The organism is Methanolobus sp. ZRKC2 (assembly GCF_045291185.1).
GTDB lineage: Archaea > Halobacteriota > Methanosarcinia > Methanosarcinales > Methanosarcinaceae > Methanolobus.
The window spans coordinates 230686-1153431 of record NZ_CP146980.1 but is presented as its reverse complement, the minus strand read 5'-3'; the positions used below and the strand labels follow the sequence as shown (position 1 = coordinate 1153431).

General features: G+C 40.5%; 857 protein-coding genes, 12 tRNA genes, 1 other RNA gene and 3 pseudogenes (2 of these 873 cut by a window edge). 434 read left to right on the top strand and 439 right to left on the bottom strand.

Going from position 1 to position 922746, the window contains the following annotated elements; genetic code table 11:
• The 16 genes from V7O62_RS05365 to V7O62_RS05290 all read right to left on the bottom strand — a co-directional run.
• Nucleotides 1-5780 carry the 5' portion of a cobaltochelatase subunit CobN gene (locus V7O62_RS05365; RefSeq protein ID WP_406657983.1) on the bottom strand. The gene continues 415 nt to the left of window position 1, outside the view, so 5780 of the gene's 6195 nt are visible here — the first part of the coding sequence; the start codon lies at nucleotides 5778-5780; its stop codon lies beyond the left edge, outside the window.
• A 400-nt stretch (nucleotides 5781-6180) separates the two neighbouring features.
• Nucleotides 6181-10491, bottom strand: a complete 4311-nt coding sequence (locus V7O62_RS05360; protein WP_406657982.1) for a cobaltochelatase subunit CobN — start codon at nucleotides 10489-10491, stop codon at nucleotides 6181-6183.
• Between the two features lie 171 nt (nucleotides 10492-10662).
• Entirely contained in the window at nucleotides 10663-11028 is a 366-nt protein-coding gene (locus V7O62_RS05355) for a DUF2149 domain-containing protein (protein ID WP_406657981.1), read from the bottom strand.
• Nucleotides 11025-11648 carry a MotA/TolQ/ExbB proton channel family protein gene (locus tag V7O62_RS05350; RefSeq protein WP_406657980.1) on the bottom strand — a complete coding sequence of 208 codons (624 nt, stop codon included), beginning with the start codon at nucleotides 11646-11648 and terminating at the stop codon, nucleotides 11025-11027. The genes V7O62_RS05355 and V7O62_RS05350 overlap by 4 nt, the downstream gene beginning before the upstream one ends.
• A 2-nt stretch (nucleotides 11649-11650) precedes the next feature.
• Nucleotides 11651-12325, bottom strand: a complete 675-nt coding sequence (locus tag V7O62_RS05345) for a DUF2162 domain-containing protein (protein ID WP_406657979.1) — start codon at nucleotides 12323-12325, stop codon at nucleotides 11651-11653.
• 325 nt (nucleotides 12326-12650) lie between these two features.
• Complete coding sequence (locus V7O62_RS05340; RefSeq protein WP_406658253.1) at nucleotides 12651-12800, bottom strand: 30S ribosomal protein S27ae; 150 nt, start codon at nucleotides 12798-12800, stop codon at nucleotides 12651-12653.
• Between the two features lie 9 nt (nucleotides 12801-12809).
• Nucleotides 12810-13151: a 30S ribosomal protein S24e gene (locus V7O62_RS05335; protein WP_406657978.1), complete on the bottom strand. Its 342-nt coding sequence runs from the start codon at nucleotides 13149-13151 to the stop codon at nucleotides 12810-12812.
• Nucleotides 13132-13722 (bottom strand): GTP-dependent dephospho-CoA kinase family protein, encoded by a 591-nt coding sequence (locus tag V7O62_RS05330; protein ID WP_406657977.1) that lies wholly within the window; start codon nucleotides 13720-13722, stop codon nucleotides 13132-13134. Before V7O62_RS05330 ends, V7O62_RS05335 begins: the two co-directional genes overlap by 20 nt.
• Before the next feature lies 1 nt (nucleotide 13723).
• Nucleotides 13724-13909: a transcription elongation factor subunit Spt4 gene (spt4, locus tag V7O62_RS05325; protein WP_406657976.1), complete on the bottom strand. Its 186-nt coding sequence runs from the start codon at nucleotides 13907-13909 to the stop codon at nucleotides 13724-13726.
• A gap of 15 nt (nucleotides 13910-13924) precedes the next feature.
• Nucleotides 13925-14491, bottom strand: coding sequence for a DNA-directed RNA polymerase (locus V7O62_RS05320; RefSeq protein WP_406657975.1), 567 nt, complete (start codon nucleotides 14489-14491; stop codon nucleotides 13925-13927).
• Between the two features lie 52 nt (nucleotides 14492-14543).
• The gene (locus V7O62_RS05315; protein WP_406657974.1) at nucleotides 14544-14921 is read right to left on the bottom strand and encodes a DNA-binding protein; all 378 of its coding nucleotides are present in this window, start codon (nucleotides 14919-14921) and stop codon (nucleotides 14544-14546) included.
• Nucleotides 14918-16144 carry a translation initiation factor IF-2 subunit gamma gene (locus V7O62_RS05310; protein ID WP_406657973.1) on the bottom strand — a complete coding sequence of 409 codons (1227 nt, stop codon included), beginning with the start codon at nucleotides 16142-16144 and terminating at the stop codon, nucleotides 14918-14920. Before V7O62_RS05310 ends, V7O62_RS05315 begins: the two co-directional genes overlap by 4 nt.
• Before the next feature lie 235 nt (nucleotides 16145-16379).
• Complete coding sequence (locus V7O62_RS05305) at nucleotides 16380-17135, bottom strand: RAD55 family ATPase (protein ID WP_406657972.1); 756 nt, start codon at nucleotides 17133-17135, stop codon at nucleotides 16380-16382.
• Nucleotides 17136-17260: 125 nt separating this feature from the next.
• Nucleotides 17261-18418, bottom strand: coding sequence for a formate--phosphoribosylaminoimidazolecarboxamide ligase family protein (locus tag V7O62_RS05300; protein ID WP_406657971.1), 1158 nt, complete (start codon nucleotides 18416-18418; stop codon nucleotides 17261-17263).
• 82 nt (nucleotides 18419-18500) lie between these two features.
• On the bottom strand, nucleotides 18501-19106 hold the full coding sequence (locus tag V7O62_RS05295) for a stage II sporulation protein M (protein ID WP_406657970.1): 606 nt from the start codon (nucleotides 19104-19106) through the stop codon (nucleotides 18501-18503).
• 21 nt (nucleotides 19107-19127) lie between these two features.
• The gene (locus V7O62_RS05290; protein ID WP_406657969.1) at nucleotides 19128-19967 is read right to left on the bottom strand and encodes a DUF63 family protein; all 840 of its coding nucleotides are present in this window, start codon (nucleotides 19965-19967) and stop codon (nucleotides 19128-19130) included.
• A 184-nt stretch (nucleotides 19968-20151) separates the two neighbouring features.
• On the opposite strand from V7O62_RS05290, the gene V7O62_RS05285 reads away from it, so the two are divergent.
• From V7O62_RS05285 to cfbB, 7 genes are all read left to right on the top strand, one after another.
• Nucleotides 20152-21210, top strand: a complete 1059-nt coding sequence (locus V7O62_RS05285) for an NAD(P)-dependent glycerol-1-phosphate dehydrogenase (RefSeq protein WP_406658252.1) — start codon at nucleotides 20152-20154, stop codon at nucleotides 21208-21210.
• A gap of 21 nt (nucleotides 21211-21231) precedes the next feature.
• On the top strand, nucleotides 21232-21681 hold the full coding sequence (locus V7O62_RS05280; protein ID WP_406657968.1) for a UPF0179 family protein: 450 nt from the start codon (nucleotides 21232-21234) through the stop codon (nucleotides 21679-21681).
• Nucleotides 21682-21782: 101 nt separating this feature from the next.
• Nucleotides 21783-22406, top strand: a complete 624-nt coding sequence (locus V7O62_RS05275) for a DUF2150 family protein (protein WP_406657967.1) — start codon at nucleotides 21783-21785, stop codon at nucleotides 22404-22406.
• 139 nt (nucleotides 22407-22545) lie between these two features.
• Complete coding sequence (gene cfbE, locus V7O62_RS05270; RefSeq protein WP_406657966.1) at nucleotides 22546-23922, top strand: coenzyme F430 synthase; 1377 nt, start codon at nucleotides 22546-22548, stop codon at nucleotides 23920-23922.
• 219 nt (nucleotides 23923-24141) lie between these two features.
• A complete protein-coding gene (cfbD, locus tag V7O62_RS05265; protein WP_406658251.1) occupies nucleotides 24142-25278 on the top strand; it encodes a Ni-sirohydrochlorin a,c-diamide reductive cyclase catalytic subunit in 1137 nt (378 codons plus the stop codon).
• Nucleotides 25275-26069: a Ni-sirohydrochlorin a,c-diamide reductive cyclase ATP-dependent reductase subunit gene (cfbC, locus tag V7O62_RS05260; RefSeq protein ID WP_406658250.1), complete on the top strand. Its 795-nt coding sequence runs from the start codon at nucleotides 25275-25277 to the stop codon at nucleotides 26067-26069. Before cfbD ends, cfbC begins: the two co-directional genes overlap by 4 nt.
• Nucleotides 26070-26081: 12 nt before the next feature.
• On the top strand, nucleotides 26082-27545 hold the full coding sequence (cfbB, locus tag V7O62_RS05255; protein ID WP_406657965.1) for a Ni-sirohydrochlorin a,c-diamide synthase: 1464 nt from the start codon (nucleotides 26082-26084) through the stop codon (nucleotides 27543-27545).
• A 13-nt stretch (nucleotides 27546-27558) separates the two neighbouring features.
• On the opposite strand, the gene V7O62_RS05250 is transcribed toward cfbB, so the two are convergent.
• The gene (locus V7O62_RS05250) at nucleotides 27559-27783 is read right to left on the bottom strand and encodes a DUF5652 family protein (RefSeq protein ID WP_406657964.1); all 225 of its coding nucleotides are present in this window, start codon (nucleotides 27781-27783) and stop codon (nucleotides 27559-27561) included.
• A gap of 110 nt (nucleotides 27784-27893) precedes the next feature.
• Here V7O62_RS05250 and V7O62_RS05245 point away from each other — a divergent pair, with 110 nt between their 5' ends.
• Entirely contained in the window at nucleotides 27894-28397 is a 504-nt protein-coding gene (locus V7O62_RS05245) for a TspO/MBR family protein (RefSeq protein ID WP_406657963.1), read from the top strand.
• 43 nt (nucleotides 28398-28440) lie between these two features.
• Here V7O62_RS05245 and V7O62_RS05240 read toward each other — a convergent pair whose 3' ends face one another.
• Nucleotides 28441-28740, bottom strand: a complete 300-nt coding sequence (locus V7O62_RS05240) for a carboxymuconolactone decarboxylase family protein (protein ID WP_406657962.1) — start codon at nucleotides 28738-28740, stop codon at nucleotides 28441-28443.
• 213 nt (nucleotides 28741-28953) lie between these two features.
• Here V7O62_RS05240 and endA point away from each other — a divergent pair, with 213 nt between their 5' ends.
• From endA to V7O62_RS05220, 4 genes are all read left to right on the top strand, one after another.
• On the top strand, nucleotides 28954-30012 hold the full coding sequence (gene endA, locus V7O62_RS05235) for a tRNA-intron lyase (RefSeq protein WP_406657961.1): 1059 nt from the start codon (nucleotides 28954-28956) through the stop codon (nucleotides 30010-30012).
• An 83-nt stretch (nucleotides 30013-30095) separates the two neighbouring features.
• Nucleotides 30096-30488: a DUF2209 domain-containing protein gene (locus V7O62_RS05230; protein WP_406657960.1), complete on the top strand. Its 393-nt coding sequence runs from the start codon at nucleotides 30096-30098 to the stop codon at nucleotides 30486-30488.
• Nucleotides 30489-30502: 14 nt separating this feature from the next.
• Nucleotides 30503-31750, top strand: a complete 1248-nt coding sequence (gene hflX, locus V7O62_RS05225) for a GTPase HflX (RefSeq protein ID WP_406657959.1) — start codon at nucleotides 30503-30505, stop codon at nucleotides 31748-31750.
• A gap of 211 nt (nucleotides 31751-31961) precedes the next feature.
• Entirely contained in the window at nucleotides 31962-32633 is a 672-nt protein-coding gene (locus V7O62_RS05220) for a CehA/McbA family metallohydrolase (RefSeq protein WP_406657958.1), read from the top strand.
• Here V7O62_RS05220 and V7O62_RS05215 read toward each other — a convergent pair whose 3' ends face one another.
• The 4 genes from V7O62_RS05215 to V7O62_RS05200 are packed head-to-tail and all read right to left on the bottom strand — an operon-like array spanning nucleotide 32634 to nucleotide 36089.
• A complete protein-coding gene (locus V7O62_RS05215) occupies nucleotides 32634-33338 on the bottom strand; it encodes a dihydromethanopterin reductase (acceptor) (protein WP_406657957.1) in 705 nt (234 codons plus the stop codon).
• A gap of 50 nt (nucleotides 33339-33388) precedes the next feature.
• Nucleotides 33389-33979, bottom strand: coding sequence for a DUF447 domain-containing protein (locus V7O62_RS05210; RefSeq protein WP_406657956.1), 591 nt, complete (start codon nucleotides 33977-33979; stop codon nucleotides 33389-33391).
• Nucleotides 33979-34941, bottom strand: a complete 963-nt coding sequence (locus V7O62_RS05205; protein WP_406657955.1) for a triphosphoribosyl-dephospho-CoA synthase — start codon at nucleotides 34939-34941, stop codon at nucleotides 33979-33981. Before V7O62_RS05205 ends, V7O62_RS05210 begins: the two co-directional genes overlap by 1 nt.
• Nucleotides 34942-34961: 20 nt before the next feature.
• On the bottom strand, nucleotides 34962-36089 hold the full coding sequence (locus V7O62_RS05200; RefSeq protein WP_406657954.1) for a methanogenesis marker 9 domain-containing protein: 1128 nt from the start codon (nucleotides 36087-36089) through the stop codon (nucleotides 34962-34964).
• Between the two features lie 216 nt (nucleotides 36090-36305).
• Between V7O62_RS05200 and V7O62_RS05195 the strand changes: the two genes are divergently transcribed.
• Complete coding sequence (locus V7O62_RS05195; RefSeq protein WP_406657953.1) at nucleotides 36306-36512, top strand: hypothetical protein; 207 nt, start codon at nucleotides 36306-36308, stop codon at nucleotides 36510-36512.
• A 62-nt stretch (nucleotides 36513-36574) separates the two neighbouring features.
• On the opposite strand, the gene V7O62_RS05190 is transcribed toward V7O62_RS05195, so the two are convergent.
• Entirely contained in the window at nucleotides 36575-38167 is a 1593-nt protein-coding gene (locus V7O62_RS05190; protein ID WP_406657952.1) for an FMN-binding glutamate synthase family protein, read from the bottom strand.
• Nucleotides 38168-38569: 402 nt separating this feature from the next.
• Between V7O62_RS05190 and V7O62_RS05185 the strand changes: the two genes are divergently transcribed.
• Complete coding sequence (locus tag V7O62_RS05185) at nucleotides 38570-38776, top strand: hypothetical protein (RefSeq protein ID WP_406657951.1); 207 nt, start codon at nucleotides 38570-38572, stop codon at nucleotides 38774-38776.
• A 15-nt stretch (nucleotides 38777-38791) separates the two neighbouring features.
• Here V7O62_RS05185 and V7O62_RS05180 read toward each other — a convergent pair whose 3' ends face one another.
• Nucleotides 38792-39013, bottom strand: coding sequence for a hypothetical protein (locus tag V7O62_RS05180; RefSeq protein ID WP_406657950.1), 222 nt, complete (start codon nucleotides 39011-39013; stop codon nucleotides 38792-38794).
• A 207-nt stretch (nucleotides 39014-39220) separates the two neighbouring features.
• On the opposite strand from V7O62_RS05180, the gene rnpB reads away from it, so the two are divergent.
• Nucleotides 39221-39592, top strand: an RNA gene (rnpB, locus tag V7O62_RS05175) — RNase P RNA component.
• Between the two features lie 12 nt (nucleotides 39593-39604).
• Here rnpB and V7O62_RS05170 read toward each other — a convergent pair.
• The 6 genes from V7O62_RS05170 to V7O62_RS05145 all read right to left on the bottom strand — a co-directional run bounded on the left by V7O62_RS05170 (nucleotide 39605) and on the right by V7O62_RS05145 (nucleotide 45403).
• Nucleotides 39605-40768, bottom strand: a complete 1164-nt coding sequence (locus V7O62_RS05170; protein ID WP_406657949.1) for a geranylgeranyl reductase family protein — start codon at nucleotides 40766-40768, stop codon at nucleotides 39605-39607.
• Between the two features lie 5 nt (nucleotides 40769-40773).
• The gene (locus V7O62_RS05165) at nucleotides 40774-41415 is read right to left on the bottom strand and encodes a DUF116 domain-containing protein (RefSeq protein WP_406657948.1); all 642 of its coding nucleotides are present in this window, start codon (nucleotides 41413-41415) and stop codon (nucleotides 40774-40776) included.
• 568 nt (nucleotides 41416-41983) lie between these two features.
• On the bottom strand, nucleotides 41984-42625 hold the full coding sequence (locus V7O62_RS05160) for a DUF116 domain-containing protein (RefSeq protein ID WP_406657947.1): 642 nt from the start codon (nucleotides 42623-42625) through the stop codon (nucleotides 41984-41986).
• Nucleotides 42618-43256, bottom strand: a complete 639-nt coding sequence (locus V7O62_RS05155) for a DUF116 domain-containing protein (RefSeq protein WP_406657946.1) — start codon at nucleotides 43254-43256, stop codon at nucleotides 42618-42620. Before V7O62_RS05155 ends, V7O62_RS05160 begins: the two co-directional genes overlap by 8 nt.
• Nucleotides 43257-43361: 105 nt before the next feature.
• The gene (locus tag V7O62_RS05150; protein WP_406657945.1) at nucleotides 43362-44606 is read right to left on the bottom strand and encodes a (Fe-S)-binding protein; all 1245 of its coding nucleotides are present in this window, start codon (nucleotides 44604-44606) and stop codon (nucleotides 43362-43364) included.
• 2 nt (nucleotides 44607-44608) lie between these two features.
• Nucleotides 44609-45403 (bottom strand): disulfide reductase, encoded by a 795-nt coding sequence (locus tag V7O62_RS05145; protein ID WP_406658342.1) that lies wholly within the window; start codon nucleotides 45401-45403, stop codon nucleotides 44609-44611.
• A 277-nt stretch (nucleotides 45404-45680) separates the two neighbouring features.
• Between V7O62_RS05145 and V7O62_RS05140 the strand changes: the two genes are divergently transcribed.
• The 5 genes from V7O62_RS05140 (at nucleotide 45681) to V7O62_RS05120 (ending at nucleotide 50499) form a co-directional block, all read left to right on the top strand.
• On the top strand, nucleotides 45681-46376 hold the full coding sequence (locus V7O62_RS05140) for an RNA methyltransferase (protein ID WP_406658341.1): 696 nt from the start codon (nucleotides 45681-45683) through the stop codon (nucleotides 46374-46376).
• Between the two features lie 125 nt (nucleotides 46377-46501).
• Nucleotides 46502-48592 carry a minichromosome maintenance protein MCM gene (locus V7O62_RS05135; protein WP_406657944.1) on the top strand — a complete coding sequence of 697 codons (2091 nt, stop codon included), beginning with the start codon at nucleotides 46502-46504 and terminating at the stop codon, nucleotides 48590-48592.
• Between the two features lie 13 nt (nucleotides 48593-48605).
• Nucleotides 48606-48896, top strand: coding sequence for a DUF424 domain-containing protein (locus V7O62_RS05130; RefSeq protein WP_406657943.1), 291 nt, complete (start codon nucleotides 48606-48608; stop codon nucleotides 48894-48896).
• Between the two features lie 17 nt (nucleotides 48897-48913).
• The gene (locus tag V7O62_RS05125; protein ID WP_406657942.1) at nucleotides 48914-49582 is read left to right on the top strand and encodes a hypothetical protein; all 669 of its coding nucleotides are present in this window, start codon (nucleotides 48914-48916) and stop codon (nucleotides 49580-49582) included.
• On the top strand, nucleotides 49579-50499 hold the full coding sequence (locus V7O62_RS05120; RefSeq protein ID WP_406657941.1) for a coiled-coil protein: 921 nt from the start codon (nucleotides 49579-49581) through the stop codon (nucleotides 50497-50499). The genes V7O62_RS05125 and V7O62_RS05120 overlap by 4 nt, the downstream gene beginning before the upstream one ends.
• Nucleotides 50500-50510: 11 nt before the next feature.
• On the opposite strand, the gene V7O62_RS05115 is transcribed toward V7O62_RS05120, so the two are convergent.
• The 6 genes from V7O62_RS05115 to V7O62_RS05090 all read right to left on the bottom strand — a co-directional run bounded on the left by V7O62_RS05115 (nucleotide 50511) and on the right by V7O62_RS05090 (nucleotide 56637).
• Nucleotides 50511-51074: a hypothetical protein gene (locus tag V7O62_RS05115; protein WP_406657940.1), complete on the bottom strand. Its 564-nt coding sequence runs from the start codon at nucleotides 51072-51074 to the stop codon at nucleotides 50511-50513.
• 11 nt (nucleotides 51075-51085) lie between these two features.
• Nucleotides 51086-52057, bottom strand: coding sequence for a biotin--[acetyl-CoA-carboxylase] ligase (locus tag V7O62_RS05110; RefSeq protein ID WP_406657939.1), 972 nt, complete (start codon nucleotides 52055-52057; stop codon nucleotides 51086-51088).
• 57 nt (nucleotides 52058-52114) lie between these two features.
• Nucleotides 52115-53596, bottom strand: a complete 1482-nt coding sequence (locus V7O62_RS05105; RefSeq protein ID WP_406657938.1) for an acetyl-CoA carboxylase biotin carboxylase subunit — start codon at nucleotides 53594-53596, stop codon at nucleotides 52115-52117.
• Between the two features lie 11 nt (nucleotides 53597-53607).
• Nucleotides 53608-55335 (bottom strand): sodium-extruding oxaloacetate decarboxylase subunit alpha, encoded by a 1728-nt coding sequence (gene oadA, locus V7O62_RS05100; RefSeq protein ID WP_406657937.1) that lies wholly within the window; start codon nucleotides 55333-55335, stop codon nucleotides 53608-53610.
• Between the two features lie 245 nt (nucleotides 55336-55580).
• Nucleotides 55581-55886: a PAS domain-containing protein gene (locus V7O62_RS05095; protein WP_406657936.1), complete on the bottom strand. Its 306-nt coding sequence runs from the start codon at nucleotides 55884-55886 to the stop codon at nucleotides 55581-55583.
• Nucleotides 55852-56637 (bottom strand): PAS domain-containing protein, encoded by a 786-nt coding sequence (locus V7O62_RS05090; protein ID WP_406657935.1) that lies wholly within the window; start codon nucleotides 56635-56637, stop codon nucleotides 55852-55854. The genes V7O62_RS05095 and V7O62_RS05090 overlap by 35 nt, the downstream gene beginning before the upstream one ends.
• A 292-nt stretch (nucleotides 56638-56929) precedes the next feature.
• On the opposite strand from V7O62_RS05090, the gene V7O62_RS05085 reads away from it, so the two are divergent.
• The 5 genes from V7O62_RS05085 to V7O62_RS05065 all read left to right on the top strand — a co-directional run bounded on the left by V7O62_RS05085 (nucleotide 56930) and on the right by V7O62_RS05065 (nucleotide 66787).
• On the top strand, nucleotides 56930-60502 hold the full coding sequence (locus tag V7O62_RS05085; RefSeq protein WP_406657934.1) for a methyl-accepting chemotaxis protein: 3573 nt from the start codon (nucleotides 56930-56932) through the stop codon (nucleotides 60500-60502).
• 306 nt (nucleotides 60503-60808) lie between these two features.
• A complete protein-coding gene (locus V7O62_RS05080; RefSeq protein WP_406657933.1) occupies nucleotides 60809-64174 on the top strand; it encodes a methyl-accepting chemotaxis protein in 3366 nt (1121 codons plus the stop codon).
• 20 nt (nucleotides 64175-64194) lie between these two features.
• Nucleotides 64195-64686 carry a chemotaxis protein CheW gene (locus V7O62_RS05075; RefSeq protein WP_406657932.1) on the top strand — a complete coding sequence of 164 codons (492 nt, stop codon included), beginning with the start codon at nucleotides 64195-64197 and terminating at the stop codon, nucleotides 64684-64686.
• Nucleotides 64687-64820: 134 nt separating this feature from the next.
• Nucleotides 64821-65420 (top strand): CheR family methyltransferase, encoded by a 600-nt coding sequence (locus V7O62_RS05070; RefSeq protein WP_406657931.1) that lies wholly within the window; start codon nucleotides 64821-64823, stop codon nucleotides 65418-65420.
• A gap of 116 nt (nucleotides 65421-65536) precedes the next feature.
• A complete protein-coding gene (locus V7O62_RS05065) occupies nucleotides 65537-66787 on the top strand; it encodes a CYTH domain-containing protein (RefSeq protein ID WP_406657930.1) in 1251 nt (416 codons plus the stop codon).
• Nucleotides 66788-66792: 5 nt separating this feature from the next.
• Here V7O62_RS05065 and pap read toward each other — a convergent pair whose 3' ends face one another.
• The gene (pap, locus tag V7O62_RS05060) at nucleotides 66793-68286 is read right to left on the bottom strand and encodes a polyphosphate:AMP phosphotransferase (protein WP_406657929.1); all 1494 of its coding nucleotides are present in this window, start codon (nucleotides 68284-68286) and stop codon (nucleotides 66793-66795) included.
• A 176-nt stretch (nucleotides 68287-68462) separates the two neighbouring features.
• On the opposite strand from pap, the gene V7O62_RS05055 reads away from it, so the two are divergent.
• The 6 genes from V7O62_RS05055 to V7O62_RS05030 all read left to right on the top strand — a co-directional run bounded on the left by V7O62_RS05055 (nucleotide 68463) and on the right by V7O62_RS05030 (nucleotide 76962).
• Nucleotides 68463-68837, top strand: a complete 375-nt coding sequence (locus V7O62_RS05055) for a DUF362 domain-containing protein (protein WP_406657928.1) — start codon at nucleotides 68463-68465, stop codon at nucleotides 68835-68837.
• A gap of 48 nt (nucleotides 68838-68885) precedes the next feature.
• Entirely contained in the window at nucleotides 68886-70724 is a 1839-nt protein-coding gene (locus tag V7O62_RS05050; protein WP_406657927.1) for a CHAD domain-containing protein, read from the top strand.
• A gap of 159 nt (nucleotides 70725-70883) precedes the next feature.
• On the top strand, nucleotides 70884-72962 hold the full coding sequence (gene ppk1 / locus V7O62_RS05045) for a polyphosphate kinase 1 (protein ID WP_406657926.1): 2079 nt from the start codon (nucleotides 70884-70886) through the stop codon (nucleotides 72960-72962).
• Nucleotides 72959-73852, top strand: a complete 894-nt coding sequence (locus V7O62_RS05040) for an exopolyphosphatase (protein WP_406657925.1) — start codon at nucleotides 72959-72961, stop codon at nucleotides 73850-73852. The genes ppk1 and V7O62_RS05040 overlap by 4 nt, the downstream gene beginning before the upstream one ends.
• Before the next feature lie 203 nt (nucleotides 73853-74055).
• On the top strand, nucleotides 74056-75126 hold the full coding sequence (locus tag V7O62_RS05035; protein ID WP_406657924.1) for a rod shape-determining protein: 1071 nt from the start codon (nucleotides 74056-74058) through the stop codon (nucleotides 75124-75126).
• A 27-nt stretch (nucleotides 75127-75153) separates the two neighbouring features.
• Nucleotides 75154-76962: a hypothetical protein gene (locus tag V7O62_RS05030; protein WP_406657923.1), complete on the top strand. Its 1809-nt coding sequence runs from the start codon at nucleotides 75154-75156 to the stop codon at nucleotides 76960-76962.
• A 99-nt stretch (nucleotides 76963-77061) separates the two neighbouring features.
• Here the strand turns inward: V7O62_RS05030 and pyrF are convergent, their stop codons facing one another.
• The 5 genes from pyrF to V7O62_RS05005 form a co-directional block, all read right to left on the bottom strand.
• Nucleotides 77062-77715: an orotidine-5'-phosphate decarboxylase gene (gene pyrF / locus V7O62_RS05025; RefSeq protein WP_406657922.1), complete on the bottom strand. Its 654-nt coding sequence runs from the start codon at nucleotides 77713-77715 to the stop codon at nucleotides 77062-77064.
• Between the two features lie 68 nt (nucleotides 77716-77783).
• Complete coding sequence (locus V7O62_RS05020) at nucleotides 77784-78737, bottom strand: deoxyhypusine synthase (protein ID WP_406657921.1); 954 nt, start codon at nucleotides 78735-78737, stop codon at nucleotides 77784-77786.
• A 350-nt stretch (nucleotides 78738-79087) separates the two neighbouring features.
• Nucleotides 79088-79264, bottom strand: coding sequence for a hypothetical protein (locus tag V7O62_RS05015; RefSeq protein WP_406657920.1), 177 nt, complete (start codon nucleotides 79262-79264; stop codon nucleotides 79088-79090).
• Nucleotides 79265-79427: 163 nt separating this feature from the next.
• The gene (locus tag V7O62_RS05010; protein ID WP_406657919.1) at nucleotides 79428-80003 is read right to left on the bottom strand and encodes a hypothetical protein; all 576 of its coding nucleotides are present in this window, start codon (nucleotides 80001-80003) and stop codon (nucleotides 79428-79430) included.
• Between the two features lie 372 nt (nucleotides 80004-80375).
• Entirely contained in the window at nucleotides 80376-80834 is a 459-nt protein-coding gene (locus V7O62_RS05005) for a hypothetical protein (RefSeq protein WP_406657918.1), read from the bottom strand.
• A 186-nt stretch (nucleotides 80835-81020) separates the two neighbouring features.
• Between V7O62_RS05005 and V7O62_RS05000 the strand changes: the two genes are divergently transcribed.
• Both V7O62_RS05000 and V7O62_RS04995 read left to right on the top strand, forming a co-directional pair.
• Nucleotides 81021-81527: a hypothetical protein gene (locus tag V7O62_RS05000; protein ID WP_406657917.1), complete on the top strand. Its 507-nt coding sequence runs from the start codon at nucleotides 81021-81023 to the stop codon at nucleotides 81525-81527.
• A gap of 1207 nt (nucleotides 81528-82734) precedes the next feature.
• Nucleotides 82735-83898, top strand: coding sequence for a hypothetical protein (locus tag V7O62_RS04995; protein ID WP_406657916.1), 1164 nt, complete (start codon nucleotides 82735-82737; stop codon nucleotides 83896-83898).
• 573 nt (nucleotides 83899-84471) lie between these two features.
• Here V7O62_RS04995 and V7O62_RS04990 read toward each other — a convergent pair.
• Nucleotides 84472-85089 (bottom strand): YdeI/OmpD-associated family protein, encoded by a 618-nt coding sequence (locus tag V7O62_RS04990; RefSeq protein WP_406657915.1) that lies wholly within the window; start codon nucleotides 85087-85089, stop codon nucleotides 84472-84474.
• Nucleotides 85090-85442: 353 nt separating this feature from the next.
• On the opposite strand from V7O62_RS04990, the gene V7O62_RS04985 reads away from it, so the two are divergent.
• From V7O62_RS04985 to V7O62_RS04965, 5 genes are all read left to right on the top strand, one after another.
• A complete protein-coding gene (locus tag V7O62_RS04985) occupies nucleotides 85443-85856 on the top strand; it encodes a hypothetical protein (RefSeq protein WP_406657914.1) in 414 nt (137 codons plus the stop codon).
• A 15-nt stretch (nucleotides 85857-85871) separates the two neighbouring features.
• Nucleotides 85872-86741, top strand: a complete 870-nt coding sequence (locus tag V7O62_RS04980; protein ID WP_406657913.1) for a metallophosphoesterase — start codon at nucleotides 85872-85874, stop codon at nucleotides 86739-86741.
• Nucleotides 86738-89569: a DEAD/DEAH box helicase gene (locus V7O62_RS04975; RefSeq protein WP_406657912.1), complete on the top strand. Its 2832-nt coding sequence runs from the start codon at nucleotides 86738-86740 to the stop codon at nucleotides 89567-89569. The genes V7O62_RS04980 and V7O62_RS04975 overlap by 4 nt, the downstream gene beginning before the upstream one ends.
• Nucleotides 89570-90058: 489 nt before the next feature.
• Nucleotides 90059-91069, top strand: coding sequence for a methylcobamide:CoM methyltransferase MtaA (gene mtaA, locus V7O62_RS04970; protein ID WP_406657911.1), 1011 nt, complete (start codon nucleotides 90059-90061; stop codon nucleotides 91067-91069).
• A gap of 226 nt (nucleotides 91070-91295) precedes the next feature.
• Entirely contained in the window at nucleotides 91296-93230 is a 1935-nt protein-coding gene (locus tag V7O62_RS04965; protein ID WP_406657910.1) for a hydantoinase/oxoprolinase N-terminal domain-containing protein, read from the top strand.
• Between the two features lie 128 nt (nucleotides 93231-93358).
• On the opposite strand, the gene mtaB (V7O62_RS04960) is transcribed toward V7O62_RS04965, so the two are convergent.
• The 9 genes from mtaB (V7O62_RS04960) to V7O62_RS04920 form a co-directional block, all read right to left on the bottom strand.
• Nucleotides 93359-94744: a methanol--corrinoid protein co-methyltransferase MtaB gene (gene mtaB, locus V7O62_RS04960; protein ID WP_406657909.1), complete on the bottom strand. Its 1386-nt coding sequence runs from the start codon at nucleotides 94742-94744 to the stop codon at nucleotides 93359-93361.
• A gap of 12 nt (nucleotides 94745-94756) precedes the next feature.
• Nucleotides 94757-95518, bottom strand: coding sequence for a methanol--corrinoid protein MtaC (gene mtaC / locus V7O62_RS04955; protein WP_406657908.1), 762 nt, complete (start codon nucleotides 95516-95518; stop codon nucleotides 94757-94759).
• A gap of 852 nt (nucleotides 95519-96370) precedes the next feature.
• The gene (locus V7O62_RS04950; protein WP_406657907.1) at nucleotides 96371-97456 is read right to left on the bottom strand and encodes a GTP-binding protein; all 1086 of its coding nucleotides are present in this window, start codon (nucleotides 97454-97456) and stop codon (nucleotides 96371-96373) included.
• Between the two features lie 35 nt (nucleotides 97457-97491).
• A complete protein-coding gene (locus V7O62_RS04945; RefSeq protein ID WP_406657906.1) occupies nucleotides 97492-99114 on the bottom strand; it encodes a methylamine methyltransferase corrinoid protein reductive activase in 1623 nt (540 codons plus the stop codon).
• A gap of 203 nt (nucleotides 99115-99317) precedes the next feature.
• Complete coding sequence (locus V7O62_RS04940; protein WP_406657905.1) at nucleotides 99318-99599, bottom strand: FeoC-like transcriptional regulator; 282 nt, start codon at nucleotides 99597-99599, stop codon at nucleotides 99318-99320.
• Nucleotides 99600-99603: 4 nt separating this feature from the next.
• Nucleotides 99604-100086, bottom strand: coding sequence for a hypothetical protein (locus V7O62_RS04935; RefSeq protein ID WP_406657904.1), 483 nt, complete (start codon nucleotides 100084-100086; stop codon nucleotides 99604-99606).
• 9 nt (nucleotides 100087-100095) lie between these two features.
• Nucleotides 100096-102093 carry a ferrous iron transport protein B gene (gene feoB, locus V7O62_RS04930; protein ID WP_406657903.1) on the bottom strand — a complete coding sequence of 666 codons (1998 nt, stop codon included), beginning with the start codon at nucleotides 102091-102093 and terminating at the stop codon, nucleotides 100096-100098.
• Nucleotides 102094-102156: 63 nt separating this feature from the next.
• On the bottom strand, nucleotides 102157-102393 hold the full coding sequence (locus V7O62_RS04925; protein WP_406657902.1) for a ferrous iron transport protein A: 237 nt from the start codon (nucleotides 102391-102393) through the stop codon (nucleotides 102157-102159).
• A gap of 181 nt (nucleotides 102394-102574) precedes the next feature.
• Nucleotides 102575-103066, bottom strand: coding sequence for a metal-dependent transcriptional regulator (locus tag V7O62_RS04920; RefSeq protein WP_406657901.1), 492 nt, complete (start codon nucleotides 103064-103066; stop codon nucleotides 102575-102577).
• Between the two features lie 413 nt (nucleotides 103067-103479).
• Here V7O62_RS04920 and V7O62_RS04915 point away from each other — a divergent pair, with 413 nt between their 5' ends.
• Nucleotides 103480-104259: a helix-turn-helix transcriptional regulator gene (locus tag V7O62_RS04915; RefSeq protein WP_406657900.1), complete on the top strand. Its 780-nt coding sequence runs from the start codon at nucleotides 103480-103482 to the stop codon at nucleotides 104257-104259.
• 21 nt (nucleotides 104260-104280) lie between these two features.
• Here the strand turns inward: V7O62_RS04915 and V7O62_RS04910 are convergent, their stop codons facing one another.
• Complete coding sequence (locus V7O62_RS04910) at nucleotides 104281-105438, bottom strand: pyridoxal phosphate-dependent aminotransferase (RefSeq protein WP_406657899.1); 1158 nt, start codon at nucleotides 105436-105438, stop codon at nucleotides 104281-104283.
• A 133-nt stretch (nucleotides 105439-105571) separates the two neighbouring features.
• Nucleotides 105572-106489 carry a mechanosensitive ion channel family protein gene (locus V7O62_RS04905; protein WP_406657898.1) on the bottom strand — a complete coding sequence of 306 codons (918 nt, stop codon included), beginning with the start codon at nucleotides 106487-106489 and terminating at the stop codon, nucleotides 105572-105574.
• Between the two features lie 165 nt (nucleotides 106490-106654).
• On the opposite strand from V7O62_RS04905, the gene V7O62_RS04900 reads away from it, so the two are divergent.
• The 3 genes from V7O62_RS04900 to V7O62_RS04890 all read left to right on the top strand — a co-directional run bounded on the left by V7O62_RS04900 (nucleotide 106655) and on the right by V7O62_RS04890 (nucleotide 108995).
• Complete coding sequence (locus V7O62_RS04900; RefSeq protein ID WP_406657897.1) at nucleotides 106655-107449, top strand: HD domain-containing protein; 795 nt, start codon at nucleotides 106655-106657, stop codon at nucleotides 107447-107449.
• An 84-nt stretch (nucleotides 107450-107533) separates the two neighbouring features.
• Nucleotides 107534-108442: a hypothetical protein gene (locus V7O62_RS04895; protein ID WP_406657896.1), complete on the top strand. Its 909-nt coding sequence runs from the start codon at nucleotides 107534-107536 to the stop codon at nucleotides 108440-108442.
• Between the two features lie 310 nt (nucleotides 108443-108752).
• Complete coding sequence (locus V7O62_RS04890; RefSeq protein WP_406657895.1) at nucleotides 108753-108995, top strand: hypothetical protein; 243 nt, start codon at nucleotides 108753-108755, stop codon at nucleotides 108993-108995.
• Between the two features lie 168 nt (nucleotides 108996-109163).
• On the opposite strand, the gene V7O62_RS04885 is transcribed toward V7O62_RS04890, so the two are convergent.
• From V7O62_RS04885 to V7O62_RS04865, 5 genes are all read right to left on the bottom strand, one after another.
• A tRNA-Thr gene (locus V7O62_RS04885) sits at nucleotides 109164-109235 on the bottom strand.
• Between the two features lie 69 nt (nucleotides 109236-109304).
• Nucleotides 109305-110306: a class I SAM-dependent methyltransferase gene (locus V7O62_RS04880; protein WP_406657894.1), complete on the bottom strand. Its 1002-nt coding sequence runs from the start codon at nucleotides 110304-110306 to the stop codon at nucleotides 109305-109307.
• A 2-nt stretch (nucleotides 110307-110308) separates the two neighbouring features.
• Entirely contained in the window at nucleotides 110309-110920 is a 612-nt protein-coding gene (locus tag V7O62_RS04875; protein ID WP_406657893.1) for a LysE family transporter, read from the bottom strand.
• Between the two features lie 115 nt (nucleotides 110921-111035).
• Nucleotides 111036-112049 carry a transcription initiation factor IIB gene (locus V7O62_RS04870; RefSeq protein WP_176964572.1) on the bottom strand — a complete coding sequence of 338 codons (1014 nt, stop codon included), beginning with the start codon at nucleotides 112047-112049 and terminating at the stop codon, nucleotides 111036-111038.
• A 94-nt stretch (nucleotides 112050-112143) separates the two neighbouring features.
• Nucleotides 112144-112404 carry an H/ACA ribonucleoprotein complex subunit GAR1 gene (locus V7O62_RS04865; RefSeq protein WP_406657892.1) on the bottom strand — a complete coding sequence of 87 codons (261 nt, stop codon included), beginning with the start codon at nucleotides 112402-112404 and terminating at the stop codon, nucleotides 112144-112146.
• A gap of 276 nt (nucleotides 112405-112680) precedes the next feature.
• Here V7O62_RS04865 and ppdK point away from each other — a divergent pair, with 276 nt between their 5' ends.
• A complete protein-coding gene (ppdK, locus tag V7O62_RS04860; RefSeq protein ID WP_406657891.1) occupies nucleotides 112681-115344 on the top strand; it encodes a pyruvate, phosphate dikinase in 2664 nt (887 codons plus the stop codon).
• 173 nt (nucleotides 115345-115517) lie between these two features.
• Here ppdK and V7O62_RS04855 read toward each other — a convergent pair whose 3' ends face one another.
• The 16 genes from V7O62_RS04855 to serA form a co-directional block, all read right to left on the bottom strand.
• Entirely contained in the window at nucleotides 115518-116483 is a 966-nt protein-coding gene (locus V7O62_RS04855; RefSeq protein ID WP_406657890.1) for a polyprenyl synthetase family protein, read from the bottom strand.
• A gap of 36 nt (nucleotides 116484-116519) precedes the next feature.
• On the bottom strand, nucleotides 116520-117866 hold the full coding sequence (locus tag V7O62_RS04850; protein WP_406657889.1) for an RNase J family beta-CASP ribonuclease: 1347 nt from the start codon (nucleotides 117864-117866) through the stop codon (nucleotides 116520-116522).
• 65 nt (nucleotides 117867-117931) lie between these two features.
• Complete coding sequence (fni, locus tag V7O62_RS04845) at nucleotides 117932-119035, bottom strand: type 2 isopentenyl-diphosphate Delta-isomerase (protein WP_406657888.1); 1104 nt, start codon at nucleotides 119033-119035, stop codon at nucleotides 117932-117934.
• Nucleotides 119036-119046: 11 nt separating this feature from the next.
• Nucleotides 119047-119826, bottom strand: coding sequence for an isopentenyl phosphate kinase (locus V7O62_RS04840; protein ID WP_406657887.1), 780 nt, complete (start codon nucleotides 119824-119826; stop codon nucleotides 119047-119049).
• A 1-nt stretch (nucleotide 119827) separates the two neighbouring features.
• Nucleotides 119828-120736, bottom strand: a complete 909-nt coding sequence (locus V7O62_RS04835) for a mevalonate kinase (protein ID WP_406657886.1) — start codon at nucleotides 120734-120736, stop codon at nucleotides 119828-119830.
• A gap of 33 nt (nucleotides 120737-120769) precedes the next feature.
• Nucleotides 120770-121567 (bottom strand): MEMO1 family protein, encoded by a 798-nt coding sequence (locus V7O62_RS04830; RefSeq protein ID WP_406657885.1) that lies wholly within the window; start codon nucleotides 121565-121567, stop codon nucleotides 120770-120772.
• A 68-nt stretch (nucleotides 121568-121635) separates the two neighbouring features.
• Complete coding sequence (gene rpsB / locus V7O62_RS04825) at nucleotides 121636-122319, bottom strand: 30S ribosomal protein S2 (protein ID WP_406657884.1); 684 nt, start codon at nucleotides 122317-122319, stop codon at nucleotides 121636-121638.
• Nucleotides 122320-122328: 9 nt separating this feature from the next.
• Nucleotides 122329-122508 (bottom strand): DNA-directed RNA polymerase subunit K, encoded by a 180-nt coding sequence (locus V7O62_RS04820; protein WP_406657883.1) that lies wholly within the window; start codon nucleotides 122506-122508, stop codon nucleotides 122329-122331.
• 197 nt (nucleotides 122509-122705) lie between these two features.
• Nucleotides 122706-122802 (bottom strand) — tRNA-Pro (locus tag V7O62_RS04815).
• Between the two features lies 1 nt (nucleotide 122803).
• Nucleotides 122804-122992: a DNA-directed RNA polymerase subunit N gene (locus V7O62_RS04810; protein WP_406657882.1), complete on the bottom strand. Its 189-nt coding sequence runs from the start codon at nucleotides 122990-122992 to the stop codon at nucleotides 122804-122806.
• Between the two features lie 10 nt (nucleotides 122993-123002).
• Nucleotides 123003-123407 (bottom strand): 30S ribosomal protein S9, encoded by a 405-nt coding sequence (locus V7O62_RS04805; protein WP_406657881.1) that lies wholly within the window; start codon nucleotides 123405-123407, stop codon nucleotides 123003-123005.
• Nucleotides 123408-123419: 12 nt separating this feature from the next.
• The gene (locus tag V7O62_RS04800) at nucleotides 123420-123839 is read right to left on the bottom strand and encodes a 50S ribosomal protein L13 (RefSeq protein ID WP_406657880.1); all 420 of its coding nucleotides are present in this window, start codon (nucleotides 123837-123839) and stop codon (nucleotides 123420-123422) included.
• 11 nt (nucleotides 123840-123850) lie between these two features.
• Nucleotides 123851-124231 (bottom strand): 50S ribosomal protein L18e, encoded by a 381-nt coding sequence (locus V7O62_RS04795; RefSeq protein ID WP_406657879.1) that lies wholly within the window; start codon nucleotides 124229-124231, stop codon nucleotides 123851-123853.
• 145 nt (nucleotides 124232-124376) lie between these two features.
• A complete protein-coding gene (locus V7O62_RS04790; RefSeq protein WP_406657878.1) occupies nucleotides 124377-124841 on the bottom strand; it encodes a DUF2240 family protein in 465 nt (154 codons plus the stop codon).
• Complete coding sequence (locus V7O62_RS04785; RefSeq protein ID WP_406657877.1) at nucleotides 124842-125216, bottom strand: hypothetical protein; 375 nt, start codon at nucleotides 125214-125216, stop codon at nucleotides 124842-124844.
• Nucleotides 125217-125412: 196 nt separating this feature from the next.
• Nucleotides 125413-126984, bottom strand: a complete 1572-nt coding sequence (serA, locus tag V7O62_RS04780) for a phosphoglycerate dehydrogenase (RefSeq protein ID WP_406657876.1) — start codon at nucleotides 126982-126984, stop codon at nucleotides 125413-125415.
• A 354-nt stretch (nucleotides 126985-127338) separates the two neighbouring features.
• Here serA and V7O62_RS04775 point away from each other — a divergent pair, with 354 nt between their 5' ends.
• Nucleotides 127339-128838 (top strand): ATP-binding protein, encoded by a 1500-nt coding sequence (locus V7O62_RS04775; protein ID WP_406657875.1) that lies wholly within the window; start codon nucleotides 127339-127341, stop codon nucleotides 128836-128838.
• A 35-nt stretch (nucleotides 128839-128873) separates the two neighbouring features.
• Here V7O62_RS04775 and alaXM read toward each other — a convergent pair whose 3' ends face one another.
• Complete coding sequence (gene alaXM / locus V7O62_RS04770) at nucleotides 128874-129584, bottom strand: alanyl-tRNA editing protein AlaXM (protein ID WP_406657874.1); 711 nt, start codon at nucleotides 129582-129584, stop codon at nucleotides 128874-128876.
• Nucleotides 129585-129696: 112 nt separating this feature from the next.
• Here alaXM and V7O62_RS04765 point away from each other — a divergent pair, with 112 nt between their 5' ends.
• Nucleotides 129697-130998, top strand: coding sequence for an MFS transporter (locus V7O62_RS04765; RefSeq protein WP_406657873.1), 1302 nt, complete (start codon nucleotides 129697-129699; stop codon nucleotides 130996-130998).
• 41 nt (nucleotides 130999-131039) lie between these two features.
• Here the strand turns inward: V7O62_RS04765 and V7O62_RS04760 are convergent, their stop codons facing one another.
• Nucleotides 131040-132395 (bottom strand): dihydrolipoyl dehydrogenase family protein, encoded by a 1356-nt coding sequence (locus V7O62_RS04760; RefSeq protein ID WP_406657872.1) that lies wholly within the window; start codon nucleotides 132393-132395, stop codon nucleotides 131040-131042.
• Between the two features lie 102 nt (nucleotides 132396-132497).
• On the bottom strand, nucleotides 132498-133814 hold the full coding sequence (locus tag V7O62_RS04755) for an MFS transporter (RefSeq protein WP_406657871.1): 1317 nt from the start codon (nucleotides 133812-133814) through the stop codon (nucleotides 132498-132500).
• 172 nt (nucleotides 133815-133986) lie between these two features.
• Between V7O62_RS04755 and hsp20 the strand changes: the two genes are divergently transcribed.
• The 4 genes from hsp20 (at nucleotide 133987) to V7O62_RS04735 (ending at nucleotide 137408) form a co-directional block, all read left to right on the top strand.
• A complete protein-coding gene (hsp20, locus tag V7O62_RS04750; protein ID WP_406657870.1) occupies nucleotides 133987-134517 on the top strand; it encodes an archaeal heat shock protein Hsp20 in 531 nt (176 codons plus the stop codon).
• 228 nt (nucleotides 134518-134745) lie between these two features.
• Nucleotides 134746-136248: a homocysteine biosynthesis protein gene (locus tag V7O62_RS04745; RefSeq protein WP_406657869.1), complete on the top strand. Its 1503-nt coding sequence runs from the start codon at nucleotides 134746-134748 to the stop codon at nucleotides 136246-136248.
• Between the two features lies 1 nt (nucleotide 136249).
• Nucleotides 136250-136642 carry a 4Fe-4S binding protein gene (locus tag V7O62_RS04740; protein WP_406657868.1) on the top strand — a complete coding sequence of 131 codons (393 nt, stop codon included), beginning with the start codon at nucleotides 136250-136252 and terminating at the stop codon, nucleotides 136640-136642.
• Between the two features lie 52 nt (nucleotides 136643-136694).
• Nucleotides 136695-137408, top strand: a complete 714-nt coding sequence (locus V7O62_RS04735) for a UPF0280 family protein (protein WP_406657867.1) — start codon at nucleotides 136695-136697, stop codon at nucleotides 137406-137408.
• A gap of 44 nt (nucleotides 137409-137452) precedes the next feature.
• Here V7O62_RS04735 and V7O62_RS04730 read toward each other — a convergent pair whose 3' ends face one another.
• Nucleotides 137453-138148, bottom strand: a complete 696-nt coding sequence (locus V7O62_RS04730; protein ID WP_406657866.1) for an AIM24 family protein — start codon at nucleotides 138146-138148, stop codon at nucleotides 137453-137455.
• A gap of 161 nt (nucleotides 138149-138309) precedes the next feature.
• On the opposite strand from V7O62_RS04730, the gene V7O62_RS04725 reads away from it, so the two are divergent.
• From V7O62_RS04725 to V7O62_RS04715, 3 genes are read left to right on the top strand one after another with little or no spacing between them, the layout of a single operon-like run.
• On the top strand, nucleotides 138310-138552 hold the full coding sequence (locus V7O62_RS04725; protein ID WP_406657865.1) for a glutaredoxin family protein: 243 nt from the start codon (nucleotides 138310-138312) through the stop codon (nucleotides 138550-138552).
• On the top strand, nucleotides 138552-139469 hold the full coding sequence (trxB, locus tag V7O62_RS04720; RefSeq protein WP_406657864.1) for a thioredoxin-disulfide reductase: 918 nt from the start codon (nucleotides 138552-138554) through the stop codon (nucleotides 139467-139469). The genes V7O62_RS04725 and trxB overlap by 1 nt, the downstream gene beginning before the upstream one ends.
• Before the next feature lie 55 nt (nucleotides 139470-139524).
• Entirely contained in the window at nucleotides 139525-139944 is a 420-nt protein-coding gene (locus V7O62_RS04715) for a DUF2111 domain-containing protein (RefSeq protein ID WP_406657863.1), read from the top strand.
• 3 nt (nucleotides 139945-139947) lie between these two features.
• Here the strand turns inward: V7O62_RS04715 and V7O62_RS04710 are convergent, their stop codons facing one another.
• Nucleotides 139948-140157 (bottom strand): hypothetical protein, encoded by a 210-nt coding sequence (locus V7O62_RS04710; RefSeq protein ID WP_406657862.1) that lies wholly within the window; start codon nucleotides 140155-140157, stop codon nucleotides 139948-139950.
• Nucleotides 140158-140322: 165 nt separating this feature from the next.
• Here V7O62_RS04710 and larB point away from each other — a divergent pair, with 165 nt between their 5' ends.
• The 7 genes from larB (at nucleotide 140323) to V7O62_RS04675 (ending at nucleotide 147489) form a co-directional block, all read left to right on the top strand.
• Nucleotides 140323-141099 (top strand): nickel pincer cofactor biosynthesis protein LarB, encoded by a 777-nt coding sequence (gene larB / locus V7O62_RS04705; protein ID WP_406657861.1) that lies wholly within the window; start codon nucleotides 140323-140325, stop codon nucleotides 141097-141099.
• A 76-nt stretch (nucleotides 141100-141175) separates the two neighbouring features.
• Nucleotides 141176-142360, top strand: a complete 1185-nt coding sequence (gene larC / locus V7O62_RS04700) for a nickel pincer cofactor biosynthesis protein LarC (protein ID WP_406657860.1) — start codon at nucleotides 141176-141178, stop codon at nucleotides 142358-142360.
• A 93-nt stretch (nucleotides 142361-142453) separates the two neighbouring features.
• The gene (locus V7O62_RS04695; RefSeq protein ID WP_406657859.1) at nucleotides 142454-143350 is read left to right on the top strand and encodes a serine/threonine-protein kinase RIO2; all 897 of its coding nucleotides are present in this window, start codon (nucleotides 142454-142456) and stop codon (nucleotides 143348-143350) included.
• A 33-nt stretch (nucleotides 143351-143383) separates the two neighbouring features.
• Nucleotides 143384-145357, top strand: a complete 1974-nt coding sequence (locus V7O62_RS04690; protein ID WP_406657858.1) for a DUF460 domain-containing protein — start codon at nucleotides 143384-143386, stop codon at nucleotides 145355-145357.
• Between the two features lie 30 nt (nucleotides 145358-145387).
• Nucleotides 145388-146002, top strand: a complete 615-nt coding sequence (locus tag V7O62_RS04685; protein WP_406657857.1) for a molybdenum cofactor guanylyltransferase — start codon at nucleotides 145388-145390, stop codon at nucleotides 146000-146002.
• Nucleotides 146003-146022: 20 nt separating this feature from the next.
• Entirely contained in the window at nucleotides 146023-146559 is a 537-nt protein-coding gene (locus V7O62_RS04680; protein ID WP_406657856.1) for a hypothetical protein, read from the top strand.
• 303 nt (nucleotides 146560-146862) lie between these two features.
• Nucleotides 146863-147489, top strand: a complete 627-nt coding sequence (locus V7O62_RS04675) for a tetratricopeptide repeat protein (protein ID WP_406657855.1) — start codon at nucleotides 146863-146865, stop codon at nucleotides 147487-147489.
• 3 nt (nucleotides 147490-147492) lie between these two features.
• Here the strand turns inward: V7O62_RS04675 and V7O62_RS04670 are convergent, their stop codons facing one another.
• On the bottom strand, nucleotides 147493-148731 hold the full coding sequence (locus tag V7O62_RS04670; protein ID WP_406658340.1) for an MBL fold metallo-hydrolase: 1239 nt from the start codon (nucleotides 148729-148731) through the stop codon (nucleotides 147493-147495).
• 21 nt (nucleotides 148732-148752) lie between these two features.
• Nucleotides 148753-150978: a DNA topoisomerase I gene (locus V7O62_RS04665; RefSeq protein WP_406657854.1), complete on the bottom strand. Its 2226-nt coding sequence runs from the start codon at nucleotides 150976-150978 to the stop codon at nucleotides 148753-148755.
• A gap of 706 nt (nucleotides 150979-151684) precedes the next feature.
• On the opposite strand from V7O62_RS04665, the gene V7O62_RS04660 reads away from it, so the two are divergent.
• From V7O62_RS04660 to V7O62_RS04650, 3 genes are all read left to right on the top strand, one after another.
• Nucleotides 151685-152377 carry a hypothetical protein gene (locus tag V7O62_RS04660; RefSeq protein ID WP_406657853.1) on the top strand — a complete coding sequence of 231 codons (693 nt, stop codon included), beginning with the start codon at nucleotides 151685-151687 and terminating at the stop codon, nucleotides 152375-152377.
• A gap of 11 nt (nucleotides 152378-152388) precedes the next feature.
• Complete coding sequence (locus tag V7O62_RS04655; RefSeq protein ID WP_406657852.1) at nucleotides 152389-153297, top strand: YcdB/YcdC domain-containing protein; 909 nt, start codon at nucleotides 152389-152391, stop codon at nucleotides 153295-153297.
• A gap of 146 nt (nucleotides 153298-153443) precedes the next feature.
• On the top strand, nucleotides 153444-154082 hold the full coding sequence (locus V7O62_RS04650) for a hypothetical protein (protein ID WP_406657851.1): 639 nt from the start codon (nucleotides 153444-153446) through the stop codon (nucleotides 154080-154082).
• 158 nt (nucleotides 154083-154240) lie between these two features.
• Here the strand turns inward: V7O62_RS04650 and V7O62_RS04645 are convergent, their stop codons facing one another.
• The 3 genes from V7O62_RS04645 to V7O62_RS04635 are packed head-to-tail and all read right to left on the bottom strand — an operon-like array spanning nucleotide 154241 to nucleotide 155853.
• Nucleotides 154241-154744, bottom strand: coding sequence for a ferritin-like domain-containing protein (locus V7O62_RS04645; RefSeq protein WP_406657850.1), 504 nt, complete (start codon nucleotides 154742-154744; stop codon nucleotides 154241-154243).
• A gap of 33 nt (nucleotides 154745-154777) precedes the next feature.
• Entirely contained in the window at nucleotides 154778-155431 is a 654-nt protein-coding gene (locus V7O62_RS04640) for a peroxiredoxin (RefSeq protein WP_406658339.1), read from the bottom strand.
• Nucleotides 155432-155451: 20 nt separating this feature from the next.
• Nucleotides 155452-155853 carry a Fur family transcriptional regulator gene (locus V7O62_RS04635; protein ID WP_406657849.1) on the bottom strand — a complete coding sequence of 134 codons (402 nt, stop codon included), beginning with the start codon at nucleotides 155851-155853 and terminating at the stop codon, nucleotides 155452-155454.
• Between the two features lie 261 nt (nucleotides 155854-156114).
• On the opposite strand from V7O62_RS04635, the gene V7O62_RS04630 reads away from it, so the two are divergent.
• Entirely contained in the window at nucleotides 156115-156891 is a 777-nt protein-coding gene (locus tag V7O62_RS04630) for an exodeoxyribonuclease III (RefSeq protein ID WP_406658338.1), read from the top strand.
• Between the two features lie 7 nt (nucleotides 156892-156898).
• On the opposite strand, the gene V7O62_RS04625 is transcribed toward V7O62_RS04630, so the two are convergent.
• Nucleotides 156899-157357 carry a TIGR00725 family protein gene (locus V7O62_RS04625; RefSeq protein ID WP_406657848.1) on the bottom strand — a complete coding sequence of 153 codons (459 nt, stop codon included), beginning with the start codon at nucleotides 157355-157357 and terminating at the stop codon, nucleotides 156899-156901.
• Between the two features lie 35 nt (nucleotides 157358-157392).
• Complete coding sequence (locus tag V7O62_RS04620; protein WP_406657847.1) at nucleotides 157393-157905, bottom strand: DUF367 family protein; 513 nt, start codon at nucleotides 157903-157905, stop codon at nucleotides 157393-157395.
• 144 nt (nucleotides 157906-158049) lie between these two features.
• On the opposite strand from V7O62_RS04620, the gene minD reads away from it, so the two are divergent.
• The 4 genes from minD (at nucleotide 158050) to V7O62_RS04600 (ending at nucleotide 162941) form a co-directional block, all read left to right on the top strand.
• The gene (minD, locus tag V7O62_RS04615) at nucleotides 158050-158838 is read left to right on the top strand and encodes a cell division ATPase MinD (RefSeq protein WP_406657846.1); all 789 of its coding nucleotides are present in this window, start codon (nucleotides 158050-158052) and stop codon (nucleotides 158836-158838) included.
• An 87-nt stretch (nucleotides 158839-158925) separates the two neighbouring features.
• Nucleotides 158926-161031 (top strand): type II/IV secretion system ATPase subunit, encoded by a 2106-nt coding sequence (locus V7O62_RS04610; protein WP_406657845.1) that lies wholly within the window; start codon nucleotides 158926-158928, stop codon nucleotides 161029-161031.
• A complete protein-coding gene (locus V7O62_RS04605; protein ID WP_406657844.1) occupies nucleotides 161024-161947 on the top strand; it encodes a type II secretion system F family protein in 924 nt (307 codons plus the stop codon). Before V7O62_RS04610 ends, V7O62_RS04605 begins: the two co-directional genes overlap by 8 nt.
• A gap of 1 nt (nucleotide 161948) precedes the next feature.
• Complete coding sequence (locus tag V7O62_RS04600) at nucleotides 161949-162941, top strand: type II secretion system F family protein (RefSeq protein WP_406657843.1); 993 nt, start codon at nucleotides 161949-161951, stop codon at nucleotides 162939-162941.
• A 14-nt stretch (nucleotides 162942-162955) separates the two neighbouring features.
• On the opposite strand, the gene V7O62_RS04595 is transcribed toward V7O62_RS04600, so the two are convergent.
• Complete coding sequence (locus tag V7O62_RS04595) at nucleotides 162956-163534, bottom strand: FumA C-terminus/TtdB family hydratase beta subunit (RefSeq protein ID WP_406657842.1); 579 nt, start codon at nucleotides 163532-163534, stop codon at nucleotides 162956-162958.
• On the bottom strand, nucleotides 163534-164370 hold the full coding sequence (locus V7O62_RS04590) for a fumarate hydratase (protein ID WP_406657841.1): 837 nt from the start codon (nucleotides 164368-164370) through the stop codon (nucleotides 163534-163536). The genes V7O62_RS04595 and V7O62_RS04590 overlap by 1 nt, the downstream gene beginning before the upstream one ends.
• A 302-nt stretch (nucleotides 164371-164672) precedes the next feature.
• Between V7O62_RS04590 and V7O62_RS04585 the strand changes: the two genes are divergently transcribed.
• The gene (locus V7O62_RS04585; protein ID WP_406657840.1) at nucleotides 164673-165974 is read left to right on the top strand and encodes a hypothetical protein; all 1302 of its coding nucleotides are present in this window, start codon (nucleotides 164673-164675) and stop codon (nucleotides 165972-165974) included.
• A 107-nt stretch (nucleotides 165975-166081) separates the two neighbouring features.
• On the opposite strand, the gene V7O62_RS04580 is transcribed toward V7O62_RS04585, so the two are convergent.
• Nucleotides 166082-166167, bottom strand: a tRNA-Leu gene (locus tag V7O62_RS04580).
• A 222-nt stretch (nucleotides 166168-166389) separates the two neighbouring features.
• Here V7O62_RS04580 and V7O62_RS04575 point away from each other — a divergent pair.
• The gene (locus tag V7O62_RS04575; RefSeq protein WP_406658337.1) at nucleotides 166390-166623 is read left to right on the top strand and encodes a winged helix-turn-helix domain-containing protein; all 234 of its coding nucleotides are present in this window, start codon (nucleotides 166390-166392) and stop codon (nucleotides 166621-166623) included.
• Between the two features lie 38 nt (nucleotides 166624-166661).
• Here V7O62_RS04575 and V7O62_RS04570 read toward each other — a convergent pair whose 3' ends face one another.
• Nucleotides 166662-167147 carry a hypothetical protein gene (locus V7O62_RS04570; protein ID WP_406657839.1) on the bottom strand — a complete coding sequence of 162 codons (486 nt, stop codon included), beginning with the start codon at nucleotides 167145-167147 and terminating at the stop codon, nucleotides 166662-166664.
• Nucleotides 167148-167293: 146 nt separating this feature from the next.
• Here V7O62_RS04570 and V7O62_RS04565 point away from each other — a divergent pair, with 146 nt between their 5' ends.
• Nucleotides 167294-170716, top strand: a complete 3423-nt coding sequence (locus V7O62_RS04565) for a DNA polymerase II large subunit (protein WP_406657838.1) — start codon at nucleotides 167294-167296, stop codon at nucleotides 170714-170716.
• Between the two features lie 4 nt (nucleotides 170717-170720).
• Here the strand turns inward: V7O62_RS04565 and mmp10 are convergent, their stop codons facing one another.
• A complete protein-coding gene (mmp10, locus tag V7O62_RS04560; protein ID WP_406657837.1) occupies nucleotides 170721-171953 on the bottom strand; it encodes a methyl coenzyme M reductase-arginine methyltransferase Mmp10 in 1233 nt (410 codons plus the stop codon).
• A gap of 329 nt (nucleotides 171954-172282) precedes the next feature.
• Between mmp10 and mcrB the strand changes: the two genes are divergently transcribed.
• The 6 genes from mcrB to V7O62_RS04530 all read left to right on the top strand — a co-directional run bounded on the left by mcrB (nucleotide 172283) and on the right by V7O62_RS04530 (nucleotide 179452).
• Entirely contained in the window at nucleotides 172283-173587 is a 1305-nt protein-coding gene (gene mcrB, locus V7O62_RS04555) for a coenzyme-B sulfoethylthiotransferase subunit beta (RefSeq protein WP_406657836.1), read from the top strand.
• Between the two features lie 39 nt (nucleotides 173588-173626).
• Nucleotides 173627-174121 (top strand): methyl-coenzyme M reductase operon protein D, encoded by a 495-nt coding sequence (gene mcrD, locus V7O62_RS04550; protein WP_406657835.1) that lies wholly within the window; start codon nucleotides 173627-173629, stop codon nucleotides 174119-174121.
• The gene (mcrC, locus tag V7O62_RS04545; RefSeq protein WP_406658336.1) at nucleotides 174121-174732 is read left to right on the top strand and encodes a methyl-coenzyme M reductase I operon protein C; all 612 of its coding nucleotides are present in this window, start codon (nucleotides 174121-174123) and stop codon (nucleotides 174730-174732) included. The genes mcrD and mcrC overlap by 1 nt, the downstream gene beginning before the upstream one ends.
• A gap of 6 nt (nucleotides 174733-174738) precedes the next feature.
• Nucleotides 174739-175488: a coenzyme-B sulfoethylthiotransferase subunit gamma gene (mcrG, locus tag V7O62_RS04540; protein ID WP_406657834.1), complete on the top strand. Its 750-nt coding sequence runs from the start codon at nucleotides 174739-174741 to the stop codon at nucleotides 175486-175488.
• Between the two features lie 10 nt (nucleotides 175489-175498).
• Entirely contained in the window at nucleotides 175499-177217 is a 1719-nt protein-coding gene (gene mcrA / locus V7O62_RS04535; RefSeq protein ID WP_406657833.1) for a coenzyme-B sulfoethylthiotransferase subunit alpha, read from the top strand.
• Nucleotides 177218-177400: 183 nt separating this feature from the next.
• On the top strand, nucleotides 177401-179452 hold the full coding sequence (locus V7O62_RS04530) for a hydantoinase/oxoprolinase N-terminal domain-containing protein (RefSeq protein ID WP_406657832.1): 2052 nt from the start codon (nucleotides 177401-177403) through the stop codon (nucleotides 179450-179452).
• Between the two features lie 55 nt (nucleotides 179453-179507).
• Here V7O62_RS04530 and aroA read toward each other — a convergent pair whose 3' ends face one another.
• On the bottom strand, nucleotides 179508-180785 hold the full coding sequence (gene aroA / locus V7O62_RS04525; protein WP_406657831.1) for a 3-phosphoshikimate 1-carboxyvinyltransferase: 1278 nt from the start codon (nucleotides 180783-180785) through the stop codon (nucleotides 179508-179510).
• A gap of 276 nt (nucleotides 180786-181061) precedes the next feature.
• Entirely contained in the window at nucleotides 181062-181817 is a 756-nt protein-coding gene (locus V7O62_RS04520; protein ID WP_406657830.1) for a helix-turn-helix transcriptional regulator, read from the bottom strand.
• Between the two features lie 352 nt (nucleotides 181818-182169).
• On the opposite strand from V7O62_RS04520, the gene V7O62_RS04515 reads away from it, so the two are divergent.
• Complete coding sequence (locus tag V7O62_RS04515) at nucleotides 182170-182634, top strand: DUF488 family protein (protein WP_406657829.1); 465 nt, start codon at nucleotides 182170-182172, stop codon at nucleotides 182632-182634.
• A gap of 2 nt (nucleotides 182635-182636) precedes the next feature.
• Here the strand turns inward: V7O62_RS04515 and htpX are convergent, their stop codons facing one another.
• The 3 genes from htpX to V7O62_RS04500 form a co-directional block, all read right to left on the bottom strand.
• Entirely contained in the window at nucleotides 182637-183491 is an 855-nt protein-coding gene (gene htpX / locus V7O62_RS04510; RefSeq protein WP_406657828.1) for a zinc metalloprotease HtpX, read from the bottom strand.
• Between the two features lie 133 nt (nucleotides 183492-183624).
• Entirely contained in the window at nucleotides 183625-183897 is a 273-nt protein-coding gene (locus tag V7O62_RS04505) for a hypothetical protein (protein ID WP_406657827.1), read from the bottom strand.
• Between the two features lie 60 nt (nucleotides 183898-183957).
• Complete coding sequence (locus V7O62_RS04500; protein WP_406657826.1) at nucleotides 183958-185520, bottom strand: hypothetical protein; 1563 nt, start codon at nucleotides 185518-185520, stop codon at nucleotides 183958-183960.
• A gap of 269 nt (nucleotides 185521-185789) precedes the next feature.
• Here V7O62_RS04500 and V7O62_RS04495 point away from each other — a divergent pair, with 269 nt between their 5' ends.
• From V7O62_RS04495 to V7O62_RS04465, 7 genes are all read left to right on the top strand, one after another.
• Nucleotides 185790-186593 carry a helix-turn-helix transcriptional regulator gene (locus V7O62_RS04495; protein WP_406657825.1) on the top strand — a complete coding sequence of 268 codons (804 nt, stop codon included), beginning with the start codon at nucleotides 185790-185792 and terminating at the stop codon, nucleotides 186591-186593.
• A gap of 65 nt (nucleotides 186594-186658) precedes the next feature.
• Nucleotides 186659-187174, top strand: a complete 516-nt coding sequence (locus tag V7O62_RS04490; RefSeq protein ID WP_406657824.1) for an amino acid-binding protein — start codon at nucleotides 186659-186661, stop codon at nucleotides 187172-187174.
• The gene (locus V7O62_RS04485) at nucleotides 187171-188166 is read left to right on the top strand and encodes a homoserine dehydrogenase (protein WP_406657823.1); all 996 of its coding nucleotides are present in this window, start codon (nucleotides 187171-187173) and stop codon (nucleotides 188164-188166) included. The genes V7O62_RS04490 and V7O62_RS04485 overlap by 4 nt, the downstream gene beginning before the upstream one ends.
• Before the next feature lie 45 nt (nucleotides 188167-188211).
• Nucleotides 188212-189906, top strand: coding sequence for an ATP-dependent DNA ligase (locus tag V7O62_RS04480; protein ID WP_406657822.1), 1695 nt, complete (start codon nucleotides 188212-188214; stop codon nucleotides 189904-189906).
• 34 nt (nucleotides 189907-189940) lie between these two features.
• On the top strand, nucleotides 189941-190303 hold the full coding sequence (locus V7O62_RS04475; RefSeq protein WP_406657821.1) for a hypothetical protein: 363 nt from the start codon (nucleotides 189941-189943) through the stop codon (nucleotides 190301-190303).
• A 487-nt stretch (nucleotides 190304-190790) separates the two neighbouring features.
• Nucleotides 190791-191477: a phosphatase PAP2 family protein gene (locus V7O62_RS04470; protein WP_406657820.1), complete on the top strand. Its 687-nt coding sequence runs from the start codon at nucleotides 190791-190793 to the stop codon at nucleotides 191475-191477.
• An 82-nt stretch (nucleotides 191478-191559) separates the two neighbouring features.
• On the top strand, nucleotides 191560-192786 hold the full coding sequence (locus V7O62_RS04465; protein ID WP_406657819.1) for an MFS transporter: 1227 nt from the start codon (nucleotides 191560-191562) through the stop codon (nucleotides 192784-192786).
• Here the strand turns inward: V7O62_RS04465 and V7O62_RS04460 are convergent.
• The 5 genes from V7O62_RS04460 to lonB form a co-directional block, all read right to left on the bottom strand.
• Nucleotides 192776-193606, bottom strand: coding sequence for a response regulator (locus tag V7O62_RS04460; RefSeq protein WP_406657818.1), 831 nt, complete (start codon nucleotides 193604-193606; stop codon nucleotides 192776-192778). The genes V7O62_RS04465 and V7O62_RS04460 overlap by 11 nt on opposite strands.
• On the bottom strand, nucleotides 193606-195642 hold the full coding sequence (locus V7O62_RS04455; RefSeq protein ID WP_406657817.1) for a CHASE4 domain-containing protein: 2037 nt from the start codon (nucleotides 195640-195642) through the stop codon (nucleotides 193606-193608). The genes V7O62_RS04460 and V7O62_RS04455 overlap by 1 nt, the downstream gene beginning before the upstream one ends.
• A gap of 213 nt (nucleotides 195643-195855) precedes the next feature.
• Nucleotides 195856-197166 carry a TldD/PmbA family protein gene (locus tag V7O62_RS04450; protein WP_406658335.1) on the bottom strand — a complete coding sequence of 437 codons (1311 nt, stop codon included), beginning with the start codon at nucleotides 197164-197166 and terminating at the stop codon, nucleotides 195856-195858.
• 5 nt (nucleotides 197167-197171) lie between these two features.
• On the bottom strand, nucleotides 197172-198503 hold the full coding sequence (locus tag V7O62_RS04445; protein ID WP_406657816.1) for a TldD/PmbA family protein: 1332 nt from the start codon (nucleotides 198501-198503) through the stop codon (nucleotides 197172-197174).
• 32 nt (nucleotides 198504-198535) lie between these two features.
• Nucleotides 198536-200437, bottom strand: a complete 1902-nt coding sequence (gene lonB / locus V7O62_RS04440) for an ATP-dependent protease LonB (RefSeq protein ID WP_406657815.1) — start codon at nucleotides 200435-200437, stop codon at nucleotides 198536-198538.
• Nucleotides 200438-200614: 177 nt separating this feature from the next.
• On the opposite strand from lonB, the gene V7O62_RS04435 reads away from it, so the two are divergent.
• From V7O62_RS04435 to V7O62_RS04400, 8 genes are all read left to right on the top strand, one after another.
• Nucleotides 200615-201064, top strand: coding sequence for a hypothetical protein (locus V7O62_RS04435; protein WP_406657814.1), 450 nt, complete (start codon nucleotides 200615-200617; stop codon nucleotides 201062-201064).
• A gap of 310 nt (nucleotides 201065-201374) precedes the next feature.
• Nucleotides 201375-201451: transfer RNA gene (locus tag V7O62_RS04430), tRNA-Val, on the top strand.
• A 68-nt stretch (nucleotides 201452-201519) separates the two neighbouring features.
• Nucleotides 201520-201592, top strand: a tRNA-Phe gene (locus V7O62_RS04425).
• 10 nt (nucleotides 201593-201602) lie between these two features.
• Nucleotides 201603-201674: transfer RNA gene (locus V7O62_RS04420), tRNA-Gly, on the top strand.
• 594 nt (nucleotides 201675-202268) lie between these two features.
• Complete coding sequence (locus V7O62_RS04415; RefSeq protein WP_406657813.1) at nucleotides 202269-203069, top strand: hypothetical protein; 801 nt, start codon at nucleotides 202269-202271, stop codon at nucleotides 203067-203069.
• Nucleotides 203059-205170, top strand: coding sequence for a S8 family serine peptidase (locus V7O62_RS04410; protein WP_406657812.1), 2112 nt, complete (start codon nucleotides 203059-203061; stop codon nucleotides 205168-205170). The genes V7O62_RS04415 and V7O62_RS04410 overlap by 11 nt, the downstream gene beginning before the upstream one ends.
• Nucleotides 205167-209990 (top strand): S-layer protein domain-containing protein, encoded by a 4824-nt coding sequence (locus tag V7O62_RS04405; RefSeq protein WP_406657811.1) that lies wholly within the window; start codon nucleotides 205167-205169, stop codon nucleotides 209988-209990. Before V7O62_RS04410 ends, V7O62_RS04405 begins: the two co-directional genes overlap by 4 nt.
• A 327-nt stretch (nucleotides 209991-210317) precedes the next feature.
• Nucleotides 210318-211004, top strand: coding sequence for a hypothetical protein (locus V7O62_RS04400; protein ID WP_406657810.1), 687 nt, complete (start codon nucleotides 210318-210320; stop codon nucleotides 211002-211004).
• Between the two features lie 70 nt (nucleotides 211005-211074).
• Here the strand turns inward: V7O62_RS04400 and V7O62_RS04395 are convergent, their stop codons facing one another.
• Both V7O62_RS04395 and V7O62_RS04390 read right to left on the bottom strand, forming a co-directional pair.
• Entirely contained in the window at nucleotides 211075-211419 is a 345-nt protein-coding gene (locus V7O62_RS04395) for a hypothetical protein (RefSeq protein WP_406657809.1), read from the bottom strand.
• 8 nt (nucleotides 211420-211427) lie between these two features.
• On the bottom strand, nucleotides 211428-212165 hold the full coding sequence (locus V7O62_RS04390; RefSeq protein ID WP_406657808.1) for an endonuclease NucS domain-containing protein: 738 nt from the start codon (nucleotides 212163-212165) through the stop codon (nucleotides 211428-211430).
• Nucleotides 212166-212796: 631 nt separating this feature from the next.
• Between V7O62_RS04390 and V7O62_RS04385 the strand changes: the two genes are divergently transcribed.
• On the top strand, nucleotides 212797-213390 hold the full coding sequence (locus tag V7O62_RS04385; protein ID WP_406657807.1) for a ferric reductase: 594 nt from the start codon (nucleotides 212797-212799) through the stop codon (nucleotides 213388-213390).
• 7 nt (nucleotides 213391-213397) lie between these two features.
• On the opposite strand, the gene V7O62_RS04380 is transcribed toward V7O62_RS04385, so the two are convergent.
• Together V7O62_RS04380 and V7O62_RS04375 are read right to left on the bottom strand one after the other, a co-directional pair.
• Nucleotides 213398-213913, bottom strand: a complete 516-nt coding sequence (locus tag V7O62_RS04380; RefSeq protein WP_406657806.1) for an NYN domain-containing protein — start codon at nucleotides 213911-213913, stop codon at nucleotides 213398-213400.
• A 234-nt stretch (nucleotides 213914-214147) separates the two neighbouring features.
• A complete protein-coding gene (locus V7O62_RS04375; RefSeq protein ID WP_406657805.1) occupies nucleotides 214148-216751 on the bottom strand; it encodes an S-layer protein domain-containing protein in 2604 nt (867 codons plus the stop codon).
• A 265-nt stretch (nucleotides 216752-217016) separates the two neighbouring features.
• Between V7O62_RS04375 and glgP the strand changes: the two genes are divergently transcribed.
• A complete protein-coding gene (gene glgP, locus V7O62_RS04370; RefSeq protein WP_406657804.1) occupies nucleotides 217017-218693 on the top strand; it encodes an alpha-glucan family phosphorylase in 1677 nt (558 codons plus the stop codon).
• Nucleotides 218694-218981: 288 nt separating this feature from the next.
• On the opposite strand, the gene tes is transcribed toward glgP, so the two are convergent.
• The 3 genes from tes to V7O62_RS04355 form a co-directional block, all read right to left on the bottom strand.
• Nucleotides 218982-220583 carry a tetraether lipid synthase Tes gene (gene tes / locus V7O62_RS04365; protein WP_406657803.1) on the bottom strand — a complete coding sequence of 534 codons (1602 nt, stop codon included), beginning with the start codon at nucleotides 220581-220583 and terminating at the stop codon, nucleotides 218982-218984.
• A gap of 451 nt (nucleotides 220584-221034) precedes the next feature.
• The gene (locus V7O62_RS04360; RefSeq protein WP_406657802.1) at nucleotides 221035-221754 is read right to left on the bottom strand and encodes a site-2 protease family protein; all 720 of its coding nucleotides are present in this window, start codon (nucleotides 221752-221754) and stop codon (nucleotides 221035-221037) included.
• 375 nt (nucleotides 221755-222129) lie between these two features.
• Nucleotides 222130-223413, bottom strand: coding sequence for an MgtC/SapB family protein (locus tag V7O62_RS04355; RefSeq protein WP_406657801.1), 1284 nt, complete (start codon nucleotides 223411-223413; stop codon nucleotides 222130-222132).
• Between the two features lie 192 nt (nucleotides 223414-223605).
• Here V7O62_RS04355 and V7O62_RS04350 point away from each other — a divergent pair, with 192 nt between their 5' ends.
• Both V7O62_RS04350 and V7O62_RS04345 read left to right on the top strand, forming a co-directional pair.
• Nucleotides 223606-225849 (top strand): amino acid permease, encoded by a 2244-nt coding sequence (locus tag V7O62_RS04350; RefSeq protein WP_406657800.1) that lies wholly within the window; start codon nucleotides 223606-223608, stop codon nucleotides 225847-225849.
• A 561-nt stretch (nucleotides 225850-226410) separates the two neighbouring features.
• Nucleotides 226411-226935, top strand: coding sequence for a dihydrofolate reductase family protein (locus V7O62_RS04345; protein ID WP_406657799.1), 525 nt, complete (start codon nucleotides 226411-226413; stop codon nucleotides 226933-226935).
• 57 nt (nucleotides 226936-226992) lie between these two features.
• Here V7O62_RS04345 and V7O62_RS04340 read toward each other — a convergent pair whose 3' ends face one another.
• The 13 genes from V7O62_RS04340 to V7O62_RS04280 form a co-directional block, all read right to left on the bottom strand.
• A complete protein-coding gene (locus tag V7O62_RS04340) occupies nucleotides 226993-227214 on the bottom strand; it encodes a winged helix-turn-helix domain-containing protein (protein ID WP_406657798.1) in 222 nt (73 codons plus the stop codon).
• A gap of 63 nt (nucleotides 227215-227277) precedes the next feature.
• The gene (locus V7O62_RS04335; RefSeq protein WP_406657797.1) at nucleotides 227278-229287 is read right to left on the bottom strand and encodes an amylo-alpha-1,6-glucosidase; all 2010 of its coding nucleotides are present in this window, start codon (nucleotides 229285-229287) and stop codon (nucleotides 227278-227280) included.
• Nucleotides 229288-229324: 37 nt separating this feature from the next.
• Nucleotides 229325-231283, bottom strand: a complete 1959-nt coding sequence (locus V7O62_RS04330; protein ID WP_406657796.1) for a glycoside hydrolase family 15 protein — start codon at nucleotides 231281-231283, stop codon at nucleotides 229325-229327.
• Entirely contained in the window at nucleotides 231280-232083 is an 804-nt protein-coding gene (locus V7O62_RS04325) for a V4R domain-containing protein (protein WP_406657795.1), read from the bottom strand. Before V7O62_RS04325 ends, V7O62_RS04330 begins: the two co-directional genes overlap by 4 nt.
• 43 nt (nucleotides 232084-232126) lie before the next feature.
• Entirely contained in the window at nucleotides 232127-233326 is a 1200-nt protein-coding gene (locus tag V7O62_RS04320) for a glycoside hydrolase family 57 protein (protein WP_406657794.1), read from the bottom strand.
• The gene (locus V7O62_RS04315; protein ID WP_406657793.1) at nucleotides 233323-234453 is read right to left on the bottom strand and encodes an alpha-amylase; all 1131 of its coding nucleotides are present in this window, start codon (nucleotides 234451-234453) and stop codon (nucleotides 233323-233325) included. The genes V7O62_RS04320 and V7O62_RS04315 overlap by 4 nt, the downstream gene beginning before the upstream one ends.
• 11 nt (nucleotides 234454-234464) lie before the next feature.
• Complete coding sequence (locus V7O62_RS04310; protein WP_406657792.1) at nucleotides 234465-235319, bottom strand: mechanosensitive ion channel family protein; 855 nt, start codon at nucleotides 235317-235319, stop codon at nucleotides 234465-234467.
• Nucleotides 235316-236026 carry a DUF432 domain-containing protein gene (locus V7O62_RS04305; RefSeq protein WP_406657791.1) on the bottom strand — a complete coding sequence of 237 codons (711 nt, stop codon included), beginning with the start codon at nucleotides 236024-236026 and terminating at the stop codon, nucleotides 235316-235318. The genes V7O62_RS04310 and V7O62_RS04305 overlap by 4 nt, the downstream gene beginning before the upstream one ends.
• Nucleotides 236027-236212: 186 nt before the next feature.
• On the bottom strand, nucleotides 236213-237376 hold the full coding sequence (locus V7O62_RS04300) for a glycosyltransferase family 4 protein (protein ID WP_406657790.1): 1164 nt from the start codon (nucleotides 237374-237376) through the stop codon (nucleotides 236213-236215).
• Between the two features lie 26 nt (nucleotides 237377-237402).
• Nucleotides 237403-238377: a DUF4921 family protein gene (locus V7O62_RS04295; RefSeq protein ID WP_406657789.1), complete on the bottom strand. Its 975-nt coding sequence runs from the start codon at nucleotides 238375-238377 to the stop codon at nucleotides 237403-237405.
• 1 nt (nucleotide 238378) lies between these two features.
• Nucleotides 238379-240178 (bottom strand): glycosyltransferase, encoded by a 1800-nt coding sequence (locus tag V7O62_RS04290; protein ID WP_406657788.1) that lies wholly within the window; start codon nucleotides 240176-240178, stop codon nucleotides 238379-238381.
• Nucleotides 240179-240323: 145 nt separating this feature from the next.
• Nucleotides 240324-243056 (bottom strand): cation-translocating P-type ATPase, encoded by a 2733-nt coding sequence (locus tag V7O62_RS04285; RefSeq protein ID WP_406657787.1) that lies wholly within the window; start codon nucleotides 243054-243056, stop codon nucleotides 240324-240326.
• 419 nt (nucleotides 243057-243475) lie between these two features.
• Nucleotides 243476-244312, bottom strand: a complete 837-nt coding sequence (locus tag V7O62_RS04280) for a hypothetical protein (protein WP_406657786.1) — start codon at nucleotides 244310-244312, stop codon at nucleotides 243476-243478.
• A gap of 372 nt (nucleotides 244313-244684) precedes the next feature.
• Between V7O62_RS04280 and V7O62_RS04275 the strand changes: the two genes are divergently transcribed.
• Entirely contained in the window at nucleotides 244685-245347 is a 663-nt protein-coding gene (locus tag V7O62_RS04275) for a peroxiredoxin (protein WP_406658334.1), read from the top strand.
• 60 nt (nucleotides 245348-245407) lie between these two features.
• Here V7O62_RS04275 and thiC read toward each other — a convergent pair whose 3' ends face one another.
• Entirely contained in the window at nucleotides 245408-246691 is a 1284-nt protein-coding gene (gene thiC, locus V7O62_RS04270; protein ID WP_406657785.1) for a phosphomethylpyrimidine synthase ThiC, read from the bottom strand.
• Between the two features lie 225 nt (nucleotides 246692-246916).
• On the opposite strand from thiC, the gene V7O62_RS04265 reads away from it, so the two are divergent.
• Entirely contained in the window at nucleotides 246917-249241 is a 2325-nt protein-coding gene (locus tag V7O62_RS04265; protein ID WP_406657784.1) for a DNA topoisomerase, read from the top strand.
• Between the two features lie 192 nt (nucleotides 249242-249433).
• Here the strand turns inward: V7O62_RS04265 and V7O62_RS04260 are convergent, their stop codons facing one another.
• On the bottom strand, nucleotides 249434-249880 hold the full coding sequence (locus tag V7O62_RS04260; RefSeq protein WP_406658333.1) for a nitroreductase family protein: 447 nt from the start codon (nucleotides 249878-249880) through the stop codon (nucleotides 249434-249436).
• Between V7O62_RS04260 and V7O62_RS04255 the strand changes: the two genes are divergently transcribed.
• The gene (locus V7O62_RS04255; protein ID WP_406657782.1) at nucleotides 249807-249986 is read left to right on the top strand and encodes a hypothetical protein; all 180 of its coding nucleotides are present in this window, start codon (nucleotides 249807-249809) and stop codon (nucleotides 249984-249986) included. The genes V7O62_RS04260 and V7O62_RS04255 overlap by 74 nt on opposite strands.
• A 45-nt stretch (nucleotides 249987-250031) precedes the next feature.
• On the opposite strand, the gene ilvC is transcribed toward V7O62_RS04255, so the two are convergent.
• From ilvC to V7O62_RS04220, 7 genes are all read right to left on the bottom strand, one after another.
• Entirely contained in the window at nucleotides 250032-251039 is a 1008-nt protein-coding gene (ilvC, locus tag V7O62_RS04250; protein ID WP_406657781.1) for a ketol-acid reductoisomerase, read from the bottom strand.
• A gap of 51 nt (nucleotides 251040-251090) precedes the next feature.
• Nucleotides 251091-251582, bottom strand: a complete 492-nt coding sequence (gene ilvN, locus V7O62_RS04245; protein WP_406657780.1) for an acetolactate synthase small subunit — start codon at nucleotides 251580-251582, stop codon at nucleotides 251091-251093.
• Nucleotides 251579-253276 carry an acetolactate synthase large subunit gene (locus tag V7O62_RS04240; RefSeq protein ID WP_406657779.1) on the bottom strand — a complete coding sequence of 566 codons (1698 nt, stop codon included), beginning with the start codon at nucleotides 253274-253276 and terminating at the stop codon, nucleotides 251579-251581. The genes ilvN and V7O62_RS04240 overlap by 4 nt, the downstream gene beginning before the upstream one ends.
• A 63-nt stretch (nucleotides 253277-253339) precedes the next feature.
• Nucleotides 253340-254818, bottom strand: coding sequence for a (R)-citramalate synthase (locus tag V7O62_RS04235; RefSeq protein ID WP_406658332.1), 1479 nt, complete (start codon nucleotides 254816-254818; stop codon nucleotides 253340-253342).
• Nucleotides 254819-254952: 134 nt separating this feature from the next.
• The gene (locus tag V7O62_RS04230) at nucleotides 254953-255999 is read right to left on the bottom strand and encodes a M42 family metallopeptidase (protein WP_406657778.1); all 1047 of its coding nucleotides are present in this window, start codon (nucleotides 255997-255999) and stop codon (nucleotides 254953-254955) included.
• Nucleotides 256000-256122: 123 nt separating this feature from the next.
• Nucleotides 256123-256635 carry a PEF-CTERM sorting domain-containing protein gene (locus V7O62_RS04225; RefSeq protein WP_406657777.1) on the bottom strand — a complete coding sequence of 171 codons (513 nt, stop codon included), beginning with the start codon at nucleotides 256633-256635 and terminating at the stop codon, nucleotides 256123-256125.
• A 123-nt stretch (nucleotides 256636-256758) separates the two neighbouring features.
• Nucleotides 256759-259476 carry a DUF1616 domain-containing protein gene (locus V7O62_RS04220; protein WP_406657776.1) on the bottom strand — a complete coding sequence of 906 codons (2718 nt, stop codon included), beginning with the start codon at nucleotides 259474-259476 and terminating at the stop codon, nucleotides 256759-256761.
• A gap of 171 nt (nucleotides 259477-259647) precedes the next feature.
• On the opposite strand from V7O62_RS04220, the gene V7O62_RS04215 reads away from it, so the two are divergent.
• Together V7O62_RS04215 and V7O62_RS04210 are read left to right on the top strand one after the other, a co-directional pair.
• A complete protein-coding gene (locus V7O62_RS04215; protein ID WP_406657775.1) occupies nucleotides 259648-260469 on the top strand; it encodes a M48 family metalloprotease in 822 nt (273 codons plus the stop codon).
• 49 nt (nucleotides 260470-260518) lie between these two features.
• The gene (locus tag V7O62_RS04210) at nucleotides 260519-260740 is read left to right on the top strand and encodes a hypothetical protein (RefSeq protein WP_406657774.1); all 222 of its coding nucleotides are present in this window, start codon (nucleotides 260519-260521) and stop codon (nucleotides 260738-260740) included.
• Between the two features lie 32 nt (nucleotides 260741-260772).
• Here the strand turns inward: V7O62_RS04210 and artC are convergent, their stop codons facing one another.
• Complete coding sequence (artC, locus tag V7O62_RS04205) at nucleotides 260773-261603, bottom strand: archaeosortase C (protein ID WP_406657773.1); 831 nt, start codon at nucleotides 261601-261603, stop codon at nucleotides 260773-260775.
• Between the two features lie 235 nt (nucleotides 261604-261838).
• Between artC and V7O62_RS04200 the strand changes: the two genes are divergently transcribed.
• The 6 genes from V7O62_RS04200 (at nucleotide 261839) to V7O62_RS04175 (ending at nucleotide 268402) form a co-directional block, all read left to right on the top strand.
• A complete protein-coding gene (locus tag V7O62_RS04200) occupies nucleotides 261839-262648 on the top strand; it encodes a hypothetical protein (protein WP_406657772.1) in 810 nt (269 codons plus the stop codon).
• Between the two features lie 768 nt (nucleotides 262649-263416).
• Nucleotides 263417-264100, top strand: coding sequence for a WbqC family protein (locus V7O62_RS04195; protein ID WP_406657771.1), 684 nt, complete (start codon nucleotides 263417-263419; stop codon nucleotides 264098-264100).
• The gene (locus V7O62_RS04190) at nucleotides 264101-264715 is read left to right on the top strand and encodes a PIG-L deacetylase family protein (RefSeq protein ID WP_406657770.1); all 615 of its coding nucleotides are present in this window, start codon (nucleotides 264101-264103) and stop codon (nucleotides 264713-264715) included.
• Between the two features lie 735 nt (nucleotides 264716-265450).
• Nucleotides 265451-265537 carry a transposase gene (locus V7O62_RS04185; RefSeq protein ID WP_406658331.1) on the top strand — a complete coding sequence of 29 codons (87 nt, stop codon included), beginning with the start codon at nucleotides 265451-265453 and terminating at the stop codon, nucleotides 265535-265537.
• A 156-nt stretch (nucleotides 265538-265693) separates the two neighbouring features.
• Nucleotides 265694-267127: a lipopolysaccharide biosynthesis protein gene (locus V7O62_RS04180; protein WP_406657769.1), complete on the top strand. Its 1434-nt coding sequence runs from the start codon at nucleotides 265694-265696 to the stop codon at nucleotides 267125-267127.
• Between the two features lie 405 nt (nucleotides 267128-267532).
• The gene (locus V7O62_RS04175) at nucleotides 267533-268402 is read left to right on the top strand and encodes a polysaccharide pyruvyl transferase family protein (protein ID WP_406657768.1); all 870 of its coding nucleotides are present in this window, start codon (nucleotides 267533-267535) and stop codon (nucleotides 268400-268402) included.
• A 239-nt stretch (nucleotides 268403-268641) separates the two neighbouring features.
• On the opposite strand, the gene V7O62_RS04170 is transcribed toward V7O62_RS04175, so the two are convergent.
• Nucleotides 268642-270165 carry a hypothetical protein gene (locus tag V7O62_RS04170; RefSeq protein ID WP_406657767.1) on the bottom strand — a complete coding sequence of 508 codons (1524 nt, stop codon included), beginning with the start codon at nucleotides 270163-270165 and terminating at the stop codon, nucleotides 268642-268644.
• A gap of 2 nt (nucleotides 270166-270167) precedes the next feature.
• Complete coding sequence (locus V7O62_RS04165; RefSeq protein ID WP_406657766.1) at nucleotides 270168-271040, bottom strand: glycosyltransferase family 2 protein; 873 nt, start codon at nucleotides 271038-271040, stop codon at nucleotides 270168-270170.
• A gap of 898 nt (nucleotides 271041-271938) precedes the next feature.
• On the opposite strand from V7O62_RS04165, the gene V7O62_RS04160 reads away from it, so the two are divergent.
• The 6 genes from V7O62_RS04160 (at nucleotide 271939) to V7O62_RS04135 (ending at nucleotide 279970) form a co-directional block, all read left to right on the top strand.
• A complete protein-coding gene (locus V7O62_RS04160; protein WP_406657765.1) occupies nucleotides 271939-272652 on the top strand; it encodes a PHP domain-containing protein in 714 nt (237 codons plus the stop codon).
• A 2-nt stretch (nucleotides 272653-272654) separates the two neighbouring features.
• A complete protein-coding gene (locus tag V7O62_RS04155; protein ID WP_406657764.1) occupies nucleotides 272655-273824 on the top strand; it encodes an ATP-grasp domain-containing protein in 1170 nt (389 codons plus the stop codon).
• Nucleotides 273817-274983 (top strand): glycosyltransferase family 4 protein, encoded by a 1167-nt coding sequence (locus tag V7O62_RS04150; protein ID WP_406657763.1) that lies wholly within the window; start codon nucleotides 273817-273819, stop codon nucleotides 274981-274983. Before V7O62_RS04155 ends, V7O62_RS04150 begins: the two co-directional genes overlap by 8 nt.
• 26 nt (nucleotides 274984-275009) lie before the next feature.
• Nucleotides 275010-276038, top strand: a complete 1029-nt coding sequence (locus V7O62_RS04145) for a DUF354 domain-containing protein (RefSeq protein ID WP_406657762.1) — start codon at nucleotides 275010-275012, stop codon at nucleotides 276036-276038.
• A gap of 351 nt (nucleotides 276039-276389) precedes the next feature.
• On the top strand, nucleotides 276390-277709 hold the full coding sequence (locus tag V7O62_RS04140; protein ID WP_406657761.1) for a hypothetical protein: 1320 nt from the start codon (nucleotides 276390-276392) through the stop codon (nucleotides 277707-277709).
• Nucleotides 277706-279970, top strand: coding sequence for a putative Ig domain-containing protein (locus tag V7O62_RS04135; RefSeq protein WP_406657760.1), 2265 nt, complete (start codon nucleotides 277706-277708; stop codon nucleotides 279968-279970). The genes V7O62_RS04140 and V7O62_RS04135 overlap by 4 nt, the downstream gene beginning before the upstream one ends.
• A gap of 235 nt (nucleotides 279971-280205) precedes the next feature.
• Here the strand turns inward: V7O62_RS04135 and V7O62_RS04130 are convergent, their stop codons facing one another.
• Nucleotides 280206-281201, bottom strand: coding sequence for an MraY family glycosyltransferase (locus V7O62_RS04130; protein WP_406657759.1), 996 nt, complete (start codon nucleotides 281199-281201; stop codon nucleotides 280206-280208).
• Nucleotides 281202-281472: 271 nt separating this feature from the next.
• Between V7O62_RS04130 and V7O62_RS04125 the strand changes: the two genes are divergently transcribed.
• On the top strand, nucleotides 281473-281631 hold the full coding sequence (locus V7O62_RS04125; RefSeq protein WP_406657758.1) for a hypothetical protein: 159 nt from the start codon (nucleotides 281473-281475) through the stop codon (nucleotides 281629-281631).
• 338 nt (nucleotides 281632-281969) lie between these two features.
• Complete coding sequence (locus V7O62_RS04120) at nucleotides 281970-282518, top strand: VanZ family protein (protein ID WP_406657757.1); 549 nt, start codon at nucleotides 281970-281972, stop codon at nucleotides 282516-282518.
• Here the strand turns inward: V7O62_RS04120 and V7O62_RS04115 are convergent.
• The 4 genes from V7O62_RS04115 to V7O62_RS04100 are packed head-to-tail and all read right to left on the bottom strand — an operon-like array spanning nucleotide 282515 to nucleotide 286691.
• Entirely contained in the window at nucleotides 282515-283969 is a 1455-nt protein-coding gene (locus V7O62_RS04115) for a nucleotide sugar dehydrogenase (RefSeq protein WP_406657756.1), read from the bottom strand. The two genes, V7O62_RS04120 and V7O62_RS04115, sit on opposite strands and share 4 nt — an antisense overlap.
• A 9-nt stretch (nucleotides 283970-283978) precedes the next feature.
• Entirely contained in the window at nucleotides 283979-284911 is a 933-nt protein-coding gene (locus V7O62_RS04110) for a UDP-N-acetylglucosamine 3-dehydrogenase (RefSeq protein WP_406657755.1), read from the bottom strand.
• Nucleotides 284908-285990, bottom strand: a complete 1083-nt coding sequence (locus V7O62_RS04105; protein WP_406657754.1) for a DegT/DnrJ/EryC1/StrS family aminotransferase — start codon at nucleotides 285988-285990, stop codon at nucleotides 284908-284910. Before V7O62_RS04105 ends, V7O62_RS04110 begins: the two co-directional genes overlap by 4 nt.
• 32 nt (nucleotides 285991-286022) lie before the next feature.
• Nucleotides 286023-286691: an acyltransferase gene (locus V7O62_RS04100; RefSeq protein ID WP_406657753.1), complete on the bottom strand. Its 669-nt coding sequence runs from the start codon at nucleotides 286689-286691 to the stop codon at nucleotides 286023-286025.
• 868 nt (nucleotides 286692-287559) lie between these two features.
• Here V7O62_RS04100 and V7O62_RS04095 point away from each other — a divergent pair.
• Entirely contained in the window at nucleotides 287560-288045 is a 486-nt protein-coding gene (locus V7O62_RS04095; RefSeq protein WP_406657752.1) for a metal-dependent hydrolase, read from the top strand.
• Nucleotides 288046-288328: 283 nt separating this feature from the next.
• On the opposite strand, the gene V7O62_RS04090 is transcribed toward V7O62_RS04095, so the two are convergent.
• Entirely contained in the window at nucleotides 288329-289291 is a 963-nt protein-coding gene (locus tag V7O62_RS04090; protein ID WP_406657751.1) for an NAD-dependent epimerase/dehydratase family protein, read from the bottom strand.
• Nucleotides 289292-289723: 432 nt separating this feature from the next.
• On the opposite strand from V7O62_RS04090, the gene V7O62_RS04085 reads away from it, so the two are divergent.
• Nucleotides 289724-291295, top strand: coding sequence for a glycosyltransferase (locus tag V7O62_RS04085; RefSeq protein WP_406657750.1), 1572 nt, complete (start codon nucleotides 289724-289726; stop codon nucleotides 291293-291295).
• A 163-nt stretch (nucleotides 291296-291458) separates the two neighbouring features.
• On the opposite strand, the gene V7O62_RS04080 is transcribed toward V7O62_RS04085, so the two are convergent.
• The 4 genes from V7O62_RS04080 to V7O62_RS04065 form a co-directional block, all read right to left on the bottom strand.
• A complete protein-coding gene (locus tag V7O62_RS04080) occupies nucleotides 291459-292769 on the bottom strand; it encodes a right-handed parallel beta-helix repeat-containing protein (protein ID WP_406657749.1) in 1311 nt (436 codons plus the stop codon).
• 518 nt (nucleotides 292770-293287) lie between these two features.
• Nucleotides 293288-295843 (bottom strand): right-handed parallel beta-helix repeat-containing protein, encoded by a 2556-nt coding sequence (locus V7O62_RS04075; protein ID WP_406657748.1) that lies wholly within the window; start codon nucleotides 295841-295843, stop codon nucleotides 293288-293290.
• Nucleotides 295844-296500: 657 nt separating this feature from the next.
• Nucleotides 296501-301021 (bottom strand): right-handed parallel beta-helix repeat-containing protein, encoded by a 4521-nt coding sequence (locus V7O62_RS04070; protein ID WP_406657747.1) that lies wholly within the window; start codon nucleotides 301019-301021, stop codon nucleotides 296501-296503.
• Nucleotides 301022-301444: 423 nt separating this feature from the next.
• Nucleotides 301445-302881 (bottom strand): right-handed parallel beta-helix repeat-containing protein, encoded by a 1437-nt coding sequence (locus tag V7O62_RS04065; RefSeq protein ID WP_406657746.1) that lies wholly within the window; start codon nucleotides 302879-302881, stop codon nucleotides 301445-301447.
• Nucleotides 302882-303060: 179 nt separating this feature from the next.
• Between V7O62_RS04065 and V7O62_RS04060 the strand changes: the two genes are divergently transcribed.
• The 4 genes from V7O62_RS04060 to V7O62_RS04045 are packed head-to-tail and all read left to right on the top strand — an operon-like array spanning nucleotide 303061 to nucleotide 307341.
• Nucleotides 303061-304239 (top strand): DUF354 domain-containing protein, encoded by a 1179-nt coding sequence (locus V7O62_RS04060; protein WP_406657745.1) that lies wholly within the window; start codon nucleotides 303061-303063, stop codon nucleotides 304237-304239.
• 14 nt (nucleotides 304240-304253) lie between these two features.
• Nucleotides 304254-305306: a hypothetical protein gene (locus V7O62_RS04055; RefSeq protein WP_406657744.1), complete on the top strand. Its 1053-nt coding sequence runs from the start codon at nucleotides 304254-304256 to the stop codon at nucleotides 305304-305306.
• Nucleotides 305239-306288 (top strand): GNAT family N-acetyltransferase, encoded by a 1050-nt coding sequence (locus tag V7O62_RS04050; protein ID WP_406657743.1) that lies wholly within the window; start codon nucleotides 305239-305241, stop codon nucleotides 306286-306288. The genes V7O62_RS04055 and V7O62_RS04050 overlap by 68 nt, the downstream gene beginning before the upstream one ends.
• A 48-nt stretch (nucleotides 306289-306336) precedes the next feature.
• On the top strand, nucleotides 306337-307341 hold the full coding sequence (locus V7O62_RS04045) for a GNAT family N-acetyltransferase (RefSeq protein WP_406657742.1): 1005 nt from the start codon (nucleotides 306337-306339) through the stop codon (nucleotides 307339-307341).
• Nucleotides 307342-307383: 42 nt separating this feature from the next.
• Here the strand turns inward: V7O62_RS04045 and asnB (V7O62_RS04040) are convergent, their stop codons facing one another.
• From asnB (V7O62_RS04040) to V7O62_RS04020, 5 genes are all read right to left on the bottom strand, one after another.
• Nucleotides 307384-309228 carry an asparagine synthase (glutamine-hydrolyzing) gene (gene asnB / locus V7O62_RS04040; protein ID WP_406657741.1) on the bottom strand — a complete coding sequence of 615 codons (1845 nt, stop codon included), beginning with the start codon at nucleotides 309226-309228 and terminating at the stop codon, nucleotides 307384-307386.
• 66 nt (nucleotides 309229-309294) lie between these two features.
• Entirely contained in the window at nucleotides 309295-311139 is a 1845-nt protein-coding gene (asnB, locus tag V7O62_RS04035) for an asparagine synthase (glutamine-hydrolyzing) (RefSeq protein WP_406657740.1), read from the bottom strand.
• 117 nt (nucleotides 311140-311256) lie between these two features.
• Complete coding sequence (locus V7O62_RS04030) at nucleotides 311257-313143, bottom strand: hypothetical protein (RefSeq protein ID WP_406657739.1); 1887 nt, start codon at nucleotides 313141-313143, stop codon at nucleotides 311257-311259.
• A 47-nt stretch (nucleotides 313144-313190) separates the two neighbouring features.
• Nucleotides 313191-314462 carry a lipopolysaccharide biosynthesis protein gene (locus V7O62_RS04025; RefSeq protein WP_406657738.1) on the bottom strand — a complete coding sequence of 424 codons (1272 nt, stop codon included), beginning with the start codon at nucleotides 314460-314462 and terminating at the stop codon, nucleotides 313191-313193.
• Nucleotides 314463-314563: 101 nt separating this feature from the next.
• Nucleotides 314564-314767: a hypothetical protein gene (locus tag V7O62_RS04020; RefSeq protein ID WP_406657737.1), complete on the bottom strand. Its 204-nt coding sequence runs from the start codon at nucleotides 314765-314767 to the stop codon at nucleotides 314564-314566.
• 357 nt (nucleotides 314768-315124) lie between these two features.
• Here V7O62_RS04020 and V7O62_RS04015 point away from each other — a divergent pair, with 357 nt between their 5' ends.
• The 13 genes from V7O62_RS04015 to ftsY all read left to right on the top strand — a co-directional run bounded on the left by V7O62_RS04015 (nucleotide 315125) and on the right by ftsY (nucleotide 323377).
• Nucleotides 315125-316006, top strand: a complete 882-nt coding sequence (locus tag V7O62_RS04015) for a DUF1616 domain-containing protein (RefSeq protein WP_406657736.1) — start codon at nucleotides 315125-315127, stop codon at nucleotides 316004-316006.
• 1 nt (nucleotide 316007) lies between these two features.
• A complete protein-coding gene (locus V7O62_RS04010; RefSeq protein WP_406657735.1) occupies nucleotides 316008-316838 on the top strand; it encodes a lysostaphin resistance A-like protein in 831 nt (276 codons plus the stop codon).
• A 63-nt stretch (nucleotides 316839-316901) separates the two neighbouring features.
• Nucleotides 316902-317258, top strand: a complete 357-nt coding sequence (locus tag V7O62_RS04005) for a hypothetical protein (RefSeq protein WP_406657734.1) — start codon at nucleotides 316902-316904, stop codon at nucleotides 317256-317258.
• A gap of 44 nt (nucleotides 317259-317302) precedes the next feature.
• Complete coding sequence (locus V7O62_RS04000; RefSeq protein WP_406657733.1) at nucleotides 317303-318586, top strand: adenylosuccinate synthase; 1284 nt, start codon at nucleotides 317303-317305, stop codon at nucleotides 318584-318586.
• Between the two features lie 121 nt (nucleotides 318587-318707).
• Nucleotides 318708-319157: a 30S ribosomal protein S19e gene (locus V7O62_RS03995; protein WP_406657732.1), complete on the top strand. Its 450-nt coding sequence runs from the start codon at nucleotides 318708-318710 to the stop codon at nucleotides 319155-319157.
• A gap of 69 nt (nucleotides 319158-319226) precedes the next feature.
• On the top strand, nucleotides 319227-319586 hold the full coding sequence (locus V7O62_RS03990; protein ID WP_406657731.1) for a DNA-binding protein: 360 nt from the start codon (nucleotides 319227-319229) through the stop codon (nucleotides 319584-319586).
• Between the two features lie 11 nt (nucleotides 319587-319597).
• On the top strand, nucleotides 319598-320212 hold the full coding sequence (locus tag V7O62_RS03985; protein WP_406657730.1) for an alpha hydrolase: 615 nt from the start codon (nucleotides 319598-319600) through the stop codon (nucleotides 320210-320212).
• Nucleotides 320213-320317: 105 nt separating this feature from the next.
• Entirely contained in the window at nucleotides 320318-320473 is a 156-nt protein-coding gene (locus V7O62_RS03980) for a 50S ribosomal protein L39e (protein ID WP_406657728.1), read from the top strand.
• 13 nt (nucleotides 320474-320486) lie between these two features.
• Entirely contained in the window at nucleotides 320487-320753 is a 267-nt protein-coding gene (locus tag V7O62_RS03975; RefSeq protein WP_406657727.1) for a 50S ribosomal protein L31e, read from the top strand.
• 44 nt (nucleotides 320754-320797) lie between these two features.
• Entirely contained in the window at nucleotides 320798-321448 is a 651-nt protein-coding gene (locus tag V7O62_RS03970) for a translation initiation factor IF-6 (RefSeq protein ID WP_406657726.1), read from the top strand.
• A 39-nt stretch (nucleotides 321449-321487) separates the two neighbouring features.
• Entirely contained in the window at nucleotides 321488-321664 is a 177-nt protein-coding gene (rpl18a, locus tag V7O62_RS03965) for a 50S ribosomal protein L18Ae (RefSeq protein ID WP_406657725.1), read from the top strand.
• Between the two features lie 3 nt (nucleotides 321665-321667).
• Entirely contained in the window at nucleotides 321668-322108 is a 441-nt protein-coding gene (gene pfdA / locus V7O62_RS03960; RefSeq protein ID WP_406657724.1) for a prefoldin subunit alpha, read from the top strand.
• 36 nt (nucleotides 322109-322144) lie between these two features.
• The gene (gene ftsY / locus V7O62_RS03955; RefSeq protein ID WP_406657723.1) at nucleotides 322145-323377 is read left to right on the top strand and encodes a signal recognition particle-docking protein FtsY; all 1233 of its coding nucleotides are present in this window, start codon (nucleotides 322145-322147) and stop codon (nucleotides 323375-323377) included.
• Between the two features lie 30 nt (nucleotides 323378-323407).
• Here the strand turns inward: ftsY and trpA are convergent, their stop codons facing one another.
• From trpA to V7O62_RS03935, 4 genes are all read right to left on the bottom strand, one after another.
• Nucleotides 323408-324184: a tryptophan synthase subunit alpha gene (trpA, locus tag V7O62_RS03950; protein ID WP_406657722.1), complete on the bottom strand. Its 777-nt coding sequence runs from the start codon at nucleotides 324182-324184 to the stop codon at nucleotides 323408-323410.
• The gene (trpB, locus tag V7O62_RS03945) at nucleotides 324181-325395 is read right to left on the bottom strand and encodes a tryptophan synthase subunit beta (RefSeq protein ID WP_406657721.1); all 1215 of its coding nucleotides are present in this window, start codon (nucleotides 325393-325395) and stop codon (nucleotides 324181-324183) included. Before trpB ends, trpA begins: the two co-directional genes overlap by 4 nt.
• 18 nt (nucleotides 325396-325413) lie before the next feature.
• Nucleotides 325414-326217: an indole-3-glycerol-phosphate synthase gene (locus tag V7O62_RS03940; protein ID WP_406657720.1), complete on the bottom strand. Its 804-nt coding sequence runs from the start codon at nucleotides 326215-326217 to the stop codon at nucleotides 325414-325416.
• A gap of 149 nt (nucleotides 326218-326366) precedes the next feature.
• Nucleotides 326367-327173, bottom strand: coding sequence for a hypothetical protein (locus V7O62_RS03935; RefSeq protein ID WP_406657719.1), 807 nt, complete (start codon nucleotides 327171-327173; stop codon nucleotides 326367-326369).
• 136 nt (nucleotides 327174-327309) lie between these two features.
• Here V7O62_RS03935 and V7O62_RS03930 point away from each other — a divergent pair, with 136 nt between their 5' ends.
• The gene (locus V7O62_RS03930; RefSeq protein ID WP_406657718.1) at nucleotides 327310-328119 is read left to right on the top strand and encodes an archaellin/type IV pilin N-terminal domain-containing protein; all 810 of its coding nucleotides are present in this window, start codon (nucleotides 327310-327312) and stop codon (nucleotides 328117-328119) included.
• Between the two features lie 49 nt (nucleotides 328120-328168).
• Nucleotides 328169-328951: an archaellin/type IV pilin N-terminal domain-containing protein gene (locus tag V7O62_RS03925; RefSeq protein ID WP_406657717.1), complete on the top strand. Its 783-nt coding sequence runs from the start codon at nucleotides 328169-328171 to the stop codon at nucleotides 328949-328951.
• A gap of 424 nt (nucleotides 328952-329375) precedes the next feature.
• On the opposite strand, the gene V7O62_RS03920 is transcribed toward V7O62_RS03925, so the two are convergent.
• Both V7O62_RS03920 and V7O62_RS03915 read right to left on the bottom strand, forming a co-directional pair.
• On the bottom strand, nucleotides 329376-329738 hold the full coding sequence (locus tag V7O62_RS03920; RefSeq protein WP_406657716.1) for a hypothetical protein: 363 nt from the start codon (nucleotides 329736-329738) through the stop codon (nucleotides 329376-329378).
• On the bottom strand, nucleotides 329731-330516 hold the full coding sequence (locus V7O62_RS03915) for a hypothetical protein (protein WP_406657714.1): 786 nt from the start codon (nucleotides 330514-330516) through the stop codon (nucleotides 329731-329733). The genes V7O62_RS03920 and V7O62_RS03915 overlap by 8 nt, the downstream gene beginning before the upstream one ends.
• Nucleotides 330517-330681: 165 nt before the next feature.
• Here V7O62_RS03915 and V7O62_RS03910 point away from each other — a divergent pair, with 165 nt between their 5' ends.
• The 15 genes from V7O62_RS03910 (at nucleotide 330682) to V7O62_RS03840 (ending at nucleotide 345096) form a co-directional block, all read left to right on the top strand.
• Nucleotides 330682-331491 carry an archaellin/type IV pilin N-terminal domain-containing protein gene (locus V7O62_RS03910; RefSeq protein ID WP_406657713.1) on the top strand — a complete coding sequence of 270 codons (810 nt, stop codon included), beginning with the start codon at nucleotides 330682-330684 and terminating at the stop codon, nucleotides 331489-331491.
• Between the two features lie 61 nt (nucleotides 331492-331552).
• A complete protein-coding gene (locus V7O62_RS03905) occupies nucleotides 331553-332338 on the top strand; it encodes an archaellin/type IV pilin N-terminal domain-containing protein (protein WP_406657712.1) in 786 nt (261 codons plus the stop codon).
• 39 nt (nucleotides 332339-332377) lie between these two features.
• On the top strand, nucleotides 332378-333109 hold the full coding sequence (locus tag V7O62_RS03900; protein ID WP_406657711.1) for a hypothetical protein: 732 nt from the start codon (nucleotides 332378-332380) through the stop codon (nucleotides 333107-333109).
• A 110-nt stretch (nucleotides 333110-333219) separates the two neighbouring features.
• A complete protein-coding gene (locus V7O62_RS03895; protein WP_406657710.1) occupies nucleotides 333220-334101 on the top strand; it encodes a hypothetical protein in 882 nt (293 codons plus the stop codon).
• A 170-nt stretch (nucleotides 334102-334271) separates the two neighbouring features.
• On the top strand, nucleotides 334272-336068 hold the full coding sequence (locus V7O62_RS03890) for a histone deacetylase (protein ID WP_406657709.1): 1797 nt from the start codon (nucleotides 334272-334274) through the stop codon (nucleotides 336066-336068).
• A 7-nt stretch (nucleotides 336069-336075) separates the two neighbouring features.
• Nucleotides 336076-337152: a histone deacetylase gene (locus V7O62_RS03885; RefSeq protein ID WP_406657708.1), complete on the top strand. Its 1077-nt coding sequence runs from the start codon at nucleotides 336076-336078 to the stop codon at nucleotides 337150-337152.
• Nucleotides 337153-337166: 14 nt separating this feature from the next.
• Entirely contained in the window at nucleotides 337167-338003 is an 837-nt protein-coding gene (locus tag V7O62_RS03880) for a GNAT family N-acetyltransferase (RefSeq protein ID WP_406657707.1), read from the top strand.
• A 162-nt stretch (nucleotides 338004-338165) separates the two neighbouring features.
• Nucleotides 338166-338753, top strand: a complete 588-nt coding sequence (locus tag V7O62_RS03875) for a hypothetical protein (protein WP_406657706.1) — start codon at nucleotides 338166-338168, stop codon at nucleotides 338751-338753.
• A gap of 41 nt (nucleotides 338754-338794) precedes the next feature.
• Entirely contained in the window at nucleotides 338795-339712 is a 918-nt protein-coding gene (locus V7O62_RS03870; RefSeq protein WP_406657705.1) for a V4R domain-containing protein, read from the top strand.
• Nucleotides 339713-339723: 11 nt separating this feature from the next.
• Nucleotides 339724-340059, top strand: a complete 336-nt coding sequence (locus tag V7O62_RS03865) for a hypothetical protein (protein WP_406657704.1) — start codon at nucleotides 339724-339726, stop codon at nucleotides 340057-340059.
• On the top strand, nucleotides 340056-341132 hold the full coding sequence (locus tag V7O62_RS03860) for an RAD55 family ATPase (RefSeq protein WP_406657703.1): 1077 nt from the start codon (nucleotides 340056-340058) through the stop codon (nucleotides 341130-341132). The genes V7O62_RS03865 and V7O62_RS03860 overlap by 4 nt, the downstream gene beginning before the upstream one ends.
• Nucleotides 341133-341156: 24 nt before the next feature.
• Nucleotides 341157-341924, top strand: coding sequence for a hypothetical protein (locus V7O62_RS03855; RefSeq protein WP_406657702.1), 768 nt, complete (start codon nucleotides 341157-341159; stop codon nucleotides 341922-341924).
• Nucleotides 341925-341933: 9 nt separating this feature from the next.
• Nucleotides 341934-343718, top strand: a complete 1785-nt coding sequence (locus V7O62_RS03850; RefSeq protein WP_406657701.1) for a hypothetical protein — start codon at nucleotides 341934-341936, stop codon at nucleotides 343716-343718.
• A gap of 32 nt (nucleotides 343719-343750) precedes the next feature.
• Nucleotides 343751-344503 carry a GNAT family N-acetyltransferase gene (locus tag V7O62_RS03845; RefSeq protein WP_406657700.1) on the top strand — a complete coding sequence of 251 codons (753 nt, stop codon included), beginning with the start codon at nucleotides 343751-343753 and terminating at the stop codon, nucleotides 344501-344503.
• A gap of 20 nt (nucleotides 344504-344523) precedes the next feature.
• Nucleotides 344524-345096, top strand: coding sequence for a hypothetical protein (locus V7O62_RS03840; protein ID WP_406657699.1), 573 nt, complete (start codon nucleotides 344524-344526; stop codon nucleotides 345094-345096).
• Nucleotides 345097-345127: 31 nt separating this feature from the next.
• Here V7O62_RS03840 and V7O62_RS03835 read toward each other — a convergent pair whose 3' ends face one another.
• Complete coding sequence (locus V7O62_RS03835; protein ID WP_406657698.1) at nucleotides 345128-345823, bottom strand: RAD55 family ATPase; 696 nt, start codon at nucleotides 345821-345823, stop codon at nucleotides 345128-345130.
• A 191-nt stretch (nucleotides 345824-346014) separates the two neighbouring features.
• Here V7O62_RS03835 and V7O62_RS03830 point away from each other — a divergent pair, with 191 nt between their 5' ends.
• The gene (locus V7O62_RS03830) at nucleotides 346015-346422 is read left to right on the top strand and encodes a hypothetical protein (protein WP_406657697.1); all 408 of its coding nucleotides are present in this window, start codon (nucleotides 346015-346017) and stop codon (nucleotides 346420-346422) included.
• Nucleotides 346423-346427: 5 nt separating this feature from the next.
• Complete coding sequence (locus V7O62_RS03825) at nucleotides 346428-347150, top strand: MinD/ParA family protein (RefSeq protein ID WP_406657696.1); 723 nt, start codon at nucleotides 346428-346430, stop codon at nucleotides 347148-347150.
• A 21-nt stretch (nucleotides 347151-347171) separates the two neighbouring features.
• Here V7O62_RS03825 and V7O62_RS03820 read toward each other — a convergent pair whose 3' ends face one another.
• A complete protein-coding gene (locus V7O62_RS03820) occupies nucleotides 347172-347846 on the bottom strand; it encodes a hypothetical protein (protein ID WP_406657695.1) in 675 nt (224 codons plus the stop codon).
• 200 nt (nucleotides 347847-348046) lie between these two features.
• Here V7O62_RS03820 and V7O62_RS03815 point away from each other — a divergent pair, with 200 nt between their 5' ends.
• Nucleotides 348047-348172, top strand: a complete 126-nt coding sequence (locus V7O62_RS03815; protein WP_406657694.1) for a hypothetical protein — start codon at nucleotides 348047-348049, stop codon at nucleotides 348170-348172.
• Entirely contained in the window at nucleotides 348169-348381 is a 213-nt protein-coding gene (locus V7O62_RS03810; protein ID WP_406657693.1) for a hypothetical protein, read from the top strand. The genes V7O62_RS03815 and V7O62_RS03810 overlap by 4 nt, the downstream gene beginning before the upstream one ends.
• A gap of 25 nt (nucleotides 348382-348406) precedes the next feature.
• Here V7O62_RS03810 and V7O62_RS03805 read toward each other — a convergent pair whose 3' ends face one another.
• Both V7O62_RS03805 and V7O62_RS03800 read right to left on the bottom strand, forming a co-directional pair.
• Nucleotides 348407-348787, bottom strand: coding sequence for a transcriptional regulator protein (locus V7O62_RS03805; RefSeq protein WP_406657692.1), 381 nt, complete (start codon nucleotides 348785-348787; stop codon nucleotides 348407-348409).
• A 102-nt stretch (nucleotides 348788-348889) separates the two neighbouring features.
• Nucleotides 348890-350059 (bottom strand): DUF2117 family protein, encoded by a 1170-nt coding sequence (locus V7O62_RS03800; protein WP_406657691.1) that lies wholly within the window; start codon nucleotides 350057-350059, stop codon nucleotides 348890-348892.
• An 80-nt stretch (nucleotides 350060-350139) separates the two neighbouring features.
• On the opposite strand from V7O62_RS03800, the gene V7O62_RS03795 reads away from it, so the two are divergent.
• The gene (locus tag V7O62_RS03795; protein ID WP_406657690.1) at nucleotides 350140-350838 is read left to right on the top strand and encodes a metal-dependent hydrolase; all 699 of its coding nucleotides are present in this window, start codon (nucleotides 350140-350142) and stop codon (nucleotides 350836-350838) included.
• 268 nt (nucleotides 350839-351106) lie between these two features.
• Here V7O62_RS03795 and V7O62_RS03790 read toward each other — a convergent pair whose 3' ends face one another.
• The 5 genes from V7O62_RS03790 to V7O62_RS03770 all read right to left on the bottom strand — a co-directional run bounded on the left by V7O62_RS03790 (nucleotide 351107) and on the right by V7O62_RS03770 (nucleotide 355939).
• On the bottom strand, nucleotides 351107-352693 hold the full coding sequence (locus V7O62_RS03790; protein ID WP_406657689.1) for a sodium:solute symporter: 1587 nt from the start codon (nucleotides 352691-352693) through the stop codon (nucleotides 351107-351109).
• Nucleotides 352693-352857, bottom strand: a complete 165-nt coding sequence (locus tag V7O62_RS03785) for a symporter small accessory protein (protein WP_406657688.1) — start codon at nucleotides 352855-352857, stop codon at nucleotides 352693-352695. The genes V7O62_RS03790 and V7O62_RS03785 overlap by 1 nt, the downstream gene beginning before the upstream one ends.
• A 179-nt stretch (nucleotides 352858-353036) precedes the next feature.
• The gene (locus V7O62_RS03780; RefSeq protein ID WP_406657687.1) at nucleotides 353037-354623 is read right to left on the bottom strand and encodes a sodium:solute symporter; all 1587 of its coding nucleotides are present in this window, start codon (nucleotides 354621-354623) and stop codon (nucleotides 353037-353039) included.
• Nucleotides 354623-354787 carry a symporter small accessory protein gene (locus V7O62_RS03775; protein ID WP_406657686.1) on the bottom strand — a complete coding sequence of 55 codons (165 nt, stop codon included), beginning with the start codon at nucleotides 354785-354787 and terminating at the stop codon, nucleotides 354623-354625. The genes V7O62_RS03780 and V7O62_RS03775 overlap by 1 nt, the downstream gene beginning before the upstream one ends.
• Before the next feature lie 282 nt (nucleotides 354788-355069).
• Nucleotides 355070-355939, bottom strand: coding sequence for a class I SAM-dependent methyltransferase (locus V7O62_RS03770; RefSeq protein WP_406657685.1), 870 nt, complete (start codon nucleotides 355937-355939; stop codon nucleotides 355070-355072).
• Nucleotides 355940-356030: 91 nt separating this feature from the next.
• On the opposite strand from V7O62_RS03770, the gene V7O62_RS03765 reads away from it, so the two are divergent.
• The 5 genes from V7O62_RS03765 to V7O62_RS03745 are packed head-to-tail and all read left to right on the top strand — an operon-like array spanning nucleotide 356031 to nucleotide 358654.
• Nucleotides 356031-357080, top strand: a complete 1050-nt coding sequence (locus V7O62_RS03765) for a permease (protein ID WP_406657684.1) — start codon at nucleotides 356031-356033, stop codon at nucleotides 357078-357080.
• 13 nt (nucleotides 357081-357093) lie between these two features.
• Nucleotides 357094-357783 carry a metallophosphoesterase family protein gene (locus tag V7O62_RS03760; RefSeq protein WP_406657683.1) on the top strand — a complete coding sequence of 230 codons (690 nt, stop codon included), beginning with the start codon at nucleotides 357094-357096 and terminating at the stop codon, nucleotides 357781-357783.
• A gap of 11 nt (nucleotides 357784-357794) precedes the next feature.
• Complete coding sequence (locus tag V7O62_RS03755; protein WP_406657682.1) at nucleotides 357795-358016, top strand: 4Fe-4S binding protein; 222 nt, start codon at nucleotides 357795-357797, stop codon at nucleotides 358014-358016.
• Nucleotides 358017-358036: 20 nt separating this feature from the next.
• On the top strand, nucleotides 358037-358267 hold the full coding sequence (locus tag V7O62_RS03750; protein WP_406657681.1) for a thioredoxin family protein: 231 nt from the start codon (nucleotides 358037-358039) through the stop codon (nucleotides 358265-358267).
• Nucleotides 358268-358279: 12 nt separating this feature from the next.
• On the top strand, nucleotides 358280-358654 hold the full coding sequence (locus V7O62_RS03745; protein ID WP_406657680.1) for a putative zinc-binding protein: 375 nt from the start codon (nucleotides 358280-358282) through the stop codon (nucleotides 358652-358654).
• Nucleotides 358655-358656: 2 nt separating this feature from the next.
• On the opposite strand, the gene V7O62_RS03740 is transcribed toward V7O62_RS03745, so the two are convergent.
• The 4 genes from V7O62_RS03740 to V7O62_RS03725 all read right to left on the bottom strand — a co-directional run bounded on the left by V7O62_RS03740 (nucleotide 358657) and on the right by V7O62_RS03725 (nucleotide 362407).
• On the bottom strand, nucleotides 358657-359145 hold the full coding sequence (locus V7O62_RS03740) for a metallophosphoesterase (RefSeq protein WP_406657679.1): 489 nt from the start codon (nucleotides 359143-359145) through the stop codon (nucleotides 358657-358659).
• A gap of 92 nt (nucleotides 359146-359237) precedes the next feature.
• The gene (locus V7O62_RS03735) at nucleotides 359238-360485 is read right to left on the bottom strand and encodes a PGF-pre-PGF domain-containing protein (RefSeq protein WP_406657678.1); all 1248 of its coding nucleotides are present in this window, start codon (nucleotides 360483-360485) and stop codon (nucleotides 359238-359240) included.
• Between the two features lie 293 nt (nucleotides 360486-360778).
• A complete protein-coding gene (locus tag V7O62_RS03730) occupies nucleotides 360779-361486 on the bottom strand; it encodes a type 1 glutamine amidotransferase (RefSeq protein ID WP_406657677.1) in 708 nt (235 codons plus the stop codon).
• A 393-nt stretch (nucleotides 361487-361879) separates the two neighbouring features.
• Entirely contained in the window at nucleotides 361880-362407 is a 528-nt protein-coding gene (locus V7O62_RS03725; protein ID WP_406657676.1) for an O-acetyl-ADP-ribose deacetylase, read from the bottom strand.
• 138 nt (nucleotides 362408-362545) lie between these two features.
• Here V7O62_RS03725 and V7O62_RS03720 point away from each other — a divergent pair, with 138 nt between their 5' ends.
• Genes V7O62_RS03720 through V7O62_RS03710 form a run of 3 tightly spaced genes read left to right on the top strand, consistent with a single transcriptional unit; the run spans nucleotide 362546 to nucleotide 366165 of the window.
• Nucleotides 362546-363991 (top strand): aminoacyl-histidine dipeptidase, encoded by a 1446-nt coding sequence (locus V7O62_RS03720; protein WP_406657675.1) that lies wholly within the window; start codon nucleotides 362546-362548, stop codon nucleotides 363989-363991.
• 54 nt (nucleotides 363992-364045) lie between these two features.
• Entirely contained in the window at nucleotides 364046-365035 is a 990-nt protein-coding gene (locus V7O62_RS03715) for a YbgA family protein (RefSeq protein ID WP_406658330.1), read from the top strand.
• A gap of 35 nt (nucleotides 365036-365070) precedes the next feature.
• Nucleotides 365071-366165: a (Fe-S)-binding protein gene (locus V7O62_RS03710; RefSeq protein WP_406657674.1), complete on the top strand. Its 1095-nt coding sequence runs from the start codon at nucleotides 365071-365073 to the stop codon at nucleotides 366163-366165.
• 11 nt (nucleotides 366166-366176) lie between these two features.
• On the opposite strand, the gene V7O62_RS03705 is transcribed toward V7O62_RS03710, so the two are convergent.
• The 5 genes from V7O62_RS03705 to V7O62_RS03685 form a co-directional block, all read right to left on the bottom strand.
• On the bottom strand, nucleotides 366177-367964 hold the full coding sequence (locus V7O62_RS03705; RefSeq protein ID WP_406657673.1) for a thiamine pyrophosphate-binding protein: 1788 nt from the start codon (nucleotides 367962-367964) through the stop codon (nucleotides 366177-366179).
• Nucleotides 367965-368228: 264 nt separating this feature from the next.
• Complete coding sequence (locus V7O62_RS03700; RefSeq protein WP_406657672.1) at nucleotides 368229-368864, bottom strand: hypothetical protein; 636 nt, start codon at nucleotides 368862-368864, stop codon at nucleotides 368229-368231.
• A 404-nt stretch (nucleotides 368865-369268) separates the two neighbouring features.
• Nucleotides 369269-369448 carry a helix-turn-helix domain-containing protein gene (locus tag V7O62_RS03695; RefSeq protein ID WP_406657671.1) on the bottom strand — a complete coding sequence of 60 codons (180 nt, stop codon included), beginning with the start codon at nucleotides 369446-369448 and terminating at the stop codon, nucleotides 369269-369271.
• A 159-nt stretch (nucleotides 369449-369607) separates the two neighbouring features.
• Nucleotides 369608-369913, bottom strand: coding sequence for a hypothetical protein (locus tag V7O62_RS03690; protein ID WP_406657670.1), 306 nt, complete (start codon nucleotides 369911-369913; stop codon nucleotides 369608-369610).
• Nucleotides 369914-370117: 204 nt separating this feature from the next.
• Nucleotides 370118-370975, bottom strand: a complete 858-nt coding sequence (locus V7O62_RS03685; RefSeq protein ID WP_406657669.1) for a class I SAM-dependent methyltransferase — start codon at nucleotides 370973-370975, stop codon at nucleotides 370118-370120.
• Nucleotides 370976-371283: 308 nt separating this feature from the next.
• Here V7O62_RS03685 and fpoB point away from each other — a divergent pair, with 308 nt between their 5' ends.
• The 3 genes from fpoB to V7O62_RS03670 all read left to right on the top strand — a co-directional run bounded on the left by fpoB (nucleotide 371284) and on the right by V7O62_RS03670 (nucleotide 373882).
• Nucleotides 371284-371832, top strand: coding sequence for a F(420)H(2) dehydrogenase subunit B (gene fpoB, locus V7O62_RS03680; RefSeq protein WP_406657668.1), 549 nt, complete (start codon nucleotides 371284-371286; stop codon nucleotides 371830-371832).
• 176 nt (nucleotides 371833-372008) lie between these two features.
• Complete coding sequence (locus tag V7O62_RS03675) at nucleotides 372009-372503, top strand: MarR family winged helix-turn-helix transcriptional regulator (protein WP_406657667.1); 495 nt, start codon at nucleotides 372009-372011, stop codon at nucleotides 372501-372503.
• A gap of 17 nt (nucleotides 372504-372520) precedes the next feature.
• On the top strand, nucleotides 372521-373882 hold the full coding sequence (locus tag V7O62_RS03670; RefSeq protein ID WP_406657666.1) for an MATE family efflux transporter: 1362 nt from the start codon (nucleotides 372521-372523) through the stop codon (nucleotides 373880-373882).
• A 572-nt stretch (nucleotides 373883-374454) separates the two neighbouring features.
• On the opposite strand, the gene V7O62_RS03665 is transcribed toward V7O62_RS03670, so the two are convergent.
• Nucleotides 374455-375015, bottom strand: coding sequence for a class I SAM-dependent methyltransferase (locus V7O62_RS03665; protein WP_406658329.1), 561 nt, complete (start codon nucleotides 375013-375015; stop codon nucleotides 374455-374457).
• A gap of 590 nt (nucleotides 375016-375605) precedes the next feature.
• Here V7O62_RS03665 and V7O62_RS03660 point away from each other — a divergent pair.
• From V7O62_RS03660 to V7O62_RS03630, 7 genes are all read left to right on the top strand, one after another.
• Nucleotides 375606-376442 carry a class I SAM-dependent methyltransferase gene (locus tag V7O62_RS03660; RefSeq protein ID WP_406657665.1) on the top strand — a complete coding sequence of 279 codons (837 nt, stop codon included), beginning with the start codon at nucleotides 375606-375608 and terminating at the stop codon, nucleotides 376440-376442.
• Nucleotides 376443-376476: 34 nt separating this feature from the next.
• Nucleotides 376477-377175 carry a hypothetical protein gene (locus V7O62_RS03655; protein ID WP_406657664.1) on the top strand — a complete coding sequence of 233 codons (699 nt, stop codon included), beginning with the start codon at nucleotides 376477-376479 and terminating at the stop codon, nucleotides 377173-377175.
• On the top strand, nucleotides 377168-378478 hold the full coding sequence (locus V7O62_RS03650) for an ABC transporter substrate-binding protein (RefSeq protein WP_406657663.1): 1311 nt from the start codon (nucleotides 377168-377170) through the stop codon (nucleotides 378476-378478). Before V7O62_RS03655 ends, V7O62_RS03650 begins: the two co-directional genes overlap by 8 nt.
• Before the next feature lie 2 nt (nucleotides 378479-378480).
• Nucleotides 378481-379524: a FecCD family ABC transporter permease gene (locus tag V7O62_RS03645; RefSeq protein WP_406657662.1), complete on the top strand. Its 1044-nt coding sequence runs from the start codon at nucleotides 378481-378483 to the stop codon at nucleotides 379522-379524.
• Nucleotides 379521-380333, top strand: coding sequence for an ABC transporter ATP-binding protein (locus V7O62_RS03640; RefSeq protein WP_406657661.1), 813 nt, complete (start codon nucleotides 379521-379523; stop codon nucleotides 380331-380333). The genes V7O62_RS03645 and V7O62_RS03640 overlap by 4 nt, the downstream gene beginning before the upstream one ends.
• A 150-nt stretch (nucleotides 380334-380483) precedes the next feature.
• A complete protein-coding gene (locus V7O62_RS03635) occupies nucleotides 380484-383105 on the top strand; it encodes a HEAT repeat domain-containing protein (RefSeq protein ID WP_406657660.1) in 2622 nt (873 codons plus the stop codon).
• A gap of 142 nt (nucleotides 383106-383247) precedes the next feature.
• On the top strand, nucleotides 383248-383634 hold the full coding sequence (locus V7O62_RS03630; RefSeq protein WP_406657659.1) for an ArsR/SmtB family transcription factor: 387 nt from the start codon (nucleotides 383248-383250) through the stop codon (nucleotides 383632-383634).
• Nucleotides 383635-384498: 864 nt separating this feature from the next.
• On the opposite strand, the gene V7O62_RS03625 is transcribed toward V7O62_RS03630, so the two are convergent.
• From V7O62_RS03625 to V7O62_RS03590, 8 genes are all read right to left on the bottom strand, one after another.
• Entirely contained in the window at nucleotides 384499-385185 is a 687-nt protein-coding gene (locus tag V7O62_RS03625) for an ABC transporter ATP-binding protein (RefSeq protein ID WP_406657658.1), read from the bottom strand.
• Nucleotides 385186-385187: 2 nt separating this feature from the next.
• The gene (locus V7O62_RS03620) at nucleotides 385188-386396 is read right to left on the bottom strand and encodes an ABC transporter permease (protein ID WP_406657657.1); all 1209 of its coding nucleotides are present in this window, start codon (nucleotides 386394-386396) and stop codon (nucleotides 385188-385190) included.
• A gap of 12 nt (nucleotides 386397-386408) precedes the next feature.
• A complete protein-coding gene (locus V7O62_RS03615) occupies nucleotides 386409-387638 on the bottom strand; it encodes a COG1361 S-layer family protein (RefSeq protein ID WP_406657656.1) in 1230 nt (409 codons plus the stop codon).
• Nucleotides 387635-388126: a GbsR/MarR family transcriptional regulator gene (locus V7O62_RS03610; RefSeq protein ID WP_406657655.1), complete on the bottom strand. Its 492-nt coding sequence runs from the start codon at nucleotides 388124-388126 to the stop codon at nucleotides 387635-387637. The genes V7O62_RS03615 and V7O62_RS03610 overlap by 4 nt, the downstream gene beginning before the upstream one ends.
• Nucleotides 388127-388366: 240 nt before the next feature.
• Nucleotides 388367-390853: a GAF domain-containing protein gene (locus tag V7O62_RS03605; RefSeq protein WP_406657654.1), complete on the bottom strand. Its 2487-nt coding sequence runs from the start codon at nucleotides 390851-390853 to the stop codon at nucleotides 388367-388369.
• Nucleotides 390854-390954: 101 nt separating this feature from the next.
• Nucleotides 390955-392598 carry a methylamine methyltransferase corrinoid protein reductive activase gene (locus tag V7O62_RS03600; RefSeq protein WP_406657653.1) on the bottom strand — a complete coding sequence of 548 codons (1644 nt, stop codon included), beginning with the start codon at nucleotides 392596-392598 and terminating at the stop codon, nucleotides 390955-390957.
• 720 nt (nucleotides 392599-393318) lie between these two features.
• Nucleotides 393319-394101 carry a helix-turn-helix transcriptional regulator gene (locus V7O62_RS03595; protein WP_406657652.1) on the bottom strand — a complete coding sequence of 261 codons (783 nt, stop codon included), beginning with the start codon at nucleotides 394099-394101 and terminating at the stop codon, nucleotides 393319-393321.
• A gap of 123 nt (nucleotides 394102-394224) precedes the next feature.
• Nucleotides 394225-394566, bottom strand: coding sequence for a hypothetical protein (locus V7O62_RS03590; RefSeq protein ID WP_406657651.1), 342 nt, complete (start codon nucleotides 394564-394566; stop codon nucleotides 394225-394227).
• Nucleotides 394567-394876: 310 nt separating this feature from the next.
• Between V7O62_RS03590 and V7O62_RS03585 the strand changes: the two genes are divergently transcribed.
• Nucleotides 394877-397045: an FAD-dependent oxidoreductase gene (locus V7O62_RS03585; RefSeq protein ID WP_406657650.1), complete on the top strand. Its 2169-nt coding sequence runs from the start codon at nucleotides 394877-394879 to the stop codon at nucleotides 397043-397045.
• 271 nt (nucleotides 397046-397316) lie between these two features.
• Here the strand turns inward: V7O62_RS03585 and hflX (V7O62_RS03580) are convergent, their stop codons facing one another.
• A complete protein-coding gene (gene hflX, locus V7O62_RS03580; protein WP_406657649.1) occupies nucleotides 397317-398567 on the bottom strand; it encodes a GTPase HflX in 1251 nt (416 codons plus the stop codon).
• 617 nt (nucleotides 398568-399184) lie between these two features.
• Between hflX (V7O62_RS03580) and V7O62_RS03575 the strand changes: the two genes are divergently transcribed.
• From V7O62_RS03575 to V7O62_RS03545, 7 genes are all read left to right on the top strand, one after another.
• The gene (locus tag V7O62_RS03575) at nucleotides 399185-399850 is read left to right on the top strand and encodes a corrinoid protein (RefSeq protein ID WP_406657648.1); all 666 of its coding nucleotides are present in this window, start codon (nucleotides 399185-399187) and stop codon (nucleotides 399848-399850) included.
• 227 nt (nucleotides 399851-400077) lie between these two features.
• On the top strand, nucleotides 400078-401097 hold the full coding sequence (gene mtbA, locus V7O62_RS03570) for a methylcobamide:CoM methyltransferase MtbA (RefSeq protein ID WP_406657647.1): 1020 nt from the start codon (nucleotides 400078-400080) through the stop codon (nucleotides 401095-401097).
• A gap of 255 nt (nucleotides 401098-401352) precedes the next feature.
• Nucleotides 401353-402195, top strand: a complete 843-nt coding sequence (locus V7O62_RS03565) for a hypothetical protein (protein WP_406657646.1) — start codon at nucleotides 401353-401355, stop codon at nucleotides 402193-402195.
• 28 nt (nucleotides 402196-402223) lie between these two features.
• Nucleotides 402224-403633 carry an aldehyde dehydrogenase family protein gene (locus V7O62_RS03560; RefSeq protein ID WP_406657645.1) on the top strand — a complete coding sequence of 470 codons (1410 nt, stop codon included), beginning with the start codon at nucleotides 402224-402226 and terminating at the stop codon, nucleotides 403631-403633.
• A 2-nt stretch (nucleotides 403634-403635) separates the two neighbouring features.
• On the top strand, nucleotides 403636-404535 hold the full coding sequence (locus V7O62_RS03555) for an SDR family NAD(P)-dependent oxidoreductase (protein ID WP_406657644.1): 900 nt from the start codon (nucleotides 403636-403638) through the stop codon (nucleotides 404533-404535).
• 4 nt (nucleotides 404536-404539) lie between these two features.
• Complete coding sequence (locus V7O62_RS03550) at nucleotides 404540-405325, top strand: DUF5714 domain-containing protein (RefSeq protein WP_406657643.1); 786 nt, start codon at nucleotides 404540-404542, stop codon at nucleotides 405323-405325.
• Between the two features lie 248 nt (nucleotides 405326-405573).
• Nucleotides 405574-405915, top strand: coding sequence for a DUF5655 domain-containing protein (locus tag V7O62_RS03545; protein ID WP_406657642.1), 342 nt, complete (start codon nucleotides 405574-405576; stop codon nucleotides 405913-405915).
• A gap of 33 nt (nucleotides 405916-405948) precedes the next feature.
• Here V7O62_RS03545 and V7O62_RS03540 read toward each other — a convergent pair whose 3' ends face one another.
• The 6 genes from V7O62_RS03540 to V7O62_RS03515 form a co-directional block, all read right to left on the bottom strand.
• Nucleotides 405949-406662, bottom strand: a complete 714-nt coding sequence (locus tag V7O62_RS03540) for an MIP/aquaporin family protein (RefSeq protein ID WP_406657641.1) — start codon at nucleotides 406660-406662, stop codon at nucleotides 405949-405951.
• A gap of 9 nt (nucleotides 406663-406671) precedes the next feature.
• On the bottom strand, nucleotides 406672-407817 hold the full coding sequence (locus V7O62_RS03535; protein ID WP_406657640.1) for a phenylacetate--CoA ligase family protein: 1146 nt from the start codon (nucleotides 407815-407817) through the stop codon (nucleotides 406672-406674).
• Between the two features lie 69 nt (nucleotides 407818-407886).
• On the bottom strand, nucleotides 407887-409332 hold the full coding sequence (trsS, locus tag V7O62_RS03530; RefSeq protein WP_406657639.1) for a radical SAM (seleno)protein TrsS: 1446 nt from the start codon (nucleotides 409330-409332) through the stop codon (nucleotides 407887-407889).
• Nucleotides 409333-409379: 47 nt separating this feature from the next.
• On the bottom strand, nucleotides 409380-409838 hold the full coding sequence (locus V7O62_RS03525) for a hypothetical protein (RefSeq protein WP_406657638.1): 459 nt from the start codon (nucleotides 409836-409838) through the stop codon (nucleotides 409380-409382).
• 43 nt (nucleotides 409839-409881) lie between these two features.
• Nucleotides 409882-410994 carry a uroporphyrinogen decarboxylase family protein gene (locus V7O62_RS03520; protein ID WP_406657637.1) on the bottom strand — a complete coding sequence of 371 codons (1113 nt, stop codon included), beginning with the start codon at nucleotides 410992-410994 and terminating at the stop codon, nucleotides 409882-409884.
• A gap of 431 nt (nucleotides 410995-411425) precedes the next feature.
• Nucleotides 411426-412208, bottom strand: a complete 783-nt coding sequence (locus V7O62_RS03515) for a helix-turn-helix transcriptional regulator (RefSeq protein WP_406657636.1) — start codon at nucleotides 412206-412208, stop codon at nucleotides 411426-411428.
• Between the two features lie 500 nt (nucleotides 412209-412708).
• Here V7O62_RS03515 and V7O62_RS03510 point away from each other — a divergent pair, with 500 nt between their 5' ends.
• On the top strand, nucleotides 412709-412996 hold the full coding sequence (locus V7O62_RS03510; protein WP_406657635.1) for a hypothetical protein: 288 nt from the start codon (nucleotides 412709-412711) through the stop codon (nucleotides 412994-412996).
• Between the two features lie 255 nt (nucleotides 412997-413251).
• Here V7O62_RS03510 and fen read toward each other — a convergent pair whose 3' ends face one another.
• The 9 genes from fen to V7O62_RS03465 all read right to left on the bottom strand — a co-directional run bounded on the left by fen (nucleotide 413252) and on the right by V7O62_RS03465 (nucleotide 421011).
• Nucleotides 413252-414277: a flap endonuclease-1 gene (gene fen, locus V7O62_RS03505; RefSeq protein ID WP_406657634.1), complete on the bottom strand. Its 1026-nt coding sequence runs from the start codon at nucleotides 414275-414277 to the stop codon at nucleotides 413252-413254.
• Nucleotides 414278-414352: 75 nt separating this feature from the next.
• Nucleotides 414353-414580, bottom strand: a complete 228-nt coding sequence (locus V7O62_RS03500) for a hypothetical protein (RefSeq protein WP_406657633.1) — start codon at nucleotides 414578-414580, stop codon at nucleotides 414353-414355.
• Between the two features lie 42 nt (nucleotides 414581-414622).
• Nucleotides 414623-414967 carry a potassium channel family protein gene (locus tag V7O62_RS03495; RefSeq protein WP_406657632.1) on the bottom strand — a complete coding sequence of 115 codons (345 nt, stop codon included), beginning with the start codon at nucleotides 414965-414967 and terminating at the stop codon, nucleotides 414623-414625.
• A 62-nt stretch (nucleotides 414968-415029) separates the two neighbouring features.
• On the bottom strand, nucleotides 415030-415566 hold the full coding sequence (locus tag V7O62_RS03490; RefSeq protein WP_406657631.1) for a YqhA family protein: 537 nt from the start codon (nucleotides 415564-415566) through the stop codon (nucleotides 415030-415032).
• A 118-nt stretch (nucleotides 415567-415684) separates the two neighbouring features.
• Nucleotides 415685-416401, bottom strand: coding sequence for an LrgB family protein (locus V7O62_RS03485; RefSeq protein ID WP_406657630.1), 717 nt, complete (start codon nucleotides 416399-416401; stop codon nucleotides 415685-415687).
• Entirely contained in the window at nucleotides 416394-416753 is a 360-nt protein-coding gene (locus tag V7O62_RS03480; protein ID WP_406657629.1) for a CidA/LrgA family protein, read from the bottom strand. Before V7O62_RS03480 ends, V7O62_RS03485 begins: the two co-directional genes overlap by 8 nt.
• A 204-nt stretch (nucleotides 416754-416957) precedes the next feature.
• Nucleotides 416958-418181, bottom strand: a complete 1224-nt coding sequence (locus V7O62_RS03475) for a glycosyltransferase family 2 protein (RefSeq protein ID WP_406657628.1) — start codon at nucleotides 418179-418181, stop codon at nucleotides 416958-416960.
• 77 nt (nucleotides 418182-418258) lie between these two features.
• A complete protein-coding gene (locus V7O62_RS03470) occupies nucleotides 418259-420436 on the bottom strand; it encodes a diphthine--ammonia ligase (RefSeq protein ID WP_406657627.1) in 2178 nt (725 codons plus the stop codon).
• A gap of 191 nt (nucleotides 420437-420627) precedes the next feature.
• Nucleotides 420628-421011, bottom strand: coding sequence for a hypothetical protein (locus V7O62_RS03465; RefSeq protein WP_406657626.1), 384 nt, complete (start codon nucleotides 421009-421011; stop codon nucleotides 420628-420630).
• A 265-nt stretch (nucleotides 421012-421276) separates the two neighbouring features.
• Here V7O62_RS03465 and V7O62_RS03460 point away from each other — a divergent pair, with 265 nt between their 5' ends.
• The 4 genes from V7O62_RS03460 to V7O62_RS03445 all read left to right on the top strand — a co-directional run bounded on the left by V7O62_RS03460 (nucleotide 421277) and on the right by V7O62_RS03445 (nucleotide 425627).
• Nucleotides 421277-421864, top strand: a complete 588-nt coding sequence (locus V7O62_RS03460) for a CDP-alcohol phosphatidyltransferase family protein (RefSeq protein WP_406657625.1) — start codon at nucleotides 421277-421279, stop codon at nucleotides 421862-421864.
• 95 nt (nucleotides 421865-421959) lie between these two features.
• Complete coding sequence (gene purS, locus V7O62_RS03455; protein ID WP_406657624.1) at nucleotides 421960-422211, top strand: phosphoribosylformylglycinamidine synthase subunit PurS; 252 nt, start codon at nucleotides 421960-421962, stop codon at nucleotides 422209-422211.
• Nucleotides 422208-422903, top strand: coding sequence for a phosphoribosylformylglycinamidine synthase subunit PurQ (purQ, locus tag V7O62_RS03450; protein WP_406657623.1), 696 nt, complete (start codon nucleotides 422208-422210; stop codon nucleotides 422901-422903). The genes purS and purQ overlap by 4 nt, the downstream gene beginning before the upstream one ends.
• Before the next feature lie 192 nt (nucleotides 422904-423095).
• On the top strand, nucleotides 423096-425627 hold the full coding sequence (locus tag V7O62_RS03445; protein WP_406657622.1) for a PGF-pre-PGF domain-containing protein: 2532 nt from the start codon (nucleotides 423096-423098) through the stop codon (nucleotides 425625-425627).
• A gap of 42 nt (nucleotides 425628-425669) precedes the next feature.
• On the opposite strand, the gene rnhB is transcribed toward V7O62_RS03445, so the two are convergent.
• The 3 genes from rnhB to V7O62_RS03430 are packed head-to-tail and all read right to left on the bottom strand — an operon-like array spanning nucleotide 425670 to nucleotide 430752.
• Complete coding sequence (gene rnhB, locus V7O62_RS03440) at nucleotides 425670-426326, bottom strand: ribonuclease HII (RefSeq protein WP_406657621.1); 657 nt, start codon at nucleotides 426324-426326, stop codon at nucleotides 425670-425672.
• Between the two features lie 38 nt (nucleotides 426327-426364).
• Nucleotides 426365-428542 carry a type II secretion system F family protein gene (locus tag V7O62_RS03435; RefSeq protein WP_406657620.1) on the bottom strand — a complete coding sequence of 726 codons (2178 nt, stop codon included), beginning with the start codon at nucleotides 428540-428542 and terminating at the stop codon, nucleotides 426365-426367.
• A gap of 17 nt (nucleotides 428543-428559) precedes the next feature.
• Nucleotides 428560-430752: a type II/IV secretion system ATPase subunit gene (locus tag V7O62_RS03430; protein WP_406657619.1), complete on the bottom strand. Its 2193-nt coding sequence runs from the start codon at nucleotides 430750-430752 to the stop codon at nucleotides 428560-428562.
• A gap of 418 nt (nucleotides 430753-431170) precedes the next feature.
• On the opposite strand from V7O62_RS03430, the gene pheT reads away from it, so the two are divergent.
• Nucleotides 431171-432793 (top strand): phenylalanine--tRNA ligase subunit beta, encoded by a 1623-nt coding sequence (pheT, locus tag V7O62_RS03425; RefSeq protein WP_406657618.1) that lies wholly within the window; start codon nucleotides 431171-431173, stop codon nucleotides 432791-432793.
• A gap of 390 nt (nucleotides 432794-433183) precedes the next feature.
• Here the strand turns inward: pheT and V7O62_RS03420 are convergent.
• Nucleotides 433184-433279 (bottom strand) — tRNA-Arg (locus tag V7O62_RS03420).
• A 177-nt stretch (nucleotides 433280-433456) separates the two neighbouring features.
• Here V7O62_RS03420 and dmpI point away from each other — a divergent pair.
• The 3 genes from dmpI (at nucleotide 433457) to V7O62_RS03405 (ending at nucleotide 434439) form a co-directional block, all read left to right on the top strand.
• Nucleotides 433457-433648 (top strand): 4-oxalocrotonate tautomerase DmpI, encoded by a 192-nt coding sequence (gene dmpI, locus V7O62_RS03415; protein WP_406657617.1) that lies wholly within the window; start codon nucleotides 433457-433459, stop codon nucleotides 433646-433648.
• Nucleotides 433649-433745: 97 nt separating this feature from the next.
• Entirely contained in the window at nucleotides 433746-434120 is a 375-nt protein-coding gene (locus V7O62_RS03410) for a winged helix-turn-helix transcriptional regulator (RefSeq protein ID WP_406657616.1), read from the top strand.
• Between the two features lie 13 nt (nucleotides 434121-434133).
• Nucleotides 434134-434439: a TIGR04076 family protein gene (locus V7O62_RS03405; RefSeq protein ID WP_406657615.1), complete on the top strand. Its 306-nt coding sequence runs from the start codon at nucleotides 434134-434136 to the stop codon at nucleotides 434437-434439.
• A 155-nt stretch (nucleotides 434440-434594) separates the two neighbouring features.
• Here V7O62_RS03405 and V7O62_RS03400 read toward each other — a convergent pair whose 3' ends face one another.
• From V7O62_RS03400 to V7O62_RS03385, 4 genes are all read right to left on the bottom strand, one after another.
• The gene (locus V7O62_RS03400) at nucleotides 434595-435344 is read right to left on the bottom strand and encodes a sulfite exporter TauE/SafE family protein (RefSeq protein ID WP_406657614.1); all 750 of its coding nucleotides are present in this window, start codon (nucleotides 435342-435344) and stop codon (nucleotides 434595-434597) included.
• A 31-nt stretch (nucleotides 435345-435375) separates the two neighbouring features.
• Nucleotides 435376-436080 carry a potassium channel family protein gene (locus V7O62_RS03395; RefSeq protein ID WP_406657613.1) on the bottom strand — a complete coding sequence of 235 codons (705 nt, stop codon included), beginning with the start codon at nucleotides 436078-436080 and terminating at the stop codon, nucleotides 435376-435378.
• A complete protein-coding gene (locus tag V7O62_RS03390; protein WP_406657612.1) occupies nucleotides 436077-437090 on the bottom strand; it encodes a potassium channel family protein in 1014 nt (337 codons plus the stop codon). Before V7O62_RS03390 ends, V7O62_RS03395 begins: the two co-directional genes overlap by 4 nt.
• Before the next feature lie 61 nt (nucleotides 437091-437151).
• Nucleotides 437152-438891, bottom strand: a complete 1740-nt coding sequence (locus V7O62_RS03385; protein WP_406657611.1) for a site-2 protease family protein — start codon at nucleotides 438889-438891, stop codon at nucleotides 437152-437154.
• A 400-nt stretch (nucleotides 438892-439291) separates the two neighbouring features.
• On the opposite strand from V7O62_RS03385, the gene ftsZ reads away from it, so the two are divergent.
• Both ftsZ and V7O62_RS03375 read left to right on the top strand, forming a co-directional pair.
• On the top strand, nucleotides 439292-440476 hold the full coding sequence (gene ftsZ, locus V7O62_RS03380; protein WP_406657610.1) for a cell division protein FtsZ: 1185 nt from the start codon (nucleotides 439292-439294) through the stop codon (nucleotides 440474-440476).
• A 96-nt stretch (nucleotides 440477-440572) separates the two neighbouring features.
• Entirely contained in the window at nucleotides 440573-442075 is a 1503-nt protein-coding gene (locus V7O62_RS03375; RefSeq protein ID WP_406657609.1) for a dihydropteroate synthase-like protein, read from the top strand.
• A gap of 25 nt (nucleotides 442076-442100) precedes the next feature.
• On the opposite strand, the gene V7O62_RS03370 is transcribed toward V7O62_RS03375, so the two are convergent.
• From V7O62_RS03370 to V7O62_RS03360, 3 genes are read right to left on the bottom strand one after another with little or no spacing between them, the layout of a single operon-like run.
• Nucleotides 442101-443846, bottom strand: coding sequence for a HEAT repeat domain-containing protein (locus tag V7O62_RS03370; protein ID WP_406657608.1), 1746 nt, complete (start codon nucleotides 443844-443846; stop codon nucleotides 442101-442103).
• Nucleotides 443839-444708 carry a hypothetical protein gene (locus tag V7O62_RS03365; RefSeq protein WP_406657607.1) on the bottom strand — a complete coding sequence of 290 codons (870 nt, stop codon included), beginning with the start codon at nucleotides 444706-444708 and terminating at the stop codon, nucleotides 443839-443841. The genes V7O62_RS03370 and V7O62_RS03365 overlap by 8 nt, the downstream gene beginning before the upstream one ends.
• A complete protein-coding gene (locus V7O62_RS03360) occupies nucleotides 444705-445286 on the bottom strand; it encodes a helix-turn-helix transcriptional regulator (protein ID WP_406657606.1) in 582 nt (193 codons plus the stop codon). The genes V7O62_RS03365 and V7O62_RS03360 overlap by 4 nt, the downstream gene beginning before the upstream one ends.
• Before the next feature lie 276 nt (nucleotides 445287-445562).
• On the opposite strand from V7O62_RS03360, the gene V7O62_RS03355 reads away from it, so the two are divergent.
• The 3 genes from V7O62_RS03355 (at nucleotide 445563) to V7O62_RS03345 (ending at nucleotide 449671) form a co-directional block, all read left to right on the top strand.
• Entirely contained in the window at nucleotides 445563-446066 is a 504-nt protein-coding gene (locus V7O62_RS03355; protein WP_406657605.1) for a hypothetical protein, read from the top strand.
• Nucleotides 446067-446267: 201 nt separating this feature from the next.
• Complete coding sequence (locus tag V7O62_RS03350) at nucleotides 446268-448283, top strand: sodium-translocating pyrophosphatase (RefSeq protein ID WP_406657604.1); 2016 nt, start codon at nucleotides 446268-446270, stop codon at nucleotides 448281-448283.
• A gap of 479 nt (nucleotides 448284-448762) precedes the next feature.
• On the top strand, nucleotides 448763-449671 hold the full coding sequence (locus V7O62_RS03345; protein WP_406657603.1) for a hypothetical protein: 909 nt from the start codon (nucleotides 448763-448765) through the stop codon (nucleotides 449669-449671).
• A 13-nt stretch (nucleotides 449672-449684) separates the two neighbouring features.
• Here the strand turns inward: V7O62_RS03345 and V7O62_RS03340 are convergent, their stop codons facing one another.
• Nucleotides 449685-450596, bottom strand: a complete 912-nt coding sequence (locus tag V7O62_RS03340; RefSeq protein ID WP_406658328.1) for a TIGR00269 family protein — start codon at nucleotides 450594-450596, stop codon at nucleotides 449685-449687.
• 129 nt (nucleotides 450597-450725) lie between these two features.
• On the opposite strand from V7O62_RS03340, the gene V7O62_RS03335 reads away from it, so the two are divergent.
• Complete coding sequence (locus V7O62_RS03335; RefSeq protein WP_406657602.1) at nucleotides 450726-452078, top strand: tripartite tricarboxylate transporter permease; 1353 nt, start codon at nucleotides 450726-450728, stop codon at nucleotides 452076-452078.
• 232 nt (nucleotides 452079-452310) lie between these two features.
• On the opposite strand, the gene V7O62_RS03330 is transcribed toward V7O62_RS03335, so the two are convergent.
• Nucleotides 452311-453081, bottom strand: coding sequence for an AAA family ATPase (locus V7O62_RS03330; RefSeq protein ID WP_406657601.1), 771 nt, complete (start codon nucleotides 453079-453081; stop codon nucleotides 452311-452313).
• An 81-nt stretch (nucleotides 453082-453162) separates the two neighbouring features.
• The gene (locus V7O62_RS03325) at nucleotides 453163-453879 is read right to left on the bottom strand and encodes a hypothetical protein (protein WP_406657600.1); all 717 of its coding nucleotides are present in this window, start codon (nucleotides 453877-453879) and stop codon (nucleotides 453163-453165) included.
• 141 nt (nucleotides 453880-454020) lie between these two features.
• Here V7O62_RS03325 and V7O62_RS03320 point away from each other — a divergent pair, with 141 nt between their 5' ends.
• The 4 genes from V7O62_RS03320 (at nucleotide 454021) to V7O62_RS03305 (ending at nucleotide 457566) form a co-directional block, all read left to right on the top strand.
• Complete coding sequence (locus tag V7O62_RS03320; protein ID WP_406657599.1) at nucleotides 454021-454899, top strand: cation diffusion facilitator family transporter; 879 nt, start codon at nucleotides 454021-454023, stop codon at nucleotides 454897-454899.
• A gap of 21 nt (nucleotides 454900-454920) precedes the next feature.
• Complete coding sequence (aroC, locus tag V7O62_RS03315) at nucleotides 454921-456018, top strand: chorismate synthase (protein WP_406657598.1); 1098 nt, start codon at nucleotides 454921-454923, stop codon at nucleotides 456016-456018.
• 197 nt (nucleotides 456019-456215) lie between these two features.
• Nucleotides 456216-457178, top strand: a complete 963-nt coding sequence (locus V7O62_RS03310; RefSeq protein WP_406657597.1) for a PhoU domain-containing protein — start codon at nucleotides 456216-456218, stop codon at nucleotides 457176-457178.
• Complete coding sequence (locus V7O62_RS03305) at nucleotides 457153-457566, top strand: hypothetical protein (RefSeq protein WP_406657596.1); 414 nt, start codon at nucleotides 457153-457155, stop codon at nucleotides 457564-457566. Before V7O62_RS03310 ends, V7O62_RS03305 begins: the two co-directional genes overlap by 26 nt.
• A gap of 84 nt (nucleotides 457567-457650) precedes the next feature.
• On the opposite strand, the gene V7O62_RS03300 is transcribed toward V7O62_RS03305, so the two are convergent.
• Nucleotides 457651-458673 carry an AbrB/MazE/SpoVT family DNA-binding domain-containing protein gene (locus V7O62_RS03300; protein WP_406657595.1) on the bottom strand — a complete coding sequence of 341 codons (1023 nt, stop codon included), beginning with the start codon at nucleotides 458671-458673 and terminating at the stop codon, nucleotides 457651-457653.
• Between the two features lie 106 nt (nucleotides 458674-458779).
• Entirely contained in the window at nucleotides 458780-459871 is a 1092-nt protein-coding gene (locus V7O62_RS03295) for a substrate-binding domain-containing protein (RefSeq protein ID WP_406657594.1), read from the bottom strand.
• Between the two features lie 1012 nt (nucleotides 459872-460883).
• Here V7O62_RS03295 and V7O62_RS03290 point away from each other — a divergent pair.
• The 12 genes and pseudogenes from V7O62_RS03290 to V7O62_RS03235 all read left to right on the top strand — a co-directional run bounded on the left by V7O62_RS03290 (nucleotide 460884) and on the right by V7O62_RS03235 (nucleotide 475733).
• Nucleotides 460884-461843: an SDR family oxidoreductase gene (locus tag V7O62_RS03290; RefSeq protein ID WP_406658327.1), complete on the top strand. Its 960-nt coding sequence runs from the start codon at nucleotides 460884-460886 to the stop codon at nucleotides 461841-461843.
• Nucleotides 461822-462766, top strand: coding sequence for a glycosyltransferase family 2 protein (locus V7O62_RS03285; RefSeq protein ID WP_406657593.1), 945 nt, complete (start codon nucleotides 461822-461824; stop codon nucleotides 462764-462766). Before V7O62_RS03290 ends, V7O62_RS03285 begins: the two co-directional genes overlap by 22 nt.
• Nucleotides 462763-463890, top strand: coding sequence for a glycosyltransferase family 4 protein (locus V7O62_RS03280; protein ID WP_406657592.1), 1128 nt, complete (start codon nucleotides 462763-462765; stop codon nucleotides 463888-463890). Before V7O62_RS03285 ends, V7O62_RS03280 begins: the two co-directional genes overlap by 4 nt.
• Nucleotides 463887-465236 (top strand): phenylacetate--CoA ligase family protein, encoded by a 1350-nt coding sequence (locus tag V7O62_RS03275; RefSeq protein ID WP_406657591.1) that lies wholly within the window; start codon nucleotides 463887-463889, stop codon nucleotides 465234-465236. The genes V7O62_RS03280 and V7O62_RS03275 overlap by 4 nt, the downstream gene beginning before the upstream one ends.
• Entirely contained in the window at nucleotides 465226-466668 is a 1443-nt protein-coding gene (locus V7O62_RS03270) for a DUF362 domain-containing protein (RefSeq protein WP_406657590.1), read from the top strand. Before V7O62_RS03275 ends, V7O62_RS03270 begins: the two co-directional genes overlap by 11 nt.
• Before the next feature lie 80 nt (nucleotides 466669-466748).
• Nucleotides 466749-467846 (top strand): glycosyltransferase family 4 protein, encoded by a 1098-nt coding sequence (locus V7O62_RS03265; RefSeq protein ID WP_406657589.1) that lies wholly within the window; start codon nucleotides 466749-466751, stop codon nucleotides 467844-467846.
• Between the two features lie 19 nt (nucleotides 467847-467865).
• Nucleotides 467866-468588 carry a class I SAM-dependent methyltransferase gene (locus V7O62_RS03260; RefSeq protein ID WP_406657588.1) on the top strand — a complete coding sequence of 241 codons (723 nt, stop codon included), beginning with the start codon at nucleotides 467866-467868 and terminating at the stop codon, nucleotides 468586-468588.
• Nucleotides 468581-469564 (top strand): lysylphosphatidylglycerol synthase transmembrane domain-containing protein, encoded by a 984-nt coding sequence (locus V7O62_RS03255; protein ID WP_406657587.1) that lies wholly within the window; start codon nucleotides 468581-468583, stop codon nucleotides 469562-469564. The genes V7O62_RS03260 and V7O62_RS03255 overlap by 8 nt, the downstream gene beginning before the upstream one ends.
• Entirely contained in the window at nucleotides 469548-471353 is a 1806-nt protein-coding gene (locus tag V7O62_RS03250; RefSeq protein ID WP_406657586.1) for a glycosyltransferase family 39 protein, read from the top strand. The genes V7O62_RS03255 and V7O62_RS03250 overlap by 17 nt, the downstream gene beginning before the upstream one ends.
• 214 nt (nucleotides 471354-471567) lie before the next feature.
• A pseudogene (locus V7O62_RS03245) lies at nucleotides 471568-472464 on the top strand (IS5 family transposase).
• Nucleotides 472465-472552: 88 nt separating this feature from the next.
• Nucleotides 472553-474091, top strand: coding sequence for an ArnT family glycosyltransferase (locus V7O62_RS03240; protein ID WP_406657585.1), 1539 nt, complete (start codon nucleotides 472553-472555; stop codon nucleotides 474089-474091).
• A gap of 133 nt (nucleotides 474092-474224) precedes the next feature.
• Complete coding sequence (locus V7O62_RS03235; RefSeq protein WP_406657584.1) at nucleotides 474225-475733, top strand: flippase; 1509 nt, start codon at nucleotides 474225-474227, stop codon at nucleotides 475731-475733.
• 2 nt (nucleotides 475734-475735) lie between these two features.
• Here the strand turns inward: V7O62_RS03235 and V7O62_RS03230 are convergent, their stop codons facing one another.
• Genes V7O62_RS03230 through V7O62_RS03220 form a run of 3 tightly spaced genes read right to left on the bottom strand, consistent with a single transcriptional unit; the run spans nucleotide 475736 to nucleotide 478884 of the window.
• Nucleotides 475736-476845, bottom strand: a complete 1110-nt coding sequence (locus tag V7O62_RS03230) for a glycosyltransferase family 4 protein (RefSeq protein ID WP_406657583.1) — start codon at nucleotides 476843-476845, stop codon at nucleotides 475736-475738.
• Nucleotides 476826-477989: a hypothetical protein gene (locus V7O62_RS03225; protein ID WP_406657582.1), complete on the bottom strand. Its 1164-nt coding sequence runs from the start codon at nucleotides 477987-477989 to the stop codon at nucleotides 476826-476828. Before V7O62_RS03225 ends, V7O62_RS03230 begins: the two co-directional genes overlap by 20 nt.
• Nucleotides 477979-478884: a hypothetical protein gene (locus V7O62_RS03220; protein ID WP_406657581.1), complete on the bottom strand. Its 906-nt coding sequence runs from the start codon at nucleotides 478882-478884 to the stop codon at nucleotides 477979-477981. Before V7O62_RS03220 ends, V7O62_RS03225 begins: the two co-directional genes overlap by 11 nt.
• Nucleotides 478885-479310: 426 nt before the next feature.
• Between V7O62_RS03220 and V7O62_RS03215 the strand changes: the two genes are divergently transcribed.
• Nucleotides 479311-480978, top strand: a complete 1668-nt coding sequence (locus tag V7O62_RS03215; protein WP_406657580.1) for a glycosyltransferase family 39 protein — start codon at nucleotides 479311-479313, stop codon at nucleotides 480976-480978.
• 141 nt (nucleotides 480979-481119) lie between these two features.
• Here V7O62_RS03215 and V7O62_RS03210 read toward each other — a convergent pair whose 3' ends face one another.
• The 7 genes from V7O62_RS03210 to V7O62_RS03180 all read right to left on the bottom strand — a co-directional run bounded on the left by V7O62_RS03210 (nucleotide 481120) and on the right by V7O62_RS03180 (nucleotide 488292).
• Nucleotides 481120-482208 carry a glycosyltransferase gene (locus V7O62_RS03210; RefSeq protein WP_406657579.1) on the bottom strand — a complete coding sequence of 363 codons (1089 nt, stop codon included), beginning with the start codon at nucleotides 482206-482208 and terminating at the stop codon, nucleotides 481120-481122.
• A 91-nt stretch (nucleotides 482209-482299) separates the two neighbouring features.
• Nucleotides 482300-483427: a DUF362 domain-containing protein gene (locus V7O62_RS03205; RefSeq protein ID WP_406657578.1), complete on the bottom strand. Its 1128-nt coding sequence runs from the start codon at nucleotides 483425-483427 to the stop codon at nucleotides 482300-482302.
• Complete coding sequence (locus V7O62_RS03200; protein ID WP_406657577.1) at nucleotides 483378-484397, bottom strand: YbhN family protein; 1020 nt, start codon at nucleotides 484395-484397, stop codon at nucleotides 483378-483380. The genes V7O62_RS03205 and V7O62_RS03200 overlap by 50 nt, the downstream gene beginning before the upstream one ends.
• The gene (locus V7O62_RS03195) at nucleotides 484370-485017 is read right to left on the bottom strand and encodes a PHP domain-containing protein (protein ID WP_406657576.1); all 648 of its coding nucleotides are present in this window, start codon (nucleotides 485015-485017) and stop codon (nucleotides 484370-484372) included. The genes V7O62_RS03200 and V7O62_RS03195 overlap by 28 nt, the downstream gene beginning before the upstream one ends.
• A complete protein-coding gene (locus tag V7O62_RS03190; RefSeq protein WP_406657575.1) occupies nucleotides 485014-485754 on the bottom strand; it encodes a UbiA family prenyltransferase in 741 nt (246 codons plus the stop codon). Before V7O62_RS03190 ends, V7O62_RS03195 begins: the two co-directional genes overlap by 4 nt.
• Nucleotides 485755-486029: 275 nt before the next feature.
• A complete protein-coding gene (locus V7O62_RS03185; RefSeq protein WP_406657574.1) occupies nucleotides 486030-487157 on the bottom strand; it encodes a glycosyltransferase family 4 protein in 1128 nt (375 codons plus the stop codon).
• A 4-nt stretch (nucleotides 487158-487161) separates the two neighbouring features.
• Nucleotides 487162-488292, bottom strand: coding sequence for a glycosyltransferase family 2 protein (locus V7O62_RS03180; protein WP_406657573.1), 1131 nt, complete (start codon nucleotides 488290-488292; stop codon nucleotides 487162-487164).
• Between the two features lie 245 nt (nucleotides 488293-488537).
• Here V7O62_RS03180 and V7O62_RS03175 point away from each other — a divergent pair, with 245 nt between their 5' ends.
• From V7O62_RS03175 to V7O62_RS03145, 7 genes are all read left to right on the top strand, one after another.
• A complete protein-coding gene (locus tag V7O62_RS03175; RefSeq protein ID WP_406657572.1) occupies nucleotides 488538-490535 on the top strand; it encodes a hypothetical protein in 1998 nt (665 codons plus the stop codon).
• 397 nt (nucleotides 490536-490932) lie between these two features.
• Nucleotides 490933-491928, top strand: a complete 996-nt coding sequence (locus V7O62_RS03170) for a PstS family phosphate ABC transporter substrate-binding protein (protein WP_406657571.1) — start codon at nucleotides 490933-490935, stop codon at nucleotides 491926-491928.
• Between the two features lie 72 nt (nucleotides 491929-492000).
• Nucleotides 492001-492954: a phosphate ABC transporter permease subunit PstC gene (gene pstC / locus V7O62_RS03165; protein ID WP_406657570.1), complete on the top strand. Its 954-nt coding sequence runs from the start codon at nucleotides 492001-492003 to the stop codon at nucleotides 492952-492954.
• Nucleotides 492951-493844 (top strand): phosphate ABC transporter permease PstA, encoded by an 894-nt coding sequence (pstA, locus tag V7O62_RS03160; protein WP_406657569.1) that lies wholly within the window; start codon nucleotides 492951-492953, stop codon nucleotides 493842-493844. The genes pstC and pstA overlap by 4 nt, the downstream gene beginning before the upstream one ends.
• A gap of 150 nt (nucleotides 493845-493994) precedes the next feature.
• A complete protein-coding gene (locus V7O62_RS03155) occupies nucleotides 493995-496259 on the top strand; it encodes a type II/IV secretion system ATPase subunit (RefSeq protein ID WP_406657568.1) in 2265 nt (754 codons plus the stop codon).
• A complete protein-coding gene (locus V7O62_RS03150; RefSeq protein ID WP_406657567.1) occupies nucleotides 496260-497177 on the top strand; it encodes a type II secretion system F family protein in 918 nt (305 codons plus the stop codon).
• Entirely contained in the window at nucleotides 497174-498544 is a 1371-nt protein-coding gene (locus V7O62_RS03145) for a type II secretion system F family protein (RefSeq protein WP_406657566.1), read from the top strand. The genes V7O62_RS03150 and V7O62_RS03145 overlap by 4 nt, the downstream gene beginning before the upstream one ends.
• A 102-nt stretch (nucleotides 498545-498646) precedes the next feature.
• Here the strand turns inward: V7O62_RS03145 and V7O62_RS03140 are convergent, their stop codons facing one another.
• Nucleotides 498647-499321 (bottom strand): RAD55 family ATPase, encoded by a 675-nt coding sequence (locus tag V7O62_RS03140; RefSeq protein WP_406657565.1) that lies wholly within the window; start codon nucleotides 499319-499321, stop codon nucleotides 498647-498649.
• Between the two features lie 125 nt (nucleotides 499322-499446).
• Between V7O62_RS03140 and V7O62_RS03135 the strand changes: the two genes are divergently transcribed.
• Together V7O62_RS03135 and V7O62_RS03130 are read left to right on the top strand one after the other, a co-directional pair.
• A complete protein-coding gene (locus V7O62_RS03135; protein WP_406657564.1) occupies nucleotides 499447-500580 on the top strand; it encodes a hypothetical protein in 1134 nt (377 codons plus the stop codon).
• Nucleotides 500581-500610: 30 nt separating this feature from the next.
• Nucleotides 500611-501633 carry a PhoU domain-containing protein gene (locus V7O62_RS03130; protein WP_406658326.1) on the top strand — a complete coding sequence of 341 codons (1023 nt, stop codon included), beginning with the start codon at nucleotides 500611-500613 and terminating at the stop codon, nucleotides 501631-501633.
• Here V7O62_RS03130 and V7O62_RS03125 read toward each other — a convergent pair.
• Both V7O62_RS03125 and V7O62_RS03120 read right to left on the bottom strand, forming a co-directional pair.
• Entirely contained in the window at nucleotides 501628-502017 is a 390-nt protein-coding gene (locus V7O62_RS03125; RefSeq protein ID WP_406657563.1) for a hypothetical protein, read from the bottom strand. The two genes, V7O62_RS03130 and V7O62_RS03125, sit on opposite strands and share 6 nt — an antisense overlap.
• 282 nt (nucleotides 502018-502299) lie before the next feature.
• Entirely contained in the window at nucleotides 502300-503547 is a 1248-nt protein-coding gene (locus V7O62_RS03120; protein WP_406657562.1) for an alpha-hydroxy-acid oxidizing protein, read from the bottom strand.
• Nucleotides 503548-503679: 132 nt separating this feature from the next.
• On the opposite strand from V7O62_RS03120, the gene V7O62_RS03115 reads away from it, so the two are divergent.
• The 3 genes from V7O62_RS03115 (at nucleotide 503680) to V7O62_RS03105 (ending at nucleotide 508861) form a co-directional block, all read left to right on the top strand.
• Nucleotides 503680-504783 carry a citrate/2-methylcitrate synthase gene (locus tag V7O62_RS03115; protein WP_406657561.1) on the top strand — a complete coding sequence of 368 codons (1104 nt, stop codon included), beginning with the start codon at nucleotides 503680-503682 and terminating at the stop codon, nucleotides 504781-504783.
• 44 nt (nucleotides 504784-504827) lie between these two features.
• Nucleotides 504828-507611 (top strand): aconitate hydratase AcnA, encoded by a 2784-nt coding sequence (gene acnA / locus V7O62_RS03110; RefSeq protein ID WP_406657560.1) that lies wholly within the window; start codon nucleotides 504828-504830, stop codon nucleotides 507609-507611.
• A gap of 152 nt (nucleotides 507612-507763) precedes the next feature.
• Nucleotides 507764-508861 carry a citrate/2-methylcitrate synthase gene (locus V7O62_RS03105; RefSeq protein WP_406657559.1) on the top strand — a complete coding sequence of 366 codons (1098 nt, stop codon included), beginning with the start codon at nucleotides 507764-507766 and terminating at the stop codon, nucleotides 508859-508861.
• On the opposite strand, the gene V7O62_RS03100 is transcribed toward V7O62_RS03105, so the two are convergent.
• A complete protein-coding gene (locus tag V7O62_RS03100) occupies nucleotides 508852-509301 on the bottom strand; it encodes an SRPBCC family protein (RefSeq protein WP_406657558.1) in 450 nt (149 codons plus the stop codon). The two genes, V7O62_RS03105 and V7O62_RS03100, sit on opposite strands and share 10 nt — an antisense overlap.
• Before the next feature lie 84 nt (nucleotides 509302-509385).
• Nucleotides 509386-510492, bottom strand: coding sequence for a hypothetical protein (locus V7O62_RS03095; protein ID WP_406657557.1), 1107 nt, complete (start codon nucleotides 510490-510492; stop codon nucleotides 509386-509388).
• 427 nt (nucleotides 510493-510919) lie between these two features.
• Between V7O62_RS03095 and V7O62_RS03090 the strand changes: the two genes are divergently transcribed.
• Nucleotides 510920-511183 (top strand): metal-sensing transcriptional repressor, encoded by a 264-nt coding sequence (locus V7O62_RS03090; RefSeq protein WP_406657556.1) that lies wholly within the window; start codon nucleotides 510920-510922, stop codon nucleotides 511181-511183.
• A gap of 148 nt (nucleotides 511184-511331) precedes the next feature.
• Complete coding sequence (locus tag V7O62_RS03085; protein ID WP_406657555.1) at nucleotides 511332-513254, top strand: heavy metal translocating P-type ATPase; 1923 nt, start codon at nucleotides 511332-511334, stop codon at nucleotides 513252-513254.
• Nucleotides 513255-513467: 213 nt separating this feature from the next.
• Here V7O62_RS03085 and V7O62_RS03080 read toward each other — a convergent pair whose 3' ends face one another.
• From V7O62_RS03080 to V7O62_RS03015, 14 genes are all read right to left on the bottom strand, one after another.
• Nucleotides 513468-514460, bottom strand: a complete 993-nt coding sequence (locus V7O62_RS03080) for an aspartate-semialdehyde dehydrogenase (protein WP_406657554.1) — start codon at nucleotides 514458-514460, stop codon at nucleotides 513468-513470.
• Between the two features lie 196 nt (nucleotides 514461-514656).
• Nucleotides 514657-515271: a 4Fe-4S binding protein gene (locus tag V7O62_RS03075; RefSeq protein WP_406657553.1), complete on the bottom strand. Its 615-nt coding sequence runs from the start codon at nucleotides 515269-515271 to the stop codon at nucleotides 514657-514659.
• Nucleotides 515272-515275: 4 nt separating this feature from the next.
• Entirely contained in the window at nucleotides 515276-515686 is a 411-nt protein-coding gene (locus tag V7O62_RS03070; protein WP_406657552.1) for a MarR family transcriptional regulator, read from the bottom strand.
• Between the two features lie 221 nt (nucleotides 515687-515907).
• On the bottom strand, nucleotides 515908-517380 hold the full coding sequence (locus V7O62_RS03065; protein WP_406657551.1) for a homoserine O-acetyltransferase: 1473 nt from the start codon (nucleotides 517378-517380) through the stop codon (nucleotides 515908-515910).
• Nucleotides 517377-518675: an O-acetylhomoserine aminocarboxypropyltransferase/cysteine synthase family protein gene (locus tag V7O62_RS03060; RefSeq protein ID WP_406657550.1), complete on the bottom strand. Its 1299-nt coding sequence runs from the start codon at nucleotides 518673-518675 to the stop codon at nucleotides 517377-517379. Before V7O62_RS03060 ends, V7O62_RS03065 begins: the two co-directional genes overlap by 4 nt.
• A gap of 246 nt (nucleotides 518676-518921) precedes the next feature.
• Complete coding sequence (locus V7O62_RS03055; protein ID WP_406657549.1) at nucleotides 518922-519503, bottom strand: GTP-binding protein; 582 nt, start codon at nucleotides 519501-519503, stop codon at nucleotides 518922-518924.
• Nucleotides 519504-519595: 92 nt separating this feature from the next.
• Complete coding sequence (locus V7O62_RS03050) at nucleotides 519596-522061, bottom strand: VWA domain-containing protein (RefSeq protein WP_406657548.1); 2466 nt, start codon at nucleotides 522059-522061, stop codon at nucleotides 519596-519598.
• Complete coding sequence (locus V7O62_RS03045; RefSeq protein WP_406657547.1) at nucleotides 522061-523929, bottom strand: BatA domain-containing protein; 1869 nt, start codon at nucleotides 523927-523929, stop codon at nucleotides 522061-522063. Before V7O62_RS03045 ends, V7O62_RS03050 begins: the two co-directional genes overlap by 1 nt.
• The gene (locus V7O62_RS03040; protein WP_406657546.1) at nucleotides 523929-524810 is read right to left on the bottom strand and encodes a DUF58 domain-containing protein; all 882 of its coding nucleotides are present in this window, start codon (nucleotides 524808-524810) and stop codon (nucleotides 523929-523931) included. The genes V7O62_RS03045 and V7O62_RS03040 overlap by 1 nt, the downstream gene beginning before the upstream one ends.
• 42 nt (nucleotides 524811-524852) lie before the next feature.
• Entirely contained in the window at nucleotides 524853-525824 is a 972-nt protein-coding gene (locus tag V7O62_RS03035) for an AAA family ATPase (protein ID WP_406657545.1), read from the bottom strand.
• A 58-nt stretch (nucleotides 525825-525882) separates the two neighbouring features.
• Nucleotides 525883-526776 carry a hypothetical protein gene (locus V7O62_RS03030; protein ID WP_406657544.1) on the bottom strand — a complete coding sequence of 298 codons (894 nt, stop codon included), beginning with the start codon at nucleotides 526774-526776 and terminating at the stop codon, nucleotides 525883-525885.
• Nucleotides 526777-526808: 32 nt separating this feature from the next.
• Complete coding sequence (pheA, locus tag V7O62_RS03025; RefSeq protein ID WP_406657543.1) at nucleotides 526809-527651, bottom strand: prephenate dehydratase; 843 nt, start codon at nucleotides 527649-527651, stop codon at nucleotides 526809-526811.
• A 97-nt stretch (nucleotides 527652-527748) separates the two neighbouring features.
• Entirely contained in the window at nucleotides 527749-528933 is a 1185-nt protein-coding gene (locus V7O62_RS03020) for a mechanosensitive ion channel domain-containing protein (RefSeq protein WP_406657542.1), read from the bottom strand.
• A gap of 100 nt (nucleotides 528934-529033) precedes the next feature.
• A complete protein-coding gene (locus tag V7O62_RS03015) occupies nucleotides 529034-529486 on the bottom strand; it encodes a nucleoside deaminase (protein WP_406657541.1) in 453 nt (150 codons plus the stop codon).
• Nucleotides 529487-529639: 153 nt separating this feature from the next.
• Here V7O62_RS03015 and V7O62_RS03010 point away from each other — a divergent pair, with 153 nt between their 5' ends.
• Nucleotides 529640-531160: an AMP phosphorylase gene (locus tag V7O62_RS03010; RefSeq protein WP_406657540.1), complete on the top strand. Its 1521-nt coding sequence runs from the start codon at nucleotides 529640-529642 to the stop codon at nucleotides 531158-531160.
• Nucleotides 531161-531199: 39 nt separating this feature from the next.
• On the top strand, nucleotides 531200-531733 hold the full coding sequence (locus V7O62_RS03005; RefSeq protein WP_406657539.1) for a tRNA (cytidine(56)-2'-O)-methyltransferase: 534 nt from the start codon (nucleotides 531200-531202) through the stop codon (nucleotides 531731-531733).
• A gap of 51 nt (nucleotides 531734-531784) precedes the next feature.
• On the opposite strand, the gene V7O62_RS03000 is transcribed toward V7O62_RS03005, so the two are convergent.
• Nucleotides 531785-531931, bottom strand: a complete 147-nt coding sequence (locus V7O62_RS03000; protein WP_406657538.1) for a hypothetical protein — start codon at nucleotides 531929-531931, stop codon at nucleotides 531785-531787.
• Nucleotides 531932-531941: 10 nt separating this feature from the next.
• Nucleotides 531942-532682: a Nif3-like dinuclear metal center hexameric protein gene (locus tag V7O62_RS02995; RefSeq protein WP_406657537.1), complete on the bottom strand. Its 741-nt coding sequence runs from the start codon at nucleotides 532680-532682 to the stop codon at nucleotides 531942-531944.
• Between the two features lie 154 nt (nucleotides 532683-532836).
• Between V7O62_RS02995 and V7O62_RS02990 the strand changes: the two genes are divergently transcribed.
• From V7O62_RS02990 to engB, 6 genes are all read left to right on the top strand, one after another.
• On the top strand, nucleotides 532837-533580 hold the full coding sequence (locus tag V7O62_RS02990; protein WP_406657536.1) for an RAD55 family ATPase: 744 nt from the start codon (nucleotides 532837-532839) through the stop codon (nucleotides 533578-533580).
• A 12-nt stretch (nucleotides 533581-533592) separates the two neighbouring features.
• On the top strand, nucleotides 533593-534096 hold the full coding sequence (locus V7O62_RS02985) for a hypothetical protein (protein ID WP_406657535.1): 504 nt from the start codon (nucleotides 533593-533595) through the stop codon (nucleotides 534094-534096).
• A 43-nt stretch (nucleotides 534097-534139) separates the two neighbouring features.
• On the top strand, nucleotides 534140-535747 hold the full coding sequence (locus tag V7O62_RS02980) for a BatD family protein (protein WP_406657534.1): 1608 nt from the start codon (nucleotides 534140-534142) through the stop codon (nucleotides 535745-535747).
• A 5-nt stretch (nucleotides 535748-535752) separates the two neighbouring features.
• Entirely contained in the window at nucleotides 535753-537045 is a 1293-nt protein-coding gene (locus V7O62_RS02975; protein ID WP_406657533.1) for a hypothetical protein, read from the top strand.
• A 96-nt stretch (nucleotides 537046-537141) separates the two neighbouring features.
• Nucleotides 537142-538140 (top strand): DHHA1 domain-containing protein, encoded by a 999-nt coding sequence (locus V7O62_RS02970; RefSeq protein ID WP_406657532.1) that lies wholly within the window; start codon nucleotides 537142-537144, stop codon nucleotides 538138-538140.
• Nucleotides 538140-538766, top strand: coding sequence for a GTP-binding protein EngB (gene engB / locus V7O62_RS02965; protein WP_406657531.1), 627 nt, complete (start codon nucleotides 538140-538142; stop codon nucleotides 538764-538766). Before V7O62_RS02970 ends, engB begins: the two co-directional genes overlap by 1 nt.
• Before the next feature lie 2 nt (nucleotides 538767-538768).
• On the opposite strand, the gene V7O62_RS02960 is transcribed toward engB, so the two are convergent.
• From V7O62_RS02960 to V7O62_RS02950, 3 genes are read right to left on the bottom strand one after another with little or no spacing between them, the layout of a single operon-like run.
• Entirely contained in the window at nucleotides 538769-539392 is a 624-nt protein-coding gene (locus tag V7O62_RS02960; RefSeq protein ID WP_406657530.1) for a TatD family nuclease-associated radical SAM protein, read from the bottom strand.
• Nucleotides 539379-539759, bottom strand: a complete 381-nt coding sequence (locus V7O62_RS02955; RefSeq protein ID WP_406657529.1) for a gamma-glutamylcyclotransferase — start codon at nucleotides 539757-539759, stop codon at nucleotides 539379-539381. Before V7O62_RS02955 ends, V7O62_RS02960 begins: the two co-directional genes overlap by 14 nt.
• Nucleotides 539760-540950 (bottom strand): geranylgeranyl reductase family protein, encoded by a 1191-nt coding sequence (locus tag V7O62_RS02950; protein WP_406657528.1) that lies wholly within the window; start codon nucleotides 540948-540950, stop codon nucleotides 539760-539762.
• Between the two features lie 181 nt (nucleotides 540951-541131).
• On the opposite strand from V7O62_RS02950, the gene V7O62_RS02945 reads away from it, so the two are divergent.
• The 3 genes from V7O62_RS02945 to V7O62_RS02935 all read left to right on the top strand — a co-directional run bounded on the left by V7O62_RS02945 (nucleotide 541132) and on the right by V7O62_RS02935 (nucleotide 542927).
• On the top strand, nucleotides 541132-541878 hold the full coding sequence (locus tag V7O62_RS02945; protein ID WP_406657527.1) for a hypothetical protein: 747 nt from the start codon (nucleotides 541132-541134) through the stop codon (nucleotides 541876-541878).
• Between the two features lie 96 nt (nucleotides 541879-541974).
• On the top strand, nucleotides 541975-542736 hold the full coding sequence (locus V7O62_RS02940) for an FKBP-type peptidyl-prolyl cis-trans isomerase (protein WP_406658325.1): 762 nt from the start codon (nucleotides 541975-541977) through the stop codon (nucleotides 542734-542736).
• Between the two features lie 105 nt (nucleotides 542737-542841).
• Nucleotides 542842-542927: transfer RNA gene (locus V7O62_RS02935), tRNA-Ser, on the top strand.
• 151 nt (nucleotides 542928-543078) lie between these two features.
• Here the strand turns inward: V7O62_RS02935 and V7O62_RS02930 are convergent.
• The 3 genes from V7O62_RS02930 to V7O62_RS02920 all read right to left on the bottom strand — a co-directional run bounded on the left by V7O62_RS02930 (nucleotide 543079) and on the right by V7O62_RS02920 (nucleotide 545647).
• Complete coding sequence (locus tag V7O62_RS02930) at nucleotides 543079-543552, bottom strand: hypothetical protein (protein ID WP_406657526.1); 474 nt, start codon at nucleotides 543550-543552, stop codon at nucleotides 543079-543081.
• A 2-nt stretch (nucleotides 543553-543554) separates the two neighbouring features.
• Complete coding sequence (locus tag V7O62_RS02925) at nucleotides 543555-544463, bottom strand: hypothetical protein (RefSeq protein ID WP_406657525.1); 909 nt, start codon at nucleotides 544461-544463, stop codon at nucleotides 543555-543557.
• A gap of 398 nt (nucleotides 544464-544861) precedes the next feature.
• Nucleotides 544862-545647 (bottom strand): helix-turn-helix transcriptional regulator, encoded by a 786-nt coding sequence (locus tag V7O62_RS02920; RefSeq protein ID WP_406657524.1) that lies wholly within the window; start codon nucleotides 545645-545647, stop codon nucleotides 544862-544864.
• Nucleotides 545648-545929: 282 nt separating this feature from the next.
• Between V7O62_RS02920 and V7O62_RS02915 the strand changes: the two genes are divergently transcribed.
• Nucleotides 545930-546160, top strand: a complete 231-nt coding sequence (locus V7O62_RS02915) for a cytochrome b5 domain-containing protein (protein ID WP_406657523.1) — start codon at nucleotides 545930-545932, stop codon at nucleotides 546158-546160.
• A 593-nt stretch (nucleotides 546161-546753) separates the two neighbouring features.
• Here the strand turns inward: V7O62_RS02915 and V7O62_RS02910 are convergent.
• The 3 genes from V7O62_RS02910 to V7O62_RS02900 form a co-directional block, all read right to left on the bottom strand.
• Nucleotides 546754-547113 carry a response regulator gene (locus V7O62_RS02910; RefSeq protein ID WP_406657522.1) on the bottom strand — a complete coding sequence of 120 codons (360 nt, stop codon included), beginning with the start codon at nucleotides 547111-547113 and terminating at the stop codon, nucleotides 546754-546756.
• 19 nt (nucleotides 547114-547132) lie between these two features.
• Nucleotides 547133-549193 carry a PAS domain S-box protein gene (locus V7O62_RS02905; protein WP_406657521.1) on the bottom strand — a complete coding sequence of 687 codons (2061 nt, stop codon included), beginning with the start codon at nucleotides 549191-549193 and terminating at the stop codon, nucleotides 547133-547135.
• Between the two features lie 689 nt (nucleotides 549194-549882).
• Complete coding sequence (locus V7O62_RS02900; protein ID WP_406657520.1) at nucleotides 549883-550128, bottom strand: hypothetical protein; 246 nt, start codon at nucleotides 550126-550128, stop codon at nucleotides 549883-549885.
• Nucleotides 550129-550816: 688 nt separating this feature from the next.
• Here V7O62_RS02900 and V7O62_RS02895 point away from each other — a divergent pair.
• Complete coding sequence (locus V7O62_RS02895; protein ID WP_406657519.1) at nucleotides 550817-551602, top strand: helix-turn-helix transcriptional regulator; 786 nt, start codon at nucleotides 550817-550819, stop codon at nucleotides 551600-551602.
• Nucleotides 551603-552112: 510 nt separating this feature from the next.
• Nucleotides 552113-552565: a hypothetical protein gene (locus V7O62_RS02890; protein WP_406657518.1), complete on the top strand. Its 453-nt coding sequence runs from the start codon at nucleotides 552113-552115 to the stop codon at nucleotides 552563-552565.
• Between the two features lie 215 nt (nucleotides 552566-552780).
• Here the strand turns inward: V7O62_RS02890 and rsgA are convergent, their stop codons facing one another.
• Together rsgA and V7O62_RS02880 are read right to left on the bottom strand one after the other, a co-directional pair.
• Nucleotides 552781-553878 carry a ribosome small subunit-dependent GTPase A gene (gene rsgA, locus V7O62_RS02885; RefSeq protein ID WP_406657517.1) on the bottom strand — a complete coding sequence of 366 codons (1098 nt, stop codon included), beginning with the start codon at nucleotides 553876-553878 and terminating at the stop codon, nucleotides 552781-552783.
• A gap of 144 nt (nucleotides 553879-554022) precedes the next feature.
• Nucleotides 554023-555180, bottom strand: coding sequence for an LL-diaminopimelate aminotransferase (locus tag V7O62_RS02880; protein ID WP_406657516.1), 1158 nt, complete (start codon nucleotides 555178-555180; stop codon nucleotides 554023-554025).
• Nucleotides 555181-555451: 271 nt separating this feature from the next.
• On the opposite strand from V7O62_RS02880, the gene V7O62_RS02875 reads away from it, so the two are divergent.
• On the top strand, nucleotides 555452-557248 hold the full coding sequence (locus tag V7O62_RS02875; RefSeq protein WP_406657515.1) for an ATP-binding protein: 1797 nt from the start codon (nucleotides 555452-555454) through the stop codon (nucleotides 557246-557248).
• Between the two features lie 11 nt (nucleotides 557249-557259).
• Here V7O62_RS02875 and budA read toward each other — a convergent pair whose 3' ends face one another.
• Nucleotides 557260-558111, bottom strand: coding sequence for an acetolactate decarboxylase (gene budA / locus V7O62_RS02870; protein WP_406657514.1), 852 nt, complete (start codon nucleotides 558109-558111; stop codon nucleotides 557260-557262).
• A gap of 193 nt (nucleotides 558112-558304) precedes the next feature.
• Nucleotides 558305-558778, bottom strand: a complete 474-nt coding sequence (locus V7O62_RS02865; RefSeq protein WP_406657513.1) for a chemotaxis protein CheW — start codon at nucleotides 558776-558778, stop codon at nucleotides 558305-558307.
• Between the two features lie 293 nt (nucleotides 558779-559071).
• Between V7O62_RS02865 and V7O62_RS02860 the strand changes: the two genes are divergently transcribed.
• The gene (locus tag V7O62_RS02860; protein WP_406657512.1) at nucleotides 559072-559842 is read left to right on the top strand and encodes a type II CAAX prenyl endopeptidase Rce1 family protein; all 771 of its coding nucleotides are present in this window, start codon (nucleotides 559072-559074) and stop codon (nucleotides 559840-559842) included.
• 195 nt (nucleotides 559843-560037) lie between these two features.
• On the opposite strand, the gene V7O62_RS02855 is transcribed toward V7O62_RS02860, so the two are convergent.
• Genes V7O62_RS02855 through V7O62_RS02840 form a run of 4 tightly spaced genes read right to left on the bottom strand, consistent with a single transcriptional unit; the run spans nucleotide 560038 to nucleotide 563109 of the window.
• On the bottom strand, nucleotides 560038-560718 hold the full coding sequence (locus V7O62_RS02855) for a TetR/AcrR family transcriptional regulator (RefSeq protein WP_406657511.1): 681 nt from the start codon (nucleotides 560716-560718) through the stop codon (nucleotides 560038-560040).
• A gap of 36 nt (nucleotides 560719-560754) precedes the next feature.
• The gene (locus V7O62_RS02850; RefSeq protein WP_406657510.1) at nucleotides 560755-561516 is read right to left on the bottom strand and encodes a hypothetical protein; all 762 of its coding nucleotides are present in this window, start codon (nucleotides 561514-561516) and stop codon (nucleotides 560755-560757) included.
• Between the two features lies 1 nt (nucleotide 561517).
• Nucleotides 561518-562243: a hypothetical protein gene (locus V7O62_RS02845; RefSeq protein WP_406657509.1), complete on the bottom strand. Its 726-nt coding sequence runs from the start codon at nucleotides 562241-562243 to the stop codon at nucleotides 561518-561520.
• Nucleotides 562240-563109 (bottom strand): ATP-binding cassette domain-containing protein, encoded by an 870-nt coding sequence (locus V7O62_RS02840; RefSeq protein ID WP_406657508.1) that lies wholly within the window; start codon nucleotides 563107-563109, stop codon nucleotides 562240-562242. The genes V7O62_RS02845 and V7O62_RS02840 overlap by 4 nt, the downstream gene beginning before the upstream one ends.
• A 129-nt stretch (nucleotides 563110-563238) precedes the next feature.
• On the opposite strand from V7O62_RS02840, the gene V7O62_RS02835 reads away from it, so the two are divergent.
• The 4 genes from V7O62_RS02835 (at nucleotide 563239) to V7O62_RS02820 (ending at nucleotide 566657) form a co-directional block, all read left to right on the top strand.
• Nucleotides 563239-563895, top strand: coding sequence for a LysE family transporter (locus V7O62_RS02835; protein WP_406657507.1), 657 nt, complete (start codon nucleotides 563239-563241; stop codon nucleotides 563893-563895).
• 518 nt (nucleotides 563896-564413) lie between these two features.
• Nucleotides 564414-564842, top strand: a complete 429-nt coding sequence (locus V7O62_RS02830) for a hypothetical protein (protein ID WP_406657506.1) — start codon at nucleotides 564414-564416, stop codon at nucleotides 564840-564842.
• 659 nt (nucleotides 564843-565501) lie between these two features.
• Nucleotides 565502-566164 carry a hypothetical protein gene (locus tag V7O62_RS02825; RefSeq protein ID WP_406657505.1) on the top strand — a complete coding sequence of 221 codons (663 nt, stop codon included), beginning with the start codon at nucleotides 565502-565504 and terminating at the stop codon, nucleotides 566162-566164.
• 31 nt (nucleotides 566165-566195) lie between these two features.
• On the top strand, nucleotides 566196-566657 hold the full coding sequence (locus tag V7O62_RS02820; protein ID WP_406657504.1) for a hypothetical protein: 462 nt from the start codon (nucleotides 566196-566198) through the stop codon (nucleotides 566655-566657).
• A 195-nt stretch (nucleotides 566658-566852) separates the two neighbouring features.
• Here V7O62_RS02820 and V7O62_RS02815 read toward each other — a convergent pair whose 3' ends face one another.
• Genes V7O62_RS02815 through V7O62_RS02805 form a run of 3 tightly spaced genes read right to left on the bottom strand, consistent with a single transcriptional unit; the run spans nucleotide 566853 to nucleotide 570663 of the window.
• The gene (locus V7O62_RS02815; RefSeq protein WP_406657503.1) at nucleotides 566853-567602 is read right to left on the bottom strand and encodes a succinate dehydrogenase/fumarate reductase iron-sulfur subunit; all 750 of its coding nucleotides are present in this window, start codon (nucleotides 567600-567602) and stop codon (nucleotides 566853-566855) included.
• Entirely contained in the window at nucleotides 567602-569278 is a 1677-nt protein-coding gene (locus V7O62_RS02810; RefSeq protein WP_406657502.1) for an FAD-dependent oxidoreductase, read from the bottom strand. Before V7O62_RS02810 ends, V7O62_RS02815 begins: the two co-directional genes overlap by 1 nt.
• Nucleotides 569275-570663, bottom strand: a complete 1389-nt coding sequence (locus V7O62_RS02805) for a class II fumarate hydratase (RefSeq protein WP_406657501.1) — start codon at nucleotides 570661-570663, stop codon at nucleotides 569275-569277. The genes V7O62_RS02810 and V7O62_RS02805 overlap by 4 nt, the downstream gene beginning before the upstream one ends.
• A gap of 192 nt (nucleotides 570664-570855) precedes the next feature.
• Here V7O62_RS02805 and argH point away from each other — a divergent pair, with 192 nt between their 5' ends.
• From argH to rpiA, 4 genes are all read left to right on the top strand, one after another.
• Nucleotides 570856-572331, top strand: a complete 1476-nt coding sequence (gene argH, locus V7O62_RS02800) for an argininosuccinate lyase (RefSeq protein ID WP_406657500.1) — start codon at nucleotides 570856-570858, stop codon at nucleotides 572329-572331.
• 70 nt (nucleotides 572332-572401) lie between these two features.
• Nucleotides 572402-573658 carry a Glu-tRNA(Gln) amidotransferase subunit GatD gene (gene gatD / locus V7O62_RS02795; protein WP_406657499.1) on the top strand — a complete coding sequence of 419 codons (1257 nt, stop codon included), beginning with the start codon at nucleotides 572402-572404 and terminating at the stop codon, nucleotides 573656-573658.
• Between the two features lie 108 nt (nucleotides 573659-573766).
• Nucleotides 573767-575098, top strand: coding sequence for an aspartate--tRNA(Asn) ligase (gene aspS, locus V7O62_RS02790; RefSeq protein WP_406657498.1), 1332 nt, complete (start codon nucleotides 573767-573769; stop codon nucleotides 575096-575098).
• Between the two features lie 22 nt (nucleotides 575099-575120).
• Nucleotides 575121-575816, top strand: coding sequence for a ribose-5-phosphate isomerase RpiA (gene rpiA, locus V7O62_RS02785; RefSeq protein WP_406657497.1), 696 nt, complete (start codon nucleotides 575121-575123; stop codon nucleotides 575814-575816).
• An 8-nt stretch (nucleotides 575817-575824) separates the two neighbouring features.
• On the opposite strand, the gene V7O62_RS02780 is transcribed toward rpiA, so the two are convergent.
• The 3 genes from V7O62_RS02780 to V7O62_RS02770 are packed head-to-tail and all read right to left on the bottom strand — an operon-like array spanning nucleotide 575825 to nucleotide 578275.
• Nucleotides 575825-577042: a potassium channel family protein gene (locus tag V7O62_RS02780; protein ID WP_406657496.1), complete on the bottom strand. Its 1218-nt coding sequence runs from the start codon at nucleotides 577040-577042 to the stop codon at nucleotides 575825-575827.
• A gap of 55 nt (nucleotides 577043-577097) precedes the next feature.
• On the bottom strand, nucleotides 577098-577655 hold the full coding sequence (locus tag V7O62_RS02775; protein WP_406657495.1) for a magnesium transporter: 558 nt from the start codon (nucleotides 577653-577655) through the stop codon (nucleotides 577098-577100).
• Nucleotides 577652-578275, bottom strand: coding sequence for a magnesium transporter (locus V7O62_RS02770; protein WP_406657494.1), 624 nt, complete (start codon nucleotides 578273-578275; stop codon nucleotides 577652-577654). Before V7O62_RS02770 ends, V7O62_RS02775 begins: the two co-directional genes overlap by 4 nt.
• Before the next feature lie 156 nt (nucleotides 578276-578431).
• Here V7O62_RS02770 and V7O62_RS02765 point away from each other — a divergent pair, with 156 nt between their 5' ends.
• From V7O62_RS02765 to V7O62_RS02755, 3 genes are read left to right on the top strand one after another with little or no spacing between them, the layout of a single operon-like run.
• Nucleotides 578432-578734 carry a Dabb family protein gene (locus tag V7O62_RS02765; RefSeq protein WP_406657493.1) on the top strand — a complete coding sequence of 101 codons (303 nt, stop codon included), beginning with the start codon at nucleotides 578432-578434 and terminating at the stop codon, nucleotides 578732-578734.
• Between the two features lie 50 nt (nucleotides 578735-578784).
• Complete coding sequence (locus tag V7O62_RS02760) at nucleotides 578785-579384, top strand: NAD(P)H-dependent oxidoreductase (RefSeq protein ID WP_406657492.1); 600 nt, start codon at nucleotides 578785-578787, stop codon at nucleotides 579382-579384.
• A 23-nt stretch (nucleotides 579385-579407) separates the two neighbouring features.
• Nucleotides 579408-579869: a pyridoxamine 5'-phosphate oxidase family protein gene (locus V7O62_RS02755; protein ID WP_406657491.1), complete on the top strand. Its 462-nt coding sequence runs from the start codon at nucleotides 579408-579410 to the stop codon at nucleotides 579867-579869.
• Nucleotides 579870-579889: 20 nt separating this feature from the next.
• On the opposite strand, the gene V7O62_RS02750 is transcribed toward V7O62_RS02755, so the two are convergent.
• Complete coding sequence (locus V7O62_RS02750; RefSeq protein WP_406657490.1) at nucleotides 579890-580651, bottom strand: nuclear transport factor 2 family protein; 762 nt, start codon at nucleotides 580649-580651, stop codon at nucleotides 579890-579892.
• Nucleotides 580652-580849: 198 nt separating this feature from the next.
• Between V7O62_RS02750 and V7O62_RS02745 the strand changes: the two genes are divergently transcribed.
• Nucleotides 580850-580926 (top strand) — tRNA-Val (locus V7O62_RS02745).
• A 381-nt stretch (nucleotides 580927-581307) separates the two neighbouring features.
• On the opposite strand, the gene V7O62_RS02740 is transcribed toward V7O62_RS02745, so the two are convergent.
• Both V7O62_RS02740 and V7O62_RS02735 read right to left on the bottom strand, forming a co-directional pair.
• On the bottom strand, nucleotides 581308-581523 hold the full coding sequence (locus V7O62_RS02740) for an ArsR family transcriptional regulator (protein ID WP_406657489.1): 216 nt from the start codon (nucleotides 581521-581523) through the stop codon (nucleotides 581308-581310).
• A gap of 21 nt (nucleotides 581524-581544) precedes the next feature.
• The gene (locus V7O62_RS02735) at nucleotides 581545-581814 is read right to left on the bottom strand and encodes a hypothetical protein (protein ID WP_406658324.1); all 270 of its coding nucleotides are present in this window, start codon (nucleotides 581812-581814) and stop codon (nucleotides 581545-581547) included.
• A gap of 325 nt (nucleotides 581815-582139) precedes the next feature.
• On the opposite strand from V7O62_RS02735, the gene V7O62_RS02730 reads away from it, so the two are divergent.
• Genes V7O62_RS02730 through V7O62_RS02710 form a run of 5 tightly spaced genes read left to right on the top strand, consistent with a single transcriptional unit; the run spans nucleotide 582140 to nucleotide 591829 of the window.
• Nucleotides 582140-585199 carry an ATP-dependent helicase gene (locus tag V7O62_RS02730; RefSeq protein WP_406657488.1) on the top strand — a complete coding sequence of 1020 codons (3060 nt, stop codon included), beginning with the start codon at nucleotides 582140-582142 and terminating at the stop codon, nucleotides 585197-585199.
• A gap of 37 nt (nucleotides 585200-585236) precedes the next feature.
• Nucleotides 585237-586685, top strand: coding sequence for a DUF3375 domain-containing protein (locus V7O62_RS02725; RefSeq protein ID WP_406657487.1), 1449 nt, complete (start codon nucleotides 585237-585239; stop codon nucleotides 586683-586685).
• Nucleotides 586682-587314: a DUF4194 domain-containing protein gene (locus V7O62_RS02720; RefSeq protein ID WP_406657486.1), complete on the top strand. Its 633-nt coding sequence runs from the start codon at nucleotides 586682-586684 to the stop codon at nucleotides 587312-587314. Before V7O62_RS02725 ends, V7O62_RS02720 begins: the two co-directional genes overlap by 4 nt.
• On the top strand, nucleotides 587292-590654 hold the full coding sequence (locus V7O62_RS02715; RefSeq protein ID WP_406657485.1) for an ATP-binding protein: 3363 nt from the start codon (nucleotides 587292-587294) through the stop codon (nucleotides 590652-590654). The genes V7O62_RS02720 and V7O62_RS02715 overlap by 23 nt, the downstream gene beginning before the upstream one ends.
• Nucleotides 590648-591829, top strand: coding sequence for a Wadjet anti-phage system protein JetD domain-containing protein (locus V7O62_RS02710; RefSeq protein WP_406657484.1), 1182 nt, complete (start codon nucleotides 590648-590650; stop codon nucleotides 591827-591829). The genes V7O62_RS02715 and V7O62_RS02710 overlap by 7 nt, the downstream gene beginning before the upstream one ends.
• A 48-nt stretch (nucleotides 591830-591877) precedes the next feature.
• Here V7O62_RS02710 and dgt read toward each other — a convergent pair whose 3' ends face one another.
• From dgt to V7O62_RS02675, 7 genes are all read right to left on the bottom strand, one after another.
• Nucleotides 591878-593410: a dGTP triphosphohydrolase gene (gene dgt / locus V7O62_RS02705; protein ID WP_406657483.1), complete on the bottom strand. Its 1533-nt coding sequence runs from the start codon at nucleotides 593408-593410 to the stop codon at nucleotides 591878-591880.
• A gap of 152 nt (nucleotides 593411-593562) precedes the next feature.
• Complete coding sequence (locus V7O62_RS02700; protein WP_406657482.1) at nucleotides 593563-595767, bottom strand: AAA family ATPase; 2205 nt, start codon at nucleotides 595765-595767, stop codon at nucleotides 593563-593565.
• Nucleotides 595768-596187: 420 nt separating this feature from the next.
• Entirely contained in the window at nucleotides 596188-597507 is a 1320-nt protein-coding gene (locus V7O62_RS02695) for an McrC family protein (RefSeq protein ID WP_406657481.1), read from the bottom strand.
• 4 nt (nucleotides 597508-597511) lie between these two features.
• Nucleotides 597512-599185, bottom strand: coding sequence for an McrB family protein (locus tag V7O62_RS02690; RefSeq protein ID WP_406657480.1), 1674 nt, complete (start codon nucleotides 599183-599185; stop codon nucleotides 597512-597514).
• Between the two features lie 624 nt (nucleotides 599186-599809).
• Nucleotides 599810-601996 (bottom strand): Cache 3/Cache 2 fusion domain-containing protein, encoded by a 2187-nt coding sequence (locus V7O62_RS02685; RefSeq protein WP_406657479.1) that lies wholly within the window; start codon nucleotides 601994-601996, stop codon nucleotides 599810-599812.
• Nucleotides 601997-602443: 447 nt separating this feature from the next.
• Nucleotides 602444-603484, bottom strand: a complete 1041-nt coding sequence (locus V7O62_RS02680) for a hypothetical protein (protein ID WP_406657478.1) — start codon at nucleotides 603482-603484, stop codon at nucleotides 602444-602446.
• A 144-nt stretch (nucleotides 603485-603628) separates the two neighbouring features.
• The gene (locus V7O62_RS02675; protein ID WP_406657477.1) at nucleotides 603629-603799 is read right to left on the bottom strand and encodes a hypothetical protein; all 171 of its coding nucleotides are present in this window, start codon (nucleotides 603797-603799) and stop codon (nucleotides 603629-603631) included.
• 379 nt (nucleotides 603800-604178) lie between these two features.
• On the opposite strand from V7O62_RS02675, the gene V7O62_RS02670 reads away from it, so the two are divergent.
• From V7O62_RS02670 to V7O62_RS02655, 4 genes are read left to right on the top strand one after another with little or no spacing between them, the layout of a single operon-like run.
• Nucleotides 604179-604652 (top strand): methylated-DNA--[protein]-cysteine S-methyltransferase, encoded by a 474-nt coding sequence (locus V7O62_RS02670; protein WP_406657476.1) that lies wholly within the window; start codon nucleotides 604179-604181, stop codon nucleotides 604650-604652.
• 31 nt (nucleotides 604653-604683) lie between these two features.
• On the top strand, nucleotides 604684-605043 hold the full coding sequence (locus V7O62_RS02665; protein WP_406657475.1) for a DNA-3-methyladenine glycosylase family protein: 360 nt from the start codon (nucleotides 604684-604686) through the stop codon (nucleotides 605041-605043).
• A 27-nt stretch (nucleotides 605044-605070) separates the two neighbouring features.
• On the top strand, nucleotides 605071-605244 hold the full coding sequence (locus V7O62_RS02660; protein WP_406657474.1) for a hypothetical protein: 174 nt from the start codon (nucleotides 605071-605073) through the stop codon (nucleotides 605242-605244).
• A gap of 53 nt (nucleotides 605245-605297) precedes the next feature.
• Nucleotides 605298-605732, top strand: a complete 435-nt coding sequence (locus V7O62_RS02655) for an Ada metal-binding domain-containing protein (RefSeq protein WP_406657472.1) — start codon at nucleotides 605298-605300, stop codon at nucleotides 605730-605732.
• Between the two features lie 151 nt (nucleotides 605733-605883).
• Here the strand turns inward: V7O62_RS02655 and V7O62_RS02650 are convergent, their stop codons facing one another.
• The 4 genes from V7O62_RS02650 to V7O62_RS02635 form a co-directional block, all read right to left on the bottom strand.
• Nucleotides 605884-606570: a molybdopterin-dependent oxidoreductase gene (locus V7O62_RS02650; protein ID WP_406657471.1), complete on the bottom strand. Its 687-nt coding sequence runs from the start codon at nucleotides 606568-606570 to the stop codon at nucleotides 605884-605886.
• A 259-nt stretch (nucleotides 606571-606829) separates the two neighbouring features.
• Nucleotides 606830-607387, bottom strand: coding sequence for a flavodoxin family protein (locus tag V7O62_RS02645; protein ID WP_406657470.1), 558 nt, complete (start codon nucleotides 607385-607387; stop codon nucleotides 606830-606832).
• Between the two features lie 254 nt (nucleotides 607388-607641).
• Nucleotides 607642-608154, bottom strand: a complete 513-nt coding sequence (locus V7O62_RS02640) for a chemotaxis protein CheW (protein ID WP_406657469.1) — start codon at nucleotides 608152-608154, stop codon at nucleotides 607642-607644.
• 17 nt (nucleotides 608155-608171) lie between these two features.
• Nucleotides 608172-609956 carry a methyl-accepting chemotaxis protein gene (locus V7O62_RS02635; protein ID WP_406657468.1) on the bottom strand — a complete coding sequence of 595 codons (1785 nt, stop codon included), beginning with the start codon at nucleotides 609954-609956 and terminating at the stop codon, nucleotides 608172-608174.
• An 810-nt stretch (nucleotides 609957-610766) separates the two neighbouring features.
• Between V7O62_RS02635 and V7O62_RS02630 the strand changes: the two genes are divergently transcribed.
• A complete protein-coding gene (locus tag V7O62_RS02630) occupies nucleotides 610767-610934 on the top strand; it encodes a hypothetical protein (protein WP_406657467.1) in 168 nt (55 codons plus the stop codon).
• 127 nt (nucleotides 610935-611061) lie between these two features.
• Here the strand turns inward: V7O62_RS02630 and V7O62_RS02625 are convergent, their stop codons facing one another.
• Nucleotides 611062-611655 (bottom strand): GNAT family N-acetyltransferase, encoded by a 594-nt coding sequence (locus tag V7O62_RS02625; protein WP_406657466.1) that lies wholly within the window; start codon nucleotides 611653-611655, stop codon nucleotides 611062-611064.
• Between the two features lie 256 nt (nucleotides 611656-611911).
• Between V7O62_RS02625 and V7O62_RS02620 the strand changes: the two genes are divergently transcribed.
• The gene (locus V7O62_RS02620; RefSeq protein ID WP_406657465.1) at nucleotides 611912-612175 is read left to right on the top strand and encodes a hypothetical protein; all 264 of its coding nucleotides are present in this window, start codon (nucleotides 611912-611914) and stop codon (nucleotides 612173-612175) included.
• Between the two features lie 216 nt (nucleotides 612176-612391).
• Here V7O62_RS02620 and V7O62_RS02615 read toward each other — a convergent pair whose 3' ends face one another.
• A complete protein-coding gene (locus V7O62_RS02615) occupies nucleotides 612392-613915 on the bottom strand; it encodes a PAS domain-containing sensor histidine kinase (RefSeq protein ID WP_406657464.1) in 1524 nt (507 codons plus the stop codon).
• Between the two features lie 355 nt (nucleotides 613916-614270).
• Here V7O62_RS02615 and V7O62_RS02610 point away from each other — a divergent pair, with 355 nt between their 5' ends.
• Nucleotides 614271-615056 (top strand): helix-turn-helix transcriptional regulator, encoded by a 786-nt coding sequence (locus V7O62_RS02610; protein ID WP_406657463.1) that lies wholly within the window; start codon nucleotides 614271-614273, stop codon nucleotides 615054-615056.
• Nucleotides 615057-615129: 73 nt separating this feature from the next.
• Here the strand turns inward: V7O62_RS02610 and V7O62_RS02605 are convergent, their stop codons facing one another.
• A complete protein-coding gene (locus V7O62_RS02605; RefSeq protein WP_406657462.1) occupies nucleotides 615130-616431 on the bottom strand; it encodes a hypothetical protein in 1302 nt (433 codons plus the stop codon).
• A gap of 253 nt (nucleotides 616432-616684) precedes the next feature.
• On the opposite strand from V7O62_RS02605, the gene V7O62_RS02600 reads away from it, so the two are divergent.
• Both V7O62_RS02600 and V7O62_RS02595 read left to right on the top strand, forming a co-directional pair.
• The gene (locus tag V7O62_RS02600) at nucleotides 616685-617986 is read left to right on the top strand and encodes a phenylacetate--CoA ligase family protein (protein WP_406658323.1); all 1302 of its coding nucleotides are present in this window, start codon (nucleotides 616685-616687) and stop codon (nucleotides 617984-617986) included.
• Nucleotides 617987-618016: 30 nt separating this feature from the next.
• Nucleotides 618017-618865, top strand: coding sequence for a methanogenesis marker 8 protein (locus V7O62_RS02595; RefSeq protein WP_406657461.1), 849 nt, complete (start codon nucleotides 618017-618019; stop codon nucleotides 618863-618865).
• Nucleotides 618866-618889: 24 nt separating this feature from the next.
• Here the strand turns inward: V7O62_RS02595 and V7O62_RS02590 are convergent, their stop codons facing one another.
• The 5 genes from V7O62_RS02590 to V7O62_RS02570 all read right to left on the bottom strand — a co-directional run bounded on the left by V7O62_RS02590 (nucleotide 618890) and on the right by V7O62_RS02570 (nucleotide 623948).
• Nucleotides 618890-619294 (bottom strand): PaaI family thioesterase, encoded by a 405-nt coding sequence (locus V7O62_RS02590; protein ID WP_406657460.1) that lies wholly within the window; start codon nucleotides 619292-619294, stop codon nucleotides 618890-618892.
• 760 nt (nucleotides 619295-620054) lie between these two features.
• Nucleotides 620055-620495, bottom strand: coding sequence for a pyridoxamine 5'-phosphate oxidase family protein (locus V7O62_RS02585; RefSeq protein WP_406657459.1), 441 nt, complete (start codon nucleotides 620493-620495; stop codon nucleotides 620055-620057).
• Nucleotides 620496-620577: 82 nt separating this feature from the next.
• Nucleotides 620578-621429: a YihY/virulence factor BrkB family protein gene (locus V7O62_RS02580; protein WP_406657458.1), complete on the bottom strand. Its 852-nt coding sequence runs from the start codon at nucleotides 621427-621429 to the stop codon at nucleotides 620578-620580.
• 611 nt (nucleotides 621430-622040) lie between these two features.
• Nucleotides 622041-622448, bottom strand: a complete 408-nt coding sequence (locus tag V7O62_RS02575) for a Mov34/MPN/PAD-1 family protein (protein WP_406657457.1) — start codon at nucleotides 622446-622448, stop codon at nucleotides 622041-622043.
• Nucleotides 622449-622517: 69 nt separating this feature from the next.
• Nucleotides 622518-623948 (bottom strand): DUF92 domain-containing protein, encoded by a 1431-nt coding sequence (locus tag V7O62_RS02570; RefSeq protein ID WP_406658322.1) that lies wholly within the window; start codon nucleotides 623946-623948, stop codon nucleotides 622518-622520.
• A 318-nt stretch (nucleotides 623949-624266) separates the two neighbouring features.
• On the opposite strand from V7O62_RS02570, the gene V7O62_RS02565 reads away from it, so the two are divergent.
• From V7O62_RS02565 to V7O62_RS02545, 5 genes are all read left to right on the top strand, one after another.
• Entirely contained in the window at nucleotides 624267-624659 is a 393-nt protein-coding gene (locus tag V7O62_RS02565; RefSeq protein ID WP_406657455.1) for a thioredoxin family protein, read from the top strand.
• Nucleotides 624660-624711: 52 nt separating this feature from the next.
• Nucleotides 624712-625557 carry an NAD(+) diphosphatase gene (gene nudC, locus V7O62_RS02560; protein WP_406657454.1) on the top strand — a complete coding sequence of 282 codons (846 nt, stop codon included), beginning with the start codon at nucleotides 624712-624714 and terminating at the stop codon, nucleotides 625555-625557.
• A gap of 204 nt (nucleotides 625558-625761) precedes the next feature.
• Nucleotides 625762-627711 carry a DUF2341 domain-containing protein gene (locus V7O62_RS02555; RefSeq protein WP_406657453.1) on the top strand — a complete coding sequence of 650 codons (1950 nt, stop codon included), beginning with the start codon at nucleotides 625762-625764 and terminating at the stop codon, nucleotides 627709-627711.
• 330 nt (nucleotides 627712-628041) lie between these two features.
• Nucleotides 628042-629976, top strand: a complete 1935-nt coding sequence (locus V7O62_RS02550; protein WP_406657452.1) for a hydantoinase/oxoprolinase family protein — start codon at nucleotides 628042-628044, stop codon at nucleotides 629974-629976.
• A gap of 88 nt (nucleotides 629977-630064) precedes the next feature.
• Entirely contained in the window at nucleotides 630065-630802 is a 738-nt protein-coding gene (locus tag V7O62_RS02545; RefSeq protein WP_406657451.1) for an NAD-dependent protein deacylase, read from the top strand.
• On the opposite strand, the gene V7O62_RS02540 is transcribed toward V7O62_RS02545, so the two are convergent.
• Both V7O62_RS02540 and V7O62_RS02535 read right to left on the bottom strand, forming a co-directional pair.
• A complete protein-coding gene (locus V7O62_RS02540) occupies nucleotides 630781-631035 on the bottom strand; it encodes a TfoX/Sxy family protein (protein ID WP_406657450.1) in 255 nt (84 codons plus the stop codon). The two genes, V7O62_RS02545 and V7O62_RS02540, sit on opposite strands and share 22 nt — an antisense overlap.
• Before the next feature lie 208 nt (nucleotides 631036-631243).
• Entirely contained in the window at nucleotides 631244-631735 is a 492-nt protein-coding gene (locus V7O62_RS02535) for a hypothetical protein (protein ID WP_406657449.1), read from the bottom strand.
• 202 nt (nucleotides 631736-631937) lie between these two features.
• Between V7O62_RS02535 and lysA the strand changes: the two genes are divergently transcribed.
• Nucleotides 631938-633197: a diaminopimelate decarboxylase gene (gene lysA, locus V7O62_RS02530; RefSeq protein WP_406657448.1), complete on the top strand. Its 1260-nt coding sequence runs from the start codon at nucleotides 631938-631940 to the stop codon at nucleotides 633195-633197.
• Nucleotides 633198-633340: 143 nt separating this feature from the next.
• On the top strand, nucleotides 633341-633730 hold the full coding sequence (locus V7O62_RS02525) for a secondary thiamine-phosphate synthase enzyme YjbQ (protein WP_406657447.1): 390 nt from the start codon (nucleotides 633341-633343) through the stop codon (nucleotides 633728-633730).
• A gap of 55 nt (nucleotides 633731-633785) precedes the next feature.
• On the opposite strand, the gene V7O62_RS02520 is transcribed toward V7O62_RS02525, so the two are convergent.
• The 3 genes from V7O62_RS02520 to V7O62_RS02510 form a co-directional block, all read right to left on the bottom strand.
• Nucleotides 633786-633965 (bottom strand): transcriptional regulator, encoded by a 180-nt coding sequence (locus tag V7O62_RS02520; RefSeq protein ID WP_406657446.1) that lies wholly within the window; start codon nucleotides 633963-633965, stop codon nucleotides 633786-633788.
• A gap of 24 nt (nucleotides 633966-633989) precedes the next feature.
• On the bottom strand, nucleotides 633990-634406 hold the full coding sequence (locus V7O62_RS02515; RefSeq protein WP_406657445.1) for an HIT family protein: 417 nt from the start codon (nucleotides 634404-634406) through the stop codon (nucleotides 633990-633992).
• A 275-nt stretch (nucleotides 634407-634681) separates the two neighbouring features.
• Nucleotides 634682-635296, bottom strand: coding sequence for a PEF-CTERM sorting domain-containing protein (locus tag V7O62_RS02510; RefSeq protein WP_406657444.1), 615 nt, complete (start codon nucleotides 635294-635296; stop codon nucleotides 634682-634684).
• Between the two features lie 360 nt (nucleotides 635297-635656).
• Here V7O62_RS02510 and V7O62_RS02505 point away from each other — a divergent pair, with 360 nt between their 5' ends.
• Both V7O62_RS02505 and sfsA read left to right on the top strand, forming a co-directional pair.
• Nucleotides 635657-636163 carry a hypothetical protein gene (locus tag V7O62_RS02505; protein WP_406657443.1) on the top strand — a complete coding sequence of 169 codons (507 nt, stop codon included), beginning with the start codon at nucleotides 635657-635659 and terminating at the stop codon, nucleotides 636161-636163.
• Between the two features lie 292 nt (nucleotides 636164-636455).
• Nucleotides 636456-637214: a DNA/RNA nuclease SfsA gene (gene sfsA, locus V7O62_RS02500; protein WP_406657442.1), complete on the top strand. Its 759-nt coding sequence runs from the start codon at nucleotides 636456-636458 to the stop codon at nucleotides 637212-637214.
• Between the two features lie 11 nt (nucleotides 637215-637225).
• On the opposite strand, the gene V7O62_RS02495 is transcribed toward sfsA, so the two are convergent.
• On the bottom strand, nucleotides 637226-637423 hold the full coding sequence (locus V7O62_RS02495) for a hypothetical protein (RefSeq protein WP_406657441.1): 198 nt from the start codon (nucleotides 637421-637423) through the stop codon (nucleotides 637226-637228).
• Between the two features lie 48 nt (nucleotides 637424-637471).
• Entirely contained in the window at nucleotides 637472-638242 is a 771-nt protein-coding gene (locus V7O62_RS02490; RefSeq protein WP_406657440.1) for a protease inhibitor I42 family protein, read from the bottom strand.
• A gap of 199 nt (nucleotides 638243-638441) precedes the next feature.
• Here V7O62_RS02490 and V7O62_RS02485 point away from each other — a divergent pair, with 199 nt between their 5' ends.
• From V7O62_RS02485 to V7O62_RS02470, 4 genes are all read left to right on the top strand, one after another.
• Complete coding sequence (locus V7O62_RS02485; RefSeq protein ID WP_406658321.1) at nucleotides 638442-640409, top strand: copper-translocating P-type ATPase; 1968 nt, start codon at nucleotides 638442-638444, stop codon at nucleotides 640407-640409.
• A 99-nt stretch (nucleotides 640410-640508) separates the two neighbouring features.
• A complete protein-coding gene (locus tag V7O62_RS02480) occupies nucleotides 640509-640649 on the top strand; it encodes a hypothetical protein (protein WP_406657439.1) in 141 nt (46 codons plus the stop codon).
• A 122-nt stretch (nucleotides 640650-640771) separates the two neighbouring features.
• A complete protein-coding gene (locus tag V7O62_RS02475) occupies nucleotides 640772-641296 on the top strand; it encodes a c-type cytochrome (protein ID WP_406657438.1) in 525 nt (174 codons plus the stop codon).
• A 113-nt stretch (nucleotides 641297-641409) separates the two neighbouring features.
• A complete protein-coding gene (locus V7O62_RS02470) occupies nucleotides 641410-641613 on the top strand; it encodes a hypothetical protein (RefSeq protein WP_406657437.1) in 204 nt (67 codons plus the stop codon).
• Nucleotides 641614-641633: 20 nt separating this feature from the next.
• Here the strand turns inward: V7O62_RS02470 and V7O62_RS02465 are convergent, their stop codons facing one another.
• The 4 genes from V7O62_RS02465 to V7O62_RS02450 all read right to left on the bottom strand — a co-directional run bounded on the left by V7O62_RS02465 (nucleotide 641634) and on the right by V7O62_RS02450 (nucleotide 643955).
• Entirely contained in the window at nucleotides 641634-641957 is a 324-nt protein-coding gene (locus tag V7O62_RS02465; protein ID WP_406657436.1) for a DUF6951 family protein, read from the bottom strand.
• A gap of 12 nt (nucleotides 641958-641969) precedes the next feature.
• The gene (locus V7O62_RS02460) at nucleotides 641970-642290 is read right to left on the bottom strand and encodes a DUF6951 family protein (protein ID WP_406657435.1); all 321 of its coding nucleotides are present in this window, start codon (nucleotides 642288-642290) and stop codon (nucleotides 641970-641972) included.
• 199 nt (nucleotides 642291-642489) lie between these two features.
• Nucleotides 642490-642822 (bottom strand): carboxymuconolactone decarboxylase family protein, encoded by a 333-nt coding sequence (locus V7O62_RS02455; protein WP_406657434.1) that lies wholly within the window; start codon nucleotides 642820-642822, stop codon nucleotides 642490-642492.
• Between the two features lie 218 nt (nucleotides 642823-643040).
• Nucleotides 643041-643955 (bottom strand): DMT family transporter, encoded by a 915-nt coding sequence (locus tag V7O62_RS02450; protein WP_406657433.1) that lies wholly within the window; start codon nucleotides 643953-643955, stop codon nucleotides 643041-643043.
• 124 nt (nucleotides 643956-644079) lie between these two features.
• On the opposite strand from V7O62_RS02450, the gene V7O62_RS02445 reads away from it, so the two are divergent.
• The 7 genes from V7O62_RS02445 to V7O62_RS02415 all read left to right on the top strand — a co-directional run bounded on the left by V7O62_RS02445 (nucleotide 644080) and on the right by V7O62_RS02415 (nucleotide 653232).
• Nucleotides 644080-645570: a small ribosomal subunit Rsm22 family protein gene (locus tag V7O62_RS02445; protein WP_406657432.1), complete on the top strand. Its 1491-nt coding sequence runs from the start codon at nucleotides 644080-644082 to the stop codon at nucleotides 645568-645570.
• Nucleotides 645571-645654: 84 nt separating this feature from the next.
• The gene (locus V7O62_RS02440; RefSeq protein WP_406657431.1) at nucleotides 645655-646023 is read left to right on the top strand and encodes a VOC family protein; all 369 of its coding nucleotides are present in this window, start codon (nucleotides 645655-645657) and stop codon (nucleotides 646021-646023) included.
• 175 nt (nucleotides 646024-646198) lie between these two features.
• Nucleotides 646199-646966, top strand: coding sequence for a methanol--corrinoid protein MtaC (mtaC, locus tag V7O62_RS02435; RefSeq protein WP_406657430.1), 768 nt, complete (start codon nucleotides 646199-646201; stop codon nucleotides 646964-646966).
• Between the two features lie 208 nt (nucleotides 646967-647174).
• Complete coding sequence (locus V7O62_RS02430; RefSeq protein ID WP_406657429.1) at nucleotides 647175-649973, top strand: PAS domain S-box protein; 2799 nt, start codon at nucleotides 647175-647177, stop codon at nucleotides 649971-649973.
• A 696-nt stretch (nucleotides 649974-650669) separates the two neighbouring features.
• A complete protein-coding gene (gene mtaC, locus V7O62_RS02425; RefSeq protein WP_406657428.1) occupies nucleotides 650670-651434 on the top strand; it encodes a methanol--corrinoid protein MtaC in 765 nt (254 codons plus the stop codon).
• A 12-nt stretch (nucleotides 651435-651446) separates the two neighbouring features.
• A complete protein-coding gene (gene mtaB / locus V7O62_RS02420) occupies nucleotides 651447-652826 on the top strand; it encodes a methanol--corrinoid protein co-methyltransferase MtaB (RefSeq protein ID WP_406657427.1) in 1380 nt (459 codons plus the stop codon).
• A gap of 199 nt (nucleotides 652827-653025) precedes the next feature.
• On the top strand, nucleotides 653026-653232 hold the full coding sequence (locus V7O62_RS02415; protein WP_406657426.1) for a hypothetical protein: 207 nt from the start codon (nucleotides 653026-653028) through the stop codon (nucleotides 653230-653232).
• Between the two features lie 28 nt (nucleotides 653233-653260).
• Here V7O62_RS02415 and V7O62_RS02410 read toward each other — a convergent pair whose 3' ends face one another.
• Complete coding sequence (locus V7O62_RS02410) at nucleotides 653261-654187, bottom strand: S16 family serine protease (protein ID WP_406657425.1); 927 nt, start codon at nucleotides 654185-654187, stop codon at nucleotides 653261-653263.
• A gap of 117 nt (nucleotides 654188-654304) precedes the next feature.
• Here V7O62_RS02410 and V7O62_RS02405 point away from each other — a divergent pair, with 117 nt between their 5' ends.
• Nucleotides 654305-655054, top strand: a complete 750-nt coding sequence (locus V7O62_RS02405; protein ID WP_406657424.1) for a class I SAM-dependent methyltransferase — start codon at nucleotides 654305-654307, stop codon at nucleotides 655052-655054.
• A 214-nt stretch (nucleotides 655055-655268) separates the two neighbouring features.
• Nucleotides 655269-655712, top strand: coding sequence for a hypothetical protein (locus V7O62_RS02400; RefSeq protein WP_406657423.1), 444 nt, complete (start codon nucleotides 655269-655271; stop codon nucleotides 655710-655712).
• Between the two features lie 47 nt (nucleotides 655713-655759).
• On the opposite strand, the gene V7O62_RS02395 is transcribed toward V7O62_RS02400, so the two are convergent.
• Nucleotides 655760-656083, bottom strand: a complete 324-nt coding sequence (locus V7O62_RS02395) for a Rieske (2Fe-2S) protein (RefSeq protein ID WP_406657422.1) — start codon at nucleotides 656081-656083, stop codon at nucleotides 655760-655762.
• 438 nt (nucleotides 656084-656521) lie between these two features.
• On the opposite strand from V7O62_RS02395, the gene V7O62_RS02390 reads away from it, so the two are divergent.
• Together V7O62_RS02390 and eif1A are read left to right on the top strand one after the other, a co-directional pair.
• Complete coding sequence (locus V7O62_RS02390) at nucleotides 656522-657775, top strand: DEAD/DEAH box helicase (protein WP_406657421.1); 1254 nt, start codon at nucleotides 656522-656524, stop codon at nucleotides 657773-657775.
• Nucleotides 657776-658054: 279 nt separating this feature from the next.
• Entirely contained in the window at nucleotides 658055-658393 is a 339-nt protein-coding gene (eif1A, locus tag V7O62_RS02385; RefSeq protein ID WP_406658320.1) for a translation initiation factor eIF-1A, read from the top strand.
• 163 nt (nucleotides 658394-658556) lie between these two features.
• Here the strand turns inward: eif1A and V7O62_RS02380 are convergent, their stop codons facing one another.
• The gene (locus tag V7O62_RS02380; RefSeq protein WP_406657420.1) at nucleotides 658557-658778 is read right to left on the bottom strand and encodes a TRAM domain-containing protein; all 222 of its coding nucleotides are present in this window, start codon (nucleotides 658776-658778) and stop codon (nucleotides 658557-658559) included.
• Between the two features lie 258 nt (nucleotides 658779-659036).
• Between V7O62_RS02380 and V7O62_RS02375 the strand changes: the two genes are divergently transcribed.
• Nucleotides 659037-661505: a PAS domain S-box protein gene (locus tag V7O62_RS02375; protein WP_406657419.1), complete on the top strand. Its 2469-nt coding sequence runs from the start codon at nucleotides 659037-659039 to the stop codon at nucleotides 661503-661505.
• A 501-nt stretch (nucleotides 661506-662006) separates the two neighbouring features.
• Nucleotides 662007-662858, top strand: a complete 852-nt coding sequence (locus V7O62_RS02370) for a formylglycine-generating enzyme family protein (protein ID WP_406657418.1) — start codon at nucleotides 662007-662009, stop codon at nucleotides 662856-662858.
• A gap of 100 nt (nucleotides 662859-662958) precedes the next feature.
• Here V7O62_RS02370 and V7O62_RS02365 read toward each other — a convergent pair whose 3' ends face one another.
• Entirely contained in the window at nucleotides 662959-663603 is a 645-nt protein-coding gene (locus tag V7O62_RS02365; RefSeq protein ID WP_406657417.1) for a MarC family protein, read from the bottom strand.
• A gap of 377 nt (nucleotides 663604-663980) precedes the next feature.
• On the opposite strand from V7O62_RS02365, the gene V7O62_RS02360 reads away from it, so the two are divergent.
• From V7O62_RS02360 to V7O62_RS02350, 3 genes are all read left to right on the top strand, one after another.
• The gene (locus tag V7O62_RS02360) at nucleotides 663981-665204 is read left to right on the top strand and encodes a hypothetical protein (RefSeq protein ID WP_406657416.1); all 1224 of its coding nucleotides are present in this window, start codon (nucleotides 663981-663983) and stop codon (nucleotides 665202-665204) included.
• Nucleotides 665205-665483: 279 nt separating this feature from the next.
• Entirely contained in the window at nucleotides 665484-666377 is an 894-nt protein-coding gene (locus V7O62_RS02355) for a hypothetical protein (protein WP_406657415.1), read from the top strand.
• 23 nt (nucleotides 666378-666400) lie between these two features.
• Nucleotides 666401-666985 (top strand): helix-turn-helix transcriptional regulator, encoded by a 585-nt coding sequence (locus V7O62_RS02350; protein ID WP_406657414.1) that lies wholly within the window; start codon nucleotides 666401-666403, stop codon nucleotides 666983-666985.
• A 403-nt stretch (nucleotides 666986-667388) separates the two neighbouring features.
• Here the strand turns inward: V7O62_RS02350 and V7O62_RS02345 are convergent, their stop codons facing one another.
• Entirely contained in the window at nucleotides 667389-667814 is a 426-nt protein-coding gene (locus V7O62_RS02345) for a metal-dependent transcriptional regulator (RefSeq protein ID WP_406657413.1), read from the bottom strand.
• A gap of 833 nt (nucleotides 667815-668647) precedes the next feature.
• Here V7O62_RS02345 and ileS point away from each other — a divergent pair.
• The 4 genes from ileS to V7O62_RS02325 all read left to right on the top strand — a co-directional run bounded on the left by ileS (nucleotide 668648) and on the right by V7O62_RS02325 (nucleotide 674486).
• Nucleotides 668648-671833 carry an isoleucine--tRNA ligase gene (gene ileS, locus V7O62_RS02340; RefSeq protein WP_406657412.1) on the top strand — a complete coding sequence of 1062 codons (3186 nt, stop codon included), beginning with the start codon at nucleotides 668648-668650 and terminating at the stop codon, nucleotides 671831-671833.
• 14 nt (nucleotides 671834-671847) lie between these two features.
• Nucleotides 671848-672474 (top strand): 6-hydroxymethylpterin diphosphokinase MptE-like protein, encoded by a 627-nt coding sequence (locus V7O62_RS02335; protein ID WP_406657411.1) that lies wholly within the window; start codon nucleotides 671848-671850, stop codon nucleotides 672472-672474.
• Between the two features lie 103 nt (nucleotides 672475-672577).
• On the top strand, nucleotides 672578-673702 hold the full coding sequence (locus V7O62_RS02330; protein WP_406657410.1) for a DUF373 family protein: 1125 nt from the start codon (nucleotides 672578-672580) through the stop codon (nucleotides 673700-673702).
• Nucleotides 673689-674486 carry an MTAP family purine nucleoside phosphorylase gene (locus V7O62_RS02325; protein WP_406657409.1) on the top strand — a complete coding sequence of 266 codons (798 nt, stop codon included), beginning with the start codon at nucleotides 673689-673691 and terminating at the stop codon, nucleotides 674484-674486. Before V7O62_RS02330 ends, V7O62_RS02325 begins: the two co-directional genes overlap by 14 nt.
• Nucleotides 674487-674533: 47 nt before the next feature.
• On the opposite strand, the gene V7O62_RS02320 is transcribed toward V7O62_RS02325, so the two are convergent.
• The gene (locus V7O62_RS02320) at nucleotides 674534-675364 is read right to left on the bottom strand and encodes an RAD55 family ATPase (protein WP_406657408.1); all 831 of its coding nucleotides are present in this window, start codon (nucleotides 675362-675364) and stop codon (nucleotides 674534-674536) included.
• A gap of 114 nt (nucleotides 675365-675478) precedes the next feature.
• Here V7O62_RS02320 and V7O62_RS02315 point away from each other — a divergent pair, with 114 nt between their 5' ends.
• From V7O62_RS02315 to V7O62_RS02290, 6 genes are all read left to right on the top strand, one after another.
• Nucleotides 675479-677956 (top strand): DUF5814 domain-containing protein, encoded by a 2478-nt coding sequence (locus tag V7O62_RS02315; RefSeq protein ID WP_406657407.1) that lies wholly within the window; start codon nucleotides 675479-675481, stop codon nucleotides 677954-677956.
• Nucleotides 677957-678032: 76 nt separating this feature from the next.
• The gene (locus V7O62_RS02310; RefSeq protein WP_406657406.1) at nucleotides 678033-678404 is read left to right on the top strand and encodes a DUF3467 domain-containing protein; all 372 of its coding nucleotides are present in this window, start codon (nucleotides 678033-678035) and stop codon (nucleotides 678402-678404) included.
• 134 nt (nucleotides 678405-678538) lie between these two features.
• Nucleotides 678539-678763, top strand: coding sequence for an LSM domain-containing protein (locus tag V7O62_RS02305; RefSeq protein WP_406657405.1), 225 nt, complete (start codon nucleotides 678539-678541; stop codon nucleotides 678761-678763).
• 24 nt (nucleotides 678764-678787) lie between these two features.
• On the top strand, nucleotides 678788-679138 hold the full coding sequence (locus tag V7O62_RS02300) for an Lrp/AsnC family transcriptional regulator (RefSeq protein ID WP_406657404.1): 351 nt from the start codon (nucleotides 678788-678790) through the stop codon (nucleotides 679136-679138).
• A gap of 70 nt (nucleotides 679139-679208) precedes the next feature.
• Nucleotides 679209-679283, top strand: a tRNA-Glu gene (locus V7O62_RS02295).
• A 138-nt stretch (nucleotides 679284-679421) separates the two neighbouring features.
• Nucleotides 679422-680333, top strand: coding sequence for a tyrosine-type recombinase/integrase (locus V7O62_RS02290; RefSeq protein ID WP_406657403.1), 912 nt, complete (start codon nucleotides 679422-679424; stop codon nucleotides 680331-680333).
• A gap of 395 nt (nucleotides 680334-680728) precedes the next feature.
• On the opposite strand, the gene V7O62_RS02285 is transcribed toward V7O62_RS02290, so the two are convergent.
• The 8 genes from V7O62_RS02285 to V7O62_RS02250 form a co-directional block, all read right to left on the bottom strand.
• Nucleotides 680729-680941, bottom strand: coding sequence for a hypothetical protein (locus V7O62_RS02285; protein ID WP_406657402.1), 213 nt, complete (start codon nucleotides 680939-680941; stop codon nucleotides 680729-680731).
• Nucleotides 680934-681683, bottom strand: coding sequence for a zonular occludens toxin domain-containing protein (locus V7O62_RS02280; RefSeq protein WP_406657401.1), 750 nt, complete (start codon nucleotides 681681-681683; stop codon nucleotides 680934-680936). Before V7O62_RS02280 ends, V7O62_RS02285 begins: the two co-directional genes overlap by 8 nt.
• A gap of 88 nt (nucleotides 681684-681771) precedes the next feature.
• A complete protein-coding gene (locus V7O62_RS02275; protein WP_406657400.1) occupies nucleotides 681772-681945 on the bottom strand; it encodes a hypothetical protein in 174 nt (57 codons plus the stop codon).
• A 174-nt stretch (nucleotides 681946-682119) separates the two neighbouring features.
• Nucleotides 682120-682275: a hypothetical protein gene (locus tag V7O62_RS02270; RefSeq protein ID WP_406657399.1), complete on the bottom strand. Its 156-nt coding sequence runs from the start codon at nucleotides 682273-682275 to the stop codon at nucleotides 682120-682122.
• On the bottom strand, nucleotides 682272-682460 hold the full coding sequence (locus V7O62_RS02265; RefSeq protein WP_406657398.1) for a hypothetical protein: 189 nt from the start codon (nucleotides 682458-682460) through the stop codon (nucleotides 682272-682274). Before V7O62_RS02265 ends, V7O62_RS02270 begins: the two co-directional genes overlap by 4 nt.
• Before the next feature lie 2 nt (nucleotides 682461-682462).
• A complete protein-coding gene (locus V7O62_RS02260; RefSeq protein ID WP_406657397.1) occupies nucleotides 682463-682771 on the bottom strand; it encodes a hypothetical protein in 309 nt (102 codons plus the stop codon).
• A gap of 4 nt (nucleotides 682772-682775) precedes the next feature.
• Entirely contained in the window at nucleotides 682776-684023 is a 1248-nt protein-coding gene (locus tag V7O62_RS02255; protein WP_406657396.1) for a hypothetical protein, read from the bottom strand.
• 25 nt (nucleotides 684024-684048) lie between these two features.
• Nucleotides 684049-684300, bottom strand: coding sequence for a hypothetical protein (locus V7O62_RS02250; protein ID WP_406657395.1), 252 nt, complete (start codon nucleotides 684298-684300; stop codon nucleotides 684049-684051).
• Between the two features lie 695 nt (nucleotides 684301-684995).
• Between V7O62_RS02250 and V7O62_RS02245 the strand changes: the two genes are divergently transcribed.
• The gene (locus V7O62_RS02245; protein WP_406657394.1) at nucleotides 684996-685709 is read left to right on the top strand and encodes a hypothetical protein; all 714 of its coding nucleotides are present in this window, start codon (nucleotides 684996-684998) and stop codon (nucleotides 685707-685709) included.
• Nucleotides 685710-685740: 31 nt separating this feature from the next.
• Here V7O62_RS02245 and V7O62_RS02240 read toward each other — a convergent pair whose 3' ends face one another.
• Entirely contained in the window at nucleotides 685741-686694 is a 954-nt protein-coding gene (locus V7O62_RS02240) for an endonuclease/exonuclease/phosphatase family protein (RefSeq protein ID WP_406657393.1), read from the bottom strand.
• A 144-nt stretch (nucleotides 686695-686838) separates the two neighbouring features.
• Between V7O62_RS02240 and V7O62_RS02235 the strand changes: the two genes are divergently transcribed.
• Nucleotides 686839-687687 (top strand): hypothetical protein, encoded by an 849-nt coding sequence (locus V7O62_RS02235; RefSeq protein WP_406657392.1) that lies wholly within the window; start codon nucleotides 686839-686841, stop codon nucleotides 687685-687687.
• Nucleotides 687688-688021: 334 nt separating this feature from the next.
• The gene (locus V7O62_RS02230; protein ID WP_406657391.1) at nucleotides 688022-688414 is read left to right on the top strand and encodes a hypothetical protein; all 393 of its coding nucleotides are present in this window, start codon (nucleotides 688022-688024) and stop codon (nucleotides 688412-688414) included.
• Between the two features lie 138 nt (nucleotides 688415-688552).
• Here the strand turns inward: V7O62_RS02230 and V7O62_RS02225 are convergent, their stop codons facing one another.
• Nucleotides 688553-690484 carry a tetratricopeptide repeat protein gene (locus tag V7O62_RS02225; RefSeq protein WP_406657390.1) on the bottom strand — a complete coding sequence of 644 codons (1932 nt, stop codon included), beginning with the start codon at nucleotides 690482-690484 and terminating at the stop codon, nucleotides 688553-688555.
• A 230-nt stretch (nucleotides 690485-690714) separates the two neighbouring features.
• Here V7O62_RS02225 and V7O62_RS02220 point away from each other — a divergent pair, with 230 nt between their 5' ends.
• Nucleotides 690715-691305, top strand: coding sequence for an SEC-C metal-binding domain-containing protein (locus tag V7O62_RS02220; protein WP_406657389.1), 591 nt, complete (start codon nucleotides 690715-690717; stop codon nucleotides 691303-691305).
• 74 nt (nucleotides 691306-691379) lie between these two features.
• On the opposite strand, the gene V7O62_RS02215 is transcribed toward V7O62_RS02220, so the two are convergent.
• The 3 genes from V7O62_RS02215 to V7O62_RS02205 all read right to left on the bottom strand — a co-directional run bounded on the left by V7O62_RS02215 (nucleotide 691380) and on the right by V7O62_RS02205 (nucleotide 693542).
• Entirely contained in the window at nucleotides 691380-691601 is a 222-nt protein-coding gene (locus V7O62_RS02215) for a hypothetical protein (protein WP_406657388.1), read from the bottom strand.
• A 420-nt stretch (nucleotides 691602-692021) separates the two neighbouring features.
• The gene (locus V7O62_RS02210; protein WP_406657387.1) at nucleotides 692022-692240 is read right to left on the bottom strand and encodes a hypothetical protein; all 219 of its coding nucleotides are present in this window, start codon (nucleotides 692238-692240) and stop codon (nucleotides 692022-692024) included.
• A 9-nt stretch (nucleotides 692241-692249) separates the two neighbouring features.
• Complete coding sequence (locus tag V7O62_RS02205) at nucleotides 692250-693542, bottom strand: hypothetical protein (protein ID WP_406657386.1); 1293 nt, start codon at nucleotides 693540-693542, stop codon at nucleotides 692250-692252.
• 384 nt (nucleotides 693543-693926) lie between these two features.
• On the opposite strand from V7O62_RS02205, the gene V7O62_RS02200 reads away from it, so the two are divergent.
• The 3 genes from V7O62_RS02200 (at nucleotide 693927) to V7O62_RS02190 (ending at nucleotide 696797) form a co-directional block, all read left to right on the top strand.
• Nucleotides 693927-694151, top strand: a complete 225-nt coding sequence (locus V7O62_RS02200) for a hypothetical protein (protein WP_406657385.1) — start codon at nucleotides 693927-693929, stop codon at nucleotides 694149-694151.
• Nucleotides 694152-694460: 309 nt separating this feature from the next.
• Complete coding sequence (locus V7O62_RS02195; protein WP_406657384.1) at nucleotides 694461-695729, top strand: DEAD/DEAH box helicase; 1269 nt, start codon at nucleotides 694461-694463, stop codon at nucleotides 695727-695729.
• A gap of 507 nt (nucleotides 695730-696236) precedes the next feature.
• Nucleotides 696237-696797 (top strand): toll/interleukin-1 receptor domain-containing protein, encoded by a 561-nt coding sequence (locus V7O62_RS02190; RefSeq protein ID WP_406657383.1) that lies wholly within the window; start codon nucleotides 696237-696239, stop codon nucleotides 696795-696797.
• Nucleotides 696798-696956: 159 nt separating this feature from the next.
• Here the strand turns inward: V7O62_RS02190 and V7O62_RS02185 are convergent, their stop codons facing one another.
• Nucleotides 696957-697502 (bottom strand): carbonate dehydratase, encoded by a 546-nt coding sequence (locus V7O62_RS02185; protein ID WP_406657382.1) that lies wholly within the window; start codon nucleotides 697500-697502, stop codon nucleotides 696957-696959.
• A 242-nt stretch (nucleotides 697503-697744) separates the two neighbouring features.
• Between V7O62_RS02185 and msrA the strand changes: the two genes are divergently transcribed.
• Nucleotides 697745-698263, top strand: a complete 519-nt coding sequence (gene msrA / locus V7O62_RS02180; RefSeq protein WP_406657381.1) for a peptide-methionine (S)-S-oxide reductase MsrA — start codon at nucleotides 697745-697747, stop codon at nucleotides 698261-698263.
• A 154-nt stretch (nucleotides 698264-698417) separates the two neighbouring features.
• Nucleotides 698418-700841 carry a PAS domain-containing sensor histidine kinase gene (locus V7O62_RS02175; RefSeq protein ID WP_406657380.1) on the top strand — a complete coding sequence of 808 codons (2424 nt, stop codon included), beginning with the start codon at nucleotides 698418-698420 and terminating at the stop codon, nucleotides 700839-700841.
• 7 nt (nucleotides 700842-700848) lie between these two features.
• Here V7O62_RS02175 and V7O62_RS02170 read toward each other — a convergent pair whose 3' ends face one another.
• The 8 genes from V7O62_RS02170 to V7O62_RS02135 all read right to left on the bottom strand — a co-directional run bounded on the left by V7O62_RS02170 (nucleotide 700849) and on the right by V7O62_RS02135 (nucleotide 707616).
• Nucleotides 700849-701385, bottom strand: coding sequence for a DUF2284 domain-containing protein (locus V7O62_RS02170; RefSeq protein ID WP_406657379.1), 537 nt, complete (start codon nucleotides 701383-701385; stop codon nucleotides 700849-700851).
• Nucleotides 701386-701419: 34 nt separating this feature from the next.
• Nucleotides 701420-702055, bottom strand: coding sequence for an iron-sulfur cluster assembly scaffold protein (locus tag V7O62_RS02165; RefSeq protein ID WP_406657378.1), 636 nt, complete (start codon nucleotides 702053-702055; stop codon nucleotides 701420-701422).
• Between the two features lie 36 nt (nucleotides 702056-702091).
• Nucleotides 702092-703261: a cysteine desulfurase family protein gene (locus V7O62_RS02160; RefSeq protein ID WP_406657377.1), complete on the bottom strand. Its 1170-nt coding sequence runs from the start codon at nucleotides 703259-703261 to the stop codon at nucleotides 702092-702094.
• Nucleotides 703262-703291: 30 nt separating this feature from the next.
• Nucleotides 703292-703711, bottom strand: coding sequence for a DsrE/DsrF/DrsH-like family protein (locus V7O62_RS02155; RefSeq protein ID WP_406658319.1), 420 nt, complete (start codon nucleotides 703709-703711; stop codon nucleotides 703292-703294).
• 13 nt (nucleotides 703712-703724) lie between these two features.
• Nucleotides 703725-703946, bottom strand: coding sequence for a sulfurtransferase TusA family protein (locus V7O62_RS02150; protein ID WP_406657376.1), 222 nt, complete (start codon nucleotides 703944-703946; stop codon nucleotides 703725-703727).
• Nucleotides 703947-704088: 142 nt separating this feature from the next.
• Nucleotides 704089-704931, bottom strand: coding sequence for a metallophosphoesterase (locus V7O62_RS02145; RefSeq protein WP_406657375.1), 843 nt, complete (start codon nucleotides 704929-704931; stop codon nucleotides 704089-704091).
• Nucleotides 704932-704940: 9 nt separating this feature from the next.
• A complete protein-coding gene (locus V7O62_RS02140; protein ID WP_406657374.1) occupies nucleotides 704941-706386 on the bottom strand; it encodes a sulfatase-like hydrolase/transferase in 1446 nt (481 codons plus the stop codon).
• 105 nt (nucleotides 706387-706491) lie between these two features.
• Nucleotides 706492-707616, bottom strand: a complete 1125-nt coding sequence (locus tag V7O62_RS02135; RefSeq protein ID WP_406657373.1) for an MFS transporter — start codon at nucleotides 707614-707616, stop codon at nucleotides 706492-706494.
• 1064 nt (nucleotides 707617-708680) lie between these two features.
• Between V7O62_RS02135 and V7O62_RS02130 the strand changes: the two genes are divergently transcribed.
• Complete coding sequence (locus V7O62_RS02130; RefSeq protein WP_406657372.1) at nucleotides 708681-709160, top strand: hypothetical protein; 480 nt, start codon at nucleotides 708681-708683, stop codon at nucleotides 709158-709160.
• Nucleotides 709161-710440: 1280 nt separating this feature from the next.
• Here V7O62_RS02130 and V7O62_RS02125 read toward each other — a convergent pair.
• Nucleotides 710441-710944, bottom strand: coding sequence for a hypothetical protein (locus V7O62_RS02125; protein WP_406657371.1), 504 nt, complete (start codon nucleotides 710942-710944; stop codon nucleotides 710441-710443).
• Between the two features lie 146 nt (nucleotides 710945-711090).
• On the opposite strand from V7O62_RS02125, the gene V7O62_RS02120 reads away from it, so the two are divergent.
• The 4 genes from V7O62_RS02120 (at nucleotide 711091) to V7O62_RS02105 (ending at nucleotide 713333) form a co-directional block, all read left to right on the top strand.
• Complete coding sequence (locus V7O62_RS02120) at nucleotides 711091-711414, top strand: DUF2551 domain-containing protein (protein ID WP_406657370.1); 324 nt, start codon at nucleotides 711091-711093, stop codon at nucleotides 711412-711414.
• Nucleotides 711415-711429: 15 nt separating this feature from the next.
• Nucleotides 711430-711831, top strand: coding sequence for a hypothetical protein (locus V7O62_RS02115; RefSeq protein WP_406657369.1), 402 nt, complete (start codon nucleotides 711430-711432; stop codon nucleotides 711829-711831).
• A gap of 59 nt (nucleotides 711832-711890) precedes the next feature.
• Nucleotides 711891-711963 (top strand) — tRNA-Gln (locus V7O62_RS02110).
• 827 nt (nucleotides 711964-712790) lie between these two features.
• Nucleotides 712791-713333: a DJ-1/PfpI family protein gene (locus tag V7O62_RS02105; RefSeq protein WP_406657368.1), complete on the top strand. Its 543-nt coding sequence runs from the start codon at nucleotides 712791-712793 to the stop codon at nucleotides 713331-713333.
• A 94-nt stretch (nucleotides 713334-713427) separates the two neighbouring features.
• Here the strand turns inward: V7O62_RS02105 and V7O62_RS02100 are convergent, their stop codons facing one another.
• The gene (locus V7O62_RS02100) at nucleotides 713428-714183 is read right to left on the bottom strand and encodes an MBL fold metallo-hydrolase (protein ID WP_406657367.1); all 756 of its coding nucleotides are present in this window, start codon (nucleotides 714181-714183) and stop codon (nucleotides 713428-713430) included.
• An 81-nt stretch (nucleotides 714184-714264) separates the two neighbouring features.
• Between V7O62_RS02100 and V7O62_RS02095 the strand changes: the two genes are divergently transcribed.
• Nucleotides 714265-714348 (top strand) — tRNA-Leu (locus V7O62_RS02095).
• A 113-nt stretch (nucleotides 714349-714461) separates the two neighbouring features.
• Here V7O62_RS02095 and V7O62_RS02090 read toward each other — a convergent pair.
• From V7O62_RS02090 to V7O62_RS02070, 5 genes are all read right to left on the bottom strand, one after another.
• Nucleotides 714462-715379, bottom strand: coding sequence for a hypothetical protein (locus tag V7O62_RS02090; protein WP_406657366.1), 918 nt, complete (start codon nucleotides 715377-715379; stop codon nucleotides 714462-714464).
• Between the two features lie 81 nt (nucleotides 715380-715460).
• A complete protein-coding gene (locus V7O62_RS02085) occupies nucleotides 715461-718121 on the bottom strand; it encodes a DNA polymerase (protein ID WP_406657365.1) in 2661 nt (886 codons plus the stop codon).
• Entirely contained in the window at nucleotides 718114-718446 is a 333-nt protein-coding gene (locus tag V7O62_RS02080) for an HNH endonuclease (RefSeq protein ID WP_406657364.1), read from the bottom strand. Before V7O62_RS02080 ends, V7O62_RS02085 begins: the two co-directional genes overlap by 8 nt.
• Nucleotides 718447-718458: 12 nt before the next feature.
• Nucleotides 718459-719097 (bottom strand): hypothetical protein, encoded by a 639-nt coding sequence (locus tag V7O62_RS02075; RefSeq protein WP_406657363.1) that lies wholly within the window; start codon nucleotides 719095-719097, stop codon nucleotides 718459-718461.
• Nucleotides 719094-719234, bottom strand: coding sequence for a hypothetical protein (locus V7O62_RS02070; protein ID WP_406657362.1), 141 nt, complete (start codon nucleotides 719232-719234; stop codon nucleotides 719094-719096). The genes V7O62_RS02075 and V7O62_RS02070 overlap by 4 nt, the downstream gene beginning before the upstream one ends.
• A 66-nt stretch (nucleotides 719235-719300) precedes the next feature.
• Here V7O62_RS02070 and V7O62_RS02065 point away from each other — a divergent pair, with 66 nt between their 5' ends.
• Complete coding sequence (locus V7O62_RS02065; protein ID WP_406657361.1) at nucleotides 719301-720233, top strand: hypothetical protein; 933 nt, start codon at nucleotides 719301-719303, stop codon at nucleotides 720231-720233.
• Nucleotides 720233-721435: a CRISPR-associated endonuclease Cas1 gene (gene cas1, locus V7O62_RS02060; RefSeq protein WP_406657360.1), complete on the top strand. Its 1203-nt coding sequence runs from the start codon at nucleotides 720233-720235 to the stop codon at nucleotides 721433-721435. The genes V7O62_RS02065 and cas1 overlap by 1 nt, the downstream gene beginning before the upstream one ends.
• A 12-nt stretch (nucleotides 721436-721447) precedes the next feature.
• Here cas1 and V7O62_RS02055 read toward each other — a convergent pair whose 3' ends face one another.
• Nucleotides 721448-721750 carry a hypothetical protein gene (locus V7O62_RS02055; RefSeq protein WP_406657359.1) on the bottom strand — a complete coding sequence of 101 codons (303 nt, stop codon included), beginning with the start codon at nucleotides 721748-721750 and terminating at the stop codon, nucleotides 721448-721450.
• A 70-nt stretch (nucleotides 721751-721820) separates the two neighbouring features.
• Between V7O62_RS02055 and V7O62_RS02050 the strand changes: the two genes are divergently transcribed.
• The 3 genes from V7O62_RS02050 (at nucleotide 721821) to V7O62_RS02040 (ending at nucleotide 725629) form a co-directional block, all read left to right on the top strand.
• Complete coding sequence (locus tag V7O62_RS02050) at nucleotides 721821-722024, top strand: hypothetical protein (protein ID WP_406657358.1); 204 nt, start codon at nucleotides 721821-721823, stop codon at nucleotides 722022-722024.
• 99 nt (nucleotides 722025-722123) lie between these two features.
• Nucleotides 722124-723626: a hypothetical protein gene (locus tag V7O62_RS02045; protein WP_406657357.1), complete on the top strand. Its 1503-nt coding sequence runs from the start codon at nucleotides 722124-722126 to the stop codon at nucleotides 723624-723626.
• 269 nt (nucleotides 723627-723895) lie between these two features.
• Nucleotides 723896-725629, top strand: coding sequence for a caspase domain-containing protein (locus V7O62_RS02040; RefSeq protein ID WP_406657356.1), 1734 nt, complete (start codon nucleotides 723896-723898; stop codon nucleotides 725627-725629).
• On the opposite strand, the gene V7O62_RS02035 is transcribed toward V7O62_RS02040, so the two are convergent.
• Genes V7O62_RS02035 through V7O62_RS02025 form a run of 3 tightly spaced genes read right to left on the bottom strand, consistent with a single transcriptional unit; the run spans nucleotide 725626 to nucleotide 727374 of the window.
• Nucleotides 725626-726654, bottom strand: coding sequence for a hypothetical protein (locus V7O62_RS02035; protein WP_406657355.1), 1029 nt, complete (start codon nucleotides 726652-726654; stop codon nucleotides 725626-725628). The two genes, V7O62_RS02040 and V7O62_RS02035, sit on opposite strands and share 4 nt — an antisense overlap.
• Entirely contained in the window at nucleotides 726651-726848 is a 198-nt protein-coding gene (locus tag V7O62_RS02030; protein ID WP_406657354.1) for a CRISPR-associated endonuclease Cas1, read from the bottom strand. Before V7O62_RS02030 ends, V7O62_RS02035 begins: the two co-directional genes overlap by 4 nt.
• A 34-nt stretch (nucleotides 726849-726882) precedes the next feature.
• Nucleotides 726883-727374 (bottom strand): ester cyclase, encoded by a 492-nt coding sequence (locus V7O62_RS02025; protein WP_406657353.1) that lies wholly within the window; start codon nucleotides 727372-727374, stop codon nucleotides 726883-726885.
• 121 nt (nucleotides 727375-727495) lie between these two features.
• On the opposite strand from V7O62_RS02025, the gene V7O62_RS02020 reads away from it, so the two are divergent.
• Nucleotides 727496-727900, top strand: coding sequence for a winged helix-turn-helix transcriptional regulator (locus V7O62_RS02020; RefSeq protein ID WP_406657352.1), 405 nt, complete (start codon nucleotides 727496-727498; stop codon nucleotides 727898-727900).
• A gap of 62 nt (nucleotides 727901-727962) precedes the next feature.
• Here the strand turns inward: V7O62_RS02020 and V7O62_RS02015 are convergent, their stop codons facing one another.
• The 3 genes from V7O62_RS02015 to V7O62_RS02005 form a co-directional block, all read right to left on the bottom strand.
• Nucleotides 727963-728121 carry a hypothetical protein gene (locus V7O62_RS02015; RefSeq protein ID WP_406657351.1) on the bottom strand — a complete coding sequence of 53 codons (159 nt, stop codon included), beginning with the start codon at nucleotides 728119-728121 and terminating at the stop codon, nucleotides 727963-727965.
• Between the two features lie 13 nt (nucleotides 728122-728134).
• Nucleotides 728135-728515, bottom strand: a complete 381-nt coding sequence (locus V7O62_RS02010) for a VOC family protein (RefSeq protein ID WP_406657350.1) — start codon at nucleotides 728513-728515, stop codon at nucleotides 728135-728137.
• Between the two features lie 165 nt (nucleotides 728516-728680).
• Nucleotides 728681-728824 carry a hypothetical protein gene (locus V7O62_RS02005; protein ID WP_406657349.1) on the bottom strand — a complete coding sequence of 48 codons (144 nt, stop codon included), beginning with the start codon at nucleotides 728822-728824 and terminating at the stop codon, nucleotides 728681-728683.
• Nucleotides 728825-728992: 168 nt separating this feature from the next.
• On the opposite strand from V7O62_RS02005, the gene V7O62_RS02000 reads away from it, so the two are divergent.
• Complete coding sequence (locus V7O62_RS02000) at nucleotides 728993-730333, top strand: ATP-binding protein (protein ID WP_406657348.1); 1341 nt, start codon at nucleotides 728993-728995, stop codon at nucleotides 730331-730333.
• Between the two features lie 96 nt (nucleotides 730334-730429).
• Nucleotides 730430-730765 (top strand): cupin domain-containing protein, encoded by a 336-nt coding sequence (locus V7O62_RS01995; RefSeq protein ID WP_406657347.1) that lies wholly within the window; start codon nucleotides 730430-730432, stop codon nucleotides 730763-730765.
• Nucleotides 730766-730863: 98 nt separating this feature from the next.
• Here the strand turns inward: V7O62_RS01995 and V7O62_RS01990 are convergent, their stop codons facing one another.
• Both V7O62_RS01990 and V7O62_RS01985 read right to left on the bottom strand, forming a co-directional pair.
• A complete protein-coding gene (locus V7O62_RS01990) occupies nucleotides 730864-731916 on the bottom strand; it encodes a GTP-binding protein (RefSeq protein WP_406657346.1) in 1053 nt (350 codons plus the stop codon).
• Nucleotides 731917-732349: 433 nt separating this feature from the next.
• The gene (locus tag V7O62_RS01985; protein WP_406657345.1) at nucleotides 732350-733183 is read right to left on the bottom strand and encodes a TrmB family transcriptional regulator; all 834 of its coding nucleotides are present in this window, start codon (nucleotides 733181-733183) and stop codon (nucleotides 732350-732352) included.
• A 162-nt stretch (nucleotides 733184-733345) separates the two neighbouring features.
• Here V7O62_RS01985 and V7O62_RS01980 point away from each other — a divergent pair, with 162 nt between their 5' ends.
• Together V7O62_RS01980 and V7O62_RS01975 are read left to right on the top strand one after the other, a co-directional pair.
• Nucleotides 733346-734101: a class I SAM-dependent methyltransferase gene (locus V7O62_RS01980; protein ID WP_406657344.1), complete on the top strand. Its 756-nt coding sequence runs from the start codon at nucleotides 733346-733348 to the stop codon at nucleotides 734099-734101.
• 583 nt (nucleotides 734102-734684) lie between these two features.
• Complete coding sequence (locus V7O62_RS01975) at nucleotides 734685-735257, top strand: acetate uptake transporter (protein WP_406657343.1); 573 nt, start codon at nucleotides 734685-734687, stop codon at nucleotides 735255-735257.
• A gap of 224 nt (nucleotides 735258-735481) precedes the next feature.
• On the opposite strand, the gene V7O62_RS01970 is transcribed toward V7O62_RS01975, so the two are convergent.
• Entirely contained in the window at nucleotides 735482-736258 is a 777-nt protein-coding gene (locus V7O62_RS01970) for an SDR family NAD(P)-dependent oxidoreductase (RefSeq protein WP_406657342.1), read from the bottom strand.
• 505 nt (nucleotides 736259-736763) lie between these two features.
• Nucleotides 736764-736961, bottom strand: a complete 198-nt coding sequence (locus tag V7O62_RS01965) for a helix-turn-helix transcriptional regulator (protein ID WP_406658318.1) — start codon at nucleotides 736959-736961, stop codon at nucleotides 736764-736766.
• Between the two features lie 329 nt (nucleotides 736962-737290).
• Here V7O62_RS01965 and V7O62_RS01960 point away from each other — a divergent pair, with 329 nt between their 5' ends.
• Nucleotides 737291-737584 (top strand): DUF427 domain-containing protein, encoded by a 294-nt coding sequence (locus V7O62_RS01960; protein WP_406657341.1) that lies wholly within the window; start codon nucleotides 737291-737293, stop codon nucleotides 737582-737584.
• Between the two features lie 12 nt (nucleotides 737585-737596).
• On the opposite strand, the gene V7O62_RS01955 is transcribed toward V7O62_RS01960, so the two are convergent.
• Complete coding sequence (locus V7O62_RS01955; protein WP_406657340.1) at nucleotides 737597-737884, bottom strand: hypothetical protein; 288 nt, start codon at nucleotides 737882-737884, stop codon at nucleotides 737597-737599.
• A 109-nt stretch (nucleotides 737885-737993) separates the two neighbouring features.
• Between V7O62_RS01955 and V7O62_RS01950 the strand changes: the two genes are divergently transcribed.
• Complete coding sequence (locus tag V7O62_RS01950) at nucleotides 737994-738452, top strand: pyridoxamine 5'-phosphate oxidase family protein (RefSeq protein ID WP_406657339.1); 459 nt, start codon at nucleotides 737994-737996, stop codon at nucleotides 738450-738452.
• A gap of 101 nt (nucleotides 738453-738553) precedes the next feature.
• Here V7O62_RS01950 and V7O62_RS01945 read toward each other — a convergent pair whose 3' ends face one another.
• Nucleotides 738554-738925: a DUF2023 family protein gene (locus tag V7O62_RS01945; protein WP_406657338.1), complete on the bottom strand. Its 372-nt coding sequence runs from the start codon at nucleotides 738923-738925 to the stop codon at nucleotides 738554-738556.
• A 92-nt stretch (nucleotides 738926-739017) separates the two neighbouring features.
• On the bottom strand, nucleotides 739018-739191 hold the full coding sequence (locus V7O62_RS01940) for a DUF362 domain-containing protein (RefSeq protein WP_406658317.1): 174 nt from the start codon (nucleotides 739189-739191) through the stop codon (nucleotides 739018-739020).
• 230 nt (nucleotides 739192-739421) lie between these two features.
• On the opposite strand from V7O62_RS01940, the gene V7O62_RS01935 reads away from it, so the two are divergent.
• A complete protein-coding gene (locus tag V7O62_RS01935) occupies nucleotides 739422-739808 on the top strand; it encodes a putative quinol monooxygenase (protein ID WP_406657337.1) in 387 nt (128 codons plus the stop codon).
• A gap of 287 nt (nucleotides 739809-740095) precedes the next feature.
• On the opposite strand, the gene V7O62_RS01930 is transcribed toward V7O62_RS01935, so the two are convergent.
• From V7O62_RS01930 to V7O62_RS01900, 7 genes and pseudogenes are all read right to left on the bottom strand, one after another.
• On the bottom strand, nucleotides 740096-740401 hold the full coding sequence (locus tag V7O62_RS01930; protein ID WP_406657336.1) for a zinc ribbon domain-containing protein: 306 nt from the start codon (nucleotides 740399-740401) through the stop codon (nucleotides 740096-740098).
• A gap of 428 nt (nucleotides 740402-740829) precedes the next feature.
• Complete coding sequence (locus V7O62_RS01925; RefSeq protein ID WP_406657335.1) at nucleotides 740830-740979, bottom strand: hypothetical protein; 150 nt, start codon at nucleotides 740977-740979, stop codon at nucleotides 740830-740832.
• A 13-nt stretch (nucleotides 740980-740992) separates the two neighbouring features.
• The gene (locus V7O62_RS01920) at nucleotides 740993-741286 is read right to left on the bottom strand and encodes a hypothetical protein (protein WP_406657334.1); all 294 of its coding nucleotides are present in this window, start codon (nucleotides 741284-741286) and stop codon (nucleotides 740993-740995) included.
• Nucleotide 741287: 1 nt separating this feature from the next.
• A complete protein-coding gene (locus V7O62_RS01915; RefSeq protein WP_406657333.1) occupies nucleotides 741288-742352 on the bottom strand; it encodes a hypothetical protein in 1065 nt (354 codons plus the stop codon).
• A 221-nt stretch (nucleotides 742353-742573) separates the two neighbouring features.
• Nucleotides 742574-743965: pseudogene (gene mtbB / locus V7O62_RS01910) on the bottom strand ([dimethylamine--corrinoid protein] Co-methyltransferase).
• A gap of 24 nt (nucleotides 743966-743989) precedes the next feature.
• Entirely contained in the window at nucleotides 743990-744634 is a 645-nt protein-coding gene (locus V7O62_RS01905) for a corrinoid protein (protein WP_406657332.1), read from the bottom strand.
• Nucleotides 744635-745540: 906 nt separating this feature from the next.
• Nucleotides 745541-746926 (bottom strand): monomethylamine:corrinoid methyltransferase, encoded by a 1386-nt coding sequence (locus V7O62_RS01900; protein WP_406657331.1) that lies wholly within the window; start codon nucleotides 746924-746926, stop codon nucleotides 745541-745543.
• Nucleotides 746927-747414: 488 nt separating this feature from the next.
• On the opposite strand from V7O62_RS01900, the gene V7O62_RS01895 reads away from it, so the two are divergent.
• Genes V7O62_RS01895 through V7O62_RS01885 form a run of 3 tightly spaced genes read left to right on the top strand, consistent with a single transcriptional unit; the run spans nucleotide 747415 to nucleotide 748964 of the window.
• Nucleotides 747415-748488 carry a DMT family transporter gene (locus V7O62_RS01895; RefSeq protein WP_406657330.1) on the top strand — a complete coding sequence of 358 codons (1074 nt, stop codon included), beginning with the start codon at nucleotides 747415-747417 and terminating at the stop codon, nucleotides 748486-748488.
• Between the two features lie 22 nt (nucleotides 748489-748510).
• Nucleotides 748511-748804 (top strand): hypothetical protein, encoded by a 294-nt coding sequence (locus V7O62_RS01890; RefSeq protein WP_406657329.1) that lies wholly within the window; start codon nucleotides 748511-748513, stop codon nucleotides 748802-748804.
• Nucleotides 748805-748817: 13 nt separating this feature from the next.
• The gene (locus V7O62_RS01885) at nucleotides 748818-748964 is read left to right on the top strand and encodes a hypothetical protein (protein WP_406657328.1); all 147 of its coding nucleotides are present in this window, start codon (nucleotides 748818-748820) and stop codon (nucleotides 748962-748964) included.
• An 879-nt stretch (nucleotides 748965-749843) separates the two neighbouring features.
• Here V7O62_RS01885 and V7O62_RS01880 read toward each other — a convergent pair.
• The 3 genes and pseudogenes from V7O62_RS01880 to V7O62_RS01870 all read right to left on the bottom strand — a co-directional run bounded on the left by V7O62_RS01880 (nucleotide 749844) and on the right by V7O62_RS01870 (nucleotide 753248).
• Nucleotides 749844-750491, bottom strand: a complete 648-nt coding sequence (locus V7O62_RS01880; protein WP_406657327.1) for a corrinoid protein — start codon at nucleotides 750489-750491, stop codon at nucleotides 749844-749846.
• Between the two features lie 22 nt (nucleotides 750492-750513).
• A pseudogene (mttB, locus tag V7O62_RS01875) lies at nucleotides 750514-751992 on the bottom strand ([trimethylamine--corrinoid protein] Co-methyltransferase).
• 974 nt (nucleotides 751993-752966) lie between these two features.
• On the bottom strand, nucleotides 752967-753248 hold the full coding sequence (locus tag V7O62_RS01870) for an antibiotic biosynthesis monooxygenase (protein ID WP_406657326.1): 282 nt from the start codon (nucleotides 753246-753248) through the stop codon (nucleotides 752967-752969).
• A 378-nt stretch (nucleotides 753249-753626) separates the two neighbouring features.
• Between V7O62_RS01870 and V7O62_RS01865 the strand changes: the two genes are divergently transcribed.
• Nucleotides 753627-754439: an SDR family oxidoreductase gene (locus tag V7O62_RS01865; protein WP_406657325.1), complete on the top strand. Its 813-nt coding sequence runs from the start codon at nucleotides 753627-753629 to the stop codon at nucleotides 754437-754439.
• Between the two features lie 187 nt (nucleotides 754440-754626).
• Here V7O62_RS01865 and hcp (V7O62_RS01860) read toward each other — a convergent pair whose 3' ends face one another.
• Entirely contained in the window at nucleotides 754627-756246 is a 1620-nt protein-coding gene (hcp, locus tag V7O62_RS01860; RefSeq protein WP_406657324.1) for a hydroxylamine reductase, read from the bottom strand.
• Nucleotides 756247-756469: 223 nt separating this feature from the next.
• Between hcp (V7O62_RS01860) and V7O62_RS01855 the strand changes: the two genes are divergently transcribed.
• Nucleotides 756470-757114 carry an MBL fold metallo-hydrolase gene (locus tag V7O62_RS01855; protein ID WP_406657323.1) on the top strand — a complete coding sequence of 215 codons (645 nt, stop codon included), beginning with the start codon at nucleotides 756470-756472 and terminating at the stop codon, nucleotides 757112-757114.
• 130 nt (nucleotides 757115-757244) lie between these two features.
• On the opposite strand, the gene fae is transcribed toward V7O62_RS01855, so the two are convergent.
• Entirely contained in the window at nucleotides 757245-757748 is a 504-nt protein-coding gene (gene fae / locus V7O62_RS01850) for a formaldehyde-activating enzyme (RefSeq protein WP_406657322.1), read from the bottom strand.
• Between the two features lie 180 nt (nucleotides 757749-757928).
• Here fae and V7O62_RS01845 point away from each other — a divergent pair, with 180 nt between their 5' ends.
• From V7O62_RS01845 to V7O62_RS01830, 4 genes are all read left to right on the top strand, one after another.
• Nucleotides 757929-758309, top strand: a complete 381-nt coding sequence (locus V7O62_RS01845; RefSeq protein ID WP_406657321.1) for a winged helix-turn-helix transcriptional regulator — start codon at nucleotides 757929-757931, stop codon at nucleotides 758307-758309.
• Nucleotides 758310-758428: 119 nt separating this feature from the next.
• Nucleotides 758429-758863 (top strand): VOC family protein, encoded by a 435-nt coding sequence (locus V7O62_RS01840; RefSeq protein ID WP_406657320.1) that lies wholly within the window; start codon nucleotides 758429-758431, stop codon nucleotides 758861-758863.
• A 186-nt stretch (nucleotides 758864-759049) separates the two neighbouring features.
• Nucleotides 759050-759748, top strand: a complete 699-nt coding sequence (locus tag V7O62_RS01835; protein ID WP_406657319.1) for a hypothetical protein — start codon at nucleotides 759050-759052, stop codon at nucleotides 759746-759748.
• A 145-nt stretch (nucleotides 759749-759893) separates the two neighbouring features.
• Nucleotides 759894-760319 carry a VOC family protein gene (locus tag V7O62_RS01830; RefSeq protein ID WP_406657318.1) on the top strand — a complete coding sequence of 142 codons (426 nt, stop codon included), beginning with the start codon at nucleotides 759894-759896 and terminating at the stop codon, nucleotides 760317-760319.
• A 46-nt stretch (nucleotides 760320-760365) separates the two neighbouring features.
• Here V7O62_RS01830 and V7O62_RS01825 read toward each other — a convergent pair whose 3' ends face one another.
• Nucleotides 760366-760782 (bottom strand): DUF1801 domain-containing protein, encoded by a 417-nt coding sequence (locus tag V7O62_RS01825; RefSeq protein ID WP_406657317.1) that lies wholly within the window; start codon nucleotides 760780-760782, stop codon nucleotides 760366-760368.
• 201 nt (nucleotides 760783-760983) lie between these two features.
• Here V7O62_RS01825 and V7O62_RS01820 point away from each other — a divergent pair, with 201 nt between their 5' ends.
• On the top strand, nucleotides 760984-761424 hold the full coding sequence (locus V7O62_RS01820) for a pyridoxamine 5'-phosphate oxidase family protein (RefSeq protein ID WP_406657316.1): 441 nt from the start codon (nucleotides 760984-760986) through the stop codon (nucleotides 761422-761424).
• A gap of 239 nt (nucleotides 761425-761663) precedes the next feature.
• On the opposite strand, the gene V7O62_RS01815 is transcribed toward V7O62_RS01820, so the two are convergent.
• The gene (locus V7O62_RS01815; RefSeq protein WP_406657315.1) at nucleotides 761664-762449 is read right to left on the bottom strand and encodes a helix-turn-helix transcriptional regulator; all 786 of its coding nucleotides are present in this window, start codon (nucleotides 762447-762449) and stop codon (nucleotides 761664-761666) included.
• A 248-nt stretch (nucleotides 762450-762697) separates the two neighbouring features.
• Here V7O62_RS01815 and V7O62_RS01810 point away from each other — a divergent pair, with 248 nt between their 5' ends.
• Complete coding sequence (locus tag V7O62_RS01810; RefSeq protein ID WP_406658316.1) at nucleotides 762698-762862, top strand: DUF4386 family protein; 165 nt, start codon at nucleotides 762698-762700, stop codon at nucleotides 762860-762862.
• 20 nt (nucleotides 762863-762882) lie between these two features.
• On the opposite strand, the gene arsM is transcribed toward V7O62_RS01810, so the two are convergent.
• Nucleotides 762883-763722 (bottom strand): arsenite methyltransferase, encoded by an 840-nt coding sequence (gene arsM / locus V7O62_RS01805; RefSeq protein WP_406657314.1) that lies wholly within the window; start codon nucleotides 763720-763722, stop codon nucleotides 762883-762885.
• A 52-nt stretch (nucleotides 763723-763774) separates the two neighbouring features.
• Nucleotides 763775-765262 carry a radical SAM protein gene (locus tag V7O62_RS01800; protein ID WP_406657313.1) on the bottom strand — a complete coding sequence of 496 codons (1488 nt, stop codon included), beginning with the start codon at nucleotides 765260-765262 and terminating at the stop codon, nucleotides 763775-763777.
• Nucleotides 765263-765473: 211 nt separating this feature from the next.
• On the opposite strand from V7O62_RS01800, the gene V7O62_RS01795 reads away from it, so the two are divergent.
• A complete protein-coding gene (locus tag V7O62_RS01795; protein ID WP_406658315.1) occupies nucleotides 765474-766121 on the top strand; it encodes a cysteine hydrolase family protein in 648 nt (215 codons plus the stop codon).
• Nucleotides 766122-766253: 132 nt separating this feature from the next.
• On the opposite strand, the gene V7O62_RS01790 is transcribed toward V7O62_RS01795, so the two are convergent.
• The 3 genes from V7O62_RS01790 to V7O62_RS01780 all read right to left on the bottom strand — a co-directional run bounded on the left by V7O62_RS01790 (nucleotide 766254) and on the right by V7O62_RS01780 (nucleotide 769251).
• Entirely contained in the window at nucleotides 766254-767039 is a 786-nt protein-coding gene (locus tag V7O62_RS01790) for a helix-turn-helix transcriptional regulator (protein ID WP_406657312.1), read from the bottom strand.
• A 196-nt stretch (nucleotides 767040-767235) separates the two neighbouring features.
• Nucleotides 767236-768021 (bottom strand): helix-turn-helix transcriptional regulator, encoded by a 786-nt coding sequence (locus V7O62_RS01785; RefSeq protein WP_406657311.1) that lies wholly within the window; start codon nucleotides 768019-768021, stop codon nucleotides 767236-767238.
• A gap of 429 nt (nucleotides 768022-768450) precedes the next feature.
• Nucleotides 768451-769251 (bottom strand): DUF1638 domain-containing protein, encoded by an 801-nt coding sequence (locus tag V7O62_RS01780; protein ID WP_406657310.1) that lies wholly within the window; start codon nucleotides 769249-769251, stop codon nucleotides 768451-768453.
• A gap of 276 nt (nucleotides 769252-769527) precedes the next feature.
• Here V7O62_RS01780 and V7O62_RS01775 point away from each other — a divergent pair, with 276 nt between their 5' ends.
• Together V7O62_RS01775 and V7O62_RS01770 are read left to right on the top strand one after the other, a co-directional pair.
• Nucleotides 769528-770292 carry a YbaY family lipoprotein gene (locus V7O62_RS01775; protein ID WP_406657309.1) on the top strand — a complete coding sequence of 255 codons (765 nt, stop codon included), beginning with the start codon at nucleotides 769528-769530 and terminating at the stop codon, nucleotides 770290-770292.
• A 182-nt stretch (nucleotides 770293-770474) separates the two neighbouring features.
• On the top strand, nucleotides 770475-771071 hold the full coding sequence (locus tag V7O62_RS01770) for an NnrU family protein (RefSeq protein ID WP_406657308.1): 597 nt from the start codon (nucleotides 770475-770477) through the stop codon (nucleotides 771069-771071).
• A gap of 92 nt (nucleotides 771072-771163) precedes the next feature.
• On the opposite strand, the gene V7O62_RS01765 is transcribed toward V7O62_RS01770, so the two are convergent.
• Nucleotides 771164-771355 carry a TRAM domain-containing protein gene (locus V7O62_RS01765; protein ID WP_406657307.1) on the bottom strand — a complete coding sequence of 64 codons (192 nt, stop codon included), beginning with the start codon at nucleotides 771353-771355 and terminating at the stop codon, nucleotides 771164-771166.
• A gap of 282 nt (nucleotides 771356-771637) precedes the next feature.
• Nucleotides 771638-772051: a VOC family protein gene (locus tag V7O62_RS01760; RefSeq protein ID WP_406657306.1), complete on the bottom strand. Its 414-nt coding sequence runs from the start codon at nucleotides 772049-772051 to the stop codon at nucleotides 771638-771640.
• Nucleotides 772052-772321: 270 nt separating this feature from the next.
• Between V7O62_RS01760 and V7O62_RS01755 the strand changes: the two genes are divergently transcribed.
• A complete protein-coding gene (locus V7O62_RS01755; protein WP_406657305.1) occupies nucleotides 772322-772876 on the top strand; it encodes a GNAT family N-acetyltransferase in 555 nt (184 codons plus the stop codon).
• A gap of 63 nt (nucleotides 772877-772939) precedes the next feature.
• On the opposite strand, the gene V7O62_RS01750 is transcribed toward V7O62_RS01755, so the two are convergent.
• Nucleotides 772940-773530, bottom strand: a complete 591-nt coding sequence (locus V7O62_RS01750) for a GNAT family N-acetyltransferase (RefSeq protein ID WP_406657304.1) — start codon at nucleotides 773528-773530, stop codon at nucleotides 772940-772942.
• Nucleotides 773531-773714: 184 nt separating this feature from the next.
• Here V7O62_RS01750 and V7O62_RS01745 point away from each other — a divergent pair, with 184 nt between their 5' ends.
• The 3 genes from V7O62_RS01745 to V7O62_RS01735 all read left to right on the top strand — a co-directional run bounded on the left by V7O62_RS01745 (nucleotide 773715) and on the right by V7O62_RS01735 (nucleotide 775740).
• Entirely contained in the window at nucleotides 773715-774365 is a 651-nt protein-coding gene (locus tag V7O62_RS01745; RefSeq protein ID WP_406658314.1) for a YggS family pyridoxal phosphate-dependent enzyme, read from the top strand.
• A gap of 121 nt (nucleotides 774366-774486) precedes the next feature.
• Nucleotides 774487-775140: a Yip1 family protein gene (locus V7O62_RS01740; protein ID WP_406657303.1), complete on the top strand. Its 654-nt coding sequence runs from the start codon at nucleotides 774487-774489 to the stop codon at nucleotides 775138-775140.
• A gap of 120 nt (nucleotides 775141-775260) precedes the next feature.
• On the top strand, nucleotides 775261-775740 hold the full coding sequence (locus V7O62_RS01735) for an arsenate reductase ArsC (RefSeq protein WP_406657302.1): 480 nt from the start codon (nucleotides 775261-775263) through the stop codon (nucleotides 775738-775740).
• A gap of 164 nt (nucleotides 775741-775904) precedes the next feature.
• Here V7O62_RS01735 and V7O62_RS01730 read toward each other — a convergent pair whose 3' ends face one another.
• The 3 genes from V7O62_RS01730 to V7O62_RS01720 form a co-directional block, all read right to left on the bottom strand.
• A complete protein-coding gene (locus V7O62_RS01730) occupies nucleotides 775905-776198 on the bottom strand; it encodes a hypothetical protein (protein WP_406657301.1) in 294 nt (97 codons plus the stop codon).
• 273 nt (nucleotides 776199-776471) lie between these two features.
• A complete protein-coding gene (locus V7O62_RS01725; RefSeq protein ID WP_406657300.1) occupies nucleotides 776472-777245 on the bottom strand; it encodes a dienelactone hydrolase family protein in 774 nt (257 codons plus the stop codon).
• Between the two features lie 108 nt (nucleotides 777246-777353).
• Nucleotides 777354-777638: a hypothetical protein gene (locus V7O62_RS01720; protein WP_406657299.1), complete on the bottom strand. Its 285-nt coding sequence runs from the start codon at nucleotides 777636-777638 to the stop codon at nucleotides 777354-777356.
• Between the two features lie 354 nt (nucleotides 777639-777992).
• Between V7O62_RS01720 and V7O62_RS01715 the strand changes: the two genes are divergently transcribed.
• Genes V7O62_RS01715 through V7O62_RS01705 form a run of 3 tightly spaced genes read left to right on the top strand, consistent with a single transcriptional unit; the run spans nucleotide 777993 to nucleotide 781260 of the window.
• Nucleotides 777993-778658, top strand: coding sequence for an ABC transporter ATP-binding protein (locus tag V7O62_RS01715; RefSeq protein ID WP_406657298.1), 666 nt, complete (start codon nucleotides 777993-777995; stop codon nucleotides 778656-778658).
• Between the two features lie 22 nt (nucleotides 778659-778680).
• Nucleotides 778681-779934 carry a COG1361 S-layer family protein gene (locus tag V7O62_RS01710; protein ID WP_406657297.1) on the top strand — a complete coding sequence of 418 codons (1254 nt, stop codon included), beginning with the start codon at nucleotides 778681-778683 and terminating at the stop codon, nucleotides 779932-779934.
• Nucleotides 779935-779961: 27 nt separating this feature from the next.
• Nucleotides 779962-781260 carry an ABC transporter permease gene (locus V7O62_RS01705; RefSeq protein ID WP_406657296.1) on the top strand — a complete coding sequence of 433 codons (1299 nt, stop codon included), beginning with the start codon at nucleotides 779962-779964 and terminating at the stop codon, nucleotides 781258-781260.
• Nucleotides 781261-781343: 83 nt separating this feature from the next.
• On the opposite strand, the gene V7O62_RS01700 is transcribed toward V7O62_RS01705, so the two are convergent.
• Nucleotides 781344-781862: a pentapeptide repeat-containing protein gene (locus V7O62_RS01700; RefSeq protein WP_406657295.1), complete on the bottom strand. Its 519-nt coding sequence runs from the start codon at nucleotides 781860-781862 to the stop codon at nucleotides 781344-781346.
• Between the two features lie 141 nt (nucleotides 781863-782003).
• Between V7O62_RS01700 and V7O62_RS01695 the strand changes: the two genes are divergently transcribed.
• Together V7O62_RS01695 and V7O62_RS01690 are read left to right on the top strand one after the other, a co-directional pair.
• Nucleotides 782004-782456, top strand: a complete 453-nt coding sequence (locus tag V7O62_RS01695; RefSeq protein WP_406657294.1) for a pyridoxamine 5'-phosphate oxidase family protein — start codon at nucleotides 782004-782006, stop codon at nucleotides 782454-782456.
• Nucleotides 782453-784615 carry a PEP/pyruvate-binding domain-containing protein gene (locus V7O62_RS01690; protein ID WP_406657293.1) on the top strand — a complete coding sequence of 721 codons (2163 nt, stop codon included), beginning with the start codon at nucleotides 782453-782455 and terminating at the stop codon, nucleotides 784613-784615. Before V7O62_RS01695 ends, V7O62_RS01690 begins: the two co-directional genes overlap by 4 nt.
• A gap of 20 nt (nucleotides 784616-784635) precedes the next feature.
• Here V7O62_RS01690 and V7O62_RS01685 read toward each other — a convergent pair whose 3' ends face one another.
• Both V7O62_RS01685 and V7O62_RS01680 read right to left on the bottom strand, forming a co-directional pair.
• Nucleotides 784636-785448, bottom strand: a complete 813-nt coding sequence (locus V7O62_RS01685; RefSeq protein WP_406657292.1) for a helix-turn-helix transcriptional regulator — start codon at nucleotides 785446-785448, stop codon at nucleotides 784636-784638.
• 270 nt (nucleotides 785449-785718) lie between these two features.
• Complete coding sequence (locus tag V7O62_RS01680; protein ID WP_406657291.1) at nucleotides 785719-787161, bottom strand: DUF2252 domain-containing protein; 1443 nt, start codon at nucleotides 787159-787161, stop codon at nucleotides 785719-785721.
• Nucleotides 787162-787410: 249 nt separating this feature from the next.
• Here V7O62_RS01680 and V7O62_RS01675 point away from each other — a divergent pair, with 249 nt between their 5' ends.
• Nucleotides 787411-788049 carry a CDGSH iron-sulfur domain-containing protein gene (locus tag V7O62_RS01675; RefSeq protein WP_406657290.1) on the top strand — a complete coding sequence of 213 codons (639 nt, stop codon included), beginning with the start codon at nucleotides 787411-787413 and terminating at the stop codon, nucleotides 788047-788049.
• A 3-nt stretch (nucleotides 788050-788052) separates the two neighbouring features.
• On the opposite strand, the gene V7O62_RS01670 is transcribed toward V7O62_RS01675, so the two are convergent.
• From V7O62_RS01670 to V7O62_RS01660, 3 genes are all read right to left on the bottom strand, one after another.
• The gene (locus V7O62_RS01670) at nucleotides 788053-788646 is read right to left on the bottom strand and encodes a metal-binding protein (RefSeq protein WP_406657288.1); all 594 of its coding nucleotides are present in this window, start codon (nucleotides 788644-788646) and stop codon (nucleotides 788053-788055) included.
• Complete coding sequence (locus V7O62_RS01665) at nucleotides 788643-789275, bottom strand: hypothetical protein (RefSeq protein ID WP_406657287.1); 633 nt, start codon at nucleotides 789273-789275, stop codon at nucleotides 788643-788645. Before V7O62_RS01665 ends, V7O62_RS01670 begins: the two co-directional genes overlap by 4 nt.
• Nucleotides 789276-789725: 450 nt before the next feature.
• Nucleotides 789726-791165, bottom strand: coding sequence for a ribulose-bisphosphate carboxylase (locus V7O62_RS01660; RefSeq protein ID WP_406657286.1), 1440 nt, complete (start codon nucleotides 791163-791165; stop codon nucleotides 789726-789728).
• Nucleotides 791166-791333: 168 nt separating this feature from the next.
• Between V7O62_RS01660 and V7O62_RS01655 the strand changes: the two genes are divergently transcribed.
• Nucleotides 791334-792077 (top strand): SIMPL domain-containing protein, encoded by a 744-nt coding sequence (locus V7O62_RS01655; RefSeq protein ID WP_406657285.1) that lies wholly within the window; start codon nucleotides 791334-791336, stop codon nucleotides 792075-792077.
• 85 nt (nucleotides 792078-792162) lie between these two features.
• Here the strand turns inward: V7O62_RS01655 and V7O62_RS01650 are convergent, their stop codons facing one another.
• A complete protein-coding gene (locus V7O62_RS01650) occupies nucleotides 792163-792360 on the bottom strand; it encodes a hypothetical protein (RefSeq protein WP_406657284.1) in 198 nt (65 codons plus the stop codon).
• A gap of 424 nt (nucleotides 792361-792784) precedes the next feature.
• On the opposite strand from V7O62_RS01650, the gene V7O62_RS01645 reads away from it, so the two are divergent.
• The 3 genes from V7O62_RS01645 to V7O62_RS01635 all read left to right on the top strand — a co-directional run bounded on the left by V7O62_RS01645 (nucleotide 792785) and on the right by V7O62_RS01635 (nucleotide 795885).
• Nucleotides 792785-794263, top strand: a complete 1479-nt coding sequence (locus tag V7O62_RS01645) for a response regulator (RefSeq protein WP_406657283.1) — start codon at nucleotides 792785-792787, stop codon at nucleotides 794261-794263.
• 121 nt (nucleotides 794264-794384) lie between these two features.
• Nucleotides 794385-795347 carry a methenyltetrahydromethanopterin cyclohydrolase gene (gene mch, locus V7O62_RS01640; RefSeq protein WP_406657282.1) on the top strand — a complete coding sequence of 321 codons (963 nt, stop codon included), beginning with the start codon at nucleotides 794385-794387 and terminating at the stop codon, nucleotides 795345-795347.
• A 64-nt stretch (nucleotides 795348-795411) separates the two neighbouring features.
• The gene (locus V7O62_RS01635) at nucleotides 795412-795885 is read left to right on the top strand and encodes a DUF2124 family protein (protein WP_406657281.1); all 474 of its coding nucleotides are present in this window, start codon (nucleotides 795412-795414) and stop codon (nucleotides 795883-795885) included.
• 156 nt (nucleotides 795886-796041) lie between these two features.
• On the opposite strand, the gene V7O62_RS01630 is transcribed toward V7O62_RS01635, so the two are convergent.
• From V7O62_RS01630 to V7O62_RS01615, 4 genes are all read right to left on the bottom strand, one after another.
• Entirely contained in the window at nucleotides 796042-796371 is a 330-nt protein-coding gene (locus V7O62_RS01630; RefSeq protein ID WP_406658313.1) for a PLDc N-terminal domain-containing protein, read from the bottom strand.
• The gene (locus tag V7O62_RS01625; RefSeq protein WP_406657280.1) at nucleotides 796355-797026 is read right to left on the bottom strand and encodes a hypothetical protein; all 672 of its coding nucleotides are present in this window, start codon (nucleotides 797024-797026) and stop codon (nucleotides 796355-796357) included. The genes V7O62_RS01630 and V7O62_RS01625 overlap by 17 nt, the downstream gene beginning before the upstream one ends.
• Nucleotides 797027-797067: 41 nt before the next feature.
• Nucleotides 797068-797496 (bottom strand): hypothetical protein, encoded by a 429-nt coding sequence (locus V7O62_RS01620; RefSeq protein ID WP_406657279.1) that lies wholly within the window; start codon nucleotides 797494-797496, stop codon nucleotides 797068-797070.
• A gap of 304 nt (nucleotides 797497-797800) precedes the next feature.
• Nucleotides 797801-798823 carry a class I SAM-dependent methyltransferase gene (locus tag V7O62_RS01615; protein ID WP_406657277.1) on the bottom strand — a complete coding sequence of 341 codons (1023 nt, stop codon included), beginning with the start codon at nucleotides 798821-798823 and terminating at the stop codon, nucleotides 797801-797803.
• 106 nt (nucleotides 798824-798929) lie between these two features.
• On the opposite strand from V7O62_RS01615, the gene V7O62_RS01610 reads away from it, so the two are divergent.
• Nucleotides 798930-799679 carry an ArsR family transcriptional regulator gene (locus tag V7O62_RS01610; protein ID WP_406657276.1) on the top strand — a complete coding sequence of 250 codons (750 nt, stop codon included), beginning with the start codon at nucleotides 798930-798932 and terminating at the stop codon, nucleotides 799677-799679.
• Here the strand turns inward: V7O62_RS01610 and V7O62_RS01605 are convergent.
• The 6 genes from V7O62_RS01605 to V7O62_RS01580 all read right to left on the bottom strand — a co-directional run bounded on the left by V7O62_RS01605 (nucleotide 799666) and on the right by V7O62_RS01580 (nucleotide 804267).
• Entirely contained in the window at nucleotides 799666-800349 is a 684-nt protein-coding gene (locus tag V7O62_RS01605) for a DUF2110 family protein (protein ID WP_406657275.1), read from the bottom strand. The two genes, V7O62_RS01610 and V7O62_RS01605, sit on opposite strands and share 14 nt — an antisense overlap.
• A gap of 2 nt (nucleotides 800350-800351) precedes the next feature.
• Nucleotides 800352-800933, bottom strand: a complete 582-nt coding sequence (locus V7O62_RS01600) for a MarR family winged helix-turn-helix transcriptional regulator (RefSeq protein ID WP_406657274.1) — start codon at nucleotides 800931-800933, stop codon at nucleotides 800352-800354.
• A gap of 108 nt (nucleotides 800934-801041) precedes the next feature.
• The gene (locus V7O62_RS01595) at nucleotides 801042-802205 is read right to left on the bottom strand and encodes a tRNA (guanine(10)-N(2))-dimethyltransferase (RefSeq protein ID WP_406657273.1); all 1164 of its coding nucleotides are present in this window, start codon (nucleotides 802203-802205) and stop codon (nucleotides 801042-801044) included.
• A 21-nt stretch (nucleotides 802206-802226) separates the two neighbouring features.
• Nucleotides 802227-802754 (bottom strand): cupredoxin domain-containing protein, encoded by a 528-nt coding sequence (locus V7O62_RS01590; RefSeq protein ID WP_406657272.1) that lies wholly within the window; start codon nucleotides 802752-802754, stop codon nucleotides 802227-802229.
• 47 nt (nucleotides 802755-802801) lie between these two features.
• Nucleotides 802802-803455 carry a metallophosphoesterase gene (locus V7O62_RS01585; protein ID WP_406657271.1) on the bottom strand — a complete coding sequence of 218 codons (654 nt, stop codon included), beginning with the start codon at nucleotides 803453-803455 and terminating at the stop codon, nucleotides 802802-802804.
• A 38-nt stretch (nucleotides 803456-803493) separates the two neighbouring features.
• Nucleotides 803494-804267: a TIGR00266 family protein gene (locus V7O62_RS01580; RefSeq protein WP_406657270.1), complete on the bottom strand. Its 774-nt coding sequence runs from the start codon at nucleotides 804265-804267 to the stop codon at nucleotides 803494-803496.
• A gap of 185 nt (nucleotides 804268-804452) precedes the next feature.
• On the opposite strand from V7O62_RS01580, the gene V7O62_RS01575 reads away from it, so the two are divergent.
• The 8 genes from V7O62_RS01575 (at nucleotide 804453) to V7O62_RS01540 (ending at nucleotide 811839) form a co-directional block, all read left to right on the top strand.
• Nucleotides 804453-805943, top strand: a complete 1491-nt coding sequence (locus V7O62_RS01575; protein WP_406658312.1) for an aminotransferase class I/II-fold pyridoxal phosphate-dependent enzyme — start codon at nucleotides 804453-804455, stop codon at nucleotides 805941-805943.
• A gap of 77 nt (nucleotides 805944-806020) precedes the next feature.
• A complete protein-coding gene (locus V7O62_RS01570) occupies nucleotides 806021-807514 on the top strand; it encodes an aminotransferase class I/II-fold pyridoxal phosphate-dependent enzyme (protein ID WP_406657269.1) in 1494 nt (497 codons plus the stop codon).
• A complete protein-coding gene (locus V7O62_RS01565; RefSeq protein ID WP_406657268.1) occupies nucleotides 807511-808500 on the top strand; it encodes a cobalamin biosynthesis protein in 990 nt (329 codons plus the stop codon). Before V7O62_RS01570 ends, V7O62_RS01565 begins: the two co-directional genes overlap by 4 nt.
• Nucleotides 808501-808548: 48 nt before the next feature.
• Nucleotides 808549-809145: an alpha-ribazole phosphatase CobZ gene (cobZ, locus tag V7O62_RS01560; RefSeq protein WP_406657267.1), complete on the top strand. Its 597-nt coding sequence runs from the start codon at nucleotides 808549-808551 to the stop codon at nucleotides 809143-809145.
• Nucleotides 809142-809969 carry an adenosylcobinamide-GDP ribazoletransferase gene (gene cobS / locus V7O62_RS01555; RefSeq protein ID WP_406657266.1) on the top strand — a complete coding sequence of 276 codons (828 nt, stop codon included), beginning with the start codon at nucleotides 809142-809144 and terminating at the stop codon, nucleotides 809967-809969. The genes cobZ and cobS overlap by 4 nt, the downstream gene beginning before the upstream one ends.
• On the top strand, nucleotides 809957-810595 hold the full coding sequence (locus tag V7O62_RS01550) for an NTP transferase domain-containing protein (protein WP_406657265.1): 639 nt from the start codon (nucleotides 809957-809959) through the stop codon (nucleotides 810593-810595). The genes cobS and V7O62_RS01550 overlap by 13 nt, the downstream gene beginning before the upstream one ends.
• Before the next feature lie 212 nt (nucleotides 810596-810807).
• Nucleotides 810808-810996 carry a hypothetical protein gene (locus V7O62_RS01545; RefSeq protein WP_406657264.1) on the top strand — a complete coding sequence of 63 codons (189 nt, stop codon included), beginning with the start codon at nucleotides 810808-810810 and terminating at the stop codon, nucleotides 810994-810996.
• A 210-nt stretch (nucleotides 810997-811206) separates the two neighbouring features.
• A complete protein-coding gene (locus V7O62_RS01540) occupies nucleotides 811207-811839 on the top strand; it encodes a GNAT family N-acetyltransferase (RefSeq protein ID WP_406657263.1) in 633 nt (210 codons plus the stop codon).
• Nucleotides 811840-812140: 301 nt separating this feature from the next.
• Here V7O62_RS01540 and pncB read toward each other — a convergent pair whose 3' ends face one another.
• Nucleotides 812141-813352 (bottom strand): nicotinate phosphoribosyltransferase, encoded by a 1212-nt coding sequence (pncB, locus tag V7O62_RS01535; protein WP_406657262.1) that lies wholly within the window; start codon nucleotides 813350-813352, stop codon nucleotides 812141-812143.
• Between the two features lie 157 nt (nucleotides 813353-813509).
• Entirely contained in the window at nucleotides 813510-813872 is a 363-nt protein-coding gene (locus V7O62_RS01530) for a hypothetical protein (protein ID WP_406657261.1), read from the bottom strand.
• Between the two features lie 129 nt (nucleotides 813873-814001).
• Here V7O62_RS01530 and V7O62_RS01525 point away from each other — a divergent pair, with 129 nt between their 5' ends.
• On the top strand, nucleotides 814002-814160 hold the full coding sequence (locus V7O62_RS01525) for a hypothetical protein (protein WP_406657260.1): 159 nt from the start codon (nucleotides 814002-814004) through the stop codon (nucleotides 814158-814160).
• 277 nt (nucleotides 814161-814437) lie between these two features.
• Here the strand turns inward: V7O62_RS01525 and V7O62_RS01520 are convergent, their stop codons facing one another.
• Nucleotides 814438-815283 (bottom strand): DUF1638 domain-containing protein, encoded by an 846-nt coding sequence (locus tag V7O62_RS01520; protein ID WP_406657259.1) that lies wholly within the window; start codon nucleotides 815281-815283, stop codon nucleotides 814438-814440.
• A 122-nt stretch (nucleotides 815284-815405) separates the two neighbouring features.
• Between V7O62_RS01520 and V7O62_RS01515 the strand changes: the two genes are divergently transcribed.
• Nucleotides 815406-816251 (top strand): winged helix-turn-helix domain-containing protein, encoded by an 846-nt coding sequence (locus V7O62_RS01515; protein ID WP_406657258.1) that lies wholly within the window; start codon nucleotides 815406-815408, stop codon nucleotides 816249-816251.
• Here the strand turns inward: V7O62_RS01515 and V7O62_RS01510 are convergent.
• The 3 genes from V7O62_RS01510 to V7O62_RS01500 form a co-directional block, all read right to left on the bottom strand.
• Nucleotides 816222-816599, bottom strand: coding sequence for a hypothetical protein (locus V7O62_RS01510; RefSeq protein ID WP_406657257.1), 378 nt, complete (start codon nucleotides 816597-816599; stop codon nucleotides 816222-816224). The genes V7O62_RS01515 and V7O62_RS01510 overlap by 30 nt on opposite strands.
• A 120-nt stretch (nucleotides 816600-816719) precedes the next feature.
• Entirely contained in the window at nucleotides 816720-817586 is an 867-nt protein-coding gene (locus V7O62_RS01505; protein WP_406657256.1) for a hypothetical protein, read from the bottom strand.
• Between the two features lie 193 nt (nucleotides 817587-817779).
• Nucleotides 817780-820263: a DUF3656 domain-containing protein gene (locus V7O62_RS01500; RefSeq protein ID WP_406657255.1), complete on the bottom strand. Its 2484-nt coding sequence runs from the start codon at nucleotides 820261-820263 to the stop codon at nucleotides 817780-817782.
• Between the two features lie 218 nt (nucleotides 820264-820481).
• Here V7O62_RS01500 and V7O62_RS01495 point away from each other — a divergent pair, with 218 nt between their 5' ends.
• The 5 genes from V7O62_RS01495 (at nucleotide 820482) to V7O62_RS01475 (ending at nucleotide 824343) form a co-directional block, all read left to right on the top strand.
• Entirely contained in the window at nucleotides 820482-820673 is a 192-nt protein-coding gene (locus V7O62_RS01495; protein WP_406657254.1) for a hypothetical protein, read from the top strand.
• Between the two features lie 283 nt (nucleotides 820674-820956).
• A complete protein-coding gene (locus V7O62_RS01490) occupies nucleotides 820957-821274 on the top strand; it encodes a B12-binding domain-containing protein (RefSeq protein WP_406657253.1) in 318 nt (105 codons plus the stop codon).
• 226 nt (nucleotides 821275-821500) lie between these two features.
• The gene (locus tag V7O62_RS01485) at nucleotides 821501-822571 is read left to right on the top strand and encodes a hypothetical protein (RefSeq protein WP_406657252.1); all 1071 of its coding nucleotides are present in this window, start codon (nucleotides 821501-821503) and stop codon (nucleotides 822569-822571) included.
• 96 nt (nucleotides 822572-822667) lie between these two features.
• Nucleotides 822668-823255 (top strand): Maf family nucleotide pyrophosphatase, encoded by a 588-nt coding sequence (locus V7O62_RS01480; protein WP_406657251.1) that lies wholly within the window; start codon nucleotides 822668-822670, stop codon nucleotides 823253-823255.
• Between the two features lie 152 nt (nucleotides 823256-823407).
• Nucleotides 823408-824343 (top strand): phosphate/phosphite/phosphonate ABC transporter substrate-binding protein, encoded by a 936-nt coding sequence (locus tag V7O62_RS01475; protein WP_406657250.1) that lies wholly within the window; start codon nucleotides 823408-823410, stop codon nucleotides 824341-824343.
• Nucleotides 824344-824535: 192 nt separating this feature from the next.
• Here the strand turns inward: V7O62_RS01475 and V7O62_RS01470 are convergent, their stop codons facing one another.
• Nucleotides 824536-825414, bottom strand: coding sequence for a hypothetical protein (locus V7O62_RS01470; RefSeq protein ID WP_406657249.1), 879 nt, complete (start codon nucleotides 825412-825414; stop codon nucleotides 824536-824538).
• Nucleotides 825415-825471: 57 nt separating this feature from the next.
• Nucleotides 825472-826239 carry a hypothetical protein gene (locus V7O62_RS01465; protein ID WP_406657248.1) on the bottom strand — a complete coding sequence of 256 codons (768 nt, stop codon included), beginning with the start codon at nucleotides 826237-826239 and terminating at the stop codon, nucleotides 825472-825474.
• 319 nt (nucleotides 826240-826558) lie between these two features.
• Between V7O62_RS01465 and V7O62_RS01460 the strand changes: the two genes are divergently transcribed.
• The 3 genes from V7O62_RS01460 to mtaA (V7O62_RS01450) all read left to right on the top strand — a co-directional run bounded on the left by V7O62_RS01460 (nucleotide 826559) and on the right by mtaA (V7O62_RS01450) (nucleotide 829636).
• Nucleotides 826559-827716, top strand: a complete 1158-nt coding sequence (locus V7O62_RS01460) for an MFS transporter (protein ID WP_406657247.1) — start codon at nucleotides 826559-826561, stop codon at nucleotides 827714-827716.
• Between the two features lie 66 nt (nucleotides 827717-827782).
• Entirely contained in the window at nucleotides 827783-828394 is a 612-nt protein-coding gene (locus V7O62_RS01455; RefSeq protein ID WP_406657246.1) for a hydrolase, read from the top strand.
• A 204-nt stretch (nucleotides 828395-828598) separates the two neighbouring features.
• A complete protein-coding gene (mtaA, locus tag V7O62_RS01450) occupies nucleotides 828599-829636 on the top strand; it encodes a methylcobamide:CoM methyltransferase MtaA (RefSeq protein WP_406657245.1) in 1038 nt (345 codons plus the stop codon).
• 156 nt (nucleotides 829637-829792) lie between these two features.
• Here mtaA (V7O62_RS01450) and V7O62_RS01445 read toward each other — a convergent pair whose 3' ends face one another.
• Both V7O62_RS01445 and V7O62_RS01440 read right to left on the bottom strand, forming a co-directional pair.
• A complete protein-coding gene (locus tag V7O62_RS01445; protein ID WP_406657244.1) occupies nucleotides 829793-830095 on the bottom strand; it encodes a carboxymuconolactone decarboxylase family protein in 303 nt (100 codons plus the stop codon).
• A gap of 118 nt (nucleotides 830096-830213) precedes the next feature.
• On the bottom strand, nucleotides 830214-830642 hold the full coding sequence (locus tag V7O62_RS01440; RefSeq protein ID WP_406657243.1) for a potassium channel family protein: 429 nt from the start codon (nucleotides 830640-830642) through the stop codon (nucleotides 830214-830216).
• A 183-nt stretch (nucleotides 830643-830825) separates the two neighbouring features.
• Between V7O62_RS01440 and V7O62_RS01435 the strand changes: the two genes are divergently transcribed.
• The 4 genes from V7O62_RS01435 (at nucleotide 830826) to hisG (ending at nucleotide 835206) form a co-directional block, all read left to right on the top strand.
• Nucleotides 830826-831236, top strand: a complete 411-nt coding sequence (locus tag V7O62_RS01435) for a DUF5658 family protein (RefSeq protein ID WP_406657242.1) — start codon at nucleotides 830826-830828, stop codon at nucleotides 831234-831236.
• 85 nt (nucleotides 831237-831321) lie between these two features.
• Nucleotides 831322-832785 carry a dicarboxylate/amino acid:cation symporter gene (locus tag V7O62_RS01430; RefSeq protein ID WP_406657241.1) on the top strand — a complete coding sequence of 488 codons (1464 nt, stop codon included), beginning with the start codon at nucleotides 831322-831324 and terminating at the stop codon, nucleotides 832783-832785.
• A gap of 159 nt (nucleotides 832786-832944) precedes the next feature.
• Nucleotides 832945-834183, top strand: a complete 1239-nt coding sequence (locus V7O62_RS01425) for a serpin family protein (protein ID WP_406657240.1) — start codon at nucleotides 832945-832947, stop codon at nucleotides 834181-834183.
• A gap of 150 nt (nucleotides 834184-834333) precedes the next feature.
• Nucleotides 834334-835206, top strand: coding sequence for an ATP phosphoribosyltransferase (hisG, locus tag V7O62_RS01420; protein WP_406657239.1), 873 nt, complete (start codon nucleotides 834334-834336; stop codon nucleotides 835204-835206).
• A gap of 46 nt (nucleotides 835207-835252) precedes the next feature.
• On the opposite strand, the gene V7O62_RS01415 is transcribed toward hisG, so the two are convergent.
• The 4 genes from V7O62_RS01415 to V7O62_RS01400 all read right to left on the bottom strand — a co-directional run bounded on the left by V7O62_RS01415 (nucleotide 835253) and on the right by V7O62_RS01400 (nucleotide 839718).
• Entirely contained in the window at nucleotides 835253-835747 is a 495-nt protein-coding gene (locus V7O62_RS01415) for an N-acetyltransferase family protein (protein ID WP_406657238.1), read from the bottom strand.
• Between the two features lie 627 nt (nucleotides 835748-836374).
• Nucleotides 836375-836938: a MarR family winged helix-turn-helix transcriptional regulator gene (locus V7O62_RS01410; protein WP_406657237.1), complete on the bottom strand. Its 564-nt coding sequence runs from the start codon at nucleotides 836936-836938 to the stop codon at nucleotides 836375-836377.
• Between the two features lie 162 nt (nucleotides 836939-837100).
• Nucleotides 837101-838576: a threonine synthase gene (gene thrC / locus V7O62_RS01405; protein WP_406657236.1), complete on the bottom strand. Its 1476-nt coding sequence runs from the start codon at nucleotides 838574-838576 to the stop codon at nucleotides 837101-837103.
• 146 nt (nucleotides 838577-838722) lie between these two features.
• Nucleotides 838723-839718 carry a hypothetical protein gene (locus V7O62_RS01400; protein ID WP_406657235.1) on the bottom strand — a complete coding sequence of 332 codons (996 nt, stop codon included), beginning with the start codon at nucleotides 839716-839718 and terminating at the stop codon, nucleotides 838723-838725.
• Between the two features lie 381 nt (nucleotides 839719-840099).
• On the opposite strand from V7O62_RS01400, the gene V7O62_RS01395 reads away from it, so the two are divergent.
• Nucleotides 840100-840879: a helix-turn-helix transcriptional regulator gene (locus V7O62_RS01395; protein ID WP_406657234.1), complete on the top strand. Its 780-nt coding sequence runs from the start codon at nucleotides 840100-840102 to the stop codon at nucleotides 840877-840879.
• A gap of 1055 nt (nucleotides 840880-841934) precedes the next feature.
• A complete protein-coding gene (locus V7O62_RS01390) occupies nucleotides 841935-844061 on the top strand; it encodes a methyl-accepting chemotaxis protein (protein WP_406657233.1) in 2127 nt (708 codons plus the stop codon).
• A 78-nt stretch (nucleotides 844062-844139) separates the two neighbouring features.
• Here the strand turns inward: V7O62_RS01390 and V7O62_RS01385 are convergent, their stop codons facing one another.
• The 5 genes from V7O62_RS01385 to V7O62_RS01365 all read right to left on the bottom strand — a co-directional run bounded on the left by V7O62_RS01385 (nucleotide 844140) and on the right by V7O62_RS01365 (nucleotide 847017).
• Entirely contained in the window at nucleotides 844140-844766 is a 627-nt protein-coding gene (locus V7O62_RS01385) for a phosphoribosyltransferase (protein WP_406657232.1), read from the bottom strand.
• 52 nt (nucleotides 844767-844818) lie between these two features.
• A complete protein-coding gene (locus tag V7O62_RS01380; RefSeq protein ID WP_406657231.1) occupies nucleotides 844819-845184 on the bottom strand; it encodes a cupredoxin family copper-binding protein in 366 nt (121 codons plus the stop codon).
• 111 nt (nucleotides 845185-845295) lie between these two features.
• Complete coding sequence (locus tag V7O62_RS01375; protein ID WP_406657230.1) at nucleotides 845296-845823, bottom strand: cytochrome P460 family protein; 528 nt, start codon at nucleotides 845821-845823, stop codon at nucleotides 845296-845298.
• A gap of 239 nt (nucleotides 845824-846062) precedes the next feature.
• A complete protein-coding gene (locus V7O62_RS01370; protein ID WP_406657229.1) occupies nucleotides 846063-846242 on the bottom strand; it encodes a hypothetical protein in 180 nt (59 codons plus the stop codon).
• A 190-nt stretch (nucleotides 846243-846432) separates the two neighbouring features.
• Nucleotides 846433-847017: a diacylglycerol/polyprenol kinase family protein gene (locus V7O62_RS01365; protein ID WP_406657227.1), complete on the bottom strand. Its 585-nt coding sequence runs from the start codon at nucleotides 847015-847017 to the stop codon at nucleotides 846433-846435.
• Between the two features lie 154 nt (nucleotides 847018-847171).
• Here V7O62_RS01365 and V7O62_RS01360 point away from each other — a divergent pair, with 154 nt between their 5' ends.
• The 3 genes from V7O62_RS01360 (at nucleotide 847172) to V7O62_RS01350 (ending at nucleotide 849989) form a co-directional block, all read left to right on the top strand.
• Nucleotides 847172-848359: a PLP-dependent aminotransferase family protein gene (locus V7O62_RS01360; protein ID WP_406657226.1), complete on the top strand. Its 1188-nt coding sequence runs from the start codon at nucleotides 847172-847174 to the stop codon at nucleotides 848357-848359.
• 291 nt (nucleotides 848360-848650) lie between these two features.
• Nucleotides 848651-849334: a phosphoribosyltransferase gene (locus tag V7O62_RS01355; RefSeq protein WP_406657225.1), complete on the top strand. Its 684-nt coding sequence runs from the start codon at nucleotides 848651-848653 to the stop codon at nucleotides 849332-849334.
• A complete protein-coding gene (locus V7O62_RS01350; RefSeq protein ID WP_406657224.1) occupies nucleotides 849327-849989 on the top strand; it encodes a dienelactone hydrolase family protein in 663 nt (220 codons plus the stop codon). Before V7O62_RS01355 ends, V7O62_RS01350 begins: the two co-directional genes overlap by 8 nt.
• A gap of 48 nt (nucleotides 849990-850037) precedes the next feature.
• Here V7O62_RS01350 and V7O62_RS01345 read toward each other — a convergent pair whose 3' ends face one another.
• The 3 genes from V7O62_RS01345 to V7O62_RS01335 all read right to left on the bottom strand — a co-directional run bounded on the left by V7O62_RS01345 (nucleotide 850038) and on the right by V7O62_RS01335 (nucleotide 851394).
• A complete protein-coding gene (locus tag V7O62_RS01345; RefSeq protein WP_406657223.1) occupies nucleotides 850038-850433 on the bottom strand; it encodes a VOC family protein in 396 nt (131 codons plus the stop codon).
• Between the two features lie 55 nt (nucleotides 850434-850488).
• Nucleotides 850489-850899, bottom strand: a complete 411-nt coding sequence (locus V7O62_RS01340; protein WP_406657222.1) for a VOC family protein — start codon at nucleotides 850897-850899, stop codon at nucleotides 850489-850491.
• Between the two features lie 318 nt (nucleotides 850900-851217).
• Nucleotides 851218-851394, bottom strand: a complete 177-nt coding sequence (locus V7O62_RS01335) for an ATP-binding protein (RefSeq protein ID WP_406657221.1) — start codon at nucleotides 851392-851394, stop codon at nucleotides 851218-851220.
• A gap of 248 nt (nucleotides 851395-851642) precedes the next feature.
• Here V7O62_RS01335 and V7O62_RS01330 point away from each other — a divergent pair, with 248 nt between their 5' ends.
• Entirely contained in the window at nucleotides 851643-852008 is a 366-nt protein-coding gene (locus tag V7O62_RS01330; protein WP_406657220.1) for a TfoX/Sxy family protein, read from the top strand.
• A 7-nt stretch (nucleotides 852009-852015) separates the two neighbouring features.
• Here V7O62_RS01330 and V7O62_RS01325 read toward each other — a convergent pair whose 3' ends face one another.
• Nucleotides 852016-853302, bottom strand: a complete 1287-nt coding sequence (locus V7O62_RS01325) for a sensor histidine kinase (RefSeq protein WP_406657219.1) — start codon at nucleotides 853300-853302, stop codon at nucleotides 852016-852018.
• Complete coding sequence (locus V7O62_RS01320; RefSeq protein ID WP_406657218.1) at nucleotides 853277-854416, bottom strand: FIST signal transduction protein; 1140 nt, start codon at nucleotides 854414-854416, stop codon at nucleotides 853277-853279. The genes V7O62_RS01325 and V7O62_RS01320 overlap by 26 nt, the downstream gene beginning before the upstream one ends.
• A gap of 499 nt (nucleotides 854417-854915) precedes the next feature.
• Between V7O62_RS01320 and V7O62_RS01315 the strand changes: the two genes are divergently transcribed.
• The gene (locus tag V7O62_RS01315) at nucleotides 854916-855797 is read left to right on the top strand and encodes a DUF1638 domain-containing protein (protein ID WP_406657217.1); all 882 of its coding nucleotides are present in this window, start codon (nucleotides 854916-854918) and stop codon (nucleotides 855795-855797) included.
• A gap of 50 nt (nucleotides 855798-855847) precedes the next feature.
• On the opposite strand, the gene V7O62_RS01310 is transcribed toward V7O62_RS01315, so the two are convergent.
• The 8 genes from V7O62_RS01310 to hdrA2 form a co-directional block, all read right to left on the bottom strand.
• Nucleotides 855848-856621 carry a class I SAM-dependent methyltransferase gene (locus V7O62_RS01310; protein ID WP_406657216.1) on the bottom strand — a complete coding sequence of 258 codons (774 nt, stop codon included), beginning with the start codon at nucleotides 856619-856621 and terminating at the stop codon, nucleotides 855848-855850.
• 316 nt (nucleotides 856622-856937) lie between these two features.
• A complete protein-coding gene (locus tag V7O62_RS01305; RefSeq protein ID WP_406657215.1) occupies nucleotides 856938-858119 on the bottom strand; it encodes an argininosuccinate synthase in 1182 nt (393 codons plus the stop codon).
• Nucleotides 858120-858173: 54 nt separating this feature from the next.
• Complete coding sequence (gene carB / locus V7O62_RS01300) at nucleotides 858174-861398, bottom strand: carbamoyl-phosphate synthase large subunit (protein WP_406657214.1); 3225 nt, start codon at nucleotides 861396-861398, stop codon at nucleotides 858174-858176.
• Nucleotides 861398-862495: a glutamine-hydrolyzing carbamoyl-phosphate synthase small subunit gene (gene carA / locus V7O62_RS01295; protein ID WP_406657213.1), complete on the bottom strand. Its 1098-nt coding sequence runs from the start codon at nucleotides 862493-862495 to the stop codon at nucleotides 861398-861400. The genes carB and carA overlap by 1 nt, the downstream gene beginning before the upstream one ends.
• Before the next feature lie 110 nt (nucleotides 862496-862605).
• The gene (locus tag V7O62_RS01290) at nucleotides 862606-863679 is read right to left on the bottom strand and encodes a hypothetical protein (protein ID WP_406657212.1); all 1074 of its coding nucleotides are present in this window, start codon (nucleotides 863677-863679) and stop codon (nucleotides 862606-862608) included.
• A gap of 10 nt (nucleotides 863680-863689) precedes the next feature.
• The gene (gene gatE, locus V7O62_RS01285) at nucleotides 863690-865591 is read right to left on the bottom strand and encodes a Glu-tRNA(Gln) amidotransferase subunit GatE (RefSeq protein WP_406657211.1); all 1902 of its coding nucleotides are present in this window, start codon (nucleotides 865589-865591) and stop codon (nucleotides 863690-863692) included.
• Nucleotides 865592-865706: 115 nt separating this feature from the next.
• Nucleotides 865707-867053, bottom strand: coding sequence for a 4Fe-4S binding protein (locus V7O62_RS01280; protein ID WP_406657210.1), 1347 nt, complete (start codon nucleotides 867051-867053; stop codon nucleotides 865707-865709).
• Entirely contained in the window at nucleotides 867050-869404 is a 2355-nt protein-coding gene (gene hdrA2, locus V7O62_RS01275; protein ID WP_406657209.1) for a CoB-CoM heterodisulfide reductase HdrA2, read from the bottom strand. The genes V7O62_RS01280 and hdrA2 overlap by 4 nt, the downstream gene beginning before the upstream one ends.
• A 1183-nt stretch (nucleotides 869405-870587) precedes the next feature.
• Between hdrA2 and V7O62_RS01270 the strand changes: the two genes are divergently transcribed.
• The 9 genes from V7O62_RS01270 (at nucleotide 870588) to V7O62_RS01230 (ending at nucleotide 877295) form a co-directional block, all read left to right on the top strand.
• The gene (locus tag V7O62_RS01270; protein WP_406657208.1) at nucleotides 870588-871043 is read left to right on the top strand and encodes a peptidase domain-containing protein; all 456 of its coding nucleotides are present in this window, start codon (nucleotides 870588-870590) and stop codon (nucleotides 871041-871043) included.
• Nucleotides 871044-871156: 113 nt separating this feature from the next.
• A complete protein-coding gene (locus V7O62_RS01265; protein WP_406657207.1) occupies nucleotides 871157-871768 on the top strand; it encodes a winged helix-turn-helix transcriptional regulator in 612 nt (203 codons plus the stop codon).
• Nucleotides 871769-871907: 139 nt separating this feature from the next.
• Complete coding sequence (hcp, locus tag V7O62_RS01260) at nucleotides 871908-873593, top strand: hydroxylamine reductase (protein ID WP_406657206.1); 1686 nt, start codon at nucleotides 871908-871910, stop codon at nucleotides 873591-873593.
• 59 nt (nucleotides 873594-873652) lie between these two features.
• Nucleotides 873653-873991 (top strand): cupin domain-containing protein, encoded by a 339-nt coding sequence (locus tag V7O62_RS01255; protein ID WP_406657205.1) that lies wholly within the window; start codon nucleotides 873653-873655, stop codon nucleotides 873989-873991.
• A 265-nt stretch (nucleotides 873992-874256) separates the two neighbouring features.
• On the top strand, nucleotides 874257-874490 hold the full coding sequence (locus tag V7O62_RS01250) for a ribbon-helix-helix domain-containing protein (RefSeq protein ID WP_406657204.1): 234 nt from the start codon (nucleotides 874257-874259) through the stop codon (nucleotides 874488-874490).
• Between the two features lie 335 nt (nucleotides 874491-874825).
• On the top strand, nucleotides 874826-875104 hold the full coding sequence (locus tag V7O62_RS01245) for a ferredoxin-thioredoxin reductase catalytic domain-containing protein (RefSeq protein ID WP_406657203.1): 279 nt from the start codon (nucleotides 874826-874828) through the stop codon (nucleotides 875102-875104).
• Nucleotides 875105-875140: 36 nt separating this feature from the next.
• Entirely contained in the window at nucleotides 875141-875602 is a 462-nt protein-coding gene (locus V7O62_RS01240; RefSeq protein WP_406657202.1) for a (Fe-S)-binding protein, read from the top strand.
• Nucleotides 875603-875646: 44 nt separating this feature from the next.
• The gene (locus tag V7O62_RS01235; RefSeq protein WP_406657201.1) at nucleotides 875647-876891 is read left to right on the top strand and encodes a formylmethanofuran dehydrogenase subunit B; all 1245 of its coding nucleotides are present in this window, start codon (nucleotides 875647-875649) and stop codon (nucleotides 876889-876891) included.
• Nucleotides 876891-877295 carry a molybdopterin dinucleotide binding domain-containing protein gene (locus V7O62_RS01230; RefSeq protein WP_406657200.1) on the top strand — a complete coding sequence of 135 codons (405 nt, stop codon included), beginning with the start codon at nucleotides 876891-876893 and terminating at the stop codon, nucleotides 877293-877295. Before V7O62_RS01235 ends, V7O62_RS01230 begins: the two co-directional genes overlap by 1 nt.
• 14 nt (nucleotides 877296-877309) lie before the next feature.
• On the opposite strand, the gene V7O62_RS01225 is transcribed toward V7O62_RS01230, so the two are convergent.
• Both V7O62_RS01225 and V7O62_RS01220 read right to left on the bottom strand, forming a co-directional pair.
• The gene (locus V7O62_RS01225; protein ID WP_406657199.1) at nucleotides 877310-877639 is read right to left on the bottom strand and encodes a hypothetical protein; all 330 of its coding nucleotides are present in this window, start codon (nucleotides 877637-877639) and stop codon (nucleotides 877310-877312) included.
• Nucleotides 877640-877750: 111 nt separating this feature from the next.
• Nucleotides 877751-877957 carry a hypothetical protein gene (locus tag V7O62_RS01220; RefSeq protein WP_406657198.1) on the bottom strand — a complete coding sequence of 69 codons (207 nt, stop codon included), beginning with the start codon at nucleotides 877955-877957 and terminating at the stop codon, nucleotides 877751-877753.
• 219 nt (nucleotides 877958-878176) lie between these two features.
• Here V7O62_RS01220 and V7O62_RS01215 point away from each other — a divergent pair, with 219 nt between their 5' ends.
• The 3 genes from V7O62_RS01215 to V7O62_RS01205 all read left to right on the top strand — a co-directional run bounded on the left by V7O62_RS01215 (nucleotide 878177) and on the right by V7O62_RS01205 (nucleotide 879321).
• Nucleotides 878177-878671, top strand: coding sequence for a hypothetical protein (locus V7O62_RS01215; RefSeq protein WP_406657197.1), 495 nt, complete (start codon nucleotides 878177-878179; stop codon nucleotides 878669-878671).
• 94 nt (nucleotides 878672-878765) lie between these two features.
• Nucleotides 878766-878978, top strand: coding sequence for a hypothetical protein (locus V7O62_RS01210; protein ID WP_406657196.1), 213 nt, complete (start codon nucleotides 878766-878768; stop codon nucleotides 878976-878978).
• A gap of 49 nt (nucleotides 878979-879027) precedes the next feature.
• Nucleotides 879028-879321 (top strand): ArsR/SmtB family transcription factor, encoded by a 294-nt coding sequence (locus tag V7O62_RS01205; protein ID WP_406657195.1) that lies wholly within the window; start codon nucleotides 879028-879030, stop codon nucleotides 879319-879321.
• A 21-nt stretch (nucleotides 879322-879342) separates the two neighbouring features.
• On the opposite strand, the gene V7O62_RS01200 is transcribed toward V7O62_RS01205, so the two are convergent.
• Complete coding sequence (locus V7O62_RS01200; RefSeq protein ID WP_406657194.1) at nucleotides 879343-879942, bottom strand: class I SAM-dependent methyltransferase; 600 nt, start codon at nucleotides 879940-879942, stop codon at nucleotides 879343-879345.
• A gap of 180 nt (nucleotides 879943-880122) precedes the next feature.
• Here V7O62_RS01200 and V7O62_RS01195 point away from each other — a divergent pair, with 180 nt between their 5' ends.
• From V7O62_RS01195 to V7O62_RS01165, 7 genes are all read left to right on the top strand, one after another.
• Entirely contained in the window at nucleotides 880123-880551 is a 429-nt protein-coding gene (locus V7O62_RS01195; RefSeq protein ID WP_406657193.1) for a hypothetical protein, read from the top strand.
• A gap of 93 nt (nucleotides 880552-880644) precedes the next feature.
• Nucleotides 880645-881730 (top strand): metal-dependent hydrolase, encoded by a 1086-nt coding sequence (locus V7O62_RS01190; protein WP_406657192.1) that lies wholly within the window; start codon nucleotides 880645-880647, stop codon nucleotides 881728-881730.
• Nucleotides 881731-881836: 106 nt separating this feature from the next.
• Nucleotides 881837-882184: a hypothetical protein gene (locus tag V7O62_RS01185; RefSeq protein ID WP_406657191.1), complete on the top strand. Its 348-nt coding sequence runs from the start codon at nucleotides 881837-881839 to the stop codon at nucleotides 882182-882184.
• Between the two features lie 193 nt (nucleotides 882185-882377).
• Complete coding sequence (locus V7O62_RS01180; RefSeq protein WP_406657190.1) at nucleotides 882378-882677, top strand: hypothetical protein; 300 nt, start codon at nucleotides 882378-882380, stop codon at nucleotides 882675-882677.
• 27 nt (nucleotides 882678-882704) lie between these two features.
• Nucleotides 882705-883379: a molybdopterin-dependent oxidoreductase gene (locus tag V7O62_RS01175; RefSeq protein ID WP_406657189.1), complete on the top strand. Its 675-nt coding sequence runs from the start codon at nucleotides 882705-882707 to the stop codon at nucleotides 883377-883379.
• Nucleotides 883380-883463: 84 nt separating this feature from the next.
• Nucleotides 883464-884213, top strand: coding sequence for an ABC transporter ATP-binding protein (locus V7O62_RS01170; protein WP_406657188.1), 750 nt, complete (start codon nucleotides 883464-883466; stop codon nucleotides 884211-884213).
• 18 nt (nucleotides 884214-884231) lie between these two features.
• Nucleotides 884232-884906 (top strand): heme exporter protein CcmB, encoded by a 675-nt coding sequence (locus V7O62_RS01165; protein WP_406657187.1) that lies wholly within the window; start codon nucleotides 884232-884234, stop codon nucleotides 884904-884906.
• A gap of 48 nt (nucleotides 884907-884954) precedes the next feature.
• On the opposite strand, the gene V7O62_RS01160 is transcribed toward V7O62_RS01165, so the two are convergent.
• From V7O62_RS01160 to V7O62_RS01140, 5 genes are all read right to left on the bottom strand, one after another.
• Nucleotides 884955-885566 carry an ABC transporter ATP-binding protein gene (locus V7O62_RS01160; protein WP_406657186.1) on the bottom strand — a complete coding sequence of 204 codons (612 nt, stop codon included), beginning with the start codon at nucleotides 885564-885566 and terminating at the stop codon, nucleotides 884955-884957.
• Entirely contained in the window at nucleotides 885556-886533 is a 978-nt protein-coding gene (locus V7O62_RS01155) for an oligopeptide/dipeptide ABC transporter ATP-binding protein (protein WP_406657185.1), read from the bottom strand. The genes V7O62_RS01160 and V7O62_RS01155 overlap by 11 nt, the downstream gene beginning before the upstream one ends.
• Nucleotides 886534-886586: 53 nt before the next feature.
• Nucleotides 886587-887444 carry an ABC transporter permease gene (locus tag V7O62_RS01150; protein WP_406657184.1) on the bottom strand — a complete coding sequence of 286 codons (858 nt, stop codon included), beginning with the start codon at nucleotides 887442-887444 and terminating at the stop codon, nucleotides 886587-886589.
• Nucleotides 887441-888430, bottom strand: coding sequence for an ABC transporter permease (locus V7O62_RS01145; protein ID WP_406657183.1), 990 nt, complete (start codon nucleotides 888428-888430; stop codon nucleotides 887441-887443). The genes V7O62_RS01150 and V7O62_RS01145 overlap by 4 nt, the downstream gene beginning before the upstream one ends.
• Before the next feature lie 125 nt (nucleotides 888431-888555).
• Nucleotides 888556-890181, bottom strand: a complete 1626-nt coding sequence (locus tag V7O62_RS01140; protein WP_406657182.1) for an ABC transporter substrate-binding protein — start codon at nucleotides 890179-890181, stop codon at nucleotides 888556-888558.
• Between the two features lie 429 nt (nucleotides 890182-890610).
• Between V7O62_RS01140 and V7O62_RS01135 the strand changes: the two genes are divergently transcribed.
• Nucleotides 890611-891321 carry a cytochrome c biogenesis protein gene (locus V7O62_RS01135; protein ID WP_406657181.1) on the top strand — a complete coding sequence of 237 codons (711 nt, stop codon included), beginning with the start codon at nucleotides 890611-890613 and terminating at the stop codon, nucleotides 891319-891321.
• Between the two features lie 58 nt (nucleotides 891322-891379).
• A complete protein-coding gene (locus tag V7O62_RS01130; RefSeq protein WP_406657180.1) occupies nucleotides 891380-892474 on the top strand; it encodes an NADH:flavin oxidoreductase in 1095 nt (364 codons plus the stop codon).
• On the opposite strand, the gene V7O62_RS01125 is transcribed toward V7O62_RS01130, so the two are convergent.
• The gene (locus V7O62_RS01125) at nucleotides 892456-893172 is read right to left on the bottom strand and encodes an HAD family hydrolase (protein WP_406657179.1); all 717 of its coding nucleotides are present in this window, start codon (nucleotides 893170-893172) and stop codon (nucleotides 892456-892458) included. The genes V7O62_RS01130 and V7O62_RS01125 overlap by 19 nt on opposite strands.
• Nucleotides 893173-893212: 40 nt before the next feature.
• Between V7O62_RS01125 and V7O62_RS01120 the strand changes: the two genes are divergently transcribed.
• Together V7O62_RS01120 and V7O62_RS01115 are read left to right on the top strand one after the other, a co-directional pair.
• Nucleotides 893213-893887 carry a S4 domain-containing protein gene (locus V7O62_RS01120; protein ID WP_406657178.1) on the top strand — a complete coding sequence of 225 codons (675 nt, stop codon included), beginning with the start codon at nucleotides 893213-893215 and terminating at the stop codon, nucleotides 893885-893887.
• Between the two features lie 8 nt (nucleotides 893888-893895).
• Nucleotides 893896-894501 (top strand): DUF2119 domain-containing protein, encoded by a 606-nt coding sequence (locus V7O62_RS01115; protein ID WP_406657176.1) that lies wholly within the window; start codon nucleotides 893896-893898, stop codon nucleotides 894499-894501.
• Between the two features lie 500 nt (nucleotides 894502-895001).
• Here the strand turns inward: V7O62_RS01115 and thsA are convergent, their stop codons facing one another.
• Nucleotides 895002-896633: a thermosome subunit alpha gene (gene thsA, locus V7O62_RS01110; protein WP_406657175.1), complete on the bottom strand. Its 1632-nt coding sequence runs from the start codon at nucleotides 896631-896633 to the stop codon at nucleotides 895002-895004.
• Between the two features lie 152 nt (nucleotides 896634-896785).
• Here thsA and dph5 point away from each other — a divergent pair, with 152 nt between their 5' ends.
• The 3 genes from dph5 (at nucleotide 896786) to V7O62_RS01095 (ending at nucleotide 899659) form a co-directional block, all read left to right on the top strand.
• Nucleotides 896786-897589, top strand: a complete 804-nt coding sequence (gene dph5 / locus V7O62_RS01105; protein WP_406657174.1) for a diphthine synthase — start codon at nucleotides 896786-896788, stop codon at nucleotides 897587-897589.
• Between the two features lie 79 nt (nucleotides 897590-897668).
• Entirely contained in the window at nucleotides 897669-899357 is a 1689-nt protein-coding gene (locus V7O62_RS01100; RefSeq protein ID WP_406657173.1) for an ATP-binding protein, read from the top strand.
• A 20-nt stretch (nucleotides 899358-899377) separates the two neighbouring features.
• Entirely contained in the window at nucleotides 899378-899659 is a 282-nt protein-coding gene (locus V7O62_RS01095) for a DUF357 domain-containing protein (protein WP_406657172.1), read from the top strand.
• Nucleotides 899660-899789: 130 nt separating this feature from the next.
• Here V7O62_RS01095 and V7O62_RS01090 read toward each other — a convergent pair whose 3' ends face one another.
• From V7O62_RS01090 to V7O62_RS01075, 4 genes are all read right to left on the bottom strand, one after another.
• Nucleotides 899790-900686, bottom strand: a complete 897-nt coding sequence (locus V7O62_RS01090) for a glycine betaine ABC transporter substrate-binding protein (RefSeq protein ID WP_406657171.1) — start codon at nucleotides 900684-900686, stop codon at nucleotides 899790-899792.
• Nucleotides 900687-900735: 49 nt separating this feature from the next.
• Nucleotides 900736-901569, bottom strand: coding sequence for an ABC transporter permease (locus tag V7O62_RS01085; RefSeq protein ID WP_406657170.1), 834 nt, complete (start codon nucleotides 901567-901569; stop codon nucleotides 900736-900738).
• Nucleotides 901569-902708, bottom strand: a complete 1140-nt coding sequence (locus V7O62_RS01080; RefSeq protein ID WP_406657169.1) for a glycine betaine/L-proline ABC transporter ATP-binding protein — start codon at nucleotides 902706-902708, stop codon at nucleotides 901569-901571. Before V7O62_RS01080 ends, V7O62_RS01085 begins: the two co-directional genes overlap by 1 nt.
• Nucleotides 902709-903211: 503 nt before the next feature.
• Nucleotides 903212-903808, bottom strand: coding sequence for a flavodoxin family protein (locus tag V7O62_RS01075; RefSeq protein WP_406657168.1), 597 nt, complete (start codon nucleotides 903806-903808; stop codon nucleotides 903212-903214).
• Nucleotides 903809-903934: 126 nt separating this feature from the next.
• Here V7O62_RS01075 and V7O62_RS01070 point away from each other — a divergent pair, with 126 nt between their 5' ends.
• The 12 genes from V7O62_RS01070 (at nucleotide 903935) to V7O62_RS01015 (ending at nucleotide 919725) form a co-directional block, all read left to right on the top strand.
• Nucleotides 903935-904348 carry a DUF6144 family protein gene (locus V7O62_RS01070; RefSeq protein ID WP_406658311.1) on the top strand — a complete coding sequence of 138 codons (414 nt, stop codon included), beginning with the start codon at nucleotides 903935-903937 and terminating at the stop codon, nucleotides 904346-904348.
• Nucleotides 904349-904615: 267 nt separating this feature from the next.
• Nucleotides 904616-907165, top strand: coding sequence for a GAF domain-containing protein (locus V7O62_RS01065; RefSeq protein ID WP_406657167.1), 2550 nt, complete (start codon nucleotides 904616-904618; stop codon nucleotides 907163-907165).
• On the top strand, nucleotides 907162-907947 hold the full coding sequence (locus V7O62_RS01060) for a helix-turn-helix transcriptional regulator (RefSeq protein ID WP_406657166.1): 786 nt from the start codon (nucleotides 907162-907164) through the stop codon (nucleotides 907945-907947). The genes V7O62_RS01065 and V7O62_RS01060 overlap by 4 nt, the downstream gene beginning before the upstream one ends.
• 353 nt (nucleotides 907948-908300) lie before the next feature.
• A complete protein-coding gene (locus tag V7O62_RS01055; protein WP_406657165.1) occupies nucleotides 908301-910205 on the top strand; it encodes a methyltransferase cognate corrinoid protein in 1905 nt (634 codons plus the stop codon).
• A gap of 160 nt (nucleotides 910206-910365) precedes the next feature.
• A complete protein-coding gene (locus V7O62_RS01050) occupies nucleotides 910366-912300 on the top strand; it encodes a hydantoinase/oxoprolinase family protein (protein ID WP_406657164.1) in 1935 nt (644 codons plus the stop codon).
• On the top strand, nucleotides 912297-913907 hold the full coding sequence (locus tag V7O62_RS01045) for a TCP-1/cpn60 chaperonin family protein (protein WP_406657163.1): 1611 nt from the start codon (nucleotides 912297-912299) through the stop codon (nucleotides 913905-913907). The genes V7O62_RS01050 and V7O62_RS01045 overlap by 4 nt, the downstream gene beginning before the upstream one ends.
• A gap of 12 nt (nucleotides 913908-913919) precedes the next feature.
• Nucleotides 913920-915044 carry a uroporphyrinogen decarboxylase family protein gene (locus tag V7O62_RS01040; RefSeq protein ID WP_406657162.1) on the top strand — a complete coding sequence of 375 codons (1125 nt, stop codon included), beginning with the start codon at nucleotides 913920-913922 and terminating at the stop codon, nucleotides 915042-915044.
• A 2-nt stretch (nucleotides 915045-915046) separates the two neighbouring features.
• Entirely contained in the window at nucleotides 915047-916690 is a 1644-nt protein-coding gene (locus V7O62_RS01035; RefSeq protein ID WP_406657161.1) for a methylamine methyltransferase corrinoid protein reductive activase, read from the top strand.
• A gap of 15 nt (nucleotides 916691-916705) precedes the next feature.
• Nucleotides 916706-917020: a DUF6951 family protein gene (locus V7O62_RS01030; RefSeq protein WP_406657160.1), complete on the top strand. Its 315-nt coding sequence runs from the start codon at nucleotides 916706-916708 to the stop codon at nucleotides 917018-917020.
• Between the two features lie 168 nt (nucleotides 917021-917188).
• Complete coding sequence (mtaA, locus tag V7O62_RS01025; protein ID WP_406657159.1) at nucleotides 917189-918205, top strand: methylcobamide:CoM methyltransferase MtaA; 1017 nt, start codon at nucleotides 917189-917191, stop codon at nucleotides 918203-918205.
• A 259-nt stretch (nucleotides 918206-918464) separates the two neighbouring features.
• Nucleotides 918465-918809 carry a DUF555 domain-containing protein gene (locus V7O62_RS01020; RefSeq protein ID WP_406657158.1) on the top strand — a complete coding sequence of 115 codons (345 nt, stop codon included), beginning with the start codon at nucleotides 918465-918467 and terminating at the stop codon, nucleotides 918807-918809.
• Between the two features lie 16 nt (nucleotides 918810-918825).
• A complete protein-coding gene (locus V7O62_RS01015) occupies nucleotides 918826-919725 on the top strand; it encodes a carbohydrate kinase family protein (protein WP_406657157.1) in 900 nt (299 codons plus the stop codon).
• 51 nt (nucleotides 919726-919776) lie between these two features.
• Here V7O62_RS01015 and V7O62_RS01010 read toward each other — a convergent pair whose 3' ends face one another.
• Nucleotides 919777-921366 carry a PAS domain-containing sensor histidine kinase gene (locus V7O62_RS01010; RefSeq protein WP_406657156.1) on the bottom strand — a complete coding sequence of 530 codons (1590 nt, stop codon included), beginning with the start codon at nucleotides 921364-921366 and terminating at the stop codon, nucleotides 919777-919779.
• Between the two features lie 403 nt (nucleotides 921367-921769).
• Between V7O62_RS01010 and V7O62_RS01005 the strand changes: the two genes are divergently transcribed.
• On the top strand, nucleotides 921770-922746 hold the 5' portion of the coding sequence (locus V7O62_RS01005; protein ID WP_406657155.1) for a type II/IV secretion system ATPase subunit. It continues 721 nt past the right edge of the window; 977 of the gene's 1698 nt are visible here — the first part of the coding sequence; its start codon is at nucleotides 921770-921772; its stop codon lies off the right edge, out of view.

Sequence of the window (922746 nt, the reverse complement as noted above, 5' to 3'; positions counted from 1 at the left end):
TTACCCTGTACGAAATCATTCAACAGTGGATTTCCACATGTGTGATGGCAGCAACTGACACCATTCTCAACTACAGACTCGACATATTCTTTCACGAGTTTCTGGATCACTTCTTCAGGTGCATCGAAATAAGACTCACCACTAGGATCTTTTTTGCGGATTGCTTCAAGCATTCTGGCTTCCATGGATTGTTTTGCCCATGGATTCTCCTTCTCGAAAAATTCATCCAATCCGAGATCATATTTGTCTTCTATGTAGACATTGTACATCTCTTTCCACATTTCATCAGTAACTTCATCCGGGAGCATTGTATTTAGGCCCCAGAAGTCTTCAAAGATGCTGTCTAATTCACCGGCACCAGTGTAACCGTGCTCCATCATACCACGAATATATTCAGGATTCCAGTATGTGGAATGAAGCTCCCTTGCAAGGAATTTTCCAAGGGTTTCGGTCATTGCCTGAGCCGGGTCCTTGAGATTGACTATAAACATTTCTGGCGTGTCTCCTGAAACATTCCTAACAGCCATGCCGAAACCTCCGAAGAACTCATATGTGTGGTCAAAAACCACACTGTTGCTTCCCCGGCCGGAATTACCACTTCTGCTGAAGAACACGGCTTCTGTATTTGCAAGTACATTCTTGAATACTTCAGTATCCTTTAGAGCCCATACTTTGTCACCATAGATATTGCCCATGGAATCAATGTAGAGATTGGCGAGCTTCTCTTCGTCGTCCCAACTTCCACTTGCATCCACTGCATTTGTGAGACCGCCAATTCCCCAGCTTCCGTCATCCGGACCAAACAATCTGCACATTGAAAGATCACGAGCTTCTGAGGAGCTGTAACTGCCGGTGGCCATCAGTGCATCATAGATAGCATCAGAATGCTCTTTGACATAATTGTCATAGGTTTTATCTTCAGCCTCTGATGCAAGTCTTACAGCCCTGTCCATCAACTGAATCTGCCACTTCCAGTTATCACGGTAAACACCGGTCATGGTAACAACAACATCAATTCTTGGCCTTCCTAGTTCTTCTTCTGGAATAAGCTCCACACCTGTTACCTTACCGTTAGAATCCCATACTGGAGTCACACCAAGCATGTAAAGAACTTCAGATTCCATAACTCCCTTATGTCTCATTGATTCAGAAGACCAGAGTACAAATCCGATCTTCTCGGGGTACTCACCATCATGAGTTTCCTTCCATTCCTCAAGGAATTCGTCCGCAAGTTGCTTACCCATTTCCCAGGATTCCTTTGTAGGAACAATGTTTGGATTAAATGAGTAGAAATTCTTTCCAGTTGGCATAACTTCATCAGGGCTTCTGGTAGGATCATCACCTAATGCAGGAGGGATGTATTTTCCATCTAGAGCATTGAGCATGCTTTCAACTTCGGCGTTCGTACATTCCTTGATAGCCTCTGAATAATCAACTGCGCTGTAAAGATCGTTCACAACAGTGAGCTGTTCATCTGTCATACGTCTGATCAGCACAACATTGCAATTTGATTCGCCACTCAGTGTTTCGTCTAAACATGTACCTGAAACTTCTCCAAGAAGAGAGTTTGCAACAAGCCCGGCTTCATTATCCTTTTCCATTGCAAAGTCAATGTTAATGCTGGTAGATTCTGTCGTATTGATTTCGATGGTTTTTGTCTTTAAATACCAGCTTCCACTTCTGTTACTTTGATAGAGTGCAGTAATTTCGTATTCACCATCATAGACATTGGTAAATGTATAGTTTCCAGTTGAATTTGAGAGCTGAAGCTCAGTCACAACTCCATTCTGCTGAAGGAGTAGCTTTGCATCTTCTCTGATCTTCGGTGAAACCATTGGAGAATAGGTAACCTGGCCGAATATTTCTACAGTGCCGGATAATTCAACCGGTGGATTCTCTTCAAGAAGGTCGAGAACATATTCAAGTTCCGGATTGGATGTGCCTGTTGCATTCTTGGTAAGATTCAACTGTACTTCTGAAACAACTTCACCATTTTCAACGGTTACATATTTCTTCCCCGTAAGCCATCCGTCATGCTCTTCTTTCAAAGAGTAGACAGTGTATTTTCCATCTTTTACAAATGAAAAATTATATTCTCCGGATGCATTGCTTGTTACATTTGAATAGTACTGTCCGGATGTGTGGTCAATATTAAACCTATCAATCACGACATTCATTGGATCGGTTCCATTTACGAGAACATCTTCAAGCATGAAATCAAGAATATTTGGCGAATGTGCCGGGTTCAAATCATCAGGATCATCACAGATTCCCGTTGCATTTACATTCCTCACAAAATCGTTTCCGAGCATTGACTTGACCATGGCAATGAGCCCATCATCACTCATGTCTTCGCCAAGTATGTGGAAACCATAAGTCATGTAAGAGGCTGCGATTTCGTGCAGGTAGTCATGCACCGGTCCGTAGAGGATGAAATTATCAAACGTCTCATTATTCATTGCATAGAGATCTTCTGAGGAGTTACCAAGATCATTCTCAAAATTCAGGTTCTCATAGTATTCAATTATGGATTCTTTGTATTCCTGCTTGAGAACGCCTTCAGCGGTCTCGTAATTATGCATGGCATCATGCAATTTTGTAAGGTTTCCGTAAAGACCCGAACTGATAACCGGTGCAGTCAGGTGATCAACCATTACCGCGTTACCTCTTCTCTTTGCAGTAATACCTTCTCCGACACCTCCGACATCATAGAGATAGACAACAGGCATGTCCTGTATAAGGATTGCAGGCCAGCACTCCTTGGCTGACAGGCCAACACCTTTGCCCTGTAACCATTCCTGGGTTCCATGTCTTCCAAAATGAACAACTGCATCAGTATCGAAGCCACCTGATTCCTTCTCTTGATTCAACCAGAGATAGAATGCGATGTAATTGTGTGATGGTGGAATTGTCTGATCATGGTAGAGCATTGTATCATTAATAGTTAGGCCTCTTGGTGGCTGTGGTGCAATGAGTACATTACCAACTTCAATCTTCGGGAAAACGAAGTACTGTCCGGATTCATTCTCGTAAACCATTCCTTTTCCGGGTGCTTCACCCCATGTGTCAATTACACTTTGCTTCGCTTCGGGTTCAAGTTCATCAAACCAATCCATGTATGTTTCAACAGGAAGCAGTTCAACTTCATAGTTCTCGACCATATATTCCAGTTCACCTGGTGCCCAGATTCCAATATTTCTTCCCTGTTGCAGAACGAGATCAAGGAATTCGGATTTGTTCATATCCATATCATCCATATCATAGCCGCTCTCATTCATGGCATTCAGGAAATTAGGAATACTTGGAACAACATCAAGATTTGCAGCAACCATTGCTCCTGCTTTTCCATGGTTATAGTAGATGATTGCAACTCTCTTGTCTTTATTCTGGATGTGTTGTAAATCCATCCACCTTACTGTACGGTCTATCATCCAGTCCATCTGGTAGTCAATTGTCTCGAAAGTCCATACATGAAGCTCTTCATTATACTCTTTTCCACCAATGACGATAGCTTCGATTTCACCGCCAATTTCCATAATTGGAATCTGGTATTGGAATCTTCCATCCTGTCCATTGACAGTTTCTTCCCATTCTTCAATTGTACCCTGGTACTGGATACCATTGATAACCGGCACATTCATTTCCTGCAAAGCTTCTGTGTGCCACACTGAAGAAGACATGCTGGAAACACCCATTCCAATATCAATGAAGGCGTTAACCTTGTATTCGTCTTCAGCTTTGAAGAGATCTTCTGCAAGGTCTTCATCATAGAGGACTCCCGGACGGAATGCCGGAATAACATTAATTCCTCTAGATTCCAGTTTTTCAATTAGATCCTCTGTGATACCAGTGCAGAGATCACCGTCATGTCCTGCAAAGAATGCGACACCTACCGTATAGTTTTCAGGATTGTAGACATGGTGAGTGCCATCGTCATCTGCATACCATTCAAGATAGGATTCCAGATCTTCAAAGATTTCATATCCTGCATCAGGATGTATGATTCCGTCATCAGGTTGCATTGAAGGTTCCTTTATTGTAATAGTTCCCGCGTAGTTGCTGAAGGGTTCTGAAAGATCAACAACTGAAAGATAAGTTATCAGCCGGACAATGTTGTTATCATACTGTTCAAGCCAATAGTCCTCAAGATAAGGATGCTCCGTGTGATTTACATAGTTTATATTGGAGAAATCTTCAAGATCATAATTGTGATCATATACAAAGGTGCCTGGATTTGTTTCGTTGATCATCTCATGAACCTGTAACTTAAGATTTGAACCAAGGAAATCCATACCACCTTTCCAGGTTATGAAAACAGCGTCATATTTACTCATATTGATATTATCATCAAATTCGGAATAGATGACTTCAACACGGTTTTCACGATAACTACCGTAAACATCAACGTAGTCTTCCATACCCATGTCCTGAACAGCCTGTTTTGCCATGTAGGTTTCTTCCGCACCAATGACAAGGAAGAGAATCTGCTGGGTCCTGTTGACATCCGGGAGGTTGCTTGTAACCAAATTGATTCTTCTTTCAGTATCGCTGCCTGCCGGATTGCTGACAGTTAGTTTTACCTTGAAGAAACCCACACTATCATACGTGTGCAAGGGGTTTTGTTCAGTAGAGTTAGTGCCATCTCCAAAATCCCAATACCACTCAGTTGCATTTTCAGATAGATCAGTAAATTGAACAGTTACAGGACAATCGCCGTATGTATTATTGACTGAAAAGTCGGCAATTGGGGGGGATATCTGTCCCTTTTCCTTAAGCAGGACAACCGTACATGATTTATTATAGTTAGTCCCACCATCTGAAGTGTACTTTGTTATTCCAGAAATTGATGAGCGATTGAATAAGGAATAAACTTCAGAATGATCTATTGATCCTCTTTTCTCCAAAGAAAGAATAGTATGTTCATCAGAATTTTTGATCTCCAGAGTCAATTCCTTGTTATATGGAATTAGGGAACTGCCCATTCGAGTTTCATTCACTGCAATTAAAGTATATTGCCCATTTGGCAAATCTGGAATCAGAAACTGGCCATTTAAGTCACTAGTCGTGTTGGCAATGAGTTCCTTAGTTTCAGAATCTAGTAGCACGATTGTACAAGATTTATTATAGTTAGTCCCACCATCTGAAGTGTACTTTGTTATTCCAGAAATTGATGAGCGATTGAATAAGGAATAAACTTCAGAATGATCTATTGATCCTCTTTTCTCCAAAGAAAGAATAGTATGTTCATCAGAATTTTTGATCTCCAGAGTCAATTCCTTGTTATATGGAATTAGGGAACTGCCCATTCGAGTTTCATTCACTGCAATTAAAGTATATTGCCCATTTGGCAAATCTGGAATCAGAAACTGGCCATTTAAGCCACTAGTCGTGTTGGCAACGAGTTCCTTAGTTTCAGAATCTAGTAGCACGATTGTACAAGATTTATTGTAGTTAGTCCCACCATCTGAAGTGTACTTTGTTATTCCAGAAATTGATGAGCGATTAAATAAGGAATAAACTTCAGAATGATCTATTGATCCTCTTTTCTCCAAAGAAACAATAGTGTTTTCATCAGAGTTTTTGATCTCCAGAGTCAATTCTTTGTTATATGGAATTAGGGAACTGCCCATTCGAGTTTCATTCACTGCAATTAAAGTATATTGGCCATTTGGCAAATCTGGAATCAGAAATTGACCGTTAGCGTCACTAGTCGTATTTGCAACAAGTTCCATATTGTCATAGCTTCCAGCCGATACCACTGTCGTTAGCGATGCTAACAACAATAAACTTAAGATAAATAAAATTATATATTTATACTGCACGTTACCACCTGTTAATGTGTATAACACTCCTGTACTTGCTTGGCGGCTATGCAGGAGTGATCACAACTATTGTTTTAATCAAAATACCAATTATCAAAACTCATCATTTTTCAATACCCATTTACGATCTCGGTGAATGAAATGCGGTTACAAAAAGAGTTCTAAAGAGAATCTTTTTTAGGGTACCACAGTTCCATTCTAATCACTATATTATCTATTCCAACCACGTGAATTATTACTTACTTTAGTTACGTAAGTATTTTAGGTTATACTGATTAGTACTTAAAAACTCTTTGGTCACTCGCTGTTAACTTAAAAAATAAATGGCGCTTTTGAATAAAAAGCACCAAAAGAGTCTTTAGAATTTCCTTCTTCTCCAGAATCCAAAGTACATGGCTCCAACTCCTGCCACTACCAGTACAGAGGCTACAATATCAGAACCTGTAAATGAGAAACTACTGCTTTCTGGTTCATTGACACTTTCCTCTGTCATAATATATCCTTCAACATTGTTGTCAGTTGTGGATTTTGTTGCATCTTCTGCTGGTGCATCAAGATTCATTCCTGCTCCAGAATCCGCTTCCTGTGTCTGGTTGGAAGTGCCAGAACCTGATCCTACAACTTTTAGGTCAGTTCCAGTATTACTGCCTGAACTGCTTCTGGAAGAGCTAGTTGTTTCAGGTTGCTGGGTTTGGAACTCTGATCTCTGGGTTGCCTTGTACATTTCTTCATTGTATGCATCTATGGTTTCCTGACTGAGACCTGCAGCACCCATATTACCCTGTACGAAGTCATCCAGCAATGGGTTTCCACATGTGTGGTGACAGCATGTTGCACCATTATCTGCAACCGATTGCATGTACTCCTTCACAAGATTGTTCACAATATCGTCTGGCAGATCAATATACCCTTTGCGTAAGCCCTCCAACATCCTGCCTGTGATGGACTGATAAGCTCCGGGGTTGTTTTCATTGAAGAACTTTTTCATTTCGTCGTTAATGTATGTATTATACACAGTTTCCCACATACTGTCATCAACAAGTTCGGGGTTGGAGACTTCCCATCCCCAGAGATTATCTACGAATTCAGCCATCATCCTCCCTCCGGCATACTCTGAACTCATCATACCTTCTATCCATTTATCGTTGAGATATCTGGAGCGCAGGTTCGTGTTCAGGTATTTCTGCATGGTGACCATTCCGCCGTTTTCAGTATCCCTTGTGTCCGAAATATACATTTCTGGTGTCTTGCCGGAAACATATCTGGTTGCAAGGTTGAGGCCGCCGAAATACTGGAAGACGTCATCATTGTCCAGAGTATCATACAGGTTGGATGAATCTGAATGTACCGAAGCATCAACATTCATCAGGTTCTGTTTGAGAAGGTCAGGGCATTGCTGTCCCCATAGTTCTGTACCGTAGGCAAATCCCATCTTACTCAGGTAAAGTTCTCCTATCTGGGCTTCATCATCCCATGTGCCACTCGCTTCTATGGCATTGGCAATGCCAATCTCATAAGTACCGTCTCTGACAGCAAAACAACGCATTGTCGAAATCTGCTCAGCAGTCTCGTTATCATAACCTGCTTCTATCAATGCCTGTTTTATTGAGATTGTACTTTCGTTTACATAGTTGGTATAATTGCCAGCAGGAGCAGAGTTTGCAAGTCTTACTGCTTCATCTATCATCTTGAGCTTTTCCGGGAAGGCGTCTCTCATTCCTGCGGTTGCATAGACTACATCAATACGAGGTCTGCCTGGGTATTCGCCATAACTTGGCATAAGCTCGGACTCATTCATGAGTACAAGACCTTTTATCTGTTTGGATGTATCATCCCACTCTGGTTTTACTCCAAGCAGGTACAGCATTTCGGCTTCGAGTGTACCATGGTCTCTTATGAATTCTACACCGAATCTTGAGAATGACACCTTCCTTGGATATTCTCCATGTTTGTCATAATAGTCTTCCAGCAGATCCTGTGCAAGTCTGGAACCAAGGTCCCAAGTAGCCTTGGAAGGGTATAATCTCGAATCGACTCCATAGAAATTGCGGCCAGTAGGTACTGAATCCGTATTCTGGATTGGGTCCCTTCCAGGTCCCGGTGGGACGAAACCTGCATCCAGAGCATTAATCACCCGGTCAAGCTCGGTAGCTGATTCAACAAGATTGTTCTTGTGTATGATTCCATTTTCAAGTAAAGCAGTAACTGAAGAATCATTGTATCCAAATACCATGTCCTGAGCTAGTGCAGGGTCTGTGTTATTGGTAACAACTTCCCATACAAGCCAATCAATTTTTGTATCGTTTAATGGTATTCCAAGTGGATATTCAGTTGTATCCGAATAGAACGTACCGGATATCAGATTTTCAAAACTGCTTCCAAGCATTGATCTTACCATGACGGACATCTGGTCATCAACTGGTCCGCTTTCATTCATAGGTGGGACTTCTCCAAGCACATGGAAACCATAGGGGATGTTCTCTTCGGATATCTCTTCCAGATATTCATGGAGCACGTTCTTTACAAAAGCCTGAAACTGTGAATCATCCGCTCTGTAAATCTCGATCATACTTTCAGTCACATCCAGGTCCTTATGGAGATTGAGTTCCACCATTTGGTCGATTATAATTTCTCTGTATCCGTCTCTGACTTCATCCGAGATTGCAGGATCATAGTACTCCTGAATGTTTGATGCAAGTTCTGCCATCTCCGTATGAAGGCCTCCGTGTTCGAGGGTTGGAGTAAGATGGTCAATTATCAAAGCATTTCCACGGTATTCTGCTGTAAGTCCTTCGCCAACGTTTGCTACGATATATGGGTAGATGTTAGGCAGGTCCTGCAGAAGAAGTGGTGCCCAGTCTGCTGTCCTGTTCATTCCGTATGCAAGTCCTGGAAGCCATTCGTGTGTACCGTGGGTACCAAGATGGATAATGGCATCAGGATTCCAATCATTGTTTAGCCAGAGGTAGAAGGCAATATACTGGTGTGGTGGAGGAACAATAGAGCTGTGATACATTACATTGTCATTTTGCATAAAACCGCGGGCAGGCTGTGGCATGAGCCATACGTTGCCACACTGGACCGCAGGGATCACAATATACTTGCCGGTTTCATTTTCCCATATCATGAGTTTTTTGTCCTCTGGGAAATCATCGGACCAGGGTTCTCCCCACTCATTTATTACATCATCTTTAAGGTTTTCAGGCAACTCATTCTCAAACCATTGTTTATATTCGTCCATCGGGATGAGCTGTAATCCCCATTCTGTGCGGTTATTCACCATTTCATCAAGGACACCGGGTGCCCAGGAACCGGCATTTATTCCCTGCTCCTGAATCATTTCCAGAAGGAGTGTTTTGTTCTCAGGAACATTGTTAAGGCTGTAGTCACTTTCATTCATCTTGTTGAGCAGGTTCATCATACTGGCCATGGTATCCAGGTAACTTGCTCCTATGTTGTCCTTACCGGATGGATAATTGTAATAGATGATACCAACTTTCTTGTCTGGATTTTCTAAGCGTTTAAGCTCTGTCCATTTGATAGCACGGTTAGTCATCCAATCAATCTGTGCAGCATTTGGTTCATACTCGTAAACGTCCCATTTTATTTTTTTGCTCTGTCCAAGCACTACATATTCAAAAATACCGTCAATGTTTGGACTTACTGTTTTCCTTATGGCTTCTTCATTGGAGATTCCTCTGTTTGTATCTGCAGGATCTCCTGAATCCGGGTCTGCAACCATACCCTTGAGTACGGGAACATCAAGATTTGTGAGTTCAGTTAGGCCGTATCCCTCATATTTATTAACATCCAGCCCAAAGCTCTTGAGAGATATCATACACTGGACCAGTGGTTCTCCACTTTCATCACAATAATAATCACTGATGTTATAGAATGTATCAAATCCGGCAATAACGTTACAACCCTTGCTTTCAAGATCATATATAAGAGCGTCAACAACCTGCAAGTTACTGTTCTTGTAATCTGATTTATGGAACCATATGCCGATCGTAGGTCTGGAAGGATCATATGTGTGATGTTCACCATTGGATTCATTCTGGTACCAGTCCAGATATTCGTTTGTAGTATCAAACCAGTAAACATCATCATCCGGATGGTAAAGGCCCTGTGGAAGTGTTATGGGAGGCTGACATTCCCAGCTGTCTGTAAGTGCTGATTTGTTTCCATATGTCTTTGCAAGGTATACAATGAAATTTTCACCATTCATTCTCAGGAAATCTTCCTTCATTCCCATATTGAAAAAGTAATTCTCATCGTCGCTTTCATAGGGTTCTGGTGCGCTTGGGAAATCATAATCATATAAGGAAGTATTTATTAAACTGGCAATATTTACAAGGGTAGTTCCATTATCTTTTGCTTTTTCCAGCTCAGTGGAAAATTCGTCGTATTTAGTACCCCATAGCATATAGGTAAATATGACATCCTGATTGCTCAGGTCAATGTCTGACAGGTCACTCAGTGTTGTAAAATATTGAACATTTATGCTTTCATTATAGATATTTGAGCTTTTGGCATAGCTGATCACTTCTGCATCATCAAGAGTAATGAGGGTGATATTCACATGGTTTTCGTCTGCCGATACAGTGTTTATTAGTGATAAAACTAACAATACACTTAATACTATTATCAATATATTTTTTACTCGCATGTTATCCACCTGATAATGTGCATGGGCACTTCGGAAACAGCTTGGCGGCAAGACCGGGGTGCCCTAATATTCTTTTTATTTTGTCTTCGTTTTGTATCAATCAAAATTTATATTTAAATAAATATAAATTGTTCGAAAACAAATTAACTTGTCTTTAAGTAATAAAAAAAATTAAGTAGATGTCTTGTTTTCCTCCTCCGGAACGTAAACAACCCTGCCATCTGCCAGCTTGTATGCGGTACCAAGTGCTTCACCTGTTCCGCCCCCTATCTGGTCTGTCATGTTCAGAACTTCTATTGGCTTACCCTGATCCTTTACAATTATCTTCATGTCCTTTTGTCCAGGATTTTTTACGATGGTAATATCATCTGTCGGTGCAAGGAGTTCGGGCAGTTGGTATGACATAACCAGTGCAATAAGTAATGCCACTGAGAAGACCATGGCAATATCAAAAAGGTTGGCAACACCCGTAAGTGGGCTTTGCTCATCCTCATTATTCAGAAGTCCTGTTCGCCTGTATCTTCTGTTTCTTTTCATTCCCCAACCTCTAGTGTGTCCAGAATATAATCGATATCAACCATGTCCTGCCAGTACCATCTTTTTCTTACCTGTGTAAGCACATAGGCTATGGTTCCGGCGAACAGTCCGACTACTGTTGTTGCAAAAGCGATCATCAGGTTATTGGCAAGCTGCACGATATCACCCTGGGACAATCCGATGAGTGCCGGTCCCAGAGGAATTAGAGTTCCCATCAGGCCCAGCATAGGTGCGATAGTTGCCACGATCCTGGTTTGCTCAAGACGTTTTGCCATTTTTATCTCATATTCCTGTGAAAGCCATTCTATTGCAGGAATTGTATTTTTTTCCAGATGTGTTGCTGCCTCTGTTGCAAAGCTTGTGACCATGAAATTCTGTTTAACATCACGAAGAGCTGTGGCTGCCGTTTCAAATGATTTTTCCGCAAGATTATTCCTGACCTCAAGGCAGCAATTCTCCAGGTTGTTCATGTCACGATTACGTTTTGCATATTCTGAGAGGAACTCCCCTATCAGTATCAGCGAGAAGAGAACCAGTATAAGAAGTATGATAACTACCGGGTATAACAGTGAAGACGAAAAAGTGTACAGTATACCAAACAAAGATGAAGTTGTATCCATTTTTATTGACCTCTCATATAATTAAAAGCAAAGCCTCCAAGAATGAAGATTGAAAAAGCAAGCAATGGCAGTATCTCAAAATTTCCTCCGTCAATAGCAGAGATATTCATCTGCTTTGCCTTGATATATGCAGGAACAAGCATTGCTCCGAGCATGTAGAATATCCCGAGGAACATCATCACTGTGCCCAGGTCTTCCGGAGAGCGGTTCAGCTTCCTGAAAACAAAGGTTGATGATATCACTGACAAGAAGAAAACGATCCCAACTATGATGCCTACCTTCCATCCGCTGATTTCAAGACTGGATGCAAGTATCATGCAGGATACAAAAAGAGCGGTAAGACAAACCGGGCAGGGGATAGAGATTACTAGGAAGGTTTTCTTTGAAACATCATGTCCGCAGTTCCATTTTTTCTGGGTATATATCCCGGCTGCTATAAGAATCACTGCAATAAGGACATGAAGTGTCATACCAAGGTTGGCGATCTTTTCCAGATAAGACTGGTCAACCAGTCCCACAAGGCTTCCCAGGATTACAGAGATAATGAAGTAACCGCTAGCTAACAAAAGTACTTTCTTCTTCTCAAGGTTCGAAAACCCACATCCTACTCCGGTCTTCAGACCAAATATGAATATACCTATAAGGATACCTACAACTGCTGCATAAACCGTATTCATTTCAACCTACCAACCAAATACTATGTTGTATTTTAGTTTTTATTCCAAATATAGCCTTCAAATGCAATTTACATTTGATAATGTACTCATGTACATTTTAATAACCCATTCAAATGTTTGCATTTAAGGTAATAAAGAAACATCTATTTTAATCTTACTGAACTATACTTCATATTTTAAAATTTTCTAAATGATGTCGGCAATGCAGTTCCTGCTTAGTTTCCTTAACAAGATATATCCAGAAAAAGTTCAGCAACTAAGTTAATTGCTTAGATCCCAAAACAAAAAAGAAAAATTACAACCGGCTGGTTGTGTAAAAATGAAATTATTTTTTAAATTCTGTGTAGCCACATTTGCCGCAGGAGCGTCTGTCCTTGTGCTCTGCGAGGAATACGCCTTCACCGCAACGGGGACATGGCTGGTGTGTTCTTTCGATTGAATCGCCACTGACTTTGTAATAATCCTTTACTGCCATCATATCACCTTATTCTTCAGGAGTTTCAGATGCTTCTGCTTCTTCAACTACTTCCTCTTCCTTAACTTCAGGCTCAGGGAGTACGTTCCTTTTAAGGACATAGTCTGCTTCGACCTGTTTCATCCTTTCGGCATTTTCATATACTTTTATATATGCGCTTGCTGCCTGCTTACCGAACTCGTTATCCATTTTCTGGATGATCACAAGTTCCAGAGGTACGTTCATCATAGCGGCAACTTTTCCTTTTACCTGGTCCCTGGAAGGTGTTGCTCCGTCGAATTCAATGTCCAGGTTCAACTCACGTCTGTTGAGAAGTGCGTTGTTTTTTTCTTTAATGATTTTGATGTCCATCTAATTTTCTCCAAATGGTTTTTACTTCTTCTTCATTGTCCTGCGTTTCAACTATCTTATTCAGCAGGTCTCTGATTTCTTCCTTTTTCGATTGAGTGATTTGTACAAATACGACACCCTGATCTGGTTGTCCGTATAAAACAACCGAACCCTGTGGTGCCATTAGAATTGCGGGCAATGCTGCAAGGTCTTCTTCGCCGCGCACGAATATTCGGACACGTTCATCTGATCTTATGGCGCTACCAACAGCATCTATCAGATCCTCGGTTATGACCCCGGCTGGATTGTCAACGAATATTTCAGTGAAGCCTTTATGCTTTGTACCCACAACGACCCGGTCAGAAGCCGGTCCGCGTTTTGTCCGGTCATCCACTATCAGGATGTCCGGTATAATATCTGAGTTGAGCAAGTGGAATGTAGTAACATCACCTACGGATATAAGTTTTGTGGGACTTCCCAGATCCCCTGAAAGCTTCCTGATAGTGTCATCTCCACTACCTGTATACAATACGCCAAATATCCTGTTAAAAAGTGGCCTGAGCTGTTCATACAGAACGATCTGCGCACCCAAACTAGCGCACCTTCAGAGCATACTTGTCAGCTACTTTCACATCGATTTTCTTTGCTATCTCCGAACGTTCCGGATCTATAATAATAACCATGCCACTCCAGTCTGCACTGAGATTGCTGGAGCCGCAGATAGGACATGTCTGGCCTGAGATTATGCGATGGCATTCACGACAAACCTGGTCACTCATCTATTCACCCTCCAATCATTCTGCCTTATCAGCTTTTGGCTTTTTCTGTTCCTCGATCCATTCGATCTTTCCGAGAGAGTGCTGTCTCATGGTAAGCCCTATTTTGCTTTCCCTTGGCTCTCTTTCGTTGATACTGACAGCGACTATACGGGCTCTTACTTTGTCACCTTCAGAAAGTGATTTTCCACCGGTTTTGCTTACAAGCCTGCCGTTTTTACCATCATAAGACATGAAATCGTCGGTTATCTGGCTCACATGTAAAAGGCCGTCCATTGCTCCGATGCTGACAAAAGCACCGAAATCAACAGTCTCGACAACTTCTCCTTCAATGACTTCCTGTATTATCGGAACGAATACAATTGCTTCAAAAGTAACGTCATAATACACTGCACCGTCGCCTACAAGAATGTGTCCTTCTCCAATCTCATCGATTTCAGTAATGGCAACAATGGCACCAAGCGCTTTATCGATCCTGCCTTCAAGCTTGTCCCTCAGGGCAGCTTTGACATTTGTTTTCACATCTCCGCCCAAAAGGTCTGGCGCCACACGAATTGTGTCCGCTAGTTTCATCTTTTTGTACATGTGATTGACTCCAATTATCCCGATATGATTAATTTAAATGCTTTATTTGGTTTTAAACTTCATCTGTGATCTTCTCAAGCCTGTTTTTCTGTCGCAGGCATATGATCGGAACGTTTTTACTCTCCAGTCTTTTTCTCAATCCTATATCGTTTGTCAGTACAGCAGAGCCACGTTCAAGAGCAAGATCTATAATGACATCATCAGCATGTCCTGATGTTTCAACTATCTCACATCTCTGGGCAAGTGAATATGCGACCTTTGCAGCTGTCCTGTCCTTCCCTTTGAGTTCCTTTTGGAGTGTTTCCAGTTCCCTTATCACAGAAAGAGGCACGATGAACCTGTCATATCCAAGTCTTTTGAGTTCCTCAAAAATATCGACATTGAACTGTACCGGTATCATCAGGCCATTTGTATCGATAATGACTTTCAATCCTTAATTACTCCTACACCAATAAGGCGCCAGCGGGATCCTACACGCCTGCTGATGGCCACAGTTGATCCGATATCTGCACAGACCGGTCTCTTTAGCTTGACCTCGGCGATATCTGTCCTCGCACTGGTGACAATACCTACAGTAGTAGCAGTTCCAACGTTGAGCATTAAAGGCTCGCTTGTCTTAATGGCCCCGATCTCTTCTTCATCACTAACTCCTACCACCCTTTCAAGAAGGTGTAGCTCAAGTGCAAATGAGTCATGAGTTGGTGGAAGGGTTCCGGGTGAACCTGCGACCTGTCCTGTAAGTGTGTCGCTCTTTGTCAATGAAGGGTCAAGTGTGGTTCCGACTGCAAGCAATCCGCCTGGGCTTGCTTCTTCCACATTTTCTTTTCCGGCCACGATTCTGGATATTTTAGTTTTAATAGGCTCCCATCGGGTGGTTCCTTCGCTTTCAACCTTTATTCCCGGACGCACTTCCATCTCATCACCGGCACGCAATGAGCCTTCTGTAAGTGTGCCGCCTATTACTCCACCTGTTATATCTTTAATAGGTGTACCGGGCTTGTTAATGTCGAAAGACCTTGCTATAAGCATATGTGGCGGCTTGTCCAGCTTGTGGACTGGTGTCGGTATGATTTCCTCCATTGCCTGGATGAGGGAATCTACGTTTGTATTCTGCTGGGCAGAAACCGGTATGATTGGTGCATTCTCAGCAACAGTTCCCTTTACAAAATCCTTGATCTGGTGATAATGTTCAATGAGCTGCTCCCTGGATACCAGGTCTATCTTATTCTGCACTATTACCAGGTTCTTAATGCCAATAATATTCAATGCCATTAAGTGTTCCTTGGTCTGTGGTTGCGGGCATTCCTCATTAGCAGCGATTACAAGAATAGCTCCGTCCATAATGGCAGCACCTGAAAGCATAGTGGCCATGAGTGTCTCATGGCCTGGTGCATCGACAAAAGATACTGTCCTGAGCTCTTCAGAGGGCTCTTTACACCCTTCACATTTTTTAGAAACAGTATAACATTCCGGCTCAGGGCAGTTAGGGCACTTCCTGAATGTCGCATCCGCGTATCCGAGGCGGATAGATATACCACGCTTCATCTCTTCACTATGTGTATCTGTCCAGACTCCTGACAGTGCGCTGACAAGTGTGGTTTTTCCATGGTCGACATGACCTACCATGCCGATATTAACGCTAGGTTGACTCAATTTTTTATTTCCCTCCGGGTTGAGCAATAATTCGAATGTACAAAATATATGAAAGATTTTATTGATTGCAGTTTAGGTTTGTGCTATCATTCAATTAATCATATTTAAATGATTTCAAACGCTTAATCAATATTCAGTTTAATTTACCATACTCTGAATCGTAACACTATTCATTTTATATAGTAAATAATTTGCTCCTGCAAGTAAAATCTGGATTATATGCCAGTACGATGTTTCAAACAACAGATCCGAGAGCTTCCCTTAATATCTCATCTCTTTGGAATAGCTTCTCTATACTTATTCCTGAAGGTGTAATCCTGAAACTTGTGGGTTCCAGAGAAAGGTTGGTACACCTCATTTTTGGAATATAGAGTTGCCTTAATCCCTTTCCTGTTCTCTCATCCCTATTGGTGTAGAGCATTATACTCCCGAAGGATATATGTTCAGCAATACTTTGCTTTACATCTGATTCTTCCTGCCCGATCAAAAAAAGGGTCGTACATTTTCTTGTGGAAAGAATATCGTTGATTGTAAAGAACTTGTCCGCAAATTCTTCAACACTATGGTACAGTGACAACATGTCAAGGTTATCGATAACAACTATCTCAACATCATCAGGTATCTCCTGTACGTTCTCTACGCAGTCCTTTTCTACAAAACCAATTCCGCTTCCCAGTCTGGAAGCATTATGTATTTTGTTCGTACGGACCTCGAACGACTTCGTAATCAGAAGCGTCCCGTTATCAATGCATCTTTTGAAATCAAATCCAATATTATCTGCCTGTTCCAGGAAACTTTCAACATTTACATGTGTAAGCATTAACATGCACTTTTTCCCGTCTTTACAGGATTGGTGGAGAAAATGGGTTGCAAGAATAGTTTTTCCTGCACCGGGAGGTCCGCTTAAGAGGATGCCATGCCCCTTCGGATACCCTCCCTGAAGTAACTCGTCAAGTTCTGGTATTCCGGTTGGGACTCTCTCAAAAGACATACACAACTATAATATATGCAATTATATAAAAACAATTGTATGATCTTGCCTGTCATTGAAACAAAAAAAGAGGACAACATGAAATTAAATCAGTTGTCCCTATAGAAAATAAAACCGTTCTTATCTCAGGTTATAATCTTGTCCAACTGGTCAGTTTCAAGAGCCCTGCGTACTTCAAAAGCAAGACGCCTGCCAGTGCTCATGGGTTTGCGCCAGAGTGTGTTGCCGTAGGGATGACCAACAGACATGTGGACGTTAGTACCTCCGCCTACCCTTGGTGCTACATCGTAGATGTAGTAGTTCAGATCCTTATCGACACAGGTCTGCAGGCAGAAGGGTCCTATGATTCCCGGATCATAATATTTCTTTGCAGCTTCCACGTATTTCTCACAGAGCCTGAATGCTTCTTCAAGGAGTGATTCTCTAAGGGTTGCAGAGTTGTGACCACACACAGTATACTCGGGAGTCAGCTGGTGTTCTGCCAGATTCATCTGCTGGGGTGCAGGTAGTCTGACATGACCGTCCAGACTTGTCTCAAACCTCCAATCTACGCCCAGCAGCTCGAGTTTATTCATCTCTGACTCGATGGGTGAATAGAACATATCCAGGTTGAAAACAGGTCCTATTATGTATCTCTCAATCCTTGCACTCTTAAGAGCTTCTTCTGTTATGACTCCCTGTTTCAGGAGTGCCTGTGATTTTTCAAGATATTCCTCATATGTACCTGCGGTGAAGAAACCCCTTTCAAGTTTCTTTACAGCATGAGGCAGTTTGACCATCACAAGCTCATCTATATCCTGTGGGTCTTCTATTCTTTCAGGGAATGGCAGGCCTGCCTTCTCAAGCAACCAGTAATAGTCCCTTTCCATTCCTCTTTCCTCACTCCTGAGCATGTTCCTGCTGCCCACAAGCGGGACTTTGAAATTGTTCTCCACATCATCGATGCCACAGTAGGAAGTGAATGATCTGTTTGGTATGAAAAGTACATTTTCATCAATGAGCTTCTGCTGGTTCTCAGCTTTGATGACTTCATTGAACTTTTTCAGGGATATGGATTCGTCCACTATTCCCCTGGTAACTTTGCCATTGGCGTTTCTCTGTGACTTAAAATAATCTGTGTATGTTTTTTCACGGCCTTCCTGGCAAAGGGCCAGTGTCCTGAAGTCTTCTTCAATTGCACCGTCGAAGATGTCCAGTGCTGAGTGTGAGGCAACAGCGCCTATTTTTAATTTGTCAATGTCATAATCTTCGATAATCTCTATGATCTCTTTTCTGTCTATCATCGTACGACCTCGATCTTGTGCGGAAGATGTAAATGGTGGTTTATAAATCTGTTCACATTGCCCTTTTGGATAGCTTTCCGACTTAAACTCCTGAAACCAGGTAAATAACAAGCGGTGTTATGAATGTCTCGATCACTGCAGCAAGGAATATCAGAGGGAGAAGTATGTACAAAAAGAACTGTACTCCTTTGATCAATTCATCTTTCAGGTTAGACGGCTTTCCAAGAATTATCTTGAAAGTCTCATGTCCGAGTTTCAATCCAATAGCAGATGAAATAAGGAGCATGGGTATCTCTATTATTCCGTGAGGTGTCAGGCCTGCAATTATAAACAGTGCACCGTTTTCAATGATTTGCAGGTGAACAAAAACACCCAGTACGAATCCGTTTAACAGCAAAAAAGCAATTGGAACCAATCCGAAGATGGGTCCAAGCAATATTGCAGCAAACATTTTAGTGGCATTGTTGAAGAATATGAATAACATTATTTCAAAGGCTGAAAGGTTTTGCAGCATCTCTGCAATTTCCTCAAGGCCCGAAAGTGAATCTGCGGAAAATTCCGGTATAAGTCCGTATGCAATGTACCCCGCAATCATTGCCAGTACAAAAAGTGTTGTACTGGCTATTATGTATGGTTTGAGCTCCCTGAAGTAAGCTCTGAAAGTAGTTCTGCTATCTTCATTAAACATGGTCAAAATACTCCCGTTGAATCAGATTCCCAGCGTCATCCTGATAGTATTCCTGCATGCTGGTGCCAATCCGAGTACGATTATAACAAATTTCAGGAACTCTTTCAGGGTTCTTGAATCTTTATCCTCTTCAAATTGGGTGTCCAGTATATATATTACAGGTATGAATATTGAAAGTTTTAGCGGATACATTATCAATGCAGTGCCTGTAATGTCTATGAGGTAGGCAGGTACCACATGTTTCTCGTAATATCCCAGAAAATCTACACCGACAACCGTAGAAGATGCATCAAGCAGGTGTGCCATAAGTATGGAAAGGTTAAGCCTGTCCTTCAGCATTGAGGAACCTGCCCTGTCAAATACGAGATATGTCAGGTATAACACCAGGCTTGCGGCACCTATTACTGCGAAAGGAACCCAGGGTAATACAACATTTTCCAGATATAGCAGGATGACAATGTTTGCAGCAAACCAGGCAATTCCGAAAAATGCGAAAACCTTATGGAAATCTCTGCGGCTGTCAACACTGGTGATCAACCTGGAAATAACCAGGAATATGACCGTAATGAAAAATGCCATGAAATAGATATTCGGAGTAATGAAAAGATAGCTGAGAGGAGGCTCCAGTGCACCTGTATCTTCAATAACCCTGAAAGATGCACCTGCCAGTATGTAAGGAATCAGTGACCATGTAAATTTTTCGTCGATACTGACATCAAACCTTCTGAGCAGCTTGACTAGTCCGAAGACACAGATTCCCAGAATAATTGCCCATGTGATGGTGTTCACAACATTGTAACCACTATCCTGCAATATCGGCTCTATGTAATACTCATTAATGAGTCGGTTTATTTCGTCCATGAGTGAAACCATTTAGATCACAGCAGTAAGGTAATATAGGAATATCCTAATACAATCAACATTTAATAGTTTATGGGAAAATGTCCGTCTGATAACAGGTATCATTTTATAAGGGCAGAACTTCTATAATGCATATTAAAAAGATATACTATGGTATAAACCAGCAGGTATAGAATTGATCCCGATGCAAGATGGAATGAAAAAATGGATGCAACTTCCGAGAGATGTGCTTGTCGGTCATGGTGTCATCAATGATATCAGCGATGTTTGTAAAGACCTGAAACTCGGAACAAATCCTTTGATAGTTACGGGCACAACAACTAAGAAAATTGCAGGTGATGTTGTCCATGATATATTGGGGGATTGTGGTTATGATGTTCATGTAGTGGCTTCCACCGATGCATCAATGTCTGAAGTCGATAGGGTTAAAACGGAAGCTATCGAGCATAAATCCTCATTTCTTATCGGAGTCGGCAGTGGTAAATCAATTGATGTTGCAAAATATGTAGCAACACAGAGAGATGTCCCATTTTTGAGTATTCCCACTGCTGCGTCCCATGATGGTATTGTCTCTTCCAGGGCTTCGATACGCAGCGAAGGAAAAACCACTTCTGTGGAAGCAAACGCTCCTATGGCGGTGATCGCCGATACTGAGGTCATATCAAAGGCTCCCTATCGCCTGCTTGCAGCAGGATGCGGAGATATCATTTCTAATTATACGGCCGTGAAGGACTGGGAACTTGCACATCGCCTGACTAATGAATCTTTTAGTGAATATGCTGCAGCCCTGTCCCTGATGACTGCAAGGATACTAATCGATTCTGCTGATTCTATAAAACCGGATCTGGAAAGTTCTGTAAGAATGGTTGTAAAGGCTCTTGTATCCAGTGGCGTTGCAATGAGCATTGCAGGTTCATCAAGGCCGGCATCCGGATCGGAGCATATGTTCAGTCATGCTCTGGACACGGTAGCTCCAAAACATGCTTTGCACGGAGAACAATGCGGAATCGGAACAATTATGATGATGTATCTGCATGGTGGTGACTGGTGCAGTATAAAAGAATGCCTGGAAATCATAGGAGCACCTACGACCGCTGAAGAACTTGGTATTGAAGATAAGTATATATTAGAGGCGCTTCTTGTTGCACATACGATCCGCCCGGAAAGATACACTATATTAGGCACAGGCCTGACGCCTGCAGCCGCTGAAAAAGTAGCACGGATAACAAAAGTAATCTCATGATCAATTATTCAAGGTGACCAAATGACAGATACAGACACTATGATCACTCTCGTTGGCTCAAGGCTTGCAAAAGAGGGGGAAGAATTCGTATTCCTCGGAGAGTCACGTGAATGCCAAAAATGTAAACTGAAAAGAACATGTCTGAGCCTTGAGCCCGGGCGCAGGTACAGTGTTGTAAAGCTCAGGGGTGACACAATTCATGAGTGCTTCATCCACGATAGCGGAGTTCTTGCAGTAGAGGTCGTAAATTCTTCGATCATAGCTGCCATCGACTCAAAAAAGGCAATTGACGGTGCCAGGATAAGTTATGAACGTCCAAAATGTAGTGATTTTGATGACAGTCTCTATGACCTGATAAACCCTGAAGGTCTCAAGAGCGGAGACAAGTGCACTGTTAGCAAGGTAATTGAAAGTATTGATGAGGATCTGACATCAGGTTGCTCATTGAAAAAAGTTGAACTGAATTTGTAACTTTATCTGTGAAATTTGTCTCGAATATGTTTTATACGACAAAATAAATCGTATTAATTAATAAAGACATAAGGTGAATTCAAAAAAATTGAGGTAGGGAAATGTCTGGCACAGAAGATGAAATTCTTCATCATGATTTTTATACGGCAGAGCGTTGGAACAACTGGTTAAACCAGGTAAAAGAGAGTGATTTCAAGTTCGAGGAATCCGATGAGCCACAGGGAAAAGAAGGAGCTATTTTTGTCAATATGGAAGACGATATTATCCTTGCCTGTTTGAAAATAATTGCAAAATTCGATCGTGATCAGATATCAGCTGAATCAGCTCTCCAGATGCTTTCACGCATAAGGGACATAGCACTGGCTGAGATCGAGCCGATATCTGAAGATGCAGATCTTATGATTGATTCGCTCCAGACTTCTCTTATAGGAAGTTTTGCAGCATGTGAATGCTACCTTGGTGGCGATTACGACGAAAAAGACAGTGTTGACGACCTGGTAAAGGTTGCCCTTGAAGCAGAGGCATCAGATGACATAGAGATCGCCCTTGCTACGGTCGCCGAGATCGGAGCATTGATCCTGAAAGGAAATAGCTTCTCCGATAAGACTATGGAAGAAGTTCCATACGGACTTGTAGCGGAATGGCTTGATGGAATAGAGTCAATTTCAGCTGCAATGGTGGGCTCGGACAGTTACAAGGACGATGAAGAGGACGACGAATTCTAATACTCCTCTTCTTATGCATTATTTTGTTTAGTTTGTTATACTCTTTTTTGCCGGAACTTTCCGGAAACATTTAAACATAATACGAAATGAGTCAAATAGAACTGGTGTTTTCGGAAAAAGTTATTGTTTTTGAGGTTTTATGTTTCCCCCTAAAAGTAATGTTGCAGTCCTTGACCTGACGCATGCAGGCATTATCATCGCCCAAAGGCTTGCAGAATACGGCATGAATGTTATCGCGGTGGACGTCTATAATACCGTGGATGAAGTAACTCTTTCGATGCTTGGGAATGACTTTGGAATTACGGTATCAAAGAATGTGATTCCCATAGATGATATCGACTTTATAGTAAGTCCGGTACATCTGGACCCTGGATACGAAATGCTCAAAGACGTAAGGGGTAAGGGTAAGAAAATCATAAGTCATCACCTTGCGGTGGGAATGATCCTGTCATATGGCAGGGTCCTTGATGGAGTCAAGGTTATCGAAGTAACTGGCTCCAAAGCAAAGACCAGCACCACATCTCTTCTTGCTGATATGCTTTCAAGGGTCATGGTTGTAGCTTTGCATACTTCCAGGGGACTTGAAGTATGGGAGAATGGTGAAGCAGAGAGGATATACTCCGGTCTCAGTATAGCACCTGGCAGTATCTTGCTTGCCGTTGACAAGTTGAAATCCGAAGGCATTAATGTCGATTGTTGTATTTTAGAGGTATCCATTGGAGGAACGGGTTATGCGGATATCGGTATTATCACAACCCTGGAACCCGATTATGCGATCGCCAGGTCCAGTTCCAAGGCAAGTGATGCAAAGCTTAGCATGATTGAATATAGAAAAGATGAAAGCGTCCTTCTCCTGAATATAAGGGACGAAAAAGCTGTAATGAAGGCTAATAAACTTGGGAAAAAGTTCTTAACATTCAGTGATTCGAAGGATATGAAATCTGATTTTCGAATGGAATTCGATGGTAAAAAAGTGATGCTTTTTTCAGGTGATGTCGAACTGACCGCCGATGTAAATCCTTTCTACAATGCTTCCTCCTACGTTACTGCTTTTGCTGCAGCAGGTGCTGTTGCTCTGCATATGGGAGTCGGTGAGGATGTTATAGTACAGGCTATATCCGGCTTTACGGGTCTTGCCGGAAGAATGCAGGAAAAGAAAGTCAATGGAAGAGTACTGATAGATAATTCTAATTCGGGAATGGATATACGCTCGGTTGAGAAATCCCTGGATTACGGACTGGCAAAAGTTTCGGACAGGATTGCTACAAAAGTGGTGATGGTACTCGGTGAAGAGGCTGCACAGGTTTGTGAAGGCCTTCCCCCGGAGAATGTGGCGGAATTCGTTGAAAGAAGAATCAAGGATATTGATGTGCTGATACTTGTTGGTGAGAGGATGAGGGCTGTTACTCCTGAAAATATGATCTATGCATCTCATTTGGAAGAAGGTCTTGAGCAGGCTTTTCGGATTTCATCGGAAGATGACCTTATTCTTTCCTGCGTTAAGTGTTTCAGATAGATGTGAGGCTTAATAAGCTTCAAAATATCCCTTTTTTTAGGATGAATGATACTTTTATAAGATGAGGAAGTAGATAGTGCAGAAAAACTACAGTCTTTTTAGTATACGATTTCATACTTATGCTTGCATAAGTAGCAATAAAGTATAACTTCCAAAAGAACTGTCTACATTAATCGTCCATTTCAAATATTACTTACCAAACACAGTTACGGAATGACTATGATGGGAAATGATATATCAATCATACATCCGCGGCCAAGTTCTATTGTGGCAGCGTTATACACGTTACGTGACCTGAATGTTGATGTTGCTATCCTCCACGGCCCACCAGGCTGTTCATTCAAGCATGCAAGACTCCTTGAGGAAGATGGTATACATGTTGTTACAACGGCCCTTGATGAAAACGGTTTTGTCTTCGGAGGACGTGAAGAGCTTTCTTCCCTGCTGGAAAAAGTCAATGAAATGTTCCAGCCTAAACTGATAGGTGTGGTGGGAACATGTGCCAGCATGATAATAGGTGAGGAGCTTCGCGAACCTGTGCAGGATGCAAATCTTGATGTACCTGTCATAGAGGTTGAAGTACATGCAGGATATCCGAATAACACAAAAGGTGTTCTTCTTGCACTTGAATCTGCATGTGATGCAGATATAATCGATGCAGAGGAGCTTGAAAGGCAGAAATTCCTTCTTGAGGAAGCCACCAATGTCGAGAAACGTCATGGTGCGGCAAGCAGGGAGTATCTGGAACCTTCCAGGGGCGATGTAAAATACAAGGTCGCTGAAAAGGTTATCAACTACCTGAAAGAAGGCAAACGCTGCCTGACAATAATGAACGCCAAGAAGGAAACCGGTTACATGTTTGCTGATATCACAGTTGCTATCAATGAAGTGGCTGCTCAGCTTGGCAGGGAAGACAATGTTATCAACATGGCAAATGTGGATGACAGCGTAGGTCTTCCACGTGTTCGCTACCATGCAAAAAGCATAATGGATGACTTTAGAGAAAAGGGTGTTACAATCCATGAGAATATTGGTGGCATGGATGAGTATCCTATTGCCGGGGAAAGGGTAAGTGAACTCATCGCTGAAAAATACGGGGATTTCGATTTTGTTGTCATTACCGGTGTTCCACATGCAATACCTATGGACAATCTCAAGGGAATGGAAGTAATATCCGTGACCAATGGTCCGAGGCAGGTTATTCCCCTAAAGGAAATGGGACATGAGCATGTTCTCGTGGAGATCGATCTGCATCCGAAAACTCTTGGTGTTAACCATATCGTAGAATCGGAGTTTGGTGCAACAATGCGTGAGCTTGCAAAGGATATGCAGGAAGAGAACAAGGAGATTGCATAATGGCACAGAAACGAATTGCCATATACGGGAAAGGTGGTATCGGTAAATCAAGCACTGCTTCCAATGTTGCAGCAGCCTGTGCTGATGAGGGTTACAAGGTAATGATAATAGGATGCGATCCTAAAAGTGATTCATCCATTACGCTTCTCGGTGGAAAGAGAATACCAACTATTCTGGATCTGCTGAGACAGAAGATCGATGTAACCGAACAGGACGTAGTTTTTGAAGGTTACAAGGGTGTTAAATGCGTGGAAGTCGGTGGACCGGAGCCTGGTATTGGCTGTGCTGGTCGCGGTATTATTGTTGCCATACAGAAATTAAGCAAAGTCTGCAAATCTATGGGTGACATGGACCTGATAATCTACGATGTACCCGGTGATATCGTATGTGGAGGATTTGTTGCACCCATACGCAAGGGACTTGTTAACGAAGCCTATATTCTTACTTCAGGCGAATACATGCCGCTCTACGCTGCAAATAACATATGCAGAGGACTTGCCAAGATTGATACGCCATTGTCCGGCATAATATGCAATTCCAGAAGTGTAACCCGCGAAGAGGAAATTGTGAGAAAGTTTTCCGAGGAAATCGGAAGTAAACTAATGGCTTTCATACCAAAAGAGCAGATTGTACAGGATTGTGAAAGGGATGGTTTTTCTGTGCTTGAAAAAGCTCCTGATTCATCCGTTGCAGGTGTCTACCGTGAGCTTGCACAGGCTATTATGACCAACGAAAGCTCAGTCCTGCCTGCGGCTCTTGAAGACGAAAGGCTGCGTGAGCTAACACGCTGAAGGTTGGTTCCAATGTCCGAGAAGCCTCATGTACCGGAGACAAAGAACATACCCCGAATACTCCTGTCAGCCGGCAGTTCTTCTTCGGGAAAGACCACCATCACAATTGGTCTGCTTGCTGCCCTTGTAGAAGCCGGGTACAAAGTCCAGCCGTATAAGGTGGGGCTGGATTATATTGATCCAAGTTACTATTCTGAGATTACAGGTCGCAGAGCCCGAAATATCGATGGTTTCCTGATGGATGAGGAGGGTGTTAGGGATGTATTTATCCACGGTGCGGAGGCCGATGGGGATGCTGACATTGCAATTATCGAGGGTGTGCGTGGCCTGTATGAAGGCTTTGACAGTTTTACAGATACCGGCAGCACGGCACAGATCGCAAAGATACTGAAATGTTCTGTCATACTTATCATCAATGCAAGGAGCATTACTCGCTCTGCTGCTGCCCTGGTTAATGGTTTCAAGGAGTTTGACAGGGACGTGCATATTGCAGGTGTTATCCTTAACAACATTGGTGGGCCAAGGCATGCTAAAAAAGCTACAGAGGCCATTGAGCACTACACCGGCATTCCGGTTATCGGTGTAATTCGCCGCAATAATTCCATGAAGATCTCCATGAGGCATCTGGGACTTGTTCCTGCTATTGAGGAGCGTCGCAGAGCTGATAATTTTGATGAAAGGATCGATTTCATCAAAAATACTATCAAGGAAGGGGTACAAGTCGACCGTCTGCTTGAGATGGCTCATGAGGCTCCTGATCTTGAGAGGCCATCGAAGACAGTTTTCTCCCCACGGGAGATTGAAGATGAGCATCCTGCAATCGGTGTTGCTTTTGATGAGGCTTTCAATTTCTATTACCATGACAACATCGAACTGCTGGAAATGGCTGGTGCCGAAATCAAATACTTCAGCCCGATTCATGATAGTAAGCTGCCTGATGTGGATGGCCTGTATCTTGGTGGTGGCTATCCTGAGCTTTTTGCAGCAAAACTTGAAAACAATGTCTCCATGCGAGATGATATTCTGGATGCATCACGTTCCGGCTTGCCAATCTATGCAGAGTGCGGTGGCTTAATGTACCTTACAGAAAAGCTGAGCACAGGTGTAAAAGGTAAAGGAGCTCATCATATGGCAGAGATGCCGGAGTCCACTCATGAGATGGTGGGTGCGCTTCCGGGCCATACTCTAATGGGACATAAACGTGTGGTCAGCTACAATATCGGCTCTCTGGCAATGGATGCGGTTATCGGTAAAACGGGCAATTCTTTCCGTGGCCACGAGTTCCACCACTCCGAAGTTACCGGAATTCCCAAGGATGCGAAATTCGCTATTAAACTCTCCCGTGGAACGGGTATCATTGATGGCTGGGATGGACTAACAGTTAATAACACGCTGGGCTGCTATGCTCATCTTGTTGCGAGCTCTTACAGGGAATTTACAAAGAGTTTTGTGGATTTTGTGATCAAGGAAAGGTAATCTTGTTTTAGATTCATATTCCTTTTTTTCCTTTCTGGAACACGAATATGTACAGTATAGGGAGTATCCCTAAGCTGTTTATGATCAGTATTGCAACAAACCAGTATTTCTGCTTTTTTCTCGCAGCTTTCCATAGGGCAATTCCTTTCCAGAAAAGTTCCCAGATTGCAAGGATCAATATAAGGGCCAGAAACTCCGAAGACTGGGTATTGCTTGCCAGAAGTGATATGTCAGCCATATTTCCCACTAAAAGATAGTTGGCTTTATTGTGATAATAATTTTTGTCCTATTCTATCTTATGTACAGAATCTTTGTTCCGGGACAAATATATATTACTCAGACAGAAATGTGGTTAGGTGGTTTTGTCTGGATGCCAGAGACGTTGACTGGAAGAAACTGATTGCATCACTTGTAATATGCCAGTTTGCAGGAATATTCGGGGCCATATTTACCACGCCTGCAATTCCTACCTGGTATGCAGCTCTTGAGAAGCCCTTTTTCGTGCCTCCGAGCTGGACATTCTCGGTAGTATGGCCGATCCTCTACTTGCTGATGGGACTGGCTCTCTATATTGTATGGGAAAAAGGATGGGAATATCGTGAGGTAAAGGTTGCAATGGGAGTTTTCGGACTCCAGTTGTTCCTGAATTTCCTCTGGTCTGTATTATTTTTCGGTTTGCAGTCTCCGTTTCTGGGACTTATGGGAATAGTTATTCTGTGGCTGGTCATTCTGGTAACTATTGTACTCTTCTACCGGATATCAAGGGCAGCCGGATTGTTGCTTTTACCCTATATTTTGTGGGTGTCATTTGCAACCTTGTTGAATTATTATATCTACATTCTGAATCCATGAAAGAAACGGAGGAGCTAATAGCTGTCCGCTCCCTGGTTTGGAACTACAGTATTTCTTTCAATCCTCTTGCAGCTGTGTATACACTTCCGACGCCGGATATGAAGTGAGCCACCCGTACAGCCTCCATTACTTCTTCCTTTGTGGCGCCCTCTGCCATTGCCTGCATTGCTAGCACCATAACTCCGTCTTCAGCACCTTCGGCGGCATCCAGGGCCATTGCAATAAGTAGTTTGTATTTCAGAGGTATAGCACCCTCTCCGAGTGCTGTTGTACGGGTAATTTCAGTAAGGTTGAACAATTCCGGATCTGCGCTCTTTATTATTTCCAATGGATTTTCTTTCATTTGTGTATCTCCATTTCTTGTAGTATTGTGGTTTTTATTGTATAATGTTCTCCGTGTGGTTAACTATTTTGTTCTTATTACTAAAGACTGAATGTTATTGAAGGTGTCAAGAAAGAAAAACCGGAGATTATTCTACCATCAATCCACTATTGTTAAATATGTTGTCCAATATCTGTTTCCTGGTTCATGTTTTAAATTCACAGGTGACTTCTTTTGATAGGAAAACTAGCGCAAGATCGTGTCCTTTCGGGAAAACAGGCAATAAACGAACTCTACAAAACCGGCTATTACGGGCGGCAGAAGGGTGATACCCTTGAGCTTACACTGGTTGAGGCGGCGTATCTACTTTACAAGAAGAAGCTCGATATTGAAATGGACGGAAGAACTCTTGTATTTGAGGAATTCTTTACTGAAGCTGCGAAAAGGCAGCAGTATTTCGAACTGAAATACATCGTCTACAAAGACCTCAGGGAAAGAGGTTTCTATGTGCAGTCCGGTGTCACCGATTTCAGGGTATATCCAAGGGGAGGTCATCCTGGGAAAACGCCTGCAAAGAGCTTTGTTTATGTCAGGTCCGAGCGCATACCCATGCCATTGTCCGATCTGCTTCCGTCTGTCAATGCTGCGGAAAATGTACGCAAGCAGATGATACTTGCTATCGTTGATGAGGAAAGTGATCTCACATATTATGAAGTGAAAAAGGTGAAAGTAAAAGGTAAAAACCCTCAAATTTCTACTACAGAGCAACCTATTAATTCTACACTTCTTGAGGACCGCGTTTTGGTATGGGATACAGAGTCTTCACAGTATCTTCACAGGAATGGATTTTACGGGAAGCCACTTGATGATGAGCGTCTTCAGCTTTCCCTTGTAGAGTCGGCTTACCTGATGGAACTTGATTTAATCAGGATTCAGAACAGTGATACTGGAAATAGCCTGGATATTGATACTTTTTCCTCGGTTGCCTCTTCCATTGAGCCTGATTTCCTGCGTAAGTACAGGGCGTATGCGGATCTTCGCAATGCAGGCCTTGTGCCTAAGACCGGTTTCAAGTTTGGCACTCACTTCAGGGTATATGCCGAGGTTACTTCCATTGAGAAGATTCCTCATTCTGAATATCTGATACATGCCATCGCGCCAGACCACGTGTTCATGCTTCCTGTGATGTCAAGAGCCGTGAGACTTGCCAATAGCGTCAGGAAAAGAATGCTGTATGCCGTAGAGGACCGTGAAAAGATGATGTACCTTGATATCGGAAGAATAAAGATGTAACATTTTCCTCTTAATTGCTATTTTTATCGAAACAAGTTCTTGATTGTTACACTTATATATCATATTGCATTTTCTTACAAAAGATGTTTAACATAATTGCGGTGGATATTTCGGGCCGCCACAAGGTAAAGGACTATTATCTCATGGTTTGTGCGGCGGTCGCTGCATCCGTAACTCCTGATCATGTTGAGAAAGTGAATCAGATCAATATTCGCTCTTTCAGGAATGATTCCGCACCGGATGTTCCTATGGTCGTAAGCATGATTGAGGATACAGTTTCCGAAATGCATTTTGACGGTACAATTGTTACAGAGCCAGGCGACATGTATAACAAGCCCCAGTGGCTTATCGACAGCATGTTTTCAACGGAGTTCAAATACGAAGAATCCTTAAGCGAGAGGCGTTGCATGGAGATTGCACATCATGTTTCCCTAAGTGCAAGGAAGCTTCTGCTCAAGGAACTGGATATTCAATAGAAGTGCTGACTGTCATGAAACGTGCTATCCTGGTTAAACGAAATGATCCTCGAAGTGAGGATTATAAAAATGAGCTTCAAATGGCTGAACTGGAGGAGTTGGCAGGATCGGCTGGTTATACTGTTATCGCCGAGCTTACTCAGACCAGATCTCCTGATCGAAAATATCAGATCGGGAGGGGAAAGGTGGAAGAGCTGGCACAGCTTGTACAGGATGTCAAAGCTGATAAGATTATTTTTCACAATCAGCTCAGTACAATGCAGGTATATAATCTCTCTGAGGTGTGCCGCTGCGAAGTTATTGATAAATTCCAGCTCATCCTGGAGATATTTGCAACCCGTGCAACAACACATCGTTCAAAACTGCAAGTGGAGCTTGCAAGACTTGAGTACGAGCTTCCAAAGGCAAGGGCTATAGTCTCCATACTTAAAAAAGAAGAGCGCCCGGGTTTCATGGGTCTTGGAGGTTATGAGGACTCATATGCCCAGGATGTGAAGAACAGGATCGCACGCATCAAAGATGAGTTGAAAGATATGGAACGGGACAGAGACTCCCTTCGTAGTTTCCGCCATTCCAAAGGTTTTTCTCTTGTAGCCCTGGCAGGATATACCAATGCCGGCAAAAGTACATTGTTCAATTCACTTGTTGATGAAAGCACCACCGTAAAAAATATGCTGTTCACTACCCTGGTTCCCACTACAAGGTCACTCAATGTGGATGGCAGGGACGTTTTGCTTACGGATACTGTAGGTTTCATTGAAGATCTTCCGCACTGGATGGTCGATGCTTTTCGCTCTACTCTCAATGAGATATTCTTTGCAGATGTTGTCCTTCTGGTTGTAGACTGTGCTGAGCCGCTGGAAACAATCCGTCGTAAACTTCTGGTCTGCCATGAAACGATGTGGGAACAGTTGCAGGAAGTGTCGATAATAACGGTTTTTAATAAATCTGACCTGCTGGCGGAGGAAGAACTGGAAGAGCGTATGCTGAGTCTTGGTTATTTAGCAGCAAACCCGGTGGCAGTTTCGGCAAAAAAAAGCTTTGGCCTTGATGCGCTAAAACAGGAAATACGCAGACATTTGCCTAAATGGGATAGAATACAGATTTCTCTCCCTATGTCCGAGGAAGGTATGTCTATGCTTTCATGGCTTTTCAAAGAAAGTGTGATTCACAATGTAGGATATAGTGAGTCGATAGATGTTGATCTGGAAGCCAGGGATAGTATTATCAACAAAGTAAGATCCTTTGCAGGAAAAAAATGAACCAGTCGAGAAATTTTATTTGTTACTTATTTGCGTAACATATATATAGAATAAAGTTGTTTGTAAACATGCGAACGGGTAACTTCTCTAATGTACCACCAATCCTATCCAACCACCCAACCAACCACAAACTTCTATTTTCCCGTTCGCCAAACTTTTCATATGTTTTTCCATAAAAATCCTTATATTTCCTTAGCCCCTAGATGCTTTTATGCGATTTGATCTTCATGTGCATTCTTTTTTTTCCAAGGATAGCAATGCAAGCCACGATGACATCCTGAAGTATGCTTCAAGGAATGGTCTGGATGGTTTTGCAATATGTGATCATGATTCCATAGAAGGTGGAATTAAGTGTGCAAAAAGAGCACAGGAAATAGGCTCCAAACAAATAGTTATTCCAGGTGTAGAGGTCAGCTCCTCAAAAGGTCATATACTTGTTTTAGGTGTAAAGGAAAGGATAGAGCCTGGCTTAAGTCCTGAAGAGACCATTAAAAGAGCGCGTGAGCAAGGTGCAGTGGTTATCATACCCCATCCTTTCAAGATAACCTCTCATGGTATAGGATATCTGAATGGTCTTGATATCGATGCTGTAGAGGTTCTGAATTCCCGTTGCATGACGCAAGGTCCGAATGAAAGGGCCAGAAAGGAAGCAGAAAAACTTGGTTTGGCTCAAGTGGGCGGAAGCGATGCACATGAAGCAGAGATGGTCGGCAGAACATATGCCGAGATAGATGTTTCCGAAAGGAGTGTAGAAGCAGTTCTGGATGCAATACGTGCAGGCAGGACGAGCGCCGGTGGAAGTATGACACCTGCCTCATTTGTTGTAAAACAAATGTTTGCAGGTCACCTGAAAAAAGCAAAAAGCCGCCTTAGAAAACATTAGTTACAATTTTTTTATAATTTCGATAATCTCTTCCGGCTTTTCAAGGACGGTAATACCTTCAAGGTTTTTGATAATCTCCACGTTCCTTGTATCGACATCCCTTACTTTCAGTTCCACAGGTCCGCCTTTGATTGCGTTGTAATCGCAAAGTTCCTTGCATAGGCCGCATCCGTTGCATTTAAGAAGGTCTATCTGGTCAGCTATGGCATTATTCGGACAGTTGTCTTTTGGTGGACATGGATTGCATTTGCGGCAAAGTTCCCTGTCTATCCCGAAAGGAAGCTCGGACACAACGACACCTGCGATGTCAACAGGTACTACATAGACAGGCACACTTCCCTTCACTGCCTGTGCCACAGCATTACTAACAAGAGAGTCAGCGGTTCCATGTGCTATTTTGGACACGGTATTGGATGTGGCAGGGGTGACAATGAGTGCATCATATTTTTCAAGAAGGAAGCGGCCGGTTTTGGGCCAGCTTTTACCCTGCTGGGTCTCAAGGAATATCTCTTCAAGGTAATCTCCACATGATATTGTTTCCAGATCCTTTTCAAGTCCGTACATCCTTACCACTTCTTCGGCTGCACTTGAAAGGAAAGTATTCACTCTGATATCATGTTCATTTTTTATTTGATCGAAAATTCTAAAACTGGATGTCAGGAAGTGTCCTGCACCAGTAATGCCCCATGCAACTGTTTTTTTCATAGCGCACAAAACGGTTTTTTATATATTATATCTTTCTGACAGGAGAAATTTTAGAGAAACTCATATATCAGCTTCATTGCTTCTTTTTCGGCTTCTCCGCCACATTTTTCCACGATGTCTCCATATGCCTTGATTAGCTTGAGATATTTTTCATCTTCTGTCAGTTGGTATCTGGTAGCATGTATGCAGGCTTCTATGACACCACAAAATCCACGATTAGGTGCACGTATCTTACATTTGTTCAAGTGTGCGCGTATCGGGACAAGTTCGGAAATAAATGCTTCATTTGTAAGTTTTGAATTCACGCATTTGAAGGCAATCCAGCACTGTGCTTCTTTCAGAGAGGAGATCGATATACCATCAAATGCCTTTGTGTCAAAATCCGAATCGTTCAGGTCAGTGAATGTGGCAAGTACGAAAAGGATGGGGTCATGTGTAATGTTTACTACAAGTTTTTTCTCGGCGAGCACATTTTCATAGGTATTTGATCCTTTGAAAAGCCTGATAAAAAGCTTGTCTTTTTTTCTTATTATCCCCATAGGCGCCGCGTTTGGCGTCCATCCCTTGTTAGTTGTTACAATAGTTTCGGAAATTCCGTCATATATCCCGAAATCATCAAGATTGAAATCCTTTTCCATCATCAATATCTGACTCCTGCAAGCAAGGCAATGAATATACCGGCGATCACTATATCCGCAGTGGATCCCGGATTGATCTTCCTCTCCAGGAGTTCCCTGTCCATTTCTTCAATAAGAGGTTCTATATCTATAAATTTTGATTCATTATTATATATTTTTTGTATCAGGAATTTTGCATGAGATGATACCGAAAGGGCAGTCTCACTGTCGAACTTGGTAGTGATGAAGGTATCTTCGTTTTCTGAGAGGATCTTCAGAAAAGTAAAGACTATCAAGTCATTGATATCGGCATCTAGATATCCCGGTAAAAGCCTGTTGTCCATGCCTGAAATGATAGTTTCGGCGCAGGCTGTGCATCTCATGAAGCCTGAAGTCCACTCATTTGCTATCAGGTCATAGTCTTTTGCTATTTCCATGAGGTCATAGAGGCTTACCTTTTTTTCATTCAATTCGTTTATTGCCTTTTCATTCTGAAGGCTGAATTCTTCCACTGGATTGACCTTCACCCCGGCAGCTTCAAAACAACTATAGAAATCAATAGCATCTGATGTATCCGTATTTTTCACGATTCTGTTTGCACATTCGGTGATTTCGGAAAGTGAAAATGTATCCTTTTCCTTGAGAATTTTTCCGGCTGCCATTGAAAGAGGTATAAGCAGTATAATTGCACCGAAATGAGTGTTTCCTCCTTTCTGCCAGTTGACGCTTTCTATAACTGCGTTTTTTATGAGCTTTCCAACACTATCAGACCCATTAGTGGCTTCTTCTATAACCGGATACATACTGATAGCAGATGCCAGAAAATGCTCGTAACGCGTATCCTCATAATCGTCGTGTCTGTCCACATTGCCGGGTTTTGGAGAGGATGAGACTTCAAGGCACATTGCAAGCTGGGCACATCGCGCAATATATGAATTAAGGGTATAATTTCCTTTTTTGATCGTAAATTCCGGATCTTCGCTCATTTGTCTTGCCTTTAGAACATTTAGTGGGATTTTGAATTTTGAAGAATATGGTCGGCAAGCTCTTTCTTAAGACGCATGTATTCAGCATCTGAAAGGCCAAGTGTTTCAAGTACACCGTCTCTGAGGAAACATGGTTTTGAGATCTTGCAACACCATACGAGGCTTCCAAAGCATGTACTGTCTCCGTATTCCAGCATTGTTCCTTTTGCAAACTCCATTTTAAGGTCTGCAAATTCCTGTGCTGTCAGTCCCAGTCTTTCGATCTTGCCATGTACAGGGCATTGTTTGACAGGTAGGCAACAGAACGTCAGTCCTCTAAGATCACCTTCACCTCTACATACATGTTTTGGAGCGTTGTACCATCCCATGTCTTCCTGAAGCATTGACATATTCGTGACAAGTTGGCTGATAAGTTTTGGATTCTGAAGTAATCCCCTTGCAACGGATATCATATCTGCTCCCCTTGTAAACATATCCTTAGCTGTTTCAAAGTCCGTGACTGAGTTGTTGCAAATCAGGAACATACGGGTGGAATCACGTACATTCTTGATGAGGTTGAGATCTGCTCCTGCACCTTCCTGCATTGCATCAAGGTGGAGTATGTCAGCTCCGGCTTCTTCAATCTGCTGAACGAGTTCGATGTCATCCACTACATTCGCACGAACCTTTACAGAGAGTATAACTCCTGTTTCTTTGATCCTGCTTATCCAGTCACGGAGTTTTGGAAGATTGCCAAGAAGCGCCTGTCCTGCTCCAATATCTGTCATTTCCTTCTGCCTACAATGTGCATCCAGTTCGAGGATTGCACCTGCATCATTAACCAACCTGGCAGCTTCAATAAGTGGCTCAATGGTTGAACTCCTGACATTAATCCCTATAACAGGTCCGCTATTTACGGCTTTTATCTCATTTTCAATAAGCTCAAAAGGCTTCTCTGACACAAATTCTTCCCTGCCCCTTGCAACCATATCGGCTGCAGCTTTCTCTGTTGCAGAGTCAAGATTGTATCCTCCAAGTATTACAAGACCTGCATCATTAGCCTTTTCATTCGCAAAATTACTGTCGGTTATTCCTCCCATTGGGGCAAGTGCAATGGGATTTTTAAAAGAACAAATTCCTGCTCTAATATCAAAAAGATTATCTGACAAGTTTTTACCTCAGGTAAGTGTAAATTGGTATTATGTCGCTGAATAATGGTAGATTCTATTATTAATATAACGCTGCACCATGTCCCTTGATTTTTTTCACTGAGCCATTATTCTTCTCTTATTTGGCTCTGAACTCAAAAACTAAATACTATCAACACAAACGTTTTAAATAACAATTTATTCCATCAAGTGGGACTGAAATGTGGAGGTAAATTCATGAACTGTATTGTTTGTGGTGTCGAAAGTGATGCAAGATATTGTGATGAGTGCGGGAAAGTTATGGATGAGCTAATAAGGACTGTCGGTGAAGAACGTTGGAACGCAATTGATGATTGTTCCTTCATATATCCCATGGTGCTACGTGTCGCAAGAGGGGAACTTAACATCTACGATATTATACAGGCCCTGGAAGTTGAAGACTGAAACTTTCCGGGAAATTTATAATTTGAAAAAAGTAAGAAAAGGATAAAGTAAGCAGGGCTTACTTATCCGTCGAGTATTTCTTCTGCAACGTCTCTGTATGCATCCATTACGTAAGCGATACCGGATACCTTTGCAGCTTCCTCTGTAAGTGCCATGAGATCCTTACGTGAGAGTGTTGGAAGGCTGAATCTCCTGGAACCAGCCATGAGCTGCTGCAGTCCTACCCTGGTTTTCTCTGAATAGGAGTAGATTCCGAGAGCTCCCAGTGGGATGTCCTTCATTTCGCTTCCGTAGCGTTCTTCCAGTTCTTCGTAGTGTGTGAAGATTTCTTCTTTTCTGTGTCCGAATTCGGATACAGTCTTTGGAAGATCATCTTCTTCAAGCCACTTGCCGATATTCTTGCCTACCATTCCCGGGATCATGAGACCACGGCCCATGCAGACTGCCTTGAAGTAAGGTGCGCCCATTGCAAGTACCTTGTAGATTCCGTCTTCGCTTGAGAAGCCACCTGCCATTGCAAGGTCAGGTACTCTCTTGCCCTTTGAGCTCAGCTTTTCTGCGAACTCGTAAACCAGTGACTGAAGGTATATTGTAGGAGTTCCCCATTCTTCCATCATTGGCCATGGGCTCATACCGGTACCTCCAGGAGCACCGTCGTATGTCAAAAGGTCGATCTTTGCATCGGAACTGTACTTGATAGCCATTGCGGTTTCTGCCATGGAGTAAGCACCAGTCTTTAAGGTGATACGCTTGAAGCCAAGGTCTCTGAGTCTGTCACATTCTTCGTGGAATCCTTCTTCTGTGACAAATCCAAGTCTGGAGTGTCTCTCGAACTCTCTGATAGCACCTACCTTGAATGCTTCCTGGACGGATGCAAGTTCTGGATCAGGGGTTACGATGTAGCCTCTCTTCTTAAGCTCAATTGCACGGTCAAGGTCTCTTACTTTAATCTCTCCGCCGATACATTTTGCGCCTTGTCCCCATTTCAGCTCGATAGTGTCCATCTCGTGCTTGCTGGAAAGGTATTCTGCTACACCAAGGTTTGTGTCTTCTACGTTCATCTGAACAAGCATTTCGCCGTATCCATCGTAGAATTTTTTGTAAAGCTCGATTCTGCGGTCCATTTCAGGAGATTCTGTTACAAGGCCGTCACTTCCCCTCTTGAGTTCAGGGTCAACGCCACATACGTTTTCACCGCATACTATAGTAACACCTGAGATAGCTGCACCGATTGCGAAGTGTTCCCAGTTCTTTCTTGCGATATCAGTAGAACCAAGTGCTCCTGTGAAGATAGGTACCTTCATCTTTACTTTTTTGTCCCATCCGTATTCGGTTTCCGTACTAACGTTCGGGAATCTTGCGGTTTCAGGACCAGGTATCATGTCTTCGGGCATGCCGATAGCTCCGACAGCATATCCCTGAATGTTGAGGTGGGAGTAGTCGACAGGATAGTTCTTGTCAGCACCTGCTGTTACCTCACCGAAAGGTCCTGGGTAAAGGACTTCACGTCCTCTGAAAGTAGATTTAAAAATTTCACAATTTCCGCGGCATCCGTCCACACAACGTGTACAGATTCCTGACATTGGTACGACGCTTTTTGACCTGTTGAAGGTCTTTGTAGCTTCATTTGCATTTGGTTGCCTAAGGTTGACCATGCGTGTTCACTTCCTCTGTTATTCAGTACTATTTGATACAGGTCGGTCTTCCTATTTCCAGCCTGTTTCTAACCATGTAGGTGGTAATAGTAGGATAACGGTAGGCTTGTGCTTTTATTTATATTTTTCCATTAATTCTGGTTAATTTCATTTCTGCAGGTATAATCAGCAACCTACTTCCTTTATGAGTATTTATAGGATTCGACACATTTTCTGAATTGGTTTACTGTCGGCTAATGGATTAAACGACTATTTTTGAGCTCATGCTGATTTGGTGGCCAATTAGATTATCTCTGAAATCCTGCAGGTTAAACAGGCAGAATCGAGACATCAACGCTTAAACAACATTAATAAACCATTAACTATTATGTTTCAAAGGGAGGTTTTATCATAGTCCATATAATGAGATGTCGTGATCTTGGATTCAATGATGATTTCATCGTTGTAGACAATGATCCTGTAAAAGTAAAAGAAAAAATGCGTGAACATATAATGGACAATCACAAGGATGAGTTCGAGGAACTTTCTGATTTTCACAAAGAGGAAATAATGTCAAAAATGGACTTCCTGCTGACTCGTGGTTGTGGATGTGGTGTCCTGAAACTCTGACCATACTGTTTATTTTTAGTTTCTTTTCCTTGTGTGTCTGGTCAGAATATAAAATCCTGCGATAACAGGTGGAAGGCCTATTAAGGCAGCTTTGCTCAAGTTATCAATTCTAATATATGTACCGTTCTCTAAACCTACATCTTCTATAGCAGGTGCTGATACATAACCTGCAAAGATGATGAGCAAAATAAGCAACATCAGAACAATACCTGCCAGAAGATATCGATTGTACTGCATTAAGCACCACTATTTAACAGCTTAAATTTTATACATGATAAATTTTGTGCATTCACTCTATTATTTGAATTGCAGCAATGAGGATTCACAAAATAGCACTCTCTATACGTATGCTTTTATTACATCTTCTAAGGATTATTTGTTGTGAATATTCTTCTGTACGAAACATATATCTAGGATACAGGCAGATATCCAACTTCACTTCATGAGAGAGGAAGGGCGGCTACCGGGTCGTAAGACCTGAGGAAAGTCTCCCCACCATTTAAACACACGAGTGCCCGTAAAAGGCACCTGGCGAGAGTCCGGGCAGTTGCAATGCAACTCATGCAGTTCTTCTGCGTGCTGGCACAGAAACGATACCGTACCATGTTAATGCTGTGATGCTGAAAGGCTGAGGTCGCATGGATTGCGGATGGAACGGCGAATCCTCGTGGGTGCAAGTCGGAAAAGGACTGGTCTTTGATCATCCTGGTTATATGACGCTTAGCCGAATGCCGTCAATGCAGCTTATCAAAGCACATCTCCTGCCAGGCAGGATGATGTATTGCATCAACAGAAGGGAGCTTACTCTCCTCACTCATATACCTTTTTTCAGGAATTGCTTTTCAGCAGCCATCCGGGTTTGAAATTGAAAAGCAGCCATTTCAGATACTGCTTATAGCTTAGTCTGAAAGCTACGACTTCAAGGAACTGGTCAATGATTTGTTCTTCCTTTGTGAATATATTGAATGAAATCCCCGGGAAATGATGCATGATTTTTGCAAAGGCAAGTGAATACTTTAAATGTTCTCCGAATTCAAGATCACATCTTTTATCATAATCCATAAGCTGAGCAATATTTCCATCAGAATTAGAATTCAGTGTCTCTGATATTACTTCTGCTGCAATCTGTCCTGATTTAATCGCATAAGCCAGACCTTCGCCGGTAAATGCATCCACAAAACCCGCAGCATCTCCGCTAAGTATTATTCTTTGATTAACCAGTTTTCGCTTGTAGCCACCACAGGGAATCACGTGGCCTTTAAGTTTGTATTTCCCTGTAAATCCGTTTTCTTCAAGAAAATTTCTTATAGCACTATTCGGATCAGGTAAAAGGCTTGCAACCCCGCCAATGCCTACTGAGTAGTAGTTGTCATGGGGGAATATCCATCCGTAACCCATGTTTGCAACCCCGAAACGTAGCTCAACACTGTCCCGTATGTACCTGTCAATAGTCGCATTATCTTCTTCTACTTCAGTGACAATACAAACGCCATATTCTTTCTTCCTGTCTTTTCTGCGGACTGCATTTTTCAGGGAGTTTTGTGAGCCCGTTGCCAGAATTACGAATCTGGATTCATAGCTCGATGTATTTGTCTTCACGGTTACGTGATCATCTTCGTTTGAAACTGAAGTTACCTTCTCACCGTGCAAGATCTCTATTCCGGCCTCTTGTGCTTTTTCAAGAAGGAAACTGTCAAGCTTGCTACGTGTAACAATAATTGACAGGCGATAATCTTTGAAGCACTCGATTGTCCTGTCATTGAAACATATTCTACCGCCATAGACTTCTTTTTCAATCATAGCTTCAGGTATTTCAAAGTCAAGGTAGTGGAGTGCATGATCAGAGAGGGCACCGCCACATGGTTTATATCGCGGGAATTCTTCTTTCTCTATAAGGAGTGTTTTAAGCCCTGCTTTTCCTGCAATCCTTCCTGCTGCCGAACCCGAGGGTCCACCACCAACAATGATTAGGTCATACATCGGGTCATACATCAGTCTCACCGGTTAAAGAACTTCCGATTGACATTAAACATATCCAGCGTCTCTATGACTTTGCTATATTCTACTTCCGTATTGAAACATCCATCATTTAGCATAGGGATTCCATATGTGACAATTTTCTTTCCTTTCAGTCCTATCATCACCTTGTTAAGTTCGTAATCACAGGCGATTGCAAGAGCGCCATCATATTTTCCTTCTTTCATTATGTGTTTTACAAAGGAAGAGCCTGTAACAATGTAGTGCTTGTATCCATATTTTTCAGCATCATCCTTAAGTTTTGTAAACACACATTTTCCACAGGAAATGCACTCTATACCTTTCTTGGTTGAAGCTGCAGGGCAGTCGAGGGAACGCATGCAATGGGGAGTGATTATCATACGCCTTTTTGTTCTTGCGAAATCTTTCTTATGGGCAGTATTCTTCAGGGACACCATCCATTTGTCAAGTTTTTTTGTATCGGATAATTTGAAGAAAAAGAGCCTCAGGGGCAGGTAAAAGAAATCAAGTACTTCTGCAAAAAAACCAGCAAGCCATACATTCCTGTTCAGGCTTATCCTGCTGGCAGCTAGGGAGACACTTGCCAGCAACACGGAAAAAACCGACAGTGAAAGTATAATCTCTCCAAGAAGACTATACATAGTACTCTCCCATCTTTCTGATAACATCAAACACCTCAGCTTTTGTATCGGAACATCCGTTATGTGTCAATGCTATTTCTTGAACGACCATAAAAGGTGAATCTCCTTACAGTTACTCTGCGAGTTCCGGGCAACATACAACGCCTATTCAGCTTTTTGGTTTTAGTGTTCTGATTATCTTTTTTTACGAAAATGCGACTCGGAGTCACATAAATCTTGAAGTTATTTTTACAGCTTCATGGACACAATTAGTGCCGCATAGCCTGCATTAGCATATTCATAAATACTTTAATTAAATCGCAGCAGGCCTTGCAATAAGGATGAAACATGCATTATAGCAGGAAATCAAAGTTTTCCCCTGCTTTTCTAAATTTGTCAATCATCTTGGCATTGCATTTCTACCAGTATCTTACCCACACCAACATCATTTATGAAAAACACCTTGTATATAAGTTTCGCAGGCCTGCAGAAAAGATGGAACAGGAAGAATGAAATAGCTCTTGAAGCTGGAAATTAATATCTCTTATGAAAGAAATCTATTGATTAATTGTAAGGTCAAAAATCTATTTTACCGGTTAAAAAAAGTCCGGTTTTCATCAAGCATTTCCAATGTATCGATAACTTTGCTATACTCAACTTCGGTATTAAAGCACCCGTCATTTAGCATAGGAATGCCATATGTGACAATGTTTTTTCCCTTCAGTCCCATCATTACCTTGTTAAGCTCGTAGTCACAGGCTATCAAAAGAGCGCCTTCATATTTCCCTTCTTTAATTATGTGTTTGACAAAAGAAGAGCCTGTAACGATGTAGAGCCTGTAGCCATATTTCTCTGCGTCTTCTTTGAGTTTTGTGAACACGCATTTTCCGCATGAAGTGCATTGTATCCCTTTTTTGGTGGAGGGTGCAGGGCATTCAAGAAAGCGCATACAATGGGGTGTAATCATCATACGCCTCTTCGTTTTTGCAAAATCATTTTTGTGAGCGATGTTCTTAAGAGAAACCATCCATTTATCAAGTTTCCTGGTATCAGACAATTTGAAGAAAAAGAAGTTAAGTGGTAGATAAAAAAAATCGAGTATTTCTACAAAAAAACCAGCAAGCCATACATTTCTGTTCAAACTCATCCTGCTGGCAGCCAGAGAGACACTTGCTAGCAGCACAGACATAACTGACAGAGCAAGTATGACTTCTCCAAGAAGCCTATACATCACATTCCTCCATTTTTCTTATAACATCATCCACATTGACTTTTGTATCGAAGCATCCGTCCTGAATCAGTGTCACTCCCTGAACAACCATAAATGGTGAAGCTCCCTGCATTGACTCGGTAAGTTCGGGATAGCATGCAACACCTATGCAGCTTTTTGGTCTCTGTGTTTTGATGATCTTCTTTACAAAGCTGCCTCCTGGAATCACATATACTTCGAAGTTGTGTTCGCTTGCAGCTTCATGGATCTTGTTGATATCACATAGCCCGCACATCTTACATTCATACCCTTTAATCGGGTCACAGCGAGCTTTACAATTAGGATGGCGCATGCATTGTGGCAAAAAGATCACGCGTTTGTCTTTTGTCTTCTTGAACTTATCTATCATCACGGCATTGCGTACTTCTACCAGTATCTCATCCACAATAATATCATTTATGAAAAAAACCCTGCATATCAGCTTTGCAGGTCCGTAGAAAAGGTAGAGCATAAAAAGAATAAAATTTGGAAATAATATTTTATGCTTTTTGTAGCTGTAGGCTCCCAGTAACAGTGCAAGCAGTATTCCTGTTATTACAATTATGGCAATAACGACAAATACTTTCCCCAGAAAATCATAAGGTATCAACATGAGCACATAAGACTAGGTATCATAAGTATATCTAGATTATCTCTAAAAAGTTAGGAATGGCAAAGTGAATCTATCACTCTGCCACAAGTTTCATCAGTTTTGTTCTCACTCTGGTGCGTCGCTGAGGTCAATTCCCATTGCTTCAGCAGTGAGAACTACAACGTCCTCAACTTCAAGTTCCTTTGCACCAATTGCATCCCTTCCGTCACTTAGGTTTCTCTTACAGAACGGGCAGGCACTTGAAAGAATTTCTGCCTTTGTCTCAAGTGCATCTTCAACACGTGTTGAAGCAATGCCGAGTGCAAGGTCAGGAATACCTGCTTTGACACCTCCACCTGCTCCACAGCAACGCTGGTTCTCTTCGATCCTTTCCATCTCAATGAGCTTAATACCTGGGATAGCATTAAGAACCGCTCTTGGTGGTTCGAAGTAACCTACGTGACGTCCAAGGTGGCATGGGTCATGGTATGTGACAGTTTTGTCAATGGACTTTTCCCATTTGATCTCGTCTTTCTCGATAAGGCCCTGAAGGAACTCTGTGATGTGCATTACCTTGAATGGAAGTTCCTTTCCTGTGAGTCTTGGCCAGTCAACAAGTGATGCTCTGAAACATCCTGCACAAGCGTAAAGTACAAGCTTTGCACCCTTTGCCTTGATGTTGTCGATATTTGCCTGAGCGTTGACCTTTGCAGTATCGTTGATGAAGTACTGACCTGTCCTGATAAGTGCTGATCCACAGCATATCTCATCTTCGCCGAGCATTGTGAACTTGATGCCAAGCTTGTTGAGTACACGCGTAGTTGCAAGTGCAAGTTTCCTCTGTTTGAGTTCTGCGGTACATCCTCCGAAGTAAAGGATTTCTGCCTTGTCTTCTACCTTGATATCTTCAGGGAACCAATTGGTCCTGTTGACGTTATCTTCCATGTATGGATTCTTGTACTCTCCGATGAGTTTGAGGAAAGCACCCTGCTTGCCGAAAGGACCGTTTCCGCGTTTAACAAGGTTTGCACGCATGGATTCCCAGAGTTCTACGGTATTGATCGCAGATTCACAGACAGTTGCACACATGCCACAGGTTGTACATCCGTATACATCATCCTTGAATTGCTCTATCTCTTCTTCTGGTATTTGCTTTGGTCCGAAGAGCCTTGCCCTTAGTCCATAGGACTTGTTCATAAATTCTCTCCATCTGAGGATCTTGTCTCTTGGGGCAAGTCCCGGATCCTCTCCGGATGCATCATAGGTGGGACACCAGTTCACACATTCGCCACAGCGACTGCATGAGTCGAGTTCCATTAACTGAACAGCTGTAAGGTTTTCTGTATTAATTGAAGGTTCGCGCTTAGCCATTATTATTCTCCTCCTTTGTTTGCAAGGAGTGCAAGCGGTATTGCTATCATGTGTATGTATTTACTGAAAGGTATGTATGCTATACAGAACAGCAGTGAAATTACTACGTGGAATAATGCTGCTGGAGGTGCCAGGGTAGGATCGTCGATTCCAAGTGACCAGAACCTGCCTGTCCTGATTCCGTCTGCAATAAATCCTGATATAGTTATTACAGTCAGTCCGATAAGGAGTATTGAGTCATATGCAATAGTTGATTCTCTTACCTTGGCAACGAACAGTCTTCTGTAAAGCGCTATGATAATTCCTGTTAGCAGGATATAACTGAAAATGTCGTTTGGTACTGCCAGTATCTCTCTGAATATTTCGGGGATCAGGAATTCCGGAAGTGAATGCGAATATCCTACCCGCTCACCTATCAGATAGACCATTTCCACAAGGAACATCGCAACTGAGAGGACAAAAAGTGCCATCCAGCCGAAGAATATAGTGAAGTGCATAAACCATCTGAGTGGACTTCTTCTCAAAATCCTTCTCTGGAGGAGGATGTCAAGGAAGAATGTTGAAAGCACAGATTGATTGTGAACATGTGCATGTTCGCTCATCTGGTATGCAAGCATTTTCGGGAATGCAAGGATACTTCCCGAAGGTTCAAGCCCGTAACCGGTTGAACCCATACCCCATTTTTTGAGGTTTATATACATTCCAATAAGGAAAATACCAATTGACAGGTTAGCAAGTATCATAACCTGTACGAAAGTAAGCCTTAAGGCATCAGAGACGCCAGCAAAGTACTCCATACTCATTTTTACCTTTCTCCTGATATATCATCACAAAATATAATTATCATTTTAAGAATCGAAATACATCTTTACTTATAAGTAACCGCTTTGGTTTGCATGACTGTAGTATCTATATTATTTAAAGATTGTCATCATGGATATCTGCATCAGGAGACTTATTGTTCAAAAAGGTTTTTAGACGATAAGCTCCTAGTAAGCGGGCTAAACAACCTATCCGGGCTTTTTATGTCTGGAATTCGAATAAAAAACACTCCTAACGAAGCGCTTCAGGAACATTCCAATGGATCTTAAAGTAGTACTTGTTGAACCTTTGTATCAGGGAAATGTCGGCTCGGTTGCCCGGGCAATGAAAAACTTCGGTTTCTCCGATCTTGTGCTTGTAAATCCATGCAAGCTTGAAATAGAAGCCAGAGCAATGTCCTCCCATGCATGGGACCTGCTTGAAAATGCGACAGTCGTATCCTCTCTTTCAGATGCTATAGAAGATTCCAGCATAGTTATAGGGACCACCGGCGTATCAGGTCTCAAATTCGACGAACACCTGCGGATGCCTGCCTTTTCTCCCGGCGAAGTAAAGAAACGTCTCTCTGGTGTTGATGGTACTGTGGCAGTGTTGTTTGGAAGGGAAGATCAGGGATTTTCCAGGGAGGAACTCAGGCTTTGTGATATGATAATGACGATCCCGACATCAGAGGTCTATCCTGTCATGAATCTTTCACATGCCGTTGCTGTTGTGCTCTATGAGATGAAAAATATTGAAATGGGCGAGCTTCCTCTTGCAGATGCTTTTGATGTACGTTTACTACACACACATTTTGCTGAAGTTCTGGATCAAATTAACTATCCTGAACATAAAAAAGAAAAAACCAAGCTCATGGTGAAGAGGATATTCGGGCGAGCCTGTCTACTTGAGAGAGAAGTGCAAACGCTGAGGGGAATATTGAGAAAAATACAACAGAACCTTCGTTAGAAATGTTTGACACTTAATGATGTTTCGAAATATTCATATTGTTTTAAGTGCATCTTGCATACCCGTCTGGGTACTTATAATATAATTCCGCAATTCGATATTCTGTATAAACTCTTGTGTAAAACATGACTGAAGGTAAGTGGGAAGAAAAGTTCAGGACTTTTCTAAAAAAATATTACTGGGACAACATTCTCCAGCTTGCAAATGATTATCCTGACCAGCGTAGTCTGTATGTTGATTTTTCAGATCTCGAAATTTTTGACAGGGAACTTGCGGATGAGCTTCTATTTCATCCTGACGAGGTAATACCGTCAGCTGATAATGCGCTTCAGGATATTGATCTTCCGGTTGAGAAGTCACTGGATGATGCAAAGGTCCGTTTTACCAGGATTCCAAACAAGATCCCAAATCGTGATTTGCGAAGCAAGCATCTTCTTCAATTGGTTGCTATCGAGGGCATGATACGCAAGGCAACAGAGGTCCGCCCGAAGATACTCAATGCGGCTTTCAAGTGCATGCGCTGTGAGCATATTACTATGATTCCACAGACAGAGCTCAAGTTCGTTGAGCCTGTGGAATGTGAGGAAGAATCCTGTGGCAGGAAAGGACCTTTCAAGATAATGATAAACCAGTCACTTTTTATCGATGCCCAGAAGTTGCAGGTTCAGGAATCCCCGGAGAACCTTAAAGGTGGTTCACAGCCACAGAGTCTTGATGTGGATGTGGAGGATGACCTTGCAGGTATCGTAAAGCCGGGCGATCGTGTAATCATTAATGGTGTGCTTCGTTCCCACCAGCGGACTACAAGGGAAGGCAAGTCCCCTTTCTATGATCTTGTATTGCATGCTAATTCCCTTGAATACGTGGATCAGGAATTCGATGAACTTGAGATATCTCCTGAGGATGAGGAAGAGATCATGGAACTTAGCCGCAATCCTGAGATCTACAATAAAGTTATCAAGTCCATAGCTCCTTCAATCTATGGGTATGAGGATGTGAAGGAGGCACTTTCTCTTCAACTTTTTTCAGGTGTTCCAAAACACCTTCCCGACGGTTCCAGAGTGCGTGGGGATATTCACATGTTGTTCGTTGGTGACCCCGGTGTTGCAAAAAGCCAGTTACTGAGATATATGGTAAAACTTGCACCCAGAGGGGTCTTTGCCTCGGGTAAGAGTGCGTCTTCAAGTGGTCTGACAGCGGCTGCGGTCAAGGATGATCTTGGTGATGGCCGATGGACCCTGGAAGCAGGAGCACTGGTGATGGCTGATATGGGTATTGCTTCAATTGACGAAATGGACAAAATGAGCGCAGAAGACAAGAGTGCGCTTCACGAGGCCATGGAACAACAGACTATCTCAGTCGCAAAAGCTGGTATTATTGCAACACTGAAATCTCGTTGTGCACTTCTTGGTGCTGCAAATCCTAAATACGGACGATTTGATCGATATGAGGGTATTGCCCAGCAAATAAACATGCCTCCGGCACTTATGTCCAGGTTCGACATGATCTTTGTGCTTCTGGATACTCCTAATGAGGAAATGGATTCCAAAATTGCCAAGCACATTCTCAAGTCGCACTATGCAGGCGAGCTTTCGGAACAGCGCAATAATATCCTCTCCAGTGAGATCACGCAGGAGCAGGTAGAGGAGCATATGGAAGTGATAAAACCTGACATCGATCCAGATATCATGCGCAAGTACGTTGCATATTCCAGAAGAAACATTTATCCTATCATGGAGGAGGATGCCCGTGAGCATCTAGTTAAATTTTACATGGATCTGCGTAAGATGGGCGAGGGCAAGGATTCTCCTGTACCTGTAACAGCACGTCAATTGGAAGCTCTGGTCAGGCTTGCCGAAGCAAGTGCCAGGGTAAGGCTCAGTAACGTGGCTACTCTCGATGATGCAAAAAGAACTACAAGGATAGTATATTCATGCCTGAAACAGGTAGGTATCGATCCTGATACCGGGGCATTGGATGTTGATATAATAGCCTCTGGTACTACTAAGAGCCAGAGGGATAAAATAAAGTTAATTAAGGAAATAATCAAGATGGTTGGTGAAAAGCATCCTGGCGGGAAAGCTCCCCTGGAGGAAGTCTATGCTGAAGCACAGGCCCAGCAGGTTGACAAGCAACATGCAGAAGAGCTTATATCTAAGATGCGACGCTCGGGTGACCTGCTCAAGCCAGATAAAGACCATGTTAAAGTAATATAATCGATGTGATTTGATGTATCTTAAAATACATAGATCCGGTGAAAATGTGATCGTTGCTGTGTGCGACAAAGATCTTATCGGGAAGACCCTTAAAGAAGGCAATCTCAGTGTAACTATTTCAGAGGAATTCTATAAAGGGGACCTTGTGTCAGAAGAAGAGTTAAGGAATACTCTGCTTGATGCAGGAAATGTCAATATTTTCGGAGAAAAATCCGTGTCTTGTGCCATAGATTGTGGCGCTGTGGACAAAGACTGTGTTAGATTTATCGATGGGGTAGCGCATGCCCAGGTATTCAGAATTTGATGTAATGAGGTTTACTTATGAGTGATGGTGCCCAGGATGGAAATGTTGTGGACATAACTACATACGAGAAACAAGAACTACTTGAAAAAGTAATTGACAAACATAAACGTTTGTTGGGTGAGTATAGATTAGAGTTGGATGGGATCGAGAGCAAGCTGGAGTCACTGAATTCTGCTATCAGCTTATCCAAGCAGAAAAAGGATGAGATGGACAGCAAGATCGATATCCTTACTGAGAAAAGGCAATTGTTCTACCACCAGGCTGAGAAGCAAATGGATGAACTGAAGGCTCTTCCTGTGGACGACTCTGTATTCCAGAAAAGATTGCGGGATATATTGGAGGATATATCAAAGGCAAAAACCTCTCTTCCTCCCGAGGAGGAAAAGAAGCTTGCTGACTCTATTCTTGAGAAGTTATCTTCACTTGCCTCAGATTACTCAAATGCAAAAGATGCTGTGAATTCAGTTAAAGCAAGAATTAACGATGCTGCTGCTTCCAGTATGGAACTGTCTTCCATAAAAAACTCGGATATTAATTTCGATAAAGAGAAAACAGAGTCCGAAAAGGAGCTGGGCGAGATAGCTCCCCGGCATAAATGGCTGGAAAGCAGGATAAACAGTCACAAGGAGGCGCTTGTGTACTGGGAAAAGCTACCATTAGAGCAGGGAGATGAGGTGAAAGCATGACCGAAGAAGCTTCAACGATGTCGGAGAAAGAGTTGAAAAACAAGGTCAATGAACTCAGGACTCAGATCAGCCATAATGACAGGGAGTTAAAATCCATTTACAAGGAGTTAAAACTTCATCGAACCAATATGGATGATCTCAAGGCAAAACGCGATGAATTGAATTCAAAAGTGAGGGCCCTTGTAGCAAAGGCCCGTGAAGCCAAGTCCAAAAGGGATGCATTCAATGCAAAGATTTCTTCTCTCAAGAACTCAAGGAATGAGATTGAAGACAAGAAGCGTCAGTACTCAACCGAGATCAATGAATTGAAGAGCAAGCGTGATGATCTGAACAATCTTTCGAAGGGAAGTGTGGAGACTCTTTCAAAGGCATATGTGGCTGACCTCGATGTTTTTGTGAATGCTGATATTCCCTTAAACCATGAGATCGACCTTTTTGAAAGACTGGTTACAATGAAGGAGCGTCTCGATGCAGCTTTTGATGCAAACAAAGTTCATCAGAAACTTGTGGAAGCCTATGAAAGTTCGAAGGATGTATTCGAAACCCATGTGGATGTAGGTGGTGAAATACACGAGCTTGCAGAGCAATCACAGAAGTACCATCTTGAGATGATAGATCTTTACAAGCAAGTGGATGAGATACGTAAAGATGCGGATCTTGCACATTCCCAGATAACTGCAAAGTTTGCTGTGACCGCACCTATTAGGGAAAGGATCGACCCGCTCAAGGCCAAAATCTCCCAGTTGCGAGAGGAACTGGATGTCTATCTGGAGAAGCTCAACGATATAAATCTTGAAAAAGATGAGAAAAAGCAGGAAGAGCATCTGGTAGTCGCCAAGGAAAAGCTGGATAAGAATGCAAGACTAAGCCTTGAAGACCTTAAGGTCCTGATGGAAAAAGGGAATCTCAAATTCTGATAACGTTTCCTTTATTTTCCTTTTTTATTTTTTTGACCACGGCAATATGTTATAATTGCAATTGCTGTGAGTGCCAGTAATACTCCAAAACCCGGTATTGATGGACTATTTTCATTTTCCTGGATGTCTGTCGTATTCTCTTCAGGTTGCTCATTTTCCGTGATTTCATTTGATTCCGGTTCCGGAAGCTCCGGGTCCAGGTATTGGTATACAGGTTTAAATGTGACAAGCTCTCCGGCAGGACTTGAATATATGGTGTCAAGTGTAATATTCAATATTTCGCTGTTATGCGAATATATCAGAGTTTCACTTTCGCCCATTATTCCTTCATGCAATATGTCCTCGTTGAGTGAAAGCTGCACCCATGCCCTGTTATCTGCCGGATTCACACTTTTAACTTCCAACTGGTATCCCTGGTCAAATGTCCATGCTTCACCTGTAGCCAGAAAGATACCTGTTCCGTTCAGAAGCATCTTGTTCTCAGCACATGTGACTATGGCAGGGTGGGATAATAGAAAGACAACTAAGAGTACAGCAATTATGATCTCTTTTTGATCGCCTAATCTGCTTCCCATAATTTGGACCTTTATTCACTATGTCTGCAGCGTCCTGCGATAATCTCCTCTCTTACGTTGTTTTTGGACTGGACCAGAAGAGCGCCTCTATCGGTAATCCCTACTGCTTTACCCTCGATTATCCTCGTAGGCGTTGTAACGGTTACTTTCCTGCCAATGGTGTCTGAAACTGATATCCATTCACTGACGATGCTTGAAAATTGCTGGGTCTTGAATTTTATATACTGCTGTTCAAGTTCAAAAAACAGGTCCTTAATGAAAGAAACTCTATCAATGGGTTTCCCGAGCTCTGCTTCAAGGCTTGTGATATTTTCTTTGATTTCGTCCCTGAATTCATTCGTTTTGACATTTGCGTTAATGCCTATTCCCAGAATGATATGCTCAATCTTTTCAACCTCTGCATCGACTTCAGTAAGTATTCCACATACTTTTTTACCTCTGATTAGCACATCGTTTGGCCATTTGATGCGGGCATCAACACCCAGATTTTGCATTGCTCTGGTCACTGCCAGTCCTGCAAGCAGTGTTATCTTAGCTGCGTATTCCAGAGGTACGGAAGGTTTCAATATGACTGAGAACCAGATCCCGCCTGGCATTGACTGCCATTCACTCCCCATACGTCCACGCCCTTTATCCTGGGTTTCCGCTATAACTATCGTACCTTCGGGGTATTTATCCGCAATCTCTTTCGCAATGATATTTGTAGATTCGACTTCGTCGTAGTAAAGTATCTCCTTTCCGAGCATACTTGTTTCAAGGCCTGCCTTTATTTGTTCCGGGTAAAGCATGTCCGGTGAGGACTTTAGTGCATATCCTACCTTTGGTGAGGACTGGATTTCATAACCATCCTTCTTGATCTCCTTTATGTATTTCCAGACCATTGCACGGGTTATGCCAAGTTTCGATCCGATCTCCTGACCGGATACTGGTTTACCTTCTGAACTTTTAAGTATTCTGATAATCTCGGCTTTATTACCATTCACAGCTATCCCACCAGTAAATATTAAGTTCCCACACTATATATTACTTACACAGGTTTACTATTTTTTCTGCTTTTCCGCAGCAGCCATATATGAACCTACTGCTGCTGTAATGGCTGCAACTTTCTGCTCCCGGTTATCAAGTGCCGACCTCAAGGTAGCTCCCTCTTCGGAATCTTCTTCCACGACCTTCTTGACATCTTCAATGATATTGTATTCGTCGATGAAGTGAGTTGTAAGTTTACCTTCCCTGAAAGCTTCGTTTCTCAGAACTGCCTTGTGGAATGGGATGTTTGTTGTTACTCCTGCAACTACATACTCATAGAGTGCACGCTTCATCCGGTCAATGGCTTCTTCCCTTGTCTGTCCCCATGCGCATAGTTTTGAGATCATGGAATCATAATATGGTGATATAGTATATCCCATATGTACTCCGCTGTCAACTCGTATGCCGGGACCTCCTGCGGAGCGATATCTCCTTATCTTACCTGGAGAAGGTGCAAAATCATTAAGCGGATCTTCTGCATTGATACGGCACTCTATTGCCCATCCTCTGTGGACAATATCTTCCTGCTTGTATGGGAGCTTTTCACCACATGCAATGTGCAACTGCTGTTTAGCAAGGTCTATACCGGTGATCATTTCGGTAATGGTATGCTCGACCTGCAACCTAGTGTTAACTTCAAGGAAGTAGTAATCTCCTTTTGAATAGAGGAATTCTACAGTTCCTGCATTCTCATAACCTATAGCTTTGGCAGCTTTGACTGCTGTTTCACCCATTTCCTTACGAAGTTCGGGTGTCATTACAGGAGATGGTGCTTCTTCTATTAGCTTCTGATGTCTGCGCTGTATGGAGCATTCTCTTTCCATAACATAAACGACATCCCCATATTTATCTGCAAGTATCTGGAATTCTATATGCCTGGGTTCCTCGACATATTTCTCTATGAAGACAGTGGGATCACCAAAAGCTGAAGCAGCAACAGACTGGATTGAATTGAGGGCTGCCTTGAAACCTTCTTTGGAGTGGACTATCTTCATACCAATTCCGCCCCCTCCTGCTGATGCTTTGATCATGACCGGATAACCTATGGAGTCGGCTATTTCGATAGCTTCTTCTTCGTTTGATATGGCTCCCTCGGTTCCGGGAACTACCGGAACACCTGCCTTTATCATTGTATTTCTTGCTGCTATCTTGCTTCCCATCTGCTCGATTGCTTTGCTGGGCGGGCCGATAAAGACTATTCCTGCCTCTTCACATTTTCTTGCAAAGACGCTGTTTTCCGAAAGGAATCCGTAGCCAGGATGTATGCCTTCTGCTCCGCTCTCAAGGGCCACCTCTATTATCTTGTCCATGTTAAGATAACTCTGGCTTGAGGGTGCAGGACCGATATAATAAGCTTCGTCCGCATACTTTGCAAAGAGAGCATTCTTATCTGCTTCCGAGTATACTGCTACGGTCTTGACTCCCAGTTCCCTGCATGCTCTCATCGCCCTGATGGCGATTTCTCCTCGATTTGCAACAAGTACTTTCTTGAACATAATAACTACCTCTAGTCAATGCTCATAAGTACGTAACCGGAAGTTACAGCATCACCCTCTGCAACAAATATCTCTTTCACGGTGCCTCCGTGTGGTGCATGAATGGCATTCTCCATTTTCATTGCCTCTATCACACAGACAGTGTCACCTTCGCTTATCTGGTCTCCAATTTTGACTTTAACGGACAGAATCATTCCCTGCATGTGGCTGGTAACTGCTCCTGGGACTGATTCTGAAGTTACTTCTTCTTTTGGAGCTTCTACTGTTACTGCTCCTCCAACCGGGTTGACCTTGACATTGAACATTTCCCCGTCAACTTCTACTTTGAAGTCAGTTGGAAGTACCGTCTTATTTTCAGAGGCACAGGGATGTGGTTGTGTGCTAACCGGCACAAGCTCTTCTTCCTTTGCTTCTCCCTTTAGGAAAGCAGGTGCAACTGCCGGATAAAGGATGTATGTGAGTATGTCTTCTTCTTTCTTTACAAGTCCCATTTCTTCGGCTTCCTTTTTCATCTTCTCGTATTCAGGTTCAAGAAGATCTGCGGGCCGGCATGTTATGGGGTCCTCATTTCCTATTATCTTTCCGACGATGTCATCATCAATTTTCTGGGGAGGCCTGCCGTAAAGGCCACGCACGTAGTCCTTCACTTCTTTTGGGATTACCTTATATCTCTCACCCATCAGGACATTGAGTACAGCCTGGGTACCTACTATCTGGCTTGTCGGAGTGACAAGCGGAGGATATCCAAGTTCGGCTCTGACCCTTGGCATCTCGTCAAGTACATCATTATACTTATCAAGTGCATTCTGTTCCTTGAGCTGGGAAACCAGGTTTGACAGCATACCGCCCGGTATCTGGTAAAGCAATACATTAGTGTCGATTTGCTCTGATATCGGATTAAGTATGCATCTGTATTCTTCTTTGAGATCCGCAAAATATTTGGCAACTTCGGCTATCAGTTCAAGGTCCAGTCCTGTAGCACGTTTTGTCTCGGCAAGTGCGGCAACAATAGATTCTGTAGGTGGCTGGGAAGTACCCCATGCGAAGGGTGAAAGTGCGGTGTCAAGTACATCGACACCTGCCCTGCATGCAGCGGTATAACTCATCGGTGCCATGCCTGATGTACAATGGCAGTGCAGGTCCACCGGAAGGTTCACTTCGGTTTTCAGGGCTTTCACAAGGTCATGTGCCTGCTGTGGTGAAATCAGTCCTGCCATATCCTTTATACACAGGGAATCACATTCCAGTTCTGCAAGATCTTTTGCAAGTTCGACATATTTCTCAATGGTGTGTACCGGGCTTATGGTGTAACATATTGTTCCCTGGACATGTGCACCTTCCTTTTTAGCCACGGTTATTGCTTTTTCCATGTTTCGGATGTCATTTACAGCATCAAAGACCCTGAAGATATCAATGCCGTTCTCATGGGCTTTCTTAACAAATTTTTCCACAACGTCATCAGAGTAATGCCTGTAACCAACCAGATTCTGTCCGCGCAGGAGCATCTGGGCCGGTGTATTCTTCATGTGCTTTTTTAGCTCCCTCAACCTTTCCCAAGGGTCTTCGTTCAGGTATCTTATGGAGGTATCAAATGTAGCACCTCCCCACATCTCAAGTGAAAAATATCCAATTTCGTCCAGTTTGTCAACTACTGGTAACATGTTTCGGGTGCGCATTCGGGTTGCAATAAGTGATTGATGCGCATCTCGTAGAATGGTTTCAGTTATTTTTACTTTCATGGGAATCCTCCGGGAAGTGATTATTGTGTCAATGTTAGTATTGTCATGATAATAATCACTGTGAATAATTACTATGAATAATTTTTGTAAACCATCTGGCACCACGTCTCAGATGGATTTCTATTCTATATATCATGTTCTTTTATGTAGTTTCTGGTAAGTGCTTATATAGCTACAAAAAAGTCCTCTAATGGCTTTATTACAAAAAAAATTTATTACAGCTATACTGTTTTTTATCCTATTCCCTAAAAGTGAATTCTTGTAGCAAATATCTCTATTTTACAATGGATTCTATCATCCTTTTCCGATTTATCATTATTGAAATTGCAGCTAAGGCTTGCAGTAATTATTGCCCCATCCTTTCTGGTCATTTCACAATGGGAGTGAAAGATATTATTCTGCTTTCCAGATTGTATTTCTTTTACTGGTGTGTCCTTATTTTCGTCGCGTAAGAAATTCTCGAAAGGTTTTCCTATGACTTCTTCAGCGGTGTATCCCATCGTATGCAACCATTCGCTACTCACCACCAGAATGATCCCTTTTCTTGTCATGAACTGATGTCCAAGGGGTGGATTCCATGTACAGTTTTTTGTACCGTTCTTCGCTCTCTTTCAGGAGTTTTTCGGCTTTTTTCTTTTCTGCAATTTCTTTTTTCAGGAGTCTGTTTGTCTCTTCCAGTTCTTTTGTCCTTTCTTGTACAAGCATTTCCAACCGGTCGCGGTGCTCTAACAATGAGTTATGCTTGTAAACTCTATCGGTAATGTTTTCCAGTATAAGTGTGGCTCCCTGTTCTCCTTCATCGAAAGTTGAAGGTACAATCTTGGTGTAAAAAAAACAATCTTTCTCATCATTAAGAAAATGCATGGTTTCCTTGTGCTCTTTTCCGTTGATGGCTTCATTTAATTTGGCAGCAATATTTATTTCCGGGAACATGGGTGACAACAGGCTATCAGCTTTTTTCCCCACTACATTGTCCTTTACAAGACCAAGCAGACTCAGAAACTTCTTGTTTATTTGTATTATACTGAGGTAGCTGTCTACTACCAGGATACATTCGGAAGAAAAATTAAGTAACGTGGAAACAGGTATTCTGTGCGATAAATAATATACTTTGGCGGTGCCGATGGACTCCATGTCCGCACAACCGCTGATGCGTAACATCTCCAGATATTTTGCAGTAGTATTTCTGCTTAATTTCATCTCTTTTGCAATATCAGTTACGCTCATACCTCTTGGGTTGGCCTGTAATAGTTTTTTAACTTTTTTCAATTGTGTGGTATATATATCCATAGATACCGCCATCAGAAAGTTTTAGATTTGTATATTAAATTGCTTTGTGTGTTTCTGGTTTTAATATAAGATTATATTTATTTATCTCAGTGTTATTTAGATGTTTTGATTTATCTTGCTACTGTTAGTTAAAATCATACATGTAATATTCTATTATTAATATATCATAAAATTTATATAGAATACTTTGTAATATCCTTTTGCTAATCAAAGATGCTAATCATCTGTGATATGCAACGGCGTAACAAATCAGAAGTTGCGCAAAATTAAGTTAAAATGTGAGAGTAATTCATGGACGGGTAACATGTTTGGAACGAACGATAAATTTAAAACGGAACTTATCAGCGTAATAGATGCTGTAATTTCCGGGGACTTAAATGCGCGTATGTCTTTGAAGGCGGGTTCGCTTAACAGTAAAGCGGCAGAATCTGTAAACACGATCCTTGATGAATATCTATCCTTAAAGTATGGCCTGGATGTAAATGGGAAGCTTGCTTCTTCTGCTTCAGCGGGGCAAAGTAGCCTTGTCAATGAGGTATTGAGCCTGATCGATGCAGCTGTGGAAGGCAAGCTCGACACACGCGCACAAGTAGAGAACTATCAAGGTGATTCAAGAAAAATCCTTGAAGGGATTAATGAATTGCTTGATGCGGTGATAGGTCCCCTGATTGTTTCTGCGGAATATATTGACCGTATTTCCAAAGGTGACATCCCTCCGAAGATCACAGATGAATACAAGGGTGACTTCAACGAGATTAAGAACAACCTCAACCTCTGTATAGATTCCATCAATACTCTTCTTGAAGAAGCAGAATTGTTGACCAATTCCGCAATAGAGGGAAAGCTTACGGTACGTGCAGATTCAGGAAAGGTCGGGGGCGAATATGCAAACCTTGTTCAGGGAATGAATGATATTCTCGGTACACTCGTAGGCCATATTAATAGTATCCCGGTACCTTTCATGATTATAGATAAAGACTATAATATCTCTTATGTAAACGAAAAAGCTTCCCAGACCGCAGGATTGAATGCTCAGGTAATGGTCGGGACGAAATGTTATGATCACTACAAGACCAATGTGTGCCAGACAGATGGTTGTGTATGTACCAGGTCGATGAGGACACATAATGTAGAGTATGGTGAAGCAATTGCGGATCTTGGGTCGGATGTACATATAAATTGCAGTGGATCACCTCTTAAAGATAGAAAAGGCAATGTGATCGGTTCTCTTGAAATATTCATGGACCAGACCGAAGTCAGGAATGCACTGGATGACACCAGGTCAAAAGTAGAATTGCTTAACAGTATTCCTACGCCTGTTATGTCAATAGATACTGATTATAATATATCTTTCATGAATCCGACAGGTGCTGCTGCAGTAGGAAAGACTCCTGAAGGCTGTGTCGGTAAGAAATGTTATGATCTTTTCAATACTCATCACTGCCAGACGGAGAACTGCCAGGTTGCAAAGGCAATGCGGACCGGAAAAATATGTACTGCGGACACCACAGCAAAACTGCCTTCGGGTGAAATGCCTATTCGTTATACCGGTACAGCTCTTAAGGATAGCCATGGAAATGTTGTGGGTGCTCTTGAGTATGTGCTTGATATCAGTACCGAGGTTGGCGTTACAGAAGAGGTTGTGAAACTGACAGATGCGGCTATAAACGGAAAGCTGGATGCAAGGGCTGATGAAGATCTTTTTGAAGGTAACTGCCAACAGATAGTTATGGGTGTTAACAGGACCCTGGATGCTTTGATATCTCCTCTTATTGTTGCTGCCGAATATGTTGATCGTATCTCCAAAGGTGAGATCCCGCAGAAGATTACTGATGAATATAAAGGTGACTTTAATGAGATCAAGAACAATCTCAACCAGTGTATCGATGGACTGGGTGCTTTGACAGAGTGCAATACTGTCCTTCAGAATCTCACAGTTAATGATTTTACCGTAGATGTCAGCGGAAACTACCAGGGTATTTTCTGTGAAATGGCCCGGGAAGTTAACGAGGTGATTGGTCACCAGAAAGCTGTTCTGGATACAAGCAAGAAAATAGCACGCGGTGATCTCCAGATGCTTGAAGTTTACAGGGAAATAGGGCAGAGGTCTGAGAACGATGAGTTCTTGCCTGCCTACATACAAATGATGGAAAATATTCAGGGTATGGTAGATTCATTTGTTGAAATGGGACATGCAACATCTCAGGGAAAACTTGATTTCAGGGCTGATGCAGGTAATTTCGAGGGTACATATAATGAAGCTTTAGTTGCCGTTAACGAAGCTTTTGATGCAGTGATCGGTCCTCTTAACGTTGCAGCCGAGTACGTTGACAGAATTTCAAAAGGTAATATTCCTGAAAAGATTACTGACACCTATTATGGCGACTTCAATGAGATCAAGAATAATTTGAATCAATCGATAGATGCTATAAAGTCTCTTGTTGAAGATTCACAAATGCTTGCTGAAGCAGGAATAAGCGGAAATCTTGCCGTAAGAGCAGATCCTACAAGGCATGGTGGTGATTTCAGGCAGATTGTTGAGGGTGTAAACATGACACTTGATGCGATAGTCGCTCCGGTAAAGGAAAGTTCCGAGATAATCAATGAATTTTCCGAGGGAAAGCTTGACTCAAGAATAACGACCGAGATGAAGGGTGATTTCAAAGTTCTTGCTGAAACATTGAATGGTTTTGGTGACAATTTGCAATCCCTCATAAGTGATTCCGGGGAAGTTCTTACTGCGATAACCGGGAATGACCTGACACGTCCGGTCTATGTTGACGGTGTTGGCGACTTCAGGAAACTGACTGGTGGGATCGAGCAGACAAGACTTTCAATGAATGGGATCGCTTCAATGGTAAAGGGTTCAGCTGATAATGTTGTTGTAATTGCAAATGAGCTGTCCGCTTCATCAGCGCAAATATCTGCTTCTGCGACGCAAGTTGCCGAAACAATCGCTTCCATATCGAAGGGTTCTCAGAACCAGGCTGTAAAGACTGAGGAAGTCTCACGTGCAATGGTTGACATGACCATGACCGTTCAGGAAGTAGCTTCCAATTCCCAAAAGGCTGCTGAAACTGCAAAAGAGTCCAATGACCTGATCCACAATCTTGGTATTATTACCAAGGACCTCCTGAAAAAAATGGATGGCATAAAGGATGCAGCATCCGATTCCTCCGATGTCATAATGGAGCTTGATGGCAAGTCCAAACAAATTGGTGAAATCGTCAATCTTATTACCAGCATTGCAGATCAGACCAATCTGCTTGCTCTTAATGCAGCAATCGAAGCTGCCCGTGCAGGCGAACATGGTCGTGGATTTGCCGTAGTTGCGGATGAAGTCAGAAAACTTGCCGAAGATTCGGGCAATGCAGCTAAACAGATTGCAGATCTCATACGCCAGATCCAGGAAGGTACTGCCAATGCAGTCACTTCCATGCAGCAGGGTTCTGAAGAAGTTTCTACAGGTGCGGAGGCACTCAATGAAGCTGCTGTAGTAATTGAAAAAGTTGTAACTACTGGTGATATTATTGCAAGTATGGTACAGGATATTGCCGCCGCCGCACAGGAACAGTCAGCTTCTATTGAAGAAGTTACTTCTTCTGTGGAGGATGTGGCTTCCATATCTGAAGAGGCTGCTGCAAGCACTGAAGAAACAACTGCTGCCGTGCAGGAGCAGACTGCATCCATGCAAGAACTCGCAAATTCCGCCGATGGTCTTACACTTGTGTCAAAGGAAATGAAAGATGTTGTCGGCAGGTTTGTTCTTGACGGTGCTGGAACGACAAATAAAGAATCTTTTCAGGAAAAAGTTCCTGAAGAAATGTCGGGTAGCGATGTAAATAAGTCTGGAAAATCGCGCCCTGCTCTTCTATGAAATTTTTTAAGATTGCAGGATAAAGAATAATTTGAGATTGGCAATCAATAAATCCTGTTTTTCGATTGCCAAGCATTCTTTTTTGTTCTTTTTTTGTGTAGTTTCCCACAAATTTTCCTCCATCTTTTTTACAGTTAGCCATAAATTATTTATAAAAATATAAAATTTTAATAGAGAATATCTTTTTATATTATTATTTTGATACCAGTTTAGTATATAATTATAATTATAATGATAAAGTTAATCGTTGTTATTGTGTAAAAGTTGATTTAAAAGGATTGTTTTTCACATTAGGGAGATTTAACTATGCTGGGAAAAAATAGTAAGCTGAACAAAGAAATAATTCGTGTACTGGATAGCATCAATAGTGGTGCGCTGGATGCAAGAATTAATACTGAGTCTGTAGGAAGTGATACGGAGATTTCCATGTATCTGAATTCATTTTTCGATGAAGCTGCAAGATGGAAAGAACTGGCAGATTTACAGATTACAGTAAACGAGGAAATGAACCGACTCTTCACTTCAGTGAGTGAAGGTCAACTTGGCTTAAGAGTGAATACGGATCGCTTTTCAGGTGAGCAAAAGGAATTGATGATCGGTGTCAACGATCTGATGGAAACTATCAGTCAGATGGTTTCCGATGTAAGGGAAAACGAAAGGTCTAAGGCATCATTCCTTAATAATGTACCTGCACCTGTGATGGCAGTTGAGAAGGACTTCACAATCAAATTCTTGAATGATGCAGGTGCATCACTGCTCGGAAAAACAGTTGACGAATGTGTCGGCAAAAAGTGCTATGATCTTTTTAACACTCCACACTGCAATACTGAAAACTGCCGTCTTGCAAGGGCTATGAAGAATGATAAAGTATATACTGCAGATACAATAGCACACCTCTCATCAGGAGATGTCCCGATCCGTTATACGGGAAGAGCTCTTAAAGATGAGAGTGGAAACATTATAGGCGCCCTTGAGTTTGCATTTGACATAAGTTCTGAGGCTGATGTCACAAAGGAAATAATGGACCTTGCAAATGCTACTGTTAATGGTGACCTCGCAGTACGTGCAGATGCTGACAGTTTCAGCGGCAACAATAAGGAGATTCTTGTAGCTGTAAACAGCACTCTGGATGCAGTGGTAGAACCATTCATGGCTGCATCGAAATATGTACATCGGATTTCTAAAGGAGACATTCCTCCTCAGATCACTAAAGAGTACGAAGGTACCTTCGATGAATTCAAGAATAACCTTAATTCCTGTGTAAATGCCATTAACGCACTTGTTGAGGACTCTGCGAAACTGGCAGAAGCGGGTATTGAAGGCAGAGTTGATGTACGTGCGGATACTTCCCGCCATGAAGGTGATTTCAAGAGGATTATCGGAAGCCTGAATACTACACTTGATGCTATCTCACGACCTCTTCAGGAAAGTACGGATGTTCTTTCAAAGCTTGCAATGAATGACTTCGAGATTGGTGTCGAAGGGGAGTACACAGGTATTTTCAAGGACAATTCAAATGCTGTCAATGAAGTTCGCAATAGATTGACGAATATTCAGCGTACGTTTGAATACATGGCAGTGGGAGACTTCAGTGATCTTGAGAAGTACAGGGCTGTAGGCAAACGCTCGGAGAACGACAAGCTTCTGCCAAATACCATAACATTGATGGAAAAAGTCAAGGGAATGGCAGATGAGTTCATAGAACTGGGCACAGCCGCAGAAGCTGGAAATCTTGACTATCGTCTGGATCCGTCAAAGTTTGAGGGTCTTTTCCAGGAAGCTGTAACTACTGTTAACGAAGCATTCGATGCCCTGATAGCTCCTCTCAATGTGACTGCCGATTATGTTGCAAATATCTCAAAAGGTGAGATTCCAGAGAAGATTACTGATGAGTATATGGGAGATTTCAATATTATCAAGAATAACCTTAATGCATGCATCAATGGCCTTGCAGGTCTTGAGGAATGTAGTGAGATACTGCAACTTATGGCAGATAATGATCACACGCGCAGGGTTGAGGGCCAATATCAGGGAATCTTTGCCGATGTAGGAGAAGCTACAAACACTATCCGCGAAAGAATACTTGCTGTGAAGGCTGTCAACAAGAAGATAGCCGACGGTGACCTGAGCGATCTTGAAGGTCTCAAGAAGATAGGCAAACGTTCTGAGAATGATGACCTTATTCCATGTTATATTGCTATGATGAGCAATATTGAATCCCTTGGAGAAGAATTTGTCAAGCTTGGTAACGCCTGCGAGGCTGGTGACCTTGATTACAGGGCAGATATCTCTGCTCATGAAGGTGAGTACAAAGAAGCTATCACTGCAGTCAACGGTGCAATAGATGCTCTTGTAACTCCTTTAAATGAAGCTATACGTATCGTTGATGAATATTCAGAGGGTAGGCTTGATGCCAGAGTAAGCTTTGAGACAAAGGGAGATTTCAAGCTTTTTGCAAATGCCCTTGACAGCTTCGGTGAAAATCTCCAGGCAATAATTATTGATTCAAGCGATGTCCTGGAATCTATTTCAAATAATGATCTTACACGATCTGTTCGTATAAGTGGGGTAGGTGAATTCCTGCAGCTCACTGACGGAGTGGAGAATACAAGAAAATCATTGAATGATGTTGTTTCAATGGTACATGGAAGTTCAAGGAATGTTGCATCCACAGCAGAAGAAATGTCTGCATCGGTAGAAGAAATGACTTCATCATCCTACCAGATTGCGGATACTGTTTCCGAGATCTCCAAGGGTGCGCAGAACCAGGCCGGAAAGACTGAGGAAGTTTCACGTGCAATGGTTGACATGACCATGACTGTCCAGGAAGTAGCTTCCAATTCCCAGAAAGCTGCCGAAACTGCAAAAGAGTCCAATAACCTGATCCACAATCTTGGTACAATTACCAAGGATCTGCTGAAGAAAATGGATAGTATAAAGGACGCAACATCCGATTCATCCGGGGTAATAATGGAGCTTGATGGCAAGTCCAAACAGATTGGTGAAATCGTCAATCTTATTACCAGCATTGCAGACCAGACCAACCTGCTTGCGCTCAATGCTGCAATTGAAGCTGCCCGTGCAGGTGAACATGGTCGTGGATTTGCCGTAGTTGCGGATGAAGTCAGAAAACTTGCCGAAGATTCGGGCAATGCAGCCAAACAGATTGCGGACCTCATAAATCAGATCCAGACAGGAACTGCTAACGCAGTTACTTCCATGCAGCAGGGTTCTGAAGAAGTTTCCACAGGTGCGGAGGCACTCAATGAGGCTGCTGTAGTAATTGAAAAGGTTGTAACTACCGGTGATATCATTGCAAGTATGGTACAGGATATTGCCGCTGCTGCACAGGAGCAGTCAGCTTCTATTGAAGAGGTCACTTCTTCTGTGGAAGAGGTCAGTGCCATTTCTGAGGAATCGGCTGCAGGCACAGAAGAAGCATCTGCGGCTGTACAGGAACAGACAGCAACAATGCAGGAACTTTCAAGATCTGCAGAGGATCTTGCCTTGCTGGCTGGAGAAATGAAATCCGTAGTTGACAAATTCGTACTTGACGAAATAATGTTGAATAGTTCTGTCTCAGTTGAGCAGGATTTTGACGCCAATCCGGACAAATCAGATAGAAAACCGGATGGTATTGAACGAGTAAACGAGGGCAGTGCCCTTGTATAAATCTACTGTGAGGAAAGTACATGGATAAAATATCACTTGAAGGAACAAATGTTTCAGAAGATCTGCTCCAGTTGGTAATTTTTCAGCTTGGTGGCGAAGAGTTCGGTGTTGAAATCGTAAAAGTTCAGGAAATCATCAGGATGCCTGAAATCACTCACATCCCTCAATCTCCTGATTTTGTAGAGGGTGTGATAAATCTTCGTGGGAAGATCATTGTTGTGGTTAACCTAGATAAACGCTTTAACCTCAATTCAAAAGAAGTAGACGAAGATTCCAGAATTATTGTTGTTGAGATTGGGAACAATGTTGTAGGCATGATCGTCGATGCTGTAAATGAAGTATTAAGAATTCCAAGTTCAAGTGTTGAACCGGCACCTGACCTTATTCTCTCACAGATCAGCAGGGACTATCTTAAGGGTGTTGGGAAGGTTGACGATCGTCTCCTTATAATGCTGGACCTTGCCAAAGTCCTGACTGTTGAGGAAATGAAAGAGATAGCTGTTCTTGCCTGAAATAGGCAAGGCATTTTTTTATTTACAGTCATTACATTTAGACTTCTATTTTTTTTAACAATAAATTTATATAATTAATTGTTAATTATATTGTGATTGTAGTGCCTCTGGCACTTTTCTGCGAAGGGTTAATCATGGCTTTTACATACTTTTTCAGGGATATACAGACTCTTGAAATGATCAGGGATCATGTTATTCCAGAGCTAAGGACACGCCGATATATTCACATATGGGATGCAGGTTGTGCTATGGGTCCGGAACCTTATTCCCTGGCCATGGTATTGCGTGAGAACATGGGTATGATCTTCAGGAACGTTAAGATACATGCGACTGATATTGACAGCAGCAATCTTTTTGGTGACATTATTAGCAAAGGTATCTATCCGAGAGATCAGATTCAGAGAATTCCTAAGGATATTTTTGAAAAATATTTCTCGCCGGCTGATGAACCGGATCACTTTGTGATTTCAGAAGAGATCAGGAAAAGTGTTTCCTTTACCAGGCATGACCTGCTGGACCTACAGCCTGTAAGAAAAGGTCTGAACCTGATTCTTTGTAAGAATGTACTTCTTCATTTTCAGGAAAAGGAGCGCATAGAAGTCATCAAAATGTTCCATGATGCTCTGGAAGGAGGCTATCTGGCTATGGAGCAGACTCAGAAAATGCCTCCAGAACTTGAAGAATATTTCGAACCGGTAGTTTCAAACGCACAGTTATATCGAAAAGTGGTTTGAAGATATTCTTAATTGCGTGGGCTGACGGGTTAATTATGACTTTAACCGGTTTTACAGAAATGTCAACAAAAGAAAAGATTTAATCTCTGTAGACATATCTCTTCATGTGGTATACGATGGAAATAGAAGCAAAGTTCCTTTTGTCTGATAAAGATGTTTTTCGAAAGCTTTCCATGAATGATTCAATTGGAAACTTTGCTGTGGGGAATACTTGCAAAAGCAACTTCAGTGACACTTATCTTGATACAGTGGACATGGTTTTGTACTCTTCAGGCTATTCTTTCAGATGCAGGCAAAAACCCGGCAAAATTGCGTATACTCTCAAATCTCTTGATGGCGCCGGCTCAACAATCCGGAGACGTGAAGAGATAGAAGTAATAGTGCCTGAAAAATGTGAGATCGATGAGCTGGAGGAAAGCAGACTTAAAAGTATGGTATCAAGTATGATAGGCTCAGGTAAGTTGTTTCCTTTATTCGAAGTGATACACGAAAGAACGACCTGTGATCTCAAGGACAATTCACGCAATGTTGCCGAGCTAAGTCTTGATGATGTTATTATCAACTGCGAAGGAAATGAAAAACCTTATCTTGAAGTTGAAATCGAGCTTCAGGAAGGTTCGGAAGATGAGCTTTTCTCACTGGTTGATGTAATGCTGGATGATTTCGGATTAACTCCCGGAAGTAACTCCAAGTTTGACAACGGGCTTGAACTCTTGCATGAAAATATCTGGTCAGATGCGAAGATACTTGATTATGGAGATTTTCCTTTCAGGAACAATATCACTCCGATCTCTCTTGCAGAAATGTTCGAAAAATATAATATTGAAAGGGATCATGCACGCAAGGTTACTGAGAATTCCCTTGAACTGTTTGACCGGTTGGCTAAAGTGCACCGGCTTGACCCGGAGCTTCGAAATACAATGAAAATAGCTTCACTTGTCCATGACATTGGAGTTATGACTGATGTGAAGAAGCATCATAAGGTGGGCAGGGATATCTTACTGAGTCATACTCCGGCAGAAATGCCATTTCCATTGTATGTAATACTTCCGTGGACAACTTTTCTCCATAAGAAGAGGATTGATGAAGAAAAGCTGGCAAAGCTGTTTGTTAAGAATAAATTCTCAGCCCTGTCCCAAAGGATGAGGGAAGATATTCTGAGAATTGCTGCCATTCTCAGAATTGCTGATGGATTGGATTACAGTCGATCAGACAGCACTATTAGTGATATAGAGATCAGAAATGAGAGTATAGTTATTAAAGTAAAAGGGCGGGGCTCTCAAGTTGATGCTAATCGGGCAAAAACTAAAAGTGATCTGTGGAATCTTCTGTTTGATAAGAAATTGAACTTCAGGCCAGTTGCCTGATGTGCTTATTTTACCTTGAGTTCTTTTTCCAGGGTTTCAACAACCGTACGAAGGATCTTTATCCTCGCAAATTTTTTATCATTTCCTTCAACGATAGTCCAGGGTGCGTAGGTAGTACTTGTTTTTTGCAGCATCTCATTGACAGCATCTGCATATAAGTCCCATTTATCCCGGTTCTTCCAGTCATCGTCAGTAATCTTCCACTTTTTGTGGGCTGTTTTTTCTCTTTTCCTGAACCTGTGAAGCTGCTCATCCTTATCTATGTGCACCCAGAACTTGATAATGATTGTACCGTAGTTGGAAAGTATCTCCTCGAATTCATTAATCTCCCTGTAAGCACGCTTCCACTCCTGATCACCGCAAAGATTCTCTACCCTTTCAACCAAAACCCTGCCATACCAGCTCCTGTCAAAAATAGCTATATGACCTGCTTCAGGTATCTCGTTATAGAATCTCCACATGTAATTATGTGCCAGTTCGACATCTGATGGGACACCTACGGGCACTACCCTGTATATTCTTGGATTCAGTGCCTGTGCAAGCCTCCTGATTCCTCCTCCTTTACCCGATGCATCCCATCCTTCAAAGGCTATTATCAGTGGTCTGTCCTGCATGAAAAGCTGGTATTGCAGTTTACTGAGTTTTTTCTGGTATTTTTTGATCTCTTTCTCGTATTCATCCTTGGGCAATGACTTACTGAGATCTATTTTTTCCAGTATGGAGGTGTTGAGGGCTGGAATTGTGCATGTTTGTGTGGCCTTTGTCTTTGCTTTTTCATGATTCTCTTCTTCCCTGTCAATCCTCTCTTCAACTGCCCGGATAAATGATGCCATTACTTTCACAGTTGCAAAATTCAAATCGTCGGATTCAATTATGTTCCAGGGAGAATGGGATATATCCGATTTCTCGAGCATTTTCTCAATCAAGGGCAGGAATTTGTCATATTCTATGATATAATCCTCCTCTTCTTCTTTCACGAGGAAAAGGGGAGTTCCCTTGTTTCTGATATCTTCAAATCTTTTCTGCTGCCTTTCTTTACTGATATGCAGAAAGAACTTGATTATGAGATAGTTATCATCTGCAAGCTGTTTCTCAAAATATGTTAACCCGTTCAGGCAGTTATTGGTATCTTTCTCTGAGATATTCTTACTGAAGTGTTCAAGTAGTGCCCTGCGATACCAGCTCCTGTCAAAGATGGCTATTTCACCTTTTTTCGGTATTTTGGTCCAGAAGCGCCATATTAAAGGTTTCTTCTCTTCCTGAGCACACGGTTTTCCAGCGGTGTAAAGCTCGAATCCCATTGGGTTGAGGGGCATGAGGAACCTGTTGATTATTTCTGCCATGCCTGAAGCATGCCATCCCTCAAAGACGACTATAATTGGAATGTCCATTTTCCATGCTTTTCTTTGTAACTCTCCCAGGCGTATGGAGTACTCCTCTGTTAGCTTCCTATATTCTTTTTCCCCGATACTTTTGGACAGGTCAACTTTTTCAAGCATGTTATCACTACCATTTTTCTTTATTTTTGTATGGACATTGTCAATCAAAAGAATACTTCTATTTGTATGATCTGCATTTATTGATAATTATATTTAATTATACGTTATAATATAATTAAACACTTGTTATATATCTTCATTAAAGAAACATTTTTAAAGTTTGACTATAAACTTCTATGAGAATCACACTATTCCGAGTTGATGCTATGCCCCTGGTAAATAAGAAAAAGTGCGTTTCCTGCAAAAAATGTGTAAAAAAATGTCCGGTAGATGCCATTTCCATGAAAAAGGGAAAGGCACAGATAAACAATGACATCTGCATCAATTGTGGTAAATGCATCAAAGTATGTCCTGTGAAAGCAATACTCAGGGACAGGGAAATAGTGGAACTTGAGGTTGCATCAAATATCAAATCATTTAAGAAGAACCTTGCAAAGTCCAAAAGCAAGAAATCCAGAAATCGCATGATAAAAAACAGAATGCGTCAGATGAAGGTACAAGACAAGGTTCTCAGGGATACTCTCAAAGAAATGAAACATCTGAAAGCATGAATTGTTTATACGTACCATTTATTTACAGGCACATCATAGGATTCAACAATGCAAGGTAAAGCCCTATTCAAGAAATATTCCGTATTAGCAGCCTTTTCCTTTTTGTTCGGTCTGGTATTTTCAATGACCGGAGTGCTCTATGCTATAGTTGGAAAAGTATCGAGGTACTCTGATCCTCAGGTTATTCTTATTTCTTGTACCCTTATAGGGCTTGGATTTGTGCTAACTTTGATTGGCATCAATTTTGGTGGCATGAAGCAAAAAATTACTCGCAGTATTTCATTCCTTGCAGGAGTATTTTTATCATTCGGAGGACTTGTCTTATTCCTGACGTCCTACCCTGAAAACTGGTTCTATCCTACAGTTGCTTATGCTCTTATCTCTTATTCCTTGGGAGTATTCCTGCTTCTGATCAATATTTTTGTCAACTATTACACCGGACTTTTCCTGCAATCAGAACAACCTTCCAATGAAATGCCGGCAGATCATGATAATGTGGAAAAAGCTTCTGAAAAGTCATTCGGGAAAGATAATTCCATCATGGCAACTTTTGCAGGCATACTCCTGACAAACCTGCTGTCTGATGGTCCGGATTCTTCTTTGTACCGAAAAGATGAAAGGAATGATGAATCCCTGGTAACCGTACAGGTAAATGAAGATAATATAATAGAAGCAGAGCACGAAGATCTGAATGCTGAGGATGTTCCAAATAGAAGTGTGGAAGATTCCGGGGACAGCATGGAAGTTGAAATTGAAGCAGCTAGCAATGATTCTTCTGGAAAAGTAGGTGAAGTTGAAGAAACAGCAGTTGAAGAAGTCAATGTTAACGCTAAACCTGTTTCCAGGGAAGAGAGAACTGAAGTTGTTATGCCTTATTCAGACTTTCTTTCCATGAAGAAGACAAACGTAAAAGCTGCGGATTCCATGCGCGTTGCCGCACGCAAGATTCTGATGTTTCATTTCGGAGTAATGATTGAGCATGAGAGGGGCACCAAAGTTGGGAAAGACATAGAAGAGCTACACGACATGCGCGTTGCCGCAATGCGTATGCGTTCTGTTGTTGAAGTTCTGGAAGATTATCTTGATATGAAGGAAATGTCTTCATATTACAAGAACATCAAATCCACAAGAAAAGTCCTTGGGACAGTCCGGGATCTGGACGTTTTCCTTGAGAAGATCGATCACTATCTTGAAGGGCAGCCTCCTGAAAGAAGACTGGAAATGGATCCGCTTACAGATTCCATTCTGATTGAGAGGGCAAAAAATCGAGGTAACATGCTTGTGTATCTTGATGATTCAAAATATAACAAATTCAAAAAGAATTTTTCCAGCTACCTCCTGCATAAAAAGTCATGGAAAATGAAATCCGTAAAAAAGGATGGTGAGCCCATTCCATCCAGGGTAAGGGATATATTACCTGTACTTTTGTACACACAGTTTGCAACTGTAAGGGCATATGATGAAATTGTCTCCGACGAGTCAATAGTTGATCCATCTCTGGAAAAGTATCATCAGCTAAGGATCGATGTTAAGATATTACGTTACACGCTTGAGTTCTTCAAGGAAGTGCTTGGTTCCGAGTCCAAAGGACTAATAAAGGACCTTAAGGTCCTTCAGGACAATCTTGGAGATATGCATGACACTGTTGTTGCGCTCGAGCTTCTGGAAAACTTTGAAAAATATGGCACGTGGGGTGAAGTGAGTAAGAAGAAGTCATCAGGTTCCGGTGGACTTCAGGATTATCCGGGTGTTGATGCCTACATGGAATACAGGAAACAGGAACTTCAAAATTTGCTTGAGGCTTTTCCGAATGCATGGTCAAAGGTTATTGACCATGATTTCAGTGTTAGGTTCTCTCAGGCAATATCAGGTATTTACACTTCCTGAAAATGATGTCTGCTGAGTCTCAATAGGCTACTAATAACTACACTGTATTATGTAGGACTATATATGGATCTGTATGAAGTATTATATAATAGGATTGTTGTATTTTTATCAAAATGCCACAGCAAGCTAATGTTTTTACAATCAAGGAATATGACCTCTATGTCCGACAAAGTAGATGAGTATGTTAACAGGGAAATCAGCTGGCTTTCGTTTAATGAAAGAGTGCTTCAGGAAGCAAAAGATCCTGAAGTCCCGTTAATTGAGCGTTTGAAGTTCCTTGGGATATTTTCTTCAAATCTTGATGAATTCTTCAGTGTAAGGGTTGGGACACTGCAGCGTATGATAGATGCAGGTGTAAAATCCAAGGCAATGGTTGGTGTTTCCCCGAAGAAAGTCATGAAACAGGTGCATCACATAGTATTAAGGTTACGTGATGATTTTGACAGGGTATTTGCTGAACTTACAGAGGAGCTGGAAGAGCATAACATTTTCATTGTCGATGAAACCCAGCTTGACGAAACCCAGAGTTCTTTCCTTAAGACCTATTTCCAGGAAAAAGTAAGACCACGTCTTATTCCTGTAATGCTGAAGGACGTTCCAAGCTTTCCATATCTTAAGAACCAGGTTCTCTATCTTATAATCGACGTTCGGAAGAAATGGGATCCAAATAGTTCTAAATTTGCTTTGATAGAAGTACCTGCAGATGTGCTTCCACGTTTTATTATGCTGCCTGAATCCGGCGACAGGAAATGCGTGATAATGCTGGATGATATTATTCGGTTCGGTCTTGATGATATCTTTTCAACCTTCGAGTATGATTCCATTAGTGCATATACAATAAAATTGACAAGAGATGCTGAACTGGATATCGATGATGATGTAACCAAGAGTTTCTTTGAAAAGGTATCCCAGAGTCTGGAAGAAAGGAAGAAAGGTCAGCCTGTACGCTTTGTCTATGACAGGGATATGCCCTACTATTTGCTCGATTTTACATTAAAGAGGCTGGAGATACAGAAATTCGAAAATCTGGTTCCCGGGGGAAAGTACCATAACGCTAAGGACTTCATGAATTTCCCGAAAATAGGTCCCGATTCTTTCTATTACAAAAAGAAGCATCCTTTTCCTTTGCCTCATAAAGATCTCATGAGTCACAAAAGTATTTTTGCTGCCATGAGGGAACGGGATATCCTTCTTCATTATCCATACCAGTCATTCGACTATTTCATCGATCTTCTGAGGGAAGCTGCTATTGATCCTTATGTATCAAGCATAAAAGTCACTCTTTACAGGGTTGCCCGTAATTCCAATGTCATCAATGCACTCATCAATGCAATAAAGAATGGAAAAAGTGTTACAGTTGTTATCGAACTTCAGGCACGGTTTGATGAGGAGTCTAATATTTACTGGACACAGAAACTCGAAGATGCAGGTGCAAGGATAATCGATGGTGTACCTGGTTTGAAGGTCCACTCAAAACTCTGTCATATCACCAGGCGTGAGGAGAATGACATTGTTCACTATTCATGTATCGGAACCGGTAATTTCAATGAGTCCACAGCAAAACTCTATTGTGACCACATGCTTATGACCAGAAATCCGGACCTGACATTCGAAGTCGAGAAGGTTTTTGATTTTTTCGCTCACAATTACAAAATTTACAACTACAAGCATCTTGTAGTCGCTCCTCTTCAAATGCGTAATACATTCGAGAAATACATTGACGATGAAATCGAGAACGCTAAGGCTGGTAAACCGGCATATATCCTTGCAAAGATGAATAGTCTTGTGGATAGTGAGATGATCAATAAACTGTATGATGCCAGCAAGGCAGGTGTCAGGATCAAGATGGTCGTCAGGGGGATATGCTCACTTGTGCCGGGTGTCAAGGGCCTGAGTGAGAATATTGAAGTAGTGAGTATAGTTGACAAATACCTTGAACATTCACGAATTTTTATTTTCTGTAACAATGGCGATGAGAGATATTATATTTCGTCAGCTGACTGGATGGTAAGAAACCTGGACCGGCGTGTAGAAGTTGCCACTCCTATCTATGATACTTCAATAAGAAACGAATTGGCAGAATATATGAACCTGCAGTTCCTTGACAATACAAAAGCAAGGATTATCAACGATCGCCAGGATAATCAATACAAGAAAGGCGGTAAAAAGTCCTACCGTGCCCAGGAAGACATTTATACATTCCTTGAAAAACAATTAGTTAACGAGGACATCGAATGAAATTTGCTGCAATAGATGTGGGCTCTAATGCTGTGCGCTTGCTTCTGTCAAAAGTAGATACGGAAGGTATTGAGCCTATTTACGAAAAGATTTCTCAGATACGTATGCCTATACGCCTCGGGGATGATGCCTTTGTCCACGGACATATCTCTGATGAGAAGGTTCGTCAGTTAGTCAAAACAATGATCGCTTTTAAGCATCTTATGGATGCCTATGAGCCGATAGATTTCATGGCATGTGCTACATCTGCAATGAGGGAAGCGGAGAATAGCGAAAAAATTGTCAGGAAAATTAAAGAAGAAAGTGGCATCGATTTAAAAGTAATAAGCGGAAGGAGAGAAGCAAAGATTATCTACTCCAATCGCATTGAAAAGATAATTGCCAATGGTGATCCTTCTTCCTATCTGCACGTTGATGTGGGTGGAGGAAGTACCGAGATAATTGTTTTCAACAGGGAAAAAGTACTTGCATACAGATCATTCAACATAGGGGCCATCCGTATGCTTGAGGGTTTTGTTTCAAAGGATGAGTGGAACGGGATGAAAAAGTGGGTCCAGTCGGTAACCAAGGAGTACAAGCCGGCTTCAGCTATAGGCAGTGGTGGAAATATCAATAAAGTGTTTGTCATGGCAAATGTAAAAGAGGGCACTCCTCTCTCTTATGAAGAACTTAAAAGAGTGTACAAATTCCTGAAAGGATATACTCTTGAACAACGCATCACAAAACTTGGTCTTCGGCCTGACAGGGCTGATGTCATTATTCCGGCATCAAAGATCTATTTCTCTGTCATGAAATGGGGACATATCGATCAAATGCATGTTCCACGGCTCGGACTTGCAGACGGTATTATCCATGTGTTGTACCAGAAACACAAAGAAAAATATATATAAACAAAATTCCAGATGTGATCCGGGATTTTGTACATAGCTCCAAAAGTTTATTTGCGTTCGTTGCTACCTGTTCTTGAGATGTTATTTTTTCTTTTGGGATTTCACCATAGCCATAAAGCTGTGTTCTATGTTCATAATACATAAATACTGATTTACTACAACCTTGTCTTGTTATAGATCAGACAAAGATCCGGGGTATTATCTTGGAAGATTCTGAACAGGTTAAAAATGAAGAAATAGCTGGAAATGAGACGATGGGACCTGTAAATGGGCAAGAAGTGCTTTATCTGGGTATAGACCTTGGCACGTACACAATAGCAATATGCACAAACAAAGGTACAAGGCTTGTAGAGTATAGTGCCATTGCCTGCGAAGGGGAGAATTTCCCGGAAAATCCGGAAAACGAAAATGTATTTTTCGGAAAAGCGGCATTTGAACAATCGGATTTTCCTGTTAAAGAACCCATAAAAGAACTGCTTCAGGGTAAGACAAATGATCCCGGGCCTGTTAAACTTCTGTTGAATCATTGTTTTAAAAATGCAGGAATCGAGCTTGATTCCCTGGAAAGTTATGCAATTATAGGTGTTCCTGCGGGTGCTGATCCATCCTATAAAAGAACTATTCTGGATATTTCAAAGGACCTGTTCACAGGTGCAATGGTAGCCGATGAGATTTTCTGTGTGGCTTATGGAAGTGGCCACCTGGAGAATTCCCTTATTGTAGACATAGGTGCAAGCAAGCTGGACATCTGTCATATCAATGGTAATATTCCGGCAGATGAGGACCACTTTAAAATGTCTTTTGCAGGAGACAACATCGATCAGGAACTTATTGACCTGATTAAGGAAAAACATGAAGATTCGAAGGTAACAAAGCATCTTGCAAGACAGTGGAAGGAAAATTATGGTTATGTAGGTCTTTCAGATGTCCGGTGTAAGGTTGAATTGCCACTGGAAGATTCCTTTGAAGAAACATGTATAGAAGAGGAACTGAGATTTGCATGTGAATCACTTATACCTGATGTGGTTTCCGGGCTTACTAAAATGATTTCCTATGCGGAACCGGATTTCAGAGAAGCATTGAGGAATAATATCTATATTTGTGGTGGTTGCAGTAAGATGAAAAATGTTGGCAGTTTCATTGAAAACGAATTGAAAGATCTGGGTGGAGGAAAGATTATTTTGCCGGATGATCCGGATTTTGCTTTTGCTGAAGGTGCCAGAAAACTTACTGAAAAAATGCCCCGGGAATTCTGGGAACAGGTGAAAAGTTAATTATTGGAAAGATTCGGATGTGGTGTTATGAGTTCATTAACCTGGTCAAAAAGCTCCAAACAGGTAAATAAGGGTAGACAGGACTTCACCCCTAATATTTACCGTAAACCTGTAAAAAATGATAATGCAGACAGAGAACAAGAACAAAAGGTTTCATATTCTCGTGACCAGGCTGGCGCTGACTCACAGGAGCAAAATTCTAAAGTTAAGGAGCTTGGGTCCGAGCTTGAGAGCTTGAAGGAAAAATATGAAGCTGAAATCCGGGAGTACAAGGAAAAAGAGACTGTTCTTGCAGAGGTTAAAGCAAGATATGAATTCGAAATGGAGGAATACAGGCAAAAGCAGGATCATCTCAATCAACAAATGGACGATATTTCCAGGAAGGAGAAGGATCTCAATCGCAAGTGTGCATTGCTTAAATCCGCATCTTCAAAAGCTGAGGACTTAATCCCTGCAGTAGAGGTAAACGATTTCAACGAAAAACGTTCAGCTTTTGATAAACAGAAATCCGAATTCGAAAAACAGGTTGCAGAATTTGAAAATTCTAAAGCGGATTATGAAAAACAACTTTTAGCACTCAAGGAGAACAGGAGCAAACTTCTTGATCAGCAGTCCTCTTATGAAGAAGAGATGAAAGCCTACTTGGAAAAAAAGAATGAACTTGAAGAAAAGGCAAGGCTGCTTGAAGAACAGTTATCTTCAGGTAACGATGTAACACTTGATTTTGAAGGTCTGAATTATTCAGGGGCTGTTGAGATTGTCAAATCCCGATACTATTCCGAATTGAAGGAATTGAACCGTAAACGTGCTGATCTCAAGACACTGAGGGAGGAACTTGAAAGCGAGGAATCACTGCTGATGGCAAAGAGTTCCGGTGTTGGAGAGATAAAATCACAGGTAGAGGCCGAATTTTCCCAACTCAAACCAAGGGCTGATGAGTTAGAAACGGCTATGCAAGAATACGAGATCAAAGCTAAAAATCATGAGGATAATGAACTTTTACTCTCGAAAGCCGTTTCAAAATATGATTCCGAACGTACCCTTTTCAAGCAAAGACAAAATGAGCTTGAGGAACTTAAAAATACACAAGCAAAGCAAGAATATGGCTTGATGAAAAGAAAAGTTTCAGTATTTGAATCCCGAAAACTTCTGAAACTTGAGGTATGCAGGGTCAATTCACTATCTGAGGACTTAACCGGAAAGGTAGCTGATTTTGAGAATAAGATTGCAGAATATGAAAGTGGTCTCCTGCAATATAAAGAGAATCTCAGGGTACATGCTGAGAATGAAAGCAAACTCAATGAATCGATCTCACAGTATGAATCTGAACTTAATTCCTACAAAGATAAGTGCTCTGAACAGGAAGAACTCAGGAAATCTCTGGAAGTTTCAGAAGATGATTTGAAGAAAAAACAGTCGGAAGTCGAAACCTGCAGGAAAGGACTCGAAGTAGAAGAAGAAAGTCTTCTGGCACGTAAAAAGGAAGTTGATGTCCAGAAGACAGAGCTTGAATCCGAACTTGAAGGTATGAAGTCAAAACGTGAGCATAATGAGCGCCTGGGGAAGGAACTTGAAGTGGAATCCAGTGAGCTGGAATCCAAACGTAAGGAGCTTGAAGAACTTCTTGAGACCACAAGCAAGGAAATTGGTACGCATGTGACCATCCACCGTCAACATCTGGATATCAAGAGAATGAATACAAAGCTCGAACAACAGTCGGTTTACATACAGAGCCTTAAAAAGTCTCTTGAGGAAATGCAGAGTTCCCTTGAGTATTCAAAGAAAAACGAAGTATTTGCCGAAATCGTAAAAATGAATGTCGAGATACTGAAATGACCGTTATTAACATAAATGTGCCTCAGAACTCATAGGGTTCATCATGGATCAGAACAGTTTTATCATCACAGGCACATTTCTTCTTATTTATTCTGAATACTAGACTGCTTCTTTTATTTCTCTGACTATCTCAGCAGCAGCACCTGCCGGGTCTTCAGATTGGTATATGCTTCTTCCTACGATCGCCCAGTCAGCACCTGCCTTAATGGTATCTGAAGCACTGCCTCCCTGTGCGCCAACTCCCGGTGATATTATGGCAATCTCGTCACCTATTATCCTTCTGATCTCTTTTACTCTCTCCGGTCTCGTGGCAGGGGCTACAACACCTGAAGCTTCTGCGTTTGCTGCCATTCTTGCAATAGCTTCTCCGGCATCCTGCATTAGGTCAAGTGCACCTGGGTGACTCATCTCTGTAACTACAAAAACATCCTTTCCACGTTCACGTGCGAGGTCAACACAGATCTTTAAGCTGTCATGTCCGGTAAATCCTTGTACAATAACTGCATCTGCACCTGCATCGAATACCTGCTCACATATCAGGCGGTTTGTGTTCGGGATATCTGCTACCTTGAAGTCTGCTATGATGTGTGCATACTTTGCAAGCTCCCCAATGATACCGAGTCCGCTTGCAAGTACCAGTGGATATCCCACTTTTATGGCATCCACATTTCCTGCAACATCCTGTGCTATCTTTATGGCCTCATCCCTATTCAGAACATCCAGTGCAAGTATGAGTCTTGTGTTCTTTTCCATGATCTACTCCTCTACATTTGTTCCCTATAGCCTATATTGTTACTTTGAAGACAATACATTTTTCTCTATCATTTTTTTGCAAGTCTGCTCCTTGCAGCTGCAACAAGGATGGGAAGAGTGATTGTGGCATCGGAGTGAACTGTTACGGAGCGTGCTGTCTCACTGACCTTTCCCCACGAGCGTGCTTCATCGAGTGTTGCACCGCTCAGACCACCGGTCTCCGGTGTGTCCATAGTCAACTGTATGGCATATTCGAATTCCTGGTGCGTGATAAGCATTGACTGGAAGATGTAGTTCTTGGGAACACCGCCACCTATAAGTACGGCACCCGGATCTTTTGCCTCGTAGCAGATGTCGATTATCTCTTTCATGTCTGCAAAGACATCAACGTTGAGTTTGTTGGTCTGCTTGTAGAGCCATGCCTGAAGTCCTATCATGGAGTCCTGTATCGCAGGACAGTAGACTGGTACGTTCATGTCGGCTGCAGCCCTGAGGATGGAGTCCCTGTCATCGATATTGTTTCCGAGGTGTGTCATGAACTCCCTTATGGAGATGGTCTCGGGACCGATATCGGAGAGTATGCTCTTGATCTTCTCTTCGAAGTCAACAAAATAAGGTTCAGGGAGATAGACATCATATATCCTGTTTATCTCATCGTTTTTCAGTTCGATGTCATCACATTCCGCACATCCCTTGTAGTGATGCAGTCCCATTGATTCAACTATCTCATGTACCATGTTGGCACCGGTGGTAACAAGCACATCGATGTAACCGTCATAGATGAGATCAGTTACTATCTGTCGCATTCCGGCAGGCACCATTGCACCTGCGAGCCCGAAAAAACTGGTGGACCCGTTTGCAAGCATCTCGGTGTAGATGTCTGCGGCATCGGCTAATTTGCCCGCACCGAAGGCACAGCCATCGATGGCAAACACAAGTTCGTCCACGCTCATATTCCCAGTGATCTTTGCCTGTCTGATAGGATCCTGGAGTTTTTCTCCATATGAATGACAATGTTCCATTTTGAAAGCCTCTGTATTTAGCAGGGTTTATGCTAAAGTTGTTCTTTAAGGTTATTATGGGAGAAGGTGGAAGGGTGGGTGGAGAGGTTGAATTCAATCTCTCTCACAATAGGTAGGGGATATATACAACTCTAATTTTGGCAACGCTTTTGTAGATAACAAAAGCGATTTTTCTTAGTTATCACTATTCTCGTGATATGTATATTCCATACAAAAAAGTACAATATTAATAAAAAACAAAATTCGTAGGCTCAGCTCTGTCAAAATCACCAAAAATAAAATTGGATTGTGATTCTTTAAAAAAACTAAGCAAAAGTAATAAAAAATAGGGAAAGAAAGAAGTTAAAAGCTTATTTTTTATTGCTTTTAACCTTCTTTAAAAATGCACTCCTTTCAGTGGAGCTTTTATTAAGACCAGATTTATATGAATATTCTGGCCAGTCCTCCTTTAGCAACGATTGGACTGTTGCGACTGCTGTACTATTCTCAACACACAAACAGTTTTGTGTCAAATATTTGCCAGCCATTGCTTTTCCTCCTTTATTATTCAATCTTTTCTTTTTCTAAAGTTTACTTCTTTCTATTCTTATATTTGCTATAACACGTACATATACTGCACGCTTAGATAATCAAAATATTACAATGTGTATGATGTATACATGTTTTAATGCACTATGCTATAAAAAGTTTTCAGTCCGATTTTTTAATCACTTTAAGTAGATGAGAATACAATCCATCTTCTTGTTCTTCTTCTTGGAATTCTTTAAAACCATTTTCTTCATAAAACTTAGTAACGCCCGGATGTTGTTTTTTTGCCTCTACCCACACAACTCTTCCACCGACAAAATCTGATGCATTTTGTATCATTTCAAGTGCACTGTGCAATATTTTACTTCCTTCTATATTATCTTTATATTGATCATTTTTTGCCAGTATGGCAATATAATAAGTGGGTATATATTGGTTTACTGTATCAGACAAGTGTAAAAGTTTTGCTTTTTTCTTACTTACTTCTTTTAGGCAAATAACTTTTAAAGTGAGTGCATAGTAACCCAAAACCTCCAAATCCTGGCTATCGTTGTCTAAAATGAAGTATGATTTTGTATCTCCCATTTTTTCCGCATGTATACATTTATTTTGGACAAAATCTTCAATAAAAGGTTCTCTACTGCAGGTGAAACTCTTAATCATTAAACCTATTTCTTCTTCACTAAATTCAGAAAGCAATTCTCTAAAGGGTATGGCTATGGGATCTATATATATCACCTATTTTGCGGACAATTACTAAAGTTTTTTCGCCTTTTTTACTTTGCGGTCGTAAATAAACCGAGAAAATAGGATTTTTCCTAAATATCGTTACATGTACATTAACAGATCTAATTTATTTAGTAAAGCATATATAATGGCATAACAACCTAAAATATTACTTAGGGGTAATCAAAGTTCATAATAAGTGTGCTTTAAGAATAGACCATGGCATCGAATACTCTGGAGTAATTACCAAATCAGCTTTTTTTCATTTGCACCACATACTAATTTCAGTATTTACAAAACAATAATTTGTTATTCTATTTAAATTAAATTAACCAGCTCTGATTAAAGTCATACCTACAACCAGCTTGAAAACTAAAAGTGAAGTTATCCACTAACACTTTCACAGCTCCATGCTTCAACAAGGACTTTAATGAGATTATCTTCCTTTGGATTTACATGAACATCATAGATTTCTGTTTCTTCAATGTCTTCTTGTATCCCTTCAAGAACAAATCTGAACGCTCTCTTTATCTTAGGAGATTTGCCGGAAAGCAACTTTGAAGCCAGAATATCAGGAAGAAAATAGTACAAAGAACCGTTATAATTCAGGTAATTTATACCAATGTTATAGCTCTCTTTTTCTCCATACTTAGACCGTATAGGTAAAATGTCCTCATCAGGCTCTACCTCAATTAGTATGTTTATTTCCTCCCATGAATCCTTATCAAGAGCCTTATCAATGTCAAATGAATCTACTATCTTTTGTACATCCTCTATATTGTCAATAATCTCTTCACAAGCAATCTTTTCTGCTACAACATAATTCCATAAATCAAGAAGCAAAGTTATAGTAGGCTGTTCGAAGTCATTATCTGAAAATATTTATGTTGATGCTTATTATCTACTATCAAAAAAAACGCCGTTAACTTCTGCATTTAATTAAGTACAATGTAAAAAAACATATATAATATTATAACTTTTTTATATTGACCCGTCTATCTTGAATTATTTGGGCGGGGGAGAGAAAATATGAAAAAGACTAAAATTATATTTGGGCTGGGATCTATTCTAGTCATGCTGCTGGCAGTTTCTGTAGGAATTGCAGAAAGCAACGAGAAAGAGGAATTAAAGGTAGGATCTAATGGTGTTTTCTTGAATGAGGAGAGTTTTACATTTTCCGATAAAGAATTGACTGCAATCTATAAAGCCTATGGTGTAACTGAGAATGATGTTAAGCATTTTAATGGTGAGCTTCCTCATTGGCTTGATGGCACTATTTTGGGAAAAGGAGGACCAAAGGTTCTCGGATATCCTGAAGGTGTTAAGCTGACTGATGCTCAGAGGGAGAAAGCTGATATTGTAATGCCTATGGCAGATGTTCAGAAGATCTGGGACAATGCAAGTGCCAAATATCTGGAAGAATATGGTGTAGATGTGAATAATCCTGTAGAATTTGAGATAATCAATGGGTATGTTTTACCTGCTGAGTATGTGAAGAAAGAGATGCTTCTTGAGTATCTTCTATTTCAAGTTTGATCGTTCTCATCCAATAATTTCGTTTTTTATTTTCAAGTGTGGGTAGTTAGTGGTTCTTTTTAATGCCACATTGATTTACAAGATATTATACAATCTATTGTTGTGTTTTTGTTCTCCTATAAGTAAATATTTTTGTGGAATGCTTGCTTTTTTTTATGAGAATGTAGATTATAAAAATGTAATTAACTCTATATCTTAGAAAAACATTTTTTATTAATTATTTTACATACCCTTTCATCTCTGACAGTAAGCGTGATACAGCTAAATGTCTGGCTATGTATGCAGTTTCAAGTTATGTCCAAGGGCATGATGGTGTAGGTGGTGTTCATTCAGGAGTTAAAATCCCTGATAAAAAAGTCACTGTTCTAAACAGGTTGCTATATAGAATTCCAGATGAATTTAGGCAAAAATTCTAAAGTATGTGTATAATAAGGCTTTTATAAAATCTGAATTAACAAAAAAAGAGATATTAGAAATTGGTTTCAAAACCCAGGTTATCATAGAATATTTTGATGTACCTGAAGCCGAAATTACTATAAACTTACATAATTTAATGAGAGTTCAATGCTTAAGAGATTTAAGTCTAGAAACAAATTCCTTAGTTTCAGATCCAATTGCATTTAAATGTGAGTTTCAGGCTGGCTTACTCCTTTAGGAGTAGCTTTTATTGAAGCTTGTATAAAGTAAAATTTATCAAATGATAGACTTTGCGATGATGAAGAATAAGCAACCTACTATCAATAATCACATATGAAACTTTTTGTTTAAGAATGCTTAGGAAATGATTGATCAGTCTATATAAAAACAGAACTGCTTTAAAATAATTAACTTAAAAATAGATTAAAGCATTAAGTTTCAGAGTACACTTTTTCTTGTAAATCAAAAAAAATGGTTGTGCATATTGAGTGCAAAACGCCGTACACTTTTTTTTAGTTGTATATATCCCGACGTGTAGGTGCGGGGATATAGTTATCTCAAATTTTTTGTACGCTGATTTATGGAATAATTTCACAACTTGCTTAGTTTTTAAAAATAAAAAAATGTAGGATAACTACTCCGTACTTAAATATAAGAGTATTAATTTTATATCTATATGAAGATGAAACTAATTATGTTGTTAGCTATCATTTCATTATTTTCAGGGTGTATTTCATCACCAATAGAAAATAATGGTGAAATTTCTGAGAATGAGAATGAACAATTAAGTATGAGCAATGATAAAAACAAGAACGATAAGCCAGTCTTGAATTCAAATTGGGTGGAATATCCTGATGCATCACTGATCCGTTATGATGTGAAAGATACAGGGGTAAGTGGTGCACAATCCTATACAAAATATGTTAATTATGAGGCACCCAACGGGAAACCAATATACATTTTAGCACAAGACAAAGTCACAGATGAACAACTCTTAAAAGCATACAATGTTCTGGACTTTTATCTTGATTCATTAAACAGCACAGAAGTTACAAACTCGATTGCTAATAATAAAGCCGTCATTAACATGCCAAATGGTGCAGATGGTGACAGTAGTATTCCTTTCTGGGCATTGACAGGACAACCGCTATACCAGATGGAAACTCCCACAGAAGGAAGCAAATGGTATATTGAGAACGATTATGAACACAGGGATGCTTCATACGAAGAAATATTGCATTTTGTTCATGATTATGGCATTGGAATCCAATCCAGCGAACAGGCTCTGCCTGAACTACAAAAAAGAATCTATGCAGCAACAATGAATGCTCTTCCTGAGAACAAGGATGATTGGGGTAAAAAAGGATTATGGGGACTTGGTGCTAAAGAATGGCTTAATGAACTTTCAAAGGAAGGCAGTCTTGAGCAAGAATATTTGGCAGCTGTCGTAGATTCATATTATGGTCAATGGGGAGCTAGTTCAGATTCTGATAATGGAATGGATGGTTTATATGTTGCAAAGACTAGGGAAGATATCATGGAACAGGATAACATTGGATATGAACTGGTTACAGGAATGTTCCCTGAATATCTGACATACATGGCAAGGATTGACTCCCAATTTGAAGGAACATTTACAATGACCTTTGATCCACAAATACCATACACTCATAAATCACAGTATCTGCTAAATGCCAGATTACTCGGAAGCAATGATTCAAACCTTGTAGGTAATTCCCAGAACAACATTTTGATCGGTAACATTGGCAGCAATATTATTGATGGAAAAGAAGGTTATGATGTAGTCCAGTATAATTCATATTCTTCAGATTACATCATAGATTTTCAGGAAACAGAAATTATTGTAACTGAGAACTCAACTGATCAGAATACTGATACATTGAAGAATATTGAACTGCTGAGGTTTAAGGACAAAGATATTCAGGTAAATTAAAGGTCAATTTGTTTATAGAACAAAATAGCAATCAATTCCAATAATGCTGGAATTGATCTTTTTATTTTGAATTTATTTTTTGATTCTGTAGAAATGCTCTTTCTAAAATCAACCTAGAAATAGCTAATATGTTACATCTTTTTTGTTAATTTAATATACGTATTTTCCTCTTCACATTTTGTGACTTAAAATTCAATCTCCCTTCATTCGCTTTTTTCTTCAAATAAACCAACGCACTCCTATGCTTGATTCCTAGCTTTCTTGCTCTTTCAGGAGTTAGGTTCAGGATGAAATCATAGATTGCTGTTTCATTGATGAACTCCTGAGCCATTTTAACGTCAAGAGCCTGCTCATCTATGTTATTAGCTTCCTTACCAATGTAAACAATAGGATCAGCCTAGACATATTTTCTTTCATTAAAGACAGAAGTTGCTCATACTTTCTGTTTAGGCCATTTGCACGCATATACGATAATCATCAAAAGAAGCACAAATTCCACAACAGAACCGAATATATTAAAGAACCAGGTCTACCCTATTGAATTCCCTATCTTTTGCTATTAACCAAAGCACCTCATGACATTCCCGGTTTCTTGTTTTCCTCAAGTCTATTTATAACTTCTTTGAGTCTTCTTTGCCTTGTTTCCTCTTTCTTTGCATTGAGGATCCATTCAATGTAGTTCCTCTTATATCCGGGTGCGAAATTTCTGAAGTTTTCCCATGCTCTTTTATTTGCAGAAATAGCTTTCTCGATCTCAGGAGGGATTACAAGTTCCTTTTTAGTTTCCTTTTTATCGGTTTTCAAACCGTTCTTATTCTCTGCAAGCAGTTCCCTTATTTTCTCGCAGCCTGCATCTGTCATCTTTCCGGCTTTGATCATCTTCCTGGCCCTTTCTTTGTTCAGGTCAGACCAGTTGCTTTTCTTTTTTCGGGGAGTGAATTTCTGCATATATCTCTCATTGTCCAGAGTCCTTACAGTGCTATCTATCCATCCAAAACAAATTGCTTCTTCCACAGCATCATCATATGGTATGCGGGGCATGTTTGTGTTTTTCTTGTAATATACCAGCCAGATCTCCTTTTTCTTGTCGTGATGGATTTCCAGCCAGTTTCTCCATTCATCACGGTCGGTTACGTAGAGTTGTTCAGGTGGCTGTCTTCGGGCCAGTTTAGAGTTGTCTGCGGAATTCATGCGACTTTACCCATTTATGAATTGTAGTTCTCGCTTATTTATTTCTTTATGTGGACGGCATGTATCCAAAGACAGCATACCCGAAAAAGCGTTGCAAAAAATGTCAGAAGAAGATGGGGAGAAAAGTGACACAAAATTCAAAAAAGAATGAATGGAAGAGATCACTCTCTCCATTCGTAGATGTAGTTTGTTCTGTAGACAGCACCATGCTGAATTATCAGATCCGTATCTCCAGTTTCCTTCGAATGAATTGCCTTCCTTGCTTAGCTTTAGTTCTACGTCACCTACTTGCAATCAACTTACTTAAAAATAAAATACAAATATAAATATCACATCAAACCAATCTCCCTTAAATGAGTTCTATAATTGACAGGATAGTTCCGAGACAGCGCAGGATGTCTACAAAAGTAGGAGGCATGCTTATTATAGTAGGAGAAACTATGTTTTTATTCTCCCTGCTGAACTTCCTGATGATCACAAGACTTCAGTATTATAGTTCCGGAGACAGTTTAATAAGAGTGCTCTTTCCACATTATCTGCTTTTCCTTGCAGCACTATTTTTTGTTGCATTCACAGGTATGTGGCTGGCCTATGTTTACATCTTTCCAAGTAAGCAGAAGTTTTCACAGGAACAGGCTATTAAGGATGACCGCAGCCCTATGTACCAGAAGATACTGGAGATACAGGAAGAACTGAATGAGATGAGGGCCACAGTTGACTCGCTTTCAGAGAAAGTCAGCACAATTGTTGAAGCTGAAAAGAAATGATTCTTTTTATACAAAATGACAGTAGAACTAAAACCTATTATCAATGAACCTGCTCTTGTTATGGAAAACGAGACAAAGACTCTTGTTGTTGCAGACATTCACCTGGGAATCGAGTGGGATCTTTACAGAAGTGGTATTTCCATACCAAGCCGTATGCAGTACGGCTTGGACCGTATGCTGGAGTATATTAAGCAGGAATCTCCCGGGAGAATAATACTGCTGGGAGATGTGAAACATAATGTCCCCCAGATATCCTGGCAGGAAAGGGATGAAATACCCTATTTTCTGGAATCACTTGCCGAACATGCTGAAATAGACATTTTTCCCGGCAACCATGATGGAGGTATTGAGCACCTGGTTCCCAAAAGAACGGATATCAGGATACATCCGGTAAGAGGCTCGACCATAGAGGGAATAGGTTATTTCCATGGTCATACCTGGCCTGATCCTGACCTGCTTTTTGCAGATTTTATTATTACTGCACATAATCATCCTACCATACGTCTTACCGATTCTCTTGGATACTCCATTACAGAGCAGAGCTGGATAAGGACTAAACTTAAAAAAGATATACTCCAGGGACATTTCAGGAATACGGACCTTAATTCCGGGAAAGATAAATGGAAAGATCCTGAGCTTGTAATAGTCCCGTCGTTCAATGAACTCTGTGGTGGAGTTGCATTCAACGAATCTCTTCATGATGATCTGCTTGGGCCGCTGTTTTCTTCCGGGGCTGTGGACATTGATGATGCACAGGTTTACCTGCTCGATGGTACTCCACTTGGAGCATTGAAGCACATTCGAAGGATGGAAGAAAGCAGGTTCCGTGTAAAGGGTAATAGAAAGAGTTATAGAAAAAGTGGGAACAAGGGTGCTATAAAATGAGTTTTGGCAACATCTTTGACTCTTTTGACTCCCGGATACAGGATGCTTTGAAAAAACAGGGTTTTGAAGCTCCCACCGAACCACAGGAAAAGGTTTTTCCGCATATACTTAAAGGTGAACATACTTTTCTGGTGGCTCCCACCGGTTCAGGTAAAACTGAATCAGCCGTGCTTCCGATATTTCATGCAATTCTTTCCAAAAGCAAAGAACAGAGGGCTGGCATTTCCGCACTTTATATAACTCCTCTTCGTGCACTGAACCGTGATATGCTTTCACGTATACAGTGGTGGGGAGCTGAACTTGGTATTGATGTCCGGGTACGTCACGGAGATACTTCCCAGTACGAGCGACAAAAACAATCACGTAACCCGCCTGATGTTTTGATAACCACTCCTGAGACTCTCCAGGCAATGTTCACGGGTTCACGCCTGCGTAAGAACCTTGAGTATGTGACTCATGTTGTGGTGGACGAAATACATGAGATGGCATCCTCGAAGAGAGGCACTCAGCTTGCTGTCGGTCTGGAGAGGCTTGTGGAACTTGCAGGTGAGTTCCAGAGAATAGGACTTTCAGCAACAGTAGGCAATCCTGAAGAAGTTGCAAAGTTTTTGGTGGGAGCCGAGCGAGATGTTTCGGTTGTGGTCGTGTCCCTGCTGAAACTTCTGGAATTCAACGTGATTACTCCTTTTCCTACGGAAGATGATCTGAAGGTTGCCAAATTAATTGGCTCCGATGCTGAATTTGCAGCTCATCTGAGATGCATCAGTGAAATTGTTGAAAATAATGTTTCCACATTGATATTTGTGAATACCAGGCAAAGTGCTGAAGCACTCGCATCCGGTTTCAAGATACTTGAACTGCCTATTGGTGTGCACCACGGCTCTTTATCAGTGGATTCCAGGATAGAGGCTGAGGAATCTTTTAAAAGCGGTGACCTTAGGGGTCTTATATGCACATCTTCAATGGAACTGGGAATCGATATCGGTAACGTGGATCATGTAGTTCAATATGGTTCTCCAAGGCAGGTTTCCAGGCTTTTGCAGCGTGTGGGTCGTGCAGGCCATAGGATACATGAGGTTTCCAGGGGCACTATCCTGGCAATGGGAGTGGACGATGTGGCAGAGAGCATGGCTATATGTAAACTTGCTCTTGAGGGTAAAGTGGAAGCTATTGATCCGCATATGAATTCCCTTGATGTTGTTGCAAACCAGATATCAGGCCTTGTTCTTGATTTTGGTGAAGTTGGGATACAAAAGATGTTTTCTGTTTTCAAACGTGCCTATCCTTTCAGGGATCTGAAATTCGAAATGTTTAAAAAAGTAGTAGAACAGGTAAATGATTACAGGATGGTGTGGAATGAGGAAGGATCGGATGTATTTTCACGCAGAAGGAAAAGCTGGCAATACTATTATGATAACCTTTCCATGATACCTGATGAGAAAAAGTATGAGATATTTGATATAGTCACCGGAAGGACTGTGGGTGTTCTTGACGAGGCTTTTGTCATCAATTTTGTAACTCCTGGAGCTGTTTTCATAACCAAGGGCGATATGTGGAGGGTACTTGAGATGAACAGTGACCGTGACAGGATTAAAGTAGAACCTGTGCGTGGAATGGGAGAAATACCAAGCTGGGTAGGTGAGGAAATACCTGTACCTTTTGAAGTTGCAGGAGAAGTAGGTTTTATCCGAAGAACAATAGCAGAAAGGATGATTGAAGGTTGGGAAGATGACAGGATAGCTGTGCAGCTTACTAATGATTATCCGGTTGACCTCACTGGAGCCCTGGAACTGGTAGGTCTTATGAGGGAACAGGTTTCTGGAAATTTTCCTGTCCCCGATGCGCAGACTATCGTTATTGAGAATGATGAGGAATCTGTTCTCATCAATGCTTGCTTCGGTCACAACACCAATGAAACTTTTGCAAAGGTTCTGACATCACTACTTGCTGCAAGATACGGGAGCAGTGTCTCTCAGGAAATTGATCCGTACAGGATACGATTACAGCTTCCAAGAAGAATAAAGGCCCGGGAAATCGAGCAATTGGTACGCGATATACAACCCGAACATATAGAACCTATCATAGAGATGACCTTGAAGAACACCTCTCTTATGAAATGGAAGATGGTACATGTTGCCAGAAAGTTCGGAGCCCTGAGTAAGGATATCGATTATGACCGGATAAGCATGAAAAAACTGCTTGAGATATACCGTGGGACAGCCATGTATGACGAGGTTATAAGGGAGATCTTCCATACGATGCTTGATGTTGGAAGAGCATCGAGACTTTTTATGGATATATACTCGGAAAAAATAACTCTCATTATCAGTCCTTCTACTCCTATAGGAAGGGCGGGATTTTCCATGAAAAGGGATCTTATTGCACCTGAAAAGGCTGACAGGTCCATAGTAATGGCCCTTAAAGGACGGATTATGAATGACAGGGTCATACTTTTCTGTGTACATTGCAAAAAGTGGACCTCAAGAAGACAGGTAAAAAATGTTCATGATGATATCATCTGTCCTGTATGTGATTCGAAGATGATAGCTTCCCTGAAACCCTGGGAAGAGGATGAGATAAAGCTTGTACGAAAACAGGAAAAGCTAAGCTCGAAGGAAGATCTCAAACGTGTAAAGAGGGTTTACAGGAATGCAAATATTGTGATGACACATGGAAAACAGGCTGTAATAGCACTTGCCAGCAGGGGTGTGGGTCCCGAGATGGCAACACGTGTGATACAGAAGATGAGACATGATGAAGAGGCATTTTACAGGGATATACTTGTTGCAGAGAGAAATTATGCAAAAAATAAGAGATTTTGGGGTTAATTGTTAATTTTGCACGACCATTTTTTAATTATATATTATTAATATAATTTCACTTGGATATAAGCTGAAATAGCACTTAAAACTTTATTTTTACGTTGTTATGTTGTAATTTTCATACAAATTTACATATTTAATATGGTTTAAATTGTTATAAAAGCATACTTTATAACTAAAAATACACTCAATTCTCTTAAAAATAAGTTTTTGGGACCAATTTCACACTGTTAATTTTTGATTTGTATGTATTTATTATACTTTTATCCAAATTAAATCTTAATAATTACTTTATTGAATAATATTTTAGCGCTTTTCAGTTGTAATTTACATACAAATAATCATACTTAATATGACTTTATTTTATATAAAAACATACAATCTTACTGAACATTATACTTGATTTATTCGAAAAATCAGCTTCAAGCAATAGTTTTATATCTTATGCAACGTAAATCAAAATGACTAAAATCTACTATAAAGAGAAGGATTCATATGAACATGAAAGAAAGGTTTTTGAAAGCATTACAGGGCGAAGAAGTTGACAAAGTTCCGGTTTTGTCTGTAACACAGACAGCTATTGTTGAGCTAATGGACAAGACTGGCGCTGCATGGCCGGAAGCGCACAGTGATGCACAGAAAATGGCAGACCTGGCATACGCATCATATTCAGAATGTGGTCTTGAAGGTGTCAGGGCTCCATATTGTCTCACAGTACTTGCAGAAGCTATGGGCTGTGAAGTCAACATGGGTACAAAGAACAGGCAGCCTTCCGTAACAGATCACCCATATCCAAAGGGTGTCGACAACCTCAAGATGCCAGACAATCTCCTTGCCGAAGGCAGGATTCCAGCAGTAATGGAGGCACTTGGCATTCTGAAAGAAAAGACCGGAGGCGAAGTACCTGTAATTGCCGGTATGGAAGGTCCGGTAACCCTTGCATCCGACCTTGCAAGCGTAAAGAAGTTCATGAAATGGTCTATCAAGAAGCCGGAAGACTTCCAGACAATTCTTGATTTCGCATGTGATGCATGTATCGAGTATGCAAATGCTCTTCTTGATGCAGGTGCAGATGTCATTAGTGTACCGGACCCGGTAGCTTCACCAGATCTTATGGCTCCAGACACATTTGACACTGTCCTTAAACCAGTTCTCCAGAAATTTGCTGATGGTGTAAAAGGCCCGATGATTCTCCACGTTTGTGGTGATGTTTCCCCGGTTCTTGAAATGATGGCAGACTGCCACTTTGAATCTATCAGTATCGAAGAGAAGGTTACAGATCTTGCGGGCGCAAAGGCAAAAGTTGCCGGTAAGGTAACAATCTGCGGTAATGTTTCCAGCCCATTCACTCTTCTTGCAGGCGATGAAGCCAAAGTCAAGGCAGACTCAAAGAAGGCTCTTGATGACGGAATCGATGTACTTGCACCAGGCTGTGGTATTGCACCGGACACCTCCGTTGCAAACCTTAAAGCAATGGTTGCAGCAAGAGACGAGTACTACGCATAATTTCAATATCTGCATGACATAGTTTTTAACTATGCCATGTAATTCTTTTCTTTTTTAGTTTATTTTTCGTTATAATTTAAGGTTACATTCCTGAATTTCGCATGCAATAGCTTCATCAAATTTTTCCATAAATTTTTAATAGAACCTAAATCTACTTACTACATACGTATTTGCATGCTGTTATTGCAGATGCAATGCTACTGATATTTTAAAGGAGTTCTCTATCATGCAATTCAGTCTTGGGATAGACGCAGGAGGCACATATACGGATGTTATTCTGGTAAGAGATTCGGATGGTTCTGTTCTAAGTTCCAGCAAAGCTCTCACGACTTATCCGGATTTGATCATCGGTATAAGAAATGCTATTGACAACATCGAACAAGAATATCTTGAAAAGGTAAGTCTTGTATCCGTTTCCACTACTCTTGCCACCAACACTGTGCTGGAAGGTACGGGCAGTCCTATTGCGCTAGTTCTGGTAGGTGATCATCCGCTTGAAGGTGATTTTCCGGCAGAGCACGTTATTCTGGTGGACGGTGGCCATGATTTCAATGGTGAGGAAACTGTGTCTCTGGAGGTTGAAAAAGTCCGGGATTTTGCAAAAAAAGTCAAAAACGATGTTGCTGCCTTTGCGGTTTCTTCTTTTTTCAGTATTCGTAATCCTGAACATGAAAATACCATACGTGACATTGTTCATGAACTTACAGGGATGCCTGTGGTCTGCGGACATGAGCTTTCACAGGATTTAGGTGCATATGAGCGGGCTGTGACTGCAGCCTTAAATGCACAACTGTTGCCGATTTCTGATCACTTCATTAAGTCCGTGATGGAAGAGGTTGAACGAAGAAATATTGATGCAAAGTTGCTTATGTTAAAATGCGATGGTACTGTTGTAGGACTTAAGGATGCTCTGGAAAAACCAGTAGAGTCGATTTTTTCAGGTCCGGCTGCAAGCCTGGTAGGTGCATCTTACCTTTCAGGCTGTGAAACATGTGCTGTAATAGATGTGGGAGGAACGAGTACTGATGTCTCCGCAGTGTATGACGGAGTTCCTGAGTTAACAGATGCCGGCGCCACTGTTGGTAACTGGAGAACAAGGGTTCGGGCAACGAGGATGGAAACTTCGGCTATGGGTGGCGATAGTCATGTGTGGACATGCTCAAGAAAAATACATATCGGACCAAGAAGGGTAATACCTCTTTGTGTAGCTGCAGTCAGGTATCCGAATTTTGTGAAAAAACTAAAAAATAGTGCATCACCATCAAGGCACACGCTTGATAGGAACATACAGCCGACCAAATTTTTCATGCGATCCGGTTTTAAGGCATTTGGTCTTGAAAGATCTGAAGCTGCAGTCTTTGAGGCTATCGGTGATGAACCAATGTCTCTTGGGGAGATCGAATCAGTTTCAAAAAGCTATCCTTCAAGTGTTGTTCTCGATTCTCTTATACATAAAAGGTTGATTCAGCCAGTCGGTTTTACACCAACAGATGCACTACATGTTCTTGGTGATTACGGGCGTTGGAAAACTGAGGCGTCGATGATCGGGGCTGAAAAACTTGCACGCCTCAATAAAATGGATAAACTCAAGTTCTGCTTCAGGATAAAAGACATGGTTGCAAAGAACATGGCTTTTAATCTGATGACTTTTGTCCTTCAGGGTGTGGATCATTCAGGTATTAAAAAAATAGTTGATGGGCAGTTTCCCGCAAGATTCAAAATGGATGTTCCTGTCGTTTTGCTGGGAGGGCCAGTTAGTGCTCTATGTGAAGAGCTTTCTAAAGTGATTGATGCTGAAATTGTTGTTCCGGAGCATGCAGAAGTTGGGAATGCAGCAGGTGCACTTTTTGGCAAAGGAATAAAAAGGATTGAAATTTTCATAAGGCCGGTTTCGATTGCTGATCCCGGTGAGGGCTACTTGGCATTTTCACCTCTCGGTAGAGAAGAATTCCAGACGTACAGTGAAGCAGTTGCATTTTCAGAAAATCTCGGTGAAAAAATGATTTTGGAATATATGGGTGATTGCGGGGTAAGTAAGGAAAATCTTGAAATCAAAATTACTTCAAAAACTTTCTCGCCGGAAGACTGGAAACACGATCCAATCGAGACAAAAATGATGGTTGTGGGGATTGGTTATCCTAAGAATCTGAGAAAGCATTGATTTTGAATACGCAAATCTTTATTTTTAACATTCGCTTTCTTATGCTTTAAATCAACTTTTGGATAACTGCAAAAGAAGTCCGGTAAAAAAAAGGTGACAAAAAAAGAAAAAAGAGACAAGTTCTAGGCTTAGAACTTGTAGTTTGCGTCTGGTCTGAAGACTGCAACTTCTGCCTTGTACTTCTCGAGACTGTCACTCATGAAGGTGTCGGCTTCGTCGGTCATTGCATCGAGTGATGCCTTTGCGTCTGCAAGTGCATTAAGCTCGAACTTGGACATGACGAGTTTCTTGTTGTCTGCTGCATTGAGAATGTCGACACTGGCAATTGCTGCGTTCTTTGCACGGAGGTAAAGATCGTCTCCGTCCTTTACGATTGCCTCTCCTACCTTGTATGCGTTGTCGTATGCAAGGACGTATCCCTGTGGGTCTCTGTACTTGTCAGAGAGTACGAGGATGTCACGGAGCATCTTTGCGTTTCCGGTCTCGGTTGCAACATTGAGCATTGCTGCATCGTAGTTAAGGGACTCTGACCAGCACTGGACAGATGTACCACCGAATTCACCGTGGTATTCTACAGATTCGTTTGACCACAGGTCACAGCACTGCATGACAAGGTTACCCATTACATCAGCGTGTGCACAGGTTGAGGTCTTTCCTTCCTGTGAGATTGGGCATCCGGTGATGGACTTTACGATTGTGTTCTCGTATCCACAGTCCTTACCTGGACCCTGGGCACCTGCTTCATATCCTGCGAGTGTCCTTGGTGCGGAGATTGCCCTTGCGATGATTGCAATGGTGTGTGCAAGGTTCTTGTCGAGGAGACCACCTGCAATAAACATTGCAGTGTTTGCCTGTGCACAGTCTGTGTCACCAGCTGCAATTCTGCCTTTCTTGTCTGCGATCTTCCTGATGTCTGACCAGATCATGGTCATGTCAATTGAACCGAGGCAGCCAATTGCGTAAATGAGACCTGGAATGTCATTTCTGAGAATTGCGTAGTCAAGAATTTCCTTACCGCCCATGGTTTCGATGGACAGGAAATCAGCACCTGCTTCAGCGACAGCTTCGAATGACTCCATGAGTTTGTCATACTTTGCACCGATCAGTGCAAGAAGGTCACGGTCTTCACGGATGTCACCAGGTGTGTGTCTGAGACCACATTTGATTCCGTATTCTTCGTGGTATTCTTCAAGGATTGTCTTCTGTACGTGAGCGACTTCTCCTCCCCAGTCAGGGTTGTTGGTCATCTGCTCTACGTGTTCTGTCTCAAGTGATACTGCTGGGAAACCGATCTGTACAGCTCTTGCCATGATGTCGGTTGTAAGCCTGCGGTATTCTGAAACGAGTTTCTCCTTGGAGACACCGGCCTCAGGCCTTGGTGCGTAGTTAACTTCTGCTGTTACGTATCCAGCACCTACTTCTAAACCGAGTTCTGCCTTTACAGGGTAGACTGAGCTTCCGAAAATCATGTCGTCAGCAGCTTTGTATGCCATGTCAGTGTATCTTTTAACCATTTATCTCACCTCTTAGTGCTTGTGCATCATTTCCTTTAGCTGTGCAAGGCCTTTGCCTGCCAGTATTGCATCTGCCATCTTTGGTGCATCTGCTGCTTCTTCACCATATACTCCAAGTTCGTACTGGGTAACGAAGTCCTGGTTCACTGCACCGCCACCGCACTGGAATGGTATTTTAATTCCTGACTCGAGAAGTCTGTCATTGACTTCCTTGAATGCATACATTGTTGTTGTCATCAATGCTGTTCCGGTAAGCATCATTGGGCTTTCCTTCTTAACTGCTGCGATGACTTCATCGACTGGTACGTCACGACCGAGGTCAACTACATCGTATCCGCCTGCTCTGAGAAGAGCTGCTACGATTGTCTTACCGATGTCGTGTACGTCACCTTCTGCTACGTGGCATACAACCTTTCCTTTTGGCTCAGGTGCGGATCCGCCCTGGTCCTTACAAAACTCGATACCTTCGAGCATTGCATCTGCAGACATCATGACGTTTGGCAGGAAGATGACACCCTGGTCGTATAAATCTGTCACTATTTTCATACCTGGCATAAGGACGTCGTCGATAAGTGCAATTGGGTCTGCTCCACCCTCGATTGCTTTTTCGAGACCTTCGATTACGTCATCTTCTTCCCCGTCAAAGATTGCAGCGGAAATTGATTTTGCTGGTTCTGCACTTGGGTACATCTCAGCTGCCATCTGTTCAGGTGTCTGTGCTTTCTCTTTCTGCACATTGTACCTAACTAAAATTTTGCTTGGGTCTATATCCATCTATTCTACCTCCTAGTATCTAGATTTCACCACTTCATCGCAAAAAAGCAACGATGAAAGCGGCAAATGGATTCAATCAGCCAATGGCACTTCATGATGCGTGAAAGATCTCCACAATCTTGCAAGCATCTCAACCTTCAGCCAACTTCATATTTCCACACAAGCACTTATTCTAGACAGATATATAAACTTAACGGTTTTAGTATTTTATAATAAATTTTAAATGCATTTCAATACTATATTTTTGAGAGTCTCGCTTGTTTTCCTTTTTTTTTGTAAATCGTTGTATACTGAGATATTATATTTTGACAGTATCTTTCAAATAGTTTCTATTTTTTATCTTATTTCATTAATAAAATTTTGCATGTTCGGTTTTGAAGGAGTAATCTTAAATAAAATGACTCATCAAAACAAATTATATTGTTATAATTAAAGTAAACTTTAGTGAAGTCCAGTTTCCATCAAGTTTATTGTTATTGTTGCTTGGGAAAAATGTCTTTTTTTTCTTTTCATTCTTCATATATTATATTAATAAGTGATCATGTCATTGTAAAAAATATGCTGATTTTTGAATTTCCATCGCATTGTCTACCGTTTAATTTATGTAGTAAAACATTTTGGTCGACATATGCCCTGTACGTAATAGTATTTAAATGTCTCTTGCAAAATACTGTTCACGTTATATCTATATCTGGCCATCTTCTCGTAGAGAAACAACTCTCTCCGATCCATAATGCGGTAACTCACATTCTTTATGGTAAAAATGAAAAAAAATATCTCCTTAACGCAAGGAGATTGATTTATCTGTCAATCGTATAGGTTCAGTGCTTATGATCATTCTTTTTATGACCATTATCCAACGTTATGGGAAAAGTCAATGTTTTTACCCTTTAGTTTTCCTTCAATAGTGTACTGTACAATTCTCACAAGTTCATCGCGTCCTATGCTGGAAACTGCAGACAGTATTTTCAAGCGCGGCACACCTGTGGTATTGGATTCTATTACCTCCACAGCTACATCTTTATCAAAGGCTGTCAGATTCACTTTTATCGTATCTGTTTCGGATTCTGCAAATAACTTTATATGCCCTACAAATTCCGGACTTTGTTTGATAACCTCTGACTTTATGCTTTCCATTATTTCCAGGGAAAGCGATCTTGCCAAAGCCGTGTCGATATTTGAGATGGTGTATTCGGTGGCGTAACTGGTTACACCTGAAGCTTCTATTGAATTCATAGTCATTTCAATAGGTAGCCCGGTATCCTTATCGAGCATCTGGATACCCTCATTTGTGGTTTTAAGTTCAGTACCTTTGGAATCCTGTATTATCCCATCAGCTTCCTCACCAAGCGTAAGCCGCACAAAATTGTGCCAGTGCTCATCCTCATATTTAGCCGAAAGCAGGATGACCTTGGCCTTCGGGTTTAATTGCTGGACTGAAGTTTCAATAATTGGTATTCGTATATCTTCCACAAGATCCAGCTTGTTAATACCGAGTATCTCTGCGTCAATAATTTGCCTCATAGCGAAGTTTTTCACTTCTTTCATGAGTTGCTTGAACCTGCTTCCATCGATGAGAGTCACAAGGGGCTGGATGGATACATCAGTAAGGTTCATCAGGTTGATCTCATTTTTGATCACCTGGGGGAACGCGATACCCGTAGGCTCAATCAGCAATATATCCGGAGCATAATCCTTGGCCAACAGGGTAATCGTTGTTTTCATATTGACCTTCAGAGAACAGCAGATACATCCGCTGGTAAGTTCTGTGGTCTGGAGTCCGTATTTGGAGATTACGTCCCCGTCTATGCCTACCTCGCCAATCTCGTTAACTATGATGGCAACTCTCTTGCCTTCATTACTGAATTCTCTTCCCAGTCTTAAGATGGTGGAGGTTTTGCCGCTTCCCAGAAATCCACCAATAACCAATATTTTCATGTTACTTCCTTCTGTTTATTTTCAAAAAGCTGGATTCATTCCGCAATCTCCAGAACTTCCAGATTCTCCCACTTGAATTTATCTTTCGGGCATGCGTTGATACATCTCTTGCAGTTCGCACCGTCGCAGAGATCTGATCTTATCATAACAAGACCTTCATCATCCACGGTGAGGGCATCAGTGGGACAAACTTTTGCGCACTTCTGGCACTCGGGACATTCAACTCTCATGGTAAGATAGGTACCAACTTGCTCAAGCACATCGAGTCCTTCTTCACCAAGAACGGGTATATCTCTCTCCACTCGTTTGTCTACGCTGGTAGTTTTTTCCGGGAGATCAATCAGAGGAAGTCCCTTCTTTTTAAGGAATTTCTTGAGCATCTTGAAAGGCATCCCTTCCGTCCAGTAAGATATTTCCTGTATGTATGCTTCCTTGAAACCAGGGTCAGTTGCAAACATGACGTGATTGCTTACAATTCTTGAAGCTATCTCCTGAAGTTCCCACAACCTGTCTTCCGAGAGAAGTACTTCTTTTGCGACAATCAGTGAAGTGTTACCAATCTGTATGACTTCATCAACATTGAAAGGCACCATGCCTATCTGGTGCGCCTTGACAGCGTCCATATATGTTCCTGCGGCACCTGACATGTACGCTTTCTTAACGTCTGCCATCTGTATGCCTGCAGCGTTGCAAAGTGCAAGGTGTCCGGCACGTATGGCACCGATAGCTAGTCCGGCTTCCTGGACATCACTCTCGAAGAACTTCACCTGGTCCTGAAGATACAATATGTGGTCCGGGGTATTAATCTTCGGAAGTTGTATTACCTCATTTTTAATAGCAGCATCAAGAACTGCAATAACGCCTGTTCCGGTGATTCCCTTTGCACTGATGGTGTGATCTTCTATCACGTCTCCACTCTTAGGGTCAACAAGCTTTCCCTTAACGGTGTTCATTTCGTCATCAAGCACATAATTACGCAGGTAGTTATTCTCGAACTCTACATCGGAGATAACAAATGGAGATGCCAGTTTCCCGTGTTTTATCTGCTGACCTTCCAGTGCAGGGCCTGCTGCAGCGGAGCCTGTGTAAATTGTTCCTTCATGGATCAGTGCCATTTCTGCATTGGTTCCGTAATCAGTAGCTATTGCAGTTTCCTCTGTATCAAGGAAACCGGATTTTATGATAAGGGCAAGTGCATCGGCACCCACTTCGTGCCTGATGGCAGGCGGTACGACAAGCTTGGCATTCGGGTAAACTTCAAGACCGGTAATCTCAGAGCATTCAACGATGCGCGCATCTCTGTTCTCTTCCTTGATGTTTAGTTTTTCTTTTTTCCTTTCCCCGGCGTAAGCAAGATCATCTATGGGAATTCCCTGGAAAATTGAAAGCTGTATAGGATTACCGCAGATCGCCATTCTTTGCAGTTCTTCAGCTTCTATACCTAATGCCTCAATGACTTTTCTCACGGCATTTACATGAAGTCCATGAGCACGCTCAAGACCATATGTGATTGCAAAATCAAGATGGTCCATTACGTTTGCACCTGGAAGTGGATTACGAAGGGTTATGACTGTTTTATGTATTTCCCCGCTGTCAAGGTCGATTTTCTGTGCTCTTATGCCACTGGTTCCTAGATCAATTGCAACTCCTGTTCTCATATGAATCCCTTGAAGTATTTGTTAAAGTTGTAATATTGTATCTAGTTCTAAGTTAAAAATATATGTTATAGTACTGATGTTTTTAAACAGTACTGTTTTAGATGGTTTTACTGCTTACGTAATCACTGAGAACTAACAATACTTTGGCTATTGTAGCGAAGCTTTAATAACTCAAGTACTCTTGATTTACTACTTCCGGCAGCTCAACGTTCAGTTCTGTTACACATTCTCTTTCCTTTTTCCGTGAGAATCAGCTTCTTTCCCGTTATGCTACAATTTTCGACATTTAATGTCTGTGTGCCCCCACATGATCGGCATCCTGAACAAGTTGCGCTAATATCATCACGTATCGTTTTGACATAACCCATATGCTCCATATTACGTATCATTTCTTTCAGGCTTTCGGAACTGATGCCCAGTTCTTGCGCAGTCTCCCCCAGAGAAAGATTTTCAACGTACAGGCACCTTAATATCTCTTTTATCATATTTTCACGGTTTCAATGTGTCATCAATGTCAAAACTATCTTTCCATTTCAAGTAAGCTAATAGCGATATCAGGCCAAGGTATATTTCGGGGCGGATGTCATCGAGTACTGACCATTCTGCAAAGGCCTCGTTTTGTAGAAGATAGGCCTCGAGGATGTTTCCAAATGCTGCCAGCACATAGATTCCTGCAAATATGAGTGACAGGAGTATGCCTACATACACGTAAGCAATCCCTTCCTCCTTACCTGAATGTATTTCTACAAATCCGTAAGTGAATACACAGCCTATCAGTATGAGAACTAATCCTCCTATCGCATCCGGGGGGATAAATAGCATTTCTGTAATTGCTTTTCCAAGGCTTCCAGGTCCGGTAATGCCTAATAGCGTATTTGAAGATCCTGCGATAAGTTGCGCAAGCCCGAAAAAAATATAAGAGGCTCCCATAAACAGGGTGAACAACATTTTTCGTCTGCTGTCCTTTTTCATTTTCTCACCTCAATAGCCAAGTAGTTTTCCTCCCTGATATACTATGAAAGCAATTATCCAGGCAACAGTAATTCCATACACAAATGCGAAAATTGTCCATTTCCAGGACCCGGTTTCCTTTCGTATAACTCCCAGGGTGGCTATGCAGGGCATGTACAGCAAACTGAAAACCATGAGGCTAAGTGAACTCAGGGCTGTGATGGCGGGGTCGGCAAGCAGGCTCTGCGTCAAAGCTTCCTGGCTGTCACCTACTCCGTAAAGTACTCCCATAGATGCCACAACGATCTCTTTTGCTACAAATCCGAATATAAGTGAAACCGTAATCTTCCAGTCAAATCCAAGAGGCTCCATAAGAGGCTCGAAAAAGTGCCCTATCATTCCCACGTAACTTTCCTCACTTCCGTACTCTACTCCCCATGGGAATGATGCAAGCAGCCAGATGACCACTACGCCCAACAAAATGATCGTTCCTGCCTTCTTAATGTACATGGCGCCGTTGTCCCACATATGGACCAAACTGGTTTTAAGTGTAGGCACGCGGTATGGGGGCATTTCCATGATAAAGGGAGCAGGTTTTCCTTTGATAATTGTGGATCTTAAAATTTTTGCCGATAGTATCGCTACTCCTATCCCGAGCACATACATAAGGAAAACAACAGTTCCTGCCTGCCTTCCAAAGAATGTCCCCGCAAGAAGAATATATATGGGCAACCTGGCCCCGCAGGATACGAAAGGAAGCACAAGTATGGTGATCAGCCTGTCCTTTTCATCTTCTATGCTGCGGGTTGCCATGATTGCCGGAACATTGCAGCCAAATCCCATGAGCATGGGTATGAAGGATTTTCCGTGCATTCCTATCTTATACATGAGCCTGTCCATGATGAAAGCGGCTCTTGCAAGGTATCCGCTACCTTCCAGAAGAGAAAGCAGGAAGAATAATATAAATATGTTCGGGACGAACGTCAGCACAGCCCCAACTCCTCCGATGATGCCGTCGCCTATGAGGGATGCCAGCCATTCAGTTTCAATTGTGGATGTCACAGTGGCTGCCAGCCAGGAGAATGCCATTTCGATCATGCTCATGAACGGAGCTGCGAAAGCAAAGGTGAGCTCAAAAGCGCCCCACATCAGGGCCAGGAAAATAGGTATTCCGAGGTACTTATTGGTAAGCACCCTGTCTATCATGTCTGATTTAGTTAATTTAACGTTGCATCTGGTGCACAACTGGGGAAAGATTGCGTTGATTGCCACATACCGCTTGTCTGCGACTTCTGCCTCGTACTCTTCCTGATCGATGGATGCCAGCAGTTCATTGATAGCCCCGGATGCGGGACTGTTCATCATCTTCTCCGTTACGTTCATATCGCCTTCAAGTAAGCGAATACTCATCCAACGCAGGGGATATTTTTCTCCCAGATGCGGATCTGTGCTGAGTATCTTTTCGATCTCAAGTATCATCCCCTCTATCTCATCCCCGTAGCCAATTTCATGGCCGTGGTATTGTTCATTGTTTTTTTCTTCAATGACCTTATCCAGCAACTTTTCAATACCGATATTACGGCTTGCCACAGTCCTGACAACAGGGGCTGCAAGTATTTCTTCCATCTTGTCGAGGTATAGCTTGTCCCCTCTTTTCAGAGCAAGATCGCACATGTTCAGAGCAATGATCATCTCTGTTTCAAGTTCCATCAACTGCGTTGTAAGATAGAGGTTTCTTTCCAGGTTAGAGGCATCTACAATCTGGATTACAATATCGGGTTTTTCTTCAATGATAAAGTCTCTTGCAACGATCTCATCCATAGAATAGGCTGTCAGGCTATATGTTCCCGGCAAATCGATGATCTCTATTTCATAACCCTTGTATATTCTGGTACCACTTTTTTTCTCAACAGTGACGCCAGGCCAGTTACCGACATGTTGCCTTGAGCCGGTAATCGCATTAAAAAGAGTTGTTTTTCCTACATTGGGGTTACCGGCAAGGGCGACTCTGATCTTGTTGTTTTCCATTATGTCCTCTATATTGTGTTTATGAAAAGGCTCAAAAATCAGATCCTAAAAGAAAGTGAAGATTTATTCTTTTTTGTGAACAAAGATCTGTCTCGCTTCATCTTTTCTTATTGAAAGGTTGTATCCCTTTATCCTGAATTCTATAGGATCGCCAAGTGGTGCTTTTCTAATGAGCTCGACTTCCGAGCCTGCAACCATTCCCATATCAAATAGTTTTCTTCTGGCAGGCCCTTTCACACGCACCTTTGTAATTTTAGCCAGATCGCCAGGCTTTAGGGTATCAAGTGTGATCTCTAACATTTAAGCTAATTCCTCGAATCATCATTTCCATCCCTGCTTCTGACTTAGCGTAATCGCACTTTTATTATTTAGCGATTTCGCGATAGCTAATTAGTTTGCGTATGCAAACAACAAAGGATTCCACAATATCTGTTTTTCAAATCTGTATCCAATCAAAAAATGCTATTGTTCCAGACGGGATTCAGTTTGACTTTGCATTTTTTCCGTGTATGGGACATGTATCTTTTGCTGCAGGTGTGCATTCGATATATTCGCCAGTAGCATAAAAATGTCTGAAGTGTTCAAGCCAGTATGGCCATTCTTCCCTTTTGTCGATAAATTCTACGAATTTTGTAAGGACTTCAAAAGTTTCAGGGGCAAGAACATGCTCTATCTTGCATGCATCCTGATCGGCAGTCTCTTCATCAACTCCCAGTATCAGCAGGAAATCCCTTATGACGCTATGTTTTTCCATAGTGCATTTGGCAATTCTTTCACCTTCAGGAGTCAGTGTGACACCGCCGTATTTCTCATAATTGATATACCCGAGCTTGGTTAGTTTTTTGAACATGCCAGTTACACTGGGAGAACTAAGTTCCAACTCCCTTGAGACATCTTTTACCTGAGCATAGCCTTTTCTTTCTACTATCTTTTCGATCGCTTTCAGGTAGTCTTCAGTTCTTTCACTTGTCATTGTTTCTCACTTGCAGAGTTGTATTATGCTAAATGCACCTTCAATATTGTTCGGCACAAAGCTATTTTCTTCGATAAGTCCTTTATGTGCTAAATTGGTATGAACAAAACCCTATATAAACTTTACTGAGTTTTACTACATTTTGTAGCTTAGACTAAAATATTTAAGTTCAAGTTCGTTTATAAATTGTTATTTTTTGTAATTTAACCACAAGACTTCGATGCGATTCCAGATTTTATGTCAAGGTTACTTATGAATCAAACTTTTAAGAGAATACACATAAAATAATTTATATATTATTATGCATAAATATCCTTACAGATAAAATTTAGTAATATCTATGTAAAATTTCTTCTCTGCACTAGTTATCTGAATTAATTAAAACGCTGAATCACTGTGGAAGATGGTATACGATGAAAAAAACCTTGCATGATATAGTATTCACATCTAACTTAGCACAAGATACTCTTTTATTGTTGAACGATGGTCCGAAAGATATTGAATCAATCCTATCAACTCTAAAGACAAACAGGCAGGCATTATTTCCTCAAATCAGGCTTCTGAAGGAAAAAAACATCATCTATCATGAAGGTGATAGTTGCGGACTAACAGCTTTTGGGAAAATAATCGTTAATAAGATGGTGCCTTTATTGAGTACATTTGATTTATTGGAAGACCTGAGTGATTACAAGCTGGATTTCATTCCCCCGCACCTTCTGAAAAGAGTAGGTGAAATAGGCCCATGTAATGTCATTGACCCTTCTCTTCCTGAGATATGTGAGTTAGACAAAGAGTTTCATAGGAAGTCAGAAGAATCAAGGTCAGTTATTTCCATCACTACATTTTTGTTTCCTAATTTCAGCGATATATTTGCAGCTTATACTGAAAAAGGGGTACATGTGTCGATCGTTATCTCTGATATACTTCACGATAAACTCAAGTGCAGCAACTATAATGAATATAAAAAACTGCTAGATAATGAAATTACTGAAATTTATGTTCATGAGGCTCCCCTAGGCCTGGTATCTTTCACTCAAAATGACTACAGTATCCTATTAAGATTGCTATCGGGCACAGAATACTCAAACTATGACTACAAACGTATCCTGTTCCAAAGGCCAGCTTCTCTTGCATGGGGTAGGGATTTATTCGATCACTACAAAAAGAAGTCTCTGCAAGTCACTGATATTTGATCTTTTTTTGCTTGAATTGCTTCATTTGCCTGAAATAAAGTATGCCTTTATTCTGTCCATGCCTTCTTTTATATTTTCAAGACTGTTTGCGTAGGAGAAGCGCAGGTAACCCTCCGCTCCATCGCCAAAGTCTATTCCCGGTGTTACTGCGACACCTGTATCTTCCAATATCCTTTGGCTGAGTTCAAGGGAATCTTCGCCGAATTTACGGGCATCAGCAAGTATGTAGTATGCACCTTTGGGTTCGCTTTTGACTTCCATGCCTGCCTCAATGATCCTTTTTAAAAGATAGCGGCGTCTTTTGTCATAAGTGGAAACCATTTTCTTTACATTATCCTGAGGACCACGGAGGGCTGCAATTCCTGCATATTGAACAAAGGTATTGGTGGATATGAAAAAGTTCTGCTGCATTTTCTGCAGTGTCCTTATGTGTTTTTTTGGGGTGATTAGGTATCCAAGTCTCCATCCTGTCATTGCATAAAGTTTTGAGAAGCCATTGAGTACGAAAGCGTTTTCTGTGTACTCAAGAATTGTATGATCTTCTCCTTTATACACAAGTCCCTGGTATATCTCATCGGAAATTATTGGTACAGCACCTGCAATATCTGCCAATTCTTCAAGCAATTCCGGAGGCAGTATCTGTCCTGTGGGGTTTGACGGTGAGTTGATGAGTATTGCTTTTGTCTTCTCATTGATCCTTTCTTTTACTGCTTCTGGTTGCAGCATAAATCCATTGTGCCTGTCAGTATAGACAAATTCAGGAATACCGTTCACTGCCTTTACAAAGTTGGGATAACATGCGTAATGCGGATTTGACATTATGACTTCGTCACCGGGATCAATAAGTGCCATGAACAGTAAAAGCATTGCAGGACTAGTGCCTGATGTGATCATCACTTGTTCAGGAGTGATATTTACGTCGAACTTATTTTTGTAATTCTCTACAATAGCCTGCCTTAGTTCAAGCAGACCCTGGCTATGGGTGTATTTAGTGTTCCCGGTACACATAGCTGATGTTGCAGCTTCGCAGATATGTGGTGCAGTAGGAAAATCGGGTTCCCCGATCTCAAGATGGATTATATCTCTGCCTTCTCTCTCAAGTTCCTGTGCTCTTTCCAGTATCTCCATAACATGGAACGGGGGCATGTTAGTCATTTTGTCGGATAGAGTTTTTTTCATTTAATTGCACGGTCCGTAACCTAATCTATAGGTTTAGGTACAAATAAAAATATAAAATTGTTTTCGTTGCGTCCAAATAATGCGTGCAAATCAAAAATTAGTTGGCCATGAACGGCCAACATAATCAAAGGATTTATTTCTTGGCTTTGGCATAAGCAACCATTGCTTCTTTAATACCCCATCTGAATGCGACTACAATTGCAATACCCCATGCGAGAGGTTCTAGCAGGATGTAGAAAATGGTCGTATCGATCAACAAAGCATCAAGGGTAAGCAGTACTACTACCAGCGCAAGGAATCCTCTCAACGCAGATATCCATATATCACTACCCTCAACATCCATGTTCTTCATCATTTCTCCGATGTAGTCTGCAAACAGGTCAATTGCAAGGAGTCCGACTACCAGTATCAGAATTCCTGCAAACAGATTTGGAAGGTAGGCTAATATCTTTCCGACTACTACTGCAATTATCGGCAGGTTAAGTATGTCCAGTGCAGCCAGGATGAATACCAGATATCCAAAGAGTTTCACAACAGCTGCGAGTAACCCTGAGAAAGTAAGACCACTTGTCTTCATCGCGGCCCCGAAAGATGTGCTTTCTATTCTTTCGTCAGCGCCAGATGCAACTGTGACATTTTTTACAAGCCCTGCTATGAAGTCAGTTACCAGTAATCCTATTATCAAGACTACCAGTGCAGCAAGTATAATTGGTATATAGAGAATTATTTCTGTAAGGAAATCCGCAACAATCTCTACATTCAGAAGATCAATGATAATAACTGCAAAAATGATGTATATAAACCATCTTATCGCAGCATCAAAGAATTCCACTACAGTCACGTTTGTTCGTTCGAACATCGTGCCCAATGATGTCTTCAGTATCAGGTCATCAAGCCCGATCCTGTCAAGGAAATTCGCTCCGATTTTTCCCAGAGCTCGACCAGCTATCCACCCAACTATTATGAGAATAATTACTGCCAACAATGTCGGTAAGAAACCGACGGCGTCGTTTGCTATAACGTATACACTACCCGTTAACGATTCTGACATTTTATGCACCCCTTTCTAGTTTATATCAATGATGTTCTGTTCTAGAAACACCACACCCATTTCACAAAAAAAATTTGTTTTTTGTGTTATTTATAGTTATTGTAACCTTCTTTTCTTATGTCTTCTACGAAAAAGACAATACAAATAAAAACGATTTAAGGCTCAATGGATGGGAGTATTTTTCAGGGCTTCAGGAAATGGTTCATTAATTATGTGAATTTATTCAATTCGGAAGACTCTTTTATTTCACAGAATATAAAACTCAAGGAAGAGCATAGCCTGAGGGTTTATGAAAATGCTTCTCTTATTTCCAAATCCGAAAAGCTGGATGAGAGTGAGCAATACCTTGCCATGACCATAGCGCTTTTCCATGATATTGGTCGCTTTGAGCAGTTCCGAAAATATCGCACATTCAAAGATTCGGAATCGGAGAATCATGCTTTATTGGGAGTAAGGATATTGAAATCTGCGAATATACTTTCATTTTTACCTTCGCAGGAGAAAGAAATAATCTACGCTGCTATCTCTTACCATAATCTTAAAGATCTTCCGGAGAACCTTAACAAAAGATGTCTTTTTCATTCCATGCTTGTAAGGGATGCAGATAAACTGGATATATTTAAGATTCTGGACGATTACTATAAAGTAAAGAATACATTTCCTAATCCTGCACTGGAGTCTGAATTGCCTGATATTCCCGAGTATTCACAATATCTGATCAGGGATATTCTCAGCAACAAAATTTCGAGTACTGTGGAGGCAAGAACCTGCAACGACCTGAAGCTTGCAAGGCTTGCGTGGGTGTTCGATATGAATTTCACTGAAACTCTCCGTCTTGTTCTGGAAAAGGGATATATTGATAAAACAATAGCTGAACTCCCGCAGAACAAGGAGATTGATGAAGTGCATGCTCACCTGAAAAATTACATGTACTCTGCGCTTTCCGGTTCAGTTGAGTGATAAGTAGATACGGAAGATGTATGTTGGATGGCCTGTAATATTTCCAGATGATGTTAAGTAACGTTTTCATGGAGCATTCCTATCATGAACTCTAACTTCGGCACAGCGATAAATTCAAAGATAGATCTGATCAATTCCTTGCCTGTTATCAGTGGATACTATCTTGTTCTGGGTGGTGGGAAGATCGGAAATAAGTTTGTTGAATATGCAAAAAAGCACAATTTGCCTTTTATACTTGTGATTGATATTGATTGCGAGGCACCCGCTTCAATGAATGCAGATATATTATCCGATAAGGATAATCTGATTGAAGCTATTAATTCACTGTCTATTCATAAAACAGGATACTATAATTCTAAGTGGGATCAAGAGACTGCAGCTTATGGATCTGATATCTATTTTTACTGTATGGATGTAAAAGATATACCTTCCCTACTGGTTCATGGAATTCCCGAGTACATTGTCCCTGCTATTCCTTCCCATGCGGCTGTTGATATTGTTGTGGATTTTTTGAGATTTGATGGAAACAGGAAAACTGTACAGGAACTTTCTATTGATGAAGAAGATAATGAATCCAGTGAACTTTTCAATAACATGGTTTCTGCTTTCCCTGAAGATATTGTGGCAGGAAAGGTTCCGGAGGATGGTACTATCTTTTTTTCTTATGCAAGACCCGGTAAAATGTGTCCTGATAACTGCAAGGGCCAGGAAGGCTATTGCTACACTTTCGAAAGAGTGAAGCCAAAAACTATTACCAGTTACGTGCGTGAACGTGCCAAAAGACAGGCAGGCTGGGTTTTTGAAAGCTACCAGATGGGACCCGGGATTGGTGGAATACGAGGGATTGATCTTAAGGAAAACTTGATTTTGATCATGAAACATGTGTGCTGTCTTAAAGAAGATTCTTCAGGTTTGAGCAGTGAAGACAGGTATTTTTTTATAGCGACAACATGCAACTGTCATGGTATTCTTAACATGCTGTATGTGGTATAATTAATTGAAAAGTGTGCGTTTTCACACTTCCCAGTAAAAATGATTGCTAGGATGAGTAGAAAAGTTGGCCGGATAAAATTGGTTGGTGTTGGTTGGTGGTACGCTATGAACCCGGCCTATATTTTAATATGCATTGTTAATATAAATATATATCTATATCAAATCTTTATGTGAGATTTTGTATCTGCTTTCAATACTTTTCTTTGAGATAATCCGAATGCTCCTTTTGAATTTTATTGCTACGTACTATACATATATAATTTCATCCTGATGTACATGTTTAAATCTTTTGGATTCGTTTACCTGCCCAATGAATAACGTGAAAACACCCCTTTATCTGGTGAGTGCAGGTCTTGTTATTGTTTTTCTGGTCGCTATTATTTCTTCTATGTGTGGTGTTTTCGGAATCGATTTAGTCCCTGATGATTACTGTGGTGAATCTGGAAAGATCTCTATCCCGGCGTCTATAATCTTCAATGTCGGTTTGACAGGTGTGTTTATGGTCTTTCTGGGATCCGTATGGACTATCAAGGCTTATTTTATTGGAGATTAACGTTTTGTCTCTCTTTTCGAAAATATTTCACAATTTTTGTCCGGGCGAAAAACTGCTAATTGACAATAGTTTCAGCACTAAAATCCAGAATGGCCATTGAGATTAGCATTCAGAAAGCATCAGGTGAAAAATTGAATATATAAAAAAAGGGCTTTTAGCCCTATCTAAAGCCCCTGGAGAGATTCGAACCCTCGGCCTGCTGATTACGAATCAGCCGCTATACCGCTAAGCCACAGAGGCATTGTGAACAACATTATACTTCTATAAGGGGATTTAACAATTTCGCTTATTTGCCTGTTTAGCACATATTTATCTGACTTTCACTTCAATACAGACATTGAGTTGGTGCGGGGCGTAGGAGCGGACTACACGTGCATCTATTAGTTCAATTTCTCTTCCTGCTTTTGATGCTGCTTCTTCGATAAGTTTCAGGGAGCTGTCGAAAAGGTCGTCTTCAGGAGTGATATCATAGTAATGGATTATGGCTCCCTGGGCGCACAGTTTCATGGCAGCGTCGAGAAATTCGTTTGCATTGTGAGGCAGGTTCATAATAACATGATCTGCAACATCAGGGAATTTTTCTACTTCCTGATTGGCGTCGCCTTCTATGGCTTCAACGTTTGTTACTGAGTTAAGTTCAATGTTACGTCGCAGGAACTCAACAGCATCGGGATTTTTGTCCATTGCTATGACTCTTATATCAGGGTTTTTTCTTGCTATCATGATACTGTATGGGCCAACGCCTGCGAACATGTCTGCAACAGTCTGGCCTGCTTTTACCTGTGCAAGTATGCGCGAACGTTCAGTTGCCAGGCGGGGGGTAAAGTATGCTCTCTCAAGGTCAATATAATACTTGCACCCGTATTCCTTGTGGATTGTGGAAGTCCTGTCTTCTCCTGCAATTGCCTTGAACCTGCGGGTCCTGAACTCTCCCTCGACGGGTCCAAGGGCAGCAAGCACCGTTTTCACGTTGATCTTAACTTTCATGATAGCATTTGCCACCTTTTCAGGTTCAAAGACGTCATCTTCGATGAGTGCAATATCCCCTATAACCTCGAAGTGTGGCACATCTTCCAGCAGGTCTTCAAGCTTAAGCTGTCCTTTCTGCTCTTCAAAATCGTGCTCAATTAACTCAAAATCCCCTGTGATTCTTTTAAGGTCTTCTTCCTGTGGTTTTCCTATAAGGGGAAGATACAGAAAATCTCTTTCCGAACATATTCTTGCCGAATTGTCAAGCATGTTCATTTCCAGCAGTTCCCTGCGTATCGGCTCTCCATTTTTCTTCAAAACCTTAATGCAATTTTTTCTCATGTTTACGTACCTATGATAAACCATGACCCAAACAGGACAAGGAACAGACCACAAGACATCAATACCCGCTCATAAACCTTTGGGGACATGAGCCTTTTTCCTTTACTGAAGGATGTGGAAACCACGGTGAAATAAGTAAGATCTGCAATCCAGTGTCCGATTACAAACATTGTCGCGGCGAACAGGCTGATCTCCAGTCCGCGCAGGACAAGTGCACTGCCTGCGGCAAGCCACCATAGCCAGAAATAGGGGTTTGAGGCGGACGTGATTACTCCCGCCAGCATTGGATTGGTGTTAACCGTTCCATGTTCGTGCAGTGAATCTCCTGCTCCCTTTGCATTCCTCATTGTCAGAATGCCGAACAAGATAAGTGTAGCTCCTCCAATCATGGATATTGCAAGTATCGTGTTTTCACTTACAGATGCCATTCCGAAGATTACCAGTATACAGACCAAAAACTCCAGGGCTGCATGTCCTAAAAATACTTCAGGACCTGCTTTCCATCCCTTCTTCAAGGATGTATCTATGGTAGCGAAAAGCATTGGACCGGGCACAAGTGCCCCTGTCATTCCCACAGCAAATCCTATGGTCAGCATCTCAAGTAATTCCAGCATAGTCTACACTGCTTAATCGGGTCAGGTAATAAAAAAGGTTTGGGCAAAAAAGAATTAGAACAAAGGAAGTGCTGTTACAGTCTTCCTTCGCTTGTTTAAATCGTTATCTATGTGTTCAGAGAATGATTTCGATGTCAAGCTCTTCTGCAAGTTCCTTGTATCTGTTGCGGATTGTGACCTCGGTCACACCTGCAACATCGGCGACCTCACGCTGGGTACGGCGTTCGCCACAAAGGATGGATGCAATATAGATGGCTGCAGCAGCAACACCAGTCGGACCACGGCCACTGGTAAGTTCCTTTTCTGAAGCCTGCCTGAGGATCTCAACACCCCTTGACTGAACTTCACCTTTGAGATTAAGTCCTGAGCAGAACCTCGGGACATAGTCAATCGGTGATGTTGGCATAAGCTTGAGAGACAACTCCCTTGATATAAAGCGGTATGTCCTTCCGATCTCTTTCCTGCTTACCCTTGATACTTCTCCGATCTCGTCAAGCGTCCTCGGAACACTGCATTGACGGCATGCTGCATACAATGCTGCTGCTGCAACGCCTTCAATGCTCCTTCCGCGGATAAGATTCTTGTCAACTGCTTTCCTGTATACGACGGCAGCGGTTTCACGTACAGTTCTTGGAAGACCAAGAGCCGATGCCATACGGTCAAGTTCTGAAAGTGCGAAGGCAAGGTTTCTCTCAGTTGCATTACTTACACGTATTCTACGCTGCCATTTTCTGAGCCTGTAAAGCTGTGCCCTGTTCTTTGATGAGATGGACTTTCCGTAGGAGTCACGGTTCCTCCAATCGATCATGGTTGAGAGACCTTTGTCATGGATAGTGTAGGTCATAGGTGCTCCCACACGGGAACGCTTCATTCTCTGGTCATGATCAAAAGCACGCCACTCTGGTCCTTCGTCAACAAACTCTGCATCAACTACAAGCCCACAGTCAGCACATACCAATTCCGCTCTTTCATAATCCTGTACAAGGCTGCGACTTCCACACTCAGGACACTGGACCTTTGCTTTCTCAACTTCCATGTCCTTTTCTTTCTCTTTACGTGCCTTGATCATTGCACGTATCTTCTCCCTTTCGGAAGTGTCTGAATAACGTACCCTTTCAACTTCGACCATTTCAATCACCTTTCATCATAATCATAAAATATATTTCATAAGTTCTATATCGATCAATCAAAGCTCACTCTTATGTTCAAAACCACTTTCACTCTCACTGAACGTATACACGTTCGTTAACCAGCTTCTGTAAATCAGAATCAGTAAATCCTTTATTTGGCTTTATTATAAAAAATGGCCAATCAACAGGTCCAAAAATGCCGGCGACTTTCCCTATCCTTTTTATGGATTTATCAAGGACAAAGGAATTCATTTTAGGCATTTCCTTCATGGATCCGGAGTACTTCCTTTCATCCCCTCTGATGATGATCTCTTCCTGTTTTGAAATATGTAATACTTTACCCAGTCTTTTCATGTCTTGTATTGTTTAAGATATATTTTATTTTGTCTTTTATGTACCCATTATCTTGCGCCAATCATATATATAGTTTTCGCAGATCTTTTAATATCATAAGTTTTTAAATACAAAAAGATATCGTTGATTTTGAGGCAAAATCTTACCCGTTTTTAGTCATCGGTGTGGCCATGACAACCCGTAACAGACCACAAACTTAAAGAGATAACAAGACTATTTTGGCACGACTTATACTTAATACGATCCATCATATATTTTATGTATGGAGGAAATTCGGTGGCAGATAGAAAATTCGTATATTTTTTCGGTAACGAAGATACAGAAGGCAAAAATAGCATGAAAGATCTGCTGGGTGGCAAAGGTGCCAACCTGGCAGAAATGGCCAACTTGGGAATTCCAGTTCCTCCCGGCTTTACCATCACAACTGAGGTTTGTGTGCTCTATCTTGAAAAGGGAGCATATCCTGATGGTGTACTTGATCAGATCAATGATGCGATTGAGAAGCTTGAAAGGATAAACAATAAAAAGTTCGGGGACGTCGAGAATCCCTTGCTGCTTTCAGTAAGGTCAGGTGCACGTGTCTCCATGCCTGGTATGATGGATACTGTCCTTAACCTGGGCCTGAATGACGATACAGTCGAAGGGCTTGCAAGAAAAACAGGTAATGAAAGGTTTGCATATGACAGTTATCGTAGATTCCTTACAATGTTCGGGGACGTTGTACTGGGGATAAAGCACGAGGAATTTGAATCAACGCTTGAGGCCAAGAAAAGACAACTTTGTGTAAGCCTGGACACGCAGCTTGACGTCGATACTCTCAAGGAACTGGTAGAAGAGTTCAAGGAGATTATCAGAGAGAACACCGGTAATAATTTCCCGCAGGATCCACGTGAGCAACTTCAGATGGCAATAGATGCTGTTTTCAATTCATGGAACAACCAGCGTGCTATCACATACAGGAAGCTCAATGACATTCCTACGGACTGGGGTACTGCAGTCAATGTGCAATCAATGGTCTATGGAAACATGGGCGAGACTTCCGGCACAGGTGTTGCATTCACAAGAGATCCGGGAACCGGGGAGAAAGAATTCTTTGGTGAGTATCTTATTAATGCACAGGGAGAAGATGTGGTGGCTGGTATCAGGACTCCACAACCCATAGCAACCCTGAAGCAGACAATGCCTGATGCATATGCACAGCTTGAGGAGATCTACCAGAAACTTGAGGATCACTTCAAGGATATGCAGGACATTGAGTTTACCATAGAGGAGGGCAAGCTGTACATGCTCCAGACCAGAACCGGTAAACGAACTGCAGCAGCAGCTTTGAACATCGCTGTAGACATGGTTAACGAGGGCCTGATTGACAAAGAAACAGCTTTGATGAGAGTTAAACCGGAGCAGATGGATCAGTTACTACATCCCATGATTGACCCGGAATCAGAATATGAGATTATTGCTACAGGTCTGCCGGCATCACCCGGTGCTGCGGTTGGTAAAGTTGTTTTCACTGCAGAGCATGCCGAAGAGATGGCATCAATTGATGAAAAAGTAATTCTGGTTAGGGCTGAGACATCACCTGAAGATATAGGTGGTATGGATGCGGCCCAGGGTATACTCACGGTTCGTGGAGGAATGACCTCGCATGCAGCAGTAGTTGCCAGAGGTATGGGAAAACCATGTGTTGTAGGGTGTGGTGCTATTAGCATCGATGCGCATGAAAAAATCTTTAGCATTGGAGATATTCGTGTAAGCGAAGGTGAATACATCTCAATTGACGGTGCAAAAGGATGTGTCATTCCAGGATCAGTCAGTCTTATCACACCAGGTGTTACCGGAGAATTGGAAACACTGCTTAAGTGGGCTGATGAATTCAGGGAAATGGGTGTAAGGACAAATGCAGATACACCGCATGATGCACTTGTAGCAAGGGAGTTTGGTGCAGAAGGTATCGGACTTTGCAGAACTGAGCATATGTTCTTTGGCGATGACAGGATACCTGTTGTAAGGGAAATGATCCTGGCGGAAGATGAAGATGTCCGAAAGAAGGCTCTTAAGAAACTCCTTCCCATGCAAAGGGAAGATTTCATTGGTATTTTCCGTGCAATGGAAGGTTATCCGGTGACCATACGCCTGCTTGATCCGCCATTGCATGAGTTCCTTCCAAAACATGAAGAACTGGCCAATAAATTGAAGATTCTTGAAGAAGATGCATCTAATAGGCCTAAGGTCGAGATCGAGAGTCTGAAGAAAGTGATGGAGCGCGTTGAATCTCTTATAGAGATAAATCCTATGCTGGGACATAGAGGCTGCCGTCTTGGTATTACATATCCTGAAATATACGAGATGCAGGTACAGGCAATCATTGAAGCTGCGTGCGAACTCAAACTTGAGGGTATTGATATCGTACCTGAGATCATGATTCCTCTGATATGCCATGTAAATGAGCTCAAGTCAGTAAAGCAGCATGTGGTAAACGTTGTTGAAGCTGTATTAAATGAGAAGAATGTCAAAATGGATTATCTTGTGGGTACCATGATTGAACTTCCAAGGGCAGCATTGACAGCCGACCAGATTGCACAGGAAGCAGAATTCTTTTCCTTCGGTACCAATGACCTGACGCAAACTACCTTTGGTTTCAGCAGGGATGATGCAGGCAAGTTCCTTCCATTCTATGTTTCAGATTCCATTCTTGAGGCAGATCCGTTCGCCGTCCTTGATCAGGATGGTGTTGGTGAACTGGTAAAGATTGGTATAGAAAAGGGCCGATCCACAAGACCTGATCTAAAGATCGGTATTTGCGGTGAACATGGAGGAGAGCCAAGTTCCGTTAAGTTCGGCTACAATATCGGACTGAACTATGTAAGCTGCTCCCCATTCCGTGTACCAATCGCCAGGCTGGCTGCGGCACAGGCTATTCTTGAAAAGAAGAAAGAATAAATTTATGGATACGGTTTATCCGTATCTTTTTATTTCTAGAGTTGGCTTCTGCTTTCACAGATGTCCTTACTTTTTTAACTGAAGTCTGCAATGATTTCTCACTGTAGTTATCAGTATATTGGAATAAAACAGGAACGTAAAGAAAGACGATGAACTTGCTTTTACTTGCAAGTTCAATGTGATCTCCGGATCATATAGTCGGCAATAGCACGAAGTATGTCCTTTGATTCGGAATCATCCAGAACATCAAGTAATTCTTTGCTCCTTGCTATGTATGAAAGGGCAAGGTTTCTTGCGTACTCAATGGAACCGGAATCTTCCAGCATACGAACGGCGTTATTAATTTCCTCGCTACTTGCATCTCCTTTGCCGAAAATATCAAGCTTGACACCGCTGTTCAATGCATGGATTGCGATCAGTGTTTTCTTACCTTCCATAAGATCGCTTCCCCTCACTTTTCCGAGTATTTCTTCAGGAGTTATCATGTCGATAACATCGTCATATATCTGGAAAGCGATACCTATCAATCTTCCAAATTCATAAAGAGCTTCTGCAGTTTCGTCGGATGCTCCTCCGAGGATAGCACCGATTTCACATGAAGCAGCATAGAGGACACCGGTTTTTTTCTCGATCATCTCAAGGTATTCTTCCTTTGTCACATCCATGCGGTTTTCAAACTCAACGTCCATCCATTGCCCTTCACAGATCTCTTTGCATGTTCTGGACAGTATATCAACGCACTTCAGGATCCTTTCAGGTTTTCCTTCTACTTGAGTAAGTATCTCAAAAGCTCTCGAATAAAGGGTATCACCTGCAAGTATAGCTCCTGCTTCCCCCCATTTAACATGCACCGCCGGAATTCCTCTGCGAATATCATCCCTGTCCATTATATCGTCGTGTACAAGTGTGAAATTATGCACCAGTTCTACGGCTACAGCAGCAGGTATTATTTTATATGGGTCAGAACCTACTGCTTCAGCAGTGAGCATAACGATTGCAGGACGAAGTCTTTTTCCACCAGCATCCGGAAGATAACGGGCTGCCTTGTAAAGTTCTATGGGTCTGGAGACAGGGAGGTAATCCTCAATACCTTTGTCAACATGTACAGACCTTTTTTTGATCTCTTCAATTAAATCCATACTCATTCCCACTGTTTTTTTGGTTCTTATAAATAATCACTCATCTTCTATGTAGAGTTCTTCACCGTTTCGTAGCAGATGGAGTGTATCACCTAGTGAATAACCGGCATCTTCTGCCATCTGGATATACTCGCTGTGCATCTGTATGGTTCCGTGTGCGGGAATAACATGTTCAGGTTTAAGCATCCTGAGCAATTCCCAGTGGTCTTCCCTGTAGGCATGTCCGGAAACGTGGACATCGTCATATATCCTTGCACCTTTCATCTTAAGTTTTGTTTCAAGTGCATAGCGGTTTGCCTGTGTCATCGGGTTTGGTATTATGTTTGCCGAGAAAATCACCCTGTCCCCGGTTTCTACCTTAAAAGGCGTTTCTCCGTTTGCAATCCTGCCAAGTACTGCACCAGGCTCTCCCTGATGACCTGTGACGACCGGAAGATACTTGTTCTTGCCTTTTTCCATTATCTTTTTCAGTGCATTGTCAATATCTCTGCGATTGCCGTAAATCTCTACTGTCTCCGGCAGATCAATGTATCCGAGCTGGTGGGCCGTACCTACATATCGTTCCATGGATCTTCCAAGGAGTACAGGTATCCTGCCCATCTCGCCGGCAAACTGCACGATTGAATTCATACGGGCTATATGGGAAGCGAAAGTCGTGACGATCATACCAACATCTGCTTCTTCAGTGCCAAGCAGCACATCTCTTAGCATCATGTGTGCAATCATCTCAGAAGGTGCTTTTCCATTCCTGCCTGCATTCGTACTTTCGGTTATAAGTGCGATGACTCCTTCCTGGCCGAGCTGCTTAAGTCTCTCAAAATCAGGAATTTCTCCTACAGTAGGTGTCCTGTCCAGTTTGAAATCACATGCATATACAATGCTTCCACTTGGGGTGTGTATTACTACAAATACAGTATCGATGATACTGTGCTGTGTATTCACGAACTCGATTGAAATATCCTTTGTGATCTCAGTTGTGTCTCCTGCCTTTAATGCAACAATGTTGTTCTTGACTCCGAATTTTCTTTCAGAATCTATCTGGTGTTTTACGAGTGCTGTAGTGTAAGGTGTTGCGATTATGGGTGCAGTGTATCTGTGTGCGAGTTTGGATATCGCACCAATGTGGTCAAGGTGACCGTGCGTACAGACAATAGCACGCACATTCCCGTTGACCTCATTCATTATAGTGTCATCCGGGATTGCACCCATCTCAATTAGTTCAAGGGAGTGCATGCGGTCTATATCCACATCCTCATGTATCTGGACTCTGTCCAGACGAAGACCCATATCAATGATTATTATATCCTCGTTAATCCGGATCGCAGTCATGTTGCGGCCCATTTCATTATATCCGCCTACTGCGATAATACCTATTTCAGTCATATATTATCCTCTTGTATATTATAAAAATTGATTTTTTTATTATTAAACCTTTTTTTAAATGACAGTTAAACTATCTGAAAATCGCTCTTTTCAGAACGCAATGCAAATTCCTTTGCATCAAAACCACGAAGTTCGATGTATTCCTTTGTCCATCCCGTTATTACTGTGGGAGCTGAGTGCAGTTTTCTCATGTCATCACAACCACAAAGGAACATTGCTACCTTCAGTTCTCCAAGTAACTGGGAGATACTCTCTTCAACTTCCTTTTTTCCTTTCATGGCAGGCTCTACAAAGGGTAGTGCAGCGCTGGCAACTGATGAGCCAAGAGCGATACACTTCGCGATATCGAGTCCTGTCCTGATCCCTCCGGTAGCAATTACCGGTAATGAAGAACTGCATTCTATTATACTTGGAACTGTGGGTATTCCAAAATCCCAGAAAAGTTCGCCCAGTAATTCCGATATAATATCCTCTCTGTCTCTGGCACGGTATACTTCAACACCAGACCAGCTTGTGCCTCCGACGCCGCCAACATCTATGGCTGCAGCTCCGGCATCCTTTAAAAGCCGGACATCTTCAAGTGAAATTCCTGCTCCTGTTTCTTTTACAATCACAGGGACTTTGAGCTTGCATATCTCCCTGATGCTTTCCAGTGCCCCTGAAGCGTCTCTGTCTCCTTCGGGTTGTATGGCTTCCTGCAGGAAGTTCAGGTGTATTGCCATGGCATCGGCATCTATCATCTCAATTAACTTCTCAACACCTTCAATTCCATATTGCTGTATCTGTGCAGCACCTATATTTCCATAAACAAATGCGTTGGGTGCCATATCGCGGACAACCCTGAATGATTCTTCCTGTTCGGGATCTTCTATAGCCGCTCTCTGGCTGCCAACACCTATCCCAAGACCAAGCTCCTCCACAGCACCTGCAAGAGCTGCATTAATAGCTGTGGTTCCGGGGTGTCCTCCTGTAATAGAAGCTATCATGAAAGGTGCACTCAGCTTATTTCCGAGAAAGTCCACGGACAGATCTATTTCATCCATGGAAATTTCAGGAAGAGCTTTGTGAACAAGCATAATATCGTCAAATCCTGCTCCCATTTTCTTTGATTCCACAGGACTTGTGGCACATAAATGAAGGTGTTCGATCTTTCTCTGTGAAGTAGTCATGATCCTGGTCCTCAGTATTCAGCTTTTGAGATTGCAGTGCCAATGTTTTTTCCGCTTAAAAAGCCTGAGACATTTCCGGCTTGACCTGCGTTGAAAATGTATGAAGTGGTATTTGATGATTCACTAAGGTTTAACAGTTCAAGTACCTTTCCCAGCATCCCACCAGTCACATCTGTGCTTGCGGAACCACCGATGAACTTTTTTATCTCTTCAAAGTTAGCGGGTGTGATTTCTTCAACAGTTCTTCCATTTCCGTCAAGTACTCCATTTTCGGCACTTCCTATGCCTATACGTTCTGCTTTCAAAGAATGTGCAAGATAGGGGACTATCTGATCTCCCGAAAGCACTGAAGTGCCAAGTTTCCTATCCATCACAACGTCGCCATGTAAAACGGGTACAAAGCTATTGTCCACCATCGTATGGATGTGTTCTAGGAACATATCCTTTATTCTGGCGTCTTCTGAAACAATGCAGTTCATGGGATGAACTCCGATGGCATTAACACCTGCATCATTCAGGGCATCGACTATCAGCCTGTTCAGGTCCTTTACCGAGAGATGAGTTATAATGCTACCCATAGGATCGAATTTTCCATTCAGGTCATAGCGTTTCGCCTGGGGATGTCCATAGGATCCGGCACCGTGGACTACAATCAGCCTGGAATCAGATCCTGCTATTTCCCCTGCGATGCGTTTTATTTCTTCAGGCTTTGGAGTGCCTTCATCTTTTCCTTTATCAGTGATGACACTTCCGCCGATCTTCAAAATTGTAATACCATCATCATTTTTCATATTATGGCTCCAGCCTGACACCTTCATTTGTGTTTCTTGTGAGGATGGCTTCAGCACCGGTCTCCTTTATTGCCTGTGCAACTGCGTTTGCATTTGTCTTACTTGTAAGTGCAACAATACAACCCCCTCCTCCTGCTCCTGTTATCTTTGCGGAGATTGCACCGGCGTTCCTTGCCGCATACACTAATGCTGATAATTCTGCCCCTCCTACACCTATGGAATCCAGAAGCCCCTGATTAACGTTCATCAGTTTACCAACGGTCTCGTAATCATTACTGTTAACATGCTCTTCAGCTATATGGGCCATTTTTCCTATGTTGGTAAGTATGGGATCAATTATAGCAGGAAACTCCTGACGCAGCTTCGCTACATTTGATACAAGTTCCTTTGTTGATGAGAATTTTCCCGTATTTCCAACAACAATCTGACAGTCCAGATCTTTGAGTTTCCTGCGTTCAGGAATCAGTACTACTCCTCCCATGGTACTGACATAGGTATCCGTAGGACTGGCATTTCCCTGGACTTCTCTTTCAATGGCATGTCCCATGTTTGCGATATCGTCAAGTTGTAGCCCGCATGAATATAACTGATTCAGGGCCTGTATCGTCGCAACGGTAACTGCTGCAGAAGACCCGAGTCCCGAACCTACGGGGAGTTCGGAATCGATCTGTATCCGTATGCCTTCGATATCCTCATAGCCTTTCATTTTTTCGATTACTCTGGAAACATATGGATGAACCTCTAAATCAAGGCCCGTTGTTCCAAGCACCGACTCAATTATTATTGAGTCATGCTTTGCTACCTGCACCCTTGTACGCAAATCGATGGCGCAACATATGGCGCTTTGCCCGTAAACAACCGCGTGTTCACCGAACAGATATACTTTTCCGGGTGCAGAGCACGTTATCATATATGTCTCCAAACTATCATGATGAATGTTTCTTCATTCAACGACCAATGCCGCATATCCTACTACCTGTGAGTAATCTCCGCTTACATCACCGCTGTTTGCATACTTTAGCAGGCTGACATGGTCCGCACCGAATTCTCTTGATGCGGTGAGCATGGCTGCAATTGGACCAAAACCGCAGGCAGTAACGTTTCTTTCTTCCTTTCTTCGATAGAATTCAGGAATATCTTTCTTGATAACGGAGTCTATCAGGTAGTTGTCATTGTCCGATGCAATCTTTGCAGGTTGATAGTGTGTAAAGTCGCTGGAAGCTATGAAGACTGTGCGCTTACCGCTTGTCTTTGCAGCTTGTGCAACTTCCTTTCCAACCTCTACGGCGGTCTCTTCATCCTGCAATCCCATACAGATTGGAAGTATTTTGAAATCATCTCCAAACCTGTACTGAAGAAAAGGTAGTTGTACTTCTATGGAATGTTCAAACCTGTGTGCCAGCTCGTCATAGTCAACTATAGTTCCTGCAAGGAGTTTCCCAATATCCCTGTCGGTTTCTACTGTTCCTAATGGTGTTGTCCATGTTTCCTGGGAAAGAGAGATAGCACATCCGTATCCTGTGTGGTTAGGTCCGAATAATACGTAGGTATCTGCTTTTGGGAGCAAAGCGTAAGCATGTGCTGCAATTTCTCCCGAGTAAATATAACCGGCGTGGGGTACCACAGCACCTGTGATATCCCTTTCCCGGATTTCTATATCTTTAAAGCATCTGCTAAGTTCTTTCTTTAGGTCCTTGGGATTTAACGGATAGAACTGGCCGGCAACTGTTGTTTGTCTCATACTACTGGTCACCCCATAGCAATATAAGGGTTTTTTCTATTTGTAGTATGCCTGTGCAGCTGGTGGTTTCAGACGCCTGATTCGAAGTTCTCGAGCTCGTAATTGAACATTGAGTTGTTGGCCTTTGCAACTTCCCTTGCGAGCAGCCAATAGACAAGTGAAAGTGCTTTTCTACCTTTATTGTTTGTAGGAATGACCAGATCGACATTTGATGTCATGTTGTTGGTATCACAAAGGGCTACTACGGGTATTCCGATGTCGTTAGCCTCTTTAATCACCTGTGCATCGCCGGTAGGGTCTGTCACTATGACTGCGTCAGGTTCAAAGAAATTCTCTACTTTCGGGTTTGTGAGTGTACCCGGGATGAATCTTCCAACCATTGACTTTGCACCGATTGCCTTTGCGAACATCTTTGCAGGATATTGTCCGTACTGCCTTGCGGATACTACCAATATTCTTGAAGCATCGTATGAAGACAGGAAGTTTGAAGCCAGCTTTATCCTTTCGTCTGTTGCCTGGATGTCAAGGACATATAGACCATCGGTCCTGACTCTGTACACGAATTTCATCATGTTCTCTGTCTTCTGCTGGGTACCGATATGTACTCCTGCTGCGAGATACTCATCTATCGGGACAAGTGAAGTGGTTTTCTCTGCTTCACTCCCTTCATTTTCTTCAGTTGTCGTTTTCACTTCACTCTCAACTTCTATGTTTTCATCTTCTGTAATTTTAATATCTTCATTTGCATCCATTTTATCACCTTATGAATCATCTCTTTTTACCGTAATGGGGATAATTCCCATCTCAAACTCTTTTTTGGCAAGATAAAGGGAATTTGTATTTTGATCATCGATCAGCACTGGTGCTCCCATTGAAATCTGTAATGACCTTGCTCCAATGATCCTTGCTTTTTCATACCTGGTATAGTGTTCTGTGTTCAATCGATCACCTAACGTACAATTCCGTAACAATAATAATCAAAATAGTTCGACCATAGCAACTAATAGTACCAAAACAGTTTCCTAGTGAACAACTCTACTATGGTCTTGAGTTAATTTTAATAGATTTCATTCGGAATCCCTCCGAACGTGGTTTCACGTCTATCGACTGACTCCTCCAGTGTTTACCTTAAAGGATATGGGACCGCTGAGATTTGAACTCAGGTACCGGCGTAATTCGCATGATGTACTCATGTCCCGAACGCCGAAGGATGGTCCAGGCTACCCTACGGTCCCTTTACTGGTATGGAGCCAGCGTATCTACAAGTTGGACATGGGAAAGAATCATCCTGCGACAACAGTACCTTGTGACTCCCAAGTCATCAAGTACTGTGCCAGGATTTTCTCCTTCCTGGACACGTCTTTTATATTCTTCCCAACAGTTTGAAATTACCTTTCCACAGGTAAAACACCGGACTGGAATCATTTCTTAAAGCTCACCTGTATGATTTCTGATACTTGGAACGTGCACCGGGTCCGCCGAACTTCTTAGTCTCTTTCTGCCTGGAATCGTTTACAAGCAGGTTACGGTCGTATGCCATGTATGTATCACGGATTTCGGTATCATTTGTCCAATCAACTATGCCTCTTGCGATAGCAGTCCTGACTGCATTTGCCTGGCCCATGATACCTCCTCCGTTGACGGTAACATCGATATCAAGGGTAGCTGCCGTCTCGCCTGCGAGCATGACTGCCTCGTCGATCTTCAATTTTGCGAACTCGGGGTCATATATCTCGAGAGGTTTCTTGTTTATTCGCACTCTTCCTGTTCCTTTCTTGACAGTCGCACGTGCTATTGCTGTCTTCTTTTTACCGGATGAAGTTACAACTTTAATTGACATTTCTTATTCTCCTCAGAATTTGGAACCCAATTTTGTGCTGACCTGCCCGAGGGTAAGGTACTTGTTAGAACTCAGACGGTTCATATCTGCTTCTTCCACGCTGGTAATTTCCTTGTCATTGAACTCTGCCGGAACCCCTACGTAGACCTTGAGGCGTGCCATTGCGTCCTTTCCTCTTGCACGCTTGTAAGGAAGCATTCCCCTTACGGTCCTTTTCAGTATTCTCTCCGGTCTTTTTGGGAAATATGGTCCAAATTCACGGGTACCGATGTTTATTATCTCATCGTATTCCCTTAAGGTGCTGATCTTGGAACCTGATATTACTGCCTTCTCAGCGTTTACTATGTCTATCTGTTCGCCTGCAAGTAATCTCTTTGCTACTTTGCTTGCAAGCCTTCCCATAATGAGTCCGTCTGCATCGATAATTGTCATCTTGGTCACCTTTACTGCAGAATCCTTATTCCGGATCCCTTGGGATTCTCTTCGAGGACCTGTTCAATTGTCAGGCACTTTCCGCCAAGGTCGGTGATCTTTTCCTTTGCTGTTGAGCTGAAGCTTAATGCAACTACAGTTGCTGCTTTGCCAATTACTCCTGAACCCAGTACTTTGCCAGGTATAAGAACAGTTTCATTCTCATTTGCATACCTGTTGATTTTACTGAGGTTTACTTCAGCATAATTCTGCCTTGGTTTTTCAAGCCTGGTTGCCACATCTCTCCAGATGAGCACATCGTTGTCACGGGATACCTGTTTGAGATCTGCGACCAGCTTTGGTATCCGTGGGTTGGTCTTTCTAACTATCTTCACGTGTGTTTTCTTGCTCATAATGTTCCTCCGCAAGATTATGTCTCACTCACGCATGATTATGCGTTCGAACATCCGTAAGGTGCCAGTAAAGTAAGAACATGGAATCTATCTGAGATAAATTCGTGACTCTGAATAACGTTACTAGTACATAAATGTTATGTGCTCACTCTTTACTTAAAACTTTGTCATATATTTTCTGATAGGTGCTCTCTACGTCACATCCTTTTTCTCTCGCAACTATCAGGGCAGCTATTTCTATTTCCACCATGTCCCCAAGTCTTTCCTGAAGACTATTTATCTCAACAATCGCCTCTTTTTCACCTTTGCCTGTTTTCATGGCAATCTGGGAAATAAGTTCCTCTATGGGTGTTTTCTCTGTAAAAATATCGCCAGAAGGCTTGAATCCTTGAGGTAATTCTATATTTTCAATTGCAAATGTGGGTGCCAGTTTGTCGCCTTCAAGCCTCAAAAGCCTGGAGCTAATAGCTTTATCCCTTACTTTTGATGCGTGATCCGGTGCCATCCATTTCAGATCAAAGGAAAGTGCAAACTCAAAATCCTTTATGGAAAGGGAAGATGTTGCTTTTTTCTTAAAAGGTGTTGCAACAACCAGTGCTAATTCATCCATTTATGAACCACGTCTAAGCTCATCTATGATTGTATCCGCGACCCTTCCGCATTCAGTGCGCTTTTGCCCATCCAGATGGTTGATCTGAAGTACCAACAACTCATTCTCAAGGATTGCACGCACCAGGTAAATATCTCCTCTGAAAGCTACTCTGTTGTACTTACCGTCGAGATAACTGTAGTTAAGATTGATCCGGAAGTCAATAATTCCTTCCTTTTCTATGGTCTCGATTATATCATCGACATTCTCATAATTCAACGGAGCAAAGTCTACGCCGTTGGTTACGATCTCCACACGTATCTCCCTTTTAGCCTGTATTCTGTGTCCCCGCTGGGTCACAGATTCGGTAACAAACATTCCGAATTTACCGTCCATATTTGCCATAACCTTTGTAAAAAAGGGTAGGTCCGAATGGTAACGGTACTTCTGTTCGAATTCTACCTGCCTGTGGGGAAACCGGTGATATATTCGCTTTCTCATCATCTTAAAGGATCAACTTCCGCCTTTGTAATTATTTTACTGGACACATTTTAATTATTATATTTATAATTCTATTGCTCTGTAGTTATGTTCAGAGTTTGATGAGTTTAGCATCAATAATTCCTTCTACGGATCTCATCTCTTTGAGGATGGGTTCCGGAACTTCCGAATCAACATTCAAGGCCATCATAGTTGTACCGCCGATCTCAGCCCTGCCGACCTGCATTCCTGAAATATTAATACCGTTCTCCCCGAGTACGATACAACATGGTCCAATGACATTCGGCTTGTTGACGTGTTTTGCAACAATGATGTATCCGGATGGTACTATATCAACGTGCTCGTTGTTAATGCTTATGATCTTTCCAGAATTACCAATAACGGTACCGGTGATTGATTCACTTTCATTGCCTCTTATTATCTTAATACTGATTGTAGATGCATACTCTTCAGAAGTCTCTGACTTGCTCTCGATAACTCCAACTTTTCTGGATTTTGCAAGGGAGGCTGCATTAACATAATTGACAGCAGATCCAAGAGCTACCTGAAGCATGCCTTTCAATGCTGCAACAGTGATCGGTCTTGTATCCTTTTCAGCTATTTCTCCGTGATAGCTGATCTCAAGCCTCTCATAGTTCTTACCCAGCAATTGTGCACAGGCCTTGCTCATGGTTTCAGCAAGCTGGATGTAAGGGGCAAGCATTGTCATAATTTCAGGCTTAACAGAAGGAATATTGATAGCGTTTTTTGCAGTCCCGCCATTAAGTACCGAAATAACTTCTTCGGCAACAGATACTGCAACATTGATTTGTGCTTCCTCCGTAGATGCTCCGAGGTGTGGAGTAGCTATAAGGTTATCGCAGTCGAGGAGTGGGCTCTCAAAGGGAGGTTCATTAACGAATACATCCACAGCAGCACCGGCAATCTTACCACTTTGGAGGGCTTCTGCAAGCGCTTCCTCACTGATTATACCACCACGTGCACAATTGACGATTCTTGCATTGCTTTTCATCAGGTCAAATTCAGCCTTGTCAACGATGTTCCTCGTTTCCTTTGTTAGGGGTGTGTGAACCGTTATGAAGTCAGACTCCTTGGCGATTTCCTGCACGGTTCTGAGCTTTACTCCCAGCTCTTTTGCCCTCTCCTCTGAGATGAAAGGATCATATGCCAGAATATCCATTTCCAGTCCCTGTGCCCTTTTTGCAACTTCCGCACCTATGCGTCCGAGCCCGATCACACCAAGGACCTTGCCATTGACCTCCACACCCATGAACTTCTTACGTTCCCATTTCTTTGATTTCAGAGATGAATTGGCCTGCGGGATATTCCTGGAAAGAGCAAGCATCATTGCGACTGTATGTTCCGCAGCTGAGAGCATATTCCCTTCAGGTGCGTTGACAACGATGATTCCTTTTTCAGTGGCTGCCTCCACATCAACATTGTCGACTCCTACTCCTGCCCTTCCGATGATTTTCATCTTGTCCGCAGCCTCGATAACTTTCCTTGTAACCTGTGTTCCACTACGGATAACGAGAGCTTCGTAATCAGGTATCTTGTCCACCAGTTCTTCTTCTGAGAGCCCTGTTAACACATCAACTGTAAAATGCTGATTAAGTTTCGCCAATCCCTGTTCGGATAACGGATCACTGACCAATACTTTCATTCTGTTTATCTCCACAAGATCAATGTAATTATTCAATTATTTATAATAGTTAATTCTACCTTTGCGATATGGAATTAACGTAACCATATGTATTATAATTGTCTGCAAGCAGCCCATAAGCCTTACGTTTTTATCCTAGCAGACATCAGCCTTTAGATAGCAACTTTAGATACATCTAACTACTTAAAAAGTTAAGCATTCGATGACGCATTAGTATATACACACTCATCCACTATGGAGATGACAAAATAAAATCGGAACTTATATATGCTATATATGAAGACTTTATATATTTAATATCCAATCATTGTCTATAATTTGTTGTTGGAAATCATTAATTTTTGCAGGTGGTACATGAGAAAGAAGTTGACAACCGTTCTAGTTTCAGCAATTCTTGCTTTTCTTGCGGTGATCATCTGTGGCCTGATAAATAATCCGACTCTGGGCAACGGGAGCTTTTTCAATCGTTTGCCACATTTATCTGTAAATGAGCTTTATCTTCCCTCTTTTCTTTTCATTGTTTTTATGCTTTCCAGCATTACTGTTTCCGGGATTTCTGCAAAACGCGAGATTGCAGAGAAAAAAGCATATAAAAAAGATAGGGATCTCCTAATATTACATTCTGCTACCTCAATATCTGCCACTTCTCTTGATGCCGATGCATTTCTGCATGATTTGCTACACGAGTTTCTTTTTTATCTGGAGGCTGATTATGGATTCATTCATATGGTCAGGCATGATATCGGTAAGGCTGTCCTGGTTGCAGACGCCGAGGTTCCGACCTCGCTGAAAACATCTATATGCAATGTCCCTCTTGAAAAATCCTTTTTTTCTGATATCCTGAAAATAAATGATCCATCCGAAAAAACCATAAAACCACTTACTATCACTTTAGACTCAGAAACTTATCCCGGAATGAATTCCGGAAACTATGTTGTTTTTCCAATGGTTGCACATAACCAGACCATCGGTTCTTTTGTTTTCTCTGTAAAACAGGACTTCCAGTTGAATGAAGATGATTTGTATGTTCTTGAGAGTGTGGGTAAGCTGGCAGGTATCACAGTTGAGAACATAGAGCTTTTGGAGAAAACTACCAAATCCTATGAGGAACTGAAATCCCTCGACCAGATGAAAGATGAATTTATCTCCAATGTGACTCATGAGCTCAAGACTCCGCTGATCTCCATAAAAGGATACAGTGAGATAATGTATGAAGGTATGCTGGGTGATTTGAATGAAAAGCAGCGTCAAGGGTTGAAAGTTATTGTCTCAAATTCCGAGCGCCTGCACAGCCTGATAGAATCACTTCTGCATATGAATGCTTTCCAGTTCAACAAGCAGCATATCTTTTCTCCTCTCTGCTTGACAGATGTTCTGGAAAACACTATCAAAAGCCTTTCATTGAAGATCGAGGAAAAGGGGATGTCCCTTGACAGGAATTTTGCTAAAAACATGCGTTTTGTCTATGGCAATACGGAGATACTCAAACAACTTTTCGTTTATCTGCTGGATAATGCAGTAAAATTCTCTCAAAAATCCGGTAGTATCGAAATATCTGTCTCTGAGGAAAACGAATGGATGCATGTCAAAATATCAGATCACGGTGTGGGTATACCTGAAAATCACCTTCCAAGGATATTTGATAGATTCTATCAAGTAGACGGGTCCATGACCCGCAATTACGGTGGTAATGGACTTGGTCTTTACCTTTCAAAGAATATCGTAGAGGTTCACGGGGGAAGAATATGGATCGAAAGTACAGAAGGTGTAGGGACTACGGTTCACGTACTGCTGCCTGTTTATGTGGAAAAAAATGAAAGTATGGAAAAGGTCCTTGTCGGGAATGTTTCTTAAGTGAAATGATAAAGTTGAAAATAGCTGTCTGTATTTCAATCGCTTCTAAATCTGAAATATATTCTTCTGTTGTTCTTTCCCTTGTTCTCTGCTTTGAATATTTCTATGTGGGATATCTCCCCAGTTGATGAAACATGAGTTCCGCCGCAGGCCTGCCGGTCAACATCCGGAATTGTAATTACCCTGATTTCTTCTACATCAGGCGGGAATGCATCCTTGAGTTTGACTACCGAAGGAATCATGAAAGCTTCGTTCTTTGGTAATATGCTTATGGTCACAGGAATATCAAGGTCTATGATCTCGTTAACCTTTGATTCATAAGACTTCAATTGTCCACGATCAAAGTTTTCGAGATTGAAATCAACGCGTGTTTTGTTCTCAGCAAGCTGGTTACCGGTGATCATGGCCCCCGTCTCATTATGGATGATTGCACTCAGTATATGGCAGGCTGTATGGTATTTCATGAAAAGCTGTCTCCTCTCCCAGTCAATGAAACCTTTTACCTTGTCGCCTTCCCTAAGCCCCGGTACGGAAATCTCGTGGCTGATCTTTCCTTCGAATTTGCCGACGAAGGTCACTGGAAACTCTTCGCCATCACGCACAAGTATCCCTGTGTCATGAGGCTGGCCGCCGGATTTCGGGTAGAAAGCTGTCCTGTCCAGTACAACGAATTTATCGTCCTTCACGCTCTCTACTGTAGCTTCGAATTCCTTAAGATAACAGTCTTTCAGGTATAGTTCTTCCATGCATCTGAGTACAGAGCTGGTTCAAATATATCTTTTGCCGGCTAGTATTGCAAGCCATTTATTTTCTCTTTGCAAAAAAATCAAATAGTATCCATTTTAACTTAAATTGACGATGCCAGAAAAGAGTACCCGGAATATTTCTATCTATCCCATTCTGACCGTGAATTTCATAGGAACACTTGGCCTAAGTCTTGTGCTTCCTTTCCTGGTTTTCCTTGTTGAAAGGTTTGGGGGAAATGCGCTAATATATGGTATAATCGCTTCCATGTATCCTGCATTTCAACTTATAGGTGGCCCGCTGCTTGGAAAATGGTCTGATATCTACGGACGTAAAAAAATACTCTTGCTAAGCCAGGCAGGTACTCTGCTATCCTGGATTATCTTTATGATAGCCCTGTTCGTTCCGGTCATAGTACTCCGGGATGTAAGTTCAAGCCTGCTTGGCGAATTCACCGTCACAATACCGCTGATATTATTGTTTATAGCGAGGGCTTTTGACGGACTTACCGGTGGAAATGTGTCCGTCGCAAACGCGTATGTTGCAGATATTACTGAAGAAAAGGATCGGAGTAAGAATTTCGGGAAGATGTCTGTGGCAATGAACCTTGGATTTATAGCAGGTCCAGCACTGGCCGGACTCTTGAGCGTCACCGTTTATGGTGAGAAACTTCCGGTGCTTGCGGCCATAATAATTTCATTGGCAGGTCTTCTATTGATTGCTTTCTTTGTTCCGGAATCCAGGAAATGCGCGGATAATCCCGAAAGCAGCAGTTCTGAAAAAAGTAAAATATCTGGAAACGAGTACGAAAAGTGCGTAACATCCGGACAAAAGTCCCGTCCCGGCTTTAAAGATGCATTTGCTATTGAACATATTCCGTATATGCTTCTGATTTATTTCCTCGTTTTCATTGCCTTCAACATGTTTTATGCCGCCTTCCCTGTATATGCCATTGATATACTTGACTGGGATGTTGCTGAGATGGGGTTCTTTTTCTCTGCCCTTAGTCTAATGCTTGTAATAGTTGAAGGTCCTGTATTGAGTAATGTATCAATGAAGTTTTCAGACAGCCAACTGGCTATAATAGGAAGTATTATTCTTGGTACTAATTTTGTATTACTTGCTTTCGGTGATGTGCTGCTGACCTATGCAGCAGCTATTCTCTTTGCGGTTGGTAACGGTTTTATGTGGCCTTCAATTCAGTCTATATTGTCAAAACTTGCAGGAAAAGAACATCAGGGCGTTGTACAGGGAGTATCATCCGGTTTCACAAGCATTGCAAGTATTGCAGGCCTGGTGTTTGGAGGATTCATATATTCACAAATTGGAGCCGGGGTTTTCCTGATCGCTGCAGTTCTGATATATGCGGCATTTTTTATGTCTTTCAGGCTGCTTTCTTTTGAGGAGGCTAATTGAAGAAAGTCTTGAAATTTCACAAAGCATGGCACATTTCTGCCTTAACCCAGCATATTCCTTACGTCATAACTGATGCTCGGATAGGCATAGATAACATCTTTGAGATCTGATACTCTCATACCATAGCTTATTGCCAAGGCAAAGAGGTTAATTACGTTTTCAGCTTCAGGTCCCAGCATATGTGCACCGACTATTCTTCCGGTATTCTTTTCAATGATGATCTTTGAGGCTGCAAATTCCATATTTGTTCTGATTACAGAGTACCACTGGCACATATCATTGAATATTACTTCATGATCTTCGGTCATCTCTTCTTCGGATAACCCTACTCCTGCAAGGACGGGTATTGTGAAAACCGCCGAAGCTACTGCGCTATGATCAGGAATGTGCCGGTTTCCTTCAATTATATTGGAAGCGACGATCTGTCCCTGCATCGAGGCAACAGGTGTCAGTGGCAATCCTTTTTGTATACAGTCTCCTGCTGCATATACCCTGGGATTTGATGTGCTCTGGAGATATTCATTGACATCTATGGCCCTGTTTTTTACTGCAACGTTCCCTTTTTCAGGTTTAAGTTCCTTTATCCGGGCGGTCCTGCCCATACCATGTACGACCATATCGCACCTGTAAGTTACTTCTTTATGATCGATCCTGTCAAAAGTTGTAACTATGATTTCAGAGTTAGTAGTATCGTAATCTATCTTCCAGATCTCCTGCATGGTTTTGACCTGGATGCCTGCATACTCCGAAGCTCTGATAAGAATTTCTACAAGGTCAGGCTCAAAATTCTTCAGTGCTCTTGAACTTCGATGCAAAATTGTTGCCTTTGTACCTGCATGAGCAGCTATATGGGCAAATTCAAAGGATATGAAACCTCCGCCCGCAAAGATGATCCTTTCCGGAAGTTCTTCCAGGTCGAGAAATTTATCGCTTGTTGTAATATATTCGACTCCCGGTATACTGATATCAAGAGGTTCTGCACCTGTTGTAAGAATAATATACTTCGCTTTTACTGTATCATTCCCTATTATGAGGCTTGAATCATCCTTAAACTGAGCTGCTCCATAATAGGTGTCTATACCCGCTTCCTCATATCCCTTGAGCCTTGCAGCGGAATATGTATCAATAATTTCATTTTTGAAATCAATAAGCTCTTTCCAGATGATGTTCCGGCGTGGTCCTGCCTCGCCTTTTCCTATCATTCTGTTGCTCGAATCAATGATATCTGCCATGCCTGTAAGTATCTTTTTGGGAGTACATCCCTTCAGGACACAGGTCCCGCCATATCTTTCTACGTCAGTGACAGCAACCTTCATGCCTGCATTGTTTAGCCGGTGTGCGATAGCAGATCCTGCTACACCAGTTCCCACTACAATGGCTTCATAATATTTCTCCACATAATCCCCACCTTTAAAGATAAGCTGAAAATCATCTTCTATTGCAGGATTTCTTGCAAATAGTGATCATAGCAAGTCTCTCAGGATTCTATATATTGATTATCATTTTTTCTGTTTTTCTATTTTGATAAGTCGGAATGAAAGAATGACTGCGATAAAAATGATTACAGCAGCTATCAGGAAAGAAAGTGATTCAATCTGCGTATAAAGTAATCCTCCTGCAAGCAGTCCGATAATGCTTGCAAAACTACTGGAACTCATAGCAAAGCCTTGCACTGATCCCTGGTATGTAGCTCCTGCAAATTTCGAGAGAACTGAAAGGATAGAAGGCCACATTATCCCGTTTCCCAATGCAAAAAAAGCGGCTGCCAGATATATGAGGAAAATATTTCCCGGAATTAAGAGTATGAACTGTATTCCAAGGATAAATCCTCCTGTGACTATCAGGATCGATTCTCTGTACCTCCTGGCAAGTCTCTCAAGGACCGGTCCCTGGACAAATGCCATCATTGCGCTGATGACGGAGAAGTAAATTCCAAGGGCAGCCGGACTCCACTTTAGAGCATCCACGGCAAAGACAGGAAAAGCTGTATAGTATATGTTGAATCCCAGGAATATCAGGAAGTACAGCATTAGCATAAAAGGGATGTATTCTATTTTGAAAACATCCCGCAAATTTAATTTCTTTTCATTTTTGACCTTATAGCATTCCTTATGCTCCTGCCCCAGTGTCTTTCTCGTACTTTCGGGATTAGGGTACTCTTCAGGTGTGCAGGCAGGTGCTTCAGGCAGGAACAGGATGATTATTGCCGTACCGATTATAGAAATGACCAGGGCGGCAGATACAGGGAGAACCTCTCCGTAAACGGTGGCACCCAGTACTCCTGCAAGTGCCGGGCCAAAGACATAACCCAGGTTGGATGCCACTGACATCCTGCCGTAATTTCTATTCCTATCCTCTTCCGAGGTCAGGTCGGCCAGATATGCGTTGGCAACAGATACGTTTCCGCCGGTAAGTCCGTCAAGTGCCCTGGCAAAGAATATAGCTAACAGGGGAAGAGTAATAACAAAAACACCCAGGATATCCGAATCTACCTCTATCAACTCAGTAACAGGTAGAAACAGGGCAACAAGGAAGATGATCCATGCAATAAGCGTACCTATCTGGCTTAGAAGCAGTATCTTTTTACGTCCGTAGATATCAGACCATCGGCCCAGTATGGGAGCTCCTATTAACTGAAAGGCAGGATAGGTTGAGGCAAGAAGGCCGTAAATCAGTGCATTGCCTCCGTATTCTGTTACCAGGAAAACAAGAAAAGTAAGGATTATCCCAAAACCGAGGGTTCCGATAAATGTGACAGTGTATAGTGGAAAGAGTGCCTTCCCGTTTTTCTCCGGGAGATTGGAACCCTGTGCCATCACAGAACATGCTGGTCCTATCCCTTATAACAATTCCTCTTTAGCCGGATGACATCGTTTTCTGTGTGGAGGGCACAGGGAGTACAATTTTGCAATGAATTATTTTATAAAGGATGCCCTATTTTACAATTCATGTTAAGGAAGCAAATTTCCAATACAAAATGGTGTTTCAATGTCGGACAAAAGAAAAAGGCGAAGTTTTTTTGACAAATTCCCGGATGATGAGGATTTCAAGGATATTGAAGATATCATCGAACACATGATGGAAAAGTTTGGTCTGGATCTGGATGATATCTCCAAACAACCGTTTGTTTATGGTTTTTCTGTGTCCAAGCGTCCCGGGGAAGAGCCCGAAATCAGGAAATTTGGCGATACGCCGGATTATGAAGACGATATGTTCTCAGGGAGGCAGCAGGTCCGTATTGAACAAAGAAATCCTCTAATAGATATTTTTGAGATCGAGGGTCAGGTGCATGTTGTTGCAGAACTTCCTGGTATCGATAAGGATGACATTGAAGTGAATGCCACGGAATCTTCAATGGAACTTAAGGCTTCTAATGATGAACTGGACTACTTTGAGGATATTGATCTCCCTGTGACAGTTGATCCTGATACGGCACAGGCAAGTTATAGGAATGGTGTTCTGGAGATCGTTCTGGAAATAAAGGACTTCGGAAAAAAGCGCCTCATTCAAATAGACTGACAGTTCCATTCCCGGCTGTCATGCCTTTTTTATATATGTTTTTGAGATGCCGATTCCGATATACGTGCGAAAATGTTCCCTTCTAGCATTAAATCAAAATAGTCTCTTTTGAATGCAAAAAACAGTAAACGAGCGTATTTTTAAAATTTTTCTCCTCATAGTATGATTACCACAAGTAATTTATAGTAATCTAAATTATTCATTTTCAAGATCTCAGAGGAATAGTGCATGGTAAAAAAGACAATTCATGAAATTAACTCTAAAATAAAAGATGGCAGTGTCAATGTTGTCACCGCAGAGGAAATGGTGGGTATTGTTGCAGAGCTTGGTCCTGAAGGTGCTGCTAGGGAAGTCGACGTGGTGACTACAGGTACCTTCGGCGCGATGTGTTCATCCGGTGTATGGTTTAATTTCGGTCATTCCGAACCACCTATTAAAATGCAGAAAGTGTGGATGAACGATGTTGAAGCCTATACTGGAGTAGCTGCAGTGGATGCGTTCATGGGAGCAACCCAGCTTTCCGAATCCCTGGGTATGGAATACGGTGGAGCACATGTCATAGAAGATCTTATACGCGGGAAGTCGGTAGACCTGCATGCTGTCTCCCATGGGACCGATTGCTATCCGCGCAAGCTGCTTGATACTTCAATTACTCTTGAGGACATGAACCAGGCAATTATGGTTAATCCAAGAAATGCATATCAGAAATACAATGCAGCAACCAATGGTACTAAGCAGACCATACATACATATATGGGTTCATTGCTCCCGAATTTCGGGAACGTGACATATTCCGGTGCAGGTGTACTATCTCCTCTGTCAAATGATCCTGATTACCGGACAATTGGAACCGGAAGTCGTATTTTCCTGGGCGGTACGCAGGGCTATATTGTGGGGCCGGGCACACAGCACGCATCTGCCGGAATGTTCGGGACTCTTATGGTTCAAGGTGACGTGAAGAAAATGAGCTCCGATTACATCAGGGCTGCAAATTTTGAAGGTTATGGTACTTCCCTATATATCGGAATGGGCATCCCTATTCCCGTACTGGATGAAAATGTTGCTCAGGCTGCCGCTGTGACAGATGTGGATATCACTACCAACATACTTGATTATGGCGTTCCCAGCAGGGATCGTCCGTCTCTGCGTAAGGTAACATATGCAGAATTGAAGTCCGGCTGCGTTGAAATCAACGGAAAAGAAGTTGCCACATCATCGCTTTCGAGCTTCAAGAAAGCCAGGAAAATAGCAGTCGAATTGAAGGACTGGATATCAAAGGGTGAGTTCTCCGTTACAATGCCTGTAGAGAACCTTCCTTCCGATGCTTCGGCAAAACCAATGAAAGAGACTGAGGGAGTCACCTTTGTTTCCGGGATAATGTCCACAAATGTGGTAACTATAGATAAGGATGCGAGCGTCTATGAGGCTGCAAAGATCATAATGGATACGGCTTTTAATCATCTTCCTGTGGTAAGCAAAGACAATTCACTGGTGGGTATCGTGACAGCCTGGGACATCTCAAAGGCTGTTTCCCAGGACAAGTTTGACCTTGTAGAGGATATAATGACTAAGAAGGTCATAACCGCAAAGATCGATGAACGTGTGGATGTGGTTGCCAGGCGTCTTGACCAGCAAGGTGTATCTGCATTACCTGTTCTGAATAATAAGAATCATGTGATAGGTATCATAACTAGTGATGACATCAGCAAGTTGTTCGCCAGGAGGCACTGATATGAAAATCAAAATTTACATCTCGTCTGAGGTAGTCATAAAACCCATCCTTGCAGAAGCAATTGTTGAGACCGGTGTGCTCTTGAATGTATCTCAGGCACATTTTGACCGCTCACATGGCGAGGTTGTTGCGGATGTCCTGGAAGAACATTTTGAGAAAATGAGGTCTTCTCTTGTATCCAAGGGAGCGGTTGTCACAAGACTTGATACTCCTATTGAATGGGATGAGGATGAATGCGTTGAATGTAGTGCATGTATATCTGTGTGCCCTACAAAGGTTTTCTCACTGGATGAGGAATACAGTCTTCTTGTAGACAAGAGCAAATGCATACAGTGTGGCACATGTGTTGAAATGTGTCCTCACAATGCATTGACCCTGATCAACAACAAGTGAAATGCAAACTACAAACGAGTAAACCCTGGTTTTATACCTTTTTTCAGTTGACATGAAAGAAAACTATCGTTTAAAGGAGACTATTGTCACCATCCAGGCAGATGAGCAGTCGTACATAGACGTTGCAAAAGAGGCTATCATCTATCACCGCAACGAACTCGAGAGGTACATTTCAGAAGATACTTTTTTTAAGACCAGTCTGGAACCCTACGAATTAAAGGATAAAGCTCCCGAGATTGTCAGGAGGATGGTAAAAGCCGGAAATGCAATGAACATCGGTCCCATGAGCGCTGTTGCCGGTACGATATCTTCCCTTGCCGTTGAAGCGATGGTTGAGTCTGGTGCTTCTTTTGCTTTTGTGGACAATGGAGGTGATATTGCTATCATCAATGACAGGCCTGTTGTCATAGGTATTTATGCAGGTGAATCTCCTTTGAAGAATCTTGGGTTTACACTGGAATCCCGGGAGACTATTACCGGAATATGCACATCCTCTGGTACTGTGGGACCTTCTATTAGTTTCGGTATGGCAGATGCAGCGGTTATTTTTTCTGACAATGTCTCATTGGCAGATTCTGCAGCAACAGCCCTTGGGAATGCAACAGGTGCCGGAAAAGCTTCAGTTGAAGATGCTTTTGATACTGTGAGAAATGTCGATGGCATAAAAGGAGCTATTGTGATACAGGGTGAGTTCATAGGTTTCTGGGGTGATATCCCGGAACTTGTAAAGGCTGACGTCAGGTATGACTGTATCACAAAAGGTTAAAGATAGCAGGGAATATATCCCTGAATCTCTGTTTATTTCTTTTATCAGGCAGTGTTCATAACATAGGCCACTTCTTCATAGGGTTGGACAACAACAAAACCCTCGCCTTTGAAGGCCATCTGTATACTCTCACCACTTGACCTACCCACAAATGTCTTAAATGAAACATCAGTCTTGACATCTGGCTGTAGGTTTCCTGACCATGCAACAGTTGCATTCGGGTCAGTGAAAACCGGCGTGTTGTTTGAAACTCTCAAGGTGAGGGGGTCATAGTGGGTTGTAATAGCTACCATTCCGGTTCCTTCGAGTCTCACATTGAAGAGACCACCTGACATGATGCCTGCCACTCTTTTCATTAGTTTTATGTCCCAGTTTATCCCTTCTTCAAAGGCAAGAAGGTCGTTCCCGTTAACATATATCGAATCGTTTTCAAGATTTATAATTGATATTTTTTTCCCGCTGTCTGCAAGGTACACTTTACCCGCGCCTTCTGCTTTCGTAAGGGATATTCCTTCACCCGTAAATGACTTCTTTACGAACTTGCCAAGTCCGTGTTCAAGTAATCCTTCACGTGTGAATTTGACATTTCCAAGATGTGCAACCATGGTGCCTCTCTTGGTCCAGACCCTGCCGTTAAGATTGACTTCAAGCATCCTGTCACGTTCAAGCTCGAATTTCCCTTCTCCAAGGTCCTTCTGGCCGGTTTTGCTTATGAACTCTTCGATTGAGTAGCGTGGCATACTAACTATCACCTGTTTTTAATTTTAATAAAGCTATTAGTTTTTTTTATATGCAGGTTAGTATTTATATTCTACTCTGAAAGCCTGGAAATTTATATAATCTGTAACGAGATATATCATTACTAACATACAATCAACAAAAAACCAAAGGAGTGGTATATTTGGTAAAAGTAACTCTGGTCCATTCGGAATGGTGTCATTTCTGTCCTGCTGCAAAAAATCTCTGGAGGGAACTCAAAGAAAAATATGATTTCGAGTATGAGGAAGTAGATCTTGATACCCCCGAAGGAAAAGAACTTGCCAGCAAATTCAATATCCGGTCAATACCTACAACCATTATCGATGATGAAATCGTCTTTGTCGGTGTGCCGGACAGGGAAAAAGCAAGTAATATTCTAGGCTGATGGTTGTTATCATGCATGACCTTATCATCGTAGGAGGAGGACCCGCAGGCCTGACAGCGGGAATATACGCTGTTCGATATGGGATGGATGTAATAGTTCTTGAGAAGTCCGTCGTTCAGGGACAAATATCATTGACAAATATCATAGAGAACTATCCGGGTTTTGCTTCAATTTCCGGTGGTGAGCTGATGGAACGCTTCAATGATCATGCAAATACTGCCGGTGTGAAGCTACAGTCTGCTGATGTTGAAAAGATAGAAGATGCAGGAGATAAGAAGATCATTGTTGCTCATAATGGAAAATTTGAAGCCAAGGCTGTGATTATAGCCACAGGTGCGGAACCAAGGCGTCTGGGTGTAACGGGCGAGGGAAAATACCTTGCAAAGGGCGTTTCTTATTGTGCAACCTGTGATGGTCCTTTCTTTGCCGGGCAGAAGGTCATTGTAGTGGGTGGAGGTGATTCCGCAGTTACTGAAGCTTTGATACTCTCAAGCATTGCCAGCAAGGTCTACATTGTACACAGGAGAGACAAGCTCAGGTCATGTAGTCTTCTTCAGAAAAGAGTCTATGAAAAGGAGAACATCGAATTCATATGGGACACTGTTATTGAGGAGATTCTTGGCGAAGAACTTGTTGAGAAAGTTCTCTTGAAGAATGTAAAGACGGAAGAAAAGACCGAAATGGACATTGACGGTGTGTTCATATCTGTAGGTATTGTCCCCAGGACGGAACTCATAGATGTTGATAAGAATGAGGCCGGTTTCATAAAGACAAATGAGAGAATGGAAACTTCTATCAGTGGTATTTATGCAGCCGGTGACTGCCGTGAGACTGTACTCTGGCAGGTTGTTACAGCAGTTGGAGAAGGAGCTGTTGCAGCAGTTTCAGCTCATGAATATGTCATGGTCATGGAATAAGCCATGTAAAAAGTATCTTTCTAATCCCATGAAGTGGAATATGGAATGATCTAAGATGGAATGCAATAGTGAAAACAAAGAAACTTTTTGTTTGAAAATATGTGCGGATTCAACCTCCGAAGATCTTGAACCTATAGCTCAGGCCATACATACTCTATTAGGTATTCCCATTACCATCCGTAGTATGAACCACAAAGGCATTCGCATGGAAAGGGGAAATATTATCGATAGGAACTATACAGGACCTGTGCTTGAAGAGGCTATCAGGACTAATACGGTTATCAGAACGGTCCCTTCAGAAGGAGTGTACAGGGGAAAATCTGTAGTTGTGGCTCCTATCAGGACACTCGATGGTGGAGCCATTGGTGCTATCGGCGTTGTAGATCTGGTTGCAGCCCTTGATATTCTTTCCATGTTCAGGGAATATCCGGGCATCATCGATGAGGTCGAAGAATCCAGGAAAAGAATGAAGTGACCTTCAGAGGTCCCTATACCTGTGAAACTTCATGGCCTGGGTGACTACGAACGCAACGATTGAAACGGCGACTGCAAGCAGTATTACCATAACAATATTGCCGCTTTCTGCAGATTTCATCATGCTGTAAAATAAAAAGGCACTCAGTGATATGCCAATCGCCAGCAGGATTGCAGTAGGCAAATTATATATTTTTTCAAGTGGTCCTTCCATAATGGGAACAGAGTTTTATTCATATTATAGTTTTCTGTTGAACTCTTAACTTTTGATAACGTTAAAATATGTATTTGCCATCATATAGAATTAGAATTGCAGCTGATTTGTCAAATTAAATGAATAATATTCGTGCCTATGAGCCTATATTTCCTGGAGTAAAAAATGGAACTTAAGAACCTATTGAACAAAATAAAGAACAATGAGATGGACCTTGAAACTGCAGAAGAGCAGATAAGGTGCATGGGTTATGTACCTGTCTCCGATATTGCGAAAGTAGACATCTTCCGCAAACATCGTACTGGTATTATGGAAGCTGTGCTTGCGGAGGGGAAGGATCCGAAGGATGTTGTGGAAATTGCAAAAGCCCAGGTTGCTGCAACAGGTCGCGTATTGATAACCCGTCTTGGAAAAGATCATCAGGAAGCATTGGATTCCAGCTTCAGCCCGGATGAGCTTGAGTGGAGCCTGCACAGGACTTTGGCTGTAGTTCACGACGGCACGCCAGCTCCCAGTACAGGAGGCATTGTTGCTATTATCACGGCCGGGACCGCAGACATAGACGTTGCCGAGGAGGCACGGATGGTAGCCAATGAGATGGGATGCGAGACAATTGCTATCTATGATGTAGGTGTTGCCGGTTTCCACAGGCTTGTGGGAGAGATGCTGAAACTCCAGGAAAAGAAACCCGATTCCATTGTTGTCGCGGCAGGCAGGGAAGGCACCCTTCCAACGGTAGTTTCCAGCCTGGTGGATGTGCCTGTCATAGGGCTTCCCGTGTCAACAGGCTATGGGGCAGGTGCTAAAGGTGAGGCTGCGCTGCTTTCCATGTTGCAGTCATGTTCTGTTCTCTCGGTCGTTAACATTGATGCAGGTTTTGTAGCCGGTTCTTTTGCCGCAAGGATAGCAAATACTGTTGCAAAGGCAAGGGATAAGGAATAACTCCTTGTGTGAGTTTTTGGTCATTCACGTTAAGCGTTTCAAAATACAAACAGGTCAATTCAACAGATGTGAAATCATGAGGTCTCTTATATTCGAACCTTTCTCAGGTGCAGCCGGCGATATGATACTTGGAAGCCTGATAGGTCTTGGTGTTGATGGTGAAAAGGTATGCAAGGTGATAGAATCCGTTGTTGACGTATCAGTATCCGTTAACAAGGTCGACAAACGCGGTATCGAGGCTGTCGATGTAAGGATAGATGTTCCCCATGAGACCCATTCCAGACACTATTCTGAAATTGTTGATGTGGTCAAAAATGCAGGTCTTCCTGCTGTTGTTGAACAAAGTGTCCTTGGTGTGTTTTCCATTCTGGCAGAAGCAGAGTCAAAGGTACATGGTCTGCCTCTTGAAGAACTACATTTCCATGAGGTTGGTCAGAAGGATGCGCTTGCGGATGTTATTGGTTCCTGTTTTGCGATTCATGAGGTAGCTGCTGATTCAGTTTTCTGCACGCCTGCCAATGTTGGTGGTGGAATGGTAAGAGCCGCTCATGGTGTGATGGCAGTCCCGGCGCCTGCAACCCTTGAAATACTCCGACAGAGTGACCTGTCATTCTATGGTCGCGGAAGCATGGAAATGCTGACCCCGACAGGTGCGGCTATCCTTGCATATTTTGCAAAACCACTGGAAAATCTTCCAAGGGGTAAGGTCAGATCAGTTGGTTACGGTGCCGGGGATGCGGATACAGAGGACCCGAATGTGCTGCGCTCGATGATCATGGATGTGCAGGATACACTTTCCAGGGATACTATTGAAATACTGGAAACCAATGTGGACGACGTAACAGGTGAGATTCTCGGCAGCCTTTTTGAAAAATTGCTGTCTGTGGGTGCAAGGGATGTAACAATCACGCCGGCAACCATGAAAAAAGGCAGGTCCGGTCATATTATCAAGGTAATTACGAAGCCTGAGAACAGTGACCGTGTTGCAAGGGAGCTCATGAAGGAAACAGGTACACTTGGAATACGTGTTATTCCCACCAGGCATCGCTACGTTGCAGACCGCAGGATGGACAGGGTCAATATCAGTGTAGGTTCTAGGGAGTTTAAGGTTGCTGTCAAGATTGCACAGGACAAAAGCGGCGAAATATTGCACATGTCTGCGGAGTACGAAGATTGTCGCAGGGTTGCCGAAGAAGTGAAATTGCCGTTGAAGGAAGTGATCAGGAGAGTCGAGGAGGAGGCATGGGCTCGATTCCTGTGATAAATTCTCCCTCTTTTATACTACTATACAAAAATATCCTTTTTTAAACTTATACCACAAACCATCTAAATAATCCCGGTAATTACAAAGCAGATGATAACCGACGTCATTAAGATATTCAGGGAACTCGACAGTAAGGATCTTCGCATACTTCAGGGTATTGAGGTCGGGATGAAGCATTATGAATGGGTGCCTGTGGAAGAGTTGATGAAGATCACCAAACTGCCATATTCCACACTTGAATACAAAATCAGGGCGCTAAAAAAGAAAAACCTTGTAGTGGTGACCGGTACTCCTTATGAAGGCTACCAGATATATTTTGATGCATATGATGCACTTGCCTTAAACACATTTGTCAAGAGAGGCACCATCAGCGCCATCGGTGATGAGATTGGAGTTGGCAAAGAGTCGGTAGTGCTTGAGGCTGTGAAAGAGCCTGAACTCGGTTTTGGTGAACCGCAGGGTGTCATCATAAAGTTTCACAGGGAAGGGAGAACCAGTTTCAAAAGGGTGAAGCGTGTACGTTGCCATCTAGAGGACAAGGAACACTTTTCATGGATATACGCAGCCAGGCTTGCTGCTAAAAGGGAAGCTGAGATAATGCGCAAACTCTATCCGGATATATCCGTACCCCGGCTTATAGATAACAACCGGCATGCACTTGTGATGGAAGTTGCGGAAGGCAGTCTCCTGTGCAAGACAAGACTTGAAGATCCTGCATGGTTTTTGGATTGCATAATCGACCAGCTGAATAAGATCTACCAAAAAGGTATCATTCACTCTGATCTGAGTGAGTATAACATATTCGTATACGACGGAGGCGTGCAGATCATTGACTGGCCCCAGTATGTTGGGACGGATCATCCACATGCCGACGAACTTCTGGAAAGGGATGTCCTGAATCTTCTGAAACATTTCAAGCGCAAATATTGTCTTGCAAGAGATCCCGGAGAGGTCATTGATGCAATAAAAGCGCCTGAAGAGTCATAACTATATTACATCACTAACATACATTGTTCTTATATGCAAAATGGGGTTATTTACGGAATTGACATCGCAAAGGGCTCTTCAAGAGCTCAGGAAGCACCAAGATATGCGGTGGCTGTTCTAGGGGAAGGCGAAGTTACCCATTATTCTATGCTTCGCCGGCATAAGATCCTCCGCATGATCCATAGAGATCGTCCAGTATATATTGCCGTGGACAATATCTACGAGCTGGCGGCGGACAAGAGAGATCTCATTCATTTCCTTGAAAAACTTCCCGAGGGTACGAAACTTGTCCAGGTTACCGGAGGTATTCATCAGAGGCCCCTGACCCGGCTTGCCCAGGAGCATAATTTCACATTCAACCAGTTCAATCCAAATGAGGAAGCTGAAGCATGTGCTGTACTTGCAAACCTTGGTGTGGGTTGTGAAGTATCGCTCTTTGAGGACATGACAAAGATAAAGGTGAGCAGAGCCCGCTCCCTGGGTAGGGGTGGATGGAGCCAGAATCGTTACAGACGAAAAGTTCACGGTGGTGTCAAGGAGCGGAGCAGGGAAATTGAGAATACGCTGCGCAAATTTTCCCGTGATACCGGCTTTACTTTTAATTCCAAAATTACAGAGGGATTCGGAGGTTATGTCAGGGCTGAGTATACCATCAATGCAAGAAGGGATAAGGTGCCTGTAAAGCCTTCTTCTACAGCTGATGTCCAGGTGACCGTGAAAAGTGTCGAAAGGGACAAGATAAAATACCTCCCACTCAAAAGCAAAGGGCGCAAATACACGATAGTCGGCATAGATCCCGGGACAACCGTTGGTATCGCTATACTTTCCTTTGAGGGAGAGTTGCTTTTCCTGAAGAGCATACGGGGAATATCGCATGATGAAGTTGTTAAGCTGATTGCAGAATACGGTAAGCCTGCGATTGTTGCAACAGATGTTTTCCCCACTCCTGCGGCTGTTGAAAAGATACGTCGCAGCTTCAATGCGGTAATAGGAACTCCTGGCGGGGAAATCAAAGCCGAGGAAAAGATTGCTCTGGCACGTCCATTGGGCTATTCCAATGATCATGAAAGGGATGCACTTGCAGCTGCGCTCACAACGTATAAGAATTACAGGAATGTTTTTTCCAGAGTTGAAAAAAGAACTCCTAAGCATCTTGATTTGGATAAGGTGAAGTTCCATGTTATCCACGGCGCCTCTATTGAGGAAGCTATCGAAAAAATAATTCCGTCTCCGATAGTCCGAAAGGATGTCAAGCCAGAGCCTCAAAAAGAGGAAGATTCAAATACTGATGAGCTGGTGCAAAAACTCAGAGAAGAAGTAAGCCAGAAGAATTCGCAGATTAAGCAACTTAAAGGTTATGTGGCCGAACTGAAATATGAATCCGGCCAGAAGGAGCGAACTATCGAATCACTGGAAATGCGGATTAAAAAAATAAGAAATGATACTTACATGAAAGTTCGGAAAGATAAGGAAATAGATATCAGAGACAAGGAGATCGAGAGGCTTAAAAAAGAGGTTCGTAAGGTTCGCAAGTCCCTCAAAAAGCAGCGTTTGCAAACTAAAAGAATCAAACAGATGCACAAAAAAGAGATCAGGGGTGAAGGCTTGCCTGTGAAAATCATCAGCTCTTTTGCAAAGGAAGCAATACAGCACACAAAAGATTCCTATGGCTTGAAGAAAGGAGATCTCATCTATCTTGAGGACCCAAGTGGCGGGGGACCCGTTACAGCTGCGGTACTTGTTGACTCCGATGTGAAGGCTGTTCTTATTTCAGAGGATATGCCTCATGCAGCACTCGAACATTTCTATGATTCGGATATACCTGTACTCAAGGGTCTGAAATTGCAGAGAGTGGATGATTTTGCCACCGTTGAGCCGGATGTCCTGAACAATGCAATCTTCGAATGGGAAGAGAAAGCCCGGGAGCGTCGCAAGGAAAAAGAGCATGAACAGTTTAAATCAATTCTTGATGAGTACAGAAGTGAACGCAGAAGAGGCCTTGCTTAGTCTTGTGGTAAATTTCTGGGAGTTCTAGTTATGAAAAAGTCTTCACTTTTGCTGGCGGGAGGTCTCGGGACAAGGCTCAATGGATATGAAAAAGCGTTGCTTCCTTTAAAGGATGGAACTTTCATTGAAAATACTCTGAAGGTACTGGACAGGGTCAGTGATGAGGTAATCATTTCTTTCAGAGATGAAAAACAGCTTTTGTTATTTGAAGAGTATACTCACGGAAGAGAAACAGTTGTTGATATACTCAGGAATGTGGGTCCTCTTGCAGGCATGCTTGAAGGATTTAAAAAAGCATCATATGATTATATTTTTGTTGCAGCATGTGACATGCCTTATCTCAATGGTGAAGTCGTGGAATTATTGTTCGATATGTGTGAAGACCATGATGCAGTAATCCCTGTTAATACATCCGAACAAAAGGAACCATTACATGCAGTTTACAGGAGAAAGCCCATGCTCGCTGCCATAGAGAACTCACTCAGGGAAGGCAATTTGTCCGTGATGTCTCCGGTTTCCAGACTTGATGACGTTCTGTTCCTTGAAAGTGAGGAAATAACTACGATAGACAAAGGAATTATGACATTCACAAATATTAACACACCCGGGGATATGGATGCGCTTGAGCGAAACAGGACCGGTTAATCTTGCGGAGACAAAGTAATATGGATGACAATATAGTAATAGAAAAGGCGATCAAAAGGATTGCAGAGGCATATTGTTTTGATATTGGTACTGTCAGGAATGCAATTTATGAATCAAAAGATTCACTAGATCTAAAAAAGATGGTTAGCGAAGGTATTTTCTGCTTCAGGGGGCCGAATAATGAAATAAGATACGATAACGCATCAATCTGCCTGTCGAACAAAATCCTTGCTAATACAGATGTAGCTAAAGTCCTCTTACCTGAGATATGTGCAAGGATCAGGCACTGGGATAAGGAGGATATTAACGTTCTTTTTGCGGATATGAAAAAAGCTATTAGTATCATGGAACTAAATCCTGATGATTTCCCTGGCTTTGATTCATGTGGCCTGGATATCAATAGTCTTCCCTCTGAAAAGATACCGTTAGATATTGAAGCTAAGCATCGGATATGGGCGATGGACAAGAAAAATATGTGTCTTGTGGGTATTGATGCGAACAAGATAATGCATGTGGATGACATAAGAAAATTGCCGGACCAGGCCAATATCTCATGAAATAATTTTTTTTGCAAGTATAATGTCCTAAAGCTTATATCATATAAAATATATTTCGTTATATCATACAGATGGATTGGTTGGCGTAAATTCTTTATTGACTGCCAGGTTAGTTGCTGACAGCAGGTACTTGTTGTTCCTGATTATATATGCAAAGAATGTCTCTGAGTAGGCTTGTTAGTGGGTAACTGATTTCTATATGTCAATAAGCTTATATACACTAAAATCCTGCAATAATATTAACATGTTCTTTAATGAGCATATTTATTCATTCATATCGTAATCTCGGAGTTGGTTGGCGGGATGGAAAACGATACCCCCGAAGAGTGGTTCAAACTGGCTTTTGAAGCCGAAGATCCGGAAGAAAAAATAGAATATTTTGATCTCATACTTAATTGTAAAACCTTGAATCCAAAATTATGGAGCCGCGAGGCCATCGCACTCGTGTGGAACAATAAAGGTATTGCATATTCTTTTATGGGAATGTATCGTGAATCACTGGAATGTTTTGAGAGCTCTCTTAAGTTCAACAAGAATGATGCTGATGTTTGGTACAATATGGGAGTCGCTCTTTTTCACCTGGGGAGATTTGAAGAGGCAATCAAGTGCTACAACAGGATTCTCTCAATTGATCCCAGAAATGATAATGCATGGATAAACATGGGTGATGTTCTTGAGTACATGGGAAACCACAGTGAGGCAATAAACTGTTACAGCAAGGTCCACAAAGAAATAGAACTTGACAATAAGTTCGCTATTGTCTGGAATAAAAAAGGACTCGTCTATTTCGGTATCGGTCTCTATAAGGATGCTGCTGAGTGCTTTTCAAAAGTTCTCAAAATCGACCCTGAACATGCCGAAGCTGTGGAGTATCTCGGGATTGCCATGGAAGAAGCCAAAAAAGAAAACAACAAGATGATACGTGCCTGAACCTTATACTGTGAATTCATCACCGAGTTCTGGTGCATACGCATCTACGCCTATTTCTGTTCTTATCCATTCGGCAAAGTTTTCTGTGTCGTCTCCATGCATGGTAAAGACATTTTCGGTGCCCCTGTCACAGAAATCGGATACTATTTCTTTCAGTTCCTTGTCTCCGCAATGAGCCGAGAAATCATATTGTTCTACCTTTATCCCGAGCTGCTGGATTATGCCATCGTTATCTATGATTCCGTTATCGACAGCTAATCTTCCATTTGTTCCCTCGACCTGGTAACCTGTGATCAGTATCTTGGATTTAGGGTCTTTGAAGACCTTTTTAAGGTAATACATTACAGGTCCCCCGTTCAACATCCCGGCTGTCGTAACTATTACTGAGGAATCCAGGGGTACCTTTCCTCTATTGCTGCCGTTTACTGTAGTTGCGTGACTAAAGGCTCTTTTCAGGTGTGTAGGATTGCGCAGGCAGTGCGGATATTTCATCATTAGCTTGTAAGCGGAAACACCCATTCCGTCAACATATGCCCTGATGCCGTGTGCATCGAGAAGCATGAGTATCTCCTGAGTTCTTCCGATTGCAAAGGCAGGGATGATCACATTGCCGCCGATGTCAAGTGTGTCTCTTAAAGAGTCTATGAATGCTTTTTCGATCTCTTTTCTTGGAGGGTGATCTTCTCCGAAGTAGGTACTTTCGATAAGCAGGGAATTTGCATCTGGAAAATCCGTTGCACCGGAAACCAGTCTGGTGTCCAGGGTGTTTATATCGCCTGTATAGAACAGGCTTTTTGAATCCTTTCCTTCAAGATATATGGAAGCAGCACCTGGTATATGGCCGGCGTCAAAGAACTGTGCCTTGTATCCATGTGTATGGAATTCAACACCAGGATCTATCGCGTTTGTCCTTTCCATGAAACGGGAAAGGTCCATACTGTTAAATGCGGCATCTTCTCCTTTCTTATCTGCAATCTTCAAAGTGTCCCGGGCAAGCATACTTGCAAGTTCGAATGTCATGGGTGTCATGAAGACTTCAGGTGCTATATCCATAAGATTGGGAACAGCTCCTGCATGATCAAGATGTGCATGCGATACAAGTACAGCCTCAGGCCTTGAACCATTGAGAGGGTATTCGATTTTTTCTCCCGGTTTTAGACCGTAATCCAGCATGATCCTGTCGTCGACGAGGACTGCCGAACGCCCTACTTCCCTTGAAGCACCTTTGAATTTTAAGTTCAGCTCAATCACCTTTTTTGCCTTTCAGGCAATAGCATCCTGCCAGCTTCTGATTTTTTTGACAGGAATATTCGTGGTTTTCGCCAGTTCAAATGCATCAACTGCTACAAGATCATTGACATCGGATACTCCCGCGCCCTCAAGCTTTTCTGCGGTTACCTTGCCAATTCCCGATATATCGGTTATCTTCTTAGGTTTGATCTTGCCATTATTGTTCTTTTTCTCTTCTTCCTGGGTTTTTTGCCATTCCTCGAAATTGCATTGGGGACATCCTAGTTTCCACGGCCTCTTTCCCGAATTGATAATGGTGATATGGTAAAGGTCATGATCCTCGCATATTTTATCCGTAACAATGACTTTACCTCCTCTTGGTAGGGGTAATGCGAAATTACAGTCAGGGTATCCTTCGCACCCGATGAATCTGGAACCTTTCCTGGACCGCATTACCATCAGGTTGGAACCACAGTCAGGACATTTGCCGATGATTTTATCTTCTCTCAGGCCTGCCCGGAGCGCTTCGCTGACATTTTCCTTATTGTCCTCAAGTTCTTTAAAAATAGAGAATAGCATCTCACGCGACTCACTCAGGACTTCTTCCTCCGGGATCTCACCTTCGGCTATCCTGTCCATATCGACTTCCAGCTTGCTGGTCATGTCATGCTTTGAGATCGTGGGAGCAAATTTCTCCAGTGCCTCAACAACCGCATAGGCAGTCTTTGTAGGCTGGAGGGGATTTCCGTGGATATATGCCCTGGAATATAATTTGCTTATTATCTCGTGTCGGGTCGCTTTTGTACCAAGTCCGAGCTCTTCCATGATGCGTATGAGTCTGCCCTGTCCGTATCTTCCTGGAGGTTGTGTTTCTTTGGCCTGAACTTCTTTATTTAGGACTTTGAGTTCATCTCCTTCCTGAAGTTCTGGAAGCAACCTGTCTTCAGGTGCATTGTAATGATAGTACCATCTCCATCCCGGAACTACAAGTCGTGCACCGTTGGCCTTGAATTCTTCAGAGTCGATATCAAACCTTGCCTTTATTGTCTGCCACTGTGCAGGTTCGGCAAAGGTAGCAAAGAAACGTCTGACAACTAGTTCATAGACTTTCCATTCCTGCTCGTTTAGTTCTGACTTCTTCGCCAGGGATGCAGGGTAAATAGGCGGGTGATCTGTTGTTTCTTTTTTACCCCGTGTTGGTTTGAGTTCTTTTTGCTCAAGTAGTTTCTTAGCATATTCCTTAAAAGGCCCCTTGCTGAATACCTCAATCTGTGTCCTCATATCAATGCTTTCGGGATACACCGTATTGTCGGTCCTGGGGTAGGAGATAAAACCATTCATATAAAGTGATTCAGCGATCCGCATTGCATTTGCGGCCGTAAATCCGATAGAACTTGCCGCACTGATAAATTCAGTGGTATTGAATGGAGTGGGTGGCTTGTCTGTTTTTGTAGATGTGGTAATACTCGAAACGGTAGCCAGGTCTCCTAACTTCTGAAGTATCTCGTCTACTTCTTCCTTATTCCAGAAACGACTGGTTTTGTGCTCGACCTGGAATGTTTCTCCTTTTGCAGTTTCCAGGTTTGCAGAAAGTTCCCAGTAAGGTTTAGGCACAAACGCCTCTCTTTCTTTTTCCCGTTCAACTATAAGGGCAAGTGTGGGTGATTGTACTCTTCCCACGGAAAGGAACATGTTCCCAAGACGTCCGGCAGCAAGAGAAATATAGCGCGTCAGTGAAGCACCCCATACAAGATCGATAACCTGTCTAGAGTGACCTGCATCAGCCAGATTGAAATCTATTTTTGTCGAGTTTGAGAATGCTTCCTCTATCTCCTTAGGAGTGATGGCACTGTAATGTACACGGTCAAACTTGAGTTCGGAATTGACATTTTTTAATATCTCAAGAGCCTCGACTCCTATAAGTTCTCCTTCCCTGTCGTAGTCAGTAGCTATGGTTACTTGCGTAGCCTGTTTTCCAAGCTTCTTGAGAGCTGATACGATCTTAACCTGTGTGGATGCAGTAATGATCTCAGCATCTATGAGCTCTTTAGACTCCACTTTCTGCCAGTTGTTATAGGCTTTCGGAAAGTCGAGTTTCACAATGTGTCCGCTAAGTCCGATGAATATCTTTTTATCTTCTTCCGAGCCAAACTCGTAAGTGTCAACCCCGCTAACACGTACCTGTTTCAGCTTCTTAGGAGCAAGGATATTTGCTATCCTTTTTGCTGCAATGTGTTTTTCTGCTATGATGAGATGCATGTTATCTCCAAAGTCCCTCGTGAAATGAATAATAGAAGATTTTTCAGGCCAAGACATAATAAAAATTATTGTATTATGTGGCTTTTCAACATTTTATTTTAAAAAACATCCTGATAAATATATCTATCGCAATCAAAATAAATTAATTAGATTTGTGTACAGTTGTGAAGATCAGGCATTGAATTAACAATTTCAGGTTTTGCAGGTTGATTTAAGGAATTATTACAGAATGTTGGGGAAAATTCATTCAAAATTTCAAGGCCACCAACGAATTTTTTTAATAATCGGGGCAGACTGGTGATATTCTGGATTATTATGGTGGTTTACGTTTGTTCGCATGGACTAGGTTAAAAGGATGGAGTTGAGAAGAATCTGGGATCAGATCATGGGGTTCTTTTTGAATGTTGCTTATAAATAAGTCACTTTTCAATGGCACTAGTATGTGTTTTTATGATTTTTAATTGAAACTAAGATACTGCTATTCAGTACTTTGTGGAAATTCAGTATAAGTGTTGTTGCGTTTATGGCCATAATGAATAAATACTAAAACTGAAAAAATAACATTGTAAATATATGTTATTGGATTCAAATAACAATTGCAAAGTAGGCTTGAATCCGGTAAGCCTTGAGGCAAGAGCATGGATAACTTTGATATTTTAAAGTTTACGCATCTTGCCTTGATATTAACGAAAAGAGGTAAGAAAGAATGAAAACACAAACAATAACATTGAAATGTGCAACTATTTTTTTTTTGTTGTTGATGCTTGTTGCACCGGCAGCTTCCACCCCTGATGCCATGTTGGATCGAAGTCGCACACAGTTTGGTGATACAAGTGCCAGTACAAACAACTATATTGATGCAAGATTTGGTGAAGTCAAGAATGATCTTTTTTTGATATCTGATATTTCAATAATATCAGACTATCAGTCTGGAACCTTAAGCGACTATGATTTCATAAATGGAATTGATCTTCTCGATGATACGACAGACGTGAATGTTGTTTTGATTCATACACATGGGGGAACATCTTTGTTATCAAGCTATCTATGTTTTAAAGATGATAGTAAATTATATGACTCTGATGTAAACAGCTGGATGGATCAGCGGAATGGAGGATTCATATTTGCAGGAGCATGTAAAAGTGCAAAGTATACTGACCTAGGCAATGAGTTTATTGATGAAGGCTTTGATACTTTTTTTGGATACAAAGATACTGTTTTTACTCTGCATAATGCTCGATTTTATGCAGCATTCTTTGACTTGGGCACATTCACAAACGTTGACGTTTCCCAGGCAGCTAGATACGCAGAAGATGAAGTTGAAGATGAATTTGGTGATGCAACGGATGTTGCAGATAATAGGTTCATAGGTAATTCAAATCTGTGCTTAAGGACTTAAGGAGGAATTTTATGAAAATAATGCGAGTTCTTATACTTGGTTTGCTACTGTCAAGTGCAATATTCGTAGCTTTTGCTTCTGAAGAAGGGGCCACAATATTTACAAAAGAAGATGTGAAACAAACAAAATATCTCGATCAATCAACTATGAATGTAGATATTACTCTTGAAGATGTAAAAGCAAATTTGCTTTCTGAGAATCCGGAAATAATTTCGGAATCTATTGATGGGGAACTAATTGATAAGGATAAATTTGGAGTGATCTGGCAAGTAAGTGCAAAAACAATTAATGAAAAGAGTATTGTCATGGGAATTGACGCATCTAATGGGGAATTAGTTTTTGTTTATGATGGATCAAAGAGTGTACGAGGCGTTGACAAGATAAGTGAAAAAGAAGCCTTAAGCATAGCAGAAGAATATGTTCAATCCAAAGTATCAAATGAATTGATAGATACTATTGAGCTTGAAAAGGTAAATTACAGAGAGCCAGTTGCTGCTGATTTAGCTGGAGTCTATAAAGTAGATTATGCTAGACTTATTAATGGAATACATTCTCTTGATGGAATACAAATAAGAGTTAATGCAGAAACCGGTGAAGTTTCAACCTATCGTAAAACATGGTCCATTGATTCGGATAAGGTGACACTTGTTGATACAAAACCAAGTATTACAAATGAGGAATCTGTAGAGATACTTAAAAAATATATGAGCAATATTCCGCAGATAGGAGAAGAAAAGGCAGAAACTGTTAATGTTACTTCATCTATGTTATCTTGGAAAGAGGATAATGATGAAATTCATTTAGCATGGAGAATACAATTCCAAGATTCGACTTTTGTAGCAGATGACAGTTCTTCGGCATCAGCTTGGATTGACGCACATTCAGGAAATGTAATACTATTTGATTATGAGAGGGATTAAGACATCAGTTTGGAAGGGTCCTAACCCTTCATTTTTTTTTAGTTTATGCAATTTTCCAGAAGGAATGTATTTAGATTATATGTAAAATTTCATTCCTGCAATAGTTAAACATACATGTATTAATGTTACTTTTACGAGGAAGTTATGTGAATGCAGACAAAACACGTATAATAATCCTTATATTAATATTTACAATAGTTGTGATAATTTCTTTTATGGGGAATGTATTTTCTCCTAAGCATAATGTAAGTGAGAAAGAAGCTTTGGAAATTTCAGAGCAATATCTTCAATCCAAGGTCTCAACTGAAATATTAAATGACGTTAAGCTTGAGGACATAAAATATAGAGAACCTGCCGCCGCTGACTTGCCTGGCTACTACAAAATTAGTTACAGTAGAATTATCCGGGGAATTCAATCTCTAGATGGGATACAGTTAAGAGTCAATTCAGAAACCGGTGAAGTTTCAAGTTATCGCAAAACCTGGTCTGTAGATGAAGATGAGACAGAACTAATTGACACGGAACCAAGCATTTTGGATGTTGAAGCTGTTGAACTTCTCAAAGAGTATATGATAAATGCGCCTTATATAGGTAAAGAAAAAGCAGATACAGTTGAAGTGATTTCATTGATGTTATCTTGGAAAGAAGACAATGATGCTAAAATGCATTTGGTATGGAGAATCAGGTTTAAAGATTCAACATTTGCATATGATGACTCTCCTGCTACAGCATGGTTAGATGCACATTCGGGTGAAATGCTGCTACTTGATTATGAAAGAGATTAATTTTAGAAAATGTCTACTATTAACCATGCAGGACTGCAGGCTGAGTAAAAATAGTATGCATCGCTGGTACGTGGTACCTATTCATGCATTTAAAAAAGATAGATGCATCCCCTGCGCTGCTTTAAGCACAGGGAATGCCAGGATAAGACCACTCCTGCTTATTTTTTTTGGATGAGCTCGATGTCTTCAAGAACTGCCTGAAGATCATCTTCATGCTCTATTTCGTCGGTAAGGATCTGGAGTACTATATTGTAGGTTATAGGATCCTTATCTTTGACCATGCTTAATATTGAATTGTAGGTCTGGATGGCGCACTGCTCTCCCTTGATATTCTGCTCAAGGACCCTTTTAACGAAAGGATCTGTTGGAGCATCATACCCACAATTCGTCATCTTTTCCCAGTTATACGGGGAAAGGATCGGGGTTCCGCCAAGCTGTAAGATCCTTGTCGCAAGCATGTCGGCATGTCTCAGTTCATCTGTTGCATGCTGAATGAGTTCAGCAGCAGCCTCTTCTTTCATAGGTCCTTTAATTACCTTTGCGCCTACCCAGTATTGGTAGTAAGCAAGCCACTCATCAGCAAGTGCCTTATTTAAGGATTCGATCAATCCGTTGACATCTACACCGAGTGCTTCAAGCAGTTGTACTCCTTTTGTTCCCATTTTGTCACCTGTGAATTTTAGGATATAGGTTAATTATGACTGTTTCCTGAAGCACATAAACCAGTCAAGGCAGTATTTTCCCTCTTCCTCTGACTCCACTCTTTCCTTTGCGGTTCCACATGAGCCAGGTGGTGGGATTATGACATCCTCTCCGGGTTGCCAGCTGGCAGGAGTTGCAATGTTTTCAGCATCTGATTTTTGCATGGCCTGCAGCAACCTCTTGATTTCATCCATATTCCTTCCGTTAGAAAGCGGATAGTAAAGTATTGCCCTGATCTTGGCCTTCGGGTCCATTATGAAAACTGCCCTGACAGCCTGTGTGTCTGAGGCATTGGGCTGAACCATGCCGAATTTCTTTGCTACATCCATTTTGAGATCAGCTATGACAGGGAAAGTTATCTCTACTCCTTTCATTCCCTTGTACTCTATCTTCTCTTTTATTGTTCTCAACCAGGCTATGTGGGCATATATGCTGTCAATGGACAGTCCGATCAGCTCACAGTTCATTTCTTTGAATTCATCCTGCATACTTGCAAATGTCATGAACTCGGTGGTACACACCGGAGTGAAATCTGCAGGATGGCTGAACAGGATTACCCATTTGCCTTTATAGTCTGCCGGGAAATTGATCTCCCCGTTGGTTGTCTGTGCTTTGAATGATGGCGCATCATCGCCGATAAGTGGCATTGTTACAATGTCTTCCATATCTAATCCTCCGTACATTTTTTACATATTCCATAGAAATTCGTATCTGTTGTCTCCACTTCGAAATCCTCTATTTCCCCTGCTATTTTCAGGGAATATTCCGTTAGTTTCTCCGATTCGTAATCGGATATCTTTCCGCACCCAATGCAAATGATATGATGATGCGGTATGAGGTTTGCCTCAAATCTTGAAACCCCCTTAATATTCACCTCCTTGACAAGACCCTTTTCTGCCAGGAACCTGAGGTTCTTATAAACAGTGGCTTTACTTATTCTTGTCAGTTTTTTCCGTACTCCTTCATAGACATCATCTACAGTCGGATGACCGTCGAATTTCTTAAGGAAATCCAGGATCTCAATCCTCTGGTTTGTGTACTTGATGTCTTTTGATTCCATTTCTCTCATGTCTTTTTTTGTGTTTGTCCAGGTTTATAATGGTTTTGCTTTTAGTTAGCAAATGTCATTTGACATGCAATACTAAGTAATAATTATTGTTATTTAACTCTTTTTATCAGAGGATATATAATTCTATATAGTTTTGGGGATTTCACTAGCATAAGTAAGTATCTTGATGCGTAGCCTCTCTGGAGAATGTTTGATATCCAACAGGGCAAACTTAATTAGATGTGTGATTCCCAATAACTAAAAAAAATTCATGCAGGTATGATGATGAAAAAGATCAGGATAATCTCTTGGAATGTCAATGGCATCCGTGCAGTTCAAAAGAAAGGTTTTCTGGAGTGGCTAAAGAAAGAGCAGCCCGATATTCTGTGCATTCAGGAGACAAAGGCCCAGAGGGAACAGCTGAACAGTGAACTGCTGGAGGTTGAAGGCTATAACAGTTATTTTGCATCCGCAGAGAAAAAAGGTTACAGTGGTGTTGCAATTTATAGTAAACTGGAACCTGAGAATATCAAGTGTGGATTTGGTATTGAGAAGTTTGATCGTGAGGGAAGAACTCAAATCGTCGATTACGGAGATTTTGTATTGTTCAACATTTACTTCCCCAATGGTAAGGCATCGAAGGAAAGGCTGGAGTACAAGATGGAGTTTTATGATGCCTTCCTGGAATATGCTGATACCCTGAAGGGAAGGGGCAAAAAACTGGTTATTTGCGGGGATGTTAACACTGCACACAAAGAAATAGATCTTGCACGTCCGAAAGAGAATGAAAAGATTTCAGGTTTCCTTCCTGAGGAAAGGGAATGGATAGATAAGTTGCTAAGTCATGGTTATGTTGACACTTTCAGGCACTTCCATAAGGGGCCCGAACAATATACCTGGTGGAGCATGCGCACGCGGGCTCGGGAAAGGAATGTTGGCTGGAGGATCGATTATTTCTACGCAAGTGAGAATGCAATGGGAAATATATCCGATTCCTATATACTATCGGATGTTGTGGGTTCTGACCATTGTCCCATTGGGCTGGATATTGAGATCTGACTATGTGTTACAGCGAACTTGCCGCATTCAAGGCGAGTTCAACGGCTTCTTTTGGGGAGCTTGCTTTAATCGTACCCTCGATTTCCCATTTTGATTCGAGGGTTACGACTGTTTTACCCATTTTTAGGGAGAAGGCTATTTCTGAGAGGGTTCCGTATTCTCCTCCGACAGCTACCAGGGCATCACAGGATTGTGCAATGATAGCATTTCTTGCATGGCCCATGTTGCTGAGAATGGCAATGTCAATGTAGGGATTCGCACTCTGTCGACTACAGCCTGGCACGATTCCCACGGTTGTGCCGCATGCTCTCTTTGCTCCTTTTGCAGAAGCTTCCATGACTCCTCCGAGTCCTCCACATATCAAAAAGGCACCCCTCTTTGCGATCTCGTATCCCACTTCTTCGGCCTTTACCTGCAGGCCTGCAGCACAAGTGCTGGCACCGATTACTCCTATTTGTATTTTCATGATTCTAACCCTGAGTAATTTGTATGGCTATCAGCTTAAATGTACTCGCTTTGTATTCTTAATATTTCTTTGCTATCCTTTGCGGCTGAATATTCTTCCAACGGTTCATGGTTCAGTTCTAAAAATGTATGTCCCCAGTTGAATTTACCCATTACTGCTCGTGCCTGTTGTTTATTGCCTATTATGTACAGTGCCGCAGCAAAGGCTTCTGCTGATGTAAGTTTGAATGGTTTTCCAAAGTTCACAGGATTGCCTGCAACTAAAAACGGAAGTGCTCGATGCTGTAGGTTGAGCCTGACAAGCTGTGGAAACACCTCTTCTACATGCTCCCACGAACAATCAAGTACAGTGATCCCTTTTCCTGTAGAATCTTGTGGCGACAGGGCTTTTTCCGCCATTGGATCCAATAAGATTGATTCTCTGGGTATCTTGTTCACTCTTTCAAACATCTTCACAAGCTTGAAGCGGGCCATTTTCTTTCCTGTGCATTTTTTGGGATCACACTGGCTTGCATGATAAATGAAGAGTTTGATTTCTTTTTCATCCATAGTCTGCTCTGTTGGTGTTATCCTATAAATTGCTTGGTCCTACCAAAGTCAACATTCAAATTATTATAGATATCTTTTTATATTTATACTACGTTTTTTAACTAAATATATTTATATTATACTAGTTTGACTCAGGGGTGTTTCATGACCGTAAAAATATACTCTATCATATCGGGAAAAGGTGGTACCGGCTCTACCACTGCTGCTATTAATATCGGAGCTGCTCTTGCTGGATTTGCAAAGAAGACACTTGTCATTGACGCGGATCTGGGTATGCCTACTGTAGGACTTATGCTTGGCCTTGAGACAAAGGCAACACTACATGATGTTCTCTCTGGAGATGCTGATATCGAGGACGCCATCTACGACGGACCTAACAACATGAAAGTATTGCCGGGAAGTATGTCTCTGCATAGTTTCATGAATACAGATTCCAGTAAGTTGAAAAACGTAATTGAAGGTGTCAGGGAAAAGTTCGATTTTATACTCATCGATTCTCCTACGGGAATCAGCAAGAACTCACTGTCGGTAATCTCCCTTGCTGATGAGATTATACAACTCATGAATCCTGACATTGCATCTCTTGCCGGTGCAATGAAAGTTAAGGCAATCTCAGACTCTATGAATAAACAGTTCCTTGGGGCAATGGTGAACAGAACCGGGGCAATAAGTAATGAGCTGAGCAGTGAGCGTATTGAGACCACACTGGGTCTCAAAATCCTTGAAAATCTTCCTGAAGATCCCAATGTTAAAAATTCGGTTGCATTCAAGGCACCGATGGTGGTTAAATATCCAGGTTCTCCTGTATCAGTAGGTTTTAACAGGCTTTCTGCGGAAATTGCAGGTATCAAGATTCCTGCTATTGAAACATTTGTTGAGGAAAAAAGCAATCAGAAGAAGAGCAAAAGAACATTATTGTCTATGAAACGATAGTGAGGTCTGTCATTGTGCATTCCAAGGGACAATATGAGTTGCTCGGTACCCGGGTTCGAGATCAGATGTTGATTGGGGCTGGTAATAATGAATGATGGGATACTTAGAAAAAAAGGTGGCAAAAAAGATTCTTCGGATTTTCCGGAAGATGACTGGGGGATTGAGGTTTCCGCACCTTCAGCTAATTTTGAAGAAGGTTTGCCATCAGATGATGTAGGAATAGAAGAAGAACTGTCTGCAGAGATGCAGGTGGAGAAAATTGTAAATCCGCCTTCAGAAGGAGAAAGTGGCTCTTTTTTGCCGCAAGAATTTTCTTCTTATGGAAGTGATTCTGAGGAATGTCTGGCTGACGATAATACCTCTGAAGCTGTACCTCTTGTTGATGATGATTCATCTGTGGATGAACTTGCAGACCTGATACTTCCTTCTGATGAGGTAGTAACTATTGAGGAACTGAAAAGCAAGGTAGATTCGTCCTTATCGGATACTGCATATGAAGATAAGGTATCCGAAGAATTAGAATTCAAATGGGAGCAGGTAGCAAAAGAGATATTTGCGGAAGAGCTCGTTGAGGAAGAAACAGATGTAGATGAAGAAGAATCTGAGACTCTCATAGATCGCATCAACAAGCTTTTTGCAAGAAAAAAGATCAACGATGATCCCTACAATATGATTGAGCATGGTCCGATTGTTGATTTTACTATCCCTGCAGATAGTCCGTATAAGGAAGTAGAATTGTACGAGGTGAATCCTCCTTATGCATATGTAAGGATTGCCTATAATCCGGACTCTCACGAATTCCAGTACCAGGCACTTGAGCCCATACTTACGGAGAAAGAAGAGGAACTCCTTGATGCCATCAAACTGAAGTTCGTAGAAACCCTCGATATAAACCTTAAGGAAATATCCAGGGAGAATGCTGAGATTTATCTGCGTGGCAACATAATGTCATATCTTCGGGAGTATCAGATCAATATATCTCCTAAAAAGCGTGAAAGGATAATGTATCACCTGATTCGGTCTTACGTTGGATATGGTGAAATTGATCTTCTGATGAGGGATGATAATCTTGAGGATATTTCCTGTGATGGTCCGAATACCCCTATTTACATTTATCATAAGGAATACAATTCTATTCCTAGCAGTATAGAGTTTACAAGTGATGATGAACTGGATTCTTTTGCCATAAGGATTGCACAAATATGTGGCAGGCATGTCTCTATAGCAAATCCACTTCTGGATGCTACAATGCCTGACGGCTCACGTATCCAGCTAACTTTGGGCAGGGAAATTACCACACGTGGAAGTACTTTTACTATCAGAAGATTCAAAGATAATCCGATAACCCCTACTAATCTCATTGACTTCCATACATTCTCCACCGCAATGATGGCTTATCTCTGGCTTGCAGTTGAATCCAACAAGAGTCTTATTTTTGCAGGTGGTACGGCGTCAGGAAAGACAACTGCAATGAATGCTGTTTCACTTTTCATTCAGCCAGAAATGAAAATAGTGTCCATAGAGGACACAAGAGAACTTAATCTTTCTCACCCCAACTGGATTCCCGGTGTTACAAGACAGTCTTTTGCAGGTGGTGGAAAAGGTTCTATCGAAATGTATGAGCTGCTGAGGGCATCCCTGAGGCAGAGGCCAGAGTATATTCTTGTGGGTGAGGTTCGAGGAGCTGAGGCTTATGTGTTATTCCAGGCAATGTCTACAGGACACACTACATTCTCTACAATGCATGCAGATTCTGTACAGTCGGTTGTTCACAGGCTGGAAAACCCCCCGATCAATGTTCCAAGGATTATGATCCAGGCACTTGACCTTGTATCTATTCAGGTCCAGGTGAAGGTTGGCGAGGAGCGTGTCAGAAGATGTAAGACGCTGACAGAGATAGTGGGTGTTGACCCACGAACCGGTGAATTGCTTACCAATGATGTATTCTCATGGGATGCTTCAAGGGATATGTTCCAGTATTCGGGAAGGTCCTATGTGGTAGAAAGTGTTATGGAGAGCAGGGGCTGGACTGAGGAAAGAGTGCGTGAAGAGTTGAAACGCCGTCAGGATATTCTGGAGTGGGCCCGTGATAAAAAGATCGTTCACTTCAAGGAATTTGCAAAGATCGTGGTCACATACAACCGTGAACCTGAAAAAATAATGAAAATTATAAGGCAGGATCTTTATGGCTAATCTCTACTTTACTTTTGCGTTCAACATATTCGGGGAATATTACTCGCAGAAAAGGTTAGAATATTTTAATCTTCGTCATAACCTGTTAAAGAACAGGATGGATATCTCGTATGATACCTATCTTTCGGGTACGTTGCTAACTTCCATACTCGGCTCGATTGTTTCTCTTATGAGCTTTGTTTTTTTAATCTCGCTAATCGGGGTTCCTGATTTCAGGGCGACAAGGCTTACGTTTCCGGCATGGACAGGTCCCTATCTGGAGTATAAGGCTTTTGTGTTTGCCATAATTGGTGGCATCCTTGTCATGGGAATAGTTTTCCTTGTAATCTATCGCTTATTCCTGATGTATCCGGTACTGATGGCAAGTGAAAGGAGGGGAAAAATTGACATCATGCTTCCTTATGCTGTAAACTACATGTCTGCAATGTCAGGTGCAGGTGTGCAGCCTGTTGAACTTTTCAGGTCTCTTGCAAATAACCCTATTTATGGTGAAGTGTCAACAGAATATCGTTATCTGGTACGTGACCTTGAAGTGCTTGGTACTGATCTTGTAACAGCTATGAAAAACCTTTCACTGACAACTCCTTCTACAATGTTACAGGATTTTCTTCAGGGAGCGATAACCGTTGTAACTTCCGGGGGAGAGCTTGAAACCTATTTCCAGATAAAAACTGAGCAGTACCTTATGGAAAACAGGCAGCGTCAGAAAGAGTTTCTGGAAACTCTGGGACTCCTGGGTGAAACTTATGTAACTGCTTTTGTGGCAGGCCCTCTTTTCCTGATAGTCGTTATATCCATTATGTCAATCATGGGAAATGCAGAAATGATTTTCTTGTACCTGATAATCTATGCGATAATTCCGATTGGCAGTATTATGTACATTGTTCTAATAAGCAGTATGACCCCGGAGACCTGATATGAATATCAATTATTTGTTCAAAAAAGACCTTCCTTACGATTATTTGAGCCTTACCGAGGAAGAGCTGTGTGAACTTGAAGACTCTGTTGTCGGCAAAAAAATGGATGAAGCAAGGAAAAATGCAATTTTGAAGGAGTTTATCAAGGATCCGGGAACTACACTCTTCAGAAATCCGGAATATGCATTTATTCTCAGCGTTCCTGCTGCTTTACTGGTATTCATATTCGGAATGTTCATTACATGGGGTACACCGCTAATTGATGATGTTATCATCTTCACTGCATTGATTACTATTACGCCTCCTGCAATTGCTTATCAAAAAAAGTACCGTTATACGGATAAGACCGAGGAGTACCTGCCGACTTTTCTGAGGGACATCTCTGAAATGAGCCGGGCCGGTCTGACACTTCCAAGGTCAGTTAACACGGTTTCCAAAGGAGAATACGGAGCTCTTACTACTGAAGTCAAGAAAATGGACCTGTCAATGTCATGGGGTGTTTCCTTTGAGCAGACATTGAAGAATTTTGCCAACAGGGTACCAACTCCGATCATACTTCGATCTGTTTCCCTGATTACGCAGGCAAGCAGGGCTGGAGGGCGTGTTTCATCTGTACTGGAAGCTGCAGCCCGTGATGCAAGGGAAGTGAAGCTGCTTGAACAGGAAAGGCGTGGAAACATGATGGTCTATGTGGTCATCATCTATATGTCATTCTTTGTCTTCCTCTTTGTGATAGCAATGCTGACATCAGCATTCGTACCAACCATGGCAGAAGCCGGTAAAGCCGCTTCAGCAGCAGGAGCAGGCAATCAGTTCATCGGCTCATTTGATCCTGCTCATTACACAAGGCTTATGTTGCATACTGCAGTAATCCAGGGTTTCATGAGTGGGCTTGTTGCAGGTCAGATGGGAGAAGGTGCTGTTTCCAGGGGACTTAAGCACTCCATTGTTATGACAATGGTAGCCTGGATGGTTTTCACGTTCCTGATTTAAAGCCTGATTAAGATTCAGGACTCAAGGTCGGAGAGTACTTCTCTGGCTTTTTCTTCTATTTTTGAAAAAAGGTCATTGCATTTTGTATCAATTCCTACAATAAGAGGACCGAAGTTTTCGACTTTAAGTTCCCAGACAGCTTCGGGCATTCCAAGGTCCGGCCAGTGGACGGTTTGGACATCTTTTATGTTCTCTGCAGCAAGGGCTGCACAGCCTCCGGTGAATGCAAGGTAGACACACCTGTTTTTCAGTGCTTCTGTGACATTTGCCATGCCACCTTTTCCTATCAATGCAAGTACTTTATGTTTTTCCAGAAGTTGCGGTGTCATCTTTGACATGCGTGCGCTGGTGGTGGGACCTGCTGCTACAACTTCCCATTTTTCTTCTTTATTCTGCATGAGGGGTCCGCAATGGTAAATAACCGCACCTTCTAGATCAAAGGGAACTTCTTCTCCCTTTTCAGTTAGTTCAAGTATGCGTGCATGAGCTTCATCCCTGGCAGTGAGTATCGTTCCCGTAAGGTAGACAACATCTCCGATGTCCAGCCTGACAATATCTTCTTTCTGTAAAGGAGTATTGAGATAGTACTCCATTATTCATCACTTCCCAGTGTAACAGATGCATGGCGGTTGGCCCAGCACTGGATATTCACCGCCACGGGAAGGGAAGCTGTGTGACAGAATGCTTTCTTCACATGCACTGCAAGGGCGGTGGTATCTCCTCCAAGTCCCATCGGCCCGATTCCAAGGGAATTAATGTCATCAAGCAATTCGCTTTCAAATTTATCCATGTTATCCATATTTTCCAGCAGGGCGGATTTTGCAAGTCTTGCTGCTTTGTCAAATGAACCCCCGATGCCTACACCGACAACGATTGGCGGGCATGGCTTTCCTCCTGCATTCAAGACAGTTTCAAGGATGAATCGCTTAATATCTCCTGTCTCTGTGGGGTTAAGCATTTTTAGAGAACTCATGTTCTCAGAGCCAGCTCCTTTTGGTGCCACAGTGATCCTGATTCCTTTTCCGTCCCTTAATTCGTATTTGATGTCAGGTATTCCATCTCCGGTATTATTGCTGCTGTTATGTCTGCTTAGAGGGTCAACTGCGTTTGGACGCAGGGGAATTGATTCAGTTGCCTGTCTTACTCCTTCGACTATTGCATCTTCAAGATTGAATTCAAGCCTGGCTTCCCTGCCGATCTCAACAAAGAAGATAAGTATTCCCGTATCCTGACACACAGGTATGCCATTTTTCCTTGCAATCTCGATGTTCTTGAGTATGGCTTCCAGTTGTGCCTTTGCAACAGGTGACGATTCTTTCTGCCTTGCAGCTTCCAGAGAATCCACAACATCCTGAGGAAGGACAGTTTCGGCACTCTTCAATATGTTAACGGTAGCAGTAACAACATTTTCATAGGAAATATCTAACAAAAAGAATCACCTTTGGTGTATGGCGCAGGATTGGATCTGACTTGCTGAACGCCTGAGTTAGTGTAATTGGAGTATTCTGGCATTTCAGGTTAGTAGGGTCTTATGTTATTTATTTTGCTGCTATTATATCAAGGGTTGTGATTTACTCTGAATTTGCTTTTTGTGAACACAGAATAAGCTCAAAGGGCTGTGATCTTTCTACTTTTTTTGTTCACGGGTAGAACTATATAAAAATAGTAGTATATTTCTCATAACCTATTGTAAATAGCTCATATTAATTCTGGTGCTAAGAAGCTGATAATATGAATACAAAAATAGCCACCACATTGATCCTTGGATTAGTTCTGGTCAGTGTATCTTTTTTCATGTTGGATTCAAAAGAAGCCGGATCGGATTATGAATCAGTTAAGGAATTGGATAACAAACCGAATGTCAAACCAGTTGCTGAGTTGAATAGCCAGTACAATATTGAACAGGCGATATCTGATAGAGCTCAGGAAAATACGATTGCATTTGATGCTTTAGCTTTTTTTACAGGAGATACCTGTGCTGATTCCTTCCTTCCTCCCGGGAAAGTGGCGGATTTTTTTGGATATCAGTATTTAAGAGATAACACTCCGGATGGTATGGGCCATAATACTGATTTTGTGACAAACAGTGCTAACAATGTACTTTTTATCTTAAATGAAGAGCAAAAACAGCAGATGATTGATCTTGCCGGATCACAGAATGATCTTGTAAATGAGTATGCTTACAAACGGTATCAATTGCTTGTGGCTTTCAGGAAACAGCTTGAAGATGACATCCCGTCTGGAAGCACTGGGTTAAGTAAGGAAGCTGTAATTGAATACTCTGAAGAACTTTATCTGATTGATGCAGAGATCAGCATGCAAAGAGCTGAATTGTTTGGGAATATTATAAAATCCCTTGATGATGAACAAATAAAATTCTTAGATTCAATGGTCGAAGGAGGCTTTGATTCATGGGAAGCAAGGGAAGATCAGGTGGATAAACGGAGCCTTTCCCATGATGAACATGTTCTGGTTATGACATACGCAAGTGAGATGTTTTCCTGGTATGCAGGCTCGGTTGAAGCAGACACTTATTTTTGTCCCGAACGCCATGCAACATATTTTGGATCATTTTACATGAAAGACGCACCTGCGATGGGTAAAGCAGGCTATGTGATCGATGAAACTGTAACAGGTGACAAAGGAGAGGAATTGCTGACTTTGCTGAAAGAGCCCCAGAGAAATTTAGTAACGGATCTTGTTGACATCCAAAGAGATAATCTGAACGACATCGTAGATGTCAGGGAAGACATTTCGATCGAACTCAGGAAATACCAGACACAGGATAGCATTAACAAAGATGCGGTCAGGTCTCTGGCAAGACAATACGGAGCTTATGATGGAGAGAATGCTTATCATTATGCAATTAACTTTGCAGAGGTCGGAGATACTCTGACAGATGAACAAATGGATGAATTGATGGAATTAAGGGATCTGGAAGATTATCCCTGTGAAGAACATAAAATATATCTTTATTCTGAAAAAATAGATCGTCCAGAGATCGGAAACACTGATTTTTTGTTTGGAGTTTAAAGTTGATATCAAAAGGAGCTATCTGATGAGCTCCTAATACTTTTTTTGATTATATATGAGTTTCTCAATAAGTAGTACATTACAAAATTAGAATGCATTGTTAAATCTGGTGCGGGAGAAGGGATTCGAACCCCCGAACGCCTACGCGAGCAGATCTTGAGTCTGCCACCGTTGACCGCTTGGTTACTCCCGCAATTGAGTATTCGGTCTTTGTACAGCGGTATTAATTATAAATCTATCTATTGTTCTTTATACCTACTGCTCTCTGGAAGACCGCAAAAGTTATCTTCTCTTCTCTATTTCTATTACGAAAGAATATTCAAAAACGATTAGGTTAAATATCTGTTTATCAATATTCTTTACTAAACAGATTGGTATTTAATGGGGTCTGTAATTTGAATTAGATGCGGGGGGCATTTTTATTAGAAGGAGTAGATTAGACATTACACTCGCTATTCTGAAAATCGCTATGAATGGCGCTAAAAAGACACAAATAGTCTATGGGGCTAACCTGAATTCAACAATAGCGAACAAGTATCTTGAAAGGTTAGAGGACAAGCAATTGATAGAGCAAAAAGGTAATATGTTCATTACAACAGACAAAGGGCGTGTATATAAGGACCTGGCCAGCGAACTTGATGTCCGCTAGCTACATAATCGTTTTTTAATAAAGGATTAAAGGCCAATTTATGCAATTCCCAAAAAGTCTGATAGTTTAAACAGAACGTTTGCGACCTGGAATTTGATGGTACCAACGAGACCTATTGGCTCGACTATGATATTCTCGCTTTCAAGTGCATCACTGAAAGACTCAAGAGGTTTTTCGGATGCCAGCAGCTCGTAAACAGTGTTCTCTTTTACTGTAACCTTGACGGTAGCTTCTATATTATTTTCTGGATCAAATTCTTCAAAAGTTGTTATCAGGGCGTTCTCGGTTACTGCTTTAATATGAAGTTTGGAACCATCATCCATCTCTATCAGGAGATATATTACTTCATTTCCAAGAGTATTTTTGAGCAAAGAAGGTACATGATCGGTATTTTCATTATATTCGTTAACCATCATGTCTATCTCATTGAACACATCAGCGCTGGCAGGCTGCATAAATATTGTCATCAAAAGCAATAGCGTAAGCAATGTTTTTTTCATTGTTATTCCTCCCATCTTATCCATTATTCAGTCATCCCACGATGCATATATATTTGTTAATTATATATTAAATAGTAATCTGTAGTTTTTATATCATACAATACTTTTTATCTTCGAATGCGTACATGCATAGGTTATACTCATTATAGGTTCGATGCAGAGGTTCATAAGTGGGCGAGATAGTAGTCAGTGACTCAATGAAGGCTTATTTCGAAGGGCTTGAGTCCAAACTGAGGCAAGAAATCGAAATAGCAAACCGGGCACGTTCAAAAGGCAAGGACCCAAAACCCTCAATAGAAATCCCTCTTGCCAAGGACCTTGCTGACAGGGTGGAAAATCTCATTGGCGTTAAAGGTGTAGCCGAGCAAATACGTAAGTTCGAAGAAACCATGTCTCGTGAGGAGGGAGCCCTCGCAATCGGCAAAGCAGTTGCAGAAGGTGTCGTGGGTGAATTTCCTTCCAAAGCTGCTGCTATTGAGGCTGCTATCCGTGTTTCAGTTGCCATGCTCACAGAAGGTGTGGTTGCTGCTCCCATTGAAGGCATCGACCGAGTGGACCTCGATAAGAATGACGACGGTACCGAATTCATAAGAATTTATTATTCAGGTCCTATACGCAGTGCAGGAGGTACGGCCCAGGCTTTATCCGTGCTAGTGGGTGATTATGTACGGCGTGCTGTGGGTATTGACAGGTATAAGCCCCGCAAAGAGGAAGTTGAAAGATACGTTGAGGAGATTCTCCTCTATAGGCGTGTGGCCACCTTGCAGTACACGCCTACTGAGGCGGAGATCAGACTCATAGTCGAGAATTGTCCCATATGCATTGACGGAGAGCCCACCGAGGCAGAAGAAGTGGAAGGCCACCGTAATCTTGAAAGGGTACCGACCAACAGGATACGTGGAGGGATGGCCCTTGTGCTCGCAGAAGGTCTTGCCCTGAAGGCTCCGAAGGTACAGAAGCATGTGAAGAAACTGGAGATGGATGGCTGGGAACTGCTTGACAAACTAATCTCCGGTACAAAAAGTAGCGGCGGGGATTCAAAAGAAGAGTCAAAGGGCGTTAAGCCCAAAGAAAAGTATCTTGCAGATCTTATTGCAGGAAGGCCGGTCTTCTCCCACCCCATGCGTCCCGGAGGTTTCAGGCTCAGGTACGGGCGCTCGCGGAACACGTCTTTTGCTGCAGCCGGTATAAGTCCTGCAAGCATGTTCCTTCTGGACAGCTTTATAGTGGCAGGTACCCAGCTAAAAGTAGAGCGTCCCGGAAAAGCGGCAGGTATGGCTCCTGTGGATTCTCTGGAAGGGCCAACGGTGCGGCTGAATTCAGGGGATGTTATAAGGGTAGATGATGAGGAACTTGCTCTTGAAATCTATTCTGAAATAGAGCACATTATAGATATAGGTGAGATTCTCATCAACTATGGAGATTTCCTCGAGAATAACCATCCCTTGGTACCTTCTTCCTACTGTCCCGAATGGTGGGTGCAGGAGTATGAAAAACTGGTTTTGGGAGAAAAATTAGACGAATCTGTTATCAGGTGTCCTGAACAGGAAGTCGCACTCGGCTTATGCGACGATCATAAAGTACCGCTGCATCCCAAATTCACATATCTCTGGCATGATATCAGGCTCGATGAACTGTCAGCACTATCGTTATTTGTTGCAGAGCACGGTTCCATCGATGACAATCTTTCCTGTCTTGCACTTCCTTATGACCTTGCTCTTGAAAAAGATATCAAGACAATCCTTGAAAATCTGCTGGTGCTGCATACTGTAAATGATGGTAAGATCTTAATTACAGAACCAAGGCCGTTTATCAGATGCCTTGGCCTGGACGACAGCCTTGGCAAAACATGGGATATCCTTCCCTCGGATGACACTCTGGAGGCCGTATGCGGAATAAGTAATCTTACGGTTCGTGCTCGTGCTCCTATCAGGATCGGTGCGAGGATGGGGCGTCCGGAGAAATCCAACAAGAGGAAAATGTCTCCCGCACCTCACGTTCTGTTTCCCATAGGGGAAACCGGAGGCAATACAAGAAAGATGGAGAGTGCTGCCGGGTATAAATCTTCTATGAATGGCAAGGTGGGTCTCATCCGGGTTGAACTGGGTAACCGTGTTTGTCCTTCCTGCGGAAAAGACAATTATGAACATCGTTGTGATTGCGGAGAGTTCACAATTCCCCGGTTGTTCTGTCCCCGATGCGGCATCGCTTCCCAGAAGGAGGAATGTCCCAAGTGTGGTACAAAAACAACCTGTGTGAAGATGCAAAACATAGACTTCAAGAGGATTTACCAGAAGGCCTTCGAGAGACTTGGTGAAAGGGACAACATCGAATTGAAGGGCGTCAAGCGTATGATGTCCAAACATATGACGCCAGAACCTCTTGAAAAAGGCATTTTAAGAGCAAAACATGAGTTATTCACTTTTAAAGATGGTACAGTTAGGTACGATATGTCGGATATTCCTCTGACACATATCCGGCCTGATGAGTTGGGAGTGTCTGCTTCAAAACTGAAAGAGATCGGTTATAGTGAAGATGTCTACGGCAATCAGTTGGAACAGGATGACCAGGTGATCTGTCTGAAAGTGCAGGATCTTGTTGTCTCATATGATTGCGCGGAATATCTTTTGCGTACAATGCGCTATATTGACGATCTTCTCGTCAAATACTATGGTGAGGAGCCCTACTATAAGGCTGAGAGCAGGGATGACATGGTAGGAGTAATGCTTATGGGACTTGCACCCCATACCTCTGCAGGAGTACTCGGCAGGCTCGTGGGATTTACTAAAGCATCCGTGGGTTATGCCCATCCGTTTTTCCATGCAGCAAAAAGGCGTAACTGCGACGGGGATGAAGACTGCGTAATGCTACTTTTGGACGGCCTGCTAAACTTTTCCCGTGACTATCTCCCCGAGAAGAGGGGTGGGAAGATGGATGCGCCTCTTGTGCTCACCACCAGGATAGATCCCAGCGAAGTGGACAAAGAGGCACATAATATTGATGTTTGTGATCACTATCCTCTGGAATTCTACGAGGCCACCCTCGAGTATACCAATCCCAAGGAGTTTGAGGACAAAATGGATCTTGTAAGCGGAAGGCTTGGAACTCCTCTGCAGTATGACAACTTCAGGTTTACGCACCACACTACGGACATTGCAGCCGGCCCCCTGAACAGTGCCTATAAGACGCTGGGTAGTATGGTAGAGAAGATGGATGCACAACTTGCCCTCGCAGACAAGGTACGTGCTGTGGATGCCTCCAATGTAGCAGAAAGGGTACTTGTCTCTCATTTCCTTCCGGATATGTTCGGGAATCTGAGGGCGTTTTCCCGGCAAGGTACAAGATGCCTGAAATGTGCAGCCAAGTTCAGGCGTCCTCCACTCACGGGAACCTGTCCTAAATGTGGCGGCAAAGTGATTCTTACAGTCCATGAAGGAGCTGTCAAGAAGTATCTTGAAGTTTCCAAGCTTGTAGCTGAAAAATACAATGTTTCTGATTATACAAAACAGAGGATAGATCTCATCGGCCTGGATATTAAATCACTGTTCGAAAATGACAAAGCCAAGCAGATGGACCTGATGGAATTTATGTAAATTTTTATTCGGGTGCAAGCCCGCAAGCATTAATCTCGTGTATGAGTTCCGTAAATTGTTTAATCTCGAAATCAAGGACTTGTTTCTTGGTCATTCCAATGGACATTTCTCCATCATAGGATAGCATTTCGGGTCCTCTGCGCACTAATCTGTCAATACCGTCACGTGAGAGTACTTCTTTTGCTTCAGGGTCATGGACAAAGGCCCTGCCCGGAATTATCACAGTCTCTTTGATATTGGAAAGGTCCAGTACTTCCAGATCCTCGATAGTTATAAGACAGCCGATATCTTTTCCCACAGGTACTACATTGACATTGCTTCCTAGTTTCTCGAACACAACTCTGAGCCTGTCTGCTGCTGCCCTGCTTGTTAATAATGTTGCTTCTTTATCGATTCCGGGAAGTTCTGCAAGTGCCTCTTCTTCATTTCTTATGGCAAAAGGTGAACCTATCAGGGGGTCTTCCAGGGGTGTTCCTGTTATCCGCATGTTGTAGCTTTCAGCGGCATTGCGGACAATATTCGTGAATTCGTCGATGCTATGGCTTTCAATTTCTCCTATTACAGGTGCGTTTCCAAGTATCAGGCCCTCTTCGCATTTGTTGGCAAAACGCATTAGTATGGCGCCTTTTGCACCCATTTCTTCCAGATCGTCAAGTGTCTTTTTGAGTTCTTTTCCGTCATTTATTCCCGGTATTAACACAATGGCAGCATAGACGTCACAGCTTGCGCAGAAATCCCTGAGTACTTTAAGTGATGCCTCGGGTTCGGAGTCATTCATGTATTTTCCCCTTATTTCCGGGTTGGTTGAAAAAACAGTAAATGAGACTTCAGTTACACCGTAGCCTATATAGAACTCTGCTTCGTTCCCTTCGCTAAAACCTTTACCGCTGGTGTATCCAAGATGAATAGGATAACCGAACTGGGATAGATTGGCAACCAATGGCATGAGTTCAGGGTAACAGCTGACATCTCCTCCTCCACTGATGGTTATCTTGTCAATGTCTCCTGAACTGAAGTTAATCTTCTGGTAAGTTTCCTGAAACACGAACTGTGCAGGTTTGAAACCTGAATAAGCTTCTCTTACGCCTCTAGTGCAGTAGTCGCAACCTTTCTTGAAAGGAAAACAGTACTTACAACCGAAAGGTGGAACTTCCCTTACCTTTTTGAAATAACAATAGGTACAGAATCCTTTACAGTCAATACCAGGGTTTCCGCCCACATCTGCCGTGATTTCCATAATATTTTTGTAAACAATATATGTCTTACTTAAACTTTTGTGGTGAATTTCATCGTGTAAATAAATATATGGTAGTTTAATATAGTTATCTCAACATAAGAAATTATTTTTTTAAAAAAATTCATTTAGTCCCCGGCGGTTATTGAACTGCTCATAATGCGATGCAAAAGGTTTAAACGTCATCGCTACTTAATACTCCCGAGAATTCCCGCTGGAAAGTTTTACGCACGGAAAATTCGATGTGGTACAGAAATATTACTTATCGTTGACTAAGATGTGCGTATCCAGAATGGGTTATTTCTGTATAGAAACATAGGAGGAAAATATACGTGTCTGATAAAATAGACATTTACGACGACAGAGGTAAACTGTTGGAGAGCGGCGTCGATCTTATGGATATTGCGCCAACAAGAAACGCAGCAATACAAAATATCATTAAAGATACCAAGAGAACCGTTGCTGTCAACCTTGCAGGAATTGAGAAAGCACTCAAGACCGGAGCAATGGGCGGAAAGAAGAAGCAGATCCTTGGTAGAGAACTCGACTATGATATTGTCGGAAACGCAGGCGCAATTCAGGACGCAGTTGCAAAACTTGTAAGTGTAAACGAAGGCGATGACACCAACGTAAAGGAGCTTGGTGGCGGAAAGCAGATGATAGTCCAGGTACCAAGCGTAAGGGCACAGGTAGGTGCTGACTACGTATCCGCAAGTACCGTAACCGGTGCAGCAGTTGTCCAGACAATCATTGACATGTTCAACACCGACATGTTCGATGCACCAATCGTCAAGTCCGCTGTATGGGGAAGCTACCCACAGACAATGGACATGTCCGGTGCAAACATTGCATCCATCCTCAGTATCCCACAGAACAACGAAGGTCTTGGTTACTCCCTGAGGAACATCACCACAAACCACATTGCAGCCATCACCGGCAAGAAAGCAATGAATGCAGCAGCACTTTCATCCATCTTCGAACAGGTAGGTATGTACGAGATGGGTAACGCTGTAGGTCCTTTCGAGAGACACCAGTTACTTGGCCTTGCATACCAGGGTCTTAACGCAGGCAACTTCGTCTACGACATCGTAAAGGAGAACGGTAAGGACGGTACAGTCGGTACTGTTATCCAGTCAACAGTAGACAGAGCTCTTGAAGCAGGCATTATCTCAGTTGACAAGACCGCACCATCCGGATACAACTTCTACAAGGCAAACGATGTTTCAATGTGGAATGCATGCGCAGCAGTAGGTCAGCTTGCAGCAACACTCGTAAACTGTGGTGCAGGCAGGGCAGCTCAGAACGTATCATCAACCATCCTCTACTTCAACGACATGCTTGAGAAGGAAACAGGTCTTCCAGGCTGTGACATGGGTAGGGCACAGGGAACTGCAGTAGGATTCTCATTCTTCAGTCACTCAATCTATGGTGGCGGTGGACCAGGTATCTTCAACGGTAACCACGTTGTAACCAGGCACTCCAGAGGTTTCGCAATCCCTTGTGTATGTGCAGCAGTCTCACTTGACGCAGGCACACAGATGTTCTCAATCGAGAAGACATCAGCACTCGTTGGTAACGTATTTGGATCAATCCCAGAGTTCAAGGAGCCAATCAAAGCAGTGGCAGGAGCTCTCTAAGACACAAAACCCTCCTAAAATATCACAAGGTAATTACAAATGGTCAATTCTTCAGACACAAACTTTGTGCAGCTTGAAATTTATCCTTCAAGATTGCTAAGACCGGAAACAGCCCAGACATTATTGAATGAGATCGCTGAGATCGAAGGTGTAGTCAGGTTGTTTATTCATGGTCCAAGGCTTCCTCAGACTGTTCCATACGGGCCTGCAAAAGGTGAAATCGTGCAGCACCCCGCGAACAAAGTGATCGAGGTTGCAGGTCAGGCCATGGAACTTGCTGTTTGCGTGGGTGGCATCCGCATGGAAGTTATCAACGCTGATGTTAAGGAACAAGTCCGGGAAGTTTGTGAAAAAATCCTTCCTGTTTCATTTGAGTTCAGGGAAGGTCATTTCATTCCGACAAAACAGACAGTGACGGATTACGCAAAACGCGGGCCCGGTGCGGACCCTGTGATGATTGGAATGACTGATCCGAAAGGAAAACTGAAAAATTATCCTGTATGTATCCTGAAATCTGAATCCGAGGATGAATGATCATGTTTGACCGGGAGACACAGGTTGTAGATTGCAGACACGGTATGGGTCTTGGCAGAGGAGGAGGACTTGCACAGCGAGGCACTCTTTCAGAGACTGGAAGATCCGATGTGATTGCAGTTGCCATGAGTCCCGGAAGAAGACATATCACAAAACCCGTCTGTGAACTCACATACGGAATGCGTAGAGAAGAGATTCAGGTCAGTGTGCTTGTGCTTAGCACCGGTTCAGGTGTTCCGGATACCAATATGGGTTCCGGATCTTTTGGCATAAGTCCCGAGGAGATTGCACAGATAAACAGGCACAAGGTTGCTGTTATCCACACAGGGAACATCAGGGAACATGTAGTAAGGAAAGTAAAGGCGATACTTGAAAAAGCCAGTACTCCTGCAGTAGTTGTTTGCCAGACCCCCGTTGATTTCGAGGATTTTGCAATGGCAGGAGTTAAGACAAGGCTTGTAAAGCCACAGGATAGTGATATTTTAACCAAAGGAAGGGTGATGGAAATTGTGAGCGGAATTACACGAGGAGAGTCATGTTCAAGGGAAAAGCTGAACGAACTCGTGAAAGCCGTGAAAACCACAATGAGATCATTAGAGAATCAGGAGTGAATAATTATGGCATATGAACCACAATTTTATCCAGGAGCAACATCCGTTGCAGAAAACAGAAGGAAACACATGTCAGGAAAGGTCGAAAAGCTCAGAGACATTTCCGATGAAGACCTGACATTGGTACTTGGTCACCGTGCACCAGGTAGCGACTACCCAAGCACCCACCCACCACTCGCAGAAATGGGTGAACCAGAATGTTCCATCAGGGAAATCGTAGAAGCAACACCAGGCGCAAAGGCTGGTGACAGGGTAAGGTATGTACAGTTCGTTGACTCAATGTACAACGGCCCATCAACACCATACTTCAGATCCTACGCAGCAGCAATCAACTTCAGAGGTGTCGACCCAGGTACACTCTCCGGTCGTCAGGTAGTTGAAGCTCGTGAGAGAGACATGGAAGAGCTCGCAAAGTTCCAGATTGAGACCGAAATGACCTGTCCAGCACTCGCTGGCCTCAGGGGTGCAACAGTACACGGTCACTCACTCAGGCTTCCTGAAGACGGTGTAATGTTCGACATGCTCGAAAGGGTAAGAAAAGAAGGCGACGTAATCATAATGCACAAGGACCAGGTAGGCAGACCTATCGACAAGAAGGTCAACCTCGGAAAGCCAATGTCCGAAGAAGAAGCAGCAAAGAGGACAACAATTTACCGTGTTGACAATGTCGCATTCAGGGACGATGCTGAAGTCATTGAATGGGTTCAGAGAGTATTCGACCAGAGGACCATCTACGGCTTCAAGCCGGAGAACTGAGGTGATGATAATGGCAGATGACAGACAGAGGAAATTTGCAAAACAGATGGAGATCAAGTTCACTAAAGAACATGGTACCAACAAGATGGAAGGTGGCGAGATCACAGACAAGACTGTAACATACTACAGGCTTGGTGTCGATCAGAACCCCAGAAAATTAGAAATGAAGAAAGCAGGTGCAGAGCTTGCAAAGAAGAGAGGGCTTGTAGGTTACAACCCAATGATGCACTGTGGTGGTATACCACTCGGTCAGAGAGCACTTACACCATCATTCCTTTCAGGAACTGACATGATGGTAGAGATCGATGACCTTCACTACGTCAACAACGCTGCAATGCAGCAGATGTGGGATGACATCAGAAGAACAGTAGTTGTCGGTATTGACATGGCACACGAGACCCTTGAGAAGAGGCTCGGTATCGAAGTCACACCAGAAACAATCAACCACTACCTCGAGACACTCAACCACGCACTTCCTGGTGGAGCAGTCGTTCAGGAGCACATGGTCGAAACCCATCCTGCACTTGTAGATGACTGTTACGTAAAGATCTTCACCGGTGACGACAACCTTGCAGATGAGATCGACAAGCAGTTCCTCATCGACATCAACAAGGAGTTCCCAGAAGAACAGGCAGAGCAGCTCAAAGCATCTATCGGAAAGACAACCTGGCAAGCAGCTCACATCCCAACCATTGTCAGTAGGACCACAGACGGTGCTCAGACAAGCAGGTGGATGGCTATGCAGGTCGGTATGTCATTCATTTCAGCATACAGCATGTGTGCTGGTGAAGCAGCAGTAGCTGACCTTTCATATGCAGCAAAGCACGCTGGTGTTATCTCAATGGGTGAAATGCTCCCAGCAAGGCGTGCACGTGGTCCAAACGAGCCTGGAGGAATTCCATTCGGTCACATGGCTGATATCGTCCAGACAAGCCGCAAGACCCCAGAAAACCCAGCAAACGTTGCTCTTGAAGTAGTCGGTGCAGGATGTATGCTCTACGACCAGATCTGGCTCGGTTCATACATGTCCGGTGGTGTAGGTTTCACACAGTACGCAACAGCAGCATACTGTAACAACATCCTCGATGACAACCTCTACTACAACGTTGACTACATCAACGACAAGTACGATGGTGCAGCAAACACAGGTGTAGACAACAAGGTCAAGGCAAGCCTCGATGTCGTAAAGGACATTGCAACAGAGTCTACGATCTACGGTCTTGAGAACTACGAGAAGTACCCAACAACCCTCGAAGACCACTTCGGTGGATCCCAGAGAGCAACAAGCCTTTCAGCAGCAGCTGGTTCCGCTGTATCCCTGGCAACAGGAAACGGAAACGCTGGTCTGTCCGGCTGGTACCTCTGTATGTACCTCCACAAGGAAGCACACGGACGTCTCGGTTTCTTCGGATACGACCTGCAGGACCAGTGTGGTGCTACAAACGTACTCTCATACCAGTCCGACGAAGGTCTGGCTGTCGAACTGCGTGGACCAAACTATCCAAACTACGCAATGAATGTAGGTCACCAGGGTGGTTACTCCGCAATCACTTCCGCTGCACACGCAGGACGTGGAGATGCATTCGCAGTCAACCCACTCATCAAGGTCTGTTTCGCAGACGACCTCCTGCCATTTGACTTCTCCCAGCCAAGGAAGGAGTTCGGCAGAGGTGCTCTCAAAGAGTTCGAGCCTGCTGGTGAGAGATCACTCATCATCCCAGCAAAATAATTTTAAAACAAGTGTAGGCTTTATGCCTACTACTTACTCTTTTTTGATTTTCTTTCTTCTGACTTTGCTTTCATCTCTGTTTTACTGACTATTTTATTTGGCAATGCTTAAATATTGCAAAGCCATTCGTTTTTACATTATCAATTATTATCTTTGATCTCTGTTTTTAAGGAGTGAACCGATATGCAATATAGTCTGGGAATCGATGCTGGTGGAACGTTTACAGATGCGGTTATAGTCCAGGATTCGGATGGTACAATCGTAGAGTCTACAAAGGTGCTTACCACCTATCCCGACCCAATCGGTGGTATCAAGAAGGCCATCGATGAGCTGGATCCTGAATGTGTCAAAGACGTAAAACTGGTCTCTGTATCAACAACACTTTCAACAAATACAATACTGGAAGATACGGGTTTTCCTGTTGGTGTTGTATTGGTGGGTGACTACGTCATTCCCGAAGAAGGGTTTCCGGCAAAGTACTACGTCCGTCTGAATGGTGGTCACACGAGTAATGGGGAGGAAGCTGCTCCTCTTGATGAGGAGGGTGTAAGAAGATTTGCCCGGGAAACTAGGGACCAAGTCGCAGCATTTGCAGTCTCCTCTTTTTTCAGCAACAGGAATTCCGAACATGAACTCCGCGTAAAGCAGATTATAAAAGAACTTACCGGGTTGCCTGTTGTTTGCGGTCATGAGCTTTCGCAGGAGGTAGGTGCATATGATCGTTCTATCACTGCTTACCTGAATGCCCAGCTCTTGCCTATCACGCACAGGTTCATCAAGTCCATTATGCAGGATATCAATTCCCGCGGAATAGGTGCCAATCTTCTAATGCTCAAATGCGATGGATCGGTTGTCAGTATGGAAGAAGCCTTGGAGAAGCCTATAGAATCAATTTTTTCCGGACCAGCAGCTAGTCTGGTGGGTGCTGCTTACCTTACCAAATATGATACCTGCGCAATGGTAGATGTAGGTGGTACCAGTACGGATGTTGCACTTATAAAAAATGGAATTCCTGAATTGAGTAACCAGGGTGCGGTAGTAGGTGGCTGGAAGACTATGGTAAAAGCTATCCGCATGGAAACCTCCGCAACCGGGGGGGACAGCCATGTCTGGACCGAGGACAAAAAATTCTATATCGGACCGAGGAGAGTAATTCCTCTCTGTCGCGCTGCTGAAGAATATACGGGATTCCTGAATAAATTGAAAGAGAGTAAAAATCCTTCCAGGAAATTGCTCTGTGAAAACATACAGCCTACTAAATTTTTCGTAAGGACTGGCTTTGCGCCCATGGACCTTAGCGCAACAGAAGAAGAGGTATATGATGCTATTCAGAGCATGCCGATATCATATACCGAACTTTTCCAACGACTGAAAAAACAGCCAAGTGTCAGAGCACTGGATAATCTGATACAGAAGCGCCTTGTCCAGGCTATAGGTTTTACACCCACAGATGCATTGCATGTGCTTGGTGACTTCCGTAGATGGGATGTCGAAGCTTCTGTGGTGGGTGCCGAAAAGCTGGCAAAATTCATGAGCATCCCAAAGGAGGAACTATGTTCCAATGTCAAACGTAAAGTTGCGTGGAATATGGCATCTGACCTTGTATCATATCTGGTGGAAGGAATTCCTGCTCCTGTTATAGAAAAAATGCTATCCGGTGAGAATTTCACTCGCTTTAAGGTGGAAACTCCTGTTGTGCTTCTGGGTGGTCCTGTTGTTGCTTTCAAGGAAGAAATGGAAAAACTAATTGATGCTAATATAATGCTTCCCGAACATTCAAGTGTCGGTAATGCCGTAGGGGCACTTGTGGGCAAGGGTATCAAGCGTACTGAAATATTGATAAAAAGAGATTTTGCGCCGATAACTGGTGAAAATGCTACCGATGAGGAGCTCAAAAACGCAAAAGAGGTTGTCAGATACTTTGTTTTTGTCCCTGAAGGAAGGCAGATGTTTCCCGAATACATTGAAGCTGTGGATTTTGCGACAAAAACAGCCAAACAGATCGTTATGGACTATATGAAGTCAGCCGGCTATTCTGCCAATGAAGTTGAAATAAAGACAACCAAAAAGGAATTCTCCATCAGGGAAAGTGAAGAACCTGTAGAGACAAAAATTATAGTTGTGGGTGTCGGTACATCAAAGATAGTTGTGGAAAAAGACGTTATTCCTGATTATATGAGAAAGAAGGCAACCAGCTCCAGGAGAGCTGCAGAACATTCATATTCAGGAAAATGAAGGGTAATGTCCCCTTCTGCCTGCTTTTCTATTTTTTGTATTTTTGGGGAATGAATCAGAATATCTTGAGTTCTGCTCCCAGGGACTGCATTTCTTCAAAGAAGTTCGGATAGGATATTTCCACCGATTCGATGGTATCTATGGTAGTGTTTCCTGCTACCATACCTGCTATGGTGAGCGCCATTACTATCCTGTGGTCGTGCCATCCATGCAGGTCTGCGCCTCTTAGTGTTCCGCCGATAATTGTGAGCTGGTCAGGATATTCTTTGACTTCGATTCCCATCTTGGTAAGTTCGAGTGCCATTGCATGTAGCCTGTCTGTCTCCTTATAGCGTACATGCTCCGCATTTTCTATCACAGTTACGCCTTTTGCACATGCTGCCAGGACGGCGATTGTAGGTACAAGATCGGGGGTTGCACCGGCATCAAATGTAGTTCCCGTAAGGCCGTTACCTGTAACTCTTATGACTCCTTTTACTTTGTCCCACGATATATCCGCACCCATGCGCTTGAGTACTTCGATAATCTCTATATCTCCCTGCTTTGAAGGGAACATGTTTTTAACAAGAACAGTAGAACCTGTGATTGCAGCAGCAGCCAGAACATAGGAAGCTGAAGAGAAGTCGCCCGGAACCGTATACTCTTTCAGGTCATATTTCTGGTTTGCAGGAATAATGAACTTTATATTATTCGTTTCCTCGATAAGTATCTCACAGCCTGCTTTTTCAAGCAATTCTGTTGTAACATCTACATAGGGTCTTGATTTCATTTCCCCTTTGATAGATAGTGTAGTGCTTTTTGTTGTAAGAGGGCATGCGATAAGCAGTGCAGAGATAAATTGGGAACTGATAGACCCGTCGATGGTAGTAATAGCGCCTTTGAGTCCTCCTCTTACTACAAGGGGTGCACATCCGTTGTCTCGTGTGGAATATGCTTCAACTCCAAGACGATTCAATACATCTAGAAGGGGCTGGTTAGGTCGAGTCCTGATCGAACTATCTCCTGTCAGTACAGTCACTCCGTCGGACAGGGATGCTATTGCAGTCATGAACCTGAGGGTAGTGCCTGAATTTGCAACGTCTATGACATTTTCAGGAATATTTGGTTTTCCGTTAATCCCTTGAATTATTAATTTATCGTTTGTCTGTTCAATGTCTGCGCCGAAAGCCTCACATGCACGGATGGTTGCCATTGTATCAGCAGATAAAAGTGGCCTGTGGACTACACACTCATTTGACAATGATGCAATGGTTATGGCTCGATGAGTGTAGCTTTTTGAAGACGGTGCAAATACTTCACCATTGATTTTCGAGATGTTGACAGATACTTTCATTTTAACCTCTTCTAATGTAGAGTGGAATGATCAAGAACTTATTATAACACTTAGAGTGCTGTTTATCCCTTTCCTTTAGCATGGAAATGATAATACTTATTCTTTACTTTTAAAGTAAATATTAATCTATTTTCTTTTATATATTATTTTGTATGTGTGAGATAGCGACTGATATAAAAGTCCTGTATTTTCCAAGTTCATTTTATAAAATGCTGGAAGTACTATCACAAAGTAAGCAATTTTCATGAAAATAAGTAAAAATGATTTTGCATTCAGTTAGACATTAGTTAGCGGGTCTGAATCCTTCAAAAAGCAATCAAACAGGTCTTTACCCCATTCAAGTGCGCTTTTACTACTACACATTATGTATTTGTTATCAAACCCTCCTCCTCTTTTTAGCGGGCTTATCAGGATGTCAAAGTCATTGAAAATCAAGGATAAAAAGCTCATTTCTTTAGGATATACATACAAATAGAACAATTTATTCTGAAATACATCCGGAAGATTTCCCTGATAGTCTGTTTGTAGTTTACTAAATAATTCCCTGGAAATGATCATATATATATTTGTATTATTGCTCATAAGCTCAGAGAACAGTGTAGTGAAATTTGGATGTAGGAACGTAGTAATTGCAAATACGGACCTTGATTTTTTAGAACCTTGATGGAATTCTGCTACAAGTTCATATATTTCCGTAATGGGTGGGCTCACAGTCCTGCATTTTTCAAGTTCATTTATTCTTCTTAAAAGATGATTTGGGATGAAATCAAAGTTATGTGTTCCCCAGTAATTAATGTCAACATCAAAAAGCTGACAAGTTTTTAATAAAGGAACCATATCATTCAGTATCAGTCTTCCAATAGTGGTTAATTCGTAAGTATCGTCTGATTTGACTATAAGATGATGTTCTTCTAATATCCTGATCTGAGGAAGTAATGCTTGTCTCGATGTTTTTAAGGACCTGAGGATCATCTCCATTTCTTTAGGACCATCCTCCAGAAGAACTAGCAAGTTCTTTCTCTTCTCTGACATGAACAATACATCAATCAAGGATTTTTTCAGTGATATCATCTCCTAAGTAACAATTACCTCTGCGACTTTTACAATGTAATATAAGAAAAATTCTTTATATAGAACAAATTGAGCTTTGCTAATATACTTTATGGAAGTTTTGATCGAGAAGTTAAAACCAGATTCTTGTAGTTTTACTCTTCTAGGGATTAAGTGTGTAATAGCAAGAACCAAACGAAAGAAATAAACCTAACATATTCTATCCATAGGTAGGTTCGACAAATGACAGAGATGAATTTGTTTTCCGGGTATTTTGCCTGTAATATCTGAAGAAGTGAGGTATTGACTTTATATGAACCCAATTTTTTGCCTGATGACTTTACCGACTGTACGAAAAAATCACTGCTATACTATAGGATATGGCAACAGGTCCTTTGATGAGTTTCTTGAAATACTTCTTGAGAACCGAATTACGAATCTGGTGGACATACGCAGGTATCCTCAATCAACATTTGAAGATTTCAATAAGGAATCTCTGGAAAAAGCCCTTCCGAAGAATGGCATACGCTACGTCCATTGTGAAGGAGTCGGAGGTATGCGTGACTCAAAGTACGTTGAATATATGGGTACTGACGAGTTCAGGAGCAGTTTTGAAAAATTACAGGAACTCATATCCAGGGTCAAGGAGAGTGGCGGGAGAATCGTTCTGATGTGCGCTGAAAAAAACCCGAAAGGATGTCACAGGCATTATCTCTCGAATAAACTTGAAGAAAATAATGTAGAGGTTATCCACTTGGTCGAACCAGGGCAGATGAGCCTCTTTAACTTTTACGATTGATCTTACATTGCACGAAGGCGCTTAATGCGTTCCTCTGTAGCAGGATGAGTTCTGAACAGACTCATCAGTGTGCTTCCTTTCAAAGGATTCACAATGAACATGTGTGCAGTGTTTTCGGATGCCTGTACATCTCCTCTTCTTTCCCTGTAGTTTGAGGAGCCATATTCAAGCTTTTCAAGTGCACTTGCAAGAGCCCATGGTTTTTGAGATATACGTGCTCCTTCTGCATCAGCTGAAAACTCTCTGGACCTTGAGATTGCAAGCTGAATAATGGTGGCTGCAAGAGGTGCCAGTACTGCGAGTGCAATAAAGCCAACGATATTGTTGCCTTCACCATCCCTTCCGCCGATGCCTCCGAAGATAGCTGCCCATCGGGCCCATGCGGCAAGCATCGTGATGACACCTGCTATAGTTGCGGCAATTGCACTGATAAGTGTGTCACGATTCTTAACGTGTGCAAGCTCATGTGCAAGCACGCCTTCCAGCTCTTCTGCTGTCAGCAGGTTAAGTATCCCGGTTGTTGCAGCAACGGCTGCGTGTTGTGGGTCCCTGCCGGTTGCAAATGCATTTGGCATGGATGTGTTAACGATGTATACTTTTGGCATGGGAAGATTTGCACGCATTGCAAGCTTCTGCACGGTGTCATACAACTGAGGATGTTCGGCAGATGTTACTTCCTGGGCACGGTACATCTTGAGTACTATCTTATCACTGTACCAGTAGCTACCAAAGTTCATGATAATTGCAAACAAAAAGGCAATTATCATACCTAGCTTTCCTCCAACAGAGCCTCCTACCAAAACAAGTAGACCTGTAAGAGATGCCAGTAATATTGTGGTTTTTAACATATTCCCCATTATTTACCTCGTAGAGATATTTTTTCAAATATTTAATGAGCGTAATTAGATTGTTTGTTCTTCTATATAAATATTCTCCAACAATCATCCAAACGAATTACAGCAAAAAAGTAGGGAGATATGAACACCTGTTTCATATCTCTTCGATAGATATATCCTCTCCCAGGTCCATCTCGCCCATAAGTGCTTCAAGCTCTGCAAGCTCCGCTTCAAGATCCTGGATTTCTGAATCAGTGACTCCTACCATTTCATCGTTAAGTGTCTCATCAGCAACGGATATTTCCTGCATTTCTACATTTTCGGAAATCGTAGTTTCTTCCTCCGGTGAAGAACTATCAGTACAACCGGACACAGCCAATGCAAGTATCAGAACAGCCAGTGTAAAAATGTATTTTTGGTTCATCATAAACATTCATCTCCTGAAATATTATTTTCTCAATTTGCTATCACGAGTTCATGTTTACGGTTAAGCACTAGTCTGATTCTGAGACCCGTTTGTATCATCGTCATCTTCTTCATCTGATGATTCATCATTAGAGGACACATTGTCCTCTCCTTCTTCACTTAATGGGTCATCTGTGCTGTCATCGTCTGATGAGCCATCATCTTCGTTTTCATCTGAGGACTCATCATCAGAGGACACATTGTCCTCTCCTTCTTCTTCATCTGACTCTTCTGTTTCTTGCTCTTCAGTTAACTCTTCCTCGTCTTCTACTTCTTCATCCTCTGAATCAGGAGTTGCCCATCCTTTTGATTCACCATCGTTCACTGAGTAGCTTCCATCTCCGGAAAGTATTGCTGTGCCTTTTCCCTCAACTTCAAGATTAATATCAGTTCCACGCAGCATCACTGTAAGGCGGCTTCCCTCAACTGTTACATCTCCTGTGAGGTTGTGGTAGACAAATGCCCTGTTGTTATTATCACTATTGCCCGAATCAATATTTGAAGAATCGTAACTTGCATCTTCAGTATCTATTATCGCATCTCCTGCCATGTCCTTCATTGCAACCTTGGCATCTGTTGCAGTGAATGCTAGTGTGATGTTTCCAGAAATTACTATATTTCCATCTCCTTCGGCATTCAGCTCTCCTTCTCCATTGAGGACTACAAGCCCTTCACGATGATTTTTGAGTGCTCTTAACATATCCTTAAGGATGGCATTTGCTTCTTTGATACTGTTTCCTGCCTGTCTTATATTTTGGACAGCTTCATTGCTTTCATTCCCGCTAGTATATGCTTCTTCGGCCTGTCTCTGGTATTCTTTTGCTTCTGCAACCAAGGCGCTATATTCCTCGAGCATCTCTTCAAGTTCTGTTACATCTTTACCGTTTTTCTCCAAACGTGCAATCTCATTTTCAAGCCGGATCTCCATGGATTCGGATGTTTTTATAACTGCTTCAACCCTTTTATTGACTGTTTTTGCCGCTGAGTTTACACGTTTCTTACGTGCCTCCTGCCATATATCCCTGATATCCTTGGCTGATTCTGCAAGTTCGGCTCTTGTAGTTGCTGCATCGATGTCGTCTTTTTCTTCATTCAGTTTCTCAATATACTCTTCATTTTCAAGAGATTCTATCATCACATCGATAGTAGTGTTAAGATATTCTTTGGTAGCCTCGATGGATTCCTCACTGTTCAGGGCTGAGTTATTAGCTTTTGCTTTCTGAAAGTTTTCCCTTGCCTGCATGTACCTGTCCTGGGCATTCTTCACCTTTTTGGCCTGGTTCATGATTGAAGCCCGAGGGGTATTTTCTTTCGCATTATCCCTAATTCTGTCTTTTTTCCTCTCATGTATCTGGACGCCGGAAATGTCGTCTTCAGCTTCTTCATCGGAGTCATCTGCCTGTTCATCTTCTACATTACTACTCTGTTCTCCCTCTTCGGAAATTCCGTTCTGCTCTCCGTTGTCTGAGTCAGCAAGTGCTACTGCCGGTATCACACTGGCCAGCATCAGCACAATTGCAATGTATGCAAATATCTTCATTCCTGTGTTTTTCATATCTATTCCTCTGGTTCTCGTTTCTAACATTAAATCTTTATTCTGTCTATTTATGAAATCAATCTTTGTTTTTCTGTATTTGCAATTCCGGAAACTTGTCCCGTTTATTATGTTGGCAATTCCGAAATTGTCAGGTGATTATATAAGCATACTTTACTTCATCTGATTTTTCAAAACTTAATATACGAATTTATGGCTTATCAAGGTCTTATTCGCTTGTTAAAGCTTTATATGGCTTTATTCATAAATTTCAAGAAAATATTATATGCATGAAATGAATAAATATACAGTCTGTGTTGATGCAAAAAAACCGATGTCTATTGTTCCTAGTCTTTTTCACTGCAATTATTCCGCTTGCAGGGGCTAATAGTACGGCAACCATACATGGTGTCATCTATGAATGGGACAGCTTTGAACCTCTGGAAAATGTCATAGTTGAGGTAAATTCTACTCCTCCCCAGTCAATGCTTGCGCGGTATGGCATATATTCCTTCAATCTGGCGCCGGGAAGTTATCTCGTATCTGCCAGTTACTATCGCAATTACACATTAACCTATCATACGGAAGAAGAGATTACAATAACAGATGATGGCGACTATGTGATAGATATTATTTTTCTTCCTACTTTTTATGAAGAAAATGAAATAAACGGATCGGGATTTGAAGAACTGGACGAACTTGCAGGCTTTGCAGAAAGTGATACTTCAACCGAAGGAAACACTTTTTCATTAACCTTTGTCTATGGTCTGGCATTTTTTGGCCTGTTGCTTGCAGGAGCATATCTTTTTTCCAGACGGCAAAAAGGAGAAAAGGATAATGATTTGCAAGATAGTATTGGAAATTCCGAAGACAGCAGTTCATCGCTTATTTCTGATGAATTTGCCAACCTGCCTGCAGACCTCCGGGAGGTCGTGGGTATAATCTCAAATAACGGCGGTCGAATTACTCAAAAGGACCTTCGTGGCAGGCTCAAACACTCCGAGGCAAAGGTGAGCCTCATGGTATCGGATCTTGAGAACCGTGGTATTGTTCAGAAATTTAAAAAAGGCCGTGGAAACGTTATAATTCTTGTTGGATCGGAACAACCAAACCAAAATGTATAACTGTATCTAATGAGTATGGGTAGGAAAGTTACTGAATTTAGTTAAATCTATACACGAGGGTATACATGCGAGTTTCAATGGATCTTGAGTTAAAAGATATCCCCGGCCAATTACTTCTTGCACTAAAACCAATTTCCGATTTTAAGGGTAATCTGATCTCCGTGGTACATCACCACGAAAAGAAAACCCCTCGCGGTACAATTCCCGTGCAGGTAGTGTTTGAGGTAAAGTCCGACCACCTTGAGAAGCTGATAGCAGACCTTGAGGAGAGAGGTGTCCGTGTTGTTAGCATGGACGAGAAGCGCTATCTTGAACATGGTGCTGTCATACTGATAGGTCATATCGTTCACACGGATATACAGGATACTATCGATCAAATCGATAGCACAGGATATGCCGAGGTAGTTGACCTTAACCTGTCGATGCCAAAAATCAACATGGCTTCGTCAGCTTCCCTGAAAATAGATGCTGTGGGTAAAAAAGACCTGCATGCTGCAATAGAGTTGCTCAAGTCCATTGCAAAGAAGAAAGACTTGCTGGTGATAGAACCCGTAGAGAGCCAATTGAGGATGATCGAGTGAAAATTATACGTGCATCTATAATAGGATTCGGTGCTGTAGGCCAGGGTGTTGCGAACGTTCTTCTGGAGAAGGACGATTACCTTCGAAGTATAGGTATAGACCTCAGGATTGTCGCCATCGCAGACTCAAGGACAGCTGTCATTGATGGCAAAGGTCTTGATCTTTCCGCAGTAATTGCTTCCAAAAAAGAAAAAAAAGTAGTAGGTACTGAAAAGATCAGTGGTACTGAGATAATAAAGACTGTGGATCACGAACTTGTAATAGAGACTACTCCTACTAATATTGAGGACGGAGGCGTGGGGCTTGCCAATATGCTGACTGCCTTTGAAAAAGGCATGGATGTGGTAACTTCCAATAAAGGCCCTCTTGCTTTGAAATATGGTGAGTTGATTGAAGCTTCCAAAAGTTCAGGTTCCAGGTTCAAATTCGAGGCAACAGTTGGTGGTGCCATGCCTGTTATCAATCTCTCGTGCGATACACTTGCAGGGAACAGCATACTGAGCATGGAAGGCATATTCAATGGTACATGTAACTATATTCTTACCCGTATGATGGAAGAGCAGGCACCTTATGAGCAGATGCTTGCCGAAGCCCAGGAACTTGGTATAGCGGAGGCAGACCCATCCTATGATGTGGAAGGCATAGATACGGCCTCCAAACTTGTGATCGTTGCAAACGTGATCTTCGGAATGAATGCAAGTTATAAGGATGTGACAGTGACGGGTATTACTAGGATAACCCCTGAGGCTTTACTGCTTGCAGATAATGATGGATATGCCATTAAGTTGATTGGTGAAGTTAATGACAACAAGATCAATGTTGCACCAAAGCTTGTACCATTGGATAATCCTCTTGCGGCAGGAGGCACATTGAATGTGTTCTCAGTTCAGACGGACATCTCCGGTCCTATTACTATTACGGGAAGAGGCGCCGGTTCTATAGAAACAGCAAGCGCAATTCTCAGTGATATCATCTCTCTTTATAAAGAATAACATCACTCAGAATGCTCTGGACTTATACTACAGTAACAGATCACTATGACAAGCTTTAAGGAATTTGCACAGGCCTGCGAGGTTATCGAAGAAACTTCCGGTTCTCTTGACATGACCTCTCTGGTTGCCGAACTGCTGGACCGGGTCAGCCTGGAGGAACTTCCGGTTGTAACTCACTTTGTGATGGGTGAAGTATTTCCCGCATGGAGCAGTGAGGAAATAGGCGTTGGAGCAGGTATCCTTTATGCAGCTCTTGCAAAGTCATCCGGTCTTTCCGTGAATGAGATCGAAAATATTGTCAAAGAGACGGGTGACATCGGTAAAACGGCTGTCAGGGCGCTTGGCAAAAACTCAAAAGGGCAGGCAACATTCTCATCCTTCTTTACAGAAGCACATGAACTTTCCATACTTGAAGTATTTCAGCGCTTCCAGACAATTTCAAAGGCTTCTGGCAAAGGTTCTCAGGCAGCCAGGATAAAGAATCTGCAATATCTCTTTAATTCGGCTTCTGCAGAGGAAGTAGGCTATATTGCAAGGCTTGCCGTTGAAGACCTGCGAATAGGTGTAGGTGAAGGTATTGTACGTGATGCGATTGCAGCTGCTTTTAATGTTCCAGTGGAAGTTGTGGAACGTGGGTTCATGCTTACAAACGATCTCGGACTTGTGGCAACCACTGCCAAACAGGGCGGTACGGAAGCTGTTTCAGAGCTTGATCTGCAATTAGACCGTCCTATCAGGATGATGCTTGCACAGATTACTCCTACACTGGAAGCCACGCTCTCGGATATAGGTGAAGCTGCCATAGAATGGAAATTTGATGGTGCAAGGGTGCAGATCCATAAGGATGGTGACAAAATAAAGCTTTACTCCCGTCGTCTTGAGGACATAAGCAACTCCCTGCCGGATATCGTTGAGTCTGTCAAGAAATACGTTCATGCCGATTCCGCAATACTTGATGGTGAAGCAGTGGCCATTGATGAAGAAGGTCATCCTCGGGCTTTTCAGGATATACTAAAACGCTTCAGGAGAAAGTATGACGTACATTCCACAGCAAAAGAGATCCCTTTGACGCTGAACATTTTCGATATAATGTACCTTAACGGCAAAAACCTCATAGATGAACCTCTTGTTAAAAGAAGAGAATTGCTTTCTGGTTGTGTGGAGAACTCCGATTCTATTATTCAGGTCGATAAGCAGGTAATCACCAGTGATCTGGAGAAGATCAATACTATTTATTCGGAAGCTCTCAAAGCGGGGCACGAAGGTATAATGATCAAGAACCCCCAGTCTCCCTACTCACCTGGAAAAAGAGGGAAGAACTGGCTGAAAAAGAAACCGGTGATGGAAACACTGGATCTTGTTGTGATAGGTGCAGAATGGGGATATGGAAGACGTACAAGTTTCATGGGTTCTTACGCCCTTGCGTGTCATGATCCTGAAACAGGACGTTTTTTGCCTGTAGGTAAAGTCGCCACAGGCTTTTCCGATGAGCAACTTTCCGAATTTACGGCATTATTCTCAGATCTTATTATAATGGAATCAGGCAAAAAGATAGAGCTCAAACCGGAAGTAATATTTGAAATAGCTTTTGAGGAAATACAGAAAAGTACTAATTATGAATCCGGCTATGCACTAAGGTTTCCCCGGCTCGTAAATGTCAGGGATGACAAATCCCTTGAAGATGTTGAAACCATAGGGCGACTTGAGGAAATGTACAAACTTCAAAGGGAAAGGAGTTAAAGGCCTCCAACTATGCGAATAGCGAGATGAAGCTATGAAAATAAAACTACTTACATTTTTGCTGGTAGCTGCATTCCTGATATTTGCAGGCTGCACTGAAAATATAACCGATTTCGATGAGTTTGCAATAGATAGTGATGACTCCGAATCGGAAGTAGTGGTTATCTATCTGGATAATTTTTCTTTTCATCCTGACTTTGTGACCGTATCAGAAGGTGACACTGTCAAATGGATCAACAACGACACTGCTGCATCTGTAATAAGAGGTAGTTCTTTCCAGTCGCCGACTCTGAGAAAAGGTGATAGTTACAGCTATACTTTCCAAAATCCAGGCACTTATAATTATTTCCTGATATCACATCCGTGGACGCGTAGCGGCATAGTTGTAGTTGAATGAACATTCTTCCTTACCTATTCATTCTATGTGTTCGGGCATGGCCTGTTGTCTGATTAGGGCCTCTGTATTTTCTGTTTTGAGATATCTCCTGATCAATGTCTCTATATCTTTGAAGTTCTCGTAATGGATGCCCACAATTTCTTTTCAGTAAGGCTTTTTTCGAATGAAGAACTATTTATTTTTAGGGTCTTACTTCTGGTGGGAAGTTTATTGGCACTTATCCCTGAATATCGCTACATAAGAGTTCAGGCATAAAGATTATTTATGAATTCTGCTAATAAACACTAACTCTAGTGGAAAATTTACGTGATAGGATAAAATGACAGCTATTGCCTTGATGACTATAATGATACCGATAGTAGTATTGCTTAATTTCATTGCGTATTACATTCTTGTACCAAAAAAATACAGAAACTTTTATGACGGATCTGGTCTCACTAAAAAACTAGGTCATTTCTTTTCTTACAGTGTTTTGCCTTATTTCCTGATGATTTCTCTAGTATATATGCTTGTTAAATCACAGGGAATTATTGCGGAATCCCTGAATATAACTCCTTATTATAAACTCGCGGAATTTATATTTTCAATAGAAGGAAACACTGTTAGTTCATTCCAGACTATAATGAGTCCTGCACTGACTTATTTTAGTGCTTTCATTTACCTGTTTGGTTTTTCGTTTCTGTTAATATTCACCTTTGTGGTACTGGTCTGCACCGGCAAAATTTCTGTTCTCCAGGAATATTCCATTGCGGTTGTAATGGCATATTTGATAGCTTTCCCATTTTACATTTTCACACCTGTGAAAGTGACAGGTTATACTCTACCTACAGTTGTCCCGTTGCTCTACGAACTTAATCCCGTCATAAGTGAGGGCTTAAGAAGCGTGGACCCGTATTTTGATAATTGTTTTCCAAGCCTTCATGCCGCACTTTCTATCATTGCCATGCTTCTAATTGTTTTCAGGACCGACCTGAAGGAATTGAAGATAGTTGTTGTCATACTGGCTTTGCTAATACAGTTCACGATCTTCTATCTGGGTATACACTGGATAATAGATTTCATTGGTGGCATCCTCTTGGCAGGTCTGTGTTATTATGTAGCTACACGGTATAGGGAAAAGATAGTTGGAAAGGCAACTGTGCTGTTTGCAAATACAGAAAAGAGAAAGCTCTGAAAGAAGCAGTCTGCTGCTTTTCATGAGCATTATGTTCTCTTTTATATTTTGACCATCTATTCCTATTAAAAGGGGAATCTGGATGGAAGAGCAATCTAACGAATCTGAAATAAAGCGAGTCCCTGAAAATAGGAAGCTTAATCCTCAGCTATATGTTCTTTCTTTTTCAAAACTGTTTAAGGATCTTGGAACGGGAATGCTTGCCTTTCTGATTCCGCTATATATAGTAGACTTGCATAGTTTTGCTTTCACTGATATGCCTATCGTTGTAAAAGCAGGGATCGTAGCAACTGTCTTCGGTATCTCCAATGCTCTCTCTCAGCCTTTTATGGGGAGACTTTCAGACAGGATTGACCAAAGAAAGATCTTTATTGTGGCAGGAATGATCGGGTTCACAGTTCTCTCTTTCATATATGCAAATACAAATGAGTTTGAATATGTAGTGTTCTTACGTTTCATTCAGGGAATCACTGTAGGTGCAACAGTCCCTGCAATTGTTGCAATGGTGACAAACCTCTCCACAAGTCATACAAGAGGGAAGGCAATAGGGATATATTCCTCATTGCGTGGTTTCGGATTCGGGACTGGTGCGATGCTGGGAGGCATAGTAGTAAATTACTACGGATTCACCTCTGCATTTTATGTATGTGCTTTTCTTGGTTTGCTGAGTACTTTTTTAGTATCCTTCTTTGTCAATGAGACCCATGACTCCCTTGCTAAAAGCAGGCATAAGAAAGAATCTTCTGAAATGAATATTCAGTTCCCGGTACTCGCAATTACCATGTTCATGATGATGGTAGGAATAATGATTATATTTGCTTTTCTTCCGGAATACAGGACAAGGCTGAATGCAAGCGCGCTATCTCTTAGTATTGCAGTCTCTTCCTATGTATTTTCAAGGGTGCTTTTCCAGACTCCGATGGGTGTGATCTCGGATAAAATGGGCAGAAAAAAGATGGTTGCTCTGGGTTTATTCGTCAATGTCCCGATAGTCATAGGTCTTGGATATGTTGAGTCTATAACTCAGCTTATCACTCTACGTGCATTCCAGGGCATAGCAATGGCAGCAGTGGAAACTCCTGTAATGGCTTTAGCAGTCGAGCTTACTGGTGGTTCGGGAGTAAGTTCTAAGGTCAGCACCATTACAGCCTCACAGGCCGCCGGAATGGCTCTGGGACCTTTACTTGGGGGACTGCTTGCAGGATACGTATCATTCAGAACTCCTTTCTACCTGTGTGGTGTTCTGATCTTCCTGTCTTTTTTACTGGTACTGGCAGTGGTGCAGGAGCCTAAGTCAGCTATAGATTGAGCGTATTTCTGCTATCACTGCTAAAGGAATAATTCAAAAAAGACTTTTCTACATTCTTTCTTTCTGTTATGTCGTAGAATACAATAATAGTTCCAACAACATCGTTGTGACTGTCCTTGATAGGAGATCCGATTACATCTATGGGTGTGCGGTTGTTCTCTTTTGAAACTAGCACTGTTTTGTCATGAAGGCCATAAAAGGCACCCTCATTTAACACCTTCTGTGTCGGGCTTGAGACTGTTTTACCGGTTTCTTCGCAAATTACTCTGAAGACTTCTTCTATGGGTTTACCAAAAGCTTCTTCTTGCTTGTATCCTGTGAGAGCTTGTGCAAGTGGATTCACAAGTTTTACTTTCCCACTCGCATCGGTAGAAATAATAGCGTCTCCAATGTTATTAAGCAAAGAATTTATCCAGTTCTCGTTCTCAAGCATTTTTTCTTTTTCGAGTTCCCTCTTGTGCAGAGCAATTTCAATATTGGTTCTCAGCTCTCTGTCTTCAAAAGGTTTTAATATATGTCCGAAAGGACTTGTTAATTTAGCTCTTGAGATTGTCTTTTCATCGGAATATGCTGTTAAATATATTACAGGAACATCACAATGATTATGTATTATTTCAGCGGCCTGGATGCCATCCATATCTCCCTTCAGGACTATGTCCATAAGTATCAGGTCAGGGTTGTGGATATTTGCCAACTCAATTGCATCTTTTCCGGTAGATGCCATGCAGGGAACATTATATCCGAAATTCTCAAGGCTATCCTTAATATCCATAGCAACTATTTTTTCATCTTCGACGATCATTATTTTTTCATCTGTCATCAATAGTCCCTTCTTTTGTAGGATAGTTCCTTGAAAATTATTTTGAATGCTGTGCCGTTATTCCTGTCAAGTTCAATTGTTCCTTCTATCTGTTCTACCAAAGAGTTGACCAGTTGAAGACCAAGGGAATCTGTTTCTCTGAAATCCATATCTTCCGGGAAGCCAATTCCATTGTCACTTATCTTCAGGATGAACTCATCTTTTTCGGGATACAGTTCGACCTTAATTTCTCCGGTACCTTCATTGAATGCATGTTTCAGGGAATTCGACACAAGCTCATTAATGATCAGTCCGATTGGTATAGATGTATCTATGCCAAATATTATGTTTTTAATATTTATATGGATTTTGATGTCATCTGATGAAAAACCGTATGAACTCACTAGGTATTTTACAAGTGTTGGTACATATGTTTTAAGGTTGATATTTTCAAGGTCATTTGACTGGTATAGGCTTTCATGAGCCATTGCCATTGAACGTGCTCTGTGCTGGCTCTCCTTGAATGCTTCTATTACTTCTTTATCCTCGAACTTTTTTGACTGCAGTCTCAAAAGGCTGGATATGACCTGAAGATTATTTTTTACCCGATGATGTATCTCTTTTAAGAGTATGTCTTTTTTGCGTGCATCTTCGGCCAGCTTTATCTCTGTGATATCTTTCACCACAGACATAACTTCGTCTTCCCCGCTAACAACAATACGTACTTCAAAATACCTTATTTCACCTTTTACAGGTAACTGGTACTGCATTGTTTGCATTTTTCCTGTTCTTAGTACCTCATCGATAGTTTCGAGTTCTTTTGCTGCAATATCATTTGGCAGTACATCGTCTATCTTTATATCCAGAGGCATGTCAGGTGATTCATAAAGACATTCGTCAGTAGAGAGCTTATAGTTGCAGATGGTTCCATCTTTTTTAATCTGGAACACCATGTCTGGCATCGCCTGTATAATCGCTTGTATGGTTGCATCTCTTTTTGAGACAAGATCTTCCGATTCTTCAAGGGATTCGAGCAATTTGTTCATTGAAACTATGAGATTTGATAGCTCATCATCTCCTTCCTCAAATATGCGCCTGGAAAAGTCCTGGCTTTCTCCGATACTTTTGATATCGTCATTAAGCTTATTCAACCGTGAAAGATATGAATTTTCAAGAAGGGATAAAGTCACAATTCCAAATACACATCCGGATATCAGGAGAATCATAACAAAGTAGGCCATGGTTGCTTTACTATGCACGTAAATGCTTCTCTCAATACCTACATCGAGAACCATTACATGCTCGCCATATATGTCTTTTAGTACAACGCTTCCGTAAATAACGTTCTCGTTAATCGGATTCACGTAAACATATTCTCCGGAATCCAGTTGTAGGTCCGGATTACTTAGTAGTTCGGTCGGATCCTCAGCATAATAGACATTAAGTGCCAGATTATTTTTTTCGGAAAGGATGTTTATTTCTTCCTTCTCCAGAAAACGTCCCATCAGCACAATGCCACCAATGGAGCTATTGTCATAGCCTGTTATTATGGGTTGGGACGTAATGATTATGGTTGCATCGTCAACATACAGCATCCCGGTCTTTTTGCTTTCGCTGTTCTGATGCTCCAGAAGATAGCTATTATCTTTAAGATGGCTAATAATACCTTGAGGTGGAGGGATCTCTATTTCTTCATGGATATCCACAGCCTTTGAATACACCAGTTTGCCGGATGAGTTATAAAATAGTGCGAAATCAAATCTTTGGTTGATGAAAGTTTCATCCATCAGGTAGCTTTCTATGTATTTTTGATCTGGCTTGTGGACGAAATAATATGTTTCATCCCAAACTGCCCAATCAACAGTTTTTTTTTCAAGATTCTCCATTTCCGAATAAAGAGAATTTCTTGCGCCTTGTACATCCTTTTTTAGTTCTTCCTGTTCAAGATAGACAAAACTGTTCGTAATGATCACTTGAGAACTCATAAACAGGACAACTATCAATCCTATAAGAGTTGCACCAATAATTGCCAAGGTCTTTTTTCGTAGCGATGCCATCTATTACCCTATCCAGGAATTTACAGGATTAATTATGAATTAATTCAAGTGCTCTTATAATAATCAATAAAAAAACGATTTATAAAATATATATAATTTGTGTGATTCATCCTCCATGCAAGCTGAAAAGGTTCTTATTCCGGTAGGAATGAAGCAAACAAAAACCCTGAAAAATATGGTAAGAAATAAAAAAATGAGATATCGTATATCTTCTTATCCCACGACACTCATACTTTCTATCCTGATAGAAGGTGTAACAGTTCCACCAACTTTGCGTATATCCTTGCCTGCACCGTTCATTTTGGTAAGCATGTCAAAAATATTGCCTGATATCATCAAAGACTTGATCGGTTTGTCTATTTTTCCGTCCTTGATCGTGAATGCATTCCTCGCTTCAACTGAAAAGTCTCCTGATATGGAATTTGCAGTATGTGCTCCAATGACGGTGTTTACCATCACTCCTTCATCTGTTTCCCCTATGATGTCAGTGCCAGGATAATCTATGATAAAGTTTCTCGGTCCGACAGATGGTGTAGAGAAATATGAACTTCTGGATGCATTACCTGTGCTTTTTACATTGTCCTTGCCTGCAGTATACGAATCATAAAGATAGGACTTGAAAACACCATTTTCTATGATTGTAGTCTTCTGTGAAGGTACTCCTTCATCATCAGATCTACCTGTCTCAATACCGCCTTCAAGCAATCCGTCATCTATTATTGAGAGTTTTTCTGTAGCGATATTCTCTCCGATCCTGCCAATGAGATTCGAGCGTCCTTTCTGCACATTGTCCGCATCAATAGAAGGCATGAAAGCATTTCCAATCAGGTCGGAAAATGCAAACGGATGCAGGATCACACTTGTCTTTTGTGGTTCAATAGATATGCTATTCTTTGAATTATCTGCAAGTTCTGCGGCATTTTTACCAATGTTCAGAAAATCAATGTCATTTTTTCTTGAAATTGCAAAATCATAAGCAGTTGCGATACTGTCTCCTGCTGTAATTACATCCGTGAATCCTGAAATTCCTGTGGCACTTTCTTCAATTTCGACACCATTGGTGTTCATTATCAGTCTTTTTCCAAAACTACGGCTAAAGTTACCGGAAGTTACGACAATATCCTTGACTGACCTTGCACCTTCAATCATTTGTGCAGTGTGTGATATGCAGTCATCCAGTTCCATTTGCTCCAGCTCCGGATCCCTTATGCCTGAAACAAGAGGGTACTCTCCATCGGATGGTAGTGATTTCCAGTCTGGATCACTATGGCGCACTTTCGCAGAGCTGACTGCACTCTTTGCTGCATCCTCTATACGACTGATGATGTTTGTACTGGCAAAACCAACAGCTCCATTGACAATGGCACGGATGCCAAGTCCCTGTGAGATGTTCTCCTTTGCACCTTCTATTTCGTCTTTACGAATGTCCACTGAAGTCTGATAGTCTTCCATGATGAATATCTCTGCTTCGTCTGCTCCGAAATCGGTCGCAGATTTCAAACCTTTTTTTGCGAGTTCATACATATCCATCAGGCACCACCTACCAGGGCTTCCGAAACCATGAGATGCGGGGATCCGTCGGTTACAGGTACTAGTTGCCCGCCTTTTCCGCATCTTCCGGAGTTCATCTCCAAATCGTTACCTACCATCTTCACATTATTGAGTATTTCAAGTGTCTTGCCTGATAGTGATACATCCCTGAGCAAGGTTGTAAGCTCCCCGTTCTCAATGAGATAGCCTTTTTCAGCATTGAACTGGAATACTCCTTCACCGGTGTTTACCTGTCCTCCTCTTGATCCTATAAGGTACACGCCATTGCCAATCTCTTCAAGCATTTCCTCAAAATTTGATTTTCCGCTATCAATATAGGTGTTGCTCATTCTCACTATAGGTCTTGAATGACCCTGGGCCCTGCTGTGTCCAGGTTTGCCACCAAGCTTTGCGGCTGTTTCCCTTGAGTGGAGGTAGGAATTGAGTACTCCATCTTTAATCACAACAGTCTTTTTAGCCTGGGAGCCTTCGTCATCAAAGGGGAAATAACCGTATTCGTGTAGTGTGGGGTCATCGATGACATTGATGAGTGGTGACGCAATCTCCTGACCTATCTTGTTTTCCAAAATAGAGCTTCCTTCCAGCACAAGGTCTGCCTCGGAAGCATGTCCAACGGCTTCATGTGCGAATACCCCTGCAAGTTCAGGATCGAGTATCACAGGCAACGTTCCGCCACTTGCTGGTTTTGCGTCGAGTAGTTCTAAGGCTGTTTTTGCAGCAGACTCTGCAAGTCCGAAGGAATCATGTTTATCGAATAACTCGTATCCTGCAACCCCAAATCTGCTTTCACGCCCTGCCTGGTAAACACCTTCTCTTGATGCCACGGCACTAATAGCAAAACCTGTTCTTGTTATGTCATATTCTCCCTCAATCCCGGTTGAGTCTGAATACATTATTTTGTAAGTAGACTCGCTGTAGACGGCACTTACACTTGAAATTTCATCAAGTTTAGCTCTTTTACCCATTTCCTTTAAGTGATTGACCTTTTCTTCAAGGGAAATATCCCGGGGATCAATCTTTACTTTAGGCAGGTTATTAACTACCGGCTTTGCAATATCCATGATTTCTACTTTCTCTTTTGAGGATCTTTCGTTCATGCCTATAGCAAGTTCTGCTGCTGCTCTGATTGCTTTGTTAAGGTCAAAATCCCCGTCAGCCGAAGTAATTCCCCATGACCCTCCACTCAGGGCGCGAATTCCCGCCCCTTTTGTGTAATTCACAGATACTTCTTTTATATTCCCGTTGTCAAGAATAATTGATGTCGTTATACCTTCAATTATCTTCGAATCAAAAAAGTCTACTTCAAACATATTTTCACTCCCGGAAAAAAATAAGTCCCTGTTCATACAGGGACTACATCGGGCAGATCCAGATTCAGCTTAAAATTAGCCAGACTCTGGAGCTTTTCCACAATACGGTTCTTGTCAGGTCCTACGAGACTGTGCTCAATGACCTCTATAATGCTTGTTACAGGTACGATCTCGATCTGGTCCTTGTAGGCGTCTTCTATCAGGACGTCATCCTCATTAGACTTTGGAATGATGACTTTCTTGATTCCCGCCTGGGCGGCTGCTTCTATCTTGTAGGTCACACCACCGATGGGCAATACGTCACCACGTACTGACAGTGACCCTGTCATCGCAACCGACTGGTCGATAGGTATGCCTTCAAGAGCAGATATGACTGCTGTAGCAATTGAGATAGACGCACTGTCACCCTCTACCCCCTCATAAGTTCCTATGAACTGGATGTGGATGTCGTGGTTTATCACGTTCTTCCCGGTGACGTTCTTGATTACCGCAGATACGTTCTGCACTGCTTCCTTTGCAATGTCCTTGAGCATGCCTGTTGCAATAACACGTCCTTCTGAACTGGACTGGGCAGGTGTGACTTCCGCCATGATTGGCAGGACTATTCCTGAATCTCCGCCCATGACCGCAAGTCCGTTTACTCTTCCTACAGCTCCTCCCATCTTCTTGAAAAGCTGGTAATCTTTCTTGCGTTCAAGATAGTTGTCAGCAAGCTGCTGTTCAATGGACCTTGCCATTTTCTTGGCTGCGAGCACATGCTTGTCTGTTACAATGGTAGCTCCTTCGGAGTGTGCTATGTCTCCGGCTACCCTCACAAGACCTCCAAGATCACGCAATTTTAGTGTAAGGTGGCCTTTTCTTCCAGCCCTTCTCTGTGCTTCACGTATGACCTCGTCCACAGCACTCTTATCAAATGGAGGTATGTGTCCGTCCCTCATGACTTCCTGCGCTACAAATCTAACAAGGGTCTTGCGGTTATCTGGAGTATCTTCCATTGATTCCCGCATGAAAAGCTCATAACCGTACCCCTTGATACGGGACCTGAGTGCAGGATGCATCTTCTCCATTGCGTCCAGGTTTCCGGCCGCTACCATGATAAAGTCACATGAAACTGGTTCTGTCTTGACAAGTGCTCCGGAACTTCTCTCTGACTGGCCTGTAATTGGATACTCTTTTTCCTGAAGAGCTGTTAGGAGACTCTGCTGGGACTCAAGGCTCAAGGTGTTAATCTCATCGATAAAGAGTACACCTTTGTTTGATTTGTGGATGTCTCCACTTTCTACCCTGTCATGTGCAGGAGTCTCAAGTCCTCCTGACTGGAACGGGTCGTGCCTGACATCTCCAAGAAGCGCACCTGCATGTGTTCCTGTGGCATCGATGAATGCAGCATGTTCTTTTTGGTAATTGGAAACTATCAATTTAGGTATCATCAGTTCTTCCTTGGGCATGAACTGACGTGTCAGCAGGAGTATCATGATTGCCGCAATGATTCCCCATAGAAGCTGGCCGACATAGAATGAATAAATTATGATACCGAATACCAGTATCATCATGAGCATATTTCGTGACTGGACTTTTTTCTGCGCTTCCATTTTGTGGGCCATCACGATCTCCCTGCCCTTGCCGGCAGGAACTGACCTTATCTTAGGATTGTTATTGTCTTCGGGATTGGGATAAGCAAGTATGTCCTGCAATTCTTCCTTTGGCAAAAGCTCTGCCATTGCCTTAGCCAATAGTGATTTCCCTGTACCGGGACTTCCTATCATCATTACATGTCTTCTCTGGCTGGCTGCCTTTTTAACAACCTCTACCGCATGCTCCTGTCCTATGATCTGATCGATCAAAAGTTGAGGAACATCTATGGAATCAGTTGTATCAAAAGTATCGCCATAGAGTTCAATCTCTTCACCAGAAGTAGTTATCTCGTTCTCCATAGTCTACTCACAAAGTTTATGATTCGTTCACTGAGGTACGTACAAAATATATACTTGACGGTTTTTAGTAATTTGTAAATATCATTATATGAAGGTACCTACAAGTAGAAACTAATAAATATTAACGTAGTCACACTATAAGAACCTATTTATCACCCTAGATGGATATTTGGTATCATGAGGCAGGCTTTAATTTTAATCTTCGGACTTCTCTTTGCACTCTTCTCTTTATCAATGACAGGATATGCTGTATCCAACGAAGGGCAGTATATTCACTTTAAGGAGATGGCTGTGACTTTTGACGGAACGGATGCAGAGGTCGCTCTGTACTATGATCTGGATATGTTTTCCCGTGTGTACGTTCTGCTGCTTGGGAGCTATAATCTTCAGCCGACACTGGAAAACGTTCTTTTTGATTTTGAGGAGGTTGAGGTTGTGGAAATCGGAAATAACCATGCAGTTCTCTCTGTGAAAGGTATATCCCGCCAGAATTCCGAGTACTATCTGCATGATTCGCATAGCCTTGGGGCAACTGTCGATGTGCTTACATTGATATATCCTGACGGTTCATCCAGAAGAGTACCTTATGCGACATCTACGCCATACACATTTTATGGCAATGAATAACGTTCTATAATTCGGGAATTTTACCTGAGTTAATCATTATCCTACAAAAGCTGCCCTCACTCCAGTAGTAAGCTGTCAGAGTGCTTTTATTATTCGAAAACTGTTTCTTCTTTATCAGTGAACAGGGTTTATGGATATGTCCTATCCGGTCTATTTATGCGGAAAAAGGCCGGATAAGTTCTTCCAACCCAAAAGGTTTATCAACAATAGTGCAATATGAGGGATGCTGTTAAGCGCCTGATGCTTGCGGTAATGTTCAGGAACGGACATACTCGGATCTTCAGTGCTTACAGATATTCGCAAATCAAATGGGCTCGTGGTCTAGCTGGTTATGACGTCGCCTTGACATGGCGGAGGTCCGGAGTTCGACTCTCCGCGGGCCCACCACAAATCCTTTCTATAGGATTCGACAAGTTTAAATGTAAAAGCAGCATTAAGGTGCTTCGGGTCATTAAGCCCAGGTAGCTCAGTTGGGAGAGCGCTGCCCTGAAGAGGCAGTTGTCCCCGGTTCAAGTCCGGGTCTGGGCACCTAAGATGCACACCAGTAGTGTAGCGGTTATCACCGGGCGTTGCCAACGCTCGAACCCGGGTTCGAATCCCGGCTGGTGTACTGTTTTATTTTTTATACATATATTTAGCAAGATTGCATTTTTTTAGAATTTCAAACACTAAAGAATCCATTTTTCTGTGGAAAGGATGACATGGAAGGATATACTAAGAAAAAATAAAGGAACTGTAAATTCAAAATTAAGACGCATTTCTATTTTGACACATACATTTTCATCTGAAAGTTAACAATCTGTTTTTATCTGATTTCATAGACCTGCAAAGTCCAAAACAGAAGTTTGGGTAGACGAATTTTTACTTTCAGGTAGCCATTAGTTCCTGAGATCTTCCTCTAATGATGCCTCAACTACTGGAAATCAGATTTGATCCTAGTCATAGCAAGGTAAAACTGCACAAAAAAATACTTCAAATAAATGCTTGGGGATAGTATCGGAGAATTATTGTTGTCTGAAATTCGAATGCCGACTCTGTAATTGTTTATGATAAATGGACAACTGTATGATGTACTATTTGCAAAATATCTCTGAAATATTTCAAAAAACTTATATATTATATGTCAGTAATTTTTTTTAGTAACTATATTTAGTATCAAGCAAATGAGTAAAAATTTGTTTAACTAAGTTAGTGTGGTGAGAAAATGGGAAAAATATCAACCAAAATAGTGGCAACACTCTTAATTTTAACAATATGCGTTTCGATTACAAGCGCAAATCAAACGAACGATTCTGACAAATACACCTTAGATAATTACGGTGGAGAAAAATTCACGCCACAACCAATGGAGTTTGGCGAAAACATAAGAACTCAGGAACAAAACGGAGCTACGATATCCAGCACTAATCAAGAAAATGCAACTGAAAGGAAACATGTATTACTCCAGTTCTATTCAACTCCTAATGATGAACAACTGGAATTATTAAAGGAGTATGGAGTTCAGCGCGTAGGTGTTGCTGCAGACTATACTTATATTGTTTTAATACCCGCAGGTTTAACTCCTGCTGATCTTCCAGCCGAAAGTGGACTTCGGTGGATGGGTGAATTACCTGTTGAGAACAAATACGACCCTAGTTTTGGGTTAAATGTCCCAGAGAGGGCAAGAACAGAAGATGGACAGGTGGAATTATGGCTGGCTTTCTATGAAGATGTTACGTTTGAGGAAGCACAAGCCATTGCAAATAAATATTCAACGTCATCTCCTAAATTTGAAATGTATCCCTATTCTTTCAATTCTATTATAACAACAAATGAAAGTAATCTCACAGTAATAGCGAGCGAGGATTATGTGGAAAGAATAGTTTTTGGTAGAGAAGAGCTTGTTCCAGAAAGTGATTCTTCAGCAGATATAAAACAATCTCCAGGTTTCGAATCAGTGCTTGTTTTTTTGCTTTTGTCAGCTGTTTTTTTATGCTTGAAAAGAGGGGATTCCAGTGAAAAGTGAAAAAATAGTCGTATTTATTTTTCTTTTTCTGTTAATAATTCCTCAACAAGCACTATGTGAAGAAGGAAACAATTCGACAGAAGGATGGACTGAAGATCTATTTGGGAATAACAATCATCTATTTGAGATATTGGAATTTGTAAATACAGAAAAATGCCATAAGATTTGCAATCTATCTGGATCCAATATAAAAATTGGAATTTGGGAGTCATCAAACAATGCCGATGATAGTTCAAAGGTAGATGATAGCAGAAGCGAGTTAAGTGGAAGAATTCACATTATGGATGACCATCCCGTCCATTCTGAACATGCAACAAAAGTTGCGCTTATAATTGGTTCTAAAACAGATGATGAAGCAGATAATGGGATGGCATATGATGTTGAAATGTATTCATATAATTTAACGCGGTGCTATTCTGAAATGATAGTCTCTTCTGTCGATATTTCAACTAATTCATACGGAAATGACGATGAAAAGGGTAACTATACTTTAGGCACACAAACATCATCACAATTTTATGATAAGGCAATAAGAGACTACAATATCACTTGTTTCAAATCTGCAGGGAATGAAAACAATGGAGAAGACTATTTTACTATAACTCCTCCTGGTACAGCTAAAAATATCATTACGGTAGGTGCAACTGAAGAAGATAGCTTTAGCGATCTGGCAGACTTTAGCAGTTTTGGACCATGTATCGATGGACGACTGAAACCAGAAATAGTTGCACCGGGTTATAATATTCTTCTTGATCTTCCTGGATATGAAGATACTTTCGAAGGCACATCCTATGCATGTCCTATAGCATCAGGTTCAGCAGCCTTGGTTCTTGAGAAATGGAAATCAAATTATCCTGCTGAAGACATGTTGCCATCAACCATGAAAGCACTTCTCGTTCACACTGCCAATAATGATGGGAATGGTCCTACTTACAGATATGGATACGGAATGCTTGATACAAAGGAAGCCGTTGATTTGGTAGAATTGGATATGACAAAGAATTTAACAATTGTTCAGGATTACTCGACATTTCAAAACGGTACATCTCAAACGACTTACGATTTAGGCTATGTTCCAGATAATATAGGCGAAATTAAAGTTACTATTGCTTGGAGTGATAAAGAAGGATCAAATCCTTTTGAGAACTATGATTTGTACAACGACCTTAATCTTGTTATATCAAAAGATGATGGTATTTCCAATCAATATTATTATCCATGGGTTTTGGATTCAGATAACAAGAAAAATTCTGCATCGAGTGTTAATTCAAGTACCTATGACCCGCAGAGCTATGGTGATCACCTGAATCCCCTTGAACAAGTACAAATCAGGAATCCTGGAGCTGGAAATTATTCCATAATTGTTGATGGAGCTATTGATGATGGTCCTCAACCTTATTCTCTGGTAGTTACTGTAAAACCAAAAATAGAGGTTCACTCTGACAAAGATGGATCCAAAGTTTACATCAACAATGAAGATTGTTATGGATTGGCGGACGGAGTTATTCAAGATGGTGTTGCAGAAGTCTGTGCTTATGCAGGTGAGAATAGTATCATGGTTGAACAGGATACATGGTGGTTTATATCATGGCTATTCCCCACAAAACTCAACATCGATTGTACTGTGTCAGAAAGTGCTGAACAGAGGTATTATGCGTACTTTGACTCTTATACACTAGAACTTAAGAGTGGATTCCAGGTGATTTCACTACCGTTTGCTGTGTCCGTCTCAGACGTACTGCCTCCTGCAGGTGGTGAAGTCAAGAAATTTGATGATGGTTCATTTATCGCAATGAATTCTTCAGATATACTTGAAAAAGGCCACTCCTATCTAGTAAAGTCAAATGCAGCTGCAACAATAAATCTAGATGCTGAATCAAATACTTTTGAAAAAGTAGACTTGGCTGTAGGCTCTCATTTTATAGGTGCACCTGCTGCAAGCTGTCAGGTATCAGACTTGTTAGGTGACTCAGATGGGAAAATGGTGTACAAGTACAATGAAACAAATGATGAGTTCGTACCAGTAACATCCAATGAAACTGTAAGTCCGGGAGAGGCATTGTATATATGCTCCATGGAAGCTTCGGAGGTGAGTGTATGAAATTTGAAAACAAGATATTCTGTATATCTTTATCAGCTATTTTCCTGTTCAGTTCGCTAGGTGCAATTGGATCAGCAGCCACCCTGGGTGGAACTCACATTCCGGTTTCAGTATCTTATGACTATTCGGACTATGGAGATTACATAGGATTCGATTATCAAAACGATCCGTATTTAATTGCTTTTAACAACAATGAACCTACAGGTGTAAGCAGCAGTGATAGCTTAATATCAAAACCATGGGCTGTTCCTGTGCTAATTGATGATGGCGATACGGATGTAGTTACTTGGAGCAATCCTAAGATATTGGCAAATGGATATTCATTACATTTGGACGAAATATCACTTGGTGACGATGAAGCTTTTCTTCACTTAGAAAAAAGTGGGGAAATAATAGATGACTCTATTATTTTGAAAGAAGATGAAACATATGTATATAGAACCAGAGTCTATGGTGATGGGACTGGCTCATTTGTTGCTGATTTCCCTGTCATCCTAGTCACTCTTAAATATATCCTAAATGATGGTGAAACGTACTCATTACGTGTCACAGGTATTTTCCAGTTATCAGAAACAGCGTCTGAAGTCGAACTCGACAGGTCGGTTGATGTAGACTCTTGGAGTCTAAATATCACTGCACCAAACTCAATTCAGGACGTAACAATTGGTATTGATTCAAGTACTACTGATAAACTTGATTCCGTTGATACTTGGAGTGTGCCTCCATATCCTCTTAACAAAGTATTCCTGTCACTGGATAAATGTTACTCCAAGAACATAAAACCAGGAGATGATGGTGCAAGCTGGGAGCTTCTGGTCATAGTACCTGATGGACAGACGACATCACTTTCCTGGGATCCTGATGCAGTCGATGGTGTCAACGTACACATTATGGATGGGACATCCGAACTAAGTCCCGAACAAACAATTAGCGAAGGTTCACATAAGTACACAATATATGCAACTTATGGCGAATCTTTTGACCCTATGCCGACTATTAATATTGATTCTCCATCAGGAGAAGTACTGAGAGACTTTACTTTGTCAGGTACAATTACGGATAATAACCTGCAAAGTGCAGCATATCGTGTGAATGGACAGCAATCTTCTCTTCCATATTCGATGAATAACAATGTTGCATCGTTTTCTAAAGCACTGACACTTGCAGATGGCAATTATGAAGTCGAAGTTGTGGCCACTGATTCAGAGTCTTTTAATGAGTCTGTCAACTTTAAAATTGACAATACAAACCCTGCTACAGGCATGTCTATTGATGTACGTGGTGACAACGCATTAATCACAGTAGTAGTAAATGATACAAATCCTCTGTCTTTGGTAGAGTGCCGAGTTGAGAATGGTACAGATTACATGGATAGAGACAGACTAATCATCCGCGATTCAAATAACTTCAAAGATACGTTCAAATACTGCAACCTCAATCCTGGAGTTTATGATGTTGATCTCTTTGTTGAAGACTGTGCCGGAAACCTAGTTCTTCTGTCTGATGAGTTTGAAGTACAGGACATATATCCACCGGAAATTACTGTTATTTCCCCGGAGGATGGCGGCAATTACAGCACTTTCCCAGAGATTAATATCACTGCAAGTGAAGAGGCGACCTTGGTCTATAATCTGAATGGATATAATGAGACCAATGTTAGTCAGGTGACAGAGCATGTCATCAATGGTGAAAATATTTTAATTGTGTACGCTACTGATCTTACGGGAAACGTAGCATCTGCAGAAATTTCATTTTACATAATGCCGGACATATATCCTCCAGAAATCAGTATAATTTCTCCAGAAGATGGAAGAACCTATAGTCTTTGCCCGCAAATCCATGTTACAACAAATGAAGAAGCAACTTTAGTCTATAACTTGAACGGTCATAATGAAACAAGTTTAGAACAATTAGAACAGTATCTTCTCGAAGGTCAGAATACTTTCATAGTTTATGCTTCCGATATTTCAGGGAACACTGTATCAGAAGGAACTACATTTTACTTTGAACCACAGCTCAATGGTGATGGCACAGCATCGAATCCATATCAAATTTATGATGTTTATGATTTGCAGGCCATTGATAATAATTTATCAGCATGCTATATACTAATGAATGATATTGATGCAAGTGAAACAATTACTTGGAATAATGGGGCAGGTTTTGACCCAATTGGCTCCCCGGTCGTCTTCACTGGTTCACTAGATGGTAATGGATACAACATAACAAATTTGTATATTGATCTTCCATCCTCATATTACGTTGGTCTATTTTCTCTTTGCTATAAGGCAGAAATACACGATCTTGGTTTGATAAATGTAAATATTACGGGAAATCAAAATGTGGGAGGAATAGCAGGAGAGAGTAATGCAATTGACTGCAACGGAGTTGTATCCAACGAATGCGTATTCAACGATATCGTTGTAACTGGAAATATTACCTCATTTGATAGGTACTGTGGAGGTGTCGTCGGATGGATGCAGCATTCAACCATAAATAATATCTCCATAAATGTCAATATAAATGGTGATTCGTATTGTGGTGGTGCAGTAGGTAGTTTGATAGATTCCTCAATATCAAATTCAGAATCCATGGGAAATGTGAAAAGTAGAAAACGCACTGTTGGAGGGTTAGTGGGATGGATGGATGGTTCTACTGTGAAAAACTGCCGTTCTAGGGCATCTGTAACATCATCGTCGAGTGAAGCAGGTGGTCTTGTGGGTGATTTAGATTATGGGAATATAGAATATTGCTATTCTACCGGCCTAGTAACTGCTTCATATTTCGCTGGTGGATTAGTAGGCTTTAATTCGTATGGAGCAGTGGAATTTTCTTATTATGACTCCCAAACAAGTGGCTGTTCAGATACAGGAAAAGGAACTCCCAAAACAACCGCTGAAATGCAGACACAAAGTACGTTTGTAGGATGGGACTTTAATAATACGTGGATAATGCAAGGCTATCCTGAATTGAGACGTGAGATTATAGACTCAATTCCACCTCAAATTTCAATAAATTCTCCTGAAGATGAAAGCAGCTATAGTACTTTCCCCGAGATAAATGTCACAACAAGTGAAGAAGTAACTTTGATCTATAGCCTGAATGGGTACAATGAAACGGATGTTATTCAGGTGGAACAGCATTCTATCAATGGTGAAAATACTTTTATTGTGTATGCTACCGATCTCAGTGGAAACACAGCATCTGAGGAAATTACATTTTACTTGGGATCACAATCCGGTGGTGATGGCACAGAATCAAACCCATATCCAATCTACAATGTTACTGATCTGCAAGCTATCAACAACAATCTGTCAGCACACTATATTCTTATGAACGACATTGATGCAAGCGAAACGAGTTCATGGAACAGTGGTGCTGGCTTTGTTCCAATTGGTACTTCAGCAGAAATGTTTACTGGAAGCCTTGATGGTGATGGGTACGAAATAGATGGCTTAACTGTGAGTAGACAATGGACAAACGCTCAAGGATTTACAGCCTATCTTGGTGATGGTGGAGAAATTCGTGATCTGGGATTGACTGATGTTTCTATTATGGGATATCAGTATGTAGGATCCTTGGCTGTGTTTAATCATGGTACAATTTCCAATTGTTTCTCAACTGGAAATGTAACAGGAGGGCATAACAATGTAGGAGGACTTGTTGCCGGCGTAACTTCAACTGGTAGTATTCTAGACAGTTATTCAAGATGCTCTGTCACATGTGCAGGCACTCAGGCAGGGGGTATGGCAGGTTACAACAATGGCAATATTGTGAGTTCCTATGCCACGGGATTTGTTGATTGTAGTAACACCAAGGGTGGTGTTACAGGAAGCAACTCAAATACTGTAACAGACTGTTATTATGACTCTCAAACAACAGGCTGTTCAGATACTGGAAAGGGCACGCCGAAGACAACTGCTCAGATGCAGACCCAATCCACATTTGTAGGCTGGGATTTCACTGATGTCTGGTCAATATCAGCACAAGTAAACAATGGCTATCCTCACCTGCAATTTGCGGGTAGTGGTACTCAGCCAATTGGTGATGGCACGGAATCAAGTCCGTATCCTATCTACAATGTTACAGGTTTGCAGGATATAAACAACAACCTGTCAGCACACTATATTCTGATGAATGACATTGACGCGAGTGAAACAAGTTCATGGAACAGTGGTGCAGGCTTTGTTCCAATAGGTACTTCGGCAGAAATGTTTACTGGAAGCCTTGACGGTGATGGTTACGAAATAGACGGCTTAACTATCAACAGACAGTGGACAAACGCTCAGGGATTTGTAGCCTATCTCGGTGATGGCGGAGAAGTCAGAGATATAGGATTGACTGATGTTTCTATCTTGGGATATCAGTATGTAGGATCCCTGGCTGTGTTTAACCATGGTAATATTTCCAATTGTTTCTCAAGCGGAAATGTAACAGGAGGACATAACAATGTCGGAGGACTTGTTGCTGGTATTACTTCAACTGGTAGTATTCTAGACAGTTATTCCCGGTGTTCTATCACATGCGCAGGCACTCAGACAGGAGGTTTGTCAGGATATAATGCTGGAAGTATTATCAGGTCTTATGCGACCGGATTTGTTGATTGTAGTAACACTAAAGGTGGTATTACAGGAAGCAACTCAAATACTGTAACAGACTGTTACTACGATTCTGAAACAACAGGTTGTTCTGATACAGGAAAGGGTACTCCGAAGACAACTGTTCAGATGCAGACCCAATCTACCTTTGTAGGCTGGAATTTCACTGATGTCTGGTCAATATCAGCACAAGTAAATGATGGTTATCCGTTTTTACAATAATTATTGGATAACCTATCTTTTTTTCTTTTTTATTATTTTTTGAAATTTCTTCTTTTTGTATAGAATTCAGAATATGTAAATAGTACAATATTCAAAATTATTTATCTCCTTCTTGACCGCTTTTCATGAACATAACCTTTCTACTTGAAAAACACCTACATCTCCTTCATATCCATACTTGTGCCGATAGCACACTTCTGCAAAGGTAATGTAGAAAGAATAGCAGCTACGCGATATTCAGCAGGATTTCCGGCCAATAGAAACAGGTCCGTTTGATTCTTTTTATGGACATGATCCTTTTATACATGACATAAATGTTACTTAATTATGAGAGTGGATATCAAAAACCTGGATGTTAAAAAGATTATTCCCGCTGGCATAGCAATTCTGATTATTCTGTTGTTTTCTAACCTGTCACTTGCAGGGGTTGTGGATTCCATAAAGGATGAACTTGTTGAACATGAGGTTTTGGCTCCTGAAAAGAATGCCAAAGATGGCAGGAGATCAGCATCCTCCTCTTCTTCTTCCTCTTATAATTCTGGAAGTAATTCAGGTTCAGAAGCATGTCCGAATGCTGCCACAAACACTGGTTCGAATTCTAATTTGAAGTCGTCTCAAAGTTATGAAAAACCTGCAGTGCTCGATCTTTATAGTCAGATGGAAAGTTATGCAGAGTATTACAATAAAGGGATCGATGACGTCCCAGATGTGGTCAAAAAAGTTGCAGGGAATGATGTCATTCTTCTTGATATTGCCATGAAAGATGGAAATGACTTGAAGATAAAAGCCCGTACAAAAGATGGAGTTCTCGTCGAATTCAGGAAAATTTCAGTAGGCGAATCTGTAGCTCCTACAATAACACTTTCAGGAGATGAAGACACTATTCATGGCATAATTAAAAGCGAAGATCCTCTGGGGAATTTTATTAGTTCTCTGAACCAGGGTTCTGTAGATGTTGAATGCAAAGGCTTCCTGAAGAAGGCAGCTCTTTCGGCTTTGAAAACAATGGCATGAATTGATGAGATCCCCATCAATTCTCTATACTTTATCTTCGCGGATTCATTTTTTAAATTTATTGAACTCTCTAATGAACAATTTTCAGTACTTTTGCCCATCCCCTCTTTCCGCAAAGGGGGCATTTGAGATACTTTCTGTCGAAATTGTTCGGACCTAAGAAATTGGTTATAATGGATATCTCGAAGATTTCATCGCATTTAGGACATTGATATGCAAAATTCTTAGTATGCCAGGCAATAAGCAGGAAAGTAATCACAAAAATAATAAAAAACCATAGGCTCCAGTATCCTGGTAAAAGCAGGAAGGAAGACGCAGTAATAACCAGAACGAATATTAGCAGAATCCAGGCAAACCTGCGCCAGTCGGCTTTAGTAACTTCCCGATAATTCCTGTTTCCTTGTTTGTCTTCCATACAGCTTATCATGCTCTTTTCTTCAGACTAAGTGTATATATTTCAATGCCGGCACCTATGCAGGCATTGAGCCTGCTTTCAGCTATCTTTGCACAGACAATACCCAGTCTTATCTTATTCCTGGGTACTCCGTATTCTTCCGAATAAGTAATAAATCTCTGGACCTGGCCGATTGCGTTATCCTGTGCTTCTATTTCTATTTCAATCAGAAGATGCTCATCATCCTTGCTCTTGAATACAGCATCTATCCTTCCTCCATTAATCTCCACTTCCGTATCCATGAACACCAGTCCTTCCTCGATAAGTTCGGGGAATGTCGAGATAATCCGTGAAATATCCTGCTCTGAAATAGATTCCTGGTCTGTTGCACAGTTCACATTGTCAGCCTTTATCATACCTTCCAGATGAGATATGATATGAATCCTTTTTTTGTTCACTTCATGAGGGTATACGTTTCTGGGCTTTTTGTCCTCTAGCTGTATTAGGATGCCGTTTTTACTGATTTTCTTGTTTCGGGAAATGGGAAGCGCTCCGCTTCCTTTGCTGACAACACCTATCCCGTTTTTCCTGCTGATCAGGCGGATGGACTCTGTAAGTTCTTCTTTTTCACTTTCTGTAAGTTCTTCCAGGCATATGATTTCGTAACTGATTGAATGTTTTTTTTTCAGAGTTTCAAGTAAAGAAGAATACTTTCCTATTTCTTCTTCATTACTTTCTATGCTTGTGTATAATTTGTATTCGAGCATTTATTTTTCCCCGGGGTAACAAGACATGGGAAGATGATATATCAAAAAGCAATCCTGTTTTAACATTGCTATTGTCTTTTGCTATATAAAGCTCTATAGAATTTTCAGTCCCATATTATATTCCTATAGGTTTGGTTTATATTGGAGGTGAGACATTGAACACTCAGAGTTGGTAAATAAGGTATAATAAAGGCAGATTGCCAAAATCAGCCGATAATAGGGCTGCATCTTATGGGAGTGATGCTGCTGCTACTTTCAAGCCAACTCGTAACAAACGGAGTGGAGGTGTCCATCAATGGAAGTTTTAATTAACTGTCCAAAGTGTGGTACAAAGTTGTTCACAGCTGAAAAAGGTGTTCAACACTGCAATGAATGCGGTTATTGGACAAAGAAAATATGGATTTATGCTTAACTGTTAAATTAAACCCGGTTAAATGTAAATCTCCGAAAGACCACAAAAAATCTAAAAACGATTTTTATTCATCTTATTCTTTCTCTCTGCTGATAATTTCCTGTAGATACACTTTCAACTTCAAGCTGATGAAATCAGCAGTATCTTTCTTTGTTTAAACATTAGATATAAATATCAAAATAGGCCAGTGTATATACAATTGCCTGGATGGTAACTGCTATGAAAAAAGGGGTTATGGTTATTGGTTTGTTTCTTGCTATGGCTGTGGGGACCATAGTATACAATCTTTTTCAGTATAGTGGTACGTTTACTGAACTCATTATCAGGACATGTGGACTATTTTCCAATCTGTTCATATTCATGGCAATAATATCTTCCGAGTATATGCTTCAAATGAGGAAGACTTTTGGAAGGTCCTTTATAAATGTACATCATCAGCTTTCAAGGATAGGTATTGCTTTGATGCTGATTCACCCTCTTCCATTTGTTATTCAGAAAGGAGTAGTTGCTTTAATTCCGGTTTTCTATCCACCGGTTACTTTCCTGGAACTTGCCGGAAGGCCTGCTCTGTACATTGTTCTTATAGCAGTGCTGGCTGCTGTTTACAGAAAGAAGATACCACGCAAATGGAAAAACATCCATAAATTGAACTATCTTGCCTTTCTGCTAATATTTTTCCATGCCTGGCTGGTTGGCACGGATCTCCAATCCCTTTCGATGCAACTTATATGGATCGTGATGTTACTGATAGTTGCTGCGGTTTTTATTCACAAGCATATTTTTGGTACCCGGAAGAGTAAGCAACGAAAATGAATTAGCTTTATTTTCTTCGAAGTATGCTTTCATCTATAGGATAGTATTCTGTAGCTGAATTGATGAGTTCGGCAGCTGTGTTCCTTTCAAAAGAATAAACCTCAACACGTACGCCGGAGGCCTTCAGGTGATTAACAAGAGCAGTAAAATCACCATCTCCGCTAACCAGCACCAGTGTGTCAACTTTCTGGGCTAACGATATGGCATCAATAGCAATTCCCATATCCCAATCGCCTTTTGTGGAACCGTCCGGGCGAATCTTTAACTGTTTTGTTCTTGTTTCCCATCCAAGGGTCTTTAACAGGTACTTGAAACCACTCTGGTCCACCTCCTCAGTTTCGACCAAATAGGCTATTGCCCTGACAAGCTGCCTTCCCCTTAGCACCGTAGCAAGCAATTTATCATAATCCAGCCTGCTGTCTTGATAGATATTCTTGGCAGAATAGAACATGTTTTGTACGTCTGCCAGCACTGCCACCCGCTGATTTTTGAATATTGCTGCTTCGTTTTGAGAATTGAACATAGTGTTTCATTCCTTGGGGTCTGTTTCCCAAAACTATGGGAGATACAGATATAACATGGTTGTATTGTTCTGCTTTTATATACATTTCATTATGTAATATGCTTTTTGTTTCATTCGTGCGGATGTTAGAAAGATAAAGTGATTTCTTTATTAGCATGAAGATGGATAGAAATATTTTTCCAAAAAAGAAGTGAACCTGCCTGCAAGGCAGGTACTCAAATCATACGGCTTCTACTATCTTTTTCTGGACAGCCACAATGCTATCGCAATAAATGCAAGCAAAGTGAATGTCACTCCGACTGCCGGTATACTTCCTTCCTCCACTTCGAAGCTTCCGCTGAGTGTGCCAACGCTCACATTGTAGGTTCCTGTTTCATTGCCCTGTACAGTGAAATTGACAGGCTGGCTTGCTCCCGGGTCAAGTGTAATACTCTCAGTTTCAGTGACCTCTCTGTTGATAATAAGCTCAACTTCATCTTCTCCAGTTTCAGTTCCCGTATTCTCCACATTCGCTGTTATTATTACTTCTTCACCTGTTTGAATCAGGAGCGGTTCAATGTTCAACTCCGAATACTCAAACACGGCCTTTGATTCCAGTACTTCGATGTTTAGTTCTGCCGACAGATATTCGTCCGAAGACGTGCTTAGCTTATGTACACCCGGATCACGTGCTTCGTGGGTGACAACACCTTCCCCATCTGTTGTACCGATGTTTCTTCCGTCATAGAATACCTCTACACCTTCAACAGGATCTCCGTTAATCAGTGTGACAACTGAAACGTTGATATCATCTCCTTCGGTTATAGTTTCAGGTGACACTTCTATGGCAAGTTTCCTGCTAACATCTTCCGGGGAAATCACATCCACTTCAACGTTTCCTTTTGCGAATCCTTCCTTTTCAGCAGTAACGGTAAAAGTACCAACTTCTTCAGGTGCATATTCTATAATTCCGTCTTCGGAAGTTTCCCCAATATTATTATCTCCGAATATTACCGTAGCGTTAGAAACCGCAGCACCCCTTGAAGTAACCTCTATGGTAATTGTATCGTTCTGCTCGATAGCTCCGGGAATATCAATAGTGAGAGGCTCCGTGGATGCAGTTGTGACCTCGACGAACGGATAGTATCTAATGGTATTGGAATCCGCAACCTTGAAAGCTATATCCTCGGTAATGCCCACAGTATCGTCCCTTGAAAGAGATATGGAATCTTCATTTTCCATTTCTATTTCTGCAGATGAGAAAGAAGTCACTTCCATTTCACCGAAGCTATCTCCCGACTGTACCTCTACATAATCCTCGGATATCTGAAAAATACCTTCTATGAATACTGCATTCGTCTCAGTTCCTCTGAATATATCCTGGAAATGTACGGCTATGATTGCAAGATCTTCTGCATCACCGACATCTGTCTCATAGACGTAATCGCCTCCTCCGGATACTATACCAGTATCAACTTCGTCGCCATCTTTCTCGAGTGATAAAAGTACTGAATCGCCTTCAAGGTCTACTTCCTCAACAACCAGTTCGTATCCGTCTTCAAGGATAAGTTTAGAACCTGAAAACAGGGAAGTTTCCATGTCACTGTCGATAAGAACCTCTGAAAGCTGTCCGCTTGAAAGAAGGCTGTCCTCTTCTGCAAATGCTGTATTATTGGAGTAGCCTGCAAAATATTTCTCTGCCAGGAATCCGATGACATTGAACGTACCCCAGTTGTTATACTCGAAGCTTACCTGCTGTGGTTCACTTCTGTAGACCAGACTTCCATCCGGTATGGTCCTGCCATTGAGTTCGGTGATCTCCAGGGATTCCGTTCCCACACCTTCATCGATATTGTAATAGAAACCTGCGAAGTTCAGCGGTGTCCAAGTGAATATTTCATCCTCAGCTACAGTTCCCCTGAGCTCATAGGTTCCGGGTTCTGAAATATCCAGTTCAGGTCCGAATCTCAGTATTTCGTCGTCTCCAACGATAAATCTCAGGTCTCCCATTATGGTGACAGTATTTCCTCTGCTGAGCGATATAGTGCCAGAATTCTCCATACTGATTTCGTTTGAGCTGACTGTTTCAACTTCCATCTTGCCGAACTCGTCTCCGGATTCGACTTCCAGATAATTCTCGGAGATCTGGAAAATACCTTCCACAAACACTGCGTTTGTTTCCGTTCCTCTGAAGATATCGTTGAAATGGACAACTACGATCGGTACATCTTCCTGAGAACCAAGATCAGTCTCGTAGATATAATCGTCATTTCCCGAAATGATGTCAGTATCGATCTCATCACCATTCCTTTCCAGGCTAACCAGCACACTATTACCATCGAGGTCTACTTCCTGGATTTTAAGCTCATATCCTTCTTCAAGAATGATTGATGAGCCTGAAAAAACTGAAAGTTCATCGTCAGTGTCCAGGAGGATTTCCGAAAGTTCTCCATTGGACATCATGCTTATTGTATCATCTGTAAATCCGGTACCATTCGTATAACCTGCAAAATACCTCTGCGCAAGAAATCCTATTGTTTCATAAGAACCCCATCCACTTTGTTCAAAATCCGTTTCTATAGGCACAGTAGAATATTCCAGATCTCCTTCTTGAATAGACCTGTCACTGAAACTTTGCAGTGTCACAGTTAAAGTTTCGGAACCTTCACCTGAGTCCAGATCATAATAAAAACCGGGATAACTTTGAGCTGTCCATGTGTATTCCAGTGACACGTTTGCATCAGCTGCCCAAATTCTATTGCCGGTGCTGTTATTCTGAGCAACAGCTGTAGATGACAGAGCAATTATTGATAACAAGAATACACTTACCAGTAAGGCAAGATTAATATTTTTGTTCATTTTAAACCCCTAACCTAAGTTTAACTTGTTGTTATGACAAACTAATTTATGTATGGTTATGGTATATCAATCTTCTTTGCTTTTAGTATCATGTGAATCATTTTTACGACCCTGCTCCCTAAAAGAACATTTCTTCTTGAGATACTATTTTTAAAAAGTTCCTGCCAGGCCAATAAAATATTAATATCCTATCCAGTCATTTATTTATTGCATTCGGATAGGAAGGATAAGGGATTTTCCGGGATATCAGGAGGTGCGGGGTAATATGGAAGAATTTAATAATGTTTTGAATGGTGCAAAAATAGCTTATTTCTCAATGGAAATCGGATTAAAAAATGAAATTCCCACCTATAGTGGTGGCCTGGGTATACTGGCAGGTGATGTCATAAGGGTGAGTGGAGATCTCAGCCTGCCGGTAGTTGGTGTGTCATTGGTTAGCAGAAAAGGTTATTTTAAACAGAAACTGGATGCTTATGGCAGGCAGTCGGAAGATGTACAGGATTGGTCTCCTGAAGAACACATGAAACTTCTGCCAGCAGAAGTAACTGTCCGCATACAGCAACGGGATGTCAGGGTCAGGGCATGGTTATATGAACACAAAAGTCTGGCTCAGGATACGATACCTGTAATATTGCTGGACACTGATTTTGAGGTAAACTCCCCGGAAGACCGGATGATAACCGATCATCTGTACGGAGGTGACAGCAGATACAGGTTCAAACAGGAGATGGTACTTGGTATCGGTGGTATAAGGATGCTTGATGAGCTTGGTTTTCATATAGTCAAGTATCACATGAATGAGGGTCATTCAAGTCTACTGACAACGGAACTTTTGCGCAGTAATGAAATGGATCCTAGCAGGGTAAAAGAGCTATGTGTCTTTACAACCCATACTCCTGTCGCCAGTGGGCATGACGCATTTCCATATGATCTTGTAAGGGAGCTGATCGATGGAGAGCACGAGCTTGAAATGCTCCAAAAGTACGGAGGTGAGAGTGAACTTAACATGACTTTGCTGGCTCTGAACCTTTCTGATTATATAAACGGTGTGGCTAAAAAGCACAGGGAGATTTCGGAAAAGATGTTTCCTGGATACAAGTTCAAATCCATAACAAACGGTGTACACTCCTATAATTGGGTATGTTCTCATTTCAGGGAACTTTATGACAGACACCTGCCTGGATGGGCAAATGAGCCTGAACTTCTGGTCAGAGTGAAAAGTGTACCGAATGATGAAATCTGGCAGGCCCATAAAAATGCCAAAAAGGAACTTGTTGATTTTGTCAACAGGGAAAAAGGAATCGGTATGGATCATCACACTTTAACCATAGGCTTTGCGAGGAGGATGACGGAATATAAAAGACCTGCCTTTATTTTTTCCGATCTGGAGAGGCTCAGGAAAGTTAACAATGCAGGCAACATACAATTAATATTTGCAGGAAAAGCCCATCCTAAAGATTATCGAGGCAAGGAAATTATAGAAGAAATATTCGGCTATATAGAAGAGCTTAAGGGCACTATAAAGATAGCTTTCCTGGAAAATTACGATATGAATCTTGCCTTAAAAATGGTTTCAGGTGTGGATGTATGGCTAAACACACCAAAAAGACCTTTCGAGGCTTCAGGTACAAGCGGTATGAAAGCAGCTCACAATGGAGTTGTGAATTTCAGCGTACCTGACGGGTGGTGGCTGGAAGGCTGCGTCCCGGGTGTTACGGGCTACTCTATAGGTTCCAGAATAGGTCCCGGTAAATCTCCCGAAGAGATCGAAGAAATCGAACTTGATGATCTTTACAACAAACTGGAGTATAATGTAATACCAAAGTATTATGAAAGAAGAGATGAATGGGTGACTATAATGAAGAACTCCGTAGAGATGATAGCCTACTATTTCAACTGCCACAGGATGATGCGAAGGTATGTGACAGAAGCCTATCTCTGATATCCATCTTGCTCTGCGTAATCGTATTTACATGGAAACGTATGTGAAGAAAAGATAGCATCCTCCGATTATAGGAGGATGCTATTTTCTTTAGTTCACTCCCTGCCGGGGACCTCTCATACTCCACTTATCAGGATGCACAATGCTCCTTGTTTGCGCCTTTCTGCATTTCAAATTTTAGCACTTATTTTATTTAAATAAATCCATCTCTAACTTTAACAGCCCTTTTAATCCAGGCTTCTATTTGAATTTTAAAGCCCAAAATGACACAGTTTTTATATAAAAATATTAATCTGGCTGTCTACTATCAAGATCAGTGAAAATCTTTTCAGTGTCATTGCTCGCTTTATTTGTCTGATCGTGTTTAAGGCTTATTTTTATATCGTGTTTTTCAGGCACATACGGCTTTGAGAACTTCGCTTCCACTTCTTCACGGTGCAGCGTATTGTATGTACAAAAGGGTATGACCCTTCCGTCAGGTGTCGCATAATGGATACCACAACGTTGAATGCGTTCCATGTCCAGATTGTACCTGTCCTGAAAGTGCATAGTCCCCAGGAAAAGGCTTTCCCTGTGGAATTGTTGAACTACATTTGATTCTCCTTCTCTCAAAACGTTAAGAAGCATTTTCGTGACGTTCACGCAACCTGGCTCTTTATTTGAATCAATGAAGCTCGGCACTTTGCTCAACACTTTCCCGATGACAATAAGATTTCTACTGTTATCGTTAAGTTCCTGTGAAGCCTCATCTATCATCTCCATAAGACCCTCAACATCCACGAAGTCTGTTATAGGAATAATCCTGCCATTTTCCACAAAAAGATACGTTGCTGCTCCGCAATGAGGATGTACTGTCGTCTCTGGTAAAGTTTTGTGGCGTGCCTTTGAAAGGAATTGTGATATGGGCACTACAAAAGGCACAGGGTACCATGCATCCCGTGATATCTCTCCTTCTGTCTGTTCCTCTACAAGTTTTGCAAGATCAGGTATGGTAATCCTGTTATTTTCTCTTTCTTCCTGGCATATTCTTCCTGTGAAGGAGACTGGCTGGAAATTTACACCCCTGACAACATCCCTGTTATCAGCAGCAAATCTTATGATATCCCCTGCCTGGTGGTCGTTAACACCTCTTGAAATTGTTGGAACAAGGGTTATACTCTGCATTCCTGCTTTTCGGGCGTTAGCTATCGTTTTCAATTTGAGGGGAAAGGCATTAAAGCCCCTCATTTTCACATAAGGATCTGCAGACATTCCGTCAAATTGAAGATATAATGTTTGCATTCCTGCTTTAACAAGTCTTTTTCCATAGGCAACACTCTGCGCAAATTTGATACCGTTCGAAGCTACCTGTATTTGCACAAAACCAAGATGTTTGGCCATTTCTACAAGTTCGGGAAGGTCTTCACGAACTGTCGGTTCCCCTCCGGAAAATTGTATGGAACAGCAGGGCACTGGTTGCTGGTTCCTGAGCATCATCAGCATTTTGTATATTTGCTCTTTGCTTGGTTCATATATCCTGCCCGACTTTCTGGCATTTGCAAAGCAGACCGGACAGGATATATTACATCTGTTGGTGACATCGATGTTTGCCAGGATAGTAGTTGTTCGATGTGAAATACATAAACCACACTGGAAAGGACAATCTGAATTAAAATTGACATTCGGATTCAAAAGACCGGAACCAATACGTGCAAATTTCTCAAACTTGTTATACATTTTTGCATCGGACCAATAAATATCCCGGAAATTCCCGTGCTCAACACAGCTTTTTTCGATGATGATACTGCCTTTCTCTTCAAAAAGAGTAGCTTTGATCAACTGCCCACACTGTGGGCATACCGAGTAAGTATGCTTCAGATGAAAACCCCGCAAATAAGTTATCCAACCCACAATTGAATATAGTAAAGCGTTGGAAGTTATCTTATAAATCCTTTTTCAAAATAGCTTTCAAAAATATGTAGTTGTTTCTCATTTCCTCAAAGACAGGATATAGCTTCCGGAAAAAATTCTGCTTTTATCTAAGATATTATGATTAATTCCTCAACAAGAGTTCATATGGCTATATATACAAACAGTTACACAATATTAATTGCGGGGGAGGAGCAAGGAAAGAGTACTAAAGTGTGGCATCATTGGTATAAACATGTATTGTACCAGCAAATAGCTTATGCATGTGTATATCCTTCAATCCTAACTATAACTTTCTGCGGTTTTACCAATATTGCTTGTTCTCTCTCGCTAAATCGATGCGTTAATTGTTTTCTGGAGCTGGAATTTTAATTCCCTGACTTTTTCATTTACAATCTGGGTCAAATCTTATTTGATCAGGGATGTTGCTTATCTATAGTTTTCCGTATCTACTTTTCACCTGTTGCTCTTCTCCGCTGGCACCCATGTAAATGAAGAATGCGATCAGAATAAGCCAGAAGCTGATGAACAGGCCTATAATACCCATTACAAAAGCAAATATCTTTCCTATGGAAGCAGCTTTTTCCGTAGCCTCCACAAAACCCATGCGTTGCGCAAAAAAAGCACGAAGGATGCGTCCCCCGTCCATGGGGAATGCAGGGATGAGGTTAAACAATCCCAACAGGATGTTTATGTATCCAAGAATAAAAGTCATTAAGAACAAGGGACTCTCTTCCAGGGAAGATGCCGCCGGACTGAAAAGACTGTTGAATAGCAAAAGTAAAATCCCGATAACAATACTTGAAAGAGGTCCCACAAAGGCCATTTTAGCTTCGCTTGAAGGGTCACTTAATTCCTTTCCCATAGCAGAGACACCTCCGATGAGATAAAGCGTGATCTCATTGATGCTCCCACCGTATCTTAATGCAAAGTAAGAATGGGCTAGCTCGTGGATCAGTACGGATATAAAAAGCAGAATCGCCGTCAACAATGACAGGGAATATTTAAGTAATCCCGACTCAATTCCTGCAAAACCGAAAGGTTCTGGTTGAATGGCAAATATCCATGCAAAGAACGGCAGCACTAACAAAAAAGATATGTGTATCTTTATAGGTATACCAAGCACTCTTGCTATTTGAAGTGAATTTCCCATCAGATTTCTCCCCGTGCATCTAAAAAATTTAATATCCAAGGTTTTTATTGGGTAAGTTTTTCATACCAGGTCCCTTATTCCTGAATATTCCCACTCCACGGGTGAAGGCTCTCACTTACAATAATGTTTCCAAAACCATTGGTTCCAGCAGTGATCATTTGACTGAGTGATAGTGAGTACTGCCCCGGTGCGATTTTCAAACCCAAGTTAATCAATGCTGTTCTCCCCGCTTAAGATCAAATGAAAAAGTCTTTTAATCCATGTCTATATTCATTTCTGACTTTATTTAACCTTTAAGCAAACTGGATTCTGTAGTATTCTTATAAGTTTTTTAACCTGATACTTGTGAGAAACTAATCTCACACCTCCTGGCCATTAAAGAATATATTCTCCCCATATCATGAGAATAACAAATCCTATCAGGGAAATTAGAATAAAGTAGTATACGACCTTGCGGAAAAGCTCGTTTGCACCAACGAGTTTAATATACAGTGGCTTTGACAATGTGCTGATTATCCCTGCAAGTACTGCAGTTTCAGCAGCCGTTTGATAGGAAATCTTACCTGCGACTGCAAGGGAAGCCATGGAAGCGGTTACAGCCGAACTACTGGCAATGCCTCCTAATGCGGCTGCATAGGTACCCAGAGGTCCTCCTGCCGAACTGGCAACATTTGCAATAGCTAATACTATGGTAAACAAGATACCGAATTTTAAGGCGGGTCCTATGGCAAAGGGGGATCTAAGATATATGGTTTCTTCTACAGGTGTTATGTTCTTTTTTCTCCAGACCATTAGAAACGTTACCAGGGACATTATCAGAAAAGGAGGTATCATCAAAAGAGAAACCCTTCCTGAAGTATCGATAAGTAAAGCAATGATCACATCCCTTATTGCCATGGCAATAACTGTCAGTAAAGAACCCACGAAAACATTTTCAATAAGTGATTGTTTTTTCTTGGAAATGTTCGACAGGGCAACAATAGCTGCTTCACTGCTCGCAAGTCCTCCCAGAAAACCTGAATATGCTATTCCTCCTTTTGTACCTGTTCTTTTCAGAAGTATATAACTGACAAAACTTACTGCAGAAACGAGTACTACGATAAGTATCACAGCTTTTAAACTCACTCCGCCATAAATTGGCTCGTCCGGCACAATCGGGTAGAGTATGAAAGCAATAGCAACGAACTGCAATGCATCAATGATATCCCTTTCCGAGAGATTTTCTGCCAGTGAATGGAGGGGCCTTTTCTCGATCAGCAGGAACGTAATGATTACTGCAACAATTATGGCAATCTGGAAAAATCCCTGAGCTACAAGTATCCCGAGAAGATAAGTAGAAAAAAGGGCAACAGCAGTGGTAAGACCGGACTTTTTCTGTACAACGTTGACTTCATACATAAGAAAGATACAGCAGAGTCCTATGAATATTGTAGTAATAATAAGGATTGCATAACCAACAAAATCTGCAAGAAAAGCGGAAATGGTTCCCATGATACAGGTTATCGTAAAAGTCCTGACTCCTGCAAATATCTTCTTATCCGACCTCCAGCTTTCCCGCTCAAGTCCAATAAGGACACCTATGAGCAATGAAATACCTATTTTTTCCAGGGATTCCAGCAGGAAAGGGTCTACGCTAAAGCTTGCTGTAGTATATATCATTTCTATTCGATTGCTTTTGAATTCATTTCCCAACGTTTTTCAGGGTATAGTTTATGCTTCCATTCAGAAGCCTTCCAGAATATCAGTTTGAATAATTATAGGCTCTAATCTAAAAGCAGATAAACATTTCCCGCATCTATAGAGGAAATCTTATATAGACATGGAAATGAAACATATTGGGGACTTTTGTTCATGGGGACAGGTAATGGCGATCCGATTAGCGGGGAGACTCTGCAAAAGAGAGTTGAAGAGCAGAAGGGGCTTGAGCCTGGTAAAAAACTCTTCGGTACTTTTGAAGGAGTTTTTGTCCCTACTCTTCTGACTATCCTGGGTGTGATAATGTACCTGAGGGAGGGATGGGTTGTCGGGAATGCAGGCCTTCTGGGTGCATGGCTGATAATACTGCTATCCTTCAGTATCACACTTGCTACCGGACTTTCTCTCTCTTCGATAACAACCAATATCAGGATTGGTGCAGGGGGTGCATTTTCAATAATTTCCCAATCCCTTGGTCTTGAAGTAGGTGGTAGTATAGGAATACCCCTGTATCTTTCCCAGACACTCGCCGTTGCAATGTACATATTCGGTTTTCGTGCAGGCTGGCTCTGGATTTTTCCGGATCATCCGGCTATTGTTGTGGATTTTCTGTCTTTTGCAATACTCTTCATTGTTGCCTATATCAGTGCGTCCCTGGCTTTCAGGATACAATATGTCATATTGGCGATTATCATTTCCTCGTTTATATCCATCATCTGGGCTGCTTATCTGGGCTCCATGCAAGAGCCCATCACATGGTGGGGTTCTTTTCCGGGCTCACCGGAGAATGATTTTTCAGGAATAGGTTTCTGGGGTGTTTTTGCTGTTTTTTTCCCGGCAGCTACAGGCATAATGGCTGGTGCAAACATGTCCGGAGAATTGAAAAATCCACGCAGGAGTATTCCTGTCGGAACACTCTCCGCTATCGGCATAAGCTTTGTAATTTATATGTTGCTGGCTTTCTGGCTGGCGACTTCCGCTAGTACCGAAGAGTTGGTAAGCGACTATACTATCATGCTAGAAAAAGCTGCATGGGGTCAGTTGATAGTTGCAGGTTTGCTGGGAGCCACATTCTCATCGGCACTTTCCTCAATAGTAGGTGCACCACGTATACTGCAAGCTTTAGGCAATCACCAGATACTCCCGGCGAGTGATTGGTTTGCAAAGCGTGCAAAAAACGGAGAGCCTCGTAATGCAATGATATTTACAGGTATCATTGTCTTTCTTGCATTGTTATTACGTGACCTGAATACAATTGCTCCTCTTATTGCCATGTTCTTCCTGATAACCTATGCAATGATCAATATAGTTGTGCTGATTGAACAGAATTTGCAACTGGTGAGTTTCAGGCCCCTTTTCAGGATTCCAAAGTACGTCTCTTTGCTGGGTTTTCTTGGGAGTATCTTTGTGATGTTCATAATCAACCCCTTATTCAGCCTAATTGCAGTTGCAGTTGTCGTATTTATACATGCTTATCTGCTGCAAAAACATCTCAAAGCACCTTTCGGGGATGTACGAAGCGGTCTTTTCGTAGCAATAGCAGAATGGGCGGCAAAGCAAAGTAACAAGATTGCTCCTCCGAGTGAACGTACCTGGAAGGCAAACCTGCTGGTGCCTGCTGAAAATCCCAACATACTTGCAGGTACTTTCAATTTCCTGAGGGATATCACATATCCGAAGGGTTCTATCAAGATACTTGGTCTGGCTGGAAAAGTAGGAGAGGAAAGACTATCTTCTTTCCTGATAGATATAACAGATTCATTCAGGGAAAAGGGTATTTTTTCTTCCTGGACTATTATAGATGCTTCAATGTTCGAACAAAATCTAATAGCAGGAATAGAGGCTCTTGGAGGTTCGTTTTTCAAACCCAGGGTGTTATTCCTGAATTTAAGCAGCTATGACGGTGAGGACGATAAACTAAGAAATGTCATTCTCAAAGCTTCACAACGCAAGATCGGTATTTTGCTGCTGGCTACTCATCGTAATGCAATTTTCGGAAGGAAAAATTCCATTAACCTATGGATTGATGACCGCAGTCCTGACTGGAATGTCAGTATGGATCTTGGAAATCAGGATCTGGCCATTCTGATATCGTATAAGCTAAAAAAGAACTGGAAAGCATCAATGAGGATAATTACCTGTGTACAGGAACAGCGCAATGCTTACAAAGCCCGCGAGTACCTGGAGAATCTTGCCGAGATCGCAAGGATCCCGAATGTTACCAACAAAGTAATGCTTGGTAGTATGGAATCCAATATTGCAAAAGCTCCGAAGGCTTCAATCAACGTTTTCAGCATGGATCCTGAAGTTGACCTCGATTCAATTCGAAAAACAGTTGAACAGACAGGTTCATCATGTCTGTTTTCACTGGACTCCGGAGAAGAGAATGCGTTTGCATAAGTCTTTTGGTACCGGATAAATTTGATTTGTTCTGTTGTGTCCCAAACAGGCCCACTTTTTTATTCGTTATTTTGACATGCTAAATTCGATATGAGGAGCATGTTTCTGCTAACACAATAAGTATAAGAACGATAATTGCCAAATTCTTAAAGGGGAGTGATCGCTAAATGTTGGAATGGATCATCAGGGTCTTATTAGCTCTGATTATTATTGTGGTATTGTGGCAGATTCTCATATTCCTGCTTTGAAATGCCAGACTTTTGGAACAAAGCAATATCCTTAATACCGGAGGATATGTGTGGTTGAGACATTCCGGTAAACATATGGAGGAATACAGTAAAGAAAGAAAATATAACCCTTACAAGTATCAAAACCGCAGGCTATTTTTAAAAACAGGTTTTTGTTTGTCTTTTATGTTTGTTTTTGATTTGTCCTCTGGACTCCGAAATATTGGTTGTTTTTGCTGTGTAATTGGGTTTTTCAGTCTAAGTAAAATTTGTATTCATATTGATTTTCCGGATAAACCTAATTTATTAACTATACACGCCTAATGAATAAAAGATGAGTAGAAATGTCATTTTGTATATCGCAATGAGTTTAGACGGGTATATTGCACGAAAAAACGGAGACATCGATTGGTTGGCTGGCGATGGTTCTGAACCGGATGCTGATCTTGGCTATGATGAATTTTACGAATCAATTGACACAGTGATCATGGGCCGGAAAACATACGATCAGGTGCTTACTTTTGGAGAATATCCATACAAGGGAACTGAAGGATACGTTTACACATCGGAAAAAAGAGTCAACAATGAACATGTTGTATTCACAGATGAGAATGCCGAAGATCTTATCGATAAATTAAGAAAAGAGGAAGGTAAAGACATTTGGCTAATAGGCGGTGCAGGAGTTATTGACAATTTCATGAAAAAGGACCTGATCGATGAATATATTGTTGCTGTCATACCCTGTATTTTAGGAGAAGGTATCTCTCTTTTCAAAGACAATAATCCTGAACTCAAGCTGAAATTGATGAAACATCAAACTGTGAATGGAATAGCAATGCTCTATTATGCAAAAAGATAATGCATTCCTATGCACGGATGGAAAATAAAGGTACAATCACTATTTGACAGAACGCTGTTACTTTAGTCTTATAACCCATGTGTTGCTGCTCTTCTGCATGCAGATCTTGTCCTCTCTTGCAAGCCATCCTAAAGCCATGAAAACTGCCTGTGAATCAAAGCCGTTTTCTTTGAGGTTCATTTTGATGCCAGCCATATTGTACTCACCATTCTCAAGTAACCTGTAAACATGACCTGCTGTCTCCCCTATATGCAAACAAGTCTCATCCATTGCATCCATTGATATCACTCCCCATTGTTAATTTTAATTCCGAAGAACTCCCTCTCAGGAGATAAAGCACTTTCAAAACCCATAAAGATTTCGAGTAACATTGTTCTTCTGCATGATATCTTCTGCCAGGACACGGCTTATTTCGGCAACACTCCAGGCCTGGGAAATACATCCACCTGGCCTGTGGGGAGCATTTCCATCAAATACCTCTGAAATAGTTCCGATACCTGCTTCATCAAGATGTTTTTTGAGAGCATTAAGAAGCAATTCCATATCTTCCCTGCTGTTCTTTGAGTACTCGTTGATTTTAGTGTATGCTGTTATGTACGGTCCCAGCAGCCAGGGCCACACTGTGCCGTTATGATATGCCCGGTCTTTGTGTAAGGTATCTCCCTGATAATTTCCTATATAATTTGGATCAGAAGGTGAGAGTGTCCTGAGACCGTAGGGTGTAAGTAATTCCCTGGTGATAACGTCAACTATACTTTTTTCCATTTTTCGGGGAAGCATGGTAAACGGAAGAGACACGGCAAAGATCTGGTTTGGTCTGACAGAATCGTCCTTTTCTTCATTTTCATTCCCATGCCCCGGGATAGTGTCATAGAGACAGCTCTTTTCCTTGTTCCAGAATTTTTCATTGAAACTGACTTTTGCTATTTCGGCAATCTCAGAGAATCCGGACGTATCCTTTCCAAGTTGCTGTCCGATGAATTCTGCGTACATCAGGCCGTTATACCAGAGGGCATTTATTTCGCAGGATTTTCCTTTTCTGGGTGTAATCTCCGTATCACCCACTTTCGCGTCCATCCAGGTTAGCTGTCCTCTGTGGGATATCAGGCAGTCCTCTTCCATTGCAATGTCAAATAATGTGCCTTTACTGTAATTGTTCAGTATATCTTCAACTGTGCTCCACATAGTATTGGCAAATTCAATGTCACCTGTGTAGTCATAATATCTTCCGAGTGCATGGATAAACCAGAGAGAGGCGTCTACTGTATTGTATAAGGGTGATTCATTCGGATTATCCGGGAAAAGATTAGGTATAAGACCTTCCCTGCAGTTGGCAGCAAAGGTTGAGAGTATGTTCCTCGCATCATCAAATCTGCCGGTTACAAGTGTCAATCCTGGCAGTGCTATCATGGCATCTCTTCCCCAGTCTGCAAACCAATGGTAACCGGCTATAACTGTTCTTGAATTTGTGGACTTTCGACGGGCTATGAAAGAATCTCCTGCAATAACGATTTTCCTGAAAAAAGCATCTTCTTTGTCGTATTTTTCTATAAGCTTTCTCCTGCGCTCAGTTTCGTTATCAAGAAGTTTTTGGACAAGATCTGTGTTAAAGTGAGTAGTATCTTCTGTGGATGCCACAATAAAAAAGGATGAATTTCCTTTTTCAACAACAGTTTCAAAATATCCCGGATTAAAATTGTCTTCCTGATGAGGATAACCTCTTGAAAGTTCAATATCATACTCAAAATTGTAGTACCAGTAAGCTTCAGGCATATACCGCATATCCGAACCAAGATTAAGTATGACCTGTCCGTCCCTCAGAATAGTGCTATCATCAGCAGGTTGCTGATCAAACCTGATATCATCAGTTCTGGTCAAATGATGTATGTCCCTGTTGTTCACCAGCGGAAATACTCGAAAATTTACTTGCGTATCAAGCGGATTACTAATATTGTACTGGATTATCGTGGTATTCTTCCCGTAGACCATGAATACCTTTTTTTCGATGCTGACATCCCTGACAAGATATTGGTAAGAAGGAATTTGATCTGCACTAAAATTTTCAAGATATCGGTAGCCTTCAGGATGAACTTTGTCAGGGTATTGGTGTGTTGCAAGATAGTGTGTCTCTTGCCCTATCCGTAACTCTTCGTCAAGGGATGAGAGCAGCAATTTTCTTTCCACGGGGGGATTTATGGATGCCACAAGAAGGCCATGATATTTTCTTGTATTCATCCCCAGGGAAGTTGATGAAGCGTATCCTCCAAGGCCGTTTGGGATTATCCATTCCTTATTCAGGAAATCTTTTATCTCTCTATCTCCGATTCCCGGATCATGGTTAAATTTCGTCATAGGATATCTTCCCGGTTGAGAGTTTTATCTGAATGGCCTACTTCAGTTCATCAAGCAAAATTATATTGTCCAGCATCAGGGCACAGCTCCAACATAACGGTATAGCCCATGCCGGCCTTCCAGTGAATTTGTTCACCTGCTCAGGCAGCATACCGGCACTGGTCGTCCCTCTCAGTGACCACCGGATATATTCCAGTGCCTCAATTGTCATAATTTCCCATTCATCGCTATTTTGAGTATCTGCATATGTGTCCTTGATTGATCTTGCAAGCAAAAGCATTGTTTTTGACAGCCAGAGGGTCGTTACCACCCAGGGATTCCCTTCAATATAAGTGTCTTTTTCATAGCGTTTAATTCCAAAGTGATTATTCACCGGCACTCTGAGTTTAGATTCAATGTTGCCAATTATTGAATGGATCATTTCCCTCTCATTCTCATCGTCAGCAGAGAGCATGTTGAAGGGGACGACTGTACCAAGGATGCTGGCATCGATGTCCCTGTCGATCTTTCCATGGGCAATTCCTCTCGCGAAATATCCTTCATCAGGCAACCACAACTGCTCTATTGTCTGTTGTTTTATCTGCCAGGCTCTTTCAAGCCAGCGGTCAGCAAGTCCTTTTTCATTATAATCCCTTGCCATGCGTGCAGCACCCACCAGGCCGCCATAAATGGCAGCATTGGTGTAGGTAAAAACACCCTGGTAAGTTTCCCAGAGGCATATGCAGGGCTCATGCATCCCGTCAGGTGTCCTTCTCATAAGGTATTCGGCAGCTGAGAGTACAGTTGCCCAGATGTTGTCAAGGAACTCCCGTTTAAGTATGGGCTCAAGACTCTCATAGTACTTTTCCATTGCAAAGAGCGTGGAACCGGTCTCATCGATCTGGGTTGAGAAACTGAAGTTACCCCATGAGGAACCTACGTTGCCATCAAGCCAGTAGCGCTGAAACCAGGAGCCATCAGGAAGCTGGGTATTCTTGCACCATTTGAAGAAACGCTCGCAATACTCAGGATATCCTGCATTGAGAAGTGAAATAACAATCTCCGAGCTATCCCTGTTCCAGCAATATCCATAACCTCCACTTTTCTCAAAATCGTGATCAAACTCAGGTGATGCTACAAAGGAACCTCTGGACGGATCGTTAAGGATGCTCAACGTGAGTAGCGAACGGTTAAATGCTTCCATGAGTTCCAGATTTACGGATTCAAAGCCCGGGAGATCCTTCAGTTCCAGGAGCTTTTTCTTTGCGAGCCATTTCATCCAGCTTTCCTGTGTCTCAGTCTGCATTTTCTCCACGGTTTCGTTGCGGATATCTCGCATTTGCCTGTAAAGCAGTTGCCTTGTGGATGCCACACCGATGAGCACGGTTATTTCGGCTTCTGAACCTTCATCGATATCAAGTCTCCATCCTATAGCATTGTTTATGTTACCGATGTCCTCACGGTTTTTCTGTAGTTCTCCGTCTTCCATGTCATACTTGGCATTAGTCCACCATATGGTATCCATTGCCTTTCCGATCTGCCATTCTTCAAACATGGGTTGTGAGCTTATTCCAATATGATGTTCTTTCCAGTATTGGACAAGCATATCTGCGTCGAAATCACAATATGCAGAATTCTTTTTCTGCATCTCACCAACCTGGAAATTGGAATAATAAAAGAACTTTCCGTTAAATTTTCTGGATGAACTTATCCTGAAGTTTCGCATCAATATGGGCATGTCCTCATGAACAAAATCACTGATATTCATGGTCAGTCCGCTGGGATGCACCATTTCGGTTTTTACGATATTGGTGTTCTCGATGTATCGCTGGTTGACATGCCATTCGTGATCATTGGACCAGATGAGCCTGTTACCTTCATGCAGGCATGCCTGGGATTCTTCCAAATGCTGGGCGAAATCCCTGCCAGGGTAGAAGAAACCGAAGAGTTCCGCTTTTTTACCCATGGTAACCAGCAATTTGCTGTTACCAAGGATCGCATTGGGTTGTTTGATCAATCTAACTCTCCTCTTGGAACGTGTTTTGTGCCCTCCGGCACCGGGGAAATGACGTGTTCGCAGAAAGTGTGTCCCGTGGTAAGGCATTGGCTTTCATATACCTGCACTGTTCTCTTTGTGACTTCCGATATAAAACCTGCAAAAAAACCACTTATGTATGCACAAACAGGTACCTCGTTGTTTTTGTACGTATCGGCAATGAAACAATCTCCGGTCCTGATAGTTCCTTTAAGGTTGCGGATGTCAACATCATACTCGATTATTCCCCATCCGGCAGCCATAAAGAGTTCTCTGAGCAGATCAAAACAGTTATTTTCATCAATATTGATTACTTTTCGCAGAAGCCTGACCGCAGAGGTTCCACTTTTGATGCCTGTGAGCATTTGTACTCCTTCGGCCTGTGAGACATTTTCATTCACTATCTTCAGAATATCAACAAAGGTACTGGCTCTTAAAATGATAGCTCTTTCACCGAAAAGACTCAAAGGAAACTCAACCGATTGCATAACCTGATTTTTGGATATCCCATATTCCACATCCAGCACTACATCCAGTTCTTGAAGTTCTTTGATAATATCACTAACATCTCTGCCCTTTTCAACTTCTGTGAAGATCACATACTTGCCTCTTGAAGGATCTTCAAGGCTGTCCAGATATGCAAATCTCATATCAAGTTCTTTCTCCGCAAAAAGGGAAGTTATGTCCGCTTCCGAATGAACGGTGTTCTCATAGGATATCTTGAACCAGACAACTTCAGACTCTTTGTCTGCTTTTGAGAACATGCATAGGTCCCGAACCATAATTGAGCTCCTGAGTAAAATACGACTTCAGTAAATAAAATTATTATTCTTTCTCTCTTAGTTTCTCAAACACTTTTTCTTTGAAATCCATCATCACTGCCATAAAATTCACCGCAGCATCATAGGGTGAGTTATGAATGCTGAAATAAGAATGTACATCCCCGTCGCCCAGCCACTTTGTGCTCATGTAATAGTAATGGTCCGATGTCAACAGATGTTTCCATGTCCTGATGAGTTCTTTGTCACCTGTTGCTTTCACATAGGGTCCGAGCAGTTTTGCTTCTTCAAAACAACGTCTCTGCATATCATTACCGAGCCAGGCGCTGGTGTCTCTTTCAACATCTGCCCAGGAGATTGTTGAGAAATCTCCTACATCTATCTCTCCAACAGGTGTGTAGTTTTTGATAGTCTGGGAAGGGGTAAGGAACCTGACTCCCCGGTCGAGAACCTCGCTGGGCAGCATCTTCAGGAATTCGAATATTCCGGTATCTTCCCATTGGTGCTCTCCGAATGTCTCATAATCCATGAAAATATTGCCTGTTTCCCCGAAACTCCGGGATACCCAGTCTGCCCATTTGTCTGCGGTCAGGGGATATTCTTCCCACCACCTGGATGAGAAACGATATCCTATGTCATCACTCAATTTGTAGTTTCTGAGAAGCACTGCAATATTACTGTCCTTTGCCTTATACACGTGATCCGGGGACCTGCCTCCGAGCACTCTCTCAATACCCTCGGTGAGTATCCCCTTGTATCCGAGTTCTGCAACAAGTTTGGATATACCATTGTTGTACATTAGCTCTGTATTCCTGAAAACTTCCGGCTCGAGTCCAAGCAATTCCGAAGTAGTCATACGGTGCTCTTTCACTTCTTCTATGAATTCCTCCCATGACTCAAAAAGTGATGCAATGGAATGATAATAGGTCTCATCAAGAAACTCCACACAGCCGGTGTCTGCAAGGTCGCGAAAAGTATCCAGCACGTCTTCACCCCAGCGCTCACACTGGTTCAGCAGAGTGCCGGTGACCGACATACTCACCCTGAACTTTCCCTCCGTGGCATCTATTAGTTCCAGAATGCTTCGGTTTGCCGGAAGGTAGCATTTTTCGGAAACCCTCCGAAATATTTCCTTGTTGATTTCGGTATCGAAATATCTTTCAAAGCCACTTGATCTTTTGTCAGGCCAGAACCACTTCAGACGATGGGGCTGATGAACCTCAAAATAGAAGCAAAGTGACTTCATTGACTCTCCTCCTTTAGCGCTCGTTTCAGGTCGGAAAGAATTGAAAAGTTATTGACTGCCTTTTCATATCCAAGGCGACGCTCTTCTGCGTTCATCTCCAGTAAAATATCGCTCTGCTGGAGGTAACGGTATATATTCCTTAATTTTTTATAATTGTCATTTGAACTGTGATCGTCAAGTTCTTTTCCGATGCTCCGAAGTTCATGCATGTAAAGATGTTGTGCATGGTTTCCCAGCAGATTATGCATCCCGTAACGTGCTGTCTTTTTGGAATGAAGAGATGGTAATTCTCTCTCTATGAAATATCCTGCGGCTTCTTCCGGCAGGAGCATTTCAATACCCTGCTGTGCCAAACTTAATGGCAAATCTCTCAGGAATTGCAGAATCCCTGTGTCTTTCTGGAGATGTGCCTGAAGAGCATCATACTTCACATATAAAGTAATTATATCGCCCTGCATGCCTGCTATCCATGAGGCGAACTTTTCAGGTATTAGAGGAAATCCTGGCCATTTCCTGTCTGAGAACCTTCTCTCGATATCCTCGCTGAGATTAATGTGACGCAGGAGAGTCGGAATCTCATTTTCGTAAACATACGCAGGCTCACCTCCGTTTACGAGATTACTTGAGCCTTCGGAAATGAAGCATTTGAATCCCATATCTTTGACAATTCCCAGGACATTTCTTTCAAGCAATAGCTCGGGGTTCACAAAAGCAGCAGGCTTCATGCCGAAAAAACTCTTCAGGGAATTAACATGCATGTCTACCTGTGCCTCAAATTCCATGCTGTCGGAAAATAAAGGAGACATCGAATGATAATAAGGAGATGCGATAAGGCCTGCACCCATCTTAAAAAGTTCCCTGAAGCTGTCTAATGTTCCGGGTGACCATTTGCATTGTTCAAGAAAGATGCCTGATATATCAAAAGCATACTTTCCACCGTTGTTCATGGAATCCGCCAGGGCACGATTAATAGCTTCTGCATCCTTTTCCAGGTGAGTAAAGTTCTGGAAGGCCTTCTCCATATCGAAATACTTATCCATTTCCGGAGAAGAGTATCCTTCCCAGGGCCAGTACCATCTGACAGGCAATGGAAGATGTACTTCAAAACATATGCATACGGTCTTCATTTGCTGTTTCCTCAAAATATCTCATTACTCTCTATTTGTGAGATCTCATTAGTTTGCAACTCGTTTGCAAATCTTACAGTCCTTTGCGGGAAGGCTATTTCAATACCATTCTCTTCCAGTGTTTTCTTTATGATCCAGAGCAACCTTGTCTTCAGGTCATACCACTCACTTACAGGTGCCCATATCCTCACCAGGATGTTGACTGAATTGTCTCCAAGGTTATCAACAAATATTTCGGGGGAAGGATGTTTGAGTGCAAATGGTTCATTGTCGAGTATTTCCCGAATAATCCCGATTGCTTCATCAGCATCATCTTCGTAACGTATTCCTACAACGTAGTCGAATCTCCTGACTACATTTGCAACATAGTTGGTTATGCTGTTTGTGAAAACAGTTTCATTCGGTATTCTCATGTAAAGGCCATTGTAGGTCCTTATAATAGTAGAGATCATGTTTATGTCTTCTACAAACCCGGAATTGTCATCAATGTTAATCTGGTCACCTATCTTGATTGGCCTCTCGGTCATCAAAAAGATGCCGGAAATAAAGTTGCCTACAATACTCTGGCTTGCAAAACCAATCACAATACCTACCACACCTCCAGCTACCAGAAGGCCGGCAGGTTCGATTTCCAGTATAGGGAAGATGAAGACCAGTATGGCAAATGAAATTATTCCATAGTAGGCAACCTTTAGCAGGATATTGAGGTGCTCCTTGTCCATTCTGTCCTTGAATGACCTCTGGAGATACATTGACAGTCCTTTCCCTATGATGATTGCTGCAAAGAGTACAAAAATTACTCCTACGGCCTTAAAAAGAGTATCAGAAAGAATTGGTGTGGAAGTCATCAGCCCGGTAATATTCATAGACCGAACTCCATTATGCTCTTGGTGCCGTTAAGCCGGATTTTTCGTGAAGTAAAAAGTTCCATGGATCGGCTTAAACCGGGTGTAACAGGATATGTTAAAAAATCCGTTTCCGCAAGGCTTTTACTAATTATTTTCATTACCGCTCTCATTGATATTCTGTCAGAACCGTAGTAGATTTTCATTCCATAGGCATTGAAAACCGCTTTTGTAACTTCTATCCAGCGATTTGTATCATTAACGATATCCAGCTCTATATTACCTTCATAAAGTATGTCAGGATGAGGGTAAGAAGAGTAAACGTCGCTTTCCCAGTACTTGCATATCATTCCATGGCTCGGATTCCCGTAGAGTGTGAACTTGGATGATGATAAGGTCAGGACGTCTATGGGTTTATATTCTCCTTCTTTCCTTGACACAAATACCCCTATCTCTACCGGGAATTTAAGGTGTACCTTTTGCTTGTCATTCGGAGCTATCATGACCGGACGCTTGAGGTCTATGAGTAAGAATGAGCTTATTTTCTTGGGAATATTCACGGGCTCAATGGGATTTATGAGAAACTCACTATCGTTGTGAAGAAGAATTTTCTCTGTGGCATCACCGTTTAGAACTCTCTTGTATACCAGATTACCGTTTTCTTTTTCAACTGAGATTGTTACATTTTCGGTTTCTATTTTGAAAGGTGGACTATATTTGCTAAACATTATTGGAATCCTTCGTTATTTTATAGCCGTTTGTTGTTGTGCAAATAACTTAACTGATATCCGGACAATTGGATATCCGCATTTCGTCTGATTTCAGGCATATACTTGAAGTTCATAGCATATATACCGACAAGAAAGTAAAGGGAATAGAATAGTGTATTGTTTTTGTTTTGTAAATGTATCATCTTATACTTTTGCATCAAGATAGACTTCTACAGTTTTCTCGGCGATCCTGTCCCAGTTATACTTTTCCCGGAGTAACTCTCTTCCTGCATTTCCCAGTTCTCCGTCAGCATAGTTATCCAGCACATAGTTGATACCCCATGCTATGGATTCGGGATTTTTGTAGACTGTAATACCATTTTTAAAATTATCAACCAGTTCAACAGCATCAGTTGCAACGATGTTCCTTCCGGCATCCCATGCTTCCAGCAGCACGATGCCGAAGGGCTCGTTCCGGCTTGGAACACACATAATGTTGCAGGCGTTTACCCATTCTTTTTTTACTGTTTCGCTTGCATAACCCAGGAAATGACAGCTATCACTTACTTCCAGCTCAGCTGCAAGATTCTCGCACATGTGTCTCATTTCCCCTTCACCAATAAAAACGAATTTGACATCCCATCGGTTCTCAAGTACTTTCGGTATCGCCTGTACTAGTATATCGGGTCCTTTCTGGTAGTTCATTCTTCCCACGAACAACACAACAGGTGCACATGGGTGTATACCATGTTCGGATTTTACTTTGCCTGCGTCAACTTCCATTCTCATCTTGTTTTCGTAGAGTCCGTTGGGAATTATTTCCATCTTGTAGTCCGGCACCTGGTAAAGGTACTGGATTTCCGACTTAAGGGCCGTTGAAGTAACGATGACCTTTGCTGATTCGTATCCGCCTCTCCATTCCCTGTGACTGATTTCCGTAGCTTCCCACCAGCCCGCATGGATGTTACCATTACGACCCCATTCGGTACTGTGGTAGGTAATTATGAAAGGAATCCCGAAATCATCTTTTATCCTGCATACTACATTTACAGGATGCCAGTCATGCACATGGACAATATCAAAATTGCCAAAATCTTGAATGCTATTTACAAAAGCAGCATACATAGCATCACACATGCTGTCCATCTGCTGCACTATACCTCCGTCAAGAGAATGGTTTACACGGTGATAATGTGCCCCGTTGACGATTTCATAGGAAGGCATATCCTGGTTGCGGGTGAATATATGTACCTCATCTCCCCTTGCAGCAAGTGCTTCAGCAAGTTCTGAAACGTGCGGAGCAAGTCCCCCAACCTTTACAGAGTAAAGGCTTTCCCATGAAAACATCGCAATTCTTAGGTTTTCCATAAATTTCCTCCCTTAAATCTGATAACTTATTTCCTGTTCAGCAAGTGTTCGACTGCCAGTTCCGGAGGTACCGGATTGATAAATATGCCTGTGTTTTTTTCAAAGCCTGCTGCAATTGATGTTACGGGCCGTATTTTTATATTGAAATGGTAATTCGGCTTTTCAATCTGAAACAGCATATAGTTGTATGCGAGCTCCGGGATTGTTGCATCAAGCCTTGAAACGGCAAATTTCAGGCATTTTCCCAGGGAGTGCAATAACCTGTCGTCAAAACCTGATATGTGGCTTGTATGTTTGCGTGGAAGTATCCACAATTCATAGGGTACTTTTGAGTAAAACGGTGCAATGACGATGAAATCCCGGTTTTCAAAAACCTGTCTTTCTTTACCACTCTCTTTCTCAATGATTTCACAGTACGGGCACCTGTCAAGATCATCTATGACCTGCATCTCCTTCAGAAGTTCCTGTGGCATCAGGGGGATTGCAATGAGCTGGGAATGTGTATGTTCAAGAGATGCACCGGCCTTTTTTCCCCAGTTCTTGAACAGGGAGACATATCTTATGTCTTCCTTTGACTGGTAATACATTACCCTGTCCCGATATACCTGCATGAGGAGAAGCAATTCATTATCGGTAAAAAGATTCATCCTGCTTTTGTGAAGGGGGCTTTCCACTATTACTTCATGGAAACCATATCCCTTTTTCGTCTCAAAATCAGGATGAAATACGTCCTCCGCATCAGGTGAGAGTACGGGAAACAGGTTAGGGATACACCGTATGTCCCATCCGGTCACCCGCTGGTCATCATTATCCCTGAGAACTTCCCCGTCCTTGTATACTGCTGTTGCAGGAGGTGTCTGGTCTTCATTGCCATGGCAAAAAACACAGCTTGAAGAAATCTTTCCTTCATCACAAGCCTTTGGTGCAGAAGGCCTCTTTCCCCTGTTGGAGGCTATTATGCAATGTTCTTCAAGGAAATAGTGTTTGCGAATCTCTGACATCTTATTTCATCCTTGTACCTGTCAGGAGTTCGTAATATTGCTTTGTCGGTTCTTCCCAGTTCATGTCTCCTGCCAGGAGGTTTGCTTCCTGGCAGAGCAGATTGTACTTGATCTTATCATCGATATAAGTATCAATGAAATAGTCCATTGCAAGGGCATAATCGCTTATTGATTCAAGATATGGAATGTTGATATTGTCTACGACTATCACCCCTCCCATCCCCATGACAAGCCTTTTCAGGGTGCCCAGTGCATCGCTGAAACCACAGATTTTGCTGACAATACTCGGAGTAGCTTCTTTTCCTGCCTCCAGGCCCGTAAGGAGGAAAGGTTCATACCTTGATGGAAAGATACCTGCGATACATCCTGCCATGAATTCCTCGGTTTTCATGTTGAGTCCCCCATCGTTTTCAGAGAGCCATTGGGGATAAAGAACCGCAGTTACATGCCGGTTGCCGTCAGGTATGCGTGAGCATTCCAGCCTTCGCTCTCTTATCATTTGCTGGAGCCTTATTTCTTCACCTATGAGCAGCTCTTCAGGTAAATATATAGGAAAATTATCAGGTGTTTTAGTTTTTGGGCCGTGTGCTGCTACGATGAAACAAATAACCCTGTAGTTCTCGTCAAGATGACCCGCTTCGATCTGTGTCTTTATTCTCCTGTCAAGTATGACCAGCGAATCCAGAAGATCAGGGTATCCTTTGTTCTCTATTTCGATGCGTGATATGGAAAAGATGGGGATTATCCTGTTGGGAGGGATGACTTTGCTGTCATGCACATTATATATCTTCTCAGAGAGGAATTCCTGTATCTTTTCACGGTGCTCTTTCTTCTTTTCCCAGTCGATGTCAATTTGATGGAGGTCTATACCATTGCGCACTACTATGGAATCTATGCCGTAGAACAGTTTTATTTCCTTAAGAGTCGAATCTCCTACCGCAGTGACCACGTCAGCATAAGATGACAGGGATTCAAGTTTTGCAAAATTGACAGGTACGCCACTATCCCATGAGCTGTCTTTTTCCCTGACCTTGCAAATAGAACGATGTCCGGAAGATCTTCCGGGTATTGTTGCATGGTATGTTGCAACAGTCTGGACGTTTATACCTATCTTTTCAAGCCGGGCAGCGGCATAGAATACGCCGAATTCATGGCAGTGAAGTGAAATTTGAATGGACGGAAGAAGTGAAGCTGCAAATTCCGATACTGCAGCGTCTTGATATTTTGTAGTGACTTCCCCCCCTGCAGTCACCAGTTCCCTGATGAATTCGGAAATAGCATATGAAAGATTAAGGTAATGTGTATACTCTATGCCGTTGTTCATGTTCTCGTACCGGAGGGAGTCCAGGCCGAGAAGTTCATATGCTTCGGCTTTGATCATGCTGGCCAGGCACATGCTCTTGCCTCTATATTCCGTATTTATGCGATGGAATTCTTTTGTCCTGAACATCAGGTAAAGGATTTCTGTGTCTTTTATTTTCCTGGACCTGATATATGTCTCAATACCTCTCGATCGTAGCGAATCCAGTGTTTCCAGAAGCTCGCCTTCAGCTTCATATTCATCGAATTCGTCCAGGTCAGTTATACGGTTAAGTCCTTTGTTCCAGTCAGCACCGCTGTGGCCATAGAAAGGGCCTGCAACAATAATCGTAGGTGGATTATTTTCACCAATGTCACCGTTGCTCACCAGGCGTGCAAGGTTTGTTGCCTCGGCATCGATGACGTTCCATATCCCACCCATTTTGTTAGATCTTGGCCCTGCTTCTTCACCTGCTATTACGATGAAATTCCTTTCCAGCATTTTCCCTCTCCCTTTCTCACGCTTTTTCTCTATATTTCCGATTGTATATGAGAATAACTGAAAATGCCTGGAAGGATATTGTTTTGAAAAAATGGCCCAATGGATGATTTTTAATGTGCACATTTTCAGTCGGAATCTCTCTGACTCACCATCCGAGCAATTTCTTTACAATCTTTGAGTCGTGTCTTATGAAGTATTTCCTGAGTTCGTCCGCTGCAAAGAGCAGCAATGCAAATGGTATAGCCAGCAACAGGTATTCAGGTGTGATTGGTGCGGTATTGAATATCACGTTCGCTAACGGGTTGAATATTATAAAAGCAAGGATCAGTATCTCACTTGCAATACCAGTAAGAACCATCTTATTGCTAAGCATCCCTATTGTAAAAACAGACTGTCTTCTGGTTCTTGATGTGAAAACATTTGCAATCTGGCATATGATCACAGCGGCAAAGAAAGCTGTTATCGCCTGCCTGTAGAGGGGATCGGAAAATGCGAGTTGCTCTCCCCATACCCATCCACCGGAGAACAGGACTGCAAAGTAACAGGTAAAGCCGGCTGCTGCTTCTATTGGTCCTTTCAGTCCATAGGATGTCATCAGTACCTGTGGAGTAAGCAGTTTCTCCCTACTGGATCGGGGCGGACGTTTCATGATATCTCCCTCTCCTTTTTCCACGGCAAGTGCTATGGCAGGCAAAATATCAGTGCCAAGGTCAATGGCAAGAATAAGCTGTACGTTCATTGGTAGGGGGAGGGCAAGCAGTACAAAGGCTATGAAAGGTAATATCTGGGGAATATTGCTTGTAAGAATGTATGCAATGAATTTCTTGATGTTGTCGAAGACTGTTCTTCCTTCCTCTACCGCATTTACAATGGTTGCAAAATTATCGTCAAGGAGGACCATGTCTGCAGATTCCTTGGCAACGTCCGTGCCACTGCCCATAGCAACTCCCATGTCAGCATTCTTGATTGCAGGTGCATCGTTTACCCCGTCTCCGCTCATTGTAACTATTTCGCCTCCCGACTGGAAGGCTCTGACTATCTTAAGCTTCTGGAGAGGAGATGTCCGGGCAAATATTATGCTTCTTGACTGTAGTTTTTGACGTAGCTCCTGTTCCTGCATTTCTTCAAGCTCGGAGCCGGTTATCATCACCGATTCCCCGTTCTCATTGTTGAGTCCGACGATCGAGGATATTGATGTTGCAGTAACGGGATGATCTCCGGTTATCATGACAACCTTGATTCCAGCCTGGTAACACCTTCTGATAGCTTCTTTTGCTTCGGGGCGTGCAGGATCTAATGCACCGGAAAATCCCAGGAAAATAAAATCATCATTGTACTCTTTTACTTTTTCCGCTTTCCTGAAAGCATATGCAAGCACTCTCTCCCCTCTTTCTGCCATATCAAGATACTCAATCTCAAGTTCGTTTTTTTTCAGGGAAGTTAGTTCTTCCACCTCTCCATCTATCATTATACGATTGCACATTTCAAGAAGTATCTCAGGAGCCCCTTTCATGTATGAATCCGTATTTCCTTCAGGAGTTTTGCAGATTACCTGCATTCTTTTGACCCTGGAATCAAAGGGATATTCCTCTAGTCTGGGGTATTTATCCTGGATTTCTCCTATGTCTGTGAACCTGTCAGCATAGACCAGCAGGGACCCTTCGGTTGGATCACCCCTGTAGCCAGGTTGCTCTTCTGATAATCTTGAGTTATTGCAGACTGTAGCGACACGTAAAACAAGCTCCGGAGGATTTTGGTTTTTTTCGCTATTGATATATCCCGAGCCAGTATAGATCGAGTGCACGGCCATCTTATTCTGTGTAAGGGTCCCTGTTTTATCTGTACATATAACGGTTGTCGAACCCAGTGTCTCCACAGATTCAAGTTGCTTGATCAAGGCATTCCTTTTTGCCATCCTTTTGGATGCCAGGCTCAGGGCCAGTGTGACTGTAGGCAAAAGTCCTTCCGGAACGTTTGCAACGATGATACCGATTGCGAAGATCAGGTTGGCAAGGTAGGTGTCCTGTATAAGAAAACCTATAATGAAGAACGCTATCCCTAAGAAGATGGCAATTGCCGATATTATCTTAACGAAATGGTCGAGTTCCTTGCGTATGGGTGTCTGGACAGATATTGTTTCTTCGGTTAGCAGGGACAGTTTTCCTATCTGCGTATCAGAACCGGTACTGAAAATAACAGCTTCACCATTACCTGTCTGCACAAGAGTACTGGAGAATACCATGTTCCTGCACTCAAGCATGTCCGGATGGGTGCATTCAAGTGACCTTAACTGAGGTTCGGCTTCTCCTGTTATCGGTGAGTTGTCAACCTTCAGGCTGCTCTGTGCGATAAGCCGACCATCGGCGGGTACCTTATCACCTTCTTCCAGGTAAACAACATCACCCGCAACTATCTCGGAGGCAGGTAATTCTACAATTTCTCCATCCCTGCGTACTCTGGCAGTAGGTGCCATCAGGTTCTGGAAACTTTCCATTATCTTTTCTGCCTGATATTCCTGAATAAAAGTAAAGGTTGCATTGAGTATGACAACTCCCAGCAGGGCAATAGCAATGAAAATATTTCCCTGCCCTGGGTCCAGGTATTCGGCAATGAATGAAAGTGTGGAACCAAAGAGCAGGAGGATCGCGAAGAAGTTCTTGTATTGCTTGAAATACTTCTTCCACAGGCTTTCTTTTTTCCTTTTTTCAAGTATATTGGCGCCGCATTGATTTTTTCGCCTGAGTGCCTCTTCCGATGAAAGACCTTCAGATCCTGTGCTGAGCCTTTGCAGTAGCTCTTCCAGTCCTATCTGGTGCTCATCCCCCTCGGAAGCACACTGGAAATCCTCCTCTTCAGAGACCATCTTCCCCGTACCCATAGTGGGTTATGTGAAGCTGCAATAAAAGAGTTGTTATCAGTTATTGCTACTGTTGTAGAAATACTATCTTTTTTGTCACTGTGTATGTCGGAAACCGACATTCTTGTTTTGCTATATTAAGGTTTCGTTTTGAGTTATTTTCTCTTCTACCTATCAGGTCTAACTGCATTTATTTTTTGCTGAACCAGTCTGTATGCTACTGCAAATGGCCTGAAAACAAATGCATTTGTATTATTGTTCAACTTTAGTATGTTATTCAATAGGTATGTTTATATATGATGCTTTATATCTACGGCGTGGACCAGAGTAGTAATACTCTGGTATTAGTGGTATGGGGTCTATTAATCCATCGCAAATACCTCCTTCAAAGCCTCATTCCGCTAAAATCGGCTCCGGCCTCCACCCGGAGCCATTTCAACTTAAAATATAGACCTTCTTCTTTTCCTTCCGAGTGACCATGCGAAATAGCTCAACAACAGATTAATCCCTGAAAAAAGAATTGACAATATTGAAAAGCCAAGCAGATATATGTTGTATCTGAATATTTCTCCCACTGCATTCGGAGTGTCTGAATAAATTATAAAGGTAAGGAAATTGGCAGTAAGAAGAATCATGAACATGATGGGCAGTCCCTTTAAGGTTCCTTTCAGGTCTTCTCTGCTTAGTGCTATATGGGCTGATATTCCCAAAGCCAGGAATATGTAAATCCAGAAATTGATATTGGCAAGATTTGCCGGATTGAGCAGGCTTGCAGCCATCTCTCCCATAAAACCTGCAATGAAAGTGATAATGGATGGCTCAAGTAACGAGTTACCTGTAAAAGTTGAGAGTTGACCTGAAAAGCTGCTGAATACTTCGGGTAGCAATATATACATACTCCCTATCAGGACAATATTCCCGCTCAGGATGGGTCCGATTCCGATGAAGAAGTTGCCCATATTCTGATAGAGGCTGCTCCTGCTATAGCTGTGCTCGACATATCCAAGGGTGCCGTTGTCGGCTTTAAGATCAAGTAATTTCACTTTTCTTACCCTGTGGTTGAACAGCCAGCACATCAGCAGGTGTCCTGCCTCATGTACAGGCACTCCGATCCATGCAGTCAGGAGGATTGCATTCTTGCCAAAGCTTTGCTGCAGGTAATGGTTTGAACGCTGTTCCATATATCCCAGCAGGAGTCCTATCAGAAGTACCGGGCCTGCAAAGGCCAGCAACTCCAGCAGGCTTAATTGGACTATTGTGCCGATCTCCTGGATCATGTTTTTTCTCCTGTGTTCTTATCCTGTACTGATTGGATTTTTTACGGATAAGTACTTATTCGATGAATATCGCATATTTTCTAGTATATGGGTGATGTGTGGAGCAAGGCCGGAAAAGTTAAATCCGACTACCCAGGGACGTTTCTGCACATTTTGCCTGATGGTGATACAATGGATGAGAAAAGGGATACCAGAAAATATATTGAGAGCCAGTTCCGGGAGATGCGTGACTATGTTTCCAAGAATGTGAAGGATCTTGAGCTTGAAAAAGAATTCGACAAACAGACAAAGGAAATTACCGAATACGTGGATCAGAATATCAAGAAGCTCAGAGGCAGCATTAAAGAAAGCTCTGCAGCCGAATCTACAAGTATCTCAATGCCACTGATCGGGGACGATGCTCCGTCTTTCACTGCTGTTACGACTGCAGGTGAAATAAATTTCCCCAGAGACTATAAGGATAAGTGGGTTATTCTTTTCAGCCATCCTGCGGATTTCACTCCGGTTTGTACTACCGAATTTATGACATTTGCAAGTATGCAGGATGAGTTCAGGGAAATGAACTGTGAACTTATCGGATTATCTATCGATAGTATCTATGCCCATATAGCATGGCTGAGGACCATTAAGGAAAAGATCGATTACAAGGGAATGAAAGATGTAGAAATCACTTTCCCTGTCATAGCAGACTTGAAAATGGAAGTTGCGAAGAAGTTCGGTATGTTACAGCCCAATGCCTCGGACACACAGGCTGTAAGGGCAGTGTTCATGATCGATCCGAAAGCCAAGGTCAGGGCAATCCTGTATTATCCACTCTCCAATGGAAGGAATATGGATGAAATTAAGAGACTTTTGCAGGCATTGCAGAAATCAGATTCCGAAGGAATAGCAACTCCCGCTAACTGGCAGCCGGGCGATGATGTCATTATCCCTCCACCAGGTTCATGTGGAGCTGCAAAGGAAAGGATGGAAGCTGCTGAAGAAACAAAATACTGTCTCGACTGGTTCATGTGCTTTAAGAAACAGCGAGTATGAAAGGGACTTATACGTCCCTCCTAATCTATTTTGAAATGATTTTTTCTTAGTCAACAAGTATTAGTTCTTCTTTTCTTCTTCAAGTGCCTTGCTGACTATTTTCATAGCACAGAGATCTCCGCACATGGAACATGCATCGCTGCCTGTCATGCGGCTTTCCCTGACATTTCTTGCACGCTCACCATCGATAGCCAGGCTGTACTGTGTCTCCCAGTCAAGGTTCTTGCGGGCATGTGCCATCCTGTCGTCAATGGCTCTTGCACGCTCTTTTTGTCCTTCCTTGGCAAGGTCTGCTGCATGGGCTGCTATCTTTGTGATAATGGTTCCTTCCCGGATGTCATCGTTTGTCGGGAGTGCAAGGTGTTCGGCTGGTGTGGTCATACACAGGAAATCAGCTCCGCACATTCCGGCAAAAGTCCCTCCGATCGCACCGGTAATATGATCATATCCCGGGGCTATGTCTGTGACAAGCGGGCCCAGGAGATAGAGCGGTGCCTGGTCACACAGGTTCTTCATTCCCTTTACGCTTAGTTCTATCTCATCGATAGGTACGTGTCCCGGTCCTTCTACAAAACACTGGATGTTTGCTTCCTTTGTGCGCTTCACAAGTTCTCCGAGAGTTATGAATTCCATGAATGAAGGGCCGTCAGAGGCATCATGTATGCATCCAGGTCGCATTCCGTCTCCAAGACTTACTGCCATATCGTATTCCTGTGCGATCTCCAGCAGGTAATCATATTCGGAATAGAATGGATTATCTTCGCCATTATGCAGCATCCAGGCAAGGGTGAATGATCCTCCACGGCTGACGATATCCGTTATCCTGTTTCCCTGTTTGATCCTTTTCAGGGAATCCTGGTTCACTCCTGCATGTATGGTAACAAAATCAATACCGTCCTTTGCATGCTTGCGTACTGCATTGAACATATCATCGGAAGTCATATCTACAACAGCTTTCTGTGAAGCTGCCGCCTGGTAGATTGGAACAGAACCTATGGGGAGGTTCACAGCATCCATTATCTTTTTTCTTATAAGGTCCAGGTCCCCGCCGGTGGAGAGGTCCATGAGTGCATCAGCACCAAAAGCTTCTGCTGTTTTTGCCTTCTCTATTTCATCATCAATGTTGATGTGATCACGTGATGTTCCTATGTTGGCGTTTATTTTTGTACTGAGGTATTTGCCTATACCTACGACCCTGCAATCCCTGACAGGATTATTGGGGATACTTATGAGTCCTTTGGCAACACATGAGCAGATGGTCTTAGCTTCAATGCCCTCGTCTCTGGCAACGGCTTCCATCTGGGGCGTGATGATACCCTTTTTTGCATCTTCCATTAATGTCATTGATTACTCCTTCACTGCTGCATCTGTATGGGCTGGAGATATAATCTTAGTACATATATATGTTTCACACATGTGAAGTAGTTATCATCATGCATTTTGATGTTGGCTGTTTTGTACATCTAGTTGATAAATATTTTTAAATTTTGTCAAACAAGCTACGATTAACAGATCACTTTCACCCTGCAAGCTCAATTCTTATTTAATATCAGAACATAGGAGTCCAGCATGTCAATAGTCGTATTCACGGAAAAGAATAAAGCAGCAGCACAGATAGCTGGTATTTTAAGTGGGGGCGGTTTTAATCGTGCATCAATAGACGGTATTCCGGTCTACGACTTTAAGAAAAATGGTAAGGAATGGCGTATCATGGGTTTGTCAGGCCATATAATGGGCTATGACTTTCCACCTGAGTATAACAACTGGAGAGAATGTGACCCTGCAGTTTTACTTGATGTTGATCCTGTAAAAAACGTACTGAAAAAACCATATGCTACTGCTATTTCCATGCTTGCAAAGCAGGCTGAAGAGCTCATTCTTGCATGTGATTTTGACAGGGAAGGGGAGAACATCGGTTTTGAAGCCAGGCATCTGGCTGAAAAGATATCAAAGGCTCCTGTAAAAAGGGCTCGTTTTTCTTCACTGTCTGCCAGTGAGATCAAACAGGCATTCGATAATCTTGTCGAGCCGGATGCCAACCTGGCAATGTCTGCCGAGGCACGCCAGATACTTGATCTGAAGATGGGTGCCGCTTTCACGAGGTTTATGACTCTTGCTGTAAGGGAAAGGGCACGTACTAAGGATGTTATCTCTATTGGTCCCTGCCAGACTCCGACTTGTGGTTTTGTGTACGAACGTGAGAAAATTATCCGGGATTTTGAATCGAAGGATTTCTGGAAGATCGAGGGAGTCTTCTCTTATTCTGGTGTGGATTTTATCGGGATGCATCGGGGGGGGCACATTGCTGATAAGGCTAAGGCTGATGAGATTTTCAAGAGAATCAAGGATTGCAAGAAAGGTATTGTGGCAAAGAAGAGTGAGAAAGAGTCTGCAGTAAATCCTCCCTATCCGTTGAATACTACTGAGTTCCTCAAACGAGCTTCCAAGTTTCTGGGAATAAGTCCCGAGACTGCCCTTGAGGTTGCAGAGCAGTTGTATCTTGCGGGTTTCACAAGTTATCCGAGAACAGAAACCAACAAATATGCTGATGATTTTGATTTCAAGGCCCGGTTGGTGGGCTTTACATCAGGGGAGTTCCGTGAACAGGCTCTTGCCATACTCTCCCAGCCGAAAATAAAATGCAGGAACGGTACACGGGATGGTCATGATCACCCTCCTATCTATCCTATTAAGGCTGCAACAAAGCAGGAGATTGAGAAGAATGTGCGAATGCCGGATGCCTGGAAAGTCTATGATCTTATAGTGCGACATTTCATTGCTAACCTGATGCCTCCGGCTTTATTTGACAAGACTCGTCTGGAAATCCATGTAAGGAATGAGATATTCGACACAACCGGTTCTGTGATGAAGGATGCCGGCTGGATGGCTGTGTATCCTTTCGAGACCAAGAATGATAAATTGCTGCCAAATGTGGAGTTAAACGAGGAAGTCGATGTTAAGAAGATAAGCAACATCAAATCCAAGACCACTCCTCCGAAGAGGCTTACTGAGGCTGAGTTACTTACGTTAATGGATAAGAATGGAATAGGTACCAAAGCAACGGCTCCTTCTCACATAGAGACTAACAAAAAACGGGGTTATTTTGAGACCAAGGGAAAAACTATTGCCATTCTTGACACTGGTTTTACTCTCATGGAATCACTGGATTCATCCGTGCCAGTACTAGTGAAACCTGATATCCGTGCCCACATCGAAGCTCTCATACAGGATGTGGAAGACGGGCAGAAAAGTTTTGAGGATTCGCTGGATGAAGGGTCCCAACTCATCAGGAAGATGTACTCTCAGCTATCTTCAAGTAAGGAGCAGGTAGTTACAAAATTAGCCGGGACGATTACGGATGAAAATGTTGCTGCAGATAAAAAGAACTTCATTGGCGAGTGTCCGGAATGTGGCAGGATGCTTCGTATAGTCAAGACTGACAAAGGCAGATTTGTGGGTTGTAGCGGCTATCCTCAATGTAAGAATACCTATCCACTTCCAAAAAGCGGTGCTCTTACCATAATGAGATCAAAACAATGCAAAAAGGAAGGTGTTGCGATCATTAAGGTGGGAAACAAGTATCATTGGTCCGTAGGTATGGGTCCGTGTTTCACATGTGATTCCGAGAAAGTGTGTTTTCCTCCTGAGGTAGTAGGTCCCTGTCCGAAATGTGAAGGATCGATGTTCATAATAAGTACTAAGGACTCAAGGTTTTTGGCCTGTACGGAAAAATGTGGGCATACACAATCCCTGCCAAAAGAAGGCCGGCTTACCGTCCTTAAAAAGTGTGAGCACTGTGACTGGAAGAAGCTCAGGCTAAAGCCTAAAGAAAAGGATGCAAAGGAGTTTTGTACCAATCTTCGATGTCCTTCGAGAAGGCAATCTAAAAGTTAATCAAGCAAATTTGATTTCAATCTAAAGCAAACTTCCTTGATTAACCTGAAATTTGACAAATGCTTAAATAGAAGAAATAACATTTTAAGAATTAGAGGCGAAGATTGTACATTGCCAAAATTACAATTATTACCATTTTGGTTGGGTCTACTATACCTCCGATTCATCTCCACAAACCCGGTCTTCGTCTCGTTACCTCCATTTTTCTGCGTAATTTTCTTCAAAACATACATCTTTCAGGTCTTTCCTATTCGAGCTGGATGCTTTTTGAACAGGCTTTCCTATTGCGATCACTGCCATAAGTTCCATTGAGTCAGGACAACTAAGAATCAAGTTAACTTTCTCTTTGTTGTTCAGAATCTCTCCCAGCCATACCGCACCAAATCCCAGTTCGCAACATGCAAGAAGCATGTTCTGTATAGATGCACCGATGGCCTGGATATCCTTTGTCCGGTTGTACATGGTATCCTGATCCAGAAATACGGCTATCAGGAGAGGAGCACTTCTAATTATTTTTCCGTAATGGGTACAATCTTCCAGTTTTGCCATTGTCTCTTCTTTCTGTATGACAATGAATTTCCACGGCTGGTTGTTGAGGCCGGATGGTGCCCATCTTCCTGCGTTCAGTATGGTCTCTATGTCGTCCCTGCTGACCTTATCTTCGGTGAATTCCCTTATGCTTCTTCTTGACAGAATAGTTTCTATTGTATCTGGCAGTTCAATACCTCCGGTTATGTCGCATTAAGTGTATGTAAAAAAAGAAATAAAAAAGGTGTGTAGACCTTCAGGTCTACTTTTCGTTCAGTTCACTGTTCAGCCAGGGCATATTTGCTCTGATCTGTTTGCCGATAACCTCGAGTGGGTGCTCCCTGTCCTGCCTTTCCATGGCAGTGAGCACAGGCCTGTTTGCCCTGCCCTCAAGTACGAATTCCCTTGCAAATTCACCATTCTGAATCCTGTCGAGTGCTTCGTACATAGCTTCCCTGGAAAGCTCGTTGATTACCTGTGGACCCACGGTCATACCACCATATTCTGCAGTATTGGATACTGAGTACCACATCTTGTCAAGTCCGCCTTCGTGAATGAGGTCTACTATGAGTTTTAGTTCGTGGCAGGTTTCGAAGTATGCCATCTCTGGCTGGTAGCCGGCTTCCACCAGAACTTCGAAGGAAGTCTTAATAAGTGAGGCTACACCACCACAGAGGTCTACCTGTTCTCCGAATAGGTCGGTTTCGGTTTCCTCGCGGAAGGTTGTCTCGTATACTCCTGCACGGGTGCATCCTACACCCTTTGCGTGTGCAAGTGCCATTTTCATTGCGTTTCCGGTTGCGTCCTGGTATACGGCAACAAGGCCAGGTACTCCTGCACCGTCAACATATGTCCTTCTGACGAGGTGTCCGGGGCTCTTTGGAGCTACCATGTAAACGTCAATGTCCTTCTGTGGGACTATCTGGTTGTAGTGGATGTTGAAACCGTGTGAGAATACGATTGCATTTCCTGCTTCAAGTCCGGGCTCAATCTCACTGTAGTATACCTGTGACTGAACTTCATCAGGCAGGAGTATCTGTATAACATCTGCTGCTTTTGCTGCATCGGCGACTGTCATGACCTTAAGTCCGTCGTCCTCTGCCTGCTTCCAGCGTCTGCTGCCTTCTCTCAGACCAATTGTAACATCAAGTCCTGAGTCATGGAGGTTCTGGGCCTGTGCGTGTCCCTGGCTTCCGTAACCCATTACTGCTATCTTCTTACCTTTCAGAATGTTAAGGTCTGCATCGTTATCATAAAACATCTGTGCCATTGTTAGTACCTCTTATGAAATAATATGAAATATTTGCTGTTAACTGTACTTTCAGCTTGAAACACCTTTCGCCCCTCTTCTCAGGGCAACCTTGCCTGTCCTCACCATTTCTCTTATGCCGAAGGGCCGCAACAGTTGTTCGATAGCCTCGATTTTTGTCTCATCGCCTGTTACTTCGATAACCATAGATCTTGGAGCAACGTCAATGATCCTGGCGCGGAAAATGTCTGCTATCTGCATAATCTCAGAGCGTGTGGTCACATCCGAATTAACTTTGAAGAGCGCCAGTTCCCTTTCGACAGTTTCTTCGGATTTAAGATCTGTAACCCTGATTACATCAATGAGTTTGTTAAGCTGTTTTGTAACCTGCTCAAGGACTTCGTCATCGCCCTTTACTACTATGGTCATACGGGAGATGGTAGGGTCTTCTGTGACTCCGACAGTCAGGCTGTCAATATTATATCCTCTTCTTGAGAACATGCCTGCGACTCTACTGAGTACCCCGTACTTGTTCTCAACCAGAACTGAAAGTGTATGCCTCATTCTTTTCTCTCCAGGTCAAGTATCTCGTTAATCGCAGCACCTGCAGGAACCATCGGTGAAACGTTCTCCTCACACTCTACTACGAAATCGATAAGTGTGGGTCTGCCTGATGCGATAGCTTTGTCTATTGCAGGACGTACCTCATCGCGTTTAGTAGCCCTCAGTCCAAGAGCACCATAGGCTTCAGCAAGCTTCACGAAATCAACACTGTCCTGTATACATGTTGAAGAGTATCTTTTATCAAAGAACAGTTCCTGCCACTGCCTGACCATTCCAAGGTATCCGTTATTGAAAATTGCAACTATTACCGGAATGTTTTCTTTTACTGCCGTTGCCATTTCCTGGGAGTTCATCTGGAAGGAACCGTCTCCTGAAACATCAAAGACTACCTTGTCAGGTCTGCCCAGCTTGGCTCCGATGGATGCGGGGAAACCGTATCCCATAGTACCGAGTCCGCCGGAGGATATGAAAGTCCTCGGTTCTTTGTAATTGAAGTACTGTGCAGCCCACATCTGATGCTGTCCTACTTCGGTAACAATAATAGCATCTTCGCAAGCTTCCTTTATCTGCTCGATGATGTATTGGGGCTTGATACCGTCTCCGGTTGCGGGTCCTATGTAATGTAGAGGATACTGCTTTTTCCAGTATTCGATTTTCTTAAGCCATTCTTCGGATTGTGACTTTTCAGAATATTCGATTAGACGGGAAAGAATCCACTTCGCATCACCGACAATTGGGATATCCACTCTTATATTCTTGGATATCTCTGCAGGATCAATATCAATGTGGATTATCTTTGCGTTTGTTGCAAAGGATTTTAGTTTACCTGTGACTCTGTCATCGAATCTTACGCCGACGGCAATGATAAGGTCTGATTCCTGTATTGCAAAGTTTGCATACTTGGTACCGTGCATCCCCGGCATTCCCATGAACAATGGATGGTCTCCGGGGAATCCTCCCATACCTGTTAGAGTTGTGGTCACCGGTGCCTGAATTTTTTCTGCCAGTTTAGTTAGTTCTTCTGCAGCACCAGAGCTGATGACACCTCCGCCAGCATATATCACGGGATTCTTTGAGTTTTTGATCTCAGAAGCAGCTCTCTTGATCTGCTGGAGGTTGCCGTGATAAGTTGGATTATATCCACGGAGTTCTACCTTGTCAGGGTAATAGAAGTCTATCTCTTCTGTTGTGATGTCCTTTGGCAAGTCAACCAGTACAGGTCCCGGTCTGCCTGTGGATGCAATGTGGAATGCCTCTTTAACGATTTTGGGTAGCTCCTTTGCATCCTGGACCAGGTAATTATGCTTGGTTATCGGCATTGTGATGCCTGTTATGTTTGCTTCCTGAAATGCGTCGTTACCTATCAGTGAGCTTGGCACCTGGCCGGTGAAAGCAACCATCGGAACTGAGTCCATGTATGCGTTTGCAATACCTGTGACCAGATTTGTCGCACCCGGTCCCGACGTTGCGAGGCATACGCCTGTCTTGCCTGTTGCCCTTGCATACCCTTCAGCTGCATGTGTAGCCGCCTGTTCATGGCGTACAAGTACATGCCTGATTTTCGAGTCATACAATTCATCGTAAATAGGAAGCAGAACCCCTCCGGGGTATCCGAAAATAGTATCAACGCCTTCCCTGTACAGGCACTCAATGAGGGCTCTGGCGCCTGTCATTTTTTCAGTTGATCCTGTCATATAAATCCTCTGGGTAATATGTTTTACAATATTTCAATCTGTTATCAGAAATGTTCATCCGGTTCATATCAAACGGTTGATGCCGTTAAGCAGGGCTTCGACCGATGCCATTACTATGTCTGTACGGGCACCTCTTGATGTAACCATCTTTCCGTCTTTCGAGAGTTTCACAAGCACTTCCACGAGGGCATCAGTACCACCACTGATAGCGTCTACATGATACTCTTCCAGTTGCACGTCCCCTATGCTTGCAACTCCCTTTTTAATACTTGCCAGAGTCGCGTCAACAGGCCCGTCACCGATGCCTGCTTCGACAACCTCTCTGCCGTCTACTTTGAGTTTAACTGATGCAGTGGGGGTGACCTTGTTCCCTGAAACTACGGTATATTCTTCCAGAATAACCTTCGCTTCTTTCTGGATACTGAGTACAGTCTCGGCTATCGACTGCAGGTCTGCATCCGTTACTTTTTTCCCGTGATCTCCAAGTTCTTTTACACGATCAAGAATCTCATGTAGCTGGACATCGTCAACATCGAATCCCATCTCTTTTACCGCAAGTGTTACAGAGCTCTTGCCTGCATGCTTTCCAAGTACGATCTTGCGTTCCCTACCGATAACCTCTGGCTTAATGGGTTCGTATGTGGATGTATCTGCCAGCAGGCCATGTACGTGAATGCCTGCTTCATGGGTAAACGCATTCCCACCTACAAGTGATTTGTTCGGAGCAACTGGTATGCCTGTCAGCTTGCTCACAAGCCTTGAGGCCTTGAAGATATCTGTTGTACTAATGCCGGTCTTGCATTTGTATAACCATTCAATGGTCATGACTACTTCTTCTAACGACGTATTACCTGCACGTTCACCAATGCCATTAACGGTTACGTGTGCCTGCTTTGCACCTGCCCTGAGAGCTGCAACGGTATTTGCAGTGGCAAGTCCGAAATCATCATGGCAGTGTATACTTACGGGTGCTTTAACAGCAGATGTGATGTCTCTGAATATCTCATCAGCCTTTTCAGGAACAAGCAATCCGACCGTGTCACAGAAGCATAATCTCTCGGCTCCTGCCTGCACGCCATCAGTGTATAAAGACTTCAGGAATTCCAGATCTGCCCTGGAGGCATCCTCACCACTGAGTTCAACTATTAGACCATGTTCCCTGGCATACTCGGTAGTATCTATGGCCATCTGTCTTACGGATTCTCTGTCTTTGCGTAACTTTACGTTGATATGCAGGTCCGATACGGGTGCTACAAGGTGGATAGAATCAACATCACATGCCAGTGCATGGTCCACATCCTGTTTCATGATCCTGCAGTAACTGCAGATCTCTGCATTCAATCCTTCTGCTACCACTGCTCTTATGGACTCGCGTTCACCTTCTGATGTAATGGCAGATCCTGCTTCGATCACATTAACGCCTAGTTCATCGAGCTTAGTAGCGATTGCCACTTTGTCCTCGCTTGTAAGTGCTACGCCTGGTGTCTGTTCGCCGTCTCTGAGAGTTGTGTCTAAAAACCGGACATTTTCAAATAATATAATCCCTCACATTTTCTTGTCTGTTATCCAGTAACAGCTTACAGGGATATTACGAAGTGATATATATGTATAGCGATTATCATCACGATTTTGCACAAAAAAAGTATGGCGGGGAAATCCTCGCCAGTTCATTCTGTTCAGAAGTAGTCGTTTACATTTAGTATTGCTTTTGTTAGCAGATCTGAACAATGCTTAAGGTCAGCAACATCAAGCACTTCTACAGGTGAATGAATGTACCTGGTTGCTACACTCAGCACTCCTGTGGGTATGCCATCTCTGGTAAGATGAATCGCAGTAGCATCGGTGGTACCGCCATCTCCGACATCCATCTGGTAGGGTATCTCGTTCTTGTCTCCGGTTTCCCTGAGCCACTTCAGTACCTGGGGTGATGCGATAAGGCCACGTCCTGATGCATCAACCACGGTAATGACTCCTCCTTTTCCGGTTTCAAGCACCGAGGCTTTCTTATCAATGCCGGGATGATCGCCGGGTATGGTCGTATCAATAGCAATGGCTACATCTGGTTCCAGTCCGAAGGCTGAAGTACGTGCACCTTTAAGTCCTACTTCTTCCTGTACTGTACCTACAACATAGAGAGTTGCTTTCAGGTCAGCCTTTGAGAGCTGTTTCATTGTTTCAATTACAATAGCACAGCCTGCCCTGTTGTCAAAGGCCTTCCCTGTTATCTTGCCGTTTGCAAGCTTCTTTACTTCGCGGTCCATTGAAATGGGAGTGCCTACTTCAATTCCCATCTTTTCAGCATCTTTCTTGTCCTTGGCTCCTACATCGATAAACATGTCATCTGCTTTGACAGGTTTCTTTCTGTCCTCAGCTTTCATCACATGTGGGGGCTTGGAACCGATAACTCCTGGAATCGGACCGTTTTTGGTATGTACGATAACCCTCTGGCTATGAAGTGTCTGGTCGAACCAGCCTCCGATGGTTACAAATCTTAAAAATCCTTTGTCATCGATGTACTTTACCATCAGACCAATCTCATCCATGTGAGCAGCGAGCATAATTGATGGACCCTCACCTTTTTTGACAACAACAAGATTTCCCATCTTGTCAGTCATCATTTCATCTGCATAGGGCTTGAGCTCTTCTTCGAGGATGGCCTTTATGTTTCCCTCACTACCTGATATACCATGTGCGTTGGATAATTTCTCAATTAATTCTTCCATGTATCATCACTTTTAACTTTAGACAGAGAAGAATGGAGTTGTAGGGATATAAGGTTTGAGTAGAGAAAAAGAAAGAAGTTTTTAACAAAAAGATAAAGAAAAAAGTTGGAGTAAGTTGTTAACTTACTCTTCCTTGCGGCGCTGGAATAGGAATGCCAGACCGAGGATTGCAGCTACTGGAAGTGCTACGGTTGGGAATTCTGGGATTGCTTCGAAATCCTTAGATGCGGATGCATCAGCTACACTATTAATATCTGCAGTTGTAATTAGCGTTCCATCTGCTTTATACACTCCTATCACCAAATTTAGTTCAGTTCCTACTGGAACATTTTGGTCTATAGTAAGGTCAAAAGCGTTGTAGTCTATGTGGTTAGCACTTGTCACTGGATAAGGTACCGTGTTATGGAAATTCACGCTGAGTCCAGCGTCTATAGATTCGATTGAGTAACTCATAACAGTTTCATCCTCGAAATCAGCATCAAGGGCTATACTGTAGTTAACTGGAACTCCTACTTTCTGTGCAACTGGGCTTGCGATAAAACTTCCGTCTTGTGCTACAATATCTGCGCTATATGCACTTGCAGTTCCAATCATTGCAACAAGTGCCACTATTGCTATAACTAATATTTTCTTCATTTTTGTACCACCTCTAGATTTTATATCTTTTTGGTTAATTTCTAGTTCTCCGCTTTCCTATATAAACATTTGCAAAAAGACTAAACTGTAATTATCATCATTATGATGATTCAGAAACTATTATCAAGATGATATAGAAAAGGACCATTCTTCCTTTTCAGTGTTTCCTGCATAGTCAGTTATACTCAATTCAACATCTACTATGCCACTTGGGAGTCCTGATGGGATGTATAAAAGTGAACTGGAACTGATTTCGGCATTTTCTGTGACATCTATTCCGTTGATCAGAAGAACTATTCTATCTCTGTCGATACCTGCTCTATCATCAGAGTAGGACGCCCTTATAGTGAGACTGTCTATGGTAACCATTGTGCCAACTTCAGGACTGACGCTATTGATGGTTGGCTTTACTCTGTCTATGATGAATGTTTCCTCTTCATACAGGTTCTCGGAATTGATTGTCTTGGCCTTTACCGTGACACGTGCGACGCCATCGTTAATATCATCATTTATTTCCACTGTGTATGTATATTCGTTGTCCGAAGAACTTTCAAAGCTCACATCAAGGTCTTCTTTGTATCTGTCTTTGACTGTCACAGTGGGCTTGTCCTGAAGTGCTACTGAGGGTAAGATTGTTATAGTCACGTCATTGGATGTCTTCTCAGGGTCAATCGCAATGCCTAGCTCTTCAAGGGAGACGTCGGTGTAGATCGTTCCGAAAGTGTAGCCTGTGTTGTTGACGTGGTCTTTTCCAGTAATCTCAACGTTGAAACTGTCCTTTACATTGACAGTGTACTTTGTGGTCCACACAATCCCGTCCTTGCTTATCATTTCGATTTTTTCTGTGTTTCCGAAGTTGCGTGATGTTATCAAACATATTACTTCTTGTAAAGGTTTGGTAGACTCGACGGTTAGGTATGTCGTTTTACTGGTGGGGTTCGGACTGATCTCAAGAGTTATCTCAGGTCTTGACTTGTCAACAGAAGTGCTGGTGTCTGCAACTGCATGCTCTAGTTCTTCATTCATGGCGTTGTCAACAGCCACTGATCTAAAGTAATAGGTAACACCTTCCTTACCATCGAATAGTGCTGATGTGGCAACTGTTCTACTCAGCCATCTCTTCCAGGTAATTCCGTCAGTGCTGTAGTCTATATTATAATAAAGTATGCCAGAACCTATATCCGTCCCGTTCCAGCTTACGGTGAAATTGTCCTCTTTGACAGCAGGCGGAAGGGGAAGTACTTTTGATACAGGGTGGATAGCTTCAACAGTGTTGTCGTCGCCAATATATGGAGATATCTTAGATAGTGAGATAAAACTAATTTCATCGACTGTCAAATTCACCGGATGCACAACAAGGTTTCTGCTTTGTGCCAGTGTGAATGTTAAGATGTTGCTTCCCTTCATTACGGTAACAGGTACTTGTAAATGCTGCCATCCCTCATCTCCATTCATTCCGTCGGACCAGACTAAGTCTCCATTCAAAGTTACCTGCTTGAATTGTGACTCATCATTTCCTGGGGTACCAAGAGTGTAAGTATCCTTTAGGAATACAGACAACAATACATCTTCAGTCCTGCTGCTTTGTATTTCCTGCTGGATCGAATGCTTATCGACACCATGTCTTCCAATCACGCCTTCATATGTACTATTTATCACATATGCTCCGCTGGAATAGATGCCTGAGTTGTTGCTGTATGAACTATTCACATAGGTTTCATTCGTAGATGCGAATGTCCAGCCATCATTTAGTTCCATGGAAGGGTTATCAATTTCAATGAAGTCTATTATCTCTAAAACTGTCTCTGACAACCTTTCATCACTCAGTTCCTGGGTAACCCAGAGGTGGACCGAGCGATATGGCAATGTATTCAAACTTTCTTTAAATAGTACAAATTCCAGCTTCTGCTTGCCCTGTTTGAAGTGAGTGGGTTTCACCACGATTTTCTCTTCCCATTTCTCCTGATCTTCAAGGTTAATTTTTCTCTGTTCTAGGGTACTTCCATCCAGTTTTATCTGAAGTATATAGTTCACATCTGTAAGTTCATAGTTCTCTATTCCCAATATTATCTTAGCGGGTTTGGATGCCGACAGAACAGTCGGATAGTTCTCAGCTTTTCCATCGGGGCCAAGTATATAGAGTGCGGTGAAAGTTTCCTTTTCTCTAGTGACTTTGGCATAGGCGAACATTGCACTTGCTATTATTATGGACAGCACCATTGCGATCATGAGTGCTTTAACTACTTCGGGAGGCACTTTTTTGATAGATCTTATTTTTCTCGTAGACCCCGTTGAGATTTCTTCATTGAATGTTCGAAAAGTAGAAACTTTTTTCCTGCTAGTGGCTCTGAACTTTTTGTTATCCTGTTCCTTTGTATCATTGCGCTCCTCGACAATTTCAAGTTCAACATCTTCAGATGTGAGAGACCGAATGAAATCGCTAAATGAAAAGCTAAACTGTTCACTTGCTTTCAGCTGCCGTCGGTGTAGGTATGCAAGGGCTACGAACAGTAAAGTCAAAAAGGATATTGAAATAGTGATTGAATCTGGTCTGAACTTCCAGTCTGTTAAACTAATAAGGAACCCATCGAAGACTACTATAATAATGCTGAAGACGACACTCAGGGTGAACCTTTCGATGCCTGATATCTTTCTGCTACTGGGAAAGAGGACTGCAATAAATGCGTATCCTGGCACGAAGAATATTAGTAACAATGCAAAAACAATTCTCAAAGGAGTTTCATTCAGGGGTGCTACAAGAATGAAAATGACAGAGAGTAATGAAAACAGCAACAGCAGTTTAAGGTCCTGTGTATACAGGCATTTTTTGGAACCTGACATCTATTTACTATTCCTTTTGGGCCATTTTTAATCAATGTTAACTGCAAGTAATTATTTGCTAAAATATATAAACATAAGGTTACTATAATGTTCATCGAGAAAGTTACAATTGACCAGATGTAAAGAGGTTTTACTATATATAAGCGGATATATCTTTTGTTTGCCATACCCATGGTACCTATTGTCCTTGTTGGTTTTTATCTGGGTGGTCTGATAGTCGGTGTACTTTCAGCAGTGATAAGTTTTATACTGGCATGGTCAATTTATCGTCTTTCACCTATAATTCTTTTAAGGTGGTATGATGCCAGAAGTATGTCTCGTGAAACGCATTCTTTTGTCTACTCGCATCTATCTGAGCTTTCTTCACATTTTGATGTTCCATTACCTCAGCCCAATGTCTTCGATTCAGAGGCACCAATTACATTCATTATCGGGACTAATAAAAAATGCTACCTGCTTATTTCTACCTCTTCAATGGATATGCTGGATGAGGATGAATTAAAGTCAATACTTACTCTTGAAGTTGCAAAGATCTCAATGGGTACCGTACCTGTGAACACTGCAGTAGCTCTTTTTGCAGGAGCAATCGCAGCTTTTTCAACAATTACTCTGTGGATTGCAATGTTTACAGGCTTCGGCCAGAAAGATGATCCTGCACCACGTTTTATAAGCTTCCTTGCAATGGGTGTCATATCTCTACCCTGTGCCCTTCTTGTTCATATCTTTGCTGTTGATTCCACTATGGAAGTGGATCGGATGGCAGCAGGCATGATGGCAGATACTCACCTTCTTTCAAAAACTCTCAATAAGACAGGAACTTATATTAAACTCCATGTGACAGATAGCTTTAACCCAGGGCATACTCATCTCTTTTCAATGAATCCTCTTAAGACAAACACTATCTTTGATGTGTATTCATCTATGTTCCTTACAAAGCCCACTGTTGAACAGCGTATTTCGTATTTTGAAAACATTAAAGATATAAGTCAGTAGAAAACAATCAGTAAAATGTATAAAAGGTAGTGATATGTTCTCGTCAATAATGGATATCTATAAAGAACTGAAACAATGGCAAAAAGCACTCCTATTCAGCTTTGTCTCCTATGCGATGCTTCTGTTTGCAACAGTTGTGGCAATTACTTTCATGCTCGGAGATTTCAACTTTAAGGTTGTAAGTGGTCTTACTTTCATATATATGTTTGCTTTGATTGCTGGTATTCTGGTTGCTGTAAAAATGTTTCAAAAAAGGCTTGTTGAGGAGTAAGAATCTGTGTTTTTTCCTCTCCGAGTATATCTCTATTTTTTGATGTTCAATATATACATGATGAGGCCTGCAGTTCCTGCAAATATAATCCATCCTATGTGCGTGTGGACTACTGACATTGCCTCAAGGCCGTAGAAATATGCTGTCAGGTAAAGGATGATGACTCTGAAAAGGTTTGCCAGGTAGGCGATAGATATGGCAAAAAGCATGATAAAAAGCGATTTGCGTACCTCTATCTTCTCGATTCTTGAGTATCCTGCGACAATGCCTATGAGCAAGAACATGGAGTACAGGCCCGAGCATGGTCCTCCTATTACGATGGTCATTGCTTCTTCTCCGTACAAGGTTATTGTTTCGATAGCAATGATCTCTACGGGTATGCCTACGATCTTAAGCACCGCTACTGTGGGCATCAGAACGAAATAGTGATCGAAGATGTGCAGGAAGCCGATGTTAAAGTATCCAAAGAAAGAGTAGAATATTAGATATAGGACTGTGAAAACAAATGATATGTATAGACCGAACTCTCCTATCTGTCGCAAGTCGTTCCTTGCTGTACCCATGGCAAAAAGGGAAGTGCCTATTATAAACGTCATGGAATCAAGTGTTCCTATGCTGCTCCTTGTAGTAAGATTGTATGCCGAAACTGCTCCCATTATGAAAATCCCTACAAAGAGAAATATCTTTGAACTTTTAAAGGCTGCATTGTCTCCTGTGAGCTTGATTTTTGAGATTACTCCTGCTGCAACTATGAACAGCACAATTCCGATAATAGTTGACCCTTCACTGAGTTCGATGGTTGCTCCAGTGAAAAGTGCAAGCACTATTAATATAAGGATTATGTTTTTGTTTTCATCCTGCATTTTTAACCTTTTTTAATTTATTTTATGTTATATATATAGTTGACTGAAAATGTTAGAGGTCATTATCATAATCATTTACTTGGAGGTGGTAAATTTATATATGATATCATTGCAATTATATTTTCGATATAATATGGATGACAGTATCTAATAGAAATTCATACAGGCCATTAAATAAAATAAACATGGTTAACTTTAACCGTAAAACTGAGGCTCTACATTGCGAGATTTCACATTGTCTAAATATAGGGAATTGCTTGAGGTTATAGTGTCCTCGAGCTATGAATCAATCACTGTGCATGACTATCTGATGTCTCTAGCGGACAAATGTATTATCTTACGTCATGATGTAGACCGTGCAGTGGACCGGAACCTTGCAATGGCAAGGCTTGAGGCAACATATGATATAAAGTCAACATATTACTTTAGACATGTTAAAGATGTATTTCTGCCCGATGCCATTAAGGAGATAGCTAGCATGGGTCATGAAGTAGGTTTTCATTATGAGGTTATGGATAAAGCAAAAGGTGATAAGGAAAAGGCTCTGGAGATTTTCAGGAAGGAACTCGAAGACCTTCGTCAATATGCCGATGTGACTACTGCCTGTATGCATGGCAATCCCTTTGCGGCTTGGTCTAACAGAGATATCTGGACAAATTATGATTTCAGGGAAACAGGCATAATCGGTGAACCTTATTTCTCTTTGGATTATTCTCGAGTTCTTTATCTCACGGATACTGGAAGAACATGGGCAGACAGGAATATACGTGTGAAGGATGTGCTTGATGTTGATCAGGACTGCATGAACTCAAAGCTAACAAAGGATGTAAGATCCACAGATGATGTCATCAGTTTGGTTAGAAGTGAAGAGTTCGAGCAGATCTGTATACTTGCTCATCCCAACAGGTGGTGTGATAGCATATTTGGATGGACGACAGAATTTGTTATGCAGAATTTTAAAAATATAGGAAAAGCTGGGATTATTCAATATCGGAAAATGACAAAGGGATATGAAAGAGCTTCGAATATATCTTCTAATAAATAGTCTTTTTATTCTCTAGCAACTATTTTCATAATTTGTATGTAAAATTAGCATAAATTAACATTGTAGAAAAACTATTTTCTGCTTTATTACATAGTCTTTTAAGCGGATAAAAAACCCAAAAGCTTTACATATTACAAAAAACACTAGTTATATTTAACTTTTGTGAAATAAGTACATGAAGTTTGTTAATACAGCGCTAGCTGTATCAGGAAAATCACATTTTGATATTTACAGTTGTGAGTATTCTGAAAGGGATAGACAGTTACATCGACTAAAGAAACTTGCTTTGCTGGAAGAATATCTTGGTAAGAATATAGAAATATTATTGAACTTGTCAAATTGATTGGTATGTAAAATCTAAAATTGGATTAAAATTAATTTTATATTTTACCATAGTATATTAATTCTCCAACAGAATTGACTCTATTTACTTAATGGATATACGCATCATGGAATAAATTTCTATGTTTAATGCAAGATATTTAGGAAGGAACTAACTATTAGAAAGTATATATTCATATATTTTGATGAATATGATATAAGCGTATATGTATTTCAGGCATGAAGGCATAATTAGTTTGTTATCGATAGATAGCAATAATTATATTAAAGACTGACTTTGTGTTGGATTCTATCATTATGTCTAAAGTATCACTTGATGCTAGTTATTAATTCAGATTTCGTAATCTTTAAAAATTCAAAGAGATCTTCTTGATATTAAGAATGTTAAAGCCATGAAGTTAGTTTTTTAAGAAAGGAGGAAGACAATTGAGAATTGCATTACATCAGCCCAATTATCTCCCGTATCTTGGTTTTTTTGATAAGATGAATAAAAGTGACATTTTTGTACTATATGATGATGCTCAGTTTAGTAAATCAGATTTCCATCATAGGAACAAAATTCGAATATATCATGGATGGCGATGGCTAACAGTTCCAGTGGAAAAAAGCCGTCTTCCAATTAAGAACATTAAAATAAGAAACGATTTTTTAGTAAAGGATAATTACTGGTTTGAAGATCATTTTCAGTCTATAATGAATAATTATGAAAAAAGCAAATATTTTCATAAATATAAAGAATCTTTGCAACAAATTTATTCTGGAGAATATGATAATTTGGTTGACCTCAGTATAGCACTTATAAACATGATATCTAGTGGAATGTTTACTAAAAATAGGATAGTCTTATCAAGTGAGTTTGATTTAAAATCAACTGGTACTCAAAAAATAATTGATATTGTAAGTGTTCTTGATGGGGATGTATATCTTTCTGGACCAGGGGGGCACTCTTACTTGGATACTCAACTTTTCGAAAAACACAATATTAGATTGGAATTTCAGAATTTTCATCACCCTGTATACTCTCAATGTTATGATAATTTTTTACCAAATATGGCTGCAATTGATTCATTGTTCAATTTAGGAAAGTTACCTTTAAAAGGTGAGATTTAAATGAAAAAGAGGACGGTTTTGGCGATAGGAGCACATCCAGATGACATAGAGATAGGTTGTGGTGGTACAATAAGAAAGCACGTGGAAAGGGGGGATGAAGTCTACTATTCAATTGCCACTGGGGGGGAAAAAGGCGGTCAGAAGAATATAAGGATAAAAGAAGCAGAAAAGGCAGCAGAAAAAATGGGTGTCACTGATGTTTACTTTATGAGTTTAAGGGATACATTCATAGCACATGATGGCCATACTATTGGCATTCTAGATAAAATACTCCAAGAAAGGAAACCTTCAGTTGTTTATGTTCATTCTTTAAAAGATTACCATCAAGATCACATGAATATTGCAAGATCTATTCTCTCTGCTTCTAGAAAAATGAAAAACAGCATTTTCTGCTATGAGGCACCTTCCACTACACTGGAATTTAAACCAACTGCGTTTAGTGATATTAGTATCACATTTGAAATGAAGATGGAATGCATTCAAGTTTTTGCTTCACAAGAGAAAAAAGATTATGTCGAAAGAGAAGCGATTGTCAACTTGTCTAAATTCAGAGGGAAGACTATCAATGTTGAATATGCTGAAGCCTTTGAAGTGCTTCGTTTAATAGAATGGTGATATTGATATCTTTATAGTTATTTTGAGTAAATTAGAATATATACTTATAATCAATATCTTAAAATTGTAATAAAATTTGAATTTCGAAATTGGTTGATAGAAGCACATTGTTACTTAATAAAGATGGATATGTTGTAAATCTTTACTCTTTAATCATTTTAAGTAATCACAGCTACTGATTTCAATTAATTTCTTACTAATAAATGCATTATTTCAAAAGCGTATTCCTTATCCATCACATTAATCTTGTCTTAGAGCTCTATGATATTGCTTAAGTAATGTCATTGCATTTTTGCATCATCAGTAGATTTTACTTATGTCTTAAAAACGGTTATATGAATTTAGCAGTATCTGCTAAAATACTTACTTTAAGTATGGATCTATGTTTCTTCCTTGATCTAAGTGAATAATAGTATCTACAATGAGCACTTGCAAATCAACTTGAATCAATTGCAGTAACTTTTATTCTCTCTCCAATTAATGAAACAGAGCAAGTATTCGTTTCAATAATCTGTTAAGTAAACAAGTTTAAGTGATTCTCTTTTGGAATACTTATAACTGTAAATCTCTAAATGTGATTTTCCTGATACAGCTAGCGCTGTATTAACAAACTTCATGTACTTATTTCACAAAAGTTAAATATAACTAGTGTTTTTTGTAATATGTAAAGCTTTTGGGTTTTTATCCGCTTAAAAGACTATGTAATAAAGCAGAAAATAGTTTTTCTACAAAGCCATTAAACTATTATTTTTACCACCTTATTCGTCGGATTTAAATCTCATAGAATCTATATGGAAAACATTAAAAAACTTATTTCAGTAATATTCTTTAAATTAAAAATTATTTGTGAAGGTATAGAGGATGAAATCAAATATTTATCAATATTTCTATCATTTCCAAAAGCTTTGATTTAAAAAGCAAACCCTTCATGGGAAGTATAATTGTTGAGTTCATGGCTATAAATATAGTAATGATAAGATGTCACTTCGAAAAAAAACGTTGTCGGGTATATTTTGGGTAGGAATTTCCACATTTTTATTGAAAATAATAAATTTCAGTTTTAATATCCTACTTGCAAGACTATTAAGTCCATCAGATTTTGGTCTTATAGCTATTGCTTTGATATCTATCAATTTTTTTGAGATATTTCGTGATTTCGGTATTGGAAATGCATTGATTCATAGGAAAGGAGATATTGAAAATGCTGCAAACACTGCATTTTATCTTTTTCCAGCAATAGCAATTTTATTTTATTTTATATCATATACTACTGCACCATATATTGCAGATTTTTTTAAAGAAGACATTGAATTAATTATAAGAGTACTTTCATTATCATTGGTAATATGGTCTTTTGGTAATCTTCCTCGGAGTTTGCTAAAAAAAGAACTTGAATTTAAAAAAATGACGTTTGTTCAATTAATTCCCAAAATTGGATATGGGCTTGTTTCAGTTTTTCTTGCTCTGGAAGGTTATGGTGTTTGGAGTCTAGTAATTGGAAGATTGATATTAGAGATATTAAGTACCGCTTTTATTTGGAGTGCTATTAAATGGAGACCCTGTATAAAATTTTCATTGGCTGAAGCAATTGAACTGCTAAATTATGGAAAACATGTACTTGTTTCAAGTTTATTTGCTTTTATTATGACTGTAATTGATACGGTAATTATAGGAAAGAATCTTGGTGTTGAATATTTGGGATACTATACAATTGGATTAAGTATTGCTAATTTTTTTACTATCCAACTTGCAAATATTGCATCTCAAGTGTTATTTCCTCTTTACTCTAAAATTGAGAATAGTGATTTAATTGGTCTAACGCATTTAAAAATATTGAAGTTTAGCTCATATGTTATTTTCCCCATTTCTTTTGGGATAATTAGTGTCTCTGAAAATTTTATTCTAATATTTTATGGTGATAAATGGGTACCAACAATTGCAGTTTTACAAATATTATGCATCTATGGATTAACTCAATCAATTCAAAAAATATCTGAAAATGTATTTTTTTCTATGGGTAAACCAAAGATAGTAGCAAAAATTAATTTGATACAATTTTTAATGATAACTGCATTAATTTTTCCTTTGACTTTAGAATATGGGATCATTGGAACTAGTATTTCCGTAATGATCCCGTCTTTATTAACTATGTTTATTGCTCTTCATAATGTTTCAAAAGTACTACGAATAAATTATCGTTATATTTTGGAGACAATTTTTGAGCCGGCAATTGGTTCTATTTTGATGCTGTTTTCAATATTTCAATTAAAAGTTTATCTCCAAAATTTTTCTGATATTATTGCGCTTGGAATTTGTATAGTGTCTGGTCTAATGATTGTTTTTTTATTCTCATATTTTATGCTTAAAAATGACCTTAAAGAAATTGCAAATAACTTAATAGAAATGAGTTAATGATTGAAGTCCATTTTGTAATGGCATCATGTTCCAATTTTGTAGAATGCTTGTAATCGCTCTCTTGTTTTCGAATATGTAGCTTCTAAGTTGTATCCCTTATCTCTTACACAATAACTTGCCTTTTGACTTCTAAACATTGCTTTAGTAATGTCATTGCCGGTTTTGCATCAGGTGTCGGTTCACCTGATATCTTAAAATTAGTTTCGATGAACGAAACATCAACAGAAATGCTTACTGTCGAGGAAGGGTATACGTTCTTTCTTCTTAATGGATAAATGGCTACAGTAAATGCTGAGTACACTTGAATCTATAACATTTATCCATTTCTTTTCAGTATAGATGGAATAAATTAAGTGCTCGTTTCAATCATTTTAAATAAGATTACGACTAAAAGTGGCAGAAATGTACGGAAAAATACGTTCTTTTCTTAGGAAAAAAAGTAGATGCTTTTTATACAACATTAAAGTAAAAATACGTTCAAATAAAATATTTCTGAATGATTTTATTACTGTCTGGTGGTGGGATGCAGGTAAAGATAATTGGGGAGATGCTTTAAATCCTTTTTTGGTGGAGTATATATCAGGTAAGAAACCACTTAAAAGTGATTGCTTTTTTCCATCTCTAAAAATAAATCCAACTTATTCAGTTATTGGTAGCATCTTAGAAAAAGCTTCCAACAAAGAAAAGTTGATTATTTGGGGAAGTGGATTCCTATATGAGACTGGACAACTTAATAAAGAGCCACTTAAAATTGCGGCAGTTAGGGGACCATTGACTCGAAATATTATCTTAAATCAAGGTATAGAGTGTCCTGAGATTTATGGCGATCCTGCTCTACTTCTTCCACGGTACTATTTTCCCAAGAGAACAAAAAAGTATAAACTTGGTGTAATTCCTCATCATATTGATCAGGACAACTCACTTATTGACAACTTTAGAAGTAATAAAGATGTTTTGATAATAGATATATTGGGGGATATTCATGAATTTGTCGATGATATTTGTAGTTGTGAAAATGTTGCATCAAGTTCTTTGCATGGTCTAATTGCAGCAGATTCGTATGGAGTTCCTTCTGTATGGATCAAATTGTCGGATAAAATTCTAGGTGATGGGTTCAAATTTAGAGATTATTATCTGTCAATAAAAAAAGAAGATGTAAGTCCAATGATAATTGATGAAAGTACAACAGTAGAAAACATATGTGCTAAAGCACAAAAAAATATGATTCAATTAGATTTAGATAAATTGTTAGATTCATGTCCTTTTAAATAATGAATCGTGTGTACACCTTGATATACTTGTCACTGTTATCTACTGCAGTTTGAATTGAGCTTTTAAATTATTTCAAAATATCTTTTATATGTTTTTAAAATAAAAAGAAGCATTCAGTATCTAACAACTCTCTGAGAGCATACTGTGTCTTTCATGTCAGATTTCTAGCTTTCTATATTTCATTTAAATCATATATTTAAAATATATGGATGTTAATCAGAACCTTCATAATCATTAATCTACATCCATATCTTTATGTCACCATCGTCAAATACGCATGCTTTGTCGTTATGAGCAGAGACTATAAGTTTAGAGGCAAAAGGTCGATGATTCCATAGGACATAGGTATCAAGATCAACATCCTCAACAACATAATTAATACTATAATTGGTGGGTGAGAGTTTTAATCTATGCAAGTCTGCCCATATTGCATTGCCATGGTCAGGTCCTGAATATCCAGAATACCAAAAATCTTCAGATGTTAGAGGGTATCTTTCAAATTCGGAAATATCCGGGATTATAAATCCATAAATTTGATCCATAACAGAAGATAACGTTAAGAAATGAGTAGTTTCAGCAATAGCGGCAAGTCTAAAGCCTAAATGGTTGTTGTTTGAAATCGCATTTCCAATTGTATTCTCTTTCATCCAATTGCCTGCTACGAAAGTTGATTGTTCCAAATTGTGTTCTATAAAATCATTATTATCATTGTTATGTAAAAATTGAAAATATGATACAAAGCTGGTAATAACAAGTAAGGACAAAATAATGAATAATTTTGCATTTTTAGAAGAATGTACAGATTTTACAAAATTATAGAAACCATATCCTGCAAATGGAACTAAAAAAACAGGAATAAACATTTTAAGATATGTTAAATTATAAATGAATACAGTTATAAAAACGGTTGTCATAATTAATAAATATTCTGAGTATGTCTTATTTGTTTTGAAAGTTAGGTATAGTAATCCTCCTATTGCATATATTAAAGGAATTCCCATATAACGCAAATAATTGGTGAAAAGAGGGGCATATCTTGAATCTTCAACAAACTTACCTGTGAAAAAAGGAATAGAAAACATTATTGAAAAACCAATTAGTATCATCAATGGTCTATATTTTTCAGGGAATAATTTGCATATCTTAAATTTAGGCAAAAAGAATAGTATAACATAAGACAGAAAAAGAGGAATTAGGAAATAGAATAAATGGTGAGTTACGAATAAAAATAGAGACAGTGACACGAATAGAACATAATATGAAAATTTGCTAGTCTCATGAATTTTGACCAGCATGTAATAGCTAAGAGGTGCTAAAACAATCAACAATCCACGAGTAGGTATTGTCATGGTAGAATAATCAACAATTGACAAACTAACTGAAAAAAAAAGTGCCGAAATTAGTTTTATGAAGTCATTATCTGTGACTTTAGAAGCCATTAAATAACCTACAAAAATGCTAAGTAAGCCAATAATTTGGCAATAAATAAAAATCACATAATTCATGTGGATATTTGATATTTGTGAAAATCCGGATAATAAAAATGGAACTGATGATGCATAAGAATATGGATACAAGCCTGCAAATGATAGTGTACTAAGACACCATTTTGCATAACCAAATTCTGATATGGAATTTATCAATACATGAACAAAGAAGGAGTCATAACCTATCTCATATAACTCCACTTGGAAGCGTATCAATATGTTGTATAAAATAATCAATCCTAAAATTAAGCCAGATGATCTTTTTGATATTTTCATTTTTATCTCCGGGGAAGGTACTTTTTAATAGCAATCACCCATTTTCTCTTAAAATATTGCTTTAATTCATCATCAGCTATTTGTTCTTTTCTTAAGAAGAAATCATAAAAATACCCTACCAAATAAGCAAAACCTATGTAATAAGGCTTCTTGGAGATATATATGCAACTTTTTAATATGATGTGTAAGGGATGGAAGCCTAAATAATAACTGCTTTGGCCATACACTATATATCCATTCCAATAGCCTTCTGCATTCGAAACATCCCTTGATTCAACTGCTATGATTTTTTCGAATCTCTTAGTCTTCCATCCTTTAAACCTTGCTTTTGCCTTTAGTACTGAATCCCATGAATAAGAAACCGGTATGCTACCACAATCTTCATAGCATTCTCTTCGCATCAGCATATTGCCTCCCGAAGGTTCATCCTCCGGCAGGCCAGTAACATGGACTAGTTGACCATTTTTTGTTAACTTAATTCCACTACTTGCAATCCCAAGGGTATCATCTAAATTAAATTCATCAACCAACTCCTCAAAAAAAGAAGATGGTATTGAAAGATCAGCGTCAAGATTCCCAATAAACTTATAATCAAGGTCATTTTCTTTAAGGAAGTCTACAGCATATTCAAATCCTCTCTTGATATTCTGGGATAAATGCGGCCCCAAATCTCTCTTATGTTCTTCGTTGATTTCAAGAATGTGAATCCATGAGTTTTTGGAAGCTGCTTCCTTTTCAATATTTTTAGAACCATCTGAACTGCCATCATCTACAATAACCCACATAATGGGCCTAATAGTCTGCTTCATCACAGATTCCACTAGTTTTGGTAAATTATCAATTTCATTTTTGCACGGAGTTATTATCAGATACATGGGAATACACTATAAGTGTTGCAATTGCTTTTAAATTATTTAAATCATAGCTTTGTCGAAATTTAATTGGATAATCTCGTCATATAAAAATATTATAACAGTTAATGACATTAGATATGCAAGATTTACTATCGTATTCCTTAAAAAAGGATTATAGGACTATTCTTGTACGTTGGAGATTGTTTTTAGAAGACTAACCAGTTGATATGAAAAATTCAATGAGTATTCAAAATTTCTTAAGCGCTACATACTTATTTTACGTTGAGGCTATTTTGAAGAAGATTTTTTGAAATAATCAAAATCAAAGTTACACGGTTTCTATTTACTTACATGCATTTTAACACAATAAAATATTATGTTGATGAGAGACTTTATTATCAAAAATTAGAATGAGCTTCTTGAAGCTACCAATATCATTACTAATGAAACAAAAACGGTACTTGATTGTTTGCGTTCGCTTGGTAACAGATAGCTCTGACAAGTATGATGTCAGTCGTAAGTTAGGATAGCACTTTATATGGTGAAGCTTTAATTTAAGGTAGTTTCAAGTTTACTATTTTTGATGCAAACCTACGTTTAAATTATATATGCTAACTATAATTGGTAGAAATGGGCGTGAACTGAGGAATCATAATGCAGCCATAAATGAAGCTAAAGGTTATGAAGAAAAAACGATCGCAATTTCAAAGATGGGTGGGAAAGCTTTATAGATTTTGTTAGCACTGGCATAATATTGTATCTAGAAGCCCAGTATCTTAATCAAGAGTTAATAGGATTTATGCAAAACTTAATTTCATTATATTAATATATTTTTAAAACGTGTTTTCAAGTTTTTATAATAAAATATATATATGTTTATTACTGATTGAATCTATAAAAATAATTTAATGGAATGTACATGAACTCTTCTATTATATATAATCAAGGATATGCTTTCGATTTCCATATTCATACCAAATATTCTAATGATTCTTATACTCAACCTGAGAAACTACTTAAAAGTGCCATCAAGAATAATCTTGATGGAATTGCCATTACAGATCATAATACAATAGAAGGTGCTTTAAAAGCAAAACTGTACCAAACTGAAGAGATTATTGTGATAGTTGGCTCAGAGATAATGACTGATGTCGGAGAAATAATAGGTTTGTTCTTAAATGAAGAGATTAAATGCCACGATTATGGTGATGTATGTGATGAAATTAAGGAACAAGATGGAATTATTTTGCTCCCTCATCCATATCGAAATCAAAATCCAGAGTTAATGATTCATAGAGTAGACTTAATCGAATGTTTAAATGCTCGCTCTTCTAAAGAAGCAAACATAAATGCAAAGAAATTAGCAACAAAACATGACATCCCCTGCGTATCAGGCAGTGATGCTCATATTTTGAGTGAAATTGGAAACGTTAGAACTGTTTATTCAAGCGATAAGATGGATCTTGACATTGAATCGATAAAAAAGACGTTATTGAACGATAAAGCCCAAATCATTGGCTGTGAGTCATCAAAAATGGTTAAGACGCTAAGTAGGGGTATTGGAAAATACAAAAAAGAAGGTATAAAAGGGTTGGCAAAATCAACATCTAAAATAGTTCTCAGGAATAAATAGACATGAATGTACTTATAACGAATGCAAATAGTTCAAAAGCATTGACTGTGACAAGATCACTAGGATCTAAAGGAATAGATGTAGTAAGTTCAGATACAAACAAATATGCTATTTCTTTTTTCTCAAAGTACACAAAAAATCATTTTCTTACAGCATCCCCAAAAGCTGAACCTGATATTTATATGAAACAAATATTAAGTTTTATACAGAAAAAAAATATTGATGTGATGATGCCAATAAATAGTGTAGACACATTGTTAACTTCTAAATACAAGTATAAATTGGAACAATATACAAAATATCCATTTGAAGATTATTCAAAAATGGTAGTGATAAATGATAAACAGAAATTAATAGAACTTGCTGATGAAATTGGATTGCCAGTTCCAAAGACATATACTATGGATAATACTAAAAAAATAGAAGGACTTGCAGTTGAATTATCATATCCTGTCGTCATTAAACTAAAGAATTCAACTAGTAGTGAAGGATTAAGCTATGCTTACTCTATAGAAGATTTCATAGATAAATATAAAAATACAATTATAAAATATAATTTAGATCCAATAGATTATCCAATTGTTCAGCAATATATCTCAGGCGATTCATATGGTGCATCTGTTTTAATGAATGAAGGGGACCTTAGGGCTGTATTTATTCATAAAAGATTAAGGGAGTATCCCATATCAGGAGGTCCCAGTACACTTCGAGTCAGTGTCAAAAACAAGGAAATGGAAAAAATTGCTGTTAAATTATTAAGTCATGTGAAATGGCATGGTTTAGCAATGGTTGAATTCAAGTTGGATCGAGAAACGAATAAACCATATATAATAGAAGTTAATCCCCGCTTTTGGGGTTCAATAAATCAAGCTGTGAGAAGTGGAGTTGATTTTCCATATTTGCTATATCAAATGGCAATTGACGGGGATGTAGCTTCTGTTAAAGACTATCAAGTTGGAATTAAAACAAGATTGTTTTTTAATGATTGCAGAGCATTTCTTTCTTACATGAAAATTTCCAATCACAAAAGCCAGCTAGCAAAAGATTTTTTCACTTTCCGACAAATTCATTCAGACGAGTTCTCTAAAACTGATCCCTTGCCTGGTTTCATGTTCTTTTTAAAGAGTAAGAAAGGTAAATATCAATTGATTAAGGTGAAAAAGAATGAGTAAGAACAATGAAAAAATGAGAATACTCATTATTTTCAATTCATTGATCGGTGTTATTGGGGGTGGAAGTCGGCATATAGTTGAGGTAGCAAATAGATGGATTGTTTCAAATGATATTCATTACTTAATATCTAATGAAGGATATAATGTAGCTGTTGACCACATCGGTGCTCCACATGAAAATAAAAAAATAATTAAGTATGATGTTACATTTGATTCCATCAGAAAATTTCATTTGGCATATATATCAAGAACGGTTAAAAGTGCATATTTATGTTACAAAATGAGAAACGAATACGATGTAGTAGTTGCTCCAAATTATTTACCTCAAAATATAATACCTGCTATTTTTATGAAAAGTAAAAAGACAAAATTGGTTGTTTATTTCCATACGACTCCACTGAAAGAAAGGAGCAAATACCTTAAATCAATAAACGTTTTAAAAAGAAACTTGTCATACCTTAACTGGTATTTTTGCACCGTTGTATCAGAAAGGTACTTCGACTTGGTTTTTGTTATCAATAAATCAACTAAAAACTATTTTGTAAATCGAAAAGTTGCATCTCAAAAAGTGGAGATTATTTCAAATGCTATCCCTTATCAATCTATTGTTTCCATAAAGACACCTACAATTAGAAAATATGATTGTGTGTTTCTAGGTAGACTGGTTAAAAGTAAAGGAATACTTGATATTGTTAAAATTTGGTCAATTGTCACAATTGATAATCCTACAGCAAAAATCTGTATTTTAGGAGATGGACCGGATAGGGATGAATTGGAGAAAGAGATAAGAAAAAATTCACTTGAAAATAACGTATTTGTCTACGGGCAAGCTGAAAACGATGAGAAATATAGAATTATGAAAGATTCAAATATTTTTTTGTATCCAAGCTATTATGAATCACAAGGTATAGTGATTTTAGAGGCATTAGCTTGTGAATTAACTGTAGTTGCCTATAATCTTCCTACCTATAATGAATTTTATGATGACTATTTGAATACAGTTGAAGTTGGAGATTTTCAAGAAATGGCTGATTTAGTTAAAGCAATTATAAAATGGCCTGAGAAATATAGGAAACAAAGAGAGGATATAAAAAATTTCATCTCAAATTATGATTGGGGCGTAGTTTCGAAAAATCAGGAATTACTGCTGAAAAGATAATTATTTTTTTTGAGTGGGAGGGTAAAATGAAAATAGCAATTGGAGTATCTCATCCAAAACATGTCCTTATTTTTAAAAATGTTATTGAATGCCTTATTAAAAGAGGACATGTTGTAAAAGTTATCGCAGTAGAAAAAGATATTACCAAATATCTGTTAGATAGATATGATATAGAATATGAAATTGTTGGAGAGAATCAATCTAACATGCTCGATAAACTAATAGTTTTGCCACGATGGGAATATCGAACATATAACATCTTAAAAGATTTTAAACCAGATGTTTTTGTGGGGCGTGCAATTCCTCATATTGCACATATTAGTGCAATGATGCGAAAACCTTACATAGTATTTGAAGATACCGAAATAGCAAAAGCTGTTCATAAAATAACTTTACCTTTCGCAGATGCAATTATCACACCTACTTCTTATCAAAGGAATCATGGGAAAAAACACCAACGATTTGATGGATATTTTGAACATGAATATTTGTCAAGTAAATTCTTTAATCCAGATCCCTCAGTGTTAGATGATTTAGGTGTTATCAATAATGAAAAAATAATACTTATTAGGTTTGTTGCTTGGAATGCTAGTCATGATATAAATGATCATGGGTTCAAAAATAGGATTGAAGCCATCAATGAGTTGCATAATTATGGAAAAATATTAATCTCATCTGAAGAGGAACTTCCTTTTGAACTAAAAAAGTATGAATTTACACTACCTTTTGAAAAAATTCATAGTTTGATGCATTTTGCTGATTTATTCATAGGTGAAAGTGCAACAATGGCCACTGAATGCGCACTCTTGGGCACTCCTTCTATATACATATCAACATCTAGGCGCGGATACACAGATGAATTAGAATATGTCTATAACTTGCTATATACTTTTTCAGATGATGATGCACAAAATGGAGCTATAAAAAAAGCACATGAATTACTTAAAGATAGAAATAGCAAAAAGAGATGGCTTGAAAAGAGCAAAAAAATAGAAACTGAAAAAATTAATGTCACAAGATATATGTGTGATATCATCGAAAAGCACAATTTATAGGCAAATAGATTGTTTTTTTGGAATTGAAAGTGAATGAGAATCATTTTGTGATCACCTATGATTCCAAATACATCACTTTCTAAATTTACCTTCTTTTCTGTTCTGTATACCACAAATCTATCTGAATCATTTGAATATCAATCTAAATTTGAAGTTTTTCACTTCTAAATTAATAGGTCATAGAATTGTGAAATCCTAATTGAAGATGTAGGTATCCTAATTCGTTCATCAATAAAATCAAGATAAGTTTTCTACAAGACTAGACTATGTACAAAAACATTGCTAATATGGCCATCAGTTTAATGTTCATGTCCATGAATAATGCAGTAATAACATACATCGAAAAGGGATATGATGAAATCAAATGCAACTCTTTTTTCATTAATAGATACTATGGAAAACAATCATTCAAAACTATCACTTATTTTTTCTCTTGTTTTATTGACCCTGATGTGTGGTAATGCACATGCAATAGTTTATACAGCTGACCCGGGTGATGATTTGGCATCGATAGTTGCTAATCTGTCATCTGGAGATGTTTTAAATTTAAATCCAGGAATCTATAATGATCATCTAGTTTTTAGTAGTTCGAATTCAGGTATAAATGGAAACCCTATTACTATAAATGGAAATCAACAGGTGACTTTTGATGGGGTTGATTATACTGGCAAAGGAATTGTCCTAGATAACAATGCCTCATTCGTAGTTTTCAATGGTATCAATGTTACAGGATATGACTACTGCGTCCAAAATCTGGTATGTAACAATATTAAGTGGAATAACTGCGATATCTGGCTGAATGAGTCAGGAGTCCGAGATGATGGTTTTGGACACACCCCATTTTATTTTGGTCCTGGTGCTCAAAATTGTTCTCTCATTAATTCTAAACTTCACGATGTCAGAAATTCTGCTAATTGTATTAATATTATTGGTACTATGGAAAACCCGACAACAGATATAACCATTTACAATTGTGAAATATATGATATCTACTGGCATGATGCAATATGCTTTCAGAATGATGGCGGTGGAGTAGAAGTATGGGATGAACAAGTAATCTTGAGAATTAATATTAGTAACAATATCATACATGATATTGGCGAACAGTATGCAGTTCCCATAACTACAAATTCCGCATCTGTTTGGAACTCTATAATAGCTAATAATTATCTTTACAATGTTGAAAAGTACATCTCAATATCTGGTGGGGACAATTACTATTACAATAACACAATCAAACAATTGTATAGTGATAACTATATTGGGCAGCATCAGTCATATTCTACGCCCAACAATATTAGAGATGTCTTTGAAGGCAATCATGCTCCTATCAGGCTGATTGGCGGCTCTCCTGGCACTGAAACAATTAATCCACTATATGGAGTTCAAATTTATAAAAATTCTACTGGTGCAATTGTCAGAGATTGGAATGGCACACAAAGGATATCACTGGCTCATAATTCATCTGTAACAATAAAGCATAAGGGGATTTTTGAACTTAATTTTGTATCTGGTAGTGGCGATTACACGCAAGGAACCCCTATTTGTTATGACAATATGTGCAGTGCATCTATAGAACTTTCATCTGATGCCATTAAAAGGTGGGATGCTACAATGTATCCTATTCATCCAACTGGAAACAATGGAAATGCTAGGGTGGTGGTTATATGAAAAATAAGTTACTGCTACTATTGTTTTTTACATTCTGTTGTGTTCATTCTGTAAATGCAGAGGTGCTTGACAGTGACAATTTCAATAGAGAGAACAGTACTAATTTGGGTTCAAATTGGATAGAAATATATCCAAAAACTGCGATTGAAAGCGAATATATTAGAATGGCTGAAAGTGCGACTACTGGTATTATTTGGAGTAATCAGTCATTTTCAGTTACTAGAACAGTATCAATCAAGTATATTGATCTGAATAAATCGCTAACCAATGTGGATTGGGGTTTGTATCTAAGTACATCTGCAAACGATACTTTTGATGGTATATACATTAGATTCAGAGAATCAGATGGATATTTGAGATTGTATGATGGGACAACCTATATACCTCCCAGTGGTGGCAACGGTCAACAAGCAGTCGAAAACAACCAGATTATTAATGTATCCATGAATGACACTAATGTCTGGATGTACGTGGATTCCACATATATAGGCTCATGGGATATTTCTGTGAATTCTGGATATGTTGGATTCAAGACAATAGCCAGTGGTGCAGAATGGGGTATTGATGACTTCGCAGTGTATAGTATTGGAGAAGAACCTGAGGTAGGACCATCTTATAATATTGAAATTTTCAACTTTGATGATATAAGCCTCAATACCAATATGCTATTAAATCTATCAAATTATAGTGAAACCCTGACTACAATTGAGTTGTTATATTTCGATACTACTGCAGGAATCACATATTGTTTTGGGTATGACAACTTTACGGAAATTTCTAATATAACAGAGACTGTTGATAATGGAGGAGTTTGGTTTAATAATTCTGTGGATGTTGTCCCTGAAGGCATTTATCGGATATGGGAAAAAAAGGAAGAACCGAGCCTATCTGGTGGTGAATCTTCGTTTAAACCTTCATCTACATCTTTCACTGTTAGTGAAAGTGAATCTACAACCTTTAGTATTAGTTCAGATCAGCCATTCATGAGCCTAGATTGGTATCTTGATGGTGAGCTTGTGGAAATTGGAACTATGAGCCATACGCAGGAATGGACTGAATCTGGAACACACTCTGTCCGCTTCGAAGGAGATACTGGATTGGAAGTTCTTTCCAACACATGGTCTGTTGTTGTGTCAGAATCAGGCTCATCGACTATCAGCATATCACCTTCATCAAGTGTAGTAACTCCTGGGGACACTTTCTCACTTGATGTATACATCGATCCGGAAACATCTCTGTCAGAATCACAATTCGATCTGCATTACAGCAGCCTTGCTTCAGTAAGTTCTGTTCAGGAGGGTGCTTTGTTCTCTTCCGAAGGGCTGTCTACAACTTTTAATGCTGGCGAGGTCGATGATCTTGCTTCAGTACTAAGGGGTGTCAGTTCCATTATAGTAGATTCTGGTACGATTTCAACACCTGGAGCCATGGCCACGGTGAACATGGTTGCAGGAAGCAGCTCCGGGATACTTGAACTTACGCTCTCGGATGTTACGTTAAACAATACATATTCCAATCCTGCGCCTTATACGATCTCCAATGCAACTGTACTGGTAGATTCTGCACCGGAATTCGACATGATCCCTGCAATTTTGATATCCGAAGGAGATAGCATTCTTTTACCTATCAATGCAGTAGATTCTGAAGGTGATGAGCTTACATACTCATGTATGTCTCTTCCTGAGGGAGCCACCTTTGATTCTGCAACAGCAACCTTTAGCTGGACTCCGCAAGAGGGCGATGCCGGCAGTTATGAAGTAGTTTTCAGAGTCACTGATGGCTATCTCAATGATTCTGCAAATGTGGCTATAAATATTGCTCCGGCTGCTTCAGAACCTTCTTACTTGCCTGTGTCAACATCTTTCACCGCTGATGTAGATGACTCTACAGTCTTCAACGTAAGCTTTGACCAGTCATTCATCAGTTGTGATTGGTATCTTGATGGAGAATTGGTAGAGAGCAGCACTACGAGTCATATGCAGGAATGGATCTCATCGGGTAATCATACTGTTAAGTTCTTAGGAGCTGCAGAAAGTGGTGTATTCTCCAATACATGGACTATTGATGTCCCGTATCTTCATCCCTGCTGGGACGTCAATGAAGATGGGATTGTGAACATTCTCGACATAACTTTGGTGGGAATGAATTATGGACAGACATATTCGGATACCACTCCAAGATGGGATGTTAATCAGGATTCAACAGTGGACACACAAGATCTTTCCATTGTTAGGGATCACTTTGGAGAAACAGTTGAGTGATGCTTGTGCATCACTTAAATTTACTCTTTTGTTATTTTTATTTGCCTACATTAACAGCTCAAGCCATTTCTTCTTCGTTGAAAGGTGCGTATGACACATAGGAGATGCACTCGTTTGTTTTAGCTCATCAAGATTCACAATGTTCTTCTGTTGCCATGCTTTTTCAGGCAAAAAAAGAGCCTCAACTAGTAATACACGGCTTGTCATATCAAATCTTAATATAGTCTTCAAGCCTTCAGAAGCTACCAGGAAGGAATATTCCCAGAAGGCAGAAAAATCCGGTCAGAGCATACATTGCCCATGTTGCCTGTTTCTCAGTAACACGGTAGTAATATGGTAATACCCATTTTAAGGTAAGTGGATTGGGAACTTCTAGTGTTCCATCTTCACGTTCCTTTCCAAACTTTGCTATAGGGAATTTCTTTATCCTCCAATAAACATACATCAGAAAGTTAATGGTATGGGGTATAAGCATTATAAATCCACTGATCACGAATCCCTGTATTACAACAATCGCACCTATGGCTGCTCCTATTGTTAATGAGCCTACATTGCCCCAAAATATCTTGGAGGGATACCTGTCGTAGAGGAAGTATGCAAGTGTAGCTCCGGTGATGCTTACAATTGCAAAGATATTCTCAACATCATCAAGCAAAAATGATCTTATTATCAGTGAAATGAGGACTATTACCGAAAGGCCGGAAGCAAGTCCGTTAAAGCCTGAGTGCATATTAACAAGGTTGGAAGCTACAAGAACAAAGGTCGGGACTATGAATTGCAGGTACAATATCCCCAGCTCAAAGCTTCCGATTGACGGAAAAGTGAATGCAGTAGTAGTAGCGTATTGAATAAGCGGATATGAGCAATAGTACATCAGGAGGAGTTTTGTCACCCTGCCTATGTCAATCATGTCATCAAGAATTCCAAACAGCCCGAAAAGTGCAACAACTATAAGTGCAACGTAATTTGTTGTTGAAAACTTGAAAAAAAGGGTATTGAGTGAGAAGCTCACCATGGCCACAAGCAGGATGGCAATTCCACCTCTATCCGGGACCATTGTGATCCTACGTTTGTAGTAATCTTTTGCCAGAATCTTTCTTTCAGTTAACTTCCTTATAAAATAGGGTATTGATATGTAGGCCGCGATGAAAGGAAGCAGGAAACTGCTTATTAATATCAGGCCAAAGACAACTGTAGGTGATTCTATATCCAACATAGTATTGACACTCATAAAACTCGTTTTATTAAAAAATAATTATTAATATTTAATTATCATTGTTTATACGTTTGTAATATATAGTTTTTATGCTGTCTGAAGGCCGTTGTTAGTCTATTTGCAATCTTGTTCTTCTCATAATGATGAGATAGTAGAGTACACTTATCTTTATATACTTGATCACCACATAACGGAGTGTGAATAAGATAAATGGGTTATTGTCTATTCAAATATCATGTGTATGTGATTTTGGTTAAGTCGCATGCAGTTTAAATCGGTGGTATATATGAAGTTAGTTGAAACTAAATGTGCAGCTTGTGGTAGTCCGATATATGTTTATGAAGATTTTGTACGTGAAGAAATGTATTGTACCCTTCATTGTATGGAATCTGCAAGTTCAGGAGAGTTTTTTGGTAAGAAGAATGTAGAACTATATGCCCTATAAAACCTTATTTTCAGCAGATTAATTTTATCATTAAGGATTTTGGATTGATCTTGAGCAGAATTGATTTATAATGCGCTCTCTATTATCTCAATAGCATTAAAAAAATTCTAATCACTGGCGAGTGGGTCAGATCAGAAGTTATTTTGTAGAAAAACTTGTTCTTTCTTCTAAAATAACAGTGCTTGACAATCTCTCCTCGAAAAGCAAGTACCATAAAACAATGTCACTTCCGGAAAGTGATTAATTAATCAAATTGGGCTAGCACTCCTATGAACTTAAAAAAAACATTCTTGCACAATAAATTAATTCTGAATATTATCATTTTGGTACTGTATGGTATGAGAGGACTGCTTGACATTGTCCAAAAAATCCTGAGCTTTAACTACAAAAGTAACAAAAAGCATATATTTCTGCTCCTGACAGTTTTCTATGCTGCTATGATCTTTTATCTTTCCTCAAGATCAGACATTGGTGTTCCTACGCACATGTTTAAAGTTCCTGTCATGTATCAGCTGAAGGACTTTCTTGAAAGTCAGAATCTGGGATTTTTAATTGACTTTGTGGAATACTCTTACTTGCATCGTGACAAAATAGCACACATTTTCCTTTATTTTGGCCTGGGAGTTTTTTTGCACCTTACATTTAGGAATTCGGACAACAGAATCCTCAAAAAATATGCAGCTTTATTGGCCGTTGTAACGGGCATACTCTATGGCATAAGTGATGAAATTCACCAGATGTATGTTCCCGGAAGAACGTCCAGCATTCATGATATATATGCTGATGGAATCGGCGTGACAATAGCTCAAATTGCATTTTTTGCCTTGCTCTTAATAGGCCTTCATGGCAGAAAAAAGAAAGAAAAAGTGCGTCAAGATGAGACTTAGACGCGTATACCGTTCATCTGGGCTTTGATTGGGTGCTGATTCTTGTCACCACGTCCAATTCCCTTGTAGATGAAACCAGCTTCAATAAACTTATCCGGTTCTATTACGTTTCTTCCGTCAATGATCACAGGATTTTCTTTTCCCATAAGTGATTTCAATGAAGCAGGGTTGATGTCAAAGTATTCTTTATGCCCTGTAAACAAAACTGTAACGTCGGCATCTTGTACTACTTCTTCCATACCCTTCAATATATCTACATCGGGATATTGGAGTACATGTGGATCATGGATAAGAATCTCCGCACCAGCATCAACAATCATATCCCTGTATGGCTCCGAAGGGGGATTGCGTGCGTCATCAGAATCATTGATAAAAGCCCAGCCCAGCATGGCTATTTTTGAGTCTTTGATATCCTTATTAATTCTCTGAAGGGCAGCTTGTGTCAGGTTATACATGTGTACTGGCATGAAGTCATTTACTCTCCTTGCAAGTACGTAGATAGATTCCGCATTTTCAGGGTAATCCAGGTTTTCATTTCCTAACTTTACTCCACGCTCAAGATGGTATGTATCCTTGGTAAGGCAGTGACCACCAACCCCTGCTCCGGGCCAGAGCATTGCTCTTGTTATGCCTTCACCTTTGAGGCTGTCAATACCTGTCCTTACGTCATATACGTTTATTCCCATAGACTCGCAGTAGAGTGCAAGCTGGTTCACAGCTGCTATTTGCAGATCACGGAATGTGTTTTCAGCAGTCTTTGTTACCTCTGCTGCAGTTGCTGTCATGGGAATGACATTTCCTTTTGTCAGAACAGGAGAGTACAACTCGACAGCTCTGTCGGTACTAGCTTCGTCGATACCACCAACAATACGGTCGTGTTCCTGAATATTACGCAGTAGTCTTCCAACCATCACCCTTTCAGGGGCATGGGCCAGTGCGAAGTCCTCTCCTGCCACAAGACCGGATTCTTCTTCCAGTATCTTCCTAGCCATGTCATCGGTTGTTCCAGGTGTGATAGTCGACTCAAGGACCACCAGCATACTCGGCTGAAGATACCTTCCTGCATTGCGGATGCCCTCCTTCAGCGCTCCAAAGTCCGGTTCAAGTGCTTTTGAGTCTGCAAAAGGCGTCTGGATAGCAAGGGTTACAGCATCGAGTTCCGCAATCCTTGAGAAATCAGGTGTGCATTCGAATTTACCTGCTTCAACAACCTTTTGCAGGAGTTCTTCAAGACCCGGTTCTTCTCCCTTAAGAGGACTCTCTCCCCGGTTCAGCATATCTATCTTATAACCGGATGATGGAGAATTCCTCTGGAATCCCAACACATGGTCAAATCTGTCCGAATCGGCAAAAAGTGCAGCAGCGGGAATTCCCACATAGCCCATACCGATAACCCCAATTCTCTTTATGGGTCCCTTTTCCCTTAAAATACTTTCAAGTTTGTTGCTCATGGTATCACTTCATATGTGTATCATCTTCTCTTCTTGATAAGACCTGATGGCAGCAAGGCTGACATTAAGTGCATGAATGCCATCCTCTCCGGCTGGTTCCGGTTGCCTCTTGTTATCTATACAATCAATAAAATGCTCAAGTTCGTTCCTGAGAGGCTCTTTTTGTTCAATCTTGGCTTTTCTCACCCAGCTATTGTCATGAAGCTCGACTGTCTGGTCTATATAATCAAGATAAGCAACACCTTTTACGCCTACAGCAGTAAGTTTCCTTACTTTGTGTGGTGTAAGCCAGTTGACTTCTACAAGTCCTGAAAATTCATGGTCAAAACGCATGTGTATGGTGGCGTGATCTTCCATGGAATGGATGTCGGCTCCGGCGACTGCATAAACCTGATTCACATGCCTGCCGTAGAGGAAAGATATGACATCGATATCATGAACGCCGATGTCGAGGATTACTCCTACATCCCTTATTCTCGGATTATATGGTCCGACTCTTGTTGTAGAGATGGATACGATTTTCCCGAGCAGGCCGGAATCTATTATTTCTTTAAGTCTCATGATCGCAGGATTAAACCTTTCGATATGTCCAACCATTACACAGCGGTCAACTTCCTTTGCCGTATTGAGAATCGTTTCTGCATTTTCAATACTGTCGGCAATTGGCTTTTCTACAAGTACATTTGCCCCTGCCCTTAAAGCATCGATCGCTACATCTTTATGCATTTTAGTAGGAACCACAATGCTCACAGCATCAAGTCCTTCCGCAAGCAATTCTTTATAGTCTGTGAAAGGTCGAGTATTATGCTGCTTCGCAAGTTCCTCTACAAGCTCGGCATCAATATCCGAAATACCCACAAGCTCTACACCTGGCATTTCGCTATAGATGCGTATGTGGTTTTTTCCCATTGATCCTGCGCCGATAACTCCTGCTTTTATCACCTGGTACCACTCCATTCTTTTAATGAATCTATTATGAAATTGATTTCCTCCCCTAAAACCTGCGGATGTACGGGGAGGGAAAGTACTTCCTCACTCAGTTCCTCGGCCACCGGAAGCTTATCTGTATATCCCAGTTCCTGATAATAAGGTTGCATGTGTATAGGTATTGGATAGTGAATGCCTGTACCTATGCCTTTCTCTTTCAGGAAGGATGCGAGTTCATCCCTGTTTTGTATACGTATTGTGTATTGATGGAAAACATGACCGTAACCCTGTCTGACTGTCGGGCAGATAACACCTTCGATATTCTGGAGGCCGTTTGTAAGCAATTGTGCATTATGTTGCCTTTTTGATGTATAGCTTTCAAGTTTTTCCAGCTGTACAAGGCCGATGGCGGCACATATGTCCGTCATTCTCAGGTTGTATCCCAACATTTCATGAAGATACCGCTGTCTTGAACCGTGATCACGAACCATTTTGGCTTTTTTTGCAACTTCATCATCATTGGTCGTTATCATACCACCTTCACTTGTGGTCATGTTCTTGGTAGGATAGAAACTGAATGCCCCTGTCCCGAATGAGCCTGCTTTTTTTCCGTTGAAAGTTGCACCGTGAGCCTGGCAGGCATCTTCAATAAGTGCCAGCCCATTGTCATTTGCAATCTCTTCATAGGCTTTCATGTCAGCAGGATGGCCGTAAAGATGTACGGGCATGATAGCTTTTGTTCGGTCTGTGATTTTTTCAGCTACCATTTCCGGATTAAGATTGAAAGTGTCATAATCGATATCTGAAAAAACCGGTTTAGCTCCTGTGAACAGTATGGAATTTGCAGTTGCGACAAAACTGAACGGGCTTGTTACTACCTCATCTCCCGGGCCGATGTCGTGTGCCAGCAAACCTGCATGCAAGGCAGCAGTCCCGGAATTGACGGCGATTGCGTAGTCAACTCCCGTGTATTCGGCAAACGCTTGCTCAAAGTCAGTCACACGCTGCCCCTGGGCTATCATTCCTGAACGCAGTACGTCACTCACAGCCTGGACCTCAGCTTCGTCAAGTTGTGGCTTTGCAATTGGTATCATTGTATCCCCTCATATGTATTAATTTATATATTTTATATCTTATTTATACATTGCATTATGTCCGGCAGGTCTTTTATTTGTGCAGGGCAGCCAATAGCAAGTTTCCAGGCAGGTACATCTTTTGTAACCAATGCGCCTGCAGCCACCATGGCTCCTTCACCTATTTCCACACCGGGTACAAGAGTTGCATTAGCTCCTATGGATGCGCCTTTTCTTAAGATGGGTCCTTCGGGAACATACTCTCCTCTTACAGGATACCTGTCGTTCGAAAGCACTGCACAGGGTCCGATGAAAACATTATCTTCTATAGTAACATGTGTGGGAATGTAGGCATTACCTTGGATACTTACATTGTTCCCGATTGTGACATTACCATCAATTATAACGTTGGTACCAACCAGCACATTGTCTGCTATAGTTGTTTTTTCTCGTACCATTGCATTATGGCCGGTCTTGAACATCCTGCCTGTACTCACATTACTGAAGATGGTTGTACCTGCCCGGATGAATGCCTCCTCCCCAATCTGGCAACCAGGAAAATCGAAGTTTTCTATCTCCCTTTCTTCATCTATAATTCTTTGCAAAATGTCATGCTGGGGATATCCCAAAGTTACATTTTCCATGACCTTACAGTTAGCTCCGATGGTCGTGGAGCCATATATTTTTGCAGACCTATGGATATAGTCGTTACTCCTATACATCAACCCACTCTCTTCCAATATATAATGTGTTTACATATAAACATTTTTGATTCATAAATCTGTTTAGTAATATAATTCTAGTAGCTATCTGAGATATAATTTTTAGCATTTTCTCAGAATCTTGCTTATTGCAGAGATACAAAATATTTATTGTTACCCCAACCACCTATATCGTATATGATATGTTGTAATAAATAATTTCTCCGATTTTTCATTTTGAGGATGCATAGAAAACGAAAATCAGAGTATATTTTTGGATGTATATGATAGTTCATTTTTTGTAGATGACATTCATGTAAGGAATCAACGATCTGTGTTTTTCTCATAACATCTATTTTTCAAGTTGGAGAGGATGAAACTCGACTTTTAATATTGTATTTCTGCATAAATACTGTGATTCACTTAGCACATTCATTCATAAATATAATTATTATAATATTTATATTTTCATCCAGCAGTATATTTGGATTCCTTACTTAAAAGCTTCTTTTCTTTGAGGTTCCCTTCTCTAGATTCGGATGATCTTTTTAGTTTTTTTTGGAAGCTAGCTTTGCAAAAAGTGCAAAGCATTTTTTACTTTTAATACAGTTATCAGGTTCTTGCATTTTTTAGAGTGACAAATAAGTTTAAGTCAGAAAAGAGCCTAGATGAAGTGGGGCACGTGTGTATCTTTCTGACATAGGATCTGCTATATCTGCTATGTTATTGGTATGCTCACGTCTTGAAGTATTGCTGGTCAGTTCCGCTGATGCTTATTGCAAGCTATTGTAGATGGTTGTTGCATTCAATTACTAATCTAGCTACCGTTTTTTCACAGGTTGCTTTTTGTAATTGTTAGTTAAATATATATAAACAAGAGTTGTTCACAATGCCGTATCCTCCTACTCATCTGTTGTTTTTCGGGCTCTCGGTCCTCGTTGCCGTGATCATTTTAATAGCTACGCTGAGCTTTGAAGGGAACCTGCGTTTTCGTGACAAGGGTTTTTTAGCAGTACTGCTGATAGCTGGCGGAATAGCTGCTCTTTTCCCGGACGTATCCGCTGTCTGGAATTTTATCTTGAACGGAAATCTGAGACATAATATGATTGGTCCTTTGCCAAGTCATTCAATACTCTTTGGCCTGATTACTGTTGTCTTGGCAAGCACTCTATGTTATTTTATTTATCTGGATCGTATAAAGACTGCATCTTTGGGTTTAATGGTTGGAATAATGTTTTTCTTTCACCTGGTGTTGGACGACTTTGCAGGTGGTAATATTCCATATCTGTACCCTCTCTCTGACAGCTCTTTCAGCATCTTTGATTTCCATGTGCTTGGTTCAATCATCCAGGTAATCAGAAGCTTGCTATTTTGAATTAACAACTTCCCGGGTCAACTGAAAAACATATGCTCTAATAAGTTTTCACTTTATACTCTGAAGTAACAGTATGGAGCATATTTCACAATAAATGTGAACTAGCAGTGGTAAACCTCTTATCTGCACTGAAAATGGCGAAGGTACATACTGTGATAAATATCAAATTCTCTCTGCAGGTTTTTCGCCAGGTCCTGTCAGTAAATCCTGCTGTCTTCCTGTATACCTCTGGAAAATGTTTGCGTCCTGACAGTCTTATATTTATTATTTTATCAAGTCAGGTTCAATAGTTTTCCAGCAGTGATCTCACGGTTTCTCTGACACTCTGCTCGGAGCTCCATTTTGGTGTCCACCCCATTTGCTTTAGCTTATCTACAGAAAGCATCATCTTCGGCACATCTCCTTTCCAGCCCCTGGAGCCGCCGGTATATTTGAACTTAACATCGTTTAATCCCATTTCTTCAACAATTATCTCTCCGATACGGGTAGGGTTGGTAGCATCTTCCGAGCCAATGTTGAAAATATTAATTTCCTCATCACTTTCGGAAACCGAGAACATCATAGCATCCACACATTCTCTTACGTGCAGGTAGGATTTGGATTGCCTGCCGTCACCCAGAATCTCAAGTTCGGCATTGTTTTTTCTTAGTTTGTCTATGAAATCCACGATAATGCCATGAGTGCTCCTGTCACCAATTATATTGGCAAAGCGGAATATCCATGATCGCATCCCAAAGGTGTGCGAATAGGATGTTATCAGCCCCTCACAGGCAAGTTTGGATGCACCATACAGTGATATGGGTACTAATGGTCCGTATCCTTCTGGTGTTGGGATCTCTGCAGCTTCTCCATAAATCGTAGAGGTGGACGTAAAGGCAATTTCTTTTAAGCCTCTCTTGCGCATTGTTTCCAGAAGATTATGTGTAGCTGTGATATTCTGTTCAAAATGTACTTTGGTGTCCACGCCGCCAAGGCGAACGTCAGGGTTTGCTGCAACATGGAATACAAGGTCAATATCCTTGCATGCCGCTTCAATAGCATCAGTATCAAGCAGGTCACCTTCAATCAGCCTGAGCTTCGAATTGTTTGCATGATGTGAGATAAACTTCATCCGTCCGGAACTAAGATTATCAAAAACAGTAACATCATTTCCCATCTCAACGAGTTTGTCTGCAACATGGCTGCCGATAAATCCCGCTCCTCCGGTTACAAGCACTTTACATTTTGATAATCCGCTTCCAGTCATTTTAACACTTCGTTGCTCTTATTGGCTCTATCCTGAATTTTGATACAAGTGGATAAAATAATAACTTTATATATATCTAACTTTTCTGAAATTGAATCTGATAAAAATAAGATACGTGTTTAAGAAGCGGGTGTTTGGTAAAAAACACAACATGCTCAAAGATTGATAGTTATATGCAATTAGTGGATTAAATCCACAAAAATCAATTTGAGCACTCATATATGTTACCTATCATGCAAAGAATATAATTCTCTATTATGCTTAAATTGCCTGCATTATTCATCACCATACGATAATATTATTAATTTGAAACTCATTTTGTTACTTGGAGTGGGAATGTGAGCATGTCCTGATTGACATTGCTGGTATTTCAATCAGTGAACAGCTTGCAAAATCATACATTAATTGGAACCGTAAGAAGGGGAGTAAAATATGGGGATAACAGGTATAATACCTGCCTATAATGATGAGGCTAACATACATGACGTCATTAAAAAGGCAGGGGTATATGTTGACAATATAGTAGTGGTTGATGACGGTAGTACGGATTCTACTGCATATGTCGCAGAAAAGATGGATACTTATGTAATCAGGCATGAAGAACATAAAGGAAAAATGGAGGCTCTTAAGTCCGCTTTTAAGTTTTCAGAGCGATTCGGGGAAGGTCCTGTCCTTGTAATTAATCCGGGACAATTGTATAACTCGGAAGAGATACCGAAATTAATAGATCCTGTTATGTGGCTTGAAGCAGATGCGGTAGTGGGTTACAGCCCTTACCCTGATAATGGGTTCAGGTACGATATACAGTCGCTAATAGCAGGTAATAATGGTAATGGAAACGGTCATGTTCCTGATTCGGACAGGCAGCATTTCGTAAAGTTTCTCTATGATAATATTGGATATGCGGCATTTTCAGCCCAGTCAGCAAACTTCATGAAATTCGAGCCGGACTCTTTGCCAATGGAACTTTCTCTTGTCAAAGATGTATCGGATGCCGGAATGAAAGTGAAGGAAATTAGCGTCAACAAACTGGAGGAAGGGAACACCGACATCTTCTATAAAAATAAAATAGGTGTTGTGGTACCTGCCTATAATGAGGAAAAGCTGATCGCAATCACTGTAAATGGCATTCCGGACTATGTCAACAGGATATATGTTATCAATGACGCCAGTACTGACAATACTGCCGATGTTTTGAATTCGATCGAGGATCGACGCTTATCCGTGATAACTCATGAGGAAAACCAGGGAGTTGGTGCTGCGATCCTGCATGGTTACAAGAGGGCTTTGCAGGAAGATATGGATCTGATTGTTGTCATGGGTGGCGATAACCAGATGAATCCGGCACTTTTGCCCAACCTGCTGATGCCAATCATCCAGGGAAAAGCAGATTATACAAAGGGTAACCGTCTTAAATCCGAAGAATTCCGTGGGGGAATGAGTTCCTGGCGTCTTTTCGGAAACTCTATTCTGACTCTGATCACAAAGATAAGTAGTGGATACTGGCATGTAATGGACCCTCAGAATGGTTATACTGCAATATCAAAGAAGGCCCTGTCCAACATGGAAATCGATAGCCTTTACACTTATTATGGTTACTGCAATGATATGCTGGTGAAGCTCAATACATTCGGTTTTAAGACCCTTGATGTTTCTATGCCTGCACACTATGGTGATGAGAAATCAAGTATAAAGTACGGGAGGTATATGACCAAGGTATCTACTATGCTCCTGAAGAAATTCCTCTGGAGGCTCAAGATGAAATACTCTATTCTGAGTTTCCATCCACTTGTGTTTTTCTACGCTTTCGGGATGATTTTCCTGCCTCTGGGTGCTCTTCTGACATTGTACATACTGGTTGCAAACTTCATTACAGGCTGGTCCGTACCATCAAGTCTTCCATTGATAGATGCCCTTTTCATCATTGCAGGGTTACAGTTCCTCCTCTTTGCAATGTTGTTTGACATGAGGGAATGCTATAAGACAATGGATATTGATATCTAATGGAAAAAATTTTGTATGAATGTAGAATAAAAATAAAGGAAGGAGGTATGGTTGGCGGACAAGTATTGATCCGCCAACCACATGTCTGATCAAGTATTCGGTTGTTACGGTTTTAGCTCCTGAGGTAGCAGGAACTATGTCCGTCACTTAACGTCACCGGGTATCAGATGCCCGGAACTTCTACCGTACCATCGAAATTGTTGTTTTCAAAGGCAAGATTGCTTCCACAGGAAATAATTTCAAGTCCCTGTGTTGCACCTGATATTGGTTTCATGCTTGCAACACTATTGCCTTTTACCACTACATTGTCGGCATTCTCCAGGTTAATGCCTGTTCCTCCGACTCCGTTGATGTCGTTGTTCTCAACAGTAGCTCCATCAACGCTCTGTAGCACAATGGCACCATCATCTGAAATGAGCCAGTTATTGACGTCACGGATGGTATTATCTGCAATTTTGACATTTGTGATCGGCTTGAGGACTACTCCTCCATGTCCTCCTATGACATAGATTCCTGAGTCCTGTTTCTGACCGTTAGTGTAACCCTGGATCTGGTTACCTGTGATTGTTACGTCATGCAGGGTTTCCGAATAGCTGTCGTCGCTTGTACTATGGGAGACAGCGATTGGAATCTTACAGTCCGTGATCGTATTGTCCTCTATGAAGAGATTGCTTGAGCCGTGGCTGTCGATACCTTCCCATACGGGATTATTCTCGACGGTGTTGCTCCTGATGTAGATGAACTCCGAATATGAGTATGAGCTATCTCCTTTAGCAACGGCAACACCATAGGAGTTGACATTGATCTTCCTGGTGTTGATGTCCTTGAACAGGTTTTCTTCAACGTATACATTACTGGATTGTTTACCGATCATCACTCCACAGTAGCCGAAATCAAGGAACTCGTTGTTCTTAATTGTGATATCTTCATTGTGGTAGGATGGTGAAGTGACATCAAGGTATACGCCGTAGCTTCTGAAATTTGTGAACTTATTGCCTTCGATAAGACAGTTGTTACTGTTCTCAAATTTGATGAGTCCTACGTCACCGACAACCGGCAGGTAGGCTTCGTCTGGATCACTGAATTCGAATCCTCTGATTGTAACGTTTGTAGCATTTGATATGTTGAAGATACTGTATCCTTTAAGCACCGCATCGTTTCCAACCAGCTCTATGTTTGATTTCAGTTCAATTGGTGAACTAATTGCATATGTGCCGGAGTTGAACAGAATGATACCTTCATCAACAGCATTTACTGCAGCCTCTATGGCTTCTACGTCGTTATTTCCTTCGTATATTAGTTGTCCGTCCTTTGTGTGGACAGATGTTGTGGTGGTGTCTTTGGAAATGCTTACTTTGTAGTTGATTCCTTCAGCACCGTTCTCTTCGGCAACTGCAGGAATTGCTGTTCCTAAAGCAAAACTGAGGAACAGACAAACCATTAACAGGCTTGTAGTTTTTCTTCTATTATCCATTTTAGACCTCTCAAATTGAGTGTTTCATAACCGTTTTTCTTTGATTATTCTAGGTCATGCTGTCAAAAATAGAGTCTTGGGTCGATATTGCCCATTTGACTTGAACTGTGTATGACACTTTGGGGATAAGTGTCCGCTCTGGAGCCAATGGGTCAATTGGGGTAACTGTATTTTGTGACGAGCTCCTCGATAATATACGTTTAACTATATATATCCTTGCAGGTGCAAAAAAGGGTTTAAGTTGTTTTAAATCTATTTTAAAGCTCTTTTAGGGCTTCCTTATTAATGGTTCACTAGTTACGGCATAGATTATTAAAGTAAGTGTAAATTGCTATAATGCAACTTTCCGGAATTAGTAGGCCCCGATGCAAATTTATTATTCCGAACTACAGGAATATCCCAACTTCAGGGAATAAGGAGGTATAAAAGGCAAACATAATCTTAAGTCGGGTGAACATGGAAAAAAAGTCGGTTGAGAAGCTTGTGCCAATCAACCTTTTTCAGCTTCTCTGTTAATCTTATGCAGCTGCGCCACTGTTTCCCGAGATAATATTGTTCTCGACTACAGCATTATCGACATTGTGCATTGTCATAGCAGTGTCCACTGACAGCCATTTGTTTCTGTCTTCGATGTTGTTCCCTGAAATGGTTACCTTAAAGTAGGGCTTAATGACAGTGTTGTCATTATTGTTCCCTCCGAAGACATTAATGGCCGAATCCTGATTCTCTTCGGAGAAGCTTCCCCGTATCTTATTTCCACTAATCTTCAGGTCACGCAGGGGTACCGGATATCTGTCATCGTCATTAACCTGGGTCACAGATATTGGTATTTTACAGTCTGTAATTTCATTGTTTTCAATGAAGAGGTAATTAGCTCCGTGACTGTCAATACCCTCCCACCCTGGATTATTCTCCACGATATTGTTCCTGATATAGATGTACTCTGAATATTGGTAGGTACTGCTTCCTTTGGCAACAGCTACTCCGAAAGAGTGTTTGTTCAGGCCATTGACATCAATATCCCTGAATGTGTTTTCTTCAACGGCTATGTTCTTTGACTGCTTTCCTATCATAACGCCGGTGTAACCATAATCAAGGAATTCATTATTCCTTATGGTTATTTGCTGGTTATGATCGGACACGGAAGAAGTCATCAGGTTAATTCCATTATCCCTGAAGTTGGTGAACACATTGTCTTCAATAAGGCAGTTCTCACTGTTCTGGATGTCAATGAGGCCTGTGCTGCTGGCACGTGCGGAATAATTTTCATCAGGGCCGCTGAAGGTAAATCCCCTGACTGAGACATTGGAAACGTCCTTTAGCTGGAATATGTTGTATCCCTGAATTTTGGCGCTATCACCTATCAGTTCAATATCTGATTTGAGGACCACGGCAGAGCTGAGGGCATATGTGCCTTCGTTGAATGTTACAGTTCCCTGTTCAACTGCATTAATTGCAGTCCTGACTGCTCCATCGTCGCTGGTTCCACTGTATATGACATCTCCATTGCTGGTTTTGACAACTGTAGTATCAGCATCCTTGGATATGCTTATTCTGGAATCTGTGATTCCGAAACCGCCAATTATTGACACGGTACTGTACTCGCCAGACTCATCCCAGGTGCGGGGTTCAGGTGGAGTCAATGGTGGTGTTACCGGGGAGTTGACGGTTGTGGAGTCTGTTGTGGCGCTGAGCTTCAGAGACCCTCCGAAACTGGATTGTATCTGATTTACAAGTGTTACAGTGTATGTGTAACCTGAGTTTGCAAATCCGTGATAACCTACAGAACTATCAAATTTATTGTCTCTGATTGTTGTGCTGAAGCTCTTTTTTACGGCTGACATTTCTATACCCTTTGTCGATCCTGAGATCTGCTTGAGGTTTTGTATGTCATTGTTCTGGACAAGCAGATCGCCAGCATTCAGTAGATTGATGCCGGTTCCTCCGACGCCGGATATCAGGTTATTCTCAACGATACCACCGTAGACATCCCTCAGGACTATAGCTCCATCATCACTGATCAGCCAACTGTTAACATCCACGATAGTATTTCCCGAGACATTGATGTTAGTATATGGCTGTGCATAGTTGCGCGCACCCAGGATATGAATTCCGGAGTGTTGTTTATATGGGGAATCCATGTTCCCTTTAACATAGTTCCCTGTGATGACTATGTCGTGCACAGGTAGAGGGTAGGTACCCTGGCTGGTCTGGTAGGAAACGGCTATTGGCACTTTACAGTCCAGAACTGTGTTGTCCTGGATATAGACATGGTTGGCCCCATGGCTGTCTATCCCTTCCCATATGGGACTGTTTTCTATCCAGTTGTGCCTGATGTAGATGTACTCTGAGTGCTTGTAAGAGTTACTTCCCTTGGCAACAGCTACTCCATAAGCATTTGCATTCACAGCTCTGGTATTGATGTTCTTGAAAGTGTTATCCTCTACATAGATGTGATAGGATTGTTTCCCAACCATAACTCCGCAGTAACCGTAATCAAGGAACTGGTTATCCCTGATAACTATCTGCTCATTTCTATGGGATGTAGATCCTACGGCGACATTCACGCCATAGTCCCTGAAATTGCGGAATGTGTTGCTTTCTATCAGACAGTTGTTGCTGTTTACAATATCAATAAGTCCGGAGCCACTTGCAACCGCCCTGTATGATTGGTCAGGATTGGTGAACTCGAGTCCGCTTACTTTGACATTTGTAGCACTAGTTATCGTGAATATCTTGTAACCTTTAAGCACAGCTTCGTTTCCGACTACTTCTATGTTGGATTTCAGTGACACAGGTGAGCTGATCATATATGTTCCTGAGTCGATCAAGATAGTACCTTTGTCTATAGCGTTGACTGCAGCCTTTATGGCTCCCACGTCGTTTGTTCCCTGGTATATGACCTCTCCCTCACTTGTCTGGACAAGGTTTGTACCGGCATTTTTAGAAACGCGTATCGTGTAGTCGATTTCTTCAGATCCTTCTTTCACAGCTGCTGAAGAGCTTACTGATATACTTAAACTAAGGATCAGGAAAACCATTAACAGGCTTGTAGTTTTTCTTCTAGTATCCATTTTTTGACCTTCTCAACTTGTGTTTTTCATTAACGAGTGTTTTTTGTAATTCAGGTCAACCTGTCCAAAACATATCTATCAAGTTGTATCGTATCCTTTGGGTATCAGCAATGAAATTATTATTTCATATCCTGATGTTTTGAGAATATTATGATACAATTCATGACATATTGTGACAGGCTACTGGGTAGTATACTTTAAAGTATATATGTGCTGTCAGGACTAAAAAAAGGTCAAAGTTGGCTTAAAATCGTTTTTACGACTCTAAGTAACCTGGATTTTGTTCTAATTACTGGTTACATTGCATAGTAATTATATGTAACAAAAATGTTCTATGGACTGTAGTGTCTCTTCCTGCATAGTTTATCCATATACTGATTCTTTTTGGAAGAAGTCTGACAAATATTCTCGACTTAACGGAAAAAGTATGGTATGCAGTAACATGATCCTGCAGATAAATCTTGATGAACTCAGTATCAGGTTATTGATTAACCGGCTTATTTCTGGCTAGATGCTTAAGAATTGCTACCTGCTTCTTGCAGGTCAAAAATATGCTCTCAAAGGCAGAATATGTGGAAAAAATCTTGCCAGGCAATTAATTTCAAAAAAGAAAAAAGTTTGATCAGCAGGTGTGACCTGCTAATCATGATTTCAGCTTCAGTTCACTACGACTAGTAAACTGTCTGTGTCTTGTTGTCCTTTTATATCAGTCACAGTCAATGTGACCTCGAATTTCCCTGGTGCGGAGAACTCTTGCGACACGATTTCCCCGGTAGCCTCTTCCTGGATGCCATTAGATGCATCGAAGTCCCAGGAATATGAGACAATACCGTTATCATCGGTAGATTCCCCGCCGTCAAAGGTGAGGCTGTTTCCTGCCGGGACAACTCTGACTGCCAGGTTCGCTACCGGCGTTTCATCAACTTCTGGCTCCGGTTCGCTGAGGGTTACCAGGTCCATGCCTCCGTTGGAGGTATAGAACTTTGATGTGTCCTGGTTCATCAAGTTAACCTGATATTTGTGTCCGTCCTTGGCATCCGAATAGGCATTGTAGGTTGCAGAATCATCAAAGGTGTTGTTATTGAGCAAGATGACATTATCCTGTATGATAGGAAGCATCTTCAAACCTATTATTGAACCTGCGATCTTCTTCATGTTCTTTATTTCATTGTCCTGCAGGACTACCTCTGTGGCATCCTCCAGGTTAATGCCTGTTCCTCCTGTTCCGGAGATGTAGTTGTTATTAACAACAGCATATTTTACATGCCTCAACACAATTGCACCGTCATCTGAGAACAACCAGTTGTTGACATCAACAATGGTGTTGTCGGAGACATTTGCTCTTATGTAAGGTTGGATCACTGTTCTGGCACTATTGCGTCCTCCGAGCACGTAGATACCTGAATCCTGTTTTTCAGCAGAGAAGTTGCCTTCCAGATAGTTTCCTTTTATAGTTACATCATGGACTGGTACAGGGTATTTTCCATCGGTATTAATCTGAGCGACTGATATTGGTATTCTACAGTCTATGATTTCATTGTCCTCGATGAAAAGGTTGTTTGCACCAAGACTATCGATACCTTCCCATACCGGATTGTTCTCGATAGTATTGTTTCTGATGTAAATATTCTCGGAATACTGGTACGTGCTACTTCCCGCAGCAATTGCAACACCGTAGGAAATACCGTTCAGCTTTCTTGTATTGATGTCTTTGAACAGGTTGTTCTCAACATATACATTACTTGCCTGCTTTCCAATCATAACACCAGCGTAACCGTAGTCAAGGAATTCGTTGTCCTTTATGGTTATCTGCTTGTTGTAGCTGGAAGTTGTCGGGGTTTCCAGGTCGATTCCGTAATCCCTGAAATTGCTGAAAGTATTGTTTTCAATGAGACAGTTTTCACTGTTCTCTACTTCAACAAGACCTGTGCTACCTGAGCGTACCAGATAGGACTGGTCCGGGTTACTGAATGTAAAACCTGTTACCTTTACGTCTGTTGCATCACTGATACGGAAAATGCTGTAACCTTTGATTTCTGCATCGTTTCCGATCATTTCGATACCGGATTTCAGAGAAACCGATGAGCTGACTGTATATGTCCCTGCATTGACCAGAATAGTACCCTGATCGATCGCATTGACCGCAGCTTTTAGAGCTTCGGCATCACTGCTTCCACTGTACACTACCTCATCTGCATTTGTTTTGACGACTGTCGTTCCTGCATTCTTGGAGACACTGATATCATAGTCCGGTGCTATGACCGGCGGATCCTCAGGTTCCGTTGGAGGTGTGGTTGGTGTTTCAGGATCGGTTGGTGTATCTTCAAGAATTGTCAGGTTTATAGCTCCGTTTGAAGTATAGAACTTTGACGTATCCTGTTCTGTTACACCTACTTCGTACAGGTTTCCGTATTCGGAGTATGCATATGCATTGTAATCTGCAGAATCATCAAAAGTATTGTTCTTAAGAGTCAGGTTGAAATCCTTTGAAATCGGAAGCAATTCTATACTCTTTGTAGAACCGGAAATTTTCCTTATATCCTTGATGCTGTTATTCTGCATTATCACATTGTCCGCATTCTCCAGGTTGATGGCTGTTCCGCCCACACCTGAGATCATGTTGTCGTCAACGGAAGCTTCGTTTACGTTCTGTAACACGATAGCACCGTCATCTGAGAATAGCCAGTTGTTGACATCAACAATAGTATTTTCAGAAACTGTTACTCTCTGGTATGGCTGGAGAACCGTCCATGCGCTGTTATGTCCACCGAGCACATAGATACCGGAATCCTGCTTTTCAGCAGAGAAGTCTCCCTTCAGGTAGTTTCCTTTTATAGTTACATCATGGACTGGTACAGGGTACTTTCCATCGGTATTAATCTGAGCGACTGATATTGGTATTCTACAGTCTATGATTTCATTGTCTTCGATGAAAAGGTTGTTTGCACCAAGACTATCGATACCTTCCCATACCGGATTGTTCTCGATAGTATTGTTTCTGATGTAAATATTCTCGGAATACTGGTACGTGCTACTTCCTGCGGCTATTGCAACACCATAGGAAATACCGTTCAGCTTTCTTGTATTGATGTCTTTGAACAGGTTGTTCTCAACATATACATCACTTGCCTGCTTGCCAATCATAACACCAGCGTAACCGTAGTCAAGGAACTCGTTGTCCTTTATGGTTATCTGTTTGTTGTGGCTGGAAGTTGTCGGGGTTTCCAGGTCGATTCCGTAATCCCTGAAATTGCTGAAAGTATTGTTTTCAATGAGACAGTTTTCACTGTTCTCTACTTCAACAAGACCTGTGCTACCTGAGCGTACCAGATAGGACTGGTCCGGGTTACTGAATGTAAAACCTGTTACCTTTACGTCTGTTGCATCACTGATACGGAAAATGCTGTAACCTTTGATTTCTGCATCGTTTCCGATCATTTCAATACCGGATTTCAGTGAAACCGATGAGCTGACTGTATATGCCCCTGCATTGACCAGAATAGTACCCTGATCGATCGCATTGACCGCAGCTTTTAGGGCTTCAGCATCACTGCTTCCGCTGTGCACTAACTCTCCGTCACTTGTCTTGACAATTGTTCTACCAGAGTCCTTGTAAACACTGATGTCGTGCTCTATGCCACTGGTACTGCCTGGATCCGTGCTTTCTTCCGGAGTTGTGTCAGGTGGTGTCCCTGTTCCGGAATCCGGTTCGTTTGTGTCGTCAAGAGGACGGGGTTTTGGTGGGGTAAGTGGTGGTTCTACTGTAGAGGTAGCTGGTGTGCCCGTCTGGACGTTAAGCTTCAGGGAACCCGCAAACTTTGACGATACTTCATTGATCAGATTTACGCTGTATGTGTAGCCTGAGTTTGCATATCCGTGGTAGCCCACAGAGCTGTCAAAGTTGTTGTCTCTTATAGTTGTACTGAAGCTCTTCTGCACAGCCTGCATCTCTATACCCTTTGTAGATCCTGAGATCTGCTTGAGGTTCTTTATGTCGTTGTTCTGAACGACCAGATTGTCAGCGTTCTTCAGGTTGATACCGGTTCCTCCGACACCGGATATCAGGTTATTGTCGACGATACCGCCATTAACGTCTCTCAGGACTATGGCTCCGTCGTCACTAACCAGCCAGCTGTTAACATCCATGATCGTATTACCGGAGACATTGATGTTAGTATATGGCTGTGCATAGTTGCGCGCGCCCAGAATATGAATTCCTGAATGTTGTTTGTATGGGGAGTTCATGTTCCCTTTCACATAGTTTCCGGTAATGACTATATCATGAACCGGCAGAGGGTAACTTCCACTGGTCTGGTAGGAAACGGCTATTGGCACTTTACAGTCCAGAACTGTGTTGTCCTGGATATAGACATGGTTAGCTCCATGGCTGTCTATCCCTTCCCATATGGGACTGTTCTCTATCCAGTTGTGTCTGATGTAGATGTACTCTGAGTGCTTGTAAGAGTTACTTCCCTTGGCAACAGCTACTCCATAAGCATTTGCATTCACAGCTCTGGTATTGATGTTCTTGAAGGTGTTATCCTCCACATAGATGTGATATGATTGTTTCCAGATCATAACACCGGCGTAACCGTAATCAAGAAACTCATTGTTTCTGATGGTTATCTGCTCGTTCTTATGGGATGTAGAACTAACGGCCACGTTCACACCATAATCCCTGAAATTGTAGAATGTATTGCTTTCTATGATACAGTTGTTACTGTTCACGATGTTGATGAGACCGGAACTACTTCCAACAGACCCGTACAACTGGTCGGGACCGGTGAGCTTGAGTCCGCTCACTTTGACGTTTGTAGCACCGCTTATCGTGAATATCTTGTAACCTTTAAGCACAGCGTCATTTCCGACCACTTCTATATTGGATTTCAATGACACAGGTGAGCTGATCATATATGTTCCTGAATCTATCAGGATAACGCCACTGTTAATGGCATTGACTGCTGCCTTTATGGCTCCTACATCGCTTGTTCCCTGGTATATGACCTCTCCTTCAATTGTCTGTACAAGGTTTGTACCGGCATTTTTAGAAACGCGTATCGTGTAGTCGATCTCTTCAGAACCGTTTGTCACAGCCGCTGAGGAGATTACTGTTCCTATACTTAAGTTTAGGAACAAGAAAACCATTAGTAGGCTTGTCGTTTTTCTTCTAGTATCCATTTTTTGACCTTCTCAACTCATGTTTTTCAGTAAGAGTGTTTTTTGTAGTAATCCAGGTCAACCTGTCCAAAACACATCATAATTCGACAATAAAATAAATCCAAAGGCCCTATGGGGAAAATAAATTTCCACAAACCTCTTTTTTATGACAAATTTTACGCAAATCATCACATATTGTGACAGGCTTTTTCTAAATATACTTTCAACTATATATGTGCTATCAGAGCTAAAAAAACACTTAAGTTTAGCTAAAACACCTTCAAGAGGCCGGTAAATGTCTGGATAACAAGTAAAGCACAAGTTACATTGTATGTAAATTTCAATATACTTGAATAGTTCAAAAAATAGATTTTCTATCCAATTTTTATTTGAATTGATTATAAAAAAATGTTCGTTTTTCAGACTATGTTTCGTAGAAAGTATTTATATGAAAATGTTTTCACTGGATTCTCCTACATCTGAAAGTGAAAAATCTGACAGGTCGATACATAGTTCTTTTTCGGAAATATCCGGTGAGGCATCAAAATGGATCACGCATTCGGCAGAAAGATCGACGGCATTGTCCTCTATTTCTATTGCATAGTCTTTTGTCACATGTGAGACACTAATTGCACTTCTTGGCTCTGAAATTGTGACGAGGTCCTTGATGTCATTTTTTTGTACAAGGACATTGTTTGCATTCTCAAGGTTTATTCCGGTCCCGCCCACTTTGGATATTGTATTGTTGTAAACAAGCACTTCATCGACATTTTGTAGTACTATTGCACCATCGTCACCAAATAGCCAGTTGTTAACTTCCGTGATGGTGTTATCTTTCAGGGTTATATTGATGTATGGAGTACTTGCGCCGTTACGTCCTCCTATTACATAGATACCTGAGTCCTGTTTTGCAGCATCGAGATTTCCATCTATATAATTGCCGGTGATGCTAACATCGTGCAGGGATTCTGCATAAATGTTATCTTCAGTTATGTGTGAGACGGATATCGGTATTCTGCAATCTATAATTCTGTTGTTTTCTATGTAAAGATGGTTGGACCCGTGGCTATCAATACCTTCCCACATGGGATTGTTCTCAACGGTATTGTTCCTTATATAGATATATTCCGAGTACTTGTATGCATTATTGCCTTTGGCAACAGCCGTGCCATATGAGTTTGTGTTTAGCTTAAGGGTGTTAATATTCTTGAAAATATTATCCTCAACGAATATTGAACTGGCCTGCTTACCAATCATCACTCCACAATATCCAAAATCAAGGAACTGGTTGTCTCTAACTGTTATTTCCTGGTTATAGTCGGAAGTTGAGCGTGTTGAAAGGTAGACACCATAATTGCTGAAAGCAGTGAAAGTATTGTCTTCTATGAGACAGTTCTTTGTGTTTGCTATTTGCAGGAGACCATAACTTCCGGTGTGCCTTATATATTCTTCATCAGGACCTGCAAACTTAAAACCTGTAACCCTTACGTTTTCTGCATCGTATATCCTGAATATCCTGTGTCCTTTCAGAATACTATTATCGCCAACCAGTCTGATATTTGACCCAACTACGATCGGTGAAGTGATCGTATATGTTCCCTCGTTGACAAGAATTGTTCCCTGATCAATAGCTCTTACCGCAGCCCTGATAGCACTGGTATCATCGCCTTCATACAGGACCCGTTGAGTACTATTTTCAATTACCTGCGCCTGGGCTCCCTTCTTCGCAACAATTATATCAGGCACCGGTTCAACTTCTTCGATTTGAACTTTTTCTTCTTCTTCCTCTTTTTCTTCTACAATGCCGTAAGTGTAGGCAAAGTACAACGCAATAACAACAAGCAAAATCAGTATTGGTAGTCCTATCTTCGATCTTTCCATTTTGACCCCCGTCCTCATGGCACTAATGACTATTCTATATAGGTCACTCATTTAATAAAAAGTGATTCTCACAGTTTCCGGGAAAGAGGTAAACCCTCATTTATATACTTTATATGGGAAATCATCACTATTCAAAAATGATTAAATATGAGATAGGTGTAATAGTAAAAGGGGGTATAATGAGAGTTCTCATTGATATAGGACATCCTGCGCATGTCCATTTCTTCAAGAATATCGTGTTGGGGTTGGAAAGAAATGGGCACAAAGTGCTTGTCACTGCCAGGGAGAAAGACGTTACTGTGAATCTGCTTGAGTCTTACGGCATCAAGTATGAGGTTCTTAGCAAGATTGGTTTCGGAAAAGGCAACCTTATTCGGGAATGGGTTTCAAGGGACATTAAGCTCCTCAAAATCGCAAAAAAATTCGATCCGGACCTGTTGATAGGGGTTTTGAATCCATGTGTAGCTCATGTAGCATGGCTTATGGGCAAACAATCGTTCATATTCACAGATACAGAACATGCAAAGCTTGCAAACCACGTTACGCTTCCTTTTGCTCATAAGGTATTCACACCTTCATCCTATGTGCGGGACCTTGGAGACAAGCAGATACGTTACAATGGATTCCATGAACTTGCATATCTTTCCCCGGATTATTTCGAACCGGACCCGGATTTCTTATCAGAGCTCAATCTGGACAAGGATGATCGGATAATCGTTCTCAGGTTTGTTTCATGGGGTGCAAGTCATGACGTGGGACATCACGGAATTACAAACAAGCTGGAAATTGTCCAGGAGCTGGAAAAATACGGAAAGGTTTTCATTACAGCTGAACAGGAGCTCGACAGCAGCCTGGAAAAATACAGGATATGTGTCAGTCCGGAAAAACTGCATGATCTGCTGTATAATGCAAGCCTCTATCTTGGCGAAGGCGGGACAACTGCCGTTGAAAGTGCAATACTTGGCACACCTTCGATATATGTTTCATCTCTGGTGGGAACCATGGGTAACTTCACTGAGCTCGAGACAAAATACGAGATGATGCACTGCTTCGATGACTCCAAAGAAGCCCTCCAAAAAGCTATTGATATACTTAGCAATCCTGATGCCAAAAAACAATGGGATGTTAAGAAAGACCGGCTGATCCGGGACAAGATCGATGTGAACGAATTCATTATGAGTCATATAGATCTGCTTTCCAGAAAGCCTGAAATCTTCAAAAAGCAACCGGAACCATCAGCAAATCCAAAACCAAAACAATGGAGTGTTGAGAAAGACAGCTTGGTCCGGGACAAGACAGACGTTAACGAACTTATTATAGGGTCCGTAGATCTGGTCTTAAGCAAGGATGAAAAATAAATCCAGGTGTTGTTATGTATGAAACAATAAGACAGAATCCGGATATATGGGCAAAGTTCATCGGAAAAGATGAAGATCTCATGATGCATTCGAGTGTCGACAGTTTTTTAGATTTAGACCGTTGCCAGCTCAGTGAGGTCCTGTCTCCCGAAGTATCCCGGTCTATGATAGACAGTGGATTTGAAGTAGTCCTTCCTGAAGAAAAAAAATTTGCCCTTTGTCTGACTCATGATGTCGATGACATCTATCCTCCCCTGCCCCATACTTTGCTCTCGATGTTTCACTCAATGAAAGGTGTGGACATGCGTCAGCTTAAAAAACATGCTTTATGGAGGTTCAATGGTAAGGAAAATTCACCTTATCTTAATTTCAGGGAAATTATGGACATTGAGGAAAGCTATGGAGCAAAGTCTTCTTTCTATTTCCTGACAGCTGAAAAAGACCCACGCAGGTTCCGATATGATATAGAGGATGCAGGTGCTTATATGGGGGAAATTGTAGACCGGGGGTGGGAAGTCGGACTACATGGTGGTTATTTTTCTTATGCTAATTATGATAATATTGTAGATGAAAAGCAAAAACTTGAAAATGTTCTCGGTAAGAAGGTAATAGGATTCAGGAATCACTATCTTCGCTTTAAGATGAACGATTCCTGGGAGGCCCTGTCAAAAGCCGGGTTCAAGTATGATACTACATTGGGATTTAACAACGCGGTAGGATTCAGGAACGGTTTGTGCCACCCTTTCAGGCCATATGATACTGAGGGAAGCAAGCCCCTTGATATTCTGGAGATACCTCTTGTTATTATGGACGCTGCACTTTTCAACTGTACCGCGTCTTTTAAGGACGCGTGGGAACTTGCAAAGGGAATAATTGATACTGGGGAGCGGTATAACGGCATAATTACACTGCTATGGCATAATAGCTCCTATAGTACCCCTTTCAGAAAAGATTGGAAGAATCTTTACATTAAGATACTTGATTACTGCAATCAAAAACATGCTTGGATTACAAGTGGTGAAGATATTTACAGGTGGTGGGATAATACATATATCGACAATCAATGACTCGCAGGTGTGGGATACATTTGTTGAACAGAGCCCTTATGGAACTATTTTTCATAAATGGGATTTTTTGCATACTGTAGAGAAGCATACGGGATATACACTCTACCCTCTTGGTATGTACATAACGGAAGAATTGATGTGTGTCATTCCTCTTTTCTTCAGGAACTCTCATGGGGTTAAAATGGTCTTTTCTCCCCCTCCGCAAACGGGAATCCCGTATCTCGGTTTTGTCATTAGTGCGCGCTTTGACAGCATGAAACAGAGCAAAAGAGAGCAGCGGATGTGTGAGATGGGAGAACTTTTCGCTGAAGAAATAAACCGGCTGGGTTCAAATTATGTATCCATTTTACTGACGCCATCATTTAATGATATCAGACCGTTCAAATGGAACGGTTTTCTGATCGATCCTCTGTATACCTTTGTTATTGATCTCCAAAAACCTCTGGATAAGATACTGAATGAGTTCAATGTTTCAAAAAGGAAGATTATTAAAAAGAACGAAAACACTTTTGACATGCAGTTGACGGAGGGAGGTGATATTTCCCTCCTGTATGATCTCTCTGTACAAAGGTACAATGAACAGGGGATTAAATTCCCTGTCACAAGCAAAGAGTACATTGAGGAACTGCAAAGGTTGTACCCCGATCACATAAAGGTTTATTATATCAAGGACAAGGATGAAAAGACCTTGGGAGCTGTCATGACTGCAGAACACAGGCGTGTGACATTGTGGATAGGTAGTGTCAAACCAGACATCAAGGCTCCTGTAAATGAATTTATGTACTGGGAGTTCATCAAGAAAAGTAAAGCTGAAAACTATGAACTTCTTGAACTCGGGGGGGCGGATACTCCCCGCCTGTGTGCTTTTAAGTCGCAGTTCAATCCGAATATCGAGACTAACTACAGGATATTCAAAAAAGACCTTGTGGGGAAAATGGCAGAATGGACTTACCTGAATGTGTGTAAAAAGAGTAAGTTCTAATTGGTTGCCTGATGCTGTGGGCATCATATATCTTCATATTCGGGGGCAGTGAATATTCATATATCTATTATTAGTGATTCGCAGGTTTGGGACAGGTTCGTAGACGAGAGTCCTTATGGAACAATTTTTCATAAGTGGGATTTCCTGCGAACCGTGGAAAAACACACCGGATGTGAGCTTTACCCTCTTGGTTTTTACATCACTGAAGAGCTGATATGCATAATACCTCTTTTCTTAAAGAAGGTAAAAGGAGTCAGGATGGTTTTTTCTCCTCCTCCGCAAACTGCAATTCCCTGTCTTGGTTTTGTATTGAGCCCTCGGTGTGATGTCATGAACCAGAGCAAAAAAAGTATGCATATGTATGACATGGGAAAGCTCTTTGCAGAAGAGATCGACCGGATGAATGCAAATTATGTTTCCATTGTATTGACGCCGATGTTCTCTGATATCAGGCCATTCAAATGGAATGGGTTTATGATAGACCCTTTGACTGTATTTATGATCGATCTGCGAAGACCTCTGGACGACATACTTCGAAGTTTTAGTTCTTCAAGAAAGGATAAGGTTAAAAAATTGGATCGATATGACCTGAAACTGGTTGAAAGTAATGACCTTTCTCTTTTCTATGATAGTTCGGTTGAAAGGTATAAGGAGCAGGGAATTAAGTTTCCGGTTGCAAATAAAGAATACCTGGAAGAGCTTCATAGTTTGTACCCTGAAGGAGTAAAGATGTACTATATCCATGACAGTAAAGGTGATTCGCTGGGTAGCCTGATGACTGTAGAGTACAAGAGAATGACAATGTGGATAGGAAATGTAAAACCGAATAACAATGTTCCTGTAAACGAGTTCCTGTACTGGGAACTCATCAAAAAAGGTAAGTCCAAGGGCTACAATTTGCTTGAACTTGGTGGGGCGGACGTTCCCAGTATAGCCGTATTTAAAGCCCAGTTTAACCCTTCACTCAGGGTGAAGTACAGACTTGTTAAAAAAGATACGATCGGCAAGATGGCAGAATGGATGTTCTTCAATATCTATAAGAAGAGCACCTGAATCAGCAATTTGCCGAAGATGGTTGCGGGGATTAGCAAACTTTTATTCTGCCACGCAACCTTTATTGTCAATAAATAATCTCATCCATAATTCTACTGATATGCAACGCCATATTTCAGTTCCTACAAATATACTGGAAGATTTTCCTTCCAGGAGTTTTTCATACATACTCCTGACCATTTCCCAGTTCCAGTAGTCCCTGCTCTGGAAACTCTCCGAGTCGATTATCTGATTTATAAAATCTCTTACTCCCTCTTCTTTCAGCCATTTATCTTCGGGTGTCGCAAATCCTATCTTATCATGTCTGGATAGTATGCTTGATGGCACATCTCCTTCCATCGCCTGTCTGAATGCATATTTTGTTGTTCCTTCATGGATCTTTTGTCCGGGAGACATAGAAAACATATACTCTACAAGCCGGTAATCCAGGAAAGGCACTCTGGATTCTATGGAGAACCTCATTGAGTTTTTGTCCTCGAATCTGAGCAGATGTGGCAGTGAATACGTAGCGAGACTACTGTAAAGTGCTTCGTTAAGTGAATATATATCCCACCTTACATCTTTCCTGTCCTTGTTCTCCACAATAAAATCAGGTGAAAGGAAAGGAACTTTGTGGTTTTTGTATATATGCTTCTTTATGGCTGATGGTGTCATTCGAAGACAAAGGTAAATAATGGGCGAGAAGGATTTGGATTTAGCATAACATCCATTTGCCTCTTTGAGTAATAGTCCAATGTCGAATTGCTTCAGCAGCTCATAATAATAGTATCCGTGAAAATAGTGGTAACCTGCAAGAATTTCGTCTGCTCCCTGACCGTCCAGAAGGACCTTCATTCCATTATCCTGGGCAAGTTTCATGACCCTGTACTGTCCGTAAACGCTTGTTCCGCTGAAGGGTTCTTCCTGGGTATGGAACAACTCCTGCAGATCGTTCATAAGGTCCGAAGGATCGGGAGTCACACAGAAGTTAACCGAGTTGACCATGCTGTTTATCTCTTGCTGGTATATCCCCTCGTCTATAGAACTGCCCGGAAACCTCAGGGAAAATGTTTTTATCTCTGCATTAGGATCAACTTTTCTCATCGTCACAACAACTGATGAGGAGTCTATACCACCGCTCAGACAGCTTCCAACCGGTACATCGGCAATAAGCCTTTTCCTGATCGAGTCGGTGAAGATCTCTTTTACTTTCTGGTGATCATTTTCTTCCTTTAAAAACCGTGTCTTTGTATCATAATACTGTTCTATCTTTATCTCCTTTGATGAAAGGTCGAATGTCATATTATGACCCGACATCAGTCTTTTAATTCCTTTGAAAAAAGTGTCTTCACAATGATCTGTCAGATTGAAATACAGGTAGTCGAAAACAATGGCCCTGTTTTCCTCTCTGGGTATTTCGTGCTCGATAACTGCCTTGATTTCCGATGAGAACATGAATTTGTCACCATCGAAGTAGTAATATAAGGGCTTTATTCCAAACCTGTCTCTGCTAAGGAAAAGAATATTCTTTGTTTTGTCGTAAATGCAGAATGCCCACATTCCATTGAAATGCTGTACACAGTCTGCTCCGTATTCTTCATAAGCACGTAGTACGACTTCTGTATCCGTATGACTTTTAAAATGATGTCCTTTTCTGATGAATTCCTCCCTGAGTTCTAAGAAATTGTATATTTCCCCGTTGTATATCAAAACAATAGTTCCATCTTCATTGGACATGGGCTGATGCCCTTTTTCTGACAGATCCTGTATTGCAAGTCTTCTATGCCCAAGAGATACTTCACTATCCAGGTAGCTCCCTTCGTCATCTGGTCCTCTGTGCTTGATAGATTCGCACATTTTCTTTAGTAGTAACTCACTTTTCCAGTTAAATCCTGCAATCCCACACATATAACCACTCTCTGTAATTCTATTAATTGCGTTCGGTAAAAACCCCATTTGCAGATATCTGTCACTTTATTCAGCCACAAATTCTTCTTTCTCGATAAACAATCGTATCCACAGTTCTATTGATATGCATCGCCATATTTCCGTTCCCACGAATATTGCAGACGATTCACCCTTCAGAAGCTTATCATACATGTCCTGGATTTTCTCCCAATTCCAGAAATCCCTTGCCATGAAACTCTTTGAACTTATTATGTTGTGAATAACGGGTTTTACCGCTTCATCTTTTAGCCATTTCTCTTCGGGCGTCTCAAAACCTATCTTATCATTCCTGGAGAGTATGCTTGCTGGCAGTTCTTCTTCCATTGCCTGCCTGAATGCATATTTTGTCACCCCATCATATACCCTGAGTTCATTTGGCATGGAGAGCAGGTATTCTGCAAGGTTGTGATCAAGGAAAGGTACTCTTGATTCTATGGAGAACCTCATTGAATTCTTGTCTACGAATCTGAGAAGATGCGGAAGTGCATAGAATAGCACACTACTGTAAGCTGCTTCGCTTAAAGAGGATATGTGCCATCTCATGTCTTCACGGGCTGCATTTTCTTCAATAAACCCACGGGCCAGATAGGGTGCTTTCCGATTATTGTATAAGTATCTCTTGATCTCATCGGGTGTCACACGCAGGCCAAGGTATACAAGATGTATAAACGATTTTGATTTGGAATAGCATTGAGTTGCTTCTCTGAAGAAATTAGCTACTTCAAGGCGTTTTAGCATCTCATAATAGTAATATCCGTTAAAGTAGTTACTTCCGGAAAGTACCTGGTCGGCTCCCTGGCCGTCCATTAAGACTCTGACCCCGTTGTCGTGTGCCAGTTGCATTATCCTGTATTGCCCGTATACACTTGTTCCGCTGAAGGGCTCTTCCTGGGTAAGGAACAATTCCTTCAGATCGCTTATAAGTTCGGATGGCATGGGAGTCACGCCGTAATTAATTGAATCTACCTTATCGCATACATCCTTCTGGTACGGAGCTTCATCTATATTTTCTCCCGGGAATTTCATGGAAAAGGTTTTGATCTGCTCCTCGGGTTGTATCTTTCTCATTGTGACAACTATTGATGAGGAGTCTATACCACCACTCAGGCAGCTTCCCATGGGAACGTCCGAAACAAGTGCCCTGTCGACAGCTTCAGTGAACAGTTCTTTGATTTTCCTGGGATCATTGGCACCGTCTATTACTTTTTCCTCAATGTTGTAATAGCGGCTGATCTCCATTTTATTGCTTGAAAGATCGAATATCAGGCTATGGCTGGGCATAAGCCTTTTGATGCCACTGAAAAAGGTATCTTCACTGTGATCTGTCAAATTGAAGTACAGGTAGTCGAAAACGATGCCTCTGTTCTCTTTTCTGAGAATGTCATGTTCAAGAATTGCCTTTATTTCCGAGGAGAATATGAATTTTTCTCCATCGAAGTAGTAATATAACGGCTTTATTCCAAACCTGTCTCTGCTAAGGAAAAGAATATTCTTTGCTTTGTCGTAAATGCAGAATGCCCACATTCCGTTGAAGTGTTGTACACAGTCTGCTCCGTATTCTTCATAACTGTGAATTACAACTTCACTGTCGCTCTGACTTTTGAATGTATGTCCTTTTTTGATAAGTTCTTCCCTTATTTCCGGGAAGTTGTATATCCTTCCATTATACGTCAAAAGTATTGTGTTGTCTTCATTGGATATAGGTTGCTGATATTTTTCGGATAGATCCAGTACTTCAAGCCTTCTATGTCCAAGGGATACTTGTTCATCTACATAGATTCCCTTTCCATCAGGTCCTCTGTGTTTAATCGATTCACACATTTTCCTGAGTAGTAACTCATCCTTCCAGTTAAATCCTGTAACCCCACACATTTTACCACACTAAGATACTTTGCTTATTCCCTTATAAAAATTTCTCATTTGTTCTACCCAATTTCAGTAAAACAAATTTTGTCTTTCTAACTATATTCATAATTACAATTATGAAAATCATACATATGTTGTGACGCTGCTTGATTCATATATTTTATTGTATTCTTCCAGAGAACCCCACAGTTCTGAATCTTCCAGATAGTAATAGTCAAGTAGTGATTCCATTGTAGGAGTGGCAATAAATTCTCCATCCCGAATCGTAGCTAATTTCAGTGGCCGCTTACTGAGCTCACCTGTTCTTATCAGTATTGGTTCGGAAGTGTTACTTCTGAGGAATTCTTTTTCAGTAGGGTCTACTTCCAGAATGTTGATTTTTTCCACGTAGGGCGAAGTTTCCATGTATCTGTGTGTTACAAAGTCTACCATCACCCGTCCTTTTGCATGGGTCCCTGCATGGTCAAAACCATTTATCTCTTCCTCTGTCAGGTAGTAAGTATAGAATGGCCTTTTGACAATAGGATTATCAGAGGCAACGAAATCATTGGATACGGATAAGAATGCCAAGACAATGAACAGCAGAATCAAGATTCGCTTTGCATTCTTTTTCGACCTAAGGTAAGTTGTGTAAAAGCCAAAAGCTGCAGCCATAACTATAAAGAGAAATGTGTACTCTCCGAATCTCTCGATGTTGAGATGCTCTCCGAATTTGCTTATGAGAAAACCCGGTCCCGGAAAAGAAACTGCAGTTGCCAGGAGACCTGTTAAGCATATCATCTTTGCAGATTCGGATACATTTTCCCTTTTCATGGCTTCAAGTGTTCCGATGAGTACAAAGAAAAGTATGGGTGAGTATTGCAGGTAATTGAACAGCTCCTGCAAAGGTGTCACCAGAATTGAGTCTGTTGAAAGACTGGTTGGAGCAGTAGCCATAAGGTTCCTGAAAATGGTTTTAAAAAGATCCATTGCTATGTATATCCAATATCCCAGTGTTGCGGCTACGACAAATGCCAGATAATCAAAGTCAGCTATACTTTGCTCTTTACTTACACTGTATATTTTTTGAAGCACATATACAAGTACCAATATCGCAAGCACAAAGGGTATGGAAACTGTGTGATATGCGATGATGGATATAGTGAGAATAAGTGCCAGGAATATCTTCCTTGTGTCCCTGTTATAAAGCAAGGATAATACCAGTATTATCAGAACAAATGATATTGTGCTTCTTGCTATCGCTGCAAGTCCGTATTTCAGGATATCCGGATAGAAGGCAACGAATAATGCAGCTACAAGTGAAAGTTTTTCTTCTTTAAATATCTTTTTTGATAACAGATAAGCTGCTGGCGGAATGAATGCGAAAATAATGCCGTTTGTCAAATACATAATCTTATAAGCCGAGGTGTCCAGTGCAGTGACCATGTATACTGAAGCACCAAGGATATGCCATAAGGGGAATGATGCATAAAGATCGAATAATTCGGTAATTTGTCCTCCCTCGACCAGAATTTCTATCATCTGGGTATGAAAGAAGGCATCTGTTCTTTCGATAAAGAAAAAGTAGTTCAGGCTTACTCCCCATATTACATTAACCAACAATAGCATTGTCTGGAAGAGTATTATTTGTGATCTTTTCTGTGAACTTTTAAAGAAGAGGATTTGGCTCAGTATAAGCATGCCCATTATGGCAATAATCCCATAGTAACTGTACGGCCTTATCTGGTTGATATGCAACAGCAACAAAGATATGCTAAAAAAAATGAAATAGGTAGATAGGAATAACTTGAAATACTCTTCTTTCATTTCCGGAAGATAGCTTGCATTCTTGGTTTGTAACGAATATACGAGGGGTGCCAGAAGCATCGGAACTGCAAGATATGTACCCAGCAGGGCCAGGTTGGACTGTCCTATTAAAAATGGTACCATCAGGCCCGCCAATGCTATCACATAACTTCCGAACAAAACCAACCCAAAGGTAATCTTATATTTTCTTTTTGAACCCCACACTGTAACAACCCCTAAACCACTATTATTTTAGTTTTTGATTATAAGATTTAAATCCATCCCTCTTTCCTTGAAATCCTTATTGTAACCAATGTCAGGATTATGTATGTGATCATCCATGCGTAGCCGAACCCAATTATTCCGTATTTTGTAAGGAAAGGATATGAAAGTCCCAGCAACACTGAAAACCTGATGAAATTTATCTTAATAAGCGTCTTAATCTTCATCTGTAAATTCAATATCGGAACAATGAAGTTATGCAATGCTACAAAAAAACTTGATAATACAAGAACATGAAGCAATGGCAGGGACTGGATATAGTCTTCTCCGAAGATCTGCAGTATGTTCTCACCAAAGAAATATATGAGAATTATGCTGGGAAAAAGTAATATGGAAACTGCTCCTGCTGATCTGATTATATTTCTTTTGAGTCCCTCTCCGTAACTACCTTCTATAAAGAGCGAAGTGCTCATTGACATGGGTGCTATCCAGATGAGATTACTTATGGCAAAGGCAATGTAGTACAGAGCAGCTTCTTCTTTTCCAAGAAGGGCCAACATTATCGTAGGCATTATCAGTGAAGGGCTTTCGTACAGCAGGCTAGCAACGTAGTTGCCCGACGAGAAAGTGAACGATTCTTTCAGGAATCCTTTGTCAATCTTGGTTTGTATGCTTGTTCTTTTGTTTAATAGGTATATACTGAAGATAGTAGAAACTATATATGTGACACCTATGGCCCCGAAGATCCCAAAATTTCCAAGGAACACAAGAGGCAATAGCAGCGGGACCCGGACAGAAAGAACAAGGTTCTGCATGAAGAAATCCTTTGTATCTCTCAGGGCTTTGAAAGCTTCCCCGCTCATAAAAAACATGGAGTTTGTGACTACTGTTATGAAAAAGAAGAATGCATAACCACTTTTTTGAAGAAGGGAAATGTTCTGGAGGACGTCGTTAACTATCAAAAGATATACTGTAGCCATGAAGGCAGATGCTATGGTAGTTATCACTATTGAGGTGCTCAGAACATTCTCTTTTATGTGTATGTTTATAAAACGGATAAGTGAGAAATTGAAGCCCAGACTGGAAATGAATACGATCAATCCGAGCGAAGATATCAATGCAGTTGCAACACCGACTTCTTCTGTAGGATACAACCTGGCAGCTATCAGCCAGAAAAGGAAACCTACTCCTACGTTCAATAATCTGCCAAGTAGCAGGAACACCGAATTTCTGTAAAGAGGATCTTTCAGGCTGATAAAGAGGTGTTCGGCGCTGATTGTACGCTTTTCTGCTATGAAGTTTACTATACCAGATCCTTTCATATGTGTATCACTTGCAGGGTTAAACCCGATTTAAAGAATATTCGAATAAATCGTTGTTCATTGTCAGAAACGGTTCTACGATTTATTTTATCATCCGACATTTATTGACCCAGTATCTGCATTACATAGAAGATTATTATTGCTATAAACACTATCGTCAACGGCACAATACTCATTTCGAAGAATGAACCAAGATCTTTGTTCCACCCGTCGGATGCCTTCAGCAGTTTCCTGGAAGCAAGCAGAACTATAAGAGCAAGAGCTCCAAACACGCTGTAATCAGATAGTCCATTGTTTATGCTCATGTTTATTGCTTCTGTTGCAGCATTGTCTGTCGAGCCTAGATTTATTAGAATACTAGGATGAATAAGCACCGCTAACACTACTTCCCACTCCAACTGTTATTGTCTATAAAGACAGATAACATTAGTCATTTAATGAACTTAACTTTTACTATCTGATTTGGTCATCTGGCATGTGCCAAATAATAGCATTGATGCAGAAAATATGCTGCGGAACCTTTATTCTATAACAATTCAACTTTTGGTGGTCTACACAGGTTCCGGCGTAGTTGGTGCAGAGGATGCACAGACTTTGTATGTGCAGGAATGTGCAATATTTATAACCTTTAAACTCTTATGGAATCTTGGAGTGGAAATTTAATGGGTGTTAAAGAACGGATACCTGTGGACATGCAAATTGTTATTGCACTTGTGCTGCTTTCAGATATTTTCATATTTGCTTTTCCCCAGACACCATCCTTCATACGTGCAGTAGTTGGCCTGCCAATGTTATTGTTTCTGCCGGGATATGTGCTGATAAGCGCTTTATTTCCTGGAAAGAATGACCTTGAAGGATTGGAACGCCTTGTTTTGAGTTTAGGTCTGAGCATAGTGATTACGCCTTTCATTGGCTTTGCACTTAACTATAGTATATGGGGCATAAAGCTTGTTCCAATAGTGGCAGTACTATCCTTTTACTTATTGTTCATGTGTGCACTCACAATTCTAAGGCGTGATCAATTACCTAAAAAAGATGTCTTTTCCATCAGTTTAACTTCGGCTTACAGGACGTTTCAAAATGAAATTATGTCCCGGGAATCCAAACTGGACCGTACATTGACCATAGTCCTTTTGTTTTCTGTTATTGTTGCTATGACAACTCTTACGTATGTGCTGGTAACTCCTAAAGGGGGAGAACAGTTTACAGAGTTCTATATGCTGGGCATGGATGGTAAGGCAGTGGATTATCCTACTGAACTTAGAACCGGTGAGAGTGGTAATGTTATACTTGGTGTGACGAACCATGAAGGTGAAACAGTAAATTATAAACTGGAGCTGCGGCTGGACAATGAGTCCCTGCCTCTTGATGATGAAAGCCAGACAATCTCTCTTGAAAATGAGGAAAAATGGGAGAATGAGATTACTTTTACTCCTGAGGATGTGGGTGAAAATATGAAATTGCAATTCCTGCTTTACAGGAACGATGATCTTACAGAGCCCTATAGGGAGCTTTATCTATGGATCGATGTGAAGGAGGCTTAAGATGCAGTTCAGTGAAGATAGTCCAAATGAAAGAACTTCTTATAGCATGATGTCAAGATTTTCGTTTGGCTCAGAGCGTTTAGTGATATTTTTCATGCTGTCCATAGTGTTTGCAGAGATCTTTCTTTTCGCAGGCGTAATGCAGGTAAGTCTTACTGTCCACTTCCTGGTACTTATCGGGATAGCATTTTCAACAATATGGGTAAGGGATCAGGAGGTACTGTATTCTCTACAGGCACTGATGCTTTTGCCTCTGGTGAGGATAATTAATGTCTCTATGCCTATTTCTGATGTGCCTATCTTTATCTACGTTAGTATTTACGCCCCAATGCTGATACCGTTATTCTTTTTGATAAGACATCAAAATTTATCAGCAATGGATTTAGGTGTCACTTTCAAGAAAGCATATCTTTACATTCCGTTTTCTATTGTGGTGGCTTTCATTATCGCAGAAGCTGAGTATCTGGCTATAGGTCCTGATTATCTTTCTGTAAATCTCTCAACGGAGGGTATGGTAGGTATTTCTATTGCAATATTCCTGTTCGTAGGACTTGTTGAAGAACTAATATTCAGGTCCATTCTCCAGACCCGGCTTGAAGGCCTGTTTGGTTTGAAGGCAGGGTTGGTATTTGCCAGTGTACTTTTCGGGATTATGCATTCTGGTTACGGTGTGCCTGCCGAGATTCTCCTTACAACGGCTGCCGGTTTTGTTCTGGGGTACATGTTCCAGAAAACTCGCAGTCTTCTCCTTGTGACACTGACACATAGTTTTGCCAATATTTTTCTCTTTGTATTGATACCTGTTTTTGGTCCCGGGGTGGGAATTATCTGATGGCGGACGTAAATAGTTTTCATACAAAAAGTAATTATAAAATTTACGAATATAGATTAATGAATGCTTAAAAACAAAGACCGTACCAAGTCGAACCTTTATGGTATCAAAGGAATACATAATGTGTATTCGTGGCAGGGACTTGCTATCCATTTCAAGAACAGTTCCAGGGTGAGCAGGTGCGGTGGTTACAATTCCTGTACTTCGGATAAAAGGTCTTCTGCATGTAATTTTTTTGTTAAAAGGCAGGATGCTATCTATATGCTCCAGTCGGAATTTAATGTGAGTATAAGTCTTGCCGAAAAACTGATAGATACTCTCATAGACATGGGAATAGCTAAAGCCCTGCGATGCTACAAAGAGGGCAGTGCCTGCTTTGATGAAGGTACGCGCTCGATAGTCTTTGATGAGGATATTTAAGAGCAATCAAAACTTTATTAAGCCAACAGGATAATCCTGCACCCATGTTTACGATTATCACAGGTGCGCAGTTTGGCGATGAAGGCAAAGGAAAGGTAGTTGACCTAATGTCTGGTGACTATGATCTGGTTGTCCGTTTCCAGGGAGGGAACAATGCAGGACATACTGTCAAAGTTGGAGAGGACGTATACAAACTCCACCTTATTCCATCTGGTTTCCTGCTTGATTCCAGGGTGCTTATCGGTCCGGGTACTGTAGTGAATCCAGAGGTACTGGTCAGGGAAATCGATATGCTTGCTGAGGGAGGTATTGAGCTAGGTCCGGAAAAACTCGGGATCGATGCTAAGGCCAGTATCATTATGCCTTATCATATAGAGCTGGATGGTCTCAGGGAATCCAAAAGGACAGAGAAGATAGGTACAACTAAACGTGGTATTGGTTTTGCTTATATTGACAAGGTTGCAAGGGATGAGGTCAAGATGGCTGATATTGCCGATGAGTCATGTCTGCTCCAAAGACTGTGTGAATTAGCTCCTTCTAAAGAATTTGCTATAAAGGAACTTGATGGTGATCCTGCTATAGTAACCGATGAGCATCTCATCGGGAAATATGTTGAACTTGGTAAGCGTCTTGCACCTTATATGACTGATGTTTCCTATGAAATCAATAAAGCACTTGAAGATGGAAAGAATGTGCTTGCCGAAGGTGCGCAGGGTACGCATCTCGACGTTATCCACGGTACCCAGAAATTTGTCACTTCTTCTTCAACTATAGCTGGTTCGGCATGTGCAAACCTTGGAGTCGGACCTACAAAAGTGGATGATGTGCTTGGAATTGTCAAGGCTTACATTACCCGTGTGGGAGAAGGCCCTCTTCCTACAGAGCTAACTGATGATGTGGGTAAGCAGATACAGGAAGTCGGGGGAGAATTTGGTACTACTACCGGCAGGTCAAGGCGGTGCGGCTGGTTTGATCTTCCTCTGCTGAAAAAAGCGACATATCTCAATGGCTACACATCTGTTGCTCTGACAAAACTGGATGTTCTGTCAAACCTTGATCCCATAAGGGTATGTGTTTCCTACGAACTTGAGGGTCATATACTGGGCTATCCTCCTGAAGACACTGCAGAACTTGCAAACTGCAAGCCTGTATATGAAGACCTGCCAGGATGGGAAGGAGATCTTACAGGTGTCAAGAGCTTTGATGAACTGCCAGAGGCGGCCCAAAGCTATGTTCTCTATCTTGAGAAGAGCATGGGTGTTCCTATAGAGTATGTGTCTGTGGGTCCTGCAAGGGAACAGACCTTCAGAAAGGAAACGGGTAACTGATATTCTGCCGAAAAGCGTATATACTTCTCGTGAGTTAACAGAACAAACTCCAGCATGAACAAAACCAGATATTTCATTGAGTCCATGAAATTGATAATATCTAAGTTACAAGGAGAATAAGATGACAACTGCATATGATGTTCCTGCAGCCGACCTGATCAGCAAGGTAGCAGGGAAACTTAAAGAGAATGATAATGTTACTCCCCCTGAGTGGGCAGCATTTGTAAAGACAGGAGCACACAAGGATATGCCGCCTATTGATAATGAATGGTGGTATACACGCTGCGCTGCAGTCCTCAGAACTGTATACAAAGAAGGTCCTATAGGTGTTGAGAGACTACGCTCTGTATATGGTGGAAAGAAAGACATGGGTTCCAGTCCTTACCACAAGGCAAAAGGAAGCGGATCCATTGCAAGAGGAGTACTTCAGCAACTTGAAGCTGCAGGTCTTATACGCACCCTCAAGAGTGGTCGTGTAGTGTCACCTCAGGGACAGTCGTTGCTTGATAATAGTGCATATGAGGTAAAGCAGGAACTTGTGGAAAAGATCCCGGGTCTTGCAAAGTACTGAATTGGGTAACCTGTTCAATAACACTAATAAGGTTGTATTACTAACATCTCTTTAAGCTAGGTGAGTTCCATGGCGGATGATCTTGAAGAAATAAGAAGGAAAAGGCTTGAACAACTTCAGCAGCAACAGGCTTCTGAGCAGCAGGTAGGCACAGGCGATATGCAGGCAGCAATGCAGCAGGAGCAGGCAAGGGCTGAAATGGAAGCACAGAAGCAGGCACTGCTCCGCCAGATCCTGACTCCTGAAGCACGTGAACGTCTAAGCACATTAAAGATGTCTCGTAAAGAGATGGTAGAACAGCTTGAATCTCAACTGATAATGCTTGCCCAGAGCGGAAGGCTACAGTCAAAGATCGATGATGAGAAACTCAAGCAGCTTCTGCTCCAGATGCAGCCAAAAAAGCGTGAACCAACCATAAAACGTATGTGAGCTGGCCTCTGATGCGGGTCTCTGTTCTTTTCAGTGGAGGAAAGGACAGCTCTCTTGCAGCTATTCTGCTGGAGCCGTTCTTCGACATAGAACTTGTAACTTGCAGTTTTTCGCTGCTTCCTGTGGGTGATATTGCCCGGGAAACGGCTGAAAGGATGGGATTTGCACACCGGGTTGTTCAACTTGAAAGGTCGGTGCTTGAAAAAGCATATGGTATGGTCATTACGGATGGCTTCCCAAAGAATGCTATAAATCATATCCACAGTGCTGCAGTCGAGAAGCTCGCAACTGAGGAAAATGTCAGTTTCATTGCGGATGGTATCAGGCGGGATGACCGGGTTCCGGTCCTTGACATGTCTCGTATAAGGAGCATTGAGGACAAGTACGATGTACATTACGTATCTCCTTTAAAAGGATACGGACGTGCAGCTGTAAATGAACTGGTCAGCAGGCATCTGGTTATTGAAGAAGATCAGAGTGATAATATCATCAAGGCTGATTATGAGACTGAGTTGCGGGAGTTGATCAGGCAAAGGGATGGTTCGGAAAAGATCAATGAGGTTTTTCCTGCACATATCCAGTCCCATGTTATTGAACGAAAGAAGGTAAGGCCCAAAAGATCGTAACAGGCTGGCATACATGATTAAAGATTTATACAATGGTCATGTTATAGGTTCAGACCTAATCGGTACTTTATATAATACTTATAATCCATAATACAGGTGAGACAAGTGAGTCACAATACCAAAGGACAGAAAATGAGGTTGGCTAAAGCCCATAAGCAGAACCACAGGGTGCCTGTCTGGGCAATTGTCAAGACCAACAGGAAGGTCGTCGGCCACCCAAAGAGAAGACACTGGAGAAGAAGCAGTCTTGATGTTAAGTAAGTAGGTGATGATTATGGCAGATGACGCAGTAAAAGAGCAGATATATACTATTCCTCTTCGCTCGGTTAAAGAGGCTCCAAGATGGAAGAGGTCTTCCAGAGCTGTTAAAGTTATAAGGGAGTACCTTACAAAACACATGAAGGTCGAGCCGGAGATGGTCAAACTGGATAAAACTCTCAACGAAAAGCTCTGGGAACGTGGTTGCGAGAAACCACCACTATCAATACGTGTAAGGGCTGCAAAGTTCGAGGATGGAGAAGTCCAGGCTGAACTTGCATGAGTTTTATGAAACCCTTCCATCTATAACAAGATACACGGTAGATAATGATACATACACTTAGTATTAATGAAAGCCCCATCCTCGGGGCTTTTGCAACCTGTACTGAGGACGTTGCTCTGGTTCCTATGGGAACAAAGCCGGAAGTTTGCAAATCGCTTGAAGATATGCTTAAGGTCCGTGTCATACCGACCCTTATCAATGGTAGCATCGTAGTAGGCTCTCTTTGCAGGGGTAATTCAAATGGCCTGCTGGTTTCCCGAAATGCAACTGTGAGAGACGTGGCTGAACTTGACATTCCTTTGCATGATCTGCCGGGTAAGTTGAATGCAGTTGGCAATATAATTCTTGCCAATGACTCTGCAGCTCTGATACATCCGGAAATGAACGATAGTTATGTGGAAAAGATTGCAAAGGCTCTGAAAGTAGATGTTAGAAAAGGTACTATAGGTGGCATCAAAACCGTAGGTATGGCAGGAGTTGCTACTAACAAGGGACTTCTTGTACATCCAAGAGCAAGCGACGAGGAATTATCACAGATTGAGGATCTTTTTGAGCTTCCTGTGGAGATCGGGACGAGTAATTTCGGTACTCAAATGGTAGGTTCTGGTGTAATCGCAAATTCAAAAGGTTATGTTGCAGGCTCACAGACAACAGGGCATGAACTTGGAAGGATAGAAGATGCGCTGGGTTTCTAAGATATGTTTATTCAATACAGATTTTACAGGTGATTTCAGATGAAAACATTCCAGGTTAAAGGTACTTTCAAAGCAGGTATTGCATGGGAAAAGTTCACAAAGGAAGTTGAAAGTCAGAATGAGAAGAACGCCCTCGAGAAGGTATATTCTTTATTCGGAAGCAAGCACGCTATTAAAAGAAACTACATCCGGATCGAAAGCATAACAGAGGCATGATCCATGGCAGGTATGAATGAACAGGACCCTCGGGCACTTGTGATGCAGCATCGGGAGCTCCAGAAGCGTGCAGAGATGATCCAGCAGCAGATGTCCATGGTGAAGATTTCTGCAGATGATTGTGCTAAAGTCCTGACAACAATCGAGGAGCTTGATAATATTGAAGATGGCGCGGAAATGATGTTCCCGATAGGTTCCGGTTCATTTGTATATGCCAATATTGCCCGTGTCGACAAGATCGTAGTTGATATCGGTTCAGGTGTTTCTGTTGAACGTCCTCTCAAGGATGCAAAAGAGATCATGGAAAAACGGAAAGCAGATCTTGAGAAAGCATATGAGAATATGAATGCTTCTATGGCACAGGTTTCTCAGCAGATGCAGGCTATCGAAGCTGTGATCTCAAAGCAGCAGCAAGCCCAAGGACAAGGCCAGATTCCAAGATAATCTTTTTTTATTTTATTCATCTGCAGGTTTGATCAAGTGTTCAATAAACTCAAATCCAAACTCAGTGGCTTCACAGAGAAGTTAGGAAGCAAAATCGATGAAAAGGCTGTGGAAGTAGAACCCGAAGAGGTAACTATATCTGCTGAACCTGCCGATTTGTCAGAATCTGAGCCTTCTTCAGAGTCAGTAGTAGCTGAAACAGCTCAATCTACTGTTTCGGAAGTTTCAGTCGAAACTCCGGAAGTATCTCTAGTTGAAGAAGAAGAAAAACCTGCTGAAGAAAAATCCGAAAAAAAATCTTTCTGGAAAAGGGGAGAGCCAAAAAAAGCTGAAGAGCAGGAGTTTCCGCAGGAAGAGTCCGAAACTGAAAAACCTAAGAAAGCTGGTTTTGCACAGAAGGCCAAGGCTCTCATGTTCGAGCGGGAGTTCATCCTTGAAGAAGGCGACCTTGAAGAACCTTTATGGGAGCTTGAGATGGCTCTTCTGGAAAGTGACATTGCTCTGTCAGTTTCCGAAGCCATTGTAGAGTCTGTTAAAAGTCAACTAGTGGGTACAAGGCGGCGCATAGGCAAAAACACAGATGATATTGTCGAGAGTGCACTCAAAAATGCCATTTTCGAAGTCATGAATGCCAACATCTTTGATTTCGATGAGTATATAAAAAACGCTGAAAAGCCTGTACATATCGTTTTTTTAGGTATAAATGGTACTGGTAAGACGACATCAATTGCCAAGCTATCAAAGCGCCTGAAGGATCAGGGCTATTCGGTTGTTGTTGCGGCAGGTGATACTTTCAGGGCCGGGGCAATAGATCAGCTTGCAATTCATGCAGACAAGGTCGGAGTAAAAATAATTAAACATCAGGAACAAGGTGACCCGGCTGCAGTGGTTTATGATGCAGTTCAGCATGCGAAAGCCAATAATGTTGATGTAGTGCTTTCGGATACTGCAGGGCGTATGCACACCAACATTAATCTCATGGAGCAACTAAAGAAAGTTTGCCGCGTGAGTTCTCCTGATCTCTTGATATTCGTTGATGAAGCAGTGGCAGGTAATGATGCTGTGGAGCGTGCTTCTCAGTTCAATGATGCTGTTCCTATTGACGGTTCCATTCTCACCAAAACAGATGCTGACGCAAAAGGTGGTGCAGCAATTTCAATTGCCTACATAACAGGCAAACCTATTCTTTTCCTGGGAATGGGTCAGGGATATGATGATCTGCAAAAATTTGATCCACAATGGTTTGTGGATCAACTATTCACGGATTAAAACTTGCAGAATAATCTCTCTTTTTTCCTTTTATTTTCTGCAGCTCTCTTTAAGTTCGGATGCAAGTTCTTCTATTCTTCCGTTGATATTATCATCTGAAGCGATGAAATTGACGAATGCAGAACCAACAATTACTGCATCTGCTCCTGCTTTAATTAGTTCGGCAGCTTGATCCTTGTTGGAAATTCCAAAGCCTACTGCTTTTGGAACATCAGTATGGATATGTCCGAGTATGTTCTTTGTAGACTCTGCAACATCAACTCTCTCGCCGGTAACTCCAAGTCTTGAGACAATATAGACAAAACCGGAAGTTTTCTCAAGTATACTCTTCATCCTTGTTTCTGTTGTCACAGGAGTTATGAGGAATATAAGGTCGACACCATGCTTCTTACAGGATTCATGCAGCTCATCGGATTCCTCTGCCGGAAGGTCGGGTACAATTATCCCTGTGATTCCTGATTCAGCACAGTCCCTGGCGAACTTCTCAGTTCCTCTCTTGTATATCAGGTTATAATATGTCATACAGACAAGGGGAACATTTTCTTTTATGGATGCAGCCATTTCGAAATACAGGTCAGGATTCATGCCGGCTTCCAGGGCACGGGTAGATGCAGCCTGAATGGTCGGTCCGTCTGCAACAGGATCGGAGAATGGAAGTCCCAACTCTACTATATCTGCACCGCCCTTGACAAGTGAGTGTACTATTTCCTTAGTAGCTTCCGATGAAGGGTCGCCTGCACACACATAAGCAATAAGGGCTTTTTCTTTCTTTCTTTCAAGTTCAGTGAATTTATCTGCTATTCTCACAGGCAAACCTCCTTTTCTTCATTAAGTTCCCTTTCTTCTTTTAATTTGAAGACAGATTCAAGATCTTTGTCTCCTCTTCCTGAAAGATTGATGACGACCAGGTCTCCAAGTTCTCCTGTTTTCGCCATTTTCATAACATAAGCCATTGCATGGGATGATTCCAGTGCAGGAATAATACCTTCCAGCCGGCTCAGTTCATAGAAAGCTTCAAGTGCTTCATCATCGCTAACATTGCATGGGGTAATTCTGCCTATGTCGGCAAGATGGGCAAGTTCGGGTCCAACACCTGAATAATCAAGACCAGCGGATACGGAACTTGATTCAAGTATCTGTCCGTATTCGTCCTGAAGTATTAGCGTATGTGCACCCTGGAGTATTCCCTCTTCGCCAACACAAAGGGAAGATGAGTGCAGTGCCTCCTTATCTGTGGTCTTTAGTTCCTTTCCTCCGGCTTCTACAGGGAAAAGTTTGACTTCTTTGTTCTCAATGAATGGATGGAATATTCCCATTGCATTACTTCCACCGCCTGCACAGGCAACAATGGAGTCGGGATAACGTCCTTCCTTTTCCATGATCTGTTCCTTGACTTCTCTTCCAATCACGCTCTGGAAGTCACGTACAATCATTGGGTATGGATGCGGTCCAACTACGGATCCAATGAGGTAATGTGTATTCTCAACATTGGTTACCCAGTCTCGGAGGGCCTCATTGATTGCATCCTTAAGAGTCATTGAGCCAGACTTTACGGCATGAACTTTGCATCCCATAAGTTCCATTCTGTAAACATTCATATGCTGACGCATGACATCCTTTGCTCCCATATAGACCTCGGATTCAAATCCCATGTTAGCTGTGGCCATGGCAGTTGCAGTACCATGTTGTCCGGCTCCGGTCTCGGCAATTATGCGCTCTTTTCCCATATATTTGGCAAGAAGTGCCTGACCGAGTGTGTTATTCAGTTTATGGGCTCCGCCATGCACAAGGTCTTCTCTTTTAAGGTAGATTTTGATACCATACTTTTTGCTGAGGTTCTTTGCAAAATAGAGGGGTGTTTCTCTGCCTGCAAATTCCTTCATATAATAGTCAAGTTCCTCAAGGAATTCAGGGTCATCCTTGTATCGATCATACGCTTCTTCAAGCTCTGTAAGTGCCGGCATAAGCACTTCGGGAACGAACTGCCCCCCAAACTTACCATACATCGATCTTTTCATAATCTTTCTCCGTCTCTTTTATTGGTCAAGTGCATCTACAAGCTCTTTCGTTTTGGAGTACATCTCTCCACTTTTGATAATTGATGTCCCTACAAGTACAGCATCAGCTCCGGCATCCATCACTTTCCTGATATCATCGGTGCTGTGAATCCCACTTTCACTAATGATGATGTGATTTGAGTTATTATTACGATCAAATTCTTTTACTATCGGGGCAAGTTTGAGAGTAGTATTCAGGTCAATCTCCAGTGTACTAAGGTTCCTGTTATTGATGCCAATTAATCTTGTCTTTGTTTTCAGGGCTTCTTCAAGCTCTTTTTCATCGTGGACTTCAACAAGTGGCTCCAATCCTTTTGCTATGGCAGCATTTACCATTTCACTAAGATTACCTTCAAGTAATCCTGCTATCAGCAATATGAGATCACTTTCTGTTTCATTGAACTGAATCTTATCAATAATAAAGTCCTTGCGTAATACTGGAAGAATAACATTTTTCCTGACAGCTTCAAGATTACTGATTGATCCGTGGAAAAATCCAGGTTCCGTGAGTACGGAAATCGCAACAGCACCTGCCTTTTGCATTTCACTGGCTATCAGCGCAGCATCATCGGGCAGAATATTTCTTAACTTTTTTCCCGGGGATGCGGGTTTGACTTCAGCTATGACAGCTATTTTATTTTTACATTTTTTTTCGTTTATAGCATCGATAATATCTCTTTTTTTTGCTAGGCGCTTACCTTCTTTTCCCTTTTCGTTATCTGATTCTATTTGTAGTATCCTCTTTTCAGTAGACCTTAAGATATCATTTATTACTGAATGCATGAAATAACCACTTTTGATCTTTAATGTACAAAAACGTACATATGCATCAATCTACTTAAGATTAACGACACAATCCACTCTCATCCAATTGTTTCATGTTTTTCTTTTCGAATGAGAAAGTTCGTGTTAAGGATTCCCATTTTTATCCTTTAAAACAAATCCAGGTTAGGATCAACTATCTCTGTATGGTAGATGTCATTCACCTGTTCTTGTATGCCCAGTTTTTCTTGAATCGTCGTCGGTGGGAAATATGCCAGATATGCCAGCACAGTACCTAAAAGAACGAAAAGTCTTGAAAAAACCTGTATTACATCTATGATTGCAATGACGTCTGTAAGCATGAAATCAAAGACAAAAGAGATTGCTACAAGGGGGAGAACAGTTTTGTATCTAAGACGCTTTGGCATCCTTTGTAGCAATATGAGTAACAGTAACCCCAGTATCATTGAGGTAGGTATAACGAAAAGGCCCATGAGGTAAATGTGTATTGCAATGTTGCTATTAATGCTGAAAAGAGAGGCCCATTCGCTGACTACCGGACCAACGATCCCACTCTGGTAAAGGAATGCAAGGTATGTAGCCCCAAACAAAGTGAAGACAAGTGAAAAGTATTCGCCGGTTTTCTTGCTTCCGGTTATTATGTACATTATAAAAAAGACCAGCGGAACCGAAACAAAGGCAAAGGGTATAGCAGCTATGAAATAAAGTATGGCATCCATTTCCATATTGCCTTGGTAGGCAGCTATTGTCCTGATAGAAGTTGGCAGGTAGGTAAGACCTACGAGTGTCCAAAAAACTACAAGTGAAAAAAGGGCAGGTCTGCTATTCTCACTATACTGTTCATTTTTTGCCAAGAGCACCCATGCAAATGAGATAGATGAGATTCCAATGGCAAAACATATTGTGCTGTTTAATAGAAGTCCTGCACTCATTTTTACCTCAGTATAGTATTTCATTTTTTATATTTATATATTTTCATTGTGCAATTGTGACGAGTTTGTTGTTTGAGATTTCCAACCAAATCTATTTATATTATTTAATTATATAATAGTAATATATCCAAAAATAACTGGATAAATAGGAGGATTGTACATGAAAGCAAATAAAACACAAATAATGAAAAAAGATACTCGAGCTCAGGTGGGTATTGGTACTCTCATTATATTCATCGCCATGGTGCTCGTTGCTGCTGTAGCAGCCGCGGTACTCATCCAGACATCCGGTGTCCTGCAGCAGAAAGCACAATCAACAGGTAAACAGGCAACTCAGGAAGTTTCATCCAACTTGATGGTGAAGAATATCGAAGGTGTCCGTGCAAAGAACAATGCTACATCAATGTCAAGTACCATTGATCTTCTGAAGCTTAAGGTAGGACTTAACGTGGGAAGTGCTCCTGTAGATGTAAATCAGGTAGTTGTTTCAATCACTGATGGAACAACTGCAAACAATCTGGTATATGCCGGAAACACCAAATCATATGCTTCTGTCGGTGGCTCTGATGGTAAAATGGATGACTTCAGTGATTCTGCTTCAACAAATTTGGGGCTACTTTTGGTAAATGAAACAACAGTTTCAGCAGCTTTTAACAACTCTGATCATTATTATACTGCGGAAAAGATACGTGATGAGGATTCATCTTTCTCTCAAAGTAACCCTGTGATGAACACCGGAGATCTTATTACTGTATATATTGCAACTACTTCTGATACTGCTGTCTCAGGTGGCTATGATTGGATTGGTTCAACCGATACTTCTGCAGCACTAATGACTTCCGGCCTTGAACTTGTTCCAAGGACTGTGGTAAATATCGTTCTGACTCCTGAGTCCGGTGCAGCAACAACAGCAGATTTCGTAACTCCCTCTTCGTATGGTGTTAAAGAAACTGTAGCACTGTATCCATAATTGAATTGAGTGCTGATATTTTCAGTACTCTTTATTGTAGGTGAACAAAATGAAAGCAAACAAACAATTATTCATGAAAAAGGATACAAAAGCCCAGGTTGGAATTGGTACCCTCATTATCTTCATTGCAATGGTACTTGTAGCTGCCGTTGCAGCTGCCGTTCTCATCCAGACATCTGGTGTTTTGCAGCAAAAAGCCCAATCAACAGGTAAGCAGGCAACCCAGGAAGTTTCATCCAATCTTATGATAAAAGACATTGAAGGTGTTCGTGCAAAGAACAATGCTACAAGTATGGCAGATAATATTTCCCTGCTTAAAATGAAAGTTGGCCTTAATGTTGGAAGCTCTCCTGTAGATATGAATCAGGTAGTTATCTCCATAACTGATGGTACTACTACTAACAACCTCATTTATGGTGCAAACGATAAAACATATGGTAATGATATGACTGATTTTAATTCAGGAGCAACTGCAGCTGCTAATCTTGATAAGTTGTTGACATCAACTGGTGGACCCGGTGCAAATGGTAAGTACTTCTATACAATTGGAAAGATTCGTGATGAGGATGGCTCTTTCTCTCAGGGTGAGCCTGTTATGAATACTGGGGATCTTGTAACTGTATATGTTTCAACTGTAGCTACTGGTGACACAAGCTTCACTGATATTGGTACGACTACTACCAGTGGTGGTCAGCAGGTTACTGATCTTGTAATTAGTCCGCGTGCTGCTGTAAGTATTGTGATGACTCCTGAGGCTGGTGCAGCAACAACTGCTGATTTCATAACTCCGTCTTCATATGGTACCAAGGAAACTGTTCAGCTCTATCCATAAGGTGATATAATCATCTTATGTTCTTTTTTATTTATTGGTCGTGGTTAAATCTGCTCTTGTTTTTGAAATAATGGTTTTTTGGATTATTTCTTTTCTTGCTCTATTTTCTGGTTACATTTTCAAATCAATTTGTCGAAATCCTGTCATGCAAAAAGATGATTATAATTTATGGGACTATCTATGTCTGGGTCCACTTATGCTCAATCGAAGCCTTAACAGAGCATTCTATTTTCCTGTTCAAAAAGGTTTTCTTAATATTTAATTGAGGTGATTATTTCCTGAGTTTCGCTATTGATTGTCTGGAATCAATGATCATAAATATTAGAGAAATCAAAACAAGATTTGCAAACATTGTCGATAACTGGATTCTTTTGCTGAGTTGTTTGCAAAGAAAAGATATGGAGTTTTAAGACTGATTGTATACTTAAGGCATTCTCTCGATAATTTCTTCCATTCTCTTATTTTTCTTGTAGAATGCAGTTGTATCTTTGAGGAAGCCGGAAGCAGTGAGGCCCTTATCTGTGATTATGTATCCGCCGCGCTTTACTTTTTCGGCTAGCCCCTCTAACTGGAAAACTGTTTTCATTTTGCTGCCTATGCTGCCTTTATCGGCAAACTGGTCGGTGTATTCGCGGATCTCTGCAAACTCTGTAATCTTTCCTTCATTCTTCCCAAGCACTCTGAGAATGAGGCGGTATTGTATATCTCCCGGACCCTGGTGTATGCCCAGTGACTGGTAAAAATCTGCAACTTCCTGCTCAAGGTTAACATCAATTTCCTCACTCATTGATATCTACCTCGTCATCTTCCAGTTTGTCATCGTAGAATTCGTACTGGTACTTTTTTATTCCAAGTTTTTCCTGTAGATTCATAGGTGGGAAATATGCAAGGAATGCCTGTACGGTTCCTATAAGGACAAAAATTCTTGCTGCGAGTTGCATCACATCAACAAGTGTGATCATATCTGTGAGCATGAAATCAAATACAAAGGAAATTGCTACCAATGGAAGTGCTGTACGGTAGCGGAGTCTTTTTGGCATGCGTTGAAGGAATACGAGAAACAGAAGTCCAATGATCATTGCGGTGGGTATTACGAAAAGTCCCACCAGATAGATACTGATCGCAACATCGCTATTTATCATGAACATGGATGAGAATGATGTGACCTGGGGTCCTATAACTCCGTTGGAATATAGGAATGTGAGGTATGCTGCGCCAAAAAGGACGAATAAGAGTGAGACGTAACCACTTATTTTCTGGTCTCCAATGATTACATAAAGAATGAAAAAGACCAGTGGAACTGTTACAAAAGAGAACGGGACTGCTGCAAGATTATACATCAACAGGTCAAGTTGACTGTTGTTGTAATATGCAGCAATCATCCTTATTGTTGTGGGAAAATATGTAAGGCCGACCAGTGACCACAGTACGACAAGTGACCATAGTGCAGGTTTGCTTTTTTCACTATGCTCTTTCTTGCTTCCGGCAAGCACCCATGCAAATGCAAAAGAAGAGATTGTTATTGCAAAACATATGGTTGCATTTACCAGTAGACCTGCGTTCATCTTGTCCCCTCGCATGATATTTTTAATTGTACTTTTTATATTATTCATCTTATAGTACAAAAAGATAGTGTTTGATGTTTAATATTTCCAACCAATCATTATATATATATCATTTGTTTATATAAAAAATAAATACATATTTTTGTATTTATAGGAGGATTGTACATGAAAGCAAATAAAACACAAATAATGAAAAAAGATACTCGGGCCCAGGTGGGTATTGGTACTCTTATCATATTCATCGCCATGGTGCTCGTTGCTGCTGTAGCAGCCGCGGTGCTCATCCAGACATCTGGTGTCCTGCAGCAGAAAGCACAATCAACAGGTAAGCAGGCAACTCAGGAAGTTTCATCCAACCTGATGGTGAAGAATATCGAAGGTGTCCGTGCAAAGAACAATGCTACATCAATGTCAAGCACCATTGATCTTCTTAAACTTAAGGTAGGACTTAACGTGGGAAGTGCTCCTGTAGATGTAAATCAGGTAGTTGTTTCAATCACAGATGGGACGACTGCAAACAATTTGGTATATGCTGGAAACACTAAATCATATGCTTCTGTCGGTGGCTCTGATGGTAAAATGGATGACTTCAGTGATTCTGCTTCAACAAATTTGGGGCTACTTTTGGTAAATGAAACAACAGTTTCAGCAGCTTTTAACAACTCCGATCATTATTATACTGCAGAAAAGATACGTGATGAGGATTCGTCTTTCTCTCAAAGTAACCCTGTGATGAACACCGGAGATCTTATTACTGTATATATTGCAACCACTTCTGATACTGCTGTCTCAGGTGGCTATGATTGGATTGGTTCGACCGATACTTCTGCAGCACTCATGACTTCCGGCCTTGACCTTGTCCCACGTACTGTGGTAAATATCGTCCTGACTCCAGAATCAGGTGCAGCAACAACAGCAGATTTTGTAACACCTTCCTCATATGGTGTAAAAGAAACTGTGGCACTGTATCCATAAGGAATGCAAAGCTAGTGCAGAAAAATCTGCACTGGTTTTTCTATTTTCAGAGTTGATTTTCATGGAAATGAACAAAGAAAATAAGATCTTCCGGAATTCACAGGCTCAGATAGGAATAGGTACTCTTATCATCTTCATTGCAATGGTCCTGATTGCAGCAGTAGCAGCATCTGTTCTGATCCAAACTTCTGGTGTTTTGCAGCAACAGGCACAGTCTACTGGAAGGCAGGCTACTCAGGAAGTCTCGTCCAATTTGGTCATTAAGAGTATTGAGGGAGTTCGTGCTAAGAATAATGCTACAAGCATGGCTGACAATGTATCTTTGTTGAAGCTAAAGGTGGGTTTGAATGTTGGAAGTTCTCCTGTAGATCTGAATCAGCTTGTTATTAGTGTCACTGACGGCACCAATACGAATGACCTTATCTATGCTAATAACGATAAAACGCATGATAATTCGATGGAAAATTTCTCATCTGCAGCTACTGCTACAACAAATCTTGGGAAGTTATTGACTGATACTCAGGTAACACCGGGTGATAATGCAAAGTACTTCTTTACCGTGCAGAAAATAAGGGATGAAGACATTTCTTTTTCTCAGGGAAATCCTGTAATGAATACCGGTGATCTTGTGACGATCTATGTTTCTGCTGTATCGGATAGCGATCTCTCATATACTACTATAGGTGGTATTTCTACCAGTGGTTCACAGAAAGATTCGAATCTTGACATTGGTCCGAGAACAACTGTCAACCTAGTATTGACTCCTGAAGCCGGGGCGGCAACAATTGCTGAGTTTGTGACACCGTCTTCATACGGGACCAAAGAAACTATATCTCTGTATCCATAAGATGATCATTTGATCATCGTTTTTTTATGAAGGGATAAAATGAATATAAAAACAGTTTTAGCAATGGTATTTTTAGCATCTATTTGTTTTGCTTCAACAGCATTGGCTGATGTTTCTTTTATAAATCATGCTAATATTCAGAGAGATTCTATCAATTTAACCATAACTGAAAAATACACGGGCCTTGATTCTGAATCATTCAGAAATGATCTAGATCTTGATGAAAGTGGTTTTGTTGATACTAGTGAACTTGATGTCTTTAAAGAAGTTTTTCTTGATAGCAGGGCTGATCAGTTTCTGGAGTATTTTGAAATTAATGGTAATAAATCATCATTCAGACTTACATCAGTTGATATGTCATTTGATGGTGCTGATGGTGAAGTGAATGAGGATGCTCTTCTTGTGACAACATTTGTCAATTATGAATTGGGCTTTGATATTTCGACAGGCAAGCATGATGTATGGATATTGGGTCATCCTCTTATTGAGGGTATGACAATCATTCTTCCTCAAGGGATGGATCTTGATTCGTATGCAGGTCTTGAGAATGTGTCTCAATCCACAAAGAGTGGAAGGCTGGTGCTTGAAGGGAGCAGTAGTGTGCGTTCTTTCATGATAAATGAGACTCCTACTTTCGAATATGCAGTTCTAATTGAAATTTCCAGAGAGCCCTTTTACAAAAAACCCTTTTTCCTACCTTTGCTGTTTTTGGTGGAAATATTACTTGCATTATTGGCATTATATATAATTAAAAAGAATAAAATTAAATAGTATAGTTGCCTATCTAATACCGTTAACGATTATCAGGTGCTTGAATGAAATCTAGGTATTATAGTCTGCTTTTGCTCATCCTTATTCTTTCTTTATCAATCAGTGGCTGTGTGAGTCAGTCTCCTGAAGAAGCTGTGGAATATAAGGTAAATGAGTTCTTGGATGCTGTAAATAAAGATGAAGTGGGTATTGCCTATGATATGTACAGGGGCAAGGATTTTCTTGCTCCTGCAAGCATCGGCATGATATTTAGTAACAAAGGGATTGATCCGGGTAGCATCAACGAAATAAATATAGTTTCTAAGGAAATTGTTGGTAATTTGGCTATATTGAAAGTTGATTGTGGTGTTTCATCCCTTGACCTTATGGGAAAAGAGAAAGATTCTTCTGTGATTCCTATTTATTTCAGATTACAGGATACTGAAATTGGATGGATTATTACCAGGGTTTCTTTCCACCATCCTCTTGAATTCGAAGATGCGGAACTTGTTGATATTGAAGTGGAAAAAACATCTATAGATCTTATTGCCGATAACGCGGTTGTGATCTCGTTAGCTTCATTCTCTATGCTCGGTGCAGGCTTGTATCTTAACAGGAAGGACAAATCAAAAAAGAAGGATAAAAAAAGGACAATAGACACTTCAGATGCTGTTCTTCTTCCTAAAGAATCCCTGTCTCAGTATGTGAAACTGGTGCCTGCACAGCAGATTCAGGTAGGCAATAAAACAACAGTTGACGTGTGGGTCAAGAATTTCGCCCAGCAACCATATGAGAACTTTGCCATCAAAGCCAAATTCGGGAATACGGTAGATGTCGAAAGCACGAATCTCTTCTTTGATACAATTGCATCAGGAGAGACTGCAAAAAAGACATGGGTTGTTAAACCAAAGGTTTCCGGATGGGCATCTATAGAAGAACCGACTGTTGTCTTTGAATATATGGGTGCCAGGTACATGGGTGTACTTGATCCTGTGTGGCTCCAGGTACAGTAAGTACTATCAGTAGCTGGAACATGTTTTTGAAAATTAATTAAAGCAAGAAGGTGATTGTTCTGGGACAAGAAGAAAAAACTCCTGATGCTGTAAGGAAGAAGTTAAACGAAGCAATGTCTTCCTATTTTTCAGAAAATTCTTCAGATAGTTTGAGTTCAAACGTTTCACCTATGGGGAAATCTTTACTTGATATTGTAAAAGAAGGGCCGGCTGAAATAAGTAGTTCTATGGAGGCAAAAGAAACAGTCGGAGAAGAAAATATCCCTGATCAGGAAGAATTCCTGGATAGTGACTTTGAAGAAAGTTCCGATATCCCCAACGAACATTTGGTTAACACTGTCTCAAATCAAGATACAAATCTGTTTTCAGGTGCATTCGAAGAAATCGAATATCAGTCTGTTGAATTAGAATTACCGGAAGAGCAGCCTCCTGTGGTACGTGAAGAAAATACTTCCAGGTATGCACAAATTGTGCAGGATGCTTTAAAATCCTCTCCTAAGCAAAAAGTACAAACTGTCCTTGGGCCGGAATCTGATCTCCAGGATTCCTGTTTAGTTGATGTCCGCAAAACCGATTTTACAGAAAAGAACAAGGATTTATTGTCTACAAAATCGGAGGATAGCACATATACCTCTGAAAAAGAAGGCGACCTTTCTGATAATAGTGTGAAAGAAGGGGTAGTATCGCCTCCAAAAAAGTCGGTGATCCAAAAACCGAATTTGTCTGCAAAAGTTGAGTCCGAAAAAGCTGCCAGCTCCAAATTCGAGAAGAATGTGAAGTCCAATATCTTCTCTGATAATGAACAGAAAAGCTTTTTCGAAATGGAGAAACCGGACTCTTTGAAAAAGGATATTCATGAGGATGTTCTCCCGAAGAGAGGAATAAAGGAAACTCCTGTGCCTGAGATAGCATTCCTTTATAACGAAAAGCATGTTGAACATGATCCTTCTTCATTGTCCATCAAGACCTATGAGAATCCGGGACGTCTTGTAAAAGCTATGTGGTATCTTGAAAAGAGTGGTATCTTCAGGAATGAAGAATGTACCTTGATAAATGATTTTGATATGGCAACTGAAGAAGATCTTCTGAGGGTTCACGATGAGTCGTATGTCGGATTCGTAAAATCCTATTCTACGGCTGGTGGAGGCTTTTTGGGAGACAGTACATACATGACGCCAAAGTCATATGATGTAGCAAAATTGTCTGCTGGAGCTGCTATAAAAGCAGGTTCTCTGGTGGCTGACGGTAAATACCCATATGCTTTCGTAATGACCCGGCCTCCAGGACATCATGCAAGCAACAGCAGGTATGGTGGTTTTTGTCTTTTCAATAATGGTGCCATTCTTGCCAGATATCTTCAGGAAAAAAAGAATGTGGAGAAGGTCCTGATAATTGACTGGGATGCACATGCAGGAGATGGTACGATGGATATATTTTATAATGACCCTACAGTTTTGTTCGTATCCTTGCATCGTGACCCGCATGGCTTCTATCCACGAAAGGGTTTCTCAGAAGAAACTGGAGACGGCCCCGGCAAGGGATATACTGTTAACGTTGAAATGCCGGTGGATGCAGGTAATGAAGAATATGCGTTTGCCTTTGAAGAGGTTGTGATCCCGCTTATTAAGAGTTTTTCTCCTGAATTCATTATCTGCTCGTGTGGATTCGACGCGTACTACAAGGAAAAGAACATAGGACTGAGACTTACATCAGATGGTTTTCATCGAATGACTTCAATGATCAGGTCTCTTTATCCGAAGAATTTCATCCTTCTTATGGAAGGTGGCTATCATGACTTTAATGGACAATTGTGCCACAGTGTGCTAAGTGCACTGCGGGATGAACCAAATCCTGTGGAGGATCAATTCGAGATGTCAAGTTTCAAAAAGAATCAGCAGCAAAAGATTCTGGCAGATACTCAGGCCAAGATAACCGAAGTGAAAAAACTCATACCTATGCTAATGTGAGGTGCTTATGGTTCATATTGGTCTGACCTTCAATGAAAACCATAAATTACACGATCCTCTGCTAAACGGTTTTCCCAGTCCGGAAAGCCCACAGCGTCTGGATAGGATTTTTTCCTATCTGTCGCAAAATGGAATTCTCGATAATGGGATATGCTCCCTTTTCAAATCTGATCCGGCTTTGATTGAGGATATTTCCAGGGTACATACCAGAGGGTATATTGATCTGGTGCAATCAAGTATCAGACAATCAGTCAGGCATCTTGGAAATGATACCTATCTATGTGATTCTTCCTTTGAAGTACTCCTGCAGGCATTAGGTTGTGTTATTCATGCAGGTGTTCTCGTTGCAAGAGGTACATGTGACCATTCATTTGCACTGATCCGACCTCCTGGCCATCATGCTGGAATCTCTAATTCAAGTGGTTTTTGTCTTTTTAACAACTCTGCCATTCTTGCACGATACTTGCAGGAAAAACTTAGTCTTAAAAGAATTGCAATACTCAATATTGATGCACATGCTTCAGATGGAACTTACAGTATCTTTTCCGGCGATCCGAATGTATTATGCATTTCGGTCCATCAGGACCCATCAACCCTTTATCCGTACACATGTTTTATAAAGGATATTGGTGTCTATCCTGCGCTTGGTTTTTCTATTAATATGGAAATGCCGCCCCGATCGGGGAATGCGGAGTATGCAATTTTCTTTGATGAAATTGTAGAAAAAGTACTTAAGAAGTTTGACCCTGAAATTGTCCTTCTTGAGTGTGGTTTTGATTCATATTTCAAAGAATCACTTGCTCAGCTAGACCTTACCGTTGATGGTTATTACAATATTGTTTCCAGACTTGCAAGCAAGTGGAATGTGGTATGTTTGCTGGAAGGAGGTTATCACGAAGATCTGGGTTTACTGGCATCAGTGGTGATTGAAGGTCTTATGGGCAAAAAGACTATTGCAGATGAAGTTGATCAGGTAGATTTACTAGCTTCCAGGCACATGGGAACAAGGAAGATTTTTGTAGAAAAACTCTCGAAACTGAAGATGGTACTCAATCCTTATTGGGAATCTGACATTATTTTATAAATGGTTGTTATCTTATGATCGAACTTGCAAAAACCAGTGATGGCTTATCTTTCTGCATTCTGGAATATCCTTTTGAACTTGACAAGCTGAAAGTTGGAGAGTTCACCTATTTTAAAAAGCATCTGGGTATGGCAGATTATATGGCCAATTTCAAAAGCTGGCTCAAAAGACCTGCAGTGTTCTTGATTTTGATAATTTCAAATGGTACTATTGTGGGCTGGTCCATGAATGAAAAATGGAACAAACCATCTGTAAATAGCAGGCCAGTTTTCGTACTGAGAGCAATTGAGATATCTCCCGAATTGTCCCGCAGAGGTCATGGAAGAAATCTTTTCTCTCTGGTTTCCGGTTTACTTCCGGGTCATATGATAACAAAGCCTGTAAATGAAAATGCCCGTATATTCTTTGAATCCTTGGGCTTTATGACTCCGGGTGTGCACAGTCCCATAAACCTTAATGATCATCCTGGTTATCTGGTATTATCTGAAGATGAAAAATCCTCTCTGGAATCCGGTGCTATGAATGAGTTCAAGGAACAGGTCCTTTCTGCAAAAAGCAAGATGTTCCCAAAAGAAATCACCATCCGCGTGAAACCAGAGAACCTTGAAGAAAGCGATGACTGTGAAAATTTGGAAAAGGACTATCCCGATTCTCCTGAAAAAGTTTTGGGTCAGTCACAGGTAATTGCTAACACCGAAGGAGATTTTGAAGGCGATCAGAAAATGATGACGCCCTGTGATTGCGGAAGCTATCATGCCGGAAAGTTTCTTCAGAAAGATTCCAGAACTGGGACCGCTTTTGTTTGCCTGCAGTGTGGTGCAGAGCGCTATTTCCTTCCGCTGAAGAAATAGGTCTGATATTTTAGTTCAGTATATTGTCCATTGCTTATCGGCAATTATTTTTATATAAATATCTCGATAGAAGAGTATTAATAGACGTAGTACAATACGTTAAATAATTATAATTATACTAATATATTATATTTTAATCAAACACATTCATGGTGTAGTTCAATGGCTCAAGAGCAGGGTATAGCAAAAGTAGATCTGACTTATATTTTCAAAGCAGTAATGATGGGTAATTCCCTGTATTCGGATAACTGGGAAAAAGGTGTTCTTTACCTGACAAATCTTAACCTATGGTTCTCAGAAGGCGGTGGATGGGTGACCATACCGCTACAGAATATTACTATGGTAGGCAGGGAGGTAACTGACTCTATCAGAATGAAGGCACAAAGATCCATAGGGACTACACATGTCCTGATTATAGATTATCTTCAGCCTTCCAATGTAGTTCAGGGTGCCAGCGCTTCTTCTTCTGCGTTGCTGGCAGGCAATGAGGCAGTGATCAACACTTTAAAATCTTATCTTCAGCCAATGTGCGGTACTCCGCCTAAAAAGCAATCCCTTTCCGACCTGGATAAAAAATTGCTTTACATGTTGTACACAGGTGTCAATGATATGCAGAAGCTTGCTTTCTTCATTGGAGCTGACACCCAGACTCTGGCTGAAAGTTTCAAGAGCCTGAGAGATCAGAACTTATGTGATAATTCAGGAAACCTGACTGAGGAAGGGACGAAACAAATACAGGAGATGATGTGAAATGCGTCTTTTAAGTTCTTCTTATTCGGGGAGGTTTAGTTATGAGTGAGATACCTCCGGGCTTGCCTCCTTTCATGACTGATTCAGCGGGAGGTCCGCCCGCTATGTCTGAAGGCAGCTTTGCACAGTCTATGGGAGCCTTTGGTACACTTCTTAAAGTTCAGCAAAACATAACTGAAAGGTTCCCCAGATGTAAGGTTCCCTGGAATGAAACACGCAAATTCCTGAAATGCTTCACTATAGATGCTATCAGATCCAGTTCTCTTTACAAGTTCCATATGAAGCTTTTCAATGAGATCGGGCTCGGGTCAATGCAACTCATCTCTTATGCACCGATGAACTATATTTTTGCAGTTCCGAATAATCCAATTTGTAATTGTTATCCTGCATTGAACAATCAGAAGGTATGTGTAGCTACCACAGATGCACTGCACAGGTTCTTTAAGGAGGAGCTGGAGCTTGACTGTTCAGTTGAGGAAATAGAATGCATCAAAAATGGTGATCCTGTATGCAAGTTCAAGGTGGCATTGCAGCCCATATCTGCCTACCAGATAATGCTGGATGAGCAGGACAAGATGATCCTTTCCGGTGTTCGTCCGCCTGTTGAACAGAATGAACTCATTGAAAGAGTGAAAGCATTAACAGTGTATAAATTACTGGACAATGGCAAGTTGTCTGAGATCGGGAATGCCTACATGCAGTTTGCAGGAAACATGAATGTTCAGGAAAAAGTATTCGATCCTCCCTGGAAAACAGAAGAAGAAATAGCTGCTGTTGCTGCAAAGCATGGCACTTTCGGAGCAGCGTTTGGTGAAATGGCACAGAAGATACAGGAAGTCCCGCAAGCATCTGCACCGCCTGCTGAAAAGGTACCAGATGAAGATAAGCCGAAATTACAGGAAGAGGCCGAGAAGGTGGACAGTTTTGCCGAACTTATGGCTAAAATGAAGAAAAATTGAGAGGCTCAAAAATGCCAGGTTTCAGAAAAGATCCGTATGACGATCATCTGTCAGATTTCGTCGGTGCGAATGTTCGTGTGATCACAAAGACTGCACATTACAGAGGACTATGTGTGAAAGTAGAGGATGGTAGCAACAATATACTTCTTAACAATGTGCTACAAAAAAACGATGTAGGATGGGTCGATATCAGTGATCGGATGTTAGTAATGGGTTCTGCAATAGAATCAATCTATATTGAGAAAAGTTTCCCCTTTGACAGTAATGAATCTCTGATCCTGGCAATTGAGAAGGGTGATTTAATGGAACTTGAAGTTGGAACTATGGATTTGGAGGAATTGGAATGAGTACGGAAGTAAGAATACCGACTGGCATCGCAGGCCTTGACAGGGTCATCGAAGGAGGTGTTCGTGATAATACCACATTGCTTGTGGTAGGTTCAAGTGGTACTGGAAAATCAACATTTGCAATGCAATATCTTACCTACGGGCTGGAACATGGTGAAAATGCCTTGTACATCAGCATGGAAGAACCTCCTGAACAGATTCTTCGTGAGGCGAGGATGCTTGGTTTCAATCTTGACAAATTCTATGAGAAAGAATTATTCTTCTTCCATTCCAAAGGTAAGGATTTCGTAAAACTCGTCGATGAGCAATTGCCGGCACTTGTAGAAGCAAATAAGAACTTCTCTGTTAAGACACGTGTTGTTATTGACCCCCTCACTCCCCTTACATGGGCTATCAACGACAAACAGGAACAGCGTGAGATTATTACTAAATTATTCTATACGATGAAGCAATTGGGTCCTGTGTTGATAACAACTGAGGAGCATGCTTCACCCGGTGAAACTATCGGTGAGGATGTGCTCATACCCATATACATGTCTGACGGTGCTGTCCATCTTACCTACCGGCCTATTGGTGGTGCTTTCAACAGGGCTCTTGAGATCGTGAAAATGCGTGCCACAAGACATGGAGAGGAAGTATATCCCTATATTTTTGTACGGGGTATAGGTGTTGTTGTCAGGACCACTCCACTGGTATCGGCAGAGGATATGCGCAAATATGACGATCTATTCGACAAGGCTATCAGGACTGCAGCTGATCTCGGGGCAAATGAAACAGTACTGGAACGTCTTGCTTATGTAAAGGAAAACTGGTCCTATCCGTTCTCACCGAAAGAAACACTGCAGATATTCTTCGAATCACAGGGACTCACTGATGCGCTTACAAAAGAAGAGATTGCCAGGAGAAAGGAAGAGAGCGTACCTTCGGATGTACAGCTTGATATAGCTGAGTTAGCTGCAAGTGGGTCTGAAGAAGTGATACTTGAAGTTCCTGATGCAGATTCAACGGATACCGGGGATGAAGGATTGATAGAGATCGAAGATCTTCGTGAACTGGAAGAATTGATACAGTAACGATAATAAGGTACGGTGAAGCTGGTGGCCAAAAAGACAAAGGATGATCTGGAAGACGTATCGCTTCTGAAATTTGCTCTGGTCTCACAGTTAAAGAGGACCTATAAGGCCAGTGAGGTTGACGTAATAATGTTTGCAGGTGCCGATGGCAGGATATATGCTTCATATATCCCGGAGAGCATCGGGCCTAAAATCTTTGAGCTAACAAACCTGATCAGCCATAACCTGCTTCATGTAAGTCAGCAGCTTGCAATGGGCCTTCGCCGTTCTGTCATTGAGTATGATTTCGGGACCGTGATATTTTCATCCGTTGGTAAAGGGGCCCTTTTGATTTCTCTTTTCACCGGCAAGGCAGATCTTTCGGAAGACATGAACAAGATTGAGGTTGCAAGACAGGTAGTCCAGCACATATTTGAGCAGCGTCCCATGACCAATGACCAGTTATCTAATTATTCCGATGAAGTTGCTTCGGAATTACGGGAACTCTCAAAAATCGTGTTCAATGAAATGTATACCCAGTCGTCTGAATATAAAAAGAACATGGAAATACTTGCCGATATCAAGGAAAAGATAACAGGTGTAATGGGCAGGGGTGAAGTTGAACAGGTACTTGCAATGGCGTTTAATGAAATAGCATCATCTCCCAAATGGATGACCGAAGATCTCTGGCCTTTACTTCTGGAGATGATCATAAGGGATCAGATACGTCCTCTGCATGGTGATTATGTTGCTGATATGTGTGAAGCTGAATGGATACCGGACATTAAGCACAAACTGGAATCATTTGTATGAGGTGTCGCAGTGAACAATGAAAATGGTGCCATTTCTGAATGCTGTCCCGGAGAGGATAATGTGATAGCAGACCTTGATGATGATGTGACTATACCATCCAGCAGGGAAGATGTTTCATTCCAGGATGTCTCAATGTTCCATGAAGCCGATTCTGAATGTCCGGATGAAGAACCGGTAAATATGAAATCAGTTGAAACCCATGTCCTGGAAGATATTTGTGAAAATATAACCGATGTTATCCAGGAATCTTCTGAAGATCATATCGAAATCCCCGAAACGGAAGTATCCATGCATAACGAAGAAGCAGGAGAGGACAAATCTGTCCGGGTTGAGGTCGAAAATTGGGTGAACGACGGGTGTGAAACTGCTGAAAGCTCTCAAGAGCTACACTTATCAATGGATGACATGCCTTATCCTGAACTGGAAAAAAAGTATCTTGAATTAGAAACCCAGTTTGCAGAACTCCAGGAAAAAGTGAACATAAATTTGGATGGCCAGTCCGAAGAATTATCATACATCAAAAATGAACTGTCAACAAGGTCCGGCTTGAGTGATTTCAAGCAACTAAGGAAGGACTTTGATGTTTTTTCCAAGCGCTTAAGGAGGGTCGTGAAAGCAGAAGACTCTATAAGTGCCGAAACACTTGATGCTGCAAAGGTTCCTCCTGATGTACTTGAAATTACTTATGCTAAGACCTTAAATGACCTGTATGGTGCGCTGCTGAATATCTTCGGTGACAGAGAATCCTCGGAGATTGTTGAAAATACCAGGGATAAGGTACGCAATTTCAGTGCAGGCGTCGATTTTTTCAGGTTTGAAAACGGCGTTTTCCATGTGAAAGGTCTTTCTGATGCAACTTCATCAAAGCTTGTTTCTGTAAAACAGATTCATGCGACGTATGTAGAATTATTTAAATTGTTGTCACAACATGTTCCAAATTACAGTTCCCAGGACTTCCGTTCTTTTGTGGAGACCGGAAGCCGTGAATATACTGTTGAGAAGGTTGTATCTCATGAAAGGTCCATTGATTGTATTTGGTCGGAGATCAACAATGCTACAACTGAACTTTCCAACCTGACTGAAAATGTAAAGTTCATAGCTGAACTGCAGAATACTCAACTAGATGACATAAAGTCTAATTCTGCGAATATTGAGGAGATAAATAGCCAGATGCAGGGAATTGCAAAGGCTGTAAATCTGCATACAAAAGCATTGAAAAAAATGAATGGCTCTCTTGAATCGGCTCTGTCCACCGGTAATACGGGTGAGGTATCCAATTTGCCGATTATGGATGCTGATATATCCAAGATTGAGGAGGACTTGAATTCAAAAGCTGATCGCAACGAAGTACTCGGTATTTCCAATTCCTTTGCCGCACTCCGGGAAGAGTTAAAAGGATCGCTTTTATCGATGCAACAGCAGCAACAATCGATGGTAAACATCGAAATAGTTACCAGTATCCAGGCTGAGGTCATGCAATTGCGTGAACAGGTGGAAAGTTTGAAACAGTCCGGGTCAAAGATTCCTGATATCACAGTACCTGAAATGAATACCATGAATGACATCCAGGAATATCCGGCAGGGGATTACGAACAATTAATCATTGAGGAGCTGAAGAACCTTGGTTCTGTAACTCTTAAACAGCTTGAGAACCAGGTAAACTCAAGAGGCTGTATAATTGGTTTCGATGAACTATCTACTATTATAGAGCATATGGAACAGGCACAGTTCGTTACGTCTTTTAAGAAGGGCAGGTATACGTATTTCTCCCTGAAAGAGCTTGCAAACGTCTGAATAAAAAATGGAATAAAATGTCGATCAATGGTATGTCTGTACTGCATAAGGCCGGAAGTATCTCTTACGGCTTAATTGGCTCTGAATCAGTCGTTGATAGCCTTGTCATTGAGGTAGGCCTGGCAAATTTATCCGGCTTCAATTATTTTCACCAAAAATTTGGTATGCCCTATGATTTCCTGCTTAAGAAGTCAATAAGTTCCGGACATGCCTTATTTGTAGCCGTGGATGAACAGAGCAGGCTTTTAGGATTTGCACGATTTGAAAAGATTGCGGATGACGTTGAAAGAATGCATAGGGGAAAGAAAAGTGTTGTAAAACGTTCGGTCCATTTGCTTCGAAGTATAGAAGTTCATCCTTCTTTCAGGCATATTGGAGTGGGAAGACTGCTTTTTGCAATCTCGGTAGAATACCTGAAGTCGAATGTCATAACTATGCCTGACAACTCTGAAGCAGCTCGCTTCTTTAAAGATAAACTTATGTTCGAGAAGATCAACGACAATGATTGTACAGTATCAGCCCGCTATAAGAGTTATTTGCTTCTCGCATATCCCAAGGCAAGAGTTCTTCTGAAAACTGTTGCAGGAAACTATCCGCGAATGGTAATGCCTGAGCTGATCGATTCCTATGAATCCCTGATGTTCAGGTCGAAGATGGGAAAGTCAATATCCAGGAAAGATATTGTCAGATTTGAGGATCTTCTCATGAATTCAAGTCATTTGCTTGATAGAAAACTTCTTAGGGAGATGAATGTTTTCCTGAATAATTTCGTGACCAACTCTTAGAAAGATAACGTGGTATTTTTATGAACCTGGATGTTTTGAGATTGCGTAAAGAATTGTTGAAGTATTGCGGGAAGTATAATGTTCAGGTAAGGGATTCCCATGCGGTATCTTCCGAGATCAGTGTAGAAGAATGCTCAATGATAATCGACGAGATTGTTACAGACCTTGTGGAACCAATTGAAAGTAATATGCGTCGGGAAATTTCCCAGCTATTCAAAGCATGCGAAAACCCCGAGATTCCCTATTTTGAAGTTGTCATGGATATCATGCAGTTCATGAATGAGTTTGTGGGTGATTCACATATAGTGGAGCTTATTTTTGTAAGGGTAAACAATAGTGTTGCAAGGAAAAAACTGGAGATTGAGGACAAGGTGTATTATAGTGATGCAGAGTGGACGCCTGAAGTTTCAGAAATCGCACTGCAAAAGCTCAGGGACTCAGGTACGGAGAGAGATTATAATTTTATGATTGACCAGATAGTTGAAATTCTTTCTTACTCTACAAGTGAAGAAAAACTAAAAACGGTACGCATGCGATTGAATAATATCATAAAAAAGCATAGCCATCGTGAACTTAAGGGTCTGAATATCTGAAGAAACTCAATGTTATTTATTGACTGATTTTTCATTTACAGTTCCGTATCAGGCTAATTCCATGAGGGTCAATTCTGAATAAGTGCTCCCCTGCAACAAAATTGCTTCCTCTTGTCTTAATTATTTCGATATACCGATGAACATTTTTCCGGTCTTTTTTCCTTTTAAGCTGAAGAATCGTGTCAACCATATAAGACCAGGCACTGGAAGTAATATTTTCTTCAGGTATTTCTCCTGTTACCATTAGTATTATTTCTTTTTCCTCAAACTCATAAAAAAGATTCTGGACGAATGTCCTGAGTTCACAGCCTCTAAACTGTCTTTCCTCGAAGGTGCTGTCTATATCTGCAAGGATGGTAATAGGGTCAATTACAACTCTTGAAGGTGAGGAGCTCAACACATGCTCGTTCATATATTCGAATATCGAAAAATCGCCTTTTGAAATGGTGTCTGAACTGATGGGGCAGATCCTGAGTTTTCCTGAGTCAATTACATCTTCGGAAAAAAAACTAAAGGATGAAAGCGATCGGATTATTTTCATTTTTGATTCGGAAAGCAGTGATATATATACACAGTCCTCTCCGTTTTTTGCAGCTTCAAACAGTGACTGAAGGCAGATATTTGTCTTGCCGGAGCCTGCGCTGCCTGCTATCAGAATTGTGGATGGTCTAATGAACCCTCCATCGAGAACCTCATCCAGCCCTCTTATAAAAGATGAACTTCTCATAACGATTTCCCTCCAAATGTATGCTGTGATTCTTTATATATTTGTCGAACTGCAAAAAGATTCAAATATTGTTCTATGCTTCTCATATCGATGTGGGGATGCCGAATTGAGTAGATTTATATATTATCACATCTATTAAATTTAGTAGAGAGTAGAAATATCACTTTATCCATTTTGTTGTGTTGATAATTATGTCTGATCCACAAAGCAGTAATGATATTCTGGAATATCTGTATGATATTGACAGGCGTTTAAAATCAATGGAGTCACGTCTTTCTAAGCTTGAAACATACTCTTCTCCACCGATTGAAGACAAGATGGCCGTTTTTCTTACGGTTCCCGATTCCATCAGGAAATCATTATTTGCTGTTTCGAAATTAGAGTTCTGTACTGCAGATGAAGTAAGTCTTGTTACCGGAAGGCATAGGTCAATAGAAAACAAGTACCTCAACGAACTGTACAGGGGTGGATGGCTTGAGAGGGAAAGAAAGGGTAAAAAGATATATTACTCTATGAAGAGAAAGGCTGAGCAAGAAAAAGATTCTCATTGGTCGGCTGTTGAGGAAGTAGAGGATAAGCTCGACCAGCTATTGGGGTGAGATGTATGCTGTTAAGTTTCCATTCATATAAAGGCGGTACGGGAAAGACTACCCTTGTTGGAAATCTTGGAGTCTTACTTGCGATGGGTGGTGAGAAGGTGTGCATTGTGGACACTGATGTAAACGGTCCTGGTATTCATTCACTCTTTGACATAAAATATAATCTTACACTTATTGATTTCCTGCAGGGCAAATGCAGGGCAGATGATGTCGTCTATAAACATAATGAACTTGAGCTCTATATAGTTCCTGCAAGGGCATGTGAGGAAGATATCTCCTCATTATTCAATACTCCGACAGAAGCTAAGGAAAAGATGTCTGAGCTCATAAATGTCTTACAAAGGGATCTTTCAATGGATCATTTGCTTTTTGATTGCAGCCCGGGAATAAACCGCTCCAGTCTGCTGACGATGAATCTTGTGGATAAGGCTACGATCATCTCCACTGTTGATGTGCAGGATATACGGGGAACTTACATACTTTCCAGTATGGCAGACAAGCTAGGCACCAGGGCAAACCTACTTTTCAACAGGACTCCCCGGGACAAGCAACAGGAAATCGAAGCAGTAATTAAGGATTTCAGTAATAAACTTGGCACCGATCTGCTGGGTTCTATAACCTTTGATGATCACGTTGCACGTGCATGGTCAAGAAAACTCGTCATGGAAGACGATCCGGAATGCGATTATTGCCTGCAGTTAAAGAGTATCGCAAAAAAGCTGATATGATATTATATCTGGTGAAAAGTTTCAGGAAATAGTAAATTCTTTGACTTTATCACCGACTATTTCATCAAGTTCTTTTTTCTCTTCAGGCGTCAGCCTGAATATATCTTTTATTTTTTCCATTTCAGAACTCACATCTGAGTCTGCTTTATCATTTGAAGATGAGTCTATTTGACCGGAAAGAGTACTGTTTTCAGGTTTCAGTATGCCGTTATCGTCTATCCTGAAAATGTTGTCAAATGATCTGCTTATATAGTGTTCAGAATCAGAATTAAAGGAATTTATTTTGAAAAAAGAAAGAATGGTTTTATTTTGTTCCCTTTTTCTCCTGAGGAGCACTGAAAGAAACCTGGAACAGGGTTTCCTGCCAACTTCCAGTGTCAATTCTTCCAGACTATCAAGAACTATAAAGGAATCTCTGCCTGTGATCAGTCTTTCAAGCTTGATCATGGTATTTGTTAAATTTCTTGAAATACCAAGCGACATAACATTTTTGTCGACTGACTCAATTATCAGGTCAGAGGACTCGCTCCAGTACATATGGACAATTGCACCATCAAAAAAGTCATAGTGATACAGAATAAGATCTTTGATGCATTCGGGTATTTCTACCTTTTCTTTATACAGAAAAAGAGAACTTTTACCTTCAATTTCTTTAAGAATATCTTCGGATCGCTGAATTTTTTTTCCATCGTTCATATGTATGGCTCAGCTGCTATTTCTGGTTATATATTTAGGCCTGCTATAATATTAATATACTGGTAACTCTTGAGATTTTCAGGAAAATGTAGCACACTAATTTTCAAAAATCATATGTCATATGAAACAATCTCCTTTTTTACCGGAGTCCCGAAAGGATTAAAGCCTATCGAAACAGATGCTATTTGAGGTGCTTTAGTATGTCAAAGTTCCAGAAAAGAGGTTATGAAAGAAAAGGTGAAAAGAAAAACGTAGAATTAGAAGAAAAGCTGCTACAAGAAAACCTCGATGACCTTAGATCTGAAGGCGGTGAAACCACAGATTGAACATACACTTGAATATAAAAATACTCAACTCCGACGAATCCGGCAAAGAACTGGAAGTCTCGGAGGGCACTACATATGAAAAAGTATTGGACCTGCTTGATATTAATCAGGAAACGGTCCTTATTTTAAAAGAAGGGCAGGCCGTTCCATTTGATGGAATGGCCGTGTCCGGCAACTTAACTATAATGTGTATAGCATCACAGGGTTAAAATTTACCGGGCACAAATGAAGATATCACATTTTACGTGTGATGTTCTTCAGTTTAGTAATGGCATCCATTGTTGTTTTTGTATCTTCTATGATCTTGCGCTCATAGTGCTTGATGATATCTTCAACCGGTGCGGAGAGCTTGTAGATCTTAGTAGGTCTGCCCTTTCCAACAGCTTTCTTGTTGTGGATATCAATCCAGTTTCTTTCGCGCATCTGTCTCATAGCAACACTAACTTCCGGCTGCCTGAGTCCGGTGCTCATCTCAATTTCCTGTGAGGATGCTTCATCTACATTTGAGAGATAAGTGAGTGTTGTTGCGACGTTCCTTGACATTCCCAGACTTTTCAAAGCTTCAATGAACTTATAGTCTGTGTCATCCAGTATTTTGACTTCATAGTCTTTCATAATAACCCCTTATTATATATCTTGCTCATTTTGAGCTCTACAACATAGTATGCAATTATTATATTTAAAGTTATATATGCTCATAATTAAAGTGGAAAAAAATTAATAATTTGTACTGAATTTTATTGCACTGTCAGCCAGCAATCTGACCTGGTCTTTCAGTTTAAATAGAGAATCGAAAGAACCAGAGTCTTGTCCCTGAAATATCTCTGATCGGATCTTTTTCCCAATAATATCATCATAGCCGTCTTTAACCCTGAATATTATAGATCCCGGATAGATGTGCTTCCTGTGCGAAAAACCATCCAGGTCTCCGTCGGTTATTCCGATTATCGGTATTTTCAGCCTGAAAAGTATGTCGCCGGCTATTTCTGTTGTGTCATCGCCAATAGTTATTGCCACCTGTGCGCCTTCTGCAAGTTCAAAGGACCTTTCGGCTTCATGATCGATGATAACAGCCCGTATCGCAGTTGGGGGAGATGTTTGCATAATCTCCGTACTCGTTGTGTCTAAGGCACCTGTCTTGGCTATAGTTAATGCCTGCCTACGTACTAAGAAATTATTGCTTCTTAGGGGACCGCTTTTGACCCAACATTTTGTGATATCTATAGTTTCTCTTTTTTCATATTTATGAAGCTTTTCGAGACCATGTTCTTTGACCTGCGCCCCTTTTATATCACGAATAAGCCCGTCTTCAGTAACGATGTGTATATCTTCAGACATTGCCTGTCCTACGATAATACCGTTGACTAGTATCTTTTCACCCGGATGAACTCCATAGATTTTCCTGATAATCCTGTGGCCATGATCCTCTATTCGTATAGGCCTGACGACTTCCGGCACGTCGGACAGGTTAATCCCAAGCAATTGAGCTATTTCAGTTGCAAGGGCTACCGAACTGTTATTCCACGGAATAACCTCTCCCTCGGATCTTGACGGACTTTCTATCTGTATTAGTGGTTTTTCATTTCTGTCTTTGAGTTTCGAGACCACAATACTTGCAAAAATACGACCATTGTCAATGCTTTTTCCCTGATTAAGCAGGAAAACAGCATCTTTTGTCCGGAAGAAATCTTCAATGCATGCACTTGGCTTAAGTGAAGTAGTTATATCTATGGTTTCTTCCAGATGGGCATCAAGTACTGCGGTCTTACCTATAGTGCCTGCCATTCTGGCAGTTGTTTTCCCAAACCCACTCAAAATATCAATAATTTCATGTGCCATTCCGGAATCTACAACATCCGGTCCGTGAATAACAATTCCAATTTCCATAAATCCAATTAGTATATTTTGTCACAAGCATATAATCATTCTGACACAAAATTATTATTTATTAGAACTATTCTTCGCACATGAACAAAGTTAGACTCACATGGCTTGGACATTCCTGCTTTGAGATCATGCATGGAAGGAGGGTCCTTATCGATCCTTTTATAACTGATAATCCTGCGGCGACTGTTTCTCTCTCTGATCTTGAGCCTGACTTAATCGCCGTAACACACGGCCATCGTGATCATCTTGGGGACACTGTTGAAATCGCCCTGAGGGCCGGTTGCAAGGTCGTATGTATTCATGAACTTTCCCAGTATCTGAAATCCAAAGGAATACTGACTGAAGGAATGAATATCGGAGGTTCTATTGATTTGTACGGGTTCTCCATAACTATGACAGATGCCCGTCACTCATCCTCAATAGATGAGTCTGGTCATACTTTTGATGGGGGACGTGCAGCAGGTTTTCTTATCCGTGCAGGGAATATTTCTATTTATCATGCAGGTGATACCGGTATTTTCAGAGACATGGAATTGATAGGTGATCTTTATCGCCCGGATGTTGTGATACTTCCAATAGGAGGGCGGTATACCATGAATTCCCGGGATGCTGCGCTTGCAGTGAGCATGTTGAACCCAAAAATAGCAATTCCCATGCACTATAATACTTATGAAAAAATAAAGCAAGACCCGGATGTTTTTGTATCGGCTGTAAAAGAAGTATCTGACGCCGATGTAATTGTAATGGAAGTGAATGACAGTATCATATTTCAGGACTAAAAATACATAACTGACTTCCTTTTTATAATATTCCTATGGTTAGATTTATATTTCATCGTGTCGAATGTACCTTAGGCAAAAGTCGATTATAATTATTAAAACATATATCCCCTCTAGTTCTCGTCATAGGACTTTTGCCTTCCTCAAAATCTAAGTTGGTTTTCAATTACTTTCAGTTGAACTTTTGTAGTTCCACCTGCTGAAACCATAAAAAATAACTGTATTTTTAAAAAAAGTTTGTGGGCTTTCCGTGCCCACTTTATGACATCTATTTTTCAAAGCAATTCTCAAGATGATCCATTGGTATTGGTTTTGTTGCCAGGCTTACGACGATTGCAGCAATGAAAGCCAGAGGTGTGGCAACGAGTATCGGATCAACAACTGTCCATGTGCCTGTCAGTAGCGTGTCAACTCCGAATAGGGCTTTACTAATTCCAAGGGGAACTGCTTCTTTTGCGTGCACGAATCCAAGCCAGAATAAGCTGGCGAATGTTCCTACCAGCAAGCTGGCGATTGCGCCTTCCCTTGTCATGCGTTTCCAGAAGAGCGCTCCTGCGTATGTAGGAAGGAATGCAGCGGCACAGAGCCCGAAGAATATTGCAGTTGCTCTGGCAATTATGCTAATTGGCAGGATGTATGCGAGTATGACACTTACAAGAATTGTAAAGGCTATGGCTATCTTGGTGATATTAACCGTTTGGCCTATATCTCCTTTTTTAATGAATTCCCGGTAAAAATCATGTCCTATAGCCGTTCCCATTGTATGGAACTGTGAACTCAGTGTTGACATCGCAGCAGCAAGCAAAGCAAGCATGAACAGGACAACAAAGATGTCAGGCATGGAGCTATTGATGTATTCGGGTATTATCAGGTCAGTATTACCGCCGGCAACTACAACGGAAATCTGTTCCAGGGTATCAAAGAAGTAAACATTTGAAAGTGCACCGACTGTGAAAGCCACTCCTGTCATCATCAGTATGAATGGTCCTCCTACCAGTACGGCTCTATTGAGGGCTTGATCGTTTTTGACAGTCATGAATCTGACGGCAAGCTGGGGTTGTGCAAGTACTCCTATTCCCACGCCAAGCACAAGCGTTGATACAAGCGTCCACCATATGGGTGATCCGAATGCAGGCATGGCTGTCCATCCGAGATGTCCCCCGTTGGCAAGACTTTCTGGAACCATGCCACTCATTGATGTAAGTGCCGAATGAGCTGCATTTATGCCTCCGAGTTTAATATAAGTAAATATAAGTAAAAATGCCATTCCGACGAACATAAGACTTCCTTGCAGGGCATCTGTATACATGACTGCAATAAGTCCTCCGGTTATAACATAAGCCGCGACAATAACAGTAAGAATAAGCACAGCAACATCATAATTAATATTCAATGTCGCTTCTACGAATCTCGCACCGCCGATCAATACGATGCCGGCATAAAGAGGCATGAATATACCAATAAGGGCACCTGAAAATCCCTGGATAAAGCGTGACTGGAATCTTTTTCCAAGCAATTCCGGGAATGTGACTGCATCCAGCTTCAAGCCCATCCGGCGTGTTCTTTTTCCGAATACCACAAATGCTATGAATATACCTACAAGAATATTCATAAAAGCCAGCCATAGCAAGCCCATTCCAAGTGCACCTGCCGCACCTCCGAATCCTACTATTGCGGAAGTACTGATAAAAGTGGCTCCATACGAAACAGCCAGGATGTAGGGATGGATTTTCCTGCCTGCAACCATGTAATCTTCGGATTCCTTTGTCCTTTTGTACCCAAGCCATCCAAGATAGAAGATGATCATCATGTAGATCAGGACAACAACCCCGAGTACCGGTGTACTTACTGCCATCAGTATACCTCCTCATCAGGTATGCCGGTTGGTTTTACCGTACTGCCAACATCTTCTTCCTGTCCGTCATTCCATTTCAGGGCTCCATATATTATACAGCCTAGCGCACTTAAAAAACAAAGAACGTACGCTATCCATATTTGTGGATCATCGATTCCAAGCATTTTTCATCTCCTTTTTAATTTAATTATAAATCATGATACTCGTTCTGTGTTATATGTTATCACACTCCATTATTTAAATCTATGTAAATTACATTTACAAATAATCAATATGAGGGAAGCCAAAATATCAAAAATAATACTATCAAAAAAATAAAAAAGGCAGTTTTCTGCCTGTAAAATTATTCTTTAAAACACATTTCGAGATGTTCCTGAGGATCGGGTTTTGTTGCCAGGCTTACAAGAATCGCCGTAAGAAATGCCAGGGGAGTAGCGACAAGTATCGGGTCAATTACTGTCCAGGTACCCGTAAGTATGGTATCCACACCGAACAGGGCTTTACTGATTCCCAGGGCACTCGCTTCTTTTGCATGCACGAATGTAAGCCATAAAAGACTACTGAAAGTTCCGACAAGCAGGCTAGCTGTTGCTCCCTGTCTGTTCATACGCTTCCAGAAGAGTGCTCCTGTGTACATAGGGAGAAACGCAGCGGCGCAGATTCCGAAAAATATCGCTGTAGCCCGGGCGATTATTCCGATAGGGAGAATATAAGCAAGTACTACACTGATGAGTATGGTTGTTGCTATTCCCGCTCTCGTGATACTTATTGTTTTAGATACATTTCCTTTCATTAAGAATTCCCTGTAAAAATCATGTCCAATTGCTGTTCCCATTGTATGGAACTGGGAGCTCAATGTTGACATGGCTGCTGCAAGCAATGTCAGGAGGAAGAATATCACAAAATAGTCGGGCATGGCACTGTTGATGTACTCAGGCATGATTACATCAATGTTACCGCCTGCAGCCTCCAGTGATATCATACCTCTTGTGTCCAGGAAGTAAACATTTGAAAGTGCACCTACAACGTAGGCAACTCCTGCCATCATAAAAATGAAAGGTCCTCCTGAGAGCACAGCTCTCTTGAGTGAGCGTGTATTTCTGACAGTCATGAACCTTACCGCAAGCTGTGGCTGTGCAAGCACACCAATTCCAACACCGAGTATTATCGTGGAAAAAAGTGTCCACCAGACGGGTGAGCCGAGCTCGGGCATAGAGGTCCAGCCAGTGTGTCCTATGGCTGCCAGGTTCTCAGGTACGAGGTGAGCCATGTCGGTAAGCGACTGGTGCGCTTCCACGACACCACCAAGTTTAGAGTAAGTAAGAACGAAAAGGATGGCCATACCGATAAACATCAGCCCTCCCTGAAGGGCGTCGGTATACATAACGGCAATGAGTCCGCCTGTTATAACGTAAGCAGCTACTATCGCTGCAAGAATAAGTACTGCACTGTTATATTCGATATTCAGGGCAGTTTCCATGAAACGTGCTCCTCCTATGAGGACACTTCCTGCATACAAGGGCATGAAAATAGTTATCAGTGCACCGGCAAAACCCTGTATGAAACGTGACTGGAACCTCCTCCCGATAAGTTCGGGAAATGTGACTGCCCCAAGATTGACGCCCATGCGCCTGGTCCTTGATCCGAAAAGCACGAATGCTATGAATATACCTACGAAGATATTCATGAAAACAAGCCAGAGCACGCCCATGCCGAAGGCTCCGGCATATCCTCCAAAACCTATGATGGCAGAAGTGCTTATAAACGCCGCACCGTAGGACAGCGCCAGCACAAGTGGGTTAACTTTACGGCCTGCAAGCATATAGTCATCTGAATCCTTTGTTTGCTTATAGCCAAGCCAGCCTAAGTAAAATACTACTATCATGTAGATGAGTACGGCAATGCCAAGGATTGGTGTACTTACCGCCATCAATAAACCTCCTCATCCACTGTTGATGTTGGCTTTGCTGTACTGCAGACAGTCTCGTCCACTCCGTCATTCCATTTCAATGCGCCATATACTATACATCCTATTGCGCTCAGGAAGCACAAAACATATGCAATCCATATTTGTGGGTCGTCTATACCTAACATTTTTCGGTCCCTTGAAATTTTAATGCTATTCGTTAGCACGAAGCATATTTTAAACTTTCGATTTCGGCTAGCACATAGTATTACATTCATGGGATGCAATAATGTCCAAAAGTTTTTTATCGAATCAACATATAGTAGAAATAGTGTTATGGAAAGTATATTTTGTAACACGAATGTACTTTCACTTATATCTGAATATTTTCAATTTACCTCTTTGCATTGAACATGCAAGCAGGCTCTATATGGTCGGGTGCAGAAGCACCCGATTCCTCCCTATAATCATCACTTTTTTACTGTTGCTTCTATAAAAGCAGACTTGCTGATGTTCCTGAAAACCGCAGAGAATCCTGCATTCTCAAATAGTTTAATCCAATCGTTTCCTTCTCTCTTTGTTCCATGATGATGGTTTAAAGGTTCGGCTGCAAGCACCCTTCCCTCATTTGCAAGTACTCTTTTTATCTCTCCAAGAGCCTTTGGAATATTATCCAGATGATGCAGCATGAAGAAACATGTCACAGTGTCGAACTTCCTGTTTTCATAAGGGAGACTATAAACGCTTGCTGCTTCAAATTTTGCATTACTGATATCGTAAATATCAGCGTTTGAATTGCACTGTCGTATCATTCCTTCCAGCAGATCTATTCCAAGTACATTTGCTGAAGCATGTTGCCGGGCAATCTCCAGGGTTGCAGCCCCAAGCCCGCATCCGACATCCAGTACATCCTTTCCTTTTACAAGCGGTATAACTGCGTCAAAGACGGTCTTTTTGAGTTTTTCCATCTCTTGGGACGGGTAGGTTGCTTCCGGGTGATCAAATTCTGTGTAGGGCAATATGGAGTAGACAGAAGAATTGTTTGTTGCAAGCAGGCCTTTGAAATACAACTTGTTGTTGTCGTGTTTTATGAGTTTGACAACAGAAACTCCACCTTCCCTGCAGAACCTTTTGTTCCACTCGTCTCTTTTTTGTGGGAACTCCATATTAAGGGAATCATGGACCACAATATAATGAGTATATTCCTCAAATACGTATGCTGATGCATGAGTATGTTTACTCAGTTCGACTTCACTGACAGATTCTTTCCACAATGCAAGTATTTCCATTGTCTCTTCATCTGCAAAGTTGACCACTTTTCCGATTGGTTTGAACGACATGCTTCCTAATTTGCTTTTGAGGATAAAATCGTTTGTATTTCAAAAATATTTGAAGCCACAACCTATATATACAGTTTCAACATTATTTGAAATGATGGATCCCTATATAACGCATCTTATATCCGTTGGTATTGCATCGTTACAGGAGTATCTAGCTCTGCATGTGCTTTTATGTCTGGTGCCGGCCTTTTTTCTTGCAGGTGCCATAGCATCGTTGTTCTCGAAAGAGTCGGTTCTTAGGTTCTTCGGTGCAGATGCACCAAAGTATATTTCCTATACTGTTGCAGCAGTTTCAGGCTGTCTTCTTGCGGTTTGCAGTTGTACGGTACTGCCCTTGTTTGCAGGTATCTTCAAGAGAGGTGCGGGTATCGGTCCGGCCACAACATTCCTGTTCTCAGCTCCTGCAATAAACATTCTTGCAATAGTGTACACAGCTAAGATTCTGGGCTATGACCTTGGAGTCTCAAGGGCTGTTGCAGCTATTACCCTTTCTGTAGTAATAGGGCTCACCATGGCGTTGATATTTGAGCGGAACAACGGGGAAAGAAAAGCCATAAAAACATTCGGCGAAGAAAAGCATGCTCACAGTGCATGGCTTTTTGTACTACTGCTTGCAATTCTCGTAGCTCCAGAGATCCTGACAACATGGACAGCCAAGGTTATTGTTGAGATTCCTTTGATACTAATTACTGTATATGTCTCCTTTAAATTGTTCACTGCAGAAGAAAGAAAGAGCTGGATGAGTGAGACATGGTTCCTTGTAAAAATGATAACTCCCCTGCTTCTGGTTGGTGTATTCTTTGCAGGAATAATTGTGGAAATCATTCCTGATGAATATGTTGTAGAATATGTGGGTGGAGCTGATGCAGGCTCTTACATCATAGCCTCGGTATCTGCTGCCCTTATGTATTTCTCTACCCTGACAGAGGTGCCTATAATCAGTGCTCTTACCCAGCTTGGAATGGGTGAAGGTCCGGCACTTTCAATGCTTCTTGCAGGTCCTGCCCTGAGCCTTCCGAATATGATTGTGATAAGCCGGATAATGGGTATGAAAAAAGGTATGGCATACATATCATTGGTAGTGATAGTAGCAGCGTTCTCGGGGATGATATTTGCTACCTATTACTTTAGTGGCATCTAGGTTGTGATAACGAATGAGATTACTATTAATATCTGATATACATGCTAACAAAGAGGCCCTTGATGCAGTGTTAAAAGTGCCTCATGATGAAGTTTTCTGTCTTGGTGATATTGCGGATTACGGTCCTTCTCCCTCTGAATGTATTGCTCTTATCCGGGAGAATAATATTGAAACCGTGCTTGGAAACCACGATGCTGCCGTTGGGACCGGAATAGATTGTGGTTGTGGCTACAAGTACAAGCACCTTTCCATAGCAACGAGAGAGTACACCTGGAATTTTCTTGCAGAAGATCATCTGTCCTTCCTGCGTCAGCTTCCCTTTAAGGCTGAGAAAGTTCTGAACGGACAGAGACTCTATTTCACCCACGGCAGCCCGCAATCAAATTATGAGTACATACGCCCTGAAACACCTGATGATGAAGTGGCTGAGATGATTAAAGGAATCGATGCGGATTTTATATTCACAGGACACTCTCACCAGCCTATGGTCAGGGAAGTAAATGGTATAATGATCATTAATCCGGGTTCTGTGGGCCAGCCACGGGATTTGAATCCTCTGGCAAGCTGTGCCGTATTTAATACTGAAACCCGGGATACTGAAATTATACGCTGTAGCTATGATATTGAAAATACCTGCAACAAGATCCGGGAAAGAATGCCTAACGCAGAAGAATTGATATCTATATTAATGAGAGGATACTGATAAACTGGCATATGGTGGCAATAGATGATATTGTCAATAGAAGTGATCTAATGGTATTCATCGCAGTATATGAAGAAAAATGTGTAGGATGCGGATTTTGTGTGGATACATGCCAGAATAGCATTCTTGAACTAAAAGATAGCAAGTGTTTCCCATCGGACATGAATTCATGCAAATATTGCATGGATTGCGTTGCTTCGTGTGACTACGATGCTATCAAGGTATTTATCTGAGATTAAATAGAGGTATGAATATGAAAATAGAGATTTTAGGTTCCGGTTGTGCAAAGTGCAAAAAGACAAAGGAAATAGTTGAACAGGCAGTAACTGAAGCCGGTATTGACGCAGAAATAGTGAAAGTGGAAGATATGGATACTATCCTTTCCTATGGTGTAATGCTGACTCCTGGAGTCGTTGTGGACGGTGATGTCAAAATAGCTGGCAAGATTCCAAGTCTGGATAATGTTAAAAAATGGATATCTTAATCGGTATTTCTCATGACTGGGAATGTAAAATGTTCCTGCGGTTCTGACAGTGTTGGTATATTTCCCTGTGCAGGGGATTCAAATGTAGGTCAACTAAGCAATGCGGTTGCTGTAGGACTGCATAAAATGGGAGTTGGCAATATGATGTGTATGGTAGGTATTGGTGGCCGCAGGTCCGGTCTTCTGAAATCGGCCGAAGGATGTGAGAGAGTAGTTGTAATTGACGGCTGTCCGGTTAACTGTGCAAAGGAAACCATGGAACAGGCAGGTATCCGGATGGACAAACATATTCTGCTGACTGACCTTGGCATACAAAAGAACAAAAATCTGGATATTAATCCTTCAGAGGTGAAAGATATCCTTTCAAAAGTACGTGCGATTCTCTGAACTTATATTTCATTTATCTGTACACCAATTTCGGGACCAAGGAGTGCTACTGTCTTTTTTCCGGTAAGCACTCCGGCGGTTTCCCCCGGATTCACAATAAGTGTTTTGTTTATCTCCTTGCTTCCTGCTACATGAGTGTGTCCTCGAACCACGATATCAAAATGACCTGATTCAGCTATTGCGTTGACTTGGGATTCATATATTCCATGTAGCAGAGCAATGTGTTTTCCTTCGATGTTCAGATCTGCGAAATCTTCACAACATTCGGCACCAATGTTGTTGAATTTTTTTCTGAGCAGGTTTCTGTCCCCGTCGTTGTTGCCAAAGACAAAGTAGAGTCTCGCATCAAGTTCCTTAAAAGCCCTGGATGTGAAAGGTGAAATGATATCACCTGCATGTAACACCGTAGTAACCTTTTTTTCATTGAAGAATTTCACCGCATCTTTTATTGCTTCAAGGTTATCGTGCGAATCCGACATAATTCCGATCATTGGACATCCCTCTATGCCTATAAAGTGAATGAGAATATAAATTATGATCGAAAAAAAGTTTCACTAAAAAGATTATAATTCCTAAGGCAGGATTATTTCTTTCTCAGGATGGCAACTGCAACCAGACTCAGTGCCAGGAATAATGCAGAATTCTGTCCAAGTCCCTGTGTTTCTTCCGCAGTTTCTCCAGAAACCGGTAATTGCTTCTCAGGATTCTCATCTTCGGTCCTTTCATCAGTGTCTGCTTCTTCCATGAGGGCAGGTTCTGATGAAACCAATGCTGTAATTGCAAAGGGAGAAAAACCAGGTGTTTTAGCCTCAAAGAAAACCAAATCGTCATTTTCTTCCACAATGCTGGTTTTCAGTTCGTTCCATTTATCCTCATTAAACCGGTTCAGACGAATTGAACTTGCATCAAATCCATTGCTTGTTAGCCATTCCTTCGGTACACTGAAACCAATGACCGCTTCTTCTATATTCGCTTCGGTTGCATAGCCTGTTTTACCAACCCATATATTAACATGACAGTAAACTTTTCCCGGAGGGTTATCTGTAACAGCGGCAGAGGTGTCTTTAAGGACTTCAATAGTACTCGTTGTCTGCCCGGCGGTCTTGAGGGAATGGTACGAAATAGAGTTGATGGGGTTATCCTGTTCATTGAATTGATAAGAAATATCCGAATTACTGGTGACATAGGTACTTTTTGCTTCTTTCAGGTCGATGTTTTCTACATCTTCGGATCCACCGGAATTACCTCCGCTTCCGCTACCTGAACTTGCCTCAGTGTTTTCCGTTTGTGGAACAATTTCCTCTGTGGGTTCAATAATAGTGATACCTTCGGCTTCAACACTTACTTCAATGGCTTCTCCTACTGAGTTGCTTAATATTAGATTTGAAAGTCCAAGGTCTGAGTAACCGGTATGGTCACCGCTTGAGAATTCGATTTCTGCGAAAACACCATTGTCATCTATCTGAGTTCCGCCAAGTATCGCTGCATACAGGCCGCTGATTGTTCCGCCCTCATTATCGATGGTACCCTTATTGAATATATGCAGGGTTTCTTCACCTCCGAACAAATCTCCTTCTATGACATTGTTTGCTGCTATCAATGAATTGTCGAAATCGACGTCAAGCTGCGCTCCCACAAAGGAAGTATCAGGTTTGACATTTATGTATACACTGAAATTCTGATTCGTCTGCACGGTTGAACTTGACGGAGTAATGCTTACAATGGTTTGAGCAAATGCTGTCTGTGAACCGAATATAAGACAAATTGAAACTGTGGCAATTATGAGAAGTGTGATTTTGTTGGGAAGTAGTTTATCTTTGTGTTCTCGCATCCATACACCTTCATATGTAACAGGGTATGTTATATTAATTAATCTATTTATATATTATTAACTTCCACTTTCTTCTCTTCAAATGTATAAAATTGTTGAATGTCTTCTTCTCTTTTTGAATTCTAAAATACTTCCCTAATTCTTCAGAATCATGAGAGCTTAAATGGATGTACAAATGATCTTTCTTTAAAAATCTGGCTTGTTCGCATATTGCTGTAATGCGTAGACTCTTTATTCTCAAAAATTGTATCGATTTAACGGCACATTTTAGTTCTGCGAATATCCTTCCATTTTTATATGATTCCTGCTATTCCAAGGAAGTTCTTGAATAGGTTTTCCGCATTATTTGTGTACTCCTCACAGATTGCCTGGAAATCGTTCCTGAGTTCATTTGCATTAAGTACGTTCAGGTCCGGGTCCTTTTCAAGCCATATATCGAGCATTTCAGGTGTCAGTTCAAAATGCCCCTGGATTCCGTAAGCATTCTCTCCGACTTTTACTATCTGGTTCCTGCAGAACTTGCCGGTTGCAAGCAACTCCATTTCATCAGTGAGAGCAACTGTTTCACCATGCAGATGAAATATTTTCAGGGATTTGCCCAGCCCATTAAAAAGAGCTTCTTTTTCTTTTCCTCTACATATATCGACTTTAAAGTGTTCTCCGTCAGGCCCTTTAAAGCCAACTTCCCTGACATCACTTTTTTCAATCCTGCCTCCGCATGCCTTAACCAGGACCTGCATTCCAAGACATATCCCCATGTATGGTATTCCGTTATCTATGGCTGCTCTGACTTTTTGAAGTTCGTCAGTCATTTTTCCAGTCATGTCATTGGCACTATCTGGACCACCAAAAACGAAAATTGCAGCATAGTTTAGTGGATCAGGTATATCTTCCCCGGAATCGGGTTCAGCAACATCATATGATATCCTGCTCTCATCCAGAATCTTCTTGAGGATTCCTTCTCCTTCTCTGGAAATATTTTTGACAATTAGTACTTTCATATTTATTAAAGGAAAAGGTTTTCATAAGTATTTTATCAGCAATTACATAAGAAAAAAGACTTTTCTGTGAGGATGAATAACAAACTGTGCAGGCAAGTATTGGCCAAAAGAAAACCCTGAGAAAATGCTGCCACCTCAGCACTTAATACTCATACTCCACAACTGATGAATCACGGTTCTCAGGGTTCTTTTTTTGACGGCTCGGGTAATAAAGTACCACCATTTAATACCACGTCATAATATGGATACACATGTTCTGTGCATTTCATGTGCAATCTATCTTCATTACTGTTCTACTATATATACTTATTGCACTTTGATAAATCAAGTATTTCTCATTATAATGATATAGGCTCAAAAACAGTACAATTTAATTCAGCAAATTCCAAGATATCAGTCATTGAAAACATTGCTCACTGCACTGGAATAATTAGAATAGGCGTGCTCATTGAAGCAAACAAGTCTGATATCTGTCAACAGATTATCATTTAGAAGGAACTCTTTTATGGTGCTGGCAGCGATAACAGAGGCCCTGTCAGCAGGAAATCCATAGGCTCCGATACTGATTCCCGGAAAGGCTATGCTTTTTATATTGTGCCTGACTGCAAGCTCAAGGGAATTCCGGTATGAACTCGCAAGCAATAGGTCTTCTTCAACATTTCCTCCCTGCCATACCGGCCCCACAGTATGTATCACCCATTTTGCAGGCAGCCAATAGCCCCGGGTTATCCGTGCTTCACCTGTCGGGCATCCTCCGAGGGTTTTGCATTCTTCAAGAAGCTGGGGACCTGCCGCCAGATGTATTGCACCGTCAACTCCTCCTCCACCAAGAAGGGAGTTATTCGCTGCATTGACAATTGCATCAACTTCCTGTTCAACGATATCTCCTTCGATTACACTGACAAGGCTACTGATACTCACTGGTTCACATTCCTGAAGCTATTTTCTGTTTATATGTAGCTCTTAGCCAAATATATCCTTTGCTTGTGACTGTGTTCTAAGAAACCTTTAAAGTCGGTTAAAGTCCTACTATATAGAAAAATAAAAGGAAGAGAGAGCATGGATGAAGTCACGCAGGAGATACTTGATGTCTTGAAGGAGATAAACAGTGTTCCCAGATGTTCGGGGCATGAGGAAAGGATTGCAAACTGGCTGAAAGAATGGTCCCTGGACAATGATTTCAATTTCAAGTTCGACAGTGTGAATAATATACTCATCAGCGTGCCTGCATCAGAAGGATACGAAAAATCACCTGCGATAGTAATACAGGGTCACATGGATATGGTCTGTGAGAAGAACCCTGATTCTCTTCATGATTTTGAAAATGATTCCATCGAGCAGTACATCGAAGGTGACTGGCTAAGAGCCAGGGGGACAACCCTGGGAGCGGATAACGGGATTGCTCTTGCTATGGCACTGGTAATTGCAAAGGATAAAGAATTACCTCATCCTCCTCTTGAGTTGCTCTTTACAGTCGATGAGGAAACAGGTCTTACTGGCGCCAACGAACTGATGCCGGATTTCATTTCCGGGAAAATATTGTTTAATGTTGATTCAGAAGATGAAGGTGTTTTTGTTATCGGCTGCGCCGGTGGAATGAACACTATCATTAGCATATCCCTGAAATTCACACCTGTCCCTGAGGATTATATCGTATGCAAACTGGCGGTTGATGGGTTGGCAGGTGGGCATTCAGGTGTGGATATACATGAAAAAAGAGCTAATGCCAATAAAATACTGGCAATGGTTCTTGACACTCTGATTTTGAATTTTGACCTGTATCTCATCCATATGGATGGTGGTTCGGCCCATAATGCTATCCCACGCCAGGCAGAAGCCACGATTGCAGTTTCTCCTGATGATCATGAAAACATTTTGTCTCTCACTCGGGATATTGAAAAGGATGCAAGGCTGGAGTACAGTGAAAATGATCCGGTTTTGTCCATAGGGCTGACAGAACAGACATGCAAGGATGAAATCTTTTCAATTAATAAAGACCTCTCAGAAAGGATAGTCAGTCTTCTGGTACAGTTGCCTCATGGTGTTGCCATGATGTCGGAAGATGTTCCAGGCCTTGTGGAGACATCAAACAATCTTGCAACTATTAAAATGGAGGACAATGATCTTGTGATACTTTCCAGCCAGCGTAGTTCTACTGATTCGGGACTTGCTGAAATAACAAAAGAAATAGAAGCTATTTCAGCTTCTTCAGGTGCAAATGTTCTTCATAATGGCGGATATCCTGCCTGGCAGCCGGATCTTGATTCTCCTCTTTTGCAGCGATGCAAGGGTGTTTACAGGGATACTTTCGGAGAAGAAGCCAGCATCGAGGTAATACACGCAGGGCTTGAATGCGCCGTAATAGGCTCGAAGTTTCAGGAAATGGATATGATATCCTTTGGGCCGACTATCAAGAACCCGCATTCTCCAGCTGAAAGATTGCATGTGCCCTCGGTTTTGAAAGTCTGGAAGTTCCTGACAGCGCTTTTGGCTTCTTTTTCTTGAAATCATTGCTTCGAACAAGGCAAATACCTGAACAACATATTCCCTGTGGGGACAATGCAGGGTATCCAGAATTTTCCAAGACCGATAGTACTTGTAAGCAAATGCCTTGAATTCGAGAATGTGCGTTATAACGGGCAGCTTATTCATTCACAAGTTGTCAGGGATCTGGAGCCAATGGTCGATTTCATAAAGGTATGTCCAGAGGTCGGAATAGGCCTCGGCGTTCCCCGTGAACCCATCAGGATAGTAAAGGAAGATGACAACTATCGTCTTGTCCAGCCAAAGACAGGAAGGGATGTCACAACGGAAATGGACGATTTTACGGACAATTTCATGGATCGTCTGGATGATGTAGATGGCTTTATCTTCAAGTCAGGTTCTCCTACTATCGGGATCAGGAATATTAAAGTCTATTCTGGCACTAGTATGGCACCTGTGGTCGAAAGAGGTGCAGGATTCTTTGCAAAGAAGATCATTGCAAGGTATGCCGGTCATCCTATGGAGGAGGATGACAGGCTGCGTAATTACAGGATACGTAATCATTTTCTGACACAATTGTACACGTTTGCAGATTTCAGGTGCGTAAAAAGATCACTTTCCCAGAAAGAGCTTGAGGTATTTAACAGAAAGAACTACTTCCTTTTTTCTTTCTATGACGATAGCGTTTACGGGAAAATGTGTGAATTATTGGAACAAGTCAGCACCAGAGGTTTAGAAAAAACTGTTGAAGCCTATGAGACATTGCTCAAAGACCTTATGCAAAAACCCGGAGACCTTGAATCCGGGGTTGTCGTCGCAAGAAAGATAGTTTCTCCATTTAACGAGTCCATGCCGTCCGGTGAAAAGCAGTTCTTTGAGAACTTGCTTCGAAATTACATTGAAAAAAGGATAGATGAGGACGCACTACAGGAAGTTCTTCGGCTCCTGGTGCTTCACTACGATGCTGAAAATGTTAAAAATTATACCTTCCTGTATCCTTATCCGGATATTCTTCGGATGCCATGTGATGGAAAAAGGGATAAGGATTACTGGAGTGATCACTGATAGTCCTTTTTCGGGCAAATAAATCAGGTGATCAGATGCATCGTTTTCAGGAAGAAATAAGTTCGTGTATTGATTGTAAGAAATGCTGGGATGTATGCCCGGCCAATGTGGTGACAGAAGGCAATCGTTTCACGCCCCAAGGTAAAATTGAGAGTCTTGCAAAGATTGTTGCAGGTGGGAAACTGTCACAGGATGAGTTTGATAACATCTACCTTTCCACACGTTGCGGTGCCTGTGATGACGTATGTCCTATGGATATTCCCATAACGGATATCATCCAGTACGAGAGGCAATTGCTGGCAGAACAGGGAAAGGAGCCTGAAAAGACTACAATGATATCCGAGAACATCCTTTACCGGAATAGTCCCGGCAGTATGGACCCTGCAAAGAGGTTTGACTGGGTTACCGATGATCTTGAAATTGCTGAAAACTCTGATATCGCCTACATGGCAGGTTGCTGGGTGGCACACAGCCAGCCCGATATAGCTAGGGCAACAATAAGGCTTCTTAACCATGCAGGTATCAAGCCGATGATAATGAAGGAAGAGAAATGCTGTGGGCTTTTCCTCATAGACAACGGCCATTTCGAACAGGCGGCCGAGCATGCAAAAAACTTTGTTGATTATATTGAATCCCTGGGAATCAGTAAAGTTATTACTTCATGTCCTGGTTGCTATCTGGTCCTGGGTCGTGAGTATCCGAAACTTTACAGGGAATTGAATTTTGAGGTTGAGCATTCTCTCAACATCTTCAAGGACATGATCGCTGATGGCACACTAAAACCAGAGAAGCTGGATTATACTGTTTCAGTCAGGGATGCATGCCCCATGAGAGAGTCAAAGGATGTTCCACGCGGTATTCTGGCTAGCATGGGTGTGGAGGTAAAGGAGCTCTTCGATGGCAGGCAGGTCTGCTGCGGAGGACCGGCCGGCCTTAAACCAAACTTCCCGGATATAGCAACCGATATTGCCATGCTGTCGATTAGTGATTACAAGGATAAGGCGGATATGATGGTTTCGTACTGTCCCTTCTGTATGCATCATATGGGAGGCGTTTCCAAGTCAAAGGATGAAACTATGGAAATGAAAGACATCTCCGTGCTTCTGGCTGAAAGTGTGCTCGGGAAATGAGGAAAGGCTCCTCATTCCACGAGCTTTGATTTCTCTTCCGTACAAGTGACACAGTCAGTATCCCTGATATATTCCTGATCAGTGGAAGGTATCTGCTTTATGTATGGTCCGAGGACCATGTCTTTGTACGCTCCTCCTGCCGGAACCTTGGGATAGAGGGTTTCCTCCCTGTCTGTGCAGATTTCCATGAAACACGGCCCTTCAGCATCTAGGAAGACCTCAAGTTCATCCTTCAGGCTGTTCTTTTCGGTTATTCTCTTTGCGTACTCGAAACCAAATGATTTTGCAATTTCTGCGAAGTGAACATCTTTTTGTCTTTGTGTCCCGGTTCTGATTCCCTCATAAGCAGCATCCTGCAGATTCTGGACCATGCCGTCGCTCCTGTTATTTAGCAGGAGTATTTTGACGGGTATATTCAGTGAAGCGATGGTATGCAGTTCTCCAAGATTCATCCTGAGACTACCGTCCCCGTCGATTGCGATGATTTTTGCATCCGGGTTAGCATAGTGAACGCCGATAGCCGTTGGCATGGAGAAACCCATCGTTCCGAAGGAACCTGATGTCATGAAGGACTTTACTTTCTGCATGGTAAGGTACTGGGCTGCAAGCATCTGATGATTGCCGACACCTGTTGTTATCATGGTGTTTTCGTCAATGCAGTCTGCAAGAAGCGCCATTATCCCGGCGGATTGAATCTGCTCGGACTTCCTGTTATAATCAAGGGGCCAGGAATTCTTCAGGAATCTTGCACGATCCTGCCATTCCTGAATATCCAGTTTGATATCGTGTTTCCTGGCGTAGTCCAGAAGGTCCCGGATAGCTGTGGCAGCATCCCCGATGAACGTGAATTTCGGGCCACGCTCGATCTTGATCTGGTGCATCTTCTCGGGATTGATATCGATGTAGGCTATGTCGATGCCGATAGCAAACCCGACCTTTTCCGCAACCCTGTCATCCCAGCGGACGCCGATAGCGAAGAAGAAATCGTTCTCCTGTATGAGCATGTTGGCATATGGTGTGCCGAACATCCCGAGCATGCCAAGGTTGAGCTCGTCCCGTCCGTCAATAACACCCTTTGCCATGAGGGTATTGACAGATGGTATCCGGAAATACTCATTAAACTCCCTGATAGCCTGGCTACCTGCTTCTGAGTTCAGACCGCCTCCGAGATACAGCAGTGGTCGCTTTGAGTTCAGGAACAACTCAAAGAACTCCTCGCATTGTTCTTCACAAAGGTGCCTGTCATCGTGGTAGCTTTCCTCAAAACGCATGATGTTGATGTCCTGGTATTCGTGCATCTTCTGCTGTTTATCCAGAGGAATATCTATGACAACAGGTCCGGGCTTTCCCGACTTAGCAAAGTAGTATGCGTCCTTGATCATCGACTCGAGGTCATCATCATTTGAAACCTGAATAACCTTCTTGGCAGCCTCTCCAAAGATACCCTTGACATTGATGTGCTGGAAGGAGTCGGTACCTATCTTATGCTCGGGGACCTGCCCTGCAAAAACAAGCAGGGGAATGCTGTCTCCATAGGCATCTGCAACACTTGTGAGGGTGTTGGTAATTGCAGGTCCGGATGTGACTATAGCAACACCGACCTCATTGCTCGACCTGGAATAACCGGCCGCACTGAAAGCCGCCGACTGCTCATTAGAGTTGATGATTATATCGATGTCACTCTTCTCAAGTGCATGGAAAACCGGCAGTATTGCAGCTCCGGTATAACCGAAAATTTGTTTGACCCCGAGGTCTTCCAGACATTTAACTAAGACTTCTGCTCCATTCATTTCTTCCATTTTGATTCTCCATGAAAGAAACGATCCCGGCACAGGATACACTATTCAGTAATTAACCAGAAAATACGCGCACTTGAGCCAGAAAAGTTTCTTTTGTTAGCTCAAGCGTTTAGCACTACCACTACTACGGACACAGGTACATTGGGTACGGTGTGAGTTGTGGTAGGGTTAGACATTATCTGAGAATTGGGGGAGGTGATATTTAAGGGTTATTGCTTGCTTTAAATACGATTATTTTACTTTCTCTCGATAAAATAATTTACCTCAAATGTCTAGGATAATCATAAGTAGAAAAGTTAGAAAGAAAACAGTTGATACAAATGAAAGTTTTCTCCAAGCAGAGAATTCATATTTGAAATGACTGCCAATCAGATCTGTGGTGATTGGTAGTATGGCAATACCTGTAACCAAAAATAGAAGAGTAACTCCAATTCCTTCGTCAGGCTCAACAAATGCTCCAAGTATAATTAATATTCCCAGTGCATAACTAAGAAGAGAGCCAATTTGGAAAATGCTTTGGAAGCTATATTTGTTGTTATTATTTTTGCTTGTATTGATGGATTGCAGGCTAGTCCCTTCTATGCTTGAATACTGTATGACATTTATCGGAATCACATGTTTTTCCCACTTATGGTCATTGTATGTTATAGTTGCTTTAATGGACTCCTTATGTACGCATCCCAATGATTTGAGAATAAACTTTACAGTCCGTAAAGTGGCAGGAGGTGCACTACCTAATTTCAGGACATTGTTACCCTCCAATTCGAAGAGTGATTCACTATAATCCAAAATTACCTGAACGTCAGTGGCTATTATATCTTCATTGTTTGTTAGCCTTATACCGAATCTGACTTTATTGTCAGAAAAGACTTCATCTTCTCTGAATATTTCAATTTCCATAAACAACCAGCGAAATTAATTTACTCGCTAATATAAAGATATTTTCATATGATTAATTTGCTTCCTCAACATTTAGTAACCAGATTTGTAACCTTGCAGCTCTGAACAGAAGACTGGACTCCAATAAGCATTTATGGATTTTATCTGTTTCAGTATTTTTCTGTAAGGTTCCAAAATTCGAATGTTAATTCTTCGAAGATTGTATCTATTAATCAAAAGTAATCTTTTTTTTGGTTTTATCTTTAGCAAAAAATGTAAAATAGAGACTCTAAGCATCTATTTCCCCGACAGCCTCATCTATTTTTTTAAAAAAACGTATATCGCATCCAGGATAGAATTAGTTCCAACGGAACCTATTCTTCCCCTCTTCATCAAGTCATTATTAGGTTACCAGCTTCAACAAATCATTGCGTTTTAGTTTCATCAATGTATTTTTCTACAAGTTTTCTGTTTGCTTCCTTTAGATGATGATGAGCAGTTGACTTGGATATTGCTAAAGCTTTTCCTATATCTTCGATCGAAACCCTGTGTCGAATGTCGAAATAACCCATTGCCTGTGCGGTAATCAGAACTTTTCTCTGCATATTTGTCAAATTATCTTTTAATTCTTCCTTATCCAGATTACGCACTTCATCAATCGACCATTTTCCTATTTCCTTTAGATTGGAATAAACTTTACTTAGATGATTTAAATCTGGTGCAATTATTGTGCAATGTGACTTTCCATTTTTGATTAGGGTGGGCTATATAATGAAGCAGCCTGCTTCTTCAAATAATTTGACTGGGGTTTTAATTCTCATTGCAATAAGAAACAATGTTTGATCCGGTGAAGCCTGAAGAAGTTCGAAAAATTCGGTTGATTCATCCTCTTTCAGTTGCTCAAGGTATAACGGGGTTTTACTCGTACGCTTTTTTTCCCTGACAAGGAAAAGATCCCTTGACTCGGAATATGGCATATGAGAGAGAATCTCCAGTTCAAGATCATTACCTTGTGTTACGCGGGCTATAGAACATTTTGCCTGCTCGACAGAGATTTTTGCTTCAAGCATCTTTTTTGCCTCTACTTTTATTAGTGTGATTAACCAAGGATCATTAATCAACAATAGTTAATTTTTTATTAATGCATATTGATTTGAAATGTTTTGAAATATATATTTTCCTACAAACTACTACTATTTAATGAGAGTTTGTCTAATTAGCTCCAAACCCCTCCTTTATTGTGGATATACTACAAAAATAAGAAATAGATGCCCTCAAGCATCCATTTCTCCAACAGCTTTCCTCGTCCTGCAGAACAACACATTCTCCCCGTTCCACATATCAATATCAGGCAACACGTCATCAAAGCATTCGATGTCCCCAAAGCCTTCCGGCTCCAGCATGGGCTTCAGATCACCGGACGAAAAGAAATGTGTCCAGAAGCGATAGACATCGAAGTTTTCTGATTTATCCATTACAATATGCTGGTACAGTATCACTTTCTCATCCGGGTACAGGAATGAATCCGAAAGCACCATGTATGGCCTGTCCTTCCAGAAGCCGCTCTCTTCAATCTCCCATGTCTTTGCAGCAACTTTTATTTCGATATCTTTGTCGCTCAGAACATCAAAGATGAAGATTCCGCCTGGCTTCAAAGCCCTGTGGACGTTCCTGATAAGTACTTCTCTTTCGTGTGGCTTCAGTACACCGAAATCTGCAAACACCATCATTGCAAGGTCGTACTTGTTCTCCTCGTTGAGCTCGAGGTAGTTCTGGTTCACATACTCGATATCCAGACCTTTCTTTGAGGCTTGTTTTCTGGCATACTCAATGGAGTTCTTTGAGAAATCGACACCTGTGATCCTATGTCCTTTTTCTGCCATCATCTCACAATAAAGCCCCGGTCCGCATCCGAGATCGAGTATGTTCATCTTCTCCATGTTGACCGAATTAAGTATCCAGTCAACAGTTATTTCAATACTTGATCTTTTCCTGCTTGCAAGGTCGATATCGGGGTTAAGGTGAATGTTCAACAACTGTTTTGAAATGTGGGCATCTGTCCACATAATTGCATTTCCTTCAGCGTATAGCTGTGGTTTCTGTGTAAACTCAATAATATCTGTTAAATTCATAAATGAGCCCTCCTTTGATAGATAACAATCCCGGGACTCCAAATCTTCGATTAACCGCTAACAACTTCAATAGAACAGAATGCTTAGTTGTTATTCATCAGAGTGCATAAAGTAATGCTTTGGATTAAAAGGTTTCGATAGCGATTAGCAATTTCTCACTCCTGACAATACCCTTAAATACCTGCTTTCGCATTAATGTTGTCATGACAACAGTTGTTATGACAACTAAATTAGGAAGGAGCAAATATTGACGACATACCCTTCGGACAGTCATATTCCATTCGTAATAATCAGGAAGGAGATCTTAAATGGATGAAACAGATCAAGCTAATGTTGAACAGATAGGTTATGATGATGTACCTGGTGTAGCACTCACTAATTCAAATGTCATTGCGGAGTTTCTGAAAAAGACAAAAATTCAGGATGTCATCAACTGGGGCCGTAAAAATTCATTGTGGTTCGTAGTAAATCCAATGGGTTGTTGCGGTGTTGAATTGATTGCCGTAGGTGTTGCTCACTACGACACTGATCGTTTCGGTATTATTCCGCGTAATTCCCCAAGACACGCGGACTTGCTAATCATCAGTGGATATGTGACTAAGAAGTATCTCCCTGCCCTGAAAAGGATATGGGACCAGATGCCTGCGCCAAAATGGGTGATGGCCATCGGGGACTGTTCTATAAGTGGTGGTCCTTTCTACGAATCCTACAGCACTCATCAGAACATGGATGAAATATTCCCTATAGATGTCTTTGTTCCCGGATGTCCTCCAAGGCCCGAAGCCTTTATCCAGGGTTTTATTGAACTACAGAAAAAAATCGAGGCAAAGAAGGACAAAGGTAGTGGTCATTGGTAGCTTAATTGATTTTGCTTCTAAAGAAAGGTACAATCAATTAATGATATTGCAGGCAAAATAATACGCAGGGCAGATACCAAAAAATCTACAAACAATATTTTTAAATACTCAGTCAATTATTTATCTTGTCTGGACAACAGTTGTCCTTACAACTGTGCAACATAAAGGTGCAACACATGGAAGACATACCTTTCGGAGCATTCATCGGAATAACCTATCGAAGTAATTTTGTGAGAATAAACAACAAAATGAAAGAACTTGGTCTTTCTGCAGGCCAGTTCTTCGTACTTATGGTGCTTTCGTATGAGCAGGGGTTGACACAGGATAAAATTGCCTGGTTACTTCTCATAGATAAGGGAAGTGTTGCCCGTGCAGTAAATGTCCTTGAAGATAAAGGCTTTGTCAAACGTGTCACCGATGAAAGTAACCGCCGGGCTGTGCAGCTTTATCTTACGGAAGCAGGGGAACAGCTCATCCCGAAAGTTGTCAAAATTGAGTTGGAACTGGAAGATACTTCTTTGGCAGGATTGACAGAGGAAGAGAAAAAACAGGCAAGAATGCTACTTCGAAAGATAGCACAGAACAGTTACGAAGCAGCATACGATAACGATGATAAGAAAAAGAAAGAATTCCCATTGAATTACCGTAGCAAAAGGTCGGAAACATCATAAAAAAGGGACTTATCGATATGGACGCCAAAAAGATGGATCTTGGAAACGATAAGATCTCAACAATTTTCTGGAAATATGCTATTCCCTCAATAGCTTCAATGCTAATAATGGCAGTCTATTTTGTGGCTGATGGTATCATTGTTGCCAGAGGAGTGGGCAGTACCGCTCTGGCTGCTGTAAATTTATGTGTGCCATTGATAATGGGAATAAATGCAGTTATCCTGGCACTTTCCCTGGGAGCATCAATAATCATTTCCATCATGCTGGCCCAGAAGAAATACAAGGATGCCAGCAATGTTTTTTCAGTGGTTTTTGTCACAACTGGCGTAATTGCAGTCCTCTTCACAGTAGCAGGGTTGTTTTTTATTGAAGACATATCCTATGCGATAGGAGCTACCGAAGAGGTACATGGAATGGTGCAGACATATCTGTCAGTCATCCTGTATTTCATTCTCATCTTCAGTTTGCAGATTACACTATCAAATGCCGTAAGGAATGACGGTAACCCCAATCTTGCACTACTAAGCACTCTTGGCGGAAGTATACTGAACATACCTCTTGATGCATTTTTTGTCTTTGTACTTCACTGGGGGCTCTTCGGAGCAGCAGTAGCCACAGGATTATCTCAATTTACAGGGGCAGCAGTATTATTAATTCATTTTACCCGAAAACAGGGGCATTTGCGTTTTGTGTTGCCAAATTTCAATTTGCAGATCATTACAAGGATAGTTCACAATGCAATTCCCCTATTCATTGAAACCATTTCATTATCAATTTTCATTGCCACTATGAACATTCTGGCCACTAAATATTACGGAACTACCGGAGTAGCTGCTTTTGCAATAGTTGGAGCTGCTTCAATGCTGTCGGCAATGTTTTTTGTCGGAATTGCACAAACCAACCAGCCTCTGATAAGCTATAACTATGGCCATGGAAAACATAACAGAATACATGATATTGTAAAGTATTCATTGAAAACAACAACTGTACTTAGTATTGTCATAATTGCCATCATTGCAATATTCAGCGAGCAGATGGTCAGCCTCTATGTAAATGTATCCGCAGAATCAGAGCTTGTTTCATTGACAAGCACTGCATTGAAAATCTATTCTGTTGGCTACATATTTTCAGCAATAAACATGGCGCTATTAAAATATTTCCAGTCCACCGAAGATCGCAGATCATCCTTGATCTTAACATCCCTGAAAGCCTTTGTTCTTCTGATTCCTGCCGCATTGGTAATTCCAAAAATATTCGGAGGGGTGGGGATCTGGCTGGTAATACCATCTGTGGAGTTTTTTATTGCGATCCTTTCAGGATTGATTTACTGGAAATCCTTGTCTGCAAAAAATGTGAAGGTAATTCAAGTTCCAGATTAACAGGGTAGTCCAGCAGATGTTTTTGAAGTAGGGATGTGTAAATCCTCTCATAGAACTCTTGATACACGGTCTTGGTGCCTATATCAATATCATGTGATCATTTTTGTCAGGAGTCCTGCTGACACCTCTCTTCAATATCGGATAGTTTCAACTCGCTGTATAATCCGAAGATCACGAAATACTGAAAGCTAATGTGTTGTGAATTGTGAAACTTCTTCTGTGAAGTTCCAAAGAGAGAACTCTATGATGGATTGTGATGATGCACTCAATGCATTGGTAGAAGGGAATATGAAGAAAATTATGTTGAAATTGTTGGTTTAAAAATTTTGAACAGATTTCATGTCGACATCTTCTCTATAAATGTAGGAAGTGCGCATTATTTTAATAAGGTTTAACGAGCGAAGAAAGATTGTGAGATGACTGTAACTAAACATGCTAGTACTTCATGATTTAACCATTTACTTGTGTTGAATAGGTTTCTTTTATAGATCTGCTTTGCTTGTTCTGTTAAAGCTAGTTTCTTCTTGTGGATATATTCAATTTTTGACCGATAGTGGAACCTGTAGAGTAATTCACTTGTATGCAACAAATATGCCATAAATATAATTTACATATGGGCAACAGATATTCCTGAAACCAGCATCAATTAGTTTTCTTTTATAGCCTTCCAATGTATCTATCGAATCATAAGCTGATTTTCTCATTTCAATCATACTCTTTGCATTTTCTTCACTAAATCCAGCTTCAATCATTGAATCAAACCACATGTTTCTGTATGTCATTTCTTCAAATTCAGTATCTGGCTTGAATACATCTGCTGTTATGAATAATCCTCCTTTATTTAAGGAACCATGAATCATTTTGATAAGATTGAATTTGTCTGTGTTGTTAAAATGGTGTAAATTAAGAGCTGTTAATATTACATCATAGTTTTCACTTGGCCAAGTTTCAAAAACATTACCAAGTATCAGTTTTACACCTTCTAATTCAGATTTATTTCTAACTATTTCAAGCATCCATGGAGACTTGTCCATTGATGTGATCTCTAAATTCGGACGTGTATTCAGTACAAACTCTGTAAAAAAACCAGTTCCACATCCCAGCTCGAATAACTTTTTATTATCTTCTGGAATGAAATCTATTATTGTTCTAAAGAAAAAAGAATGATTGGGTATAATTTTCTTTATTTTATCTTCATATATCTGATCAACGTTAGTAAGATATTCTTCGATATTTATCAGATTGTCTTTTTTTTTGCTTTTTTTAATTTGACCATCTCCAATTCTCTCTGATTGCTGTTAGATTTCGAACTAATTTATTTGTGTTTTGCAAAGTGAATACTCATCTTTGATATAAAAATGACCATTTAATACATAATCGATTAATACATGCAATTTATTCACATGTTTTCCTGTATTCTCATATTTTATTTATTCATATATTATGCATGCAGCATTATACTTATTTATTGATATGAGTAAAAACTGCATTTTGTTTTTTATTATTAGTTATAAAACTAATGTTTATATGATCATATGGCACTTTTTTGAAATATTCTTATAAAATATGCACTTGATTCAAACTTAATATTAGCATTTAAGCTAATAATAATAAACAAATTAAAAACGAATATATATGATTAAGACATTTCCAAATTTGAGACCTCAGCTGAAGATTGTAATAAAAATTCCAATTGGAATAAAATAAAACTGGAGGAAAAATAATGGATGCCAGTACAATAGATTGGAACAAAGTTTGGAAAAATGAGATGTTGAAAAACATAGGTTCAAATCCCAATGAAGATTATGCTTCTCTTTGGAGAAAACGATTAAACGCCAGGCAATTCTATGAAATCACGAAGCAGAATGATAGCAAACGAATTGAAAGAACAATTAATAGTTTACCAATTACTTCTGAATCCAAAGTGCTTGATATTGGTTCAGGTCCAGGACTATTATCACTCCAAATAGCTAAAAAAGCAGCTCATGTGACATCTGTAGAACCTTCTAAAGAAATGATTGGTATTCTGAAAGATAATATCAACAAATACGATGTACAAAACATCAAGTGCATCAACAAACGTTGGGAAGATGTGGATATTGAAACTGATTTAGAATGTCAATATGATGTCGTTTTTGCTTCCTATTCATTAGGGATGACTGATATGAAAAGTGCAATCATGAAAATGATTTCAGCTTCTTCAAATCACGTATATCTTTTCTGGGTTGCAGGAAAGAATCTATGGGACATATATTCGCCTGCAATTTGGCATACTCTTCATAATGAAGAATATCATCCCATGCCAAAATCCAATACTCTATATAATGTCCTCTATCAGATGGGAATATACCCCAATGTAAAAGTATCCAAATTAGACTACGTGAACAAATTTTCATGTTTGGACGAAGCCGTTGAATATTGCCTTCCAATGTACAAAATAAACAGTTCTTCTCAGGAAGAAATACTTCGCGATTATTTAGAAAAAATTCTTAGAAAAGATAATGATTCGCTGTTTCTCGAGACTCAAACTAATCATATGGAGATATGGTGGCAAAAATAGTTGGTATTTTTTCTAATCATATGGAGAATTTAAAATGAAACTAAACTTTGGAAAAATGGTATTGTTCTCTTTGATAATTGCAATACTTTTAAGTTCAACAGCTATTGCAGAAGAAATACAAGTTATACGAACACTTTCAACGACAAATCCCACTGAAAGTTCGGAGTTTATTGTCACACTTAGTGTATCGGGAACTGATGTTATTGGCATAGTTGAAAATATTCCCGAAGGGTTTTCCTACACAAGTACAGATCATCCAGAAACTCAGACTAATCAATCTCAACAACAAATTATATTTTCACTAGTCGAAGAGACGCAGATAGTTTATAGAGTGGAAGCTCCTTCGTCGGGAAGTGGAAAATTTACAGGAATATGGTATGATCCACTGGCTAAAACAGAGGGAGCAATTGAAGACACAACTGTAAATGTTAAATCAAAATCATCCAGTACTTCTTCCTCCAAAGGTAGCAGTAGCGGAATCAGTTCCGCTTTAATAACTGAGACTTCTGATGAGCAAACTGAAATAATCGAGGAAAATTCAACGGTCAATATAGAAGCATCTGAAGAGGTAGTTTCAAAAACGAAAGATACTGTTGTGCAACGCTCCCCTGAAGACGAGATTGCTCAAGAAACACAATCTGAAGAAACTGAAGTGCAAAACGCACCTTTCCTGACAATTCTAACTTTGGTTTTGATCATTGGCTTTGCAGCATACTTACGAAGAAATGACTGAAAAAGAAACAATAGTAGGTGTTTTAATGGATATACGTCTAAAAGAAAAAATTCATGTAGTTATTTTATCGTGCTTATTGATGGTTTTGAGCATAAGCACAGCTAGTGCAGCAATTCCAGGAGACTTAAATAATGACCACAGTATTTCAAGAGAAGAACTTTCAGATGCAATCATTTTCTATATGAAATCTGTTTATGTAGGAGAAGATGTGGAATGTCTTGAAAAAGATAAATTGAGAGAAACTGCACGTAAGCATTTTACAATAACAGTAACCGATATTTCAGATAGGGAAGTTACTGTTCCTACCAGAATTGAAAAAGTTGTTTTAGGCCATGCCCTTTACATACAGGAATTTGCTGCCTTGGAAGGAGAGAACTTTACAGATAAAATAGTTGGCTGGGGAACAGAGCTTGAAGTAAATGATATAGATACATATGAGGAATATTTAAAGAAGTATCCTGAAATAGAGGAAATTCCCAAAATTGGCTGTCTGTACAAAAATACATTTGACACAGAAGCGATTGTTGCTCTTGAACCTGATGTAGTTATAATGCCATTAATGTTGAGTATGATGGCACAAGAAGACATTGAGCGTCTGGAAAATGCAGGTATACCTGTTCTTATTGTGGACTTCTGGAAAAATCCCTTGGAAAACACTCAAGAAAGCATACTGTTAATGGGACAGGTATTAGACAGAGAACAAAGGGCAGAAAGTATTTCTGATTTTTATGGAGAACAGATGGATCATGTTTATTCTGTCTTGAACAATATGGATACAGAAAACGTAACATCAAAGAAGGTTTATGTGGAATTTGGATCATATGGCCCGTCCCAATATGGGATGACATTTGATAACTCAAATTGGGGACCAATGATTACCACCCTCGAAGGTACGAATGTTGCCGAAGGTGTCGAGACCATGACACCAATTGATCCAGAATACTTACTGGCTGAAAATCCTGATCTAATAGTCATAGCTGGACAGTATTGGCCGGAAAGTGAAGATTCTATGGTACTTGGATATTCAACAAACCAAGAGAATTCCCTGGCGCTTCTTCAGGGTTTTTGCACTCGTCCAGGGTGGGATACACTTACGGCAGTAGAAAATAATGATGTACATGCAATACACCACGGTATAAGCTACCACATATATAACTACGTTGGAATGCAGGCATTTGCTAAGTGGATGTATCCGGAGGAATTTGCGGATATGAATCCTGAAGCAAATCTAATAGAATTCCACGATCGTTTCTTACCCATTGATTACAATGGCGTGTGGATTTTAGATGTCGTTGAGGCATGAAGATGGTTTTATCGGATAAAGAGATATATGGTGCTATAGTAAAGCAAAAGTATCTCTATTTTATTTTTTTTGCTATAATGGTGTTTTTAGCATTCTTGATAGATATCTCAGTCGGATCAGCATCACTTTCAGTTAATGATGTTTTTACAACAATAATCTCACCAAATATCAACAATCCAACAGCGAATGTTATTGTATGGGATTTTCGATTACCTAAAGCTTTGATGGCAATTCTTATTGGTGCATCACTTTCTGTAGCTGGTGCAGAAGTACAAACCATTCTTGATAATCCATTGGCTAGTCCATATACGCTTGGAATATCGGCGGCAGCAGGTTTTGGAGCTGCTTTAGCTTTGGTTTTCGGATTTAATTCGATTGTTTTAGGTAGCAATGTATTTGTATCTACATCTGCTTTCATTCTTTCATTAATTGCATTTATGACAATATTTTTGGTTGCTAAAAGAAAAACTGCAAGCAAAGAAGTTATAGTTCTCGCTGGAATTGCACTACTTTTTTTATTCCAGGCACTAATCTCTTTATTACAGTATACATCTACGGATGAACAATTGCAAAAAATTGTTTTCTGGTTGTTTGGAAGTCTTGAAAAATCTTCATGGGGAACAGTATCGGTTTGCTTGACAATTCTATTAATTGCTCTTCCTCTACTTGCCATTGATTTTTGGAAGCTCACAGCATTAAAGTTAGGTGATGAAAAAGCTAAAAGTTTAGGGATAAACGTTGAAAAATTACGATTGAAAGTGCTTCTTTATGTCTCTATACTCACGGCATCTGCAGTGTCTTTTGTTGGCATGATAGGTTTTGTTGGTCTTGTTCCACCTCATATAGCTCGGATTCTTGTGGGTGAAGACCAGAGGTATTTTGTGCCTTTGTCAGCGCTTTTAGGCTCATTGTTCCTGTCTCTAGCTTCGATTGGTAGTAAAATAATATGTGAAAAAGGAGTTTTTCCTATAGGAATTGCCACTTCTATCATTGGAGTTCCTTTCTTTTTATCCTTAATTCTAATGAAAAGGGGCTACTCACTTTGAAGTTGGAAACAAATGATCTTACTTTCAGCTATAATTCCCATCCTATTTTTGATGATATCAATTTTAAAATTGATTCAAGGATTACAGCACTGATAGGACCAAACGCAGCAGGCAAGTCTACTCTTCTGAAATGTATAGCTGGGACGCTAGATCCGAAAGGAATCATCTTGATTGATGGAACAAATGTTGAGGACATGAGCAGAAAAGACTTGGTTAACATTAGAAGTTACCTCCCACAGGAATCAGAAACCAATGCTTCTTTGACTGTATTTGAAACTCTTCTTTTAGGATTGGTTCATTCTTTATCCTGGAAAGTTGGTCAGGAAGATATTGAAGTGGTTTCAAACGTGATGAAGTATATGGGAATTGAGGATCTAGCTCTGAAAAACATTAATAAGCTAAGTGGTGGACAGAAGCAAATGGTTTTTATTACACAATCATTAATCAGAGATCCAAAGCTTCTGCTATTGGATGAGCCTACTAATGGTTTAGACCTGCAACATCAATTAGAGTTCTTTGAATTAATAAAGAAAATAACGATGGAAAGAGGAACTACTACTATCATTGCCTTACATGATCTTAACCTGGCTGCTAGATATGCTGATAATATAGTAGTTATGACAAAAGGTGAAATCTATGCAACTGGCTCTCCTTCTTCAGTTTTAACTCAGGAAACAATAAGGGATGTATATGGAATAAATGCTCATGTTTCCATTGATAATGATGGAATTCCATGGATTAAGCCTCTTAATTCTATTACAAATAGATATTTTAGTTCAAACTCAAATTCTAATTTATTTATTGAGTGATTACCGGAGAGTAGTTGATTGAAAAAATTCTGTATATGCTAAAACTGGGATTGTAAATCCGATTGCCTAAGCCTATGAGGACCATAACTACAACAGAAGTCTATCTGCTGTCTAAACTTGCATCAATTAAGCTTGTAGGGGAATCTCAAGATGAATCTAATATCTCGGCCGATGCTATTATCTTTAATATTTGCATTTTTATGTGTTTTGTCTGCAGCTTCTGCTCTTGGATCTGACTGTTCAGAGAAATTTCTGCTGCAGGAAAATTTTAAGTTCAGAGGAGTTTGCATTGATTCATCTAATTTATTGATGAACATTAAAGATGGAAAACAGGAATTAACAAAAGAAGTTGATATTCTTCTTGATGATCTGGATAGTGAAGACTGGAGTATCAGGAACAATGCTGTCTGTTCCCTTGGTGAAATGAGGTGTGAAAATGGTATTTTCCCCCTCATGAAAACACTTGAGGACGAAAATAGAAAAGTGAGATGTAATTCTGCTTGGGCACTTGGTGAGATAAGGGATGAAAGAGCAGTTGTACCTTTAATAATTGCACTGGAAGATAAAGATGAAAGAGTAAGATATAATTCTGCTTGGGCACTTGGTGAGATAAGAGATGAAAGAGCTGTAGAGGCACTTATTGTTATGCTTGGGGATGAAAATAAAAATAATCGAGGAATTGCAGCGTATTCCCTCGGCGAGATAAGGGATGAAAGGGCTGTAGAGGCACTTATTGTTTCACTTGAAGATGAAGATAGGGATGTAAGGAGTAATGCAGCATATGCACTTGGTGAGATAAAGGATGAAAAAACAATAGATATTCTTATTCAAATGCTTGATGATGAAGACAAAAGAGTTCGAAGCAATGCAGCTTATGCTCTTGGAGAATTGAAAGATAAAAAAGCTGTTAATTCACTTGTAGAAGCTCTGGAAGATGAAGATGAAGAAGTGAGATGCAGTGCTTCTTATGCACTTGGAAGCATAGGTGATGAGAATGCATCTGTTTCATTAATAGCTGCTTTAATGGATGAGAATGAAGATGTCAGAATAAACTCGATCTGTGCTCTTTCAAAGATTAAAGATGAAAAAGCAATAAAGCCTATTATTGGGCAGCTAGGCGATGAGACTGTCCGAAAATATGCAATGAATTCTTTATTGAGCTATGAAGTAAAAGCAGTTGTACCTCTTGTTGATGCACTTGGAAACAAGAACAATGATATTGGATGGTATGCTTCAGATGTACTTGTTGAGATAGGGGAGCCTTCAGTGGAAAGCCTTATATCTGCACTTGAATCTGATGAGGAATCTTCAAGAAATCTGGCATGTTGGGCTCTTGGAGTGATTAGAGATGAAAGAGCAATAATTCCTCTTGTTGAAGTGATGAATGATGAAAATGAAGATGTGAGAGAGAGTGCTACTCAGGCATTGATCAATATTGGGGGAAATGCAGAGAACATTCTAATCAAAGAATTGGAGAATGCGAATCCAATTTCAAAAAAATATATGATATATGCTCTGATTGAAATAGGGAGTGATGAAACTCATAATATTCTTGTTCAGTATTTCAGTGAAGGTATTAATCAAAATTATAGATTACTTGCATTGTACGATCAAAATGAAGACAAAATTGACAATGAACCGCTTCTACAGGTGTACAGGAACCTGCAAAAGGAGAGTATAAGCAATATTTTAAGTGAACTTGAGAAATGTGATGACCCTTCTGCTGAACTCGTTGTAAGTAAACTGAACTCTGGTAAGAATGAACTTGATGATTATGCCCTAATCCTCAACGAAGGTGAAACACCTAATGTAGAAAATTTTGAAAAGGCTTTGAAAAGCGAAGAGGGATTTGTCAGAATCATTGCTGCACTGTCTCTAAGTGAGGCCAAGGATGCTGAATCTGTTGAAGAGCTTGTAACGATTTTGGCCAATGACAATAACGAACAAAGGACCTGTGCTGCCATTGCTCTAGGAGAGATTGCTAACAATACTGCTGTCTTACCACTTATGAGAGCATTGAACGATGATTACGAACCTGTTGTAGTTAATTCAGCGTTGGCTCTTGGGAAAATAGGGGACAAAAGAGCAGTGAACCATCTTATCGCGAGACTTGATCATACGTCTCCTGATGTGAGAGCAGCTGCTTGCTTAGCTCTTGCGAAAATACCTGACGAGAAAGCTGCTGGTCAATTGATTAAACTGCTGGATGATGAGAACGATTTTGTTGTTGCATCAACAACACTTGCACTCGCCGAGTACCGAGAAAAAAAAGCAGTCGATGTCCTTATTAATCAATTAGAAAATGATTGTATGAGTGTTAGGTGGTATTCTGCATATGCTCTTGGAAAGATTGGAGATGAAAGATCTATAGATTACCTTGAGGATACATTGGAAAATGACGAGAACAAGCTTGTCAAAATATGTGCAATGGATTCTCTTGCTAAAATAAACAGTAAAAGAGCGTCATTATCCATATCTTCAATCCTTGAAAAAGATACGGATGAAGATGTTAGGAAGAATGCTGCAAAAATTCTTGGAAACTCAGGCAACGATATGGTGATAGAATCACTCATAGGCGCGTTGCAGGATGATAACAAGGACGTTAGGAGGAATGCTGCTGAATCACTTATCAGGATAGGACATCCTGCTGTAGAAATGCTTATCTGTGAACTTGAATGTGGAGATGAAGACTGTAAAAAAGATGTTGCTTTCATTCTTATTGAAATAGGGGATGAAAGAGCACTGGAACCTCTACTAGTGGCATATAGCTAATAATATCTGTCAGTTTTTTTTGCACTTAGTACTGAGAGGCTATTTTAGCAACAGTTGCCACTGCTTCACTTTTCTGTAAAATTTTAGTCACTATGTGAAATTAACAACAAGTTTATATAGAAACCACCTTAAACCCATGTCTATGAATAAAGTAGAATACGAAGCATTCAGTCCATTAGAAGGTGAAACTCGTATCAAAATATTTAAAGCTCTGGAAAGTAAAACTCGCTTAAGAATTCTCAAATTGCTATTTGAAGGTGACAAGTATATTTTGGAACTTGCCAGGCTGCTTGATGTATCAGCTCCATTTGTTGCAAAAAATCTAAAAATATTGGAGGATGCTGATTTAATTACCCGTAATGTTTTTGGAAACACTCATGTTATAAGTATCAACAAAAAAAATGCATATGTTGGATTGGATATTTTTGCCATAATAAAAGAAGTTGATTCTCAAAAAGAAAATAACATGCTAGATGCTCTCATGAATTTTACGGCAACTGAAGCTGAAGATACACATAACAAAAGATAATTTATCCAATGATGTTATTAATTTTTATTCTCGCTAGAAGAAAAAGGAATTATGTTCAGAAGAGATCTCTACATAATGAAATTTTCATCCTATAGGCATGATATTAAAGTTCAGATAGCTCAATTGGAGAGTTCAACTGAAATATATTAGCTGAACGTTCAGGCCGTATGCGTTTCAAATGAAAAGCCCAGAATGTTTATCCCAATAAAAATCTCAGGCATGAGATTAGCATCTTACAAATTACACCCTTAAACCCTGCCTCATCTAGGCACTACTCCTTTTAGAATAGCATGTTTATTGCAAAAAACAGAATCTATAGACGCAGCAAACCGTAATAATTCTGATGAAGCACAATCTGAACCATCAAGATACAATGAAGAAAAAGTTCTCCAATATCTTTAATAGAAAAGAAATATTTTGCAGTCCCGATGAGATTGGACTATTGTCCCCACCGTGTAAAAACTTGCATGCATGTAATTTTGAAGCAAAAACGAGATCAAGATGCTACGTCTAAATTATGAATGATATATGGTTCCGACATAAAGGATCTTTAAAGGGTTGGTTGAATACCAAAAAAGTTTCAAAGACTAGAAAGAGGTATCATTATAAAGCCCTTAAAAGTTTCTTCTCTACTAAATCAGTTTTAAGACCACAGGATTTCTGAAGGCTCGATCTGAGGGACAAATAAGAGTGAAGAATACGTAATCTGCTGAACCACTGCAAAGATGAAGATATAGACGATGTCTGCGGATAAACGATTTGATAATCCTCAATCTTATGTCTCTTTAAACATGGTCACACACATGAATCTTTACATCAGGGTCCAGTTTGTAAAACTTATTCTCCGGTGCTTCTATTTTAAATTCAATGCTCATCCACCAACTCGTCACTTAGCAGAGTGCCATCCTGAAACGTAATCACCCTGTCAACATATTTTGTGTGCCAGGGTTCATGCGTTACCATCACAATAGTCTGGCCGTACCTGTCGTTCAGATCCTTAAAAACATCCAGAACCTGTTCCGAGTTTCTGGTATCCAGGTTTGCACATGGCTCGTCGGCAAACAGGATATCAGGCTTCTTGGCAATAGCCCTTGCAATTGCTACCCTTTGCTTTTCCCCGCCTGACAATTCATCCGGGACCCTGTCATGTTTATCTTTCAGTCCGACCTTATCCAGTGCTTCAAGGGCAGTCTCATGTGATTCCTTCTTTGATTTTCCTTCCATCATGGAAAGAATGTACACATTTTCCGCTGCCGTCATCTCATTGATGAGTGCATAGTCCTGAAACACATAGCCAACCTGGGTAAGCCTGTAATAGCTTCTTTCCGCTTCAGGAAGGCTGGATACTTTCAGTCCCTGGATAGTGTATTCGCCGTCCGTTGCATCGTCCAGCAATGCCAGGATTCTCAGGAGGGTAGTTTTTCCGCTTCCTGAAGCACCCATTACAGCGACAAACTCTCCTTTTTTGATATCGAACGAAATACCTTTAAGAGCTTTGACTGTCGTGTCTCCTGAGCCATAATATCTTTTCAGGTCTTTTACTATGATCATTTTTACCGTCCCCATATGGCTTTGAGAATACTCTCCTTTGACACACTCCATGCAGGAAGTGTTCCGGCTATCACTGATAACGTAAGCATGGTGACTATACTCTGGACAAGCAGTACCGGATCGATCTGCGGCCTTATCTGCATGGTCTCATAGAATATTACCGGATTTGCCTGGAAGTAGAACATTAGTGACAGGTACAAAACCAATCCTGCAAGTATCCCAAGGGACACATAGAACATACTCAGGAATGCATAGGACAAAACTATTGATCTTGGGGTGATACCCACAGCTTTCAGTATTCCTATCTCTTTTTTCCTGTTAAGTATATTGATGTAGATTATGATTAGTATTAATGCAGCACCTACGATCAGGCCCACGAACTTGGACATAACATTTATGGCCCCCAGGCTCTGCATTGCCTGCCTTATGAGGGCTTCTGATTTATCAGCCCATGTGAATACCTGTTCGTTTACTCCTGCATCCCTGATCTTAACCTTCATCTGCTCTTCGGTGCCCTGCTCATCAACTCTCACGACCACGCTGGTAGCCTTGCCACTATCCAGGCCATATACGTCTTCTATCTCTTTGTAGTGAACAAGGGCATTAAGGTCTACAAGCTCGAATGTTCCTTCCATGATACCTTTAACCTTATAGGTCCTCTTTACACCGTTGCTGTATGTCACATCAACAAGTGATCCTACCCTGACCTCACCAAGGTTATCATATATTTCCGATCCGAAACCCGTGCCTGCGATCATTGCACCAATAATAATCTCGTCCCTGGAAAGCTCGCCCAGGAAGTCCCCGTCAGTGATTATGTACGGGTATCGTGAAACCTCATATTCTTCAATGGGAAGTAAACCTGTTACAGTCACCCCCACCACATTCTGCCTGTGCTCAATGGATGCTCCTACGTCCAGTCTTTTTGTAGCAGCTCTCACTCCTTCCACGGCACGTGCTTTCTGGAGGACATTGTCAGCATTGTTGATGTAGGTATTATCGCCGGTTGGCTCAATCACAATATCTCCGTAAGGGTAGTCCTGCATAAATCCTGTAAACAGGACGGTCATCCCTCCTATCATGGAAGGAAGAAATACCAGGTTCATAAAGATGAGCGAGAGGACAAAAACAATGAACAGCAGTGTTTTTTTGTTTCCTCTCTTTATACTGCTGGCTGCAATGAGAGCTCCAACCCTGATATCGTTGATCATGTCGGACCCCTCTCACTTCTTTTCTTTGTCGACAGTACGGCCGTTGCCTTCCATTAGCTGTTTGATGATTTCATCCTTTGACTTTTTTGTCCTGTAATTATTGTAGACAAGTCCGCCAATAACTGCCAGGATAATCAATATGGCTATGACTGTTCCTGCTCCGCCATTACTTTCCATAACTATAAGGTTGACTTTTGTCTCGACCTGCTCTTCACCAAAATCATCAATGTACGTTATAGTTACAGGAATCTCATATTCTCCTGCCTGGTCAGCCATAAAAGTAATCACTGCCGGTCCGTCTTCATCAGGATCGAGTGTCCCTATGAAAGACTCTTTCAGTCCTTTGAAAGGATGGTCTGCATAGACACGAATTGAATTAATGGTCCTGTCACCGGAGTTTTCGATTCTCATAGTAAGTTCGACAGTATCGTCCATTTGGGGAAGGACAGGATTAACCTTTACAGATGCAAGATTCAGGCTGCCTTTTCTGTCAAGCACGGTGATCTGGATCGAATATTCATCATTTTGCAGTCCGTAATCATCTTCGTAGCCTATTTGTACCGGGATTTCAAAAGTTCCCGGGCTGTCTGCCTTGAATTTAAATAACGCAGTCTGATTGCCACCCAGTGCAAGAGAACCAATTGTGGAATTTGTTATTCCTTTGAATTCGTGGTCCAGGTTAACAACTACGGACTTTGCAATTGAATCGCCAAAATTCTCGATTTCAAGGTTTAAATCAACAGTATCTCCTTCATAAATGTATGCAGGACTTGTTTTAACTGATGAAATCCTTGGCTCGGCATGCTCACCTGTCACAATCACTTCAACTTCGTAATACTTTGTCCTCTTTGTCTCTTCATTGCCGTATGAAAGTTTTGTTTTTATGATATGAGGACCCGGTGTGGCATCAGGGGTAGTTCTCATATGATACCTGAGCTGCCTTTCACTGTTCTTGTAGACGAATTCAGGGAAATATGCTACAAGGTCCTCGGTAACTATGATGTCAGGAGGAATACTGAGTATCTCGAACCTGACATTTTCAGGTACTCTTGTTCCGCAGTTCTCAAGACTTATTCCCACAGTGAATTCTTCATCTATGCCTACCGAGCTTGGACTTATGTCTTCCACTACAGCTCTTAAGCATTCGTCACCTGAAGATTCAGCCTGGGTCGTAGTAGTACTGGCAAAAACAATAACCAGTGCAAACACAAAAAGGAATGTTAATCTGGTATTCAAACTCATTTTTTATTCATCTCCTTTTGGGCTTTTTCTGTCAATTCGAGAAGATTTTTGAAAATAAAATCCATTGCAAGCATCTGCTCATGATACTGTTCCATAAGTTGAACTGTTTTTTCTGAACCCTCTTTGTTACTGTTTTTGCATTTCTCTATCATTGCAGGAAGGTCTCGCAATGCCGGAACGACCATACACTCATTCTTTGCTTTTATTGCAGCAATGGCCATTACCAACATATCTCTCTGAACTGAGAAGTATAATTTCTTTGAACCTGCTTTAGTTGCTTTATTGGCAAGTCCAACTCCTGTAATAAATTTCATTGATGCGCTGACTGCTGAAAAGCTATATCCTGTGATTCTCGACAGTTCTTCCAGAGTTAACGAATCAGGCTCAGAATGAAGTATGGCAAGTAGTCTTGAGGAGAGTTCATCCAATCCGTAAGATTTCATTCCCTGATACACAAGTTCTTCAAATTCTTTTTTGACAGTTTCCATGTTCGTCCCTATTTACGCAATTTACAGTTATTACTGGAAATAACGTAAATAGATGTATATAAACATTTTGAATATATAGACGAATTAAAAAAATGGTCTATGTACTGGATAAAATACCTCAACGTTTCATACCTGAAAACAGCACACTTTCAAAGCCTGTGCATCTCTGGAGATTACAGGAAATATGCAAAAAAACTACTGGCAAACAAAGGAAAAACAAGAGTATTAAAAATGGGAGTACTATGTATTCTCAGTTTCTTCCCATTTCGGAAGTTTCACATGGAAGGTACTTCCCTCTCCTACCTTACTTTCGATCCAGATCTTACCCTTGTGTGCAACTACAGTACTCTTGCATATATAGAGGCTTGATTCAAGACCCTGGTACATTCTTGCTATCGTGTCATCCACCTGATACATCTTATAGAACATACGGGGTATAACATCTTCTTCAATACCTTCTCCGCTATCGGTCACAGTCACATGGAGACAACTATCTTCATCGGATACCTTCACCCTTATGCAATTTCCTTTTGGTGTAACGGTAATAGCGTTATGAATCAGGTAGAGGAACGTCTCTTCCAGTTTTTCCCTGTCACCTTTCACAGGAGGAAGACCTGTAGGGATACTTTTCTCCAGTGCCAGTTCTTTTTCATCAATCAGCAATATCTGGTTGAGCAATACATCTGAGAGAACGTTTCTGATATTTACCGGTTCGAATGAGTACTCTATCCTGCCGGACTGCTGCATATTATTATACAGAATGGCATCGATAAGGAGTTTCAACCTTTCCGAGTTCATCAGGAGTGCAGAAACAGCCTCCTTCTGAGAATCATCCAGCAGGTTCAGTGTTTCGTCGTCAAGTACGTCATTGCCGTGCAAAACATCATTGCCGTTTTTCAGGTTGTCCTCAAGGAATTCTTCCTTGATCATGTTGACTGACCTGAGTTTAGTATTTGCTTTCGATAATTCTCCTGAGTATTTGCTAAGCGTGCTTATCAGTTGTTTTCTCTGGATGATCTTCCACATACCCTGCATAAGAAGTGTCAACTGGCGCACATCTGACTCATCGTATTCCTCTTCCTTATTTCCGACACCCACAACTGCAACTATGTGGCCTCCGTCAAATATGGGCACATTCATATGTCTCGTCAATTTGACATGTCCCTTCGGAAATCCTTTCTTCAGCGGATTAGGTGCGGAATAGTCATTGGTGATAATAGCTTTTCTCTGCTTGACAGCTTCTCCCCACAAACCGGTGGTTTCCACAGGATAAATGAATTGCTTGTCGTTTATACCGCATTCTTTCATTGCCGAGTTAGACCAGGAATGCATAATCAGGTCGGTTTCGTCAGCATTCATGAAGGCAAGATATCCAAGTTTACTCTCCGTTAGACGAACAGCCTCTTCCTTGACAAATTCAGCAATCTCATCTAAGGAAACGGTTGTCATTTCATTGAGCTGGATCAATGCTTCAAGACGTGACTCATTCAATAGCTTGGCCTTTTCGGCTTTTTTGCGTTCCGTAATGTCACGTCCAACTGAAAGGATAGTCTTCTTCCCGTTGTAATTGATCATTCGCGCATTAATTTCAAGGGGTATGACAGAACCATCCTTACGGATAGCTCCGGCTTCATACATTGCCTTATGGTCCCTTTCGATCAACTTGATTAGTTCGGAAGCACGCTGAACATACCATGAAGGCACAATATCCATTGGTGAGGATTTCAGGATATGCTCTTTTGAATGACCAAGACTATCAACAACAACCTGATTGACATCTATAAGATTCCCGTTTAATTCACTGACATAAATCTGATCGTTGATATTATTGAAGATCGTTTTGAACTTATGCTCGGATTCCCTGAATGATTCATTCACGATCCTGTGTTCGATCTCAATGGCTGCCAGGTCTGCGTTCGCTTTAAGGTACTCGTAACATGTCTTCTTTGGCTTATTGGGGAAATTGAAATACATTAAGAAGGCACCGAGGACCTCACCTGTAGAAGCCGTTATAAGTTCAGCCCAACTGGCCTTAAGACCTGCCTTCTTTGCAACTTCCCGGTGAAGTGCCCAGTATGGATGCTCCTCTATATTCTCAACGATGACCCTTTCTCCCATATAGAGTGCCGTAGGGCCGGAACCTACTCCGTACCCTATCTCAAGACCTTCCATAGCTTCCCTGAAAAACAGGGGAAGGTTAGGCCCGATAACACGGGATATATGCTGTTTTTTCTTGTCAAGCAACATAACAGCACATGTAAGGCCGGGCCGAATCCTTTCAGCGTTAGTGGTAAGCAGTCCCAGTACATCCTCGAGAGACAATTCGTTAAGTGATTTCCCATTATTCGATCTGCGTTGATGGTTAATCATTTCACGGTGCTTACGCTCGGTGATATCAAGAATAGTTCCTTCAAGATGCACACTTTTATCATCATAGATTTTTATGTGTGCCCTGTCCTCTACGTAACGAATTTCACCAAAGCGTGTTATGACCCTGTATTCCTGAACAAATTCACTTAATTGGTTGTTAAGGTATTTGAAAGATTTTAAGACAACTTTACGGTCATCAGGATGTATCAGGTCAGCGTACTCAATTTCGCCGGAATAAAAATCTTCAGGCGTATATCCGAATTGCCATATGTTATTGGATATGTACTTAACAGGAAAGTCTTTTTCGACCTTTCTTGAAATCACAATAATAGGGCTATTATTGATTATTGATTCCATACTGATTTCTTGATGCGCTTTGTCAATCATATTTTTTCCAATGTAGTTTTGATTCCTGTTTCTTAGCAAAAGCAACTCTCACAGTAATTAATATCTATAAATCAGGCAACAGAGACCTCTCCAAGGGAAATTGGCCTGACCTGCCTGTAATTAATAGCTTTTGCAGGACAGACGCCTACACATCTCTTACAGCTCATTCCCAGACAAAGGTGAGCTATATAATCCACGTATATATCCCCGTTCTTGGTGATTACCCGAAGAGCTTTCTCAGGACATTCACGTTCGCATATCCTGCATTGCATACATCCGCTTGACTTCTCTTCTATGATCGTATTAAGATCTTTTATTATCCTGATACCTTCATATCCGGTGTCCTCAATATCTTTGCCGGCCCTCTGTTCAATGGACGGGCTGCAGGCCATGTTCGGCAATCCTGGCATACCATAGGATTCAAGGAAATAATTGTACATTTCCTCCTGCATGCCTTCGGTCCAGTAGGCAAGTTCGCATGCATAGATATTCTTGAAAGTTTCATTTGAAGCAAGCATTATATGGTCTGCTTTTATCCTTTCTGCAAGGTCTTCTATCTCTTTAAGTTCGTAATTTCCGAGAATAATATCCTTTGCAAGTTCCAGGGAAGTGTTTCCGAACTGAACTATTTTCTTTGAGAAAACCGGAAGGAGTCCTATTTTTCTTCCCTTGTCCGCATCTACATAGGTGCCTGATGCACCTGACATGTACATGTACTTCAGATCCTCATACCTCACGCCGGACTCTATAAGCAGTGTCAGGTGTGCGGCTCTTATAGCCCCAATGGCTTTTCCGGCTTCGGCTATATCCTGATTTGTAAGGAAAATGCCATCCCCGAGAATGAGTTTTCCATTGGGCAACTCCGGCAGTTTCTTGATCAGGCCCGTGCTGATTGCAAGTGAAATTGCAGAGATAACACCGGTTCCTGTAATTCCTTTGGCTGTAACATCGCCTTTTTCAACAACAAAACCTGTTACCGGATCGATGAGATTGCCTTTACCGGCTTCCATTTCCTCATCCAGCACAGTTATTCTCCAGAGACCATCCTCAACATTTACGTCAGAGATTGCACCCGGACTTGCAAGCATTCCGCATTTTATACCCTGTCCTTCAATAGAAGGACCTGCGGCTGCACTACAGGTTATTATACGGTCACCAACTTTTAATGCCATTTCCGCATTGGTTCCGTAATCAGTTACAATGGCGATATCTTCCTGTTTAATGAAATCCGTCTTGACCATCATAGCAAGGGCATCGGCACCGATCTCGTGTTCAATTGAAGGCAGCACGATGATTTCGCATTCATCCAGGCCGGAATCATGACCAAAGATCTCGTAGCCCTTATAAGTTTTCAGCCCTCTCTTTACATTTTCAATACCAAGCCTTCTCTGCATGTTCTTACCTGCATAGGCAAGGTCCCTTATTTCGATATTCTGGAAAAGAGACAATTGTATAGGATTTCCACATACAGCTATTTTGCTGACCATGTTGAGAGGGATCTGCAGCTCATCAAACATTTTCAGGATCGTATGGGTCATTATCTTATGAGCACTCTCTTTTCCGACCTGAATTGCAAAACCAAGGTGATCGATTACGTTTCCTCCCGGAAGAGGGTGCTTCATTGTCATTACTGTTTTTATTGTACTTCCTGTTTTAAGGTTCAGAAGCTGTAAACGAAACCCGCTTGTTCCCAGATCCAATGCAATTCCGTACAAGTATAATCCTCCATAGAGTTTCCTAATTTTTAACTATTGATGGTTAACAGGCTATTCAACACTGCATACAGGCAATCTGTAAAATAAGTATAAATAACGAATTAGAACAAAAAATAAGAGCCAGCGATATAATCGATGCAAGTATTCAGGATAACGTGGTTGATAAAACAAAGGTGAAAATAAAAATAATGCAATCGATTATATCAAAACGATTTTCACCTTTTAAGGCTGAGAAGCCCGAAAAGATTTATTTCTGATAAAAGGTTCTACCAGGTGTTTACTTCACAGGGTCTTATGTGTGTGGAGAGACCCTGTAAAGCAGGATAGATGTGACATGGAATATTGCACAGCCACGCAGAAATGGCATAGAATGTGTATTTCTGAAAGTTGATAATGTTGGAAGTGGATTTTATAGACCAATAACCGTGCAAGTACATTTCAGCATCTACGTTTTTTTGTCCGTATGAGCCACGAACAGAAGTCAGTAACCGGTCATACGATATATAACAATTTCTGGCAATTAATCAACAACATCGCCATTATCAATCAGGTGCTTTCCGTCCAAAGGATAGATTCTGAGAATAAGCTGTAAAAAATCCCGGGCTTGCAGGAAAACAGGGACTACGGGACAATTAACATCCTTGATTTTATCAAAAGCATGAATATGTCTGTGAATAAAGCTCAGGTAACATAGCAAACAAGAGAACAGATCAAAAAAATTTATGTCACTTCTTCACAAAACTGTTTATAGTAGTAAAAGTACTCACGACCCCACTGCCTTGCACTTTCTTCAAAACTGAGTACTTTCTTGTGATCGAAGAATCCTTTCTTATTGAAGAAAGAGAGCAACAGAAGATTGTCAGTGACAGATATGGCACCCGGTGTTATTATGTCTTCATTGCAAATGAATAAATGTGAATTTTGGGATTCTACAATTGCGTTGTGTTGCTCGGTATATTCATCCCTTAATCGTTCATATACAGGCCTGGTCAGTATAAGATTGTAATTGACTTCTTTTTTTGCAAGCTCTGAATAGTTGCAGGGACAGGTAGGACAGAAGTATGAATAAAAGGTACACACATTTTTAGTCTGCTTAAGACTTGTGAGTAATTCTTTTGGTGGTTCGAAAAGGTGATTAAGATCAGGTTCATGTATCGTGACATCCCCAAGGTCACCTATTTTGTCCAGCAGATAATCAGGTACCGTACCAAGATCTCTGCTGTCCCAGAATTCCTTGTTTCCTTCTACGATATTAAGCGCTTCGATCAATGGTTTTATTTTTTTCATGATGATCTGGCCAACATGTGTGAGTCGGTATTCATCATCAACTTGCTCTATAAGTCCCTGCTCAAGAAGTATTTTGACCTGAGCCATAATTGCACTTGTCGTACCGTTTATGGATTGCTTTATTTCGTCAATTGTTGCCGGCCCGCTCAGTAACATGATAAGGGTATTTTTCCTCTTTTCTGATAGGAATACAGTACTTATCAATTCTGTTTTCATGTTAGAATCACTTGTCTTCCTTTTGATGACATCTGATTTTTTTTACTTTACTGAACCTGAAAGTCTGCGAGCAATTAAATTAATATTCTCTCGCAGTCAGAAGTTGTCTGGTACGCCGTAATATTATTGGCCGGGTCTTTCCCCGAAAGTATCATAATACCTTTTTACTACTGACTCAATATAATTGGATGTTGTCCTGGTAGCCCTCTTAGACATATGGCTTCTCAAAGGGAACTCTGTATGACAATGTGTGCATCTGGCAAGTTCACATCCTCTTACCAAATCCGGACAACCCGCACAAAGTTTTGCTCTTGAGTAGAACAGATTAAAAGATTTGCCACATTCCGGGCAAAGAAGCACTTTGTTAGCATCATAAAAGCTCTTATTCACCCCTTTCCTTTGCAGTTCAAAAGAGTATCTTTCGTCACGTGTAAGATCGTTAATATATCTTCTTTCATAGGACATCTCTTTTCACCTTTCTTGCTCTGATTTGAAGTTTGAGATTGCGTATATATATAATGAATTCCGGTAAGAAATCAAGCAACTGTAGTAAATCTTCAGCTGGAAAAAAAACAATGGCTTTGATATTATCAACAGCATTTACTAAAAATGAGGATTAGATATAAGGGCCTAATACATTCATATCTTCATTTCCTATAGGGAACAAAGGAAAAAATGTACTTAAGTACATGAACATTTACTTACCGGATTTCCCTTTTTTGTGAGGATGCTTGAAGTATATTATATGTCGTACAATGTTTCATTATGAGGGACCATGACATTTGAGAAACTGTTCGAGCAGGATCGAATCGGTGAATGCAAGCTTAAAAACAGGATCATTATGGCTCCTGTCGGCAACATCAATATGGCAGATCCTTTCGGCCGTCCTCTTAATAAGATGATCGAATATTTTATCGAAAGGGCAAAGGGAGGGACCGGTCTTTTAATCACCGGCCTGGTGCCTGTTTCCTATGGGATTGATCCCACTATTTTGGAGGAGAATAATACTACGTATTTTCCCCGGATAGACGGTTCATCAAGAACCCGCCTTGGTGGCTGGAGAGACCTCACGGCAGGCGTGAAACCATACGGATCAAAAATATTCATTCAGCTATCCGCAGGTCTTGGCAGGGTTGGTTCTCCCGAACCGGCATTGAAAGGAAAAATATTGAGGTCTTCATCCTGGAACAGGAATTTCTATATACCGCAGGTTCCCCATCTTCCTCTTTCTGATCGAAAGATAAAAAAAATAGTTAAAATGCTCGGACAGAGTGCAGCCAATGCAAAAATATCCGGTTTTGATGGAATACACATACATGGCCATGAAGGATACCTGATGGACCAGTTAACCTCTGCACCCTGGAACAGAAGAATATTCGGCAGGTACAGGAACAAGTTCCAGTTCGGAATAGATGTTGTTAGGGAAATAAAGGAACGCTGCGGAGAAGATTTTCCTGTTATATATAGGCTTGACCTGACCCAGGCGTTGCAGGAAAGTTACGGGGATGAGATATTCAGGAAACATTTTCATGGAAAAGAACGGACCATTGATGAAGGATTACGGTTTTGTAAAGCTCTTTATGAAGCAGGAGTGGACGCATTCGATGTGGATAAAGGCTGTTATGATAATTGGTTCTGGCCGCATCCGCCATCCTATTTCGATGATGCTGTCTATGTCAGGGAAATGGCTGGCAGATTAAAGGATTATTTCAGACATGAAGATATACCTGCAAAGGTAATAGCAGTCGGGAAACTTGGAAAACCTGAAAAGGCCGAAGAAGTACTGAAAAACGGATGGGCGGATTTTGTAATGCTTGGAAGGCCTTTGCTGGCAGATCCCTACTGGCCTGCCAAAGTAAGACAAAACAGGCCTCAGGAGATAATCCACTGTATAGGTGACCATGAAGGCTGTATAGAATCATTTAAGAAAGGAGGCCATCCCTGTTGTTCAGTGAATCCTTACACGGGATTTGAAGACACTAAGAAACTGGTCCGGGCGAATACAATAAAGAAGGTTGCCATAATAGGTGCGGGTCCTGCAGGATGCGAAGCAGCTATAACTGCCCATAAAAGAGGACATGATGTAACTGTTTTCGAGAAGACGGGGAAAATAGGAGGACAATTGTCCTTGGCCTGCAAGATGACGATAAAGCATGATATCAGGAGATATCTTGACAATCTTCAATATCGTATGGAACTGCTGAAAAAAGAAGGCTTGCAGATCGAGCTCAATAAGATGGTAGAAGCAGATGATGTTAAAGGCGGGTTTGATGTGATTATCTGCTGCAACGGATTAAAGACTATGATACCTTCCATAAACGGCCTGGAAAGAATCAGACATCTTGAGGCCAGAGAGTTCTTAAGCCGTGATATGGAATTACCTGCAGATGTAAAAGATGTTCTGGTAGTCGGGGGAGGAATGCTGGGTTGTGAGATAGCTTATTCCCTGGCCTATGAAAAAGAGCTCAATGTGACCCTGGTCGGGAAAAATAAGGAGCTTATGCCGGAAACGGTCCTGACTAACAGGGCCCAGATGCTATGGATGCTGATGGGCAAGGGCTCTCCTTCAGGTAAGCAGGAAGATTCATTGAAGAAACCTGTCAGGGTATACAATGCCTCTAAAGTCGAAGGCTTTTCAGGTGAAAAGGCTTACATAAAAGCTAACGTGGGCAGAAAGAACCCTTATACACCCTGGAAGGCACTAATACCGGAGAATGTCAACAATCCTTTTGAAAAAAGACTTGATCCATACAATATGGAAGAAATAGTAATAAAGACAGATTTTGTCATTTTTGCTATTGGTGGAGAAGCAGATGATACACTATATAATAAGCTCTTGAAAGCACATTCTGCAAATGAGATATACTGTGTAGGAGATTCAAGCAGACCCGGGGGGGTCTGGGAAGCTGTAACAGGAGCAAATGAGATAGCCAGGAATATTTGACCTGTCAATATTCCTGAATACACGGCAACGATTTTACACTCAACTATTGCTGATATTCAAGCTATGTAGAAATCCTCAGTCAGACAAATCGTACAATCCTGACAGGTTTGTCAAGATTACATATTTGGTATTGTTGAGGAATTCTACAAAGACGGATTTATGGTTTAGCACTTAAGAGAACTTGTAAAGAAAACCCGTTCAAAGTTATACAAACGTTGTGAACTGACATTATATTTCGCAGGTGCGAACTAATATCAAATTCCATTTAATATTATTCATCGAAGACCTCGAATGATTTTACTTTTTGAATGATCTCATTGCGTGCCTCTACATTTATAGCGATAGACTCGCCATAATCAATAGAGTGGACAATGCCTTCATCATATAACCATGATACCATTGACAAACCCTCTTCGGACATCGGAATTTTGATCCTGGAATGCTCCCATTTTGGTAACTTCTGATATACAAGCTCTTTAAGCTCATCAAGACCTTGTTCCGATATTGCGGATATCATTACAGAATTTGGAGCAAGGTCGCTGATCGCGTCCAGTTTATCCTGAAACTCATCATCGGAGATCAGATCGGTCTTATTAAAAGCAGTGACTATTGTGGTACCTCCGGTCCTCTTCCAGAAGATATCATGACTTACCGCCAGTTTTTTTCTGATAACTTCTACAGGGTCGCTTATATCCACCACAAGCAGGATGATATCAGCAAGAAAGATTTCATCAAGAGTTGATCTGAATGCATCCACCATCCAGTGTGGAAGTTCCTCAATAAAACCTACAGTATCCGTTAACAGGACTTTGCGCTGGTTGATCGTAAGGGAACGTGTTGTAGGGGAGAGAGTTGTAAAGAGCATATCTTCGACGATTGTTCCTTCTTTCACAAGAGACTGGAATAGAGTGCTTTTCCCTGCATTCGTATAACCTGCCAGCGCTATCAGTGAAAAACCTCTTTCATGCCTGAAGCTCCGGAGTGATTCATTTTCTTTGCAGGAATTCATGAGTTCGGTCTTGATTCTCATGATTCTTTTCTTGATATCCTGCTCGTAGGAATCCTCATAGCTTCCCAATCCCATAAAACCCGGTTTCTCTTCCTTTTTGAGAAGAGAAACGATATTCTTAGCCTTGGGAAGCTCATACTGTAATTTTGCAAGCTCGACCTGGAGTTTTGCACGTTTTGTTGTGGCCCTTGAAGCAAATATCTCAAGGATAAGCTGGAACCTATCCATTACTTCACATTTACATGTCTCGGAAATATTATAGATCTGGGAGGTTGACAACTGGTTGTTAAAGATCACTTTCTTAACTTCCAGAGTCTCCACAAGCTCTGCAAGCTCATCCACCTTACCACGACCTATCTGGTACTTCCTGTCCAGATGACGGGACTGTACCATAGAACCTACTACAACATAATCCGAAGCATGTGCCAGTTCTTTAAGTTCCGCCAGCTTCCGTTCGTTCTCAACTTCATCTACATTCGAATCATTTCTTTGTACAACTATAGCTCTTTTCATATTGCAACCTCCAAAAGGATAAACGGGGCAATTGAGCTGAGCGATATAGCTAAAAGAACAGGTAGAACAATCAATTATAATCATCAATCACAATCAATTACTCGATTAACTAGTAAATCACTCAATTAATTGTAATCAGTCAATCACAATCAATTACTCAATCAACCAGTAAATCACTTAATCAATCATAATTAATCTATTAAAAAACAGATAACATTGTATAAAAAAATTTTCCTAAATTCATGTTTTGGCCGAAAAATAATCCAAATTAAAGCAAAGAATAGGTTTTCCACAAAGCTGATATTCAAGCTCTTGATATAATCAAAGGCTTTCTTTTTTTCTTTATCGAAGTTTTTCTACAGGCTATAAACCAGGAATACCGGATTTTCAAAATCCATATTTTGAACGGGGAATAGAGTATCGATAATATGTGTATGGTTGATTAATTACCAGAAGTTATTATTTATATTCCTATCAGGTAATGATCAATTGTCAATAAGTACAGGCATCCAGACTTGTCCTGTTGACATCAAAAATCATTAGTCGGCCAACGGAAAGTATTCGGGAAACGAAATACCGGCTTTTGAACATTGATAAGAAAAATTAGGAGGCATTCTATGGAAGAAAATGAGATCATCAATGGACTGACAGAAGCAGTGGTTAACGGAAAGAAAGACGATGCAAGCGAATTGTCACAAAAGGCACTTGACGAAGGTGTTGATCCTTACATAGCCGTGATAAATGGTCTTGCAAAGGGAATGGAGATCATGAGTGAGAAATACGAGCAGAAACAGGCATTTATGCCACATCTCCTGATGGCCTCCAATGCAATGTATGCAGGTATGGATGTCCTCATTCCTCATATCAAGTCAGAAGGATCAGGTGCAAGAAAAGTTCTCGTTATTGGTAGTGTAGAGGGAGATGTACATGACATCGGAAAGAACCTTGTAAAGACCATGATGAGCGCCGTAGGCTTTGAAGCTATAGACCTTGGTAAAGATGTGCCTGTGGAACAATTTGTAGATGCTGTTGCTGAAAACAAGGCAGATGTCATGTCCATGAGCACACTTATGACATCCACAATGGACAACATGCAAAGGGTTATGGACGGTCTCCAGAGCAAAGGTATCAGGGACAACCTGAAGGTCATTATTGGTGGTGCACCTGTAACTTCCAGCTTTGCAGAAGAGATTGGTGCCGACGCAACAACAACCGATGCTATGGAAGCCGCAAGATGGGCAAAGGAAGCCGCTGAGGTGCTTGAACCTGGCAGATGGGATTAAGATTAAGCTGTTAAAGATCTGATTACAGATTATTCCTGCTTTTTAACCCATCCCTGGCCGTTTTTCCACATTCCCGTCCTACAACGGCTACAATAAGAGCAGGCCTTAAAGGATCTTTTTCGGCAGGGTGACTGGGAATTGATCAGACCTAGGGAGGAATCTGCATCGTCACCTGTCCCGGTCACCTTTTTCAAAAAACATATCAACTGATTAAGGAGTTCACTTCAATGGATGAATATACACCTAAAGAGAGATTGGCACGCGCATTAAGAGGAGAAACAGTTGACAGAATGCCAGCCATCTCTGTTACGCAGACAGGAACCCTGGAACAGATGGAAGCCTGTGGTGCTTTCTGGCCTGAAGCTAACGATGATGCAGAAACAATGGCAAAACTTGCAGAAGCCGGCCACACGGCAGTAGGCTTTGAAGCTGTACGTGTCCCGTTCGACATCAGCGCAGAAGCTGAATTCTTCGGATGTGGTATCAAGGCAGGTACAAAAGAACAGCAGCCATCTGTCAGCAGTCATTGTGTAAAGGACATCTCAGATGTCGAGAAGCTTAAAAATTTTGACATCAGCCAGGGCAGAATAGCTACGGTCTGTGATGCTATCAAGATTCTCGCTGACAAGTATGGTAATGAACTTCCTATCATGGCCAGTATGCTTGGTCCGTTCTCCCTTGCACAGCACATGAATGGTGACGACTGGTTTATGGCAATCATGACAGATGAGGAATTTGCAACAGCACTCATGGATCTCACAACAGAATTTAATGTCGCATACGCAAAGAAAATGGTAGAGAACGGTGCTGACACAATGGTCATCATCGACCCGACAGCGAGTGCAATGCTCATTGGTGACGAATACTACAAGAACTACGTGGTTCCGGCACACAAGAAAATAGTCGATGCAATGAATGAGCTAAATGTAGCAACTGTGATCCACATTTGCGGTGACACTACAATGAGTCTAGGGCTCATGGAATCTTCAGGTGTTGACGCTATCAGTGTAGACCAGAATGTAGACGTGGCAACTGCAAAAAGCAAGGTCAACAGCGCAGTTATTATTGGAAATCTTGATCCTGTAGCGGCACTCTGGCAAGGAACTCCTGAATCCATCAGAGAGGTTTCACAGGGAGTTCTTGATGCAGGTGTTGGTCTCCTCGCGCCTGGCTGTGGAATTGTAAGTAAGACGCCAAATGCCAATCTCCAGGCAATGGTCGAGATGGCAAAAAGCCACAAATATTAAGATCAAGGGTAATTTCTCCGGAAAATAATCTTTCATGTTCAATGATATCCTTTCCGGAAAAATTGCTTCTCTGATATGGTGGAACCTGGGTGAGTAAGATCGCTATCATCAGGTTTTATCCATTATTATACCTCCAGACTTCCCTGGCCGGTGAGTTGTTCACTGGCCTATTTTATTTTTTTGAAGAGGAGCCTTTGAACAATAAAAATAATAATTCAACCGATCTGCGGCAAATGTGAAAATGTAGTGATCAATATGATATCTCAATTAAGAGTGTTTTTAGGTATCCGGGATACTCCGGCTCATCAATCATCCAACTATCTGAGAAGCTCACTTGAAGAAAAAAGCAGGGTTCTTCTTAGTACTCCGCATTACTTTTTCATTTTCATGCTTTCTGTTATATTTGGTGTCCTTGTATACTACAGAGCCACTGTTGATGAGATACTGCCGACATTAGTTCTTTCATTTTTATGGATACTATTCTGGAAGAACAGTGATCAAAAGGGAAAGATATTCCTTGTCATAGCATCGGTATTCGGATATGTCCACGAACTACTTGGTGTGAGATACGGATACTTTACGTACCTTGGAGGCTTTATCGGTGGCTCTCCCATATGGCTGATACCCGGTTATGGAACAATATTCTGGTCATCCTATAACCTGTGGAAGAAATTTGAGGAAAAGTATTCGAAGAATGACTGGTTCGGCCTTAGCAACTATTTTGTTGCTTTAAGCTTTGCAGCACTGTTGGCAGTCGATTACTTTGTATTTGATTTGTCTACAAATCCTGCCGGCATACTGATAAAGTTCAGCCTTGCATTCATGCTTTTCAGGACATTTGAAGGCTTGAGACTTGCCTATTTCGTGGCATTTTTCACTGTCCTCACGGAGTTTACAGGAGAGATGCTTGGCACATGGGCACATCCTGATTTCTCACTCCTGTCCCTTATGGCCGGCTATGTATTCTTGCTATGGGTCTGCCTGACACTAAATGATTTTGCAAAAGGACGATATTTGATGAAAGGAAAGCAGTCTATTGCTGCTGTTGTCCTGACTGGTTTTTATATACTGTCCTTACTCGGACTAATCTCTGTATAAGATTAAAAGAAAGAAGTTGATAATTTCAATGCAACCGGATATTGAGACTGTATTCAGGATCCAGAAAGATAATTGTCCCATACTTGCACTGACAGATGCAAAGGAAAGAATGGAACGTCTGCTTCGTATTGATAATTACCTCCGGGACCCGGATAATCTGGAAGAGCTTTTTGAAGCTTTGTACAATGATCTGCGAAAGCCAAAGGTCGAAGCTATAGCAACAGAAATAGGCGTGGTGCAGTCCCAGATAGCCTACCTGAAGAAGAATCTGTCAAAATGGTGCAGGGACCATAAAGTCCCCACTCCGTTGCCATTGATAGGTACCCGTTCCTATGTCAGATATGAAGCAAAGGGAGTGGTACTTATAATGTCACCGTGGAACTTTCCTCTTAATCTCTCTCTTGTTCCTCTTGTCTACGCTATAGCCGCAGGTAATGCGGTTATACTGAAACCCAGTGAGATATCATCCCATACTTCAGCTTATATCAAAAAAATGATAGGGAAACTGTTCGACTGGGAAGAGATTGCGGTTATTGAAGGTGATGCTTCCGTAGCATCCAGGTTACTTGAACTTCCTTTCAACCACATTTTTTTCACCGGCAGTCCGGGGGTGGGAAAAATTGTTATGGGCAGGGCTGCAGAGCATCTTACCAGCGTAACCCTGGAACTTGGAGGCAAGTCACCGGCTATTATAGATGAAACTGCAAACGTTCCAAAAATTGCAAGGCGCCTGGCCTGGGCCAAGTCAATAAACTGTGGCCAGACATGTGTAACGCCGGATTATCTCATTATCCATGAATCGATAAGAGATGAATTCATCAAAGAGTTTACATCATCAATAACAGAGTTCTATAACAACTCCGGCGAAGGTACGGAAAATTCACCAGATTATTGCAGAATTATAAATGATCACCACTTCCGGCGTCTCAAATTCCTGTATGAGGATGCGCTGGGAAAAGGGGCATGTGTAGTTTCCGGTGGTGATTTTGATGAACATGACTGTTTCATTGCCCCCACTCTTCTTGATAATGTCTCAGAAGAAATGAACATTATGCAGGAAGAAATATTCGGCCCTCTGCTCCCTATAATCACCTACAATAACAGATTTATAGTGAACCAGATCATCCACAGGAACCCTAATCCATTGATGCTTTACATAGCAAGCAATAACCGGGACAACGTCCGGTATTTTATGGACTGGAACCATGCCGGAGGAACGGTTATCAATGATTATATGCTCGGCTACAGCAACCCGGATCTGCCGTTCGGAGGTAACAATAACAGTGGTATGGGCAGATCATTGGGATTTCATTGTTTTATGGAATTTTCTAACAAGAGAAGTGTAATCCATCGTAAATGGGGTTCTATGGGCATGATTTACCCTCCTTACAGCGACCGTGTCAGACAACTGATCAAAATGATGTACAGGTGGATATGATCATGCCGGACAACAATAATTCCTTTTGTGTCCGCACAAATGCCGGCAAAGAAACTGTTTTGATAACCGGGGGTGCAGGCGGGATCGGAATGGAACTGGCAAAGCTCTTTGCAAGCGATGATTACGATATAGTGCTGGTTGACAGGGATCTTAAAGGCCTTGAAGATTCTAAGAAGGCATTGAATTCTGTTTTTCCTGAAATTGGCATTAAGTTAGTAGAGCAGAACCTGTCTTTACCCGATTCAGCCGATCAGGTTTATGAATTCACGCAGGCCAATGGTCTTGATATAAGTGTGCTTGTCAACTGTGCAGGCTTTGGTACGTACGGTTTTGTCGGGGATATCGACCAGGAGAGGGAAATCGACATGTTACAACTGCATGTGCTGACACTGTACAGGATGACTCGTCTCTACCTGAAAGATATGATCGGATGCAATAAAGGGCAGATAGTCAATATTTCTTCGATATCGGCTTTCCAGCCTAATCCTTATTTTGCAACTTACGGTGCCAGTAAGAGTTTTGTGCTAAATTTCAGCCGGGCACTGAATTTCGAACTTAAGGAGAGGCAATCGAATGTAAAGGTGCTGTCTGTATGTCCCACGGCAGTGAAGGGCACCGGATTCCAGGTATCCGCCGGAATGGAAAGGGCCAGGACTTTCGGTTCATGGATGGCTGTCACTGCTGAAGTGGTTGCCCGTGATACATACACAGCAATACAGCGCGGAAAGGATGTTGTCATTCCAGGCAGGGGCTTTGGCTTACTGTATTCGCTAATATGCCATTTACCTACAAAATGGCTCATGAGGATATCACGTTCACAATTGAAAGAAACGAGTGAAGGCGAGTTTAAGCATATATTCGATGTTCATTCGGAAAGAGAATTCAATGATACGCAAAGGTGATAAAATGGATATTGCATGCAATGATAGTCTAAACTGTGATGTTTGCAGAACGAAAACCGATTCGGAAACGAGTATCCCACTTATTGTGGAAAATAACAGGACTGATTGCCTGATTTGTAAGGCAGAGGTTGAGTATCTGGATAAAGCGATTAGAGAAAAGTGTTATTATTGTGGAGTCGAAGAGGAAACGTATTTCATATGTAAAAATTTTCATTATGTATGCAATAAATGCCATTCCAGGGAAGCACTGGAAATTATTGAGAATATCTGCCTGAGTACTGATCAGGATGATCCGTTCGCAATAGCAGAAAGGATCATGGAGCACCCTGCTATCCATATGCACGGACCGGAACATCATGCTCTTGTACCTGCGGTGCTTGTGGCTGCTTACAAAAACTACAGAGGACTTAAGAAGGAAACTGCAGTTCTGGAAGCAATCAAACGTGGGAAGACTGTTCCGGGAGGATACTGCGGACTTTACGGAGCCTGTGGTGCAGGAATCGGAGTGGGTATTGCAATTTGCGTTCTGTTAAAAGCCACTCCTATGACACCTTCCGAACGTTCCGATGCCAACTGGGCAACCTCAGATACCTTGAATTCCATTGCCAATGCAGGCGGAGCCAGATGCTGCAAAAAAGCGGTCCGCATATCATTGGAAGAAGGGATGAGTTATCTGTCAGAAAGGTTTGACCTTGATTGGTATGAAAAAACAGCCACTGCGATCAAATGCAACTATACTCAATATAACAAGGAATGTGACAGGAATTGCAGGTATAGGGACGATGCTTGATTCCTGTTTTCTTTTCAATAACTTCACTTAACTTTTTTATTGCGCTATTCTGTTTTACAATGGTAGAATGAAATAATCGTGGAACCTTTTATTTTATTCTTCATAATGCTTAAAAATCAAGTTTCGCAACAACGAAACAGTACCATGCAGTATGAATTCAGAATTGATATTTCTTAGTTTCTTGTATATTCGTCAATTATTTATCCTAAATCAAAATTTAATAAAATTAAGAGATGATCGATATGGATATGAAAGTTAAAGAATACATTGAAAAGCAAAAGCATCCGGAAAAAGAAATCTTAGAAGAAGCCAGGAAAACCATTTATAAGACATTCCCAGGTTGTGATGAAAAATTCGAATGGGGTGTCCTAACGTTTAAAGAAGGAAAATTTTATCTGGCTGCACTAAAGGACCGAGTGCATGTGGGTTTTTCGATTATTGGATTGTCAGCAGAAGAATTGAAGTTATTTGAAGGAAGTGGAAAAACAGCTAGACACATAAAGCTTCATTCTATAGAAGATATCCAGAAAAAAGAAATTGTTAAAATCATGAAAATCGTTGATGAAAAAGTAACAGAGGTTCCAAAATAAAATTATATTTAACTTTTTTTAGAAAAAAGGAAATTAAATACTCTCACCAGCAGCATCCGCCTGTTCTTCAAGATTACTCTCCTGAATAAACACATTATCATACAGCACTGCTGCAATAATGCCACCTATAATCGGACCGATCCAGTAGACCAGGTGGTCTGCCCAGTAACCCGCTATCAGGGCCGGGCCGAATGACCTTGCTGGATTCATTGATGCACCGGTTACCGGTCCTCCGAAAAGGATAGCCAGAAGCACAAAGGCACCTATGGCGAAACCTGCTATTCCTGGGGGGGACCTGCTGTCAACAGCAACTCCGAAAATCGTGAACACGAGCAGAAAAGTGAGAAGTGCTTCAATAAGTATACCTGTTTCAGGTCCGACGTTTGCTCCAAGGCTTGTTGCACCCAGGTTTACGGTGTTCACTGAGGATGGGAATATTTTCAGTAACAGGATACTTGCAACACAGGCACCTGCTACCTGCGACATAATGTAGGCAAAACAATCCCTGATACCCATTTTTTTTGTCACTGCCATCGATATGGTTACAGCAGGGTTGATATGAGCACCTGAAATATGTCCGACGGCATATATCATCACCATCACTGTGACACCGGTGGCAATTGCCATACCGGTAAGGCCAAGAGAGCCATATGACAGATGATCAACTGCATTAGAACCTGCAGCTATGAATACAAGTGCAAAGGTCCCTATAAATTCAGCCAGGTATTTTCGAAGCGGGTCGGACATATTTCAACCTCAGTTGCCAGTCCATCTTTCGATATCGCCGATTCTCTGGTCCACACAGGCACCACATTCACATGGCTCATCGATCAGTGAAGTAATATCCCTTGTCCTATAACGGATAAGTGGCATGCATTTTCTTCTGAGGGTTGTGACAACAAGTTCGCCTTTTTCGCCTGCTGGTAATATCTTCCCGGTTTTCGGGTCTATGACTTCCACCAGAAAGTCCGGGTTGTTCAGATGGAAACCATCCTGATTCTCACATTCTATTGCATTGGCCAGTCCGAGTTCCGTCATCCCCCACTGGCGAAGGGTCTTACATCCCCAGACACTCTCAATCTCTTCTCTCATATCCGGGGTCAGAGGCTCAGATGAACAGATTATCCTTTTAATTCCCAGCTCTCCAGGTTCAATAAGTTCCCGGACCTGCTTCGATAGATCATAGAGGAATGACGAAGTACCTATGATCATAGTTGTACCGGATTTCTTCATGGTGTTTAGTTGCTCATTGACATCAAGGGAATCCTCGATAACAGAATTGAAACCTGCCAAAGCACATGCTTTGCTTAGGACCAGACCGGGATCCCATGTTGCTGTAATGGTAGGATACATTATCTGCAAAGTATCATCACTTGAATCCATCCCGGCCATTTTAAGGCCGGAGATCACCGAATCTACGATCTCAAGCAGTTCTCCCTGGGAATATGCCATTCTTTTGAGCATATTGGTTGTGCCCGAGCTTGTGAATTCACGTGCAATATCCTTCCTCGAAACACAAAGGAAATGATATGGCTTGTTAGCAAGCTCTTCCTGTTCTGTTAGTGGAATTCTTTCCAGTTCCTCATAGGTTCTGATTTCTGAAGGATCAATGTCTGTATCAGCATACAGGTCCTGGTAATAAGGGCTATTTTCAAGTACATATTCGAGAAGTTCTCTGAATTTGAAAAGCTTATATTCCTTGATAGCATCCCTGTCGGTTTCCTCTTGGCCAAGGAGCTCTCTTAGTTCTTTATTGCTTTTTATATCACTCTTGATCTTTGCCAGACCCCACTGTTCAAGCGGGTTCCCATCCTGCAGGCCGATCTTTCTCGATTCGAGTTTTCTTTTAGCCACGCTCATGCGAATAGACGTACTTATCTTCGAGGGAAGACTCAAACTCATTTAATACCTCCTGGTTCTGTTCAGGGAATTATTTTCCGGGAATTAAAAATAAAAGGAATGAATACAGGATCAGGTGGAGTTCCTGTAAAGGAAATCGCCATTACAACTGGTCATGTTGTAATTGCAGAACGGAATGAACCTCCCATCCTGTGTAACAACATGTATGCAGCAGTTCTCAACACGGTCCTGCTCATATGACCAGACATCCTGGAATGCCATTGTGGATATTGTAAGATAGTTGTTCATACTCATTTCAATGAAATCTGCCCATCCACTCTGGCTTGGTTTTGATTTGGGAAGAATATCATTTAATGGCTTTTCACAACATGAACCCTTTACTGTGATATCACTGAGGGGTTTTTCGCAGCATGAACCCTTGATAAGCAGATCAGAGCAGGATGGTTTCGAATCATTTTCCTTCTCAAGTCCTTTCCACCTGCCCATAATTGATTTCTTTGTCTTGCTGGCTACGTCAGATGCAGATTTGACCGCTCCTGACGAAATATTTGTTAATGGCAGGTACCCACCGTTGTCAATCAGTGTAAGGCATGTTGCTCCGCAGTGTGCATGAGGCATAAGGGATGGTGTGAAGTTGTCAACCTTTAGCTGACCATCTGTCTGTTCCTCAATAGCTTCAAGCAGCTCCAGTATAGTGACCCGGTTTTCCTTCTCTTCAGGAGATCTTCCCGAGTAGAAAACAGGCTGGAAATGCACGCCTCTTACCGCCGGGACTTTCCCGGCTGCAAAATTTATGATTTTGCCAACCTCATGCAGGTTGTAGTCCTTTGCTACCAGTGGAACGAGAACGACTCCTATACCCGCCTTTTCACATCTGTTTATCACTTCAGTCTTAACGTCGATCAGGTTTCTTCCGGTTCTCTGCATGTAGATTTCATCTGATACTCCGTCAAATCCAAGGTAGATTGCATCCAAGCCGGCAGATGCTATTTCATCAAAATAATCTTGGTCCTTTGCGATCCTGATACCATTGGTGTTCAGTTCGATGTGGGTAATTCCCACTTCTTTTCCCATTCTGATAATCTCCGGAAGGTCGTCCCTAAGGGTTGGTTCTCCTCCCGATATCTGGATGCACGTCGGCTCATTCTGGCATTTCTTAACAGTCTCGAACATCTTCCTGATGGTTTCCATGTCCGGGTCAAGACTTGCATCCGTCGATGAATTTGCAAAACAGTAAGTGCATTTCATGTTACATCTGTCAGTAACTTCCACTACTGCCAGGCATGTATCCTGTTTATGAGAGGGACACAGGCCACAATCAAAGGGACAACCTTTTTCCGTGTCCGTTAGAGGTTCTCTGGCTTTTGCTCTGTCTACGTCGAAACATTTCTCCATTTGAAGATAATGGTTTACATCTTTGGATACAAGGCTTGTAAAAGTCCCGTGATCCGCACACTCCTTCTTTAGGTATACTTTGTTGTTTTCGACATACTTTATGCCCTCAATCTTTTTGAGGCATTCAGGACACAGGCTTCGGACTGTTCCTATTTGTTCCATTATATCCCTCTCATCTGGTGTTATATCTCAGGGATTCCGAGAATTACTTAAGCTCTCTTTTCTTCCAGGATCGATTCAGCGGTTTTCAGTGTCTTTGCCACACCGGATGAAATATAGAACTCGCTACATTTGGGACATACGAGACCGGGGCCTGGTCTTGTCACTCCCATGTATGTCATGTCTACATTCCTTTCAAGTGCGATCTCACCGCATTTTGTACATTCCCATTCACTTTCATCATCACTTGCTATGTCATGAAGTTCTCCACCGGTAAGGCCGAGAATGCTCATTTTGTGGGCATATGCATCGACCAGTTCGGAAGGTGAGTAGATAGCATACATTGTTACGTTGTCCGAAACACCCTTTGCAATAGACAGATCACCATCTCTGGCTTTGAGCTTTGTTCCGTTGGACTCTGCGTTGTCGACAATTTCCTGGATCTCTTCCTTTTTGATACCGTTGTCCTTGAGTAAATTGTCCATTTCTTCTGTTATTTTTATATCCATGATTTACCCTCTGTATTCTTATCTGTGTGATTGCCAGTTTTCCTTAGAACTTTTCATATTTTCCGAAATCCTTTGCAGCTCTGACAAGTGCATGGACGTTCACAGGCGGAGCGTTGGTCGGACATTCACATGCAGTTCCTAAAATAAATCCTCTCGGACTGTCTTTTCCGGCAAGAACCTGTTCCTTGGCCTGTTCGTATACCTGTGTAGGCGTTCCACGGTCTACAAGCTTTGTGTCAACTGTTCCGAAACAGGTACATTTGTCTCCGAAAGCCTCAACAAGCTTCTGGGTTGGGAAAATATCCTGTCCGTCGTATCCGATCTGAACAATTGTGAACGGACTCATTGGAGCATCTGTCCACATCTTATAGTCATCAGTGTGGTTTCCACAAAGGTGATAATATATACCTGGTCCTGCTCCTGCATTCAGTACCTTCTTGACTGCACGGGAGACTGGCTTGTGGCTGAATCTCTTGATTTGCTCCACATCCATAAGGTCACCACTGGCGATTACTGAACCGGTAATCATGACATTCGCACCGTACCTTTCAGCTGTTGCTTTACAGGCATTTACCATATGGTCACCTGCTTTTGTACAAAGTTTATCAACAACTTCAGGCTCTGTAATCATCCACATGAAGACATCTTCGATAGCAGCCCAGTTGGTTGCTACTTCCATTGTGCCCCCTAGTTGAGTGATTGGAGCGAACATCTTTGGATATTCATTTAAAACAGTATCAAGTGCTGTGTAGTGTGTTGTGAGGGATGGACCCTTTGCCAGTTCCTCGGGACTCAGGACTTCAAAGTTATCAACGTCTTCCGGAGTCTTTACCGGACGCTTTGTAATACCTGGTGGAGAGTTGGGCTGGTACTTAATCTCTGCTCCGTAGTCTACACCCCAGTAATCTGCATAGAGATAGTGTCCGACAGGTGTGACATCATAAAGCTCACAGGCAGCACATACCATTCTTGCAGCTTCATCAGGATTCTGATAGAAATATCCTGCATTTTTCCTGAACAAGGTAGCAGCGTGGGACAAAATAATCGGGTCAACTATAACTCTTTCAGATGGTTTGTCAACCCAAGGTGTAGTCCATAAACTTCCTGCTTCTCCGAGCCAATTTTCATCTATTGGTATATAATCTTTTGCTGGCATGATTTAATCACCCATTTTCTTATTTGACTGACAGGACCGGGAATGTTTTTTCGGCTTCTGTCATCGATTTTACAAGTAATATATCATCGGTCAGCAGGCAGATTCATGAATCTGCAGTTGTGACCATAATTAAGTAGCAAGGTAGAGTTATATATAATAACTTCAGGTAATTAATCAACATCAAGATTATTATCAACACAGCATTTCTGGTTCAAATAATGATTATAGCAAGTGTTGTATTCAGGATTTACAGCATGCAGGAAAACTCTGTCAAAGCAAAAAAACAGGTCATTGATATTATCAAGCCTGTGAATTAAATCGGCCTTGAGAAGAACACTGTGTGTTCAAGGATATGATAGAATTATAGAATTGGAATAAAAAAGAGTAAGTTGCAATAATCAAAGTTTAAGGGGTTTTATAATTTTAAAACCCTATTTTATCTTTTCTGAGTTTTCTTTGTAATATAAAAAGAGATCTTTACCCCATTTGCGTGCGCTTTCTTCAAAACTGATTACTTTCTTGTGGTCAAATATCCCTTGCTTATTGAAAAAAGCTATTAGCATCAGGTCATCAGTAATCGAAAGGGCACCCAGCTTCACTGTATCGTCGTTGCAAATATAGATGTTGGAATTCCTGGCTTCCATCATCGCATCATGTTGTTCGGTATACTCATCAAGCAGTCGCTCATAAACCGGCTTTGTGAGGATGAGATCATACTGGACTTCCCTTTTCGCAAGCTCTGCATAGTTGCAGGGGCAGGTAGGACAGAAATATGAGTAAAAAGTAGATGCATTCTTTGTTGTTTTAAGACTTGTAAGCAATTCCTTTGGTGGTTCGAAAAGATGATTAAGATCAGGCTCATGTACCAGAACACTACCAAGGTCTCCAAGTCTGTCAAGCAGGAATTCAGGAACTGCATTAAGGTTTCTGCTGTCCCAATAATCCTTATTGTCCTCCACTACATTCAGTGTTTCTGTGAGAGGCTTGATTTTTTTCATAACAATTTTGCCAACACTTGTCAACCTATACTCATCTTCTTCATTCTCGATAAGTCTCTGTTCAAGAAGTATTTTTACCTGAGCCATTATAGCACTGGTAGTTCCTGTAAGTGATTCCTTAATCTCATCAATAGTGGCTGGTCCTTCCATTAGCATTAATAGTGTGTTTTTCCTCTTTTCCGATAGGAACACTGTGCTTATTAATTCAGCCTTCATCGTATTTTCCCCTGTATAACTTTGTTTTGATAGTATATAATTTTGTACTCTTCCCTCGTTAACGCCGTTAACATCCATGTTTCAAAATAAACTCTTCCTCCGTTGCTCTTCGATTCTTTCCCGGAGGTTTATAAGACTTGTCATGTGAAAAATATGCATTTGATTTTTTTCATGCATGATACTTGTTTTTATCAACAGTCAGAAGCTGTTTTATCAAGTCACAAATGAAATGTAGAAAACCTTAAATACACGTAACTGTTTGCTCCATGATTTGTAACATTAATCTACTTCGCATGTCGGTAACTATTAACTTTTCCTTATTATGTTGCTTTTTTTGCAATAGCAGGAATTTTTTGAAGCCAGATATCTGGCTTTTGCTTTATAGTTCTATCAATTAGTTATAACTAGATAGTTAAATTACCTGAAAACAAAACATTTTTAGCAAAACTTATATAATATTTAATTTAATATAAATAATTTATTAAAAATGAGGTTTGTTTATGGCAACGCTACATGTTACAGGAATAGGGGTATTTTCCCTTGCAATGATTACCGGAGCGATTAATACAATATTAGGGCTTATATACGGAGTTCTAATGGCTCTCATGGCCATGAGAACGTTTTCCATTATGGGAGGTTTTTCCACAGGCCTGTTGTCTGGAGTAGGGATAATTATCATAATGCCTATAGTATACGGAATTGTGGGTTTCATCATCGGCATGATTTCAGCAATAATCTTTAATGTGGTAACCGGATTCACTGGTGGCCTGGAAATAGAAGTTAAGTAAATCGATAAACGAGATTAACTTGAAAAACGACTTTTTTTATTCTTTTTCTTGCAAGAAAGTATCCAATCTTCTCTGATATCAGGACCTATCCTGGCATCGTATTCTCCGTTCATTCACCAAAGACAGTTGAAAAAATGAAAATACTAATAGAATAATGTGAACAATAAAAAAGGGGGACGATAAAAACATTGCAGGATAATCCTCTGTTTCTACCTTTGTTTTCAAATTGCTCAAAGCTGTTTCTTTAATTTTGCTTCACCAATCAGCAATGCATGACTGGAATTCGGCAATGGTTCTTTCTTCCAGGATTTTAGTATTTTTCAATACCTGCTTTTCAGAAAATCCTCTTTCATCAACAAGATAATTGAATAATTCTTCTGGTTTCGGTTTACTCCACTTGAGAGTGTAGTCCGTAGTTACAGGAGGTCGCAGGAAAAACTCCCTGATATCCTCAATCGATGCACATGACCGGATATCTTTTTTTTCTTCACTGATAATTGTGCTTATATCTCCGTATTTACGAATAAGCTTGAGAGCTGTTTTTGCACCTACACGGTGAATTCCCTCATTGAAATCCGTACCTATACATATAGAAATATCAATTAGCTGTTCCCGGCTTAGATTCAACTGGTTGAGGGAATCTGACAGAGATATGTGTTCAGGAGTTTTCGGGATATACTTCTTCTGCCCCGGCACCTTGCGCTTTCCGGTAGTACCCAGATTACGGATTACATTCTCTGCGCCGAAAAGGAAGACATCATAATCCTGAGAACCGACAAAATCCGCATCTCCCCTGGAAACCATGAAAGCCGCCTGTGCCTCGGCTTCTGATTCTGCCTGTATCCAGGGAATACCCATGAGTTCAAGGAGTTTCTTTGACTCATTAAGTATCTGAGGAGTAATCCGGGAAGTTGCTTGGGCATATTTTTTCATGTCCTCAAGGTTACCTTCGTCCTTAGCAATTTCATAATTAAGAACTGCTGCTTCTTTGCACTCCTTGCGTTTTTCCAGAGTATCTTTTTTCATTTCTGGCGGCTTGCCATCAAAGATAAAAATAGGTTTGATTCTTGAATCTCTTAATTTGCTCGTCCTTGAGAACAGACCTGTAAGGTGGGAAGTTGGATTTCCCTGGGAATCTGTTAGCGGTGAACCATCACGCTGGCGAATAGCACTCAGGAACTGGTAGATGGTATTGTAAGCGTCAATTGCAATTACTTTGCCGGAAAGTTCTTCATAAGTGATTTGATTTTTTATAAGTAGGGGTCCTATCTGCGTGCCCATGAGGATAAGATGCATCTGGCATAGATAGTTCTTTTGGATTTCTGAAATACGATATCATTTGCTACTCTGGACATATCATGGCTCAATCATTACCTCAAGAACCCTGTCTGTGATCTTGTATTCCTTGACAGTGGACAGTTTCATATCTTTCGGATTCTCAATCCAGCCAATGTCATAGCTTTTCTTCTCTCTCCCACCACAGCAGACTTTTCTTGTTATAGTCAACTGTATCTTTACTCTGTCAATATCCTTTTCGTTTATCTCTTCAGCATCATCACGATATCTTTTTTGTATTAGGATCATGAAAACTCTCCTGTTTGATTAATTAGTTGAGAAGGCAATGTTTCACTCTGACTCCGATCTATCCTTTGGACCGCGTAGGCGGCGTATCTGGTCATAGAGCATAAGCAAGATTACAACACCATTTATCCCAAAAAAAATAGTGAGCATTTTAGTTATAGGCTGTGTTGGAGACAGGTCTCCGTAACCTATTGTAGTCAGGGTGATCACTACAAAATAAGTCGAGTCTAAAAAACTCCACCCTTCCAGCCAGCTATAAAGAAGTGCTCCTAAAACGATACTGACCAGTGCATAGAGCAAAACACGCCGGGCTTCAGGATCGAACATAAGATCAAGGAATAAAAGTTTGAAAAAAAAGCGGGTCAAAGGAGCTTTTCGATGTCCTTTCATAGTATCTCCCTGTAATCATTTTAAAATTTATTACTGGTTTGTCAGCCGGAACAGGAAAATCATTAATCATCCTTGCTTTCATTTTTGTTTTCAGTAGATTGCCCGGATTCATTTGCCAATATCTTTTCATGGATCACACTTCTTTTTCCCCTCACATTGATGTAAAGAGCCAAAGCAGCTATCGGTAAAGCTATTGCAGCTCCATATTCCAATATATCGGCCGTGTTACTGTAAACAATACCCAGGAAACTGACTGCTAGCACAACAACGACCATTCCGATGAGATCGGTTTCCAGTTCTTCTATGTCAGTGATTTGCATCCACTTGGGAAGATCAACTTTGCGTACAAAAAGCTGGAAGAAGCCTGCAGCAGTGATCCAGAGCACAGTACCGATCAAAAAAACATGTACAAATTCCACTATATCAATTATCGAAAAGCCTTCTTGGCGATAAGATACATCTGTGACAGCCCTATACAGTGTGTCCAGTAACTCATATCCTCCAAAGACAAACAATAAAGCTGAGGCAATGATGAGTCCGATAACAGGAATAATTATTAGATACCTTGTGAAAGTAATAATATAACGCAATGCAGACATAACTCTTCAAATTCCCCGTAAAAAGGTCATCTTTCCTGATATTAAATGATATTGTATCAGAGAGCCGAAAAAAAGCTTCTATATTCATGAACAGTAAATTGAAAACAACTAATTCTGTTTACATGAATATCTTGACGAGAATCGGAGCAAGGAAAACAGCCACAAGTCCTGCAATGCCAATTGCAAGTCCGCTCATGGCACCTTCTGTCTCCCCGATTTCCACAGCTTTGGTGGTCCCGAGTGCATGGGATGAAGTTCCTATGGCAATTCCCACTGCAACCTCATTATCTATCCTGAATAGTTTGCAGATAATGGGTCCAAGCAGGACGCCGGCTATTCCTGTGAAGACAATGGCTGCGACGGTTATTGAAGGCAGGCCGCCAAGCTGGTTGGATATTTCTATTCCAATGGGAGTGGTCACGGATTTAGGAATCATGGAGATACTAACCAGTTCGTCAAGTCCGAATATCCTGCACATTACGATGATGCTAACAATTCCTGCTGCAGACCCAACGCTAATACCTGCAAGAATTGGCATGACATTCTCTTTCAACAGGCTGATTTTCTTGTAAAGGGGCACAGCCAGTATAACGGTTGCAGGTCCCAGGAAAAAGGATATGAACTGCCCACCTCTGTTGTAATCCTCAAAGCTGATGTTTAAACCCAGAAGAAAGGCTATTATCATCAGCATACTCAATACAAGTGGGTTCATGAAGGGTGACCCTGTCTTTTTGTATAGAAGGCCTCCGACATAGAATGTCAACAGTGAGATTCCAATTCCAAACACAGGAGTAATTATCAGGGCGGATGTAAATGAAGAAAGAACCTCATTCACCGGATTGCCTCCTTTTCATAAGTATTTGCACCGTCATACCTGTCACAACTGCAATGATGAAAGTCGAGGCTACGGAGATAAACATAAGGGCCGTCCATTTTCCTTCCAGTATGGAAAAGCAGGTTATCAGTCCTACGGCTGCAGGTATGAAAAAGAATGAGAGATGCTTCAGCATGAAGTTGCTCACATCTTCGATCATGGATAGCTTAACTATGCCTGTCAGAAGAAAGAGCAGTAGCAATACCATTCCAAGGACATTTCCGGGGATTGGCAGATTGAAAATGTTGTGAAGAAACTCACCCATGAAGCATATAGTAAGAATAATACCGAATTGAATTAGATATTTCATCATATTTCTGTTTTGTATTCTGAAATAGGCCAACAGCCATTTAGAATGTAATCTCTCCGTGGCTTCACACAGATACTGTAAAGAATTAAGGTTTTCGGTTCTGAATAAAGAATCAAAAAAGTAAGGTCCGGTTATTGTCCGGTATATTAATCCAGGTTCAAGAAGTTCTTTCTGACTTCCTGAACTTGTAGTCTGAGCGATCTGGAGTCAGGTTTCGACAATTTCCTGCATTTGCTTCCTGATATTCTCATCACCTGTATAATTCATCATCTCTTCCCATCTCTTCTGTAGTTTTATGAGATGCTCAAACGGATCAAAAGAAGGCACAGCATCATCTTTGGCAAGTTGTATGCTCCTCAACGTCTGAATACTGCTCTGAAGGTCGCCGTTTCTACGGTATTCTGCTGAGAGGAGTGTGCAGGCGTTCATTATTCTCTCATCAAGTTCATCATTAAGAAAAGCACCGGGATAGTCGCCGAAATCCTCGGCTGAAATATGGTTCATTCCATTAACCTTTTTTTGATGTCTTAGTTTTTCCCTCTCAAAGACAAAACGATAAATATCTTCTCTCAGACGCTTCCATTGTGGATGGCTTTTTTCAGGTGGCAGATGTTTTATGTGCAGTTCGTTGTCAAGGAAGAAACTGAAACCAAACATCTTTGCATTCATAATGTAATCGATATCTTCTCCCCGTCTTACATTAGGATCGAAAGGTATCCTCTGGAAAAGCTCCCTGTGAATGGTCATGTTTCCACCGAACACAAAAGGTGTTTCCTTTATTCGTGGAGTAGATGCAATTATGGATTCGAAGGATTTATTCATCTGTAACTGCTTGCCCCAGTAATAGGCCCAGCCATCTTCAGGTACACTTACGTAAAAATTTCCATCAGGCTGCAGATAGTAACCTGCCAGACCATATATGGTCTTGCCCTCTATCACCTGGCCGATATTTTCCTTTACTTTTTTGAGGAAATGTGGGTCCTCGAAAACTTCATCATCATCAATTAGTACTGCAGCGTCTGATCCGAGTATGTGAGGTACGAAAAGACAAAGATTACGGATACTTGAATACCCTTTTAGCTGTAGGAGGTCTCCATACTCACCTTTTCTATCCTTGCCAAGTATATCATGGACTTTTCTTAGTTGTGAAGATCCGAAAACCATTGTCTCCACCCCGGCATCAGGTGAAGTCTGTGCAACTATCTCGGACACTTTCTTTTCTACCTTACTTTCAATATCCGGGGAAGTTGCTACTGCCAGCACCACAAGCCTGAAATCCTTATCATCGAGGTTTTCTATGCTTTTTATTGCCCTGCCAAGCGTTCCTTCCTGATCTATCGGAATGGGGTGGTCATAAACTGCATCCCCTTCTATCCAGCCCGTAGCACTGTCCCGACCCCAGTAGCTAGGTATTACCATTGTAAGTTCCAAAATACTCCACTTCCTATAACCACTAAGAGCATTTATGAGAAGAACAGTATTTATATTCTTGCGATCGATAGCAGAGCTTAGTCCTTATCGACAAGCACAGCATCCTTTATTATCACTTTTGCCGTGTACTCGTCGAGTTCGATGACTTCCATTTCCCTGATCTCTATCCTTTTGTGATACATCGGTCCGTCGAGCACGAAACTTTCAAATTCGCCCCCTTCTCCTGCGACATTGAGCCCTATCTTCTCGTTGAGTTTGACAAGCTTCTCAATATCCTTCTCCTCTATCCTGCGTCCGACCCAGCTCTTATTAAGACCATAGGCTGCAATGCTACTGAAAATGAACTCAAAACCGATTGACAATAGTTGTCGCATCTCTTTTTCCTGGTCGATATGCCATAGTGGCGAGAATACTTTGAGTCCTATCTCGTCACAGATTCTCTCTATTCTCTCACGCTGGTAGTTTGAATAGAGTGCTCCCGTGACGACTCCTTCAATGCCGAACTCGTCTCTGGCCCTGAGAATGGCATTTTTCATATCCCCGAGTTCTTTCTCTTTTTCACCTAATGTCATTTCCTCGATGAGCGGAATGCCCATTGCTTCTGCCTGCATTTGTGCAAGACCAATATTTGGTGTGTGGAACATGTAGGAATCAGGATTCTTACTTTTAATCGTGATAAGACACTCTACGGAGTAGTTTTGCTCCTGCATTATATGCATTGCATAGTTGCTGTCCTTTCCCGAACTGAACAGCACCCCGAGTTTCAGGTTGGGCTGGCTATAGAACTGCTTCAGATAGTCGGTTTTTGTCCGGAAGCCTGCCTTTTTTGTGAGTTTTCCAATGGCTTTGTCGAACCTGCTTCCGTATTGTGCGGCCTGCTTCTTACGCAAGGCAACCTGTTCAGGCAGACCAAGGTCAATGGCAGTTTCTCTTAGTACCAGTTTGTTTCGCTCTTCGCTTATCTTGTATTGTGCAGGTATCTTCAGACAATAGTCTACAAATCTTTTGTCAAGATAAGGTACACGCAGTTCAATGTTGTTGTTCATTGCAACAACGTCGTCCCTGTATGTGTTTTTTTCGTATATTTTCAATATGTCCGCATAGCAATCTCTGTTTATATCGGTGGAGCGCTTATGCCGATCGTAACCTGCCAGCAGCTCATCTGCACCGGAACCTGAAAACATGACCCTTATGCCATCTTCCCTTGCTGCAATACATGCTGCATACATTGTCAATGCAACTCCTACCTTGGGAACATTGGTGTCTTCAACCAGCGGAACAACTGCTTTGAGGTACTTTTCTACTTCATCAAGCGTTATTTTCTTAATCTTTAGATCAAGGCCCAGCTCATCTGCCAGTCTTTGTGCATGCATGATATCAGGAGCTAATTGTACATCATCAAGCCCGGCTGTGTAGCAGGTGAAATCGATCCCTTGTTCTTTTTTAAGCTTTTTACAGAGGTATGCGATCACGGTTGAGTCCAGACCACCGGAAAACAGTATGCCGAATTTCTCTTCAGGTATTCGTATTGAAACAGCATTTTCAAGTAGCTCGATAAAATCGTTCTTTATCTGGCCAAAATATCTGGTGTTTTCGGGAATTATAGAGAAGAATTTTCGATTAAAACGCTTTAATGAATTGTTTTGCACGTCATAGGCAAGTATCTCTCTTGGATTGAGTTCTTTTATGTCGGCAAAGCCGGTTTTTGCAAGAGCTTTTTTCTCCGATGCAAAGGCAAATCCTTCGGAATTAGTGTACCATAGTGGTTTAATTCCGATGATATCCCTGGCGACATATACTTTTTCGTTTTTCCAGTAAGCAAAAGCATATACACCTATTATCTCGGCAAGGAGGTCATCGATTGTTTGCAGTATGATATCTTCGGATGAATCATCGTTTTCCTGCAATTTCAACTCAATGAGTTTTATGAGCATCTCCGCATCATTTGCTGCCGTAAGACCATACTTATTTCCAAGTTCTCTCCAGTTGTATATTTCACAATTAGCAGCCAGTTTTCCATCAATTACTATGGGCTGTCTTACAAAACTGATCATGGAATGAAGGCAATGGCCAAGGAAACTGTCTGTATGAGCACTTTTCGGAGTACTCAGATTGCTTGTGTCTTTTGAGAATCCAAGCCAGTCCTGTCCGCATACTCCCATACAGTCAAGACCTCTGTCCTTCATGATATCGAGAGATTTCAGGGTGAATTCGAACGCATTGTCGATATTAAAAAAACCTGTAATTCCGCACATTTTCCCGGTTTTAAGATGTGTAAGTTCAATTTAGTTTAATCTGGGATACTAAACGATACTGCCAGATAAAAGTTTTGAAACAAAAGGTTAACAGGATCAAATCCAATAACTAAAAAAAGTAGTGTTAGGGATTTCAGGGATTCTGCCGGATGGTTATATCCCTGAAAAGTTAAGGCTTAACAAGATATTTTTTACGGCTTGCAATTAAGAGCCATCCTTTCTTCAGGTGTAAGGGATATGTAGAACCGAAGTATGTCATCAGGGTCCATGTCTACTCCGAGATTGAATCCTTTTCTTTCGCCAGTCTTTAAGAATTTCTCTTCCTTCTCATGTTTATGATACATAAGCTGATTTATTTCTTCTTTATTCAGCCCGGACATGTCGATTTTTTTAAGAAGACCTATCAGCAGGAAATTATTTTCAACACGTTCGTAATAACTCTCTTTCCTTTCCTTTTTTTTGTCCTGATCGAATATATAGAAATTCTTCCCATTTTCATCTTTACCTGAGAGTAATATCTTCTTCAGAACCAATTTCCCGTTTTCTGATACTATGATCTTACGTTCGGTCTTCATTTCATTGCCCCTGCTTAAAATCTAGTCTGGTAAGAGTACTTCATGCAACTAATATGATCACAGGATCTTCGTGCTTTATCTCAGTACAATTTCTGCTTGCTCAATCTTCTATATAAAATTGTCTATACTATATGATATAATCACCATCATAATTATGATAGCATTTTCCTGTATACGAAAAGTTGAACTTACATATAACTAAAATACTAATAGAATCACTAGTAAAATATAATGGAATCCTGAGAAGAGCTAAGGACGAAACTTTATGTTCAGCGAACTAAAATCTAAAGTCAGAGCATTAATCCTGCCATTGGCAAAAGGAATACCTCTGTCTCCGAACTCATTGACTTTAATAGGCCTGCTTGTAAGCATTTATGCTGCATTACAACTTGCAAGGGGCTTCCTTGTATTTGGTGCCCTTATGATATTGTTAAGCGGTTTTTTCGATGCATTGGATGGTGCGGTTGCAAGAGCTAACGGTTCCTCGACGGCTTTCGGTGCCGTCTTTGATTCGGTGTGTGACAGATATGCTGATGCAATGATATTTGCAGGTATAATCTATGGTCTAATAGCAGGTAGTATTCCACAGATGTACATATTCTCGCTTCCTTTGTGGTTCTGGACCGTAATGGCTATTATTGGCTCCTATCTTGTCAGCTATACCCGTTCGAGGGCTGAAGCCATGGGTGCCCGGAAGATGGACATAGGGATTGCAGAGAGGCCTGAAAGGATGCTTATATTAATAGGCGGAGCCATGACAGGGATGCTTGGAGCATCTATTTTCATTATAGTCGTGCTTACCCATGTGACAGTTGTGCAACGTCTTATTCATGCCAGGAAATCACTTGCGTAGACTCAAAACCTAGGCAAAGATTATAATATAGAGCGCTCTATTAAAGCCTGATATCTATTAATAATTCTTATTTAAAGAGAGCTGAGGATGCGAAGATGCAGTATCAAGCTGAAGTAACTATTGAACTTAAGGCAGGTATGCTTGACCCTGAGGGTACAACTATCAAAAGAGCGCTTGAACATTTAGGTTATGAGACAGATAGTGTCAGGACAGCAAAAAAATACACTATCACTCTTCAAGCAAATAATATCCATGATGCAAGAGAAAATGTTGAGGAAATGTGCCAGAAACTGATAGCAAACCCGATAATCCATAATTACGAGATCTCCCTGAGGGAAACAGAATGAGTATTGCCATTGTCCAGTTTGGTGGCAGCAACTGCGACCTTGATGTCCTCCATGTTTTCAAAGATGTTGTGGGTGTTGATGCCGAGCTTGTATGGTATAAGGAAGAAAACCTCGACCGATTTGACGGTGTCGTGATACCAGGTGGTTTCTCTTACGGTGACTATCTAAGGGCTGGCGCAATAGCTGCACGTACTCCTATTATGAATTCGGTCAGGAAACAGGCGGAGTCCGGCAAGCCGGTCATTGGCATATGCAATGGTTTTCAGGTTCTTACGGAATCCGGTCTTCTCGACGGTGCACTGACCACCAATGATTATCCTAAGTTCAGGTGTGAACCTACATATCTAAGAGTAGAGACCACGGATACTCCTTTTACTTCAGGTTTTAAGAAAGGAGAAATCCTGAACATTCCTATAGCTCACATGGAAGGTAATTTCTATGCAGACGAGTCAACTCTTGCAAGCATGGAATATAATGACCAGGTAGCTTTCAGATATGTTGATAAAGATGGTAAGGTAACGGATGAAGCAAACCCCAATGGCTCACAGGAAAACATTGCAGGCATTATTAGTGCGCAAAAGAATGTGCTTGGAATGATGCCGCATCCTGAGAGGGCATCTGAAGATATTCTTGGTTCTTCTGACGGGCTAAGGGTATTTAAGTCAATGGTGGAGTATATCTCCAACCGTTGAATTACGTATTCCGCAATATGAAAATTAAGTAACAAAAAAGTTGCCATTTGGTAATTCTTTGATTACTTTTTTTAAAGTCATTTTTATTTTTATAGCTAATTTTTACAGTTTTTATTTGTCATGTGTTACCAAATTCAATTTAGAAACACTTTTATGCATCTTACGTCCTTATTTTAATTGAGTGGTGGTAGTATGATCAAACTTAAATTAGTTACTACAATGGTAATTCTATCGTTCTTATGCATAGGTATTGCAAATGCTTCTGAAGATACAACTTTTACTCCTGTAGCTTCTTTCTCTTCTTATGTCATAGAAGGCATAGAAGGTAAGGTACCTCTGAAAGTTCAGTTCAATGATACTTCAAGCAGGGAGCCCACATCATGGTTGTGGGACTTTGGTGACGGCAGTAATTCAACTTTGCAGAATGCATCGCATACTTTTATGAAAGGAACTTTTGACGTAAGCCTGACAGTAAGTAATGAAAATGGGTCCGATTCCTTAACAAAGATCGAGTATATCTCGGCAGATACACGTCCTGTAGTCGCAATTAGTTCAATCAGTCCAAATCCTGCAATCAAGGGTGAGCAGGTTGACTTGTTTGGTGTACACATTTATAACTATAGTTTCATCCCTTCCGAAAAAGCTCATGAATGGCGCTCAAGTCATGTCAACTATACAATATGTCGCGGAAAAGAACTTCATACTTCGCTCTTGGGTATAGGCAATCATACAATAAGCTTCAGGGTCAATGACAGTGAAGGTCAGTGGTCGGATCCGGCTTATGGTTTTTTGGTAATTAAGGCAAATTCAGCTCCTGAGGCTACTATTGTTTCTATTAGTTCGGCCTCTGCAGAAGTCGGTGAAACTATTACATTCAGCGGGAGCGGAATCGATCCAGATGGGAGGAATATTACTGATTATGAGTGGAGATCCAACATTGATAATCTGCTAAGCAATAAGTCAAGCTTTTCTAGATCAAATCTGTCCGTCGGAAATCATACTATATCTTTCAAAGTAAAAGATCCGATGTCATGGTCTCCTAAAGTAAACATTACTTTAAAAATCAAAGGCATTACAAACTATTTGCAGCCAAGTTTTGTGAAGCCCATAAGTGTTAATAATCCAGTGGATATAAAAGTCAACTTAAGTAACATTGATTATGTATCAGCTGAATTTTCAATAACAAATGACAGTGATGCTATTGTTTTTGAGGAGAATATAACTGAAAAGCTTGTATCAAATATGGGTATGTACACATTTGATTGGAATTCAACAGATCAGCAGGAAAAGCTTCTTCCAAATGGAATGTATACTTTGAACTTGTTTTGTGAAGATATCCATGGTGAGGAGGTCTTGGAATCAGTAGATGTGTTTGTTGACAACATAGCTCCTTCGATTGTTATCGACAGCATCTCTGGTATAACCACAAATGAAAGTGTACTATATGTCAATTCAGACCTGATGGTTAATGTATCTGAGCCCAGCACAACGGAGGATGCAGCAACCGTCAGTATCATTCTGTCGTCAGTCTCCGACAATTTCACGGAAACTGTCTATGCAAACTATGAAGTTTCCAATGGTTTATGGATAGGTAATTTTGATCTTTCTTCAATTCCTGATGGAAATTATACTGTAACAGCGATTGCAAAGGATAATGCAAATAACATCAATTCAACATCTTCTGATATAATAGTAAATGTTGACAGTACCTTCCCTATACTTGAAGACGTTACACCTTCAGAAGGTCAGATATTTGCTGAAGGCACTACCTCAGTATATGTTCGCTTTAATTACAGTGATGCACGCACAGGTATCAATACAAGTTCTATAATTTTTACAGTTGACACAAACGATGTAACAGATAATGCAATCATAAATGAATCCTCTGCCTCGTACAATGCAACAGGTCTGGCTGCAGGCGCTCATACTGCATCGATATATGTTGCGGATAATGCAGGCAATGTAGGGATGTTCAATACAAGTTTCTGGATCGGTCCGAAAGAATCTGATACAGATTCCTCTAGTAAAAGCAGCAGTAGTAAAAGTGGAGGCGGTGGTGGCGGTGGGTCTACCGGTGAAAAGTATGAGAACATACTTGTAAAAGAAGTCGAGAGTTTTTATGTCAGCAAAGATTCACATGTTATGTATGAATTTAAGAAAGATGACAATGCTATTACATCTGTCCAGTTCGATTCCTTGAAGAATTCCGGAAATGTTCAGGCAATTATTGAAGTTCTAAAGGGCAGATCTTCATTCGCCGACAGCAATGCTCCCGGAAACGTCTATCAACAGATGAATATCTGGGTTGGTAAAGCCGGATTTGTCAGTTCTGAAAATGTTGAAAACCTGAAGATTGTTTTCAAGGTGGAAAAGTCATGGCTGGATGAGAACAACATCGAAAATGATGCCGTAAATCTGTACAGGTATACAAATGGTTCCTGGAGTGTACTTGAAACTTCAATGACAACAGAAGACAATGAATATGTGTATTTTGCAAGCCTGACACCTGGCTTCTCGCCATTTGCGATTAGTTCTGAAACCAAGGTTGTGGAAGTTGTCGATGAACCTATTTTGCAATCCATGGAAGAAGAGGATTACCCGGTCGAAGTTCTGGAAGAAGTGGAAACTAAAAGCAGAAACGCTTGGACTGATGTTCTGCCAATAATTGGTGGAGTCCTGGTTGTGTCTGCAGGTGCATATATTCTGTACAGGAAACGAAAATAAAACTTCGTTCCTCTTCTTTTTTTATACAGTTTGTATGCAATTCTATTCAGAATTTTCAGTCACTATATTCTCAGCCGTTTTCCAGGAATGTCTGACTATATCAGGTAATTCTCCGTGCTCCCTGAACCAGTCTTTCAGGAACTGTTTTGTTTTCGGATCGGAAGGGTATCCGCTTCCAAAATCAATGCCTATTTCTTTCTTGATGTCTTCAATCAGCGCATCCCTGCGCACCTTTGCAACGATAGAAGCAGCAGAAACTACGGGATATATCGCATCTGCCTGATGCCTGGAAACGATTGATATATCTTTTGCTCTTTCAGGGTGTTTTTTTGCATATTCCTGCAGGAGTCTTTTCCCGAATCTTTCTTCTTTAACGTCAGCAGCATCAACATATGCTTCATCAGGATGTAGTTCTTCAAGAACCTTTGAAAACGCAAGCACCATGATGTCATTCATACTCATAAGTCTACGAAACTCATCTATCTGTTGCGGTGAAACTTCAAACACAAAGATCTTCTCAGAATACTTTTCGATCTGGCTGGCGAGTTGTCCCCTTTTCTTAGGAGCAATTTTCTTTGAGTCTGCAACACCCAGATTCTTCAGTGCATTAATCTTTGACTCTTCAACAAGTACTCCCCCAATGCACATAGGGCCGATCACAGGTCCTTTGCCTGCTTCATCTATTCCCGCTACTTTCATATATCCTATCCCTTCATCTGTCTATTTTAAGCTGACCATCAGATGAGCAGGGTGAATATAGCATATCCAATAATTATCATTATGGTTGAGTGTTTAAGTCCTGCCATAACACTTCCTTCGCCCATAGCACCTGCCATAAGGCCTGAACTCAGTCCCTGGATGATAGCTGCGTGTTTGAAGAGCTGTGTATAGGCATCCAGATCGAAGTTTCCAAGGAAACCTCCAGAGGTTGAACCTGTCTCAGCCATTTGTTTTCCAGCCTGGGCCATCTCGGAGAGGAATGTTGTCGAAATAACATAGATTACACCCACAAAGACCAGGAATGAGATGTAGATGATGACTATGTAGATCATCATGCTCATGGTACGTTCTCTCTTCATACCCTGTTCTGATGCAGCATCCCTGGCGGCAACCATAAGAACTTCGCCTATATCTCCGCTGGACTCATTTGCTTTCGTTATAAGGGAAAGAGAGCGGGTGACTACCTGGGTTCTCAGCCTGTTGGAAAATCTTATGAGAGCATCATTTATCTCAAGTCCCCAAAAAACATCATGCCAGATTTTCTTTATCTCTGAACTGAGAGCGTCTGTTTCAGACTTAGCCATAAGCCTGATAGAATCTCTCAATGTCATACCTGTTTCATTGGTACTTGCAAGCTTTTTCAGGAAATCAGGGAAACTACTTTCCAGTTTCTTTTTTCTTCTCTGTTTAATCTCATAGAATACTGAAAGAGGTATGATTACAAAGAGAATTGCAAACACGATCTTGTCATCAATGAATTCTACCATCATTGGAAGATTACCAAGTCTATTTGCATTCAGGAAAACGGACCCCACTACAATTAAAAATGCAAGTGGAATTGTAACGGCAAGTGTAGTAAGAGGATTCTTGAACATTGGAGCTAGCGGGTTTTCAATTATCCTCTTCAGAGCAAGAGATTTTTTGGATTTGGCAAATGCTTCGAAATTATTTCTTTCTCTTATTTTTTCCTCAGTTTCGTCAATCAATTCTCCGCTCTCATCATAAACAGGAGCAAGATATGAAGGTATTTCGGGAATCCCATGATCCAGAACAGTATTCGTATTGAGAAGTTTTGGTTCTCCCATCTCTGTGGGAGTAATTATGCTGATCATGACTACAAACATAAGCGACCCGATTGGCAGAACTGCATAGATTATTGCATATACCATGGTTGCGGAACCTGAGCCCATAACTGCCATCATGACACCCATGATGATAATAAACAAAGGTCCTGCCACGAATGCCGTTACATATGATTCGGCGAGTAATGCCAGGGTTTCCAGGAATCCTTTCTGGTCCACCTCGGCTTTGACAAGGTACTGCTCTGATTTATCCCGGAAATAGTTTGGAATATTTCCTCCGCTGTCAATAACTGTCAGAAGATTGTATATAAGATCCTGGAACCTTTCCGAAGGGGTGATCTCAGATGCATTGGTGAGTGCCGTTCTCAGGTCGTGTCCGAAATAATCCATGTCCCGTACAATAGAGTCAACTTCCTTCGAGACTTCACCATATGTGTCTTCTGAGCGTGCAAGTGCCCTGAAAACATCAATGATGTTCATGCCACCTTTACTGAGGGCGTACATGAAAGTTACAGCATAAGGAAGCTGCATATCTATCTTGGACCTTCTCTCGCCTGCCTGGAATCCGGGATATAACATGAAGATAGTATAGACCAGTCCTCCAAGCCCTACAATAAAAACTATAGTAATGAAAAAAGCAACGAATACTTCTTTATATTGCAGAAGGAATGCCATGCCGGGGCTGAAGGTGAGTTTGGTGAGATTTTCAGGAAGGCCTATCAGTCCTATGATAATATATGTTAGTAAAAGTCCGAGGAAAGCGCCCAATACACCTGCCAGTACCGAGTAGAAAACTGCATTTGAAATATACATCTCATGGGATATCGGTATACGTGCCTGATTCAATTGCTTCTGCAGGTTCACATAGTTCTGCTTCCTTGCCTTGATCTGGGTTCCAAGCAGGATAAAAGGTATTCCTTTTGCTATATTGAAGTATACTGTGGCTTTTTTGATGTATGGATCAACATCAAACTTTTTCCCGTTTTTATTTTTAGCCTTAATGTTTGCAGAAACAGTTTCTTCGATGTTGCTGTCTGAAAACTCTTCAACTGCTTCAATCCCCATCTCTTCTTCGGATGTGTCGATTTCAGAAGAGTCCTTTTTTTCTTTCAAGATCCACCCCCCCGTTGTCAGGCCAACTGCAATTTTTTCAGTACTTTTTCGGGTGTTGACTGGTATGAATTGATAATTCCTGAGATCTCATTAAAATTGTTGATGCCGTTGTTTACCATATACTCAAGTATTTTCTGTCGATAGTATAGCTCCTGATCTATTCTTCCCTGTCCCCAACCACGTCTCATCTTAATATCGAAAAGAGCTTTAGATTCACCTGTTCTGACAAAAATATCGGATTCGGAGTCCCATACAAAGATATCATTGGTTCTGATATTCCTGGTATTGGGGTCGATATCGATGATCTCTACAAGTTTGAGATTTCTCCTCACACGATTACCTTTCGAGTATGTCTGTGCCTGGATACTCATAATGTCAAGTGCCTGGATCATTGTACGCGGGACACTAATAGGTGGATTTTCAAGCCTGTGAATGGCGGATGCGACCGAATCGGCATGCATTGTTGAGAATGTGGTGTGACCTGTGGACATTGCTTGGAAAAGTGTCAGTGCTTCCTTACCTCGGACTTCACCTACCAGCAGGTATTCGGGACGTTGACGCAGTGCTGCCTTGAGAAGATCATACATGTCCACGGCTCCTCTCTCATCCGCAGTGAAAGAATCCCTTGTAACACTTGGAATCCAGTTAGGATGTGGTAGTTTAAGTTCCCTGGTATCCTCAAGAGTAATAATCTTGGATTTTTCGGGAATGAAAAGAGATACTGCATTAAGGGATGATGTTTTTCCTGACGCTGTACCACCCGCATAGATCAGGCTCTTGTTATTCTCGATACAAAGCCACAGATAAGCCATGGCTTCTGCAGAGAAAGTTCCCCACTTTATAAGGTCCACAGGGGTTATCGGAGTATCGCTGAACTTACGGATTGTAAAAGTACTTCCATGCGCAGTGACACAGGTACCCAGTGTCATCTGTATCCTTGATCCGTCAGGCATCGTAGCATCGATCATAGGTTCGGCCACTGAGATGTGCTTGCCACTTCTCTGTGCCATTTGAATTATAAAGGAGTTAAGTTCGTCCTCCCCATAAACAATGTTCGTAGCAATGTTATGGTGAGCACGATGGTAGAGGAATATTGGTACGTCATGTCCATTACCGGAAATATCTTCAATTGAATCATCATACATCAGGGCGTCTATTTTTCCGAAACGGACAAAATCCCTTTTGATATAATAGGATATCTTGGCGAGTATCGAAGGTGTTAGTTCCAGGGTATAATCCCGGATAATTGACCAGATCTTGGTGTCAAGAACCCTTTCTTTGTCTTCTTCATCCTCTGAAATCTCTTCAACAAGTAACACATCGCGAAGCCTGTCTTTGATTTCGTTGAGAAGTACTTCCTCGAAATCGGTCAGTTCGGGTTCCACAATATAGTAAAGGTGGTTGTTAATGTCTTCATTGAAAAGTATGACAATAAGTGTATATGGCTCATTGACCCAATAGCGCTCTACCTCTTCATAGCCATCCACACCCTTGAATTCAGTAATCGGACCATGTACGTTAGGATCATAGGCTTCAATTTCGATCTCTGCCTGCTTGAATAGTTTTTTAATCTTCCCTGCAAGACCTTTTTGCTCTTCTTCAGTTTCTTCCTGAGTTATCTCAAGGTCTTTGATTTCTTCTTCCTCTTCTACGGTGATTATGCTTTCTTCTTTAGCTTTTTCTTCCAGAATACTCTTGACCTTGGCTTCTGCCTCTTCATCTTTTTCAAGCAAGGCTGGCTCTTCTTTCCTTTTTACAAATGATTCTGTTTTTTTCGGTCCGAAACTCGCTGACTTGGGAAGCAATATATTAAACTCTACATCCTCCTCCGATGAACCTGAAATGCTTTCACTTTCTACAACAGTAGAAGTTTCGGAATTTGTAGTTTTATCTGAAGGAAGCAAGACACTTTCTTCTCCGTCATCTGTGGATTTTTTTATAATTGGGCTTTTCTGGATAATAGAAGTGAATTCTTCTTCGAGCTTCTGGTCGGATTTCTTGATCTCTGCTAATTTTTCAAGGAGATTCGAGGTCTCCATAGAATCATCATTTTCTTCTTCACAATCCTGATCAGTCTTGTTAGAATCAGAAGAATGGTCACCATCCTCTGACAGATTATCATAGGTTGATGCCGTATCATCAACCTTATCTGCTTCCCTGGCTTTTTCAAGCTCTTTCTTTTTAGGATCTTCTATCTGAGCATCAGCCATTAATGTCACCGCTTGATGAATGTTCAAATGCAAGATTATATTATGTATATATTATAATTACACATATTATTAAAGTTATTGTATTATTGACTGCTACCGAACTACCGGTGATTTCTATCATAACTTTTTCAAGTTGTTTCTATTGCCAATCTGCTTACCTTTAATTCTCCTGCACTGTTGACATGTACATATTTAAAATCAGCATGTACATGATCTACTTGTTTAATCGCCTTGATGTGCTGGATTTTGAAATGTTTGTACAAATTCTCTTTTAAACTCTATTTTTATGTGCATAACATTCCAGTTTCATTTTCAGAAAATGAAATTCAAAAGCAGTTCACTCAAAAAAGTTAAATCCAAGGGTCGATATGTTCAGGTAGAAATATGAAAGCAATCTGGAATTGAGAGGATAGCCTGCATGCCTATAATAACCCTACCATATGAAGATCTTGAAGAATTAACCGGGACTGATAAGGATACCATCATCGAACGTGTGCCAATGATTGGTGCGGACATCGAGCGCATAGAAGAGAAATCCATAGATATTGAGTTCTTCCCTGATCGTCCTGATCTCTACAGCGTTGAGGGAGTAGCACGTGCAATGCGTGGTTTCCTTGATATTGAAGTCGGTTTTCGTGAGTATGAGGTCAAACCGTACCAGGTAGAGATCTCAAAGGATGCTGGAATAGAGGACATTCGTCCGGTATTCGGGTGTGCTGTCGTAAGAGGTGTAAATTTTAGTTCTGCTTCTATTAAGAGTCTTATGGATCTCCAGGAGTCCCTTCATTGGGGTCTTGGGCGCGACAGGAAGAAAGTATCAATCGGTGTACACGATCTCTCAAAGGTAGAGCCTCCCTTCCGCTATATTGCAGCAGACCCTGACTTTGAGTTCATCCCGCTTGATTTCACAGAACCTATGTCCATGAGGGAGATACTTGAAAAACATCCAAAGGGTGTGAGATTTGCACATATTTTGGAAGGCTTTGAGAGCTACCCTCTTATTTTGGATTCCAATGGAAATGTTCTTTCATTCCCTCCAATAATCAATGGTACATTAACGATGGTAAACGAGAATACTACCGATCTGCTGGTGGATGTCACGGGACTGGGTGATGAAGTATACACTGCACTTAATATTGTGACAACCGCACTTGCAGAGCGCGGTGGCCAGGTCGAGTATGTGAAAGTAATCAAGGCGGATGGTACAGAGCAGATTCCTCTCGACCTTACACCTCGTGTCAAAATACTGGAAAGGTCGGAGATTAATTCTTTGATAGGTATGGATCTTTCCAGTGAGGAAATAATCAGGCAGCTTAAGCGTATGGGATTTGGTGCCACGGAACTTGGGGATGGTGTCATTGAAGTTATGATACCCCGCTATCGTGCAGATATCCTGGACAATTCTGACATCATTGAGGATATTGCTATTGGCTATGGTTTCAACAAAATACCCGCAGTGTTCCCTATGAATGCAACTGTTGGCAGTTCCCATGAACTATCTGACATCGGTTCTTCTATGAGGGAAATAATGACAGGCCTTGGCTACCAGCAGGTCATGCCTTTCACTCTGACAAGCGAAAAAATTCATTTTGAGTGGATGTGTAGGGAACTTACTGATGATGTTACATATGTCATGCATCCAATAAGTGAAGACCAGACTATGGTGAGAACCACGATTCTTCCAAATCTAATGGAAATCCTTTCCATGAATCAGCACAGAGAACTTCCTCAACGTATATTCGAGGCAGGTGACGTGGTTGTTAATAGAGAAGGCGGCCTGCATCTCGCTGCTGTATCAATCAATGCCCAAGCTAACTTCACGGAAGTAAGGGAGTTATTTGATGCCGTCATGAGGGAAAGAATGCTGGAATACGAAGTTTCGGAATCAACAGACCCGACTTTTCTGGAAGGCAGAAGAGCAGACATAATTATGAACGGTAAAAAAATTGGTGTTATGGGTGAGTTCGACCCTCAGGTTATAGTTAATTTTGGACTGGGGCAGCCGGTTGTAGGATTTGAAATTGATCTTGGCAAAAATTAATATTTCCTGGTTTCGGGCTTAAGTGTCTTAATATAATTAGGCATTTATTGCCGTAACCCATTTTCATGTTTAATTTCTTTTTAGATTTTTTCTTTATTTGATATTGTATGATGGAGTTATAAAATACATTTTGTATTTTTGTAATACTCATGTTCTACTTAAATAAGAGGACAAATATGCAAAAACAATTTTTTTGTTGCGCCAAAGATTTCAGTGAAACGGAAATATTTATATGTAAGCCATATATACTGCCTATATAGCTCTATCGTACACTATAGGCTTGGTCTGTTTCAGGCCACATTAATCGGAACTACAGGGGTACAGTGTTGTATCCCTCTTTCCTGATTACTTTTCCTGACTTGTAATATCTATTCTGCTTAAAAAAAATAGCGGGCCCGCCGCGATTCGAACACGGGTCAATGGGTGACTTCACAGCTTCAAACTGCATCGAAGCCCATGAGGATATCCTGGCTACCCTACGAGCCCATAGGGATTTACTCATTGATACCGATTGTATTAAAGGTTTCTATCACAGTAGGAAAGATCGAATGAACTCAGTTCGATGATACTGGGAAACTATTTTATACTTCAGGTGCTACTATTATTGTAGCAAGCTATCTATTAAATAGCAAGCTGCAATAAAATAGTAAATGAGGAGAAAATATGCCAGTGATTATAATGAAAGCGGGAAAGATTCCGGCAGAAATGAAAAAAGAATTGATCGAGAAACTAACGTCTGCAGCATCTGAAGTTACCAATATTCCTGAGAATGCTTACACTGTTTTGATTGAGGAGCTTGATCTTGATAATATTGGTGTCGGCGGTCAGGTATTGTCTGAAAAACATGCACACTAAATGATCAGGATGCTAGTTGTCCTGTTTTCCCATCACCAGGAAGGAAAAGAGTTTCAATAACCTTACACAAAGATGAACTGATTATCAAGGTGTAAATATGTCAATTCCAAGTCCCGGTGAATCAGTCAGAGGGTCCCAATCAGGAGTCCCCATTATGGCGCTTTTCGACCTGTTGGGAAGAAGCTGGTCGATGGGAATAATCTGGCAACTACAAAAAGGACCTGCTACCTTCAGGGAACTCCAGAAGCGATGCGAATCTATCTCTCCTTCGATATTGAATAAACGTATCAAAGACCTGAGAGAGGCAGATATTGTAGAGCGTACACTGGAGGGGTACCAGTTGACTCAGAGAGGCGAAGAACTCTTTGAGTTGCTGCTTCCATTTGGAGAGTGGTCACTGGTATGGGCAGAGGAAGTCTTCAAGGTCACAGAGCATCCTGCATTTGAAACCAGAAAAAATCAAATTAAATGACAGGAGTTTTTAGATGTTTCATCCATGCAAGATAACAGTAGTAAAAAAAGGATTTGACGATGAATTAGTAAATGCATATCTGGAAAATCCAGAACGAATGAAGATTTGTGATAGAGTTGAAGAAAATCAGGAGTATTTAGTTTCTGATCCCTTTGAAATGCCGGATAATTTTTGTGCCTGGGCATGGGCCGATATCCGCCCCTCCATTCTTACTATTGCTACCGGAGGAGAGTTTGATATTATGATTAATAAAAAGTCAACACTGGCGATCTGTACGGATCCATTCAGGCCGGTAGTATTCAAAATTGAGAGAGTATAGTAATCCCGCAAATAGGTATGGTCTGGTCATAAAGCCACACGAATGACTGGGCAGTGAGTAACTTGTGATGTGATCACATCGAAGCTTAATATCCTGACCATCTCACGAGCCCACAAAGATGTACTGATTGATACAGATTACATTAAATGTTTCTATTACAGCAACCCGCTTATTATCCTTGCAGCCATGAGTAATAGTATAACTCCAAACATTTTTCTCAGAGTTTCAGCCTTCATCCTGCCAGACATCAGATGAGACCCAAGTTGTGCTCCTGTGAACGAAGCTAGTGCAATGTAGATAACCATTGAGATATCGGGTTCCCATGAGCTTGCATGTGCAATAAATGCAGACAGGGATGTGAATATCACAATAAAGCCGGAAGTAGCGGCAGCACATTTAATGCCGTAGCCAAGCAAAAGAAGCATTGGGACTATAAAAGAACCTCCTCCTATTCCCAGCAGACCTGAAAGAATACCTACTACAAGCCCTCCTATACTCACGATTAACAGCTTTTTGCTTCCGTTTATCTTTTTTTCACGGTAGAATTTCTCAATCCTTGCAAAGATCATTTCCAATCCTACAACTATCATCAGGATCGCGAAAAAGAAAAGCAACATATCAACCGGAACAAGTCTTGTAAAATAGGCACCTATCTGGGCACCTGCAGCAGAGGCTACGATGAAAGGTACTGCAATGTGCAGGTCAACCAGTTTTTTACGCAGGTATATCACAGTTGCTGAGCTTGAAGTCACGATGTTCAACAATAATGCGACAGTAATGGCTTCGACTAATTCCATACCTGTCCAGTAAAAAAAAGGCACATAGAAAATGGCACCACCAAGCCCAAGCATGGAAAATATGATCGAACTAAAAAAAACAGCAAGTACGATCAGTATATCTTCCATTATCTCAACGCCTGAATTCGGTGTATAGTATTCATTTAGATCTCTTTACATACTTTTCCTTGAAACGGCTAATTTCTTCCCTTCCACCAACAACAGCAACGATGTCATCTTTCTTTAAAACAGTGGAGGGGAGGACATCGGTAATTACTTCACCATTTCGTTCGATACCTATTATTGTACAGCCCACAGAAGTTCTCAGGTCCAGTTCCGCAACTGTCTTGTTAACCAATTCCGGTTCCCTGGTAATAAGGTGTTTTTCAATATCAATACCTTCATAAAGCATTATGTCCTCGTCCATTCTCTTGCAGGAAGCTTCAAGACAATTTGAGGTCATTTTTGCAAGCATCTGGCCTGCAACAATGGAAAGTGCCGCAACATAGTCAGCACCTGCCTTGTATATCTTATCGATTGATTTGTAAGAATTAGCTCTTGAGATTATTGTGGATTTTGGATTTAACCCACGTGCCATGAGAGTCGCAAATATAACATCAGTGTCATCGTTTAAGGTTATGATGACTTCTGAAGCGGTCCTGATGCCTGCCTGCACAAGTATCTCTTCATCAGTTGCATTACCGATAATGTGTTTGAAGTCTGCATTCTCAAGTTTTTGGGGATTGGAATCAATAACAATAAAATTGATGTCTGCATGCTGTAGGGTTTCAATCACTCGTTTCCCAACGTCTCCGCATCCCAGTATTATCAGGTGTCCCTCTTCTGCAAGCTCCATGATTATCATTCCAAACGCTGGGTAAGTTTTCTAAGTTCAGATAGCTGGTCAGTGGTGCCTATGGCCAATAACACCGAGTTATCCTTGATAATATCCTCGGGCATTACATTGAAGGATAAACTTCCTCCTTTCCACATACCTATAACGTTGACGCCGGTTTTTTCCCTGATAGCTGCATTTCTGATTGTTTTTCCGATAAGTGGGCTTTTAGGATATATCGGGAATTCAACTATACTTACTCCTTCAAAGAACTCAGTAGCTCCAGTTAGCCTCCTTACGAAGGGGTCTGCCGCTTTTCTTCCAATGAACCTGCCATACAGTTCCTTTGGTGATACTACACTTGTAGCACCTGCATATTTCAGGTATTTTTTATTGGAACTGTCCTCGACTACAGCAATGATTTTCAAATTGCTCAATTTGCGGGCTGTCAGGACGATATTTGCATTCATCTCGTCAGAGCGATTTGCAATGACAAAGCGTGCTGTGTAAATGTTGGCATTTTCTAATGTCTCTTCTTCGGAAGGTATTCCGGCAATAGTATGAATATTGCGCTTGAGAAGCTTTTTTATTAGCTCTTCATCTTCTTCAATGAGCACGTAAGGTATATCATCTTCGTTTAACTCCTCTATTAGAGTTTCAACCAGCTTGTTGTATCCGCAGATAATTATGTGCTCTTTCAGGTTCCTGGATGTTTTTGTTGGCAAGCTTGAATGTACGTTCTTTTCCAGCCAGGGGGTGATCACAACCGAGAACAAAAACGCAAATACAAGGGGAATTCCTGACAACTGCACGAATACGGAGAACATTTTGCCGGGCATTGACTCGAAAACAATATCCCCGTAACCAACGGTTGTGACTGTGGATATTACCCAGTAGAAAGCGTTGAAGATGTTTGCAAATTCATATTGCTGTTCATACCTCATTATCTGAATGAAGATAAAGATATAGGCAAGGATCAGGACAACTGCAAATGAAATAGATTTTAAGATCGTTTTATGTATGAGGTTTCTAATTCTCATAATATCGCCAGAACTATCTCATTTTCAATTGACCTTTAAACTCTTAATCATTCTGTTTTCTTCAAAATCCATGTACCAGGTATGGTCCGAATATCATCAGTATAAATGACATAAGTATCAGCAATGCAAATGTCGCAGAAATGGAAGCTGACAAGCGCTCTGCTTTTGGTTCGCTTTTTGTAAAACGATATACTGCTGAATACAGGTAATCTCTGAAAACATGTCCTCCGTCCAGAGGTACTGCAGGAAGGCAGTTGAACAGGCCTACATAGAAGTTGAGCCATCCTATCCATAACAGGGAATTGGCTATCCAGAAAAGTCCGATTCCAAGGGGCTCGGCCCAGCCCACCGGTTCATAGAACTGTGCCAGTGTACCGCTGAATCCGGGGAATCCTTCTCCTGTAAATCCGATTATCGGAAGTCCGAGGATTATGACCCAACCGGCAATTCCGGTAAGCATTGATGGTATCTGTTTTAGAAGCTCAAGATATTCGCGTGCAGGAAATTCACCAACGGAGAATCCAAGTGATGTTTCCACATATCCGTCACTCTGGGTATAAACTCCCAGATAGCCTTTATCAGCGTCTGGGTGTTGTGCAAGCTCGATTTCATATTCTTTGGTAGCTTCCTGTCCGTTTGAAATTTCTACTATGACTTTTTGACCGACATCAGTCGATCCCATATAATCAGTGAAATCCGAGACTGTCCTCATAGTATTTCCGTCTATACTAAGTATGTACATTCCCTCTTCCAGACCAGCTTCTTCAGCAGGTGATCCTTCCACTGTATTCTGTATCCTGATACCTTTTATATCAGGTTCTGATTCTGTTACTTTCACATCATATGTGGAGACTACCCTGTCGGTGGCAGCATGGACCCGGACAGTAGATCCCATTTCAACAGAATCAAGATAAAACAGCATCTCCTGTGCATTGGCTATACTGGTGTCATCAAGTTGGGTAATGACCATGTTCTCCCTGATTCCGGCAGCATATGCGGAAGAGTCTTCATTAACGTCTACTACCATGGTGTTTCCGAGTGGAGACATTGCTCCGAGTACAGGTCCGAAAAGCAAGGAGAAGGCTATCAGGGTTACAACGAAGTTAGCCATCACACCGGCTGCCAGGATTCTTGCCCGCTGGTTCCGGGTAGCTTTTTTCTCCGGCACTTCTTCGTAGCGTGTTATTTTTTTCTCAGGTTCTTCTTTGTCTATAACAATTCCCAGCCTGCGGTCACCATAGGGGTCCGGCTGTTCATCGTCTTCATCTTTCTTGCCAAAAAGCTCTTCTTCGTCCGGTTCGGCAAAGCCTCCTATGGGCACAAGTGCGAGCAGTATTCCCATAGATTTTACCCTGATGTTTTCTACCCGGCAGAGGATAGCGTGTGAGAATTCATGCACCACAAGGGTTACTATCAGTGCAATGATTCCCCAGGTAAGCGGTATGAACTCATTTACACCGGGTATAAGGAAAATATTCCTTGCTTCATTGAATTTGCCCGGTTCGGGTATGGTATTGTCTCCTATTGAACTGAGCAGTGCTATGTCCGAAAGGATCACTACCATGAACATTGCAATCATGCCGATGAACATGAGCACTATACCGATATTTGCATATAGTTTCCAGGCTTTCCCGGGTTTTGCAAGCTTGTCGAGTATCTCAAGTCCCTTTGTGGTCCGTATCATTAGTACGGGACCATAGGTACTAATATTATATTTTTCCAGAATTCCCTTTCGTTTAAGGATTAACACAATAAGCCAATACACTAAAAAAAGTGCCAATGCAAGGTAGGTTTCGTTCAAAAAAACTCTCCGATCCAGATATTGAATGTGGGTTTTGATTATTTTCCAAAAATAATAGCATCTAAGCCACTGTGATTTAAGACCCTTATATATCCTATCATATAAAAAAGCAACTTAGATATGTTTATATATTGCTATTTTTAAATATAAAACAAAGTATAGCTTGCTTGATTTTGGGTTCTTTGCCACATGGGGATTTAGTGTGCCCAGAAATTGAAAGAGGCTCTCAGGTTTCATGTTTGAGTTGCATAAAAGCATAAGTATAAAAACAATAAAGGAAATATAGCAATCATAGAATTGTGAAACGTTGATAAACGTTGATGAATGGTTCGGCGTTGAAGAGCAAAGCCTAAAAAGCGAATACTATACCGTGATGTAACATATCCGTGAGGGGATGAATGTGCAATCGATAGTTCAGGAAGCATTAAAACACACTGAAAAAGAAAAGGAGTACCGCCAGACAATAGCAGTAGATGACCAGCTAGACATTCTTGGTCAGCCCCGGATTATGATCGTGGGTTGTGGCGGTGCAGGCAATAACACTATCAATAGGCTCTATAACCTCGGAATTGAGGGAGCAGAGACTGTTGCAATCAACACTGACAAGCAGCATCTTGACCTTATCCGTGCCGACAAGAAGATCCTTGTGGGAAAAACACTGACCCGTGGACTGGGTGCAGGAGGTTACCCTGAAGTCGGTGCAAAAGCAGCAGAACTTGCCCGTGGCACACTTGAAGAGGTCTTTAAGAACTCAGATCTTGTTTTCGTTACAGCAGGTATGGGAGGAGGAACCGGTACCGGTGTAGCCCCCGTTGTAGCTGAAATTGCAAAAGAACAGGGAGCTATTGTTGTAGGTATGGTTTCCAGTCCTTTCAGAGTTGAAAGAGCAAGGGCAGTCAAAGCGGAAGAAGGACTTGAAGAATTCCGTCGTGCTGCAGACACGGTTATTGTTCTTGACAACAACAGGCTTCTGGAGTATGTGCCCAATCTTCCAATAGATCAGGCATTTTCCGTAATGGATCAGCTTATCTCCGAGACCGTTAAGGGTATTACCGAAACTATCACAAAGCCTTCACTCATCAATCTCGACTATGCTGATATCAGGTCTATCATGGGCTGTGGTGGAGTAGCCGTTATGCTCGTAGGTGAAAGCAAGAACCAGGACAAGAGTGATGATGTTGTCCGTTCCGCACTTAACCATCCATTGCTTGATGTTGATTACAGAGGTGCTACCGGTAGTCTTGTACACATAACAGGAGGTCCGGACCTCAGTCTGAAGGAAGCCGAAGATATCGCTGCTTCACTTACATATGAGCTGTCACCCCGTGCAAATGTTATATGGGGAGCCCGCATTACCAATGAGTACGAAGGCAGGGTACGTGTTATGGCTATCATGACCGGCGTCCAGTCGGCTCAAGTGCTTGGCCCACAGTTCGGTGAAGCTGCAGCCGCTTCAAATCCGGTTTCCGAAGCTCCGAATGGTTACAGGCATGCAAGCACTCCTGTCAACAAGGTCAGGCGTTCAGTTGTTGAGCCTGTAAGTACCAAAAACGCTGGTGGATCTATTATCGATATCATCCACTGAATCTGTTCTGATTCAATTGCTGCCGGACTTTTGGTCTCCGGCAATGCAATTATTTTTGAAAGATATTCTTATCTGCATAAATTACTATTTTAAGCCATGAAAGTACTGGTTGCTACGGGTCACCTTGCAGAGCAAACCGTGAGAGATTCGGTAGGTAAAAACGCTGATGTCCTCGTTGTTGATACGGAGATCGCGGCATTTATTACTCCTCGAAAGCTGATGGCAGCCATCAAAAGAGATAACCCCTCACTAGATGCTGATTCGGATAGCAATCTTGGGTATGATCTTATCTTTATCCCGGGTCTCGTTTCAGGTGATTTTTCAAGGATTGCCAGTGAGCTTGGCTGCAGGATACGCCTTGGCCCCAAGCATGCCTATGACCTCGGTTTTGTACTGTCTTTTGTAGATCAGCTTGAATTTTCAACTGAGATACCTGCCTGTGAACTACTTGCGGATGTAAGGCGGGAAATAGCCCTGGAGAAAATCAGGGAGCTGGAAACTCTGGCAGTTCCTGTAATTGCTGTGAGTGAGTTGAAAATAGGTGGCAATTCGCGTATGAAGGTAATGGCGGAAGTAGTCGATGCCACTGGTCTGGACTCTCATACCCTTTCCGAAAGAATCGAATCTTTTGTGCGAAAAGGTGCTGACATAATTGACCTAGGAGCTTCCCTGCATGCAGAACCCGAAGATGTTGACCGGGCCATAAGGGTCGCAAGGTCTGTTACATCGCTTCCTGTCAGCATAGACACACTCGATCCGGAACTGCTCACCCAGGCACTTGAAACCGGTGTTGATCTGGTTCTTAGTCTGGATAGTAGTAATATATCTATTATTGCTCCGCAACTTGCTGGCTCAAATGTCGCAGCAGTAGTACTTCCTAACTCAGGAGAAGGGCTGGATAGTCTTGTGAGGAATATAACCGAAGCACGCAGGCTGGGTGTGAGCAAGATAATTGCAGATCCTGTTCTTGATCCTATCGGACACGACATTATAGGTTCTATCGTTCGCTACAGTAAGTTTCACGAAATGTTTCCGGATGTGCCTGTGTTCTTCGGTGTCGGTAATGTAACGGAGCTCGTTGATGCTGATTCTACAGGTGTGAATGCAACCCTTTGTGGTATTGCGGCTGATGTTGGTGCAAGCATACTTTTCACACCAGAGTACAGTAACAAGACCCAGGGCTCAATTGATGAGCTCAAAAAGGCTTCACAGATGATGATGCTTGCAAAAGAGCGCAAAAGCTCTCCCAAGGATCTTGGCATAGATCTTATCGAAATAAAAGAAAAACGAAGGCGCACTGATTCTGCTCTTCCACAAGATTTTGTCAGGGCAGAAAAAAGTAAGATGTGGACACTTGATCCAAAAGGTAGTATTCGGATAAGCATAATTCCACATCGCTATGGAAAAGGTGGATGCATCCTTGCAGAACATGGTGATACCTCCATCGTTGGTAAAACCGCAAGGGAGATCATGGATACTATTCTGGACCTGGACTTGGTTTCAAGGATGGAGCATGCGGCTTATCTGGGGCAGGAACTCAAAAAGGCGGAAATTGCCCTGAATTTCGGAAGAAGTTATTCGCAGGATGACGATTTTTAGTCGGCTTCTTAATAAATGAAAGATATCAGGAAGCTTCCTGAATCTCTTCTAATGCCTTTTTGGCACTTTCAGTGACAACCGGATAATCGTCTTCATCTTTTGCAATCTGCTCAAGAGCTTCTATTGCTCTTGGATCATTGAGAATTGCAAGTGAGTTCGCAACAGCTACTCTCAAGTCCGGTGAATCATTCCTGTCAAGTAATATAGCTGTCATTGGAATGGTTGCATTTTTGTCTCCTGCTATTCCAAGACCCTCTGCAGCGTGCAATCTGACACTAAGATATTCGTTTCTATCTTCTGCTATTCTGGTAAGTTCCTGTACACTTCTTTTATCTCCTATCTGTCCTAGGGCACGTGTTATGGTATATCTGAGCTGCTGTTCTGTTTCGTTTTCAAGTGCATTGATAAGGGGCTCGGTTGCATTACTGTCTTTTAGTAAAGCAAATCTTCCTGCTGCAGTACAACGCACACCCCAGTATTCGTCATTTAACGCTTCAATTAATGCAGGTGTTGAATTTCTGCCGCTAATCTCACCTAATCTCATTGCAGCTTCATGTCTGACACGCCATTGTTCGTCGTTAAGCATCATTCTCTCAAGAGACCTGATGACTTCATTATCCTCGGTTACAGAAAATGCACGTATGATGCTTATCCTGATTTCCATGTTCGCATCATCAAGATTGTCGACTAATGGTGTGGTTGCTTCTTTTTCATCTATTGCTACTAGTGTCTTTGGAACTTTTTTTCTTACAGTTTCAGGCTCGTTCTTGTTTTCCAGAATTGAAATTAAGGGAACAATAGCATCCTCATTTCCAATTCTTCCGAGTGCCCATATGGCATTCGCACGCACATCTTCATCTTCTTTCCTGTCCTCTGCAACTTTAAGAAGCGGTTCAAAGGCAGATTGCTCTTCCATTATTCCAAGCGCATGGGCCGAATTCTTCCTCATATCCGTATTTCGGTAATCCAGATTATCTATCAGGATACCTACTGAAGGTTTCCCCATTTTTTCCAGAGCAACAGCTGCTTCATAGACTAGCATCTCATCTTCGTATTTCAATGCGTTCGTCAGAGGCTTACTCGCTTGTACATCACCGATTTCTCCCAGTGACCAGGCAGCATTTTCGCAAACCAGGCTTTTATCATCTTTCAGGTTTTCAATTAGTAATTCAACAGCGTTTTCAGCTTTTATCTGACCAAGTGACTTTGCTGCAGCAGCGCGTATCTCATAATATTGGCTTTTGTTTTCAAGGATATTCATGAGTGGATTAACTGCCCGCTCATCTCCTATTTTTCCTAAAGATTCAGCCGCATTCCTGGAGACTGCCCAGTATTCATCACCAAGTTCAAGTGCATCTATCAGTTCATCGGTATTTTTCTCATTTCCTATATTTCCTAAACCGACTGCTGCTACAGCACGTAAAGACTTTGACTCATCATAATCTGTAAGTATTTTTGCAAATGGTTCGGAGGCTCTCTTATCTTGTGATGTTACAAGCCTTTCAGCCGCATTAATTCTGTTTCTCTCAGTTTCAAAATCATCTGTCATGATGCTAATCCAGTTACTTACATTGTCTTGCTCACAAGGATTATTTATGAATTGTAGCTTATCTTTTGTTAAAGAAATATCATAACCAGATGTTTTATTATTCTGGAAATCATTGCTAGTTGTAGTATTCGTTTTTTCCTGATATACGCATCCTGAGCCCAGGACAGCTATCAGTACTATAAGTGCGGAAACCATTTTGATAGCAAATGTTTTTTTACTCATTATTCTCCCCCTTTTCATCTGGTTCTTCCGGAATTAGTATTTCTGTTTCAACGTTTTCTTCATGCCACTTTGCAGTAAGTTTAACTAGATATTGATCCCCAACCTTCCCTTTAGCAACTACTTGCACAGGCATGTATCTCTCAACTGAATTATTTCCTGAACTCAGTTCTATGATTCCTGCAGCATGTCCCTTCCAGGTACTAAATGAACTTTTGGAATATGCAGGAACATCCAGGTAAACTGTCTCCGATGAAATTGTTTTGTTAGTTTTCGGGTCAATTATACTCAGGTTAGCTTCAACATTCTCTGCCCGCCCCTGGCCGTTATTTAATACATAAGCATTTATCTCGTAAATTTCCAGGTTCCCATCTGTGGATTTTTTATAGGTAAGTTCTACAGTGTTTTCTGGAGGCAGGACTTCTACGGTGAATGATTCATCATCAAGTAGGATTTCATTGTTAATGATCTTTATATGGACATCCTGTTCTCCCGTAACTTTGTAGCCCATCAAAAGTGTTAATCTGTTCTCTCCGGGCTGAAGGGCTATTTTATCTCTTGTAGAAACAATGTCACTGTAGGTCAGACCGTCGTATCCGAATACGATGTAAGTATCTCTACTTTTACCGTTTTCGTCTACAAACGCATTGTCTGTCTCAAGTTTAATTTCCACAGGTCTTGGTTCATTATTCTGGACAACTACTATTACCTGGTTCAGACTATCGCTTTTTAAGGTATCTACTCCCAGGGTTTTAGGTGCAATTATCTCCTTAATATTTACATCTACGTTACTATCGTAATTCCACCAGACAATGACAGAAATAAGAATGATGCCCGCAAGAATCAGAAAAAGTTCTTTTCTCATTTGTTCTCACCTCTTATCTTTTCTGTCAGTGAGATGCAGTTTGTCAGACCGTACTTCTGTTTGCTGATTATTCTTTTCTTTTCCAGATTGGACAGGATGCGCGATGTTTTGGCTTTAGAGAAATCAAGCCGGTTCACAAGTTCGTTCTGCAGTATGTACCCGCTATTTTCAATGATAGTTTGAACCACCTTTCTTTCATCACCCTCAAGAGCCATAAGAAGTACTTCTTTCATACCGGGGGAAGTCGAGATAGATTCCGCTTTCTGTTCACAGGTATCCGGTGTTTGTGGAGTTATTATGGTTTTTTCTTCAATGGGCAGAACCCTTTCTTTGGTAAAAGGACGAATTTTCAGGTCCGTAAATACGTGGTAACATGCAAATCCTGAAAAAAAGCCACATATCAATAGCAAGTATGCTTCACCTGTAGTATAGGAATAGGGAATCTCAATTATCTTAAAAGATTCACCTTCGACCTGTATGACTACAGGTGCATCCTGTAACAACGTACTTGTCACAATTACCACTGTCAGGATCAGAATTCCTGCTGAGATTATGAGTTTTGTTTTTTCATTGCTCAAGTAACCATCTCACTGTTTACAATTATCTTGAAGGATGAAACAAATGATATATTTTGGCTGTGACGATCGGACAAGACGTTTCATATTTTGGAACCACCGTCCATAGATGCTTGTTTTCAGGTAGGGTCTATTTTTAATCCATTATTGGTTCAACCATGCTCTGGCGAGAATCTATTATTTTCAAATTAGTAATAATTAATTAGGTATGTAGTAGAAAAATAATCAATTCTGTCAGTAATGCCAACTTCCCGTTTCTGAATAACTTTTGTAATCAAAATGATAAAATTAAATGTAATAGCGTCATTATATGCAGCAGGTGTTTACGTGGAACTTGAAAAACAGGATATGGATAAGATAGTTGCCATTGTGGCAGCAAGATATTTTGCTGAGCAGGGGTGGAAATGGGTAGACCTCAGGAATGATGTTTCTGCGATCCGCAAGGCACACGATGATCTGAAAGAACAATATGATAAATATCCTTATATGAGTCTTGACTGGTATGTGAGCAATTCCGCAACCAGACACGTTCATATGTGTGAGAGGTGGGAAGAACTGGAAGAACTTATTGGATTCCTTGACGATTATGGAGAGTATTTTGATTTCCTCATCAGGGACACAAAAAAATCTTTCTGTATTGCAAGTATGGATGGCCAGTTAGGGCCAAAAGAGAAAAATGCTATCTCAGTTGCCAGAAGATTACGCTACAATGTCTTTGTTTTCAGGGTTGAAGTGCCTGAAAATATAGGTTTTGAACTTCTTCAGGTAGGTGGAGGTTACTGAGTAAGTTTCAATCGACAGATTCATATTGGGGATTTCCTATTTCAGCCTACATTTATATATTATATTATTCATTATAGCCGAGTTGTAAAAAATTATGTAACAGGTCATCCAGCAACGTTTTGTTGGATCTGGTAACACTTGTAAGAAAAATAATTGAAATTTACGATATTTACATTAGTAGTAATTAAGAGGAGTTTTAATATGGAAGCTTTAATTTATCTCGCCCCTCTTGCTGGTCTTATCAGTTTGCTATTTGCCGGTTTCTTTGCACGCACTGTCCTCAAAGAGGACCCTGGTTCAGAGAAAATGCAGGAAATAGCAGGTGCTATCCAGGAAGGTGCGATGGCATACTTGAATCGTCAGTACAAAACAATAGCAATAGTGGCTGTAATTCTTGCAGTACTCATCTTCGCTCTCCTTGAGGATGGCAGCAAGATTGCAATAGGTTTCCTTGTTGGTGCAATCAGTTCAGCAGCAGCAGGATACGTAGGTATGAATGTCTCTGTCAGGGCAAACGTCAGAACTGCACATGCAGCCTCAAAGGGTTTGCAGAAGGCAATGTCTGTTGCTTTCCGTGGTGGAGCGGTAACCGGTCTTGCTGTTGTAGGTCTTGCACTTCTTGGTACAAGCGGTTTCTACATCCTCTATGGTGATGTGGACCTTGTAGTCGGGTTTGGTTTCGGTGCAAGTCTTATCAGTCTCTTTGCAAGGGTCGGAGGCGGAATCTTTACCAAGGCAGCGGATGTAGGTGCGGACCTTGTCGGTAAAGTCGAGGCAGGGATTCCTGAAGATGATCCACGCAATGCTGGTGTGATTGCTGACAACGTAGGTGACAATGTAGGTGACTGTGCCGGAATGGGCGCTGATCTCTTTGAGACCTATGTGGTAACGGTTCTCGCATCAATGCTTCTTGGTTCACTTATCCTTGATTCATATTCAAATGCAATTCTTTATCCACTCATCCTTGGTGCAGTGGCAATTTTCGCTTCCATCATTTCCGTATTCTTCGTAAAAGTCGGTAGTGATGGTAAGATCATGAAAGCGTTATACAAAGGAGTAGCAGTTTCAGCAGTTCTTTCTCTTATCGCTTTCTACTTCGTAACAACTTCCCTCATGGGTGACATGAGATTCTACTATGCAGCTTTAGTAGGTATTGTTATCATGGTTCTCATGGTGGTTATCACGGAATATTATACCTCAACATCTTACCGCCCGGTAAAGACAATTGCCGCAGCTTCCGAAACAGGAGCAGGTACAAACGTAATTTCGGGTCTTGCGATCGGATTTGAGAGTACTGCACTTCCGGTAATCATCATCATTCTCGGTATCCTGTCCTCCTTCTTCGTTGTGGGTGGTGCAACAGATCCTTCAATCGGACTTTATGGTATTGCGATAGCAGCAGCAGCAATGCTTTCAACAACCGGAATGATTGTAGCACTTGATTCATACGGACCTATCACTGACAATGCAGGCGGTATCGCAGAAATGGCTGGCATGCCATCAAATGTACGTAAGATCACCGATGCACTTGATGCAGTAGGTAACACTACAAAAGCTGTCACAAAAGGATATGCTATAGGTTCTGCGGCCCTGGGTGCTCTGGCTCTTTTTGCAGATTACACCCACAAGGTCGATCTGACCGAGACTGCTCTTAGTCTTAATAGCCCTACTGTTCTTGTAGGTCTTTTTATTGGTGGACTGCTACCCTTTATATTCAGTGCTGTTACAATGCAGGCTGTAGGAAAGGCAGCATTCAAGATCGTTAACGAGGTTCGCCGCCAGTTCCGCGAGATTCCAGGTATCATGGAAGGAACCGCAAAACCGGAATACGGTAAATGTGTGGACATCGTTACCGCAGCAGCAATCCGTGAAATGGCCATACCCGGTGCACTTGCTATCTTCACACCACTGATAGTCGGAGTTGTACTTGGTCCTGCAGCTCTTGGCGGTCTGCTGATCGGTATCATTGTCTGTGGTCTTTTGCTTGCACTCACAATGGACAATGGTGGCGGTGCATGGGATAATGCAAAGAAACTAATTGAAGATGGAAAGCATGGTGGAAAAGGCTCAGAGGCTCACAAGGCAGCTGTTGTCGGTGACACCGTCGGTGATCCTTTCAAGGATACATCCGGACCTGCACTTAACGCCCTGATTAAGGTAGTTAACATGGTTGCAATCCTGTTCTCAACACTGTTCATTGGCGCAGGTATTTTCTAAATCAAAGAACTTAATTTCCGGCATTAGCCGGAAACATTTATTTTTTTGTCGCTCTTTTTCTTTTGTTGTTTTAAATTGCTCACTTTGAACCAAAAAATTTTGCAATCAAATATACGACTCAAATATTTTGTATAAACTCTTTTCAGCTTGAATAATAGGTGCTTTTTTCTTCGAGTGCAAAAACAGCAATTATGCTACCGATCATTCATATATATGCATTAAAAGGATTGCGCGGGTTGGGGAGTGGGGGTTTAATGTATTTGGGGAGTGGGGTTTAGTGTATGAAAAAAGTACCCGCGCAATAATGTTTATTAACATGATTCTATTTAATTATTGTCGTCCGGCAAGCTGCTTCACACTTATATTATTGTGAAATTTATTGTGTATAATCAGTTATCTATATATTTCTACGTATCTGCTCAACGTAAACAATATAAAGTGACCGCCCATAATGCACATATCACCGGAGAAGATTTTTGATGAAGGAAAACATCGGAACAACTATTCACAAAGGTCTTGGCACATGGACAAGAAACCTGATAATCTGCGTACCTTTTATCCTGGAGGTAATTGTAACAGTGCTTCTTTCAATGTTAGCTGCAATCTTTTTTGTGATGTTATTCATTCTACCTGTTGTCTCTGAGAATAATATAGATCCTGAACAGTTATCTCCCGATGCGTTGATGGCCATTCTGGAATCGCTGCTTTCAGGGGATCTATTAGTACTAATTATCTTTGGAGTTGTCTTTCTACTTATCTATACGCTTATACAGTCTTTTTTTGCAGCAGGTGCCATCGGTATGTCCAAAGAGGCATTAGAAAGGGGTGATACCGGCGTAAGAGATTTGTCTTCATATGGGACAAAGAATTTTTTGAACCTATTCCTGCTAAAAGTTCTGGTATCTTTACTGGTACTGGCAGGATTGATCTTTTTGGTACCGGGTTTTCTTTCAATAGGGGATATCAGTACTCTGTTTACAGATCCTGAGGCGGTTCTTACAAGCACGTCTTTAATGCTTTTCGGGTTTCTTTTATGGGGATTCTATATTTTGCTATTAAGCATTGTCTTTATCTTTGTCGATTATGCGCTTGTGATAGATCATCTTGATCCAGTCAGTGCTATTGAGAAAGGTGTTTCGCTTTTCCTTTCCAATAAGGCCTCTGCATTAGCATTATGGCTCCTGCTCATTGGTATATCAATGCTTTTTGGCATTGTCGGTCATATTTTCAGCTATATCGACGTTCTGTCACAGATGTGGACCTTTGTTGATTTTGTGCTCACTGTTCTTGTGATAAGGCCCCTGATAACTATATGGTGGACGCGGTTCTACCTCAGTAAAAATGAAAGGAAGCTCTATTCCTTAGATGACTACATCCTGGATAACTGAAATTGACTAAGATTTACTTAGATTTGCCTAAAAGTTTGCATGCCTGGCAGATATCTGCTGTACAGGCTTGCCCGCAAATACTGCAATTAGACAGTCCTTCCTGTGGGAATTCCCTGCCAAGTATGCCTGATATCTTATCGAATCCGCTAAGGAGGGCATATTTCGTACCAGGATGCCGAACTTCGAAATCATTCAGTAAAGTCCTTATTTCCTTTCTCATGGCTTCATGTGCATAGGGACATCCTCCAAAACCCAGTGGCAGGTCATGAAGATACGCATACAGAGCGACTTCTTTCTCGGGTATCTGCCTTAGAGGCTTCATACGTAGGACAAGTCCTTCAAGTTCCTTTGGTGGTGCCAGCCTGACCATACGCGATACATCGCCCTTAAGGTGGTTAAGGAGAATAGTCTGAGCTTCATCATCAAGGTTATGTCCTATGGCAAGTCGCGTAGCACCAATCTCAAGTGCGGTTTTGTTAAGCAATGATTTCCTGAGGACACCACAGTAACTGCATGCACCTTTTTCTCTCTGCATAGGTGCTATATCATCCATTGTTTTACCGTATTCTTCCCTGAATGACTTTACAATTAGCTCGATACCCAGTTCATCGGTAAGTTTCTTCGCCGATTCAATGGTTTGAGGTCTGTATCCTTCAATTCCTTCATCTATGGAAATACCAACAAGTTTGATATCCGGTCTCATGCCGAATATCCTGTGTAGTATGTAGAGTGTCGTACTGCTGTCCTTGCCACCGCTCAGGCCTACAGCAATAGTCTCATTCCTTTTTATGCTGTAATGCTTCCTGATGGTCAGTTTTATCTTGCGCTCAACATCCTCGATAAAATGTTTCCTGCACAGGTGCATGCCTGAGTATTTTTGGTAGATAATGGCATCCTTATTGCATTTATCACATTTGAGAGTCATAGGTTTGTCCATGCAACGGGATATTGATATAAATATCTGTCCTGTATTTCGCAATCTTTGGAGGCAAATATAAAAAGAAAAATTAAATAAAGTATAAATATTATTTTTATGTAAATAAGGAAAATTCAAATGAATGCGTTTGGTGAGATTTCTTTTGTGATGTTCATATTCTCAGTTCTTGCAGGCTATTCTCTCGGGGTATTTTCAGGTCTTGTCCCGGGCATACATACCAATAATTTTGCCTTGATACTGCTTGCTTTTTCACCAGCTCTGTCGGAGCATGGCATACCAGTATTCTATGTTGCTGTAATGATTCTTTCAAACTCTGTAGCTCATACGTTTCACGATGTCATTCCGGCAATTTTTCTCGGTGCTCCAAGTGATGATATGGCGCTAGCAGTACTGCCAGGTCACACTCTTCTGCTGGAGGGCCGTGGAGCGGAAGCTATCAGATTATCGGCACTCGGCAGTGCAGGTTCTGTTGCCTTTGCTATGGTGATAGCACTCCCTCTTTCAATGTTATTCAAAACTGCTTATAGTCTGATACAATCATACCTTGCCTGGATACTGATATTTATTGTAGTCATCATGATACTGACGGAAAAGGGTGAGTATGTTCCCGGTCAGGGTTCTCTTGTCCAGTGGAAATTCAAGTTCTACGCATTACTGATCTTTCTTATTAGCGGTTTTCTGGGAGTGCTTGCCTTTAATACCGAATACATGATAAAGCCCATTTTTTCATTGGGTGAGCCTTCGATATTATTGCCTCTGCTAAGTGGCCTCTTCGGTTCATCACAACTTATCATTAGCCTTATGTCCAGTCCTGTGGTACCTGCACAACTGGACCACCGTCTGGAACTTGGAAGAAAAAGCATATTCAGAGGCATATTTGTTGGAGGCCTCTCCGGTTCTCTGGTTGCCTGGCTACCTGGAATATCATCTTCTGTGGCAACTGTCTTCGCTCGACTGTTCATCAGGCAGGAACCTAAGAAGGAGTTGGAAATATGCGGACAACATGCTGACGAAAAGTTATTCCTTGATCCGGCAAAAGAGTTCATAGTCTCCGTCTCGGGAGTGAATACCTGTAATGCAATATTTGCGCTTGTGGCCCTTGCGGTTATTGGTAAGTCCAGGAATGGGGCAATGGTTGTTGTTGATGGCTTGCTTGGAGGTGTGGAATTGGATGCACCTTCAATGCTTCTTTTTTTCTGTGCTGTATCACTGACTGCAATCTTTTCCTATTTTTCAACCATCTATGTAGGTGACAAGATCCACACTAAGCTTTCTGACATAAACTACCCGCTTTTGTGCTATGCGGTGATAGCAATTCTTTCCCTTATAGTCCTTTTTTTCACAGGTATTTTCGGACTTGTGATTTTTGCAATATCAACTTCCGTGGGAATGTTGGCACCATTCCTGAAAGTGAGAAAAAGCAATTCTATGGGAGTGATCCTGTTGCCTGTAATATTGTACTTCCTTTAATGGTTTTTATTTGTAAAGTGTTTCAGGGAAGTGTCTCAGGTGTTATCAGACTTCCACTGTTTCTAATGATGTGGTACATTTCTATTAGGTAGTGAGCTTATGTGCTAATCAAGCAATCACTAGATAAGGTTCCCCTGTCTGGGGACCCAAGTTCTTATCAAAGCCTCATCTTTGGATCTATGTGATCTGACCCGAATCTTCCAGTTTTTAAGGTTATTTCAGGATCACTAAATTAAGTTTCAGCTTTGAAGTTTTGTATCATGCCAAGAATATTATCCTTGATATCAGTGACTGCATCCACCCATTTACCTCCTACGTCGATGGGAGCCAGGCCCTGGAAGTCAGCTTCCACGAGTTCAGTGTCATATGGTATCTCTCCCAGGACAGGAATGCCAAGTTCTTCGAGACGAGGCTTAATGTTTGCAGAAGTCCCTTTGTTAATAACTGCAGCAAGGTTCTTGACATCAATGCCTTCTGAGAGTTCCTTGATACGCTGGGCAGTCTCAATAGATCTCATTCCAGGCTCAACCACAATTATCATGAGGTCTATACCACGAGTGGTGCCTCTGCCCAGATGTTCGATGCCTGCTTCCATGTCCAGTATAACTGCACTGGTATCTTTCAGGACAGCATGACGCAAAAAGGCTCTCAGGAAGGCTGATGCAGGACACATGCATCCACTGCCTCCTTTTTCAACTGTACCCATGACAAGCATTTTCACATTATCCGGCCCTACTACACCGAATTTATCGACGATGTCATCGACCTTTGGATTGAACTTGAACATGCCGCCTTTTTCCCCGGCTCTTTCTTCGATGAGATCCTTATAATCAGTAAGTGGCTGGGGAGGGTTTTTAACGCCAAGGGATGAAGCAAGGTTCATGTCGGCATCTGCATCGATTGCAAGCACATCATACCCTTCTCTTGCAAGCATCCTTGCAAGGGTGCCTGAAAGTGTGGTCTTGCCAACTCCCCCTTTTCCAGTAATTGCGATCTTTACCATGCTTTTCAACTCGGAACTTATCCGAATTATATTTTCCGGTTTACTGGCAGTTATGCAATGTTATATTATTTTAGCCGTATATCACTCAATTGTAGTGACCAGCTCAAGCATTTCTTCTATTTCCCGGTTTCCATCTATTGAGAAAAGGTCTGCTTCAACGCCTCCAACTTTTACCGGAAGGCTTCCGTTTGGTGTTACTCCAATGACTATAATACTTGAATCATCCTTTTCAAATGCTGCAACTATTCCAAGGATGTTGAGACTGAGATTCTGGGATGGAGCTAAGCCTGAATAGATCGAGACTTCAATAACAGAACCATCTTTCATTGTTAATTCCCTGGTCTCTATTTTGCTTAAATTCCTTATGCTGTTTTGTTCCGACAGGTCGTTTACTTTGCTGTTGGTCATCTTTGAGATAAGGTTTGTTGGAAGCGTCGCACCGGCTGGAAGGGTGATGGTATTGGTGCTTATCCATGCATCAATCATAGGAATTTCGGGACTGAAGGGTATGTTGTATGATTCCCTAAAATCATTTGCTTGCCCTTGAATATCTGCTGCCAGCCTATTATTCTTGTAGTTGACAACTGTGCTGTTGAAACTAATGCTGTTTGAATCAGAAATGTTATGCTGGATTATGTTGTATTCGATGTCTCCTTCCTGTGACCATCCATACTTTGCCAGCGCACTTTCTTCAAGAAGTGCTGGAGCTGCAGCAGGGGTTTCTATGCACCCCATGGATGTTGCTATTAAAATCACTGAAATGAATGCTATGACCATGTTTTTAGAACAGGATTGCAAGATATCACCAACATATCAATATTAGTAATTTTTATATTATTATCTTTGTACATAATACTATTGTTGGCCTCCCTTCTTTTTTTAGACATGAAAATCATAGATTTTATATTGTACAGATTAATAGTTCTTAGTATGCACACTATGGACTCGAGGTTTCGTAAGATACAAAGAGTCATGTGGTATGTACTCTTTCTGAACCTTGCAGTTGCTGTTGCTAAAATCGCATATGGTATGTGGACCAATGTTTTAAGCATGCAGTCCGATGGTTATCATTCTTTATTTGACGGTGTGTCCAATATAATCGGGCTAATCGGTATCCAGATAGCTTCAAAGCCTCCTGATAAAGAGCATCCTTACGGACACAGAAAATTTGAGACCCTTGCAGCTATTTTCATAGCATTCATACTTGGGGTCGTTGCTTTTGAAATAGTGCGATCGGCTCTTGAGCGTTTCGGCAACGGTAATAATCCGGAAGTCACAACAATCAGCTTTCTGGTAATGCTGGGTACGATGTTTGTAAACTATACTGTTAGTACCTATGAGAAAAAGAAAGGAACTGAACTCCAGAGTGAGGTTTTGCTTGCAGATTCGGCACATACCAGAAGTGACATATATGTTTCGATTTCAGTACTTCTGGGTCTGATCGCAATTAAAGCAGGATATGCAATAGTAGATCCGATCATTGCAATCTTTGTAGCTATAGTTGTGTTGCATGCAGGGATAGAGATTATATTCAGCAGTGCTTCCATACTTTGCGATGAATCACGCATCGATCCTGAGAAAATCTTCTCTATTGTGTGTGGTGTGGAGGGAGTCCAGGGATGTCACAATATACGCACCCGTGGACCGGAGGGGAATGTATATGTTGATTTACATGTGGAAGTTGATCCTTCAATGCCTACTTATAAATCACACACTGTAGCCCATATTGTGCAATATCGCCTGAAGGAAGCTTTTGAGGGAATTGAAGAGGTGCTTGTGCACATTGAGCCTGCGGATAACAATCATAACTATAAATAGAATCAGCACTTTTTTAGGACTATGCCAGGAAACACCTTTGGTCATTCATTCAGGATTACAACATGGGGAGAATCTCACGGTTCAGCCGTGGGTGTAGTCGTTGATGGAGTTCCTGCAGGGCTTAAACTCTCCGAGTCAGATGTGCAGAAGGAACTGGATAGAAGACGTCCGGGTCAGAGTGAGGTATCGACTCCACGTTCGGAGTCTGATACTGTCGAAATACTTTCCGGTGTTTTTGAGGGCATAACTACTGGAACTCCCATATCCATGCTTGTGCGCAACAGGAATGCTAATCCGGGAGCATATGATTATATCAGGAACATTCCACGTCCTGGACATGCGGACCTTTTCTACACGGAAAAATATGGTTTCCGTGACCACAGAGGAGGTGGAAGATCTTCAGGTAGGGAAACTATAGGAAGGGTTGCAGGCGGCGCGATAGCAAAAAAACTGCTTATGAGCTTCGGAATTGAAGTCTTTGCACATGTAATTGAACTGGGTGGTGTAAAGGCAGGCCCTGTCACAGTTGAGGATATCCTTAATAATGTCGAGAAAACCGTGGTGAGGTGTGCAGACCTGAATGCAGCTGAACTGATGCTTGAGAAGGTGAGGCTTGCACGCGATGAAGGTGACAGTATTGGTGGCATTGTTGAGATAATTGCGACAGGTGTGCCTGCAGGACTGGGTGAGCCGGTGTTCGGTAAACTAGATGCCGATATCGCCGGAGGACTTATGAGTATCGGTGCTGTCAAAGGTGTGGAGATTGGTGCAGGTTTTGAGTGTGCACGTATGAAAGGAAGCCAGATGAATGATGCTTTTGTGATGAAGGATGGTCAGGTCGTTCCTGGAAGCAACAATGCAGGTGGTGTTATAGGTGGTCTTTCTACAGGTTTGCCATTGACCTGTCGTATTGCGGTGAAGCCAACGCCCTCTATATCAAAATCACAGAAGAGTGTGGATATGGCTGCAATGGGAGAAATCGATATAGAGATACATGGACGTCATGATCCGACAATCCCTCCGAGAATGGTGCCGGTGGCTGAGTCAATGCTGGCGCTGGTGCTGGCAGATCATATGATTCGCAGTGGACGGATGAATCCTGAGTATCTTTTAGAATGATTTTATTTTTCTATCATGTTGTGCCAGGGATAAAACCCTCGGCTTATATACTTTATTTATAAATTGCTAACATTTAAAATAATTACTTCTTATATGTGAGTTATATATTGTATATAATTGCTATATATCTATTAAGATTAGTTATTTAATTCATCCTGTGCTGTCTGTTGTACCTACAAGGAATCGGATGTGTAGTGATGGATACAAGAAAAGTACAAGTGACAGGTAAATCTACGTATATTGTCACAATCCCGAAAAAATGGGCAGTCAAATCAAAACTCAAATCCGGCTCTCAACTTTCTATTTTATATGCAGAAGATGGTTCACTCATTATTAAGCCACCAGGTTTCAAAGAGGGCAAAAAAACCAAGAAAATAAAGGTAGATAAAAAACTTGAACATCTCAAAAGGGACATAATAGGTCTTTACATAGTAGGTGATCATCAGACGATAGAAATACAGGGAACTGGCATGTCCCGGGAGTTCAGGGAACAAATCAAAGACATTTGTAATCGCCTTGTTGGATTCGAACTTGTCGAGAGTAATGAAACTACCCTTATTATCCAGAATTATCTTGACTCTGATGAATTTACTATCGAGAAAGGAATTAAGCGCATGTCATCGATTATCTACTTAATGCTTGATGAGTTGTTCCAGGCATTTGAAGATAATGACCGGTCCATTTGTAAGGATATAATAAAGCGCGATGATGATATTGACAGGATGTTCATTCTGGTTTCCAAACAGTATGTTAACCGGATGAATCTCAAAAAAGCCTCAAAGAATGATAATCTAAGTCTGATTGAAGCTTTCTATTACCGGTTGGCAGGAAGCAACATTGAGAGGATCGGGGATCACATAACCAAGATTGCTCTGCATTATGAATATACGGATATGCACCCGGAAGTTTTGGATTCTTTGAAAGAACTATGCAATGAATTGCAAAAGATATTCATGGACTCCGTCGAATCTTTACGTGAGTCCGATAATGAGCTTGCCAATGAGGTGCTTGAGAATGGTGAAGAGTTTGATAGCAGGCTGGTAATTGCAGGGAATTTACAGGCCGAGGATTCTATTGAGATAATTATTGACAGTTTCAGCAGGATAAAGGATTATGCATCGAACATTGCAGAGCATGCGATCGATCTATCACAATTATAGGCTGGTTCCTTTATTCTTAAGTGTTTCAGTTATCGTTGACTATTCGTTTACATTCTATTTTGCTGGCAGTATTGAGAACATTCTGGCACATGAGTTTAGTCCCACCCTTGTCTTTGCTGTGAAAAACAATATTGTGCTGCCCTATCTTGGATTTACTGTATTGTTCTATTATTTCATGGGATATACCATTCTTAAATTCCTTGATGGTGATGCAATATATCCAATTGGTGTTTTCATAATCCTGCTGATGAGTGTGACACATGTGCTGGGTGGTTTGTCCTGGTTAGTATTGAATGAGTCGTATTCGAATATGGTATTCATGCTTTCTATGACATCAATAATAATAGCGCTCTCTGTTTTCGGGTATGAGGTTTTCAGGAAAGGATGACATTTGAATAATTGAACTATGTGGTCTGTTTCTACACCCTTCGTGAAACTTCTGGTATCTGCTTGCAGCGGCTATTTTCTCAAGTCACAAATGTGATACCTCAATAGCAAGCTTTGCGATATTTGAATTATAGTCCCTGAGCTTGCCGAAAGCATCAAGAATTATTTCCATACGAGGCTCTTCAATTATGTTTCTTGTATCTCTGATGGCATCTATCCTGGAATCCAGTTTCGTACCCCTTTCGATCACCTCGTTGGCCAGTACGCTGTCGGCAAGTTTGAATGACTCGAATGAGTCTCTGAACATGTCTCGAAGAAAACTGCATAGTTCCTCTATCTCTAAAATAGATTTCTTTGAGATATAGTCATTCTTAGTGTGAAAGGCTATGTTTTCCAGAAGTTCTCCAATATGGTTGGCATTCTCTGCTGCAAGCCTGCAGTAAAATGCCCGGACGAGACTGAGGTTATCTTTAAATGAGACTTTCTTTATGTTCATCTTCTCTACATACATCCTTGATACTAGAGTATGGGTGCGTTCGAGATCAATACGACGGGGAGCCATCTCTTTGCCTTGCAACATTCTACTCTCATTCAGAATATTTGTAATGTCATCGAACATAAGGAATACAAGAGAGAACATGCGTATTGCAACTTTTTCAATGTTGATATCTTCTGTATTGAGAAGATCCTGTATAATGATTTTTCTTGGTGAAGACTCAACAATCTCGTATCCGATCAAATTTTTGCAAAGTACTTTAATCCTTTCTCTTTTTTCAAAATCAATCGCTTCACCTCTGATTTCTATACTATTGTAGCTACCAAGAACATACAATGCCGTAATATCACGTTCAACAAAGTCAAAATTTCTGTCCGCACTAATTCTTTTGACTAAGTGTTCCTCCCTGAATTTAGGTGGGATTAGTAAGACAGAGCCGTTGTCCTGATAAGAAAATCCCAGCTCTTCACCTGCACGCAGCTTGGAACTCACAACCCACTTTTTAGGAAGCGTAACTACGAATGTCGATTTTCCTGTCATCTGAACTTTCCTCGTATCCATGGCACTTTTTTTCAAAAATAAGCCGGTACTGGATTGAGTAGCAAATTTCACTGTTTGTCCTCCATTCTATTTTGAAAAATACCTGTAACACTTGTCTGGATGGTTTTTCTTAAAAAAAATGAGCCGGAAGGCCGGCTCCTTTCAATTTTTCATTATTTTAGTGGTCATGTCCGTGGAGGTCGCTGCCTGATGGTATTCCTGAGATTTCCAGAAGGCTGAAGTATCCGGCATCAGTGTACAAGTCCATTGAAGATGGTTGTTGTGCAAAGTTAATGAAGCGTGCTTCAACAGAGCTTGGCCAGCCGTTAGTGACCATGTACATGTTGTTGAGAAGGCCTGTTGGATACGGTTCCTTGCCATCGCCTGTCTTTTCCCCATTCAGGGCTTTTTCAACATGTTTCATCATGTGGGCAGTATCTTCCACACAGTGCTCACTAAGGGTGCAGGCCCCATCTGTAACACCAATGAAATTGATGTCCATGCCTTCCTCTGCAGCTTCAAGTGCAAACCTGAAATCCACAAAGCCAAGTCCTGTAGGGTCCTTTGCGATGGCTTCAAGCATTCCATGATCGCCAGTAACTTCTACTGCACTAGTGCCTGCTATGAAATCACCGTCACCATGTCCAATATAGCTGGAGAATGTGTATTCAGGACCGGATCTGGTTTCAGCTCTCTTGTAAACAGTGACATTGGCACCACCAGTTACGGTAAGATTTGTGGCTGCAACACTACCACTACTGGTTGCGGCATGATACATGTCGTGCAGGTCATGGGGAGTAAGTGTTGAGTTCCCATTAACAAAATTAGTAATTACATCCTCTCCTCCGATGATTACAACTGCGCTTGATCCTATCCAGTGTGTCTTTAAGTCCGGATACTTTTCCTCTTCCTCATGTGTCATTTCTCTTGAGAGCAGGGCAACGTCAATGACGTCCATGCCTAGTGCAGAAATTCCCACACTGTCGCCTCCTTCCTGGACTGCTATCTTGGTTCCTGCGTGGCTTTCCTCAAAACCTGCTTTAAGTGATTCTGCCAGCGGGGAAACTGAAGTACTTCCGCCGACGAGTATCTCTGTGGATGCTGCAGAGGTTGCATCTGCTGTACTTGCTTCGTCGGAAACGTCGCTTGAGAATGAGCCTAAGATCGTTCCTACTGCTGCTGCACCGGCGATTGCAACTACTAGAAGAATGAGGGTTGCAACGATCGGTGAAACTGCCTGTTCGCTATTGAGTATTTTTCTGTATTTCATATCGTACCACTTTCATTATATCCAACTTATTTGGTATGTTACCAAATATTAAGCAATCATTAACCATTTTTGTAAAAATACAAATGCATGGAAAATACGGCTTATTATGGCATTTTATATCTTGTACACAAGTAGGATATATAATCTTTGGAAATTAATCCAAACAGTTTGGATATGCTACAAATTCTAGTATTTCTTATAAATGGAATCAATAGACATATTTTTTAATTTTTACTAAGGCCAAATATATATTCTTAAATTTGGTCTTACTCCAAAATATGTTGCCATTATCCCAGATACAGTGAATTAAGTACAAGTAAAAAGAGTGGTGATTCTGCATGTCAGTTTTTCAATTAAAATTATAATGCGGAAACAGGGTTTAGCATGTGTTTTTTATTAATTGCTTTAAAACAATTGATATGAAGCTGGTGGGTATGATCATAGTTATAAATAATGTTTTAATATGAGTATCCTTGACATGAATCAATCATAAAGTATGTAGTTCTATATGCTTTATATATTAGGGATGAGACTGAACATTTCTATTTATTTCCTTTGTGCAAGGAATATTACTAAATAATCCTTCTTGTTTTTATGAGGAGATTAGTCAGCCTTCTTGCAGCAATACTATTATCCTTATTCACGTTCTATTCTACCTGTTGGTACATACCTTCATCATTTTTTGATATGGCTGTGTCTTTTGTCTTTGTTACTCTGTTTGGGTATATCCTTTTGATTTATGTGGTGTTTAGGCGTGTTTCGAAGAAGGCTTGAGTTTCCATTCTAAAATTGACTTTTTTATTAAAATTGCATCCGATAATTTCTATGGTTTAATCTGATTCACAGAAGTATATGATTGAATATGTTTTTAGTGGTGCAAATAGACACTATTTATGCTAAAATAATTTACTTCATATTTTTGTTAGAATTCAAAATTTAGAAAACAGAACATCAGAAAAATAGATAAGTATTTATTTAATAGTGAAATATCCTACTTGCTTAAGTTTTGTGAATAAAAACGTTTAGCAGGAGTTGTTTTATTAGAATTGCAGTTACAGGTGGTGCAGGGTTTATAGGTTCACACCTTGTCGATAATCTTCTGGAAGATGGAAATGAAGTTATTTGCATCGACAATTTAGATGATTATTATTCTCCTACTTTCAAAAGAAATAACATTAAGCCTTTCATTGAAAATGACAATTTCCTTTTTATTGAAGATGACATTAAAAGTAAGGAATCATTAAAGGACATATTGAATGGTGTTGATTACGTATTCCATCAGGCTGCCCAGGCAGGCGTTAGAATTTCAGTGGAAAATCCAAGCAAGCCTCATGAAGTAAATGCAACCGGTACTCTAAACCTTTTGGAAGCAGCTCTTGATACGGACGTAAAGAAAATAATTAATGCTTCTTCGTCCTCTGTTTATGGCAAGGTAGAATATCTTCCATTTGATGAAGAACATCCTAACAATCCTGTTTCGCCTTATGGTGTATCCAAGTTATTAGCAGAGCACTATTGCCGGGTTTTTGAAGAACTATATGGGCTGAAGAGTGTTTCGCTTCGCTATTTCACTGTTTATGGTCAAAGAATGCGCCCCGATCTTGCAATAAGCATCTTTACAAAAGCTGCACTAAAAAACGAGCCTATAAATATTTTTGGTGATGGCAGCAAAACAAGGGATTTCACTTATATCGATGATATAGTAGCTGCCAATATGCTTTGCATGCAAAAGGGCAGTGGTGTGTACAATATAGGTGGTGGGGAGTCCATAAGCATAAGCGAACTTGCACAGAAAATAAAAGAGATAAATGAGAGTGATTCAGAGATAATTCACACGGCCGAAGTCAAAGGTGATGCAGAACATACTCTTGCAAGCTATTCAAAAGCTGAGAAGGAAATTGGATGGAAACCAAAAACAACAATTGAAAACGGACTTAAGAGGTATGCTGAATGGGTATCGAATTGTCAGTAGTTATTCCGGCATATAATGAAGAAGAAAGTGTTGGACCTTGCTACAAGGAAATTGTAGAAGCTCTAAATCCTTTAGGAATTGCTTATGAGATTATTTTTGTAGATGATGGTTCCAAAGATTCTACATTCAACGTTTTGCAGAAACTTAGCAAAAGTGACGGCAACCTGAAAGTGGTGAAACTGAGAAAGAACTTCGGTCAGAGTGCAGCATTGAAGGCGGGTCTTGATATTGCTGCAGGTGCCATTATTGCTACAATGGATGCTGATTTGCAGAATGATCCAAAGGACATTCCACTAATGATGGATATGCTCAAAAATCAGGATTGTGATGTAGTATGTGGATGGCGTTATAATCGCAAGGATACGTTTTCTAAAAAAATTGTCTCTAAATTTGCCAACTTTCTCCGTAAAAACGTGACCGGTGAGGAAATACATGATTCAGGATGCACCTTAAGAGCTTATATTAGTGAAAGTGCTAAAAGCCTTGAATTATACGGTGAATTGCACAGGTATATACCTGCTATGCTTTCATGGAAAGGGTACAAGATTTGTGAAATGAAGACAAATCATCGCGAAAGAAAATACGGTACAACGAAATATAACTGGAAAAGGCTGGTAAAAGGTTATCTTGATCTGCTACTTGTAAGCTTCTGGCAGCGCTATTCGATGAGGCCAATGCACATTTTTGGTGGATGTGGATTGGTTATGGGTGCAGTCGGCTTCCTAATCACTTTATATCTGACTATTTCAAAACTTTTTTTTGGTGGCAGTCTTTCTGAGCGACCTCTTTTCCTTGTTGGATTCTTTTTGATAGTAATTGGTGTCCAGTTTGTTGCAACAGGCATTCTAGCAGATATCATGTCTAAAATATATTATGGCCAGAATTCAAGGAAAAATTATCTTGTAGAAAAGGTGCTAAATTGAAGGTACTGTTTCTGAATTATGAATATCCTCCATTAGGTGGGGGTGCTGCAAATGCAACTTACTATATATTGAAGGAGTTTTCCCGGGAAAATGATATTGAGATTGACCTTGTAACAAGTTCAGCAGGCTCAGAATTTGAAATTGAAGAAATGGGTGCTGGTGTAAGAATCCACAAACTTCCTGTTAATAAAAATGAGATTCACTACTGGACTCAGAAAGAGATTCTAGTATATTCATGGAAAGCTTACAGGTACGCTAAAAAATTGGATGCAAAGGACTATGACTTGATTCATACTTTCTTCGGTTTTCCATGTGGGGCCATTGCCTATCTTTTAAAAAAAGATGTCCCGTACATTGTTTCCCTGCGTGGTTCCGATGTGCCGGGGTTTAACAACAGGTTTTCTCTCCAGTATGTATTTTTAAAGCCAATAATAAAAAAAGTATGGAAATCATCCGATGCCGTTATTGCAAACAGCAAAGGATTGAAAGAACTTGCCCTTAAGACCGATTCGGATGTAAATATCGGTGTCATTTATAACGGAATAAAGCTAGAAGAATTCAATCCAGAACTCAGCGAGTCAAAAGATAGTGTTTTTACTATACTGACTGTTGCACGATTAATTGAAAGAAAAGGTATCGATGATCTGATTAAGGCTATTGCAATGTTGGTTAAAGACAATGTCACTGACATCAGGCTGAAAATAATTGGTAAGGGAAATATGGAGGCATCTCTCAAAGCACTTTCCCAAGAGCTTGATGTCGCAGAATTCGTGGATTTTCTTGAATATGTACCTCATGACAAACTTCCACTTCATTATTCATCAAGTGATGTTTTTGTCCTCCCATCAAAGTATGAGGGTATGTCCAATACTGTGCTGGAAGCTATGGCTTCAGGGCTGCCTGTTATAGTAACCGATACCGGTGGAACGGCTGAACTAGTCAATGGGAATGGTACAATAGTGCCTGCTAAAAGTCCTTCTGAATTGAAAGGTGCAATTGCAAAATATTATAAAAATCCTGATCTTAAAAATGAGCATGGAGCAAAATCACGAAAGATTGCCGAGAAGCTCACTTGGAATGAAGTTATGAAAGGATATCTTGATGTTTACAGGATGGTGTTATGAACTGGAGAAAGCCAGTTATTCTGGCTGCCTTGAATCTGAGTGGAAGCAATATTCCAGAGCATCTACAAAACATAAAAAGAATCAGTAATATGTCACCTGAAGAAATAAATAGTTATCAGGATAAGAAACTGAAAGATTTACTATTTCATGCCTATCAGAATGTTCCATACTATGGCAGAGTATTGGATGATACTGGTGTCATCAGGAATGGGGAGATAAATCTGGATAATTTTGAAAATGTTCCTCTCCTGACAAAGGAAATAATCAGGTCTGAATTTGAAGAACTGAAAAGCAGGGACCTTGCAAGCAGAGAATATTATGAGAATCATACAGGCGGTTCAACCGGTCAGCCTGTTTCATTTATTCAGGATAAGGATTATGAAAGTTCTAATTTTGCCAATAAGATCTATTTCTGTGGACTTGCCGGGAAGGAAATTGGCGAAAAAGAAATGAAAGTATGGGGCTCTGAGAGAGACCTGCTGGAAGGGACAACATCAATCAACTCAAAAATTAAATTCTGGCTGTATAATCGTTATTTTGAAAATAGTTTTGTCCTGAGTGAGGAGAAGATAAAAGAGATAATAGATAAAATAAACACAGCCAGGCCGGAACTCGTCTGGGGTTATATCGATTCCCTGTTCATCATTTCAAGATATGCAAACGAAAACAATATTAATATTTCAAGGCCAAAAGCTGTGATATCTGCTGCTGGTACTCTGACGGAAGATATCAGAAAGGAGGTAAACAAAGCTTTTGGATGCAGTGTTCTCAATGTATATGGTTCCAGGGAAATGGGGGATATTGCTTTTGAAGAGATTGAAGGTGAAGGCTTAAGTGTGTTCCAGCATAGCCATTATGTTGAAATCATTAAAAAAGAAGGTTCTGAGATTGGTGATATCGTTGTTACATCCCTGACCAATTACAGTATGCCATTGATCAGATATAAGATCGGAGATGTTTCTGAGGGTTTTGTTAGTGGAAAGGGACACACTAACTTCATCAGGCTGAAAAATGTTCTGGGAAGGGAAACTGATATTTTCAGGACAAAAAGCGGCAGTTTTGTCCCTCCCGAGTTCTTTATTCATATTGTTGGTGTAGTATATAATGAGGGTTCAATAAAAAAATTCCAGGTAATCCAAAAAGGTATCGATTATATACTGATAAAAATAGTCTTTGCCGGGTCAACTGAAGAAGAAAGGGAAGAGGTCTTTGAAAAAATAGCTCTTGCAATAAGAAAGGTCATGGGTGAGAGCTGCAAGATAGAATTTGAGCTTGTAGATGAGATCCCTGCCAGTGAAAGTGGAAAATTCAGGTATACAATGAGTGAGATTTTTTATGACGAGTAAAAATTTTATTGCCTTAGAAATTTCTGATTCCTTAAAATATCCAGATGCTCCTTTTAATCCTCCTCAAAAATATGCTGAGTTTAAACCAAGCCAAATTATTCGGGATCTGGATAAAAGCAATGAAGTTTATAGTAGTGTAAGAGAGTCATTTCACCTTCTTGGCTTAGATAATGAAAATTTTGGCACTGATAGTTGGAATCCTTTTTCTGAGTTTGTCAAAGCAGGAGATAATGTTGTTATCAAACCCAATCTTGTTAATGATAAACATGTACTGGGTGTGGAAGGAACTTCATGTACAATAACACATGCATCAATAGTTAGAACAATAATTGATTATGTGCTTCTTGCTACGGATGGTAAATGCAATATAGTAATCTGTGATGTACCTCTACAAACTGCTGATTGGAACCATTTGATTGAAAAATCTGGAATGAAAAAATTAGTAAATTATTATTTAGACAAAGGAGTAAGCATTCAGTTGCTTGATATGAGAAAAGAGATTGCTCATACAAAAAGTGAAATTATTGTAGAAAGAACAATTCATAATGGGGATCCACTTGGATATAAGGCAGTCGATTTAGGAGACAAAAGTGAATTAATGCCAATAATTGCCTATTATAAGAGATTAGAAATAACTGACTATGGTAAAGGTACAGTATCTCTGTACCATAATCCTTATAAAAATGAATATTGCATTCCTAAAACAATACTCAATTCAGATGTTTTTATTAATGTGCCAAAAATGAAAACACATAGGAAAGCAGGCTTAACATGTGCAATGAAAAACTTAATAGGAATTAATGGAGACAAAAAATGGATTGCACATCACAGAAGGGGAAACAAAAACTCAGGAGGGGATGAATATCCTGAGCTAAAGTCTGCTTTATGGCTCAAATGGCACCTATGGGAGCTTTTAAAAAGGCATCATAGTCTGTATCCTTTAGCACTGGCCTTGAAGAAAATGTATTTAGGGAAAAAAACACTGAAGGAATATTCTTTAACCAATAATACAGAAATGATGGAAGGATCTTGGTACGGGAATGATACTTTATGGAGATGCATTTTAGACATAAATAAAATATTATTTTATGCTGATAAAGACGGTCTTATGAGTCAAAATGTCCAAAGGCGATACTTTTGTGTAGTAGACGGTATTGTATCTGCTGAAGGGGAAGGGCCAATGCATGGACATCCTAAATATACGGGTATAATCATGGCTGGCTTCAATCCAGTAGCAATTGATAAAATATGCGCAGATTTAATGGGTTTTGATTATACAAAAATTCCTCAAATAAAAGGGGGCTTTTCGAGTAAAATTTGGGATTTAACTAATTTTGATGTTGATGATGTAGCTACAAATCTTGAGAAAGTTCCTAACTTTAATTTCAGAGCAAGTGGTGGATGGATTGGCCATGTTGAAAAAAGTGAGTAAAAAGTTCAATTGAATGGACTCGCTTTAAAGTCGGGATTCCAAGTATGAAAATTACTGATATGTAAAGAGGGATGCTTCAAATGAAAAAGCCAATCAAGGTAGCAATAAATGGACGGGATTTGTCTAAAATAGGGGGGGGAACAAAAACTTATCTGATCAATTTACTAAATCAATTTTCTAATATGAAAGATGAAAATTACGAGTTTTATATAGTTCATAATAATCAGGCATATAAAAACTATTTTTCAGGTCTAATTGACTGTTTTATTGATGAAAAAAACCCAATTTTATTTGATTTTTACCATGTACCTCTCCATTGTAGAAATTACGACATCGATGTTTTGTTTGCACCTAAAAACGTAATTCCGTATTTTGTACCATGTAAAAAAGTAGTTACAATTCATGACTTAGCTTATTTTATGCCGGAATTGAACGCATACACATGGAAAGACACATTTTACATGAAGAAGATGATAAAAAGTTCTTCTAACAGAGCTGATTTAATCATTTCAGTATCTGAAAATACAAAAAAAGATATAGTAAGTATTTTGAGAACTAAGGAAGAAAAAGTAAAAGCAATCAATTCTGGTGTCAGCAGTGAGTTTAAAATTATAAAGAATAATCAGGTACTTGATGACATCCGCCAAAAATATCAATTGAACAATGAGTTTATATTGTTTACAGGGGGAATCACTCCCAGAAAAAACATGTTGAGACTTATTCAGGCTTTCAACATAATATCAGAAAAAGTTCCTCATGATTTAGTGTTAACGGATGTTGGAGGATGGAACAATAAAGAAGAGTTGAGAGTGATCGAACAAAATGATAGAATAAGAAGACTGGGCTTTATAAAAGATGAAGATATGCCTGCTTTGTACAATCTTGCAGGCATTTTTGCATATCCATCTTTGTATGAAGGCTTTGGTTTACCTTTATTAGAAGCAATGGCTTGCGGATGTCCGGTTGTATCATCAAATTGTTCTTCTTTGCCTGAAGTTGTCGGTGATGCTGCAGTTATGGTTGATCCTTATGACATTGATACATTAGCAAAAGCAATATATGAAGTTTTAGTAAATGATAATCTACGTGAGGAACTTATTACAAAAGGGTTGGATAGAGTAAAAGAATTCAGCTGGGATAAATGTGCCAGAGAAACTCTGAATGTACTTAAGATGTAAAAACTGAAGGATGGTGACTATGGCTTTTTATGACCACTTTTCTCAAAAAGAAAAAATGCCGACAAAAGCTGGCCTTAAATTGGTGAAATTACAAAACAAACGTATCTATAAAATCCTCAGTGGTTTTGTGAACAAAAAAGAGATTGATATATTAGAAATTGGTCCTGGGAGAGGTGCTTTTGCTGAAGAATGTAAAATCAATAAAGCTGAGTATGTTGCAATAGAAATAAATCAAAAGCTTGCCAGTGATTTGTCTGCAAATGGTATTGATATTGTCAAAAGTAAAGTTCCTCCACTTCCTTTCAAGCCAGATACATTCGATGTAGTTTATATGAATCAGGTCTTTGAACATATGAATGATATTGACATGGCACAGCAAATGATTGATGAATGTAATAGGATCCTGAAAAAGGACGGCCTTTTATGTATCATATCCCCTGATTATTTAGTGTGGAAAGAAGAATTCTTTAACGGGGATTATACTCATAATTTTATAACCACAGCAAGAAGACTTGAAGAAATCTATTATGATCATAATCTCCGAGTTGCTAACATAAGTTATATATGTGGTCCGTTTTTCGGTGACATGTTTACATGGTTGTTAGGTTTTTTTAACGGACTGCTTATGCGACAAAAATTTATTCATAGAATAACTTTTGGTCTGATAAGCACTGAGAAGGTATATAAAGCAAGAACAACTTTTTTCAGAAGTGTCATGGTAGTTGGAGTCAAGAATGAATGAAAAAATGGTTTTCATGCTGAAGTTGGCCATAGGATTGACTTTAATATCCTTTATATTTTCCATGATTGAATGGAATGAATTTATGAGAACAATAAGTGAAATCAACCTGATATTCATAGCTATTACGGTGGTTTTGTTTTTTTTTCCAAGCATGTGGCTAAGTGTTCTTAAGTGGTCAGAACTACTATCAGTGCATAAAATACATCTGCCATTTAACGACCTTTATGCTTATTATCTTATCAGCACTTTTTTCAACAATTTCCTGCCAAGTACAGTTGGAGGTGATGTCTCACGAGTCGTGTACCTTAAAAAGATGACAAACAAAACTGCTGCTGTTGCAGCAAGTGTTATTATGGAAAGGTTAACAGGTCTTGTAGGGCTTGTATTTTTTTGTTTCTTTTCAGTAATGCTGGATCCATTCCTGATTCAGCAATTAAACGTTTCGTATAGTGATTTTTTACTAATGCTATTACTAGTTTGTCTTGGATTTATAGCAGCATTCTATTCTTTTTCAAAGATTAAGAAAAATGATGCTTATTTTCATAAACATAAGCTATTGGCAAGTATCCAGTCAAAAGTTGTAAGTGCTTTTGATACTGTCTACTTCTACAGAAAGCATAAAAAAACATTGTTACTAACTCTAGTAATGTCTGTTGTATTCATATCATTTGGTATTATTTGCAATTATCTGTATTTCTTATCTATAGGTGTAAAAGTGCCTTTTTTGGCATTGGTTCAGATTTATACAATAGTGCGCCTGGTGGGATTGCTCCCGATAAGTATTAATTCTCTTGGTGTTACTGAAGGTCTTTATGTTCTTTTATTTAGCATGATCGGTATAAGTTCTGTAGATGCATTAACTGTTGCTTTACTTGGAAGGGTCTTATTGATGCTGGTAAGTTTAAGTGGTGGGTTATTATTCATAGTAAAAGGCAAAAGTGTTGATAGAAGAGGTATGTATGATAATAATAACTGAAATCGTCTTATTTTTGGCCATTATTACAGGCATTATCAGTATCTTTTTATATAGAAAAGAATTACAAAATTTAAGAGCTATTTCTGATTCAAAAGAAACCTGTGAAAGCTACCAAAAATCAGATAAAATGATTATATTTTCGGTCATATTGTTCACATTTCTGGGTACTATATTGATATTCAGAAATTTGGATACACCTGAATTTTTTCACGATGAATGGTGGCATGTTTCGGTTATAAAAAGTTTACAGGAAGGTTTTGGTTTTAAAATATACGATTATGTAACGAATGAGCCTATATGCCGGTATACCAGTGGGGATATTTTTAATTGGATTATATTTCAAATATCTAAATTGCTTGGTAATGATGAATTTGGATTAAGGTTTTTTGTTGCTTTAGTAGGATCAGCATTAATTCCTTTAATTTACTTTACTTTTAAAGATTTCATAGGAAAAGAGCCGGCATTGTTAACTGCGGTAATGTTTTCATTCAGTGAAATATCTATTTTCTTAGCAAGATTCCTGAGGCCTTATACGTTATTCTTGTTCTGTTATCTGTTAGTGTTCTTTTTATCTTATAAGTTTTTGAGATGTGCTGTGGAAAGAAAAATATTCAATAGTTTGCTAACATTATTCCTCAATATTTTGTTTTTAATAATTGCATTGGATTCTAGGGAATTTGCAAAAATATTGATACCACTGATTAGTTTGTATTATGCAGGGTTTTTTCTTTATAAATATGACACTAAATCCCTTTTACCAAAATATTTACCGTTTTCTGTAATATCATTTTCTCTTTTCCTGATTATGACAATCTTTTTGCAATTATCAGGTGTGATAGACTTATCAATAATCTTCTCTCAGATAGATGGATTTTTTTCATTTGATCAATTAAGTAATCCAACTGAAGAGTATTACTTCTATCTTTTTGAGTTGCCTTTCAAAATGCCTCTTGTGGGCTACTTTTTGTTTTCAGTGGGAACTTTGCTAATGGGTGTCAAATCGTACACAAATCGACAAGGCAAATATACGTATTTTTTGATTTTCTCTTTAATTCCTTTATTTATTATGATATATTTGTTTGATCGTTTTGAAGATTTCAGGTATATCTATTTTTTAATACCATTTATTTATGGATGCATGATGTTTGGTTTTACCTGGACTATCAAGCTGCTTTTGGATATATACTTAAAAGTGAATAGTTTAAAGTTCAACAGGACATATTATATTGTAATAATGCTGACTACTCTTTTACTATTTGTAATATTCCCGTCCATTCCCGGAATAAATATTAATGGATTAACAACTAAATCACCTTCCGATTGGCAGCATTCGGATGGAAATGAATATCTTCATCAGAGAGCAGTTGCTCTGGAATTAAAAGCTGCTTATAATTATATGGAAAATGAAAAGGAACTTGATTCATCTTATGCGCTAGTAGTTACGGATTATAGAGCAAAATATCTGGGTGAAGTTCAATTCAAAAATGTTTATTATCTTGAACCTTACGATGGAGAAAACAAGTTCTATGATATTTCAACAATTGGTGGTCAGGTAAACCTAGGTCAGATTAGTGGTGAAACCTATACTTTGAATGGAATTTTAAGCAGGAACGACAAAGTTATTTTTGTAATAGGACCTGTTCATATGTTAAATGAGGAAGTTTTCACTTTCCTTTACAAAAAAACAATTAACCATGCAGAACAAGCCAGAATTATCAGTTACGATTATAATGACTTTTACAATGGAAAAGAATTATACTGGCCAAATATATTTGTGTATGAGGACTAGGTTTCCAGAAAGGTATTGTAGTTGTGTGTTGTTCATAAACAAGTAAATCTGTATCGGTTCTGTGGGAATCTTCCGTATTCAGATAGGAATTAATATATTGGCAATAATTTGGCTCTGTAGAAAACCTATTTCCAATTTCATGTAATAGCTTAAAAAGGATTAAAATCCAAAGTGTTAACTTGCTACCGAAAACACAAAGGGGATAAATAATGTTTTGAGTAACAAGTAATTAAAGTTTGTTGATACCACGCTAGCAGTATCAGGAAACTCACATTTAGAGATTTTCAGTTGTAAGTATTCCAAGAGGAAATATGCACAACATCAGCTATTGACATTGGTTTTGTTGAAGGAGTATCTGAAAACGGATTACAGAAGTATTGTTGAACTTGTTCAATTGATGAATCCAGTTAAATCCAGAATTGGATTAAAACAAGTTCCACATTTTACAACCTTACATAAGTTCATTAGAAGAATCAAGTCTGTCTACTTCAATGGATTATTGAAACAGACACTTGATCTGTTCTATTCACATGGAGAAAAAAAATAGAAACTACTGCTATTGATTCAAGTGGTTTTACAAGTGGTCATTGTAGCTACTATTATTCACTCAGGACAAAGAAAAAACGTAGATCTTTCCTGAAAGTAAGCATTTCTGTTGATACTACTAAGCTCATTGTCACTGGTTTTAAGATTTCAGGAAAACCTGCTCATGATGCAAAACATGCAATGACATTTGAAGCAATGTCATAAAGCTCGAAGATCAAAATACTATGTGATGGATAAAGGATACGATTCAGAGGCCATACATTCACTGACAAGAGAAGAGTTAGAAGCAATAGCTATGATTCCTTTACGGAACAGGATGAGAAAAAGGATAAAAGGTAAGTTCCGCAGAAAAATGGTACAGGAGTTTGATGAAGAGCTTTATCATAGCAGAAATCTGGTTGAAACTATGTTCTCCATCCTCAAAAGGAAATATGGTGAGGAAATTAAGGCCAGAAAACACTGGAATCAGGTAAAAGAGATTAAAATGAAACTAATAGTGCACAACCTTGGCAGGTGTGCCAAGCTTGTCTATATAATTAAAATGAGGATTTCTACAGAGCCATAATTTTTAATTCTCACGATTTTATATACTTAAGATATTAATTTGTGCATTAGTCTATCATTTTAAATATAAATAAACACTTAGTCATTGCATGCAAAACAAAAAAGACTACTTGTTCTTTATCCCGATATTTTTATTTGTTCTTCTTGCCACTATAAGGCTTGCTAATCCCCTTCAGTTCTGGGTAGATGAACTATTCCATGTTTTTGCAGCTATATCCATGCTTGAAAATGGTCAACCAATACTTTCTTCAGGTTTACCATATGAACGTTCATTTCCCACTACGTGGCTTGCTTCAGAATCATTTAAGTTATTTGGAATTTCCGAAGTTTCTGCACGTCTTCCTTTTATGATAATCGGAGTCCTGTCAATCATTGCAACTTATTACCTTATTAAAAATACATATGATAAGAAGACAGCAATTCTTACCACTTTATTGTTGTCATTTGCTCCACTGCAGATTCACTGGTCCCTTAATGCACGCATGTACATTCTTTTGCAATTGCTTTATGTGTTCTTTTTGTTTGTCTTATATATTTTTTCCAGAGAGATTATGAGAGGGCTCGAAAGCAGAGAATTCAATGAAATAAAGGTGGCATTTTTTACTTTTCTTCTGATTGGAATAGTATGGTTCACATCTTTTGTTCACCAGTTCTATATTTTGTTTGTTGCCACTGGCCTTACTTTTTTTGTTTATCTAACATCTATGAGGTTGCTTGATAAAAAGAAAATATTCAATGAAAGGGATTTTCTCATCAGTTTTGTCATTGTAATATCTTTAGTTCTAATTTTCATCAGAATATTGTTTTTGAATACTCCTTTTTTAACCACATTTGCACCTATAGGTATGCGGTCGGGCATTGGCTTCTATGTCTTTTTAATTGGGAAACATTTCACTGTATTGTCATTGTTTGCTGCACTGTCTATTATTATGTTAAGTAAAAAAGATAATTGCAGCTCTATTATTGTAATTGGATACTTCATTCCATTTATTCTTCTTACACTTTTTCTTGAAGCAAAAAATTCAAGATATCTCTTTTTTGCTTTCCCTCTTTTTATTGCAATTGCCTCCAATGGCATTATTGAAGTATGGAGGAATATCAAGTCAAATAAATCTGATAGATATAAAGCACCAACAAAATACTTACTAATACTGCTGGTTAGTATTCTAGTTATTCAGACTGGTATTGGTCTTTATCATGAAACATTTCATACTTATCAACCTATACCCTATGAGGATCCACATCCTCACTGGAGATTTGCATCAGACTATGTCAAACAAAATATCAAAGATGATGATATAGTTCTCAGTACTATGCCCATATGCACTCAGTATTATCTAGGAGAAACCGATTACTGGCTCAGACAAAATGAATATTATTCTTTTGAGGATGACGAAGGGATTTTGAGAGATCGATACACAGGTGCAATTATTCTCAAAGACTATGAAACTTTCAGAATTGAAATGGAAGGTAAGAATGGATGGCTAATTGCAGATAGAAAACTTGACTCCTATTTTACTGATCCCCAAGTCCTGGATTTTGTAAATCAAAATATGACTTTTGTACCGGAAGGTTCTGATGAGACCATCAATGTTTACAGGTTTGAATACAATCAAAGAGTAGTTTGAATAAGATGGATAGACATATTATTCTCATGTTAGTACAAGAGCTTCTATTTTCAACACTATAAATTATATATTATCTCTGCTTTGTATTTCAAATCTGAAAAACCAGAAAACTGAAGCAATAAAACCTGTATTGATGACAATGATAAAAAATGTAGAACAAAGGAATATTGCTGGTACTCGTTACTCATTTATAGGCAAGACAGTATCATCTGGTATTCTTTTTATACTTTCAATAATAGTAGCGCGATATCTTGGCCCAGATGCATTTGGTGAACTTTCATTAGCATTAATGATCATTGTTTTTGCATCAGTATTTATTGATGCTGGGCTTAATAGATCTACCCAGAAACATATTTCACAATATCTTGGAGAAAACACTTTTTTAGTAGGAATTACCTACAAGAAAATGCTTTTGATTAAGATTGCTTCAGCATTAGTGGCAATGATATTTCTCTATATAACTTCTGATCTATTTGCATTGTTATTCAATTCTACAGCCCTCAGAAAACTTTTGAAAATCGGTTCTGTATTTCTCGCTGCCACAATTCTTTTGGAATTCGGTCTTGTTGTTCTTCAGGGCTATGAAGATTTCAAGCGCATTCTGCAAGTAAACATTCTGGAAGCAACGCTAAAAATCCTCATGACTATAGCTATAATATATGTGGGATTAGATGTTGCAGGTATAATGGGAGGGTATGCTCTTTCAAGCTTAATTATGTCTGTTTTTTTGATACTTGTTCTCTATTTCATGATCAAACCTGGGAAAGCGTCAGAACACAATTCAATAAGACTGACAAAAGAAATAATAGCTTACTCTCCTCCAATTTTCTTATCGACTTTGTTTTTTCTGGTTTACACGAAGTTTGATATACTGGTACTGGGTTATTTTGAGGGAACAACATATGTAGGATATTATTCCCTTGCTATAGGACTCATAGATAATTTATTGATTCCTCTTGTTGCGATAGAAACTGCTGTTATGCCAATTGCAGCTTCATTATTCGTTAAAGATCAGAACAAGGCACATTTAAGTTCTATTTTTAATCAGACAATTGTAAACGGATTTTTTTTCATGATGCCTGTTATTGCAGGATTGGTAGTGGTATCTTATTCATTCATTAAAGAAGCATACGGAATAGAGTTTATTGAGTCAGCTTTCATATTAATTGCTTTAACTCCTTTTATACTTACAAAAACACTTGCTATTTTAAATGGTGCATATCTTATCGGAGCAAATAAAGCCAATATTTTTATGAAATACACGTTTGGAGCAATGTTTTTAAACATTGTACTGTTATTTTTATTAATACCCACTTTTGGAGTTTATGGGGCAGTAGCCTCAAAAATAATCTCTCATTCAATACTTACCTTTTCAATACTTGTATACATTGTTAAGTATTTCCAGATAAAGATAGACAACAAAGCTATTATGAAATGCAGTAAAATAATTTTATCATCTATCATGATGGCAATTTTTTCTTATTTCATACTAAAAATATCAGGAGGAGAATTTTTGGGTCTTGCTTTAACAGTTTGCTCGGGAGTTGTACTATACATCCTGTTTCTGCATCTGACAAAAGCGATTTCTGTAGAAGAGCTTACTGAAATAGCTTTCGGAAAGATAGAAATAGAAAATATATAAAGTCAGACGGTAATGTCAACTTGATTTTTTACTAGGTCCTTGAATTGTGTAATAATAGTATCTAAGTTAAATTTCATTGAGTGAATTCTTGCTTTTTCTGAGTATTCCTTATATATTGATTCATCATAAAGCAGGTTGATAGCATTAATCCAATCATTAACGTTAAGATGTTGGTTGATTACTATTCCTCCTTTTCCAACAGCTTCAGGCAATCCTCCTATTTTGCTTGCAATTGAGGGAATTCCACAGTATCCTGCCTCAACACAAACTCTACCGAAAGGTTCTGGCCAGATAGAAGGAACAAGCAAGATTTTTGTATTACTGTAAATTACCTTTGAATTATCAATCCACGGAATGTATCTTACGTTTTCATATTGAGAAAAGTCTATAAATTCTGGATTATGACCGACTACAAGGAATTTTTTATCTGGCATTCTTTTTGCTATATTGAGAAAAGTATCGATTCCTTTGTGTTTGGAAGCATTGACCATAGTGATATATTCAGGTTCGTAATACTCCAATTTCGGCTCGTTAACGAAAGGGTAGATCACAAATGAGTCTATATTAAACCAGTCCCTGACGATTTTAGACATGTAATGACTGTTTGATATGACAAGTGATGCTTTTGGGATCCATTTTTTTTCATATCTAAAAACAGTATTTACAAAATACCTGTATGGATTGATCATAGAATACCCATAACATTCAGAACATTTCCTTGAACAATTCCGTTGGGGATCTGCACATAAACAAAAGTGCTCATAGTTTCGCATGAAAACAACCGAAGGTATTCTATGTCTGTTTGCAGCTTTAATTGCAGGGGCTGAATAATCCTGTTGTGTAATGACAATATCGGGTTCTTGCTTTAGAATGTTCTTTTCAACGGCACGTTCTATTTGTTTGAAAACAAGGAGTTTGTTGAACATGTGGGTATTTGTTTCAAATACAGGTATACTCTTAGCTTCAAACAGGCTTTCATGACTTCTGGATGATCTTTTTCCAATAGCAAACACTTCATTTTTCCCGTTGAGGACTCTAAGTAGTGTTTCAAAAGATAGCTCGCCACCACCTACCGGATTTAGGATATTTTCCTCACAGGCGAGTATTTTCATCGATCGTCCCCTTGTTTTTGTTCTTAAGTACAGCTCTGTTGAATCCGTATACAAATACAGTAGCAATTACAGACATGGGGATCACTATCAGGCCTACCCTGCTAAACAATACAAGGATGAAGCCACCAATGAAAAGTGCTATAATAGAATTCAAATCCGACTTATCTTCCACGCTAATGAGAAGGATTGTCATCATCAGACCTACTGCAGCTATCATCCCTAAATTGACATATACAAACACTCCCATTTGTTCGGCGTAACCTGAAAGCATATTTAATACGAAAGCGAGCATGATAAACAGGAGCATCAGGATGAAAACTAAGGCAAATAATTCTCTCGGAATTCTGAAACTAATAGTATTGTAGGTCTTCCCTTCATTATCAGTTTCAAGTTCTTTTTTGACGGAAGGAAGGTATCTTTTGAGAGATGACAGTTGTTTTCTTGTGAGTCTTACTTCAATTCCTTCTTCCTCCCGTATGGTAACAGGTATCTTTTCAAGATAGTACGGGACTTTTTCTTTCATAGTCTTCAAAACGACTTTTCTTCTCAAAAGTAGTAAAACAAGAAGTGATAGACCAAACAGCGATATACCTGCAAAACCGGTCAGAATCCCATAAGCCAGCTTCGTTATAAATATTATTTTGACACCGTTTTCTGGATTTTCGATCTCAATGATCTTGTAGTTTTCTTCCGAGCGTATATCTGTTTTTTCGAAGTACACAGGTCCGTTCAAATAGATGACCCTTTCCGCATTTTCAATTGCAAGGGTAACATGTTTTGATGAATTGCCGGAAACATAAGGAACATCCAGTTCCAGAGTGAATACTCCGTGGCCTGAAGGTTTTTGCGAAAGGAAAAGTGCGGTTAAATAGTTCTGCTTGTATGTAGAACTAAATTCCATCTCCTCTTCCGTAAGATCAGTTAAACCAGCATTAGTCGTGTACGATACTATATCATTCCCATTCGTATGCAAGGTGAAAGTTTTTCCTGTATCGAGTACAGACAATTCTCCTTGACCATACCAATACCTGTTCACATCACCGATGTCAGCCTGGTGATATTCAATGTTGATTTCTTCATAGGCGGATGAACATGGGGTAAGAATCACAAACAACAAAAAACTCAGCAGAAACTTACGTAGCATAATAGATATCCCCTCTGGTGTATTCTATGGGAACCACCAGGTTTGAGTTCTTCAACATAGACAAGGGGTCTACTTTAAAAGTCAGATTTACCTGCACAGGGATTTGTATTTCGAATGCTTCCAGCATTACTGTTGAATGCTCATCGAAATTCCAGGTTAGAGCATTTAAAGTTGAATGCCAGATGACCTTGTCCTGCTCATATCTATTGTTTTTGAGAAATTCCTTCGTTCCGAAAATGGCAATGTTACCTTCTGATACTCTTTTGGCAAGCACAATAGTAGTATTCTCATCTTTTGTCTCATTTCCCCTTCTTGCCTGTCGTGAACTGTTTATGCGGAAGAGTTCTTCAGAGTCTTCAAAGTCGATGGTCCTATAAATATGAGAGTCAATCTTTGTAATCGGTACTGCGTAATTGAAAGTCATATTGCTGTCGTTGAAATTTATCTTTGGGTTCAGTATGATTTCTTTACTGAATGCAACATCAAACTGCTTCAGTAGTCGATTGGTAGCATCTATCGAATTCAGGGAATCACAAATGACTATGAGATTGCCACCATTTTCTACAAAATCATAAAGTGCTGCTTTCTCATCATCAGCAAAATCCCTTTTTGTGTTAATGATTACATAAATATCGACTTGCTTCAAACTAGTTTTTGAAATGAATCCAAGATTTGAGTTTGCCATAAAATTGTCGTCAATAACATAACCCAAATCTTCCGTGTTTTCCACCATTGTACTAAACCCGGCAGGTCCATTATTATTCAGGCCGAAAAAGCCTCCTCCGGAAATATCAACAAAAATAATTGATTGTCTTTGTTCAGTGCTTGCACATGCAGTGGAAATTAAGACAATTACCAGTGCGATTAAACAGATTAAACAAACGTTTTGTTTCAATATACCACTATTCTCCTTAGTAAATTATCATTTTTTGTATCTTTTCTTTCTTATCCAATGATAATATTGATATTACTTAAATATCAATTACTTTAAAATTGATTAAATATATTTTTTTGTATAAAATAAATTACTTTAGCATAAGTAAATTCTAATATCAATTTAATATGTGAATGGATTATGTCATTATATCATTGTTGCTATTCACAGAGTTGCATAAATACTGTGACTTTGCACTATTTCTGTTCACAAGATTAATATCTTTTTAACTAAATAATCTTTATGATAAATGTTGCTTATTGTCAAAAATGTCACAAGGCATTATAAGGTTGTTCAGGAACATAGGTTGAACCAGCGACTAACTTTCTATAATGCTTGAATTTGAGTAATGAATTTTCTCTAATTAAAAACTACTATGGTGGATCAATGTACTTCAAAAAAATAAAAAAATATTTTGAGAAAGACCCTTACATGCCATTTGTTATTCTTGTGGCTATTGTTGCTTTCGTCTTAAGAATATGGGGAATTACATGGGGGATACCCATAGGTGACTACTCCAACTATTATCACCCTGACGAAGGTAAGATAGTAAATGGAGTATTTACTTTTCCCGATCATATTCAGTCAAACACCGATTTAAGATACCCCACATTTTACCATTACAGTTTAGGCATACTCTGGTATCCTATTAAAGCAATAGTAGATTTTGCAATTAATGATCTTAATCTCCTATACCCCGATGGTTCAATAGATATGTATTTGTTTTGTTTTATTTTTGTTCGCTTTTTCACAGTATTGTTAGGAACAGCAACAGTACTGCTTATTTATGTTTACTCAAAAAAAATCTATAATTCAAAGGTAGCAATACTAGCTTCCATATTTGTCACTATAACAATGTTTCATGTCCAGAATTCATCATGGACTACGGTTGATGTTCCAACTGCTTTTTTCTTAATACTGACATTGTATCTAGCTAACTGTATGATTTTTCATAGAAAAACTTCTTACTATCTGTATTCTGCAATTGCTTCAGGTATTCTAATAGGTACAAAATACACTGGTGGACTTGTTATTGCTTCGGTAATTATCTTTCATGTATTAGCAATGAGCAAACATGGTGAGCTAACATCTATAAAAGACATTAAAAAAATATTCGACAAAAATATTATTCTCTATCTATTTATTACATGTATTGTTTTTTTAGTCACAACACCAGGGGCTTTTCTGAAAACTGAATATTTTATAAATTCTTTGTATTATGAAACAAATAGATTAAGCATTAATAAGTGTTCAATGCTTGAATTGAATGTGTGGATTCCTCACATCATTAACCATTTAAAAAGAACAATGGGTTGGTCTTTATCTGTAGTATCTATTTTAGGTTTCATCTATGCCTTTCATCTTTCGACGAAAAAACCTCATAAAGAATTGCCAATTCTACTTTTCATGGGTTTATATTTCTTAAATTTGAGAAATGTTCTAGCTGCAAGATATTTAATTATGATAGCACCATTATTTTGTATTTTGGCAGCTAAGTTTATAGTAGATTTATACGAATCAGAAAGCAAAACAAGAAAAGCTTTTGTCTCGTTTATAGCTATATTCATAATCCTTTCTTCATCGATTTATACTGTTCAAAGTATCCAGGAAAGAACAACTGATACAAGGATTATCGCGTCGGAATATATTTCAAATAACATTGCTAGAGGCTCAAGCATAAGTGACAGTGGGTATATAGGAAATTATGCTAGATGGGAATGGAATCTTCCACGAATTGATTCTGAAAAATATGATGTAAAAAGCTGTTTTGAAAAGCCTGATTATATTGTTCTAACAAGTTTTCGTTTCGTTCCTATGGCAAAAGCTTTGAATTCTCCTAATTTAGGCGATAATTATACGTGGGATGAAAATTATTCAACTATGTGGTATCGTCAGGTTATTCCTGAATCGGAAGTGTTTCTATTTTATGATGATTTACTAAATAATAAATCACAAAAATATAATTATTCGCTTGTGAAATCATTTAAACAAGAACCAAAGATACCAATAGAGTTCCCTGCGCCTGAAATAAGGATTTATGGAAAAAATCAATAAGTTTTATCTGTGGAACTCTTTATTGGTATATTTAAGCAACCTTGGCGTATCCGCTAAGGTTGTGTATTAGTAACATTGATTAATTTCTTTCACATTATTTTAATATTTTTTATAAAACTTCGGAAATATTTGGATGATTACTTACTTTTTGAGTAATTCGGTAATTAAATCTTGAATTTTTATTATGAAAAGACTTTTGTCGAACATTTTTGCCCTGTCAAAACATTTTATTCTATATTTTTCAATATCCGTGGAAACTTCATTTATTGCGGAAACGATTGAATTAACATTTGCTTCAGTCAATATTCCGGTTTCTCTGTCCAAAATACTCTCTTTAAAGCCTCCTTCATTCACTGCCACTACAGGTTTACCAGCAGCCATAGCCTCTATAGGTGTCATGCCAAAGTCTTCATCCATGGCAGTTGCTATATGACCTTTACAATCGGAGTACAGTTCAAGTAGTTTGTCCTCAGATATACTTCCAAGGATTTCAACATTGTTAGGTAGATCCTCAAGTAAGCTGCTTGCATAATCTGACGCATGGTCACCTAAAGAATATCCTCCTACTATCAGAAGTTTTTCGTCAGGCATTTTTCGGAAAGCTTCAATCTGGAGCTTAACGCGTTTTTCGGGATACAGCCTGTTAACAGAAAGCCAAAAATTCCCGTAATTTTTGAAGTTGAACTTCGAAGTATCTACTGGAGGATAAATTACTTCTGCATTTTTATTCCAGTATTTTTTGATTCTTTGTTGTGTATTCTTTGAATTAGTTATAGTTTTATTTACGTGAACGATGTACCTCTCTGTAAATTGTTTGTGTACATGCACCCATGTAGTAAAAATAGTGGCTATCAAAAAGTTATGCTTCTCTTTATAGTTCTCATATAGGTCATAAAAAACTCGAGTAGGTGTATGACAATAATAAAGATTTGGCTTATGTTTCTTTGCCGCAAAAGGTGCCCAATTCCCTGAAAAAATGAAGAAATCGTAATCCTTTGAAAAATCACATCTTGCAAACTTCCATGAAGCAGAGATTTGTTTAAGGGGTGGAATCTTCACTGTTTCACCAAGGGTTATTATTTTGACATTATCAAATCCCATTTTATTAACCGAATCTTCATCTGTGTCTGTGGTGATTACATCCGCACCCAAACCCTTTGCCAAGGTGAGCACTAGTTTCTCTCCTCCGCCTATAGTACCTATGTAATCGTGAAATATTGCGACTTTCATCTTAACTTTGACCTTTATTTGAACCGACAGTACAAAAAAATTAACTCAAAATAATCAAGTTTTTAAGCTTGCTATATTAATTATGACTGTTTCAGTATGGATTCCATTCGGTGATTTCCTCATACTCAGGAAACTTCCCAAATTCATACCCACCAAAAAGATTGCCCCATTCAGTCTTCTTGAATTCATCGATATGTTTTTTCCCAATGATGGGATACCAAAGTTTATCGTGGTAAAACTCGGATGCAAAAATGAAGTTCTTAAAAACTGGAGAATGGAATAAAAGCTTATGCAAACAATGGATGTCAGCAGTTCCTTTTCTCAACCTCTGGTCCCATTCGACAATTGGGCTTTTCTTAGTAGAGAATTTAAAATTCAGTTTTTCAAATTCGTTTTTATCCATACCGCAAATTTCAATCTGATCATAATCACCCATTCCCAGTCCTCTATCATGGGCAATTCTAATGTAATCAATGCTTAACGGATCAAAACCCATTATTTTAGCCGAGATTGCATCAATAGCAACCTGATCATCACTGGCTAAGAGTACATTTCCTACAAAAGGCTCCATCGTACGTGGACCAGCCCCATTTCCACAGACTCCACCATCCATTGCTGCAAAGACACCTTTGTGAATCTCTTTTTGTATTGCCAGCAAATCCACAAGTACCTCATGTATCTTCTTATGGGCATGATGCCTATATTTTGGAATCAGGCCTCCAAAGGCATTTTTCATGGCGCCTGTAGTAGTGGTATGTCCGTGTGTCTTGACAGTAGGAAGATGGATTACATTGCTGTTGAAAAATTCCTTAGGGATGAGAATTTCTCCAAAAAGATCATTCATTGCAAGCATCTCTGCCTTCGGCTCAAAGGGTATCCACTCAGCATTTGTAAGGGGAACATAATCGACATCATATTTTTCAAGTATCGGGAGCCATTTGTTCCCATATGCTCCTTTCCATGGATGAGTTACTACAGTCTGATTTTCCACACAAGTGATATCCCCATATCTATCAGTTCGGAGCTTTTTCAGTACTCCGTCAAGTTGCCAGGGAGGAGTTGAACAGGCAGGATAGAACAAACTCCAAGAAAGATTAATCTTCAAAATAGTTTTATTATCTCTGGGAACTGCTGATGTATACTCTGCAAGTTCCATTAGCTCTTGATAGTCATCTAATATCGTCTTTGGTGATGTTTTCAGAACAGTAACTCTTGACATTAAATTCCTCCGATGATGTAATATGATTATTCTTTAGCCCGCATCCATTATTTGGAATGATCTTTTTTCTGAATAAGAGGTAAACTATAAGGCCCAGAATAACTCCATACCAGAATGATCCAAGACGTACAATAAGTGCAGTACCGATGGTGATGGTGGGAGTAAATCCATTATGCTGCAAAAAACCCGCTATCGTGACTTCAGCAAGCCCGATACCCCCGGGAATCATGCTCACTCCGCCTGCAAGGGAAGCAAAACTGAAAATAAATGTTGATTGTGAAATGCTGAGGTATTGGTCAAAACCAATAACAATGAAATAAAAACCGAGGCATTCACAGAACCATGCTAAAACATTCAAAAGTGAAAGTGATATGAATAGTTTCGGCTCCATTAATTTCTGAAAAGTCCCGTGCAAGCCCTTAACGTCACTGGAATGCTTCATAGCCCGATTCTCGATTACTGATATCATTTTTCCAGAAATTCTCTTAGATGTGATTGAAACATAGAACACCAATATCATGAAGAATAATGTGGCCAGCAGATAGATGCCGTCTCTGTAGGACAATATACCAAAAGCTGACAGAATTACAAGGCTCAGTATATCAGTAACGCGATCAAGTATCACAACTGGAACAGTCTTGCTCAATTCATCTCCAGAAATATCCTTAATCAGCCATGCTTTCCAGACTTCTCCCAGTTTTCCCGGAGTAACAATCATTGAAAGCCCACTTATGAATATAAATATGTTCTGTTTGAAGGTAAGGTTCACTCCTGTATTTTTAAGGAATATATCCCATTTAAGATACCTGAGAAAATAACCTATGCTTGTAAAAAGCAATAATAGAATGAAATATGGCCAGTGAAAGCTCTGAATTGCAAGGGTCAGTTGATTTATGTCTGCATAAATGCCCATTGCAACATAGACAGCCAATGCAAAGAAAACTAGAAGTATCGTTTTATTTTTCTGCATAGTTTGAGACCTTTCGTTAAAGAATGATTATATAGACTATTTCGTTCACCAAATATTTCAATATGTCCGGATAGAATTGCTTCTCTGATATCTTCATTATTATTTATTACCCCAGCATTTCCGACCTCATTACTAAAATGGGCATCGCTTCCTGCCGTGATAGTCAATCTATGCTTTTTTCCAAATTCAACCGCATCAATGTTGCTTTTCTGGAAAACATTTCTTGCATTGAACCCCTCAACTCCGTCAAAATATCTAACATCATCTTCTGTAGGCCAGAGAGCTGATTTTCTCAATGTATCAAACGGATGGGGGATAACCACGATACCATTCTGGTCGTGAATCTCGTCGACAACATTTAGGAAATCAGTTGAGTGAATTTCATCTGACAGAAAAAGTCCTATAACTTCCCCTCTGGAAGTCATCACCTCGGAGCCGATAATTACTTCCAGATCTTTATCAGCATATTCTCTTGACTTTATGCCACCTTTTATAGTATTATGGTCAGTAATGGCAATCCCATGTAATCCTTTTTTTTGTGCAATTTTGACAATTAATTTTGGTTCCATGTATCCACAATTGGGAGAATATTTTGTGTGTGCATGCAGATCGAATCTCATATGAAACCTCCATACAATGCAAAAATAACAAGGACTGTCCATAAAAATAGATTTAACATGAATGCCTTGTCTTTGAGCAAGAGTTCCGCTTCTTCTCCAATACCTTTCAGATTCATGAGTTGAACATATCTGAATATTCCAAAAAAGGCAAAAGGTAGAGTTAACATCATTGCTTGATGTATTGAAACAGTATAGAGAGCATATGACATAAGCAACATAGAAACAGAAGAGTTCAACAAACTTTCACTCATTTTGATATTATACTGCGATAAACTATTCCTTGAATTTATATCTCCATCAAGTTCGTGTCTTCTTTTTCCAAATGCCAGTACAAGTGCAAGAAGAAAAACACAAAGTATCAACCATGGTGAAATGATTACATTTATAGCAAAACAGCCCACAATTGCTCTTAAAACGAAGCCTACAGCAATAAAAATAGCATCAACAATAGCGTAATTTTTAAAATAAAGGGAGTAAACAACACTATTAACCAGATACAACAAGCTCACAAGTCCTACTGCCCATCCCATTGAAAAGAGAATAGCAAGTGATACAATCATCATTGAAAATGATATGATAAGAGCTCTTTTTACAGGAAGGAGTCCAGCAGCAATAGGTCTATTTTTTTTCTTCAGATGTAATCTGTCTTTCTCCACATCCCTAATATCATTGAACATATATTGTGAACCTGCAAGCAAGCAAAATGCTGTGAAAACAATGATGAGGTCTATCCACATTTGAATATTGAATACATTCTCAGAAAAAATGATACATACAAAAATAATGAGATTTTTGTACCACTGATGTGGCCGCATGGAATTTATTATTGCTCCTAACATGATTGTTTTTGTCCTATGTTTTTAGGCAACGATTGCAGATACAAACTTACTTTTTAGATTTTTTAAAAAATATTTTTATAAATTTCTAATAATTTCCACTTTCAATTCGTATAATAACATATATAATTTGTTTATTTACATCATAAACTATGATATAAATTAGGTTGTACAACTTATATTTGTTCGTAAATTGATATACAAGTTATATATATTGATTCCCAATTATATTTCTGTGCTTCGGATTCAGAATTTTCAGCTAATTTGCTGTAGAGAATGTTGTCATCTAATACTTTTTCAATAACTCTTGCAAATTCCTCTTCCCCTTCGACAACAAATCCATTAATCGAATCAGTTACAATTTCTTGTGTTGCATTGTTCTTACTATTTGTAGTAACAACAGGCTTTCCACATGCAAAACCTTCAATCGCTATAATCCCGAAACCTTCTCTTCTTGAAGGTAGTGCCATAACTTTGGAACCTTTGATATTTCTAATTAAATCTTCATATTGCATAAATCCCATGAAGAGGACGTTATTTGTCAATTCAAGTTTATCTGTCAGTTTTCGAAGATTTTCTTTCTCAGGACCATCGCCCATGATAATACAATTGACGTCTGGTTTTGAATATTTCACTAGGTAAATGGCTTTTAATAAGAGATCCACATTTTTTTCTTTTATCAACCTACCTGCAAAAACAATGTCTGATTTGTCATCTGGGGATTTGATTTTGTGAATTTGCTCCAGATCGATTCCATTTGGAACAGTATATGAATTTTCAGTTTTAATCCCGATACTTTCCATTTTTCTTTTTGTCCATCCAGAGACTGCTATATTGTTCTCTGACAGTTTTGACACAATTCTTTCAATCAGTAATCCAAAAAATCCAATTTTCCCCAAATATTCATACCAGTAGTCATCCCATACCTCATGCCAGGTAAAAACTAAAGGCGTTCTTTTGATTACAGAAACAGCTTTTCCGGTAAAACACGAAAAATAGGGAAAAACGCTTACATCAATGATATCAAATTTTTCTTTCAATAAAGGTCGGAAAAGACTTATAGAAAAGATCAGTGCCTGGATAATTGAGCGTCTGCCATTGGTGTAAAGTTTTCCTGACTTACAAACTCCATGTAGTATCATTCCTTCGAGTTCAATGATGTCTTCTCCTTCCCACCACTTCATTCCGAAGAGATGTACTTCATGTCCTCTTTCTACAAGTCTCTTGCCTATCTCATATATGCGTTTTTCAGCACCGCCCTTGACCCAGGGATATACAGCATCGTAGACAAATGCTATCTTCAAGGCATCACCTGTCAATGTTAGTGTCCAGGAGCATTACGCTCAGGAAAATTGAGCTGAAGACCATCTGAAGTCCAATTGCAGCAAGTATCATTGCCACTACGGCAGTTTCAATCTCCTCCAGTGAACCGTATCCTGTATTAACCCAGGTTGAAACTATCCTTATGCCAAGAATGAAACCCAGTATCAACAAAACAGATCCACCGAATAGCTCTTTTTCAAGTGAATGGTAGCTAAACAGTTTTTCTGATAAGTCATTTTTTTTCCGGTAGATCCCGTGGATAAAACCATAAGCTTTCATATAAGATGCAGTGGCAAGGGTTTGCCCTCCTATGATGAGTAACATACCCCCCAGGATAAAGGAATGTAATTTAGTCTCGGCGACATCTCCCTGAATAAGAGTCGCAGTAGTAAGCAGAAGTCCTATCAGAAAAACAAGTAGACCCGGCACGCACATAAAAGAGAGGGGCCTGTAAAGCATCATAAATCTGATATGACGCCATCCATCATGGAAAGACCGAAGCTTGGAAGGAGCGTATCTTACATGATAAGTGATAGGTACTTCCTTTATCCGTAGCCCGTTATAAGATGCTTCAATGATCATTTCAGAAGCAAACTCCATGCCATGAGTCTTGAGATTCATTTTTTGAAGTGCTTCTCTTGTAAAGGCACGCATTCCGCAATGTGCATCGGATATTCGGGTCCCGAATACAAGATTCAGTAACCAGGTTAAAAATGGGTTACCGATATATTGATGTAACCAGGGCATGGCTCCTTTTTCAATGTTACCTTTTAGTCTGCTGCCGATAACAAAATCAGCTTCGCCACTTACAAGATATTTCATAAATCCGGTTAACTCTTCCAGATCGTAGGTATTGTCAGAATCTGCAATAGCAATGTAATCTCCTGTAGCATTTTCCAGGCCAGTCATGTAGGCATTCCCGTATCCTTCAACAGAATGAATAACCTTAGCTCCCATGGATCTTGCAATGTTTGGAGTATCATCCGTTGAATTATCAACTACAAGAATTTCTCCTTCCATGTTGCATTTTTCAAAGACTTTTTTTGCCTTTTCGATGCATATGCCGATTGTTTTATCTTCGTTCATGGAAGGCATTACTATCGATAGTTTTGGCATCCACTCTCCTTAGACTTTTAAGTTTATATTTCTTTGGATTGTAGTAATAAAAATACTCTCTCGCCCGGACATGTTTACAGAGGTTTCAGGAAATCATTTAATGATTCTATAGCAGGTACATACTAGCAAGTATTACTATATACTTCACTTTGAAATCTTTTATATAGCTTTCTTGTTAAAGACGCCTAACTAAAAACGTATGTGGGTTTAATAAAATGGTTATTGGTCGCTCTATTTACTGCTACATGAAAGCATATTCTCTTGCTTTGATTCTTCTGATCTCACTTGCTCCTTTATCTTCAGCTGATTCTCTGTGTCCTTGTGATGATCTTGATTATTGTGTGGATTGGGTAGAAGTTAAAGCTGTTAATTTGAAATGGGGAGAACTTGGAGAAGTATCAGTTGATGGTATTAAGTACAAATTAAGACCTGATGATTTCAATGATGATAGGAGTGGGGTACTGATTTCAGCTCAGAAGGGTAATGAAGATGTTCGTAGTGAATTTCTTTTTCTGAATGGGGATAGTACTTTTCACTGGGAACATGATGTTCGGGTAATGTTGACTGATATCAAGAAAGATAGTAGTGAAACTCCCATAGCTTATCTCAAAGTTTTTACAAGAGGTCTTCCCGTAGTTGATATTGATTTTAAGGCAAGTTCTGAGGAAATCGATGGTGTCAAGGTTGGGTCGGACCAATATGCTCCGGGTGAGGAAAAACATGTAGAAATAACCGTCAAAAACACCGGAGACGGATGGATTGAAAATGCTATGCTTGAATTGGATATTGGTGAATTCAGGCTCAGGTCAAAAGAGGAGTTTGTGTTCAGGGACCAGATATTAAGCAAAAGACTTGGTTGCTTTTTGGAAGATGAGGAAAAAACTTTCAATTTTACGGTAATTGCTCCTGAATGGGATGGTAAGACTTCTCCATATTCTCTCACTTATAACATAACTGCAAAAGTAGATGGTTACGACATTAAGGATGACTATTATGTCTTTGGTGGAATAGCATCTTTTGAGTGCACTGAACCAAAATTGGAAGTAAAGTTAGAAGTCGTTAACGAAGAGATTAACATGAGCTCCTGGTTCGTGCGTCCTCTCTACAGCCAGACAGATAATTGGCAATCTATTGATTTTGAGATATGGAATGCTTGGGAGCATTCTTTTTTAAGGACCAATATTTATAATGTAGGGCTCTATGCGATTGATGATCTTGAGGTACAGTTTTCAGATATCCCCGAACAACTTGTAGTTTCAGAAATCTATGAGTCCGGTGATTATCAACGTGTGAGCCCTGAAGGACAGTATTACCTTGGTCAGAAGCTTATCCCTTTGGAACAAGGAAAGTACACTTTTGATCCGGTGGTGGTTAAAACCACTTTCTTTGGAAAGGATTTTACCTGGAGCTCTGGTTCAGCAAACTTGAATGTGCACGGCCCAAATATTGTTTTCAGTAAGTCTCTGAAGCATTCGGGTGAGGATTATGTTGTCGAGCTTAGTGTTTCAAATGATGGCGACCGTGCTGCCTGGGTAAATGTGGTAGACACGGTACCTCCAGAGGCTAACTATGTGGGCGGCAGTTTTGAAGAGAGTCTTCAGGGAGAGGTACCTCTTGCTGAATGGGATTGGTCCTCTTCTCGTATGAATGGTACACAGAATATATCTGTTGACGGGGTGCTTCTTCCCCCTGGGAAGAGCTTTAATTTCAGATATAGCATCAATCCAAGTGTAGCTCCCAGCCTTCCCTATGCGACCTGTGAGTTCAGGGGTATACCTGACTATGAAGGTGAGTTGCAATCATCTCGCTTTGTTTCAGGGATTGAAGTTGGAAGATACTTCGACCTTTCGAGCGGAGAATGGAAAGATGATACAGAAGAACCTCAGATAACTGAAACAATAATAGCTTCTCTAGATAGGGAAAACAAATGTGAAGAGGAGAATGTATTACATTCTACCAGTGAGGATGATGATGAACTTATCATTTACGAATCTTCCATTGAAGTTCAGGAAGAAAATTCCGATGACTCCTTCCTTTCCAATCTCCTCGGACCTCTTGCAGATTTTTTCACAAAGGCACAACAGTTCGTGCACAATCTGTTCCAAAGTGTACTTGGTGGTTTTAGTTCTGCTTTCGGCTCAATGGAAGGAGTGGCTATTAATGCCGTAGAGAATTACCTCTATGCTATTGTCATTATTATTGCACTGGTTGTGTTTGGCTTAGTATATACGATTTCAAAATAACATTTTAGCTACACTTCTTTTTTACATATTTGGAATATCCTGTAACCTCCTCAATTAATCTTTAATATAATGAAAAGAATATATGAAGATTGCAATAACATCTTATTTTTCTTCAGACTCGAAGCATGTAGCTGAATGAGTTTCATTTTGTAGTTTATTTTTACATAATCTAATAGTAAAATTTGATTACTCAGGCAGTGAGATCCTCTTTTTCTTCTATCGAATATTAGTTGGTTACATATGCAGTTGTATATAGATATACTGTAAATCTATATTGATTATTTGGCTATATACATTATTTGTACAAGTGTTATATATCGACAATGCAATCTAAGGCTCAGAGCGTGTAAAACCCGCTCCAACAAATAAAATTAAAAAATAAAAATTGGTGTACGATATGAACATGAAGAACTTTTTCAACAATGAAGCTGGTGTTTCACCAATCGTTGCTACCCTCGTTTTAGTAGTGGTCGCAATCGCTGGTGCAGCAGCAGTAGGTACAATTATGGGATCATTCTCAAGCGACGTTTCCGACAGTGCAAGCGCAGAAGGCGCAAGCCAGTCCGCATCAACCGAACTTCTCATTGCTGGTAGCTCAACCGTTCAGCCAGTATCCGAAATCCTCGCAGAATCCTACATGGATGCTCACCCTGGTGTCAAAGTAACAGTTCAGGGCGGTGGCTCCGGTGCAGGTGTATCCTCAACAGAACTTGACATTGTAGACATCGGTGCTTCCTCCAGTGATGTTGACACTGTAAACGAACACCCAGATCTTGTAAAGCACGTAATTGGTGGCAGTGCAATCGTAATCATCGGTAACGATGTAACCGGTAACGCAACCAAGGACGAGATCACAGCTATCTACAACAACGTAACTTCTGATGGTACAATCCCTGCTACAACAATCTCAACAATCACAAGTGGTAACCTCACAGTTGCTGGAGGTATCACAGACGTTTCAGTCTTCCAGAGATCAGATGCAAGTGGAACCGAAGAAACCTTCTCCAAGTACTTTGGTGCAGGTGACAAGCACTGGGCAGACAGCACAGATGCAAAAGGCGAAGATGGTAATGCATTAGTACTTAAGGCAGTAGAAGACACAAAAGGTTCAATGGGATTCGTAGATTTCGGATTTGCTGCTGGTTCTGATGCAGTAGAACTCATTAGTGTAGAAGGCCACTCAACTGACAAGGACGACTGTGAAGATGAAGTTATCGCTGCTCTCAAGAGCGAATCCTCAGCTTTCGATGAAGGAATGACAAGACCACTCATCTACCTTACCAACGGTGCTCCTTCCTCACTCGAGCAGTCATTCATCGACTTCGCAATGCAGCCTGCTAACACAGATGCCTTCGAAGATGTAGGTTATTTCCCAATGATTGACCTCGTATAAATCAACTAACAAACAAAAACCATCGACCTGTACTTTTTGTGCAGGTCCTTTTTTTACAAAAACAAGATCATCATGTTTAACAAGAAATTGTTATTTGAACTTCCTAGTCTTTCTTTGAGCAAGAAATTCCGATTTGATCTTCCTCATCTCTTATTCCTGTCATGTGCAATCCTAACGGCTTCGATTGCTTTATTCTTCATACTCTTCATTTTTAAAACAGCAATGCCTGTATTTGAAAGTCAGGGATTTGTTGGTTTCATCACAGGTACTGAATGGAACTACACCACTGGTGTTTATGGTATTAGGATTTTCATATATGGTACTATGGTACTGACACTTGTTACTTTATTGCTGGCTGTTCCCGTGAGCCTGTTTACTGCCATATTTCTGGCAGAATATGCTCCTAACAAACTTGCTGCAGTGATCAGACCTTTGATAGAGTTACTGGTAGGTATACCTTCTGTGGTCTATGGTATTTTCGGTCTTTATGTGCTTGAAGATGTCTTTTTTGAGCAAATTGAACCATTTTTCATCTCTAATTTAGGATTTATTTCATTGTTCGCTGATCATACTCCAAATACAGGTACAGGACTCTTTCTTGCCTCTTCAGTATTAGCTGTGATGATCCTTCCTACAATCACTGCTCTTTCCGAAGATGCTATTCGATCAGTGAAAAATGAATACAGGGAGGCATCTTTTGCGCTTGGTTCTACACATTGGGAAACTATCAAGCGCGTTGTACTTCCTGCTGCATCAGGTGGAATTCTTTCTTCAATTGTCTTGGGAATGATGCGAGCTATGGGTGAGACCATGGCAATAGTTATGCTTTTTGGAAATATGAAAACTATACCTTCGGGTTTTTTCAGCTATGGATTTGCGATGACTTCAAAGATTCTAAATGATATAAAATTCTATGCATCTGAAGCAGAGCCCAGAAGTGCCCTCTTTGGGATAGCAGCTATTCTTTTCCTGATTGAGATGCTATTCGTGTTAATCTCACGAAAAATAGGGGGTGGAAAAGAATGAATTCCAGAAATATGCATGATGCATTCTTCAAATACATCTCTTATATTTCAGCGGTTCTTACCATAGTCATACTTGTGTCTATTCTTGGAACCATTACTCTCAAAGCTTTACCTTCGTTGAATCTTGATTTTATAATTACTCCGGAAGCAGACTTCAAAGGATTTGGGGGAGCTATAGGCAATGCTATTGTGGGTACGGTTTTACTGTCTTTGTTCTCGACAATGCTTGCTGCACCCCTTGCAGTTGGTACGGCAGTGTACCTTGCAAAATATGCAAAAGATGGATTTGTAACAAGGTCACTAAGTTTTCTGCTTGATGTAATGTCCGGTACTCCTTCAATAGTACTTGGAATATTTGGCCTGATGATACTTGTAATGTACATGAGGCATATAACAGGTGGATTTTCTTTTATATCCGGCTCAATAGCCTTGGCTATACTTATTCTGCCTGTAATAGAACGAGCATCAGAGGAAGCTATCAACAGAGTTCCTCAGGATATCGAAGATGCAAGTTATGCTCTTGGTGCTACCAAGTGGGAAACTATCAAACTTGTAACACTTCCATATGCTTTGGCAGGGATTATGACAGGTATCGTACTAAGTATAGGCCGAGCTGCTGAGGAGTCTGCAGTGGTAATCCTTACAGCAGGTTATTCTCAGTTTTTCCCGGAATTCAAATTTGGAGCTAGTGAAAAATTGATTTTTGGTATTAAACTCTATCCTTTCCAGGATCTGGTAGCTGCTCTTCCGATAACTGTCTACCATTCATTTTTGTTTCCTCATCTTGTTTCTGTGTCTGAGGGATTTGCAGCTGCATTTGTGCTGATTGTTATTGTCATGATAATAAATGCTGTTACAAGGCTGATAGTCTGGAGACGCAGGATCGGTTAATCTTTCCTGCGAATTATCCCGATTTATAGTATAGAAGTAATAAAAACGAATGGAGAGGTTGTTCCAAACTTCCTTCAATATAAGTTATGGTTGGCTACATAAAATATGATGAATAAGTATATACGTATAGATTATTTTACTAGCCGATTAATGGTTGGTAAGAATACGGGTCCTGAACAACATGATGAGGCCAATTACCCGGGGACAAAGCAACTTCTTATTGAAAAACAGGACGAGAACATTTCTGAAAATACTGTTCCAGAGAATTCATTAAATCAGGCAGATAGTCGCAAACCCCCCAAAAAAAGATTTTCTTTAAGACTGCGTGGAAACAAAGATGAACAGGTTTCGGGGAATGAAGCAGTAAATATACTCCATTCAGAAAACCAGTCTGAAGAGTCTGCAGAAGATACGGGGCCAGTAGACGGAGATATAATAAAGGATTTTCTCCATGAAGAATCGATTTCTACTGAAGAAATTTCTGTTCAGGATTCTGTTTCCAACGATATGGAAGTGGGACTGGATGTGGATAGCATTGAAGAGCAAATTCTGCTTGATGATATCAAGCAGTCTGTAGTTGAAGAACAGCCAAAAAAGAAGCGTTTTGGATTTAGTCTTAAAAAAGGCGAAAAAAAATCTAAGGACAAAAAACACAAGGAAAAAGCAGAGAGTATCTTGCAGAATTCTGAAAAGGGTGAAAGTCTCAGCGATAAGCCTGTAAAAAAGAAGCGCAGGTTCGGCTTAAGTCTTGGTAAAAAAAAGAAAAACACTGATGAAACTACAGATAAAGGAGTAACCGAATCCGTGAGTAAGCAGGAACAGGATTCTGCAAAAAAAGCCTCCTCTTCTATTGTTAAAAAGATAGAACAGATAATAACTCCAAAACCCGAAATAATTGAAGAGATAGAATTTGTTGTTGGGGAACTGTCAATTCCCGCTCCCGGTGTTCCCCAGAAAGAAGTAAACATAACATATGAAGTAACTCCTGGATGTCAGTATGTACATATCAGATTCGAAGTTGATTCACTGGTATACCAGTGTCTTGAACCGCCTCTGAGTGACAGTGAAAAAGAAGCATTCTACATTGTACAGAATGCCTTTGACAAGATGGCACATTCTGAAATATTGCTTGTAGAGGAAGAGGACCGTGTAGAAGCTCTGAGGGACAGGTTCGATCTTATTGTTGATATTTATCGACTTAAGCTCAGTGATACACAGAAACACAAGTTCTTCTACTATCTACATAAGAAGTACATGGGTTTTGACAGGATGGACCTTTTGATGAAAGATCCTTATATTGAGGACATCACCTGTAATGGTCCCCATACTCCTCTGTATGTAAATCACAGGGTATATGGCTCAGTAGCTACCGATGTGGTCTATGAGGAGATCGAGCTCAATAACTTCGTCATGAGGATGGCACAGGCGGCAGGCAGGCATATTTCAGTACTGGAGCCTATCAGGGATGCAACTCTTGTAGACGGAAGCCGTGCCAATCTAACTCTTGGAAAAGAGGTCACAAAAAGAGGTTCGACTTTTACAATCAGACGTTTCAGATCCAATCCTGTATCCTGTATCGACCTGATGAATTACAAAACCTATGATTCAACAGTACTAGCCTATTTCTGGCTCATGGTAGAGTATAAGCGTTCAGTACTGGCAGCAGGTGGTACAGCATCCGGTAAGACAACTACTTTGAATGCTCTTGGTGCATTCATCCCTCCGGAGTACAAGATAGTATCCATCGAGGATACCGCTGAAATGAATCTTATGCATCCAAACTGGACTCAATCTATCACAAGAGCAGGTTTTGGTGGTAGTGAAGGTGGCAAGTCTGCGGGTGATATCGAACTTTTCGACCTTCTTAAAGCAGCCCTGAGGCAGAGACCTGAATACATAGTGGTTGGTGAGGTTCGTGGTGCTGAAGCAGGTACTCTTTTCCAGGCTATTTCCGTAGGTCACCCATGTATGGGTACTATACACGCAGGTTCCATCCAGGAATTGCTTTCAAGGGTGGAATCCGAACCAATGAACGTGCCAAGGAATCTTTTTGCCAGTGTGGACATGGTCATTTTCAATTCCATGATTAAAGTAGGTGAACATTTTCTCAGGCGTGCATTGAGGATAGTGGAAATTGTGGAACTTGATCCTGAACGTGGTGATCTTATTACCAATCCCGTGTTCAAATGGAACCCTGTGACCGATGAATATGAGTTTAGTGGCAGTAGTGCTATGTTTGATGCCATTAATGATGAATTCGGTATAGAGCAGGCTGAGCTTGCAAGTGAGATGGATGCAAGGGCAAAGTACCTTGAAAGCATGGCTCGTGAAGGTATCACAGAATACGAAGAAGTTGCCAAAGCCATCAGAAAATATTCAAGGCAGAAAGATGAACTGATGGAGCTGTCCCATTAAATGGTAAAAACGCAGGAAATTGATGTCCATCAGGCTTTCAATGATGGGACAAGCAACAAATATGTAGAGAAATACAAGATGTTTTGCTACGTATTTGGTAAACATATAGACAAAAAACCCCAGGATGATATTGCAAAATCCCTCTACCAGGCAGACATGGTCCTGACTCCCGGTATGTTTCTCTCTCTTGCTCTGGTTACAGCGGGAGTGGCTTCTGCAATTGTCTTTATGTTTTCTCTGATTCTTTTCAGGAACTCATCCTCTCCCTTTGTCTATATAACCGTCCTTACTATTCTCACATTCGGGCTTACTGTTAGTGGATTCCCTTTCATGCTCTACAATAAGATATCTAACAAGAACATGAATATCGAACATGAACTTCCCTTCACTTTAGGATACATGACCATTCTTGCAAGTTCAGGTTCATCTCCCATGGATGTTATCAGAAAGGTTGCTATAGAGGATTATGGGTCCGTGTCAACAGAATTCGGTAAGGTGATGTATCGGGTAGATGTCCTGGGTGAAGATGGTGTCAGTGCCATGAATCATCTTATTCGTAATACTTCCTCCGAATCGCTCAGGGCTATATGTATAGATCTTGCTAATGCTATGCAGTCCGGGGGAGGTCTGCGTACATATCTCGATATGAAGTCCCGGGAACTCATGGACATGAGACGAAAGATGCAGCAGGAGTTCGTTGATTCATTGGGTGTATATGGTGAAGGCTACTTGAGCGGGGTAGTCATGAGTGTCGTACTGGTAGTATTGATGATAGTCGTTACAAGCGCTCTTGGTATCGATCTTGGTCCATTTACCGCTAAACAGATGTTCCAGTTCTTTGTTTACTTCATGCTGCCATTCATTAACATTGTTTTTCTCATTCTGCTGTGGATGAAATATTCAAGGAGCATACTATGAATTTTACTATGGATATTGAAAGATATCGTATGGTAATTCAGCGCTACGTGCAGATATTGACTATACGCTATGATATCAAGCGGGAGTATCTGACATTGGGAATTCCGATATTGGTTGCATTGTCGATACTTTCTGTAGCAGTTCTCACAGGTCATACTTTTGTGACCGACGAAGCATCAATCGGCGGAGCTGTAAACGATGAAACTGCCGCAAAACAGGCTGCGTATGAAGCTCTTGTTGCTGAAATGGAAGCTGCTGAAGCTGCGGAAAGAGGTGAGGTCGTAGCTGTTGAAGAGGAGAAAACTGAACCCTTACCAGAAGATGATAAACCAAAAGACGATCTGGATCACATAATGGTTTTTGCCATACTTGTTGCGATCATTCCATACTCGCTTGATTCTTATTTTCAGAAGAAACTCCTGCAGAAAAGGGAAGTGGCTTTTAGTGAATTAATGTACAAGCTATCCGAACTGATGAGAGGTGGCATTGATCCTGTAAAAGGCTTCATCAATCTGTCAAAGACGAATCTTGGAGTTATCACAAGCAATGCACAGGATGCTGCTTCCTCAATGGTTCTTGGCAAATCGTTTGAAGAATCCATGCACAGAATGTCCGATTCCATGAACAGTCGTCTTGTTGCCAGGTATATTGATGTTCTGGTCCAGGCTGCCTACACCGGGGGTAATGTTGCTGATCTGTTGTTCCGTACGTCGGAAGATATGAGGTCAGTTATAGCCATCCAGAAAGAAAAGGAATCAAATCTGAAACAGTACATAGTCATTTTCTACCTCGCACAGGGTATCATCGTAATGCTGACATACATTCTTTCCACATCCCTGCTACCTCTTATTCAGGGTGTTGGCATGGAAATGCTTGGTGGCGTAGGCCTGTCTGATATTGACTTTGAACGTGGCTTCTTTCATATGATCATATTGAATGCTCTATTCGGAGGACTCATCATCGGACAGATCACAGAGGGAGAGATAAAACACGGGTTCAAGCATTCTGCAGTACTCATAACTTTAAGTTATGTTGCCTGTGTAACACTTCTGCTACCTGCAGGTGTGGGTGGCTCTTATGTAGTTGATGTTATTTCCGGTGATGGGCAGGAAGTGCTTGGGGGCATTCCATTACAAAAACCGATTGTTTTTAATGTGACTGACATGGAGGGTAATCCTGTTCCCGATACATTTGTCAAGATGTCAATATCACCCGACGGGATGATAACAAGTTCTATGACAGAAGATGATGGAACAGTAGCAGTGACACCAATACCCGGGTCAAATGATGGTACATACATAGTAACTGCATTAGCCGGTGAATCAACAGGCACAGCAACTATTATAGTTAAAGGAGGAGATGACTAATCCTCTCTTTTTACCAGTTGGATTTCTTTTTTAATGTGATAAACAAGAAGAAGAGGGACAAGATTATTTTCTCTATTCTAAACTAAGTAAAGTTTGTAAGCGTCAGCCAACCCTTTCTCTTGTATCCATAGTGATTCCTTGGTTTGTAACGTTGTAGGCTATCATTTTGTTCAGAGGAAGGCTACCTTTCATTTTTGGTATATTTATGTACCTGTTTATTTTGCCACCTACATATTCAGTCCTGAACTGGATCACCCCGTCAACCATGGATCTGATTATCTTTTCAGCTCTTTCGGGAAGTATTCCCATGTCTGCTGAAAGGAGAAAAGTAATGTTTGAATCCCGGCTTATGCCGATAAGTGATTCAATAGCTTCGGAAATAACTTCTACTTCTTCATGAATGAACAACGAAGAGAACATGTCTATGATGCAGACATCAGTTTCATTTATATTGTGCAATGGTCCTGCGTTATCTCCATAAAGCCTGTTACATAGTTTATGTCTTTTATAACACATATCAAACAAGGCTACAGGCTCTGAAAAATTTCCTATTATCGTCAAGTTCTTTTCAGAATTCCCGATTCCAATGTTTTTCAACTCTTCAGAGATCATTTTTTCAGAGCTTCGTGTTGAAATGTAATATACTTTCTTTCCAATTGCGAGCGCATCGGAGCTTATTTTGTGGAAGAATACGCTTTTTACGTCTCCTATGTCTTCCTCTATTAGCAGTACCACATTTGAAGGTACGTTTTTCAAACCGAAGCTAGTTAGCACCATCAAATTCCTTAAAGCAATCATTGCTTAAATCGTTTTGGAATAAAATCATCATCTATGTACATTATAGAGTACTATATATATTACATTAGTAAAGTATATAATTTTTAATCTACTTCTCAACTTAGATGGTTGGTAGCGATAAGATTTCTTTCCTGAAGGATACACATGGTGTTTCCGTTATGTTTGCAACACTGTTATTAATTCTGATTACTATCATTGCAGCCTCAGGAGTTGCTTTTATGGTCTCCACCATGCAGAAAGAGGCTATGAATAGGGAAAGTCACCAGGCTGCTGTGGAGAATGAGGAACTCAAGATAGTTTCCATTGAACCTGTACCAGCGGGTGATGGTAACTTGCAGTCCATCGATATCACGGTTCTTAATCTCAACATAGCTGATTCCAGGATATCATCTATACGTCTCAATGATGGTTATTTCTTACATTTCAAAGCTTATGATAGCTCAGGTGCATTCGATATGCATAAAGACTATCCTGCGGTCTACAGCGCCGGAAACAGGATGGTCATTCCTGCTACCAAAAGCAAGACAATCCATCTTAACTTTTCGGACATAGTTGTTGAAAAGTCAGAAACTATATCGACAGCCGGATGGGCCAATAACAGCACTGACTTCAATTACAACCTGAAAATGCATCCCTGGAAAGCTTATAATGGTGTTGATTTTGATTTCTATATGAATGATACAACCAACATGACAAGATGCATACAATCAGGTAATTTCAGTATTAACAACGAAAGACAGGAAATTACATTTTTCGGAAATAATTCGGGTGGTAATCTCACCAACAACACGGATTATGAAATATTCTACGCTATCGATTTTATTTCATATGCAGGTTCTGCTCCCCTTGAGAATGAACCTCTGAGAATCGAATTAATCACTTCTTACATTAATGTCTTCAAGGAACTCTTCACTCCACCCATGCCTGTAGCAGAGGTGCAGTTCAAGGTTGAATACCTCCAGAGTGCTAACGGGTCACAGTCTCCGAACAGTTACCTGATACTGGATGCATCGGATTCCAGAGATTCTGATGGTTTCATAACCAGCTACAAATGGGCTGTATGGAAGGATTCCGGCAATGTAACACTATATGATTATAATCTTTCAGGTATGGTTGTAAGGCCGATTGGTATTGATTCCTATAATGACCAGGATGTAACGATTGATCTTATGCTTACTGATGATGATGGTATGGTATCCCGGCTCAGTCAGGTTTCCGGGAACCTTAGCATTCTTTGATCAACTTATACAAAACCAGAGGTGTGACTCATTTCAGAAAAAAGAAAGATCCAGCTAACAGGCGGATCCACCTACATTGTATCACTTCCCATAAAATGGGTTCGAGAGAATGGGTTATCGGCAGGGGATGCTGTAACTCTTTCTGCACGGCCTGATCGTTCTCTTACGGTAATGGCAGAACCGGGAAATGAAGAAAAGAAGCAGCGCTCCAAGATTGAGTTCTCTCTCACCGGTAACACGGAAGATGATTTCAGGCTTCTGGTTTCTAATTATCTTGTTGGTTACGATATTATCAAGATCATTTCTCCGAATGGTTTTTCTGCAGATGAAAGGAAGTTCATCAAGGAAGCTGCAAGAAAACGCCTTATAGGGATTGAGATAGTTGAAGAGTCAAGAACCGAACTTGTTTTGCAGAGCTTGCTGAACTATCAGGATATATCCCTGGATAAATCGATTAACAGTATGTACAGGATAATATCTTCGATGCTTGAGGATGTTTTGCGCTCGCTTGAGGATCAGGATCTTGAACTGGCAAGGGACGTGATGCAACGAGATGATGATGTAGACAGATTTTATTTGCTGACTGTGAGGCAATTAAAGGCAGCCATTGATGATTCTTCCCTGGCACAAAAGATCGGTGTAGGTCATTCCAAGGATTGCCTTGGGTTCAGGCTGGTGGCAAAGAGTATTGAAAGGGTGGGTGATCATGCCCAAAGGATTGCGAAGAATGTAATAGATATGGACTCTCCCCTCGAGGAAAATGACGAGATATTACGATTGGGGAAGCTTTCTCTAAGTGTGTTCAAGGATTCCATCGAAGCAATATCAACCTCCGATGCCGTATTTGCAAATAATATTATCAATGCCTCGAATAAGATCTCCGGACTTGCAGGCAATCTATGTAACAAGGATGCTGGTACGGACAACAGGCTCGGTGAAAGTAAGAGAAATATACTTGAAAGCCTGCAACGTATCTCTGAATACAGTGCAGATATTGCAGAAATCGTTATTAATATGCATGCAAAAAAGATGAAAGATTCCTGTCGGTTATAGGAATCCTATATATTCGAAAAGACTGATTCTTGCCCATATTACCATAAGGTTGTTGACCACCAGCAAAAGTCCGAGAAGGCTGATCCCTGTTTTTGAGAAGGTCCACAGCACAGTGGAGCTTGATGATGACCTGATTGAATGGTATGCCCAAAAAATAACTGCCAGTATTGCCATTTTGATCAGGAGCAGTGACCATATTCCATAATTAGCTATCATAGTTGACAGGAAGCCGTTTTCTTCAAACCCCAGACCACTTTCAATTGCATGGAATGTAGTAAGAAAATCTCCGATTACGTATAGCAGAATCACATACCTGATGTCATAGAGGAATTTACCTATCTCTGCAGAATTGAAAACGTTAATATTGATATTTTTTGTAAGCATAGTTTGGAGATTGTATGCACAAATATATCTAAAACATGTATATATTTATTATAATAATGTTCTGACTATAATATTTATGATCATAAAAACCAATTCAAGGTACATGTTCAAGTGTTAGTTTATATGATGCCGATGAATTTTCAAATATATGGGAACTCTATATTTTATTACTCAATTCAAAAAAAGTTGGTTTCTATATATTATTACTAATATTATATAAATGACTAGATTTGATATGTATAACTAACATACCAGTGACAAATGAAAAGAAATTACTTCCCATTACTTTTTTGTGGTAAGTATATTCTCATTTATATCTTCAAGTTTGTTGCATGAGGTCATTATCATGGCTTTTATTATGTCCGTTTTCAGGAAATCCATGAGTTCCTTTACACCGGATGCACCGGAAGCCAGCACTTGCCGGGCAATGGGTCTTCCCATCAAGACAAAATCTGCACCAAGGGCCAGCATTTTAACTACATCGAATCCGGTACGAACACCCCCGTCAGCAGTTATAATTACATGCCTGCTACCGGGAGCGTCCCTGATAGCACGTACAATGTCCGGCAGGACATCCGCGACACCGGGGGCAGAATCCAGTACCCTGCCTCCGTGATTGGATATTCCTATAATGTTGGCACCTGCATCCATTGCCAGTGTAGCATCTTCCGGACACATGATGCCTTTCACCATAAAAGGCAGATTCGTTGAATTCTTTAATTCTTTCAAATCTTCAACAGTCTTTCTGTAAACAGGCTTACCTGCCAGGGTGAAATTGACAGAACCTGCCCCATCAATATCAATGCCAACTGCAAAAGCATGTCCTTTCTCAGATTTTTTCATTAGGTTGATAAGCATATCCTGGGACCGGGGTTTGAAGACATTAATTCCATGCCCATGTACCTTTTTTAATGAAAGTATTCCTGCGTGTGTTGTATAATCTTTTGCAGTATCACCTGTGAACCCTATGGTATCGGCAAGCCTGCAGCCTTCAAGAACAGAATAAGAAAAATCCTCCTCGGAAATATTGGCAAAATAACTCAATCCACCCATGGGAGCCGCAAACAGGGGCATACAAACTTCTGTTCCAAAAAAATCTTTTTTGATAACGGGATTTTGGTGCTCGGAAATCAGTCTTGTTCTCAAGAGAACTCTCTCAAGTGCCCGGAAGTTGTTCAGGTAAGTAATTCCCTGGCCAATTGCAGCAAGTCCCAGTGATCTGCCATATTCCTGTGAGTATTCGGGCTGAACCGCCGGGTTGTCAGATGCAGTAGAAATTATTTCTCTTTTAACATATCTCTGAGCAGGTCCTTTCCCGATTTTGAATTCAGTATTCTCCTCTCCTCTGCTTTCTTCCATTTTCAGTTTATCCCTGGTTGCACCACAGATCGGACATCTCCATGAATCCGGAAAATCTGAAGGACTTGTGCCGGGTTCTATTCCTGTTTCCGGATCACCAATCTCTTCGTCATAATGATAAACATTGCAGACAGAACAATACCATTTACCCAAACCTTCACCTTTCCCCATCTTTGGCTGAAGTTCATTGTAAAAATACGATTAACTTAAAATCAGTTTTTTGTTCATGGAACATAAACCTATCTTTCTATTAAGAATAAGTAGCATCGAAACCAAAGTCTCTGCCGATAAGGGGATAATTGCATGGATGAGATAAGAAAAGGGTTAGAGAATGTTATAGCACTTGAGACTAAAATCGCTTATATTGATGGTATGCAGGGGATACTGAAGTACAGGGGCCATGATATCAATGATCTTGTAAACCTCTCCTATGATGCCGTTTCCTATCTTCTGCTGAGAGGCAACCTCCCGGATGATAAGGAACTTGAAGTCTATTCGGATCAATTAAAAAAAGAAAGGGCGATCTCGGAGGATGTTCTGAATGTATTGACTTTCTGCAACTTCAATATTGAAGCGATGGATGCTTTGCGCACAGCAATATCCTATATTTCCCATTGTGATCCTGATATGGATGATAATTCTTCGGAAGCTAACATCAGGAAAGGGATGAGGATGATTGCTTCATTTCCGACTATAGTGGCTGCTTTTTACAGGATAAAAAGTGGACAGGTTCCACTTGAACCTGATTTAAACATGTCACAGGGAGCTTATTTTTTATACATGATACGTGGCACTGAAGCTACTGAGACAGAAGCAGAGATTATTGAAAAGGATTTTATTCTCAGTGCCGAGCATGAACTGAACCCTTCTACCTTTGCCACAAGACTTGCAACATCAACTCTCTCTGATGTCTATTCTGCGGTAATTGCCGGTCTGTGTACTTTAAAAGGTCCTCTGCACGGGGGAGCACGTATGGAAGTAATGGAAATGCTGGATGAAGTTAAGTCCCCTGAAAGAGCAGGGTCTTATGTGGCGGATAAGATTGAGAATCACGATAGGCTTATGGGCTTTGGTCACAGGGTTTACAAGACTTATGATCCAAGAGGCCTTATATACAAGGATCTTGCCCGTGAGATTGCAGATGAGAAGGGTAATTCAATCTGGTTCGATATAGCGGAATCCATTGAAAAGGCAGCATTTAAGGAATTCGTGGAAAATAAGGGCAAAACTATTTATCCGAATGTGGATTTTTACTCAGCGGTCGTGTACAAATATCTGGAAATTCCTCCAAGACTTGCAACCGCGGTTTTTGCGATAGGAAGAATATCCGGCTGGATAGCTCATTGCCTTGAGCAGTATTCAGATAACCGGGTAATAAGACCCAGAGCTAAATTCGTTGAAATCTAGATTCACAGGAATAATTTATAGTTTATTTAAAAAGGTGACATTAAATGAGCGATACTTCTAATCATGACCCCTTCGGGGCAAAGCAGATTTTTGAAATGGATGGTAAAAAAATAACTTTTTACCAATTAAAAACGCTTGAAGAACTGGGTCTTGTCAAATTATCACCCCTTCCATATTCCATCAGAGTTCTGCTTGAGGCACTTTTAAGAAATGTTGACGGAAAACTTGTCACCGAAGATGAAGTAAAAAGCCTTGCAAGCTGGAGCCCGGAGGAAGTATCTTCTTCAGACATTCCCTTCATTCCTTCAAGAGTTATTCTTCAGGACTTCACAGGTGTGCCTGCGGTTGTGGACCTTGCAGCTATCAGGTCTGCCATGGAAAGACTGGGTGGCGACCCTAATAAGATAAATCCTGTAATTCCTGCAGATCTTGTAATTGACCATTCCGTACAGGTTGATTATTATGGTACTTCCTATGCACGCAACTGCAACGAAAAGTATGAGTTCCATCGCAACAAGGAGCGTTACGAGGTTCTCCACTGGGCACAGAAAGCTTTCGACAACATGAAGGTTGTTCCTCCTGCAAGTGGTATCATTCACCAGGTAAACCTTGAGAATCTGGCGTCTGTTGTACACCTGAGAGAAAAGGATGGTGAACTCGTAGCTTATCCTGATACAATTGTGGGTACTGATTCCCATACAACGATGATAAACGGTCTTGGTGTGCTTGGATGGGGTGTCGGCGGAATAGAAGCCGAGGCAGTGATGCTGGGTCAGCCATATTACATGCCTATTCCCGAAGTAGTCGGTTTCAAGCTCACGGGTGAAATGAAGGATGGTGTCACAGCAACCGATCTTGTGCTTAAGGTTGTACAGATGTTAAGGGAACATGGTGTTGTAGGAAAATTCGTTGAATTCTATGGTCCCGGTTACAAGACGCTTGAGCTTGCTGACAGGGCGGTACTTGCTAATATGGGTCCTGAATACGGTGCAACTATGGGATTCTGTCCGGTTGATGAAGTCACCCTTGGTTATATGCTTATGACCGGGAGAAGCAAAGAACACGTAGACATGGTCAGGGAATACTGCAAAAAGCAGAGTATTTTTATGGAAGATGATTCACCTGAGCCGGAATTCACTTCCACACTGGAACTTGACATGAGTACTGTGGAGGCAAGCCTTGCAGGACCAAAGAGACCACAGGATCGTATTCCTGTTCAGGATATGTCAAGTAGTTTCCACCAGACTATGAAAGATGTCTTTGCTGAAAAGAATGGAAAGGAACTGAGTCCGTCCAATGGAGATTACAGCCGCTGGCTGGAAGAAGGCGGCTACAGCATCGCAGAAATAACTCATCCGCATCACACCGGAATAGAGAAAATTAAATGCGCCGATGATGATATTCATGTGACACATGGTTCCGTTGTTATTGCTTCTATCACATCGTGTACCAACACCTCCAGTCCTTCTTTGATGATTGGAGCGGGTCTGCTGGCAAGGAATGCCGTTGAGCGTGGTCTGAAGGTAAAGCCTTTCGTAAAGACCAGCCTTGCACCCGGATCACGTGTCATTACAGACTATTTTGATGAGGCTGGATTAACACCTTATCTTGATGCACTTGGTTTCCACCTTGTAGGTTATGGCTGTATGACCTGTATCGGTAATAGTGGACCATTGAAGGAGGCGGTTTCCCAGGAGATTGAAAACAAGGACCTCACAGTTGCTGCCGTTCTCAGCGGTAACAGGAACTTTGAGGGCAGGATTAATGCACAGGTGAAGGCCAACTACCTTGCCTCTCCTATGCTTGTTGTTGCTTACGCTCTTGCAGGGACAGTTGATATTGACCTGACAACAGAGCCTGTTGCATGTGATCCTAACGGACAGCCTGTTTATCTGAAAGACATATGGCCCGGAAAGGAAGAGATCGATGAAGTGACAAAAGAATTTGTCAGACCTGAGATGTTCGAAAAACAGTATTCTAATATATTTGAGGGAACAGAACTCTGGAGAGGACTTGATGCTCCTTCCGGTCTTCTTTATGATTGGGATGCTGATTCAACCTACATACAGGAGCCTCCTTTCTTCAAGGATTTCCCGATGGAAACGGAAGATATGAAGGATATTAAAAATGCACATGTGCTTGTCCTTGTAAGCGACAGTATCACTACCGACCACATATCACCTGCAGGCTCCATACGCACAGACTATCCGGCTGGTCAGTATCTGCTCTCAAAGGGTGTAGACGATAAGAACTTCAATTCATATGGTTCCAGGCGTGGAAATCATGAAGTCATGATGAGAGGCACATTCGGTAATGTACGCCTGAAGAACCAGCTTGTTCCGGGCAAAGAAGGCTCATGGACAAGACACGTACCTACTGATGAGGAAATGCACATATATCCTGCGGCAATGAAATATGTTGAGAATGACATTCCCCTGATTATTCTTGCAGGTAAGGAATATGGAACCGGCAGCTCTCGTGATTGGGCTGCAAAGGGCACTCAGCTTTTAGGTGTAAAGGCAGTTATAGCAGAGTCTTTTGAGAGAATTCATCGCAGCAATCTTGTCGGAATGGGTGTATTGCCGCTTAAGTTCACGGACGGTGAGAACGTGCAAAGCCTTGGTCTGACAGGTAAAGAAACATTCGATATAATGGGCATCGAGTCACTTCAGCCAAATGGTGAACTCAGTGTCGTGGCCAAGGATGCTGATTCAAACACAAAAAGCTTCAATGTTACTGTGTGTCTGAACTCAGACATTGAGGTCGAGTATTACAGGAACGGTGGTATCCTCCACAAATTCCTCAGGGATAAGATCAAAGAGGAATGATACTCTCTTTACTACTCCCGTTTTCTCTTTTTTCTAAATTATTCTATATTTTTTATTTTATTTGCTTTAAGTAACGTTTATATAGAGCAAAACAAAATGTTATATAAGGGATATTTTACCAAAACATATTTCCTGTATTGGGGGACGCTTACTTGCAAGAAATAAAAAAGGGCTTAGAAGGCATTGTAGCCTTGGATACCAGAATTTCTTTTATCGATGGTATGCAGGGCATTTTAAGATATAGGGGAATCGATATTGAACAACTGGCAGGTATGACCTATGATGCTGTTTCTTATTTATTGGTCAATGGTGAAATTCCGAACGAGCAGGAATTGGCTGCCTACTCTGCCAGGCTTAAAACTGAACGTCGCATCAATGGTGAGATGACAGACATAATGAGGATTTGCAACTATGGTTCCGAAGCACTTGACTCCTTGAGGACTGCCATCTCATGCACTGCTCAGATGGACTATGAGAACGATAATAATTCACTTGAGGCAAACAAAAATAAAGCTATTCGCCTGATCGCAAAGTTACCTACGATGATTGCTGTAATGTACAGGTGTAAAAACGGTGAAATTCCTTTACAGCCTGATGATGACCTCTCACATGGAGCCAATTTCCTATACATGTTAAGAGGGGAAGAACCCTCTGCAATCGAGGCAGAAGCAATTGAAAAAGATTTCATACTCAGTGCGGAACACGAATTGAACCCATCTACGTTTGCCTTGAGAATTGCAGCTTCCACGCTGGCAGATGCTTATTCAGCTATAATTGCCGGACTGTGTACGCTAAAAGGTCCTTTGCACGGGGGTGCCAGAAAAGGTGTGATGGAAATGCTGGATGAGGTTGCAGTTCCGGAAAATGCTAATGATTATGTTTTATATAAACTGGCCCGGAAACAAAAAATAATGGGTTTTGGGCATAGGGTTTACAGGAACTACGACCCAAGGTCAAGGATATTCAAGGAAATGGCGAAAAAGGTTGCGAAGGAAAACGGTGATACTACTTATTATGAGGTCGCTGAAAATTTAGAGCATGTTATGTATCGTGAATTCCTGGAAGTTCGAGGAAGACCCATTTATCCGAACGTTGATTTTTATTCGGCTGTGATATACAAGTATCTGCAAATACCACCTGAGCTTGCAACCTCTGTGTTTGCTATCGGAAGGGTGTCAGGATGGACTGCCCATTGCTTTGAACAATATACGGATAACCGGGTAATCAGGCCGCGGGCACATTATGTATGATCCTTTGAAACCTTTTCGCTGATTTTTTTCAGGGAAAGGTTCATTTCCTTAAATCCCGCTTTGATATTTTCGCCCATAATGTACAATACCAGCGGAGCAAGTATTCCCCGGAATCTCTCACATTGGATCAGGCGTGTTCTGCTCTTGTCAAGTTCTTCTATTCTGAAAGCATGTTCGCCGTCAAAGATTCCTTTAATCCACATACTTCCCATCCACCGAAACTCCCGGACAGGATTGACTTTTAGTACAGTTGGCTTGAAGGACATGGGCTTGGAACCCGGAGGATGTAACTGGACTTCCAGCTGGGAACCAGCTTCGAGTTTACCTTTTTTGATAAGTATAAAAGGGTTCCATTTTTCAAAGTTTTCAAAATCAGTCAGGATATGCCATACCTTTTCGGCAGGAGCATTGATTTCAATGTCAGTGCATATTTTTTGCATCTAGAAATAAACCTCCCTCAAAAAAGGGACAATAGGAGTTGCATGTGTTCTTAAATAAAATGATATACAATTTAGTATTTAAATTTAAAGTATCTTTCTTAACGCATAATAATAATTCCCTACAGGTATGAGGGTGGCGACCAGATATACAATCCATCCGACTAAGGGTAATTCAATCAACAATAGCAGTATGAACACACCAAGCAAGAGTTCAAGCCACGGCTTTCTTTCCCAGCCGATCTTTGAAAATACATATTTGCCGATCCAAAGACCTGTTATCACCCTGGCAAAGTAAAAGATCACTGCAATCAGTAAAAGAATGAGCACTCCGATGGGTATACCTATGAGCGTCAGTAAAAGCAATACTGAAAGTATCCATGCCCCAAGCACTAACCCGAAACCGATAAGAAAAGTCTTTCCTGGTGAAGAAGTTGTCCTTTCAGCTAATAATTGCATTTTTTCCGGCCATATGGCCAGGACCACAAGGCCTATTATAGCCAGTACTAGGTACTTAAATAGCCACCAGATTATGGAAAAAATTCCAATCCCATCATCTTCATTCCGGTCTCCTCCCTGAATGAATTCAACTTCTCCGGCAACAGTTCCTTCAGGAATGGTGATTCTTTCCGGTGCTATATACCTGAGATTTCCTCCTATCTCTGTTCCGGGCAGTATCGTGAGTTCTCCGGCTTCCATGTCAGCATTTCCTGCTATCTGTCCGCCTATTGTGAGTTCGCCGCCAGATCCCATAGCATCTCCCAAAACGCTTCCTAGCATCTTCATCTGTCCGGATGTGAATGAAAGGTCACCTTTAATTATTGCTTCTCTGGTAACCATTGCCTCTCCTGATGCAGAGAGAAGGTCGTCCCTTACTTCTCCTTCCATATTCAGCGTGCCTGATGCGACTCTTATGTCATCTCCCACGCCACCTGTAATAATAACATCCCCGGCCATTGCCGTGAAATCTTCTGTGATGGTACCCCTGACTTCCACTCTCCCTCCGGCAGCTACTACATCTCCCATAACAGTTCCGGAGATGATTATATTGTTCCCGGCAATATAGAGATCATCTTCCACAACCTCGTCTATGATTACAACATCACCGCTTCTTGTAGTCAAAGCAGTAGCAGGACAACTAAGAGCACTTAGAACCAATAATAGTATCAGGAAAAGGCCAACTCTTCTTTTCATAATTTCCTCATAACCAACCCTATATCAATTAAAGTTTTTATTAATTAAAATCTTTTTCCGGGAGGTTGTTTGAAGTTCAACGTGAAGTGAATCCTAAATTATTGAAATTTTTTGCTTCTTTTTAGATTGCCAGATCAAGATTGAAATGGAAAACACATTTTCTACAGACTTCTATTCAGAAACTGCAAACAGACATTAAAGGCTCAATGTAGTGTTCAAAGGATTTTCGCATTTCCGTATTTAATCCTATTTCGGAAAATAGTTTAAAGTGGCTTTTGGAATTGCTCTGTTACTGAAATAAGTATTATGAACTATAGAAGTCGATTCGATAATTGATTTCTGTTAAGAAAACATTGATAAATATATACTTTGTAACATGAACCAACTTACAGCTGATGAAGGAAGTGATTAACAAGTGCTCAAATGTATGGATTCCGATAATCTACATCGAAGAATAAAAAAAATCATGGGTCAATTAAATGCTATTGACAAAATGATTGATGAAGACGTTCCCTGTGAAGATATTTTAATTCAGATTAATGCAACAAAAAGCGCTTTGCATAAAGTTGGACAAGTTGTGCTGGAGGGTCACTTAAACCACTGCGTCCGGGAAGGAATAGAGCATGGGGAAGCAGATCGAACCATTGCTGAATTTGCTAAAGCAGTAGAACACTTTTCACGAATGTCCTGATACACTATCCTCGTACTCTTTTAATCCTTTTTTATCTCTTTTTGATCACATGATAGTTTAATCTCTGCATTATACCCCTACCTCCATAAGTATATATGCCTATACCCCTATAGGTATGCAAAATAGTGTTACTTATTAAGGTGATCGTGTGAACAGAATAAAAGAAATATTAAACTCCGATGAGTGGATAATTCTTAGCATTGCAATTTCTGTATTTGCATTACTTGTTAGCTTCTTTAATCTTGCAGATCTTCCCATTGATAGTGCATGGGTAGCAGTAATTCTTTGCGGAGTGCCTATTCTGAAAGAGTCTTCTATAGAATTCATTCATAATTTTGACATAAAAGCAGATGTTTTAGTGTCTCTTGCCTTGATCGCGTCTGTATGGATTGGGGAAATTTTTGCAGCAGGTGAAATCGCGGTTATAATGACTATAGGTGCTCTTCTTGAAGAGAGGACTGTTGCAAAAGCCAGATCCGGGATTGAGAAACTGGTTCGTCTGAAACCGCAAAAAGCACGTTTGATTAATGACGGTTCAGAAAAAACCATTCCTTCAGATCAAGTGAATATCGGTGATAAACTCCGTGTTCTTGCAGGTGAAACGATCCCTGTAGATGGCATGATAATATCTGGCAACACTTCTATTGATCAATCGGTTATGACCGGTGAATCTCTGCCTGTGGACAAGAAGGAAGGGGATGAAGTTTTCAGTGGTACCATTAATCAATTCGGCACATTTGAAATGACAGCTACAAAGGTCAGTAAAGACAGTTCCCTGCAAAGAATAATTCGTCTTCTTGAGTCTACAGATGCAGGGAAAGCAAAAGTTGTAGGTCTTGCAGATCGTTGGGCTACATGGATAGTAATTGCTGCGTTGGTATCTGCTGCTTTTACCTGGGTGGTTACCGGAGAGGTTGTTCGTGCAGTTACAATCCTGGTAGTTTTCTGTCCCTGTGCTTTGGTGCTCGCCACGCCCACTGCAATTATGGCAGGAATTGGGAATGCTACAAAATATGGCATATTAATTCGTGAAGGGGATGCTTTGGAACGCCTTGCCAGAATAGGAAGAGTCGCATTCGATAAAACAGGAACCCTGACACATGGAAAACCTGCTGTTGTCGATATAGAAAGTTTCAGCTCTGCCCTTTCTACAGAAGAACTACTATCAATAGCTGCGTCTTCAGAACTTCGTTCCGAGCATCCTTTAGGTAAGGCGGTAGTCAATTATTTCAGATCAGTTACTGACAGGTCCCCCGAAGATCCTTCGACTTTTGAGATGATTGCCGGAAGCGGTGTATCTGCAAATGTTGGCAATAAAGACGTTCTTATCGGAAACGAACAGTTTCTGGAAAAGCATTCGATTATGCTGCCACCGGAGATGAAGAAATCCTTAACCACTCATAAAAACAATAACCATACAGTTCTCTGCATTGCGATTGAAAAGCAGGCTGTCGGCATGATCTCTTTATCCGATTTCCTGCGGGAAGATTCGGTTGGGGTCATAGAAGAGATTCATGGGATGGGAGTAAAAAGCATTTTGCTGACCGGTGATAATTCGGAAGTTGCAGCTCATATGGCAAAGAAAGCAGGAATATTGAATGTTATTGCCAATTGTTTGCCGGAAGATAAGGTGAAGGAAATCAGCCAATACCAGGAAAACGGGGAACATGTCTGTATGCTTGGTGATGGTGTGAACGACGCCCTTGCACTAAAAACATCCAATGTAGGAATTGCAATGGGAAGTTCGGGTAGTGATATTGCTATTGATGCTGCAGATGTTGCTCTTGTTGGGGATGATATTCGAAATCTGCCTCACCTGCTTCGCTTGTCTCGCAAAACAATGAATACCATTAAGCTGAATATTGGTTTTTCATTGTTACTCAACTTTGTTGCGGTTATTCTGGCAATGACCGGAGTCCTGAATCCCGTTGCAGGTGCTTTGGTGCACAATGCAGGTTCGGTCCTGGTTATCATAAACTCCTCATTGTTGCTGACCTGGAAACGAGGAACGCAAAGTAACTTTAGAGTAACATCCTTTGGCAGGGAGCTTTATGCAAAGTTAAGTGCCTGATATTTCAATCTCCAAAATTTTTTCTTTTCTTTTTTATTTTGAAATATTTTTTGTTCTTTGTTAGCATGTCTTATCATACTTTTATACAGATGGCATATTTTGAATTCTAACACCTAAAAGTAATCACTCGAATGATAAAATAGGTAAGAATAGCAGAATTAAAAAAGTAAAACAAATGCCTTTGCACTGATGTGCATCGGCAAACAAATGGAATTAAAGCTTTTCAGCTATCTGGACAGCATTCAGGGCAGCGCCTTTGAGTAGCTGGTCACCGCAGACAAAGAACTCAAGGCCGTGGTCACCAAAGACAAGATTCTGCCTTATTCTGCCAACTTCAACATCATATTTCCTTGTGGCAGTAAGCGGCAATGGATAAACATTGTTCTCGATATCGTCCTTCACTTCAATACCATCAACCTGGCTAAGCAGTTTTCTGGCATCTTCAGGATCTACAGGCTTCTCTGTCTCGATTACTATGCTCTCTGCATGCACCCTCATTGTAGGAATTCTCACACAGGTACAACTGATGGGCATATCCGGTTCACTGAAGATCTTTCTGGTTTCCCAGACTACCTTCATTTCCTCGCGGGTATAGTCGTTATCCTGGAAACTGTCTATATGGGGAATAGCATTGAATGCAATTGGATAAGCAAAGACTTTGTTACTAACTTCCCTTTCATCCAGGTAATTCCTGGTTTCTGATGCCAGTTCGCTCATACCGGCTGCTCCGGCTCCGCTGGTTGCCTGGTAGGTACTGATAATTACTTTCTTTACACCGTATTCCCTGTGAAGCGCATACAACGGAATGGCTGCAATAGCGGTTGTACAGTTGGGGTTAGCAATAAGCTTTGATTCCCCGATAGCTGCTGCATTTATCTCAGGGACTACCAGTGGTACATTGTTATCATACCTGAAAGCACTGCTGTTGTCAATGACATAGCATCCCGCGCTGGTTGCCTTCACGGCGTTATCCTTGCTCCATCCGCCGCTGATTGCAAAGAATGCGATGTCGAGTTCGGAATAATCTGCAAGGTCGGCGTTCTCAATGGTGATCTCCCCAAATGGGGTTTCCATTGTCTTGCCCGCACTCCTTACCGAAGCAAAAAGTCTTAATTCTTCCACAGGGAAATTCCTGTTGTGCAATACTTCAATTATTTCTCTACCTACTGCGCCGGTAGCACCCATAATTCCTACTTTGTAACTCATAATTATGTCATCCGTCAGGTTGCCGGAGTTTCAGTGAAACACCTTTTTTAATGAATATATGATATTGCGGAATGAGCGTTTTTCCTGGCAGTATCATATATATGGAATGATATGAAGATTGTCCTCGGTCAGGTATATGGATAGGGGATCTGATTAAAAAAGCAGTATAAAAAAAGCGTACCTGAGTCAATCAGGCTCAGGTATTGAATGTCAGTGCTTTTGTCGGACATGCGGTTATACATCTTCCACATTTTATGCAGTCCGGTTTGCGTTCGTTGGCATGAACTTCAAGTTGCATAGGGCATGATTTGTCACACTTTTTACAGCTGACACATTTCGAGTTATCCATTTGAAGCTGATATCTGGTGCCACCGATTAGGTTCTGTACTGTTCCCATAGGACAGAAAGTACACCAGGTACGGGGGCTTATAGAAATTCCGGCTACAATTGCGATGGAAGTTGTCATAAGACACATGATTACGAACACCATGCCTATCTGATTGATGACACCTTCAGTTGAGAGCAGCCTGTAGCCCATAAATCCCATCATCATTGCAAAGAGAGGTATTCTGATCCAGAAACTCCTGAGGAAGCCAGGTATTTTTTTGTTCCTGGTGATTTTGCCTATCCAGAAGTCATTGAAACTGCCTCTGGGGCAGAGGTTTCCACAGAACCATCTTCCCCTGAAGATACTGGTTATCATGAGAGTTGCAAAGACCACTAGCAGGAAATATCCCAGCAGAGGGAACCAGAGTCCTGCGATAGATACTATTATTACGAGTATACCAAGATGAGGAGTGATTTTTAGCATTATTTCACCTGTGTTTTTGAATATTTACAGAGGTGGCCATAATTTCATCACTGGTTCTTTTTTCTTCAGCCCAGGCCTGCAATTCACTGTCTACGCGCTTTACCCAGCTGTTTACTATTTCCATAATAAGCTCGCGAATTTCCTTTTTGCTACGTATCTTGTAGACGAAGAAATATCCGCCTCCGTCCATATTGTTCTGGGAGCGTATGAGGATGTTGCGTTCGTATAGCTTCTTCACGCTTCTCTGAACCGTGGAAAGATTCAGTCCCAGTTCATCGGCAATATGCTCGGTATTGAGCCAGTTCTGTCCAAACTGCAGGAAATGTTTGAGTACCTGTAGATCTGCTTTTGTAAGGTTCAGGCCGCATTTTATTACAGCTTCGATTTCAAATTCCTTGCAGGCGAAGTCGATCATATGACACCTCCATTTTTCAACAGTACTGTATTAAAACGGCAGTATATATAAATGATTTCAAGTACTGCATGGAATTGATAAAAACGGAAGTATCACCGGGATAAAACACTGGTTTACAATCAACCCATGATTAACGCAAGTTCACAGAGATTCAGGATGCAGGGGACGTTTTCTGCATCTTCGTTCCTTCACACCTGTATTCTTGAGGTATAAACTAAGGCCTAGGTATACCCACCAATAAGCCTGTTAATTTCATCACTGCCGATGATGCCCAGTATTTTCATGTCTCCGTCAACAACAGGAAGTGCGGAAATGTTATGTTCTTCCATTTTCTTTGCAGCACTCTCGATGCTCTCGTCGGGATTTGCGGATATGACATCTCTTGTCATGATCTTATCAAGGGAAGTATATTTCATTGCTACTGCTTTTGATATATCCCAGGATGTGACAATCCCTGCCAGCTTGCGGTCGTCGCAAACTACGGGAAGGTGTGTGATTCCTTCCCTGCACATAATACTGGCTGTTTCCTCGATGCTCAGTCCGTTCCTTATAGAAACGATTTCGGTCTTCATGACATCCGCAACAACAACATGGGACAGGAAATTGCTTATGAGGTAGTTCAGATGCCCGGATTCGAGCAGAAATGCATCATGTCCGTAATTTGATTCAATCTCCCTGTATGTTGCTTCTTTGTCATTGGCACTTAGTGCAGCTACGATTTCCCTGGACTGGTACGGAGGATACAACCAATCGGAACTGACTGCAATGACAAGAAATTTTGCTTTAACGTCCTTCAGTCCTTCCTTCAGGGAACCGTTCCTGGATAGGTCAAAGTAGTCAAGGGCCTTGGTGATATAAAGATAGGAGTTGGCATCAAACCTCTTGGTAAATGACTGGCCCTGATAATGAAGATAACTCTCGACCTCGAAGTCGAAATCAATATTGAAATCGTAATTCTCCTTGTCCTGCAATCTCCTGCCAAATTTCTCCTGCATAGAATCATCGCTAAGATAGGTGATATGCCCTATCATTCTTGCAAGAGCCAGTCCATGGGTTGGAGAATTTCCCGTGTAATAGTCTCCTTTGTTCCAGTCAGGATCGGATGCGATGGCTATCCTGGCAACTTCATTAAAAGCTATCTGCTGAGGGGAAGAGCGGGATGTAGTTGCAATGGCAATTGCCTTGGATACGGATTCCGGGTAGGATGTAGTCCATTGAAGTACCTGTACTCCTCCCATTGAACCACCGATCACGGCAAAAAGTTTCTGGATGCCAAGATGGTTTACGAGTTCCTTCTGTGCCCTTACAATGTCCCCTATGGTTATTACCGGGAACTCAAGGCCATAAGGATTGCCGGTTTCCGGGTTTATGGAAGACGGGCCTGTTGAACCCTTACACCCTCCCAGTATGTTGGAGCAGATCACAAAAAATTTCCCGGTATCAAGTGCTTTTCCAGGGCCTATGAGCGTGTCCCACCACCCGGGTTTCTTATCACCGGAATGCCATCCGGCAGCATGTGCATCCCCTGTGAGTGCATGGCAGACAAGGATAGCATTGCTCTTGTCTGCGTTCAGGTTGCCATAGGTCTCGTATGCCAGCGTAGCTCCCTTAAGATCTTTCCCGCTGTCAAGTCGGAAGTCTAAGGGGAAGTTGTAATACTGGGTTTCTACAGCTCCGACTGATTCATGCTTCATTGAGATCCTCTCAGAGCCTGGTCAATATCTGCAATTATATCCTCAACATCTTCAAGCCCGACAGACATTCTGATAAAATCATCGGTAACACCTGTGGATTTTCTTTCTTCCACTGTTAGCTGCTGGTGGGTCGTGGATGCGGGGTGTATGACAAGTGTCTTCGCATCACCGATATTTGCAAGATGTGAGAGCAGTTTCACGTTGTCGATGAACTTCCTGCCTGCTTCAAGACCTCCTTTTATTCCAAATCCAAGGATGGCCCCATATTTACCATGGAGATATTTGTTGGCAAGTTCGTGGCTTGGATGATTCTCAAGTCCCGGATAATTGACCCATTCCACAAGAGGATGAACGTTGAGGAATCTTGCAACTTCGAGTGCATTCTTGCTGTGTCTTTCTACTCTTAAGAGCAATGTCTCAAGTCCCTGTAGGAACTGGAAGGCATTAAAGGGGCTCATTGCAGGTCCGAGGTCGCGGAGCAGATGAACTCTCATCTTGATTATGAAGGCAATGTTTCCAAGTTCCGGGAAATCTCCAAAGGTTTCCCAGTATTTGAGTCCGTGGTAGCTGGGATCTGGTTCTGTGAACTGGGGATACTTGCCGTTGTCCCATTTGAAATTTCCGGAATCTACGATGATACCGCCAATGGAAGTGCCATGTCCTCCCAGGAATTTGGTTGCCGAAAGTACAACAATATCCGCACCATAATCAATTGGTCGTGTGATTCCAATACCTACGGTGTTGTCCACTATGAGCGGAATGCCTGCCTCATGTGCTATCTTTGCAAGCTCCTCCAGGTTGGCCACATCCAGCTTAGGATTACCTATGATTTCTGTGTAGATTGCTTTTGTTTTCTCGTTAATCACTTTTTTGAACTCTTCAGGTTTAGTAGAGTCTACAAACCTTACTTTACGTCCGAGGTCTGGGAATGTATTATTGAATAGCTGGTATGTCCCACCATAGAGGTTGTCAGCGGAAACAATTTCGTCACCCAGCCTGGTAACTCCAAGAGTTGCAAGGGTTATTGCAGACATGCCGGATGAAACAGCTAATGCCCCAACACCGCCCTCAATGGCAGCAACTCTCTTCTCAAGGACATCGGTAGTTGGGTTCATAAGCCTTGTGTAGATGTTACCGAATTCCTTCAAACCAAACAGATTGGCTGCATGGTCTGAATCCTTGAAGGTGTAGGATGCGGTCTGGTAGATCGGTACTGCACGGGAACCTGTTGTAGGGTCCGGTATCTGTCCGGCATGCAGAGCAAGGGTATTGAATCCATATTGTTTCGCGTCCATGTTGTTTCCTCTTTAGTTTATCAATTTGTGTTTTTTACAGTTTGAAGAATGATCTTAGTAAAGTGATTGTACTGTATAGTAGTCTCAATTAACATATAAATCTTTGCATATAACAATTGTGAATATATAACCATTAGTAATAAACATGTGGACAAATTTTGAATGTACATGTTAAAAAATACCGGTCAAAAGAAGAAAGGCTAAATTTTGAATTAATAAGCGGGCATCTGGCTGGTTTAGTATAGTTCAAAACAAGAGATTTCTTAGTTCTTCACTACCTTTTGCCGTTGCCCGAAGTATGCGTGCCTGTTGGTTTATGTCCGAAACAAGTTTTTCTATCCTGCTGACAACGGCCTTATCAGCAACATCGGTTTTATTAATATAAACAATTTCAGCACTCTCTAGCTGTTTTCGTTTATACTCAATCAATTGACCTTCCTCGATTTCGAAATCTTCCGCATTTACTACAACTACTGTTGGAAGGAATTCTATGTTCGGCAATTCCATCCTTTCGATATCGATTTTAATCTTATGCGGTATTACCGTCTCTCCCGTCTCAATGAAAACAATATCAGGTCCAAACTCCTCATTAAGGCTCATCAGGTTGCTTCTTATATCCATGTTGAGAGAGCAGGGAATACAAACACTATCTATCTCCCTTGTCTCGATACCAAAACCCTTCAGCATCTCCTCATCGTAGTCTGCCTGGCCTTTCTCCTGAATGATGATTCCAAGGCGTTTTTCTTTCCCACTGAGATATTTACAAAGTGCTAGTATGACAGTAGTCTTACCACTACCAGTTGCTCCTCCTATCACAGATACTTGCATAATAGAACCCCCATTATGGTAACTTACTGAAATAAGTCTTCCAGAATAGTATAAAGGTGTTTCCTCGCGGTTGGCAAAAAGGAAAGCAGAAGTCATTCCTGTATCTGACTCTGCAGTTTCTTCATTTCCTGAATTTCCTTTAGCCTTCTGAGTATTACTTCCCCGAGGAAGATTATAAGAGCTGCAAGTAGGAAGTATATTTTCTGATTTACAGTCTCACGGACCAGTTTCTGGGAATTTTCCCTGGCATCCTCAAGCAGGAGTGCTCTTGCTTCACTTTCCTCGGTATAGGTTTTCCCACCATATTGCTTGATTAGCTTTGGTAGTTCCTCATTAAGCCCGACATCACGGTATTCAAGGGCATAGTTAACTGCAATAGGATATCCTGACAGGTCATGCACGCCGATGGTGGCAGGCTCTACAACTGCTTCATAAACGTTGTCACCTGTAAGTGACAGGGGCACGTCATCACCATCAAGCTTAAGGATGGGGATACCTTCGTCGTACATTGTAAGCTCGATCTCAACAGGAGTTCCGAACCATCCATCGGGAGCTTCTACAACAGCACCTGTTTCTTCTCTGGGATTACCGATGACCCAGTTAACAGTAGAGGAAATTAGTTTTGAGTTATTCCCTGTATAAAGCTGGGTGGCCCACCTGGCATCTCCGCCTTCACCGTTATCAGTTGTGAGGGAGGCAACCCTGCCAAGTCCATATCTCCAGGTTGTGAGTACAGGCTTGCCGGTACTGGTAATGACCAGGCGGTCGGCGCCTGCTTTGGGTGTGACATCGTTGAAACCGGTAATGTTGGCATCAAGATCAACATCCCTTGTGATGAAATGCTTGGTGTTGAGTTCGATGAGCGGATAAGAGCTTAATTGTGTACCGTTGTCTGTTTCAGGAGTTTCCTGCAATTCGTCAAAGACAATGTTTGCACGTTCTCCCATTGCAATGTGGAAGTATGTTCCTCCTATCTCATCCATCAGCTTTTCAGCATAGGCAGCTCCAAACTCATCCCGCTGAGAGGGAGCACTGGATTGAATGTGCACATAATACATGTCCACGCCGTTGCCCTGTATATTGCTGGCTAACTCAAGACTTTCATCATATGACTGTTCTATGCCGCCGTCAGATATGATAATTATATCAAGTTCTCCTGCTTCGTTCTGGAGCCATTCCTCTGCAATCAAAAGCCCTTCGTTAAGTGATGTTTCACTGCTTGCTGTGGGTCCCAGCGTTTCTATGCTTTCTTTTAGTGAATCAACATTAGATGAGCTTCCAAGGTAGACCAGGCCGTTGGAAACGTCCAGTCCCTCACTTCCAAATGCTATCACTCCAAGGTAAGCATCCCTTAGATTCTCGTTTTCAAGAATGTGTATGGCATTTCCAAGGATATCTCCCAGTGTCCCGTGTGCAGCTGTACTATGAGATACGTCAAGTACAAGCACAACATTCCTTCCTCCACTATAATCAGTAGGTTTGGATATCACAGGCAGTATCTCTTCTATGTCCGAGTCAAGGTAGTTCCCGAAGTTGTAGGAGCGTTCTCCTCCCACAACAACAATTCCTCGTCCGTCGCTGAGGTATTCTTTCAATTCATCAACGTCAGTTCCGGAGAATGAATTTGAGTATACATTATCAATCACAATAGCTTTTGTACCGTCAAGATTTGAAAAATCATCCGACGTAGAGACATCGTAAAGCTTATAGAGTGTATAAGCTAGGGGTGAGTCTGTTTCAAGTCCCACTGCCTGTATCTTTGGCTTCGGAATTACATAGATGCTCTTATAGAACTCGTTGTTGATGGGGTCCATGTCAGAGTCTGATGGAGTGACTACCAGCTTCAGTGTGTGTTCTCCCAGACTTGAGAATTTTACCTGAGATACCGGTATAGTGTCATTTCTGTCATTTTCATCTATCTCACCATTACCGCTTCTTATCAGTTCGTCATCGCTGTAGAGTTCATAGCTGTAGCTTACCTTCTCATCGCCTGCCTGGGTAACTTCGATATCAAACTGGTTTTCGTTGTTCACGATAACCGTTTTGTCCCCTATTATCTGTGCGCTCAGGTCATTTTTTTCCAGTTCCGGCTGCACATAGTAAACAGTGGTCCCAACATCTTCTGCAAACTGCAGGGCTTCCTCAAGTTCTGCTCCCTGATTGTTGTTACCATCGGTAACCAAGACTATCTGGTTGTCGCCCCTGGCATATTGCATGATAGCATCCCCAAGGGCTGTCTTCTCTCCTGTGAGCTGCACAAGTGTCGTAGGTGTCTTTGCAGTCAGGGATTCGTAGAGGTTAGTTGATGTCTCTTTGCCAAAGAGTTCCATACTGGCAGTCTCATCGGATATCAGGACAATATCGGGATTCTCATCCGAGCTTACCCTTGGATCCAGTGTATAAGGTGATGCAAGTGCAATCACCAGCAAGATAGCAATTATTATCCTGGAGATTATCAGGCTCTTTTTAGTGGATTTCTTCAACAGGTAGATGCCACCAATAATAACAGGAACAATGAGCCAGAGAATCTCGGGATTTTCGAGGTTAATGATTGCCATTACAATTCACCCCGCTTTTTGATAATATATAGTTCAAGCAGGATAAGCAGGAAAACTATGATTATCATGTATGTGTCAAGGTAATTCTTTGCAGTGTATGTATCCGCACGCACAATATTGGTTTCACTCTCTGCTTCAGCACGCTCGACAAGCTCTTTTCCTTCGAGGGTTGTGTCGGATTCCCTGTCATTGTAAACGTTGACTGCTATTTGCTTGCCGGCAACAGTGTAGATTCCGACCTCGTCGTAGAGAACCCTGTTGACAGTTTCAGTACCACTAGGAGTCTCGATATCCTGTGTATTTGCAAGCGCAGATATCGATCCTGTCTTCAGGTTATAGTCAGAGATGCTTCCTGTACCGCCCAGCCAGCCTGCAAGCTTAAACCAGAAAACAGGATACTCCGGCAGATTATGGAAGTTGTTCCACGCATCCTCTCCAAGGGCGTCATTAAGTCCCAGATAGACTACGGTACCATCACCGATTGTTCCGTATGTGAGCATCGGTGTTCCTTCGGTCGTGTTGACAAGAGTGGTTGCACCACGTCTTTCTGTCGCATTGAGATACTTAAAAACAGCAACCTCATCAAACTTGATATCCTCACTAAGCCTTGTTTCCTGTACAACTTCCAGTGTAGTCCCATCATTTGTTTCATCCACGCCGCCCGTCCTGACAGGTAAAAGAGCTTGTAGTTCTGTTCCGGCATTCTCTTCTGACAGGGCATCGCTTGCTACAAAGACAACCTCTCCGCCGCCTCTGATAAAGCTGTTCAGGTTTTCGATCTCGCTGGAAGAAAGTGTCTTTTCCTTGTTTGCGATGACAACTACACTGTATGGTGATAGGTCAGCAGGCACTCCTTCAATGAGTTTTGTGTTGACATTGGGCATAAGTGACAGAGCCGTGTAGGAGGGAAGTTTTTCTGCGTCTGATACTACAAGTATCTGTTTTGTCGAAACCTTTGGTATGGAAATATAGGCAGTATTATCCACCATGAGACTATCAGGTTCTGAGATCGTGACCTCTGTGATGCCCTTTGCAAGATTATTGACAAGGAACTGCTGTGTGGATTTGGCAGGTATATTCAATTTCTGGGTTGTAGTTTTATCACCGGTGCTAATCTTCAGTTCCACCATTTCCCTGCTGTTCTTGTAATTCTTCACGACACCTGTGTAGGAATAGCTTCCGTCAACCGCTTCAACATCTCCCTGTATTACACCGACATTGTCAGTGGTCGTACCAACAAGGACGTATTCGACATCAAGACCATAGGACTGCGCCAGAGTCTTGGCATTGACAGGATCGTCCCCATCCCAGCTGGTGAAATCAGAGATTACTATTATCCTGCCACCTTCATCTGATAGCATTCTCATGCCTGTGGAAACTGCACTGGAAATGTCTGCAACTGTCGCTCCTTGTTCCAATGAGTTAAGTGTCTGGTAAGCAGCATCCGACCCTCCTCGCTCCAGCATGGTTACAGGGATATTCCCGGCGAGTACTATGCTATTAGTTTTACTCACATAATCCCTTGCCTTTGAGATCGCATCATCAAAGCGATCATCGGTCTGCATGCTTGCGGAAGAGTCTATTATGATGACTGTGTGTTCTCCGCTCAGGGGTTCCTGTGTCTCTATAAATGGTGCTGCCGCTGCCAGGGCAAGCAATATCAACACAAGCAACTGGATCAGGAAAAGAGGGTCCTTGATAAGTTTGGTAATGGAAGTGTAGAAACGTTTTTTCTCTTCCTGTACCTTCATCAAGAACATCAGTGAAGGAACCATCACCTGCAATGGTTTCGGGCGAAGCAGGTAAAGAATTATCAGGGGAATTACGCTTAAAAGGGCGATAAGTGCAAGAGGAGTCTCAAAGGGCATTACCATCTCCTCCTGCTGATAGTGTTAAGGAATGCATCGAAGATCGGTATGTCGGATGTGAACGTGTAGAACTCGGCTCCGGCCCTGCTGCATGCATCACTTATTTTGTTAATGTGTGCTTCCAATTGGTCCTGATACTCTTCCTTGAACGAATCGCTGATATAAGTATCAAGGTTAACCTGAGTTTCAAGATCTATCAGCTTGCTGTGACCATGTACTTTCAAGTTTCTTTCTGTCGGGTCAAGCACCTGTACAAGGATAAGGTCGTGATATGAAAAACGATTGATAGCAGACTCTATTGCTGTGAAGTCATCAAGAAAATCAGAGATAATTATGATAAGGGATCTTGATTTGATGGCTTTTCCGTATTGGGTGGTTATCTCATCAATCCCGGTCTTTCCCCCGAGATTCAGGCTTTCAAGTCGTTCGATTGTTTGCAGGAGGTACTTTCTTCCTCTTCTGGCCTTCGAGATATTTATCTCGTCAGAGAAAGTCGAGATTGCAAACTTGTCATTATCCTTTGTTACCAGGTATGCAAAGCCTGCCGCAAGCATAGTAGCGTATTCAAACTTGGTGGTATCTTCACTTGCATAGTCCATACTATTGCTGGCATCCAGTAAAATGTGGGTAGTAAGGGATTTGTCCTCTTCGAACTGGCGTACGTAGAGTTTTTCTGATCTTGCATAGGCCTTCCAGTCTATGGATTTGAGTTCATCACCCTGATTGTACTCCCTGTAACCGACCGTATCAAGTCCCCTGCCACTATGGATTGATCGCCTGCTGCCGGCATATGCGGTAGATACCTTTTTCCTTACCATGAAGGTAAAGCGGTCAAGCTGCCTGAAGAAATCGACGTCGATGGTATGTTTTTTATTGTTCATTGCCTGCTTCTCGGATTAACCTGTTCCGTTCTGGCCGCTTACTTACTTCGTTTTCTCAAGGATATTCCTGATTACCTGATCCGTGGTGATTCCCTTCCTCTCGGATTCGAAGGTAAGTATCATCCTGTGTCTTAAGACCGGATAGGCCATTGCATCGATATCCTCGTTGCTGACAAAGTTCCTTCCCTTGATTAGTGCCCGTGCCTTTGCGGCAAGAATCAGGCCGATAGATGCCCTGGGAGATGCACCGTACTCAATGAACTCGTTTTTGATACGTGTGGTCATGACTATCTTAATAGCGCGGTTCTTGATATCATCTGCAACAGGCATGTCTCTTGTAAGCCTCTGCAGGTCTAGAAGTGTGTTCTTGTTGACTACCTTGCCAACAGTAGGCATCACAGAGCGGGTATAGCGGTTCACGATCTCTATTTCGTCTTCGTATTTGGGATAGTCTACGAGTATCTTGAGCAGGAACCTGTCAAGTTGTGCCTCAGGAAGCGGGAAGGTACCTTCCATCTCAATCGGATTCTGTGTTGCAAGAATAAAGAATGGCTGTTCAAGCAGGAAAGTATCATTTCCTACGGTAATCTGCTTTTCCTGCATGGCCTCAAGCAGGGCAGACTGTGTTTTTGGTGATGCACGGTTGATCTCATCGGCAAGCACGATATTTGCAAAAATGGGTCCGGGCTCGAACTTGAACTGCTTGTGTCCGTCGCTTTCTTCTATGATGTGGGTTCCCGTGATATCTGCAGGCATAAGGTCAGGAGTACATTGTATCCTGCTGAAGTTTAAGTCCATTGCCTTTGATATCGTAGAAATAGTCAGGGTCTTTCCAAGTCCCGGATTACTCTCTACAAGTGCATGTCCGTTGCAAAGTACTGCTATGACTATCTGTTCTACCGTATCGTCCTGGCCGACAACTACCTTTCCAATCTCATTAAAAAGAGTAGCAAACATATCTCCCGCAACTTTGTATGTCTGCGTAATATCCCTCGAATTCAGGTCACTAGCCATTTGTTCTCTCCTTTATCTTAGTCCTCGAAATTATGCATTAATGATTAACGTAAACATTCTATTCTTCAGCAAGTTGCTCGAAATACGATTTAATCACACTTTCATAGCCGTCCGGAAGTTCTTCGTAGTATGTCCCGCCGGGTGTTGCTTCGGGTGGTCCTCCGGGCGAATCCTCAAACTCCTCTATTATTTCTTCAGCTTCTTCATTTGCCTGGAAGCCTGTCCCTGTCCCGGGAGGTAATGAAAGGTCGACTTCTTTCCCGTCCACAACCACAACAGCAGGTTCCCCGGTCAGGTCTTCGTTACCTGAATCTCCTTCCTGGTCTCCCTCACCTTCATCTATTATGACAAGATCATCAGGATCTTCTTCTTCCGGGGGCAGAAATGTATCTATCATGCTCTGCCAGTCTTCAGGGGTAGTATCAGTATGAATATCGTTCACAGTAATAAAAGTCAGAACCGAAACAGAAGTCAGTATCAACATTAGCCCAAAAGTTATTCTTTTTCTTTTCAAGAACTCGGAAGACTTTACTTTTGCCAGGTTTGATGATACCATTTCAAGCAAGTCATTGACAATTAAATTATCAACATTGCTGTTGTCATACGCAGTACGCAGTCTTTCCTGCAGGTTTGGGTGCTTTTCCTCGATCTGCATGATTGCAGATGTCTTTTTGTCCCTGATATGCAAAAGCAGGGTCATTATCAGTGACATAAATGCTGCAATTAAGAACATTGCCACATTTTCAAAGGGGATGTTAATGCCTGCCAGGTTGTAGCTGGTACCTGTGCGTAACTCTAAACTGTCAATAATTGGGAATATTTTGTCAACGCTCAGCACGACCATAAGAGTATATAGGATGATCAATATCGCAGTGAAATCCAGCAGTTTGTAGATCCTGCGATATTTTTTCAGTGCTGATTCCTGTTTCCTGACAAATTCTCTGACATCCATTGCTGCACCGGTTAGATGTGATTAGAAGCTTTTTATTCAATTTGACCGTACATCGGATATGATCCAAGCACTTTCAACATTCCGACTTTTGACTCTATATTGTATATGGCATCTTTTATAATTTCATCACTTATATGTCCTTCGAAGTCGATATAGAACACATAATCCCCAAGTGCACGCTTTGAAGGCCTGGATTCTATCCTGGAAAGGTTGATGTTTCTGGAGGCGAATTCTCCAAGTATTTCATAAAGGGCACCGGGTCGGTCACGGTCCAGATAAACTATAATTGATGTCTTGCAGGGGTGTCTTTTGCATTCAGACATATCTCCTGGCTTCGTCATAATAAGAAAACGCGTATGATTCTGTTCCCGATCCTGTATATTGGGAATGAGTATGTTGAGGTCATACATTTGTGCCGATTCCCGGGAGGCTATTGCAGCCATTTCTGAAAATTCGGTGGCAAGTCTTGCGGCATGGGAAGTACTTCCTGTGGTCCTCAATTCCGCATCTTTGAAATGATCTTTAAGGAATTGCCTGCACTGTGCAAGTCCCTGGGGATGTGAGAGAATAATCCTGATATCTTCTTTCTTGCCCTTGGAAAGTAAGCAGTGCTCGATGGTTACTACGGTTTCCCCGATGATGGAAAGCTCTGATTCAAGAAGCATATCCAGTGTGACCCCTACGGAACCCTCGATGGAGTTTTCCACAGGAGTTATCCCTACATCCACAGAACCTGATGTAAGAGAGGAGAAAACATCCTGTATATCATTACAGTATTCGATGCTATAGTTATCTTCACTGCTATTTTCAGCAAGCCATTTAATGGCAGCTTTTTCAGTATAAGACCCCTTGGGCCCAAGAACAGCAATTATCATCCTGAGGAGTAAGCTTGTTAAATTTAAAGTATTTTCTGTCCGCTTGTGACATTTTTATCATATGATGACTTTTGCAATGCGAGTAAAGCCTGCAGTTTCATTTTTGTCCTGTAAGAAGCCTTTCAACCTGATCTTCAAGCATCTTCAGACTACTATCCACTTCAGTGCTTTTTGCTTCGATATCCCTTATAGTATTAATAATGATTTCCCTGTCCTTTTCATCCATGTCAGTTGTAATATCCGGTCCTTTCTTAAGGTCTGCTATGGCAGGTTTCAATTCCTCTTCCAGTTGGGCAAGAAGTCCAAGTTTTACCTTTATTTTTTCCCTGATATTTTCATCAGGCAGTTCTTTGAATTTCTCTTCAAGAGTCTTTCTTCGTTCCGGGAATTGTTCAACGGATTTGTATATCTGGTCCAGGTTTCGTGCTTCGATTGCTTTATCAAATATGATCTCCTCGGTTTTAACCTCAGGAGTTTCCTGTTTTTCGGATATCTCTTCTTTCTCTTCCGGTGGAAGGCATACATATTCCTGACTGAATACCCGCTGGTTCATGAAAGTCGGAGAAACTATCTCTATCCCGTTTTCATGCAAGGAATCAATCACATTTTTCTTGAAATCAGACTTTGCAGTAATGATGCTTTCAATATCCTTGAGCAGTCCTCCTACCTTATACTTAATGGAAAAGTCACCAAGCTCCATGACATGCACAAAGGGGTTTTCCAGGCCGGTCTTCTCTGCTGCTAGCAAGAGATTTTTTTCGATATTCTTGCGAGGAATATTGTAACCAAGTGAAACGTTGGTTGTGATGATTGTCCCGGAGGAGCGTATGGTCTTGAGGGGGAATGATACAAGTGTCTTATTTGGTACCGTAATAAGATCCCTGTCAACAGATTGAACTTGCGTGTGCAGGAAATTAATCTCTGTGACCCTTCCGAAAGTGCCGTCTATTTTGATGAAATCCCCGAGTTCAAAGGGATTGATGAGCCTGAGCATGACACCTGCCATAGCATTGACAATAAAGGTGGTGGAGGCAAAGGTTATCGCTGCACCGATAATAATACCAACAAATGTCAGGATTATATTCTTGTCTTCAGTGCTGATGGGAAGGGCCAAAATAGTCAGGACCAAGCCGAAAACAAGTACAATGAAAACTATTACTTGTTGTATTATTTTCTCTCTGGAAAAAAGTGACTTTTTCCGGAAAAGATAAGTAAGGATCAGTACCACCAAAAGGGTTACGATAAGTGATATTATGCTTGCCGTAAAATCCTCAAGTACCATTTTTTAAGCCACCGTTGTTCTCTAAAAAGACCGTTGAATTATTACAATAAATAGGTGTTTTTAATATTATAAAATTATCTTGTAACGACACCAGTTCGATTTAATACAGTTTTTTGTCAGGCTTTTTTGCCCATAGATCCAGCAGCTCAAGGGATGCTTCCCTGTCAAGGTTTACAACCTTGAGCTCATGCTCAAATGTACTTTCGTACATCAGATCGTAAAAACGGCTGTCATCAAACCCGATTTTTGCTACATCTTCTTTATCGGAACCATAATAAACTGTTTTTATCCTTGCCCAGAAAATAGCCGCAAGGCACATAGGACAGGGTTGGGATGTGGTGTATATTTCGCACTCGGAAAGGTCGAATTTCCCGAGAGCAGCTGAAGCCTGCCTGATGGCAAGTACTTCTGCGTGAGCCGTTGGATCATTTGTTTTTAAAACCTGGTTGTGAGCTCTGGCAATTATCTCTCCGTCTTTTACTATTACAGCGCCAAAGGGTCCCCCGTGGTTGTGTATAATTCCATGTCGAGCTTCATCAATAGATGTTTGCATGAAAAAATTCATAGATAGGTATCCTTACTGATTATTTTTAAGTGAAGTGGTAAGCAAACCCTGATCTTCTTAAAAGCAAATCTTGCCGGAATTTACCATAAACCTATTTATTCAATAGTGCGCTTGACAGTATAAGATTAAAAGGTGTAAAAAATGCAGTTGAAAGTACAGCCAATTGATATCAAAGTCGGCAAGTATAAAGTGGTTATGAACACCATCGATGCAAAAGAGCTGGGAGTCTATGAAGGAGACCGGGTCAGGATAAGGGATCATGTGACTCTTACTGCTATCGTTGACTTTACAGAAGACATGATATCTCCCGGCATGATCGGGCTGTACCATGAGGTGCAGGAGCAGCTTCAGCGGGAATGGACAGAGATGGTAGAGGTTGAAGCTGCAGAGAAACCTAAATCCGCCCGTATCATCAGGAAAGTTATGGACGGTATGAAACTTGAAAGGGATGAGATAAACGAGCTGGTGAGGGACATCGTTGAGGAAAATCTTAGTGATATAGAGCTTGCCGCCTTTTTGACTGCAACTTACATTAAAGACCTTTCAGAGGATGAGACCGAATGGCTTACAAGAGCCATGATAGACACCGGTGAAAGATTAGAGTTCAGCACATCACCAATCATGGATAAGCATTCCATTGGCGGCGTACCTGGCAATAAAATTTCCCTGCTCATAGTACCTATTGTCGCTGCAAATGGCCTGCTCATTCCCAAAACAAGTTCCCGTGCAATTACAGGTGCCGGAGGGACTGCGGATCTCATGGAGATTCTGGCGCCGGTGGAATTCTCTGCCCGGCAGATAAAGGACATGACCGAGAAGGTAGGTGGCGTTATTGTGTGGGGCGGTGCAACAAATATAGCACCGGCAGATGATAAGCTTATTAAAGTAGAATACCCGCTTTCAATTGATCCTCACTGCCAGTTGCTGGCTTCTATTATGGCAAAGAAAGGCGCTGTAGGTGCCCAGAAAGTTGTAATGGATATTCCCACGGGTTCAGGTACAAAAATACCTGACGTTAAGGCTGGCAGGAAACTTGCGAGGGACCTTATAAACCTTGGAGAGCGTCTTGGTATGGATGTGGACTGTGCTCTTACTTATGGTTCGTCCCCGGTAGGCAGGACAGTGGGTCCGGCGCTGGAAGTTATTGAAGCTTTGAAGGTCCTTGAAACCATGGAAGGTCCTAACAGCCTCATTGAAAAAAGTGTAATCCTTGCAGGAATGCTGCTTGAGATGGGTGGTGCCGCTTCCAGAGGACAGGGAAGAGATCTTGCCCTTGAAACCCTGAAAAACGGTAAAGCTCTTGCAAAGATGAAGGAAATTATTGAGATTCAGGGAGGTAATCCCGATGTCACTTATAAGGATATTGCACTAGGTGAATTCACTGCAGAAATCAAGGCTCCTGCAAATGGTTATGTTATTGAGTTCTATAATAAGCGCATTGTACAGGCTGCAAGGTTTGCCGGCGCACCTAACGATAAGGGTTCAGGAGTCCTGATACACAAAAAGCGTGGTGAACTTGTAGAAAAGGACCAGTCTGTGCTAACTATTTATGCTGAGAAGAAGGAAAAACTCGAAGAAGCTGTTAAGTATTGCAGGGAGTATCCTCCAATATTCGTAGAGGGAATGCTTATTGAAAAAGTGGCAGACCTGAGGGAAATCTAATAATTTCCTTATTTTGAATTTTTAGAATCAGGTGTGTAAATGAAAAGAATAGTCATTTTAAGGCTTGGCCATCGTCCGGTGCGTGACAAAAGGATTACTACCCATGTGGGTCTCACTGCCAGAGCCTTTGGTGCGGAGGGTATGTTACTGGCATCTGACGACCCGAAGCTTACAGACAATATATGTGATGTTGGAAAAAGGTGGGGCGGGGATTTCTATGTCAGGAATAACGTTAACTGGAAGACAGAGATCCGAAAATGGAAGGAAGAGGGAGGAAAAGTATGTCACCTGTCCATGTACGGAGTAAACCTGCCGGATGCGGTTTCGGACATAAGCGAATGCGAAAACCTGATGATCGTTGTGGGTGCCGAAAAGGTTCCTTTTGAGATATATGAGCTTGCGGACTGGAACGTTGCTGTCGGGAACCAGCCTCATTCCGAGGTAGCCGCTGTTGCTGTCACCCTGGACCGGATAGCAGCCACAGATCCTCTGAAAAAGGAGTTCAATGATGGTGAACTTAAAATTGTGCCAGCCGAGCGTGGGAAAAAGGTTATAGATAACAGGCAGGAATAGTCTTAATTCAATTTTCAGAAAAAGTATCAGCAAGAACGTGGTTCCTGCCAATCATTTCTTTTTGATTGCAGGCCCTCTGTAGATGCCTCTTCTTTCATAGTCACCGTAACCTCTGTGCTTTGGCTTTTCCTTTAGTTTTGATTGCTCTTCAAGCAGCTCTTCCAGTTCGTCTTCGCTTACGTCATTCTCTTCGGACATGATACCTTAATTAGAGTATTTTTATGAAGGGATTGTGGTCAATAAACTCTACGTCCAGTCCGAGCCTGTCTTCCAGTCTTGGGCAAAGTTCTTCCATTCCCGGGTTCTCTGTTGCATAATGCGTTGCATCAACCAGCAGGATGTCTTCCCAGGAACGTATGATGTCATGTTTAAGCTCAGATGAAACATAAGCATCAACACCATTCTTTTTTGCAATTTCCAGATACTCATCCCTAAAGCCGCTGCCTCCAAAGACCATGACTTTACTGATTTCTTCTTTTTTGCCTGTGAAGCAGACATGAGTGTCAAGACTTTTTGAAACATGATTGGCAAATGTTTCGGCCGAGCAGGGACTTATAGTTCCGATTCTGCCAATTTCTGTTTCCTGTAGATTTGAAAGGCCGATCTTTTTTGCCAGTACATCGTTGATACCGTCTTTTGCCTTGTCATAATTAGTGTGCATGGAGTAGAGGGAGATATTGCTGTCAAGTGCAATTTTCAGTATGTCTGCAAGAGATCTGTTTATGTGGTTTACAGCATGGAAAATGAGTGAATGGTGAGTGATCAGCAGGTCTGCGCCAATCTCGGATGATCTTTTTAATACGTATTTTGTAGGATCAAGGGCGACTGCAATTTTCTGTATATCATTTTCAAGGTCAAGTGTAAGCCCTATTTTACTGATATCGAAATCTTCCGCAAGTTCGGGAGGTGCTATTTCTTCAAGGGCGAGTACTACATCTGAAAGCTTCATAAATAACGGATAATTTTCAAAAGATTTCAATTTGTCGCAATCGAATATGTGGTATATATAGGTAATTTATATATAGAATTAATAAGATAAAATTAATTCATAAATGAATACTATTTATATAATAAATATTATTATAATACGATGAGGATACTTCATGAGAATTGGAACTGGAATTGATGGATTTGATGAAGTCGTGCAGGGCGGACTACTCGCTGAGCGCGTTTATCTTGTTAGTGGTCCTCCGGGAAGTGGCAAGACCACTTTCTGTGTGCAGTATCTTGCGCATGGAGCAACACATGGGGAGGTAGGGCTTTATGTCAGTCTGGTAGAAAGTCCGCAAAACATAATCGACGATATGTCGAATTATACAATGAATGTCATACCTTTGGTCAAAATGAACAAATTGCTTTTTGCAGATCTGGGACCACGGATGGATTATGGTTTTATTGATGATCTTAACGACCATGTAACCCCCGGGTATGAGGTAGAGAATTCTCCCGGAAGTCATGAAGCACCATCCCCTGCAACGGTATTCAAGGAAATTGCAGCTTATGTAACTGAGTACGGGGTAAAAAGGCTTGTAATAGATTCCGTTTCAGCTATCAGGTTCACTACAAAAGATCCTTCTCTGCAGGAAAAAGAAATGAGTCGGTTCATACGTAATCTCAAAAAACTCGGCTGCACTACAATACTTATTTCCGAGATGACAGATCCGACGGCATATTCCACGGAACAGTTTGCTTCCCATGGTGTCATATTCCTTCACAATTTCCTCTATGATAAGACCATGACACGTGCAATACAGGTTATCAAGATGAGAGGGACAAAGCATGATTGTAATCTGCGTAGTGTCAATTTCACTGAAAATGGGATGTCTGTGCAGGAACTTCTTGAGTGAGGATGTGTAAAAATGGTCAGATTCTTCAAAAAGAAAGAGGAACAGGCACAGCTAACTAAATCTGAGATAGACGAGCTTTCAAAAAGCGCCTATAATCTTGGTTTTGAAGTAGGCTACCATAAACACTCAGAACTTGGATGGGTCAGTGAACAGTACTCTATGCTTGAGGATCTCTCTAAAGAGTCAGGTCTCGGTAGTCTTGTGAATGAGAACTACAAGAAAGGAAAAGATGACGGCGTCAAAGCAAAAGAAAGAGACGTCAATGCGAGTCTTTCAAGGAAAGATGCCGAAAAACTAAGGAACAGGTCAGACAATCCACATGAAAATGCAGCAGCAGAAGATATCCTGAAGACTATCGAGGCTGGATATCAAAGCCAGCGCATGATTAATGATAATACGATAGTTGCTATCCAGCAACCTGGCATGACTGATTTGCCAAGTTCTACTTCCAGAGTAAAGTCTATTGACAGGCCTTCACAAATCGAGGGGTTCAAGCAACTAATTCCAAAAAGCTAATATATGTATACTTATTCTTTAACAAAATACTTGAGGTCGTGATATGCTCAAAAAACTTTTTATCTTTTTGGTATTTCTTATTTCGCTTTTATGCTCTACCGCCTTAGCTTACACTGTTGATGATATTGAATGGAATGATGATGCGGCTAAAAGTGGTACTCTTTACTGGGGTGACACTTTTACCTTAGATGATTATACAATCAGAGCTGAGGATTTCAATACAGATGGCTTTGTAAGTATCAGCATCTCCAGAAATGGGCAGGTAAAAAACATATCTCCTTTGAAGGTAGGAGATAGCCTGAAGCACCTTGACACCGAGAAAGGTGAAGATATCAGGGTCTTCATTGATTCTGTAACTCTGAATATCGATGAGTGGACAGGAAATATGGAAGATCCTCGTGCATCTGTAAAAGTGTATAAAAGGGCAATTCCCGAGATGGACATAGAGATCACTACTGAAGAGGATACCTATGATCCAAGAGACATGGCTTATAAGTATATTGAGACAACAATCGACATTAAGAATGAAGGTGATGCCAAAGCTTTCGAAATGGATGTTGAGATAGATCCGGCTGGCATGGAGCTGGCTTCCGGAAAACTCAAGCATCACTTTATTTCTATAGAAGAAGATGAAGTCCTTGAACCCATTGTTGTGAAGTTCAAAATACCTGAGTACTGGGAAGAGACAGATGTGGATATCATTGTTACCACAAAATCTCTGGATGTCAATGATGAAATCAATGTTGACAGTGAAAAGAAAACCCTTGCTATCGAACCTGTTGTTGAGCTTATCGTTACAAAGACTATCACTGAAGATATATATATGGATGAAACTGCTCACGTTTCGGTAAGCATATGGAATGATGGTATCTATGGTGTTAACTCAGTAACAGTTACAAATCCTGTCCTCGGAGATATGGAATTGCAGGATAGTGTTAACCAGGAAGCAAAAGTGTCCTTTTCTGCCGGTGAGACCAAGGCAAAACTGTTCGAGTATACAATGAAGCCAGTAAAAACAGGTACATTCAAGGTGCCGGTTGCAACTGCAACTTTTACCGATCCTGAAGGGAAAGTACGTACCTTTAAATCTGAAACTCCCTCTATTGAAATAACAGGGCCTAATATTGTTCTGACCAAAACAGTGAGTTCGGAGACTGTTAGTCCGGGTGACGAGGTGACGGTTAATGTTGCTATAGCAAATAAGGGCACTGTCAGGGTAAGTGTCACAGCTTCCGAAACGTTACCGGATACTGTTGCTTTTGTCAGTGGGGACCTGAATTTTAAGGAAATCCTGACCAAAGGCCAGACACTTAGTTATTCCTACGTCGTCAAAATGAATGAAGCCGGAGATATCAGGCTTCCTGCAACGACTTCGACGTTCATAGACTTTGAAGATTTCAAGGGGGAGAAAATATCCAATATGCCTGTGATCTCCGTAGTAGAACCTGAGGAAATAAGCGCTGAATTTACAGATGACCCTGATTCCACGTCTTCTTCCTCTTCTTCAGGCAGTTCTTCATCCCCATCTTCTTCCGATGGCAACGAATATTCAGAGGATCAAGAGAGGGTACAACCCGGCTTTGAAGGGACTACACTGATATTTGTCCTGCTGTGTGTGTATGTGGTATATGGACGCAGGAGAAGGCAGTAATCTCCATGAAACAGCTAACTTTGAAACTGGTATTTGTGGTAGTTCTTCTTGTGTGCCTGTGTGAATTTGCAGGTGCACAATCAGCTACCAATGATGATATTGAATGGCTTGAAGCGGAAGAGTTTACTCTTTACTGGGGAGAAGAAGTAAACGCAAGTGGTTATTTGATCACTGCTCAGGATTTTTCCCCATCATATGCATTTGATTCTGATTACGATTATGTGATGTTGTCAGTACTCTCCAGAAATAAGGAATCCTGGAGTGCTATTCTTGCCCGGAACAATTCGGATATCCCGGATCATTATACCTTTGAAAATCTTATCAACATTACTGCAGTAGAAATCGTTACAGGAAATGATATCCCTTCACCTTATACGACTATCAATGTTACTATTGCAAACAAGTCAGTTTCCGGTACCAAGGTCGTAAAAAAAATCGATACTATAATAGCCGTGGAAGAACACAGGGCAGATGAAGTATATATGGATGAGAGGGCACACATTGAATTCAGGATAAAAAACCTTAAAGGCGAACCTCTTGATCACGTAGAGTTGATTTCTCCTGTTCCTGAAGAGTTCATATTCGATCCTGATGTTGATCCAATCTGGAATTTTTCTCTACCTTCCTTCGGACAAAAAACTGTCAAGTATTCTTTAAAAGCCCTGAGGCCGGGAACCTATAATTTTTCAGACACACAGGTTCTAGTTAGCATAGGAGGGCGGACTTATGCCAAGAATCTCAATGATTCTCAAATAGTTGTGCATGGTCCTTTCATAAATCTGACAAAAGATGTTTCTGCAGATACTATTCAGGCCGGTAATGCTCTAAATGTGAATATAATAGCTAAAAATGAAGGTGACAGAGCAACGTATGTGTCTGTTTCGGATGAAATTCCAACGGGAGCTGTCCTTTTATCAGGAGACATTTCTGAGAGTAAAGTTTTGCATCCTTCTGATAGTCTGAATCTGACATACTCTGTGCGAATGGATGTGGCAGGCAACATCATTATTCCTCCGGTAAAAGCAAAATTTGTTGATTCAAAGGAGTATGAAGGTATTGTTTATTCCAGGCGTTTATTGGTAGATGTTTCGGATTCTTTCCGTAGTGATGAATATGAGTGGCTTGAAGAGGATTCGAGCAGTTTTACCGATGATTATACAGATTCAATAGATGATTCTTTTGAAAACATCCAGGATGAATCCGTTGTTTCCGAAGATGATCCGGTAGAAGAGGACTACGGCATGTTCCAGTTTGCCTTTGATCTACTGGATTCCATTAAAGCTTATTTTGGAACATAAGCTAAAAATAAGATCGGTGATATTGCTTTCTTTGGTATTACTTCATTCTTTAAATTACGTGGATTTCCTTTTAATTCAAATCTTTGTGGTAATCACATGAAAGGCCTACACAATTCCAGTAAAAGCGACTCCCTTATTTTGACACATGGTGATTCTGACGGTGTATGCTCCGGTGCCATTGCAAAGAGCGCTTTCCCGGATTCAGATGTTTACTTCACATCTCCTGTTGGCATACTTGATGAGCTTAAATTAGCGGATGGGTACAGGAACATAATCATCTGCGATATTGCAGTGGATGGGCGGGCGTGCAAGAAGCTGTACCAGAGACTCACGGAACTTTCGGAGATATCAACTATCACATATATTGATCATCATCCTCTTCCCGGAGATTGCTGGGATGTTGACTGGCTGCATCATGATGTAAATGTATGTGCTGCGGAACTGACATATAAAGTACTTGAGAAAAGGCTTAACAGGGACATGCGCAGGGTTGCCATTTATGGGGCTATTGGCGACTATTATGATAATACTCCGTCTGTAAAGGAATGGCTACGTGATTGGGATAAGAGGAATCTTTTCTACCAAGCAGGTACGCTTATCCAGGCTTTGATCTATATGGGACGCAATTATAATTTCAAGCGGAGTTTGCTCATTCCGCTTTCACGTGATGTTATTCCTTCAGAGATACCTGATGTCCCCAAGCTTGCAAAAGAAGGTTCACATCTGGAGGAAATGCTGCGCCTCAGGGTAAAGAAGCAGGTAAAAGCCCTTAGTCATCTTGCGTATGTGATTGACCCTAAAGGCTATATGTCAAAATCGGCTATTTATGCAGCATCCTACGGCAGGCGAGGTGTTGGTCTTGCAGCGGAGTATCGATATAAGAAGCAGGTCTATGACATGAGTTTGCGTTCCAGAAATGGTGCTGTTGACCTTAACCGGCTTTTGCGCACTGTCGCACCTAAACACGGCGGTACGGGCGGAGGGCATGCATCTGCTGCAGGTGCGAGGATTCCCAAGGAATCGTTCATGAAATTTCTATATGAACTGGATGATGCTATAGGGAAAGATGAGCATAAGGAAAAAAGTGAAAATTAATGGCAAAAAAGGAAACCACAATGGAAGGCGTAAGTCTGGAAATCATATTTGTTGGCCGGTCAAATGTGGGTAAATCATCACTTATCAGGCAGCTTACCGGTCAGAAAGTCAAGGTGGGAAAGCGCCCAGGCGTGACACTTATACCGACTCATATTCGTTTTTCAGATCTCCTTATCACAGATATGCCAGGCTTCGGTTTCATGAGTGGTATAAAGGAACGTAAGCAGGATATTGTCAAGGATAAAATCGTTCGTTATATTGAGAATAACACTGACCGGATAATGATGGCAGTAATGGTTGTTGACGGTCCTGTTTTCGTGGAAGTTGTTGATCGATGGGAGTCAAGAGAAGAGATTCCCATTGACATAGAGATGTTCGATTTTTTGAAGGAATTGAGTATAGACACCGTACTTGCTGTGAACAAGACTGATCGTGTAAAAAATGATGAACTGGACTCTATGCTTGATGGCGTTACGGAGAAACTTGGAATGCTGCCTCCGTGGAGACAGTGGATAGATATGGTTGCCCCCATCTGTGCAAAAAAAGGCGAGATAAAACCCCTGAAATCAATTATCAGGCAAAGGTTGCATTCTGAGAAAAGAGATGACCTTTTTAAATACTTCTGAATTTATCGTACGCGGAAACCAGCACCAAGATCCTTGGCTATTTTTTCACATTTGTCGATATCTATCTCAGACATTCCGACAACGGTCATCTGTGTCTCTATCCCGGCATCAATTGCCTCTTTTGTGAAATCAAGCAGTGAAGCATAAGCCTCTTTAAGGGAGGGCTTACATATTTTTTCATATTTTTCTTCCGACTCAGCATTAAGACTTACTGAAATCGAGTCAAGACCTGCGTTTTTCAGTTCGGCAACAACATCAATTTCAGGATACATGAGCTTAGCATGACCATTTGTGTCAAGTCTTACACGAACACCTTTTTCATGGAGCCAGCGGGTAACGTCAAGTACGGTTTCGAGCCTGCAGGTCGGCTCACCCAGTCCGGTGAAAACAACTTCCTTGTAGTTTGTTATGTCGGACTGATCCAGTTCTCTGATTATCTCTTCGTAGCTTGGTTCCTTTGATAACCTGAGATTATAGCCGTAAACACCGTCCGAAGATTCCCGGATACAGAAATAACAGTTAGCTGAGCATTTGTTAGTAATGTTCAGGTAAAGGTTTCCGTGCGCTTCATAACCAATTGTACCCCCTGAAAATCCCATCTCTGTGATTCTTTTATTGTCCGACATCAGTAAACTCCTGTGAAGTTTTTTCGGTCCAGAATCCTTTGCTTATTACCTGAAGATTCTCAGTGTCCCGGGGATATTTTACTAGAAAATACATCTGTGCAGTCAAACCGGCTTCAAGTTCCACATCTTCTCTGGAATACCATTTACCTTCATAGGCATCTATCTGTTCCAAGGTATTTGTATCCAGGTCATAAACCTCTCCGTGAATAGGTGAAACTTTTTTTTCTTTTATTACTCCGGGAAATGAATCAAGGTCGATCATAGCGAACTTTTCAAGTGTTCGGGTGCTACAGATAAACTTCGAACTTTCCATAAGATGATGGTTTGAAAAACCTCTTTTAAGTGAACCATAGACAAAAACGTACATTCAAGTCAGGCCTACGTTTAGTTTTAACAGGCTTTTTTTGACGGCATCAGGTAGTTGTCCGCACTGGATAGCTTTCATATTCTCAGGAGATATCATTTTGATAGCTGCACTCATCAGCCTGTCAGAGAGCATGAGTTTGTCCATGAGTTTCCTGGTATATACTGCTGTTTTTATCTCAAGTCCCATCTGCTCTCTCCACCGTCTGTCATATTCTGTGAGATTGCATTTGCCTTCAAGGTTGTCTGCTGCGGTCTCACCTGCTATTTTACCACCTACCATGGCTGTGGATATTCCACCTCCGTTGGTAGCGATGATATGTCCGGCGGCGTCACCTGCGATGATTGTGTCCTTTGTGGCCGTGACTTTCGGAGCGCCACCGACCGGGACAAGACCTGCGACAATAGATACGATGGATGCTCCTTCCAGTTTGCCGGCAGCCATTGGATGTTTGTGCATGAACCTGTCAAGATAGTCACGGGCACACATGTGGTCCTCAAACATGGCCTCACGGATACCAACACCAATGTTTGCAGTGTCCTCTCCCTGGGAGATAATCCAGGCATAACCTCCTGGCACGTAATCTCTTCCAAAGTACATCTCTACGGCTTCTCTGTCCACGTCAACTCCGCTTAGCTCGTATTCGAATGCTGTGCCGGTACCCATAGGGTCTTCATCCCTCAGCATATTATTAGCTTTTCCTACTATAGAATTGGGGCCATCGGCCCCGATAATGATCTTAGATTTAACCGGGAACTCACCGAATGCCCCGTCCATTATCAGCTCGGTACCATTGACCTCAAGAACATTTGTTCCCACAAGCATTTGGGCACCGGCTTTTCCTGCAAGCATAGCAAGATGCTTGTCAAAGCGCCTCCTGTCGATTGCATCAGCGTTGACATGGAAACCTTTGGAGGCACCATCAGGTGCTATGAACCGCTGGTATGAAGTGCTTGTGTGGATGCAGGATGAGGGTATTTTTTCAAGGGTATGTGGAAGCCTGGCATTTGGAACCAGTTCCGTGAGAGTCTCGTAATGAGGAAGGAAACCACCGCACTGGAGAGGTGTACCAATATCTTTTTTCTTGTCAACAAGAAGTACGGACATGCCTCTTTCTGCTGCGTACATTGCTGCCGTGGAGCCTGCAGGTCCTGCTCCGACGACTATTATATCATAGGAATCATCCGGTATCATATCAAGTATGTTGTGCACTTAAGAGTGCTATGTGATTGGTAACTGTTTCATGCATTGGCCTTAACTTTATAGAAATGTGCCATCTCCCTGTTGCCATCTTTCATGCATTACGCTTATCACAAACCACATTCTATTAGATATATCTAACTATTACTTATCCATCCATTCGGTGAGAGATGATATGGTATACGAACATCGAAATAACGTGTGGATAATACGTGCCGGGCGAAACAAAGAGCGTGAACGTCTCTTCCTTGAGAAGGGTGTAATCTCTCTTGACCTGAATCTGCAGCTTCTGGATCATTTTGATGAGAATCTTGAGGATTTCAGGAACCTTCCACATGATCACAAGCAACATCATTTTCTTGGGGAAAAGTACAAGGATTTTGATCGCAGCTTCAGGAAAGAGTTCGATGAAGCCGTAAAGGACATTGACTATTCCGAGCGTGAACAACGTCCTGAAGTAGTCAAGAAAATGAAAAGTCTTAACAGCAAACTGAAGGATTTCAATGAGGAAATGAAACAATTCTCTGCGACAATGCAGAAGTTTGATGAATTCGAGAAACGGGAATTTATTAAGGAGATGATCAGTGCAAAGCTGGCTACCCTTGATCATACTATACTTGACCAGTGGGCTGCTGAGATTTTCCATTTTGTAAGTGCTATGAGGACACATGATACTGTCGTGCTTCCAGTAGAAAATGAGGAAATTGCATATATAGGCAAGGTTCGGGAAGGTTACAGGTACAGGGACGGTTTTGGAGACCTGAGTCACTATAGGCGTATTATCTGGTCCGATGATAAGGTCCCTTTTAGAGATTTTTGCCCGAAGTTTACGGAAATGCTGGTTCCTGGAGCCTGTCTTATCCTTGTAAATGACGATTGCAAGGATTCTATACTCGAAATTGCTTCGAAAGTATACTTCTGATTGTCTTTTACTGGCAAAAGGTTCTTAAAGACATATGCGTATAGCGTGCTGGTAATTACACTCATAAATAATGACAGGTTAGTAGAGTTGATCGATTTGGCAATTGAGAAAGGCGATTTCATAAAGATACAGTACACTGGAAAGTTTGACGAAGGTACGATTTTTGATACCACTGACGAGCAGCTGGCAAAGGATAACGGAATATATAATCCCCGTGGTGTATACGGCGGCGATGTTGTGGTTGTCGGCTCCGGCCAGACAATCAAAGGTCTTGATGAGGATTTCGAAGGTAAGGAAGCAGGATACTCCAGCACTCTGACTGTTGCTCCTGAGAATGCATTCGGTGCACACAACCCTGCTCTTGTTGAGACTGTATCAGTCACCAAACTGAAGGACCAGCTGAAGGATAAGAACCCATATCCTGGAATGCCTGTGGAACTCAATGGAAAGCGCGGTGTCATTTCCCAGGTTATCGGCCGTAGGGTACGTGTTGACTTCAACCATGCTCTTGCAGGTAAGGAAGTCGAGTATGAGTACACTATTGAGAAGGTACTCGATGATAATGAAGAGAAGGTAAAGGGTCTTATTGCACTCTATACTGGCATGGAGGACATTGAGGCAGAGATTACAGACGATCTCATCAGGATTGTTGTTCCTATTGAACTTAGCTTCAACCAGAGATGGCTTGTAACAAAGATGAACATAGCCAACGAGCTTATCGACAGGCTTGGCATCCCCAACCTTGAATTCGTTGAGAAGCACCCATATGTCCCACCAGAGGCAGGGGCAGAGGAAATTGTAGAAGTGCCTGCTGAGGAAGAATCAACTGAATCTGAGGCAGAAGAGAGCGAGGAATAAACTCCTCGTTCACCATATTCTTTTAAGATTACTTGTCACTCATCATCGTTTTTGAGTCAAAAACCTTATATTCAAGTGTGCTGTTTAGGTAAATCCATTCGACATGCTGAGGTAGCCAAGTGGACTACGGCGCCGGTCTTGAAAACCGGTAGTGCTAACGCGCTGCGAGAGTTCGAATCTCTCCCTCAGCGTTGAGATTTCCAGTCTAACGCTCAAAAGCCCTAGCTTAGTAGAAATTTTTGTGGATAGGAGAATAAGTTTTTGTTTTCATTTTGAAGCTTTCTGAAAAGCGCTACAGATGGGATTGCATGTTGTTTTGATGCACACATTAACACTTTTTAATTAATCTTTTATTACAATTTCAACAATTTCTTCAAGAATCCAAATACATCTTCCTATTCTCAAAGATGAGATTATAGCTGACCATGTCAACAAATAAAAGGAAACGACAATTAAAAAGTTTGTAAATATCCAGATTATTGATATTGCTGTCGTTAAAGCCAAATATTTTATAGTACTAAAATAAACAACGAATATTGTTCTATAATGTTTGCTTTTTTTGAGCATTTTTAACTTTTCTGACTCTGAAAATGCAATTATTACAGATACACCTGTAATAACAAAACCAAGAAGTGTTCCTGCAATACTTGCTAAAAGTGAATAAACATTATTTTTGTTAACTTCTAACCAAGAATCCACACCTTCAGGAAAAATAATAGGAAAAACAAATTGAATTATTGCGATGCTAAGGATAATAGAAATGATTAATTCATAATGCATAAAATTTTCTTCATAGATATCCTTGAATTTTCTCATGCTTAACTGCCTTTTATTGTTCTATTGATTTCTGACTTGCAGTCTCTGTATGCCTGATGTATTGCAGCGTACATGGCATTAGAATTAACGGTCCTATGGGTTTCATCAATAGTGATTACTTGTTTTTCACTCATGATGTACTCTTGCAATAAATCAAATGTTCTATACTCATCAAGTGTAGTATCTTGAGCATGAATTTTAAATTTATTCACTCCATCTTTGACTTCTGATTTTCTTAGCCAACTAATTAAATTTGCTATGTTTGATATAAGAGGTAATTCTACTTTGTCTCTGGAATACTGTGGATTTTTCAGTACTACTTCAATCATTTCGGAATCACTGGTTCTTTTTAAGGCTTCAAATCCAGCAGATAAATTTTTATCTAACTGTTTTATTAAGAGTCCCATATCTCTATGTGCTGCAAACGAAAAAGATCGGACTTCTCCAATGTCTTGAATGGTTTCCAATACGTCTCTTTTCATTAAAGGGTGTATAGTGATCTTATCTACAACATCTGGTATTTTTCTTGGGATATACTGATTTAAACTGCTAATTCTAGGACCATAGTGATTATATTCTACACCAACTACGTTATCAGAGAACAGTGTGAAGTGAGTAGGTTCATATAGCCCACTTTTAGGAGGTATGTCTAATGGAGTTAAGTTTCCAGCACATTCGACCTCAGGTAGTTCATTCTCTCTTCTGGTACCCATTCTAGCACGAATTGGATTTTCACAGGAATCAACATACATTGCCCATTTATTTCCATTTTTTAACTCATAATAACGTTCATCATTATCAAATGGTATCTCATTTATTTCTGAAAAAGCATCGGATGCATTTACAAATTCTCCATCCATTTCCATAAGTAATCTATAGAAATAAATTTTTTTTATAATCTCTTTTGACATAGTTGGACCTTCTGATAGTATCAATTGGCTAACATTTTATTGTTTACTGATGTCTACCAAGTTTTCACTTGCATCGGAAAATCACGTTGAGTCATCTGATTATTCCAAGTTGACCTGTAATGTTCCAGCATGAATCAATTGCAGTATTTACTTGGTTTAACATCCATAGAAATATATTTGATTAATTATAAACTTTATTATGTTTCAGTGTTGTACAAGTAATTTCATATCTGTTAAACAATCCCAAATCTCTAACTTGATAAATAAATAAATAAATAAATAAATAAATAAATGAAGTTGCTAAGTTCTACCCTTTTCTTTTCCGCAACTTGAAAACAAATAACATAATAGTTATCCAGATCATCAACTGGAAAATGTAGAAAAAATCATCATTGAACTCATATTTCAGTTATCAATTCAGCATCCTTCAGGTAATAATCGAAAAAATCCTTGCTCCACTGATGTCCTCCTGTATCTTTACAATACAGGTGTTTGTTGCTGAATTTATTGTTCTTTGATAACAATCTTAAAACAAAAGAGCGCTCGCATATTGACAGGCAAGTCAGTTCAAGATCTTTCCTGTATAGGTAAAATTTGACATTTTCACATGCAAGATAATGCTTGAATTCTTCATACCATTCACTTTTGAACTTATCAAATATTTCTTCATTGACTATAATTGAAGTATTTTTGTCACCTTCAGCAAGTCTTGCAATAACCTCTGAAAAAGCAGGATGTGAGAATGCAAGAAGAAATGACAGGGAACTGGAATTATATGCTTCTTCGACGAAATCTTTATTCATTTCAAAAATATCCACCAAGCTTGGTTCTATGATTTCGCAGTTTCTGATTTCATTTATTCTTTCAAATATATGAGAAGGAATAGGGTCAATGTTATGGGATGCGAAGAAATCTATATTCTTATTCAGAGATCTGCAGGTATTTACCAGAGGAATCATCTTATTGACTATTAATTTTCCAGGCATCGTCAATTTGTAGGCGTCATCATAATGCACAATAAGATGATGCTCTTCCATTATTCTTATTTGTGGAAGTAAAGCCTGTCTTGTTGTTTCCAATGTCCTGAGAATAGTCTCCATTTCTTTGGGACCGTCTTGCAATAATAAAAGCATATTCTTTCTTTTTTCTGAGGCAAATATAATGTCAAGAATTGGCTTTTTCATTTGTATTACCTCTTGTCAAGAAAATCACTTATCATTCTATCAGAACTTCTGGTATCTGTTGAATCCTTACGCAAGCTATGTTGCTTTATTTAATAAACTTTATGTAATTATTGTCAATCATTATTTTTAGTATAGGTGCTTATAAGTCACCAAAAACAGAGTCGCGCCAGATTTGAAAAATCATCACACTAAAAACTATTATATGAAACAACTTTATGGTCAGAGAAAATACTAAATCAACAAAAAACGATATAATAAATGGATAATAGGGAGTGAAATTGAATGAGAGAATTTACAAGAGAGGAACTTTCAAAGTATGACGGCAAACAGAAAGAAGAAATCTATGTTGCCTATAATGGGAAGATATATGACGTAACTGGCGGCATTTCATGGGAGGATGGAGACCACTTCGGCCATGATAGCGGTATTGACCTTACTGAACAGATGGCTGAGGCACCACATGAAGAAGAGGTTTTTGAGGATTTTGAAATTGTTGGCATACTGATAGATTAATTTGCCAGATGCCTACATCTTCCTATCATTTCTCTTTGCCTGGCAAAATAGTATGCATTCCGGAAAAATCTCACTCAAATTGTTCAAATAAATATCGCAATAGGGTCCAATCTAACTGTTCCCTTACTGGTCCAGTAACCGCATACTCTACAAAATTGTACGTTTTCTCCATCCGTCAATTTTGAATTACATTCAGGACAGTTCTCTAATCTTTTCATCACTTAACCTCCATAAATACAAAAGGATCCCCCTGATCCTGTAGCTTTTAGTTTGCATCTTTTGCTTACATTCTCTCTATAGACTGGTGTGCCAGTTATGTAAGGGACTTTTGCTAAACCTATTGTCATTTGAATATTTATGCAATAATCATAAATATTCTATAAATTTCCAATTCTTATCGGCTTAGTATTTTTACATCAACCACAAATTATTATGTTATGCTACTATTTATCAATATCCATAACATTAGTAACTATTATCTGAAAGACTAACATCATGTATCTGGAATACAGAAGCTTTGAATTCTGGCTTACCAATACAGCATTTCCGTATCTTTCGCCTTGTCTGGGTCGATTGTCTTATTTTCGCTTTGCTCACAAAAAACTGACAACGGTTTCAATGAATTCACGTGTATCAAAAGGCTTGGCGATATATGCGGTAAACCCTGCATCAAGGAATCTTTCTTTATCTCCTGCCATTGCGTTAGCAGTCAATGCGATTATAGGAATATCTCTTTTCTTCCCCATATTTCTGATTATTCTCAGAAGTTCCAGTCCGTCCATTCCTGGTAACTGGATGTCCAGTAATATAAGATCAAAATCTCTTTTTTTGATCAGCTTCAGGGCTTGTTCACCATCCATTGCCTTTGCAACTTCATATCCCTCATATTCAAGAAGGCAACCAATAAGTTCCATATTTACCGGGCTGTCTTCAACAACTAATATGTTTCTCATTGTACCTCATTCTCTTCGGTTATTTCTCACTACAACACTTATCCGGAATGGTGAACGTAAAGGTACTCCCTTTTCCTTTTTCACTTTTCACTTGGATGTTACCTTTATGCATTTCCACGAATTGTCTCACAAGTGCAAGTCCGAGACCGGTGCCTCCATGTTTTCTTTTGCTCGATGAATCCACCTGAGTGAAAGGATTGAATATATTCTGGATTTTGTTTTCAGGGATTCCTATTCCTGAATCTGAGACTGAAACACATACTCCTTTATCAGTTTTATTTGCAATAACCAGAACTTTACCGTTATCAGGGGTGAATTTAATGGCATTGCTGAGAAGATTATACATTATCTGCTTAAACTTCATCCTGTCAGCAAATATTTCTGTTTCCTGTATATTGTTCTCTATTTCAAGATCGATTTTCTTCCTAACTGCTAATGGAGCTATCAATGTTTGCATCTCATCAAGTACTTCCGAAAGAGGGAACTTTTCACATTCAAGTTCCATTTTACCGGCTTCGATTTTTGCCAGATCAAGAATTTCATTGATTAGTTCGAGTAGATGTTCTCCGCTCGTATTTATATGTCTTGAAAACCTGATTTGTTTTTCATTCAAGCTGCCAAACATCTCAGAACTCAGCATATCTGAAAAACCTATTATGGCGGTAAGAGGGGTACGTAACTCATGGCTCATGTTTGCTAGGAACTCTGATTTGATGCGGCTATTCTCTTCTGCCATCATCTTGGCTTTGATCAGGGACTCCTCAGCCTTCTTTCTCTCGGTAATGTCACGGACCAAAGCCATAATCATTATTTTAGATCCAAAGTTGACAAGATTTATTGTCAGCTCTGCCGGATAGATGCTACCATTTTTCCGTATATGCTGTGTCTCCAGACTTACAGTTGTTCCAGGGGACCATTGAGACCATCGCCTCATCATTTTCTCACGGTCAACTTCTTTGGACAAAAAGCTGAATACATCAAGGTTTAGTAGTTCTTCTTTAGAATAACCGGACTGCAAGACAGCTTCGTCGTTGACATCAAGTATATTTCCCCTGAGATCATGCAGGTAAATACCCTCAGCAGATTGATTAAATAATGATCGATATTTTGCTTCGCTTTCTCTTATTTCATCTTCTGACCTTTTACGAAGAATAGCTTCTCCAATGCCATCAGCCACGACCCAGAGAAGATTGATGTCATCCTCATGCCATAGACGAACGCTCTCACAATCGTCAAATCCAATGAAACCCCAGAGATCCTGTCCACAATAAATTGGAAGAATTAGGATAGAAAGGATTCCCTGATCTGCAAGAATCGTTTTTTCAGGTCCATCAAGCTCTGCTACCACACGTGTATAACTCCGTTTCGACTGTAAAGAAGCTAGAAGCTTTTGTCCTCCTTTGCTATATGGCAAGTGCTTCAGAAGAGGATTATCTATTTCCCGGGTGATACCATCAGCAACAACTTCGTATCTCTGCGACATACAAAGGCCTAATTCGCTGTCTTCCTCATTCTGAAACACGTACGTCCGGCTATTACCTACGGAACGATGTATTATCTCCAAAATCCGGGGCAATATCTCGTTGAGATCAGCCGGTTCAAGTAAGAGTCGCATGCTTTTCACTGTTGCAAGTTCGTAGTTGAGCCTCTTTTTTAGCTCTTCCTGAATATGCGTGCTTTCAGTTACATCAGTTAGAGTAGCTACCATGCCTTCCAATTCACCGAAATCATTATTTAGCGGGGCACTGCTAATTGAGAGGAGCATATTGCTACCATCTATTTTCTTAATCTCATGTTTAGCATCGGATATGTTTTCATGGATGTCCATCGTTTTCCAGAAAGGTAGATGGCTACCAGGATTATCATAAATCAGATTGCCCTTTTCATCTCTTATCAATTCCAGCATGTCTTCGGCAGCCTTATTGGCAAATGTGATATTTCCGTCTGTATCTGCTACAATAATACCTAACGGACTTGTATCCGTTATTCTTTCAATCAGTTTATACTGTTCTCTTAATTCTTTTTCAGTAGCTGCAAGAGCCTGCTGTGATTTGTTAAGTGCCTCTATACGGGGTTTCATATAAAGTAAAAACAATGCTCCCGTAACAAAGATAAAACCCAACCCCTTGTAAGTTTGCAATCGGGTGTAAATTGCGATATCCGAAACAATTAATCCTAAAATAGCGTCAGAGAACAGGATCCAGATACTGGACAAGAATACATATAGAACTATAACCCTAAGAAGTGCTCTTGTGCTCTTATCAAAATCAGATACGGAATTCATTTTCTCCTTATCCTTTCTTCACTATCAACAAGGCTTCTGCAATTCCAAGGACTTATTAAATTTATTATGCGGTTTGACTTTTAACCAAGATCTTTTCTCAGTCAGCTGGTCATAATTTTTCCATGAAGATTATGACTTAAATATTAATATTGTTTAATTACATTATATTTATTTGTATTTTGCCTTTTTATCCTACATGCTATCTATTTCAGAGACGCCAATGCAAATGATTTTTTGTCCTATTTGCTAATATGTTTATTTCAGTTTGCAGGTCAGATGTGCCATTTTATGGGGTGTTAATTCATACTTGCCACTCCAGATTTCACTAATTGTATGGGATCTGACAAAAAACTGTCCCGCTAAGAAAGGAAAACATCGGCAGATGGGACTGACAAAAATGGCTCTTACCCGGGCTTTTGAGTAATTCACGATAGGGAAGTATACCTGTATGTATGTTCCCATAAATTACTAAAAAGTGCCTGTGCTTATTTATAACTCATTTTAAGGGTCACAAGCGATAGGCCAAGCTTTTCTTCAAGGTCTTTTAATTCTTTAAGCTGCTCTTCATTGAGCTCAGCATATTGTATGTCCTTGCTTGAAAAAGCAAGTATAGTAGCATCGAATTTTTTTTCAAGTTCTTCGATGGCTTTGGTCTGCTCTTCTGACAGATGTGACAAACCCCAGAATATATTATCAACTCCTGCTAGACTATAATCACGTTTTATTCGCATTTAAATATGTGTAACCGAATTATTTACAGCTTTCGACAGAGCAGAATTTTGAGGGTTGTTTTCAATGAAAGAAAAGTAGAACTTCGATATTTCACATACATTTGGTATGTTTCATTTTCTGAAACTTTTTTGTTACAGTAAATTAATGAAAACATACGGATTCCAATCTGAAAACGCGAGGTGTGCATGTTGGGGGGAGTGGGGTTAAAAAAGGTCACACACCTCGGCAGAGCATAGAGGTTGACTTAGTATAAAGGATAATCGTTTTAGAGCATAAACCATATAAAATAATTTATCTCAAATCAATTATTTTTAATGATTTCTGTAGAAAATAATCAAGAAGTTTTTCACTCATTAAAATGCAGAAATAGTGTAGGTAGCTAGGTATTTTTGGATGCAATTATTTTTTCAGCGGAACATTGTATCCTGCAAGAATATAGTCTACTAGTGCTGAATCATATCTACTTTTCAGTGAAAAATGAAACCATAATAGTTAGCATACTATCTTGGACACTTATAGTAGCATTATTGCTTGGAAAGCAAGTTTTGTTTGTTAATTTCATCAAAGGTATATATAAATAGATTAAATTTCTACAGTAGATAAAATTTCATGTGAGTGCAACCGGCTTTGTGTCTGGGATGCTGTCTATTCTCAGACAATTCACGATTAGTTATAAGGGTGGAATCCTTGAAAATACCGTTGCTTGAGACATTAGGCATATGCGAAGATAGAATGAATTTGCTTTTGTTGTTATACAATGGCCCGATGAAGAAGAGAAAAATTCTTGAATCACTGGAGATAAGCAGCCAGGCATTGGTCCCAACAATACGGACGTTTGAACATAACAATATCGTTGTAAATCATGATGGTACATACGAGCTTACATCAATCGGAAAATTAATTGTCGATGAAATAATTCCCTTCCTTGAGACCCTGGAATTCCTTGAAAGTAATTTTGATTATCTGGCTGAGCATAAGCTTGATTTTATTCCGTTTTATCTATTGAAAAGACTTCGTGAGTTATACCCTTATACCATATTACGACCTACTTTTTCAGAAACTTTAGAATTTAACAAGCAATTGGAAGAAACGACTGATGCTTCAAAAACATTTTATATTGTAACTTCTTTGCTGCTGCCATCATTTCCGGCATTCTTTTCAAAATGGATAAGTGAAGGTGTAGAAATTTCAATGATAGTTTCAGAGGAGTTGTTTGAGAAAATCCAGTCCAATAATCTGCTTTTCTTCAATGAATTATTGGCTAAAGAGCAGATGGACTTTCTGGTCTATCCGGGAAACATGGGTTTCCAGAATTTTATACTGAACGATTATTGTTTTTCCTGGCATCTCTTAAGTAAGACCGGCAATGTGTCAGGAGAGCAATTGATAAGTTGTAATCAGAATGCTCTTGAATGGGGAAAAGAACTCTTTGAGTACTACAAACAGTGTTCAAATCCTGTAACATCTATTTGATTCTTTTGTATCTTGAGTTTTCTTTTGTGTCAGGTGAAAATATCATTATGCTCTAACGTATAATTGAAAATTATTAATAAGTTACTCGCAGATGAATACTTTTATTCCTGTAAAGTTTGTTGTATTCAATAGGAAGGAACAAAAATAAGGTACTTCCAGGAAGTAAATAATTGCTGAGAAAGGAAATGGTGATCAGGGTGAGTGAATAAATGGCCAGATATTGCAAAATTTGCGGGAATAAAAGTGGTAGATGTAACCATATTGTTTTTGAAATTAGCAAAAAGGAACAGGAATCCGGTGGACAAAAAAAATCAAAATCAAATAAATAATACCTTTTTTTTGAATAACAAGACTTGCGGATTCACATTTTGTTTTTGCAGCATAGCTTTTAGAACTGTCTTTCTTAACCTGAAACCTGAAAACTCTTAAATACCTGTTGTTAACAAATAATTCTCTAAGTGAATTTGGGGGTAGATAAGATATATGATTTCTAAACAGATTTTATTGTTAATGCTGCTGACAATTGTCCTTGCAGCAGGAATGCCAGTTGCATCGGCGACTTCCGAGATGATGGATGAGTTCAATCAGAATTACAACACTAGTGATACAAGACTTGCAAATTGTACTGTCTGTCATGGTTCGGATGTTCAATCCTTGAATCCATATGGCCTGGCATATCAGGAAAATAATGGTGATTTCGAAGCAATAGAGCCTTTGGACTCGGACGAAGATAGTTTCAATAACCAGGAAGAGATACAATCTCTGACTTTCCCGGGAGATCCTGAAGACTTTCCGGAGTCAACATCTGATGTTCCACAAGAAACTGAGCAAACTGCCGAGGAAGGCCAGGAGCAGCCGGTAAGTAATGAATCTTCCACAGAAACCGAGCAGCAGTCTCCGGGCTTTGAAGCCCTTCTTGCTATTGGCATACTAATGGCCATATATCTGCTAAAGAAGAAATAAACAATATGTATTGTTTCTGAGGTGTGCTTCAGTGATGACGGGTGGGTTGTGAGGGGGATGTACAATAAAAACCAACACACCTCAGAAAGTACAACTATATCGGAGATATATTATATTTAATATATTTAATAATTTACGGTGTATAATTAATAATTTCAAAAAAATTGTAGCAAATCCCGGTTGAGAAGTTTTGGAAATGATTTCAAGGAAAGAGTTTATGGCTTTCCAGTAAACTCACGATACTTTTTGGCAGCTACCGATATTCCTTTATACTTCTCTTTTTCAAGCCTTTTATGGCCAATTTCCGATCTTCGGGACTGAAACGTTAACTCTTTAGCCAGTCGCTGGTAACTATCAAGACGTTCCTTAGGTATGAGTCCTTCGCTTACTGCCTTCTGTATTGCACAACCTGGTTCATTAAGATGAGTACAGTCTTTGAACTTGCATTTTTGAGCTAACTGGACAATATCTGAAAATGTTTTCTCAATACCTTCAGCACAGTCTCCTATCTGTATTTCCCTTATGCCGGGGTTGTCAATTACAATGCTGCCGTTTGGAAGGAGGAACAACTGACGGACAGTAGTGGTGTGGCGTCCCTTTTCGTCATCTTCGCGCACAGCACCTGTTTTTTGTATCGATTCCTCGAAAAAGGCATTAAGAAGTGTTGATTTCCCAACACCTGAGGAACCGATAAGTGCTACCGTTTCATCAGGATTCAAGTAAGGATCAAGTGCTTCCATACCTTCCTTTGAAAGCGCACTTACAGGAACTACGGGTACATCTCCTGTAATAGAACGTATCATATCAACTGTTGTGGAAGTGTCATCTGCAAGGTCTATTTTGTTCAGCAATATAACCGGTCTTGCACCGGATGAATATACAACAGTGAGGTACCTTTCAAGCCTTCGAAGATTAAGATCTTTCCCGGCGGATGTAACAATGAATATGGTATCAATGTTTGCAGCAAGTATCTGTTCATCGCTCCCGCTTCCCGGAGCTCCTCTTGTAAGGCATGTTTTTCTCGGGAGAATGTCAACAATCATCCGGCTCCCCGTCTCGGGTTGGTCCAGCAAGACTATAAAATCACCTACTACAGGCTGCTTGCTTGATTTAAGCAGAGCACCTGATATTCCTGCCTGTATGACATCATCAGGAACCAGGATATCACATACCGTTTTATGTCTGGCTATGATTCTCCCGGGCAGGTACGGACCCTTATAGGCAGAAAACGCCGATTCAAGTTCCTTATCCCATCCCGGAACCAAATTCTTGTGGTTTTTATCAGAACCCTTTGTTGTGAATTGGTCGTTCATACTCCCAGTTTTATGATGTGACATTAGATAAGCCTTCGGCTATATTTCAGTTACTAAAAGAATGAAATAATCAGTGCCAGGTAAAAATAAATCCATCCATGTACCCTGATTTTCAAGGCACATGGGGATACTAAAACACAAATTTCAGAGACTGAGCTTTGACATCCTGTCCACAGCTTCAGAGATTCTTTCTGCATTCTGAGTAAGTGCAAAGCGTATGTAACCTTCTCCGTGTTCTCCGAAGCCAACACCAGGTGTTGCTACAATGCCTGCATTTTCGAGTAACAGCTTTGAGAACCCAATTGAATCATATCCATCCGGCACGGGTGCCCATATGTAGAAGGTAGCCTTGGGCGCTTTAACGTCAATGCCTATCTCCTGAAGGCCCTTAAGAAGTACGTTTCTCCTTTCAGTGTAGATGCTGTTCATGTCAGCAACACACTGCTGGGAATCTGAAAGGGCTGTGATACCTGCCATCTGAATAGCATCAAATGCTCCTGAATCGATATTGGACTTGACTTTACCGAAGCCGGCAATTATGTCCTTGCTACCAACGGCAAATCCCAGACGCCATCCAGTCATATTGTAAGTCTTGGAAAGGGAGAAAAGCTCAATACCTACTTCCTTTGCTCCGTCAACACTTAAGAAACTTGGTGCCTCGTAGCCGTCATAGGCCATCTCAGAATAGGCATTGTCGTGAACTACTACAATGTTGTTTTCCCGTGCAAACTGCACAACTTCTTCGAAGAACTTTGTATCGGCGGTTGCAGATGTCGGATTATTGGGATAGTTAATGAACATCATCCTTGATCTGGCAAGCATGTCCTTTGGTATCGCATCAAAGTCAGGAAGGAAACCGTTTTCCTCAAGAAGGGGCATTATGTGAGCTTCCCCTCCTGCAAATTCCGTACCTATCTTATAGACTGGATATCCTGGGTCTGGACAGAGAGCTACATCTCCAGGGTTGATAAATGCAAGAGGTATGTGTGCAACTCCTTCCTTTGAACCGATGAGTGTAAGAGTTTCGGAAACCGGGTCAATGTCCAGTCCCCGGCTTTTCTTGCACCAGTCTGTAGCGGCTTTCCTGAAAGCAAGCATGCCTGTATATGAGGGATATCTGTGTGTAGCAGGATCACGTACTGCCTGGCACATGGAATCAACGATATGATCAGGTGTCGGCTGGTCCGGATCGCCTACTCCCAGATCTATCACATCCACGCCTTTAGCCTTCATTTCTGCCTTTGCTTCGTCTATGGTCGCAAACAAGTACGGAGGTAGTGCATTAATCCTGTCAGAGTACATTATTTCACCTGTAATTGAATATTTGTCAATATGTAATTCAGTAAGTATCCTCTCCTATTGCAATGCTTCTATTTAAGAAACATGGTTCCTACTTGTCCTCTTAAAACAATACTGGTAGGGACAGGAACGAAATCTATTAATAACTAAAATATAAATATAATTAATATAAAATTAGCCTAGGTGTGTTTCCATAATCAGTGATGAAAAATCTCTTCTTAGAAAAAGAGAGAAGGAGTTAGAATGCATATACAGCATATCAGATCTTTTTGATATGCATATTCCCCTGAAATCTTTACTTAAAGGAATTGTTAATCGTCTTCCTTCTGCATGCAGTTATCCTGAAGACGCTGCTGCACGCATCACGCTTGATAATGAAACTTACCAGACAAACAATTTTGTTGATACTCCATGGAAGATGACTATTGACATTATTGTTCATGGTAAGAATAGAGGCTATCTCGATGTCGTTTATCTTGAGGAGCATTCTGCTGACGATATGGGACATTTCTTAATAGAAGAGAAAAAATTGATGGATGTAATTGTATCCCGTCTCGGAAAAGTACTTGAGAGGAGGAATGTTGAAGATGCTTTACTTGATTCCGAGAAAAGATATAGAGTCATTTTTGAATCTTCTCCTTTAGGTATCTTTATTGACAAGAAAGGGATAATAACCCACTGCAATAGGAGTTTTTTAAAAGTATTCGGTTTGCCCCGTGAAGAGATAATCGGGGCGGAAATAACTGATTTTGTTAATGATGAAAGACTTGAGAAAGTGCTCTTCAGATACGACCAGGAGATCATGCCCTATTATGAGACAGAATATTCTGCCAGAATAGCAGGCAAACCTGTACATCTCAGATCCTACTATGTTCCTCACAGGACATCGCAAAACACCCTTGAAGGTGGTGTTTGTCTTATTGCCGATATCACTGAAAGCAAGCAATCAGAAGATGCATTACAGCAACAAAAAGAATTGTTAACAAGCACTTTCAATGCATTGCAGGACCTCATAGTTGTTGTAGACAAGGAACTGAATATAGTTACTAGTAACTGGAGAACTGATAAGCTCATGACTCCTGAAGAAATAAAGTTCCGTCCGCATTGTTATGAATGCTTCATGCAGCGTGATGAACCCTGTGACCCCTGTCATGTAAAGAAGGTTTTCTCAACCGGGGATGTTGCCGAGACCGAATACACAAGTCCTGTTGACGGAAAAACCAGGGAATACCGTGTATTTCCGGTATTTGGCAAGAATAATGATATAGTTATGGCTGTGGAGCATATTCGTGATATCACTGAACGAAAAAGAACTGAAACTGCTCTTCAGAAATCCACGGAAGAACTTGAAAAAGCGTATGAAGAACTTCAGTCTCTTGATAAGCTTAAAGACGAGTTCTTATCAAACCTGAGGCATGAGCTTAACACCCCGCTTACAACAATCAAGGGTTACAGTGAATTACTTCAGGAAGGTACATTCGGTCCATTGAATCCTGAGCAGAAGCATGCGGTAGATAAGGTTGTCAATAAGTCCAAAAGGCTGCACAACCTGCTTGATTCCCTTCTTTTTGCCAGTACTTCCCAGGGTGGAAGAGTGAAATACAACTTTGAGAAGATGTCGTTATCCGATTCACTATTATCAGCCGCAGGGGAGATGTCTGAACATGCGAAGGAAAAAAGTATTTCTCTAAATTCAAACTTACCATCGGAAGTTATTTTTACAAAAGGAGATGCCGACTATCTGCCAAGAGTCTTTATGCATCTTGTGGATAATGCAATCAAATTCACTCCCCGGGAGGGAACTATAAACCTTGGAGCTGTTCGGGAGAATGGGGATGTTCATGTAACTGTGGAAGATAATGGTATCGGGATATCCGAAGAAGATCTTCCGGAGCTTTTCCAGAAATTCCATCAGGTAGACAGTTCATCAACCAGGAATTATGGAGGAAACGGACTTGGCCTCTACATTTGTAGAGTCATTATAGAGGACCACGGTGGAAAAATATGGATCGAAAGTGAGGAAGGAGTTGGTACGAAAGTACACATAGCTCTTCCTGTTGCGGACCAATAGATTCCTTGGTTTTATCTCTCAACTCTTTCTATTTCTGACCCTGTATAATTTGAAAGGTCGGCAGTCAGAAAATCGCTGTTTTCAGGTAGGTCCATGAAAAAACCATATGTGTTGTCTATCTCAACCTTTGCTTCAGTCACGTTGAATTCTAGCACATGTCCGCCTGCATTTTTATTTTCGGTTATGAAGTGAAGATGATATCCGGGTACGTTTATCTCTTCAATGTACGAAGGAAGCCAATATCCTACAATTGTTCCGTTCACCTCTTCAAACTCGAAAGTAGGCTGGCTTTTTGTAACTTCTGCAAGTTTAGGATAAGGCTTTTCTTGTTTTGGAACACTCCTTGTTTTTACATAATCAAACGTTCCGTTGATCTTGATGGCATACATAATATTTTTGTTAGGCATTAATTCTGAGAGAAACTCTTCAGTCTTATTCCTGTTCATCGGTTCTGCAATAAGATCTTCTATGTCTGCAGCAAAAAAGGTTACCGCAGCAAAAGGAGTTGTCATGGAATCATTTGCAAGGTATGCGATTCCATCATCTTTTATCTGATATACCACCCCGTCCAGTTCTATCATTTCTCCGTCCAGGCCTGAAAAAGTTCCTATGCCGAAATCTCCTTGATGTTTAAGGTCTTTGCAGTCTGTTTCACCGTCATAGACTCCTTCAAGTAAAGCATTGATAGTTGATACCTGGTATAGGATATCACTCGAATTATATGTGGATAATGATGTTTCCCTTGTTTGCTGGCTGTTGATATTTTCTAAATTGTGATCTATTGCAGGTTTTTCAAAGCATCCACTGATCAGCGTAAATATGATCAACAGAAAAACTGCAAGAATAACTATGTTTTTTCTCATCTCTCATCCTCAATTTAGTTTATAGGAGCATTCTTGAAACACATTTTTTCCATAAACAACAGTAAACAAATTTGTCAGGCGGAGTTTTTGTTGTTGAAATCAAGATAAATGTCTGAAAAATAGCAAAAAAAGTTGATGTGTCCGAATGCTGTCAATTGAACCTTTCTATCCGGACAAAAATACTATAAATCTATTAAGCTGCAGTCTCACTTACAATATTCTCGAGATTCAATAGGATCAGCAACCGGTCGTCCATCTTTCCTACGCCTTTAAGGTAATCTGCATTGATCTTCTGTGTAATGATCTCAGGTGTCGGGTCGACGTTCGAGGATACAAGCCTGATGACTTCACTAACAGAATCTACGACCATTCCGACAATTGTGCCTTCTATGTCTACGACTACAATTCTTGATTCTTCAGTGATCTCTTTGGAAGGAAGGCCAAACCTCTGGTCCAGATCCATTACGACAATAATTTTTCCTCGCAGGTTGATGACACCTTTGATGTAATCCGGAGACTTGGGTATACGTGTTATTTCAGGAAGTCTGATTATTTCCTGTACTTTCATTATGTCCACACCGAATTCTTCCAGTCCCAGATTGAAAATGACGAGCTGGATTAATTCGTCTGAATTATGTCCCTGAAATGTATCTGTTTCATTTTCCATATTGTCCCTCGGTTGAAAAGTGATTAAAACAATATTTGTATGCTTTTAGTAGAATATTAATCTTAATATATTAAAAACTTGCTATATATAGTTTCTCTAATGCATAATTTTAGACATGAATCTCAGGTCAATTCATCTTTTTTCCATTTATCGAAGGGGTAAATTCCATAAATTGAGTCTCCTATCAAAGAGGCAGTTACAAACAAAAGAACTAATATAGAATGTGATTGTACCAATCGAACTAACAAAAACAGGCAACTCAATTCAGACCGTTCTCAAAAAGGAATTTCAGGATGGATACCAAAAATATTGTGGACCAGAAAATATTTTGGTCGTTGTTCATGGTAGCCGAGTTCTCAATGATTGCAGCAGTGCCATATGCAGTATCAATTTCCGGGGATGCAATATATGAATTTGGTGCTTCTCTCCCGACACTACTGGCAACCCAGTTTGCTCAGGGGACAGTGCTTTTGATCATATCTATTTTAACAGGTATTTTCCTCGGAAAAAAAGTAGGATTGGGAGCACCAATACTTGAATCTTTATTCAGAGGCAGGGGTCTGCCTGCTGAAACTAATTCGTCCCTGAAGTTATCGATTGTTCTTGGCGTTTTCGTTGGTACTGCATTTTTTGTGGTAGACAGGTTTGTTTTTTCAATGTTTACTGATCCTGTTACTGTATTCCTGTCGTCACCACCGCTATGGCAAAGGTTTCTGTACTCATTCTATGTAGGTATAATTGAGGAGATAGTCATGAGGTTTTTCCTGGTAACTCTTTTAGTGTGGATATCATGGAAGATCAAAAAGACGTCAGAGAACCGCCCTGCAAATACGGGTGTATGGATATCTATACTGGCAGTGAGTATCATTTACATTATTGGCTATATCTTATCATTGCCGACATCAATGGATTCTAATCATGTTCTGGGCTTTGGAATCGTGCTCCTGAGCATGATTGCGGGTGTTATCTTTGGGTGGCTTTACTGGAAAAAAGGACTTGAAGCATCAATTATTGCCAATGTGACAGCTATGATTACACTAGTTGTAGTTCTTGGTTCCCTGTGATTTACTTTATTGTTGCTGTTTTAACCAGATGTCTTCTAAAATTATGATGGATTTGTATTCCATCATGGAAAAAGAGATAAAACGGGATATTGATGTTTCAATTTTGACTAACAGTTTCATCTTTAATTAACACCTTACTGATCCAGAGTTTCTCAAGCAAGCTATAAATCCGGGTGCTTTTAAGTTTCTGAACTTCTATCGGAAATCAGGAATTTGTTCTTTAACTTGCTTTCTGATATCTTTAATATAATTCAGGACTGGCTTTTTGATGAGAATTTCAGTATTTTTTAAACCAAGCGTGTCATTGAACAGTTTTTCGCTGAAATCCAGCAGCTCTTCATATTCCAAAGGAATGACATCTTCATCTGAGAATATGCTTTCCCTGGACTGGTCAAGAACTCTCATAAGTTCTCTTGTCCACAGGCCTGCCAGGATCTTCGGATATGGGACGTTGAATGTCCCTTCCTCATTTCCTCTCCGGATTAGTTGTGCATAGAGGTCTGTGGTCAGCTCTTCGAACTGGTCTGCAATTTTCTTGATGATGATGTGATTACCACTGAATGAATATATCCTGCTTAGCTCAGGCCAGTCTTTGACCTGATTAACCTTGTATTGGGTAATCTTGAGAAGGACTTCGTTTATTGCGTCTATCACTGAGACATCATTTTTGAGTATCTCATCGTAGTACTCCAGAAATTCCTGGAAATAATTCAGGGTAATCGCTTCAATGACATCTTCTTTTGACTTGAAGTGGTGATAAAAACCACCTTTGGAACTATCCGCTCTTTTGATGATGTCCTCAACTGTTGTTTTGTCATATCCTTTCTCGGAAAATAACTCATGAGCCGAGTTGATAATTCTGTCTTTGAGTTCCATTTCTTCCCCTGTATGAATGATAAAAGGATTATTAATTTAGCGATAGACAGCCTGATTGAATTTTTTTATAAGCAGTTTTATCAGTGCAAGCTGCAGGATTATACCGATGATTAATACTATCCACCATAAGCCGTTGCCTTCATAAGCCATCCAGTAGGCTTTGCTTATCCAGTACGGGGGAAACAGTCCCATAAGCCAGCTCCAGGGTTCAGGCAAAAACCAGCCCAGCAGGATTGTCCAGCCTGCTATTCCTCCGGCTTTTGATAATGCAAATCCCTGGACCTTGTTTTCGGCAAAGGTTGCAAAGAACAATGCAACAATGGGTGCTGTAAGCGAGGCTCCGGCGATAATCAGGAGCATCTGCCACATTGGTAAGAGGGCCAGGCCGATGAAACCTGCCATTGCTGTGATGATCAGAAAACCCATAAGTGCAGGGACTGCTACCCTGTAACCCAGATATTGATTTAAGGGGACGGGTGTTACCAGCATTGCTTTTATGGTATTGTCATCTTTTTCGTCAAGCAGGATGAACCCAAATATCGCACCAACAAGCAGTGCCCCGTTAAAGAGTGCGAAGAATGCTACCATTAACGGGTAAAGATCTTCAAGGCTTGTTGCAATACCTTCTCTTGGAAGCAGGCCTGTTTCAGTAAGGTGAATATTGAGCCAGGGGAGGCCAAAGTGCAGGACAACTGCGATTATTCCCGCAAAGAGGAACATGAACAAGAGGAAACTGTCCCGTCCGACTAGTTTGAAATCATTGTTCCCGAGACTACGTATGAGTTTTGTGACCTGCATTTTATTTCATCCCCATGACGATGTATCTGTTAAATGCACGGGAAGCCCAGATGAAAAAGAGAACTATCTGTAGGGATGTGTAAACTATGGCATATGCCCACTCTAATGAAGTGAGTTGAACGTATGCTCCCTGCATGATCATTGCAGGTGCGCTCGTGGGGATTGCGAGAAATGCAGGGTGGACTACCCATCCAAGAAAATACAGGAACGGTAGTTGAAGCAATACTGCGACTACCGACATTGGTATGAGAAAGTCGGTGATCCTGTCAAAGCGAACTATGAGGATGATGCCTATCAGTGTATAAATCACTCCGATTGCGATGATACCGATAAGGAGGATGGGAATGTCCGGAAATATTACTGCACCCGAGAAGCTTATGATGAACATTGCCCCGGCTATCATTACGATGGATTCGAGAGTTTCCAGTGCTGTGAGGCTGATTACTTTTGAAGTGAGATATTCGGATGTTCTCAGGGGTGAGACGATTATTGCATTTAGAGTGCCTTCGTCTTTTTCAAAAATTATCAGTCCTGCAACATAGAGCAGTGTGGAGCCGCCTGCAACCATTAACATGAGGGCCGGTATGACTGAGGAAAGATGCTCCGGGCTTACAACCTGTGATATTGCGATTGCAACGAGTATCCCTGCGATGATTCCGATTGTGTAGAGCTTGTTGCGTAGCTGTACGGTTACATCGTTTTTCAGGGTTGAAACCAGGCGGCTCATTTGTGCAGCTCCTCTCCTGTTACCTGGATGAAGATGTTCTCAAGAGTGGTTTCCTGGGTGTGAATGGTTTCAATTTTTCCGGCTGTTTTTAGCAGGTTGTTGAATTCGTTGTTGTTTCCCAGACCATCAAGGGGGAATTCCCTGCACAGGATTTCCTGTTCGTCCGGTCCGCTAAGGTATTCCACCCGGACATTACGTTTTCCATATTGCTTTTTAAGGGATGCAGGTGAGTCGATTATACTGATATTCCCTGATGTGATGAAAGCGACCCTGTCACAAAGCTCATCGGCAACCATCATATCATGTGTGGTTATAAAGACGGTCGTACCTCGACTGCGCAGCTCCAGCACCATATCCTTGATCCTACGTGCATTGACAGGATCAAGACCGGCCGTGGGCTCGTCCAGGAAAAGAATCTCAGGTTTGTGAATAAGGCTGCGGGCAACGTTCAGGCGAACTTTCATTCCCTTGCTGAAATCGGATACTTTCTTGTCGGCATCTTTCTCAAGCCCCACCCATTCCAGCACTTCGGAAGGCTCAAGGGTCTCGCCTTCATAAAGTGAGCGGAAGTACTCCAGGTTCTCCAGCGCAGTCAGTTTGAGATAGTGATTCGGCAGCTCAAAAGAAACACCTACATGCTCGTAGTAGTCCTGTCCCCATTTGCTGACTTCACGGTCCATTACCATGATGCTACCATTGTACTCCCTGAGTAGTCCGATGATTATATTCTGTGTGGTGGATTTCCCGGCTCCTGATGGTCCCAGAAAACCAAAGATTTCTCCCTTTGCGATATTAAAGTCAAGACCATGCAGGGTTTCATTTTCTGCACCGGGATAAGTGTAAGCCAGGTTTTTGACGGTAATCATTGGATTGCTCCTTGACAGGTTGATGATTACAGACCGACCGTCGGTCTGTTAGTTAAAAATTGGAAGTTCTAGTATTTAATTTTTCGTATGCAGGACCTTATCTATTGGAACATCTTATTCCTACATTGCATGGTAGCAATCATTGAATTGATACAGGCTCTTATCCTGGGATTTACAGTAGGCATATCTGCAGCCCTGATCCCGGGTCCTATGATGATTGCCACTATTGGCATATCCATGAGAAAGGGATGGAGAACAGGGCCGTTGGTATTCATAGGACACGCCATGGTGGAAACGGTTATTTTCCTGCTTATCCTGGCAGGTGCCGTGTCTTTCCTCGGAAATAGTGCCATGTCATACATATCCGTATTAGGCGGCATAATAATGGCGCTTTTCGGAATTATGCTGATAAAAAGTGCAAAAAAGATTTCAGTAATGGATATTTCGGCATCGTCGGCTAAAAAAGAACTACCATCGAGCCCTGTGTCCGCAGGGATTCTTACATCTGCTTTAAATCCTACCTTTGTCGCATGGTGGCTGACAGCAGGCAGTGCCATTATCCTTCAGGAATACTTCCTGGGTGTTTTTGCAGTGCTTGCATTCATACTGGGTCACTGGATAGCAGACCTTGGATTCCTTGTTGCCGTTTCATCATCTTCCTCCCGGGGCAAGGAACTCTTCTCACAGAGCACACACGAGAAAGTGATGTACGTATGCGGAGCATTTATGCTCCTGTTTGGTCTCTGGTTCCTGTTTAATTATGACAACGTTTCTGCGTTTGTTTGAATGGTGTATTGATTTTTGATGAATATTGCAAGATGGTATGTGGGGAGCTTTGAAAAAGGTTTGCTTTGTGTTTGTTGTGCAGAAAGTTTCCAATTACTATTGTTTTTATTCGTATTACTAACTAAACAAAGATCTGGATAATAGCAATCTTCAAAAAACACAACAATTTCAAGATACAATATTTGTTTTTTATTTCATTGATAAATTTACAACAAAAAGGTTGCTTTTTGAATCTTAAAGGATTATTTCTTATATGGAACTTTAGGATTTATTTACATTATTATCTATTTTCATTTAACGCATATAGAAAATTTTATATTCAATATTATACTTTTAGAATCTATATTCAGTAAAATTATTTGTGAACAGTGCTAAAAAAGGAGCTTTTGTAAATCTCTCTAGAGGTTTGCATGGCATGATCCTAATACACAGTTGTTTTGCAAATGATGTGCTTTGATTTGTGTCTTTGGTAAGCTAGTTTATGTGATAACCATTTTAAAAAACAAGGAATGATTCCAGTGACCGAAGAAATTGTATATGGATCTATAAACAATGCATGTGGAAAGAAAGGTTTGGTTGGTACCCTCAAAGATTATGATTTGATATTTACAGATAAAAGAATAATTTTTGCTATGGTAGCAAACACCGGTACTGCATTTATGCTGGCTGGAAATGCTGGATGGGCCATTTCTAAGTTGGGTAAAAATAAAAAAAGAGAAAAATACCAAAACTTAGATTTAGAATCCATCTTAAAGAACAATTCCAAAAATTTTGACCTCACCTTCTCCAACATCAGAAAAGTACAACTGCAAGAAACATGGCCTTGGTCTTTCTTGGTGCTTGAAACAACAAAAGGAACAATGAAATTTGAAGTTAGGAAAAATGAAATTGAGTCTGCAAAAAGATTGATTGACATTTGTCTCAGTGATAAAATCAAAAATAACTAGAGTAAATATCATATGTTTTTATTAGTTTACAACGCTTGGAGATGATATTATTTCGAAAAGTCCTGTAAGCAATTCATTATTTGTTTGTACCGAATGTGGACTTGAGCTCAGCAAAAGTGACTATGCCTGTCCACGTTGTTTTAGTAGAAAAAAATCAAATGTTAGCACAACTCAAATCAACAATAGTAACTGTCCAGTATGTAACTCCAAGCTTGTTGGTCCCAGAAAATACTGTTTGAATTGCGATAATTATCATTCTAAGGTCAGTGGAAGTACTTCTGCGAATAATGTTGTCGGAACAAGCAACTCCAAAATTTGTAAAAAACAGGATGATTCAAATGAAACAATGGTTTTCTATTTGGGCAGCATGATTTTACTTTTCTTAATTGGATCTATATTCAATATTTGGTGGAGTTTCACTTTAATCTTACTCATGACTTTAGCTATTTTCTTTAAAGAGCGATAGTTGTTCTTGTGTAAACTTTTGATAATAAATAATTGTGTAAATAAAATTATATATAAGTATTAATATACATATGTAAAAAGTAATAAAAATAGATAAGTACTTACCTTCGTCATAGATTAAACTTACTTTAATATTATTTTTGGTATGTATCTATTGGGAATGATGCTTGGCACAAATTAAAGGATGAATTATAATGAAGAAAACATTAAAATTTTTATTGATAGGTTTCACGATTGTTCTGTTAGTGTCTCTGATTGCGGATTTTCATTTCGGGAATCAGGCAAAAACTGCCCGCTATGAGCTTCGTCATGCGACAAGTGATGTTGAGAAGTCATATTATTATTCATATTTAGAAAATCCTACTGAATCTAATAAAAGAGATGTAAACTCAAAAATTAGTAAGGCACGTGATATCATTCAAGAAAATAGTTTTGCTTTGAAGTACTGGGATGACTCTTGGAAATCAAATGAAGTACAGCTTGATCAGATAGATGCACTTTTGACTTATACTGATGGCTTCACCTGGGAGAGCTGGCGAGTTGGAGTTCAGACTAGAGGAAATGAAGAAGTTCAAGTGGATGCTTCTAAGGGTACTGAAAGTCTGGAAATAGTGGAGCATTCCATAGTTAATAACAAATTAATTTGTAAAGTCAAATCTAAAAAAGATATAGTTTATGCAGATACATCTGTTAGATTTTATAATACCGAGAGCAGTGGCTATTCGATAGGGCTTGCTAGTAATACAAATGGCTTAAAAAAAGGTGATACATGGGACTTTGAGGTAAAGTGCTTGGAAGAAGACGGTGAGTACAATGACTATTCAGTCTTTTTTTCAAATATAGTATATAAAAGTTAATAATGTTTCAAATAACTTGGAGATCAACAATATGAATAAATGTATTTACATCCTGATCATTTTTGCTCTTGTAACTATATCAGGGTGTTTGAATGAGGAAAACGAGTTTGATGCAAGTGTATTTCAGACACATGCTAAAAACACAGATGATGCAATTGATTATTTTATTGATTCAGGAAAAGAATTCAATGCTGCTTTAAGTGAACTTGAAGAAGCATCGTACCAATATAACAAAAACCCAACATTGGAAACTAAAAGAGAATTGAACACAAAAATACGCAAAATGAAATCCGCAACAAATGCGTTTGATGTCTCAATGACACTGCTAGATGCTCAGCTTACGGTAATGTCAACATACCTCGAGGAAAATAAAGAAAGCATAAATGAAAGTTCATATATTGGGATTAATCAAAGACTCACCTCTTTTAGAGCACAGTTGGATTCCAATGAAGAAGTAATCGCGGATGCTCATGCGCTTGAGTTCGTAGAATAGTAATGCTTCTTTGGGCTCTGTAGAAAACCTATCAAATTCACCTTCAGTGGATTGAAACTGGCAAATCTATTCAATAAGTGAAATTACTTTTCAAATTATTGTTGACTTTGATTTACGCCCGAATATAGAGGATTTCTACATAGTCGTTCTTTTTTGATCAAGGTAAATTCAATCTCAATCTTTCATCTAAACCCACTACTCCATCTTCTCCCTGAACTCAAGAATCGCAGGCGTTGGCGTAACCTTCTTCGGACACACCGCCACACACTTATAAACAACATCGCAGCCCCATACACCTTGTTCCGAATTGAGGAAATCAAGAATCTCCTCTTTGTAGCTGTCCCTGTTTCTCGGGTCAAGGTAGAATCTCCAGGCCTTGGCAAGGGCTGCGGGTCCGATGTAGTTTTCATCCCTCGCAGCAGCAGGACATGCTCCGTGACATGAGGCACATAGTATGCAATTGGTGTACCTTTCAAGTTTCTCCTGCATGGAAGGCTCTATAAGTGTCTCTTTTTCGTAGTTCTTTTCCGCTGAGTCAATCCAGGGCCTGATGGAATCCATAAGGTCGTAGAAATGGTCCATATCAACAACAAGGTCCCTGATTACCTTCAGGTTGGGGAGAGGTTCGATGAGTATCTCATTCTTGCCTTCAATCCTGCCGGACTGTTTCACCGCAGCAATCCCATCCTTTGGCTCATCGGCAGCCTCATCCTTTACATTGGCAACCTGTGTCCTGCATGCAAGTCTTGGTACCTTATTAATAAGCATGGCACAACTTCCACAGACAGCACCCCTGCATGAATACCTGAAGCACAGGCTGCCGTCAAGTCTCTCCTGCACATGGAACAGTGCTTCAAGGACTGACATTCCGGGTTCTTCCTCAACCTGGAAAGTATCAAACCATATCCTGTCCTTGTCCTGCCTTTTTATCCTCAGGTCAACCATCAGTACTCCCTCCTCTTTGGCTGGAAGCGGTTTATGTTCACTTCCTTATAGTCAAGCTCCGGCCCCTCCGGTGTATAATAAGCAAGCGTATGCTTTAACCAGTTCTTGTCATCCCTTTCAAGGAAATCCGTCCTGTAGTGTGCACCCCGGCTCTCCTCCCTGATCAGTGCTCCAAGGGTAATAACATGTCCAAGCTCCAGCATACCCTTCAGCTCAATGGCGTTCATCAGTTCAAAATTAAATGTGCTGGTAGTGCTCTTCACCTTGAGATTTTTGCCCCTGTCCTTAAGCTCCCGGATAACTTTCAACGCATGCTCCAGTCTTTCCCTGTTCCTGAACACACCCACATATTCCTGCATGACAGCCCTTAATTCATCCCTTATCCGGGCGAAGTTTTCCCCTCCTTCTCCCATCATATCAGCAATTTCCTGCTGCTCTTCTTCGAGAACCTCAATCAGTCTTTCATCAGGAATTTTCCCAGCAGTTTTTACGTATTCTGAGGCTGCAACTCCCGCTCTTCTCCCAAAGACCACAGTGTCAAGAAGCGAATTTCCACCAAGGCGATTGGCACCATGCACACTGATACATGCACATTCTCCTACTGCATATAATCCCGGCACAGGCGTTTGCCCATCCTTGCCGGAGCTAACCCCTCCCATTGAATAATGCTGACCGGGCTGCACGGGTATTGGCTCATTGATCGGATCCACACCCGCAAAATCAATAGATATCTGCCGGATTCCGGGCAGTCTCTTGTTTATATTCTCCTTCCCGAGGTGCTTAATATCAAGATTCACATATCCTCCCGGAAATCCTCTGCCCTCGTCAATCTCGGTCTGTATTGACCGTGCCACGATATCTCTTGGTGCCAGCTCCATTGCTCCTGGTGCATAATTGGCCATAAAGCGCTCATGATCCTTATTGTAGAGATAGCCACCCTCACCTCGCGCTCCTTCTGTAATCAATATATTAGTGCCCCAGAGCGTAGTCGGGTGGAATTGTACGAACTCCATATCCTGCAACGGAACTCCTGCCACGTAAGCAAGGCTTATTCCAAATCCCCTATTGATGATTGCATTAGTAGAACGCTGGTATATCCTGCCATATCCGCCGGTTGCAAGGATAGTTGCCCGGGCCTTGAATGCCTCCATACTTGAATCTGCCGTATTCATAGCAACAAGCCCGATACAGGCTTCCCTGTCGACTGCAAGTCGGGTAACAAGCCATTCGCTGTAAACCTGAATCTCGTTCTTCAGCACCTGCTCATAAAGGGTATGCAGGAGATTATGGCCTGTCCTGTCGCCTGCATAGCATGTCCTCGGGAATCCCGCACCGCCAAAAGGACGTTGTGCGATACCACCATTTTCCTTCCTGGAGAAGTTTGTCCCCCATTTTTCCATCTCGATAACTCTTTCAGGTGCCTCCCTGCAGAGTATCTCCACAGTATCCTGGTCGGCAAGGTAATCGCTGCCCTTAACGGTATCCAGTGAATGTGCTTCCCAGCTATCATCAGCTCCAAGGGATGCATTAATACCACCCTGCGCCGCTCCCGAATGGCTGCGTATGGGATGAACCTTTGAGATAATTGCAACATCCACACCATTGCGTTTTGCCTCAATTGCCGCCCGAAGGCCCGAAAGTCCGCCTCCGACCACTATTAGTTCGTGCTCAATCACTTTCTGACTCCCGTAAGTTTCATCGGGTCGAGAAGTTCTGCCTTTTTCTCATCCGTAAGGATTTCCATTTCATCCACAATCTCCCTGATTGACTTATCCTCCCGAAAAGCCCGGTAAGATATCTGCGCCGCCTCTTCATAACCTATCTCAGGAGCCATCGAAGTTGCCAGTGCAAGACTGGATTCCGCCAGCTCCGCACACCTTTGTCTGTTAGCTGTAATTCCACCCAGGCATTTCCTGTTGAATGAATCAATTGCACCGCTAAGTATCCTGATGGATTTGAGCAGGTTGTATGCAAGAGAAGGGGTGAACACATTGAGGTCAAGCTGTCCGGCCTGAGCAGCCATCATTATAGCTGTATCGTTCCCGATAATCTGGAAACATGCCATATTCATCATCTCTCCCATAACCGGGTTGACCTTTCCGGGCATAATGGATGAACCGGGCTGGACCGCAGGAAGGTTTATTTCCCCAAGGCTGGCCCGCGGACCACTGGAGAGTAATCTCAGGTCATTTGCTATCTTTGTAAGGCTGACTGCAAGGTTCCTGAGTGCAGCAGAAGTATTGAGAATGGCATCTGCTCCCTGAGTAGCTTCGAATGCATTTTCCGCAAGCCTGAAGTCTATTCCTGTTATCCGGTTCATTTCCTTGACTGCAACAGCTCCGAATCCTATCGGGGTGTTCAGGCCTGTACCTACGGCTGTGCCTCCCATGTTCAGTTCTTCAAGGTCATTCATAGCCCTAAAAAGTCTTTCCACACCAAGCTCAATCATTCTTGCATAGCCGCTGAACTCCTGTCCCAGAGTAATGGGAACCGCATCCTGAAGGTGGGTACGCCCGGGCTTCACAATATCCATAAACTCATCTGATCTTTCCAGTAAAAGCTCGTTCATTTCGAGAACAGCCGGAAGAAGTTCTTTTTTCAGGGTTTCCATTGCTGAGATGTGTATTGCCGTATGTGATGTATCATTGGATGACTGTGACATGTTTACATGGTCATTGGGATGAATAACATCGTATCTTCCTTTCCGAAAACCCATAATCTCAAGAGCACGGTTTGCTATGACCTCATTTGCGTTCATGTTTTGTGATGTCCCCGCTCCTGACTGGAAAGCGTCTACTACAAAATCCCCGTCAAACTTTCCTTCCCTGACCTCAGTAGCGGCCCTGACAATCGCTTCTCCTGTCTTCCCGTCAAGTTTTCCAAGCTGCATATTTGCCCTTGCAGATGCTATCTTGATAGCTGCCTGGGCTTTTATAAAAGATGGAGGCAGTCTTTCCCCGCTCACTTTGAAATTATCCACAGCCCTTGCTGTCTGAGGCCCATAATAAACATCTTCCGGGACTTCCACTTCCCCAAGTGTGTCTTTCTCCAAACGTGTCACTTAACCACCCTGGTAAAACCCTGAGATCAGTTTTTCTAACTCCCATTAAGCATTGATTTTTTTGTTTAATAAGTCTATTCTCATCTGTATAATCTGATCCTTCCAAAACCGATTCTTATTTATGTATTCAGGCCATACCTCGCTACAAAATCAAGGTCACTTTTAATAATATATTTAAAACAGAGGATTCACATGAGCGATATTTTACGCCGGGGACGCCTGTCTTCCACTCCTGACGAGGATATACTGAATTTTACTTCATCGATGTCTGCTGATAAATGGATCTTCGAGGCCGACGTCCTTGTTGACCTGGCACATACGGTCATGCTCAAAGAGCAGGGTATAATCAGGGAGCAGGATTGCAGTAAGATCCTGCAGGGTCTTTTGAAGATAAAGGAAGAAGGAATTGAAAGCCTTGACTATTCCTATGAGGACATACACATCTCGCTTGAATCCAGACTTATCGACATGGTCGGTGAGGATGTAGGCGGCAGGATGCATTCAGGCCGCTCCCGCAACGATGAGGTTGCAACCTGTATCAGAATACGCTTAAGGGATGAGATGCTCTCTCTTATGGAGGAACTTACCGGATTGCGTAACGTACTCATTGACAGGGCTTCCGGGAACGTAGATACCCTGATGCCGGGATTTACTCACCTGCAACACGCCCAGCCCACAACATTTGCCCATCACCTGCTGGCACATGCAGATGCACTTTCAAGGGACTCTGGACGCGTAAAGGATGCATTTTCAAGAATAAACAAAAGTCCTCTGGGTGCAGCAGCTTTTGCTTCTACCGGATTCAACTTGAACAGGGAAAGAACCTGTTCCCTGCTTGGATTCGAAAGCCTTATGGAAAACTCAATGGACGCTGTCAGTAGCAGAGATTTTCTTATAGAAACTGCTTCAGTTCTCGCAAACATTATGATCAACCTCAGCAAGATGGCCGAGGAGATAGTAATCTGGTCCAGTACTGAATTCAGCTTCATAGAACTGGATGACATGTATGCATCGACATCATCAATAATGCCCCAGAAAAAGAATCCTGACACAGCAGAACTGATGCGTGGGAAATCAGGCGTGGCAACAGGCTCACTGATGTCTCTCCTGACAATATGCAAGGGGCTGCCTTTAAGCTATAACCGTGACCTTCAGGAGGCAACTCCGAACATCTGGCGCTCTGTGGAAACCACCCGCAGTGCAGTGAGGATAATGAAAGGCATGATCGAAACCATGAAGGTCAATGGGGATGCGATGTACCGTCAGTCAACCACCGGCTTTACAACTGCAACGGAGCTTGCTGACACAATGGTAAGGCTAGCTGACATCCCGTTCAGGACAGCTCACCAGATAGTTGGTGTCCTGGCACGTGGAGACGGGAATCCGTCACTTGAAGATATAGACGCTGTAGCCTCTGATGTCATAGGTGAGAAACTCAGTAGCAGAGGGCTGACTGCTGACATGATTACTGAAGCCCTTGATCCTGTTCTCAATATCAAAAAGCGTAGTATTCCGGGAGGTCCTTCTCCTGATGAGATTAGCGGGGCCATTGAAAAGCGCAAGGCTGAACTTGAGGCTGAAATGTCCGGTATATCCGACTTAAACAGGTCAATTGAAACCTCTCTTGAAGAGCTTTTTTCCGTAGTTGACAAGAGCATCAATTATTAAAAACGAAACTGGCGTTTATAAAAAACCATTTAACAATCATTAGAAATCAAAGGGAAGCGAAGGGACTATTATGGAATTTGATGAGGGTGACAGAGTAAAGATTGAAAAAGACGGTGTTGCTTATGAAGGCATAGTCATGCCAAGCACTACCGGGCATATAGTAATAAAAATGAACAGTGGTTACAATGCCGGAATAGATCCCGAGAATGCCGTTGTTACGGTCCTTGAGAAGAAGCAGGATGTATCAACTCCAAAAGCACCTTCCTCTACTTCAAAGAAGGAAGCTGCTACTTCCAAGCTTCCGAAAGTATCTATTTTATCCACTGGCGGTACTATTGCCAGTAAAATCGACTACAGGACCGGTGCTGTGACTGCCCAGTTCTCAGCAAACGATATATTGCAGGCGATCCCTGAACTTACGGAAATTGCGGATTTCAGCGGAAAAGCCATTTACAATATCCTTTCCGAGAACATGAAAGCCGAATACTGGCAGGAACTTGCAAGGGCAATAGTCAAAGAGATTGAAGATGGTGCCCAGGGTATCATTGTTGCCCATGGAACTGATACCATGATGTACTCCGCGGCAGCATTGTCTTTTATGATAAAGACACCTGTGCCGATAGTCTTTGTAGGCTCACAGCGCAGTGCAGACAGGCCAAGCAGCGACAATGCCATGAATGCCATTTGTGCAGCCAAAGTGGCAGTCAGTGACATTGCAGAAGTTACCGTTGTCATGCACAGTGACGAATCAGATGACAGATGCGATATCCACAGGGGAACAAAGGTCAGGAAATTGCACACATCCAGAAGGGATGCTTTCAGGTCTGTCAATTCAGCTCCCATCGGCTATGTCGATTATGGCACCCTTGAAATCAATACGTCACTGGACTATGTAAAGAGAGGTAGCAGGGAGTTAAAAATCAGTGATTCTCTTGAAACCAGGTGTGCCATTGTGAAGTTCACACCCGGAGCAAGTCCTGATATCCTCGCCTATTACATAGATGCAGGTTATCGCGGCCTTGTTATCGAAGGCACAGGTCTGGGACATGTTTCAACAGACTGGATTCCACAGGTCGAAAGGGCCACAAAGGCAGGAATCCCTGTGGTAATGACTTCCCAGTGCCTAAACGGCAGGGTATGCGACAGGGTTTATGATACCGGCAGGGACATACTCAGGGCAGGTGCAATCGAGGGTGAGAATATGATGCCTGAAGTTGCTCTTGCGAAGATGATGTGGGCTCTTGGCCAGTCAGATGACTACGCGACAGTTGTAGCAATGATGAAGGAAAACATCTCCGGCGAGATAACCGAAAGGAGTCTTGAATAATTCTTTTTGTTTTCCGATAATCGTAATAATTAGGTTTATAACGAAGTAATAAGTATTGATGCCGAAAGGCAGTTATTGATAATAATTTCAGTTAAATCAGGTGAATGCATGTCATTAGCAAATCTCAGAACACATTATGCATCAGAGATCAACCCGGAAGAGCTGGGCGATGAAAAAGTAACCATCGCCGGCTGGGTTCACGAGGTCCGTGACCTTGGAGGAATTTGTTTTGTTGTTGTCAGGGATCGCACAGGAAGGTCTCAGGTGACACTTGTGAAAAAGAAAACAGACCCTGAACTTCTGGACAAGGCAAGAAAGCTTGTCAGGGAATCTGTAGTATCTATTAAAGGTAGTGTCAAACCGGAAGGAAAAGCTCCAAATGGCTATGAGCTTATCCCAGATGAAATTTCACTTCTGAACGAAGCTGAATCACCACTTCCAATGGACACTACCGGAAAGGTTGAGGCAGAACTTGACACACGTCTTGATTCAAGATTTATTGACCTTAGAAGGGAGAAAACCACAGCTATCTTCAGGATAAGACATGAAGTACTCAGTGCTGTCAGGACTTTCCTTACAGACAATGGTTTCATCGAAACCTCCAGTCCCAAAGTCGTTGCAACAGCAACCGAGGGTGGAACATCTCTTTTCCCGATCACATACTTTGACAGGGAAGCCTTCCTTAACCAGAGTCCCCAGCTATTCAAGCAGATACTGATGTCCGGCGGACTTGACAGGGTATTTGAGATAGGTCCTATTTTCAGGGCAGAGGAACACGACACCCGCAGGCACCTCAACGAAGCAACATCAATTGACATTGAGGCAAGTTTCTGTGATCACTTCGATGTCATGGAAGTCCTCGAAGAGATGGTTGCCTACATCTATGAGCAGGTAATCGAGAATGCATCCGAATCACTTGCAGTACTCGATGTTGAGTTAAAAGTACCGGCAGTCCCGTTCAAGAGAGTTACCTATGATGAAGCCATCGAGATTGTCAACGCAAACACTGACGAGATGCTCAACTGGGGAGATGATCTTGGTACTGCTGCCGAACATGCGATCGGTGAATATGTATTCAAGGAAACCGGTGAATCACACTATTTCATTATCGACTGGCCAACAGAAATCAAGCCATTCTACGCAATGCCTTATGAGGACAACCCGGTCCTTTCAAAGGGATTTGACATGATGCACAGGACAATGGAACTCTCATCCGGTGCACAGCGTATCCACATTCCAGAGCTTCTCATAAGCAGGATTGAGTCACAGGGTCTTGACCCCGAAGGTTTCGAATTCTACCTTAAGGCTTTTAGATACGGTATGCCACCACATGCAGGATGGGGTATTGGCTGTGAAAGGCTTGTAATGACCATGCTGGGTGTTGAGAACATCCGTGATGTAGTACTCTTCCCAAGGGACAGGCGCAGACTTTCCCCGTAATTGAACTTAAGGATGAGTCCTGATGAAAGAAAGGAATCCTGCCGGGGAAAGCCCGGAAAAGAAAGCTGCAGGTATCGCGGCTGCTGAGCTTGTAAAGGATGGCATGGTAGTTGGTCTTGGAACCGGTTCCACCACTGCCTATACGATAGCTGAGCTGGGAAGGCGTGTTGATGAAGGTCTTGACATCATTGCAGTTGTAACATCATACCAGTCAGAGATGCTTGCCATACAGGCAGGTATTACCCTTACATCACTGGCTGAACATCCTGAACTGGATATTGCCATTGATGGTGCTGACCAGATAGATTCGGCATTGAATGTTATCAAGGGCGGTGGTGCAGCTCACACACGTGAGAAGGTTGTTTCACGTTCTGCCGAGCGTTTTGTGATAGTTGCTGACGAGTCAAAATACAGCAAAGAACTGAATCATTTTGTGCCACTGGAAGTTCTTCCTTATGCAAAGGAACTTGTTTCAAAACACATAAGGAAGATTGGCGGCAATCCTGAGCTTCGTCTCGCATCAAGAAAAGATGGTCCGGTAATAACCGATAATGGTAATTTCATTATCGATGCAAGTTTTGGCGTAATTGAAAACCCTATGGTTATGTCCACTCTTCTTTCACAGGTTGCCGGAATTGTTGAGCATGGTATATTCACCAATGCGGATGATGTCTATATCGGCAAAAAAAATGGTTCCGTAGAAATAATGAAATCCTGATCTTTCGGTCAGGAATTTTCTTCATTTTCTTCTTCAAAAGGACAGGCACACATCTCAAACAGTGCATCTTCTCCGGTTCTTGATCCTCTTGCAATAAGGATATCTCCTGCCTGAACGACACTCCTTTTGTTTGGACGGTATACCCATCTATCATCTCTTTTGATTGCCATCACGTGTAATCCGGTTTCTGTCTCGAGTTTGAGCTGTCCGAAAGTCTTCCCTACAATGGGTGAGCAACCCTGGACAGTGAGTCTTGTTATGACCTCATCCGATTGCCTGACAGCCAGAGTCACCACAGGATGCAGTTCAATATCCCTGAGAACAGTATCTGCAATGGTGTATGCTGCGTCTGAAATGGCTTCGGCAGCATTAGCAAGATGCAATAGCCCCCTGAGCTGGTTAACATCAGGCACATGTTTTGCAGTTTCAAGAACCCAGTGCTGGAGTTCATATTTCATTGCATCCATTTCCACTTCAAGTGCTTTGACTTCAAGAGCTATATCCTCATTGTCGAAGAGCAGGGCTGAGTATGCCAGACCAACGGAAAGTTCGCCCATATTCTTCATTTCAACAATAATATCTACGGCTCTTTCAAGGTCAATGAGGAAGCGCTCATGCTGGCCCTCTCTTGGAACATACTTGTGTCCTGTTACAAGTTCCATAAAAATGGGAACTCCTTCATCGTGTCCTCGTGCAAAAAGCACGTCGTCGGCACGTATCCTTGATGCGTGATTGGGATCGTATATCCATTCATTGTGCCGACGGATAGCAATAATCCACATTCCTGTCTCTGTGTCGAGTTCGATGTCTTCAAGTGTACGTCCTGCAACAGGGGAATCTTCACTGACCGTTGCCCTGGTGATTGTTTCTTCGGCTTCCCTCATTGCTACTTTAAGTTCCATGGGTATGCCCATTTCCATGACGATGATCTTTGCAATATCTCCTGCTGCATTGGATATATTCTCTGATGCACGGGCAACCTGCAGGACACCGGACATCTCTTCGGCTTCTTCAACACGTCTTGCACTTAGCATGGCAGCTATTTTCATGTGGTAATCAAGAGTGTCCATTTTCTCTTCAAGGTTTATGACTTCATCAGCAATGTCTTCGTCATCGTAGATCATTGCGGAATAAGCAAGGTCCACCATTAGTTCCGATGTGTTCTTCGTTTCTATCAGGAGATCTTTGAGATTACGTGGAATGTACTTTATTTCCTTTGGGCTCATAATTTTTCTACCAGTTTAATCTTTTCATTTTTCTTATTTCCTTATTAATTCTGTGCTAGATGATATTCAATAAGTGCATGGTGGAAAATATTCCTATAACACCGATGAGGTCTCCAAGGGTGGCTATTATGGGAATCACCGTGTCATCGGGGTCTACTCCGAAACGATGTGATGCAAATGCGATTGCAACAGTGGTTGAATAGACGGCCAGAAGCTCAAAAAAGCCTGAGATAAGGCAGAGTGCCATGAGGGTTGAAAATGCTACCCCTATTCCAAGTACTATACCGGTGATCCATACGACAATTCCAAGGAAAGTAAAGGCGCACATGCCTACAATAAAGGCTGCGAGTACACTGTTGCGTACAACCGGATTGCGATATATGTTACCTCCCAGACCCATATGCAGTGCAGAGGAGAGGCGTGCTCCCAGCATACTTCCCGTATCGCCGCCAATTTTGATGAGTGCAGGTATAAGTATAAGGATTATTGGCATTGAGACAAGATTCTCTATCTCGAAATTGAGTATTTGTCCTGTGAAAATACCAATTACGGATGTGAAAAGGATAATTGGAAAACTTCTTCCGACAATTCCTCTGATTGTATAATAAGTCACAGCAAGAGCACCACCCTTGCAGCTATGAAGATCATTATCATTGAAACTATATCGCCAATCGTGGCAATTGCAGGTGTAACTACGTTATCGGGGTCAAAACCGAATCTGAACATACCCAGGGCAAGCAATACAGCTACAAATGCAAGTATAAGACCGGAAGAGACTCCTGCAAGAACAGCAATCATAGTTAGTGTCAGGGGGCCTGCACTCTCCATTCCAAGTGCAACTGTGACAAAATGACCCAACAACCCCAGAATAAAGGACATTATTGCACTGAGCAATAGCGATCCACCCACGTTATTGATCAATTCCGGATTTCTTTCTATCTTTGTAATCAGTCCCATGTGGATAGCACTGCCAAGACGGGACCCAAGTGTGGATGAAACATTGCCGCGCATACCCAGTACCGCAGGAGCTATGACTATTAGTCCCGGTATCATCTGCAGTTCATCGGTCATGCCTGACAGGATAATGCCTGCTGCAACACCTCCGAATGTTGCTACTAGTTGAAAAGGTAAAGCCTCACCTACAATTGATCTTATGCTTGCGTAATCTCCCAGATATTCTTCTGCAAACACGTCTTCATCATCGTCTTCCTGATGATATGTGTCGTGAGGCATATGCCTTATTTCGTTTGTTTAATATTTAAATAGATAGTATACTTACAATCATACGTTTTAAATAAAAAACCAGACAGATTTGCGCTGCATAAGCCTTATTAATTGTGTAGCGATGTCATTGTATTAATTTTCTATAATTGCAGGATAGGAATTCAGATGTTAAAACATATTGTTATGTGGAAATTAAGGGATGTTGCTGAAGGCAAAACCAGGCAGGAAAATGCAGATTTGATGAAGGAAATGCTTGAAGGCCTTAAGGACAAGATATCTGAGATCAAGCAGATAGAGGTCGGAATCAATATTAATTCTTCAGATGCTGCTTTTGATGTAGTACTATATTCAGAGTTTGAGAATGAGGAAGCACTGGTATCCTACCAGAAGCATCCTGAACATATCAAAGTTGCTGATTATGTTGTCAAAATCAACGAGAAAAGGATAGTTGTTGATTACTTGGTGTGAGAAAACTACACTTGCCCGTATTTTGCAAAATGCCGGATTCTGGTGAAAAAATGAAAATTTCAGTTATACTGGGTCACCCATATGAGAAAAGCTTTAATCATGCCATTGCAGCTACGGTTGTTGATGTCCTGAAAAGTGCAGGACATGAGGTTTTGTTCCACGACCTCTATGTGGAGGATTTTGACCCTGTTATCAGGGGAGAGGAACTTGTTGCGGACAGGTCGGAGGATGTGCTTGTCCGGACTCATTGTGCCCAGATCAGGGAGGTTGATGGCATAGTTGTCATTCATCCAAACTGGTGGGGACAGCCCCCGGCTGTTCTTAAAGGTTGGGTGGACAGGGTGCTCAGGGAAAATGTTGCATACAGGTTTCCTGAGGATGATGACGGCTCCGGTCTTCCCATCGGCATGTTGAAAGCAAAAAAAGCTCTTGTTTTCAATACCTCGAATACGCCGGAAGAAAGGGAGAATACTGTTTTCGGAGATCCACTGGAAAGGATATGGAAGGATTGTGTCTTTGACTTCTGTGGCGTGAGTGGCTTTCACCGCAGGATGTTCAGGACTATAACCGGAAGCTCACTCGAACGAAGACAGGTGTGGCTTGCTGAAGTCAGGGATATGGTCTGTGAACATTTCCCGCAGAATGGCTGATAATCTCAAAAGGTGAGTGTACTATGAGAAGGCCCGAGAAACAGATATGGGATGAGGAGATGATGAAGACCATCCTGAAAGAGGCTTTCATATGCAGAATTGGTCTTTGCAAAGACAACGTTCCTTATGTGGTGCCTATGAATTTTGCATACTCTAACAATGCTCTCTACCTGCATGCTGCAAAGGCAGGGAAAAAGATGGAAATCATCAATGAAAATCCTCATGTCTGCTTTGAGATGAAGTACAAGGCCGAGGTCACTCCTGCACCTACAAGCTGTGGCTGGAGTATGAAATACTATAGCATCATTGGTCATGGGAATGCTTCCATTATAGCTGATAAAGAAAATAAGATCAAAGCTCTGAACCTGTTGATGGAAAAGTATGCCGGGGAAATGGAAAGTTCCTACTCAGACGATGTCGTGGATAAGGTCGCTATAATCAGGATAGACATTACTGAAATAACTGGCAAAAATTCAGGGTACTGAAGAAAAAAACATGTCTACTGTTACTTTTCTCCGGGTGGTGTTACGTCATCGTATATTCTGGCTGCATGAATTTTCCCGTCTTTTCCGAGTTCGTAGACAGCTACACCTGCCTGTGGCAGCAGTTTTGTTTTTCCCCAACTTTCAACGATGTATTCTATTACTGCATTTTTGCCATCGAAAGTGACTGTGCAATGATTCAGGAGTATTCCCCCATCCTGCAATATGGTTGAGTAGAATTCTCTCAGACCGTTTTTCCCGGAGTGTTTATAATCCGAACCGCTGGGCTCACGGGCATAACCACTATCTTCAAAAAGACCCAGGATAGTTTCAGCATCTCCTTTTCCTAAAGCCTGCATGTACTGTTCTACAAACTGTGGTTCATCAAGTTTATTTGCAGGTTTGATTAACGGTTCTCTTATCTCATGTTTTCCTGTAAATGGCCATGTGCTGTGATATACCCGTACTGAGAAGATTTTATCTCTGTCAATGTCAGCAACTATCGCAACAGGGAGATCTATATTTCTGTTATCGCGTTGTAAATGAAGTACTATCTCAACGCATATTCTCTCCGGGCTGGAGGTGAGTTCCATAAATTGCTGTCTGGCCTCATGTACGCTCAGCCATTTCTTTTGCTGATTTATAAATTCAATAACTGCATCTCTTCCCGAAATTTTTCCTTCAAAGGGTGTATCTATCACAGGCTCTGCTACAAAAACAGAGATTAGTTTTGTTGTGTCACCTTCGAGAATGATATTATAGAAGTCTGTTAATGTTTCTGCCAAAGTCACTGTACCCATTCCAAAATAACAATCTGTTAACAGCCTATATAAATGGGACTGTTTTCAGAAGGTAAGATTTCCAGGCAGACAGATTTAGCCGCTGTTTCGGCTCTTTTCACCAAAAAGGATTATATATCACTAGTTACATTATGGGGTTGCTCGAAGACGAAAGCGTCGCCGACAAACTAACTTATTCGCAATGGGCCCGTGGTCTAGCCGGTTATGACATCGCCTTTACACGGCGGGGGTCATGAGTTCGAATCTCATCGGGCCCACCACACTTTTCTGATTCTGCAGGCAACGATTTTTCTTCTACTTTTTGCTGTTTTTTAGTGTCATTCATGTTGTTTTGGGAGTAGTTAGCATCATCTTGTGTAATAGGAATTTCAGATTTGTTTGATTGAGATTCTAAGAGCGAGAGCTGTTTTTCCAGGAATTCAAGTCTAGCTTCGATATCTGCTGTAAGTTGTATAACTTCTGTGGCGGGGGTAAAGTCTTCATCCAAGGAGATTACAAACAAAGGTTTGCCATTATTGTTATTGATTTTGCTTTTACGGATATGATACTGATATTTTGGAATTTGATAAAAAAGAATTGTTAACATTTTTCTAGACAAATTAGTGTATTAGTATAGCGTTGATGTCATAGGTAGTATCATATCACAGCCAATTTTCCCGAATCGTTAAGGAATATCCTCCATCATCTGAAATATATCCCATGGTTTTAAGTTCCCTCAAATGGTTACATGTCATCCCTTTGGAGATGCCTATAGTTGCTGCAATATTCTCTACTTCAACATTACCATTTTGTATCATCTCAAGTATCAACTTCTTTGTAGGTGACAGGTTAAAGCTCAAAATAGGGAATTCAATCATGAAGTTACCTTCTTCGGTAACTTACACCACTTTTTTGACCATATCACTTCTTGCAAAGGCACCATATAATGCACCGAAGGCCTGAGATTTTCTTCTGCATGATACATTTATCAGAACACTCCTACCCAATGCATGTTCTTTTTCAATAATATCTACAACATCTTTTGCAACCCTAACAGGATCATAAAGAGATGTTATTGCTTTTTTTATTTCAATTACCTTCCCAAGAGTAGCTTCAAGAGTGTTTTCGGCCTGAACTTTCCTGTCAACTGCATTCTCTTCTGTTAAAATAATAATTTTTGATGGAGAGAGGCGAGTTACTGTATTATTTAGTGAATGGATGTGTCGGGTTGGGATTGGTGGTACAAAAGGGATAGGGAAAAGGCAGCATTAGGCCAGTAATCTGGTCATTTTGCCTACAAAAAAGACAATTATTCCTTTCGTTCCAGAATCCTGAAATCTCACATAATCAAATAAAAAGATTTTAATGAAAATAAACTATATTTAGAGTGAAATGGGTGATATGTTGTCCAAGGAACTTAAAAACGTATTTCTAAATTTTATTTTTCTAAATGATGGCAGACTAGTTTGATTTTTGTAAAAAGGAGAGATTAGATTGGTTGAAGCAAAACTAAATTCCAAGCAAACAGATGCAGTTTCCTACACATTAGGGCCATTGCTTATACTGGCAGGCCCTGGTTCAGGAAAGACCTTCACGATTACCGAAAAGGTCGTAAAATTAATTGAAAATGGACTGAATCCTGAAAGGATACTTGCATTGACTTTCTCTGAAAAAGCTGCTGGAGAAATGGAGGAAAGGATTGAGAATATAATTGGTACTGGAAGCGGTACCGATGTATCTACATTTCATTCATTTTGTAACAATCTTATCAAAGAATTCTCTTTTGACCTCGGTGAAAATTCCAATGCAAAGATTATCTCAAAAGAACATGCAAATGTATGGGGAATAGAACATGTGGATTCCTTCGGATTTGAAACAATAATTATTCCTCATACTCCTTATGACCTTATAGATAGCTTGCTTGAAGGTGTTTCACAATTCCAAGATCATCTCATCCTGCCTTCAGATGTTCATGACTATGTTGGTGCTTATTTAGCTTCAGGTGCTGAACTTGACGAAGAGAAAGAAGATACTCTTCTGAAATTAAAGGATTTTGCAAGATTCTATGAACAATACCAACAATATAAGCATAACAATAGCTTCCTTGACTATGGTGACATGATCTTAAAGTCATGTCTGCTACTTGAGAATAATAACATTGTCAGAAACAAAGTAAAGAGCAATTATGATTATATTCTTGTAGATGAATTCCAGGATACAAACTATTCTCAGTTATATCTTGTCAGTCTACTGGCAGAGGGCAATAACTTAACGTGCGTAGCCGATGATGATCAGTGTATCTATAGATTTCGTGGTGCTTATCTATCAAATATCAAACAGTTGAATGAGTACTATCCTGAGCTTAATAAAATAGCCCTTGAAGTGAACTACCGTTCCAGTTCTCAGATAGTTGATCTTTCAAGAGAACTAATTGGTTTTAATCCAGAAAGGGAAGCAAAAGAAATTGTTTCACATAATGGTGATGGTTCAAATGTTAAAGTTGTAAAGGCACCAGATGATGTAAGTGAAGCTGAGTGGGTAGCATCAGAGATCAATCAATTAGTCAACGAACAGGGATTGGAACCTAAAGATATCTACGTACTAACAAGAAAACGTGCTGACGGTAAGAAATTCAGTGATGCACTCCATAAGTATCTCATATCTTCAGAATATGTTGGCTCATTGCAGTTGAACCAATTCCCTATAGTTCAGGAAGCAATTGCCTATATGCGAGTGGTAGCAGACCCATTCAATAATGGTGTTGCCTTTGCAAAGATATTTAGCAGAGAGGGCTTAAGTGAGCATAATCTTCAAAAAATCAACACGTTTGCGCGTAAGTTAACTAAGGAAGAGGACAACCAGGGTGATGGTATCTATTCTGTTCTGTTACACCATCTTGAAGAAGCTGGTATTACCCAGGAACCTCTTATACGGTCCATTGTTGCAAGGCTTGATGAGCTTACTAAATTTAAGAAAAATCATCTGCCTTCTGACACTGTCAAGTACCTGCTTACAGATATGACAGATATCTATCGTTCACAACTAAAAGAGGACACTGTTCAATCCCGAAAGAACATCAAAATCCTTAATTCGCTAGTGTCCATGGTCGAAGATCTTGAACTTATCAATGGTGGTTCTGAGTTTGAAATGGTCATTGAACATCTAGACCTTGTGTTCAATCTTGAAATTCAAGATGGGGAATCCAGTGATGACAATACTGTCAAGATAATGACAATACACCAATCAAAAGGTAAGGAAGCAAAGGTTGTTTTTGTATGTGATATGGCAGCAAGGCATCTTCCACTACAGCTCACACGTAAGAAGTTTACTGTTCCTACCGAGCTGGCAAAGGGTGTTCAGAGGGATGCTGATGATAAGACTTTACACCTTGAAGAGGAACGAAGGCTTGCATATGTGGCAATGACAAGAGCAAAGGAACAACTTTACCTTGTGTTTCCAGAGAGGTATACAGGCAATAAACGTGGTGTAAAACCCAGTGAGTTCCTTGAGAATATTGGATATATGGACAATCCACTTGTGGACTTCATTGAAGCTCCCTATTATGAGGAGAACTGCGATGTTGTTGAAGATTCTACACTTAAAAGGAAAAAGGATGAGCTTGAACGCCTTGTAAGAACATATACTGGTCAAGGGCAGATAAAACAAGCTATTGAGTCTTTGATTGTGCTTGCTCAGATTAGGGAACTTGAATCAAATGGTAATCTTCAAGCTTTTGATGCTTCAGAACTTCTGCGGGTAAATCCAGTCCCTTCAGATGAATTGGAATCAATGATCGATGGTAGATTACCATCACTTGTGAAAGATGATATGCACTTTTCAGCATCATCAATCATTAGGTATGAAGATTGTCCTCTTAAGTTCAAGTACAGCTACGTGCTCAAAATACCAACACCACAAAAGACTTTCTTCCAGGTTGGTACGGATGTGCACGCAGTCTATGAGCAAATGTCCAAGTTGATGATGCAGGGAGAAAGCCCAGATATTTCTGTAGCTAGAGAACTACTCGAATCTTTATGGGATCCTTCTGGTTTTGATTCTGAAACACAGAAACATCAGGAACACGACAAGATGCAAAAGATGCTTGATTTCTGGGTGGATTTTGAAAGTACTAATCCCAATGAGACAATCGAGGTCGAAAAATGGTTTGATTTAAGTCTTGATGGTGCTAAGTTCGGAGGTTCCATTGATCGTTTAGATGTAACCCCTGATGGGGATTATATTGTCATCGATTACAAGACAAATAAGACTCCTTATTCCAAGAAAAAGTTACTTGATGATGTTCAGATAGCTCTATACTGTACTGCTGTAAGGGAAATGTATGGTAAGTTGCCAGTGAAGGCAGGCCATATGTATGTGAATCCAGGTGTTGCTGACATTAGATTGATTGATGTGAGTGAAGAAGGTGTTGAAGCTGTTGTTGGCAGAATCAAAGATAATGTAATTCGTATACTAGGGGAAGATTTTGAAGTGAAGGAGGATCCGAACTGTCGGTTCTGTGATTATAAGGGAATATGCGATAGAAATGGAAAATAAATAACTGTACTTTTTGAACAATATGTGGAGAGCATAAATGGAACATCGTGATATTAAACGTTTGAAGGATGAACATCCAGCTATAAAAATAATCAATGCCGACAATAGTCCATTGATAATTAGTTTTCTCAATCAACAATTCAAAGAAACCACGGTTCATGAAATTCCAAAGGATGAACTAAAATCAAATCTGTCAAATTACCTTTACCATTTAGAAAAACAAGAAAGTATAAAATATCCTAGACAACCATCTGAATATCTAGAAGATTGGACAAATTCGGGATTCCTGGGAACTTTTCGTAGTTCTTCGGATGATATGATATATTTTGAATTGACACATCATACTGAAAATGCACTTCATTGGATCAAAAACCTCATTGAGACCAGAAAATTTGTTGGTACCGAATCCCGCCTCTTGGTAATTATTAGTACCCTTAAAGAACTAGCGTATACCAATACGGATAATCCGATTGAAAAATTGAACGAACTGAAGAAACAAAAACAAGAGATCGAACTTAAAATCGAAAAAGCAGAAGCAGGTATCGTAGATACACTTACTGATACACAGATAAGAGAACGATACTTCAATATATGTGAAACTGTAGACAACATGTTAACAGATTTCAAGGAGATTGAGCACAATCTTCGTGTGCTTGATGGAGAAACCAGAAAAAAATTACTCCAGGTAAATGTTCAAAAAGGTGAGGTACTTGATGAAGTGGTCTCAGCCGAGGATATTATCTTCAATTCCGACCAGGGAAAAAGTCTTGAAGCACTCAGGAACTTGCTCCGATCATATAATCAACAAGATGAACTTGAGAAGCTAATTGGAATGGTTCTTGCAACTCCACAAATACAGGAAGTTAAGCAACAATCATCTATTCTTGAAAACATGTTAATTAAATTAAGTAGAGCAGGTGGCAGAGTTCAGATAGTTGATCATTCACTTGCTGAACAATTAAGTAGATTCCTCAATAATCAAAATTTTCTGGAAAATAAAAGAATAATGGAAGTTATTGGAAATATTAAATCAGTGGCGTTTGAAATAAAAGATAATCCACCCACCGATGTAAATTTTGTTGAGCTTGGTGACAAAGCTGATATCGAAATGGTTATGGACCGAACATTATGGACATCAAAGACAACAACAAAATTGCAAAAAAGAGAAGTTGTTCTCGGTTCCGCAGATGATAATGATGCTTCAATCCTATATAATCGGTTCAGTATTGATAAAAAAGAACTTGAGGGACGCATACAAAAATTCTTGGAAAAGCATTCTCAGGTATCATTAAAAACAATCATTGAAGCGTATCCCATAGAGAAAGGAATTGATGAATTGGTAGCTTATATCACCATAGCGTCAGATGATGAAAATGCTGTCATAAATGGAAATATTCCAGAAATAAAAATGATTTCGAATAATATCAATCAAATGCAATTTTTGGTACAAATCCCCCAGATAATATTTTGTCGGAGTGAAATATGATTGAAAATAATAGACAGCTTCCATATGCCATATCGGTTATAAAACTACTAAAAGGAAATGTATTCAAAGATGATGAAGTCACATGGGAAAATATTGTTCAACATAAACCAGTACTAAAAGAATATTTTGCAAACATAGGCATCGAACTGATCATTCATGAAGACGATGGGTATGCTTTTCTCAGACAGCGTAGTAATGACGAACGAACTGAACAAGCACTTCCGTCTTTAATAAGCAAAAAGCAGCTTTCTTATCATGAAACACTATTATGTGTATTTCTTGTAGAACAATTGTATGAAGATCAACAAGAAACAAGCGACAGGTCACCTTTCTGTACCATAGATCGAAAGACTATAATCAGCATAATGAAACCATATATGGAAAAATCTTCCGATGGAGCAAAAACCGATAAGAAGATTGATATTCTCATTAACAAGGTTAAAAAATATGGATTCTTGAGAGAACTGCGCACTGAAAAGGATACTTTTGAGATACGATCAATATTATTTGCATTAATAGATAACGAAATTCTCCACGTGATCAAAGACAAACTGCTTGAACATAAAAATGAAATAAATGAGAATGACATCGAAGGCGGAGTAAACGATGCCACAGAATCTAATAGCTGATTATCTTGATGATAGTAATCTAAAAGGATATAGATTACATAAACTTGAAATTTATAATTGGGGTACATTTAACCAGAACCTCTGGGTTATCGATCCACAAGGATTCAATTCACTGATGACTGGTGCCAATGGATCAGGTAAATCAACACTGGTCGATGCATTAATTACTCTACTGGTCCACCCTTCTAAAATCGTATATAACCAGGCAGGTGATGCAAAGAAGGGCGAAAGATCAGTTAAATCATATGTGCTCGGAAGTTACACAACCGAAAAAGACACTTATAACAATGCAAAACCTGTCAATCTACGTGATGGAAGCAACTACTCTGTCTTACTATGCTACTTCTATAATCGCGGTATCAAGAAAGGAATGACATTGGCACAGATATTTTCCACCGATGGAGAAAAAGTGAAAAAATTTTTTGTTACCTCAGAAGAAGAATTGTCGTTCCAGGAACACATCGAACTCAAGGACGGTGAGACAGACATATTTGCTATAAAGAAACGTATTAAGAATCTACCAAATACTTTGGTTTTCGATTCGCATCGCGAATATAGTCTGTCGTTTCAACGATATTTCGGTATAAGATCTGAAAAGGTATTGGATCTATTTTTCCAAACCGTCTCGATGAAGAATATTGATGAACTAACCCCATTCATGCGACATCATATGCTCGAAGAGACCAATTTCACAGGCATGATCAAAGAAATGTTGAGGGGTTTCAAATCTCTTACAAGCATATATGAATCTATCCAAAAAGATAAGAAGCAAATATCTATGCTTGGACCAATGATAACAAATATCAAAAAATTTCAGGTAATTGACTCGGAAATTGAAGAGTTAAATAGCTGCAAAATGTATTTGCCATATTACATTGGAGAAAGAAAATATGATATGCTTACCCAGTTCATTAAATTCACGAAAACTGAGCTCGCTGAACTGAAAGAAATGATCCAGAGAAAAAAGGATGAAATTGAACAATTAAGAGATAGCGCATCTAAAGTAGAGTTGGCAATATCCCAAAATGCTGCTGGAAATAGGGTACGGCAATTGCAAGAAGAGATTAAAACTCTGGAAAAAGACAAAACAGAAAAGAAAGATAGACATGAACAATATGTCAAAAATTGTATATCCGTTGGAATTGCTCCACCGTACAATGAGGTTGCCTTTAAAAATGCTAACAATATTGCTAATGAAAAATTGACACAAATAGATAACAAATGGAACGAATTTACAGATGGAATAAGCGAAGCATTTGCCGATAAAAAAGATCTGGATAAACAATTTAGTGAATTGGATGACGAACTTCAATCATTGAAGTTGAGAACTACTCAGATACCATCTGATAATCTGGCAATTCGTGCCGATATTCTTAGAAATTGTGCCATTGATGTAGCAGAACTACCATTCGTAGGAGAACTCATAAAAGTCAGGTCAGATGAGAGTGAATGGGAAGGAGCACTGGAAAGGCTCCTGCATAACTTCGGATTAAGTATGCTTGTACCAGAAGAACATTATAAGACAATTAGTAAATATGTCAATCAAACTAATTTAAAAGGTCGCTTGGTTTACTTTAGAGTTCCCGATGGATTTAGACAATCTAAAATAGATAAACACGAAAAAGATATGGTTGTCGATAAAATAGAATCCAATGAAGATTCAAGGTTTCATGGGTGGATATATAATGAACTAATAACAAGATTCAATCTTGTCTGCTGTGACAACATCGAGGATTTCCAGAAAGAACCAAGAGCAATTACTCAAAAAGGACAGATAAAAGGCAGTGGTGGCAAACATGAAAAAGATGATCGGTGGGACCTGCAGAATCGAAGGAAATATGTTCTTGGGTGGGACAATAAAGAAAAAGTTCGAATAATGGAAGCACATAAAGACGAAGTATTCAGAAGTATTCAGAAATGTGCCAGCGAGCAAGCCCAACTCAAAGAAGGACAGAAAAAATTGGGCGAAGATAAAACCGTACTTAGTAGTATCCTTTCCATTAAAAGATTTGATAGTATTGATTGGCAATCCGTGGTCAACAACATCAATGAACATCAGGAAGAGATAACAAAAATCAGGGAAAGTTCAAATGATCTGCAAACTCTGGAAGATAAATTACTCGAACTAAAAAAAGAAATAAGTCGCAAGGACGACGAAAAAACAAAACTTGAGCGCGAAGAAACGCGCAAAGGCGACAGTATTAGGAACAGGGAAACCGAACTCTGCGACTGTATCGAAACACAGAAGGAAAATCCATACCACGGACAAGAGAAATTACCTGATGTGTTAGTCCATTTGACAACACAGGATATTTCCCTAGATTCGATTGAAGGAATACATCGCGACACAGAATCTAAATTGGCTCACACCATCGATACAAAAAATAGTAGACTCAGAGGACTAACCAATGATATTGTATCGAGTATGACAGAATACAGAATTGCTTATCCCGAAGAAACATTTGAATTTGGTAATCATATTGAAGATATTCCTACTTACAGTAAGATTTACGCAAGATTACTGGAAGATGATCTACCAAAACATGAGAATGAATTTCGAAAAAAACTGCAAAATGACACATGGGATTCAATTTCCCGTTTCTCCGCCGAACTCCACGACGCAGAAAGAAAAATCAAGCGAGATATTAATAAAATTAACGAATACCTTCGTGAGTTGCAATACAATCCAAACACATATTTCCAATTGACAACTGAAAAAACAACTAGTCAGACAATAAGAGAGTTTAGGAACGAACTGAAAGATTGTTTACAAAACAGTATACTACCAGATGATAACGAAAACGAAAAAAATTTCCAGAAAGTAAAGAGTTTTTTAGATAAATTCAAAGGAACAGATACATCCGATAACATCTGGATAAACACTGTAACAGATGTCAGGAACTGGTTAGTGTATGCAGCAGAAGAAAAATCATGTACAGATAATCGCATTATTCGCGTTTATAGCGATTTGGACGGATCATCTGGTGGCCAGAAAGGAAAACTTGCGTGTACAATTTTAGCTTCTGCTCTTGCATATAGATTTGGACCAGGTGGAGACAATCCCGAATCCAATTCGTTCCGTTTTGTTATACTTGACGAAGCATTCCCAAGAGCTTCTGATGACACTACCAGATATGGATTTGATCTATTTGATAAATTGAACCTTCAGATATTGGTCGTTACCCCCGAAAGAAGCATTGATGTAATTGCAGATTATGTTAATTTCATCCATGTAGTATCAAATACAGTCAATGGAGATAACTCAAAAATACTTAATATGACAATACAGAAGTATAGAGAGGAAAAAACAATGAGGCAACAGGAAGCGATGGCGTGTTAATCAAACCCAATGAGATACGAACAAAAGCATCTCGTTGCTATACAGATATTCTGGTATCATCGATACAGGATACTCCAGATTTTCCTATATACATACGATTTCGTAAAATTAAACCAAAGGATGCCCGTGGAAATATATCCCTAATTCGGGACGAACTCAGTAATCTGATTAATGGATCAAAAGAAAAGAAAGGATACGGCTACACGATAGAATTAATTGAGAAGAATCATAGAGAGATAGGTAAACAGCAGTTACCGAACAAGATTTTTTTCGAAACCCTCGACGATTACCTTAAGTTCATACGGAGAGAAACAGAATATCACCAATTTCTATCTACTGTACAGCAGATATCGGAAGAACTTCCCCAATTGATACCATGGATCAAATCTAGCCCACAAAAAGTTATTGGCAATCTAAATGAATGGGACGATATAATCAAAGTGTGCAAATATTTTATCCAGAACCCACAGCCACATATATTCATCCGTGAAATCCCTTTGGACATATCCACTAAATTCATTGAAAAAAACACATCTATCATCCGACCTCTTCTGAATATCCTTATTGCAGATTACCTGAATGAAGATGAAACAAACTTCAATAAACGCTTCAATTTGAAATATGATGAAAAATTAGTTCGATTCCGAATACTCGATTCTGAAATAGCACTGGAATTCTTCAATGGTATAGATGATATGAGTATTCCACAGAGCCAATTCAATCAACTTAATATACCATGTCATAATGTGTTTGTTGTTGAAAACAAGACCAATATGCTCACCACTTTCCTGACCATGCCATCTATGGAAAAATCTATAGCTGTGTTCGGTAAGGGATTTGATATAGTTATGCTGAAAAATGCAAAATGGCTATCTGATAAACAAATTATATACTGGGGAGATATTGATCCACATGGTTTCCAGATATTGTCACAAATGCGGAGTTATTTCCCACAAACGCAATCTTGTATGATGGATTTCGATACCTTCAGAGAGTTTGAAGATTTGGTCGTTACAGGAGCATATACTAACGTTACAGAACTGCAGAACCTGACCAGTGAAGAACATCTGTTGTTCGAACATCTCAGCAATCTTGAAAAGAACAACCGATTAGAACAGGAAAAGATTACTCATGAATATGCTTTGAAGAAGATATATGATATTGTGAATATTTGATATTTAATATTGTCATGTTTCTTCAAATTCAATTACAACTTTGAATGATTAATCTACTAAGTACAATTCCTTAAATTGGCTCTTTGCATAGTTGTCTGTCATACCTGAAATATAATCACAAATAGTTGATAGATAGATGTAATTGCATTCTAACAAGCATTTCAAAAATAAATCTTCTTGAGACTCTAATTTGCTAATATCCTGAGTATTTATAGATTTTAATCTCTTTAATATACCATCAGTAGAAGGGTTTCTTTCCCTTTCCGACTTAAAAAACAGTCTACCAGACTGTTCAGGTAGAATTACATTTCTGCTTATATTTTCAATTTTAAGAGTTTCAATCAAGATGGATATTTCACTTCTATCACTATCAAAATTAATATCCTTCAATTTTCTTTTTCCATTGTTACCTATCTTTAATTCAATATCATATATATGAGAAGTATCTTTGATTTTCGACAATAATCTATTAAATACATAACTTGGCATTTGAAGTGGATTACGATAATATGCCTTGAAATGTTGTCTTGTTATATAGTGTGCTTTCCCATCAAACTTGTTTACTTCCCACGAGTTGAGAATTCTTTGTTTGATTAATTTTTCAATGGAAATGTTCAGCTCCTGACCAATTGGTGAGAAACTGATTAAATCTTGGTCAATTATTTTCCTGCTGCTGTCATCTATTAGATTCGATATCTGCAGGAGGTTTTTTTCAGAATGTTTTAGAACGTCTAATATAAAATATTCGATTATATCTCTTACTAAAACTTCTTGCTTATAGAATTTCGTTGATTCGTTATGTGATTCCAAATTTGTTTTTAAATCATTCAACAATGAAAGAGATTCTTCGTGTTCTAATGATGTATATTCATAACTAATATCATTGCAGAGTTCTATTATTTTCGAATAAACATAGTCAACATCTAGTTTAAGTGAATAGTCTCTAAAACCATCATCTATATCGTGTTGCCTTTGTGCAATTTCATCTGCAATAGCAACTATTTGACCTTCTATGGTTACTGAGTGTCTTTTATCTAAGTACAATCTTGGAATTAGTGCCTGGTCATTTACAAACTTTTTGATATCCCAACAATTTCCACAATTCTTGCAATCGCTGCATCTCTTTGTTTTTGTATGCTTCAGGATACCTTCAAGCACTTGCCATGTAAGATTTAACCCATCATTAGATTCGAATTTTGTTTGTACAACATCCAAAACACGTATGCCATTGAAGTTATGTTTGAATCCCCCGTAATTTATTGAATATTTAACCATTCCCAGGTCGTCTTCGCCTTTCATGACTTTATCTAAAACTCTTTCTCCCTGATGTCCAAAAGCAGTATGACCAATGTCATGTCCTATTGCAATAGCCTCAGCCAAGTCTTCATTTACATAAAAATATCGTGCAAGACTTCGGGAAATCTGACTAACTTCTAGTGTATGTGTTAAACGAGTCCTAAAATGATCACCTTTGTCATTAGAAAACACCTGAGCTTTATGTTGCAGCCTCCTAAAAGCCCTTGAGTAGAGAATTCTATCCCTATCTTTTGCAAATTCACTTCTCTTTATTTTTTCTAGCATAGGGGAATTCAATGTGACCTTCGCTTCAATATCCTGATTCAATCTATCAGATGATTGATATTCTTGCTGCAACTTGTGATTCATGTTTGTTTAGATCCGTTGTATTATTGTTTGCAGTAATTCACTTTTTAAATTAATATTTTCCATCAATTTTAGACTGCTGTTGTTGCTTCAGAGTAGATTTCTTCTAAGCGCGTATAGTGATCTAAATCTTTTGCCTTTACAGCTTCCAAAACAATATGCAAAATACTGTTACATTCATGAACATCTGTTAAAATCAAAGATCGAGAGAGACCCGTCTGATGAGAAAAATTATTTACAAACTTATCAACTTTTATTCGATTACTTTCGTTTTCTATTAATAGCTCAAGTCCCTTTTTTAGCCCAAATGAATATTTAAAACCAGTGAATGCTTCTAAAAATCGACGAGTTATATTTGGTAATTGATATAAGTTTTCGAAATCAGTTGTTGGGTTATCATCAAAAGATTTTATTTTATAAAATAGATAGTGATACTCAGATTTATAGTTTAACAGAAAAGAAGGTAATTCGCGTATATCTGATACTTCAGCAGTATCTTTAGTTATTCTTTCAATTAAATAGTAGCGACATTTTTCTCTATTTCCTCTAATACCTTTAAACCAGTCTTTCATTAAATTGAAAAATTCGAAATTATGTGTAGAGATAAAAAGCTGATTACAGTCTTCTAGTTTGGATTTTATTACTGCAAATGTATTGTACAGGTGGTTTGAATCCAAGCTAGAAATAGGATCATCAATGAAAATAATCGCATTGGAAATATCTGTGTCCTGATCTTCGAGACGAGTTAAGAAATATGAAAATGCAATTGCCGTTTTTTCGCCTTCACTTAAATTTTTAGCTTCTCTTCCTTCTCGTAAAATTTGGAACTTATTATTTTCAATAGCTTCTAACTTAATATGCTCTTTTCCAAAAATGCTTTGTAATTCCCCATTTATTTTCTCTGCAGCTTTTCCAATATCAGATAAGTTTGATTTAATTTCTTTCAATGAAGCTTCATGTTCTCTAATTTCATCGACTATTGAAGTTATTTTGATATCAAACTCGAGTAATTCATCCAATTTAATGTAATAATCATTGTCTTTGTTGAATTCACATGCATAATGCAATTCTATTTTTGTAAATGCTTCTGTTTGCTCATTTTGAAAATTATCACAAATATTATTGTGTTTATTAATAATTTCATTGAGAGCATTGAGATCTTCAATAATAAGATTAATACTAAAAATGGGGAAACTATCAGTGTATTTATCAAAAGGATTATTCATTTTTTTATTTAGCAAATCACTGACTTCTTTTATTTTGTCATTGTAAGTATTTATGGACTTATCAAGATTATCTTTTGCTTTTATATAGCCATCTTCTAATTGAGGATTAACTCTTTTTTCATCGGGTATGGAAAGTGAAATTTGATAAGTATTCAGCTCAGCAATCTGTGCGTTTAATTCTGACAGTATAATTTCATATTCTTTAGAAAAATGATTTTCATATGCTTCCAGTAAATTAACATCAAGTTGATTTCCACAAAATTCACATTGATTTTTATCTCTATGTAAAATAAGTCCTTTTTGAATCCAATTGTTAAGTTCAGGATTAGCTTTAAGCTTTTCAATTGTTTGTGCTATAACTGTCCTCTCTAACAGTTCTCTAAAATTTTCTATTTTTTCTTTATCTAGAAGGTGAAATGAAATCTCAGAGATTTTATCTTTTGAAGGAGTGTTTATTGTTTCAATTAATGTGCCAAGTTCCCTTTCATTCAAGAAATATTCATCTATGGTATCTCTAAATACTTCCAATGTCTTTTTCAATTTTGACTTATTATAGGGTGTCTTTATTCTATTGAGTTCTCTTGCTTTATCAGTTAATTTTTTCTCTAAATCATCAAGATGTCTCAATTTTTCTTGTCTATGGTCCTCTTTTTCATTTTGTAAATTATCAATTTTTGTGTCCAATTCTTCTATTTGTTTTTGCAATTCAATATCTTCTTCTCCTAAAATAAAAATCGGATTAGCTTCTTGATCGTCCCAATAAAGATTATCATTTACAAAATCTGTATTAAAAATACGGAATTGATATGAAGAATTATCTAAACTATCATGTTTAATTCTATTAGTATTAATATCTGTAAGTTCAAATTGCGCATCAGAAAAATCAAGATGAAGATTATTCAATTCAATACACCTAAATAATCTAGATAATGTTGTTTTACCTGAGTAATTCCATCCATAAATTAAATTGTACTTTTTAAAATCAGGTGCACAAAATGTCAAGTCTTTGTAAATTCCAAAATTTTTGATAGTATCGATCCTCTCTATCATTTCTTTTTCACCAATCCCAGAAATATCCCATTATTCATCATTTTTCCCAACCTAATTAATCTTAAAGATTTTAATCGATTTACCCAAGACTTTGTTTTTATTTTGTTATATTTCACTAAGCAAGTGATTATTTCTCAAGAGAGTAATAAAACTAAGAAAGAACTCTGCATCCGAGGTTTCTTGCTTCTAAAATGTTCATCTTTAATTTTTCTTTTAACAAAACTAACATGCCTTTCAGTTTTTGTACTTTTCATTAAAATTCTTAAATTTATTTAAGTTTGCTCTTTTTATTTTCTGTAATTCTACAAAAATGATTGAAATCATAATATACCGTTTTCTTGGGCATTCATGGTAAAATAATATTCATGCACACAAAATTACCTGGTGTTCTTCATTTATTATCAAACGTTTTTGTTTCCCTCAAAAATCTCCATCCAACACCTGTCCCAATTTAAACTTAAGCCTCTCTTCAACACACAAATACCCATCAATTGACCAAAATGGAACGTCTACAGCCTTTATTCTAATGCATCCGTCCGTATCACCTTGTTTGACAACAAAAGTATAGTCCTCTGCCAATTCCTCAGATGTATTAGGATAGATGAGTAAAACCTTATCATTCCCTCTTCTATAAGCATAACTGACCATCTGATACATATCAGATTGAGAAATACCCTTCTTTGAATCTCCACTCTCCAAATCCCAGCGTGGTTTGTATTTTGTATCAATGATTATCTGTTCACCAGTTTCCTTGTTCGTGAGCAAAATATCATGTTGGAGGTTGAATGTTTTTGGATCATCATGTAGATAAAGGTCTGATTTTTGAGCTTCCACTTTAAACGTGTCACTAAAATGTTTTCGAATAAAGCCTGCTATGAACTCTTCAAAAATAAGCTCCATAGGGAATAGCAGACTCCAATTCTTCATATCATAGTTCTCATGTGAATATACCTGAGTTTCCAGTATCATACTGCAGATATGAACAATCTCTTCATAATCCCCGTATATGGGGGATATTTGGAAGCTCGAGAGTTGCGATGGGGAACATACCTGATCATCCACTTCATCCAACACAAAAATGATATCATTCAACAATCTCTGGGTTTCAGAAATCCTAGCTTCTGAAAGCAATAATCTAGTACAATATTTAATTGTACGATTCAGTGAATTGTCAAACACAAAAGGTTCATAATCACAATCTATCTGGTGATAATTGCAATATGAAATCAGATCCACATAACGGGTGAAATTTATTCGACCACGCGGTGTTTGTAAAGCCTCAGATACTTCTTCATAAACAGAATAAGGCTGGGTGCTTACAACTTCATGTATTTGATTTGCAAATAAGTAGATGATAAGTTCTGGCAATTCGTATATCTCACATTTATCAAGGAATGCCTGATTGAAAGGGAATTTCACTCTATTACAATAACTCAACCAGTAGAACAAATGACGATGCATGTGGTCTCTGCTAATATCAACAGTATTTTTGAAAATCTTGGGGAATATCTCTACCTTGAAATCCTCAAAATGAATGAAGCCTGCGTAGTTCCTTGCTCTGGCTAGATCCCCATCAAACATCAAAAAAGGCTGGTACTTTTTTCTCTTATTGAGAGAATCATCTTCTTTCTTAGGTGGCCAAACCTCTTTGTATTCTCTCCACAGAGAATACAAATAGGATTCAAGAGAAACTCGGTCAGGAACTTTGACCTTCTCATCGTATTCAAATATCTTTTTCATTGGTCTACTGCTGTATTTGCCAGTCGTATTGTTCAGTATCATATTTCACTGACCAACTGCTTCCTTTGAAGATTTCCTCAACAATATCGGTTTTACCTGAGAAGTATTCCATTAGAAGTGGTATCACCTTATTGCTAAGAACATCAGGTATACCAATACTGTTCATAAAATAGCCATGGCCTATCAGATAATCCGCTGATTTCTTGCGTTCATGTATCTCCTTATTTATATGTCTGAGAATGCTGCGCTTCTCATCCGATAATAATGTATAATCTGGGAAATATCCAATGAATTCGAAACGTCTTCTAAGTGCAATATCGATAAGGGCAATTGACTTATCAGCAGTGTTCATGGTTCCTATAAGATAAAGATTCGGAGGTACTCCAAAGACCTTATCTTCATTTGGAATATTGACCATCAGCTCATTATTAGCTCCTATGCGCTTATCTTCTTCCAGAAGCGTAATCAATTCACCAAAGACCTTTGATATATTGGCTCGGTTGATCTCATCAATTATGAGGACATATCTTTTGAGTGGAACTTGTGTTGCAACTTCTTTTCCTCTTTCCAGTAATTCATTCACCAAGGGGTCAAAATAAGATCTACGACCACTGTTAAGTTCTTTAGTACCTTCATAAAGTCCCTTAAGTGTGCTGATATTTAGCTTACTTGATTTTCCAACACTGTTTCTGAAACTGATGTTACCATTATCAGGATCGATATCTGTGATCCAAAAGGAAACCTTTCCAGAAAGCATTTTAACTTCGATTTCTTTATTCTCGGTTTCTAAGGGTTCCATAAATTCGAAGAATACTTCATCGAAGGGCCTTAGTGCATCAATTATGTTTTGGAATTGCAAGTAATTTTGCTCTGCTCTTTTACATAGTTTATAAAATATTCCTTCTGTCCTTTTGAACTTAAGATCGGAATCATCGAGGTCTGGACGAATACCTACCATAAAATCTTCATAACCATAATTTTGGTGGAACGTAACAAATTCGATTTGTCCTTCTTCCCTTAATGAATCAAAGACCTCTTTATTTTCATCATGATTTCCACTATAACCAGTGATAATTTCAACTGCTCTATCAATAGTATTGTAGGTCTTTCCTGTACCAGGAGGACCATACAATATAATGTTACATGGATGCTTAGGCAGGTCATCCTCCTTTTTTACAGGTGGTGCTTTATCGGATATGAATTCCACACCAAAATAAGGTTTGAATAGTATCTCATTAGCTTCATTCAGATCTTTGGGAGTAATCTCTGAAAGAGTGCTGTTACCACTTGGATAGATATCGTTTCTTTTGTGTTTTATTCCGTAAGGGTACTTTTTGATTGCAGGCTTGATGTATTCAACTTCCCTGTAGATCCATCCAGACTCACCAGTAATGTCTTCTGGAACATATTGCCAGGGCCCAGGCTTAATCTTAGCTATTGAATAAACTTCATCTCCTCCAACGGTAATGTACACATAATCACCAGCATCAAGTGTATTTTTAAATCTCTCAGCTTGGCCTTTTTTGGTGCTTTCATGAAGTACTATCCAGTTGTTTTGTTTTAAAATTTCTAATATGTCAGCATGTTTTTTTAGTTTAAAGGCACCATGTGACATTTTGTAGAGTTTTTGCTCTTTTAGAGGGATTTGTAATAATTGGTCATGTATTTCAGTTTCCATATGTATACATTCCTTTTAACCTGTGAAACTGTAATTCTAATATTTTATGTAATGTTAGTCGTAAATTCGTTTAAAATATTTAAATTTTTCAAATAGGCTTTCATCAGACACATAAAAGGAACAATAGCTAATCCAGAAAAAATAATTTATGAGCTTGGTAGCGTCGCAGACTTAGTATGTGTAAAAGCTTCACGAGGACATTTCAGACTTGAAAGATACAAGAGTGATTCAATAAAGATTTTCAATCTTGATGAAGATAAATATGAGAGCACTGTAAAACCATTACTAAAAGAGATTAATTCTGAAAAAGAGCTCGAAATTGACATAGAAGAAAAAGGTAAAACTCACACTAAACAGATTGGTCGTAAGGTTATACAAGAACTAAAAAATCAAAATAAAGATTATAGTCCTACAAAATAAAGGACTGGGCTAGTACTTGGCTCAATTTGCTTAGGTAGATCTGTCTTAGAAACTTTATGCCAGATCTTTTATGCTTGTGATTATGCTGATTCTTGTAGAATGACTACGCTTTCTAGTTGTTATTTTTGCAATAGGGATGTGTTGTGAGAAAGAGTAATGCCAAAATGAGGCGGGTTTAATTGAAGTTCTTTTCATGATTACTTCTCAATTATATCTCGAATCTATAGGTATTGTAAATGTGAAAGTGCTTCCTTTGTCAACTTCACTTTCAACTTGTATTTCCCCTGAATGCATCTCGATATAATATTTTGCAATTGCAAGCCCTAATCCTGTCCCGCCATGAGTGCGGCTTGTGAATGAACTGGCTTGTTTAAATGAATCAAAAATAGTTTTCTGCTGTTCCAGGGGAATGCCAATACCATTGTCTGAGACAGATATTTGAACATTGCCATCCATTATTTTAGAGTCAAGCCATACATCGCCAGTTGCATCTGTGAATTTGATGGCGTTGCTAAGAAGATTGTACAGAATCTGTTTCACTTTAATCTTATCGGCATTTATTTCCAGATTCTCGAATCCGATATTGATTTCCAGATTAATATTCTTCTCTTTAATAAGAGGATCCATCAATGCTATGATTTCATCAGTTACCTCCTTGAGATTGATTATCTCAGGAGAATATTCCATATTACCTGATTCTATCTTTGAGATGTCGAGTATGTCATTGATCAATTCTAACAGATGCTCACCACTTTTCAGTATATTGAATGTATAACGAGTTTGCTTTTCATTCAAATCCCCAACTATTTTTTCATTCAACATTTGGGAAAAACCAATAATAGCATTAAGTGGTGTACGAAGTTCGTGGCTCATGTTTGCAATGAAATCCGATTTAATTTGATTTGATTCTTCAGCTAGGGCTTTAGCATGAAGAAGTGCCATCTCAGCTTGTTTACGTTCTGTAATATCAAGGATAAAACCATCTATTAAAAACGAATTATCTCCTGGTTCTGTTTTTACATTTGTTCTTGCATTGATCATTAACCAGGCATGTTCACCATCTGCACGTAAAGCCTCAAATTCAAAATTTTCAACATGACCATGTTTTGCAAGGACATTGATAAGCTCGTCATGACGTTGCTGATCAAAATACAATTGTTTTCCTACATTCTGCATGTGTTCGAGAGTTTCTTCTTTACTCTCTCTGCCTATGATTCGTACCATCTCAGGATTTGCCCGAAGAGCTTTTCCATCAGAATTAGTACGGAATATCCCGACAGGAACATTGTCAATGAATGCCTGGAGCTTTTCTTTGTTCTCTTCCACAGCATCCAGTACCTGATTGAAACCTCTGGGTATCGCTTCTAAGTCAACACCGACATCAATATTTGCTCTCTTGTCCAGTTTACCTTGGAGAGTAGCATTGGTTATGTCATCAAATTCAGTAACTATTTTTTGAATTCCACCGGAAATCGATTTGCTTAGAAGGAATGCAGCTAAAACACCAAGAATCACAAAGACTAAAACAGCCATTATTAAACTGTTCCTGATTGCCAGCAGGGGACCTGCAAACTCTTCATAATAAGTACTTGATACTATATACCAATCATTTGGCTCAAAGTACGTGTAACCTGCAATTTTTTCACGACCTTTCCACTCATAAGCGATAATGCCTTCTTTGTTATTGATAATATCTTTTACAAAGTCGTGCTCATAGACATTCTCACCTTCCATACTAGGGTGAAGTACAAGATTTCCTTTTGAGTCCATTATATAGATATATCCAGTATCACCTACAACAATTTCACTCATATGGTCCCTTATGGTGTCGATAAATGGATCTTCAAGAACACCAACGTAAAGAATACCTATAATCTCATCATCACTATTTCTGATCGGTTCGTATGCGGTCAGATACCAGGCATTGACTACCCATGCTCTTCCATAGAACACTCCACCTTTATTGACAACTGTCTCATACACTGGTTGTGACACTATGGTACCGACTGCTCTTTCTCCCTCATTGGTGATGACGTTAGTAGAGATCCTTACAGCCTCTCCATCCACTACCTGGAATACAGTCGCAGTCCCTCCTACCATATTCTTGACATCATCAACGATCTCAAAATTATTGTTGACAACATAATCTTCTCCCAATACCATTTGTCCATAAATGATTTCAGGATTACCTTTTGAGTAAAAAACGGTCCTTGCAACTCCCAGGTCACTGTTTACTTTGTCTTGTGCAAGGGAGAAAGTAGACTCGATATATGTCTTTTCAAGGAACAATTGGTCATTCAAGTAGTCTTCCAATTGAGACCAGGTACCGGCTTCTGTCTGCTCGTAAGCATAAAAACCAACAATAGTTACAGGTAATATAGTTAATATCAAAGTTACTAACAATATTTTATGACTAATACTTATTTTTTTTAAATCCACCTAGCATACCCCGATGTATATGAAACAATTTCACCTGAATATGTACATCAAATATGTTGTTTCCAGATATTCTTGATAACCATCATCGGCATAGGTGACTAACTCTTCATTAACTAAAGACTTACCAGATTCTGATACTTTTGTATTGCTATTGAATAGTAGTGTGTAGTCTACCTTTTCTTCATCTTGGATCAGGAAGGCATGTAATTCTTTTTCAGTATACTCCTTTGTTGAAATTTTAAAGTTCAGCTACTATATAGTCACTCGAACTTTTGGATAAAATGTATGGGGATATTGCATCGTCTGCTTAACTTTTGCACAATATCTTGCATTAAACTATTTCGCTAAATAATATATAAATACTCTTATTCAATTTCTGTATACTGAATATAGGATAAATTAGGAAACTATGATGATTCCATCTGACTTATTATACGAATCATTTCCCAAAACAGAATCCATCCACTCACGCAGACTGATACCTGCTTTCCCGGCATCTTCTAGCAAATTATCGTGGCGAACAAGACCAGCAGGGAAATTTGCGTCTATGGGACTGTACATAAGGTTGTGCCATAAGCAAGCGGCCAGCCATTCTTTTACAGGCGTTCTTTCTTCACCAAGATAAGCATACACTCGCAGAATCTCGTTCTTTGGGTCAAAACCAAGGTCGATGTGTCCCAAGTCAAGCAGTAACAATTGCATCGGTATCCCAAGCAGCCACTTATCAAGTCCTAACACATAACCAAATAGAAGGTGTCCAAGTCTTTCTTTTTCCGTTCCAGACTTCCGGGTCTGTATGCTTAGCTTGTCGGTTCCAATTCCGTGAATCCAGCCTTCGATGTAGCGAAATGTGTTGTGATGACAATCAGACAGAGTGTACACTCCTGATGCGATGTGGGCACAAGTCTTGTACAACTCCCTTTTCTGGGAATCATCAATCTTATCAAGGCTTTTTTTGAACTCTTCGGCCCACCAGGGATAAATCTTCGGTAGACCTGCATTCTTCGATATTTCTTCATCGAGAGATGTTCCACGCCCACCGTCCTCAAAAAGATCCTTGCCTTCGGCCATTTGTTGTTCGATGTCGTCCGATGATGGAAAGTTCATTGTATAGCTGTTTCTGGTAAAGAAATCAATAGTAAGAAGCATCCGTTTCATCATCAGCTTCTGGACGTCCGTCAATTTATCCACTGGCCCAAGCCATTCGTACGTACGATTGATAAAACCCTCAGCATAAGGGTATCTCTTGACAAACTCCTCTTTGCCCTCAGCCGCAAGATAACCCGTCAGTACGGTGTGTATTCTCCTCATGCTTTCCATATGAGACGGTTGGGTAGTTCTCTGCTTCCACCACATGCCGGGGCACCAACAGCCGTTGTGAAATGAGGGTTCATCCAGTTTTCCTCGACCGATGGCGTTTAACAATTCATCAACAGTCACTGGGAATCCACTATCACATGGTACAAGGCTTGCTGTATGAGCGCGAATCTGGCGAGTGCCGTCATCCAGATTTCCCAGTTTACTCTGTATGTTATTGATGTGTTTAATTTCTTCATCCCAGTCCTTTTCCTGGTCAGGAAACGTTCAGGAAAAAACCGGCCATCTTAATATCTCATTACCTTCATTATCCGAAGCAATATTTGTGATAATGTCTTCTTTTTCACCTTCAGATGAAGACTTCTCACCCGTATATATCGCCTCAAAACCGGGTGATACCATATCATACGGAACTAGTCTGTTTCTTTTGTTCGTCATGGTATTTCCTCATAGATTTGTGTTAGAATGCTTGGTACGATTTTTACTTTATTTTCTATCATTTTTTGATAATAGTACATTACATTTCTGAAAACAATATGCAACTTTATACATTGAAGGTGTTCTAACTGTGCCAAGTGTTTATTCCTTGGAAACTGTGAATATAAAACACATAAATCATATCACAAAATTCTCACAATCTTACTGTATCCTCCTTTGGTAATCAGATCTGTGGATATATTCTATTAATTATATATACTTTTTTATAATTATAACAAACTTCCAATTTTTGATATAGCATGCTTGTATACTGAATAGATAGATTGGCAAAAGTGCTATCAAAATCACATTACTCCACTTTGGAGGCGAGTAGTAATTAATGAAAAGTATATTTTTCTACAGAACGGCTATTGGCAAGATAGGAATTGTCGATAATGGGAATGCCATTACAAACCTGTATTTTCATGGAGAGGATATTCCAGAAGATGTCGTTGTAAATGAAACAGAACTGCTAAATGAAGCGGCCATGCAATTGCAGAGTTACCTTGCAGGGAAACGAAAAGATTTTACTTTTCCACTTGCTCCCGACGGCACAGAATTTATGCACCGTGTCTGGGATGCATTACGTGAAATCCCATATGGTGAAACGCGCTGTTATCAGGAAATAGCAGAAATTATTGGTAACCAGAAAGCTTCAAGGGCAGTAGGACTTGCCAACAACCGCAATCCTATTCCTGTGTTTATTCCCTGTCATAGGGTGATAGGCAAGAACGGAAAGTTAACAGGTTATAGTGGTGGACTTGAGGTCAAGGAACATTTACTGAAACTGGAAAAACAATATGAAGATCTATAAATATGGAAAAACGGAATTGGATTATTTAAAAATGAAGGATACTTTACTTGGTTCTGCCATTGATCGAATTGGAATGGTGGAACGTAAAGTAAATCCTGAAATATTTCCTGCATTCATAAACAGTATTATATCCCAGCAAATATCCACTAAAGCAGCTTCAACAGTCTGGAAAAGGATGTTGAATCATTTTGGAGAGATCACTCCTGAAATAATCAATTCTGCTTCAATTGAGGAAATTCAAAAATGCGGATTATCAATGCGTAAGGCAGGATACATCAAAGGCATCTCCGAAGCTGAAGTTAGTGGAGAACTGGAGCTGTCAAAGTTTCCTGAACTTTCCGATGAAGAGATAGTCAGACGTTTAACGTCTCTTAATGGTATAGGCATCTGAACTGCCGAAATGCTTTTGATACATTCCATGGAGCGAACTGATGTCCTTAGCTGGGGAGATCTTGCCATCCGTCGTGGTATCATGAAACTTTATGGTTTGCAAACATTAACAAAAAAAGAATTTGATGAATATAAGAAAAGATTTTCTCCTTATGGTACGGTTGCATCGATATATCTGTGGAAGATCGCACATGAATGGTGATCTGAAAGAAATATTAATAAGGATACTATAAACAAATTTGTGAAACGAAATCTATGGTGCTTAAAGATAATGAAAAATGGGATGCTGTTGTTAGCTGCGATGAAACATATGACGGGAATTTTTTCTATGGAGTGAGAACAACCGGTGTTTTTTGCCGACCATCTTGTAAATCAAGAACGCCTCGCAGGAAGAATGTAGAGTTTTTCAAAACCATAGACGAAGCTTATACCAGTGGTTTACGTCCCTGCAAAAAATGCAGACCTGATTTGCTTGAAAATGAAAAAATGATGCATATAGCTGAACAGGTCAGGACAATTTGTGATACATATTTTTTAGAGGATGATAAACTCTTATTTGAATTTGAACAAATGGATATCAGTGCAAAGCATCTGAACAGCTTGTACTACCGAAAATTCAGTATCAATATCATGGAATATGTGCTCAAACTGCGTGCAAAAAGAGCGATCGAACTTATTTCTGGACAGTGAGTAATGTGACGTATCACTTTTTTGTTTTCTTTCTCTTTTTAATAATTTGACACTTAAAATGTGGTTTCTTTTGCTAAAACTATTATTCAAGCAACTATAGTTGCTCTTCTTATAGCCTGCTATATTCTCTGCCTATGAATAGGAGTTATGACTACGGTATTTCGTATTCAAACTCTCCCACATTGGCCCTGTTGCTATAACCTCTCCTTTCCCAGTATCCTCTGTAGGGCTCATCCGTGACCTCTATGAGTACCACCCATTTTGCCCACTTGTAACCGTACTTGCCTTCAGCAACAACCTGTACCGGAAATCCTCTTTCAGGTGGCAAGGTGATATCGTTGAGCCTGTATGCAAGAATTATGTCATTCTCCAGTATATAATCGAGTTCAAGGGATGTGGAATACCCATCCGGTGCATAAAATATCACAGTTTTTGCGCTTTCATTCACTCCTGCTTCATCCAGCAATATTCTCAGGGGCACACCCGTCCATTTTGCATCAAAACTCCAGCCATCCACGGAATTGAGCCTAACTGCTCTGGATGTGTTTGGGTACGCAAGCAAGTCATCGTAGTCGAGTTCCAGAGGCTTGTCCACCAACCCGTCAACACGGATGCTGTAGTCATCTTTGTCTATAAACTGTGTTCCGTTAAACATGAAATTGCCCTGCTGGGCTATTGGTGTCAGGTTCACACCTTCATAATACCTGGCTTCCCCTTCCATATATGCAGATTCATTGATTGCAGGTGGCTCTGAGATAGAGATACATCCTGTGCTGGTAATTAAAGCAAGGATTAAAAGGGTGGGTACAATTCTTAATGGACCTGTCCCCCTACTCATAATTTAATTTCGTTTCTTATTGGACATATAGGTTTTTGATGTAGAAGCAAAATTTGAATAGGGAGGAATGGACGGCAGGTGACGGGGTTGCAGCTTTTATGCTTTATCGCTATTGTTTAAAACAGAAGCTAAGATACTTGGAAAGAAAATCGAAAGGTTTTTTGGTACTTAAAGAAAAAGCTGATGTTGAGTAATGCGCTATTTTTTAATCAATGACTATTCACAATTGAACAAGTATGAAGCCTGTTAGGGCTTCACTTCACTCAATAAGGCTGACTCCGGCACTTCTTGCCTTTTCCATGAGTTCAGAATTGTTTTTTGCTTCTCCGGGAGCATGATGTCCGACATCCACAATAATGTTCTTCACGTCCATTTCAAAGAACTTCTGCAGTACGCTCGAGAATTCTTCGTACACTTTAATAAAAGTAGCAACATTGGGGGCTTCCTGTGCACCTACTATGACAACCTTCTTTCCTGATTCGATACGTGGTGAATAATCATTGTTCACAAGCGCATAACAACGATCCAGGAATAACCTCATCTGGCCGGTCATCTGAAAGAAGTATATGGGAGAAGCGAAAACAATGGCATCTGCATTGCTGATCACATCGTAGGCTTTTGTCATGTCATCAGTAAGCTTGCATCCCTCTGTCGTCCTGCAGTAATCGCATCCCTGACATCCTTTGAAATCCATGTCGTTGATATAGAACTTCTCCACGTCGGCTCCTGCCTCTGCAGCGCCGTCCAGCACCTGCTGCAATAATACATCCGTGTTTCCATTCTTTCTGGGACTTCCTGCAAAACCTGCTACTTTCATTTTACTACCTTCCTGCTTTAAATAATGCAAATTAAATGAATTGCCTTATTAATACTGTTTAACAGCAACAATATATATACCTCGTACGCACTTTTTGCATAGTTGCTAATAAAAAGTATACTATGTTATTGGGTGGTAAATGCCCGGGCAGACAATGCACCCTGAAGTTTGTTGGTATGCTGATCAACTGAAGTTATAATTTAGAATCAGTAAAATGAATTCACTTATTAACTATTGTCTACTAAAAAAGGAAATTATGCAGGAATAGATCCTGCATCTGCCAGATTGCTGATGTTCATTTTTTGCTCTTCGGTAAAGATATGGTCAATATCAAGCAGTATGAGCAGTCTTTCATCGATTTTGCCAACACCTTCTATGTATTTTTCACTAATCTTCGAGGTGATTATTTCAGGTGCTGACTCGATGTTTCCGACAGGTATTCGTAAAACTTCAGTCACAGCATCTACAATCATCCCGGCAACAATGTTCCCGATTTCCACAATAACTATCCGGGACTGGTCATTTGTTTCACTTTGTGGAAGATTGAATTTGCCTGCAAGACTAATTACCGGAATGATTTTATTTCGAAGGTTAATGACTCCTTCCACATAGTCAGGAATCTGTGGTATTTTAGTAATATCAGGTATTCGAATAATTTCCTTGACGCTGGAAATTTTCACACCATATTCTTCCTCTGCAAGCTGGCAAACGACAAGTTGAAGCAGTTCTTCTGTAGAACTGTTATCATTTATTGTTAATTCTGACATTTTTGTTCCCCGTTCTATTATACAAGCGTTGTTTTCAGTTCATCTGTAAGAATGGTCTTGTTTTCATCAACAATTTCTCTTCTTGAAATATTTTCTTCATCAATGTCCAGCTTGAATCTGGATGTTACACCCATCAAATTGTCTGCCATCTGTGCCAGTTCCTGTGCAGATTTTGAAAGCTCGTGCATGGATGCAGTCTGCTCTTCCACTACAGTTGATGCTTCTTCAGTTCCGGCGGCTGACTCCTCGGATACAGAGGAAACATCTTCTACTGAAGCGCTAATTTCTTCAATGGATGCAGCCTGTTCTTCCGCAGAAGCTGCAATATCTTCAATCATTGTTGCAACGTCATCTATTGCACTGACAACCTCGGACATTGATTCTACAGTCTCTTTTAACGAATTAGCACCAACTTCGACCTCATTTCCAGCCTGTTCCATGGACAAAACAGCATCTTGGGTGCTATTCTGAATCTCTGCTATCAGGTTTGAAATATCCTGGGCAGCAGTACCGGATTCCTCTGCAAGTTTCCTGACCTCGTCTGCAACTACTGCAAATCCACGTCCGTGTTCTCCTGCACGTGCAGCTTCGATTGCCGCATTAAGAGCGAGCAGGTTGGTCTGGTCTGCAATGCTGGTTATGAGGTTAACTATCTCGCCAATCTTCTTGGATTTCTCATCAAGTTCCTTAATGACCTTTCCGGTCTCTGTTGATGCATTCTGGATTCCATCCATTTTTTCAAGAAGATCATTTGAAGCAGAACTGATTTCCTTGGTAAGCATGTTTGCATTGTTTGCATTATCGGCTGCTTTTTGTGAATTAGAAGCAACTTCCTGTACACTCTGGTTCATATCAGTCATTGCACGAGAAACATCTTCTGTCTTTGATGACTGGGTCTGTGCACCAACTGAAATATCCGAAACGGTTTCAGATATCTGATTGGAAGCAGCTGTCATCTGTTCAGTAGATGCGGACATTTCCTGTGCCGTAGATGAAACATTTGCGGCTGTTCCCTGTATGTTTCCTATAAGATGATGCAGGTTACCTACCATGTTTGTTATTGATGTGGCCAGTTGTCCGATCTCATCATTTGAAGTATTTGTGATCTCTGATGTAAGGTCTCCATCTGCAACTTTGTTTGCGGTCTCAACCATTTCACCGAGAGGATTTGTGATTGACTTTGTAATCAGTATTCCAAGAACTATTGCAGCGACAATTGCAGTTATTGCAAAAGCGAGGATACTTGTAACTGCCATACTATGTGCAGCATCAAAATCATTACTTGCCTCTACCACTTCATCCTCAAGAGACCCAATGATAATTTCATTTTTTGCAAGCATGCTTGACATCAGGGCATCAGATTCACCATCTAACTGTTTGATCAATTCCCTGTCATCAGCTTCAACTGCAGGAACAACTTCATTGTAGAAAAGCGCATCATATTCAGCATCAATCGCTTTTATTTCTTCAAGAAGCCGTATTTCCTCCTCAGTATCAACAATTCCTTCTGCAATCAAAAGATTCTTTTCAAAATTTGAGGCACTTTCTTCAAAATCATCAATTGATACTTTATCGCCGTTTATTATGTAATCTGCCTGGTTCTGATACTGTTTTACAGCATAAAACTCCATTCGGTGAATAACATTTATGTCATTTGACCTCTGTTCTACCATTTTTTCAGAGGACGCCATTGAGCTCATTCCCCAATAAGCAATACCCGATGTTGCAAGCAACATTATGGTTAGTACAAAAAAAGCTCCTCCTAATCTTGTTCCGACTTTCAAATCATTCAATTTTTTCATTTTATTTCTCCTACATGTATGCTCATTTTTTGTTCATTGTAATGCTATTGGAAAAACAGGAATCCGGGTAGAACTTGATGACTTAAAATTATCGTTCCTTAATCAGTAAAAATCCCTGTGTAAATGATCATCCTGTAATATCGCAAGCATTCCATATAAATTTTTATATAAAAATTAAAACTATAATTATGAGATTATAGTGACATATATAGGCATATATATCTCGAATGTTCCGTAAGAAAATAAGCTCAATTTGAATATCGGTTCTATGAAAATTCCGGTAATATGATTAATTCAAAGATGCCAGATTGCAAGAAAAAGTTCTCTTGTGCCTTGGCTTTCAGGTCTGCTTATATTGTTTCATTTGATCTGGAAATTGCAGATTTTAAATTCGCAATCAACAAACCAATTTGAAATTTTAATAGTATTAAAAAATCATTTATGGACAAAAGATAGTATTAATTGTACTATTAATAACAGTTTAGTTTAAATAAAAAAATAACTTATTAGGGATTGTGAATAGGGGTATTCGCAAAGCTTAGGAGTGGAGTTTCCAGATAAAGGGATTAATCGGATCTGTGGTAGAGAAGCATGAGACAATTTAGTTTGTACGTTGCTTCATCATAACTACAATCGATAACATTTAAGTCAGTTTTCAATTGAAAAATATTGAAAACCAAAACCTTTGGCTTGAATCAAGAAAACCGTTTTTCTGGAATATATAGCCAGTTATAGACATACGTAAAAGACTGGTACAAACACTATATATTATTTCATTTATGAAATAATTCTAGCACACAAGGGGATAAAATGAAACCAACAAAGAATTGGACAAAAAGTAGTGATCTTGAACACAACTTAGCTGCTGTAGTTACCAGTGAAGATGATGATGCTGACTACAGACCCATCCTGCAAGGAGTAATTAATACTCGTTGCACCTATGATGGTGGCAAAATTGAAGGAAGTTTAGAAGGCTGACTTAAAATCATGCATTCAAGTTGAAAAAACTTTTTAACTAATTCTTTTTATAATGATTCATATTTCCTTAATCGTAACAGTTCTGTTTTTGATAACAACTTTATTTTCCTGAAAGTTATTCAGATAATTAACTGCCTGTTTCATCTAACCTGATTTCCATCTTATAGCATCTTTTCCCCGGACCACATATATCCATTAATTCTTCCTTTATCTCAAAGCCTACTTTCTTATACAGTTTTATAGCAGATTCATTGTCCCTTGCAACATACAACGTAATGTGATCAATAGAATTCAATTTCATTTCATGTATGCTCTTTTGTAACAGTTTGATCCCTATCCCCTGCCTCCTGCATCTGCCATCAACTGCAAATGAATAAAGCGTGGCTATTTTTTTGATTCCTGATGCCGATAAGGAAGGCTTTATGTAGTACAGACAGTAGCCTTTAACCTCATTGTTAACTATATATACGTAGGTAGTCTTTTTGAAAAAACGGACATATTTTGCAAATCGTTTTTCATTTATCTCTGTGAAATTCTCATTATAGAGTTTCAGCATACCTTTAAGCATTTCATCACTTACGTTGGTAACATTCCTGTCTGGTGTCGTGATCCACTTTTGGGTCACAAGACTGCCCAGTAAAAGTTTGGAAGCAGCAAATGACTGTCTTTTGCCGGTATGCATTTTCCAAATAAATTCTCTCATAAGTGCTGTTACTGTCATTCTGATCGATTTGATTGTGTATGCTGATAAATGAGGCTCTGTTAACGGTGTTACTTGTTACAATAAAAGGTTCTTTTGTATTATATCATTTGCGAAACATCTTTCGTATAATTCTATGTTGTTTATTGAAAATTGAGGAAGAATCAGCAACTGTCGAACTATATTGCGACAACGACTTTTTAAGTGAAGAGTTCTATATGTACAAAATGATCCGGAATCAATGCGCCGGGTCTGCTATAAAAAACGGAGAATAAGAATGAGTAACTTTTCAATAGGCATGGATGGTATCGTTATTACAGACATGAGTGGCGATGCTATCTTTGTTCCAAAAAACTATCTTTCGATTTTTAAGATGGAGCTTGAAGGAATTGATTCCGACAACCCTTTTGGTACGATGTCTGCTTTTGGATTCTTAAACATGAGTTTCACGGATTCAGGAGTGCATGTAGCTGATGACAAAGAAGGAGTATTTTTATCAAAACAAGATGCTGATAGTCTTCTCGAGGAACTGAATGATTAAGGCAATAATGGTTATCTTAATAATGGTATAATTGGCAGTGGTGAGTTTACTGCTGCTGCTTATTTTTATATCTTGAAATCGACTATCTTACCATTATAACTCTTTATTTTCTTCTTTTTTATCTTTGCTGCTACTGGGTCTTCATGGTTTACAGGAATTACGAATCTGAAAGTGCTCTCCTTTCGCAGTCTGATTTCAACCTATATTCAAAATAGTTTATGGCTTATCGCCGATTACACAGTTGAGTGGGAGAGTAAATGTGAAAATGCTGCCTTCTCCAACTTCACTCTCAACCCAAATATTGCCATTGTGCATCTCCACAAATTTTTTCACAAGCGCAAGACCTAATCCGGTACCTTCGTATTCGCGTGTCAGGTAAGGATTAAGCTGTTTGAATGGTTGGAAAAGTTTTTTCATATCACTCTTCGAAATTCCAATTCCTGTATCAGTTATGCTGACCTGAGCAAATTCTCCGGATTTTCTTGCTTCAATTGTCACATTGCCCTTTTTAGGAGTGAATTTAATAGCATTGCTTGTAAGATTGTAAAGGATCTGCTTGAATTTGGTTTTGTCTGCATCAATCTTATCCAGGTGAGAATCAACTTTGACATTCAGCCGGATATTTTTCTTTATTGCAAGAGGATATATTACTGTCTTGATTTCATCAATTGAACTGGAAACATGGAATTGTTCATAGTCCAGTTCCATCTTTCCTGCTTCAACTTTTGAAAGATCAAGGATATTATTAATGAGATTTAAGAGGTGCTTACCTCCTTTTGAGATATGAATTATGTACGATGCCTGTTTTTCATTCAGGTTACCAAATGTTTCATCAAGCAGTATGTCCGAAAAACCTATTATTGAATTCAAAGGGGTTCGAAGCTCATGGCTCATAGTAGCCAGGAATTCATCTTTGCTACGGCTGGCAGCCTCAGCAGCAATTTTAGCACTAAGTAATTCCCTTTCAGCCTGCATACGCTCACTGACATCCTGAATTGTTCCTATGATCACATTTCTTTCAGCATAGTATTCTGCAACGGAGTGTATGTCGAGTACTATGCCATCGGTTTGCCTTTTGATTTTGAATTGTATTTCATAAGGTCGATTTTTTTCTATAAGGTCACTCAGTAGTTTGTCCATAATTGAACGATATTCTGGCAATGGTACTTTTTGTATTCTTTCAATAGTGAGTTTTTCACCTTCAAGGCCATATATTCTTCGTGCTTCATCAGAAGCATCAACTTTGCCTGTGCTAAGGTTAATTTCCCAACTTCCGACACTGCTTACTTTTTGTGCAGTGCGAAGTTGCATTTCTTTGCTTCGCAGTTCCTCTTCCGCCAGCTTGCGCTCAGTGATATCATGAACTATAAAATAGAGTAAACGTCGTGAATCAAGTTTCATGGGACCGCAGTAAACCTCAACATAGCGGATTGTACCATTTGCAAGGCGGTGTTTGAAGAAGAAATAGTTTCTCTGTTCAACCGCAGCTCTTTCGATCTCAGCTTCGATCTCTTTAGCTGATAATGAGTTTATCTCATCGATCTTCTTAGAGCTTATTTCTTCAAATGTCCAGCCATAATACTTACATGCTGCCAGGTTTGCATCTACGATATAGGAGGTATCAGGATCTACAAGGAGGATAACTGCATTATTTTCCTTAAAAAAGGACTTGTACATATCATCTTCAGAGAATACTGAACTATCTTCATTTCTGGTATATTGAAATTTTTCCTTTTTCATGCAACCTCGGCAAGCCAGTGTATGGATTAATAATGAAAATCTGTTCTGTCAGACCGAATGAAATCAGGTATTCCAAATTCTGATAATTATTTGAATTAACAGATATTTGGAAGATATTTCCTGTATCTTTATTCCATATAATAGATAAATTACGATGTTGAATGTATTTAAATGTGTTCTTATCCAGTTAGCATTAAAAAAATGCATCATTGAGTGCTCTCAAGTCTGTTCTGCTGGAAATTAGTTTTATATAGTATGCTAATAAAATTATTACTATTGTATGCTTATTGTAGCTAATTGATTTCTGAGTGGGTAATCAGCCAGGTGAACAAACTACATTAGAATAGAGGAGAAAATGAAGAAACAATTACTTGATGTACTTTTCATGTCGGAAAAAAGAAAGAATGTACTCTTGTTACTTCAGGATGGCATGAAAGAGACAAACACTCTCCTGTGTTCTTTGGAAACAACCCGTCAGGCGTTGCTTCCTCAGATCCGTATTTTGGAAGAGAGCAAGCTTGTAGATCATCGGGATGACACTTATGAGCTTACGACGATCGGTCAGTTGGTAGTTGAGGAAATGAGTGCACTTGTGGATACTGTTGAAGTTCTCGATATCGATATTGCCTACTGGGGAGAACGTCAGCTGGATTTCATTCCTCCTGATTTATTCAAGCGCTTGAATGAACTTGGTTCCTGTAAAGTGTTCATCCCCGACATGACTGAACTACATGAAATCAATAAAGAATTTTTTGAAAAAAGCAAAGAGTCAAGAAGAGTAACTAAGGTAATCACATTTTTATATCCTAATTTTCCGTCTATTTATTCTGAATGGATAGCTAGCGGTTTGTATATATCATTAATTATTAGTGCAGAATTATTTGAAAAAATACAAGAAGATAATTATGAAGAATTCAGAGGCTACCTTAACAGTGGAAAGATGGAATTGTTCGTATATTCTGGTGAAATTAAATTCCTGTCTTTCGGATACAATGATCACTGTGCTTCTTTCAAATTACTAAGAAAAACCGGTGACTATGACAGTAAAGAGCTCCTATGCTGTAACCCTGGTGCAGTTAAATGGTGCAGAGAACTCTGTGAGTATTATAAAGCAAAATCCACGCCGATTACAGATATATAAAATTCTTGACAGGAAACTTTTAAAGATCACAGGTTTCATCCTGTGTCTTCATTTTCCTAATTTCGTTAGCTTTTTAACTATACAGGTACTCCTTGATCTCTTCCTGGCAATTACCTGAAGATGAATCAATGCTTTCCATGAACATCTCTGTATCTATTGGAGCAGTTGAACTCATAAACTCAAGATTAGACTCTTGAAGGGCTTCGAGGCCTATATCCTCGTAAAGTGTAAAAGTAAGTGCGAATGCCTTTTTGTAACCAAAATCAACTTCTTCCTGTGTCATTGAATCAAGACTTTCGGGTGTGCTCCATTCTGTGAGCGGAATCTCGTACTGTGTTTTTAAAGTGTCATATTTTTGCAGGAAACGGTCCTTCCTTTCTTCAGCTTTTTCCGGTGTGATCTGATTCAGGACAATATACGTGTAAAGGTCCGCATATCCCTCGTCCATCCAGAGCTGGTCAAAGTCACAGGCACGAGTCCAGTAATGTGCGAGTTCATGAATGAGGATTTCATTACTTGATGTGTGTAACATCCATATCCCTTTACTTCCTTCATTATAACCTCCATAACCGCCGGTCTCCGTAATGTTGGCCTGTGTTATAGTTATGTTATATGATACGGGATATGCTACTCCCCAGGTTTCTTCCAATATTGGAAGGCTTTCACTTGCAGTATTCATCATGTTTTTGGCCCATTCTTCTTCCCCTTCCCAATATCTTATAGTGACATCAACGTTCTTTTCCTGCAATTGAACAGTCTCTTTGAGAATGGAGTAATCAGTGTGTCTGGCAGAGTTTACAAGACAGGAACCTGACCATTCCTGCCCTTTTTCAAATTTATAAACATTCGAATACTTCTTTTCTTCCAGTTTATAATCTTCTCTTGTCAGGTGGGTATCAAAATCAGATGGAATTTCCAGGCTAACAGCCGTATTGTCACCATACTCACTCAGGTAGAAAACAGCTGTATTCTTATTTATCGTCAGGTCATATTCAATGCAAAATGTGTAGCTCTCTTCGTGCCATACTTTCCTGTTGAAATTAAACACATAATAACCTGCCTTATCCTGGTTGAAATACAAATTGTCCTCCTTGTCATATGACCTGATATTCCTGGCACTTTCCGGAAGATAATAATTGTAAGTTGAATAGTAACCTTGCCAGTACTTGGTACCTGGATTGTTGTTAAAAAAGACGATTTCCTTTGTTACGTGGACGATCTCCTCTTCAGGCATGACTTTGTAATGCACGTTTACTTCCGTGATGATATTGTCACCTGCAGTAGTACTATTACTACCTGCCATCACGAATGGAGTACATGCCAGGCTGATGATAATTAAAAGCAAAAAACAGTTTCCTTTTAATTTCCCGTCCATTTCTCTCACACCACTTGTGAAGAAATGAATTATTGTACAGTATTTAATATATTATGGCAATATATAATAAAATATGTTCACGTTTCAATTGTTTATGTACATAAACTACTTATTTATGGATAAAATTATAATATTATGTATAAATATATAATGTCTATGTTCATCCTATTCTTTGTGGTGTGATGTCTACCGTTTTTAAGAGTAAACCATTTAAACAGGAAGCTCTATGTTGGATGCTTGTGGAGATGCTCTTATGAAATACTGGCAGCCAAAGTATGAAACAATGAAAAAGGATGAATTAGTGGCATTGCAATCAAAACGTTTGAAAAAGACGGCTGCATCTGTTTATAATAATGTGCCATTTTACAGAGAAAAGTTCAGGCAGCTTGGAATAAAACCGGATGACATCAGGTCGGTTGCTGACATAAGTAAACTTCCAACTACCCGGAAAACAGATCTCCGCGACAATTATCCTTTTGGGCTTTTTGCTGTTCCTAGAAAAGATATTATACGTATCCACGCCTCTTCAGGAACAAGTGGAAAAGCAACTGTTGTCGGATACACAAGACAGGATATAGAGACCTGGTCCGACCTTATGGCAAGAAACCTTACAATGGTGGGACTTGGTGAGGATGATGTGTTCCAGAATGCCGTAAACTATGGTTTATTCACAGGTGGCCTGGGCTTCCATTATGGTGTTGAGAGAGTCGGTGCAATGACAGTGCCAAGCGGCACAGGTAACACGTCCCGCCAGCTTGAAATGATGATAGACTTTGGTGTTACAGCTCTGCATTGTACTCCTTCTTATGCTCTTTATCTTGCGGAGACTGCACAGGAAATGGATATTGTTGACAAACTTTCATTGAGGGTAGGATGCTTCGGTGCGGAACCCTGGTCCGCAAATACCCGAAAACAACTTGAAAGTGCTCTTAACATAAAGGCATATGATTCTTACGGATTATCCGAGCTCATGGGACCCGGCGTGGCTTTTGAATGTGAACATCAGGACGGTTTGCATTTGTGGAGTGACCATTTCCTTGTTGAGGTGCTTGATGAGGAAGGAGAACAGGTTGCTGAAGGTGAAAAAGGTGAACTTGTATTGACATCTCTAACAAAAGAGGCTCTGCCAATCATTAGATACCGGACAGGTGACATTACACGGCTTCTTGAAAGTGAGTGCGGATGTGGCAGAACGACAACACGTATATCCAGGCTGCTTGGAAGAGCCGATGATATGCTTATTGTAAGGGGTATCAATGTATTTCCATCGCAGGTCGAGGATGTCATAGCAAAAGTGCCTGAAGTCACGGAACATTTCCAGGTCTTACTCGACAGGAATCAGAAAATGCTGGATGAGCTGACAGTAAAAGTCGAACTCGAAGAAAATGCGTTCACCGGCGAACTGAAAGACTTGGCTTCAGTAAAAAGACATGTTGAGAATGAATTAAAAAGTGTCCTGAACATAAGGACTAATGTCGAACTTGTTGAAAAGGGAACTATCCCGAGGACTGAAGGTAAGTCAAAAAAGGTCATAGACAGAAGAAATGCGCTCTAAGTTAAATTATACTGATTAAAAGGTGACCAAATGCCACATGTAATGGAAATTCTGGGACGTGCAAGAGTAGTTGTTGAGGATGGCAAAGTTGTTGAAGTGGGTGAACCGCAGGTAAAATGGTGCCCTATTTTTGAAAAAGCACGGGGTATCCAAAATATCACCAAGGAAGAGGTTCGTAAAAATATGGAATTCCGTATCCGGGATTTCGGACTTTTCACACCGGAACGTCAGCTTGAAATGAATGTCTTCGTCGGCTTCGGTGCATCCGAAGTAATGATGACCGGATTGAACAGGGGTATTATCGATACTACTGTAACAGTTTGTGATGGCGCAGGGACTGTTATCACAAACAATCCTTCTCTTGTCCAGGGCATGGGAGCGCGTATTTCAGGATTAGTCGAAACCGAGCCCATTGATGCAGTAATAAATGGTATTGCCGACAGAGGTGGCATTGTTCTTGATCCTTCAACAGCCAGCATAGATCCTGTAGGTGGAGTAAAGAAAGCTGCACAACTGGGGTACAAAAAGATTGCAGCGTCAGTTGTCTTCCCTGAAACAGCAAGAGAACTGCGTGAACTTGAAAAAGATCTCGACCTGGAACTGACATTAATCGGTGCTCATGTAACAGGGATTGATGCTGCTTATACCGCAGAGTTATTGAAACATCTGGACATTGTGACAAGTTGTGCTTCAAAGTGTATCCGTGAACTTGTGAAGCCATTGGTACAAGTCGGGAATGCTGTTCCTCTTTTCGGCATTACTCAAAGAGGCAAAGAGCTTCTCCTTGAAAGAGCAAAAGATGTGGAATCTCCCTTACTTGTAAGCTCTACAAAGTTACCTTCCCTGCCGGAGGAGAGGCAGCCAAAGGAACTGGTTTAGATTTTAGAAACCAGTTTTAGTTTTTTAATCTAAAAGTTTGAGTGAATCTTTTTTTCTGTAAGCCATTCCATTGAAGATCGCAATGGTGTCTCCTTTGTCATCTTTAATGATAACATCATAAGTGGCAATCTTGGGATTGATAGAGGTTTCCTTTGCTTCTGCATAGAGGCATCCTTCACCCACAGCTTTTACGAAGGAAATATCACAGTTGATAGCTACAGCAACAGTACCATGAGAATTAGATGCAGCTGCAAAAGCCATGTCTGCAAGTGTGAATATAGCACCTCCGTGAACAGTTCCAAGAACATTCAGATGTCTTTTTTCAATCTTCATTTCGGCCTTTGCGTAGCCTTTGGAAACTTCAATTAAGCTCATACCTGAGCTCTTTCCAAAATTCTCCTGCTGGAAATACTTCAGAATCTTGTCCATGTTTAATCTCTTCTTTATTAGAAAAATGTTATGAAAATAGTCTTAATCTTTCATCTTACAAATTTGTTCTGACATAGTTCGGATATTAATTTTTAGGTTATCGATACTTTCGGATTATAAATATACAGATTAATCATGAGAGAATATTTGTAATATTATTTTTACTTTAGAATATGACGATAAACCATGATAGACTCCTCCCTTTTGTCAGATTATTTCTGCCTTTCCATAGATCATAAGAATACTGTTGTGCAAAGTTTCCATATATAATCGTATTTTCAATTTCCCTCACTCATTCAAACATGTAAGGTTTATTGATGTCGATTTCTTCAAAAAATTCCTTTTTTGGATTTTGATGTTCCTTTTTCTATCTTTGTTCGTATGGTATAGAATAAAATGATTAATCGTGATAAATTAGACAAAACTATAAATATCATAGACTCCAACAATATCATGATCAAACATGACGGAATACCACGTTGACCATAGTGCTTCCAACTTTGCAACGCTGATAGTTTCTCTATTGGTCTCACTCTTCGTGTATTACTCCTACCTGAGTTATCATGGAGTCTTGTAATAATCTTCTGTACCACAAAAAGGGGTGAGTGTAGGGTTGGGATAAGGATTGGAAGCAAATGGATATATTTCCATTTGCTTTTTATTTCATTGTTCCTGCTAAACGTTATAATTCAAAATGGTGCTGTTGAGCCCATAGCAGATAAGATCGAAGATAGACTGAGGAGCTCAAAGATTAATCATTTCAGTATGTTTCTTCGTCCCTGTGATTAAAGCCTTTGGTATAGTCAAGATAGTATGCTTTCACGGGTTCCACTTTGAAGAGAATATATTCTTCTGTTGCTGGCATCTCCGACATGGAGGGATATTTGTCCATCATTAGGTGTCGTGCCTTTTCGGCTTCTTTCATATCCTTGACAAGAGATGCTTTTCCTTCCATCTGTACTCCCTTTATTTCCTTTACATTCACATCATCTTCGTCAACTGTGAATGCAACGCTTGGATTACTCATCATGTGAGTGACTTTTTGGGTACCTTTTCTGGTGGTAAAGTAGACTTTTGCCCCTTCAGAAGCATATGCCATGGTATGGACCATGGGTTTGCCTTCTTCATTCACTGTTCCAAGGTTCAGCCAGTTGTGGCTGGAAAGGTAATTTGATATTTTCTTTCTGGTTTCTTCAGACATTTCTAACCCCCGAATCTCTGAATAGCTCTAACGCATACTACTTAGTTCAAGATGGGTTAAATAAGCTTTGCAGTGCAGCGCTTCATTTTTTTTCCACTGCAACACCTCTATCGATGTCTGCATAAACCTTTGTAAACTGGATCATAATCGTCACTATGATTGCAGAATAATATATCCACAGAAAAATTGCAATCATAGAACCAATGCTTCCATAGACACTTGTCGGATCACTAATGCTAAGATAAAGACTGAAAACGTATTTGCCTATAGTGATTAAAAGAGCTGTCATGAAGGATCCTGTTAGTACATATTTCATATCCAACCTGGTCTCAGGAAGAACCCTGTATAGATAAATGAATATCATGAATAATATAAAAAAATTCAGGATGAGGCTAGTGTACTGAATAATATTCACAGATAGTGGAAAAAGTGAATTGAGCCTTCTGGAAATTTCGAGTAAAGCAAATTCGAATGCAGTTGTAAGTACGATTATCAAAACAAATGCAAATACTGCAACAACGGATGCCAGTCTTTTTTTAATAATATCTTCATACCATGTCTCGTGATGATATTCGACATTCCACATTCCATTGATGGTTTTTTGAAGCTGGCGGAACAGATTCGTTGCAGTCCAGAGAAGAAGTAAGGAACTAATAATCAATCCTAAAGTAGTGGTTCCTGTAGTTGGAAGTTGCCCGAAAAGGTCATTCAATGTATCTACGGTTGTCTGACTTGCAATAGTTGAGACGTAAGCAATGATCCTATGCTGAAGAGCCTTCTGTTGTAGGAACATACTTCCAAGCGAAAGCGTAAAAAGTATCAGGGCAGGTAAGCTCAGTAAAAAGATAAATGCAAGGGCTGCGCTGTCGGTTATTCCATCATAATCGCTCCAGCGGCGGTATGTTTCCATGAATATGTCTTTAATTTTACTCATGGACTCCTGTCCCCACTCATATTTGCATTTTTGATAATATACTTTTATGCATTGAAAGCTGATTGATTACGATTGTTTCTTTTTCTCAGAATAGATTTTCTATTGCTTATTCTGGTCTGAAAAGAATGAGCTTGCAATCCGGTTTGACTTATATCTATTTCAACTTGCCAATGAACAAAATTAGTAAGGCAAAGTTAATTTTTATTATATACAACTAAATAGGAAGCTTTTTGTATGTATGCTGCTATCAAGTGTCATAGCTCAGAATAAAATAGATAAGCAGTTTCAGAATATTCATTAGAAACAAAGAAATTTCATGTTATAAAAGTAAGGTGAGACACCTGACAAACCACCACGCTTTCGGTGTCTCTCTCCTTGCCAATCCGGAATTACCCCGATGATCCGGACAGATATGTACTAACCGCGGCTTTCCCTAACCCGCAGTAGCAAGTAAAACCTGTTTTTATTTAACCTAAACCCTGTTTAATTGGAGGCGAAGCCACATATTTCAATGGCATTGAAAATTCAATCGCCTACATACGAACAAATCTTGCTTTTGATGGCTACAAAAACGCATTTCATAATTATATCATGAAACAATTATTTCAAGTCTATAGTACATCCTCATCCCCCAGATCTACATCAAGCACAGGCAAATCCACAATTTGCCCGGTACCATCATAACATTTCCAGTTCTTGTGGCCATAAGGATGACCCGCAATAATGTGTCTTGTACCTGTTTTACTAAACAGTCTAAGATCGGCTTTTGATGGACGAATAATTGAACTGGGGTGGCTGTGCACTGAGCCTACAGCCGAAGTATTGGGCATCATGAAGAGCTTCAAGACGGCGTTACTTTCGCTTGACTCCGTTCCGGGAAGAAATAATACATCGGTTATGATGCCATCCTCTGCCTCAAGAAGACCTGCAAACTCATTGGGATAGGTCGATCTGCTGACCTCCAGAATGAAATCAAGGGTATCCTTGGCGATGCCTTTGATCTCGATGTTCTTTATCATAATAATGCATTGTCACGACTGCTTATAAGATTTCTCGAAGCATCAGATCAGGATATTGTCAATAGATGTTCATACTAAAAGCAGGTAAAGGATTCCGGATATCAGTGCACCTGCAAAAGTTGCAACGAAATTAACTCCGCTGTTAGAAAGCATCCCTCTTTTCTGCAGGGTTGCACCCAGCAGGCTGTCAACGTTTGTCCCTAAAAACCCTCCTGCTGTGGTTATCAATATCACCATTGAAGCATCTTCAACCCTGCAAAATAGCACGGGAAGTATTCCTATTACCATAGAACCCAAGAGTGCTGCGATCTCTCCTAAAACAGTTACTGCTCCGTCGACTCCGGTCTGGGTTGGTTTGAGCGTGGTTATCATAATGGGTTGGGAGTGAGCGGTTGTCCCTATCTCACTTGCAAGTGTGTCTCCTGTAGCTGTAGCAACAGTTCCAAGGTATGCAAAAATGATCAGTTCCGCATATTGCGGGTAGATTCCATATAAAATAGCCAACACCAGGGCAGCTGTGCTATTGCTGAATACATTCTCATAGCTCCGGACACCTCCCTTGGATTGTGCAAGACCAATGGACTCCTTATATTTGTATTTGTATTTGGTAAATATTCCTCCGAGTATGAAAAAAGTGAGCAAAAGAATAAACCAGAAGATCTCACTGAAGACTATTATGAGTACTCCCAGCAGTGCCGCACTGAAAAGTGCAGAGAGGTCAGCTATTTTTGTCCTGTAGGCAAGGTAGCCGAGGACCAGGGAAAAAATAAGAGCAATGAACATCTGGGATGGAGGTACTGAAAACCCGAAAGAATGGAACATCCACATAACCATTCCCGACCCCAGAGGGACCGAGAGATTATCATCAACTTTTGAAGGGATGGATTCAAAAAGAGCAGCTGTAATTGAACCTATCACAGCAACAAAGAATATCAGATTCCTGCTTACGCCGCTACCTTCCCAGCTTACGATCCATAACCCGGCAATATATGCCGCGATAATACCAACCCCAAGCATGACTATGCTGGAAGGAAGAAGATAGTGTTCTGACCCGGTTTCGTTAATATTTTCATTCCTGATCATCTGTAATTTCTTGCGGTGACGGATAAATGTAGCTGCACTGCTTCCAAAAGTAGATATTGCCATGGCCCCACCGATCACATATAAAGGTAAGGAGAATGATGTTAATTCAAGCAGCAGACTGATCAGAAGCAGTATGAATAATGACAGGGTCAGATTCTGGGCACTCTTAATACCATCGTTAATATCATCGGTAAGCATTTGCCTTGAGCCCGGAAAAGGTTTCTTATAGAGATACTTTTCGATAGGCGGATAATCCCTGAAATTTCCCAGTATGATCATCAACAGCAAGCTTATCATTAAAAGTGTCAGGGTGCTAAAGAATGGAAATGCAAATATAAGTAAACCAAAAGCGGCATGAATCATTTGGCGTCTGTATTCATGTTCCATCTTTTCCAGGCTTTCAGGGATTATATGCATAGGCATCAATTCGTTTTTGGTTTATTACTTATGCTTTGAATACTAGATAAAAGTATAAATCAATAATGATTATTTCAATATGTTTTTCGTGAAACTCTGTTTTGTAGAAGTATGTATGCTTCAATTTATATATTTTCATTTCAAAAGACTTTTCACCCAAAAGCTGAAATGTATATTTTAATCAGGTTTAGTCTAAGGTGAAATAAATATACCAAAATAAGGGAAACCTATTGTTCTACTCCGTTAAAAAGCCTGAACAATTTCTCTCTGGAGAACTATTTATATCTTAAAAATTCAAACTTATACGGGAGCTGTAAAATGAATGGAAATGCTGTGATAGAAGCAACAGATGAGAATTGGGACGAACTTATCGAGAATCAGGAAAAACCTATGGTAGTTATGTTCTACCTTCCGGGATGTGTTCATTGTAAAGAGATAGAGCCGTATTTCATAGAATATTCAAATGAGTTTAGTGGCTTGTGTACTTTCGTGAGGGTTAACGGGCTTTTTGGTTCCAGGACTGCCGGGAGATACGGTGTAAAGGGAACTCCTACTTTCAAGTTCTTCTGCCGTGGCAGGCCGATCAAGGAAGAAGTTGGTATGGTTTATCCGTCCATACTGCGAAAATCCATTGAAGAACTGATAAAACATGGTGACGAATGCGTATTGCATACAACCCCTTTGCCGGATGAAATTTCACCTTACGAATAAATTTTGCAGACCGAATTATTTTAAAAGCCTGCATTCCTTATTCATTCTGCACATGATCCGAGAATGCAATGCTTCCGACCTTGAATTTTTACCTCTGCTAAATCCCCCGGAAAAACAAGAAAAAAGCCCAGACTACTATTTTATTTTCAATGATAGGAAATTATTGCTCATATCCGAGAACAATAACATAAGACTGCCTCTGGAAGATGACATAATGTCTTTTGGGGCAAAGGTTCAAAGAAGGCAGTATCTTGGTGAGTTACGGGAATCTTCGTGCTTTACAGCTGAAACAACTGATTGTTTTACTGAAATTGAGAATGTTATCTTTGAGGATATAAGAAAATTACCGGACATTGTCGGAGAATCATTTGCGTCTGTCGCAGGCAGGGCCGTCCATTTGCTGGAGTGGGATAACAACACACAACATTGTGGTCGATGCGGTTCAAAAACTTCCAGGAAGCCTGATGAAAGGGCAAAGCAATGCCTGGAATGTAACTTGCTGTTCTTTCCAAAGATCTCACCTGCAATTATTGTCATGATCGAAAAAGAGGATAAAATCCTGATGGCCAGATCGCCCCATTTCCCTCCGGGACGTTATGGTCTCATAGCAGGTTTTGTAGAACCAGGCGAGTCTATTGAAGAAGCTGTTGTAAGGGAAGTTATGGAAGAGGTAGGGATCTGCATAAAAGATATATCGTATTTCGGAAGCCAGCCCTGGCCATATCCGGATTCCCTGATGATCGCTTTTACGGCAAAGTACCTGAAGGGTGAAATACAATTTAATGATGGGGAGATAGAGGATGCAGTTTGGTTCAGGCATTATGAAATCCCTTACGCCCCTAGAAGTAACAGTATTTCCGGGAAACTGGTAGATTATTTTGTGTCCAAGCACAAATAGTGATGTAAAAACGTAAATCAGGTATCAGTGCTACTGTAAAAGTAAAATTCATTAAGCTGGACCTTGGACTTAAAGCTCGGATTTGATCATACATTTAAGTCTTTGCTTACACAAAGATAATGTACAATGCCATTTTTATGCACATATTATCTATTTAAGTACTATTAAACATCATCTTATCCTGAGCACAAAAAGGTGAGTGGCTTGATACAAAAAAATGTCTTATATGTGTTAGTCTCTTTGTTATTTTTATCTGTATTCGTACAGAATTGCGCAGCTTTAAGCTCTTCAGGAGGAGGAGAATGGAATTATTCGGAAGATATCACTATCAGTGAAAAATCCGGCCAGAAACTAGTCAACTACCAGGTCCTTCTGATCCTGGATAGCTCCAATTTCGATTTTTCCAAGGCTGAAGCTGCAGGTGAAGATATTCGTTTCACATCCGGTGATACACAGCTTAAATACTGGATAGAAGAATGGAATCCTCAAAAAGAAAATGCCCGTGTCTGGGTAAAAGTGCCTTACATTCCTGCCAATGGAAATGTGAAGATAAAGATGTTCTATGGTAATTCTCTTGCAGGTGACATGAGTTCAGGAACTTCTACTTTTGAGCTCTTTGATGACTTTAACGGTTTCAATGTCAACTTCGGCAAATGGGACCAGTTTTACACCGGTGGAGGTGAGATCGATTTAACCAATGGTATGCTCAAGCTAATAGTACCAAAGTTCCATCCCGAAGATGTCTCACAAATAAAGTCAGATGATGATTTCCCGGTTAATTCGATGTTAGTTGTCAAAAGAAAGAAGGTCACTACCGGAGAGGATAGTCGCGGACCCATAATACAGCAGGGTTTTGTTGATCCACGAAATGAAAACCGAAATCAGGTGATTGTAAGTACTGAACTTGAGAACGAGACCGATGTATCCTGGATTCTTAAAAACGATAAAAGTGATGCGCGCTACATCCCGAGGGACTTGGCCGCCCTTAACGTACCTGAAGATACCTGGTATACTACAGGAGTTGCCTGGTATGTTGAGGATGAACTTGGAAGGGTCGCATTCTTCAAAGATGGTGAAAGGGTCAGCAAAATGGATATAGCATCTACTGAAGAGCAGAATTATGTGCCCCTGGAAGACATGAAGGCCTATCTTTTTGCAAGCACATACTCCGATAATTCCAAGAATCTGGGTTATGCAGCCTTTGATTATGTATATGTGCGCAAGTTCGTCCCCGATGAGCCTGATGTCATCATGGCAGCAACTGCAGCTCCAGCGGAACAGGATGATTCACAGATCACACCTGTGCCTGTAAAGATTAACATTACTACCCCTGATGGCAAAATAAATGCAATAAAGATCTTTGACACAGCAGACTACAATGATTCTACGATTGTGGATTTAAAGGATAGTGGTCTGAATATGATTATGCTCAGAGTTGATCCGGGCAACATATGGAATCTTGAGAGATTCGTAAAAACTGCTCATGAAAATGAAATGCAGGTCTATGCGATGGTACTCAATGTTCCGGAAGAAGCTGCAGAAGAAAATTCATCTTCAATGATGGAAACAGTCGATGCGATTGTTGATTATAATAAAAAGTCCTTAGCTGGTTTTGACGGAATAAGTATCGCATTGAATCCATGCGATCAGGATGTAGAAGGAGCATGTGAAAACAATCTCATGCTGGTTCAAGAGATACGTGAGAATACAAATAGTACTCTGCCAATCGCAGTAGATGTGCCATTCTCATATGAAAAGTCGGCAATCGGAGAGTTTTCTGATTATGTTGAGCTATTTGTAATTCTTACCTATGATGCTGAAGGTAATTCTCTGGATTCAACTGCTGATATCGTTGATTCCGTTGCGGCTAAAATGGGTGAGATCAGAGCAGCAGGAGGAGATGCACTAATAGGCATCGCAATTGGTGATGACTTTATGGTGAATGAAAGTGCATCGGAGTTGCTTGAAGGACTGCAGGTCTATTATGCTGAAGATTCAGCATTCACGGGTACTGAGATAGTCGTATACAGTGAATACCTTAATTATGCTGAGGTTTCCGATGCTAATGAAGAGAGTAGCCCTATACCTGGTTTTGGTATTGTGCTATCATTTGTTGTATTGCTGGCGTTGGCATTTATCGCAAGAAAAAGATGATGTGATGAGATCACATCATTCATTTTTAATTTTGATCCTGTTTTTTTTGTGTGCATGTGCTTTTGTTTAACTTCTATTCTACAATTCTGACGATTTAATCTCAAAGTGATCTGAATCCTGGGCCTATGTCCAATAATGATTTTACTACAATCCTATCTGCTATCCCACCTTATATTCTGCTATTAGTTGTGGGGTATTGATCTTGCTTGCCGGTGCGTTTGTAATTTACAGAAAGAAAAGTGGTAAGTAATCCCATCCACAAAAAACAATTGCTTAGATATATATGCCAGGAGTTACAAAATATTTTGAAATAACTACAGGTGACAAAAAATGCACTATGGACTTGGGATTGATGCAGGCGGGACATATACTGATGCGGTAATCGTCAGAGGTTCTGACGGTGCGGTTGTTGATTCAAAAAAAGCTTTTACAACATATTCTGATCTACAGAAAGGCATCAGGAATGTACTGGATGCCCTTGATCAGAACTTCCTGAAGGATGTGAACCTTGTTTCGGTCTCGACAACTCTTTCAACCAATTCATTACTTGAGGGAACGGGTGCCTCTGTGGGACTCATACTTGTAGGAGAACACATAGTTGAAAAGGACCTTCCCACAGATCACGTTCAGTGGATATCCGGGGGACACGACACCAGAGGTGATGAAGAGTATTCTCTGGACCTTGCTTCTGTACGGGAATTTGCATTGCAGACTAAAGATAAGGTTTCTGCATATGCTGTTTCAGCATACTTTGGTGCACGTAATCCGGAACATGAGTTGAAAGTAAAAGAGACCATAACTGAGATTACCGGAATGCCTGTAGTTTGCGGACATGAGCTGTCACAGGAACTTGGTGCATATGAGCGAGCTGTTACGGCTATCCTGAACGCACAACTCATACCTATAACGTACCATTTCGTAAATTCAGTAGTGGAAGACATTAAAAGCCGGGGCATTGAAGCAAGGATGCTTATGCTCAAATGTGACGGCTCTGTCTACAACATTGAAGATGCCCTCGAAAAGCCTATAGAGACTATTTTTTCAGGGCCGGCAGCTAGTCTTCTGGGGGCTTCCTATCTTTCAAGGATAGAAACATGCGCCGTTATTGATGTTGGTGGAACCAGTACGGATGTTTCTATGCTGTATCACGGAGTGCCCGAGATAAGCTCTTCGGGAGCCGTTGTCGGTGGATGGAAGACAAGGGTCAGGGCAATGAAAATGGAGACATCTGCAACCGGTGGAGATAGTCATGTCTGGGTCAGGGATGAAAGAATTTGTGTCGGTCCCAGAAGAGTGATCCCTCTCTGTGTCGCTGCCAGTATATATCCCGGTTTTAATAGCAAACTCAAAAGAGGTAAATTAATTTCCAGAGGTCTGCTGGATGAAAACTACCAGCCCACGAAGTTTTTTGTGGCAACGGATTATCAAGCTACGTCTCTTGGTAAGCAGGAAAAGGCAATTCTTTCTGTCATGGGAGAAGAACCACTTTCCATAAATGAAATTGCCCTGTCTCTCAAAAGAGAACCTTCCTCGGAGGTTTTGGATTCTCTTATAAATAAAAGGTTATTGCAGGCAATAGGCTTCACACCTACCGATGCTCTGCATGTTCTTGGCTTATACAATGAATGGAATACTGCAGCTTCGGAGATGGGAGCTATTAATCTTTCAAGATATGCCCGGCAAGGTAAGCATGAATTCTGTATGTCTGTAAGAGAAACGGTTGCAAAGAACCTGGCTTCAGATCTTATGTCTTTTATTTTACCACACCATCCACCGGACATGATCGCAGATCTTCTAAGTACTTCTTATCCGGCAAAGTTCAAGGTAGAGATTCCTGTAGTATTGCTTGGGGGACCCGTGAAAGCATATGCCGATGAATTAAGGTCTGTCATTGATGCGGAAGTGATTGTCCCGGAATTTGCAGAGGTCGGTAATGCAGTGGGTGCCCTGGCAGGTAAAGGAGTTAAGAGAATAGAGATATCAATTGTCCCAACTTCAATACAAAATCCCGATGAAGATTTCCTTGTATTTTCTCCGGTTGGCCGGAAACGTTTTCAAACATACGCAGATGCTGTGGAGTTTGCAAGCGACCTTGGAAAGAAGCTTGTCCTGGAATATGAAAAGAGGTGCGGCATACTCAAAGAAGACACCAAGATAACTCTTTCCAGAAAGACCCATTCCCCGGATAACTGGTCCCATCCTCCCCTCGAAACCAAAGTTATTGTCGTGGGCGTTGGAAATCCTATGATGGTGCTTAAGGAATAGGTAAAGCACACACAATTAAAATTGATGCCTTAACTGGAGAGGCAACCACCCGGATAAATGTATAAGCATTGCGCCTTAAATATAAACAATGGACAGATTCATCAGACTTCTTAAGGAATCAAAACATTGTGTTTTCCTGAGTGGTGCCGGCATTTCTACACTTTCGGGGATTCCGGATTTCAGGGGGAATAATGGTATTTACAGGAAGTTTGATGCTGACAAGATATTCGATATTGATCATTTCCACGCCGAGCCGGAGTACTTTTATTCTCACTCCAAGGATTTCATCTATAATGTTGATGAAAGAAATCCAAATATAATTCATTATGTTTTATCAAGGCTTGAACAGCTGGGACTTGTCAGATCTGTGATAACACAAAACATCGATCTCTTACATCAGAAAGCCGGTTCAAGGAATGTTATTGAAATACATGGCTCCCCTAAAGAAAATACCTGTCTCTCCTGCGGAAAAATCTTTTCTTATGATCATGTTGCAAAGATAGTTCGGGAAGATCAGATTCCAAAATGTGATGAGTGCGGTGGCCTTGTAAAACCCAATATAACCTTTTTCGGAGAAATGCTTGACCAGAAAGCTATCATGAAAGCAGTGGATGAAAGCTCTTATGCTGATCTTTTTGTAGTCATAGGTTCTTCACTGGTAGTCCATCCGGCAGCAACCCTGCCTTTTTATTCGATAAGGAATAAGGGGAAATTAGTGATTGTGAACAATATGCCCACTCCTCTGGACGAACATGCAGTTCTCAGATATAAGGACCTGGGTATGTTCTTTGAATATCTTGATTCTTATTTCAGGGATACAAAATAACTCTTCAGGCTTTTTTTCTCCTCATCCGGGAGATGATGCCATCGAATTCCCCTGATGGCTCCCTCAAGTGCATACAATTTGTTAATGCAGGATGTTTCATCGATTAGCATGATTCTCTTAAAAGCTTCTTTGCTACCAATATCCATTAGTTCTTCGGCATTACAAATTCCTGTTTTTTGAAGTTCTTTTTCAAGTTTTTTGCCTATATTGGGAAGACTGCTTAAGCTGTTCACCAGATCACTTTCTTTTTGCAGGATTAAAATTTATGTTTTTGATGACTATACAAAAGTTAATCTTATTATTTTATCCCTGAATGAAAGTGAAACTAAAATCTTAAAATGTGGAATTGATATAATTAAACTGGAAGTTGGAACTTCCATTAACTTCTTTTAAATAGGATGATCCTTTGATCAAAACAAAGTGCGAACCATCCTGTAACATTTATTCCGGGTACTCAAAAGTAATTTCCAGTACACCATTCAGGCAGGTTGACTTAGCCGTTGACGGCTCAACTCTGGTTGGCAACCTAACGATTTTTGACTGGCCCACTCCGTCAATGATCATATTGATTTCAACTTGCATGTCAGAAGCAAAATATTCAATGCAGTCTTCATCGGCTCCCAGATCAGCAATCAAATGCACTTTGTCACCTGTTTGCTGGACTTCAATGAAAGGATCTTGCTTCAGGATGTAGAAGTTACCTTCTGACTCCTCTTCATCGTGCTGTTTCACAGGTTTTCTCCCCTCAAAACCAAAGATTGTCGGATTCTTTCCAGGTTGATTGATTATAGTAAAACCATGTACGACGGATTCATCATTTTCATTTATGGCATCGTCAAACATGTCCAGTATGTGTTCAATCAACTGGTCAATCGTTTCTATCTTTTTTTCATTGGACTCATCGTCATTATCATGACGTCTTTTATCGTCCATTGTTTCATCTCCATTTAAATATGCGTTTTCTTCATTTATATGAGTATGCTTATATTATATATTCGTTCTATTGTATACGAACAAGTTCTATAAATAGTATACGTCTTCAAAAAAATAAGATGCCTGGATAAATCCAATCAATTATTTATCTGTGTAATAACTTCTAATGGACTATATTAGCTTACAACACGAGGAAAATTCAATGGTATCAAAGGAACTGCCTTTCACGCAAGAAAAGATCAAGGAGATAATCTCTGAATACCCGACTCCGTTTCATCTTTACGATAAGGAGGGTATTCTTGATAATGCAAGAAAAATGAAGGAAGCTTTTAGCATAGTCAACGGTTTCAGGGAATATTTTGCAGTGAAAGCCTTACCGAATCCTTATATCATGAAAATCCTTAAAAAGGAAGGCTTTGGAGCTGACTGTAGTTCCATGGCGGAACTCCTGCTGGCAGAAAAAACGGGCATTACCGGTGAAAATATAATGTTCAGTTCCAATGATACTCCTGCTGAAGAATTTGTCAAGGCAAAAAAACTTGGTGCTATTATAAATCTTGATGATATCAGTCATATTGAGTACCTTGAAGAAGTTGCAGGTCTGCCTGAGCTTGTATGTTGTCGGTATAATCCTGGTTCTCTTAAGAAGGGAAATACTATTATTGGCAATCCTGAGGAAGCAAAGTATGGTTTTACACGAGAGCAATTATTTGAAGGCTACAAAATAATGAAGGAAAAGGGTGTCAAAAGGTTCGGACTTCATACAATGGTTGCATCCAATGAACTTGAGCCTGAATACTTTGTTGAAACTGCCAGAATACTATTCGAGCTGGTCGCTGAGCTTTCAAATGAGCTTGACATACGTTTTGAGTTTGTGAATCTTGGTGGTGGCATCGGTATTCCATACAGGCCGGAACAGGAACCTGTACCCTATGAAAAGATAGCAACAGGGGTCAGGGATGCATATGATGAAAATATCAGAGCTAATGGGCTGCATCCGCTTAAGATATATCTTGAATGCGGAAGAGTGATAACCGGACCTTACGGATATCTTGTGACTACTGTAAGGCACCTTAAGCAAATCTATAAGGATTATGTAGGTACGGATGCCAGTATGGCTAATTTGATGCGTCCGGGTATGTACGAAGCCTACCATCACATAACTGTGCTTGGTAAAGAAAATGAAGAGTTGACTCATCTATACGATGTTACCGGTTCTCTTTGTGAGAACAATGACAAGTTCGCTATTGACAGGCTACTTCCGGAAGTTGAGAGGGGTGACATTATTGTGATTCACGATACCGGGGCTCATGGTCATGCAATGGGCTTCAACTATAACGGCAAACTAAGATCTGCTGAGATACTGTTGAATGAAGACGGCAGTTTCATGCAAATCAGAAGAGCTGAAACAATTGATGACTATTTTGCAACACTGGATTTTAAGGATCTGAATGACTTTTAATAATACAAACCAGACTTTTCTTTCATGAAGGATACAGCATATCCTTCATACATTATTTGTTTTTATATTACCTATTGTTGTCGATTTTTCTTATTTTAAGTTTATTTTTTATTTCTTTTCTCACTATAACTATATGGATACATATGAAAATTGAAACAGGAAAGCGGGTAGAACTGATAGATATTACGGAACATGTACGTGATCATGTAACACAAAGCGATGTGAAGCAGGGTATATGTGTTATCAGTACCAGGCATACAACAACTGCTATCATAGTAAATGAAAATGAAGCGGGACTTCGGGATGACATCCTTTCACTTCTTGAAAGATTCGTCCCGGAAAATGTGAGTTATGCACATAACAGGATAGATAACAATGCCCACGCTCATCTGAGAGCTGTCCTTCTTGGTAGCAGTGAAACTTTACGCGTTATCAATGGTAAACTTGTGCTTGGTACCTGGCAAAGTATATTTTTTGCTGAGCTTGACGGCCCGAGAAAAAGAATTGTTGACATTACAGTAATTGGAAAGTAAATGATGGCATACGGTGGCCTGCACGCTATGTAAAAAATAATAAAAAATTACCTGCTTAGTCAGCAGGTGCATAATAGCATCTTTTAGGAGAGCAAACGGTACCTGTATCTTTCAGGTATTTTATTATCTTGCTTACCTCTTTGCTGTCGACACCGGTCATCTTTGCAATATCTCCGGGTCTGAGTGGCTTTCCTGCACTTTTGAGTGCTTCAAGAACCTTTTCTTCATTTTCCATTGTTTTTATCTCCTTTTGCTTATTTCATAATGCACTTTTTATTTTTTCTGCAAGGTCACTGATATTATCTGTATCCGGGTGAGCTTCGACAATTGTATGCATCGATCCCCCATCATCATTTTCCCTTCGCGGAATGATATGGACATGGACATGAGGCACGCTTTGGCCGGCTACTTCACCGTTATTGACTCCTATATTTAAACCCGGCACATTCAGCGTCTTTTCCACGGCTTTTGCAACCTTATTCACAGATTTGAAAAGGGATGCTGATTCCGATTCATCCATTTCCGTAAATCGTGGAATATGCTTTTTAGGAAGAACTATGGTATGGCCTTCGGAACAGGGGTAAATATCAAGAAAAGCATATGCAAAATCATCTTCATACACTTTATGTGAAGGAATGTCACCGGAAACGATCTTGCAAAACAGACAATCATCCATAGAAATCACCGGGATAGTATTTAGGATAGCATGAATATATCATTATTCCTACACAAAATACAAATGTTGCCTGTATGGACAATTAAAGACTCATTGCCTGTTACTTAGCTTGTTTTTGAGCACTTGCTTCATTCGGTGTTGTTGGTGTGCAAAAAATGCAGGTGATTCATTTCAACTATCCTTTTTTGATAGCTATGAATATCAGATCATATAGGTAGTGTTATTGATAAAAAAATAAAATAAAAAAAGTAAGTTAAGGAAGCTTAATCCTTTACTCAATTCCTTCTGCGCTGGAACACAAATGCCAGACCAAGAATTGCAGCCATAGGTAGTGCAATTGTAGGATATTCAGGAATCTCTGTATTAGAACAATTGTAACCATACTTGTAAATTGTTACATGTCCGTTGTGCACATGATCAACATTCGGGTTTTCTATTTTTATGCTGTGAGTGCTGCTTTCCAGACCAGTGATTTTCAGTGATCTTATTGTTTGTGCACTGATGGGCTGACCCCGTCCCGGAGATGCCCAGGTATCTCCTTCCCATACTTTTTCACCGTCTACATAGACCTTTGCATATCCATCGTTTCTGTCACTGGCAAATACAATGCAGAAGCAATCAGTCGGATATTCAGTTGTTATGAGCATGTGGCTGTTTTCAGAGATTATGGCAAGTCTTCCATCTGAATTGGTCCATATCTTACCTGAAATACTTGTATCAAAATAGGATTCATATCCACTTGTTATACGGTTATGGTTTCCATATGTCCATATGTCAAGGTTGCATTCTTCTTCAGTAAACTCCACAGATACAGTTGCTGAAGCTGTTCCAATTACCATTAGCACTGCAAGCAATATAATAGATATTTTTATTGAATTGATATTTTTCATACTGTACCACCAAATTTAATAGATAAATTATTCACTCCAGTTAAAACTACATAAATATTTCTAAAAAAATATAAAAATGATGGTTATTCTCATCATCATTTTAGTGTTTTTAGGAAGTGATTAATCTATCAAAGGTACATGAGTCTGAAACTGAATTGTTCCCGGAGGACGAACTCAATGAAAACAGGCAATTCAAGCTTTTGTTCATATGTGGTTTGAAAAGCTTCTCATTGAGAGAATCCTGTTATCCTTGCCATCTGCCGTACCGGAACTTCATGTATTTGCGCAAAATTAATAATATTTTAATATTTAGATCAAATAAATTTTAATATTATTCAAGCATAACTAATAGACGATATTATGATGATTGACAGCAAGTGGTCAGTAAGAGTACTAGGGATACTCATCGCGGTAATTCTTTTGCTATCAACCCCTGTACTGGCAACTAATGGGAATACTACTGGCGATTCCGACTCAAGCAGTAGTGATCTCTACGATGCACTGAATGAGGGTGTTGCCATGTACAATGAAAACTTATCCATTGTTCCTCAGCTAATCCTGACTGCCGGGGGAAATGACGTTATACTCATTGATATTGAAATGGAGGATGGCAGCAATTTGATTATCGAAGCTGCTACGAATAATGGCCAAATAACGGAGTTCACTGAGGTTTCTTCAGCTAGTGAAGTTGACCCTACCGTGGAAATAACTACCGATGAAGCAACAGCATGGGCAGTACTTGAATCTGATAATCCCTTGCGGACATTCGTAGAATCTGTTGATCAGGGTAATTCGGATGTGGAAGTAACCGGCTTCATTAAAAATGCAGCTCTGAGAGCCCTGTTAATGCTATATTCAGCATTCTAATTTTTTATTTTAATATATAACGAATACGATTGAGTTTTTTGTTTTTTAAGCTCTTCTTTATACTTTCAATCCTATCATCATCAAGTACTTTTTTAACATAAATCGGAATATTTTGAAAATCTTAAAAATAGCGACAACATGTTTTCGGTAACATTCACATCCGATGATTCACATAATTTCTAGCTGTTAATGCAAGGTTCTATAGGGTTTAAGGATATAACTAAGAGCCTGTTCTCAAAAAGATATTGCGAAAAACATACTGCTGAAGCAGTTTCAGAAGAAGTGATTAAGAATGTGCATCTCTATTCCTACAAAAGAAAACCGGCTTTTTCCTTTCCCTGAGGTAATTAAAATCGAAACAGATGCTGAAGGAGTCGTGGTTGAAAGGCCAAACAGGTTTCTCTGCATTGTAGACATTGCAAAACCTGAAAGTTTGAAAGCTGAAATGGTGCATGTACACGACCCGGGCAGGCTGGAAGATATACTTTATCCTGGTAATCGTGTACTACTCAAAAGAGCAGATGGAAAGAAGAGAAAAACCAGATGGGATCTTATTGCAGGGAATGTAAGGGATGAGTGGATACTTGTAAACTCTGCCTGGCATCGAAAGATATCCGAATGGGTGATCGAAAACAAGGTCATTCCTTTTCTGAATGACGTTGACCTAATTCTTCCTGAGCAGAAATACGGAGACAGCAGGCTTGATTTTCTCCTGATGAAAAGAGAACAGAGTATCTGGATGGAAGTAAAGGGCTGCACGTTTGCTCAGGATGGTATTGCATTGTTTCCAGATGCGCCTACTACACGTGGAAAAAGGCATCTTGAAGAACTGATAAAAGCCAGGAATGAAGGTCATGAGGCAGTAGTGATGATTCTTGTTTTGAGAAGGGATGCTGAATGCTTTGCTCCTAACGATAAAATCGACCCTGATTTTGCCATAACCTTCAAAAAAGCCATAGATACAGGTGTAAAGGTTTTCCCACTTCAGCTCTTTTTTGAAAATAACACGGTTTATTTCCATTCAATTCTGCCCATTTTTAAAAAAGGCTGATTTTGATCACTTTATTTTTTTTTTGTTTTCTCAGAATTCCTGTCAGTTTCAGTTGAATCCTGGCACCACTCATCAATCTTCAGATCACCGGCACTTTTCGAATCGTCAGGTTCTGCAGGTACTTCACACCAGCTTTTAATCTCATTTTCAAGAGAAGGAAGCTCCAGGTCCTCTGTTGTTTTTTTCTTTTTATCTTTCTTTGCATCCATCTTCAGTCCCTCTTTCTGATATGCAAAACTTAAGCTAAATCACTTTTTTCATTCAACTACGGTGGCCGATCTGATCTCTATGATCCGGCCCCACATGTTTATGCTCACCATATCATCCATAGGATATGCTATGAACTCTATCTCAAGACCATCCTTCTTTAAATCTTCATCAAGGTTTACAGGTTCATAATGCGTACCGTTTTGATCGGTGATTCCATAGAAACCACCTTCAAGCTCGATATAATTCACTGTGCCGTTTGCTTTTATAAGCTTTTCCTCAGGTATCACATTCACTATCAAGTCAAATTTGCTTTCATTTCCTGTAATTTCTTCCCAGGGGCGCTTATATACAGCTGATATATTCTGTTCATTATCCTCTGTAACTTCGAATATCCACCTATGAGTCCCACCAGCCCCAACCACATCTTCGCCTTCTGTGCCCTCTTCATAATATTGATCCATAAGTAAAAGTCCGGGGCTTGTAGAAAGATTCCATGAATAACCGGTGGTAGGATTTTCTTCAAGCAAGACAATGAGAGTATCCCCAATTATAGCATTCACTGTGCTTCCACTGTCATTTTCGGAAAATACGACCGTTATAGGCTCAATTCCCGTGTCTTCAGAGACTTCCTGTTCATCTGTAACTTCATTCCCATTGTTGGTATCCAACTGTTTATCTTCTTTCCACTGTTCATCCGTATCTAGTATCTGCGCACTGTTGTTGACTTCACTTTCAGCTTCAGTACATCCGGATATCAGAATAAACAATGTGGATAATATAATCATAAGGAGTAAAACAACCAACTTCTTTTCTTTCATCCACCATTCCTCCCTAATTAAAAAAAGCCTTTTGAATATTTATGTGTATGTCTGAATACTGGAGTATCACTCATATATATTTTTATGTCAGTTAATTCAAACACAGTCAGTGATTTATAGTTTTGCCAACAAAGATTTCCATGAGTATATGGAAGACATGAACAGAGATGAAGAAAGGGCGGAAAAGCAGGAAAAGCCGATGCATAACATGGAACATGAAGGCCATGAGGATCATCACGCTCATATGCTTGCAGATTTCAAAAAAAGGTTTATTGTCTCAATGATCCTGACCGTGCCGGTTTTGATACTATCGCCGGCTATCCAGGGTTTTCTTGGATTTGAAATACCCCTGCCAGGTTCGGAGTATATCCTGTTCTTCCTCTCTGCAGTTGTCTACTTCTACGGAGGATATCCTTTCCTAAAAGGTTTTTTTGATGAAATGAAAGCAAGGTCTCCAGGAATGATGACCTTGATAGCAGTTGCCATAACTGTTGCTTTCCTTTACAGTTCAGCAGTAGTTTTCGGGCTTTCAGGAAAGATGTTTTTCTGGGAACTTGTCACGCTTATCGATGTTATGCTGCTTGGACACTGGCTTGAGATGCGTTCTGTTATGGGAGCTTCAAGAGCATTGGAAGAACTGATAAAAATAATGCCCTCTGAAGCTCATCTCCTGAAGGGGGAAGAGGTAACAGATGTACACGTGGACGAATTGAGAACTGGAGATATGGTTCTTATTAAGCCTGGTGAGAAAGTACCTGTGGATGGCCATGTTGTTAAAGGGAAAACCAGCATTAATGAAGCAATGCTGACGGGTGAATCCTTACCTGTTTCAAAAAATGAGGGAGATGAAGTTATCGGAGGCTCGGTTAACGAGCATGGTTCTATTCAGGTAGAAGTTGAGAAAACAGGAAAGGACACTTATCTGAACCAGGTCATCGAACTTGTCCGCAATGCACAGGAGAGCAGGTCAAGAACGCAGGACCTGGCAAATAGGGCAGCACTGGTGCTTACTATAATATCCTTGAGCGTTGGTGCGCTGACACTTGCAGGATGGCTGTATTTAGGGAGCGAGTTTGTTTTCGCCCTTGAGAGATCCGTTACTGTTATGGTGATTACCTGTCCTCATGCCCTTGGCCTGGCAATACCACTGGTTGTTGCTGTTTCCACATCTCTTGCTGCCAATTCCGGTTTACTTATCAGGGAAAGACAGGCTTTTGAGAGTGCAAGGAATGTCCAGGCCATAGTGTTCGATAAGACCGGAACGCTGACCCAGGGAATTTTTGGAGTCACCGATATAGTGGCACTTGCAGAAGTGAATGAGGATGATGTCCTGAGGCTTGCAGCCTCTCTTGAGTCAAATTCTTCCCATCCGCTTGCAGTTGGAATAGTTAATAGTGCAAAGGAAATGAACCTTGATCTAAAGAGTCCTGAAAGATTCAACTCGATTCCGGGAAAAGGAATAGAGGGATTTCTGGATGGAAGAAACCTGAAAGTAGTAAGTCCGGTTTATCTTCACGAGAAGAAGATCAATGCGATAAATGATGAGATATCGAATATAGAGGAAAAGGGCCGAACAGTCGTTTTCCTGCTTGAGAACGATAAGGCTATTGGAGCTCTCGGACTTGCAGATCAGGTACGTGCTGAATCAAAGGATGCTATTGAACGTCTGAAGTCCATGGATATCAAATGCATGATGCTCACAGGAGATAATGAGTTCGTTGCCCGTCAGGTTTCCGGGGAACTTGGACTGGATGAATACTTTGCAGGGGTCCTGCCACACCAAAAAGCTGAGACAATACAGGAAGTGCAGGAAGAATATGTGGTAGCCATGGTAGGTGATGGTGTTAATGATGCACCTGCACTTGTTCGGGCAGATGTAGGAATAGCCATTGGTGCGGGTACTGATGTAGCAGTCGAAAGTGCTGATATTGTGCTGGTAAAAAGCGATCCGCGGAATGTAGCTGATGTGATCATGCTTTCCAGGAAGACGTATTCAAAGATGTTCCAGAACCTCCTCTGGGCCACAGGTTATAACGCTTTTGCAATTCCACTTGCAGCGGGTGTTCTTTTTGGCTATGGTATTTTGCTGTCACCAGCCGCCGGAGCGCTATTGATGAGTTTAAGTACGGTTATTGTGGCAATAAATGCAAAAACACTGAAAATGTAGCATTTCCTGTCAAAATATTTGATTGTCAAAAACTATATCTAAGATCAAAACAGACATCCATACTGAAAGTATACACATCATCTCGGGGGGGAGTGCTGAATGCTTCATAAACTGTTCAAAGCATGGTTGATAGGAAAATTCATGAAATTGCCTTTGTGGTTTCTGGCAATAATGAGTATGGCTTTAGTTGTCAGATGGATGATACACAAGTGCAGCGATCTGATAAAAGTTGTAACGTGATATTTTAATTTGATGAGGGTGCTAATTTAGTATTTCGTCTTTTTGTTATTAGCAGAGTCCGGATTCATCCGTACTCTTAATATGTAGCAAGGAAAGGTAGCTTCATAGTGGGGATGATGCACATGCATAAGGTATTCTTGATAGCGTTCGGAGCGTTGGTCCTGGCGGTGATCATCGGGCAGGCATCTACTGCACTCACTTCTGTTTATTCTCTGGAATCAGCTTATCCAAAAGATCTGGATTTTGGAACTTCACTCGAAAACAGAAATCTAGACGAGGATTTCGAGTCAAATGGTGAAAGGATATACCATACAGGGACCAATGAGTCAGGTTTGGTAGTGGGTTTGGAAGGAGGCCCTCATTGGATCTATGCCAATGGCGGAGGCTGTGCTGGCTGCCACGGTAACGATGGTAAGGGTGGAATGCCTATAAAAATAAGCAATGTGAAACCACCTGATATTCGCTATGATACACTTATTTCAGGAGAACAACACCTGAATCATGTACCATATACAGAGGAGATGCTAGAGGTGGCCATAAGGGAAGGAATAAACTCCGAAGGGGTCCCGCTTGATCTGATAATGCCGAGATGGGAAATGGCAGATGAAGATGTCGATGACTTAATTTATCATTTGAAAGAACTTTGATTCTACTGCTTCGAGTGTTCTCACCATTAGTTTGTGTAATTCACTTTTTAATTGTAGAAGATTTTAAATAATATGAAATAAGAATAAGGTTGCCGATTAACGGCGGTGAGAACATGGATATTGAAGTCAAATTGAGATATATGCTAATAAACCTGAACCATTTCAGGCGATGTATGCTGAGCAGAATACGCTATCATCTATCATCAAAAGACAAAAAATACAATCCTTCTACTGCTTTTTACATAATTGCAGCAAAGGATTCCCATCCCGAGGATGGAAACCCTTCGACATTTGCTACTAAAATAGTGATTCACTGAGTTCCGTATAAAAAAGAACTTCAGACTTCATCAAATTCAATACTAAGCTTCTCTACTTTCTTTGCAAGGCTCTTTGCGATCATTCCGGTCTCCAGCCTGCACACATTCAGAACACCGGCCGGGACAATACATCCGGGTGTGCACTGTGCTTCTTTTGCCCTTTCCATCACAAAGTTATCTTTGATATCCATAGTTTCCATAAAGGGAACTTCCATATGTGATATTTCCTTTATTTTCGCACATGGAGTTTCAATATCCACGATAATGTTTTTGCCGTCAAACTCTCCTTTAATCTTGTGTGTGAAACCACAGATCGCTGAATTTACATTAACAGTTGTTGTCATTTTTATCCCTGTTTATTCTTCGTTGAATTCAATGCTGACTTTTCCTGATTGCTTTGCAAGGGTTTTTGAAAGCATGCCCAGTTCCATCTGGCAAACATGCAACACTCCGGCAGGAACAATGCATGTTGGACAACAGGTATCTTTTGCTTTGTTCATCACATAATTTTCTTTTATGTTCATTGTTTGCAATTTTGGTATTTCCATATGCGCGATGCCAGCAATCTTCTTGCATTCTGTATCTATGTCTGTTACGATCTCCTTTCCTTCAACTTGCCCGGTGATCTTATGCTTGAAACCACATATTGATGAATTAACCGTTACCTCTGATGGCATGCTAAGCCTCTCTTTAAGTATCAGTACAATGTATTGAATTTTTGATACCTTTGATATGAAGTTATTAATTCATTGAATGCGGGTATTTTTAAGGGTTTGCATGTAAATTAAAAAAAGCCTATTTTTTGTCAGTTCTGTTTGTAATTGATGATAAAAAATTACTGTGTTATGATAACACAGTCAGATAGATATATCATTTTCAGTCTTCATCGCCACAACAACTGCAGGATACATTGCCTTTCAGGATTTCTTTCCAGTCACCTAACACATCATGTGTCCAGCAGTCATCGGCTCCTGCTGCTTCTCTCATTGTCAATGCAAGAATGTATGAAAGCTCCTTTACAGTAGCACCCGCTTCAAGAGCCCCTTTGAAGTGCTTTAAAACACATGGTTTGGACCTGGCTTTGATGGAAAGTGCAAAACAGAGGAACTGATATGTCTTTTCGTCGATGGGTCTTTTCTCGGCATAAAGCTCGTCGATCTCATCGAGTTTTTCTGTAAATTCGGGGAAAAATTCTTCAAGCATTCTCATTGTGGTGCCTCCATTACGGTTTTTTAATACTGTTAGCAGTAGAGTTATCCAATTGTATGATTTATTAGAAGTGATTCAAAATATGCTAAAGTAGTTATTTAAACCTAATTACTTTATGTCCGATCTTTGATCAAGAATAAAAATACAAAAAGATTAGTTAATTCTCAAAACAACAGCCTGCATGTCAAACCCTGCTCTTACATCGTAAATAGGTACATTCAAACCTGTATCTTGAAGTATTTTCCGAATATCTTTGAGCTCTTTTCCGTAACAGCCATTGCAGCTCCAAGTAGTATAAAAAAGCAGCCTATTAACGTGTTAGCATGGATAGGTGTATGTACTACAGTAAAATCAAAAAAGATGCCGCTGACTGGTTCGAAAAGTGCAAGAATGCTTCCGGTCTGGGCTTTAATCTGGGCAATACCGCTGACATAGAGAAGTGCTGCTAATGCTGTATTGACAGCACCGAAGAGTATCAGCATACCAAGATTGTCAATCAGGACCGGTTTTGAGACATCGCCTGCAAAAGGGAGGAGCAGCACTATACCAATTAATGTATACCAGAAAAGCTGGGCAACGCTTGAGTAATCATCCTTGATGTACCGTATGTTAATAATTTCAATACCAAATGAAAGACCTGAAAGTATACCGGCAGTTATTCCTATAAGGTATTCACTCCCACCTGCCCTCAAGCCCTCGATTCCTGCTTCCAGGTCAACTATGAACAGCAGGCCGATTAGTGAAAAACAAAGCGCTACTAAGCCTTTTCTGGTTATTGTTTCCTTAAGTATCGGTGCTGACAGCAGCGTCACATACATTGGAGCAGTGTAGAGCAGAAGTATCGCTACCGAGAAACTGGTGTATCTGATACAGATGAAGTAGGTTAATAATGTAGTTGTGTTGATAATACCCAGTAAAAGCAAGTATCTTTTTTTCTTATGTGGCTTTATTGTAGCAAGCTTGCCTGCAATGATTATGAACACCATCAGGGAAAGTAAGCCGAAGAACTGTTTATAGAATATCATAGGGAGAGTAGGTACTGCATCCAATTGATCTACAAAAATACCAAGCATCCCAAAAATAATGGAACCTGTTATCAGTTCCATATAAGCTATTTTGGGTGTGGTGCTCATAAGCGCAAAATGGTAAGACTGCTTAAATAATTATCCGAATGTCCTGCAGATAAGTGAAATACAAGATTTTTTGTTGAATCGCCATCATCAGATTTATCAGTCCATACAACAATCATCTCAGACAATGTCTGAAAAGGAGATAATATCCGCATTGAAGTATGTCTCACGTATGAAAGCGGAATTCATGTTGTCTGAGATGCGCAACTACATAAAAAGCGAGATGTCCGTTCAGGATATCTATAAAACCGCAAGATTCTCATTCTTTGACCTGGGACTGGATATCATTCCGGAAGATGATGATTTCAGGGTTCTTCGTGCTCCAAAGGGTTTTATCAATTTGAATGACAGGGAAGAGAAGATCAATGAAGCTTTCTTCCAAACTGCCGGTGTGTCGAAAAAGCTTGAAAAATTCATTGAACAATACATTGAAAAAAAGACTGGGAAACACTGGGATGACAAACAGGTTCTGGAGAGGATCAGAAAAGCCATTGTATCCCAAAAAGCCGATTACTGGAAGGAAGGTAAATCCAGGAATATAAGCTACGAGAAAGGTTATTCCATTCTGGGATACCTGGCATACCAGTTTCCGGTATACTTTGTTCAGTTCCAGCATATCCTGTACGACATGGCTCAGGATGGCCTTCTGAAAAAACGCATGAAAATACTGGATGTGGGCTCGGGTCCGGGAACAATCTCATTGGCTACTATTGATCTTTATAGCAGGCTTGATGGTCCCAAAGCTGTTGTTCATTCTCTGGAGATGTACGACGAGAATATCGAAGCTTATAATGCAATAGTACCCCAATATGCACAAATTAAGGAAAAAGTCGATATCAGGGAACCTTTAAAGGCTGATATAAGCAAAATTGATGTGGATATCCTGCCGGAAAAGATTGATCTTATGGTTTTTTCCAACGTTCTCAACGAGATAAAGGAATTTTCAATCCCAGAAAAGGCCAGGCTCGTCAAAAAGATGTCGGAAAAACTTAGCCATGATGGCAGCATCCTGATAATCGAGCCTGCTGACAAGGTAAACTCAACTGAGCTGAGAAAGCTTTCAATCGGCCTGAAAGGGGCAGGACTTAGTATATACAGTCCTTGTTCCTTCATATGGGATTCAGGATGTAATCCGGTAGAATGCTGGAGTTTTGAGCAACAAAAAGATATTGTGCCTACCAGACTCATGAAGAAAGTAGCTGAGTGCGATAAGCCTTATCGCTACATTAATACCGATATAAAATATTCGTATGTGCTCCTGCGTAAGGACAAACTGACCTGTAAAAAGTACAGGGTGCCGAAAAAAGCAAAATATGCAAAACTGTCCAAGCTAGAGAGACACACTGAAAAGCGCATTAACGTTATTGCTTCGCTCATGTCAGGGAATCTGGGAGATGAAAAAAACAGTCTCTTCAAAATATGTGACGGGACCTCCGTGAAAGCTGTGTATGCTGTTCTCCCCTCACATAACCTGACTAAGGAAAACCGAATAATCATGAATGCGAAGTACGGGAGTATTTTGTCTATTGAAAATGTACTTGTCCGGTACAATGACGCAAATGACTCATACAACCTGTTAATAGGAAGGGGAAGCGTTGTTAATCTTGTTGAAAGCTGAACAAGAATAGTACCCATATTTTTCTTTTTGAACTAAAAGGAAAGCTTTAAGTTTTTCCAGATCCAAGCTTCTATGGGTGAGTAAATGCCAACTATAGTCCACATTGACATCCCTACGGATGACCTTGAGCGCTCGAAGAAGTTCTATTCCGAATTGTTTGGCTGGAAATTCGAACATCCTCCCGGAATGCCGAACTACTACCTCATTGAAACAAAAGACTTAAACGGTGAAGAAGGTGTCAGGGGAGGCATGGGTCTCAGGGGAACCCCGGACCAGAGAATGACATCTTATATCGGTGTTTCTTCTGTGGAAGAATATGCAAGAAAAGTAGAAATGTCCGGCGGAAAAGTATTAAACAAAATGCCTGTGCCGGGCTGGGGATATCTTGCAATTTGTCTTGATACTGAAAATAACATTTTCGGATTGTGGGAGGAAAATGAGAATGCAAAATGAGTGAAATCCATCTTTTTTTTAAATCCGGATGGTGATATTTTATTTTGAGACTTCTACTATAGCTTCAAATTATTATATTTTATAAGGAGAATGAACTATATACTAGGACAATTGATAAAATAACACGGATAATACAGCAAGAAATCAATCATCCTGTGTTTAAAACGGTGATATAATGCTTCTTGATATAGACCCAAGTTCCATTCTTGTCAGATACAATGTCAAGCGTGAAAGTGAATTGTCTCCCGATGATGTAGCAAGAGAGTATTTTCCGGAAGATGAACTGATACGCAATATTGTGGAGGCTGTTTTCGAAGGAGATGAGGATGAAGTGCTTGTTGCACTGCAGGAAGCTGTTGATCACGGAAAAGACCCTATCGGCTTGATAGATGATGCACTCATAGCAGGGATGAATATTGTTTCACAATTATATGATGACGGGCTGCTTTTCCTGCCCGATGTAATAATCTCCTCTCAGGCAATGACCGACGGAATAGAGTATTGTAAGAAAATCTCTGACGGAAGCCATGAATACAAAGGAAAAGTTGTGTCATTCGTTGTAGAAGGAGATGTGCATGACATTGGCAAAAAGATACTTACAGTTTTCCTTCGCTCAAGTGGCTATGAAGTTATAGATCTTGGAAGTGACGTGCCGATAGATGAGGTTGTGAGTGCTGTTATTGATAATAATCCAATTATGTTTACGGGCACTGCGCTGATGACGACTACAATGTATTCTTTCAAGGAAGTGAAGGAAAGACTTCTTGATAATGGAGTTGAAATACCTTTTATTTGCGGAGGTGGCGCAGTCACCCAAGACTTCGTAGAACGTTATGATCTTGGTGTTTATTGTGATGATGCCGCAGTTGTTCCGAAGATAGCCGATGAAGTGTTAAAGAATGCTACCATCGAGGAGTTACGGGAAAAGTTTCACAGAAACTAATGATCTCCGGCAGCCTTATTTGAATATCGGTTCCCCGGATGTGCTGGTTGCTCACACCCCAAGACAGATCCTTTTGTGTAGATTGGATTGAAGGAAGTGTCCCAACAGGATGTGAGCAACTTATATCTGTTGAACTGGTATTTAACCTCTTTTTTGCTTAAAAGAGGCCAATAATGTAATTCAAGTTAATTTCGAAAGGTGTTGGTGTATGGAAGCAAACGCATCCTGCAAAAGCCAGATGCATGAACTGAACGAATATGAAAACAATCCTGTTCTAAAGGAATGTGATTGTTTAAGAGCAATCATTGATACTGTAAAGGAATCTATGGTTGTGCTTGACGACAATCTCAAAGTTATTTACGCAAACTATTCGTTTTATCGCTTTTTTTCTACAACCCCCGGGGAAACAGAAAACTTGTCCTTGTTTGATCTCGAAGGCATGCAGTGGAACGTAACTAAGCTGAAGCTGGTTCTTGATGAACTCTTCAAAACAGGAAATTCACTTGAAAATTTTAGAGCGGTGCATGTATTAGGAAAGAGTAAGACGGAATTACTGATACAAGCACGTAGAATGTATGCTGCTTCCAGGAATAATGTGTATGTTCTGCTAACTATCAAAGAGGTTGCACGAGAAGAAAATGCTTGCCTGATGCTGGATGAATATTATTTCGCGATGGCAGAAAGAGGCAACGACGGAATCGTTATTCTCCAGAATGGTAAATTCAAGTTTGCTAATAAAAAATTCTCAGAGCTCACAGGCTACTCGAAAAATGAATTGATGAATACTGATTTTTTGACTCATGTTCCGGAAACTCACCAGCGTATGCTGTCCAAGAGGTTTAAGAAGGTGCTTAAAGATATGCATGACCCTCATTGCAACAATGAGGTCGAGCTTATTACCAGTTCTGGCACTATTCTACCTACTGAAGTAAGTTTTTCCTATATTATACACAACTCAAAACCTTCTGTAATGCTTAATATCAGGGATATAACGGAACGTAAAATTGCAGAATCCCAACTTGAAGCATCAAAGGAAAAATATTCTACACTGGTTGAGAAAAGCAATGATGGTATAGTTATCTTACAGGACGGTGTGTTGAAATTCAGCAACTCCAAGTTTGCTGAACTCACAGGTTATTCCAGAGAAAAATTATTGAATGAAAAACTTCTGGACTATGTTCCGGAAACATACCAACGCATGATCTCAAAGAGAATAAAGAAAACTTTAAAGGACATGCGTAGCCTCCGTCGCAGCAGTGAGGTTAAATTCAAAACAAAAAAGGGTACTTTGCTGCCTGCAGAAATCGGGCTTTCTTTTATTCATCATGAAAGTGAACCGGCAATAATGATGAATGTCAGGGATATCTCTGAAAGAAAACAGGCTGAAAAACAACTGCGCGATTCCGAAAAAAAATACTCTACCCTCGTTGAGAAAAGCAATGACGGAATCATCATAGTACAGGATGATATCCTCGTGTTTGCAAACATGAAATTCTGTGATATCACCGGTTTTTCTAAGATAGAGATTCTCAGGCGACCCTTTGAGAATTTTTTGCCTCAGGAATACAGGCAAATTGTATTAAGACGATTCCGAAAAGGACTTGAAAAGAACCGTGAGACTCCCTTGAAATATGAGATTGAGCTTCTTTCCAAGGAAGGTATCAATACTCCGGCAGAAATCAACTCTTCCCTTATAGAACATGAAGGAAAGCCTGCTATCATGGCTATACTCAGGGATATTACCGATCAGAAGAATAAGGAAAGGAAGCTTCTTGAACTTTTAGAGGTCCAGAAAGTCATGGAAACTGTCATACAGAGCAGTCCTGCGGTTGTATTCTTCTGGAGGCCTGAAGATGCCTGGAGAGTGGATTTCGTATCCGAAAATATCTCACAGTTCGGGTACGATGCGGATGACTTTATTTCAGGAAATATACTCTATGGGGATATAGTACATCCATCTGATCTGGAAAGGTTCACGACAGAGCCTGAAAAATGGGCAAAAGGAGAGGAAAATCTTTCCTATGAATATCGTATTCTCACAAAATCCGGTGAAATCCGGTGGGTTGATGAAAGATCGGTGGTTAAACGTGACAACGAAGGCAGTATTGAGTACATTCAAGGTATTATTGTTGATATTACTGAACGTAAGAACGTGCAGAATTTCATGCATATTGCTTCCGATCCCGACACTTTCTTCAGTCCGGTAGGTGATCCGGGTGATATGTTCTATCAGCTACTTGAGTTTACGATAGAAATGGAAAACCTTGACTGTGGGGCATTGTACCTGATAGACGAATCCACAGGCGACATGAACATTGTTGTGCACAGGAATCTTTCATCTCACTTTGTAAAAAGCACAAGACACTATTCTTCGGATTCTGTCCAGGCAAGGTTGATGATGACGGATTATCCGCTATATACACGGTATTATGAACTAAACTCTATGATACCCGGGAATAATCTCAGCCATGAGGGATTGGAAGCTACAGCGATAATTCCTGTTAAGCACAAGGAAAAGCTTGTAGCTGTACTGATGCTGGCATCCCACAGTGCCCATGAGGTACCTTTCAGTATCCGCAATTCACTCGAGACTGCAGCTTCACAGATTGGTCCTGTTATAGGTCGTATGAGAGAGCAGGTTGATACGGCAAAGGATATTCATGGCTTACAGGTGATTTTTGAATCCATTGAAGATCTTGTCTTTATGGTGGATATTGACGGCTGTATATTATATGTGAATCCTTTTGCCTGCAGGCTTCTGGGTTATGCTGAAGAGGAGCTAAAGGGCATGAACATGCTTAATCTTCATCCGCAAAAAAGGGTACTGGAAGCAGCCCGTATGCTTGCGAATGTGATAAGTGGTGAGATTTCGTATTACGACATTCCTCTTGAAGCCAGGTCCAGAACGGTAATCTCTGTAGAAACAAAATGCACAAAGGGGAATCTGGATGGAAGGGATGTTGTGATCTTCCTCTCGCGGGTTTGTAATGAAGCTAGATCTTTGTAGAAACCCTGATTATTTTAATTTAAATTGCAAGACCACTATTTTTTCTTTTGAAACACAAAATTAAAGGTGTGAGGATACGCTTTTATATGCAGATATCTCTGAATTCTGTTTGGCTATATACGGGGTACAAAACTCACAGGGACAAATTGCAGCAATTCATTATTAATTTACTATACTCCTATTGTTTTGAATGTGAAAATAGCTTTTATTTTGTGCTTGTATTAATTTTTTTATGTACTTTGTAAAGTTTAAATAGATCTATTATTTATACCTTTCCTACAGTAACAGAATGAAAAGATCGCAGAATGAAAAGCTTTAGCAAAAGCAATATCTATTGACTCATTTTTTATAATGTATACTTGATAGTATATGTTTAACTATACATCTGTTTATCTATAAGTTCAAGAATTACCTTATTTTGGTCATCATATATAAGAATATGGACACAAAAATGATTATTTTTTTGCACATACACATGAATTTACTTGTTAAAACGAAATCAAAAGGCCTATTTTTTGCAAGGGATGTTTTTGTTACTTTATTTGTATTTGGCCATTATATTTATATACTAGTGGCATATATCCGCTATCTTTATATATTATCAAATCTCCCTAATTTTAGGGATTCATAAGAACCTATTGTGTAGATTGGATTGAGTCTTCCGGGATTAATTGGTAGATAAAAAGGAGGTATAGAATGCTTGTAGTAGACAAAGAAGGCATCCTGGTCAGGTATAACGTCAAAATGGAAAAATCAATGACACCTGAGGACGCAGCAGTGGAACTGTATCCGCAGGATGAGCTTATTCGTCCAATCGCAGCAGCAATTTTCGAAGGTGAAGAAGATGACGTTATAGAAGGACTGGAAGCAGCAATTTCAGCAGGAAGAGATCCAATTTCTCTTATTGACGATGCTCTTATGGTCGGTATGAAAGTTGTCACAAGCCTCTATGACAAGGGTATCATCTTTCTTCCAAATGTTATGATGTCAGCAGATGCTATGCTGGAAGGTATCGATTTCTGTAAAGAACAGGGTGGAGAAGTACCAAAACCAAAGGGAAAAGTTGTTGTTCATGTTGCTGAAGGTGACGTTCACGATATAGGAAAGTCCATTGTTGCAGCACTGTTCAGGGCAAACGGGTACGATGTAGTTGACCTTGGCCGTGATGTACCGGTTGATGAAGTTATAACAGCTGTAAAGGCAGAAAGTCCGGTGATGCTTACCGGAACAGCACTTATGACAACCACAATGTACGCATTCAAAGAAGTAAACGACAGGCTTATGGAAGCAGGACTTAGTCTCCCTTTCCAGTGTGGTGGCGGAGCAGTGAACCAGGACTTCGTATCGACTTATGCACTCGGTGTATATGGTGAAGAGGCTGCAGATGCACCAAAGATGGCAGATGCAATTCTTGAAGGAAAGAATCTCGAATCACTGAAAGCGGAGTTTCACAAGCACTAAGAGGTGACAAGAATGGCAGTGAACAGATTCACAACAATGGCTTATGCAGAAGCTGACGAAATGGTCTTCGGTAAAGCAAAGAAACCTGTAAAAGCAGGACTTGAGCTTGAGATCGGTGCGGGCTATACAACTGCAGAAGTTAATTATGCTCCAAGACCTGAAGCCGGGGAGACAAAGGAAAAGCTTGTAAATGAATACCAAAGGATTACAAAAGACATCATGGCAAGAATGGTCCAGGTCGGGTTCCCATCCGTAGTACTTGAAACAGAGCACGTACAACAGATGACCAACAACCCAACATGGGGAGGAGAAGTTGCACACGCACAGAAGACCATCATGGAAGAATACCATGAAGAGTACGGCATCAAATGTGCACTCAGACATACACCTGGTGACATCAGGGAAAACAAGGATTTCCTCGACCTAAGAGGTGACAAGCAGGCTGTTGTACTTGAGTCATTTGAAGCTGTTGCAGAAGGTGGCGCAGATCTCTTGTCTATCGAGTCAATGGGTGGAAAAGAAATTTTCGACTACGCAGTACTCAGGAATGACACTGCAGGTATGCTTTGCGCAATAGGTTGCCTTGGCACCATGGATATGGAATACCTATGGCAGGATATTGCAAAGGTTGCACAAACAAAGGGCGTAGTCGCAGCTGGTGACACTGACTGTGCACAGGCAAACACTGCAATGTTCATTGCTGGCGGTCTTCTTGACAAGAACCTTGCACACACCCTTGCAATCATCGCAAGGACCATAGCAGCGTCAAGGTCACTCGCAGCATACGAGTCCGGCGCAGTTGGTCCGGGCAAAGATTGTGGATACGAGAACATCATAATCAAAGCCATCTCCGGTATGCCAATGTCTTTCGAAGGTAAGACTTCAACCTGTGCTCACTCAGATGTTATGGGTAATCTCATCATGCAGTGCTGTGACCTGTGGTCAAATGAATCTGTAGAATATCACGGTGAATTTGGCGGTACAACCGTACAGTGCTGGTCTGAGTCGCTCAACTATGACTGTGCACTCATGAACACTGCACTAAAGTCAGGCAACGAGAAGATTCTCAGAGATCTCCTCATGGCTTCTGACAGGTTCAGAGATCCACAGTCCTATATCCTTGCATACGACAACGCATACAGGATAGGAGAGGCGATCGTAAAGGACGGAAGTGACATTTATCTCCGTGCAAAGAATGCTGCAGTAGAATGCTGCAAGCTTCTGAATAACTCAGAAGGTCTCGATATGACAAAGTTCGAACTCGGTGCTCTCGAAAAAGCAACCGTAGAACTGGATTCGCTCACCTCAGAATCCGAGACATTCATGAATGAATGCATGGAGAAATACAAAGCAGAAGTCTCTGTGTTCAAACCAGAGAACTATGCACTCTAAGTGCAGATGCAGAAGAAGGAAGTTTTCCTAAAGAAAACTTCTTTCTTTAATTTCGAGAATTAAAAATCAAAAAAAATCCCTTCGAACTAATTCACATTCATGGATTTGTCAAAAAGCTGAAGTTGCAAACCCTATGATATTTGAATATGAATCAAAGTAAAAGTTCCAGATTTATACAACTAAATGCGGGAGTAAAAGCATGCCTGAAGAAATTAAAGACTACAAGGATTATGGGTATGAAGTATATAAAGGCGGGTTATTTTGGGAAACATACATCTACAAAAAAATAGTGAAAAGTGAGTATAAATTAGTAGATGTTTTAAGATTTTTAGTGAAACCTACCAGAGAAAAGATTCATAAAAATATTGATCAAAAAGTCTTACAAAGCACAATGAGTCAGATGTAGATTTTTTGATTTTATCCCTTTTCTTCTTTTATTCATCTTCCAGTACAGCATAATCCAGAACATCTTCTATGGTGTCAACATATTCTACATCGATTCCCACTTCTTCCTCTATATATGCTTCCGCATCGACGGTCTCAGAGTCTTCATCAATGATGACGATGTCCCCTATCCTTTGCTCATTGGCATTGCCGATAACCAATATTTCATTTTCTTCAGGAATAAGGAATAAGTCTTTGCCATTATCTTTTGCAGCCCTGGCTTTCTCGACCACTCCTCCGATGGGACCTATGTTTCCTTCCTCATCGATGGTGCCGGTAACTGTTACACCAGGATCAAGGGTTTCATTATCAAGTGCTGCTATCATTATCAAGGTCATCAGTGCACCGGCACTTGGTCCGTCAACACCGGGTATTTCCTGCTCGGCTCTGATACTGTATATAGTATCACTTTCGGAAAGACTGGTGTTCGTAATATCCTGAGCAACCAGGGCAGCCGTATTAGCTGCATCCTGGAATACAACACCCATGAGGGGCTCTGTTTGCACAAGAACTCTCCCTTTTCCTGGTATGAGCTCTACTGAAACGTCTATCATGGTACCTTCTTCAGTCACAATTCTCCTAAAAAACGGTCCGTCATCTACTACTTCTATCTTCTGAATCACCGCTGGTGCCTGTAATGTGGCCGAGCCAGTTATGCCTGTAGGACACACCCCTGCTTGCGATTCAAGCTCAAAGACACGGTCCCGGTAAAAATCAAGCTCTGCGGTACATGATTGCAGGGATTCGTTGTTAAGTTGTATCTGTTCTTTCAATGCGTCGTTTGTATCCTGAAGCGACTCTAGCTCCTGTTTAATCTGCCTGACTTCTGAATCTTCAAGAGGCTGAGCAGATACCCAAAAATAGGCGTTAAGAGCCAGCGAGGCTATCAGTAACAATACAATTACCCGATTCCCCATTAGTTTAAATATAAACATTCTCGTATTTACTGTTTCTCAATTGTAACTGGTCACCAAAATCCCAATGTCTTTATCCGGGACCAAAAAAAGCTTAACTGAAAGTTCCTATTCTCCGGTATGGACGAATCAGTAATTTTTGAGATATTTGACGGTTTGCCACGACAGGGTCCAGGCAGTAATGAATGTACGGAAAAAGCTTTCAATTATCTACCATCCCTTACGCCGGGTACAAAGATACTGGACATCGGCTGTGGTGTGGGGATGCAGACCCGCCATCTTGCAAGCATTTGTGATAACTGCCATATAACTGCAAGCGACATTTACCAACCTTTCCTGGACGAATTGATGCAAAGGGCTTCAGATAAAGGATTGGCAGACAGAATTTCCACGGTCCGTGCCTCTATGGATGATCTTCCTTTCAGTGACGGTGAGTTTGATGTGATCTGGTGTGAGGGCGCAATCTTTATCGTTGGTCTTGAAAAAGGTCTCAATTACTGGAAACGTTTCCTGAAGGAAGACAGCTTCATTGCACTTACAGAAGCAACCTGGTTCACTGACAATCCTTCTGAAGAAGCACTGCAGTTGTGGCAAGCATCCTATCCTGACATAAAGACAATACCTGAAACAGAAAAGGTCATCGAGTCTGCAGGTTACAAAATAGTCACCAGTTTTAAACTGCCTGCATCCGCCTGGTGGGATGATTATTATAATCATTTTGACAAAATGCTTGATGAAGCGGAAGTAAAATTCAAAGGCAATTCAGATGCCGAAATGGTGATAGAGTTCTCCAAAAAGGAAAAGGAAGTTTTCAGGGAACATTCGGATGAATATGGCTATACGTTCTTTATAATGCAGAAAGTTGACTGATTGAATCCTGCCAATAGGCAGGATATTCATGATGCTGGAGTTTAACAATAAAAGTGCTTCTGCCAAACTATAAATTAATTCTTTTTACTTTTTGAATATCCGGATATTCGGTAGTTTATCTCTTCAAAGTTGCTGCATGACAACGGATTCTGCAAGCAGGAAAGTTTGAGGAATAACTGAAAATAGATAAATACGATAAAAAACGATTCCCATCGTGAACATTTACCTTATCTTTGCCTGGATATGGGGTGCAATGATAGCTACTGCTTTCTGGGAAGCATATGTGGAAGGCAGGAATGCAGGTAATCGGGGTAAATTCGGCTGGAAGATCAGGTTCAGCAAGAACATAACCCTGACAGCATATCATTTTTACCTGTTCTTTGTCATGTGGCCTATGTTACTTACCCTGCCTCTGATAGTCAACGGCTGGGACACCCGCCTTTTTGGCATACTTTTAAGCGCATATTTCTCGGGGCTCGTGATCGAAGATTTCACGTGGTTCATTGTAAATCCCGTCGTTAAATTCTCTGAATGGAACCCGAAATTCGTTAACTACTATCCCTGGGTAAAAATTGGTAAGGGATACCTGCCTTTGATGTACATTACACATCTGGCTGCTGCCTTGATCTCATGGCGGCTTTTTTGGGCTAATTGGTGAAACTGATCCAAGAAAATTAAAGTTTGGGAGAATGCCTGGCAATTTCCTCAAATAAGAATCTCTATATTTCCGGCAGAAACCTGTGTTTTAAAGGTCTCTACCCTTGGGTCTTCCATATCTACATACTCACCGGTGTCCACATTCTCACCGTTCCTTATATCAAAACCCCAGTTATGGCAGGCACACTTGAGTACGTATCCATCCAGCGTTCCGCTCTTCAACGGACATCCCTCATGAGGACATTCATTCAAAAACGCATACACATCATCCCCTTTCCTTATCAGGGCGATCTGTTTATCTTTTCCTTTGAATATCTTTATTTTGCCTTCTTTCAGCTTACTTTCTTCGAATGCTGTGATCCATTCGGACATCGTTCATTCCTCCTCTGCTAAAAAGAATGATCAGGATATGCTTAGCAGATCATTTTGATAGCTAACGATTCCACATTAGATTATGCATTTTAATCTGTTAAATATAATCCGTTAATAAAAGCATTATACAGCATTAAAGAAAGATGGATAATCGATGCAGAGGTATCCGAACTGTCCGAAGCTACTGAAAATAGATTCCGAGTTTGTCACCGATAGGCTTAATTGAGTTGTTGCAGTAGAAGATGCGTTGATCTTTTTTGCTTTGAAAAGTAGAGCAACTTGGAACATTGATAATTTGAAATTTAACGTTCACAGAAATACAAACATAACAATATATGGTATCATGTTTGTACTTTTCAATATCATCAAATAAAGTATTAAAAGGAACTTAAAACTATGGAATCTATAACTTTTCAGGATCTTCAACTGTCAACAAGTATGGAAAAAGGAATCGAAGATCTGGGGTTTGAAGAACCCACTCCTATCCAGGCACAGGCTATTCCCTACATTATGGAAGGCAGGGATGTAATAGGCCAGGCGCAGACCGGGACGGGAAAAACAGCAGCATTCGGAATACCTGCCCTGGAGATGATCGAGCAGGATGTCAAGAGAGTGCAGGTGCTTGTGCTTTGTCCTACAAGAGAACTCGCAAACCAGGTTGCAGACGAGTTAAACAAACTTTCAAGATACAAAAAGATCAAAATCCTGCCTGTATATGGCGGTCAGAGTATAGAAAGGCAGATAAGGGCTTTGCGCAAAGGTGCACAGATAGTCATCGGAACTCCCGGTAGGATAATGGATCACATAGAACGTGGGACATTGAAAATCGGAAATGTTTCAATGATTGTGCTGGATGAAGCAGATGAAATGCTTGATATGGGCTTCAGGGAAGATATCGAGTTTATACTTAATGACACCCCCACTACGAGGCAAACAATTCTTTTTTCAGCAACAATGCCCCGTCCCATAATGAAGCTGACCAAACGATATCAGACAGATCCGCAGCTTGTAAAGACCATTCACAAGAAGCTTACCGTACCACATGTAGAGCAGTCTTACTTTGAAGTCAAACATCATGCAAAACCTGAGGTACTCTGCAGGTTGATAGACATTTACGACGTAAACTCTTCTCTTGTTTTCTGTAACACTAAAAAAGGTGTGGACCAGCTTGTAGAAAAACTGAAATCAAGAGGGTACCTGGCTGAAGGTTTACACGGCGATATGAAGCAGCAGCAAAGGGAAAGGGTTATGGCTAGTTTCAGAAAAGGCGATATAGAGACTCTTGTTGCAACCGATGTAGCTGCTCGTGGCATAGATGTGGAGAACATAGAGCTTGTATTCAATTATGATGTACCCCAGGACGAAGAATCATATGTGCATCGGATCGGAAGGACCGGAAGGGCAGGAAGACAGGGACTTGCCTTTACCTTCGCTTCAGGCAAGGAGATGTACAAACTAAAGAATATTCAGAAATATACGAAGGTGAAGATAAGTCGAAAGAAGGTTCCCTCAAGAAGTGATGCGGAGGATTTCAAGGCCAATCTGCTCTCCCAGAAAGTCAAGGATACAATTGATCAGGGACACCTTGGAAAATATGTTCACTGGGTAGAAACGCTGCTGGAAGAAGATTATGCCTCTATCGATATAGCAGCGGGTCTTGTAAAGCTGATGTTGTCTGAAGAAAATAAGTGAAATGAATACTTGAAGAATATTGCCGGAGGATTTCCGGTATTTATTCGTTTTTTCGATTCAACTTATATATGGTGAGTTTTATAGGTAACCCCAGGAGTAGTCTGCGTCACAGTATTAGAATTCATCCTTGTTTTTTAATCATTGCAGCGCTTGGATTATCTTAATTCGGATGTTTTTGGTGTTTATGCACTTCAATATGCACAGCATTTCCATAAAATATCCTCTTGAATATAACAAATAAAATATCACAAATAATTAGAAACAAATCGAGGTATTAATCTGGCTAACTATAACAGCAGGAAAAGACAAAGTAACGCAGGTAGTAAATCCGATGGTACACCTGAAGTGGTGCGGGTAAGAGTACCACGCAAAGATAAAAATGAAGTTCTTGCAACAGTTTCTACTCTTCTGGGAGCAAACAGGGTAAGACTTCAATGTATGGATGGAGTTGTTCGTATGGGCAGGATTCCTGGCTCAAAGAAGAAGAGAATGTGGGTCCATGAAGGAGACATAGTAATAGCTACACCCTGGTCTTTCCAGGATGAAAAAGCTGATGTGGTCTGGAAATACACAAGACCTCAAGCTAACTGGCTCGAAAACAGGGGCTATCTTAAATAATGAGTTGAGAACTCATTCACATTCTTCTTTCTTTTAATATCTTCCAGAATGCGTGGTTCTGGTCAAAACTTTAAGACATTGGATTTCCAATTAAGAGCTTAAAGTCTCAAATCAAAAATAGTGTTTGAAGGACTCTGTCCTTCATATTGAAATTGGGGTAAAATTATTCTGCAAGCTGTCCGAATGCAAACTTACGCATTACTTTTGTGACTTCAATTGTAACTTCATCTCCGACCTGTGTGCCCGGGACAAAAATGACAAATCCGCTTACTCTAGCGATTCCGTCTCCTTCTTTTGCAATGTCTTCGATTGTTACGTCATATTTCTCACCGGCTTCAACCGGTGCGGTAGATTCATTTCTGTTGAACAAATATTTCACATCCATTTTGGTATGAGCTTAAAAAGACCTAACTAAGCTTGAAAACATAACGGTAAAGAAATGTACTTAATGAATACAATCAAATGCCATACGTTTAACAAAACAGTTCTATCTTAAAGCATGCTATATACGTTTATACCCATATATATCCATTTTGCCTTATAATTTGAAAGAACATTAATCATTTTTACGGATTGGAGCATCAACAATTGAAGTAGGCAATTAAATTTAAGAGTGCAAAAAGGCAACAGCAATATATATCAGATGAACAATTCAATTCTGAACTATAATCAATTGTTCATTCTTTGTGGAATGTGCTGTCCAATGCCGAACTCATCCGATCCTAAAAACGATTCCGTAAAACAATTTATGGAAGAGACGAGCTACAGAGACATGATATATGAACTACCGGCAGGTGTCATACAAGTTGATACTGATGGTAATATACTTTTTGTGAATAAAGCTATTCTGGAACTTCTGGGCTCTCCTTCAGAAGAGGTTACTAAGTCCTTTAACATCTTTACCATGGAACCCCTGAAAAAAGCAGGGATATCATCTCTTGTGAAAGACAGTATTCTAAGAGATAAAGAGTTCATATCTGAATTTCCGTATAAAACAATGTGGGGAAAGGAACTCTATCTGAGAATAAAAGTTAAGCCTGTAAAAGACGATCATGGAAAAATTAGTGGCTGCATTGGAACTGTCGAGGATATATCAAGAAGAAAGCAAGCAGAAATAAATCTTAAGCGCCGTGTGGAAATAGAATCTCTTATAACCGATGTTTCATCAGTTTTCATAGGTTCTGAATCAGATGAACTGGACCGGGTACTAAGTACAGCTTTGGGGTTCATATCAAAATCAATAGACGCCGAATATGCCTGCTTATTTGAGTTATGTGGAGACGGACATTTTGCGGTTACATATGAATGGAATACTATCGAAACAGAAAAACGAGATATTTCGGTTCAAAAGTTCTCTGATAAGAATATGCCCTGGCTTGTTAACAGATTGAAAAATGAAAATGTAGTTTTCATATCTAACACCCCGGATATTTCAGATTCAGAGCAGGAAAACGAATTTCTTAAACAACTTAACGTTGGATCGGTTTTATTGATTTCCCTGTCAAATCATCATGGTGAACTTGTCGGTTTCATGACTTTTAGCCCCCTGAAAGAAGAGAAAAAATGGGTAATGGAATTTTCACAGTTACTTGGTCTGCTGGGAAAAATCTTCATGAGCAGTATCGAACGAAGAAGAGCATCCTGGAAATTGCAGCAAAGTGAAGAAAAGTACCGTCGTATATTCCGGGAGTTCCATGACATCTATTTTGAAACAGATACTAAGGGGACAATCCTGACGGCAAGTCCCTCTGTAAGCAAGCATCTTGGATATGAACCTGAAGAACTTATGGGTCTTCCTGTAGATACTGTCTATCGGAATACTAGAGATCGTTTTAGTTTGCGTTCGATTCTCTCTGCAAATGGTTATGTCAATGATTTTGAAATGGATTTGTTGAAAAAGAATGGTGAATCCATAAGCGTTTCTATAAGTGCTCACTGTGTTCATGAAGACGGTTCTTTGTCTATTGTTGCAGGTGTCGTTCGTAACATTACAGAACGGAAGAACGTAATCTTAGAAATGCAACAACAAAAGAACCTTCTTGCAAGTACTTTTGATTCTATACCTGACTTGCTTGCGGTGATCGACCGGGACTTGCATGTTGTGCTGAGCAACTGGAAAGAACGCGATTATATCACTAAAGAAGAAAAAATGAGTAATCCTTACTGCTACAACTGCTTCATGCATCAGGATGAACCCTGTGATCCTTGCCATGCCATGGAAGTCTTTCTTACAGGTAATGTTAAGGCCGTTGAAAAAACAAATCCGATTGATGGCAAGATTCGTGAAATCCGTGTCATGCCCATTTTTGATGAAAATGGAAATGTCTCTCTTGTTATAGAGCACATACGTGATATGACAGAGCGGAAAAAAGTCGAGCAACTTGCTATTGACGCAAAGATGGCTGCAGAGGAGGCTAATCGAACTAAAAGTGAATTCCTTGCTAATATGAGCCACGAGCTGAGAACTCCCCTTAACTCTGTGATAGGATTTTCAGAAATATTGCTCAATGAGATCTTTGGTCCTTTAAATGAGAAACAAAAAAAGCATATCGGGAATATTTCAACAAGTGGAAAGCATTTACTCAGCCTTATAAATGACATACTTGACCTTTCAAAGGTTGAAGCAGGTAAAATGGAACTTAACTTTGAGGAGTTCTGTCTTTCAATTCTGGTAGGAGATGTTTTGGCAATTTCAGGTCCTTTGGCCAGCAAGAAGAATATAGTGCTTAGCAATGAGATCTCTGCGGCTATAATGGTAACCGCTGACAAAAGTAAGATCAGACAAATATTCTATAATCTTGTAAGCAATGCCATAAAGTTCACACCTGACAACGGCTATGTCACTGTGGGAGCAGACTCATGCAACGGTATAGTAAATGTTTTTGTTGAGGATACAGGTGTAGGAATTTCACCCGGGGATATGGATAAATTGTTCCAGCCCTTTAAACAGATTGATTCTTTTTACACACGCAACTATGATGGCACAGGACTTGGTCTAGCGCTTGTAAAAAACCTGATTGAAATGCAGGGTGGAACGATTCAGGTAGAAAGCGAAATTGGAAAGGGAAGTAAGTTTATTTTTACAATACCTGAGTATACAAACCCACTTTAAGAGAAAAGAGCCTATGTTTTTTGGATGATCCATAATTATTGTCTTCATAGTTGAAAACAAGGAATTTCCTAAAAGTCAGGAAATAATCTTTACTCCTGTTTTGTAATTGATTTTCATCTTCAGGAAGGCTTTTCCAGTTCCATTATCATAATAATGATATCCTTCTGTATAGATATATTTATATTATATGTAGCCAAACCGCAACTTGCAGTCAGAAAGATATATTGCAGAATATTGTAAAAAAAGCGTCTCTGCATTCTGCTTAAAGTATTAAGTGGTGGTACACTATGAAGAACAGCTCTGGTTTCGGTACTAAAATCTTATACCTGGTTATTCTTTACCTCATACTGCTGCTGTTGGCAGGATTGTTGACAGTTACCCCAAACAATTTTTGATCCTTTGCATTGTATGCATTTTAATTCTGCCGGATTGATGACCTTAAGTAAAGCTTATCACATAATGAATCTTACTGCATTTATAGTATAATCAAGAGGTGATGATATGTCAAAAAAAGCAATGATCGTTTTACTGATCTGTGCTCTGCTGACAGTTACAGTTTTGTCATCAGGATGTACCGATTCTGGAGAGAATACAGAAATAGAGCAAAATACAGATTCTACTGATCTCTTAGCTGAGGCTGAAGATACTGTCGATGATAGCGTATTCACAAATTCTATTGGAATGGAATTTGTTAAGATCCCCGCAGGTGAGTTTATAATGGGTTCTCCTGAAAATGAGAGTTATCGTGATGGCGACGAAGGTCCTCAACACTTGGTGACCGTCTCAAATGAATTCTATTTGGGTGCTTACGAAGTAACTCAGGCACAATGGAAGGAAATAATGGATTCTGAACCTTTTTATTTCGAAGGTGACGATTTGGCGGCCGAGAAGATATCCTGGAACAATGCAATCAAATTCATTGAAGAACTTAACAGGATCGAAGAGACTCATAAATACAGGCTTCCAACTGAAGCTGAATGGGAGTATGCTGCTCGTGCCGGAACAACTACGGCCTTTTCTTTCGGTGATGACACAGCTGAATTGACAAACTATGCATGGTATGATGCTAACTCTGAGGATAAGATACATTCAGTGGGTCTCAAAGAACCAAATTCTTGGGGTCTCTATGATATGCATGGCAATGTTGCCGAGTGGGTCCAGGATGAGTACCACAGCAATTATTTTAAAGCTCCTACAGACAGTAGTGAATGGACTGGTGGTGTGGACCGACGTGTCTTCCGTGGTGGCAGCTGGATGAGTGATGATGTAAACTGCCGTTCTGCGGACAGAAATGATATCAGTCCTGGAAGCCGAAAAGAATACATTGGTTTCCGTGTTGTGAAAGAAGTCTGATCTTCTTTCATCTGTTTTTTTGACCATTCATCCCATGATGGTTGTCGTCATTATTCCTGAAATTTTTTTATCGTAGATTAGTTCCTTATTCGACCTGAGTTTAGTAATCAATGAGCGTAATAATTCCCAGTTCTGCAAGTCCGTCCACCATGAGTTGCACAGCCAGCGCTGCCAGCAGCACCCCAAATATTGCCTCGGTCAACACCAGGCGTGAGGGGTCAAGATGTTTGGACAGTTTATCTATATTTCTGAAAATAGCAAAGTCAATGGCTCCGACCAATAAAACCAGACCAATCAGGGCTGCCGCAAAAAGAAGGGAATCCATCTCATCAGAAGCAATAACCAGAGCAGCGATCCCGGCAGGATTAAGGGTATAAGGTACTGCCAGGGGATAGACTGCCATTTGCATCGGATCGCGTCCTTCGGATTCTTCGTGATGTTCCTGTTTGGACGGGCCAACAAGCATATGCAAGGCCAGCAGCATTAAGACGATACCACCAGCTATATTGGCAGATCCTGGCGAAAAATGAAGCAGACGCATTAAAAACCAACCGATAATGACCAGAACTAAAGCCGCACTGACAGCTGTTCTTACCATTTTGTCAGCCATCTTTTTTTGCACATCAGCTTCCATTCCCTGGGTTAATTCCAAAAACGGTACCAGAGAAATTTTTGGTCCCATGCCTATAAGCAATAATAAGAACAAGTCGAAAACCGAATAAAAATCTACGTCTCCCAGAACCATGATTCTCCCCAGTTTTTTTATGTTCCCAACGTTAATTAAGAGTTAAGAAGTTCTTTGCAGGATATCTGATACATCATCGCCTGTAAAATAGTTACCAAAGAGCTCATTTCAAATTATGGACATTTTTTTCTTCAATACATATTATAGAATTTTGCAGAGGTTGGGGAAACTCTCGTATTAGCAATGTAAGTTAATACTTCAGTATCCTTGCCATTTATATACTGTTTCACATAACTGAAACATGAAACACCTCTTTTGAAACTGGTTTTAGGGAATTCCAATGTACTGTTTCAGCGTATTTGTGATTGTCAAAAAGTGGATGACAATTGTCCACTGTCGGACAAACAAAGAAGAAAAAATGTAAGAGGTGAAATACAATGTACATAGATACAAAGAAAATTATTTCGACAACATTGGTTTTTTGTATATGCCTGACTTTGGCTTTGCCGGCTACTGCCAGTAACACAGCTTTGCCGACTACTGCCGGTGATATAGCTTTGCCAACTACTACCAGTAATACAACTTTATCAGCTACTGCCAGTAGCACATATACATGTGAAACAAACCAAGTATCGATACTAATGGATGAACCTGATGTTGTATATGAAGATAGTTGTTATTTCTCATTTGGAAGTAACTATTCTTTCCCTGCAGAAATCTTTGAGGATGAATTCTATGCAGACATTCTTGAGCAATTAAAGAAAGAGTATCCTGACAATGTAAGTACTGTTGAAAGCACATATAATGAAATTTTGATTAAGGGAAATGCTCTTGAAAAATTTGATGAACTCAGCATGGCTGAATATGAATTCGAAAATATTCCTTTCCCAAAGGAGATTCTTGAAGATGAATTCTATAGTGATATCATTGAGCAGGTAGAGAAAGAATACCCTGTTCTGGTGGAAACAACAGATGATGAAATAATCCTTTCCGGAAAAGCCCTTAGTCGTTTTGACGAACTATGTTATGAAAAAGATATCTCAGAAGACTTTTATCTTCCCGTCGAGATGCTTGAAGATGAGTTCTATAATGATATCCTTAAGCAGGTAGAGAAAGAATACCCCGATCTGGTGGAGACTAAAGATGACGAAATGATAATCAAGGGCAAGGCTCTTGCCAGATTTGACGAGCTGATTTATGAAAGTGAATTATCAGAAGGCTTTTATTTCCCTGTTGAAATGTTTGAAGATAAATTCTACAGTGATATTCTCGGAAAACTGAAAAAAGAATTCCCTGAACTTGTCAAAGAGGAGAAGGTCAAATATACTGAGGTTATCATTGAAGGCGAAGCAATGAACAGGTTCGACGAATTGTGTTACGAGAAGCAGCTCGTTGAGGGAGTTGCATTCCCTGTTGAAATGCTTGAAGATGAGTTCTACTCTGATATTCTTGAAGAGGTGAAATCAAAGTATCCAAACCTTGTTGAAACCAATGGCAATGAAGTTATTATAAAAGGAGCAGCTATTCAGATGTCCGATGAACTTTTCTGGGAAAGCTGGGAAAATGTGGAATATGAGGAATGCTTTGACGACTGGGAAAATGTGGAATATGGGGAATGCTTTGACGAAAGTGGAGTCGCTTTCATGATACCAATTGTTTGAAAGCAAAATGATCAGCAAATAAAGTAATATCCTTCTCATCATGTCTATCAATACAAATTGTGGATAATGAATTTTTATGGGAAGATGTTACAGGAGAGGGAAGGTATCCACAATACTCCGACAACTACCACCACCCCACTTTTCCTCTCCTTCTTACTCATTTAGAACTGTTTATTGATTTTAACCGATTGACGTTGATTTCAATAAATGCTTTACGGAGTTCAAGATTAATTACCTATATATACTAATCTGTAAATTACTCTCACGGAAAGATGTACAATGAACCTGGGAAATGGCAGAACAATTGTCCTGTTGATAGTATTATGTGTATCAGCAGCTCTTTTGGGAGCTGCAAGCAGCTATATGTTTCTGGGATTTGACGAACCGGATTATTCGGCAGATTCGGAAGAACTGCATTTTTCCACTGTTCTGATAACCGATGAATTGTCTCATATTATTATTGACCTTGAGGATACATACCCTGATAATGTCATAATCGAAAATGATGAAGTTGTCTTAAAAGACGAAGCTATCATAGAATTTGATTCTGCTTATTTTGCAAGTGAAGTTGATTTTGACTGGAATTCAATGGAAAACCAGGCTGAATACATCACATATATTGTTGATGTAGATGGTATTCGTTACTCTCAGGATTACACAGAGTATTACAGATGGAGTGGAGCAGTCGAGGAATTGCATATCTCCAGCAATTTGCTTAACGATGAGATCAACGATAGTTTGAATACAATCAATAAAAAATATCCGGGTTCTGTCACAACCAATGAAAGTGAAATTGTTATTCTCGGATATGAAGCATATAATGAGTTTGATATGTCTTACTTCAATACGGGATTAGCATTTGAGTGGGATTCAAACTCTTCAGAAGAGCAAAAAGTCAGTTTGACGATAAGAAATGACGATTATGTACTACATTCCGCAGACATGACTGATATATACAGAGATGGTTTTTATGATCCATTTTTACCTGGTATGAGCGGGAAAACAGCCATACCGACCAGTAGCTATGATCATATAATTATTAGTTATGAAGAACTGGAGGGACTGCTTAACGGAGACAATGATACAGTGCAGTATTTCCAGGAAACGCTTGATATGCATAATGAATTGCAGGGCAGCAATCTGGCAATCAATATTGAAGAGTATAACGACTGAGATTTTTGAAGAGAGGACAAAACATGGAAAAAAAAGATACTATATACGTTATCCTCCTTGCCTTCTCTCTATTTTCCATTTCCTTGATGCTTTTTTCACAGGGAATAACAAGCCTTTCTGTTACTCTTCGTGATGGGAATAATGTTGCTGTGCAGGTTCCTAATCTATTTCCTCTTACTCAAGTTCTGGGAATGCTGTTTATGTCATCAATCGCTACTTTCTGTCTCACAATGCTGACACAGGATATACTGTTCTTGCGTAACTATAATCTTTCACCGGATAAGCATGAAGATGTATCGGTCTTGTATAATGCAAATAATCCTGTAAATCCTGATCCTCTTGTTACTATGGAAGTCGCCCAACCTCCTCAATCTTTGCAATCTGACCAGGAACAAAAGAAACTGATAGCAACTAAGATTCTGGAAGGTGATTCAAGAAAGCTTTACAAGATCATAGCCGAAAAAGAGGAACTCCTTCAAAGTGATCTTGTTCTCGAATCCGGTTTTTCAAAAGTAAAGGTTAGCAGGACCCTTAAGAAACTGGAAGACAAATCCCTGATTGAAAGGAAACCATACGGGAACACAAATAAGATAATTCTCTCAAAATAAGAACTTTTGACTTAATTTTAACAATTCCGTATATATATTTTTTTAAATAGCTTACCATGTATTCTTTTGAAAAATACTCCGATTACTGAACCATTTATGAGACAAAGCAGAATCTTGATGCAATGGTAAAAATGGTGAAAGGTTCTGAGTGCATGAAAACACTTCAGGAAAAGTTATGAACATATCTATCTGATTTTGTGTGTTGGTATTTTTTCTGCATTCAATGTGGTTCATTGCCACGATTGTTCTTGCTTTCAATGTTGATGATTGCAACATTAATTTTCATGTTCTTAACAGGCGTTATCGTCTGGAAACAAAATTCAGAAACCTCATCCTTTTTTCATAATATGGCAAACTATTTGGTATTACTCCAAATTGTAGCCATTTACAAACCTTTAAGTCATCAACGATGAGAACCACAAGAATTATGATTAATCATGCCACAACCACTCACAGTAGGATGACCCATTGCATTACAAATAACGTCAATTGCAGGTTTGGAAACGAATGATTCAAAACGAGAAACCTCATCGCATGCTTCCTCAGATGACAGGCCATACTGAGTAAGCATCAGAGTCAATATGTTATGCCTGTTTACGAAAAACTCGGCATTTCTCCTGCCTTTTTCAGTAAGGAGTACACCACGATAAGGAACATGATCCACATAACCGGATTTTGAAAGATCGTTTATTGTCTTTGTAGTTGTGGAGGGATCAACGTTAAGCTCTGAAGATATATCCGTTATCCGTACGAGATTTTTCTTGTTTAAGAGAAACTTGAGGTATTCCACTTTTTTAGGAGAGAGTTCAAGACCTGTGATTTCCTGCATGCTAATACATAATCAAGAAGACATATATATTTTTTTGATTCGGGGACAAATATTGGGCGGATTTTTGGATAAATACCAATAATAAGAAACGAATATTTTCTGGATAGGCCAAAAGCAAATGATTTTAAAAATGCCTGCTAATTCAAAAACAGCATTGTTGATAGATATATGTTTAAGTACCAAGCCAACTTTTTCATAAAAATCAGGATTGTTCGCTCAAAGTCATTGGGTTTCAGCAACAAAGAAGATCGCTTGTATCACAGCAACCCTCTTGTTTGCAATCAGAACTGTACTCATTCTCTAACATGAGAATTCAGGCTAAATGGCTTGTCCACCTTAGAATTCATCTCCCACATCTCTCTACACACCACAAGCTTCCCTTAAAAAAATCACCACTCATCACGGGACTTAATCTCTCAACAGTATTATACATTCAAATATAATATTTTACATGGGATAATCCAATAAATTAAGCAAGCGGAGATGGATAAGGATTTTGAAGAGAACAGGATCAAGTTGCTGGCATTGGTTAAACATGTTGAGTATAAGTACGGCTACGCCGATAAAATTTTCATAAATATAGATTTGAAATGAATTTTTATTCATTTAATTTTTCCTGAGTACTAATTTGCTATAACTACAGCAAATCAAATTTACTAGCACCTATAAACTTTGAGTTCCTACAGAGCAATTCAGTTCAAACTATTTTTCACAACAAGCAAGCTCACATTTTCAATAGGATTAAGTAATAACTCTTGGCATTCATCCATTATATTTAAATTAAATATTGCAGTAGGATTATCCAGATTGAAACTGAGCAAGGAGAACCTTACATGATAGAGGAAATTACTAATCAGTATGACCCGGTAAAACTGGAAAAAAAGATCCATGAACTCTGGGAAAAAACAGATGCTTATTCAAAAGTACGTGAGCGCAGAAAAGGTGGAAAGAGGTTCTTTTTCGTTGACGGACCACCATATACTACAGGCCATATACACCTTGGTACTGCATGGAATAAGATCATCAAGGACTCTATCCTGCGTTACCGTTCCATGAATGGTTATGATATACTTGATCGTGCAGGGTGGGACATGCATGGTCTGCCAATTGAAGTAAAAGTTGAAGGAGTACTTGGTTTTACTTCCAAGAAAGATATCGAAAAATATGGTGTCGGTAATTTCATCGAAAAATGCAAAGAATTTGCCCTGAGCCAGAAAAATGATATGACAGACCAGTTCCAGATGCTAGGTGCCTGGCTGGACTGGAACGATCCATATATGACGCTGCGTGATGAGTACATTGAGGCAGCATGGTGGACCCTTAAGCAGGCCCAGGAGAAAAAGCTGCTGGAGCAGGGTAAACGTGTGGTAAACTGGTGTCCGAGATGTGAAACTGCCATTGCAGATTCCGAAGTAGAGTATGAAGACCGCACAGACCCTTCGATATTTGTCAAATTCAAAATAAAGGGAGAAGATAATACTTTTGTTGTTATATGGACTACAACACCGTGGACCATTCCTTCAAATGTTGCAGTAGCAGTGCATCCTTCCTTTGAATATTCAAAAGTAAAAGCTGTGACATCCGATGGTAAAGAAGAGATACTCATAGTTGCATCTCAGCTTGTAGAAGATGTGCTCAGGAAAGGAAGATATGCGGACTATGAAGTACTTGACACAATGCTCGGTGAAGATCTTACTTCCCTTTCATATGAAAGTCCGCTATTTGATCTTGTACCGGAACAGGCAGCAATGGAACATGGCATCTATCTTGCGGATTTTGTAACAGCTGAGAATACGGGCTGTGTACATATTGCTCCAGGACATGGTATGGATGACTTTGAAGTAGGAAAGAAGAATAATCTTCCCATATTCTGTCCTGTAGGTTCTGACGGACGCTATACCGAAGCAGCAGGAGAATATACCGGCATGCATATTCGTGAAGCGAATAAAGTCATCGTCGAAGACCTTCTCGAACGTGAAAGGTTGCTTGCTGAAGGAACTATCACTCACAGATACGGACACTGCTGGCGCTGTAAGACACCTATCATCTATCTTGCAACCGAACAATGGTTCATCAAGATAGGGGACCTTAAGGACCAGATGCTCTCTGAGATCGAAAAAGTAGACTGGTATCCTGACTGGGCAGGTTCTGCAAGATTCAGGGACTGGATAGAGGGTGCACGTGACTGGTGTGTATCCCGCCAGAGATACTGGGGTATTCCTATACCTGTCTGGAAATGTAACAGTTGTTCCAACATGCATGTAGTAGGTACCAAGGAAGAGCTCCTTGAAATGTCAGGAAAGAGCGAGGATATTGAGCTTCACAGGCCATATGTTGACGAGGTTCTGCTTGACTGCGAATGCGGCGGCAAGATGAAACGTGTGGAAGATGTATTTGACGTCTGGTTCGATTCAGCCGTAGCTTCCTGGGCAACCCTTCGTTTCCCCCAGAAAAAGGAAGAATTTGACAAATGGTGGCCTGCAGACTTCATTACCGAGGGACAGGACCAGACACGCGGATGGTTCTACTCACAACTTGGTGCAAGTATGGTAGCCTTTGGGAAGGCTCCTTACAAGAGTGTATTAATGCACGGCTTCACCCTTGACAGCGAGAGCAAGAAAATGTCAAAGAGCCTTGGAAACGTTGTTGCTCCTGGTGATGTTATTGCCCAATTCGGTGCTGACACACTACGCAGTTTTGTACTTTCCTCAAGTGCTCCCTGGGATGACTTGAAATTTGTCAGCGGTGAACTTGGAAACATCAACAGGACACTTAACATCCTCTGGAATGTGTACCGTTTCCCTCTTCCATACATGGTGTTGGATGAGTTTGATCCTTCAAAGGTATCCCTTGAATCTGTTAAACCTCATATGCGTGAAGAAGACAGATGGATACTCTCAAGGTCACAGTCATTGATCAGTGATGTCAACGCAGCAATGGATAAGTATACCCTTCACAGGGCAATACGCGCCATCAACGAATTTGTGCTGGAAGATCTCTCCAGATGGTACATACAACTTATCAGGCCAAGGACCTGGGTAGAGGCGGATGACCCTGACAAAATCGCGGTATACAGGGTACTGTATGAAGTATTCGTTACACTCTCAAAAATCATTGCACCTTTCATGCCTCACCTTGCAGAGGAAATGTACCAGAATTTGGTCAAAAATGTGGATGCTGAAGCGCCTGAATCTATTCATATGAACAACTGGCCGGTTGTTGACGAGTCACTAGTGGACAAGGAACTGGAAATACATATGGATCTTGTCAGGTCAATAGTAGAAGCATCGTCGAACGCCCGTCAGAAAGTGGGAAGAAAACTTAGGTGGCCGGTGTCCCGCATAATAGTAGCTCCAAACAAAGAAGAAGTTGTGGATGCTGTAATTAGTCTTAAGTCCGTACTCATGGACCAGACAAATTCCAAGGATATCATACTTGCAGAGCTTGGTGGATCATGGGATGAGTTAGGATTTGAAGCAATTCCAAACCCAAGTACTATTGGCCCTGTATTCAAGGGAGATGCAGGTAAAGTCATAGCTTCTATCAAGCAGACTGATCCGATGGCCCTTAAAAAAGCACTGGCAAGTTCCGGGGAATATGAACTTGAGATCGCCGGAGGCGAAAAGGTAAGTGTAACACCGGATATGGTCAATTTCCAGGAGAGTCTGCCTGAAATGGCTGCAAGTGCAGAATCCGATGCAGGTACCATTTATGTGGATGCAAAACTGACACGTGAAATAGAATCTGAAGGTTTTGCCAGAGAAGTTATCCGCAGGGTACAGGATATGCGTAAGGAGCTTGATCTTGCAGTTGACGAATCCATCAAGGCACACATCAGGATAGAGGATGAAAGAGTTCTTGATTTAGTACTCGATCTTGAGCAATACATCGCAAAAGAGATCAGGGCTGATGTACAGGTCATTGGACTTGATGTAGATTCCACCGGCACACTCTCCAAGGATTGGGATGTAGAAGGTGTATCAATCAGCATCGGAATCTCTCCTTCAAACGGAGAATGAAGGAAATATAAGGTATGGAATTCGAACTTTGGGAACCCCTCTACCTGAGTATACTCAGGGATATGGGGTTTAGCAGGGAAGAAGATGAGCATGCAGCTCATCTTCTCTCCCGGATGCTGGATCAGTCTAAGACAGCAGATGTATCAGTTCTTAGAAAGCTGATAGCCGGAAAAAGCGTTGTTGTGTGTGGCAATGCTCCGGGTCTTGGAGCCGGGATTGACCACATGGATATTTCTGGTTATGTTATCATTGCTGCTGACGGAGCAACAGCAAGTCTGGTCGATAGAGATATAATACCGGACATCATTGTAACCGATCTTGACGGAGACATAGAAAAAGAGATAATAGCCAACAAAAAGGGATCGATTATTGTAGTACATGCACATGGGGATAATATGGATAAGCTGGAAAGATATGTGCCACTACTAAATGATATAATTGGAAGTACACAATCAACGCCTCTCAAGAATGTATACAATTTCGGAGGCTTCAGTGACGGTGATAGATGTGTATTCCTTGCAAAAGAATTTGGTGCGTCTGATATCAAGTTGTTAGGCTTTGATTTTGAAGATAAAAATGTCACATCCGTAAAGAAAAAGAAACTCAAATGGGCAAAAAAATTGATAGGGGATATACTCTGAAGATATTATATTCTGTATTTAACTTTATTTTTATAAGTCCTTCAGAGTTACGATTTTATGAGAATCTATTTATATTTCCCTACTAAATAGGGATTGGAACTATATGCAAACGCTTATTCTTTGTATTGACAGAGATAATGATCTGGGAGAAAAAGCCAATATCAGGGGACCTCTGATTGGCAGGGAAGCAAATATCGAGGCTGCGGTAAGGCTTGGCACAGCAGACCCCGAGGATTCTGATACGAATACTATTTTCGGAGGTATTCAGGTACTTGATGAGTTGACGGCAAAAGGCGTCAAAGCAGAGATTGTAACTCTTGCAGGTGACAAGAATATCGGCATCATTTCCGACCAGAAAATAGCCAACCAACTGGACATAATCCTCAAAAAATTCAGTGCCGAATCTGCGATTTTTATATCAGACGGCGCAGAAGATGAAACACTGTTGCCAATAGTCCAGTCCAGAATCAAAATAGACTCTGTAAAACGTATAGTTGTCATGCAGAGTGCAAATCTTGAAAGTACTTATTATATTATCAAACATGCATTCAATGATCCTAAGATATCCCAGACGTTTTTCGTACCCTTGGGCCTGGCTTCATTGATATATGCATTTTTCCTTCTGATAAGATATCCTGAAGGAGCTATCATCGGAATACTTGCAGCAGTAGGTCTTTACATGCTGTACCGTGGATTCGGGGATTCTGTCTCGGTATTCTGGGAACGCCTGAAGGATTCTTTCTATTCCGGAAGAATAACCTTTGTTACCTATGCTACAGCAGGTATTATATTCCTGCTTGCAACCATTCTGGGACTAGTAAATGTCTGGAAACTTTACACCAGTGAAGGTATCTGGTACTATGGAATAGTTCCTCTGGCTACTGTTTTCATAAACACTACTATATGGCTGTACACAGGAGCAATTCTGTTTGCAGATTTAGGAAAAATAATCGATTGCAAAAAGAGTGGAAAGTCAATTTTCAAGTATGTGATACCTGCTTTCTTTGCAATCTCAATGGGTCTGCTCTTCTGGGGTGCAAGTACATACCTGATATCCATAAATCCAGTCATTGGAAGTGATTCCCTTGATTCGCAGGAAGGTGTACAGTATTTTGTTTACTCCATTGTAGCTGCCATAATCATAGCTCTTCTGGGAATTAAGATATCCACGAATATCAAAGTAGAAGAGAAAAAAGGTCTGGTAGGGTCGGCTGATGCAGACTCTTAAAGATATGAGTCCTGAGGAATCTGCCCCGGACATTGCAATAATCGGAGGTGTCAGTACTTTCCTGCCACGTGACTCTGAAAGCAGCCTGCTTGAAACACCTTTCGGGAACGTTAATGCTTATTTCACTAAAGGCAATGGCAGGAATGTTGTCATTGTACCAAGGCATGCAGATGGAGCAAAGCATGTTCCTCCCCACAGGATAAATTATCGGGCCATTGTTATGGCAATCAAACAGCTTGGAGTTGAGAGAATAATCTCTGTAAATTCCGTGGGTACAATGAAAAATCACCCAATCGGCAGTATTGTACTTGCTGAGGATTTCCTTGATTTTACCAGAAACAGAATCTCTACATTTTACGATGACATAACAGCTCATGTAGACATGACAGAGCCGTATTGCCCGCAGATCAGGCAGACTTTTAAAAGCGTACTGAAAAAGAGGAAGATGGGTTTTTCAGAAGGAGTCTATGTCTGCACCGAAGGACCAAGGTTTGAAACAAGGGCAGAGATAAGAATGATGAGTCAGTTCGGTGATTTCGTGGGAATGACCGGGGTGCCTGAAGTCGTTCTGGCAAAAGAATTGAAACTCTGTTATGCTTCTGTTTGTACTGTGACCAATAATGCCTGTGGAATGGATGAGAAAAAAGTAACCGCATCAGAGGTTGTTAATATCCTTCAGGAAAAAAGGGAATTGTTGTTCGACGTTATTATGGAGGCAATCGAGCAAATTCCCGAAAACCGAAATTGCCATTGCAGTGAATCAATGACTGATGCTTGCCTTTAGCGATGAATTCCAAGCAGATTTTTCTAAATCTTTTATTGTCACGAAGTTCAGGCTATATCTCTTGAAGTATCTATCTGCACACCTTCCCCAATCTTGAATTTAATGACATCAGCATCTGGCACCATACCTCTTATTTTCGGGATGGCAAGTTTACTTACCAGTTTATCAGGTCCTTTTTCAAGTGAGGAATCAAAGATTACATCAACAGATGCAAAAGCTTCGTTATCCATCTTTTCCGAATTACTGCCTTTATGGCCATAAAGATAAGTAAGGCATTGTATTTCTTTGGTGATTTCGTAGATAACATTTGTAAGCTGACGAATGATTCCGGGATTTACATTCAGGTTCATGAAAAAGGAAAAAGAGTCGATGATAATGTTAATAAGTTCATCACTGGAATCATTTGCAATATTGTGAAGATTATATTCGGTGAACTCAATTATCTTTGAGTCCATATACTCGTTGCCTACGCTTTCGACCATTTCTCCGCATGAACTGAAAAAATATTCACTGTAAACATCAACAAAGATTATGTTTCCCGGATCAAAACCAAGATTTATGATATCATTGAGTACGTATTTGGGCTTGCGGCCTGTGGTGAAGTAGAATGTCTTACGCGACTGGGTAAATTGATAAAGGAAAACTTCAGACATGGATCGCGGGTCAGCTGAAAAATAGGACAATGAACCTGCAGGCAAACCTCCTCCAAGGTTTCTGTCAAGCACATTTATGCCTGTAGAAAGCAACAGTAAACCATCCTGAGATATCATGTCATCGGAAGCCGGTCTTTTGAGGCTGTCATACAATGATGCTGTTTCTCCGTACTCTTCACCCTGTTCATCGGGAGTGACAGTACTAGCTGCAATAGGATTATTCATCAAAATTTACCAGCCCCTTTAAGCAATAACTAATATATTGTTTTTTATATTTTTAGCTTTTGCTTTTTATAAATCCAATACTATTTATACCCACTGTACTATCTGAGAACGCAGATGACTCTCTGGATATTAATTATTGCCGAAAAAGCAAAAATAACCGTCCTGCCGATAAAGGACAAGAAGAAAAAACCGCTATTTGTAGGGGAACTGGTAGTCAAGAATACTGCCAGTGGACCAAGACCTCACAAATTCAAGGTTGAAAAGGATAATAAGGAAGAGTTTCATCCTCCCTCGGAGATGACGGAACTTCTGCGCAGTGCAGAACGCATAATTATTGCAAAGGAAGGAGATAAAGAACAGACAGCAGCTATTGTTGAAATGTTGCAGGGCTTCCAGCTAAGCGCGGATATCGTGAGTGTCTGCAGGTTTTGCCTCTTAAAGAATATGTTCAATTTCCTGAACAGAAGGTCTGTCCGGTATCACAGGGAGAAAATATGTGAGGAATGTGCAAGAGAAGAGCTCTCCAGAGTTCTTATGAGTTCACAGGTGTATTACAGCGATGAAGCCTGTGAAAGGCTGGAATCTGTTTTACTGAAGACCCGTGACCTTGATCGTACCCTGCTTATGCTCAGTCCGGAAGAACTGGATCATGAGCTTACACGCTTCGATTCCATAGCTGCCAGCAGGAATATTTCAGGTTCGAAAATAAAAGATCTTCCTGTCCACAGGAAATTCAAAGAACTTCTTTTAAAGAAATCAGATACCCTGCTTCCTGTTCAATCCCTTTCAGTTAAAAGCGGCCTGCTTAAAGGACAGAACCAGCTTGTGACTTCTGTCACCGCGACAGGTAAAACATTGATAGGAGAACTTGCAGGAATCGAAAATATACTCAGAAAGAAAGGAAAACTTCTCTATCTGGTGCCCCTTGTGGCACTTGCAAACCAGAAATACGACCAGTTCACAAATAGATATTCAGGTCTGGGTATACAGACATCCGTAAGAGTCGGGAGTGCTCGTATAAAAGTATCCAGGAATGATAAGTCAAGAAGAACCCTTGATTCCGATATCATTGTCGGGACATATGAAGGAATAGATTATATCCTCAGGACCGGCGGTGCTGACATGCTGGGGCATATCGGTACGATAGTTGTAGATGAAGTTCACACCATAGAGGATGCAGAGCGCGGACACCGGCTTGATGGTGTGATAGCAAGGCTCAAATATGTTGCACCTGGCGCTCAGTTCATTTATCTTTCTGCAACGGTCGCAAAGCCGGCTCTAATGGCAAAACAACTTGGTGCACACCTTATAGAATATGAATATCGTCCTGTGCCCATAGAGAGACATCTCATTCTCTGCCCCGAGCATTCCAAAATTAAGATAATGACTCGTCTTGTAAGGAATGAGTTCAGCAAAGTATCGTCAAAAGGCCATAAAGGCCAGACTATCATCTTTACAAACTCACGACGCAACTGTCATCGTATTTCCGAAGCCATTCCAATGTATTCGGCACCCTATCATGCGGGGCTTACCAGTGAGGAACGTAAGAAAGTCGAGATCAGCTTTGGCAAAGGAAAGCTCCCTGTGGTTGTGACAACAGCTGCCCTGGCAGCAGGAGTGGATTTTCCTGCCTCTCAGGTTATATTCGAATCCCTTGCCATGGGTATAGAATGGCTCAACATGCAGGAATTCCTCCAGATGCTGGGACGTGCCGGAAGGCCGGATTATCATGACAGAGGTGAAGTAGTTCTGCTTGCAGTGCCGAGCAAGAGATATACAGGCGACCAGGGCGATACTGAAGACGCAGTAGCCCTGAAATTGCTTAAAGGAGAGATGTTGCACACAAGAGTCGATTATGGAGAAGAGGAGAAAATAGAAGAGATCCTTGCAACTGCGGCTGTAACATCTTCTGTGAATGACCTTCGAAGAATACATGGAAACATGCTTGCAGATTACAATGTGGATGTCTTGCTGAAAAATCTCGAAAGGCACAAATTCCTTCACAGAAAAGGAGATAAAATCTCACTGACTCGATTCGGTAAGATAGCTGCGGGTCATTTCCTCTCGGTCTCAAGGGCATTTCTGATACGTGATGCCGTATTGATGGATCAGGATCCCCTGACAACTGTTTCTAACCTGGAATTTTTTGATGCAGTATACTTTAAATATGCCGCCAGAATATCAGCTGCATTGAACATCAACCTGCCGTCCCGTGTTTTCCAGGGTGCTTCTCTGGACATACTTTTTGAAGGGGAGAATATGGGAAAACTGGAAATAAGCCTTCGGGACCAGTTGTTCCAGTTTGCATCTGATTTTATGACATGCAGTTGCAGGGATTCTCCTTACTGCGGCTGTGCGGAACACAAGTTCTCTGAAAAGATCATTTCAATCCGTACTGAAGGATACGATCCTGCGGGAATTGTCAGGAAGCTTGAGAACCTTTATGGTATAACTGCCTATCCCGGTGACGTTTTGGGGTATCTTGACAATGTGGTCCGAAACCTTGATGCAGTAGAGATGATAGCAAAAGCTTATTCTAAAAAAGAAATAGCATCCAAGACCCGCAAATTGAAAAAGCAGATAGAAGGTTAGTTATCTTAAACATATCACAATCCTTTAAAGTAATGCTTACTGTTATAGTACAGGCAGTTTACAAGGAATCATTAACATGAGTGAACAAGCAGAAGACAACAAGGCAAAAAGGAAGGTCAGGATCGAACTCCACAAACCGGAAGATTTCAAACAAGTCTATTCCATAGGTGCCGTGGGGGGACACAGTCCTTATGATTTCAGGATCGGGTTTTATAATGATATGCCTTTGCCTGCTTCTAAAGCAGGAGAAGAACAGGTTATCCAGAGAAAGCTTGAAACTGAAGTTATTATGTCTCCATTGGCTGCTCTTGAATTATCTAAGTGGCTTAACCAGCATGTCAGGGATTACGAAGCAATGTTCGGACCTATCAAAAAGGCACATGTGAGCCCAAAGAAAGAATCTGATACAACATTACAGGACAGTACAGATATTCAGGGTTACACCTGAAATATATATTTTTGTTGCAGATTCACGGATGGATAAAGGTTAAATCGCTAGTGATAAATATTAGATTGTATTATTGTAAGAGCCTATACTTTGAATTTTAAATTCGTATTTTAGAAATGATGTGAGGATTAATTTTGTTCCCTAATAAGAAAGTCCAGAAATTGATTGGATCGAAAGTCCAGGTTGAAATGAAAGGCGACCTTCATCTGCTTGAAGGAACTCTTAACAGTGCAGACGACTACATGAACCTCCATCTTCTTGATACTGTTGAGATTGCTGACGGCGAACGATTAAGATCACTTGGTTCTGTGGTTTTACGCGGAAACAATATCATTCTTGTCATCCCTCTGGAAGAGTAAACTTCAAATGTAGTGGAAATGGACATGAGTGTTGAAGAAACTGCTTTAAATGTTATTCGCGATCAGAAGGAAGGCGTTTTTCAGAACCAACTCTGGAAGATGCTTGATATCGATAGTCGCAAATGTTCCAGGATTGTATCTAAACTTCTGGAAGATGACCTGATCACCCGGGAGCCTGCAGTAGCTAACGGTGCCAGGACCTATCTGCTGAAGGTTAAGGAAGAGAAGAAACCTGTTTTTGAGCTTCTCATGGCAGGAGAAGTATTCTCACCATGTGCAGGTTGCAGGGATGCCTGTCAGCCTGAAACATGTGAAAAGCTTAGCTTTTGGGTAATGAATCTTCAAAATGAAGATGAGGAATCAGCCGAAATGTAGTGTTTCAGGCGAAACCTTTAATAAGGATATCTACTATGTTGGAGTCGCTTGTCTAAAGCGAAATCGACGTGCTCCGGTAGTGTAGTCCGGCCAATCATTCCGGCCTTTCGAGCCGAAGACTCGGGTTCGAATCCCGGCCGGAGCATATCCCTTTTTTTACAATAATTTTTTATAATTAAGCCTCTATAATGTGTTTTTCTATTTAGACTTATTTAATTTACATAGAATGATTTTAAATATGTAAACAAAATGTATATGTACCACTTAAAAAACGGTGGTATGAGTGGAATTACTAGACGACTTTTTACGAAACTGTAAACTAAGAGGCAGAACAGAAAGAACTCTGGAAGGCTACAAGAGTACAGTAGGCGAATTTTTAAATTTGTTTCCAGAACCTGAAACAGTAACCTCAGATGAATTGGAAATATACCTGGAAACATTGCAAAAAAGAAAGCTAGTAATTAAGACACAGAAGACTTATTTTTCTGCTATAAGTACTTTTTATGAATATCTGATATACAAGAAAATAGCAATTGCTAACCCTGTTTTACCCTTTCGGAAATGGTATTTAGATAAACCTAACAAATCAAAACGAAAACAATTGTTATCAGTAGATCAAATGAGAATGCTTCTTAATTCAATACCAGATGACAGAATAGACGTAATTGCAATGATAATGGTTTTTGCTAGGGGAGGACCACGCAAGCAAGAATTTCTAGATCTGCGTAAAGATGATGTTGATTTTCAGCGGAAAATGATAAAATTACCGCAGAAAGAAAAACGATACAATCAGATTATTCTAATGGATATTGAATTAGAAATTGTTATGGAAGCATATTTCGACTGGTATAATCAACACAATATCTATGATAGTCCATACCTCTGGATCGCCGAGAATGGCCGCAGATTAAACAAAAACGATCCAAACAAGATAATACAAGAGTTTGCTGAACCTGTGGGCTTACACGACCCCAATGGCCCATCAGAGAGAAGACTAACGACACATTGTTTCCGAAAATTCATGACACATCATTTTACTAAAAATGGAATGCCTTCTATTTTCCTTCAGCTCCTAAGAGGGGATTCATTATCAGATAAAGCCTGGAAAGATAATTATCTGGAGCCTGAAGATTTGATAGACAATGAAGTAAGAACATGCTTTGAATACACTGCACCACCATTGTTATGCTATTAAACAAAATTAGTGCCAATAGATACCTAAAAAACCGAGATTGCAATTTTAACAAGATCGTAACAGAGTTTTTTCCACTAATTTCTTGATAAGATTTCACGGAAAAATGAGACATTCTAAAATAGTTTTTTTCGATATCAGTCTTTCAACCATACGTCGCTTTTTCCTTCGGTATAAGGAGCATAGGGAAGCCAGGCTGAAGCCTGGCTTCCTGGGAGTGTGCAACCTATAACCCGGATATCCAGAATTAACCCAAAAAGGCAATTTTAAATTTCCCTGGATCTTTCTGCAGCTGCGTTGATGAGCTGTTCCGGAACAAAAGAAAACCAAACCTAGCAATACAGTTAAAATAATATCAGCCGTAAAAATAAAAAAGTATAGCTGTACAAAAGGGATAATTACCCACTTGTACACATACTATCCAGCTTTTCCCGAATTTTCTCTGCATAGAGTGTTACCAGGACAGTAAACCCGGATCCTATGAGAAATCCCATCAGGAACATGACAAGCATTACTTTCTGATATTCCAGGACAAAAGAGTGAGAAAGGAAAACCTCATTATTGGATACAAGGAAATCAGATCCATATTGCACCAGGGAACTATTATTCATCTTTCACCAGCTCCGGAGATCTCACCTTATTGTAAAGCCATATGTACACGTTTCTAAATTTTGATTGCTCCATTTCATTTATAGGATCATCAAGATCTAAGTTTTCAGCCCAATTAATGAACTCTGGTTCCTGATCACAGGCCTTACGGAAATAGTGTGTATCATATGCCTTTGCCACCTTTGGCCTGAAGATCTTATGAGTGCGATTATACAGAGCATCAGGATCCATATGACGACGTTTGAAGTCGTCTTCACAAAGGTATGCATCCAGAGTGAACCAAAGAGGACGGCCAATTATTGGAATTTCGGTCTTTTTGACATAAAAGAAAGTGTCTGTCATTTCACGAATAATAAGATCTATCCTGGCGGGATTTTGAGCAATCAGGTTTATGTTATTTCCATTATGGCCATTGGTTGAAAAGAAAAGGTGTTCCTCATCTGAAAACATCTTATGTTTCCTGCTGTTAAAGTCCCTGTAAGCCTCATCAATGTATATTTCACTATCATAGATAGGCCATTCACACATATGAGGAAACCAGACATCACAGAAGCCAAGTTTTGGATGTTTAATGGGATAATTCGAAAATACCCTTCCTTTGAAATCAGGATCCTTTTTTCTCTTTTTATGGAATTCTTCCATTTTCCTAAGTGCATCATCAGTACAGGAATAAGTCTTTCCTTTCCTGGGAGGAGCCCAGTAGACATAAATCATACTCAGGAAAAACAGCAATATATTAAACACGTAACAGCCTCCTAAAATAGGGTTCTGGTCCAGAAGGAAGCCATAACCAATTGATCAGAAAGATCATAGTTTCCCCCTGAACCCATCGTTACTTTTTAGCTCTGAAGAATTTACGGACAAGTCCGAAAGCGACAGCAACTACAGATGCAGCCGTGAAGATCACGAGAGGCATTTCCAGGAATAGCATCATGACATCAGTTGCAAGACTGATAAACCAAGTGATAACTATTGACAGATTGTCGAGCATTTCTTGTGTTCCCATTTCCTTTATCACCTCCCCCCACCGCTTATTTTGGAACCAATGAGTTTGAAGAGATCCAGGAAGCCAACGGTAAAGATGACCAGGAAGCAACCGGCTATAAGCATGAAGATTATACGCTCCATGTCAGTCATGGGAGCCCCCAGGAAGCTAGTTATAATATCCATAACACCTGAACTAGTCATGGCGTGAGGTCCTCCTGTAGAGCACGTAGAAAGTTTGTAGGATCTGACAGAATGCGATCACTAGCAACAATGCGATTATAACATCCTGTCCCCAGGGATATGTTGAATCCGCAATTGTGGCATTAAAGAGATTATCTGATAAATTCAATCACTATCACCGCCTTTGTGTGTTTCGACAAGTGCAAAGACACCCCATATCGTTATACTGGCAAATTCGAAAGCACAGAGTATGTTTAGAATTGAATGATCTCCGAAATAGACAGAATCCAGCATCATGAATATTTGTGCAACCACTTGTGACCAGAAGTTCATGAGGAGTACAAGATCTGACATTTTTACACCTTATACCCATGAATAGAGACATCTTTCAGGAACCAATACAAGCGCAGAACAAGCGCAATAATGAGCATGGATACGATAGGCACTAGCCAGGGCGACGGGATCCACGCAGTAAAGAAGGTAACAACCAGGGTGTAAAGTGCATTGAACAATGCAAAGAAATTGCCAACCAGCCCGACAAAAGAACCTATCAACAGGGAAATTATTCCCCAGATTGATTCTAGTATCACTTTAAACGGATAGATTAGAGCGAATAACAATTCTCTAAGGAACTGCTCAAAATCAATGTTCAGGAGATCCACCATAGATCTATTTCCTCCTGAAGATCATAATTACAAGCACCCAAAGCAGATTATACGTTACAAGAGCCTGAACTTTAGGAGGCATAGAGTTTATCAAAGGATTCATGATGGAAGCAACTACAGGAGTATATTCTTCCATTTCAGCAGTGGAATTTTCCACCATTATAACAGTGGATCCAACAGAATCATTAAAGGTTGTCACAGGATAAAGTAGCCAGGTAAAACCACCCTCTACAGGAGTAAAGAAAGCACCTGTAATGTTATCCACAGTGGAATAATACCCACTCAGGAAAGTACTGTTATACTCACCTGTCTGATTATCACCAGGAATAGGATCTGGAAAAGGATCATCAGGGATATCTATGGGATTATCAATTGGTGGGTCATTGGGTTCATCAGGTGGATCTTCCGGTTCGTCAGGATTCGTATTATTAGCACTGGATGTAACGCTCAATGAATCAGATGCCAATACTGTATCATTCACCTCAGTTACAGCAGACAGAGAACCCCAATGATTAGTAACAGTTAATGTTTCAACAAGATCTACAGTTATTAACCAGGGATCTGAAGAGAACACCGGGATATAATAATCATGGCTACCGCTGGCATTGTTAACCGGATATTTGCTTTCATAAGTTATCAAGGACCGGGGATCTATGTAAGAATACAATAGAGAATATTCATAATCATATTCCCATATGCCACCAGGGAACTGTTCTTCATAATCGGACTCAACACCATCAATGAAATAATCTACAGTTATCCAGGTAGCTGGTTTTTCTTCTTCGTAGGCAAAGCTGACACTATCATAATCAGGCTCTACAATCGAATAACTTTCGATATACAGGTAGCCTCTAACATGCCTGTTACCACTGCTAGATACATATTTACCCTGCCACACAACACGACCTGATATTGTAGCGATCTGGTCAGCTGTAGGATTATAAAACAAATACTTGTCACTTGAAGCATCACCAGTCATACGAAACTTAATACCATCATCAGGACTAAGAAAATCATATACAGGTACATCAGTAAAATAATCCGTTTCTATGTATGTATAAGTAGAACTGGAAGGAGAAGCAGACACATAAGCGATAGAAGTTAAACTTGAAGGGGAATCATATACTGAAAAAGTGGACTGTACAGAACCATCATCATAGGCATAACAATATCCAACATAATCTTCAGCAGAAGCAGGAATAATTAAAAGTAAGAGAGCCAGAAAAAACAAAATAGGTTTGATGGTTGGCATACGATGGCCCTCTTACTAAGTGGAGTTAAGCAAGAGCTGTTACGGCTTTCATTGCATCAGGATGCTTTGAAACCGCTTCGATCATGTTCTTAAATGTGCCAGGATCTACACGCTTTTTAGAATCCACAATAGCAGACAGATCAACGCAAGGACCGTATTCAACAAGATTGCCTGTTTTATTATCCTGGAAAGATCCACCTTCTTTTATCACAACTTTACCGCCCATAAAAGGCACAAGAATTTTCTTACCGTTTCCGTTTCCATTTTCTTCGGACATACTATCACCCTCCATTGGGTAAAGAACAGTAAGAAGATGTTTGCATATAAACAAACCAAATATTCAAGAAAAGTTAAACACATAAAAGAAGTTACAAAGAGTTATCGTGACGTATTGCATCCGCAAAGCGCCACTACTAAAAGGATGGTGCGTCAATGCAACTGGCTACACAAGTCACATTCACGCGGGGATAGTTATCCACTGAATGAGACTCCCTTTTCATGTCCTTGTACATCTGCGTGAACGCTCATTTGCTCCGGTCCGGTAGGTCCTCGCAGGCCGCAAGGCTAAGATTTGTTATGAGGACCCCTCTGGGGAAATTTAGGAGATTGTTTTCAAGGGAGTCTGCAGGGAGATTCTTTCAATGGTTCAATAGATCTGTAAGAGAGTGTTCCAGGAAATCTTACAGGCTGGGTCTTGGAATCTTTGGGGATATCTTCAGGAAAGGTAAAGACAAAACATAAAGGCAGGTCTCCCTTCCAGGGAGAGGTCCCTGAGGGGGACCAGCCTTAATGATTAGTAGTTACAGGAATTTCCATGATGAGTGAAAAGAGAACCAGGATAAATGGATTATTTTTGTTCATCTTTTTGGGATGTGCCGGCTTCGCCGGAGCCCTTCGGGATAAATGAGAAACTTCAAATTCAATTTACATTTTTGCAGCAATTTTTTATAGATTAAAATATTTATTATGTATATGCAATTTGAAACGCTTATTTCAACTTATGTTACCCTACTTATTTTAGGACTTATAGTTTATTGGTATGGTTTATCTTTCAACAATTATTTACCTTATAAAGTAAAAAAAGAAGAAATATATCAATATGGTTGTATATTTATCATTTTTTTCATTCTAATACCTTTAATACTATCCACAATTTCCATTATTATTTTTTCTCAATTAATAAATGAAAAGAGTAATTCTTCAATTGTAGGTGGATTAATTCTTGTTTTTAGTATTATCTATTTATGTAGTTCATTAAGAATTTTCCAAAGAACTAATAAACTAGCAGAAGCATTAAAAGAAAGACCTGGATTATTTACAAATAAAAACATTAAAGAATGCAACGAAAAAAAAATATTGATTTTATCTTATACAATCGTAATTACTGCTACCTTCATTTTATACTTACTAACACTACTTAATTTAGAAAACCCTGTCATAGAAATGCTAATTTTATCGATTATGGTCTTATTGATTTTAGCAACGCTATTAACAACTTCTGTTGTAGCTGCTTTAATTGGTTATACCAACAGTTCTTATTCTGATGTTAAAATTAGGATTAAAGATTGTGATGAGCCTCTCGAAGGAACAATTTTAAAGCACAATGATTATTTAATTCTCTTAAAAGGAGATAAAAAAATAAGGTTGAAAGAAGAACATATTCTATCCATAACAGAAAAAGAATAAATGTAAATTCCTAACAAACCAGACAGCAAGGTCAATCACCATCTTCATTAATTACAAACTCAGCATACACCGGATAATGATCTGATACTGCAATTGTATTGTCTTCTGTCAAGTTATATTCCAGGTCATACCTGAGAACACCAAACTGGCCATACAAATCAGAAGTGTCTGTTAGGATTATTCTATCATAGGTGTAATCTGTGGATTTGGTTGTTGTATCCTCACTGTCATCGATCAGCCAGTAGTATTCATCCAGATCTGAGGTAGAATCTTCATCGAAATATGAACCGTCTGCGTTGAGATCTCCCATGATTATGAAATCCTGTTCATCTGGATAAATGCTTTGTGAGTATTCCAGAACATCATCAAGTGCATTGATCTCTTCTGTGGCCTCATCAGGATCTGTGTGGATGACTATGAGAACTGCATCATAGTTACCTGCAGTTGCTTTGAATGGTGCTATGTATGGCTGTCTGTGGAAAGGATCTGTGTTCTCTGGTTCTGGGTAGGTTTGAGGATCTCCTATTAGTTCTACTACGTTGCTGTTGAAAACGTAGGCATATTGTTCCTTTGAGCTTGTTCTGCCGAGTCTTTCACTGACAACGTATTCATAGTTTGAACCATCAGAGTTGACTAGATCTACCAGCTCAGGAAGGGCAGTTTGTGACTTGTCGCGGATTTCCTGGATGGCTATTATATCGTGGGTTCTGATGATGTCTGCCAGGACTTCCATTACCTCGGGTTTATCGGCTTTTGAGACACCGAATACCTGGACGTTGAAGGCTCCTATTCTCAAAATTTCGTTTTCTGAGGGTGGAGTGGGTAATTGTTCTTCTTTTTGTGTTTCTTCAGGTTCTTCCTGGAAGGATACTGTTACTTCTTCAACCTGGTTGGTTATCTCTTCAATTGTCTGGTCTGTATCTTCAGAAATACAGCCTAATGTTAGTGATATTAGAATGAGAATGGCTATCGTTTTGAGGTTCATGTTTTTAGATTCCTGATTTCAAGGGATAGTTGCTTGCTTTTGTAAAAAGATAGCTTTATCTTTTTTGCTATCCAAAAAGTATACTTAACTTTATACCTTCAACAGTCCTAATTATTTAAATAGAATATTGATAATTATCATTACATGGATGAAAAAACATGCTTTATCATCATGCCAATCACAACTCCTGATCACACAATTTCTCAATACTCCAATGATGAAAACCATTTTTTACACGTACTTGATTACCTGATTATACCTGCAGTAGAAAAGGCTGGTCTAAAACCAATTAGTCCAAGTTCAAGGGGATCAGACGTAATTCACGCTGATATTATTCAAAAAATTGAATCCGCAGATTTTGTTTTGTGCGATATGTCAACTTTAAACCCAAACGTTTTTTTTGAACTAGGTATCCGGACTGCTCTTAATAAGCCAGTATGTTTGATCAGAGACGATTTGACGCCAACGATTCCTTTTGACACAGCACCTATCCATAACCACGAATATTCTAGCTCATTAAACCCTTGGGTACTAGAAAATGAAATTGAAAATCTAAGTAAACATTTAACTGAGAGTATATCTCAAAATGAAGATTGTAATTCTTTGTGGAAATACTTCAGTTTAAGTTCGACAGCACATCCAATAAAGCCTCAAGAAGGAGGAATAAATGGAAAAATAGAAATGTTAACGATGCAAATCGAAGCGCTTAGAAGAGAACAAAAAGAAGTTAGAGATATACAGGCTACTACGACAAAAATAGTTATGCCTAAGTTCACTAATGAGACATTTGTAAAAGAATTGCTTAAATATTCATACCAAGAAGATATACCACTTAAAGCTATAAGCTACAATAATGAAGGACGTATTTATGCATACGAAATTGATCCTGAGCAGATTGAAGAGATCATGGAGATTCTGAAACCCTTTGTGAGTAAACGTGGATTTTCAACTTTTAAAGAAAACAATGGCATCGTTTTCGAAAAAATTGATTGAAAAAATGATTGTTGCTATTAGATAATCTAACCAGTGATCTCAATTAGGGTGCATTTCTTCGATACTATTTTTAATTTGAATAATATTAAATAACTAATATGTAAAATAATATAAATTTATATACATATCCAAACTTTGCTTGATAATATAGAAAAAGATGTCACAGGACTGTGTAAGTGATACCCATAAATGATTACCATACACTGCACATTTCCTTGTTTTCATTTCTAATCAATTCCTTTACTATGAGAAAAAGGAGGATATGGGTATTATATATTTACATGAAATACACAAATTAATTTTTGAATTATAAAAAATAGATAAAGGGATAATTATGGCAGAGTCACAAGAACAACTTACTCCAGGAGCTTATTATATCGATGAGACAGGAAATTGCAATTTGATTCCACATGGATCTTATTATGTCGATGAAAATGGGAAATTGGGTGAATTAAATCAGGGAATCGCTTCTACGATAAACTGGCAATCTGCGATTGACAATTTCAAATGGGATGAGGTTCATAGACTTATTGAAAATTGGGGAAGTCGTGGAGCAAAAGAAAGAACCTATACTGTACTTGGGAGTTATGCTCTTGCTGCACTTGTTATCATTGCTGCTTCAGCTCTCGCCTACTATGGAATTGTTGAAGGGCAAGCACTTGTTGGGTTCTTAGGGGCTGCAATTGGGTATATATTATCCAAAGGTGAGGTTGGATTGAAGGGATAATCATTCTTCATGATTTTCTTTCCTTGGCAATATTGGATATTTACCTGCAGAATTAACAATGCTCACAAAAAAGAATCTCAAAGTAGAGAAAAGTACGAATTAAAGTTTGTAAATAACCTGAAAATTGCTTTTTCGAGGTTACTTTTCTTTGTCTTCAATGCCTGCAAGCTTACTGTATGCAATCCCTATATTTTTCTGGACCATTGAATAGTCAATAAAGAATTCATCAAAGGTATAAACTCTAAGTGCTTCCTTGTAGGCTTTAATTGCTTTTTCGAGGTTGCTTTTTTTGTCTTCAATGTCTGCAAACTTACTATATACAGTCCCCATATTGTTCTGGACCATTGCATAGCCACTGGGAAATTCATCGAAGGAATAAACTTTAAGTGCTTCCTTGTAGACTTTAATTGCTTTTTCGAGGTTGCTTTTCTTGTCTTCAATGTCTGCAAGCTTACTATATACAATCCCCATATTGTTCTGGACTGTTGCATATTGTATTGGGAATCTATCGAAGGTGTAAACTCTAAGTGCTTTCTCGAAGGCTTCAATTGCTATTTCGAGGTTGCTTTCCTTATCTACCAATATTTCTGCAAGATCACTGTATATAGTCCCCATATTGTTTTGGGTCATTGCACATTGTATTGGAAATTTATCGAAGGTGTAAACTCTAAGTGCTTCCTCGAAGGCTTCAATTGCTTTTTCGAGGTTGTTTTTCTTATCTACCATTATTTCTGCAAGACCACCGTATGCAGTCCCCATATTATTTCGTATCATTGCATATTGTATTGGAAATTTATCGAAGGAATAAACTCTAAGTGCTTCCTCGTAGGCTTTAATTGCTTTTTTGAAGTTGTTTTTCTTGTCTTCTACTTCTGCAAGACTACCGTATGCATTCCCCAGATCGTTCTGGATTAATGCATATTGTTTAGGGAATTCATGGAAGGTGTAAACTTTAAGTGCTTCCCCGAAGGTTTCAATTGATATCTTAGTATATGCAGATTTTTTATACCTTACAAGACCAAGGGAATAAGCCTTAATTGCAACCTTAACAAGAATATTCGGACTCTCATGAAAAACAGATGCCATATCATGAAAAATAGAAATTCTATTTGTTTTTGTATCAAAATCAAATATTTTTTCAAGGTATATTTCTTCAACTTGATATACGTTTTCTTCAGGGTTCTCAATGAATTCTTTAGAAATAAGTGATACCAGTATCTGGTCTAAATCATTATCAGTATGGATTATTCCTTTAGCTTTTGCAAAGTCTCGTATAGTATCGATAAAGAAAAACTTATCTTCTTCAGATATACCCGCACAATACAGTTTTTTCAGTATCCGTAATATTGCCTTCTCTTTTTGATTTAGTTTTTTGTATCGCGTTTCCATGGATCCTAGTTTCATAATCAATGAACCAATAGTACCATCAAAATTTGCTTCACTCCAGTCAATGTCTAAATCCAAAGCTATAGATTGTGCTTCTGGAGTCGAGATTTTGGGATAATCAATGATTGTATCAAATATATCCTCAACACTAATATTTGTAGGCAGCTTTTTTTTTAAGAAATCATACTCAAATTCTGAACGGCAAGTAGCAACAATTATTAGTTTCTTCTCACGCGCTACTTCAAAGAGGTAATGAAAATTTTTCTTTTCAGCAAAAATATGTAAGTCATCAAGAAATAGCACTCTTTTTCGGTTACCAGGTAAAGAAGGAAGCCTAAATTCATCAATCTCAATATCAACAGCTCGTGGCTTTATTATGAAGCAGCTTTCTTCAAGTTTTTTGAATACTTCAAATGCTGCTCTACTCTTTCCCGACATGGGACGGCCAAGTATCAATATATTTTTGTTGTTTTTAATTGATTTTTCAATCTTGTTATCTTCTTTCCTTGAGAAATAATAGTCATTGTAGTATTTGAAACGGTAACCAAAAAATGGTTCTGGCTCAATGCCAGCCGACTGTTTCCAAGAGAAATTGTAGTACTTGCGAAGAATTTGCCGTCTGGTAGAATAGTCCTTTACTACTTGATATGCAATGGAACCTGCTCCAAATATTTCCTCTATCACGCATTAACTTCCAGTTTTTTTTGCATGTTCTTAAAGAGTGAATTCCATTTAAGTGTTGTGATTTTGTTATGGTTTATCTTCCTTTACTTATAAAGCAAAAAAATGGGAAATAGAAAATCCTGCAAAATAAAATTAAGATTCTTAAGATAATTAATTAAATATGACTTTTATAAATACTGATTATATCAATAATTTTATAGTCAAATGTAAAACTAACGAGAGAAAAGAAAATGACTAAAATAGGAAGAAACGAGCGGTGTCCATGTGGTAGTGGTAAAAAATACAAAAAATGTTGTATCAACAAAGATCAAGAATCAGTAAAAAACCAAAAGTCAAAGGAAATTTCTGGATTATGGAGGGACGATCTGCAGCATGAAAAACTATTTTATGATACAATGGAAGAATTCTATAGTGAAATAAGATCAACTGGAAGAGTTCCATATGTAATAGACGAGTATTTCGATGATTATGAAGAATTAGGCACTGTTCATGGTATTGAAGTAAGTGAATTATGCAGACACGGTCATCCATGTGCTGGTAGTGTGACATTTGAAGAAACAGAAGATGGTCGGTGGGAAAGCACAGAAGGCGGTAGTAGAGATATTGAAGTATGCCAACTATGTGAAATCGTAAAAGACGGTACTGTAATAGGTTGTCCTAAATGCAGATCTCCAATGCCTGAATTCACTGAAAAAGAAATACGCGAAATACATGAAAAACACATCGGATTTTTTGATATAAAATGTTCATGTGGAAGCAAATTTGTCATAAGAAACAAAAAAGGATTCCATGTATACCCACTTAAAAAAGAAAATAAGTAAACGATTTACTTATGGAATCTTTTCTTTTTACCAAAAACATGATGAATATGACCATGACCCTGAATTGTGAAATTTTATTTTTCCAAAAAAGTTATATCATGATGATAAATAAATTCGACACAATCACGCCATTCATCATAATCATTGGATCCAATTTGTTCGCATATTTTAGACAAATTACTGGGTAAACCAATAAAATCATACATCGCTTCAGGATCAATACCAGGTTCTAAAATACGAATAGCTTCTTTTACCTCAGGCAAAATCACAATTGTACATATTTCATTTTCTTCCACTTATCACACCTTCCTTAATTATGGGATACAGGAAACAATACCCCACATAGCAAGAGTTCTATCATTAGGGCGGAATCTTTTACCAGGCTTGCAATATAGATCCAGACTGTTAGGTTTACAGAATTGGGTGCAGCCAGTGACCGCCCGACGACTCATTGTATGGATGAGAAAGATTCTTATTTTCATGTCAAAACTGAAACTATAGCACTCAATTTTGACTGGAAAATCGGTATTTTTCGTCAAGATCTTAACTTTACAAAGTGATATTTCCTTTATTTGGAATTCTTAGTGCCATGAATACAGGTACTACAATCTTTACCGCAATACTGGCAAGTTTTGCCATCCCATGAAACATATCCACAACCAGAATCAGGACAGCATACACCCGGAGCCGGACGAATTGAATAAAAACCAACTTGATCAGACATGCATACCCCACAAAGTAAGAGTTCCATCATTCGGACGAGATCTTTTACCAGGCTTACAGAACAGATCTAAACCGTTAGCTTTGCGATGAACTTCCCATACGATCTTACAGCCTGAACACTTGATTTCTTTGTTGTCTACATGTACATGTATCAAAACACCACAATCGGGGCACTTCTTCGATACTATTTTTGATTTAAGTTTTCTTTTCATATGCCAACCTCACACATCTAATGTAGTGATCTTGAAACTATCAGGGGGATCTCTTAGATCCTTCAAGAAAAGACGTCGCATTTTTTGCGGAATGTCATCGTCATCTAAAATTCTAGAGTATTCACTAAGCAGATACTCAACATAAGCACGATTATCTTGATTTTCAATAGATGCTAACCATGCATCGACTGATTCGGCTGAAATTGCATCATGAGCACGCAATTTGTTAATTTTTATTAATCCCCTCTCTTCCAATGTCTCATCACTTATAGAATCCTCATCATCCAAATAACATAATTCCCCATCAATATCGACAGTATAAGGACGAGTTCTTTTTTCATTTAGAATATCAAGGACAGAAGATTGAATTTCTTGTATTTCCTCAGTAGTCAGATAATCACTAGGATCCCATCTAAAGAGATCTCCAAACACACCGGCAGGTTTTACACGGTTATCATGAGAACCAACATTACACAAAACACCTGTATGGGTAACAAGATAGCGAAGATGCCTTACAACATCATCAACAGAATCTAAGGTATAGGAACCATCCGCAGCCTGTAATTTCGTTAAGATAATATTTTTGTCACCGCTTATTTTCTGATGATCTGGAAAAAGGAGATAATGAACATGGGGAGAGAAATTAACAAGATCACGCCACGTTTTATAATCAGAACCAAGATAATCATTTATAGAATCAATAGCAGATTGCCCACTTAATATAAAATCCCAAAAACCACCGGAAGAAGTATTCGAACCAAGTAGAATACGTAAAGCCTCTTGTACATTCTTTTTTATTCTGAAAGGATGTGAGAGCTTAAAACCGGCATTTACACCGCAACGCCTTAAACGATCTTTTGCATTACGCCAGAAAGAACGTAGATCTTCCAATGTCATTTTATAGGCTTGATCTGTAGAAATGGACGCAACAGCCCTAAAAGGCCTATCACCCGTTACTTTTGAGTAGGCTTCAAGGAGAACAGCATATTTGAAAACTTCAGAATCAACTTTAAGGCGATAACAGCAAGGACACCGCCATTGCTTACAAGAAATAATCATTTCAATACCACCATCACCGGATTCATGAACATGAGATAAAAATGGAACATGGCAATAATCTGGCTTTTCACCCTGACCAGGTATCACAAAATTACCTGTATTGAGAATGCTGTTTTTAGGATCAAACTTTTCCTCAAATCCATGATCTAAATCTGATTGCGATTTTTTAGAATATTTCCGCTTATGTGCTCTGATTTCTTTAGAGCGGATAGCCTCAAAATCAGATTCTAGGGCAGCTTGCATACTAAACCCTAGCCGGCTTAATGGTCATTGAAGATCTATCGTGCGTGAGATCCACAGAAACTAGAGGCTCAATTAAATTACCGTCTAGATCTTGGATTCCCAAAGCAACTGCTACCTCTCGAGGAATACAAACAGATAGACCACGGCCATATCGCCGGACAGAGTACACTTTACGGGCCATATTTCAGACCCTCCTAAATGCATAGCGGGAAACTATGCTAAGCTTGTTAAGGGAATTCATTTTGTTAACCTTCTTAATTAATGGGAATTGTAAAAGTTGGGAAAACTCTTACGTATCTTAGATTAGAATAAACAATATATATAGTTTTGTAAAGAATATTACAGCCTAAACCAAAGTATTGTCAAAAAGTGGAAAATAACAAAATGGATACATTGCAGTCTCTTGAAATAATAATTTTAATAATGCCAAGTAACGGATACATAACAAAACCCGACAACATTATATACCAAACAGGAGTAGCAGCAGGAATAATAACCATATCCCTTGAAGGATATATAGAAAAGTTTCAAAGAAAAAGAAAAACTGTCGAGAAAACTATACATATAGTTTTCCCAAGTGATTTAAAAGCATATCCGAAAAACAGATAACTCAAACAAAGTTAAGAATTATATAGAAGAAAGACTATGGTAAAAGTAACCGATAAAATGAGCCTGCGGGAACAGGTAAAAGAATCATGTTTTCTGTTAACCTGCATGATTCCTTCAATTCATCGGGGATATGCTTCGAGGGATTGGGTCAAAACTGCGGGAACAGTTCCAATCCCGGCCGGAGCACCAATCCCATTTTTCATACAGTAACCAAGTATTGAGCTGTTAATGTTACATTATATGCTCTGGATGATTCCGGGTTTTTTATAATTTTTATATAATTATCCTATACAATAAAGAGAGATACACGTGTCATTTGATGATCTTAATTTAATATACCCACTTCAACGGGCATTGTCCGAAGAAGGATATACAGCACCTACTCCTATCCAAAAGCAATCCATACCGCATCTACTGAAAGGAAAGGACATGATAGGTATAGCCCAGACAGGCACAGGCAAGACTGCTTCATTCATATTACCGATCCTTCAGAATATGTCTTCACCATACAAGGCTTCACGTCCGGGAGTTCCGCGTGTGCTTGTACTTGCTCCCACCAGAGAGCTGGCAGCACAAATTGGGGAGAGCTTTGCCACATATGGTAAATTCACGCGATTCAAGCACACTGTCATATTTGGTGGAGTCGGCCAAAGACCACAGGTAAAAGCCCTCTCCAAAGGCGTAGATTCCCTTGTGGCGACACCTGGCAGGCTGCTGGACCTTGTTGAACAGGGGCATGTGCAATTATCCGGTGTAGAGTATTTTGTCCTTGATGAAGCTGACAGGATGCTTGACATGGGGTTTGTTAATGATGTATACAAGATTGTTGGCATGCTTCCGAAGAAGCGTCAATCACTCTTCTTTTCAGCTACCATGTCCCCGGATGTTTCCAAGCTTGCCAGGAAGATGCTCAGCAATCCGGCGCATGTTGAAGTAACTCCTCAGGCAACAACAGTGGAGCTCATCGAACAGTTCGTCTTTTTTGTAGATGCTGAGAATAAAAATAGTCTTCTTCTTCATCTTCTTAGGGGCAAACATCTGGAATGTGTTCTTATTTTCACCCGCACAAAGCGCCGCGCTAACAAAGTCTCAGAGATGCTGAATAAGAATAAGATACCTGCCAATGCAATTCACGGTAACAAATCACAAAATCATCGTACAAAAGCATTGCAGGATTTCAAAACAGGTAATCTGCGTGTACTGGTGGCAACTGATATTGCCGCACGTGGAATTGATGTAGAGGATATATCTCATGTCATTAATTATGACCTGCCTAACGTATCTGAGAGTTATGTGCACAGGATCGGTCGTACGGCAAGAGCAGGTGCGCAGGGCACAGCATATTCTTTCTGTGCAGCAGATGAGAGGGATTTTCTCCGTGATATTGAAAAACTGACACGAATGGAAATTGAGGTTGCTGAGCATAACTACCACTCAGACAAAGCAAAGCATGCTACAGGCGATGCAGCAAAACCTGCTCCAAAAATACAAAAAGGCCAAAAAAGAGGAAAAGGAGCCCGAAAGACTCGTGTCCCTAAAGGCTCACAGAAAAAAGCAAATTATTCCCGTTCTGTCTGAATGACAGAAATCTTTTTATAGTATGGTTACTGATATATTGTTGCGCAGTAAGGCAGTAAAACTAGTTCATTATTTCAATTAGATACTGAAATTACGGGAAAGATAAGGATTTTCCGGATTCCTATACCTATGATTCCTCTCTCCTTGCTAAAAACCTTGTTTGTAAAACCAAATAACGGTAAAGAATACAGGTAAGATGAGGCACCATCAAACCACCACGCTTTCGGTGCCTCTCTCCTTGCTGTTGCGAGATATCCCCATATCTCTGGAATTACTTTTTTAACCCGTGGTCACTCCGACGACCCACATATTATATGTTAATCTTATTTTATTTAACCTAAATCCAGCTTAATTACATTCTGGGCTACAAATTATAATCCCATTGAAAATTCAGCTTGTATATTATATGGGGACCCTTACTTCAAAAGTCCAAAAATATAGTCAATGATATTCAAATACATTGATACGCGAACCTATTATAGCACAAAGTTCATCTTTACTTTTGCTATGATCGATACGATATATATCTCACATGGCAAAGGGGATGACCATCTTGCCCGGGAGCTGGCCCGTACTCTTTGGACTGTGAACCTGGAAAGTCTTTCTTCTTCCTATGATGAGAGTGGATATATTTTACCTGAACAGCAAATTCGCTTTGGCATCAATCGTTCAGACTGCATGATCATTCTCCTGACAAAAAATGGTTGTAATTCTCCGCAACTAAATCAGGAGATCGGCTTGGCAATGGGAAATAATCATCTAATAGTACCTCTTGCAGAAGAAGGAGTCGAATTACCTGTACTGATACGTCGTTTTCATCCGATTAGATTTTCAGAAGATAATTTTGCTGATGCCCTTGGAAAGCTGGTTTATAGTCTCAGGCAGCTAACCAGACTGGAATGGCTGAAGATAAGCTGTCCACACTGCGGTGAAGAGATGACACAATATATAACACCCCAGGACCAGGTTGACACTGCGATCATTGCAGGCACAAATCTTGAAACCATGTGCAGCTATTGTGAAAATAAGCTTTTCCTGGACCCCAGAACCTTCAGACCGATAACATGATTACCAAAATGAAGTAATCATTGATCTTTCTCTTCTATTGCCGGAATAGCTGAAAAACAATATATTATCCAGAGCTTCCAATATCAACATGATAAAGAGGTTCTGGAAAAATAAGAGAACATATCTTTAATTTGCACATGAATCAGACATGTGCAATGTTTAAGCATCCTTTGAAAGATTCCTATAACCTTCCACAAGATGAAGATTTGCTTTTATAACTGATTTTTTGAAATCTGAATCCTCCGGGCTCAGATCCGAAAGCTGCACGGCATTTTTTTGTTCTGTTATGATTGCACCATCCGGCACTACTTTAGAGTCAGGAATCTCTACTTTGCGCACTGTGGCGTTGTGGAGTATCAAAGTATCCTTGCCAACTGTACAGTCAAAGACCACAGCTCCAAAACCTACAAAGCATCCTTTTCCTATTATACAGGGTCCATGTACAATGCAACCGTGAGCCAGGGAAGTATTATTATCTATAGAAACTTTTGAATTTGAAAGCCCGTGAATGATAACGTTATCCTGAACATTGCAATTGTCACCGATAACTATGGATGAACCCGGTTCATCTGCCCTAATGACCGCATTGTGTGCTACATACACATTTTCACCTATTGTCACATCCCCGATGATTGTTGCTGTTTCGGATATCCAGGCGGTTTTGCTTATATTGGGCTGTTGTTTTTGTGGATTTTGAAATTGCATTTTATCACCTTTTAGATTTGTTACAGGATATGCGCAGCCGTGAAGACTGTCTTCAGTCAAACCATATTTTGATATGAAGATTTATGAGAATTTATTTAAACTTGTTGATTGCCCGAATATAACCGGTTTTTTAAAACAGAACATAACCCTGCAAGCATTTTTTTAAGTATTCTTTAAGTAGAAGAAGTGAAAATATCATTTAGGGGGCAATTAGATTTCATAATGAATTATTGAAGGCAGGCTTGAATTATGATTTTGCTGCTAAGGAAAAAATACCACAAATTGAATATGAGATAGCTACTTTTGCAGCCGGAAGCTTTTGGAGAGTAGAGGCCATATTTCGTCAGGTAAGGGGCGTACTGGCCACCACAGTAGGATTTATGGGCGGTATGACGGAATATCCAACATACCAGCAGGTAAGCACCGGTGAGACAGGACATGCTGAAGTAGTTCAAATTATCTTTGATCCGCAGGTTGTGTCCTATGAAAAATTACTTGAACTTTTCTGGGAGGTACATAATCCCACTAAACCTGCAGATGAAGGAGAGAAAATCCAAAGCCAATACAGGTCCGTAATTTTTTACCATAATGAAAATCAGCATATTATTGCTGTCAACTCAAAACGGGATCAGGAAAGTTCTGGAAGATTCAAGAGGGATATCATCACTGAAATCCTTCCTGCAACTAGATTTTATAAAGCGAAGGAATATCATCAGCAGTACTATGAGAAAATGAATTCGGGTGGGAAACTTATAAGGTAGATTTCTCATACGATTTGTTTTTCATTCTTTTTTAAAAATCTGGATAAGAAATTTTGTGATAACAGTCTAATTTATATAGAAGAAGTTAAATACAAATAATGTATATAAAAATTTTAATATTATTTTTATTAAGATAGCCTTCCGGGATGGAATTATGAAGGATAAGGCCAAGCTTGAAAAAAAACTCAACAAAGAGTTGCGGGAAATTAGTGTCGCTTTGAGAAAGCCAGAGACTTCTTCAATATCCTTTGCAGAAAACTTGGAAGGTGAATTGTTTAAAGAAAGCAGACTAGTTGACAGAGTGCTTAGATATGTACCTGATCTTGTATTTTGCAAGAACAAAGAAGGTGCATATCTGGATTGCAATCCTGCCTTTTCAGAATTAGCGGGTCTTTCTGTCAAAGAAGTAATCGGGAAAACGGATTCTGATCTGTTCGAAAAAGAGACGGCAGATTTTTTCCGTATGAACGACAACAAAGTACTGGAAAGAAACTGTTCTTTCAAAAATGATGAATGGGTTACATATCCTGACGGCAGGCGTGTTTTTCTCGAAATACAGAAATCTCCCCTTAAAGTGTCGGATAGAGAAAATGTGGGAATTCTGGGGATATGCCGTGATATTACAGACAGGAAACATACAGAGAGCACTTTAAAGAATCTCAAACATGAACTGATCAAAACTGTGCACGTAAGTCTAATTCCCATGTTCGTAATTGCTAAGGATCACACAGTCTTATACTGGAATGAAGCCTGTGAGAACATTACCGGGATTCCTGCAACCGAAATAGTCGATAGCAAAGACTTGTGGAAAGTTTTTTATCGCGAAAAAAGACCTCTGCTTTCTGATCTTATTGTAGACGACCAGACCGAACTCATACAAAGTTACTATGGTCAAATAAAGATTGACTCATCATCCAAAGAGAGTGCATATGAGGTTCAGGACTACCTGCCTACAATAGATAAATGGCTCTTATTCAGTGCAGCACCACTCAAGGATAAAAGTGGAACTATTATTGGTGCTATGGAAATACTTCAAGACATCACAACTGGTAAAAAAGCCGAAGAAGAGCTTTTAAAACAGCATGATCAACTTCTTTCCATATTTGAAGGCATTGATGAGCCTGCTTATGTATCTGACCCTGATTCCTACGAATTGCTGTTTGTGAATTCCCCTTTAAGAAAGGAACATGGCAATGATATTATTGGCAAGAAATGTTATTCCATACTTCAGGATCTTGACTCTCCATGTCCTTTTTGTACCAATGATATTATATTTGGAGATAAATTAGGAAAAACCCATGTGTGGGAGTTTCAAAACAATGTCACCAAACGCTGGCATCGCTGTATTGATAAAGCAATAGAGTGGACAGACGGACGCATGGTCAGGTTTGAGATGGCCATAGACATCCATGAACATAAAATGTCAGAAAAAGCTTTGCGTGAAAGTGAGGAAAGATTCGAAGCTATTAGTACTTTCGCACAGGATGCGATCATAGCAATTGATAGTAAATACCATATCACTTTCTGGAATAAGGCAGCACAGAGAATATTTGGTTATTCGCATGAAGAAGCACTAGACCAAAAAATAGATCTTTTGTTATCTTCGCAATCTTACAGCGAATTATGCGAAAAATCATTTTCTATTTTTCAGGAAGCAGGAGAAGGTTCAGCTGTAGGAAAAACCCTTGACCTGGCTGCTAAAAATAAAAATGGGAAAGAGTTTCCAATTGAATTATCTCTTTCAGCGGTCATGTTGAAAAATAAATGGACTGCTGTTGTGGTTATTCGTGATACAACCGAACGTAAAAGGTTTGAGGACGCATTACTGCAAGCTAAAAGGGCAGCCGAAAATGCAAACCGGACTAAAAGTGAATTCCTTGCTAATATGAGTCATGAACTAAGAACTCCCCTTAATGCCATCATAGGTTTTTCAGACGCCATGCTTGAAGGCTACACAGGCAATATAAACAAAAAACAAGACCGGTATCTCAACAACATTTCCGGAAGTGGAAAACATCTTCTCAGCATAATCAATGATATCCTTGACATTTCAAAGGTCGAGTCAGGGAATTCACTACTGAAACTTGAAAAAATATCCATCTGGGATACACTGAAACAAGCCATCGCCTTTATGCAACCGCTTGCAGACAGCAGTAAAATTGTGCTAAAGCTGGAAATTGAACCGGGTTTCAATTATATCTTGGCAGACAAAGAAAAATTCAATCAGATACTCTATAACCTGATAGGTAACGCGATCAAGTTTACTGACGTTGGTGGCAATGTTACAATCAGAGCAAAATCAAAAGAAAAAATGGCTTATATCTCTGTTATGGACACAGGCATCGGCATTGAAGCAGATGATCAAGAAAAATTATTCAAACCTTTTACCCAATTGGATTCTTCTTTCTCTAGACAATATGAAGGAACAGGTCTCGGCCTTGCCCTTACCAGAGAACTGGTCGAACTTCATAAAGGAAAGATATGGGTAGAAAGCAAACCTGAAAAAGGTAGCAATTTTACATTCACAATCCCTCTGGAGAAACTGGAAAACAATGTCAAAAATAGTGATCTTAATTGAACTAAATTTAATCAAGCAAAAGAATACCTATACATTTTACCCTGTCAGTATCACAGAACTCAAGCTTTGTTCCGGCCGTATTTAACGCTTTTTCAAGGTTGATGCCAACAGCTTCCGGCGGAAAGCGTCTTCTATCTGGCTTTGAACACTTTTCTCCACATATGTCACATTCATTACAGGCACCCGGCCTGAGAAGTTGTGCAAAGGAGAATCCTTCCCTGAAAGCATGGTATTCAAGCTCAAACATCTTATGAAAGCTGCCTTTGCGGATGCTCGACCATGCTTTGATAATATCTTTAGCATCAGAAGTATCGAATTCTTCTATCAGCAGTATAGCAGTGCTGTACTCCTTCAAAATCTGTCTGAATTCATCAACAGGCATTACATGAGGGGGACAACTTAACCTTCTGCCATATCCTCTGCATCCATAAACACATTTTAATCTGGTTCTATTCTCAACCGGAATATCGGAAGCATCCAGCATGTAAGCTTCAAGGCCAAGTTTAAGTGCTTTTTCCTGAATTAAGCGCGGGTTTTTTGTCATGCCGGATTATAATGAATAAAAAAATAAGTTGTCATTATTCGGTAAAGACAACTTTAACTTCCGTTACGTCCCACAGGGATTCGATCTTTTCCAGTATGTCTTCTTTAATAGCAGCTGCAAACTGGTGATTGGACGGCAGGTCAAGGAGAATACGAACAACTCCATCATCCACTTCGATTTTTGTCACCAGTTCGGTCCTGACTATATCAAGTCCGGCCATCGGATTCATGACATGCTTGAGGCGGCTTCTGACAACATTCTCAGTAGTAGGTTCTTTTGCGCTAACAAGACCATGCTTTTCTTCATAATCCCTGATTGCTGCCCTGAGGCCTTCTACTGCAAGCACTGAACAGTGTGCCTTAACCGGCGGGAGACCACCAAGCTCTTCTGTTGCTTCTTTCCAGGTAATATTTTTTGCTTCCTCAAGTGTCTTGCCTTTGGCAAGTTCGGTTATGATGGATGCTGTGGCAATATTAGAAGCGCATCCGTATGATTCGAATTTCACATCTTCTATTACAGTTGTCTCAGGATTGACTTGTAGGTAAACTGCAACCATATCACCACAGGCGGGACTTCCTTCAAGCCCCTTACCATCAGGATTCTCCAGTTTTCCGACATTCCTGGGATTGCGGAAATGTTCAAGGACTTTCTCACTGTATGGGAATTTCATTCTATCATCTCTTAATTGATAATCATAATCTTATTTTCACTTGCCTTCGTAAAGGGGACTGATTGCCCTGAGTTGCTCTACAATCTCTTTTATGGCATCGATTATGGCATCCACATCTTCTATTGTATTGTACCTGCCAAAGGTGAAACGCAGGGAACCGTGTGCTCTCTCGTGGTCTCCTCCTATACCAAGTATTACATGGCTTGCTTCAAGGGAACGGCTGAAACATGCAGAGCCTGTACTTACTGCAAATCCCCGCATATCCAGGTGAAGCGTCATGGACTCACCTTCTACATAATGGAAAGTAATGTTTGCGTTCTGTGGTACCCTCTGAGTCTTGCTACCGTTTAAAGTTACATGGGGTATTTCTTCTTCAGCTCTTTTGATAGTGTGGTCCCTGAGAGAGGCAAGGAACTTATTCTCCTCAGGTGTCACGAGCTCCACAGCCTTAGCAAAGCCTACTGTTCCGGGTATATTCTCAAGCCCTGCACGACGATTGGATTCCTGGAATCCGCCATCCATCCATTTGTTTATGGGTGTTCCATCCCTGATATACAATGCCCCAACTCCTCTCGGACCATGGATAGTGTGAGCAGACATGGATATCAAATCCACCGGAATCTTACTAACATCCAGGGGAACCCTGGTGTAGCTGTGAGTGGCATCAGTATGCAGGAGCACTTCTTTTTCATTGCAGATATTTGCAATGGTCTCAAGATCCTGAAGAGTTCCGATTTCCTGGTTTGCATGTTGTATTGATACAAGGGCAGTATTCTCAGTAATCGCATTCTCAAGCTCATTAAGATTCAGGATACCCTCGGAATCTACACTGATGTAATCTACTTTATACCCCATTTTCTCAAGGGTTTTGGCAGTGTTTAGAACCGGAAAATCCTCCAGCTTTGAAACAATTATATGGTCGCCTTTTTTCTTCCGAAGTGCTGCAACAACTCCCTTTATAGCCATATTACTTGATTCGGTTTCACCTGATGTAAAAACGATCTCCTCATCTGAAGCCCCGACAGAAGAGGCAATTGTCTGCCGGCCCTCCTCCAGGCCTTCCTTGGCATCAATTCCCATGGAATAACCAAATTCCGAAGTTGCTACTGCATATATATCAAAATAATAAGGTTTCATTGCTTCAAGCACCCTTTCATCAAGACGGGTGCTGGCTGCATTATCAAGATATACCATTCTGTCGAACATATTACCTCCTAATTTAAAATTTACAAAATATCATATGAATAGTGTGATACTGGCATCTTTTGCTTCATTTACGTACGTACCGACAGCTCCGTACTCATCTATCCATTTTTCTTGCAGTTCTTCTTTTTTGATTCCCATGATTTCCATGGTCATCTCACATGCCAGTATCCTGCCTCCAAGCTCCTTGTAATCTTCCATGAGCCTCTCAAGGGATGCAACGTTTGCCTGTTTCATTCTCCTGTTTACCATCCATTTACCAAGACCCAGCATGTGCATTTTTGAAAGGGGACCTTTATCGAGTCCATTCTTTTTCAGGCGTTGCAAGCCCCAGAAAGTAAAATACATAGAAGCTTCCATTCCCATAGCAAGAGCACCGTTTCCGATTATAAGTGCACTGTATATCTTGTCAAGATCTCCGCTATGAACTATGATCACAGCCTTTTCGGACACATCATCACCCTGCCTATCTTTTAATTCTGATCTTCCATTCGTCATCTTTTTCTTCTATGTCAAGTACTTCGAGTCCAAGAGATTTACAGGCCATTGGTATCTCTTTCTTAGAAGCCGGATGTGTTCCAAGAACAACTACCTCATCGCCAGGTGATGCTTTTCTTAATGCTTTGCGACATTCAACAAGCGGAACGGGACAGGTCTGTCCCCTTACATCGATCTCTACTTCTGTCATAAGCTCCTCCCTATCAAACCAGGCTCATGTGGCTGGTTAACACTGTTAACAACAAAGTTCTGCCAAATCTGGCCCGTTGTTAACGACTCATAAAGATAACAAAGATGCTGGAAACACTGCTACCTATATCTATAATCTTACACTATTTAATAATGTTACCGTGGGCTGATCCACCTTCGGAAGTTGATAGTAGTGTATATTTGTTGTTGTGAAAATCATATCCGAAAACATGAATATCCATTTCCCCATCCTTAAGAATTGCAAAAGCTCCATTATTAGAATATCCGCAATACTCTGGTGTGGAAAAAATAGATAAGAGTTTTCTTCCAAACCACCATTCGTAACCTTGTTTTAATGCACTGTGTCCTCTTATCATACAAGAGAGTCTATTCTCCTGCAAGAACCTGATGAATATGTCCTCACCAAAACATTTGGGACCTATTCCTCTTGCCGATGGGGTAATACCAGAAACTGAAGAAGGGTCATTCCAGAGATACTCAAAAGCATCTTCTTTAGTGATGGTCCTTATATTCACAGGACCCGGAATTCCACCATGCACACAAAAAATGTTATTGTTAACTACAGCTGCCACAGGAATTTCACTGAAGACAGTACTTGAAAACTCAAGTAAGTCATCATTAAAATCAAGGTCATGAAAAAAGCCGTAACTAATGTTCATTTCCTTTGTCTCGTGGTTTCCCCTCAGGAGAACAATTTTCTCAGGTTGTGCAATTTTGAGTTTTAACAGCTTAGAGAGGACAGCTATCGAATTGGGGCCGCGGTCCACATAATCTCCCAGGAGGACAAGAGTATCACACCCGGAATTTTTCTTTATCTCCAGTATAAACTCAAGTGCTTTTATGTTTGCATGGATATCCCCTATGAACATCACGCATGGGCTATTAACAGATACGACAGCTTTTTCTTTCCTGAATATGCCATGAGCTGTTTCAAGAAGCTCAATCAAATCCTCCAAGGCAGGCATTGTTTACACCTATTCTTTTAATATTTTCCTTATGAGGGCTAATCCCGCAATATTTACTATGCCGATTAGAGTACCCCCCATTAAGTAACGTGGATTCTGGAAGAATATATCATTTTCGGGGATGTTTGCTGCAGACGTGAAGTCAATGGTCTCACTTTTTATAAGGGAAATTTCTTTTTCAAGCTGGATGCCAGTGTCATCAGAAGTGAAACTGACAATATAGTCATGTCCTGTTTCCAGTCCCCTGAACAGGTAGTCATCAGATGCTGAAACTTCGGAAATGACCGTATCATCCATCTTTATACTAATCATTCCTTCCCCAGGAATGGTTATCCTGAGGTTTGCATGATCCTTGAATTCGATAACTTCCCCGTCAGAAAACCTTAGTTCTCCAGGGAGACCGAGAATTTCCAGTATAGTGGGTGCGATATCCTCCTGCCCGAATTCACCTTTGATTACGGATTTTTCGACATCTGTTGTTGATATAACAAGAGGCACCCTTTGTGCTTCATCGGTGCAGGAATACTTGTCGGACTGATGACCTCCCCTGGAACCAGCACTTGCAAAGGCCATTCCATGATCGGAAGTAAATATGAACGCCAGATCGTTCTCGATGCATTTTTGATACAGGGGCATACATGAGGCATCGAGTCCTTCGATTGTGGCAATATATCCGCTGTCTTTCTTGTAATGCCCTGCAGAATCAACGGCACCGACGTTTATAGTAAGCAGGTAGGGATGATCGGGATAATTAGCCTGCATAAAGTCTATGAGCTCTATTGCGGTTTCAATACCCCATCTATTGTATGTATCATATCTTTCCTGAGATCCTTCCTTGCTTTTGCCCAATTCTGAGTTCAATGTAAGAATATTATCCTGCATGAGAGCGGCAACATCCATTGAAACCTGTTTATTGGTAAGTTCATGGATATTGGTGTCCACAACCATTCCCGGTTCATTGATTGAGTTTGTAGTGTCGTGTACGATGGCATTCTGTTTGGCACAAATTGATGAGAAATCACCTTTTTCCATGATGCCAAAGGTCAGATAATCATATTCATGTACTACGTCATAGATTGTTGTGCCTGATCCTGAAACTGATTCAGAAAGTGCTTTAGAATAACCTGTTACCAGGACTGAATGACCTGCTTCAGTATAGGTTTGCGGGGCCCGGACATCAAGTATCCTGCAGCTTTGATCAAATATGGAGGACAGGTTAGGTGTACTGGCTTTGCTTATGACGCTGTTATCAAGTGCATAGGGCGTGAATTCAGGATAGATGTAAGATGAACCAAGACCGTCAACAATGAGAATGACCGCTCCGTGAGGGGTGTTGACGGAATTTACTTCCACTACAGAATATGCACTTACAGGCTGCAGGAATATGTTCAACAATAACAAGAGAATAAGTATGCAAGAGTTAAGCTCCCGTAGCTTCGTTTTTCGGGTTCTCATGAATGTATTGAGGGAAGGTGAATATAATAATCTTTCTGTTTAAAGTCATTTTTTGCACAATGAAAGATGTAGAGTTTAACATTCTCTATTCGGTGAGGCTTTACATTAAGCCTCACTTTTTAATCTGTCTTTCAGGAAGAGGGACAGGAACAGGAGTATTGCACTGATGATGAATATCGTTTCAAATCCCAGGGTTCCAAGGAATATTCCTGTGAATACTGGCATCAGTCCCAGACCTGTATAGGTGCAGGTATTGAAGGTACCCATTGCAAGTCCTCTTTCAATATTCATATGGGCTACTGCCACTGGCAAACCGATTAAACCGATTCCGGAACCAATGCCTATCAAAGTGAATCCTAGTATAGGATAATAGATGGAAAACAAGGTACCTATGGATGCTATTATTATTCCTACCCTGATCATGGTATTATATTTTAGGTCCAGGCGACCAGCTACGATATTGGTTATCATGGCACTTACATAAAGTGCGGCTATGGAGATCCCAAGTGCGGTTTTACTTAAAAAGTCCTGACTGTATTCCGGATAGAATGCAATAATTACTCCTGTCAATCCAAAGAGCAGAAAGGTGATAATCCATATGCGAAGATACCTGCTGTTTGTGAAATTACTAGCTATATTGCCAATATCCGGTCGATTGACGGGATTGGGAACCCTCTTTTTTTCAGGAGGGCTTCTTCCTGCAAGTATTACTGTACCTGTTACAAGGAGTATGGCTGCGATGCAGGTGAACAGTAAAATACCACTTTTGATGTGCTGCTGTGCAAGATAACCAGCCAGGGCGACTCCCAATGCCAGTCCTGCATTCAGCAGGAAACTGAATTCGCCTATGTACCGGTTCCTTTGCTTATATTCGGAAAGGATTGCATAAGCCACCGGAAAAAATGCTCCGCATGCAGCACCCTCGACCAGCCTTGCTATCACAAGGATGTACAGGTTTTGAGCAAGGAGAAGTGTCAAGCCTGAAACAAATGTCAGCAGAATGGCCAGAACAACGAATTTCAGTTTGTCATATCTGTCTGAAAAGAAACCGAAAGGCAACATTGTAAGCAATGCTCCTATGAAGTACCCGGAAAACAGCAGGCTGGATGCAAAAGCTCCATATGTCCCATGATTCCCGGCAGCAATTTCCGGCAGCACCGGTATAACCGCATTCGATAACCCCATTATCAGAAAGACGGTTGAGTAAAGCAAAAACCTGTTTTTGTCCATTTCTTCTCCCTTTTATTTCAGGTTTGAAAGGCTCTAAGGTTAATAATTTTTGTTGTGGGCATTAAGTCTCAGTTTTTTTGCGGACATATTTCTTCAAAATTATATGACTTTTGATATTTTTTGACTTAAATGTACTATTTAAATTAAATAATAAATTTTGCACAGTTGACTATTTATTAAAATTGATTTAGTAATACTAAAAAGTTACATCTATGATAGAATTGAACAGATAGTCAAGTATACATTACGAGCAAAAAACTGAGACGATAGTAAATTATTTTTTTATATGTATAGAAACCATAAGTAAGATTTTGAGATTTTTAATTTTAATTGCTACATGTTTCAGCAAAAAAATTTACAGTAGCAAAAGATGGAATTTGCATGAGTATTTTCATCCATACTATGATTAAAAGTTAACAATTATTTCCCATAATATCAAATGATAAAAAATAAATAAGCTACTATTGTACGTGAGAAGTAAAATTAGAAAGTAATCGTGTATAATTACAATCCAAGATTATTAAAATATATACTATAGTATATAATAACTTGTTAAATTTTATTTCGTTAGTGTTTTTTTAAGAGTAATTACAATTATTTTTAGAGTTAAAATTTAAAAAATCCAAGAAAAACTAATTTTTTTGTTAGATATATTAAGTTTTAGTAATAATACCAATTAATTACTACTATATTTATAATATATAATTGCTATTCTATAGTCTATCAAATCTAAACACAACACATAATTATAAAAATAGCATAATATAAATAATTTAAATTTGTATTTTCTTGAAAAAATACTTAATTCACAACCTTTTGCAAAAAAGTGAGAGCTATTATAATCTATTGTTTAACTATGGATAGTTAACCAAAAAAGCATATTATCCTTCACAAGACTATTACTAAGACTATAACAACTTAAGAGTGTTAACTTACAACATCGCCATAAATTTATCAGTATGAAATAGATGCATGTTTATGATTTTATGAGTTAGCTTGCGCCGTAAAGACTATATGAATAAACTGATGGAAAGTTTTAATATTTTATACAAACACTATCTCCTATGCGATCGAGATATCCTTCACGCAGGTATGAAAAAGAAAGGAGCAAACTAGAAAAAAGAGATCGTCTCCTACAAACACTTCTTATTCTAATGGGGTTAATACTCGCTAGTCCCCTCTATGCTGTAGCAAACATTCCCGATTTATATTATGTGGTACTCTTTACCTTTATTTTGTCTACCGTTTTACTTTATTCTGACTGGTTAGTTTCTCAAAATCCAAATTTTGCGTTTTTTGTTGAGAGTGTTGTAGCAAGTTCGTTTTCTTTCTCCCTTGTATTCTCATTTGCTTATAGAGATCTCTTTGTTTCTGATATTTTAGCAGCCATAGGTTATCTTTTAGTAACATTTGTAGTTCTAGTTTCAATTCGCATAGTGCCAAAAAAATCACAGACTAATAAAATTTATAAATATTTGTGGTATAGTTATACCGCATTAATAATATGGGGTATCTATGCTATTGGAATGTTGTCACTTCTTTGAAAAACTATATAATTTTTTCTGACCACCTCAGCGAAAGGGTGATTCTACAGTTACCCGCCACAGGGATTACAGCTCAAAACAAATAGAAGGTTCGCTATGAACTTAGCAAAATAAAATTGAAATTTGATTCGTGCGAGAACTTCAAAGTCACTCTCAAATAAGATAGGGCGTAACAATTCATAGTTACATTTTAACAAAATTTTTATTATATACTGAAGTATATGCGATTCCAGGAATCTTAAAATTCTTTCAATGTTAAGCTCGCATTAATTTTTGCACAAAGTTAAATTAAACTGTAGTATTTTTTTAAGATAGACAAAAAGTGCAAAATAATAAATTAACGCTATTTTTATAATAATACTTTTGAACTGTTTAGTATAGAGGTTGCAGGCCGAAAATAGTAAAGTAAAATCTGCGCAATATTTATTTTGAGGGGTGATTTTCTGAGGCTTAGTTCCTGACAAAATCCTCAATTTTGTAATAATCTTTTTTATTTCAATAACTAGTAGTAATATTTACTTTACTTTGCATAATTTATTAAGATGTGAAAGTATTAATTACATATTACAATTTTTTACATCTATTCTATTGATCACATTTTTAGGAAAATCCCTGAAAACGGCCAATTTTGGGATATCTGGTAATAGCATATTCCCATATACTATAGACAGGATTTACACAGTTCGAGAAATGGGTATGTTTTTCTCAACCTGACCATTCCAAAGACTATAGTGATAGAGGGGTGTTGACTTACAACCCCCCCATTATCTGCAAAAAAATATTGAGAATCGTATAATGTCACTTTGAGTCATATCCATTCTCATAGTCAATGTAATATGCAAAAACAGCCTATTTTAAAATTAAAATTATACAAAAAATATACGTTCAAATTAATTCACTTATTTAATTTTTTCTAATTTTTTTGCTATGCTTATATGAGCATTTATGGATTGAAGAGTCTATAGTCAAAGCATTAAAAATTAATATATAAAAATAGTCTTAAAATAATGCTAATTTTCTATCTATTTTAGCAAAAAAAGCTAAACAATAACTTATAGTAATATTAATTCCTTTATTTATTAAACAACATCTCACTTTTTTAACACAATATTATTTAATAATTTATATTAATATATTTTTATATATTAATAACAATTAAATGTAACTATTAATAGTTACACAGATTTACACTCAATAAAATATATATTTTAGTGTATCATACACTCCAAGTAATTTTCAATTTCTTAATTTTACTCCGTTTTCAAAAAAGTTTCAATAACTCAGATATTCAAATAAATACCAAAAAGTTCCTGGAAATCATCATATTTTTTACGAGCTCTGTACAGATATTGGCGAACGTGCTTCTTACCGGCGGCCTTGGCAAACATGGTCTCGATTTCAGCAGGAGTGAATACAGTTTGGAGTTTCTTTGTTGGGATTGACTGCAAATCTTTGAAATCATCACTAAGTACTTCCTGACATTCACCAGTGGTTGTTATGGAATTTGGCTCTTGGCAAGGAGCACCATAAGGATTACGGAGATCAATTGAATGTTCACCTATCCAGTTCCAGAACGCATCATATATGATAGCGTACATCTGTCCACAGTTTGTACATTTGGCGGCAACTGCAGTATGATCACCATTGGTGTGATAACTAATGCTAATAACATCAGCATTGCATTTACTGCATGCACCAATGAAATTCTGCTCAAGGCCGTCCAGAGAGAGTTCCGTTTTTTTATGGAACAGGATGTTGTTTTTAGGATCATATGTGTAAGACATAGAATCACCGAAAGAACTAAGAATAGGTCTTATGCTAATATCCTATAAGATTTTTTAGGTTATCATGATACAAAAATTTAAAAACCTATTTATAGATAGACAATCATATAAAAACATGCTATATTAAAATAGCTTGAGGTGTGACTGTGGATTCAATTCGATCAAAAATAAAACGAAGACTACAACGATTTATCGAACTTGATGTAAATGGTCTTCGTAGCTTTATCTTGTCAAAGTTCCTTGACACAAAAGAAATCACTGTTGACGAATTACATACTTCCATTACAAAGAAATATGATATCTCACGCAGTGCAATTGCATCAATGGTAGGGTATATTTACTCAAAAATTGGTGTGCTGAGGTCCCACAAGGAATCCTACAAAACTCCAATAGTCTATTCTTTGAAGGAGGAGTATGTAGATCTTATCAAAAAGGCTCTCGAATCTAAAACGTCGAATAGTGCTGCCTGATCTTATCTGATCACAATGTCAATAGTCAAAAACGCACCAAGAACTTCCACGACGATAGTTATACGTTCCGATGCAAATGCACGTATAACTCACTCGCGTGACCCTTATTATAATTTAATGCGACGACTCTTTCAGGAAGAAGCAACTGCTGTCAGAGGACAGAAATTCTTGATAATGGTCGAAGAACGCCAGAAAAGTGGCGACCCCATAAAAACAAATGAGTGGCAAAAACTGCTCGAAGAATTAGATATAGGACGTGCTTCTTTTTACTCCATGCGCAACAAACTGCTTGGAGCCGGCTTGATTTCCAATCGTAATGGAGAATACAGGCTTTCAGGACAGTTCAGCAAGGATCTTGTTGACATGGCCAAATGGTGGTGGACTGCAGTTCTGAACGAGAACCCGGAGAGTCTGTGACAACAGTTCAACCGATATCTTAATATGTAACGATTGCAATTAAGGAATGCTTTCAACGAAGCCCGGTAGTGTAGTGGTCAATCATGCAGGACTCTGGATCCCGCAACTTCGGTTCGAATCCGTGCCGGGCTACTAAACTTTTTTTGCTTTAAAGTGCAAAGTTTAATGTTTTATGAGTTTTTCAGTTTTTATATCAGACAAATCTAGTTTGCTAAAATGACACTCTAAGAAATGATACTCTAAGGATACTATGTAACATATCGACAGATGAAAGCTATTTTTGCCAAGATACAATTAATCCTGAATAAAGATTCGAAGATTACAATTCTCCATCATAATTACATTGATAGGAATGGAATGGAAAGCAGAGCACTGCTTTCCATATTCTCTGACAATAACCCTGTTTTGACAACAACCCCGTCCCAAAAGGGACACATCCCCACTCGCTCATACTCCACTATATTGTTACTGCCGAAAAAGTGAACGATAACAGATCATGTTTTTTTGAGGGAGAGAGGCAACAATTTGACCTGTTATCGTTCTTTCATTTTGATTCGTTTTTCGTTTCAGCAGTTTCCGGTAAATCCATATTGTACCACCAAATAGTCTGCAACCACTCCGATCTTCAGATTGTGTGACTGCAAATCATAGTATTATTTTTAACTATATAAATATATCTATACAATGATATATGTTGAGCATCATTATTATGAGATTAAGCGATTTACAATAAAACACAAAATAAAGCAGAAAAATACTACACATCAAATCTTTGTTGGAACTATGCCGGAAATTCTGAATAGACATCAATAAGAGACTTTCCTTCTGCTTATACAAACGCGTTACGTATAAGTATCAGAAAATAAATCTATTTCTTGAACACTAACAATGGCGACTGCTGTATAAAGTGGAGGGAAGGTTGAAAACAAGCTAAAAATAATTAGATATTAAGTGATAATATGAGTTCAGGAGATTTAGAGGATAAAAAAATATTAATGATTGTAGCCCAGCGCAATTTCAGGGATGAAGAGTTCTTTGAACCAAGAGAGATCTTTGAGGATATGGATATTGATGTCACGGTGGCCAGCAATAGCACAGATGAGGCTGAAGGAGTTCTTGGCAGGAAAATAAAACCTGATATCAGTATAGACGATGCCATCGCAGCAGACTATGATGCAATAGTCATCACAGGTGGTGGTGGTTCAAAGGAATATCTCTGGTCTGACAAAAAGCTCCATGAACTTGTACAGGATGCTATTGAACATGAAAAAGTTGTTGCAGCGATCTGTATATCTCCTGTTGTACTGGCAAAGGCCGGAGTTCTTACAGACAAGAAGGCCACGGTTTTCAAGGATGACGACTGCATCAAGGAACTTAAGAGCTGCAAGGCCATCTATAAGGATGAAGAAGTTATCATCTCAGACAATATCGTTACCGGCCGTGACCCTAAATGCGCAGAGAAATTCGGTGAAGCGGTATTGGAAGCCCTTTCAAGTACATGAACCGACGAATCTGTCGGTACTATCTTTTTTTGGTTTTGTTTATTGCATTTTTTTCTCTGCTAACAAACTCAACTTTAAACTTCAGCCCGGTCTTTTAAACCTCAATTTCCATTAAATCCGAGGCTATTGTCACTTTGCCCTCAAAGTATTGATTTATGTGGTCCAAAGTCTCCTTTTCATGTCCCTTCATATGAGGATACAGATGAGTGAAGAAAAGCCGCTTTACATGAAGTTGAGTCTGTTCCAGCATTTCGATAAACATGTCCGGAGTAGTGTGGTTGGTCATTTCGAAGTTCACCGGGAAAGAGCATTCATGTATCATGATATCGGCATTCCTGGCAAATTCAAATACTGACTCCGACGGCTCGGTGTCGCCTGTATAGACTACTGACTTTCCCCCACATTCTACACGATATGCCAGGGAAGTAGTGCTGTGAATGGTTGGTGTGCAGGTGATATTACAATCGATTCCCTGAAATGTGAATGTCTCGCCTCCGGCGAGTTCGGTTATTTCAACCTCGAAATTCCCCTTGAGGTAGTCATAGGTCTCCATGACCTTACCAAACCATTCCTGTGTCCCCTGCGGCCCGAAAATACGCATGTCTGTCTTACCCATCAACCAGTTGGCCTTGAGCAGCGCCAGCACATCCCCCACATGGTCAAGATGCAGATGAGTCAATACGATGTTCCCAATATCCGTATGCTCATATCCCGCTTCTACGATTCTTACAAGAACACCGCAACCGCAATCGAATAATACCGGAGTCCCATCCATTTCCATGATAAGCCCGGACTGAACTCTTCCGATCTGGGGTATCCCGACCCCTGTTCCGAGAAATGTAATCTTCATATTTGCTATAATAAGGCTTAAGTAACTTAATTGTATTTATCAGGTGTTCAACTGTACTGATATAAGTATACTCTTCTTATTGCGAGGGTTGCCCAGCTGGTCAAAGGCGCTGGACTTAAGATCCAGTATCGAAGGATTTCGAGGGTTCAAATCCCTCCCCTCGCACCTACGCGTCGGGATATAGGTAACGTCAAAAAACCGAACTTTCATTATGAATTGTAATTGTTTCGATTTTACAAATTAAAAAAAGTGAACTTTGTATTTTGAATAAAAACTTTTCATTGTAAATACTCTTCATGTAGTTTGTCAAACTCATGCTCAATTATATACTTCTTCTCATTTGTTATAACTAGCTTAATAAAACTCAAGTATACATAAGTAAGAATTAAGAACATACCTATGAACAAAAGTTTTAATGTGAAGTTTTGGAACACTGCAGAAAAGGCAATTGTACCATAGATTATAATTGCTCCTGATAGTAGCAAGTGAAGAAATATATTTTTTTTATTCATTGAACCCTTGTATAAAATCCTGAAATCATTGGGTGATTTTAATATACAATATGCTAGAAACAAAACTAAAATATAGCCAACAAGAGGAATATAGGGATTAAAAGTTATGTATTCAGCTAAAATCATTCCCTCTATACTGATTAGAATTGGGACTAAAACATAGGCTATTTTTGGCAAGTAGTTATATAATCCCGATTTTTTCTCGTCTTCAAGATTATCTTCAAGAGTTTCTATTTTAGAGATCATTCCCTGATATTCGGATATAGTAGACTCTAAAATACCAACATTACTAAAAGCTTTGGAATCAAGTTCACTTAGCTGATTTTTCAGTTTCCTAAATTCTTTGCGTGAACTATTGTAAAAGTAAGGATTCTTTATTTCAAACTCAATTTGTTTCAGTTTTTTATGTGCTATTTCAGATAAGGAAATCTTGTGTAATCGATTTACTTTATCATTTAAAGTAATAACATAATCAGCATAATCATCAAAATTCTGTTGATATAAACTATTGACTATATGCTCATATGATTTCTTCATCACTTTATCTAGAAAAATGAGACTTTCACTCTTTTCGACATAGTATTCAGAATTATATTTTCTTATAGATTCATTTGTTTTCTTAAAATTATCATATAAATTTTTTATTGTATTCAATAAAAAATCCATATTTATTTCATCACTCATTGAAGTTAAATAACTGTAAATACTTATAAATATATCTAGATATGAATAACAAATAAAATCATATATCCCACATATTTGACTTTATAGTAATCTCCTTACAGCCTGAGTATTCAAATTCAACTTTCCTGTTCTTCTTATCCTTTTTTGCATGTCCCATAGTGTTGTTTTTGGAATTCCCAATGGTTTTGCTTCAGATACAGATAGATTGAGTATTTTCTGCATTATGTTCTCTTTGTTGATAAACGCTTGAGACTTTTTCACATCAAGAGCCTGCTCATCAATATTATTTGCTTCTTTGCCGATATAAACAACAGAATCAGCCTGAACATTTCTCCTTTCAAGTATTCCTGTTTCCCCATCAAACTTAGATTCAGGATGATTGGCATATTCTATAATTGTCCTGCTAAGTTGCTTGAAATAGTGAGATCCTTGCTTTATCTCTCCCGTTTCATAATCAATGAAAGGCTCATAAACAATACTCTGTGGTTCACTTGAAAAAGGAGCTAAAGGCTTTACTGTTTTCCCATTTTCTTCTATTGTCTGAAACCCTACAAGATAGAAATTAAACGGTTTGATCTGCTTCTCCCAAGGCTTCCCTTTATTGAGTTTATCAAATCTCTTCCATACATTTGGAGTGCTAACAGTAAGTTTGGAAATAGCATACAGGTTAGAATACTTTTCTTCAATATCAAGTTCTGATATAATCCCATAGTGCAACTTAAGCAAATCTTCCCATATTTCAGCCTGCCAATCACCGACAGCCTTTGGAAATGGGTTTGTCAGATGTCCTAAACCATGAAGTTTAAAAGACCGTTCTCCTTCCATGAACTTAATCTTTCCATTATCATAAGTGTAAAGAGCATAACGTTTTGATGATACGCCATAAGACCACATATCGACCTTTTCAGGCTTCAGTAGGTCAATATCAAGGTTATAAGGATTAAGAGGTTGAAAATAATCTATAATCTCCTGTGCATGTTCAGGAGGGACAAAGATAGAATCAGTATCCATGTAAGCATGAACTGAACCAAGTTCTTTGCATTTAGCTTCCGCCATAGCCAAGAACAGTTTAGAACCTGAAGTAATCATAACAGCTAGCAGAGGATGATAATAGTTACCTGCTTTCTCAAATCTATTTTCTGAAGTTTCAAAACTATCTAATCCATGTACCTGAATAGCACTTTTTTTATCCTCTGGATTCAGTTCTATGAATATTCCATAGCTCATTGCATTAACAAGAATCTTAATTGCTTGTGCTCTACTTTTTAGGGCTTGATATTCGGAATCCTCACTTTCAAGTGACTTCATTCTTAGTTTAATCTTCTGTCTTTCCTCAACGAGAGCCTGAACAAGATTATCTTTTGAAGGGTCTATATCAATTCCAAGAATCTGAGACTTTCTTAAACTCTTCTGGATACCTTTTGGAACGAATTTGACAGCTTCCAAAATCTCAGGTACTTTTCCAGTAAGGATTACTGAAGATATAACATCAGGTAAAGCATACCATAGCTCCGAATCAGAACTAAGATAGTTAATACCTACGTTATAGCCTGTCCCAGAGCCTTTATAGTCCATCCTGACAGGCATTATATCGCTATCAGGCTGAATCTTAACCATCACAACAAAGTCGTTCCAATTCTCTTTATTTTGTAGATATGCAAGGTCTACTTTTGAAAGCATTCTACTTATCTCATCAGTAACATTTTGTATCTCAAGAGATTCAGCAATAATAAATTTCCATAAATCCATTTCCATTGTAATGGTTGGATACATGCTTGTAAAATCAAGAGTAGTAACTTTTACAGGTTCTTTTCGTATCTTACACTCACACCTACCACCAAAATAAGAGGTCATGATATTTCCAAGAATATCTGATGGAAAATCAGGATTAAGAGACAGAAAAGAATCAATACCTAGCTGTTTAAGAGCGTATTTTCCAATTGATGCAGAACTGTATATTTTTGTTAGCGGTATATCTATTTGATAAATATTCAATTCAGCTACGAGCTTTTCATATACTTCGTATGTAGTCTCTACATCCTGAATCAGATAGTCTATGTATTTTTTCGTAACTTTCCCGTGTTCAACATCTTTCATTTTCTGTATTTGTGTATTGAGTTTTTCTCCTGCCATTTTAAGAGAAATGCGTTTTGATTGGAGCAGGATCTCAGCTAGTTTTTGAGCGTCAAGGAAATGTCCTGAAAAATAATCTTTTCCTTTGTTCTGCTTGGTAGTAGTAAACTTGAAGTTATAAGCATCCCCTAGCTTTTTTATGATTATAGGAGGATTGTATCTATTTTCAGATAAAGTAAAAGTAAAGCCACCCGTATTCTTAGCTCTTGATATGCCTATACTCTTAGATAATCTGCTTATATCGAAGGCAAGATTATAGCCTATGCAGAGGCTATGCAGGTTATAGACTTCCTCATAGAATACTATGTCTATAAACTCTTTAAGAGTATAGAGGGCGATGTTTTGTCTATCGCTATAGGCTTTGCATGTCTCTACCTCTATGTCTGTTAAGGTAATTGGATTATAGAATAACCCATAGTGTTGAATATAGCCATCCTGATATATCTTAAAATATCCTATCTTAAGGTTCTGATATTGGTCTATGGTTGTCTCTGTATCAAAGACCAATACCCTAGCATGCCTTAAAGGAGTGTCAAAAAGGTTAAAAGATGGATAACCCTTAGAGTTCTTGACCTTTTGAGTATACCCTCTTATAGCTATTTTAGACACTGACTGTCATCTCCATTCCAAGAGATATCAAACGGTCTCCAAGCTCTCTTAACAAAGCCCCAATAGAAATAATATTGAATGCTCTCTTGTTCTGTAAGGATGCTTCTTTAGACCTTACTTTTGGACCAAGCCTGTTCTGTTCAGATGTTATTTTTTTATGACAATTCAAACAGAGGGGCTTTTCCCAATCAGAGTTATTCCTCCCATCTACATGATGCATTTCGATGAGAGCCTTATTATCTTCTCCACATACTGCACAGGCAATAGGTGGCTTTCCTCCCTTCTTTTGTCTTTTAAGGTACTTTTCATATGCATTTTTGTTCATAGCTATCACTCCTTAGTTACTGTATATCTCAAAGAATTCAGGTTCTTCAATCGTTTCTCTTATTTCATACAGCCTTTCAAGGTCTGTTTCAAAATGATGTTCTTTGCCTTCAGCATCAACGAGCTTCAGGTTTTTGTATTTCCTGAGAACAGATTCATCACCTGCTTTCAAAGCCTTCTGAACGTCATTGAAGTATTTTGCAATTCTGATTCTATCCTTTGAAGAAGTAATTACTACTGTTCTTAGTCCATCGTTAGTGTAGACAGACATTCCAACATTCAGGCTGTCTGTCTTACATGGAATCCATTTACCGTTGGATTTCTGAAGCTGATTACCAAGATTCTTAAGAACAAAGTCTTTTCTGAGTCCTCTTTTCTCTAATGCCTGAGTTAGTGATTCTCCTTTTCTGACAGATCTTAGGATTTCAAGAGACAGGTTTCTATCCCTTTTTTGTTGTGATGTCAGACTTTGCCATGCTGTCTGGCTCAGATCATAACAACTTACTTTTAGATTCCTTAATTGATTCAGACTCTTATCTGGAAAGAGTTGATGTTTCCGGATAATCTCTTTTGCATACCTGGAATTCCTAGGCATAGCTTTGAGCCATTCTCCATAAGTCCTGTATTCTCTGGAAAACTGAGGTCTGCTCATTTCTCGCCCTCCCAGAGTTTTAACAGTGCGATTCTGACAACTTCTGCCTGAGAGCATCCAAATTTATCTGCCATCTGTACTATTTTTGCCTTCAAATATGGAGACACGGTTGTTAGTATTCTTTCATTGTTACTCATGGTACTATCACCATGATTCAACATTCTCCATAATTCTTATATACAGATTTGAGGGTAAATATAAGTATGAATTTGAGGACTAATAACAAAGTTAATAATAGTAATATTAACAAAAATGAGGTTGATTTTGATACTGAAGTACTCAATTACCTTGATTTAATAGGATATATTAGAAGGCGGCAACTGGTGAATGATCTAATGTCAGCACACAAAGGTGAACGGGGTTATTCACAAAAAAGTATAGATCGAAAATTAGGAATTCTTGTTAAAACTGGTCAAGTACTAATTTTAAAAAATCCTGAAGAACTTGAAAGATATGGAATAGATAGAGAAGATGGTAAAGCATCCTATTTTGTTTCTAAATTATCCTCAGAAATAAAAACCCATATAGATAATGTTATTGACATCTTAAAGTCTGAAAATGAAATTGACATAAAAGAAGCTTTGATTGAAATTGAAAACTACGAGCAAAGTTATGCTCTTACACCATCGCATCTAGATTTGCTTGTTGAAAACTTGAATACTGAAAACACAGACCTTGTTGACCATCTACTCAGAATTTTATACAAATACGTAATCGATATTGGAAGAGAACCAGCAAATAAAGAAGCTTTTACTCAGATGTTGAAGAGGGTTTTAATGAGATATCCATCCCCAATAAAAGGGTATATAAATCTAAGAACGGGCCTAATTCATCTACTTGGTTATTACGAAGATGAAATAGTAATTAACCAACTAAGAGCTGATGCAAAAACTATCAGCAATTTGGACACTGTAATGAACGACTACCGAACAAAATGCACTGCGTCCATAATTGAAAAACACAGGACTGATCTTTTTGATTTCAAACGAGAATTAAAGAAACAGGGTAATGATGAAGCAGCTAAATTTATCGGAGTAATTCGATATGATGCAATAACGCAATGTGGTTTGAATGATAGGAAGATGCTTTTACTGGACAACAACATGAAAGAATGGCAAAATGAGGTTGATTTCTAATGAAGATGCTTCTTCTTAATGGTCATGGCATTGATATGCGTGTGAGTGGTGCAAAGTTACATGTCAAAGATGGTAGGACTTCAGCTAATGAAGAGCCTGAAGAGTATGTGTTCTCTCCAAAAAGGATTGATATTGACCATATCATAGTTTATGGCAGAAATGGAAACCTGACTCTTGATGCTATTAGATGGTTGATTAAACACAATGTTCAAATCTCTATTCTAAACTGGGATTGTAAGCTCCTTACCACAATGCAACCTCCTGAAAGTACCAATGTCAAAATCAAGTTTGCTCAGTATCATGCTTTTGAGGATAATGAACACAGAATTGAGATCGCAAAAAAGTTCATTGAAGCCAAGTTTGATAAGTCCATTGTAGTTATGGACTATCTTAAACAAAGGTATCCTCAAATTGATTATGATTTCTCAGAAGATATTGAAAAACTGAGTACTGCTAAAACCATCAGGGAAATAATGGGCATTGAAGGTGGAGCTGCTTGGAAGTACTGGAATGAGCTTAACAAAGCAATACCTGAAGAATATGATTTTTGTTCAAGGATAGACCAATACAGAAGAGCAACTGGAGCAGGAGATAAAGTCAATGTCATGCTCAATTATGGTTATACTCTGCTTGAAGCTGAATGTCTGAGAGCTATTAATACGGTTGGTCTTGATGCTCATGTAGGGTTTTTGCATGAGATGAACCCTAGCAAGAGCAGTTTAGCCTATGATTTACAAGAACCTTTTAGATTCCTAGTTGATCTTTCAGTTATTAACTTGATTGAGTCGGGTAAAATGGAGAATAAGGACTTTATCAGAACTGAGAGCTATGCACTCAGGCTCAAACCTTCAGGAGCTAAGAAGGTTACTGAAGAGTTCAATAACTGGATGAACAAGAAAGTAGCTTACAAGAAGCAATCTGTTATGTGGAGCTATGCTTTGTTATTGAAAGCTAGAGAATTAGTTCAGTATCTTGTTGGGAAAAGAAAGACAATTGACTTCATTAAGCCTGCTTATACGATTGAGAGACAGGATTCTGAAGAAATCAGGAAAAAGATAATGAGTGTTTCCTATTCTGAATGGAAGAAAATGGGGTTTTCTAAGGGTACGCTCCACTACATGAAAAAGAATGCTGAAGCTGACAAGCCATTTACTCTTACTACTCATGTCAGAGAAAGATTAGAAATGTTGGATAGATGTTGATACAGACATGCATCACGCAACTAACAACAAAAAGTAAGCTAACGATGTGTTTATTAGGTCATTCATGTCAATGAAATCTCCACGTTCTATCGCTTTATTCGCTTTCTTATAGTGATAATTCTGTATCAACGCAATTAATGGTATTACACCACTTGGTAGATGATTGTCACACTCAATAACCATCTTTTCTTGGGGCATTTCCTGAAGATTTAGCTTTCCACAGAAAATACATACCACATTGTTTTCTTTGTCTGCACTCGGAAAAAAGACCACTTTTCCACAATCCATACAAATCCATGATCTGTTTGAGTTCACAATGAAACACCTTAGTCAATACATGAGTGTTACACATATTTGAATACTTTGGTGTACACCGTAGTATTATATGACTCCAAAATCTAATAACCCGAAAGCACCCCCTACCAAATCATATCGTCTTACCGATCGCACGATTGATAATCTCGCTTATCTTGTGGACATTGGCGCAGCTAAAAATCATACGGATGCAATTGAAAAAGCAGTTGAGCATATGGCAACTGAAGAAAGAACGAAGAGAAAGTTGATGGAAGAAAATGACTCACCTGAGTGAGCTTTCACTTTAAATGCTCATGTTAGGGAGAGGTTGGAGATGTGGGAATAACTTGAAAGGATAATTGTTTTCATTTTTATTATCGTAATTCAATAGCTAATGATTGGAAATGTAGGTGTTGATTTGGTGGAAATAAATGATTATTTGAAGCATTTAGAATGGGATAAACTTCAGAACGAAATTCAAATGGACAAAGTTCATGGCAACCCTAATTTACCGCAAAACATACAAAAAATAGTTGTTTCAAGAGACGACTCATATAAGCTGCGAGCCAAGCTATTCTATATTGAAAAACGAGACTCAGATAAAAGTTGGATGAGAGAATCTGTGCCAGGTAGTCAAATTGATACGTTTACTATAGTTGGAGAAACAAATTCTGGAATTAAAGTCGAGCTATATAACTGTTTCATTGATCAATGGAGTAGTAATTGGAGTGCAACATCTAACGAAAGTAATAGTGAGTTAGACATATCAGTGTACAAAATTAAAGTAAATTATTCAAATGACTCCGAAGCAATTTGGTTAGCTGACTGGTACTTAAATGGTTCAGATATTTATCTTCCTAGATTTACACATAGGGACACTACTCTGAATTACAATAGATCAAGAGGTGTTTTGAAAGAATTGAGAACCAAATATGAAAACAAATATTTGGGCGTTGCAGGTGCTGATTTTGCTTTTATAAATGCTGGAGATATAAAATTTTTGATTACGCAAGTGGACAAAGAATTTAGTCCACAGTGGTCACATAGTTTTAGTATAGAATATCGTAAGGAATTTGACTTTATTCCGACTTTCGATCAAAGAAATGCTATTAGTGAAATAGTAAGTTTTGTTATAGGAAAGCAGCTAATCTCAGTTGGAAGCACTTGCTATAATCAGGATGGTTATTTAACAAAAGTAAGTGCAGTGTCGCCTTTTAAAAATAATATTCTTAGTCTTTGCCGCAAACCAAGCCGTGAACCAATAGCCATAGGGCCTAGTAACGCACGTGAAATAGAAACAATCTTAAATGAATTAATTCCTTCTTATTTAAATTTGAGAACTGAATTAAATCTGGATCTAGCCCTTAATATTTACTGGGCATCATTAGAAGCTCCTTTGGGGACAAATTTACCTATCTTAGCAAGTGCTTTAGAAATAATCATGAAAGGATGGTTTAAAACAACCAAATCAAAAAGTAAAGGGTTGTATATGAAAAAACGAGAATTTGATAAATTATTAAAAGATGATTTGGAGAACATATTTAACAAGCTAAAAGACAAGGATAATGGTACTCCAATATTTAACAAAATTAATAACTCTTATAATATGTCAGTAACCAATCGTTTTCAACAATTTTTTGATGAAATTGAACTTAAAGTTGGAGATATTGAAAATTCAGCTCTCAAAAGTCGGCATAAAATGGCTCACGGGGATTTAGGGGATAACGATGAGATTTATAATGAGATGTTGAATGAAACATTCGCTTATGAATCCCTTTTTAATAGAGTATTTCTTAAAATCCTAGGCTATAATGGGTATTATATTGATAAATCAACTTTGAATTTCCCAAGCCGCCATATCAACACTCAATTAGGTGGGGATAAAGGAAAAACTTGAATTATAGCTACTTTTTCTTTTTTTATTATAATTAGTTACATACTAAATTAAACATAAGAGTTCAGTTTTTTCTTGCAATTATAATTTGGATTTAGCTTTGTCATTTTTTATTATAAGTTCGGTTTTTCGAGCTTACCTATATCCCCGCACCTACGCGTCGGGATATATACAACTCTAATTTTGGCAACGCTTTTGTGAGATGGGCACAGCTGGTATAAAATTAGAAAATCATTACATATATATGTAATAAAGTATTGAAGCATTAGAAAATGTCTAAAATTTTACTTTTATCTGTCGGTATAAATAAATATCCATTTTTATCTCAAGAGTATCAACTTAACTATTGTGTAAATGATGCTCGCTTAATACACAACAAATATTCTCAGTTTGAACTGCTTTATAATAAATTGTTGATAGATGAAGAAGCAACTAGAATCAATATATTAAAAGCAATAAAAGATATTGTTCATGCCGCTAGAGATGATGATTATGTCATTTTTAGTTTTGCAGGACATGGTTTTACTACCTCAACAGAGGTTGATAAAATAAATTCAATGAATACTTTTTTATGCCCTTCTGATTTTGAAGAAAAATATTCAGAGGAAACCGCACTCAAAATTGGTGACTTAAACGAATTAATCAAGTCTATTAATGCAAATTCTAAACTGATTATATTGGATGCCTGTCATAGTGGAGGCGCTTTAAGAAGAACGTTATCTAGGTCAAAATTGCGTGAAATTAAAATTGATAAGGTAATAGAACTCATAGGTCACAATAAAGGAACCGGAACACTTACAGCTTGTGATTCAGATGAATTTGCTATCGAAGATCCCGAGCTTGAGCATGGTGTTTTCACACATAGTTTTGTTAATGTTCTAGAGAATATTGAACATGAAGCAGAAGATTATCTCTTTTCTTTTGATGGAATTTATGCCAGTATATTAGAAAAAGTGAGAGATAAAACAGAAAATAAACAAAACCCACAATCAATAAGTAGTAATGATTATTTTAAGATATTAGTTCTTCCAAAAGAAGAAGTAAGAGCAACAAAAGAAATCCATATTGGAAAAGATACTTTGGTTCCAAGTTCAGCGGTACAAAAACCAATTGAATACTATACAGAAGAAGAATTAAATGAATTCGAGAGTCTTATCATTGAACTAATTGAATCTAATAAAGTTATTAGTATTGATAAACTAATAAAAAAAGAAATTAACAAGTTATACAGTAAACTTTCTACTCCTTCTATATCTTTTCAGGCTTCAAAAGAAGAAGCTATAGATTACTATGAGAATTGTAGAGAATATGCAAAACCACTAATGACATTATGTAGATATATTTTTGAATATTCTGACACAGAATATATAATTAAAAATCTTCCATATATATTCAAATTGCAAGAATTAACACAATATAAAAGTGGAAAGCCTGCAATTGTTCAAATACCTACTATCATTCTTTCAGAAATCATTTTTGATTTTCTAAGTTTTGCATATAAAGACAAAAATTTGGATGTTTTAAAGGCAATTCTTAAAAGCTCTGTTGAAAAATACAATGGTCGTTTAAAACCTGTAATTTATTTATCTGAGTTTTGGCATCCTGATTTATTTAATACAAATGTATCTATTTATTTAAATTATCTTTATCCTGAAAATGAAAGAACCGAAGATATATTTAGTTCAGATAAACTACGTTACCTAAATGAAATTGTATTCTTGTTATGTTGTTATGGAAAATCAAAAGAGGATTTGCATTATGTTTCTTATCCGTCTTATCTAGTTCTCGATGACTTTGAAGTCCCACGAAGAATAGCGAGGAAATTAGAAGATAATAATTTTACAGTTTTCATAGAAACTTTATTTGATGTTAAAATCGATGATTTTTATCAATATATTTTACAATTAGAAGATACTTTAACTAGAAAATGGGAAATTGATCTTGATGCCGCTGAAAGTATGCTTTTCTTGGTTAACCAAGTAAAGTCTTTTGGCAATTTGGATTAATCAAAAATGGAAAAATTTTTCACCAAAACTTTCACCGCTCCTTTTCTATAATTCAGCTTCTTCCCAGATTTCATTTTATCCTTGATTCTTTTCAATGTACTCCTATCATTGATTCCCATTGCCCGGGTATCTTTTGGTTTCAATTGAAGCACCCATTCGTGAAACTTCTTGATATCGAGATATGTTTCAACGTGATTACTTTCAAGCTCCTGCATCTCAACCTTGTTGGCTTCCTTACCAATGTACACGCATCCTTTAGGCTTCAAATGCCTCCTTTGTAGAACTCCAACCTCTCCCTCAAACTTAGCTTCCGGATGGTCTATGTAATCGAGAAAAACATCACTTAACGGCTTCCAATACTCTCTTCCTTGAAGCGTATCTCCTGTATTGTAGTCTATGAATTCCTTTTCAACTGCTAGCTGTGGATTCTTGTTGAAAGGAGCAACGGGTTTAATCCTCTCACCATCCTCATTGACTGTAGCACCATTGCCAACATGCATAAAATTGAAAGGCTTGATTTGTTTGTCAAACTCTTTCCCCTCATTCATCTTCTTGAAGCGCTTCAGTATAGTTCCGGTCGACACTGAAAGATTAGAAATAACTGCATAATTCTCATACTTCTCCAACACATCCGGCAGCTCTTCAGGATAGAAATGAACCCTGAGAATATCTTCCCACAATCTCTTATGCCATTGATCTCCTTTCTTTAACTCCCGGCTAAATGGATTTGTGATATGACCTAATCCATGTAGTTTATAGAAGAGCTTCTTGCCTTCGGGAATTACAATCTTATTTTTGTCCTTGTGGAATAAACAATACCTCTTAGAACTGATTCCATAAAACCAGATATCTTCCATTCCTTCCTCAATTTCCAGAATAGGCTTATTAAAATCATAGGGGTTCAGTGAATCGAATAAATGACTTAGTTCTTCAGCAAGATGTGGAGGAACAAAAATTGAATCCGTATCCATGTAAGCATGTACCTCACCCTTATCCATCACAAACTTCTCTGCAATTGCAATCAATAACCTTGCTCCTGCCGTAATGTTTGCTCCGATAATAGGATTAAAAAAAGTACCTGTGCTCTCTTCACATCAAGAGCCTGCTCATCAATATTATCCATCTTCTTTGACTTAATTAAGCTGATTACAGCCAGATCAACAAGGAATCTGAAAGGCTCTTGGAGGTCATACGCTAAACTGATCTTGCTAGGATTCATCTCATGTAAATTTCAATAGGTCATGAAGAGTAACTTAAAAAGTTGGATTGTCATTACCTATATTACCGCCTGTCACTAAAAACAGAAGTCTTGAGAACGTGTCAATAGGTTGAATAGCATCCCAGTGCTCTACCAGTTTACCACCTTTCAATCTAAATGTATCTGTAATAATAAATCCTTTTTTCTCATTGCCCCTGTGTTTTGCCTTCATTGTGGTATGGCTATGCAACAGTACATAATCCCCATCAGCATAAATGCGTTTCACATCAAAAGAATACTCAGGAAATCTTTTGGTCAATGTCTGCACATAACCTATAAGCCCTGAAATTTCATTCGGTATAGCTCTGTTGTGCTGTGTGTACGAAGTACCTCCATATGTCTTAAGTGTGTAGTCAAAATCATGTTCGTTCATCAGGTGCTGGAAAAAGTCCACAACTACTTTTACATTTTCAGTTTCTTGTTTTGTCCAGTTTTCTTGTAAATGGTTATTAACATCAATTTTGGGATACTTTTGTAATTGACTCATTCTACCACTCCTATTTCCTTGATAATTTTAGATTTACATAGCAACTTAATATGAATAGTTATATACTACAATAATAAGATAATACTTTCGCTTGCAAAATGCAAGTGAAACCGGAGGGAAAATGCAAAGATCTGATTGTCCGATTGCAAATATTCTAGACTATGTGGGAGATAAATGGACTCTTTTGATTCTTAGAGATATTTTGCTATTCAACAAAAAAACTTACTCTGATCTGCAAAATTCAAAAGAACATATTGCAACAAATATACTCGCTGACCGATTGAATAAGCTTGAAAATGCAGGAATCATTTACAAGTCACCACACCCAAATGACAAAAGAAGAAGTATATACTCTTCTACGGAAAAAGGATTTGATTTAATACCACTCTTACTGGAAATGGTGATTTGGAGCAAGAAATATGCCCCTGAGACTTATGCCCCAGAAGATTTCCTTTTATCCGCGAAAAATAATAGGGATGAATTGATTCAAATGATTATTGACAAAAATAAAAAAGAACAAGTGTAGAATGAACTATACCACATTCTAAAATTCTCCCGAACACTTTCTTTATATTCCTGCTTTTAAATTCAATTCCCCATCCTATGCTTGATCCATATTTGGCGGGCTTTCTCAGGAGTCAGATTCAGGATGAAATCATAAACAGCTTTTTCATTGATGAATTCTTGAGCTATCTTCACATCAAGTTCCTGCTTATCAATCTTACTGGCTTCCTCGCCGATATACAAGCATCTACAAAGATTAAACTAAAACCTGATTCAAAACCCATGTATGATTGAACTTATCTGAAAATACTGCATTTTTCACATTTATTTCCCTATATTCAGTAATTGGTTGTATGGATTTACCTTCCATTTGCAGTGCTTTTTCGTATAGGGTCTCAATATCATCAACAACTAAACTCATCCATATGGAACTATTTGCACCACTTGTAGGTGAAAAAAGATCATAATCCTTGTTTTCATTTAACAACCTGATCTCTGTACCTGCGATCATCAGACTGGCTTCATTCAGGTTTTTTTCCAGATCGGTTTTCGATAGGATTTTAGCCCCGAATAATTTTTCATAATAATCTGCTGCAGCAATAGCATCATCAACTACCATATCCACTTCTAATTTCATACCATCAACCTCCAAATCTGCTATATGGAAATATATCTAAAATGCTTTACTTAAATCTCTTGCCACATCTCCAATATTCCCTAACATGAGCATTGAGAGTAAAAACCTACTCGGACAAGTCTTTTTCTTCCATTAATTTTCTCTTCGTTCTTTCTTCAGTTGCCATTACTCAACCGCTTTTTCAATTGCATCTGTATGATTTTTAGCTGCGCCAATGTCCACAAGATAAGCGAGATTGTCAATCGTGCGGTCGGTTAACCGATATGATTTGGTAAGAGATGCTTTTGGATTGGTAGATTTTAGACCCATACAATACTACGGTAGTATGCATGAATAAATAAATTTATCAACTCCTTATTCCTATTTGTTTACATGGATTCTTTTAAAAAAAGGAAATGCAATACTGGTATCCATTATTTCTAGTCCGATTTTTAAAGTATTCTCATTGACATATAATTGTCACTCAGGAAGTTTTAGATGATCAGTGAGTTTAAAGCAGACAAAGAATTCAGACCATTTGTCATTATTGCAGTTATAACAATTATTGTGACAATAACAGCCATAACTTTTGATGCATTCGAAATGTTTTATGAATTCTCACAAGCACATGAGACATGGGAGCTTGATGAGATTGTTATCGGATTTGTTTTTTTGGCGTTCGCTCTTGGTTTTCATTCTTTTCACATGTTTCATGAGTTGAAACTCAAAAATATCTCTCTCATGCAGTCTGAAAACAAATTCAGAACTATATTTGAAAATGCCAATGATGGAATCAGTATAGTAGACACAGATAGTCACTTTTTGGGCGTTAATAATCAATTTTGCAATCTTCTAGGTTACAGGAAGGATGAACTGCTACAAATGACGATGAGGGACATGGAACCTCCAGAATATGCAGTAAAATCATCGGAAATAATGAAAGAACTAGATACGGAAGGACATGCTGTCTTTGAGACAATTGGTGTTTGTAAGGATGGTTCTACCGTACCAGTCGAGTTGAGTATCCGGAGAATTGAGTATGAAGGAAAGTTGGCGTTACTAACCATTGTCCGTGATGTCACAAGTCGTAAGAAGGCAAGGGATGAACTGATAAAAGCAAAAATTGCAGCAGACAGTGCAAATCGTGCAAAAAGTGAGTTCCTTGCAATGGTAAGCCATGAATTAAGGACACCTCTTAATTCAATAATTGGTTTTTCCCAGATTCTGGAAACTGAAAAAAAGGGTCAATTAAACGATGAACAGCTGCAATATGTTAGATATATCTATAAAGGTGGTAATGATCTTCTCCAAATAATCAATTCGATACTGGATATTTCACAAGTGGAGGGTGGTAATTCAGAGTTACACTATTCTTCATTTGACATTAATGACTTTTTGAACGATAGTATAAGCTTGTTACATCCGATAGCAATGCAAAAATGTATATCCTTGGATTTTGACAATAGGAGCAATTTAACTACTGCAATTGCAGATAAACAAATGTTAAAGCAAGTCCTTTACAACTTACTTAGCAATGCCATTAAATTTACAGACGCTGGTGGTTCTGTTAAGGTTATTGTATCAAATAATGAAAACACGTTACAGGCTTCTGTGATCGATACAGGAATAGGAATCCCAAAAGAAGAACTCGAAAGCATTTTTCTTCCTTTCAAGCAAGTCGAAGATTATTTAACCAGAAAATTTGATGGAACAGGTCTTGGTCTTACCATTGTTAAAAAATTTGTTGAATTGCAGGGAGGAAAAGTATGGGTTGAAAGCAAAGTTGGAAAAGGAAGCATATTCACATTCACAATTCCCTTAGGGGAAAAAGTGCAATAAAAATACCATTCAGGAATATTATAATTACCGAATATGTAGAGACATTTGAGGCTGAATGCAAAGCGTATAAGTACCAAATATCTACAAAGGTAAAGGATGATGGATATAAAGATGATAGATAAGGACAAGGGTTTTTCAAGAGACTTGAGTGAATTGATGCAATTTCCTTCAGAGGGAATTTTTAGTATGGTTCTTGCCAAAAATGAAGGATACAATTATACTTTGATGTGTCTTGCTGCCGGAACGGATATTGATGAACATACATCTACAAAAACGGGAGTTGTTCAAGTACTCAAAGGAAAAGGCATTTTCAAGTTATTTGATAAGGATATCGAGATGAAGGAAGGTACTTTTATTTTCATGCCAGCAAATGCACCCCATGCTCTTCAGGCAGATGAAGATTTGGCAATACTGCTTTGCCTGACAAAATAGAGCAAGAGAAGATCAGTGCCTTCATAGCAGGAGTGAACATCATTGTCATCTCCTATTGCAGCAAAGTCTTTCCATTTGTTGTTTGTGGCAAACCACTATTAGAGTTCAAGATTTATGATATTAGGTTCGTCATGGATCTCTGAACTTAGTTTCTCAAAGGAAAGACCTTCCTTTTCAAGAGCTCCACGGATGCTGTCATCCACGAAATCCATAAGATAATCTTTTGGAACCTTTGTCACTGCACAGAGGAATTTAAGATGTTCTTCACCGGCGCCCTTCTCATCAAGTATCTCAACAACAGGCTCGCCATTTGAAGAGGTCAGGCTTCCCTTGACAAGACCTTCACTGTATTTGAAGTTGAACTTGATATGACCTACAAAGTCGGGGTTTACCGCCCTAACCTTATCCTTGATGTCCATAAGCAGATTGTCAAGCATTGTTGTAACCTTGTCGGAGTGCATTCCATTTGAGCTGATCGAATACTCTCCTGCATATGCCCCAACACCGGATTCTTCTATTGAGTTCAGATCCTCACGCTGCTGATGGAGCTCACTCTCACCAGTCAGCAGATCCATGAACCTCTCGAACTTCTCATCCACATTCTTTGCTGAGAACTCCACAACAATTACATCAGAATTTATCTCCAGAACCTTCTGTGTTGAAGAAGCTATGGCATCCCCGTCCGCAAGATCGATTTTATTGATGCAGACGATCTCAGACTCTACTATCTGGTTCTCGATGAAGCGAGGGATCTGGTCCCATTCAACACCTAACCTACTTGCATCAACGATCGTTACTACAGGTGCGAATGATACATCGCCGATGTCCATAAGCTCTATATGTTCCTTGATCTGAAGAGGGAAGGCAATACCTGTGGGTTCTACAATAACAACATCAGGGTCGAAATCCCCAATGATGGTCAGCAGGGTGGACTTCAGACTTGCCTGTAACGAGCAACAGATACAACCGTTTGTAAGCTCTTTAGTGACAAGTCCACCGCTTGAGATAGTCTCACCATCAACTCCAACCTCTCCTACTTCATTGACAATTATAGCTATTTTATGTCCTTTGTCGCTCAGATGTTTACCAAGATTCCTCAAAGTAGTTGTCTTTCCGCTACCAAGAAAACCGCCTATGATTATAACTTTCATGATCTCACCTTTTTTATATGCAGATGTAGAGTAATTGCCAAATCGTCGCCCCCTTCGATCACAGTTTCCGCTAATTGGTTTAAAATTGCTGTACTCATAGTTTACATCCAATGTTTAGGTTTTTGAACAGTGAATCTCTAGTTTTCACTGTTAACAAATGGCACTATTTTACTTTTCGTATATATCATAACCTCTGGTTATTTATTAACAGCATTAATCTGATCAATGAAACTGATCTCATAAATGCAAAAATAGAACACTTTCAGACAGGCATTCCGGGTTAGAATATGTAAGATTTTGACAAATATGAACAAAGATACAAACAATATTTGGCCATCAATTAAATTGCAATTTATTCAAAAAGTATTATGCAACAATTCAATGAGATTACAAACTAGCAGGCATCAATAAGGAACTCATAACCTGGACCAGTTTATGTCAAATTGAATCGCTTCCCCTTAGTCCAAAGGTCGTCGAATTTAGCCTTGAAACGCTTTGTATATGACTCATCATTAATTTGCGTCATACCGAGACTAGTACCCGTATTAATCTGATCTTCAATATCAAGCAAAAGAGTCTTTGAATCAAAGATTACAAAATCATGCTTTGTTTCCAAAATTCTTATTTCCATGAATTTCTGCAAATTACCTTTGACCGATTCATCTTCTATTGAATTAAAAAGTTCTTTTATTGACGGCAAAAGTTGAGAGTAGGAATCTAGAATTTTAACATGAATGCCACGTTGTGCCAAATTTAAGTAAGCCTTGCTGAATATTGTCATTGAATCATCATATTGCTCTGATACTCCTGGCTTATACTTAAGGGGGGTAACAACACATATTTCATGCTCAATATCTTCAAAAAATGAATTCACCGTCTCTTTTAGTTCATTATCATGGAACTTGTCAGGCCAGAATATTGTTTCAACATGCTTTGGAGAATCGTCATTGGAAATTTGCCGTTCAATTTCAGCAAATGTTTCCCTGAGTATTTTGAGCTCATTGAGTGCTTCTTTTTCTCTTCTTTTGTACATAAGTTCAAAAGCAATTTTCGGATCAACAGTCCTGTATTTTCGTGGCCTTGAAGGTTGGATCTCCACAAGGCCATACTTGTTCAAATCCCTCAAAATCTCATAGATCTTTCCAATAGGAACTCGTGATAACTGTGATAATTTACTTGCTTCCAGCTCTCTTTTTTTCAAAAGCGTCCAGTAAACAGATCTCTCATATTTGTTTAAACCGATATTTGCAAGTAACTTTTCATCCATCTTTTCACTACTTCTGAGTTTATTGTAAAGTAAAATTGTTATCTATTCTGCATGATATTAAGAATCACTGCTTGAACATATAAAATTGTAATTGCCAAAAGTCATATTGACTTTATTACATATCCATATCAAGCAAAATAAATGATGAGTATAGGTGCAAAAATGGAATCACCAGTTTTTGAGATATATGAAATATTTGACGGCTTACCCAGACAGGGTCCTGGCAGCAATGAATGTACTGAAAAGGCCTTTAATTTGCTTTCTTCCCTTCCTGCAGGCAGTAAGATCCTTGACATTGGTTGCGGTGTGGGTATGCAGACAATACATCTTGCGAAGATTTGCAACGACTGTCACATCACTGCAACTGACATTTACCAGCCTTTTCTGGATAAGCTGATGGAAAATGCAGCTAAAGAAGGAATTGATGACAAGATTACCACGGTTTGTGCTTCCATGGATGACCTGCCCTTTGAAGCAGGAGAATTCGATGTCATCTGGGCAGAAGGTTCTATCTTTATCCTTGGCTTTGAAAAAGGAATTAGCTACTGGAAACAGTTCCTGAAAGATGGTGGCTATATGGCAGTGACAGAGAACACATGGTTCACAGACGAACCTTCTCCGGAAGTTGTTGAATTCTGGCAGGAAATATATCCTGGAATAATGAACATAACTGACACTGAAAAAGTTATCACGGCAGTAGGATATGATGTCATTGATCACTTTGAACTGCCAGCTTCTGTCTGGTACGAGTTTTATGACAATCTGGAAAAAAGAGTTGATGACATCAGTGATGACTATAAAGGAAACACTGAGGCAGAAATGATACTTGAGTTTAATAGAAGAGAGATAAAACTCTTCAGAGAACGCCCAGATGAATATGGTTATGCGTTCTACATTTTTCAAAAGAACAAACTCTAATAGCGTATATGTGGAGTGACTTGCTCATAAAAAGCAGGTCACATCCGAATACAAATCATTTTTAATTTTACTTTTTTGTTTTATTAATCATTCCCATTTATGTGATTTGACAACTACATTTTTACCAGTCTGCCAAATAAAGAAAATGCTTCCAAGAGCAGTCAGAATCAAGACCCTGCTCATCAATATTGTTAGCTTCCTTCCCTACGTACATGCATCCTGTAGGCTTGACTTGTCGGTTTTTGTTCAATAAGTTGCATGATCCAGAGACCACAAGAGATAAATATATTCATCATCATTATTCATGATGGATGGGAACTATTAACCTCTGGTTTCATTATCTCTTCCTTATTTGGCCCCATCAATATTCATAACACTAGCTGTATTTTCAACTGCTGGGTTCTGTTGTATGGTTCCAAAACTGAGTTCAATTGATCTGGGATAAAGTCAGGTCATGTAAAATATATAATGAATAATAGTTAAGAATAGATAGAATATGTCTGAGAATTTTGACGTAAAACTTGAACATGAAAACTAAACTACACTATAATGTCATTAATAATAAATTTCCGGAGGTATTAGCATGGATGAAACTTTGATCAAGGATATAACAGCAAACCCAGCTCCATTGGGATTGATGGGTTTTGGGATGACTACGGTACTGCTTAATTTACATAATGCAGGATTTTTTGGACTGGGATCAATGATCTTAGCTATGGGTTTGTTTTATGGAGGTTTTGCTCAAATTATAGCAGGGATTATGGAATGGAAAAAAGGCAATACCTTCGGGACAACAGCGTTCACTTCATACGGTGTATTCTGGCTCACTTTGGTCTTCATACTGATCGCACCAGAATTTGGCTTGGGAGACGCTCCAAGTGCAATCGAAATGTCAGCATATCTGTTTATGTGGGGACTGTTCACCTTTGGAATGTTCATAGGAACTTTCAAAGCTAACCGGGCATTGCAAATCGTTTTCGGAACATTAGCATTGTTATTCGTGTTGCTGGCAATATCCGATTTTACAGGAAGTGAAATGTTAAAGCAGCTCGCTGGCTATGAAGGAATCCTTTGTGGTCTTAGTGCAATCTATTTGGCTCTGGCTGAAGTATTAAATGAAAAATATGGTAAAACAATTTTGCCACTAGGTGAATAACAAATTATTGAATTTGTTTTACCTGGTGAATTAAATCTTCCACAAGGACATGTTGTTCGGTTACCCAAAACATAAGGTTCAGAGGGTATCGAAGATAGTCTGCAAGAATAAATTGAAAGTGAAGGGGTCACCTCAAGGACAAGTTTTCTTAATAACTTGTTCTATTAATTTATTTAAGATATTATCTTATTTACTGTTGCAATGAATGCTTATGTCTGCATATATTACTGAGCTGTGTACCCTCCATCTATGCAATGAACACTTCCCGTTATGAATGCAGCTCTCTCACTAAGTAAATAGGCGACTAAATCTGCCACTTCTTCTCTCGTAGCAAGACGTTTCATGGGATGTGCGGATGCCATGTAATCCAGAGTCTCCTTTCCGGACTCCACGATTCTAGGAGTTGCAACATAACCGGGAGCAACTGCACATACCCGAATATTGGATTCTGCTAATTCCAAAGCTGCAGAACGAGTTAACCCAATTATGCCGTGTTTTGTTGCGGTATACGCTGCCATGCCAGCCAAACCGACAAGTCCGTTTGCAGATGACATGTTAACAATAGCACCATAGCCATTCTGAATCATTGCTGGTATTTCGTATTTCATGCAATGGAAAACACCAGTTAGATTAGTATCTATAACATCTCGCCAAATTTCGGCATCAAGATCTTGAAGAGGAGTGTTTGCTGGTCCTGTAATTCCAGCGTTGTTGACGGCAATATCAATCTTTCCGAATCTTTCGATAATAGAGTTAATTGCTATCTGATCACTGTGTGAATCCCGAACATCAACTTCCAAGGGAATAGTGCGTTTTCCTGATGAATCAATTCTCTCACAAATGTCATGAAGGGGCGCTATATGACGACTAACAAGTGCAACTGAAGCTCCTCCTGCATAAAGCCTTTCAGCAATAGATTCGCCATTGCCAGTTCCTGCTCCGGTTACAATAGCAACTCTTCCCTTGAATTCATTTTCTATTATCTTAAAAGTTTGACTCATATCAAAGCCTCATCCAGTCTTGGATTTGAAATCATAAATAGCTAATTCAAGTGCAGTGAAAATAATAGGCTTTTACAATTATGCAGCTACTGTGGGATAAAATGTGTAGTGTTTTTTTAGACGTTACCTATGTTCTCCCGACTTGTTATACGGGAATATAGTATCTTGAAAAAACGGAAATCTTACTATCAACAGAGAGAGGACTTCATTAATAATGTAAAATATTTATCAAATATACTTATATTGGATGCAACAAATATGTCTAATAACTTTTCTACAAATCATCAAGTGTTAGATCCATATCCAACTTTACCTCGCATTTTATTAGTAGTACAATAAGAGTTTTGTAGAAATTGATAAATGAGTTTTAATCAGAACCGTAGATAAACACAGATAGTAGTTATATTGCATATGTATGTCTGCCTTTCATCTGTGGTTATATACAATGCAGAAGATTGCTACGACTTTGCACATTTATTCCGCCCTGCACAAAAATGCATTTAGGTTATTCTCCTTCATAGATAAAGAGTTCTTCCATCTTGATTTCAAAGAATTTAGCAATCTTGAATGCTAGTTCTAATGAAGGTGAATATTTTTGATTCTCAATAGCAATAATTGCATGTCTTGAAACACCAATCTTGTTTGCAAGTTCTTCTTGAGTAAGATCATTTTTTGCTCTTTGCACTTTCAACGTGTTTTTCATCTTCATCATACAACCCGCATTTGATATCATATCTTATTTTGACAATCGTCATCCTGGATCCGAATGCTAGTCATTAGATACTGCAAGCATCAGAGATTTTGATTTGATTTAATAGATGGGTTAAAAAAAGTTTTCCTATAATACACAATTAGTATTATTGTCGTAAATAATAATTTACAGTATATTTTTTCCCTTGTTTTAATCAATAGTGTTGATAGAATATCATAGTTAATGCTATATCAATTTCTAAACAAGTAGTAAATAACTAACACATATGTGTATTAATTTCATAAACAAAATTTTGTATTTACACTCAGGGATTGAATATCATGGTAAGACTAAAATGGGAAATTAAATGGAACGGTACACAACTTGGAAAAACAAATGATTTTGTAATGATAGATGGAATCAAGTATTTTAATCGTGATTATTTGAATATGGAATATTTAAAAGAAAATAATCATCACACTGAAGATGAAAAGGGACAAATCAATTACTATGATATTGTGATTGGCAACGAGGTCTATAAGAATGGAGTATGGTATTACGCAGATTACAAAACCCATGCAAGAGATTTTAGTAACTTTGTTGCTTTTGGAAAGGATGTAGAATTATCTATCTAATTACTTTCATTTTTAACAGAGTTTGATACTGAGTATTCTTGATTTGATACTCATTGCAAGACTATTGATAATGTAGAAAATGTTGAAATCAAAGACAAAATCAAAAAGACAGCCGTCATTTTCATCCACATTGAATTGGAAGATGAAAATGGAAATAGCAAGTACTCTTAGAAAATCCCATCTTCTTCCATTTTCTATTCCTTCTGCATCTACAATCTTTTTACCTTTGAATTCCCTCAATACTGAAGGGTCATTTGTTCTAAGAGCTTTTTGTACGTGAGCAAAGTATTTTCCTATCAATTACAGATTATTTACTATTGAAAATTACTTTTGATCCTAACTATTACAATGAGTTAATGATATAAAATATAAAAAAAGACAATTTAGTTCAATTACGGAGCTTGATGTTATGGGTAATAAAATAAAAGATCAAAAGATACTTGAAAATATACTGTCAGAAACACAATATCTAAGACTGGCGCTTTGTAATGATGACAAACCTTACATCGTACCGATGTCATTCGGATATGCAAATGATGCAATCTATTTACATAGTTCCCGAAAAGGTACTAAAATTGATTTGTTGCGAAATAACAAAAATGTCTGTTTTGAAATAGATGATTTTTATGAGACGCTTCCATCTAATGAACCCTGCTCATATTACATGAAGTATCGAAGTATTGTTGGATATGGGACAGCAACAATTCTGGAAAAAGAAGAAGAAATTAAAGAAGGCCTTCGAATAATAATAGACCATTTCCACAATAAAGAGTATAATATTGATGACCTGAATCTCAAAGGAGTAGCAGTCATCCGTATTGACATTGAAGATCTGCATGGCAGACACTACGGAATGAATTATGAGTGAACAGGACTGATAGATCATTGTACAAAGAAAATATGGCATACTTCTCTGGTTTTTTGAATGCATGATCTGCTCTCATGCGAAATGAAAATGTTAGTACTATTTTATCCAATGAGTTCATCAACATTGCTACGATTTTTCTTTCTTTCAAGATAACGTTCACACTGCTTCAATCTATCATAACCAAGCATAATTCCAAGGATAAAATCTTCTTCATCTGTGTATTTCGCCAAATCCTTTTTTCCAATTTCCTTTAATACCTGAATACATGCATTGTTTCCAAAAAATACATTTATTTTTTTATCTCCTGTTGGAACGATGATGTAGTTTATATTATTTTTTTCAAGTATTTCCGCCATTTTTCCCTGGTAATTATTTTTAGTTGTATGTAAAATTAGATGTCTGAGCCCTTTTTGATATTCATACATATGATGGTAGAATACTTGCATACTCCCATTTGCGTGATGTTCTTCCATTTCAGGCTGCCTCTTTAAATACTGGATAAAAAAAGTACCATATACCCATAAGCACATGGTATGCATCTGTCTGTATCTGGCATCTAATCTATTTATTTGAAACTAGGACTGCGATATATTGCATCAACCGGGCAAACTGCAGCGCATAATCCACAGTCAACACAACTCTCGTCTATTGTGTATTTGCTACCATGGCTTATTGCATCTACTGGACACTCTGGTTCGCATTTACCACATTCTACACAAGTATCTGTAATAATGTACATTCTGTTTTCACCCCCCATTTAGTGATAACATGTTTATTTCACATTTCAATCATATATAGGGGTGATCGAAACTATGTTTCATTCCAATTCAATGAGTCTGTAGATATCCATTTTCTCTCTTCCTTCAGCATGATAGTTTTAAGTGTTTACCCCCTGGAATAACACTTTTAGAACTCTAACGACATACTTAAAACCGACCATTTTCTTATACACAATAGAGGGAGATTAAAATGACCGGAGAAGAGATTACTGTAACCTACAAGTGGACTGCTAAACCTGGAAAGGGAGCCGAGCTCAAGGCCATGTATGAAAACGTCGTAAAAGAGGCGAAGGCAAATGAACCAGGTGCATATAGGTTCGAGGTTTATGAAGTACAGGGATCGGAAGATTTAATCATCGTTGATATATTCCGGGATAGCGATGCGTTGGGAGAGCATCTTGGAGGAACAGCTGCAAAGCATTTTCCAAAATTGTTGGAGATTGCGGTCCCCGGACCGTTCTTCTTCTGTGGTGACGTACCGGATGAATTAGTGCAGATAGCCTCTGGCATGAACATGGGAGCCATCTTTGCAACCCGTGCATTTGGATTTTCACGAGGCCCGTCAGAGATGTCGTAAGTTCACAGTTGGTCGGGTTCGTTGAGTGAATCATCGCTCTATCATTCATGAACGCGTGAAAATAGTCATTATTACTTTAATGGCAATGCTATTGATTATTTTCAGTGCTGGATGTACAGATCTTGTTAAAAGGAGTAACGGTTTAACCTGCTCTCCATTCTCATTGTAAAAGAAGCAGGTAGTTGTCAACTATTGAATTAAGAGCCAGAATACTCTGTCGATTAAATAAGCGAAGAAAAAACATAATTTTAGGTGCAGTTAACACTGCCTCAGGAAATCTTTTTAACTTATTGCCATCTCTTCAGCGTAGGTATATTCTTCCTTGAAACTTCCAAAGCTACTTCATAAGACACGCTTGGATTATGTTCTGCCCATCCTTTAGCTGTTGCCTTAATCATCTCTTCCATTGAGATATCGGGATCTGTAAATGCTCCTTTTTGATAGCAGTAAGAGCAATAATCTTCGTTCTTGCTGCCGTCTGCATTTGTGCCAAACTCTTCGTCACTTGCTTCTTCCATTAGCATGCCGCAGCTCTGGCAAAATAATCCTTTTAATTGTGTTTGTTCCCATTCTCTTGATTGTGTTTGTTCCATGTATCCAATCCTCCTAAAACCAGGTTCATATGTTTCTATGGTTATTGTATACTAAATATTTATTATATGCAATCTCATAAAATATTTTCGTTAATATACTCTTGAGTTTTCTATATCAAGAGAATATTCTTCAATATTATTGACTTTTTTTCAATATAAACAGTTCAATCATGCCACTGGTATGCTGGAAAGAAGATCATATACAGCGATGGAATCACACTCATATGAAAAGAAATGAACAAAATCGATTTATAATCGATTTATATTTATCCAATGTATCATTTAAGCAATCATGCTTTGCATTTAGTTTTTTATACACCCCTCTCTATAAAAATAATTTAGTTGGGTTTAGTTAACCCATCTAAAATTTTCTATTTGCTAATCATACATTATTTGAAATTGTTTTGTTCTTCGATCCAATTTTTTGTTCAAAACTCTGAAACGAATTTTCTTGCTTGCCACAATGTAAACAGATAATACGCAAAAATCACAACAATCAGTACTTTGCCTGCTTCAGGTATTGGGGCATTGGCAAAATATGAATTGTATGCTTCCAGTGCGGCTTCACTTTGTACCATTTAGTAGACCTCCTCATAGATTTCTTATACAGCAATTGGATGCACGAAGCTTGCCAAAATCGGTAATGACATATTTCTGCATCAGGAATCCTTTCTTGTAGATTCCTTCTTTATCGATCATTTCATCCACACCAGAGAGCATTCCACCGGAAACAAGTTCGATAATATCGAAATTAATGGAGTCTCTGTGGTAATCACCGGGCATATTGTATTCTTTTTGGATCTGTTTTACGATTTCATAATTCCAGTGTTCCTGTCCATCAGAGAACAATTCCAGAATCTTGAATTTTATTGGCCTCAGTGTCATTTTATACACCCCTTAAGGACTCTTCACCATCATGGCTCTCTGAAAACATTATGTAACTTCCACCAATACAGAGTATGGCTCCAATCACGATTGTCCATTCGGGTACATCTCCAAAGAACATGAAAGAAAAAATAACTGCCAGCAGACCATATAGATTTGCAATACCCTGCCCTTTTGCAACACCAACTAATGGATATGATTTATAGAGGGAAGCATAGTTTGCAACAGCTACAAAACCTGTAATTGCCAATATAATTATTGTCAGTGTATCAAATATCTGGAATGCATATGTGAAAATTGGGTAGCCGACAATTGCCAGGAGTGGGATGACAAGTACAAACCAGAATCCGGATTCAAAGAAATACCTTATTGTAAGGCCTATTTCCGGTTTTGTGACATCAATGCCTTTTCCTACAATTGCACCTTCTGTGCCAAAACCAATTGCTCCCATCAATCCCCCAATAATTCCAAGCCATGGAATTCCTTCAGCTTTAGCAAGTTCACCAAAGGCAGCGCCACCGAAAATTGTGATTCCACCAACGATGATTATCATAATTCCAAGTGCCGCCCGTTTTGATATCTTTTCACCATACCATTTCCATGCAAGCAGGGCACCAAATATGGGATATGTAAGACCTGCAACGGCTGTAAATCCGGGACCAATAATTCCCATTGCAATAAATGAACCAACGATTGCTATGGGTCCTCCAAATATTGATGCTAAAAAGAACCATTTTGAACAAGGGTGGAATTCTTTCATTGATCTTCCGATTTCACGATGATTGTCAAGTGCCCTATTCCAAATTAGAAGAGCCACTATTGCTGTGATCGCAGTTAAAGCAGAAATCATTACTGCAGTTAAGATGAGTGCAATAGTATCGCCATTTATTCCGGCAATATCAAAATACATTCCATAGAATGGGTCAACTGACCATAAGAGGGTGCCTGCTATGTACCAGAGAGCCCACCCTATTGCGCAGAATAATGCCCACATGTACCCTTTACGCATTCTTTTCGAATGTAGCTCTTTTTTCAGGGCCTTTAAATCACTAGTATTATCATTCATTTTTAATCCCTCAACTTTCTTTGTACAATTTTTTATTTATCGTCTAACGTTCTACTTTTCCATATTTCATCCACTCTAGTAGAATATCTCAAAAAGAAACGAATGTGGGCCACTAGTACTATTTCTTGTCACTTCGGTCCACACAACAAATTCCAATTTGAAGTTCCCTATCTATAAAAAAATAAGAATAATTTTGCAATTTCTTACAAAATAATTTTGTTTTACCTTAGGAGGTCAACAGAGGGAATTTCAATATCAAGTACTTCAGCGATCTTGGCTTTTGCCTTAAGTCCCTTTGGTTGACCTGGAACTGAGAGAATAGTTCCAATGCCCAGGTTTTCTCTGATCTCTTTCATTTCATGCTCGTCTGAAAGTGTAAATACATCTGTTCCGAGCTTCTTGGCAACATACTCTTTTGCATCCCCAAGTTTCATTCCTTTCAGTTCCATCCTCATTACAAGATCACCAGCGGTCCTGACACCGTTCATTCCCACTGACATGCCGATCGCACTTACCATCGAAACGGGATCGGCAATTCCTACCTATATGCCATCGATGCCTGCAATCTCTACAAGTGCCTTTGTACATCTTGAAACTGCATCTACGGGAGCAGTCTCGATCATAGGCACTCCTCCGACACCCATACCTATATTTGAATGGACTGGAATCTCTGCTTCCTTCACAGACTGTTTTGTGAGAGCAATCGTTTTTGCCAGGTTCCAGGAAGTGGATTTCTTGGTATTCGTATTCACAACACAGCCAAACATGTCAACTCCGGCCTTTTGTGCAACTTTCACCTGGTCGTGTGGGTACAATCCAGCCAGAGTATTTCCATCGTACTGAAGACCACCATGGACACCCAGGACATACTCATTTGCCATGCCCATTATAATGGATTGTTTGGTATTTTTCTTGATAACTTCAGCTGCTTCAAGACAACCAAGAAAATCACCATCTCCACCAGATGCAGTTGTATCCATATTGATACAATCGCAACCAATTGGCTCGAGTACTGCTTCTGCAGCCCAGATAGTATCGTCTCTAAGGGCTTTTAGAGCTTTTTCGTACTCTTCCATTCCTTCCATGATCTTACCTTCAGATATGAGGTCAGTTGCATTATCATAAGATCCATCTGGTTTGTAGTATTGTCCAAGATTTGGGGCAGCAATGAACTGCGTTGGAGTAATTGACCTTATCAGGATGTCTTCTATTGCCTGCTTCATTTGAGTGGCTACAGGTTTTAATTCCTTGAAGGTGGCATTCAGGCCAATGACCGTCGAAATATCATGCCCGAATGCTCTTTCGTGTACCAGATTTGAAGTGGTGTAATCCATTGGAATTCCCACACCGCCAAATTCACCATAGTTACCAAAAAGTCCGGTTGGTCCTACATCAGTGGAGAATACAACCTGATCTCCGGGTTTAACACTAACAACCCTTTCAGGAGCCAGGAACATATCCAGAAGTTGCTCCTTTTCATCGTCAGAAAGTCCTGGGATTCTTCCTCTTTCAGCAGCAAGATTTGATCCGTCTTCAATATCGTTTATGATCTCCTCTTTTGTCATCTCGATACGTCTGCCATCGCCCATTCTTTGATAATATGTTGTTGTCATTTTCACACATCCTATGAATATTGATCACTGTGCCATCAATCCAAGAGCCTTATTCAATGCATCTGAAGCATCTTCGGCATAAGCATCTGCCCCGATCCTATTTGCAAAATAATCTGTGCATGGGGCTCCACCAATCATTGTTTTGACCTTTCCTTTCAGGCCTTTTTTCTTTAGCATCTCCTCCAAGGTCCCCTGACCCACCATTGTGGAGGTCATCAGGGAGGAAGTTGCTATGATGTCTGCATTTACCTCTTCTGCTTTCTCGATGAATTTTGTTAGCAGTACATCTCTTCCAAGATCGTGAACTTCAAATCCATTTACTCTCAGGAAGATCTTGACTATGTTCTTGCCGATATCATGTACATCTCCTTCTACTGCTCCTAATACAACTGTTCCAACCTTTTTTTGTTCTTCAGCGCCCATATGATGCTTAAGTTCCTCAATTGATTCAGTCATAATCTGCGCGGACATCATCAACTGTGGAAGGAAACGTCTGCCGGCTTCAAACTCTTCTCCTACTGCAACCATTCCTGCAGCAAAACCATTTTCAATCATTTCTATTGGGTCCAGTCCTGCATTCAAACCTTCCTCAATTGCAGCTCCAGCAGCTTCTTTATCAAGATCCAGTACTGAATTTTTTAATTTTTCCAGAATTTGTTCATTAGTCATGGTCTGTCTCCTTTCTTCTAGTTCATTTTTTAGTAGAATATCTCAAAAGGGTCCGCATGTGGGTCGTTTGCACAATTTTCTTGTATCCATATCCACACCATACATCCCAATTTTAAATTCTATCGAATGTTAGGTGTAAGCGAATTATGCTAAATCTCATCTAATCGCTTTATCCTGCAAAAAGCTTCTATTTTATAATATATACACATTTTGGTTGAGAGGGTTTTGTTTATATATTAGATTAACAACTAGAATTTTTAGTGAAAGCATTATGAGTTGAAAAAATCGAATATATCAAAAGCACAAGAATAAAAAAAAGAATCATTGGACCTCGTCCATAGTTTCTAGTGAAGGAAGCCCATATATCGAGCACTAATATTGAGCTAAAAAATTCAAACTACTTATGAGTCAGAGATAATGACCTAAAATAAAATAAGATATGCGTACAATTAATCTGTCTATTGCCCTTGTTTTTATCAAAAATGATTACAATACAAAATATTTAGTGGATATTGCAGTCCTGCACAAGAATTTTTTAGTCAGTAAGTGTACATAAAATTAACTATTAATGACAAAAGTATTAAATATCACTGATTTTAATGAGTGCTACCAAATACAAACTCTTTACAGATGAGATCAAAGCTGCAAAACCTAAAAGCAATTGTCATCGTTGCATACGCCTACGAAAAAAATATGGCCGATGCAGTTGCCAAGTATAAAGCATTGACCGAATGAAGTGGGTTAAAATTGCAGGCACTCACAATAGATATGCCTTTCAACTTCATTATTTTGAAGATTTCGATTTCAGAATAATTTCCCTCTTCATTTTCACCAAAATTAAAATGAAATGGTGGTGAAGCAATTTTTCAATTCATTACAATATGTGCAAGATATAGAGAGCGAGCATTATCTCCTGATACGACGGGATCCACGCACATATTTCTGATGCATTGTTTGATGTATTTCATCAATTGCTTTTTCATAAATCTCCATATACTCACTAGTTGGTTCAATTTTATCCAGATCATAGCAATCAACAAAGGATTTTCCAATATCGGGATGACTAATCATGTCCTGATATTTAGAAAACAACTCTAAGCACAGATAATTTGCATCTTTCTTTGAAAGGTCAATTGCAAAACGAGCTACTTCGGCCATAAAGTGGGCATCAAGTCCGGCAACATGATCTGGAATACTACCATGATTGGAGACTGGTCCTGAAATTATATCACAACCACATGCAACATATCCTATTGTTTGCACAGCAGTCTCATACATCATCATTTCTGTGCATGGGCCTGCAGAATTACTGACAACACTTCCATGCAGGCACACTTTGTTCTGTGAAAGTGCCATAGAGGCAAGGAAAGATGCCCATAACATCTCAAGAGATCTGCCCGGCGATGCAGTTTCCACTTGAGTAGGATATTTCACAAATGCAGATGGGTCATATATGACCTGTGCTTTCAATGCTTCGGCAACCATCTCAATTGAAGATTGTTCCGGAGAAGATGTTGTTATTCCCCCCAGGAGAACCATCGGGCTGCAAAGATAATTGGAGCCAGTCATACGATAATGATAAACTCGTGAAAGCTCATCAAAATTAACCTTGAGGTCAAGATGTGGAATAATTTCCTGAAGGTCCCCAGACCCCATAAATCTAGGATTTGCTACAGAAACCGCTGCAATTGGATCCTCAATATGAGGAGGAGTTACAATACACAAATCCGGCCGACCTTCGAGAGCACAGGCTTGTTTGACCAGTTCCACTGCCTGCCTTGCATGGAACAAGTTGACAGGACCTTTGTTCGAAAGTATACTATCGGATGCATCGAGAGATGCAGGAGCAAGAGCACCAATATCTTTAAACTTCGCATATGAGCGATGGATCGGAGTATAAAGTTCTGTGGTCACGGGAGATGCATTTGGACCGCCCATGATGAGTGGCAGCTTAGTGCCAGAATCATTTCTGATGCTCAGGGAAAACTTATCAATCCCTTCTCCCAGATTAAGATAGTTGCGAGTATTTTGTGTACTTCTAATGATTTGTTCCCGCGAAATGTTGATTACTTTCTTGGTATCAACGGAATAGAAGCCTACTGTTTCCAGAAGATCGATGGCAGCCTCATATACATTTTGTGCCATACTTTCATCAGTCGGAATCAGATTCTCATGATCAAAAAAAATCTCATAATCCTCAACGAGTTCCAGACCTGCTTCATAAATAAGTGCTTCGTGTTCAGATACGGGCATTTTTTCCCCATTCTGCAATGAGTCAATTATATATTGCATAATAATATCTTCTCTTTCAAATATCTACATTATTTATATTCATAAATGAAATTCAATCTATGCTAAATATATTTGTTTTATTATTCATAAGGTTATCCTTTTGATTACAAATGCTTATATGGCACATTTGTTACATTAAACTTCCTTTAAAAACAAATGCACAACCTGATTTTGAGAATTACTGATATACGAATTTACGCTTGAATTTTCTGAGTTGAAGAGGAGAAAGGTGTGCACAGCCCCTAAATAAACAACTTATTCGGAAAAGCTACCATAAGTACTGAAATTCCTGGAGCATTAAATAGCCCTAGCATAGCTAGTCATCTAAAGCGTATTCCTTATTTCATACAAAAGGTTGATTTGTAATACTATATAAAATTATCTTTTAAAATAGAAATACTTAAGTAATATGCAGTTGGTCTTTTTTTTGCATATATGAAGTGAACCCAATAGTCGCGATATTTTTGATAGATAAAAGGAGTGATTATATGGACTTGGAATCTTTGATAAAAGAAGAACATAAAAGAAAAGCTAAAAAAGGATATATGTGGGCACTTATATGTGCCTTACTTTGGGGCATTTGGTACATACCAGGAACTGTCATCTGGGTCTTGAATCCATTTGATACAATGTATGCAGAAATTGCACCAATAGATGGCGATTCAACTGCACTTTTCGTCACAGCAATATTGATAACAGCACTGACTGCACTTACAGTGATGATCGGCCTAACGCTCTGGAATCTTGTAACTGGTAAGTTTGGAGAAATATATAGGACTACCAGGGAATTCCGACCATGCAGCATATGGTTTTTCCTCGCAGCCATCTGTGGAGGTCCAATAGCAATACTTGGATCATACATGGCGATGGGATTTGTAGGCGGAGCATTTGCAGCCGTTGCATCATTACTCTTCCCAATAGTAAGTTCAATACTTGCATCCAAATGGTATGGTGAAAAGATATCAAGACGTGCAGCACTTGGTATTTTTCTTATAGTATGTGGAGGAATTGCAATTTACGCCGGTGGATTGTTATCTGAACTAGCAACAGGTAACGTTAGATGGCTTGGATATGTCGGCGGACTTATGGCAGCTGTTGGATGGGGTGCAGAAGGTGCTGTTGCAGGCAAAGGTCTTGACCTTGCAGAGCCAGATGTTGGACTCACGATCAGATTCTTTGCTGAAACAGTTCTATGGTGGATTCTTATTATACCCATACTTGTGATAATCGGATACCCAATGATCAAATACACATTGATGGCTCTTGACCCAATGGTATTCATGGTATTGATGTTTGCAGGTCTTGCATTTGGATATTGTTATGTTGCCCTCTACAAAGCATTACCACTCATTGGAGTTGGAAGAGGACAGGGCGTTGCAAACCTGTATGGCCTTTGTGCAGTAATTTTTATCATGATGTTCTTCGGCGACATCCCAAGCTGGACGCTTCTTCTCGGCGCATTCCTTTGTTTGACCGGAAGTACAGTAATGTATACTGAAGAAGTTTCAGGCGAAGCATTGAGAGCTGAAGGTACAGCAATGTATGCTGAAAAAGTCAGGTGAGATAAGAGATTGAGGCGATATTATGACATTACGTCCAATTAAATTCAGGTTACTTGAGCTATTCTCTGATGGAATGGAGCACTGGAACAATGAAATTGTCACACAGATGCAGAAAGAATACAACATGAAAAGCGATTTCGAAAGGGATTCGATCAACTTCGATATTATCGAACTTGCTTCAGGAGGTATGCTTAAATCTGTGGAATCAAAGGTTGATGAAGAGGGTGTGTACAAAAAAGGTTTCCTCTTGCACAAGTATGTAATTACTGACTTTGGAAAGCTTCGTGCATCCGATGCATGTTTAATGTACACATAAAGGAGGAATATTAATGGCACAATCAGAAGCTGCAATTGAAGCATATAACTCATATTGGGGAGGATTTGTTCCTGCATCCGAAATTATGTGGATGGTAGTTATCCTAATAATATGTGCTATTGCATTATGGCAGGCAAGAGCCTTCGTTCATGAATTTTAAAGGAAAAATAGATGGCATAGAAATAAAGTTATTTCTCCTTTACGTATTGTATTTTTTTAAGTAAAGCCAGACTTCATAAAATGGCTTTCATCTCTTTTTTATAGCGTGATACCAAATTAAGATTGAATCCTGCTCTGAGTCCTTTTTATAATCCTTCAGCCCATTAAGGAAAAAAAGTCCTACTGATTTGTATGATGATTATAAAGCAACAGATTTTCTCAAAGAAGCTTGTGCATTTGAGTGAATTCCTGATCCATACATTATAACTCCTCCTTTCACGAAAAATCCTGTTTATGCAATGTATGTTGCCAATTCCAAGTTTATGAGTTCTGAAAATTCACAGGAAATAATCCTAACTCTGGATTTGAAAGTAACCTGTGATGAACTCTTAAGGCTAGTCCATTATGAGGTAGTGAGTTTGAATTACTCATATGGCAACATGTTGTTGATGGGGAGAATTTCTTCTGTTTATTCGGAGCAATTTGCAATTGGGCACATGGCATGTAGTTGTGAAGGAAATTTCAAATCTGGCATCCAGCAGCAGTAACATGATAGATTATTCTGCAGGTTTGGATGTACTTTTTGTGGCAGATATTATCAAATTTGCAACAAAATAATCTTTCAGGGATGCAAATATCACATGTCTAGAGATGTGCAACAAACATTAAGATATGATTAATCTCCCAAGTGCCTGCCAATCATTTATAGGTTTATACAACCCTGAGAAAATAGAACTTTCAGATAAGTGCCTCGAAATATGTGATTAAGCCATAAAGAGAATATATTAAATTCTAAACTAAAGGTATGTGAGAAACAATCCCATGGCAAGGGGATAATGGAGGAAAATTCCTCCATTCTGAATTTCATAGGGATCCTTGTTCATGCAAATGTTGTTTTGAGCTTGGCAACACAATCGTTTGCATTCTCCCCATAGATGTCTGCACCGATTTTGTCTGCCCAGTCCTGCGTAACAGGTGCACCACCGACCATTGTCTTGATGCCGTCACGCACACCGGCTTCCTTGAGAGCCTCTTCGAGCTGTATCTGGGCGACCATTGTAGTAGTCATCAGGGCAGAGGAACCTACGACGTCTGCGTTGTTCTCCTTGACTGCATTGACATACTTGGCGATTGCAACGTCTCTGCCAAGATCAACGACTTCAAAGCCCGCGATCTTGAGCATTGTTGCGACGATGTCCTTGCCGATTGAGTGAATGTCACCTTCGATGGTGCCGATGACAACTGTGCCGATCTTTTTGCCTGTTGACTTCCCCTCAATTGCAGGAGCGAGGATTGCCATGCCTGCGGACATTGCCTCGGATGCTGAAATAAGGTGTGGTAGGAATATTTCTCCGGCTTCGAACTTGTCACCGATTTCGTCCATTGCTGCTGTGAAACCGTCCTCAATGATGTCCATTACGTCAATACCTGCATCAAGTGCTTCTTCTGCTGCCTCTTCTGCTGCCTCGTCATCGAAGTCGAGGATCGCAGCTTTTGCATTTGCGATAATCTGTTCTTTTGTTGCCATTTTTATATCACCTGTAATTATCTTATTCCCCAATTCCCATTGCAAAGTTTTTGTCGGCTGCTTTCACTATGGCTTCCATATCTTTGAGAATGTCTGCGTCGATTGGATTGACTTCGTAGTTCTTCAGTACATCAACAACCACTTCATGCGCAGAGTCTACAATATTCTTTGAGCCTGCATGTTCCCAGTCGCCGATCATATCCCTATTAATGAGGTTTGGATTGGATTGGATGTCCATGTTGTTTCTCGTAGTCTTATGTGCCAGGAAATTATTTCCAGCTCCCACTTTCAGAATAGAATCCACACCAAGCGTTTCTTCTGTAACTGATATGCCTTTTGCTGCCCTCTCTACCATTGGGATGTAATCGTTGTCTATTACAAATTGTTCAAGTGAGAATGACATTCCAAGCTCAAGCATTCCTGGCCCATATATTGTCTTTGCACCAGACAATGCAGGAAGCATTGCAGTAATTGTTTTTTCATGTCCTGCCTGGTTATCAGGTACTTTTGCGTCTGCCTACGATCCGGCAACGTATGTTGGTAGACGATAGTATGCCCCTAGTTCTACTACAGCTGCACTGATGAGTCCGATTTCTGGCGAACCTACGGGTGCTGTACCTCTCTTTAGATCAAATGCAGTGGTTGAACTTCCATACCACACAGGAGCTCCTGGAACAGTTAGCTGTGAAAGTACAATGCCTGCAAGCACCTCTGCATTGTGAGTAACTAATGTTCCTGCAAGGTACACTGGCGAGGATCCTCCGGACATTGCCATACTCAAGATGTTGCATGGCATGTTATATCTGGCACTTTGGATGATGACCTGGCAGAAATTCTCACCAATCTCCAATGGGCTTGTGGGGCACCCAGTCATTGACATAATTGGTTTCTTGCGAGCTTCTTCGTCATCGCCCCCATAGTATGTTTTAATTAAGTCAAAGTATACTGGCATATTAGACCCGACTGCATCAACCAGAATGTTCTTTGAAGTATTTGGCATGGGCGCAAACTGTTCATGGACATTCTGTGCTTTTACTCCTGTGAGATCTCCTGCAGCTACTGCGCTCAGGTAGAAGTCCACATTTTCTGCCCAGTCCACAACTTTTGCTATATTTGCAATATCCTTTTCAGTGGAGTTTCTTGTAATAAACTCGCCTGGAGCCTTGTAATCGCACATCTTGACTCCAACACCAAAGTTGTTCCATGTGGTGTCCCCGCCATGCCTAATATCCACAGTATTTTTTTTATGGCGACCATAAAGTTTGAATCCTGACGGGGCAAGTTGCAATGCTTTATTAACAACATATTCAGGAATCTTGACCATTTGCGTTTTTTCGTCGACTTCACATCCATTTTCCCTATATATTTGCCTTGCTTCAGAATCGATTATCATGATCCCCGATTCTGAAAATACTTGCAAGGTAGCTAGGTGAATTGCTTCTAGTTCCTCTTTTGAGAGTAGTTGGTATGTATTTCTTATCACTTTCAATCTATCCTTCATTTGTTCGTTGAGATGGCAGAGTTCTAATTTAATGATCTTTACTTTAGTTCCACCGTCTCTGAATGAAAGTTAGTAACAACTACTACATATAATTTTCTGTTTTGGTAGTTAAGTTTATATATTGGCAGTCAAAAGAAATGAATGTATTTTTAGACTGTTACTAAAAAGAATATATCGAGATTTTGCCATAAAATGCATTAACTTAGGTAGCATTTTATGAAATCGATAAGAAGAAGGTTACTTTATTGAGATGTGAATGACAGATATTTTTGCACTGGTATGTTTTCAGTGGAACCTGTTGATGTAAGAAAGTGGCAGAAGTCTATTTATCAAAGAGGTATAGTTTGATATTCAGCTTTTAGAATTCCCCGACAAACTCTTTTGAAAAACCAAGAGTAGATATGCAGTTACCTAATCAGGAGGTAGGAAAGGTTACATTACGGATTTAAAAGCTCATGGGTAGTTATTTGGGATTTCTTTTTGCTTTTTACTTCTACCACCAACAAAATACAGGTTTTGATACTATTTGAAGCTTTCTAATGAATAAGAAATTCTTATATATTAGTACATCAAAGAAGATTGTGCTAATATGCCAATCAACTGGCTAGCTCAAGGTTTCTTCATTTTATATCCTGCAGTTGTGGAGGATCTTTCGGTTCATCAACTCTCTCCTGGGATTTCCTATGAAATAGGCAGTTGTGGAATCCCTGCTGAAGAGCTACTTGAGCCTGTTCTCCTTTTCCTTTTTAAACGAAATATCCGGCAGAGTCATTTGCGTGCTTTTCAATGCTCTCGCAACTGCACGTCGGGGTATATGCAACTCAAAATATGACAACTTTTTTTAGATAGATTTCACAATCAATTTTTAGATTTCAAAGAAAAAGTGTATGGTGTGTTATGCTTACTATACACAACCAAATTTTAAACTTCTTAGGAAAAGAATATTAAATTGAAAATTTACAATTTTTAGCACATCAGGCAGGTCCAGTCTCTATCTTGTCTAAGAAAAAACTCTTTTTCTCAATAGCTCCGGCGTCTTTCATTGCTTGCTTTAAATCATCCGACTCATTAAAAGTACGTGCATTATCAAGATTATCCCATTCAAAAAGGATGATTAAACTTTTTGGGTTCCCTGATTCATGGAATACTTGTTCTCCCAAACAACCATGCTTTTTTCTCATAGAACTATTTTGATCAAATATTTGCTTCCATTCAGCAAAGTCCTTAACTCTGCCTTTAATAAGTAAATATGCCACGGTAGATACCCCCGAAAATATCCTAATTAACAGTACATTATAATCCATTAAAAAAGAGTGGAACAATAGTTTCTGACAAATACTTCTTCTGAAAGTGTTACCTCAAAGTTCCTTTCCATATATTCAAATAAAAGACTTTTAAGTCTTTTAATCTCTTTAATAATCCTGATTGTTTTCTCATTAATTGAAAAACTAAAATCCCAACAACAATTTTAACTTAATTTTAAAATTGCCATTAAGAGAATATTTAGATCTAATAGGCAAGTACATTTTTTATATAAAGATGAAATACCCTTTATGGGGAGTAAAAAGTGTTCTTGCAAATGTTAGCTTAGAGCAATTTTACAAACTACAGTAAGAAATACCAGGGGGTACATAATGAAAAAATCAATCTTAATTACAGGAGCAGGTAGCGGATTTGGTGAAGGAGCTGCACTTGCATTAGCAAAGAAAGGACATAGGGTAATTGCAGGAGTAGAGATTGCACCACAGAAAACAGCACTCCTTCAAAAAGCTGAAGAAGCAGGAGTCGAACTACAAATCGAAGTGCTGGATATCACCAATGAACGAGACAGGGAAGCAATCTTCAAAAATGAAATTGATGTGCTTATCAACAATGCCGGAATTATGGAAACAGGCCCGGTAGCAGAGATTCCAATGGAAATTGTCAGAAGTAATTTTGAAACAAATGTTTTCGGAACACTGGCAATGACGCAAGGCTTTGTGCCACAAATGGTCAAACGCGGATCAGGTAAAGTGATCTTTGTTACATCAATGGGAGGTTTAATCACATTCCCATTTGTAGCAATTTACAATGCAACAAAACACGCATTGGAAAGTCTGGCTGAAGGACTAAAAGGAGAATTAGCAGGAACCGGAGTAGAAGTCTGTACAATTAATCCTGGTGCATATGCAACCGGATTCAATGACAGGGGTGCAGAGACAATGGCAAGATGGTTTGATCCGGGAACAAGCTTCACAAAACCAGAAATACTGGCATCTATAGCAGGCGGACTGGAGAATCAACTTGATCCTCAGGAATTAGTGGATGCAATAGTAAGAATTGCTGAAGAAGATAATTCAAACTTCAGAAATGTTATTCCTGAAGGAATAATACCCTGGATTAAAATGCTGCAGGAAAAAGCATGGGTTGCTAAAAAAGATGATCCACTAGTGTTTTTGGAGAGTTAAAAATAAAGTAGAAGAGGTTCTGTGGTTCATGGGCTAAACTCTTCAAATTAAAGTTAATCCCATACAAGAAACCAACATGGGAATCAAAATTATTTGCATTAAAGCTCTCAGGCACTCAGCTTCATGCAAAGCATAACCACAGTTAAGCATGGAATTTGTTTTAATCCCATGCTTTACTTTTAAAATTTTACTTTAAGAGCCTCTCCATGTCTTCTTCAATAGTGCTGCTTGGTGTTATATTGAACTTCTCAACCAGTACATTAAGAACATTCGGTGAAACAAAGGCCGGCAGTGTTGGACCAAGCGTAATATCCTGAATTCCAAGTCTCAGGAGAGTAAGCAACACAAGGACTGCCTTTTGCTCGTACCACGCGATATTATACGAGATAGGTGCTTCGTTAACATCTATAAATCCAAGCCTCGACATAATTCCCTGAGCAATAATGATCAATGAAAACGAATCATTACATTGTCCTGCATCCAATACTCTTGGAATCCCGTCAATATCCCCAAGATTAAGCTTATTGTAGCGATATTTAGCACATCCGGCAGTAAGTATAACAGTATCCTTGGGCAATGCCTCTGCGAAGTCAGTATAGTACTGCCTGTCCTTGTGACGACCATCGCAACCCGCCATAACAATGAATTTCTTTATCTTCCCTGTTTTAACAGCATCAACGATTTTGTCCGCATTAGTCAATACGGAATTGTAAGCAAAACCACCCATGATGCTACCTTCTTCCAGTTGTACCGGAGCTTCACAGGTCTTTGCTTGCTCGATAATAGCCGAGAAATCTTTCTCACCTTCCTCAGCCACGATATGTGTAGCACCATCATAACCCACGGAGCCTGTAGTGTATAACCGGTCAATGTAGCTTTTCTTTGGAGGGACTATACAATTACTTGTCAGCAATATCGGTCCGTTGAAACTCTCGAATTCATGTTTTTGTTCCCACCATGAGCCGCCGTAGTTACCTACCAGGTGTTCGTATTTCTTAAGTTCAGGATATGAATTTGCAGGCAGCATCTCACCGTGAGTATAGACATCTATACCGGTTCCTTCAGTCTGGTCCAATAATTGTTTCAGGTCCTTTAGGTCATGACCGCTGACAAGAATCCCCGGATTATCTCTTGTTCCGATGTTAACCTGTGTTGGTTCCGGGTTTCCGAATGCAGACGTATTTGCCATGTCAAGATCTGTCATCACATCAAAACCTTTTTCACCGCACCTCAGGACCAATGAGACAAGATTCTTATCAGTCAGACTGTCATCCGTCGTTGCCACAAGGCCATCTTCTATAAACGAACTAACCTTTTTATTAGAATTTCCAAGCATCATAGCATGATGGCCATATGCTGCAATTCCTTTGATACCATAAATCAGCAGTTCTCTCAATGACCGGATATCCTCATCCTCTGTTGCAAGTATGCCAGTATTTCTGTCCTTAAGGTTTTCCGGGGTCAGGGTTGCGATCTCAGGCAGATCATTCTCATCGAGTAGATCGTTATCAAGAAGTTTTTGTTTGATCTCATTCCGAAGCTCGAATCCTCTGTCAATGCGATCCTGAATCCCGGTAGCTCTGAAATCGGTATTCGTTATAGTTGAGAACAATGCATCGAGCATGAATTCATCAGTGCTTTTTTCAGAAATGCCTGCCTTTCTCGCTTTCTGGTTGTAGAATGCAACGCTCTTAAGCACATAGATCAAATCATCCTGAAGGTCTGCAACCTCCCCTTTCTTGCCACACATTCCGTTATTTGTGCAGCCATCCCCGTTCATTGTTTCTTCACACTGGTAGCAGAACATTTTGTCACCTCTATTTTTTTAGGTATGATGTATATATATTCATTTACTATTTTATGCTCCTACTTATCAAGTCTTTCCCTGGCATGAACATATGGAGTAAAAGGTTTACTGGTTTCATCATTTTTCTTTTGGAAAGAGGATGAAGCAATTCATGGAACATATGAAACAAAAATATAGTTGTTCCCATACTTTATTAGTCAGGTAAACATAATAATTTAGCCACATGATCACAGAAATTGAGACAATTTCACTGGGAGGATTCAGTTGTAATTGTTATCTTCTTAGGACAGACAAAGGATTTGTTTTGATTGACACGGGAAGGAAATCCGAAAGAAAAAAACTTGAACAAGAGCTTGCGGAGGCTGGCTGTCATCCTGGAAATCTCAATCTGATCATTTTAACTCATGGAGACTTTGACCACACTGGAAATTGTTCATATATTCGCGAAAAATACGATTCAAAAATCGCCATGCACAAGTATGATTCAGGAATGGTAGAATATGGAGATATGTTCTGGAACAGAAAAACTGGCAACTGGATCATAAAAAAAATGGTTAATGTATTTTTCAGAATAAGCAAATTTAAACCTGATATTACAATTGATGAAAAAACAGATTTATCCGAATATGGACTGGATGCAAAAGTTCTTTATCTTCCCGGACACTCAAAAGGTTCCATAGGAATCCTGACATCTGATCATGATCTTTTTTGTGGTGATTTATTTACAAATACAAAAAAGCCAGAGTCATCTTCAATGGTAGATGATCCAAAAGCGTTGAGTGAAAGCATTGACAAAGTCAAAAAATCAAATGTTAAAATGGTTTATCCTGGTCACGGAAAACCTTTTTTGATGGATTCATACAGATAATTTCAAATCACCTGCTTGAAAGAATTTATCCTGAAGGTAATTCCTATTGAAACAAATGATACGAGGATAAAGTATACACATATAAAAAAAGTAGATTATTCCTGCGATTTTGCTCGCAGGAAGTTTCTGTTCAGGCAAAAGGATGTTCTGCAGATTCCTTCTTTGCAAGTGCATCTTCTACTGTAGGAGTCCCTTCAACAGCACGTTTTATTGCAAGCTTTGTAGCTTCGTAGTTAAACTCATATACCTTATCTTTGTCTGTTGCATCCCACTCAATGAACACTGAAACGATTATTAGAAGATTTTCTGCCTCTTCCTTTGGAATAATTCCTTCTTCCACACTGTCCATTACAGCTTTTGCGATAGATGCCTGGGCAGGTCCGAACATCAGGGCTGCCTGGGACACATTCTTGATAGTTACTTTATTAACAAGCAGTGTTGCAGGTTTTGGTGTAACATTTGGTTCAAGCACTGCAAGTAAAGGTGAATGACCCTGTCTTGGTGATGCGAGTGATGTCATGAATGCAGTCTCAACTGCACTTCCTTTTGTACCAATTACAAGATCAATGTGAGCAACTTCCGGTCCTTCTCCTACTAACGCTTCGCCAATCATACTTTGTGTTATTTTAGTCATATCTTGAACTCCATTCGAACTTTGCAGAAACACCATACTGAATACCTGATTTCAGGAAATCTAAGACATTAGTATTTTTTATTACTAAAGAAAAATGTTTTCTACAATGCTCTCTTTGTACTCCATAATTACGAAAATAATTTAAATACTTAAGCTAACCAGATGGTAATCAGGTGAGAAATGATGGGAGATTTGAAGCGAAGCCCTATAGATAAAGCAATCAAGATAATAAGCAAAAAATGGACACTTAACATTATCAGGGATATGTTTTGTGGGAAAAAACAATTCAACGAGATTTTGAAGAATAATCCCAAACTCAGCAGCAAAGTTCTATCAAGTAAATTACGCCAGCTAGAGCAGGACGGACTAATAGAAAAGGGAATTGTCTCCAAAACACCCTTATCTATAGAATATCATCTGACAGACAAAGGCAGGAACCTGAACAGAGTGCTTTATGAAATCTCAGGATTCGCATATAAGGAATGTGTTAATGAATCTACTCCCGAATGCACAGAACATAGTTACAAGCTGACTAAAGAAATACTGGGCATAGAAGATTGAAAGGACTGTGTAGAAATCATATTGAAAATTACGGCATTTGCTGTCTTTGAACCAAAAAACAAATCGAATCTGCTTTTATCTATGGGTTAACTTGAGAAAGTGCTCAAACCTCTTTCCTTATGAACATTCAAAACTATCTTATTGTTATGACCGGTCAGATGTTTGTAAATTTACCCGTGAAAGATCTAGACAGATCAACAGAGTTCTTTACTAAACTTGGTTTCGAGTTTAATCCACAGTTATCTGACGAAAAAGGCAGTTGCATAATCGTCAACAAAGAGAATTTTGTAATGTTATTAACTGAGAGCTTTTTCCGGATTTTCACTGCAAAGCATATCTGTGATTCCAAAAACTGTACAGGAGTGGCGGTGTCCATATCAACTGAAAGCAGGGAAAAGGTAGATGAACTTGTAAACAAAGCCATAGAAGCTGGTGGTTTCGAAGCAGCAGAACCTCAGGATCATGAATGGATGTACGGACGCAGCTTTGAAGATCCTGACGGACACATATGGGCAATATTCCATATGGATGAAAGCACTGTCAGTGAAGAATAATCTGGACTTAGATTGAGTATATTTAACATTTTTTCAAGGAATCTTCCTCCTATCAAATCAGCCTCATCTTTCCATCACATAAGCAAATGCATCAGGCTTGCCTATCCGTTCGATTCATTTCATTCTTTGGGTCCTGAAGCTCATCATTTATTTAACTTATAATGCATCATATGGAATGCAGTATATTTGGAAGTGGATACAATAAAAAAGATAATCATAATAGCATTGCTTTTGATAATAGCATCTATAGGCACCGTTTCCGGTGAAAATGATATTGATTATCAGGCATACATGAATAATCAGGACTTCCTGAAAGAAGATAAAAACGATTGGGTGTGCGTTGACCATGCAGTAAATTATTCCAGGAATAACCCGGAATGGGGGATGGTTATTCTCTCACCGTCACCACGTTTTAGTCTTCAGCCCCACATGACTAACTATAAAATCTCTGGTAACACGCTTTTCATTCATGAAGCCCAAGTAAACCGCACATATGAGTTAGAGATAGTAAATGGAACAATGACAGTTCCTTATTATGAGGACTTTCCAGAATTCTTTTCAAGACATTGGGAAGGTGCCACGTATTTTCATTTCATTCCGGATGAAGAAGATGTGATCAGAGTTTATTCCGTATTAAATGATAACCGTGTGGACTTCTTCGATTATACAAACATCAGTCAGGATGAAACTGTAAATATTACAGTAGAACATGATAACATTGCAGATGTCATGTTTATTGAAAGCAATGACAGTAATACGGATAAAAATGCAATCACAGCAAATAATACAACCAGTAATGAGTACTGCATTGAAAATACTGATGAACCTGAAAGTTACATTTCCATACTCATTGGATTTGTAAAATCAGTCTTAGGACTTGTTTAATAGCCCGTCATTTTTTGTGGTACCAAATCATGAAGTGATTTTTCAATATCAGCAATCCTTAAGCCAGGTTTGTAGCATAGCTTCGCAAGATCTATCCCCGTAGTATCCGAATACTAAAACATCAGGAATTATTGGAGAGATAGACATGACAGATGATGATTTTCCAGCACCCGATAAAGGGTTTGTGCTCACGCATACGCTTATAGTTAATGATGTGAAAGCTTCATGTGAATGGTACAGGAAAATGCTTGAAGGCAAAATAGTTATGGAGACGGATGCTGCAGGTGTACCGTGCATAATCAAGGTGGCAAATAGCTGGATAATTCTCAATATCGGTGGCGGCGAGCCAACAGATGACAAGCCAGAAACTACAGTAGCCGTAAAGAAAGATCATGATATTTTGAGTGCGTTTTTGAATATCCGGGTGGCTGATATTCATGATTTCTATAAATCGCGAAAAGAAATGGGTGCTCAGTTCATAACAGAGCCAAAAGAACACGTTTCCGAGATACGCTGCTATATGGTAGACCCTGACGGTTACCTTATAGAAGTCGGCGAATCAAAACGTTAAGGTTAATGCGGTCTGCAATAAAAAAACTGCGAAACTAAATTCCATCTCAGACACTTATTTTTTTCATATACTCAACAGATTGCCTGACCAGCTCCCGCAAAACATCCTGGTCCACATCTTCAAGTTTCTTGATATAAAGACAGGATTTGCCAAGTTTGTACTTACCAAGCTTGTCCAGAAGATTATCATATTGTTCAAAACCGGACATGATATAGAGAGTAAGGTATTGTTTACGGGGAGAAAAGCCAGTCAGCATCCAATCTGCTTTACGTCCGCTGGCATATTTGTAAGTGTAACTCCCAAAACCGACGATACTGTTTCCCCACATAGCAGGTTTCTCTCCTGTTACTTCCTGCATTAAATTCATGATGGCGAAAGAATCAGCACGTTTCTTTTCATTCTCAACACTATTGAGAAAATCTTCCACATTTGCATCATTCTTCTTTGTCTTCAATTCTGCCATTTATAACACCACATTTGGTCCCTGAAAGTTTAAGCCCTGAATACTGGATAATTGCAAAGCATTTATTCTTATGCTGTAAAGACAGATATTAATTTCACGATTTTGGTATTTCCCTGGCGGAATGACGTATTAGACAAAACAAAAACTTATTTATTCTACCATGCACCTTTTCTATTTACTAAGATTATTGGAAGTGTTTGTGTGACAGAAGAAATTAAAAAAGTAATAGAAGATTACCTGAAAAATCATGAATGGCTCAATCTTGGAACGGTTGATGGGGAAGGAAGAGCAGTTGTTCACACGATGGGGTATGTATCAGATGGTGCAACTGTGTACTTTGGAACAAACAAAAATACCCGTAAAGCACAGAACATCATGAATAATCCATCTGTAGGCTATGCTGTTGATGAAGACGATATAGAGGTCATGAGCATTACCGGCGTACAGGTGCAGGGTAAAGCATCATTTGTCACTGATATGGATGAAATGAATAAGGCAGGACAGATGATGGCTGAAAAGTTCCCATTCGTTAAAGATATGCCAGCTGATCCTGACTTTGTGATGATAAAAGTCGAACCTCTGGAAGCCTATTATCTGGACTATACAAAAGGTTTCGGACACAGGGATCAGATAAACTACTAAGTTTCAGGCCCCGTATGGGCCCTTTGTAGCATCGGCATGAATTAACTTAAGTTGATGTTACAAAAAATTATTTCTTTCATATGTTAATCTCATTAATTTGATGCGTATTTTTTATGTAGCTTTGATAAAACAGGTTTTTGGATTATAAAGAATTATTATTGATGTTCTGGCTTTTATTGAAAATATATAGGATAACTCAACCGGACTATCAGAGTGAATATGAAAAAGAGTAATGTTGATCAAATTTCATTTAGTGGTATCGAATCCTGCAAATAGTAATCAAAGAGATCTTTAATCCAATCAAGAGCTTTTGGATCGGAGCACACGACATGTGTACTGTCAAACTCTCCGTTGTTTTTCAATAAACTCATCAGGACTTGATAATCATCAAAGGTAAAGAATACGAAGTCCATTTTTTTATTATAAACAAAAATATTGAAAAATTTGCTTTCCATATATTTTTCAAAATCTTCACGGTAATAAGTACGTATTTTTTCAAGCAGACTTTTAGAGACAATTAAGTATATATTTACGCCATTGTCGATTAACTCAGAAAATACGATCTGATAGTTAGGATACAAAAGCTCAGTAACTGCATACACAGACTCGGATTCTTTACTTTTCTCACTATAGATCTTTTGTATATCATATTGGTCCACAAGTGGGAGATCTACTACTGTGGATTTTCTGAATTCACTTATACCCGGTAACAAATGAGTTGGAATGAAATCCAGGTTGTGAGTTCTCCAATAATTAATATCGCCGTCAAAAAGCTCAAAAGTTTTCAACAAAGGAGCCATTTTATCAACTACTACTTTTCCCACGGTAGTCAATTCGTAAACATCCATGAAAGAAGAAACCAGATAGTTGTCTTCCAGAATCCTTATTTGGGGAAGCAATGCCTGTCTTGTAGTTTCTAATGATTTGAGAAGATCATCCATCATTCTGGGTTCTTCCCGTAACAATAAAAGTACATTCTTTCTTTTTTCGGAAGCAAACAACACATCAGACAAAGTTCTTTTCATCAACAGCACTACTCACATTATTGCTTGTCCCGTCACCCTGCTCAGCAGAATGCATTAATAAATAATTTGACTGCATCATAAATAAGTATTGGTAGCATTATTGTAAAAAACAAAGTTGAGTAACATTACTTTCAAGAAAAACATAAATAACAGATATAGCCAAACTTAATTTGGGAGAGTGGAAATTGGAATGACAAACCGTTTCGTAGATATATCTTTACGTGAAGCTGCAATTATTGCAGGGTCAGATGATGCTATATATCAACTCATTTAACAACACATGGCTGATAGGATTGGTGTTTTTTGCCCTTCAGCTATTTGTTTTTGGTTACTTGATATTTAAGTCAGACTACATACCGGGAATTATTGAGGTTCTATTGATAATTGCATCCTTAGGTTATCTCATAGGTTGATTTAATGAAGCACTAAAAAATCAGGGCATTTTAATCCCGCTTATCTCAATGCTGATGACAGAATCAGCAAGTTCTTCTGCTTCCTGCATGGAAAGATTCATATCGTCAAGAATAGCATCCATCTCCTCAGGAGAGAGCATTTCAACGATCAGGTCAAAAGGATAGCCGGTTTCATCCAATATCTCGACGTCCTGAAAACCTGCATTTTTTATTGCACCCAGATAATCAGCCTTTAAGGCAGCACCGGCAATGCAACTGATATACGCTTCTGCTGATTCTCTGAACCTGTCAGGAATATCCTTTAGAAGAACAATGTCAGATATGGCAAAACGCCCACCTTTCTTCAGAACCCTGAAAATTTCCCTGAAAACTTTATCTTTGCTGGGGGAAAGATTGATGACGCAATTAGAGACAACAACATCAATAGAATCAGAAGCTATCGGTAGCTTTTCAATTTCACCGAGTTTGAATTCAACATTACCGAATTCTCCATCCCGGGCATTCTTTTCGGCTCTCTCTATCATTTCCGGTGTCATGTCCACACCTATGACCCTCCCTTCACTTCTTACTTTCTCAGAAGCAAGAAAACAATCAAAACCAGCACCACTACCAAGATCAAGAACAGTCTCACCTGGTTTCAGGGATGCTATCGCGGCAGGATTTCCACAGCCAAGGCCAAGATTAGCACCCTGTGGAATAGCATTAAGTTCTTTATCCGAATACCCTATTTCCCTGCTTATATCTTCTGCTATACCACTGAGACTACAACAAGGATTTTTCTTTGAGCATCCAGAATGTCCGGTTCCGGCTACTTCACTATAGCCTTCTTTTACCAGTTTTTTCACATCTTTAGGATCCATTTATTTACTTCCTTAATCCAGGACTACTGATATCAAATATATCTGGATATTGTCAAATTTCCCTGAACTGCTCGCTCATTTTCTTCCTGTAGAGGATATTATAAACACAGAATGGAATCATCTGTCCGTTAGGAAGGATCTCCGTAATACAGCATTTTTTTGCTCTTTCCAGATCAAAGTTATATTCATCCATGAAAGCGTGTACTGAAATAAGAGTAATGTTATCAATTATTTTCCCGGAACCGGTAGTCATCCCTGGAAATAAAGTGCAATCACATTTCCCTGAGCCATCACTGCAACAAGCATTGTTTTTATTCATGAGCACATTGAGAACATTGATCGATTTTTCAACCTTTTTCATAACCTCCAGATCTGCAATGCTGCGATCAACAAGGTAATCCCTCCTGTCACCGGAACTCAGGAATTTGGTCAATGAGATCATCTTTCCATTATGGTTATAAACATAGGAACAGACCGAACAGGTAGGATGCGGGCAGGGCACACTGGTAAAATTATCTTTTTTCAATATGCTGTTTGTCTGTAGTTCGATCTCATGGAGGACTTCGGGAATTGTCATTCGCATTTTTTCCCTGTTTTCCAGTTCATATCTTCCTGTCAGGGTAGCTGGCTGGAAATTAACCGCTTTTATGTTTTGCTTTTTCATCGCAAAGTCGATGATCGATCCGATCTCATGGTCATTTACTCCTTTAACGACAGTGGATACAAGGGCAACTGTCAGGCCAAGATTTTCACAGTTTTCAATAGCCTTCATTTTTATGTCGAGCAAAGGTTTTCCCCTGAGTGTCGTATAGATATTGTCATCAAACCCGTCAAACTGGAGATATATGACAGGCTTTCCGATCCCGGAGTCATCATCATCAATAGTGGATGCTATATTTTCTGCAAAACCTACATCAGCAAGCATAAGTCCGTTAGTATTCAGTACAGGATACAGTATATTCTTCTGTCCCATATACTTCAGGATATCGAGTATGTCAGGATGCAGAGTAGGCTCCCCTCCACTGATCTGAAGAACCTCGGGTTCTTTCTCGCACTCGAAATATAAATCTATCATTTCCTTTACTTTCTCAAACGACAGGGCATAACTGTTTTTTGAATCTGCAAAGCAAATAGGACAATTCAGGTTGCAACTATCATTTATCTCTATAATTGCGACACATGTGTGCTGTTGATGATCCTCACACAGACCACAATCTAACGGACAACCCCTTGAAACGGGATTCTGGTAACGCAGGGGTTTTGAACCGGGAGTATTGGACTTTATTGCATTAAGGTAATCATTGGCATCAGAATAAACGGGAACTTCAAAAAAGCCATGTTCCGGGCAATTCTTATGTAAAAAGACCCTATTTTCCCGTATTAATTTCTGGCAGTCAATGACTCTAAAGCATTCAGGACAAACACTTTTCGATATTCCCACAAGATCTTCTTCATAAGCGCTCTCACAACGGGCCGAACAATCTTCTTCACGTTCATTTCCTGAATTTTCAGTAATTTTTAATCCTCCCCATAACCGCATCAGAGTCAGATATTATTCACCAGACCCCAATAATTAATTCCGTTTAAAGAATATAAGGTTCATCCTGAATCATTGTGGAGCTATCAGCTTAAAATTTTAATTTAGAATATTATCTATTTTTTCGTATGTGGATTAATGTTGAGAAAAAAGCTTTCAAATCAGAATTGAGAAAAAGTGATCTGATGCGATAATCTCAAATAATCTTTTATAAATTGAAGCAATTCTAAATTATGGGGGCTTAAATATTAGTGACGAAATAGACCTGAAGAAAACGGCTCTGATAATCGTAGATCCACAGAATGATTTCCTGTCAGAGGAAGGAGTCGTATGGGATCTTGTGGGAGAAGGAGTTAAAGAAACGAAAGTTGTAGAGCACTTGGTTGAGCTTAAAGCCGCAGCAAAGGAGGCTGGAATACCGGTTTTCTACTCGCCTCACTACTACTCTGATGAGGAGTTTAAAAGCTGGTCTCACCTGAATCCTATAGATAAGCTAATGTTCGACCGAAAGATGTTCAGAAAAGGCGGCTGGGGCGCAGATTTCCATCCTAAGTTAAAACCCGATGATAATACCATTGTCCTCTCGCCTCATAAGGCTCTGAGCAACTTCTGGACAGGAGATATAGGTATACAATTAAGGCAAAGAAATGTTAATACTATCATCCTGGCCGGTATGTCTGCAAATCTTTGTGTTGAATCCCATCTGAGGGATGCTATCGAAAGCGGTTTTGATGTCCTGGTTGTCAAGGACGCTACCACTGGTCCGGGTCCTGAGGCTACACAGGCTGCCTATACCAACTATGGCCTGATAGCCTCAGAAGTTGTGACCACCGACGATGTAGTAGAGCGTTTCAAAAAATAAGCAGAGTGACAGCAGCCCAGGGATGACCATTTCTCTGCTCCGGGTTGAGTGTAGAGATGATATCCCTTCTTTTATTCTTTTTTAAGCGATTACTTAGTGGAAAAATTATAAAATCGGAAGATGAATTTCAGCTCAAATTTCAGTGATCTGTGTTGACTGGCTCAAATAGTATTCAAAAAAATCATTTCCCCATTTAAGCGCTTCCGGATTGGAGCATAGAACATGCTGGCTATCGATTTCACCATCACTTTTTAATGGACGTACCAGAAGGTGGTGATTATTGTATACAACCGCTAAGAAATCCATTTTTGCAGAGGAGACATAAAAATGGAATAGTTTGTTTTTCAGAAGTTCTTCAAAATCCGTTATGCGTTCTTTCTGCAATTTATTGAGTACTTCTGTTGTTGTAATTAAATACACATCTATATTCTTCTCCATCAAACCAGAAAAAAACTTGGAAAAATGGGGATGATAAAATGTACAGAGAGCATAATGAAATTCAGACATATAGGATGTTTTCATAACAGTTTTATTCAGATCGTATATGTGTACATGAGAAGGTTTCATTACCTCACATTCCCGCAGTTCATTTATCCTCTTCAGAAGATAAGACGGAATGAAGTCAAGCCTGTGAGATCCCCAATAATCGATATCAACATCAAGAACTTTAACAATATCCAACAAAGGAATCATTTTTTCAACTGTCAGTTTTCCGATAACCGTTAATTCAAAAGTATCACCTGACTGAGTTACAAGGTGATGATCTTCAAGTATTCTCATCTGTGGTAATAATGCCTGTCTCGTCGTTTCTAAAGACTGGAGAAGAAATTCTATTTCCTGTGCTCCGTCATTTAACAATAAAAGAACTTCTTTTCTCTTCTCTGACTTAAACAATACGTCAAGCAACCTTTTTTTCATAAAAGCCACCCCAGCCAACTAAAATTAATCATATTCTACCCCAGGTAATAAAAAACATAATCTGAATTGCTATTATCCAAGAAATCGTACTTTAGCAAGAACTCCCGACTTGAGAATTTAGTAAACAATTGATTTAAACCTAATCCATAAACTACTATGATGTTTCAAGTATAACAGGTAAAAAGAATAATACCCATTATATTTGAGTTACTTGCATAGAATCCTTAAGGTAGTGATTGAAGAGTTCTTTTCCCCATATCACTGCATCAGGACTGTGGCACATAAGTTGCTTGTGGTCATATGTACCCTCATTTGTTAACAGCTTCAATACGATGCAAAAATCATTTACTTTCAACGAAAGGAAGTACATCTTTTGGGGATACATATAGATTTTAACTTGCCTGTAACTTACAAGTTCCTGCAGTTCATCATAATTATCTCCTTTTAGTTTATCTAAAAGAGATGAATCAAAGATGAGGTATAGATTAACTCCTTCATCTATGAGATCCCTGAACAATTCCGGAAAATAAGGATGCAGACTGGCTGCTACCATACGGAATGACTTTGAGCGCTTGGACCTTTCATGAGCTTCTTTGTTGTAGTCAAACATATCAAAAAAACTGGGTTGGACAACAGTGAAAGAATCGATTTCATACAGCCTCGTCAATAAAGGTAAGGGAATGAAATCCAGGTTTCTTTTTTGCAGGTAACCATCACTGGTGTTCAGAAACTTTTCTATGTACAGAAGAGGTTCTAATTTCTTGATAATTAGCTCTCCCATAGAAGTCAACCTGAAAAGACCATTTTCCTGGCTTATCAGGTAGCAATCTTCCATCTGCCGCACGTTCAAGAGAATTTCTCTTATGCTCAGTCCCGAAGATATGCTGAGTTCAACAACATTTTTCTGACCATCAGATAGGGAAGAAAGTAAACAGGTGCATTTTTCCGTTGCGAGTACTGCCTGAAGCGATTTTTTTTTCATTTAGCACCACCTGTCCGGGTGATTAGCTTTTGAAAAAACGTGTTTACCAGACGATTTTTTATCATGGTAATCGTTGTAAATGTATTATGCCCCTTCTACAAAATGAAGTTGTTATTTCTATTTATAGATTGCCAGTATAAATTTAGCTTAATGACATAATTGTCAACCGTGCTTTTTTGTCAACTCAGAATTTGGGTGATTCCAGTCAGATTTAATTTATTGACTAAAATTCATGCATATGTTCATTTGTATCTTTTCTGGAAAATCGGAAGTACTAATCCTGAAAATAAAAAATAAGCATTCACTAAAATCAGAAATGGTTCAGGTAACACTATATTAACAAGCTGCATCTCAGTTGATGAGCAAATTCGACTGAACTGAGCAGACTGGTATTAAAAAGAATTCAAAAATTAAGGTTTTCAGTTATCCTCAACATCTGTTGTCAATTTCATCTTTTATGGAAAGATAGCATTTCTCGAATATTTCCTGATTACCATTTACTTCAAAAATACTGTATCCGAACAATTCTGCATATTCCTCGATTTTTTCATCGACATCCTTAACGTATGTAAGACCGGTATTAACCTTTGCAACCCTTGAATATCCAGCCAGGTCATTGATCATTTTTGCCATCTCCAGTGCTTCACCGGGATCTGAATGAAATTTGTCTATGTTCAAAATTTCTCTCCATGAAGTCGCATACATAGGTGTAAAGAAAAATGCAGGCTCTTTACTATGGGTTTTCAGCAATTCAAGGTAGTTGGCACTACCACCCACTGTTGCTCCGATACAGTCATCAACGATCCTTTCATCATCTCTTAGTATTCGCACTATGCAATCATCTTTTTCCAGGCAGAAATCCTCTTCCACCTTACCCAGGACATTGCCGCAAAGCCCGTAAAAAATGAGCATTCCATCGGAAAAAGGTATCATTTCCCTGATACTTTGATAGACTTCAGATTTCAGCGTTTTCGGAACAGCATGAAGCCCGAGTTCCAGAAGGTTGACTACAACAGTCAGTTCATCTTTATGAGCATCCTTGACGATACCTGATATCTTTTCAAGCGAAAAAACATCATAGCAGATATTTTGTTCATCGAGCTTTTCCGTAAATTCAGAGATATTCTCATTTTCTACGATCAGGATTCTCTTTATCTGTGAATCTTTTGTAAAAAGCCAGAGAATTTCATCCTGAAGTATTTTGCAGCCCAATAAACTTAGAACAGACATTTTCTTCCTCCTGATTAAAAGGATGATGGTACCATAATATATACTTGAAGGTCAGAAAAATATATGTTGTGCATTGGTTGTATAGAAAAATGACCATATTGGAACTATTCTGCTTGCAGTGGCTTCCTGTATTTCCGTATCTTCAAACTCCCTTTCCATTTTACCAATGGTACATTGAGTTTGAAAACAATTTTATCGAATATTAACTTCAAGTAAATTCGCAACTTAGGCTAACGATATATAATTCCAGTATCATTTATCTGCCATGGTGAAAAAATGAATTGGAATAATAAGCTTCTAACGGCGCTTCTGGTATTCTTAATCCTGATTGTCGGACTTTCAGCTCTCGGCTGCTTGGAATCGAATGATGTCCATGACATTGAAGCTTCAGAAGATACGGAAAATAGCATTAAAGGAATAATTACGTTTGATTCAGAAGAATCATTAACAAATGCCACGGCCTATATCAAAATTGAAGATGTAAGTCTTGCGGATGCTCCTTCTACGGTTGTTTCACAGATTACACTTGAAGATATTTCAATAGATAATGGCAGCTCAATACCATTCGAAATCAGTTACAGTGAGCTTCAGGAAGGACACACCTACTCTCTTTCGGCACACATGGATGTTGACGGAGACGGATCTGTTTCCGGAGGTGATTACCTAACCACTCAACATGTTGAAGTACCGGTTTCAGGAACTGAAGAAACAATTGAGGTACCTGTCGAATTCATCGAAGGATATTCAGGTAATAACGGAGAGTCAGAGACCCTCAGCAGTTTCAACGGAACCATATCTTCTATCGAAAATGCTGATCCCTATCCAATGATCCTTGTAGAAAGCGAGGAAATGGATGAAGCAGGATATGATAGTGGAATAAAATTTGTGTTATCTGAAGAAACTTATATTCAAGATCCTACCGGAGGACTATATGATGTGGATAATCTGCAGGAAGGAATGGAAGTGAGAGTTTTCTTCGGCCCGGAATTAACCAGAAGTAATCCACCTGTCGGACAAGCCAAATTAGTTCAACTAATTTGAGTATTAGTTTTTTTAGTTGACAGGCTGGCAAGCACAATAGATGAAATTAAAAGCCTGTCAATACTGTCTTTTTCCTGATTGCGAGCTTCTCTGCAGAATCTGTTTATTTTATAAACTCAACTCTGCTAATTCAAAACTCCTAAATACAATCTTCTCCAAATAAAAAACGGAGAGTGGAAAAGTTGGTTTCATCCAGAGTTACCCTTATTGTCAGCCTGGTGGCATTTGCAGCTATTCACAGTTTCCTGGCAAGCCTTCCCTTTAAGCGTTTTCTCATGAGGGTTATGGGCCTTAGGGCTGATAAATTGTTCATGCCTGTATACAGTCTAATTGCAATTATAACAATTTCACCTGTTGTCTATCTCTTCTTCAGAAAACCCGGATCGATACTCTACATAGTATCTTCTCCCTGGCGCTGGCTGATGGTAGGCGGACAACTGGTTGCTACACTCGTTGCTCCAAGAGCCTTGCTTGATGCACCTCACAGGTTCAGTATACGCAAACAACTGGCCGGACCAGGTACATCGGAAGCAGGTCACCTTGAGATTAAGGGTATCTATCGCTGGGTGAGGGACCCTTTCCTGCTCTCAGGACTGGTCATCATCTGGTTAACTCCCTTTATGACCACGAACCTGCTTATCATATACATCCTGGCCAGCATATACCTCTATCTGGGTTCCCTTCACTGGGAAACAAGATTAGTGGCACAGTTTGGAGATGAATACCGGGAGTACAAAAAACGTGTTCACAGGATAATTCCCCGATTAAGAGAACATTAATAGAAAAGTATAAGCATTGTAGAAAAGTGGGAATGGAAAACCAAAACTTTGATTTTCCAATTTCAGTTAAAATTAATTGTTAATTATAAGAATTAAGCAACTTCGCCAAATGCAAACTTGCGCATTACTTTTGTAACTTTAATTGTAACTTCATCGCCAACCTTTGTGTTTGGCACGAAGATGACAAATCCGCTTACTCTTGCGATTCCGTCGCCTTCTCTTGCAATATCTTCGATTGTTACGTCATACGTTTCGCCGGCTTCGACCGGAGCATCTGAATCCATGTTATTAAACAAATATTTCACATCCTTTCGTATTTGCTTAAAAAGAAATACAACCATTAGTTAAACATAAGAAAAAACAGTAAAAACGGTTAAGGTAATACTATCTAGCCCTATAATTTATCAAAGTAGTTTCAGCCTCTTAAAGCATATTAAACTAGGAATGATACTATATATAGCTATTCCTATGCAATTGTATATGCTTTCATGCAAATAATGTGGTATCACTGTATTTTGGTGACAATTTAACATTTACAGATCATTGTAAATGAAAATGAGTAATTTTCATTCACTTTCGTGACTGAATTGCCAGCCAACTCCGAACTTGTCAGTTACAAAACCATGTAGTTTGCTCCAGAATGTTTCCTGAAGGTCCATGTCTACAGAACCACCATTTTTGAGTTTATCAAACATTGACCTAATTTCGTTCATATCTTTGCTGATAATTACAAGGCTGATATTATTCCCGGTAACAAAAGGCATGTCGGGAGGAACATCAGAAAACATGACAGTGCTTCCTGCTATATCAAGAGATGTATGCAGTATCATATCCTTTGTTTCCTCTGTAACAGGAAAGGCTTCATCTGGTACATCTTTGTACAACATGAACTGGGGTTTTTCCGTTCCAAAAACCTCAGCATAATATTCTACAGCTTCACGACAGTTACCGTTAAAATTTATGTATGCTTCTAAAGTCATTTCATGCACTCCCACTTTTTGAGTCCTGATCCATTAATGAGTGAAACGTACTCCATTAAATAGCTTACCGGTTATTCAAAGTCAATAGGTAAGCAAACGATATTGTAAGGAATCAGAGAAGCTTATTCTGAACACTGGAATCTTTTTTATGGAATAAATACTCTTAAAGAATAATATATTTTAAGTCAGGGAAAAACTATTGCTTCCCAAAAAAAATGAGAGAACATAATCAATCCTAATACGCGCATTCCATCTAAAAGAAGGTAAAACATGAAAACAACAGAGATTCAAATTCGTGAAGCAAATGAATCAGACCTTGGCGATGTACTGGAAGTTGAAAAAGAAGCCTTTGGATCTGAAAAGGAAGCAGAGCTAGTCAACCAGCTTTTAGAAGATGAAAGTGCGGAACCAGTGATATCACTATTGGCTTTTAAAGAAAATGAGGCTATTGGACATATTTTATTTACAAAAGCAACGGTTGACTCAAACGAAGTTTCTCCATCAATATACATTCTTGCTCCATTGGCAATCAAACCTGGATACCAACGGCAGGGAATCGGAGGAATGTTGATTAACGAGGGAATTGAAAAGCTAAAAGACATTGGTGTTGAGATGGTTTTTGTCCTGGGTCATGAAGACTATTATCCGAGACATGGCTTCAAACAAGATGCAGGAAGCCTGGGATTTGCAGCGCCTTACACTATACCTGATGAACATGCAGGTGCCTGGATGGTACAGGCATTAACTTCCGGAGGACTGAGTGAGGTTAGAGGTAAAGTTAGATGTGCAGATGCCCTGAACAGACCGGAACACTGGAGAGAATAGAATAAAGAAAATAAATGCTGCATATTGTAATTTTCGCTGCATTTATTTAAAATTTACAATAGGTTACTCATACCTATTTTTTAAAGCTTGTAGTCTCTGCTCGGTAATATCACCCTTCAATAGAGAAAAAAGAAGCCTGTCATACCATTTACCTTCATTGAACCAGTATTTTTTTTGTCTTCCTTCCGGCTTAAAACCTGATTTGATCATTGTTTTTTCGGAACCTAGGTTTCCTTCAGCACAATCCCCGGTGATCCTGAATGCATCAAGTACATTAAAAGCATAGTATACCAGAAACTCACAGGCTGCGCTCCCATACCCTTTTCTCCATTGGGTATCATCTATCTGGTATCCGATAAGGTAATTTCCATTAGTGAACTCTATCGGAAGCAATGCACATTGACCCATAAACTCACCACTATCCCTTCCTCGTATCGTAAATACGCTAAGGTCAGGTATTTTATTTTCCTTTAAGGATTCATCTATTGAATTAACTAATGGCAGGAAATAGGCCATTGTATCTTCTTCTGTATTTGGTCCGAAAAACAGGTACTTGCATACACTCTCCTTTGAAAGCATTGATGAAATATCTTTTAAGTCCGCTTCTGCACAATAATTAAAAACAATATCTTCCCTGCTCCATTTTTGTCTCATCTGTGACCTTCCATATCAATATCATTCTGTTTTCTAATAAGAGAGAAGTTTCTCTTTTTATGCTATTACAATTTGAACCAAACGAACTGTTTATATCAAATCTATTTCATTTAACCCATGTGCTCTACGAATGCAGTCATTTAAATGCAGAGCACTGAAAGTAAAAACTTCATTGGGAACACTAATGTCAGTCCAGGAAAAAACAGAGAATATTCTCAAACAAATAGGAAATACAAAGCTTGTCAGCGTTACCAAAACTATCGATGCTGAACGAATTAACGAATCCATCAGAGCCGGAGCCACCATAATAGGGGAAAACAGGGTTCAGGAATTCGAGGAAAAATTTGATGAGATTCTGCCCTGTGAAAAACATCTTATAGGACATTTACAGACAAACAAGGTCAAAAAAGCCGTCCAGCTCTTTGACGTAATCCAGTCTGTTGATTCCTTGAAACTCATACAGGAGATTGACAGGAAAGCCATGGACATTGAAAAGGTACAGAAAGTTTTCCTTCAGGTAAATATTGGGAATGAGCCACAGAAATATGGTTTTGGACAGGATGAGATCAGGCAGATCATACCGGAGATCAGTTCACTTAAAAATATTCAGGTGACAGGACTTATGTGTATACCTCCTTTTGTAACTCCTGATCAGGTGCGCCCTTATTTCAAGCAGATGAAAGCTCTTTTTGATGAAATGAAACTGGAAAATTGTAGTAACATCAATATTCGGGAATTGTCTATGGGGATGTCCAATGATTACATGGCAGCCATCGAAGAAGGAGCTACGATGGTACGTGTCGGTTCCGCTATATTTGGAAGTAGAAAATACTGATTTTTGAACTTACGGGTTATAAGTTTCAATTAGGAAATTATAAATTGATAAGAAATTTATACCTTAATTGAAAATATGCATTTTCTACCTGACATAACATCCAGAGACAGGATGCCATAACATGCTTGAACTATTCACTAACACGGATGCCTTTTTTGAGAAAAAGATCAATGAAAAACAAGAGTTTAAAACGCCAATTATCATCATAGGATTGGTGTGGCTGGCAGGAGTGTTTAGCCTGGCTTTGATATTTTCAGGTTTCATAAGCGAGTTTCCTTCCGACATACTCTATCCCATTTTGATGGTTGCTGCAATAGCACTGGCAATCGGACTTGTAGGTAATTACTTTATGTGGGTTCTTTGCAGCAGCATCTTTTATATGATCTCTATTGTTTTTCAGGGAAAAGGGAACTTCAACCGGGTTCTGGAGTTTTCATCTTACGGATTCATACCTTACATTATCAGCACCGTAGTTTCATCCATTTATATGTGGAGACTCTTTTTGGATATCGATATGTTTTCCATGTCTGGAACCATAGGTGCTAACGATGATCCCAGTATCTTTTTTAATCAACTCATCTTTTCGAATATAGCCGGAACTGTGTTTATAGTCATTTTTTCATTAGCAATGTTTGGCCTGAGTGCATATATCTGGACCTATGGAATGAAATATTCAAGGAATCTTTCACTAAAGAAAGCTCTCCTTACTGTTGGTATCCCGCTAGCAGTATATGTGATCTATGAGACATTTCTGTTCTTGTTCTTCATAATATAAGGGTGAACAGAGAGAATTACTAAGTTACTGAAAGATCAAAAGTCATAATATTTCAAGCCTGAATCCAGAAATGGCAGTAAATAGCCATTCTTTTATGCCATTATCTGCAATAGAAATACGATGGAAACAGGTATGAGTTCACAGGAAAAAAAGAAAGTTCTCTTTCTGTGTTATCATAACTCGGCCAGATCCCAGATGGCTGAAGGTCTTCTGAGGAATATGTATGGAGACAGGTACGAAGCTTACAGTGCGGGCATCGAAGCCACTGTTGTCGATCCACGAGCTATTTTGGTCATGGAGGAAATTGACATCGATATCTCTGACCAGTACTCCAAGGTTTCCCGGAAATATCAGGATAATATATTTGATATCGCGGTCACAGTCTGTGACCGGGCCAGACAGAGTTGTCCTATCTGCAGTACACCTCTGGAACTTCCGAACGAGCAGCCAAATACTACCGAACAACCCAGGGCAAAAGAAGTAATTCATAAAGGCTTTAAAGACCCTGCCGACGCCGCAGGATCGGAGGAGAAGCAACTTGAGGTATTCCGGAGTATAAGAGATGAGATGCAGGAATGGATATCCATGACGTTTGCTTGATAGCTCCGGCTGACTTCCGTTTCCCACTGCAAAAAATAGTTAATCAGGCAATCAAGATGCGAACTCTTTTATCAACCTGGTTCTACCTATCCTGATCATACTCAAAATTTTCAACAACTAACTGCAAACTTAAAAAGGATTTAAGTTAAACTTCTTTTAGACGGTTAGAACTGCACGTCTTCCATTTTATCCAGAAGAAATATTTCCGGATAGCTAATGATACCTGATTCTACTAATTCTTTGTTTTTTTCTTTGAGTTCTTTGGATTCGATTAGTTTACGTGCATTCTCAGGATTATCCCAATCAAAAAGGATCACTACTTTATCCGGATCATCCAAGGTACGGAAAAACATCCCTCCCTTAGAACCTGTCTTCTTCCGAATAGAACCATAATCATCAAATTCTTGCTTCCATTTAGAAAAATCATTCACCTTGTGTTTCACAAGCATATATACCATTACTTGTACCCCCAGTTCCCCTTTGTTTATCTTCGTATATAAGTAGTCTCATGAGTCAATATTCATCACAAAATGAATTAGGAGAACTTTAAAATTCATCTTATGCTGCCTCAAAATATTATTTTTAATCAGATTCGGCTTCATCTTATTATCGTAACCAAGAACGCAACATAGAGTACTAGAGGTAAGTATCAGAGAATAAAATACAAAGTCAGCAGACATTCAGGTACTGTTCTTGCTCATATTCCCTGTATTTTCAATTTTTAGTCTTTCTTATCCTTCTTTTAACGTGCGGTTAAAGAATGTAACCATCTGCCAGTAAGCATCCTGTGCCTCAAAACTGCTGGATAGTTGGCCATTTTCAATCATGAAACCATGCGGCTGCCCTTGGTAAACTTTCAATTCAAAGTATTTATCCTCGGCATCAAGCTCTGTTGCATAAGCATATATATCGGATATGTTGCTTGCCTCGTCATTTGTCCCGTGGATTATGAGCATGGGAGCCTCAAGCTGATCAATAACTTCAGCAGGCTGTTCCGGTTGACTTTCTGTACCTCCCGAAAAAGGAAAACCATACCATGCAACACCTGATGCAAATTCCTCCATTTGAGGAAGGAAGAGCATAGTATAACGTCCACCCGCGCAAAAACCTGTCAGACCGAGACGTTCAGTATCCACATCCTGCCTTGTACCCAGATAGACTACTGAATCCCTGACCAACTGCTCCACTACGGCATCGCTGGGAGATTCTTCAAAGGTCTGCCATTCAGGAGATATCACTACATATCCTTCGGAGGCTAACCTTTCGGTAAGATCAATATAACCGGGTTCCATCCCATTGAAAGAGTGTATCAGAACAACTGCAGGTTTTTCGCCTTCTGTTGAAGGCGCTGCAAGAAAAGCAGGATATGTCATATTACCACTGACAATCTCTACCTCAGTTGTTTCCACCTGAATCTCCGTTGAATTTGAGTTATTCTCCATTGAGTCATCAGCAATATCATCCGTATCATTAACACAACCGGATAATCCAACTATTGATATCATTAAGAAACATAGGAGTAAATATTTCATTTCTAGCCACCAGTTATACTCGGAATTTTCGGTAAAAAAAATAAAACAGAATTAGGCTACTTTCAAATTTTAATTTAGTTATCAGAACCGTAAGTCTTCTACTTTATCCAGGACAGATATGTCTAAATTACCGATTACGCCTAATTCTTTCATTTTTTCTTCAAGTTCCTTGGATTCATTGAACTTGCGTGCGTCCTCAAGAGTATCCCACTCCAGAAGGATCTCAACTTCGTTTGGATCATCTGAAGTACGGAAAAGCATTCCTCCTTTAGAACCTGTCTCCTTTCTCTTGGAACTGTATTCATCAAATCCTGGCTTCCATTTAGAAAAATCCTTCACTTTGTGCTTTACAAGCAGATATACCATTACTTTCACCCCCCGTTTTCCTTTGTTAATCCTTATATATAGGTATTTTTACTAGGCAGTCTTCTTTCTGGACTTCCAATTTTGATGTGAGATATTCTCTGCAGACATAATTAGTGAAGACTCAATTGAAAAAATCATAGCATTTGGTGTGAGATTACCCAAACTATGAAATATTTCTTTCTGAAAAAAGTGAGTGTTACTACTAAAAAATATTTATTATATTAAACAAGAAAATACTAATGCAATTTATATTGTTAATAAGAACTTAGAAATAAATTTTTTATAAGATCAAATGTTACAGAGTCTATGAAAAAACCATTGATATTATTCCAAAATGTTTGGAAACTATACCAGATGGGAGAAGTGCAAACATGTGCACTGAAAAATATTAATCTTGATATTTCGCCTAATGAATTTACAGCCATTATTGGCCCCTCAGGCAGTGGAAAATCCACTATGATGAACCTTTTAGGTTGCCTCGATAAACCTTCTAGAGGCAATATACTACTCAATTCAAAGAACATAGCCGAAATGAACGAATCAGATCTTTCAGTGCTCAGAGGAAAAACTATAGGATTTGTTTTTCAGCAGTATAACCTGATACCAGGGATGAGTGCCCTTGAAAACGTTCTTTTGCCTCTGGAAATCCAGGAAATTGATGATGATAAGGCACTGGAAAGAGCAAACGAGGTTCTCGGAATGGTAGGCCTTTCAGACAAGGTGAATAACATGCCCTATCAGCTTTCCGGTGGCCAGCAGCAGCGTGTTTCAATTGCCAGATCCCTTGCATGTGATCCCGACATTATTCTTGCTGATGAACCAACCGGAGCACTGGACAGCCGGACAGGACGTGATGTCATGGATATTCTCTACAATCTCTGGAAAGAGGAAGATAAGACCGTGATAATAGTAACCCATGACATGAACCTTGCACAGTATGCCAAGAGGCATATTGTCCTGAAAGACGGAATGATAGTCCGTGATGTAACTAACGAAAACCCGATAGAAATAGGGATTTAAGGCTTTAGACTGGTGAGAAAAAATGATCTTTAAGCATTTGATAAGGGTACTTTTATGTTTCATTATCCTGACATCTGCCGGGCAAAGTGCTCTGGCTTTAAGCAGCACAGATATCGGACTGACAGTTGACCTTCTTAACCAGGATCCCGATCCTGTTAAACCGGGCGAAGTACTTGAAGTGAGCTTTTCAGTCCAGAATACTGGCTCAGAAGAAGTCAAAAATGTTATAGTGGAACTGGTGCCTGAATATCCTTTCAACAAAATGTCAGGGCAAACTTCGACCATCAACATAGGTACCTTAGGAAAACGCTATGTAGACGAACGAAGTAAGACAGTGAAATTCAAAATCCTTGTTGACAACAACATCAATGCAGGTCAATATCCCCTTGAAGTTCTGGTCTATGAGCAAGGTAAGAAAAACAGCCTCTCTATATCTGAAGAATTCCTCATAGACGTCGATAGTGAATCTAACGCTGAAATAGAATCAATAAGTCTTGAAAAACTGGTTCCAGGAAAGAAAACCAACATATCTTTTGTAATAAGGAATGTGGGAAATTCCCCTTTAAAAAACGCAATGTTTTCCTGGGAAAGTACAAATGACCTGATACTGCCTGTCGGTTCAAGTAACGTGAAATACATCAATTTTATAGATGTCCAGGATACAGTAACAGTTGACTTTCAGGTACTTTCTAATATTAACACTATTCCGGGGCTTTACAAACTTGATATGAAACTTACCTATGATGACGTAGAGGAACTTCAAACAATAACACAAGCCGGAACAGTGGAAAACCAGAAACGTAAGACCATTGAGAGCAAAGCAGGCATCTACATTGGAGGGACAACTGATTTTGATATAGTCTTTATTGAGCAGACCATGGAGGGAGATTATTCCTTTTCAGTGTCAAACATCGGAAACAATAAAGCAAGTTCAGTAACCGTTTCTGTTCCCGAGCAGGAAGGATGGAGTATAAAAGACGGATCGAATTCTGCTGTACTTGGAACTTTACAAAAAGGCGATTACACAATAGCAGATTTCAGCATCATTCCTGACAACTACAATGAATTCCTGCCATTGAAATTCCAGATATCGTATACTTCAAGCGATGGTGAGAGAGAAACTCAGGACAGGGAATTGTCTGTTTTTGCATCGGAACCTGTTGAATTACTACAACACCAGTCTGCCCAAAGTAGCGGATCAAATAAAGGATTATTCCCTGCCTTGATAGTGTTACTGATTGTCGGCTTTGTCATCTATAAGAAGAAAAAGCAATGATTTTCTCTGATAATCTGGAGATTTCAAATGAAACCTGTAAAGATATTCAGGATATCGTTGAACATGGTAAAACATAACCGGCTCAGAAGCTGGCTTACCATCATAGGTGTTGTTATCGGAATAGCTTCCGTTATGACAGTCGTTACTATGGGGGACTATTTCCACAATCAAGTAACTAAGACACTGGAAATGGAAAGTGACACTATCGAGATCAGTGGGATGGAAAATGGTCATTTTTCAAACGATGAATTTGTCGGCTTTCAGGAGTCGGATCTTGCAGTTCAAAATGAATACATAGAAGATCCGGATGCTGATATGAGTGGAAAGCTGACAAAAAAAGATGTCTACACTCTCAAGAAAATCCCGGAGATACAATACATTAATGTAATTGTTAAAAATTATGCCATAATTAACCTTGGATCTGAAACGGGAGCTGCTAATATAAAGGGTGTTGATCCTGATGTCTGGGGGAAGCTCAATTCAGAGAAAATTGAGCAGGGACGAACCTTGAGATCAGGTGACAGGAATGTGATTGTTATTACCAATTCACTGGCCAACGAAGAATTTCCGGATAGAAAAATAAGACTCAACCAGATGATCCTCCTGAGCAATAATTCTTACCGGGTTGTAGGTATCCTCGCAAAAGAGGAAGGGGAATTGTTTGACTTTAGATGGGATGGCACCAACATTTACATGCCATATGAAGAAGCCTACAAAATTAGTTCTGAATATAGTTATAACAAGGAAGAAGGAATCTATGACTCCATTGATGTAATGCTCTACAAAGGCTCTGATGCCGATACAGTTGTCAAAAAGATAGATGAAAAGTTACAATTGGCCAGACGTGTGGATGAGGAATCAAGAGATTTCTACATACACTATGACTTGAGTGGTATTGAAGGCGCAAACAAGGTGATCGCCGGATTGACAGCATTTCTTGCTTTTATTGCCGGTATTTCATTGCTTGTAGGTTCTGTGGGAATTGCTAACAGCATGTTCACTTCAGTACTTGAAAAAACAAAGGAGATTGGTATCATGAAAGCTATTGGTGCCAGAAACAGAGATATTCTTCTGCTATTCCTCTGTAATGCCGCCCTCATAGGACTCGTAGGTGGAATTATTGGCATTATTCTTGGTACAGCTACAGTACAGCTTATTATATTTGCACTTTCAATGTATCTTGAAGCTCCATTCGAATTCACTTTGAGCCTGAAGGCAACGATTCTGGCATCTTTTGTTTCAATCATTGTCGGACTGATAGCAGGATATATGCCAGCAAAAAGTGCATCAAAGTTAAACCCGGTTGATGCCTTGAAGTATGAGTAAATTATAGAAAATTTTGATAAAGGCGCCTCTTCAATAGCAACATTTTACTAAAATATAGCTATTAACAAAAAAATGAAGGTTATTCACACCAGTTCAATATCATAGATGCTTAGAAGCGAGACAACTTCGGGAACTGAGAATTTTGTCTTTTTCAGGGAATTTTCATTGGGGTTTATGTTATAATTTCTTGCATTCCTGAATGACGCGTAGCTGAGGTCTGTATTTTCAAAGATGCTGTCTTCAAGATCTGAGCCTTCAAAATTTGCATTCTTGAGGTTCGTATTTACAAAATCACAACCAAGTATGCGGCAATTAACAAAGTCCGTATTTTCCAGATTCATATCTGAAAACGCCGAGTAGGATATGAAAGAGTCTTCAAAACCGATTGTAAAAATGAAGTCGTTACAATTTGGAAAATCCAGCCCCACAATCTTGCAGTTCCTGAATCTGGTATCCTGAAATTTTGTGTTGCTAAGATTCACGTTCGACAGGTTGCAATTCTCAAACATACAATCAATAAATGTTGAATTCCTGAAAGAGAAGTCTGTAAGATCCATATCTTCGAATGTCTCTATTTCAAACTCTTCATTCTCAAATTCCATAATCTAAAGAAGTTACTGCAATTTTATTAATAATTTTGCACCCGGAAAATTGAATAAACGGCAAGTTATTATCCAAATATTACGACCATCCAACAAAACATAAATACGCGGTAACCAATCTGAAAATGGGGATTTTTGAAGATGGTTACTGAAATGTCAACCGGCAATCTGAAAGAAAATCTGAAGTTCCTCATGAAAAAACAGAAGCTTGCTGTTCTTGCAACATGCCATGAACATGAACCACATACTAATCTTGTAGCCTTTGTGACCAGTGATGATCTCAAATACGTTTTTTTTGTGACACAGATGTCCACAAGGAAATATTCCTATCTTACTGCTTCCCGGAAAGCATCCATCATGATAGATAACAGGTCAAACAATGAGAGCGATTTCAGGAATGCAATGGCTGTAAACATTAGCGGTAGTGTTGATGAGGTTGAAAAAACGAATGAAATTAAGTCACTTTACCTTAAAAAACACCCTTACCTGCTGGATTTCCTGCAATCACCATCATCTGCAATTATGAGAATAGAAGTCAAAAGATATGTTGTTGCAAGCAGGTTCCAGAATGTTGTGGAGATTGGCATGTCATGAAAAAACTTGTCATTCCCATGGAGAAAATACGGGAAAATGACAGGAAACTGGTTGGATCAAAGGCATTCTCACTTCACGATATTATGGAAGATGGACTAAAAGTTCCTGCTTTTGCATGTGTAACTACCCTGGCCTATGAAAAATACCTTGAAACCAGCTTTCTGAAAAGCAGGATATTAATGGAGCTTTCGAGAAAGGATATTCAGGATATGCGCTGGGAAGAGATGTGGGACACTTCCCTGAGAATCCGTAACATGTTCCTGAACACTCCGATACCTGAAGAACTTGATATGGAAATACGGGAAAAATTGGCTGAGCGTTTCGGCGATAAATCAGTTGTTGTGAGGTCCTCTGCCATCGGGGAGGACTCTGCAAAAACATCCTTTGCTGGTTTGCATGAATCCTATGTGAATGTAAAGGGACTGGATTCCATAATGGAACACATAAGGCTCGTATGGGCTTCCCTGTGGTCAGATGCAGCTCTGTTGTACAGGGAAGAACTGGGTCTTAACATTAAGAACAGTAGCATGTCGGTGATGATCCAGGAACTCATAGATAGTAAGGTATCAGGCGTCATTTTCAGCAGTGATCCGGAGAAAAGTGACCAGATGATCATTGAAGCAGTCCATGGTCTGAACAAGGGACTCGTGGATGGTAATGTAGAACCTGACAGGTGGATAATTGACAGGGAAAGGGCTTCTATTACAAGGTATTTCAACCCTTCAAACAGGGAAAAGATGGTACGTCCGGGGAAAACAGGAACAGTTCTTGAAAAAGCTCCTGATAAACTATCAGATACAGTTCCACTGGAAAAAAATGGACTTACTAATCTTCATGAAATTGCACTTATTCTGGAGAAAAGGTTTGGCCAGCCACAGGATATCGAATGGACGAAAAAGAATGGTGAAATATATGTACTTCAGTCAAGACCAATAACAACATCAGAAAAAGATGAAAAACTCTGGTATCTTTCTCTCAGGAAAACAATTGACAACTTACAGGATCTTCGCGAAAGAGTGGAGAGTGAACTGATACCTGAAATGATAAGTGATACCAGATCGCTTCAATCCAGAAAGCCTGCACAAATGAATGACAGGGAACTCGCAAGGGAGATCATTCTACGAAAAGAACTCCAAGAGAGCTGGAATAAAAAATACAAAGAAGAATTCATCCCTTTTGCTCACGGAATGAGGCTGTTCGGCCAGGTTTATAATGATATTTTAAAACCTTCAAATCCGTATGAGTTCATGGACCTGCTTTCAGGTACCGAACTGTTGAGCATCAAAAGAAATGAAGAACTCAATCAACTGGCAGATATGCTGCGAAACGATGCTTCACTTATGAAAAAGGCAAAAGATAATGTTGTTGAAGGAGATTTCAGGGAAAAAATAGAGGATTTTTTTAGGAATTTCGGACACCATGGAGTCTTTAGGAACAGAGAGGAATTGCTAAGATATATACTGGAACTTGCTTCAAATCCTGAAAAGAAAAAAACTGATAAAAGAGACAGCAATGATATGAAAAATAGATTCATATCAGCTTTTTCCGAGGATGACAGAGCTTTCGCAGAAGAATTACTTGACATTGCACGTGCCAGTTATCGTCTAAGGGATGATGACAACATCTATCTTGGAAAGATAGAGGACCAGTACATTGTAGCTTTGAATGAGGCAAAGAAAAGGGTCGCAACCAGAATCGTAGATTTCGATATTGGTGATGATATCGCTGAAGAGGAATTATTGCAGGCACTCAACAATGAGGATTACATTCCTGCAAAAAAAGTGAGAGTAAACATAAATAAGGAGAATCCCACCCAAGCTGATAGAGAGCATGTCAGGCAGGTAAGAGGGCAGCCTGCAGGAGAAGGTTTTGTAACCGGTACAGCACGGGTGGTAACAAAAAACGAGGAGCTTTTTGATATCAAATTCGGGGAGATAATGGTATGTGATGCAATTGAGCCCGGTATGACATTTGTGGTTCCTCTTGTAAGCGGTATCGTTGAACGCAGAGGAGGCATGCTTATACATGGCGCCATCATTGCACGGGAATACGGAATTCCCTGTGTCACAGGGATACCCGATGCAACAAAGATAATCAAAAACGGTGATGTGCTAACTGTTGATGGTTATCTGGGAATAGTTACTGTCAGGCGAGAATAACCTGACCGTATAAAAAAATATCAAACGGAAAAATCCTGCACATTGAGATTGTCCTTAGTTACAGGGAAAGAATCTTTTAAATAGTATTCAAATAGCTCTTTTGACCATTCAAAGGCACTCTGTTTGGAACATAGAACAGGGCTGCTATCATAATTTCCATCATTTTTTAATAAACGTATGAGGACATAATGGCCATTAAACGCGATGCCCTGAAATTCCATTTTCTGAGGATAAACAAATAAATGGAAATGTTTCATTTTGAGAAGTTCTATCAGCCTTTCATTGTGTTCGGTTCTCAATTTATCAAGGATCTCCAGGGAAATGATTGTGTAGACATCAATACTTTTTTGGGTCAGTCCAAAACAAAGAGAGAAGTAGTCCGGGTGATAAAATGCAGCAATTACAAAAAGAGATCTTGACAGGTAAGAAGTTTCAACAATTTTTTTGTTAAGTTCAAATGAATTCTGAACATTTGGATTTACTACTGTACACTTTCCAAGTTGGCTGATTTTCTTTAATAAATGCTCTGGAATGAAATTAAGACGGTGGCTTCCCCAATAATCAATATCACTATCAAGTAATTCAACAATTTTTAATGAAGATTGCATTTTGCTAACCAGCAGTTTTCCGATAGTTGTCAATTCATAAGTATCTTCATAATTAAAAACAAGGTGATGTTCTTCCAGAATCTTCATCTGCGGAAGCAATGCTTTTCTTGTTGTTTTTAAAAACCCGAGAATTTTTTCTGTTTCTTTTGGACCATCCTGCAATAAGAGGAGTGCATTTTTTCTTTTATCAGAAGCAAATACAACATCCAGCAAAGATTTACTCATGACTACCAATATTCCTGAAAATTACCTCTTTATACAGGAGCAATTATGAAGACAATCTTACTTAAACCAGACCAAATCGAAAAAATAGTATTGTTTTTATCCAGCATTTCGCAAATCGGAATGCAACAAAGATTTTTAATAACAAACATTGGTACCGCTATTGCGAAGCTGAACAAGATACCCATCAGCATATATCATTCACTTTCAGGTAAGTTGTAAATCTGAATGAAACATCAAAAAGTGCAATGAAATATAAAGTTGGATTTTCCTTCAGATACCCTTCTCTGCTATGATTCGACCTGAATCAACTGCATCCAACAGTTTCTGGTAGTCCAGTTCACTCTGATTAGCATAGGTCACTGCAAAATCACCGATTGCCTTGGAAAAGGATTTACCACCACCAAGATAGCCACTTATGTATGAGGAGTCACTGGTACGTGCATGGGCCCGGGCCAGGCACCAGCTACATACAGCCACATAAGCCTTGAATGACGACTTGTCCATGGCAGTCACATCGAATGAACCCTTCATATCCTTGAGCTGACGCCAGTAATATTCAAGTTCCTTAATCTGTCCGGTATGCCATCCCAGGAAAATATCGCTTGCAGCCTGCATCAGGCGTTGGCCAGTAACAACTCTCTGGGCGTGCTGCACATAAGAACGTCTGGGAATATAGTCTTCAAGTACAGACTTTCCGGCCTCTTTCAGTTGCAGGATCAAAAAATCATCTTTACCACCACCTTCCAGCAGCGCGATGAAACAGCGTGTTCCTACGCTACCGACCCCTCCGACCCGCAAGGCCACATCTATGACTTTAAACCGCATCAGCAGGAAACGCCTTTCATCAGGTAGACTGTTCAGGTACTGAGACCAGGCCTTTTCAACATAGTCAGCCGGTGAATTAGCCAGTTCTTCAGGAGTGAGATATTGAGACATGTCAACCTCACGCATTGGCATCAGTAGTGGCGGGTCACTGACAATACGCCTCTGACCATTCTTGACCTTCGTTAACTTTCCTAAAGTTTGTTCCTGTGTTTTGGTGCGTGCTTTGGAAACGGTCTTCTTAGCCGCTTTACGACCTTTTTTGGATGAAGTACGATTAAAAACATCCAGGACAGTTTCAGCATCCACATGATAGTACCAGACATCAAGGGTGTGCAACGAAGAGAAATGTTTCATAGCCCTGCTATAGGCTCTTGCAGATATAGCGGCCATTTTTTTGCATGTTTTCTCTTTTAAACCAATTTCACGACCTGCCACCACGGTACTGGCTGCCAATCGTTTCAGGTCCCATTCCCATGGACCGGGAAAAACCTCATCGAAATCGTTTACATCAAAGACCAGCCTGCGTTCCGGTGTTGCAAAGAGACCGAAATTGGAGAGATGAGCATCTCCGCATAGCATGCTCTGGATGCCTGTTACCGGTGTGGCTTCCAGATCAGCCGCCATGATAGCAGCTGAACCACGCAGGAACGCAAAAGGTGAAGCCAGCATACGACCATATTTAATGGGTAAAAGATGCTGCAAACGATCTTCATCCTGTGCCTGCAGGATATCAAGAGGTTCGGATCGATCCGGAGAAGGGGTCCATGTACCATGACTCTCCAAAGGCACCTTCTGGCGTAATGCCTTACCTTCCTTTCTTCGTTCGGATCGTGGTGCTCTATTCTTAGTATCATGAACGCTGATATTGGTGAATTTGATTGGTTCCATGGCTTTCCCTCCCAAAATATGAGGGCTGTGCCCTCTTAATCTGTATAAACAAAGGATTTATGCATCTGAGCAGACTGCCATTCCTTTTACTGGATAAGATTACATTGCAATCTGCCAATTTCGGATTCAGTAAGTGTCCTACTGGTAAGTATCAAAGATAAAAGTTATAGCAATGCCGAAGCTATGTTTAGAAAATTTGCAAAAACTACAAATCAAATGTCAACAGAATTCTGTCGTAGGGGAGATACCTTGAGTGAAGAAAAGAAACCTGTAATTGAAGTATCAAAAAATGGGCCTTATATTGTCAAAGATCTTAAAAAGCTCCGCAATTCAAGAGGAGCTTTCATTGAAACAAGTCCATCTATTGCGTTGTGCAGATGTGGAGGATCGGGGACCAAGCCCTTCTGTAACGGCACACATCTTAAGAATAATTTCTCAGGAGATAAAAAGGAAGATCGTGTACCGGATATATTAGACACTTATGAAGGAAAGGATATCACTATCCATGACAACAGGGGAGTTTGTTCCCATATGGGTAACTGCAGTGACAATCTTCCTTCGGTTTTCCAACTGGGCAAAGAACCCTGGATCGATCCTGATGGCGCAGAACCTGAGGAAATAGCAAAGATCATCCGGATGTGTCCCTCCGGAGCATTGAGCTACACGATGAACGGGGAATTGCACAAGGAATACCCGCATGAACCGGAGATATTTGTCGGAAGGGATCGTTCCTACAGTGTTGTCGGCGGAATAGAGCTTAAAGATCAGGATGGATCAAAACCCGAGACACAAGACCATTATACCCTCTGCAGATGCGGTAATTCAAAAAATAAGCCATTCTGTGACGGCAGTCACTGGTATGTTGGGTTTAAGGATGATAAGAACTGAATCTTAAAAAACATCCTTCATCCTTGAGACAAAGCTATCCGATATTATGTGAACCTCCATTGACAGTACCATCCCTGCAATAGCTGCCAGTACATAGTCAATAGGCAGGTTCTGCATTTTTACGCCTGCGAGCAGTAGCAAGGGAACCACTATTAATGCAAGGTTTACGACAATGGATAGAGGGCCAAGTATCAGGTTATGAGAAAAGCCCCTGTGCTTGAATATAACCTTATATGGCCACCACAGTATCTTGAATATGCCCCATCTCCTGTAGGGCTTGCTATTGATATCAAGGTCCGGGCTAAGGAAGAATGTTGCGAAAAGGTAGGCAACTGCAAAGACCAGTATAGTATAAGTGTTCAGGTAGCTGGCAAATGCAACAGGTCCTCTCAATGTTGCAAGGTAAGTAAGTACTGATATTGCAACCATTAGCACTGCTGCGTTAATCATTTCATGCGTTTTTCCGTCTGGCATTTCATTTATCCCCTCAAGATAAATTGAAGTATTCAATGGCATAAAAAGTATTATAAGCTTCCTGTCAGGGATTTTCCGGATTACGGTAACAAAAGCCATATCACATTTTGTGTCAAATCTCACAATAGTTTCCTGAAGATATAAGAACTGGCTGCTTTTGTATAAGCTATTCCTTTGCCGAGATCCCTTAGATAATGTTTTGTTATCCTGATTTGTTTTTTGGGGATAAAATACGATCCAAGATTTTTTTCAGTGATATGATGCCTGCTATCCTTTACATAAACAGCAGCGATGAATTCGTAATCGTCATCAATGAAAGCCATTCCGGCATCCCCATGACTGTTATTTGCAAGCAGGATTCCACCTGTCCTGAGATAGCTTTTGCATGCCTGCGAAACAAAACCGGAATATTGCGAAATAAGGAGATCAAAGCTGCTTTCCCTGAGCCCAAGAGGAGTGGAATAATCCGACGATATAAAATCAAACGTAGTATTTGAAGCATATGTCTTTCTCTCTGATATCAGTTCAGCAACCAGGCTTTCCTGTTCAAAGAATTTCCGCGCTCTTTTATCGGTGTCTACATAGACAACTTCAGGAAAGAAAAAAGAAGGAGTAACATGAACAAAGCTTCCCGGATAAAGAGCACTGTAAATGTTATATTTTGCTTTCAGGGATTCAAAGAGATCTGCTCTCTCGAAATTGTTCTCAACAAAATATCGGTTGTAAAGATTACGGACAGCATTCAAAGTCATCTAATATAGTCAATAATTCATCCACGCTTAAGTAAATTTACTTGTGAATTGAATACTCTTTAAACCTCATCATAATGATAATCAACATATATTTGAATATAGATATATTTATATATTTGAAAAGAATACTAGGATTTGCAGTCACAAAGGCTAAATTTGTGGGTGGTTGCAGACCATTCGGTGGTACGATATGGACTAATCGGAAAACGCTGGAAAGAAAAACGAATCAAACTGGAATAACGTTGGCAGGCCAGACAATTGCCTCATCCCTAATTAAAAACGTGGCTTGTCAATGTTTTACCTTTCAGCAGCGTTTATTTAGTGGAGTATGAGCGGGTAGGGTTATGTCCCTTCCGGGACATGGGTTATTGTCAAAATATATGGAAAGCACTTTTCTGCTTTCCTCTCTCTTTTACTAAAATGTAATATCTTAGTACTCTTTCAAAAGGATCACATGGCATCTTTTGATGCCTTTGTGAAATATTCGATCGCTTCTGCCAGTTCCTTATGATCCTTTGCATATTCCTTGATGTCTATATTCTTAAGATAGGCATCACATGCCTGTACCAGTGCCCTTGCACCTGCCTGGGTTCCGGCAGGGTGAGCATGTACCCCTGAACCCATTGTCGTTATGAAATCCACATTTCCCATAATATCGATAAAAGGTTTCAGCCTTACTGGATTGAGTCCTCCTGAGACTATAGGACAGCATTTCTTCATACCTCTCCAGCTATCCTCTTCCAGAATCACATGATGAGCCATGTCCTCATTCACAAGACTTATTGCATCCTTGTCAGTCTCCGGGATCTTTGTCCAGCTCTGGTTAAAAAAGTGCCCTTTTGAGCTCAGATACTGGATTCCGTGTGCAGCTACAACGTCCTCTGCAGGACTACCTTTCATCTTGCCTACACCGGCGGTACCGGTATGTATCCCTGAAGCACCTGCAATCCTTGCAAACTTAGACAGGACAAGTACTGAGAATCCTATAGGATTTTCCGGTCTGGTAAAACCACCATGGCCTGCCCTGTGGAAATGTATGAAAACATCCGGATATCTTCTTCTTAGCGTCTGCACGGCCATCCAGCCGGCTGTTATTCCGTCAATGAGAAATGCATAACTACCGGGTTCGAATCCTGCATTGATTATCATCTCACATCTTTCGATCATGGTATCAAAATCAGGAGCTGAAACATTAAACGAGTGAACCTTTTTATGCCCGGTTTCCCTGACAGCCTTGTCCATGGCTTCCTTCACGTGCATTACCATTTTCTCGTAGGGACAGAAATCCTGGTTTGCCTGTGGCTCATCGTTCTTGACAAAATCTCCGCCACCTGCCCAGAAATCATAGCAAACCTCGGCGTACTCTGCAGAAGTAAGCCCCATCTTTGGTTTTACGATGGTTCCAAGAATTGGCCTGTCATAAACGTTAAGATACTCTCTCATGTCATCAACAGTATAGCTGGGACCGTCATATTGCTCAAGCATCGATGGCGGGAACCACACATCCAGCAGTTTCAGTGCAGCTACTTCCTTCATACCAAGTATATTGCCTACAATATAGGTCAGGATGTTCTGGACATTACCTCCCCTGTCAAAAAGCCTCCAGGGATATGCTATCCAGACAAGTTCCCTTTCCAGATCAAGCTGATAGACCAGAGCATTCATTGTCCTGGAAAAAGGAGTTTCCGTGTTGACTTTAAAGTTCGTACCAGTAGATGATTCAGCTGCAACCTCCGCAGCTGCCTGCAAAACATTGAATTTGCCTCCCGGAACCAGATGAAAAACACTTAGGAGATATTCCCCGTTGGTTGGGTCCGGCAATTCCATATTTACATATGCTTCCTGTTTGGAGTTAAGCGACTTGACCAGATCATCATAAATCGAACTCATAAAGGAAATACAGTCTGCAATCTATTTTAGTTTTTGGACTGGAATCTCACATCAAAATAATCGCTTGGAAGCTCTTATTTGTTAATTCACGAACTGCGACTATACCTGGACAAGGAGTTTAAGAGATAAAAAACATAGATATTTACAGACAAAAGCAGGGGGATCATTTTGTCACAGGAGAATTCAAACAGTAAGTTATACTACTTAGCTATTGCAATTTCAGTGGCCTTGATATTTGTGACAGCAACGGAGTACGCCAGTTCACAAACTACTTCGCAAGAGGTCACAGAACATACAATTCAGGTTAGCGGGTATTCGGAAAAGAGTGTCGTCCCGGACACTGCAATACTGAACATAGGTGTTGTAGTACAATCCCAGACAGCACAGGAAGCAACGGATGAGAATGCTGCTATTATGAGTGCTGTTATAGAAGAGCTCAAGGCCCTTGGTCTGGAGGACAAGGACATTCAAACTTCTTTTGTTTCCGTGTATCCGGAATACGACTATGAAGAAACAACAAATATCGTTGGCTATTCTGCTTCCAATAGCTTACAGGTAAGAACCACAATGGTTGACAACGTAAGTCAGATAATTGACAGGTCCACGGCAGCAGGAGCAAATCAAATAGGAGGAATTGCTTTTTCTACTTCCGATGAGATGCAAGAAGAACTTAGGGAAGAGCTTATCGCAGAAGCGGTGGATGATGCATTATCAAAAGCCAATATACTTGCCAATAGCCTGAATGTTGAGATTGCCGGAGTGCACTCATCATCATTAAGTGACAGTGAAGAACCGATAATATATCATGATACAGCAGAAGTAGCAACAGAAGAAGATGCAGCATCAACTCCAATCCAGCCAGGTGAATCTACTGTTTCAATGTCTGTCCAGGTAACATATCTTATTGAATGAGGAACTATTCAAAAAGATTAAACTTAATCCAACAGGCGAATATCACTGAAAATTTCCATTTAACTTTTTAAATGGCGGTTTTGGTTCACGCAGTAAAGTCCTGACAGTCCTTAAAAGGACAATCTTCCAGTGTACTTTCATCTACGGATATGACAGGTACAGGATTATCAATATCAGGATGACTGCAATAGTATGAAGTACCAGCCCGGGCCCTTCCGGGAATACCGGCACATTTAGTGAATAACGGAATTGATTTCCTATAGTTACAGTTTGAACAATTCATGTTTTCATTCCTGCAGATTCATATTGATGATTATTTAGTATAAATTTATGAGTTATAAATATAATCTATTGCAATCTGTTACGAGTTTTATACGAGTTGTTGACTAAGAACTTCGTCGTCTGCTTGCAATCATGTCAGGGTACATATCCTCACCGGAACAATTTAAAAAAACTTAAATATTATTTATGCCTGTAGCGTAGCACAAGAAGCCCGGAAAATAGGAAGTTATGTACTTGACACCATGCTCAGGTATACAGGCAAATCTTTTATTGCGCACACATTTCACTCTACAATATAAAAAATAATGAATCCAGTGATTCTTATTTCTTTTTGAAGATAGATAGACCTATCAATCCTAAACTCAGAAAATGCACAGAAAAAATGAATAGTTTTATATAAAAGTGAAATTATACTATAGGACTGAATGACATCTATGTCCAAACACAAGATACTAGTGGTTGACGATGAAGTACTGAATGTTGAGCTTATGCGTGCATATCTCAGCAACGATTACGATGTCATTTCAGCATATAATGGCAAGGATGCACTGGAAAAGGTGAAGGCAGAGAAACCTGACATGATCCTGCTTGATGTGATGATGCCTGAAATGGATGGTTATGAGGTTTGCAGAATTATCAGGCATGATTACCAGATGAATTTTATTCCTATCATTATGGTTACAGCATTAACTTCCAAGGATGATCATAACAGGGGTATCGAAGCCGGTGCAGACGACTTTTTGAAAAAGCCCGTAGGAAAGTTCGAACTTGATAAAAAGATTTCTTCTCTTCTAAGGATTAAATTACAGCATGATAACCTGCTCAGTGATCGAAATAAAGCCTATGACTACATGGACTATGTAGGCGTGCTTATAGCGGTCCTTGATAAGAACTACAACCTTGTTCACATTAACAAGAAGGGGTCGGATTTCCTTGGGTATAAAAAAGACAGGGTTCTCAACACAAGCTGGATAAGTTCTTTTGTACCTGAAAATTATGCAGAACATGTTGAGAAAACTTATGACGAACTTATGGAAGGTAGCATCAAAGTTAATGAGTACCACGAATATCCTCTTATTATCGGTAGTGGTGAAGAGAGACATTTCATGTGGTATGATTCAGTACTCAGGGATGAAGAAGGCAATATCTCAAACATAGTAATTTCAGGTGAGGATATCACCGAACGGAGAAAAGCCGAGATTCAATTACAGGACTATGCCCACCAACTTGAGCGTTCTAATGAACTGAAAGATCTCTTTACTGACATCCTGCGCCATGACTTGCTTAATCCTGCAGGGCTTATCAGGTCATTTACTGAGATCCTTATTGAGATCGAGATGGATGAAAGAAAAAAGCATATCATTAACAATATCAACGCATCAACATCAAAACTCATAGACCTCATTGAAGGAGCTGCACATCTTGCAAAGCTTGAGTCTATGGAGGAAATCGGATTCGTTAGAGTTGATCTTGCATCACTTCTGCAGGATTCTATTGAGAACTTCGCTCTGGACATTGAAAACAAGAGTATAGAGATGAGCACCTCATTTGAGGGTGATTATCCCGCAATGGCAAATCCGATGATAGAAAGAGTCTTCAGCAACCTGCTTTCAAACGCAGTGAAGTACACTAGCGATGAGAGTATGGTAAAAGTGATGATAGATGATACAGGGGATAAATGGAAGATCAGTTTTACGGATCAGGGTGATGGTATCCCTGATAAAGATAAACTGGCTGTGTTTGAGCGTTTCAAGCGCTTGCACAAGGATAACATAAGAGGTACTGGTATTGGACTTGCTATTGTTAAAAGGATTGTGGACCTCCATAATGAACAGGTCGGAGTAATCGATAATCCTGATGGCAAGGGAAGTATTTTTTGGCTGACTCTGAAGAAAGCCCAATAAATTTACTTGAATAATTTACAGGATTTATTGGGAAATACGGGTTACTATCGTGTCTATTTTCGAAACTTATATATGCTTACCTGCCTAATGACACTCGATTAACTGCACAAGAGTGATAAATGTGATAAGTGTCAACGAAAAGGGACTTGCTATTATTGATGAGATGCTCGACTGGGAAGAGGACCTTAAGGTAAAATCCACAGAACTTGAAAATGGTGCAACTATCATTGACTGTGGTGTTAACATGGAAGGTGGTTATGATGCAGGTATGTATCTGTCACGCCTCTGTCTTGCCGATCTTGCAGACATCAGTTACACGAAATTCGACCTTGAAGGTCTTCCGGTACCGGCTATTCAGGTAACAACGGATCATCCGACAATTGCATGCATGGCTTCCCAGTATGCCGGATGGAGAATTGCTGTAGGCAAGTACTTTGGAATGGGCTCAGGTCCTGCAAGGGCTCTTGGTCTTAAGCCAAAAGAGCTGTATGAGGAAATAGGTTACAAAGACGATTCCGAATTTGCAGTACTTGTGATGGAATCAAGCGAGCTTCCTAATGAGGAAGTTGTCGAGTACATAGCAAAGCACTGCAGTGTCGACACTGAGAATGTTTACATCGCTGTCGCACCGACCGCTTCTATTGCAGGCAGTGTACAGATATCCGCCCGTATAGTTGAAACAGGTATCCACAAGCTCGAATCCATTGGTTTCGATATCAATACAATCAAGAGTGGTTTCGGTGTTGCACCGATTGCCCCTATAGTGGGAGATGACACAAAATGTATGGGCTCAACCAATGACTGTATCATCTACTGTGGTGAAACCTATTATACAGTCGAGTATGGAGATGCAGACAAGCTTGCCAACTACGTCAAGCAGGCACCATCCACAACTTCAAGGGACTTCGGAAAGCCATTCTACACAACCTTCAAGGAAGCTGAATTTGATTTCTTCAAGGTAGATGCCGGAATGTTCGCTCCTGCAAAGATTACCATCAACGACAGGAAGACAAAGAAATCCTTTACCAGCGGAAGAATAAACACAGGCATCCTGCTCGAGTCTTTCGGCATCAAGGAAGTCTGAAACCATTTTTACACATTCTTAAAGTACAACTTCAGGTTGTACTCTTTTTTTTACAGGTGATTATATGAAAGTAGTTAATACTTCAAAAGGCATAGGAGGCCAGCTGACAGAGCTCAGGAAACTTGTCGAAGTTTCGGAAAAAATCACGTTTGTCGGAAATGCCGGTTTTTGCACCCCTTTTGCTGAACTGATGGCATTCGTTCTGAGAAAAACAGATAAGCAGATGGCATTCATTCCTGACCTTCGATTTGATGACGCAAGATCAATTGTCCCGACACCTCACGGAATGCAACTTGGCGATTCTACAGACCCCAGAGCTGATACTATTGTACTACTCGGCGGACTTGCAATGCCAAAAACCGGAATTGAAGTTGAACAAATGAGGGAAATGGTTGAAAAGGTACTTGATAGTTCCGAGAAGAAACTCATCATAGGTGTTTGCTTCCAGTCTGTTTTTCAGAAAATGAACTGGGTGGAGGTAATTGATTTCGATTATATTATTGATGCAGACCTCACGAACCAGTTGTTGGAAATTTAATATTTTGTTTTCACTTTTTTGAACGTGTAAAAATACTGAACCTACAATTCTCTATTAATTCCCAATTCCTCAGCTTTCCAGAGGGATTGAGAATTGTTGATCCTGAAACTATCGGCAACAGATGCCACAAACTATCGATTTCAATTTCCTTTTTTCTCATTTCACGTTTAAAGTATTTCTTTTAATGCCTTGTAACTTAACTAGATAGAAATAAAGCACAGAACCTATGATATTTAGGAGAACTAAAGTAAACATCCAGATTAACTTCTCATTCTTTCCTTCGTGAGGAAAATTCTCTGTACTTCTTTGCAAACAGTCAATCAACATCAACAACCAGAATATAATAAAAACGGAAATAATTCCCCATAGTAATTGTCCTACATGAAATGATAGGAAAATCACAAATGTAATTATGAATCCAATAATTACTCCTTCCGAGATTTTCTTGTTCAATTGTAGCTCCTCTTTATCATTTAAAAAATACATCTTTTCCCTTTGTTTCATTTACAATTACTAAAACTTTTGGTGAAAGATACAAATACCCAGTGTCCATGAATCCGCATTTTCCGGTAGGTTCTGTTTTGTAAGGATCTACAACTGCAGCAACTTGAAAAAGATGTTCTCCTGCTTGATTAAAAGGTACTGTTTCCAAACAGAAAACTACATAATTATCTTTCTCAAGAGTGAAGTTGTGAATTACAGACAAATTACCTCCAAGATAACTAGGTTTCTGAGTGTAATCCACCAAGTTGAAGATTAAAAATTCGTGTGATTCATTTTTGTAGTTAGCCAAAAAAATATAACTTTTGATCGTTTCTCCTTCTTCAACATAAGATTTATTCCAGACTTCATTTTTTTTGAAAGGATATGACTCAGAAATTGACATTGCAATTGTACCCGGAACTTTTAACTTTTCAATTTCTAAAATGTCCTCTTGGGTATTATCAACAGAGCTCGATGAACTATTCGTCGAAGTATCATCAAATTCTGCACAATTAACATAAGCATTGTCATGGGATGTGTTTACTTCAACAGTGCTATTCATTTTTGTTGTAGAATAGTCGCCTGCATAATGTGCATATGATAAAAGGGTAATGAAAAAAATCATAAAGAGAAGGCTGAATATTTTCTTATTATCCATTATTCTCACCTTCTTTTCTATGTTAGCTTTATTGCCTGAATTTATGGAGTAATAGTTGCAGTTGAATCAAGGTAATAGTTTACTCCGTTTATTCTGTACATGCCATGTCCTTGATTATAGTAGGTCGTGTGCCAGAAAAAGTAATCTGTCAGCGTTCCTGATGCAACTACAGCATCATCATTATATCGGCTTTCGGGTCCATAGTTAGCTGTAAACTGTGGGCCCATAAGTGTGCCGGATGCCTGAATGTAATCAATATCTTCGGATGCGCTTGCAGTGGAATCTCCATTCAGATTATACCAGTAAGTTCCGGAATCTTTTATTCCAGTGATCGTAACATCCAAATCATATTGCTTTAGTTTTAAATCATTCAAGGGTATTTTTTCTGCACTAGCAGCTGACACAAACAACATGCTCAAAAAGAAAACGGTGACCAGCACTGATCCGATTTCGAATTCTTTGTTTCTCAAATATATACCTCTTTTGATTTACTCATGAGGCAAGATCACGTAAACTTTAAACACCATCAAAGTCAACACTACATGCCTCAGGGCACTCCGGGATCCAAGTTCACTTTGCAATGTTTGTTGGATTCCGGTTCACATTATACAATGCGATATAAATATACTTTACACAATTATATATAAAATTTATAGCCATTTACACAACAATTGCTAATGTTGCTGTTATTGGACTAAGCAAAATAGTTTTCCAGATGAGAATAATAAATATGTGGCTGCATAATGACAAAATTTTTTGCAGTAGAAATGGCTATCAACAAATCCACGCATCCACTACAACATGCCAGACACCAGGTGAATACTTCTTGACCTTACGACACTCCCTGATCTCGACTTTCCTGCCCTCTCTTGAAGCCACTTCCCTGATACGGGACACAGGTCTTTCAAATACCAGTGATTCAGGTGTAGTCTCATGGTAGTGTAGCATTCCTCCCTCTTTTTTGATAGCTCTGATACCATATTCAAGATAATGGTGTGTGGTCCCGACATAACCCATTATGACCCTGTCTGCGATGTTCTCGGGTGTAAAATTGGCACAGTCACCATTTCTGGCTTCGACGATACTTTCTGCATGGTTTAATGAGACATTCTCCCTGAGATAGAAGAAGGATTCAGGATTTATCTCTATAGCTAAAATCTTGCGTGGCTTTGCATGGACTGCAATTGGAATTGAAAAGTATCCGATACCTGCGAACATGTCAACGATGATCTCATCGGAACCCACAGTGCTCATAAGTTTCTTCTCGTAAAGGTTGCCTTTTGAAAACATAACCTTTGTAACATCAAGCTTGAAAAGACACTTGTTTTCTTTGTGAATGGTTTCAGTGGATGAGCCTGCAAGAAGCTCTCTTCTTGGCTTTCTGAACTGTCCCTGAATACCTAAATCCCTGACAACAGTCCTGCATGAAGGATACATCTCAAGCAGCTTTTCCGCAATCAGGTGCTTCCGGTCTTCAATACGATCATCAATACTGACAACAATAATGTCTCCAAGCACCTGCCATCCTGAAGGAATCAACTCAAGATCTTCTTCAGGCATAAGTCCGTATAACCTCTCTTTGAGAGACCTTGCTTTTCTGTAGTATTCAGGACTGTCCTGCTCGACTGTTTCCATTCCTTTGAACCCGGCAATAACCGGAAGTTCAAGGAACAATTTTCCATTAATCGTACTTGTCCTGATCTTCCTATCAAAATCAAGCAAACCGTTTTCCAGAAGCTCCTGCCTGAGTGCTTCAGCTTCAGGGGCATGCACAATGATAACTTTTCTCATGCTCATCTGTTTCAACCGCATAGTATTTTTCGAGGTACGCTTATATGTCAGGGAAGTATTTATTCGTTAGTCAGCGAACATTTATATACATCATCTATTAATTAAGTAATGCATGAATAATGGAGACAGTACTGCAATTTTTTCCACAGAAGCGGGTTTTATCGCACTGAATGGTTCTGTCAAGATACAGATTCTGGATTTTTTGAAAAACGGGTCAAGATCCTTTGACGAAATAGTGAACCATACCGGAAAGGCAAAAGCTACTATCTCTGTTCATCTCAAAGACCTTAGATCTTCCAGCCTGCTAATTGAACAGGTAGACCCTGACGACCGGCGCAAGAAAATATATTCCCTTAAGTGCCAGTATGTAGCATGTTCACAGGAACCGGGAATAAGGCACTATATGGATATGCTGGATATTATTTCTTCAACCGGTTTTGAAAGATTCGGAAGTCTCATGTGCATTTTCCATGCGGTACAGTACGGTTTTCTGGCCAACGGGATAAACTGTGATCCTATAATGAGAAATATTGGCAGGGATGTTGGCAAAAGCCTTGCAAGCAATCTGGAATCAACAGAACCTGACGAGCTTTTTCCAGAAATGGAAGCATTCTGGGTAAAGCATGACATTGGTAAGTTCTCAGTAATCAGCAAGGACCCCTTAAAGCTGGAAGTTCATGATTTCTTTGGTTGCAAATCCCTTCCTATCAAAACAAAAGTGCTCTGCACCTTTGTAAAAGGTGTCTTCGAAGGAGTACTGAGTTCCAAGTTATCGCTGAATTGCACAGTAGAAAACATCTCTAACTGCCACAGTAATTGTGATCCCTGTATCCTTGTGATGAAAATTGTTAAGACGCTTTGATGACACCCAGTTCACCACTGACAAGCTTTCCTATTGCAGCGACTATCCCCGGACCCTCGGTATTCTCACGACATGTAATGACATGCTCCATTAATCCCAGACGTTCAATCCCGAAGATATCCCTTGCATGACCTGTTTTTTTAATTGCTGCCTTGAGTTCGGAGCGAGTCACGGCGTTTGCAACAACATGATCATAACCTGACTTCTTCCAGTCCCACAGGATATCCACCTGCTTTTTTGTGAAAATTCCAGTCTTGTTCCGGGCATCAGTTATCTCAACCTCAACCGGCAGATGGCCGATAATCCCAAAACGCGAGGCAATCTGTTGTGCATTGCCGGTTCCAAGTACCTTTAGCTTGTTTCCGGGAACATCTACAGGCATACCAATATCCACTACAATACGGTCATCTTCTATAAGATGGATAAATCCTTTACAGATATCCCCTGCCTTCACATCCGTAACAGGCTTTCCATATTTGTCAGTAAGGAAGTTCGCTGCAAATTCTTCATCCTCCCCGCTGATCTCAAGAGTCAGCCACCGATCTTTTGAAAATGAGTAGGTAGCGCTTACATCAAGGTCCTTGAGTTCGTTATCCATCAACACTTGCGCCGAATGAACGGCACGTTCCGTATTGCCATAGATCTTAATGAGTAATTGTAAACTGATCATTATCAACCGGATTTAACTTTCTGCTTCATAACGTTGTCGAACATATCCTGCATTGCAGACAGCTTACCGAGTGAATCATCATCAATTTCATCTTCGGATTGGTCAATGGCACTTATAAGAAGCTGTATGTCACGGCTGAAAGGTCCTATCTTCCTTTGCACAGAATCAAAATCAGAACCGTTACTCTGCACTTCAGCATAGATCGAACTTATGCTGTTGTATAACCTTTCTATTCTATCGTGTATGGCATTGGAATCGATGTTGGCTGTGGAATCATTCTTTTCTTCAACTTCCTCAAAACTGCCGGACATCTCCCCTTCAAGAGCAATTATCAGATTTTTCAGCGCATCGACTACTTTGTAGCCGTGATCAGTCAATTCCACGTATTTTACACGACCGTCAACTGAAAAACGGACAAGTCCATGTTCTTCCATTTTTGATAGTATCTTAGTAGTATGGGCAAAAGTTGAATTTATTTCCTTGGTTATAACGGATGCATATGTCTTCTGGAAAGACCAGATCGCAAGAAGAGCAAGCACCGGTTTCTCTTGCAAAAAAAGTTGTTCTACATATTCTTTTGTCATCAGTTTACTCCTCAAGGCTAGAATAGGAAATTGTGTAGCTACCTGTTATTATTAGATTCTCTATTATATATTAATGTATATATCTATACCTAAAAATAGTATATATGTTTATCGGAGCATGGTTATTATAGTTTCAATTTCGTCGATGTTTGCATCAGTCTTAAAAGAGGTACCGCTAAAATGCGTCCTTGAAGCGGCAAATCCCTGGTTTTTCAAAGCATTGATAACGTCATTTATTCCCGAAGCCGAAACTCCAAGTTTCTTACATAAAAGATGCTGTTCATAGAAAGTAGGTATATCCAGCTCGTCCTTACAAAACTCAATTATTTTCTTCGCCTGTTCTTTTGTTGCAGGCTCCGTTTTCTCAATCTCCTTCAAGATGTCATCACAAAATTCAATATCATGTAACTTACCCAGCCATAGAGGACCCGCAAGCAACATTTCTGATGCACATCGAGGACATTCACTGCCAGTGTGTATGGCAATGCCCGGATAAATTTCCCTGAAACCACAGGATGGGCAATGAGAGATAAAGCCGACATGTTCCAGTATTTCATCAGCTTTTTTTGCACCGTTCCCTATTTCAAGATACGTACGTACATAATGCCTGGTTGCATGTGAAAGCATTGGATTCATGTACTTGTCAGTGACTGCAAGTTCCCTTGCTATCTTTCCCAGCAATATACGTACTCCCATCTCAGCATGGTATTCATTATTAAAAGGAATAGCTGAATATTTCCTGATGCCGGAATGCAGGTGTGCACCACAGAGTGGAGCAGTATCCGTAGCTGTTACCGCCAGCATATGTACTGCAGAACGCGAAGCAGCTGCAAGAAAAGGAGCAGGAGTTCCAAAAGGATCAATATCCACAATGTTGAACCGTTTCTCATGCATAAGGACATTTGCATTTTTGCGTACTGCATCTACCTTTTCCTGCAATCCGAGATGTTCGATATTGCGGACAATAAGATCAAAGGCTTCCTCACTCCAGTCATTCAGAGTAACATGCACCCCGACCTCATTTGCAATCCTTAATCCACGTATACCTGAAGCTGCAAGTGCATCAAGATACCTGATATCCTCAAGAGGAATATTACGCCTTCTACTCAGCTTTTCAGAAAAAACAGAAATTGCAGCCACGGAAATATCACGGTTAAGTTCCATGGCAGGATTATAGAAAACCGGGGCTGCCGAGGGGGGAAATGAGACTCCCTCCTCATGTACCGGAACAAGTACCTCGGTTTTACCTTCTTTCACAGCCCTGATATCCATGCGGTCACAGAAGGGGCTTTTTTATTTAACTGTAATGGTCCCTTTCATTCTCTCTTCAAAACCAAGTACATGGTAATTAAATTCTCCGGGCTCATCGAAAGTATATGTGAAAGTGTCCCTATAGGTGAGACTTTCATTTTCCCAGAGACCGTCATCACTTACAAGAACAAAGATCCTTGTGGGCTGGTTCATATTGATCCAGAAGATACTGTCACCTTCATCTATAGTAAGAGAACTTGGCTGCGCCAGGAAATTCTTTAAAGTTACGGTGAATGTACGCGGCTCTGTAGATTCAACAACAGTGACCCCATTATCAGTTTCATCCTCGTCTTCATCCTCTGCTGGCGTTTCTTCTTCATCTACAGGTGTTTCAACATCTGTGGGAGGGGTCTCATTATCCATATCGGAAGATACATTTTCTTCATCAGGCATTTCAGTCTGGTTCTCTTCAGATGTATTCTCATCAACTCCCGGCTCTTCTTCCGCAACACAACCTGCTACGACCAGGGAGCATAATAAAAGAAATATAACAAATATTTTAGCGCTCATGACATCACCACTTTAAAATAGATTTTTAAAGTTATAACCGTTTCTCATCAGGCTTTGATAAAGCTGACATCGATATTAAGCTTACCTTCCAGGACATTCAACTCGATCAGGGCTGCAAATCCGTTAGCTACCATACCCGGGTTGACAACAACGGTCCCGTTGCTCATTTCAACTCCTTTGGCTTCATGAATATGGCCGCACACTATCAGGTCAACCTGTCCCAGGTAGTCAGCAATAGACCTGCATCCAACATGCACATCTCCAACCTTATCCAAAACACCATAGGGAGGAGCATGGGTAAGCATCACTACAGGATTTCCACTTTCTTTAAATTCAGCCATGGATTCATCCAGATTTTTCTCGATGTTGCATTCCTCTATTTCGAAAGGAGTGCAAAAAGGTGTAGGATTTGATCCTCCAACACCGATGAAAGTGATTCCTTCATAAGTTATTGAGTGGTTATGCAGGTTGACGGCAATTGAGCTATCAAGAACATCATTGATAGGTTCCGGGTCGCAGTTACCCGGAACTGCCATAACTTTCTGATCGAATATACCAATCAGCTCCCGTGCCTTTTCAACAGGCCCGAAATTGGTAATATCACCTGCAATTAGCACAGCGTCTACTTTACCGGATCTTTCGAGCAAAGGCCTGATGAATGAATAGTTCCCGTGAGGATCGGCTATTGCAAATATTCTCATAAGCTAACCTGCATTTCCGTTACATATGAAAGTTATCCTCAGAAAGAATTATCCCCGCCGAGTAGTGATCCCAATGTATTTTCACCTATACCGGCTGCACCTCTGGATTCACCCCTGCTCTGGGAGCCTGCGGCAGCTACTACCCTGTCTGCAAGGCGTGAGAACGGCAGGCTCTGCAAATAAACCACCCCCGGCCCTCGTAAGACTGCCAGCACCAATCCCTCTCCTCCGAAAAGAGCATTTTTAAAGCCACTTGCCATTTGGATATCATAGTCTACGCTGTCAGAGAAAGCAGCAAGACAGCCGGTATCAACCCTGAGTGTCTCACCTGCCTGGAGTTCTTTCTCGATGATGGTACCGCCTGCATGCACAAAGGCCAGCCCGTCACCTGTGAGTCTCTGGAGGATGAAACCTTCTCCTCCGAAAAGACCTGCACCGATCTTTTTCGTAAAAGCAACCTCTATATTTATTCCTTTAGCTGCACAAAGGAAAGAATCCTTCTGGCACAGGAAACTTCTACCGTGTTTTGCAAGGTCTATAGCAAGAACCTTACCCGGATATGGAGCCCCGAAAGCCACGTAACCTTTACCTTGACCTTCATGCGTGAAACTGGTGATAAAGAAACTTTCACCGGTAAAAGCCCGTTTTAAGCCTTTAAGAAGTCCGCCTCCTGTAGAAGTCTGCATTTTTATTCCCGGTCCCATATACATCATAGCACCTGCTTCTGCCCTAACAGATTCACTTGGATCGAGTTCAATCTCTACTATCTGCATATCATTACCGATTATATCATAATCAATCTCATCTGCCATTTTACGTTCTCCAGGATAGTTTTTGATCTAAAGTACTAAAGCTGGTCAAGAATTGTGAGCCAACTTTTATTAATTTATCTATTATAAAAACAATAAATTCATGTAAATCTTTTTTCATTGACCAAAGCTCAACTGAACTTGAATAAGTTAATATAGGTCCTTTGCGTACACAGTTGTTGATAATTGTGTCTGAAGATGAGAAACAGCCCCCAGTCAAACGATATCTTATGGGTTTATCCCCCTGCAAACACGGAGGGCAGTTAGATAGAGTCTCAGAAGAGTTGAATCTGGCAGAATCAGATATTCTTGATTTCAGCGCCAGCTTGAATCCGGCCGGAAACCCGTTCACTTTTGAAGGAGAAAACCTTGATATCAAAAATCTTCTGGATATAGCTGAAGCTAAGCTGGGACAGTACCCTGATAATCGTTATGTTGAACTCCGTTCTGCTGCAGCAAGTTTCCTCGGGAAAGGGATAGAATACGACAATATAATCCCCGGGAACGGTTCATGCGAACTTTTCAGGCTTATTCTGGAATGTATTATACAGGAAGGAGACCTGGCCATAGTCCCGATGCCATGCCCTGTTGAATATCACAATTCCTGCAGAACTTTCGGAGCCACATCCCAGGCAATAGATCTTAGTGAGATATTGCACCTGCCTAAAAGGACAATTAAGCATTCAAAAGTAATTTTCTTCTCGAATCCGAATAACCCAACAGGAGAACTGACATCCAGGGAAGAACTCATTGAGTTTGCTTCAAAGTGTGCAGAACATCATACTCTTTTGATCGTAGATGAAACCTTTATTGAGATGTCTGATCCCGCCCAAAGTGTTGCAGATCTGGCGGCAAACAATGACTACCTTATTGTTATCCGATCGATAACAAACGCTTTTACATTACCGGGAATACGGTTTTCATACGGGATAAGCTCCCGGAGAATGGCTGAAAGGCTTAATTCAGTCAGGCTTTCATGGAACATTGGCGCAGTCACCGAAACCATTGCAACTGCCATCATGAAAATGGAAGGGGGACCCTACAGCAAGTATCTGGAATACTCGAGAAAATTCATCCGTGAAGAAAGGGAATACATTGTTGAACGCCTTTCTTCCCTTTATGGTTTCAAACCTCTGGAAAGTAACACTAACTACATACTGGTGGACATAGAAGAGCATTTCATGGACTCCGAAAAGTTTGTGGAATTCTTTGCAGCTCACGGAATATTGATACGTGATTGCAGTGATTTCTTCGGAGGAAAAAAATACTATATACGACTTTCAGTACGTTCCAGGGAAGATTTCGAGAAACTCATAAGCAATCTTGATGATGTTTATGCTGAGTCCAGTAGAGAAGCTGCAAGAGAAAAACTCGAGGAGACCATCGAGCATCCTGAGAAAAACGCAGCCAGTAGAGGAACATGTAGTTATTATCCATGTCATTTCCAGGGACAGGACTGCACATTCTGTTTCTGCCCGTTCTATGCATGCGAGAATGAGAAAACCGGCGGATTCTGGATAGACAGTGCCACGGGTGGTAAGGTGTGGAGCTGCGAGAGCTGCACCTTTATGCACCAGCCAAAAATAGCAAAGAAGGTACTTGACTTCCTTATGGAAGACGGGGACACAGATGAGAATATCCAAAAAGCATGGGAAGAGGTTATAGCACCTCTCCTCTAGTTCCCTCGAAGTCCCTTTTCATACCATTTAATTGATTAAGTTAATATAGGTCCTATAAACTACAGATTGTGATTATCGTGTCAGAAAATACAGCACCCCTCCCATTGAAGGAATATCTTCTTGCACTTGAGCCAACCGCCCATGGTGGACTGATCCGAAAAAGCTCCCAGGAGTATGACATTCCGGAGAGTGAAATGCTAGATGCGAGCGCAAGCCTGAATCCTTTTGGCACACCTTTTGAGCATCCCTATACAGGACTGAAGATTGAGTCCCTACTGGAAAAGGGTCTTGATAAAATGGAGCAGTACCCCGACAATCGTTATCTGGAGTTCAAAAAGGCAGCCGCAAAATTCACAGGAATGGGAGTAAAACCCGAAAACATTATCCCCGGGAACGGGTCTACCGAGATAATCCGTCTTGTAGCTGAATGCATAATAGAAGAAGGAGATACTGTACTTATTCCACAGCCTACTTTTAGCGAATATGAGATACAATGCAAGGTGCTTGGTGCAAAGATCAAATATATTCACCAGGAGGAACTGAGCAGTTTAGACGGAGAGATCCTTGAAGAGGCAAAGATACTCTTTGTATGTAATCCCAATAGCCCGACAGGCAAACTTCTGACAAGGGAGGAAGTTATCGATATTGCAGAAAGATGTGCCCGGAATAAGACATTACTCTTCCTGGACGAGGCCTTCATAGAACTTGCAGATCCTTCAAAAAGCATTGCAGACATGGCAGAAGGGAACGAGTTCCTCTTTATACAGCGCTCTCTTACAAAATCTTTTGCTATTCCAGGCATCAGGATGGGATTTGGAATTGCATCTGAAGACTTTGCAAAGGTGCTTGACAATGCAAGGCTTTCATGGAACCTTGGTTGTGTCGCAGATACTATCGCAACGACCCTTTTGGACATGGAAGGCGGAGCAAACAGCAAATTCCTTAGGGAATCAAGGGAATTCATTGAGACAGAAAGGAACTTCCTCATGGAAAAACTGACACGTCGTGGCTTCAAACCCTTTGAAAGCAGTGTTAACTATATTTTTGTCGATATTTCGGAATTCTCCATGAATTCCACCGAACTTGCACAGCGTATGGCTGCGCACGGAGTGCTGATTCGTGATTGTAATTCTTTCCAGGAAATAGGGAACCAGTATATACGGATAGCTGTAAGGACCAGGGAAGAGAACGAACGCATTGCAAGCACTATTAAACTCGTTGTCAATGAATGGGGTAGAGAGCAAGCCGAAGCCATGCTCGACACAAATATTAAAAATGCTTCAGATTGCGGACGCCTTGGAAGCAACTTCAGTTGTGATTATTATCCCTGTCATTTTGAAGGTCAGGACTGTACATTTTGCTTTTGTCCTTTCTACCCGTGTAAGGACGAGCGCACCGGAGGCCAGTGGATAGAGAGCTCTGCCGGCGGAAACGTGTGGAGCTGTCTGTACTGTAATATCATACATGAGCCTGAAGTGGTCGACGATGTACTCTCTGTCCTTGTTAAAGAAGGAAGGAACAAAGAGAGCATAAAGAAAGCCTGGAAAAACGCCCTGGAGACACGTTTATGATATTGCCGGTGCAACTGGTACCAGAAGACCTTATCATAATCCTTTTCCTGGCCTATGTTATAGACCTGGCTTTTAACGAACCACCTTTTGCAGCCCATCCGGTAGTCTGGATGGGAAACCTGATCTCAAAACTTAAAAAAAGAGCACCTTCAAAGCATAGAAGAGCATACGGAATATTCCTGGCACTGGTCACTATTACCTTTGCTGCAGCCATAGCCTATGCAGTCCTGCTGATCTTCAGTATCGAGGAAATACCCAGGATAATACGTCTTTTGATAGCGGCTTATTTCCTGAAGGCAACGTTTGCCATAAAGTGCCTTTTCGAGGCTGCCCAGGAGATCAGAAGCAAGCTGGAGGCCAATAAGCTTGATGAAGCCAGACAGGGCCTGTCTATGTATGTCAGCAGGAACACTTCAAAGCTTGATGAAAGCCATGTATCCTCTGCGATAATAGAGACTGTTTCCGAGAACTATGTTGACGGTATACTGACTCCCCTGTTGTTCTATGCATGCTTCGGACCTTTCGGCCTTATAGCAGCTTACATTTTCAAGGCTACAAGTACCCTTGATTCCATGGTTGGCTATAAGGATGAACGCCACCTTGAAATGGGATGGTTCTCTGCAAAACTTGATGATGTATTCAACTGGATACCTGCGCGCCTTTCAGTACTTTTTATCTTCCTGGCTTCTGTTGTGGTAAGCCTGTTTTTGAAAACCTACAAAAAAATAAATCCTGCAGATGCTGTCAACCTTGCCTTAAGTGATGGCCACAAGACACCGTCTCCAAATTCCGGTTATCCCATGGCTTCAGTGGCCGGTGCACAGAATATTCGACTGGAAAAAGCAAATAGCTATGTGCTTGGAAAAGATTATGCATATCCTGTACGTGAAGATGTAAGAATTACAGGCTGGATAGTGATGGTAGCCTCATTCATGGCAATCATTGCAGCCGCATTGATTATTTATGGGATAAATTTTCTAACATAAAATTAAATTGCGATAAATCAAGTAGATTTAACAATTAGAGTGATGCCAATGAAATTATCTGATATTGAATCTGAAGACCTTAAAAAGGGCCAGTCAGAAGGACTTGAAGGAGAAGTTACCCGCAGCATCCTTGACATACTTGAGGATGAAGGCATTACCGTGGACATGCTCGTTGATTCCGCGATGGCTTTATACACACCCCATCCCGGCATCGAAACAAGAGAACTTGCTGAAAAACGGTTCCTGGAAGAACTTGACATTGCCCTCTCCGACCCAAACCTCTGCCTGCTAATATATGCCGGAATACTCCTCGAAAGGGAGGGGAAAGAAGGTACTCTGCCAGAAATAAGCAAGAGTTCCTATGAAAAAGACCTGACTTTTATTATAGCTGATGAAGTGCTGGGAATGAGCATTTCCAAGTATATCAGCGGTGATAAAGGAATGTTTGAGTTTGTCAGGTTCGATAAGCAAAAGCCCGGCATTCTTGCGACCCTGGGACCTTTTATGGATGACGTTATCGGCGGTCTTATCGGAGGAGTTTCTGCAAACATGTATACAAGAGGTATGGCAGAAGCTGCAAGTTCTGCCAAAAAGGAAAAAAAGAAGGGATCAGGTAGTGATCCGGACGGTGTGATTGCAGGATGAATAACTTTTTACTGGCAGTACGCTCAAGTTTTGGTTTCCTCTCGACAATCCCGGTCGGGATTACCATGGAAGGACTTGATGAGTTCTTCAAAAGAACATATCTGCATATACTTGTAGGGATCGTGCTTGGCCTGATCATGGGCGCAGTAGCATATGTTTTAGCATTGTTCCTTTCCCCGCAGCTCAGTGCCATATTTATTGTTATCTTTGTTTATTATCTTACAGGCCTGAACCATCTGGACGGCATTGCGGATTTGGGTGACGGGCTGACAGCACATGGTTCCCGTGAAAAGAAACTAAAAGCATTGAAGGACATGTCACTCGGGATTGGAGGAGTTGCATTCGCCGCACTTACACTAATAGCATTTTACGCTGCACTTGTGTCATTGCAGGCTGAAGCATTAATATTCGGCGGTTCTGTTACAGACATGGCAGTTATAATCTTTATATCAATGTTCGTTGCCGAAGTAAGTGCAATGCAGTCGATGCTAACCATTGCTGCATTCGGAAAATCCATACATGAAGGACTGGGATCTATTCTGGTGAAAAGTACGACCCTTCCAAAGTATTTCCTTGGTTTTGTCATGGGCATTGTTTCCTGCACACTTGCTTTCTGGTACATCGATCTTGCACTCGCAGGAATTATTGCATTCTTCGCGGCTATTGTTGCAACGTTTGTCCTGCTTAATGTCAGCAACAGGCATTTCGGTGGTGTGAACGGTGATGTAATCGGTTCATCCAATGAAATCGGCAGGATTATTGCATTGATCGCTATTTATCTTGTCTTAAAGTACAATACCGGAGGTCTTTTTTGGACGCTATAATTATGGCAGGGGGTTTTGGAAGCAGGCTTGGAATGGGTGAAAAGCCGATAGTCGAACTTCTTGGTAAACCACTAATCTCATACGTTATTGATGCACTTGAGAATACAGAGGATATTGGAAAAATCTATGTTGCGGTCTCACCCGCAACACCAACTACAGGCAGTGTAGTGAAAAATCGCTACAATGACAAGGTCAAGGTAATCGATACTATGGGTGGCAACTATGTAGCTGATATGGTCTATGCCGTAAAAACTGCGGGAATAACCGAACCTGTACTTGTCCTGATGTCAGACATTCCCCTGTTAAATCCTAAACTTATTAAGCATGTAATCGAGGAATACGAAAAGTGCGAAACACCTGCAATGTCTGTTTTCTCCCCTATTTACGTATGTAAAGGACTTGGAATAAGACCAGATACAGTCTTTAACTGGAACGGGAAACTTATTGTTCCTGCGGGTATCAATGTTCTTGATGGCAAGGATGTCGAAAAAGAGCAGGCATATGTCAGCCTGATACTGGAAGACATAGAACTGGCATTGAATGTAAATACTGTTGATGATCTGCAGAAGTGTAAGGAAATGCTGGTCGAAAAAAATGAAGCATTGCTGACCCAAAACAATGTATAGACAGGCTAAATGGAAAAAACTCATCCGGGGGTGGTCATATCAATCATCATATTACTATTAATAAAAGGAGCTATTCATTCGAAACCCTCGCACTGGTCACCGGCAGAACCAATCTTCATCCTACCGAAGTTATACCGGAAGAAGCGCTTCTCCTGTGTGAAGTACTGGATAATCCCCAGAAACTGCCATTCTATGTTGAAACTTTTTACAGAATGAAGATTGTTGATGAGGATGCTTTTCGTTTTTCACTTATCAGGATACAGATAGACTCAGATCTTCGTATGAATGAGGATATACAGAAACACCAGCACAGGAAATATGTTGCGCGGACAATTGAGAAACTTATGTTCTCCGACATTTTACTTGAGAATATCCAGAATGTGATATTCGAAGGAGAATAAATTCTTACTTTTTCATACGATTCAGAGACTGTGTTAAAACACAATTTCAGCTAATGTGTGGATAAACACTACTGCAATTGATTAATTTCCTCAGTATTTTTCTTAAGAATGAAATTGCCACAAAGGTTTTACATTCATGAGTTGTATTATTCTTATTTAGAAACGTTTAAAATGATATTTTATTATTAGCATAGTCCTTGAAGTATAACCATGAAGATAATTCCTGAGCATATTGTCGAAAAAATAACACTGGTCCAAAAAAAGCCCTTAAAAGTATTTGAAATAATGATTGGAATGCTTTTTATCAGGAATTGGGAAAAAATCAAGGATGAAAATGTTATTATCTTCAATGAAACAGTCAGGGATGAAGTTCTGAGAATCTACAATGAGAATTTCACTGAAATCTACGAAGAAAGATTCTTAAAGTATGCCCAGTACTTCAACAATATAAGCTATGTGTACCGGGATGAAGAGGGTGTAAAAGGCTATTGTTTTTTTTTCTCAAAGCCCCTGTTTTCCTCAGGCGGAATGAAGAAGCTATGCACTGTTTATTCTTTTGCTGTTGATAACAAATGCAGAAGACAGGGAATCGGGGAGAAGCTGTTGCAAAAGGGTATTCGCGAAATGGAGTTAAACGGCATTGATACCGTAATACTTTATGTTGAAGTGAATAACGAGTCTGCAATTAAACTGTACAGGAAAGTAGGGTTTAAGACTATTGGTGAAGTAAGGGACATTTGTTCTCCGGGAGACAGATGTTTTGAGATGGCGCTGGATATCAGTAAGGATACCGAAGTAGCCGCCGCCATATCCAAACCATCGAGAGAATGGTTGGATAAATAATTGACCCATTCTTATTTTCATTTATCTATAGCACTCTTATCAATATTTATGATAAGTGGACAAATAAAGTAATATAGAAAAGTTTGTTTGAAATTATGCTTGTATTGAAAATTTTAACGCGAAAAAAAATTGTACAACGCCTAGTTTATATCTATAAAATTTAATATGGTTAATATACAGGTAGATTTGATGTTGGGTGGTGGACATCATCGGGCACCGGAATCCAGGGTGCCCTTCACTTTCCTGTATCCTGTTCTTTCTATAGTAGGTATAAGTCAAAAATTATGGCTTCAAATATTTTTTACTCATCAAGCCCTTTTCGTCCGAAAATGTAGTTTGCTACCCTGATAGCATCCCTGTCACCGGTTTCTTTGCCCTCGTCATCACTGAGCTTAACAACCGGAATATCATTTACTGCGTGCAATTTGATGACCATGTTCAAAGGCGGACTTGTACTGAAAAAATCAGGATTATTTGTAAGACTGGTCCCAATCCCGAAACTGCAGTTAATGCGCCCATCACAATAATTTTTTATTCTGATAGCATCCCTTGCATGGAGTGAATCACTGAAGACAACAAGCTTTTTCATGGGATCAATGCCTGCTTTAGAATAGTGTTCTATAACCCTGTCAGCAAAAGCGAAAGGATCACCACTATCATGTCTTACGCCATCATATAGTTTTGATAACCCGAGGCTGAAATTGGAAAAGAAAGCCCTGGAACCGAATGTATCTGATAGTGCTATACCCAGATCACCTTTGTAGAGATCAGTCCAGTTCTCAAGAGCGAAACGGTTTGCATTCCGTAGTCCTACTAATGCCGAGTTACCCATTATCCATTCATGGCCAATTGTTCCGATGGCCCGAAGGCCATATTTTTTAGCAAGGAATACATTGCTTGTACCGGAGAAACGATTAAGGCCAGCCAGCGAGCCAATAACCGCGTCATGCAGTTCAAAACTCCGCCGCCTTCTGGTACCGAAATCTGAGAAAATACAGTTATTTGCTTCCAGTTCATGACCCATACTTTTCGTAAAGGAAGCATATTCTTCTTTGAGAGAACTGAGGACTGAAGCATCAGTATTTTCTTCCCTTCTTTTCCATCCGGATTCAACGGTTTCAAAATAAAGTTCCGAAATCGTTGCCATCAATACGATTTCCCAGAGTATACTGCTATGCCAGGGACCTTTTATCCGAAGATCAAGGTCACCATTATCTGTGAGGTTTACAGTCACTTCAGAGGGATCAAAACGGTAGTTCCTGAGATATTCAATGTACATGGGTTTAAAGTACGGACAGGATGCTTTCAGCCATTTGTACTCATCATCAGTGAGAGCAAGCTCTGGCATATCCTCATCTATGATCCTTCTCAGTTCCCTGACAAAGCCTTCGTTAAAACGCTGTGTTCCACGATTAGTAAAACGATATTCTGCACCTGCATCAGGAAAGAGTTCCAGAACAGCCATCTGCATCGTAAACTTATAAAGGTCATTGTCAAGAATTGAACGAATCATATAATCCCTCCTTTGTTATTCAGGAAACGCTGAAAGGTTACATTGCGCCTAAATATGCGTCCCATTATGTAATTACAATAGGGTATATAATGTTGCTGTTTTCCTGCCTTTACAGAATCACTGCAATAACAGAGGCAATCATAAAAATTTAAAAAAATTATTCAATTATGTCCTCTTCCATTACAGGTGCATCCTTCCCGGAAGATGGTGAGAGGGATTCCCTGATAATCGATTTTATGAGAGCCTTGCCTTCCTGGCTCTTGAGGTAGTCGGCGATGATTTCCTGGACAAAATCACATTCTTCTGTAGTGCCATATGTCGCAAATGCTTCCCGGATATCGCCTGAAACCGATGTTTCTTGATGCTCCAGGTCATATTTCAGGAGAAACTGTGAAAAAGCAGTAGACATGACATCGGAAACTGACCCGAACTCATTGGCTTCTACCAGCTTTTTTGCCCGTCCCAGCAGATAGGAACTAAGAGCAATTGATGTCTTTTCCTTATTTCTTTTTACTACCACAGTAGTTAATTGGTAATCTTCTTTTATATAGTTTGTTAAGACAATAGTAGTACATTTTCACACAACGTATTTATAGTTGTTTGAACATAGAAAGTAGTACAATGATACTACCAAGGGATGGCGGTAAAAGTGACAAATAGAAATCCTACAAGTTTTCGTCTTTCACCAGTTGACAGGTGTGATCTCCAATTGCTAGTAGACCAGGGTATTTTCACAAATATGAGTGATGCCGGGCGTGGTGCACTAAGGAAAGGAATAGAAGCAATCAAAGAAGAAAGAGGGATATAAATGAGAAAAAAGAAGAAAAAAAGACATCGGATTGTTTTCGATGTCAGCTTCGGAAATACCGAGTTGGTGGGGTGATTATCTTACTCAGCAAAATATCAGAAACCTGCAGATTTGATATGAATTCTGAAACAAATTATAGCAGAATTGAAGGAATGAAAGAACTTGAATCATATATTGCAGAAGTCAAGCAAATCATTACAGAATTAAACGCAGATCTGCAAAACAGTCATAATTGCTGACAAAACAGATTCGATTATCACAAGAGCTAAGAGATGTATCATGTCTTAGCGTATTCTTCATTTGGTTTAAGAAGCAGCTTCTTTTTGGCCTCAAGATAGCAGTTTTCCACAATATCAGTATTACCTTTGACATCTATGGTTTCCACATTGAACTTTTTTGCCAGTTCCGACATATTTTCTTCGAAATCCTTTTCAAATTTCAGGCCGGTGTCCAGTTTAATTACTCTTCCGATCTTGAAAGAATACTGGTATTCAGACATCTTTTCTGCACTTGGAGAAATATCTTTCATATCCTTCCAGTTAGCTGCCCAGAGAGGGGTGAAATAAAGGGTTGCGGTGTCATTCCATTTCTTAAGTTCTTCTTCATATTTCCGATTTCCACCAAGTGCCGTACTGATACAGTCATCAACGCGTTCACCCTCTTTGTCTCTGAGGGTGTAAAGGGGAACTGAACTTTTGCATGTGTCTTTACCAACGTCTTTCAAAGCATTCCCACAAAGCCCGTAGAAAAGCAGGATGCTATCAGAAAACTCTGACATCAGGGCTACCTGCCTGCTGACCACCGACTTAAGTGAGCCGCTGTCCACATGGAGCCCGAGAGGCATTATCTTTATGACCACAACAATGTCATCCGTGCATTCTTTTCCAATGAGAGACATAACTCTCTTTTTAACAGTTCCGGGGCCTGAAAAACAAATGTAATCGTTTATCCTGTCAATAGGAGTTACAGAAAAAGGCACATCCTGGGTCTTGAGTTTTCTTGCAAGATCCAGGGATTCCCTGTCATCAATAAGTACAAGACGGGTATTTTCAATGTATTTTGAAATCACATGGGTAATCTCATCTTCAAGGATCTTGCACCCTATAAGACTTAGTACGGGCATTCTGTTTCTCCGGTTTTCCATTCTGTTATCTGTAGATATGAATGTAATGTAGAATGCAGTGCATATTAATATAGTTTAATGTTATAGTCCTGTACAAGATTCAATAGATATGGTGGCCACAAATGAAACACAAACATACAAATCCGCACAGGATAGATATGGGCAGGTCCAATGAAAATGATTCGTACTTTGATGAACTCGCCGAAATTAAAGACGAACTTTCTTCCCTCAACAGGGCAGTATCAAGGATACTTGAGCATTCGGGCCATCAGCAGATGAATATGATGTTTTCGACGATGAAAAACGAACTCTCAAGACCAATAATCAATTACATGATGCAGGATACCAGAGACATTCTGAACAGCAACATGCCCGATAACTGTGACCAAAAACAGATATGCGTATCTGCATTCGAGGATATTTTACAGGAGATGTCACTGCTTCTGCTGGATAAGGATATGGATGAAGGGAAACTTCTGGAATACCAAAAACGTTTCAGTGAGTTGATGGAGCTTGCTTCAACAGAAAACTGTGATTCCTGCAAAGACAATGCTTCTAAGATGTTTAGAAAACAACTGGAGCTCATCCGCACTATGAGTAGTTCTGTGAACCACAAGCCAGAGAATGAAAAAATCAGAAGTATTGTAGACCTTCCCGAAGAAGTGGTCAGCAGCATATGCGAACCCCTCGCAAACAAGCAACGGCTCCTGATACTTAAGACACTGAGCACTGAAACCAAAAGTTTCTCCGAACTTTCCAGAATAACAGGACTTAGAGGTGGAAACCTGTTGTTCCATCTTCAGAAACTACTTGATACTAACATGATCCTTCAAAGAACAGAGCGCGGCGACTACCTGCTTACAAATAAGGGCTTTAACATACTACAGGGTATTGCAGAAATGTATGATATGACAGAAAAAAAACCATCAGGAAACTTATCACTTGAAACTGATCAGGTCATCAGTTGAGCATTCCTGCCCTGCCATATAGATTCCCATGACCTCTTGGGCATCTTTTGTGCCAAGTCTCTTTTCAATCAGGTTAAGAAAGACTTCCATGTAATGAGGTTGTACGCATCCAAGACTTTCTTCTCCACTTTTGATCAATGATATGAGGTAAATAAGCTCATCGTCATCAAGGACAGAAATACGCCTTGTGAAATCTTCAGCATCTGCTGCATAGTGATTAGACAGGGGCGGAAGTATAGACCTGTATGGTGCCCTGGACCCGGAGCATTCAAGATCTGCACATTCGGGTGCAAGCTTTTTCAGAATTTGAATATCTTTTGCTGAAAGTTCACGTACCAATTTTATCACCGGTTTATCTCAAATAGCTGGTAGCAGGTAGATTGACTTCAAGCCAGATGAAACTATCCGGTGAGCAGCATTTTATTAAAAATAAAAATATCCTGGCCTGAATCAAAGCATTTACAGCAACTATAAAACAGAAGAATTTACCCGAATCTGCTGCAGTTCAATGTTGTGTTCAAATATCTTTGAACATGGGGACATCTCTTCAAGTTTGGAGAGAGCAGCTTCAAGCTTTGAGGATGTTTCCATAAGCTCATCCTCAAGACCTCTGATGTGGTCGGCCTGCTGTTCGACCCTTGCATCAAGTTTTTTGATTTCGAGGTGTTGCCTGTGGATAGTAGCATGTTTACCGATTTCATCCTCGGTCTTCTGTTCAAGTTCCTTTAATTCATCTTTTCGGGACTCAATATCTTTTTCCCGGGCATTAAGAGCCTTATTCTGATGTTCCACATACTTGCGTTTGCGCTCAATCCTTTCACCCTCAACCTCAACCTCCATCCCCTCTGATACAAGTTCTGCTTTCAGGGTAGCAATCTCGTCAGCTTTTTCATCAAGCTTTTCTTTAGTCCTTCTGAGACGTTTTTCTCTTTTACGGGTGCTAAGTTCTTCTTCGTACTGCAAACGCTGAACCCTGTAACTGTCACATTTGCGTTTTTCAAGAGAAGCAATATCCAGATCATACCTTTCAACCCTGGAACAAAGGTCCTTTTCCTTTTTAGAAAAGTCCTCCCTCTTTTTCTCATACTCCTTTTTAGCCAGCTTAAGTTCATCGTTTTTGATAACAAGTTCTTCGTACTCAATGGAAATCAGCTTTTTTGCCTCACGAATCCTCTCATATTCTTCGATCAGCAGGGATTCCTCTTTTTTGATTTCCTCTTTTCCAATAGCGATTTCAGCCCTTTTCTTTTCTACCTCATCAAGCTGTCTGAAATAGGTATTCTTGATATCTTCCAGTGCCTGGAGTTGATTCTGATAATAGAGCTGTTCACTCATACTGAAGTCGCCACGCTTTACTTGGTCTTTCTATGATGAAATCCTTAAACCTGCATTATAGCAAGCCGGATAAACTGAAAATTCAGTCTATCCAGCATATTGTTCCTCTCTCAAACTAAAGATTGATGTACATGCATAAGAGATTCATGTTCATAAAAATAGGAATACATGTACTGAATTTGTACACAGCACCTTATAAAACACCTTCAAAATAATGGCCTTCTGTATAAACTTCAGTTTTCCTTTTAGATACTTTTGGCCTCTTGCCAGCGATTACACTCCTATAGGCCCTGATAGTATCCCTGATATAATTTTTATTGTTCAGGGAAAAATCAAGACGCAATATGTCAACACCACTTTCCTGCAGGAGCTCCACATGTTCAAGCATGTTGAATACTTTTGAATTATATATGAGAGTACGTGTACCCAAGCGCCTTAAAGGGAAACTATCTCCCCTGCGGCTGATTAGATTTACACTGCTGCTTTTTTTCAGAATTCCCCTGTCAGCTAATGGTTTGAGAAGATCGTTCTCTGTGATGAGCAATAACTCCATGCCGTGAACAAGAAGCTCAATCTGACAATCCTCAGGGCTGCAAAGCAACTCGTTGGAGACATCTTTTATCTCATCCAGGTTCAATTCGCTTGAGAGTGTGATGCGAGATGCTCCCGAATTGTGATAAAACGCCGCGGTTAATGCATTGAAAATGTTTAACTCTCTTTGGGCAACAAAATCCATGTTTATAACAGAAGCAGCCCTGACTGTTCCCAGATTTGAACACGCAACCATGAATCCTGCATTACGGGCATTTTTCATTTGCTGTTTAACAGTTTCAAGTTCATTGTCAAATGTCACCTGAGGAGTTAAAAGTACAATTTCTATTTCTTTCTCCTTCAATTGGAGCATTCTCTCCTTGTTCTCAGGTTCCATCAGCCGGTCAAAATCTTCAATTGGCAAATAAATGATATCTGCACCGGCTTTTGCTGCAACGAAAAGTGATTCGATGCTGTCAACCTCAACACTTAAAAGCAGATTATTTTTTCTTGCAGTTACCTTCTCAAAATTAGCCGTATCATGTTTTTCTATTTGGGGCTTTTTAAGGTCCCGTTTATAGAGTTCCAGCACTTTTTCCTCAAGCAATGAGATAGCTTCACGCCTGGCATTTGTTATGACTCCGACAGGTATGAATATATTCTCATCAGCCTCAATCCTTACGGAATCTGCATAGTATGGAGTATCTCCTAGTTTTTCGACAGCTTCGGATATTTTCTCTTGGGTGGTGGGAGAACTTTTAGCCTCCTGTACAACATATTCGTCAGTAAAGCTTGCACTGACCCTGCTTTCATTAATGTTGATCCCGAAAAGTTCTTCTTTACGGGCTGTGACCACAATATCTACAGGAAGTTTCTTTAATTCTTTTTTCTTGAGGGAATCAATTAGCAGGTTATCCGTTGAGAGAAATATTTCATCCTGTGGCCTTACGGCTTTTCCGGTCTTGGGACTTATCTGCAATATAACCTCATCGCCTTTTGTAGCCTTTTCCACTTTCTCTCCATTAAGAAGGATTGCATCAACTCTGCTGCCCAGCATCCTCATTCGGGTAAGTACGGAGATTCCGTCCTTGCTGCTGATATCCTGCTGTAATTTGACTCGCACGTCTGAATGATGCTTCGAGCGCGATATCTCTTTAGCCCTGCCAAGGAACAGACCATAGCTTGAACTGTATTTCTGATGTGTGACATCACTCTCACCTGAAACAAAACCTTTTGTAAAACCTCTGTAAAAGAGTTTAGCAAGCTCCGTTTCATATTCATCAATTTCCTCTGCACTGAGATTGGCACCTGTGCTGCATATTTTCTCGACTGCTTTTTTGTAAATTGTAGAACTTGCTGTGACGTATTCCGGCCTTTTCATCCTTCCTTCTATCTTCAGGCTCTTTACACCGGCTTTAACTATATGGTCAAGTTCCGGGAGAGTACATAGTTCTGCACAGCTGATTGGATATTCACCGATAAGCCTCCTGCTGACCTCTTCCCCATCAATCATTATCTTGTACTGTCTGCGGCAAGGCTGGGTACAGGCTCCTCTGTTTGCACTGCGGTTGCCCAGGAAACTGCTGAAAAGACATCTGCCCGAATACGAATAACAAAGAGCACCATGGACAAAAAGCTCGATATCAATATTGCTTTTCTCCACAATATCTTTTACCTGCCCGGAGTTTAGCTCTCTGGAAAGTATAACCCTTGAAGCTCCGGACTTTTCCACGAGATCAACACCATCTTTATTGTGGACTGTCATCTGTGTGCTCGCATGCATGGGAAGTTCCGAGTATGTGCTACTTAGCAGATTCATCAGACCGATATCTTCCAGTATGAGAGCATCGATACCGTAAGAATAGGCCCTGTCAACTATATTGAGTGCATCCTGCAATTCTTTCTGCTTAACAGGAATATTCAGTGCCAGAAAAACCTTTACTCCTCGTGAGTGTGCAAGGTCTATGGCCTTCTCAAGCTCTTCAAGACTGAAATTCTTTGCTCCCTGTCTTGCATTGAAATCTGCAACACCGAGATAGACAGCATCCACTTCCCCTTTCAGTGCACCCAGTAAAGCTTCCGAATCTCCTGCCGGTGCGAGTATTTCCGGTGGATTGCAGGTATCATGATTATTTTCAATATGCATTTTCTTACTCTCAAAAGATGCAGTATTCTGCTCTTGCTTTAATCGCAGTAGTTGCCTTATTGGTGTTTAAAGCCATTGCTCAGTTTCCTGAATATGTTTGTAACTATCTTTCCCATTAACAGGACAATTCTATTTCATACAACAACTATAAGTAATCCCGGCATTCACATTAATTATCTGATGAATGCACATCGAAGATCGGACAATGGGAGAGTGACATGAAAATTACAAAAAATAAATTCCAGATCCTATGCTTTTTATTCTTTTCACTGTCATATCTGGCTCTGATAAATCTGTATTTCATATATTCAGGATCTGATACAATCACATTTGTTCCTGGAACGCTGGTTTTCGGCCTTGCAGGCTACTGGCTGGGAGGATATGTATATACTCATCATTCATCTTCCTGAAAAAAATGCATGTTTGTTCCTTCAAAAATATCTTTACATACAGCAATATTAGCACTATCAGTAATAAACATTAGTTAATGCGTGTGATTTATATACGGTTAGCTATTATAGATAATTCTGCAAAGAAAATAAACAACTAAACTTGAAATATACAAATGATAGAGTCTTTTGAGTGTGTTGTTCATTTGAATTGTACACAAATTAAGTTGATAGATGATATGCGAAATGTTTATATATGACTCTAAAAATATATCATTTGATAAATAATAAGGGATGTGTGTAAATGGCAAATTCAAAATTAACTGGTCAGGACATCATTGCAATGGCTAAACACTCCATCATCAACCTTGATGATAAAGAAGCTGAATGCGCTGCAAAAGAAGCACTTGAAGCAGGTATGGACCCAGTTGACTTTATAGAGAAGGGATTTGTTGAGGGAATGAGAGAAATCGGGGATCGTTTTGAAGAAGGGAAAGCCTCTATTGTGCAGATATTTGCCGCTTCCAAAATAATGGATGCCGGCATGAATGTCCTCAAGCCAAAACTTAGCAAAAGGGACAGAGGATTTTGCTTCTTTGGGAATATAGCATTAAATGCCTGAAGCTTCCAATTCCTTTAGTCCCGAATGAAGTACTTAATCGGGACATGTTCCCACATTTTTCTATTATGCGGGGATAAGCCGCTTCGTAAGATAGTTTATCTTTTTTTCTTCAAGCGCAAATTAAAGAATGCATCCGATGACAGAAGTATATCTTCCGGGATTTAATTGCTATGAACTGTTATCTGAAATCACTAATTATTTATGTTAACACTTACTATTTTTGTACATGAGCTGGTATGTCATAGATGCAGTTGACAGTGCTTTTGAGCGGACAAAGAAATGTCTGCTTGAGCCTTTCGATTTTTGGAAATGGGTAAAACTTACTATCATCGTCTTGCTTATAGGTGGAGGAGCAAGTTTCAATACCGGAGGCGGAAATTATTCTTTTGATGAGTCAGATGCATCTACCTTTGAGGACATAACGGCAGGCTCTGGCGATATTTTTCAGGGTATTTTTGAAAACATTGCATCCAACATAGTAGCATACATAATCGGAATCATACTGCTTTTAATCATTCTTGCGCTTGTCTTTTCATATATTTCCAGCGTAATGGAGTTTGTTCTGGTAAAGTCTCTTGTCAGCAATGACGTAAGGTTCTGGGAATACTCCCGCAGCTTCCTTGGAAAAGGATTCGGCTTGTTCATTTTCCGCTTATTGATTGCCATTATTTTCCTGATCATTGTTGGCATTATGTCTCTGCCTCTCTTTTACTTCCTGATAAGCCAGGGAGACGCTGACTTTGGGAGTACCTTTGCAGCCGGAATTATCTATTTCATGCTCTTTCTTTTCATTATCATTGTAATCGGAATAATCGGCGGAATCATAGGGTCCTTTGTTAATCTGTCCATACCTGTAAGCCTGTACACTGGCTCCAGTATCTTCAAGGCTTTTTCAATGGTACTGAAAAAATTCAGGCAGGACTGGCAACAGATAGTTATCTACTGGCTGGGACGCATCGTTCTGATTATCGCAGTGGGAATTGTTGTAGGCATTGTGACTCTTATCGTAGCTGCCATAGCTCTTATACTGCTCCTGATCATTGACGGGGCACTCTATCTTGTGCTCTCAGCCCTCCTGCCAGGATCGGATATGGTAGTCTGGATAATACTTGCACCTGTAATCCTCATCCAGATAATCCTTTTAGTACTGATAATAGCATTTGTTGGTATGCCTGCGACATTGTTCCTAAAATACCATATGCTTACATTTCTCCAGATGTGGTGTCCTGATCTGGAAATACCAATGTTCGATAGGCAGGAAGAGTACACAATGGAGGATACGGCAGCTTCCTCCTGAACGTCCCTTTTGGCCTGTCGACGCATAATTTCGATGAAAATATTATCGGATCTCACCCAAAATGACCGCTCAAACAGGCATCCCGGATAAGAACATATGACCAGGATAATTCTTGCTTCAGCTTCCCCAAGAAGAAAAGAATTACTGGAACAACTTATCGGGGATAATTTCCAGGTCTTCACCAGTTCTTATGCAGAAGAAACGGACAGATGCATGAGTCCTGAAGAACTTGTCACTCATCACTCGATTGGAAAAGCCAGGGATGTGGCTCTTCATTTCAAAAATGCTATTATTGTCGCCGCTGATACCGTCGTTGTTTGCAGAGGTGAGATAATGGGAAAACCTGCAAACTCAATTATTGCAAAAGAAATGCTACGCAAGATAAGCGGACAACGTATAAGGGCAATTACGGGTGTGACCGTGCTGGATACAGGCAAAAACCGGGAACAGAGCCAATATGAAAACACTGATGTGTGGATAAATGATCTACCGGAAAAAGAGATCGAATCCTACGTAAATTCAGGTGAGCCCTTTGGAAAAGCTGGTGCTTTTGCAATCCAGGGAAAAGGTGCCTGCTTTGTAAAGCGGATAGAAGGCAATATCTCCAATGTAGTTGGCCTCCCTTTGTCCAGACTGGAAAAAATGCTGAAAGAACTGGATGTAGACGTACAACACCTTGAATAAAAGTTACTACTGTGATTTTTTTAATTTGGGCTGCAACGTAAAATTTGAGGTTGGATATGGGAGAATTAGAGGAGCTAATATTTTTATACAATACTAACTATTAATATACAGCCACCTGCCATTACAAACATGCAGGATCAGGATGATGAAAAATGGGATTTCTGTTGGGTACAAAAACAAAATACTACTTTCCAGTTCTTGCTCTAATAACTGTTTTGCTTCTGGCATCCGGATGTGAAGAAAAAAATGATACTGAAGTTCCTACAGTAGAAATTCAAAATGAACTGAAGGTAGGACTGATATTGTGGGACGAGCCTGTTGAGGTATCACAACAGTTCAGCGGTGTAGAAAATTATTTGAGTTCCGAACTGGGTATGGAAGTCAAAACCATAAAAAGCAGTGATTATTATGTCATAATAGACGCAATGGAAGCAGGGGAACTTGACATTGCTTTCTTTGGACCGTTCTCTTCAGTTATCGCGGCCGAAAGAGCCGGTTCTGAGATGATAATCGCAGGAGCCAATGCAGAAGGTAACCTTGACACGTATAACAGTTATATCATTGTCAACAAAAATACAGGTATCAGTAGCATTGACGAACTGGCAGAAAATTCACACAACCTAACCTTCTCTTTCGTAGATCCGGCGTCTACATCCGGCAACCTGATTCCACGTGGCTATCTGTTATCAAAGGATATTAATCCTGATACTGACTTCAAATCATCTATATTTTCGAGCGGGCATGACATAACTATAAAATCTGTGGTTTCCGGGAACATAGTTGATTCAGGTGCGGTAGCCTCCACAGTCTATGAGCGCTATTTTGCAAATGATAACAATTCGGAGACAGATATTACGATAATCTGGAAATCAGACCCCATTCCACCTAATCCCATCGTTGTAAGAGCAGACATGGATCCTTTACTCAAAGAGAAAATCAAAAATGCTTTCCTTGATATGAAGACAAAATCACCTGAGACTTTTGAGAATTTCATGGATGTACGTGACGGTCATGCAACTTACATGGAGGTTAATAATAGTGATTATGAATTCATTCGTGAGATGGCCATAGCTCTGGGATACATTTAAACTGATTCATATTCTACAATGCTATAAATACGAAGATGTTGAGGTGGAAAGGTACCTTTCTGCCTCTTCATGATCCCCTACCTCTGCACTCTTTTGTAACAATCTGAAAATTGATTATTTAAAGGTTGGAATTACTCAGAACTTCAGAATACCAAGAATTAATATCAAAAATAAAAAGAAAAGAAAGAACAGTCAGTTTTTATTCTTTCTTTTGAAAAATCCCAAAGCCAGGATGGTGGAAACAAGAGTCACTACAAAACCAAACCCGGGAGCAGGCTGCTCTTCTTCTGAGTCCTCAGTCGGTTCTTCAATAGGAGTTCCCGATTCAATGAGAGCATATGTTTCAGGAGTGTCAATTTTCAGGTCATGCAGTTTGATTAAAGCACCTGATTGAGCACTTGTCAGCACATTACCATTTGCCTCAACCTCTATTTTGAACTGGTATTCTTCATCTGCAGGCACTGTCATCTGCAAGCTTCCCCTTGTTCGCTGGCCAGATTCCACATTTGATAGAATCGTACTGCCAGTGTATCTCGTATATGGGCCCGAAATTGCTGTAATAACAAGAATCATTTTGTCAACTTCTTCTCCCTGGTTTAGTATTCCAGGTGAAATATCAACAATTATATCCTTTCCATAATTTGTTGCCTTTTTTGTTTCGATTACGAGATCGGTCAAAAGAACATTAGGAACTGGTGTTGTTATTTCTTCAACAAGATCCACTTGAGTCGAGTGACTATCCTTTATAATCTCATTTTCAAATAGTTCAGTCTCGATCACCTGCGCTCCGCTTTCAGGAACTGCAAACGTCATACTTTTATATGAATGCGTCTGGGACTTCAAATATCCTATATTTTCCACATGCTCTGCAGTTATCAGATTTGTAGAAGGATTCTTTGTTTTCACTTTCAAAGAAAGAGAATCCGTATCACTATCCTTCAGGTTTTGAACATAAACCGTTACCTTCAGTTCAAAGCCTTCATCGACAGGTACTGACATTACATCAACATTGCTTATGGAAGGTTGTGGACCTTCTTCTCTTAGATTCTCATTGATACAACCACTAGTCATGCAAAAAACACAAATCACAAGGAAAAAAAGAAAAATTGCGGGCTTCATGCTCCCGACCTACAATTTTACTTTCAATACAAGTGTCTGCTCATCGATAATTTCTTCACCGTACATCAGTTTAACAAGCACATCAGTTTCACCGTTTGGTGCATCCTCATTTACAGGAATCTGTAAACCTTTCGTGTAGGAAGTACCTTTTTTCGCCATTGACTGATTTACCTGGATTGATGCCTGGTCGGCTATGAGCTTATTGTCTACATCGACAAGCACTGTCAGCAAACCTTCAGGAATCGTGCTCTGACCATCATTTCTAACTGAGAACTTAATGGTGGCATTCTCTCCTTTGCGCAGCACCCAGCTTTCGGCAGCCGGTGTGCGCAGGGAGTCCATATCTGTTACAAACCCAAGGAACTGCAGTTTTGCATCAGGCAATATTGTCACCGGAACAATAATGGATTTAGTCGCAGTTGTTTGCTTTCCTTCATTATCCTTCCCTGAAAGATACGAGACTATCAAAGCAGAATCACTCATATCAGTGTCAAAAGCAGGAGCAGATACTTTTGCATTAAGACGTGATTGCATTGGTTCAGTAGCATCGGATTTACCTGCCAGATTCACCAAATCAGCTCCTATGACGGATAATGGTGAAAAACTGGTGATTTGAACTGAGTCAAGAGCCTGGGTGTCATTATTAATTACAAGAATAGAGACATCCTGTTCCTGAAATTCTTTCAGGGTTACAGGTGCAGCTTCAAGAAAAACATTTTCAGGATTAGCCGGATCGATTGTTGATTCAGCACAACCGGATATTAGGACTAATGCCATCAATAATGAGAATATGATCATTTTTTCATATAACTTATTCATAATTTTACCTCACTTTTTAATTGATTTAAAGTTTAAAAATTTATTTGTATATTGATTTATTTTTTCTATGATTCGTTGATTTTCTCATAAAATGGTTAAATATTGAAAAATAAGAAAAAATGAATAGCAGCAGTTCAAAATGATAAATAATGAATTAAAAGATGCTTATACTGATGTACTTTTTAATAATACAAATAATCAAACACCTAATTCACGTATTTTGTCCTGGCACCAAGAATCTACTTAAGTTTAAATCGGGATATATTTAAACTGGTACATGAGAAGCATCAACAGAATCGAAATTCGTAACTTAACTATTTTACTTGGTAGCACTTTGACAATTCTTGCCGCCACTATAATAGCTCCATCATTGCCCGGAATGTCTGCCGAATTCCAGGATCTTCCGAATGCTGAATTCCTTTCCAGGCTCGCATTGACTATACCTGCATTGATCGTTTCCCTGTCCGCACCCTTTGCTGGCCTGCTCCTGGATCACTGGGGAAGAAAACCTGTGTTAATTCTATCATTGACGTTGTATGGCCTGGCAGGAACATCAGGTTTTGTACTGGACTCACTTACAGGCATTCTGGTTAGCAGGGCACTTCTTGGCCTGGCTGTTGCAGGCATAATGAGCGGCTTTATAACATTGATTACCGATTATTTTACCGGGGACAGACTTAATCAGTTTATGGGCTACCAGGGAGCCTCCATAGCTCTTGGTGGAATGGTATTCCTGTTGGTTGCAGGTTATTTAGCTGATATAGGATGGAGATTTCCTTTTTTAGTACATCTTTTTGCATTTGTAATCTTGCTTGGAGTGCTGTTTACTATAGACGAGCCAGTAATAAAAAAACAATCCAGGCAGCAAGACATGGCTCACAGGAAAACTCCATTTCCGCTGAAAACTATCTCGCTGATTTACGCAACTACTTTTATCGGCATGCTGATCTTATTTATTTTTCCAGTACAACTGCCATTTTACCTGGTATTGCAGTTTAGTGCCAGTGGCACCCAGGTAGGAATGGCACTAGCACTTCAATCATTAGCCTCAGTAATAAGTGCACTATCTTACAGGAAACTTAAGGCCAGACTGTCGTTTCAGATAATATTTGGCCTTGTTTTTCTAGCCCTAGGTATCAACCATCTGGTTGTTGCGCTTGCACCCACATATAGCCTGTTAATAGTGGGACTATTAATTGGCGGATTAGGTTTCGGAGTTTTTCCACCCAACCTAAATGTCTGGCTAGCTAAAATTGTCCCTCAAGCCTCACGTGGCAGAGCTATAGGAGGCTTAACTTCATTCACTTTCTTTGGACAGTTCTTTACGCCAATCTTAACGCAGCCACTGGTACAAAATATAGGTCTGGCCGGTACTTTCGGAGTTACTGCCGGAGTGTCTTTTTTACTGGCAATTGCCTATATTTTCAAGAAATAAAAACAGAAAACAGATACGCAATTTATTTATGTGGCTATGTATGACTCCATAGATTGGAGGGGGAAAATGACAAGCTCATCAAAAGGAAAAAATGATGGTGATCACTTCCTGACACCTGAGAATGCAGCACTTATTCTTATTGACTATCAGCCAAATTTGGTTGACGGTGTAAAGTCACAAAGCCGTGAAAGCCTTATTAACAATGTTGTAGCCTTGGCAAAGGCAGCGAAATTATTCAAGCTCCCGATTGTGCTTTCAACAGTAGGAATCGAAGCCGGTTACCAGAAAGATACTATCAAGGAGCTTCGAGATGTATTGCCTGACGTTAAATCTATAGATCGTTCGACAGTAGATGCCTGGGACGATGAAGCATTCCGTGAAGCCGTTAAGGCTACTGGCCGAAAAAAGTTGATAATGGGCGCTCTCTGGACAGAAGTATGCCTGGTATTCCCGGCCCTGGATCTTTTGAAAGAAGGATATGAGGTATATGCAGTTTCGGATGCTTCAGGCGGAACAAGCGTGGATGCCCATGAGCGTGGAATGCAGAGAATGATTCAGGCAGGGGCGGTTCCGGTCACCTGGGAAGCAGTAATGTCTGAGCTGGCAAAACTCTACAAAGGGGATTATGTAAAAACATTTACAGATATAATGCAGGAACACCTGCCTAAAAGCACCTGACTGGCAATCCAAAGTTTTTACTTTCTTCATTTATTTTAGCATTATTTCAGGAAATCAGAATTAGTATTTAGTCTGAATTCTCTTTAGATACTTCATTCGCAAGCTTAAAGTAAGGCATACAAACACAATAATAGATGCTTACTTAAATTCGGCAACAATGTTCTATTAATGCGTTATACTCTGTATCACTAAGGAGGATACATTATGGATAACTTTACACTCAAAGAGCGTTTCGTACGCTCCATAAAAGGAAAAAAAGTGGACAAAGTACCTGTATGTTCTGTCACCCAGACAGGAACAGTAGAGCTCATGGAAGCCTGTGGAGCATTCTGGCCACAGGCTAATTATGATGCTGAGAAAATGGCAACACTGGCAATTGCAAGTCATGAGATCGCAGGCCTTGAGGCCGTACGCTATCCTTTTTGCACAACAGTTTTAGCAGAGACCCTTGGTTGCTCAATAGCTGAGGGATCGCTTGACGTCCAGCCATATGAGACTGATTTTCCCTGCAAGAAAAAAGAGGATGTCAAAAAAATAAGCATTCCTGAAGACCTGCTTGAAAGCAGAAGAATAGAAACCATACTTGATGCAACAGATATTGTAAAAGAGAGAATCGGCGATGATGTTCCGGTAGTTGCAGGAATGATCGGGCCTGCAGCAACCGCATTCTATGTAGCAGGCGCAAAGAACTATCTCATGTGGAGCATCACGGCGACAGATATCTTCCAGGAACTGCTGGCCATCGGTGAAGCTGTATGTACTGAATATGCAAATGCACTTTTTGAACATGGAGTGGATGCTGTTATTGTCATCGATTCCGAAGCAGGACCTGACCTTCTTCCACCTCCTCTTTTCGAGCCTATGATGGTCCCGGTTTATCGCTCGTTAACAGATAAAATGAAAGGACTGAAGCTGTTGCATATCTGTGGTGACTCTACTGATGTAATTGACCAAATGGCTGATTCGGGCTTCCAGGGGCTCAGCCTGGAAGAAAAGGTAGATGCAAGGTATGCCAGTGAGGTTATAGGCGACAGGGCCTGCCTTATAGGTAATGTATCACCTGCATCAACACTGCTCACAAAATCCCAGGAAAATATCAAAAAAGAAGCAAAACAATGCATAGAGGATGGTGTAGGCATACTGGCTCCCGGCTGTGGTATCGCACCCCGGACACCCACTGATAACCTGAAAGCATTTGTAGCTGCCAGGGATGAGTACTACATAGAGAAAGGGCTGCTGTAAAGCATGTTAATCCGGGGGAGTGGGAAACCGGGTAAATCAAGTTTGTTAATTGCAGCAAACCTTGAAAGCTACATATACAGTCTTTAAGAGCTGGGTCTTGCAGTTGCAATACAGGACATTAAAATGAATATCATATATGCCTGCCAGATAACCGCATCAGAGATTGTCTTCAGAATCCTCTAATATTTTATTGTATACGTCAGTCCAGTGAAGCTGGGAACCTCCGGCAATGAACATGGCAACTGAGATTGCTTCAGCTATCTCATCCTTTGTAGCTCCGTTGGACAGTGCTCTCTCAGAATGAATCTCCACACATTTCTCACATCTCATAAGCACGGCAGATGCAACTGCAATAAGTTCCTTGGTTCTTACATCAAGTGCATTGTCCTTGAAGATGGTTGAACGCATCTGTGAAAAAGCTTCAATGGTCTCAGGTAATTTATCAATCAGGTGCTGCATAGTTAGTTCTCCGCCTTATCAATGATATTTCAGAAATAAAAACTTATATATTTTAGAGAGCCGGGAATCGATAATTCAAATAGTAAAATACGATCTTAATCAGGGCATCATCCTCTACTCACTTCAAGGTTTTAGTTTCAATGCTTTCAACCAGATTTTCTTCTTCGTTTACCTGGTCGCCATTTGATTGTTTCCCATTCTTGTGGCGCCTTCTGTCCGATCTTTCTTTTTGTTGTTTTCTGAAATATTCACCACTTGCATTGACAAAGCCCAATAATATCCCAAGACCGAGGAATACATACATGATGGTGAAGATTTTACCCAGATCAGTGACTGGGGCGAAATCTCCAAAACCTATTGTTGTCAGGGCAATAACGGAAAAGTATAGGGAATCAAGCCATCTCCATCCCTCTACGGTATGATAGACAGTGGTTCCTAAAGCAAGGGTTACTAACACAAGTACAAAAAAGCTCCTGAACTCAGGTTGCTTAAGCATTTTGATAAGTGAGCCTACAAATACTAAAAATGTCAGAATGAACGGAATCATTAATTTTTCTCCCCATACATAGTTATTATCTTCATCTGCAAGTACTAATCGCTATACTTCTTTTATTCGGATTCAACAAATAATTTCAGGAACATCAGATTATATTTTCTGAATAGAGTTTCTCAATTTTTTATGTGGTCAAGAACCTAATATTTCATAAGGTAAATTGGAGGGGAAGTATCCTTGGGGCCATTTCCAGAGTCAGATACTGGTTATCGTAGTTTGTACTCGTCATTAAAAGGCATCAAAATGAAAGAGTTCTTTCATGATACCAGATATATTCTGATATTCTATGTCATAGGAGACATATTGACAACGATCTTTGCTATTGAGACAGGAAGAGGCTACGAGGCAAATTTCATTATTTCACGTCTACTTGAGGAACATGGCTATTATATTATTGTGTTATTGAAGATATTCTTCATTTTCATTTGTTTTGCCGATTATCTCTTTCTTAAAAATCAGGGATATCTTTCTACATGGAATATTACCAGGCATTCAATTTCTATTATGGGAATACTGGTTGTTATAAACAACCTGCTAGTAATAAGTGGATTATGGAGCCCCTTGTACGTACTGATACATGGAATCTGATCTATTTTAAAAAATTAATATAAATTTTTGAACTGGCTTATTTTGTACCAAAAGCGCCTTTAAGAATAAGAGAACATTCTGAAACATGTCCGGCAGATACCACCTACGTGATCCCCTTTCCCTGATACATCCCCGCTCGTTGAAGTATCTGAATTATCATTTACATTCACTTGTTAAGGGCAGGCTCTGGCTTAAGATTCTTATCGGGATGTTACTCGGAATTGTCGTCGGACTGGTACTCGGACCTTCCACCGGAATTGTGAGTCAGGATGTATCCTATGTAATCGGCGAGTGGCTGGCTCTTCCCGGCTATATTTTCCTTGCCTTACTGCAGATGATTGTCGTACCTCTGGTGTTTGCCTCTATTATCCGGGGCATAGCCGCAGGCGAAGACATGGAGCAGCTCAAGAAGGTAGGTCTGCGAACTGTAGGATATTTCCTTGCAACCACAGCAGTTGCCATATTAATAGGCCTGGGATTGGCGATGATGATTAATCCGGGCACTTTTATCAGCAGTGATATGGTCCAGCAGACTATGGGAGATGAAGCTGCCCCGATACCGGAAGAGACTTTCAGCACTCCTGAAATTGCGGACCTCCCCGGAATGATCACAACCATTTTACCTACTAATCCACTGGGAGCTCTTGCAACAGGGCAGATGCTTCAGGTTGTGATATTCTCTATTATAATAGGTGTAGCCCTTATTTCCATGGCACCATCCCAGTCAAAGCCCCTGCTGGAACTTATGGGCTCACTGCAGGAAGTGAGCATGACAGTTGTTCGCTGGAGCATGCTGCTTGCTCCAGTAGCTGTTTTTGGGTTGATATGTAAGTTCACGATAAACCTTGGTATGGATGCCCTTCTTGGAATGCTGGTTTATGTAGGCACAGTACTGCTTGGTCTTTTGACTCTGCTTGCCTTTTATATAATGATTATTCTTGTTGTGGCAAGAAGAAGCCCTCTTGGGTTCATGCAGTCTATCCGGGATGTATTGTTACTTGCCTTCTCGACCTCGAGTTCCGCTGCCGTAATGCCCCTTTCAATAAAAACAGCCGAGGAAAAACTCAATGTCAGGCCTTCTATCTCCCAGTTTGTAATACCTCTGGGAGCAACCATTAACATGAACGGTACAGCCCTCTACCAGAGTATCGCCGCAGTTTTCCTTGCGCAGGTCTTCGGGGTTGAACTCGGGTTTGGTGCAATGTTGCTGCTAATGATTACTGTCGTTGGGGCATCCATAGGAACACCTTCTACCCCGGGAGTAGGAATAGTTATACTCGCCATGATACTGGGCACAGTCGGTGTGCCGACCGCCGGTATCGCCCTTATTATCGGTGTAGACCGAATACTTGATATGAGCCGTACGGCCGTCAATGTCACCGGGGATGTTGTTACCTGTGTGATAATGGACAAATGGGTAGGAAGTAGCAGGACAGTTGTCGAGGAAACCGCCGAAGTTGAAAAGCATGAGATACAAAGAATGGCTCTCGGGGAAGATGTCATTGTGAATCATGATGGATCAGGGCATGTGTCCACTGAGAATCTCTAAAGAGGAAACATTCACTGAAAAAATCCACACGATCAGATGTTTGTGATCTATCAGAAGAATAATACTGATGGAATGTATTCAATGCATGCAGGAATAAGTTTTGCTGTAATTATTATTTTTTAATAATGTATAAATAGTTTTATCTCAATAGAAGTTTTCATGACCGAAGGCAAGATATTTTTATTAGCTCTGTTTGCTACATTTGTTCTGCTTTGTACAGGCTGCATAGAAAATGCAGCATTAGATGCAAACTCTGCAATAAATGCAGAGTCAGTTGATGAATATAATATTGCAATTGCCAACAATGCTTTCGCTTTTGATATGTATTCCACTATCAAGAACCAGGATGAAAATCTCTTCTTTTCACCATATAGTATATTCACTTCAATGGCTATTTGTTATGATGGTGCCGAAGGCTCCACAAAAGAACAGATGTCTGACGTGTTTTACTTTCCTCTAAAAAAGCCTGTGCTTGAAGGAAGTTCAAAAGCCCTGATGGATACAATCAATAGCGGCAATGATGCATGTGACCTGGAAACCACAAATGCATTATGGATACTTGAAGAATACCCGGTGAATGAACAATATGTGTCCAATGTAAGAGACTATTATGGAGGAACTGTTTCGTCACTTGATTTTATTAATAAGCCCCAGGTATCTCGAAATGTAATCAATGAATGGGTTGAAGAAAAGACAAACGAGAAAATAAAAGAACTCATACCTGAGGGTGAAATTGGCTCTGAGACACGTTTGGTAATAACAAATACGATTTATTTCAATGGAAAATGGATAAAACAATTTGACCCAGACGAGACCAGAACAAGATCATTTACTTTTTCAAACGGTGATGAGAAACGTGTGGGAACAATGTACAACGTGGATAAGTACAATTACGGAGAAGACCAAAAAGCGAAGATACTGGAATTACCTTACAAAGGCAATGAACTGTGTATGTATGTAGTTCTTCCAAAGGAAAACGACATTTCAGGATTTGAAAATGCTTTTACACCTGAATATTATGGAACACTAAAGCAGAATATGAGTCCTGAGGGTTATGTGAATGTCTATATTCCAAAATTTTCATTTGAGACGAAAGCTGAACTAAAATCTCCGCTACTGAAAATGGGAGTTGTTGATGCTTTTGATCAAGCAACTGCTAATTTTTCCGGAATAGCATCATCCGAAAGCCTGGCTATATCTGAGATCTATCACCAAGCTTTTGTAGACGTACATGAAAAAGGAACTGAAGCAGCTGCAGCAACAGGCGCAGTGATTGAAGATGAGGCAATGGCATACACATGGGAGTTCAGAGCAGATCATCCTTTTATCTTCGTTATCGAAGACAAGAGAACAAACTGCATACTTTTTATGGGTAAAGTTGAGTCTCCCGAATATTAGAAAATATCACACAGGATATTTAAAAATATTTTCTTTCCATTTCTTTTTCCCCTGACCTCTTTTTGAAGTTGCTATCTTCAGGAAACACTTATAAAATACAACTATCTTTCTTATGTTACAGTCATCAAAACAATAGACCGAGATGTAAAAATGATAGACATAGCTCTTCCTAAAGGCAGTTTAGAGGAACAGACTTTCCTGTTGTTCAAGCAGGCAGACCTGGAGATAAAAAAGACAGACAGGGACTACAATCCTAAGATAAATGATCCAAGGATCGGCAAAATCAAGATCCTGAGACCACAGGAGATTCCTGGCTATATATCTGAGGGTTACTTCGACCTTGGAATCTCAGGCCTGGACTGGGTCAGTGAATCAGATGCCGATGTAGTGGAAGTTGCAGACCTGCCATACAGCAAGCAGGGTGCAGGTAATGTCAAAATAGTCATAGCAGTACCAAAGGATGCTCCCATAGAGAGTGCCAGGGATGTCAAACCAAACAGCAGGGTAACTACGGAGTATCCAAAGATGACAAAGAGGTTCTTTGAAGAGCGTGGCATCCCCGTAGATATCCATTTCTCCTACGGCGCAACCGAAGCCAAGGTTCCTGATCTTATGGATGTAGTCGTAGACCTGACCGAAACCGGGTCAACACTGCGCAAGAACGGCCTTAAGATAGTGGACATCATAATGGAATCATCCTCCAAGCTTATTGCCAGCAAAGAAAGCTGGGAAGATCCTGTAAAGAAACAGGAGATCGAAGAGATAAAGACACTTCTGCTCTCGGTAATTGAGGCAAGGGGAAAGGTACTCATTGACATGAACGTCCCTGCAAACAAGCTGGATGACGTGATTGAAGCTCTCCCTTCTATGAAAAGGCCTACAGTGTCACAGCTTTACAAATCGGATTACTATGCAGTCGAGACTGTTGTCAACAAGAACGAAGTCAATCTGTTGATACCAAAGCTCAAGGCTCTCGGAGCCGAGGACATCCTTGAGATGGACATATCAAAGATTGTCTACTGACAGGAACAAAAATCTGCCACAGATTATAATGATGGCTTTCCGGCCATCACAATATTTTCTGCATCCACACTGTATCAAAAAACCGCCCTTTCTTTTTTCCAACTTCCCTGAACCTGCCACATTCAGTAAAACCACGTCTTGCATGGAAACTCAGGCTTTCCTCATTAAGTGAGGATATATTCGCCAGGACGCAGTGAAGACCTGTTTCCCTTGCCTGGTTTATCAGGTGATCCAGTAGTATAGAGCCAATACCCAAACCCCTCGAATCAGGCCGGATGAAGTAACTTGTTTCAGCAGTACCTGAAAACGCCGGCATGGGAGAATGCGGGCGAAGTAAACCAAAACCAACGATAGCTCCATCTTCATTTTTGACAGCATCTGCCGGATGGCCTGCTGAACTCTGGAGTATCATATCGTAAAATTCGTACGGGACTTTATTTTCGGGGTAGGCTGCAAAACTGTTCTCGATATAATAATTGAAGATATCCACGACAGCATTACGATGGGAGAGATTGAGTGGCTCAAGTGTATATTCCGACATTTTTATCCTCCTTCTGACCAGTACATGGGCATCTGGCCTTTCAGGCAATATAGTATAGATACTAAACTATTTAAGAATAGTTGCTAAACTAAATTGAACTATTGTTAAAGCAAGTTTTGCAGCAAAAAGAGAAATGACAAACAAAAATATCGTAAATAAAAAATTCTACTAACAAGAAACAATGTGTCTGGAAGGAAAGAGAGAGGAAGCAGAAAAATGCTTCCCATTTATTTTGACAATAACCCTGTCCTGAAAGGACATAACCACAACCTGCTCATACTCCACTAAAAGAAAGTTGCTGAAAACAGGAACGTCAACAGGTCATATGTTTTTGAGGGAATTGGGGGGATTGGGGGTAGAGACCTGTTAACGTTCTTTCATTTTGATTCGTTTTTTGTTCCAGCATTTTCCTATAAGTCCATATCGTACCACCGAATGGCCTGCAACCACCCAACATCTTTAGCTTTTGTGACTGCAAATCCTAGTATCATTTTTAACTATATAAATATATCTACACTATAATATATGTTGAGTATCATTATGATGAGATTTGAAGCTTATTTGAAATATTGAAGATCATGTACATTATTTTCATAAAATGCTTATTAGTACCAAATAAAGCAATAATTAATCCTCGGAGATTGTTTCCTGAAATGTTCGTGTAATTTCTTTACGTACTTCAGGACATTTTTCAAGCATCTCTTCAAACTGCATAAGTACATGCTTCAGATTCTCAATATCATTGTGATCCATTCCTTCAATATCGGCTGCCATTTTCCGGTTCATTGCCTCATGGTACATATGATGCCACCGAAACGCATCTTCCCCGTACCCTGTCAGCTTTAGTACAATCGTTTTTTTGTCATTCTCCTTGTTAGCTCTCTCAAGGTAGCCTTTTTCCTCCAGTTTTTTTGCAGTCTGGGAAACCGCACCCTTGGTAATACCAAGCCTGGAAGCAAGCTGAGAAACACTTTCATCCGGAAAGCGCCCGGCCATATCAATAAGATGGATCTCGGAAGGATGTAAAAGTATGCCATGCCCGATGTCAACAGGATCTTTTTCGATCGAAGAAGCCTTGTTAATGACCCTGACAAGAGTATCCACTATTTCGCCAGCCACTACTTCAGGATCTGCCATATTGGAATTTTGTCCCGGAGATTTCCCGGAGGCATATTGAAAATTGTTTACCATATATACAATATTGGTATGCCTTCCATTATCTAAATCTTGCCACTGAAGGGTGTATATAACTAAAAAAACCAGACATGCAAATACAGCATGAAAACCAAAAAAATAGGCTATTAGAATATGAAGCTAATAGCACCCATGCAGAAAAAGAAATATTCAGAGAGCCTATTCAAGCTTCATCTTCAAATATTCCTTGAAACTGGCATAATCAGTTGTCAAGGACTCCATGTGTTCCTCCCCTGATTCGATTTTTTGCAGACTCTCGGGAAGTTCGGGATCGACACCCACGACAGAGCTCACCTCTTCAGGGAACTTAGCCGGGTGGGCGGTTTCCAGAGTCACTGCAAGAGTATTATCCTTTGTGAGTTCCCTATAGTCCCTCAGGCCCTTAATACCAACAGCTCCATGAGGTTCTATGAGAATATTGTAATCATCAAAGAACTCTTTCATAATTGCCTTTGTTTCCTTATCAGTGACAGAAGTTGAAGATATGTCCTGCCTGAGTCCCTCCATGTCCGGCATCCTGTTGACATTGCCTTTTTCGTCCATCTCGCCGCCATATATAGCAATCAGTCTTGACAGGTTACTTGGATGACCCACATTCATGGCATTGGAGAGACAGTTCTTAGATGGAACTATCTTGGCATACTTCCCGCAATCAAGGAAGGTCGGGACCTCGTCATTCTCATTTACAGAAGCAAGAATTTTTTTAATAGGCACGCCCATGGTCTTTGCAAGCACACATCCCATCATGTTTCCGAAATTGCCGGAGGGGATGGAAACTATCAGCTCTTCGGGGTAATCTCTCAATTTAAGGTAAGCGTAGAAATAATAAATTGACTGGGGCACCAGACGACCAATGTTTATAGAATTCGCCGATGAAAGGTTAAGGTGACTGAGTTCCTCATCTGCAAATGCCTGTTTAACCATAGCCTGGCAATCATCGAATTTTCCGTCGATGGACAAAGCGGTGATGTTCTCGCCCAGAGTAGTCATCTGCTTACGCTGACGATCTGAAACCTCATCCTGGGGGAATAGCACAATGACCCTGATATTGTCAAGACCATAGAATGCATGGGCCACCGCACTTCCGGTATCACCGGAGGTTGCCGTAAGTATGGTGAGTTGACGTTCCTCTTTCTTGAGGTAATACTGCATAAGCCTTGCCATCATACGGGCTGCAAAATCCTTAAAAGAAGCTGTAGGACCCCGATCAAGCCTCATAATATAGGTAATGTCATCAACTTTCTCCAACGGGACATCATAATTGTACGCATCATAGGTTATTTCCTTCAAAGACTCTTCATCAATCTCGTCCTTGAGAATCTTTTTCAGTATCTGAAAAGCAATTTCCGGATATGGCTCATCCTTCAAAGACAAAAGCTCTTCTTCTGAGAAGCCTGGTAATGTTTTTGGCATGTAGAGGCCCTTGTCAGGGGCAAGTCCTGCAATAAGTGCGGTCTCAAAACTTACTTCTTCCGCCTGGAGATTTGTGCTGTAGAGTCTCATGTTGATCAGGTTTGGTTTTATTTCTCTGATAATGATCTGAAAATTCCATATGCAGGCAACCTGCTTATAGATATAGTTCCTTGAGTGCCTTTTTTGTACTACAAGGCGTAATTCATTTATGAGCTTTTCCATAAAGACGCGAAGGTTCGGATAGTAAAGATGCCTTATGTATTCAAAACAGGATATGTCAATAAAAAAATAAAAACGGAGGTAAAAATGAATTGCAATCAGGCGAACTGCCTGATGCTAATAGTATGGATGTGTCTGAAAACACATCGTTAAGTAGAATTATTCAGGGTGAAGGCGAAAACATCCGCATTCAGATTGCGCCTATCTTCCCAGACAATAGTGTCACCATAGATAGAAGGATATATCTGACGTTCTTCATCAGTTGTGACCTGGAATTCCTCTCCTGTTGATATATCATACATATAGATATCCGAGTTGCCGACAATATCCCAGTTGGCATTGCGTTCGTCCGTCCACACTATCCTGTCACCGTGAATCTTAGGAACAATCTGCCAGGATTCATTAATTGTGACTTGTAGTTCTTCCCCGGTGGTGACATTGTACATGTATATGTCCTGATCGTAGTTGCGGTCATCCATCCACACTACCCTGTCACCGTAAATATCAGGGTACAAGGCTATTGATTCATTGGCAGTTAGCTGTAGTTCTTCTCCTGATGAGAGGTCATGTACGAATATATCCCAGCCACCATTACGGTCATCCATCCATGCTATCAGGTCACCGTATATCGCAGGATGCAACTGGTCTGATTCATTGTCAGTTATCTGAATTTCTTCTCCGGAAGAAATATTGTACATATAGATATCCCAGCTACCATTGCGTGAATCTTCCCAGACTATTCTATCTTCATAAACTGCAGGAACTCTCTGATCAGCTTCATCAATTACCACAGCAGATTCTTCTCCGGAAGAAATGTTATACATGAAAATATCCCAGTTCCCATTGCGCCAATCTTCCCAAACTATAATTTCCCCGTAGATATCAGGAACTCTTTCCTCTGATTGACTTGATGTTACCTGCAATTCCTCCCCTGTAGTCATATTATAGAGAAAGACATCAGAACTTTCATTGCGAACATCCGTCCATACTATAGTGTCCCCATAGATTACCGGAAAATATTGATCTGACTCGTTGGTTGTGATTTGAATTTCGGTTCCTTCAACGGTCTGTGCTATCGAAGTACCCATTGATGCTATCAACAGGATACTCAAAAAACAAAAGAAAACGATTTTTTTTGATATCATGTACACTAGTTTCCCACATTCTCTAAGCCCCGATAAAGGACCCACGTTTTTATTTATTCTGGTCATTTTAATAATTATGGGAACAACTTTACTGAACAAAGATAGGCAAGAATCCCATAGAATCCCAATTGTATTACCCTCTTACTTAAAAAAATGATAATAGTTTGTTAGACAAGCTTATTGCTAGCATCTGAATTAAATAGTCGATTTTTTTTAATTTTTTTTTTATTTAAAATATCTTAAATAGCAGAAATTTTCAATTATTTATGTAACAAGCCCATTCCTTAGCTAGTTACTTCTCTGCGGGGATTTCTGCAATAGATCAACTAATAATTGCAGGTTCCTGCTGTAGTTGCGAGGAAGAGACGGGGGTCAATGAAAATGCAATTATTGGACGTTGTTTTCAGGTCTGAAAAGAGGAAAAACATGCTTTTGTTGTTAAAAGCCGGTCCCATGGAAATGGAAACTATTCTCAAATCATTAAAAACAACAAGGCAGGCCTTGCTTCCACAGGTAAGGATATTGGAGCATAGTAATCTTGTTTCCCAGCAGGACGACACTTATGAACTGACAACTATTGGAAAACTTATCGTAGATGAAATGATACCACTCCTGGAAACCATGAAGGTACTTGATAATGATATTGAGTACTGGGGAAAACACAATCTTGATTTCATCCCCCCAGAGCTACTAAAGAGATTCTATGAACTTGGCTCATGTGATGTAATAGAACCAAGCCTTGCTGATATCTTCGAAATAAACAAGGAATTTTGCGAAAAAACCAAAGACTCCAAATCATTATACCAGATCACGACTTACCTGCATCCCAATTTCTCCTTAATAGTCTCAGGCTGGGTACAAAATAATGTTGATGTCCACATCATCATAACAAAAGAACTATTAGATAAATTGCAAGAACAAAATAACGAAAAACTAAAAGAGTTCAGTAAATCGGGTAAGGTAAAATTCTATCTGTATCCCGGAGAACTGGAGTTCATCTCTTTTGCACTTAATGATTACTGTATCTTGTTCAGGTTACTCGGAGAAGCAAATTCTTATGACAATAAACAACTCATGACCTGCAATCCAGGAGCCCTTGAATGGGGAAAACATCTTTTTGATTACTTTAGAAAAGATGCATTGCCCGTAGCGGATACCTGAAAGCCCCAGAGTGACATTTAGTTGCAGGCCCCGGACAATAAATCGAATTTCCAAAACCAAATTACAAATATTTAATCACAAACTTCATATTTTTTTCTTGGTTGCGATCATGAAAAATATAGGACTCAAGCTGCATTGCTTGAATAATATATATACGCCTATATATTGAACTGGCTGACATCCCTGTTAAGCAATGTATACTGAGATTCCTTTTTTTGAATAATCATCTTCATATGATTCTGGTTTTGAGTATTATATATATAACATATATCTAAACAAAGTATAATGAAATAAACATGCCTATATAGAATGAAATTTGCTTTTAAAAGAATATATAGGAACATTTTTTTACCATCTTGACATCTAGGAGGTAAGTCATTATCACTGGATGAACATATTATTCCAGAATAGATAGTGATTGAAAAACGGTAGATTGAAAAACGGCAAACTGAAAAACGGTAGTAAGAGGAGGCACCTGAAAAACGGCCCGTATAAGGTGCCTCTTTCTTGCAAATTCAGGGTTTGTTTCTATTGTTTATCCCGGGTAGCTCGTGGCATTTACCCACAAGTTGTCCCCTAACCCGTAAAAAATAGTTTTTTCTCATTATACTTAATATGAACCCGGCTTAAACAGGCATCATGACATATATTTCGATGCCATTAAAAATTCAATTGTCTTAATATCAATTGCATGAATATTTTATAAGTCAGGTTAAATCTTTATGTCTAATAATACTCCACAGGAATCAAAGATACATCCTGAGTTCCTATAGATGAATATGTTGGAATAATTTTATTTTCTTTATCCGTGAATCAAAATAGGTTATATCTTTTGCACAAAAATGATAATATGTTCTGTTCAGATCCTTAGTTCAAACAATTTTTATAAGAAACAATCATTAAATGCAGCAGAAAGCCCGGATTATTTTTTATTGTTTATTTAAAAAATATATAATTATAATAACATTATAATATATGAAATTATTATATATTAATGAAGCCAATTGCTACACAATATCACACTTAGCTGTGGAATTGATGTACAAAGGTGGAAAATGAATCTCAAAAACATACCAATAAGTCGTCAGATTATTGCTTTAGCACTGATCCTGGCTATAGTGCCTGTTGCACTTGTAGGTTTTTATGCCTATGAACAAACTTCATCTGCTATTGAAACTCAGCTCATGGAAAGATTAGATGAGCAGGTGAAAATGGAAAAAGACTACATAGATACAACTTTCACTGTTGCACAACAAAATCTGCAGTATCACATCGATACAGCACGTATGGAATTCTACTCAACAGATGATGCAAGTATCGTTGATGGGAAAATGGTTGTCGGTGATCGCGTAATCAATAATGATGTCGAGCTTGTAGACCTCATTTACAGTAAAGTCGGCGGCAGTATCAGCGTATTTCAGGTCAACGATGGCTCTGCTATCCGTATATCGACTACAGCACGAAACGAAGATGGAAGCCGTGGTACGGGCAGCACCATATCCCCGGAAATCTATAACACAGTTGTTAAGAGCGGACAGACCTATACAGGCAGGGCTGATGTTCTCGGTGAATGGTTCATGACAATCTATGAACCTATCAGGAACAACAATGGAAAGATAATAGGAATCCTTGGTGTCGGTATCTCCGAAGAAGCATACAGGATGCAGATCAAAGAACAAATGCAGACTATAACCTTTGGTGAAACAGGATACATGTATGTAATGGACTCTACCGGAGATCTCATTATCCATCCGACAAAAGAGGGTGAGAGTCTTTATGCGAATGATTTTGCCAGGGAGATGATCAGCAACAAGAACGGCGACGTCGTGTATGAATGGGAAGGAAGAGACAAAATGGTGAGCTACACGTACTATGAAGACAAGGACTGGATCATAGCTTCAGGAACCTATGTGGATGAGTTCATGGCCCCGGTTGTTGCCATCAGAAATGGTATCATGACAGCTGTTATTATCTTTATAGTACTTGGTTCCGCTCTTTCATTGTTCATAAGCAGAACAATATCCAGAGGCATACAGAATATAGTTGATGATTTTCAGAACATATCCTCTGATGCAATGGAAGGTAAAGTCAATTCCCGTGCAGATACGGATGTTGGGGTTGACTTCACATCAATACCTAAAGGACTTAATGACATTCTGGATACACTAACGGGCATTATCAGAATGGTAAGTACCAATGCTAATAATGTCGCTTCAACTGCTCAGGAGATATCCGCTTCCGTTGAGGAGATGACCGCTGCATCCAATCAGGTTTCCGTCACAGTAGAAGAGATAGCAAAAGGTGCACAGGGTCAGTCATCCAGGACCGAAGAAGTTGCCAGAGCTATGACAGATATGACATCAAATGTCCAGGATATAGCCTCCAATGCACAGCAGGCTGCCGAGACTGCAACAGTTACAAGCGACCTTATAAACAAAGTTGGAGACGAATCTGAGACAATGTTGACGCAAATGGATTCTATCAAGATGACAACTGACATCTCAGCCTCAGTAATTACCGAACTTGAAGAAAAATCAAGACAGATCGGAGAAATAGTTAATCTTATAACCAGCATTGCAGACCAGACTAATCTTCTTGCACTCAATGCAGCCATAGAAGCTGCCAGGGCAGGTGATCATGGGAAAGGTTTTGCAGTAGTGGCTGATGAGGTCAGAAAACTGGCAGAGGATTCCGGTAATGCAGCCAAAGAGATATCTGAACTGATCCATGATATGCAGGAAGGTACCGGTAAAGCCGTTGAAGCAATGGAAAGTGGCACTGAGACTGTCGGTGAAGGTGTCAATGCACTTAACACAACAGTCCTTGCTGTAAAGAATATCGTTGCAGAAAGCAGCAGAGTAGCTGAAATGGCACAAAATATAGCTGCTGGTGCCCAAGAACAGTCAGCTTCCATTGAAGAAATAACTTCTTCAGTTGAAGAGGTTGCAGCTATTTCTGAGGAAGCTGCTTCAGGTACAGAGGAAGCTTCAGCAGGAGTTGAGCAGCAAACTGCGTCGATGAATGAACTTGCGGAAAGTGCACATGAACTTGCAAAGATGGCTGCAGCCATGCAGCAGATGATCGCAAAATTCACCCTGGATGAACAGCCTACAACTTCTACGGGTGAAACTGAAATTCCAGCCTCCGTTATGAAAGAGAGAGAAAAAGATATTTTGGCCTGATGGCCAAATTTCTTCTTTCTTTCAAGCTTATTTTTTATTCCAACTGGATACTGCTTTTTTCCAAGTTATATTGTTAAATCATAAGCATCTGTTTTCTAAGATCTCCAGTACTTCCTCATCAGAAACATCATACCAGTTTCTATAAACCTGAGCTACGGCCATGAAGTTATCTGGTATTTCAAGCACGACTAAATCATCGACAATTTTTCCAATTTCTTCAGCAACCTCTCTTCCTGCAACAGGAACGGCAACAACTATCCTGTTTACTTTTTTATTCCTGCAAAGCATGATCGACGCCCTCATAGTGGAGCCCATCGCCAGTCCGTCATCCACCAATATGATCATCCGGTTACTCATATCAGGCAAGGGTTTGCTTTTCCTTAGAACCTCGATTCTTCTTTGTATCTCCAAAGACTGCTCTTCCACTATTCGGTCGATTACCCCTCGCGAAAGCCACATTGCAGCATCCTTGAAAACAAATGTGCTGCCATCCTCGGCTATTGCACCAAACCCAGCTTCCGGATTATCAGGAAAAGGCAATTTTCGGGTAATGAGTTGGGAAAAGTCAGCATCCAGATATCTGGCCACCTGGCAGCCTACTTCTACTCCACCTCTTGGGATAGCAAGCACCAATACATCTTTTCCCCTGTATCGATCCAAAGCTTTTGCGAGTTTTTCTCCGGCATCTTTGCGATTTTCAAACATTGGAACCTCTGAACGATAATTTATCGTTTATCTATATCCTGTAACAAGAAAATCACTCCACTGTAACGGTACCCACTACTTCAGGATGGATAGTGCACCTGTAATTGTAGGTGCCGGGTTCCTCAAATACCTGGGTATAAACCTCACCCTGTTCAAGGTGTCCGGAATCAAACGCTCCGTTATCGGCAGTTACAGTATGAGTCTCAGAACCATCATTTATCCATGTAACAGACTCTCCGGCCGAAACTCTGATGCTTTGAGGTAAGAACTCAGAATCCTCAATGGCGACTTCGTTAGTTTGGACCTGCCCTCCATTATCATTAGAACTGTCTGTTGTCCCGTAATCCGTACAGCCTGAAGCAAGTACCGCCGCTGCCACAAGGACCATGATCAGCAGCCATTTCAATAATTTTCTCATTCGATTACTCCCCGATGACATCAAAAAAATAATTATTGAAGCATTACCGGAAAGATGATTTCCGGAAACACTTCACCCAACTAAGAGAATATCAAGGCTAAAATATAGAGCTTAAGAGTTATTTCCAGTCAGCTCAGCAGTGAAAACATAATCAGTATCCTGTGCCCCAGAGTGACAGTCCTGGCAAGCTTCAACCTGTCCTTCAACTGCTACTTCTCCATCGGGACTATAAGCCGCCCAGAACCAATCGTTGTGTTCAGGATCAAAGCCGTCGATCTTCTGCATAAGGAGGATTTCCTGAAGTTCTCCGTCCGAACTGTAGCCTTCTTTAAGGATTATACTCCCATTCGGCATTGTCTCTGCATTGTCCTCGACAGCAGCAAAGGCCTCATCTGAAACATATACGGTTACCAGGTTCCCATGAACACCGGTTCCGGGTTCCATCTCGGTTGTCCCCGGCATAAGTTCCCACTGCTGATAGTTATCGTCCCCGGTTATCTGTGTATAGAGTTCAGCAGCATCCTGCTGGGAATCTGTTTCAGGATTTGAAGTTTCATTTCCACCTGAATCATTTGTTGTACACCCGATTGCAAGAAAGGCACTCACAATAACAAGTAACACTAGTAATTTGCTTTTCATACTAACCCACCAAATATTCTATTTACTCACTGAAACTTTATGGTATCCCTATTATTAACATATTTCTTAACCTGTAATCTGAGAGAGTGGAATTTACTAAAAATTTCATGTCTGCGCAAAATCTTTTCTTTTAAAAATCTGACACAAAACTACAGTTAAAGAGTATGGGAACAAAAATCAAATTGTAAAAAAGTGATTAAATGAGTACTTAAACAAAAAACAGGAATAAATTATAGAATCTATGTTTCGAGACAGTCAAGGGGCCTTTTGAAAAATGCTTTCATCATGCCATTGTCATCGATGTCACCGGAGAATTTAACCAATTCCCATCCATCGACACCAAGTTCATTCAGATCCTCTTTTGTGAGAGACCATTCACCAAATCTAATTGATCTTATTTCGTATTCCCATGATGTCATATTTGTTACCTCGCTATAGTTCCAGCTTATATTTTTCGTGTATAATAGCCTATATTCGCGATCTATATATACCTTTTCAAAAAATTAAATTGCACTGAAAACAAACTAATTTGATTTAAGCAGGTGAGTTTCTTGATAGAATTAAACTGCATTCATCAGGTACAATTAAATCATATTTTTATTGCACATATCAAAAATGAAAATTCAGAAATAAGAAAAGCTCTACAAAAAACCCTGAAAAGACAGGGATAGCAAGGTTATCATCAATCTTCACAAAGTATGTTTCCACAAATGTTGCCATGAATGCCATCAGAATGGCGACAGGCCAGCTTGAAAGGAAGAAATAGCCAATCACAAGGTCAACAAAAAATTCTGCAACCGCACCTTCAAGAGACTTGCCATTACCGAATATCCTGATTTTTCCTATTTTTTTACCGACTAATGCTGCACTTGCATCCCCGAAAGTGGTCATCAGTACGGCGGCATAGGCAATATGTTCACTAAAGACAGATACGGCAACAAGTGCACCAAGAGTGAAGTAAACATGTGAACCAAGGCTGGAGATTTCTTTCTTTCTAAACAGAAAGCTGACAAAGGGAAGTTTGAATCCTCTGTCCAGCCTTAGATGTTCAATGGTCAGAATTATCACAAGATATGTGATAAGAAGGGTCAGAGTTGCCTGCTTCCCAAAATAAAAATAGACGAGGACTATGAGAATAGATGTCAGGTGAATTCCTTTTCTCAGAATCTCGTTGACAAAGGATTTAGAGGCCATCGGCATTAAATGTGCTTTTGTTGTATATAAAAGAGTTCATCAAAAAAATAGAATTTTTTTGCAAAATTAACAGATGCCGAGAATTTGAAGAAAAAAGAAGAGAAAGGGTATCCGATAAAAAGATTTAATTTGTATCAAAGATTAGAAAAACCGAATGAACACCATTTTCGCAGACAGGATGAAGCTTACACGTAAGTCATTTATCAGGGAGATATTGAAGGTTACCGAGCAACCGGAAATTATCTCATTTGCAGGAGGACTTCCGAATCCAGGCCTTTTCCCTGTGGAAGCTATCGCAGCAGCTTCTGCAAAAGTCCTGTCTGCAGAGGGAAAGAATGTTCTTCAATATAGCTCCACTGAAGGATACTTACCGCTGAGGGAATTCATTGCTGAAAGATATCACAGGAAAAGCGGACTGGAAATCGAACCTGATGAGATTCTTATAACCAACGGTTCTCAGCAGAGCCTTGACCTAATAGGAAAAGTTTTTCTGAACAAAGGAGACAAGGTCATCATTGAGCAACCGGGATACCTGGGAGCTATCCAGGCCTTTTCTATTTTCGAACCTGAATTCAGGAGTGTAACCCTTTTTGATGATGGCATAGATACGGCCCTGCTTGAAAGTGTTTTGAATGAAGGCACTGCAAAGCTCTTTTACACTGTCCCGACTTTTCAGAATCCCTCCGGCATCACATATTCCAGGGAGAAAAGAAACGCTCTCTCCAATATTCTAAAAAAACACAACGTTGTCTGTGTTGAGGATAATGCATATGGTGAACTGAGATTTGCGGGTGAGGAACTGCCAACTATCAGGAGCTTTTCTGACGAAACGATACTTATGGGTTCTTTCTCAAAGATCATTGCTCCGGGCCTTAGAATGGGATGGATATGTGCAGGAAAGGAGATAATGAACAAACTTCTGGTAGCAAAGCAAGCCGCGGATCTGCATTCCAATTACCTGTCCCAGAGGATCATCTATCAATACCTGCAAGATAACGATATAGATGAACACATCCTGAATATCAAGGACGCTTATGGGAAACGACGGGACCTGATGGTCAAAATGATGGATGAGCACTTCCCTGATGAAATCGAATATACTCAACCCGAAGGCGGGATGTTTATCTGGGTAACGCTTCCTGAAGGTATTTCATCTATAGACCTGTTTGATCTTGCAGTAAAAGAGAATGTTGCTTTCGTCCCGGGAAGTCCTTTCTATACGGAGGACAGAATCGGGGACAATACATTTAGACTGAACTTTTCCAATTCGGACTTCGAACAAATCGAAGAGGGAATTAAAAAGCTTGCCGGATGCCTGGAAAGGCTTACTGCCAATCGATAAGAGAAGTCCTCAAAGGACTTTCTTTTTGCAATTTGCTTAACTTTCAAAACAGGAAAGTACCTGATATCCTGTGAAATTTTTTCTTTTTCTAAGTTTTTCCTATGACAATACTGTACTGTCTATAAGGCCGGGAATTGGAAGGAATAAAAAGAAGAGAACATCGATTCCTGTAATCGTAAGGTAAAGATGGAACTTGATACTGGAGAAAGACAACTGTTGCAGGATTGAATTTTGTTCTAAGAGAATCAATAAATACCAGGCCTTAGAAAATATAGCATGAGTGGGTAAGATATGGCACTTTTTAAAGATAGAACAGATGCCGGCAGAAAGCTTGCTGAGGAGCTTTCCGAGTATTCGGGACGTAGAGATGTTATTTTACTTGCGTTACCAAGAGGAGGAGTTCCGGTTGCTTTTGAAGTAGCCAGGAAGTTGAATGTGGCACTTGATGTGTTCATTGTAAGAAAACTGGGAGTTCCCGGTCACGAAGAACTTGCGATGGGAGCAATAGCATCTAAGGGTATACGTGTCCTGAATACCGATCTGGTGCAATCTCTTCGGATATCTCCGGGAATTATTGATACCGTGGAGGCAGCAGAGCGGGAAGAACTTGAGAGAAGAGAAGAACTATATCGCAAAGGCAGGCCTGAGCTGGATGTTACCGGCAAGACAGCTATCCTTGTAGATGACGGACTTGCTACGGGTGCTACCATGAAGGCAGCTGTCCGGGCACTCAGGACGCAAAACCCCGAAAAGATAGTCGTGGCAGTTCCCACAGCATCCAGGGAAGCATGTGATGAATTCGCTGCGGATGTCGATAAGACTGTCTGTCTCACAACACCGGAACCATTCTATGGTGTCGGTGCATGGTATGGGGATTTCACCCAGACGAGTGACAGGGAAGTTTGTGATCTTCTGGGAAAAGCCGGAGATATAAACGAATACAAAGCTTCCGCAAAGGGGGCAGAAAATGCTTGATCAGGAAGAAAATAGTATAAAAATTCCCCTGGATTCCATACACCTTGAAGGAAACCTGGAGATTCCTGAAGGAGCAAGAGGTATAGTCATTTTTGCACATGGAAGCGGAAGCAGCAGATTCAGCCCGAGAAACAGGTTTGTGGCGGATTATCTTCAGGAACAGGGATTTGCTACGCTACTCTTTGATCTGCTGACAAGAGAAGAAGAAGAGATTGATCGTCTCACTGCTGAACTTCGCTTTAATATAGAAATGCTTGCCGAGCGTCTTGTTGCAGCTACAGACTGGATAATAGAAAATCCGGCTACTTCACATCTCAAAGTAGGCTTCTTCGGGGCAAGTACCGGTGCTGCTGCTGCCCTTGTAGCTACAAGTGAGAGACCGCAACACACCAGGGCTGTGGTTTCCAGAGGAGGAAGACCTGATCTTGCAGACAAGGTTCTGGCAGACGTAAAGACACCTACACTGCTCATTGTGGGTAGTATGGACAGTGCTGTAATAGGCATGAACAAGTGGGCATTGGAAAGATTGAAAGCAGAGAAAGAAATGAAACTGGTTCCCGGTGCTACTCACCTTTTCGAGGAGCCGGGAACACTGGAAGAAGCAGCCAGGATGGCAGGAGAATGGTTCAGGAAATATCTCAATACTGATGCATAATTCAATCAAGTACTCTGAAACATTCTATGTCTTGAATAAATGGATGTCTCAGGGATATTTACTTGAACGTATTACGGACAAGATATTTCCCGCGGGGTCTTTAAACCACGCGACATCTATATCTTTTTCATGAAAACTGCTTCGGGAAATACCCTTTTCATCAGTTCGCAATTCACCTGTATAGTGCTCGAAAACTATACCACGGGCTTTCAGTTCATCTACTGCACGGTCGATGTCATCAACCGGGAAATTCAAAATTGTAAACGTCGCAGGTTGATGGTCTTTTTTGGGATAGACAAATAATTGCATGCCACCTGCAATACGGATTCTCATCCCCTCATCTTCCGGGCTCACATCAAGACCAAGGGTTTCCCCATAAAAGGCCTCTGCTTTTGCCAGGTCATCAACTGAAAAACTGCCGAATGCTTTTGTATCTTTAAACATAACTAACCCCTCCAATCAAAGAATCTATCTTAATTTGTGATTCATTCAGGAATTATTATTCTGCGTTCTCATCTTCCTGCATAATACCAAATAAATTGCCTTCTGTGTCTTTGCAATAGGCCAGCCAGCCAATGCCTTTTACTGCCATTCGGGGAAGTACGACGGTTCCTTTTGCCTTGAGTACTTTATCAAGAGACTCGTCAACACTGGCAACATCAATCGTACAGACGAATGAATTTACACTCTGTCCCTCTACGGGTGCCGGACCTTTGCGAAACAGAAGACCACCGTTAATACCAGGTTCATCCTCAGGTCCTGTCGTTATTAACCAGTAGCGATCTTCATCTTTCATTTTGATACCGGGTATGACCCACTCCTCTGCCTTCCATCCGAAAGTTTCCTTGTAGAAGGTAGCAGCCCTTTCGGGATCTTCCGCCTGTATTTCAAAATGCACTATCCTGTTCATTGTTCTTCACCGCCCACATCTAACATTTTATCAAAATTTTCCAATCAGGTATTGTTTTATTAGTAAAGTATCCCTTCAGGCTCAATTCATGCTCTTTAAACTGCCTAAAAAGCTGCACCAGGGATACATGAAATCAACACCATTCTTTCATATCATTGCTTTTTTGCTGCCTTCGGCTGTCCGTACCGAATGCCACTCGAAAGTCAGTCTGAAAATACTTTTTGCAGGATACACTCCCGGATCTTAGCTGACCGAGATAGCATTAGGTACTTAAAAGTCGTCCGAGCATTTACGAATTAAAAAACAAAAGTCCTGTATTCACTCAAGTGATATAGCTTCTACAGGGCAAATTTCCACACAGTCGCCACAGTCCACACATGTTTCAGGATCAACAACTGCAAGGTCTTCGGAGTTCATGGAAATTGCTTCCACCGGACAGGAATCAACACATACTCCACAACCGGTACACAGATCTTTATCAACAATAGCTGTCATCAGATTTCCTCCAATATTACCCTTTTATCCAGGCAATATTATCAAATTCGTGGATTATCGGATAAATACCTGTCGAATTTTGGATTGATATTAAAGATAAGAACTCTGATAATTAATATATTCCCAATGTGTAAATGAAAATGCTGTTTAGTGGATGAACGAGTTTATATTGTTGAGAGCTAAATTTACTCTATCGAATGTAACAGGTAAAAGACATATTTATGAAAAAGATGCGGAGATGAGAAAGGATGGCATGGAAAAAAGCGTCTGAAGAACTGACAATTTTGCTCGAAGATTCGGTTAAAGGGTTTGATGTGGAATTCAGGAAGATGTTCGGAAGTCCCGTATACTTTGTCAAAGGAAATATGTTTGCCGGCGTTCATCAGGATAATATTATGCTGCGTTTGAAACCCGATGACCAGGAACGGTTATTTGCCGAGCATGATGAAGCTGCGCCTTTTGAGCCTATGGGCAGGAGAATGAAAGAATATGTACTCCTTCCGGCATCTGTTTACGATAACAATGAAGAGATGAGTAAATGGCTTGATATCTCGTATGATTATGTATTCTCACTTCCTGTAAAGGAAAAGAAAAAAGGTAAGAAAAAGGCTTGAACAAAGATTAAAATTGTTTTTGAGACTCACTTAGCGGAACTTTAACCGGCAAGGATACTGTGAAAGTACTTCCTTTGTCCACTTCACTTTCTACTGTCACTGTTCCCTGATGCATTGCAGCCAATTTTTTGACAAGGGACAGACCAAGACCTGTGCCATCGTATCTTCTACTGAGAGTCGAATCAAGTTGCTTAAATGGTTCGAACAGTTTTTGTTGGTCCTCTTGTGAAATGCCTATTCCCGTATCTTTTACCAGGATATTGAGCATGCCATCTTTTTTGCATGAGGATACGGTTACTGATCCACTGCCAGGTGTGAATTTAATGGCATTACCGATAAGGTTGATCAGTATCTGTTTTAGTTTACTCTTATCAGCCATTATGATAGTGTCTTCAACATCAGATGCTTCTAATGATAGATCGTTTTTGGAGAATAGTGGAGTGAGGGTGACTATGATTTCATCGACCATCTTCTTTACAGGTACTTCTTCATAATAGATGTCAACTTCACCTGATTCTATTTTTGACAGGTCAAGAATATCATTGATTATTCCCAGAAGATGTTTTCCACTGTTTGAAATGTTCTTTGCATAACGCATCTGTTTCTCATTGAGTTCACCTGAATATCCTTCCAGCATCATGTCCGAATAGCCGATTATCGAATTAAGAGGTGTGCGCAGTTCATGACTCATGTTAGCAAGAAATTCACTCTTGGCACGGTTTGAGGATTCAGCAAGGACTTTATCTTCAAGGGCTTTTCTTTTTTCTTCCATTTCCCACAAGGACCTCTTATGGAGCAGGCATGCTTCAAGTGAGAAAGCAAATTTTGATATGACATTACTTAATTGATTGGCTACAAATTCAGGATCATCAAGTTCTTTGAGCCAGTATAATTTTAAGATTCCAAAATATTTTAAAGGGAATACCATACATGTGCCTGTTGAAAATCTTACTTCCGGGATGAAATCGTTAAATTTCTCCTCGCAGGAGTTTATAAAAAAAGCATTATCTTGAGACATATCTGAGAAAAGAGGACTGGACAGGGAAATACTTGCTCTGCGTATGTAGTATTCCGGATTTGCATACACGAGACTGGCAATTTTCTCGTTGCTGTCAAATAAATATTCATCTTTGATCCAAACCGAAACATAAGTAAGTTTTTTCCTGGAAATCAGTTTCTTCAGGAAACTATCACAGTTCTCCTGCATATCCAGTGAATTACCGACTGAGAGAGAAAGCTCATACAGGAGTGATACCTGGTTGAAAATGTCAGTGTATTGTGCCTGGGGACTCATGGAAAACTCCTACCACTGCAGTCTTATTTAAAAATTCAACTATGTTCCCACCCATTGAAGCAATTTCCCCGAGTGACAGAACACCTTCGGGAATCAGATTACTGTTATGGGCTTTTAATCCATTCGAAATTGCCAGCAATTCTTCTTTGAAATCATCCTGAAGAAATAGAGCTCTTCCAATACAATCAATTATCAGACAATATTCAGCGTGGATATCATTATTGGTAAAACAATCTTCCAGTGCCTGTCCTGCAGAATTAACCAGGGACAGTTTTTCGCCTTTGAGAATGTTGAGGACAGCATTCTCAGGAACACCACCGGCACAAAAGAGATCACCTTCGCTTGTCCTTTTGAGGATATCCCTGACGAGGTTTTCATCGTCTTCTGTGTAGATGCCGAAGGGATAATGGCTTGAGACTTCATAGAAATTTTTTTCATCGAATTTTGTTCCAAGGTCTGTTTCTATTGCTTCTTTGTAAACCTCAAAAGCATTCTTCCAGTTAAGCTCTTTTATCAGATTATCCTGACTTTTTGTTACAACAAACGGGCCAATAGCTTTTTTCCAACCGTGGTGAACACCAAGACTACACTTTATGTCAAGAAGACTTATTATGGCAGAATCTTTAAAAAAACCATCAGGTGTGAAGACACAAGGTCGCGATTCCATATCCAAAAAGCCTGCTCCACATCCTACATACTCTACTGAGTCAGCAAGCAAGCTGAAAGTGGAAGAAAGAAAACGTGAAATGTTTGAAGACAGGCAATCAAGAATGATGAAAGCTGTGGCACTTTTCTTGCCAAGATATTTGAAGGGTTCAAGTAAAATTTCTATGTTTTTTTCACATCCACTGATATCCTGTATGAGTATTGGCTTTTGGATGATCGGCAGGGATCGGATTATTGCTCCGGTTTGGTATTTTTCGGTATTGTATATTAAACCGGGAAATATAGCACCGAAAAAATCAATCTCCCTTTTGTTGAGCTCATGGATTAAATCTGAGATATTAGGTAACTGTTGCTCAGCAAGCATTATCAGGACAGTTTCATTTTCCTGAATGCCAATATCCTCAATTGCATTAACGATTTCATGGATGCTGGAATCTGGAATATACATAAAAAGCCCCTGATTTTATTGCATAGACTGATGTCAACGAGTTGATGATAGTTTGTAAAATGCGATAAAGCACATTCAATGCATTACTTGATAGGTATGCTGGTTTAATTATATATAATATTTCATCAGAAAAATATAGATAATCATATGAAATATATTCATAATATTCTTGATACTTTCCACTGCAGGAGCGCTTAAATTAAGAACATACTGTCCTTAGTTTAAAGCAGACGTTTCTACAAACAAAAAATCTATTTTCAACTATTTTATGCTCCGAATAGAAACATCTATAATTTTCTTCCTAACATTTGCATTGTTCACGGCGTTAAGCAAATAGTTATAAAGTATGATCTATAAAGCGGGAATTATCAAAGGTATTGATATTATCAACATGATTACTGAAGACATGTGCTTTGCGGAAAATAGTAACTCCGATTTAGCAACTGATGTTATCAGTATAGACACCTCTGATGCAATTCATTTAAAATGAGGATTAAGGATGGCAGTAATGAACATAACCGGCTGTCGGATGTTTGAGGACGAGATCATTGACACATTGTGCAACGATCCGAGAATAGACGACATAATCGTTATTGAAAACGAGGAATGTGCCGGGATTGTTGAGAAACTGAATAAAGTCAGCATGCCTCATAAGATAATGCCTGTTGAGGATATCCCAAGACAATGTGAATCGGCAAACGTTGACAGTTACATTGTTACAATCAATATTATGCCCCTTTCACTTCACGGGGAACCAAAATATCTGAGAGACGAGGTCTACAGGAATGTGAAAGAAATCTCCAATTTCTCAGATGGTATATTTTTATTCTATGGCCTTTGCGGAAACGTTCTCAAAAGGATAGAGAAGGATCTGGAACAACTACCATGTCCCGTGTCCATCCTGAAAGACGATGACGGAAGGATAGTTGATGACTGCATTGGCGCAGTTGTCGGTGGCCGGAAATCTTTTTTGAAAATGGTAAGCAATTTCAATAGAAAGAGCACTATTGTGATGACTCCGATGTGGGTACACAACTGGCAGGAAATGTTCCAGTACAGCGGTTTTATTGAAAAACGGGATGATATCGAAATGGCCAAGTTTGTTCTTGACTCAATGGGTTATGAAAATGTGGTGAAAATAAATACCGGTTCACACTACACGAAAGACTACCATAAAAAGATAGAAGACTTTGCCGACACCTTCCAGCTGGATATTCTCGAAATCGAGGGTAAAAGGGACATAGTCAATAATTCCTATGCGGACTTCAGGAACAGGTTAATTGAAGACCAGATGATACCTTCTATAAGAGTTTCAGGTTCACAGGATGTACTCACTGAAGTCAGGAATGAGAGTGAAATTCCAATGATTAAAACAGTTTGAGTATTGACAGGTTAGATGCTTTTTAGCGCATTAACGATTTGGGAAGAAGTTTAAATTTTCTTCCCTATATAGAAAACATAGCCATAATACTCTTTGTACTTATTATACAGATGTGCTTCATGCCGTTGGTTTGCGATAAATTCCTCGGCAGCTTTATTGCCTTTATTTTTCTCCAGGAAAAGTTTATCTGCTTCTACTTGTGGAGCATAGAAATTTTCCGTCCAGCAATTTTCGGGCAGAACAAAAGTGGCGACTGGGATATATCCGGCTTTTTGCATTTGAGCCACCTTATTGGGAATAGTGTCTATTTCCGGATAGGCATCCATCCAGAACTCCTCGATCTCAGCAGGGCGTTCTTCCGTAAACCATGATACTTCCGAAACAGCAATATAACCTCCGGTTTTCAGAAATTTACGCCATTCATTAATCCCCCGTTCAAAACCAATATTGTAGATTGCTCCTTCCGACCACATCAGGTCCAATTCCTCATTCCGAAAGGGAAGATTATCCATTGATTCAACAATACCTTTTACTCTGTTCTGAAGATCCAGTTTCTCAACATTACGGTTGAACAGGTCGATAAAAATAGGAAAAAGGTCAACACCTGTAACATTTCCCAGTGCATGCTGCGCCAATACCATTGTCTGTCCACCTGATCCACAGCCAATGTCGGCAATAAGTGATTTGTCGTTAAGATCATCGATAAAGCTCAATGCTTTAATCGTTATTTCAGGACTACCTGGCCCCTGTCGTTCCAGATTTACAAAGTATTCGCAGATTAATTCAAGATCAAACTCGTGAATTGACTTATTTTCATCGTTCATAATGTAGCCTTACTTTTTATGGATCTTACCTTCGGGAGGTTCAGAAAAGTTCATCTAATGCTAAATGCAGTGGAGCAGCGCTGAACATCTGGTCAGGTTTCCATTATTTTCTTTCTATAAATCTTTTCTAGTCAACAGAAGAAATAAAGTGCCTACTTGTTCCTCTTGATATAGGAGGAGAGAGGGTTTTTTAAATGTACAAGTAGTCCATTAAGACTGCAATCGAAAAAAAGAGCTTATTTAATTGAAGAATAATAAGATTTTTAACTTAGTCTTCAATTAAATCAAAAATTCGTATGCCTTCCGGCACACGACATTACTTCTCAACAACCCTCTTAAACATCCTCGCCTGGAAGCCATGATACTTAGCAAAGCCTTCGGCGTCTTTCTGGTCGATAGTTGCACTGTCAAAGGAAACAAGATCTTCTGAGTACAATGCATACGGGGATGTCCTTGCGAGTATGATAACGCTGCCCTTGTGAAGTTTCACGGTAACGGTACCTGTGACACGCTCCTGGGTCTTATCAACAAAAGCATTGAGGTCTGTATAGAGTGGTTCGTCCACAAGGCCGTAGTAGGCAAGTTCGGACCACTGCTCATCCACACTTTTCTTGAACTTGAGCTCTGCTCTTGTGAGTACCAGCTTCTCAAGGTCTTTGTGGGCTGTCAGGAGTACTGTAGCTGCAGGGTGCTCGTAGTTTTCACGAGCTTTGAGTCCGAGCACACGGTCCTCGATCATGTCTGTCCTGCCGACGCCGTGTGAGCCTGCAAGCTCATTGAGCTTCTCGATAAGCTCCACACCGTCCATTTTCTCACCATCAAGTGATACAGGAACACCATTCTCAAAACCAATCACAAGAGTCTGGCCTTCAGGTGCAGCTTCCGGGGAAACAGTCCACTGGTAGATCTCCTCTGGAGGAATGAATCCAGGGTCTTCAAGTTTGCCACCTTCAATACTGCGGCTCCAGATGTTTTCATCCACACTCCAAGGCTTTGCAGTCGTAACACCAACTGGAATGCCGTGCTTCTTCGCATACTCGATCTCCCATTCACGGGTGAGGTTCATATCCCTCATGGGTGCAATGACCTCCATATCGGTGAGGCGGAACACTGCCTCGAAGCGAAGCTGGTCGTTACCCTTGCCGGTACATCCGTGTGCAAGCGCAACAGCACCTTCCTGTTCTGCGATCTCGACAACCTTCTTGGCGATTAACGGGCGGGCGATGGATGTTCCCATCACGTAGCCCTCATAGTCACCATTTGCCTTGATAAGGGGGAAGATATAATCGTTGACAAACTCCTCACGCACATCAAGAGTGAAGTGCTTGTCACTGATCTTCTGTGCCTTCTCCTCGGCCTGGTCAACGTCCTCTCTTGGCTGGCCCACATCAACTGCGACAGTTATGACCTCATCACAGCCATACTCTTCCTTGAGCAGCGGGATACACACAGAAGTGTCAAGCCCGCCTGAATAAGCAAGTACAACTTTCTTTGACATAAGAAAACTCCTATCCTTCTTTTCCTACAAATGCTTCCAATCCTTCCATATGAATCAGGAATTGATCATTTCCCTGTGATATTCATTAATGGACTTTACTCCACCTTCACCCTTCTTCATAGAGGCAATCGCGTTGGATGCAGCAATAGCCGCCTGGATTGTGGTAATATACGGAACCTTGAAATCTACAGCAGCACGGCGTATCTTAGAGCTGTCCTCACGGGCTTTCTTGTCCTGAGGAGTATTTATGACAAGGTCAACCTCATAACGGCGCATCATGTCAATAACATTCGGACTGCCATCATGGACTTTTTTCACGATTCCCATCTCAATACCACGCTCAGCAAGGTAATCTGCCGTACCCTTAGTACCCAGCAACTCGATTCCGGAATCCACAAGCTTACGGGCAACATCAACCAGTTGCTCCTGGTCTTCAGCCCTTACTGAAAGGAAAACCTTGCCTGTAAGTGGCAGCAGATTGTCAGCACTAAGCTGCGCCTTGAAAAACGCCCTGCCATAATCCGGGTCTACACCCATGACCTCACCGGTACTCTTCATCTCAGGACCAAGTAGAGGGTCAGCTCCTGGCAATTTATCGAATGGTAGTAGTACTTCCTTGACAGACACATGCTCGACTTTAGGTTCATTAGCAGACGCATAGCCAAGGTCTTCCAGACTCTCTCCCATAATAACCCTTGCAGCAATCTTAGCAAGGGGCAGGCCAACAGCCTTGGAAACAAACGGTATGGTCCTGCTTGAACGCGGATTGGCTTCAAGGACATATATCTTATCGCCTCTTTTGGCCATCTGGATATTAACAAGTCCCTTCACATTCAGCGCAAGTGCAATCTTACGAGTATAATCACGCACTGTCTCAAGGACTTCCTCGGAAAGTGACTGTGGCGGGATAACACAGGCAGAGTCACCTGAGTGTACACCGGCTTCCTCTATGTGCTCCATAATAGCGCCGATGAGCACATCCTTGCCATCGGATACGGCATCCACATCAATTTCCACGGCTCCCTCAAGGAAGTCATCAATAAGAATCGGATGTTCCGGAGATACCTTCACTGCCTCACGCATATAGCGCTCGAGGTCGGTCTGGTCATAGACAATCTCCATTGCACGGCCACCAAGTACATAGGATGGCCTTACAAGCACCGGATAACCTATCCTGTTGGCGATCTCAATTGCCTGCTCCTGTGAAGTTGCATAACCTGCATCTGGCTGGTTGATCTCCAGCTTGCTCATCATCAGATTGAACTTCTCCCTGTTCTCTGCAACATCAATGTCAGATGGAGATGTTCCAAGAATCTCAGTCTTTAAGTCGCTACGCCTCTTGAGTTCCTTTTCAAGAGGAAGTGCCAGGTTCACGGAAGTCTGTCCTCCGAACTGCACAAGCACACCGTCGGGATTCTCCTTCTCAATAACATTCATGACATCTTCCAGTGTCAGAGGTTCGAAGAAGAGTTTGTCCGAGGTGTCATAGTCAGTTGAGACTGTTTCAGGATTGTTATTAATGATATGTGTCTCAATACCCGCTTCACGAATGGCTGCCACCGCATGCACGGTACAGTAGTCAAACTCTATACCCTGTCCTATGCGTATCGGGCCGGAACCAAGTATCAGTATCTTCTTACGGTCAGATGGTTCTGCTTCGCACATCTGCTCGTAGCATGAGTAATAATACGGAGTCGCTGCAGCAAATTCTGCCGCACAGGTATCTACCATCTTATAGGTGGAAATAACACCTTTCTCACGTCTCAGGTCATTGATCTCTTCACGGGTCTTGCCTGCAAGTTCTGCAATACGAGCATCGGTCAGTCCAAGGCGTTTTGCACTACGCAGCAGCTCACCTGACAGGTTGTCAGATACTTCCTTTATATTAGACTCCATGTCAATGATGTTCTTCATCTTCCTCATGAAGAAGACATCAATACCTGTCAACTCGCATACTTCCTCAATTGAAAAACCATTGGAAAGTGCATGGTAAATAACAAACAGACGCTCACTCGTAGGAGTCTTAAGCAGCATCTTGACTTCACTTGGGGACCACTCGTCAGAACCAAAGTCCATATTGATATCCAGGGAACGTACTGCCTTTAAGAGGGATTCCTCAATTGTACGTCCGATGGCCATAACCTCACCGGTACTCTTCATTGCAGTTGTAAGTGTGTTATCGGCTGTTACGAATTTATCAAATGGCCACCTTGGGATCTTGGTCACAATATAATCGATAGTAGGTTCAAAGGATGCAGGAGTTTTCTTTGTAATATCGTTAAGAATCTCATCAAGTGCCATTCCAATGGCTATCTTGGCTGTTACCCTTGCAATTGGGTATCCTGTTGCCTTTGAAGCAAGTGCGGATGAGCGGGAAACACGTGGATTTACTTCCACAATACGATACTCACCATCTTTTGCTGCGAACTGGATATTACATCCACCCTCGATTCCGAGTGAACGGATGATCTTGATAGCAGCACTCCTCAATACCTGATGCTCCTCATCGTTAAGGGTCTGGGATGGTGTCACAACAATGGATTCACCTGTGTGAACACCCATCGGGTCAAGGTTTTCCATGTTACAGATAACAATACATGTATCATTTGCATCACGCATAACCTCATACTCGAATTCTTTCCATCCGAGTACACTTTCCTCAATGAGTACCTGATTGATACGACTGCGCCTCAAACCTCTTTCACTGATCTCCAGAAGCTGTTCTTTGGAGTAAGCGATGCCTCCACCGGAACCACCAAGTGTGTATGCCGGGCGGATGATAAGTGGGAGACCGAGTTCATCAATAAGTGCTTCTGCTTCCTTGAGTGATGATACTGCTTTACTGCGTGGCACTTTTTCTCCGATATTCTCCATTGCCTGTTTGAAGAGTTCACGGTCTTCGGTGTTCTTGATAGCTTCAAGAGAAGTTCCCAGAAGCTTTACATCATACTTCTCGAAAACACCATTTTCAGCGAGTTCACTTGTAATGTTAAGTCCGGTCTGGCCGCCGATACCTGCAATCAATCCGTCAGGCCTTTCCTTTGCTATAATCTTCTCGATTGCCCTGGCATCTATTGGCTCTATATATACAGCGTCAGCCATCTCAGGGTCAGTCATTATGGTTGCAGGGTTTGAGTTTACAAGCACAACCTCTATCCCCTCTTCCCTGAGGGACCTGCATGCCTGGCTGCCGGAGAAATCGAATTCTGCAGCCTGTCCGATCATAATAGGTCCGGAACCTATCAGGAGTACTTTCTTTATGTCGTCACGTTTTGGCATTATTTCTTACCTCCTGCAAGTTTCAAAACCTTTTCAAAAAAGATATTCTCAGTATCTAGTGGACCAGGATGTGCATCAGGATGGTACTGTACACTGAATATGTCCAGATTCTTGTGGGCAATTCCCTCAACCGTCTTGTCATTGGCATTTATCTGGGTGACATTCACCTCTGCCTCTTCAAAAGAACCTTCATCCACAGCAAAACCATGATTCTGGGATGTGATATGAACTATACCGCTTTCAAAGTCCTTCACCGGCTGGTTTGCACCCCTGTGACCGAACTTCAGTTTATATGTATCCGCACCCAGTGCACGGGATATTATCTGGTGTCCCAGGCAGATACCTACTATAGGCAACTCTCCTGCGAAATTCTTCACGGCCTCGATACCCTTTGCAGCCTGCTGCGGATCTCCCGGACCATTGGATAAAAAGAGCAGGTCAGGCTCAAAAGATCCTATCAGCTCAGTTGAAGCAGTAGCAGGTACTACTGTCACATCAATGCCCCTTGCCAGTAAGCTTCTCTCGATGCTGAGCTTCCTTCCAAAGTCCATAAGCACGACTTTCACAGGGTTATTCGGGTCCCTGTATGGGCTTTCCAGCCTGAAGGGCTCGGGACATGTAACCTGTGAGATCAGGTCGACATCCGAGATGCTGGGCTGCTCCCTTGCAAGTCTTACGGCCTCTTCCCCGTCAGCGCTGCCATTGATAAGGGCTGCACGCATTGTTCCGTGCTCACGTGTCTTGATAGTGAGCATACGTGTGTCAATCCCTGCGATACCGGGCTTACCTGCATCCTCCATCAGCTTGAAAATAGTCTTCTTTGAAAGGTGGTGGGATGGCTCGGGACATGCCTCCCTCACAACAAGACCTTCAGCTTTTACGCCGTCAGATTCAAAACAATTATTACTGACACCATAATTACCGATGAGAGGATAAGTGAACATAAGGATCTGACCCTTATAGGAGGGGTCGGTCAGAGCCTCCTCATAACCAGTATATTGAGTGGTAAAAACAAGTTCCCCGGAAACGATACCTTCGGCGCCGAAACCGGTGCCTTTTATAATAGTCCCATCTTCTAATCCTAATACTGCATTCATTGTACGAACCTGCGTCTACATGTAAGGAATAGGCTATAAGGATTACGATGGAATTCGGGTCTGAATGCACGAAAATCGTGAGAATAAAAAAATATTTGAAAATAGTTGAGTTAGTGAATTTTCCTCAGGAACGAGTAAACTATGAAAGTAACTATCAGGAAAGAAATTACTAGTACGGAAACAATGAAAGTCCTGGGATCCTCAGTAGCAAATATTCTGATCTTTTCCACAAAGGGATTAAGTTGATTCTGCCTGGAATCAGTATTCTGTTCCACAACGCCCTCTAATTCTACAATTCCACTGTCAAATGTCATTAACCAGATATTATAATCCCCACCCTCATTGGAGACATAGGCTATTTTATTGCCATCCGGACTCCATGAAGGAGCTCTCTCATTCGATTCTGCAGATGTCAGCATGGAAAAGCTTTTTCCATCATCATCCATGAGCCAGAGATCATAGTCTCCACCCTGGTTTGATGAAAAGGCTATCATCTTCCCGTCTGGGCTGTAAACAGGTTCAACATTATCATAGGAATTATTTAGAAGTTCGACCGGTTTTACGGATTCGATTCCCTGAACAAAGATAGCACCATCCAGTGAATAAAGCAGGCTGCTGCCATCGGGGCTCCATGAAGGAGAGGCCTCATCACCCGGACTGTCGGTTATCCGCACATTGTTACTTCCATCCACATCCATGACCCAGACATCGTAGTTTCCGGCTATCCGGGATACATAGGCAATTTGGGTACCATCCGGACTCACGGAGGGACCTCTTGCATCAGCAGTTTCCGTAAGTTTCAGGACGTTGGCGCCATCCACATCCATTGAGTGCACGCTTATGTAACGTGCAGAAAAAGCGTTCTTGCTCTCGCTTGCATAGTATATTTTGTCACCATCATGATTATAGACCGGCTCTCCTTCCCAGGCCAAACCATCGTAAACTCTCTTTCTGCCTGAACCGTCCGGATTCATACTCCATATAGCCTGGTCAGAAGCAAACACTAACCTGTTTCCATCCGGACTCCAGGATGGATGATCATTATTCGATCCATTGGTCAGTTGTATACTTTCATGAGGAAACATGTCCGCAGATGCCGCAGGGATCAATAATAAAACTACAAAAAAAGTAAGCATGAGCTCAGCTACACGCCTGGAAGAAAGAAAATATGCGGTTAAGTACATCGGAAATATATTATGAGTTTATATATTTATTAATCTTTTGTTTTAGGACATCGCTTATCACTTTTCCGTCGACTTTTCCCCTGAATTCAGCCATTACCGGACCCATGAGAGGACCTACCGCTCCAAGCCCTTTTTCCCTGACAAAATCCTGTCTCTCATCAATGACAGAGTCAATGAAAGCTTCGATACTTTCAGTATCGGTTCCTCCGAGACCAAGTTCTTCCGCTGCATCCCTGGCACTCAGAACAGGTTTGTTTGCAATTGCCCTGAGTATCTGGTCTATTGCCTCCTTTGAGATATCCCCGTCAGCTACCAGTGAAAAAACATCTATGAAATGACTGTCTTCAAGCCTGTCAACTTCCACACCGTCTCTCTTAAGCTCCGGGAGTGTTCCGGTAAGCGTTCTTACTACAAGCGTTGCAGTGATATTCGGGTTCCCATTAAACAGTTGCATTATTTCTTCAAAAAGAGGCAGATAAGTAGAATACACTATTTTTTCGGAGAGCTCCTTATGCAAATTATATTCAGACTCAAAGCGTTTTGCACGTTCAGTCAGTAATTCGGGAATCTTTACTGATTCGAAATAATCAGCAGATATCTCTGTCTGGGGTACATCGGTTTCAGGATACATCCTTGCAGCTCCCGGAAGAGGCCTGAGGTATGAGCTATTACCGTCTGGTAAGGCCCGGCGGGTTTCTTCAGGAACTCCTTCAAGTGCCTCACCTGCCCTGGCTATAACACTTTCCATGGCACCTCTTGCACGCTTCTCAAGATCAGCAACCATGACAACCGCATCATTTTCGCCGGCACCAACCGTCTCGCGAAGAGCCCGAACCTCATCATCAGTTATTCCGTAATTCGGAAGCTCATCGGTGTGGAAAATACCACCTACGCCGGAAGTCTTGGCGCGGTCGGAAAACTCGGTACCAAGTCTTCTGCCAGGCTGGACTTCCCTGCCTACAAAACCTGAAAAACCCGAAAGCAGCACAGCAAGAACTTTTCCCTTTTTAAGTGCTTTCTTAACGACCTTGGACTTTGTGTCTTTGAAAAGGTCGGTTACATCGAAAATAGTATCACAAACCGAAGCGTCTCGTTTCAGGAGTTCATCCCTGAAGGCAAGCAGATTGACCTGACGTTCCACTTCACGTTCAACAATTGTCTCAATCATGTCCAGTGCCTGAACACCCTTAAGCTCCACACGTGCACCCTTTGCAATGGAAATGTTTACATCCTGGCGTATAGTCCCCAGACCTCGCTTTACCTTTCCGGTGGAACGCAGCAGCATGCCTATTTGTCGTGCTGTCTCCTTTGCGTGTTCCGGGGAGATAATATCAGGATCAGTACCAATCTCGACAAGCGGAATACCAAGCCTGTCCAGTGAATAGATGATGGAATCACCCTGATCCTCGATCTTCTGGCATGCTTCTTCTTCAAGGCAGAGTACACCAACACCAACCGGTCCTATTGATGTGTCAAGGTAGCCGTCCTTTGCAAGGAAGGCAGTCCTCTGAAAACCCGAGGTATTGGAACCGTCCACAACTATCTTGCGCATTACGTGAACCTGGTCCACAGGCTTCATGTTAAGAAGTTTTGTTATGCTAAGTGCAATATCAAGGGATTCCCGGTCCAGCTTCTTTGGAGGTTCATCATCGTTCTCCACGAGACAGGTGCTATCATAGCCCTTGTAAACGTATTTGCGCTTCAGCTTAGACTGTTCCAGAGCAGCCCTGTCAGTCTCTCCCATTTCACTTGCAGTAGGACGCAGGTAGCGGAAGAACTCGTAAGTCGATTCACCGGTTTCCCTGATCTGTGTAGGGCATCTGCAAAAGAGCTTCTGCTTTGAGTTAAGCTGCTGATGTATCTCAAGACCACATTTCAAGCCGAGTCCGGCATAATCGAATTTGTCACTCATGGAAAGTCTCACCAATATTAATATCAATCAAAGTTTTAAGGACCCTGATCTCGTATCTGCCAGGATCTTATCTGTGCTTACAATCACACATGAAAATGCATAAGCATGTATAAAGTTATTGTTCGTCCCCTGACCTTGCCCTTTTGCTGAATTCCGCCCTGATCTCAGATGCGGGTTTATCTTCCAGCATTTTCCGGATCTTAGGACTTGTGAGTACAGGTTTAGCTTTTTCGATACGTTCTTTTGCAAGTTTGAGCAGGGAACTGTCAACACTGGGAAACTCAACTTCAACATGCTCCTTCGGAGGCTCCTTCTCAACTTCAAGAGCCCTGGAAACATCGGGCAGATGCCTTTCTCCGCTTAGCATGGAAGTGATAGCATCCCGCCACTGGTCTGCCCAGGGAGAGTCCGGTATTTCCGTATGAGATACCTCAGTGCGGGAAACAGTCATTACATCTTTCGGACATGCATTGACACAGGCTCCACAATATATACAGTAGTCTTCCTTTATGGCGATCTTAGCATCGCCGTCCTCGGGAACATACCAGAGATGGGAAGGACATACATTGAAACAGCCATGACAACCCTGCGGATCACATTTATCGACATTCACATCCACCAGCCTGAGTTCTCCCTCAAAAGGCTTTTTGAGATCAACTGCCTCATACGGACAGACGACCTGGCACCAGGTGCAGCGAGTACATTTTTCATCGTCCACTGTGACATTGCCTTCTATTTGAGGAGCTTCACCTCTTTTCTCCCCTTTTACGCTTATAGCATCCTCAGGGCAGAGATCCTGGCAAAGCACACAGTAATCACATTTATCCTCATCTACAAGCAGGAGCTCAAAGGGAGTCGGGTCTGTTGGTGTTTTCTCTTTTTCAATCAGAAGGAAGGCTTCGCAGAATTCCGCACAAAGACCGCAGAAATTGCATTTGTCCGTATCAATTTCGATTTCACCTTCAACACCTTCTTTGAAAGGTGCGATTTCTTCCTTTTTCTGGAAAGTAAACTCGACATCAATGGCATCTTCGGGACAGGCTGCTTTGCAGAGAGTGCATGGCAGGCATTTCTCGTTCATCCTGACATAGGAATCAAACTCAGGAAACTTTCCATGCTCTGGAAAATCACCCTCGGCAGTCATCCTGAACGCATGCACCGGACAAAAGTTTGCGCACATGGAACAAAAAGTACACTTTTCGAGGTCCAGTGTCACGGGAGGAGCATCCAGGCCAGTTGATATCTCCTGCATAGGTCCCAGTTCCAGAGCCCTGGTCGGACAGAGGTTAACACAGATACCGCAGCCGACACAACGTTTGTAATCATAATCAAGGAATTTTACCGACTCATCGGTGATCAGTTTGTAGATGAAGTGGGAATCTTCGATATCCATGTCCCTGATAACGTTCAGTGACTCTTCCTCACAGCTTTCCTTGCAATTTTCTTCACATTCTTCGGTCATTGTGGTTCCTCCAGGAGTTCGGAACCTATCGGACCTATCTTTTCCAGATATTCTACCATTTCCTCAATGGTGTTCGCAAATCTCTCGCCTTCTGCAGCGGATATCCATTCAACCTTCAGTCTGGCCGGATCAATGCCTATATCCTTAAGTACTTCCTGAAGAGCTTCCATCCTGTGTTTTGCATTGTAGTTGGCAAAGATGTAATGGCACTCACCAAGCCTGCATCCTGCAACAAGTACGCCGTCAGCGCCTCGTTCAAATGCTTCGAGCACGAAAGCCGGGTCTACACGCCCGGCACACATGACCCTGATGGTCCTGATGTTACTCGGATATTGTATCCTGGATGTACCTGCAAGATCGGCACAGGTATAGCTGCACCAATTACACAGGAAAGCAATTATCAACGGGAACTGGGACTTGACATCGGTGGCTGCATGGATCTGTGATATTATCTGCTCGTCAGTGCTATTCCGCATGGATATCGCATCCGCAGGACAGGAAGCACTGCATGCACCACAGCCCATGCAGGATAATTCATCGACCACAGCTTTATTGTCGATCATGGTTATCTTGTTGAATTTGCATACATCGGCACATATCGCACATCCGATACATGTATCCGGGTTCACATGGGCACTGAGCGGATCGCTTTCCAGTTCTCCTTTTGAAAGTAGTTGCATTACCTTGGAAGCTGCTGCACTGCCCTGGGCTATAGATACTTGTATCTCTTTCGGTCCCGATGCACAGCCAGCTATGTAGATACCTTTGACATGGGAGTCCACAGGCCGCATCTTGGGATGGGCTATGGAAAAGAAACGGTCCGGGCGCCTGGAGAGGCTGAGAACTCTGGATATCTTATCCGCATCATCTACTGTTTCAAGGCCTGTTGCCAGAACTACGAGATCATATGGCTCTTCATATATCTCGGCTGCCAGGGTATCCTCATAGCGCAGACTCAGCCTGCCGGAATTGTCAGGAAGTATCTCTGCAACCCTGCCACGTGTGAAGTCTATGCCCATAGACTGGGTCCTTGTGTAGTATTCCTCGTACATCTCACCGGATGCACGGATGTCAATATAATGAATGGTAATATCTATCTCAGGATAGCGTTCCTTGAGCAGCTGTGCATTTTTCATGCTGGACATACAGCATACTTTGGAACAGTAGGGATTGTCTACTTTCTCATCCCTGGAACCCACACATTGGATGAAAGCAACCTTTTGGGGAACTTTTCCTGTTGAAGGTGTAAGCACTTTTCCTCTTGTAGGACCCGAAGCATTGAGCAGGCGTTCGAGTTCCATATTTGTGATGACGTCAGGATAGAGACCATACCCGTACTCCGGCTTACGGGTGGCATCAAACAGCTTGTAACCGGTTGCAAGGACAATGGCTCCCACGGTGAACTGCAATGTTTCCTCTGTCTGTTCATAGTCTATGGCATCTGCGGGACAGGCCTGTTTACACAGCCCACAGCCCACGCAATACTTGCTGTCTATGTAGACTACCTGGGGTACTGCCTGGGGTATTGGCATATTGACGGCCTTGGTTTTGCCAAGCCCGAAATCAAATGGATTGGAAATCTCTACAGGACACACTCCACCGCACTCTTCTACGCAGCCTTTGCATTTGTCCTCATCCACATATCTTGGCCTGCGTTTTACTGTGACATTGAAATTGCCCACCAGTCCACTGACCTCGCTGACTTCTGCCAATGTGATAAGGTCTATATTGGGATGATTCTGTACATCGGTCATCTTGGGTGCCAGTACGCAGATAGAGCAGTCGTTTGTGGGAAAAACCTCATTGAGCAGGGCCATCTTGCCACCAATGGTCGGCTCTTTCTCAACCATAATAACGTGATAACCCGAATCAGCAAGAGTCAGTGCAGCCTCGATGCCGGCAACACCTCCTCCGATTACAAGAACATCCTTTGTAACGGACACTTTCTTTACCTGCAACGGATCGAGCAGCTTTAGCCTGGCGATTCCCATTCTTACAAGATCGAAAGCTTTCTGGGTTGCCATCTGCGGCTCTTCCTGATGAACCCATGAGCACTGCTCCCGGATGTTGACCATTTCCAGCAGGAACGGATTCAGGCCAGCCTTTGTGAGTACCCTCTTAAACGTCGGCTCATGCAGGTGAGGAGAACATGCAGCTACAAGCACACGGTCGAGCTTGTTCTCTTCAATGTCCTTGATAATGGATTCCTGCCCGGAATCGGAACACATGAACTGTATATCCCTGACGAGTGCAACGTCTCCAAGGTTGTTGACTTTCTCCTGAAGAGAGTTGACGTTGATAGTATGGGCTATGTTCAGTCCGCAGTGACAGATGTATACTCCAATCCGCATTTTGGTAGCTCCCTGTTTTTAGGAATTGATGACGTGGGAAAAGATATACTTTTGGATAAAAAGAAAGGAACAATGCTACTCACGATCTTAGGAGAGTTATTGCTTTTTCCTTGCAAGCCAATAAAATAGCGTTACTATTCAAGGGACTAACTTTGCTGGTAAATTCTTTTACCAGTGAATGTTTTTTCATAATAAACACAATCATAAGCCTTTGTTGTGACAATGGCCATAATGCTTTTATTTGGAAGTAGAGTAGAAGAATTGTTGGTTTAGGCCAGCAAAAATCTCCAATGAAGCCATTGGTTAAGTAGCTTTACGGGTTGGGTTAAAGAAAGGAATGTGGGGAAAATAGAAGCAAGCCGGAGGACAATCATATGCCCTCCGCATGCTTCATTAATGGTATATCCTGGCTTTTTGCATTAAATTGATATAAAAAAATTTACTTCTTTGTTGCGACAATGGCCATAATGCTTATATTTTTAGTTTGAGTAGAATAATTGTTGGGTTTAACTAGCAAAAATCTCCAATGAGAGTCATTGCTCATTAGTGACCTCAAGGGTTGGGTAAAGGAGAGGAAATGTTGGGGAAAATAGAAGCATGTCGGAGGACATTCACATGTTCTCCGGGTGCTTCATTGACAATATCATTTAAGGAACTTTTTTAGGAATCAAGATCAATAGCTATGCAAATAATTTACTTCTTTGTTGCGGTAATGGCCATAATACTTTTATTCGGAGTTAGAGTAAAAAGAATTGTTGGTTCAACCAGCAAAAATCTCCAATGAAGGCTATTGATTGGGATAGCCTTGAAGCTTGGGTTTAAGAAAGGGAAATTCGGGGAAACCAGAAGCACACCAGAGGATATACAGGTATCCTCTGCGTGCTTCAATAACAATTTTGAATTAGAGCCTATACCAAAAAGATAGAACAATATAAATTTATTTTATAGTTGGATAAATGGCCAGAATACTTTTATCCATCGCTTGAATTAAAAATAACTGTTGGCTTACAACCAATATAAATCTCCAAAAGAAGGCCATTAATCGGATGGCCTTCATAGCACATAGCATAAAATTTTGTCATATTTATAAAATTGTTTTTTTGTTGTGTAAATGGCTAGAAAAGTTATATACAATTCATTTTTATTTTTACATTAGCTAGCAAAAGCTGGCAGGAGTTAAAGAATGAAAATAATAACAATAGGACTCATTGTGTTTTTGCTTTGCATTTCTATTGCAAGTGCAAGTGCTTCGGAGATAAATGACGAAAAAACTTTGATTTCTGCAGAAGATCTAGGATACACAATTGTTCCGGGAAAAGCAGATGATGCAGCTATCGGAACAAGGGCTGTAACCACTACAATAACCCAGGGAGAGACTAACTGGCATTCCAAACCAGTGACTTCATTCACCCAGTCTTTGAAAGTTGACCTGAACTGGGGCGACTCGAGTGATTCGCTTAAACTTTACGTATATGACCCAAGCGGTAACCTCGTTGGCACATTCTACGATTCATTTGATGGAACAATCAATGGAAGAACACTAGTGTATATAAATAATGATAATGGAATCGAGCAGGGAACCTGGAGATTCAGAGTCTATGGTCTTTCTGTTAGTGGGACAGAAGATTATTCAATATAAACTTCTATTTTATGTGTATGAAAAAAGTACCACTCATTTTTTTATTTTTTGTTTTGCTTTTTATCACACCAAGTTATGCAAATTATTACTTTACTTCTGAAGATGATCCTAATTTGGTAACAGATACAATTGGTGCTGAAACTACAGATTCCTTCTGGGATTTGCCACTTAATTTCAAGCTAATAGCTATCGGCGCTATAATCGCAGCTTTTGGATGGAAGATCGTAGCAATACTCGTTGCATGGGTTAAAAAGGACCTTAACAATAAGAATCGCCTGGAAATCCTGCACTACATAGAAAATAATCCCGGTAGTACCATTAAAGCAATCGAAAAAAATCTTAACTACAAAAGAGGAACAGTTCGCTACCATTTGGAAAACCTCAAGAATTCAGGTAAAATACTTATGATAAAAAACGGGAATTGTATAAGCATATTCAAGAGGGAAATGAGCTTGCTGAAAGAGGACAGGAAGGAATATGTTGAAACGAAATTGCCGAAGCGACTGTGCAAAGACGTGTGCCAGACGATATATGAAAATCCCGGCATTACTACAACAGAACTTGCCACAAATCTGGCTGTTCACAAGAGCACTATCAGCATGCATATCAAAACATTGAAAAAAATGGATTGTCTTGACGTTAAAGTGGAAGGAGTCAGAAAATATTACTTCTTCAAAGAAGAATATCATCCGGACCAATTAGCATTCTTTGAAAAGGTAAAATAAGACAGGATTCTAAAATCTTTTCTGGAAAATATCCAGGTTCATCTATTTTTGAGTATCCAACCGGAAACTCTCCCGTTTATATGTTAGTATACCCAATATACCAGTATCCTAAAGATATTAGGCAATAAATGGTGAAAATATGTTCTGCTATCAATGTGAAGAAAGTCTTAATGGAACCGGCTGTACGAAAAACGGAGTCTGTGGAAAGAAAGGTAATGTTGCAGACCTCCAGGACGACCTAATGTATCTCCTGAAGAGCATTGCATTCTACAACTCAAAGGCAAGAGCAAACAAGCTCAATGATGCAAAGACCGACGAGTTCATGCTTGACGGACTCTTCGCAACGGTTACCAATACCAACTTCAGTAAATCAGATCTTGAAAGACTTATCAGTGAAGGTTTTGAGATTAAAGATGGAATAAAGAAAAAGCTGGTCAATGCCAAGGTAATTGATGAAAAGTCCAAATCATCATTCCCAGGCTGGATCAGAGAAAAGCTTCTGGGAGGAAGCCCGAATGCAGGTGAAGAGCTGCCACTCATGGCAAAGGTCACACCTGAAAGCCTGGCTAACATAGATACTGGAATCCTTGCTACCGAGAACGAGGATATACGCTCCCTCAGGGAACTGCTCATCTACGGACTCAAAGGCATGGCCGCTTATGCCCACCACGCAAACATCCTCGGATACAAGGATGATGAAGTCATGGACTTTACCGAGAAAGCCCTGCTGGCCACAATGGACGACAGCATGGGAGTCAACGAACTGGTCCCAATGGTACTGGAATGCGGTTCAAAGGGTGTTACCACACTTGCACTCCTTGACAAGGCAAATACCACCACCTACGGAAACCCGGAGCCCACAGCTGTTAACATCGGAGTTCGCGGCAACCCTGCAATACTAATAAGCGGTCACGATCTGCGCGACATGGAACAGCTCCTTGAACAGACACAGGGAACAGGTGTCGATGTCTACACACACGGTGAGATGCTTCCTGCGAACTCCTACCCGGCATTCAAGAAATATGACAACTTCGTTGGGAACTATGGAGGTTCATGGTGGGAACAGAAGGACGAATTCGAAAAGTTCAACGGTCCCATACTCATGACCACGAACTGTATTGTCCCCCCGAAGGATAGCTACCTCAACAGGATCTATACTACCGGAGTAGTAGGATTTGATGGTGTAACTCACATCAACGCCGGGGATAACGGTGGCAAGGACTTCTCAGCCATCATCGAGCAGGCAAAAACATGCAAGGCCCCTGAACAACTCGAGGAAGGTACCATCATGGGAGGTTTCGCACACGTATCCGCGCTCTCTGTTGCCGACAAAATCATCGAAGCTGTTAAAGGCGGGCAGATCAAGAAATTTGTTGTCATGGCAGGATGTGACGGCAGGCATAAGGAAAGGGATTACTACACAGATTTCGCAAACGCTCTTCCTGATGATACTGTCATCCTTACAGCAGGTTGTGCAAAATACCGCTACAACAAGCTTGATCTCGGAGACATCGGCGGAATTCCAAGAGTCATCGATGCAGGCCAGTGTAATGACTCCTATTCACTGGTGGTCATAGCACAGGCACTTGCAGAAGCTTTCGGAATCGAGGATATCAATGATCTGCCAGTATCATACAACATCGCATGGTACGAGCAGAAGGCTGTCCTGGTCCTTCTCGCCCTGCTGAGCCTTGGTGTCAAGAACATTATGCTTGGTCCAACACTGCCGGCATTCGTTTCACCCAACGTGCTTAATGTACTGGTCGAGCAGTTCAACATCAGACCAAACTCAACTGTTGAAGAAGACCTCAAGGTCCTTCTGTAAATTCCTAAGGGATATTTAAAATATCCCTTGCCCTCTTTTAGTTTAAGGAAGTGGACAATATGAAGATAGTAAGTTACAGGAATGCAGAGAAGAAAGATAATCCACACGGTGTAACCGTACACAAGTTATATGACACCGAGCATGCCCAGGCCATGCACATAGAACTAAAACCCGGAGAGGCTCTAAGGAAGCACTCAACACCTGTTGATGTGTTCTTTTACATTCTCGAAGGAGAGGGTATCGTAGAAATAGGAGATGAACAGGAAAACGTTACAAGGGATATGCTTGTGGAAAGTCCTGCAAAAATACCCCATAGGTTAATGAACGAGAGCGAGGGCATCTTCCGTTTTCTCGTAGTCAAAGCTCCACGCCAGACAGAACAAACGAAAATGATGTAAGCCGGATGTCCCCGACATTCGGCTCCTTTTTATGCCTGGTGGTTTTTAAAATTCACATCTTTTTTTCTAACTTTTCTTTGATGTGGACCCGAATAAGCTCGCTTTTGCTGGTGATTTCTTGAATCTCGGCGAGGATGTCAACTTCTCCGGGGTCCTTTTAAAGGATACGTATTTGTATCGGCTTCATCGTATCCAACCAAAGTAGTGCATATATACAACCCGTATACAGACCAGATACATATACGACTTTTATCATACTATTATCATGGCAGTTTCAATGGGGAACAAATACAAAATTGGGGTAACAATCAGCCCGTATCTTAAAGAGCGCGCAGATGAACTCATCGAAGAGAAGAAATTCAGTAGTATGTCGGACCTGGTCGGGATAGCACTCGCAAAATTCCTGGGAGAATATGATCAGGCGCAGAAAGAGAAAGCTGCATCCGGTCGGTCATCCATCCCCGAGAATGGGATCATACACTTATCAGAGAGTAGATAATTTTTTGTCAAAAACTGACAATTAAAGCTATTATCTAAGTAAAAAATAACCATTGTACCTGTGGGGCTTGAAGAAAGGATTCATGTATAACGGAATTACAACAGATGAATTCCACTTGCTCCCCAAGCGATACTGTGGTATTGCATCAAAGTATTGCTGTGATTTGATTCAGAGGATTAAGAAAGAGCCGGATATGTAGTGTCCGGATTGGCAACATTTCTATTTCGCAAAAGCTTAAACCTTTTTTTATGATGGCCTAAAATACCGAAGTAAATAAATAATGATATCCAGAATATACCTTTCATACTTTTGATCTGTAATATCGGAGATTATCTATGACCGACCTTGGACCAATAATGGAAAAAACTCACGAATGGGCATCAAAATATGCAAGTAGGAAAGGTTTCATCCTCAACCCGAATGAAGAGATGCTCCGTATGGTCATCGAAGGGCTTTCCAGGAACAAACATGAACATGGAAAACAGTATTGTCCTTGCAGGCTACGCACCGGTGACGATTCAGAAGATCGCAAGATAGTCTGTCCCTGTGTCTATCATGAAGACGAGATCGAAAACGGCGGAAGTTGCCATTGCTCTTTGTTCTTTAAGGTATAAAAGAATCCATATTAAATCCTGACGGAGCTGACGATCATGGCAAATGTAATGGAAATATATCAATTGCTCCCGAAAACGAACTGCAAGGAATGCGGAAAATCTACTTGCATGGCATTTGCTGTTGACCTTCTTGCACGTAAATTCAAGGTAGAGGATTGCCAGCCACTCGTAAGGGAAGAGAAATACAAAGCGAACTACCAGAAGCTCTCGGAGATGATAACTCCTGTAGGTGGTGTTACCGAGACAGGGCTAATCGTGCATGAGGAAAAGTGCATAGGCTGCGGGAACTGTGTGGTTGCATGTCCTGTAGACGTTGCTACTGACCCGCTTGGTGCCGGTAGCGGAAAAGCTCCAACTTCCGATAAAGTGATTTTCAAAGTAGAAGATGGTATTGTAAAGGCAAAGAACGTTCAGGAATGCCGACGTTTCGGCGAGAACAAAATACTCTGTGTTGCCTGCATAGACACCTGTCCTACAAAAGCTATTGAGTTCGTTTAACCGGACTTTTATTTTCTTAACTGCAAAACTGAATGGTGATCTGTTTGAGTGATAATTACTATGTTTGTACCGGCTGCGCGCTTTTGTGCGATGACATAGAAACCGAACTTGAAGACAGCGTGGTAGAAAAAGTCCATGCAGCATGCAGGAAAGGTGTCCCACGCATGAAAGGATGCGACAATCCCCTGGAATGCACGGTTAATGGCGAGACTGCTGATGTTGACACTGCAATAAAGGAAGCTGCAAATATTCTGAGTAACGCTAAAAGCCCACTTATCTTCGGCCATGGCAATTCCAGCTCACAGGCCCAGAAGAAAGCAATAGAAATCGCCAGGAAAACCAGCGCATACCTCGACGATACCTCTTCATTTTGCCAGGGTCCGATCATCGAAGCCATCCTGCAGGATAAACTGAAGACCTGTACCCTTGATGATGTTAGGCATAAAGCCGATGTTGTCGTTTTTTGGGGAGCTGATCCTTCAAGCTCACATCCCAGGCATCTGTCCCGCTATTCTTATTTTCCCAGGGGAAAAGAGCGCCAGAGAGGCTGGGAAGAAGACCGTACTGCGATATGTATCGATGTCAGAAAGTCAGACACTGCTGAAATATGCGGAGATAACGGTACTTACCTGATTCCGTCCCAAGCAGATGCCGAATTCATGGATGCGCTTGTTAGCGGACTTTCCAACAAGGTCCCAAAAACCTCTTTCGATTTTGATAAAAAACGCATATTGGAACTTACGAATATCCTGAAAAAAGCAAAATTCGGAGTAATATTTGTAGGCCTTGGATTTGTTTACTCCCTTGATGAGCTTGAGCCATTGTTCAGGCTCATGGACAAGCTCAACTCCGTTTCAAATTTCCATCTCATACCTATGGTGGGACAGTACAATATGAGAGGTTTCAACCACAACCTGTTCGAAGAGACCGGATATATCAACAGGGTGAAATTTGATGACGAAATATCTCACGGTCCCGAGTATTCAGTTGTCGAGGCATTGAAACAAAAATCTGTTGATGCCGCACTTGTTATCGGTTCCGATCCGCTCTCAAGCCTGCCGCTTTCTGTCGCCCGCTATCTTACCGAGATACCACTAATAACCATTGACCCTTGCCAGACGCTTACATCTGCAAAGTCGGACGTTACCATCCCCTGCGCACTTGGAGGAGTTGAGTCCGGTGGCACGGCCATACGCATGGATGGGGTAGAAATAGAACTTAAAAAGATCATCGAAACCGACCGCCTGTCGGACGAAGATTTACTCACACGTATAATGGAGGCACTATAATGGGATTCGGACAATTTCTTGCATCACCGGAGCTAAAGTTGAAAGTGATTACCTACAGGGATGTATTCCAGGACTCTGCAAAAGAATCTTCAAGATTCGGTGAAGAGTACGAAAGGCTCTCTGCAATTATCCGGCTTGATCCAAAGGATATCTCAAAGCTTGCTATCAAGGAAGGCGAAACTGTTATCGTGAAAAACAATTTTGGGAAAGTGGTCGTCAAAGCACAGAAATCAGGATACGAACAACCACACACGGGAATCGCATACATGGTGAATGGACCATGGTCAAACGCACTTGTACCCGATGAAACCAACGGTACCGGCGTCCCGAAGTTCAAGAATTTCGAGGCAAGTGTCCAGGGCGCAAAGGACGAGAAAATCACCGGAATAAAAGAAATATTCTGACCCTTTATTTTTTACTACACTTTTTCGTAGATATCCCCTGTATCAATATTTTCTATAGTTATAGCCTGCATAACCATTCCGTAGATGCCCAGTTTTCCTCCATATGTCATCACACCGGTGATACGGAGCCTGTCACTTTTAACTACAGGGCAGATTCCATGATAAACGATAACAAGCCTGTGCTCGTTGTGCTCTACTGAAAAAATGCTCATGTATTTGTTGTTGAGCCAGCCAAACACAATTATTAACGGAATTCCCAGAAAAAATGTCACTTTGTTGACTATGTTAGAATCTGTGGATGCATACGCTTCAATTGTTTCTTCTTCATACATTTTTCTATTCATAACAAAATTTTGTCATGAAAATTAAAATATATAGAATTTCCGGCTAAAAAATTCAACATTGGAACGATCATAAATAAAAGTAGACTAAGAAAAAGAGAAAAATATAGAAAATCAATCGTTGTAAGCATCATATATCTGCCAGACCCATATGATGAATCCCAGTACATAGCCTATTAGTATAAACTGCAGGAACCAGCATATAATCAGCGCTACCCATATCCCTATAGCTTTGAGTATCTGCCCTTTTACCAGTTGGCCCAGTCCGGGTATGAAAAATGAAAATAATGCCGGGAAACCGTGTGTCTTCTTTTCACTCATGTATTTGACTCCATGTCAGCACTTGTAGTTGAATACTATAATGCACTACTTGACTAAAAACCATACTACATACCCATAACTTGTATTTGCAAGATACTGCTGAAAATCAACATAAACGGAAGTACTACTGAATACTTAAATACAGAGCCATGCTACATATGTAGTGTGAAGACTACATATGCAGGATATAATTATTCCTGCTAACAATGAGGTGTAAAAGTGAAAAGAATTACAGCAATATTCCTTGCAGGAATGCTTGTTGCAGTTGTTGCGGGAGCAGGTATAGTAAGTGCTGCCTCTGAAGATACAAACAATAATGGCTTCTTCGGACCAATGTACAGATGGGCGAACAACATGGGATACGACGAATTTGCAGGCTGCCCTTTCTTCAGTTCCTATGCCACTGACGATGCAACATACACAACAGTTGAACCGGAAGTAACAACCGTTAAAGAAGCAGTAACAATAGCAGAGGAAGAGACCGGTCAGGAAATACAGGAAGATAATGTTTACCAGATGGGCAGATGGTGGGTCTTCTACTACACTGACGATAATGATGTCGTAAAACAGGGACGTATTGATGCTTACACTGGAGATGTCATTGAAAGTTTCATAGCAAACGGAACAAACCAGCAGCAGAATGGCCAGAACAGCCGTTACATGCGCGGCGGGGGATATGGCGGCGGATGTTATGGTGGAGGATACAGATACTAAGCGTATCCATGAATCCTATTTTGATGGAGGCCGAAGATTCTAATATTTAGCGCCTTCATATACTTTTGGAAAACAATATTTAGAGGTGACAGAAATGATGGGTAGCGGAATGTACGGATTCTCTATTTGGGGACTGCTTTTGAACATACTTGTCATGATTGTGATAGTCTGGCTGGCGTTTTCTCTGCTTAACAGGTCTGAGTTCGTAAGTTCCGGCAATAATGAACGTCTGGCAAGAATAGAGAAAGACGTAGAAGATATAAAGAAGACTGTGGAAGATATTAAGGAAAAGCTCGACGAGATCTGATCATTCAGTCTCCGCAAAAATTTATTCAAAAACAGGTGCAGGATTCCAGATGACAAAGACACTTCAGGAAATTACAGTCATAGGAGAAGCTATTTCGCATCCGGTCCGGTTAAAGCTACTGTACTTACTTTCAGAGAGGGAAAGATATGTGTACGAACTGGCCAAGGACCTGAACCTCTCACGTCAGGTTATACAGTTGCACCTGAAACGTCTTGAAAAAGCAGGGTTTGTCGAAAGTGACCTGAGACTTGAGGATGATGACATGCGTGCAAAGAAATTCTTCAAGCTCAAAAAATTTGATGTCGATATTGGAATAGATGACCTGTCTAAGATATTTGATTGAAAGGCATTGTATCTAATAGACTCACGGTTTTGACCTAACAAGCCTGAACACGTCTTTGAGCGCAAGATTCTTTACTTCTGTTACAGTGAGCCCGGCTTTTTTAATGTTCTCAATGGTCTTGCGATTGATATGAATATCCGCAAGGCCAGTTGTAAGCGGATCAAAGACGTCCTCAAGCGAAGAAATTAATCTGTTATCACTCTTCATATGCTCGATATTTATTACTTCTCCATCGGATCTGCACAAACGTCTCATTTCCTTCAGTGCTGCCACCGGGTCAGGAATTGAACACAGCACAAAAGTAGTTACCACATAATTGAATGTGTTATCTTTAAAACCCAGATTCTCTGCATCCATAAGAAAGAGAGAAATGTTATCTCTGCCCTCTGCTCTTGTCTTTGCATGCTCCAGCATTTTTTTACTAATATCTATTCCCACTACCTCGGAGTCGGTCGGATAGTACGGCAGGTTTTTACCGGTCCCAACACCTATTTCAAGCACCCTTCCTGACAATCCCGACAAAAATTCTTTCCTCCATTTTGAGTACCAGGCGACTTCCGTGGGATAGTCCATGAGATCATAAACATATGAATAGCGGTTATATTTTGAAATTACCGACATAGATTATTCTATGAAAATACTGACTTAAGCGATTCACGGTTATTTTTGACCCATGAAAGTTAAACGTAGTAAATAAACGGCAAAGTACTCACCTGAACAAATCGTTCCTGTCTTTTTGAAAAAGAACTTAAACTATCAGGAAAGTGTTTTAATTAGGAAATTATGCGGAGTGATGCAGACATGGCAACAAGACAGGAGGAATACTGGGGAAGAGACAACTTCGTAGTGATCACCGATGGCACAAAACCCGCAATGAAGTGGACTATCGATGAGCTTAGGAAAAGGAAAAAAACAGTACATGCAGTTGATCTCTCGGAGAAACCTGATTCCGATTCACTTACAGACATATCTGAAATACCTGAAAACACTGAGAACGTGATTATTGGTGTTACAACAACAGAGCCTGCAAGGATAATTGAAAAGCTGGCAGAAAGAGATATAACAAATTTCTGGGTGCACTGGAGCACGGATACATGCGATGTGGAGCACCTGACATATAAACCGGAACTCAATATAATTACAGGCAGGTGTCCGATGATGTATCTTGGAAACACCATGAGCATGCATGGTTTTCACAGGGTAATTGCCCGCACTATGGGAAAATACTGATGAAGCATTGAAAGTAAAATAAGGCAAAAGCGTCAATTTCAGAATTTTGAAAAACTATAATACACAATATGCCTAAAATCAACTGGTGAGTGGATGGTTAATACTCTCTCTCATTTAGGCGTTGGAATCCTTATAGCTACGGTTGCAGGACTGGAAGGCAGGCAGAAAAAAATAGTAGCATTTCTGGCCATACTTCCTGATCTTGATTTTTTTACAGATGCACTATTGGTCCTTATCGGAGGGAGCTTCAGTCATCAGACCTATGTCCAATTATACTATTTGATGGGACACAGGGAATTCATTCATTCTCCACTTTTTATTTTGCTGATTACATTCGTTATCTGGATTTACGGAAGGGACATTAAATTTGCAGCTGCAGGTTTTGCTGCCTTGTTCAGCCATTTTTATCTTGACTATGCAACAACCTGGAAAATGAGACCATTATATCCATTTTCTGTGGAATCTTCAATAATGGGTGCATTTGATTCCTTTGACCCCGTCGTAATGTTTGTTTCTCTTGTCCCAATATATTTCCTTGTTGCGGAAATACTCAAAAGAAAAGGAGTAATCAGGAAAATACCCGGTGGACAGCTGGAGTCCACCCCGGACAAAACAATAAGAGTCGACAGGATACTTCTCATAGTATTGATACTCTGGTGTGTCATCACCCCTGTATCAAAAGGTTTCCTGGTAAATCATGTATCTGACATAGAAGGATACGACATAAGCTACCAGAATTCCTACCCTAATTTCTTTGGAACTTTCCTTTCAGCATATCCATACAACCAGACCCACTACAAAGTACTTGAGATGAATTACTGGACAGGAATAGAGAAAAGTATGTTCGTACCTTTTATTTCGGGAGATGATGACAGTGATAGCCTTGAATATGTACAACTGGCAACAGAGCTGTATAATTCGGCTCCTTTCCAGGAAATAGACTATATTGTGTACAACGTATCAAGTAACGAAGAAACAGTGATTGTCAAATTACAGGATGCCAGGAATCCCTTTGCCATATTCTGGACATATTTCAGAACAGAATACATTTTCGAGTTCAACAGGGATGGTGAAGGCTATACGGCTTATGTTAAAAGAGAGACGATATATCTTGAGGAAGCACCTGAAAACTGGTTTTGGGTTCCTTACTATCCGATGTACATAAACTTCTTTTTTTGACTACACAAAATAAGCAAATGTGAACATTCTTAATAAAAGCTACACAGACCACTTATATACGTGTTCATGCAGTCTATTTGATAGAGTCATACAAGGAGAATGTGTTTTGAGGGAAAATATGTTTGATCTGGTTATGGATATTAAAGTCCATGAATTCGTAAACAAAGATACCTGGCATCTGCATCTGGCACTTCATGTAAATGATACACTTGTCGGAATTTCATCTGCCAACCTTGGCAGTTCGAAGTACGACTATGAAACAGTTATTGCTGCATTGCAGAGCCTCAAAAATGATTATTTCATTGCCATCGGCTCCCCGATGAGATACTCAGAAGGGAAACTGGTTTACCTTCCTGCCGACCAGGGTCAGGAAAAACAAAAGCCAGAGATCACGGACATGAAAAACAAGAATCGTGTTCACGTGATGAATTCAACGGTGGCTCTATCACATTAATATAAATGTTGGCATACAAGACTCCCCTCAGAAAATGTACACTCCTAAATCAAACAATAATATGTTTGCTTTCATAAATGCCAACATTTATATTTTCTTTAAATCACTTTTTTTGCAGGTTTAATACCTACTTTTTAGGACAAGTTTATTATCAATGCACTCATACTCTTATTACTAAGAGAGTAGTGGGAACATGATAGAAAAAGACGACCTAGACGATATGATCATGGCAGAGCCCTCTGAACGCGAACGTGTTAAGATGGAGCATGAATTCCTGAACAAAGCAGCTTCACATCCTGTCCGCAGGCAGCTTGTTAAAAAGATAGGTGCATTCGGAGCAACAAAAGATGAGATTCAGGAAGATGTTGAACTCGACGATAAGAGTTTCAAATACCACACGGAATTCCTAATGAACGGTGACCTCTTGAATCTTGTAAACGGCAAATATTTCCTGACAGAGAAAGGATTGGAAATGCTCTCGATTATCGGTTGATAGCCAAACTGCTCAGAGGTTATGCCTATGTTCCGTAAGAATATTCTCATCGGACTTTTGATTACATCTTTAATCATCTTAAGTTGTATATCGATATCCGGTTGCCTGGATGAGAGAGATTCACAGGAAAATAACACTACTTCCGGAGAAGTTACGGAATATGAGGGAAAGCAGCTAACACCTATTTCAGAGCAACGTAATAATGCAATAGAGGGCACACAATACATAGACCGGGATACATACGAGCTGCAGGTATACGGCTTGGTTGAAAACCCACAGAACCTCAGCTACGAACAATTACTGAGTTACCCGTCAACCACCAGGTTTGTCAGGCTGGATTGTGTGGAAGGATGGGGCTTTGATGCTATATGGACCGGAGTACCACTCAGTACTATCTTTGAAGAAGTGCAGGTAGAGGATAATGCTACCAATGTAATATTTTATTGTGCTGATGGTTATTCAACATCACTTGAGCTTGGCTATCTTGTTGAAAACGACATCATGCTGGCATACGAACTTAATAATGTAACCCTTCCTTCTGAAAGAGGTTTTCCCTTGCAGGTTGTAGCCGAAGGAAAATACGGATATAAATGGGCTAAATGGGTAACTGCCATAGAGATTACCGACCAACCTTACGAAGGTTACTGGGAGAGAGTCGGGTATAGCAACAATGCCGAAGTTGGTGGACCTGCTTTCGAGTGAAATTTTCATCGAAAGTAAACTTCTTTTCGTTTATTCTTTGAAGTAACAAAACGTTAATTTATACTGACCGTGAATATGTAGCCGATGGATGCGATCATCTCAGCCAGGGGAATTCAAAAAAGTTTTGGTAACCATAAGGCACTCAGGAATATTGACCTGGAGCTCTTTAAAGGAGAATCTGTCGCAATATTCGGTCCTAACGGAGCAGGCAAAACAACACTCCTCAAGGTACTTTCAACCATCATCACACCTACAAAAGGTGATGTAACCGTAAACGGTACCGACGTCAAGAAAAACCCTTCCAGTGTCCGGGAGATGGTAGGTGTGATATCGCATGAGACCTACCTTTACGATGAACTCACAGCAAGAGAGAACCTGAAGTTTTTCGGGAATATGTACGGGCTGGAAAAAAGTCGACTTGAAGAGCGTATCAATGAACTATTGGAGCAAGTGGGACTTAACCAGCGTGCGGATGACAGGGTAGGATCATTCTCCCGTGGAATGAAGCAACGCCTTTCAATTGCAAGGGCGCTTGTCCACCGGCCTGTGATACTTTTTATGGACGAGCCTTATACCGGTCTTGACCACCAGTCTGCCGAAGCTTTCGAGAATGTGTTAAAGATTCTGGACAGGGATAACGTAACAAAGATAATGGTATCTCATAATATCGAAAGAGCAATGCATTTGTGCGACCGCCTGTTGGTAATGGACAGGGGAGAGATAGTTTATGATCGCATGAAAGAAGAGATAGAAAGCCTGGAAGATTTTAAGGTAAACTACTCTTCGCTTGTGTGCATGGATACTGATGCCGAAGGAGTTTCAAACCTTCCCTGAAAACGAGGTACTGATCGCATGCTGAAAAGTCTCCATATAGCAGCAAAGGACCTGAAGGCTGAATTCAGGACAAAGCAGATGCTCAACTCGATGGTTATTTTTTCCGTGCTGGTGATAGTTATCTTCAGCATTTCCTTCGGTGACTTGCTTGGCCAGAAGGAAATTGTTGACAGGCTTGCTCCGGGTGTGCTCTGGATAGCCTTTGTATTTGCAGGAACACTGGGACTCTCACGCTCATTCACTTCGGAGACAGAGAATGGATGCCTTGAAGGGCTTAAATTATGTCCGGTTGACAGGGGCGCAATCTATACCGGGAAGACAATATCAAGCGCTGTGATCATGTTTGCAGTGGAAATCCTGACAATTCCTGTTTTCATTATACTTTTCAATTACAGTATCCCGAATATAGCCGGTCTGGCACTTGTCATAATTCCCGGCACATTGGGCTTTGTTATAGTTGGAACCCTGCTCTCGGCACTCACGGTGAACACACGTGCAAGGGAGATCATGCTTCCCATACTGCTGCTTCCACTTGTGATACCTGTGATAATCCCCGCTGTGCTGGCAACAGGAACAATACTCACCGATGGTGGTATCAATAGTATTGTTTCGGAACTGAGGTTGCTTATTGTGTATGACCTGATATTCTTTGTTTTGGGACAGCTTGTATTCGAGTATACTGTGATGGATTAGATATTCTGAAGTATCAGAATTGATTCCAATCACATTAGAAGCTGCAACTTACTTTCCATTCAGGTTTGACATATACACAACATCATGACATAATCTGTTTATCAGACTTTTATCGTGGCTCACAACAAGGACTCCAAGATTCAACTCTTCAACGATACCTAAAATGCTTTCCCATATCTGAGCCTGGGTGATGGCATCTACCATGGTCGTGATCTCATCAGCTATCAGGAACCTTGTTTTTGGTCCCAGTGACCTTGCAAGAGCAAATCTTTGGAGCTCCCCTCCTGAAAGTTCATTCGGCCATCTGTTCAGCCAGTTCTCCTTTATTCCAAAAGCTTCCAGAATATCCTGAGAAACATCGTGACTTTCCTTCAGTATATCTTTCATCTTCCATTTAGGATTCACAGCTTTTTCAGGATGCTGGAAGATAAGCTGGACAGGATTATATCCACTTGACGGAATCTTATCTCCATCTATAGTTACATTTCCTTTGTAGCTCTTCTCATATCCTGCCAGTATCTTGCACAGGGTTGATTTCCCGCATCCGCTATCCCCTACAAGTCCTAGCACTTCTCCGCTGCCCAGAGAAATGTCCACATCCTGTAGGATCGGATCGCTTTCTTTATAGCCAAAACTGATGTTCTCACCTTTAAGATACATTATTGCACCTCACCAGTCCTCCATTGAACATTTTTAACGGGGGAACACATTTTGAGCAAATCTTATTCTTTGTAGAACACCGTTCATAAAAGAAGCATCCTTCAAGTACTTCATCCTGCATCGGCTGATGACCTTTTATAGCCTGGAATCTGTTCTGTGGCAGGGCATTCCATAGTGCTCTTGTATATGGATGCCTTAGTTTTTCTCCCTCACCTGCAAAGTCAGCTGTTCTGGCAATTTCCAGGATCGTACCAGCATAGAAGATCGCTATTTTGTCAGAGACCCTTAGTGCAGCTTCTATGTCGTGGGTGATAAGAATAACTGCATGTCCTCTGGCAGCCATGTCTTTAAAATAGCTCAATGTTTCCTTCAGGTTCTTTTCATCAAGTCCCGGTGTCGGCTCATCCGCAATCACGACCTTCGAGGAATTCATCATAGTAGTCGATACAAGGACCCTTCTGGCCATACCTCCCGACAATTCATGAGGGAACATTCTTTCAACCTCAGGTTTCAGGTCATATTTCCGGAAGATCTCTCGCTGAAGCTTCTTCCTTGACTCTGCATTCTTCTTATCAACATTTCCTGTGACCTGACCGGAAATTCTCATCAAAGGGTCCAGATATGTAGTTGACTGTGGAATAAGGACTATTTCTTTTCCCCTGAGCTCTTCCTTTTTCTTAGAGGTCAGATCCTGGCCATTATATTCCATAAAACCACTAAGATTTGCATTTGAAGGAAGTATGCCTAAGATCGCATGTGCAAGGAGACTTTTCCCGGAGCCGCTGGAGCCTACGACAGCCAAGATCTCACCACTGTAAGCTTCCATGCTCAAATTTGATATCACTTTTAATTCGGTTTGCCTGAGTCCGGAGGCATATTGAATGAAAGAAAGGGAAATATCCTTGACTTTTAGCAAAGCTTCAGATTTCTCCTTTTTTTCAGTAGTTTCTTGAGATGCATTTTCCATACCTTCACCTCTTTTTATTATTTCAATCAATTTTCAGTAACGTCAGATGTTATCTATTCGTGAGCTTTTTTCGGATCCAACATCTTTCCCAGATTTTCCCCTATTATGTCAAATATAAGGATCACGATCAGAAGTGATAATCCCGGGAAAAATGCAAGCCACCAGTACCCTGCTGACAAGTATTTCATCGATTCTGAAAGAATAATGCCAATAGCCGGTTCATGTGGTGAAAGCCCGAAACCAAGGAAAGTCACCGATGCTTCGTGCAGGATTGCATGTGGGAACATTATGATCGTACCCAGTACGAACTGAGGGAGCAGGTGAGGAAGAATATGGTTTTTTGCTATCCACCACCGGGACTTCCCGAAATTTCGTGATATATGGATGTATTCCTGAGTTTTTATCTGCTTGATCTCTGCTCTTACAACTCGTGTAAGACTTGTCCAGTGTGACAATGCAACCCCTATGATAACTCCAGTTGCTCCTCCACCCAGTCCTATAGAGATCAAAATAATCAACAGGAGATGTGGTATTGAAAGGAACAAGTCCACCAACCAGGATACGATCGAATCCTCTATTTTACCTATGCTTGAAAGCAAACCCAGGATCACGCTCAATATGGTACTGATCGAGGAAGCTAAAGCTCCGATTACTATACTTAATCCAAGTCCACCAAGAGTCCGTATGAACATATCCCTTCCCATCCAGTCAGTTCCAAAAGGATGTTCCAGGGAAGGAGCAAGGTTCTTTGATCCAAAGTCAGTTGACAATGCATTGTCATCTATGAATGTACTGGAAACTACAATTGTAATCAATAACAACGACAGGCAGCTTATCAGCATGATAGTTTTCTGCCGTAGATTGAATCCTCCGAATAATCCTCTGTTAACATTTACAACAGCAGTGCTCATGTTTTCATCTCCTGTTGTTTTATTCTGGGATCGATGAACTCATAGATGATATCAGCAATCAGATTCCCTGAATAGACGAACAGGGCACTGATAATAACGATCGCAAGTAGCAGAGGCACATCGGATCTCAGACCTGCTTCTACTGCAGCCTGGCCAATACCCGGATAAGAGAATACCTGCTCGACAAGGACAGCTCCACCAAACAATTCACTGAATCCCAAGAACTGTAGTGTAATGGCAGGAAGAGCAACATTCCTTATTCCATGCCTTCTTACCAGATCAAATCCTTTCTCACCTCTTGCCTTTGCAAACAGCACATAATCGCTTGACATAACCTCTATCAATTTTTCACGGGTGAACATCGCGATAGAGGCAACTCCCAGCAAACTCAGGGTAATGGTCGGGAGGATCAAATGATGGATCCGGTCAAAAAAGGTTACATCTTTACTGGCAATACCTATGGGTACACTCAGTCCTACAGGGAACCATCCTAAATTCACTGAGAAGATCAATAAAAAGATCAACGCCAGCCAGAATGTCGGAGTTGCAAGCAGGATATAGCAGTAGGTCTTTATCGCTTTATCAACTAACGTTCCATTCTTCATTCCGGCTACAATTCCTAAAATGAACCCCAGAACTCCTGATAACAACCATGAGGAAGCCATAAGAACCAGAGAAGCTGTAAATCGCTCTTTAACTACATCTGTCACAGGCATTCTGTATATTAGCGAAGTCCCGAGATCCCCTTTGAGGATGTTCTCAGCCCAATTCAGGAATTTTTCCTGAGCAGGAGTATTAACTCCCCAATATTCTTCCATTTTTGCCTTTTGTTCCGGGTGTACGCTCATTTCCCCTATATAGGCTCTGACGGGATCAATGGGAGATTGCTCTACGATCCAGAAACTGGCAATGCAAACGACTATTAAAAGGAAGATCAGCTTGAGAAGTTTTTTCCCCATGAAGAATCCTAATTTTTTGTGTTTCACTTTCTTTAACCTCCAATCTCCATTCCGGCAAATTTGTGGTCACGGATGTTTTGAAAAATATAGTGAATTTTTAAAAAAGAGGTTGAACTGAAGATTATTGTTCCTCAGTTCCCTCAACCTCTGATCTAATTCTCCGTGCGCTTCCATTCCAGGATGTTTCCGAAAATATCAGCACCATGTGGCTGTATTTTAGGAGTTCCGATATCCAGATCCTCGTCCATGATGTACAGGTAATCTATTGTTGCCATCCACATCCATGTGGCATCTCCTTGTGAAGAGAATCCTGTTTCACCATCCCATGCTGCCAGCTGCCAGTTTTCATTAGCAGTATTCTGGTCAGAACTAGTTATCGCAGTTCTCAGATAAGCATCTACGACCGGATTGTTGTACTTTATTATGTTGTTGTAGCTTGAGGGATCGTAGCTCTCACTATAGTATTTCAAGTACAGGTCTGTCGGGTCAAGTGAACCATAACCGAAAACAACAGGCTTTGACAGGGCCAGGGTATCGATCTTATCCCAGCTCGCACCTTCTGGTATTATATTAATTCCCAGTTCTTTTGCTTCCTCCGAAACAGCAACAGCCAGAGCCTGTCTTTCCTGTGCACTGGCAGCGTACAAAAGGGTGAATTCAGCAATAATTCCATCTTTTTCGACAATGCCGTCCCCATCGGTATCTTCCCAGCCGGCGTCACTCAGGATCTTCTTAGCCTCTTCAATGTTCCCATCTTCAATAATAGCTTCCTTGTTTCCCCATGGTAACTTATCCACGCCGGTGAACTCTTCTTCACCCTGTCCGTTCAGTGCACCATCTACCAGTGTCTGCCTGTCAATCCCTATGTTAAGTGCCTTTCTTATTGCAACGTCAGAGGTCACATCATTCCCAATTGGGTATCCGTCCTCAGATTTTTCACCTGTGTTTGGCTGTACCGGAAAGCTGATCCCACGGGCATCAATTGAATCAAGAGCTATTATCTTCATTCCGTCAACTTCCTGATCTGCATAGGAAGATGGAATTTCAGCGATATCGATCTGGCCGGATTTCGCAGCCGCAAAAGCAGTATCTGCTTCCATGAATACAATGGTCAGTTTTTTGAAGTAAGGTTCATCTCCGTAATAATCCGAATTTGCTTCTAAAATTACCTGCTGTCCTTTGTCCCATTGTACAAATTCGTAAGGGCCGGATCCTACTGGGTTCTGACCATAGTTCTCATCATATGCATGTTCAGGGACGATTCCGATCACTGCCAGTTTGTTGATGAATGTGGCCTGATTATCGTTCAACTTGAATTCAACGGTAGCATTGTCAATAGCTGTAGCTTTTTCCAGCATGGAAAGATCAACACTTCCACCGGCATTTGCTGCAGTATTGAATGTAAATGCTATATCCTCCGTTGTCAGTGGTACTCCGTCATGAAACCTGACATCGTCCCTTATCGTAACGGTCCATGTAGATCCATCTTCACTAACTGAGTAGTCTGTAGCAAGGTCGTTGATAAGAGCCGCATTGCCATTCTTTTTAAAAAGAGTGCTCTGAATTAGAGGTTCATGGTTGTAACCCCAGCCAGTAACGGGATCAAAACCTGATTCCGGCTCTCCACCATGTGTACCTACTGCTGCTATCAATTCATCTGTTCCTATTCCTTCTGCACTTGCTGCTTCCGTTGTACTGTCCGTACATCCTGAAATTGCAACTACTCCTATTAGCAGCATTCCTGCCAACAAAATAGTTAATGATCTTTTTTTCATCATAAATTGCTCCTGCATAGATCTTCAATTCTCAACTTGTTCTTGCATTGTGCCCTGCTTTAGTTTGAGAACTAAAATTCAGCTATCAGAAAAATGCAATGTTACAAGTTAATGTATTAATTATATTTATTAATCGTTTTGTGAAAAACAATCACTATATTTAATACTTTTGTTTTGATTTGTAATACTAAAAATATTGAAGCTAGTTTAAAAGTATTCGACCTCTCTTTGAGTGCATCGTGTAATTATTCAAGAAAATATTTAAAATCTGAAATCTGTATTTTAACGATTCTATTTGATAATGATCTCAAAGTCGTAAGAATACTGAGACACTGGTGTATTTCTCTAAGTCCTTGCTTTGGCATTTTAGCTATAGGTTGCTGCCATAAAAGCGTTTAAATAAAAAGTACCAGTAATTCCACAGGAGACAAAATGTTCTTAGACACGAAAAAAGAGAAGATTTTTGCCGCTGCCACAGGAGTTGTGATGCTGCTTGCTATCTGGATGGTATTCTTCTACCTGCAGGAAATGAAAAGCGGCTCAGGCGAAGTGCTTGACAGTAGCTTCAGGATATTCTATTTCCATCTTCCCATCGCATTCACTTCTTATCTGGCTTTCTTTATCGTGTTCATTGCAAGCATTTTCCAGCTCAAACAGAGCAGCAGGAAATGGGATATGATCGCGCTTTCCTCTGCCGAGGTTGGAGTAGTGTTTGCATTCCTGGTACTTGTCACAGGATCCATATGGGCAAAGGCCACATGGGGATGGTATTGGATATGGGATACCAGGCTTACGACATCCCTTGTATTGCTGTTGGTGTATCTCGCATACCTCATGCTCCGCCAGGCCATTGAAGAGCCTGAAAAAAGAGCCAGGCTTGCAGCAGTGTTCGGAATTGTTGGTTTTGTATCGGTGCCTTTGAGCTTCTTTTCGGTAAGGCTCTGGCGTTCAGCACACCCTCTCATGTTCGGAGGATCTGCTTATGGAAGCAGTGGCGGGGGACTTGAAGGAACCACTCTGCAGCTTACACTGCTTATCAACTTTGTAGCATTTATCATGCTTTTTGTCACTATGTTGTCCTACAGGATCAACAACGAAAAGATGAAGGAAACTATTGAGGACATGCAAAGTTCACGGTACTGAAGAGTACTGCGGAAGCTCTTCACAAAAAGATATAAGCCAAAGACTTCAATAATCTATTATGTTGTTTGAACCGATATCATTGTGTGGAATGGAGGTCTCGAATCGTTTTGTACGCTCGGCAACCCATGAATGGATGGCTGAACCGGACGGGACTCCTACTGAGAAGATAGGGGACATTTACGAGGAACTCGCAAGAAACGAGACAGGGGTAATTATCACTGGCTATGCTTATGTGAATCCGAAGGGAAAAAGCGATCATTTACAGCAGGGCATTTACGATGACAGGTTTATCGAAGATTACAGGAAGATAGTTGACAGAGTCCACAAATATAAGAGTAGGATAGTTCTGCAGATTGCCCACGGCGGCCGTCAGACAATGATAAGCTCTGAAGCTCCTTATGCACTTGCACCTTCAGCAATCACTGAAAAGACAATGGGGATAACTCCCGAGGAAATGACAGAAAAAGAAGTTCTGGAAACCATAGATGATTTTGCCAATGCTGTAAGAAGAGGGAAGGAGGCCGGTTTTGATGCCGTCCAGCTGCATTGTGCACATGGATTCCTGCTAAGCAACTTCATATCACCCTACACCAACCGCAGAAAGGATCGCTGGGGAGGAAGCACTGAGAAACGTACCCGGATTATTCTTGACATCATTGAAAAAGCCAGAGAGATGGTAGGGAACAATTATCCCATAATGGTCAAACTGAATGCTACGGATGGTTATCCTGAAGGCTCCAGGAAGAATACCCTTGATGCTCCAGAATCCATAGAGATTGCAAAGATCCTGGCCGAAAATGGTGTGTGTGCAATTGAGGTAAGCGGAGGTACTGCAGAAGCAGGTGATGAGCTGTTCAGAACAGACATTGACTCACAGGAAAAAGAGGCTTACTACAAGCAGTACTCCAAAATGATAAAAGAAGCTGTTGATGTACCTGTAATCCTTGTGGGAGGCATCAGGTCAAAAGTAGTAATGGAAATGCTGCTTGAAGAAGGATACGCCGACATGATCTCCATGTCCAGGCCATTTGTCGCAGAGCCTGACCTGGTAGTAAAAATCAAAAATGGAGAGATAGACGTCGTGAAATGTGTATCATGTAACCTTTGCTCGGACAGCAGTGGCATAAAGTGCAATTATGATTTCGGTGACTGAGCACATCCTGCCGAGGATGGCTCAAGGCCCAGAAGATAATCTATCAGTTCCCGATGATCCCGGAGAACAATATCCGCACTTTTGAGTTTTTCGGGATCAAGATAGGTAGGTACGGCTATGCAACAGAGACCTGCCTTCTGGGCTGCCTCCACACCCATGGGAGCGTTCTCAATAACGATGCATTCATCTTTATCAATACCGAGCATTTCAACTGCCTTAAGGTAAGGTTGAGGGTCTGGCTTTCCGCGCTCCACATCATCGGCTGTGACGATCACCTCAAAAACATCCGGGAACTCCTTTTCGATTATATCATAAACTATAGGCCTGTCAGAACCGGATACTACCGAAAGGCGGAACTTCTCCGACATTAGGCTAAGGCATTCCTTGAGTCCATCGAAAACCTGTAGTTCAACTATCCTGTTAAATTCCCGGATATACCTCTCAACGATATCCAGGACATCATAAGCCGAAGCATCACCTGCCTCCTTCTCCAGCAGAAAAGTGATAATATCTACAGTTCTCTCCCCTTCCCTTTCGAAAATGTCCTGCTTGTCCATCTTCACGCCAATCTGATCAAAAATGTTCTGCACAGCCAGGGCATGATATGACATAGAGTCTACAAGCACGCCATCCATATCGAATATAACCGCTCTTATCAAATATTCTCCCTCATTTTTCTGGTCAGCATCTTTGTACATAGTTATGATATAAATACTACAGTCTCCTACTAAGAAAATCATGAGACTGGATGTATACCTTGTAGAGATGGGATATTTCAAATCCAGGGGACGGGCAAAAAAAGCCATACTCGATGGGTACGTAAAAGTTAGAGGAACTGTTATCAGGAAACCTTCAAAGGACATCAGTGCTGAAGATAATATCGAGGTGGAAGAAGGTCTTGATATGCCCAAAGGTTACTTCAAGCTCCAGGGGATACAGGAAGCAACAGGGCTGCTTAGCGAAGGTGACAGTGTACTTGATATCGGCTCAAGTGCTGGCGGATTTCTGCTCTTTGCCTCGGAAATAGTTGCAGAGATCAAAGGTGTTGAATTCAGCAAGGATTTCCGGTCCGAGCTGGGAAAGATAGTTCATGAGAAGAATAATGTTTCAGTTATTTTTGCCGATGCTTTCAGGTCACCACTTGAGGAGATCTCACCAGAACAGGTAGATGTGCTGCTCATTGATATGACCCTTGAACCACTTGATTCTGTCCAGGCACTGGAAAGATTGCTACCTCTGCTTAAAAGTGGTGGAAAATTCCTGCTGGTGGTAAAGATGGAAGATTGCAAGAACCGCAAGCCGATACTCGCACGCATCGAGACCTGTGGAGTCAGGGTACTTGAAATCATTGAACCCGAGCAGATGGAGATCTATGTGGTTGGGGAGAAAACTGAAGATAAATCTATTTTATGAGGATAAAAATGTCATACAATATGCTTGGCCATGGAAAACCGGTCCGGCTTTTTGTGGCCGGGCTTCACGGGAACGAATGGAAGGACACTACGGACATCCTTGAGGATATCAGCACCCCTGAAAAGGGCAGCCTTGCAATAATTCCGGTAGTCAGTAAAGGAAACTACATCTCCACTCTTGATGATAACTATTTTACGGAGATGGGCCAGGTAATAATCGACGCAGTGAAGGAATTAAAACCTGAAGTCTACATCGAACTACATTCCTATTCTGCGAAAAATCTTGAGAAACTCACCGAACCTGACAGGCTTAAACATGTGGGTGTACCTGCCTTCAGCCGCCTGGACCACGATGTCCTTCTGGGGTCTGTTGCTCCCTCCATCCGCAAGAAATATTTTCCGCAGGAGGCTCTTTGCCTGACCTTTGAGATACAGAAAGAGAACGCCCTTTCAAAACAGTATGCAAGCAAGGTAATAAACAGGATGAAGGAGTTTACATCAAGAGATGAGTTCCTGAGGTGTATGCTCAATCGATATCCGAAACAGGCCAGAAAAGCCATTGAGGATTACAGGAATTTCTACGGATTATCTGATGATGAGACTCCGATCTTATGAAAAGATTATCAAACAATGATAAGACCGAGAAAAGATTGGAGGAAAAGGAAATAGAAGCTTTCATGACAGAACTTCAGATCACGCCATGATAGCTGAAAAGAGAGTAGTATGCAAGCATTGCAACTGCAAGTGTAGTCAGCATCGCGGCAAGGTTTGTGAGATCCGTCTTGTTTTGGTAATATTCTGTCATGATTTATCATGATACAGGAGAACATGAAACTATTTAAGTGTGTTGGTTATTTATCATGATTAATCATCTTTAACCCAACTTTCATGACAAATCAGAACGATATAGAATCAGAAAAAGAAAAGGCAGAAATCTGCCCTTTCAAATTTAATCGAATTTTCTTCTTACCAGAAATGCAAAGAATGCAAAAGTTTCCTGGTTCAGCGCTCCCTTGATCCGGTCTTCTGTTAGAATAAAAAACGTAATAGATTAAATGATTCCCTGTAAGTAAGAAAAAATTAAAAAAGAAGCTATAAAGAGGTCTTAAACCTCTTTACATCATGCCACTCATATCGTAATTGTGGATGTTGTGCTCAGGCGCTACATCCATCATGGCCTGTTCCCTGGCACGGAGCATGTCATCCACACGCAGGATCATGACAGCCACTTCGGAAGCTGATTTAATCGCCTGGGTCTTGACCCTGAGAGGATCGACAATACCCATGTTAAGCATGTCGTCGACTTTCCCGGTGGCAATGTTGATTCCTCCGTATTTTACATTACCATGCGCTGCACGCAGCTCCAGCAGGGTATCAATAGCATCGAATCCACAGTTTTCTGCAATAGCCCTTGGGATCTCTTCAACAGCAGATGCAAAAGCATTGATTGCCATCTGTTCGCGTCCGCCAATAGTTGAAGCGTATGCACGCAGTTTCTGTGCAACCTCTATCTCTGAGGCTCCACCGCCGGCCACAAGTGTACCGTCTTCAAACACGGATTTAACCACGTGAAGAGCATCATCAAAGACACGCTCGACATTGTCCGTAACATGTTCTGAACCGCCCTTGATGAGGATGGTCATTGTCTTTGAGTTCTTGAATCCTTTGATATAGGTCTTCTCTTCATGCAGGTCTTCCTGCTCCACAAGTTCAGCAAAGCCAAGGTCTTCTGATGTAATGTCCTGCACGTTTCTTACAAGTGCGGCACCGGTAGAGTGGGAAAGTACTTCCATATCCTCATCCTTTACACGCCTGGTTGCATAAACACCGGCTTCCTTGAAGAAGTGGAATGCATAGTCGTCCATGTTCTTTGAGCAGAACACAACATTTGCACCGGTGTCAATGATCTTCTGGATCATCTGCCTGAAATTAGCCTTTTCCTGTTCCTTGAAATCTAAAAGCTGCTCAGCACTATCCACATGCAACTTGGACTTGGTTGCGGTCTTACTGAATGCCATTTCAGTATCAATAAGCGCAATTTTCGCATTCTCTATCCTGTGTGGCATCTCAAGGTGCAGGGCTTCCTTCCTGATAGCAATACCGTTAATGAGCTCGGTATCATTGATGGTTCCGCCGATTTCCTTTGCTATTACAATATCGTCATCAACGTTGACCTTACCTTCATTCTCAACGGCATAAACAGCATCCACGCATATCTTTGCAAGGTGAGCACTTGCCATTTCAGATGCCTTGCCGGTTATAGAGGTCAATGCTATCTTTTCAAGCATTTCCCTGTCATCCTTCCCGACCTGGATAGAATAATCCTTCTGTATCTGAAGAGCTTTCTCGGTTGCCATTATGTATCCTTTTATGATAATGGAAGGATGAACGCCCTGGGTGATCATTTCCTGTGCCTTCTCAAGCAGAGCACCAGCCATTACCACTGCACTGGTTGTACCGTCACCTGCTATTTTTTCCTGAGTCTTGGCTACTTCCACGACCATTTTTGCTGTGGGATGTTCTATGTCCATCTCATCAAGGATAGTTGCACCATCATTAGTAAGAGTGATATCTCCCATGATGTTCACAAGCATCTTGTCCATTCCCTTGGGACCAAGAGTTGACCTTACTATCTTTGCAACTGCCTGCGCCGATGCAATGTTAACTGATAACGCATCTTTTCCAGTAGTCTGTTCTTTACTTGGATCGATAATTACTACAGGCTGATCGCCATATTGTCCTGCCATGCTTCCAGATCTCCAATAACCAAATTAAATGAATGTCATTACATTAAGTATGAGTGAAACTAACTGTGAGTGGTTCTATAAAAATGTTACGAGAATGGACTCTAATTACCTGAATTCAAAACCTTTAACATATAAAGAACCCTTTTCCGACTATGCTTACATTCATAGGACTGGGTCTTTTTGATGAAAAAGATATCTCTGTAAAGGGACTTGAGGCCGTAAGAAACGCAGATATGGTCTTTGTGGAATTCTATACTTCAGTACTCATGGGTACGACTGTTGAGCGACTTGAAGAACTCTATGGAAAAGACATCAGTGTGCTCTCAAGGGAAGACGTTGAACAGAATCCCGAATGGATCGAATATGCAAAGGAGAAGAATGTTGTTTTCCTTACCGGCGGAGACACAATGGTATCCACAACCCACGTAGACCTCCGTCTGCGGGCAGAAGATGCAGGCATTGAGACAAAGCTCATCCATGGAGCCTCTATTGCATCGGCTATCTGCGGCCTGTCTGGCTTACAGAACTACCGATTTGGAAAATCATCAACTATACCACACCCCTATACAAGCAGCATGGGCAATACCATCGTGTCGGAAACTCCCTACGACACTATAAAAATGAACAGGGAGAACAATATGCACACCATTATCTTCCTGGACATCGACAAGGAAAAGGGGTACATGACAGTAAACCAGGCAATGGAGCTTCTTCTTCAGGTAGAGGAGAAAAGAGGTGAAGGAATAATTGATAATGCTATTGCAGTTGGAATCGCACGGGCAGGCTCACCGAAACCCAATGTCAAAGCAGGGTACGTACACCAATTAAAGGATCATGATTTCGGTGAACCATTGCATATAGTTGTAATTCCGGCAGCATTGCACTTTGTAGAAGCCGAAGCACTTGTAAAACTTGCAGGAGCTCCACCTGAGATAATGTCATCCATTGAAGATTGAAAGTAATATAATTGCCAGGGGAAATATAATAATACACATGAAACATATAACCAGAAACCAAGAATTTGAGGGATGAAAAATGGTTCGAGGTTCAGTAGGCGTTATCTTTGGAGAGACAGGTACTCTGGAGTTCAAAATGCTTGTGTCGGACAGCACCGCCGTACATAGGGGTGCATATATCAAGGCATGGCATGAGACCGACGGATGGGTACTTGCTCAAGTGATCAATATTACGAGATCAAGTGAATCTTTTACAATTGAAGAGGCAAAAGCAGGCCAGAGGAAAGATAAGAGTGACGACCGCATAGTAGCGGAGGTAATCGTCATCGGTACCCGTGACAGCGAAGGGATGCTCAGGTCACCGGTCATACCTTTCAGCCCCGGAGACATGCTGTACGTAGCCGACGAAGGGCTTATCCGTTCAGTGCTGGGCCTTCTGGGAAAGGACATGAACATAGGCCTGCTGGAAGGTACGGGAATCAAAGTCCAGTTAAGTGTTAACAGTCTTGTGCAGAAACACTGTAGCATCCTCGCCAAGACCGGTAGCGGAAAATCCTACACAGCAGCAGTCATACTTGAAGAACTTATAGACAGGGACATACCACTTCTGATAATCGACCCCCACAGTGAATATGCATCGTTTAAGGCGCAGGCACCTGATGACTCGGAAACCTTCAAGAAATATGGAGTCAAACCCAAATCCTATGCGGACAGAGTGACGGTCTACACTCCTGCAAACAAATCCATAAACCCGGATGCTGATGAAACATTCCGTTTGAATGGCATGAACCTGACTGTAAAGGATCTGACATCCATATTCCCGGAAAACTTTTCAACGACACACACTGGAATACTCTACGAGGCAATACAGGGCCTGAGAGCTGAAATGGAGACCTATACAATTGATGACATTATTTTCGCCGTCAGCAACGACAAGAGCAAGGCAAAATGGACTGTCATCAGCATGCTTGAAAACATCCGGGACACAGATATCCTTTCACCTAATCCTACGCCTATCGAGGCTCTTGTACGCAAGGGAAAAGTTTCGATTATCGATTTCAAAGGTACTCCCCCTGATATGCAGAGCATGATAGTATCGCAATTATGCTCGAACCTTTTCGAAGCAAGAAAACTCGATCGTGTCCCACCCGGAATGCTCGTTATCGAAGAAGCACATAACTATGCACCTGAGAAAGGATTCAGCAAGACAGTGAGTACGGATATTCTAAGAACAATAGCATCCGAAGGCAGGAAGTTCGGCCTGGGAATGATGGTCATATCCCAGCGTCCGGCAAGGATAGACAAGAACGTCCTTTCCCAGTGTGGTACCCAGATAATCATGAAAGTGACAAATCCCAATGACCTCAAAGCGATCAGCAAAGGTCTTGAGGGTGTCAACTCTTATGTAGAGGACGAACTCATGAGACTGCCTCCTGGTGTTGCCATGCTTGTGAGCAATGATATCGAGAGACCCATACTTGTTGATATAAGGATACGCAAATCCAAACATGGCGGTGAATCGGTCAATGTGCTCAAGGCTGCCCAGATGCAGACCCCTCCACCTCCACCACCTGTTGCAGAGGTTACTGCAAGTGAAGTTGATACGCAGGTATTAAGGGAAACAGCACCATCTCAGCTACCTGTTGCACAAGCTACGGAAATTGAAAAGAGTGAAGCCAATACTCCGCCACCTAAAAGAAAACCATCCCGTCCACCTAAAAACGATGGCGGTAAGCTATTCACCAGGATATTCGGCGGAGCAAAATAGAACTGATATCGGATGTTGACATGCCTGCAGATCTGAATGAAAAGGTCAAGAGATATGAGAGACTACTGAGGGAAGCATTGCAAAAAGCTGAAGTTTCTCCTATCGAAAGATCACATATGTATAAGATAGCTGTGGATTATCGTACCATGGCAACTTCGTACTATAATGACGGAATTCATTTCATGGAGAGTGATGACCCGGTGAATGCACTGGTATGCTTCAGTTATGGTCATGCATGGCTGGATGCCGGCGCACGCCTTGGGCTGTTCGATGTTGATGACGATGTATTATTCACCATTTGAACAATAAATTGGGTTTGAAGAACAGCCTAAATCTTAAGATTATATTTTTTTCTGGTAGTGGTCAGAATGTCTTTCCATTCTGCACATAACTAAAAAAGAGTTTTGTCAAAAAGAAAAAGCAGAGAGAAACTCAGTTCCCTCCAATCCATTCCTGCACTTTTTCAGGATTGTTGTCAATCCACTTCTGAGCAGCTTCATCTTCAGGCATACCGTCAGCAAGGTCAGCCATAACAGACTGAATGTCATCATGAGTCCAGTTGAATCTGCCTATGATGCCGTAGAGTTCGGGATCATCTTCTGCAAGGCCAACCCTTGCAAGTGTTTCGACATGGTCTGCTTCGCCGTAAACTCCATTTGGATCCTCAAGGTATTTCAGGTCAAAGCTGTTGAATGTCCAGTGTGGTGTCCAGAGTGTGACAACGACCCACTCTTCATCTGATATTGAGTTCTTGAGTTCAGCTGCCATACCTGCACTGCTGCTGGCAACGAGATCGTAATCAAGACTGTAATTGTCAATAGCAGTTTCTGTTGTCTGCATGATACCGGCTCCGGGGTCGATACCGATGATCTCACCTTCAAACTGGTCCTTGTTGTCATTGAGTTCCTCAATTGAATCAATGGTTACATATGTGGGAACTACAAGTCCGATTTTGCAGTCCTCAAGATTGACTGCGACACTGTCGATGTCGTCTCCGTATGTTTCCCAGTAGTTCTTCTGGGTTTGTGGAAGCCATGCAGATGTAGTGAAGTCGAACTGACTGTCTGCAAGTCCCTGGTATAATGCACCTGCGTCAACTGCAATAATCTCGACATCATATCCTGCTTCTTCAAGAACAATTTTCATTACATTAGTACTGGCAATCTCACCGTCCCAGAGTACATAGCCGATAGTAGCTTCTTTTGTTTGTGTAGTCTCTTCTAACTCTGTTCCGGATTCTCCACTTGCGTTCTGGTCAGTACATCCGCTTACCATTACAAGCACAGCAATCAGAGTAATTACTGCAAGGAGTTTTACTTGTCTTTTCATTTTATCACAACTTTTTATGTATAAATTAAGACCGTATGGTCTGTTAATTTTATTTTCTAGGTGTCAGGTTCTGGGTCAGCCTGTCAAGCACGATCGCGATAATAACAATCGCAAGGCCTGCTTCAAACCCCTGACCGATATCCACTCTCTGGATGCCCACAAGTACCTGGTATCCCAATCCACGTGCACCGATCATGGCAGCAATAACAACCATTGAAAGAGAGAGCATGATGCATTGGTTGACTCCGGCCATTATCGTCGGGACGGCCACGGGCAGTTCCACTTTCACCAGTTTCTGCAATGGAGTGGTTCCAAAGGCGTCAGCAACTTCTACAAGTTCCACAGGTACCTGCCGTATGCCAAGATTTGTCAGGCGTATCGCAGGTGGCATTGCAAACACAACAGTTGCCACCAGTCCGGGGACGTTTCCAAGGCCAAAGAATATCACAGCAGGGATAAGATAAACAAAAGAAGGCATTGTCTGCATAAAGTCAAGCAGCGGCTTGATTATGTGGAACACAAATTCATTCTTGGCAGTCAGGATGCCCAATGGTATACCTATGGTAAGGGCCACAAGCGCCGATGAGAGCACAAGAGCCAGCGTTTCTATTGCAAGGTTCCAAAGTCCCATAGAATCTATTAACAGGAAGCCTACTGCAGTTCCAATAGCAATTCCTGCTTTTCGTTTTGCCAGGAAATAAACCAGCAAAGCTGCTACAATTGTAAAAACCATGGGAGGCAGGAACATCAGAATATCCTTGAGTCCAGATACAAGAATATCTATAAACTCACTGAAAGCATCAAGGAGAAAACCGAAATAATCATCGACCCAGTAAACGATGAGCTCTGCACCTTCTCCTATTTTGAGGTCTGGCATTTCCATTATTGTACCTCCCCTTCATCTTCTTTTTCTTCTGTTATCGCCAGTGCGCCAAGCACACTGCCACGCACAATAATTCCTTTAAGCTTACCAACACTGTCAACAACCGGAAGAGGGTATTGGCTTTCAGCTATCATGGGAATGATGTCTTTTACCGGAGTATCGACTTCCACCTTTGGGAAATCGACAATCATTACTTCACTGATTTTCTTCTTTTCCTTCATTGCTGCTACTGCGTGGTCAATAAGCACAATTCCCTGAAGGATCTTGTCAGGATCGACAACAAAAATAGAAGAAATTCCGTGTTTTTTCATCAGTTGTGTAGCAACTGTCAATGCAGAGTTAATAGAAACAACAGGTTCAGGTCGTTTCATCACATTGTCCGCAGTCAGGATCTTTGCCCGGTCCACTCCTGCCACAAACTCTGAAACATAGTCATCAGCAGGTGAGGTGAGTATCTCTTCGGGAGTACCTATCTGGGCTATGTAGCCGTCCTTCATTATGGCAATTCTGTCACCTAGTTTCAAGGCCTCATCAAGATCGTGGGAAACAAAGACAATAGTCTTTTTCATCTTGTTTTGAAGAGCAAGAAGCTCATCCTGCATCTCTGCCCTTATGAGAGGATCGAGAGCACTAAAAGCCTCATCCATAAGCAGGACATCGGGATCTGTTGCAAGGGCTCTTGCAAGCCCGACTCTCTGTTGCATACCTCCACTCAGTGAGGAGGTGGTGCTGTGCTCATATCCTTTAAGGCCAACTTTAGCAATAGCTTCCTCGGCTTTAGTGTAGCGTTCTTCCTTTGAAACGCCCTGTATCTCCAATCCGAAAGCGACATTATCCATTACTGTCCGATGAGGTAGCAATGCAAAACTCTGGAATACCATTGTCATCTTTTTCCTGCGAACATTGCGCAATTCTCCGGTATCCATGCCTGCAATGTCATCACCATCGATGAGTATATGTCCGTCAGTTGGGGATATCAGCCTGTTGAGACATCTCAGAAGAGTTGATTTTCCAGAGCCTGAGAGTCCCATAAGTACAAATGTTTCACCATTGTAAACATCGAAGTTAACATTATACAGACCAACTGTCTGTTTTGTTTGTTTGAAAATATCCTGTTTTGACATGCCCTTTTCTACCATTGAAAGAGCTTTGTGGGGATGTTTTCCAAAAATTTTAACAAGGTTTTTTACTTCTATCTTTTTTTCATAAATAGTAATACCTCAGTATGAATATCCTAATATGGACCTCCATAACAGCAGCTATGATTTTGTTATCCTTTATTAGTGTTTCGTTTAATATCCAAAAAAATCTGCCTTAATAAAGTTCTTTTTTTCAAAAAAAGCTCTATTTTGCCTTTTCTTTTTACTTATAATTTCGTGGAAACTTATTTATAAATGCTTTAAATCCAGAAGATAAAATTATCCATTGCCTGGAAATTAATGTTAAAAAAGGGTATTAACTAAGAAACGATGGCACACTGGAACGAATAAAAATGGGATTGAATATATAATGAACAATAAGACAGAAGATACTGACATCTCGTATTCTAATTGGAAAAAACGTTTACCTTGAATGATTATTTCAAGGTATGACTGGAAACATGCAGATTATTGATAGTAAAGCACCCATAAAAAGTATATTCTTATCGAAGGCTCAATGCTAAATTTTTACCAGCTTCAAAAGCCTTCTTTAGAATATCAGCATCTTTTGATACTGCACCCCTGTCGAAATAGCCCGTCACCGGAAACTTTTCAATCGCCTCATAACCCAGGGCATCAAGGGGCATTTCCATAGCTTCAAGTGCAAATCCCATTTCTTTTATGTCTAATTGTTCACATATTGAAAAGACAATTGCCTTTCGTCCCTGGTTTCCAAGTTTGCTTGAATACGGTCCGGGACGGATATCTGTGAAATTGTAGTACGGATATAATCTATCTATAAAGGATTTCATAGATGAAGTTACATTATAATTATAGGTGGGAGAACCAAGGATCAGACCTTTGCAGTCTTCTATTTCAGGATAAAGAAGTTCCATCCCGTCATGGAACCTTGTGCAATTTCCATCTTTTCTGCAGGCTTCACAACCAATACAGGACTCAATTGCATAATTTCTCAATAATACCTTTTTTGTTTCAGCACCTGCCGATTCTGCTCCTTTTAAAAAACTATCAAGAAGGATATCAGTATTCCCGTTTTTCCGGGGACTTCCACCAACTCCAAGAATTTTTACATCATTCATATTAGAACCTTACTTTATCAAATCTATTATTATATCAAAAACCGTCTGCCATGTTTATTATCTATTACTATTTAAATAAATCAGATCCACTCCGACAATCACTAATAAAAAGAAAACAGCAGTGAAATTATGCATGTCTGGTTAAAACATTTGATTAAAAGCCTGGATAATAATCTGGATGAAAAAACAAAAACTAAAATCATGGAAGAATGTGGTGAAAATTGTCCGTTTACTCATCTTACAGATGAACGATTACTGGCAATCAAGAACACTTCCAGTGATGAGAATGATTTTCTGGAAAAATTGTCTCAACAATGGCGAGTCAAAATCGAAGGTAATGATGTCTATGTTGTCTTCGATAAATGTTACTGCCCTCTTGCAAATGAAAATATTGCTGACACTTCAGCAACCCTCTGTTATTGTACTTTAGGAAACCTAAAGAAAAAGTTCAGAATCGGACTTAATAGGGATGTGGATATACTGATGGAAAAGACAGTTCTTTCAGGGGATTCTGAGTGTCGTTTTAAAATCCTGGTATAAACTACCTGTTTCTAAAAAAGATAACTAAATAAAAACAGAATTTAGATGCTAAAAAGATAGATTTTCAAAAATTATCCAAGAATCAGATATCAATCTACATGCTGATTTTATAAGGAACTTTCTGAGGAAAACCAACTCAGAGCTTGTTTATTTTACAGAGTACAAAGCACTCTTTGACCATCTAATATATTAGACATCAAGTAATTGATATAATTCCTTAGGTTTATTCCTAAGCATTTAGTTAATACAATAATTTGATGATAGTAAATGACACAATTCGATATAAACTCGGAAATTGTAAAAGTCATTAATGACAGTCCTGTGGTAATTTTCATATGGAGGCCGGAAAAGGGGTGGCCGGTAGAATTTGTCTCAGAGAATGTCAAACAGTTTGGATACTCACCCGAAGATTTTCTTTCTGGTGGATTAAAGTATGAAGATATTATTCATCCTGATGACATTAAACGTGTACGCAGAGAGGTTAAAGAATACTCTGAAACACATGTTGATAATTTCATCCAGGAGTACAGGATACTGGCAGCATCAGGGGAAATACGGTACATTGAAGACAGGACCATCATCCGCAGGGATGAGTATGGCAATATCCGATACTACGAAGGTATCATCCTGGATATAAGCCAGCGAAAACTCTCGGAAACAATTATTGATTGCCGCAACAAAGTTCTTGAATCCCTGGCAGCAGGTGCAAGTCTCGATGAGGTTCTTACACTTCTGGTGAGATCCACTGAAAAAATCGTGCCGGAAGTAATAAGTTTTGTCATGTTACTGGACAAGGAAAAGAAACATCTGGTTCATGCTATTTCTCCCCATCTTCCGAATTTCTACAAAAAAGCTATCGAAGGACTACCCATAGGGGAGGGCATTGGCTCCTGTTCAACAGCTGTTTACACCGGAAAAAGGGTTATTGTAGAGGACATATTGAATCATTCTTATTGGAAAGACCTTAAGGAAATTGCATTTAAGGCAGGCTTGAGGGCCAGTTGTTGTGAACCCATAATAAGTTCGAATAATGAAGTCCTTGGAACATTCGGAATGTACTTCCATGAGCCACACAAGCCTACAAAGGAAGAGATCAATATCCTTAAAGCAAACGCCAATCTCGCAGCTATCGCAATAAACAACAAAAGAGTATTGGATGATGCCATTGAATCAGAGCAAAAGCTCAAAATTATCCTCAATAATATAAACGATCAGATATACATCAGTGATCTCACTGGAAAATTAATTGCTGTGAACCAGGCTGTCGTTGATACCCTGGGTTATAGCAGGGATGAGATGTTGAGTGCATATCCATCCGATATGGTTCCGTCAAAAGACGTCCGGCGTGTATCTAAACTAATGAAGATTATTGAAACTGAAGGAAGAGCAGTATATGAAACTGAAGCTATACACAAAGATGGCCGAATTATACCGTTAGAAATCAGTGCAAGATTTATACTATTTGAAGGCAAAAAAACTATTCTGTCAGTTGCGAGAGATATCAGTGAACGCAAAAAAGTAGAAAGAATACACCATCTCGAAGGAGAAAGGCTGGAAGCGCTTGTTAAACTGAACAAAATGACCGGTGCGTCATTGAACGAGATCACAGACTTTGCAAGAGAAGAAGCTGTAAGGCTTACTGAAAGTACACTTGGGTACCTTGCATTTATGAATGCGGATGAAACAGCTCTTATTATGCATTCCTGGTCAAAAAGCGCTATGAAAGAATGTGGCATAAAAGATAAACGCTTTGTATATCCGATTAAAACTACCGGGTTGTGGGGTGAAGCAGTAAGGCAGCGCAGACCCATAATAACAAATGATTACTCTCTTCCCAGTCCAATGAAAAAAGGATACCCCGATGATCACGTGAAACTTTCAAGGCACATGAATATCCCGATCATCGATGGTGACCACATCGTTGCAGTTGCAGGAGTCGGCAACAAAGCAGATGAATACAATGAATCGGATCTACGCCAGCTTACCTTATTGATGCAGGGTATGTGGAGCCTTATTCAAAGAAAACAAATAGAAGATGCCTTAAAGCAATATTCCGATGAACTTAAGATAGCAAATGAAGAGCTAAGGTCCATCAACAGGATGAAAACAGAATTCATTGCAGAAAGACTGGAAAATATATACGGCCCTGAACACTCTGAGTGCAGTATCCTTGATGATGAGATGATCAGGTCTGTTGATGAACAACAGGCAAAGGCTATCAATTCCGTGTTGCTCAACTCTGCAAGGTTAAAACGCCTGGTAAATTCACTTCTGTATATGAGCCAGGAGCAGGCAGGAAAAATAGAATATACCTTTTCCCTGACGCAAGTAGACAAACTGATATCAGAGGCTTTGATGAATCTGATATTGCTTATAGATGAGAAAGAAATTACTTTAGAAGTGAATGTGCCCAAAGGGCTGCCTGCAATCAGATCTGATAAGGACAAACTGACAGAGACATTGACAATTCTTATAGATAATGCGATAAAATTCACTCCTGAAGGTGGAAGGATAAACATAGATGTAAATAAAGAAAGTGATTATCTGCACTTGAGGATCAGCGATACGGGATCAGGGATACAGAAAGACCTTGTGCCGCATGTCTTCCAGAAATTCTACCAGATGGAAGACTCAATGAGTCGAATGTATCAGGGACTTGAATCCGGTCTGTATATCTGCAAGGACATAATCCTTGCACATAAAGGCGATATTTGGATCGAAAGTGAAAAGGGTAAAGGAACTACATTCCACATAAAGCTTCCAACTATTACGGAAGATGATTCCCACAATTTGTCAAAACGTGAGGTGTTAAAATGAAATTGGCTCTTTTAGGCACTCTTTTTCTATCTGACAAAAGAAAAGATCTCCTCATCCTGCTGATAGAGCGGCCTATGAACATCGATGAGATTAAAAATACACTCAATGTCACTTCAAGTGCCATGATGACACAAATCAAGATTCTCATTGACCAAGGCATAATACTTTATGAGAATGATTATTACAGGCTCTCTAGCTTCGGAGAAGTGATCGTAAAAAAAATGATTCCTCTTTTAGACACCTTAGTGGTCTTCGAAGATAATAAACAATACTGGGAGAATCATAAAGTAAAAGGTATTCCGGCACACCTTCTTGAGAGAATAGAAGAACTGGGCTCCTGCGAAGTTGTTGAGCCGGAACTTAATCGCATGTATGAATTACCGAAAAAGTTCACTGACAATCTCATACAGTCAAAATACATCATGGAAATTTCTTCTTCATTCAGTCCGACTTATCCCTATAAATACATCGAACTTGCCAAAAAAGGTGTCAGAATCTCACTTATAATAACTGAGTCTGTGTTTGAAAGATTTGAAACGGAATATTTCGAACAATTACATGATTATCTTGGGATAGAAAATACCGAACTTTTTGTTTGTAAAGACGATATAGACTTTGCTTCCAGCGTGGTAACAGACAGATTCCTTTCACTGACCCTGTTCTATAAAACAGGCATGTTCCACAATCATGCTATGATGAGCTTTGAAGTGAACGCATTGATGTGGGGAGAGGACATGTACCGATTCTTCAGAGAAGGAGCACAAGAAGTGACAGATATCTGAAATACGGCTATCATATCGGAGATATTTGTACTCCGGATATAATTTTACTCATTTTGACTTTAAAGGATTATACTTGAATGTGCTTATTTTTGTGTTCATCAGATTAAAGCCATTAATTAAATTAAAGCTATTAATCTTATTGGGATTCTTTTCCTTTGTTAACAGCGTTAATTCAAAAGTGTTCATTCATAGGATTACAGTCCTTCTCAAAAAGACAGGGCATTCATAATATTAACGTTGTTAACAAATAACCAACGGTTATGATATATAACACAAAGATGATACTGTTTTTTGTTAACAGTGGAAACTGGAGATTCACTGTTAAGCCTGATTAAAATATTGGAGGTAAAACAATGAAGACAGCAATCTTAAACCAATTAGCGGAAGCTGTGGTCGAAGGAGACGATGACCTGGCAGAAGAACTTGCACAAAAGGCCCTTGATGGAGGTGTTGATCCTTACGAGGCAATTGTGGACGGACTTGCAAAAGGAATGATTATTGTGAGTGACAAGTATGAAAAGGGTGAAGCCTTTGTGCCACACCTGCTCATCGCATCCGGTGCCATGTATGCAGGTATGGATATACTGACCCCACATATGAAAGTAGAGGGTAACGGAAGGCGTTCCATAGGTGTTATAGGAACCATCGAGGGAGATGTCCACGATATCGGAAAGAACCTTGTCAAGACAATGATGTCTGCAGCCGGCTTTGATATGGTCGATCTGGGTCACGATGTGCCGGTCGAGAAATTCGTAGAGGTAGCGAAGGAGAAAAAAGCAGACCTGGTTTCCATGAGTGCTTTGATGACCACTACCATGACCAATATGGAGAAAGCAATTGAGATGCTTCAGGAAGAAGGTGTCAGAGATTCCCTCATTGTAATGGTAGGAGGAGCACCCGTTTCCCCTGAATTTGCAGAACAGGTTGGTGCAGACTCTACGCATTCTGATTCCATGGCAGCTACGGAATGGGCAAAGGACGCGGTAAGCAAACTTGATCCTGCTGAAATTAGATGGAGCGAGGAGAAAATCTCACTTGGAAAGGTCAAATACAGAGATATCCTGTCTAAAAAGACGGTTAAAGGAAAGACAGACATCGGTCTGGAAACTGCAAAGCAGATCATTTCAGACTTTGAGAGTGTAGCTGTCAAGACAAAAGAAGAAATGACCCATATGGACAGGACACTGGCAGCAATGGGTGACAAAAAGGTTGATAGGTTACCTGTATATCCGCTAGCTTGTGGCGTATTGAGGAAGTTTGCTGATGTCAACTACAAGCAGTATGCAACTGACATCGATGCGTTCGTTGAGAGTGCTTACCTCGGATCCAAATACCTGGATACAGACATGTTTGTAGGTCTCATAGACCTTTCCGCTACGTCATCAGACTTCGGATGTAAGATCAAGTACCCTGAAGATGACACACCTTCATCTGAAGGACACCTTGAGGCATATGAGCAGATCGAAGTTCCTGAAGTCAAGGAAGGTACTCGAGCCCATGAGCTTATAATGGCTTCTAAGGCAGCCACTGAAAAGCTCAACAAGGAACTCAACACACCATTTGTGGGATTCCACGAAGGACCACTTCTTACACTTACTCAGCTCATGGGTGCTGACCGTGTCCTGATGGACATGAAAACACATCCTGATGTGGTACTTGAAGCAGTCCAGAAATGTACGGATTACATCTGTCAGGTATCTGAACTGTTCTTTGAAGAAAGTGCCTGTAATGCACTCTGTATCGACAACCTCTGGTCCAACAACGTGATCATGAACGAAGAAGACTACTGGAAGTTCGACGGTAAGTTCGTATACGACCAGCACTTGCCGATCTTCAAGCAGTATGATCAACCATACATTATCCACAACTGTGCAGATGCAGTACACTTTGACACACAGATCACAAAGTTCGGAACAAAACTGTACAGCTACGCATACTATCCAAAACTCAGAAACAAGGGTTCACAGGGAATGGCAGACCTTATTCCACAATATGGTCACGAATGTTGCCTCATGGGTGAGATCAACCCTGTTGATTTCATGGATGGCTCTGCAGAAGGTGTGCAGAAGATCAAGACAGACACAGAACAGCTTCTAAGAGATGTTCTTCCTACACTCAAAGAGAACGAGCTGCAATCCAAGTTTGTCATGGCATCTGGTTGTGAGATTCCACCAGGAGGACCACTTACCACCGTGAAGGCAATGGTAGATACAGTTAAGGAACTGGGTCCAGACCTTCAAAAACAAAATTTCGGATAAGCAGGAACTATCACTTCCCCCTGCTTTTCCTTTTTTACTCATACGTGATTTGAAAAAAAGTTTGAAAATCACTTCATGAGGTCTATATCCATAGGGTGGTAAACCCCCTCATCTACACAATGGGGCAAACCACTCCACCTCCACATAAAAGGTGATAATAATGAATCTCGGGCTTGGCATAGACACTGGCGGCACATATACAGATGCCGTGATCATGGATCTTGAGAACGGATCAATAATAGATTCAAACAAATCGCTTACTACTTACCCTGATCTGATTAAGGGCATAATAAATTCAATAAACGGTCTTAAAGCCGAATATCTTGCGAATGTGAAATTCACTTCAGTATCCACCACACTCGCCACCAACACAACGCTGGAGGGGAAAGGATACCCGGCAGGTCTCATACTTGTTGGCTATAATATATCCCGAAAAATTCCCACAGATCATATCCTTTCCATAGAAGGCGGGCATGATGCTGATGGAAATGAAGTGGAATCCCTGGGTAATCTGAAGAAAGTGAAAGAATTTGTAAGAATGAACAAAAATAAAGTTTCTTCATTTGCTATATCATCATATTTTGGAGTACGCAACCCGGAACATGAGCTCACGATTAAAGAGATGATCCAGGAACTGACAGACCTCCCGGTGGTCTGCGGACATGAACTTTCCATGGACCTTGGGGCCTACGAAAGAGCCTTGACCGCACTTCTTAATGCCCAGTTAATCCCGGTAATCGACCAGTTCATAAGATCTGTAAGGTCTGTGATGCAGGATAAGAACATCAATTCGGTCCTGATGATGATGAGATGTGACGGATCGCTGGTGAAGATAGAAGAGGCACTAAAAAAACCAGTGGAATCCATTTTTTCCGGACCTGCCGCAAGCTTGCTGGGTGCTGCACATCTGACGGATCTTAAGGACTGCCTGACAGTCGATGTGGGAGGTACGAGTACGGACATCTCTATGATCCTCAGTGGTATGCCTGCTATCAGCGGTTCCGGTGCTGTTGTCGGCGGCTGGGATACAATGGTCAAGGCTATTAAAATGAATACCTCTGCTATTGGGGGAGACAGTCATGTATGGATGAAAGAAACAACGCATATCGGACCTAACAGGGTCATACCCCTATGTCTTTGCGCTGCCGAATTCCCGTCCATAATAAGTAAACTGCAGAATGCTGAAAAAGCCTCAAAGCGCATAATGAATGAAATCATCCAGCCAACAACATTTTTCATGTCCAATGGAGCAAAATCCCATTCCCTGCATGCCTCTGAACTGGAAGTGGAGGAGATGAAGATATTCGATGCTATAACAGAAAAACCTTCCTCGATATCAGATATTGCCTCAAGGACAAATAAGCATCCTCTGATGTTCGAAGGTATCCTGAGAAAGCTCATACAGAAAAGATATGTAAGACAGGTGGGTTTCACCCCAACCGACGTCCTGCATGTGACAGGTGACTATACAAAATGGGATTCCAATGCATCGATTTTGGGAGCCGCGATAATTTCAGAATATGCTTCCATGGAACCCCTCGATCTCTGCGACAAACTCAAAGAAGACGTAGCCAGAGGCATTGTACTCAATCTCATTGCACACTGTGCAGATAAAGTGAAGAAAAACGATCTGGAAAAAATACTGGATGGAACAGAACTAATGAAATTCACAATAAAGACACCTGTGGTAATGGTGGGTGCCCCTGTAGCCGCATATATGGAAGATATGAAATATTTCATTGATGCGGACATAAGGCTTCCGCAGTACCATGAAGTGGGTAATGCTGTAGGTGCCCTTGTCGGTAATGTGGTGTACAGGGAAGAAGTGCTGATAAGACCTGCAAGCCCGGGTAGTTCACAGTATCTGGTATTCTCTGAAAAAGGAAGACAAACATTCGATGACTACCAGGAGGCTCTTGACATGGCCAATTCCCTTGTTAACAGCACAGTTTCAGAGTATATGTCCGGCTACGGATTAAGTATGGACAATGTCAGGTTCGATCTTGAATGTAATGATATCGGGAATATTGGAACGGTACCCCTTGAGACAAAGATCGTAGGGGTAGCTGTTGGTTCTCCAAGGAGGGTAATATGAGCACTTCAATAGAACATGTGGGAAATATGAATGCACTGGATAATATGAATGCTCTGCGTCAAAGTGTACGCAATCGTATTGTGATCAAGGATGATGTTGAAGAGAATGATCTGATATATGAGATGCTACAGGCTTCCAGAGACATAAAGGATCTTCTTGTATCATCTTTCGGGCCACGTGGATCGAGCAAAATAATAATTAGTCCCACAGATGATGTTTATCTGACAAGTGATGGGAAGACCATAATCGAACAGATCGATGTGTTGCATCCCGTGGTCACTTCCCTCAAAGAGCTTGCGGTGTCCATGGATGGGGTATGTGGTGATGGTACAAAGACCGCAGTGATCATCGCTGCCTCTCTTATTGAAAATGCTGCTAAGCTCGTGGATTACGGACTACATCCGACAACGATCATAAAAGGATACCAGCTTGCCCTGAATAAAGTGTACGATATCCTGGACTATGAAAGTATTCGGATTGATTCTGACAATGATCTGCATTCTGTTATAGAGAATGCCAGCCTGAGTAAAGGAGTTGAACCCCACCAGGCCCGGATAATAGCAGATATCGTTCTAAAGACACTTTCAAAGATCAGGGATACTCATGCTGATGATTACATGGATCTGAACGATTATGTCAAAGTTGTAAAAAAGGTAGGTTCCCCCTCTATAGAATGTATTTCAGGAATGGTCCTGGATGAAACACCTTCAAGACCCGACATGCCTGATCATCTGGAAAATGCAAGCGTCCTTATGATCAATGGCAATGTGAAATTTGAAAGCAAGATCATAAATTCCCAGCGTAATATAAGAATCGGTGATCTCGAAGATCCAAAGCTTATCTTGCAGGGACAGGAACAAAATTTGAAAGTCATGTCACAGAAGATAATTGATTCCGGGGCTAACATTGTCTTTTGTGAAGGAGATGTGGATGAATCTGTAGAGGCATCACTTGCAAAAAATGGCATTCTGCTTTTCGAAAAACTGAAAATCAGGGATATGGAGATGGTCTCAAAGGCAACAGGTGCAAGTATTCTTTCCATCAGGGAGGATATAATGCCTCATAATCTGGGATTTGCCGATGAGGCAAAGGTCAGAAAAAGAAATGATGAGCATTTCCTTTTCCTTTCTGTCAATGATCAACTGATATCTACGATCATGATATGGGAACCTTTCAGGTATGGTCTTGAAAAGATGGAGGAAGCAGTAGATGATGCCATCAATAATGCTGCATTCATACTGAAGAATCCTCTTGTCGTTAAAGGAGGAGGAGATGTTGAATTTGTGCTCTCACAGATGCTCAGGCAGTATTCTTCCACTATTGAAGGAAAAGAGCAACTTGCAGTTATCGAATATGCAAACGCCCTTGAAGAGATTCCCAGAACACTTGCAAGGAACGCGGGTCTCAATGAAGTTGATGCGATGACGAAAATGCTCAATTTCTATAACAAGGGGATCGACTGCAGGGTCGACCTTAACCGAAAGGTCGTTGCCAACAACCCTCCGGAATATGATTCTTCCAGCATTAAACAAATGGCTATTATCGCGGCGACCGAGGCTGTAAGCAATATGTTGAGAATTGATAAGATAGTATTGAAAAGGTCCTAAGGAGGCGTTAAAATGCCTGATGAAATGACTTCAAAGGAACGTTTTATCAACGCTCTTGAATTAAAAGAAGTGGACAGGGTACCACTGGGTTATTTGTGGTTCGGGGCCGGTGATGCAGTACTCCAGCGGATGAATGCAAGCATGAAGGATGTTTACTATTCTACAAAAGGCATTGCCAGAGCACAGGTATTAGCAAGGGAAATGTATCACCATGACAATGTAATGTCTCCATGGGGATGTTTACTTGTGGAAGCGGAGGCTTTAGGAGCGAAAATAAATATCAAGAAAGATGCTTATCCTTCAATAGCCAGTTTTCCTTTAAAGTCTGCAAAAGAATATGAGAATATAGATCCTGTTGCCATAGAACGTTCTGAAAGGGTAAAGACAATTGAAGAGTCCATATCCTTGCTTAAAAAAGAGCTTGAAGATGAGGTTTTTATCAGCTGTGCACTCCTTACCCCTCTTATGCTTGCTTCCCAGCTGATGGATGGGAGCAGGATGTATATTGAAATGATGAAAGATCCCGATAATTTTCATGCACTACTTGATGTCCTCACTGATAGTTGTACAACCTTTGCAGATATGATGCACGATGCAGGAGCAGACGGAGTATTTATTGAAAACGGTGGCAGCACTTCGGATCTTTTCAGTCTGGAAATGGCCAAAGAATTTGGTTTTCAGTACTCTAAGAAATTATATTCACACATACAGGATAGCGGCGGCTATGTAATATCGCATAACTGTGCAAACCATGCATTCCATGAACTGGAATTAGCTCTTGAACCTGATGCTTTGAATTTCTTTTTCGGGAATGTGGACGCACTCGGGGAGAAGTACAGGATCGATTGCCTGAAGATTCACAATCATAGACACATTGGTTGCAGTGAAAGATATTGTTTCAGGGATTTTAAGGACTTCACTGATTCAGGTATATGCCTGATGGGAAACATCAATCCATATGCATTCAATTCAGGAAGAATAGACAAGATTGTTGCCGAAGTATACCGTTGTCTGGCCGCAGCTCCCGATAAGGGATTCATACTATCCTCCGGATGTGAAATTCCACTGAATACACCTCAGGAAGAGGTGGAAATTCTCCGAGAATCAATGAAATCATACTTTAAGCAGGGGGATTAAAATTGTATGGAATTGCATTAGATATAGGAACCAGCGGCTTTAGGGCACAATTGATTGATCTGGAAACAAAAGAAGTTGTAAAGACTTCAATGACAATGAAGCATCCGTTGCCAGGTGGGAATGTGACTGATCATCTCGACTTTGCCATATCCATTGGAGAGGATGTGGCACATAGTATCATCATAGATGCTGTCGAAAAAATGATAGAAGGGTTCGATGTGGACCCATCGCAGATATCAAAGATGGCTGTCTGCGGCAACCCGATACAACTCTCGCTTTTCCAGAATACGGAGATACGTGATCTGGCCTATGTGGGAAGAAACATGCGGGAAAGATTGGGTATAGATGACGTACAACGTAATGCCCGGGTATTTCAGGCTACGGATATATTCCATGGAACTTTAAACCTTGAGAATTGTGAGATAATAGTTCCGCCTGCTATCGAGCATGAGATAGGTGCCGATGCACTTGCCATGATGGTTGAGACGGATTTTCTCGAACAGGAAGAACCAACTCTTGTAACGGATTACGGAACTAATGCTGAGATGGCCATCAAGGTAGGCAACAGGATCATTACAGGAAGTGCTGCCGCCGGACCTGCTATAGAAGGACAGGGTATAAGTTGTGGCATGCTTGCAGCTCCGGGAGCGATCACCGATGTCAATCTGGAAAATGGTTTCTGGAGATTATCTGTACTGGATGAAAACATGGAAACTGTAAAAGGACATCTTATAGATCCGATAAGCGGAGCGATATTTGAAGAGTTGGATGTTGTGCCGGATGGTATCACGGGAACCGGCCTTATTTCCATATTGTCTCTTGCGATTGAAACAGGGATTATCACAAGTCCTCCTAAACTAAAATACGGAAGGATCGAATTGGGTGACGGCATTGAAGTGTCAGAAGAAGATATAAAAGAAGCTGGTAAGGCCATAGGCGCCATAAGGGCTGCTCAGCTGACCCTGATACATGAATCAGGGATTGCCTATGAAGATCTTGAAACCATGTATATGAGCGGTGCTTCCGGAACGTATGTTAACCCTGTCAAAGCAAGAAAAATAGGATTATGTCCGGATTTTACAAAGAAAACAGTGCAATTCGGGAATACATCCCTGTCCCTTGCAAGAGACATAGTTCTTGAAAAGGTGAAACTTAATACGCTGATCGAATTAGCGGGGCACATAAAGGCCGATCATCTTATGATGGCAACCAGTGAAACCTTCAAGAAACTTTACGCTTGTGAACTGGGATACTGGACAGAGGGTATGTCCATGGAGATGTATCGGAAACTGTTGAAGATGTCTAAACTGCCTGAACTTCCAGCTCCCACTGAAGATCCTGTACTTGAGAAAAAGAGCAGGAGAGATATCATTGAGACTGGTACAGGTCAGGTAGAAGTGATAGAGGATATAGGGGTTACTCTTAAAGAACTTGCAGTTGGATGCATAATGTGCCACAAATGTGAAAAAGAATGTCCTGAGCAGGCAATATTCATAAAAGCAGATGATGATCTTTTTGCAGAATACGATACTCTGAAATGTCTGGGAACGGCGTGCAAAAGATGTGTGAGTGTGTGTCCGATGCATGCTATTGACTACAAAGAAATAAAGATCATGTACGAAAAACCTTCAGCTCTTTCAACATAAACCAGGAGGACCTCAATGACAGAAATACAAGTCAATTCAGGGATATGCGGGTTCACCCATATCGTCAGGGGAAGAAAAGATGGTCAAAAAATAATTGTGGACATTGACACTCCATGTGAGAAGATCAAAAAGATGTCTCACCTGGAAGTCGATATGATGGATCTTTTTGATATAAAAGACAATCTTGTAATGGAAAAAGCCAAGGATGCAAGGTGCACCGCCACATGCCTTGTACCCTGTGCGGTGATGCATGTTTGTTGCATCGAATCGGATTTCATGTCGGGCACCCTTGCAAAAGAGACAGGAAGCATAAGTATCGAGTTCCTGTGAACATATTTCTTCTTATTGAGCTGAAAATCAATATTTAGAATTGCCAGCCAAGTGTCTGAAATACATTTGGTTTTTTTTGATGCGGGAATAAAACCATTTTCATTTTAAGTAATAATCCATACTTTAAATAATAACTAAAAAGGATGGAATTATATTAACGAATCTAAATTGGATTTCTCACAAAAATTCCAATACATACTTGATGGAAAAAAGGTGGACACTCCTCTTGTAGGTACGGTCACCACAGCGGGAATACTTGACCTGATGGATATTTCCGGAGCAAGCAGACCTGAAGCCGATAGTGATCCTAAAAAAATGGCAAAACTTGCATCTTCCTTACATACGATTGCAAAGTTTGAGGTCATACGTATTCCATTTGATGTGACAGTGATAGGTGAGGCACTTGGCTGTCAGATTGATTCTGGCACAAAGGCAAGAACACCATCAGTAATTACCCATCCCTTTGCAGACAAACCTGAAGAGTTAGAGATACCCACTGATCTGCTGAGGAGAGGAAGAATACCTGTTATAATGGAAGCAATTTCCCTTCACAGGAACAATCCGGGATTGCAAGTGCCTTTAGTTGCAGGTGTCGAGGGCCCTGTTGATCTTGCTTCTTATCTTTTGGGAATCAGATCGTTCTTGAAGTTGACTGTAAAGAAACCTGAAATTGCAAAGAATATCATAGAGAAATGTATCGATGCTTGCATTACTTGTGCCAATGCCTATCTCTTTTCAGGTGCAGATGCAGTGGTGATCGCAGATGCTCTGTCCTCCCCGGAAATGATAGGTCCTGATGCATTCAGGCTGATTGTAAAGCCTGGGTTGATCAGATTTAATGAGAACATAGAAGGTCATAGCATACTTCACATATGCGGGGAAGTGGATAGTATTATCCCGGACATATTAGAATCCGGTTTTAGTGCTATAAGCATTGAGGAGAATGTGAAGGATCTTAAATATGTAGTTAGTAGTGCACACAGAAACAACACGGCGATAATCGGAAATATTTCGACATCGGACACCCTGTATAGAAAGAAACCGGAAAATGTCAGAAAAGAGGCTTTCCAATGCCTTGATGCAAATATAGACATACTAGCTCCTGGCTGTGGTGTAGCTCCGGAGACTCCTTTGAAAAATCTTCTTGCTATGATCAAGGCAAGGGACGACTATATTAAAAATTAGGCTTTAGAACTTACTGTCTCCCGTAATGCTTTTCTAAATTTCCCTATGAACACGCGGATGGCACAGCAGTGTATTCAAGTACAGCCCTCATTGCTGTAAGATAATCTACCTAGTCTGTTAGATGAAATTTGCAGGGCAAACAATTTATGTACCGTTGCATCCTTTTTCAAATCGTTTATTTCCAAGCATAATACTTACCTATAAAATACGAATATTAAATTAAGGTAATTGAAGAAGAAACAATTCCGGAGTATAAGAGATGCCTAATTATCATGTTACACTTGAAGCTGCCTGGTTGGTAAGGGATGTAAAAACAGCCGATGATGCCATCGGCGTTGCTATTTCAGAGGCAGGAAAACGCCTCAATCCTAAACTCGATTATGTTGAAGTGGATATCGGGACCACTTTCTGTCCTTCCTGCAAAGAACCTTTTTCCAGTGTTTTCCTTGCAGCTAATACAGCAATTGTGGGACTTGTTCTTGAGATGAAGGTCTTTGATGCCGAAAGCGAGGAACATGCCGCAAGAATATCCAAATCTGTTATCGGAAGGGCACTCAGGGATGTACCCCTGGATGTCGTGGATGTACAGCCCTTCGATGAATGATTAGAATGGGATTAACATGGACAGAGTAATCTCGGTTGTAGGTCACGCAGCTATTGATCTCCTTTTTGATGTTGAGAATATAGCGATACACAACGAATCCCAGCCAATTATTGATTATCATGAGTATTACGGAGGGGGAGCTGCAAATATTGCAATCGGTATTGCAAGGCTTGGCGGTAACTGCCAGTTGATCTCAGCGGTCGGAGGAGATTTTGCAGCCTCAGGATATGAAGCTGAACTGGAAAACCACGGAGTTGATCTGTCACTTCTCTATCGCTTCAAAAGCGAGAAAAGTACCAGGGCTTTTGTGTTCACCGACAGGGAACACCATCAGAGTACCTATTTTGACTGGGGCGCTTCAAAGCACCTGCAGGAACTGGAACCTCCGGCTGTTGACTTTGTGCACCTGGCTACATCAGACTCAACCTACAACGCAGGGATAGCAAAAAAAGCCGGTTTCGTTTCCTTTGATCCCGGACAAGACCTTGTGACATACTCCAAAGAAAACCTTGAGAGCATACTTGAGAACACGAATATGCTGTTCACCAACAAACATGAGATTCAGCGTGTCTGTGACATGACAGGGAAGTGCTTTGAGGACATACTGGCTATGATAGAGACAGTTATTGTAACCTACGATGCAGAAGGCAGCATTATCCACAATGGAGGAGAGGCAATCTCGATCCCCGTAGTAACGGTAAAAGCGCTTGATCCTACTGGCGCAGGTGACGCATACAGGGCAGGATTCCTGCTTGCATATATCCGCAATTACCCAATTGAGATCTGCGGCAAAATCGGTTCCACTGTTGCTTCATTTGCTGTGCAGAGCATTGGCTGCCAGACCGACCTGCCAACCTGGGAAGAGATGGAAAAAAGGTACGAAGAGCACTTTGGAAAGCTTGTGTCTTCAGTTTAAGCTACACTACTTCGACCTTTTAAATTTACTTTTTAGTCTTTGGAACCCTTATCAAGCCCCTGATAGCTCAGCCAGATGTAATCGTGCAGGAATCTTGAAAGTAAAGTTGCTACCTTTTCCAGGCTCGCTTTCAACCAATACCTCTCCACCATGCATTTCAACGAATCTTTTTACAAGTGATAATCCAAGGCCGGTACCGGCATATTTTCTTGAAAGCCTGGAGTCTATCTGATAGAAAGGAATGAACAGTTTACCTATATCCTCCGTCGAAATTCCTATACCCGTATCGACTACAGAAAACTCAGCCACATCATCCATCAAATTTGCCTTCAGAATAATATTGCCACCATCGGGAGTAAATTTTATAGCATTACTGACAAGGTTTAACAATATTTGCTTCAAAAGAAACTGATCTGCATACAACGAAAACTTTTCAGGGACAGTGGAAATATTGAGCTCTATATTCTTTTTCTTTGCAAGAGGAGAAATATCATCCAGAATTCTTTCGAAAACTTCACCGGCATCCACTTCCCTGTAATTAACCTCAAGTTTTCCTGACTCTATTTTTGAAACGTCAAGAATCTCATTTATGAGCTTCAACAGGCGGTTACCACTGATGGAAATAAATTTCAGGAATTTTCTGTGCCGCTCATCGAGAATATCGCCTGTTTCCTCAAGCAAAACTTCCGAATATCCATTGACAGAGTTAAGAGGAGTCCTGAGCTCATGACTCATGTTTGCAATAAACTCGCTTTTGATCCTGTTTGCTTCTTCAGCAAGGAACATTGCATCGGCTGTAGCCCTTTCTGCTTCTTTCAAATCAGATATGTCCTCTAAAATCCCCAGGATATACTTTTCCCCATTAATGAAGATCTTCTTTGTGTTTTTTAGTATCGGGACCTTTGTGCCATCCTTGCATATGATAGTCGTATCCATACACTGGACACCATCAAGATCATCCTCTGATAAGGGACATTGCCTGGATAATGAGCATCCGGGAAATAAAATATCGCAGGACTGGCCGATCAATTCTTCCTTTTCGTACCCGGTAACCTCACAGGTCCGCTGGTTTACATCTTCTATAGTATAATCTTTGCCGATTATCATTGTTCCACCCGGTATATTCTCATACAGGGCATGGAAACGTTCCTCACTTTCCTTTATGGTCTTTTCAGCTTTTTTTCGCTCAGTAACATCATCCAGATAGACGACAACTTTTTTGTCACCATGAAAGTTCACATACACAGTGGAAATTATGACATCACGGATTGAAACGCTACTATTGCCGATAAAGATTTCAATGACTCCTTCAGCATTATACTTATTAGAAGCTGTTCTAACTGTGTTAGTAATGGTAGTGCGGACAGGACATGTGCTGCAACTGGGGGTGCCACCACAGCCATTGGGTTCGGATGCGTGGACGCATGAAAAAATATCTCCTGCCAGCATCCCGAGAATTTTATCAAGATCCTTACCTATGGATTGAAGACCAATTTTATTTATTCTCTCAACCCGGCAGTCCGAATCAACCAGCAACATAATGGTTGGAGAATTTTCAAAGGCTATATCAAGCATTTTCTGTTCTTTTATCGCTTCGTCACCTATTTTTATAGGTTTAATGAAATGATATCCCTCAGACATATGTGACCTGCTGTTTTTGATAATGGGATACATAGACCATCAACAAAGAGACTTGTAGTCTGGTTCCCATTAATACAAGTATAATTATATAATAATTAAACTATAGTATAGTTGATGTAATATAACATTTCTGCTTTTCCTAATAACCTCATCCAAGAACCTTTACTCAACTCTATTGAAAACAATTATAGATGTATAAAAAAATCAACAATGTGTATATCTAAAAAAAGATGAGGTCACAAAATAACCATAAAAATTGCAGCCTGCAAAAAAGCGCATTTAACAGATTTGAAATTAGTGATATATTTTAAATTCAGAATAAATGAAAAAGAGAATCAATGTAAAAATATACTATAATAAAAAACAAAGAGTTTTTATATATTATCTCCTATAATAATCTTCAATGAGTCAGGAGCCAGACCTATCAGAATCAGATATAATAATCCCGAAATCAGAATACCCGATGGTTTCAAAAGAAAATACTAAAAATGGCTCTGCTAAATCTTTTCATAAATTTCTATGGGAACAGATAATTTCTCTGGGAAAAACAAGAACTGAACTTCCCCCTTATGATCCCCAGTTACATGGCCCGCTCGCGGAGTTCGAACTACCCGGAGGACATAAAGAAATCGAAAGATATTGGGTCAATGAACCTTACTCTTTTATATGCATTCTGGAAAAAAACAGCATATACCACTATCATATAGTGGAACCTGAGCTCACCCTTTACGAACGGGACATACTTGAAAGAATATACGATGACCTTCGGGATATCCTGAGTCTTGGAGGCATTGGTGCGAAAAAAGATAAAGAGGCAGTTCTGGTCGAGCAAACACTATCCCTTCTAAGCAGGTATCATGCAAACCTTGAGTACAGTTCTATTTACAGGATATTATACTATCTCAAACGTAACTTCCTTGGCAGCGACAGGATACATTCACTCATGCTAGATCCGAATATCGAGGACATATCGTGTGACGGGGTCGACATCCCGGTCTTCCTGTACCATAACAAATACCGTAACATAAAAACAAACATTTCTTTTGGGGAGGAAGAGCTTAATTCCCTGGTGATCAAACTCTGCCAGCGAAGCGGCAAACACATCTCCATCAGTGAACCCATGGTAGATGCAACACTTCCGGATGGTTCCAGGCTTCAGGCAACCCTGGGTAAGGAAGTCACCACAAGGGGAAGTTCATTTACGATTCGTAAATTCAGAGGAGATCCCATTACAGCTATTGACCTCATCAATTACAATACCTGCAATGTGGAAATGATGGCCTATTTCTGGCTTGCGATGGAGAACGGCAACTGTGCCATCTTTGCCGGGGGAACGGCATCCGGGAAGACCTCTATGCTCAATGCTGTATCCCTTTTCAT

Bases quoted from the DNA above. Each gene is read 5' to 3' on its own strand.
- V7O62_RS01720 (WP_406657299.1), bottom strand. From the start codon at position 777,638: ATGGTATATCTGCTTGTAAAGCACAAAGTGAAGGATTTTTCTAAATGG.
- V7O62_RS04080 (WP_406657749.1), bottom strand. From the start codon at position 292,769: ATGGATAATAGAAGAAAAACTACAAGCCTGTTAATGGTTTGTCTGTTC.
- purQ (WP_406657623.1), top strand. From the start codon at position 422,208: ATGAGTATTGCCATTGTCCAGTTTGGTGGCAGCAACTGCGACCTTGAT.
- V7O62_RS03685 (WP_406657669.1), bottom strand. From the start codon at position 370,975: ATGAATTTAACAGATATTATTGAGTTTACACAGAAACCACAGCTATAC.
- V7O62_RS04880 (WP_406657894.1), bottom strand. From the start codon at position 110,306: ATGAGAAAAAATTGCATTAAGGTTTTGAAGAAAAATGGAGAGCCGATA.
- V7O62_RS03400 (WP_406657614.1), bottom strand. From the start codon at position 435,344: ATGGAAGATATACTGATCGTACTTGCTGTTTTTTTTAGTTCGATCATA.
- V7O62_RS02850 (WP_406657510.1), bottom strand. From the start codon at position 561,516: ATGCAGGTCACAAAACTCATACGTAGTCTCGGGAACAATGATTTCAAA.
- V7O62_RS04055 (WP_406657744.1), top strand. From the start codon at position 304,254: ATGTATGAAACAATAAGACAGAATCCGGATATATGGGCAAAGTTCATC.
- V7O62_RS01810 (WP_406658316.1), top strand. From the start codon at position 762,698: ATGATGCTATATATCAACTCATTTAACAACACATGGCTGATAGGATTG.
- V7O62_RS01790 (WP_406657312.1), bottom strand. From the start codon at position 767,039: ATGAAAAAAAGGTTGCTTGACGTATTGTTTAAGTCAGAGAAGAGAAAA.
- V7O62_RS04810 (WP_406657882.1), bottom strand. From the start codon at position 122,992: ATGATTCCAGTCCGGTGTTTTACCTGTGGAAAGGTAATTTCAAACTGT.
- V7O62_RS02515 (WP_406657445.1), bottom strand. From the start codon at position 634,406: ATGGATGATTGTCTGTTTTGCAAGATCGTTTCCGGTGACATTCCTTCA.
- V7O62_RS04900 (WP_406657897.1), top strand. From the start codon at position 106,655: ATGGATGGGAGTATTTTTCAGGGCTTCAGGAAATGGTTCATTAATTAT.
- V7O62_RS02160 (WP_406657377.1), bottom strand. From the start codon at position 703,261: ATGTTCGACAGAATGGTATATCTTGATAATGCAGCCAGCACCCGTCTT.
- V7O62_RS01565 (WP_406657268.1), top strand. From the start codon at position 807,511: ATGATATTGCCGGTGCAACTGGTACCAGAAGACCTTATCATAATCCTT.
- V7O62_RS04910 (WP_406657899.1), bottom strand. From the start codon at position 105,438: ATGAAAAAAACTCTATCCGACAAAATGACTAACATGCCCCCGTTCCAT.
- V7O62_RS04350 (WP_406657800.1), top strand. From the start codon at position 223,606: ATGGGGACAGGTAATGGCGATCCGATTAGCGGGGAGACTCTGCAAAAG.
- V7O62_RS03115 (WP_406657561.1), top strand. From the start codon at position 503,680: ATGGATGAGATAAGAAAAGGGTTAGAGAATGTTATAGCACTTGAGACT.
- V7O62_RS04515 (WP_406657829.1), top strand. From the start codon at position 182,170: ATGACTTTACCGACTGTACGAAAAAATCACTGCTATACTATAGGATAT.
- V7O62_RS02855 (WP_406657511.1), bottom strand. From the start codon at position 560,718: ATGGAACTCAAAGACAGAATTATCAACTCGGCTCATGAGTTATTTTCC.
- V7O62_RS03835 (WP_406657698.1), bottom strand. From the start codon at position 345,823: ATGAGAAGTTCATCTTTTATAAGAGGGCTGGATGAGGTTCTCGATGGA.
- V7O62_RS03825 (WP_406657696.1), top strand. From the start codon at position 346,428: ATGCTGTTAAGTTTCCATTCATATAAAGGCGGTACGGGAAAGACTACC.
- V7O62_RS03925 (WP_406657717.1), top strand. From the start codon at position 328,169: ATGAAAGCAAACAAACAATTATTCATGAAAAAGGATACAAAAGCCCAG.
- V7O62_RS04890 (WP_406657895.1), top strand. From the start codon at position 108,753: ATGAATAACGTGAAAACACCCCTTTATCTGGTGAGTGCAGGTCTTGTT.
- hsp20 (WP_406657870.1), top strand. From the start codon at position 133,987: ATGTCGGACAAAAGAAAAAGGCGAAGTTTTTTTGACAAATTCCCGGAT.
- V7O62_RS02365 (WP_406657417.1), bottom strand. From the start codon at position 663,603: ATGGTTCTGGGAGACGTAGATTTTTATTCGGTTTTCGACTTGTTCTTA.
- V7O62_RS03285 (WP_406657593.1), top strand. From the start codon at position 461,822: ATGGGTATCGAATTGTCAGTAGTTATTCCGGCATATAATGAAGAAGAA.
- V7O62_RS03350 (WP_406657604.1), top strand. From the start codon at position 446,268: ATGGAAGCTTTAATTTATCTCGCCCCTCTTGCTGGTCTTATCAGTTTG.
- V7O62_RS03235 (WP_406657584.1), top strand. From the start codon at position 474,225: ATGACAATGATAAAAAATGTAGAACAAAGGAATATTGCTGGTACTCGT.
- V7O62_RS02250 (WP_406657395.1), bottom strand. From the start codon at position 684,300: ATGTCCGAAGAAAATGGAAACGGAAACGGTAAGAAAATTCTTGTGCCT.
- V7O62_RS04630 (WP_406658338.1), top strand. From the start codon at position 156,115: ATGATGAAAAAGATCAGGATAATCTCTTGGAATGTCAATGGCATCCGT.
- V7O62_RS04475 (WP_406657821.1), top strand. From the start codon at position 189,941: ATGAAAATAAAACTACTTACATTTTTGCTGGTAGCTGCATTCCTGATA.
- V7O62_RS04805 (WP_406657881.1), bottom strand. From the start codon at position 123,407: ATGTCAATTAAAGTTGTAACTTCATCCGGTAAAAAGAAGACAGCAATA.
- V7O62_RS02910 (WP_406657522.1), bottom strand. From the start codon at position 547,113: ATGAGAAACATATTAGTTGTTGAAGACAGCCCGGTAAATATGGAACTT.
- V7O62_RS05185 (WP_406657951.1), top strand. From the start codon at position 38,570: ATGAGATGTCGTGATCTTGGATTCAATGATGATTTCATCGTTGTAGAC.
- mtbA (WP_406657647.1), top strand. From the start codon at position 400,078: ATGGATGAATATACACCTAAAGAGAGATTGGCACGCGCATTAAGAGGA.
- V7O62_RS04765 (WP_406657873.1), top strand. From the start codon at position 129,697: ATGCCAGAAAAGAGTACCCGGAATATTTCTATCTATCCCATTCTGACC.
- V7O62_RS01195 (WP_406657193.1), top strand. From the start codon at position 880,123: ATGGCAACAAGACAGGAGGAATACTGGGGAAGAGACAACTTCGTAGTG.
- V7O62_RS03710 (WP_406657674.1), top strand. From the start codon at position 365,071: ATGCATCGTTTTCAGGAAGAAATAAGTTCGTGTATTGATTGTAAGAAA.
- V7O62_RS02835 (WP_406657507.1), top strand. From the start codon at position 563,239: ATGGTAGCAATCATTGAATTGATACAGGCTCTTATCCTGGGATTTACA.
- V7O62_RS03585 (WP_406657650.1), top strand. From the start codon at position 394,877: ATGACATTTGAGAAACTGTTCGAGCAGGATCGAATCGGTGAATGCAAG.
- V7O62_RS02090 (WP_406657366.1), bottom strand. From the start codon at position 715,379: ATGAGTGATGAAATAAATATGGATTTTTTATTGAATACAATAAAAAAT.
- V7O62_RS01750 (WP_406657304.1), bottom strand. From the start codon at position 773,530: ATGAGACAAAAATGGAGCAGGGAAGATATTGTTTTTAATTATTGTGCA.
- V7O62_RS02510 (WP_406657444.1), bottom strand. From the start codon at position 635,296: ATGAAAAATATCAATTCAATAAAAATATCTATTATATTGCTTGCAGTG.
- V7O62_RS04010 (WP_406657735.1), top strand. From the start codon at position 316,008: ATGCAGTTCAGTGAAGATAGTCCAAATGAAAGAACTTCTTATAGCATG.
- V7O62_RS02450 (WP_406657433.1), bottom strand. From the start codon at position 643,955: ATGAGCACCACACCCAAAATAGCTTATATGGAACTGATAACAGGTTCC.
- V7O62_RS03845 (WP_406657700.1), top strand. From the start codon at position 343,751: ATGTCTGTACTGCATAAGGCCGGAAGTATCTCTTACGGCTTAATTGGC.
- V7O62_RS03215 (WP_406657580.1), top strand. From the start codon at position 479,311: ATGTACTTCAAAAAAATAAAAAAATATTTTGAGAAAGACCCTTACATG.
- pheA (WP_406657543.1), bottom strand. From the start codon at position 527,651: ATGATAATTGCTGTTCTTGGGCCCAAGGGGTCTTATACTGAAAAAGCT.
- V7O62_RS05230 (WP_406657960.1), top strand. From the start codon at position 30,096: ATGTTTAACATAATTGCGGTGGATATTTCGGGCCGCCACAAGGTAAAG.
- V7O62_RS03020 (WP_406657542.1), bottom strand. From the start codon at position 528,933: ATGGTACTTGAGGATTTTACGGCAAGCATAATATCACTTATCGTAACC.
- V7O62_RS05020 (WP_406657921.1), bottom strand. From the start codon at position 78,737: ATGGAACATTGTCATTCATATGGAGAAAAACTCCAGGATCCTATCAGA.
- V7O62_RS03230 (WP_406657583.1), bottom strand. From the start codon at position 476,845: ATGAAAATACTCGCCTGTGAGGAAAATATCCTAAATCCGGTAGGTGGT.
- V7O62_RS02490 (WP_406657440.1), bottom strand. From the start codon at position 638,242: ATGAAAGAAAAGAAGTTGGTTGTTTTACTCCTTATGATTATATTATCC.
- carB (WP_406657214.1), bottom strand. From the start codon at position 861,398: ATGCCAAAACGTGACGACATAAAGAAAGTACTCCTGATAGGTTCCGGA.
- V7O62_RS02675 (WP_406657477.1), bottom strand. From the start codon at position 603,799: ATGACGAACAAAAGAAACAGACTAGTTCCGTATGATATGGTATCACCC.
- V7O62_RS03575 (WP_406657648.1), top strand. From the start codon at position 399,185: ATGGAAGAAAATGAGATCATCAATGGACTGACAGAAGCAGTGGTTAAC.
- V7O62_RS02235 (WP_406657392.1), top strand. From the start codon at position 686,839: ATGGATGAAAAAACATGCTTTATCATCATGCCAATCACAACTCCTGAT.
- V7O62_RS04225 (WP_406657777.1), bottom strand. From the start codon at position 256,635: ATGAAGAAAATATTAGTTATAGCAATAGTGGCACTTGTTGCAATGATT.
- ileS (WP_406657412.1), top strand. From the start codon at position 668,648: ATGATAGAGGAAATTACTAATCAGTATGACCCGGTAAAACTGGAAAAA.
- V7O62_RS04215 (WP_406657775.1), top strand. From the start codon at position 259,648: ATGGTACCTATTGTCCTTGTTGGTTTTTATCTGGGTGGTCTGATAGTC.
- V7O62_RS04965 (WP_406657910.1), top strand. From the start codon at position 91,296: ATGCAATTCAGTCTTGGGATAGACGCAGGAGGCACATATACGGATGTT.
- larC (WP_406657860.1), top strand. From the start codon at position 141,176: ATGAGGTCTCTTATATTCGAACCTTTCTCAGGTGCAGCCGGCGATATG.
- V7O62_RS01190 (WP_406657192.1), top strand. From the start codon at position 880,645: ATGGTTAATACTCTCTCTCATTTAGGCGTTGGAATCCTTATAGCTACG.
- V7O62_RS01970 (WP_406657342.1), bottom strand. From the start codon at position 736,258: ATGAGTCAAACTTTTAAGATAATAGAAAATGAATTCAAGGGAAGAGTT.
- V7O62_RS01350 (WP_406657224.1), top strand. From the start codon at position 849,327: ATGCTTGATCAGGAAGAAAATAGTATAAAAATTCCCCTGGATTCCATA.
- V7O62_RS03605 (WP_406657654.1), bottom strand. From the start codon at position 390,853: ATGGAATCAATAATCAATAATAGCCCTATTATTGTGATTTCAAGAAAG.
- V7O62_RS03750 (WP_406657681.1), top strand. From the start codon at position 358,037: ATGAAAATAGAGATTTTAGGTTCCGGTTGTGCAAAGTGCAAAAAGACA.
- V7O62_RS01700 (WP_406657295.1), bottom strand. From the start codon at position 781,862: ATGGAATTTGAGAATGAAGAGTTTGAAATAGAGACATTCGAAGATATG.
- V7O62_RS03180 (WP_406657573.1), bottom strand. From the start codon at position 488,292: ATGCCAAAACTATCGATAGTAATGCCTTCCATGAACGAAGATAAAACA.
- V7O62_RS01775 (WP_406657309.1), top strand. From the start codon at position 769,528: ATGAATTGGAATAATAAGCTTCTAACGGCGCTTCTGGTATTCTTAATC.
- V7O62_RS01460 (WP_406657247.1), top strand. From the start codon at position 826,559: ATGAGAAGCATCAACAGAATCGAAATTCGTAACTTAACTATTTTACTT.
- V7O62_RS02525 (WP_406657447.1), top strand. From the start codon at position 633,341: ATGAAAATTGAAACAGGAAAGCGGGTAGAACTGATAGATATTACGGAA.
- V7O62_RS02165 (WP_406657378.1), bottom strand. From the start codon at position 702,055: ATGAAATTCCCATACAGTGAGAAAGTCCTTGAACATTTCCGCAATCCC.
- V7O62_RS01995 (WP_406657347.1), top strand. From the start codon at position 730,430: ATGATGGATATAAAGATGATAGATAAGGACAAGGGTTTTTCAAGAGAC.
- V7O62_RS04520 (WP_406657830.1), bottom strand. From the start codon at position 181,817: ATGTCAGAGAAGAGAAAGAACTTGCTAGTTCTTCTGGAGGATGGTCCT.
- carA (WP_406657213.1), bottom strand. From the start codon at position 862,495: ATGAATGCAGTATTAGGATTAGAAGATGGGACTATTATAAAAGGCACC.
- V7O62_RS02760 (WP_406657492.1), top strand. From the start codon at position 578,785: ATGAAAATTTCAGTTATACTGGGTCACCCATATGAGAAAAGCTTTAAT.
- trsS (WP_406657639.1), bottom strand. From the start codon at position 409,332: ATGGAACAAATAGGAACAGTCCGAAGCCTGTGTCCTGAATGCCTCAAA.
- V7O62_RS01690 (WP_406657293.1), top strand. From the start codon at position 782,453: ATGAAAAAACTTGTCATTCCCATGGAGAAAATACGGGAAAATGACAGG.
- V7O62_RS01290 (WP_406657212.1), bottom strand. From the start codon at position 863,679: ATGTACTTAACCGCATATTTTCTTTCTTCCAGGCGTGTAGCTGAGCTC.
- V7O62_RS02650 (WP_406657471.1), bottom strand. From the start codon at position 606,570: ATGAGTAGGGGGACAGGTCCATTAAGAATTGTACCCACCCTTTTAATC.
- V7O62_RS05335 (WP_406657978.1), bottom strand. From the start codon at position 13,151: ATGGACATCAAAATCATTAAAGAAAAAAACAACGCACTTCTCAACAGA.
- V7O62_RS04990 (WP_406657915.1), bottom strand. From the start codon at position 85,089: ATGAATTCCGCAGACAACTCTAAACTGGCCCGAAGACAGCCACCTGAA.
- V7O62_RS05000 (WP_406657917.1), top strand. From the start codon at position 81,021: ATGAAAAAGACTAAAATTATATTTGGGCTGGGATCTATTCTAGTCATG.
- V7O62_RS04800 (WP_406657880.1), bottom strand. From the start codon at position 123,839: ATGACAATTATCGATGCAGACGGACTCATTATGGGAAGGCTTGCAAGC.
- V7O62_RS03375 (WP_406657609.1), top strand. From the start codon at position 440,573: ATGAAAGTACTGGTTGCTACGGGTCACCTTGCAGAGCAAACCGTGAGA.
- hflX (WP_406657959.1), top strand. From the start codon at position 30,503: ATGAAACGTGCTATCCTGGTTAAACGAAATGATCCTCGAAGTGAGGAT.
- hcp (WP_406657324.1), bottom strand. From the start codon at position 756,246: ATGTTCTGCTACCAGTGTGAAGAAACAATGAACGGGGATGGCTGCACA.
- V7O62_RS01200 (WP_406657194.1), bottom strand. From the start codon at position 879,942: ATGTCGGTAATTTCAAAATATAACCGCTATTCATATGTTTATGATCTC.
- V7O62_RS01250 (WP_406657204.1), top strand. From the start codon at position 874,257: ATGGCAGTTTCAATGGGGAACAAATACAAAATTGGGGTAACAATCAGC.
- V7O62_RS02335 (WP_406657411.1), top strand. From the start codon at position 671,848: ATGGAATTCGAACTTTGGGAACCCCTCTACCTGAGTATACTCAGGGAT.
- mcrG (WP_406657834.1), top strand. From the start codon at position 174,739: ATGGCATATGAACCACAATTTTATCCAGGAGCAACATCCGTTGCAGAA.
- V7O62_RS01755 (WP_406657305.1), top strand. From the start codon at position 772,322: ATGAAAACAACAGAGATTCAAATTCGTGAAGCAAATGAATCAGACCTT.
- V7O62_RS01225 (WP_406657199.1), bottom strand. From the start codon at position 877,639: ATGAATAGAAAAATGTATGAAGAAGAAACAATTGAAGCGTATGCATCC.
- V7O62_RS02665 (WP_406657475.1), top strand. From the start codon at position 604,684: ATGAAGGATACTTTACTTGGTTCTGCCATTGATCGAATTGGAATGGTG.
- V7O62_RS02635 (WP_406657468.1), bottom strand. From the start codon at position 609,956: ATGAAAAAATTGAATGATTTGAAAGTCGGAACAAGATTAGGAGGAGCT.
- V7O62_RS01280 (WP_406657210.1), bottom strand. From the start codon at position 867,053: ATGACCGAAGAATGTGAAGAAAATTGCAAGGAAAGCTGTGAGGAAGAG.
- purS (WP_406657624.1), top strand. From the start codon at position 421,960: ATGCAGTATCAAGCTGAAGTAACTATTGAACTTAAGGCAGGTATGCTT.
- V7O62_RS01040 (WP_406657162.1), top strand. From the start codon at position 913,920: ATGCCTGATGAAATGACTTCAAAGGAACGTTTTATCAACGCTCTTGAA.
- V7O62_RS01480 (WP_406657251.1), top strand. From the start codon at position 822,668: ATGACCAGGATAATTCTTGCTTCAGCTTCCCCAAGAAGAAAAGAATTA.
- V7O62_RS01425 (WP_406657240.1), top strand. From the start codon at position 832,945: ATGACCGAAGGCAAGATATTTTTATTAGCTCTGTTTGCTACATTTGTT.
- V7O62_RS02395 (WP_406657422.1), bottom strand. From the start codon at position 656,083: ATGTCCGAATGGATCACAGCATTCGAAGAAAGTAAGCTGAAAGAAGGC.
- V7O62_RS02460 (WP_406657435.1), bottom strand. From the start codon at position 642,290: ATGCCATCAGAGGTAACGGTTAATTCATCAATATGTGGTTTCAAGCAT.
- V7O62_RS04635 (WP_406657849.1), bottom strand. From the start codon at position 155,853: ATGAGAGAAATGGAATCAAAAGACATCAAGTACACAAACCAGAGGATT.
- V7O62_RS04785 (WP_406657877.1), bottom strand. From the start codon at position 125,216: ATGGACGGTAAATTCGGAATGTTTGTTACCGAATCTGTGACCCAGCGG.
- V7O62_RS03860 (WP_406657703.1), top strand. From the start codon at position 340,056: ATGAGTACGGAAGTAAGAATACCGACTGGCATCGCAGGCCTTGACAGG.
- V7O62_RS01340 (WP_406657222.1), bottom strand. From the start codon at position 850,899: ATGAACAGGATAGTGCATTTTGAAATACAGGCGGAAGATCCCGAAAGG.
- V7O62_RS02185 (WP_406657382.1), bottom strand. From the start codon at position 697,502: ATGCAATTTCAAAATCCACAAAAACAACAGCCCAATATAAGCAAAACC.
- V7O62_RS05070 (WP_406657931.1), top strand. From the start codon at position 64,821: ATGGCTTTTACATACTTTTTCAGGGATATACAGACTCTTGAAATGATC.
- mtaC (WP_406657430.1), top strand. From the start codon at position 646,199: ATGCTTCTTGATATAGACCCAAGTTCCATTCTTGTCAGATACAATGTC.
- V7O62_RS03150 (WP_406657567.1), top strand. From the start codon at position 496,260: ATGGTAAAAACGCAGGAAATTGATGTCCATCAGGCTTTCAATGATGGG.
- thiC (WP_406657785.1), bottom strand. From the start codon at position 246,691: ATGACATTAATGGAAGATGCAAAAAAGGGTATCATCACGCCCCAGATG.
- V7O62_RS01345 (WP_406657223.1), bottom strand. From the start codon at position 850,433: ATGTTTAAAGATACAAAAGCATTCGGCAGTTTTTCAGTTGATGACCTG.
- V7O62_RS02595 (WP_406657461.1), top strand. From the start codon at position 618,017: ATGCCACATGTAATGGAAATTCTGGGACGTGCAAGAGTAGTTGTTGAG.
- V7O62_RS03255 (WP_406657587.1), top strand. From the start codon at position 468,581: ATGAATGAAAAAATGGTTTTCATGCTGAAGTTGGCCATAGGATTGACT.
- V7O62_RS01580 (WP_406657270.1), bottom strand. From the start codon at position 804,267: ATGGCAGATGAGATTGATTATGATATAATCGGTAATGATATGCAGATA.
- V7O62_RS02125 (WP_406657371.1), bottom strand. From the start codon at position 710,944: ATGTCTTACACATATGATCCTAAAAACAACATCCTGTTCCATAAAAAA.
- V7O62_RS01095 (WP_406657172.1), top strand. From the start codon at position 899,378: ATGCCTGCAGATCTGAATGAAAAGGTCAAGAGATATGAGAGACTACTG.
- V7O62_RS03265 (WP_406657589.1), top strand. From the start codon at position 466,749: ATGAAAAAGCCAATCAAGGTAGCAATAAATGGACGGGATTTGTCTAAA.
- V7O62_RS03910 (WP_406657713.1), top strand. From the start codon at position 330,682: ATGAAAGCAAATAAAACACAAATAATGAAAAAAGATACTCGGGCCCAG.
- V7O62_RS04465 (WP_406657819.1), top strand. From the start codon at position 191,560: ATGGAAGAGCAATCTAACGAATCTGAAATAAAGCGAGTCCCTGAAAAT.
- V7O62_RS04240 (WP_406657779.1), bottom strand. From the start codon at position 253,276: ATGACAGGATCAACTGAAAAAATGACAGGCGCCAGAGCCCTCATTGAG.
- V7O62_RS02575 (WP_406657457.1), bottom strand. From the start codon at position 622,448: ATGATAAAGAACATCGAGATCAAAGGCATCGCCAAGGATACCCTTGAT.
- V7O62_RS03800 (WP_406657691.1), bottom strand. From the start codon at position 350,059: ATGGAAATTGGAATTGTTATTCACGGACCGGATGTTGTAGATTCCGGA.
- V7O62_RS04305 (WP_406657791.1), bottom strand. From the start codon at position 236,026: ATGTTTAGCAAATATAGTCCACCTTTCAAAATAGAAACCGAAAATGTA.
- mtaB (WP_406657909.1), bottom strand. From the start codon at position 94,744: ATGGTTAAAAGATACACTGACATGGCATACAAAGCTGCTGACGACATG.
- V7O62_RS02640 (WP_406657469.1), bottom strand. From the start codon at position 608,154: ATGTCAGAATTAACAATAAATGATAACAGTTCTACAGAAGAACTGCTT.
- V7O62_RS03295 (WP_406657594.1), bottom strand. From the start codon at position 459,871: ATGAAATACAGAAAAATACTCAATAGCGAACAGGCAGTTTCACCGATC.
- V7O62_RS02955 (WP_406657529.1), bottom strand. From the start codon at position 539,759: ATGTACGTTTTTGTCTATGGTTCACTTAAAAGAGGTTTTTCAAACCAT.
- V7O62_RS01385 (WP_406657232.1), bottom strand. From the start codon at position 844,766: ATGTTTGAAAATCGCAAAGATGCCGGAGAAAAACTCGCAAAAGCTTTG.
- V7O62_RS03195 (WP_406657576.1), bottom strand. From the start codon at position 485,017: ATGAGATTCGATCTGCATGCACACACAAAATATTCTCCCAATTGTGGA.
- larB (WP_406657861.1), top strand. From the start codon at position 140,323: ATGGAACTTAAGAACCTATTGAACAAAATAAAGAACAATGAGATGGAC.
- V7O62_RS01335 (WP_406657221.1), bottom strand. From the start codon at position 851,394: ATGACAGCTATTGTTGATAAAGATCTGTGTACCGGTTGTGGAGTATGT.
- V7O62_RS04680 (WP_406657856.1), top strand. From the start codon at position 146,023: ATGGATGACAATATAGTAATAGAAAAGGCGATCAAAAGGATTGCAGAG.
- V7O62_RS03070 (WP_406657552.1), bottom strand. From the start codon at position 515,686: ATGATCGACTTCGCCTGCAAGGAATTTGAAATCGAAGCTGTAATAAAA.
- V7O62_RS01055 (WP_406657165.1), top strand. From the start codon at position 908,301: ATGAAGACAGCAATCTTAAACCAATTAGCGGAAGCTGTGGTCGAAGGA.
- V7O62_RS02920 (WP_406657524.1), bottom strand. From the start codon at position 545,647: ATGAAAAAGCCAATTCTTGACATTATATTTGCCTCAGAAAAAAGAAAG.
- V7O62_RS03555 (WP_406657644.1), top strand. From the start codon at position 403,636: ATGCCGGACAACAATAATTCCTTTTGTGTCCGCACAAATGCCGGCAAA.
- V7O62_RS01595 (WP_406657273.1), bottom strand. From the start codon at position 802,205: ATGGATATCAGGGCTGTGAAAGAAGGTAAAACCGAGGTACTTGTTCCG.
- V7O62_RS04855 (WP_406657890.1), bottom strand. From the start codon at position 116,483: ATGGATTTAATTGAAGAGATCAAAAAAAGGTCTGTACATGTTGACAAA.
- V7O62_RS03720 (WP_406657675.1), top strand. From the start codon at position 362,546: ATGGATGAAGTCACGCAGGAGATACTTGATGTCTTGAAGGAGATAAAC.
- V7O62_RS02970 (WP_406657532.1), top strand. From the start codon at position 537,142: ATGAAAGGCCTACACAATTCCAGTAAAAGCGACTCCCTTATTTTGACA.
- V7O62_RS04405 (WP_406657811.1), top strand. From the start codon at position 205,167: ATGAAATTTGAAAACAAGATATTCTGTATATCTTTATCAGCTATTTTC.
- V7O62_RS02330 (WP_406657410.1), top strand. From the start codon at position 672,578: ATGCAAACGCTTATTCTTTGTATTGACAGAGATAATGATCTGGGAGAA.
- V7O62_RS01540 (WP_406657263.1), top strand. From the start codon at position 811,207: ATGAAGATAATTCCTGAGCATATTGTCGAAAAAATAACACTGGTCCAA.
- pap (WP_406657929.1), bottom strand. From the start codon at position 68,286: ATGCTTGAAAAAGTTGACCTGTCCAAAAGTATCGGGGAAAAAGAATAT.
- V7O62_RS02740 (WP_406657489.1), bottom strand. From the start codon at position 581,523: ATGATTGAATTCCCTATTTTGAGCTTTAACCTGTCACCTACAAAGAAG.
- V7O62_RS01240 (WP_406657202.1), top strand. From the start codon at position 875,141: ATGGCAAATGTAATGGAAATATATCAATTGCTCCCGAAAACGAACTGC.
- aroC (WP_406657598.1), top strand. From the start codon at position 454,921: ATGCCAGGAAACACCTTTGGTCATTCATTCAGGATTACAACATGGGGA.
- V7O62_RS02070 (WP_406657362.1), bottom strand. From the start codon at position 719,234: ATGAGTAACAATGAAAGAATACTAACAACCGTGTCTCCATATTTGAAG.
- V7O62_RS05360 (WP_406657982.1), bottom strand. From the start codon at position 10,491: ATGCGAGTAAAAAATATATTGATAATAGTATTAAGTGTATTGTTAGTT.
- V7O62_RS01760 (WP_406657306.1), bottom strand. From the start codon at position 772,051: ATGACTTTAGAAGCATACATAAATTTTAACGGTAACTGTCGTGAAGCT.
- trxB (WP_406657864.1), top strand. From the start codon at position 138,552: ATGGTTGTTATCATGCATGACCTTATCATCGTAGGAGGAGGACCCGCA.
- minD (WP_406657846.1), top strand. From the start codon at position 158,050: ATGACCGTAAAAATATACTCTATCATATCGGGAAAAGGTGGTACCGGC.
- rsgA (WP_406657517.1), bottom strand. From the start codon at position 553,878: ATGAACGACCAATTCACAACAAAGGGTTCTGATAAAAACCACAAGAAT.
- V7O62_RS02820 (WP_406657504.1), top strand. From the start codon at position 566,196: ATGAATAAATGTATTTACATCCTGATCATTTTTGCTCTTGTAACTATA.
- V7O62_RS02860 (WP_406657512.1), top strand. From the start codon at position 559,072: ATGGATACCAAAAATATTGTGGACCAGAAAATATTTTGGTCGTTGTTC.
- V7O62_RS04660 (WP_406657853.1), top strand. From the start codon at position 151,685: ATGAAAACACAAACAATAACATTGAAATGTGCAACTATTTTTTTTTTG.
- V7O62_RS03915 (WP_406657714.1), bottom strand. From the start codon at position 330,516: ATGAACGCAGGTCTACTGGTAAATGCAACCATATGTTTTGCAATAACA.
- V7O62_RS03145 (WP_406657566.1), top strand. From the start codon at position 497,174: ATGAATTTTACTATGGATATTGAAAGATATCGTATGGTAATTCAGCGC.
- V7O62_RS05125 (WP_406657942.1), top strand. From the start codon at position 48,914: ATGAGTGATGGTGCCCAGGATGGAAATGTTGTGGACATAACTACATAC.
- V7O62_RS01980 (WP_406657344.1), top strand. From the start codon at position 733,346: ATGGAATCACCAGTTTTTGAGATATATGAAATATTTGACGGCTTACCC.
- V7O62_RS02005 (WP_406657349.1), bottom strand. From the start codon at position 728,824: ATGGGTCTAAAATCTACCAATCCAAAAGCATCTCTTACCAAATCATAT.
- V7O62_RS02010 (WP_406657350.1), bottom strand. From the start codon at position 728,515: ATGAAATTAGAAGTGGATATGGTAGTTGATGATGCTATTGCTGCAGCA.
- V7O62_RS02655 (WP_406657472.1), top strand. From the start codon at position 605,298: ATGGTGCTTAAAGATAATGAAAAATGGGATGCTGTTGTTAGCTGCGAT.
- V7O62_RS03940 (WP_406657720.1), bottom strand. From the start codon at position 326,217: ATGCATTCAGTAATAAATGATATCTTAAGGTCTACTGAAAAGAGGATA.
- V7O62_RS01950 (WP_406657339.1), top strand. From the start codon at position 737,994: ATGGGTAATAAAATAAAAGATCAAAAGATACTTGAAAATATACTGTCA.
- cobZ (WP_406657267.1), top strand. From the start codon at position 808,549: ATGAAATTATCTGATATTGAATCTGAAGACCTTAAAAAGGGCCAGTCA.
- V7O62_RS01220 (WP_406657198.1), bottom strand. From the start codon at position 877,957: ATGAGTGAAAAGAAGACACACGGTTTCCCGGCATTATTTTCATTTTTC.
- V7O62_RS04390 (WP_406657808.1), bottom strand. From the start codon at position 212,165: ATGCTCGAATACAAATTATACACAAGCATAGAAAGTAATGAAGAAGAA.
- V7O62_RS05145 (WP_406658342.1), bottom strand. From the start codon at position 45,403: ATGGAGTACTTTGCTGGCGTCTCTGATGCCTTAAGGCTTACTTTCGTA.
- asnB (WP_406657741.1), bottom strand. From the start codon at position 309,228: ATGTGTGGGATTGCAGGATTTAACTGGAAAAGTGAGTTACTACTAAAG.
- cfbB (WP_406657965.1), top strand. From the start codon at position 26,082: ATGTCCGAGAAGCCTCATGTACCGGAGACAAAGAACATACCCCGAATA.
- V7O62_RS03390 (WP_406657612.1), bottom strand. From the start codon at position 437,090: ATGAGAATTAGAAACCTCATACATAAAACGATCTTAAAATCTATTTCA.
- V7O62_RS03905 (WP_406657712.1), top strand. From the start codon at position 331,553: ATGGAAATGAACAAAGAAAATAAGATCTTCCGGAATTCACAGGCTCAG.
- V7O62_RS02670 (WP_406657476.1), top strand. From the start codon at position 604,179: ATGAAAAGTATATTTTTCTACAGAACGGCTATTGGCAAGATAGGAATT.
- V7O62_RS01605 (WP_406657275.1), bottom strand. From the start codon at position 800,349: ATGATCAGTTTACAATTACTCATTAAGATCTATGGCAATACGGAACGT.
- V7O62_RS03930 (WP_406657718.1), top strand. From the start codon at position 327,310: ATGAAAGCAAATAAAACACAAATAATGAAAAAAGATACTCGAGCTCAG.
- V7O62_RS03520 (WP_406657637.1), bottom strand. From the start codon at position 410,994: ATGCCAGCAAAAGATTATATACCAATAGATGAAAATTGGCTCGGAGAA.
- V7O62_RS04125 (WP_406657758.1), top strand. From the start codon at position 281,473: ATGAAGTTAGTTGAAACTAAATGTGCAGCTTGTGGTAGTCCGATATAT.
- V7O62_RS01150 (WP_406657184.1), bottom strand. From the start codon at position 887,444: ATGAGCACTGCTGTTGTAAATGTTAACAGAGGATTATTCGGAGGATTC.
- V7O62_RS04395 (WP_406657809.1), bottom strand. From the start codon at position 211,419: ATGGAAGACAAACAAGGAAACAGGAATTATCGGGAAGTTACTAAAGCC.
- V7O62_RS02770 (WP_406657494.1), bottom strand. From the start codon at position 578,275: ATGCCTCACGACACATATCATCAGGAAGACGATGATGAAGACGTGTTT.
- V7O62_RS03820 (WP_406657695.1), bottom strand. From the start codon at position 347,846: ATGAACGATGGAAAAAAAATTCAGCGATCCGAAGATATTCTTAAAGAA.
- V7O62_RS01520 (WP_406657259.1), bottom strand. From the start codon at position 815,283: ATGCCCGTACTAAGTCTTATAGGGTGCAAGATCCTTGAAGATGAGATT.
- mtaA (WP_406657911.1), top strand. From the start codon at position 90,059: ATGAACATGAAAGAAAGGTTTTTGAAAGCATTACAGGGCGAAGAAGTT.
- V7O62_RS01500 (WP_406657255.1), bottom strand. From the start codon at position 820,263: ATGCATATTGAAAATAATCATGATACCTGCAATCCACCGGAAATACTC.
- V7O62_RS04000 (WP_406657733.1), top strand. From the start codon at position 317,303: ATGTTTACGATTATCACAGGTGCGCAGTTTGGCGATGAAGGCAAAGGA.
- V7O62_RS01920 (WP_406657334.1), bottom strand. From the start codon at position 741,286: ATGACACTGAGGCCAATAAAATTCAAGATTCTGGAATTGTTCTCTGAT.
- V7O62_RS01160 (WP_406657186.1), bottom strand. From the start codon at position 885,566: ATGTATCTTAAAGGTGAGAACATCAGTTTTGGCTATAAAGAAAGCGAT.
- V7O62_RS03545 (WP_406657642.1), top strand. From the start codon at position 405,574: ATGAAAGTTAAAGAATACATTGAAAAGCAAAAGCATCCGGAAAAAGAA.
- V7O62_RS05295 (WP_406657970.1), bottom strand. From the start codon at position 19,106: ATGTTTAATGAAGATAGCAGAACTACTTTCAGAGCTTACTTCAGGGAG.
- V7O62_RS01320 (WP_406657218.1), bottom strand. From the start codon at position 854,416: ATGTATATTCCAGATTCCAGCATCCATGAAATCGTTAATGCAATTGAG.
- V7O62_RS03675 (WP_406657667.1), top strand. From the start codon at position 372,009: ATGGAAGACATACCTTTCGGAGCATTCATCGGAATAACCTATCGAAGT.
- V7O62_RS01310 (WP_406657216.1), bottom strand. From the start codon at position 856,621: ATGAACGATGAAAATAAGTCAATTCACGAGTTTGATCTTGAATTAATC.
- V7O62_RS01915 (WP_406657333.1), bottom strand. From the start codon at position 742,352: ATGAATGATAATACTAGTGATTTAAAGGCCCTGAAAAAAGAGCTACAT.
- V7O62_RS03460 (WP_406657625.1), top strand. From the start codon at position 421,277: ATGTTCAGCGAACTAAAATCTAAAGTCAGAGCATTAATCCTGCCATTG.
- V7O62_RS04060 (WP_406657745.1), top strand. From the start codon at position 303,061: ATGAGAGTTCTCATTGATATAGGACATCCTGCGCATGTCCATTTCTTC.
- V7O62_RS05345 (WP_406657979.1), bottom strand. From the start codon at position 12,325: ATGAATACGGTTTATGCAGCAGTTGTAGGTATCCTTATAGGTATATTC.
- V7O62_RS04505 (WP_406657827.1), bottom strand. From the start codon at position 183,897: ATGATGAACCAAAAATACATTTTTACACTGGCTGTTCTGATACTTGCA.
- mtaC (WP_406657908.1), bottom strand. From the start codon at position 95,518: ATGGATATAGACCCAAGCAAAATTTTAGTTAGGTACAATGTGCAGAAA.
- V7O62_RS02485 (WP_406658321.1), top strand. From the start codon at position 638,442: ATGCATAACATGGAACATGAAGGCCATGAGGATCATCACGCTCATATG.
- V7O62_RS03790 (WP_406657689.1), bottom strand. From the start codon at position 352,693: ATGGCAGTAAGTACACCGGTACTCGGGGTTGTTGTCCTGATCTACATG.
- engB (WP_406657531.1), top strand. From the start codon at position 538,140: ATGGCAAAAAAGGAAACCACAATGGAAGGCGTAAGTCTGGAAATCATA.
- V7O62_RS01905 (WP_406657332.1), bottom strand. From the start codon at position 744,634: ATGACTAATGAACAAATTCTGGAAAAATTAAAAAATTCAGTACTGGAT.
- V7O62_RS04495 (WP_406657825.1), top strand. From the start codon at position 185,790: ATGCAAAAAAACCGATGTCTATTGTTCCTAGTCTTTTTCACTGCAATT.
- V7O62_RS05165 (WP_406657948.1), bottom strand. From the start codon at position 41,415: ATGTATAGTCTTCTTGGAGAGATTATACTTTCACTGTCGGTTTTTTCC.
- V7O62_RS01325 (WP_406657219.1), bottom strand. From the start codon at position 853,302: ATGAGTCCCCAGGCACAATACACTGACATTTTCAACCAGGTATCACTC.
- V7O62_RS02145 (WP_406657375.1), bottom strand. From the start codon at position 704,931: ATGCCTGCCTTGGAGGATTTGATTGAGCTTCTTGAAACAGCTCATGGC.
- V7O62_RS05190 (WP_406657952.1), bottom strand. From the start codon at position 38,167: ATGGTCAACCTTAGGCAACCAAATGCAAATGAAGCTACAAAGACCTTC.
- V7O62_RS02470 (WP_406657437.1), top strand. From the start codon at position 641,410: ATGGATATTGAAGTCAAATTGAGATATATGCTAATAAACCTGAACCAT.
- V7O62_RS04775 (WP_406657875.1), top strand. From the start codon at position 127,339: ATGAGAAAGAAGTTGACAACCGTTCTAGTTTCAGCAATTCTTGCTTTT.
- V7O62_RS03335 (WP_406657602.1), top strand. From the start codon at position 450,726: ATGAATGCGTTTGGTGAGATTTCTTTTGTGATGTTCATATTCTCAGTT.
- V7O62_RS05170 (WP_406657949.1), bottom strand. From the start codon at position 40,768: ATGTATGACCCGATGTATGACCTAATCATTGTTGGTGGTGGACCCTCG.
- V7O62_RS01085 (WP_406657170.1), bottom strand. From the start codon at position 901,569: ATGGAAATGCCAGACCTCAAAATAGGAGAAGGTGCAGAGCTCATCGTT.
- V7O62_RS02255 (WP_406657396.1), bottom strand. From the start codon at position 684,023: ATGCCAACCATCAAACCTATTTTGTTTTTTCTGGCTCTCTTACTTTTA.
- V7O62_RS05210 (WP_406657956.1), bottom strand. From the start codon at position 33,979: ATGATGGAAAAGGATTTCAATCTTGATGATTTCGGGATATATGACGGA.
- V7O62_RS01840 (WP_406657320.1), top strand. From the start codon at position 758,429: ATGAACATTCAAAACTATCTTATTGTTATGACCGGTCAGATGTTTGTA.
- V7O62_RS04595 (WP_406657842.1), bottom strand. From the start codon at position 163,534: ATGGAGTACTATCTCAATACTCCTTTACAGAAAGAAGATATTGTCAGG.
- V7O62_RS03645 (WP_406657662.1), top strand. From the start codon at position 378,481: ATGGTTTTATCGGATAAAGAGATATATGGTGCTATAGTAAAGCAAAAG.
- V7O62_RS03830 (WP_406657697.1), top strand. From the start codon at position 346,015: ATGTCTGATCCACAAAGCAGTAATGATATTCTGGAATATCTGTATGAT.
- ilvN (WP_406657780.1), bottom strand. From the start codon at position 251,582: ATGAGGCATACACTTTCAGTTCTGGTTGAGAACAAGTACGGGGTACTC.
- V7O62_RS02170 (WP_406657379.1), bottom strand. From the start codon at position 701,385: ATGACAAAAAACCCGCGCTTAATTCAGGAAAAAGCACTTAAACTTGGC.
- V7O62_RS01985 (WP_406657345.1), bottom strand. From the start codon at position 733,183: ATGGATGAAAAGTTACTTGCAAATATCGGTTTAAACAAATATGAGAGA.
- V7O62_RS01355 (WP_406657225.1), top strand. From the start codon at position 848,651: ATGGCACTTTTTAAAGATAGAACAGATGCCGGCAGAAAGCTTGCTGAG.
- V7O62_RS01170 (WP_406657188.1), top strand. From the start codon at position 883,464: ATGGATGCGATCATCTCAGCCAGGGGAATTCAAAAAAGTTTTGGTAAC.
- V7O62_RS05030 (WP_406657923.1), top strand. From the start codon at position 75,154: ATGAGTTCATTAACCTGGTCAAAAAGCTCCAAACAGGTAAATAAGGGT.
- V7O62_RS02440 (WP_406657431.1), top strand. From the start codon at position 645,655: ATGCCAACTATAGTCCACATTGACATCCCTACGGATGACCTTGAGCGC.
- V7O62_RS01680 (WP_406657291.1), bottom strand. From the start codon at position 787,161: ATGGAACCAATCAAATTCACCAATATCAGCGTTCATGATACTAAGAAT.
- V7O62_RS01815 (WP_406657315.1), bottom strand. From the start codon at position 762,449: ATGAAAAGAACTTTGTCTGATGTGTTGTTTGCTTCCGAAAAAAGAAAG.
- V7O62_RS04335 (WP_406657797.1), bottom strand. From the start codon at position 229,287: ATGACGAAATTTAACCATGATCCGGGAATCGGAGATAGAGAGATAAAA.
- V7O62_RS01415 (WP_406657238.1), bottom strand. From the start codon at position 835,747: ATGTCGGAATATACACTTGAGCCACTCAATCTCTCCCATCGTAATGCT.
- V7O62_RS05050 (WP_406657927.1), top strand. From the start codon at position 68,886: ATGCAAGGTAAAGCCCTATTCAAGAAATATTCCGTATTAGCAGCCTTT.
- V7O62_RS04190 (WP_406657770.1), top strand. From the start codon at position 264,101: ATGAAAAAGAGGACGGTTTTGGCGATAGGAGCACATCCAGATGACATA.
- V7O62_RS01515 (WP_406657258.1), top strand. From the start codon at position 815,406: ATGAAACACAAACATACAAATCCGCACAGGATAGATATGGGCAGGTCC.
- V7O62_RS02975 (WP_406657533.1), top strand. From the start codon at position 535,753: ATGAAACAGCTAACTTTGAAACTGGTATTTGTGGTAGTTCTTCTTGTG.
- V7O62_RS04585 (WP_406657840.1), top strand. From the start codon at position 164,673: ATGAATACAAAAATAGCCACCACATTGATCCTTGGATTAGTTCTGGTC.
- V7O62_RS02345 (WP_406657413.1), bottom strand. From the start codon at position 667,814: ATGCAGGAAATCACAGGTCTTGAACTCTCTCCTAAAAAAGTGGAATAC.
- cfbE (WP_406657966.1), top strand. From the start codon at position 22,546: ATGTTTCCCCCTAAAAGTAATGTTGCAGTCCTTGACCTGACGCATGCA.
- V7O62_RS01370 (WP_406657229.1), bottom strand. From the start codon at position 846,242: ATGACATCATGGGAATACGAAATAAGATCAATTAGATTTGGTGAATGG.
- V7O62_RS01930 (WP_406657336.1), bottom strand. From the start codon at position 740,401: ATGGAACAAACACAATCAAGAGAATGGGAACAAACACAATTAAAAGGA.
- V7O62_RS03355 (WP_406657605.1), top strand. From the start codon at position 445,563: ATGATAAAATTAAATGTAATAGCGTCATTATATGCAGCAGGTGTTTAC.
- V7O62_RS03815 (WP_406657694.1), top strand. From the start codon at position 348,047: ATGTCAAAGTTCCAGAAAAGAGGTTATGAAAGAAAAGGTGAAAAGAAA.
- V7O62_RS03175 (WP_406657572.1), top strand. From the start codon at position 488,538: ATGAAAGCATATTCTCTTGCTTTGATTCTTCTGATCTCACTTGCTCCT.
- V7O62_RS02150 (WP_406657376.1), bottom strand. From the start codon at position 703,946: ATGACAGAAGTAGAGATCGATGTAAGGGGACAGACCTGTCCCGTTCCG.
- V7O62_RS04345 (WP_406657799.1), top strand. From the start codon at position 226,411: ATGAGTAGAAATGTCATTTTGTATATCGCAATGAGTTTAGACGGGTAT.
- V7O62_RS02325 (WP_406657409.1), top strand. From the start codon at position 673,689: ATGCAGACTCTTAAAGATATGAGTCCTGAGGAATCTGCCCCGGACATT.
- V7O62_RS05320 (WP_406657975.1), bottom strand. From the start codon at position 14,491: ATGTACAAAAAGATGAAACTAGCGGACACAATTCGTGTGGCGCCAGAC.
- V7O62_RS01880 (WP_406657327.1), bottom strand. From the start codon at position 750,491: ATGGCAACAAAAGAACAGATTATCGCAAATGCAAAAGCTGCGATCCTC.
- V7O62_RS05275 (WP_406657967.1), top strand. From the start codon at position 21,783: ATGTCTGGCACAGAAGATGAAATTCTTCATCATGATTTTTATACGGCA.
- V7O62_RS03500 (WP_406657633.1), bottom strand. From the start codon at position 414,580: ATGATCCTAATACAAAAAAGATATCGTGATGATGCTGAAGAGATAAAC.
- V7O62_RS02600 (WP_406658323.1), top strand. From the start codon at position 616,685: ATGAAATACTGGCAGCCAAAGTATGAAACAATGAAAAAGGATGAATTA.
- V7O62_RS02585 (WP_406657459.1), bottom strand. From the start codon at position 620,495: ATGTCTGAAGAAACCAGAAAGAAAATATCAAATTACCTTTCCAGCCAC.
- V7O62_RS05195 (WP_406657953.1), top strand. From the start codon at position 36,306: ATGAACTGTATTGTTTGTGGTGTCGAAAGTGATGCAAGATATTGTGAT.
- V7O62_RS01030 (WP_406657160.1), top strand. From the start codon at position 916,706: ATGACAGAAATACAAGTCAATTCAGGGATATGCGGGTTCACCCATATC.
- V7O62_RS02725 (WP_406657487.1), top strand. From the start codon at position 585,237: ATGGAACATCGTGATATTAAACGTTTGAAGGATGAACATCCAGCTATA.
- V7O62_RS05355 (WP_406657981.1), bottom strand. From the start codon at position 11,028: ATGAAAAGAAACAGAAGATACAGGCGAACAGGACTTCTGAATAATGAG.
- V7O62_RS04935 (WP_406657904.1), bottom strand. From the start codon at position 100,086: ATGAAAAAGGACAGCAGACGAAAAATGTTGTTCACCCTGTTTATGGGA.
- rpl18a (WP_406657725.1), top strand. From the start codon at position 321,488: ATGAAAACATTCCAGGTTAAAGGTACTTTCAAAGCAGGTATTGCATGG.
- ilvC (WP_406657781.1), bottom strand. From the start codon at position 251,039: ATGGCACAGATGTTTTATGATAACGATGCAGACCTTAACATTCTGAAA.
- V7O62_RS03205 (WP_406657578.1), bottom strand. From the start codon at position 483,427: ATGTCAAGAGTTACTGTTCTGAAAACATCACCAAAGACGATATTAGAT.
- mmp10 (WP_406657837.1), bottom strand. From the start codon at position 171,953: ATGGAAATCACGGCAGATGTGGGCGGAAACCCTGGTATTGACTGTAAA.
- V7O62_RS02210 (WP_406657387.1), bottom strand. From the start codon at position 692,240: ATGAAAAGAAAACTTAAATCAAAAATAGTATCGAAGAAGTGCCCCGAT.
- V7O62_RS02030 (WP_406657354.1), bottom strand. From the start codon at position 726,848: ATGAATCCTAGCAAGATCAGTTTAGCGTATGACCTCCAAGAGCCTTTC.
- V7O62_RS02695 (WP_406657481.1), bottom strand. From the start codon at position 597,507: ATGAAAAAGATATTTGAATACGATGAGAAGGTCAAAGTTCCTGACCGA.
- V7O62_RS04470 (WP_406657820.1), top strand. From the start codon at position 190,791: ATGATTTCTCTAGTATATATGCTTGTTAAATCACAGGGAATTATTGCG.
- V7O62_RS03760 (WP_406657683.1), top strand. From the start codon at position 357,094: ATGAGATTACTATTAATATCTGATATACATGCTAACAAAGAGGCCCTT.
- V7O62_RS04355 (WP_406657801.1), bottom strand. From the start codon at position 223,413: ATGATATATACTACAGCAAGCTTTAGCGTAGACCCTTTCCTGCTGGAA.
- V7O62_RS03225 (WP_406657582.1), bottom strand. From the start codon at position 477,989: ATGCTACGTAAGTTTCTGCTGAGTTTTTTGTTGTTTGTGATTCTTACC.
- V7O62_RS02565 (WP_406657455.1), top strand. From the start codon at position 624,267: ATGAATGGAAATGCTGTGATAGAAGCAACAGATGAGAATTGGGACGAA.
- V7O62_RS01305 (WP_406657215.1), bottom strand. From the start codon at position 858,119: ATGTCAAAGAAAGTTGTACTTGCTTATTCAGGCGGGCTTGACACTTCT.
- V7O62_RS01210 (WP_406657196.1), top strand. From the start codon at position 878,766: ATGATGGGTAGCGGAATGTACGGATTCTCTATTTGGGGACTGCTTTTG.
- V7O62_RS03780 (WP_406657687.1), bottom strand. From the start codon at position 354,623: ATGGCGGTAAGTACACCAATCCTTGGCATTGCCGTACTCATCTACATG.
- V7O62_RS01230 (WP_406657200.1), top strand. From the start codon at position 876,891: ATGGGATTCGGACAATTTCTTGCATCACCGGAGCTAAAGTTGAAAGTG.
- V7O62_RS02390 (WP_406657421.1), top strand. From the start codon at position 656,522: ATGGAAAAAGGAATCGAAGATCTGGGGTTTGAAGAACCCACTCCTATC.
- V7O62_RS03730 (WP_406657677.1), bottom strand. From the start codon at position 361,486: ATGAAAGTACTAATTGTCAAAAATATTTCCAGAGAAGGAGAAGGAATC.
- V7O62_RS04625 (WP_406657848.1), bottom strand. From the start codon at position 157,357: ATGAAAATACAAATAGGAGTAATCGGTGCCAGCACTTGTGCTGCAGGC.
- V7O62_RS02905 (WP_406657521.1), bottom strand. From the start codon at position 549,193: ATGAAACCCCGTATAGAGGCACTTAACAAATCACAGCAGGCTCTTGCA.
- V7O62_RS01935 (WP_406657337.1), top strand. From the start codon at position 739,422: ATGACCGGAGAAGAGATTACTGTAACCTACAAGTGGACTGCTAAACCT.
- V7O62_RS03765 (WP_406657684.1), top strand. From the start codon at position 356,031: ATGATGGATCCCTATATAACGCATCTTATATCCGTTGGTATTGCATCG.
- V7O62_RS01135 (WP_406657181.1), top strand. From the start codon at position 890,611: ATGTTCTTAGACACGAAAAAAGAGAAGATTTTTGCCGCTGCCACAGGA.
- hdrA2 (WP_406657209.1), bottom strand. From the start codon at position 869,404: ATGCGGATTGGAGTATACATCTGTCACTGCGGACTGAACATAGCCCAT.
- V7O62_RS01800 (WP_406657313.1), bottom strand. From the start codon at position 765,262: ATGCGGTTATGGGGAGGATTAAAAATTACTGAAAATTCAGGAAATGAA.
- rpiA (WP_406657497.1), top strand. From the start codon at position 575,121: ATGAAAGAAAGGAATCCTGCCGGGGAAAGCCCGGAAAAGAAAGCTGCA.
- V7O62_RS02115 (WP_406657369.1), top strand. From the start codon at position 711,430: ATGTCAATAGTCAAAAACGCACCAAGAACTTCCACGACGATAGTTATA.
- V7O62_RS02320 (WP_406657408.1), bottom strand. From the start codon at position 675,364: ATGAATAATCCTATTGCAGCTAGTACTGTCACTCCCGATGAACAGGGT.
- rpsB (WP_406657884.1), bottom strand. From the start codon at position 122,319: ATGGATGCAAATGAAGATATTAAAATTACAGAAGATGAAAACATAGAA.
- V7O62_RS03330 (WP_406657601.1), bottom strand. From the start codon at position 453,081: ATGGTAAAGATCGCAATTACTGGAAAAGGGGGAGTTGGCAAGACCACA.
- V7O62_RS01940 (WP_406658317.1), bottom strand. From the start codon at position 739,191: ATGTACATTATTACAGATACTTGTGTAGAATGTGGTAAATGCGAACCA.
- V7O62_RS01495 (WP_406657254.1), top strand. From the start codon at position 820,482: ATGAAAATTACAAAAAATAAATTCCAGATCCTATGCTTTTTATTCTTT.
- V7O62_RS01625 (WP_406657280.1), bottom strand. From the start codon at position 797,026: ATGGATAATAAGAAAATATTCAGCCTTCTCTTTATGATTTTTTTCATT.
- V7O62_RS01660 (WP_406657286.1), bottom strand. From the start codon at position 791,165: ATGAGTTCGATTTATGATGATCTGGTCAAGTCGCTTAACTCCAAACAG.
- V7O62_RS04875 (WP_406657893.1), bottom strand. From the start codon at position 110,920: ATGCTGGAATTACTTGAGATGCTGACCATAGGATTTGCTGTGGGAATG.
- V7O62_RS05055 (WP_406657928.1), top strand. From the start codon at position 68,463: ATGAGAATCACACTATTCCGAGTTGATGCTATGCCCCTGGTAAATAAG.
- V7O62_RS03565 (WP_406657646.1), top strand. From the start codon at position 401,353: ATGATATCTCAATTAAGAGTGTTTTTAGGTATCCGGGATACTCCGGCT.
- V7O62_RS01430 (WP_406657241.1), top strand. From the start codon at position 831,322: ATGTCCGGCAGATACCACCTACGTGATCCCCTTTCCCTGATACATCCC.
- arsM (WP_406657314.1), bottom strand. From the start codon at position 763,722: ATGGATCCTAAAGATGTGAAAAAACTGGTAAAAGAAGGCTATAGTGAA.
- dgt (WP_406657483.1), bottom strand. From the start codon at position 593,410: ATGCTAGAAAAAATAAAGAGAAGTGAATTTGCAAAAGATAGGGATAGA.
- V7O62_RS02455 (WP_406657434.1), bottom strand. From the start codon at position 642,822: ATGAGAATGCTTGAAGAATTTTTCCCCGAATTTACAGAAAAACTCGAT.
- V7O62_RS03310 (WP_406657597.1), top strand. From the start codon at position 456,216: ATGGATACAAGAAAAGTACAAGTGACAGGTAAATCTACGTATATTGTC.
- V7O62_RS04050 (WP_406657743.1), top strand. From the start codon at position 305,239: ATGCTTGGATTACAAGTGGTGAAGATATTTACAGGTGGTGGGATAATA.
- V7O62_RS01735 (WP_406657302.1), top strand. From the start codon at position 775,261: ATGGAAACAGGTATGAGTTCACAGGAAAAAAAGAAAGTTCTCTTTCTG.
- V7O62_RS05095 (WP_406657936.1), bottom strand. From the start codon at position 55,886: ATGACAAGAAAAGGGATCATTCTGGTGGTGAGTAGCGAATGGTTGCAT.
- V7O62_RS03735 (WP_406657678.1), bottom strand. From the start codon at position 360,485: ATGCGAGAACACAAAGATAAACTACTTCCCAACAAAATCACACTTCTC.
- V7O62_RS02950 (WP_406657528.1), bottom strand. From the start codon at position 540,950: ATGATACCGGATGATTCCTATGATATAATAGTCGTCGGAGCAGGACCT.
- V7O62_RS01205 (WP_406657195.1), top strand. From the start codon at position 879,028: ATGACAAAGACACTTCAGGAAATTACAGTCATAGGAGAAGCTATTTCG.
- V7O62_RS01455 (WP_406657246.1), top strand. From the start codon at position 827,783: ATGACAAGCTCATCAAAAGGAAAAAATGATGGTGATCACTTCCTGACA.
- V7O62_RS02570 (WP_406658322.1), bottom strand. From the start codon at position 623,948: ATGCATATAATCCCTGAAAGCCTGGAAAAGATGGAACATGAATACAGA.
- V7O62_RS01665 (WP_406657287.1), bottom strand. From the start codon at position 789,275: ATGACTTTGAATGCTGTCCGTAATCTTTACAACCGATATTTTGTTGAG.
- V7O62_RS02065 (WP_406657361.1), top strand. From the start codon at position 719,301: ATGAATTTGAGGACTAATAACAAAGTTAATAATAGTAATATTAACAAA.
- V7O62_RS03700 (WP_406657672.1), bottom strand. From the start codon at position 368,864: ATGGAAATTGAAATATTCAGAGAAGATGAAGTCTTTTCTGACAATAAA.
- fae (WP_406657322.1), bottom strand. From the start codon at position 757,748: ATGACTAAAATAACACAAAGTATGATTGGCGAAGCGTTAGTAGGAGAA.
- pstA (WP_406657569.1), top strand. From the start codon at position 492,951: ATGAATTCCAGAAATATGCATGATGCATTCTTCAAATACATCTCTTAT.
- V7O62_RS01960 (WP_406657341.1), top strand. From the start codon at position 737,291: ATGGTAAGACTAAAATGGGAAATTAAATGGAACGGTACACAACTTGGA.
- V7O62_RS03055 (WP_406657549.1), bottom strand. From the start codon at position 519,503: ATGCAAGTATCTGTGATAGGAGGAGCAACTGGTAGTGGTAAGACTACT.
- V7O62_RS03610 (WP_406657655.1), bottom strand. From the start codon at position 388,126: ATGGAAACTGTCAAAAAAGAATTTGAAGAACTTGTGTATCAGGGAATG.
- V7O62_RS04605 (WP_406657844.1), top strand. From the start codon at position 161,024: ATGGCTAATCTCTACTTTACTTTTGCGTTCAACATATTCGGGGAATAT.
- V7O62_RS04105 (WP_406657754.1), bottom strand. From the start codon at position 285,990: ATGATACCAATTGCAAAGCCACAACTTGACGAAGCTGAGGTCCAGGCT.
- V7O62_RS03705 (WP_406657673.1), bottom strand. From the start codon at position 367,964: ATGGAAGAAATGAATGGAGCAGAAGTCTTAGTTAAATGTCTGGAAGAC.
- V7O62_RS04870 (WP_176964572.1), bottom strand. From the start codon at position 112,049: ATGGTCGAAGTTGAAAGGGTACGTTATTCAGACACTTCCGAAAGGGAG.
- V7O62_RS02175 (WP_406657380.1), top strand. From the start codon at position 698,418: ATGAAGGATAAGGCCAAGCTTGAAAAAAAACTCAACAAAGAGTTGCGG.
- V7O62_RS02930 (WP_406657526.1), bottom strand. From the start codon at position 543,552: ATGAGAAAATTCAAGGATATCTATGAAGAAAATTTTATGCATTATGAA.
- V7O62_RS02630 (WP_406657467.1), top strand. From the start codon at position 610,767: ATGAAACCAACAAAGAATTGGACAAAAAGTAGTGATCTTGAACACAAC.
- budA (WP_406657514.1), bottom strand. From the start codon at position 558,111: ATGAGAAAAAACATAGTTATTCTTGCAGTTTTTCTGTTGATCATATTT.
- V7O62_RS02495 (WP_406657441.1), bottom strand. From the start codon at position 637,423: ATGGATGCAAAGAAAGATAAAAAGAAAAAAACAACAGAGGACCTGGAG.
- V7O62_RS02690 (WP_406657480.1), bottom strand. From the start codon at position 599,185: ATGGAAACTGAAATACATGACCAATTATTACAAATCCCTCTAAAAGAG.
- V7O62_RS02020 (WP_406657352.1), top strand. From the start codon at position 727,496: ATGCAAAGATCTGATTGTCCGATTGCAAATATTCTAGACTATGTGGGA.
- V7O62_RS03210 (WP_406657579.1), bottom strand. From the start codon at position 482,208: ATGAAAGTCGCAATATTTCACGATTACATAGGTACTATAGGCGGAGGA.
- V7O62_RS05115 (WP_406657940.1), bottom strand. From the start codon at position 51,074: ATGGGAAGCAGATTAGGCGATCAAAAAGAGATCATAATTGCTGTACTC.
- V7O62_RS05220 (WP_406657958.1), top strand. From the start codon at position 31,962: ATGCGATTTGATCTTCATGTGCATTCTTTTTTTTCCAAGGATAGCAAT.
- V7O62_RS01050 (WP_406657164.1), top strand. From the start codon at position 910,366: ATGAATCTCGGGCTTGGCATAGACACTGGCGGCACATATACAGATGCC.
- V7O62_RS04015 (WP_406657736.1), top strand. From the start codon at position 315,125: ATGGGTGTTAAAGAACGGATACCTGTGGACATGCAAATTGTTATTGCA.
- V7O62_RS04790 (WP_406657878.1), bottom strand. From the start codon at position 124,841: ATGGATGAATTAGCACTGGTTGTTGCAACACCTTTTAAGAAAAAAGCA.
- V7O62_RS03065 (WP_406657551.1), bottom strand. From the start codon at position 517,380: ATGAAGCATGAATCAGTCGGAGCTGTAGAAACCCAGTATTACAACTTC.
- V7O62_RS03715 (WP_406658330.1), top strand. From the start codon at position 364,046: ATGCAGGGTATCCAGAATTTTCCAAGACCGATAGTACTTGTAAGCAAA.
- V7O62_RS01635 (WP_406657281.1), top strand. From the start codon at position 795,412: ATGAAAGTAGTTAATACTTCAAAAGGCATAGGAGGCCAGCTGACAGAG.
- V7O62_RS03885 (WP_406657708.1), top strand. From the start codon at position 336,076: ATGGTTCATATTGGTCTGACCTTCAATGAAAACCATAAATTACACGAT.
- V7O62_RS03270 (WP_406657590.1), top strand. From the start codon at position 465,226: ATGACGAGTAAAAATTTTATTGCCTTAGAAATTTCTGATTCCTTAAAA.
- V7O62_RS01010 (WP_406657156.1), bottom strand. From the start codon at position 921,366: ATGTCTGAGGGATATCATTTCATTAAACCTATAAAAATAGGTGACGAA.
- argH (WP_406657500.1), top strand. From the start codon at position 570,856: ATGAGCGATATTTTACGCCGGGGACGCCTGTCTTCCACTCCTGACGAG.
- V7O62_RS02415 (WP_406657426.1), top strand. From the start codon at position 653,026: ATGCCTGAAGAAATTAAAGACTACAAGGATTATGGGTATGAAGTATAT.
- V7O62_RS01600 (WP_406657274.1), bottom strand. From the start codon at position 800,933: ATGACAAAAGAATATGTAGAACAACTTTTTTTGCAAGAGAAACCGGTG.
- V7O62_RS01745 (WP_406658314.1), top strand. From the start codon at position 773,715: ATGTCAGTCCAGGAAAAAACAGAGAATATTCTCAAACAAATAGGAAAT.
- V7O62_RS03615 (WP_406657656.1), bottom strand. From the start codon at position 387,638: ATGAGTTTGAATACCAGATTAACATTCCTTTTTGTGTTTGCACTGGTT.
- V7O62_RS02265 (WP_406657398.1), bottom strand. From the start codon at position 682,460: ATGTCAGATCTTGTACTCCTCATGAACTTCTGGTCACAAGTGGTTGCA.
- V7O62_RS02845 (WP_406657509.1), bottom strand. From the start codon at position 562,243: ATGAGCCGCCTGGTTTCAACCCTGAAAAACGATGTAACCGTACAGCTA.
- V7O62_RS03660 (WP_406657665.1), top strand. From the start codon at position 375,606: ATGGATGCCAGTACAATAGATTGGAACAAAGTTTGGAAAAATGAGATG.
- V7O62_RS03200 (WP_406657577.1), bottom strand. From the start codon at position 484,397: ATGCAGAAAAATAAAACGATACTTCTAGTTTTCTTTGCATTGGCTGTC.
- V7O62_RS03260 (WP_406657588.1), top strand. From the start codon at position 467,866: ATGGCTTTTTATGACCACTTTTCTCAAAAAGAAAAAATGCCGACAAAA.
- V7O62_RS04115 (WP_406657756.1), bottom strand. From the start codon at position 283,969: ATGAGCAACAAACTTGAAAGTATTTTAAGGGAAAAGGGACCCATAAAG.
- V7O62_RS02825 (WP_406657505.1), top strand. From the start codon at position 565,502: ATGAAGAAAACATTAAAATTTTTATTGATAGGTTTCACGATTGTTCTG.
- V7O62_RS04745 (WP_406657869.1), top strand. From the start codon at position 134,746: ATGGTAAAAAAGACAATTCATGAAATTAACTCTAAAATAAAAGATGGC.
- mtaA (WP_406657245.1), top strand. From the start codon at position 828,599: ATGGATAACTTTACACTCAAAGAGCGTTTCGTACGCTCCATAAAAGGA.
- V7O62_RS02625 (WP_406657466.1), bottom strand. From the start codon at position 611,655: ATGACAGTAACAGCACTTATGAGAGAATTTATTTGGAAAATGCATACC.
- V7O62_RS02045 (WP_406657357.1), top strand. From the start codon at position 722,124: ATGATTGGAAATGTAGGTGTTGATTTGGTGGAAATAAATGATTATTTG.
- V7O62_RS01395 (WP_406657234.1), top strand. From the start codon at position 840,100: ATGCAATTATTGGACGTTGTTTTCAGGTCTGAAAAGAGGAAAAACATG.
- V7O62_RS01715 (WP_406657298.1), top strand. From the start codon at position 777,993: ATGGGAGAAGTGCAAACATGTGCACTGAAAAATATTAATCTTGATATT.
- V7O62_RS02315 (WP_406657407.1), top strand. From the start codon at position 675,479: ATGACTCTCTGGATATTAATTATTGCCGAAAAAGCAAAAATAACCGTC.
- V7O62_RS03370 (WP_406657608.1), bottom strand. From the start codon at position 443,846: ATGAGTAAAAAAACATTTGCTATCAAAATGGTTTCCGCACTTATAGTA.
- spt4 (WP_406657976.1), bottom strand. From the start codon at position 13,909: ATGAGTGACCAGGTTTGTCGTGAATGCCATCGCATAATCTCAGGCCAG.
- V7O62_RS03465 (WP_406657626.1), bottom strand. From the start codon at position 421,011: ATGAAGACCGAACGTAAGATCATAGTATCAGAAAACGGGAAATTGGTT.
- htpX (WP_406657828.1), bottom strand. From the start codon at position 183,491: ATGGGGAATATGTTAAAAACCACAATATTACTGGCATCTCTTACAGGT.
- aspS (WP_406657498.1), top strand. From the start codon at position 573,767: ATGTCATTAGCAAATCTCAGAACACATTATGCATCAGAGATCAACCCG.
- V7O62_RS03080 (WP_406657554.1), bottom strand. From the start codon at position 514,460: ATGAGTTACAAAGTAGGAATTATGGGTGCTACCGGCGCAGTAGGTAGA.
- V7O62_RS03090 (WP_406657556.1), top strand. From the start codon at position 510,920: ATGGATTCCGATAATCTACATCGAAGAATAAAAAAAATCATGGGTCAA.
- pncB (WP_406657262.1), bottom strand. From the start codon at position 813,352: ATGATTCGTTCAATTCTTGACAATGACCTTTATAAGTTTACGATGCAG.
- V7O62_RS02300 (WP_406657404.1), top strand. From the start codon at position 678,788: ATGAGTGTTGAAGAAACTGCTTTAAATGTTATTCGCGATCAGAAGGAA.
- V7O62_RS01865 (WP_406657325.1), top strand. From the start codon at position 753,627: ATGAAAAAATCAATCTTAATTACAGGAGCAGGTAGCGGATTTGGTGAA.
- V7O62_RS03155 (WP_406657568.1), top strand. From the start codon at position 493,995: ATGGTTGGTAAGAATACGGGTCCTGAACAACATGATGAGGCCAATTAC.
- V7O62_RS03890 (WP_406657709.1), top strand. From the start codon at position 334,272: ATGGGGAAATCTTTACTTGATATTGTAAAAGAAGGGCCGGCTGAAATA.
- V7O62_RS02380 (WP_406657420.1), bottom strand. From the start codon at position 658,778: ATGGATGTGAAATATTTGTTCAACAGAAATGAATCTACCGCACCGGTT.
- V7O62_RS01400 (WP_406657235.1), bottom strand. From the start codon at position 839,718: ATGATATCAAAAAAAATCGTTTTCTTTTGTTTTTTGAGTATCCTGTTG.
- V7O62_RS04180 (WP_406657769.1), top strand. From the start codon at position 265,694: ATGTCACTTCGAAAAAAAACGTTGTCGGGTATATTTTGGGTAGGAATT.
- mcrA (WP_406657833.1), top strand. From the start codon at position 175,499: ATGGCAGATGACAGACAGAGGAAATTTGCAAAACAGATGGAGATCAAG.
- acnA (WP_406657560.1), top strand. From the start codon at position 504,828: ATGAGCGATACTTCTAATCATGACCCCTTCGGGGCAAAGCAGATTTTT.
- V7O62_RS03975 (WP_406657727.1), top strand. From the start codon at position 320,487: ATGGCAGATGACGCAGTAAAAGAGCAGATATATACTATTCCTCTTCGC.
- V7O62_RS04490 (WP_406657824.1), top strand. From the start codon at position 186,659: ATGCGAGTTTCAATGGATCTTGAGTTAAAAGATATCCCCGGCCAATTA.
- V7O62_RS01885 (WP_406657328.1), top strand. From the start codon at position 748,818: ATGGCACAATCAGAAGCTGCAATTGAAGCATATAACTCATATTGGGGA.
- V7O62_RS04075 (WP_406657748.1), bottom strand. From the start codon at position 295,843: ATGGATACTAGAAGAAAAACTACAAGCCTGTTAATGGTTTTCCTGATC.
- V7O62_RS03470 (WP_406657627.1), bottom strand. From the start codon at position 420,436: ATGTGCGGAATTACAGGTTTTTTTAATATCGACAATGCGTTCGAATTC.
- V7O62_RS03120 (WP_406657562.1), bottom strand. From the start codon at position 503,547: ATGGGGAAAGGTGAAGGTTTGGGTAAATGGTATTGTTCTGTCTGCAAT.
- mcrD (WP_406657835.1), top strand. From the start codon at position 173,627: ATGGTCAATTCTTCAGACACAAACTTTGTGCAGCTTGAAATTTATCCT.
- V7O62_RS03005 (WP_406657539.1), top strand. From the start codon at position 531,200: ATGAAAAGAATAGTCATTTTAAGGCTTGGCCATCGTCCGGTGCGTGAC.
- V7O62_RS01065 (WP_406657167.1), top strand. From the start codon at position 904,616: ATGACACAATTCGATATAAACTCGGAAATTGTAAAAGTCATTAATGAC.
- V7O62_RS05215 (WP_406657957.1), bottom strand. From the start codon at position 33,338: ATGAAAAAAACAGTTGCATGGGGCATTACTGGTGCAGGACACTTCCTG.
- V7O62_RS03445 (WP_406657622.1), top strand. From the start codon at position 423,096: ATGATCAAACTTAAATTAGTTACTACAATGGTAATTCTATCGTTCTTA.
- V7O62_RS01710 (WP_406657297.1), top strand. From the start codon at position 778,681: ATGATCTTTAAGCATTTGATAAGGGTACTTTTATGTTTCATTATCCTG.
- V7O62_RS04620 (WP_406657847.1), bottom strand. From the start codon at position 157,905: ATGGATGAAAAAGAAATCAAACTCTTCATTTATCATGCAAGCCAGTGT.
- V7O62_RS04295 (WP_406657789.1), bottom strand. From the start codon at position 238,377: ATGTCAGAGATTCGCAAACACTATTTCCTTGAAGAACATTGCATAATA.
- V7O62_RS04755 (WP_406657871.1), bottom strand. From the start codon at position 133,814: ATGGCACAGGGTTCCAATCTCCCGGAGAAAAACGGGAAGGCACTCTTT.
- V7O62_RS04070 (WP_406657747.1), bottom strand. From the start codon at position 301,021: ATGGATACTAGAAGAAAAACGACAAGCCTACTAATGGTTTTCTTGTTC.
- V7O62_RS03140 (WP_406657565.1), bottom strand. From the start codon at position 499,321: ATGGTGCTAACTAGCTTCGGTTTGAAAAACGTACCTTCAAATGTGGTA.
- V7O62_RS03410 (WP_406657616.1), top strand. From the start codon at position 433,746: ATGTCAATTCCAAGTCCCGGTGAATCAGTCAGAGGGTCCCAATCAGGA.
- rnhB (WP_406657621.1), bottom strand. From the start codon at position 426,326: ATGAAAGTAGCGGGAATAGATGAAGCAGGCAAAGGACCTGTGATCGGC.
- V7O62_RS03190 (WP_406657575.1), bottom strand. From the start codon at position 485,754: ATGTGGATAGACCTCATCATTGTTTTCACAGCATTTTGCTTGCTTGCA.
- V7O62_RS04675 (WP_406657855.1), top strand. From the start codon at position 146,863: ATGGAAAACGATACCCCCGAAGAGTGGTTCAAACTGGCTTTTGAAGCC.
- V7O62_RS01845 (WP_406657321.1), top strand. From the start codon at position 757,929: ATGATGGGAGATTTGAAGCGAAGCCCTATAGATAAAGCAATCAAGATA.
- V7O62_RS01830 (WP_406657318.1), top strand. From the start codon at position 759,894: ATGACAGATGATGATTTTCCAGCACCCGATAAAGGGTTTGTGCTCACG.
- V7O62_RS04310 (WP_406657792.1), bottom strand. From the start codon at position 235,319: ATGAATATTACCGGGCTGATGACTTCCACACCAATTCTTTCTGATACT.
- V7O62_RS02960 (WP_406657530.1), bottom strand. From the start codon at position 539,392: ATGTCGGACAATAAAAGAATCACAGAGATGGGATTTTCAGGGGGTACA.
- V7O62_RS01180 (WP_406657190.1), top strand. From the start codon at position 882,378: ATGATAGAAAAAGACGACCTAGACGATATGATCATGGCAGAGCCCTCT.
- aroA (WP_406657831.1), bottom strand. From the start codon at position 180,785: ATGAAAGTATCTGTCAACATCTCGAAAATCAATGGTGAAGTATTTGCA.
- V7O62_RS03630 (WP_406657659.1), top strand. From the start codon at position 383,248: ATGAATAAAGTAGAATACGAAGCATTCAGTCCATTAGAAGGTGAAACT.
- V7O62_RS04655 (WP_406657852.1), top strand. From the start codon at position 152,389: ATGAAAATAATGCGAGTTCTTATACTTGGTTTGCTACTGTCAAGTGCA.
- V7O62_RS04005 (WP_406657734.1), top strand. From the start codon at position 316,902: ATGCTTAAAAACAAAGACCGTACCAAGTCGAACCTTTATGGTATCAAA.
- V7O62_RS02040 (WP_406657356.1), top strand. From the start codon at position 723,896: ATGTCTAAAATTTTACTTTTATCTGTCGGTATAAATAAATATCCATTT.
- V7O62_RS04925 (WP_406657902.1), bottom strand. From the start codon at position 102,393: ATGTTAGAGATCACACTTGATACCCTAAAGCCTGGCGATCTGGCTAAA.
- V7O62_RS01315 (WP_406657217.1), top strand. From the start codon at position 854,916: ATGGCAGTAATGAACATAACCGGCTGTCGGATGTTTGAGGACGAGATC.
- V7O62_RS04385 (WP_406657807.1), top strand. From the start codon at position 212,797: ATGAAAAAAGGGGTTATGGTTATTGGTTTGTTTCTTGCTATGGCTGTG.
- V7O62_RS02840 (WP_406657508.1), bottom strand. From the start codon at position 563,109: ATGATTACCGTCAAAAACCTGGCTTACACTTATCCCGGTGCAGAAAAT.
- hcp (WP_406657206.1), top strand. From the start codon at position 871,908: ATGTTCTGCTATCAATGTGAAGAAAGTCTTAATGGAACCGGCTGTACG.
- V7O62_RS01925 (WP_406657335.1), bottom strand. From the start codon at position 740,979: ATGGTACAAAGTGAAGCCGCACTGGAAGCATACAATTCATATTTTGCC.
- V7O62_RS02105 (WP_406657368.1), top strand. From the start codon at position 712,791: ATGAGTTCAGGAGATTTAGAGGATAAAAAAATATTAATGATTGTAGCC.
- V7O62_RS02890 (WP_406657518.1), top strand. From the start codon at position 552,113: ATGCTGCTGACAATTGTCCTTGCAGCAGGAATGCCAGTTGCATCGGCG.
- V7O62_RS02880 (WP_406657516.1), bottom strand. From the start codon at position 555,180: ATGTACTCTGACAGGATTAATGCACTACCTCCGTACTTGTTTGCGACC.
- V7O62_RS04170 (WP_406657767.1), bottom strand. From the start codon at position 270,165: ATGAAAATATCAAAAAGATCATCTGGCTTAATTTTAGGATTGATTATT.
- V7O62_RS04570 (WP_406657839.1), bottom strand. From the start codon at position 167,147: ATGGATAAGATGGGAGGAATAACAATGAAAAAAACATTGCTTACGCTA.
- V7O62_RS03970 (WP_406657726.1), top strand. From the start codon at position 320,798: ATGATACATACACTTAGTATTAATGAAAGCCCCATCCTCGGGGCTTTT.
- V7O62_RS04020 (WP_406657737.1), bottom strand. From the start codon at position 314,767: ATGAGCATAAACAATGGACTATCTGATTACAGCGTGTTTGGAGCTCTT.
- V7O62_RS02900 (WP_406657520.1), bottom strand. From the start codon at position 550,128: ATGCGAATAAAACGTGATTATAGTCTAGCAGGAGTTGATAATATATTC.
- V7O62_RS03870 (WP_406657705.1), top strand. From the start codon at position 338,795: ATGAGTGAGATACCTCCGGGCTTGCCTCCTTTCATGACTGATTCAGCG.
- V7O62_RS02130 (WP_406657372.1), top strand. From the start codon at position 708,681: ATGCGATCGAGATATCCTTCACGCAGGTATGAAAAAGAAAGGAGCAAA.
- V7O62_RS03865 (WP_406657704.1), top strand. From the start codon at position 339,724: ATGCCAGGTTTCAGAAAAGATCCGTATGACGATCATCTGTCAGATTTC.
- V7O62_RS04530 (WP_406657832.1), top strand. From the start codon at position 177,401: ATGCAATATAGTCTGGGAATCGATGCTGGTGGAACGTTTACAGATGCG.
- V7O62_RS04830 (WP_406657885.1), bottom strand. From the start codon at position 121,567: ATGAGACAAACAACAGTTGCCGGCCAGTTCTATCCGTTAAATCCCAAG.
- V7O62_RS02545 (WP_406657451.1), top strand. From the start codon at position 630,065: ATGGACAGATTCATCAGACTTCTTAAGGAATCAAAACATTGTGTTTTC.
- V7O62_RS01130 (WP_406657180.1), top strand. From the start codon at position 891,380: ATGTTGTTTGAACCGATATCATTGTGTGGAATGGAGGTCTCGAATCGT.
- V7O62_RS03095 (WP_406657557.1), bottom strand. From the start codon at position 510,492: ATGAAAAGAAGAGTTGGCCTTTTCCTGATACTATTATTGGTTCTAAGT.
- V7O62_RS02925 (WP_406657525.1), bottom strand. From the start codon at position 544,463: ATGTCAAAAGAGATTATAAAAAAAATTTATTTCTATAGATTACTTATG.
- V7O62_RS01115 (WP_406657176.1), top strand. From the start codon at position 893,896: ATGTCATACAATATGCTTGGCCATGGAAAACCGGTCCGGCTTTTTGTG.
- V7O62_RS02475 (WP_406657438.1), top strand. From the start codon at position 640,772: ATGCATAAGGTATTCTTGATAGCGTTCGGAGCGTTGGTCCTGGCGGTG.
- V7O62_RS05090 (WP_406657935.1), bottom strand. From the start codon at position 56,637: ATGGCGGTATCTATGGATATATATACCACACAATTGAAAAAAGTTAAA.
- V7O62_RS04950 (WP_406657907.1), bottom strand. From the start codon at position 97,456: ATGAAAATATTGGTTATTGGTGGATTTCTGGGAAGCGGCAAAACCTCC.
- V7O62_RS03100 (WP_406657558.1), bottom strand. From the start codon at position 509,301: ATGCAAAAAATATGCACTGACATTGAAATCAATGCTCCTGCCGAAAAG.
- V7O62_RS04285 (WP_406657787.1), bottom strand. From the start codon at position 243,056: ATGGGTACGGGGAAGATGGTCTCTGAAGAGGAGGATTTCCAGTGTGCT.
- V7O62_RS01780 (WP_406657310.1), bottom strand. From the start codon at position 769,251: ATGTCTGTTCTAAGTTTATTGGGCTGCAAAATACTTCAGGATGAAATT.
- V7O62_RS03430 (WP_406657619.1), bottom strand. From the start codon at position 430,752: ATGGCTGATGCTCAGATAGAAGATCCTAAAAAGAAAGAGCTTGAAAAA.
- V7O62_RS04865 (WP_406657892.1), bottom strand. From the start codon at position 112,404: ATGAAAAGACTGGGTAAAGTATTACATATTTCAAAACAGGAAGAGATC.
- dph5 (WP_406657174.1), top strand. From the start codon at position 896,786: ATGCTTACATTCATAGGACTGGGTCTTTTTGATGAAAAAGATATCTCT.
- dmpI (WP_406657617.1), top strand. From the start codon at position 433,457: ATGCCAGTGATTATAATGAAAGCGGGAAAGATTCCGGCAGAAATGAAA.
- mtaB (WP_406657427.1), top strand. From the start codon at position 651,447: ATGGCAGTGAACAGATTCACAACAATGGCTTATGCAGAAGCTGACGAA.
- V7O62_RS01410 (WP_406657237.1), bottom strand. From the start codon at position 836,938: ATGGTAAACAATTTTCAATATGCCTCCGGGAAATCTCCGGGACAAAAT.
- V7O62_RS01380 (WP_406657231.1), bottom strand. From the start codon at position 845,184: ATGAGAAAATTATTGAAATGGCTGCTGATCATGGTCCTTGTGGCAGCG.
- V7O62_RS04265 (WP_406657784.1), top strand. From the start codon at position 246,917: ATGTCAATAGTCGTATTCACGGAAAAGAATAAAGCAGCAGCACAGATA.
- feoB (WP_406657903.1), bottom strand. From the start codon at position 102,093: ATGGAAAACAACAAGATCAGAGTCGCCCTTGCCGGTAACCCCAATGTA.
- V7O62_RS01825 (WP_406657317.1), bottom strand. From the start codon at position 760,782: ATGGCAGAATTGAAGACAAAGAAGAATGATGCAAATGTGGAAGATTTT.
- V7O62_RS04375 (WP_406657805.1), bottom strand. From the start codon at position 216,751: ATGAACAAAAATATTAATCTTGCCTTACTGGTAAGTGTATTCTTGTTA.
- V7O62_RS02765 (WP_406657493.1), top strand. From the start codon at position 578,432: ATGTTAAAACATATTGTTATGTGGAAATTAAGGGATGTTGCTGAAGGC.
- V7O62_RS04460 (WP_406657818.1), bottom strand. From the start codon at position 193,606: ATGACAGATGAAAAAATAATGATCGTCGAAGATGAAAAAATAGTTGCT.
- V7O62_RS04315 (WP_406657793.1), bottom strand. From the start codon at position 234,453: ATGAAGACCGTATGCATATGTTTTGAAGTACATCTTCCATTGCCTGTC.
- V7O62_RS02220 (WP_406657389.1), top strand. From the start codon at position 690,715: ATGACTAAAATAGGAAGAAACGAGCGGTGTCCATGTGGTAGTGGTAAA.
- V7O62_RS01785 (WP_406657311.1), bottom strand. From the start codon at position 768,021: ATGAAAAAAAAATCGCTTCAGGCAGTACTCGCAACGGAAAAATGCACC.
- lonB (WP_406657815.1), bottom strand. From the start codon at position 200,437: ATGGAGAACGAGATAACTACTTCTGGTGAAGAGATTGAACTCTATGGC.
- V7O62_RS03030 (WP_406657544.1), bottom strand. From the start codon at position 526,776: ATGGATGTCAGAGAATTTGTCAGGAAACAGGAATCAGCACTGAAAAAA.
- V7O62_RS04340 (WP_406657798.1), bottom strand. From the start codon at position 227,214: ATGGATGCAATGGATGAGACTTGTTTGCATATAGGGGAGACAGCAGGT.
- V7O62_RS01610 (WP_406657276.1), top strand. From the start codon at position 798,930: ATGAATAATGGAGACAGTACTGCAATTTTTTCCACAGAAGCGGGTTTT.
- V7O62_RS01475 (WP_406657250.1), top strand. From the start codon at position 823,408: ATGGGATTTCTGTTGGGTACAAAAACAAAATACTACTTTCCAGTTCTT.
- V7O62_RS01730 (WP_406657301.1), bottom strand. From the start codon at position 776,198: ATGGTATATATGCTTGTGAAACACAAGGTGAATGATTTTTCTAAATGG.
- V7O62_RS05160 (WP_406657947.1), bottom strand. From the start codon at position 42,625: ATGTATAGGCTTCTTGGAGAAGTCATACTTGCTCTGTCAGTTATGTCT.
- V7O62_RS02260 (WP_406657397.1), bottom strand. From the start codon at position 682,771: ATGGTGGATCTCCTGAACATTGATTTTGAGCAGTTCCTTAGAGAATTG.
- V7O62_RS05085 (WP_406657934.1), top strand. From the start codon at position 56,930: ATGTTTGGAACGAACGATAAATTTAAAACGGAACTTATCAGCGTAATA.
- V7O62_RS03995 (WP_406657732.1), top strand. From the start codon at position 318,708: ATGACAACTGCATATGATGTTCCTGCAGCCGACCTGATCAGCAAGGTA.
- V7O62_RS03250 (WP_406657586.1), top strand. From the start codon at position 469,548: ATGATAATAATAACTGAAATCGTCTTATTTTTGGCCATTATTACAGGC.
- V7O62_RS02945 (WP_406657527.1), top strand. From the start codon at position 541,132: ATGGTATACGAACATCGAAATAACGTGTGGATAATACGTGCCGGGCGA.
- V7O62_RS02715 (WP_406657485.1), top strand. From the start codon at position 587,292: ATGCCACAGAATCTAATAGCTGATTATCTTGATGATAGTAATCTAAAA.
- V7O62_RS04165 (WP_406657766.1), bottom strand. From the start codon at position 271,040: ATGTATCTGATAATAACTCCGTGCAAAAATGAAATTGATAATTTACCA.
- V7O62_RS03880 (WP_406657707.1), top strand. From the start codon at position 337,167: ATGATCGAACTTGCAAAAACCAGTGATGGCTTATCTTTCTGCATTCTG.
- fpoB (WP_406657668.1), top strand. From the start codon at position 371,284: ATGGATGAAACAGATCAAGCTAATGTTGAACAGATAGGTTATGATGAT.
- V7O62_RS01445 (WP_406657244.1), bottom strand. From the start codon at position 830,095: ATGCAGCACCTGATTGATAAATTACCTGAGACCATTGAAGCTTTTTCA.
- V7O62_RS02275 (WP_406657400.1), bottom strand. From the start codon at position 681,945: ATGGGAACACAAGAAATGCTCGACAATCTGTCAATAGTTATCACTTGG.
- trpB (WP_406657721.1), bottom strand. From the start codon at position 325,395: ATGAAAAGATCGATGTATGGTAAGTTTGGGGGGCAGTTCGTTCCCGAA.
- hisG (WP_406657239.1), top strand. From the start codon at position 834,334: ATGATAGACATAGCTCTTCCTAAAGGCAGTTTAGAGGAACAGACTTTC.
- V7O62_RS02980 (WP_406657534.1), top strand. From the start codon at position 534,140: ATGCTCAAAAAACTTTTTATCTTTTTGGTATTTCTTATTTCGCTTTTA.
- V7O62_RS01695 (WP_406657294.1), top strand. From the start codon at position 782,004: ATGGTTACTGAAATGTCAACCGGCAATCTGAAAGAAAATCTGAAGTTC.
- pheT (WP_406657618.1), top strand. From the start codon at position 431,171: ATGCCTATAATAACCCTACCATATGAAGATCTTGAAGAATTAACCGGG.
- V7O62_RS03795 (WP_406657690.1), top strand. From the start codon at position 350,140: ATGAACAAAGTTAGACTCACATGGCTTGGACATTCCTGCTTTGAGATC.
- V7O62_RS03035 (WP_406657545.1), bottom strand. From the start codon at position 525,824: ATGGCTAGTGACCTGAATTCGAGGGATATTACGCAGACATACAAAGTT.
- V7O62_RS01975 (WP_406657343.1), top strand. From the start codon at position 734,685: ATGGATGAAACTTTGATCAAGGATATAACAGCAAACCCAGCTCCATTG.
- V7O62_RS03690 (WP_406657670.1), bottom strand. From the start codon at position 369,913: ATGCTTGAAGCAAAAATCTCTGTCGAGCAGGCAAAATGTTCTATAGCC.
- V7O62_RS02140 (WP_406657374.1), bottom strand. From the start codon at position 706,386: ATGAGAACCCGAAAAACGAAGCTACGGGAGCTTAACTCTTGCATACTT.
- V7O62_RS02200 (WP_406657385.1), top strand. From the start codon at position 693,927: ATGGATACATTGCAGTCTCTTGAAATAATAATTTTAATAATGCCAAGT.
- V7O62_RS02135 (WP_406657373.1), bottom strand. From the start codon at position 707,616: ATGGACAAAAACAGGTTTTTGCTTTACTCAACCGTCTTTCTGATAATG.
- V7O62_RS01645 (WP_406657283.1), top strand. From the start codon at position 792,785: ATGACATCTATGTCCAAACACAAGATACTAGTGGTTGACGATGAAGTA.
- V7O62_RS02865 (WP_406657513.1), bottom strand. From the start codon at position 558,778: ATGGAAAATGAAACAGATACATTTCAGGGACATAATTCAGACGAATTA.
- V7O62_RS04290 (WP_406657788.1), bottom strand. From the start codon at position 240,178: ATGCTGGAAAGGAATTTCATCGTAATAGCAGGTGAAGAAGCAGGGCCA.
- V7O62_RS01545 (WP_406657264.1), top strand. From the start codon at position 810,808: ATGAAGATTGTTGATGAGGATGCTTTTCGTTTTTCACTTATCAGGATA.
- V7O62_RS04715 (WP_406657863.1), top strand. From the start codon at position 139,525: ATGGAATGCAATAGTGAAAACAAAGAAACTTTTTGTTTGAAAATATGT.
- V7O62_RS03785 (WP_406657688.1), bottom strand. From the start codon at position 352,857: ATGCTTGGAATCGATGATCCACAAATATGGATAGCGTACGTTCTTTGT.
- V7O62_RS02075 (WP_406657363.1), bottom strand. From the start codon at position 719,097: ATGAGCAGACCTCAGTTTTCCAGAGAATACAGGACTTATGGAGAATGG.
- V7O62_RS04095 (WP_406657752.1), top strand. From the start codon at position 287,560: ATGCCGTATCCTCCTACTCATCTGTTGTTTTTCGGGCTCTCGGTCCTC.
- V7O62_RS02230 (WP_406657391.1), top strand. From the start codon at position 688,022: ATGGCAGAGTCACAAGAACAACTTACTCCAGGAGCTTATTATATCGAT.
- fni (WP_406657888.1), bottom strand. From the start codon at position 119,035: ATGACTACTTCACAGAGAAAGATCGAACACCTTCATTTATGTGCCACA.
- V7O62_RS04835 (WP_406657886.1), bottom strand. From the start codon at position 120,736: ATGATAACGTGCTCTGCACCCGGAAAAGTATATCTGTTCGGTGAACAC.
- V7O62_RS04895 (WP_406657896.1), top strand. From the start codon at position 107,534: ATGAACTCTAACTTCGGCACAGCGATAAATTCAAAGATAGATCTGATC.
- V7O62_RS04400 (WP_406657810.1), top strand. From the start codon at position 210,318: ATGAGAGTGGATATCAAAAACCTGGATGTTAAAAAGATTATTCCCGCT.
- V7O62_RS02645 (WP_406657470.1), bottom strand. From the start codon at position 607,387: ATGAAAGTAGCAGGTTTTGCAGGAAGTCCCAGAAAGAATGGAAACACG.
- V7O62_RS04985 (WP_406657914.1), top strand. From the start codon at position 85,443: ATGAGTTCTATAATTGACAGGATAGTTCCGAGACAGCGCAGGATGTCT.
- V7O62_RS05285 (WP_406658252.1), top strand. From the start codon at position 20,152: ATGCAAGATGGAATGAAAAAATGGATGCAACTTCCGAGAGATGTGCTT.
- V7O62_RS01440 (WP_406657243.1), bottom strand. From the start codon at position 830,642: ATGATTCCGTTCATTCTGACATTTTTAGTATTTGTAGGCTCACTTATC.
- V7O62_RS02285 (WP_406657402.1), bottom strand. From the start codon at position 680,941: ATGAATAATAGTTCCCTGGTGCAATATGGATCTGATTTCCTTGTATCC.
- V7O62_RS04120 (WP_406657757.1), top strand. From the start codon at position 281,970: ATGAGAGGACTGCTTGACATTGTCCAAAAAATCCTGAGCTTTAACTAC.
- V7O62_RS04455 (WP_406657817.1), bottom strand. From the start codon at position 195,642: ATGGCATCGCTACGAAAAAAGACCTTGGCAATTATTGGTGCAACTCTT.
- V7O62_RS04730 (WP_406657866.1), bottom strand. From the start codon at position 138,148: ATGCCACGCTACTCAATCGAAGAGTTCATAAGCAAAACCGGCCAGAAG.
- V7O62_RS01245 (WP_406657203.1), top strand. From the start codon at position 874,826: ATGACCGACCTTGGACCAATAATGGAAAAAACTCACGAATGGGCATCA.
- V7O62_RS05205 (WP_406657955.1), bottom strand. From the start codon at position 34,941: ATGAGCGAAGATCCGGAATTTACGATCAAAAAAGGAAATTATACCCTT.
- V7O62_RS04450 (WP_406658335.1), bottom strand. From the start codon at position 197,166: ATGTATGAACTCGCAAAAAAAGGTTTGAAATCTGCGACCGATTTCGGA.
- V7O62_RS01590 (WP_406657272.1), bottom strand. From the start codon at position 802,754: ATGAGCGCTAAAATATTTGTTATATTTCTTTTATTATGCTCCCTGGTC.
- V7O62_RS03015 (WP_406657541.1), bottom strand. From the start codon at position 529,486: ATGCAAACATCTATTGATGAAGCTCGACATGGAATTATACACAACCAC.
- V7O62_RS04600 (WP_406657843.1), top strand. From the start codon at position 161,949: ATGAATATCAATTATTTGTTCAAAAAAGACCTTCCTTACGATTATTTG.
- V7O62_RS01080 (WP_406657169.1), bottom strand. From the start codon at position 902,708: ATGGTAGAAAAGGGCATGTCAAAACAGGATATTTTCAAACAAACAAAA.
- nudC (WP_406657454.1), top strand. From the start codon at position 624,712: ATGATCCGAGAATGCAATGCTTCCGACCTTGAATTTTTACCTCTGCTA.
- V7O62_RS03770 (WP_406657685.1), bottom strand. From the start codon at position 355,939: ATGTCGTTCAAACCAATCGGAAAAGTGGTCAACTTTGCAGATGAAGAG.
- V7O62_RS02535 (WP_406657449.1), bottom strand. From the start codon at position 631,735: ATGGACGATAAAAGACGTCATGATAATGACGATGAGTCCAATGAAAAA.
- V7O62_RS05280 (WP_406657968.1), top strand. From the start codon at position 21,232: ATGACAGATACAGACACTATGATCACTCTCGTTGGCTCAAGGCTTGCA.
- V7O62_RS02350 (WP_406657414.1), top strand. From the start codon at position 666,401: ATGGAAAAAAAAGATACTATATACGTTATCCTCCTTGCCTTCTCTCTA.
- V7O62_RS03840 (WP_406657699.1), top strand. From the start codon at position 344,524: ATGAACCTGGATGTTTTGAGATTGCGTAAAGAATTGTTGAAGTATTGC.
- V7O62_RS04090 (WP_406657751.1), bottom strand. From the start codon at position 289,291: ATGACTGGAAGCGGATTATCAAAATGTAAAGTGCTTGTAACCGGAGGA.
- lysA (WP_406657448.1), top strand. From the start codon at position 631,938: ATGGTATCAAAGGAACTGCCTTTCACGCAAGAAAAGATCAAGGAGATA.
- V7O62_RS04320 (WP_406657794.1), bottom strand. From the start codon at position 233,326: ATGAAGTCACTTTGCTTCTATTTTGAGGTTCATCAGCCCCATCGTCTG.
- V7O62_RS02610 (WP_406657463.1), top strand. From the start codon at position 614,271: ATGAAGAAACAATTACTTGATGTACTTTTCATGTCGGAAAAAAGAAAG.
- V7O62_RS05350 (WP_406657980.1), bottom strand. From the start codon at position 11,648: ATGGATACAACTTCATCTTTGTTTGGTATACTGTACACTTTTTCGTCT.
- sfsA (WP_406657442.1), top strand. From the start codon at position 636,456: ATGTGCATCTCTATTCCTACAAAAGAAAACCGGCTTTTTCCTTTCCCT.
- gatD (WP_406657499.1), top strand. From the start codon at position 572,402: ATGGAATTTGATGAGGGTGACAGAGTAAAGATTGAAAAAGACGGTGTT.
- cfbD (WP_406658251.1), top strand. From the start codon at position 24,142: ATGATGGGAAATGATATATCAATCATACATCCGCGGCCAAGTTCTATT.
- V7O62_RS05240 (WP_406657962.1), bottom strand. From the start codon at position 28,740: ATGAAAGAAAATCCATTGGAAATAATAAAGAGCGCAGATCCGGAATTG.
- V7O62_RS02000 (WP_406657348.1), top strand. From the start codon at position 728,993: ATGATCAGTGAGTTTAAAGCAGACAAAGAATTCAGACCATTTGTCATT.
- V7O62_RS04445 (WP_406657816.1), bottom strand. From the start codon at position 198,503: ATGTTTGAAGTAGACTTTTTTGATTCGAAGATAATTGAAGGTATAACG.
- V7O62_RS03075 (WP_406657553.1), bottom strand. From the start codon at position 515,271: ATGCTAAAAATCACTCCTCATCTTGGTATACTCGTAATAATAGTATCT.
- V7O62_RS01990 (WP_406657346.1), bottom strand. From the start codon at position 731,916: ATGAAAGTTATAATCATAGGCGGTTTTCTTGGTAGCGGAAAGACAACT.
- V7O62_RS02480 (WP_406657439.1), top strand. From the start codon at position 640,509: ATGCTTCATAAACTGTTCAAAGCATGGTTGATAGGAAAATTCATGAAA.
- V7O62_RS05075 (WP_406657932.1), top strand. From the start codon at position 64,195: ATGGATAAAATATCACTTGAAGGAACAAATGTTTCAGAAGATCTGCTC.
- V7O62_RS01015 (WP_406657157.1), top strand. From the start codon at position 918,826: ATGGACAGAGTAATCTCGGTTGTAGGTCACGCAGCTATTGATCTCCTT.
- V7O62_RS05135 (WP_406657944.1), top strand. From the start codon at position 46,502: ATGACTGAAGGTAAGTGGGAAGAAAAGTTCAGGACTTTTCTAAAAAAA.
- V7O62_RS04025 (WP_406657738.1), bottom strand. From the start codon at position 314,462: ATGAAAGGATCTGGTATAGTAAACTTCATAGCAGAAAAGCGTACAATC.
- V7O62_RS04695 (WP_406657859.1), top strand. From the start codon at position 142,454: ATGATAACCGACGTCATTAAGATATTCAGGGAACTCGACAGTAAGGAT.
- V7O62_RS02410 (WP_406657425.1), bottom strand. From the start codon at position 654,187: ATGGGGAATCGGGTAATTGTATTGTTACTGATAGCCTCGCTGGCTCTT.
- V7O62_RS01390 (WP_406657233.1), top strand. From the start codon at position 841,935: ATGAATCTCAAAAACATACCAATAAGTCGTCAGATTATTGCTTTAGCA.
- V7O62_RS03670 (WP_406657666.1), top strand. From the start codon at position 372,521: ATGGACGCCAAAAAGATGGATCTTGGAAACGATAAGATCTCAACAATT.
- V7O62_RS01855 (WP_406657323.1), top strand. From the start codon at position 756,470: ATGATCACAGAAATTGAGACAATTTCACTGGGAGGATTCAGTTGTAAT.
- alaXM (WP_406657874.1), bottom strand. From the start codon at position 129,584: ATGGAAGAACTATACCTGAAAGACTGTTATCTTAAGGAATTCGAAGCT.
- V7O62_RS01900 (WP_406657331.1), bottom strand. From the start codon at position 746,926: ATGCAATATATAATTGACTCATTGCAGAATGGGGAAAAAATGCCCGTA.
- V7O62_RS01650 (WP_406657284.1), bottom strand. From the start codon at position 792,360: ATGAATTGTTCAAACTGTAACTATAGGAAATCAATTCCGTTATTCACT.
- V7O62_RS02780 (WP_406657496.1), bottom strand. From the start codon at position 577,042: ATGAGCCCAAAGGAAATAAAGTACATTCCACGTAATCTCAAAGATCTC.
- V7O62_RS03365 (WP_406657607.1), bottom strand. From the start codon at position 444,708: ATGAGAAAAGAACTTTTTCTGATTCTTGCGGGCATCATTCTTATTTCT.
- V7O62_RS02815 (WP_406657503.1), bottom strand. From the start codon at position 567,602: ATGGTTGACCTGAGGATAAAAAGGCAGGACAAGGACAGGATATGGTTT.
- V7O62_RS03045 (WP_406657547.1), bottom strand. From the start codon at position 523,929: ATGCCCTTTGAGACTCCTCTTGCACTTATCGCCCTTTTAAGCGTAATT.
- V7O62_RS04850 (WP_406657889.1), bottom strand. From the start codon at position 117,866: ATGACTGAAATAGGTATTATCGCAGTAGGCGGATATAATGAAATGGGC.
- V7O62_RS04610 (WP_406657845.1), top strand. From the start codon at position 158,926: ATGAATGATGGGATACTTAGAAAAAAAGGTGGCAAAAAAGATTCTTCG.
- V7O62_RS01685 (WP_406657292.1), bottom strand. From the start codon at position 785,448: ATGAGTAAATCTTTGCTGGATGTTGTATTTGCTTCTGATAAAAGAAAA.
- V7O62_RS04920 (WP_406657901.1), bottom strand. From the start codon at position 103,066: ATGACAAGTGAAAGAACTGAAGACTACCTGAAAGCGATCGAAAAGATA.
- V7O62_RS03985 (WP_406657730.1), top strand. From the start codon at position 319,598: ATGCGGGTCTCTGTTCTTTTCAGTGGAGGAAAGGACAGCTCTCTTGCA.
- V7O62_RS04145 (WP_406657762.1), top strand. From the start codon at position 275,010: ATGAAAATAGCAATTGGAGTATCTCATCCAAAACATGTCCTTATTTTT.
- V7O62_RS04280 (WP_406657786.1), bottom strand. From the start codon at position 244,312: ATGATCCAGGAGATCGGCACAATAGTCCAATTAAGCCTGCTGGAGTTG.
- V7O62_RS04065 (WP_406657746.1), bottom strand. From the start codon at position 302,881: ATGGAAAGATCGAAGATAGGACTACCAATACTGATTTTGCTTGTTGTT.
- V7O62_RS01965 (WP_406658318.1), bottom strand. From the start codon at position 736,961: ATGAAAAACACGTTGAAAGTGCAAAGAGCAAAAAATGATCTTACTCAA.
- V7O62_RS04690 (WP_406657858.1), top strand. From the start codon at position 143,384: ATGCAAAATGGGGTTATTTACGGAATTGACATCGCAAAGGGCTCTTCA.
- V7O62_RS03010 (WP_406657540.1), top strand. From the start codon at position 529,640: ATGCAGTTGAAAGTACAGCCAATTGATATCAAAGTCGGCAAGTATAAA.
- V7O62_RS01020 (WP_406657158.1), top strand. From the start codon at position 918,465: ATGCCTAATTATCATGTTACACTTGAAGCTGCCTGGTTGGTAAGGGAT.
- V7O62_RS01155 (WP_406657185.1), bottom strand. From the start codon at position 886,533: ATGGAAAATGCATCTCAAGAAACTACTGAAAAAAAGGAGAAATCTGAA.
- V7O62_RS03525 (WP_406657638.1), bottom strand. From the start codon at position 409,838: ATGGATATAAAAATAACAGAAGAAATGGACAATTTACTCAAGGACAAC.
- glgP (WP_406657804.1), top strand. From the start codon at position 217,017: ATGGAAGAATTTAATAATGTTTTGAATGGTGCAAAAATAGCTTATTTC.
- V7O62_RS02700 (WP_406657482.1), bottom strand. From the start codon at position 595,767: ATGATAGAGAGGATCGATACTATCAAAAATTTTGGAATTTACAAAGAC.
- V7O62_RS01255 (WP_406657205.1), top strand. From the start codon at position 873,653: ATGAAGATAGTAAGTTACAGGAATGCAGAGAAGAAAGATAATCCACAC.
- V7O62_RS04940 (WP_406657905.1), bottom strand. From the start codon at position 99,599: ATGATAAAAGAGATATTAAGGTGCCTGTACGTTGAAAATCTTTCTCTG.
- V7O62_RS03060 (WP_406657550.1), bottom strand. From the start codon at position 518,675: ATGGACGCGAAACAATATGGATTCAATACCCTTGCTCTGCATGCCGGA.
- V7O62_RS02050 (WP_406657358.1), top strand. From the start codon at position 721,821: ATGACTCCAAAATCTAATAACCCGAAAGCACCCCCTACCAAATCATAT.
- V7O62_RS03535 (WP_406657640.1), bottom strand. From the start codon at position 407,817: ATGAGTTTGAGTCTTCCCTCGAAGATAAGTACGTCTATTCGCATGAGC.
- V7O62_RS01465 (WP_406657248.1), bottom strand. From the start codon at position 826,239: ATGGCATTAGTCCTAATATCCGGTTGTGCTGAATCAACAATCGATCCG.
- V7O62_RS03320 (WP_406657599.1), top strand. From the start codon at position 454,021: ATGGACTCGAGGTTTCGTAAGATACAAAGAGTCATGTGGTATGTACTC.
- V7O62_RS01895 (WP_406657330.1), top strand. From the start codon at position 747,415: ATGGACTTGGAATCTTTGATAAAAGAAGAACATAAAAGAAAAGCTAAA.
- V7O62_RS01090 (WP_406657171.1), bottom strand. From the start codon at position 900,686: ATGAAAAGACAAGTAAAACTCCTTGCAGTAATTACTCTGATTGCTGTG.
- V7O62_RS04085 (WP_406657750.1), top strand. From the start codon at position 289,724: ATGGGGATAACAGGTATAATACCTGCCTATAATGATGAGGCTAACATA.
- V7O62_RS03990 (WP_406657731.1), top strand. From the start codon at position 319,227: ATGGCGGATGATCTTGAAGAAATAAGAAGGAAAAGGCTTGAACAACTT.
- V7O62_RS04735 (WP_406657867.1), top strand. From the start codon at position 136,695: ATGAAAGAAAACTATCGTTTAAAGGAGACTATTGTCACCATCCAGGCA.
- V7O62_RS05300 (WP_406657971.1), bottom strand. From the start codon at position 18,418: ATGATAGACAGAAAAGAGATCATAGAGATTATCGAAGATTATGACATT.
- V7O62_RS02465 (WP_406657436.1), bottom strand. From the start codon at position 641,957: ATGACAACAACTGTTAATGTAAATTCAGCGATCTGTGGTTTCACACAC.
- V7O62_RS03620 (WP_406657657.1), bottom strand. From the start codon at position 386,396: ATGATCAACGATATCAGGGTTGGAGCTCTCATTGCAGCCAGCAGTATA.
- V7O62_RS01705 (WP_406657296.1), top strand. From the start codon at position 779,962: ATGAAACCTGTAAAGATATTCAGGATATCGTTGAACATGGTAAAACAT.
- V7O62_RS03550 (WP_406657643.1), top strand. From the start codon at position 404,540: ATGGATATTGCATGCAATGATAGTCTAAACTGTGATGTTTGCAGAACG.
- V7O62_RS02240 (WP_406657393.1), bottom strand. From the start codon at position 686,694: ATGAACCTCAAAACGATAGCCATTCTCATTCTAATATCACTAACATTA.
- V7O62_RS05065 (WP_406657930.1), top strand. From the start codon at position 65,537: ATGGAAATAGAAGCAAAGTTCCTTTTGTCTGATAAAGATGTTTTTCGA.
- V7O62_RS01100 (WP_406657173.1), top strand. From the start codon at position 897,669: ATGGTTCGAGGTTCAGTAGGCGTTATCTTTGGAGAGACAGGTACTCTG.
- V7O62_RS04140 (WP_406657761.1), top strand. From the start codon at position 276,390: ATGATGAAATCAAATGCAACTCTTTTTTCATTAATAGATACTATGGAA.
- V7O62_RS04135 (WP_406657760.1), top strand. From the start codon at position 277,706: ATGAAAAATAAGTTACTGCTACTATTGTTTTTTACATTCTGTTGTGTT.
- V7O62_RS04665 (WP_406657854.1), bottom strand. From the start codon at position 150,978: ATGCATCTCATCATAGCAGAAAAACACATTGCAGCAAAAAGGATAGCA.
- V7O62_RS03745 (WP_406657680.1), top strand. From the start codon at position 358,280: ATGACTGGGAATGTAAAATGTTCCTGCGGTTCTGACAGTGTTGGTATA.
- V7O62_RS03695 (WP_406657671.1), bottom strand. From the start codon at position 369,448: ATGCAGAGAAAAGTTCTGATTACCGCACAGGCAATGGGTTATTTCGAC.
- V7O62_RS02370 (WP_406657418.1), top strand. From the start codon at position 662,007: ATGTCAAAAAAAGCAATGATCGTTTTACTGATCTGTGCTCTGCTGACA.
- V7O62_RS05340 (WP_406658253.1), bottom strand. From the start codon at position 12,800: ATGGCAGTAAAGGATTATTACAAAGTCAGTGGCGATTCAATCGAAAGA.
- V7O62_RS04710 (WP_406657862.1), bottom strand. From the start codon at position 140,157: ATGGAAGGACCACTTGAAAAAATATATAATTTGCCTACTGCAATCCTG.
- V7O62_RS05120 (WP_406657941.1), top strand. From the start codon at position 49,579: ATGACCGAAGAAGCTTCAACGATGTCGGAGAAAGAGTTGAAAAACAAG.
- V7O62_RS03625 (WP_406657658.1), bottom strand. From the start codon at position 385,185: ATGATCATAGTAAAAGACCTGAAAAGATATTATGGCTCAGGAGACACG.
- V7O62_RS02620 (WP_406657465.1), top strand. From the start codon at position 611,912: ATGAGTAACTTTTCAATAGGCATGGATGGTATCGTTATTACAGACATG.
- V7O62_RS02755 (WP_406657491.1), top strand. From the start codon at position 579,408: ATGAGAAGGCCCGAGAAACAGATATGGGATGAGGAGATGATGAAGACC.
- V7O62_RS02025 (WP_406657353.1), bottom strand. From the start codon at position 727,374: ATGAGTCAATTACAAAAGTATCCCAAAATTGATGTTAATAACCATTTA.
- V7O62_RS01375 (WP_406657230.1), bottom strand. From the start codon at position 845,823: ATGAAAAGCAAATTACTAGTGTTACTTGTTATTGTGAGTGCCTTTCTT.
- V7O62_RS01725 (WP_406657300.1), bottom strand. From the start codon at position 777,245: ATGATATCAATAGTTGGATTATCCGGTTGTGTTAATGATACGGATGAT.
- V7O62_RS01630 (WP_406658313.1), bottom strand. From the start codon at position 796,371: ATGTATTTTTTAAATGATAAAGAGGAGCTACAATTGAACAAGAAAATC.
- V7O62_RS03305 (WP_406657596.1), top strand. From the start codon at position 457,153: ATGCGATCGATCTATCACAATTATAGGCTGGTTCCTTTATTCTTAAGT.
- V7O62_RS02990 (WP_406657536.1), top strand. From the start codon at position 532,837: ATGAGAATTGGAACTGGAATTGATGGATTTGATGAAGTCGTGCAGGGC.
- V7O62_RS02580 (WP_406657458.1), bottom strand. From the start codon at position 621,429: ATGAGTAAAATTAAAGACATATTCATGGAAACATACCGCCGCTGGAGC.
- V7O62_RS05250 (WP_406657964.1), bottom strand. From the start codon at position 27,783: ATGGCTGACATATCACTTCTGGCAAGCAATACCCAGTCTTCGGAGTTT.
- thrC (WP_406657236.1), bottom strand. From the start codon at position 838,576: ATGGAAAAGCTCATAAATGAATTACGCCTTGTAGTACAAAAAAGGCAC.
- V7O62_RS03480 (WP_406657629.1), bottom strand. From the start codon at position 416,753: ATGATGAAATATCTAATTCAATTCGGTATTATTCTTACTATATGCTTC.
- V7O62_RS02245 (WP_406657394.1), top strand. From the start codon at position 684,996: ATGCAATTTGAAACGCTTATTTCAACTTATGTTACCCTACTTATTTTA.
- V7O62_RS05155 (WP_406657946.1), bottom strand. From the start codon at position 43,256: ATGTTGATACCTTATGATTTTCTGGGGAAAGTATTTGTCGTTATTGCC.
- V7O62_RS03125 (WP_406657563.1), bottom strand. From the start codon at position 502,017: ATGCTTACAAAAAATATCAATATTAACGTTTTCAATTCTGCAGAGATA.
- V7O62_RS01060 (WP_406657166.1), top strand. From the start codon at position 907,162: ATGAAATTGGCTCTTTTAGGCACTCTTTTTCTATCTGACAAAAGAAAA.
- V7O62_RS05015 (WP_406657920.1), bottom strand. From the start codon at position 79,264: ATGGCTGGCAAATATTTGACACAAAACTGTTTGTGTGTTGAGAATAGT.
- V7O62_RS04175 (WP_406657768.1), top strand. From the start codon at position 267,533: ATGTACGGAAAAATACGTTCTTTTCTTAGGAAAAAAAGTAGATGCTTT.
- V7O62_RS01490 (WP_406657253.1), top strand. From the start codon at position 820,957: ATGGCAAATTCAAAATTAACTGGTCAGGACATCATTGCAATGGCTAAA.
- V7O62_RS04980 (WP_406657913.1), top strand. From the start codon at position 85,872: ATGACAGTAGAACTAAAACCTATTATCAATGAACCTGCTCTTGTTATG.
- V7O62_RS03240 (WP_406657585.1), top strand. From the start codon at position 472,553: ATGCAAAACAAAAAAGACTACTTGTTCTTTATCCCGATATTTTTATTT.
- V7O62_RS05080 (WP_406657933.1), top strand. From the start codon at position 60,809: ATGCTGGGAAAAAATAGTAAGCTGAACAAAGAAATAATTCGTGTACTG.
- V7O62_RS03490 (WP_406657631.1), bottom strand. From the start codon at position 415,566: ATGTCTGCATTGCGTTATATTATTACTTTCACAAGGTATCTAATAATT.
- V7O62_RS03920 (WP_406657716.1), bottom strand. From the start codon at position 329,738: ATGAGTGAGGAAATTGATGTTAACCTTGAGCAGGAAGTTGCAGATTTT.
- V7O62_RS02190 (WP_406657383.1), top strand. From the start codon at position 696,237: ATGATCGATACGATATATATCTCACATGGCAAAGGGGATGACCATCTT.
- V7O62_RS03040 (WP_406657546.1), bottom strand. From the start codon at position 524,810: ATGAACAATAAAAAACATACCATCGACGTCGATTTCTTCAGGCAGCTT.
- V7O62_RS01075 (WP_406657168.1), bottom strand. From the start codon at position 903,808: ATGAATGATGTAAAAATTCTTGGAGTTGGTGGAAGTCCCCGGAAAAAC.
- V7O62_RS04915 (WP_406657900.1), top strand. From the start codon at position 103,480: ATGAAAAAAACCTTGCATGATATAGTATTCACATCTAACTTAGCACAA.
- V7O62_RS02995 (WP_406657537.1), bottom strand. From the start codon at position 532,682: ATGAAGCTTTCAGATGTAGTACTCGCCCTTGAAGAAATAGCACCTCCC.
- V7O62_RS03900 (WP_406657711.1), top strand. From the start codon at position 332,378: ATGAATATAAAAACAGTTTTAGCAATGGTATTTTTAGCATCTATTTGT.
- V7O62_RS02615 (WP_406657464.1), bottom strand. From the start codon at position 613,915: ATGAAAAAGGAAAAATTTCAATATACCAGAAATGAAGATAGTTCAGTA.
- V7O62_RS02875 (WP_406657515.1), top strand. From the start codon at position 555,452: ATGCATATTCCCCTGAAATCTTTACTTAAAGGAATTGTTAATCGTCTT.
- V7O62_RS03345 (WP_406657603.1), top strand. From the start codon at position 448,763: ATGAAGGAAAACATCGGAACAACTATTCACAAAGGTCTTGGCACATGG.
- pyrF (WP_406657922.1), bottom strand. From the start codon at position 77,715: ATGGAAAAGAACACAAGACTCATACTTGCACTGGATGTTCTGAATAGG.
- V7O62_RS02405 (WP_406657424.1), top strand. From the start codon at position 654,305: ATGGACGAATCAGTAATTTTTGAGATATTTGACGGTTTGCCACGACAG.
- V7O62_RS03655 (WP_406657664.1), top strand. From the start codon at position 376,477: ATGAAACTAAACTTTGGAAAAATGGTATTGTTCTCTTTGATAATTGCA.
- V7O62_RS03000 (WP_406657538.1), bottom strand. From the start codon at position 531,931: ATGTCCGAAGAGAATGACGTAAGCGAAGACGAACTGGAAGAGCTGCTT.
- V7O62_RS01470 (WP_406657249.1), bottom strand. From the start codon at position 825,414: ATGACTAGTGGTTGTATCAATGAGAATCTAAGAGAAGAAGGTCCACAA.
- cobS (WP_406657266.1), top strand. From the start codon at position 809,142: ATGAATAACTTTTTACTGGCAGTACGCTCAAGTTTTGGTTTCCTCTCG.
- V7O62_RS03135 (WP_406657564.1), top strand. From the start codon at position 499,447: ATGGTTGGTAGCGATAAGATTTCTTTCCTGAAGGATACACATGGTGTT.
- V7O62_RS02430 (WP_406657429.1), top strand. From the start codon at position 647,175: ATGGAAGCAAACGCATCCTGCAAAAGCCAGATGCATGAACTGAACGAA.
- serA (WP_406657876.1), bottom strand. From the start codon at position 126,984: ATGAAAGTATTGGTCAGTGATCCGTTATCCGAACAGGGATTGGCGAAA.
- V7O62_RS01175 (WP_406657189.1), top strand. From the start codon at position 882,705: ATGTTCCGTAAGAATATTCTCATCGGACTTTTGATTACATCTTTAATC.
- V7O62_RS02550 (WP_406657452.1), top strand. From the start codon at position 628,042: ATGCACTATGGACTTGGGATTGATGCAGGCGGGACATATACTGATGCG.
- V7O62_RS02100 (WP_406657367.1), bottom strand. From the start codon at position 714,183: ATGAAGATTACATTTCTCGGAACAGGGGTCGGGATACCCCAGATCGGA.
- V7O62_RS04155 (WP_406657764.1), top strand. From the start codon at position 272,655: ATGAATGTACTTATAACGAATGCAAATAGTTCAAAAGCATTGACTGTG.
- V7O62_RS04130 (WP_406657759.1), bottom strand. From the start codon at position 281,201: ATGAGTGTCAATACTATGTTGGATATAGAATCACCTACAGTTGTCTTT.
- V7O62_RS01740 (WP_406657303.1), top strand. From the start codon at position 774,487: ATGCTTGAACTATTCACTAACACGGATGCCTTTTTTGAGAAAAAGATC.
- V7O62_RS02720 (WP_406657486.1), top strand. From the start codon at position 586,682: ATGATTGAAAATAATAGACAGCTTCCATATGCCATATCGGTTATAAAA.
- thsA (WP_406657175.1), bottom strand. From the start codon at position 896,633: ATGGCAGGACAATATGGCGATCAGCCTGTAGTAATTATCGATCCAAGT.
- V7O62_RS02520 (WP_406657446.1), bottom strand. From the start codon at position 633,965: ATGGAAAATGAAGAAAAGGTTCTTGAAGCACTCAAAAGTGCAGGAAAG.
- V7O62_RS01505 (WP_406657256.1), bottom strand. From the start codon at position 817,586: ATGAGTGAACAGCTCTATTATCAGAATCAACTCCAGGCACTGGAAGAT.
- V7O62_RS03875 (WP_406657706.1), top strand. From the start codon at position 338,166: ATGGCTCAAGAGCAGGGTATAGCAAAAGTAGATCTGACTTATATTTTC.
- V7O62_RS04500 (WP_406657826.1), bottom strand. From the start codon at position 185,520: ATGTTAGAAACGAGAACCAGAGGAATAGATATGAAAAACACAGGAATG.
- V7O62_RS01945 (WP_406657338.1), bottom strand. From the start codon at position 738,925: ATGGAAGAACATCACGCAAATGGGAGTATGCAAGTATTCTACCATCAT.
- V7O62_RS04230 (WP_406657778.1), bottom strand. From the start codon at position 255,999: ATGGAAGAATTAATTGAGAAATTATCCAACGCACATGGTATATCAGGT.
- V7O62_RS04220 (WP_406657776.1), bottom strand. From the start codon at position 259,476: ATGTCAGGTTCCAAAAAATGCCTGTATACACAGGACCTTAAACTGCTG.
- V7O62_RS01365 (WP_406657227.1), bottom strand. From the start codon at position 847,017: ATGGCCTCTAAATCCTTTGTCAACGAGATTCTGAGAAAAGGAATTCAC.
- V7O62_RS03595 (WP_406657652.1), bottom strand. From the start codon at position 394,101: ATGAAAACAGAATTGATAAGTACTGTATTCCTATCAGAAAAGAGGAAA.
- V7O62_RS05105 (WP_406657938.1), bottom strand. From the start codon at position 53,596: ATGTTCAAGAAAGTACTTGTTGCAAATCGAGGAGAAATCGCCATCAGG.
- V7O62_RS04160 (WP_406657765.1), top strand. From the start codon at position 271,939: ATGAACTCTTCTATTATATATAATCAAGGATATGCTTTCGATTTCCAT.
- V7O62_RS04640 (WP_406658339.1), bottom strand. From the start codon at position 155,431: ATGCCACTTATCGGCGATGATGCGCCATCATTCAAAGCACAGACAACC.
- V7O62_RS02355 (WP_406657415.1), top strand. From the start codon at position 665,484: ATGAACCTGGGAAATGGCAGAACAATTGTCCTGTTGATAGTATTATGT.
- asnB (WP_406657740.1), bottom strand. From the start codon at position 311,139: ATGTGTGGGGTTACAGGATTTAACTGGAAGGATGAGTTACTACTCAGG.
- V7O62_RS02605 (WP_406657462.1), bottom strand. From the start codon at position 616,431: ATGGACGGGAAATTAAAAGGAAACTGTTTTTTGCTTTTAATTATCATC.
- V7O62_RS04325 (WP_406657795.1), bottom strand. From the start codon at position 232,083: ATGGTTCGGGACCTATGCATGTTCTCAAAAGCAGACAAAGAGTCTGAA.
- pfdA (WP_406657724.1), top strand. From the start codon at position 321,668: ATGGCAGGTATGAATGAACAGGACCCTCGGGCACTTGTGATGCAGCAT.
- V7O62_RS03775 (WP_406657686.1), bottom strand. From the start codon at position 354,787: ATGTTAGGTATAGACGACCCACAAATATGGATTGCATATGTTTTGTGC.
- V7O62_RS01765 (WP_406657307.1), bottom strand. From the start codon at position 771,355: ATGGATTCAGATGCTCCGGTCGAAGCCGGCGAAACGTATGACGTAACA.
- V7O62_RS02505 (WP_406657443.1), top strand. From the start codon at position 635,657: ATGATGATTGACAGCAAGTGGTCAGTAAGAGTACTAGGGATACTCATC.
- V7O62_RS05290 (WP_406657969.1), bottom strand. From the start codon at position 19,967: ATGGACGAAATAAACCGACTCATTAATGAGTATTACATAGAGCCGATA.
- V7O62_RS01360 (WP_406657226.1), top strand. From the start codon at position 847,172: ATGAACACCATTTTCGCAGACAGGATGAAGCTTACACGTAAGTCATTT.
- V7O62_RS04945 (WP_406657906.1), bottom strand. From the start codon at position 99,114: ATGAGAACAGGAGTTGCAATTGATCTAGGAACCAGTGGCATAAGAGCA.
- V7O62_RS02660 (WP_406657474.1), top strand. From the start codon at position 605,071: ATGGAGCGAACTGATGTCCTTAGCTGGGGAGATCTTGCCATCCGTCGT.
- V7O62_RS05130 (WP_406657943.1), top strand. From the start codon at position 48,606: ATGTATCTTAAAATACATAGATCCGGTGAAAATGTGATCGTTGCTGTG.
- V7O62_RS04210 (WP_406657774.1), top strand. From the start codon at position 260,519: ATGGATATCTATAAAGAACTGAAACAATGGCAAAAAGCACTCCTATTC.
- oadA (WP_406657937.1), bottom strand. From the start codon at position 55,335: ATGAAAGTAAAAATAACTGAAACCATTCTACGAGATGCGCATCAATCA.
- V7O62_RS03515 (WP_406657636.1), bottom strand. From the start codon at position 412,208: ATGAAGGCTGAATTAATAAGCACAGTGTTCCTATCGGAAAAGAGGAAA.
- V7O62_RS04905 (WP_406657898.1), bottom strand. From the start codon at position 106,489: ATGTCAGAATCGTTAACGGGTAGTGTATACGTTATAGCAAACGACGCC.
- V7O62_RS04840 (WP_406657887.1), bottom strand. From the start codon at position 119,826: ATGAAAAATGATGATGGTATTACAATTTTGAAGATCGGCGGAAGTGTC.
- V7O62_RS03395 (WP_406657613.1), bottom strand. From the start codon at position 436,080: ATGATAATCATGGAGCTTGCAGAAGAGGGACACCTGATAATACTGGGA.
- V7O62_RS03740 (WP_406657679.1), bottom strand. From the start codon at position 359,145: ATGATCGGAATTATGTCGGATTCGCACGATAACCTTGAAGCAATAAAA.
- V7O62_RS01125 (WP_406657179.1), bottom strand. From the start codon at position 893,172: ATGTACAAAGATGCTGACCAGAAAAATGAGGGAGAATATTTGATAAGA.
- V7O62_RS04995 (WP_406657916.1), top strand. From the start codon at position 82,735: ATGAGCAATGATAAAAACAAGAACGATAAGCCAGTCTTGAATTCAAAT.
- pstC (WP_406657570.1), top strand. From the start codon at position 492,001: ATGTTTAACAAGAAATTGTTATTTGAACTTCCTAGTCTTTCTTTGAGC.
- V7O62_RS03405 (WP_406657615.1), top strand. From the start codon at position 434,134: ATGTTTCATCCATGCAAGATAACAGTAGTAAAAAAAGGATTTGACGAT.
- V7O62_RS02590 (WP_406657460.1), bottom strand. From the start codon at position 619,294: ATGGACAAGATTCTGAAGTATTTCCAGCAGGAGAATTTTGGAAAGAGC.
- fen (WP_406657634.1), bottom strand. From the start codon at position 414,277: ATGGGCACGCAGATAGGACCCCTACTTATAAAAAATCAAATCACTTAT.
- V7O62_RS03340 (WP_406658328.1), bottom strand. From the start codon at position 450,596: ATGACTCTCAAATGTGATAAATGCAATAAGGATGCCATTATCTACCAA.
- V7O62_RS03635 (WP_406657660.1), top strand. From the start codon at position 380,484: ATGAATCTAATATCTCGGCCGATGCTATTATCTTTAATATTTGCATTT.
- mtaC (WP_406657428.1), top strand. From the start codon at position 650,670: ATGCTTGTAGTAGACAAAGAAGGCATCCTGGTCAGGTATAACGTCAAA.
- V7O62_RS01890 (WP_406657329.1), top strand. From the start codon at position 748,511: ATGACATTACGTCCAATTAAATTCAGGTTACTTGAGCTATTCTCTGAT.
- V7O62_RS03650 (WP_406657663.1), top strand. From the start codon at position 377,168: ATGACTGAAAAAGAAACAATAGTAGGTGTTTTAATGGATATACGTCTA.
- V7O62_RS04435 (WP_406657814.1), top strand. From the start codon at position 200,615: ATGAGGCAGGCTTTAATTTTAATCTTCGGACTTCTCTTTGCACTCTTC.
- V7O62_RS03540 (WP_406657641.1), bottom strand. From the start codon at position 406,662: ATGTCCGACCCGCTTCGAAAATACCTGGCTGAATTTATAGGGACCTTT.
- V7O62_RS03755 (WP_406657682.1), top strand. From the start codon at position 357,795: ATGGTGGCAATAGATGATATTGTCAATAGAAGTGATCTAATGGTATTC.
- V7O62_RS04645 (WP_406657850.1), bottom strand. From the start codon at position 154,744: ATGGGAACAAAAGGAGTACAACTGCTTGAAGCACTCGGTGTAGATGTC.
- V7O62_RS02080 (WP_406657364.1), bottom strand. From the start codon at position 718,446: ATGAACAAAAATGCATATGAAAAGTACCTTAAAAGACAAAAGAAGGGA.
- gatE (WP_406657211.1), bottom strand. From the start codon at position 865,591: ATGAGTGACAAATTCGATTATGCCGGACTCGGCTTGAAATGTGGTCTT.
- V7O62_RS04100 (WP_406657753.1), bottom strand. From the start codon at position 286,691: ATGTATAGGAGTAACGACTATATCCATAGGTCTGCAAAAATATATGGC.
- V7O62_RS01140 (WP_406657182.1), bottom strand. From the start codon at position 890,181: ATGATGAAAAAAAGATCATTAACTATTTTGTTGGCAGGAATGCTGCTA.
- V7O62_RS05150 (WP_406657945.1), bottom strand. From the start codon at position 44,606: ATGGCTAAGCGCGAACCTTCAATTAATACAGAAAACCTTACAGCTGTT.
- V7O62_RS05305 (WP_406657972.1), bottom strand. From the start codon at position 17,135: ATGTCTTTTGAGAGAGTCCCAACCGGAATACCAGAACTTGACGAGTTA.
- V7O62_RS03805 (WP_406657692.1), bottom strand. From the start codon at position 348,787: ATGAAAGACTATGAAGTCAAAATACTGGATGACACAGACTATAAGTTC.
- V7O62_RS03510 (WP_406657635.1), top strand. From the start codon at position 412,709: ATGGCAACGCTACATGTTACAGGAATAGGGGTATTTTCCCTTGCAATG.
- V7O62_RS01045 (WP_406657163.1), top strand. From the start codon at position 912,297: ATGAGCACTTCAATAGAACATGTGGGAAATATGAATGCACTGGATAAT.
- V7O62_RS04255 (WP_406657782.1), top strand. From the start codon at position 249,807: ATGACAATGAATTTCCACGGCTGGTTGTTGAGGCCGGATGGTGCCCAT.
- V7O62_RS04480 (WP_406657822.1), top strand. From the start codon at position 188,212: ATGACAAGCTTTAAGGAATTTGCACAGGCCTGCGAGGTTATCGAAGAA.
- V7O62_RS01165 (WP_406657187.1), top strand. From the start codon at position 884,232: ATGCTGAAAAGTCTCCATATAGCAGCAAAGGACCTGAAGGCTGAATTC.
- V7O62_RS02310 (WP_406657406.1), top strand. From the start codon at position 678,033: ATGAGTGAACAAGCAGAAGACAACAAGGCAAAAAGGAAGGTCAGGATC.
- V7O62_RS01485 (WP_406657252.1), top strand. From the start codon at position 821,501: ATGAGCTGGTATGTCATAGATGCAGTTGACAGTGCTTTTGAGCGGACA.
- V7O62_RS02375 (WP_406657419.1), top strand. From the start codon at position 659,037: ATGAACAATTCAATTCTGAACTATAATCAATTGTTCATTCTTTGTGGA.
- V7O62_RS03170 (WP_406657571.1), top strand. From the start codon at position 490,933: ATGAACATGAAGAACTTTTTCAACAATGAAGCTGGTGTTTCACCAATC.
- V7O62_RS04685 (WP_406657857.1), top strand. From the start codon at position 145,388: ATGAAAAAGTCTTCACTTTTGCTGGCGGGAGGTCTCGGGACAAGGCTC.
- ppk1 (WP_406657926.1), top strand. From the start codon at position 70,884: ATGTCCGACAAAGTAGATGAGTATGTTAACAGGGAAATCAGCTGGCTT.
- V7O62_RS04415 (WP_406657813.1), top strand. From the start codon at position 202,269: ATGGGAAAAATATCAACCAAAATAGTGGCAACACTCTTAATTTTAACA.
- V7O62_RS04380 (WP_406657806.1), bottom strand. From the start codon at position 213,913: ATGTTCAATTCTCAAAACGAAGCAGCAATATTCAAAAATCAGCGGGTG.
- V7O62_RS03050 (WP_406657548.1), bottom strand. From the start codon at position 522,061: ATGGCAATCATTAACCTCGAAAATCCCGAGATTCTCTGGCTCATTGTT.
- V7O62_RS01615 (WP_406657277.1), bottom strand. From the start codon at position 798,823: ATGAGCATGAGAAAAGTTATCATTGTGCATGCCCCTGAAGCTGAAGCA.
- V7O62_RS04740 (WP_406657868.1), top strand. From the start codon at position 136,250: ATGAAAATCAAAATTTACATCTCGTCTGAGGTAGTCATAAAACCCATC.
- V7O62_RS01270 (WP_406657208.1), top strand. From the start codon at position 870,588: ATGAAAATAATAACAATAGGACTCATTGTGTTTTTGCTTTGCATTTCT.
- V7O62_RS03935 (WP_406657719.1), bottom strand. From the start codon at position 327,173: ATGAAATACTATACTGAGGTAAAAATGAGTGCAGGACTTCTATTAAAC.
- V7O62_RS02985 (WP_406657535.1), top strand. From the start codon at position 533,593: ATGGTCAGATTCTTCAAAAAGAAAGAGGAACAGGCACAGCTAACTAAA.
- V7O62_RS04795 (WP_406657879.1), bottom strand. From the start codon at position 124,231: ATGAGCAAGAAAACACACGTGAAGATAGTTAGAAAGACCAACCCACGG.
- V7O62_RS04150 (WP_406657763.1), top strand. From the start codon at position 273,817: ATGAGTAAGAACAATGAAAAAATGAGAATACTCATTATTTTCAATTCA.
- V7O62_RS04360 (WP_406657802.1), bottom strand. From the start codon at position 221,754: ATGGGAAATTCACTTCAAATAGCAAGAGTGCTTGGTATACCTATAAAG.
- V7O62_RS02915 (WP_406657523.1), top strand. From the start codon at position 545,930: ATGAGAGAATTTACAAGAGAGGAACTTTCAAAGTATGACGGCAAACAG.
- V7O62_RS01585 (WP_406657271.1), bottom strand. From the start codon at position 803,455: ATGAGAATATTTGCAATAGCCGATCCTCACGGGAACTATTCATTCATC.
- cas1 (WP_406657360.1), top strand. From the start codon at position 720,233: ATGAAGATGCTTCTTCTTAATGGTCATGGCATTGATATGCGTGTGAGT.
- V7O62_RS03495 (WP_406657632.1), bottom strand. From the start codon at position 414,967: ATGAAAGGACATCGAAAAGCTCCTTTGACCCGCTTTTTTTTCAAACTT.
- V7O62_RS05180 (WP_406657950.1), bottom strand. From the start codon at position 39,013: ATGCAGTACAATCGATATCTTCTGGCAGGTATTGTTCTGATGTTGCTT.
- V7O62_RS05040 (WP_406657925.1), top strand. From the start codon at position 72,959: ATGAAATTTGCTGCAATAGATGTGGGCTCTAATGCTGTGCGCTTGCTT.
- V7O62_RS03275 (WP_406657591.1), top strand. From the start codon at position 463,887: ATGAACTGGAGAAAGCCAGTTATTCTGGCTGCCTTGAATCTGAGTGGA.
- V7O62_RS01330 (WP_406657220.1), top strand. From the start codon at position 851,643: ATGGCATGGAAAAAAGCGTCTGAAGAACTGACAATTTTGCTCGAAGAT.
- V7O62_RS03590 (WP_406657651.1), bottom strand. From the start codon at position 394,566: ATGTCCTATGAAAGAAGATATATTAACGATCTTACACGTGACGAAAGA.
- artC (WP_406657773.1), bottom strand. From the start codon at position 261,603: ATGCAGGATGAAAACAAAAACATAATCCTTATATTAATAGTGCTTGCA.
- V7O62_RS01120 (WP_406657178.1), top strand. From the start codon at position 893,213: ATGAGACTGGATGTATACCTTGTAGAGATGGGATATTTCAAATCCAGG.
- V7O62_RS03560 (WP_406657645.1), top strand. From the start codon at position 402,224: ATGCAACCGGATATTGAGACTGTATTCAGGATCCAGAAAGATAATTGT.
- V7O62_RS02360 (WP_406657416.1), top strand. From the start codon at position 663,981: ATGTACATAGATACAAAGAAAATTATTTCGACAACATTGGTTTTTTGT.
- V7O62_RS04300 (WP_406657790.1), bottom strand. From the start codon at position 237,376: ATGGAAAACCTAAGAATTGCGATGTTTTCATGGGAAAGCCTTTACTCT.
- V7O62_RS04975 (WP_406657912.1), top strand. From the start codon at position 86,738: ATGAGTTTTGGCAACATCTTTGACTCTTTTGACTCCCGGATACAGGAT.
- V7O62_RS02445 (WP_406657432.1), top strand. From the start codon at position 644,080: ATGTCTGAAAAGGAGATAATATCCGCATTGAAGTATGTCTCACGTATG.
- hflX (WP_406657649.1), bottom strand. From the start codon at position 398,567: ATGAAAAGAGCTATAGTTGTACAAAGAAATGATTCGAATGTAGATGAA.
- V7O62_RS02205 (WP_406657386.1), bottom strand. From the start codon at position 693,542: ATGCAAGCTGCCCTAGAATCTGATTTTGAGGCTATCCGCTCTAAAGAA.